At 56.1% G+C, this 922,746-nt stretch carries 595 protein-coding genes, 4 tRNA genes, 1 other RNA gene and 1 pseudogene (2 of these 601 running past the window's edge); 300 read left to right on the forward strand and 301 right to left on the reverse strand.

Features of this window, described 5'->3' with window-relative positions; all coding sequences use genetic code 11:
• The 3 genes from Pla52nx_RS10135 to Pla52nx_RS10145 form a co-directional block, all read left to right on the forward strand.
• A protein-coding gene (locus Pla52nx_RS10135; protein WP_146521578.1) for a hypothetical protein crosses the window boundary here: on the forward strand, positions 1-2,502 show its 3' portion. Its footprint begins 102 nt before the window's first position; only the last 2,502 of its 2,604 coding nucleotides appear in the window; the start codon falls outside the window, past its left edge; it ends in the stop codon at positions 2,500-2,502.
• A gap of 91 nt (positions 2,503-2,593) precedes the next feature.
• Positions 2,594-4,036, forward strand: coding sequence for a magnesium chelatase (locus Pla52nx_RS10140; RefSeq protein ID WP_146521579.1), 1,443 nt, complete (start codon positions 2,594-2,596; stop codon positions 4,034-4,036).
• Positions 4,037-4,130: 94 nt separating this feature from the next.
• Entirely contained in the window at positions 4,131-5,828 is a 1,698-nt protein-coding gene (locus tag Pla52nx_RS10145; protein ID WP_146521580.1) for a VWA domain-containing protein, read from the forward strand.
• Between the two features lie 88 nt (positions 5,829-5,916).
• Here the strand turns inward: Pla52nx_RS10145 and Pla52nx_RS10150 are convergent, their stop codons facing one another.
• Positions 5,917-6,852: a hypothetical protein gene (locus Pla52nx_RS10150; protein ID WP_146521581.1), complete on the reverse strand. Its 936-nt coding sequence runs from the start codon at positions 6,850-6,852 to the stop codon at positions 5,917-5,919.
• Positions 6,853-7,570: 718 nt separating this feature from the next.
• Between Pla52nx_RS10150 and Pla52nx_RS10155 the strand changes: the two genes are divergently transcribed.
• The gene (locus Pla52nx_RS10155) at positions 7,571-7,888 is read left to right on the forward strand and encodes a hypothetical protein (RefSeq protein WP_146521582.1); all 318 of its coding nucleotides are present in this window, start codon (positions 7,571-7,573) and stop codon (positions 7,886-7,888) included.
• Between the two features lie 854 nt (positions 7,889-8,742).
• Here the strand turns inward: Pla52nx_RS10155 and Pla52nx_RS32910 are convergent.
• The 9 genes and pseudogenes from Pla52nx_RS32910 to Pla52nx_RS10185 all read right to left on the reverse strand — a co-directional run bounded on the left by Pla52nx_RS32910 (position 8,743) and on the right by Pla52nx_RS10185 (position 19,463).
• Positions 8,743-9,324 (reverse strand): HU family DNA-binding protein, encoded by a 582-nt coding sequence (locus Pla52nx_RS32910; protein WP_146521583.1) that lies wholly within the window; start codon positions 9,322-9,324, stop codon positions 8,743-8,745.
• Positions 9,325-9,925: 601 nt separating this feature from the next.
• Positions 9,926-10,675, reverse strand: a complete 750-nt coding sequence (locus Pla52nx_RS10160) for an SMI1/KNR4 family protein (RefSeq protein ID WP_146521584.1) — start codon at positions 10,673-10,675, stop codon at positions 9,926-9,928.
• A 66-nt stretch (positions 10,676-10,741) separates the two neighbouring features.
• The gene (locus Pla52nx_RS10165) at positions 10,742-11,326 is read right to left on the reverse strand and encodes a dihydrofolate reductase family protein (protein WP_146521585.1); all 585 of its coding nucleotides are present in this window, start codon (positions 11,324-11,326) and stop codon (positions 10,742-10,744) included.
• An 86-nt stretch (positions 11,327-11,412) separates the two neighbouring features.
• The gene (locus Pla52nx_RS32915) at positions 11,413-11,943 is read right to left on the reverse strand and encodes a putative immunity protein (RefSeq protein ID WP_390620396.1); all 531 of its coding nucleotides are present in this window, start codon (positions 11,941-11,943) and stop codon (positions 11,413-11,415) included.
• A gap of 124 nt (positions 11,944-12,067) precedes the next feature.
• Positions 12,068-12,580, reverse strand: coding sequence for an SMI1/KNR4 family protein (locus Pla52nx_RS10170; protein WP_197454816.1), 513 nt, complete (start codon positions 12,578-12,580; stop codon positions 12,068-12,070).
• Between the two features lie 729 nt (positions 12,581-13,309).
• Entirely contained in the window at positions 13,310-13,789 is a 480-nt protein-coding gene (locus tag Pla52nx_RS10175) for a hypothetical protein (RefSeq protein ID WP_146521587.1), read from the reverse strand.
• Positions 13,790-14,007: 218 nt separating this feature from the next.
• Positions 14,008-17,721, reverse strand: a complete 3,714-nt coding sequence (locus tag Pla52nx_RS10180; RefSeq protein ID WP_390620397.1) for a DUF6797 domain-containing protein — start codon at positions 17,719-17,721, stop codon at positions 14,008-14,010.
• A gap of 6 nt (positions 17,722-17,727) precedes the next feature.
• Positions 17,728-18,627, reverse strand: a pseudogene (locus Pla52nx_RS32920) (DUF6797 domain-containing protein); the annotation flags it as partial.
• Positions 18,628-18,719: 92 nt separating this feature from the next.
• Positions 18,720-19,463, reverse strand: coding sequence for a phytanoyl-CoA dioxygenase family protein (locus Pla52nx_RS10185; protein WP_146521588.1), 744 nt, complete (start codon positions 19,461-19,463; stop codon positions 18,720-18,722).
• A 393-nt stretch (positions 19,464-19,856) separates the two neighbouring features.
• Here Pla52nx_RS10185 and Pla52nx_RS10190 point away from each other — a divergent pair, with 393 nt between their 5' ends.
• On the forward strand, positions 19,857-20,105 hold the full coding sequence (locus Pla52nx_RS10190) for a hypothetical protein (RefSeq protein ID WP_146521589.1): 249 nt from the start codon (positions 19,857-19,859) through the stop codon (positions 20,103-20,105).
• Between the two features lie 40 nt (positions 20,106-20,145).
• The gene (locus tag Pla52nx_RS10195; protein WP_146521590.1) at positions 20,146-21,117 is read left to right on the forward strand and encodes a hypothetical protein; all 972 of its coding nucleotides are present in this window, start codon (positions 20,146-20,148) and stop codon (positions 21,115-21,117) included.
• On the opposite strand, the gene Pla52nx_RS10200 is transcribed toward Pla52nx_RS10195, so the two are convergent.
• Positions 21,097-21,792 carry an HAD family hydrolase gene (locus Pla52nx_RS10200; protein ID WP_390620398.1) on the reverse strand — a complete coding sequence of 232 codons (696 nt, stop codon included), beginning with the start codon at positions 21,790-21,792 and terminating at the stop codon, positions 21,097-21,099. The two genes, Pla52nx_RS10195 and Pla52nx_RS10200, sit on opposite strands and share 21 nt — an antisense overlap.
• Positions 21,793-21,895: 103 nt before the next feature.
• Between Pla52nx_RS10200 and Pla52nx_RS10205 the strand changes: the two genes are divergently transcribed.
• A complete protein-coding gene (locus tag Pla52nx_RS10205) occupies positions 21,896-23,278 on the forward strand; it encodes a DUF3754 domain-containing protein (protein ID WP_146521591.1) in 1,383 nt (460 codons plus the stop codon).
• Between the two features lie 417 nt (positions 23,279-23,695).
• On the opposite strand, the gene Pla52nx_RS10210 is transcribed toward Pla52nx_RS10205, so the two are convergent.
• The 4 genes from Pla52nx_RS10210 to pilM form a co-directional block, all read right to left on the reverse strand.
• Positions 23,696-24,505 (reverse strand): hypothetical protein, encoded by an 810-nt coding sequence (locus Pla52nx_RS10210; protein WP_146521592.1) that lies wholly within the window; start codon positions 24,503-24,505, stop codon positions 23,696-23,698.
• Between the two features lie 394 nt (positions 24,506-24,899).
• Positions 24,900-26,921 (reverse strand): hypothetical protein, encoded by a 2,022-nt coding sequence (locus Pla52nx_RS10215; protein WP_146521593.1) that lies wholly within the window; start codon positions 26,919-26,921, stop codon positions 24,900-24,902.
• Between the two features lie 98 nt (positions 26,922-27,019).
• On the reverse strand, positions 27,020-28,900 hold the full coding sequence (locus Pla52nx_RS10220) for a hypothetical protein (protein WP_197454817.1): 1,881 nt from the start codon (positions 28,898-28,900) through the stop codon (positions 27,020-27,022).
• 87 nt (positions 28,901-28,987) lie between these two features.
• A complete protein-coding gene (pilM, locus tag Pla52nx_RS10225; protein WP_146521594.1) occupies positions 28,988-31,135 on the reverse strand; it encodes a type IV pilus assembly protein PilM in 2,148 nt (715 codons plus the stop codon).
• A 690-nt stretch (positions 31,136-31,825) separates the two neighbouring features.
• On the opposite strand from pilM, the gene Pla52nx_RS10230 reads away from it, so the two are divergent.
• Together Pla52nx_RS10230 and Pla52nx_RS10235 are read left to right on the forward strand one after the other, a co-directional pair.
• Entirely contained in the window at positions 31,826-34,714 is a 2,889-nt protein-coding gene (locus tag Pla52nx_RS10230) for a hypothetical protein (protein WP_146521595.1), read from the forward strand.
• Between the two features lie 80 nt (positions 34,715-34,794).
• The gene (locus Pla52nx_RS10235) at positions 34,795-36,066 is read left to right on the forward strand and encodes a UPF0489 family protein (RefSeq protein ID WP_197454818.1); all 1,272 of its coding nucleotides are present in this window, start codon (positions 34,795-34,797) and stop codon (positions 36,064-36,066) included.
• Between the two features lie 445 nt (positions 36,067-36,511).
• Here Pla52nx_RS10235 and Pla52nx_RS10240 read toward each other — a convergent pair whose 3' ends face one another.
• Positions 36,512-38,107, reverse strand: a complete 1,596-nt coding sequence (locus tag Pla52nx_RS10240; protein WP_231742170.1) for a HEAT repeat domain-containing protein — start codon at positions 38,105-38,107, stop codon at positions 36,512-36,514.
• 1,144 nt (positions 38,108-39,251) lie between these two features.
• Positions 39,252-41,330, reverse strand: coding sequence for a vWA domain-containing protein (locus tag Pla52nx_RS10245; protein WP_231742171.1), 2,079 nt, complete (start codon positions 41,328-41,330; stop codon positions 39,252-39,254).
• A gap of 303 nt (positions 41,331-41,633) precedes the next feature.
• Here Pla52nx_RS10245 and Pla52nx_RS10250 point away from each other — a divergent pair, with 303 nt between their 5' ends.
• Positions 41,634-42,296, forward strand: coding sequence for a metallophosphoesterase family protein (locus Pla52nx_RS10250; RefSeq protein WP_146521597.1), 663 nt, complete (start codon positions 41,634-41,636; stop codon positions 42,294-42,296).
• A gap of 29 nt (positions 42,297-42,325) precedes the next feature.
• Here Pla52nx_RS10250 and Pla52nx_RS10255 read toward each other — a convergent pair whose 3' ends face one another.
• The 3 genes from Pla52nx_RS10255 to Pla52nx_RS10265 form a co-directional block, all read right to left on the reverse strand.
• The gene (locus Pla52nx_RS10255) at positions 42,326-43,105 is read right to left on the reverse strand and encodes a TatD family hydrolase (RefSeq protein WP_146521598.1); all 780 of its coding nucleotides are present in this window, start codon (positions 43,103-43,105) and stop codon (positions 42,326-42,328) included.
• 46 nt (positions 43,106-43,151) lie between these two features.
• Positions 43,152-44,267, reverse strand: coding sequence for a phosphatidate cytidylyltransferase (locus Pla52nx_RS10260; RefSeq protein ID WP_231742172.1), 1,116 nt, complete (start codon positions 44,265-44,267; stop codon positions 43,152-43,154).
• Positions 44,268-44,538: 271 nt separating this feature from the next.
• Positions 44,539-45,654: a pyridoxal phosphate-dependent aminotransferase gene (locus Pla52nx_RS10265; RefSeq protein WP_146521599.1), complete on the reverse strand. Its 1,116-nt coding sequence runs from the start codon at positions 45,652-45,654 to the stop codon at positions 44,539-44,541.
• 88 nt (positions 45,655-45,742) lie between these two features.
• On the opposite strand from Pla52nx_RS10265, the gene Pla52nx_RS10270 reads away from it, so the two are divergent.
• The 6 genes from Pla52nx_RS10270 (at position 45,743) to Pla52nx_RS10295 (ending at position 53,397) form a co-directional block, all read left to right on the forward strand.
• Positions 45,743-46,318: a DUF4416 family protein gene (locus Pla52nx_RS10270; protein WP_146521600.1), complete on the forward strand. Its 576-nt coding sequence runs from the start codon at positions 45,743-45,745 to the stop codon at positions 46,316-46,318.
• Positions 46,319-46,618: 300 nt separating this feature from the next.
• Positions 46,619-47,599 carry a peroxiredoxin-like family protein gene (locus Pla52nx_RS10275; protein WP_146521601.1) on the forward strand — a complete coding sequence of 327 codons (981 nt, stop codon included), beginning with the start codon at positions 46,619-46,621 and terminating at the stop codon, positions 47,597-47,599.
• 441 nt (positions 47,600-48,040) lie between these two features.
• Positions 48,041-50,287, forward strand: a complete 2,247-nt coding sequence (locus Pla52nx_RS10280; protein WP_146521602.1) for a hypothetical protein — start codon at positions 48,041-48,043, stop codon at positions 50,285-50,287.
• Between the two features lie 84 nt (positions 50,288-50,371).
• Positions 50,372-50,773 carry a J domain-containing protein gene (locus tag Pla52nx_RS10285; protein ID WP_146521603.1) on the forward strand — a complete coding sequence of 134 codons (402 nt, stop codon included), beginning with the start codon at positions 50,372-50,374 and terminating at the stop codon, positions 50,771-50,773.
• Positions 50,766-51,464 carry a nucleotide exchange factor GrpE gene (locus Pla52nx_RS10290; RefSeq protein ID WP_197454819.1) on the forward strand — a complete coding sequence of 233 codons (699 nt, stop codon included), beginning with the start codon at positions 50,766-50,768 and terminating at the stop codon, positions 51,462-51,464. Before Pla52nx_RS10285 ends, Pla52nx_RS10290 begins: the two co-directional genes overlap by 8 nt.
• Before the next feature lie 109 nt (positions 51,465-51,573).
• Positions 51,574-53,397, forward strand: a complete 1,824-nt coding sequence (locus Pla52nx_RS10295) for an Hsp70 family protein (protein ID WP_146521605.1) — start codon at positions 51,574-51,576, stop codon at positions 53,395-53,397.
• A gap of 296 nt (positions 53,398-53,693) precedes the next feature.
• Here the strand turns inward: Pla52nx_RS10295 and Pla52nx_RS10300 are convergent, their stop codons facing one another.
• The 3 genes from Pla52nx_RS10300 to Pla52nx_RS10310 all read right to left on the reverse strand — a co-directional run bounded on the left by Pla52nx_RS10300 (position 53,694) and on the right by Pla52nx_RS10310 (position 60,393).
• The gene (locus tag Pla52nx_RS10300; protein ID WP_197454820.1) at positions 53,694-57,161 is read right to left on the reverse strand and encodes a PVC-type heme-binding CxxCH protein; all 3,468 of its coding nucleotides are present in this window, start codon (positions 57,159-57,161) and stop codon (positions 53,694-53,696) included.
• A 359-nt stretch (positions 57,162-57,520) separates the two neighbouring features.
• On the reverse strand, positions 57,521-59,659 hold the full coding sequence (locus Pla52nx_RS10305; RefSeq protein ID WP_146521607.1) for an ABC transporter permease subunit/CPBP intramembrane protease: 2,139 nt from the start codon (positions 59,657-59,659) through the stop codon (positions 57,521-57,523).
• A 5-nt stretch (positions 59,660-59,664) separates the two neighbouring features.
• A complete protein-coding gene (locus Pla52nx_RS10310) occupies positions 59,665-60,393 on the reverse strand; it encodes an ATP-binding cassette domain-containing protein (protein ID WP_146521608.1) in 729 nt (242 codons plus the stop codon).
• Between the two features lie 49 nt (positions 60,394-60,442).
• On the opposite strand from Pla52nx_RS10310, the gene Pla52nx_RS10315 reads away from it, so the two are divergent.
• Together Pla52nx_RS10315 and Pla52nx_RS10320 are read left to right on the forward strand one after the other, a co-directional pair.
• Positions 60,443-60,619 carry a hypothetical protein gene (locus tag Pla52nx_RS10315; RefSeq protein WP_197454821.1) on the forward strand — a complete coding sequence of 59 codons (177 nt, stop codon included), beginning with the start codon at positions 60,443-60,445 and terminating at the stop codon, positions 60,617-60,619.
• 127 nt (positions 60,620-60,746) lie between these two features.
• Positions 60,747-62,165 (forward strand): tetratricopeptide repeat protein, encoded by a 1,419-nt coding sequence (locus Pla52nx_RS10320; protein WP_146521609.1) that lies wholly within the window; start codon positions 60,747-60,749, stop codon positions 62,163-62,165.
• Positions 62,166-62,730: 565 nt separating this feature from the next.
• Here the strand turns inward: Pla52nx_RS10320 and gap are convergent.
• On the reverse strand, positions 62,731-63,759 hold the full coding sequence (gene gap, locus Pla52nx_RS10325) for a type I glyceraldehyde-3-phosphate dehydrogenase (RefSeq protein WP_146521610.1): 1,029 nt from the start codon (positions 63,757-63,759) through the stop codon (positions 62,731-62,733).
• 174 nt (positions 63,760-63,933) lie between these two features.
• Between gap and Pla52nx_RS10330 the strand changes: the two genes are divergently transcribed.
• Positions 63,934-64,800 carry a class I SAM-dependent methyltransferase gene (locus Pla52nx_RS10330; protein ID WP_197454822.1) on the forward strand — a complete coding sequence of 289 codons (867 nt, stop codon included), beginning with the start codon at positions 63,934-63,936 and terminating at the stop codon, positions 64,798-64,800.
• Here the strand turns inward: Pla52nx_RS10330 and Pla52nx_RS10335 are convergent.
• The 4 genes from Pla52nx_RS10335 to Pla52nx_RS10350 form a co-directional block, all read right to left on the reverse strand.
• Positions 64,778-66,295: a HEAT repeat domain-containing protein gene (locus tag Pla52nx_RS10335; RefSeq protein WP_146521612.1), complete on the reverse strand. Its 1,518-nt coding sequence runs from the start codon at positions 66,293-66,295 to the stop codon at positions 64,778-64,780. The genes Pla52nx_RS10330 and Pla52nx_RS10335 overlap by 23 nt on opposite strands.
• Positions 66,296-66,406: 111 nt before the next feature.
• On the reverse strand, positions 66,407-67,117 hold the full coding sequence (gene cmk, locus Pla52nx_RS10340) for a (d)CMP kinase (RefSeq protein WP_146521613.1): 711 nt from the start codon (positions 67,115-67,117) through the stop codon (positions 66,407-66,409).
• Between the two features lie 46 nt (positions 67,118-67,163).
• Positions 67,164-69,791, reverse strand: coding sequence for a transglutaminase TgpA family protein (locus tag Pla52nx_RS10345; protein WP_197454823.1), 2,628 nt, complete (start codon positions 69,789-69,791; stop codon positions 67,164-67,166).
• Complete coding sequence (locus tag Pla52nx_RS10350; protein WP_146521615.1) at positions 69,788-71,218, reverse strand: DUF58 domain-containing protein; 1,431 nt, start codon at positions 71,216-71,218, stop codon at positions 69,788-69,790. Before Pla52nx_RS10350 ends, Pla52nx_RS10345 begins: the two co-directional genes overlap by 4 nt.
• A gap of 113 nt (positions 71,219-71,331) precedes the next feature.
• On the opposite strand from Pla52nx_RS10350, the gene lhgO reads away from it, so the two are divergent.
• A complete protein-coding gene (gene lhgO, locus Pla52nx_RS10355; RefSeq protein WP_146521616.1) occupies positions 71,332-72,555 on the forward strand; it encodes an L-2-hydroxyglutarate oxidase in 1,224 nt (407 codons plus the stop codon).
• A 274-nt stretch (positions 72,556-72,829) separates the two neighbouring features.
• On the opposite strand, the gene Pla52nx_RS10360 is transcribed toward lhgO, so the two are convergent.
• Positions 72,830-74,947 carry a site-2 protease family protein gene (locus tag Pla52nx_RS10360; protein ID WP_146521617.1) on the reverse strand — a complete coding sequence of 706 codons (2,118 nt, stop codon included), beginning with the start codon at positions 74,945-74,947 and terminating at the stop codon, positions 72,830-72,832.
• Positions 74,948-74,986: 39 nt separating this feature from the next.
• On the reverse strand, positions 74,987-76,201 hold the full coding sequence (dxr, locus tag Pla52nx_RS10365) for a 1-deoxy-D-xylulose-5-phosphate reductoisomerase (protein WP_408022648.1): 1,215 nt from the start codon (positions 76,199-76,201) through the stop codon (positions 74,987-74,989).
• A 392-nt stretch (positions 76,202-76,593) separates the two neighbouring features.
• On the opposite strand from dxr, the gene ftsH reads away from it, so the two are divergent.
• The 4 genes from ftsH to Pla52nx_RS10385 all read left to right on the forward strand — a co-directional run bounded on the left by ftsH (position 76,594) and on the right by Pla52nx_RS10385 (position 83,515).
• The gene (gene ftsH / locus Pla52nx_RS10370; RefSeq protein ID WP_146521619.1) at positions 76,594-78,681 is read left to right on the forward strand and encodes an ATP-dependent zinc metalloprotease FtsH; all 2,088 of its coding nucleotides are present in this window, start codon (positions 76,594-76,596) and stop codon (positions 78,679-78,681) included.
• A 1,319-nt stretch (positions 78,682-80,000) separates the two neighbouring features.
• On the forward strand, positions 80,001-80,501 hold the full coding sequence (locus tag Pla52nx_RS10375) for a DDE-type integrase/transposase/recombinase (protein WP_146521620.1): 501 nt from the start codon (positions 80,001-80,003) through the stop codon (positions 80,499-80,501).
• A gap of 1,381 nt (positions 80,502-81,882) precedes the next feature.
• On the forward strand, positions 81,883-82,560 hold the full coding sequence (locus Pla52nx_RS10380) for a PH domain-containing protein (RefSeq protein WP_146521622.1): 678 nt from the start codon (positions 81,883-81,885) through the stop codon (positions 82,558-82,560).
• Positions 82,561-82,933: 373 nt separating this feature from the next.
• Positions 82,934-83,515 (forward strand): hypothetical protein, encoded by a 582-nt coding sequence (locus Pla52nx_RS10385; RefSeq protein ID WP_146521623.1) that lies wholly within the window; start codon positions 82,934-82,936, stop codon positions 83,513-83,515.
• A gap of 35 nt (positions 83,516-83,550) precedes the next feature.
• Here Pla52nx_RS10385 and Pla52nx_RS10390 read toward each other — a convergent pair whose 3' ends face one another.
• Entirely contained in the window at positions 83,551-84,342 is a 792-nt protein-coding gene (locus Pla52nx_RS10390; RefSeq protein ID WP_342190424.1) for an SDR family oxidoreductase, read from the reverse strand.
• Positions 84,343-85,120: 778 nt separating this feature from the next.
• Between Pla52nx_RS10390 and Pla52nx_RS10395 the strand changes: the two genes are divergently transcribed.
• Entirely contained in the window at positions 85,121-86,008 is an 888-nt protein-coding gene (locus Pla52nx_RS10395; RefSeq protein WP_197454824.1) for a hypothetical protein, read from the forward strand.
• A 370-nt stretch (positions 86,009-86,378) separates the two neighbouring features.
• Here the strand turns inward: Pla52nx_RS10395 and Pla52nx_RS10400 are convergent, their stop codons facing one another.
• From Pla52nx_RS10400 to hisA, 3 genes are all read right to left on the reverse strand, one after another.
• Entirely contained in the window at positions 86,379-87,755 is a 1,377-nt protein-coding gene (locus tag Pla52nx_RS10400; RefSeq protein WP_146521626.1) for a BBP7 family outer membrane beta-barrel protein, read from the reverse strand.
• A gap of 208 nt (positions 87,756-87,963) precedes the next feature.
• Positions 87,964-89,997: a hypothetical protein gene (locus Pla52nx_RS10405; protein ID WP_146521627.1), complete on the reverse strand. Its 2,034-nt coding sequence runs from the start codon at positions 89,995-89,997 to the stop codon at positions 87,964-87,966.
• A gap of 172 nt (positions 89,998-90,169) precedes the next feature.
• Positions 90,170-90,904: a 1-(5-phosphoribosyl)-5-[(5-phosphoribosylamino)methylideneamino]imidazole-4-carboxamide isomerase gene (gene hisA / locus Pla52nx_RS10410; RefSeq protein ID WP_146521628.1), complete on the reverse strand. Its 735-nt coding sequence runs from the start codon at positions 90,902-90,904 to the stop codon at positions 90,170-90,172.
• A 453-nt stretch (positions 90,905-91,357) separates the two neighbouring features.
• Between hisA and Pla52nx_RS10415 the strand changes: the two genes are divergently transcribed.
• Positions 91,358-94,099 (forward strand): PSD1 and planctomycete cytochrome C domain-containing protein, encoded by a 2,742-nt coding sequence (locus tag Pla52nx_RS10415; RefSeq protein WP_231742175.1) that lies wholly within the window; start codon positions 91,358-91,360, stop codon positions 94,097-94,099.
• Positions 94,100-94,348: 249 nt separating this feature from the next.
• Positions 94,349-95,722, forward strand: a complete 1,374-nt coding sequence (locus tag Pla52nx_RS10420; RefSeq protein ID WP_146521629.1) for a DUF1501 domain-containing protein — start codon at positions 94,349-94,351, stop codon at positions 95,720-95,722.
• Positions 95,723-96,264: 542 nt separating this feature from the next.
• Here the strand turns inward: Pla52nx_RS10420 and Pla52nx_RS10425 are convergent.
• Both Pla52nx_RS10425 and Pla52nx_RS10430 read right to left on the reverse strand, forming a co-directional pair.
• The gene (locus Pla52nx_RS10425; RefSeq protein ID WP_146521630.1) at positions 96,265-101,202 is read right to left on the reverse strand and encodes a M56 family metallopeptidase; all 4,938 of its coding nucleotides are present in this window, start codon (positions 101,200-101,202) and stop codon (positions 96,265-96,267) included.
• 4 nt (positions 101,203-101,206) lie between these two features.
• On the reverse strand, positions 101,207-101,638 hold the full coding sequence (locus Pla52nx_RS10430) for a BlaI/MecI/CopY family transcriptional regulator (RefSeq protein WP_197454825.1): 432 nt from the start codon (positions 101,636-101,638) through the stop codon (positions 101,207-101,209).
• Between the two features lie 251 nt (positions 101,639-101,889).
• Here Pla52nx_RS10430 and Pla52nx_RS10435 point away from each other — a divergent pair, with 251 nt between their 5' ends.
• Entirely contained in the window at positions 101,890-102,261 is a 372-nt protein-coding gene (locus Pla52nx_RS10435; RefSeq protein ID WP_146521632.1) for a hypothetical protein, read from the forward strand.
• Positions 102,262-102,432: 171 nt separating this feature from the next.
• On the opposite strand, the gene Pla52nx_RS10440 is transcribed toward Pla52nx_RS10435, so the two are convergent.
• Both Pla52nx_RS10440 and Pla52nx_RS10445 read right to left on the reverse strand, forming a co-directional pair.
• Positions 102,433-103,383 carry a ribose-phosphate diphosphokinase gene (locus Pla52nx_RS10440; RefSeq protein WP_146521633.1) on the reverse strand — a complete coding sequence of 317 codons (951 nt, stop codon included), beginning with the start codon at positions 103,381-103,383 and terminating at the stop codon, positions 102,433-102,435.
• Positions 103,376-104,173: a sugar phosphate nucleotidyltransferase gene (locus Pla52nx_RS10445; RefSeq protein WP_146521634.1), complete on the reverse strand. Its 798-nt coding sequence runs from the start codon at positions 104,171-104,173 to the stop codon at positions 103,376-103,378. Before Pla52nx_RS10445 ends, Pla52nx_RS10440 begins: the two co-directional genes overlap by 8 nt.
• A gap of 432 nt (positions 104,174-104,605) precedes the next feature.
• Here Pla52nx_RS10445 and Pla52nx_RS10450 point away from each other — a divergent pair, with 432 nt between their 5' ends.
• The 4 genes from Pla52nx_RS10450 to Pla52nx_RS10465 all read left to right on the forward strand — a co-directional run bounded on the left by Pla52nx_RS10450 (position 104,606) and on the right by Pla52nx_RS10465 (position 108,966).
• Complete coding sequence (locus tag Pla52nx_RS10450) at positions 104,606-105,601, forward strand: lysophospholipid acyltransferase family protein (RefSeq protein WP_231742176.1); 996 nt, start codon at positions 104,606-104,608, stop codon at positions 105,599-105,601.
• 123 nt (positions 105,602-105,724) lie between these two features.
• Positions 105,725-107,236: a carboxypeptidase-like regulatory domain-containing protein gene (locus Pla52nx_RS10455; protein ID WP_146521635.1), complete on the forward strand. Its 1,512-nt coding sequence runs from the start codon at positions 105,725-105,727 to the stop codon at positions 107,234-107,236.
• A gap of 107 nt (positions 107,237-107,343) precedes the next feature.
• Positions 107,344-108,420, forward strand: coding sequence for a rhomboid family protein (locus Pla52nx_RS10460; protein WP_146521636.1), 1,077 nt, complete (start codon positions 107,344-107,346; stop codon positions 108,418-108,420).
• Between the two features lie 84 nt (positions 108,421-108,504).
• On the forward strand, positions 108,505-108,966 hold the full coding sequence (locus tag Pla52nx_RS10465; protein ID WP_146521637.1) for a superoxide dismutase [Ni]: 462 nt from the start codon (positions 108,505-108,507) through the stop codon (positions 108,964-108,966).
• Between the two features lie 313 nt (positions 108,967-109,279).
• Here the strand turns inward: Pla52nx_RS10465 and Pla52nx_RS10470 are convergent, their stop codons facing one another.
• Positions 109,280-109,702 (reverse strand): DUF2752 domain-containing protein, encoded by a 423-nt coding sequence (locus tag Pla52nx_RS10470; RefSeq protein ID WP_231742177.1) that lies wholly within the window; start codon positions 109,700-109,702, stop codon positions 109,280-109,282.
• A 262-nt stretch (positions 109,703-109,964) separates the two neighbouring features.
• Here Pla52nx_RS10470 and Pla52nx_RS10475 point away from each other — a divergent pair, with 262 nt between their 5' ends.
• Both Pla52nx_RS10475 and Pla52nx_RS10480 read left to right on the forward strand, forming a co-directional pair.
• Positions 109,965-110,780 carry a sugar phosphate isomerase/epimerase family protein gene (locus Pla52nx_RS10475; RefSeq protein WP_231742178.1) on the forward strand — a complete coding sequence of 272 codons (816 nt, stop codon included), beginning with the start codon at positions 109,965-109,967 and terminating at the stop codon, positions 110,778-110,780.
• Positions 110,777-111,868 carry a threonine aldolase family protein gene (locus Pla52nx_RS10480; protein WP_146521639.1) on the forward strand — a complete coding sequence of 364 codons (1,092 nt, stop codon included), beginning with the start codon at positions 110,777-110,779 and terminating at the stop codon, positions 111,866-111,868. Before Pla52nx_RS10475 ends, Pla52nx_RS10480 begins: the two co-directional genes overlap by 4 nt.
• A gap of 64 nt (positions 111,869-111,932) precedes the next feature.
• Here Pla52nx_RS10480 and Pla52nx_RS10485 read toward each other — a convergent pair whose 3' ends face one another.
• Positions 111,933-112,166 (reverse strand): hypothetical protein, encoded by a 234-nt coding sequence (locus Pla52nx_RS10485; protein WP_146521640.1) that lies wholly within the window; start codon positions 112,164-112,166, stop codon positions 111,933-111,935.
• A gap of 257 nt (positions 112,167-112,423) precedes the next feature.
• Here Pla52nx_RS10485 and Pla52nx_RS10490 point away from each other — a divergent pair, with 257 nt between their 5' ends.
• Both Pla52nx_RS10490 and Pla52nx_RS10495 read left to right on the forward strand, forming a co-directional pair.
• Positions 112,424-113,005: a methyltransferase domain-containing protein gene (locus Pla52nx_RS10490; RefSeq protein WP_146521641.1), complete on the forward strand. Its 582-nt coding sequence runs from the start codon at positions 112,424-112,426 to the stop codon at positions 113,003-113,005.
• 29 nt (positions 113,006-113,034) lie between these two features.
• Complete coding sequence (locus tag Pla52nx_RS10495) at positions 113,035-116,346, forward strand: caspase family protein (protein WP_342190380.1); 3,312 nt, start codon at positions 113,035-113,037, stop codon at positions 116,344-116,346.
• A 30-nt stretch (positions 116,347-116,376) separates the two neighbouring features.
• Here Pla52nx_RS10495 and Pla52nx_RS10500 read toward each other — a convergent pair whose 3' ends face one another.
• On the reverse strand, positions 116,377-118,512 hold the full coding sequence (locus Pla52nx_RS10500; RefSeq protein WP_146521643.1) for a family 16 glycoside hydrolase: 2,136 nt from the start codon (positions 118,510-118,512) through the stop codon (positions 116,377-116,379).
• Positions 118,513-118,652: 140 nt separating this feature from the next.
• Here Pla52nx_RS10500 and Pla52nx_RS10505 point away from each other — a divergent pair, with 140 nt between their 5' ends.
• The gene (locus Pla52nx_RS10505) at positions 118,653-120,665 is read left to right on the forward strand and encodes an alpha/beta hydrolase fold domain-containing protein (protein ID WP_197454827.1); all 2,013 of its coding nucleotides are present in this window, start codon (positions 118,653-118,655) and stop codon (positions 120,663-120,665) included.
• Between the two features lie 502 nt (positions 120,666-121,167).
• Here the strand turns inward: Pla52nx_RS10505 and treZ are convergent.
• Positions 121,168-123,048, reverse strand: coding sequence for a malto-oligosyltrehalose trehalohydrolase (gene treZ, locus Pla52nx_RS10510; protein ID WP_146521644.1), 1,881 nt, complete (start codon positions 123,046-123,048; stop codon positions 121,168-121,170).
• 196 nt (positions 123,049-123,244) lie between these two features.
• On the opposite strand from treZ, the gene Pla52nx_RS10515 reads away from it, so the two are divergent.
• The gene (locus Pla52nx_RS10515; RefSeq protein WP_231742179.1) at positions 123,245-124,456 is read left to right on the forward strand and encodes an endonuclease/exonuclease/phosphatase family protein; all 1,212 of its coding nucleotides are present in this window, start codon (positions 123,245-123,247) and stop codon (positions 124,454-124,456) included.
• Positions 124,453-125,598 carry a glycosyltransferase gene (locus Pla52nx_RS10520; protein ID WP_231742180.1) on the forward strand — a complete coding sequence of 382 codons (1,146 nt, stop codon included), beginning with the start codon at positions 124,453-124,455 and terminating at the stop codon, positions 125,596-125,598. Before Pla52nx_RS10515 ends, Pla52nx_RS10520 begins: the two co-directional genes overlap by 4 nt.
• Before the next feature lie 22 nt (positions 125,599-125,620).
• Here Pla52nx_RS10520 and Pla52nx_RS10525 read toward each other — a convergent pair whose 3' ends face one another.
• On the reverse strand, positions 125,621-126,487 hold the full coding sequence (locus Pla52nx_RS10525; RefSeq protein ID WP_146521646.1) for a TlpA family protein disulfide reductase: 867 nt from the start codon (positions 126,485-126,487) through the stop codon (positions 125,621-125,623).
• A gap of 222 nt (positions 126,488-126,709) precedes the next feature.
• Here Pla52nx_RS10525 and Pla52nx_RS10530 point away from each other — a divergent pair, with 222 nt between their 5' ends.
• The 4 genes from Pla52nx_RS10530 (at position 126,710) to Pla52nx_RS10545 (ending at position 133,876) form a co-directional block, all read left to right on the forward strand.
• The gene (locus tag Pla52nx_RS10530) at positions 126,710-127,348 is read left to right on the forward strand and encodes a sigma-70 family RNA polymerase sigma factor (protein WP_146521647.1); all 639 of its coding nucleotides are present in this window, start codon (positions 126,710-126,712) and stop codon (positions 127,346-127,348) included.
• Positions 127,349-127,453: 105 nt separating this feature from the next.
• A complete protein-coding gene (locus tag Pla52nx_RS10535) occupies positions 127,454-129,622 on the forward strand; it encodes a serine/threonine-protein kinase (protein ID WP_146521648.1) in 2,169 nt (722 codons plus the stop codon).
• A gap of 157 nt (positions 129,623-129,779) precedes the next feature.
• Positions 129,780-131,849 (forward strand): sensor histidine kinase, encoded by a 2,070-nt coding sequence (locus Pla52nx_RS10540; protein ID WP_197454829.1) that lies wholly within the window; start codon positions 129,780-129,782, stop codon positions 131,847-131,849.
• Positions 131,831-133,876: an EAL domain-containing protein gene (locus Pla52nx_RS10545; protein ID WP_146521650.1), complete on the forward strand. Its 2,046-nt coding sequence runs from the start codon at positions 131,831-131,833 to the stop codon at positions 133,874-133,876. Before Pla52nx_RS10540 ends, Pla52nx_RS10545 begins: the two co-directional genes overlap by 19 nt.
• Before the next feature lie 128 nt (positions 133,877-134,004).
• On the opposite strand, the gene Pla52nx_RS10550 is transcribed toward Pla52nx_RS10545, so the two are convergent.
• Both Pla52nx_RS10550 and Pla52nx_RS10555 read right to left on the reverse strand, forming a co-directional pair.
• Positions 134,005-135,327: a DUF1552 domain-containing protein gene (locus tag Pla52nx_RS10550; protein WP_146521651.1), complete on the reverse strand. Its 1,323-nt coding sequence runs from the start codon at positions 135,325-135,327 to the stop codon at positions 134,005-134,007.
• Positions 135,328-135,361: 34 nt separating this feature from the next.
• Positions 135,362-137,827, reverse strand: a complete 2,466-nt coding sequence (locus Pla52nx_RS10555; protein WP_231742181.1) for a DUF1592 domain-containing protein — start codon at positions 137,825-137,827, stop codon at positions 135,362-135,364.
• A 231-nt stretch (positions 137,828-138,058) separates the two neighbouring features.
• On the opposite strand from Pla52nx_RS10555, the gene Pla52nx_RS10560 reads away from it, so the two are divergent.
• From Pla52nx_RS10560 to Pla52nx_RS10570, 3 genes are all read left to right on the forward strand, one after another.
• Positions 138,059-139,372 carry an esterase/lipase family protein gene (locus Pla52nx_RS10560; protein WP_146521652.1) on the forward strand — a complete coding sequence of 438 codons (1,314 nt, stop codon included), beginning with the start codon at positions 138,059-138,061 and terminating at the stop codon, positions 139,370-139,372.
• Positions 139,373-139,478: 106 nt separating this feature from the next.
• The gene (locus tag Pla52nx_RS10565; protein ID WP_197454830.1) at positions 139,479-140,270 is read left to right on the forward strand and encodes a site-2 protease family protein; all 792 of its coding nucleotides are present in this window, start codon (positions 139,479-139,481) and stop codon (positions 140,268-140,270) included.
• An 826-nt stretch (positions 140,271-141,096) separates the two neighbouring features.
• Positions 141,097-141,297 (forward strand): hypothetical protein, encoded by a 201-nt coding sequence (locus tag Pla52nx_RS10570; RefSeq protein WP_197454855.1) that lies wholly within the window; start codon positions 141,097-141,099, stop codon positions 141,295-141,297.
• 773 nt (positions 141,298-142,070) lie between these two features.
• On the opposite strand, the gene Pla52nx_RS10575 is transcribed toward Pla52nx_RS10570, so the two are convergent.
• The 4 genes from Pla52nx_RS10575 to Pla52nx_RS10590 form a co-directional block, all read right to left on the reverse strand.
• Positions 142,071-143,168, reverse strand: a complete 1,098-nt coding sequence (locus Pla52nx_RS10575) for an Mrp/NBP35 family ATP-binding protein (RefSeq protein ID WP_146521654.1) — start codon at positions 143,166-143,168, stop codon at positions 142,071-142,073.
• 208 nt (positions 143,169-143,376) lie between these two features.
• A complete protein-coding gene (locus Pla52nx_RS10580) occupies positions 143,377-143,835 on the reverse strand; it encodes a hypothetical protein (RefSeq protein WP_146521655.1) in 459 nt (152 codons plus the stop codon).
• A gap of 386 nt (positions 143,836-144,221) precedes the next feature.
• On the reverse strand, positions 144,222-145,673 hold the full coding sequence (locus Pla52nx_RS10585) for a helix-turn-helix domain-containing protein (RefSeq protein WP_146521656.1): 1,452 nt from the start codon (positions 145,671-145,673) through the stop codon (positions 144,222-144,224).
• Positions 145,674-145,686: 13 nt separating this feature from the next.
• Entirely contained in the window at positions 145,687-146,010 is a 324-nt protein-coding gene (locus tag Pla52nx_RS10590) for a calmodulin-binding protein (protein WP_146521657.1), read from the reverse strand.
• Between the two features lie 565 nt (positions 146,011-146,575).
• Between Pla52nx_RS10590 and Pla52nx_RS10595 the strand changes: the two genes are divergently transcribed.
• The 4 genes from Pla52nx_RS10595 (at position 146,576) to Pla52nx_RS10610 (ending at position 152,019) form a co-directional block, all read left to right on the forward strand.
• Positions 146,576-148,150 (forward strand): hypothetical protein, encoded by a 1,575-nt coding sequence (locus tag Pla52nx_RS10595; RefSeq protein ID WP_231742182.1) that lies wholly within the window; start codon positions 146,576-146,578, stop codon positions 148,148-148,150.
• Complete coding sequence (locus Pla52nx_RS10600; protein WP_231742183.1) at positions 148,140-148,829, forward strand: DUF4190 domain-containing protein; 690 nt, start codon at positions 148,140-148,142, stop codon at positions 148,827-148,829. Before Pla52nx_RS10595 ends, Pla52nx_RS10600 begins: the two co-directional genes overlap by 11 nt.
• A 234-nt stretch (positions 148,830-149,063) precedes the next feature.
• Positions 149,064-149,729 carry a DUF3299 domain-containing protein gene (locus Pla52nx_RS10605; protein WP_231742184.1) on the forward strand — a complete coding sequence of 222 codons (666 nt, stop codon included), beginning with the start codon at positions 149,064-149,066 and terminating at the stop codon, positions 149,727-149,729.
• 397 nt (positions 149,730-150,126) lie between these two features.
• Positions 150,127-152,019 (forward strand): sulfatase-like hydrolase/transferase, encoded by a 1,893-nt coding sequence (locus Pla52nx_RS10610; protein WP_146521658.1) that lies wholly within the window; start codon positions 150,127-150,129, stop codon positions 152,017-152,019.
• 73 nt (positions 152,020-152,092) lie between these two features.
• Here the strand turns inward: Pla52nx_RS10610 and Pla52nx_RS10615 are convergent, their stop codons facing one another.
• Complete coding sequence (locus Pla52nx_RS10615; RefSeq protein WP_197454832.1) at positions 152,093-153,577, reverse strand: sensor histidine kinase; 1,485 nt, start codon at positions 153,575-153,577, stop codon at positions 152,093-152,095.
• Between the two features lie 389 nt (positions 153,578-153,966).
• Between Pla52nx_RS10615 and Pla52nx_RS10620 the strand changes: the two genes are divergently transcribed.
• The 5 genes from Pla52nx_RS10620 (at position 153,967) to tnpA (Pla52nx_RS10640) (ending at position 160,510) form a co-directional block, all read left to right on the forward strand.
• The gene (locus tag Pla52nx_RS10620) at positions 153,967-155,028 is read left to right on the forward strand and encodes a sugar-binding protein (RefSeq protein WP_146521660.1); all 1,062 of its coding nucleotides are present in this window, start codon (positions 153,967-153,969) and stop codon (positions 155,026-155,028) included.
• A 9-nt stretch (positions 155,029-155,037) separates the two neighbouring features.
• Positions 155,038-156,564, forward strand: coding sequence for a sugar ABC transporter ATP-binding protein (locus Pla52nx_RS10625; RefSeq protein ID WP_146521661.1), 1,527 nt, complete (start codon positions 155,038-155,040; stop codon positions 156,562-156,564).
• Positions 156,565-156,566: 2 nt separating this feature from the next.
• Positions 156,567-158,156, forward strand: a complete 1,590-nt coding sequence (locus tag Pla52nx_RS10630; RefSeq protein WP_146521662.1) for an ABC transporter permease subunit — start codon at positions 156,567-156,569, stop codon at positions 158,154-158,156.
• 98 nt (positions 158,157-158,254) lie between these two features.
• Positions 158,255-159,505: a DEAD/DEAH box helicase gene (locus tag Pla52nx_RS10635; RefSeq protein ID WP_146521663.1), complete on the forward strand. Its 1,251-nt coding sequence runs from the start codon at positions 158,255-158,257 to the stop codon at positions 159,503-159,505.
• Between the two features lie 561 nt (positions 159,506-160,066).
• Complete coding sequence (gene tnpA / locus Pla52nx_RS10640) at positions 160,067-160,510, forward strand: IS200/IS605 family transposase (RefSeq protein ID WP_146521664.1); 444 nt, start codon at positions 160,067-160,069, stop codon at positions 160,508-160,510.
• A 237-nt stretch (positions 160,511-160,747) separates the two neighbouring features.
• On the opposite strand, the gene Pla52nx_RS10645 is transcribed toward tnpA (Pla52nx_RS10640), so the two are convergent.
• Both Pla52nx_RS10645 and Pla52nx_RS10650 read right to left on the reverse strand, forming a co-directional pair.
• On the reverse strand, positions 160,748-162,136 hold the full coding sequence (locus tag Pla52nx_RS10645) for an SLC13 family permease (protein ID WP_146521665.1): 1,389 nt from the start codon (positions 162,134-162,136) through the stop codon (positions 160,748-160,750).
• Positions 162,137-162,407: 271 nt separating this feature from the next.
• Entirely contained in the window at positions 162,408-164,240 is a 1,833-nt protein-coding gene (locus tag Pla52nx_RS10650) for a phospho-sugar mutase (protein WP_146521666.1), read from the reverse strand.
• A 398-nt stretch (positions 164,241-164,638) separates the two neighbouring features.
• Between Pla52nx_RS10650 and glmM the strand changes: the two genes are divergently transcribed.
• Positions 164,639-165,979: a phosphoglucosamine mutase gene (gene glmM / locus Pla52nx_RS10655; RefSeq protein WP_146521667.1), complete on the forward strand. Its 1,341-nt coding sequence runs from the start codon at positions 164,639-164,641 to the stop codon at positions 165,977-165,979.
• A 455-nt stretch (positions 165,980-166,434) separates the two neighbouring features.
• Here glmM and Pla52nx_RS10660 read toward each other — a convergent pair whose 3' ends face one another.
• From Pla52nx_RS10660 to Pla52nx_RS10675, 4 genes are all read right to left on the reverse strand, one after another.
• Positions 166,435-170,034: an efflux RND transporter permease subunit gene (locus Pla52nx_RS10660; protein ID WP_342190381.1), complete on the reverse strand. Its 3,600-nt coding sequence runs from the start codon at positions 170,032-170,034 to the stop codon at positions 166,435-166,437.
• Positions 170,035-170,094: 60 nt separating this feature from the next.
• A complete protein-coding gene (locus tag Pla52nx_RS10665) occupies positions 170,095-171,375 on the reverse strand; it encodes an efflux RND transporter periplasmic adaptor subunit (protein ID WP_146521669.1) in 1,281 nt (426 codons plus the stop codon).
• Positions 171,372-171,881 carry a MarR family winged helix-turn-helix transcriptional regulator gene (locus Pla52nx_RS10670; RefSeq protein ID WP_231742185.1) on the reverse strand — a complete coding sequence of 170 codons (510 nt, stop codon included), beginning with the start codon at positions 171,879-171,881 and terminating at the stop codon, positions 171,372-171,374. The genes Pla52nx_RS10665 and Pla52nx_RS10670 overlap by 4 nt, the downstream gene beginning before the upstream one ends.
• Before the next feature lie 229 nt (positions 171,882-172,110).
• On the reverse strand, positions 172,111-173,223 hold the full coding sequence (locus Pla52nx_RS10675; protein WP_146521670.1) for a tRNA dihydrouridine synthase: 1,113 nt from the start codon (positions 173,221-173,223) through the stop codon (positions 172,111-172,113).
• Positions 173,224-173,354: 131 nt separating this feature from the next.
• Here Pla52nx_RS10675 and Pla52nx_RS10680 point away from each other — a divergent pair, with 131 nt between their 5' ends.
• Complete coding sequence (locus Pla52nx_RS10680) at positions 173,355-174,389, forward strand: aldose epimerase family protein (RefSeq protein WP_146521822.1); 1,035 nt, start codon at positions 173,355-173,357, stop codon at positions 174,387-174,389.
• On the opposite strand, the gene Pla52nx_RS10685 is transcribed toward Pla52nx_RS10680, so the two are convergent.
• Complete coding sequence (locus Pla52nx_RS10685) at positions 174,334-174,648, reverse strand: hypothetical protein (protein ID WP_146521671.1); 315 nt, start codon at positions 174,646-174,648, stop codon at positions 174,334-174,336. The genes Pla52nx_RS10680 and Pla52nx_RS10685 overlap by 56 nt on opposite strands.
• Before the next feature lie 427 nt (positions 174,649-175,075).
• Here Pla52nx_RS10685 and Pla52nx_RS10690 point away from each other — a divergent pair, with 427 nt between their 5' ends.
• Positions 175,076-176,260, forward strand: coding sequence for a hypothetical protein (locus Pla52nx_RS10690; RefSeq protein ID WP_146521672.1), 1,185 nt, complete (start codon positions 175,076-175,078; stop codon positions 176,258-176,260).
• A 689-nt stretch (positions 176,261-176,949) separates the two neighbouring features.
• Here the strand turns inward: Pla52nx_RS10690 and Pla52nx_RS10695 are convergent.
• Positions 176,950-178,635: a proprotein convertase P-domain-containing protein gene (locus Pla52nx_RS10695; RefSeq protein WP_231742186.1), complete on the reverse strand. Its 1,686-nt coding sequence runs from the start codon at positions 178,633-178,635 to the stop codon at positions 176,950-176,952.
• Positions 178,636-178,984: 349 nt separating this feature from the next.
• On the opposite strand from Pla52nx_RS10695, the gene Pla52nx_RS10700 reads away from it, so the two are divergent.
• The gene (locus Pla52nx_RS10700) at positions 178,985-180,178 is read left to right on the forward strand and encodes a c-type cytochrome (protein WP_146521673.1); all 1,194 of its coding nucleotides are present in this window, start codon (positions 178,985-178,987) and stop codon (positions 180,176-180,178) included.
• The gene (locus Pla52nx_RS10705) at positions 180,175-182,565 is read left to right on the forward strand and encodes a PVC-type heme-binding CxxCH protein (RefSeq protein WP_146521674.1); all 2,391 of its coding nucleotides are present in this window, start codon (positions 180,175-180,177) and stop codon (positions 182,563-182,565) included. The genes Pla52nx_RS10700 and Pla52nx_RS10705 overlap by 4 nt, the downstream gene beginning before the upstream one ends.
• 57 nt (positions 182,566-182,622) lie before the next feature.
• On the opposite strand, the gene mscL is transcribed toward Pla52nx_RS10705, so the two are convergent.
• The 3 genes from mscL to Pla52nx_RS10720 all read right to left on the reverse strand — a co-directional run bounded on the left by mscL (position 182,623) and on the right by Pla52nx_RS10720 (position 184,552).
• Positions 182,623-183,054, reverse strand: coding sequence for a large conductance mechanosensitive channel protein MscL (mscL, locus tag Pla52nx_RS10710; protein WP_146521824.1), 432 nt, complete (start codon positions 183,052-183,054; stop codon positions 182,623-182,625).
• Between the two features lie 43 nt (positions 183,055-183,097).
• Positions 183,098-183,313, reverse strand: coding sequence for a DNA gyrase inhibitor YacG (gene yacG, locus Pla52nx_RS10715; protein ID WP_146521675.1), 216 nt, complete (start codon positions 183,311-183,313; stop codon positions 183,098-183,100).
• A gap of 432 nt (positions 183,314-183,745) precedes the next feature.
• A complete protein-coding gene (locus Pla52nx_RS10720) occupies positions 183,746-184,552 on the reverse strand; it encodes a hypothetical protein (protein ID WP_197454834.1) in 807 nt (268 codons plus the stop codon).
• 70 nt (positions 184,553-184,622) lie between these two features.
• Between Pla52nx_RS10720 and Pla52nx_RS10725 the strand changes: the two genes are divergently transcribed.
• From Pla52nx_RS10725 to Pla52nx_RS10745, 5 genes are all read left to right on the forward strand, one after another.
• Positions 184,623-185,864, forward strand: a complete 1,242-nt coding sequence (locus Pla52nx_RS10725; protein ID WP_231742187.1) for a retropepsin-like aspartic protease family protein — start codon at positions 184,623-184,625, stop codon at positions 185,862-185,864.
• Between the two features lie 358 nt (positions 185,865-186,222).
• Positions 186,223-186,864: a ClpP family protease gene (locus Pla52nx_RS10730; protein ID WP_146521678.1), complete on the forward strand. Its 642-nt coding sequence runs from the start codon at positions 186,223-186,225 to the stop codon at positions 186,862-186,864.
• A gap of 87 nt (positions 186,865-186,951) precedes the next feature.
• Complete coding sequence (gene clpP, locus Pla52nx_RS10735; protein WP_146521679.1) at positions 186,952-187,548, forward strand: ATP-dependent Clp endopeptidase proteolytic subunit ClpP; 597 nt, start codon at positions 186,952-186,954, stop codon at positions 187,546-187,548.
• Positions 187,549-187,833: 285 nt separating this feature from the next.
• Positions 187,834-187,906 (forward strand) — tRNA-Glu (locus Pla52nx_RS10740).
• A gap of 302 nt (positions 187,907-188,208) precedes the next feature.
• Positions 188,209-189,867, forward strand: coding sequence for a hypothetical protein (locus tag Pla52nx_RS10745; protein ID WP_146521680.1), 1,659 nt, complete (start codon positions 188,209-188,211; stop codon positions 189,865-189,867).
• Positions 189,868-190,171: 304 nt separating this feature from the next.
• Here Pla52nx_RS10745 and Pla52nx_RS10750 read toward each other — a convergent pair whose 3' ends face one another.
• From Pla52nx_RS10750 to Pla52nx_RS10765, 4 genes are all read right to left on the reverse strand, one after another.
• Complete coding sequence (locus tag Pla52nx_RS10750) at positions 190,172-190,810, reverse strand: hypothetical protein (protein WP_146521681.1); 639 nt, start codon at positions 190,808-190,810, stop codon at positions 190,172-190,174.
• 54 nt (positions 190,811-190,864) lie between these two features.
• The gene (locus tag Pla52nx_RS10755; RefSeq protein ID WP_231742188.1) at positions 190,865-193,378 is read right to left on the reverse strand and encodes a serine/threonine protein kinase; all 2,514 of its coding nucleotides are present in this window, start codon (positions 193,376-193,378) and stop codon (positions 190,865-190,867) included.
• Positions 193,375-193,995 (reverse strand): hypothetical protein, encoded by a 621-nt coding sequence (locus tag Pla52nx_RS10760; RefSeq protein ID WP_146521682.1) that lies wholly within the window; start codon positions 193,993-193,995, stop codon positions 193,375-193,377. The genes Pla52nx_RS10755 and Pla52nx_RS10760 overlap by 4 nt, the downstream gene beginning before the upstream one ends.
• Before the next feature lie 67 nt (positions 193,996-194,062).
• Positions 194,063-194,875 carry a hypothetical protein gene (locus Pla52nx_RS10765; RefSeq protein WP_146521683.1) on the reverse strand — a complete coding sequence of 271 codons (813 nt, stop codon included), beginning with the start codon at positions 194,873-194,875 and terminating at the stop codon, positions 194,063-194,065.
• Between the two features lie 803 nt (positions 194,876-195,678).
• Here Pla52nx_RS10765 and Pla52nx_RS10770 point away from each other — a divergent pair.
• The gene (locus Pla52nx_RS10770) at positions 195,679-195,879 is read left to right on the forward strand and encodes a hypothetical protein (protein WP_146521684.1); all 201 of its coding nucleotides are present in this window, start codon (positions 195,679-195,681) and stop codon (positions 195,877-195,879) included.
• Positions 195,880-196,070: 191 nt separating this feature from the next.
• On the opposite strand, the gene Pla52nx_RS10775 is transcribed toward Pla52nx_RS10770, so the two are convergent.
• Complete coding sequence (locus Pla52nx_RS10775) at positions 196,071-196,487, reverse strand: hypothetical protein (RefSeq protein ID WP_342190382.1); 417 nt, start codon at positions 196,485-196,487, stop codon at positions 196,071-196,073.
• Positions 196,488-196,710: 223 nt separating this feature from the next.
• On the opposite strand from Pla52nx_RS10775, the gene Pla52nx_RS10780 reads away from it, so the two are divergent.
• The gene (locus Pla52nx_RS10780) at positions 196,711-200,337 is read left to right on the forward strand and encodes a bifunctional proline dehydrogenase/L-glutamate gamma-semialdehyde dehydrogenase (RefSeq protein ID WP_146521686.1); all 3,627 of its coding nucleotides are present in this window, start codon (positions 196,711-196,713) and stop codon (positions 200,335-200,337) included.
• A 26-nt stretch (positions 200,338-200,363) separates the two neighbouring features.
• Here the strand turns inward: Pla52nx_RS10780 and Pla52nx_RS10785 are convergent, their stop codons facing one another.
• Positions 200,364-202,235, reverse strand: a complete 1,872-nt coding sequence (locus tag Pla52nx_RS10785; protein WP_231742189.1) for a hypothetical protein — start codon at positions 202,233-202,235, stop codon at positions 200,364-200,366.
• Between the two features lie 723 nt (positions 202,236-202,958).
• Between Pla52nx_RS10785 and rnc the strand changes: the two genes are divergently transcribed.
• Entirely contained in the window at positions 202,959-203,708 is a 750-nt protein-coding gene (gene rnc / locus Pla52nx_RS10790) for a ribonuclease III (protein WP_231742227.1), read from the forward strand.
• Between the two features lies 1 nt (position 203,709).
• On the opposite strand, the gene Pla52nx_RS10795 is transcribed toward rnc, so the two are convergent.
• Both Pla52nx_RS10795 and Pla52nx_RS10800 read right to left on the reverse strand, forming a co-directional pair.
• Entirely contained in the window at positions 203,710-204,537 is an 828-nt protein-coding gene (locus tag Pla52nx_RS10795) for a TatD family hydrolase (RefSeq protein ID WP_146521689.1), read from the reverse strand.
• Positions 204,538-204,620: 83 nt separating this feature from the next.
• On the reverse strand, positions 204,621-204,920 hold the full coding sequence (locus tag Pla52nx_RS10800; RefSeq protein WP_146521690.1) for a hypothetical protein: 300 nt from the start codon (positions 204,918-204,920) through the stop codon (positions 204,621-204,623).
• A 309-nt stretch (positions 204,921-205,229) separates the two neighbouring features.
• On the opposite strand from Pla52nx_RS10800, the gene Pla52nx_RS10805 reads away from it, so the two are divergent.
• The 4 genes from Pla52nx_RS10805 to Pla52nx_RS10820 all read left to right on the forward strand — a co-directional run bounded on the left by Pla52nx_RS10805 (position 205,230) and on the right by Pla52nx_RS10820 (position 207,179).
• A complete protein-coding gene (locus Pla52nx_RS10805) occupies positions 205,230-205,799 on the forward strand; it encodes a peptidylprolyl isomerase (RefSeq protein ID WP_146521826.1) in 570 nt (189 codons plus the stop codon).
• A 204-nt stretch (positions 205,800-206,003) separates the two neighbouring features.
• Complete coding sequence (locus Pla52nx_RS10810; protein ID WP_146521691.1) at positions 206,004-206,447, forward strand: hypothetical protein; 444 nt, start codon at positions 206,004-206,006, stop codon at positions 206,445-206,447.
• Entirely contained in the window at positions 206,431-206,775 is a 345-nt protein-coding gene (locus tag Pla52nx_RS10815) for a hypothetical protein (RefSeq protein WP_146521692.1), read from the forward strand. Before Pla52nx_RS10810 ends, Pla52nx_RS10815 begins: the two co-directional genes overlap by 17 nt.
• 197 nt (positions 206,776-206,972) lie before the next feature.
• Positions 206,973-207,179, forward strand: coding sequence for a hypothetical protein (locus Pla52nx_RS10820; protein ID WP_146521693.1), 207 nt, complete (start codon positions 206,973-206,975; stop codon positions 207,177-207,179).
• 33 nt (positions 207,180-207,212) lie between these two features.
• Here the strand turns inward: Pla52nx_RS10820 and Pla52nx_RS10825 are convergent, their stop codons facing one another.
• The 8 genes from Pla52nx_RS10825 to Pla52nx_RS10860 form a co-directional block, all read right to left on the reverse strand.
• Complete coding sequence (locus Pla52nx_RS10825) at positions 207,213-208,796, reverse strand: ABC transporter permease (protein WP_231742190.1); 1,584 nt, start codon at positions 208,794-208,796, stop codon at positions 207,213-207,215.
• 11 nt (positions 208,797-208,807) lie between these two features.
• Positions 208,808-209,896: an ABC transporter ATP-binding protein gene (locus Pla52nx_RS10830; protein WP_146521694.1), complete on the reverse strand. Its 1,089-nt coding sequence runs from the start codon at positions 209,894-209,896 to the stop codon at positions 208,808-208,810.
• Positions 209,893-212,448: a hypothetical protein gene (locus Pla52nx_RS10835; protein WP_146521695.1), complete on the reverse strand. Its 2,556-nt coding sequence runs from the start codon at positions 212,446-212,448 to the stop codon at positions 209,893-209,895. Before Pla52nx_RS10835 ends, Pla52nx_RS10830 begins: the two co-directional genes overlap by 4 nt.
• Positions 212,445-212,918: a hypothetical protein gene (locus Pla52nx_RS10840; protein ID WP_146521696.1), complete on the reverse strand. Its 474-nt coding sequence runs from the start codon at positions 212,916-212,918 to the stop codon at positions 212,445-212,447. The genes Pla52nx_RS10835 and Pla52nx_RS10840 overlap by 4 nt, the downstream gene beginning before the upstream one ends.
• Positions 212,919-213,258: 340 nt before the next feature.
• Complete coding sequence (locus Pla52nx_RS10845; protein ID WP_231742191.1) at positions 213,259-214,413, reverse strand: polyprenyl synthetase family protein; 1,155 nt, start codon at positions 214,411-214,413, stop codon at positions 213,259-213,261.
• Between the two features lie 404 nt (positions 214,414-214,817).
• A complete protein-coding gene (gene moaC / locus Pla52nx_RS10850) occupies positions 214,818-215,348 on the reverse strand; it encodes a cyclic pyranopterin monophosphate synthase MoaC (protein WP_261344264.1) in 531 nt (176 codons plus the stop codon).
• Positions 215,345-218,110, reverse strand: coding sequence for a CARDB domain-containing protein (locus tag Pla52nx_RS10855; RefSeq protein WP_197454838.1), 2,766 nt, complete (start codon positions 218,108-218,110; stop codon positions 215,345-215,347). The genes moaC and Pla52nx_RS10855 overlap by 4 nt, the downstream gene beginning before the upstream one ends.
• A 299-nt stretch (positions 218,111-218,409) precedes the next feature.
• Positions 218,410-218,495, reverse strand: a tRNA-Leu gene (locus tag Pla52nx_RS10860).
• 498 nt (positions 218,496-218,993) lie between these two features.
• On the opposite strand from Pla52nx_RS10860, the gene Pla52nx_RS10865 reads away from it, so the two are divergent.
• Positions 218,994-219,401, forward strand: coding sequence for an FHA domain-containing protein (locus tag Pla52nx_RS10865; RefSeq protein ID WP_146521698.1), 408 nt, complete (start codon positions 218,994-218,996; stop codon positions 219,399-219,401).
• Positions 219,402-219,851: 450 nt separating this feature from the next.
• Here Pla52nx_RS10865 and Pla52nx_RS10870 read toward each other — a convergent pair whose 3' ends face one another.
• The 5 genes from Pla52nx_RS10870 to Pla52nx_RS10890 all read right to left on the reverse strand — a co-directional run bounded on the left by Pla52nx_RS10870 (position 219,852) and on the right by Pla52nx_RS10890 (position 231,725).
• The gene (locus Pla52nx_RS10870) at positions 219,852-221,561 is read right to left on the reverse strand and encodes a cation:proton antiporter (protein ID WP_197454839.1); all 1,710 of its coding nucleotides are present in this window, start codon (positions 221,559-221,561) and stop codon (positions 219,852-219,854) included.
• Between the two features lie 136 nt (positions 221,562-221,697).
• A complete protein-coding gene (locus Pla52nx_RS10875; RefSeq protein ID WP_146521700.1) occupies positions 221,698-226,275 on the reverse strand; it encodes a PVC-type heme-binding CxxCH protein in 4,578 nt (1,525 codons plus the stop codon).
• Positions 226,276-226,303: 28 nt separating this feature from the next.
• Positions 226,304-227,536, reverse strand: coding sequence for a hypothetical protein (locus Pla52nx_RS10880; protein ID WP_146521701.1), 1,233 nt, complete (start codon positions 227,534-227,536; stop codon positions 226,304-226,306).
• Between the two features lie 1,228 nt (positions 227,537-228,764).
• Positions 228,765-230,012, reverse strand: a complete 1,248-nt coding sequence (locus tag Pla52nx_RS10885) for a DUF1559 domain-containing protein (protein WP_146521703.1) — start codon at positions 230,010-230,012, stop codon at positions 228,765-228,767.
• 459 nt (positions 230,013-230,471) lie between these two features.
• Positions 230,472-231,725 carry a DUF1559 domain-containing protein gene (locus tag Pla52nx_RS10890; protein WP_146521704.1) on the reverse strand — a complete coding sequence of 418 codons (1,254 nt, stop codon included), beginning with the start codon at positions 231,723-231,725 and terminating at the stop codon, positions 230,472-230,474.
• Positions 231,726-232,202: 477 nt separating this feature from the next.
• On the opposite strand from Pla52nx_RS10890, the gene Pla52nx_RS10895 reads away from it, so the two are divergent.
• Both Pla52nx_RS10895 and Pla52nx_RS10900 read left to right on the forward strand, forming a co-directional pair.
• Positions 232,203-233,654, forward strand: a complete 1,452-nt coding sequence (locus Pla52nx_RS10895) for an IS1380 family transposase (RefSeq protein ID WP_342190172.1) — start codon at positions 232,203-232,205, stop codon at positions 233,652-233,654.
• 508 nt (positions 233,655-234,162) lie between these two features.
• The gene (locus Pla52nx_RS10900; protein WP_146523259.1) at positions 234,163-235,227 is read left to right on the forward strand and encodes a hypothetical protein; all 1,065 of its coding nucleotides are present in this window, start codon (positions 234,163-234,165) and stop codon (positions 235,225-235,227) included.
• An 18-nt stretch (positions 235,228-235,245) separates the two neighbouring features.
• Here Pla52nx_RS10900 and rnpB read toward each other — a convergent pair.
• Together rnpB and Pla52nx_RS10910 are read right to left on the reverse strand one after the other, a co-directional pair.
• An RNA gene (gene rnpB, locus Pla52nx_RS10905) (RNase P RNA component class A) lies at positions 235,246-235,655 on the reverse strand.
• A gap of 540 nt (positions 235,656-236,195) precedes the next feature.
• Entirely contained in the window at positions 236,196-236,861 is a 666-nt protein-coding gene (locus Pla52nx_RS10910) for a hypothetical protein (RefSeq protein ID WP_146523258.1), read from the reverse strand.
• Between the two features lie 236 nt (positions 236,862-237,097).
• Here Pla52nx_RS10910 and Pla52nx_RS10915 point away from each other — a divergent pair, with 236 nt between their 5' ends.
• The 3 genes from Pla52nx_RS10915 (at position 237,098) to Pla52nx_RS10925 (ending at position 239,438) form a co-directional block, all read left to right on the forward strand.
• Positions 237,098-237,718 (forward strand): hypothetical protein, encoded by a 621-nt coding sequence (locus tag Pla52nx_RS10915; protein ID WP_146523257.1) that lies wholly within the window; start codon positions 237,098-237,100, stop codon positions 237,716-237,718.
• Positions 237,719-237,923: 205 nt separating this feature from the next.
• Complete coding sequence (locus tag Pla52nx_RS10920) at positions 237,924-239,150, forward strand: DUF1559 domain-containing protein (protein WP_146523256.1); 1,227 nt, start codon at positions 237,924-237,926, stop codon at positions 239,148-239,150.
• Positions 239,151-239,252: 102 nt separating this feature from the next.
• On the forward strand, positions 239,253-239,438 hold the full coding sequence (locus Pla52nx_RS10925; protein ID WP_146523255.1) for a hypothetical protein: 186 nt from the start codon (positions 239,253-239,255) through the stop codon (positions 239,436-239,438).
• A gap of 105 nt (positions 239,439-239,543) precedes the next feature.
• Here the strand turns inward: Pla52nx_RS10925 and Pla52nx_RS10930 are convergent, their stop codons facing one another.
• The gene (locus tag Pla52nx_RS10930; protein WP_146523254.1) at positions 239,544-239,999 is read right to left on the reverse strand and encodes a hypothetical protein; all 456 of its coding nucleotides are present in this window, start codon (positions 239,997-239,999) and stop codon (positions 239,544-239,546) included.
• A 557-nt stretch (positions 240,000-240,556) separates the two neighbouring features.
• The gene (locus Pla52nx_RS10935; RefSeq protein WP_146523253.1) at positions 240,557-241,660 is read right to left on the reverse strand and encodes a S26 family signal peptidase; all 1,104 of its coding nucleotides are present in this window, start codon (positions 241,658-241,660) and stop codon (positions 240,557-240,559) included.
• Between the two features lie 250 nt (positions 241,661-241,910).
• Between Pla52nx_RS10935 and Pla52nx_RS10940 the strand changes: the two genes are divergently transcribed.
• Entirely contained in the window at positions 241,911-243,095 is a 1,185-nt protein-coding gene (locus Pla52nx_RS10940; protein WP_231742750.1) for a beta-ketoacyl-ACP synthase III, read from the forward strand.
• Positions 243,096-243,508: 413 nt separating this feature from the next.
• Here Pla52nx_RS10940 and Pla52nx_RS10945 read toward each other — a convergent pair whose 3' ends face one another.
• Positions 243,509-244,510, reverse strand: a complete 1,002-nt coding sequence (locus tag Pla52nx_RS10945) for a Gfo/Idh/MocA family protein (protein ID WP_146523252.1) — start codon at positions 244,508-244,510, stop codon at positions 243,509-243,511.
• Positions 244,511-244,632: 122 nt separating this feature from the next.
• Between Pla52nx_RS10945 and Pla52nx_RS10950 the strand changes: the two genes are divergently transcribed.
• Complete coding sequence (locus tag Pla52nx_RS10950; protein ID WP_146523251.1) at positions 244,633-245,916, forward strand: PQQ-binding-like beta-propeller repeat protein; 1,284 nt, start codon at positions 244,633-244,635, stop codon at positions 245,914-245,916.
• Positions 245,917-246,136: 220 nt separating this feature from the next.
• On the opposite strand, the gene Pla52nx_RS10955 is transcribed toward Pla52nx_RS10950, so the two are convergent.
• Complete coding sequence (locus Pla52nx_RS10955) at positions 246,137-246,619, reverse strand: hypothetical protein (RefSeq protein ID WP_146523250.1); 483 nt, start codon at positions 246,617-246,619, stop codon at positions 246,137-246,139.
• A 610-nt stretch (positions 246,620-247,229) separates the two neighbouring features.
• Positions 247,230-249,008 carry a biosynthetic-type acetolactate synthase large subunit gene (gene ilvB, locus Pla52nx_RS10960; RefSeq protein WP_231742749.1) on the reverse strand — a complete coding sequence of 593 codons (1,779 nt, stop codon included), beginning with the start codon at positions 249,006-249,008 and terminating at the stop codon, positions 247,230-247,232.
• 180 nt (positions 249,009-249,188) lie between these two features.
• Between ilvB and Pla52nx_RS10965 the strand changes: the two genes are divergently transcribed.
• From Pla52nx_RS10965 to Pla52nx_RS10975, 3 genes are all read left to right on the forward strand, one after another.
• Positions 249,189-249,578 (forward strand): fluoride efflux transporter FluC, encoded by a 390-nt coding sequence (locus tag Pla52nx_RS10965; protein ID WP_146523249.1) that lies wholly within the window; start codon positions 249,189-249,191, stop codon positions 249,576-249,578.
• 74 nt (positions 249,579-249,652) lie between these two features.
• Positions 249,653-252,400 carry a hypothetical protein gene (locus Pla52nx_RS10970; RefSeq protein WP_146523248.1) on the forward strand — a complete coding sequence of 916 codons (2,748 nt, stop codon included), beginning with the start codon at positions 249,653-249,655 and terminating at the stop codon, positions 252,398-252,400.
• A gap of 2,094 nt (positions 252,401-254,494) precedes the next feature.
• On the forward strand, positions 254,495-256,555 hold the full coding sequence (locus tag Pla52nx_RS10975; protein WP_342190383.1) for a hypothetical protein: 2,061 nt from the start codon (positions 254,495-254,497) through the stop codon (positions 256,553-256,555).
• Between the two features lie 683 nt (positions 256,556-257,238).
• Here Pla52nx_RS10975 and Pla52nx_RS10980 read toward each other — a convergent pair.
• Positions 257,239-259,674, reverse strand: coding sequence for a sulfatase-like hydrolase/transferase (locus tag Pla52nx_RS10980; RefSeq protein WP_197454178.1), 2,436 nt, complete (start codon positions 259,672-259,674; stop codon positions 257,239-257,241).
• 367 nt (positions 259,675-260,041) lie between these two features.
• Here Pla52nx_RS10980 and Pla52nx_RS10985 point away from each other — a divergent pair, with 367 nt between their 5' ends.
• Both Pla52nx_RS10985 and Pla52nx_RS10990 read left to right on the forward strand, forming a co-directional pair.
• Positions 260,042-262,867 (forward strand): DUF11 domain-containing protein, encoded by a 2,826-nt coding sequence (locus Pla52nx_RS10985; RefSeq protein WP_197454177.1) that lies wholly within the window; start codon positions 260,042-260,044, stop codon positions 262,865-262,867.
• A 507-nt stretch (positions 262,868-263,374) separates the two neighbouring features.
• Positions 263,375-263,716: a hypothetical protein gene (locus Pla52nx_RS10990; protein ID WP_146517915.1), complete on the forward strand. Its 342-nt coding sequence runs from the start codon at positions 263,375-263,377 to the stop codon at positions 263,714-263,716.
• A 115-nt stretch (positions 263,717-263,831) separates the two neighbouring features.
• Here the strand turns inward: Pla52nx_RS10990 and Pla52nx_RS10995 are convergent, their stop codons facing one another.
• A complete protein-coding gene (locus Pla52nx_RS10995) occupies positions 263,832-264,452 on the reverse strand; it encodes a thioredoxin family protein (protein WP_146517914.1) in 621 nt (206 codons plus the stop codon).
• A 148-nt stretch (positions 264,453-264,600) separates the two neighbouring features.
• Complete coding sequence (locus Pla52nx_RS11000; protein WP_146517913.1) at positions 264,601-265,986, reverse strand: sulfatase family protein; 1,386 nt, start codon at positions 265,984-265,986, stop codon at positions 264,601-264,603.
• Positions 265,987-266,163: 177 nt separating this feature from the next.
• On the opposite strand from Pla52nx_RS11000, the gene Pla52nx_RS11005 reads away from it, so the two are divergent.
• Positions 266,164-267,540: a sulfatase-like hydrolase/transferase gene (locus Pla52nx_RS11005; RefSeq protein WP_231741590.1), complete on the forward strand. Its 1,377-nt coding sequence runs from the start codon at positions 266,164-266,166 to the stop codon at positions 267,538-267,540.
• Between the two features lie 125 nt (positions 267,541-267,665).
• Here the strand turns inward: Pla52nx_RS11005 and Pla52nx_RS11010 are convergent, their stop codons facing one another.
• Both Pla52nx_RS11010 and dnaE read right to left on the reverse strand, forming a co-directional pair.
• Positions 267,666-268,667: an SMP-30/gluconolactonase/LRE family protein gene (locus tag Pla52nx_RS11010; RefSeq protein WP_146517912.1), complete on the reverse strand. Its 1,002-nt coding sequence runs from the start codon at positions 268,665-268,667 to the stop codon at positions 267,666-267,668.
• A 495-nt stretch (positions 268,668-269,162) separates the two neighbouring features.
• Complete coding sequence (dnaE, locus tag Pla52nx_RS11015) at positions 269,163-272,744, reverse strand: DNA polymerase III subunit alpha (protein WP_146518625.1); 3,582 nt, start codon at positions 272,742-272,744, stop codon at positions 269,163-269,165.
• Between the two features lie 269 nt (positions 272,745-273,013).
• Here dnaE and Pla52nx_RS11020 point away from each other — a divergent pair, with 269 nt between their 5' ends.
• From Pla52nx_RS11020 to Pla52nx_RS11035, 4 genes are all read left to right on the forward strand, one after another.
• Positions 273,014-274,270, forward strand: a complete 1,257-nt coding sequence (locus tag Pla52nx_RS11020; RefSeq protein WP_146517911.1) for a pyridoxal phosphate-dependent aminotransferase — start codon at positions 273,014-273,016, stop codon at positions 274,268-274,270.
• Between the two features lie 88 nt (positions 274,271-274,358).
• On the forward strand, positions 274,359-275,765 hold the full coding sequence (asnS, locus tag Pla52nx_RS11025) for an asparagine--tRNA ligase (RefSeq protein WP_146517910.1): 1,407 nt from the start codon (positions 274,359-274,361) through the stop codon (positions 275,763-275,765).
• A 5-nt stretch (positions 275,766-275,770) separates the two neighbouring features.
• On the forward strand, positions 275,771-276,283 hold the full coding sequence (locus Pla52nx_RS11030; protein ID WP_146517909.1) for a type 1 glutamine amidotransferase domain-containing protein: 513 nt from the start codon (positions 275,771-275,773) through the stop codon (positions 276,281-276,283).
• A 132-nt stretch (positions 276,284-276,415) separates the two neighbouring features.
• Positions 276,416-276,766 carry a hypothetical protein gene (locus tag Pla52nx_RS11035; protein WP_197454176.1) on the forward strand — a complete coding sequence of 117 codons (351 nt, stop codon included), beginning with the start codon at positions 276,416-276,418 and terminating at the stop codon, positions 276,764-276,766.
• 3 nt (positions 276,767-276,769) lie between these two features.
• Here Pla52nx_RS11035 and Pla52nx_RS11040 read toward each other — a convergent pair whose 3' ends face one another.
• Entirely contained in the window at positions 276,770-277,825 is a 1,056-nt protein-coding gene (locus Pla52nx_RS11040; RefSeq protein ID WP_146517908.1) for an SMP-30/gluconolactonase/LRE family protein, read from the reverse strand.
• Between the two features lie 153 nt (positions 277,826-277,978).
• On the opposite strand from Pla52nx_RS11040, the gene Pla52nx_RS11045 reads away from it, so the two are divergent.
• Genes Pla52nx_RS11045 through Pla52nx_RS11055 form a run of 3 tightly spaced genes read left to right on the forward strand, consistent with a single transcriptional unit; the run spans position 277,979 to position 280,643 of the window.
• Positions 277,979-279,121: a Sua5/YciO/YrdC/YwlC family protein gene (locus Pla52nx_RS11045; protein WP_146517907.1), complete on the forward strand. Its 1,143-nt coding sequence runs from the start codon at positions 277,979-277,981 to the stop codon at positions 279,119-279,121.
• The gene (gene rpiB, locus Pla52nx_RS11050; protein ID WP_146517906.1) at positions 279,121-279,621 is read left to right on the forward strand and encodes a ribose 5-phosphate isomerase B; all 501 of its coding nucleotides are present in this window, start codon (positions 279,121-279,123) and stop codon (positions 279,619-279,621) included. Before Pla52nx_RS11045 ends, rpiB begins: the two co-directional genes overlap by 1 nt.
• On the forward strand, positions 279,618-280,643 hold the full coding sequence (locus Pla52nx_RS11055; protein WP_146517905.1) for an ATP-binding protein: 1,026 nt from the start codon (positions 279,618-279,620) through the stop codon (positions 280,641-280,643). The genes rpiB and Pla52nx_RS11055 overlap by 4 nt, the downstream gene beginning before the upstream one ends.
• A 146-nt stretch (positions 280,644-280,789) precedes the next feature.
• Here Pla52nx_RS11055 and Pla52nx_RS11060 read toward each other — a convergent pair whose 3' ends face one another.
• From Pla52nx_RS11060 to Pla52nx_RS11070, 3 genes are all read right to left on the reverse strand, one after another.
• Positions 280,790-284,401: a serine/threonine protein kinase gene (locus Pla52nx_RS11060; RefSeq protein WP_197454175.1), complete on the reverse strand. Its 3,612-nt coding sequence runs from the start codon at positions 284,399-284,401 to the stop codon at positions 280,790-280,792.
• A gap of 106 nt (positions 284,402-284,507) precedes the next feature.
• Positions 284,508-285,140: an RNA polymerase sigma factor gene (locus Pla52nx_RS11065; protein ID WP_146517903.1), complete on the reverse strand. Its 633-nt coding sequence runs from the start codon at positions 285,138-285,140 to the stop codon at positions 284,508-284,510.
• Between the two features lie 320 nt (positions 285,141-285,460).
• Positions 285,461-286,243 (reverse strand): AraC family transcriptional regulator, encoded by a 783-nt coding sequence (locus Pla52nx_RS11070; protein WP_146518624.1) that lies wholly within the window; start codon positions 286,241-286,243, stop codon positions 285,461-285,463.
• Positions 286,244-286,502: 259 nt separating this feature from the next.
• On the opposite strand from Pla52nx_RS11070, the gene Pla52nx_RS11075 reads away from it, so the two are divergent.
• A complete protein-coding gene (locus Pla52nx_RS11075) occupies positions 286,503-287,540 on the forward strand; it encodes a DUF3500 domain-containing protein (RefSeq protein ID WP_146517902.1) in 1,038 nt (345 codons plus the stop codon).
• Here Pla52nx_RS11075 and Pla52nx_RS11080 read toward each other — a convergent pair.
• Positions 287,534-288,091 carry a hypothetical protein gene (locus tag Pla52nx_RS11080; RefSeq protein WP_146517901.1) on the reverse strand — a complete coding sequence of 186 codons (558 nt, stop codon included), beginning with the start codon at positions 288,089-288,091 and terminating at the stop codon, positions 287,534-287,536. The genes Pla52nx_RS11075 and Pla52nx_RS11080 overlap by 7 nt on opposite strands.
• Positions 288,092-288,477: 386 nt before the next feature.
• Between Pla52nx_RS11080 and Pla52nx_RS11085 the strand changes: the two genes are divergently transcribed.
• The 4 genes from Pla52nx_RS11085 to Pla52nx_RS11100 all read left to right on the forward strand — a co-directional run bounded on the left by Pla52nx_RS11085 (position 288,478) and on the right by Pla52nx_RS11100 (position 293,113).
• Positions 288,478-289,938, forward strand: coding sequence for a Na+/H+ antiporter NhaA (locus Pla52nx_RS11085; RefSeq protein ID WP_146517900.1), 1,461 nt, complete (start codon positions 288,478-288,480; stop codon positions 289,936-289,938).
• A gap of 14 nt (positions 289,939-289,952) precedes the next feature.
• A complete protein-coding gene (locus tag Pla52nx_RS11090) occupies positions 289,953-290,990 on the forward strand; it encodes an LOG family protein (RefSeq protein ID WP_146517899.1) in 1,038 nt (345 codons plus the stop codon).
• Between the two features lie 556 nt (positions 290,991-291,546).
• On the forward strand, positions 291,547-292,179 hold the full coding sequence (locus tag Pla52nx_RS11095; protein ID WP_146517898.1) for a response regulator transcription factor: 633 nt from the start codon (positions 291,547-291,549) through the stop codon (positions 292,177-292,179).
• Between the two features lie 163 nt (positions 292,180-292,342).
• Positions 292,343-293,113 carry a HEAT repeat domain-containing protein gene (locus Pla52nx_RS11100; RefSeq protein ID WP_231741587.1) on the forward strand — a complete coding sequence of 257 codons (771 nt, stop codon included), beginning with the start codon at positions 292,343-292,345 and terminating at the stop codon, positions 293,111-293,113.
• A gap of 116 nt (positions 293,114-293,229) precedes the next feature.
• Here Pla52nx_RS11100 and Pla52nx_RS11105 read toward each other — a convergent pair whose 3' ends face one another.
• Both Pla52nx_RS11105 and Pla52nx_RS11110 read right to left on the reverse strand, forming a co-directional pair.
• Positions 293,230-293,934 carry a Uma2 family endonuclease gene (locus tag Pla52nx_RS11105; protein WP_146517896.1) on the reverse strand — a complete coding sequence of 235 codons (705 nt, stop codon included), beginning with the start codon at positions 293,932-293,934 and terminating at the stop codon, positions 293,230-293,232.
• Positions 293,935-294,118: 184 nt separating this feature from the next.
• Positions 294,119-295,435, reverse strand: coding sequence for a CCA tRNA nucleotidyltransferase (locus Pla52nx_RS11110; RefSeq protein WP_146517895.1), 1,317 nt, complete (start codon positions 295,433-295,435; stop codon positions 294,119-294,121).
• Between the two features lie 68 nt (positions 295,436-295,503).
• Between Pla52nx_RS11110 and Pla52nx_RS11115 the strand changes: the two genes are divergently transcribed.
• Positions 295,504-295,947: an NUDIX hydrolase gene (locus Pla52nx_RS11115; RefSeq protein WP_146517894.1), complete on the forward strand. Its 444-nt coding sequence runs from the start codon at positions 295,504-295,506 to the stop codon at positions 295,945-295,947.
• Between the two features lie 22 nt (positions 295,948-295,969).
• Here Pla52nx_RS11115 and Pla52nx_RS11120 read toward each other — a convergent pair whose 3' ends face one another.
• Both Pla52nx_RS11120 and Pla52nx_RS11125 read right to left on the reverse strand, forming a co-directional pair.
• Entirely contained in the window at positions 295,970-296,464 is a 495-nt protein-coding gene (locus tag Pla52nx_RS11120; RefSeq protein ID WP_146517893.1) for a hypothetical protein, read from the reverse strand.
• Positions 296,461-300,393 (reverse strand): S1 RNA-binding domain-containing protein, encoded by a 3,933-nt coding sequence (locus Pla52nx_RS11125; protein ID WP_146517892.1) that lies wholly within the window; start codon positions 300,391-300,393, stop codon positions 296,461-296,463. Before Pla52nx_RS11125 ends, Pla52nx_RS11120 begins: the two co-directional genes overlap by 4 nt.
• Positions 300,394-300,842: 449 nt before the next feature.
• On the opposite strand from Pla52nx_RS11125, the gene Pla52nx_RS11130 reads away from it, so the two are divergent.
• Positions 300,843-301,124 (forward strand): hypothetical protein, encoded by a 282-nt coding sequence (locus Pla52nx_RS11130; protein WP_231741585.1) that lies wholly within the window; start codon positions 300,843-300,845, stop codon positions 301,122-301,124.
• A 97-nt stretch (positions 301,125-301,221) separates the two neighbouring features.
• Complete coding sequence (locus tag Pla52nx_RS11135; protein WP_146517891.1) at positions 301,222-302,046, forward strand: ParA family protein; 825 nt, start codon at positions 301,222-301,224, stop codon at positions 302,044-302,046.
• 99 nt (positions 302,047-302,145) lie between these two features.
• Here the strand turns inward: Pla52nx_RS11135 and Pla52nx_RS11140 are convergent, their stop codons facing one another.
• Together Pla52nx_RS11140 and Pla52nx_RS11145 are read right to left on the reverse strand one after the other, a co-directional pair.
• On the reverse strand, positions 302,146-304,224 hold the full coding sequence (locus Pla52nx_RS11140) for a peroxidase family protein (RefSeq protein WP_146517890.1): 2,079 nt from the start codon (positions 304,222-304,224) through the stop codon (positions 302,146-302,148).
• Positions 304,225-304,642: 418 nt separating this feature from the next.
• Entirely contained in the window at positions 304,643-305,740 is a 1,098-nt protein-coding gene (locus tag Pla52nx_RS11145) for an ABC transporter ATP-binding protein (protein ID WP_146517889.1), read from the reverse strand.
• A gap of 160 nt (positions 305,741-305,900) precedes the next feature.
• Here Pla52nx_RS11145 and msrB point away from each other — a divergent pair, with 160 nt between their 5' ends.
• The 4 genes from msrB to Pla52nx_RS11165 all read left to right on the forward strand — a co-directional run bounded on the left by msrB (position 305,901) and on the right by Pla52nx_RS11165 (position 310,703).
• A complete protein-coding gene (gene msrB / locus Pla52nx_RS11150) occupies positions 305,901-306,587 on the forward strand; it encodes a peptide-methionine (R)-S-oxide reductase MsrB (RefSeq protein WP_146517888.1) in 687 nt (228 codons plus the stop codon).
• A 112-nt stretch (positions 306,588-306,699) separates the two neighbouring features.
• Entirely contained in the window at positions 306,700-307,605 is a 906-nt protein-coding gene (locus Pla52nx_RS11155; protein WP_146517887.1) for a hypothetical protein, read from the forward strand.
• 216 nt (positions 307,606-307,821) lie between these two features.
• A complete protein-coding gene (locus Pla52nx_RS11160; RefSeq protein WP_315854989.1) occupies positions 307,822-308,391 on the forward strand; it encodes a DUF6580 family putative transport protein in 570 nt (189 codons plus the stop codon).
• 227 nt (positions 308,392-308,618) lie between these two features.
• The gene (locus Pla52nx_RS11165; RefSeq protein ID WP_146517885.1) at positions 308,619-310,703 is read left to right on the forward strand and encodes a TolC family protein; all 2,085 of its coding nucleotides are present in this window, start codon (positions 308,619-308,621) and stop codon (positions 310,701-310,703) included.
• 2 nt (positions 310,704-310,705) lie between these two features.
• Here the strand turns inward: Pla52nx_RS11165 and Pla52nx_RS11170 are convergent, their stop codons facing one another.
• The 4 genes from Pla52nx_RS11170 to Pla52nx_RS11185 all read right to left on the reverse strand — a co-directional run bounded on the left by Pla52nx_RS11170 (position 310,706) and on the right by Pla52nx_RS11185 (position 315,708).
• Positions 310,706-311,434 carry an HAD-IA family hydrolase gene (locus Pla52nx_RS11170; RefSeq protein WP_146517884.1) on the reverse strand — a complete coding sequence of 243 codons (729 nt, stop codon included), beginning with the start codon at positions 311,432-311,434 and terminating at the stop codon, positions 310,706-310,708.
• Positions 311,412-312,689, reverse strand: coding sequence for a diaminopimelate decarboxylase (gene lysA, locus Pla52nx_RS11175; RefSeq protein ID WP_146517883.1), 1,278 nt, complete (start codon positions 312,687-312,689; stop codon positions 311,412-311,414). The genes Pla52nx_RS11170 and lysA overlap by 23 nt, the downstream gene beginning before the upstream one ends.
• Positions 312,690-313,346: 657 nt before the next feature.
• Complete coding sequence (locus tag Pla52nx_RS11180; protein ID WP_146517882.1) at positions 313,347-314,003, reverse strand: hypothetical protein; 657 nt, start codon at positions 314,001-314,003, stop codon at positions 313,347-313,349.
• 586 nt (positions 314,004-314,589) lie between these two features.
• Positions 314,590-315,708 carry a cysteine desulfurase family protein gene (locus Pla52nx_RS11185; RefSeq protein WP_146517881.1) on the reverse strand — a complete coding sequence of 373 codons (1,119 nt, stop codon included), beginning with the start codon at positions 315,706-315,708 and terminating at the stop codon, positions 314,590-314,592.
• 385 nt (positions 315,709-316,093) lie between these two features.
• On the opposite strand from Pla52nx_RS11185, the gene Pla52nx_RS11190 reads away from it, so the two are divergent.
• On the forward strand, positions 316,094-317,386 hold the full coding sequence (locus Pla52nx_RS11190; protein ID WP_146517880.1) for a DUF1559 domain-containing protein: 1,293 nt from the start codon (positions 316,094-316,096) through the stop codon (positions 317,384-317,386).
• Positions 317,387-317,460: 74 nt separating this feature from the next.
• Here the strand turns inward: Pla52nx_RS11190 and Pla52nx_RS11195 are convergent, their stop codons facing one another.
• The 10 genes from Pla52nx_RS11195 to Pla52nx_RS11240 all read right to left on the reverse strand — a co-directional run bounded on the left by Pla52nx_RS11195 (position 317,461) and on the right by Pla52nx_RS11240 (position 327,904).
• Positions 317,461-318,585, reverse strand: a complete 1,125-nt coding sequence (locus tag Pla52nx_RS11195) for an ABC transporter substrate-binding protein (protein ID WP_231741583.1) — start codon at positions 318,583-318,585, stop codon at positions 317,461-317,463.
• A gap of 50 nt (positions 318,586-318,635) precedes the next feature.
• Complete coding sequence (locus Pla52nx_RS11200; RefSeq protein ID WP_146517878.1) at positions 318,636-319,436, reverse strand: ABC transporter permease; 801 nt, start codon at positions 319,434-319,436, stop codon at positions 318,636-318,638.
• The gene (locus tag Pla52nx_RS11205; RefSeq protein ID WP_146517877.1) at positions 319,433-320,254 is read right to left on the reverse strand and encodes an ABC transporter ATP-binding protein; all 822 of its coding nucleotides are present in this window, start codon (positions 320,252-320,254) and stop codon (positions 319,433-319,435) included. The genes Pla52nx_RS11200 and Pla52nx_RS11205 overlap by 4 nt, the downstream gene beginning before the upstream one ends.
• Before the next feature lie 221 nt (positions 320,255-320,475).
• Complete coding sequence (locus tag Pla52nx_RS11210; protein ID WP_146517876.1) at positions 320,476-321,654, reverse strand: hypothetical protein; 1,179 nt, start codon at positions 321,652-321,654, stop codon at positions 320,476-320,478.
• The gene (locus Pla52nx_RS11215) at positions 321,651-323,387 is read right to left on the reverse strand and encodes a type IV pilus biogenesis protein PilM (RefSeq protein ID WP_146517875.1); all 1,737 of its coding nucleotides are present in this window, start codon (positions 323,385-323,387) and stop codon (positions 321,651-321,653) included. Before Pla52nx_RS11215 ends, Pla52nx_RS11210 begins: the two co-directional genes overlap by 4 nt.
• 62 nt (positions 323,388-323,449) lie before the next feature.
• A complete protein-coding gene (locus Pla52nx_RS11220; RefSeq protein WP_146517874.1) occupies positions 323,450-325,117 on the reverse strand; it encodes a type II secretion system protein GspK in 1,668 nt (555 codons plus the stop codon).
• Positions 325,114-326,136 (reverse strand): PulJ/GspJ family protein, encoded by a 1,023-nt coding sequence (locus tag Pla52nx_RS11225; protein WP_146517873.1) that lies wholly within the window; start codon positions 326,134-326,136, stop codon positions 325,114-325,116. The genes Pla52nx_RS11220 and Pla52nx_RS11225 overlap by 4 nt, the downstream gene beginning before the upstream one ends.
• Entirely contained in the window at positions 326,136-326,642 is a 507-nt protein-coding gene (locus Pla52nx_RS11230; RefSeq protein ID WP_146517872.1) for a prepilin-type N-terminal cleavage/methylation domain-containing protein, read from the reverse strand. Before Pla52nx_RS11230 ends, Pla52nx_RS11225 begins: the two co-directional genes overlap by 1 nt.
• The gene (locus Pla52nx_RS11235; protein ID WP_146517871.1) at positions 326,639-327,274 is read right to left on the reverse strand and encodes a pilus assembly FimT family protein; all 636 of its coding nucleotides are present in this window, start codon (positions 327,272-327,274) and stop codon (positions 326,639-326,641) included. Before Pla52nx_RS11235 ends, Pla52nx_RS11230 begins: the two co-directional genes overlap by 4 nt.
• Before the next feature lie 141 nt (positions 327,275-327,415).
• On the reverse strand, positions 327,416-327,904 hold the full coding sequence (locus Pla52nx_RS11240; RefSeq protein ID WP_146517870.1) for a type II secretion system protein GspG: 489 nt from the start codon (positions 327,902-327,904) through the stop codon (positions 327,416-327,418).
• Positions 327,905-328,519: 615 nt separating this feature from the next.
• On the opposite strand from Pla52nx_RS11240, the gene Pla52nx_RS11245 reads away from it, so the two are divergent.
• Together Pla52nx_RS11245 and Pla52nx_RS11250 are read left to right on the forward strand one after the other, a co-directional pair.
• Positions 328,520-330,004 (forward strand): hypothetical protein, encoded by a 1,485-nt coding sequence (locus Pla52nx_RS11245; protein ID WP_146517869.1) that lies wholly within the window; start codon positions 328,520-328,522, stop codon positions 330,002-330,004.
• 344 nt (positions 330,005-330,348) lie between these two features.
• Complete coding sequence (locus Pla52nx_RS11250; protein ID WP_146517868.1) at positions 330,349-331,023, forward strand: LuxR C-terminal-related transcriptional regulator; 675 nt, start codon at positions 330,349-330,351, stop codon at positions 331,021-331,023.
• Between the two features lie 381 nt (positions 331,024-331,404).
• On the opposite strand, the gene Pla52nx_RS11255 is transcribed toward Pla52nx_RS11250, so the two are convergent.
• Together Pla52nx_RS11255 and secA are read right to left on the reverse strand one after the other, a co-directional pair.
• Entirely contained in the window at positions 331,405-332,739 is a 1,335-nt protein-coding gene (locus Pla52nx_RS11255) for a 3-deoxy-D-manno-octulosonic acid transferase (protein ID WP_146517867.1), read from the reverse strand.
• A gap of 155 nt (positions 332,740-332,894) precedes the next feature.
• A complete protein-coding gene (gene secA / locus Pla52nx_RS11260) occupies positions 332,895-336,614 on the reverse strand; it encodes a preprotein translocase subunit SecA (protein WP_146517866.1) in 3,720 nt (1,239 codons plus the stop codon).
• Positions 336,615-337,253: 639 nt separating this feature from the next.
• Between secA and Pla52nx_RS11265 the strand changes: the two genes are divergently transcribed.
• Positions 337,254-340,295 (forward strand): CHAT domain-containing protein, encoded by a 3,042-nt coding sequence (locus Pla52nx_RS11265; protein WP_197454174.1) that lies wholly within the window; start codon positions 337,254-337,256, stop codon positions 340,293-340,295.
• Positions 340,296-340,365: 70 nt separating this feature from the next.
• Here Pla52nx_RS11265 and Pla52nx_RS11270 read toward each other — a convergent pair whose 3' ends face one another.
• The 4 genes from Pla52nx_RS11270 to Pla52nx_RS11285 form a co-directional block, all read right to left on the reverse strand.
• Positions 340,366-343,800 (reverse strand): DUF1553 domain-containing protein, encoded by a 3,435-nt coding sequence (locus Pla52nx_RS11270; protein ID WP_146517864.1) that lies wholly within the window; start codon positions 343,798-343,800, stop codon positions 340,366-340,368.
• Positions 343,801-343,915: 115 nt separating this feature from the next.
• Entirely contained in the window at positions 343,916-346,117 is a 2,202-nt protein-coding gene (locus tag Pla52nx_RS11275) for a hypothetical protein (RefSeq protein ID WP_146517863.1), read from the reverse strand.
• A 7-nt stretch (positions 346,118-346,124) separates the two neighbouring features.
• The gene (locus Pla52nx_RS11280; RefSeq protein WP_146517862.1) at positions 346,125-346,946 is read right to left on the reverse strand and encodes a hypothetical protein; all 822 of its coding nucleotides are present in this window, start codon (positions 346,944-346,946) and stop codon (positions 346,125-346,127) included.
• 3 nt (positions 346,947-346,949) lie between these two features.
• Complete coding sequence (locus Pla52nx_RS11285; protein ID WP_146517861.1) at positions 346,950-348,764, reverse strand: cyclic nucleotide-binding domain-containing protein; 1,815 nt, start codon at positions 348,762-348,764, stop codon at positions 346,950-346,952.
• 200 nt (positions 348,765-348,964) lie between these two features.
• Between Pla52nx_RS11285 and Pla52nx_RS11290 the strand changes: the two genes are divergently transcribed.
• The 5 genes from Pla52nx_RS11290 to Pla52nx_RS11310 all read left to right on the forward strand — a co-directional run bounded on the left by Pla52nx_RS11290 (position 348,965) and on the right by Pla52nx_RS11310 (position 359,715).
• Positions 348,965-349,480 carry an adenine phosphoribosyltransferase gene (locus Pla52nx_RS11290; RefSeq protein WP_146517860.1) on the forward strand — a complete coding sequence of 172 codons (516 nt, stop codon included), beginning with the start codon at positions 348,965-348,967 and terminating at the stop codon, positions 349,478-349,480.
• A gap of 140 nt (positions 349,481-349,620) precedes the next feature.
• Complete coding sequence (locus Pla52nx_RS11295; protein ID WP_146517859.1) at positions 349,621-352,659, forward strand: FG-GAP-like repeat-containing protein; 3,039 nt, start codon at positions 349,621-349,623, stop codon at positions 352,657-352,659.
• Positions 352,660-352,702: 43 nt separating this feature from the next.
• On the forward strand, positions 352,703-354,349 hold the full coding sequence (locus Pla52nx_RS11300) for an FG-GAP repeat domain-containing protein (protein WP_146517858.1): 1,647 nt from the start codon (positions 352,703-352,705) through the stop codon (positions 354,347-354,349).
• 312 nt (positions 354,350-354,661) lie between these two features.
• A complete protein-coding gene (gene amt / locus Pla52nx_RS11305) occupies positions 354,662-358,489 on the forward strand; it encodes an ammonium transporter (RefSeq protein WP_146517857.1) in 3,828 nt (1,275 codons plus the stop codon).
• Between the two features lie 17 nt (positions 358,490-358,506).
• The gene (locus tag Pla52nx_RS11310; protein ID WP_146517856.1) at positions 358,507-359,715 is read left to right on the forward strand and encodes an HD-GYP domain-containing protein; all 1,209 of its coding nucleotides are present in this window, start codon (positions 358,507-358,509) and stop codon (positions 359,713-359,715) included.
• 125 nt (positions 359,716-359,840) lie between these two features.
• Here the strand turns inward: Pla52nx_RS11310 and Pla52nx_RS11315 are convergent, their stop codons facing one another.
• On the reverse strand, positions 359,841-360,713 hold the full coding sequence (locus Pla52nx_RS11315) for a helix-turn-helix domain-containing protein (RefSeq protein WP_146517855.1): 873 nt from the start codon (positions 360,711-360,713) through the stop codon (positions 359,841-359,843).
• Positions 360,714-361,017: 304 nt separating this feature from the next.
• Here Pla52nx_RS11315 and Pla52nx_RS11320 point away from each other — a divergent pair, with 304 nt between their 5' ends.
• Both Pla52nx_RS11320 and Pla52nx_RS11325 read left to right on the forward strand, forming a co-directional pair.
• Positions 361,018-361,950: a dihydrodipicolinate synthase family protein gene (locus tag Pla52nx_RS11320; protein WP_231741580.1), complete on the forward strand. Its 933-nt coding sequence runs from the start codon at positions 361,018-361,020 to the stop codon at positions 361,948-361,950.
• 4 nt (positions 361,951-361,954) lie between these two features.
• Positions 361,955-363,379, forward strand: a complete 1,425-nt coding sequence (locus Pla52nx_RS11325) for an NADH:flavin oxidoreductase (RefSeq protein WP_146517853.1) — start codon at positions 361,955-361,957, stop codon at positions 363,377-363,379.
• 553 nt (positions 363,380-363,932) lie between these two features.
• Here Pla52nx_RS11325 and Pla52nx_RS11330 read toward each other — a convergent pair.
• Positions 363,933-364,829: a DUF4349 domain-containing protein gene (locus Pla52nx_RS11330; RefSeq protein WP_146517852.1), complete on the reverse strand. Its 897-nt coding sequence runs from the start codon at positions 364,827-364,829 to the stop codon at positions 363,933-363,935.
• Positions 364,830-365,055: 226 nt separating this feature from the next.
• Between Pla52nx_RS11330 and Pla52nx_RS11335 the strand changes: the two genes are divergently transcribed.
• On the forward strand, positions 365,056-366,999 hold the full coding sequence (locus Pla52nx_RS11335; protein WP_146517851.1) for an RNA polymerase sigma factor: 1,944 nt from the start codon (positions 365,056-365,058) through the stop codon (positions 366,997-366,999).
• Positions 367,000-368,428: 1,429 nt separating this feature from the next.
• Here the strand turns inward: Pla52nx_RS11335 and mtaB are convergent.
• On the reverse strand, positions 368,429-369,742 hold the full coding sequence (gene mtaB, locus Pla52nx_RS11340; RefSeq protein WP_146517850.1) for a tRNA (N(6)-L-threonylcarbamoyladenosine(37)-C(2))-methylthiotransferase MtaB: 1,314 nt from the start codon (positions 369,740-369,742) through the stop codon (positions 368,429-368,431).
• 16 nt (positions 369,743-369,758) lie between these two features.
• Entirely contained in the window at positions 369,759-370,103 is a 345-nt protein-coding gene (locus Pla52nx_RS11345; RefSeq protein WP_146517849.1) for an ATP-dependent Clp protease adaptor ClpS, read from the reverse strand.
• A gap of 298 nt (positions 370,104-370,401) precedes the next feature.
• On the opposite strand from Pla52nx_RS11345, the gene Pla52nx_RS11350 reads away from it, so the two are divergent.
• From Pla52nx_RS11350 to Pla52nx_RS11365, 4 genes are all read left to right on the forward strand, one after another.
• Complete coding sequence (locus tag Pla52nx_RS11350) at positions 370,402-371,784, forward strand: dipeptidase (protein WP_146517848.1); 1,383 nt, start codon at positions 370,402-370,404, stop codon at positions 371,782-371,784.
• Between the two features lie 87 nt (positions 371,785-371,871).
• Complete coding sequence (gene serS / locus Pla52nx_RS11355; protein ID WP_146517847.1) at positions 371,872-373,146, forward strand: serine--tRNA ligase; 1,275 nt, start codon at positions 371,872-371,874, stop codon at positions 373,144-373,146.
• A 217-nt stretch (positions 373,147-373,363) separates the two neighbouring features.
• The gene (locus Pla52nx_RS11360) at positions 373,364-374,902 is read left to right on the forward strand and encodes a YeiH family protein (RefSeq protein WP_146518622.1); all 1,539 of its coding nucleotides are present in this window, start codon (positions 373,364-373,366) and stop codon (positions 374,900-374,902) included.
• On the forward strand, positions 374,899-375,117 hold the full coding sequence (locus tag Pla52nx_RS11365; protein WP_146517846.1) for a hypothetical protein: 219 nt from the start codon (positions 374,899-374,901) through the stop codon (positions 375,115-375,117). The genes Pla52nx_RS11360 and Pla52nx_RS11365 overlap by 4 nt, the downstream gene beginning before the upstream one ends.
• Before the next feature lie 465 nt (positions 375,118-375,582).
• On the opposite strand, the gene Pla52nx_RS11370 is transcribed toward Pla52nx_RS11365, so the two are convergent.
• The 12 genes from Pla52nx_RS11370 to Pla52nx_RS11425 all read right to left on the reverse strand — a co-directional run bounded on the left by Pla52nx_RS11370 (position 375,583) and on the right by Pla52nx_RS11425 (position 399,970).
• Positions 375,583-376,680 carry a redoxin domain-containing protein gene (locus tag Pla52nx_RS11370; protein ID WP_146517845.1) on the reverse strand — a complete coding sequence of 366 codons (1,098 nt, stop codon included), beginning with the start codon at positions 376,678-376,680 and terminating at the stop codon, positions 375,583-375,585.
• A 233-nt stretch (positions 376,681-376,913) separates the two neighbouring features.
• On the reverse strand, positions 376,914-377,441 hold the full coding sequence (locus Pla52nx_RS11375; RefSeq protein WP_146517844.1) for a hypothetical protein: 528 nt from the start codon (positions 377,439-377,441) through the stop codon (positions 376,914-376,916).
• A 144-nt stretch (positions 377,442-377,585) separates the two neighbouring features.
• Positions 377,586-379,925: a PulJ/GspJ family protein gene (locus Pla52nx_RS11380; protein WP_146517843.1), complete on the reverse strand. Its 2,340-nt coding sequence runs from the start codon at positions 379,923-379,925 to the stop codon at positions 377,586-377,588.
• Positions 379,926-379,928: 3 nt separating this feature from the next.
• Entirely contained in the window at positions 379,929-386,957 is a 7,029-nt protein-coding gene (locus Pla52nx_RS11385; RefSeq protein WP_146517842.1) for a hypothetical protein, read from the reverse strand.
• A gap of 151 nt (positions 386,958-387,108) precedes the next feature.
• The gene (locus Pla52nx_RS11390; RefSeq protein WP_231741578.1) at positions 387,109-388,641 is read right to left on the reverse strand and encodes a type IV pilus modification PilV family protein; all 1,533 of its coding nucleotides are present in this window, start codon (positions 388,639-388,641) and stop codon (positions 387,109-387,111) included.
• Entirely contained in the window at positions 388,638-389,969 is a 1,332-nt protein-coding gene (locus Pla52nx_RS11395) for a pilus assembly FimT family protein (protein ID WP_146517840.1), read from the reverse strand. Before Pla52nx_RS11395 ends, Pla52nx_RS11390 begins: the two co-directional genes overlap by 4 nt.
• Positions 389,969-391,492, reverse strand: a complete 1,524-nt coding sequence (locus Pla52nx_RS11400) for a type II secretion system protein (protein ID WP_197454170.1) — start codon at positions 391,490-391,492, stop codon at positions 389,969-389,971. The genes Pla52nx_RS11395 and Pla52nx_RS11400 overlap by 1 nt, the downstream gene beginning before the upstream one ends.
• 247 nt (positions 391,493-391,739) lie before the next feature.
• Complete coding sequence (locus Pla52nx_RS11405) at positions 391,740-393,098, reverse strand: type II secretion system protein (protein WP_146517839.1); 1,359 nt, start codon at positions 393,096-393,098, stop codon at positions 391,740-391,742.
• A 128-nt stretch (positions 393,099-393,226) separates the two neighbouring features.
• On the reverse strand, positions 393,227-394,663 hold the full coding sequence (locus Pla52nx_RS11410) for a type II secretion system F family protein (protein ID WP_146517838.1): 1,437 nt from the start codon (positions 394,661-394,663) through the stop codon (positions 393,227-393,229).
• A gap of 162 nt (positions 394,664-394,825) precedes the next feature.
• Entirely contained in the window at positions 394,826-396,538 is a 1,713-nt protein-coding gene (locus Pla52nx_RS11415; protein WP_146517837.1) for a GspE/PulE family protein, read from the reverse strand.
• 94 nt (positions 396,539-396,632) lie between these two features.
• Entirely contained in the window at positions 396,633-397,739 is a 1,107-nt protein-coding gene (locus tag Pla52nx_RS11420; RefSeq protein ID WP_146517836.1) for a type IV pilus twitching motility protein PilT, read from the reverse strand.
• A gap of 473 nt (positions 397,740-398,212) precedes the next feature.
• Positions 398,213-399,970, reverse strand: a complete 1,758-nt coding sequence (locus tag Pla52nx_RS11425) for a GspE/PulE family protein (protein ID WP_146517835.1) — start codon at positions 399,968-399,970, stop codon at positions 398,213-398,215.
• Positions 399,971-400,178: 208 nt separating this feature from the next.
• Here Pla52nx_RS11425 and Pla52nx_RS11430 point away from each other — a divergent pair, with 208 nt between their 5' ends.
• The 3 genes from Pla52nx_RS11430 to Pla52nx_RS11440 all read left to right on the forward strand — a co-directional run bounded on the left by Pla52nx_RS11430 (position 400,179) and on the right by Pla52nx_RS11440 (position 405,278).
• Positions 400,179-401,519: a serine/threonine-protein kinase gene (locus Pla52nx_RS11430; RefSeq protein WP_146517834.1), complete on the forward strand. Its 1,341-nt coding sequence runs from the start codon at positions 400,179-400,181 to the stop codon at positions 401,517-401,519.
• Positions 401,520-402,402: 883 nt separating this feature from the next.
• The gene (locus Pla52nx_RS11435) at positions 402,403-403,296 is read left to right on the forward strand and encodes a DUF58 domain-containing protein (protein ID WP_146520228.1); all 894 of its coding nucleotides are present in this window, start codon (positions 402,403-402,405) and stop codon (positions 403,294-403,296) included.
• On the forward strand, positions 403,293-405,278 hold the full coding sequence (locus Pla52nx_RS11440) for a vWA domain-containing protein (RefSeq protein ID WP_146520227.1): 1,986 nt from the start codon (positions 403,293-403,295) through the stop codon (positions 405,276-405,278). The genes Pla52nx_RS11435 and Pla52nx_RS11440 overlap by 4 nt, the downstream gene beginning before the upstream one ends.
• Positions 405,279-405,286: 8 nt before the next feature.
• Here the strand turns inward: Pla52nx_RS11440 and Pla52nx_RS11445 are convergent, their stop codons facing one another.
• From Pla52nx_RS11445 to Pla52nx_RS11455, 3 genes are all read right to left on the reverse strand, one after another.
• Positions 405,287-412,315 (reverse strand): Ig-like domain-containing protein, encoded by a 7,029-nt coding sequence (locus tag Pla52nx_RS11445; RefSeq protein ID WP_146520226.1) that lies wholly within the window; start codon positions 412,313-412,315, stop codon positions 405,287-405,289.
• 591 nt (positions 412,316-412,906) lie between these two features.
• Entirely contained in the window at positions 412,907-413,179 is a 273-nt protein-coding gene (locus Pla52nx_RS11450) for a hypothetical protein (RefSeq protein ID WP_146520225.1), read from the reverse strand.
• 96 nt (positions 413,180-413,275) lie between these two features.
• Positions 413,276-413,455: a hypothetical protein gene (locus Pla52nx_RS11455; protein ID WP_342190384.1), complete on the reverse strand. Its 180-nt coding sequence runs from the start codon at positions 413,453-413,455 to the stop codon at positions 413,276-413,278.
• A 2,043-nt stretch (positions 413,456-415,498) separates the two neighbouring features.
• Between Pla52nx_RS11455 and Pla52nx_RS11460 the strand changes: the two genes are divergently transcribed.
• From Pla52nx_RS11460 to Pla52nx_RS11475, 4 genes are all read left to right on the forward strand, one after another.
• On the forward strand, positions 415,499-416,812 hold the full coding sequence (locus Pla52nx_RS11460) for a sugar-transfer associated ATP-grasp domain-containing protein (protein WP_146520224.1): 1,314 nt from the start codon (positions 415,499-415,501) through the stop codon (positions 416,810-416,812).
• A 7-nt stretch (positions 416,813-416,819) separates the two neighbouring features.
• A complete protein-coding gene (locus tag Pla52nx_RS11465) occupies positions 416,820-418,367 on the forward strand; it encodes a hypothetical protein (RefSeq protein WP_146520223.1) in 1,548 nt (515 codons plus the stop codon).
• A gap of 10 nt (positions 418,368-418,377) precedes the next feature.
• On the forward strand, positions 418,378-419,685 hold the full coding sequence (locus Pla52nx_RS11470) for a diaminopimelate decarboxylase (RefSeq protein WP_146520222.1): 1,308 nt from the start codon (positions 418,378-418,380) through the stop codon (positions 419,683-419,685).
• A gap of 620 nt (positions 419,686-420,305) precedes the next feature.
• Positions 420,306-421,487 (forward strand): FG-GAP repeat domain-containing protein, encoded by a 1,182-nt coding sequence (locus tag Pla52nx_RS11475; protein WP_197454609.1) that lies wholly within the window; start codon positions 420,306-420,308, stop codon positions 421,485-421,487.
• Between the two features lie 492 nt (positions 421,488-421,979).
• On the opposite strand, the gene Pla52nx_RS11480 is transcribed toward Pla52nx_RS11475, so the two are convergent.
• On the reverse strand, positions 421,980-422,903 hold the full coding sequence (locus Pla52nx_RS11480; protein ID WP_146520220.1) for a sugar phosphate isomerase/epimerase family protein: 924 nt from the start codon (positions 422,901-422,903) through the stop codon (positions 421,980-421,982).
• Between the two features lie 22 nt (positions 422,904-422,925).
• Positions 422,926-423,417 (reverse strand): hypothetical protein, encoded by a 492-nt coding sequence (locus Pla52nx_RS11485; protein ID WP_146520219.1) that lies wholly within the window; start codon positions 423,415-423,417, stop codon positions 422,926-422,928.
• Positions 423,418-423,595: 178 nt separating this feature from the next.
• Here Pla52nx_RS11485 and Pla52nx_RS11490 point away from each other — a divergent pair, with 178 nt between their 5' ends.
• Together Pla52nx_RS11490 and malQ are read left to right on the forward strand one after the other, a co-directional pair.
• Entirely contained in the window at positions 423,596-426,436 is a 2,841-nt protein-coding gene (locus tag Pla52nx_RS11490) for a hsp70 family protein (protein ID WP_146520218.1), read from the forward strand.
• Between the two features lie 1,317 nt (positions 426,437-427,753).
• Positions 427,754-429,283, forward strand: a complete 1,530-nt coding sequence (malQ, locus tag Pla52nx_RS11495; protein WP_261344248.1) for a 4-alpha-glucanotransferase — start codon at positions 427,754-427,756, stop codon at positions 429,281-429,283.
• 258 nt (positions 429,284-429,541) lie between these two features.
• Here the strand turns inward: malQ and Pla52nx_RS11500 are convergent, their stop codons facing one another.
• Positions 429,542-430,000 carry a hypothetical protein gene (locus Pla52nx_RS11500; protein WP_146520216.1) on the reverse strand — a complete coding sequence of 153 codons (459 nt, stop codon included), beginning with the start codon at positions 429,998-430,000 and terminating at the stop codon, positions 429,542-429,544.
• Positions 430,001-430,125: 125 nt separating this feature from the next.
• Positions 430,126-431,409, reverse strand: a complete 1,284-nt coding sequence (locus tag Pla52nx_RS11505; protein ID WP_197454606.1) for a 6-phosphofructokinase — start codon at positions 431,407-431,409, stop codon at positions 430,126-430,128.
• Between the two features lie 337 nt (positions 431,410-431,746).
• Here Pla52nx_RS11505 and Pla52nx_RS11510 point away from each other — a divergent pair, with 337 nt between their 5' ends.
• The gene (locus Pla52nx_RS11510; RefSeq protein ID WP_146520214.1) at positions 431,747-432,457 is read left to right on the forward strand and encodes a hypothetical protein; all 711 of its coding nucleotides are present in this window, start codon (positions 431,747-431,749) and stop codon (positions 432,455-432,457) included.
• Positions 432,458-432,847: 390 nt separating this feature from the next.
• Here the strand turns inward: Pla52nx_RS11510 and Pla52nx_RS11515 are convergent, their stop codons facing one another.
• The 3 genes from Pla52nx_RS11515 to Pla52nx_RS11525 all read right to left on the reverse strand — a co-directional run bounded on the left by Pla52nx_RS11515 (position 432,848) and on the right by Pla52nx_RS11525 (position 434,965).
• Entirely contained in the window at positions 432,848-433,462 is a 615-nt protein-coding gene (locus Pla52nx_RS11515) for a class I SAM-dependent methyltransferase (RefSeq protein WP_146520213.1), read from the reverse strand.
• A gap of 6 nt (positions 433,463-433,468) precedes the next feature.
• Positions 433,469-433,855: a hypothetical protein gene (locus tag Pla52nx_RS11520; protein ID WP_146520212.1), complete on the reverse strand. Its 387-nt coding sequence runs from the start codon at positions 433,853-433,855 to the stop codon at positions 433,469-433,471.
• Between the two features lie 186 nt (positions 433,856-434,041).
• Positions 434,042-434,965, reverse strand: coding sequence for a hypothetical protein (locus tag Pla52nx_RS11525; RefSeq protein ID WP_146520211.1), 924 nt, complete (start codon positions 434,963-434,965; stop codon positions 434,042-434,044).
• 267 nt (positions 434,966-435,232) lie between these two features.
• Here Pla52nx_RS11525 and Pla52nx_RS11530 point away from each other — a divergent pair, with 267 nt between their 5' ends.
• Together Pla52nx_RS11530 and Pla52nx_RS11535 are read left to right on the forward strand one after the other, a co-directional pair.
• Complete coding sequence (locus tag Pla52nx_RS11530) at positions 435,233-435,580, forward strand: hypothetical protein (protein WP_146520210.1); 348 nt, start codon at positions 435,233-435,235, stop codon at positions 435,578-435,580.
• A 95-nt stretch (positions 435,581-435,675) separates the two neighbouring features.
• Positions 435,676-437,805, forward strand: a complete 2,130-nt coding sequence (locus Pla52nx_RS11535) for an AMP-binding protein (protein ID WP_197454604.1) — start codon at positions 435,676-435,678, stop codon at positions 437,803-437,805.
• Positions 437,806-438,149: 344 nt separating this feature from the next.
• Here Pla52nx_RS11535 and Pla52nx_RS11540 read toward each other — a convergent pair whose 3' ends face one another.
• The 8 genes from Pla52nx_RS11540 to Pla52nx_RS11575 form a co-directional block, all read right to left on the reverse strand.
• Complete coding sequence (locus tag Pla52nx_RS11540; protein WP_197454603.1) at positions 438,150-440,123, reverse strand: TolC family protein; 1,974 nt, start codon at positions 440,121-440,123, stop codon at positions 438,150-438,152.
• 169 nt (positions 440,124-440,292) lie between these two features.
• Positions 440,293-440,703 (reverse strand): hypothetical protein, encoded by a 411-nt coding sequence (locus Pla52nx_RS11545; RefSeq protein ID WP_197454602.1) that lies wholly within the window; start codon positions 440,701-440,703, stop codon positions 440,293-440,295.
• Between the two features lie 139 nt (positions 440,704-440,842).
• The gene (locus Pla52nx_RS11550; protein WP_231742001.1) at positions 440,843-442,306 is read right to left on the reverse strand and encodes a sulfatase family protein; all 1,464 of its coding nucleotides are present in this window, start codon (positions 442,304-442,306) and stop codon (positions 440,843-440,845) included.
• A 57-nt stretch (positions 442,307-442,363) separates the two neighbouring features.
• Positions 442,364-443,242 carry an RAD55 family ATPase gene (locus Pla52nx_RS11555; RefSeq protein WP_390620387.1) on the reverse strand — a complete coding sequence of 293 codons (879 nt, stop codon included), beginning with the start codon at positions 443,240-443,242 and terminating at the stop codon, positions 442,364-442,366.
• Positions 443,243-443,346: 104 nt separating this feature from the next.
• Positions 443,347-444,591: a DUF1559 domain-containing protein gene (locus tag Pla52nx_RS11560; RefSeq protein WP_146520205.1), complete on the reverse strand. Its 1,245-nt coding sequence runs from the start codon at positions 444,589-444,591 to the stop codon at positions 443,347-443,349.
• A 230-nt stretch (positions 444,592-444,821) separates the two neighbouring features.
• Positions 444,822-446,660: an alkaline phosphatase D family protein gene (locus Pla52nx_RS11565; RefSeq protein ID WP_231741999.1), complete on the reverse strand. Its 1,839-nt coding sequence runs from the start codon at positions 446,658-446,660 to the stop codon at positions 444,822-444,824.
• A 176-nt stretch (positions 446,661-446,836) separates the two neighbouring features.
• A complete protein-coding gene (locus Pla52nx_RS11570; RefSeq protein WP_146520203.1) occupies positions 446,837-453,199 on the reverse strand; it encodes an Ig-like domain-containing protein in 6,363 nt (2,120 codons plus the stop codon).
• Positions 453,200-453,318: 119 nt separating this feature from the next.
• A complete protein-coding gene (locus Pla52nx_RS11575; RefSeq protein WP_146520202.1) occupies positions 453,319-454,314 on the reverse strand; it encodes an SDR family oxidoreductase in 996 nt (331 codons plus the stop codon).
• Between the two features lie 569 nt (positions 454,315-454,883).
• Between Pla52nx_RS11575 and Pla52nx_RS11580 the strand changes: the two genes are divergently transcribed.
• Genes Pla52nx_RS11580 through amrS form a run of 4 tightly spaced genes read left to right on the forward strand, consistent with a single transcriptional unit; the run spans position 454,884 to position 463,930 of the window.
• Positions 454,884-457,409, forward strand: a complete 2,526-nt coding sequence (locus tag Pla52nx_RS11580) for a polysaccharide biosynthesis tyrosine autokinase (RefSeq protein ID WP_342190385.1) — start codon at positions 454,884-454,886, stop codon at positions 457,407-457,409.
• A 45-nt stretch (positions 457,410-457,454) separates the two neighbouring features.
• On the forward strand, positions 457,455-459,248 hold the full coding sequence (xrtU, locus tag Pla52nx_RS11585) for an exosortase U (protein ID WP_146520200.1): 1,794 nt from the start codon (positions 457,455-457,457) through the stop codon (positions 459,246-459,248).
• Positions 459,248-460,756, forward strand: a complete 1,509-nt coding sequence (locus Pla52nx_RS11590; RefSeq protein WP_146520199.1) for a tetratricopeptide repeat protein — start codon at positions 459,248-459,250, stop codon at positions 460,754-460,756. The genes xrtU and Pla52nx_RS11590 overlap by 1 nt, the downstream gene beginning before the upstream one ends.
• Positions 460,757-460,795: 39 nt before the next feature.
• Entirely contained in the window at positions 460,796-463,930 is a 3,135-nt protein-coding gene (gene amrS / locus Pla52nx_RS11595; protein ID WP_146520198.1) for an AmmeMemoRadiSam system radical SAM enzyme, read from the forward strand.
• 307 nt (positions 463,931-464,237) lie between these two features.
• Here the strand turns inward: amrS and Pla52nx_RS11600 are convergent, their stop codons facing one another.
• Both Pla52nx_RS11600 and Pla52nx_RS11605 read right to left on the reverse strand, forming a co-directional pair.
• Positions 464,238-465,017, reverse strand: a complete 780-nt coding sequence (locus tag Pla52nx_RS11600; protein WP_146520197.1) for a hypothetical protein — start codon at positions 465,015-465,017, stop codon at positions 464,238-464,240.
• A 160-nt stretch (positions 465,018-465,177) separates the two neighbouring features.
• The gene (locus Pla52nx_RS11605) at positions 465,178-465,537 is read right to left on the reverse strand and encodes a hypothetical protein (protein ID WP_146520196.1); all 360 of its coding nucleotides are present in this window, start codon (positions 465,535-465,537) and stop codon (positions 465,178-465,180) included.
• A 449-nt stretch (positions 465,538-465,986) separates the two neighbouring features.
• Between Pla52nx_RS11605 and Pla52nx_RS11610 the strand changes: the two genes are divergently transcribed.
• The 11 genes from Pla52nx_RS11610 (at position 465,987) to Pla52nx_RS11660 (ending at position 478,697) form a co-directional block, all read left to right on the forward strand.
• Positions 465,987-467,201 carry a carboxypeptidase-like regulatory domain-containing protein gene (locus Pla52nx_RS11610; RefSeq protein WP_197454600.1) on the forward strand — a complete coding sequence of 405 codons (1,215 nt, stop codon included), beginning with the start codon at positions 465,987-465,989 and terminating at the stop codon, positions 467,199-467,201.
• Between the two features lie 124 nt (positions 467,202-467,325).
• Positions 467,326-468,822, forward strand: a complete 1,497-nt coding sequence (locus tag Pla52nx_RS11615; RefSeq protein ID WP_146520195.1) for a sulfatase family protein — start codon at positions 467,326-467,328, stop codon at positions 468,820-468,822.
• Positions 468,823-469,159: 337 nt separating this feature from the next.
• Entirely contained in the window at positions 469,160-470,221 is a 1,062-nt protein-coding gene (locus tag Pla52nx_RS11620) for a peptidase (RefSeq protein ID WP_146520194.1), read from the forward strand.
• 201 nt (positions 470,222-470,422) lie between these two features.
• Positions 470,423-472,381 (forward strand): tetratricopeptide repeat protein, encoded by a 1,959-nt coding sequence (locus Pla52nx_RS11625; protein ID WP_146520193.1) that lies wholly within the window; start codon positions 470,423-470,425, stop codon positions 472,379-472,381.
• Positions 472,382-472,551: 170 nt separating this feature from the next.
• Entirely contained in the window at positions 472,552-473,538 is a 987-nt protein-coding gene (locus Pla52nx_RS11630; protein ID WP_390620386.1) for a MotA/TolQ/ExbB proton channel family protein, read from the forward strand.
• Positions 473,539-473,581: 43 nt separating this feature from the next.
• The gene (locus Pla52nx_RS11635) at positions 473,582-474,010 is read left to right on the forward strand and encodes an ExbD/TolR family protein (protein ID WP_146520192.1); all 429 of its coding nucleotides are present in this window, start codon (positions 473,582-473,584) and stop codon (positions 474,008-474,010) included.
• Positions 474,007-475,863 (forward strand): prenyltransferase/squalene oxidase repeat-containing protein, encoded by a 1,857-nt coding sequence (locus tag Pla52nx_RS11640; RefSeq protein ID WP_231741997.1) that lies wholly within the window; start codon positions 474,007-474,009, stop codon positions 475,861-475,863. The genes Pla52nx_RS11635 and Pla52nx_RS11640 overlap by 4 nt, the downstream gene beginning before the upstream one ends.
• The gene (gene queG, locus Pla52nx_RS11645; protein ID WP_146520191.1) at positions 475,847-476,884 is read left to right on the forward strand and encodes a tRNA epoxyqueuosine(34) reductase QueG; all 1,038 of its coding nucleotides are present in this window, start codon (positions 475,847-475,849) and stop codon (positions 476,882-476,884) included. Before Pla52nx_RS11640 ends, queG begins: the two co-directional genes overlap by 17 nt.
• 39 nt (positions 476,885-476,923) lie before the next feature.
• On the forward strand, positions 476,924-477,310 hold the full coding sequence (locus Pla52nx_RS11650) for a hypothetical protein (RefSeq protein WP_231741996.1): 387 nt from the start codon (positions 476,924-476,926) through the stop codon (positions 477,308-477,310).
• Positions 477,311-477,685: 375 nt separating this feature from the next.
• Positions 477,686-478,024: a hypothetical protein gene (locus tag Pla52nx_RS11655; protein ID WP_146520189.1), complete on the forward strand. Its 339-nt coding sequence runs from the start codon at positions 477,686-477,688 to the stop codon at positions 478,022-478,024.
• Positions 478,025-478,217: 193 nt separating this feature from the next.
• Complete coding sequence (locus Pla52nx_RS11660; RefSeq protein ID WP_146520188.1) at positions 478,218-478,697, forward strand: hypothetical protein; 480 nt, start codon at positions 478,218-478,220, stop codon at positions 478,695-478,697.
• A 222-nt stretch (positions 478,698-478,919) separates the two neighbouring features.
• On the opposite strand, the gene Pla52nx_RS11665 is transcribed toward Pla52nx_RS11660, so the two are convergent.
• Together Pla52nx_RS11665 and lysS are read right to left on the reverse strand one after the other, a co-directional pair.
• Complete coding sequence (locus tag Pla52nx_RS11665; protein WP_146520187.1) at positions 478,920-479,909, reverse strand: transposase; 990 nt, start codon at positions 479,907-479,909, stop codon at positions 478,920-478,922.
• 1,097 nt (positions 479,910-481,006) lie between these two features.
• Positions 481,007-482,575, reverse strand: a complete 1,569-nt coding sequence (gene lysS, locus Pla52nx_RS11670) for a lysine--tRNA ligase (protein ID WP_146520186.1) — start codon at positions 482,573-482,575, stop codon at positions 481,007-481,009.
• 199 nt (positions 482,576-482,774) lie between these two features.
• Between lysS and Pla52nx_RS11675 the strand changes: the two genes are divergently transcribed.
• Positions 482,775-483,086: a hypothetical protein gene (locus Pla52nx_RS11675; protein WP_146520185.1), complete on the forward strand. Its 312-nt coding sequence runs from the start codon at positions 482,775-482,777 to the stop codon at positions 483,084-483,086.
• 141 nt (positions 483,087-483,227) lie between these two features.
• Here Pla52nx_RS11675 and Pla52nx_RS11680 read toward each other — a convergent pair whose 3' ends face one another.
• Positions 483,228-484,883, reverse strand: coding sequence for a sulfatase family protein (locus Pla52nx_RS11680; RefSeq protein ID WP_146520184.1), 1,656 nt, complete (start codon positions 484,881-484,883; stop codon positions 483,228-483,230).
• A gap of 120 nt (positions 484,884-485,003) precedes the next feature.
• Here Pla52nx_RS11680 and Pla52nx_RS11685 point away from each other — a divergent pair, with 120 nt between their 5' ends.
• Complete coding sequence (locus Pla52nx_RS11685; protein ID WP_146520183.1) at positions 485,004-485,555, forward strand: DUF2760 domain-containing protein; 552 nt, start codon at positions 485,004-485,006, stop codon at positions 485,553-485,555.
• 34 nt (positions 485,556-485,589) lie between these two features.
• On the forward strand, positions 485,590-487,401 hold the full coding sequence (locus tag Pla52nx_RS11690) for an Hsp70 family protein (protein ID WP_146520182.1): 1,812 nt from the start codon (positions 485,590-485,592) through the stop codon (positions 487,399-487,401).
• A gap of 381 nt (positions 487,402-487,782) precedes the next feature.
• On the opposite strand, the gene Pla52nx_RS11695 is transcribed toward Pla52nx_RS11690, so the two are convergent.
• Complete coding sequence (locus Pla52nx_RS11695; RefSeq protein WP_146520181.1) at positions 487,783-489,138, reverse strand: Gfo/Idh/MocA family oxidoreductase; 1,356 nt, start codon at positions 489,136-489,138, stop codon at positions 487,783-487,785.
• 601 nt (positions 489,139-489,739) lie between these two features.
• Here Pla52nx_RS11695 and Pla52nx_RS11700 point away from each other — a divergent pair.
• Positions 489,740-492,544 (forward strand): c-type cytochrome, encoded by a 2,805-nt coding sequence (locus Pla52nx_RS11700; protein WP_146520180.1) that lies wholly within the window; start codon positions 489,740-489,742, stop codon positions 492,542-492,544.
• Between the two features lie 8 nt (positions 492,545-492,552).
• On the forward strand, positions 492,553-494,046 hold the full coding sequence (locus Pla52nx_RS11705) for a DUF7133 domain-containing protein (protein ID WP_231741995.1): 1,494 nt from the start codon (positions 492,553-492,555) through the stop codon (positions 494,044-494,046).
• Positions 494,047-494,339: 293 nt separating this feature from the next.
• Here the strand turns inward: Pla52nx_RS11705 and Pla52nx_RS11710 are convergent, their stop codons facing one another.
• The 13 genes from Pla52nx_RS11710 to Pla52nx_RS11770 form a co-directional block, all read right to left on the reverse strand.
• A complete protein-coding gene (locus Pla52nx_RS11710) occupies positions 494,340-495,797 on the reverse strand; it encodes a sulfatase (protein ID WP_146520179.1) in 1,458 nt (485 codons plus the stop codon).
• A 165-nt stretch (positions 495,798-495,962) separates the two neighbouring features.
• Positions 495,963-497,216: an RNA polymerase sigma factor gene (locus tag Pla52nx_RS11715; RefSeq protein ID WP_146520178.1), complete on the reverse strand. Its 1,254-nt coding sequence runs from the start codon at positions 497,214-497,216 to the stop codon at positions 495,963-495,965.
• Positions 497,213-497,683 carry a VOC family protein gene (locus Pla52nx_RS11720; protein WP_146520177.1) on the reverse strand — a complete coding sequence of 157 codons (471 nt, stop codon included), beginning with the start codon at positions 497,681-497,683 and terminating at the stop codon, positions 497,213-497,215. Before Pla52nx_RS11720 ends, Pla52nx_RS11715 begins: the two co-directional genes overlap by 4 nt.
• A gap of 49 nt (positions 497,684-497,732) precedes the next feature.
• Positions 497,733-498,086: a YciI family protein gene (locus Pla52nx_RS11725; protein WP_146520176.1), complete on the reverse strand. Its 354-nt coding sequence runs from the start codon at positions 498,084-498,086 to the stop codon at positions 497,733-497,735.
• Positions 498,083-498,928, reverse strand: a complete 846-nt coding sequence (locus Pla52nx_RS11730; RefSeq protein ID WP_146520175.1) for a YciI family protein — start codon at positions 498,926-498,928, stop codon at positions 498,083-498,085. The genes Pla52nx_RS11725 and Pla52nx_RS11730 overlap by 4 nt, the downstream gene beginning before the upstream one ends.
• 112 nt (positions 498,929-499,040) lie before the next feature.
• On the reverse strand, positions 499,041-499,439 hold the full coding sequence (locus Pla52nx_RS11735) for a YciI family protein (RefSeq protein ID WP_146520174.1): 399 nt from the start codon (positions 499,437-499,439) through the stop codon (positions 499,041-499,043).
• An 835-nt stretch (positions 499,440-500,274) separates the two neighbouring features.
• Positions 500,275-501,816, reverse strand: a complete 1,542-nt coding sequence (locus Pla52nx_RS11740) for a right-handed parallel beta-helix repeat-containing protein (protein ID WP_146520173.1) — start codon at positions 501,814-501,816, stop codon at positions 500,275-500,277.
• Between the two features lie 43 nt (positions 501,817-501,859).
• Positions 501,860-502,123, reverse strand: a complete 264-nt coding sequence (locus Pla52nx_RS11745; RefSeq protein ID WP_197454598.1) for a hypothetical protein — start codon at positions 502,121-502,123, stop codon at positions 501,860-501,862.
• A gap of 70 nt (positions 502,124-502,193) precedes the next feature.
• Positions 502,194-502,766 carry a hypothetical protein gene (locus tag Pla52nx_RS11750; RefSeq protein WP_146520171.1) on the reverse strand — a complete coding sequence of 191 codons (573 nt, stop codon included), beginning with the start codon at positions 502,764-502,766 and terminating at the stop codon, positions 502,194-502,196.
• Between the two features lie 203 nt (positions 502,767-502,969).
• Entirely contained in the window at positions 502,970-505,042 is a 2,073-nt protein-coding gene (locus Pla52nx_RS11755) for a S9 family peptidase (protein WP_146520170.1), read from the reverse strand.
• A gap of 52 nt (positions 505,043-505,094) precedes the next feature.
• Positions 505,095-506,984 (reverse strand): hypothetical protein, encoded by a 1,890-nt coding sequence (locus Pla52nx_RS11760; protein ID WP_146520169.1) that lies wholly within the window; start codon positions 506,982-506,984, stop codon positions 505,095-505,097.
• Between the two features lie 135 nt (positions 506,985-507,119).
• Positions 507,120-508,571: a DUF1501 domain-containing protein gene (locus tag Pla52nx_RS11765; RefSeq protein WP_146520168.1), complete on the reverse strand. Its 1,452-nt coding sequence runs from the start codon at positions 508,569-508,571 to the stop codon at positions 507,120-507,122.
• 3 nt (positions 508,572-508,574) lie between these two features.
• Entirely contained in the window at positions 508,575-511,751 is a 3,177-nt protein-coding gene (locus tag Pla52nx_RS11770; RefSeq protein WP_342190386.1) for a DUF1553 domain-containing protein, read from the reverse strand.
• Between the two features lie 447 nt (positions 511,752-512,198).
• On the opposite strand from Pla52nx_RS11770, the gene Pla52nx_RS11775 reads away from it, so the two are divergent.
• The 15 genes from Pla52nx_RS11775 (at position 512,199) to Pla52nx_RS11845 (ending at position 530,060) form a co-directional block, all read left to right on the forward strand.
• Positions 512,199-512,441: a hypothetical protein gene (locus tag Pla52nx_RS11775; protein ID WP_146520166.1), complete on the forward strand. Its 243-nt coding sequence runs from the start codon at positions 512,199-512,201 to the stop codon at positions 512,439-512,441.
• 259 nt (positions 512,442-512,700) lie between these two features.
• A complete protein-coding gene (locus tag Pla52nx_RS11780; RefSeq protein ID WP_197454597.1) occupies positions 512,701-514,830 on the forward strand; it encodes an FAD-dependent oxidoreductase in 2,130 nt (709 codons plus the stop codon).
• Between the two features lie 1,349 nt (positions 514,831-516,179).
• Complete coding sequence (locus tag Pla52nx_RS11785; RefSeq protein WP_231741992.1) at positions 516,180-517,013, forward strand: polysaccharide lyase family 7 protein; 834 nt, start codon at positions 516,180-516,182, stop codon at positions 517,011-517,013.
• A 61-nt stretch (positions 517,014-517,074) separates the two neighbouring features.
• A complete protein-coding gene (locus tag Pla52nx_RS11790) occupies positions 517,075-518,334 on the forward strand; it encodes a DUF4832 domain-containing protein (protein ID WP_197454596.1) in 1,260 nt (419 codons plus the stop codon).
• 96 nt (positions 518,335-518,430) lie between these two features.
• Entirely contained in the window at positions 518,431-518,760 is a 330-nt protein-coding gene (locus tag Pla52nx_RS11795; RefSeq protein WP_146520164.1) for an ArsR/SmtB family transcription factor, read from the forward strand.
• Between the two features lie 278 nt (positions 518,761-519,038).
• Positions 519,039-519,863, forward strand: a complete 825-nt coding sequence (locus Pla52nx_RS11800) for a sulfite exporter TauE/SafE family protein (RefSeq protein ID WP_146520163.1) — start codon at positions 519,039-519,041, stop codon at positions 519,861-519,863.
• A gap of 27 nt (positions 519,864-519,890) precedes the next feature.
• Positions 519,891-521,315, forward strand: coding sequence for an MBL fold metallo-hydrolase (locus Pla52nx_RS11805; protein WP_146520162.1), 1,425 nt, complete (start codon positions 519,891-519,893; stop codon positions 521,313-521,315).
• A 90-nt stretch (positions 521,316-521,405) separates the two neighbouring features.
• Positions 521,406-521,885: a bacterioferritin gene (locus Pla52nx_RS11810; RefSeq protein ID WP_146520161.1), complete on the forward strand. Its 480-nt coding sequence runs from the start codon at positions 521,406-521,408 to the stop codon at positions 521,883-521,885.
• A gap of 67 nt (positions 521,886-521,952) precedes the next feature.
• Positions 521,953-523,233 carry a DsrE family protein gene (locus Pla52nx_RS11815; RefSeq protein WP_146520160.1) on the forward strand — a complete coding sequence of 427 codons (1,281 nt, stop codon included), beginning with the start codon at positions 521,953-521,955 and terminating at the stop codon, positions 523,231-523,233.
• 213 nt (positions 523,234-523,446) lie between these two features.
• Positions 523,447-524,094, forward strand: a complete 648-nt coding sequence (locus Pla52nx_RS11820) for a c-type heme family protein (RefSeq protein WP_231741991.1) — start codon at positions 523,447-523,449, stop codon at positions 524,092-524,094.
• Between the two features lie 152 nt (positions 524,095-524,246).
• The gene (locus Pla52nx_RS11825; RefSeq protein ID WP_146520158.1) at positions 524,247-525,413 is read left to right on the forward strand and encodes an efflux RND transporter periplasmic adaptor subunit; all 1,167 of its coding nucleotides are present in this window, start codon (positions 524,247-524,249) and stop codon (positions 525,411-525,413) included.
• The gene (locus tag Pla52nx_RS11830; protein ID WP_146520157.1) at positions 525,410-526,621 is read left to right on the forward strand and encodes an ABC transporter permease; all 1,212 of its coding nucleotides are present in this window, start codon (positions 525,410-525,412) and stop codon (positions 526,619-526,621) included. Before Pla52nx_RS11825 ends, Pla52nx_RS11830 begins: the two co-directional genes overlap by 4 nt.
• Complete coding sequence (locus tag Pla52nx_RS11835) at positions 526,618-527,343, forward strand: ABC transporter ATP-binding protein (protein WP_146520156.1); 726 nt, start codon at positions 526,618-526,620, stop codon at positions 527,341-527,343. Before Pla52nx_RS11830 ends, Pla52nx_RS11835 begins: the two co-directional genes overlap by 4 nt.
• 14 nt (positions 527,344-527,357) lie before the next feature.
• Complete coding sequence (locus tag Pla52nx_RS11840; RefSeq protein ID WP_231741990.1) at positions 527,358-528,176, forward strand: c-type cytochrome; 819 nt, start codon at positions 527,358-527,360, stop codon at positions 528,174-528,176.
• 702 nt (positions 528,177-528,878) lie between these two features.
• Complete coding sequence (locus Pla52nx_RS11845) at positions 528,879-530,060, forward strand: AI-2E family transporter (protein WP_231741989.1); 1,182 nt, start codon at positions 528,879-528,881, stop codon at positions 530,058-530,060.
• A gap of 118 nt (positions 530,061-530,178) precedes the next feature.
• On the opposite strand, the gene Pla52nx_RS11850 is transcribed toward Pla52nx_RS11845, so the two are convergent.
• The 5 genes from Pla52nx_RS11850 to Pla52nx_RS11870 all read right to left on the reverse strand — a co-directional run bounded on the left by Pla52nx_RS11850 (position 530,179) and on the right by Pla52nx_RS11870 (position 540,654).
• A complete protein-coding gene (locus Pla52nx_RS11850; protein WP_146520154.1) occupies positions 530,179-534,387 on the reverse strand; it encodes a M56 family metallopeptidase in 4,209 nt (1,402 codons plus the stop codon).
• The gene (locus tag Pla52nx_RS11855) at positions 534,384-534,770 is read right to left on the reverse strand and encodes a BlaI/MecI/CopY family transcriptional regulator (protein WP_146520153.1); all 387 of its coding nucleotides are present in this window, start codon (positions 534,768-534,770) and stop codon (positions 534,384-534,386) included. The genes Pla52nx_RS11850 and Pla52nx_RS11855 overlap by 4 nt, the downstream gene beginning before the upstream one ends.
• A 913-nt stretch (positions 534,771-535,683) precedes the next feature.
• A complete protein-coding gene (locus Pla52nx_RS11860; RefSeq protein WP_146520152.1) occupies positions 535,684-538,431 on the reverse strand; it encodes a protein kinase domain-containing protein in 2,748 nt (915 codons plus the stop codon).
• On the reverse strand, positions 538,428-539,027 hold the full coding sequence (locus Pla52nx_RS11865; protein ID WP_146520151.1) for an RNA polymerase sigma factor: 600 nt from the start codon (positions 539,025-539,027) through the stop codon (positions 538,428-538,430). Before Pla52nx_RS11865 ends, Pla52nx_RS11860 begins: the two co-directional genes overlap by 4 nt.
• 172 nt (positions 539,028-539,199) lie before the next feature.
• Positions 539,200-540,654, reverse strand: a complete 1,455-nt coding sequence (locus Pla52nx_RS11870; protein ID WP_146520150.1) for a sulfatase — start codon at positions 540,652-540,654, stop codon at positions 539,200-539,202.
• Between the two features lie 322 nt (positions 540,655-540,976).
• On the opposite strand from Pla52nx_RS11870, the gene Pla52nx_RS11875 reads away from it, so the two are divergent.
• Positions 540,977-542,065, forward strand: coding sequence for an NAD(P)-dependent alcohol dehydrogenase (locus Pla52nx_RS11875; RefSeq protein WP_231741988.1), 1,089 nt, complete (start codon positions 540,977-540,979; stop codon positions 542,063-542,065).
• A gap of 31 nt (positions 542,066-542,096) precedes the next feature.
• Here Pla52nx_RS11875 and Pla52nx_RS11880 read toward each other — a convergent pair whose 3' ends face one another.
• The 3 genes from Pla52nx_RS11880 to Pla52nx_RS11890 all read right to left on the reverse strand — a co-directional run bounded on the left by Pla52nx_RS11880 (position 542,097) and on the right by Pla52nx_RS11890 (position 543,734).
• Complete coding sequence (locus Pla52nx_RS11880; RefSeq protein ID WP_146520149.1) at positions 542,097-542,498, reverse strand: cupin domain-containing protein; 402 nt, start codon at positions 542,496-542,498, stop codon at positions 542,097-542,099.
• Positions 542,499-542,587: 89 nt separating this feature from the next.
• Positions 542,588-543,058 (reverse strand): nuclear transport factor 2 family protein, encoded by a 471-nt coding sequence (locus Pla52nx_RS11885; RefSeq protein ID WP_146520148.1) that lies wholly within the window; start codon positions 543,056-543,058, stop codon positions 542,588-542,590.
• 124 nt (positions 543,059-543,182) lie between these two features.
• Positions 543,183-543,734 carry a carboxymuconolactone decarboxylase family protein gene (locus Pla52nx_RS11890; protein ID WP_146520147.1) on the reverse strand — a complete coding sequence of 184 codons (552 nt, stop codon included), beginning with the start codon at positions 543,732-543,734 and terminating at the stop codon, positions 543,183-543,185.
• A gap of 242 nt (positions 543,735-543,976) precedes the next feature.
• Here Pla52nx_RS11890 and Pla52nx_RS11895 point away from each other — a divergent pair, with 242 nt between their 5' ends.
• A complete protein-coding gene (locus Pla52nx_RS11895; RefSeq protein ID WP_146520146.1) occupies positions 543,977-545,605 on the forward strand; it encodes a sigma-54-dependent Fis family transcriptional regulator in 1,629 nt (542 codons plus the stop codon).
• A gap of 8 nt (positions 545,606-545,613) precedes the next feature.
• Here Pla52nx_RS11895 and Pla52nx_RS11900 read toward each other — a convergent pair whose 3' ends face one another.
• The gene (locus Pla52nx_RS11900; protein ID WP_146520145.1) at positions 545,614-547,563 is read right to left on the reverse strand and encodes an alpha/beta hydrolase; all 1,950 of its coding nucleotides are present in this window, start codon (positions 547,561-547,563) and stop codon (positions 545,614-545,616) included.
• 52 nt (positions 547,564-547,615) lie between these two features.
• On the reverse strand, positions 547,616-549,025 hold the full coding sequence (locus tag Pla52nx_RS11905; protein ID WP_146520479.1) for a sulfatase family protein: 1,410 nt from the start codon (positions 549,023-549,025) through the stop codon (positions 547,616-547,618).
• Positions 549,026-549,309: 284 nt separating this feature from the next.
• Between Pla52nx_RS11905 and Pla52nx_RS11910 the strand changes: the two genes are divergently transcribed.
• The 13 genes from Pla52nx_RS11910 (at position 549,310) to Pla52nx_RS11970 (ending at position 563,089) form a co-directional block, all read left to right on the forward strand.
• Entirely contained in the window at positions 549,310-549,834 is a 525-nt protein-coding gene (locus tag Pla52nx_RS11910) for a sigma-70 family RNA polymerase sigma factor (RefSeq protein ID WP_146520144.1), read from the forward strand.
• On the forward strand, positions 549,834-551,393 hold the full coding sequence (locus Pla52nx_RS11915; RefSeq protein WP_146520143.1) for a LamG-like jellyroll fold domain-containing protein: 1,560 nt from the start codon (positions 549,834-549,836) through the stop codon (positions 551,391-551,393). The genes Pla52nx_RS11910 and Pla52nx_RS11915 overlap by 1 nt, the downstream gene beginning before the upstream one ends.
• Entirely contained in the window at positions 551,390-552,811 is a 1,422-nt protein-coding gene (locus Pla52nx_RS11920; protein ID WP_231741987.1) for a sulfatase family protein, read from the forward strand. The genes Pla52nx_RS11915 and Pla52nx_RS11920 overlap by 4 nt, the downstream gene beginning before the upstream one ends.
• A gap of 82 nt (positions 552,812-552,893) precedes the next feature.
• Positions 552,894-554,456, forward strand: coding sequence for a sulfatase (locus Pla52nx_RS11925; RefSeq protein ID WP_146520477.1), 1,563 nt, complete (start codon positions 552,894-552,896; stop codon positions 554,454-554,456).
• A 2-nt stretch (positions 554,457-554,458) separates the two neighbouring features.
• Positions 554,459-556,135, forward strand: a complete 1,677-nt coding sequence (locus Pla52nx_RS11930) for a sulfatase-like hydrolase/transferase (protein WP_342190387.1) — start codon at positions 554,459-554,461, stop codon at positions 556,133-556,135.
• A gap of 89 nt (positions 556,136-556,224) precedes the next feature.
• Positions 556,225-557,661, forward strand: coding sequence for a sulfatase family protein (locus Pla52nx_RS11935; protein WP_146520476.1), 1,437 nt, complete (start codon positions 556,225-556,227; stop codon positions 557,659-557,661).
• 49 nt (positions 557,662-557,710) lie between these two features.
• Positions 557,711-557,998 (forward strand): EF-hand domain-containing protein, encoded by a 288-nt coding sequence (locus tag Pla52nx_RS11940; protein ID WP_146520141.1) that lies wholly within the window; start codon positions 557,711-557,713, stop codon positions 557,996-557,998.
• 36 nt (positions 557,999-558,034) lie between these two features.
• Positions 558,035-558,289, forward strand: coding sequence for a hypothetical protein (locus Pla52nx_RS11945; RefSeq protein ID WP_146520140.1), 255 nt, complete (start codon positions 558,035-558,037; stop codon positions 558,287-558,289).
• Positions 558,290-558,546: 257 nt separating this feature from the next.
• Positions 558,547-559,887 (forward strand): sulfatase-like hydrolase/transferase, encoded by a 1,341-nt coding sequence (locus tag Pla52nx_RS11950; protein WP_231741984.1) that lies wholly within the window; start codon positions 558,547-558,549, stop codon positions 559,885-559,887.
• Positions 559,887-560,678, forward strand: coding sequence for a sulfatase-like hydrolase/transferase (locus Pla52nx_RS11955; RefSeq protein WP_231741983.1), 792 nt, complete (start codon positions 559,887-559,889; stop codon positions 560,676-560,678). Before Pla52nx_RS11950 ends, Pla52nx_RS11955 begins: the two co-directional genes overlap by 1 nt.
• 154 nt (positions 560,679-560,832) lie before the next feature.
• Positions 560,833-561,303, forward strand: coding sequence for a hypothetical protein (locus Pla52nx_RS11960; RefSeq protein ID WP_146520138.1), 471 nt, complete (start codon positions 560,833-560,835; stop codon positions 561,301-561,303).
• 21 nt (positions 561,304-561,324) lie between these two features.
• Entirely contained in the window at positions 561,325-562,791 is a 1,467-nt protein-coding gene (locus tag Pla52nx_RS11965) for a sulfatase-like hydrolase/transferase (protein ID WP_146520137.1), read from the forward strand.
• 31 nt (positions 562,792-562,822) lie between these two features.
• A complete protein-coding gene (locus tag Pla52nx_RS11970; protein WP_146520136.1) occupies positions 562,823-563,089 on the forward strand; it encodes a hypothetical protein in 267 nt (88 codons plus the stop codon).
• An 86-nt stretch (positions 563,090-563,175) separates the two neighbouring features.
• Here the strand turns inward: Pla52nx_RS11970 and Pla52nx_RS11975 are convergent, their stop codons facing one another.
• Positions 563,176-564,696: a sulfatase gene (locus tag Pla52nx_RS11975; RefSeq protein WP_146520135.1), complete on the reverse strand. Its 1,521-nt coding sequence runs from the start codon at positions 564,694-564,696 to the stop codon at positions 563,176-563,178.
• Positions 564,697-565,169: 473 nt separating this feature from the next.
• On the opposite strand from Pla52nx_RS11975, the gene Pla52nx_RS11980 reads away from it, so the two are divergent.
• The 13 genes from Pla52nx_RS11980 (at position 565,170) to Pla52nx_RS12040 (ending at position 577,632) form a co-directional block, all read left to right on the forward strand.
• A complete protein-coding gene (locus Pla52nx_RS11980) occupies positions 565,170-565,700 on the forward strand; it encodes an RNA polymerase sigma factor (protein WP_146520134.1) in 531 nt (176 codons plus the stop codon).
• Positions 565,700-566,641: a hypothetical protein gene (locus Pla52nx_RS11985; RefSeq protein ID WP_146520133.1), complete on the forward strand. Its 942-nt coding sequence runs from the start codon at positions 565,700-565,702 to the stop codon at positions 566,639-566,641. Before Pla52nx_RS11980 ends, Pla52nx_RS11985 begins: the two co-directional genes overlap by 1 nt.
• A gap of 214 nt (positions 566,642-566,855) precedes the next feature.
• Positions 566,856-568,472 (forward strand): hypothetical protein, encoded by a 1,617-nt coding sequence (locus tag Pla52nx_RS11990; RefSeq protein WP_197454595.1) that lies wholly within the window; start codon positions 566,856-566,858, stop codon positions 568,470-568,472.
• Between the two features lie 212 nt (positions 568,473-568,684).
• Positions 568,685-569,158 (forward strand): dockerin type I domain-containing protein, encoded by a 474-nt coding sequence (locus Pla52nx_RS11995; RefSeq protein ID WP_197454594.1) that lies wholly within the window; start codon positions 568,685-568,687, stop codon positions 569,156-569,158.
• Entirely contained in the window at positions 569,139-569,426 is a 288-nt protein-coding gene (locus Pla52nx_RS12000) for a hypothetical protein (RefSeq protein WP_146520130.1), read from the forward strand. The genes Pla52nx_RS11995 and Pla52nx_RS12000 overlap by 20 nt, the downstream gene beginning before the upstream one ends.
• Before the next feature lie 229 nt (positions 569,427-569,655).
• Positions 569,656-570,237 (forward strand): redoxin domain-containing protein, encoded by a 582-nt coding sequence (locus tag Pla52nx_RS12005; RefSeq protein ID WP_146520129.1) that lies wholly within the window; start codon positions 569,656-569,658, stop codon positions 570,235-570,237.
• A 142-nt stretch (positions 570,238-570,379) separates the two neighbouring features.
• The gene (locus Pla52nx_RS12010) at positions 570,380-571,054 is read left to right on the forward strand and encodes a hypothetical protein (RefSeq protein ID WP_146520128.1); all 675 of its coding nucleotides are present in this window, start codon (positions 570,380-570,382) and stop codon (positions 571,052-571,054) included.
• 271 nt (positions 571,055-571,325) lie between these two features.
• Positions 571,326-571,865: a DUF6797 domain-containing protein gene (locus tag Pla52nx_RS12015; RefSeq protein WP_146520127.1), complete on the forward strand. Its 540-nt coding sequence runs from the start codon at positions 571,326-571,328 to the stop codon at positions 571,863-571,865.
• Entirely contained in the window at positions 571,865-572,692 is an 828-nt protein-coding gene (locus Pla52nx_RS12020) for a prolyl oligopeptidase family serine peptidase (RefSeq protein WP_146520126.1), read from the forward strand. The genes Pla52nx_RS12015 and Pla52nx_RS12020 overlap by 1 nt, the downstream gene beginning before the upstream one ends.
• Before the next feature lie 130 nt (positions 572,693-572,822).
• The gene (locus tag Pla52nx_RS12025) at positions 572,823-573,800 is read left to right on the forward strand and encodes a PmoA family protein (RefSeq protein WP_146520125.1); all 978 of its coding nucleotides are present in this window, start codon (positions 572,823-572,825) and stop codon (positions 573,798-573,800) included.
• A 150-nt stretch (positions 573,801-573,950) separates the two neighbouring features.
• Complete coding sequence (locus Pla52nx_RS12030) at positions 573,951-575,405, forward strand: sulfatase (RefSeq protein WP_231741982.1); 1,455 nt, start codon at positions 573,951-573,953, stop codon at positions 575,403-575,405.
• Between the two features lie 117 nt (positions 575,406-575,522).
• Positions 575,523-576,797 (forward strand): Gfo/Idh/MocA family protein, encoded by a 1,275-nt coding sequence (locus Pla52nx_RS12035; RefSeq protein ID WP_146520124.1) that lies wholly within the window; start codon positions 575,523-575,525, stop codon positions 576,795-576,797.
• A 118-nt stretch (positions 576,798-576,915) separates the two neighbouring features.
• On the forward strand, positions 576,916-577,632 hold the full coding sequence (locus tag Pla52nx_RS12040) for a 3-keto-disaccharide hydrolase (RefSeq protein WP_146520123.1): 717 nt from the start codon (positions 576,916-576,918) through the stop codon (positions 577,630-577,632).
• A 201-nt stretch (positions 577,633-577,833) separates the two neighbouring features.
• On the opposite strand, the gene Pla52nx_RS12045 is transcribed toward Pla52nx_RS12040, so the two are convergent.
• The 4 genes from Pla52nx_RS12045 to Pla52nx_RS12060 form a co-directional block, all read right to left on the reverse strand.
• Positions 577,834-578,223: a hypothetical protein gene (locus Pla52nx_RS12045; protein ID WP_146520122.1), complete on the reverse strand. Its 390-nt coding sequence runs from the start codon at positions 578,221-578,223 to the stop codon at positions 577,834-577,836.
• Positions 578,224-578,392: 169 nt separating this feature from the next.
• A complete protein-coding gene (locus Pla52nx_RS12050) occupies positions 578,393-578,833 on the reverse strand; it encodes a transposase (protein ID WP_231741981.1) in 441 nt (146 codons plus the stop codon).
• Between the two features lie 62 nt (positions 578,834-578,895).
• On the reverse strand, positions 578,896-581,502 hold the full coding sequence (locus tag Pla52nx_RS12055) for a S8 family peptidase (RefSeq protein WP_146520121.1): 2,607 nt from the start codon (positions 581,500-581,502) through the stop codon (positions 578,896-578,898).
• Positions 581,503-581,516: 14 nt separating this feature from the next.
• Positions 581,517-582,503: an AAA family ATPase gene (locus Pla52nx_RS12060; RefSeq protein ID WP_342190388.1), complete on the reverse strand. Its 987-nt coding sequence runs from the start codon at positions 582,501-582,503 to the stop codon at positions 581,517-581,519.
• A gap of 489 nt (positions 582,504-582,992) precedes the next feature.
• Here Pla52nx_RS12060 and Pla52nx_RS12065 point away from each other — a divergent pair, with 489 nt between their 5' ends.
• Positions 582,993-583,538 (forward strand): efflux RND transporter permease subunit, encoded by a 546-nt coding sequence (locus Pla52nx_RS12065; protein WP_146520119.1) that lies wholly within the window; start codon positions 582,993-582,995, stop codon positions 583,536-583,538.
• A gap of 123 nt (positions 583,539-583,661) precedes the next feature.
• Here the strand turns inward: Pla52nx_RS12065 and Pla52nx_RS12070 are convergent.
• Positions 583,662-583,734: transfer RNA gene (locus Pla52nx_RS12070), tRNA-Ala, on the reverse strand.
• A gap of 244 nt (positions 583,735-583,978) precedes the next feature.
• Between Pla52nx_RS12070 and nusB the strand changes: the two genes are divergently transcribed.
• Entirely contained in the window at positions 583,979-584,425 is a 447-nt protein-coding gene (gene nusB / locus Pla52nx_RS12075) for a transcription antitermination factor NusB (protein WP_146520118.1), read from the forward strand.
• 266 nt (positions 584,426-584,691) lie between these two features.
• Here the strand turns inward: nusB and Pla52nx_RS12080 are convergent, their stop codons facing one another.
• From Pla52nx_RS12080 to Pla52nx_RS12115, 8 genes are all read right to left on the reverse strand, one after another.
• Positions 584,692-586,131, reverse strand: a complete 1,440-nt coding sequence (locus Pla52nx_RS12080) for an aldehyde dehydrogenase family protein (RefSeq protein ID WP_146520117.1) — start codon at positions 586,129-586,131, stop codon at positions 584,692-584,694.
• Between the two features lie 145 nt (positions 586,132-586,276).
• Positions 586,277-587,410: a hypothetical protein gene (locus tag Pla52nx_RS12085; RefSeq protein ID WP_146520116.1), complete on the reverse strand. Its 1,134-nt coding sequence runs from the start codon at positions 587,408-587,410 to the stop codon at positions 586,277-586,279.
• Positions 587,411-587,592: 182 nt separating this feature from the next.
• A complete protein-coding gene (locus tag Pla52nx_RS12090) occupies positions 587,593-588,702 on the reverse strand; it encodes a carboxypeptidase-like regulatory domain-containing protein (RefSeq protein ID WP_146520115.1) in 1,110 nt (369 codons plus the stop codon).
• 726 nt (positions 588,703-589,428) lie between these two features.
• Positions 589,429-590,742 carry a hemolysin family protein gene (locus Pla52nx_RS12095; RefSeq protein ID WP_146520114.1) on the reverse strand — a complete coding sequence of 438 codons (1,314 nt, stop codon included), beginning with the start codon at positions 590,740-590,742 and terminating at the stop codon, positions 589,429-589,431.
• A gap of 104 nt (positions 590,743-590,846) precedes the next feature.
• Positions 590,847-592,004 carry a polysaccharide biosynthesis/export family protein gene (locus Pla52nx_RS12100; RefSeq protein WP_146520113.1) on the reverse strand — a complete coding sequence of 386 codons (1,158 nt, stop codon included), beginning with the start codon at positions 592,002-592,004 and terminating at the stop codon, positions 590,847-590,849.
• Positions 592,005-592,483: 479 nt separating this feature from the next.
• Positions 592,484-595,477 carry an AsmA-like C-terminal region-containing protein gene (locus Pla52nx_RS12105; protein WP_197454592.1) on the reverse strand — a complete coding sequence of 998 codons (2,994 nt, stop codon included), beginning with the start codon at positions 595,475-595,477 and terminating at the stop codon, positions 592,484-592,486.
• A gap of 211 nt (positions 595,478-595,688) precedes the next feature.
• Positions 595,689-596,930, reverse strand: a complete 1,242-nt coding sequence (locus Pla52nx_RS12110; RefSeq protein ID WP_146520111.1) for a protein phosphatase 2C domain-containing protein — start codon at positions 596,928-596,930, stop codon at positions 595,689-595,691.
• Between the two features lie 236 nt (positions 596,931-597,166).
• Positions 597,167-600,907: a mechanosensitive ion channel domain-containing protein gene (locus Pla52nx_RS12115; RefSeq protein WP_231742022.1), complete on the reverse strand. Its 3,741-nt coding sequence runs from the start codon at positions 600,905-600,907 to the stop codon at positions 597,167-597,169.
• A 366-nt stretch (positions 600,908-601,273) separates the two neighbouring features.
• Here Pla52nx_RS12115 and Pla52nx_RS12120 point away from each other — a divergent pair, with 366 nt between their 5' ends.
• Positions 601,274-602,623, forward strand: a complete 1,350-nt coding sequence (locus Pla52nx_RS12120; RefSeq protein ID WP_197454590.1) for an MFS transporter — start codon at positions 601,274-601,276, stop codon at positions 602,621-602,623.
• On the forward strand, positions 602,620-603,720 hold the full coding sequence (locus Pla52nx_RS12125) for a dipeptidase (protein WP_146520108.1): 1,101 nt from the start codon (positions 602,620-602,622) through the stop codon (positions 603,718-603,720). The genes Pla52nx_RS12120 and Pla52nx_RS12125 overlap by 4 nt, the downstream gene beginning before the upstream one ends.
• Before the next feature lie 79 nt (positions 603,721-603,799).
• Here the strand turns inward: Pla52nx_RS12125 and Pla52nx_RS12130 are convergent, their stop codons facing one another.
• Together Pla52nx_RS12130 and Pla52nx_RS12135 are read right to left on the reverse strand one after the other, a co-directional pair.
• A complete protein-coding gene (locus Pla52nx_RS12130; RefSeq protein ID WP_197454589.1) occupies positions 603,800-603,964 on the reverse strand; it encodes a hypothetical protein in 165 nt (54 codons plus the stop codon).
• Between the two features lie 187 nt (positions 603,965-604,151).
• Positions 604,152-604,349, reverse strand: a complete 198-nt coding sequence (locus Pla52nx_RS12135) for a hypothetical protein (protein ID WP_146520107.1) — start codon at positions 604,347-604,349, stop codon at positions 604,152-604,154.
• 359 nt (positions 604,350-604,708) lie between these two features.
• Here Pla52nx_RS12135 and Pla52nx_RS12140 point away from each other — a divergent pair, with 359 nt between their 5' ends.
• From Pla52nx_RS12140 to Pla52nx_RS12155, 4 genes are all read left to right on the forward strand, one after another.
• The gene (locus Pla52nx_RS12140; protein ID WP_146520106.1) at positions 604,709-606,559 is read left to right on the forward strand and encodes a toll/interleukin-1 receptor domain-containing protein; all 1,851 of its coding nucleotides are present in this window, start codon (positions 604,709-604,711) and stop codon (positions 606,557-606,559) included.
• Between the two features lie 52 nt (positions 606,560-606,611).
• The gene (locus Pla52nx_RS12145; RefSeq protein WP_261344247.1) at positions 606,612-607,478 is read left to right on the forward strand and encodes an AAA family ATPase; all 867 of its coding nucleotides are present in this window, start codon (positions 606,612-606,614) and stop codon (positions 607,476-607,478) included.
• 4 nt (positions 607,479-607,482) lie between these two features.
• On the forward strand, positions 607,483-608,520 hold the full coding sequence (locus Pla52nx_RS12150) for a hypothetical protein (RefSeq protein WP_146520104.1): 1,038 nt from the start codon (positions 607,483-607,485) through the stop codon (positions 608,518-608,520).
• 63 nt (positions 608,521-608,583) lie between these two features.
• Positions 608,584-610,602, forward strand: coding sequence for a hypothetical protein (locus tag Pla52nx_RS12155; RefSeq protein ID WP_146520103.1), 2,019 nt, complete (start codon positions 608,584-608,586; stop codon positions 610,600-610,602).
• Positions 610,603-610,776: 174 nt separating this feature from the next.
• Here the strand turns inward: Pla52nx_RS12155 and Pla52nx_RS12160 are convergent, their stop codons facing one another.
• Entirely contained in the window at positions 610,777-611,157 is a 381-nt protein-coding gene (locus Pla52nx_RS12160) for a hypothetical protein (RefSeq protein ID WP_197454587.1), read from the reverse strand.
• 236 nt (positions 611,158-611,393) lie between these two features.
• Here Pla52nx_RS12160 and Pla52nx_RS12165 point away from each other — a divergent pair, with 236 nt between their 5' ends.
• Positions 611,394-611,879 (forward strand): pyridoxamine 5'-phosphate oxidase family protein, encoded by a 486-nt coding sequence (locus tag Pla52nx_RS12165; protein ID WP_146520100.1) that lies wholly within the window; start codon positions 611,394-611,396, stop codon positions 611,877-611,879.
• Positions 611,880-612,232: 353 nt separating this feature from the next.
• On the opposite strand, the gene Pla52nx_RS12170 is transcribed toward Pla52nx_RS12165, so the two are convergent.
• The 5 genes from Pla52nx_RS12170 to Pla52nx_RS12190 form a co-directional block, all read right to left on the reverse strand.
• Positions 612,233-613,294, reverse strand: a complete 1,062-nt coding sequence (locus tag Pla52nx_RS12170; RefSeq protein WP_146520099.1) for a hypothetical protein — start codon at positions 613,292-613,294, stop codon at positions 612,233-612,235.
• A 124-nt stretch (positions 613,295-613,418) separates the two neighbouring features.
• A complete protein-coding gene (locus Pla52nx_RS12175; protein WP_146520098.1) occupies positions 613,419-614,696 on the reverse strand; it encodes a beta-ketoacyl-[acyl-carrier-protein] synthase family protein in 1,278 nt (425 codons plus the stop codon).
• A gap of 114 nt (positions 614,697-614,810) precedes the next feature.
• On the reverse strand, positions 614,811-615,317 hold the full coding sequence (locus Pla52nx_RS12180; protein ID WP_146520097.1) for a 3-hydroxyacyl-ACP dehydratase FabZ family protein: 507 nt from the start codon (positions 615,315-615,317) through the stop codon (positions 614,811-614,813).
• Between the two features lie 70 nt (positions 615,318-615,387).
• Positions 615,388-615,777 (reverse strand): acyl carrier protein, encoded by a 390-nt coding sequence (locus tag Pla52nx_RS12185; protein WP_146520096.1) that lies wholly within the window; start codon positions 615,775-615,777, stop codon positions 615,388-615,390.
• A gap of 220 nt (positions 615,778-615,997) precedes the next feature.
• Positions 615,998-616,471 (reverse strand): 3-hydroxyacyl-ACP dehydratase FabZ family protein, encoded by a 474-nt coding sequence (locus Pla52nx_RS12190; RefSeq protein ID WP_146520095.1) that lies wholly within the window; start codon positions 616,469-616,471, stop codon positions 615,998-616,000.
• 367 nt (positions 616,472-616,838) lie between these two features.
• On the opposite strand from Pla52nx_RS12190, the gene Pla52nx_RS12195 reads away from it, so the two are divergent.
• The 3 genes from Pla52nx_RS12195 (at position 616,839) to Pla52nx_RS12205 (ending at position 621,889) form a co-directional block, all read left to right on the forward strand.
• The gene (locus Pla52nx_RS12195; RefSeq protein ID WP_146520094.1) at positions 616,839-619,736 is read left to right on the forward strand and encodes a DUF1553 domain-containing protein; all 2,898 of its coding nucleotides are present in this window, start codon (positions 616,839-616,841) and stop codon (positions 619,734-619,736) included.
• Positions 619,737-619,740: 4 nt separating this feature from the next.
• Positions 619,741-621,120, forward strand: coding sequence for a DUF1501 domain-containing protein (locus Pla52nx_RS12200; protein WP_146520093.1), 1,380 nt, complete (start codon positions 619,741-619,743; stop codon positions 621,118-621,120).
• A gap of 97 nt (positions 621,121-621,217) precedes the next feature.
• Complete coding sequence (locus Pla52nx_RS12205; protein ID WP_146520092.1) at positions 621,218-621,889, forward strand: CDP-alcohol phosphatidyltransferase family protein; 672 nt, start codon at positions 621,218-621,220, stop codon at positions 621,887-621,889.
• Positions 621,890-622,048: 159 nt separating this feature from the next.
• Here the strand turns inward: Pla52nx_RS12205 and Pla52nx_RS12210 are convergent, their stop codons facing one another.
• From Pla52nx_RS12210 to Pla52nx_RS12250, 9 genes are all read right to left on the reverse strand, one after another.
• On the reverse strand, positions 622,049-622,345 hold the full coding sequence (locus tag Pla52nx_RS12210; protein ID WP_146520091.1) for an RNA recognition motif domain-containing protein: 297 nt from the start codon (positions 622,343-622,345) through the stop codon (positions 622,049-622,051).
• A gap of 230 nt (positions 622,346-622,575) precedes the next feature.
• Positions 622,576-624,804 (reverse strand): HlyD family efflux transporter periplasmic adaptor subunit, encoded by a 2,229-nt coding sequence (locus Pla52nx_RS12215; protein ID WP_146520090.1) that lies wholly within the window; start codon positions 624,802-624,804, stop codon positions 622,576-622,578.
• 10 nt (positions 624,805-624,814) lie between these two features.
• Positions 624,815-626,740, reverse strand: coding sequence for an efflux RND transporter periplasmic adaptor subunit (locus Pla52nx_RS12220; RefSeq protein ID WP_342190390.1), 1,926 nt, complete (start codon positions 626,738-626,740; stop codon positions 624,815-624,817).
• Positions 626,737-627,570, reverse strand: coding sequence for an efflux RND transporter periplasmic adaptor subunit (locus Pla52nx_RS12225; protein ID WP_231741978.1), 834 nt, complete (start codon positions 627,568-627,570; stop codon positions 626,737-626,739). The genes Pla52nx_RS12220 and Pla52nx_RS12225 overlap by 4 nt, the downstream gene beginning before the upstream one ends.
• Positions 627,571-627,799: 229 nt before the next feature.
• A complete protein-coding gene (locus Pla52nx_RS12230) occupies positions 627,800-629,767 on the reverse strand; it encodes a preprotein translocase subunit SecA (RefSeq protein ID WP_146520087.1) in 1,968 nt (655 codons plus the stop codon).
• Positions 629,764-653,373, reverse strand: coding sequence for an Ig-like domain-containing protein (locus tag Pla52nx_RS12235; RefSeq protein ID WP_342190391.1), 23,610 nt, complete (start codon positions 653,371-653,373; stop codon positions 629,764-629,766). Before Pla52nx_RS12235 ends, Pla52nx_RS12230 begins: the two co-directional genes overlap by 4 nt.
• 284 nt (positions 653,374-653,657) lie before the next feature.
• Positions 653,658-654,119 carry a hypothetical protein gene (locus Pla52nx_RS12240; RefSeq protein ID WP_146523785.1) on the reverse strand — a complete coding sequence of 154 codons (462 nt, stop codon included), beginning with the start codon at positions 654,117-654,119 and terminating at the stop codon, positions 653,658-653,660.
• Positions 654,116-655,549 carry a TIGR01777 family oxidoreductase gene (locus Pla52nx_RS12245; RefSeq protein ID WP_146523786.1) on the reverse strand — a complete coding sequence of 478 codons (1,434 nt, stop codon included), beginning with the start codon at positions 655,547-655,549 and terminating at the stop codon, positions 654,116-654,118. The genes Pla52nx_RS12240 and Pla52nx_RS12245 overlap by 4 nt, the downstream gene beginning before the upstream one ends.
• A 29-nt stretch (positions 655,550-655,578) precedes the next feature.
• Positions 655,579-656,682 carry a sigma-70 family RNA polymerase sigma factor gene (locus tag Pla52nx_RS12250; RefSeq protein WP_231742872.1) on the reverse strand — a complete coding sequence of 368 codons (1,104 nt, stop codon included), beginning with the start codon at positions 656,680-656,682 and terminating at the stop codon, positions 655,579-655,581.
• A gap of 259 nt (positions 656,683-656,941) precedes the next feature.
• Between Pla52nx_RS12250 and Pla52nx_RS12255 the strand changes: the two genes are divergently transcribed.
• The gene (locus tag Pla52nx_RS12255) at positions 656,942-657,826 is read left to right on the forward strand and encodes a helix-turn-helix domain-containing protein (protein WP_146523787.1); all 885 of its coding nucleotides are present in this window, start codon (positions 656,942-656,944) and stop codon (positions 657,824-657,826) included.
• Between the two features lie 146 nt (positions 657,827-657,972).
• On the opposite strand, the gene Pla52nx_RS12260 is transcribed toward Pla52nx_RS12255, so the two are convergent.
• Entirely contained in the window at positions 657,973-659,103 is a 1,131-nt protein-coding gene (locus tag Pla52nx_RS12260; RefSeq protein ID WP_197455165.1) for a DegT/DnrJ/EryC1/StrS family aminotransferase, read from the reverse strand.
• A 46-nt stretch (positions 659,104-659,149) separates the two neighbouring features.
• Here Pla52nx_RS12260 and yajC point away from each other — a divergent pair, with 46 nt between their 5' ends.
• The 7 genes from yajC to Pla52nx_RS12295 all read left to right on the forward strand — a co-directional run bounded on the left by yajC (position 659,150) and on the right by Pla52nx_RS12295 (position 669,734).
• Positions 659,150-659,641, forward strand: coding sequence for a preprotein translocase subunit YajC (gene yajC / locus Pla52nx_RS12265; RefSeq protein WP_231742873.1), 492 nt, complete (start codon positions 659,150-659,152; stop codon positions 659,639-659,641).
• Positions 659,642-659,822: 181 nt separating this feature from the next.
• Positions 659,823-663,134, forward strand: a complete 3,312-nt coding sequence (gene secD / locus Pla52nx_RS12270) for a protein translocase subunit SecD (RefSeq protein ID WP_146523790.1) — start codon at positions 659,823-659,825, stop codon at positions 663,132-663,134.
• A 384-nt stretch (positions 663,135-663,518) separates the two neighbouring features.
• A complete protein-coding gene (locus Pla52nx_RS12275) occupies positions 663,519-665,576 on the forward strand; it encodes a M28 family peptidase (protein ID WP_146523791.1) in 2,058 nt (685 codons plus the stop codon).
• A gap of 229 nt (positions 665,577-665,805) precedes the next feature.
• A complete protein-coding gene (locus Pla52nx_RS12280; protein WP_231742874.1) occupies positions 665,806-666,426 on the forward strand; it encodes an OmpH family outer membrane protein in 621 nt (206 codons plus the stop codon).
• Between the two features lie 437 nt (positions 666,427-666,863).
• Positions 666,864-667,772, forward strand: a complete 909-nt coding sequence (gene lpxC, locus Pla52nx_RS12285; protein WP_146523793.1) for a UDP-3-O-acyl-N-acetylglucosamine deacetylase — start codon at positions 666,864-666,866, stop codon at positions 667,770-667,772.
• A 64-nt stretch (positions 667,773-667,836) separates the two neighbouring features.
• A complete protein-coding gene (gene lpxA, locus Pla52nx_RS12290; protein ID WP_146523794.1) occupies positions 667,837-668,649 on the forward strand; it encodes an acyl-ACP--UDP-N-acetylglucosamine O-acyltransferase in 813 nt (270 codons plus the stop codon).
• A complete protein-coding gene (locus Pla52nx_RS12295) occupies positions 668,646-669,734 on the forward strand; it encodes a Gfo/Idh/MocA family oxidoreductase (protein WP_146523795.1) in 1,089 nt (362 codons plus the stop codon). Before lpxA ends, Pla52nx_RS12295 begins: the two co-directional genes overlap by 4 nt.
• Before the next feature lie 171 nt (positions 669,735-669,905).
• Here Pla52nx_RS12295 and Pla52nx_RS12300 read toward each other — a convergent pair whose 3' ends face one another.
• The 3 genes from Pla52nx_RS12300 to Pla52nx_RS12310 all read right to left on the reverse strand — a co-directional run bounded on the left by Pla52nx_RS12300 (position 669,906) and on the right by Pla52nx_RS12310 (position 673,865).
• Entirely contained in the window at positions 669,906-671,357 is a 1,452-nt protein-coding gene (locus tag Pla52nx_RS12300) for an IS1380 family transposase (protein ID WP_342190172.1), read from the reverse strand.
• A 692-nt stretch (positions 671,358-672,049) separates the two neighbouring features.
• Complete coding sequence (locus Pla52nx_RS12305; protein WP_146518549.1) at positions 672,050-673,294, reverse strand: AI-2E family transporter; 1,245 nt, start codon at positions 673,292-673,294, stop codon at positions 672,050-672,052.
• A 4-nt stretch (positions 673,295-673,298) separates the two neighbouring features.
• Positions 673,299-673,865 (reverse strand): PRC-barrel domain-containing protein, encoded by a 567-nt coding sequence (locus tag Pla52nx_RS12310; RefSeq protein WP_146518548.1) that lies wholly within the window; start codon positions 673,863-673,865, stop codon positions 673,299-673,301.
• A 702-nt stretch (positions 673,866-674,567) separates the two neighbouring features.
• On the opposite strand from Pla52nx_RS12310, the gene Pla52nx_RS12315 reads away from it, so the two are divergent.
• On the forward strand, positions 674,568-675,404 hold the full coding sequence (locus Pla52nx_RS12315) for a DUF4142 domain-containing protein (RefSeq protein ID WP_146518547.1): 837 nt from the start codon (positions 674,568-674,570) through the stop codon (positions 675,402-675,404).
• Between the two features lie 255 nt (positions 675,405-675,659).
• Here Pla52nx_RS12315 and Pla52nx_RS12320 read toward each other — a convergent pair whose 3' ends face one another.
• Complete coding sequence (locus Pla52nx_RS12320; protein WP_146518546.1) at positions 675,660-676,244, reverse strand: DUF1990 family protein; 585 nt, start codon at positions 676,242-676,244, stop codon at positions 675,660-675,662.
• A gap of 82 nt (positions 676,245-676,326) precedes the next feature.
• Positions 676,327-676,494, reverse strand: coding sequence for a DUF1328 domain-containing protein (locus Pla52nx_RS12325; RefSeq protein WP_146518545.1), 168 nt, complete (start codon positions 676,492-676,494; stop codon positions 676,327-676,329).
• Between the two features lie 639 nt (positions 676,495-677,133).
• Between Pla52nx_RS12325 and Pla52nx_RS12330 the strand changes: the two genes are divergently transcribed.
• The 10 genes from Pla52nx_RS12330 to Pla52nx_RS12375 all read left to right on the forward strand — a co-directional run bounded on the left by Pla52nx_RS12330 (position 677,134) and on the right by Pla52nx_RS12375 (position 696,762).
• Complete coding sequence (locus tag Pla52nx_RS12330; RefSeq protein WP_146518544.1) at positions 677,134-677,676, forward strand: DUF421 domain-containing protein; 543 nt, start codon at positions 677,134-677,136, stop codon at positions 677,674-677,676.
• A 27-nt stretch (positions 677,677-677,703) separates the two neighbouring features.
• Positions 677,704-678,240, forward strand: a complete 537-nt coding sequence (locus Pla52nx_RS12335; protein WP_146518543.1) for an MgtC/SapB family protein — start codon at positions 677,704-677,706, stop codon at positions 678,238-678,240.
• 253 nt (positions 678,241-678,493) lie between these two features.
• A complete protein-coding gene (locus Pla52nx_RS12340) occupies positions 678,494-678,805 on the forward strand; it encodes a cupin domain-containing protein (protein WP_146518542.1) in 312 nt (103 codons plus the stop codon).
• 186 nt (positions 678,806-678,991) lie between these two features.
• A complete protein-coding gene (locus Pla52nx_RS12345) occupies positions 678,992-681,244 on the forward strand; it encodes a PSD1 and planctomycete cytochrome C domain-containing protein (protein WP_146518541.1) in 2,253 nt (750 codons plus the stop codon).
• Between the two features lie 20 nt (positions 681,245-681,264).
• Positions 681,265-682,602: a DUF1501 domain-containing protein gene (locus tag Pla52nx_RS12350; RefSeq protein WP_231741727.1), complete on the forward strand. Its 1,338-nt coding sequence runs from the start codon at positions 681,265-681,267 to the stop codon at positions 682,600-682,602.
• Positions 682,603-682,708: 106 nt separating this feature from the next.
• Positions 682,709-683,692: an acyl-CoA desaturase gene (locus Pla52nx_RS12355; protein ID WP_146518539.1), complete on the forward strand. Its 984-nt coding sequence runs from the start codon at positions 682,709-682,711 to the stop codon at positions 683,690-683,692.
• 207 nt (positions 683,693-683,899) lie between these two features.
• Positions 683,900-684,559, forward strand: coding sequence for a sigma-70 family RNA polymerase sigma factor (locus Pla52nx_RS12360; RefSeq protein WP_146518538.1), 660 nt, complete (start codon positions 683,900-683,902; stop codon positions 684,557-684,559).
• The gene (locus Pla52nx_RS12365) at positions 684,552-689,897 is read left to right on the forward strand and encodes a serine/threonine-protein kinase (protein WP_146518537.1); all 5,346 of its coding nucleotides are present in this window, start codon (positions 684,552-684,554) and stop codon (positions 689,895-689,897) included. Before Pla52nx_RS12360 ends, Pla52nx_RS12365 begins: the two co-directional genes overlap by 8 nt.
• Before the next feature lie 200 nt (positions 689,898-690,097).
• Complete coding sequence (locus Pla52nx_RS12370) at positions 690,098-696,064, forward strand: dockerin type I domain-containing protein (protein ID WP_146518536.1); 5,967 nt, start codon at positions 690,098-690,100, stop codon at positions 696,062-696,064.
• Positions 696,064-696,762 (forward strand): PEP-CTERM sorting domain-containing protein, encoded by a 699-nt coding sequence (locus tag Pla52nx_RS12375; protein ID WP_146518535.1) that lies wholly within the window; start codon positions 696,064-696,066, stop codon positions 696,760-696,762. Before Pla52nx_RS12370 ends, Pla52nx_RS12375 begins: the two co-directional genes overlap by 1 nt.
• A 69-nt stretch (positions 696,763-696,831) precedes the next feature.
• Here the strand turns inward: Pla52nx_RS12375 and Pla52nx_RS12380 are convergent, their stop codons facing one another.
• From Pla52nx_RS12380 to Pla52nx_RS12395, 4 genes are all read right to left on the reverse strand, one after another.
• Positions 696,832-697,314, reverse strand: a complete 483-nt coding sequence (locus tag Pla52nx_RS12380; protein WP_146518534.1) for a pyridoxamine 5'-phosphate oxidase family protein — start codon at positions 697,312-697,314, stop codon at positions 696,832-696,834.
• A 144-nt stretch (positions 697,315-697,458) separates the two neighbouring features.
• Complete coding sequence (locus Pla52nx_RS12385) at positions 697,459-698,025, reverse strand: type 1 glutamine amidotransferase domain-containing protein (RefSeq protein WP_146518533.1); 567 nt, start codon at positions 698,023-698,025, stop codon at positions 697,459-697,461.
• A gap of 256 nt (positions 698,026-698,281) precedes the next feature.
• Positions 698,282-699,373: an AI-2E family transporter gene (locus Pla52nx_RS12390; protein ID WP_146518532.1), complete on the reverse strand. Its 1,092-nt coding sequence runs from the start codon at positions 699,371-699,373 to the stop codon at positions 698,282-698,284.
• 70 nt (positions 699,374-699,443) lie between these two features.
• Entirely contained in the window at positions 699,444-699,623 is a 180-nt protein-coding gene (locus Pla52nx_RS12395) for a YqaE/Pmp3 family membrane protein (RefSeq protein WP_146518531.1), read from the reverse strand.
• 514 nt (positions 699,624-700,137) lie between these two features.
• On the opposite strand from Pla52nx_RS12395, the gene Pla52nx_RS12400 reads away from it, so the two are divergent.
• On the forward strand, positions 700,138-700,644 hold the full coding sequence (locus Pla52nx_RS12400) for a response regulator (RefSeq protein WP_146518530.1): 507 nt from the start codon (positions 700,138-700,140) through the stop codon (positions 700,642-700,644).
• Between the two features lie 455 nt (positions 700,645-701,099).
• Here the strand turns inward: Pla52nx_RS12400 and Pla52nx_RS12405 are convergent, their stop codons facing one another.
• The 8 genes from Pla52nx_RS12405 to Pla52nx_RS12440 form a co-directional block, all read right to left on the reverse strand.
• Entirely contained in the window at positions 701,100-702,188 is a 1,089-nt protein-coding gene (locus Pla52nx_RS12405; protein ID WP_146518529.1) for a hypothetical protein, read from the reverse strand.
• Positions 702,189-702,322: 134 nt separating this feature from the next.
• Positions 702,323-703,519 carry a hypothetical protein gene (locus Pla52nx_RS12410; protein WP_197454298.1) on the reverse strand — a complete coding sequence of 399 codons (1,197 nt, stop codon included), beginning with the start codon at positions 703,517-703,519 and terminating at the stop codon, positions 702,323-702,325.
• Positions 703,520-703,694: 175 nt separating this feature from the next.
• Positions 703,695-704,306 (reverse strand): class I SAM-dependent methyltransferase, encoded by a 612-nt coding sequence (locus Pla52nx_RS12415; RefSeq protein WP_231741726.1) that lies wholly within the window; start codon positions 704,304-704,306, stop codon positions 703,695-703,697.
• A gap of 188 nt (positions 704,307-704,494) precedes the next feature.
• Positions 704,495-705,415: a YihY/virulence factor BrkB family protein gene (locus Pla52nx_RS12420; protein WP_146518528.1), complete on the reverse strand. Its 921-nt coding sequence runs from the start codon at positions 705,413-705,415 to the stop codon at positions 704,495-704,497.
• A gap of 215 nt (positions 705,416-705,630) precedes the next feature.
• Positions 705,631-709,953 carry a hypothetical protein gene (locus Pla52nx_RS12425; protein WP_146518527.1) on the reverse strand — a complete coding sequence of 1,441 codons (4,323 nt, stop codon included), beginning with the start codon at positions 709,951-709,953 and terminating at the stop codon, positions 705,631-705,633.
• A 100-nt stretch (positions 709,954-710,053) separates the two neighbouring features.
• Positions 710,054-713,851, reverse strand: a complete 3,798-nt coding sequence (locus Pla52nx_RS12430; protein WP_342190392.1) for a carbohydrate-binding domain-containing protein — start codon at positions 713,849-713,851, stop codon at positions 710,054-710,056.
• Between the two features lie 1,588 nt (positions 713,852-715,439).
• Positions 715,440-716,810 carry a Gfo/Idh/MocA family protein gene (locus Pla52nx_RS12435; protein ID WP_146518525.1) on the reverse strand — a complete coding sequence of 457 codons (1,371 nt, stop codon included), beginning with the start codon at positions 716,808-716,810 and terminating at the stop codon, positions 715,440-715,442.
• 90 nt (positions 716,811-716,900) lie between these two features.
• Positions 716,901-717,464 carry a flavodoxin family protein gene (locus Pla52nx_RS12440; protein ID WP_146518524.1) on the reverse strand — a complete coding sequence of 188 codons (564 nt, stop codon included), beginning with the start codon at positions 717,462-717,464 and terminating at the stop codon, positions 716,901-716,903.
• 533 nt (positions 717,465-717,997) lie between these two features.
• Between Pla52nx_RS12440 and Pla52nx_RS12445 the strand changes: the two genes are divergently transcribed.
• Both Pla52nx_RS12445 and Pla52nx_RS12450 read left to right on the forward strand, forming a co-directional pair.
• Entirely contained in the window at positions 717,998-720,043 is a 2,046-nt protein-coding gene (locus tag Pla52nx_RS12445) for a sialate O-acetylesterase (RefSeq protein ID WP_146518523.1), read from the forward strand.
• A 52-nt stretch (positions 720,044-720,095) separates the two neighbouring features.
• The gene (locus tag Pla52nx_RS12450; RefSeq protein ID WP_146518522.1) at positions 720,096-721,559 is read left to right on the forward strand and encodes an endo-1,4-beta-xylanase; all 1,464 of its coding nucleotides are present in this window, start codon (positions 720,096-720,098) and stop codon (positions 721,557-721,559) included.
• Positions 721,560-721,826: 267 nt separating this feature from the next.
• On the opposite strand, the gene Pla52nx_RS12455 is transcribed toward Pla52nx_RS12450, so the two are convergent.
• Positions 721,827-722,216: a (2Fe-2S) ferredoxin domain-containing protein gene (locus Pla52nx_RS12455; RefSeq protein ID WP_146518521.1), complete on the reverse strand. Its 390-nt coding sequence runs from the start codon at positions 722,214-722,216 to the stop codon at positions 721,827-721,829.
• A gap of 146 nt (positions 722,217-722,362) precedes the next feature.
• Here Pla52nx_RS12455 and Pla52nx_RS12460 point away from each other — a divergent pair, with 146 nt between their 5' ends.
• Complete coding sequence (locus tag Pla52nx_RS12460) at positions 722,363-722,674, forward strand: hypothetical protein (protein WP_146518520.1); 312 nt, start codon at positions 722,363-722,365, stop codon at positions 722,672-722,674.
• Positions 722,675-723,206: 532 nt separating this feature from the next.
• Here Pla52nx_RS12460 and Pla52nx_RS12465 read toward each other — a convergent pair.
• Positions 723,207-723,662: a ferritin-like domain-containing protein gene (locus tag Pla52nx_RS12465; protein ID WP_146518519.1), complete on the reverse strand. Its 456-nt coding sequence runs from the start codon at positions 723,660-723,662 to the stop codon at positions 723,207-723,209.
• Positions 723,663-723,867: 205 nt separating this feature from the next.
• Here Pla52nx_RS12465 and Pla52nx_RS12470 point away from each other — a divergent pair, with 205 nt between their 5' ends.
• On the forward strand, positions 723,868-725,430 hold the full coding sequence (locus Pla52nx_RS12470) for an outer membrane beta-barrel protein (RefSeq protein ID WP_197454297.1): 1,563 nt from the start codon (positions 723,868-723,870) through the stop codon (positions 725,428-725,430).
• 124 nt (positions 725,431-725,554) lie between these two features.
• Positions 725,555-734,563 (forward strand): Ig-like domain-containing protein, encoded by a 9,009-nt coding sequence (locus tag Pla52nx_RS12475; protein ID WP_342190393.1) that lies wholly within the window; start codon positions 725,555-725,557, stop codon positions 734,561-734,563.
• Here Pla52nx_RS12475 and Pla52nx_RS12480 read toward each other — a convergent pair.
• Entirely contained in the window at positions 734,557-736,545 is a 1,989-nt protein-coding gene (locus Pla52nx_RS12480; RefSeq protein ID WP_146518698.1) for an NAD(+) synthase, read from the reverse strand. The genes Pla52nx_RS12475 and Pla52nx_RS12480 overlap by 7 nt on opposite strands.
• 266 nt (positions 736,546-736,811) lie before the next feature.
• On the opposite strand from Pla52nx_RS12480, the gene Pla52nx_RS12485 reads away from it, so the two are divergent.
• Both Pla52nx_RS12485 and Pla52nx_RS12490 read left to right on the forward strand, forming a co-directional pair.
• Positions 736,812-737,498 carry a DUF2461 domain-containing protein gene (locus tag Pla52nx_RS12485; protein WP_146518516.1) on the forward strand — a complete coding sequence of 229 codons (687 nt, stop codon included), beginning with the start codon at positions 736,812-736,814 and terminating at the stop codon, positions 737,496-737,498.
• Positions 737,499-737,520: 22 nt separating this feature from the next.
• A complete protein-coding gene (locus tag Pla52nx_RS12490; protein ID WP_146518515.1) occupies positions 737,521-739,374 on the forward strand; it encodes a sulfatase-like hydrolase/transferase in 1,854 nt (617 codons plus the stop codon).
• 550 nt (positions 739,375-739,924) lie between these two features.
• Here the strand turns inward: Pla52nx_RS12490 and Pla52nx_RS12495 are convergent.
• From Pla52nx_RS12495 to Pla52nx_RS12510, 4 genes are all read right to left on the reverse strand, one after another.
• Positions 739,925-741,412, reverse strand: a complete 1,488-nt coding sequence (locus tag Pla52nx_RS12495) for a DUF1501 domain-containing protein (protein ID WP_146518514.1) — start codon at positions 741,410-741,412, stop codon at positions 739,925-739,927.
• 48 nt (positions 741,413-741,460) lie between these two features.
• On the reverse strand, positions 741,461-744,400 hold the full coding sequence (locus tag Pla52nx_RS12500) for a PSD1 and planctomycete cytochrome C domain-containing protein (RefSeq protein WP_146518513.1): 2,940 nt from the start codon (positions 744,398-744,400) through the stop codon (positions 741,461-741,463).
• Positions 744,401-744,610: 210 nt separating this feature from the next.
• Positions 744,611-745,537, reverse strand: a complete 927-nt coding sequence (locus Pla52nx_RS12505) for an alkaline phosphatase family protein (protein WP_146518512.1) — start codon at positions 745,535-745,537, stop codon at positions 744,611-744,613.
• A gap of 94 nt (positions 745,538-745,631) precedes the next feature.
• The gene (locus Pla52nx_RS12510; protein WP_146518511.1) at positions 745,632-746,258 is read right to left on the reverse strand and encodes a DUF2238 domain-containing protein; all 627 of its coding nucleotides are present in this window, start codon (positions 746,256-746,258) and stop codon (positions 745,632-745,634) included.
• 79 nt (positions 746,259-746,337) lie between these two features.
• Here Pla52nx_RS12510 and Pla52nx_RS12515 point away from each other — a divergent pair, with 79 nt between their 5' ends.
• From Pla52nx_RS12515 to Pla52nx_RS12525, 3 genes are all read left to right on the forward strand, one after another.
• Positions 746,338-746,514 carry a hypothetical protein gene (locus tag Pla52nx_RS12515; protein WP_197454296.1) on the forward strand — a complete coding sequence of 59 codons (177 nt, stop codon included), beginning with the start codon at positions 746,338-746,340 and terminating at the stop codon, positions 746,512-746,514.
• Between the two features lie 100 nt (positions 746,515-746,614).
• Positions 746,615-747,493, forward strand: coding sequence for a methyltransferase domain-containing protein (locus tag Pla52nx_RS12520; protein WP_146518510.1), 879 nt, complete (start codon positions 746,615-746,617; stop codon positions 747,491-747,493).
• Positions 747,494-747,582: 89 nt separating this feature from the next.
• Positions 747,583-749,061 (forward strand): sulfatase family protein, encoded by a 1,479-nt coding sequence (locus tag Pla52nx_RS12525; protein ID WP_146518509.1) that lies wholly within the window; start codon positions 747,583-747,585, stop codon positions 749,059-749,061.
• Positions 749,062-749,478: 417 nt separating this feature from the next.
• Here the strand turns inward: Pla52nx_RS12525 and Pla52nx_RS12530 are convergent, their stop codons facing one another.
• Entirely contained in the window at positions 749,479-751,914 is a 2,436-nt protein-coding gene (locus tag Pla52nx_RS12530) for a TonB-dependent receptor plug domain-containing protein (RefSeq protein ID WP_146518508.1), read from the reverse strand.
• 366 nt (positions 751,915-752,280) lie between these two features.
• Here Pla52nx_RS12530 and hemP point away from each other — a divergent pair, with 366 nt between their 5' ends.
• From hemP to Pla52nx_RS12545, 3 genes are all read left to right on the forward strand, one after another.
• Complete coding sequence (gene hemP, locus Pla52nx_RS12535) at positions 752,281-752,388, forward strand: hemin uptake protein HemP (protein WP_197454327.1); 108 nt, start codon at positions 752,281-752,283, stop codon at positions 752,386-752,388.
• Positions 752,385-753,197, forward strand: a complete 813-nt coding sequence (locus Pla52nx_RS12540; RefSeq protein ID WP_146518506.1) for an energy transducer TonB — start codon at positions 752,385-752,387, stop codon at positions 753,195-753,197. The genes hemP and Pla52nx_RS12540 overlap by 4 nt, the downstream gene beginning before the upstream one ends.
• Positions 753,198-753,449: 252 nt before the next feature.
• Positions 753,450-756,509: a WD40 repeat domain-containing serine/threonine-protein kinase gene (locus Pla52nx_RS12545; RefSeq protein ID WP_197454294.1), complete on the forward strand. Its 3,060-nt coding sequence runs from the start codon at positions 753,450-753,452 to the stop codon at positions 756,507-756,509.
• Between the two features lie 11 nt (positions 756,510-756,520).
• Here Pla52nx_RS12545 and Pla52nx_RS12550 read toward each other — a convergent pair whose 3' ends face one another.
• Positions 756,521-758,587, reverse strand: coding sequence for a catalase (locus tag Pla52nx_RS12550; protein WP_146518504.1), 2,067 nt, complete (start codon positions 758,585-758,587; stop codon positions 756,521-756,523).
• A 358-nt stretch (positions 758,588-758,945) separates the two neighbouring features.
• Positions 758,946-761,561, reverse strand: a complete 2,616-nt coding sequence (locus Pla52nx_RS12555) for a carboxypeptidase-like regulatory domain-containing protein (RefSeq protein WP_197454293.1) — start codon at positions 761,559-761,561, stop codon at positions 758,946-758,948.
• 706 nt (positions 761,562-762,267) lie between these two features.
• On the opposite strand from Pla52nx_RS12555, the gene Pla52nx_RS12560 reads away from it, so the two are divergent.
• The 7 genes from Pla52nx_RS12560 (at position 762,268) to Pla52nx_RS12590 (ending at position 775,922) form a co-directional block, all read left to right on the forward strand.
• Positions 762,268-764,904, forward strand: a complete 2,637-nt coding sequence (locus Pla52nx_RS12560; protein ID WP_231741725.1) for a c-type cytochrome — start codon at positions 762,268-762,270, stop codon at positions 764,902-764,904.
• Between the two features lie 997 nt (positions 764,905-765,901).
• Positions 765,902-767,413: a Gfo/Idh/MocA family protein gene (locus tag Pla52nx_RS12565; protein ID WP_146518502.1), complete on the forward strand. Its 1,512-nt coding sequence runs from the start codon at positions 765,902-765,904 to the stop codon at positions 767,411-767,413.
• 98 nt (positions 767,414-767,511) lie between these two features.
• Positions 767,512-768,402 carry a sugar phosphate isomerase/epimerase family protein gene (locus Pla52nx_RS12570; RefSeq protein ID WP_146518501.1) on the forward strand — a complete coding sequence of 297 codons (891 nt, stop codon included), beginning with the start codon at positions 767,512-767,514 and terminating at the stop codon, positions 768,400-768,402.
• Positions 768,403-768,646: 244 nt separating this feature from the next.
• A complete protein-coding gene (locus Pla52nx_RS12575) occupies positions 768,647-770,632 on the forward strand; it encodes a DUF1592 domain-containing protein (protein ID WP_231741724.1) in 1,986 nt (661 codons plus the stop codon).
• Positions 770,629-771,981, forward strand: coding sequence for a DUF1552 domain-containing protein (locus Pla52nx_RS12580; RefSeq protein WP_146518499.1), 1,353 nt, complete (start codon positions 770,629-770,631; stop codon positions 771,979-771,981). The genes Pla52nx_RS12575 and Pla52nx_RS12580 overlap by 4 nt, the downstream gene beginning before the upstream one ends.
• A gap of 148 nt (positions 771,982-772,129) precedes the next feature.
• Positions 772,130-774,148 carry a PAS domain-containing sensor histidine kinase gene (locus tag Pla52nx_RS12585; protein WP_231741748.1) on the forward strand — a complete coding sequence of 673 codons (2,019 nt, stop codon included), beginning with the start codon at positions 772,130-772,132 and terminating at the stop codon, positions 774,146-774,148.
• A gap of 169 nt (positions 774,149-774,317) precedes the next feature.
• Positions 774,318-775,922 (forward strand): SpoIIE family protein phosphatase, encoded by a 1,605-nt coding sequence (locus Pla52nx_RS12590; RefSeq protein WP_146518497.1) that lies wholly within the window; start codon positions 774,318-774,320, stop codon positions 775,920-775,922.
• Positions 775,923-776,084: 162 nt separating this feature from the next.
• Here the strand turns inward: Pla52nx_RS12590 and Pla52nx_RS12595 are convergent, their stop codons facing one another.
• From Pla52nx_RS12595 to Pla52nx_RS12615, 5 genes are all read right to left on the reverse strand, one after another.
• Positions 776,085-776,951: an ATP-grasp domain-containing protein gene (locus Pla52nx_RS12595; protein WP_146518496.1), complete on the reverse strand. Its 867-nt coding sequence runs from the start codon at positions 776,949-776,951 to the stop codon at positions 776,085-776,087.
• The gene (locus tag Pla52nx_RS12600) at positions 776,945-777,676 is read right to left on the reverse strand and encodes a hypothetical protein (RefSeq protein ID WP_146518495.1); all 732 of its coding nucleotides are present in this window, start codon (positions 777,674-777,676) and stop codon (positions 776,945-776,947) included. The genes Pla52nx_RS12595 and Pla52nx_RS12600 overlap by 7 nt, the downstream gene beginning before the upstream one ends.
• A 110-nt stretch (positions 777,677-777,786) precedes the next feature.
• Positions 777,787-778,317: a hypothetical protein gene (locus tag Pla52nx_RS12605; protein WP_231741723.1), complete on the reverse strand. Its 531-nt coding sequence runs from the start codon at positions 778,315-778,317 to the stop codon at positions 777,787-777,789.
• Between the two features lie 128 nt (positions 778,318-778,445).
• Positions 778,446-779,126, reverse strand: a complete 681-nt coding sequence (locus Pla52nx_RS12610; protein ID WP_146518494.1) for a PDZ domain-containing protein — start codon at positions 779,124-779,126, stop codon at positions 778,446-778,448.
• 108 nt (positions 779,127-779,234) lie between these two features.
• Positions 779,235-779,831 carry a hypothetical protein gene (locus Pla52nx_RS12615; protein WP_231741722.1) on the reverse strand — a complete coding sequence of 199 codons (597 nt, stop codon included), beginning with the start codon at positions 779,829-779,831 and terminating at the stop codon, positions 779,235-779,237.
• A 158-nt stretch (positions 779,832-779,989) separates the two neighbouring features.
• On the opposite strand from Pla52nx_RS12615, the gene Pla52nx_RS12620 reads away from it, so the two are divergent.
• The 4 genes from Pla52nx_RS12620 (at position 779,990) to Pla52nx_RS12635 (ending at position 785,058) form a co-directional block, all read left to right on the forward strand.
• A complete protein-coding gene (locus Pla52nx_RS12620; RefSeq protein WP_146518493.1) occupies positions 779,990-781,012 on the forward strand; it encodes a zinc-dependent alcohol dehydrogenase family protein in 1,023 nt (340 codons plus the stop codon).
• A gap of 414 nt (positions 781,013-781,426) precedes the next feature.
• Positions 781,427-782,032 carry an RNA polymerase sigma factor gene (locus Pla52nx_RS12625; protein WP_146518492.1) on the forward strand — a complete coding sequence of 202 codons (606 nt, stop codon included), beginning with the start codon at positions 781,427-781,429 and terminating at the stop codon, positions 782,030-782,032.
• Positions 782,029-783,486, forward strand: coding sequence for a serine/threonine-protein kinase (locus Pla52nx_RS12630; RefSeq protein WP_146518491.1), 1,458 nt, complete (start codon positions 782,029-782,031; stop codon positions 783,484-783,486). The genes Pla52nx_RS12625 and Pla52nx_RS12630 overlap by 4 nt, the downstream gene beginning before the upstream one ends.
• 57 nt (positions 783,487-783,543) lie before the next feature.
• Positions 783,544-785,058: a tetratricopeptide repeat protein gene (locus Pla52nx_RS12635; protein WP_146518490.1), complete on the forward strand. Its 1,515-nt coding sequence runs from the start codon at positions 783,544-783,546 to the stop codon at positions 785,056-785,058.
• 455 nt (positions 785,059-785,513) lie between these two features.
• On the opposite strand, the gene Pla52nx_RS12640 is transcribed toward Pla52nx_RS12635, so the two are convergent.
• A complete protein-coding gene (locus Pla52nx_RS12640) occupies positions 785,514-786,755 on the reverse strand; it encodes an NAD(P)/FAD-dependent oxidoreductase (RefSeq protein ID WP_146518489.1) in 1,242 nt (413 codons plus the stop codon).
• A gap of 433 nt (positions 786,756-787,188) precedes the next feature.
• On the opposite strand from Pla52nx_RS12640, the gene Pla52nx_RS12645 reads away from it, so the two are divergent.
• From Pla52nx_RS12645 to Pla52nx_RS12655, 3 genes are all read left to right on the forward strand, one after another.
• On the forward strand, positions 787,189-789,654 hold the full coding sequence (locus tag Pla52nx_RS12645) for an efflux RND transporter permease subunit (protein WP_146518488.1): 2,466 nt from the start codon (positions 787,189-787,191) through the stop codon (positions 789,652-789,654).
• 328 nt (positions 789,655-789,982) lie between these two features.
• Positions 789,983-791,041, forward strand: coding sequence for a flotillin-like protein FloA (gene floA / locus Pla52nx_RS12650; protein ID WP_146518487.1), 1,059 nt, complete (start codon positions 789,983-789,985; stop codon positions 791,039-791,041).
• Positions 791,042-791,220: 179 nt separating this feature from the next.
• The gene (locus Pla52nx_RS12655) at positions 791,221-794,973 is read left to right on the forward strand and encodes a family 16 glycoside hydrolase (RefSeq protein WP_146518486.1); all 3,753 of its coding nucleotides are present in this window, start codon (positions 791,221-791,223) and stop codon (positions 794,971-794,973) included.
• Between the two features lie 113 nt (positions 794,974-795,086).
• On the opposite strand, the gene Pla52nx_RS12660 is transcribed toward Pla52nx_RS12655, so the two are convergent.
• From Pla52nx_RS12660 to Pla52nx_RS12670, 3 genes are all read right to left on the reverse strand, one after another.
• Positions 795,087-796,142 (reverse strand): hypothetical protein, encoded by a 1,056-nt coding sequence (locus Pla52nx_RS12660; protein WP_231741721.1) that lies wholly within the window; start codon positions 796,140-796,142, stop codon positions 795,087-795,089.
• Positions 796,143-796,346: 204 nt separating this feature from the next.
• Entirely contained in the window at positions 796,347-796,544 is a 198-nt protein-coding gene (locus Pla52nx_RS12665) for a hypothetical protein (RefSeq protein WP_146518485.1), read from the reverse strand.
• Positions 796,545-796,778: 234 nt separating this feature from the next.
• The gene (locus Pla52nx_RS12670) at positions 796,779-797,675 is read right to left on the reverse strand and encodes a PfkB family carbohydrate kinase (RefSeq protein ID WP_146518484.1); all 897 of its coding nucleotides are present in this window, start codon (positions 797,673-797,675) and stop codon (positions 796,779-796,781) included.
• Between the two features lie 189 nt (positions 797,676-797,864).
• Between Pla52nx_RS12670 and Pla52nx_RS12675 the strand changes: the two genes are divergently transcribed.
• The 3 genes from Pla52nx_RS12675 to Pla52nx_RS12685 all read left to right on the forward strand — a co-directional run bounded on the left by Pla52nx_RS12675 (position 797,865) and on the right by Pla52nx_RS12685 (position 801,195).
• Complete coding sequence (locus Pla52nx_RS12675) at positions 797,865-798,803, forward strand: SGNH/GDSL hydrolase family protein (RefSeq protein ID WP_146518483.1); 939 nt, start codon at positions 797,865-797,867, stop codon at positions 798,801-798,803.
• Complete coding sequence (locus Pla52nx_RS12680) at positions 798,800-799,666, forward strand: heme-dependent oxidative N-demethylase family protein (RefSeq protein WP_146518482.1); 867 nt, start codon at positions 798,800-798,802, stop codon at positions 799,664-799,666. The genes Pla52nx_RS12675 and Pla52nx_RS12680 overlap by 4 nt, the downstream gene beginning before the upstream one ends.
• 257 nt (positions 799,667-799,923) lie before the next feature.
• The gene (locus Pla52nx_RS12685; protein ID WP_146518481.1) at positions 799,924-801,195 is read left to right on the forward strand and encodes a PQQ-binding-like beta-propeller repeat protein; all 1,272 of its coding nucleotides are present in this window, start codon (positions 799,924-799,926) and stop codon (positions 801,193-801,195) included.
• Between the two features lie 543 nt (positions 801,196-801,738).
• On the opposite strand, the gene Pla52nx_RS12690 is transcribed toward Pla52nx_RS12685, so the two are convergent.
• Complete coding sequence (locus Pla52nx_RS12690; RefSeq protein WP_231741719.1) at positions 801,739-803,244, reverse strand: sulfatase family protein; 1,506 nt, start codon at positions 803,242-803,244, stop codon at positions 801,739-801,741.
• Between the two features lie 499 nt (positions 803,245-803,743).
• On the opposite strand from Pla52nx_RS12690, the gene Pla52nx_RS12695 reads away from it, so the two are divergent.
• The 6 genes from Pla52nx_RS12695 to Pla52nx_RS12720 all read left to right on the forward strand — a co-directional run bounded on the left by Pla52nx_RS12695 (position 803,744) and on the right by Pla52nx_RS12720 (position 807,611).
• Complete coding sequence (locus Pla52nx_RS12695; RefSeq protein WP_146518480.1) at positions 803,744-804,175, forward strand: CsbD family protein; 432 nt, start codon at positions 803,744-803,746, stop codon at positions 804,173-804,175.
• 3 nt (positions 804,176-804,178) lie between these two features.
• Positions 804,179-804,577 (forward strand): hypothetical protein, encoded by a 399-nt coding sequence (locus Pla52nx_RS12700; RefSeq protein ID WP_146518479.1) that lies wholly within the window; start codon positions 804,179-804,181, stop codon positions 804,575-804,577.
• Positions 804,578-804,619: 42 nt separating this feature from the next.
• The gene (locus Pla52nx_RS12705) at positions 804,620-805,117 is read left to right on the forward strand and encodes a phage holin family protein (RefSeq protein WP_146518478.1); all 498 of its coding nucleotides are present in this window, start codon (positions 804,620-804,622) and stop codon (positions 805,115-805,117) included.
• An 11-nt stretch (positions 805,118-805,128) separates the two neighbouring features.
• Complete coding sequence (locus Pla52nx_RS12710; RefSeq protein WP_146518477.1) at positions 805,129-805,371, forward strand: hypothetical protein; 243 nt, start codon at positions 805,129-805,131, stop codon at positions 805,369-805,371.
• 275 nt (positions 805,372-805,646) lie between these two features.
• A complete protein-coding gene (locus Pla52nx_RS12715) occupies positions 805,647-807,125 on the forward strand; it encodes a sigma-54-dependent transcriptional regulator (RefSeq protein ID WP_146518476.1) in 1,479 nt (492 codons plus the stop codon).
• Between the two features lie 132 nt (positions 807,126-807,257).
• Positions 807,258-807,611 (forward strand): Hpt domain-containing protein, encoded by a 354-nt coding sequence (locus Pla52nx_RS12720; protein WP_146518475.1) that lies wholly within the window; start codon positions 807,258-807,260, stop codon positions 807,609-807,611.
• A 61-nt stretch (positions 807,612-807,672) separates the two neighbouring features.
• Here the strand turns inward: Pla52nx_RS12720 and Pla52nx_RS12725 are convergent, their stop codons facing one another.
• A complete protein-coding gene (locus Pla52nx_RS12725; RefSeq protein ID WP_146518474.1) occupies positions 807,673-808,611 on the reverse strand; it encodes a ThuA domain-containing protein in 939 nt (312 codons plus the stop codon).
• Positions 808,612-808,845: 234 nt separating this feature from the next.
• Between Pla52nx_RS12725 and Pla52nx_RS12730 the strand changes: the two genes are divergently transcribed.
• Positions 808,846-809,760, forward strand: a complete 915-nt coding sequence (locus Pla52nx_RS12730) for an alpha/beta hydrolase (RefSeq protein WP_146518473.1) — start codon at positions 808,846-808,848, stop codon at positions 809,758-809,760.
• Between the two features lie 30 nt (positions 809,761-809,790).
• Here Pla52nx_RS12730 and dps read toward each other — a convergent pair whose 3' ends face one another.
• Positions 809,791-810,285: a DNA starvation/stationary phase protection protein Dps gene (gene dps, locus Pla52nx_RS12735; RefSeq protein WP_146518472.1), complete on the reverse strand. Its 495-nt coding sequence runs from the start codon at positions 810,283-810,285 to the stop codon at positions 809,791-809,793.
• Between the two features lie 240 nt (positions 810,286-810,525).
• On the opposite strand from dps, the gene Pla52nx_RS12740 reads away from it, so the two are divergent.
• A complete protein-coding gene (locus Pla52nx_RS12740) occupies positions 810,526-812,484 on the forward strand; it encodes a sulfatase (protein WP_146518695.1) in 1,959 nt (652 codons plus the stop codon).
• A 286-nt stretch (positions 812,485-812,770) separates the two neighbouring features.
• Complete coding sequence (locus Pla52nx_RS12745) at positions 812,771-814,627, forward strand: protein kinase domain-containing protein (protein ID WP_146518471.1); 1,857 nt, start codon at positions 812,771-812,773, stop codon at positions 814,625-814,627.
• Here Pla52nx_RS12745 and Pla52nx_RS12750 read toward each other — a convergent pair.
• The 4 genes from Pla52nx_RS12750 to Pla52nx_RS12765 all read right to left on the reverse strand — a co-directional run bounded on the left by Pla52nx_RS12750 (position 814,592) and on the right by Pla52nx_RS12765 (position 824,456).
• Entirely contained in the window at positions 814,592-819,004 is a 4,413-nt protein-coding gene (locus Pla52nx_RS12750; RefSeq protein WP_146518470.1) for a bifunctional serine/threonine-protein kinase/formylglycine-generating enzyme family protein, read from the reverse strand. The genes Pla52nx_RS12745 and Pla52nx_RS12750 overlap by 36 nt on opposite strands.
• 429 nt (positions 819,005-819,433) lie before the next feature.
• Positions 819,434-820,015 (reverse strand): hypothetical protein, encoded by a 582-nt coding sequence (locus tag Pla52nx_RS12755; protein ID WP_146518469.1) that lies wholly within the window; start codon positions 820,013-820,015, stop codon positions 819,434-819,436.
• Positions 820,016-820,036: 21 nt separating this feature from the next.
• Complete coding sequence (locus Pla52nx_RS12760) at positions 820,037-821,455, reverse strand: DUF1501 domain-containing protein (protein WP_197454291.1); 1,419 nt, start codon at positions 821,453-821,455, stop codon at positions 820,037-820,039.
• Between the two features lie 52 nt (positions 821,456-821,507).
• Positions 821,508-824,456 (reverse strand): PSD1 and planctomycete cytochrome C domain-containing protein, encoded by a 2,949-nt coding sequence (locus tag Pla52nx_RS12765; RefSeq protein ID WP_197454290.1) that lies wholly within the window; start codon positions 824,454-824,456, stop codon positions 821,508-821,510.
• 217 nt (positions 824,457-824,673) lie between these two features.
• On the opposite strand from Pla52nx_RS12765, the gene Pla52nx_RS12770 reads away from it, so the two are divergent.
• Complete coding sequence (locus Pla52nx_RS12770) at positions 824,674-825,729, forward strand: glycoside hydrolase family 5 protein (RefSeq protein ID WP_146518466.1); 1,056 nt, start codon at positions 824,674-824,676, stop codon at positions 825,727-825,729.
• A 120-nt stretch (positions 825,730-825,849) separates the two neighbouring features.
• Here the strand turns inward: Pla52nx_RS12770 and Pla52nx_RS12775 are convergent, their stop codons facing one another.
• From Pla52nx_RS12775 to Pla52nx_RS12785, 3 genes are all read right to left on the reverse strand, one after another.
• On the reverse strand, positions 825,850-826,812 hold the full coding sequence (locus tag Pla52nx_RS12775; protein WP_146518465.1) for a DUF1571 domain-containing protein: 963 nt from the start codon (positions 826,810-826,812) through the stop codon (positions 825,850-825,852).
• Between the two features lie 151 nt (positions 826,813-826,963).
• Positions 826,964-828,277 carry a toll/interleukin-1 receptor domain-containing protein gene (locus Pla52nx_RS12780; protein WP_197454289.1) on the reverse strand — a complete coding sequence of 438 codons (1,314 nt, stop codon included), beginning with the start codon at positions 828,275-828,277 and terminating at the stop codon, positions 826,964-826,966.
• A gap of 197 nt (positions 828,278-828,474) precedes the next feature.
• Positions 828,475-828,975, reverse strand: coding sequence for a tetratricopeptide repeat protein (locus Pla52nx_RS12785; protein WP_146518463.1), 501 nt, complete (start codon positions 828,973-828,975; stop codon positions 828,475-828,477).
• Positions 828,976-829,442: 467 nt separating this feature from the next.
• On the opposite strand from Pla52nx_RS12785, the gene Pla52nx_RS12790 reads away from it, so the two are divergent.
• The gene (locus tag Pla52nx_RS12790) at positions 829,443-831,566 is read left to right on the forward strand and encodes a transglutaminase family protein (RefSeq protein ID WP_146518462.1); all 2,124 of its coding nucleotides are present in this window, start codon (positions 829,443-829,445) and stop codon (positions 831,564-831,566) included.
• A gap of 56 nt (positions 831,567-831,622) precedes the next feature.
• On the opposite strand, the gene Pla52nx_RS12795 is transcribed toward Pla52nx_RS12790, so the two are convergent.
• The 8 genes from Pla52nx_RS12795 to Pla52nx_RS12830 all read right to left on the reverse strand — a co-directional run bounded on the left by Pla52nx_RS12795 (position 831,623) and on the right by Pla52nx_RS12830 (position 840,122).
• The gene (locus Pla52nx_RS12795) at positions 831,623-831,949 is read right to left on the reverse strand and encodes a hypothetical protein (protein ID WP_146518461.1); all 327 of its coding nucleotides are present in this window, start codon (positions 831,947-831,949) and stop codon (positions 831,623-831,625) included.
• Positions 831,950-831,984: 35 nt separating this feature from the next.
• Positions 831,985-832,995 carry a M56 family metallopeptidase gene (locus Pla52nx_RS12800; RefSeq protein ID WP_146518460.1) on the reverse strand — a complete coding sequence of 337 codons (1,011 nt, stop codon included), beginning with the start codon at positions 832,993-832,995 and terminating at the stop codon, positions 831,985-831,987.
• A 54-nt stretch (positions 832,996-833,049) separates the two neighbouring features.
• Positions 833,050-834,795, reverse strand: a complete 1,746-nt coding sequence (locus Pla52nx_RS12805; RefSeq protein ID WP_146518459.1) for a hypothetical protein — start codon at positions 834,793-834,795, stop codon at positions 833,050-833,052.
• A 184-nt stretch (positions 834,796-834,979) separates the two neighbouring features.
• Positions 834,980-835,798, reverse strand: a complete 819-nt coding sequence (locus Pla52nx_RS12810; protein ID WP_146518458.1) for a dockerin type I domain-containing protein — start codon at positions 835,796-835,798, stop codon at positions 834,980-834,982.
• 322 nt (positions 835,799-836,120) lie between these two features.
• Positions 836,121-837,146 carry a DUF1559 domain-containing protein gene (locus Pla52nx_RS12815; RefSeq protein WP_261344227.1) on the reverse strand — a complete coding sequence of 342 codons (1,026 nt, stop codon included), beginning with the start codon at positions 837,144-837,146 and terminating at the stop codon, positions 836,121-836,123.
• Positions 837,143-838,606 carry an ATP-binding protein gene (locus Pla52nx_RS12820; protein WP_146518457.1) on the reverse strand — a complete coding sequence of 488 codons (1,464 nt, stop codon included), beginning with the start codon at positions 838,604-838,606 and terminating at the stop codon, positions 837,143-837,145. The genes Pla52nx_RS12815 and Pla52nx_RS12820 overlap by 4 nt, the downstream gene beginning before the upstream one ends.
• Positions 838,603-839,283: a response regulator transcription factor gene (locus Pla52nx_RS12825; protein ID WP_146518456.1), complete on the reverse strand. Its 681-nt coding sequence runs from the start codon at positions 839,281-839,283 to the stop codon at positions 838,603-838,605. Before Pla52nx_RS12825 ends, Pla52nx_RS12820 begins: the two co-directional genes overlap by 4 nt.
• A gap of 488 nt (positions 839,284-839,771) precedes the next feature.
• Entirely contained in the window at positions 839,772-840,122 is a 351-nt protein-coding gene (locus Pla52nx_RS12830) for a hypothetical protein (RefSeq protein WP_146518455.1), read from the reverse strand.
• Between the two features lie 163 nt (positions 840,123-840,285).
• On the opposite strand from Pla52nx_RS12830, the gene Pla52nx_RS12835 reads away from it, so the two are divergent.
• Together Pla52nx_RS12835 and Pla52nx_RS12840 are read left to right on the forward strand one after the other, a co-directional pair.
• Entirely contained in the window at positions 840,286-840,621 is a 336-nt protein-coding gene (locus Pla52nx_RS12835; RefSeq protein WP_146518454.1) for a hypothetical protein, read from the forward strand.
• Positions 840,618-841,949 (forward strand): MgtC/SapB family protein, encoded by a 1,332-nt coding sequence (locus tag Pla52nx_RS12840; protein ID WP_146518453.1) that lies wholly within the window; start codon positions 840,618-840,620, stop codon positions 841,947-841,949. The genes Pla52nx_RS12835 and Pla52nx_RS12840 overlap by 4 nt, the downstream gene beginning before the upstream one ends.
• A gap of 9 nt (positions 841,950-841,958) precedes the next feature.
• Here Pla52nx_RS12840 and Pla52nx_RS12845 read toward each other — a convergent pair whose 3' ends face one another.
• The gene (locus tag Pla52nx_RS12845; protein ID WP_146518452.1) at positions 841,959-842,216 is read right to left on the reverse strand and encodes a hypothetical protein; all 258 of its coding nucleotides are present in this window, start codon (positions 842,214-842,216) and stop codon (positions 841,959-841,961) included.
• Between the two features lie 39 nt (positions 842,217-842,255).
• Positions 842,256-845,615 carry a transcription-repair coupling factor gene (gene mfd / locus Pla52nx_RS12850; protein WP_146518451.1) on the reverse strand — a complete coding sequence of 1,120 codons (3,360 nt, stop codon included), beginning with the start codon at positions 845,613-845,615 and terminating at the stop codon, positions 842,256-842,258.
• 322 nt (positions 845,616-845,937) lie between these two features.
• Here mfd and Pla52nx_RS12855 point away from each other — a divergent pair, with 322 nt between their 5' ends.
• Positions 845,938-847,335, forward strand: a complete 1,398-nt coding sequence (locus Pla52nx_RS12855) for a DUF1501 domain-containing protein (protein ID WP_146518450.1) — start codon at positions 845,938-845,940, stop codon at positions 847,333-847,335.
• Complete coding sequence (locus tag Pla52nx_RS12860; RefSeq protein ID WP_146518449.1) at positions 847,332-849,239, forward strand: DUF1549 and DUF1553 domain-containing protein; 1,908 nt, start codon at positions 847,332-847,334, stop codon at positions 849,237-849,239. The genes Pla52nx_RS12855 and Pla52nx_RS12860 overlap by 4 nt, the downstream gene beginning before the upstream one ends.
• Before the next feature lie 294 nt (positions 849,240-849,533).
• On the opposite strand, the gene Pla52nx_RS12865 is transcribed toward Pla52nx_RS12860, so the two are convergent.
• Complete coding sequence (locus tag Pla52nx_RS12865; protein WP_146518448.1) at positions 849,534-850,220, reverse strand: PEP-CTERM sorting domain-containing protein; 687 nt, start codon at positions 850,218-850,220, stop codon at positions 849,534-849,536.
• Between the two features lie 125 nt (positions 850,221-850,345).
• On the reverse strand, positions 850,346-854,401 hold the full coding sequence (locus Pla52nx_RS12870) for a hypothetical protein (RefSeq protein ID WP_146518447.1): 4,056 nt from the start codon (positions 854,399-854,401) through the stop codon (positions 850,346-850,348).
• Between the two features lie 401 nt (positions 854,402-854,802).
• On the opposite strand from Pla52nx_RS12870, the gene Pla52nx_RS12875 reads away from it, so the two are divergent.
• Entirely contained in the window at positions 854,803-855,357 is a 555-nt protein-coding gene (locus Pla52nx_RS12875) for a phage tail protein (RefSeq protein WP_231741716.1), read from the forward strand.
• 1,072 nt (positions 855,358-856,429) lie between these two features.
• Here the strand turns inward: Pla52nx_RS12875 and rpmA are convergent.
• Together rpmA and Pla52nx_RS12885 are read right to left on the reverse strand one after the other, a co-directional pair.
• Complete coding sequence (gene rpmA / locus Pla52nx_RS12880; RefSeq protein ID WP_146518445.1) at positions 856,430-856,675, reverse strand: 50S ribosomal protein L27; 246 nt, start codon at positions 856,673-856,675, stop codon at positions 856,430-856,432.
• Positions 856,676-856,964: 289 nt separating this feature from the next.
• On the reverse strand, positions 856,965-857,825 hold the full coding sequence (locus tag Pla52nx_RS12885) for a hypothetical protein (RefSeq protein WP_231741715.1): 861 nt from the start codon (positions 857,823-857,825) through the stop codon (positions 856,965-856,967).
• Between Pla52nx_RS12885 and rarD the strand changes: the two genes are divergently transcribed.
• Positions 857,818-858,981, forward strand: a complete 1,164-nt coding sequence (rarD, locus tag Pla52nx_RS12890) for an EamA family transporter RarD (RefSeq protein ID WP_146518443.1) — start codon at positions 857,818-857,820, stop codon at positions 858,979-858,981. The genes Pla52nx_RS12885 and rarD overlap by 8 nt on opposite strands.
• Before the next feature lie 61 nt (positions 858,982-859,042).
• Here the strand turns inward: rarD and Pla52nx_RS12895 are convergent, their stop codons facing one another.
• Complete coding sequence (locus Pla52nx_RS12895) at positions 859,043-859,942, reverse strand: serine/threonine protein kinase (protein WP_146518442.1); 900 nt, start codon at positions 859,940-859,942, stop codon at positions 859,043-859,045.
• 5 nt (positions 859,943-859,947) lie between these two features.
• A complete protein-coding gene (gene accD, locus Pla52nx_RS12900) occupies positions 859,948-860,871 on the reverse strand; it encodes an acetyl-CoA carboxylase, carboxyltransferase subunit beta (protein WP_146518441.1) in 924 nt (307 codons plus the stop codon).
• 355 nt (positions 860,872-861,226) lie between these two features.
• On the opposite strand from accD, the gene Pla52nx_RS12905 reads away from it, so the two are divergent.
• From Pla52nx_RS12905 to Pla52nx_RS12915, 3 genes are all read left to right on the forward strand, one after another.
• On the forward strand, positions 861,227-864,697 hold the full coding sequence (locus Pla52nx_RS12905) for a pyruvate carboxylase (protein ID WP_146518440.1): 3,471 nt from the start codon (positions 861,227-861,229) through the stop codon (positions 864,695-864,697).
• Positions 864,698-864,932: 235 nt separating this feature from the next.
• Positions 864,933-865,005, forward strand: a tRNA-Ala gene (locus tag Pla52nx_RS12910).
• A gap of 121 nt (positions 865,006-865,126) precedes the next feature.
• The gene (locus Pla52nx_RS12915) at positions 865,127-866,311 is read left to right on the forward strand and encodes a tyrosine-type recombinase/integrase (RefSeq protein ID WP_146518439.1); all 1,185 of its coding nucleotides are present in this window, start codon (positions 865,127-865,129) and stop codon (positions 866,309-866,311) included.
• 548 nt (positions 866,312-866,859) lie between these two features.
• On the opposite strand, the gene Pla52nx_RS12920 is transcribed toward Pla52nx_RS12915, so the two are convergent.
• The 11 genes from Pla52nx_RS12920 to Pla52nx_RS12965 form a co-directional block, all read right to left on the reverse strand.
• Positions 866,860-867,138, reverse strand: coding sequence for a hypothetical protein (locus tag Pla52nx_RS12920; RefSeq protein WP_146518438.1), 279 nt, complete (start codon positions 867,136-867,138; stop codon positions 866,860-866,862).
• 110 nt (positions 867,139-867,248) lie between these two features.
• On the reverse strand, positions 867,249-868,619 hold the full coding sequence (locus Pla52nx_RS12925; RefSeq protein WP_146518437.1) for a hypothetical protein: 1,371 nt from the start codon (positions 868,617-868,619) through the stop codon (positions 867,249-867,251).
• Entirely contained in the window at positions 868,616-871,252 is a 2,637-nt protein-coding gene (locus Pla52nx_RS12930) for an ATP-binding protein (RefSeq protein ID WP_146518436.1), read from the reverse strand. The genes Pla52nx_RS12925 and Pla52nx_RS12930 overlap by 4 nt, the downstream gene beginning before the upstream one ends.
• A 249-nt stretch (positions 871,253-871,501) precedes the next feature.
• On the reverse strand, positions 871,502-871,744 hold the full coding sequence (locus Pla52nx_RS12935) for a DUF1580 domain-containing protein (RefSeq protein WP_146518435.1): 243 nt from the start codon (positions 871,742-871,744) through the stop codon (positions 871,502-871,504).
• The gene (locus Pla52nx_RS32925) at positions 871,741-871,977 is read right to left on the reverse strand and encodes a helix-turn-helix transcriptional regulator (RefSeq protein WP_390620370.1); all 237 of its coding nucleotides are present in this window, start codon (positions 871,975-871,977) and stop codon (positions 871,741-871,743) included. The genes Pla52nx_RS12935 and Pla52nx_RS32925 overlap by 4 nt, the downstream gene beginning before the upstream one ends.
• 1,167 nt (positions 871,978-873,144) lie before the next feature.
• Positions 873,145-873,558 (reverse strand): hypothetical protein, encoded by a 414-nt coding sequence (locus Pla52nx_RS12940; protein WP_146518433.1) that lies wholly within the window; start codon positions 873,556-873,558, stop codon positions 873,145-873,147.
• A 7-nt stretch (positions 873,559-873,565) separates the two neighbouring features.
• A complete protein-coding gene (locus tag Pla52nx_RS12945) occupies positions 873,566-873,769 on the reverse strand; it encodes a hypothetical protein (protein ID WP_197454287.1) in 204 nt (67 codons plus the stop codon).
• A 288-nt stretch (positions 873,770-874,057) separates the two neighbouring features.
• Positions 874,058-874,813: a Qat anti-phage system TatD family nuclease QatD gene (gene qatD / locus Pla52nx_RS12950; protein ID WP_146518431.1), complete on the reverse strand. Its 756-nt coding sequence runs from the start codon at positions 874,811-874,813 to the stop codon at positions 874,058-874,060.
• Positions 874,814-874,825: 12 nt separating this feature from the next.
• Positions 874,826-876,172 carry a Qat anti-phage system QueC-like protein QatC gene (qatC, locus tag Pla52nx_RS12955; RefSeq protein WP_146518430.1) on the reverse strand — a complete coding sequence of 449 codons (1,347 nt, stop codon included), beginning with the start codon at positions 876,170-876,172 and terminating at the stop codon, positions 874,826-874,828.
• 3 nt (positions 876,173-876,175) lie between these two features.
• A complete protein-coding gene (locus tag Pla52nx_RS12960) occupies positions 876,176-876,508 on the reverse strand; it encodes a hypothetical protein (RefSeq protein ID WP_146518429.1) in 333 nt (110 codons plus the stop codon).
• Between the two features lie 394 nt (positions 876,509-876,902).
• Positions 876,903-878,858 carry a KAP family P-loop NTPase fold protein gene (locus tag Pla52nx_RS12965; RefSeq protein ID WP_146518428.1) on the reverse strand — a complete coding sequence of 652 codons (1,956 nt, stop codon included), beginning with the start codon at positions 878,856-878,858 and terminating at the stop codon, positions 876,903-876,905.
• Positions 878,859-879,033: 175 nt separating this feature from the next.
• Here Pla52nx_RS12965 and Pla52nx_RS12970 point away from each other — a divergent pair, with 175 nt between their 5' ends.
• The 14 genes from Pla52nx_RS12970 to Pla52nx_RS13035 all read left to right on the forward strand — a co-directional run bounded on the left by Pla52nx_RS12970 (position 879,034) and on the right by Pla52nx_RS13035 (position 898,274).
• Positions 879,034-879,288: a MerR family transcriptional regulator gene (locus Pla52nx_RS12970; RefSeq protein ID WP_146518427.1), complete on the forward strand. Its 255-nt coding sequence runs from the start codon at positions 879,034-879,036 to the stop codon at positions 879,286-879,288.
• Positions 879,288-881,639 carry an N-6 DNA methylase gene (locus Pla52nx_RS12975; RefSeq protein WP_146518426.1) on the forward strand — a complete coding sequence of 784 codons (2,352 nt, stop codon included), beginning with the start codon at positions 879,288-879,290 and terminating at the stop codon, positions 881,637-881,639. Before Pla52nx_RS12970 ends, Pla52nx_RS12975 begins: the two co-directional genes overlap by 1 nt.
• A gap of 41 nt (positions 881,640-881,680) precedes the next feature.
• Positions 881,681-884,290 carry a type I restriction-modification system subunit M gene (locus Pla52nx_RS12980; RefSeq protein ID WP_231741712.1) on the forward strand — a complete coding sequence of 870 codons (2,610 nt, stop codon included), beginning with the start codon at positions 881,681-881,683 and terminating at the stop codon, positions 884,288-884,290.
• Complete coding sequence (locus Pla52nx_RS12985; RefSeq protein WP_146518425.1) at positions 884,283-885,629, forward strand: restriction endonuclease subunit S; 1,347 nt, start codon at positions 884,283-884,285, stop codon at positions 885,627-885,629. The genes Pla52nx_RS12980 and Pla52nx_RS12985 overlap by 8 nt, the downstream gene beginning before the upstream one ends.
• Positions 885,622-886,503 carry a GIY-YIG nuclease family protein gene (locus Pla52nx_RS12990; RefSeq protein ID WP_146518424.1) on the forward strand — a complete coding sequence of 294 codons (882 nt, stop codon included), beginning with the start codon at positions 885,622-885,624 and terminating at the stop codon, positions 886,501-886,503. The genes Pla52nx_RS12985 and Pla52nx_RS12990 overlap by 8 nt, the downstream gene beginning before the upstream one ends.
• Positions 886,496-888,007, forward strand: coding sequence for an ATP-binding protein (locus Pla52nx_RS12995; protein WP_145271349.1), 1,512 nt, complete (start codon positions 886,496-886,498; stop codon positions 888,005-888,007). The genes Pla52nx_RS12990 and Pla52nx_RS12995 overlap by 8 nt, the downstream gene beginning before the upstream one ends.
• A 193-nt stretch (positions 888,008-888,200) precedes the next feature.
• Entirely contained in the window at positions 888,201-890,036 is a 1,836-nt protein-coding gene (locus tag Pla52nx_RS13000) for a DUF262 domain-containing protein (protein WP_146518423.1), read from the forward strand.
• Between the two features lie 2 nt (positions 890,037-890,038).
• Entirely contained in the window at positions 890,039-893,488 is a 3,450-nt protein-coding gene (locus tag Pla52nx_RS13005; RefSeq protein WP_146518422.1) for a type I restriction endonuclease subunit R, read from the forward strand.
• Entirely contained in the window at positions 893,485-894,174 is a 690-nt protein-coding gene (locus Pla52nx_RS13010; protein WP_146518421.1) for a M48 family metallopeptidase, read from the forward strand. The genes Pla52nx_RS13005 and Pla52nx_RS13010 overlap by 4 nt, the downstream gene beginning before the upstream one ends.
• Before the next feature lies 1 nt (position 894,175).
• Entirely contained in the window at positions 894,176-894,298 is a 123-nt protein-coding gene (locus Pla52nx_RS13015; RefSeq protein WP_342190394.1) for a hypothetical protein, read from the forward strand.
• A gap of 3 nt (positions 894,299-894,301) precedes the next feature.
• The gene (locus Pla52nx_RS13020) at positions 894,302-895,411 is read left to right on the forward strand and encodes a hypothetical protein (RefSeq protein WP_146518420.1); all 1,110 of its coding nucleotides are present in this window, start codon (positions 894,302-894,304) and stop codon (positions 895,409-895,411) included.
• Positions 895,412-895,603: 192 nt separating this feature from the next.
• On the forward strand, positions 895,604-896,212 hold the full coding sequence (locus Pla52nx_RS13025) for a plasmid pRiA4b ORF-3 family protein (protein WP_197454284.1): 609 nt from the start codon (positions 895,604-895,606) through the stop codon (positions 896,210-896,212).
• A complete protein-coding gene (locus Pla52nx_RS13030) occupies positions 896,209-897,099 on the forward strand; it encodes an ImmA/IrrE family metallo-endopeptidase (RefSeq protein ID WP_146518418.1) in 891 nt (296 codons plus the stop codon). The genes Pla52nx_RS13025 and Pla52nx_RS13030 overlap by 4 nt, the downstream gene beginning before the upstream one ends.
• A 158-nt stretch (positions 897,100-897,257) precedes the next feature.
• On the forward strand, positions 897,258-898,274 hold the full coding sequence (locus Pla52nx_RS13035) for a hypothetical protein (RefSeq protein WP_146518417.1): 1,017 nt from the start codon (positions 897,258-897,260) through the stop codon (positions 898,272-898,274).
• 192 nt (positions 898,275-898,466) lie between these two features.
• On the opposite strand, the gene Pla52nx_RS13040 is transcribed toward Pla52nx_RS13035, so the two are convergent.
• On the reverse strand, positions 898,467-899,552 hold the full coding sequence (locus Pla52nx_RS13040; protein WP_146518416.1) for a hypothetical protein: 1,086 nt from the start codon (positions 899,550-899,552) through the stop codon (positions 898,467-898,469).
• A gap of 240 nt (positions 899,553-899,792) precedes the next feature.
• Here Pla52nx_RS13040 and Pla52nx_RS13045 point away from each other — a divergent pair, with 240 nt between their 5' ends.
• On the forward strand, positions 899,793-899,963 hold the full coding sequence (locus Pla52nx_RS13045) for a hypothetical protein (RefSeq protein ID WP_197454281.1): 171 nt from the start codon (positions 899,793-899,795) through the stop codon (positions 899,961-899,963).
• 103 nt (positions 899,964-900,066) lie between these two features.
• Here the strand turns inward: Pla52nx_RS13045 and Pla52nx_RS13050 are convergent, their stop codons facing one another.
• Complete coding sequence (locus tag Pla52nx_RS13050) at positions 900,067-900,816, reverse strand: hypothetical protein (protein ID WP_146518415.1); 750 nt, start codon at positions 900,814-900,816, stop codon at positions 900,067-900,069.
• A 206-nt stretch (positions 900,817-901,022) separates the two neighbouring features.
• Here Pla52nx_RS13050 and Pla52nx_RS13055 point away from each other — a divergent pair, with 206 nt between their 5' ends.
• Together Pla52nx_RS13055 and Pla52nx_RS13060 are read left to right on the forward strand one after the other, a co-directional pair.
• Positions 901,023-903,656, forward strand: a complete 2,634-nt coding sequence (locus Pla52nx_RS13055) for a PKD domain-containing protein (protein WP_197454280.1) — start codon at positions 901,023-901,025, stop codon at positions 903,654-903,656.
• A 200-nt stretch (positions 903,657-903,856) separates the two neighbouring features.
• Entirely contained in the window at positions 903,857-907,000 is a 3,144-nt protein-coding gene (locus Pla52nx_RS13060; protein ID WP_146518413.1) for a tubulin-like doman-containing protein, read from the forward strand.
• A gap of 316 nt (positions 907,001-907,316) precedes the next feature.
• Here Pla52nx_RS13060 and tnpC read toward each other — a convergent pair whose 3' ends face one another.
• From tnpC to Pla52nx_RS13085, 5 genes are all read right to left on the reverse strand, one after another.
• Positions 907,317-909,074: an IS66 family transposase gene (gene tnpC / locus Pla52nx_RS13065; protein WP_342190395.1), complete on the reverse strand. Its 1,758-nt coding sequence runs from the start codon at positions 909,072-909,074 to the stop codon at positions 907,317-907,319.
• Between the two features lie 145 nt (positions 909,075-909,219).
• Positions 909,220-909,567 carry an IS66 family insertion sequence element accessory protein TnpB gene (gene tnpB / locus Pla52nx_RS13070; RefSeq protein WP_146521105.1) on the reverse strand — a complete coding sequence of 116 codons (348 nt, stop codon included), beginning with the start codon at positions 909,565-909,567 and terminating at the stop codon, positions 909,220-909,222.
• Complete coding sequence (gene tnpA, locus Pla52nx_RS13075; RefSeq protein WP_146523744.1) at positions 909,564-909,920, reverse strand: IS66 family insertion sequence element accessory protein TnpA; 357 nt, start codon at positions 909,918-909,920, stop codon at positions 909,564-909,566. The genes tnpB and tnpA (Pla52nx_RS13075) overlap by 4 nt, the downstream gene beginning before the upstream one ends.
• Before the next feature lie 128 nt (positions 909,921-910,048).
• A complete protein-coding gene (locus Pla52nx_RS13080) occupies positions 910,049-912,790 on the reverse strand; it encodes an SUMF1/EgtB/PvdO family nonheme iron enzyme (protein WP_146523743.1) in 2,742 nt (913 codons plus the stop codon).
• A 143-nt stretch (positions 912,791-912,933) separates the two neighbouring features.
• Complete coding sequence (locus tag Pla52nx_RS13085; protein WP_146523742.1) at positions 912,934-913,344, reverse strand: hypothetical protein; 411 nt, start codon at positions 913,342-913,344, stop codon at positions 912,934-912,936.
• A gap of 626 nt (positions 913,345-913,970) precedes the next feature.
• On the opposite strand from Pla52nx_RS13085, the gene Pla52nx_RS13090 reads away from it, so the two are divergent.
• Positions 913,971-914,558 (forward strand): hypothetical protein, encoded by a 588-nt coding sequence (locus Pla52nx_RS13090; RefSeq protein ID WP_146523741.1) that lies wholly within the window; start codon positions 913,971-913,973, stop codon positions 914,556-914,558.
• Positions 914,559-914,964: 406 nt separating this feature from the next.
• On the opposite strand, the gene Pla52nx_RS13095 is transcribed toward Pla52nx_RS13090, so the two are convergent.
• On the reverse strand, positions 914,965-917,580 hold the full coding sequence (locus Pla52nx_RS13095; RefSeq protein ID WP_146523740.1) for an SUMF1/EgtB/PvdO family nonheme iron enzyme: 2,616 nt from the start codon (positions 917,578-917,580) through the stop codon (positions 914,965-914,967).
• Positions 917,581-918,309: 729 nt separating this feature from the next.
• Between Pla52nx_RS13095 and Pla52nx_RS13100 the strand changes: the two genes are divergently transcribed.
• The 4 genes from Pla52nx_RS13100 to Pla52nx_RS13115 form a co-directional block, all read left to right on the forward strand.
• Positions 918,310-918,504, forward strand: a complete 195-nt coding sequence (locus Pla52nx_RS13100) for a hypothetical protein (protein WP_146523738.1) — start codon at positions 918,310-918,312, stop codon at positions 918,502-918,504.
• A gap of 809 nt (positions 918,505-919,313) precedes the next feature.
• Positions 919,314-920,486 (forward strand): hypothetical protein, encoded by a 1,173-nt coding sequence (locus tag Pla52nx_RS13105; RefSeq protein ID WP_146523737.1) that lies wholly within the window; start codon positions 919,314-919,316, stop codon positions 920,484-920,486.
• Between the two features lie 59 nt (positions 920,487-920,545).
• Complete coding sequence (locus Pla52nx_RS13110; protein ID WP_146523736.1) at positions 920,546-921,280, forward strand: hypothetical protein; 735 nt, start codon at positions 920,546-920,548, stop codon at positions 921,278-921,280.
• Between the two features lie 277 nt (positions 921,281-921,557).
• Positions 921,558-922,746: the 5' portion of a hypothetical protein gene (locus Pla52nx_RS13115; protein WP_197455157.1), read on the forward strand. The gene runs 434 nt beyond the window's last position; 1,189 of the gene's 1,623 nt are visible here — the first part of the coding sequence; it begins with the start codon at positions 921,558-921,560; its stop codon lies off the right edge, out of view.

A 922,746-nucleotide genomic window follows, 5' to 3' on the forward strand; every position in this document is an offset into this window, starting at 1 on the left:
AGGGGATTAACCAACGCCGATTTTCAGCGGCTGGGTGTCGATCCACGCGAGGTTCGGCACATGGTGATCCGCCGTGCCGCCCTGGAAACCACCGAGCCGCTTGCGCAACGCTACTTACAGGCTCCCAGCGCCAAGCTGGAAATTCAACTGACGCAAATTGCGACATCCACCTATCGCGTGCTCGATCCGCGTCAGCGGACCGACCCTAGTCAGCGTGCCAACGTGGGACGGATCCGCCCCAATCTGATCGACTGGGCAGGACGAACGGAATTCGCGCTGGCCGAGCGTGGGGAGGAACTCGCCGAGAGCAATCGCGAGCACCTCAATGACGGCGGCGCAGCATCACGCTCCAGCGACACCCCCGCCGCTTCATCCAAGCATTCCCACACGATCGATTTTGGGTTCCTGAAATCTCGCCCGCTCGAATCACCTGATACCGTCCTTGATGACGGATTCGATCTCACCGGCAATTCTCAGTGGCCTTCGCAACACGTTTCCATTTCGACAGGCATCGATTTGGGTCTGTCGAGTTCGTTGAGTCGAAGCCTGGATTCCGGCGACCTTGTCCGTGACGACTTTCGGCGATCGCCGATCAGACGTTTTCGTTTCTGGCTCAGACAACCCGCGACACTACTCGGGCTGATTGCCATCTTGGTCGCGACCAGTGGCGGGGTACTCGGATGGTCTCTGCGTCGCAGCAGCGTTGTCATGGTCCCGACGGTTCAGTCCGACGAGCCGATCGACATTGCCCTGGTCGAATACCCCGACGCCCAATCCGGCCGAGAAAAAATCAAGAACGCCGCGGCGACTCCGCCTGCTCAAGTCACGTCACCCAAACCATCCAAGCTGGTTTCCAGGCCGGTTCCTGGATCACCAGTGAAATCGGGTTCGCAAATGGGCTCGACGGAAAGCACAGCAGCAAGCGGCGATGCATCAACCGAGCCCACATCGTCGCTTCAGATCGATCCGATCGTGTTGGCAGCACGCGCAAGAAGCCAAACCATTTCTCTCGCACAGGGCCTTGGTCATTGGTTTGCATCGGCCAGCAACCAAGTGGCATTGCAGTGGAACGAATCCTTGACGAGTCTCGCTAAGGAATTGCAGTCCAAAGCCAGCGAAATGCCCAGCGCCGTTGCATCGATTGCACCGCCTCTCGATCCAGCAGCGAGCGATCTTCCAGAGCCAAACCCGCAAGATGTTCCGCCCTATGAGGAACTGGCCAAAGCCGCGCGGGATTACATCGCCCAGCCAGTCACGGTGGCAACGCCGGTGGAGCACTTTCAAAAGGCAACCGCCGGTTTGCGTTTGCACGATCAACTGATTTGCATCGAACAATTCGTCTTGGCACAACAGCTAGCGGATCAAGTTCGTCGGCACTGCGCCTTTTCCAACGACCTGGATTTGGTCGAGCGGATCAAAGCTGACGCGGCCGTCGCTTCCGAAATGCGAGAGATGTCCAACAAGGTCGACGACATTCTGCAACGGAGTGTTACTGACGAGCCTTCGTCAGGTGATGCAGCCATTGTCGGTAGGTACTTGTGCCTCTACCAACGCAACTGGCAACGTGGAGGTTCGTGGATCGAAAACGCCAGCGATGTCCGACTTGCTTCTTTAGCAAAACAAGACGTCGAGTTGACGCAGCAATTAGCAGCTCAGCAACTCAAACGTTCTGAGATCGCAGACTTGGCGTCCAAGTGGTTCAAGATCTCAGCAAGATTCTCGGGTCGTGAAGCCGAGTCGATCGCGTTGCGAGCCCTGCACTGGTATCAGCTTGCCCTGGCCGACGACACCGAGAACGATCGAGCGAACGAATTGGGCGAAGTGCAAACGCTGCGGACACGAGCGGAAATGCAGTCGCTCATCGAATCCTTGCCGGTCCATCTGCAGCCGATCACGCCGTCTGAAGTCACAACGCCGAAAACGGACAGTCCGAGCGCTCAGCCGGTGGTCGCAAACGGGCCACGGCTGATGCACGGAACCATTCGGCCGATCGATGTCGGATCGCCATTGGGCGAGATCTTTCGACCTGGTGATCTCGTGCTCGGTTTTCAGTATTCGCCTGGGATCACGATCAGCCCGGCTCAATGGACTCAGATCGGTGAGCGTCTGTTCGTTGATGATCGATCGATCCAATTGGAACTCGCGGGCGAGTTCTCGCTCAGTGAAAGCACCACGATCGAAATCGTCTTTTCCGCTGGCGGTTCCTTGCAATCTCAATCGATCCTGATTGACTCACAGCAAGTGGACCTGACGCCGGGAAAGGACGCCGACGAAGCGTTGGCAGTGATGGCCGGGCCGGTCATCAAGAATCAGCAATCGACATCACTGAGCCTTGATCCGGGCAAGCATACCGTTCGCTGGAACGTCGTCGCCTCTCAAATCGATACGATCGTCCTCGCTTTGGTCGATGCGGACTCCAAGTCAACTGTCCATGTCACTCCCGATCCGTCCGTCGATCTCTCATCGACCCGCGGAATGGTCAGCTTGCTGCCCAGTCGATAACACAGCTTGGTTTCTCGATTTCCTCGGTTCCCGGGCCGCTACAATCAGGGCGTACCCTGACTGGCGAACACCGGAATCCGGAAACCTTTGAATGAACGCTGCTTCCACCACTCACGACTCAACCGACGCGCCCGCAATCAGCAGTTTGCAGGAACTGCTCGACAGCGGTTGGCAGTCCAAAACGGTCAAACAAGAAATCAAAGACAATTTCACCCGAATGCTGGCCTCGGGCGAGAGCCTCTTTCCCGGCATCGTCGGGTACGATGACACAGTGGTCCCGGAGATCAACCTCGCGTTGCTGGCCGGTCACGACATGCTGTTCTTGGGTGAAAAGGGGCAAGCAAAAAGTCGAATCATGCGAATGCTGACCCGATTCTTGGATCCCTGGCTGCCCTACATCGATCATCCCGATTTGCCGGTCCACGAAGATCCCACCCATCCGATCACTTCACTGGGCCGTCGTCTGATCGCAGAACATGATCCCGCCGACATCAAAATCGGTTGGTGGAATCGCAGTGAGCGGTACACCGAGCGTTTGAGCCCGGGAACAAAGTTTGCCGACATCATCGGCGAAATCGACCCCGCGAAACTGACCGGCGGCGTCAGCATGAGCGCGGAGGAAGCACTCTCGTTCGGGCTGATTCCACGGATGCACCGCGGCATCTTTGCCATGAACGAACTGCCCGAACTCGATGACCTGGTCCAAGTCGGATTGTTCAACATCCTGGAAGAACGCGACGTACAGATCCGCGGCTACCCGATCAAATTTGATCTGGATGTCTTCATTTTGTTCTCAGCAAACCCGTCGACGTACAACCGCAGCGGTAAAGTCATCCCGCAGCTAAAGGATCGGATCGGTTCGATCATTCAAACGCACTATCCGGAAAGCCGCGATAGTGGAATCGAAATCTTACAACAAGAAGTGGCACTGGACCTGGAGGGCGATTACCCGGTCACCGTCCCGTATTTCATGTACCAGCTCATCGAGGAAATCACCAATCAGGCGCGCAAGAGCAAATTCATCGATCAGGCCTCAGGGGTTTCCGCACGGTTCTCGCTCGCAAATTTCCGTAACATGGTCGCGTCCGCCCGCCAACGCGGAATCGTTCACGACGAACGACCTGCCGTGCCCCGCATCAGCGACCTCGGTCACTTGTATTCCAGCTCACTGGGCAAGTTAGAACTGGACCTGATGGGCACGCATCAGATGAGTGAGAAACAAGTGCTCGACAGCGTGGTCGCCAAAGCAATCGAAGTCGTCTTTAAGGAATACGTGGAAGAACACGGGCTTTCGGCGATCGCAGAAATCTTTCGCGGTGGCGTCCGCGTGGTCGTCGGCGACATGCTGCCCAGCAGCCAGTACGCGGAACGACTCAAAAGCGTCCCGCCGGCATGGGAAGCCGCCTTTGAAGTCAACGCGAGCGAGAGCGAAGCCGTCCGCGCCAGTTGTGTCGAGTTTGTCCTCGCCGGCCTGTACAGCATGGAACGCATCAGTCGTTCCCAACAACACGGCAAGATCGAATACGAGACCTAAGAAACGTGGGGCAGGTTTGTAACCTGCCAATTCCAAACGGCAGGTTGAAAACCTGCCCCACGTGTTGTCCATCCGACGAGTCCTCAGCACCATCATGAAATACCGACCCGGCGGCATCATCCATTCGTACCAAAAGTACGATCCGATTTCGTTCCCGCCACCAACGCAGGAACCGCCGGACTTGGTCACGCCCGCGTTCGAACAAGCCTTGATGTACGGCAACTTTCGGGAATTGAGCGAAGAAGAACTGGCCAGAGCGGTCCGCCTGGACCCCAGCCAGATCGCCGGACTCGGTCCCAGCATCGACTTCCTCAAAGCGTTGCTGGAAGAACGCAAACGCAAGATCTTGGAAACCTACGAAACCCGTGGCGTGCAAAAGAAATCCCGCAAAGCCTTCTCGCAGGCCGCCAAGGATGTCCGAGTGCCGCAAAAGCTGGAGAAATCATTTCAACAAGCGATCCGTACTGAACAACCTTATCTGCTGGAAAGCATCTGGTACCGCATCGGCGACGATCACAGCGCCGCAGCCACAGGTCTTTTGAATGTCGCCCAGCGAATGAGCGAAAAACACCAGATCGAGGAACTCGTCAGCAAATATGAGTTCACCGGCAACGAATCGATGACGGTGCCCAAAGCGTTGGAGATCAAAGAGGAACTGGAAAAGATCGACGAGTTGCTCAGGCAACTGGAAGAAGCGTCCAAGACGGCACAAATCGGCTTGATCGACATGGACATGCTCGGCGAGTTTGCCCAGCCTGGCGACATGGAACAACTCGAGGAAATGCGTCGCCAAGTCGAGAACTTGATCCGCGAGCAAGCCGAACGTCAAGGTCTGCAGCGTGACTCCAGCGGAGCGTTTCAGCTCACACCCCAAGCGTACAAGATTTTCCAGGGTCGGTTACTGGAACGAATTTTCAGCTCGTTGGCTCCCTCTCGGAGCGGACGACACACCGGTGACGTGATCGGCGAAGGAGCCGTGGAGTTGCAGCAAACCAAACCCTATGAGTTTGGTGACTCCGTCGCCAACATGGACATGCCGCAAACCGTGATCAACGCCTTGCTGCGTCAAGGAGATGAGCGACCGCTGCGACTACGTGGCGACGATATCGTGGTCCACAAGACACGCAATCACCCCCGCTGTGCCACTTGCGTGATCATGGATATGAGCGGTTCGATGCGATACGACGGCCAGTACATCAATGTCAAACGCATGGCGCTCGCCCTGCAAGGTTTGATTCAAAAGGATTACCCCGGCGACTTCCTTCGCTTCATCGAGATGTACACCTTTGCCAAACTCGTCAAACCGGGCGAGATCATCGATCTAATGCCCAAACCGGTCACAATCCATGACCCGTGGGTACGGCTCAAAGCCGACATGAGTGACGAATCGATCAGCGAAGTGCAGATCCACCCTCACTTCACCAACATCCAACGCTCACTGCAACTTGCTCGCCAAAACCTGATCAACGCCGACACACCCAATCGTCAGATCGTGCTGATCACCGACGGCCTGCCGACGGCTCATTGCGAAGGCGAGTGGTTGTACATGCTGTACCCACCGGATCCTCAGACCGAGCAAGCCACGATGCGGGAAGCCCAACTTTGCCAACGCGAAGGCATCACGATCAACATCTTCCTCGTCCCCAGTTGGTCACAGAGCGAAGAAGACATCCGGTTTGCCAGTCGTTTGGCGCAGTCAACCTCCGGCCGCGTGTTCTTCACCAGCGGCAACAACCTCGACCGATTCGTCCTCTGGGACTACGTCCAAAACAGACGAGAAATCATCTCCTAAATTCCCCCCGCGTTCTGCTGCTCAAGCTACATCGGCTCAGCACTAAACTCCGAAACGACCCATCCCAGAATCAGCACTGGATCAGGCATTAATTCTGCGTGTTGGCATTGCCTGCGGCGAGCACCTTTCTGCGGACATAGGGGCTTACCTCATCCGGGCCGTGCTCCTTGAGGAACGATTGCAGATAGAGCAGACGTGCGTTCTGGATGCTGTCGGCACCGTACTGGAAGTCGAACGTGGTGTATTTTTTAAATTGGTTCCGGCATCGCTGATCGAGTGCTTGCCAAAAAGCGGGCCAGATATTGCGTCGCAAATCGGTCGCCAGCGATCCATGAATTGCAGCTTCCGCTGTCGCATCATCTTTGCCTTCGACGTTGTAAACATCGCGCGACCCGCGATTGCAAGCCTCAAAATCGAAGGCTGCGATTTGGCGGCCGCTTTCTATTTCAAATACAATCGCTTCACCGCCCCAATACCCAGAATGAAATGACCATTCACCTTCCGTCTTGATCGGTTCCCCTGGATTTGAAATCACCGTGCGAATGACAATCACGTATTGGACATCTCGCCAGCTATCTGCAGCCCGCTTTGCAAAGGTGTCGTGCTTCGGATCTGTGGACGAATACCTCAAGTCTTCCTTCACCGACTGTGCAATGTCGCGGAAAGCGTACGTCGCAAGCCGTCTGGGGAGTGGACTTTCGTAGTCACTGTCCCAAGCCTTGAACTCTTTCAAACCGGCCTCTTCTTCAGAACTCATCTCCGGTGGCAGCGCGTCTTTTGAAATCGGCTCCAAGTCCGTCGCGCGGACCCAGACTGTGTTGGGGTCGATGTTAAAACGCAACTCCAAATCCGAAAATTCTTTCTTCTGTTCGGGATCCATTTGTTCACTGGCCTCTCCAATCGGGATCGCGTCGCACGCTTGTTTGACCAGGGCAAGCTGATTCGCTCTGCGAACATAAAGTTTGTGGTTCTCCGTAACGTCGTGCTCAATCCGCTCACGCAGCCGATCTTCGTCTGACTTCATCCAGGAACAGCCAACGAAGCAGCACATTGCTAAGAGCCAACAGAAGCAAGTGAGCTGCTGGTTTGTGAATCGAATCGGAAGATTTCGTCGCTGGTGTTTTTGTGCCGCGATGTCGGTTGAAGGCGATTCGTTCATCAAAGGTTTCTTTCTCAATGGTTTCTTTGGAATGGCCAAATGGTGCCACCCAATGCTGATAATGATTTTGTAAATTTGAGATAAGTCTTGATGCGACAAAGCTTCTGGTTTGAAATGCGGGTTATTACACTCCCTACCTCAAACCCGAATGGATTGCCGGGGTGTCGCACCAAGACAAGGATGATCTTCACACACCAGCCGCTCAGCTGAAAGAGCTATTTGAACTGTTACCGGCCTCGATGCGGTCGTAGTTCTCGCCTTTTTTGGGCCGGAATGTGGTCTTATTTTAGCGTAATTCTTACACCGTGAATTCGGTACACTTTCTCCCGCCCTCGCAGCCTGCACCTCGCACCCCGCTTTTCAAAAAATCTTAATCGTACCCCGCCGCTACCTCGCCCCTTTTCAAACGCGTTGTACGTAAATGAGAGGGCACATGGGTGGTCTTTCTCGCCCACTGTTCTTCTCATGCGAACTCGGGGGAGCCATGGAGACGCGATGGATTTTTGCTTCCACAATACAACGCGTCCAACAGCTCGCCTTGCTCAAATGTTCTCCCTGTCCACACTGCAAGCACACCGGGACGTTGAATCGACACGGCGTCCTCAAAGGCTACGACGAGCAGGATTTCAAGCACAAATCCATCCGAGCGAAACGCATCTTTTGCAGCAATCGTGGAAACGCCAACGGCTGCGGTAAAACTTTCAGCGTTTGGATCGCCGCCAAGGCTGCCCGCTGCCGGTACCTCCCTGTCGCCTATCCTGCCAAGGGAAAGATCGTGCTGCGTCACGAACGTCATCGCGATGGCGACGTGATCGTCTACGAAGGTGGCCGCCGGATCGGTAAGGCCCGCCTGCTGGATGCCGTGGCCAACGGCATGATGCGCCGGAAAGAAGCCTCGTGAGCCTCGGGCGCTAGCCGTGGGCCTCAAACCACAATCCGCACCACTCGTCCACCCTGGCTCCCTTCTCCCCCGGCTTTTCTGGGGGAGAAGGGCTGGGGATGAGGGGGCTGAGCGCTGAAACGTTGCTTCACCCAACACGCATCCATCCCAAGCGACTTCGAGCACGAAAAGCCAACTACCAACTTCACTCCTCCCATTTCCAACATCCACCCATGATCAGATCCTACTTTCTCTGATTCGAAGCTCCTTCCGTCGAGCTTGTCGCGGCGGAGGAAACAACTGACGGCTACTTGCCCAGGCCAACAAAACTTCCCCACCGCCCGCGAATCGCCAAAGGCGATTCGCGGGCGGTGGGGAAGTGAATGCGATTGTGTTGAGGGTAGCTGCCATTTGTTGCTCCGAACCGGGGCAAGCCCGGCGGAAGCAAAGAATCCATCTTACGTAGACCGTGAAAAATGAGTCACTTCTGGGCAGAGATCTAAGCACCGTCATGGTCGAACTTTGATTTGGCCGCCTTGGCGAGATACGAGAAATCTAAGCGTAGTCGGCATCTTTGTGAAAAATCGTCGCTCGCAAATTGCCGCGATTCAGCGCGTGATACAAACCGCCCGCTTCATCGGCACGTGGTGGTCGGGGCATGGAAAGGTTCTCCGAAAAGGGACCTTTGACACAGCGTAACCTGCGAAGAACCAAAAACAAAGAGGCCTGACCCCTTTGATTTGTTGACCCCTTTGATTTGTTTTCCAATTGCCCAGCAAATTGACTCATCAATAATTATGGGATTCGTTTTCGACATTTGCATCGTATTGCAAGATTGGTGGGTGGCACCAAACATCGGCACCAAACATCATTCTCTAGTAATACTGTATTGAAGCGTGTGGTCGAGAACAATGCTCGCACACGAATACGTAAAGCATACCAGCATCGACCAAATCGTAAGGTTCACCAATGCTGGAGTCGAACTGTCCGTAGAAATACATTTGCTGGCCGCAGCACGTTGGTACCTCAGGTAGCTGAATCCAATCGGGGGCTCCTCCGATCTTTGTCTTGCTGGTCGCGGTGGATGGTTCAGCTCGCTCAGTATCTGAATACGGGTTGAGACGAAGCTCAGGAAGTGACTTTGGCGGCACTGGTTCTCTCGGCGAGTCTACTACAGATACATTTCCCAATAATACGGAGCGAATCCACGAATCAGGTTCAAAAGCCAATTCGGGGCGGCCAGGTTGTATCACGGTCTGTCCCGTTGGAATTCGAATCTCACGTTCTGGGCTCTGGGAAAGCTTGAGCTCCCCGATTCCCGGTAAGAGAACGCCCTCCGCGATGGTCTCAATCGCCACCTGAGCCAAAGCATTCAAAACAGCATCGACCGTCCTGATGTCGGCAGCGGAGCGAGTGCTGAGTTCGCTAACTAGTTCGGATCGATCCAGGCCCGGCATTGCTTAGTGTTTTAGTGCAGCGAATGAAATTCGTTTTATGGCGGCACAGGACGGCATGCATCCGATCGTGCGTTGAATTTTATCGGAAGTTGACAGTACAAAATGACTTGCCCCGTGGGACTTGGATCGGAGCGTCCAATCCGCCGCAAAAAGATTCTATCTCAAACGACACTCCCGATGCCAGACTCCATCCGGCCTCGTGCCGGTGGTGAATCGACTGACCGGCTAGACTGCTGCGGCGCAACGACAGTCAGTCTCCCCACTGGCCTCGTGCCAGTGGTCAAGGGACGCTCGCGGTTTGAGGTAGCTTGTGATTGTCCTTGCTTCCACCGGCACGAGGCCGGAGGAGAGCCGAGTGGAACGGCTTGCTTCATTGGTAGCTCGTCAGTCTTACTTCCACCGGGCCAAGCCCGGATGGAGAGTCTGGCAATCAGAAGTAGAACACCGTCTGTGAGTCACGTAGTACTCGTAGGTCATGCTGTGCATGACGAAATGCGGCACGTCCATCTTCACACTTGGCCGCCTCGATTTAGGGAAAACTCCCGCCGACGTCCAGAATGAGCGCATTGCGTTGTGCGATTGGTGTCATACACAGCATGACCTACTGAAACTTCGGTATGTCCGGCAGGTCGCGAATTGCTTTTGCTATCTGCCATGGATCATCTGCCGGAATTCCTTTCGGGCGAAAGTATCGAGGATACCCTTTTTCTTCAAGGATCCGTGTAACTTCATCCCACGCATCATTGCGGCGAGTCTCTTCTGCGGAAAGCGGAGCCGGAAAGATGCTGTCATCGTAGCCCAGGACAAGGTCAAAGAACGCTCGGAACGACGGCGCAAGCAGCGATTCGTAGGGTTTGAGTGCCGATCGATCATCGCGAATCTCGCGCGGAACGACATCATGATTGAAGACGACAATCGCGTAGTCTCCATCGTCGGTCGGCGATTGAAAATCGAACAACAGTGGATCACCGCAGCCGCGAGCCGTTCCGATCTGCATGTACCCAGCTGCCCAAAACGTTGAGTCCCGTAGGACGGAAAAGCTTTGCTCAATCGTTTTGTCGCTTGGTGAATCAGGAAGACGGTATTCGCCAAAATCCATTCCGAGCGCATGACATCCAAGCATGTACGCACGGAAAAACTGAGGGAGAGACGCTGGCAGTTGTCGTTCGAAGCTTGCCACCGACGCGAGAGTGATCGTCGAATCAATCGCTCGCCAGCTTTGCCACTCTTCGTCCGGGTTGGGATCAGAGCGCATGTCAGCAGGAACGCATGGATGCAGATGGTTCGTCCGGGCATGCCAATCCCGAATCGCTGCTCGGATGTAGTCGATGTCTTCGTCGAGTGATGGCATGGGTTTTATGCTAGAACGGCAGCAGTAGTGGGACGCCGCCAAGAGGCTATGACTATTAACTCCGCGTCAACGGCGGCTCACGTTCCCCGCATCATTGGTCGCGCGTCGGTAGTGCATGGCGACCGCACCGTTGCGGAGCGGCTTCGCAGAGACCAATTCCAGTCGTCGTGTGCTGTTGAGCCCGCTTTGATACAGAGTCGGACCGTGGCCGGCAATGATCGGGTGGATGAGAAATCTGTACTCATCAATGAGATCCAGCCTGTCCAACTCCGCCGCGAGCTTGCCGCTGCCAAGAAGCACGCCGGCCGGGTTCGCATCCTTGACTTTTTTCACGCCCGTCAGCAATTCCCCAGCGACGTGGTGGCTATTGGTCCAAGGAAAATCCTTACGAGTCGACGACACCACATACTTCGGCTTGGCCTCCAGACTGACCGCCCACTCACGGATAGCCGGCGGCACTTCAACCTCACCGCGGGCAACCGCCGGCCAGTAACTCTCCATCATCTCGTAAGTGTGACGCCCCCACAGCATTGCCCCGCCCTCATCCATGAGGCGGGTGAAGAAGGCATGTGTTTCTTCGTCGGCGATTCCCTCTTGGTGGTCGACGCAACCGTCCAAGGTGACGTTAATGCTGAAGGTTAAAATGCCCATGGCAGTGAGTCTATTCCGACGTGGGGTGGATCGCGGGGCTGTCACTTCGGTTTATCGCTTGGTTCACCCTTATTTCGCGACAGTACTTAGTCATTGAAGAGCAACCAACATTTTTCGTTGCGCATCCGTTGATCGTCTAGTACGAGCTCACGAATTGTGTCCGGCAGTTGCGCTCGTTGCCATTGACACTCAGCTCGTCCTGCATCATCTCGTAGCGATACTTCTAAGTTCGCTCTGACGGCGCGAATAGCATAGGCAGCCGCACAAAGTTCATGGTCCGCCATGTGTGCGACTGCAACGGCGTGTCCAGCTGACTTGGCAGCCTCTTTGGCCGCACCTGATGCATTTCTTGCGGCGGCATGAGCAGCGAAAGCCGCCGTACGTGCCTGCTTCATCGTTATCTCACCACGCGCCCAAGCTCTGGCTTGTTCAATCGCGAAGCGAGGCCTGGAATCTTGGGGATGGTCATACTCGAAAAACGGTAGTACGTGCTCGGCACAAGCTGCCGCCCAAATGGCCAACAATGAATGCTGGCCCCCTTCTAGTGTTCCTCCGCGTCGCACCGTAATCAGGCGAGGATCTCGTTTTCCTTTCTCGTGCATGACCATAAACTTCATGTGATCGCTATCTACCAGAGTGGACCACTGCTCAGCGTAGCCGAGCGGCGGCGGTACGCGATGATCTCAGATTCCGCCGAAGTCGCCGCTCCGGTTCACGCGATGATTATCCGCGACTTTAGGTCTAAGGCCGCGTGCCATTGGGAAATTGATCATAGTAGCCACCGAGTATGGCACACTTCGCTTCGTCAGCAAGTGATTCTAACCAATCAAGCACCGACCGAAAACTCTCTTTAACCTCGTCATCATGTTCATTGAAGCACCAGACCGGCGAGTCGTCGGGCGCGCTGCAGCGAATCATCAAGAATTGTTCGCCGAGGCGACCGGCAATCACCAGAGCGTCTGGCGGTAGAACGGGCAATCCGCATTCGGGGAATTCGTTGCGATCCTCGCGACACTGAGCCGTCATATCCAAGACATGAGGATAGGTTGCGGCGTAGTGGTCGTGCGTAAGCAGGCGGCCAGAGTTGTGGCCCATTTCGGTCAGGTACGAGCGATAAGTCGACGGTAGCGCAACGCCGTATTTCGATTCGAGTGCAACAATTTCAACATCGGTACAGCCAACAAGGGAAGTCCTTCGAGCGATCTCATCGCGGTCGAGGCGAAGCAGGAATCTGTCGAATAAATGCTGTGTCACGATTCAGTATCAGGCGGCGAATGAAATGCGATCGACGGAAGTACAAGACGTGCATGCATCCGATCGTGCGTTGAACTTGGTCGGACGTTGACAGGACAAAATGGCTTGCCCCGTAGGACTTGGATCGGAGCGTCCAATCCGCCTCAGAAAGATTCTATCTCAACAGACACTCCCGGTGTCAAACCGAGCAGGTACAACCGCCGTCACGAGTCCCGCATGCCGCACTGGACTCGTGACCTCATCCACGACAGATCTCTCCCTTGCGCCCTTGAGCCCTTGAGCTTAGCCGTTTGATCAGACTCCATCCGGCCTCGTGCCGGTGGTGAATCGACTGACCGGCTAAACCGCAGCGCAACAGCAACCAATCTCCCCACTGGCCTCGTGCCAGTGGTCAAGGGACGTTCGCGGTTTGAGTTAGCTTGTGGTTTCCCTAATCTCTACCGGCACGAGCAGGCTGTCGATTCATTGAGCCGCGACGCGTAATGGGCCGGTCAAGACTTCGCCGTATCGATGGCATCGTCCGCATTCATGGCAAGACGCCAGACCACCTCGCTCCGATCCTGGAGCGACTGGGACTGCAAAGTTCGGTGTGGTGTGACACGCTTAACAAACCAATCCACTTCTAAGTCGCTCGTGAAAGCGACACGGGGGATGCTCGGCGTCTTCGGTATCACATGAACCAAAACGATCGACAAATTTCGTCGAAATCAATATTGATTGAGCGATCGCTTATTGGCCAATCCATGACTTCAGTGGAACCGGGATCACGGACGACGACTGGGTGGCTTGATGAGCGGGCTGCGCCATCGTTTGCGTCGGACTGACGACAGGGTTGTTGATCACACCCTGAGGTGCAACCACCACGGGAGCGGAGTGAACCACTGGTGGCGCGGTCTGGATTGATGGTTTGTACCCTGGCGCCGCGAAGGTCGGCGTGGTCACGACCGGGACCGCGTAGACGGGCTGTGAATAGGTGGGCGTATGAGAATAGTAGCTCGACTGGCGAACGGTCGATGGTTGATAGGAGCGAGAGCGACCACCGAAAGCATTGTTCGTATTTCGGTTGCTGGTATACAGCATGCTGCCCGGCTTTTTGTTCAACGGCTTGGCCCAACCCCAGCCACCACCCTCTGCATTTTTTGGGGTAGCGAAACAGGAAATGGTGGTCAGAGCAATGACGGCGAGACAGGCTTTGAATGCGAGTTTCATCAGACAATCCAGATTGGTGGGAGGCTTGGTTGGACGAGATTCGGGTGGTCGTAACCCCCTGGCGACCGAGCAATGTTCGGCTGCATCCATCAACTGACAGAGCGAACACCATGCGAAAACGTTACACCCTTTTTTCCAGCGAGCCTGAAAAAGAGGACCGATTCGTGTTATCCACCAACTTGACAGGGCTTCTCGTTGCGGATGATGATTCGCTTGGGCTAGCGGACGACCATGATGCCATTCATGACCATCCAATGGCCGGGGAAAGTGCATAGGAATGGGTAGCGTCCAGACGCTGCAGGTGCGATAAAGTGGACCGTTTGTGATGCCCCCGGTGCGACGATGTCGGTGTACACCAAAACGGAATCCGTCTCCGGAACGTACTGCCGAACATACGCGTTGGGGTCGGCGATCAATCTATTGGATAACGCTCCTACATGCTCAAGCTGGTCGCGTCTGGCAAGAACCCAGTTGTGGGGCACAACGTCAGGATTGGTCAGGGTCAACGCGATCGGCTCGTTGGCCGAAACGATGAACTCGGGTGTTTCATAGGTCAGATTCTTGCCCGTTCGAATGGTGATCTCGCGCGCATTGCCGATCGGTTGAGACCATGGATTGGGCGACGCTTCGGAACGCGGCGCAAGGTCCGCCAGCATCGGATGCACGGCTATGGTTTTGTCCGGGTCGGACTGGTAGCCGTCAAACTGTGTGAACGGAGCATCCAGTCGATGCGCCGTGATGAACAGGTCATGACCGCTGCCTGCGGGCGAGCAAGTTATCGAGTCGTTTTGGTTCACATGCAGTCGCAAGTGAAGTTGATTGACAGGCTGTAGCTCCGGTATCTCCAGGAACAGCGAACGTCCGTCGGGCAATGGTTGCACCGAGCGAATCCGCAACGGATCGTGTCCCGCCACGCCAGGATGCGTGGTCGACAACTCCGGCGAGCCGTACGCCTCGCTGTACCGATAGTTCCATGCTTGTGCAAAGTGACTGGATGCTTTGCCGGCAACCTCGAGGTCAATCGGCTCGGCAAAGGAGACCCTGACTCCATTTTCATGCACGTGAAATGAGACCGGGATTTGCACGGTATCACCGGTGTAGCGGATACGTTGAAAGCATCCATCGTCGGGTGTGTAAGAGCCCCAGCCAGTCATCCCTGAAACGTATAACTGTCCGTCGCATGGGGAGACACGACCGCGGTGAACGCCTGATTGGAAATCACCCGTCATGGGAACCACCGCTCCCTGCCGTTGTCCGTTGACTTCGTCGATCAAGACAACGAACCAGCAGCCGGTGCCAAATGAGAAATGCGCCAACTTGCCATCCAGTGGGCCGAAGGAATCACTTTGGATCAACAACTGGCCGCCACTGGAATTGTCGAGGCCGCGAGGCAAGTAAACGAGGGGCAACTGTGGCGGCTCACCGTTTTTTGGACCACCGTATCCGTAGTGTGGTGTTACGTCGGTGTCGGGTGGGATCGCACAGATCATCGACGCGGGCGTCCAACCGCCTTCTGAACAGGGCACCGTGATCGTTCCATCGGCCAGAATGCCCAGCCCGTCGGGGTTGCGAAAACCGGTTGCCAAGACTTCTGCTCGCTCTCCGTCGGCCGAGAGACGGAGCAAGCCCTGATTGCCCGATGCGGTGTAGAAATTGCCTTGAGTATCTCGCTGCAAGCCGCAAATGTAGTCGTGACCGGCAGCCGAAGTCACAAAGGCTTTGTTGACGCACTCATAAAAGTCTGCTTCGCCGTCGTCATTGAGGTCCGTCAACCGCATCAATTGATCACGGCATTGTACGTAGATACGCCCATTGGCGACCACGAGCCCTAGAGGGTAATGCAACCCCGAGGCAAATCGGCGCCACCTCGCATGGCCTGGTTTCTGTGGATCAGAATCCAGACCGCTGACGTGCCACACGTCGCCTTGCATCGTGCAAACCAGGGCACTGCCGTCGGGCAAAAAATCGTGCCCCGTGCAAAACATCAGTGCGTTCCATGGATTTTCAAACGGCAACTCGATCGTATCGATCGCGTACGGCTGTGATTTGCCAGGAACAATTTTGGTCGTGATCACCTCAGGCCATTGTGCGAATCCTCGGGCGAGAAATTCTCCTCGCATCGGATGTTGATCACGCGGGGCAACGCGATGAATGAACTGACCGTCTGCCTCCCATGGGGAATCGAGGTATTCCACGTCGCCGATTCGATAAGCAAACACGACACGATTGCCATGCCGATAAAACCCGTGGTATCGCGTCGGCAAATCTTGTTTCGCCGCTTGATCGCGAGCAATCACTTTCCCTTGCATCTGCAAACCGTGCATGAAGCCATGGCGAACGGACGAGAACCCGACGAAGCCGTCTTTCCAGATCACGTCATAGGTCAGCGTGTCGGGATTGAAGCACGCGGAGACTTTGCCCTGATCTCCGAGTTTCAGGCAAATCCCACGGGCGATCGTCTTCCCGGCTCCATGCAAGACACCGCATTGAACCGAGCCGAGCGCGGATTCGTTCCAGCGGCCGTCTGCCCAAGTCGACTCGTCCTGGTTTCCCCAGTGCCCTTGCTGGCCACCGTCCAGTCCGAGATAGGGTGCGATCAATGCGGGTTGTTGATCGTGCTGGCGGAAATACTCGGCCTGCTTGGTGTAAAAGTCAAAGACCCGATCTCGATTGACTGGAGCATCATGATTGGGCCAATTTGTCTTGGAGATCGGCTGACGTGTCACAGGAAAATCGACCGGACCGTGGTCGTGTGTTTGCGAGGCTGACTCGGCAATGACCCGTTGGATCGGAGCGCCAACCTTGCCATTCAAGTCACCATCGACATGACGCAATTCGTTCAAGAAACAAATCAGGTCCAGCAGCTCTCGTTTGGACGTTGCCGCGGTGAGCCCGGCGGGCATGACGGTGCCGCCAGCGACTTCGTCCTCGATCTCTGACTCGGAGATCCGCGTTTCTTTGCCGGTTGCAGGATCACGTAACGTCAGGATTCCGTTCTCAGAGGACTGTTTGTAGCCCGACACCACGGCTCCGCTGCTGGTCAAAACTCGCCAAGTGACAAACTCGGGTTTCACCTCACGGCCAGGCCACAACACCGACTCCACAAGATGTCGTAAGTCACGTTGCGGGGCGATCGAAGCCAGCTCGGGTCCGACCTCGCCGCCGTGCGTACCAACTCGGTGACAGCTCATACACGCGAGTTTGGCACTGGCGAACACACGAGCACCTCGAATCGCATCGCCGCTATCCAACGCGTCCCGAATCAAACTCGACACTCGATTTTCATCGTAAGGTTGCTCGTTCCGTTTCGCGGGATCCGCCTGTGTATTGGCCGGAGTTCCGGTTTGTCCTTGCTCCTCGATGTCTTTTTCGTCGACGTCTTTCCCGTCCAGCCGCCAAAGTCCCAGCGTTTCATCATCTCTGGCAGGCTGAGTGTCCGACGATGCGATGACGGACTGGCGAGCACGAGAAATACGCACCCATGCAATCTCTCCGACGCAGCCGATTCTGCCGCTGACCAGCCGACCGATCGCCAAGGGGCCAGCCAGCGGAGATCGCGAATTCGACTTGGGTTCCTGTTTGGCGATCGATTCGTTGGCGATCTCGCGACCGTCGACGAACAGACGAACGCGGTCCTGTTCGTAAGTCATCGCGAACGCATGTGATTTTCCGTCACACACATTGACGCCGCTGCGGACATGATCGGGCCGACACCCCGGCAGGTAGGCAGTCAGGTTGCCATTGCCTGCCATCGTGAACAGTTCCCAGTGGTCGGGCGATGATTTGGATTCACTGGCGACCAGGATGTTGTATTTTTCCTTTTGGTGAAGTGTTGCAACACATTCCACCGTGATCGGTGGTTGTCGATACGTGTCTGCACCTGGAAAGACGCGTCCGATTCCCGGCGGTTGCGGCTTGGGTTTGGGACGCATGTCCGGCGGGGTTGGAGGTTTCGCGCCACCGCTGCCGGGCGTGGCGAGTTCCTTTTCCAACCAGCGAAGTCCGTCCAAGTTCTCTGCCAGCGACTCTTTCGCATCCAATGTATCACGGTGATCCAAGATCCCGATGGGTCCGTCGTAGCCACTGGCAAGCACCTCGCGGATCATCTCCAACTCATACCGGCCTTTTCCGATACCAAGGATTTTTGGTTGAGCGTCGTCGTTCATTCCGTTCAAGTTGAGGCAGAGCAAGAACGGTTTCATCAGGGCTAGCGATTGTGGCCAATCGTCGATGTGTCCGTGGCCATGATGAAAGTTGTAGACGATGCCGACATGCGTATGCCCCAGTTCGTGCAAGCGTTTGCACACGGCCACCATGTTTTGTGGCTCGCCGCCCCAACCCCCGTGATTGTAAATGCCAAGTTTGCAGTCCAGTGATTTCGTTCGCTCTGCCAGAGACAAGATCGACTGCGCCGCAGCGTCTACTTTTTCTTTTTGATTCTCACCGCTGGGCTCACCGAGCATCTGCCAGATTTGAGGATGCAGATCATGCTTCTCAAACAGCTTGAACGCTTCGTCATGAACGGACCAGAAAGCAAAGTATTCGATGCCGTGTTTCTTGTATTCCAGGATCTCTTGCTCGAACGTGGGGACATGTTCACCACGCCAGTCGTAGGCGCATCGTTTGATCCCAAGTTCACTGAGCATCTCGGCGCGTTCGGCGGGACCTCGTTTGGCGGCATCAAAGGGGACGATGCACCATGCGACGAGATTCGATTGTCTCAAGACAGTTGAATCGAGTTCTGTCGGACGGTCTTGGCACAATGCGGTTGAACCAAAGATGGCAATCAGGGAGGCGAGTAGCACTCGTCCTGATGAGAATGCCTCGGAAAGATTCATCATGGCAGGCAGGCTAGCGTATCGGTGATGATGGGTGGCGAGAGTGGGGATTCGTATTGTAGCCTGCCCGCCGCAGACGCGTTTGCTGGCACTCAGTCGTTGTGAGGAATGTCGCTGAATGGGCGGATGAAGGTATGCCACTGAAAGCCATCCGACAGAATGGGATCAGCAGCGAACTCCAAATGCAAAATGCGGCGATGCCGGGTCGTGGTTTCGGAAGATGCACCGCTGCAATGACTGATCAAGGGACGCATCGCCAGCACATCGCCGGCTTGTGCGTGGACGGTGACCGCGTGATCCGCACCGACACCATCGCTGGTACCGGACACATGCGACCCTGGTACCACTCGCAGCGGTCCGTTCTCATCCGTCACATCGTCCAGGTGCAGTCGCATCGTCAACATGCGTTGCAGGACACGATCGGACGCGACGACGTGGGGCACGCCGGCCTTGACCGTTGGTCGGGAAAACTCGGTTGATGGCAACGTGTTGTCTTGCACCGCGATCGCGGTGTCCTTGTGCCAGGGCAGCGACCAAGTTCGATCGGGCGGTTTGTCAAAAAACAGGACACGCACCAGACCATAGTGATTGCCAAGCACCAACGTCAAAACTCGATCGAGCTTGCCCGTCTGCCAAACGGAATGAACCATCGGCACCACATCCAACACATTCCTCGCCGCGTAGACGTGTCCGCGACTGGACCTAGCTCTTTCGGAATCGTTGTCATGATCAAACGCCGTCTCGCAAGCGTTTACCAACGATTGGCAGCTCTCCTTGGGAATCACATTCTTGATGAGAACGTAGCCTGTGGCAGAAATTCGTTCGTGCTCATTCATATCAACTCACCACTGATATTCACCGCTGCGCACCTTATTTTCCGCAGACAATCTGAACGCAAAACGCCCCATCGGTGAGAAATGTGACGAGCGAAGATCCGCCTCGTCAATCTCAAAAAGGACGAAACCAAGGGGTTTGTCGCGTTATCCGAACGAAATCAGCACTATCAGCGTTGGGGTGTTTGCGGTAGTCTGTTCGTGAGAGGATAGAGCTGCGGCAACATCATTATTTGCAGCCGTTTCGACCACGGAATGAGCGTGCATGTCCTCCACAAGTATCTTTCCGCAAAATATCCGTGAGCGAAAGCCAACGAGATAGCTTCCATTGATCTCCGTGCAAATGGGGTCGAAAGCCGGAATCAGCCGCGACGACGAACACAGGAGAATTCGATCTTGAATAACGATTACCTCAGAACGGACCCCATCGAGAGTTCCGAAAAGAACTACGAGATCCAGCAAATCGGTTTAGACGGCAACGTGTTGGCCACGCTCAGCGTGGAAGCCGGCAGCGGAGAGGCCGCTATCAAGCAGATCAGCAAAGTGGCCGAAGGAACCGAGACGATCACCGTCACGTTGAACGACGAAGTCATCAATGAGATGGGAGTGGATTACTGGCATAAACGCGTTCGCGGCAGAAATTGACCCGTCAGGATTGATTCACGCGACACGACTGAGGTTGATGATGAAGCAGCCGTTGTTGCGTTGCACATACCTGTGCGTATTTGGTTATGTCTGTTTGGTCACCGCTTGGCGGCTTCCTGCGGACGAACCCCTTCTGAACCAAGCACTGCTGAACCCAGTAACGGCAGGAACGCTGATCGTTCCTGCTGTTTCGCCGGGAACCCCCGCCGCAGGAAAACGCGTTCTGATGACGGCTCCGGAGTATGCGGGGACGGATGTGTTCCACACACTCTATTTGCCGCAGCATTGGAGTCCCGACGGGGAGCCGACGCCGATCATCTTTGAGTACACCGGGAACTACTTTCCGCAAAGCGGATCGACCGGCAAAGTCGAAGACGGGGCACTTGGATACGGGCTTTCGGGCGGTCGGTTCATCTGGGTTTCATTGCCGTATGTGAATTCGCAGGGCACCGCTAACGAAGTCACTTGGTGGGGCGATGAGCGGGCCACCGTGGAGTACGCAAAGCTGAATGTGCCTCGGATCATCGAGCGATTCAATGCAGATCCGGACGCGGTCTTTCTTTGCGGATTTTCACGCGGTGCCATCGGTGTCAACTACATCGGATTGCACGACGACGAGATCGCCAAGCTGTGGACAGCGTTCATCTCCCATGATCACTTTGACGGAGTCCGGCAATGGAATACCCCCTGGGGTTCGCCACTGCAGCAATACCAGGCGGATGCTCGTAAGCGATTGGAGCGAGTGGGAAATCGCCGCTACTGGGTCAGTCAAAACGGCTTGAGCAGTCAGAGCGAGCAGTTCATACGCTCGGTGTATCCCGTCCCCGATCAATTCACGTTCGCCAGTATCGATGCCTCAGAAATTCTGGGCAGTTTTCCCAACGAGATCGCCAAGTCGCCGCACACGGATCGCTGGCTCTTGAAACCGAGTCAGTATCGGAGCGACGTTTGGGATTGGATGAACAAGGTCACGAGCCCGGATGATCATATCTCATCTGCCCAACAGCCTTAGCAACCGAATGTCGGTGAGGGACTCCGCCAGCAAGTAGGCGCCGGCAAAGTCCTGGGTCTTGGTGTGCTCGTTGGGAACAGCGACCGTGATGGCTCCTGATGCGACCGCCGCGGCGCATCCGTTGCCACTGTCCTCCAACACCAGCATACGTGTTGGTGGAATATCAAAATGGCCCGCGGCACGGAGGTACATTTCTGGATGCGGTTTGCCGTTGACGACATCGTCACCGGTCAGGACAAACGCGAGTTGATCACGCCAGGGGATGTCGCTAAAGATCACGTCGACCCATTGGCGTCGGCTGCTGGTGGTCAAAGCAAACGGTACTTCGCGGTCCAGCAACGCATCTATCCACTCATTGAGTCCAGGCATAGGGCGGAGCTGTTCGTGCAACAGTTCTCCGTACAGTGCATCGGATTCGGCCAGCAGCTCAGCAGGGGAATCGTCGAGCAAATGGAATGCGATCATTTGTTCGACGGCTGCGGTACCGATCCGTCCCATCATCCGTTGTTGCAGCTCGGCAGAGTATCGGTGTCCTCGGCGTTGCAGGACGATGTCGCCCACCTGCCAGTAGATTCGCTCCGTGTCGAAAAGCAGTCCGTCCATGTCCAACGCAACACCGTCGATCGCGGGCGTTTGCGAATGCATTTCGTCCGCAGTTGAGTCTGCGGCGTTCATCTGCTGGGCATTGTGATCGTCGATACTCATATGGTCCAATAGAGGTAGTTAGAAGAAAAAGTGTAATCGAGATTTTGTCCCGGTAGGATTGTTCGAGAATCAAGTGTCCGCGAATCAATCGCACGTCGATCGAGTGTTCACCTCGTGGTCCATGGACCACGGAGGTCCGTTGACGCGTTCCATTGCCAGCGCCAGCACCTCAGGGATGATCGATCCCGACGCGGCACACTGGTCGATTGAGCCATTCATTCCGATCACCGTTCAAGCGCTGTTGGATCACCTTTGCAGTCGAGCGACGTCAACCGCCGAGCTTTCGCCCGCCGACGTGGATTTGTTCCGTCAGTTTGCCGCCAGACTGGAAAGCCTAATCCACAATCGGACCCAGTCGAACCACCAGCAGTTTTCGAACCATTACTCGGAAATCGATCCGGACAGCGATTGCCGGATTCCGGGTGAACTGATCACAACGGTCCCGGATGCGGCGTCATCGGCGGAGGCAACCGGTCAACGGGACTCAACAAAATCCGATTTTGATGAAGTTGCGTCGACTGAGCAAGATGAACGCCAGCGAGCCAACGCCAAGGCACTGATGGAGCTGTGCGACAAAATCCTGATCAGCGGCGGTTACCGAAAACTGGGGCAAGACGAACTCGAAAAATGCGTCGGGGTCGCCAGCCAGTGGGGCGTTCCGCTGAAAGTCGACTTCAGCTTGTTTCGCCATCTGGCTGTTTATGCCAGGGGCGACATCATCGGCAAGCGATTTCGGCGACGCCTAAGATCTCTGTATCGACCGGAGTTGGTTGACGTGGCCATCTACCAACGTGTGGTGGTCTTGTTTCAAGTGGACGAAACGCTTGATCTGGGCGAGCAACTATCGGACACGGAGCTACACCTGCGGATGTTCAAGAATATTCCCAAGCAAGATGTCGACATGCTGTTGCCCGGGGGGAAGGTGCTGTTGAGCAAGCTGGACCAAGCCAAAATCATTGTGCCGAGTCTCGGTGGCTGGCTGCTATCACTCCAGAAGATCGGCCGTTTTGTCTTGATGTTCGTTGCGTTGACCATGTACACGACCGCTTTCGTTTTTGCACTTGCGATCGCGGCGGTCGGGTATCTGGTCAAGAGTGTTTTCAGTTACTTTCAAACACGCAACCGTTACTTGCTGGACCTGACACGAAACCTTTACTTCCAAAAACTCGACACCAATGCGGGAGCCGCTTACCGAATCATTCAACAGGCTCATCGACAATCCACCGTCGAAGCGATGTTGGCTTATTACGCCGTCGTGACGGAATCCAAACCGATCAGCACACGCCGGCTGAGACGCAAGTGTGAGCGGTTGGTCCGAGAAGCGATTCGCGTTGAGATCGATTTCCAAGTCGATCGGACGCTCGAAACGCTACGTGAATTGGGCGCGATCGAATTAGCGGGCGATGGTGAACGTTGGATCAAGTCGGCGGAGATGATACCGGTCGACAACATTTGAGACTTGATGGGACGCAATGAGTGCTGATTCCTCTGGCCGACTTGGCGAATGCGAGGGAGGGGGCCGGTCTGCGCAAGTCAATGATCGAAGATCGCAAAACACTTTGCGGGGCACGCTATCGACTTGGAAAGTCGAGCGACGATTGTCGTTCGACTTTCCAAGTCGAAAACGGACACCACCATCCGCCCAAACGCAACCCATCCGCCTTGCGCCCAGCTGCGAAGACTGCTGATTGAGTGGCCTGGGACAGCTTGAAGTTAGGGTTTGCTGTATTGGATCTTGTTGAAGATCCCACCGCTACAGGATCTTTAACAAGATCCACTACCCTAAAGACAAGCTGTACCAGACCACTAGGCGCGGATTATTTATCAGCCGCCACGATAACCGTGCGACACCCAGCCTTTTGTCAGACAACCATCAGAATTGCGAGGCTGGGACAGACTCGCCTGCCTGGACATCGGCGTTCTCGAATCGCGCGATGGTTTTCGCGGTATAGATTAGGAGGTTGGCATATTTTACGAACGTCACCATGCCGAGCAGAAATAGCAGCAAACCGAAGCAACCGACAACTTCAGTCGGGGGGACGCCATTGATTTGACGCCCCGCAACAACAAGGATTCCGATCATTGCGGAAATGCAGATCAGCAAACCGACGATTAACCCGATCACAGTTTTGGCAGAACGAACCAAGTCCGGTTGCTGTAGATATTGGTTCAGGCGTTTGAGAAAGACGGTGAAGCAGATCATGGCCGCAAAGGACAGAATGGTCGTCATCAGATTCATTACGGAGTTGACAGCACTATTCCTGGGCATTGGGACGCCTGGATTTCGCATTCCGAACCACGCGCCGTACATGATAAAGCCGACGAAGATGAGGAACAGCAGGATTTGAATCGCAACGGAGAGGGCAACCATTGTCTTGCCATTGGTCTCTGATGGGACGGACAGGCAAAGGATCTGTCCCACAAACATCGCTAGCGCTCCCCCAAAGAAAGCTAGGGTCATCAAGACCACCGCACCCATCCCGATGATCGGCAATCCAACGACGGCCGCAATCGCCACGCATGCCGGCCCGAGGATCAAAGCCAGCAAGATGGAGCATATTCCGTAGTAGACGATGTAGAGCCCCGTCTTGGTGCTACGCAAATGCCCAAGCTGCCATCCCAGAGGTGTCTCCGTGATCACTTCGGCAAGAACGGGCGCCTGATAGGGATTGAATTCACTCACCGAACTGGTTTCCCTACTGGCTGACGACGTTTGGAATCAACGGGACGCTAGTTTTCGCATTCATTCCGACTATTCACGCGACTGACTACAGTCTTCGCAATACGTTTGCACGAAACGGTTTACGCGGATTGGCACGAAAACAGTCTGCGTCTATCAGCCGCCACGCGATAGCGTCCGGCTCTCACGACTGTAATCGGGAACCGGACGCTATCGCGTGCCGGCTGATGAATCATCCGGGATTGCGGGCTGTTGATTTAGTGAGCCGCGACGCGTAAGCGGCCGGGCCTACCGCATTGCCCGGTGCCTTACGGACCACGGCTCACCCTTGCGTTCCCAATTTCGATTCAATCAACAGCCTTGGGTACGTCAGCCTGGAAAGGCTGACGTACTTGTGTTACTTGCCACGTTCTTTGGCGAAGGATTTCACTCGGAATGTCTTGCGTTCTGAGACGGCGTCTCGCACGACAAGGTTGCCTTGGCCGTCCATCATCAGGAACATGCCTGGCACTCGCATTTCGTCACTTTCGGAGATCGATAGCGGTTCACCGCCGTCGATGTCGATGACGGTCGCCGCAGATGAAAACTCGACATCGGTGACCTTCTTGACTTCAAGTGAAATCGGGTCCACGACGTCGGCGGTTTCTGCCTTTTCACTCAACACGCTGCCTTCCGTGACTTCGGTGAGCACGGGCACGTAGGCTCCCAGTGCGGGATTGAAATTCGATACGACAAGTTCTGCAGACGGTGACTCGGTTTCGATCATCACGTCACGATTACCGACCTTGCCTCGTCGCAGTTTGATCGGTTTGACATCCCCGGCGTAGAACCGATCACTATTGGGCAACATGACCGGCGAAGACGGTTGGCTCCATTCACTCCAGAATTTGAACTGACGTTCCTTGTTCTGAGCTTCTGTGGCTTTAAGTGCGTTGGTACGAGCGTAGACCTGTGGATTGAGGTGTCGCCCGAGCGGCTCCAGTTCCGGCAGCTCTGGGTGATTGGGATCTTCCACGGCAAAGCGAACGCGATAAACGTACTGGCGACCTGGTTTGGGCGAATTGGGATCCGGTCGCGGATCAATCGCCCAGTCATAGAATCGCAGCAGTTTGTGATCCACAGGGTTTTTCTCAACCATCATGGAGGCTCCGCCGCCGTAAGCTCCTCCCATGCCATAACCACCATCGTAGCTATCCATGTCCGTGCCCATTGATTCATAGCCTGAGCTACCCATGGTGCCGCCACCGCCACCGCCAATCACCTCCTCGAAAATTCCGGTATCGGGCAATGCCTGACTGTCTTCGGGAGCGACCTCTTCCGTGGCTTCTTTGATCTCCAACTGACGTTGTGACACCAGTGGGATCAACGGATGCACGCTAAATTTCTTGTAGTCGTCCAACAGTACCGGCGGAATCCACATGGTCACACCTGGAATGCGATACTCCTCAGGAATGAACTCAGGAGCGAAACCACACCACCACGTTGCTGCATCGATGGTTGTGGTTTTCTTGTCATCGCGGTTTACCCAATCGGACTCTTGGAGTTGATCAATGGATTTGCTGGAAACGTCGGCGCGCTGCACTTGGAAATCGACGTAACGTGGCTGATCACGTCTTGGGTTGTAGTCAGCCGCATCGGCCAGCGCTGCCTTGTAGGCTTCTGCGATCTGCTTGTGCGGAATCGCGACGCTACCGGCGATGAAGTAGCCTGTTGTTGGGACAGGGAGTTGCTCCTTGCGGCTGATGATGTGTTTTTGTGGGAGTGGACGCATGCCGTCATCGGCATCGGGAGGCAAGCGTCGGGCAGCCCCACTGCTCATGCCCATTGACGACGTATCCATTCCCATATCCATGCTCATGCCCATTTCGCCGTATCCGCCCATGTCGCCGTAGCCTTCCATCATCATTTCCATATCGGAGCCTCGCCCGCGACGTCGCGGCTGACGTACCGGTGCGGCTTCCTCGACTTCGACTGGGTCTGCGGCATCATAACCCTTGAGGGGATAGCTCCCGTCTGCCGAGCGGGCTGCCATCGAGACCAGCACTCCTTTGACTTGTACCGAGACGGCTTCGGCGATCAGCGGGTCGCTGCGCTTCTTGCCGGAGACTGCTGGATCGACATCATCCCAAATTGTTCCTTGCCGATGTCCTGCAGGGTCGATGGGTTCGTTGCGAATGACCATGGCGGTCTTGATGTCAAACTCTGGCTTGCGTTCGCCGACAAAATCGGAGTGGTCCTCGTCGACTTCCAGTCGAACGGCGCTGGCTTTTTTCTCAAGAACATCGGGCTGAATGCTCTGAGTGATGTCTTCTTTGCCGAGCCCGGAATAGACGAGGAACCCCGCCAGCGCGACGACGACCGCGACAATGAATTTCTCAAAGTTGTAGAGAAGGAAGTCTTTGATTTTGTCGGCATCCATCAGAACGCTCCGCTAAGAATGGATTCTTGAAAAGGTTGTCAGGGGGCTATGCGATTCACGCCCAACGGACGTGTGATTGATCAGTTGTGATGGTCTGGCTACGGGGTGGTCGCGGCCGGGTCCACGCCGGCAGGCGGAACAGGTGCGTCTGCAGGCCCCGTTGCTGGATTCGTAGCTGGATTCGTAGCTGGATTCGTAGCTGGATTCGTAGCTGGATTCGTAGCTGGATTACTGGGTGGGGGCACGGCTGGCGTCCCGGCCGCAGGATCCACCGGCGGAACAGGATCAGCAGGGGTTGCTGCAGCGGGTGCCCCAGTAGCGGGTGTTGTCACAGCGGGATCCGTCGGGGTCGCGGGAGCAGTCGTGCCCGTTGCCGGATTTGAGCCATCGGCTGGAACCGGGTTCGCTGGCACTGGGTTAGCTGGAGTTGGATCAGCAGGAGTGGCATTTGTTGGTGGTGGCAGATCCGTCGTTCCGCTAGTGCCCGAGTCGATGTCCACTTCGTCGACCACTTTGTCGATCCCGAGGGCCTCTTCGTTGGGGGGGTTGTAGAAGTAAATCAGGCCATAGATTTCGATGTCGAGGTCGAGCGGGAAGTCATCTTGTTTTTTCGGTGGCAATGCCCCGCCACTGCCCATGCTGCTCATGCCTGACATTTCGTCCATGCTCATGCTCATGGATTCTTCCATGCCAGTGTCGCTTGATCCACCTGTTGCTCCTGCCGAACCCTTTGGCAGCTCACGCACCTGCTTGACTTCGACCATCAGGGGCGCGTTTCCGCAGGCGGCGATCAAGTCGGCGACGGCTCGTTGATCCATTTGCAGACGCATCATCACGGGCAGTCGTTTGGCAACGGCGAGGGCGACTTGGCTTGGATCGTCGCTGCTGAAGGCGGTTCGCATGTCTGCTCCGCCGATCGGCTCCATTTGCAGGTTGACGTATCGTTCGGCACCGGGATCTGTTTCTTCGGCCATGAATCCACCGCTGGCCATGTCGCTGGCATACATGTCCATGCTGCCCATGTCCATTCCCATGTCCATTCCCATATCCATGCCCATCCCACCGTAGCCCATTCCGGCCATGGGTGAACCTGGCTTGCTAATGGTTCCTTGACCGAACTTCACCGACTTGTTGCCGATGGCGATCTTTTGGATCTCACGGATTTTTGCTTCAAAGGGTTGCTGTGCGTCCCCGTTGACGGTGGCGATGATGCTGAGCAATTGGTGCAAGATCCACAGGTTTTCTTGTGAGTAATAGATCTCCAGCGTGGATGGCGTGGAGCCTCGCCAGGGGAACAGGTCCTTCAGAACGGCTTCCTGGCTGGATTTGCTCCACTTCACCAGGGGCTCTGGTCCCGTCTTGGCTCTCAAGGTACCCGAGGGGGTCATGCTGGGCATCATCATTTCTTCGTAGCCGCCACCGGGTCCGCCGCTCTTGGCTTCGAAATCTGCCGTCCATTCAGCTTTGATGATGGCCGCGTAGTCGGGCAAGACATTGCCAATATAACGTGCGTATCGATCGCGAATGGTCTGGGGAACTTTCTCGGACTCTTGGACGGGAAACTCGACATATTTCTCTACGGGCAGTTTTCGCGTCGTGCGATCGATCTCGCCGGTTTCCGTTCGAACGTACTGGAATCGATCGATAAAGTCCTGCTTCAGCTCTTGGGGCCAAGTGAGAATACTTGTCTGGGCATCAAATACCGTTTGCCAAGCATCGAGCACTTCCTGTTTGCGGGCATCGATCATCGCCTGCATCTTCTCATGGGAAATGTCATTGGGTTGATCGCCCATTTCATTTCTCACGGTTGTGACCGACGAGTCATTCGATTTGATTTTTCCGGTCTGAGAGCTGATCTCTTGCTCCAACGAAGATGTGGTCATGTACCAGACCCCGCATGACCCCAGCAGCACGACTGCGGCCCCGGCCCAGAATCCGTACTTAAGAGCAACGGCGAGTTGTTGTTTGAGTTGATCCATGGCGATCGACCAGAATGAAGCGAACGGACGGGATGGTAACTGGCGTGCGTAGACGGGTTTGGCCCACGGCACGCGGGATCGAAATGTTTAATTCATGGCAACGGAGTCATCCGCTGCCGCTTGTGCTGCCTTCTCTGCTTCTGCTGCCTCGGCCGCCGCAGCGGCTTCTTCTTCCAGCACTTTGACTCGTTCACTGAACAAGTTCGGCTGCCAAACCAGTTGGAAAACGAAATCGTGTCGGGGCACTTCCAGGTACTGCTGCTTTGCCGGATCCTTATCTTGCCCCGACTGCGCGGCCATACCCCTCATCCCCGCCGCAACACCCGATTTGACCAAATCGGGGTCAAAATCCGGATTCTCCACTTTGACTTTGACGGGCTCGACGACGTTGAGCATCAGCGGATAGCTGAACCCAAACTGCTGTGGAGTGAAGGTGATTTTCTTTGCCGGATCGCGAGGATCGGGCAATTGGATCTCACCTTCAAAGAACGCGTTTGTGAAATACTTACGCACGTGGTCACTGCCACGTTCTCCGATCCGGTCTTCGCTGTTGTAGTAGTGATAGCCTCTCAACTCGATCACCCACCCCTTGCCTTCCGGACCCGGGTAGAGTGTTTCCAGCGGTTCTGCGGGCAGCGGTTTGCCTTTGACGGTGTACCAGTCGGTCATTTCATTCTTGAAACGCGACGCGAGCAGTTCGGTGTACCAATCCGTCTTGAGATCCTCGTAGAATTTGGTATCGAACTGAGTGATGTAGAAATCTTTGCGATCGACGTGATTCTTGAGCGGTTTTCCGTCGGGGGTTTCAAATCGCGGGATGAGCTGGTTGATCGCATCGATGACTTCCATCCACGTCAGGCGAGACTCGCGGTCACCCGCGATTTCTTCACCGACCTTGTTGAGATAAGTCAGCTTGGCATCCAGCGTCTTGTCCTTTTCACGATGCTCCGAAGCCGCGGCGGTTGCCGTGGACACTGCGGTAAAGGAACGGCTCCACTTGTCCGGATGCGTCTTACGCCAGTTGCTTTGGACGAAGAAGTAATTGCCGGTCATTCCGATCAAGAGAGCGGCCAGTGCGGCGATGGTCCATGGTTTCTTGGCGCGAATCATGCGAGCCGTCTTGATCTCCTGAGGGATCAAGCTGGCATCCATTTGGGAGACACCCAGGCCTTGCAAACACAAACCATAGCAAACGGCAAACGTGGTCGCGTTGTCGCGGAACGTCGGGATCGAAAGCACGTCGTCGCCACCTAGGCGATTGAATCGATCCAGCACATGGACTTCAAATCCCAGGTTCTTTCCGAGATAGGCAGCCAGACCGGGCATCTTGACCGTGTTTCCGGTGATCAACAGTTCGCTGATCTCGGCTTTCTTGTGAATGCTGCGAAAGAATCCGATCGACCGCTGGACTTCGGTGACCAAGTCATTGAACACGGGCCGCATGGTTTGGAAGATCAACTTGGGATCCACCGCCTCACGCGCATTGCGTTTCAGATGCTCCGCTTTGGCGAAAGTCATCTTGAGGTCTTTGGTCAACTGACGCGTGAAGTGGTTGCCGCCGATCGGCATGCTGCGTTGCCAGATCCGGAAACCGTTGGTCACGATCAAGTCGCTGCTGTCCGTGCCGATCGAAAGCAACACGCTCGATGGTGGCGGGTTGTCCGCGTCAAACATCTCGCTTTCCAACCGCTCGTTCATGCGATCGTAGGCGACCATGTTGTAGAGCGCCACCGGTGCCAACTGCACCACGTCGACTTCCACATTGGCGCGGTCAAAGGGAGCCAATTGACGGTAAGCCTGATCGCGTTTCATTGCGAACAAGCCGACTTCACTTTCCAACGCATAGCCTTCCTCGACCATGCTGCCGGGCATCATCTGGTAGTCCCAGACCACGTCGTTGAGATCGAAGGGGATCTGCTGGCGGGCTTCGTAACGAACCAGGTCGGCGATCTTTTTGACTTCGACCGGCGGCGGTTTGAAGAATTTCGCCAGACCGCTTTGACCGGGCACACTGATACAGACCTTTTCGTTCAGTCCGTCGTTACGTTCCAGCAGTTGCAACAGCGCGTCGGCGATCAGTTCTTCTGGAACCGCTTCGGGCTGACTGAGGATTTTGGGGTATTCGATGTAGTCGAATGCGTCCGCGACGATCTCACCATCCACGATCGAGCACCTCAACGCCTTGAGCGCTGACTGTCCGATTTCGATTCCCCAAACGGATGAACTGTTGGCCATGATTGATTGTCTGCGTTGATGGCTTCGATTTTGTCGAAGCAAATTGGAATAGGTTGCGTCTTTGACCGTTTTCGCCAGAACACCTGTCCCGACGAAATGGCGGTCGGAACAATGTTTAGGTTAACGGATCACCAAAACTCGTGCGCCTCCGAGATCTCGTGTAGGATACGGATCCCACGATTTCACGCGTACTCGATTTCACGCTTGCTCGGCGGCTCAAACTCTACGGTGCAAATCTTACTCAGCCCTAACGGGTCCCTCCACGTAAACCCGTGGGGGAGGGTGGATTTGGGTAATGAATCAATTGCAGTTTACGCAAAAAATGACGATTCTGGGGATCAGTCTATCCGCAAGGGGGTGAGCACCAGGATGGCGGTCTGGACCGCAACTCGTTTCGGCGATTTTGGGATCATCCGACTTCCGGACCCCCAGAGTTTGCCAACGGGCTTGCGATACCTCATGAGTAGCGACGCAATAATGAACTTGGATAAGGAACTTTGTGGGAGTCGGGTAACCTTAGTGTGCCCGTTGGGGTTATCCGCAACGGGTCCCAAGGGCCAATTCGAGGCCGCCGGAGCCCCGTCAGGGAGCTGGTGAGCCACCTACCGAATTCCGCAAAGCGATCTACAGTGTACCCGTTGGCCAGCCCCGGCGTCAAATTCTTTCCTCCGATCCCTGCCGAATCTGTTCATGTCGCCTGACGAAGCGTCCCCGATTGACGAGTGTTGTGTCCTGATTCCCTCCGCCACTTTGGAGGACTTTCCAACGGATGGTACGGATGAAGAGGCACGTGGACTCTTGGCGGCCTGGACTGTGCTTTGGCACCCAGAGCTGCTGGCACGCACGCGTCAGACGCCGACTTGGTACCGAGCGGACGCCCCGCCCGAGCCCGATGGGGCACGAGTGATCGCGGTTCCGTCGGCCAGTCTGGATCAGATCCCCAAGAACTATCGACGCAAGTGCGAGGCGAATCCGCGATGCCGTTGGCTCGACGGCGCTGATCGCAGCGAAATGCTCGGGCAGCTCGATTTGCAAAGTTCCACCGAGCTCCAGTTCGAGCACCGGACGATCTCCATCGCAGATTTCTTTGCCATCGGCTACTCGTTACTGCAAGTCCAGGTGATGACGCGGCGACTGAGGTACACAAGCAACTTGGACGAACTGTACCTACAAACACGCGTGATCGATGCGGCAGAGGCTTTCCTGGCCGGTGATGCCGCCAAGACTGCGGAAGCCTTGCATGATGCATACGACGCGTTGGCCGAAGAACGCGATCACTATTTCTCCTCCGACCCGCACTTGATCGACCTTCAGTTGCTGACCCCGGATATTCTGCGTCGTGCCCTCGACGACGATTGGCTCAAAACGCTGTCTCCCCAGACGCCTACCGACGGTGACGACCATGGTGTTCTGCCTCGGCCAAGCAATGTCCTGATCGACGCGCCCGTGGCCGACGAGATCGCTCAGGCAACCGATGGACGCTACGATCCTTTGAAACAGATGCTTGCCGATTCGCTTGTGGGGTGGGCCGGTGGTGCACCGGACGCTCAAGTCTGTTTCGACGCCTTGTCGTTTGATGATGCAGAGAAAGCACTGAACGAGGGTCTGGAAAACGCAACAGCATCGATTGGAACCCGCCCGTCTGTCTTCGCAAGGTTCACCGGTGCACTGCCATCGGACATGACTGCGACACTCGTCGCGTTGGGCTACGTCGGGATGATCCCGATTGACTTTGCTATGGGCACCGGATTCGGAGAAGAGTCCAAAGTCATCCAGCAGGGCGGCGGCGCCGAGATCGAATCACTGACCGCCAAGCCGATCGATGCCGCCAGCGATTCAGCTTTCCTCAACTTGGGCGCTCGCCTGGGCGAATCGATCGACGGCGGCGAAATCGCGACCGCGCTGTTGGCTCACTGGCCCGGCAAAGCCTGTGACAGTTTCTTGGATTTGCGTCGGGCCGCTTCCTGGTCGGTTGCACTGGGCAAGTTTTGGACACTAGACGACTACTTTCGCGTCGGCGAAAAACCGTACCATCACGCCACCCATCAATCAGACCACGGGCACTCGGACGAGTTCCTGGGCACACTGCTCCGATCCAAAGCCCCCAATGGGACCATCGAGTCCTTTGCCAAAACGTTCCGAGAATCGGTCATCCAAGAATCCCGGGAACGGACCGTCGCTCTGGCATCCCTGGTCAGTGGAAAATCGGCGACCGAAGTAAGTCCACGATCGGCGAGCGACGACGATGTTGAGTCAGCCTCTGGGATTTTGGCGACCGCGTTGGGTGCTCAAGTCGTCTCGGCCGATTCGCTCTGCTCGGCGATGATGCTGATCAATCCTCATGGAGTCGGTTGTCGCGTCCAGTCCACCATCGCAGGCGGTGCGCCGGCGAAGTCCAAGCATGTTTATGCGGCTACGCGTCACGACTCCAAATCGACCGACGTGACGGTTGATGTGACCGCCTGCGGATTCTCGACGGTCAAAGCCGGTGAGCGTCCGGCATCCCAACCGGGGTTGGCTCGCCGCTTGTTTGGCGGCGGAGAAAAGAACATTGCCGATCAACACGTCATGACCAACGAGTTCATGGTCCTGAGCATCGACCCCAAGTCCGGTGGCGTCGCCAGCGTCTACAGCGGCGGCGAACGCGGTAATCGATTCTCGATGCGTTTGGTGCACGCGTCGCAAATTTCTGGCAACAAGTCAGAGTCCGAGATGGTTTGCGATCGCTTTGAGGTTGTCACCAACTCGCCCGTCAGTGCAAGCCTACGTTGCACGGGGAAGCTGATCGGCAAGGACAAGTCGGTGCTCGGCGAGTACACCATCCAATATCAGTTGCAACGCGGCAGCCGTCTGCTGCATGTGACCGGAAACGTCACGCCCAAATCAACGCAACCCACCGACCCGTGGAAAAACTACATCGCCAGCCGAGTGGCCGTGGTCAACGATTCGGCGATCGTCCGCACGTTGGTGCGAGACAAAATCCACCGTTCCAGCCGACGACGAATGATTTCTCCGTTGGGTGTGTTGATCGACGAAGCCGAACGGCAAACCTTGGTCGCGTCCTTTGGCAACGCGTTTCATCGCCGCGTCGGCGACCGATTCCTTGACACGTTGATCACCACTGGACCGGACAAAGACAATCACTCGTTCCAATTCGCGATCGGATTTGACACAACCGACCCGTTGTCCACCGCCAAGTCGCTGATCGCTCCTCCCTCGTTGGTGCCGATCGATCGGGTATGCAAAGTGCCAGAGCAAGGCTGGCTGGCGCACGTTTCGCCGGCCGACTGTAACCTGACGAGATTGCATGTGGCAAAACGCGACGACGGCAAACTGGCCGCGTTGGTACGCATTGTGAACGGACGACCGAGTTCGGCAAGGATGGCGATTCGGTTTTGCCGCAGCGTCGAGGCGGCCGCTCAAGTGCGATCCGGTACTGACCATGAGCGCATCCATTGGACGCCAGAGGATGCCCAAGCCAGCGACCTGGAATGTAAAGACGACGCGATCTTGTTGACCGCCGGAGGACACGAAGTCGTTGACTTGGCCGTCGTGTTCGCGAGCAAGAGTGATGCATGAAAAGTACGTCAGCCTTTCCAGGCTGACATCAGGAGCCAGTGCCGGCCTGGAAAGGCTGACGTACGGGTGGTGATATTTTGTTGGAAACCTATCTCTTTGAAGAACACCATCAAGTGCTGGGGCATTGGTATGGACGCGGCGTCAAAGGAAAAACGCTGGTTTGCTTTGACGCTCATCTGGACGTTCAATTCATTGCGGCAGATCGCATCCAACGACTGTTGGATGCTGAATCGGTTGTTCAAGTCGAGCGTCTGGCAAAACCTCATCATCTGTTTCCCGAACAAGGCTTCAGTTACAGCATCGAGGACTTTCTGTACGCAGCATTTCGTCTTGGCATCATCGAACGCTTGGTTTGGGTCGCGCCTCCTCATGTCTCCATCGAACACTCAGCCTCATCGATCGACGAGCTGACGCAAATGAAGGGCGTGGCGTTGGCCGACGCTCATTCTTTTCGGTTGATCGCCCCCGGCGCGAGTGACGCGATCGCGGGACAGTTGCTCGGGCTGCCGATCACGATCTGTCGACACAACGACTTGGCTCGGTTGAATCTGCCGACCGATACGTTGATCGATATCGACATCGACTACTTCGTTTCGCTGCCGGGCGACCAACTGGGGACGGACCCGGCCGTGATCGCCGCGACACTCGACGCTTTACCGCTGAACGATCCGCAGCGGACAATCTCGTTGTCCTACCACAGTGGTTTTCTGCCGCATCGCTTTCGTCCCTTGGCATCGGATCTCGTCCGGCATTGGACAGGCCGATCGGTGACTTTGCCGGATGTCCCGAATTGCCCAACCCAGAAAGCTTGTGCTGTTGCCGCGCGGATGCTGGATGTCTCCCTCGACACCGTGATGCAATGGGCGATGGAGTCCCAGCAGATCGACGGTCGGGTCGTTGGACTCAACGGATCTGCAGAAACCCAACAAGCGATCACGGCAACTGCGTTCGGATTGCTGTGGGTGGAGTTGAGACGAGTCGACCGTGCGATGCACTGCTATCAGATCGCGGCCCAGGGTTTGGGCTATCAAGGGGAACTGGCACTCGAGATCGGCAAGGCGTTGTGCGACTTGGATCAGCATCGGCGGGCAATCGAATTCCTTGCCGATGCGACACGAGACGACAAAACGTGTGCGGCTGCTTGGTACTTCGGAGCCATTGCCCACCATTCACTTTGCCTGCATCAGGAAGCCATCCAGTGGGCCGAGCGGGCTCATCACGAAACACCGCTTTGGTCCGCACCGATGTCACTCTTGAGTGATTTGTATCAACAGACTGGAGATAGGGAACGCGCCGCAGCGTTTGTACAGAAGAACAAATCAACGCGAGCTGCGATCACTGCAACCACGTAGGCGAGACTCTCCGAGACTCGCAACTCGCTGCCGTCCAATCTCGTTCAGACGGTTCTGTGCCGGACTGTCAAAAGGTTGGGGGCAATACGGAACTCCGCTTCGCTCGGCGGAGTTCCATGCAACGCAATCAAAGTGAGCCTCAGGCGCTAGCCGTGGGCCGGCACCACAATCCGCCTCAGGCCCACGGCTAGCGCCTGAGGCTCACTGGGGGCCACCAGCAGTGCCGGGAGAGTGAGCCTCAGGCGCTAGCCGTGGGCCGGCACCACAACCCGCCTCAGGCCCACGGCTAGCGCCTGAGGCTCACTGGGCCTACCAGCTGCGCCGGCAGTAGGGACATGAACTTGCGCAAACCCCAAAAGACACAACCCCAAACTTTGAGCAGTTCAGACCGATGGCAAGCAACACTCGTTTTTCGCGTCTCGGAGAGACGCGGCTACGTGTTTCTCTATTCGGTTTCTTCTTCCGCTTCTTCTCCCGCTTCGTCGTCGCGATAGTAGGTTCGGAATGCTTGGGGGAGCGGATCGAAAGCGAGTTGGGCGGTCAGATAGCCTTTGTCTTTTGCATTGCGTAGCACCGACACGACATCGCCGTAGTTGCCGCCGACAGTAACGATGCCATCGATCAACGTTGGGATGCTATTGGGTACGACCGCCAATCGATCTTCCTGTCCGGTTTGGAAACGGCTGATTCGCAAACGACCGGGATCGGTCTCGTCCGGTTTGATCACCAGCCCGCCAGGACCGAGCACGAAAGTCGCAATGTCCAAGGGAGGAACGTTTCCGAACAGGCAAATCTCTTGGTTCTCGCGGAGTGAAACAACGACCGACGGGCTGGCTGTCGATGCGACATCGATTTGTCGGAAGGAGTCTGCGTGGATCTTGCCGCTGAGCATTTGTCTGCCGTCGGCACGTTTTCGCAAAGTGACCAATGCGGCGTATCGTGTCTCCAAGCTCGGTTCGTTCAGCAATCGTTTCAATGCCGGGACCACCATCGGCGATTTCATGGTTTGCATGGCGACAAAGGCGGGTTGGCGGAAAGCAGGTTCGCTTCGGATCGCCTGTTCCAACAACTCAACCGCTTCGATGCGATCCAAGTAGGCCAGAGCCTCTGCGGCATAGAAGCGAAGCTCTGGGTTGCTGGATTTGGCAGCGTCGACCAAGGTCGGGATCGCATTCTCTCCCATTGCCTCCAGTTGCAATGCCGCCCCGGCCGCTTTGCCGACATCTTGCATCTCGCCGGCCAAGCGTTCCAAGCGAGCTTGGGAATCGTTGCGAGGGCTGATCGCGATCGAATTGATCACGGCCATCATGCGGTAAACGTTTTCGCGATACCGAGGATGGACTTCAATTTCTATGTAGTCGTCTTCGATGGCTTTCGCGATTCCACGACGCGTGGTTCCGTCAAAGAAAAAGAAGCGTTCGTTAATCGCGGCGGTGATCGCTTTGGAGACCATCACGTGCTGGTATTCTGGTCGCAATACGAGCCCCAATTTTCGTGTGACTTGAATGCGACCGCCGCCAAGGACACGCCCCTCCAAGGCCAAGGCTTCTGCGGATCCGATGTCGTGCGTTTTTCGCGTCAGAACTGGGCCCATCGCAATCGCCATCAAATCGCTTTGTCGCAACCGTTGGTCGAGCACCTGTTGATGACGAAGACGCGTGTCCAGTAGCCAGCCTCCACGAAGGTCGGTCGCGCGGCTGCCTTCGGGTGAGATGATTTTCAAATCGATCGGGTCCCCCCGACGAGCACCCGCCGGGATCGCGCCGACGACTCTGACGACAGCGGTCGAATCGAGTTCCAGGATCTGATTGGGGTCTTCCACATCCTTGTGTCGCATTTCGTCGATTAGCTGATCGCGAAACGTTGACGGGTCCACCGGGCCACCAGTTTGCTCAAGCGCATTGACCAGACCGACGCCTTCGATCGGAATCGCGTGCAGCCCACGAGGCGATGCGGCTTGTCGAATCAAATCGGGAGGCGTGGGGACCGTCAGCAGGTCCGCGGTCGATTTGGCCGCGTCACGCTTGGAATCCTTGTTCATCAGCGAGGAACAGCCCGCCGAGAGGATCAGGCAGCCTGCGATCGCGGAGCAAAGTGCGAACGATCGGCCGCGAGAAGGCGAGAACCCAGGAGACAGTGGGCGAGACGAGATTTGCGAAGGCTTTCTGCCAAACATGCTGCAACTCTTTTGCGCGAGCGAAATGAGACCCGCGTGGTCATAAAGAATGCAGGGCACAAAGGGCAAGAGAAGATGGAGGAGCCAATCGAGAACGTAGGGGTGAGAGTCGATCGCGTTTACAGCCCAGAGATGCGGTCCCGCTCGTTGCTCGATGTTTCGACGCTATTTTTTAGCCGTTTCTTTCCATGGTCACCTCCCTCAGCTGCTGAGACTGCTTTCGTGCCAATCCGCGCAAGCCGTTTCACGCAATCGTGTTGCGAAGACCGTAGCGAGTCGCATGAATAATCCGGGCTAGCGGGCCTAATGGTGGGCTGTTCAAAATTTCGGGTTGTAGCACTATGGCGCTCCGCAAGTTTCCGTCACCTCTCCCGGCGCAGCTGATGGCCCCCAGTGAGCCTCAGGCGCTAGCCGTGGGCCTGAGGTGGATTGTGGTGCCGGCCCAAGGCTAGCACCTGAGGCTCACTCTCCCGGCACTGCTGGTGGCACCCAGTGAGCCTCAGGCGCTAGCCGTGGGCCTGAGGCGGATTGTGGTGCCGGCCCACGGCTAGCGCCTGAGGCTCACTCTCCCGGCGCAGCTGGTGGCACCCAGTGAGCCTCAGGCGCTAGCCGTGGGCCTGAGGCGGATTGTGGTGTCGGCCCAAGGCTAGCGTCTGAGGCTCACTCTGCCGGCGCAGCTGGTGGCACCCAGTGAGCCTCAGGCGCTAGCCGTGGGCCTGAGGCGGATTGTGGTGCCGGCCCAAGGCTAGCACCTGAGGCTCACTCTCCCGGCGCAGCTGGTGGCCCCCAGTGAGCCTCAGGCGCTAGCCGTGGGCCTGAGGCGGATTGTGGTGCCGGCCCAAGGCTAGCGCCTGAGGCTCACTCTGATTGCGATGCATGGGACAAAAACATGGACTGAAAAAACAATGTCAACACCAAATTTGAACAGCCCGGCATAGCGGTGGGCCTCGACGATTGAGCGTCTCGGCTTGCTGAATCAACAATGTCGCAATGCTATTGCGGGTCAGCACTACAGTTTGGGAACGGGACGCGTGGGTGCTTTTTTCAGCATCCGCTTTTTGTCGTCGTTGGGGGGACGGTTGTTGTTATTGTTGTTCCCGGGCGTATTCGTGCGAGGTGCCGGTGGAGGAGTGAACTCTTCTTTCCACACCCAACCGATGGGCACCGCCAACTCACGTTGAGCTAGCAAAGCCCATGGCGTTCCCTCGTGGTCGGTTACGACAGACTCCAACAGCGATCTCGCCGTTTCGGCTTCTCGTTTCCACTTGCTGCCGACGGTGACGTCGTCACTTGGTTCCAGGACCCAAGTGTTGTTCTTTTCGTTCTCGAACGTCATCCCCAACTTGGCTTTTGCAAGCATCGCGTTGTAGGTTTCGGTGCGAACTTTTTGGGCGAGGACACGGCCCATGGCCAAGTCGTATCCGGCACGCCAACGCGGGCTTTCTTCGCTTTCTCGGTACTTCATGCCTGGTTCGAGCGTCATGGCCAAGCGAGCAAGTGGCTGTTCCAACAATGCGGCGTCTTGTTGCGCCGTGGTCAACTCGCCCGCCAAGCGAGCCGGATCGAGCTGCTGGAATCGGGTCCGTGGCCGAGCTAGTCCTGTTGCGGGTTTCATCTGAGCGGCGGTCACCAAAGCTTGACGCAATGGGCTCGATTTCACCTTGGTCATGTAATCCTGTGGTGACAAATAGTCGGGTCGATAGCGAGACATCGCGTTGGGATCAAAAAAGTACTCCATGTCCGAGGCATACTCGGCGACCTCGCGTCGATTGACTCGACGGCTGACGTTTCGATTGGGGTGAACGGTGAAATAAATCCCGCCGGTCTCGTAGCTCAACCGAGTCAGAGCGTAGGGGCCAAAACCGCTGTCGATCACCGGTTCTTCTTCGAAATTACCGGTGAAGGCCAACTGGACTCGTTCGGGCAACAGAGTCTCGGGGCCTTGGTCGACCTCGGCCCACTGAGGCGTTTGGTCGTATTTTGGATCTGGATCGACGTACTTGACCAGTGTGGTCGCGCGACCGAAGGGGGCGGGAACGCCGATCACGTAGACCGGAATCGCATAGCGTCGACAGGACTGGATGGCGTTTTCCAGTTGTTGCTGGTCGTCGCCACGCTCGTCCGTAACGACCACGAACATCACATTTCGCAGCGGCCCTTCGCCGCTGCGATTCTTTCGCATCATCTTGTACTGGTCCGCTGCCGAAGAAACGGCGGCAAAGACACGCTCGGTGCCGGACGAATCTGTCTCGATGCCATCGACGATGGACTTGATTTCCGCGATGTCTTCGATGGGCGTCTCGGTGTACAGCGTGACCTTTTCGCCAAAACCGATGACCGAAGTCAGCAGTTGTGCGTCGTGATTGATCTTGGGGGCGCCGAGTCGTTTTTCCTTCTCTTCCTTCTGCTCTTGGATGATCCCCAGCTCTTCGTAGATGCGATCAAATCGATCGCGAATCTCACGCCGTTGTCGGTGCAGCGAACCGCTTTGATCGAACAGCCAGACCACCAGCGTGGGGCGTTCTTCCATCGATTGCAGGATCTCGTAGGTCAAACGGTCCACAGCGCCCGATGCTCCGGTTTCTCCTTGGCCGACCGAACCTTTTTGGTTGACCAAGCGATCCATGGGCGCAACCGGCTCGGCGAACAACCGATTGACTTCGATATCTCCCAAGTCACTCAGCTCCAGCTCGACGGGGCTGGGGATCTCGGGCGAGGGGGCGAACATTTCCGCGGAGGCCTCGGCCATATCCGACTGGGCTTCGCTGTTGGCGCCGATCTCGACCGATGGAGCTTCGCTGTAATCGATTTCTTCGATCAGCTCGGGTGTTTCCTTTTCGTTGGGTGGGGAAACGATCACGACTGCTTCGGGCTCGGCCTGAAACGTTCTCAGTGGAACGATTGCTAGCGAAACAATGATCAGGACGTGAACGAGCATGCTGCCGAGCAGTGCGATCGATTCGTCGGTCTGCAGGGCGGGCTCATCCTCCAGCTCTTCTTCGCTCCAAGCATCTAGCGAAGTGGACTGGGACGGATCGGGATCGCTCAGTGGCCGACCGGCGTGATCGTTGGGATGGTTTCCGCTCACTTGTGATCATTTCCTAGAAAAGGTTGCTTGGGGAGTCGCCAAAGGCCAACTCCTTGGACACTCAAGCCGTATAGACAGTTTCCCTGACCGGACGCAAACTTGCAACTTGTCTGCCAATCATCGCGGGCCGAGAATGCCGATAGACTACTTTAGAAACGGCAGAATCGCTCGCTTGTACCCATTTCCGCCTCAAATGGGCGAATCAAATCGCCCGCACCCCTCTGCGGAGCTGGATTGGGTCTTCGTTCGTTTTTTGCAGATTCCTGAACCCATTATCGCCATGCCTGCCTTTTCGGAGAGAGCGTGAATCAACGGTTAATCGCAATTGGGGACATTCACGGGTGCCGCCAGGCCCTGGAATCGCTGTTGGAAGTGGTTTCGCCCGACAAAGACGACGTAGTGGTCGCTTTGGGTGATTACGTGGACCGGGGGCCGGATTCCAAGGGCGTGATCGACACACTGCTGGATCTGGGGGGCCGAACTCACTTGGTCGGAATTCTGGGCAATCACGAAGAAATGATGCTGAACGTCCTTTTCCATGGGGCCTCCCACCACAGTTGGTTGCGATACGGTGGCGTCGATACGTTGGAAAGCTACGGTTTTGACGGCGACCTGGATTTCTTGCCGCCCTCGCACCTCAATTTTTTGCAGTCTCTGGGTGACTATTACGAAACGGAAAACCATTTCTTTACCCACGCTGCGTACGATCCCGACTTGCCGTTGGAAGATCAGTCGTCTGAAATGTTGCGTTGGTACACGCTGACCAATGGGATGCCCCCGGCGCACTTCACTGGCAAGACTGCGGTCGTCGGCCATACCGCCAACCGGGACGGCGACATCATCAAAGTCGGCCACTTGATCTGCTTGGACACGTACTGTTATGGGGGCGGTTGGCTGACCGCGATGGATCTCAATAGCGGCGAAATCTGGCAGGCCAACCGTGCCGGGCAGATTCGCGCGGAGTAGCGTCCCATCGAATTGCATGGCGTTCTGGCTCAGCCGAGCTGAAACAGACGCTTGGCGTTTTCGGTAGAGACCTCCGCCAACCGCTCGGGCGAAACGTTGCGTACGTCCGCCAGGCATCTCAAGGTGTGTTCCACTCTCGCCGGTTCGTTGGGGCGTTTGCCGCGAAACGGTTCGGGGCTCAGGTAGGGCGAGTCCGTTTCGATCAACAACTTGTCTTCGGGGACGCGGCGGGCAACGTCGCGCAGGTCGTCGCTTTTCTTGAAGGTCACCATTCCGGCAAAGCTGATGTACAGGCCCATCTGCAGACAGATTTCGGCCAACGCCCAATCGCCCGTGAAAGAATGCATGACTCCCGTCGGCACGGTGCTTTGGCGTCTCAATTGATCGACGATCAATTGGCCGCTCTCGCGCATGTGGATGACCATCGGCAGTCCCGTTTGGCGACACAGTTCCATGTGCCGGTCAAAGTACTCGTGCTGCATGTCAATCGGAGTATCGTCCCAGTAGCAATCCAAACCGGTCTCGCCGATCGCTCTGACCCCCGGATAACCGGCCAGTTCGGTGATGATCTGCCAATCATCGTCTGCGGACTCCGCGATGCTGTTGGGCTGAATCCCGACGGCGGCGTAAAGGAAACCGGGGTACTGTGCCGCCAAGTCGCAGGCACGCCGGCTGGTCGCGGCGTCGATCCCGATCACCGTGATCCCGACCAGTCCGGCTTGGCGAGAACGTTCCACCACGGCATCGATGTCTTCGTCAAACACATCGGAATTGAGGTGTGCGTGGGTATCAAACAGTGGCAGCTTCATCACTTGACTACATTCGAAATGACGGTTGATCTCTCAACCAACGGGATCACGGGACCGAAAAGAAAAATCGTGTCAGGTGATAGAAGACGGGTGCGGCGAAACAGACGTTATCGATTTGATCGAGCACACCCGCGTGTCCTTGCACCAGCGTACCCGTATCGGTCACGCCACGGTCGCGTTTGATCGCGCTCATGGTCATCGTTCCACCACAAGCCATGACGGTTACGACGGCGCCCAACACACCGGCTTCCCAAGGATGGAACGGCGTTGCCCAATACAGCGACGCAGCGACCAACCCTGTTGTCACCATCGAACCCAGGAATCCTTCCCAAGTTCGTGAGCCGTTGATTTTTTCCGCAATCACATGCTTCCCCGCCAACTTGCTCCAACCACGCTCCAACACCGACGCGACTTGAGCGATCACGACGAGGAAGACCAACAGGCTGACGTTGCTGCCTCCCCAAGCCTCCCCGCCTGTGCGAACGAGGTTCAAATCGAGCAACGCCGGAGCATAGCTGAGTGAGTAAACACAGATCAGCAAGCCCGCCTGGATCTTTGCACTGCGTTCCAAAAATCGTTTGTAGTCACCAGCGATCGCAGCACGCGCGGGTATGAACAGACTGGCGTAGACCGGAATCATGATGCTGTAAAAACCATAGAAATCGACATTCGCCGCCCATGGCAGGAATTTGGGCGGATGACTGCCCATTGCGATCAGCAGGTATTGCAACGGAGTGAAGATAAAGAACACCCAGAACAACGTTCGGTGATCGCCGCGCCGAGTCGGCGTCATGGTGATGAATTCACGCAGCGCCCAAAACGACACCAGCCCAAAGAGCACCACGACGCCGAGTCGGTGAAGCAAAAAGCCCAGAAAGAAGATCGCTGTCATCATCCACCACACACGCAGCTTGTGGTTAAAGCGGCGAATGATGGCTGATTCCAACCCCATGCTTTCTCGCCGCGAGAGAATGAATCCCACCAGCGAAGCGACGCCCAACGCCAACACAATCACGGCCAACAAAATCGACGTGTTGGCAGTCCACCATACCGACGGCTCTGAGTTCGTGATCTGCTGTGACAGCATCGCCGAATCAATCGGTGGTACCGGCGTCGGCTCCAGATCGCTGGGCGGCTCAACGGTGACTTGGGACAGGATCAAGGATGGACCGCAACGGAAAGGGAGAGCGAGGGAAACGACGCCAAAATCGAGCAACGGAATCCAACAAAGATTAGCCGAGACGGCTTCCGAACGTAACCTAGTGCTTTGAGCGCGAATTGACATTGATTGGAAATGAGGCAAATACCAGCACGAAGCGCAAGCGAGTGAATAAAACGCCATGAATCACTCGCTTGCGCGTCGTGCTGGTACCAAAGCTCAACTCGCAATTCCGGCACTAGCGACGCTGGCATCACAGGCCCCACCGACCGTCTCATGTCAACTCGTCATGCAAATCCTGCAGCATCTTGATGCCTTTTTTCAACGTTTCGTTGGACGCGGCAAAGCTGATTCGAAAATGGGTGTCGCGGTCACTGAAAATATTGCCAGGAATGATCAAGAGCCCTCGCTCGATCGCTCGTTTGACGAAAGCTTCGCCTCCCATGCCGCCGGGCGCTTTGGCAAACAAATAGAACGCGCCGCCGGGCAGCGTGAACTCGTATCGACCGCTCAAGCCTTCGGCGATCATGTCACGCTTTACCCGATAGTCGTCAATGTACGACTGCAGGTCGATGTCCATCGCACGCAGCGCCCCCCACTGCGATGGTTGCGGCGAACAGACGAACGAGTACTGCTGGATCTTGAGCATCGTCGCCATGATCTCGCTGGGACCGTGGACATAACCGACACGCCAGCCGGTCATCGCATGGCTCTTGCTGAACCCGTCGATCACAATGGTTTGATCGTTAAAGCTTGCCGGTGAAACAAACGGGGCGTCATACTGAAATCGGCTGTAAATTTCATCCGACACCAACGCAATCTCATGCTTGGCCGCCAGTTTCGCGACGGCTTCCAACTGCTCGGCGGTGGCCGACACGCCGGTCGGGTTTGCGGGGCTGTTGACCAAAATCATCTTGGTCTTGGGCGTGATGGCCGCCGCGATCTTGTCCGGGTCCAATTGAAAATCAGGGTAGGAGTCCACCGCCACGGGGACACCACCACACATTTTCAACAAGGCGGGATACATCACAAAATAGGGATCCAGAAAGATGACTTCGTCGCCCGGATTGACCATCGCCATCATCGCCAGCATCAGACCGCCACTGGTGCCGCTGCTGACGAACACGTCGCGATCGGCGTGGGAATACTGGGCATCGATCTGAGCACGCAAGGCCTCACGCAGCGGTGCGATCCCCTGGGTCGGCGAGTAGGCGTTCTTGCCACCGCGAATCGCCGCAATCGCCGCATCCTGGATTTCGACGGGAACATCAAAATCAGGCTGACCGATCGACAGATTGATCGGATCGGTTAGCTTGGCTGCAAGATCAAAGACCTTGCGGATACCGCTACTGTCAAATGTCTTCGTGCGGTCGGCGATCCAAGCATGCATGATAGGGTTCTTTAATCGTTGTTTCGCGTGTGTGAGCATCCGGCGCCGGAAAGCTTGCCAGAGCGGCAGAATATAGCAGGGCAATCAGGTGGCGGAAATCGAGTTGGTCGAACCGGTGATACGGATTTGTGCAGTCATCTCTCGCTATGCCGAAGTGCGTCAGTGGGCGATCGAGCGGATCACCGACCGATGGGGTCAGCTGGTGCTCATCAGCCATGACTTTCCATTCACCGCCGGCGGATTTTACGATGCCCAGATGGGCCGTGATCTTCGCAAAGTCATGGTGGCCTGTCGACAGCCGTGCCAGCCCGATGGATTGGCCGAATGGAAACTGGAAACCAATGCCTGGGAACGCGAGTTCGCTGAGCAATCACAACATCCTGGGGCACAATACCCTGAGTCGCGGCCTTTGAACCTGGATCCAGGTTATGTGACCCAAGCCAAGTTGGTTTTGGCGACCACCAAAGATCGAGATCACCGACTGTACTTGCACGACGGCATCTTTGCCGAAGTCACTTTGAACTACACTGCCAAACAGTGGGTGTCCCACCGCTGGACGTATCCCGACTACAGGACCGACGAGATGAAAGCGTTCGCGCAGCAGTGCCGCGACCACTTGCGGGAACACATCCAGGCGACCGGCCAATTTCGCGCCCGCGTTTGACCAAACAATGAGTTGTGGCATCTTTGGGAAATGCAGATTGTTTTTCATAACCCGACGCGTAAGCGAGGGAATTACCGAGTATCCCTCGCTTACGTGTCGGGTTATGAATCATCCGGGCTAGTGCATCATCCGGTCTTGATTTTGGGGTTAGCCGTTTCGGCGTTAGCCACGGTTGCGTCACGAAAACCGTGGCTAACGCCAAAACGGCTCATCTACCGAACCCACGTTCTAAGACTGGACGATGCACTAGCGGCATTGGCTCACAGATACAACGCAACACGACAAAGTCAGTAGTCTTCTATGAATAAACCGCATCAAAACAACTCCAGACCGTCTCCCCGCTGGATGAGCGTCGTGCTGGTCCTCGCGGCGATATACAACATCGTGTGGGGCATTTGGGTGATCCTGCGTCCCAACGACATGTTCGATTTTGCAAACATTCCTCGCCCCATGTACCCGGCAATTTGGCAATGCGTGGGGATGATCGTTGGTGTTTATGGAGTCGGCTACGCGTGCGCGGCGCGGGACCCGTTGCGGCACTGGCCGGTGACGCTCGTTGGTTTTTTGGGCAAGTTGTTTGGTCCCGTCGGGATCCTGTATGGCTGGCTGACGCTCACACCGGATTCGCCTGGATATTTGCCGCTACGGTTTTCGCTCACGTCACTGACGAACGACGTGATCTGGTGGTTACCCTTCGCTGCTATCCTGTACGCTGCCTTCAAGCATCACAATGCACCGAGTGCAACGAGCGCGAGTTCAACCAGCGTCATGTCCGTCCAAACAGCCAATGAGCAATTCAAGAGTCAACTGGGCAATACGATCGCTCAACTTTCGCGGCAACAAAACGTCTTGGTGTTATTTCTGCGGCACAGCGGCTGTACGTTCTGTCGCGAAGCCCTGTCGGACTTGAGGCAACAGCGTGCGCAGATCGAATCGGGTGGCACCAAGATCGTCATCGTTCACATGAGCGACAACGAAACTTCGCAAGCGTACTTCGCCCACTACGGAGCCGAAGACTTGGATCGAATCAGCGATCCGGATTGCGAGCTTTACCGTGCTTACGAATTGGGGCGAGGCAAGTTCAGTCAGTTGCTCGGCCCGAGTGTTTGGTGGCGTGGATTCAAAGCCGCGATCTTGAACCGTCACGGCGTGGGCAAGCTTGAGGGGGACGGATTTCAAATGCCCGGCACGTTCTTGGTCCGCGACAACCAGATTCAAAAGGCCTACCGTCACGCCACCGCCGCGAGCCGCCCCGACTACTGCGAGCTAGCTGCGGGTTGATCGAGTCGAATAGGGAAACGAGGCAAAGACCAGCACGAAGCGCAAGCGAGTGAATAAATCGCCACGAATCACTCGCTTGCGACGGGTGCTGGTATCAAAGCTCAACTCGCGATTCTGGCACTAGTGCATCGTCCGGTCTTGATTTGGGGGTTAGCCGTTTTGGCGATAGCCACGGTTGTGTCACGAAAACCGTGGCTAACGCCAAAACGGCTCATCTACCGAACCCACGTTCTAAGACTGGACGATGCACTAGTGACTGACGTTCAGAGACCATCCGTTGGCCTAGTACGCTTTCGCTTGCTGCCCACCCCTTGCGCAAACGCTGGGATGCACACCTTTCGCTGAAAATCCCGCCCCCTCTGGTCGAGTTCGGCTGATCTCCCCGTTATATTGTCGGGCAATCAACATTCCTTGGGCTCGTTCGACGGATTCAAAGCTCAGATGGCAACCAAAGCACAACGCAAAGCGCAGAAGGCAAAACGGCAGGAGCGAAAACGACAACGCGCCAAGGTCAAAGAAAAAAAACGTGGCGAATCCCAGCCTTCCACCAGACTGCGTCAACGACTGGCCAAGCAATCTCCCAGAGCTTGGGCCGACGAGATGCCGGAAGATGTCGCGGTTTTCGACAACCAAGTGCTAGCATCTCTTTCGCCTGAATGGAACACGCAAGCGACCATTGTCCGCGAATGCCTTGCGAGCGTTTGCGGCACGCCAAGTGCCGAGTTGCCCGAATCCCTGTCAGCCATTCCACGGACCAGCCCGTACTCCCAGTGGCGTCTTTTCATTCGTGGATTGAAGCACTGGCTGGAGGATGATTTTGCGACGGCGCAAGCAAACTGGGAACGCTTGGATCCAGACAGGCGACCGGGGCGGATCGCGTCCGTGATGCAATTGTCTCGGGACGAGCATTTGAACGAAATGCCTGCCGAACCCACCGATGATGATGAGCTGTTTTTTCAAGCGAAACTGCTGAGGCGAGTGCGATTCGATCGCGTCGCCATCCGGATCGCGCGTTCGGCTGTGCAGATTCCAGAGCCGGAAAAGGATGCCCTGATCGGTCCCCGACTGATTGATTGGCTGCGTGACTTCACCAAGGAATATCGCGATCTGGAGCCAGATTTCGTTCAGGCCTTGCATGAAGTCGCGTTAGGCCGAGCGTATCGAGGAACCTACTATGACCTATTCGACGTAGCCCGGAGTCATTTTCGCGGTCCTCGACACGACAGAAAAAACAGCCTGCTGACATTCCACTTCTACGCCGGCATGCAAAGTGTGAGAGCTCGGCGAATCACCGAAGAAGCCATCAAGAAGTACTTGCAGGTTGACGTGCCTGCGAACAAAGAGATCCCTGAGAAGCTTGGAAAAGCGTTGGTCAGCCAGTTCTATTTGGGCGAGGCGTTGAGACTCGCCTCGCCGGAGCCGGATGATTTATTCTCGTTCCGCAAGAGTCCGGATACGAGAGAGATCAATCAATACTTTCGAGATTCGATCGCGGCATACCCCAGTCATCGGAATGCTCACGTCGAGTATGTCGATTGGCTTGAAGACAATGCGGAGGATGAGCGACTGACGAAGGTCGGCCGCGAGCAGTGGTTGGACAAGGCAGCGGAGGCAAAGATGGCTTGGAGTCAAGCTTTGCCCGACGACATCGAACCACGACTGGACTTGGTCGACTACCTCCTGGAGAAAGAGCGAATTGATGATGCTACGCCGCACGTCGAATTTCTTTCCTCGACTCGCCACGAAAATCCGCTCGTCAATGCGACGAAGTGGAAGTGGACGCTGCTGGAGGCGATGCGTGCTTGCCGACGCAAGACGTGGCTGTCTCGCGTTCCCGAATTGCTGGACCAAGCCGGTTCTTTGTGGCCGAAATGGCTGTCGAAGGATTGGATGCCCTTCTTGCGGGCCGCATTGGCACTGCGAATGGGTGACCAAGCAGAGTTTGCTCAACGCTTCCATTACGACGGTACCCTGCTGAACGCGTGTCGGATGCTGGCTGCTGCTCAGCGGATGCGTGTGACATCGGCCGACCTGAAACCGCTTCGTGCAGCCGTTGACCAGCACGTCAAGAACTTGCAGGCAGTCGCTGTCGAGGATCTGCTCGCGACTTGTGACTTTTTCTGGGACCTGACACGCGTCAAGCTGCTTTATCCTGCCTACCGCATGCACGGAACAAAGATCTCGCGTGAGTTGCTGAAGCGATTTGACGAGAGTCAAAAACTAGTAACCGATCACATCGATGAACCAATGACCCAGGCGTCGCTCTTCTTGATGTCAGAGCAGCGTTTGTTCAACGATCGCTACAGCCTAGAAACGCCAAGTTGGTTTTCTCTTCGGCAGATCGTCGATCATCCGACATTGGCTGCCGCCTCGGCCATCGCTTGCATGAAGATCAGTGGGGCCTACCGATCGCCCGTCGAAGAAGGAACCGTCGAGAAGGTTCGCGAAGCAGCCGAGAGCAGTCGCGATGCATTCTACAGACACTGGTTCAAAGAACTCGCGGATGAATTGGTAGACCACCTCAAGGCGCTCAATCGAAGAGGAAACTCGATAGGTTCCTTTGGCAGCATGTTCTCCAGGATTCTTTCGCAATTCGGAGCGGACGACGATGATGATTACGACGACGGGCCCGAACAGCAGTGCAATTGTGACAAATGTCGTGCCGCCAGAGGAGAGACGCTGTCTTAGTGCGTCCCGTACCACAACGCCATTGAGTCGGTCGCGAGATTTGCGACGACCGTTTCGTCAAACACTCCAACATTTTTCTTGCCCATGATCAATACCTCCACTGACCCCTATGTCGTTCTGGGGTTGTCACATGACGCTACTGATTCCGAGTTGCGATCCCGATACTTGGAATTGGTAAAGTTGTATCCGCCAGAAAAGGATGCGGATCAATTCCGAAAGATTCAGGCGGCCTATGCTGCGGCGAAAGATCCGCTTGCTTGGGCCGATGCATTGCTGCTCCCACCTGACGATGACTCGATACCGTCATGGTCTGATGTCATCGACGATCATCAAAATAGGCCACCCGCGTTGACCCCGAGTTTGTTACTCAGCCTGGGGAACCGATCGCACAAAGACGGCAAGAAATCGGCTTCGGACAAACCAGTATCGGCGAGTGACGACCAAGATGGCGTGTCAACGATCCGGGTGGATCCTGCCCATGATTGAAGACGAGAGAGCATCCGAAACCCGCCCCGACTTGGACCAAGATTCCGAACACTCGCCACAGTTTGGACTGTTGGATGTGATCGAATCGTTTACCGCGATGCGGCATGAATGCCGAGGTCAGATCAAGACAGGTCGAGAACTGGTTGAGCAGGTTCAGCAGGCGTCCAGCAACATCCAAGCGATGCAGTCCAAGCTGGAAAGTTTGATTGTCGCCCATTCCAAGGACGCCACTGGCAAGCTCGTGGCTGCCATCGCGGACCTGGATCACCAACTCACGCGTGCCATCGATGCCGCAATCGCGGAAGGCATCGCCCATCGACAACGTGCCAGCGAACAACAACGCGCGACCGAAGAAAAAATCGCATTGCTGAGCCCGCTGGGGCGATGGTTTGCCAAACCGCTGGTCGATCGTCTGCGATCAGACGATGAACAGAAAAGCTCCGCGGAGCGATCCGATTCTGTCGTGGAAGGCCTGAATTTGATCTTGTCGCGACTGCGGCAAACCATGACCGAGTACCAGATCGAGCGACTCGACACGGTCGGCACCGCATTTGACGGCAGGACGATGAACTCCATCGGCACCGTTCCGTCAGACGAGGTCCCCGTCGGTCACGTCGCCATCCAAGTATCACCTTGCTACCTTTGGCACGGAAATGTTCTGCGTTTTGCCAATGTTCGCGTTTCGGGCTGACCGCACTGCTATCCAAACAGCGAACCACAGCCCTCAGAGTTCTCCTTTTCATTCAGCGTTGTTCCATCACACTTTCCCACATCCTTGAGTTCCTCCAAACGGCCCGCTCATGAGTACATCCACGGATCCCATCGTCGGCATTGACCTCGGTACCACCAACAGCGTCATCGCAGCTTTGATCGATGGTCGCCCCACCGTGTTGGCGGTGGACGGGCAGTCCACCATGCCTTCCGTCGTCGGGCTCAATAGCGACGATCAATTGATCACGGGAACGGTGGCAAGAAATCAATTGGCGGCATTTCCTCAGAAAACCGTTGCGTCGATCAAGCGACGGATGGGCAAGATGGACCCGGTCACCCTTGGTGATCAGTCTTTCACACCACCAGAAATCAGCGCCATGATCTTGCGGCGTCTGCGCGACGAAGCATCACGGGCACTGGGTTGTAGCGTCAACCGAGCCGTCATCACCGTACCGGCTTACTTTGACGAAAACCAACGCCAGGCGACACGCGAGGCGGCGGAACTGGCGGGGCTAAAGGTCGAACGCATCATCAACGAACCGACCGCGGCCACTTTGGTCTATCACAACGACTCGACGCAGCGAAAGCATGTTGTCGTTTATGACTTCGGCGGCGGTACCTTTGACGTTTCGGTCGTCCGAATGGAAGACGGCGTGATCGAAGTTCTCTCCAGCCAGGGCGACACCCAGCTCGGTGGTGACGACATCGACTTGGCGATCCTAGAATTCGTCGCAGACGAGTTTCAAGACGAACATGACATCGATTTGCGATCCGATGACACCTCGCGTTATCGATTGTTGCAGGCTTGCGAGAAAGCAAAGATTGCGCTTTCGACCCTCGAGACGGCCATGATCACAGAAGAGTTCATCGCCGAAAAAGATGGCGTGCCATTGAACCTCAACACCTCGATCTCACGTTCCATCTTTGATGAATTGTGCGAACCGTTCGTCCAGCGCACCGTCACGTGTGTCGATCGCGCGCTCAAAGACTCTGGATTGGGGATTCATCAGATCGACGACTTGGTGCTGGTGGGCGGATCGACTCGTATCGTGTTGGTTCAAGATTACTTGCGGCGAGATTTCCGGCGTGAGCCAAGCCGATCGGTGGACCCCGATCTCGCAGTCGCATTGGGCGCGGCAGTACAGGCCGCGATGATCGACGGGCAATCCGTTGGCACGGTATTGGTCGACGTTTCCAGCCACACGCTGGGAATCAGGGCGTTGGGCGACATGACGCTCTCTGGTCCTGAGGTCATATTCTCTCCCATCATTCATCGCAACACTCCCTTGCCCGCGAGATACGAACAAGCCTTCTCGACGGTTCACGATGAACAGAAGCAAGTAGCGATCAAGGTGCTGCAGGGAGAGCATCGAGATCCCGACCGCAACCAATTGATCGGTGAGTTTTCAATCGAATTGGATAAGGCTGATGGGAACTACAGCAAGATCGTCGTTCGATTCGACTTGACGCTCGATGGGACGCTGAAAGTCACCGCAACGCAACCGGCGTCCGGAATCCGCCAGGAGCTGTCCGTCGACAACGCACTGAGCCAGTTCGTCGCCACGGATCGAGAACGTGTCTCCACTCGCCTCGAGGAAATGTTCGAAAGCTCCGATGAAATGCTCACGCTGGGCGAAACGCCGGATGGGATGAGCATTCTGCGTGCTGATGGAGAGCATCCCTCCGGTCAGTCGCCGAAACAAACCGCTATCGAAAAAGCAAGAGAGCGATTTCCCGCAGCGTACGCGTTGTTGCAGAAAGCCGATCATCTGAAATCGAGCGTGACGGGCGAAGACGCCGCGGACCTGGAATCGCTAAGATCAAACCTTTGCGACGCGATCGAGTCCGAGGATGAAGCAGCGATCCTCAGTCTGTCGGCTGAGTTGGACGACGTGCTGTTCTATGTTCAATAATCGAGGCGACGAAACATCTGCCCCGGAATCGTCAAGATTTCGTTGCCCTGTTTGTCGGGCGACACAATCCGTGTCAGATCGCTGTCGGCGATGTGACGCGGATCTACGCTTGGTCAGGGCAGCACATGAGCGATTGGCTCATCTGCTGCGGCAACCGGCATCCGAAGACGTCATTGCGGAGATCCGCTTGTTGCACCCAAGCTCCCTCTCGCCATCGACAGATTCATGACGAGAGAAGGGAGTTTGGGAACTGCACATGTCAGTCTGGAAAGACTGACGTACAAAACCAGCCTGGGCTAACGCTTGCGGGTTTCCAGGATGTACCGCATCAGGTCGTTGAATTCCTTTCGATTCTTGAGCTGACGTGTCAGATTCTCCGGCATCAACGAGACGTCGGATTCTTTGACGACCTCGATGTCATCCTGTTTGATCTTGATCGGATTGGGTTCGGCCAGATTTCGCAGCACGATTTCCTTGTCGTTCTCTGAAATCCGAATGCCGGTCTGCACCTTGCCGTCCACATCCAACACGCTTACTTGCATGAAGGATTTGTCGATCAGTTTGGAGGGACGCAAGATTGAATCGACCAGTTCTTCCTCCGTCAGCTTCGTCGTCATCTTGGCCAAATCCGGTCCAAGCCGAGCGGCTCCCTTGGGCGGGTCATGGCAAGCAAAGCACGCCGCCGACGATTCGTAAAACAGTCTCTTGCCACGCTGGAGGTTTCCTTCGGCCATCGCGACCGCAGCAAGTTCTCCGGCTGGCGTGTTGAGCAACTCGGTCTCAAGTGCTTCATTGGAGAACTCTTTCGTTTCTTGCCCCTCTCGCATCAATTCCTTTTCCAGCGGATGTTCGGCCAGCAATTCCTCCGGCGTCCAGAAGGTTGTTCGATCGATGGTCTGCTGGCGTACTTTGGCGACCGTCTCAGTGCTCACGGGCGAGGCCTGGTTTCCCCAAGAGTTACGCACAAACGTCAAGACAGCGGCCAGCTCGTCGTCCTTCAGCAGCGACCGGAACGCCGTCATCGGCGGCACACCGCGTGACGGGTCGTAGGTCTTTCCATGGACGATCATTTTGCCCCACACACCGTGCAACGCCATCTTGATCAATCGTTCTTCGCTACCGTTGACCCAGGGGCTGTCGGCAAGCGGCGGATAGACGTTGACGGTTCCCTGCCCACTCGTTTGGTGGCAAGTCGCGCAATGGGATTCGCGTTGATAGACTTGAGCGCCCAAGTTGTAAGCCTTGCGATCGGCTCGTTTCAAATGCTTGGGCGGCGAGAACTTCACGAACTCGATCTCAGCCGGTGCGGCGAAACCGCTTGCGCCGGTCGCATCGACATTTTTCCAAAAGTGTTCGACCGTCTTGGCCGCGACGACCGCGTGCTTGACATCCGAGCTGAGCAGTGTGTTCAACAATTCTTCGTTAGGAACGCCATGTTGTTGATGCAACCACAACGCTTCGAGCAAATGGTGAGCTTCCGTTTCATCGTTGGGGTCAAAGTCCTTCATCCATTGCTGGGTCGCCGCGATGACTTCGTCGGAGTCACGACCGCTCAGCTCGACACGTGTTCGATGACGGATGCCGTTGACCCTGTGTTTCAAGTTTTCCAACAAAGCTTCGATCGGCTCGCCTTCGATTTTCACGGCTGCTTGCAACGGTCGGTCTTTCACAGTTAAACGAAAAATGCGTCCGTGATTGTGGTCACGATTGGGGTCGCGAATGTTGTGTTGCATGTGGCCGATGATGGCGTTGTGCCAGTCGGCGACATACAACGCGCCGTCGGAGCCGACAACGGCATCGGTGGGACGGAAGTTACGATCTTCGCTGTTGAGCAACTCCACACCCGGTGTTCCCCAGACGTGGCCAAACTGCCGATCTTTGCCGTTTCCTTCGCGATCCAAATCGTACTGTTTGACTCCCAGAAACCCGATCGTGTTGCAGATCAAAAAGTCGTCTTGCAGTTCTTCTGGAAAGTGATCGGAGGACAAAATTTCGTCTGCCGCGACGGGACGAAACTCTTTGGTCAACAGCGTGTGCATCTTGAATCCCTTGCCCTCGGGACGCACCTGGAATGAGTTGCCGCCGGTCCCATCGTTGGCGTAGCAATATCCCCAGTAGTCAAAACTGGTGCCGTGTGGGTTGGGGGAATTGCCCGCGTGCGGCGTGATCGCAAAGGTCCGCGGATCGAATCGGTACATTCCCGATGCGCCGATGTTCAAGTTCTGTTTCCAGGGTGTTTCATGGTTGTGAACCAAAAAGATCCCGCTCTGCCAGTAGATTCCGCCATCCGGGCCGTAGATCAAATTGTTGGCGGCGTGGTGCGTGTCCGCTGTGCCCAAACCTTGCAAGATCGGATACCGCACGTCGGCTTTGTCGTCTCCGTCGGTGTCCTTGAGGAACAAAAGATCGGGGCCGGACGTGACGATGACGCCGCCGCCCCAGAACTCAAAACCCAATGGGTTGTGGACGTGGGCAAAGATCTTGCGTTCGTCCGCTTTCCCATCGTTGTCCGTGTCCTCAAAGATCATGAGGCTGTCGTTCATCTCTTTGCCGGGTTCCCACTTGGGATACGTGTTCCAGCTCGCAGCCCATAATCGGCCCCTGGCATCGACCTGCATCTGAACGGGGTTGGCAAAGTCAGGGAACTGGACTTCCGAGGCAAACAGGTTCAGTTCATAACCCTCGGGCACTTTGATCTTTGCCATCGATTCCTCGGGGCTCAGGTAGTCGACGCTGCCTTCTTTTGCGGCGCTGCTGCTCTTGCTGCCGCCGCCAACGTTGGAGATGACCTTGACCGGTGGCGGGACGTTGCTGTCGTCCACCACGTACTGCTTGCCCTCGGCGGCCGCCCAAACCAGTTTGTCGCGGTTGGCCGTCATCACATCCAGCATCACCAACTCGTGTTTCAGCACATCCGCGTTGCTTTGCCCATCGACAAAGGTCAACGTGGAACGTCCGCCCCAGATGTCGTTGCCATCGGTCGCGTGATATCGGTTGTGCCAAGTCCAGTTCTTTTCTTTCACCGCCGCGTACAAATCGGCCATCTTGGTTTCGTCAACTGCAACGGGTTGTCCCAGCAGTGCGCCGGTGATGATCTCGGCCAGCTTCTTGTAACCTTCCTCGTTCAGATGAATTCCGTTGATGGTGTAACGCTGTTTGTCAGACTCGAAAAGTTTCTTTGTCGGCGTGAACAGGTCGACATAGGTCACACCGGTTTCTTCGGCAGCCTTGCGGGTGGCTTCGGCATACACGGCCAAATTCGCGTTCAGCTCCGTGCCATCGGGCAGGTGTCGGTCGCCCAAGTTTTGATAGGCGATGGGACTGAACAGGACGAAACGTACGTCCTTTTCTTTCTCTCGACGCAACTCGGTGTACCGCTGAACGAGCTTGACCAATTCACCTTGATAAGCATCGGCGCCACCGGGGCCGGCGAAAGATTCGTTGTATCCATAGAACGTGAAGACGACGTCCGGTCCGACATGCTGTAGGTACTCGGCGTCGTTGGTGAAGCCTTGGTTCCGCGGTCGCTTGTTGACCATGTCTCCCGAGAAGCTCATGTTTCGGAAGCTGACATTCATTCCCTTGAGCTGGCTCTGCAGGGCTGTCTCGACCCACGGGTCGTGCTGCATTCGGTCGGCAAGACCGTTGCCATAGACCGCGACCACGTCGTTGGTTTGAAACGAAAATGCATCGGCCGCGCTGGAGGATTGTCCGCTCAGCGTGGCGGCCAGTACGCACAAGAGCGAAAGGGTAAATCTTGGCATGAAGCGAAAACAGTGCATGTTCAGAAGGCTGTTTGCGGGGAGGGTGACAGGTACAGATGGCGTGGAATCCGCCGGTGGGTGGAGAGTATTGTAGTCTAAGAAGCCGGAGATGGGCGAAGCGGGAAAAGGCGAGATGGGAACGCCGAAATTCCCCACCGTCCGCGAATCGCCTTCGGCGATTCGCGGACGGTGGGGAGGTGAATGTGCTTGTATTGACGGTAGCTGCCAGTTGTTGCTCCGAACCGGGGCAAGCCCGGCGGAAGCAAGGAATAGATCTTTCGAAAACCAAGAATGCCACAACCCGATCCTTTTTACAGTCCGGCGATAGCCCGAATCTGAAGTGGTGCCCGCCGCGAACGCTATCGATTTGGAAAGTCGAGCGACGAATGATCGGTGTTCGTCGGCGAAATCCGCGTTCCCGAGAATGCGATCACCAAGCAACCTGCGATCGCGATGCCGGTCGCGGTGGCGAGCCAACTGATGGGCAAATGAGAATGACCATCGAATCCTTCGCCCAAGAAAGCAAGCTCCTTGTGATAGTGCGCGACCACCTCCACCAACGCGTTGTGAACGAAGTGCATCAGCATGCCGGGCAAGACACTGCCGGTTCGATAGGCGATCCACCCCAGCACCAATCCCAGCAGCGTGGTCGGCACAAATCGTTCCAGCAGCAAGACATTGCCGGTCACGACATGAAACAATCCGAACAGCAACGCGGTCAAGAAAATGGTCGGCCAAGGACGCAAGGACTTGGAGAGCGCGGAAAAGAGAAATCCGCGAAAACACAGTTCTTCGATCACGGCCGGTGTCAACGCCAGCGTGATCACCAACAGCACCGGCGAGGAGTTGCGGAAAAGATCCAGTGTCTTGAGCCCACGCTGGATACGTTCGCTGTCCAGGCCAGCGATCCCGAGTTGATCGGCAACGATGTACGATTCCAACGCGATACCCCACGCACCCAATCCGACCAACAACGCGCCGATGATCGCACCGACTCGAGGCGTCGTGATTCGAAAGGTCGTCTGCAAGCGACTGCGGCTCAGCCAAGCCGCAGCCAACGGCACCAGACCGAACGTGGCTGCCAGCGAGATGGCGTTGAACATCAACTTGGATGGCACCGACAGGTCCGCGACCACACGCATCAGCACGTTGGAAACGATGAAGTAAATCGGAACGAGCAACGCCATCATCATGGCTGCCGTTTGCGGCGTGGGTACCGCTCGAGAGACTTCTGAGCGGCGGAACAACGAAGCGATGGATTGCTGGCTGGTGCGCATCACCGCATCGCTGCCAAACAGCATCGAGGCAACACCCAATGCAGCCGCGGCGTAGGCGCACGTGCTGATCACCGCGATCGCTGCCGCTGCAGGATTCACATTGCCCTGCAAGACATCGCGGGCCAAAACAACAATGTTGACCAACGGTGCGATCGCGAGTGGCCCGGAAAGCTTAACCCCGGGCATCAGGGACAGCATCCCCGGCGTGAGCGAGAGCAGCATGACCGGGATCAAATACGCTTGAGCCTCTTTGAAGGACTTGGCAAAGCTGGTCAAGGAAAGCAGCACTGCCGAAAAGAAACCGCTGAATAGCACCAGCAGGCCGAGGATCTGTAGCACCGGCAGCCACGGAAAGCCGGTGTCGTCGCCGGTCAACAGTCCCAGCAGGCCGCTGGCCCACAACGTAGTGAACATCGCCAGCAGATTGGCCATCGCAGTCAACAACGCGACCGTGACCACGGCGGTGTACTTGGCGAACAGCACGTGCCAACGAGGAACGGGCGACGCCATCAACGATTCCATGGTTCCTCGTTCGCGTTCACCGGCGGTCAAGTCGATCGCGGGATAGACGGCACCCGTGATCGTCATCAAGACCAGCACCAGGGGGACGATGGTGCCGAGCATCGACGGCGATTGGACTTCACCAACATCCTCCACGGAAACCACTGCCGGTGGCTGAAATCCTGTGGGCGAATTGGCCGCGATTTCTTCGGCAATACTCTTAGACAGCCACTGCAATCGTTCCACCATGATGCGCTGGCTGTTCTGGCTTGCCGCATCACCATTGAATGCAATGAACTTCACGTTCGGCGGAACCATTTCTGCTTCTTCGCCGAAGTCGATCTCACATGCGATATCGATCTTGTTCTTTTCGAGTGCTTCGCGAGGATGCTCCTGCTCCGTATTGAACACTTCGAATTTCGCCAAGCCTCCGTCGCTCGCATTCAACACCGCCTCCGGCGGTCGACTACGAGGATCCTGCAACCATTCGCTCAACTGCATGCCTTCGCGATCGGATGCCACCCCAATCGTATAGGCGACTTGGCCGGATGGGTCCGACGCAGCGGTCAGCAAGAATCGATTGAGCGCCATGCTCAACAGCGGATAAACCAGCAACGGCATCAACAACAACGTCGTGATCGTGCGTCGGTCGCGAATCGTTTCTTTCAATTCCTTCTGACACAAACGCCACATCCGTCCGTGATTCTTCGTCGTCGCCATGTTGTTCAATTCCTGATCAAGTCGACGAAGATATCCACCAAGGTCTTGTGGCCGGTCGCATCGCGGAGTTCTTGCATGGTTCCGGTATACTGAAGGTGTCCCTTATGCAGCAATCCGAAGCGATCGCACAACCGCTCTGCTTCGTCGAGTCGGTGCGTGCACACCACGACGGCTTTGCCTGCCTGACGGAGGATGCTGATGTAGTCAAAGATCGTTTGCACACCGACGACGTCCAAACCGCGTGTCGGTTCGTCCAACAGCATCACCGGCGGATCGTGAATCAACCCGCGAACCAACGTCACACGCTGGCGTTGCCCCGTGCTGAGGTCCCCGGCGCGGCGGTCCAACAAATTGCGGATCTCCATCAAGTCCGAGAGGTTTTCGCAGCGTTGCTCGGCCAGTTGGTGCGGAACGTCGTACAGGTCCGCAAAATAAAGCAGCATTTCTCGGACGGTCAGCCAAGAATAGACGCCATCGTTTGCCGACACGAATCCCAGGCGAGACTTCACGCCAATTGGATCGGTCTGGGTCGTCAGCCCGTCCACACTTGCGTAGCCGCCATCGGGTTCCAGCAGCCCCAGGATCATCCGCATCGTCGTCGTCTTACCGGCTCCGTTTGGACCCAGCAGCCCATAAACTTCCCCCGGATGGACTTCTAATGACAAGTTATCCACTGCCGTCAGATCGCCATGTTCCAACTGGAATCGCTTGGAGAGGGAATGGACGATCAGCATACGATGGCTTCGACAACTTTCCGACGCGGTTTCGGTGGACGGTTGGGAGATGGCAGTTTGTTTGATTCGCAGCAAACCGTCCATTGGTTCGCACCTTTTACCCGCATTGGCAAATTGGACCGGATGGAACGAACAACAGCACTATAACAGTGAGTACATGGCCAATGGTGTTCGAGCCGGATTCGTGACGCGAGCCGACTCGTCATCCGCGGGGATTTGGCAATAATGGCCCCCGTCGGGTTGATGCACCTTCGTGCAGCCCATCGATTCACCCCCCTTTTTTACATTCCATTCTCCATTCTCAGGGACGCAAAACTTTGGAGCCCCCGCGGGACACAAACGACAATGAATGGATGAGCGTTCCTGCCATCGTTCCCTTTGAGCCCTTGCGGAGCCTGGATGAGTGGATCGATGAACCCAGCACCGCTCGACAAACGGGCGATGAACGGCTGGGCGATGAACGGCTGGAAGATGAACGGCTGGAAGATGAACGGCTTGGCGATAGCGACGAGGAGTCCTCCGCTGCGATCGTATACACAGAACCGGACAGCCCAGTCAAAGGCGTCCGAATCGCTTTGGTCGGGCGCTTCGGTGGAATGAATCAGCGCGAAGCCACGAACTTGTTGCGTTCTTACGGGGCAATCGTGGTCGACATCGGTCAGTCACTGATCGACTGGGTGGTCATCGGTGCCGAAGAACCACCGTTATCAGAAGCCGATTTGTTAAGCCAGCGGCTGATCGAAGCGGCCGCGGCGGGGGCTCTGCAGGTCGTCAGCGAAACCCAGCTTTGGCAACAACTCGGGCTGGTCGACATCGAGCAATCGGTCCGCCGTTATCACACGCCGGCGATGCTGGCGGGGCTGCTGGATGTGTCGGTGCAGGTGATTCGTCGCTGGCAGCGGCTGGGATTGATTCGCCCCGTCAAAACGATGCACAAGCTGCCGTATTTTGACTACCAAGAAGTCGCAACGGCACGGCGTCTGGCGCAATGGATCGCCGCCGGTGCAAGTCCGGCGGCGATCGAAAGACGCTTGGCTCAATGGGTCGAGATCTTGCCAAATATCGGCCGTCCACTGGATCAGTTGTCGGTCCTCGTCTCCGGCAAAGAGGTCTTGTTGCGACAAGGCAACGGACTGATCGACCCGACGGGACAGATGCGATTTGATTTCGACGCGTTGAATGCGCAAAGCGACAGTGGCCAGGATCGATCCAACGAAACGAGTTCAGATCGAGACGATGAATCGGTCTTGCTCGTACGCGAGACCGTCTTGCCATTTGCACACAACACGTCCGACAAGGGCCAATCGACGCTGCCGGTGGATGTTTTATTGGCCGACGCTTATGCCGCGGAAGACGATGATCAGTGGGAAGCCGCGATCGATCTGTATCACTTGATTTTGGCGCGCGACGGTCCGCGTGCCGACATCAACTTTCAAATCGCCGAGCTGCTGTATCGTCAGGGCTACCTGATGGCCGCGCGCGAGCGGTACTACACGGCGTTGGAGGTCGATCCAGACATGGTGGAGGCTCGCGCGAGCTTGGCAGGCGTGCTGCTGGAAACCGGCCATGTTGAACTCGCCATCGCTGCCTACCGCGGTGCACTGTCATTGCACGACGAGTACCCCGACGTCCACTACAACCTCGCCAAAGTCCTGGACAACGCCGGACGCGGTGAGGAAGCGTTGACGCATTGGCGGCGGTTCTTGGAACTGGCTCCCGAGAGTCCGTGGGCGAGCGAAGCGATCGCGAGATTGGACGAAGCGGTCGAGTGATCGACTGAGATCACAGGCTAGCGCGCTGTTGATTTAGTGAGCCGCGACGCGTAAGCGGCCGGGCCTACCGCATTGCCCGGTGCCTTACGGCCCACGGCTCACCCTTGCGTTCCCAATTTCGATTAAATCAACAGGCCACTAGCCGTGGGCCAGCATGCATCGCAATCAAAGTGAGCCTCAGGCGCTAGCCGTGGGCCAGCATGCATCGCAATCAAAGTGAGCCTCAGGCGCTAGCCGTGGGCCGGCACCACAATCCGCCTCAGGCCCACGGCTAGCCCGGGTTATTCATTAGCCGGCACGCGATAGCGTCCGGTTCCCGAGTATAGGCGTGAGAACCGGACGCTATCGCGTGGCGGCTGATGTGCGCAGACTGTTTACGTGCCAATCCGCACAAGCCGTTTCATGCAAACGTGTTGCGATGACCGTATTGAGTCGCGTGAATAATCCGGGCTGTAGGTCGTCGGAAGGTCGTCGGATGTCAGTCAACAATGCCGATTGGGCACAAAAAAAGCCCGGTGTTGCCACCGGGCTTTTCATGTTCAATGAAATCGCTGAACCGTTGGGTTTACAGCATCGCGCCGATTTTGGCGACCAAGTCTGCAGTGCGGCAGCTATAGCCCCACTCGTTGTCGTACCAGCTCACGACCTTTGCCATCTTGCCTTTTCCGCCCAGGACTTGGGTGAAGTCGGCGGCAAAGATGCTGCTGTGAGGATCGTGAACGATGTCGCTGCTGACGATCGGGTCGGTGGCGAAGAACAGGATGCCCTTCAAATCACCTTCAGCAGCTTCTTTAATCGCTGCGTTGATTTCTTCCGCAGTGACTTCTTTGCTCAAGTTGACCGTCAAGTCGACCACGCTGCCGGTCGGCACGGGAACTCGCATTGCGATACCGGTCAGCTTGCCTTGCAGGGCAGGGATGACCAATCCGACAGCCTTCGCAGCACCTGTGCTGGTCGGGATGATGTTTTGGGCAGCACCACGAGCACGATACAAGTCCTTGTGCGGTTGGTCTTGGACGTTTTGATCGTTCGTGTAAGCATGAACGGTCGTCATCAGTCCCGACTCGATACCGAACTTTTCGTGCAACACCTTGGCGACGGGTGCCAAGCAGTTGGTGGTGCAGCTGGCGTTGCTGATGCACTTCAGATCGGGGGTGAGCTGATCGTCGTTGACACCCAGAACGCAAGTCAGGTCGGCGCCGTCTTTGGCAGGTGCGCTCAAGACGACTTTCTTGCAGCCGGCTTCCAAGTGCGAGTCGTAACCGGCTTTGCCATCAGCGGCACGTCCGGTGAAGATACCGGTCGACTCGATCACGATGTCGACGTTGTGTTCGCCCCAAGGCAAGTTGGCAGGATTGCGCTCGGCCAAAGCCAAGATTCGCTCGCCGTTGACGGTCAGAGACTCGTCGTCATACTCGACGGTGCCTGGGTAACGACCGTGAATGCTGTCGTACTTCAGCAGCGTCGCCAATGTTTTGTTGTCGGTCAAATCGTTGACGGCAACGACGTCGAACTCGTCACGACGTTCCATCAGATTTCGAAAGGTCAGTCGTCCGATGCGACCGAAACCGTTGATTGCAACTCGAATAGCCACGGTAGTGTTGACTCCTGGCGGGATGGGGGCGAATGCCCGCAAATGGGATGGGAAAGGTTCAGCGTGCAACAGGCCCTGAGCCTCGTAGCCGCCACCGCGTGCGGATTATAGAAACGCAATCTGATTTTCAACCAGCCCCCGCAATCACTCAGTGTCCTCTTCCCGGAGCCAAAATTGACCTCATCTGATCCGCCCCCGTTGTGGCGACGTCCCGCCGGAGTGACCGGCGGCATTTGGCGGTACACTCATCAGCGGTCGATCGCGGACCACTACGATGATTTTGTGGCGGATACTCCGCTATGCAAGCTGGATGCCGACATCGTCTCGCGGTACCTGCCACCCCTGAATCCGCTGCCGTTGACGGTGGAAAAAGCCGTGGATTCGGGGGAGAAAACAGCACAGAAAAATCATGCTGCCGACCGACCGATCGTCGTGGATCTGGGCTGTGGCACCGGACGAATCGCTTGGCCGCTCGCTGAAAACGGTTATGACGTCATCGGAGTCGACCTGAGCAGGCCGATGTTGCAGACAATGTTGGCCAAGCGGCAGGCGATGAAAACGGACGCAGCGGGATCGGTTCACGCTCTGGAGGCAAATTTGGTTCAACTGGGTGGATTGCGAGACGACATCGCCGATCACGCGGTCTGTCTTTTCAGCACCTTGGGCATGATCCACGGTCGCCAAAATCGCCGAGAAACCTTGCGTCACGCGGCGCGGATCGTTCGCTCCGGCGGCACGTTGATCGTGCATGTTCACCGTCGCTGGGCCGCGTTCCGGGAGCCAACGGGCTGCCGTCGACTGTTGCGTTCCTGGTGGAACAGCATCAGAAACTCAGGTGATGAGTTCGGCGACGCCGTTTATGCGTACCGCGGATTGAGCGACATGTTCATGCATCGGTTTTCGTGGCGTGAACTGTCGACCGACTTGCGTGAATGTGGCTGGCGACTGGGGGACACGCATTGGGTAGCGTTGGACGGTCGCACGGTGGTATCACGAGCGTGGGACGCCAGTGGCATGATCATGACGGCAAGTGCAACGTGATCCGGCGTCCTCGTTCATCCATCGCGGCCACGATCACCGACAGCGGTTTGCGGGGACCGATTTCCGCGAGATCGATGCGATGATCGGGAAACTGTGATCGGTGCACGAGCCCTTGGATGTTGGGCATGACTTCGACGAAGACGCCATAGTTCGTCACGCCCGTGATTTCACCGTGCAATCGGGTGCCGACAGGGATACGTCGTGCCATCGTGACCCACGGATCCGGCTGCATGCGACGGATACTGACGAACACTTTGCCCGTCTCGCAATCGACCGATAAGACTTTTACATTGATCGGGGTTCCCGGCGTCAACAGATCGCAAGCATCGCCGACTCGGCCCCACGCGATCTCGTAGCTGGGCAACAGCATCGAGAGCCCTTGGTAACGCAGGATGACGAATCCAGGGTCCACGTACTCGATCTCTGCCGAAACGATTTCATCGACCCGAATCAACTCGGGGGTGGTCTGCAACATCTCGCGGTTAGCCATCAGTCGCGGGTCCGCCTCTGCTGCGGAGACCTCCAACTGACGCTTGAACGCATCGGCATCGGGCAAATCGTCGACGTGATGCAACTTGCCGGTCTTGACGGCGACGCGGTGCAGGTTGCGAGTGGGTTTGATTTGATAGGCGTCCACGAGCAACTGGGTGATGTCTTCGCCGAGTTGGTGCAAGGCCAACAAGGCGGGCGACCGCAAGCCGACGTGGTCACTCGCGATCGCTTTGAGCAAGTCGATCGCTTCATAGCCCTTCAGCTCCCCGATCGCTTCGATGATCTTGCGTGTCGCCGAAGTCCACTTGGTGCGGGGGTGAACCGGATCGATCGCCGGCGACTGCTGCAACGCTTCGATCAAATCCGGCAACGCCTCGTTGGCAGCCAACAACGACAGGCCTTGCGCGGCCGAACGAACCATGCGATTGTTTCCGTAGGCCAACAAGTAACGCAGGCGTTCACTGATGTTGGGATCGCCGATGCGGGATAACGCCAGCGCGGCCGGAGGTACAAAATGTTCGTTTCCGTCGTTCATGCACTCCGTGATCACGTCCGCGGCTTGAGTGATCTGTTGCCGTCCGAGCGCTTCGATGGCGGCGCAAACGATCGACACATTTTCATCGTTCCTGGCGAACCCGATCAACAGATCAACTATTGATGGGTCCAGCGGATGGGGTTGGTGCCCAAGAGCTTTGATCGCCGCGATTCGGCAGGCAAAATCATCCGAGTGCAACCACGGCAACAATTCACTTGGACTGGTTGCGATTTGCGAAGCACGGTGAGAGACCGATTCAATCAGCGGCCTGGAGTGCTGGTGAATCAACTTGGAGAACAGTTGCTCCAGGGTCGGCGGCGGTGGCTCGTCTCTTTCGATAGCGGATGCGCTGCTTTCGACGGCGGATGCGTGTCTTTCGACGGCGGATGCGCCCTCGGCGACCCCCGATGGGCCATCCAACTCGTTCGAAAATCCCGCTTCGTCAGACTCAAATGGTTCATCGCTCACTCAAGTGGTCCTTGTAACAGGCGGGCTTACAACAGGCGGGCGTACAACATGCGGGCGTACAACATGCGGGCCGGAATGGGTGGGACGATTCCGCGATCGCAGCGTGTGTGTCTATCTTGGCAGGTTTATCATTGCGGCGTCCGGTTCACGGGGCAAGTTTTCTCCGTTGAAGTTTTTCTGGCATTTGCGAACGATCTGCAGGATGGCCTCCAGGACTTCATCGGCCGACATCCCATCACTCTGGACGATGACCGCGTCTTTCGCGGCACGCAAACGGCCGACGTCTCTCATGCGGTCTTCCAGGTCCCGCTGGTTTTGTGCCGCCAGGACGTCTTCAAAGGAAACGTATTTTCCAGAATCCGCCATCTGTCGCTGTCGTCGTCGCGCCCGCTCCTCCGGCGATGCTGTCAAAAACACTTTGCAATGGGCATCCGGAAAGACCTCTGCGCCCTGGTCCCGGCCTTCGGTCACGATGTCCCGCCCGGCGGCAATCTGACGTTGCAAATGAGACAGTTGTTGGCGAACGGCCGGCACGTCGGCGAGATGCCGGATCGACCGCGTCACCTCCGTAGACCGTATGGCCTCCGAGACGTCTTCGTTGCCCAGAAAGACGCGATGGTTTTCCCAGCGGATTTCCAACTCGCGAACATGTTGGGCCAATCCATCCGGATCTCCGACATCCAATTGAGCACGCATGACGGAAAGCGTTGCGGCGCGGTACATCGCTCCGGTGTCCAGGAATTCAAACCCCAAACGTGCAGCGACTTGGTGCGCAATGCTGCTCTTGCCAGCGCCGGCGGGGCCATCAATGGTAACGATCAAGTTTTGCTTTCCTTGTCCCGATTCCCTGTTGAATCAACAGCCTCTGTTATACACCACAGGTCAAGTCAGCGTGCCGCCGTTGCTGGACGGCGGCACGTAGCCTGTCCAACGCCCCCTCGATTTGCTGAATCTCCTCAGAACCACCCCGAGCGTCTGGTCTCTCCGACCTGCCACCATATCGCTGCTGAACAAATGCCCCTGTCAAAATCGAGAGGGGTTGGGACAGCGATTCGGATTGTCCTTGTTGGGCAACGCGGCGCAGCAACTCACTGGGGGTCTCGTGCTTGCCCCGGACGATCCCGATTTGCGAAAGCACCTCCAGGGCGTCACGGTAAAAACTCAATTGCGGCGCGGTGGATGGCGTGTCTGCTTGTTCGCCGCTCGCGGAACGTCTCAACAGGCGGAACATCCGAATTCGAAACACAGGAAAATGAGCCAACAACAGAGCAAGGGCTGAGACGGTAATGACCAAGGCGGCTACCGGCGGCGAAAAAAGTTTCTTGAGTGATACCGTTTCACCGTCAAAATCTCCGGTGTTGAAGGCGGCCAGTTTCTGACGCAAGGAGCTGACCCACGCGAGCCTTGTACCGTCTGCGTCGTCAGCCTCGCGATTTCCGATCGCTTGGTTCTGGCGTTCCGCGTTCATGTCCACGACGTATTCTTCCCAGATGTTCTTGGCCAAGTCGATGACCGTGTCGACTTGCCCGGTCCCGCTGCCTTGCATGCCGCCCTGACCTGGCGTTGGGTCCAGGCGAAGCCAATACTGGCCACGGTCCGGTTGTCCGGCGACCGTGATTCCACCTGGCATCTGCTCACGATCGATCAATGCCTCCACCCAAGCATGCGCGTGCTGCTGTCGAGCAATGTAATACTGCCCCAAGTCGCTGTACTCGTCCGTGCGATAGCCGACGATCACTCGCGAAGGAATCCCGACGCTGCGCAACATCATCGCCAGGGCCGAGGCAAAGTACTGACAGTGCCCGCGGCGATCCTTGGCGACAAATTGCTCGATCGGATCGACCCCCTCCGCCTTGGCCGCATTCAGATTGACCGTGTAGGTGTAGCGTGGATCGGTGGCAAGGTGCAACTGAAACGCTTTGGCCACCGAATAGGAGTTGCGTTGCGCAGCGGGCAATTGCTGCATCAACGTCTGTGCCAGTTCGACAACGGTCGGCATCTGTTGCCGGTTGATCGATAACAGTTGATCCGCGTAGGTGGGCTCACGATCTCCTCGAAACCGATCACGAAAAGATTGCGAAATCGAAAACACGTCGCTGGCCATGATTCGTTCCGCCGGGCTTGCGCTGACAATCCAATCCGACTGCTCGCCACGAAAAAATGCGTTCGTTCCGAATCGATACTTGATCCGTGGAAACGGCCGCACGATGTCGCGTCTGGTCAACGTCCAACGATCAACCGCGTGAGTGACGATGCGTTGACCGCCATCATTGTGATAGGGGGCAATGGCAAACAGCGACGCGCTGTTCATCGGTTCGCACGTGATCTCGACTTGGACCGAATCGTATGCCCCGCGCTCCCCTCTACGAATCGGAAAGTACTCCGGCGGCAAATCTTGGGCGCCGCTGATGGGCCCCGTCGGCAACGAGTTCCATGTCGATATGGCCTGACTCAAATCGACCGAATATTTCTCCAACGTACGACCTCTCAGGTACATACCGTTTTTCAATCGATACGACGTGCCGGTATCACGATCGGTCAACACGATTCGCAACGCCGTGTCCGCGTTCTGCATCATGTGCCCCAATTGCTCCAAGCGGATCTGATCGTCAAACCCGATCAACGTCTTACCGGTGCCCGGAGCCCGATTCGCGTCCATCTTTCGCGGCAAGACATAGAAGAACACCGTGCTGATCACAAGCACCGCGGGCGTCAACGTCATCAACGCGTACCATGGCCAACGTGTAGACGATTGCAACAGGGAACCTGCTGCAGTTGGCGACCAGCTTTGGATCGTTGCCGGACCGTCCTTGGACGCCACCAATGGCAACAGCAGCCAAGACATGACCAACGATCGCGGACGCTCTCTCGGATCCGACAAGCCCGACGATGCGGCTTTCGGGGACACCGCAACATCATCCAGTGTCGATGTGATCCCCAATAGACTCAATGCACAACCACCCACCAATGCGGTGGGCAACAACCAAAGACCATAGTTGATCGCATCATTAAAGATCGCAGCGACAACCAGTTCCAGCAAACAGAACACTCCCAATTGCTCATAGATCCGCCGCGATTTGACTTGCAACATCAAAACCGCTTGTACCAACACCAACAACAGGGCAACAGAGATCATCTGCTGCTCACTGCGATCGGGATCCGACCAAAAATCCTTGACGCAGTATGCCGCCGCGCCGCCCATCGCAACATAAGCACCGATCGGCGGCAAGGACGCGATTCGTAACCAATCGACGAACACAAATCCGACAATTGCAGAGAGAATCGCGATCACTGCGATGCTCTCCGTGCCCTGCCCGGAGGACAAAACCATTCCGCCTGCCATGGACAACAACGCAAATTGCATCTTCAGCTTGATGTCGGCCGTGTCGATGTTGCGACTATCGCTTTCGACGGTCGCAGGCGACGTCACCAAGGATTCGAAGTCCGAATGGCGTTGCGAACTGCGTGTTACGGGGTTCCGTGTTGCGGAGTTCATTGCGTCGCTCCAAAACCATTGACAACACCCGGTGAGGTTCGATCTGCGTCTGAGCGACTGGGACCTGAGCGACTGGGACCTGAGCGACTGGGACCTGAGCGATTCGAAACTGGTTCGGCATCTGGCGACACCACCATCTGGTTCCATGTGTCACTCGTCACATCGACCCAAGCCAGCTTGTGCCTGCGTTTCCAGTCGCCCAACAATGAACGTAGTGAATTGCGATACGTTCCGTCACTTTTCCGCTCGTCCTGTTGACTCGCGTCGTCGGTGGCTAAGACGTTGTTGATCGAGCGAGGACTCAAGACGACCAAATCAAAACGGTTTCCCAGCCGGCGAGCGACCATTTCAACCGCCGCTTGCAACGCGTCATTTGCTTGATGGCGATCAACAACCGTGGTGTCAGCAAGCATCTGCAAAATCTCAGTGCGACTTGCCACGCCGTGTTGGCTGGCCACCAATCTTGGCGATGCGCCACTGACGCCACAGCAAACCGTGTTGCCGCGGCCGACCATTTCACAAACCATCGTCGCCGCGAGTGAAATCGCGTTTTCCACCGCGCTCGCTCCTGTCGCCATCGGATCGTCCGACATCGCATCCACCAGCAGACAGATCCGGCGACGCACGTTCTGTTCGAACTGCCGCACCGCGGGCTCGCCCAGTCGTGCCGTCGTCCGCCAATGAATCCAACGCGGGCTGTCGCCGTTTTGCCATTCGCGAATGCCAAAGAAGGTGCCGTCGCCGCCGCTGGAACGCGACGTGTCAACGTTCTGACCACGCTGCGCACGAGGCAATTGACGCTGCCAATTCACACGCAATGTCAACAACGCCGGATAAACCATCACCTCCAGTGGACGCTCCACTGTCTGTCGGGCTTCCAATAGCGAAAACGGAAATGTCGTCGAGATGACCGGAGTGCCGAAACGATATCGACCTCTTCGCGTGATCAAACAGCGACAAGTCGCGATCGTGGTCGATTGGGGTGCGATGAAACCGACTGCGCTGGCCAAACGCGCGATGGAGTCCTCCGATGGCCAAGACAGATCCTCCATCTCGTCTTCGACTTTAACCATCCACATCGGTAAGAAACGGCTGCGATTCTGGACCAAGTATCGCAGTGTGAAACGGCGGTCCGCAAAGATCTCCAGGGGAGTCCGCCGCGTCACGTCACCGCAATGGATGACACGCCGACTGCTGCGCCACTGGATCAGCATCACGCCGACCAACAACCCGGCCAACACCAACAACAAGTTGAATCCGCGGATCGCGCCCCCGACCATCGCGAACAGTGCGACGAACAGAAAGTGAAACCCGAGCCGTGTCAATCGATACCGAAACCAGCGACGCAATCGTTTGGGCGTTAAATCTGGCGCAGAACTTGCGGCGTCAGGCGAGTCGACGAGACTGATTTCTGAATCTTCAGCCATGTCGTTGATGCTCGCCAGAGGGGATAAGAAAAGACTTGTCGAAAGAGTATCTTAACATGACCAGAGTCCGCTGAGACACACCCGCCCGCTTCACTTTTTGCAACTTGTCATTCATGCCAACCACGGATTTTTCGGTCATCGGCGGCGGAATCGTTGGATTGGCGACGGCTTGGAAACTGCAACAACGCTACTCGGACGCCCGCGTCTGCGTGCTCGAATCCGAATCCCGCGTGGGAACTCATCAAACCGGACACAATTCCGGCGTCTTGCATTCGGGCATCTACTACCAACCCGGCAGCGTCAAAGCGAGAACGTGTCGGACGGGGAAACGTCAAATGGAGTCGTTCTGTGAGGAACACGCTATCGCATGGGAACGATGTGGCAAAGTCGTTGTGGCAACCAGCCAATCTGAATTGGCGGCGCTAGACGATATCGCCCAACGCGCGGTCCAAAACGGTGTTCAGTTCGAACGGATCGATTCGGATCGCTTGCGAGAATTGGAACCCAGTGTCGCGGGGGTCGCCGCGTTGCATGTTCCTGAAACCGGCATCGTGAACTACCGGTCGGTCGCCGAAAAATTGTCCCAGTTGATCCGCGATGCGGGTGGCGAAGTCCACACGCAGTTTTCCGTCGAGCAGATCCAGATTGGTCAACACGATGTCAAACTCACGAGTCGATCGGGGGACACGCTGGAGTGCGATCAGATCGTCAACTGCGCGGGTCTGTACAGTGATCGCATTTGTCAATTGAGTGGGACCGTACCCTCGGTTCGCATCGTGCCGTTTCGTGGTGAATACTACGACTTGATCCCCGAACGTCGTTCGCTGTGTCGAAACTTGATCTACCCCGTCCCCGATCCCTCGTTTCCTTTTCTGGGCGTTCACTTCACCCGCATGATCGACGGTTGCGTCGAATGCGGCCCCAATGCCGTGCTGGCATTGTCACGCGGTGGTTACGGTTGGAGCAAAATCAACTTGCGTGATTTAGGTGAGACCGTTTTCTGGATCGGATTTCGACGCTTGGCGGCACGGCACTGGCGAGCAGGCTTGGGCGAAATGCATCGCTCGATCAGCAAGGCCGCGTTTGTCAGGGCACTGCAACGTCTGATCCCAACGTTGAAAAGCGAGGACTTGGTCAAGGGACGCGCCGGAGTGCGCGCCCAAGCCATCTCGTCCGATGGCAAACTGGTGGACGAGTTCTTGATCCAGTCCGCCGACCGAGCGACTCATGTGTTGAACGCGCCATCGCCCGGCGCGACCGCATCACTGGCGATCGCCGACACAATTGTCGATCGAGTCGCGTCACCGCCACCTCTCCCAAAGAACGAATCCACGTGAGCCTCAGGCGCTAGCCGTGGGCAGACGTCGCTCTCCCCAAGAACGAATTCACGTGAGCCTCAGGCGCTAGCCGTGGGCAGACGTCGCTCTCCCAAAGAACGAATCCACGTGAGCCTCAGGCGAATGCGAGGGTGAGGGCCTGTCTGCGCAAGTCAACGATTGGGAATGACAAGACGTTTGGCGGGGCACGCTATCGACTTGGAAAGTCGAGCGACGATTGTCGTTCGACTTTCCAAGTCGAAAACGAACACCACCAATCTCAAACAGCGAAAAATTAGCCTGCAATGTCGTTGAAAATCACGAAGGCCATCAGAGCGAGGATCAGCAACACGCCGGCCAACGTCAAACGCATCTCCAGTTCTTCGTTGACCCGTTTGCCCCGGATCAATTCGGCGGTCAGGAAAACCATGTGTCCGCCGTCGAGCGCCGGGACGGGCAAGAAGTTCAGCACGGCAAGGTTCATGCTCAACATGGTCAAGAACATCAACTGTGCCGACAAGCCGCGTTTGGCTTCCATCCCAGCGACCTTGAAAATCATGATCGGGCCACCGACTTGTTTACGGCTGACCTGACCGCGGACTGCCAGTCGCAAAAATCGGAACACGTCGCCCATCCGTCGCTTGGCTTCCCGAAATCCCAACCCGATGGCTTGACCCATCGATGATGCAGTTTGAACGCGTTCGAACCCGGTGAATCCGATTCCACGCTCGAATCGAAAACGTTCATCAACGCCCAATTTGACGACCGATTCGACGATCGTTCCGTCCTTTGCCGATTTAGCAAACACACGAAACCGCGCATCGGCCGGCAGGAATTGCAACGCATCCGAAAAATTGGCAACGTTGTTCTCAGCAGAAAACTCCCAACCTTCACGCAACTGTTGCAGCAGCCCTGCGTAGATGTCGTCTTGCAAATTGCTGGGGATGTCTTCGTCGGTCCACAGCAAGCGGACTTCTTGGATCTTGTCTCCGGGGCTGAGCGGCTGGTTGTTTTCGACATCGTCTGCCAAACGCGACGAATCAAACGCAGCGACTTCAGGCAAAATATCGAATGCAAAACCATACGCGTTCACCGCAGCTTGACCGGCGGCTCCCGACGTCGGCGAAAGAGTTTGCATCATGTCCGACGGCTGGATCGTCACGTCCACCGTCTCTTCGCCGCGTTTGAGCGAAAGCTTTACCGGTTGCTCGGTCGCTAAACGCAACAACAATGATTCCGCATCGATGTCGGTTTCGCCATCGACGCTTGTGATCACATCGCCAACTTGCATGCCGGCTTTCTCTGCCGGACCATCTTTTATCAATGCCATCACAGGGCCGGCGGCAAAACGGATCCCCGACCACGTGCTCGGCTGCGGCGGCATCTCGACCGTGTGCTGCGAACCATCCGCACGCCGCAGTTCCAATGTGATCGTCTTGTCCGGATGGGTGTACATGTAATCGAACAACTTGGACCCGGGGACCAGTGCCTCCTCGTTGATCTTGTTGCCATCAAAGCCCACGATGGAAGCGCCCGCATCGCTGTCCGTCAACACCGTGGCGGCGATGCTGTTGGGTGTCGCAACGGTTTCTTCGGACAACGTCGTGGACGTTGCACTGGTGATCCCGATCATCCGCATGCCGTTGCCCGCCGGGTGCGCCGTCGTATCGAGTTGAAACTCGTGATCGCCGTCGTCGTATTTCACCGTGACATCGATCGGTGAATCCGGATGCTCCAAACTCCCATGCAGGATGGCCGATCGCATTTCACGAAAATGCATTTCGTTGTCGTTGAGTCCGTCCACGGCGACGACTTGCCCGCCCGGCTGCACGCCTGCTTGCCAAGCCGGTCCGCCGGGTGAAACCCCGCCGATCACCGATGGTGTATAGGGAACGCCGGTGCCAAACGCGATCGCGGCAAACATGATCCCGGTGATCACGTTCATGACCACGCCGGCGCTGATGATGATCATCCGCTGCCAAACTTTTTTGGCCGGATAGCTGCGCGGGTCCAACTCCACCGGTTCGTCGTCTTCTTCCGAACCGCCCGAAAGTCGAATTCGCTCGGCTTCCTCCTCCGCTTTGCGCGGATCGTCGTCCTGACCAAGCATCTTGACATAGCCTCCCAATGGGATGATGCCGATGCCGTATTCGGTTTCACCATAAGTGAACTTGCCGAGCGTCCGCGGAAACTTGATCGGACCGATTTTGATCGGCACGTCAAACCCGACGTAAAACTTCTCGCATTTCACGCCAAAGGTCTTCGCAGCCAGGAAGTGTCCCAGTTCGTGGACAAAGATCACGAATCCGATCCCCAACGCCACGCGAGTCCACAATAGGACTTGCGACCAAATCACATAGGCAATGCCATCTGGTTCGGCGGCGGCCAACAACAATCCGAAAGAATCAGTCATGAGTGGGGAATCGGGGTAATGTGTCAGGGTTTGGGGCAATCAGGTGGATGCCGCACAGCAACGCTGGGCTTCGTCGCGAGCCCAACGGTCCAGTTCCAACAGCCGGCTCAGTGTCGGTGTGGACTCAAAATTATGATGGTTCAGGACGGTTTGGCACACCTGGGCGATGTCAGTAAAGCGGATTTGGCCGTCTAAAAACAGGGCGACCGCACATTCGTTGGCCGCATTGACCACCGCACCCGCGGTCCCGCCCACTCGCGCGACTTCGAATCCTAGCCTCAACGCAGGAAATCGCTCCAAGTCCGCCGGCATCAACTGTAGGTCCCAACGCTGAGCCCGGTCCAGTGACGGCGCGATTCCGGGCAATCTGCGGGGGTGGGTCAACGCTAGCTGAATAGGCATTCTCATGTCGGGGGGGCTAAGCTGTGCGATCACCGATCCGTCCGTGAATTCAACCATCGAGTGAATGATCGATTGAGGATGAACCACGACCTCGATCGCTTCGGCCGGCAAATCGAACAGCCAACGCGCCTCGATGATCTCCAAGGCCTTGTTCATCATTGTGGCGGAGTCAATCGAAATCTTGCGGCCCATGTCCCATGTGGGGTGAGCGAGCGCGGATTCCGGGGTCGCGTCACGCATCTGCTGCACGGTGGCTTCGCGAAACGGACCACCGCTGGCGGTCAAAATCAGTTTTTTTACTGCGGACGGGTGGGAGGCGATGCACTGGAAAATTGCCGAATGCTCACTGTCCACCGGCAGAATCTCCGCCCCGCTGGCACTCTTGCGGCCTTCATTGAGCGACTCAGCGACCAGCGAACCGGCCACGACCAGCGTCTCTTTGTTCGCCAAAGCCACTCGTTTGCCGTGCTCGATGGCCGCCAGCGTGCTTTCCAAACCCGCCCGGCCGACAATTGCTGCCACCACAGTATCAACGGCCGGTTCCGACGCGACCTTGACCAGTGCGTCTGGGCCGGTCAGGACTTGGTGTTTGGGCTCCGAATCGCGTTCCGCGTGCGCCGACTGCCAGCACGCGGCCGCTTCCGGCTCCGACATCACCAGACGCGTGTCCGGAGAGCCCATCGCGACCAGCTCCCGCGCTAATTTGTCCACATTGGTGTGCCCGGACGCCGCCCACAGCCGCCAATCGCACTGCGAATCGGTGGCTTGCAAGTGTTTCAGGACGTCCAGCGTCGCGGTCCCAATGCTGCCGGTCGCCCCTAGAACCGCGACGTTACAGGACGTTCGCTGCAAATCCAAATCGCCAGCGGACAGCGAATCGCGTGCGGTCGACGTCGGACGGTTGGCTGGCGATGGGGTCACAGTGGCGATAGTAGAGACGGGGCTAAAATGGGGACGGGTAATAGGTTGCGATGGAATACGGTTTGCGGTGCTTTGGTGGGAGACTGTCAGCGGGTCGCTATGATGAACGATCCCGACCATTGTTACGACCCGCCCGAAACTTGTGCTGCAAAGCGATCGGGTTGCCCTGTTTGCTGGCGACCCCAAGAATGCTGAACGACACTGGGCATCAATCCTGGGTATCAATTCCAGAGCATCCATCCCGGGAATTTGATCCCAATCCTGCAAGTCACGGCAGATCCCTCGGGACACCGATTATCAGACGCCAACCTACAGAGTAATAGATGAGCGACGATCAGCGAAAGAAAGATTCCAACCGGGGCGAGGGCAAAGGCAACGAAACGCGTGGCAGTGGCAGCGTCGTGTTCGTCCTAATCGCCGTCGTCTGTGCGATCGTCGCCAGCGCGTTTTTGATGGGAAATAACACCAATCGAATCCGCTATCCCGACCTGGAACGCCTGCTGCGAGAACACGCCGAGACGCTGGCGTCGTCCAATCCGACGAATCGGCCCAAGATCGAAACCGCCTCGACCCAAGATCCCGCCGTCGTGGTCGAGTATTCCGATCTGCAGTCCGTCTTGTTGGGCGACGAGACGATCACGGGCACCGTGATGTATCGCAAACTGGGCACCGCTGGAAAAGACCGCTCGAACGCTGAGAACGTGCCGAAGTTGGTAAAATTTTCCACGATCCGAGTCCGTAACGACGCCCAAGACGCGTCGCTGAACAAGCTGCTGATCGATTCCGGGGTCCAATGGGACAACGCACGCCCCAACCGCTGGCTGGCCGATCATTGGCTGGAATTGATGATGGTCGCCGCAGTGATCCTGCTGGGCGTGATCATGCTGCGCCGAATCGGCGGGATGGGCTCGCCCATGTCGTTCTCTCGCAGTCGCGGAAAATTGCACGGCCAAGAGGACTTGTCGATCTCCTTCGAAGACGCTGCGGGGATCGACGAAGCCGTGGAGGAGGTCCGCGAAGTCGTCGACTTTCTCAAGAACAGCGAGAAATACCAAGCGCTCGGCGGACGTATCCCCAAAGGCGTGTTGCTCGTCGGGCCTCCCGGAACGGGCAAGACGTTGTTGGCCAAAGCGATCGCGGGCGAAGCCGGTGTGCCGTTCTTTAGCCTCTCCGGCAGCGACTTTGTCGAAATGTTCGTCGGCGTCGGTGCCGCGCGTGTCCGAGACATGTTCCAACAAGCCGTCAGTCGCGCACCGTGCATCATCTTCATCGACGAACTCGACGCGCTCGGAAAGAGCCGTAGTGGATCGGTGGTCGGCGGTCACGACGAACGCGAACAAACACTCAACGCGTTGTTGGTCGAAATGGACGGTTTCGATTCCAACTCCGGCGTCATCGTCATCGCAGCAACCAACCGACCGGAGACCCTCGACGCAGCTTTGTTGCGACCGGGACGTTTTGACCGTCACGTGCTGGTGGATCGACCCGACGTCGCCGGACGCGAAGCGATCTTGAAGGTTCACGTGCGCTCGGTTCGCTTGGCCGACGACGTCGATCTGCGGCACATCGCATCGATCACCAGCGGATTCGTCGGCGCGGACTTGGCCAACCTGGTCAACGAAGCCGCTTTGTTGGCAGCGCGTGGCGACAAGACCAGCGTGTCGACCCAAGAGTTCGACGAAGCCGTCGAGCGTGTGACGGCTGGCTTGGAAAAGAAAAACCGCGTGATGAACGAAGACGAGAAAATTCGCGTCGCGTATCACGAAGCCGGCCACGCCTTGGTCGCGGCCGCTTTGCCCAACACCGACCCGGTTCATAAGGTCAGCATCATCCCACGTGGCATCGCGGCACTCGGTTACACGATGCAGCGTCCCGAATCCGAACGGTACTTGATGACCAAGACGGAACTGGAAAGCCGCATGAAGGTCTTGCTGGCCGGAACGCTGACCGAAGAAATGATCTTCCAGGACATCAGCACTGGTGCCCAGAATGACTTGGAACGATGCAGCGAGATCGCTCGCAGCATGGTGATGGATTACGGGATGAGCCGTCTGGGACGCTTGAATTTCCGTCGCAGCACGCGGTCACCGTTCTTGGCCGGCGGCGGAGGCAACGAGTACCAGTTCAGCTACGGTGCCGAAACGGCCAAGATGATCGACAAAGAAGTCGCGAGGATCGTCGAAGACGCATTGACACAGACACGCGAGATCCTGTCACAACGTCGCGAGGTGCTGGAAGCCGTAACGCAAAGGTTGTTGGAAGTCGAAGCGATCGACAACACGGAGTTGAACCGATTGATCCAACAACACACCGGCGGTCCTTGGCTGGTTCCCGGAACCGTCACGGAAAAACCGCGAGCACAAATCCGCACCGACGAAACCGACGCCCAACGCAACGCCAGTGCAACCTGACCATCGTAGGTCATGCTGTGCATGACGAAGTAGAAGTAGGTCATGCTGTGCATGACGAAATACGCTAGCGTCAAGGAGGGACTCAGCACAAAAAAAGATCCATGCAGGGATTCGCTGCGTGAATGGGACGTAGGGAGCGAGGATTTGCTTCGCCGCTTAATCGCACTTGCAGAAGAGGCCAGCGGCCAATCGCCACGCATCGACCCGTCGTGACATGGCGGTCGTGGCATCGTCGCCTGGCTGTGTCGTCGATCGAGCATCTGAGCCCGAACCTCTCAATTCCGATGGCTCTGGTGTGCGGTTACCCAGCTCTGAGGTTGGAACGAAAAAGCCAACCGTCGAAATCCCAATCAGGCAGGCTGTGACAGAGAACAAATAGACATTCGAAAATAAGGCGATTGAAAAAAAGAGTGCCGTGCCGACGACGGAAGCCCAACGTGCGGGCAGCAATCAGAATCCGAGTCCCCCCCAACGTTTCGGTCAGAATGACCATTCTGCTGTACCAAGTTGCCATCAATCTCAACGTCTCGACCTCGAAATGGGAGCGAAAGCCATTGAACATCCAATGATCGCGATCGACAAAATAGATGTCATATAAAACATCGCCGGACCAATAATGACCGTTGTTACCGGCCTCGCTGCGGTCGTAGTTCTCGCCTTTTTAGGGCCGGAATGTGGTCGTGTTAGAGCGTGATTGTTACACCGTGAATTCGGTACACGTTCTCCCGCCCTCGCAGCCTGTACCTCGCCCCTTTTCAAACGCGTTGCACGTAAATGGCAGGGCACATGGGTGGTCTTTCTCGCCCACTGTTCTTCTCATGCGAACTCGGGGGAGCTATGGTGACGCGATGGATTTTTGCTTCCACAATTCAACGCGACTAACAGCTCGCCTTGCTCAAATGTTCCCCCTGTCGCCTGTCCAGGCAACTCTCGCGCATCTCAAGGCAGCCTTCCACGGCACGTCGCTCAATCCGATCGCCGCTTTTCAAGCCCACACGCAGAGCTTCTTCATCTGAGCTTCTTCATCTGAGCGGCTACCCAAGCGATCACCCAGTGCGTGGGGCAAATCCATCCGCCAACCGGCGGTCGACACGGTAGCTCAGCGGTAACACTCGGGCTTTGTTCACCACTGCATCATCGTCGACTGTCCGAATTGATGTCGCAAGATCGGGGAACGAAGTCTTCGTTTCCATCGAGCAACACAACACGACGATTGAATGACGGCAAGACGCTCCTAAACTCGCCGCAAATCGAACCCCAACCGGCACGAACTGCTCAAGGAAGACCCCGGCGGCAACAAGCAACGTTTGGCGTTCAGCATGCAGTACGCCAACCAACTCTGGCAAGCCGACACGATGTTCGGGCCGCACGTCGACCGACGGCAAACCAAACTGATCGCTTTCATCGATGATGCCAGCCGCGTGCTCTGTCACGGCGAATTCTTCTTCGAGGAAAACGTCGACTCGATGGTCCGCGCTATCCGCAGTGCGTTTTACAAACGCGGACTTCCGGAGCAGTTGCTCGTCGACAACGGATCGATCTACTTTTGCCAGGAGATCACGCTGATCTGTGCCCGCGTGGGATGCATCTTGCGACACACGGCGGTTCGAGACGCGGCGGCCAAGGGAAAGATCGAACGCTTCTTTCGCCGAGTCCGCGATCCGTTCTTGATCCGCCTGCGTGGCCGAAAGATCGTGCTGCGTCACGAACGTCATCGCGATGGCGACGTGATCGTCTACGAAGGTGGCCGCCGGATCGGTAAGGCCCGCCTGCTGGACGCCGTGGCCAACGGCATGATGCGCCGGAAAGAAACCTCGTGAGCCTCGGGCGCTAGCCGTGGGCCCCGTACCACAATCCGCACCTCGATGCCTCGTGGCCTCAGACGCTAGGCGTGGATTGGCACGAAGACAGTCTGCGCATATCAGCCGCCACGCGATAGCGTCCGGTTCTCCCGCCTGTCATCGGGAACCGGACGCTATCGCGCGCCGGCTGATGAATCATCCGCGCCTAGCCGTGGGCCCCGAAACACAATCCGCACCACTCGTCCACCACGGCTCCCTGGTATGCCCCCAGCTTTTCTGGGGGAGAAGGGCTGGGGATGAGGGGGCTGAGCGCTGAAACGTTGCTTCACCCAACACGCATCCATCCCAAGCGACTTCGAGCACGAAAAGCCAACTACCAACTTCACTCCTCCCATTTCCAACATCCACCCATGATCAGATCCTACTTTCTCTGATTCGAAGCTCCTTCCGTCGAGCTTGTCGCGGCGGAGGAAACAACTGACGGCTACTTGCCCAGGCCAGCAAAACTTCCCCACCGCCCGCGAATCGCCTTTGGCGATTCGCGGGCGGTGGGGAAGTGAATGCGATTGTGTTACCGGGTAGCTGCCAGTTGTTGCTCCGAACCGGGGCAAGCCCGGCGGAAGCAAAGAATCCATCTTGCGTCGACCGTGAATGCCGCCAGCCGCAACCTTTTGCAGCCCGGCTTTCGACAGCCAAGCGTCCCCATAACTACCCCCGTCCCATTTTCTCGTCCGCTCGAAAGCAGCGTAGTCGGCATCTTTGTGAAAAATCGTCGCTCGCAAATTGTCGCGATTCAGCGCGTGATACAAACCGCCCGCTTCATCGGCACGTGGTGGTCGGGGCATGGAAAGGTTTTCCGAAAAGGGACGTTTGACACAGCGTAACCTGCGAAGAACCAAAAACAAAGAGGCCTGACCCCTTTGTTCATCGACGAACGCTATTGGACCGAGCTAGTCGATAATCGATCGATGAACGGTTGCACCACAATTCGGTTTCGCGTGAACGAACCATTGAGAGAGTTTGCAGTATGGGGTTGATCGACAGCATTGATCGACACCGCAGTGAGCACACATCCACTGCAGACGTTTCCGTTGCCCCTATCGATCGTCTCTTGGCACGATTTTTGCGTCTCCTAGCGACCCATGGTCATATGCTGCAGGCCAGCATGGCGAGTGCCAATCTCGCGAGTTGAACTTTGATCCCAGCACGTGGGTAAGCAAAGTTCTCTGAAAAGATCTGCTTCGCCAGCAATTGACTCGTCGTTCGATAGCTCACGTTCATCATCATTCTTTCGACAAAGAACGATGTTACAGAACGATGTTGATGGCAACACCCAATCCCACTCCTCTGAATTCAACTCCTCAGTACGGCATCGCCGTTTCTATGGTAGGAAAGAACAATGGACACAGAAACCGCTGACCTCACGTCTCTCGTCTATCGCTGTCCGATGTGTAGAAAGGCCGTTGAAGTCGATCCACACCTCACGGGTGAAGTCATCACATGCCCAAATTGCGATCGGCTTTTCGAAGTCGTCCCACCACAAGCTCATCCGGTCTCTGCTGACGAGAAGATCGATCGCAGCGAAATCCTCAAGGGCAAGGAGGTTGCCGATAGTGAAGCAGTCGAGCGGACGATTCATCCTGTCGTTTTCCGTCGGCATCTGGTGGGAACGATTGTGTGCAGTGTCTTGTTGATTGCCGGTGTCGCCGGTTTGTCGCTGGGGCTTTCAGGTCGAGATGTGCAATGGGTCTCAAGCTCAACGCTCATCGTCTTGTCCGCGATTGCTGCAGGCATTGCTGCACTCATGCTGGCGAAATGGTTTGTCGAGAGTCGATTTCAGTCTTTACAGATCACCAACGAACGATCCATCTACCGTCGAGGTATCTTCAACCGCAGCACCAGTGAGGTGCGGCATAGTGATGTCCGCAACCTAAAGGTCCATCAAAACCTTTACGAGCGACTGCTGAGATTTGGCGACATTGCCGTCTCAAGTGCCGGCCAGGACGACATGGAAGTGGTCATGAATGACATCCCACAGCCCAACGAGGTCGTTGATTTGATCCGCAGTCGTCAGTGATCGAACTGAAAATGACGAACTGGCATGAACAAGGCGAACGCTTGGCGGGAGGCCTGCATTTGTGTAACGACTGATGTGTGGTGGACTGTACAAGCCTCGTTTGCCGTCACGAAGGTCAGCGTGCGTTTCGCGGAACGATGATGACAAATGGAGCGGAAGCCGAACGAACTGATCTCATCTTCTGTACAATTTGTACTGGGCACTGTCCGTTGACGCGCTGTCCGTCGACCGTGAGCCGACGCCGGCTAGCCATAGATGGTTGTCCTGGAATACCGTCGTTTTTGGGTCGGTGGCTAGCGGCATCGTCCCAGATCCAACGAGATGATGATTGAAAATCTTTTCTTAGTTTCCCCGTTCTCCTGGGAGTGTATCCATGAGCTGGGCTACCCATTTTATGCTCCTCTGTGCCACATGTGCTTTAACATCTGGCCTTGTCGTCGCTGATGACGAACCGCCTAATCTGCCGCCGCCGCATTTGACGCAAATCGTTTTCGGGAAGATGGATTTGCTTGATGGAAAGCCACGGTTGATTCTGATGCTCGACTCCTATCGCGTAGAGCGTCTTCGGATCGAAGAAACAAGACGTGTTGTTCGCATTGACGAAGCCGAGGGGCAGGGAGGCGATGCAACAGAAACAGTGGTCGAGGAACCGACGACAACAAATCACGAGATTGTTCGAATGAAATCAGCCGGCATGAAGCCGAAGGTCGTCGATTTGAATGATGTTAAGTTTTTTGATATCCATTGGACTGCAATTTCAATCGAACAGGCAGCCGAACAATTGAAAGCTGCAGGGCCAATCTTTCTGCTAGACGCAGGAGTCAGAGCCGGACCTTTCAGTTCCGCCCAGTTGCGGGCGTTGAATCCTAAGACCTTGATCTTAGTAACCCCCAATCGTATTCGCCAAATACCCCGCGAAGCCGATCCTTTTGGTGGTGATCCTTTTGGTGGATGATCCTTTCGCAGCACCTGCGCTGTTCAGGTTTCCAATCAAACCGGGGTTTTTCCGCCGCTGCATCCGTAGACTTCTCCGGTGACAAAACTGGCTTCAGGACTGGCGAGCCAAACGTACAGCGGAGCCAACTCGGCTGGCTGAGCTGGACGCATGAACAAAGTGTCTTTGCCGAAGTTTTCAAACTTATCTTTTGGCATCGAACCGGGGATGAACGGCGTCCAGACAGGGCCCGGCGCAACCGCGTTGACTCGCACGCCTTGCTCCATTGCCAGCTTTGCCGTCGCCTTTGTCATCCCGATCAATGCCGATTTGGTCGTTGCATACGGGAGCAAATAAGGCGACGGATCATACCTCTGTATTGACACGGTATTGATGATGCTACCACCTACAGGCAATCGACTCATCGCGGCACGAGAAAGCCAAAACGGAGCGTACAAATTGGTCTTCAGAATTCGATCGAACACTTCCGTCGAAAACGCTTCAATCTCTTCTTCCGTTTCTTGAAACGCTGCATTGTTGACTAAGATGTCCAATGCCCCCAAGCCGCTGATTGTCCTGTCAATGATTTCCTCGCAAAATGTTTCTTCTCTTAAGTCACCGGGAAGACAGATCGCCTGCTGACCCGCTGCTTCAACAAGCTGCCTCGTTTCTTGAGCGTCTGAGTCTTCCGACAGATAGCTGATCGCCACATTGGCACCTTCCCGAGCGTAACTGATTGCGATCGCTCGACCGATCCCGCTGTCCGCGCCAGTGATCAACGCTGAAAGTCCTTGAAGCTTCCCTGACCCCCGGTAAGTAGACTCGCCATGGTCGAGGTCGGGCACCATCACCGATAAGAATCCGCTCGCCGCGGATCGCGACCTCAGTATCATCCCACGCCGCAACCACATCGGGGCGAAACCTGAGAATCAAGTGATAATGTGTCGATAGAATCGCGAAGCTGATCAGGTCGATCCGAAAGCGATGAGTAGCAGACGAAGCTTGCCGTTTTAACACGTCAGGTGGCACCGTCAACCCTATTCAAAGTGCTGTGTCCCGATTCGTTCTTCCTTGTTCGACGATCCCGCAATCTGTTCATTGAACACTCAGACTGCTTTCTAAGCGGATGATTTATTCATTGCTCGTTGCGTTGAAAACGTTTCGTCACAACGATGGCTTGTTCACGAGACCGCGAAGTTTGCAACTTCCCTATTCGTAATCTCAACCGCCCGACACAGCGTCGCGTGAGGCCGTCGTTTTCAGTGGTGATCGATCCAGCTTCGCCAAGTTTGAATTCGATTTCACACCGTCCATTACTTGTTCTAACGTGCAGGCGTCTCGTCGATGCTCGCTATGGATGCGCATTCTGGATTGCTGAATCGGCACCAATGAGAATTCGATCGATGCCAGATACCAATCCGCCAAAACGACGTTTCAATGGTGGGCGATGGATGATTCGGCACGTACATGCGCCTTTCTGGGCGACCGCGTTGGCATAACGTTTGCCCCGATAGGAGCAGTAAGTATTGGAAGCGGCGCCGACTGGAAGTTGCCCCCAATATCTCTCGTTCTCAAAAACTTCCACACACGTTCTAGGTAGGTACTATGACAATTCTAAGATCCTCAATGCTAGCGCTGAGCGGAATCGCGCTCACACTTTCATTCACAACGGCACCCGACGTGTCAGCACAAGACACTAGCCGAAATCAAACGCAGAAAAATTCTCGCCAGCAAGACCGATCTGACGGCAGTTCCGTTCAACCGCATGGTCACGACGATGCCAAGTCAAAACATCAAGCTCAGATTCCAGAGATGCTGCAAGACCTGGATCTGAAAGACCAACAGAAGGAGCAGATTCGGACGAAAATGAGCGAGTTCAACAACCGAAGCCGGCAAGCTCTGCAGAAGTACAACCGTAAACACCTGGAAGCGGTTGAATTGGAAGCTGCTTGGGTCGCTGCGGTCAGAAATACGTTGTCCGAGGAAGATCAGCAAACGTTTGATCGAAATCGACAAACCATGAGCAAGAAAAACGCGATGAAGGAAGGTCGTGCGAAACGTTCAAGCGATACAAAGTCTGCTAGCAATCGCGACTCGCAAGATTCGAAAAAACAGTACGCGAAAAAAGACAAATCGCAGGAACAAAGGTCAGCCGACTCCGATGCTTTGAGTCAATCACGCGATTCGAACTCCAACCGTCAGTCGAGCGATTCTCAGCAATCGGACTCGGGCAATCAGGAGGGCTTTTGGGTCGTCACCGTCACTTCGCCTGTGATTTACATGGAGGGCACCAACTCTACGCAGGAGCAGAAATCAGAATGCGATAAGATGTGCCAACAGTTTTCACAGAGAATCGAAAAAGCATGGAGCGAAACGCATGAACTTCATCACAAGTTGGTGATGATCGAGGCGGAGCGTCTGATGGCAATCGAAAAGATTCTGACCGACGATCAACTCAAGCAACTTGAGCAAAATCGTAACGGATCAAACGACTTGGCCGCTTCGACGCGCTGAGCCGCAGAATTGACCGTTACGAATTTGACGCATTGTCTTTCCGGCATGTTGACATCCTACGTCAGCGATGCGATCCCCTGATGATCGCCCCACGAACCGAGAAGTATTCGCCATTGGTGAGGCTTCTCGGTTCTTTTTTTGATTTCATCCGAGCACTGGATGATTGAGGACAGGGATGATAGACAGATGATTGGGGACAGCAGATGATTGGGGACAGAGCACTTTGCCAGGAGGGTGAGGAACAGAGGTCCTTGCCCCTGGTCTGCATCGACCCTGGTCTGCATCAAGCATGGAGTGTGAGCCCCTTGGGGTGCTCAACGGACTGTATTTGTCGTTACGCCAGTGGTGAATCGTCTAGTGAGCCAAGCGTTTAGAATTGCAGTTCGCCGCCGAGCGTTAGACCGTGCGCAAGATAGTCGGTCTCTCGCCACAAGACTCGGGGGCGGAAGGCGCCCGTCAGTGGGTCGTCTCCCGGTGCAAACAATCCCGGATTGAGATCGGTATCGATCTGCTCCGACGCGCGGACCACGTTGGGGAAATACAGAGCCGAATAGCCGATCGTGGCATGCAACGATCGGGTCAGCCGCACTCCCAAACGCAAGCCAAGCTCGGGAATCATCGTGAATTCGTCTCGCCGATGGTTGCCGATGTTGGAACGCTGTGCGTAAAGTCCTCCGGAGGAATCGATGGCGACACCGGATTCCACTGCACGATTGCTGCCGCTGATGTTGATCGTTTGCTCGTTCGTGCCTGCGGCCACGCGGAGGGACGATTCCAGCCAAGCACGCTGCAGCGTCATGCGATGCAAGACACCAAACTGGATTCCGTCGAACTCGTTGCGGGTCTCGAATCGATCGACCAACGACAACGTGCCGGGAATGTTGCTGATCTGTGATGTCAGGTTCTCATTGATTGTGATTCGGTCGTCCAAATCGACTCCGCGATAACCGACCAAGAAGTGGACACCGTCTGGACTGGCACACGGATCCAAGCATGGCCCGGGTGCCGGACACAGTGCGATGCGTGCACCGAGCATCAACGAACTCAGATCGCTGCTGGATGAAATATTGGTTCCGCCGGCAACGATGCCGGGGTAGGCAATCAATTGGGCTGTTTCTTGGCCGGCGGCCACGTCAAAGAATGGTCTGGCGAGGATCGGTGATCCGTTGCTGCCAGTGTTGTAGCCGTCGGTCTGTTCGGCGAGATTGATGTACTCGACGTCCAGTCCCACGCGTTGATCCGGCGTAATCCACAGTCCGCCCATCAAACGCACGCCGCTGGTGGCACCGCCATTGATTTCGCCGCCGCCAAATAGAACGGAAGTTCCCGTTTCGCCCAAGACACCTGCTGTGTCGCTAGGCGTTCCCGCTGGGCTGGTCGTGACCATTCGAGGCGTTCGCATGCCGTCGACGTCCCACAGCAGGTAGTCTGCGGCAAAGTAAACGCGGTTGTGCAGTCGTGGAAAGAGCGGCGGGCGTTCAAAGCCCGAGTTGGCATAACCAGGATTGGCAAACCATCCTCCTTGAAAGAGCCGTCCGTCTCCGATCGAAGTGCCAAATAGTCCCGTCGGCGCGACGGCGGTGGTACCAGGCCCAACGATCGCGTACGGGTCTCCTTCGGATTGCAAGAATCCTTGAGCGTACGTGCCCGGGATGGGCTGTTGCGCCGACGCGGGTTGCGGGGTTGCGACCAGGCAGGTCAGCAAACACAGCAGGACGGCGATGATGTCACGTTGACGAGGCCGCAAGGAGACTTCTCCGGCAATTCAGGGTGCAATGGGCCAAATTCGGCTCAAGTTTTCGACCGATTCGGTCGACACGATCGCACCTTGCGAGATTTCCGGCCTTCACGTCAAGACGAATGGCAGAGAGAAGTGCTCGATTTTGCGCCGTACGTCAGGCTTTCTAGCCTGATATACCCTGGGGAGAGTGTCAGGCTGGAAAGCCTGACGTACTTTAGGGAGCGTCGCTGCCTGGCAGGTTCCATTTTTCGTCAAAGAATCCCTGAGCGGCGATGGCACCGGCGAAAATCGAGTCGTCTTTCTCCGTGACGTCCAGGACCGCCCAATCGGGCAGCATTGCGATCTGGCGTGAATTGCTGACATTAGAGAACTCTCGAAACGTCATCCCGCTGTTGATCACCAAGTACCGCTGGGGGTTCATCGGATTGGGGACACACATCACCGGCGCGTGGCGCACCGGATCAAACGTCTGACCTGCGATCTCCAACGTTTCACGCGTCCACTTCAGCGGCAACGCTTCGGCAACACTGAACAGAAACCGATTGCTCGATAAATCGCCAAAGCAAATCAGGTTGCACGTCGCGATTTGGTCTTCCGTCAAGTCGCTGTCCATGACGACTTGCACGTCCCCACGCATCAAACGCGACCAGCGTTCTTGGGCGTAGCGTGTTTCACGATCGATCCAGCGTTGCACCCGCCCGTGTCGGGCCGGCCGGCTGGGCAAGACAAAGACGAATCGGTCGCAGAACGCGTCGTCGATCGGGCCTTGCAGTCCAGGACGCTTGCGGATCTCATCCGACGCGCGTTCCTGTTGTGACCACTTTCCGTCAGTTTCCAAAACCAATCGACACTGGAATCCTTTGAGGTTCCCCGTGTCCTCCACCGTGTAGCTTTCGCCATCGATGTCGATATCAATGTCGCTTCGTTTTCCCGGCCAGCCGGTCTCAGAAAAATCCAGTTCGATGTGGGTGACGCCATCGGTCGTCAGCGAGATGGAGGTGTCGCCCGTGATCATGGCTTTCACGCGCGCCGCGGTCCAGTGTTCTCGCATGCCAGTGACACGCAGCCAGTCGGCTTTGCTGTATCGCAGGGTGTAGGTGATGAAGTCGATTTCCTTACGAGGCATCTCGATCGGCTCCTCCGCCCACTGTGCCAGTTGTTCGTCGATCACCTGTTGCGATTCCGGGTCGATCTTGTGTCCCATGCCGACGCCGATCACATAAGGCCAGACCATGCCCATCGTTTCGGCTACTTCGTTAACCCGATCGGCAGCCTGTTTCTGCTTGTCGTTTTCGCCGCTGTATGGGATCACGTGCGTGTTTTGCAAGTTGGCCACCCAAGGCAAAACGTCGTACCACTTCAGCAGTTTTTCCCGAACGGGATCCATGGGCAGTGGCGTCGTCTCCGTCCATCCTTGATAGACCAACGTGTCAACGAAACCAGCACCGGGATTGGCGGCAAACCAGCGGGTCGAATCGTGGACCGCCAAATGCCAACAACCCGCGCCGCCCATCGAGAAACCGCGAATCGAAATTAGGTTTGGATTGACGCTCACCAACTTGCTCACTTGAGCGATCGATTCATAGACGTCGGTCTCGCCCGCAAACTTGAACGCATTGCAGTGACGGCCGAAGGGATGCAGGACGATGGTGTTCTCGGGCGTGTACTGACCCGGCTTGGTCATCCGCTCGGTCAGGAAGGGGATCTCTGTTTTGGTGTCACCGCGTCCGTGTAGCCAAACGTCGAGTCGATACGTCAGTTTCGAGCGATCAAAGCCGGCAGGGATCACGAGCCCGTAGGGTTGCACGGAATCGTCGATGTTAGAAACGAATCCACCGACGAGCATTTGAGGTTCATCTTGCTTTTCCTCTGCAAGTCCTATCAAAGCCAAACCACGTTTGCCTTCTTTCGCCGCCGCGATCCGGCGTTCGGCTTCGTCCAGCAATTTCTCCGCCGCCTGTGTCTCGTTGGCTTTGAAGAACAGGTTTTGTGTCACCGCAAGATGGACGGCACGCAGCAGCACATCCACGTCACTTCGCCACTCGAGCGAATCGTTGGAGTCCGCGATTGCCGCAGCAAGCGATTCGTTGATCGACTCAACCCGATCGGTCAAACGCTGCAGAACTTCGGCATCGATCTCGATTCCGTCGGGCGGCAGTTTCTTGAAGGCCTGTTCTTGCGCGATACCGTTTGCCGACAGCAGCAATCCCAGACAAGTGAAAACGGTAGATCGCAGCAATGGCAACATGAATGCCCTGCAACTCGCTGGTGTCTGCCTGCAACTCGCTGGCATATGCGTGCAACGCGTTGGCGTCTGCGTCGGATCGTATTGTGTTTTCATCATGATGAGTCGACATTTTCGAGGGTGGAAAGCCGACGAGTTGGAACCGTTATTCGGGAACCAAAATCCCGCAATGCATCTAGGATGCCAAGTCGCCGGCGACGTCGAGTACGTCCTTCAGTTTCATGACCCCATCATAGATGGATCGTCCGACGATTGCGGCAGGCATCTTCATTTCCACCAATTGTCGCACGTCATCGAGGGTCGTCACTCCGCCGCTGGCGACCAGGGGAATGTCTGTCGCAGCGGCCATCGCGGCCAAACCTTCGAAATTCGGCCCGCTCATCATCCCGTCTTTCGCGATATCGGTGTAGATCACGGCGGCGATATTGGACGTCCGCTGCCGCAGATTCCGGGCCAGGTCGATCGCCGGGGTGCTGCTGGTTTCCAACCATCCGTCGGTCGCGACCATGCCGTCGCGTGCATCGATGCCGGCGGCCAATCGACCGGGAAAGCGATCGCACATTTCCGCAAACCAGTCGGGGCGTTTCAGCGCCGCCGATCCCACGACCAAACGATTCAGGCCCAGATCGAGCAAGATCTCAATCGCTGCTTCGTCGCGTACGCCGCCGCCCATTTGACAGGTCAGCCCGGTGGCCTCGACGATTCGTCTGACGGCCTCTCGATTGGCGGTGGGATCGTCTCCCTTGGCCGCATCGAGGTCGACCAAGTGCAACCGTCGGGTCCCGGCGGCTTGCCAACGCAGGGCGAACTCGACCGGGTCGTCACCAAAGACGGTTTCGCGGTTGTAGTCACCTTGTTTCAGTCGGACGGGTTTTCCGTGTCGCAGATCGATGGCGGGCCAAATATCCATGGCGCAATGAGCGGGGAAAGAGAAGTCAAACAGAGGAAGCAAACAGTGCCAGAAGGATACCCCCGCACGCCATCCCCCGTAAGGGTCGTGAAGCCAATGAAACATTTCTTGGATTTTTGACCAGCAATGATTGCCCAATGAATTGCGGTGCACGCCTTCGATCGGGAAGATCGAGCGACTGTCGCTCGACGTTCCACGTCGTTGGCGGACGGAACTGTTTCGCCTGACAATGTCATACGTGTTCCCGGCAAATTCCGCCATCATCTCACAGGTCGACAACGCTTCTCACGCCACGAAACAGACCACCGGCGATCCATTCCCGCGGGTTTCACCGGGTTCCCAAGGGTTCTCCCACAACGACGTCGTCCATTTGGCATACAATGGTCCCTGCTGCTTGAGCTCTCCCCCCTCCCTCCCGCTCCCCCACGCAGTTTCTCAAGGAATGTTGTGTCCGTGCGTCCATTTCATTTCTCGATCCTGTCCATTCTGGGACTCGTGATTTTCGGTCCCGCCAGCCATGTCCACGCAGGCGATTCCCACTCCGGCGACGACGCCGAGAAAGCGGTGTTCTTTCGTGGACTGAATTTGAACGGTCCCGCCGTCGTGATCGACGGCTACCAATGGGACGGCAAAGACTCCAAGGACTACGTCTGCAAAGACAGTGCATTCGAAGCCCAGCAGGTCAAACTGATTCCTTCGACCGATGCCCAGCGCGCGAAGATGATTCGCAGCAGCCGTTGGAATGGAAATCGTGTTCTGCTCAAGAACATTCCCAAGGCAACGATGACGGTTTTTTTGTATGTCTGGGAGGACAACAATCCCGAGACCTATGAGATTCACCTCAATGGCAAGATGGTCGTGTCGCAATTCAATAGTGGCACGACCGGCCAGTGGCAACGGCTGGGGCCTTGGTACGTCGATGTCGACAAGCAGGCGATCGAAATCACGAGCAAAGGAGGCGCGGCGAACTTTTCCGGGATCGAAATCTGGCGTGGCAAACATGACGGAAACAATGATCCGCCGATCACGGATGAACAATTGGCGTTCTTTGAGCAAAGCGTGCGTCCGTTGTTGGCGAAGCATTGTTATGAATGCCACAGCAGTCAGAGCGAAGAGCTGCAAGGCGGCTTGCTTGTCGATTCACGCCCCACCTTGCGTCGCGGTGGCGACAATGGTCCGGCAATCGTCCCCGGCGATGCGGACCACAGTTTGTTGATCCGAGCTGTCCGATACGAGCCCGGGATGGAGATGCCGCCGGATGAAAAGCTCTCTGATGCCGAGATCGATGTCTTGCAGCGTTGGGTCAACATGGGTGCCCCGGACCCGCGAACCGAGGCGACTCGATATGTTCGAAGGAAGTTCGATGTCGACAAAGCACGTCAGTTCTGGTCGCTGCGTCCGTTGACCGATCCAACCGTTCCGCAACCAAAGGATCAAACGTGGTCTCGCAACGAAATCGATCGATTCATCGCCGTCGAGCGTGAACAAGCTAAATTGCAGCCGGTGGCCGATGCTGACAAGCACACCCTGATTCGACGCGCGACGTACGATTTGATCGGTCTGCCTCCTTCGCCGGATGAGGAACGTGCGTTTGCCGATGACGATTCCCCAGACGCTTTCGCCAAAGTGATCGACCGCTTGCTGGATTCACCCCACTACGGAGAGCGTTGGGGACGCCACTGGATGGATCTGGTCCGTTACGCCGATACAGCAGGCGACAACTCGGACTATCCGATTCCGCAAGCCTACTTGTATCGCAACTACATCATCGATTCGATCAACGCCGACAAACCCTACGATCAGTTTTTGCGTGAGCAGATCGCGGGCGACTTGCTGCCCGCCGAAACGGACGAACAACGAAACGAACAGACGATCGCAACAGGATATCTCGCAATCTCCCGACGATTCGGTTCGGTGATCGACAATTATCCACAGCATTTGACCATCGAGGATTCCTTGGACAACATCGGTCGAACGATGTTGGCAATGACGATCACTTGCGCTCGATGCCACGACCACAAATTTGATCCGATCTCTCAAGACGACTACTACGGCCTGTACGGCATCTTTCAAAGCACGCAGTATCCGTTCCCAGGAATCGAACTGGACAAAAAGCCGCGAGACTTTGTGCCATTGGTGGAAAATGGGCGACCGAGTGACAAGCTCGTTTACGCGATGGCGGAAGGCTCGGTGGAGGACGCTGCCGTGCATCTACGCGGTGATCCAGACAAGACAGGCGACGTCGTCCCAAGAAGGTTTCTCGAGGTATTGGGCGGACAATTGCTCAACGGTGATGAGCTGAAACAGAGCGGTCGATTGCAATTGGCGAACTGGCTGACGGCACCGGAAAATCCGTTGACCGCTCGGGTGATGGTCAACCGAATGTGGCAATATCATTTCGGCAGCGGGCTGGTCAAAACATCCAACGATTTTGGGATCCGGGGCACACCGCCCACGCATCCCGAGTTGCTCGACTGGCTGGCCTCTCGCTTCATCGACGATGGTTGGTCGATGAAGAAGATGCACCGGCGAATGATGCTCTCCCGGACTTATCAACTGAGCTCCCGAGGAGCGTCCAACACAGCCGCCACCCGGCAGGACCCGAACAACGATTTGCGTTGGCGTTTCGACCGTCAACAGCTCGATGCGGAGTCTTTGCGAGACACGATGATGCTGCTCAGCGGCGAACTTGAATTGCAGATGCCGCGCACCCCGCATCCGTTTCCGCCGACGGAAAAGTGGCAGTTCACTCAGCACCATCCCTTTCGTGACAGCTACGACTCCAACAAACGTAGCGTCTACCTGATGATGGCTCGATTGAACGCCCGGCCGTTTTTCACGACCTTTGACGGAGCCGACCAAAACGCTTGCACCGCTGTTCGTGACAGCAGTGTGACCACCCTGCAATCGCTGTACTTGATGAACGACGAATTTGTGCACGATCAAGCCGGCAAGATTGCATCGAGACTGTTGGAAAGCAGCGACGACCGCGACGAGCGTTTAACATACGCGTTTGAATTGACGTTCGGTCGGCCACCCCGGTCGTCCGAACGACAAAACGCATCGGAGTGGTTGTCGTCAATCGACGAAGTGTTTGCCAGTGGAAAGGTTTCGCCTGAAAAACGCGAATCCGAAATCTGGACCGCGTTGGTTCGGTCGCTGCTGAGAACGAACGAGTTTTTGTATGTTGATTGATCAAGCCAAGCCCACCGCCATCTAAGGAATAACGATACAAATTCTGGCGAATCTGGTAGTGGCATTCGCCAGAATTCCTTTCGAATAGGATTTCTGGAGAAATCCATTACACCGGCAATTGAGCATGGGATTTCTAACAAAATCCACTACACCGACAGCAACAGGATTTCTGGCGAAATCCATTACACCGACGGTTGAGCATCACAAAACATCCCCCCTTTCCTTTCGGCAGGCCCACGAGCCCACACGATGAATCCTTTGCGAATCAACCGACGTCATTCGATCCGATCCATGGTCGGCGGGTCGATCCTGTTGCCAGCGATTCTGTCAGAGCTGTCGGCGGCAGAACAGTCTGCGGATCAAACTGCGAATCCATCTCTCGGTCCACTGGCTCCTAAACCGTCGCATTTTCCGGCGAAGGCAAAACGAGTGATCATGGTGTTTGCCACCGGAGGTGTATCGCATATCGACACCTTTGACCCCAAGTCATCCGCCAACGGTCGAGACGGCAAAGGCAAAGACAAATTGATGGGCAGCGTCTTTCCATCGAGCGTGAACAAGAAATGCGGAACGGAGGTGAGCGACCTGTTTCCCCATCTCCGCGACAGCATGGAAGACATCTGTGTGATCCGATCGATGAAGTCGGCTCACTTTGACCACACGGAAGCGGCCGTGGGGATGCACACCGGCTCGGCAACCTTCACTCGTCCCAGCATGGGATCATGGCTCAGCTACGGGCTTGGGACGGTCAACCAGAACCTGCCGTCTTTCATCGTCATCGCGCCGCACCTGCCGTACGGTGGGACACAAGTTTACGCGAGTGATTTTTTGCCCGCGTACCACCAGGGCACGCGTGTGATTCCCGGTCCCGATCCGATCGCCAATTTGACACCGCGAACGATTGGGCAACGGGTCCAGCAGTTGGAGTTGGACCTCGTGGATCAGCTCAACCGAGAGCACTTGCGAGGCCGCGACGACGATTCACGCTTGGCCGCTCGCATGAAAAGTTACGAGACAGCATTTCAGATGCAGACGGCGGGCCCCGAAGCGTTCGACGTGCAGCAGGAGGACGACAAGACACTTACAATGTACGGGTTGGATCGCGGCGACACCAAATCCTTTGCGTGGCAGTGCATCGTCGCACGCCGGTTGGCCGAGCGAGGTGTTCGGTTCATTGAACTGGTCGACACTGGATCGCGACCGAACTGGGACGCCCACGGCGACATGAAAGAGCACGAGCCGTTGGCGAAAGCGTCCGACCAACCGCTGGCTGCGTTGATCGCCGATCTGAAGCAACGCGGCATGCTGGAAGAAACGCTGATCGTTTGGGCAACGGAATTCGGTCGCACGCCCACCAAAGAAGGCAAGTTCGGACGTGGCCACCACGGCGATTGCTTTTCCATCTGGCTGGCCGGCGGCGGAGTTAAAGGTGGAATCGTTCACGGAGAAACCGACGACATCGGCAAAGCGATCGTTCGCGATCAAGTCGACGTGCATGATTTGCATGCCACGATCTTGAACCAAATGGGAATCGATCACACCCGTTTGACCTACCGCCACGCCGGCCGCGATTTCCGCCTGACCGATGTCCACGGACGCGTCGTCAAAGAAATCCTCGCATAGCTCTGGCGTACGTCAACCTTTCCAGGCCAGGGCTTTTAACATCTACGTAAACATCCTGCTCGGAACAGGAAATGTATTGCTGACGTCTTTGTTTACCTATCAGTATGGATACTGATTCGTGAGAGCGAAACTGGATCCCGCAAGGGATCGCAGAAGGTAGCCACGGGTCGCCGAAGGCGCACCCGTGGTATGCTTGGTCGCAGCGCATCACGGCGGAGCGTGATGCCTACACGAACAGAAAAGCGTTTGGATGGTCACTCATCCAAAACCCGCCAGCCTATCGCGTGAGTCAATATTTTTACGGTGGTCACATACTTTCTTTCGCGTCCCTAGATTTGCCTACTTCGGCATGTTTGCAACTCTTGTGTAGCAGGGAAACCCAGTGTGCGTCATGGTTTCACACTCAGTGCAAAGATGTTAGAAGCCCTGGCCTGGAAAGGCTGACACTGGGCCGCCAGAAGCTCGAGTGTGCCCCCTCATCCTCGGCTCCGCCCCCTTTTTCATTCCGGTGTCGTCTGCCCAACCGTGGTACTACCGATTCTTCAATCGTCAAAAACAACGATCGGCCGGGCGCTCCAGAGGGACATGCCCTGAAGGTCTGTCGGTCCAGGAGGTTGCAAAGGTATGGAGCGGATCACGTTGCCGTCTAAGTCAAGTTCCTGAAATGCCACACCTGAGATGCTGAACATTGATTCCCCGCTTTGGAGGAGACCGCCTTGAGTGTTGGACTCAAATTCACGAACTATTCCCCCATCTGATGCAACCAATTCGATTCGCGTCCTTGGTTTCTGATCAGGTGTATCAGGGAATTGAATCATTTCCAGCCAAAGCGAGTCACCGACAAATTGAAGTCCAACCATCTGCTCTTTTGGAGGCTTGCTTGGATCATTCGAGTATTTCATCGTCCGCAGGCGGTGGATGCCCCTATCGTCACACCGACACAAACTGAACCTCAATCCTGCACCTTGATCTGGAATGTCGGCGACAACAAACCAGACGTTCCCGTTCTTGTCGAACACGAGACCCTCAATGCGAAAGGGAACAGGTGTTATCAGCCTGTGCGACAACTCCGTTCCCTCAGCGTTCAGTTTTACCAACGTCGCATTGGGAGTAAACGGCTTGTCGTGCCAAACGAACATTGCATCGTCTCGCTCGCTGTAGTCCATGCGTTTCGCAGCGTACGGTATCCGCCGACGCTCATTTCCATTCTTGTCCAGAATGACTGTGACACCAGTCGTTTGGAAGCCAGAAGCACACCACAAGTCTCCGGTTCGCTGGTTGATCGCTAAGTGTTCAACATGCGGTAGCGGGGTGCGAAATTGCAACTCTGCTCGGCGATTGAATGCTAAGACAGCGTCGGACGCTACTACAAAGACCATTTGTCGGTCGTGATCCATCGCGATCTTATGCCCCGAGGAAAACCTTGGGGTAGTGAAATCGGTTAGCGAGATTGAACGTAACAGGGAGCCATCTTTCCGATAAAAACTCAGGCTGTACGCCATTTGCCGGGCCTGACGGGGATGGGGATCTTGTGGTTTGGTTTGGCTCTCGATTCTCGCCATCATGGCGTCGGCGTCACCCTGAAAAGCTTCTTGTGAGGGAACCGACTCAGCGCCATTCAATGGTCCGCTTGAGAAATCGATTCCTGACGCGGTTGATGCGTCTGTCACCAATGACGTCAGCACTTTGTTGAGTTCATCAAGATCGCTGCCACGATAGACGATTTTTCCTTGAGGATTGATCAGGAGCCTTGTTGGAGCAGTGCCCGCTTCGTAATCCGACAAAATCCGATCTTTCGTGAACTGACTGCCCACGATCGGCCAATCCAACGACGACCAATTGCCAACGATATCACCACTGACATGTCCAAGAATTGCGACACTGAGGAACGCAACTCCTTTGGAATTCCAGTGAGCATGCATCGCTCGCAATCGAGTCAGTTGTTGTTGGTACAGTTCCGACTGGCTGGGGAAGAAATCGAGAAGTAGCCATTTCCCGGAATACTCTTTGGACGAAATCACTTTTCCGTCCGGTGTGAGCGAGACGAAAGGGAGAGCGTCATCGCCGGTGGTAGGGATGCGATTCCAAGACAAATTGAACTGCATTTCTCTCTGCGGGGCGTCGTCGTTTTTCAACTCGAACGTTTGATTGATTGTGTCGATCACGCGTCCGTTTCCGGAGTGACCCTTCGGGACCTTTGCCATCACGGGCAGACGGATCGAGTAAGTTCCAGCAGGCAGGTGTTCAACGATAAAACTGCCGTCGTCGTTGGCTTTGAATTGAGTCAAGCCAGAATCGCTTTGCAACATACCCGGCGCATCAAACGTGGGTTGACGAAGCCCTTGGGGATCTGGCCCCAAAATCACACGTCCGACGAGGCGAATCCCGCTTTCTTTGACAACAAGCTCATTGAACCCGTCCTTGATCTCAAATGAACGCTCTGTGGAAACGAATCCTGCTTGGTGACTACGTTTTCCGTCGTTTGAGATTTTTATGCTTACCGATCCGGGGACAACTCGGTTGAAGGTGGCTTCACCGTTCTCATTGGTCTGCTGGCGACGGTTTGATTGCAGGAGGGATGATGGGGCGTAGGCACGCCATTCATGTGATAGCGACACCTCCGCACCGGAAACGGGCTTTCCGTTTGCAAGAACTGAAACCTTGAGTTGAGCCCAAGGTCTCAATCGAATGATCTTTTCTTTTGGCAAATCGGCAACGAGAACCTGAGCATACCCCGAATCGTGTTCGATGCCCAAGGTTGCGTTGGCTGGCAATGGCGTTTTGGTGATGAATTCAAGTCGCCCCCGGTTATCGGTACGAGTTTCAAGCGTCTCGAATCCTCCCACGGTCCTGCCACCCCGCGACAAAGCATTAAATGGGTCGGCAGTGCTTGGGTCGATCAATACGACTTTTGCACCGGCAGCCAGCTTTCCGTTGGGATCCAATAGGCGTGCTCTGATGGTGTTCGTGGGTTCGGCCACCACTCGCGCAAGCTTTATATCGAAAGAATGTTGAAGCTCGTTGGGATCAAAAGGCTGTCGCCAGGTCTGGTAGCCGGCGGACTCGACCACGAGTACAGGTTTCTCGATTTCAAACCTGAGTTCGAATTCCAGCCGACCTCGTCGTGCGATCACCATCGCATCTGAACGCCGAACAACATCATCGTGCAGATTTGCATCGACAATTTTGGCGGTGAATTGATCGATCGGTTTTCCTGTCTGCTCGTCGGTGACGGTAGCTTTCAAGTGGGCGACCTCGTTTAACGTTACTGTCAATGGCACTTCCGGTTCAGCGATCATTTCGGTGCTGCGAAATCCATTGGCGCCGATGGAAACTTGCAGAGGATCGCTGCCTGCACCACTCCATCGAAACACTCCGGCATTGTCGGTTGCGCCGGTCCAAAGCGTGCCTCCAAGAACAGCATTTTCGTGAACTCTCACCCAGGCACCGACGATCGGATTTCCACGTTGATCCGACGTATGGATAGCGACTCTCCTGCCGGGTAACAGCTTGAACTCGACTTCCTGGTCATGTTGCGTCAATTCAACGAACTGTTTTTGCTTCACGTGTTCGGCGTCAAATGCATAGACGGTGATTGCTTGATTGGGCAGAGCATTTTGATGAAACCTGCCTTCTTCGTCGGTGAGCACGTGTGGGATGCTGCCTCGCCCCTTTGCCTGGAATCCAACCGTCGCCCCAGCTACCGCTTCTCCTTTTTTGTTCCTGACAATTCCGCGAATCGTTCGTCCTCGTTCAAGAATATATTCGCCCTCTGTTCCAGGGGTCACGGCGAACGTTTGATCGATAAAATCATCGTGCCGGATTGAGATCCGTGCATCGTCTGGGGCGGCGTCGATCAACCATGTACCGTCTGCTGCGGAACGTTCATTGAAAAAAGTTTGGATGAACGACGAGCCCGGCTGAATCTTCAATATCGATATCTTGGCGTCAGCAATCGGCTTGCCTTGTTCGTCTTGAACAGTGCCACCCACCAACGCACCACGGGCCAGTCGGACAACCATCTGTTGGGGCTGTTGATCGGGGGCGTACTCGACGCGTGGGATCGCCTCAGGCACATGGTCATTGCAGTAAACCGCTCCAAGGACGGAATACTTCGTCGCTGGTCGTTCGATGGAAAACTCCGCCAAGCCATCACCATTGGTGATCGCAATGATCGTACGAGTCATTGCATTATGGGAAAGTGTCATTTCGACGCGAGCGTCTGACAACGGCTGGTCGCTTGTGGAAACAACGCGTACGTTGATCGAGAGATTGGCATGGTTCGGTTCTTGGGCAATGATCCGGGGCACAATGGCAATGCCTGTCAGGCCGACGAAAACGGCGATCATCAGGATCGCGAACGCCAATAAACCATATGCCTTGCCGAGGGGTTTCGCGTGGATGCCACTGCCGATCATACGAAGACGTTTCATCACGTTTGGGGTGCGAGCCATTGCAAATCCGTCGGCGGCCACCGATCTGCGGTGACTGACTGTCAACGCCGCCCGCGCCAGGGTCCGCGAGTAGCCCTCACGATCTTGGAAAGCATCTGCGACGGCCAAATCGCAAACCATTTCACAAGCAATGCGATGTGATGACCTCAAGAACCAGACCAATGGATGCGGCCAGAACACACATCGCAACAAACGCATCACGGCGTCCCAGGAAAGATCCGCTCCGGCAATGTGGCCCAGTTCGTGTGCCAACTCAAATCGGAGATCCGGTGATTCATGTGTCTCACGCAACAGGATCGTTGGGCGTATTGTCCCGACCACACAAGGCGAATCCACCAGTTCTGTTGTTAGTAACCGTGGTAGACGTACCCCGAGTTGCTCACACAGATCACGCATCAGTGCAATGGTCTCCGCGTCTGCGGGACGACTGACGCGTATCAATCGTCTCGCCCTCGACACGCCCAGTATCCAACGAAACGACTCAATAAACAGACCCAAAATCCAAAGACTGAAAACGATCCACCCGATAGAAGGCAACGCTAGAACGCCAGGTCTCTCGTTTATCACTGGTTGGTTTTCAAGAGCATCGCTCCCTGCCGATACGACGTCGTTGCCCAAGCCTTCCTCCGCTGAGGGACTTTCATGCAGGGTGAATCCTTTCTCATCAAACGCAGGTAAGTCGTACATCGAACGCGTGGATGCAGGAGCACGACGTTGTGGCTTTACCGATTCCACCTCATTGGCAGCATCAGCGACGCTTGTAAGATTGCGATCAACCGACTCCACCGTGTTCGGAGTGTCTCGATCGGGCTCCATCCATGCCAATGACAGTTGATTGATGGGTGGAAAAAGCGTTGCGAGCGTCAACGCAATGATGGCGATTGCAACGACACGATAGGCCCACACTCGCCAACGTGGATTGATGTTCCGTAGCAAAAATGCAAAGAGAGGAACGGTAAACAAAACCAGCGATAATTTGGCAATCCACCACGCATAGGCTTGGTTCTCATAGAGAAAATCAAACATCGTTTCACCCCTTCTTTTTGGTTTTGATGTTCCTGGCTGTTCTCTTCGATCCTTTTGACTTGGAATCACTTGGCATTGATTCTTGACTTCCGAGTCCAGCAGCGTCTCTTAGTTCCGCCAAATCTTGTTCTGTAAGACTTTCTTGCTCCGCAAGGTTCATCATCAATGAACGCAGAGAACCATCGCAGAATGCGTCGGCGAGTTCCCGCACCATTTCGTGAAACGCTCGACGCTTGGGCGTGGTCGCTTTGTACCGAAATGCTTTGCCATCACGTCTTCGAGTGACGTGACCCTTCTCGACCAGAATCGTCAGGTAGCTGCGAAGTGCTGGGTCTTTAATTGGGGCACCGTAGAACTCTTGTAGCTCAGGCGGAGAAAGCTCGCCGTGTTCCCACAGCAATTTCATCACTCGGAGCTCCCCTGGTGTGAAACGCATCACGTCCTCCTGCAAGTGGCGATCGCATTTTGTGCAGATAAGTCTGCACAAAGAAGGTATGAGATCGACACGGGGGATGCAAGACATTGGTGCAGATTATTCTGCACATTTACTGTTGCCGCTGTATCGGCGATGACAACGCGACGTTGTGTGGAGATTTCGGTTTTCCGGCTGGGCGGATAACTTGAGCAGGCTGCTTTCAAAGGGCAGCGAGGCAGGGTGCCGCATTCGACGTTGAAAGCTACAACGAAATGATGGGGAACCTCGCGATGGAGGCGCAGAGCATTTTGACGCCAGAGCAATCAGAGAAACTCTCCAGAAGAGTGAAGCTCAAGGGGCTGAAGCAAAAATTTGGCGACGAGTTTGCAATGATCAACGGCTTGGCCGAGGACTTCGATTTGAACGAAAACCAAACCAAAGCGCTGCGAGAAACGATCGCCGAAGTCGAAAAAAAGTTTTACGACAAAATACAGGAGTTGAAGAAGACATCGATGCAAGAGATCATCAACGAATTACCAGCCAAACATTGCAAGGAAGCCGAAGACGCTGTCCGAGAGTTTTTGGAGGAAGACCGCAGGCCGAAGCAGAACCGTTTCAACTCCATCATCCAAGTTGGCAGATGATGCAGTTGTCCGGCAAGTAGTCCCCCTCACCCCCTGCCCCTCTCCCCCAAGCTTTTCGCGACGAAGTCTTGGATAATGGCAGAGCCGTGCGCGCGAAAGCCTTGGGGGAGAGGGGAGCCATTTTCAGCTTGCGTACCGAAGCCACATCGTTGATATCAGCAACCAATTCATTCACCGTTCGCGGAACAGTTCGCTGATGGATTGGTCGTGGTGGATACGCTTGATCGCTTCGGCCAGCAGCGGGGCGACGGTCAGTTGCACCATGTTGGGCAGCATTTTGTCGGCGGGAATCGGGATCGAATCGGTGATTGTGATGGAATCGATCGGTGCGTCACGCAATCGTTCGATCGCGGGGCCGCAGAGGACGCCGTGGGTGCAGGCGATGTGGATCTCCGCTGCCCCGGCGGCGTGCACCAAATTCGCGGCACCGCAGATCGATCCGGCGGTGCTGATCATGTCATCGAACATCAAGGCGATCTTGCCCTCGACCGGGCCACCGATGATTGTGCTCTGTCGTACTTCCAGTGCGCTGGTTCGCCGCTTGTCGACGATCGCGAGTTGCCCACCGAGTCGCTTGGCGTGACCAACGGCGCGTTTGATGCTTCCTTCGTCGGGACTGACGACGACGATTCGGTCGTCGGTCATGTTGCGGTTGCTGAAGTGTTCGTTCAGCACGGGGGCGGCATACAAGTGATCGACCGGCACGTCAAAGAAACCTTGGATCTGTGCCGCGTGCAAGTCCATCGTCAAGACGCGATCGGCGCCGGCGCGGGCGATCAAGTTCGCGACCAGCTTCGCAGTGATCGGCACACGGCCTTCGTCTTTGCGGTCCTGGCGTGCGTAACCGTAGTAGGGGATCACTGCAGTCACGCGTTCGGCGCTGGCGCGTTTGCAGCAGTCGATCATCGTCAACAACTCGATCAAGTTGTCATTGACGGGTGGACAAGTTGGTTGCACGAGAAAAATATCGCGACCGCGGACGTCTTCGTCCAGCTTGCAATAGTTTTCGCCGTCGGGGAACTTGCCCAACGAGATCGCAGCCGGTTCCAAATGCAGATGCCTGCAGATTCGGGCCGTCAGCTCGGGATTCGCACGTCCGCTAAAGATTTTCAGTTCACGCATATCCCATCGCTCGCATTTTTTCATCCACGAGCTGTAACTCGTCGGGATTGTTGATCGATAACGACTCGCACGGCTGCAGCGCGGGCAACGCTTCGACACGATGCCCCGACTCCCGCAGCAATTTCGCGCAGTCGGTCAAGTAATACTCGCCCTGAGCATTGTCATTGCTCATTTGGCTCAGAGCGCTGAGCAACTGGGGCGTTTGAAACAAATAAGTGCTCATGTTGACTTCGTTGATCCGCAACTGCTCCTCGCTCGCGTCCTTGTGCTCAACGATGCCCATGAAATTACCGTCGGCGTCGCGAACGATGCGTCCCAAGCCCGTCGGATCGTCCTTCCTCAGCGTGCCGAGCAACAACGCGGGCTGATGTTCCCGAAAATGAGCAAGCAGCGTTTGCAGGCTGGTCGGTTGGATCAGCGGCGAGTCTCCTGCAACGACGATCGTCGGACCTTGTTGGCCGGTCAAGTGCTCGCGGCAGACGGCCACGGCGTGACCGGTGCCGAGCTGCTCGGCTTGCAAGACAAACGTGATGTCACCGTTTCGCTTGGCCAATTCAGCTTTCACCGCGTCGGCTTCGTAGCCCACGACGACCAAATGACGGTGAATCCCGGCTTTCTCCAACGCATCGAGAACGAAATGGATCATCGGACGACCGACGACCGGGCAGAGCACCTTCGGCAACGCGCTGTTCATACGCGTTCCCTTTCCGGCGGCCAGAATCACGGCGCAGGGCTCCGCGCCGGGCACTGGGTTTTGCTGCGATTCGGTTTCAGTTGCAGACTCAGGCATCAATCGCTGACTCCGGGGGGACAAATCGAGGAAAGATTCGCGGATGATCATTCAGAGGTCCGCGAAGGCGGCATGTTCGCTTTTGATCCCCTTGGAAACAACCGCACAGCCAGCCATCAGGGGTGGAAATTGCTGTATTCGCTGCCCCCCGAGTCCCGGCGATCCTCAGAAGACTCCCAAACCATCGATTTCGCCGGTCATGAAACCTTCGGATTTCCGTCCGCAAATCTGTCTGGCAGCGTTGCGGCAAAATCGGCAGAATCCAGGCTCTGCAGCCGGGCTGCACGCCCCGTTGTCATGGACGCCATACGAGTATTTATGGAAATCAAGCCGATGAATCGGCCCCCCAGCCCCCCGCAAGCAGCCCCGACTGCCCCGACTGCCCCGACTGCCCCGACTGCCCCGACTGGTCCGACTGGTCCCGAATCGGCGGTGCCGAGCATTCCCCTGTCAGACCGATTCTCCCACGCAGGGCAGCGATTCAGCCGATTTGCGAAAGACTACTCGGCGTATCTATTCGTGCGAATGCTGGTTGCGATCGTGCAGACGTTGCCGCTGGACATGGGCGATCGGATGTGTCGTGGGATCGCTTGGCTGGCCGCACGAGTCTTTAAGATCCGGCGATCAGCGACACACGAAAACCTTAGCCGGGTGTTTGCCGATGCGGAACCGGCACAGCGAGACGAACTGGAATTGGCCATGTGGCACCACCTGATGCTGATGGTCTGCGAAATCGCGTGGGCGCAACGCCGGTTGCACTTGACCAATTGGACGGACCACATGTCGTTTCGCAATCACCGCAAGATGTTGGCGGTATTGTTGACCAAACGTCCCGTGGTGATGGTTTCGGGGCATTTCGGCAATTTCGAGGTCGGCGGGTACATGTTCGGCATGATGGGTTGCGAATCCACCACCATCGCTCGACGACTGGACAATCCCTTTCTGCATCGATGGGTCGAGCGATTCCGCAGCGCCAAAGGCCAATACATGGTCGACAAAGACGGCTGTGCGGCGGAAGTGCAAGAGCACCTGGAGTCCTGTGGCACCCTGGCGATCTTGGCCGATCAACATGGCGGTCCGAAAGGATGTTGGGTGAATTTCCTGGGCGTTCCCGCTTCGTGCCACAAAGCCCTGGCGCTGTTTTCTCTCAGCACAAACGCTCCCATGATCGCCGGATACACGATCCGAATCGACCGCCGCCCGATGCAGTTTGAATCGGGAACGGTGGATGTGGCGGACCCGTTCAACGATCCCCAGTCCCACTGTGCGTCGGTCAGCTCGCTGACGCAATGGTACAATCGCCAACTGGCCACCGCGGTCAGCGGCGCGGTGGAGCAGTACTGGTGGCTGCACCGACGCTGGCGGCAGCCCCCGGAAAAAATCGCCAAGCGGCTGGCCAGGAAAACGGAAATCTCGCGAGCGGCTTGAGCGGCAGCGTCGGAATCCCGAGAAAACCCCACAGTGAGGTGTTTCAGCCAGTTGCGGTGGAAAAAACAGGGTCACGTGAACTAGACTACAGGCCCCGCCGTCTGCCCACCACCAAGATCGCCCATGTCGCCCCGCCTGCTGTTTCTCATCGTCGCCCTGCTGGTCTCGGCCATGCCCGGGGTGACGCTCTGGAGCGGTGAACCCGACTCGGTTCCGCACGAAGAGGAAAGCCAGCAAGACAGCGCGAGCGATGCCCGAAAGTGGTTGATCAATGGAACCGCAATCGATTGGGAAACGGGCGAGCCGATCGACGTCTTTCGAGTCATCCCCGGCACTCCGAACCCGCGTGAAGGGATGGCAAATGAAATACGTGCCCCCGGTGGATTGAACCAAACGCCGTCACGTGAAGCCCTCTGGCAACCCCACCAGATTCGCGAAATGCGCGACGGAAAGTTTCAATGGCCGCGAACTTCGGGATACCGCATGATGCGATTTCGCGTCGAAGCCGACGGTTATCAACCCGTGATGACGCCATGGACCGAACGTGGCGGACCGTACACCAAGATGCGTGTTTACATGCGTCGCGACTTGGGGTTGCGTGGGGCGATACTGGCTCCCGACGGGCAGCCCGCCGCAGACGCAGTCCTGGCGATCGCGTTGCCGAACCGCCCCATTCAACTCGAAGGCACGACGATCAAGCACATTGAGGGGCCACCGCGCGCACGACTGAGCGACCAGTGGCGTGTGCCCGAGCACGTGCGCAGTGACGCGTCGGGGCAGTTTGACTTGCCGATGGAATCGGATCCCAATGCAGTCCTGTGTGTCGTTCACCCCGCAGGCATCGTGATCAAACCTTTTGAGTTGATTCGAGAGGAAGCCATGACGGGGCGTCCGGTTTCACTCACGCTGCAACGGTGGTCATCGGTCTCCGGTCGTGTCACCATCGAAAACAATCCGGTCGGCGATGCGTTGCTGTTCTGTACGACATCCCACGAGGAATCATCGCAGCGTCCGATCATGAACGAATTGGTCACCAGCTCTCAGCGGACACGTTCCGACGAAAACGGGAACTACAGATTCGAGAATGTTCCACCGGGAACCTTTACCGTCTATCGACGTATCGAGGACAAAGACGGGGCGACATTGCGGCCGATCACGGCGGACTCCGGATTCGACTTCCCACAGTTTCGGCATCGTGTGGATTCCGGCGCCGACGCGCAAGTCAACTTCGGCGGCGAAAAAAGAACGGTCATCGGAAACCTCGTGGGCTTGGAATCCTTTGACGACTTGACGGTTTCGATCATGCCCTGTCCCGACATGAACCGACGAGACCTCACCGTGGCCGATCGTGAAATGCTTGATTTGCTCGATCTACGCCGAACGACCGGAGAACTTGCTGGGTGGCAGTTTTTTCGCGATAGCGACGAAGGACATCGCTATTTCCGAACCTCGATTCCCGTCGCTGCCAACGGAAGCTTTCAGATCACAAATGTTTCCACGGGCAACTACTGGCTTGAGGTCAATGGTGCAGAGTCAGGGTTGGTCTATTTTGAAGTGACTTCTTTCGGCTCGAAAAAAATTGACTTGGGCCGCGTTCTGGTCCGCCACCCTGAGCCAGTCGCTCCGCTAAACTGACTGCTGGGTACCGATTCATCACGGTACCCTACTGACGGTTTGGGACGTCGAGCGGCCGTCGCTCAATCTTTCAGATCGACAGCGTGTACCGCAGGCGGAAACATAGCGTGGGAATTGAGAATCGCGACTACTATCGTTCGGCGTCATCGAGCAGCCATCGATCGAGCGGATTCTCCGACATGCCGATCGTCTGCAAGCGATTGCTGATCGCCAACGTCGTCGTCTTCGTGCTGCAGATCATGATCACGCGACCGCTCGGCCCACCTGATTTTGCTCAGCGTCTGGAGAACTTGCCTCAGATCCTCGAGTCGATGCCCACGGAGTCGATGACGCAGGAGCAAATCGAACAGTATGAGATGATGCAGTCCGCGGCGATCGATTTGATCCCGCCCCGAGTTTCTGTCGTTCAAGAGTGGTGCGAACTGGATCCGACCAAAGTCGCTCACGGGCAAGTCTGGCGTTTGATCACTTCCGCGTTTTGCCACGACCGCTACATGATCTGGCATCTGCTGATCAACATGATTTTCTTGTATTGGTTCGGCACCCGGCTGGAACAGATGTACGGCTCACGCGAGTTTGCTTTGTTCTATTTCACCGCAGCCGTCTGCGCCAGCGTCGCCTTTCTCGCACTCAATTGGTACACGGGCGACATGACACCCGCGATCGGTGCCTCGGGTGCCGTTTGGGGATTGATCGCCTTGTACGCGATCCACCATCCCTACGAAACCGTTCGCGTCTACCTGTTGTTTCCGATTCAAATTCGCTGGCTCGCTCTGTTGTACTTGTTGTTGGATTTGCATCCGGTCCTACTGGCACTCAACGGCGACGGAAACCCAGACGGCGTGGCCCATGCGGCACACCTGGGCGGGGCGGCATTCGGTTTCCTGTATTTCAAGTACGATTGGCGGTTGGAGCGATACTGGAACCGCTTGCCCGTGGTCGGCAAAGAAGAAAAATGGCAGAACCGCCGTGTCAAGCGACCCGCCCGATCCACCATCAAACTTCATCAACCGGAGACCGGCGGCCTACGTGTTTACAGCGAACCGATCGATCCCCAGACAAAGCGGATGGAAATCGACCTGGACCGTGTTTTGGAGAAGATCAGTGAGCAGGGACGCGAGTCACTGACGGACGAAGAAATCGCGGTCTTGGAATCTGCAAGCAAACGATATCGAGAACGTTAGCGGCCGAACGTACACAGACGCTGGCCTTCGTGGTATCGTGTTGGGTAATCTTACCCACCCACTTTCCAACCCTGGAGATTCAACATGGTACGCCCACTGATTGCCGCCTGTGCCCTCATGACTTTTGCGACGTTCGCGTCTGCCCACTGCCAAGTCCCGTGTGGCATTTACGGAGATCAATTGCGATTCGAGCAAATGCTGGAAGACGAACACACGATCTCGAAAGCACAGTTGGAGATCAACGCTTCGTTCGAAAAGGACATGACACCGCAAGCCGCCAACCAATTGGCCCGCTGGGTCAGCACCAAAGAAGATCACGCGACGAAAATCCAAGAGACGATCGCATCGTATTTCATGGCCCAACGCATCAAGTCGACCGATCCTGACTACGGAAAGAAGCTGATGGCGTCGCACGCCGTGATGGTGGCCGCGATGAAGTGCAAGCAGTCTGCCGATCCAGAGACGGCCAAAGCACTCGAGAAATCCATCTTTGATTTCTACCGCGCCTACGAAGGCAAAGAGCCCGCCTTCGAACACAGCCATTGATCAAATGGCTCTTGATGGACGATGATTCGCTCGCCGGAATTCAGTTCCAGCGAGCGTTTTTTTTGCAAACCCAGTTTTCAACCCAGGGTGGTGGTCCTACTCGTTACACTCGCGGGAAACTTACCCTGGGCTATGTCGGTAGACGCCTTCGGCGTTTTTCTTTGAGCCGTTTCTTGTCCTCTGTCACCACGGCACTAAGCGGATGGTTTGAGTTTTGGCGGATGGTGGTGTTCGTTTTCGACTTGGAAAGTCGTACGACAATCGTCGCTCGACTTTCCAAGTCGATAGCGTGCCCGGCCAAGCGTTTTGCCATTCACTGAGCCAAGCGAATGGCCCAATCGGTCAACGTGACCACCATGATGGCGAACAACGTCAACGCGATGCCACGTTGTGCGGCCACCCCCGGCACTCTGCCACGTCTGGCGACCGACAGACAATAGATGATCAACGCGATCGCCCCCAGGGCAAGCAAGAACCCGCCACTGTTGGTTCGCGCTGATTGCCACCACATGCCGCGGACGAAGTAAGACCAAGAAGTGGTCATGCCGCAACTGGGACAACGCACCCCCAGCATGACGAGACTGCTGCAGGGTGGCAGCCCCAATTGCTGATGCGTCCCCAATCCCTGGGCGCTGGGTGATAAACTGCCTGCAATCAGCAACAACACGATCAGTGCCGCCGCCAACGACAACGCCACCACTCGTATCCAGATCGAGCGACCAGATTGATCAGGCACAGATTGATCGGCCGCTGGATGATCGGACACAGGTCGATAAAGCACTGGCGATGCCTGAATCGCATCGTTCGTCTGCGTAGGGTTCGTTGCGGGTTCCAAGCCGTTATCCAATTTCCTCACCCCGATGTTGCTGGATGACAGAGAGAACTCTGAGACCACCGATCCTAGCCGAAACGCTTTCGATTTGTCATCCTATGGGAAAAAGCGGACCCAGGTCGCTTCCAGAATCCATTTCAAGAACCTCACCGGAAAGAACCTCACCGTGAAATTCGCGATTTGCAACGAAACCTTCGGCGACTGGCCCCTCGACAAAGCACTCGGCTTGGCCGCCCAGCACGGCTACACGGGTTGGGAAGTCGCCCCGTTCATGTTGGCCGATGACATCCGTGGCTTTGACCAGTCAAGTCGAACCGATTACCGAAATCAGGTCGAATCGGCCGGCTTGCAAATCATCGGCCTGCATTGGCTGTTGGCCAAGACCACCGGGTTTTATCTCACGCAACTGGACGATGAGGTCCGCGGGCGAACCGCCGACTACCTTTCTCAACTCGCTCAACTTTGCCGTGACCTGGGCGGCGACGTGATGGTGCTTGGCTCGCCGGCGCAACGAAACTTTCCCGAGTCCCAAACCGAGGAGCAAGCCATGGATGCGGCGGCACAGTGCTTGCAGTTGGTCGTGCCAGCCCTCGAGAAACACGATGTCAAGATCGCCGTCGAGCCGCTAGGACGTGGCGAAGGCAACTTCCTCAACACGGCAGCCGCCGGACGAGACTTGATCCGACGCATCGACAGTCCGTTGGTCGGCTTGCATCTGGATGTCAAAGCGATGAGTGACGAGGGAACGCCGATTCCTCAAATCATTCGTGACAACGCGGATCTCACCTTGCACTTTCATGCCAACGACCCCAATCTCCGAGGCCCCGGGATGGGCGAGGTGAAGTTCGAGCCGATCTTTGAGGCATTGCGTGAAACGCAATACGATGGCTGGGTCAGCGTGGAAGTGTTCGATTATTCGCCGGGCGTCGAAACGCTGGTCTCCGAAAGCATGACGAACATGAAAGCGGCCCTGCCCGCATGACAAACGCAAATCAATCGCACGAAGATCGGTCCATTCGCACCGTCGTGCCCAGTTGCCAATTCGCCAGCGACAACACCGCCGGTATATGCCCGGAAGCCTGGGATGCCATGGAGGCTGCCAATCAAGACGGGCCGACCAGCCCGTACGGCGACGACGCTTGGACCAGCAAAGCGATCACGATGATTCGCGAGATGTTCGAAGTCGATTGTGAAGTGTTCTTTACGTTCAACGGAACCGCAGCAAACTCGCTGGCCCTGGCCAGTTTGTGCCAGTCCTATCACAGCGTCATCGCGCACAAGATCGCTCACGTGGAAACGGACGAGTGCGGCGGCCCCGAGTTCTTTTCCAACGGGACGAAGTTGTTGCTGGTCGACGGCGACAAAGGTTGTGTGGACTGTGAAGAAGTCCAGCGGATCGTTCGCCGGCGGACCGACGTTCACTTCCCCAAACCCAAGGTGCTGAGCATCACCCAGTCGACAGAAATGGGAACCGTATACGACGATGCGGCATTGGATCGCGTGCAAGAAACCGTGCAACGCCTGGGACTGATGTTGCACATGGACGGCGCGCGTTTTTGCAACGCAATTGCCGCGTTGAACATGCCGCCCAAAGAAATGACCTGGAAACGCGGCGTGGACGTGCTGTGTTTGGGCGGCACCAAGCTGGGAATGGCGGTCAGTGACTGCGTCGTGTTCTTTGACCGCGAGCTTGCTACGGAATTCAAATATCGATGCAAACAAGCAGGGCAACTGGCGTCCAAGATGCGGTTCCTGTCCGCGCCATGGGTCGGCGTGTTGCAATCAGGCGGTTGGCTGCAACATGCCCAGCACGCCAACGCGATGGCAAAGCGATTGGCGGAGGGACTTGGCAAGCTGCCCGGTGTTTCGATCGTTTCACCGCCGGAAGCCAACGCGGTCTTCGTTGACTTTGGCGTCGGATTGGCAGATGAACTCCGGCGACGGGGATGGCAGTTCTATGATTTCATCAGCATCGGCAACTCTCGCCTGATGTGTTCATGGGCAACCACGGAAAACGAAGTCGACGCGTTCATCGGCGACGTCGCCCAACTCACAAAATCAAGAGCCTAGACGGCCAACGTGGGGCAGGTTTGCTACCTGCCGCCATCTAAAAGCGATGCCATTAGAGGCAACGCTATCTAGACGACGGTTTAGCCAATTGCGTGAAGCAAAAGACAACGGCCAGCCAGAATACCATCGCGAGTGCGCGGTAATTGCCAGCGGAGAGAGCGTTGGCAAGGGTTGCTGCGGTCAGTGCTGCGACTGCCCAAAGCAGTGCGAAAATCCAGTATGGCGTCCCCTGACGGTTTTGTTCTTCGTCAGCATCAACGTCATCACCACGTGGCGGATCGTAAGGGTTTTGTGACATCTTGGTCTCAACGAAATCGATTTCTGCAGCGATTCGATTGCGGGGACGCGAGAAGAATTGTTGCTGCATATGACGGTGAAAGGGTCTCAGACGGTAGCCGGCGATAGAGCGCAGCGATCATCGCCAGTTGATTCTTCACGTCCCCTGACAAAAAAATGGTTTCAGTTGGAAGCATTGCCCAGGCACTGCGTTTATGATTCCTGGACGTGAGTCAGGAAACTGGCGGAGACAACAGGAATACCACGAGAGACATCGCTTTGAAGATTCGAGACAGTGGAATGCCGGAGGAAGCGTTCTGGGAAACCCTTTTTGATGTGGACGAAATCGTTGATGCCTTTGGCTGGACGGGGACCGACGAGCCACGGGATCGCCATGCGATCGAATTCGGCTGCGGGTACGGTAGCTTCACCGCGGCATTGAAAGATGTCTTTCGCGGGCGGTTGGATTGTTTTGAGTTGGAGCCCGAGATGATCTGTCGGACGAAAGCAAGGATTCCGGAAGGTTGCAGCACGGTCCATTTCCATGCGTTGGATTTCCTTGCCGAGCCTTGGCCGTCCGAATCGCGTGGTGCCGAAGTGGCCATTTTGTTCCACATGTTGCACCTGGATGACCCTCTCTCGCTGCTGCGCCGAGTCAGCGAACACCTTGCCCCGGGCGGAACCCTTGCGGTGCTGCATTGGCGCAGCGATCGCGAAACGCCACGCGGTCCGGCCATGAACACACGTCCAACCCTTGCTGACCTCGAACACTGGGCCGACGAGTTGAATGCTCGTTCGCTGACCACGTTAAACTTGACTCGCTCACCACACCACTTTGCTGCTTCCATCGAACTGCCATGAATCATCGCTGCGCCCTCACATTTTGCCTGTTGTTATTTTCAACCCACGCCTTGGCGGAAGACTGGGTGGACCCGAACTACAAAGCGGCCCCCAATAAAACACCCCAGCTTGTGATCGATGCGCAAGGATTCTCGGGCAGAATCAATCGACTGGCGATCAGCGATGACGGACGTTGGCTCGCGGGTGTGGCTGACAAAACGGTACGAGTTTGGAATTTGAGCACGCAACGGATTCACGCTACGTTGCGTGGTTACCAAGAGCCCGACGGTTTCCACATCGGCTACATCGACTCGATCACGTTTTCACCCGACAATCAACACTTGATCGTGGGTGTCTCGGATAACAGTGAGTTCGGCTCCACTCGGATCTACGATCTGCGGCAACCGGGGGAGATCAAGCAATTGGTTGCCGGGCATACCGGATGCACTCGCGGTGTGACGTTCACCAAATCAGGCAACCGAATGGCTACTTGGGGATGTGATGGCTTCATCGTTTTCTATCGTCAAGACAATCGAGGTGACTGGGCGATCGATTTCAAGGTGCCATGGAGCGGGGCTCCTGTGGCCTTGCCAGAGAATTTCCCCATGCCCAATGATCTTTTTCAGTTCACCGAGGACGAACGCTATCTCGCATTTAAGTTTGGATCGCCGTTGGTGGTCTCGGTTGCACAACAGCGTGTTGTGTCCGACATCAATCAAGTCCCCGATGCGATCAAGGAGATTGGCGTATTCAACGACAACGTCAACGCGCCCTTTTCAGAATGGTGGTTTCCTGATTTCAAACCGGCACTCTCATCGACCAAACAACCAAATGAGATCTTTGCGGTCGGATATGGCAACGGGATCGATCAAGGGCGAACGGTTTACTTTGCGGCCAGTTGGAAGAGGGATTGGGCCGCGCATGTGGTGCACAACCATAGCTACGAAGTCACCACGTTCGCCTGGAACAAGCAGGCAAACCTAGCGGCCAGCGCCGACAAACTTGGCAGGATCCATGTCTGGGATCCAGAGACGGGCAAGAGCGTCACAAAGACGATCGACTCGGTCACTCAAACGCTTTGGAACGTGCGATGGGCGCCAGATGGTCGGAACCTGTTGTTCAGTGACAAAAACTATCCCGAGGGACGATGGCATTTCAACCGCTGGGCCGGAACCGACAAGAAACTGTCTTTGGAATCGTATCAGGTGTCCGCGACGACGGCGAAGATGGCGGATCATCCGGTCAAACCGATGACCTATCACCCGATGCTGGGCAACATCGAATTGCAGGTCGTCAAGAACACGGAGAACGCCAGCATCCGGCCAGGACGATGGGATTTGCGCATTGCGTTTCCTGGAAAAAGCCGCCCTGCTCAGTCCTTGATCCCATGGGGCGATCCTGCTCGCGAAGCCGCCATCAACAACTATCGAATCCGCGTGCCGCGAACGAAGTTTGGAATGGTTCGCTGCATGCGATTTGTCGAGTACCCGGGTTGTGAAAGTGGAGCGACGGTGATCTTTGGAACCGACACGGGGCTGTTGTACGAAGCGACGATCGAACAACTCCGGAACGGACAAATCGAGCTTCATGTGAGAAAACAATTTCTTGGGCACACCGCGGACGTGACTTCTTTTGACGTCTCTCCCAACCAAAAAACGCTAGCGACGTGTTCACTCGACGGCACCATTCGCGTGTATCCGCTCAAGCCGGCTCGGGCCGTGGGGGACATCGACTTTTTGAACGATGGCACGCGGGTAGTCGAGGTGCCACGCAACGGGCCGTCCGGTCGAGCCGGTGTCCTGCCCGAAGACACGATGCTGAAGTTCGATAACGGATCGTTCTACGAACGAATTCGCAAACAACAGGAAGGAAAGTACCGACCGAATCAAAGCGTTCCCATCGTTGTCAATCGCGGTGTGATGATGAACGAGCGCAGACAAGTCGCGTTGAATGTGACCTTGTCAGAAGCTCCCCAGTTGGTCCTGCCGTTGACCAGCATTCTGATGGAAAAGTCGGGTGAATGGGTCAGTTGGACTCCCGAGGGCTACTACGACTCGTCCAGTGCGGGCGCAAAGTTTGTCGGCTGGCACATCAATCGTGAAAGACACGAAACGGCAAAGTTCTTTCCGCTGGATCAGTTTCAGCCCCAATACTATCAACCAAAAGTCGTCCGGTACGCAATCACCGAACAGTCCAGCACGATCGCGATCGAGAAAGCGGATGCGGAACTCGATGGTTTTTCCGCGCTGACGCCACTGACGTTGGCATCCGATTCGGAAGTTGAGCAACGAACGCCACCACAGATCGATATCCTCTCGCCATCGCCCAACTATTTCAGTCCGACAGAAAAGATTCGTGTGGTGACTCGTATTAGAGTTCCTAAATCGGCCAGCTTGGACAGCGTCCGATTCGAGGTCGACGGACATGGCGTCCCCGGGCGTCCTCGATTGACCAACGAGCAATACGCGGGACGGGAGAAGGAATATTGGTACGAGCAATCGTTAGCGCTGGCCAAAGGAGATCGCAAGATCGCGGTGAGGGCTTTCTGCAACAATCAGACGCAAGCAGAATCAACCATCGATTGCAAAATCGGAGCCGAGAACGCGGTCGATCCGTCACAGGGCACGCTCTATATTTTGGCCGTTGGGATGACGAAGTACGCCAATCCCGACTTTGAGTTGGACTATGGTGCCAAGGATGCGAGCGATTTCGTACAGGCTTGGACGGATCTGCCTCATCGTCATCCCGGTCAAATCAAGTCCAAGATCCTGAGCGATGCGGAAGCAACCTGCCAGAACATTCGCGAAAACGGACTGCAATGGCTCTCCAATCAGCCGATCACCGCGAATGATACGGTGATGGTGTTCTTGTCCGGGCACGCCGTCTACGATCAAAACGAAGACTGGTATTTTGCCGGCCACGACGTGGACCCCGAGCGATTGATCGCCACAGGCATCTCGGATGCCGAGTTGGATAATGTCCTGCGAAAGATCCCCACGAATTTGATTCTCTTTTGCGACACCTGCCATGCGGGCGGATTCGAAGCGACGGCGAAGGTGTTCAAGAATCCCGAGAGCGGGACCAGCATCTGGCGCGGCCGTGGGCACGTGGTCTTCGCCAGTTGTCTGCCTCACGAGGAAAGTTTGGAGGACAGTCGCTGGGAAAACGGCGCGTTCACGCAAGCGATTCTTGAGTTCCTGCAGTCATCCAAGTCGGACTACGACCAGGACGGCACGTTGACGTTTGACGAGATGGCGATCTTCGTCAAATCGGCTGTTCGGCGAATGACCGACGAATCGCAAAACCCGGCGATCGAAGTTCCCTCATCGGTGAGCAACATTCCGTTTACGACACGTCACTGAAGTAACAATCGTACCCGCGACGCGGATACTTCACTCCGAGGAACTGTCTTCATCAGCCTCAGGCTTGTCCATGGGGAACACAAACTCGCTGAGCGTTTCGCCGGTGACGGTGTGATGCCGGATGGTGAGCGTGGGCGCTTTCTCGTCTCCGCGATATCGCAAGTCTCCGGAGAGAAACCCGCCGGCGACGCGAAGGAATTTGTGAACCGGTCGCTCGTCGCCTTCTTTCCAGCCCAGTTCGTGTTTTTCGCTTCCAGGTCCGCAGCCGAATTCCCACAAATTGTCAGTCGGATCATGCGAAGCGTATTGCCAATGTCGGTCGCCGCACAGAACGATGACATTCTCGATCTTGGCAAGATGCGATCGGATCTCGTCGCCTTCGTGTGCAAAAACCTCGTTGGCGTGGTTGTCTTTTTTGTTGTCGCGATCCGGGCCGACCACGGGCGTGGGGCTGCAAATCACTTTGAACTTTGCGGTTGACTCATCCAACGTGCGGAACAGCCATTCCTTTTGCTCTTTGCCGAGAATGGTCTTGTCTGGGCCATCGGGCATGTTGTTTGGACTGCGGTAGTCTCGGCCTTCCAAGAACCAGACTTGCAAGTCACGTCCCCAGCGGACGGTTGTGTAGCGAGGGCTCAAGGTCGGAAATTGTTCTTCGTTGAAAATTCGGACACCTTCCTCGAACGTCACGGGGCCGTACTTTTGACCGGCCCAGCAATCGTTCTTGAGTGTGTCGTGGTCGTCTTTGAGAAAATAGCTGGTCGTCTTGTTGTAGAAATCGCGGTTGTTGGGCAATGAAAAAATCCGTCCCCATTTGAATCGCATCAGCTCAACCGTCATCGCCCAGGGATCGGGCTTGTCGTAGTACTCGATGTCGCCCGCGTGAACGATGAAATCGGGGTTCATGGCCGACATCGTGGGATAGATCTTGTGTCCTAGCATGCCGTCGTCGCGACGAATGAAATCGTGACAGGTCGTGAAGCAGAACTTGACGTTCTTTTCTGCGTCGACTTTCGGCGCGGTGCGAAACGCACCTCGAACGACTGCGGTGGTCTCGTCGCCGTCCAACGATTGGGCTTCGATGACCGCGGCGTACTGGGTGTCCGGTTTCAGGTCATTGAGTTTCCACTGGGCAGTGAAGTCTGTTTCGACATTGGTTTCGATCCACAGCGTGGTCTTTGCGTCGTTGCGGTTCTTTCCTGGGAAATAAGTCATACGAACGCGACCGGGAGCACCGGGGCAAGCACCCAGCATTTCGGATAGCGTTGCACCATCGGGCAATTGTTCGCGGAGGATCGCATCACCGTCGGCATCACGCGACAACTTACTGGCTTGTTTTGACGACAATGAAACGAAGGCTTTGCCATCGGCAACCATTTCCCTTTGCGCCGTCGTCCGTGTCCAGATGACGATCGAGTTCTGGTCCGCCCAACTGTTTCGCATCGCATTGGCCAGAAAAGGACCCTTCGACGGTTCATCCGCTTCGTCCGGCACCGTTTTGGCGGTGAATTGAAAATCACGAAAGACCGCTTTGCCGCCATGGTCGGTCAACATGATACGGTCGCCGTCGGCCGGCGCACCGAAATCCTGTGAACCGTAGAACTTGCTCAACGCGATCGTTTTGTCCCACGACGGACCAGTGGTCACGGCGGAAGCAACGAGTTGGCCGTTCAAGTAATGCTCCAGTCGATGGCCGATAGCGACGATGCGTGACTCGTTCCATTGTCCCGCCGGATGGATGTTCTTTTCCTGTGCAGGCGGGACCAAGTCATAGATCGACGCCGTGCTGCCTTTGGAAACACTGGTCGGTCCGTCATCGATGATTTGGTACTCGACACCCAAGTAAGCGTTGCTGAACAACTGCTTGCCGAAACGACGTACGCGGTACTTGATCCCCGAGTTGGTTCGTGGTTCGATCTTCCACTGCCAGCTCAGTTCAAAATTCGCAGGCAGTGGCTGGCTGAGCAGACTTCCTTTTCCGCCCCGTGGCTTGATCAAGCGGATCTCGCCACCATCGAATTCCCAGCTCTCGGCGACAGGCTCGCCGTCAACGGATTCCCAGAACTCGGGCGCCGCAAAGTTGATGGCGGGATCATCCGACCAAGCATTCGGGACGAGGGGCATGAATGCGATCAGGATCGCGGCGGTGATGCGTAGGAGCGGCATTGAACGGTACGGGGATGTCGAGGGGTTGGTTGGGGAGGGGAATTCTGGCGAATCCCATTACGGGTGCGGTGCTGGATATACTTTAGCTGAAACCAGCTCGCCTATCGCCCGCCGACTTCTCGCGAAAATCGCCAAATCCAATGACATTTCGTTCCGCCTTTCTTTGTTGTATTTTCGCTGCTTCGCTGGCCGTCTTTGCGACCACCGCGACTTCACAAGACGCCCAGACGGAAAAGCGAATGCGTGATGCCGGGGCGGAAATCGAAGTGTACAAAACGACCGAGGATGCTGATGGCAAAGCGGTCTCGCTTGAAGCGTACGTGTTCTATCCGCCCAACCACAACCCAGGGGATCGGCGTTCCGCGATCGTGTTCTTTTTTGGTGGCGGCTGGAAAAGCGGTACGCCGGCACAATTTAGCGAACACTGCCGATACTTGGCCGCTCGCGGAATGGTGGCGATCACGGCTGACTACCGCGTCTTGAGCCGGCAAGGCACCAAAGCGGTGAGCTGCGTTGCTGACGGCAAGTCGGCGATCCGTTGGGTGCGACAGAACGCTGAACGGCTTGGCGTCGATACCAATCGTGTCGCGGCCGGCGGTGGATCCGCTGGCGGTCATGTTGCCGCATGCACGGGCGTGATCGCTGAGTTCGATGAATCGGGTGAAAACAATGACGTCAGCAGCCGGCCCAATGCGATGGCATTGTTCAATCCCGCCGTCGTGTTGGCTTCGATCGATGAACGCTTGCCTTTGGACCGAGCCAAACTGGATGAACTGGCAGAGCGAATGGGGACGTCGCCTGAATCGCTCTCTCCGGTTCATCATGTCGGTAAAGACGCCCCGCCGACGATTCTCTTTCATGGTCGCGCCGACGATACGGTTCCGTATTGGACCGCGGAAGCATTCCGTGACGCGATGGTTGCTGCGGGCAATCGATGCGAGCTGGTCGGGTTCGATGGCGAAGGACACGGTTTCTTTAATCATGGTCGTGGAAACAACTCAAGCTATGAACGAACCATTCGTGAATTGGACTCTTTTTTGGTTTCGTTGGGATACATCACGGCACGAAAGCCGGCGGACTCGCTGCCGATCGCAACGATCGATTTGGATAGCGATACGAAACGTCAAGTCATCGTTGATCGAGAGGAGGGACAGTACCTGGGCCATCCAACGACGTGTTTACTGGAGGATGGGAAGACGATTCTGTGTGTCTACCCCAAGGGACACGGTCGCGGAGGAATCGTTTTCAAACGCAGCGACGACGGTGGGGTGACTTGGAGCGATCGCTTGCCGACACCGGAAAACTGGATGACGTCCAAAGAAGTTCCCACGTTGCACCGTGTCGTTGATCCTCAAGGAACCAAACGCATCATCATGTGGTCAGGACTGTATCCCGCGCGGTTGGCGGTTTCAGAGGACAACGGCGAAACGTGGGGGCCGCTGCAGCAAGTCGGTGATTGGGGCGGGATCGTTGTGATGGGTTTTGTGGAACCATTGAAAACCGGTCCAGGTCATTACCTGGCAATGTTTCATGACGATGGTCGATTCTTTACCAAAAAAGGGAAAGCCACTGGCGTTTTTACCTTGTACCAAACCTTCTCCAAAGATGGCGGTTTGACGTGGTCGGATCCGGAATCAATTTTCCAATCCTCCGAAGTCCATTTGTGTGAGCCCGGATGCATCCGCTCGCCCGATGGAAAACGACTCGCCGTGCTGTTGCGTGAAAACTCGAGGCGTAAGAATTCACATGTCATCTTTTCAGATGATGAAGCAGTATCGTGGTCGCAGCCTCGGGAATTACCGCTGACATTGACGGGAGATCGTCACACGGGCAAATACACGGAGGATGGCAGGCTGTTCGTCAGCTTTCGTTGTGTGTCGCCAAAGCAAAGCAGCAAACAACGACTCTTTGAAGGAGACTGGGTGGGCTGGGTTGGGGCGTGGGGTGACTTGGTCAACGGAGATGACGGGCAATATTTTGTGCGATTGAAGGACAATCAAAAGGGCTACGATACCGCGTATCCTGGCGTCGAAGTGTTACCCGACGATACGATCGTCACGACGACCTACGGCCATTGGGACCAGGACAAGCAGCCCTATATCTTGAGCGTACGACTGAAGCTCCCTGAGCTGGACGCGATGACAACTCAATAGCCTCCCACGGCTCACCCTTGCGTTCCCAATTTCGATTAAATCAACGGCCCGCTAGCCCGGATTATTTATGCGGATAATTGATTTTAGCGCAAACAGATTCTTGACAATGAGTTGTGACATCGTTGGGAAATACCGATTGTTTTTTATAACCCGACGCGTAAGCGAGGGATTTACCGAGTATCTCTCGCTTACGCGTCGGGTTATGAATATGGGCTAGCGGGCCTAATGGTGTTGACGAAACCCTTCGAGGCCCGTGGCTAGCGCCGTCGGCTCACAGACACAACGCAACAGGACTAGATCAGCAGTCTCAGTTTCTTGGGGGAGGTGACGGTGTGCGTCGCAAATCAAAGCGTATGGTGGTGTTCGTTTTCGACTTGGAAAGTCGAACGACAATCGTCGCTCGATTTTCCAAATCGATAGCGTTCCCCGGAAAACGTTTTGCCAATCCCAAACGCTCACTTACGTAGACCGGCCCCCTCCCTCGCATTCGCCTCAGCTACAGTCAGATCTTGTGGTGAAAGATCGCCGCGTGATTGGAGTGCAAATCCCTCAGCCCATCTTGTGGCCCCGAGTTTCCATCTGGTTGAACTGAATGCCCCAGAACGATCGCATCACCGGGGATCTCCCCATCCATTGAGACGGGGCCTGCGTCCGTTTGTGAGTTCAGTCGTGTGACCACGCTGCCGCGTTCACCGTCCCTTTCATAATGCATCGCGTACAGGCCTCGCGACTCGTCCACCGAGACGGTCAAGTGGTCGTCGTGGAGCAACCCGCTGGCACGCCAGGCCTTTCGAATGCCGATCAACGTCCGATACCAATCTCGCGTGACCGGGTTACCCGCCGACGCGGAGCCGATCTTGGCCGACTGAAATGCATTCGGGTCGATCGGCAAGATTCCTGCCGACCAATCATGCTGTGGATACTCTTTACGACGCCCGTCGACGACCGCCTGACGCATGTTTTCGTCGCTGAAATCGACGAAGAAACAAAACGGATGGTCACACGCGAATTCTTCGCCCATGAACAGCATCGGGATCGCAGGAGACAGAATCAGCAATGCAGCGGCCGCGCGGTGCGCCGCATCACTGGTCAACTGATGCAGTCGTTGCCCCAGCGGGTGATTGCCGATGAAGTCATGGTTCTGAATCGAGTAGATCAGTCCGGCGGTTTCAACTCGACGTTCAACGTTCGGACGCCAACGTTCCCGCCTCAAGGTACCTTCGTAGACATATCCGACACGCAACGCCTGACTGAGATCGTGATGCGGCCGATAAACTCGGTTGGACAATTGTTCGCCTGGCCGAAGCACTGCAAACACACTGTGCAGAAAATCGTCACACCACTGGGCATCGAACCCAAGTCCGCCCGATTGTCTTGGTGTTAACATTTCGGGATCGTACACATTGGATTCGGCGATCAACATCGCCGATCGCCCAGACTGTGTGGACCACATCGCGACGGCATCGCTCAACTGGGAAACAATGTGAGTATCGCTGTCATCGGCCATGCAGTGAATCGCGTCGACACGCAAACCGTCCAGGTGGTACTCGGCCAACCAAGCGATCGCGTTGGCGACAAAGAAACGACGGATCGTCTCACTGTGTTCCGCATCGAAATTCGGTGCCGCGCCCCATGGCGTCTGGTGCTTGTCGGACAGATAGGGACCGAAATCGCCTAAGTAGTTGCCTTCCGGACCCAAATGGTTGTAGACCACGTCCAATAGGACCGCCAAGCCGCGTTGATGGGCAGCGTCGACCAGCCTTCGGAAATCATCCGGTGTCCCGTAAGCCGCCGAAGGTGCAAAGAACGCGACCCCGTCGTAGCCCCAGTTCCAACGTCCCGCACTGGCCGCCACTGGCATCAGTTCGATGGCTGTGATCCCCAGTTCCACCAGTTCGTCGAGTCGATCGATGGCGGATACGAACGTGCCTGACTCGGTAAAGGCACCGATGTGCAATTCGTAGATCACGAGATCCTCTCGCGAAACTCCCTGCCATTCGTCATCGGTCCACGAAAACGCCGTGTCGACCACCTCGCTCGGTCCATGAACCCCCTCCGGTTGAAACCGCGACGCGGGGTCCGGCCGAGGCGGACCTGAATCGACGGAGTAGAAGTATCGAATCGGTGATCCTGGCAGCCGATCGCCCAAACCAGAGATCACGCCAGTGTGAAACCCGCTGGCTCGGCGTTTCAAACGATGCCATGGTCGGTCACTGGACTCCTCGCCGATCAAACACTGGACATCAATCCGCTGTTTCGTCGGTGCAAAGACGCTGAAAAAAACTTGGTCATCGTCCACGGGGACCGCGCCGAGTGATTGATGCAAGTGCGTGGTGTCGACGTCAGCGGGATCGAAGCCCGGTTCACAGAGTTGATTCTTCATGAGTAACGTTTTCTGTTACTTTGGCGTACAATGCAATACAGCCTGACATGCACCTTCATCGATTTCCCACCAGCAACGAATGTTGACGAATCTCCACCGGCTCTCCGATTCCTGTCCGCTGCTTTCCGCACTCACGCGTGCTTGCGTGGTTTTGGTCTTGCTGGCAACCAATCTGCCTGGACAAGAGAATTCAACCGTGAGCAATTCAACCGAGCGTAACGAAACCGTGAGCAGTCACACAGCACCCAACGGAACATCGGTCCGGGTCGCGACGTTCAATGTTTCGCTCTACGGAAAGAAATCCGGGGAGATTTTGACACGTTTGTCGGACCAGGATGACTTGCAAGCCAAACGAATTGCATCGATCGTTCAAACGGTTCGTCCCGATGTCTTGCTGATCAATGAAATCGATTATGCCCCTGACGGACGAGTCGCTAAGTTACTCAACAAAAACTACTTTGCCGTCGCGCAGGAGAACCTCCAATCGGATGGATCAAGTGAACCGCAAGAGACGTCGTCACTGCAGCCGATGGACTATCCCTATGTGGTTTCTCTGCCAAGTAACACGGGGATTGATTCTGGGCTGGACCTGAACTCGGATGGCGAGACAGGGACCCCTAATGACGCGTGGGGATTCGGCGTCTATCCCGGTCAGTACGCGATGACTTTACTGAGTCGATACCCGATCGACGTCAAAGCGATCCGCACCTTTCAAGAGTTCTTGTGGAAAGATCTGCCGGGAGCATTGCGGCCGACAGATCCTAAGACCGGGCAGCCGTATTACGACGATGCGACATGGGCAAAGCTTCGGCTGAGCAGCAAAAATCACGCCGATATCCCCGTGATCGTATCGGGCGTCACTTTGCACGCGTTGGTCAGCCACCCCACGCCACCGGTGTTTGACGGTCCCGAAGATCGCAATGGATGCCGCAACCATGATGAGATCCTATTTTGGGAACATTATGTTGATGGCGATTCCACAGCAGGAGCCAAATCGTGGATGGTCGACGATCAAGGCATTGTCGGTGGTCTCAAAGCGGGGGAAGCGTTTGTCGTGATGGGCGACCTCAACTCCGATCCGGTGGACGGTGATGGCCGTCAGGATGCGATCGCAAAACTGTTGGCCAGATCGAGTGACGCGCCTGCACCAAGCAGCCGAGGTGGTGAGTTGGCAAGCGTGGATTCCAAGTCAGCGCAGGACGGTAACCCGGCCAACGACACGGCGATGTTCGGCCGCAACGGAAACATGCGTGTGGATTTCGTCCTGCCCGGCAAGACCCCAAACGTTTCGATCAAGTCCTCCGGCGTCTTTTGGCCTGCCGAGAGCGATCCCCGTAGCCAATGGTTGCGTGCAACCGATCACCGATTGGTCTGGGTCGACTTGATCCTCAACGGAACCGAACGTTGACTCCGAGAAAACGCCATCGAGTGTTGTTGATGATCAGCTCGCTGCGTGGAGGCGGCAGTGAGCGTCAGGTGTTGATGCTGTTGCGGACATTGGACCGCGAGCGGTTTGAGCCGTTGTTGTACCTGACCGAGCGAGCCGGCGAGTTCCTGTCGGACGTTCCCGCCGACGTCCCGATCCTGTCTCACCAAGACTGCCCACACGCGAGTGGCATCTATGTTCCCGGTCGAGCCCTACGGCGGCAATGTGACTTCTTGGGTGCGTTACTGGGGCAACATGGGATCGACATGATCTACGATCGCACCTTTCACATGACGATGATTGCCGGGCCCGCCGCGGCAACGAGAGCCATTCCCCGAGTGTCCACGATTGTCAGCCCGCCTCATTTAGCGTTGCCACTGGTCGAACGCCGATTCGTTTGGCTTAAACGTCGCAGACTCGCCAAGGCATACCGAAACGCCGATCGCGTGATCGCGGTCAGTGATCAAGCCGCCCAGTCTGCCAGCGAGTATTACCGATTGGCCCGGTCGAGCATCACGGTGGTGCCCAACCCGGTTGACCTCAGATCTCTTCAACGCAATGCACGCCCATTGCGACGCGACGATTATGTGCGTTTGGTCTGTGTCGGCAGAATGACACGAGAAAAGGGGCACGCGGATTTGATCGCGGCGGTCGGAGAATCTCGCAAGAAGGGCGGAGCACGGTTCACGCTCGATCTGATCGGTGACGGACCATTGCGAACGGAGTTGCAGATGCAAGTCGACTCGTTGGACTTGGGGGACACCGTTCGCTTTCTGGGTCACTTGCCCGATGCGTCGCGGGAGATCGCGGAGTCCGACGCTCTCGTGTTGCCGTCGCATTTCGAAGGCATGCCGAACGTCGTCTTAGAGGCGATGGCGATCGGCACCCCGGTGATTGCCACGCGAGCGGGCGGAACGGTGGAATTGCAACGAGATGAACCCACCGTTTTTTGGGCCGAGCCCCGCGATGTCCATTCACTTTGCCAAGCCCTACAGCGTTTCCTTGCCGAGCCGGAGACCGCGACGCGGCATGTTGCCGCTGCCCAACGCATGGTCGCCGAACATCACGACTTGCAAAAAACGACACGAGAGCTGGAATCTGTTTTCGAGCAAGTGATCGGTTGATGCATCGCCCTGGCAGCAAGAATCAATTCATCAGTTGCCTGACCAGCGGCGTGATGTCTTTCGCGTAAGTAAACCCGGCGTCTTTGCCGCCATCGACAAAACGTTTGACGACGTTGCCGCTGGCGTCGAACACCAAGACCGCCGGAATGGAAACCACATCGGCGGCGGCAAAGACGTCGTCGCTGGGTGTGTTGCAAATGTAGTTGTCAAAATCAGCACCCACCGCTTTGAGAAATGCGGTGACGTGGGGAGCGTAGTTTTCCGGCGGATCGTTCTTTCGCCCGGTGTAGTCCACATCGACAGAGATGCAATGCACTTGATCACCAAACGACTTGTGCAACTCGACCAAGCCGGGGAATTCGTTCAAGCATGGTTCGCAGGCCAGCGACCACATGTCCACCACGGTGACTTTGCCGGTCGACTTGGCGAACTGTTTGATCTCCTCCCACGAGGCATACTGAATCAAGGCATCCGAACCGGAATCCTGTGTGCCGTTTGAGCTTTGGTCGAGCGCACCGGGGGCAACATCCGGCATCTCAATTCCACCAGTTCCGGCTTCCGCCGGCCCTGTTTTTCCGGGTGTCGCCTCGCCGGCGGGGACCGGTGCATCGGGCAGTTGCAACCCGCCCTCGTTGGTCGCCGGGCTGGGGACTGTTTCGCTATTGGCGGTTTCAGAGGAACCGGCATCTGCGGAGCTTGAGGTCGTCGGAGCGGAATCCGAAACACCTGCTTCGCCCGATTTTTCGCCTCCGCATCCGATCAGCGATCCGCACAGAAGTGTCAAACCGATCCAAACGTGGAGTCTGGTAAAACGCGGCCGGGAAACTTGGGGAAAATGCGAGGAGGGACCGGAGGCATTTTCTGACCCACTGGGGGCGGTTGGAACCATGAATACATCCTTTTTGGGATGGAAAAGGGGCAGGAGAGATTCGCATTTTTACTTTTGTCGCCGCACGATTCGTCCATTCTTGCGGACCGATACCGTCGATCAAGCGTCCTGAATGAATTTGACTTTGGCGTGAATTCACTCGTCGGGTGTCATCGCTGTGATCAAAATCAATTAGATTGTATCGTCGTCGTGAACGAAAGCACCAACTAGGAACGCCAATTGATGACAGCAAACGACAGCGGCATGTCGACCACCCAACTCGTTGTCGCATCCAAAGCGGGTGACAACGAGGCATTGGGGCGTTTGTTGGAGCAGTATCGCGGCTACTTGCTGATGCTGGCGCATCGTTACCTGTCCGAGCGTTTGCGTCGACGCGTGGACCCGTCCGATATCGTCCAAGTCACGTTCTTGGAGGCCAAGCAAGATCTGGCGAATTTTCGCGGCAATACTCCCGCCGAATTTTCTGGCTGGTTGCGTGGAATGCTAAAGAATAACGTTGCCACGGCGGTCACCCGGCACGTGATGACACAGAAACGGTCGATGAACCGCGAAGTCAACATGAACAGCCCGGCGGGCGATGACTCCGGGGGAGCAGCATGGATCACACAGCTACCAGGCAGCAGTACCAGCCCCAGTGGCGTGGTGATTCGCGAGGAAGCAGTCGTCGCATTGCTCAATGCGTTGCACGAATTGCCGGAAACGCAAGCCGAAGCGATCCGTCTGCGGTACATGGAGGGGCTGCCGCTGGCCGAAATCGTCGAACGAATGGGAAAGAGCGATACCGCGGTGGCGGGATTGTTGAAACGAGGCCTGCAAAAACTACGTACACTGATCGACACGGACACCAATCCCTGGTGGTAGCGAGTAAGAACATTGTCCGACATGCGCCCGCGACGGTCGTCCTTTGAGCCAGTGACGTTGAGCGATTGACGTTGCCCATGAAATCATTTCTTTCCCCGACTGTTGATGACTGACACTCCCCAAGACGACCGAGTGGACGAAGCGTTTGCGGCGTACCTGCGCTGCTGCGACGCCGGTGAGTTGGAAAGTCGCGAAGACTTTCTGGCACAATTTCCCGACATTGCAGGCGAGCTGAAGGAGTTGATGGAGGCTGCGGACGGCTTGGGACGTTTCGCCAGCGGCCATTCGACTGCTCAAGCCATCATGCCGCAGCCGGGCGCCGATACCGTGTCTGCATTTGCCGGAAACCTGGAAGACTCCGGCGGCGATCCTGCGCTCACGCTACCAGAAGCCAGTCGTGCCAAAGGCGACCCCGGCCCGACGTTGCCGTTTCGACTCGGCGATGAGTATGAATTACAGGAAGTGATCGGCCGTGGCGGCATGGGCGTGGTCTACAAGGCCAAGCAGTTTTTGCTCAACCGGATCGTTGCGGTCAAGATGATCCGAGGCGGGATGCTGGCCGACGAAAATGATGTCAGACGTTTCTATACGGAAGCCCAGGCGGCTGCGAGACTGAACCATCACGGCATTGTTGCTGTTCACCAGTTCGGCAAACACGACCATCATCATTTCTTTTCGATGGAGTACATTCGCGGAACGGACTTGCAACGACGCATTAATTCCGAGCAACTCAGTTTGCATGATTCGGCGCGCTATGTTCGCGACGTTGCTCGTGCGATCTCACACGCGCATTTGAACAGCGTCCTGCACCGCGACCTCAAACCTGCCAACGTGTTGATCGACGATGACGACCAGATCCATGTGACGGATTTTGGACTGGCCAAGCATTTGGGAACCGATAGCAGCGTCACCGGCAGCGGCGCGGCAGTCGGCACGCCGAACTACATGGCACCTGAACAAGCCGGTGGGCATAGTGATCGAGCGTCCAAACAAAGCGACATTTATTCCCTGGGCGCCATCCTGTTTGCCTGTGTGACCGGGCGACCGCCCATCATGGGTGACTCGATCGTCGAGACATTGCTGCACGTTGTGCACGAGAAAGCACCACCGATGCGGTCTCTGCGGGCCGATGTGCCCATCGATTTGGAGACGATCGTCGCCAAGTGTTTGGAAAAAAGTCCGGAAAAGAGATACGGGTCGGCGGACGACTTGGCCGAGGACTTGGACGCTTTCATGGAAGGCCGGCCGATCAATGCGAGGCCCCGCTCGCGGGCGATGAAATCCTGGGATTGGCTTCAAGCCGTTCCGCTAATCGCCGCCTTGACCGGACGTCGAGTGATCCGCACCTCCGTCATGCATCGGCGATTCCAAGCCGTGATGTTATTGATGTTTCTCGTTTCCCCGCTGATTCTGGTCATGGGATTGAGGGTGATGAAACATCGCCAGAACGTCATGCCCGGCCAAGTCCACATCGCAGGCGGTGTCGAGCGAGGCGCCTACAGCGAGTTCTCCGTTCGACTCTCCGACCGACTGAAATCCGATTACGCCGTCGAATCGTTTGTCAGCGACAGCGGCGGTTCCGTCGACAATCGCACACGGTTGATCTCCGGCGAAGTCGACTTGGCACCGATGCAGGCTTCCATGGTCAGTGGCGACCCGCTCTGCGTCGTGGCACCGTTGTTCTACGAAGCCGTCCATGTGCTGGTACGCCAGGATTCGCAAATCAACTCCGCTGCAGATTTGCGTGGACACCGGGTAGCGGTCGGACCTGCACACAGCGGTTCTTTGGGTACGGCCCAAATCTTGTTGGATTCATTGGGGCTTTCCAAAGAGGAAGCACCTCAAGTCATCATGCCGTGGCCTGACCTCTTGCGTGATGATGCTCCGGATGCAGCGATCATCTGTGTGGGCTTGGGCAGCTCCTTTGTCGCCGAGTTGATGCAGGAGCATCAGTGGAAACTCATGACGGTGCCGTCAAGTCTCTCGATCGCGAGAGAGCATCCGACGCTCAGAACACTGACAATCACCCAAGACGATTATCCCAACGCATCGATCCCGACGGAAGGAATTCCCACGGTTGCCACGACGGCATTTCTCGCGGCGCGTCGGGATGCACCGAGCGAATTGGTCACCGCCGCGTTGGAGATGATTTATCGTGAACCTCAGATTTTCGTCGGCTTGATCCCCCGACAGAGCGCTGCGGAGTGGCAAGGCCTGGCATTCCATCCTGCTGCCCGACTCTATTTCTCGCAAACGCCGACGACGACCAAGTAAGCACTGATTCAACTTCGGTACACGTGATCCAATCCGAACAATCGGAATCACGAACTCGATGTCGCATCACCTTTCGATGCCATGGGCACCGACATGCGACAATGCGCCTGGAGCGAAACCTAGGGTTCTACGTCTCTCCCGTAGCACCGGTTTGCCCATGACAATCCCTTCGGACCCATCTGCCGACGAAACGATCCGGGAAGGTACGCGCCTACTGACGGCGAGCTCTGAGTCCGACTCGGCCCCGGAGTTGCATTCCACGGACGTCTCCCAACGCGACTCCGACGCCATTCTCTCGCCAGGGCACCATTCGTCGTTGCGGAGCAGACTCGTGCTCGCACTGGCCGGGATCTTTGTGATTTTTCTGGGCGTGGATGAGATGATTCGGTTCACCGTCATCACCCCAGAATTCTTGAACTTGGAACGCACCAGCGCCGTTCGAGACACGCATCGCGTGATGGCCGCCTTGAATGCGGAAATCGAGAACCTCGCCCACGACGCGTCCAATATTGCGCAAACGACTCTGAAAGAAAACCAAACGTCGATTTGGGACACTCAGTTCGGAGAGAATATTCATTGGACGGCTTACCGCGACGGCAACGAACCCTGGCGTTGGGACGCTCGCCATTCATCGGTGACCGACGCGAGCACCTCCGGCCAGCCGACGTCGGAACTACGCAACATGATCGAGACACTGGCAAGCGATCCGACCAACCAACAGATCAGCGGGATGACCAGCGAATCTGAAGGTCGCATCTATCTCTTTGCCGGAACCAGAATCCCTGGAGGGGCATCAAGACTGGATGGCGATGGTCAACCGGGTTTCTACGTCATTGGGCGTCGGTTGGGTGACGAATTGATCAACACTCTGCGACGACGAACCGACGTGGAATTCTCGCTTGATCATCTGCACGCAGCCAGACTTGCGACCGCCGAGGAGTCTGAAAAGGGATTGCAATTGGATGATACGGACGACGCGACCTTGATGGTTCGTGCACCACTGTGCAATCCCAACGGAGAACCGCTGGCAACGTTGACCGTAAAACTGGATCGAGAAATCACTCAACGGAGTCACCACGCGACCTCCGCCGCACGCTACTTGTCCATCTGCATCGTCACGGCAGTGCTGCTGATCATGTTGTTGCTGTTGCAGCGTTTGGTCATTGGTCGTGTCGCCGCGATTCGACAACACACCAACCGAATTGCAGCCGAAGGCCTGGATGTGCCGGCGCTGGAACTCGAGGGCAGCGATGAAATCGGGCAACTCGCGCAAGCCTTTGATCGGATGAAGATCCATCTCGGCGAGACGCAATCGCGACTGGCTCAGGCGTCACACGCCGCCGGAATGAACAAGGTCGCTGACACCGTGATTCATAACGTCGGAAACGTATTGACCAACGTCAACAGCCTGATCGAGACCGCCTCCAAACGCGTCAGCGGATTGCGAATCAAACCGCTCGACAAATTGGCTGATCGACTGACCATGGCACAAGATGACCCTGCACTTGCCCAGGCGACACCCGCGTATCTGAAGCGTCTGTCGGGCGAACTGCAGAACGATCAATGCGAACTGTTCGCCCTGCTGAACACCTTGAACGAGAACATTCAACACATTCACCAAGTCATTCGCGATCAGCGACGACACACGACGACGAAAATCAATCGAGAAAACGTGTCCATCGTCTCGCTGCTGGACGAAGCCATTCGATGTTGCGAGTCATCGTTTGAGAAAGATGAGATCACGATCTCGATCATCAACCGTATCGATGCCATTGTCAGCACCGATCGTTCTCAATTGCTGCAAATCCTGATCAACATCATCGGCAATGCCCGTGACGCCATTCGACGCGTTGAAACACTCGAACCGACACTCCGAATCGATTTGATTCAAACCGTCCACAGCGTCCACGTCCGCTTTCACGACAACGGATGCGGCATGACCCCAGAAATCTTGCAACGAGTCTTTGACGCGCACTTCACCACTCGTGAAGGCGGCACAGGGCTAGGGCTCCACTACTGCGCGATCACGATCAAGCGTCTCGGGGGCGAGATCCGGGCGGAAAGCCGAGGACTGGGGCAAGGATCCACCTTCACCATCGAAGTCCCTCTGGCTCACCCCACAGGGCAACCCACTCGAATCTCGCCGCTCAATGCGACGAAAGCAAGCCTGGCGGGCTTAGTTGACCAAGCCGACGCGTCTATCAAAACATGCGACGAAACGATATGAACCCGTACAGCACAACACGACGCGTCCTGATCATCGACGACCAAGCCGAAATTCATGCGACGTTCGCTCGGATCTTTCGCTCCCAAACGCCACAGGATCACGAACTGGCGGATTTTGAGGCGAGGTTCCTTGATGGAGATCTGGAGTCCCCCAAACCGACCAGGGGAGACATGCCCCAGTTCTCGCTCTCCCACGCTTACAGCGGCGGCGAAGGAGTCGCCATGGTGGCCGCATCGATCACTCGCACGGAGCCGTTTTCTGTTGCCTTCGTCGACATGCGTATGCCCAATGGCATGGACGGTTTGGAAACCACGCAACGACTCTGGGACGTCGATCCCAATCTACAGGTCGTCATTTGTACCGCTCACAGCGATCACACTTGGGACGAAGTGTTGTCACAACTGGGGTACTGCGACCGCCTGCTATTGTTGCGAAAGCCTTTCGAACAAGACGAGGCGCGGCAGCTCGCGATCGCGTTGAGTGAAAAGTCCCGACTCGCAGCCTTGCAGGTGGAGCGACTCAACGCGTTGGAGGGCGAAGTCGAGCGGCGTCGCGTCGCCGAGAACGAACTTCGGGACATGGCCCATAAAGACGCCCTGACCTCTCTGCCAAATCGCCCGTTCCTGTTGGAAAAACTCAATCACATCCTGACCCATCGCAAAGAACGCCGCGGCAAGTCCGATGCGTTGCTGTTCTTGGACCTCGACAATTTCAAGATCATCAACGACTCGCTCGGCCATGAAGCCGGTGACGACTTGCTCAATCAAGTCGCCCGAAGACTGACAGAATGCGTTCGAGAACACGACACCGCCAGTCGCTGCAGTGAAAGCGACAACGATGACAACGAAAAGCATGAGGAAACCGTTCGTCTGGGCGGCGACGAATTCGTCGTTCTACTGGAACGACTGGATCGACGCGAAGACGCACTCACGGTGGCTCGGAGGATCGTCAGTCGAATCTCCGAACCCTTTCAACTGGGGAATCGGTTGGTCAACGTCGGCACGAGCGTTGGATTGGCGTTCATCGAAGAAAACGTGTCCGATGCGCACGACGTCCTGCGGAATGCGGACACCGCCATGTTCCGTGCCAAGAACATGGGCAAAGGGCAAATCGCTGTATTTGACAAAACGATGCACGAAGCCGTTGTGGCCAGGCACGAAATGGAAGCCCAATTGCGACTTGCTCTGAAAGAAGAGTCCTTTGAGCTGCGATATCAGCCGATTGTCAATTTGACGAACGGCCAAATCGAAGGCGTTGAAGTGCTGATGCGATGGCGTGACGACAACGGTGAGTTCGTCTCGCCCAGCAAGTTCATCCCCATCGCCGAGGAAATCGGCCTGATCAACCACGTCGGCGAATGGGTTGTGGAAAACTCGATGCGCGAATTTGGTGGCTTGGTGCCACAGCTCTCACATGTCTTGATCGATGATTTTTACCTCGGTGTCAACGTCTCCCGACGACAACTGGGTGATCCCTTTTTCACCCAGCGTTTGACCGAAATCCAACAACGACAGCAGTTCCACTTGCCCCTGAAACTGGAGATGGCCGAGTCGGGTGATCCACGTCACAACGAACGCGCGCTGCAGACAATGCTGGATCTACACGAGTCGGGGATCGGAATCCACATCGACGATTTCGGAAAAGGCAACTCGTCCCTTTCCTGTTTCCAGGCCTACCCGATCGAAACGGTCAAAATCGATCGTACTTTCACAGCCTCGATCACTCGCGATCACGCGCATGCGATCATCACACAAGCCATCGTGCAGTTGGCTCACCACTTGAGCGCACGAATCGTCTGCCAGGGCGTCGAATCCCTGGAACAGTTGCACTTGTTGCGTCACTGGGGATGCGACCTTGGACAAGGTTACCTGTTTGCCCAGCCGCTGGACATCCATGAGCTGGCAACGTTCCTGCTGCAGTCACAGACTTCCGACGCATTCAAACTGCTCAGAGGCGAAGCCGACTTCGCGCCCTTGGTTCCCCCTACCAGCTTGATCCAACTGCAATCACACGAACCCACGGCGTAGTGCACTGGACCACGTAGCCGAGCCTCTCCGAGGCACGGGGCTTCGCGTCTCGGAGAGACGCGTCTACGTGAGACGCGTTCACATGAGAGACCGATCTTGCTTCACGCTCATGCGGGCGTGCTTCGCGGTCACGCGGGTTCCAGACCGGTCATCGTCGATGTACCGGTGGCAAAGGTGTCGGTCTCCAATCCTGTTTGCTGCAATACCGAAACGAACAAATTCGTCAGCGGATAGTTGTTCCGCTTGTCGAATGCCAAGTGTTGACCGTGACGGAAACCCCCGCCGGCGAACAAGACCGGCATGTTGCGGTTGTCGTGATTGGACGCGTTGCCCAAATTGCTGGTCAGTAGCACTGACGTGTGCTCCAGCAGCGTGCCGTCGGTTTCCTCGACGCCGTGCAGCTCTCGTACAAAGTTGCCCCAGCCTTTGACGATCTCGGCTTCGATCAACGCCAACTGATCCAGTTTGTCTTGGTCCATTCCGTGGTGACTGAGCGTGTGATAGCCCTCCTCCACACCGGGGATGGGAATCGTTCCTCCGACGCCGGGAATGTGCAACGTGATGAATCGGGTCGAATCGGTTTGCAAGGCCAGCCGCATCACGTCCATCATCATCCGTTGGCGTCCGACTATATCGGCACCGTTGGCGATGTCCAACGGCTGCTTGGCGTCGACTTTGGGCTTGGGCAGTTTGGCCCAACGCTCGTTGGCCGCCATTCGCTGCTCTAATTCTCGGACACTGGTGAAATAAGCGTCCAGGCGATCACGATCACCGGTGCCCAGTTCACGCTGCAGACGTTTCGCGTCATCCCCCACCATGTCCATGATGCTGCGTCCCTTGCGGACCCGCTGCGCCTGTTGCAACTGTTGCTGTTTGGAGTCGTCGATAAACAACTTGGCGAACACGTCTGCAGGCGAGTCGTAGGGCGGGATCATGGCTCCGTTCTCGGTGTACGAGGGGCTGCTGTCGCCGCCGATATTGAGAACCAGCGATGGGAATCGAGTCGCATCGCCGAGATGCTTGGCCAAATGCTGATCCAACGAGACCGTGTTCTTTGCGCTGCCAGAGCTGCCCATCGCGCAGCCCGTCAAAATACTGGCTTCGGCGCGGTGACCTCCTTTGACCCCAGGATGCGACGAGCCCGAGACGACGGTGAACTGGTCTCGGATGTCAGCCAATGGTTCCAAGTACAACGCGGGCTTGTAGTCCCTGCCGGCTTGCTCGGGATTCAGGTTCTCTGCCAACAATCCCAAGCCGAGAGAGACCGACACAAAACGCCGTGGCGTGCCTTCGCTGGTTTCCCCAGGGCGAGATCCGTCGACATCGGTTGCCGATGCGGCCGCCGATGTCATGGCCGACAACCAGGGCAGCGACATGGCGACGCCGGTGCCTCGCAACAAAGTGCGGCGCGCGAGAGTCTTGCGACTGGAGTTTTTGCGTGAATGGTTCATCGTTCGGTTCGCTTCATGGGTTCAAGAAGACGGGTCATTTGCTCAAGAAGATGGGGCTAGTCACGACGGCTTGGATCAACGATCGCAAACCGTACTCTGCTGATTCGGACTGGCGGACGATTTCATCGACGACCGGGCGGTCGGCAAAACCGATCGAGGCACCCGTAGCGTACACCAGCAGCTTTTCCGCGAAGTTGCGTGCAAGCGGCTGCGGCTGGGAGGCGATGATCTCACGAAAGTTTTCGAACGAGTCAAACGGAGTCCCGTCGGGAAGTGTGTAGCTGGGGTCCACCGGCGCGAGAACTTTGGAACGCCGACCGTTGAATTGCAGATAGTCGTCTCGCCATTGTCCTGCGGCGTCAAAGTTCTCCAGGGCAAAGCCCGGAGGATCGATGTTTTGATGGCACACCGCACAATCGGCGTGGTCTCGGTGTTTGGCCAAGATTTCCCGGATCGTTTTCGCGCCACGCACGTCCGGCTCGATCGCCGGGACGTTCTCTGGCGGCGGCGGGATCGGTCGCCCCAGCAATCGGTTGCACAACCAAACGCCACGCAAGACGGGCGAGGTGTTTGTTCCGTTGGCGGTGACCTTGAGGATCGAGCCATGCGAAAGCAATCCGCCGCGATGCGATGTCGGCTCCAGTTGGACTTGCCTCATCTCATCACCACTGACGCCATCAACGCGATAGTAACGTGCCAGTCGGCTGTTGAGGAATGTGAACGGTGCGTCCACCAAGTCAGCCGCAGGAGCGTCTTGCTGAATCAGTGTCTTGAGGAACAGGTGAGTCTCGGACAGCATCGCATCTTGAACCACCGTGTCGAACTCTGGATACATCCGCCGGTCAGGTTCGGTGAATTCGATATCGACCAGGTCCAACCATTGCCCGGCAAAGTCGCGAACGAACTGGTCGCACGCGTCGCTATCGAGCAACCGCTGCAGTTGTCGATTCAATTCACCGGGGTCGGACAAACGGCCGGCGTCGGCCGCCGCTTGCAATTCTGTGTCGGGCATGCTGCCGGTGATCAGGTAGCTCAATCGACACGCGATCGCGTGATCATCCAAGGGACCTGGACTTTCGTAGTGATACAGGAATCGAGGAGAGCAGAGTACGGCGCGATAACTGTGACGCAGAGCGTCCAGTGGCGACTCGCCATCAGCCAACTCGCTTTGCAGCATCTCGATGTAGGGAGCGGCCACGTCGTCGGCAACCGGATGACGAAACGCACGTCGCATGAAATGTTTCAACTGAGCGACCAACTCGTCCGCCTCAGGCGCGGACTTGCCGTCGGATGACATCAGGACCAAACCGCGCGACTTGCGATCCAATCGGGTTTTCATGGTGCCGATCAAATGCTCGCGTACCTCGTCGATTTCACCACCGGGAAAAATCCGTTGAACGGTCATCGAATCGATCGCCACGCCGGGAACTTTCTGAGGCGTGCCTTCCCCCGCACCGACTTGACCGCCTTGAAAGCGAGCTTGCTTGAGCGTCAAGTCCGCCGGTCGCACTTCGATCACGTGGTTCTTTTCGATCCAAGCATCGAACGTCCATTGCTGTGTCTTTTCGGTTGTCTCCAAGGCGCCGATCCAATACATCAACGGCGCGCTGGAGACACAGGCGCCGCTGCGAACGCTGCACCACACACCACGATCGTCGGGTTTGTTGATGGCGGACGCGGCCAACGTGATGCGGTACCAGCCTGACTCAGGAACCCTCGACGCAGAGATACGACCATAGAAAATCAAGCCGCTTGACCACACGACCGCTTTGCCGTCCAACATCTCCGGGTCGCGACAACGTTGGCGTGGATTGCGTCGCGCGACACCACGAGTGTCCAAGTCGAGGTCCAGCAAGCGATGGTCGCCTGATAGTCGATCGAACGCGGCATCAAGGACCGTATCGACGGCTTGCAGATGCGACTGCAAATGAAAGTGGCTCATCGACTGAACATCGGCGATGTTGTAGAAGCCTTCGCTGCGTTGTTCGCCGGGGAGCAACTTGGCCACCGGAACGTTGACCGCCAGTAGGTCGCCGAGGGTACGCTCAAGTTGTACGTTGGTCAGTCGGCGCCCCCTGGATCGTCCCAGTGTTTCGTTCAGCTGCTGTTGCGTTGAGCGCAACCACGAGCTTGCGACACTCGTGAATTGGGTAATTTGTTTTTCGGACAGGGGTTCGGAATCCGGCGGTGGCATCTCGCCGTTGCGCACGCGATCATGGATGCGCACCCATTTTTGCATCATCCCTGGCGACTGCAGATCGCTCGTCAGCGTGCTGGCGTCAAAGCCACCTTCGCCATCACTGCCGTCATGGCAGTCCAAACAGTTCTGCCGAACGAAACTCAACATGGGTTGGCTGGAGTCGGCCTTGCGCGACGCGTCTGCCGCATTGGCCACTGAGTTCTGTAGCAAGGGGTTCTCTGGCACGACGGTGCAGAGGAAACCAACGATCACCATGACAAGATACTGCCACGTGGGACGAAGTGCAGATGGGCTGGGCATCGAGGTCAACACAAAGTGGAGTGGGAGCAATGGGGGTGGGACTGAATTCGCTGAGGCGACGGGCTCCGGTGGGAAATTCATTCTATCCCAAGAGTCCCATTTGCGAAAATCAGAATTCACTCGTTCAGAGCTGCAAACGGTCGAATTTCCACCCAAACAACCGCCATACTGAATGCGGCGGGACGTTCCAGTCCGATTCGTTGTTGACCCAGAATCCTTAGGAGGTGACCCATGAGCGTTCCCGCGAAAGCCCGAGTGTGGCGAATTGCCGCTCCACTGGCTTCATCGCTCGTGATTTTTTTTCTTTTCCAGTCATCCACAACCGCTTGGGCGCAAATGAAGAACACGAGTGTTGCAAACAGTCCGAGTGACCTGATCGAAATCCAAGTGCCCATTCGCGACGGCAAGATCGTTTGGGCCGACGTCGCAGAACAAGTCGCTCAGAGCGTCAAGCTTGACAGAGCCTCCGTTGCCAAGTTGTTCCCCAGTGGTAGCCTGGATGCTCATGCTCCGGCGACCGTCTTTGCCCTGATCGGTATGGACTTGGCGTTTGGCGATGCCATGTCCGTCCGGTTGGTCACTGATCGACTCGGTGAAACCTGTTTGCAGCTACGATGCAGCCGCGAGGTACTCGGGTTATCGCAACGCAATGGTGAGCGTCGCCCAGCAAGCATCGGACTCGATAGCGACTGGAAAGAAAGAACCAGCAGCGTTGGCGGGCGGCAACGTCCTTTGATCGTGTGCTTGCACGGTTTGAAAAGTCATGGCGAGCGATTCGCTGCGTTACGCAATTTCTTGCGTCAGGATGGCTACGCGACGGCGTCCTTGAGCTACGACGACAGGCAATCGATTCACGAATCCGCAAGTGAACTGTCACGACTGATTCGAAACGAATTGGCTGGCTCAGATGGCCTACCGCCGATCGTTTTGGTCGGGCATTCCATGGGCGGGTTGGTGGCGCGTGAATGGACAGAGGACCCAGCGTTGGCAGGAGAGTCTGTTGTCGGGCTGATTACAGTGGGAACTCCCCATCAGGGTTCCAATTGGGCAGCCATGCCACCGCTGCTGGACCTGTTCTTTGTGGATGATTTTGACGCGTCGGACATTCTGGACGTCTTGTTGCATCAACCATCCGAGCCGGGGCTGAGAGACCTGGTGCCTGACTCAGAATTCTTGAGAACGCTCAATGCCCGGCCTCGTCGAAGCGATGTCAGCTATTTGACCATCGCAGGCACGGCATCACCGGTCAGCGAAACCGAAGTATCCCAGCTGCGTGACTTGCTTCGGTCGCTCGACACTGACGGAGGCTTTGTACGCGTGATTCGCCCACGCATTGCACCTTTGTTGGATAGCTTTGATGAAGTGATCCAGGGAAAGGGTGACGGTGTGGTGTCTGTCGAGAGTGCGTCGTTGACGGGCGTGGACAAACCGCTGATCGTCAATCGATCACACATCGATTTCTTTCAGCCCTCCGCCTCCCCAAACCGTCAGCCGGTGTGGAACGCAATCCGCGCTCATTTGGATACGTGTTCACGACCGCGGTGATTGGCGTCGTTCAACCGGTATTGCGTCCTCACGACGCAACGGGCTGGATGGTATCATCCGCGTCACGGCACGATCCCGGACACCATTCCTTTCAGGACCCAGCGTCATGTTGCTTAGCGAGCCTCCGGAAACCGAATACGACCTTCGACTGAGCGCATTTGGGTTTCCACTGCGGATCAGTTGGACGTTTTGGCTGGGGGCCGTCGTCTTTGGACACAATTTTGCCCAACTTGTTGACCGTCAGTTCGCCGCATCAAGTCCCGGTGTGTTACCGCTGCTGGTTTTGTGGACGATCTGCATGCTGATTTCGATATGGATCCACGAACTCGGACACGCTGTTGCCTTTCGCTTCTATGGGATTCAATCGACGCTCGTCCTGTATCACTTCGGCGGCTTGGCCATCCCGATCAGCTCCTATAACCCTGGTCGATCATTCGCCCGGCTACGTCCCGGCGAAGACTTGCTCATCGCGCTTGCCGGTCCCGTTGCACAGCTCTTGTCTGCGGCGGCAGTGATTGGGGTTGTCAAATTGGCAGGTTACCAAGTCGATGCGTTCAACTGGATGCCAGCCGGTTTGCATCGCATCCCTTGGGTAGGCGAAGGCGAGCCGATCGACAGTGCAGGCCTCTACGCGATCGTGTTCTTCTATGTGTTCCCGAGCGTGCTGTGGGCATTGTTGAATCTGGTCCCCGTTTGGCCGCTCGATGGTGGGCGAATCATGCGTTCCATCGTCCTCATGGCCGGTGGTGACCTTGCGCAATCCTTGTGGATCAGTGTCATCACGGCCGGTGCGTTGGCCGTTTACTCGTTCAAGAGTGGGAACACGATGATGGCGATCTTCTTTGCCATGTTTGCGTTCAGCAGTTACCAGTTGACCCAACAAAACAACTGGCGATGACAATCGGTAACGAGAACGAGTCTTCGCATAGATCGCAGAGGCGAACCAAGTGTTGCATTTTGCATCACGTGTCAGGTGCTCTGCATAGGTCATTGGGTGACGTAGCGCGCTGTTGTGAACTCGCGCGCAACGACAGTTGACTTACTGATCGAAGGTCAAGTTGCAGCGCATCGATGGAATCATGCGCTCTGTTTTTTAGCGCCGAACATGACGCGACGATGCGCAAAACGGTTTCTCAAAGCTCAAAGTTGTCCTCTTGAGCAAAAAAAGTTCATGTTTTTTTTTGCTTCAAGACGCTCACTTGCAGACCCCTTTTTCGTGCTCGCGCATGACGTCGTCAGCGCGCCGTTGCGACAGTCAACATGCATCGTATGCACGCGCATCGAAGTGCTCATGATCAATGCGCAGCGCAACAAGACGCGATATTTTTTGCCGTGTTTTACGATGTTTGCGCATCGATCATTCCGTCGCGCGCATGATGCGAACGTCACACATCGCGATCACGTTGCGCGTGATCACAAACATGGTTGGTGTTTACCGACGCATGCATCGCGCAGCGCTTACGACGTTGCCGACACGGCACCGCGCGAACGTTGTGCAAGCATTTTTTTTTCAAAAAGATGTTGCGTCGTACGGCTCAGCGCGTACAAATACTCGCAAGTTTTACACGTTGGATGCTGAGAGACTCTTAGACGTGGATCGTCGACCTCTCAGTGACCAATACATTCACAACGATTGGTGAGCCGTGGCCGGTGGCTTTTGAGACATCGTCGTCTCTCAAGTCACAATGACTCACCGTCGTGTCCTTTCTTCGCGGAGGAAGAACGTGGCCAAGAAAAAAGCAAAGAAGAAGGTCGCCAAAAAGGCAGCCAAGAAAAAAGTAGCCAAGAAGGCAACCAAGAAGAAGGCTGCCAAGAAGGCAACAAAGAAGAAGGCGACCAAGAAGAAGGCTACTAAGAAGAAAGCCACCAAGAAAAAGGCTACCAAGAAGAAAGCGACCAAAAAGGCCGCTAAGAAGCGTCGCTAGTCTTCTTCCGGATCACCGCTCCACGGAGCAGTGCCCCCCAATCAACAAACGTGACCGCGTCAGAGCTTGCTCCGACGCGGTTTTTTTTTGCCCCAACGACAGTATTGGTGGGAAAGGTGGGCAAAATGAGGCATTTGCGTCGCCCCATGATTCATTCCTCACAAGGCGTATGGTTTGTGCTTGGGCAGATGGTGGCGTTCGTTTTCGACTTGGAAAGTCGAACGACAATTGTCGCTCGACTTTCCAGGTCGATAGCGTGCCCCGCTGAGCGATTCACCAATCCCAAACGCTGACTTGCGCAGACCGACACCCGCCCTCGCAGTCTCCCAATCGGCCCTAGTGCATCGTCCAGTCTTAGAACGTGGGTTCGGTAGATGAGCCGTTTTGGCGTTAGCCACGGTTTTCGTGCCACAACCGTGGCTAACGCCAAAACGGCTAACCCCAAAATCAAGACCGGACGATGCCCTAGCCCAGATATTGCATCAGCCGGAGTGCGCTAGCCCGGATGATTCATGCGACTCACTACAGTCTTCGCAATACGTTTGCACGGAACGGCTTGTGCGGATTGGTAGGAAAACAGTCTGCGCAGATCAGCCGCCACGCGATAGCGTCCGGTTCCCCGCCTGTAATCAGGAACCGGACGCTATCGCGTGCCGGCTGATGCATCAAACGGCAACGTCCTACTTTCAACGTCAGCCAAGTCGCCATTATCACGTGCGTCGTCGTGACAGACGTCCATGCAATATCCGGCCAAAGGGGTTGCAGAGCCTAGCCTATAGCGTCGGCAGGCTTGCTGTCGGGGGCGAGGCCGCGGCTCGCGACGCCAACGTCTGGACCATCGATACGACGATGGACTCAAACGGCGCCCTAGCCGCCGCGTTCTCCAGCAGTTCTTGTGACAATCGGCCTTCGTCACCGGCTGACCGCAGGGAGATGTTCAGTGGCAGGGCGCCCAAGAAAGGGACGGCCAACTCCTCTGCTTTATCTCTTGCTCCGCCTTTGCCAAAGATGTCGTAGGACTTGCCGCAGTCTGGGCACTGAAACCCGCTCATGTTTTCCACCATGCCCAGCAACGGGATGTTGACCTTTCGGAACATCGCAATCGCTTTGACCGCATCGAGCAATGCGACTTCCTGTGGCGTGCATACAACGACACTGCCCGCAATGGGAACGGCTTGCGAAAGTGTCAATGCAACATCGCCCGTGCCCGGCGGCATGTCGATCACCAAGTAGTCCAGTTCACCCCATGCGGTCATTCCCAAGAACTGGTTGATCGAACCGTGCAGCATCGGTCCGCGCCAGATCACGGCTTCATTGGGGGCGACCAGAAAGCCCATCGACATCACGGGCATCGGAAAAAGTGAATCGTCGTCGTCACGCAGAAAGATCGGTTCGATCTTTTCACCTTTGGCAAAAGCCGGCCGGCCCGAGAGCCCCAGTAGGTGGGGGATGCTGGGGCCATAAACGTCCGCGTCCATCAGGCCGACGTTGGCGCCCATTTGCCTCAGCGTCAGTGCGATGCCACTGGCGACGGTGCTTTTCCCCACGCCACCTTTGCCACTGCCGACAGCGATCACGCTTTTGACACGCAATCCTGTTTGCCCCAGTCTGGCTGGCGGGCGTTGATGGGTGACGAGGTTGATCGACACCGTTGTTCCGGGTGTCAGCGAGGTGAGTTTGGACTCGATCGCGTTGCAAACATCGGTCGCAATCGGCATTGAGTGGGTGGTCAGGCCGATCGTCGCGGTTACTTTCAGGCCATCGATCGTGATGTCACCGATTTGCCCCATGGAGCCCATCGGTCTGCCCGTTTCGGGATCGGCGTGCTGATTGAGGCAATCACGGACGGTTTGTTCGTTCAGATCAGGCATGGCAACGTTTTGTGGCGGGGGATGCAAAATTTGTTGTCAACAAAGGCCTGTCAGTAGAAAGCCAGCACCGTGGGTGAGCAACCCGTGGCAACAGTTCAGCGAGTCTGGCGTCAGTGATCCTGACGCTGGGGACGTACGAAAGAGAAGAGTCCTGTCTCGTTGCAGAAAAACACGCGGAGCGATGATTGCTACGTGGATTTCGAGACACTTATTTTCCGTACGTCCCGATACGGGCTCGGTGACGATCGATCAGCTGTCGAAATCTCGGCATGTCTTCGGGGTTCCCGATGGTGGCAAGCGTGCCCAATTCGGCCAGCTCCAGGACCGCGTCGACACGGACGTCATCGACTGCCAACAATTGCAAGATGCGGCCATTTGCGGTCATCGACGTGCTGGAGACGTGCTGGGCCAGTTTGCCGAGTTGAGGCGGACTCACCACCCACAAAACGGTTCCACAAAGGTCGCGTCGACTGGGCGTTTTGTATTCCGCCAAAGGTGTCGTGACGATTTCGGTGTGCAGTCGGTCAAGGCGCCCCACTGTCGGCACTTGAGAATTGGGCCGAGGCAACCAAAAACGGTTTGCAGCGGATGTCCATCGCGTTCCCGTTTCGCAGACGCGAATCAGATAGGTCACGCGTTGAGAGGGTAGGGGTCTTGGGGATGGCATCGCGTGCGTCTTGATGGCGGGTTCGGTCGGGGTGGCAACGGAGACTGCTGATTGAGTCGTGTCGCGTTATCACTGTGAGCCGATGGCGCTAGCCACGGGCCTCGAAGGGTTTCGTCAACACCATGAGGCCCGCGGCTAGCGCTGGACTGCTCAAAGTTTGGGGTTGACATTGTTTTTTCAGTCCATGTTTTCGTTCCATGCATCGCAATCAAAGTGAGCCTCAGACGCTAGCCGTGGGCCGGCACCACAATCCGCCTCAGGCCTACGGCTATCGCCTGAGGCTCACTGGGCCTACCGGCTGCGCCGGCTGTAGGGACATAAACTTGCGCAAACCCAAAAAGACACAACACCAAACTTTGATCAGTCCAGTCTTCAACGACATCCGGTCAGGCATCGGGTTCTTGATCGAGTTTGCGGAGCAGTCGCGCGCGGCTGATTCCCAATCGCCGTGCCGCTTCGGCGCGGTTGCCGTCGCACAGCCGCAGCATGTCATCGATCAGCGAAGACTCATACTTTTGCACCAGTTCGTCCAGTGGAAACGAGTCATCTGGATCGTTTTGAGGTTTTCCCGAGCGAAAGGATCGAATGACCAGAGGCAAGTTCTCCACCGCGATGGCTTGAGTGGTCGATGATCGGGCCGCGTGTCGGATCGCGTGTTCTAGTTCGTCGATATTCTGTGGCCATGGATAGATCACCAGGGCATCCAGCGCTGCGCGTCCGATGCGTTCTGCGATGCTTTCACCGGCAGCATGATGGCGATCCAGCATTGCGGTGGCCAAGATTGAAATGTCTTCCACACGCTCAGCCAGGGCTGGCAAACGAACCGACAACGTGCTCAACGCGTCGATCAAGGTGCCTGTCAATCCGATCGGCGTTTCGCCGCTCTCATTTTGCGTCTCCCAGTCATTGACATCGACGACCTCATCTGACAATTCAACGGGCTGCTCGCCACACAAGCCGAGCACGCGGAGTCGATCCGGAAAAGCGTCCAGCAACTGCGTCAGTCTGTGCTGGGCTTCAATCGGCATTTGATCCAAGTCACGAACCAGCGCGGTTCCGCTGGATGACTGTGAACCGGTCAAGTGGGTCAGCAGCGGGGCCATCGAGGCATCGAGCAACTCAGCGTCCATCAACGGACCTTCGATCACGCTCAGGGGTTCACCTGGCGCGCTCCATTGGTGGACTTGGCGGGCGATCGATTCCCGCCCTGAGCCTGCGGGGCCGAAAAAGCCGACGTGAGTCCGGACGGCAGCGGCGACACGCAGTCGTGCGCGGATGCGGCGAGCGGCGGGCGAGTTGCCTGCGGTGACAATCGAACAGCGGGTCGCGTGATGACGACGCCAATGATCGAGCGTTTCACGCCGCAAGACGACGTCGCGCATTTCAGAGGACATCGGTGCCGCGTCAAACGGCTGGCGGTCACCGCGGTGGTCTTCAAACTGGCCGGCGATCGCAAGCGTCAACGCTTTGTCGGCGCTCCCCAATCGCACAAAGCGAACTTCCATCGGCGGAATCGTCGAGGCGATTTGCGATGAACGTTCGCGCTTGATCGGTTTCGCGGCGACCAATGGCGGTTGGACATTCAGTCGCGCCGTTCCACGGTCCAGAAAGCCTGGTGGCGCAGAAAGCGACGCCGCCAGAAAGTCCAACGGATCATCCGAGATGGCGGCTCCGGCAACGCATCGGCGACCGATCAATTGTTCGCCGTCGACCTGCAACCAAGTCGATGCGGTCGCGGAAACGTAGATCAGTTTACCCGTCGACCCGATGACCCAAAAAGGGAAATCGCACGCGTCGAGCGCGCGTGCGAGGGGTCGGATTTTGGTGGCCGATGCCATGGGGGACGGTTCGTTAAAACACGTCCAGGATGAAGTGGTGACCGGAGTGATACCGTCGGGTGCTCGGGTAGTAGTTGTGCCACTTTTTGTTGTACACCGGGATTCTCATTTCAGCCGGGTATCGGTGATACATGCTGTCCGCGCTACGAAAGTACTCTTGTCCCCAGAAGTTTTGGGGGTAGTAGACGTAGGGATAATGGTAGAAACGGTTCCAGTCGCGAGTGCTGGACTGTCCCCCCCAAGCTTGCCCAAAGGCACGTTGGTCTGCCGAAGCGGTGTCGGCCACGGTGAGAGCGCCGACGGCGATCACAGCGGCAAGAATGATCTTACGGAGCATTGCTGCGTTTCCCTTTGTCATGGCTTGCGAGTACCAGGTCATCGACCGGGCAAACGGTTGCATTGAGATGTGTTGACAGTATCCGACACCAACGCGACCGCACGGCGGTCAGCTCTGTCGTCGGCGATCGACCGTGGATCCTGCGGGGGACGTCACGGCAAAATCGACCAGCCGAGGCAGCCAACGCACGCAAAAGTGTCTGGCTCGACCCGGATCATCATTCCTATCGGCACAACCGGATGGATCGGTTGAGTCGATCGTAGGTAGTTTTTGAGCACATCCTGACGCGGCCACGGCCTGTTCAAGCACTCCGCCAAGTGGGATTCACGCGATTTGCGTCCTTGAAAGCGGGAAAACCCGATGCCACACCACCCGGATGCGTGCGTTGGCGAGCAGGGAAGACATCGATCTTTGCCCGCAAAAACCTTATCCTTTAGGGAACGAGATCGTGAATCACTTTCACCCGGATTTATCCCTCTGCTCGGCAGATGGCTTCTCACCGTTGCCATCAACCACCTATCATTAAGCAATCCGCCGAATGTCCCTCCAACCCAACCGACCGTTCATGTCTGCCCCCACACCTGCACTGGTCCCCACCACGCTGGCCCAAACGACGCACCACCCCCGCGCCCGCTTGCTGCCCAAGCCGCATCAGATCACCGCAATCCTCTTGGCGATCGTTGTGTCGTTCTCCAGCTCGGTCGCCAACTCGTGTCCGTTCTGTTCTGCGGTCAAACAGACCATCCGACAGGAAGCCGCTGCGATGGACGCCGTCGTGATCGCATCGGCCGTCGAGAGCGACATCACGGTGGATCCGGCAACCGGCATCATCCAGATGAAGATCGAACAGGTGCTCAGTGGCGACAAGCACGTTCAAGCAGGCCAAGTGGTCAAGGCGGTTTACTTTGGGCGAGCCGAAATCGGCCGCCGATTCTTGCTCTCGGGCGTTGATCCGCCGAAGCTCGAATGGACCTGCATGCCGATCACCAAGGCCACCGAGAAGTACATCGTCGACTCATTCGCATTGCCCGACGACGACGCCGCAAGACTGCGTTACTACATGCAGTTTCTGGAAAACGACGAAGAAATGATCTCGCGTGACGCGTACGACGAGTTTGCATCGGCCCCCTACGATGCGGTGAAAAAAATCAAAGACGACATGGATCATGAGCAGTTGGTCAAATGGCTCCAGGAGTCCGACATCGGGCCGGAGCGCAAGCGGCTGTATTTCACGATGTTGGGTGTCTGTGGCACCGAAAAGGACCTACCCATGCTGGAGGACATGCTGCGCGGCACGCGAACCAACATGACCAGCGGACTCGATGCGTTGGTCGCCTGTTACTTGACCCTCGCCGGTGAAAAAGGTCTGCCGCTGATCAACGAGCTCTTCCTGGCTGACCACAAAGCACCGTTCAGTCACGCGTATGCCGCGATCATGGCGATCCGATTCCATGGGACCGAGGGCGACGTGATCCCACGCAGCGCCCTGGTCGAATCGTTGCACTTGGTGCTGGAGCGAAAAGAGCTCGCGGACATGGTGATCCCAGACTTGGCGAAATGGAATGACTGGAGCCAAATCGATCGGCTGGTGCAGTTGTTCAAGGAGTCCGACGAAGAAAACAATTGGGTCCGGGTCCCGATCGTCAATTACTTGAGAGCATGCCCCCTGCCCAAGGCCAAGGACGCGGTGAAGGAACTCGAAGAGATCGATCCGGAAAGCGTTCGGCGGGCCAGCGTCTTCTTTCCCATCCCCGTCCCCGTGCGTGACAACAAAGGTGGTACGTCCTCCGTCACTCCGCAACGGAGTCGAAACGTGGAACCGGATACCCTTCAATCGCCCGTGCCGCTGCCCAACGACGGCGTGCTATATGCCGATGCCAGAAACGCCGATTCCAGAACGGCTGGCGGCGTGGGGCTGCTGGCAACCAACGGCGGAAATTTAGTTGGCATTGCGGGCAACGAACCGATGAACCCATTTCGCTTGGTCTACGTAGTGTCTCTGATGTTGGCGACCATTGTGATCGGTCAGTTCCTGGTGCTCTCGGGCGGCCCAGCCATGGGGCCCGCTCCGGTTGCTCTGACGGCCGACGGCGCCACGGTCGAGTCTCCAAGTCAATCAAACGATTCCCATGACTGCTGAACTGTCTGCCGATCTTTCGATGTCGTCATCTCATGCCGATGTCGACTTTCCCTACCGAGCGATCAGCCGCAGCGCTATTTTCTCAACGGTGCTGTTTGTCGTTGGCTTGTTCGGTCTGATACCGCCCTTCGAGTTCGTGTTATCACTCGCCGCATTGGGCGTGGTGGTCGCGATCGTGGCCATCCGGTCGATTCGCAGCTACCCCAACGAATTCAGCGGAATGGCATTGGCTAAATTTGGCTTGGTGGCGAATCTTGCCCTGCTGATCGGTGGCATCGGACTGCACACGTACATCTACATGACGGAAGTCCCCCCCGGGTATCAGCGAGTTCAGTTCTACAACCTGCAACAAGTCCCAGGACTGCCGGACCAGCCCACGCAATTGGCCTTTGATATCGATGGCGAAAAGGTCTTCATCAAAGGCTACATCCACCCGTCTTCTGGTGGTGGGATGCTAAGCCAGTTCATCTTGGTACCTGATTTGGGAACCTGTTGCTTCGGCGGACAACCCAAGAGCAGCGACATGATCGAAGTCACCTTGACCAACGGGCAACGCATCAAAGGCGGCGTGACGCGACAGAAATTGGCGGGCGAGTTCAAGCTGAACAAGCAACCGCGAAAGCAAACGGATTTCGACAATTTGGTCTTCTATCGCCTGCGAGCCGATCAGGCGAAATAGAGCTCGCTCTGGTTTGATCTCGGTTTGGACTGTGATTGCCGCTACAATGACGGTGCAGCGCAACTTCACTACAAGTTGGAGTCCAGGCTTTAGCCGCTCGAGCGCACCCGAAACACAAGACCGCTACACATATTCCGGCGAAAGCCAATACGCCAGCGTCGGAATCAAAACTTAGCCGACTCGCACGCGCATTCACCCACCGACCTCAGATCCCGCCTCGCCCAGGAGATTCAGGTGCTCGCCGAACAACCCTCTGACCGCTATCGATATTTCGCTGTTTTGATCACGGCATCTCTGTTGCTCGGCATGTTCACGTCGAAGCCACTTGCTCCAACAATGGCTTGGGGCGACGATACGCCAGAGTCGGTCGAGAAAGACAAAGACACTGCGTCCAACAAAGCGTCAGACGACAAAGCATCCGACGACTCACAGCAACCCGAGACCGACCAGTATGGACGCGTCAAGGTCAAGCCACGGCGGAGCAGCGCGGCGGCATTGGCCAAAGGCGAGATCAATTTCGACGATCTGGTGTTTGACATCGAGAAAGATGCCAAGTTGGACGTAGAGAAGTTGACCAAAGAAGTCCGCTCGCTCGTCGGCAAGAAGGTGAAGCTAAAGGGCTACATCCTGCCCAGCACGCTGTTCAGTGACACGAACATCAAGCAATTTGTGCTCGTCCGAGACAACCGCGAATGCTGTTTCGGCCCCGGGGCGGCTCTCTATGACTGCGTGATGGTCGAAATGGTCGACGGGAACACCGCGGACTATTCGACACTGCCGGTCACCGTCACGGGCAAGTTCGAGATCGACACCAAATCCTACGCTTACCCCGGCGGCAAAGGCCCCAAGGGAGCCAGCCACCTCGCGATCTTTCGAATCCGAGGCGTCAGCGTCAAGTAGCGCCGTGCCGCCGTCTTTTACGTGGCCGCATCTCATGGGACGTGAAAAGTATTGTTGCTGCATATGACCGTGAAGCGATCTCGCCGGTTCATTCTTCACATTCCCAGCAATCCCCTCAGTCGCGGATGCGACGACAGCATACAGCCTGGGGCGCGAGCCCCAGGTGAACTTCGTGGTCGGGTTGGAGAATAAGTGTCCTCTCCCGTTGCCAAAATTACGCGAAGCGATGATTGCTACGTGGATTTCGCGACACTTATTTTCCGCACGTCTCTCCGAGACGCGAAATGTTCGAGCCTCGGAGAGACGCGACTACGTGAATCACTCTTTCGGTGCAGAGAGCGGTTACAATCAATGGTCGCCCATCATTGTCACGCTCATTCTCTGCGGAGCCTTCTCCATGCATCGCCCATCCTTGTTCGGCATCTTGAATTCAAAACACTGCATCCGTTTTGCCGCGTTGCTCGTGCTATGGCTCTCCGCCACGATCGTGCACGCCGCAGATCGGCCCAACGTGGTTTGGATCATGTCGGAGGACAATTCCGCGGACTACTTGCAGCATTTCGACCCCGCCGGTGCGCCGACACCAAACATCGAGGCGATGGCCGAGCACGGAATCACTTTCAATCACGCATTTTCCAACGCCCCTGTTTGTTCTGTCGCCAGGACGACGTTGATCACGTCCTGTTACGCTCCGAGAATCGGAACGCAGTTTCATCGCCGCGATACCGTCGCGCCGATGCCTGATGGCGTGCGAATGTTCCCGGCTTACTTGCGTGACGCCGGCTACTACACGACCAACCAACGCAAGGAAGACTACAACGCGGTCAAAGCAGACGATGTCTGGGACGCTTCGTCGCCCAAGGCACATTGGAAAAATCGTCCTGACAAGTCGATGCCGTTTTTCCACGTGCAGACTTACGGCGACTCGCACGAAAGCAGTTTGCATTTTCCAGCCAAAGCCATGGAGCAAGCTCCGGAGACCGACCCGGCAAGCGTCAAACTGCAACCCTATTTTCCCGACACACCAATCTTTCGATTCACGCGGGCTCGCTATCACGATCGAATCATGCAGATCGACCAACTGGTCGGCAAACTGTTGGAGGAATTGGAAGCGGACGGCGAACTGGAAAATACCTTTGTGTTTTACTTCGGCGATCACGGCGGCGTGTTACCCAGATCCAAAGGCTACCTTTACGAGTCGGGCCTCCATGTACCGTTGGTGATCCGTGTCCCTGCCAAGTTTCAAGGACTGGCGAGGCGTGAACTGGGCAGTCGCACCGATGGCTTTGTCGAGTTCGTCGACTTCGGTCCCACCGTTCTGGCGCTGGCCGGGTTGGAACGCCCAGAAGGTATCGACGGGCGTGCTTTTCTCGGCAAGAACGTTGACGCAGACGAAGTGGATCAGCGAAACGAAACCTTTGGATACGCCGATCGCTTTGACGAAAAATACGATCTCGTGCGCTCACTGAGAGTCGGCAAATGGAAGTACATTCGCAACTTTGAGCCGTTCTTGCCTGACGCTCTGCAGAACAATTACCGCTACAAAATGTTGGCGTACCAAGAATGGCGTGACCTGTACAAGGCTGGCAAGCTAAACGACGTGCAGAGCCAATTCTTCAGGGCCAAGCCTGCCGAAGCGTTGTACGATCTGGATTCCGATCCGTATGAAATCAACAACTTGGCAGACGATCCCCAATATCAAGAGCAGCTGGAATTGTTACGTCGCAAGCTGCGTGATCGGTTGGTGTCGATGCCCGACCTGAGTTTCTTTACCGAAGCCGTGGTGGTGTCCGAGGCGATCAAAAATCCGGTGGTGTTTGGCCAACAGAATCACGCTCAATTGTTGGCGATGATCGACACGGTCAATTTGGCTTTGTTGCCGCCCGAGGACGCGGAGATCCAACTTGCTGCAGCTCTGCAGCACGAAGATCCGTGGGTGCGTTACTGGGCGTTGGTGGCCTGCAGCAGTCACGGTAAAGCGGTCGCATCGTTGGCGCCCAGGGCTCAGGAACTGCTTCTGGATATTGAGCCGTTGGTGGTGGTTCGTGCCATCGAGTTTTTGGCAATGGTCAGCGACATCGATACGATGCCGTATCTGTACCGCAGTTTCGAGCGTGCCACCAACGAACCGGAAGCGTTGCGGATGGTGAATTCTGCGGTGTACTTGAGAGATCTGTATGGCGATCGTTTTCCGATCGACCCTAAACGACTTCAATTCGCTGCGATTTTGGATCGCCGAAAGAACAGCGAATTGGACCGTCGACTGGATTACTTGTCAGGCAAGCCTTAACACGTAATGGGATTCGCCAGAATTCCCCTCGCAACCAATTCTTACCACCGTCCACTTCGCCAGCGTCTCCGATCTACCGTCGATTCAGACGACGATACTCGTCCAACCGTCTTGCTTCGTCATCCAATCGGCGTGTTGCGATCGATGACTCGACAATCGGTTGCGTCCCCAAGCGGACTTGATCGGCATCGCTGATATGGCGGCGGCTGGCACGCAGCGATTGACGAACCAGAAAATCGCTCAATCGGATCGCGGTGTGCTTGTTCAGTTCGCCGAGGTTGATTGCCTGTCCCCACGAGAGTCTTAATCCCGCGTGTCTATCCCGTGCTTGTCGTTCAACATGCTGAATCCGCTGACGCACCGCTTGAGGATCACTCTGAAAGACCCAAGTCCAACTGCGTTGGCCGACACGGTATGCCATTTCGCCCATCGCCATCGCAGAATGCAATGCTTCGTCAAACTGTGCGGCGACACTGAGTGATGTTGCCGCGCCGAGGTCCACGCCGCCGATGATGATCTGTCGACCGGCGGGACGAATGGATTCCTTTTCACGAAGTTCGACCAGCACGGTAGGAACGTCGATTCTGACGCGACGCGGCGCGTAGATATCACGGGGCGGATACTGCTGGCGAACGAAACTGCGAACACGCGGCGGGTTTTCGTTTTTTCCTGCGGCTTCACTTGCACGCCGCCAGTCGGCCCATGCCCTGGCGACGCTGCTCGGTCCTCCGATGCAAGTTTCAAAACTGACCACGGTTCCAGTATTGATTCGGGACTCGATCCACAATGGCGAGTAGTGAACCGCTGCCAGTTGTTTGGCGATCAGCAGTCCAAGACCGCCGCCGGAGCCGCTCGGGGAATGATCGCGTGCGATCGCTTCCATGTCCGCCGGTGAAATCCCGCTGCCTTGATCCACGACGGACCAACGAAGCATTCGGCCACCGGAGACGGGCACCATGCGGACCAAGATCGGATCGCCTTCCGCAGTCACACGGATTGCGTTGGTGACGAGATTGACGACCAGTCGACGCAGCATCGCCGCGTCACCAAACACTTGAGTGGACATGTCCGATGGACCGTCCCACAAGATATGCACGTTCCGCGGCAAGGTCCAAGGTCGCAGTGTGTTGCTCACCGCGTCCTTGATTTCACTCAGCGCTACCCAGCGTCGTCGCGCTCTTGGAAAGCCGCTGTTGAGACGTTGCATATGCACCATCTCGTCGACCATCTGATCGACACAGTCGCACTGATCGATTGCGGCGCTGAGGAACTCGTTTTGCGACGGCGTCAGTCGCCCCAGTTCTCCGTCGCGAACCAGTCGGACGGATTCTCGGATCGTGTTCAATGGCGCGCGCAAATCGTGTGCGGTCTCGCTGATCAAGCGAATCGTCGACGGATCGGGGCCAGCGATGGCGCCGGCATGGTCCGATGTGAGTGGTACAGATGCTTTGCCGTCAACCAATGGCGTTTGAAGCGAGACGGCTTGGGTTGCTGGAAAGGTCACCCCATGAATCGCCGTTCGCGTGTCGGTCGTGGCAGATGGCGTGGGGACAGTCACAGCTTGGAGGCTCCGTCGAACATGAAATAGAAACGCCCCAGAGGGGTTTGTTGTTTGGAGAGACATGTCTCGTGCTCCCCGACCAACCCGTTACATTCACATGCGGTCGACCGAACTCACCATTGGTCCTCAGTGGAACCGATGCGAAAGCCGCTCATTGGCAACTTCCCCCGTATCACGAACCAGATGTGACGATCTTGTCGAGGGAAACCCGACGTCACACCTTGCCAGACCCGCATTGCTTGCCCAGCGTTCACAAGCCGGGGCATTTCCGGTGAGAGAATCATGAAACTTGCGATCGGGCACCGACCCACCTACACTTTGTGCCTTCCCTTCCCACGCGAAACCTCGCTCCTTTTCTACCTCCCCCATTCAGAGCCGGCCCCGTCATGGATTCCCGAATTTTGAAACGTCGTCCTCATTGGTTGCTGTCGATCACGACGCTCTGCCTCGTGACGGCATTGGTATCCGGTTGCACGATCGAAAAGACCAGCAGCCAAGCCAGCAGCGACTCGGGCAAGACCAAGGTTGCCTTTGTGACCAACGGGATCGCTTCGTTCTGGACGATCGCGGAAGCCGGTTGCCGAAATGCGGCCAAGGACAATGATTGCGAGTGCATCGTTCGTATGCCCACCGATCAAGCGGCGGGGCAAAAACGAATCCTGGAGGAATTGATCAACATGAAAGTCGCCGGGATCGCTGTCACGCCGATCAATCCGGACAACCAAAAAGACATCATCAACAAAGCCGCCGCAGAAACCAATCTGATCACCCATGACTCGGACGCACCCGAGACCGACCGTTTGCTGTACATCGGAATGAGCAATTACGATGCCGGACGCATGTGCGGCAAGCTCGTCAAGGAAGCGATGCCGGAGGGCGGCGAAGTGATCATTTTCGTCGGACGCCTAGGGCAACTCAACGCCGATCTGCGTCGCCAAGGAGTGATCGATGAGTTGCTCGATCGAGACCACAATCCTGATCGCCAGTACGATCCGGCCAGCGATGTGCTCAAGGGTGACAAGTACACCATCCTGGACACGCGGACTGACAACTTTGACTTCGCCAAAGCCAAGAGCAACGCCGAAGACGCGATCGTCAAGTACGGAAATCTTGGCTGCATGGTCGGCCTGTTCGCCTACAACCCGCCCAACATGCTCGAAGCCATTCGCGGGGCAGACAAGCTCGGCGAAATCAAGGTGGTGGGATTCGATGAAGACGACCGCACTTTGCAAGCGATCCAGGAAGGAAACTGTTATGGAACCGTTGTCCAAAACCCGTACATGTATGGTTACAAGTCCGTCGAAATCCTTGCAGCACTCGCCCGTGGCGACCGATCGGTGATCCCAGAGAGCAAGTTCATCGACATCCCGGCTCGATCGATCCGCAAGGACAATGTCGATGAGTTTTGGGCGGAGTTGAAAGAATTGACCGGCGAATCCACGCAGTGATGTTGGCTGATGACATCACCGGATGAATCCCCATTACTGAGCGTCGAGCGTCTATCCAAGAGCTTCCCCGGCGTCCGCGCGTTGAGCGACGTGAGTGTGACGCTCGGACGTGGTGAAGTCTTGGCGTTGATCGGGGAAAATGGTGCCGGCAAAAGTACACTGATGAAAATCCTGGCCGGTGTGCAAACGCCCGACACAGGAACCATCGCCGTCGATGGAAATCCCGTTGCGATCACCCATGTCAAGGAAGCGATGGACCTTGGCATCGCCTTGATCCACCAGGAACTCAATCTCGCTGACAATCTCGATGTCGGGGCAAACATCTTTCTGGGTCGCGAGCCACGTCGGATGGGACTCATCGACGATGCACAGATCCGTCGCGAATCGGCCCGCTATCTGGATCAAGTAGGTTTGCGAGTCGATCCGTCCACTCTGGTTCGTGAGTTGACGATTGGGCGACAGCAGTTGGTGGAGATCGCCAAAGCCCTGTCGATGCAAGCCCGCGTGTTGATCATGGATGAACCCACCTCCAGCTTGTCCCAGGCCGAAACCGAAACGCTGTTCGACGTGGTCAAACAGTTGCGACGCGACGGCGTCAGCATCATCTACATCTCTCACCGACTACGAGAAGTCATCGAGTTGGCCGATCGTGTCGTCGTTTTACGAGACGGCGAGAACGCGGGTGAGTTGCAGCGTGACGAAATCAACCATTCGGCCATGGTCAGTTTGATGGTCGGTCGCGACGTTTCACAGTTCTATGCCCGCAGCCAGCACGACTTGGGTGACACGGTCTTGCAAGTGGACGGATTGGTGGTGCCAGAGAATCCCAAGCATGCCATTTCCTTTTCACTTGCCGCAGGCGAGATCGTTGGCGTGGCCGGACTCGTCGGCGCGGGACGGACAGAGATGTTGCAGTGCCTGTTCGGTGTCCACAAACCGCTGGCGGGTTCCATCCGAGTCGACGGCAAACAAGTCGACTTATCATCACCCGTCGATGCGATCAACGCGGGACTTGCGTTGGTCCCTGAAGATCGCAAACAGCAAGGCGTGATCATCGACATGTCGGTTCGACACAACACTTCTTTGGCCGGGTTGTATCGAAACAGACGCCCCGGGGGATTCATCGACGATGCCCGAGAAGACGCCGACACAGAGCACAGCATTCAAGCGTTGAACATCAAAACGCCAGGGCCAGATCAAGTCGTCCGGTACCTCTCCGGTGGAAATCAGCAAAAGGTCGTGATCGGCAAATGGCTGACGCTCGGCCCCAAGGTGTTGTTGTTGGATGAGCCGACGAGGGGAATCGATGTCGGAGCGAAAGAAGAAATCTATCGGTTGATGGAAAAGCTCGCTGCGGATTCGATGGCGGTTCTGTTTGTCTCCAGCGAACTGGACGAGATCATCGGCATGTCCGATCGAGTGCTTGTGATGCACGAAGGCAATTTGACGGGCGAGTTGGATCGGTCGGAGTTGACGGAGGAGTCCATCATGAGACTGGCAACGGGACAGACCACCCACGCAACAAGTAGCATTTGAGCATGAACAAAATCCTCGGCATCCTGGGCCTGTTGATCTTTATCTGTCTCTCAACCGCATTGTTGAGTGAACAGTTCGTTTCCAGCCGCAACATCTCCAACACGACCAACTGGTCGGCACTCTTTGGCGTACTGAGCATCGGAGCCGCATTCGTCATCATCACCGGAGGCATTGATCTTTCGATCGGTTCGGTTGTCGGATTGACGGGCTGCTTGTTGCCGATGTTCATCGTCGATTTTGGTTTACCGATACCCGTCACCTTGTGTTTGGTGATGCTGATAGCGGCGGTCATCGGATTGATACACGGATTGTTGATCACGCGAATGCAATTGCAGCCCTTTGTGGTCACCCTCTGCGGCTTGCTGATCTATCGCGGTGTTGCTCGATGGCTGACCGATGACCAAACGCTTGGCTTGGGCAGCAGCTATGACGATGGTTTGCGTCTACTGGCCAACGGCAAGCCGATCGGCTGGCCGACTTTGATCCTGGCCGTCGGCGTTGCCGTGATCGCATGGGGGGTGTGGCAGGGCTGGCGACAACGTAACAGTGCGGCACCTGACGCTTCCGAGACAACGTCGACTTCAATGACCGGCATGCTGGGCACCCTCGTCACACTGGGCTGCGGTGGCCTGTTGGTCTTGTCGGGCATGTTGAACGAGTCCAGCATGAGAATGATCGGGTGGGGAATTTTCGTTCCCGCCGTGCTTGCTTTCGTCGCGTTTGGGATCATGTCCCAGCCCCCCAGGATGGTCAAACCACTGATCGGATTGGCGATCGCCGGCGTGTTGCTGTTCGTGTTTGGTGGCAAGGTCGCGCCGATGTTTAACCAGATCAGCCAAAGTGATACGTGGCAGGTCGGAATCATGACCGTGACGGGCAAGTGGCTGCAGACGTTGATCATGGTCAGCGTCTTTCTGGCCGTCGGGGCGTTCATGGGAGCTGCCGGGGCGGTGCTCAACGCCGGGGCGACGGTTAGCCCGACGGCCAAAGCCCTGCTGCCGCTGGTGGTCGTCTCTAGCATGATCGGACTGCTGGGATTCACGGAGCTGCTGCAGACCAGGGTGCCCTCAACCATGCTGATCTTGATCGCCTTGGCCATTGCGGCGGCGATTTTTCTGAATCGAACCATTTACGGTCGATACCTGCTGGCGATGGGGCGAAACGAAGAAGCCGCCCAGTACAGCGGGATCAATACCAAACGTATGACCGTCCTGGCTTACGTGATCTGCTCCATGACCGCCGGCTTGGGAGGGATCCTGTTTTCCCTCGATATCAATTCTGTACAACCGTCCGAGTTTGGCAATTTCTATGAGCTTTATGCCATCGCGGCAGCCGTGCTCGGTGGTTGCAGCTTGCGAGGCGGCGAAGGCAGCATTTTGGGCGTTGTCATCGGAGCCGCCGTCATGCGGGTGCTCTACAACGCGATCAGTATCCTCGGGATCAGCACGAAACTGGAATTTGCGATCATTGGTCTGGTGATTTTGATCGGCGTGATCGCTGACGTGATGGTCAAGCGGGTTGTGGCAAAGAGGGCAGCGCTGGCAGACGCGGCAGCTTTGGAAACGGAACGGGCCGCCGCGGCGGCGTCCTAGAAAATCGGGCTCCCGCCATGCCCCTTTGATGAAAACATCACACAGAACCACAAAAACGACTCGTGGTTATTTTTCTGCCTTAAGGGTAGACTTTCTAAATGAACGAAAAGAAACAAGACGCGGCAACCGGGACGTTTGCCGAAATGGAGCTCTCCCCGGTGATGTACCGGGCGCTAGAAAAAGCCGGATTCACGGCACCGTCCCCCATTCAATCTGCCCTCATCCCCCACGCGCTCGATGGTATCGACGTGATCGGGCAAGCCAGGACGGGAACCGGCAAGACGGCGGCATTCGCCATCCCGATCCTGGAACAGCTTGATTCTCTGGACAACTGTCGCGACCCCCAAGCGATCATCCTGGTGCCGACCCGTGAGCTGGCCGATCAGGTGGGCGAGGAAGCCAAGCGGTTGGCCTACGGGGTCCCCACCGAGATCGCGGTCCTGGCAGGCGGACGAAACATTCGCACCCAATTGAGGCAACTGGAAAACGGCGTCCAAGTCGTTGTCGGCACCCCCGGTCGAGTCCACGATCACTTGCAACGCCGCTCGCTGCGTACCGGTGACGTTTGGTGCGTGGTGCTGGATGAAGCCGACCGGATGTTGGACATCGGTTTCCGGCCTCAGATCGAACGCATCTTGCGCAAGTGCCCCACGGATCGTCAAACCCTGCTGCTCTCGGCGACCTTGCCGACCACGGTTCGCAAGCTTGCCGAATCGTACATGCACGACCCATTGGTCATCGACTGCAGCAAACAAGGCATGTCGGTCGAAACGATCGAACAACGTTACTTCACCGTCGAGCCCGATCGCAAACGCGACCTTGTGCGGCTGTTGTTGCTCCGGGAACAGCCCGATCAAGCGATCGTGTTTTGCCGAACTCGCCGCGGGACTGACAAACTGTACCGAGAACTTTCCAAAACCTTCCCCTCCTGCGGCAGCATGCACGGCGACATGCAGCAACGCGAACGCGATCGCGTCCTGCAACGCTTGCGTGACGGCGATCTACAGATCTTGGTCGCCACCGATGTGGTCGGTCGCGGAATCGACATCAGCACGATCTCGCACATCGTCAACTTCGACGTGCCCGAGGACTGTGACGACTACGTCCACCGCGTAGGACGAACCGGGCGGATGGGACGCGACGGCATCGCATTCACTTTCGTCTCGCCCGGCCAAGGAGACTTCTTGACGAACATCGAACACCGCATCAACAAATTGTTGATCAAAGATTCGATCGAAGGATTCGAGACGGTGACGTTGAAACCGGTCGAAGAAGAAGTCGCGGATGAGCCCGTCGTGCGAAAAATGCTCAACCCGATGCACCGCAAAGTCTCCCGCCGCCGCCGCTAAAGTCGAAAGTCACGTAGTCGCGTCTCTCCGAGACGTGAAACAATAGTCGCTCGACTTTCCAAGTCGATAGCGAGCCTCGCCAAACGTCCGGCAAGTGTCATCTCTCCGGCGCGTCCAATCTCAGGTAGGTCAAGATCCCGACAGGGATCACAGACGGTAGCCGTGGGTCGCCGAAGGCGCACCCACGGTTAGACCATCTTGGACCACTTCGTGGTCATGCATTTCAAGATCCCGACAGGGATCACAGACGGTAGCCGTGGGTCGCCGAAGGCGCACCCACGGTTAGACCGGTCAGAGGGGCGATCTCTGCGACCCCTGTCGGGGTCGGTTCGTTTTTGGTGAACCGGACCGGCGGTGATCGCTACGCTCTACCGCCGGCTACCATCTCTGACCACTTCGTGGTCATGCATTTCAAGATCCCGACAGGGATCACAGACGGTAGCCGTGGGTCGCCGAAGGCGCACCCACGGTCAGACGGACGCATTCACGTTCGACCGCGAAGCGGTCGCAGATTTGGTACGTTGGCAGTTTTCCCGATTGAGATCAGATGAGGATGAAAACATGTCGACGTACCATTCGATTCACTTTCATATCGTATTCTCGACCAAACATCGAAAGCCTTGGATCGAGGAAGAATGGATAGAAGATTTTCATAGCTACATTGGAGGAACCATCAAAGGACTCGGCGCAATTCCATTGAAGGTCGGAGGCGTTGCCGATCACGTCCATTTGCTGGTGGGGTGCAAGACGACGCACAGACCATGCGACTTGGTGCGTGAGATCAAGAAAGCCGCAACCGCTTGGGTCCACAGTGAGATCGGGTTCATGCCATTTGTATGGCAAGACGGATATGCAATATTCTCGGTAAGCCCTGACGCGTGTTCGACCGTGAGTCGATACATCGAAAACCAAAAGGAGCATCATCGCAAGATGACGTTTCTGGAAGAGTTGGTCGAGATCCTCAAGCTTGCAGGCATTGAATTTGATCCGCAGTACCTTGAGTAATCAGTGACGTCGGCTTTGGGTTGCGTCAGCGAATCCGATAGCCGGTCAGACAGGCGATCTCTGCGACCCCTGTCGGGGTCGGTTCGTCTTTGGTGAACCGGACCGGCGGTGATCGCTACGCTCTACCGCCGGCTACCATCTATGACCACTTCGTGGTCATGCGCTGTATGACATCAAGATCCCGACAGGGATCACAGACGGTAGCCGTGGGTCGCCGAAGGCGCACCCACGGTCAACCTAACCTGCAAAGTTCCACAGGCAGATCGCCGTCACGACCACGACGCCGATCAAGTTCAAGACGAATCCTTCGCGGGCCATCGTTTTGATCGTCAACTGTTCGCTGCCGAACATGATCGCGTTGGGTGGCGTTGCCACGGGCAGCATGAACGCGAAGCTGCAACTGATCGTGGCCGGCACCATGATCAAACGCGGATCAAGCTTCGCTGATACCGCAGCCAACGCCAGCACGGGCAACAGCAGCGTTGCCGTCGCCGTGTTGCTGGTGACTTCCGTCAAAAAGGTAACGGCTAGGCATAGACCTGCGATCATCAAGACGACCGGGACGCTCGCCAGCCCCGAAAGAGAATCCCGCAGCATATCGCTCAATCCTGATTCCGTGAACGCTTCTGCAATCGCGATCCCACCGCCATAGAGAATCAGGATTCCCCAGGGGATCTTCACCGCGCTCGGCCAGTCCAACAGCATCTCTCGCTTTCCATCGGCGTTGGTGTTTCCGTTAGGCAAAAAGTGCATCGCGACGGCGGCCAACAGTGCGACGCTGGCGTCATTCGCATTGGGCAACCCCAACCAGTAACTCCAACCATATTCTTCACCACCACGGGTGATCCACAACAACGCGGTGACCGCGAAAACTGCCAGCGTGCGTACTTCTTCCGTTCGCCATTGCCCCACCGTGGGCAACTCGATTTGTGTCTTGGTCTTGATCCCTCGCGTTAACCAGAGTCCCGCTATCGGGATCATCACCACCACGATCGGCAACGCCCAGCTCATCCACTGCAGGAACGTCGGTTCCGATCCGGTCAGCTTGGTGTAATGCTTCATGAAAACCAGATTGGGAGGCGTCCCGACGGGTGTGCCGATACCGCCGATGCTGGACGCGTACGCGACGCCGAGCAGCAAGCTGGTTCGCAACGCGACATCGGACGTTTTGTCGGCAACCGCCATCACAATCGGCAACATCATCAACGCGGTGGCGGCGTTACTGATCCACATGCTCAACACGGCCGATGCGGTCATGAAGCCGAACACGAGTGATCGGCCGCCACCACCGAACGCGTTCACCATGCTCAATGCCAATCGCCGGTGCGTGTTGCTTTTCTCCATCGCGACCGACAGCATGAAACCGCCCAGCATCAACAGCACCAGCGGGCTGCCGTACGATTGACCGATTTGATCGGTGGTCAATACACCAACCGCCGGAAAGATCGCGAGCGGTATCAATGAAGTCGCTGCGATCGGGATCGGCTCAAAAATCCACCAGAGCGCACACAACGTCACCACGCCAGCCGTCCAAGCAACCTTGGGGTCCGACCCCGTCGCGAACAACGCGGTCCCGACGGCGATCGCAACCACGAGCCCACCGAACAACGCAAATGTTTTTAGCATTTCGGGGAGCCTGAGACGGTGGGAGAAAAGTGTGGAGGGAGAAGTGCCAACAACCTGAGGAGCGCCGCACTAGGACGCACGCAAAGTTTGACCAGTTTAGCCTTGCAGCCTGTTGGTTTAGTCGTAGGTTGGCCACTCTTGGCCGACACTGCATAATCAGACGGGCAGAAGTGCCCATCCTACAGTCTTTCCATTCCCAACAGGGACTAAATCAACAAGCCGCTTACGCGTCGCGGCTCACTATCTCAACAGCCCGCGTGCCATATGTGGCTCAGCTATTTGCTTTGGCAAATGCTCGCATGTCAGCTTCCAACGCCTCCAGCCGTGCGGTCAGTTCTGCTTCCGCTGCGTCCAAATCTTGCGAACGATCCGTCGGCAGTCGAGTGAACACATACAGTTTGATTTTCGGCTCCGTGCCGCTGGGGCGTGCCGCGACGTAGTTTCCTTCTTCGGCCAGATCCATGATGATCAAATTGCCCACGGGGTCGCCCAGCGGAGTCGACTCTCCGGTCGCCGTATCGGTGGCTGTGCTATTGAGGTAATCGCGAATTCGACTGACGGGGATCCCGGCGAGCGATTTTGGAGGCGACTCGCGAAACGCTCTCATCAAACGTTGCATCGCCGCCATCCCTTCGCTGCCTTCCATGAACAGATTGATCAGGTATTCCTTGTGATAGCCGTGCTGACGATACAAATCGGCGAGATACTCGTGCATCGAAACCCCGTTGGCCTTCAACTCGGCTGCCAACTCGCTTAGCAACATGCATGCCACCGCGCCGTCTTTGTCACGCGCGTATTGGCCGACAAGGTACCCGTGGGACTCTTCGGTTCCGAACACAAACTTATCCGGTCCTTCCTTGTCCATCGTCTCAGCGATGTACTTGAATCCGACCAACAAATCGCCTACGCAGCGTACGCCGTGCGACTGTGCGATTCGACGAGTCAGCTCTGTCGTGACCAATGTCTTGATCACGTAGTGTTCCGGCGACAGGGTGCCTTGCGCGGCTCGTTTGCCCAGAACGTACTCGGCCAACACCGCGCCGATCTGATTTCCATTGAGAGTTCCCCACGGTCCAGAGGTATCCGCCGTCAAGGGAGCAGCGACGCCGAGACGATCGCAATCAGGATCGGTCGCCAAGATGACATCGAATCCGTTGCTCTGAGCGTACTCGATCGGCTTTTCAAAAACGGCTTGGTTCTCGGGGTTGGAGACGTGTCCGGGGACGTTGGGAAAGTCACCGCTCTTTTCCTCGTGCGGTCCGTAAACTTCGACTTGCTCAAATCCATCCTTGGCCAACAACGGCACCACGGCTTCGGCGCCCACGCCGTGCAGCGGGGTGTACAAGATTTTGACATCACGAGGCCCGGGAAACGCACACTGCGAAGCGACTTCCACGAACGCCTTGTCGATCTCATCGGTGATGATTTCAACCAAGCCCTCTGCCATCGCTTTGTCAAAGGGCATGACTCGGATTTCTTGGCAACTCATCACGCGATCGATGATCGCTTTGTCGTGCGGCGGCAAGACTTGAGCGCCGCTGGACCAGTAGACTTTTACGGCGTTGTCGCTGGGCGGATTGTGACTGGCGGTGACCATGATGCCGCAATCACAGCTCTTGTATCGCACGGCGTAGGAAAGTTGAGGCGTGGCCCGGTAATCATCCAAAAAATAAACCTTGATCCCGGCGGCAGCCATGATGCCGGCACACAGTTCGGCAAAATGGCGAGATTTGTGACGGGTGTCGTAGGCGATCGCACAGGAAAGTGGTTTCACGCTGTCCCCGTGATAGGCCACCACGTAATCGGCCAATCCTTGGGCGCTCTCTCCGATCGTTCGGTCGTTGATCGCGTTGGACCCGATCGGATACATGCGTCCTCGGCGTCCACCGGTTCCGAAGGGAATGATGGTCCAAAACGCATCGTCCAGAGCCTGCCATTTCTCCTCACGCACGTGAGCCGCGGTCTCGTCTCGATAGCCCGAGTAACGATCTTCCGTCAGCCAGCAGCGAATATTTTCGGCGGCTGTTTTGCTCAATTTGCCTTCGGCGGCGGCCTTCGTTACATCGTCCAAAACGTTCTGGATGTCGGAATCCGAGCTGGTCATGAGTCTTACCGAGGGTTTCAAAATGAAGTGAGAGAGAGTGTGTGTCGGCGGCCTATTCTATTGGACGGTGGCTCCCAAAGACATGGCCCCCAACGACAGTCGCCCCATTGGGCAACGCTGGGAAGCATCCTGGCAGTCAATAATACTAGCACGAAGCGCAAGCGAGTGAATTTGGCGACTCACTCACTCGCTTGCGCGTCGTGCTGGTATGTCCCGCGTTTCAGCAAGGAGACTGCGTCACAGCGTTGCCCAGTGGCTTCGAGCTCCATCGCGGCAACGGCACGTTTTTTTCCTGGGCTTGCGTTTGAAAGGGAAATATTCGACGCTCGGCAGTCTTGGGATGCGTTCAACCACCGCGACCAATTGGAACACACTCTTCTCAATCACTGTCAGTTTTCATGAGCGAATTGATCATCAGCGTCAGCGGCTTACGTGGCATCGTGGGCGAAACATTGACCCCCGACGTCGCCAGTCGCTTTGTCGCCGCGTTTGCCGGCAACATTCCGTCCGGACCCGTGATCGTCGCCCGCGACGGACGCAGTAGTGGACCGATGTTGAAACAAGCCATCATCGCAGCGTTGACCGCTTGCGGTCGTGACGTGATCGATGCCGACGTCGCGGCGACACCGACCGTCGGAGTGTTGGTTCAGACCCTTGGCGCAGCCGGCGCCGTGCAGATTTCGGCAAGCCACAATCCACCACCGTACAACGGAATCAAGTTGTTCGGCGGTGATGGTCGGGTTCTCAGCGCCGGAATTGGTGCCAAGATCCGGGATGCCTATCTCAGCGGCCATGCAGCATGGTGTGCGTTCGACGCCATTGGAAACGTTTCCACCCAGGCCGATCCTCACCAATCTCATCTCGACAAAGTGCTCGCGACGGTCGATGTCGCATCGATCCAGGCCGCGAAACATCGAGTTCTGATCGATAGCAACCACGGAGCAGGTAGCGTGCTCGGCGTGCGGTTGCTCGAGGCACTCGGTTGCACCGTGGTCGCCTTGGGGGACACGCCCGATGGACAGTTTGATCACGTCCCCGAACCCACCGCAGAAAACTTGACCGGCGTGGCCGCCAAAGTCCGTGAGGCGGGATGCGTAGTCGGATTCTGCCAAGATCCCGACGCAGATCGATTGGCATTGATCGATGCCGACGGGCGATATATCGGCGAAGAATTCACGTTGGCGCTGTGCGTTCAACGTGCGATGCAACAGGATGCCACTCGCGGACCGATCGTGATCAATGGTGCCACGAGCGGGATGAGCGAACGCTTGGCTGCCGCTGCCGGCGTGGCGTCGTATCGCAGCGCGGTCGGTGAAGCCAACGTGGCGGACAAGATGATCGCAGTGGGTGCGACGTACGGCGGCGAAGGCAACGGAGGGCCGATCGATCCACGTGTCGGCTATGTCCGTGACAGTTTTGTCGGCATGGCGCAAGTGCTGGACCTGATGACGAGCACGGGCAAGTCGTTGGCGGATCTGGCGGATGAATTGCCGAAGCTGCACATCCACAAATCCAAAGCCGGTTTATCGGCGGACAAGATGCCTCAGTGGTTTGCCGCGTTGCAAAAGCAGTATCCCGATGCCGAGGTCGATCAAACCGATGGTCTTCGGTTGGCATGGCCGGACAAGTGGTTGCTGGTTCGCGGCAGCAACACCGAGCCGATCGTGCGAATGATCGCGGAAGCAGAAAGTGAAACCGAAGCCGCCCAGCTCTGCCAAGTCGCCGCCAGCCTGCTCTAGCAAAAGCGAGCGGTGGTGTCCCTGACACAGTCACTTGCTTTCCCCGCGAATCGCCCAAGCCCTGAAAGGGCCGGACATAGTAGCCCAGGGCAAAGCGAAGCGGCGCCCTGGGGCCAATGGTTGCTGTCGTGTCCCAATTTCACCCTGAAAGGGTGAGACAATCACACCGGATGGACACGCTCAATGATCCACTCAAATGTCATTCCGACACAACTACATCTTCGGCTTCCAGAGACAGCATGTAACGCCCTTTCAGGGCTACGATTAACCCCACTTGTCATCATCCCAGGGCGTCGCTTCGCTATGCCCTGGGCTATCTTGTTCAGTCCCTTCGGGACGTGCGGAGAATAACCTATGTAGCTTGGGCACTCTTGCCCGAGAGATCACGGACGGGCAAGAGTGCCCATCCTACTTTTATTTTCCGCGCGTCCCGAGAGACGCGGCTACGTGCGCTGCTACGGTGTGAGCGCCAGTTCTGGTTCGGGTTGCGTCGCCGGCTCGACTTCGTCTACCACGGGACGCTCGGCACCCGGCAGGCGATCGGAGATCCATTGACGGCTCTCCAGTGCCAGCGTGAACAGACTGGGCACGAACACGACCGTGAACACCGTGGAAACGAGCAAGCCGCCGAGAACCACGCTGCCCAATCCGCGATACAGCTCGCTGCCCGCTCCAGGAAACAATACCAGCGGCAATAAACCCAAGATGGTCGTCGTTGTCGTCATGAAAATCGGACGGATACGTGTCCGCACGCTTTCCAATGTGGCTTCACCGACCGACATGTTTTCTTCACGGATCAATGTCAAGGATTGGTGGACGATCAGAATCGGGTTATTCACCACCGTACCGATCAAGATCACGAATCCGAGCATCGTCAACACATCCAGCGGCTGAATGATGAACACGTTCAAGAGATTCAACGCCAAAATACCGCCGACGGCGCCCAAGGGGACGCTGAAGATGATGACCATCGGGTACAACCATGATTCAAACAATGCGGCCATCAATAGGTACGTGATCAACAACGCCAGGGCAAGGTTCCATCGCAATGCATTCCATGTGTCACGAAGTTTGTCCGCAGTACCAGCGAGGCCGATGCGATAGCCGCCGTCGAGTTGTCCGCTTTCTCGCATTTTGGCAACGATCTCGGTTTCAATCCGTTGCATCGCGTCCTCCAAAGCCATGGAAGCGGGCGGGGAGACTTCGATGGTGATGCTACGTACTCGTTCACGGTGAGCGATTTGCTCGGGACCGCTGCGAGGCAGAATTTCAGCGACCGCGGAGAGCGGGATCAAACGGCCATCAGGAGTCGCGATCGGCAAGGCTCGCACGTCAGCGGTTGAGCCTGCGAAACGGTCTTCGCCACGAAGCGACAGATCGATCTTTTTGCCATCGAGGTAATAGTCTCCCACGTACGCACCGTCGACCAATGCGTTGACCAGGAAGCCGAGGTCCGCGTTACTGACTCCCATCTCCGCTGCTTGCAACAGTCTCGGCGTGACGTGAACTTCGGGGCTGGAAAGGTCCAACGAAGGAACCGGTCGGACTTGAGCCTCCGGCATCATGCCTTTGACTTGCCCGAGCACTTGTCCGCCCATCGCAACGAGCTTGGTCAGTTCCGGGCCGGTGATCTCGACGTCAATGGTTCGCCCGGAAGTCAGTCCTTGCTCGAACAAGCTCGATTGTTTGGCCACGGTAAACGTCTGATAGAGCTTGCCGCCGACTTCCTGCACCAACGGCACCAGTTCAGCGGCTCGGCTCTCATCGACCGCTCGGATACCCATGAAGACCTGACGGCCACGGGCGACGAAAAAGAAATCGTTGATGACCGGGTACTTCAACGCCTCGGCTTCTTTGCTGCCCGGATCGACATCCCAGTAGGGGCTCAAGTCGCGTTCGACTTGCTCGCCCATCGTCATCAACTTGTCGAGGTTGTATCCCGGCGGTGGTAACAAGATCCCGAAGATCAGATTGCGATTGCCCGTGGGCAGATACTCGACTTTGGGCCAAAATGCAAAACTGACCAAACCGGCCGCCGCCGTCATCCCGGCGACCAACGCCAGTCGGCGAAGGACACCGCGTTGCAACCATGCATTGGCTCCGACGATCAGCGTGACAAACTTGTTGCCAAATCCTGTGATCAAGCGAGGAATCAGCGTCGGCTTGGCTTCGTCGCGGCGCGAGCGAGAGGCACGGTCACCGAACAAGCGAGCTGACAGCGTTGGAATCAACGTCATTGAGATCAAGAGCGAGAAGGCGACCGAAGCACTGATGGCCAACGCGATGTCGCGGAACAGCTGGCCTGATTCTTCTTGGACGAAAACGACCGGCAAGAACACCGCGATGGTGGTCAGCGTGGATGCAACGACGGCGCCCAGCACCTCGCTGGTCGCGGCCGCGGTCGCTTTGAAAACGTTCTTGGACCCTTTGGCGTGTCGATAAATGTTTTCCAGCACGACCACAGCATTGTCGACCAACATACCGACCGCAAACGCGAGTCCCGCCAGGCTGATCACGTTGAGCGATCGACCCAGCATTCCCAGCACCAAAAACGTTCCCACGATACTCGTCGGAATGGCCAAGCCCACGATCAACGCACCTCTTGCAAACCACAAACCGACGACCAACAACAGTGCCAAGCTGACGGCAAAGAACCAGGGCGAGACGTAGGCCGCCGCGAGCGCACTGATCAGGATAAATGGGATCGCGATCAAGGTGCGGATGTTCAAGTGCAGAAACAACATCAGCACGCACATCGTCAGGGCGCCGCCGACAAAAATGTTTTGTCGAACGAGATCGACGGAGGAATAGATGTATTCGGTTTCGTCATAAACCTGGGTTAATTGCAGACCGCGGCTTTTCAAGAGGCCTTCATCCAGCTCCTTGCGGACCTCTTGCAGACCCGTCATCACGTCCAACACGTTCGCGCCGGTTTCTCGCAAACAGTTCACCGCGATGCTGGATTCACCAAATCGTCGAACGAGACCATCGGGTTTCTTGTAACCCAAACGCACATCGGCGACGTCGCGGACAAAGACGGGGGCTCCGTTGCGAACGGCCAACAGTTGGTTCTCGACTTGTTCGGTCGAGCGGAATTGGCCCAGAGCACGCACCACCAAGCGCCGCTTGCCCTCCCAAAAATCACCCGCCGAAGTGTCGTTGTTTTGACCACGCAAGACGTCACGGACGCGAGAAAGTGTCAGTTGCCGCGCGGCGAGCCGTTGTGGGTCAACGACCACTTGGACTTCCTCCTCCAAGCCACCGATGACGTTGGATTGCGAAACGCCGGCGACGCGTTCAAATCTTGCTTCGATCTCATCTTCGGCGAATCGGCGGAGTTTGGTCACGTCCATCGACTCGGGCGGCAACAGCTCGGCGACCTCCGGGTGATCCTTGGCCAAACGACGCAGCCTCAGCATCGCAACGCCCGGATTGTGAGCCGAGAGCACAGGCTTCAGCGATTCCTCCAGCGCCGGATGCTGCTTTCCGAAATCGGCAATCTGTTCTTTGGAGGGCTGACGTGCACTGAGGATGAACCAAGCGATCGGGCGATCGGACGAGTTGGCGGTGGTGATCACCGGCTGGTCGGCGTTCTCGGGATACTCGGTCACCTGTTGCAAGCGGCTGTTGACCTTCAGCAACGCCTCCTCCATGTTCGTGCCGACCAGAAACTCCAAAGTGATCGAGCCTTGCGAGTCGGACGAGTCTGACGACATCTTGGTCAGTCCCTCGACGCTCTTGAGCTGCTCTTCTTGCTCGATGATGATTTCCTGTTCGACCTCTTGAGGGCTCGCTCCCGGCCAACGCGTGGTGACGGTGATCGTCGGCGTCTGCACTTCCGGCGTCAGTTGCATCGGCATCCGGTCGAGCGCAACCACCCCGAACAACACGACCAGCAGTACGCCGACGGCGACTTTGATCGGGTTTTGAATCATCGTTGTGATCAGTTGCATGGTCGCAGGTTGGTTTTGGTGGGAGGGATTCACGTCGCCGCGACTCTCGGGACGCGGATGGTTCGCGGCTCGGAAAGGTTGTGAATTTTTCTTCAAATTCACGTAGCCGAGCCTCTCCGAGGCTCGGAGTTTCGCGTCTCGGAGAGACGCGGCTACGTGGGGTTAAAGATTGGAATCGGGTTGGCGGGTTTCGGCGATCAGGACGCTTTGGGCTGGTCGAAGTCGTTCGTTGCCTTCTACGACGACGAGGTCATCGCTCTCGGCTAAACCACTGACCTGAATCCAGCTTCCTTGAGAAACACCGAGCTTGACGGGGACTGGTCTGACGGTGCCCTGCGTATCGGTGGGTGATTTTCGATCGATGACGAACACGCTGATGCGATCGCCGGCAAAGACGAGCGCGTCCTTGGGGATCATGCGTGCTTCCTGTTGCATCCCGATCGGCAATTTTGCTTGGGCCAACATGCCAGCCTTGATCAGCGGGACACCATCGATGATTTCGTTCTTGACGCGGATGCGAACGGGAAAGGTTCTCGTTTGCGGATCGGCCATCGGAATGATCTGCTTGACCGTGCCCGTGAATTCTTTTCCCAACGCTGGGATTTCCAGGCGAACCTCCATGCCCAGTCGAATGCTGGGGATTTGAAACTCGGTCACGAACGCTTCCACGTCGACTTCGTCCAACGCAGCAACTTCGAATACCACGTCGCCCGTGTTCACCCACGCTCCGACTTCGGTGTGTTTCGTCACGACATAGCCGGCGAATCGAGAGATCACCGTGTGCTTGCGCTTCTGGTCCTTCAGTTTTTGGACCACCGCAGCTTGCATGTCCACCGCCGCCTTGGCTTGCGCGATCTTTTCATCACGTGGCCCGGCATCCGCCAAGTCGAACGCGGCTTTGGATTCCGCGTACTGTTTCTGCGCCTCGATGTCAGCCGTCAACGCTTGATCGCGTTCATAAGTCGACGAGCCGCCTTGTTTGAAGAGCTGTTCACTGCGGGCGCGATTGAGTTTCGTAAACGCCATGCGAGCTTCCGCCGCCAACATGCGTGCGTGAAACTGTTCCAACTCCAGTGGACGCGTGCCGTTGTTCAGTTCCTCCAGTTCACTCTGTCGCAATTTCCATTCTGCTTCCGCCGCATCGATTTCCGATGTGATGGTTTCGGTCAACAGCTCCACCATCGGCTGCATCGATTCCACCCGATCGCCTTCGTCGTACAAACAAGTCGACACGCGGCCGCTGGCGGCGCTGCCGATCAACACGAGCTGAGTCGGACGAACGGACGCGACAAAGATTTGGTCTTCCGTGACTTGCCGGGTCACCACCGGGGCGGCTGCGATCGATGCGGCCGCAGGCGGCTGCGCGGCCGCTTCGCGGGCAGGCCAACAGGCGAGGCTCGCCGCGAGGCAAAGAGTGCAGAGGTAAGGTGTGAATCGTTTCATGCGTTCGTTTCCTGTGACGAATCGGGCGTCAAGGCAAAAGGTTCAAACGGGAATGTCGAGTGGGCGGCAAGATTGCCTTGGACACGACGCAACAGATCCTGCAAAGTGGACACTTCATCGGCACTCATGTTCGCCGTCGCTCGGTCGCGGGTACGCCGCAAACACTCGACAACGCGATCCCAAACCGGTTTGGCTTGGTCACCCAGCTGAATGATCTTGCGTCGACGATCGGCGTCGCCCGAGGAGCGGACGATCCATCCGTGGGCTTGCATGCGGTCCAACAGCCGAACCAGTGTCGGAGGCTCGATCATCATCCGCTCGGCCAACTTCGCTTGACTGAGCTCACCATCGTGAACGAGCCAACCGAGTACCTGGAATTGGCGAAACGTGATGCCCAGCGGGGTCAGCTCACGATCGATTTGACGTTGATAGAGATGGGACGTGATGCAGATCCAGTATCCGATACTGCCCTCAAAGTCGTAGTCTTGCATCGTTTCGTCGTGCATCGTTGGTAAATCCCACTCCCCGGTCGATTCGTTAGCCTAGCTAACTATAAACAGTGGGCAAGCAGAACGAAGCAAAAAAGGTCAATAGTGGTCCGTTACAGCTAAAAGTTAGGGTTTAACGTAGTGGATCTTGCCAAAGATCTCACCGCTACAGGATCTTTAACAAGATCCACTACCCTAAAAAAAGTTGTCCCAGACCACTAGAAAGCGATTTTCGCTCGGCTGTGGCTCAGCACTCCTCTTGGGAGCGATGAACTTCCGTAGGGATGTAGCGACCGGGAGCGTCTCGCCCGTAGTGGGTGGCGAGCACGTCCTCGAAATCGTCGAAGGAGCGGATTTTTGCCAGGGCCACGCGGACGGATTCGTGATCGGGGTGGCACTGGCTGTATTTGATGCAGAATTTCCGCATCAGAACCGGGGCGCGCTCGGGGGAGTAGGTTTCGGCGCAGAGCCGGAAGTGATCTCGCATCACGTCGGCTTGCTCGAGCAAATTGGGCGGGGGCGGCAGTGGCAAGCCCGCGGCTAACGCTTGGGCTTGGGCAAAGATCCAGGGATTACCGATCGCGCCTCGGGCAACGGTGACGCCGTCGATCCCGGTTTGTCGGATCATTTCCAAGCACGCATCGGCGGTGAACAGGTCTCCGCTGCCGAGGATCTTCAGGCGGTCTGCGACATGCTGTTTGACTTCCGCGAGAAACTCCCAGCGGCTGGGACCGACATAGCGTTGTTGGACGGTACGACCGTGGATGGTTGCCGCGGCAAGTCCCGCGTCGATCGCACCATCGAGGATGCGAAAGAAATCGTCGCGCGACTGTTGCGTGTCATCAATGCCACGACGCATTTTGACCGTGACGGGGATGTGGTCGGGGACGATGTCGCGCGTGCGTTGCAGGATTTCGATCGCGACATCGGGTTGGGAAAGGTGAAAGCCGCCGCGGCATCGTCCAAGGACTTTCTTGACCGGGCAGCCGAAGTTCACATCGATGATGTCAAAACCGGCCTGGACGAGTTTCAACGCGCCGAGCGAAAACTGCTCCGGTTCCGCTCCCATCAACTGACCACCCACCGGCGGCTCGTCGGGATGAATGTCCAAGAAATGCTTGGTCTTTTGGCGTTTCGTCAAGGCCAACAAGAACTGATCCAGCATGACTTCGCAAACACTGTAGCTCGCCCCGTGACGACGCGCGATCACACGCATCGGCAGATCACTGTATCCTGACAAAGCGGCTTGAACGACCGGAAACCCGATGTCGATACTACCGATCGATAGCGGTTTGAGTCCCGGTGCTGGCCGATCGACCGGCTCGCTGCTTCGTGAATCGATGGTGGACGGGTCGTTCATGGTCGACAAAATTCTCAGTACGCTACACGAATCAGGCAATACAAGTCATCATGAGCCGAGTCACCCATTGCGTCCAGACGCTCCTTCTGGCTTCGTTCCTCTTGCCCGCCGTTTGCACGGCCTCCGACACCATGAAAGTCACCGCATCCGAGTTCGGTACTGCCGACGGAAAAGCCGTCACCCTGTACACCATGACCAATGATCACGGGCACAGTGTTTCGGTCATGAATTGGGGCGCGACGCTGTTGGATGTCAATGTGCCCGATCGCGACGGCAATCTCGCCAACGTCAATTTGCGTTTCGATACTTTGCAACCTTATCTCACCAAGCACCCTTATTTCGGCAGCACGGTCGGACGATTCTGCAACCGAATCGGGAACGCCAAGTTCACGATCGATGGCGTGGAGTATCCGCTGAGCGTCAATCACGGCAAACATCAATTGCACGGCGGCGTGCAGAACTTTGCCTTTTTGCTGTGGGATGCCGAATCAGTAAAGTCGGACGATGCTGTGGCTGTTCGCATGACGTTGGTCAGCCCGGATGGGCAAGAAGGATTTCCGGGGACGGTGTCGGCGATCGTCGAATACCGATGGAACAATGAGAACGAACTGACGGTCGAATTCACCGCGACGACGGACAAGCCGACGCACGTGAATTTGACCAATCACAGCTATTGGAATCTGGGCGGAGCGGGTAGTGGCACGGCCAAAGATCACATCGCAACCATCCACGCCGATCAGTGGTTGGACGTCGATGGCGATTTGATCCCGACGGGAAAGCTGAACGATGTGGAAGGCACACCGTTGGATTTTCGAAGTCCGACCGCCCTGGGCGATCGCATCGATCAACTGCCAGCCACCAAAGGCTACGATCACTGTTTCGTCGTGCGAGGATCGGCGGGTGAACTGCGTTTGGCGGCGCACGTGATCGATCCCGATTCAGGTCGCGTGCTGGAAATCGAAACGACTCAACCCGGTATGCAACTCTACACCGCCAACCACTTGCCCGGCGATGAGGGTTCCGCTGGCAACGGCGGTCACGACGCGTTTTGCTTGGAGACGCAACATTATCCGGACGCGCCGAACAAGCCGAGTTTCCCGAGCACGTTGCTCAAGCCCGGCGAGACGCTGCGTGAAACGACGGTGCATCGTTTTTCGGTGCAGTGATCCCACCGGATCGAATCATTCGTAGCTCCCGCGCGGTTCGCTCCAGTTCGCCCGCACGCTGCTGCAATTCTATTTCACGAGCGTCCAGCTCCAACGACCATTCACGCAACCGATCGATCAAGTCCTGAGCATGATCGGGCAACCAGTCCGCTGCGTTATCGGGCCGCTGGTCATGCACCATGCTGACTTGATCGGTCACTTTGGCTGCCAACTGAGGTCGATCCACACGCAAGAAACGACCATCGTCAGTTTGAAGCACAGTCGTTGAATCTGTACACAAAGGTATACGAGCAATCACCGGCAGATCGGGACGCTGCAATCGTACACGCGAAGGGACCGTCGAGGCGTGAGCGGGGTTCAATAACTGGGACGGCATGGAACGTTGGACCACCAGAGGGGACGCAAAGTGTCGACAGCGCTCTAAAATGCACCGTCGACGAATATTGGCGTTCCATCGCCGTGATTTCGCTAGGGTTTCTATCGACAACCCAAGATCAAACCCTGCAAAAATCCGGTCCAGCGAGATAAGCTGACATAGGGAATCCGTCCGCCTGTGACTTTTGTGGCTGTCATCCGTGTTCTTGATCCGGCATTCTCCGTGACGGTCACCACGCGAAAACGCCCATTCGTTTCATCCGAACCGAGATTCAACCTTTACTTCCATTCGAATACCGAGGTCCACTGCGATGCGTTGTCGATTCTTTTCCGCCTGTCTATTCTCCACAATCTTGGCGTTGCCGCTCACAGCGGCTCATGCCCAAGAATCAAAATCTGAGGCATCAGCGGCCGAGAAAACTCTCACAGAATCGCAATTGGCGATGAACCCTCAAGAAGCCAACGCGGCGATCAGGCAGAGTGTGGATCAGGCCATCGCGTTCTTGAAGAATCGTGGGCAAGCCGACGATGGATCGTTCAGCAGTGAAACGGGCGTCGCCGTCACGGCTCTGTGCGTGCGTGCGATCCTGGAGCATCGTCCGCAAGCCAAGCAGATGCCGTACATTCAAAAGGCGATCGCGTACATCGAAGCGAACGTTCAGAGTGATGGTGGGATTTATGCCAAGGGATCCCAACACCGAAATTATGAGACATGCGCCGCAGTAGGGGCGTTGGTGACGGCGGGTGAACCCGAGAAATACGACAGCGTTCTGAAGCGCGCCGAAGCGTTCTTGCGGGAGATCCAGTGGGATGCGGGCGAAGGAGCCGAGTCATCTGATACGGCGTATGGCGGTGCAGGATACGGCAGCCACAAACGTCCTGACTTGTCCAACACGTCGTACTACATCGACGCGATGAAAGACTTGGGCAACGGTTCGGAGGACGAAGCGATCCAGAAGGCGTTGCGGTTCGTCTCTCGCTCACAGAATTTGGCCGGTCACGGCAACGACACCGTTCACGCCGACAAGATCAACGACGGTGGATTCTATTACACGCCAGCGGCCGGCGGTCAGAGCAAAGCCAATGCGGATGACGATACCAGCGTGGCACTGCGAAGCTACGGTTCGATGACCTACGCAGGCCTCAAAAGCATGATCTACGCGGGATTGACCAAAGACGACCCTCGCGTCGTCGCAGCGATGGACTTCATTCGCAAGAACTACGCGTTGGACAACAATCCCGGCATGGGCAAAGCCGGGTTGTATTACTACTACCACACGTTCGGCAAAGCACTCGATGCCGCCGAGGTGGACTTGTTGGTCGATGCGAAAGGCAATCCACACAACTGGCGTCTCGAACTCGGTCAAACCCTGGTCGCCGACCAGCAGGACGACGGATCATGGGTCAACAATGGCAACCAACGTTGGATGGAAGGCGACCGCCAATTGGTCACCGCCTATGCGTTGCTGGCACTGAAGTACTGTTATCAGGAGTGATTTTCAACCACGTTGGCGACGGAGACGGTTGATCAAATCGTGTTGCGTTCTACCCGTGAGCCGACGGCGCTAGCCACGGGCCGTGAGCCGATGGCGCTAGCCACGAGCCTCGAAGGATTGCGTCATCACAACAGGGGCCGCGGCTAGCGCTGGACTGCTCAAAGTTTGGTGTTGTGTCTTTTATGGTTTACGCAAGTTTTCTGTCGCCTCCCCCGGCGCAGGAGACTGCTGATTTAGTGAGCCGCAAGGCGCTAGCCGCGGGCCTAATGGTGTTGACGGAACCCTTCGAGGCCCGTGGCTAGCGCCATCGGCTCACAGACACAATGCAACACGACTAAATCAGCAGTCTCCGCAGCCGGGGGAGGTCGGATCGAGCGAAGCAAGATCCGGGAGGGGGCCTACCCTGAGCAATGCGCATGGATGTGTTTCACCGGCGCGCATGCCCCCTCCCTCGCATTCGCCTAAACGGCTCTGCTCGACCTCCCCCAAGTTCCTTGGTGGAGGTGACAAAGGAATAGTCCGTGAGCCGATGACGGTGACCTGGATATTGCATCAGCCGGAGTGCTTGGCGCCCGGTTCTCCAGTCTTGCTAGGGGAACCGGACGCTATCGCGTGTCGACTGACTGATTGTGTGATTGCGTTGGAGGTTGCGCGTGACCGGCTGAAGCCGGGACACCAGCCTTGGGCAGTCAACGGATGACTTCTGGGAAAACGGGCTGCTCCGCTTCCACGGGGACTTCGCCGAAAGGCTCGTCACTGGGAATTTCATTGAGCGGCTCGTCGCTGGGGGCGATCATCAGTTTCCAATCGTGAAGCATGCCGATGCGATCATTGCGGCTGCCACGAATGATCAATTGCCACGTGCCTTGCGCATTCTTGCCCTTCATCGCTGACAAGCTCGGACGTTTATAAAGGACACTTTCAGGTTGAAAGGAACCTTGATACGGTGCCGCCGCACGCGCCACATTGATCTCGGCCTCGTCGTCCAGGATCGTTTCATCGAAGTGATTTCCACCGCCACCGATTCCGGTGAACAGCTCAATCTCTTGACCGTCCGGCGCCACCAGATACACGTCCAAGCTGCTCACGTTCGTGTGGCTGATCGACAACTGCACGTTCACGTCAGCAACGTAGAAGCTATCGGTAACGACGATTTCTGAAGCGACCGTCTTGCGAACCGCCAAGACTTGCGCATCAGTCGAACGGAACACTCTGCCTTGGCTCAGTGTCCCCAACTTCGCTTCATTCACCGTGATCAAGCCGTCTGCGTTGGTATCGAGTTGATGGAAAGACAACAGTTGGTCTTCCGTCCATTCCTGCGAATACTCGGCCATCGAAATCTGGCGATCTCCATCGAGATCCTTTTCATCGAACCAACCGGGGGCCGATTCTGCGGTTCCGCCAGCGGCGTCCTGTTGGACTTTGACGTAGGCGAACATTTCATCGCGAGTGAGTTCGCCGTCTCGGTTCAAGTCAATCTTGCCGACGGGCAATCCCAACCCGCTGACTTCGTTCTTATCGATGCGTCCGTTTCGGTCGACGTCGAACCGCCCCATCAAGCTGGCCGTCAGCCAGTACTCCATGCCACCGTCTTGCCACCACTGTGATGAGTCGTCCCTGGTTGCCGGACGCTTTTCGTTGTCTGGAATCAGGCCGTTGGTACGACGAGCCTTTTGTCTCAACTCGTCTGAGTTGCGATCGAGCAGACGGCGACGCGCGTAACGCTGGGTCAATTCCATCCGACTGAGCCTGAGGTCACCGTCCAAGTCGTCCGCAAAGGGTTCGCGATGTGTCCAGCGATTCTGAGCCGCTTCGTCTTGATCGATGTATCCATCTCGGTTTTCGTCGTGGCTGCGCATGGTCCGATCGGCGAAATCCAAGTCATCTTGCGTGTATGGCAGCTTGACTTCCGCCAATCCGAACTCCGGGATCAGCGGTTCATCCGGTGCGGGCTCAAAGGATCGAATCGTATTCTTGCCTTCACGCGTCGGCTGGACCCTGAGATCAGAGTTCACGCCGTTTTTCACAGCGTAGTAGATCCGAGCAATTTCCTGGATACGTGGAATCGGGTTGGGACGTCTCAGGTCCAGCCCTCCGCCGCGCGATCCGGTTTCGGCGAGTTGTTCCAGATAGGGACGGGACAGTGGTGTGATCTCCTCCGGCTCGATCATCCCATTGCCGTTTCGATCAAGTTTCTCCAACGACGCCCGTAACCCGGACTGAGCAAAACCGATTGACGAACACGCCAACGCGATCATGCCACTGAGAATCAGAGCGCGCAACAGAGTGCCCATCAGACAAATCGCCAGACGTCCTGTGGCGATGTGGTTCACGCGAAACTGGGTGAAGACTCGGTCGTTCGGGGAATGGACCATCAACTGTTTTGTGTTTTGGGATTCGAATAACTCGCGATTTTCGCGTCTGCGTGCCCTGGATCGACACACGTTATATTACTCTAGTGCCGAAATCGCGAATTGACCTTGATTGGAAAAGACACAAATATCAGCACGAATCGCAAATCGCGGTTTTGGCTCTAGTGGCCTGGGACAACTAGAAGTTAGGGTTTGCTGTAGTGGATCTTGTTAAAGATCCCACCGCTACAGGATCTTTAACAAGATCCACTACCCTAAAAGTAAGCTGAAACAGACCACTAGACGCAAGCCGAGCCAGTTCGGTTTCCCTCCCACCGCTTCGAAAACTCCTGCCCCCCCTGCGAATCGATCCATGTCGAACCTCGTTCGAATCTGTCTGATCGCTACAGCGATTGCAATTCCGTGGAAAAGTGCCACGGCTCTCGACGAATCCGAATCACTCAGGAAATTAGTCCACGCGATCGGTGCCAGCGACGACGCGTCGGTTCAAGCCGCTTTGCTGCGGGGTATGCGGGCGGGCTTGGAAGGACGCCGTGACGTGCCGGCGCCGGGAGGCTGGGCCGATTTGCAGGAAAAGCTCGCAAGCAGCGGAGACCCAAACGTCCAATCCTTGGCGAACGAACTTGCTCAGATCTTTGGCGATCAGGCTGCCGCCGCACAAGCACTCGCGGTCTTGCAGGACGCCCAATCAGAAACGACCAAACGACTGCAAGCGTTGAACTCTTTGCTCGCCCAACGCGACGAGCGGGTGCTCCCGATGCTGCGGATCTTGTTGGACGATCCCGATCTGCGGTTGGCGGCGATCCGAGGCTACGCGACGCTGGCTGACCAAGACGCACCGGAAATCCTGATGCAGCGCTATGACAAGTGGTCGCCGGCAGATCGCCGCGCCGCGCTCGAAACACTTGCATCACGCAAACCGTACGCCGAAGTCCTACTGGGCGCGATCGGGGATCAGCGTGTCCGACGAGATGAAATCCCCGCGCACGTCGCTCGCTCGCTGAGCCTGATTCTCGGCGAGCGATTCGATCAGCAATATGGCACGGTGGCACCACTTGCGGCCGAGCGAGTTGCCAAGCTCGAGCATTTCAAGCGGCTGATCAGCGACGAAGCGTTGGCGGCTGCCGACGCAGCGGCAGGGCGAGCGGTGTTCCAAAAAACCTGTGCGTCCTGCCACGTCTTGTACGGCAGTGGGGCCAACATCGGCCCCGACCTGACCGGCTCCAACCGCGCCAACCTCGACTACTTGTTGCTCAACAGTGTCGATCCCAGTTACGACGTCCCCGATGGTTACAAGATGGTTTTGATTCAAACCGTTGACGGCCGCGTGCTCAATGGAGTCGTTGCGAGCGAAGACGCAACGCGTGTCGTGCTCAAGACCGTTCAAGATCCCGAGGTGGTGGTGTTGAAGTCCGATATTGAGGCCCGCAAGATTTCTGACAAATCGATGATGCCCGACGGACAACTCGATCAACTCAAACCTGCCGAAGTCATCGATTTGGTCAAGTATCTGCAAACGACCCAACAAGTGGAGTTGCCCCAATGAACGGAATCCGTCTCACCGCCGGCTCACCTCGTGAACGTTCATCGTCGACAAAGGGTTTCCTGGCCGCCACCGCGATGGTCCTGGGTTGCTTGTCCTGCAGCATCGCGCCCGGCGATGAGCCAGCCAAAGAGCCCGTGAACCGTTTGCCGAAAAAACAGCATCGTACCAGCGACGCTCCGTTCTTGACGCCGCAGCAAGCCATGGCGGCAATGTCGATTCCCGACGGCTTCGACGTCTCGCTCTTTGCCTCCGAACCCGACATCGCCGAACCGATCGCGTTTTGTTTCGATGATCGGGGCAGGATTTGGGTCGTCGAGAATTTCAACTACCGGACGCGACGCGAGCACACGGACGACCCGGTCAGCCGCATTCAGATTTTGACCGACACCAATGGTGACGGCCGTTTCGATGAGAAGAAAACCTTCGCCGACGATCTGACCTTCTCATCCGGCATCGCGCTCGGTTTCGGTGGCGTGTTCGTCGGATCGCCACCCAACCTGTCTTTCATCCCCGATGCCGACGGTGACGATCGACCCGACGGTCCTCCACAAGTATTGCTGGATGGCTGGGGAATCAACGATCGCCACGAAACGTTGAACAGTTTCAACTGGGGCCCCGACGGCTGGTTGTACGGTTGCCATGGCGTGTTCACGCAGTCTCGCGTCGGGCATCCCGGTGACGGCGATGAGGATCGCCAATTCATCGACGGCGGCATCTGGCGTTACCATCCCACACGCAAGACGTTCGAAGTCTTTGCGAGAGGGCTGTCCAATCCTTGGGGATTCGATTTCGATGATCACGGACAAGGATTTGCAACCTGCTGCGTGATCCCTCATTTGTTCCATGTCGTTCAAGCAGGCGTGTATCACAAACAAAGTTTGCCTCACGTCAATCCGCATATCTACGACGACATCAAAACCATACGCGACCACACGCACTTGTCCGCGCACGGCGGGGCTCGAATCTATTTGGCCGACGCGTTTCCGCAGCAGTATCGCAATCGACTGTTCATGTGCAATATTCATGAACATGCGGTGCTGACGGATATCCTGAATCCCAAAGGATCCAGTTTCATTGGTTCGCATGGCGACGATTTTCTACCGACCAATGACTTAGCCTGGGTCGGTTTCAGCATCGAGATCGGCCCCGAGGGCGGTGTGTACATCCTCGATTGGCACGACACCGACATCTGCGGCAATACGATCAATTTCCCCAACAGCGGTCGAATCTATCGAGTGATGCCCAGTGGGGCGAAGCCGATCGATCGTCCGAACTTGCGTTCGCTGTCGGATCAGCAGTTGGTGGATCTGCAGTGGAACAGCAACGATTGGTACGTCCGCCAAGCAAGAGTGCTGCTGCAGTCGCGCGCCGCGGTGGGGAAACTGGATTTAGAAACTGTCCGCGGACAATTGACTCGCATGATGGATCAGGCGACGTCCACTCCTCGACGATTACGTGCTCTCTGGGCATTGCACGCGATCGGGTGCGCTGATGACGCGATGTTGATCAAGTTGCTGGAGCATGACGAGCCCCACATGCGTGCGTGGGCGATTCAGTTGCTGGGGGATCGCAGCAGCATTCACGCGTTCGGGCCACGTCAGACGGCGGTTGAGCAAGTGTTCTCGCAAGAGGTGCTGACCAAATTCGCGAGTTTGGCCGTGAATGATCCGTCGCCGATCGTGCGTTTGTACTTGGCGTCCGTGATCAGCCGAATGGACTTTCGTGATCGCTGGCCGATCCTGGCCGGACTGATTTCACATGCCGAAGACGCCGACGATGCGAACCTGCCCCGCATGTACTGGTTCGCATTGGAGCCGATGGTGAGCGACCATGCCGAGCAAGCGTTGTCGTTGGTCATCAACGGAAAACTCTCCAAGTTGCAAGAGTTCGTTGCACGCCGGATGGTCAGTGGCGATACGCCCGTTGCGGCAAAAGATTCACCTCGTAAACAGAGTCAGGCCGAGCAGAATCGTTTGATCGGAGCCGTCGCGCCGGATTTCACCGTCCATGCGGTGGGCGAAGGCGGCGTGGTGCGTCACACCAGTTTCCGCAACGCCGCGGCCATCCAGACGCATCCCTTGGATGCCAAGACCCCGAGTCGCTTGACGTCGCAGGTTCAGATTCCGGCAGAGGGAAAGACGACGCTGAAAGTTGGTGTCAGCCATCATCCGCACGGCGACTGGCAACTACGTGTTTTAGCTGGAGACAAAGTGTTGACCGAACGCATCGTCAGTTCCAAAACGGTTGGCCCGAACGAGTGGCTCGACGTGTCGGTGGATCTGACACCGCTGGCGGGGCAGACGATCTCGCTGACACTGGAGAATCGTGCGAACGACTGGCACAACGAATGGGCGTACTGGCGCGAGGTCCGAGTGGTGACCGAATGACGGCCACCGCATCTCGTCCACTTCGCCACGAAACGCTCGTTGCCGAGCTGCTGGCTCTCAGCTTGCCGTTGCCGGAATGTCGCTGGTGCAGTGACCGCAGCGGGTCGCGTCGATGGGGATCTCCATCTTGCACGCGTCACACTTTTTCGTCGTCGGGTCGTCCACTTTTTCTTCTTCGAATCGTTTGCGAACGTTGTTCATTACCTTGATCAACAAAAAGATCGCCAGGGCAACGATCAAGAAGCTCAACATGTTGTTGAGGAACGACCCGATCCCGATCACCACCGCGCCTTCTTCGCCCGGAGTCCCCCGCAAGGTGATCCCCATCTGTTCGAACTTGATGTTCTCGGTCAGCAGTCCCAACGGCGGTGTCACGATGTCGGCGACGAGCGATTTCACGACGGTGGCGAACGCGCCGCCGATTACAATCGCGACCGCCATGTCGACCATGTTTCCTTTGAGCGCAAACTCCTTGAACTCTTTGATCATTCCCACTGCAGCACCTCATCATTGTGAAAGTTGACATGCCGGCCTACGAATCGGGCGATTCGTGTTCGTCATCTCGATATTGGATTTCCTCAGCACCGCCTTCCATCGGCACGCCAATGTCTTCGTTGAGCCATCGGCCCAGATCTACCATTTGGCAACGCTCGCTGCAAAAGGGTGGGACTTTGGTTTCGTCGAGCAAGAATTTCTTGCGACAAACGGGACAGTTGACGAATTCGGCGGGTCTGCCTGCTGGGTTCATGGTTCCGACGATAACGGAGGGGGACGAATGACCGGCAGCCAGACGAAGGCTACCCGTAGAAAGCGAGACACGTCGGGCAAACCCGTACTAGAAATGGAGGGATTGTTGGACGAAGCTCTGGTTGAGCAGTCTCACGAAACCATCGCAGTTGGGCAAGCTGTGCTGGTTTGCAGAAAGTTGAACGGCCGCCTCGCGATAGCGTCCCGCTTAGAAAGTTGAACGCACAGCCATGTTTCTCGTCTTTACTAGCACGACGCGCAAGCGAGTGAATCTTCTTTACTAGCACGACGCGCAAGCGAGTGAATCTTCTTTTGGTTCATCTATTCACTCGCTTGCGCGTCGTGCTGGTATTTTGCACGGAATTCAATGTGATTCCGCCGCGTTCTAAGCGGGACGCTCTCTATCTCGCTGCGGCTGATGAATAATCCGCGCCTAGCGTGTCAAAGTCCGCAACAGATCTTGGATCTGCTGGTGCACATCGGACGTGGCGCGGACCACCAAGACACGTCGCATGGCAAAGTATCCGATGGAGCCGGGGCCTCCTTGGGTGTCCCAGAAATCCGGCTGGACAGTTCGCTGGATCAATTCGATCAGCTCCCAACCGTTGTTCATCATTCCGGCGGCGAAAGCACCTTGTTGAGGATCAGATCCGCTGCCGGACTGTGAATCAGAGTTGGATTTTGCATCAGGGTCGGTGGACTGTGACGAAGCGGATCGATGTTTTGCCAGGGCGTCGCCGATGGCGCGATCGACCTGAGTTGCCAAAGTGTCTTGTTTGGGAACGCCGTTTCGTTGCAGCCGATTGCTTTCGTCGCGGGCAACGGTCAGCAGCCGCCGGCGGATCTTGGCCGCATCTTGCTGCAGCATCTCACTTTCGCCATAGCGTGTGTCGGTGCGCAGGACCGCATACAAGTCGCACAGGGATTCAAGAGCTCGAGCGTTGGCTGACGACTCCTTGGCGGTGGCCTGTTCTCGCAACAATCGGCTTGTTTCCTGTCTCAGTAGCGACAGTGGCGGAGCGGTGATCGATGTTGAGTTCGGACCGGACGCCTTATCCGCGACGGTCCTCAAAGCGTCATCGGCCGGTGAAGATGAGCCGCCGATACCGGACAGTGAGAGTAGCAGAATCGTCAAAAACAGCCCGCTTTTCCATAGATAGGCGGTCGTCCGCAATCCCCGCCGCGGAAACATGTGCCGATCGAAATCTTGGAACCATTTCTCGTGTAAGGTAGTCTGCATGGGGGACGCCGCACCGCGGAGGAAAGCAGCGGACTTGAAAAATCCAGTGATTGACCCAGTGGTTGACCCAGTGATTGACACAGAGTTGGACATTGTTTGGTTGCCTGTCGGAGTAATGCGTGTGCCTGTTTACCTTTCCCGAGGCGAAGGAAAAGCGACGATGAAATGGAGCCGGATCACGCAGATGCCGTTGGGACCGCGGATCGCTGGGTTTGTGTTTGCGATCACGGTGATTCCATGGGGCATCTCCCCAGAAACTCAAGCCCACGGTGATGAGCGGGCTGTCGAAGTCGGTGCCCAGGCCGCCGATTCCACGCCAAAATTCAGTGATGCGGTGGTGGACAAGGCAGAGTCCATTCTAAAGGACAAAGGACTACGGCGAAGCGGCAAAGTCATTCAGTCGATCGAGACAGCGGAAATTTCTCGCGTCCTGGCGACATTGGGACGCAAACAACGTGAGTTACGATTGGTTCAGCAGGACTGGAAAAAACTTGCCGATCAGCAGTCGGCGATGCGTGACGAGCTGCGAAGATTGAATGTCCAAGACGGCGAACTGAATTTGCAATTGGCCAATGTCGCCGGGGTCAACACATCAGCAAACAACCGTCTGGTGGGGCTGATCAACGCAACGCGGGCCAAAATGCGATTGATTACCGAGCAAAAAGACCAACTGCAGGAGCAATTGGCGGAAAAGCGAAAGCTCGTCAATCAGGCCGAAGCCGAGTATGCGGATTTGGTGCTGGCTGCCCGTGCGGACTTTCGCACTTTACAAGACACCATCGCCATGGCGTTGCAGGACGAGCAAGTCAAGATCGCGTTGAAAGTCATGCGGGCGAATTTTGATGTCCCCGACGATCTGACCGCACCGCGTGTGTTGTCAGCCCTGGACAAACGAATCGAGCGAATCGAACAAGAAGTTTTCAGTGAATCGATCGCTTTGGATGTCAAAGGCGGATCGATGTACGTCAACGTCGTCGTCGGAAACAAGTCGGCACGGATGGTGGTCGACAGCGGTGCGACCCTCATCAGCTTGCCCGCGGCAACGGCCGCCGAACTGGGCGTCGTCGTGCCGCCGGGGGCTCGCCAGTTGAACTTGGTGATGGCGGACGGCAGGACGATTCCGGCGTTCGGAGTGACCCTGAGTCGTGTTCGGGTGGGCGAATTCGAAGCCGAAGACGTCGACGCGGCGATCTTGGACCCGTCAGCGCTCAACGCCGAGCCGTTGCTGGGCATGAGTTTTTTGGGGAATTTCAAATTCACCCTGGATCGCGACGAAAAAACGCTCCACATCATCCGCGTCAAGGCCGAGTGAGTCCCCCCAAGTACGTCAGCCTTTCTAGTCTGACATTCCCCCCAAACATGTCAGCCTGGAAAGGCTGACGTACAAGACACCACCCTCTGTCAAGTGGTCGCATCTTTGCTTCAAAACGCTCCAGCGTTCCACTCTGGTCTTGTCAGATTTCGGTCAATCGCGAACACTAGGCAATGATCCTAACCCAGTTCGGTGACACACGACGCCGGATCGCTGATTTCCGTCCCACGGAAATCAACCGGTAAACAACCGGTGATCAAAAAGAACCAGACCGATCCTGTTTCCTCATCGAATGGTCCCCGGCGAGCAATCATCGCTGGCGATCCCTTCACTGACAGCACCCCGAAAGATGACCTCCATGGATTCACCGCTAGCGCACCACTTGGCCGGCAACCAGATTGCCAGCAGCAGCGCGTACCAGAGTTACCAACGGCAGCGGCAATTGACGCTGGGCGACCTTTTGTTGGAAAACCGAATCGTGTTCTTGCAAGGCGAGATTCACGTGGGCAATGCCAACGAGTTGGTCATGAAATTGCTGTATTTGCAAAGCGAAAACCGTCGAAAAGACATCCATTTCTACATCAACAGCCCCGGCGGCAGCGTGACGGCGACGTTGGCCATCTATGACACGATGCAAATCCTGTCCTGCCCGGTGGCGACCTACTGCGTGGGCGAAGCGTGCAGTGGTGCGGCCGTACTGCTCGTCGGCGGAACCAAAGGCAAGCGGTTCTGTCTGCCCAACAGCCGAGTGATGATGCACCAGCCGATGGGCGGCGTGGGCGGTCAAGTCAGCGACATTGAGATTCAGGCCGCTGAAATGTTCCGTTACCGCGACGTGCTGAACAAAATCATCAGCAACCACAGCGGACAGTCGGTCGAGAAAATCGCCGCCGATACCGACCGAGATTTCTTCCTCGGTGCGGAGGAAGCCAAAGAATACGGGCTGGTCGACGACATCTTGACCAAACCTCCCGCGCAGGTCGAAGACGAGGACGAGTGATCGTTCCCCCAACACAGTCGCGGCATTTTGTGACTGTCTCTCATTTCTCCCGAGCAAACCAACTCACTCAGTCGAGTCCTTAATCACATGCCAATCATCCCCTACGTCGTCGAAAAAAGCGGTCGTGAAGAACGCACGTACGACATCTATAGCCGGCTACTCAAAGATCGAATCATCTTTCTGGGGCAACAGGTCGACGACCAAATATCCAACTCATTGGTCGCCCAAATGCTGTTCCTGATGTCGGATGATCCCAAAGCTGATATCCACCTCTACATCAACAGTCCCGGCGGCAGCATCACCGCCGGCATGGCGATCTACGACACCATGCAGTTCGTGTCCTGCGATGTCGCGACTTACTGCATCGGTCAAGCCGCCTCGATGGGCGCCGTGTTGCTGACCGCAGGTGCCAAAGGCAAACGATTCGCTTTGCCCAACGCACGCATCATGATCCACCAGCCGCTCGCCGGCATGCAAGGAACCGCACGCGAAGTCGAAATTCACGTTCAAGAACTGCGGCGGATCAAAAAACGCATGAGCGAGATCATGATCGAGCACACCGGCCACTCGCTGGAAAAGATCGAAACAGACACCGACCGGGACCGTTTCATGAGTGCCGCCGAAGCCTGTGATTATGGGCTGATCGACAAGGTCGTCAAGAAATCAGGCGAAGCAGGGGCCTGATCTCCATTGAGACACGTCCCCCGTGCCGACGGAAGTGTCTAGGATCTACTTGGGAAAGTACGTCAGGCTTTCTAGTGCATCGTCCAGTCTTAGAACGTGGATTCGGTAGATGAGCCGTTTTGGCGTTAGCCACGGTTTTCGTGCCACAACCGTGGCTAACGCCAAAACGGCTAACCCCAAAATCAAGACCGGATGATGCACTAGCCTGACTTGCCTAGCAATCGGTCAGACTAAAAAGCCTGACGTACAGGACGTGTCAGACTAAAAAGCCTGACGTACTTTGCTGCCCCCTTCGTCTAGTGGCCCAGGACGCCAGGCTTTCCGCCTGGAAACGCCTGTTCGAATCGGGCAGGGGGTATGAATGTGGACTCCAAACGCGGGCACACGCCGCTCGTAATTGTGTACAAGAAGGTGCAGGATCGGCGATTCACGCCCGGGTTTTTAACTTTGGCACGAAAAAGATGGTTTTTCCGGCTTCGGATTCATCCACCAACGCCGATTTTATTTGACGTGGAGCCCACCACTCTGAGATAATGTGGCAGCGTGGTCATGCACTTCTGGCCGAGGGGTGCATTCCGGCAGTCATTGCCGGCCCACGTCATCTTGTCTCCCTGTGTCATTGACGGCATGACCTGTTCGAACCCAGAAATGGATCTCGTGATGAACAAACCAGTCAACGGAAAGTCATCTCCCAAGTCCTCAATTGCGACCGCAGTTGCGATTGCCAAGACTCAGGAGCAGGAACAAGCCGAGCGTCGCAAGACGGCCTACAAGCTGGTTTCGTTGTTTCTGGCGCTCGCGTTGCTAGCAGCATTTGCTCTCAATGCATCGGCACAAGCACCCAAGTACGATTCAATTCCGTTGGGAGTGAATCTCGACGAAGCACAGAAGAAGGCGATGGAGTCGTCCGCAAAGGCCTACATCACGGCGCGGGACTTGAGTTCGCTCGACGCGCGACAGCAGGGGATGGCCAAGTTTTACTTCACCAAGTACATCCCGTCAGAGATCACCCAACCGCGAATCAGCCCCGAGTCGTCCACACTGCTGTTGGACGTCCAAAAGCGATTGGCCAGTGCCATGCGTTCGCCATCGCCCGTGGCGGCAAGGACGGTCGCTGGCTGGTTGTACACCGGCCTGAAACCGGTTGCCACTGGAAACTACCCGCCCGCTGGCCGAATCAGCGCCATCATGTGTATCTCGCGGCTCGATTCAGGCTATGCCAATGGTGTTCCTGTTCCCAACAGCAACGTTTTGACGGATTTGTTGCCCATTTATCGCGATGCCAAGACGCCCGATGCCGTTCGTGCGGCGGCCCTGCAAGGCATTGATCGCTACGTCCGCTACACCCCCATCGCATCCATTGCCGCCGCCGGCAAAACCGCTCTGTTGGCCGACATGAACCAACTCGTTCAAGCCGATCCGCCCGCGGGACGTGATCCGATGGCACATGCGTACCTGCAGCGTTTTGCCGTCAACATCCTCAGCAATTTGTCCAACGATGCCAACTTGGCCAAAACCCTGGTCAGCATCAGCACCAAAGCCACCGCACCAGATTTGGTGGCATTGCATTCGGCCGCCAAATTTGGGTCGGTCGAGTCAAATGCTGTCAAAGGTGTCGTGCCGACTCCGAAAGACGTCGTGAAGAACTGGTCCACTCGCGCGGTGGAGACCATGAAATCCGAGATCACGCGATTGAAGGCATTGAATAAGCAGGGGGCGATGATGACCGACACCAGGGTCAAACAGCCTTTGGACCCTGAAAAATACCTTGGAATCAAGAGCGACGATGAGGAGAATAAACCCACCACCAATGCGATGTCGATGGAAGACAGCATGATGGACAGTATGGACTCCTCGATGATGGAGTCCTACGGCAGCGGGATGGATGGGATGGAGGGAATGGACAGCATGATGGACGGCATGGGTGGTTATGGAATGATGTCCGGAATGGTGGCGGCGGCAAAGCCAAAGCCTCCGGAGGTTGTCGCTTCCCTGCAAAAACTGAATTACATGTTTGAACAAATTCACTTGGGTGCAACCGGCAGCGCACAACTCGGCACGCCCCGAAATCCTGCCGGATTGCTTGCCGCGGTGGACCCGGCCTCAAAGCCTCTGGTGGAAAATTGGTTGATCGTGCTGACCGAAGTCATCAATGCGGTCAACGAAAACAAGTTGGACAACGAGCGAGCCTACTTGGCCGCATTGGAAGAAAACGTGATCAAGTTGGAAGCTTTCGCTGAAGCCCCCAAAGCAGCCGCGGATCCGTCAGACACTCCAACGATTCCCTCTGGACTGGAAGATCTGCTCGGCGGACTGTGATTCCCGGTTCGCGTTCCGGTGGATGACGAATCCCGGTTAGCGGGCTGTCACAAGGTTGGGGTTGTGGAGCTGCGCAAGTTTCTGTCACCTTTCCCGGCGCAGTTGGGGGAGGTAACCGTTGCGCATTCGGCACAAGACGGATGGTTTGAGTTTGGGCGGATGGTGGTGTTCGTTTTCGACTTGGAAAGTCGAACGACAATCGTCGCTCGACTTTCCAAGTCGATAGCGTGCCACATCAAGCGTTTTGCCATTCTCAGTCATTAACTTGCGCATCACCGTCCAGTTGCTCGCCCTCGGAGACCCTTCACACGGCGTACTGGATGTTCTCGCGGCGTTGCACTCGGCGGCTGACGATTCCCAACAACGCGCTGACGCAGATCAGCAGGACGAAGCCCAGCCCGATCAGGACCGCTGTGCTGACCAGTCGGTCGTAGACCTGTAAATTGTTGTAGGAGGCGATGATTTTCTTTCGCGTCTCTTGATCGAACTCCAGACGCACGGCGACTTCTTGTTGCTCCACGTCGCCGACCAAGATCGTGCCTTCGTAGCGGTCCGTGATCAGCTCGTTTTCGATCCAATCATCGTTGATGGGAAAGGTTTCTTCGCGGACCGATCCGGTGACGTGTTGAATGTACAGATTGACCGCGATTCGCTGCATGACCTTCAGATTCGCGTCACACTCTTCGATGGTCTCGTACCCGCTGCTGGCGACACTCCAGACATCCACCGGACCGTCGTCCAGAATCGGCTGTTGTCCGACCCAGGCGGGACGCGTCTCTGGATATTGAACATGGTCCAACGGGGCGACAGACAGCTCCACCGGCGCGGCAGGCTCCGACTTCTTCGAGTCTTCTTTGGCATCGACCGTGTCGGCATACGTTACCGCCGTTGCGACAAACATCATTACCAAGCAGACGGAGCCAGAGGTTAGGATTTGTGACATCGTTCTCTATTCCTCGCGATGCGAAAGCGTTTTGGGCCAGGACGCCATTGCAATTCAAACGCGTTGTGGTTGGGGCTGTTGGATGGGCGCGTAGTGCTGAGGCGGAGTCACTCGTCTGGGATTGATCCACGGGGCAGACATCTGAACGGCAATTGCGATGCCTCCCGCGGTCAAGATGCCGAACGGTTGCGGTACCGGCAGGAACTGCTGGATCGCCCAAGCTGCGACACTGATCACAGCGACGTTCCACAGTGTCAAACGCTTGCGGCGAATCGGGTCCACCGGACGCCACCACCGGATCGCCGCGAACAACAATGCGAAATGCGCCATCATGCCCGAAGCACGCAGTTGATTTCCGTCGTACAGAGCTTGCGGCAACGCCATTGCCGTAACTTCTCGCTCGGGGATGCTGAGCGGCAACATCAGATACCGAGTCATTCCGAACGCGACCAAGCCGACGCCGGCCCCGAGTCCCGCCAGCACCAGGCGACGCGGCAGTGCTTCCCCGTCCTCTCGTTCCCACAGTTTGCCCAAACCAAGGATTCCGAGTGAACCGATCAAGACGACGACGCCGAGCAAACCATAGGGGGCGATGGTCATCGCGTTGACATCGCCACTGCGCAAACCGAACACGCCTGCGCCCACGGTCATCGCGGCGACCGTTCCAGTGGCCGCCAACCATGAACTGCTCAGTTCGGCGATGCGAACCGCGGTGTGTTTCGCCCGCAGATCACTTCGCATGTGGCTGGCCCATTCCTTTTTAGCATACGTCTTGCTGGGAGCCGGCACACTGGCCGCAAGCCGTTGCGCTTGTGCGTACGATGGTTGCTGCCTGGCATGCAAAACCATTTGCCGACCGATGTAGTACGGCACGTAAAAGACAGCCAGGACAGACAGGGCAGGTACCAGCCAACTGGTGTTGACGAACAGCACAAATCCGATGATCAATCCAAACACCGCTTTGGCGCGGGGAGACTGATCCATCGAGTTCCACCACGAACGCAGGTCGCCGGCGCTCTTGCGGACCGCCCGGGCCAGTGGCTCAGAGGACTCCGCGTCCGTGATCGGCGTGGCGACAGGCAGTGTGAGCGGCAGGCGAGCAATGGGTTCGGATAAAGCACGCCGCTGCGTGTCAGTTGTCGTTTCAATAGCCGCCGCCGTCGGTTGCGAAACCAAGGCTACCGGTGAACCGAGCGCCGACACACCTGTGATGTCGCCCCAGCCCATGGCGTTGAACATATCAATCACGGTCGCTGGACGTTTCGCCGGATCTTTCTCCAAAGCCGCCCCGATGACGGATCGGACCGGTTCGGCGATCTCTGTCAGATCGGGTGTCGCGGTCATGTGTTTGACAATGATTTCATGACAGCTCTCGCCATCGAACGGAACGCGTCCGGTCAGCAACTCATGCAGAATCACGCCCAGTGCATAGATATCGATTTCGCGTCCATACTGGCCACGACCAATTTCGGGAGCCATGTAGTGAAACGTGCCGACGCTTTCGGTGTGCCCGCCACGTTGAGATGCTGAGATGTATTTGCTCAGACCATAGTCGCCGACTTTGACGATCCCCAAATCGTCAAACACATTGCCCGGCTTCAGATCACGGTGAACCAGACCTGCGCAGTGCAAGTGGTGCACTCCGGCGCAGATGCCCGTGAACCACCGGCGGACTTCCTCGGACGGCAAACCATCGGGTGATTGGTCCAACGCGTCACGAAGATTCATCCCCGCAACGTACTCCATCACCACCCAAGACTGCTCGGTATCATCACGAGCAATGTCGTACAGAGCGACCAAGTTGGGATGTTTGAGATTCAAACATTGTGAGACACCACGAAGCTCAATCTCCAAGTTCCGCTGAATGCGTTTCAGCGCCACTTCTTTTCCGGCGTCGCTGACCGCAAAGTACACTTCACCAAATCCGCCCACGCCGACACCACGCCGTATCGTATACGGCGGCAATGGACGCGATCCGGGGGCGTAAGTGAAGGTCATGGTTTTCGAACGTGACTCCGATGACTTCCGTGAACCACTGAGGGAAAACTCAGCGATTTGTGTCTCGCCAAGATCGACAGATGAGCGACTGAGCGGCAGCATTTTACCGAGCCCTTTTTCCGAACCAGTTTGCGCGACATCGTGCCGTTGTCCAACCTCATCCCCGGCCATGCCATCCTGGTCAAAATCGGCTGGTTGGACCGCGGCAGTGCGTCCTGTCAGTTTATCGACTAAAGCGGACATCCACGGACGTTTTTGCCCGGAGACACCACTTTCTGAAACCGCTGCAACATCGTTGACGGGTGCCGAGCAACCGGAAAATGGGTTCCCCCAGAAGCCGGAGACCTCGCGACCCCTCGGTTTTTGGGCGACGTTTTCGTCCTGGACGTCTCTTTTCATGGCTCCAAAACGCTTCCTCCAGGGCGCAAAATTCCATCCACACTGATTTCGCGGTGATGGATGCTGAAATGCGACGGTCGCTCGGAATTCGTTTTCGCTGAGGTTTTGATCGCTGAAACGACCCAGCTCGGCGCCGCCGGTTCGTTCGTCGATGGATTGCTGGCGACTCATGCTCTCTCCAGTGTCATCGCTAGCGATTGGATTTGAATTCGACGACCGAGCTCTAGCTCCACGAACGTTGGGCCGCTTTTCCCCGGCTTTCCACCCGGCTGCGACAACGGCTTGGCTTGCCAACCGCCGTCGCGATACGCCAGCACGGCTCGGTCGGGAAAACTCGATGTGACGACATGATGGTCACTCGACGGGCCGACCAAGATTGTGTCGCCGGCGAAGATGACCGCGTCGACATGCCCGTCGAAACGGTGCGGCGGGTCCAAGATCAACACTCCGGTGCGGCTGAGTGTCGACGGTCGGCGAAGTCGAATCGTGGCGGACCCGGCCACCGGCAACGGCTGCTTGGGGGAAATGAGAATCGACTGCGAGCGGCCGGTGTCCGACAAATCGTCTGCCTCATTGTTTCGCCAGAAATAATCAGAGTCGACTCGCTCGATTCGTCCCGCGTGTCGCGCGACATCTGCTCGGATTCCAACGTCGGCCACCCCGCCCGGCACCGCGGCTCCCAGTGTCCAGCAGTCCCCCGTCAAAATCAAAAAGCCGCCGCAACCATCAACCCAAAGCCGCCATCGTGTGGCGGTCGATGAGTTCGATGCGGTCGCGTCGGCTTTCACGTTGTCACTCGGTGGGGTTCAGGGCTGGCCGCTGGCGGCAGATAGGGGTCGATGCAAGTTTCAACACTCAGTCTAACTGAATTGCGACCAAAGAGCCCGATTTGCCCGTGGCTTGCTTGGCGTCAAAGTAGCTGGTGATTTCTTCGAGCAAGTTCTCGTCGTTGGGTTCGTCGAGATCAATCTCACCAAAATACTCCGCATCGACCGTCATCGTTTCTTCTTCCACGTCGATCCGCGTCTTGATCTGATCCAGCAGTTCACGAGTCTGTGACAACTGGCTGTCGTCCAAGCTCAATTGGCTGCTTGTTTGAGCGACCCGCAAGGCACCCACCCGGGCTTGCAAGTTCTCGACTTCGACCTCCAGCTGACGACGGGCACTGAGCATCGCATCCATTCGCTCGTGAGCCGCACGCAAGGTGGCTTGTCGGGCAGACAGCATTTGCTGCAGCTTTTCCGCGGTTGCTTCGCGGGTCTTGTGCCGCTTGAAGCGGTTCTTCAAGTCGTCTTTGACTTGAGTCGACGTGTACGTGCGGCCCGCGTAGGTGTAATACGTGCTCTCACGCTCCAGGTCTTCACTCAAACGCTCAATGTCCGCTTCGCTCTTGGCCAAGCTTGCATCGGTCTGCTCAGCCTGCGACTGCAGTCGAGCCAACTCGACTTTTTCTCGCGCGATCAACGTCGCGTTCTTTTCAATCTCGGGCTGCAAGTCCGTGATCATCTGGCGGGCACGTTTCAGTTCCCATTCCAACGGCACGCTGTCACTGGCGGAATCTTGGATCCAGTTCACCCCACAACGGGCATAGCTGAGTAGTGGAACGCCGACTGCCATACTGCTCAACAGAGCCAATGCGCCCCCGGCGACAATCGTTTTCTTTAACATTTGGAAACTCCCCAACACGGTGGATTGGAATGAGCCTGCGATGGTATGGCTCCGAATACACAGAGACATTCGCCGCCACGCCCGCCGTCTTGGCTGCCGCTTGAGATTTTTTCTCCGAATTTTCTCCTGTTCTCGAAAATGCCGGGTCGAGACCCCCGGGCGGATTAGCCAATCGAAATAAGTGGACAAAAAACATGAGATCCGAGCCGCTTAGGGGATTTCATTTTACACGAATCGACTACAGTGGAATAAAGTGATCCGTTAGAGGGCCAATGCCGATGTAACCCATCGGCTGCCCGCATCGGCATGAACGACTGCCTCATTCTGTGGCAGTCGCGCATCAAAATCGCGTCAAATAGGCAACCACGGCAAAATGAGGAGACAGCGAGGAGAAAAAAACTTGATGGCCAAAAACGGCTCTATTGCAGTGAAAACGCTTTATTTTGCTTTTCAATGAAACCAATGGGGTTGTCGGCTCGTCAAAAATACGACGCATTGGCATTTGACTTGCTGATGGTGTGACCTACGGGAGCTGACTTAAGGCGATTTCTGAGCGGTGGTCGACAAAGTGGGCGGGAGGCCGGCTTTGCAGACGCCGAATTCGGAGAAGCCCGGCTTGGGCGTTACCAGGATGAAACGCTCTGAGCGAGCAGAGCCAAGCGACCGATTCCTCCCACCCAACAACCTTTTTGAATCCAAACCTCCCAACCCAATCAATAGTGAACCCTTTTTGATCTTGAGGGCTCACTGGAGATGAGACTAACACTGCTTTCCTCGATCTTGTCTTCTCACCGGAGGCTCCGATGTCCAGCGAACAAACGACTCCCAAGCCAGACGAAACCAAAACGCGTCATGATCTTGGATACTGGAACGACTTCGTCGCGCAAATCGAACTGCGCAGCGACGCGGAGCTCTCTCAATGGATCGACCAAGACTTGGCCGAGTTGGAGAACCGTCTTGCTCAATTCGTCAGTCCAAACTCGCGTTTGAAAACCCGCGGATAAGAGCGATTGTCGCTCGACTTTCCAAGTCGATAGCGAGCGGCATCATCCGCCACGCTAACGACCAAACCGCCCAACACACCCGTATTCGATTGCGGGCAGTCTCCACGGCGGGCAAACCGCACGACAGCCCACGCTAACGATCCGGAGGATCGAGCGACAATCTCCAACGATCCGAAGGATCGATTGTCGCTCTACTTTCCAAGTCGATAGCGAGCGGCATCATCCGCCACGCCAACGCCCAAACCGCCCAACACACCCGTATTCGATTGCGGGCAGTCTTCACGGCGGGCGAACCGTACGACGGCCCACGCTAACGATCCGGAGGATCGAGCGACGATCTCCAACGATCCGAAGGATCGATTGTCGCTCGACTTTCCAAGTCGATAGCGAGCGGCATCATCCGCCACGCCAACGCCCAAACCGCCCCACACACCCGTATCCGATTGCGGGCAGTCTTCACGGCGGGCGAACCGTACGACGGCCCACGCTAACGATCCGGAGGATCGAGCGACAATCGATCCGGAGGATCGAGCGACGATCTCCAACGATCCGAAGGATCGATTGTCGCTCGACTTTCCAAGTCGATAGCGAACAGCATCATCCGCCACGCTAACGCCCAAACCGCCCCACACGCCCGCATTCGATTGCCGGCAGTCTTCACGGCGGGCGAACCGTACGACGGCCCACGCTAACGATCCGGAGGATCGAGCGACAATCGATCCGGAGGATCGAGCGACTATATCTATCGATCCCGGACGATCGAACGTCGGTACTAGCAAACGCCTTACAATACCTCCATAGCTGCCCCTTCACACAGCCGGAGAGATTGCAATGGATGACTCGCTCACCTCGGATGCCGAAGCGGCGATCCAACTCGCCACGACGTTGCTCGTCCGGGCCGCTGCATTGCAAACACCTGCGGAGCGCCGGCAGCAATCTGAATTGGATCGCATGATCGGTCACGATGCCGACAAAGCCACCTTGGTCGAGATGACCGACCAAGCGTTTCGGACACACACCCCGGCTCGCGTTGCCGATCAGTTGACGCATCTGTTGGATGTTCAAGGCGTTCCGCGTTTCTTTAGTCCCGTCGAACAAGCCATGCTGAAGGGCTTTCAAGCGTTCGGCGAGTACCTGCCCGGCGTGGCGGTTCCCCTGGTCAAAGAAAAGATGCGGCGAGAGACGGCCAACGTCATCTTGCCCGCGGAACAACAATGGCTCCGCGAACACTTGACCGATCGCAATCGTCATGGCGTGCAAATGAATGTCAATTTGCTCGGCGAAGCCATCTTGGGCGAAGCCGAAGCGATGCGTCGGATGCAGCGTGTCTTGGAATTGCTGAAAATGCCGGAGGTTCAATGCGTCTCGGTCAAGATCTCGACGTTGTACAGCCAAGTCTCCCCGCTGGCTTTTCAATACACCGTCAACGTCGTCGCCGATCGCCTGGAGAATCTCTATCGAACCGCCAGCCAAGAGATCCACGCGGCGAGCGGAAAAAACAAGTTTGTCTATCTCGACATGGAGGAGTATCGCGATCTGCATTTGACCACCGAGACGCTGATGGAAGCGCTCTCGCGTGAAGGACTCGATGACTGTCACGCGGGAATCGCTTTGCAGGCCTACATCCCCGATTCCTTTGGCGTCATGAAACGCTTGATCGATTGGTCGACCCACCGAGTTCAAAACGGAGGTCGACCCCTCACGATCCGGTTGGTCAAAGGCGCCAACATGGAGATGGAACGTGTGGAAGCAGCCATCGCAGGTTTTGACCAGGCACCGTACCACACCAAGATCGAGACCGACGCAAACTACAAACGCATGTTGAGGCATCTGCTCGATGCCGCGGCGGACGGTTTCATTCGTGTCGGCGTTGCCTCACACAATCTGTTCGACGTCGCTCTGGCGATGATTTGGACGGAGCAACGCGGGGCGAGCGATCATGTTCAGTTTGAAATGCTGGAGGGCATGGCGAACCACCAGCGTCGTGCAATTTCCGAACACGATGTGCCAATGTTGCTCTACGCACCGGCATGCCAACGCAAGGATTTTATCAACGCGATCGGATACTTGATTCGTCGTTTGGATGAAAACACCGGCGCACAAAATTTCTTGCGTCACGCCTACCGACTGAAACCCGACACGCCCGAGTTCAAATCGCTGGCGGGCGGGTTTCGCGAGTCGTTGGAACAGTCCGAGAAACCCACGCTCGATTCACAACGCAATCAAGATCGGTTTGCGACGCCGATTCAACCGCCCAAGGTTGCCGTGGTGCCGGAGTTCGTCAATGAACCGGACACCGACTGGGCGTTGCCCCGGCATTCGCTGTGGGCACAACAGATCATCGATCGATGGTTGCCCCGTTGCGATGCCAACGCGACTGAGATCCCTTTGTTGATCGGCGGTGAAACCGCGATGGGGAAACGCAGCGAGTCGACGGATCCGTCACGCCCTGGCGTCATGGTCGCGCACTACGAGCAGGCCTCGGCCGATCAAGCCCGCCAGGCGGTGCAGATGGCCAAGACAGATCGGAGCGGATGGCGAGCAATGACGGCGGACCAACGTCGCGAACTGCTGCGAACCACTGCTCAGAACTTGAGAGTCCGACGCGCGGACTTGATCGGCGCGATGATCGCTGACGGAGGCAAGACGATCATGGAGGCTGATCCGGAAGTCAGCGAAGCGATCGATTTTTGTGAGTTTTACTCGCTGAGCGCGGAACAGTACTATTCGCCCCAGTGGCAGGAGTTTCATCAATTGAGCGTCCGGCCACGCGGCGTTGTGGCGGTGATCTCACCTTGGAACTTCCCATTGGCAATTCCATGCGGAGGCATCGCGTCGGCCCTTTCGGCCGGCAACACCGTGATCCTCAAACCGTCCGGCAACACGGTCCTGGTGGCTTGGTTGCTCTGCCAAGCGTTCTGGGACGCCGGAGTCCCGCATGACTCACTGCAACTGATCACGTGCAGCGGTGCGACGGCGGAAGAGGCCTTGGTGCGGAATCCTGACGTGGACTCCGTGATCTTGACCGGCAGCACGCAAACCGCACGACGAATGATGAGCGTGCGTCCAGACTTGCATCTGTTGGCTGAAACCGGCGGCAAGAACGCGACGATCGTCTCCGCGATGGCCGATCGTGACTTGGCGATCAAGCATGTGGTGCATTCGGCGTTCGGCCACAGCGGGCAAAAATGCAGTGCGACATCGTTGCTGTTGCTGCAAGATGAAGTCTTTCACGACGAGACCTTTCGTGAAACGTTGGCCGACGCGGTGCGAAGCATCACCGTGGGATCGGCGTGGGACCTGCACACCAAAATGGGGCCGTTGATTTCGCCACCGAGCGAAGTCCTGACGCGTGGCATGAAAACATTGCAAGACGCCGAGTCTTGGTTGGTCATGCCGGAGCATGTGGTGAACAATCCGTGCCTGTATCGTCCAGGTGTGAAATGGAACATTCGCGAAGGCGGTTTCATGCACCGAACGGAACTCTTCGGCCCCGTCCTGGGTGTGATGCGTTACTCGCGATTGGAGCACGCGATAGAGATTGTTCGCGGCACCGGTTACGGCCTGACCAGTGGTTTGGAAAGTCTGGACGATCGCGAGATCGAACTTTGGCGTCAGTCAATTCACGCCGGTAATCTGTACATCAATCGGCCCACCACCGGGGCCATTGTTCTGAGGCAACCATTCGGCGGTGTCGGACTGAGTGCCTACGGACCGGGTGTCAAAGCGGGTGGGCCACACTATGTCCTGCCCCTGATGCGGGTGCAGGATGCCGTTGCTCCGCAGCCTTACCACGAGGGTGGCGATGAATCACTTGATCGTCCCATCGCTGCATGGGCCAAAGCAACAATCGATCAGTGTGATGACCCCGGAATCGAATCACCGCAATTAGCGCATGCGTTGGAGAGTCAACGAGCAGCGGTTGAGCAAGAGTATTCTCGCCAGCACGACACATTCCGCTTGCTCGGCCAAGACAACCTACGGCGCTATCGCCCCGCCAGCGGGCTGACGATTCGTTTCACGCCAGATGATTCGCTTCGTGACGTCCTGCTGGCATTGACTGCTGCCGTCACCGCCGGGACACCGACCACGCTGTCAATCGATCCCGCAGTGGCGTACGAACTCCGAGAAATACTGGAGTCATCGGCTGATCACGAACCCGGGATGATCCATCCGCTTGAGGAATCGGCAGATGAATTGGTCGAGCGAATTACCGCCGGTGACGTCCACCGCCTGCGTCTCCTTCATGCCACTGACTCACGTTCAGCCGAGTCCATTGCAGCCGCGGCGACTTTGACCACCATCATGGATGCTCCAGTGGTCGCGGCCGGCCAAATCGAATGCCTGAGATACTTGAGTGAACAGTCCATCAGTTACGACTACCACCGCTACGGCAACCTGGGCCGCCGCGCGGCTGAACAGCGAACGCAGCCTTCGGCGAATCTCCAAAACGCATGAAACGTGTTGATCTCGTCGTAGGTCGGTCAATCGATGAGGGAGCCGGGGCTGTTCATCACGCGTTGTGCGGCGATCAGTTCGCGGTAGCGGACGTAGACGTTCTTGAACCAATAGATCATGTAAACGTTGGCCACGATCGAGACCAGCATGGCTCCATTGAAGAACGATTGAGCGACGAAGCCACGTGGCTTCGTCGTGCCGCCGATGTTGCCGTTGGTGCGATCACCGTCGCTAAAAGATGCCGTTCGGTCCTCTTGCTCGGTCGACGCTCGATTGGAAACAAGGGTGCCCTGGCCGGGAGATACCTGCCCAGGCGCTGCACCGTTGGGTTGATTTCCCATGTTGCCCGCCACGCTACCGTATCGTAGGCGAAATTGTTCTTCTTTGCTGACCGGATTGCCGCGGCGATCCAACACCCGGCCGCCTTTGTCCACAGGTAGCCCCCAATCATCAAACGTCCAAGCGTTCGCGGGCAACCGCTGCTTGTCTGCTTCGCTCAACGAAGGATCCACGTCACGTTGCGCAGGTGGGGCAGCGGCGGTTGTGTTGGGGAACCCCAAGCGACTGGGGTCACTCGCGGTTTGATATGGATTGGATTGTGGGTTGTTCGGTGCGCCAGGATTTTGCAGGGCTGGGTTCTGCAACCCAACGTTTTGAATTCCGCTTTGCGCAGGGTTGCCGGTTTGATTTTGGGTGTTGAATAGCTCCATGTCCCATGAAGTGCCGGCCCCGGTTGTCGCATTGGTGGCTGACGGTGTGCCGGCTGCTGCCAAACGCTTTTGATAATCCAACATGGCTTGCTGCTGACGGTATTCCGCCAGACGTTGCTGGTAGGCGACTTGCTCCGGAGTTTGTCCAGCGGCTTGCTGTTGAGCGCTGGTCTGTCCAGATGTTGCCAATGCAGCCAGTCGCTCTCGCTCGGCTTGCTGGGTGGCTAGGTTCTGTAAACGCAAACGCTCGTTACGCTCGGCGATCGAAAGATTGATGGCGGCAGGATCGTTGGTTGTTTGCGTCGGATCGTTGGGATTGAAACCGACGCTGCGTGTGTTGGTGCGATCGGCTTGTGCGTTCTGGTTGGGCAATCCGAGACCACCGGGCAAGGTTGCAAAGTTGGGATTGGTCGCTGCTGGATTGTTTGGGTTGTTGCTGCCCGGCAGCGGAGGAAAGTTGATGTTGCGATTGCCTGCTTGGGCTGACGCTGCGGCGATACTAGGATCGTTTGCTTGGCCGCTGTTAGCGCTTGCCGCGTTGGCAGCTGCGGCTTGGGCAAAACGTTCGGCAGCGGTCAGTTGTTGAGCGCCGCTTTGCTGCAGCGCAGACTGAGTGTCACGTTGTGCGATCCTGTCCGTCGTCGGCATTTGCGCACCGGTAACATTGGTCCGCCAACGATTGTCGCGTTCTTCCACTTCCGCCGTCGTTGGACCTTGCGGACGGGGCGTTGCACGCTGGTCGGACAGGCCCGTGAAAGCGGGTGTGTTTTGACCACTTGTTTCTGTTCGATAGGGATTAGGGTTGTTCGCGCCGGCCGCCGCCGCACCGCCAGCGGTTTGGATCGACCCTGGCATCGAAAAACCGTTCTGCGGTTTCATCTGGACGACTTTGTCCGGTGCAGACGCCTTTGACTGTGCGGTTGAACGGAGTTCAGGGATCGGGATCTCGGCGGCATCGCCCCAATCTGCTGATTTGCTGCTCAGGGTAGCAGCGTGTTGGGAGCTGATCGGTCGTGTCGGCAACGTGGACGCAGCGATCGGCCAAGCGGTCATGCCTTGGGGACACGAAGGGGTCGTCGACGGCGAAGTCATCGATTGTGCATCAACAGAGCGCGCGCTCGCCAGCACTCCACAGCAGACTGCAATTCCAATCGCCACGAACAAGCGCATTTGTTTCAGATCGCTCATCGTTCTCGTCCTTGAACTAACCAATAACTCAAAAGAAAACATGCGACGATGACGCCCGGCTGGAGCCTTCCCGCGAGTTTCATGACAGATGGTAACGGCGGTGACGAGAATGCGTAAAGAGAGATTTGGTAGGCAAACCGCACAGTGAAACGCGAATGCGGCAAGATGCGGGGAAAAGCGAGACCGGGTAATTGCCAGGAGCCCTAAAGTTTCGACTAGCCGCCACGCTATACCGCTGCTAGATTGTTGTGACTGAGTCGCACACCGGCGGGTGGGTGGTGATGGTCCAAGCCGCTGATGATAGCGTTCATCCCAAACGCTGTTGTCAGGCAGAACTTGGGCGGACCCGATCGCCGGCGTGTGACACGGGCGATTGATACACAGTCGCGTTGTGTCACCCGCGACCGGAGCGATTTCCATCCCTGCTGGGTTTGCGGAGAACGTGCCGGTCGACTTGATTGTGAAACACCCTCGTGGATGCCACGCCTACTTTGTTGGGTTCGTCGCTACTCGTCCGCTGATCTCTGTGAGACTCTGCCGATGCGTTCAGTGGACAATGCAGAGCCAGGCGTATGTATTGAGCGTTCGCGTGAGGAACGGGATCTAGCGATCCTGGATCACTCTTGATTGGGACAGACTGCAACGTGATGAACACACCCATTCACACGTCATTGCATCTTGAACGACCCCATCCCCCCCAACGATTCGTCCGACGAGGATGATCTGTTCGATAGCATTGGACCTGAACAGCAGGCCAAATTGGAAAAATGCCAGGAACTGATCGACTATCGATTCCAGGATCTGTCTTTGCTGCTGTCCGCACTGACTCACGCCTCGGGGGCAACACATCGCTTGGCCAGTAACGAACGACTGGAGTTCCTGGGTGATGCCGTACTTGGCCTGACGGTTTGTCACTGGCTCTTTGAGGAGTACCCGGAGTACAGCGAAGGCGATTTGACGAAGATCAAATCGGCGGTGGTCAGTCGACGGGCGTGTGGCAAGATCGCTTGGCAGATCGGATTGGATCAATGTTTGATCGTCGGTCGCGGCGTGACACGCAATCGCAGTTTTCCGCGATCGCTGGTCAGCGATGTCTTCGAATCGATCGTGGCAGCGATGTTTCTCGACGGCGGTCCGGATGTGGTCCGTGAGCGTTTGAAAAGGTGGTTGGGGGAGGAAGTCCGGATGGCGGTTCAGAGCCAGGGTTCGGGCAACTACAAGTCAGCCTTACAGCAACGCGCCCAACGCGAACTCAATTGCACACCGGTTTATCGGTTGAAGCGAGAATCGGGGCCGGATCACCACAAAGCGTTTTTGATCAGTGCGGTCGTCAATGACGAAGAATACGCACCGGCGTGGGGCGAAAACAAAAAAGAAGCCGAACAGAAGGCCGCAGCCAATGCACTGGCTGCGATGAACAACGAACCGCTGCCGTTTCCCCCGCCGCAGGAAAGCGACGAAGCGGAAACGTGAGCTAGACGGTTTGAACACCGTCGCGTGGCGTGAACTCAAAGCGGGTGCTCTTGGAAAAGAACTCGATCGGGTTGTCGTAAACGACTTTGCGGATCAACGATTCGCTGTGTCCACGACGCCGCATCTCGAAAATCAAATCCGGCACGGCGGTCGGTTTGCTCGGTCCCCAGTCGCCTGCGCTGTTTGCCAGCATCCGTTCGCCGCCGTATCGTTCGATCATGTCGACCGCCCGCTCCGGTGTGCATTTGGTGACCGGGTACAACGTCATCCCGGCCCAGAAACCCTGGTCCAGGACCTCTTGGATCGTGTGTTCTTCCACATGGTCGACCAATACCCGCGATCGATCCAAACGTGAATCGCCGGTCAACATGTCCAAGATCATCCGCGTGCCTTGGTATTTGTCCTCCAAGTGCGGCGTGTGGATCAAGATCGACTGGTTGTACTGCACTGCCAGATCGACGTGCTCCAAAAAGATGGTCGCCTCGTTCTTGGTGTTCTTGTTCAAGCCGATCTCGCCGATCCCCAGCACGTTGGGCGCGTCCAAAAACTCGGGGATCATCGCGATCACGTCTCTCGAGAGCGAAACATTTTCGGCTTCCTTGGCGTTGATGCACAGCCAAGTGAAATGTTGAATACCGAACTGTGCGGCACGCTTGGGCTCGGTCTGAGTGAGTTGGCGAAAGTAATCTCGAAAACCGTCGACACTGCCTCGATCATAGCCGGCCCAGAATGCAGGCTCGCTCATCGCGACGCAGCCCATCCGGGCCAGAGTCGCGTAGTCGTCGGTCGTTCGTGAGACCATGTGGATGTGCGGATCGATGTAATCCATGGCGGCTTGAAAAAGTGGGTGGGTGGCAGGAGGATCAGGCAGGAGGATCAGATGGGGTGGCGAAGAGATCGGTTGGCGGAAAATCAAACTTTCATTGTTTCTCGCCAATCGGCCTGGTAGGGCCGCGAAAATAGGTGCTGCAGCCGAGCGGCTCGGTCGGGCCCCTCGCTCAATAGAATCCGAATTCCCTCACGTAGTTTTTCCTGCTGGTCGTTAGCAACACTGCCCAGACGGCCGCTGGCCGGAGCAACACTACCCAGCGGGTCGCCCGATTCGTCCAAACAGCGATCCACGCGGTCCAATGTGGCGGCGATTTCCAGCAATTTGGCTCGAACATCCAAGAACGTTTCGGTGACGATCTGATCGGCGGCGGATGGATTCATGTTTTTTTTCAGAAAATGCGGGTCAGAGGCGTTCCCAGCCCCATTATACGCCATCGGAGAACCTTGGGCATCCGTCCAGCGTAGCTTCTCAAACGGCTTGGACGCCGTCCGCCGGGCTACGTCGGCTGGCCAAACTCAGTCGACTTGTGATAATGAAACCCCACAGCGGTCGCAGGGTGGCCAAAACATTCGTTTGGCCGCTGCGTCACTTTGATGAACTCTCCCCCACCCAACCGGAAATGTTCAATGCAACGTAACTTCCTGACCCGTACCTTTCTCACTCTGTTTGCTGCTTGCACCCTATCGATCATGACTTCAGAAACATCGTCCGCACAATCCACCGCAGAAGCGCCCGTCACCCACAAAGTCTACTTTGACATCGAAATCGACGGCGAACCCGCCGGCAAGATCGTGTTCGGGCTGTTCGGTGAAGACGTCCCCAAGACCGCCGAGAACTTCCGTGCCCTGTGCACCGGCGAAAAGGGAAAAGGCAAAAGTGGCAAACCGTTGCATTTCAAGGGCAGCATCTTTCACCGAGTGATTCCTCAGTTCATGCTGCAAGGCGGTGACTTCACCCGTGGCAACGGAACCGGCGGCGAAAGCATCTACGGCGAAAAGTTTGCCGACGAGAATTTCAAGTACAAGCATGACGCGCCTTATCTGTTGAGCATGGCCAACGCTGGCCCCAACACCAACGGCTCGCAATTCTTTATCACCACGATCGTCACCGACTGGCTCAACGGCAAACACGTCGTTTTCGGACGTGTCCTGGAAGGTCAAGAGTTGGTCAAGCGAATCGAAGCTCTGGGAACACCCAGCGGCGCAACTCGCTTGCCGATCAAAATTGTTGACTCCGGCGAAGTCAAAAAGGAAGGTTGATCTCACAGCGGTCAACGAACAAACAAGAACCCCGGCGACACTCTCGCCGGGGTTTTTTGTTGGTCAGGAGATCTTCGTTTCCGTTCAACAGTCGCGGATGGAAAATACCTCAGCGAATCCCCGCGTGAATGATCGACTTGGTAGCATGAACATCCAGCCGACCGCTTAAATCAAGCAACGTCCACGCAGTGCAGCGACGCGATCATGCAACTCAATCCCTATGAGTCGCCACCACCCGGCTACACCAGGCCTAAGAAACCAACTCCCCCGCCCGGTTCGACCTTCACCCGCACCATGTCTGCGGCGCTTGCCATGTTTGGCTCGATTTTTCTTATTCCAGCAATGGTGTTCTGTGTGTTTTGGCCGGGGGTTCTTGTTTGGATCTGCTGGTTGCTCATCGCAATGAACCAACGTTGGCTGGACCATCCAATGTTCTGGACATACTCACTGTTTTGGAACTCACTGATGGTGGCTTGGCTGTCCTACACGATCTGGTGGCAATACACTGGCGGTCCTCACTGGGATCGGGCCTCAGCCTTTATGATCGGGCATTCCACCGTGGCGTGCATCGTTTCCGTCATTTCGATCGTCATTACCTACCGCCAGCCTCGAACATTTAGTCGCGCCAGTCATGACCGACGCTCATAACCCACCAGAACAATCTCTCGATCCCATTTACCTCGTCCGTGACGCAGCGAGGCTGGCGATCTTGGATCCCGAACTCTCGCCGGGCAGAGAAGCCACGGCGGCCGGGATTTGCAAGGTCATGCTGGAACTCTCCGTCGATCAATTCGGTGCCGAAGGCAAAGAAGTTCTCACGGAATGGGGAATCCAAACCAGCCAAGACGTTGGCGTGATCGTCCATCGCTTGCTCGATGCCGACTTACTAGAAGCGAAACACTACACTCGGATGGGCAGCTTTGCCGGTCTGTTCGATCTGCAACAACCTCCCGAGTCTTGGACGCTGACTTGGTGATCGATTCGTTGCCTGCTAATTCTGTGGAGAATTCTTTTGTCGACGGAAGTCTGCGATATTATTAGCCCTGAAAGGGCATCGACATAAAAGCCCAGGGCAAAGCGAAGCGACGCCCTGGGTTCAATTGCCGCGGTCCCTGGTTCACCCTGCAAGGGTGAGACAACCACTTCACCCATCCCTATCGGACAAATCATCTCATGCAACAGGTCAAGATCTTTAAGAGCGTCGACACGGAAATCCCAGAGATGGAAAAGCAAATGAATCGCTGGATCCGCAAGACCGGCGTGCGCATCTTGTCCATCACCGGAAACCTGACCAGCCAAAACGCACCCACCGGTGGTGCCATGAACAGCTTCGCCGCCGGTGATGTCATGGTGATCATCCTCTACGAAGTCGACGCGTGAACAACGCGTGCTGTCCAGACTGGATGCTTCGGATCACCCTCGGGATAGTTCTTCCTGCACCCGTTCTGGTGTCGCCGTTTTACGAGGTTGGACCACGGCAGGAATCGAAAACAACGCCATCATCCACATCAGGATGCCGACGCCGAGAATCGTCTTGGCAATCCAAGGATTCAGCCTTCCTTCCACGGACTGACTCAACGTGAATCCCCAGTTGGTGATCTGGGTGCCGGAGTAGGTGACTTGACGGTAATCGTTGTAATGCAACTCGATCGAATACGGAATCAAAACGGCAAACACGGCAACGACGACGAGCACGGCCAGTCCGATCTCGACACGCGGATTGTTTTTCAGTCGCACCACCATCATGACCAGTCGCACCACGACCAAGAATCCGACCAAATAGCCCGCGTAGACGGCAGCCGGTTGTCCAAAATACATCTCAAACTCGTTGGCCCTCCAACCACTGATCCATCCTTGATCGACGATCAAGTAGACCGAGAGCTGTTGCAACGCCAACAGAAACAGAATCACGGTTCCGGCAAAGACCAATCCCGTCCCCGGTCCGGGGGTCATCCAAGTCAACGCCATGCGACCAAAGAAACTGCTGGGCAACTCACGTTGAATCCGCGGTGTCATCACGCCTGACTCGGCAACCATCATGCTGGACGCCAGCGTCCACAAGCCCGCACAGGCGACGGCACAGAGCGTGTAAAACCCGATCCCGTCATCACGCATGGTGAACATCGCCAGCCCCGCGATCGAAACCAGCACCGCCGTGACGATCAGCAACGCAAGCCGAACAGGTGTGGAGCGATTTTCACTCTCAGGAGTCAACTGAGCCGCTGCGATGGTCAGCATCAGGTTCCCGGTCGCCAACGCAAAAGAGAACAATGCCGTGGCGGCAAAAATAGTTGCCGCCGCCGTCATCGGGTTTCCTTGGGTGATCATCATCACGACCGCAAAACCGACACCATACTCGCCCCATAGTAAGACGATCAGCAACCCCAGCAACGTCAAGATGCGTCCGGTGCGGGCCCGTGACAGCGTCGCCATGAACAATGCAGTGACGGTCAAGAAAACAGCGACCACGATGGTCAAACCGATGACCAGAATCGTGGTCGGCATGTCCACGCCACGTAGAGTGTACGCGTACGCGAGACACGGAAACAAGGCAACGAAATAGAGCACCATCTGCAACGAAGCGCTCGCCAATTTTCCCAACACAATTTGCCATGGACTCAGTGCGGTGATCGACAGCAGCTCCAACGTCCCGTCATCGATCTCGCCTTCCAGGGATCGGTACGCGGCCATCGGTACGACCAACATCATCGGCACGGCCAACAAAAAGTAGTAGCCGACCATCATTCGCGGCGCACTGGGCGTCGTGTAAATCTGTGGCATCATCGACAGACTGCCGCCGACGGTCCACGCCAGCGCAGCGAACAACACCAACGAGAACGTCACCACAAACTGTCGGCTCTTGAGCGCTTGCCGGGTTTCCTTGACCAAGATCGGATTGAACGAATCGCCCAGTCGAATGCACCACGCATCGATTCGGTCGATCCAACTTGCTGACGAGGTTTCACTTGGCGGCAGATCCGCAGTAACACTTGCCACGACACGACTCCTTATTGGACCAAACCTTTGGTGACCTGCAAAAACACGTCTTCCAAACTCTTTTTGCGACTGATGATCTCCACCACTCCAAATCCTTCCTGCACCAGCCGTGCCACCAGGCCGGCTTGATCGCTCGGGGCTCCCCCGAACGGAAATCGCAACAGGCAACCGTCCAAGATGATGTCGCCGACGCCCGGCAACGTCGCCAGCAGTTTTTGAGCGTCCTCACCGCGATCCAATACTCGAATGACCAACTCCAGCAAATTGGCTTGCTGTTGATGAATCTCGTCCACGGTGCCCGTCGCCAGCAATGTCCCTTGCTCGATGATGCCGATCGAATCACAGACTTCCGCCAGCTCGGTCAAAATGTGACTGCTGATCAAAATCGTTTTGCCGCGGTCAGCCAACTCGCGGATCATGCGTCGCAGATCGATTCGAGCTCTGGGGTCCAGGCCCGCTGCCGGTTCATCCAAGATCATGACCGCAGGATCATGGATCAATGCGCGACCCAAGCACAAACGCTGCTTCATTCCCTTGCTCAATCCACGAATGGGTTTCTCCGCCATCCCATTGGTGCCGGTGAAATCAAGCACCCATTTCAATCGCTCGATTCGTTCCCTGCCCACGAGCCCGTAGGCGCGGGCAAAAAAGTCCAGGTACTCGCTGCAGTTGACATCACGATACGTGCCGAACGAATCAGGCATGAACCCCAAACGCTTGCGAACCAACTCAGGATCATTGACGACAGAAAAACCATCCACGTAAGCATCGCCATAGCTGGGCAAGTCCAACGTCGCCAGAATTCGCATCGACGTCGTTTTGCCGGCTCCATTGGGTCCGATGTATCCGAACACATGGCCTCGATCGACCGAGAAAGTCACATCGTTGACTGCTCGTGTCGAGCCAAAGAACCGGTGCAGTCGCCGCAACTCAATGCACCGTCGCGTCTCGGTGTGAACGGTTGGCACCTGCGGACTCACGATGCTAGTTGGTTCGGCAATCGGCACCGGATTGTTCCAGTGGTCAGGCGTTCCAGGTGACCCGGCGGACACAGTGGAATCGCTGCTGCTCGTTTCCTGATGCTCGTCTTGAAAGCTCATCGCAGTGTCCCGAATACGTAGCGAATGCTTTCGACGACTTCCGCATCGGGAACCGCGATCACGTCGCGGGTGACGTCGGACAGGGCGACGAAGCTTTTTCGTGGCAACTCTCCGGTCAGCAACATCTTCCGCGTCAACCAGTCTTCCATGACGCCGTCTGTGACCCCACTATCGCCAGTATCAATCCGGCTATTGATCGTCGAAATCATGTCCAGTGTCCTGCGGTTGTAGCCGTAGGATGGCGTGGTGGTCGACGACTGTGTGTTACCGGTGAACCCTGCGATGGGACGATACTTGCTATACATCTTGCCGATCTTCTTGGACGCTTCGTTTGCTGCCGGGTCACTGGGCAATGCCGTCAGCTTGACCCCCTGGGCGTTGGCATCCAGGCCATCCACGGTCCAGTACGCACCGTCGGCGTCTCGAACGACAAGCTGTGTCAATTCAAACCCCATGGTGCTGGTGACCGTTGGCGGCTGAGAACCACCAATGGACGGAGTCAACTGTAGCGTCCCCACTTTCATCCGTGGTCGCGAGCTGATGAACTGTTCTTGACTGCGAGCCGGCAAGAAGGACCGGCCCAACCGCAGGCCATCTTCGTCCACCACAACGCGGGCCATTGCCGCGTCCGGATCGACAGCGTCATCGAATTCTTCCCACGCGGTCGAGCGATTGTTGTGATACGGCATGACCTCCGCTGCCCCATCGAACCGCAGCCCTTGCGATGGACTGATTCCGGCAAAGTAGGTCGCTCGAACGCGTTCAGCCGCGTCGCCACTGTGCCCGTCTACCCACGTCAACTGGCGGACTCGCGTTTTGGTTCCAAATCCATCCGCGGTGAAGGAGTATCCCAGCAGAGCGGCGGTTGTCAGGATCGCGAGGACTGGTGCGATGGCGAACATCAGGTGACTGCGTCCCGCTTTACTCGTTTGCCGATAAGCAATCGGACCCACCAAAATGACAAACAATCCCAGCAGTCCCATGAAGGTATAAACCGGCGGTTGGGCGACCCCTGGAATCATCCAACGAGCGGAACGTGAATCGCCAACAAACGGATCGATACCGCGTCGCAACATCGCCGACGCGCGATAGGGTGTCCACCAGTGCAAGGCTTCCATCTCCGAGGGAGTCATCGGGATCGTGCTGGTCGTCCAAATCACTCGTCCTCCACCCACCGGTGCAACCATCCATCGATCAAACAGTGCGTCATGGCGTTCGATCTCCGCCGCAACGCTTTCGTTGTATTGGGCGACCGCCGACACGTAATTCTTTGTCGGCAGCCCCTCGCGCGTTACGTCCGTCTGCACCGGAGGACGCAAGTTGTCCAGTTCATTCAACACAGTCCACGGATCGGTGTTGTACATGTCTGGGGAGCCCATCGCCATCATGCCATCACTTGACATCGCTGCTTGTTCGTCGATGGCCTGTTTTCCTGTTCGCCCAAGCTTTTCAAGCACACGTTTGCCAAGCTGGACCATCATGGGCTCACTCATCATCTCAGTTGCCGACTCGCCGTCAGAGCTCCCTGTGGCATCTGAGGCTGGAACCGACAAGTCATCTGATGGGGCATCCACCGCCAACTCATCCATCGTGTCTCGAATCAGCTTGATCCGATCTTCAAAGGCACGATGTTTTAAGAGGTTGTCTTTCGTCCGCGTCAGTATCTCAGTGACATAATCTGCAAATTCGTCGGTCAGGACTTTGTCGGCACTCGCCTTGAAATCCAAGGTCGCCGAGAGCGTCTCGCTGTCATCGCAACCGTTGATCACAATGGTGCCGCCCATCAAGACCCAATCTCGTAGTGCGTCTCCGACCGTGGGATCTGCTGATTCCATCACCGATTTTAGTTCCGGGTAGGTCAGCAGAATCGCATCGACCTGCCGATAGTCACGCCAGTCGTTGGGAAGCTGTTTTACAATGATCGGCTGAACCATCCATCCCGACTGAGGAGTGTTGACCTGCTGCCGGATAGCTGAATCGGTTCCCACGATTTTGTTGAAGTACTCATCACTGACCATGTGCTCCACCGATCGCAGCCGGTTTTGAGCGTTAGTCGACGACAGTGTCGCCACGTAGTCAGCGACTTGCTTGCCATCTTCGATCAACGCAACGTCGTACTCACCAAAAATCGTCCACTTTGGAATCCGGCGTTTGATCACGGTTTGCCGCTTGCCCTGCTCAGCCGTGATCGGTATCTCAACAACGGTGGCGTTGCGAGCGGGAAAGTGCCGACCCGTCGGTGTCAGTCGCAACACAAACGCCCGTTGTGCCGGTAAAGCAATGGTGCTGTCGAACGAAATCTCCAAGGTCGCGTAGCCATATGACCCGCCCCCGTCCATGGATACGGAAACCGTAAACCCACGAATCAACGCCGGGTCCTCGGGCAGTACGCAGAGTTGTGCAGGACTACCGGAGATCGATATCGGGCCACTATCCGGTATGAAAGTCGGCGGAGCATCCTGCGAGTCAGCACTGGAGACACAAAGCATGACGGCAAGAAAAATTGCCGCCATCGCACAAAGCAAACGATCCACGATAGGGTTGATCCTCATGATTGGGCGTCCCTGGGTGGCAGGATCTGGGGCGGCAATCGGTCCGCAGCAAACGGGCTGTCGAGATGATCTGCGGGCGATGATGGAGGAGGCACAAACAGCAGGAAGACTCCGATGAAAAATGTGTTGAGCACAACGATCGGTTCATTGATCCAATCCAATCGAAGCCCCGCAATGCTCAAAGCAATCATGGCGACCGAATAGCTCAACAGCACCAGACCCACCGGTCGCCGCGCGTGGGCAACCGCCCAAGCCAACAAAAACACCGCCGACAGTACGATCACCGTGCCCAGCAAAAACACCAATCCCATCACCGCAGCGGTCGCGTAAATGCCACCCTGGTTGGCCGACCGAGCGACCGCCAACACAACGGCGGAGACCGCCATCAGAATCATCATCGAACGGAAAGAGACGCGGGGCAGCAAGCGGCTGCGTACGATCGGCTCGACCGAAGGAGTGGGTGAGGACATCTCAGGATCAATGGACAAGTAAGAAAAGACTCGGCATCCGCCGACCTCCATCTTACCCGCTCGCAAACCCGCCTCGCCACAAGGCACCTGAATTTAGCATAGCCCACGTAGGCGAGTCTCTCAGAGACTCGTCATTCCCACGTCGGCGAGTCTCTCCGAGACTCGCAATTCGCGTCTCGGAGAGACGCGAAAAGCAATCCCCTCAGTCGCGGATGCGACGACAGCATACAGCCTGGGGCGCGAGCCCCAGGTGAACACCGCCCGACGCCGCCAACAAGCCGCGGAGCGGCGACAGATTGCATCTTATTTTCCGCTCGTTCCGAGAGACGCGACTACGTGTTCAAAATCGTCGGTCCACCGCGAATCGGGCGATCGCGATCAACGAATCCTTTGCCGACGAATCCGCCAGCACAGACAAGTGCTGCAACGCGTCTTGCTGATAGCTTCGTGCGACGTGCTCGGTATACGACTTGGCGTCACTCGCATTTAGCCACGGCAAGATGTCTCGCACGCGTTGGTCGGCGGGGCCGGTCAAGATCTGGGTGATGGATTTGCGATCCTTCTCGCTGGCCGTCTCCAACAACCGGATCACGGGTAACGTGATTTTGCCTTGCTGCAAGTCTGTCCCCAGTGTCTTACCGACAGCCCTGTCGTCGCCCCACAGATCCAAATAATCGTCCGCGATTTGGAAAGCAATCCCCACCTTCGTGCCGTAGTCGGCAACGTTTTGGGTCACGTCACTCGACGCGTCGGCGTACACCGCAGCCAATTGACAAGCCACTCGGCAGAGCTCTGCTGTCTTGCCCTGAATCACACTGATGTAGCTTTCAAAATCAAGCTCCAGCTGGTCGCGGGTCAAGACCTGACGCAATTCACCTTCGCAAACCAACCTCGCGGCCTCACCAATCCACTGACAGGCTTGCGTCGAATTCAACGTGGCGGCCAAACGAAAACTCTGCGCGAACAAATAGTCTCCCAACAAGATGCTGGTGTGATTGTTCCACTGCGCGTTCACCGTCGGAACATGTCGACGCGTCGATGCGTCATCCAAGACATCGTCGTGGACCAAGGTGGCGGTATGGACCATTTCCAACACGGTGGAAATCACCACATTGTCTTCGTTGCACCCACCGATCGCCTCGGCGACCAGCAAATGCATCGCGGGACGCAACCGCTTGCCGCCCAACTGCACGCCATGCCTGAGCAGTGGAGCGACCGACTCATAGGGGCTCTGCAACTCTTGTCGCAGGCGGTCTTCGACACACAGCAAGAACTCAGCGACCGGACCATAGAGATGCTGCAAGACGCCGTCCTGGATCGATGGGCTCTTTCCTCGGGTCGCATTTTTTCCTTGCGATAGGTCGGTGCCAGTGTCCATTGAATCAAGGATCTGGTCCATTTTGATCTGGTCCATTTTGATCTGGCCCGATTTGGAGACGAGCTGGCCGCCACCGATTTCGGAAAGCTGATCACGTACCGATGACGTCAAATCCATGATTGATCAAAAGGCTGAAAGCGTTTGGAAATGTTGCGAGCGAGACCAGAAGCCGATCTGGGGCTCTGCGGAACTTCGATGCGTTAGCAACCGCAGAGCGGACCCGAACGTTAACGCTTTCTGCCGTAATAAAAAAGCGGGGATTCCGGCTCAGTCGACCAGAAATCGCGGACGGGACGGACTAAATCCCCCAAATGCGCCGCTGGGGTCCGCCATCTGGATCAACCCGGTCTTCAAGGGCGTCTGGAAATTCAATGAAAATCTGTGGTGAAGGGGAATTCTGGCGAATCCCATTACGGTTCGTGTTCCGGCCATCTCGTCCTGGCTGGAGTTCTTGAGAAAATCGACTGCAAGAATGGTTTTCCCAGCCGATCGACGCTCGCGCAATCGCCGATTCGCTACCTTCACGCAACGGGATTGTCAGCGACAAAATCACCGGATTTGCCACCCGATTTGCTCAGCAACCGGATCGGACCGATCACGGCACTGCGATCCGTCGATTTGACCATGTCATAGACCGTCAAGACGCCGACAGAAGCCGCCGTCATCGCTTCCATCTCCACACCTGTCTTGCCCGTGTTGGCGACAGCAACGACGCAACGCAACCGGCATGGCGAACCTGGAGTCGACGTATGCTGGGCATCCGGTGCATCCGTAGAGTTCTCGATCCACTGAAAATCCACGGAGACGCTGTCCAGCCCGATGCAATGGCACAACGGAATCAAATGCTGAGTCCATTTCGTCGCCCCGATCGCGGCGATCCGAGCCACCGCCAACACGTCTCCCTTGTCCGCAGACCCGCTACGAATCATCTCTGCGGTCTCAGCGGCCAAGACGATATCTGCCGCCGCAACGGCTCGACGCACCGTCACATCCTTCGCCGAAACGTCGACCATGTGAACATTGCCGTCCGCGTCAAAGTGTGTTGATTTCACTGAATGCCACTTGGCTCAAGGTACCACTGCAGATCTTCGTCGTCATCTTCATCATGGCTTTGTCGATGAATCCGATCAACCGCCACAGCGTTGCCTGGCTCCAAACGCTCCGCTTCGCCTGCCTCGTTGGTCTCCCGACGCCGCAGGGCGATCTCGTTCACCACGTTCAAAGCATCCAGCGCAGAAATCCGCAAGTCGCCGTTGACGTCACAGTCCAGCACCGGCAGCACACGGAAATAGATCCTGCCGTCTGAACCTCGGCTCGCGTGCCGAAACAGCAACTCGTTGATGATGTCCAACGCATCTCGAGCCGTCGTCATGCCGTCACCGTTGACGTCAAATGCGTCCACCGGGTTGGTGTACGGTGAGGTATCAGTCAATCGAACAGGCACCGCAATCAAATTGTTTTCTTCATCGGTCTCGGCCACCCGATCCTGGTGATCAACCGAAACGAGTAAGTAGTAGTCACCCAGCGCAGTTCCCTCAGGAATCATCAACGCAGCATCACTGACCACCTGCTCTGCTCCGGCGGCGATGCTGTCCGTCGCGAACGTCGTGATGACTGAATCGCTGTCGTCCAGCACCGCGTCGGTCGACCAGTGAACAGAATGTTCGGTCGGATGTGCCGGTCCAGGTCCCGCGTTGCGAATGATCCAATCCACAAGGATTTCATATCCGGGGGCGCCCGACAGTGGTTCGGGATCGCCGAGTGTTCCATCGGGGTCCACTGGTGACACGGCAGACAACTCCGCCGGCGGCAGAGGGATCGCCAACCGGTTATTGTTCTCGAGGGTCTCCAAGAATCGTTGCTCAGAATCCACCCAAGCGGCGATGTTGGTCGCACCGACAGGCACTGTCTCAAGCATGGCGGCGAAATCAAAAACGACTTCTTTCGACACCTGTGACCCGCCCGCCGGCACTCGCGTGAATCCCGCCTGGGACAAATAGGTTCCCGACTGGTCCACCCAGTACAGCCCTATTGAAACCAGCTCTGTTGGTAGAACATTTTCCGTTTGAAAGTGAAACTGGATCGTGCTGAAATCATCCGAGATGGCCAACGATTGCGCGATCAAATCAGGATGGACGGGGAAGAAAAACGGCGGTGGCAATGTGATTCCGAAACCGCCACCAGGATCCGCGATGACGCGCAAACGGGTCGCGCCGAAGGGCCTTGAATTGACCAACTCAAACGGCTCCAGCTCGACGTTGATCACACCGCTGGCACCGACGATAACGGAAACTTCCGCAGCCAATGCGAGTGATTCTTCGGATTCGTTCGACCATTCCAGACGCAAGGGAATTTCTTCGAATGCCAGCAGGTTCTGAGTGTTCAGCAGGATGGAAACCCGCTGCGTGAACGAGCTGTAGCTGGCCGACAAATTGGTCAACGCTCCCGGCAACGCCAGAAAGACTTCATTGTCCGTTTCATCGGCTTCCGCGAATGCAGCATCCGAGTCGACTATCGCCAACAGACCTGCCCCACCCACTGGTCGACCGGCGACGAAATCATTGCCACTAAACATCACGTCGATCGTTGTATCGTTCCCGACGGTGATCGTTTTCGTCGCCGCCAGTAACATTGGGTTGCCAACGGAATCTGTCCAGTAGAGTTCTGACGTGATCGTTTCCCCGGCAATCAAATGGTCCACGTCCACTCTCATCACGACCGATTGAGGAGATGGACGTTGTAGCGACGTGGCTGTGATAACGGCTTGCAATGGCAGCGTGACTTGATTGTCCTCTTGGTTGACTTCCGGATAGTGATTGCCATCGTCCACCACGGCGATCAAGCCAGCAGCGTCCGCCGGACGATTCAGCGACATCTCGCTGGCGGCAAAGTCCACGGTGGTGAATCGATTGACGCCGGGAACAATGGACTGCTTTGGTGCCGCCGCACCGATCCGGTTGCCTTCGGCATCCGTCCAAAAAAGCTCCACGTCCACGGGGTCCGCAATCAACAGATTCAATGTTTCCACGAGCACGGAAACGTTTTCGTTGTCTGCCGACTGCTCGATGCTTTGCGCGATCAAGAAAGGTTTGATATCCGTCGTACGCTCATTGTTCGACTCATTCGATTCCATGTGGCCTTGCGACTCATCGCCGACAACCAGAATCCCAGCCGCCCCGGCCGGCCGGCTGTACGCGCGTCCGGCTTGAATCACCAGATGATCGTCGCTTCCCTGAGACTGCACAGTCCATTCGTGAATCTTACCAAGGCGATTGTCTTGGTTGTCCAACCAGTAAGCTTCCATCTTCACCGGCACCAACAGACTCGCATCGTTGATCTCGTATCCCGATTGGATCTGGCCGGCCGTTTGGGAAATCGAACGGTTGTACAAATCCCCAAACCAATCGCCAGTTGATGACCATGTCCCCGATGCGGTGCCATAGTAGATGTCAAAATCCTCGACATACCCGCCCACCCCGGCATCGAAATAATCGCAGCCAAGATATCCGTAGGTCCCGCTCCAATCCCCGGTCAAACTCTCGAAGTCACCGACGACGTTTCCGGTAAACGTGCCTTGGTAACCCCAGTCGTCTCCCATCACGACATCGTTCCCGGTGAAGTTGCCGATGCTCAAGTTTCCGGTTCGAGGAATCAGCGTTCGCCCGGTTGTGCAGGGCTGCAGGACTTCCGGTGCCGTGTCGGTCACCGTTCCGTAGACATGAGCGTTGCTGATCGTGCCGGTTTGGCTGCCCACGTTGCTGACGTGCAACAGAATCTCACCGGGCTCCATCTGGATGCGGGAGTTCAGATGCATTGACGTAACGTCGATGCCAATGTCACCCTTCCAGATCCCTGCGGTCAGCAACCGCCTCGATTCAAGTGACTCCACCGAGAGCCGGGATCGTCGCGAATGTCTGGGTCGTCGGGATCGACTCGGCCGCTTTGTCAAAATGGGCATGTTGTCACTCAGCATCAGGAAGCGTCAAATCGGCACCCGACACTTGCCGTGAACACACCAGACAAAGGCGACCACCATCCAGAGGGGCGACAGTCTAGTTGCCGGCAACCTCAGCGGAAAGAGCCAGTTTGGGGAAAGAAACCCGCACCAACCAATGCCCAGGGCGGGACTTGAACCCGCATAGACGTTACCGTCCGGGGGATTTTAAATCCCCTGTGTCTGCCAATTCCACCACCTGGGCAGGTGCTGTGTTTGCGAGCGCATCGGGACCGATTGCGGTTCGCTGAACGATCGCGAAATCCCAAGAGTGACCATTGGGTGGCCGCTCGTGTTCGCTTCTAGCCGAGAATCTTATCGCCCCGCCCGCCGCCTGACCAGAGATCGCCATGTGACCGATGACATGTTCGCAAAGATCGGTGCAAACGAACGGCGTTGAGCCAAGAGGCGCATGAGGATTTACCTGTGGTGGACGAGGTTGCGAGTCCTCAACGCGGTTTTTCGCTGCAGGGACTCGTGACCTCGTCCACTACGGCGGATACAGATTGATCTGCCGCTCGCCTGAGCGAGTACACCGTCCATGAATAGTTGATGTACAATCAAAGACCTAATCTTCGCGAAAACATAGGCATGTGCCGGCTTCACGCGGTTCACCGTCGCATTCGCCAGATTGGGCAGCCCGCCAAGTCCCAGGTAAAGAGACCGGCGAAACCAATACGCTTTTTCCAACGACGTGATTGCGATGAATTACAAGTTCACTTGGATCGACAAAGATTCTGGGCAGCGTTTGAGAAGTTGGGTCCGAACACTTCCCACGCAGATCGGTCGGGGCATCTTCACCGACATCTGTATCGACAGTGGCTCCATCAGCCGCCGACACTGCGAGTTCACTGAAAACAAAAACGGCGAGCTGGTCGTTGCCGATTTGAATTCCAAAAATGGTGTGATGATCGACGGCAAACTGGTCAACGAAGCAGTCGTGCCGCCGGGAGCAGAAATCCGAATCGGGCTGGTGACCGTTCAAGTTGAGCCCACGGACGAACCAGTGAACCGAGAAGCCGAAGCCGCTCAATTCGGCCAACAGCATGCCGATGAGACGCAAGCCGTCAGAATGATCACCCCCCAAGACGACCGCTACGAAATTGATTAGGCGTCATCACGAATCTTAACGGTCACGACCTCGAAGCTTGGGTGAGATCGAATGGAGCCTTCAGCGACATTCGGGAGGAGGGCTGTCTGCGCAAGCCAATGATTGGCGATGGCAAGACGCTTGGCGAGGCACGCTATCGACTTGGAAAGTCGAGCGACGATTGTCGTTCGACTTTCCAAGTCGAAAACGAACGACACCATCCGCCCAAACACGAACCGTTCGCGTTGTACCGTTCGCGTTGTACCGTGCTGCAAAACGGTTACCTCCCCAGCTACACTGAGCGGCGCGACAGAAACCCGCAGAGCACCGTAGTGCCACAACCCCAAGATCTTGAACAACCAAGAACCAGGCCGCAGGAAAACGGTTCGCGTCACCCCGAGAGGCGATCGCAGCTGGACGATTCACTTCGCGGGGAATTCTGGCGAATCCCATTACCCGTAGATCTCGCGATCAGCCTGCGTCCTTATCTTTCCTCCGCTTCTTTCGTCGGCGTTGTGTGATCAGTGCGTGCATGACATCGCTGCGGCGAACCACGCCCAGCAGCTCAGGGTTGTCACCATCAGTGACGACAGGAATGCAGTCGTCTGTTTCGTCCTGGAATAGCTCGAACGCTCGCGCCGCTGGATCGTCACAGTGCAAACACACTGTGCTTTCGGAAATCAAATCTTCCGCCCGAACCAATTGTGATGCTGCGTGATCAAACATCACATCACTGAGCAAGGGATAGCGAATCACGCCCACCACGCTCATCTTGTCGTCGACCACGGGATACGTGTTGTCGTGGCTATGTTCGATGTGTGCAATCACGGCGTCGAAGTCCGATGACTGGTGAATCCCTTTGGTCTTTCTCAGCAAATCGCGAACCTTGACCTTTGAACTCGGCGGCTCGGCCGGTCCATCACCCCGTAACGCCGAACGAAACCGATCCACCAAAGCTTGGACTTGCCCCAACGGAGTCAAGTTCGTGTGATGGATCGCTTGAGCCAAGGGCACCTCGCCGGTTTGCAGCAACGCTTGGCGAATGAAAAGGGGCCCGATGATTTCAAACAGCACGACGGATCCAAGGATGATGTCCTGAATCGGCTTGCCCAGTTCCGGCGACCGCTCCACCGCGATGGTTGACAACGCAATTGCCGCACCGGCTTGTGCGAACAGTGCTGCGCCGCCCCAGTTTCGCACTTCGGGTGATTGTTTGGAGATCTTGGCCGCTGCGTAAACGCCCAGCCATTTGCCCGCCATGCGGAACACGATGTAGACAGCCCCCAGGGTGCCAGCGGCGATGAAGGCACGGACATTCAACTGGGTGCCGTGTGCAGCAAAAAACAAAACGGCCAACAAGCCCGAAAGGTGATCCAGTTCGTCCACGATCTTGGATTTAAAATCCGACGTGTTGGCAACCGTCACCCCCATGACCAGGAACGTCACCATGTACGGAATATGAGTTGACTCGCTGACGCCTAGTAGAAACGTGACCACGGCGACCAGCAACACCAGCCATCGCTTCATCGCCAGAAACCCGCATCCGTAGCTGATCGCAACGCCACCCAGAACCCCCAACACCACGCTACCAGCAAGGTGCATGACCAACACGCCGATTTGGCTGCCGACGGATACGTCCAAGTCTCCTTGCAGAAACCGCACGCCTAGAAACGCGCATTCGAACATCACGATGCAGGCAAAATTATTCATCGCGACCATGAATCCCGTGCTTTCGGTCACCGGGCCTTCGCTACGCAACTCTTTGAGCACCAAAATGGTTGTTGCCGGTGCCGTTGCAACGGCCAGACACCCCAGCAACAACGCCATGTCGGTGGGACAACCGAACAGCGCAAGTCCGATTGCGACGAGGATAAACGTGCAACCGATCTCGGAGATCGACAGAAACGAACAGTGTTTGGCGACACGCCTCACTTTCTTGATCGTGAACTCACAGCCCAAATTGAATAACACGATCGCCATCGCCAGTTTCAACACGATCTCGAGATTCGAAACATGTTGTTCCGGAATCCAGTTGAGAGCACTGGGGCCCACCAGCAGACCGACCAAGAGGTAAGCGGTGACCTTGGGCAAATGAAAGAAATCCGCGAACACGCCGGCAGCTAGACAGACACCCAATAACAGCCCCAGGCTGCTTGCGATATGGAAGTCAAAATCACCCATGAATGTCCCAATGGAGTCGCTTTCGGACGGCCGCGTCGGCGGGTCTTGTCCCAAAATCCGACCAAACAGCATCGTGCTCGTGGGCCAAGTTTACTCGAATCGACGACTCTCTGTCGTCCCGGATTCGGCCCCAAAGTCACTTCTGACGCAGCAAATAGCTCACCACGTCCAGTAACTCCTGTTCGCTGAGCGACTCGTCCAACCCCGCCGGCATCGTCGACACGGAACTCGGCGTGATCTGCTCGATCTCAGTGAGCATCAATGTCACAGTCTCGCCACTGGCGATCTGAACCTGGATCGATGAGGCGGTCTCGCCAACCAAAAGCCCGGTCAATACTCGACCGCTGTGGGTCAAGACCTGATAGGTTCCATAGTCTCGCACGATGCTGGCCGACGGGAACACGATCGATTCCAGCAAATCGTCGGCCGAGCGATTGGCTCCGATCGTGGTCAAGTCCGGACCGACGGCCTTGCCGATCTCCGCGATCCGGTGGCACGAACTGCACTTTGCTTTCTCCCCGACAAAGACACTGGCGCCTCGCAGAGGATCCCCCAGTTCCAAACGACCGCGCAGTGCCTCCAGTCGCGCCAGACGCTGTTGACGATGTGATTTCAGTTGGTCCAACAATGCGTTGGCGCGCTGGAGTGTTGCCGGGGGAAATTTCTTAACGACATCCGAAAGCTCACTTTCCGCCAACGACCACTTCGCCTGTGCACCATCAATCGCGTCGATGAAACCCACCGCCGTCGGCTCGTCCACCCCACGCGCATACACGCGCAACAACACTCGCAACTCGGCCGGTGAAACGCTGGTCAAAAGCGGTGTGACCTGCTGCATTTGACCGGACGACAGTCTCGCATCGGCGATCGCTTGCGCCGCCAATTGAGTCGCCCGGGGCGAGACATTGAGTTCAATGATCTCTATCAATCGGTTCAGGATTACATCGTCCAAACGACTGCCATCCGTCGCGATCGCCGACATGGCTTCCACGCGAATCGGCAAAGCGAACTTTTCATTCGTAGCGATCTGTTGCAACTCCTCAGCGAAGTGATTCCCACGCATGGACTTGACGGTCACGATCGTTTCGCCCACTTCGGACTCCAAACGGCTGATCAGTCGCTCACGCAACGGCTCCAGCCAGCTCGCATGCGGCTCGCTTGGGCCGGCCTGCCGGATCGCGGCAAGTACGACACGTTCAGCGGCCGGCGCAACATCATTCTGTTGTAGGATTTCGCCCGCCAGTTCTGCGACGTTCGGCTGGGAAATGAATGCCGCCATCAGCACCCCGGCTTGTTCGATCGACCGCAACGTCACCTCATCAACCGTTGACGGATCCTCGCTCTGGGGCGAGCTATTCGACAGTGTCGTTTGCAGTAACCGTCGGACTTCCGCGGACCACTCAGGGTGCCCGCTCGTGATCCGAACGCACTGCCGCACCGTTTCCTCGTCGTCTGAATTCAGACCCATCATCACATCACTGAACTGCAACGTAACGTCCGGCATCTGATCGCATGCGACCAACAAACCACGAATCAAACGAGAGTGGACCGATTCCGATGACCGTATTTGGCTCAAGGCCGATTTCATTGGCTCGGACCGCCCGATCTCCAACAACGCATAAACGATAGCGTGTTCTTCGCTGCGATCCATCTCGTCGTGTGAAAGTGATTCCAGCAGGTGAGCGACATGCGCGGCGTTTCCGATCATCCCCAACGAGGTCGCCGCTTGCCGACGAACCGCCGCGACAGGATCGCTCAACATCGAAACGAGCACTTCGCCGTCTCGACCGTCGTCACTGCCACCTCCGACACGCCCCAGCCCATAGCAAGCAGCCTGACGGATCGCTGCATCGCTATCCCGCAGACCGACATGCAGTGCCGCAGCGGCCGCGTTTCGCAACACGTTCGCTTCACCCAAACGCGTCAATGCCCAAATCGCATGGGTGCGGATTCGAATGTCTGCACGCTTCAACGCCGTTTCCAGCGGTTGGACTGCATCGCGACCACGCGAGACACAATGATCGACGGCTTGTTGGCGTACGCTGTGACGCGTGTCGTTGAAAAGCTTGATCAGCTCGGCGACGGATAGGCTTGTCCAATCGATTCGCCGGCCTCGCGGATCGACCATGCGTGTCATGCCGTCACGGCTGATCCGATAGATTCCTCCCAGCAAATCGGGCTTGGCAAACTGAGACGTCGGACAGCCGCGATAAAACCAGCCTCCGGTATCAATCACCAACAAGCTGCCATCGGCGTCCTCGATCACATCGGTGGGATGAAACTCACGGCTGGGTGAATGCAAGAACTCATGTTGCGTCACACGGTACGTCGAACCCTCAGGCTGCATCGACAGCCGGACGACTTTGCCGCTGTTAAAAAACGTCACGAACAAGTCATCCGTCATGGAGTGGTCCATCACGCCGCTGCGATAACGGGTGATTCCCGAAACGGCGACATGGCCGAATCGATGAGCAGGCCCCAACAGATCCCCCGTCACCTGGACTTCTTTCAAGACACGTTCGCGATGCGGATATGTCCCTCCGTGCAGCCAATGCACCAGGCAATCCACGCGAGGCCGCGTGTACAGAATGTTGACGGTCCCCAGCATGTCTCCGGAGTCGGTGAAGTCAATCTCAACCGGATTGTCCATGCCACCGCCGCAGTGAATCCTACGATCGGTACCATCGGTCTTGCAGGAAAACAGATAGGAACCTTCGCGGCTGCTGACCACCTGCCCCGACTCGTCGGTGAACTCGTGTCCGTGGTAGCCGTCGGTCCAGTAAAGCCGCCCGTCGGGACCGAAGAAACACCCGTGAATGCTGGCCGCATTGCCGTTGTAACCGAACTGAGAAACCAGAATCTTTCGCTCGTCGGCAACGCCATCGTCATCCGTATCGGTCAGTTTCCAAATGTTTGGCGGCGAAGCCACGTACAGCGAACCGTCGTGCCACACGCCGCCCATGGGAAAAGTCATCTTGTCGGCGAACACAGTGAACGAATCAAACGTTCCGTCGTCATCCGAATCCACCAGCCGATGAATCGCGTTGGGCAGATGAGCCTCCAACTCGTCGTTGGTCATGTTCACGCCGGCGTTGTTACAGACGTACAAGCGTCCTTGATCGTCAAGGCAACCCATCGTGGGATGAGTCACCAACGGCGGCCCCGCGACCAACCGCGCCGAATAGCCCTCGGGCAACTCGATCGGGGCGGGTTGAAATCCGCTGGGCAACGGCGGTGGGTTCACCGAGGTCAACTGCGCCAGTTCTTCGTCGATCCCATCGTGCAAGTGTGCTTGCGAGATGCCGCCGTTCCACAAGTCATATTTGGGCGACGCATGTTGATCATAGAAACGATCCATCCGACGTTTGAGTTCGTCCCTCAGTCCCGTGTGCTGTGTCACGTTGACCAAATTGGTGAACTCATCCGGATCAGCAACGAGGTCGTACAACTCATGCGGCCCATTGGGATGCCGATGCACGTACTTGTGAGACTCCGTACGAATGCACCTCAGGTTTTCGAATTCGTAGTAGACCGCATCGTCGTTCGTGGCTTGATGATCGGTGCTCTGTTCTGCCGTCAGGATCCGTGACAAATCACAACCGGGCAACGTTGGCCGCAACGGCATGTGCGCCTGCAAACCCAAGTATCCCAGCATCGTGGGGACAAAGTCATAGTTCGCCGTCATCTGATCGACTCGCGAGCCCGCAGTGATCTTGCCCGGATGACGCCAGATGTACGGTATCTGCATCATGCCGTCGCGGGCCGTCAACGGCCGAGTGTGGTCGCCCATGCCAAAGAAGCCGCCATGACCGCCCACCCAACCTTGATCGGCTGCAAACACAACGACGGTGTCTTTGTCCAAACCCTTGGCCGCGAGTGTCCGCATGATTTCGCCCACGCCGTCGTCGACTCCGCTGACTTCCGTCGCCACGCGTCGAATGGATGTCGGGTTGTTGATGAAATCCAGATTATTGAGCTGCCAAGGATGCGGCTTACCTCGCGGAAATGAAAGTAATGGCTGCTGGGCATAAAACTCTGCATGACGATTCTGGCCATCTCGCAACAGCAACCGACTCAGCGCGTAGGGTCCGTTGTAAGCGAGAAACAAAAAGAACGGCTGCTCTGGCTCGGCTGCCTGCTGCTCGATGAACCGTACTGCATGTCGCGTCCAAAAATCGGTCAAATATTCCGGCTCAGTTCGCAGCTTGCCGTTCTCGATGACCTGCGCACCATAAAAAGTGCTCGTGCCCCCATGCGGCATCGTGATCCAATAGTCATCAAGACCTTCCTGCGGTGACTCGTTCGCGCCCAAGTGCCATTTGCCGACCAATCCACAGTTGTAACCCGCTGCCTTCAGGATCTCTGGCAACGAAGTGAACTCGTCGAGCGTGCATCTTGCGTTGGGGCCGGTTTGCAAGGTGCCCGCACGCAAAAAGGAATGCACTCCGTGTTGAGAGGGGATCAAGCCGGTCAGCATCGTCGCCCGAGTCGGTGAGCACACTGGATTGGATGCAAACGCGCGTGTGAACAAAGTGCCTTCGCTGGCCAAACGATCGATGTTCGGCGTTCGAATCTCTGGGTTGCCGTAACAACCCAGCGTCCACGCACCATGATTGTCGGTCAGGATCAGTACCACGTTGGGTGGCTTTGCGGACTCGGCCTGCTTGACCAGACAGATCAGACACAAAGCCAGAAACAATGACGTGCGTTTCATGTTTTCACACTTGATAGGTTGTTGCCAATCATTCCCAGCCCACCGGTTGTGTCCAAGCTTGTTGCTTCTGATCCTTGAAGGACGGATCGGAGTGATCTTGGCTGCTGGTCACGACCGCGCGGACATACAGCTCGGTTCCGGTCATGGTGTAGCTGGATGAAGTCTCAGAGCTGGAAGCGACCACCACGCCGATCCGTTTTTCTTCGGTTTCAGCTTCCCGTAAAGTCGCGATGAACTTCGTTTCGTAGGTCACTCCGGGCTCCGCTGCGATCTTGACCGTCAGCGTTTGTGAATCAGCTTTAAAATTCACATCGCTGAGCGTCACGCCGCTGGAAGCATAGAAGTCACCGGCACGCATCGCAGCGATCAGGTGCTCTGGCGTCAAGAATCGACTGCGTACCATCACCCAACCACGACCGGGACGCGAGCCGGGTTTGCCGTGATATTCGTGGCTGTCATCCGTCGCGATCCCCATCATCGGCGGCACATCTAGATTCGTGCGTCGGATCGCGTTGCACAGATCCCACATCCGTTCAATGCTTGGATGGTCGTCGTCGCCCAACTGATTGACACCAGGATGTCCGTTGTAGACTTCAAAGAATCGCTCCGAGACCACTGCCGCCAAGTCCTCTGCGGTGACGGCATAGCCAAAGTTCGGGTGATTGATGTGGGGCAGCACGGATCTGCCGTGATGCTTCTCGTGATCCAGGATCGCTCGCAAGTTATTCTGCATGGCCTCTCGCACCGTCTCACCGCCAGCCGGCTTGAGCGCCTCGGCCAAATTCGTTGCGTTGATGTGAACCGGTTTGCCTTCGGCGCGATCGCTGATTTCCTCCGCCGGGATCAGGATGAACTCGCCGCTTCGCTCCAGCAGATAACGAAACTCATCCAACGGCTTCAGACGTACTTCTGTGCCTCCGGATTCTGCTTCGCGTGTTTCCACCCAATGGTTACCAAACCGCGTGGTGTAGCGTTCTAGAATCCCATCGTCGCTGCGATCGGTGATCTTCTTCAGCGACATCCACCGCTGGCCTTCGCTGAGCACATTGTGATCGGTGAGAGCGAGGAAGTGGTAACCGCGGGTTCGGTACCAATCGCCGATCATTTCCGGAAACTCATCGCCGTCACTCCACAGCGAGTGCGTGTGCAGGTTTCCCTTCCACCAACGCGGTTGCCCAAAGTCCACCGGTTCATCCGCGTGGGAGACCGTCGAAACACAGATCGCGACGGCGACGAAACAAAGGGTCCAGATGCGTGACATGATGTTTCCAGAAAGGGAGAGGTGGGACAGTGTAGTGGGATTCGCCAGAGTTCCCGTCGCCACGATTCGCTAACGAATTTCAACTGACGACTCGTGGCCGGCGACTGACCATTGTAGATGACCGCTCGATCACCATGTTACCGACGAGAGGCCTGGTATTCTGCACGTGCCTCGCGAATGTCTCTGCCTGAGAAAGGGAAAAAACGGTGACATGGCACCAGTCGCCAAAGGAGAAGCCACAACAGGAACCCCGCAAACCAAATCGTCACAACTACGAAAAAGATAGAAATCATTAGACTGCGGGCGTTTTGTTCCAGTTCATCTGGTACGGTCAAGAAAGCTCCAATGAGAAACAAGGTGTAGCCGACTCCAATGCCGAAAGCCATCACGTTCCTCAGGAATCGCTGTGGAATCAGCATACGAAGCCGATGTCCGCAGTTGAGACATCGATCGTTTCGAAGCCAGTTGCTTTTGTACCGCGAGTCACAAATCGGACACCGATCACGAGAGAGTTGAATCACCTCGCCGTCGGCTCCATCAGCGGCATCGGTTTCTCGGGGAGCGACATAGGGGTTGGTGTCATGCATTGGAACTGGACTGCTCAAAGTTTGGGGTTGACATTGTTTTTTCAGTCCGTGTTTTTGTTCCATGCATCGCAATCAAAGTGAGCCTCAGGCGCTAGCCGTGGGCCGGCACCACAATCCGCCTCAGGCCCACGGCTAGCGCCTGAGGCTCACTGGGGCCACCGGCTGCGCCGGCAGTAGGGACATACACTTGCGCAAACCCAAAAAGACACAACACCAAACTTTGAGCAGTCCAGCGCTAGCCGCAGGCCTATTGGTGTTGACGAAACCCTTCGAGGCCCGTGGCTAGCGCCATCGGCTCACAGACACAACGCAACACGACTAGTTCAGCAGTCTCCGAACTTGGGGGAGGTCGAGCAGAGCCCTTGAGGCGAATGCGAGGGAGGAGGGCCGTCTGCGCAAGGCACCGATTGGGATGGGCAAAACGTTTGGCGGGGCACGCTATCGACTTGGAAAGTCGAGCGACAGTCGTTCGACTCTCCGAGTCGAAAACGAACACTACCCTACGCCCAAACACAATCCATTCGCCCTATGCCCTGACAGAAACTTGCGAAAGCCGAAAATGCCACAACCCTCAACTTCATCAAAAAACCTCGCCCGCCGAGGGCGGACGAGGCTGCGATAAACAGTGAGTTGCTGTCAACCTATTGGTTCAGCTGTTCCTCGATGACTTCTTTCATGTCACGCGTACCCAAAGAACCCCACAACCCGTAGGAGCTTGCGGTTCCAGCAGGCAGACCCGGTGCGTCACGGCAGACGGTATTGGCCTCAAGATTGCCAGTTTCGACGCTGTCGGTCATGAACACCACGGCTCCGTCGCCCATCAACACGTGAGCACCACCGGAGTGGCGGCTACCCGCAGTTGAGATCACGCCAGAGTGATTGCCGTCGCCACCATCATGCACGCAACTGGGAGAGTTCGGAGGCAGAATGGTGTGGAAGGCCGTGTAGTACGGCCGCGAATCAGCCCAACGAGTGGCCTTGCCCTGAGACAGGTTGGCACTGACCGTTGCAGCTGGATCGTAGAACTGGGGACGAAGTGGATCGATGTGAGCACCTTCCTTGCAACGAGCCGGAGTCAAGACGGTTTCGTTCGTGTTGATCATGGTGGTGATGTTGCGAACGAAATCCGCACTGATCTCACGCTTGCCACCGGACGTGTTGACTTCGCCAGCAGCAATCGTGTTGGAAAGACCATCGAGAACGTCACGGAACTTAGATTCGTTACGATTCCAGAAGAATCCGCGTTGTGCCGAACGTGCTCGTGTCACAGCCCAGTCTTCGTCACGGTTGTTCTGGTTGCCCCAGAAACCGTAATCGTTGATCCCGCCATTGTGACCTCGGTCATTGGCGTCACCGACGCAACAAGCATAGTTCGTGCGTGCAAGTTGTCCTGGACCACGAGCTTGTCCCGAGTCACTGGGACAACGGTAGGTTGGAACCTGAGTGACCCAAGGCACATAAGTGGTGACCCATGGACAAGGCCCCATCGCATGCCACGCACCATTGACGGTGCCAGGCAAGGTTGCGCCAGCAGTGACCTGCTGACTGGGGTTGGAGATTTGCTCCCACAATGCTTGCTGCTCGATGTACGGCAGGATAGGCACCAACCAACTGAGAAACAGCCGGTTGGATTGGTTGGTCGCGTCCGTCATGGATGGGACTCGCTTGCTACCCGTTCCGTTGGTGGGCAACTGCTTGAACGAGCTGTGGTAGTTCTGAATCCCAAGACCGATTTGCTTGAAATTGTTACTGCACGACATACGTCGCGCGGCTTCGCGTGCTGCCTGAACCGCTGGCAGCAGCAAGCCAACGAGGATGCCAATGATGGCAATCACGACCAACAGTTCCACCAACGTGAAACCCGATCGCAAAGAATGAGTTCTTTGCATAGAAGACTCTCCTTGAATAGAAAAACACCAATTGAAAACAGAAACCCCAAATGGGTCATTTAAGGTAACCGATGACCGCGTTGCGGTGGTAGGGAATTATGTGAAAATTCCACCGCGAGATCGTGGGACATAAGACAATCCCCATCTGCCCATGGCCCCTCTAAGGAGGTGTGGGTGCGGCGAGGCGGGAATAAAACTCTAAAAAAGCGGGTGCGACCACCTGGCCCACTTGGCGATCACTGTGGAATTTGCATCCAAGGCGATCAAATGAAGTGAGTGGAGAAGCTACTCCCTGAACCCATTGGCCAGCCACACAGAAGTATCGGTAGCCTGCTTCTGGATTTGCGATTCAATCTCTGGGTTCAAGCCAGCCACAAGAGAGAGAGGGGGAGTCTTGTAAAAAAACCTCGCCTGCGGATGGCAGGCGAGGTCACGATTGTCGTCAAATTGCGGTCAACCTTATTGGTTCAGCTCTTCCTCAATGACTTCTTTCATGTCGCGTGTCCCCAAGGACCCCCATAACCCGTAAGGGCTTGCGGTTCCGGGAGGAAGACCTGGTGCGTCGCGGCAGACGGTATTGCTTTCCAGGTTGCCGGTTTCGACGCTGTCGGTGATGAACACCACGGCTCCGTCACCCATCAACACGTGAGCACCACCGGAGTGGCGGCTACCCGCAGTTGAGATGACGCCAGGGTGATTGCCGTCATTATTTGCGGTCACGCAATTGGGGGCATTCGGAGGGAGAATAGTCAGGAACGCCGAGTAGTAAGCCCGCGAATCAGCCCAGCGACAGTGCTTGGATTGAGACAGGCTTCCACTTACCGTCGCACTTGGGTCATAGAACTGGGGGCGTAAGGGATCGATGTGAGGCCCTTCCTTGCAACGAGCAGGAATCAGAATCGTATTGTTAGTGACCTGCATGCTTGTGATGTTTCGGACAAAATCCGCACTGATCTCACGCTTGCCGCCTGAGGTGTTGACTTCGCCAGCAGCAATGGTGTTGGAGAGACCATCCAGAACATCACGGAACTTAGCTTCGTTACGATTCCAGAAGAATCCGCGTTGTGCAGCACGTGCTCGTGTCACAGACCAGTTTTCGTCCCGGTCGTTGAGGTTGCCCCAGAAACCGTAATCGTTGATCCCACCATTGTGAGCACGGTCATTGGCGTCACCAAGCGAACAAGCGTAATTCGTCCGTGCAAGCTGCCCCGGACCAAGTGCCTTTCCGGCGTCGCTTGGGCAGCGATAGGTCGGGACCTGAGTGACCCAGGGCACATAAGTGGTGACCCAGGGGCAAGGCCCCATCGCATTCCACGCTCCATTGACGCTAGCCGGTAAGGTCGCTCCAGCCGTGACCTGCTGACTGGGATTGGAGATCTGCTCCCACAACGCTTGCTGCTCGATGTAGGGCAAGATGGGCACCAACCAACTGACGAACAGTCGATTGCATTGGTTGGTCTGATCGGTCATGGATGGGACTCGCTTGGTCCCCGTCCCGTTCGTTGGCAATTGCTTGAACGAGCTGTGGTAGTTCTGAATCCCAAGACCGATCTGCTTGAAATTGTTGCTGCACGACATGCGTCGCGCGGCTTCGCGTGCTGCCTGAACTGCCGGTAGCAGCAGGCCAACAAGGATGCCAATGATGGCGATGACGACCAGCAGTTCCACTAAGGTGAAACCCGATCGCTGTGAGTGAACTTTCTGCGTGTGCATCAGTGAACTCCAGAAGAAGAAAAAGAAGAAAAAGCGAATGGATTCTTGAGTACAAGCCCATTTCCTCTTCCGACCTTAACGGAATACGCCACCACCATGGGCGACAAGCTGAAAAAAAACAGAAATTTTCTCGGAACCTTGCTCATCAGCTGGGGTTTTTCGCGGCTTCCGCCTGAGTGACAAATGCCGGCCAAGAGTGACCGATCTACGATTAAATCGGCAGCCTCGAGCTTCGGGAGAGATCAAAGGGATTTGCGGAGCACCCAGTGCCACAATCCTGGACTGCTCAAAGTTTGGTGTTGACATTGTTTTTTCAGTCCATGTTTTTGTCCCATGCATCGCAATCAAAGTGAGCCTCAGGCGCTAGCCCGGATATTGCATCCGAAAATTTGTTTCCCCCTATAGCGCAAGAGCCTTAGTCCTGGTATGCATTGGAGTTACAACACTTCACACATCCCAAGCCCAAGGCTCTCGGCAATGACAAAGCGTAATCGAAAACGAGCTGCACTGAAACGCCTCCGTCGCCAAGCTGTCGAGTTTGATTTTGATGGCGGAACGCTCACGTCCGACGCCGGATTGCTACTGCTTCGCGAAGTCGATCAACGACTCGGCCTGATCCGCCGAGTCGACGCTTGTATTGCCGATCCACGCGATCCTATCTACACCGCACATCCGCAGGCCGAGATCCTGACCAGTCGTATCTTTGGAATTGCGGCAGGCTACGAGGACGGCAACGATCACGCCCACTTGCGGCATGATGCAGCCTTTCAAGTCGCTGCCGGACGCACGCCTGCACAGAATGACTATGACAGCGACGAACACGTTCCTTTGGCCAGTCCGTCAACGCATTCACGTTTCGAAAATCGTGTCGATCGCAAAGCGATGCTGGCTATCCACGAAGAAATCGTAAACACCTTTCTGGACAGCTACGAGAAACCGCCCGAAGAAATCACCTTGGACTATGATGCCACAGATGATCCGACGCACGGCAATCAAGACAAAAACTACTTCAATGGATTCTACGACGGCCACTGTTTTCTGCCGCTGTACGTGTTCTGTGGCTATCAGTTGCTCGTCGCCTACCTACGTCCCAGCAGTTTTGGCGCAGCCCATCACGCTCGCGCGGTGACCAAACTGCTGGTTCAAAAGATTCGTTCGCGATGGCCGGAGACGAAAATCATTTTACGTGGCGATGGCGGATATTCTGATGAAAGACTCATGCGTTGGTGCGATAAAAACGACGTCTACTATGTCTTCGGATTGCCCAAGAACAACGTCTTGATCCGCAATATTGCCTGCGAAATGACCCGTGCTCGACTTGAGCATTTGAAATTTAAATCCACGCGAACGCTTTTCAAATGGTTCCGTTATCGCACTCAGGAAACATGGGACCGTCATCGCTGGGTTCTCGGCAAGGCGGAGCACGGCGACAAGGGAGCCAACCCGCGTTTCGTCGTGACAAACCTGCCCAGTGCCCAAGGGATCGTCGAGCCGACTTATCATCGCCCTCGCGTGGACGGCAAACAGGTTCGACAAATCCTCGATCCTGGAACGATCTGCAGTGTTGCTTGGAACCCGAAGGATTTCTATCGAGAACGTTATTGTCAGCGTTGTGAAATGGAGAATCGGATCAAGGAACAACAGATGTGTTTGTTTGCCGATCGAACCAGCTGCACAGACTTCATGGCCAATCAGTTTCGTTTGATTCTGTCGTCGTTGGCGTATGTGTTGGTCGACGGAATCCGCCGGTTGGCACTTCAGGGCACTACACATGCTCGGATGCGTGTGGATACGATCCGCTTGCGTCTGTTCAAGATTGCCGCGCGAGTGCGCGTGACTTGTCGGCGAGTGATTTTTCACCTTCCGACTCACTGCCCTAGCGCGAGTCTCTTTAACGAAGTCATGGCGCGTCTTTGCCGAAGCGACTAAGGGCGGCAACCCTCGAGGAAAACGCAACCACGAAGCGAATCATTCGCTTGGGGGAGGGGGGGCCTTCTGCGCGGCGCTGCGAAAGCCCCCATCAAAATCAAATCATTTCCCAAAAGCGGACGTATCGAACTCGCAACCCCGCGTCAATAACCGATGGATGCAATATCCGGGCTAGCCGTGGGCCGGCACCACAATCCGCCCGCAGGCCCACGGCTAGCGCCTGAGGCTCACTGGGGCCACCAGCTGCGCCGGCAGTAGGGAGATAAACTTGCGCAAACCCAAAAAGACACAACACCAAACTTTGAGCAGTCCACCACAATCCCAAGTTGTTCAGCCCACCCTCGTGCCCCACGCCGAGTGGCCCCGCCGAGTGGCCCGCACAGGCAGCCCGTACCGTGAATCTGGGGCGGCAATTTCCATGGCGACGAAGTGTAAGATGAAGTAATAATAGCGAGGTTGTCTCACGTCGTTTTCCCGTGATGAATCGAGTTTGGAGCAAAGAATTCCGATGAACCGACTCACTACTTTGGTTTTCACCCTGTCAGCAGGCTTCGTTCTGTCAGTAGGTTTTGTTCAGTTCCCAAGCGTGAATCTATCGGCTCAGCAGCCCACCCTGCGTCCTTTGGTTCCGTTCGCCGACGCCGATTCGTCGGCAACCGAAGGCACCGTGCCAGCCGAACAGCGAACCAGACAACAAATCGAACACTGGATCGAGCAACTCGGCTCCAAAGACGAGTCGATGCAGAACGCTGCCTCAGAGCATTTGAACCGTCTGGGGACGGACGCGCACGAGGCATTGGAAAACGTGGTCCGCAACGGTAGCCCTGAGGTGGCCGAGCGAGCATTGATGCTGTTGAAGCGGGCTTATGACAGCGATGAGCGATCCCGATCGTTCAGCGCCGCTGATGCCTTGCACCGTTTGGCCCAAAGTGATCTGCCGTTGTCCAAGCGAGCTGCTGAAATCCTGAGTGCTCCCACGGACGACCCTAATGACGTGGAAGCACTGCGACGTCGATTACAGCTTCGGGCACAGCGGAACCGGCAGCCCATGTTTCGCGGCGGACAAGTCGCTGGAGGACAAAGCATCAGCATCTCGGTGCGCAGCGTCAACGGTGTGCGAGAAATCACCGTCATTGAGAATGGTCGGACTTTTGAATTCAAAGACGTTAGCGGTGGCATCGAAGTCCAACGTCCCGACGAACAAGGCGGTATCAAACGCGAAGTTTATTCCGACGCGGACGAAATGAAAGAGAAGGACGCGGAGGCGTTCAGTGTCTATGAGCGCGCCAACGGAAACGGTAGCGGTATCCGAATGCAGATCGGTGGCGGCTTCGGAGATAACCTGTTCCCTGAATTGGGACCGATGTTGGATCCCTTTGATTCGGATCTGTTCGGTCGTCGGTTTCGGCGACCACGTGTTATGGTGCCAGCGGAGCCGAACCGTCCTGGTGATGTCGAAGAGAACGAAAACAACGGCGACCAACCTCGCTTAAGACTGTTGCCGATCGATCCCCGAGCGCCGCAGCCGCGACCGGGTCAACCGGCACCGCCCGCCGATCGGATCGAAGTCTAGCGGTCGCTGTGTGAGAAAGACATCAGAGGGCTTGTAAGCCGGGTTCTGTGACCGGACTGAAAAGTCCGGCCGACGATCATTTATCTGTGCGCGACGATTGCTCGTCGCCTCCATCGCGACCTACCCGAGTGTCGATAACGAAACGGACCGCCTCGTACGCTTGCGCGTTGCACCCTGTTTGGTCTAGCTCCGGATGGGGTTTACCCAGCCGCTTGAGTCACCTCAAACGCTGGTGCGCTCTTACCGCACCGTTTCACCCTTACCACGCATCCATCGAGATGGATCGTTCGGCGGTTTGCTTTCTGTTGCACTGGCCCTAACCTCACGGTCGGTCGACGTTATCGACCATCCTGTCCTACGGAGCCCGGACTTTCCTCCAGCCCAGTGAGCTAGGCCCACCGGCAACCAGCGATCGTCCCGCCCTCTGATGTCACCGCACAACATGACCGACCGCCGGCGATCTGGCAAGGTTCACAAGTCGGAACCGTAGCCGAAGGAGAGCGTTGAGTTTCTCAACGTATCTAGCGTATGACGCTGCCAAACGCCGTGAGCCGTGACGCGTGAGCGGACGGGTTTTGCACGTATCAAGTATCCATTTCAGTGCGTAATACCCGTAGCCTGACGGCCAGCGGCTCAGGGCCGATGACACCACCGAGCGTTTGGTAACACCACCATGCTAAGCGGGATGCTGGACTGCTCAAAGTTTCGGATTGGCATTGTTTTCTCAATCCATGTTGTCGTTCCATGCATCGCAATCAAGGTGAGCCTCAGGCGCTAGCCGTGGGCCGGCACCACAATCCGCCTCAGGCCCACGGCTAGCGCCTGAGGCTCACTGGGGGCCACCGGCAGCCTCAGGCCCACGGCTAGCGCCTGAGGCTCACTGGGGGCCACCGGCTGCGCCGGCAGTAGGGACATAAACATGCGCAAACCCTAAAAGACACAACACCAAACTTTGAGCAGTCCAGGCTCTACCGAATCGTTTTGGGTTGCTGGCGAATGGTTCCGGGGGACGTGATCACAAGGCAGTCCGGATTGAGTGCTTCTCGTTGTAAGTCTGAGATCGCAATATTCCCGCCGCGAAACATCTCCATCAAGAAAACTGGCACGAGTTTGTTCATTCGCTCACCGGCTTCTGTGACACTCAGCGATTTGCCGTGCAAGTCGTAGTACTCAAAATCATTGGCATCCAACGCACTGGGTTTGATTCCTGCGGAGACGGGGACCATCGGATCGACGATGGTTTCCGTATACGGGACATGCACGGTGTAGGTCTGTTCGACCTGATTGCCATTGACGTTAACCATTCGTGTGCGTTGTTCCGTTCGCATTTTCGTCACCATGTGTTCTCCCTCCTGCTTCTCCATTCGGAACGCCGGCAGCATCAGGATCAGCATGGAGTTCTCGCCGTCCAAGTCCATCTTGGCTTTGACCAACTGCGTCATCGACGGCGTTTGTCCTTGGTTGCCGGGCACTGCCAGGCCACGGATTATCTGCGCCGGCACTACACGCTGGATTTGTACCGCGGGCCCAACAGGTACCGGTCTGGCTGGCCCAACTTTTATCGGCCCATCTTGAGCGATCAGCAAGCCGCCGATCAACATTCCGACTAGCCAACCCATGCATCGAATCAACATCGTGATCTCCTAAGAAGTTTGAGCGATAGGCAGAGTATCTCGTGTTTTAAGGGGCAAAACCAGTATTCGATGATTGAACGGACAAAAAGAAATCTGCCGCCCCACGGAACCGTTCCCTCAGAACGACCGAATGAAGATGGCTGTGATTCACTGATGGCAACATGGTATAAAACAAACGGGAATGATCGTGTGTTTGCCTCTCCCGAATTGAGTGAAAGTTTTTGATTAGGTTACCGATGTCCGTCAACAGAGTTTGCCACGTCTCGCTTTTTTTCCTGACTATCCTGTTGCTCGTGCCCCTTGGGTGCCGGCAACCGACGGAAGCGGAAATCGCATCGGCTAAGGTGCAAAAGGTGCGTGATAATCCGGAAATGCCGGACTTCGAGGCCATTCAATTGCTCGCTGAAGCCTATTTCAAGACCGATGCTGTCAGGATGGATGAAAGCAACCGTGTCGTGATTGAGGCGCGTGCTGCTAATTTGTCATCCATGGTCGATATCGGTCAGGATTTGGGAGATGCGAAGCAACGTGCCAAGCGAGGGACCCTGTTCTTCTTTTTGCAGCAACTGCGGAAATTCACACAATCGATAAGCAATCGCCAATTCGATGCAATGGACATCACGATTCAAACAGCCGTCAATCAAGGTGATGGTGTGAACTGGGTTCCCACGTATCAGTTTGTCCTGGAAAAGCAAAAAATGGCGGACTTTGAAATGTTGTTCGACAAGATGGACACCGCGTTTGGGCAGCCCAACCAAGACTTTGATCGCATATTTGACGCTTCATTTCCTCGACTGGAAAAGATCTGGGACGTGAAGCTCGATGCTTTCGATGAGTTTGTCTACCAACGCAATTGAGAGATAGATGCGATGGTATCAACTGCTCAGGGTAGCAATGATCGCTGAGCAGGAATTTTCGCTTTTCGTCGGATTGAATTCGGCAATTTTGAAAGCGAGTTGTGCAATCGGTCTGCTGGACCGCTACATTCGGGGCAGGCAACTCGGTTGAGCAACATTGTCAAAGGGCATTTTTATCCGCGAAATACATTTCAGGAGAACGGCGATGAGCTCGGTAAAAAGACATGGTTTTACGTTGGTGGAGTTGCTGGTGGTGATCGCAATCATCGGCATTCTGGTTGGTTTGCTTCTGCCAGCGGTTCAGGCAGCACGTGAAGCGGCGCGACGAATGAGTTGCAGCAACAACTTCAAACAAATCGGGCTTGGGATTCAGAATTATCATTCCAACTATAAACAATTGCCGACTCACGGAACGGGCACGCAACCGGGCGTTCCCGACGCGTATTTTCGAACCTCCACTCAAGGAAACCGTTATCGATTGAGCATGTTGGTACCGATCTTGCCGTTCATTGAGCAGCAATCGCTTTGGGAGCAGATCAGCAATCCCAATGCGCAGCGAACCGACGGGGACACAATGGCTGCGGTCGGCACGCCGACGAATCCTTGGCCTCCCATGGGGCCAACGCCCGAGGTGATCCAGTACATTCCATGGACGACAGAAGTCCCCACCTACCGATGCCCGAGTGATCCGGGATTTGGGCTTCCCGCGTTAGGGCGAACCAACTATGCCGCATGTCTGGGAGACTCCTGTTGGCGATTGTATTTCGGTCCCTACAACAACGACCGGACGGCGAAGCCTCAGGGTGCTGTGTTGCAAGCGCAAGCCGCCCATCGCGGTTTCTTTAAGCCTCTGCAGGAATCAAAATTCCGCGACATCCTTGATGGACTCTCCAACACCATTGCGATGGGTGAAATCATTTCGTATCTGGGTGACAACAGCATTCGTGGTCAAGTGACCGAGTCGGCGGCGAATTCCAGCGCACCAGGCGTATCGCTTACCAGTATCCGTGATAATCCATCGGTCTGTTTGCCATTGATCAATCCTCAGCGTCCCAGGTTTTGGGACCCGACATACAACATGATCTCACGACGTCTGTTTGCTCGTGGGTACAGGTGGGCAGATCAAGGCCCTTTCTTTACGGGCTGCTTGACCATCCTGCCTCCCAACCGAGAGATCTGTGGTCCCTACAACACGCTGGGAACGACACTCATCGCAACCATGTCCAGCCAGCACACCGGCGGTTGTCATGTCTTGATGGGTGACGGTGCGGTAACGTTCGTCAGTGATTCTGTCGAAGCGGGTGATTCCACGGCCGGCAGCGTTTGGCTCAATGGGACCGGCGCACAGATACCGGGTTCCCCAAGTCCCTATGGTCTTTGGGGTTCGTTGGGAACACGCGCCGCCAGCGAAGTCGTCGACGAAGCGTTGTGAATTCGCGACGCGTTCACGATCGTCAGTAAGGATGCTGATGGTATAAAGGTTCTTGTTTTTGAATGTCCCTCCGAATTCCTCCGATCAGTTTGAGTCATCCAAATGAAATTGTTCACGACACCGTTTGCCCTCACCGTCTTGTTGACCGCATTTGTCCTTGGGTGTGGCGATGGCACGCCAAAGAAATCAACCGATGGCGCCGATGCGCAAGCCATCGCTGACTATGAAGCCGCAGTCGCAGCAACGGAACAACAGAACGTGGAGAGCGGCGTCGACAAAGATCAATAGGTTCCGTGGATGGTGGATGCAGTGGCACTGCAAAATCACGCGACCATGATTAAGCGGGCATGATTAAGCGGGCACGATTAAGCGGTGGACGTTCGGCAATTCGGATCACGCGTTGGCGGTCGACGCGATGACGAGATCCGCTTTGCCGGGAAGCCATGCGTTCAGGCGTTGCAGAAACAGCGCCGCATCACCGTCGGGGCTGAGCCATCGAGAGTCGTCGGTCTGGCAAATACGTGCGTACCAGTCTCTCCATGACGCGGCGATTTCCTCGAACCTTTCCCCCGAAATCGGCTGTGGGACAAGCTGTAATCGGCTGACTTTGGCGATGCGCTGCAAATGCACCAGCCGACCCGCATCGGCGGCGTAGCGTTGACCTTGGTCGTACACGCGACGCAGTTCACCCGATCCGTTGAATTGAAACACGGGTTCTTCGCCGCAATAGATGCTCGCTTGTCCTCCGCTGCGGAATCCGATGACCACTCGCGTTCCTCCCACCATCGCTGCACATCGCAGCGACATCTGATGTCCGTCTCGTAGTAAGTCTTCGTGATCGTTAGACATGAGGTGTACTGTTTGGAAGGTGTCTGCAGTGAAGGACACGAATTGTAATCATCCGACACGCGATAGCGCCCAATTCTTGTCCGCTGTCACCTCCCCAAGGAACTCGGGGGAGGGGGCCTGTCTGCGTAAGTGAGTGTTTGGGATTGGCAAAACGCTTGGCGAGGCACGCTTTCGATTTGTTGAATCGAGCGACGATTGTCGTTCGACTTTCCAAGTCGAAAACGAACGCCGCCATACGCCCAAATGCAAACCATACGCCGTATGCGCAACGGTTACGTTCCCAGCTGCGTTGAGGGGCGTGACAGAAACTTGCGGAGCGAGACAGTGCAACATCCCCGTACTATTGAACAAGCCGCTAGCCCGGATTATTCACGCGACTCCCTACAGTCTTCGCAATACGTTTGCACGAAACGGCTTACGCGGATTGGCACGAAGACAGTCTGCGCATATCAGCCGCCACGCGATAGCGTCCGGTTCTCACGCCTGTCATCGGGAACCGGACGCTATCGCGCTGCGGCTGATGAATCGCCTGGGCTAGCGCTGGATGAGACCGGTGGCTATTCTGTCAACGCAAGAGGATGACAGGTTCCTTGAATGGATCGTAAATGGATTGGCCCGACCGTTCGGCTATCGACACTGATGGGAACGTTGTCGCCCAACACAAAGCATTCGTTTTCTGACAAGGTGAACGGATAGCGTGAGCGATCATGGTGGCGATTCAAGCGGTACTCCACGCTGCGAGAAACGGAAAGCCCTTCGATGGTTACTTCGCTGGTCTCTGTGTCGCTGGTCTCTGTGTCGCCGGCAATGCGGATGGCGATGGGGAGGTTGGCAGAGACCGGCTGGTTTTCACTTGCGGCGGCATCCCACACGCATGCCGTCAAAGTCGTGAATCCGGATGAGGATGCGGGGAGGTGCGACTCATGTAATCGATGTCCCTCCGGAGTCCAGAATGCGACTTGGACGTTCAACGCGAAATCGGAGCGAAATGATGCGTCGAGCCAGAGTCGATCGACCGGAGATAGTTTGCGACGCACGGAAGTGTTCATCGGGTAGTCATCCAATACCGGTCCGTCGCGACCGGCATTGTGTGGATCTTGGTGACGATAGACGATCCACTCCGACTCTCTGATGTCTAGCGCATTCTTGGATGACCAATGGTTCGATGTTGATCGGAGCCACGACGATGGCAACGCTAATGAATGCCAACGCATGAGGTCGCTGCTGACATCGACCCTCGGCGATTGGGTGGGCGCCAAGAGATCTTCGACTCGTTGACCGTTGATCAGAATCCTGGGTCGATCGTCGCTTGCCGGATCAAGCGAGACCGTGTCCCCTGGCAAGCCCACCAGACGTTTGACGTGTTGCTGGTCTTCCCAAGTCACGGCAACCAATTCACCACGCGATAGTTGCCGTGGATCGATGGTGGTGACCGTGACGACGTCAGCGGGCAGAGCACTTGCGTTCTCGAAATCGCTTGGCATGAATCGCTTGCCACAATGCAGGCACGCCAGCGTTGAATTGGGGGCCGGCATGGAATCGGTCGGTATGGAATCGGCATCGACTGTCAACGGATGTTCGCAATGAGAGCAGACAATCTGGCGTGCGCTACCGATCAACGTGGGGGCCATCGAGTTGCCCGAGACTGCAAAAATTTGCACGGGTGCAATGGGGGGGCGGATTTCGCGTTTGGCCGATCGGAGTCCGAGTTTCCATCCGGTGACCACCGCCGAAATTGCGATTGCAGCGGCGAAAAAACAGAAAATCGCCCCGGTGGAGCGAGCGAGGGGAGTTGAAACTTGCGATGGATCAGGCACGCTGAAATCCCGGTAAACGAATGTCGCCTGCAGTGCTATACTGACGCCTTATCTTAACACCGCTCGTCTCATCTCCCGCAAATTTCATCGGTACATGTCTCAAGCAATTCCAACGGATGACCCGTCGGCGACCGCCAAGGCACAGGCTCCCACCTCACCAACGCGTACCGCACAGGATCATCTGTCCAAAAACGCTGTGGCAGACGGCTCGTCCTGTCCACCGCCCTCACCTGGAGAGTCGTCCATCGAGGCGACCGCTGAAAGCTCTGGCGCGAGACGGGGGCGCATGGGGGCGGTCAACGGCGTTCGCGTGCTGGCCACGGGATCGTACGTGCCGCCCAACATCGTCACCAATGAGGATTTGGCGGCGCTGGGATGCGACAGCGAGTGGATCATTCGCCGCACCGGAATCCGGGAGCGACGTCGTGCATCGGACGATCAAGCGACAAGTGATCTTTGCTACGAGGCTGCCTTGCGTTGCATGGAGACCGCTGGCGTCACGGCGGACCAGATCGACTTGATCATTGTCGCCACCATCACCCCTGATCATCCGACACCATCGACCGCGTGTCACTTGCAACGTCGGCTGGGATGCATTGCCCCGTCGATGGATGTCAACGCGGCATGTGCAGGATTCATGTATGCGATGACGACGGCGGCGCAGTTCGTTGCTGCGGGCAACAGCAAGTGCGCATTGGTCGTCGGCGCGGACTTGATGAGCAGAACCGTCAATCCGGACGACAAGAAAACGTATCCGCTGTTCGGCGATGGTGCCGGTGCGGTCCTGTTGGCCCCGGATTCGTCGACGGATTCCCCGGCGGGCATATTGTCGTACCAGTTGGGCAGCGAAGGTTGCGGCGGCGAGATGTTGTGTATCCCCGCGGGCGGAACACGTCACCTGTTGACGCCGGAAGCACACGAAAGTGGCTTGCAGTACTTGACCATGGATGGCCGTGGTGTGTTCAAGTGGGCCGTTCGCGTGTTTGACGAAAGCGCCAAAGACGTGTTGGAAACCGCAGGCATCCAGCCGAGTGAACTGGCGTTGGTCGTCCTGCATCAAGCCAACCAGCGAATCATCGATTCAGCGGTGGCGGACCTCGGTGTGGAGCGTGATCGCGTGTTCGTCAACCTGGATCGCTATGGCAACACGTCCGGGGCCAGCATTCCGCTGGCTTTGGATGAAGCCATCCGGGAGGGCAAGCTACAGCGAGGTGACAAGGTACTGCTGTGCGGTTTCGGTGCCGGACTCGCATGGGGCACCGCGGTCCTGCAGTGGTGAGCTTTCAGCAGCCGCTCACTAGAGGAACACATCACCAATCAGTGGCGTAGTGGCCTGGCACAACTTATCATTAGGGTAGTGGATCTTGTTAAAGATCCTGCAGCTTGACTTTAGGGTAGTGGATCTTGTTGAAGATCCTGTAGCGGTGGGATCTTTGACAAGCTCCACTACGGCAAACCCTCATTTCTAGCTGTCCCAGACTACTAGGTGCGCTAGCCCGGATTATTCACGCGACTCAATACGGTCATCGCAACACGTTTGCGTGAAACGGCTTACGCGGATTGGCAGAAAAACAGTCTGCGCAGATCAGCCGCCACGCGATAGCGTCCGGTTCTCACGCCTATGCTCGGGAACCGGACGCTATCGCGTGCCGGCTGATGAATAATCCGGGCTAGTAGATCGTGCGTTATTCCTTACTGCTGCATTTCGCAGATCGTGAGCGCGTCGGCGGCGATGGTTGCATCCAGGATGGGCGAATGCTTGCCAGTGTCCACCGATTCAGCAGCAGCATTGATCTCGGCGACGAATGAACTGACGGGATCGCCGTCGCCCAACTCGGGGCGTTCGACGGTGCCGTCGGCGTGCATGATCGTCAGTGGAATCAGTGCCGTCGAACCGTCCGCGTAGGCGGCGAACTCAAATTGCACCGTGGCCCGCTCAAAGCTGACTTCGTAACCGTGGGTGAATCCGCGTGCGGGTGAGTTGATCACACCGCCGCCCGCGGAGACCGCGAGCTGTGAATCGGCGAACTCAAACACGCTCTCGTAAAATTGTGGGACGCCCTTGAGTGGTCGACTGACCGTATGGGCCGCCGTCGGCATGCCGAACAACAGGCGAATCAAGTGAGCGTCGTGAACATGCAAATCGATCAGAGGACCGCCGACTCGCTTGCTATCGTAGAAATCCGGGATCCAGTCCGGTGGGCTGATCGTCCGCTTGAATCGTCCCGCAATGGGCTTGCCCCAGCGGCCGTCATTCGCTGCGTCCACCAGTAACTGAAACTCGGGCATGAAAGGCAAGATGTGCGCAACAAGCAGTTGCCCTGGAGCCGCTTGGCTGGCCAATGCGTGGGCGGTTCGAGCGGAAAGCGCCAAAGGTTTTTCGCACAGCACTTTTTTTCCAGCGGCAAAACATTTTCCGATCGCATCGGGGTGCAGTGCCGGAGGCAAGCAGATATCGATCAGATCGATCGACTCATCCGCTAGCATCGAATCGAGTCCTTCGTAGACATTCATGCTGCTGACATCGATTTGTTCCCCGGGGGGACCAAAATTGCCATGGATGCCACGCCAATCGCCGGCGCGTTTTTTGGGATCGCGACTGCAGAAAGCGACCAATTCGGCTTGTTCACTTCGTTGGTAGGCCAGATAGTGAATCCAACTCATGAATCCAACGCCTACGATACCAGCACGCATGAAGTTTTCTCCTTAGCAATGAACGTTATCCAGATAGAATGATCGGTGATCCTTCAGGCGGGTAAAAGACCACGCGAACAGAAATCGATCCGAATTCCCATACTTTGTCCAATCCAGTATCCATGACCAAGTTTTTTTCAGCCGTATCGATGCGATTCACTTTTGTTTGTGGCCTGTTGATGTGCTGTATGCACGCGACGCCGGCCGGTGCTCAGGAGTGGCCGCAGTGGCGTGGTCCCAATGGTGACAACCATGCGGCGGCCGACGCCAGCGCGCCGCTGAAATGGGACTTGCAGACCGGCGAGAACGTGATCTGGAAAACCCGTTTGCCCGGCCGCGGCCATTCGACCCCCGTGATCATCGACGAAGGAATCTTTCTGACCACGGCGGACTCCGCAGACGAGACTCAGTCGCTGCTCAAACTTGATCGTGTGAGCGGAAAGCTCATCGACCGTTGGGTCTTGCACCGTGGTGACTTGCCTCGCCGAATTCATCCGAACAACTCGTACGCTTCGCCTTCAGTGGCCTTTGATGGACACCAACTGTATGTCGCATTTCAGACCAGCGACGCGATCCATCTGACAGCGATGACGCCTGATGGCCGGGAGGTGTGGGCCAAGCGAGTCAGTGATTTCAAGCCGGCGCAATTCGAGTTCGGTTACGGAGCCAGCCCGATCGTGGAAGGCGAGCTAGTGATCGTTGCCGCTGAGTACGACGGACCGGATAGCGGTCTGTACGGTTTGAGTACGCGGACGGGGGAGCAAGTTTGGAAAGTACCTCGTCCGAGCAATCTTAATTTTGCCACGCCCATCGTCGCCACGATTGCTGGTCAACGACAGTTGCTGATCGCCGGCGCAAACACGATCGATGCATACGATCCATTGACCGGCCGAACGCTGTGGCAAGTCGACGCGACGACGGAAGCGATCTGTGGAACGATCGCTGTTGACGGACGCCGCATCTTGGTCAGCGGCGGCAATCCGGTCTCAGGCACTTGGTGTGTGACGGGTGACGCGACGGGCAAGCTGCTGTGGGAAAACGGAGTGAAGTGCTATGAGCAGTCGTTGCTGACGATCCCGAATCACGTGTTCGCGATTGCAGACAATGGTGTGGGCTACTGTTGGCGAACGATGGATGGCAAAGAGATGTGGCGGAGTCGTTTGTTCGCGGGCGGCGTCAGCGCATCCCCGACGCTGATCGGCAATCGCGTTTACGCGGCGAATGAATCCGGCGAGGTGGCCATCTTTTCGGCGTCACCGGATCGATTCGAACCGCTTGCCAAAATCCAGACGGGCGATTCGATCTTTGCGACTCCCATTGCCGTCGGCGATCGCCTCTACATTCGCACCGGAATCAACGAAAACGGTCGCAGACAAGAATACTTGATCGCACTGGGCAGCCACTGAGCGAGACATCGATCGAATGGAATGAGGCTGTACTCGGTCAATTACCGCAGGCTTCGGCGAGCCCGGAATATTCATCAGCCGCCACGCGATAGCGTCCGGTTCCCGCGTACGGGAGAACGAACCGGACGCTATCGAGTGGCGGCTGAAATGCGCAGACTGTTTTCGCTCCATTCCGCATGAGCGTTTCATGCAGACGTATTGCGAAGACAACCATCCAGCCTCAGCGGGGCCGGATGATCTGTTCCAGGTACTTGTCGGCGTCGCGGGTCATTGCTTCACGTTCCTCGCTCGCGATTTCGACTGCCGTTTTCACTTTCGGCTTGGGCTCGGGTGTCAGCCGAAACCCGCTCGCTTTCCAAGCCAGCAGCCAACGACCGGCGGCCGTCACGATCATCGGAGGTGCGGATGCCAGAGCGCCGGCCAATAGCGGCACCAAACCCACTTGCAGCAGGAACACAGGCTCCATGGCAGCGCCGTAGTCAGGATCCATCTGCAGTCCGATCGACGAAACCATGTCGATCACCGTGCTGGCAAGCCCTGCGGCAACAGGCAAGAACGTGAGCGGAAAGAACGCGGTCAACAAGGACTCTTTGCGAGTCCGAAAGTACAACAGCAAGGAGACGATCGTCAGGATCGCGGAGATGACGATCAAGCCGATGGTGAGCGGGACGCCGCACAGTTGGAGAAGCAAAGAGAGGTTCATGGACGATTCAAAAAAGCTGGCAATTCAGAGTAAGCCGAGCGGAGAGTGAATCGTTTGGATGCGATGCTGTCCAGACGCGAGATTGAGAATCCTGGCTTCTTCGCGGAATCTTAGCGAATGCCGACAGACCTCTGGCGATTTTGGCAAAATAGGCCGGACTTGCGTCCGGCCTAGCCCGGATGATTCACGCGACTGGACTGCTCAAAGTTTGGGGTTGACCTTGTTTTTTCAGTCCATGTTTTCGTTCCATGCAACGCAATCAAAGTGAGCCTCAGGCGCTAGCCGTGGGCCGGCACCACAATCCGCCTCAGGCCCACGGCTAGCGGGCTGTTGATTTAGTGAGCCGCGACGCGTAAGCGGCCGGGCCTACCGCATTGCCCGGTGCCTTACGGCCCACGGCTCACCCGCGTTCCCAGTTTCGATTAAATCAACAGGCCACTAGCAATGGGCCGGCACCACAATCCGCCTCAGGCCCACGGCTAGCGCCTGAGGCTCACTGGGGCCGCCCGCTGCGCCGGCAGTAGGGACATAAACTTGCGCAAACCCAAATAGACACAACACCAAACTTTGAGCAGTCCAGGTTATTCGAACGAAAACCGAAACTGGGGTTCTATTCCAGGATCATGTCGTCAACGGTCTTGCCGCCGGGGATCATCGGCAGCACGTGTTCTTGGTAAGGCACTTGAACGTCCAGCAGGTAAGGACCTTTGTGGTCGATCATTTCGCGGATGGCACCTTCCAAATCGGATTTCTTTCGGATCGTCGACGCGCCACAACCGTAGCCCTGAGCGATTTTCACGAAATCTGGATAGCGATCTTCTGCGTAGGCGAAACGATCCGCGTCACTCGGTCCGCTGGCTTCGTTATGGCGAATGGGGCCGAGATAAGTGTGAGCCCGATTGCGTCCCATGAAACGGTCTTCCCATTGAACGACCATGCCGAGGTGTTGGTTGTTGAGCAAGAACACCTTCACGGGCAATTCTTCGCAGAAGCAAGTTGCCAGTTCTTGGATGTTCATCTGAAAACTACCGTCACCGTCGATGTCGATGACCAATGAGTTTGGCAGAGCGGCTTGAACGCCCATGGCAGCCGGCAGGCCGAAACCCATCGTTCCCAAGCCGCTGCTGCTGTGCCAAGTGCGTGGCTTGCGGAACTTGTAGAACTGGGCGGCCCACATCTGGTGTTGGCCCACACCGACGGTGATTTGCGTGTCCATGTCGGCGGTGATATCGCTTAACACGCTGATGGCATGCTGCTGCAGAATTCCGTCGAACTTGTCGTCGTAATGGAACGGATACTTTGCCTTCAGCTCAGCGCAGTTCTTTCGCCATGGATCGATGTCGGTGCGTTGAACCACTTTGTTCAGCTCGGTCAGGACTTGTTTCACATCACCGCGAACGGGAATGTGAGCTTCCTTGTTCTTGTTCAGCTCCGAGCCGTCGATGTCGACGTGAATGATTTTTGCGTCCTTCGCGAACGCTTCGACCTTGCCGGTCACGCGATCATCGAACCGGACGCCCAAGGCGATCAGCAGGTCACAGTCTCGTACGGCATAGTTTGCGTAGGCGGCACCGTGCATCCCCAGCCAGTCCATCGAGCACTCGTGCTCGGGCGGAACGGCACCGATGCCCATGATCGTGGTCACAGTCGGGATACCGGTCTTGGTGATGAATTCACGCAACTCTTCGCTGGCGTTGCCCAACACGATTCCGCCACCGGCGTAGATAACGGGTCGACGAGCAAGCTTGATCGCGGCGGCGATTTGGCGAATCGTTTCCGAGGGAACGACCGGTGGGACGGACTCGTATCCCGGCAAGTGCATCGGAGGATCCAAGTCGACCTCGGCGACATCGCTGAGCTGGACGTCTTTTGGCAAGTCCACCAAGACGGGCCCGGGGCGTCCCGTGCTGGCGATGTGAAACGCTTCCTTCATCACCCGCGGCAAATCCTTGATGTCGGTCACCAAGTAGTGGTGCTTGGTGATTCCGCGGCAGATCTCCGCCATCGGCGTTTCTTGGAACGCGTCCGTACCGATCGCGGCTGTGGGAACTTGGGCGGAAATGCACAGCATGGCAATGCTATCGAGTTTTGCATCCGCGATCGCGGTCACCAGGTTCGTCGCGCCGGGACCGCTGGTCGCCATCACCACGCCGACTTTTCCGGTCGCACGGGCGTAGCCCTGCGCTGCGAAGGCTCCGCCTTGCTCGTGGCGAGGCAAAATCGTTCGAATGGATTCACCAAAGCGGGTGAGGGCTTGGTGCAGGGGCATGCTGCATCCGCCGGGATAGGCGAACAAGACTTCTACACCATGATCGACCAGTGATTTGACAAGGATATCGGCTCCGGTCATCACACGACTGTCGGTATTGGTGGCGTTTGCAGTGCTCATCGCGGCGAAAATCAAATTCCAAAGTGAAGGTTACAGGAACACCCGATAGCGGGAGTACGTTAAGCGGTTCTTAGCGGGGGACAAAAAACTGACGTTTACGCCGCCGACAAAAAACTCGACCCTATCCGCTAACGTAAGTTCGCACCGAAAGTTAGGCAATCCATAAATCGCAGATCCGCCATGAGTAGTTGGCTCAATTTGACGGCAATCGCACTCGGCGGAGCCGCCGGTGCAGTCTGCCGTTACGGAATCACGCTTGCAGCGAGCGCCGTTCCGGGCGGATCCTCCCTTTGGGGGACAACCATCGCGAACGTGTTGGGATGCGCGATCCTGGGCGGAGTCATCGGGTGGGTGGAAGCCGGTGGCGTTTTGGCCGAACGGGCCTCCTTGGCACTACGTGTTGGGTTTTTGGGCAGTTTAACCACCTTTTCGACCTTCGCAGCCGATTCGTCGCTGTTGGCACAACAGGGGCGTTGGGGAGGATCGGGTATTTATGTCTTCGCGAACTTGGTCGTCGGATGGGCGGTATTGATGATCTCATGCAGTTGGATAAAAGGCTGGGCAGGATGAAAAACAACACCGTCAGGATGACTCGGTGGCTCGCAAATCCGCGACCGCATTTTTTGTGGATTGTCGTGGCGACCATGATGTCTGCCATCGCGATCACGCCTCCTGTTGGGGCTCAGGCACCATTCTTAAAGCCCTTGCCCGCCGCGCACTCGCAGGGCTTGGGATCTGGCAGAGGGCCTGAAGTCGTTCCCGACTATTGCCCCACCGAATCATTGCGTGATGACGCGACCCTTCGAGCGATCTCCGCGAACGGCGACGAGTTGGTTCTGGCGGTCGGTGACCACGGAACGATTCTGCGTAGCGACGACGGCGGATACAAATGGTCCAGCGTTGAGATTGATGTGGCATCTCGGTTGTCCGACGTTGCATGGATCGATGACAAACAGGCGATCGCTGTGGGAGGTCATTACGATCCGATCACGCGGATGAGTCGGTCTCGGGTACTGCTCAGCCGCGACGCCGGTCGTAGCTGGCGAATCGTCGATTCCAACGAACTGCCTCGTTTGCGTTCGTTGGTTCTGTGGGACGGACGACTGGTTGCTTGCGGGGACTGGTCGAGCATCCATCGCAGTTCGATGTATGAAAGCGTCGATGCCGGACTGAATTGGCAAAGTCTGGATCCTCGTGATCATGCTCGTGTGCAGAGTTTGATTCAACGACGAGCGGATGCCGAAATCGAGTCCGCGTCTGATTTGGCTCGTTGGAGCCAAGCGATCGGAGTGCCGATTGCATCACGTTGCTTTTGCCGTCTGGGTGAGAAAACGGTTTTGGTTGCCGGTGATCACGGCGTGATCGCGCGCAGCGACGACCTGGGACGCCAGTGGATGACCGTTCGGGGAACGCAACGGCGCACCGCGATCTTGTTCGTCAGTACCAACGCTCACCGTGTTCCCTGGTCTCTCTTGGGACGAGAGACGATCGAACATCGTCGGCGTTCCTCCATCCTGATGTTGGATGCTGACGATGCGTCCGAGTCGCTGAGCATGAAATCAGAGTTGCCGCAGTCAGCATTGCAACAGACATCATTACCATTGGCATCGCCCAACGGGATGAAGCGAGATTGGTTGGAACAAGCAGCCATGGGGGCGGTTGCCAGCGGCGTCGATGTCTTGCGTACACCGTCGAACGACCAGACTCAAAAATCAGAAATCCAAAACTGGCTGTTGATTCACCGCCCCTCAGTCATCGCGTTGGACGATCAGTTGGACGATCTGACGCAACAGCGTTTTCTGGCGGCGGCAATGAGCGTGGGCGCTGAACGTGTGGTCACGTATTCTATCGGACACATGGGCAACTCCTTGCTGTTGAGCAGTGCCACATTGCCACAGTCAGGGACACTCGCCGGCGATTTTTGGCAAGACGCGTTGTTGTTGGTCGAACCCACTCAGATGGCACCCACGACGACATCGACACGCACTCTGTATGAATCCACGGGCAACACGACTCGGGTTGAAACCTTGGGTGCCGGTATCCAACTGGAGCCCGGCCAAAACTTGACGGCCGGCCACAGTCCGACTGCTCGCCGACGGATGCAGGTCGTGCTTGCCCGCCAGCGAAACACGGTCAAACTTGATGAGATGATTCGCGACGCCGTGGAACCTCGCATGATGAAGACAGCGTTGCAATTGGCTCTCGATCAGACTGCACCGGAAGATCGATTCCGCTTGGCATGGTATGTCGTTCAAAGCACACAGCAGCGCGTGGGCGTTGCAGGTGAATCGGTGGATGATGAGATCCGTGATGTCGCAGCACAAGTCTTTCAGGACTACTTCCCGAACAGTTCCGCTGCCGCTTGGTTGAGAACTTGGTTGACCGCGACGCATCAGAGTTGTGAACGGTCGCAGCGAATCCGACAACCTGCTGCGGTCAGCAGTCAACGCCCCTTCGTCGCGATGGGTGAGCCGCAATCGAAGACGTCGGAAGCTGGTGATGTCGTGGATTCGGCATTGGAGTTGCCCAGTACCAGCGGTGTTGATGTTGCGGGTGTGTCGCCATTTCAAGATTCATCCAGCATGGTCGTTCAAGCGTCGGCGGTGTCTCCCATCCAGGTCCCCCACGCTACCGCAATGAATACAGCCAAATCGATGCGGCCCAATGCGTCGGCGGATGTCGATTTGATGTGGGAGATGCACCCGCTGAAGTTGTTGATTGAGCACGCGGAGAAAATAGCAACAGGCAACCGTCTCGACTCATCGGAAAATCACGCCAGCACCGCGAACTTGGATGCCGTCGCCCGATCCAACAGTCGATGGTCTCCGCTGCTGACCCGTGACGGCACATTCAGTTTGTTGGCAAAGCAGTCCGTGTCGGGGCCGCCGCGACTGGATGGTCAGTACGACGATCCGTGTTGGCAAGCCGCATCACCGATCCAGATCGGTGACGTCGAGCTGCGGTGCACTCACGACCAACGCTTTGTTTATTTTGCAGTGCAAGTCCCCGCGGACAAACTCGGATCGGATCGTTCCACGATGCCAGCGGGCCAGCGTGACTGTGATCTGGACGCATCCGATCGCGTTCGCTTGCGCTTGGACTTGGATCAAGACCTGTTGACCTCGATGCAGTTGGAGTTCAATACAAGGGGCAAGACACGAGACGGCATCGAGCATCCGGCGGATTGGCAGCCGACTTGGTTCATCGCGCCGAAACAAAACGGTTCACATGTGCAATTCGAAATCGCGGTCACACGTGCTGACCTGGTCGGCACATCGACGAAGCCGTTGAAGACATGGTTTTTCTCGGCAGAAGTTCTCGCAGCGGGAGAAGCCAGTCCGTGGCAAATCATCCCGCTGCCCGAACAATGGGTCCGAGTCGATTTTCAGTGACTCTGAGTTGACGGCCGCGGGTTTGTCACGGTCGCGACCGTAACGCGTCGCGGCTCAGAGCGTATGGTTTGTGTTTGGCCGACTGTCGCTCGACTTTCCAAGTCGATAGCGTGCCCCGGAAAGCGTATTGCCAGTTCCAAACGCTCTCATGCGCAGACCGGCCCCCTCCCTCGCATTCGCCTGGACGGCTCTGCTCGACCTCCCCCAAGTTCCTTGGGGGAGGTGACAGTGTGCGTTTAACGACTAGCCGCAGGCGTCATCGCCGCAACCGACCGGACTGCACCGCAGAGGCAAACGCCGCATCTGCCTTCGCCTTCGGCTACCGGTCAAACGGATCTAGAGGGCGTATGGTTCGTGCTCGGCCGTACGGTGGTGTTCGTTTTCGACTTGGAAAGTCGAACGACAATTGTCGCTCGATTTTCCAAATCGATAGCGTGCCCCGTCAAACGTATTACCAATCCCAAACGTTTACTTGCGCAGACCGGCCCCCTCCCTCGCATTCGCCTGGACGGCTCTGCTCGACCTCCCCCAAGTTCCTTGGGGGAGGTGACAGTGCGCGTTTAACGACTAGCCGCAGGCGTCATCGCCGCAACCGACCGGATTGCACCAAAGAGGCAAACGCCGCATCTGCCTTCGCCTTCGGCTACCGGTCAAACGGATCTAGAGGGCGTATGGTTCGTGCTCGGCCGTACGGTGGTGTTCGTTTTCGACTTGGAAAGTCGAACGACAATTGTCGCTCGATTTTCCAAATCGATAGCGTGCCCCGTCAAACGTATTACCAATCCCAAACGCTCACTTGCGCAGACCGGACCCCTCCCTCGCATTCGCCTAAATGGCTTTGCTCGACCTCCCCCAAGTTCCTTGGGGGAGGTGACAGTGCGCGTTTAACGACTAGCCGTAGGCGTCATCGCCGCAGCCGACCGGATTGCACCGCAGAGGCAAACGCCGCATCTGCCTTCGCCTTCAGCTACGGGTCAAACGGATCTAAAGGGCGTATGGTTCGTGCTCGGCCGTATCGTGGTGTTCGTTTTCGACTTGGAAAGTCGAACGACAATTGTCGCTCGACTTTCCAAGTCGATAGCGTGCCCCGTCAAACGTTTTACCAATCCCAAACGTTTACTTGCGCAGACCGGCCCCCTCCCTCGCGATCGCCTGGACGGCTCTGCTCGACCTCCCCCAAGTTCCTTGGGGGAGGTGTCAGCGTGCGTTTAACGACTAGCCGCAGGCGTCATCGCCGCAACCGACCGGATTGCACCGCAGAGCCAAACGCCGCATCTGCCTTCGGCTACGGGTCAAACGGATCTAAAGGGCGTATGGTTCGTGCTCGGCCGTACGGTAGCGTTCGTTTTCGACTTGGAAAGTCGAACGACAATCGTCGCTCGACTTTCCAAGTCGATAGCGTGCCCCGTCAAACGTATTACCAATCCCAAACGTTTACTTGCGCAGACCGGCCCCCTCCCTCGCGATCGCCTGGACGGCTCCGCTCGACCTCCCCCAAGTTCCTTGGGGGAGGTGACAGTGCGCGTTTAACGACTAGCCGCAGGCGTCATCGCCGCAACCGACCGGATTGCACCGCAGAGCCAAACGCCGCATCTGCCTTCGCCTTCGGCTACGGGTCAAACGGATCTAGAGGGCGTATGGTTCGTGCTCGGCCGTACGGTAGCGTTCGTTTTCGACTTGGAAAGTCGAACGACAATTGTCGCTCGATTTTCCAAATCGATAGCGTGCCCCGTCAAACGTTTTGCCAATCCCAAACGTTTACTTGCGCAAAGCGGCCCCCTCCCTTGCGATCCCTGCCGGGCTCAAGCGTGATTCGAGGGTCGTCAACTGTCCGCGTAGGGTAATGTTTTCCGCATTTCCGAAATTCTTTGACAGAAATCGACAGGTAACCCTGTAGCCCCAAATGAAGCCGCTGAGGCTTTCGTGTCGCCCGGGCTGGGTTCCCGTTTGGATGGGTGGGCCTGATGGTGGTGCACGCCAGAAAAACAAAACTTGGCTCCCCCCCCTCCCAAATCCTGGCGACGCTCAGCGAGCCAGGATTTGGGGGTGAGGGGGAATGAGAATCAACAACATCCAACGAATCGAGCCTGTGATATGACACGCCGTAAGTCATCGCTGATCATCATGAACACTTCACAACTCTGCAAACAAATCGCGAACGTTGTACGACGGAAGACCGGTGCCGATCGAAAAGGACGTGGGCGAGTGCGCTCGTCCCGGCTCGGCATGGAACGGTTCGAAGACCGTCGTATGATGACGGTTGCCTTCTACTCGCTGCCCGATCATTTCCTCGCGGTCGATCAAGGGTTCGATACCAACACGGACACCACGTACTTGGTGGGGGCTATGAATCAACAAACCGATTCGCCCATTGCCACACTCGTGACGTCGGTGGACCTAGAGACGTTTCAGGTGGATGAGTTGATTGGCTTGGGGCCAGGCACTCAAGTCGGAGGAATCTCCTCGGATGGAGTTCGCATTGCGGGTGTTTCAAAATCGCCTGGTACGATAAGTGTTGGTGAAGGAACTACTTGGCTAAGTTCCGCGCCAGACTCTCCAACTGGCATTGGTTTAGTGCCTGGGAATCCAGCTACGAGTGTCGCGATTTCTGCCTGGTCAGGTGGAGTTGTTGGCGACCAGGGCGGCATCCAGGATGGGATTGTCTGGACTCCAACTGGTGGACTGGTGGTGCTGCCCGATGGAGGTGGCTTGTCTACTGCGGTAGATGTATCAGTGAATGGAGACACTTCTGTTGGATTTGCCAGTTCGATTGTCTTGGGCAGCGTTGGAGCTGCCTACTGGGATTCCACGGGCTTTCATGCCTTGCCGACTCCCAGTGGTGATCCAGGTGTTGCAAATGCGATATCGCCTATCGCCGAGTTTATTGGCGGAAATATTGCATTTTTCGACCCTGCCACCTTTGATGGAGGACTGCAGGCCACCGTCTGGACCCTCGTCGATTCTAGTTACGAACCGACCTTGCTCACGTGGTCCGATGGTTCTCGTGTGCGGGGCTCCGTCGTTGATGTTAGCGATTCTGGCTACGCCGTGGTGTCGCTCTCAAGTGGCGGTGCGGCCATCTATCATGCCGACGTCGGTGTTTTGTCCTTGGCCGACTTCGTCGCTTTGCATGGTGATGGGATGCAGTTGCCGGACCCGAATGTTGTTCCTGTTGCCATCTCCGATGTCGCCGACGGTGTGATTCAAATCGCTTTTGAGACGCTGATCATCAAGGTTGACGTCAACGATGGCATCACGACCGTCGAAGGCACCGAGGGGAGCGACAACATCACACAACATATCGCCGCGGGCGAATCACTTCGTATTCACGGCAACGGTGGCAACGATCGAATCACCGTGTTCGTTGACGGTCCCGGGGCGACGTTGATCGTCGATGGGGGAACCGGAGACGATCACATTGTCGTCTACAACCGGGCTGCGGATTCCAGCTTGCAGATCGTTGGTGGCGAGGGTGACGAAACCGTCTCGCTTCACAGTACCAACGCCTCCGATGCAGCCATCGACGTCGATCTGGGCGGAGGTGCCGATACGTTCATGTCCTACGTCATCCAGTCACCCGGGATCGCGTCCTTCGTGGACATGGGTTCCGGCGACGACGCGGTGTACAACCACGTGCGAGAGTCTGATAGTAGTGTGCTTGGTTTTGACCTCGGCGAGGGGACCGATCGTTTCAGCAGCTACGTGTTCTACTCGACCAACGTTTCGGCGGGAGTGTTCGGCGCTGGTGGTGACGCTCGTGTCTCGCACTTCGCGTACGCTTCGCCCGGTTTTGTTCAGGCGACGGTCCTGGGCGAAGGCAATCACCGAGTGACCAACTACGCGTACTACTCCAACGGCGGCCGAAACGCCGTGTCTGTCGGTGGTGGACGTTCGATCGTCTACGACTACGTTTTCGCTTCCGACGACGTGCATGGCGTGTACGATTTCGGCGACGGGCGTTCGGTGTTCACCGGCTACGCGATGCGCAGCAACCGGGTAACGCACGAAGTGTTCGCGAGCAGCGCACAAACCCGCAGCCGAGGATTCGCAATCGGCAGCCTGGATTACAGCGTCACCCGTAGAAATCTCCACAGCGAGCTGAGCACGGACCCGGTGGGAGTCTTGGACGCGGTGTTCGCGGAGTTGGGACGTTGAGGTTGGGGTTTGCGATCGGGATCGAGTTCAATATCTAACTGCAACCTGTCCCTCAATTTGTTAGGGGAGAGGTCGGACGAGGCGTTAAGCCTTGGTCCGGGTGAGGGGGCAATACGCGTGAATTGTCGCTCGACTTTCCAAGTCGATGGCGTGCCCTGGAAAGCGTATTACCAATCCCAAACGTTTACTTGCGCAGAGCGGCCCCCTCCCTCGCGATCGCCTGGACGGCTCCGCTCGACCTCCCCCAAGTTCCTTGGGGGAGGTGACAGTGCGCGTTTAACGACTAGCCGCAGGCGTCATCGCCGCAACCGACCGGATTGCACCGCAGAGGCAAACGCCGCATCTGCCTTCGCCTTCGGCTACGGGTCAAACGGATCTAGAGGGCGTATGGTTCGTGCTCGGCCGTATGGTGGTGTTCGTTTTCGACTTGGAAAGTCGAACGACAATTGTCGCTCGATTTTCCAAATCGATAGCGTGCCCTGGTAAGCGTTTTGCGGATTCCAAACGCTTACTTGCGCAGACGGCCCCCTCACCCGAGCATCGCCTAAAGGGCGAGCTCGACCTCTCCCCCGACAAGTCGAGGGAGAGGTGGTGGAGTAGAGGGTTGTCGATCGCGTGCAATTGTCGCTCGATTTTCCAAATCGATAGCGTGCCCTGGTAAGCGTTTTGCGGATCCCAAACGCTTACTTGCGCAGACGGGCCCCCTCCCTCGCATTCGCCTGATCAATCAGGAAATCCACGAGTTCTTGGCTGTGGAAGAATCCTTCCCAGAAACTGTGGCCTTGGCCATCCGCTTTGATCAACTGCACCAAGTCTGCGGCATTGTTTTCTCGGTACGCTGCCACCAACGCTTCTGAGTTCTGTTCGATCGGAACCACTTGGTCGTTGGTTCCGTGAATGATCAGCACTGGGATTTTCGCTTCTGAGAGTTTCCCCAAACGCTTCACCGGATTCAATTGATCCTGTTGGGCCATCAGCTCCTCGGGCGTCTTGCCATAGGCTGTTGCTGCTCGCTGGGCACCCGGATACGTGGTGTAGTCGTAAACCGGATAGATGCCGCCGATCGCGGCGACTCGGTCCGGATGCGACAACGCCCAACTGCTGACCCACAGCCCACCGCGACTTCGTCCCAACAAAGCGGGACGCCGAGAATAGCCTTGAGCAACCATGTCGTCGTAGAGGGCGTCAAAGAACGGCAGCGCAAGCGGACTGCCGTACATCTCACCGACGTCGATTCCTGCGACCGCGACGCCGGCGTCCAAGAACTGCTGATGCATCCACGATTCGGCTTGATCGGGATACCGAGAAAGCGTTGGGCCGTAGAAGATCCAAGGCTTGCCATCGTCGGTGTCTGCGGCCGCCGTCGGTTTCATCAAAAAGGCATGGCGACCGGCGATCATTTTGTTCTCGCCACCGAGCAAGACTTGAGAGCGTTTGGGACGTGCGTCGTCCTGCGCCTTTTTCATCACGGGATTCTGTGAGGTAACGCCCGAACGAACATTCGAACGGACTTTCGCTGGCAAGTCTTGCGTGGCAAGCTCGGTGTGCTCCGCCATTCGCTGCTCCCACCGCGACACTAGCTCGTTCAATTTGTCCGCGTGTATGACGGCCAAGTCGTTGGACTCGTCGCGATCGTTGGACAAATCGTACAGTTCCCAGGGTTCCGCGATCGGAGCAACGGCCTTCCATTTGCCGACTTGGATGGCCTTGTGACCATCATGAAACCACCACAACTCGTCGTGTCCCAAGTCGGTTTCTTTCTCAAAGGCCGGCACAATGCTCTTGCCCGGCGCAGCGGGGGCGCGAAATGGACGCGATGCTCCGCTCAGGTCCAACAATGTCGGGACGACATCAATAACATGGCCGGGCGAATTGCGAAATTCTCCAGCGGCTTTGATTCCGTTTGGCCACGAAACCAACAGCGGCGTCGAGCATCCACCTTCATGCGTCCAGGTTTTGTGCCGTCGAAACGGCGTGTTGCAAGCCGTTGACCACCCCGGTCCGAGACACAGGTACGTTTCGGCCGAGCCCATCGGGGCATTGGGGTCATGGCCGTCATCTCGCACCATGATTTCTGCGCTCGCACCGTTGTCCGACAGAAACATCACTATCGTGTTGTCCCACTGCCCCATCGATTTGATCTGTTCAAACACGCGGCCGATCTCAATGTCCATGCGATGGATCATTGCGGCGTGGATCGCCATCTTTTGCGATTGGAACGCTTTCTGTGAGTCGGTCAGCTCTTTCCATGGCACCGGTCGATTGATCTCACCGTCGCCCAATTTCTCAAACGCATCTGGGAAATGGTACGGTGGTCCCAGGTCTCTCTCTACACGTGAAAGCTCTGTTACGCCCACCGCATCGAGCAAACCCATCTGACGCATCTTTTGCCAACGCTGCTGACGAATGGCATCCCAGCCAATGGTGTAGGTGTCGCTGTAGTGGGCGATGTCCTCCGGCAGTGCTTGGAGGGGAAAGTGAGGTGCGGCGAAGGCGAGGTAGTGAAAGAAAGGTTGATCCGCATGATCGCGAGCGTGCTCGGCCAGGACATCGATCGCGTGGTCGGCAGCGGCGGTGGTGGCATAGAACCCACTGTTCTTAGCAACGGGAGGCAAAGCGACGTCGTCACGCCAGTGTTTGGTTGGGTTAAAGAATCGTCCTTGATCTTTCCAGTAGTACGATCGATCGAAACCGTTCTCGAGCGGCATTCCGTCGATGTGCCATTTGCCGGTGTGATAGGAGCGATAGCCAACCTCCTGCAGCATGCGAGGAACAAGCACCGCCCAATCAGGTCGAACACCATTTCCACCGGAGGGAATCCCAGGCACGGTGTCTCGTCGGATCTGTTGCGCGTAATAGCCGGTCATCAATGAGCCGCGTGTCGGCCAGCATCTCGCGGTGTTGTAGAACTGTGTGAACCGCAGCCCGTTTTCCGCAAGTGAATCTAGATTCGGGGTGTTGATCTCGCCGCCGTAGCAACCGAGGTCAGAAAACCCCAAGTCATCGGCCAAGATCAGCAGCACATTCGGCTTGGGCGGATCGGCTGCGTGCACGCCATTGGACAGGACGAGAGGTAAGCAAAGAAAGGCAAGGGCAATCGCGAGCGGGGATCGATTCATGGATTCTGATCGGCAGATGGGGAGCTCCGGGGAGGGATGTTTATCCTAGTCGATCCGCAAATGATGGTGTTCTGGTTTTCGATTCGGATTGTCGCTCGACGTTCCACTTCGATGGCATGCGTTTTCAACTCGACAAGTCGAACGACTGTCGCTCCCCCTGCGTGACCCGTGCATGCCGCGCAACCGGTACGGTTTCGTTGCTTTTGTGCATCATTACATGTTGCCTTTTCGCATCATCCCTCTTAGTCGCGTGGTACGGTTCCTTGGGCAAAATTCTGCGCACATGCAGAATCGCAAAGCCTTCAGACCCAACGCAACCGTTCCTCCCATTCCATCATTCGTTCGCGATCACCGTTCATTCCCTACGATGCAATTTTGGCAACTTAACGATCGGCCATCCTCCAACCGACCGCGTCTTGCGTTGTCGAATTGCTGGTTGTTGATCTTGTTGGCAGCCTTTGCATCGACTGGTTGTTCGCGACTGCGGTTGCCTGCTGTTGACTCGACAGGTCAGAGAATCTTTGCTCCGTTGCCCACAACGACCTCGCTCGCTTTGCCCTGTTCGCAGTGCAAGTTGTTTGGTTGTTTGGGATGCAATGGCGATCCGCTGAACCTGTGTCCCCTGTCGCCGCCCGAGCCCGCGTTCACCACGCCGATCGAGCCCCCACCCTGCTTGACTCCGGCTCCCGCGGTCGTGCCGCAAACAAGCGTTTCCGGTCAAACGACTGGTCCGTGTGTTCCCAGCCAGCCGTGCAACGGCGAATGCAAAGACGGGCCGCCGGCGGTCATTCTTGGCCGCGAATGTTTGTCGAAGAACTATTTGAAGCTGCCGACGCATGGCAAACGCGGTTGCATCCTGTTGTCGCCCAACAAAATCGTTGCTCCCGTGGGCGGCGAAGTCGTCTTGTTGAGTGGAGTTTGTGGAACGGATGGATATTTGCAAGTCGGTGAGCCGCTGGAATGGATGCTGACACCTGAGAGTGTTGGCACGTTCATCGAAGTGGGCGATGACGACCCCGGTGTCCTGCATCGCTTGGCACACATCAAGAAACCCTCCAAGAAAGACGGTTCGTATGCCATCGGTGTTACCAGCACAAAGCGAACGTTGATCACTCGTGGCAACCTAAAGCCTGGTGATGATGTTCAACTGGAGAAGGGTCAAACGTGGATCACGCTGAGTAGTCCGAGCGAAGGAACCAGTAAAGTGACCGTGTTGGCTCCGGAAAGCGATTGCTGGGACCAGCGAAAAGCCACCGCGACGATCTATTGGATCGATGCGAAATGGCAATTTCCAGGCACCAAGATCGAGCCTGCCGGAACGCCGATCGAACTGATCACGCGCGTGACACGCAGCGAAGGCGTCTTTCCTGCGGAAGGTTGGATTGTTCGCTACGAAATCTTGAACCCCGAACTGGCAACCTTTGCCGGAACCGGCGGCTCCTCCGTTGTGGAGGCAAAAGTGGATGCTGCGGGAAATGCAAGAGCAGAGCTGATCCCCAATCCCGGTACCAGCGGTACCGCGACCATTGCGATGCAAGTCATTCGTCCAGGTGGCGTGACCGACAACATCCCTACGTTGCCGTTGGGTCAAGGCCAGACGTTCGTGACGTGGAGTTCCCCGCAGTTGTCGATCCGCGCCGGTGCTCCGGAGGTTGCGAGTTTTAACGTGCCCGTTCAAGCGGTCGCGAACGTGTCCAATCCAGGCAACGAGCCGTTGGACAACGTGGTTGTTTCTGTTCAGTTCCCGCCGGAAATCCTGGTTCGCAGCAACGATGCCTTTGCCAAGAACCTCACCAACTCCGTCGTTTGGGACATTGGTACACTGCCACCACAAACGCAATTGGACCTATTCGCCAACGTCACCACACCGGTTACCGTTGACTTGACTTTCGAAGCACGCAGTGCAAGCGGTCTGGTCGCATCGGATAGCATCCGAATCGATGTCTATCGTCCGTCATTGTTGATTGAAAAGGTGGAGCCACGGCAACAGCAATACGAAGTCGGCCAGGAAGTGATCTTTGACATCGACGTCAAGAACACGGGTGATCGGCCATTGAACAATGTGACTTTGTTTGCACGCGGCACTCCTTCGATGAAACATGAGTTGGGTGAGATCGATGTTGAGCAAGAATATGCCGATCCTGCGACGGAACAATCGATTTCGCTGCAGCCCGGCGATGTATGGAAGAGTGCGATCGTATTCGTTCCAACCGGTCCAGGCCGTCAATGCATCCAGGTCGAAGCACAAGCCGACGGTGGACAGCGTCACGCGACAGAAGGTTGTGTGATGGTGATCAATCAACCTGTGCCGACCCCGTCGATGACGTCGACTTTATCGCTGGTCGATCGCGACAGGTTCTCGGTGGGCGAAGACGCTTTGTTCCGAGCCACCGTCGCCAACAATGGACGTGTTCCGCTGACCAATGTTCGCGTGGCGATGACGTACGATCCGCAGTTGCAGGCGATCGCAGCGACCGCAGACAACGGGGATCCTCCGCGTCCTGGACAATACATCGTGTCATGGACGATCCCTCGGATTGATCCCGGTACATCGACCGTGTTGGAATCACAATTCCGAGCGATCGGCACGAACTCTCGGTCTCAATTGATCCTGACGGCAGAAAGCAACGAGGGTGCACGAGCAAGCTCGAATGTGTTGTTCGAGATATTGCCTCAAGTGAACGCGCCCGCACCGCCCACGCAACCTGGACCTGCTTTACCGCCCGCGACACCGGCACCTGGTATACCGGGACCGGCTCCGATTCCCACACCAGGCGCCAACAACACGCCGCCGCCGGCTGCCCCGCCGACTCGCGAGCGACAATTGCTGTTAGCGATCACGCCACCCCAGTCGCCGTTGGGCGTGGATGATCCGATTCGATACTTGGTGAAGGTCATCAATGATTCCGATCAACTCGACAATTCGGTGTTGGTGAGGTTTAATCGGCCTGAAGGTGTTCGTGTGGAACGAATGGCAAGTTTGAGTCGTGACGAACAGTTGACGTTCACGCAGGAAGCTGGCTACATCGTCTTGCCGGAAATTCGCAGCATGCGACCGGGTGAAACGATTGACTACGTCATTGTGCTGTCAAGCAATCAGCCGCAAATGTTGAATTTGCAGTTTGAAGCAGTGAGTCAACAATTCCCACGAGGCACATCGGCTCGCGTTCAGACCGAGATTGTTCCTCGATAGTCCGGTCGTTCCGCTCGTTCCGATCGGCGTCTTGTACTCATTGCATGCGTCGTTCTCAGAGAGCACACCAGGGTTTCTTTTTTGCACATGCGGCGCGGCGATGACGATAACACTATTGTCCGACACACTGTCCTCCCAAAACAAAAGCCCTGTCCACCCGCTCTCCCAACGTCGGTGACCGTGGTTTGCAAAGGCGAGTGACGAAGCAAGTCGTCCTGACCCACGAACCTGGTCGCCGTTTCTCGGCCGCCCTCTGTTCGAGACTTGCTTCGTTGCTCGCCGTTGCACGACGGAATCTGACCCCTCCCAGGGTGACCTTGCTTTTCGACGGCATCGGACCGTCCCATCGATCACTGGCTCCGTTTCTCCCAGAACAAAGCTTGGATTCTCACCTCCCCGAGAAACCGTAGCTACGGCCCAGTCATGGATCGGGCGGTCACCGTGCTTGCAGTGCGCCGGTATTCCTTCCCCTCCCAATCAGTGCGCCAATCCCTTCCTGGAGGCACCATGGCCAAAAAAGATACGTTCCGCGTGGTCACACGCGGTAAAGACGGTTCGTTGCTCATTCGCGATTACCCGACCTGTGATCCCTTGCTGCAATCACACTTGCAAATCGGTGTTGACGATTGCAGCACCGATCTTGCACTTCGCGGCTTGCCCGTGTTCCGCGGGCTGATCGGGCCGATGCCAGAAGGCAAACACATCGTGCGTTATGAGACGCCCGAAGTGTTCGAAGCATTGACGAAAGAGTGGATGAACGCGAAGCCACGCAAGCGTCGTCGTCGCACGAGTGCTCAGATCGCCGCAGACAACGCTGCTGCAGCCGCCGCTGAAATGGCGAGCGTTTGAGTATCGAGAATCGATACGCGAGCCGGCGAAGCGGTATGCAAAGTGGGATAGGCTTCCATCCTGTCGACATTGCAATGACAGGCTGGGAGTCTATCCCACTGCTGCAAGCGTCGCGTCACTCGGCTCGACGCGAGCGGCGTTGTCGTTCGTAACGAACTCGGCATCCGACCGGTGCGGTTTCAGCAACCCGCACTGGTTTCCCTGCCAGCACCGCATCCAACGCGTCGGCGAGGTATGTCGTTTCGACTTTCACGCCATCTGGGCTGTCGTCCATCGCGCCCATGTACGCGACTTTGTGTTTGGAGTCGATCACAAAGAAGCATGGTGTGTAGATCGCGCCAAAATCCCTGGCGATCTGCTGCGACTCGTCGTACAGATATTGAAAGGGAAACTTCTTTTCTGCCGCTTTTTCTTTCATCGCATCGAGCGAGTCCTCCGGGACCTTGTTCACATTGATCGCTACGACAGCGACTCCCTGATCGGAATATTTTTTTGTCAACGCAATCAATCGGTCTTCCGCGTCCACCGCGTAGGGGCAACTGTTGCAGGTAAACACCACCACCGTCGCTTTGGCGTCCTCCAACTCGCTGGACGAATGAGACTGCCCGTCCACTCCCGGCAAATCCGTCCAGTGAGGCGCCGCATCACCGATGTCCAGCGTCGAGTTGTACTTGCCAGCTAGCGTGGTGCAGGCAAACAGGGCGATCGAAATGCCGATGAGGAGACGTTGGGTCATGGTGGGGTGCTCGTCGTGAATCGGAAAGTTTCAATTGATGGCTCCCCTCACCCTCAAATCCTGGCGAGGCTATGCGAGTCAGGATTTGGGGTAACGGGGAGTCATGGGTTTCGGTAACTTAATCAAGACGATCGAATCGCATAGCGGCTCAACGATCCGTTGACGCACCAGGTGTGACGATCGTCTTTCGCTTCTCTACAGGGTACCACTCCTCGATTTGTTTCGCCAAACGAGCGACCACGTCGGGATTCTCCTTGGCCAAGTTCGTTTCCTCTGACGGATCGTCGATCAAGTTGAACAGTTGTGGTCCCTTTTCATCACGTGGATGAGTCGACTTGTACCGGTTGACTTCGCCGTCGTAGGTTAGCAGCAGTTTCCATGGTCCGGAGATTGCCCAGCGGTACAGCAACGACGCCTCGGGGTCTTCGATGTCGGCGATGTCGTGCGCGAAGCCTTCGCCGTAAATCGTGTCGCGCGAAATCTTTTCACCGCTGGTCAAGTTTGGCATCAGATTCAGACCGGGCAGGTCTTTGGGGATCTCAGATCCGGTTGCTGCGAGCATTGTGGGGACGATGTCGATGCTGGAGGTCAGTTCCGGGCGTTCTCCTGCGGGGATGACGCCGGGCAATCGATACATGATCGGTGTTCGGATGCCGCCTTCGTACGGCGTCTGCTTGGAGCGTGGTGCGTACTTGGGGGACTCGGGATCTTGGATCCATCCATTGTCGGTCACGTAGACGACGAGTGTGTTGTCGCGGAATCCTTTGTCGTCGATCATGCCCAGCAGCTCGCCACAGGTTTCGTCGAACCATTCGCACATCGCGTAGTAGCGAGCCACCGTGATCGGATGCTTGTCGGTGTATTTGTCCAACAAACGTTGCGGCGGATTGTGTGGGGAGTGAGGTAGGAAGGGAGCGTACCAGACGAAAAACGGTTTTTTGGATTCGTGTGCCAAGTCGAGGAACTCTTCGACCGGCTGCATGGATTCTCGTCCGATCTTGAGTCCGTCGTCGCCGTGTCGGCCACCTGGCTTGGGGAATCCGCGTGTCATGCCGTGGGTGAAACCGCAGTTCTGATAGCTGCCTTCCCAAAGTTTTCCGCTCTGATGACTGAGGTATCCACGTTGTCCCAAGATTTCTGGAACGGTGTCGAAGCGGTCGAGATAGGAAATGAGTTGAGCACAGCGTTGGTTGTAAAGTTCCGATCCACGCTCGGCGTACTTGGGCGATGGATCATTACCCGTCACGCCGTGCGTCGATGCGTAATGTCCGGTCAGAAGCGTGACCAAGGAAGGTCGACAGAGCGCGGTGGGGACGTAGCCGCGTCGAAACACTGCGCTTTCAGATGCCAATTGATCCAAGTTCGGCGTCTTGATGTCGGGATGGCCCATGAACCCGTAGTCAGTCCAGGCTTGGTCATCCGAAATGATCATGACGACGTTGACGGGATCGGCGGCGCGTGAGGGAGGGCACGCCAAGCAGAATCCGGCCAATGCGGCCAGCACAATGAGGAAACGCGTTTGTAGTCTAAACATGCGAGATTGGTGCATCATGGATGGGAAGGGCTGAATCGTTGGGAAGAGTTGTTTTTGGCAGCGGTCGATTGCTTCCATTAGAATCAGCAGCCCAGACACAATCCACCGCCCTGTTGGAAACCGGTTTTCATTGAAACCATCGCGACCGGTTTTTGCATTCGTTTTACAGGTTATTCCATGCGACACACCAAGATGACGACCCACTCGCTGCGGATTTTTCTTGCCGTCCTGGCACTAACGTGCTTGCACTGGCGTTCTGGTGCGGTTGCAGCCGAGCGACCGAATGTGGTGATGATCCTGGCGGATGACTTGGGCTACGGCGACTTGAGCAGTTACGGTGCGACGGACTTGAGGTCGCCCCACGTGGATCGTTTGGTCTCGGACGGATTGCGATTCTCGAACTTCTATGCCAACTGCCCGGTGTGTTCTCCTACCCGAGCGTCGTTGATGACAGGTCGCTTTCCCGAAATGGTCGGTGTGCCCGGCGTCATTCGGACGCACGCAGACAATAGCTGGGGCTACCTCTCGCCCGATGCGGTGACGTTGCCCACCGTTCTGAAAAAGGCTGGATACCACACCGCGATCGTGGGTAAGTGGCATCTTGGATTAGAGTCACCCCATCGTCCGAACGACCGTGGGTTTGATCTGTTTCGCGGTTATCTCGGCGACATGATGGACGATTACTACAACCATCGTCGTCACGGCATCAACTACATGCGTCATAACGCGGACGAGATTGACCCGTCGGGACACGCGACGGATTTGTTCACTCAGTGGTCGTGCGACTATTTGAAGGAGCGCGCCGAAAACGAACAGCCGTTCTTTTTGTACCTTGCGTATAATGCGCCGCACACGCCGATCCAACCGCCGGAAGATTGGTTGGCGAAAGTCAAAACGCGTGAGCCGGGGATCAGTGACCGACGTGCCAAACTGGTGGCCTTGATCGAGCACATGGATGACGGTGTGGGGCAGGTCATGTCGACGTTGCGTGAAACAGGACTTGCGGAGAATACACTGGTGATCTTTTCATCCGACAACGGTGGACAACTGGATGTCGGAGCCAACAACGGGGCGACTCGAGATGGCAAGCAGAGCATGTACGAAGGCGGCTTGCGTGTGCCGACATGTGCCGTGTGGCCGGGCAAGATCCAACCCGGCAGTCAAACGGGTCGCCCCGGTATCACGATGGACTTGTTCGCCACCATTTGCGACGCCGCTGACGTGGAAATCGAAAATACGATCGACGGGATCTCTTTGCTGCCCACGTTGTTGGGCGAACCACAAGAAACCGATCAACGCGGTTTCTTTTTTCATCGACGTGAAGGCGGGCAACGCTATGGCGGTTTGATCATCAACGCGGTACGCAAAGGGTCGTGGAAACTGTTGCAGAATAGTCCGTTTCAGCCCCAGGAATTGTACAACGTTGAAACGGACCCCTTGGAGCAAGAGGACGTTGCAAAAAAGAACCGCGGAAAGTTCAACGAACTGTCCGCGGAATTGCGAGTTCAGGTCCAACGAGGTGGCACGGTTCCGTGGCAAAAGCCTGAGAAGTGATACCTCACAAACGTTTGACCCGCAGCCGAAGGCGTAGGTGACGCTGCCAAACGGATTGAACCGCAGAGTCAGATGCCGCTTCCGCCTGCGTTTACCGGTCAAACAGGGTCGCGTCGGTACTACTACTACTTCATCTTGACGCGGCAGAGATAGCTGTCGGCGGTGAGGTACAAGTAGGTTTGATCGGTGTCGAAGGTGCAGTTGCTGGTTCGCTCGCCGGTGATCAGACGTCCCAATAGCTGACCGGAGGGCGACATCACGTAGATCCCGCCGGGGCCACTTGCGAACAAGGTGCCGTCTTTGGCGACCACCAGGCCGTCGGGGAGCCCCGGGAACTCTCGCATGTATTTCCTGGCGTTGAGCAGTTCCTTGCCCGCGCCGAGTTTTCCATTTTCCTGAATCGGGAACGACATCCAAATCGGATTGCCCGGATCACTTTGGGCGACGTACAAGGTTTTTTCATCCGGCGACAATCCGATCCCGTTGGGGCGTGTCATTTGGGTGGTCAGCAAGTCCAATGTGCCGTCTTTGTTCAAGCGATAAACGCCGCAGAAATCCAGTTCACGACGCGGATCGTCTGCTCGCTCGGGCAGGCCGTAAATCGGATCGGTGAAATACACCGAACCGTCTTTGGAGAACACGAGGTCATTGGGGCTGTTCAAGCGTTTGCCCTGGTAGTTGTCGACCAGCGTCCGCTTGCCGCCGCCATGAGTCAGCACGGAAACGCGTCGATCGCCGTGTTCGCACATTGCCAGTTGTCCATCGGGATCCAACGTCAAGCCGTTGCTGCCGGGTTCCAATCCGTAGTACGTCGTGCCGGTGTAGCCGCTGGGAGAAAGGAACAGTGAGATGCCGCCCGACTGGTTTTCACGCTCGGCGGGTGACCAGCGAAAGATGCTGTTTCGCGGAATGTCGGAAAACAGCAAATGCCCGCCACGATCATCCGCGACCCACACGGGACCTTCCGTCCAAGTGAAGCCGCCGGCAAGTACTTCGATCTTTGCGTCTGAGCCAACCAGTTGATCAAAGGCATCGTCGAGCTTTTCGATTCGCCCGATATGTTTGGGCGTTTGAGCGGACACGATGGAAACGAAAGCGGCGAGAGCCAGGAATAGCGAGTATCTCATGGGAGGGATTACCTTGGTGGGGAACGTCCGGGCAAAGTCAAACGGCCAGCATTGTAATTGGATTGGGGTGGGCAATGGTCCACGTAGCCCGAGACGTGGAACGTCGAACGACAATTGTCGCTCGATTTTCCAAATCGATAGCGTGCCCCGGTAAGCGTTTGCCGTATCCAAACGCTTTCTTGCGCAGACGGCCCCCTCCCTCGCATTCGCCTCAGCGGCTCTGCTCGACCTCCCCCAAGTTCCTTGGGGGAGGTGACGGTGTGTGTTGCGGATCGATGCGGTTGGTGGCGTTCGTTTTCGACTTGGAAAGTCGAACGACAATTGTCGCTCGACTTTCCAAGTCGATAGCGCGACCTCTCCGCCGACAAGTCGGGGGAGAGGTGCTGGGGTGGCCGTTTAGCGCTGGCGTGCAGCGTAAACCGCTGGGCAATTGTCCGAGACGAACCGGGGTGAATAGCGTCTTGTAAGAAACGCTGCTACGTGAGTTTGTGGCTGCTACCTGGGTTTGCTCATCATCAGTCGGTAGTTGCCACTGCCGAGCAGGTCGTCCACACGTTGACGCATTTCGGGGGTGATTTCAACGCGGAACTTGTCGGATTTCAGGTGGACCGTTTCTCCGCCGTTGAGCTGCATGCTGAAAAGTAGTTCTTTGCTGCCGGGATATCCACGTAGGATTTCTCGTAGGCGATTGACGGTTTCACCGTTGTGCTCTGCCTCGTCCAAGCAGATTCGCATTCCGTGCGTGTAGCGGTTGTCGAGTTCGGAAAGTGGGATCAATTCATCGATCACCAGGTTGGCTTCGTCGCCGCCACCGCGTCGATCCACCTTGCCTTTGGCCAAGACCACCGCGTCGGGTTGAACGTGATCGCCTGCGGTCACAAAACCTTTGGGCCAAACGATGCAACGGATCGCACCCTGCATGTCTTCCAAGTCAAAGTTCGCGTATTTGGATGGTTGACCGGGTTTAGGGTTTTTGGTGTGTGCGATCTTGATCGAGCTGATCATGCCACCCATGATGACTTCGCCACGATCCTTGACATCCGTCAACTGGTCCGTCGTGTGGGTGCGAAAGGTGGAGAGTTTCGGTTCGAATTCGGCCAGCGGGTGGCTATCGAGGTAGTACCCCAGGACTTCTTTCTCGTAGGCCAGCTTTTCACGATCGGGCCATTCCTCCATGTCGGGCATGGGAACGGCTTGCTTGGTCTCATTCACATCTTCGGCTTCTTCGAACGCTCCGAACAAGCTGGTTTGGCCGCTCTTCTTGTCGGCTTGGATTTTCGCGCCGGCTTGAACGGCGCGTTCGATCATCGCCACCAGTTGGCTTCGTTTGGCGCCAAAGCTGTCCATCGCACCGGCTTTGATCAGCGTCTCGATGGCGGACTTGTTGCATGCGCTGGGGTCAACGCGTTCGCAGAAATCAAAGATATTCTTGAAGGGGCCATTCTTTTTGCGCTCGGCTTCGATCGTGACCGCGGTGGAACCGCCGCAGCCTTTGATGGCCGAGAGAGCAAAGAAAATCTTGCCATCGGCGACCGAGAAGTTGGCTTCGCTGGTGTTCACATCTGGAGCGACGACATCGATGCCCATTCGGTCGCAATCCTCCATGTGCTCGACCAAGGCGTCCTTGCGTTTGAAGTTGCGACCGTCGATATCGCTGGACAGCAATGCCGCCATGAACTCGACCGGATAGTGTGCTTTCAAATAGGCGGTTTGAAACGCGACGAGCGCGTACGCGGTCGAGTGTGACTTGTTGAAACCGTAACCGGCAAACTTGACGATCAGGTTCCAAATGTCCTCGGCGTCCTTCTTTGCCAGTCCGTTTTCGACGGCGCCGGCGATGAAGATCTCTTGGTTCTGATTGATCAGCGATTCTTTCTTCTTGCTGATCGCCTTGATGCACGTGTACGCTTTGGCCAGCGGCACGCCGCCCAAGCGGTTGAGGATCCGCATGACCTGTTCTTGGTAAACCATCACGCTGTTGGTTTCTTCCAAGATCTCTTTGAGCACCGGGTGCTTGTACTCGGGCTGTTGACGTCCGTGTTTGATGTTCACGTAGTCATCGACCATGCCGCCTTCCAACGGCCCTGGCCGATACAACGCGGCGGTAGCGATGATGTCGTTGAACCGGTCAGGCTTCATCCGTTGCAGCAAGTCACGGATGCCGCCCGATTCCAACTGGAACACGCCCTTGGTTTCGCCACGTTGCAGCAAAGCGTAGGAGGCTTTGTCGTCCAGTGGAAATTTCAGCGGATCGACTTTCTTGCCAGTCGTCTGTTCGATCAGTTGAACACTGCGGCTGAGCATGGTGAGGTTGCGAAGTCCGAGGAAGTCCATTTTCAGCAGACCGCTGGCTTCGACGTCGCCCATCGACCATTGCGTGATGACTTCCTGTTTGCCCGGCACACGTGTCAGAGGAACGTATTCCGAGAGCGGCTTGTCGGCGATCACGACGGCGGCGGCGTGGGTACCGACGTTTCGGGCTAGGCCTTCGATTTTCATCGCCAAGTTCAACAGCTCACGGACTTCCGGATCGCCGTCGTAGGTTTGTTTCAGATCGGCGCTCTTGTCCAGGGCCTTTTTGATCGTGATCTTCAGCTCGTCGGGGACCATCTCAGTGATCTGGTTGACGCGGGAGAGCGGCAGACCGAGCGCTCGTCCGGTGTCTTTGATCGCGGCCCGTGCGGCGAGTGTTCCAAACGTGCCGATCTGGCAAACGTTGTCGTTTCCGTAGCGTTCTTTGACGTACTCGATGACTTCGACCCGACGTTCTTTTTCAAAGTCGATATCGATATCGGGCGGCTCGGTTCGGCTTTCGTCCAGGAACCGTTCGAACAACAAGTCGTATCGCAGCGGGCACACGTGGGAGAGGTACAACGCATAGCAAACAATCGCGCCGACGCCGCTACCCCGGGCCGTTGCGGAGATGCCTTTGTTGCGTGCGTGGATGACGAAGTCCCAAACGATCAAGAAGTACGTCGGGTAATTCAGTTTCTCGATCACAGCGAGTTCGCGATCGAGTCTCGCCATGACTTCATCGGACAATTTGCCATCGATGATCCGTTCATCATCGCCCTCGTATCGCTCCAGCAACCCTTCGATGCACAGTTGTCGCAAATAGTCGATCGGCTTGAGTTCGTCGGGGCATTCGAAATGTGGGAAGTAGTACTTGCCCAATTGCAGGTCGATGTCGACCGTGTTGGCGATCTCTTGGCTACGAGCGCAGGCGTCCTCCATGCCGACGAAATTCTCGTACATCTGATCGGGACTGCGGAGAAAGAACTGATCGTTCTCCATTTTCATTCGCGACGTGTCCGTGCGAAAGCGTCCCGTGTTGATGCACAGCATGATGTCCTGTGCTTCCGCGTCCGATTGATCCACGTAGTGACAGTCGCTTGTCGCGACCAAGGGCAACCCCATTTTGTTGGCGATGTCGACTGCGCCTTCCAACTGCATGCGTTGGATATCCAGTCCGTTGTTCATCACTTCGATGAAATATCGATCGCCAAACACTCGGTGGAACCAACCGGCGATATCACGTGCTTCCTTTTCATGCTCGGAGACGTCCGTGCCCTTCATCACCGCGCGGCTGAACTCGCTGCTGACGCAGCCGGAGAGGCAAATGATGCCTTCGTTAAACGTCTCCAGGATTTCTTTGTCGATCCGCGGCTTGAAATAGAATCCCTCCAGCGAAGCTGCGCTGGCGAGTTTGATCAGGTTTTTGAAACCGGTTCGATTTTTCGCCAGCAGGGTCAAGTGATAACTGGCATCTTTGCTGCTCGATGCGCCGCCCTTTTCGAAACGGCTGCCCGGCGCGATGTAGGCTTCGTAACCGATGATCGGATTGATCCCCGCGTCCTTGGCGGCTCGGTAAAACTCCAACGCCCCGTGCAGGTTGCCGTGGTCGGTCAACGCCAGCGAGTTCATCCCGTGATCGACCGCGCGTCCGACCAGTTTCTTGATATCGCCGGCACCGTCCAACAAGCTGTAGTGGCTGTGGCAATGCAAGTGGACAAAGGGGCGTGCGATTGCGGATGTTTCGGCCGATAAATCCTGACCGGGTGTGATGATTTGGGACATCGTGTTGGAATCCAGTTCGTTGCGATAGTCGGTGGAACGCAGAATCACCAACCTAACGCAGTTGGGAGACGGATGTCAGGCACTTGATTTTCAAATTCCAATGCGGTAGTCGGCGGCCTGGATTGGGTCTGCTTGTCCGCCCTGCAAACGACGCGTCAGGAATATTTTCACGAGGGGCAAAATCCCCGGCTGATAGAATTCGGGACCACCGTGTCGACGTGCCCTTTTACATTGACTGTCCAACCACTTCATTTCATTGGGAACATTGTATGCCATCCGCATCCAGCGTCACGTTCAGTCGATTTGCCAGCGGGGTCACGACGGAATCGGCGTTCGACGTCTTGGCGGTGGCCAAGAAACTGATTTCCCAGGGCAAGGATGTGTTCGAATTAGAGATCGGTGACAGCCCATTTCCGTCGTCGCCGTCGGCCATTCCGGCGGCAAAGGCGGCAATGGATGCGGGGGAGTGCAGGTACGCACCGTCGGCGGGATTGCCCGAGTTGAGGGCGGCGGCGGCCAAGTACATGGCCGATGAGTACGGCGTGCAGGTCACGGCGGAAAACGTTGTGGTCGGGCCGGGGGCGAAGAATTTCGAGCAACTGTTCATGGAGTGTTTCGTCGATCCTGGCGACGGTGTGCTTGTTTTCACTCCACACTTTCCCACCTATCCGCCCAACATCGCGCGTCGCGGTGCGAGGATGGTGACGGCGGTTCTGAGCGAAGAAAACCAGTTTCGTCCGCAGATGCGCGATGTGAAACGGTTTCTCGCATCGGACCCGAGCCCGAAAGCGATCGTACTGAACACACCGAACAATCCCACCGGTGGCGTGGCGACACGTGATGACTTGGTTGCACTGGCCGAATTGGTCCGCGGACGCGACATCGCGATCTTCAGTGACGAGCCCTACGACCGCATGGTGTGGACCGGAAAACACGAGACACCGATCGCTTTGCCCGGAATGTTGGATCAGTGTGTGTCGGCGTACACGATGAGTAAATCGTACAGCATGAGCGGCTGGCGTCTCGGTTTTGCCGTCAGCAGCCAGCGTAACATTCAGATGTTGGGCAAGCTCACGAACACATCGATTTCTTGTGTCTCTCCGTTCACTCAACGCGCCGGCATCGCCGTTTTGGAGCATGACCACGATTCTCGTGAAAACAGAATGCGGCAATTTCACGACCGATTGGTCAAACTGGTTGAGCAGCTCAACGCGATCGATGGCGTCCGCTGCCTGATGCCCGCCGGTGCGTTTTACGCGTTTGCCAACGTCAGCGAGATCTGTCGGGTCAACAAGATCAGGTCGCAAGGTTTGGCGATGTACCTGCTGGAAGAGGCTGATCCGAAGACCGGCGTGGCATGTCTGGGCGGTGAATGTTTCGGCGAGGCGGGGCAAGGTTTCCTGAGGCTCAGCGTTGCCGAGCCGCCCGATCGCTTAGAGTCGGCGGCCAAGTTCATGCAGCAGGCGTTCGCGCACGGTGATCGAATTGCGGGCTATTTGGCGAAAAATCCGCAGTATCGCTTGTGAGCGACACCTGACCCGAACCGGGGTCGCTTCGCTATATTCCAGACTTTGCTGAAAAGATCATCGGAACAAGTCGAAAGAAGGATGGACGATGGCGAAATGGATCCGCGTCAACGACGCACGTAAAGAATCAAGCTTGAGCGAAGCCGCGGGGGAATCCGTGGAGATCCGTGGATGGGTGCGGACGCGGCGTGACAGCAAGGGCGGATTCAGTTTCATCGAAGTCAACGATGGGAGTTCGATGGGCAACTTGCAAGTCGTCGCTCCTGCCGAATTGGAAAACTACGCCGACGAAATTCAAAAGCTGACTGCGGGCTGTAGCCTCGTCGCGGTCGGTAAACTGGAGGCTTCTCCGGCCAAAGGTCAGGCCACCGAGATGCATGCGACGGAGATTCGCGTGCTGGGATGGGCCGATCCGGAAACCTACCCGCTGCAAAAGAAACGGCATTCGTTCGAGAAGCTTCGCGAATGGGCGCACTTGCGTACCCGCACGAACACGCTCGGAGCCGTGATGCGAGTCCGCGACCAGATCAGCCAGTCGATCCACCGTTTCTTTCACGAGAACGGTTTCTACTACATCAACACGCCGATCATCACCGCCAGCGATTGCGAAGGCGCCGGTGAGATGTTTCGCGTCACCACACTGGATCTAGAGCGGTTGGCCAAGTCCGGCGGTCCGGTGAATTACTCGCACGACTTTTTTGGCAAGCCGACGTTCTTAACCGTCAGCGGACAACTCGAAGGCGAAACGTACGCGACATCACTTGGTCGCGTTTACACGTTTGGTCCGACGTTCCGCGCCGAAAATAGCAACACCAGCAGGCACTTGGCCGAGTTTTGGATGGTGGAACCCGAGGCGGCGTTCTTTGACCTGGCCGACAACATGTCGTTGGCGGAAGCGTTCTTGAAACGCGTGTTCTCGGATTGTTTGGAGCACTGCGACGAAGACATGCAGTTTTTTGACTCCATGATCGAAAAGGGCAAGCTTGATCAAATCCGAGGCGTGATCGAAAAGCCGTTTGCCCACATGACGTACACCGAAGCGATCGAGGTCTTGACCAGTTGCGGTGAAAAATTTGAGTATCCGATCCAGTGGGGCACGGACTTGCAAGCCGAACATGAACGGTATCTGACCGAAAAGCATGTCGGTGGACCGCTGATCTTGACCGATTATCCCTCCACCATCAAACCGTTCTACATGCGGGTCAGTGACGATGGCAAAACGGTTGCGGCGATGGACGTTTTGGTTCCCGGAGTGGGTGAAATCATCGGCGGCAGCCAGCGTGAAGAGCGACTGGATGTTTTGGAAGGCCGGATGGCAGAGCATGAGTTGAACCCGGATGACTACTGGTGGTACGTCGATCTGCGACGCTACGGCAGCGTTCCCCATGCCGGTTTCGGACTGGGGTTGGAGCGTGCGGTACAGTACGTCACTGGAATGGCGAACATACGTGACGTCATTCCCTTTCCCCGAACACCCGGCAACGCAGAGTTTTAATCGCGATGACAAAACGAATCTTGATCCTGGTCGGCGACATCTACGAAGACCTCGAGTTGTGGTATCCGAAACTGCGACTGATCGAAGCCGGCATGTCGGTCACGGTCGCCGGGCCGGAGGCCGGTGTGAAGTACGACGGCAAGAACGGCTATCCCTGTGTCTCGGACACGCGGATCGATGCCATGTCCGAGAGCGATTTCGACGGCTTGGTGGTCCCGGGAGGATTCATGCCCGACAAACTGCGCCGCGATCCGGTGGTGTTGGATTTGGTGCGTGCATTTGATGCCGCCAAGAAACCCATCGCGGCGATCTGTCATGGCGGATGGATCCCGATTTCCGCTGGCGTTTATCGCGACGTTCGCGTCACGGGTTCGCCGGGGATCAAGGATGACTTGATCAATGCGGGAGGGATTTACAGCGACGAAGCCGTGGTGGTGGACGGGCACCATGTGTCCAGTCGCCGTCCGGACGATTTACCGGACTTTTGCCGAGCTCTGATTGGCGTGTTGAATGCGTGAATTTCGAATTCTTTTGACAGCATGACCTGACGTGTCACCGGGCAGGCGATCATACCTCCGGACACGCAAGTCACCGACCCGCACGACTTGCCGACGTCCGCTGACCATGCTGACCCTTATGGAGACGAAATCATGAAATCTTTGCTGCGACGCGCCATGTTGGACTCGGAAAACTACGTCATCGAAATGGAATATTCCGATTCCAAGGGCAACCGTACGCGTCGTTTCGTCAGCCCGATTCGGTTTGTCGGCGACTACCGTTTTCTGGGGCTGTGCCTGTGCCGCGAAGAGCCTCGTCAGTTCCAACTGTCGCGATGCGAAAACGTGCGATTGATCCCGGCGGTGGAAGTCATGATGCCGATGCCGATGGCGGAACTGCCCGCGAAAGAAACGAGTCGCGAATTCAACGAGCAATCCGTGCTGGCGCCTGCGATGTCGGGAGCCGCACTTTCGGGTGCAATGATGGGCGAGTGTCTGGTATGAGAATCAGACCTTCAAGGAGTACCGTTGGACGCGGTGATTATTGCTGTCGAGCACATGAACGCGGTTGAGCGAATCGATCACGAGGCCCCAGGGCTGATAAAGTTGTCCGGGTTGAAATCCGGGTCCGCCCCAAATCGAGATCGGTTCGCCATCGGGGCTGATGCGTTGGATCCGTTGGTTGCCGTATTCACAGACCAGCAAACTGCCGTCGCTGGCAAGTGCAATGTCGTAGGGATACGAGTATTCGCCGGGGCCATCACCGGGACCATCGCTGGGACCATCGCTGGGACCTGCAGTGGATCCATCACCGGAACCGCCCCAGACATCGATCAGTGAGGGGGTCGGGGTCGTGATGTCGAAACGTTTGATGCGGTGATTGCACGCATCGGCGACCCAGAGCACATTTTTTTCGACGATCAGACTTTGCGGACGCACAAACTTGTCTCGCTCTCGCCCGGTTCCGCCCCACTGAGTCATGAAGCGTCTGTCGGGGTCAAATTTTTGAATTCGGTCGGAGTCGCCGTACTCACCGATGTAATAGCAGCCGTCATGATCGCAGACGGCTTCGGTAACAAAAGCGAACTGTCCAGGTTCTTGTCCCGGAGTCCCGCCGATCTGCTGTTCTGGCAAGAGTTCGCCCTGGAGTGTGTAAACCAGAGTTCGATAGTAGTGTGTGTCGGCAACCAGCAGGCAATCGTCGTCGATGTTGTCTGCGTAGCGGATCGATAATCCTGTGGGGCGACCGTTGGCGGTTTCTGGTGTTTTCCAAACGCGTTGCTGGTTGCCATCTGCATCAAAAACTTGGATGCGTCCCGTGGTGTCGACGATGTACAGGCGATCGCGTCGATCGATGGTGATTGCGCGTGGTTTCAGGAAACGCCCATCACTTTGGCCACGACGTCCCCAGACCAAATCCGGTACGTCGCCGCTGCCCATCGGCACACAGCCTGACGCCAGCGAGCATGCGGCACCCGCCAGCAGAGAGTGCGACAGCCACTGACGCCGGTTCAGGCGACGCCGAGTCTGGGGCGTATCGCGGCGTTGGTCAGGAGTGGGCATCTTGGCGCTATTTCGACTTGAATTTCGGGCACTGATTGAACTCTTTTGGCATTGTAGCCGTCCACTTGGGTAGCTTGCCACAAACAGGGTAGAATCTGTGACGGTCGATTTTGCTGTCGCCGCTTTGTTTTTTGATTTCACCGATTTTTTCACATGCCGACAATCCTGGACGCACGAACGACCGATGACCCACGGGACATCATCCATCGCACCGTCCAAGCGTTGAGTGAAGGTGCCGTTGTGGGGGTGCCCACGGACACCGTTTATGGTCTGGCGGCCCATGCGTTGAGCGAAAAAGGTGTTCAGAGGTTGCTGGAAATCAAGGGCCGAGGCGACGAGCCGATCGCGATCTCAGTGCGAAGCCGGCAGGCGGCGGACGATTTTTTGTGCAACGCATCCCCTGTTGTACGCCGTCTGAGTCGCCGATGTTGGCCGGGTCCGATGACGCTGGTGGCCCCCTGTTCTGACCCCCACTCTGCGCTCAGTCAATTGCCTGAAAGCGTGCGAATGAGAATCACAGGCCCCGGTGGGGGGATTGGGTTTCGGGTCATCGATCAGCGGATCTTGACGGGAATTCATCGCTTCATGTCGGGGCCGTTGGTGCTGACCAGCGCCAATTTATCGGGACAACCTGCTCAAAATACCGCACAAGGGGTCGCACAGCAGTTTGGAGATACGTTACCACTGCTGCTGGACGACGGCCCAACTCGTTATGGTGGAGCCTCGACCGTTGTGAGCGTTTCGTCGTCGCAATGGAAATTGTTACGCGAAGGAGTGATTGAGCGAGCCGCGATGAATCAGTTTGTAAAACCCGTTATCGTGATGGTGTGTACCGGCAACACTTGCCGCAGTCCCATGGCTGAAACCATCATGAGTGAAAAACTTTCCAAACGTTTGGGTCGTGCCGATGCCGTCCGGGTCATCTCGGCGGGCGTCGCTGCGGGCGAAGGTGTTTGCGCGAGCCCGCAGTCGATCGAAGTCATGGGGGAGCGTGGATTGGACTTGACCGGCCACAGTAGCCAACCGCTGACCGACGATGTGATGAACGTCGCCGATCTTGTGCTGACGATGACCCGAGGGCACCAAGCAGCGATCCTGGCTGCTTGGCCGGAAATGCATGATCGCGTTTTCACATTGCGTCACGACGGTGGCGACATCACCGATCCGGTGGGGATGTCGGTGGATACTTACAGACGCTGTGCCGAACAAATGGACAGCGAACTCGATAAGTGGATTGACCGTCTGGATGACGACTTCTTTCCTCAAGAAATGTCCGACGGAGAGGAGGATTCCTGATGCGAATTTGTCTTGGCAGTGACCATCGAGGCGTGCATATCAAGTCACGCTTGGCGCAGGCGCTGAACGAAAAGAATTTTGTCGTGATCGATGAAGGCACCCATGGTGACGGAGCGGTCGATTACCCCGACTTTGCACAACAAGTTGCCCGCAAGGTCAGTAGCGGCGAAGCCGACCGGGGAATTTTGATCTGTGGCACCGGAATCGGAATGGCGATCGCCGCCAATAAGTTTGCCGGCGTCCGCGCAGCGGCTTGCTACGACGAAGTCATGGTGGAGATGAGCCGACGCCACAACGACGTCAACATCCTTTGCCTACCCGGTGACTTGATCGGGGAGCGGTCGATCGACGACTTAGTCTTGATGTGGCTGCAAACCGAATTTGATGGCGGGCGTCACGCCCACCGCGTCGAAAAGATTGGGCACATCGAAGCCAATAATCATCGCGAGCTGGCCGAAGGTAACGGCAGAGTGGTCCCCGGGATTCAGGCGGACGGATGATCGGTGATTGGTCTTCGCTGATCGGAAACACTCACGTCCCCAAGTGGCTCGGCGCGGCAATCGCCAACGGTCGCTTGGGTGGCAGCTTGCTGTTTGTCGGTCCCAACGGTGTTGGAAAACGCAGTGTGGCTTCGCTGCTGGCTCGAACCTTGCTCTGCACGCGACAGCCGGCAGAAAGCATGTCGCCCTGCGGGACATGCGAGTCCTGCGTGCAAGTGACTGCAGAAACCCATCCCGATGTCATTCGTGTTCGTAAACCGGATGACAAGACCTTGATCCCGTTAGAGCTGTTGATTGGACGCCCTGAGAATCGGATGCAGGAGGGGTTCTGTCGCGACATCCGTTTGAAATCTTATTACGGCAAACGCAAAGTCGCGATCTTGGAAGACGCGGACTACCTCAACGAAGAAGGCGCGAATTGTTTGCTCAAGACTTTGGAAGAGCCACCGTCCAACGCGCTGGTGATCTTGATCGGAACCAGTGAGCAAAAACAATTGCCCACAATCCGTTCACGCTGCCAAGTCATCCGCTTTGCGCCGCTATCCCCCGGCGACGCGGCCCGTTTGCTACGTCAAGACGAACAGATTGACGCAAGTGATGAACAGATCGCTGATGCCGTCGAGATCTCCGCAGGTGACATGCACGTCGCGCGTCGATTGTTGGACGATCAATTGCGTCAGTTCCGCGACAGCTTCGTCGCGACTCTGGACGATGCGAATCCGGATCCGATCGCGATCCGTCGCTTGTTCAACGACAAAGTCGACGAGGCGGGCAAGGATGCTTCGGCAAAACGTGCGGTGATGAAAGACGTGTTGTCGATTTCAATCCAACATTTCCGCAACAAAATGCGAACTCAAGCACTCGCGGGTGTCGCGACGGGCCAGACGCGGTCCCGTTTGGATCGCTGTGTCCGTGCGGTGCGTGAAGTCGACCGGATGGCCAACGCATCGACACTCGTCGATTGTTTCGCCGCCGACATCGCCTCGGCCGCCACTGGTGACCGTGGCGGCATCGGTTCGTAGGAAAACCACGTAGCAGCGTCTCTCGGGACGCTGAATCTTGTTTGACCCATAGCCGAAGGCGTAGGCGGCGTTTGATGATGCGGTGTAGTCCGGTTGGTGGTGTCTCCTGCGCCGTCGGCTGCGGGTCAAACGGTGTGGGGGCCTGGCTACTTGACGCGGTCGGTCAGGATTTCCAGGGCTTGGTCGTATTCGGCGATTCTCTTTCCTTGGAATGGCATCGGACGTTCGGTCAACTTGGTTTTCAAGTTCTCCAGAATCTCTAGCGCATCGCCTGGATCAGTCGCGTGCTTGGCGTAGTACAGCAACGCGGAACGCCAGGGAGTGTTGGGATATTGATCGTAGAGGGGGGGAGGAATAATCGTGAATTGTCCGCCATTGTTGGGGCTCACGGAGTGATCGACGATCAATTTCTTCAGTTGGGCCTCGATTACTTCGTTGACATTCTCGGGGATCGCTGCGGCGATGGTCTCAAAATCCTGCTGAACATGCTCGGAGGATGACACGTTTCTTTGCAGCAACTTCTCCGCGTAGAGTTTCCAAACGGCCGGTTCCAGGTCATCGGATTGACCGAGTTCAATGGCAACGGAGAGACAGGTTTCGTCGACAAGGAAATCATCCCAGTAGTTGCTCATGGCACCTGGAGAGGTGTTGCCGGTTTTTTTCCACCGTTCCAGAGTGCTGGCAAGTTTTTGTTGGGCGAAATCTCGCAGTGCGGGTTGTTCGTTGATCGAGCGACCGAGGGCATGATTGATCTTCATCGCTATCAGATACGCTTGTGCGCCGGAGAAATCGCCCAAGGTCGATTCGGATTTCGGCAACGACTGAAGTTCTGATCCGATGCGAGCAAGGTTGTTGATCAACTCCATGACCTGCTGTCGAGTTGGGTCGTCATCGGACTGCACTGCGGTGACCAGATGTTTTTCCAGCTCTGGCCAACTCATCAGCAAGTAGATGATCGCCATGTGGCTTTTGTGGTTGCCGACGCCTTCGTTGAGCTCGTTGGCCAGCAGGTCGAATCCGGGGTCCGGCAGGTAGTGAGGGTAGACCTCCAAGAAGAATCCCATGAAGCGTGAGGACGGATCGGCATCGCTGGAACCGAATCCGCGTCCGGTTCCGCTGGAGGTCATGCCGCCCAATCGTCGAGTGAGTTTCAGCGTGTCGCGAGCGGCGTCCGTTCTCCGGTCGCTTCCTCGTGTGAGCACCTCGACTGCCTCCATGACTTCTCCCAACGCATTGGCCTCCTGTTCACGCTGCAGCAGGGTCATCCACTGGTCCATGTCACGACCTTTGAAAATGGCTTGTGTATCTGCTGCGACTTTCGATGCACCTGGGGTGTCATTGGATTGTTGCGTGGGTTCGTGTTCCATTTCCGAGATGTCGTCCATCGGCATCGCGGCGTTTGCGTCGAGGGCACCGATCTCTGCCAGTAGACCAAGTTCTTGCTTGCTCAACTCGCTCTTGTTTTTCGCCTGCAATGCGTCGGCAAAGGTGGGGATTGTCAGTGGATTGAGTCCGTAAGTGTCCGCATGATTGAGGATAAAGTAGTAAGCGTAGGAGGCTGCCGTTTCGCGATCTTCGGCCGGCAGAGGATCCCAGGACAAGTTCTGCTCGTCGTCGGATATCAAGACGGAGCAGGCTCGAATCCATTCACTCAGTGAGCTTCTTGTTTCGGGGCGAACCATGCCTTGGGAATACCAGCAGTGGAGGATCGCTGCGCGACTCTTGCCGTTGCCATTGAGCAATTCGTCTTTGGCTGCTTGTCCAGTTTCCATCATGCTGAGGCGAGGCAGGCATTCCGTCAGGTACCACATGAAATGTTCCGACGGAGTGATGGAGTAGGCGTCCGAGTTGGGCGGTGGAGGTATTTTTACGTGAAGGCCTCCGAAATCGCGTGCCCTCTTTAGGATCGATGTGGCGATTCGTTCTGTGTTTTCTTTGCGAGTTTCGGCTTCCGCAAGGGTGCTAGGAAGCATGCCGCCTCCCATGCCGCCTCCTATGCCGCCCAATTCCGGTTGGCTGAGCGGTTGTTCCGGCGTCACGAGATTGACAGCATTCAACATTGCTTTGCCCAACGCATCGAGATCGGACTCCGTTTCGATTTGCCGGATCAAGTCATCGATCGGGTTAATCGGATCGGGCTTCATGCCTTCCATTGCCAGCATGGGGTCGTCATCGACAGCGGGTTTTGGCTCAGGCATTGAGACCGGCTGTGGCTTTCCCTTTTCGGCGGGCAAGACGTTCAACGATGTCGATGTCGAGCGGCCGATCGTGACCACGTTGTCGCTCAGGACCAACGCGTCACCGCCGCCTTCGATCTCGACGCGGTAGGTTCCTTTGCTCAAGACGCTGCGGTGGTCGCCTGGTTGGTCCACTCTCAATCGCTCGACGACTTCGGTGCCTTGTTTGACCAGGATCGTCAAGTTGTCTTGTTCGGAGTGGACGACCAGTTCACCGCGGTCGGTTTGGATCTTGATGACAAGAGCTGCGAACAAGATTGCGGCCATCCCCATCGCGCCGACGAGGAGACCTTTCCAGCGGTTGTCACTTCTTGCACTGCTTGCCGACGTCATTGATCGCATCAAGGTTGCCGGCTCTGTTGCATCACGATCGGCACGTCGAACGGCTTGTCGGATCAGATGCTTCAAGCGGCTCGACTTGCCGATGTGTTCCAATCGCTTCGCAATCTCTGCAGCCGACTGCGGGCGTTTGGCAGGATCGCGATTCAACATTTGATCAACAAGCGTGACGACTTCGCGGTCGACGTCTTCTCGGATCGAATCCAGCGAAGCCGGGTCTGCGGACGTGATCGCTAGGACTTGCGCTGCCAATCCGCGTTGACGACCGTGCGGTGGGCGACCGGCGATCAATCGGTACAGTGTCGCGCCGAGCGAATAGATATCGGACAGCGGGTTGACGAGACGACTGTCAGAAAGCTGCTCAGGTGCCATGTAAGGCATCGTCCCCATCACATGGCCCACGGTGGTCAAGCGGTCGTCGACGGACAGCGGGTCATCGCCGGGCAACACCAGTCCCAGGTCCAGCAGTTTGACGGTGCCGTTTTGCGTCAGCATGAGATTGGACGGTTTGATGTCACGGTGCACCAAGCCGGCGTCGTGGATGTGAGCGAGCCCCAGTGCGGCCTGTCTCACGATCTCGCATGCGTCGGCGACACTCAACTGGTCCATTCGTCCGGCGACTTGGCTGACGTCCAAGCCGTCCAGATGCTCCATCACCAAGTAGTGCCAACCCGATTCGTGACCGGCATCGGTGGCGCGGACCACGTGCGGATGTTCCAGCGAAGCGACCGAGCGCATCTCGCGATCGAATCGGTCCAGCCATCCCGGCTGATCGACACGTTCGCGAGGCAGCAGTTTGATCGCGCATTTGCGTTTGAGTCGTTGATGAAGCGCGAGATAGACCGTCCCCATGCCTCCTTGACCGAGCGGCGCGACCAACTCGTAGGGGCCGAGTGTCTTGCAAGGAATGAAGGTCGCGTCGTGGGGCTTGGCCGTCGGTCTTGGCGATTCCAACAACTTGCAAAGTGCAACCTGACAGGCTGTTTCCGATTGCAAAGGATCGATCTCCGGCTCGGCAATCGGTTGCAGCGTCACGGTGGCGTGACTTTGCAATTCGCTGACCGTGTCGCGGCACTGGGGACAAGAATCCAGATGTGCGATCGCCGAGTCGAACTGGGCAGCGGGCATATCGCCTGAAAGAACCAGTTGCAATTCTCGTTCGTCAAGGCATTTGCGTTTCATGGCGATCATTTGCAGGTCCGTTTCGTGATGTGTGAAGAAGGAGACAAGCGGGCTCATACACACAACGGAGCGATTGGACACCTGCGGGAAAAAATTTCTTGTTGGACTACTCCAGGCCGGCCATTTCGCTGCGCAAACGCTGCAGGACCCGGGCTCTCGCCTTGTAGACCGCCCATTTGGAAACCTTCATTTCGTCGGCCACATCGGCGACTTCGCGTCCCAGAACGGACGATTCCCAAAACATCCGCCACGTTCGGGGGTCAAAGGATTCTCGCAACCATTGCAGGACACGGTGTTTGGCGGTTGCGATTTCGGCCGACGGGTCCGTCGGTGGCTCCGTGGCATCCAGCAGGTTTTCGCCGAGTGAATCAACCTGCAGATCGCCTGCAATGTTTTGCATGGCCAGCATCGCATCGGTGCCGCCGGTGGCGCGCTCGTGATGGGCGTCACGTTGTTGGTCACGCATTTTGTTGCGGGCAATGGTCCACAGCCAGCCGCGGAATGTTGCTCCGTCGCGATCGTGATCGAAACGCAAGATGGATCGGGCGACGGCGGCAAAGGTGTCTTGCATCACATCGGCGGCGTCAGCTGGCTGGCAGCCGCAACGTCGAGCCCAGCCGTAGACGATTGGCCCGTAGACGCTGGCGATTTGGTGCCAGCCGTCGGAGTCTCCGGCGCGAGCGCGTTGCAGCAAGGACTCGGACGTGGAAGGCTCGCTGTAGTGGTCGGCTGGAGACATGCGAAGCTGATGCGGTGTGCAGTTGGACGGACGGGTGCCAGATGGGGGAACGAAGGGAGCGTCCCAGTGGTCTGGGACAGCTAGAAGTTAGGGTTTGCCGTAGTGGATCTTGATAAAGATCCCACCGCTACAGGATCTTTAACAAGATCCACTACGCTAAAAATAAGTTGTCCCAGACCACTAGTGCATCGTCCAGTCTTGGAACGTGGGTTTGATAAATGAGCCGTTTTGGCGTTAGCCACGGTTTTCGCGACTCAACCGTGGCTAACGCCAAAACGGCTAACCCCAAAATCAAGACTGGACGATGCACTAGTAACAGCTTAGACACTTGCGCGACCGACGTGTCGACGTCGGAAATGCAGCGGCGTTTCGCCGACATGCTTTTTGAATTGCTGCGTGAAGGCGCTTTGGTCACAGAAACCGAACTCGGCTGCGATATCGCCGACGCTGCGATCACTGCTCAGCAGGACGTCACTGGCGGCTTTGATTCGCGTTTTCGCCAAAAACTCTTGGGCGCTCATCCCAAAGAGTTCGATGAAGCGGCGGTGGAGTTGACGCGCCGAGACACCTGACAGTTCAGCCAACTCATTGACAGTGATCTTTCGTCGGTGATTCTCTCGGATGTACTTGACGACTTGATCGATCTGAGAAAACGTCTGGATTTCCTTGCGGTTTCCTTCGTAGCTGCGGACGGTCCCCATGACCCCGATGACCGTTCCTCGCGAATCTCGGATCGGCAGTTTCGTGGTGACAAACCAATCCAACAGACGGTGTTCCGTGTACCAGATCTCGATTCGATTGATCAACGGCTGGCCGGTTTGCAATACATTCCGATCGTCCTTGACGAATGTGTCGGCGATGTGCGCGGGGAAATACTGGTAGTCCGTGGTGCCGATGATGTCCTGTTCTTTTTTGAGCCCCAGTCGGCGCAGGATGGCGGTGCTGGCTCCAAGCAAACGGCTCTGATCATCCTTGAAAAAGAAATAAACGTCGGGCAGATGCTCGAACAGCAGATGAAACTGTTGTGACGGTCCGACTCGCTGTAAGAACTCTTGCTGGAGACGCAGCGGATTGCCAGTGGGAGGGTTTGCGGTGTCGGTCATCGAATCAGCTGGAAAAAAACGCATGTCTGACTTTCAACAGAACAGTAGCTTAACGGCGAGGTTGCTGTAGGCATAGTTGGGGAAGATTGCGGACACACCAAGTCGTGACGTCCTCAGAACATGCGTCCGATAAGTCCTGAATGGGGAGCCGTTTCGCGGCGCGTAGGAATCTGGGCGGGGGCGGCGTTGTCGCGTACACTGACGGCTCGATTTCCCACCAAGCTTTCTCCCTCCCCTCCTACGTCCGAGAGAATCCGTGATGCGACTGGTTCGAATTTCTATTCCCGCGATTTGTGGTTTGTGCCTCTGCTTGTTCGCACTGGGGCTTAAAACGGGCGACGATCCGGGGGAACGTGTTGCCGTGTATGCGAACTCGTTTTTGGAGTCCTTGACCGAAGATCAAAAGAAGATCGCCGTGATGCCCTATGATTCAGAACAACGCGTCGACTGGCACTTTATCCCCAAAAAGACTCGCAAGGGACTTGTGCTTCGCGAGATGAACGTTGCCCAGCGTACCGCCGCGTTGCGACTGGTGCGTTCAACGCTCAGCGAAGCCGGATACGACAAGGCCAGCAAGATCATGTTGTTGGAAGGCGTATTGAGAGAACTGGAGGGCAAAGGTCGAACTTGGGAACGCGACCCGGAAAAGTATTTCGTGACAATCTTTGGCACGCCCGGCGATGCCGAGCCGTGGGGCCTGAGTTTCGAAGGTCACCACATGTCGCTCAACTTCAGTTTCCGTGACGGCAAGATCGCCGATTCGACGCCACAGTTCTTTGCCGCCAATCCCGCAACGATCATGAACGACGTCTCCGGGCCGCTTGGCAAGGGCACACGGGTACTGAAAGACGAAGAGCAACTCGCGTTTGACTTGATCAACGGACTGGGCAAGAACGAGCAGAAAGCCGCCATTATCGCAGATGAGGCACCCAAAGAACTGCGTTTTGCCGGTGAAGCACAAGTGTCCGTCGGTGAACCTGAGGGCGTGCCGTACGTCGAAATGGACGAAACCAACCAACGTTTGTTGACGCAATTGATCGATACGTACATCAATGCGGTTCCGGAAAAACTGGCCGATGAACGCCGTCAGCGAATCGAGGAAGATGGCAAGGCAGGCATCCATTTTGCGTGGGCCGGTGCCCTGAAACCCGGGATCGGCCACTACTATCGAGTTCGCGGCAAACGATTTTTGATCGAGTTTGTGAACACGCAAGCCGACGCGGCCGGCAACCCCGCCAACCATATTCATAGTGTTTGGCGGGATGTCAGTGGTGACTTTGATTTGGACAATCAGTGACCCAAATGCGATCCGAGTGAACGAAGCTGCACGGCGACGGCGCTCAGCCGTGCAGTGCGGCAGTCTTGGATCAGCAGTCTTACTTTGCCGTGCCGTCCGCCGGCGTGCTGCAGGGTTTCACGCAGCGGTACGAGTTTCTGACCGATCCAGCCGATCTGTTGGCCGTTGACGGCGATCACTCGGTCGCCCGGTTTGAAGGCGAGTTGTTCTGCTGCACTTTCCATCTCGGTGCGTTGGATGACGTATCCCGCATCGGTCGGCTGGGCAACGACTCCCAGCAGCCAGCGGGTCTGGTACGCGGTTTGCGGTGCCACCTGCAGCGGTGCTTCGTGGTGCCGTGTTGCGTCGTGGTGGTGTTGTGCGTCGTCGCGAACGGGCCGATCGGCTTCGTCGGGTGATTGCACCAGCACGATCGGGTCTTTTTCCTCGTCATTGGGTTGGCCGAGCAATGGAGCTTGTCCCCAAACACTGGCGGCGAGCGAGCCGGCGATCAGCGCGACCGCGACTACGACGTAGCCCATCAGAGGGTTTTCTGAGGTTTTGGATTGCATGGGGATGGCTCCTGTGGCGGGTGCGATGAGCAACTGAACGCTCTAGGCAGTGTTCAGTCTTAGAACGTGGGTTCGGTAGATGAGCCGTTTTGGCGTTAGCCACGGTTTTCGTGACACAACCGTGGCTAACGCCAAAACGGCTAACCCCAAAATCAAGACCGGATGATGCACTAGGCAGTGTTACTGAACGCTCTAGGCAGTGCTTTCTTCCCGGCCAAGCGGACAAGAAAACTCTGCGTTACAGGATTTCCTCTCGTTTTCTTGCTGCCAGATCGACGCCGTCCTTGCAAGTGACCTCACCTTGGATCTGATCAGCCACTATATTCCCCGCTCCCGTTCTCCCAGATCCACCCGTTTCTCCCCCTTCCATACGTTTTGCCAGGTCCATGTCCGGACAAACCAAGAACAACGGAATGATTCGATTCCTGATCGATAATTCGCTCCTGCTGGTCAGTGGCGCTGTGATCGCCCTCATTTGGGCCAACGTTGCGCACAAGAACAACAGCACCAGCTACCAAGATTTCATCCATTACGACGTGCGAACGCTGTGGGGAGGCGGTGATCATCCGTCACACGACGCAGAAACCCAGACGAACGATACGGATGACGTCGTCGCGACGGATTTGGCCCCTGCACCAGCAGAGACGGGAGCACCTGACGCTGTCGAAACAGGGGAACCCAAAAAGTCAGGGCACGGCGGCGACGCCAAGGGGGCAGCCGCAGAAGGCCATCACCATTGGTACAACCTGTCGTTTATCATCAATGATGTCTTGATGGCGTTGTTCTTTGCGATTGCGGCGAAAGAGGTTTGGGAGTCGTTGTTGCCCGGCGGCGCGTTGTCCAACCCGCGAAAAGCGGCCACGCCGTTGCTGGCCACTTTGGGCGGAATCGTTGGACCGGCTGCGTTCTACATTGCCGGTGGTTACATCACCGGGACGCACGATGTCTTGGGGCAAGGCTGGGCGGTTCCATGCGCCACTGACATCGCGTTCAGTTATCTCGTGGCACGCTTCATTTTCGGGGCGGGGCACCCGGCGATCGCATTCTTGTTGTTGCTGGCGATCGCCGATGACGCGGCTGGTTTGTTGATTTTGGCCGTGTTCTATCCTTCGGCACCGATCAATCCCTATTGGTTGCTTTTGACCGTCGGAGCGATGCTGCTGGCGTACTTGCTCAAGCGGATGAAGGTTCATTCGCACTGGGTTTACTTCCTCGGCCCGGGCATCTTGAGTTGGTTTTCATTTTATCAGGCGCACATTCACCCGGCACTGGGATTGGTTCCTATCATTCCGCTGTTGCCGCATGCGTTTACGGACCTGGGGATCTTTGCCCGCGAGGAACTGGATCGCGACGACACGCTCAACGAGTTCGAGCATTTTTGGAAAACGCCCGTGGAATGCATCCTCGGTCTGTTCGGATTGGCCAATGCCGGTGTGGTGCTGAGCAGCTTGGGAACGGGGACTTGGCTGGTCGTTGTCGGGTTGCTCGTCGGCAAGCCGGTGGGGATCACGTTGATGACGTTGTTTGCCGAAAAAGGGCTGCGATTGCAGAAGCCTGCCGGGATGGACTATCGACATGTTGTTACCCTGGGCATGGTCGCCGGCATCGGTTTTACTGTCGCCTTGTTCGTGTCCGTTGCTGCATTCAAAGTGCCCGGTGATATTCAGGATTCGGTCAAGATGGGAGCGTTGTTGAGTTTTGCTGCGGCGCCGTTGGCGATTCTGATCGGCAAAATGTTGGGCGTGCGTCCCGGCGACCACTTGGATGCGTCGGTCGCTGGGTCCTCCGACGAATCATCCAGCGAGTCCACAAACGGGGACGCAACGAATGCAAGCAGTCACGAGTAGAGGAGAGAGCAAGCATGCACGCAGAAGATCTGCCCAGTGAAGCGATTGGTGAAGACGAGCTGCATCGTCCGCAGCCGGCCGACGAGCCGATAACGACGGTTCAGTCGGACGATTTGTTCAGAGTCATGCGGCACACGATCGACCGCTTGGAACGTGACGACACCGCGCGAGGCGATCTGAAAATTCTGTCGCGGACGTTGCGCGAGTTGCGATATGCGTTCAAGGTTTTTCGCCCGTACCGTCGGCGTCGCAAGGTCACGATCTTTGGTTCAGCGCGGACGCAGCCAGATCATCCCGACTACCAGACGGCGGTTGAACTTGCCCAGCGAATGGCATCCCACGGGTGGATGGTGATCACCGGTGCCGGCGGCGGAATCATGGAAGCCGGACACAAGGGCGCCGGCCGTGAAGCGTCCATGGGATTGAACATCATGTTGCCGTTTGAGCAAGGAGCGAATCCGTTCATCGACGGCGACCCCAAGCTGGTGACGATGAAGTATTTCTTCACGCGAAAGCTGATGTTCGTCAAAGAATGCAGTGGCGTGGTTTGTTGCGCGGGCGGTTTCGGGACGTTGGACGAAGCGCTCGAGACGTTGACGCTGATGCAAACGGGCAAACAAACGATGATGCCGCTGGTGCTGTTGGATCATCCCGGCGGCAGCTACTGGAGTGACCTGGGCGTCTTCTTTGAAAAGCAATTGCTCAAAGGCGGAATGATCAGCCCCGAAGACGTGAACCTGTACAAGATCACCAATGATGTGGATGTTGCGATCGAAGAGATCCTAAGGTTTTATCGTTGTTATCACAGCATGCGATATGTCAAAGATCGCTTGGTGTTGCGATTGAAAGACAAGCTCAGCGGCGAAAAGATGGAGGAGTTGCAAACAAAATTTGCGGACATTTTGGTGTCTGGAAAGTTTGAGCAAACCGGCGCGTTGCCCGAGGAGGAAGGGGAGCCCGAATTGGCCGACATGCCACGATTGGTGTTTCGATTCAATCGCCGTGCGCTGAGTCGATTGAGAATGCTGATCGACACGGTCAACGCGCCATGAGGCGACGCCGTCTAGAATTCTGACAGTCAAGAATACGAGCACGAAGCGCAAGCGAGTGAATTTCGCGACTCACTCGCTTGCGCGTCGTGCTGGTAAAGACGAGATTTATGGCTGTGCATCGTCCAGTCTTAGAACATGGGTTCGATCAATACGCCGATTTTGTTCCTCCATTTGGAACATACGCCGAAGGCGTTCAACAACATAGCCCAGGGTAAGGTTCCCGCGAGTGAAACGAGCGGGACCGCCACCCTGGGTTGAAAACGCGATCGACTCTCACCTCACTCCCGCTCCGATTTTGGCGGCGAAGCCGCCAAAATCGGAGCGGGAGTGAGGTACAAAAGCGTCAATTCGCCAAAGCGAATGACGGCTTTAACCCTGGGCTATGTTGTTAAACGCCTTCGGCGTAGGGAGAAAACTTGCGCATGCCAATCCAATCCGCGTTCGGGTGCCCAAGAGAAACACGGGGTTTCATTTTTCGTCATCCGGCTACAATGGATGACTTGAGGGCTCGCGTGAGCCGGGTATTTGTCAGAATTCAACAGTGGAGCGACAGGCAATGAGCGAGACAGGCGGCGATATCGCACCCGTTTACAACTCAGCCGTTGTCGGTGCCGAGAGCATCTTGCTGGTCGACGATACGGTGATTTTGCGAGACCGATTGGCGTTGGCGCTCCAGCAGCGTGGGTTCACGGTCTCCACGGCGGGGAATTTTGACGAAGCCGTTGAGGTGTTTCGTCGCAACCCGACCGATCTGGCGGTGTTGGACCTGCGCATGCCCGGCCGCAGCGGACTGGATTTGTTGCGAAAACTGCTGATGATCAAACCAGACACACGCGTGATCATTCTGTCTGGTTTTGGCAGCATTCCGGCCTCGATCGACGCGATTCGTGCCGGTGCCGTTAATTTTCTGTGCAAGCCGGCAGATGCTGACGACATATTGTCAGCCTTTGTCCGTGGCGATGAGCCATCGGTGCCCAAGGGCGCGGTGTCCTTTCCCGCACCCTCGCTTGCTCGCAACGAGTGGGAGCACATTCACCGGGTTTTGGCCGATTGTGGCAACAACATCAGCGAAGCCGCTCGCAGGCTGGGGATTCACCGCCGGTCGTTGCAACGCAAACTGCGTAAGCGTGCTCCAGAGGATCCGGCAATCCCAAACGTGCCGGACGACGACGACGATATCGAGGAGTGATCGGTAGGCTTTGCCAGCAACTCGGAAACTTTCCGCTGAAGTGATGTTGGCTGAGCGGACGAGTGTTTGATACAGCAGGAGCTCCCAGTGGTCTCTGCGCGCCTTTATGCGTCGTTCACCGCTAGCCGCCGATCAACGTCCACGCGAATCCTCAGGAGCGTTTGTGACTATTCACACCGTCCGACATCGATCCGATCGCCCTCGTCATTCCCTACAGTCGCTGCTGCGTGGCCTGTTGCCGCTGGTCGCGTTGGCTGCGATGGTGCAATCGGGGTGTCATGACGGGCCGTTGTACGCGTTGAAATCCGTCAATCCGTATTTCACGATGAAAGAATGGCGGAAAGACGCAGAGCTTGGTGTGACGGACCACGAACGTCGCGAACAACTCATGCAACTGGCCGATCAGATCGGCACCATGCCCATTGAAAGGCAGCGTTTCTGGGGCAAGCACCTCAGTCGGATCATGGCCAATGACCCGAGCGCGGAAATGCGGCACTTGTCGATGCTGGCCGCCAGTCGTCTGAAGACACCGCAGGCGATCGAGTTGCTGGAGCAGGGGTTGGATGATGAGAGCATGAAGGTCCGGATGTCGGCCTGTACCGGGCTGGGCAAGCGTCCCGAACCGCAAGCCGCTCAGTTGCTGGCGTCCGCGTTCGGCACCGAGACCGACCAGGACGTCAAGAACGCAGCGATCGCTGCGTTAGGAAAGCACAAGGGACAAATCCCAATGGACTCGTTGCGTTTGGCGCTCAACGACCAAGACCCCGCGACGGTGAGCTTGGCCATGTCGTCGCTGCGAGGCGTGACCGGAAAGAACTACGGCACGACGCCTCAGCAATGGATTGCAGCCTTGGACAAAGCGACCCCGCCGACGCCGGACGGCGATGACGCCAAAGTTCGAATGGCATCGGGACAATTGCCGACCACGCGTTGAGCAACGAGCGATCATTTATGGGCGTAGTGGACGAGGTTACGAGTCCTGTCGCGCGGGACTCGTAGCCTCGTCCACTACGAATGCGTCGCTTGCTGATCGTGCGTCGGCATAATCAATCACTGCTGGGCTGCGAGGGTGGCGACGAATTCCTGGTGGCTGGGATCGGCGAGTCCCTGTTGCAGAACTTGCAGCACGCGAGCCATGTCACCATTGAGCACTGCGGTTGAATCGAGCCACAGGCCGGGGAATACTTCACTGCGGTAAATGCCATCGTCGGACGCGGGATGTCGGTCGAAGCGGCCTTCCACAAGAATGAACCAGTCGATGGCTGAATCCTCGGTCCGCCACACCACGTATTCTTTCACGCCGTTGCGGCGATAAGCATTCAGTTTTTCATGCAGGTCATAACTGACCGTGCTGGCCGCGATTTCCACAATCAGTTCAGGAGCACCCTGGATGTATCCGTCCACCAAACGAGACTGCCCACCCGCCTGCTGCGTCAGCCGTAGATATCCATCCGGCTGAGGCGCGTTGTCAACGTCCATTTGTAATGTCGAATTGTCTCCGCCTACGACGCCTGGCGTCATGACTCGATAAATCCCCAGCCACGTGATGAAGTCAAAATGAGGCTCGCCATGACGATCGGCAGAAACGGGTGATGGCATGTAAACGCGTCCTTCGATCAGTTCGGCGTGGCTGACATGAGGCATAGACTGATACCGCCGCAGGAATTCCGCTTGCGTCATCCGATCTCCGTTGCGAAGCTGCGGCCTGACCTGGACTTCGGGTTTTTCTGTGAGTGAATCAAGTTCGGTAGCCATAGCCAGACCTTCGACTTGTCGTGCGGATTTCAATGGGCATCAAACATGCAAACCTGATTCCATCATAGTGTCCGGAGTCCGAATTGTGTCCCCATGATTCCTCCCCAGACACAATTTCGCTCAACGCACTGGTTCGCTCAGTAGACCGGTTCGCTTAACAAACTGGGGAAGTATGTGACAGCGATCACTGTGACGCGATTTGCTGCGCCATCTCGATCGCTTCCTGACGAGATGTGATCTGCTCATCCAGTTGCGCTGCGCGAACGGAGCTTAGGATCAACGCGAATTGTTTCCCGGGGCGAAATCCGAGGTCCACCAAGTCGTCGCCGGTCAATAGCATGGCCGGGTTGAGTCTTTCCTCTGGCCACTGCAATACCTGGGCAGCTCGCTGAACACCCGCCCATTTTAGATCGGTGGCAGACGCCACGGCGCGGGCGACGTTGACGGTGGAGCGAATGTCACGGTCCAACAAAATCGGTTGAGCTTGCGACCAAGGCAACTCGTCGAGCTGAACGACTCGCCGCCAATTGCGGCCCACCGCGGACAGGACACGCAGTTCTTCGTTGGTCAGTTTCCAACGCTGCACCAAGTCTCGCCTCACGCGTTCGTCGGACTCCAGCCCCAAGGCGACTTGCACACACGCCAGGCAGTCGGCAAACGGACGGTCGATCAAGGCATCCAGATACGGATCCAGCTCGGAGAGATCATGATCGGCAGCAGCAGGAAAGACGCGGCGCATCAGGTCGAGTTGCTGCATCAATCTCAAGCCCACCGCGGCAGCCGGGGCGCTGATGATCTTGCGCATTTCGGCACCGATGCGTTCGCCGCTGACCACGGTGATCTCGTGCGCGTGATCGCGGATCGAGCGTGCCGTCGATTCTTCCATTTCGAATCCCAGCACGGTTGCAAAGCGGACGGCTCGCAGCATTCGCAGTTTATCTTCGTCGATTCGCTGATCGGGCTGCCCGATGGTGCGCAGCAGTCCTTGCTCCAGGTCGACTTGTCCGCCCACAAAATCGATGACTTCGTCGGCTTGTGGATCATAAAACAATCCGTTGATGGTGAAATCTCGCCGCAGAGCGTCTTGTTCTGCCGATCCGAAATGCACGCTGTCTGGTCGACGTCCGTCGCTGTACTCGCCGTCACTGCGAAACGTCGCGACCTCTGTTGGCATGACCACTGGCGGCACGACCGACGAAGGGGCATCGCTGTGTGAATCACCCGCGTAGGAATGTCTTGGCGGCAGGACTCCGATCACGCCGAATGATGCGCCAAAGGCAAGCGTGTGTCGGTGTCCAAAGACCTCGCGGATCGTTTCCGGCGTGGCGTTGGTGGCGACATCAAAGTCTTTGGGGGCTCGGCCCAGAAGCGCGTCTCGTACGCACCCGCCGGCAAAGTAGGCAACGAAACCGGCGTCAGCCAACACTCGCGTGATCCTGACGGCTTCCTGGTAGCCGCGTGAGCATTCGGGGGCGGATTGGAAAAGGTTTTCGTGAAACAAAGTTTGGCTTCCTCGCGTGGGTCGGTTTGCGATTGTCAAACCCGTGATCGGTTCGTTAGAAAAACGTCATGAACTCATCCAAGGCAAGACCGACGACACGACGCAAGCGAGGGGTGGTGGGTGTGATCTTGCGTGACGAGCGAATGCTGGTCATTCGCCGGTCGCTCACGGTGACCGCTCCGGGAATGTTGTGTCTGCCAGGGGGAACCATTGAGGAAGGTGAGTCGGAGTGTGAGGCATTGGTTCGCGAAATGCAAGAAGAACTGCTGATCGATGTCGAGCCGATCGGGCTGTGCTATCGCAGTGTCACCGCGTGGGGGACGAACTTGGCGTGGTGGCAAGCAGAATTGTCACCGGCGCAGGTACCCAAGGCCAATCCGGATGAAGTGGCGGAGTATTTTTGGTGCACCCGCGACGAGCTTCGTTCCGCAAGCGACGCGCTGCCCAGCTTGCCGGAGTTTGTGGCCGCGTGGGAGTCCGGGATGATCAAGATCGACGCATCGTGGCGTTGAGCGGACGCGTTACAGCAGCAGCTCAAACTCGATTCTTGGCGGCGTATTGTTCGGCGTACTCGATCGCCCACGCGTCGATCAGTTTCTCGAAGTGATCGATATCGACGTCTTCGACCGGCGCGTAGTGGGATCGACTGAACATCTCACGGTTCATCACCGTGCCCTTGCCCTTGAGGTCCAGGACACGCAAGTCGCTGTAGGGACGGATCACCAGTTCCAATCGACTGTACAGATTGGTCCGCTTTCCGGACTCGATCCTCAGGTCATCGCGGTAGCACGCAGCGCCCCAGCCGATTTCACCGAACAAGGATTCTTGGCGGAAACCGGGGAAGTGATCCGCGACCTTTTGGATGGTTTGCTCGATTCGTTCCGACAGTGAGAGTCGGAACGACGTGTGCATGCCGCGTAGTTCTTCTTCACTGAGCTTCTTCTGCATGGCTTCGGAAGCCGAGTGTTCACCACGTCGCTGGCCTCGCTCGATCGCCGACTCCAATCGTGACTCAAAATCATCGGTCATTGATTCGCGGTGTCCGAGGAGTGGCTGGAGTCGGATTCGTTGGTGACGCTGTCGGTCGACGTGTTCGCCGGCGTGTGTTGTGGAGCGGGTTGCTCACTCACGTCCGGCTGGGAGGTGGCAACATCGGCCGGCTGGGAATCCGACTGTGTGTTGTCGCTTGACTTCGCGTCGGGCTTGTTTTCCGTTTTGTTTTCCGTTTTGTTTTCCGGTGCCGTTGGTGCCGCAGTTTCTTTTTCTTTGACTGCGGTTTCTTTGGGAGCCGACATGAACTGTAACAGATCGCCGAAGGAACGTAGGGGCTCGACGCCTTTCTGCATCGCATCGGTCAACGGTTTGGCTTCCGCTTTGGCGACCACGCGATACGATTCGGGCTTCTTGGGTCCACGACCGCGTGCATCGCGATCACGTCCTCCGCGGCCACCGCCGCTTTTACGGTCAGGCCGTCCACCGCCGCCACCGGGGCCGGAGCGTCCGCCGCCACCGGATTTGGGAGGTCCGGAGCGTTGACCGCCGCCCTGTCCGGCACCCTGTCCGGCACCTTGTCCGCCGCTTTGTGCGGCACCTTGTCCGCCAGTTCGGCCGCCTGCAGCGGCGGGTTGACCACCGCGGCGCTGGCCGCCTTGTCGAGGTCCTCCCTGAGAACGTCCTCCGCGGCGTGGCGATTCGTTTTTGCGTTCTTGACGTTCGCGTTCCACTTCCGCTTCACGCTCGGGTGACATTGTGCTCAGCGCGACACGGCGTCGCTTTTCATCGATGCCGGTGACCCATGCGGTCAGCACATCGCCCACTTGAACCGCTTCATGCAGATCTTCGACGAATCCGTCGCTGATCCGGCTGACATGGATCAATCCGCTGCAGTCGGGGGCCAATTCGACGAAGACGCCGAAGGGCATCACGCCGACAACGACGCCGACGACTTGATCACCTGGCTTCAAGGCTTTCAGTGCCGGCATGTTTTTCAGCACTGCGGGCGGGTCGGCGCTGACTGCGGAATCGCCGAAGGGATCACAGAGCCAGCGAACCAGTTGGTTCACCCGATGCGTGCCGACTTGCCATTCCTTGATGCACTTGTCGATCCGAGCCTTCTCGGGCAATGGCGTTCGGAACGGTTTGGCTGCGGCTTCACTGTCAGCGGCTTCACTGTCTGATGTAGCACTGTCTGATGTAGCACTGTCGGCGTTAGCACTTGCTGGCTGATCGGTGGTTTCGTCTGTCTCGGGCGACGATTCTGGTGCCGCAGCAGATTCGGTGTCGGTTGAATCAGCCCCGGGAGACGATGTGTTTTCGTCGGTGGTCACATCGGGATTCGATTCCGACGCTGGTTCGGACTCGGAGGTTTCGTTGCTCGTTGGCTCGGACGCGGTTTCGCTAGTCAATTCGGCGACCGATTCTGTCGCAGCGTCGGTTGTCGGAGTTGAACCTGTCTCTGGTGGCAAATCGACATTGAACTCGGACGCTTGCGCGCCGGCTTCGCTGAAATCCTCGATCGCAGCAGGCTGTGGCGGCGTCGTTGCGTCGACCAAGCCCGGTTCAGCGGGAGACGGTGCGGTCTCGAAGCTTGGCGGCACGTAGCCGGGGGGGGAATCCGGAGGCAGCTCGACGTTGAGCGCAGAGGCCAGTTTCTTTGCGAGGGGATAATCGTCCGGATGGATCAGCGTCCCATCGAGCACTTCGCTGCTGCCGAACACTCTCAAGAACGGTAGTGCTTGACGGCTATCGGCGGCGCTCGTCCATCCCTCCAGTTCCAGCAATTCGCTGCGACTGGCGATCGGTTGGTTGCGTCGACGTTTATCGAGAGCTTTGGCGGTCGTTTCGTTCATGCCGGGCAAGCGTTGCAGCCAGGGCGTCGGTGCGGCGTTGGCGTCCACTCCGCCTTGCGATGCGCCGCTGGTCATGACGCTTTCGAGAGCCAATGCGAGTGCATCGCTGGACAATTCGCTTTGGAACGAAGCCAAGCGAAGTTTCAGCGGATCGATCTTTGCGTACGCTTGCGCGGGATGCAGGATCGAGAACGCCAGCCAAGCTGCGGCGCGGAACCGTCGCGGGGTGGAACGCATTTCGGCGTTGGAAACATCGCTGCCCGCGTAGGCATCCGCACCACTGCGGTCGGCCAGTGTCCAGCGAATCGAGCTGTCAGGCGACTGTTTGATCAAATCTCCCAAAGCGACGATACAAGCGCGGCGGCTGGGACCGTTGCTGATCACGACCAGGTCCACGTTGAACTTGTGGATCAGCTCACCCATCTTCGCCACGGCCTGGGAACGCAGGTTGGACTGCAACTGACAGGGCAGGTCTTCGCCGTGCAAGACACGTCCATCGGCGGAAACGATTGCGGTGGCGGCCGTGCGAGGTCCGACGGCGTCGATCGACATCACGATTTGTGCATCGACGCTGCCGCGATTGACTTGTCCACGCAACTGGTCGGCGGCCAGCATCACCAGTCGAGCCGAAGCCCGTTCGTGAAGCTCGTCCCACCACGCGCCCTCGGCGGCTTCCCGCAAGTTGGCTTCGTGGTTCAAAACGATCTCGCCAAGTTTTTCTTCGGCGTTACGATTGAGTCCGGCGACGGTGTGTTTGATTTCGGCGACGAGTTTTGCCGCATCGTATTCAAACGAGCACACCGCAACTTGGCTTCGCAATCCGCGGCCCAACATCACGACTTGGAAAGCGCTGAGCTTGCTGGCAGGAATTCGCTTGCCCGAGAGCGGTTGCAGCACGCTGACCAACCAGCGACGGCGTCGTTGGCGAGGCGAGATCTTTTTCTTCTTCGGCTGCGCGGCCTTCTTGGGCTTGGCGGGTTTCTTGGTTGCCGTCGGTTTGCTCGCCGCGGTCGGGTCGCTTGGTTCGCTCTGAGCTGTTGGGTCGCTCGCTTCGCTCTGGGCTGTTGGGTCGCTCGCTTCGCTCTGGGCTGTTGGTTCGCTCTGAGCTGTTGGGTCGCTTTGGGCCGGTTTGTCTTCGGATGTCGCTATTTCAGCGGTTGTCTCGGCCGGCGGTGCCGTTTGAACCTCAGGCTCGCTGCTGCCGGCTTCCGCAGGTGCGGCTTCCGTTTCGGGAGTCTCAGCAGCGGCTTCTGTTTCTGGAGTTTCCGCAGCGACAGCGGTCTCTGTACCCGGCTCAGGGGTACTTTCTGAAGCGTCCTCAGCAGAGGGTTGCTCTGGCGAAGCTGTTTCTGGCGAAGTTGTTTCTGGCGAAGTTTCCGCTGAGGCAGATGCTACTTCGTCGGCGTCACTGTGTGGCGTTTTCGCTTTTGCAGTGTCGGTTGCCTTGGTCGTTTGCGACGCGGGTGAGACTTGTAATTCGGACGACTCGTCGTCGTGGTTGGATTCATCGTCAGCGTGGTCGTCGTCGCTGCCGTGGGGATCGGAGACGCTGGAGACGTAGATCTTTGCGTTCTTGCTCAACCAGCGAACGGCGGCGCTGATCACTCTTGGGTCGCCCGCAAGACGTTCGGCGATAGCGTCATCCAGACCGTCGATGGCCGCATCGGTGTCTTTGATGCCGTCGATGGCACCGGCCAAGGCGGCGAAGTCTCCGCCGTCACCTTTTTGTGGATTGAGAACACGAACGGCCAAGCGGTTGGCGTCGCTTGCGGCCCCGTCACCGGATTCGCCTCGCAATCGGCGTCTCAGGCGATCGAGAGTGCGGCGTGAATTGCACTTGCGAATCGCGTTGCCGATGGAGGGATCCGCCAGCGGCGTTTGCTCCCATGCGCTCAATAGCTCATCGCGAAACTCCACCAAAGAGTTCTCAGCGTCGAGAGCCGTTTTGAGTGCCCAAAGTGTGGCTTCATCAATCCCGCCCAGCTCATCTCGCCGATAGCGAGCCAGGAATGGAGGCTGGTAGCCTTGTTCCAGGAGAGGTTGGGCGAGTTTCAGTCCGGCAACTTCGCAACGCCCACGACGGGCAATTGCATCTAGATCGACAGTCATGATCAGTCGGTCTCATTCCTAGACGCAGCCCGGCGGTGGACGCGTCGATGTTTTTGGGTGTCAAGCTACTCTTGATCGCGCGTATGGCCTGTCGCTAGTCGATAGCGGCCTACCGATTGCATTGGCGAACAGGCCAAGCGTCCGGCGTGGGGAACTCCGCAGTCCTTCCCCACGTGCGCGAAGCGCGAAGATAGCGCCGCGCGGCATGGATGTCAACCGACGCACGGGCGGGAAGCGGCACCGAAAGCCGCCAAAATCTCGTGAAACTGTCTCGTCGGAACAATTTCCCGTTTCCGTTCAATTCCCCCAACCCGCAAAGTCGATACCTAGTTGGCCGGCGGGTCGTTCGTATCGTTCCTGGCACCCCCATGGATGGGTGTCGCCACGCGAAATACCCGCCAACGGCAGCAGAAACGGAATCGACAACACCTTTCTCATAGCAAACCTCCATGCCCCGACGCGAATCGTTGCCTTCTGACTCCCAGCCCCAACTGTCCCTGTTTCGCGGCGATGATCCGCGACAGGAGCGTGAATTGGACCGCATCACGGGAATCGCGGAAAAACGGACACGCACGATGCCATTGCGAATTTTGGTGCCCCTGCTGATGGACGCCCACGAAAAAAATCGCTTTTGGCTGGAGGATTTCGCCGAGGACGTGGTCCACGTCGATGCGGATTTGCACGAGATCCTGATCGCCTACCAGAAAATCCGAATCAGTGACGCGGCCTAGACACTTGTGAAACCCTCGTCGCTCGATATTGCACCCTCCACGAATCTCCCTCACGGGTGATTCATTCGTCCGCCACACAGCGAAGCGAAACGTAACCATGCGAACCATTGCAGTGATCAATCAGAAAGGCGGCGTGGGCAAGACCACCAGTTCGGTCAATCTGTCCGCCGCTCTCGCTGAATCAGGCCGCCGAGTCTGTCTGTTGGACTTGGATCCACAAGCCCACGCGTCCTTGCATCTCGGCATCACCGCCAACGATGGCGAGCCGAGCATGTACGAGATCTTGTGTGGCCAATGCACGGTCGCCGATGCACGCCAAAAGGTCAGCGATTACTTGAGCGTGGTCCCCTCGAATCTGGACTTGGCCGCATCCGAGTTGGAACTGGCCGGCGAAGTGGGCCGAGAGATGATCTTGCGAGACAAGCTGGCCGAGGACGATGAGCCGTTCGACTATATGATCCTCGATTGCCCTCCAAGCTTGGGCGTGTTGACGATCAACGCGTTGGTGGCCGTCAACGAAGTCTTCTTGCCACTGCAACCCCACTTCCTGGCGCTCCACGGTCTGAGCAAGTTGCTGCGAACGGTGGAAGTCGTCTCGCGACGTCTGAACAACAGCTTGCGTCTCTCCGGCGTGATGCTGTGCATGTACGATTCCAACACACGTTTGGCGGCCGAAGTCAGCACGGACATCGACGAGTTTTTCGGCGCCACCCGTGACGCTCAAGACTTCTTCAACCAAGCCCGGTTCTTTGACACACGCATTCGACGCAACATTCGATTGGCGGAAGCACCAAGTTTCGGACAGTCGATCTTTCAGTACGCCCCACAAAGCAACGGCGCGGTGGATTACCAATCGCTGGCAGAAGAAGTGATTGCCCAGGAGTCGGCCAAAGCACGCGACTCGCAACGCATGGCCGCGTAGTGGGGCGGTTTGTGTGCGTCGGGTATGTACGTCAGGCTTTCTAGCCTGACAGTTGCGCGTAGGTCAGGCTGGAAAGCCTGACGTACAGTTGCGCGTAGGTCAGGCTGGAAAGCCTGACGTACGTTCGGCTTGGCCGAGCTGCGTGAATAGCATGTCGAAGACTTGTTCGCGAGTTTGCCTGTCACGTGGCCGATCTGGAGGTTGATTCATGCGTGGCTTTTCGGTCACCACAAACGCGTTGTCTTGAATCGACGTCAGTTCGGTATTCCGCTCGATCACGTCCGACAAGCGGGTGCGAGAGATCTCACGCAATTGCTCGCCCTGAAACACATTCTGGTACCAGAATCGGTCGCCGTCGCGGATTGCGGCGAATTGATCCCCGATGACTCGTTGTAACATCGGGCCGACACTCGCGCCCTCGACATGGTCTTCTGACAAGGCGCCGACCCAGAGATCGATATCGTCCACTGAATCATAAACCGACGCCAATTGTGCTTGCAGTTCGGTATCCGATGTGATGTCGGCGAACGATCGGGCGCGGTCCATTCCCAGCGATTCACGCACAGTGTTGTAATCGGGCAGTCCGTGATCGCGGCCGCGTTGAATGTTCAGCGATGCCAAGTCAAATCCGCCCGACCCGGGAGGGCCGAACAGGAAATTGCGGACGTCATCGACCAACTGCGTGTCGACTTCTTGTGAGACTTGGGTGGAGACACCTTTCAGGATCGAATCGATCCCATGTTCGATGATCTCATCGGGCGCGAAGAACGCGTCACGCAGCGCGAGACTGCCGGCCGCGATCTCATTTCCGTCATCGTCCAAACGCGGGACCGTCGATGTCAGCGTCGTGTGGCCGTAACGGTAGGCGGCGGTGGCGAACAAGTTGCTGATGCTGGGGTCAACGGTCGCGTCGTAGCCGCTGTAGGGCGAGATCGCGCCGCGTCCCAGCAGGGCGGGCAAGTATTCGTTGAACGTGATGGCTTGAATCTCGCCGATCACGATCGCACGTGCGGCTTGATAGATTTCTTCGTCGCTCAGTGAGTCGTCCGACGCGGCGATCTCAACGGCGATCCGATTATGCTCGCGGACCCACAGGGTGTGCATGGAAGTCAACGCGACGTTCTCGTTGGCGCGGACATCGCCGGCCATGAAGAAGCCCCTTTCATCGACCGGCAACAGGTCTCCTTCGCTGGTCGCCAAACGGCCGTCGGAGAATTCTCGCAACCCCGCAGCGACTGCTTCACTGGATCCGTACACCATCGAACCGTCCAGGTACGATGTGATCAAATTGGTTTGTTCGCGGGGGCTGTCGACGCCGGTCCCGTCTGCGGCCCCAGATCGCGTCAAAGTGATTTCAGCGGTGCCGGTTCCCTGTGGATCAAAGAACGGATCGTTTTGGGGGACCGCGATGTTGAACGATTCGCCATCGCCGCCGGCGGTCAAATCGATGTCGTGATCGACGAACTGCCCCCAGACCCAAATCAAACTGCTCAGGCCGCGATCGTTTTCGATGGACTCTGTTTGGGTCGACACCGCGTTGCTGATTTCACGGGCCGATGCGCGATCAGTTCCCGATGGCTCGGAGATTCCGTCGGCGTAGTCGGAATCGACCAAGCGAATGTACTCGGTGCCGGTTGCTCCCCATTGGGGATGCTCCACATTGTTTCCGGTACCGTCGATTGAGCGAATTTCGGCATCCGTCTGCGGATCAACGGGGCCAGGCATGTCTCGTGGCGGTGGACTGTTGGGTCGATCTTGGTTGGGCCTTTCTTGGTTGGGGCCATCGTCACGCGTGCCGCGGTCGCGTCGCATGCGATTGAGCACTTGCAAGGCGTCCAGGGACGTCACGTTGCCGTCACGGTTGATGTCCATGTCGACCGCATTACCCGCATCGTTGCCACCGGTGGCATTGCCATTGTTTGCGGGGCCGTTTCTGCGCCGTCGAGCGACTTCGTTGATGACCATCAGTGCGTCGATCGACGAAACGGAACCGTCTCCGTTGACGTCTTCGGTCTCGATGGCAACCTGGACTTGCTCCTGGGTGACTTGATCCGTCGTTGGCGGGCGCAACGTGGGCGGCCCAATGTCTGCGGCCAGCAGTTGTCGTTTTTCCAAGGACTGCAGATTCAACGGACGTTTGCGTTGCGTAGGGCGACGATGGTTTCGAGCGCTGGACATAGCGATCTCCTGGGACAGGTCAGTGCGTCTGAGGGACGCGCTGGCGGAGCGTGGGAAAAGATGATGAGAGCCCAGCGCTGGCGGCCGAGGAGGCGACACCAGCAACTGGGCGGTGTCGAGAAAAGGAGGGGGCAAACTCGATCGCTCGACCTTATGTGGAACGCAGCGAGTTTTCAGAGTCCACAAAAAAAACGGCAGGAAGTTCTGCTGAGATGAATTGCAACGAACAGCTGTTCAGGAATTTTTGTTCACGCAATACCGGTTTGCGCAAGTTTGCGTCACGTCGTCCAGCGCAGCTGTTGGCCCCAGTGAGCCTCAGACGCTAGCCGTGGGCATGAAGCGGATTGTGGCGTCGGCCCGCGGCTAGCGCCTTGCGGCTCACTAAATCAGCAGTCTCGTTCCTTGGGGGAGGTGACATTCAGGAGCAAACGTGTTGTGTTTCGAATCGCATCAGGTCCTGTGGGCGGATGTGCCATCGGCATCGCACTCTTGGATCACGCAAGGAGTGTTCGGCTTGGGCGATCAAGTGCGGAGGTACGAGTGCGAACAGCCGTTGGTCTCCGGCGTCCAGCGTTGCATAGTGAAACGAGTCGACGCTTCTCAGGGCTTCCACCGGCGCGCTGAGCAGCAAACCGTTTTGAAGACTATCGGCGTCGGTCATCATTTGGCAATCGGTTGCGCGAAATCCGACCGCGTCCGGCAGACTTTTTTCCATCCATTGGATCTGAACGGTTTTCAATGTGATCGCTTGAGCGTGAGGTTCACGACTGAAGTGGACCACGTTGCAGGGCGAGGTTGATACTGCGTGAGCCACGGCGGGCGTGGCTGGTTGTGCGTACAGCGTTTGTGGCGTCGCGACTTGGACGATCCGTCCGTCGTCGATGACCGCGATTCGATCGGCCATCCTCATCGCTTCGATCCCGTCATGAGTGACGTGAATGGTCACGCCGGGATGACATTGATGCCAGCGGACCAAGTCATCTTGGATTTGAAATCGCAGATGTGCATCGACGGCGGAGAGGGGTTCATCCAGCAAGCGAACCGCGGCCCGCCGTGCGATCGCTTTGGCCAAGGCCACTCGGCGACGCTCGCCACCACTGAGTCGATCGGGGCTGCGGTCGAGCAACGGATGGATGCCCACCATCTCAGCGGCTTCCTCGACCCGGTCATCCTTTGCGGTCGACGAAGTGTCCATCGCAAGGGCGCCCAGCTCGATGTTCCGTCGCACATTCATGTGGGGATATAACGCGTCCGATTGAAACAGCAGCGACACATTTCGCTTGCGAGGTGACACTTGGGTGATGTCGCGTCCGCCGATCCAAACCGTGCCGGCATCCGGCGGTACCAATCCGGCGATGATTTCCAACAGAGTGGTCTTGCCGCAGCCGCTGACGCCCAAAACGGCCAAATACTCGTCCGGATCGATGACGAGCGTCAGCTGACGCAGCACGTCGCGACGCGAATATTGCTTTGAAATCCCACGCAACTCGACGGCGGGTGGCGGAGAGTTTGTCATCACGGTTATTTCTTCTTTACAGGTGGGGCGTGATTGGGAGTATGATGAAGGAACAAGGAATTCTCCACCTGGGGGCTTTTCCCGTCGCGAAGAATAGCTGGAAAGAAGTAATCCAATCGCTCCATTTTTTGTTTGATCCAACCGACTCTGGGAGACCGCCGTGAAATCATTTCATGCCGTTCGATCGGCCTACACCCTCGTGTGCATCACACTGACCGCTGTCTTTCTGCTTGGGGTCACTTGGCTGCAAGCTCATGCGGACGACAGGGCCAATGGCGCGGGCAACTCGGCAACTGCCAAGGCTGCGTCCGATGCTGCTGCATCGGCGGAGGGCCAATCGGATGACGAGGAATATTCCCAACCGTATCAGCCCAAGAGCAAGACGCAGTTGCGACGAGAGTTGACCAGCATTCAGTATCGCGTCACACAAAACGAAGAGACCGAGCCGGCGTTTCGAAATGCATTTTGGAATAACAAACGCGAAGGCGTTTACCGTTGCGTCGTTTGTGATCTGCCGTTGTTTGAGAGTGGGACGAAGTACAAATCGGGAACCGGATGGCCAAGTTTTTGGGCGCCGAAAAATCCCAAAGCCGTCGCGACGCGGACCGACTATGTGTTGTTTTATCCTCGCACGGAAGTCCACTGCAGCCGATGCGGTGCCCACTTGGGACACGTGTTCGACGACGGCCCGGCCGACAAAACGGGCAAACGCTATTGCATGAACAGCGCTTCGTTGTCGTTCAATACGACCGAGGAGGAAGAAGTATTGGCGGCCAAGCGTGCTGCGGAGAAAAAATCCGACGACGCTATCAAATCCAAGCCGACCGATGCGGCTTCGAAAGACTGACCGTCGTTCCGGTTATAGGGGCCAATCGGCTTTGATCGATTCACGCAGGTCAAACCGGTCGAAACGATATCACTGAAAGACGTTGTTTCGAGGTTTATCGGTGGAGTGCGTGATGATGCGAAAGTTGACCGGTGGTGGCTCACAAAGACGAGCGACCTACGCCAAGAAGTTTCACGCCCTTGTGGTCGCTGCGGCTTTGCTATCAGCGCCCACCCTCGTCGCCGATGACGCCATTGACGACGTGGTGCAACCACAAGCTTCGGATTATGATTCGCTGCATGCCTCGTTGGCGACGGAGTTTCTCGTCGCGTTGCCGCTGCAAGATGCGGACGATACCGAGACCACCACCGATGGTGGCGAGGCCGCCTTGGACGACGCGTTGAATACGCTTCGCAAAGAACGACCCGAGGATGGTGGTGAGGAAAATGGTGGTGACGAAGCCGGTACATTAGAAGGCTTGATGGATTCGGACGACGAATCCGAAGACGCCAGTATTGGTAACGGCATCGACAATGCCATGACGACATCGGCGCGGGTGCCCAAGTCTGCCGGTGGTCGGTTTGTCTTGCCCGAGTTGCAGGCTCCCTCGATTGCAACGGACTCGATCGGAACCGGTCGGTTGCCACGCGGTTTTCGTCAGGACGCGATGGCGGTCCAGATCCCGTTGCCCGAAAGCGGCGATCAGCGGGGAATTCCCTGGGAATGGCAGGTCAAGCATTGGGCAGCCGCAAATACCTTCCATCATCCGCTTTATTTCGAAGATCGGATGCTGGAGCGGCACGGTCACGAGCGATTCGGATGCATGCAACCGGTCGCCAGCGGCATCCGTTTTTTCGGCACGACGGCGATTTTGCCCTACATGATGACGGTCAGCCGACCCTGGGATTGCGAGTATTCCCTCGGCTATTTCCGCTCGGGTGACTGTGTGCCGACCTACCTGCAACGGCCCCCGTGTGAGCGAAAAGCGGCCATTGTCCAGGGTTTGACGCTCGGGGCTGCGGTTTGGGTGCTGCCCTGATCCAGAGAACTTCTGATCCTGGCAGGCTCTTTCACTGTGTTGGACGTCTGGGTACAACTTAGATTCGGCGACGCACGTGCACCGGACCGCGATGGGACGTGCGGAAAATAAGTGTCGCGAAATCCACGTAGCAATCATCGCTCCGCGTGATTTTCGCAAAGAGACAGGACACGTATTTTCCGCACATCCCTCAGCGGTGGTTGCTAGAAGTTTGATGTGTGCGTCGGCGTTTCATTGAATTGCCCCCGGAAAACACGCACGCAGCTCGCCATGATTTATTTGCTGACCCTGATCGTCGCCGCAAGCCGCTTTTTGCCGCACCCGCCCAACGTCGCATGTCTTGGCGCCTTGGGGCTCTTTGCTGGCTGTTACGTCGCGGGCAAACGAGCGTATCTGATCCCGTTGGCCGCTCTGCTGGTCAGTGACATCATCGGTCATGTTGCCGGGATTCCGGGGATGGGCTTCTATAACCTCGTCACCATGTTTGCAGTTTACGCGGGCATGTTGCTGACGGTCCCGTTGGGGCGATGCTTGGCCAGCGGCAATCGTTGGGCGCGTGTGCCTGCGGGTTCGCTTGCCGCATCCACGGTGTTCTTCTTGCTCAGCAATTTCGGTGTCTGGCTTGGCCCATGGTATCCCAGCACCTTGGCGGGGCTCGCAGCCTGTTTCGGCAACGCGATCCCATTCTTCGGCTACACGCTGGTCGGCGACGCGTTTTTCGTTGCATTGATGTTCGGTGCCTACGAAGCGTCTCGCGTGCGTGCGTTTCGCTTCGCGACGGCCTGAGCTGACAGCATCGCCCAATCGTCAGGGTTTAACACGCGCTGTTAGACTATGACGTTTGCTCGGGTTGTCCGACGGACAATCTGTTGGGGTTCTTCGAGTGTTGCCGGTTGATCGGTCGATAAGCACTAGGACAGTGTGATCTGATTTTACGGTGCGGCGTACGTTGCGCGAATCAATGGATGATTCCGTGCGTGGCATCTGGATCACTTATCAAAAGTGAACGATCGATGCCCAAACGCACGCCAAAGCTGACATCCGTCCGAGCCCAACGCAAAAAATCGCGTCGTCTGACTTTATTGGGAATGATCCTGGGTGTCGCAGCGATGACGTCGACCGGGTGTGGGCTGTTGGATCGCGCGTGCAAGCCCGGTCCGCATGACACGACGACGTCTTACCACGATAACGTGGGACTCTCGATCGAGTATCCTCAGGTCCATGAATGCGCGACTCCGGTCAGCAACGCGGCGTTGGCAGCGAGCCAGCCGATGGCATTGCAAGATCCGGCGTCGTTGCCCACGCTGGAAATGACACTGCCCGATGCGATCGCAATGGCGATGCGTCAGAGCCCGATCATTCGCAGCTTGGGCGGATCGGTGGTCTCCGCACCACAGGTCGTCGAATCCACCTACGGCCCGGCATTGACGTCATCCAGCGCGGTCGGTACTGAAGCGGCATTGTCTGCCTTTGATGCTCAGTACGCTCAGTCGCTGACGTTCGGCACGGTGGACCAGCCATCCAACATTCAGACCGGCGGTTTGGGAGCACAGTTCACGCCGGCGGTTTCCATCGCCAACACGGCTCAATTCTCCGGTGAAATCTCCAAACGTACCGCGACAGGTGCCCAGTTCGCTTTACGTCACATCGTCAACTACAGCAACAACAACCGGCCGTTCCGACAGTTCAGCAGCGATTTCGTCGGTTGGATCGAAGCCGAATGGCGTCAGCCATTGATGAAAGGTTCGGGGACGCAGTACAACCGCATCGCGGGCACCAGCGGCCAAGCCTTTCAGTACAACGGCGTGCTGATCGCGAGAATCAACGAAGACGTCGCGTTGGCTGATTTCGAAAACGCCATCGTCGGCTTGGCGGCCGATGTCGAGCAAGCCTACTGGAATCTCGCGACCGCCTATCGATTGTTGGAAGCAAGTGTGAAAGCACGTGAGTCGGCGCTACGCACGTTCCAGTACCAGCAGGTTCGACTGGAGGTCGGCGCGGGGCGGCAAGACGAGGAAGCCCAGGCGCAATCGCAGTTCTATCAATTCCAAGCCCAGGTCGAAAACCAACTCGGCGGCGAACAAGGCCTGTACGCGTTGGAGCAGAATCTGCGCTACCTGCTCGGCATGCCGGCCACCGATGGCCAATTGATTCGTCCCATCACTCCGCTCAATGATGCCAAGGTACTGTTCGATTGGGACAGTTCGCTCGGTCAAGCTCTGGATCGACGAGTCGAACTTCGCCGCCAACGTTACAATCTCAAACGGCGCGAGCTGGAACTGTACGCCGCACGTCTGAATCGACGCCCCCAAGTCGACTTCGTCGGCCAGTACCGCTGGCGAGGTTTAGGAGACAACTTGATCGGCGACACGGATGCCGGACCGCTCAATGGGCTCTATTCATCGATCACCGACGGAGACTTTCAGGAGTGGAACGCCGGCGTCGAAATGCTGTTCCCGATCGGGCTTCGTCAAGCCAGCGCGGCGGTGGCCAATGCAAAGCTGAACCTGCAACGCGAGCGGGCGCTGTTGTCCGAAACGGAGTTGCGGATCAGCCACGATTTGTCCCAAGCCGCTCGGAGCATTGAGTTGATGTATCGTCTGTTGGAGACGAATTTCAATCGCTTCCAAAGCGATCTGCGACAAGTGGAAGTCTTGGAGCGTCGCTATGTCGACGGAATCGACAACATCAACTTTTTGTTGCAAGCTCAGAATCGGTTGAATACGAGTGAAAGCGATTTTTATCTTTCACTGGCCAACTACAACTTGGCGATCCGCGATTTCCACCGCCAAAAAGGCTCCCTGTTGGCGTACAACCAAATCCAGTTGGCCGAAGATTCTTGGGAGGGCGATGCCTACCAAGACGCTTACCGAACAGGCCGTTTCTTGACACCGCGTTCGCGAGGTGACAAGGTTTCCGTGCCCGCGCCAGTGTCCAGAGGCTCGTTCAATCCGTCCGCGGTGCAAGCACAACAGAACGTGCCGATGAGCTTCGGTGCGATGCTGGAATCGGCTGCACCGGAGGGTGAAGTCGTTGACTCGCCACAACCAGAGGTCGAGCCCACTTTGTCGGACTTGATCGATTCGGAATCCGAGTGAAGTCACTCAAGCCAATCGTTGACGATTTCCAGTAGCCCGCGGCCGCTTGAGCGATCGATCAATTCGGCATGCCATCCAGCGGTCCTTGCGGAATCAACATCGTTGAGCTGTGTGTCGCCGATCATCAAGATTTCGTGGGCCGCAGCTCCGTCGGCGAATTTTGCCGCGGCGTGAAAGAAGTCAGGGTTTGGCTTGGACCAACCCAGCCGACTGCTGACCAGCACGTCGTCAAAGAGCGACCGCAAGCCGACGCCATCGAGTACCGGTATCAGTCGATCGTCAAAATTTGACGCGACCATTCGACGCACGCCTTTGTCAGCCAGTTGCTGCAAGGCACTCGTGACATCGTCAAAAACCGACCAGTGGTTGGGGTTGGCGAAGTGGTTCCAGAGGCGGTCAAACGCCAAGTCGACCGCTTCGGTCGACAGGTCGCTCAAGGTGTCCGAGACGATCCAACGCCAGCGACATCGTTCGTAGTCAGGATCGGTCGCTCGCATCGCGACGTCACCCAGGAATCTGCGACGCATCGCAGCGGAGAGCTCTACGCGAATCTCGCCGAGCGATCGATGGCTGCCGAGCTCGGTGCCCACGGCGTGATAGACATCGGCGGGGTGCGGATCGGGATAAACGATCGTCCCGGTCGAATCAAACGCGACGCATCGGATCGGAGGTTTCGAAAACGCTCGGCTCACTCGGGATGAGCTGGGCTCACTCGGGGATGGTTTCGCCACGGATCAAGTCCTGGAAAGTTTCCCGTTGGCGAATCAACTTGGCTTCGCCGCCCTCCAGCATCACTTCGGCAGGCCGGCATTTGCTGTTGTAGTTGCTGGCCATCACAAAACCATAGGCGCCTGCATTCTCGATGACGACGAAGTCACCGACGCGGCAGATCGGGAGTGATCGACTGTCGACAAAACCGCCTTCGCGTTGAGTGAAAATGTCGCCTGACTCACATAGGGGGCCGCCGATGATGGCATCGACGTGTTCGCGGTCTGCCGCATCACCTTCGGCAGCGCAAACCGAGATCGGATGGTAGGCGCCGTACATCACGGGGCGGGCCAAATCGTTGAATCCCGCGTCGAGCAACACGAACAGGTTGTCGCCGACTTTCTTGACGCTGCGGACTTCCGCGATCAGAGAACCGCTTTCGGCCGAAAGGTAACGTCCCGGTTCGATCTCCAACTGAACCCGGTGCCCAAATTTCTCGCTCAGTCGATTCCGCGTCGCATCCCAAAGCTCAAAATATTTGGCCAAGTCGACATAGGTTTCATCGGATTTGTAGGGGACAGGCAGTCCACCGCCGGCGCTGATCGAGCGGATCGTTCGCCCGACTTCACCGGCCACGCGTTCCATTGCCTCGCAGACTTGGCTGAGGTGTTCCAGGTCGGTGCCCGAGCCGATGTGCATATGCAGTCCGGTGACGGTGACGCCGTGCTGGTCTGCACGACGTAAACATTCGTCAATTTGCGAATGCCAAATCCCATGCTTGCTCTGCTGGCCCCCGGTATTGGTCTTTTGGCTGTGTCCATGACCAAATCCGGGATTGATCCTCAGCGTCACGTCGGCACCGGGCCGTCGCTCGCCCAATTGGCTGATCATGTCGGGTGAGCCACAGTTCACCGCAATCCCATGCTCGACGACCAAGTCCAATGCGGCGCGGTCAAAGATGTCCGCTGTATAGACGATCTCGTGCGAGTCGCCACCGGGCGTGTAGCCAGCGGCGATCGCGCGTTGGATCTCACCGACACTGACGGCATCGACCACGACGCCTTTGCGACGCATCCGGTCCAGGATCGCGATGTTGCTGCACGCTTTTTGGGCGTAGCGAATGACGTCAAACGCCGCGAGGTCGGCGATCCTTTGCTGGATGACAGCAATGTCGTAGACGTACAGCGGGGTGCCAAACTTCGACGCCAAGTCCTTGATCGGATGGCCGGCGATGTCGTTGCGGTGGGTGGCAAAATCGGGGACGGAGAGCGTTGTCATTGGATTGGGTTCAGAGATCCGGTCGCGAGATGAAGCGTCAGTTCAACGGACGGACATCAGAACCCAGGTAAAAGGTTCTGTCCAGAGTTGCCTGGCGAGAGAAAAAATTGGCAGCGACGCGGCTGGAATGGTTACCAGCCGCACCAAGAACACAATACTCTCGGGCCTAGCCCGGACTGCTCAAAGTTTGGTGTTGTGTGTATCGGGGTTTGCGCAAGTTTATGTCCCTACTGGCGGCCCCAGTGAGCCTCAGGCGCTAGCCGTGGGCCTGAGGCGGATTGTGGTGCCGGCCCACGGCTATCGCCTGAGGCTCACTTTGATTGCGATGCATGGAACGAAAACACGGACTGAAAAAACAATGTCAACACCAAACCTTGAGCAGTCCAGGGGGACTCGGTGAATCCCTCGCTTACGCATCGGGTTATGAAAAACAATCTGCATTTCCCAACGGTGTCACAACTCAATGTCAAGAATCTGTTTGCGCTAAAATCAATCATCCACATGAATAATCCGGCCTAGAATCCAGAGATTGGCAATGGAGAATCATCTTCCCTTCGCCGATTTTCCCAAACGATGGGGCGTGCGGGCTGCAGAGCATCAAATCGGCCAGGTCACCTTGCCGCACAGACACCCCCTCGTTTGGAGAATCAGCTCGCGTTACTGCTCGCTGCGAAGGATCGGGCCGCTGCCGGAGGACTGCGGAGCGGCAGGCGAGGAAGTCGTCTCGCTGGTGCTCTGTGTCGCTTCGGGCTTGCCGTCAATGATGACCTTGTCCGACACCACGCGTGGACCTTGGGGGCCGGGGCGGCGGCCCCGGCGGCGACCGCGTTGGACGGGGACAAAGCGGCTTTCGACCGACTGGATCAGCTTCGTGATGCAGAGCTTGTTGATGCTCAATTTGACTTCCTCGGACTCGTTGGCCAAGGCTTCGTGCAGGCTCTTGGGCAGTCGGATGGTGATCATCCGCTCGGGTTCGCTGGCGTCTCCCTTGGAGTTGTCTTGGCTGCGAATGGCAGCGAGCATTTCCTGCAGTTGGCGATAGGGCTCCGTGCTCTGGAATTTTTCCCGCTCGGTGATGTCGGAAAAGAGCTGACGAACGACGCCTTCTGGGCCAAAGATTTCGCGGAAGAAAACGACCCAACTGCCCGTCTGTGCGAACGCTTGTTCCGCCAGATGGAGGGTCTGTTGGCTGCGTCCGTGGAAGTCCTGGGTGGGGTCCACGGGGCTCAGTTTTAATTTAACCTCGCCCGGCGTTTTCTCTGGGCTTGGGTCGCTAGCATATCGAAGCTGTTCGGAGGGGGTGACTGGCGTCATTGGTTCGTGATTCCTTCTTCTGTTCGTGTCCGTGGCGGAGGTGCCAGTGGCTGATTGAGCCGATCCTCGCCAGGGGTCAAACGCTCCTTTGCAAATAGTTGCTGTCAAAAGGACTTACGCTCGCAAATCAGATGTGCACAAGCTTTGGGCAAGCCTGCCTCGAGCCGCACCTCGCCGGGCTGCGTAAAAACAAGGCACTGCCTTGTTGTGCAAAAACTAGGTGTCCACTCCGGATATTCTTTGCAAGCCTTCCAGGTGAAGTCTGTTGGTGTCAAGAAAGTCAACGAAAATCACACTTTTTGCCTGGTGCTATTTGATGGCAATTTTTCTGTGATTTTCTCGGATCCGCTCAAGAAGGTGCGGGTCCTCGCTGGGGAGACGTGATCAGGCGGCGACGTACCCGGCGTTAACCATGAGAGGGGTTTCTGCGTCCGTGTGCGTTTCGGCGTGGAGAGCCGAGGCAAGTCAACCCCTTCGAGTTGAGAATTCGTAGAAAGCTTGGTGTTCCAAGTTTTCCGCAGTGACGAAGCCAAGCAGCAAACAGGCCCGGCGGCGGGGAGCCGCTCGGCAGTTCTCCCCGGCCTGCTCAGCGTCCGTCGTAGGCCGCTGCGATGAGTTTCACCGCGCGAGAAAGTTGCTCAGAACTGGTGGTCCATCCGAGCGAGATTCGCATGGTCCTGCAGGCCTGCTGCTCGCTTCGGCCGATAGAACGCAGTACCCGAGTCATCTCATCCGGGGGGGAGCTGGACTGGGGGGTCGAGATGGCCAGTTGGCGGGCGGATTCCTGCAGTCGGCTGGTGTCGGCGGGCAGTTCGATCGCGAGGGTGTTGGGCAAGCGTTCGGCAGCTTCGCAAAGCACGGTGATCCCGCCGGGGACCTGCTGACGCAGGTCTTCGATCATCTTGTCTCGCATTTCAGCGAGCTTGTCCGCTGCGTCGACGCAGCAGCGTTGGGCCAGCATCGCGGCCGCCCCCAGTCCGACGCAGCCGGGAATGTTTTCTGCTCCAGGCCGCAGTCCCATTTCTCGCGGCTCGCCATAAGTGATCGCGGCCAACTTCAGGCCTCGCCGCACGTACAACGCCCCGCTGCCTTTGGGGCCATAAAACTTGTGTCCGCTGATCGAGACGGTGTCCGCTCTCAGCTGGGTCACATCGATCGGCATCTTGCCGAAAACCTGTGTCGCATCGCTGTGCAAGACGACCCCCCGGCTGTGGCAGATGTCGGCGACTTGGCGGACCGGCTGGATGGTCCCGACCACCGCGTTGGCCGCCTGCAGGCACATCAAGCGAGTGTCCGGGCGGATCATCTGGTCGACTTTAACGGTGTCGATGATTCCATTAGCGCCGCATGGAACGGGTTCGATTTCCCAGCCCAAACGGGTCAAGCGCTCCAGGGGGCCGAGGACGGATTCATGTTCCAGGCAACTGTACAGCACATGCCCGACAGGCTGGTCGGACAGCACGCCGAGGATGGCCAAGTTGTTGGCTTCCGTTCCGCCACCGGTGAACACGACTTCGAACGACTCGCATCCGGCCAACTCCGCGATTCCTTCACGCGCGTGCTCAAGAGCTTCGCTGACCGCCTGAGCTTGGGCGTGTTGCTGCCCGGGGAGCATGAAGTGGGTGGACCAATAGGGCTGCATCGCTTCCAGGACAGAGGGCGCGAGCGGCGTGGTTCGGTTGAAGTCGAGGTAGATAACAGACAAACTTGTTCAGGCACCGCGGCATCTCCCCGTCAAAACGCGGGTTGATCAGCCGCCGGGCATTTCCTTTGGGCGGGGGAATGACTTGGATTTGAAAGAGAAGCGAGGGTAGGAAATCGGCGTGCATCGAGCTTAATTCGATTTTTTCTTTCCGGTAGTGCTCCGCCGGCATGGGGCCTCATTGCGGGCGGGTCTCGCATGCCCCTTGTTTATGAAATTCGGAGGATGGCATTTGCATCAAACACCGATCACGGTGATAATTCAAGGCATTGTCGATCGGAAGCCGACAAGACATTGGAGACTGGTATCGTTTGTAGCACCCGATGAATGGGTGACTAGGCTCCGCTGACTCTTCTCTCAATAGCCTTTTCTCACGGAGTGCGGTGCAATGAAACGAAACAATACCGGGTTCACACTCGTCGAGCTGCTGGTCGTGATTGCGATCATCGGCATCCTGGTCGGCTTGCTCGTTCCCGCCGTGCAGGCTGTTCGCGAGGCGGCCCGATTGACACAGTGTCAAAACAACATTCGTCAGTTGGCGGTCGCCACTCAAACGTATGCGAACCAGCGTGGTCAACTACCTGGATACGTTCAACGTTACGGCGGGTACATTCCGCCCGCGTCAGGGCCTGGGGATCCGACCGACCCATCCAACGCGGGCACTTTCGTTGCACATGCCAAAGTGGGCGGTTTCGGTGTTGCCTTGTTGCCCCACATCGAACAGCAAGCGATCTTTGAGCATTGGAGCGAGAGCAAGTACCCGGTGCTCAAACCGGTGGGAGGGATCCATGAGGAGTCGTCTGAGTTGGCAGGGGCAGGATTTCACGCGATCGCTGCTGCGAGCATTGCAACTTTTCAGTGTCCGAGCAGTCCTGTCATCAATTCTAACTTGGGTCGGAATACCTATGCTCCCAACACCGGCATGTCGCATCTAGGGGACAATCCGGCCAACGGAGCGGTTCGTGTTTTGACGACAGGTTTGTCGAGAACCTACAACACCAAAAACTCGCTGTTCAATCCGAAGTACGTAGGGGTGTTCTCCGGCGCGCCTCCCGCGAATTTTGCGGTCGGCCAGAAGATCACGCTTGAGGACGTAGCTGATGGATTGAGCACCACGATGTTGTACAGTGAAAATGTTCAGGCGTACCCGTGGTTCCGCCCCGGTTTCTTGAACGCAGCCGATCTCGCCAACGCCACGATGGTCAATGGCCAAGTCGAGTTGGTGGCAGATGGTGCGACCGTTAGCGGCGGAGGGTTGTACTCCGAGTCCGGTGGCGCGCCCATTTGGGAAGCGTTGATTAACGGGCGATTTTCTGCAGGGATCAATTGGCACTACGAAAGCGATGAGCAGCTGCTCAGTTCGAACGATAAGATCAACGCTGCTTATGTAGCAGTGGGAGCGCCCGTGCCAGCGGTTCAGCGTTTCCACAAGATCAATGGCGATGGTAGAGATATCGATTCGATCACCGAACGTATTCCGAATTTTGCGGACGCCTACCACTTTGGTCGTCCCTCTTCAACTCACCCGGGTGGCGTGGTGGTGGCGTTTTGTGACACGAACATTCAGTTCGTCACGGACACCATCGACTACCGCGTGTATCAAGCGATGCTGACTCCCCACGGCAAGAAGAGCGACGTTCCTAATCCAGAGTTTGTGCTAACGGATGAACTTGCTGAGTGATTTGGCAATAGACAGGCACAAAGAGCAAACGTAGGTCATGCTGTGCATGACAGAATACGAACACCGAGCGGCGATCATTCACCGGAAAGGAACTCGTTGGTAAAGCAACTTTCCGGTGTTACTGTTTTCGGATCGACCAATCCGAGTTCCGCCATTTGGTTGACCAGCGTTTGCCAACGCTGGGCCGACATTTGACCAACCTCCGTGGGCGACATTCCGTTGGGCATTGCCAGTGGTTTCATCTGCTCAGCACCAAACGCTAACGCTTCCGCCGTCATTCCGTGATCGTTTGCGGCCAGGATTGCTTCATTACCTCGCTCTGGAGACTCCAGGTAGTTTTGCCAGCCTTGTCGGGTCGCGGTCACAAACGACCTGACGAGTTCCGGTTGTTCGCGGATCAGTTTCCCCGTGGTCACCAAGACGCTGGAGTACGGGTTGAACCCCAGATCGCTGACCATCAGCGTGCGAACATCCACACCTTGTTGTTGAGCGAGCAATGGTTCGGCGAATGAGTAGGCTTGAACGACGATGTTGGGGTCGGCGATCAGTGAAGCGACGCTGCCGTGATAGGGCACTTCGTTCACACCCTCTAGCAGCCCTTTGCTGCGCATGAACTCGACATATGCACGCCCGTTCTGTCGTTGAAAGGTCTTGCCTACGAGGTCCTTGAATTCGTTCACGCCGCTGTCGGCACGGACCAGGATGCACCGAGGATGATCTTGCAAAGCCGCCAGCACGGCGACGACGTCCATGCCCTGTTGTCGAAACAGCACGACATCATCCGCGTTGGCAAATGCGAACTGACAGCGTTCCAGTTCCAGCTCGGGGCCGATCGGAGTGGCGCGGCCGCCGGGGCGAATCTCGACATTCAGCTCCGCTTTGTCGTAGGTGCCGTCCGATTTGGCTTGATAAACGCCGCCGTGCTCGGATTCGGGAAACCAATTCAACTGAACCGCCACAGCAGCTCGTGAACCGCCGGACCCGGAATTCGCACCGCCATCCCCCGAGGGCGCTGTTGATCGACCGCATCCGATGCAGCCAACGGCGACGCATGCGGTAACAAAGGAAAGCAGGGACACGCGGAGGAACTGCAAAGCCGTCATGACTACAGACACAATAAAAGGAAACAGAGTCAGGGAAACAGAGTCAGCGACAGATGCCATCATCATCCCTTGGTCGTGATACCATCGTCGTGGCATCGTAGTGTCCAAGCAAGCCGTCGGTCAAACCAAATGCCCGGGCTGGGAAATCAAACGTTTCGCGTCCAGCGTCTCAGAACGGTGCTGCTGAGCAGATGCACGATCCCGAACAGGGTCAATCCGATCAGCGTGGAAGCAAAGAGGGCGGCGATCAACGCGTCGGTCATGTTGAACCCTTGCCAACCGGTCATCAAGGTTCCCAGGCCTGCACTGGATGACGAACCATTGCCGACAAAGAATTCCGCCACGATGGCTCCGATCACCGCCAAACCGCTGCTCGTCTTGGCTCCCAGCATCAGATAGCTGATCGCTGATGGGATTTGCAGACGCAGCAGTCGTTGCAGCTTGCCGGCGCCGTAGAGTCGAAACATATCCGATTGCTGTTTGTCGATCGCCAGCAGTCCAGCGGTGACATTGTTGATGATGGGAAACAGGCACACGATGACGGTCACGATGAGCACCGTACGAAAACGATAGCCGCTCCAGATGATCAGCAATGGCGCGATGGCGACGATCGGAACCGTTTGCAAGAACACGATGTAGGGAAACAAAGCCAGACGCAGTTTGCTGGAAAGACTGAAGACGATCGCCAGCATCGAACCCACCAGCACCGCAAGCAACAAGCCCAAGCCGGCCGCGGCGCCGGTGGCGATCGTTCCCTTGGCCAACTCCAGTCGGTACTTGTACGCTGCGGCCACCACAGCCCGTGGTGATGGCAGGAGAGCCGGTGGCAAGTCCAGTCCCCAGACCAGCAGCTCCCAGATCGCAATACCGATCCACGCCACAGCGGCGACGGCAATTGCTTTGGCCAGCCATGATGCCGTCGGTTCATCATCGCGTCGAGCACTCATCGGAACGTCTCCTCGCTCGTCACACGCTGATCGTTGCTGGGTTTCGTTAGGGTATTCAGGTTTGTCTCGCATTCGGCCGCGCGGCGCATCGCGTCACTGACATGTCCATAAAAGTCAGCGAACTGCGGTGTCCTGAGCAGGTCGACGTTCCGGGGATAGGGCATCGGATTGTCGATGATTTCAGAGACGACACCGTTTCCCATGACCACGATGCGGTGGGACAGCAGGATCGACTCGGCGATGTTGTGAGTGACCATCACTGCCGTGAACCCGTATTGCTGCCAGAGATCCAGCAAGAGTTGCCCGAGTTCGTTTCGGAGCATCTCGTCGAGCGCTGCAAAGGGCTCGTCGAGCAACAGCACGCGAGGGCGTGTGACCAGGGCGCGGGCGATGGAGACTCGCATCTGCATGCCACCAGAGAGCTGATGCGGAAATCGGTCCACTGCATCGTCCAATCGAACCGCTCGCAATGCATCCAGCGCCGCCGTGGGATCATCGGTCCGGGAAGACGTCAGTTGCAGGGGCAGGCTGGCGTTTTGAAGCGAGGTTCGCCAGGGCAGCAACGCGGGTTGTTGGAAGACAAAGGCGATCTCGCCACGGCGTGCAATTGCTGCTGGCTCCAGAGTGACCGTTCCGGCGGTTGCGGATTGCAATCCCGCCATCGTGCGTAGCAACGTCGTTTTGCCGCAACCGCTGGGGCCAATGAGGGAAACAATCTCACCAGCGGCGGCGGTGAACGTGACATCGCGAACCGCGGTCACGGCGTCGTCAAAAACCACGGAAACATCGCGGCACTGGATCTGTGATGCAGCCGACATGTGTCCCCGTTTCCTGTCTGTTCATCGTATTCTAACCACGTAGCCGAGCCTCTCGGGACGTGGTAAACAATTGTCGCTCGACTTTCCAAGTCGATAGCGTTCTCCGCTGTACGTTGTCGACCCGGAGAGTCGAACGACAATCCGCAAGCGGCAACTTATTAATCACACGTCCCCCGAGGCTCGGGGATTTCGCGTCTCGGAGAGACGCGGCTACGCGAGTTTCAGTCTTCCATTGCTGCTTTAGCGGCGTCTTTGAGTGCGCCGTCGGGTGTCAACTTGAACTTACGATCACCGACTTCGATCTCCACGTCGTTTGCGGTGATTGCCGTCACGGTACCTTTGACGGTGCCAATTTCAAAGCCGTCGCCCACACGCAGTTTCAGCGTCTTGCCTTTGGTGCGAACATTCATCCATGCGACCCAGTCCTCGTCGCCTTGCACCAACGCGGTCAAGAACGTCTGGGTGGCGTCGTCGAATGCTGGCGGAGTGACCGGTGGTTCCGGTGGCGGAGGTGGATCGACCACGGCGACGGACAGGGTTTGCTCAACGGATTGATGAGGGTAACCACTGTCGGTTGCACGCACTCGAACTTGGATCTCGCCTTTTTCTTTCGAGTCGACTTGCAAGGTCCCGCTGCGAGAATCAAGCGTCACGCGTGGATCTGGTTCGCCGATCAATTCCAAATCAACTCTGTGCGACTCGGGGTCTTTGAAGGTCAACGTGATCGGAGTTCTACGTCCCACGATCGCTTCGACCTTTTGGTTGCCCGTGTATTGAGGCGATTGGTTGGGCGGTTCGAACAAATTGCGATTCAAGATCGGTTCGCTGTAGTGGGCGACGTCATTGGTGATATGCCAAGATTCCGAAGTCGGCTCGGCCGCATCCTCGGCTGCTGCTGTCAGGGCGAGGGCATCGACGGACATTTTGAGAGTGAAGCCGCCGATCTTGCTGGGCCGCAAATCCAGGTCACTGATGCGGTGCAAGTAGTCTTTGGAATAGAAATCATGAAGCAATTTCAAGACATTCGGCAAAGGCGCTTCGCCGGAAATCCGGAAGCCGAGTTTGTGGTACAGCGCACCGGACATCGTCGTCGTGGGGTCCACCGACGGGTTGCGGATTCCGTTGGCCTTGATGACGTCGCGCAACCAATTCTGGTAGTCGCTCGCCGCACGGACTTTGTCGCTCGGCAGTGAACGCGTCAGGTACTCGCCCATCCGTCCATCAGCCAGTGCGCCTTGCAAGACGGTTTCTTCCAGAGTGATGCTGGAATTGGTCAGCGACTCGATCTGGCCTTGTCGATAATCGATCGCGTCTTTGTATTTGCTCCATCCCCACTGGCCTGCACCCAAGACGAGTAAGCTGCCAACGGCGATCAGTAGGATTCGTTCTCGTTGAGTCATGCTTCCACCTCCTGCGTCACGTTGCCTGAGTCAGGAGACGTTTCACTAGCGGGGGATTTTGGTTCGGGAGAGGTTTCCGGATTCGAATTCGTTTCGGTTTCCGATGCGGTCTCTGGTTGGGTGTTTTCTGCGGGGCTGGTCGTCTCGGGCTCCGACGGTTTGTTTGTGGTTGCGGACTCCGCTTCGCCGGCGCCCGATGAATCGGTTGTCTCTTTGGCTGATTCTTGGGGGGATAGCGTTGCTGTTGCAACTGGTTTTTCAACCGTCATTTCCGTCGAGTCTTTTGTTCCCAGGCCCATCAGTTGTTCGTAGCGTTGATTTCGAACGAATGTCGGGTCGATGAGGACTGATTCGTCGAATCGCCATGAGTACTTGTCTTCCGCCTTCTCATCCTTCTGTGTGCCTTTGCCGACCACGGTGTGGGAATCATCCCGGAGGCTCGTTTCGATGTCTTCGATCACAGCGGAGTCCGTGACTCCACCGACCACGGTCAGCTCACCGCCACTTTTTCGGATGTCCGTCTTTGCGCTGATGGAGCGGACGATCAGTTTATCAGAGGGAGGCAGGTTTTCCGCGACGCGTTTCATTTCGTTGAGCCAGTTGACGCTACCGTCGAGATAGTTGTCGATCGATTCGGTCTGTGCAATGCTCTGCAGTGCACCTTTTTCCTGCGATTGAAAATCCGATCGTTGTTTTTCCAACACTGCGATCTTTTGATTGAGTTGGCTGATGTTGCGATAGCCAAAGAATGCGAGCAGCAGAGCGATGGCGATCGGTCCTCCGATCAACAGGGCGTGTCGAAGTCGGTCCGGTTCGACTTCCACTCGTTTACGCGGGTTGAGGAAGTCGATCAAACGATCCGAGTTCATTTCATCGCACGCCAACAAACCGACCAGCGGTGCCAAGCGACCGACGTGTTTGGGCATCGTGGCCTTGGCAGCCTCTGTGACTTCGACCAACTCGAATGGATCGACGACATCGACGTTGGTGCCTTGGATCGCTTGCGAAATCTTGTCGACTTCTTCTTTGTGCACATCACTGAGCCCCCACAAGATCACGCGATCAGGAGCACCGTTGATGCCGCATGCCAGCAGGCTGCGTCGCAGTTCGCCGGCCAAGCCGACGGATCGTTGTTTTGGATCGGCGGGCAAGCGTACCGTTCGGACAAAGATCACTTTGCCGTCTCGGGCGATCGCGATCTCCGCGTCCAGTGGCAGCAGGTCGATCAAAATGACATCGCCGGAGACGGTTTTTTTGGTCAAGTACAGTGCGGCGGCTGACAGCGGCCGCAGCGCGATCCGTTTGGGGACCAAATCCGACGCTTTGCACTGCTCGCGGATTTCGTCCAGTTGGGTCGGGCCGATCGCCGCAGCGATCAACGAGGTGCCTTCGCTGGTTTGGTTGGTGATCAGGTAGTCGACCGTCGCGCGATCGCTAGCCGAAGCAAAATTTCGGATGGCTTGGAACCGCACCATGTCGGGCAGTTCGTCTTCCGGGACCGGAGGCAGATCCAGTTGTCGCAGTTCTGCTTGGCCGCGACCGATCGCGATCAGCGTTTCCGTTTTCTGCAGATCATGTTCGACGACAAACCGTTTCAGCGTCTGGGAGACGTTTTCGTTTTCGGCGATTGGAATGACTGCCGCATCGGTCACTTTGACTTGATCGCCGCTGCATTGCGCAGCGACCAGTCGTAGTTCCGATTCGTCCCAGTCGATGGCTATTTTTCGTGGCATGGTTTCAGTTTAGTCCAAGGATTCCAGATGGCAGCACAGATGTGCCAATTTGGGTCGGTGGTTCATTGATTGGGCAAGTTGACGGTGGAGCGAATCCCGAGCACGGAGACATCAAAACCGCGTCCCAAGTGGCTCAGGTCACGCCACATCACGATCTTGGGGTTCACCGTGGTGGCATCGATGATGATTTCGTGTCGTTGTGAGATGCCCTTGGCCTCGTAGTAGCCCACGATCTGCGCCCGGTAGATGTCTCCACCGGCGGTCAACAGTGGTGTCAATTGACGCATTTGATCCAGGGTCACGATGCCTTCGACCATCGGCCAGGTCTCGTGGAATCGGTTGGGATCGTCGGACTGCCCCATCCGCGCTTCCAAGATCGCTTGGACTTGTTCCTCGGTCAGCATCGGGATGCCATAGAGGAGTTCCGCGGGGCACTCGTTGATGTTGATCCGGCCGGGCATCGTCTCCGAATCTTGGGTCGTCAACGCGTCCATGATGATGGGGAGGTAGTTGCCCATCGTCAGCAGATCAAAGGGGGATTGGTAGCTACGGGCATTGTCCCCATTGCCGACGGTGACCGTGGCGTCGATCAAATCCAGGACTTGCGTGAAATCGGTGCCGCCACCGGCGCTGAGATCCAGTTCACCCAGCAAGTCAGACGTCCAAACGCCGCCCGAGGGAGCCGAGCTGTCCTGGTTGTTGTTTCCCTGATCTGAGTTCCCTCCCCCTGAGTCTTGAGAAACAACTCCGGACAAAGCGGATGGCTGACCCGCCATTCGATACGCACAGATGAAACTGGCGTAGGTTTCGTCGCCCAGTGCGTCGACGAGTTCGTCGTACAACGCTTCCAGATCGTCTTGGTTGATGTTCACGCGGAAGGAGCCGTCACGACGCTTGCTGGCTTCGCTGCCGTGGACGGTGAAGTAGGCTGCCAGGCCGAGTGCGCCCGGAGTGTCCACGGTGGCGTTGAATCGTTGTTGTTCGTCGGGGTCCAGCATTCCGTTGCGATTGGTGTCGGCACCGAACAGAAGGTTCGGGGTCATTCCGCGAACCAACAGCAGTTCCTCGACACTGAGGACGGGACCGTTGGTGGGTTCGTAGGGAGTCGAGAGGCCGGCGTAGTAATCAAACTCGGCGCCGTAGGGTCGCGGCTCATCGTCTTCATCCAGCCAGTCCAGGATCGCATCGGAGAGATCTTCCGTCATACCGGGCAACGCCAGCAGGATTGCCGACGCGAGGTTGTCCGAAGCAAGTGCGTCTTCTGCGCTGGCGTCTTCTGCCGCGCCAAGCGACGCGACGACCATCAACGCGTCTGAATTTTTTTCCAAGATCGGCAACGTGTTCAGGTTCAGCTTGGCCGATTCGTTGACCAATCCGAAACGCAGTCCGCCCAACATGCCGGTATCGGTCAGGTCAGGTGCGACGATGGAAAAGTTGCACGCGGTGACTCCGTCGGCTCCGGTCGACGCGGTCACGGCTTGGAACATGTTGGGGTTGTTGTACAGGCCACCTTGCTCGGTTCTCAGGTCCGGCGGCTGTGACAAAATCATCCGTACTGCTTCTGCACCGGACTCCACCGTCACGCGTGCTTGTACCAGATCACCGGATAGATAGGCGGACTCGTCAAAAGCGAGCATCACACCAGAGAAACTGAACACCGCCATCGTTGCCACAACGATCACGATCAAGACCAGCACCAAAAAGAATCCGCGAGGCGTGTGTTTTCTCATGTCTCTGTCCCCGCCGCGTCTGTTGTTGCTGTTTCTTCTTCCTCGATTTCGATCACTTTGGCCATCGGCAACCGCACGATGTGCTGAAACACACGGACCGTGTCGGTGTCCGTAACGCTCACACTGTCTCGGTCGACTCCCGGTTTGATCATGGAAAGCTGGACGCGGATCGCCAGTGGCAACTCGCCCAGTTCATCACTGTTCCACTGGTAGAGCCAAGTGGTTCCGTCCCAGTAGGAAAACTCGATCGCCGCGACTTCCGGCGCCAACAGTTCTCCGGTCGCGGTGAGTTGCGGCAGGTTTCCACTGGAGGCAGCGTAGACCGTTGCATTGCGATCCAAGGATCGACGTACCAAGCCGCCGCTGTCCGTGTTGGAGATCGCGGTACCATCACCCGCCAGTTCGTCCAACGGGTCGGTCACTCCGCCGAGAAATCCTGCGGACTGAACGAAGTAACTGACGGTCTTGAGGTCGCTGGGGATGTCTTGCAAATCCGTCACGTTCTCATCGAGCATCACGATGTACTCTTCCAGACGAGGCAGTTTGCTGATGTCCATTTGGATTTGATACTGGTTGCCGATCAGCCCCGGCGTTTGCAGGATCGCGGTACCCGAGTCCAGGGTCGCCGCTTCGGTTGCTGTTTCCTCGGGTAGTTCTTCTTCGGATTCGATTCCGGCCGCTGACAGGTCTTCACCGGTGGATTGGCCCGTGATCTGACCTCCCATCGACGCAGCCGAACTGGCCAGTAGAGCTTCCAAGGCACTCGTGTCTGTTGGCTCGGGGTGCAAGGTCGATCTCAAGTCGTCTTCGATCATCTGCATCACCGCAGCAGCCAGCATCGTTTGCCGAATATCGGTGTCAGCCACATCCATGTCGCTGACATAGAACTGGAACGCGGCATTGATCAGCGACATCAGGACCACCGACATGGCCAGCGTCAGAATCAACTCCAGCAATGTGAACGCTCTGCGGTTGTGAGCGGTGCGGACGATTGTTTGTCGCGATTGATCGCTGTTCATCAGATCGCTTCTCCCGACGCGGCAGCTGCGATTTCTTCTCGTGCGGCCTTCTCTTCCATTTCGGCTTCGACCAAGCCCAAGGCAGGATCGATCATCCAGCGGTCCAACACGTAAGTCGCCAGCGGTAGGTCTTCGTTGGGAACTGATGCCCGAACGGTGACGCGTATCGCCAGCATTCCCGCAAGCGGCGCTTGTGCGATGTCGACCGAGTAGGTGTACGTCGTCAGGCTTTCGGAATCGAACGCTTCCACCGGCGAGTCGACCACGGGCGTCGGCGTCTGGCCGGCTTCTGAATTGAGCAACAGCTCGGACAATTTGGTTTGGCACAGAACACGTGACATCGCCAAGGCGCGTGCTTCCCGTGCGGCTTCCGTTCCCGTGTCAGCCAATTGAGCCAGCAGTGCAAGAGAAGTTCCCAGGATGGCTAGCGCCAACAGCATCTCCAGCATCGAAAACCCACTGCGATGGCTGATGGTTGATCGGTTGTTTCGTGGGGTTGCTTTCATGGTGCGGGCGCCTGGACGGTACCGACTGTGACATCGCCGGTGATTCCACGCATCTTGATCGTGATGGTTCCGTCCGTCGCATGCTTGAGTGTCAAGGCTGCCGTGCTCGTGGTGCCATCGGGATAAAACAAAATGGGTCGGGAGAATCCGCCCGTCTGATCGGAAACGGTTTGCTGTTCGATTGCTGCGGCGCGAGCAGCCGATACCACCGCAATGTTTTGCAAGACGACTTCATCGGGCAACTGAATCTCTCGGTCGGCCACCGCGTCAGGTTGCAACGCCGTGACGGTGGCTTGATCGGCACCGGTCAGCATCGCGGATTGAGAACCGGTTTGATCATAGGCTTCGATGGAATCCGCCAGCGACTGAAAGGGACGGATTCGGATCACGCCTTGTTCCAGTTCCCCGTCCAAAATCATGGTGCGTCCCTCACGCATCGCGCGAAGTCGCAGACGCATCATTTCTTCGCTCATCTCATTGGCAGCGCGGACCAGTCTCCGATCCCCCAGCAACATCGCGAAGGTCGGGATAGCGATCGATCCGAGCACGGCGATCAACGAAATCACCAGCAACAGTTCCAGCAGTGTGAAACCAGCAGACGACTTTGCGGCGGTGGGGCGGGTGATGGACACGGCAGATAAGTCACGGCGATGAGGATCGCCGGATGAGAGAGTGGAACCTTACAAACAAGTCTTCGAATCGTTTCGCAGCCGGGTCGCGCCACCCGCAGTTCATGCCACCCGGCTGCCAAAACCATTCGCTGATTCGCGAGATCAGCCGGTGACGACGATGTCGTCGTCGTTATTCATTTGGCCGTCGATCCCGCCGCTACGCAGTTCGTAGGTGTTGCCATTGACCGAGTAAATGATCTCCTTGCCCCACGCATCGGTTGGGACACGTTCGATGATCGGCTTCACCCATTTTGCCTTTAGCGACGCATCACTGGGGCCGTCTTTGAGTTCTTCCAAGGTCTCCGGTAGCGTGTTCATACGAAGTTTGTACTGCGTGATGAACGATTGAACCATTTTCAACTGTGACTGGGTCGCGTCCGCCTTGGCTGCTTCGCCCGTGCCGACGACGTTGACGACCACAATCCCACCCAAGACGACCAAAATCGCCAACACCAACAACAGCTCCAACAACGTAAAACCACCGCGACGGCACGAACGCGAGCGGGTGGACGAATGGCCGCGATGTCGGCGGCGTTGCTGACAACGATCTTCGGGGGCGTGGCATTCGGAATTTGGAAGCGAATGTTTCATTGGTTCAGTGGGGTAAAGCTGAAAAAGGTGAGGGAGAGGCAAAACCCGTCGAGACGCCCGATGGTCTCGGGTGGCCGTCTCACGCGGTGGTCTCGAAATGGAGTGGTCCGTTCTGAGTGACCCAGCTCGCCTTGGCGTGAAAGCTGAAATTCGTTTTCCACCGCCTTTGGTCACTGTGTCACACAAGGATTCTAACCACTGGTCAAAAAAAAAGTTCCGGCAATCATTCGGATCGGAACGCCATTTCTTTGTCCACTTGAGCGGTTTTTCCAACAAAGCGTGTTCGCCGGTCCATTGCTGGAACGACTATCCCAATGATCGGAGTCAAACGTCCTCGATAGCAAAAAAGCTCGCGAAATTGGAGGGCGGGCGGATCGCAAAAGCGAACGACATGCCCAGTGGTATACCCCGGCAGGGGGTGCTGCGCTCCGGTTTATCCCGCCCAATCGCAGCCTGATTGGGAAGTGATTGGGTGACATTGTGACGATTTGGGACGCTCTCAAGGCGACCGCAAACAGCCAAATCGTAACGATGGTGGTAGAATACAGGGAATTAGTAAATACGCTGTTTCCCATCTTCACTCCTTTTCTGAACCATCTGCTGGAACGCTGAACCATGGCGGCACGCGACGATTCTGTAATCCGTGGCAGTCTGATTACCTGCTTGATCTTCCTCGTCCTCTCCCTCGCGCTGAACTTTATCCTCTGGCGTTGGGGTGACACACAGGCGACGACAGCGAGCAACGACAAGACTGCGCTGCGAAATGCACAGGACGAAATCCGAAATCTGGAAGAACGCGCCATCACCTACAAGGCGATGCTCGGACAGGGACAACTGAGTCAGGATCAGTTCAATGCGCTGAAAACCTCTCAGGACACCGATCAGGACATGAACGAAATCGCAAAGCGATTCGTGGATCACATGACCGTGTTCGGACCTGACGTCGAAGTACAAGACAAGAATTATGCCAAGCTGCCCGACTATCTGTTGACCACGATCCGCAGCCGCAACGAGCAATACGGTGACGCCATCGAACAGGTGGCCCAGATTCGCAAACAAGCGGACGCTGATGTCGATATCGCTAATAAGGCGCAACAGCAAGCGGAGACGGAGCGTGACACGGCGCAAAAGAGTCTTGAGACAGAACGCGATGCTTATGCAAAGGATCGGGCCCGCATCAACACGGAACGGGAAAAGGATCGCGACAAAGTGACGTCGATCACACGCGATTTCGACCAATTCCGTCGTAAGAAATTGGACGAAACACGCAAACTGTCCCAAAAGCTGGACCAGTACACGTTGACGATCGAGACGCAGCGAATCCAGTTGAACGAACTGCAATCGGATCGTTTCGAGTCGGTGCAGGGCGAGATTCGCAGCGTTCGCCGTGGCGGCGAGGTTTGCTCGATCAACCTCGGGTCGGCCGACGCACTTCGCCCCGGCATCACCTTTGGCGTTGTTGACCGCAATGACCGCTTGGAGGACGCCGAAGTCAAGGCAACATTGCAGGTCACCAAGATCCTCGGTCAGCATTTGGCCGAAGCACGTGTGATCGCACGTCCTCGTATGGAAACTCCGATCATCGAAGGCGACTACGTGTACTCGCCGTTCTGGGCTCCAGGACGCGAGGTCAAGATCGCTTTGGCGGGCGACATCGACATCGACGGAGACAGCAAACCAGACAACAGTGCGTTGGTCGGCATGATCCAAGCCGCTGGTGCGAAAGTCAGCGCGGCCTTCTTGCCCAACGGGCAAGTCGAAGGAAAGCTGGACTCCAGCATCCGATTCATGGTTACCGGCGAAGCTCCCGATTTGGACGGCCCCAACGCGGATGAGAACGCAGCGCAGATCGCCATCGTCGGTAAGGCCCGCGAGAAAGCTCGTGAGCTGGGGATCACCATCATCCCGGCTTGGAAGCTGCAAGCTTACCTGCGTCGTTTGGATGACTCGCTGACAACGCCGCTGGGTTCGGCGGCACGCGGCGAAGATTTCCCGCCCATCCGGGCATCGGACACCACGAGTCGATTGCCGACCGTGCTGCCCGAATTGTACACCCGTCAGCTCGAAGGCATGCAGAAGGGCAACGAGATCAAGCCCTGATCGAGCACCGGAAATCGTTCGAGATTCGGTAGCTGAGCCACCGTTGAACGAGCGTTAAACCATCGCAGAGCCGCAGTCCACACGACTGCGGCTCTTTTCGTTCGATGGCAGTGTGGAATTCGGTCGCCAGCAACCCAGTGCGGGTTTTGGTTGCCAATAACGCATAGTGAGATGGAAGCAGGACGTCTCGTCGAGAAGGCCGCCTGGATCGCTTTTCTGATCTCAGCTCGAAGCGCAGGCGTGGTCGCATTTCGCGTCGTGAGTACTTGGCGGCGTCCCAGGAGTCCAACAGCGAACGGAGGCATTTCTACATATCACTCTTGCAATTCACACCAGAATAGAAAATGGAATCAGCAATCGATCTGCCCAGGGTTCTTGACTTTTTGGAACCTTGTTTCTTTTTCGCCAAACGGGGACTCAGCCAAGTGACCCTCGTGAGTCCGTCGGTGAGAGACGTGCTGGGATACGAGCCCAAGCAAGTCATTGGCGGTAGCTACTTGGATTTTGTCATCCACGATGACCCCATCAACGCGGACTTGATGGAATGTCAAACGATGGATCTCAGCAATGGTGGTCGCATTCAAGCCTTACGCGCCGTCCGCGCGTGGGACGGTTCCCGCAGAGTGCTGTCGATTCAAACCGTCGGTGCGAGTGACACAGAAGAAAAGCCTGTCCTTACGCGGCACAATGTGGCCTTGGATGTGACACAAAGTGTGGACCGGTATCAAAAGATGTCGAAGCGTTTGACCGAACTGACTCAGTGCCTCGGTAAAATGAATGCGAGCGAGCACGCGATTGCTTATCGATTGTTGGACGGCAAGCTGAACCGTGAGATCGCGAAAGAGTTGAATCTCTCCGACCGTACGGTGGAGCGTCGACGTGCCTCGATTCTGAAACGCTTGGGCACCAACAGCCATGCCAAAGTCGTCCAGTTGATGGTCGAACGCGATCTGCTGACACAAATGCTCGAACACAACGAGCCATGGCATCTTGCACGCAACGCAAACTTGGTCTGCTGAACCGTCGCTAAGCAGTCGCTCGACTTTCCAAGTCGATAGCGTGCTCCGCAAGTTTCTGTCACCTCTCCTGTCGCAGCTGGTGGCCCCCAGTGAGCCTCAGTCGCTAGCCGTGGGCCTGAGGCTCCGCAAGTTTCTGTCACCTCTCCTGTCGCAGCTGGTGGCCCCCAGTGAGCCTCAGGCGCTAGCCGTGGGCCTGAGGCGGATTGTGGTGCCGACCCACGGCTAGCGCCTGAGGCTCACTCTGATTGCGATGCACGGGACAAAAACATGGACTGAAAAAACAATGTCAACGCCAATCTTTGAACAGCCCGGGCAAGCCCGACGGAAATCTGCGTTGGCTCACCGTATGTAGGTCATGCTCTGCATGACCTATGAGTGTTGCTAGGCTGCTGGTCGATACAGTCGGGGTTGTTTCCATTGTTCATCGCTCACGAACGATGCGAGCGCATCGATGGTTCTGGCGGTCGCTCCGCGGTGTTGCTCGACGACTTCTTGCGCGGCTCGCCCCAACGCGTCGGCGGCAGGGACGTTGGTCAGACAACGGACAACAAATGCGTTCAACTCGGCTTGATCGTTGACGCGGACAGCGGCGTCGGCATCGATCAATCGTTGAGCGATGTCGGCAAAGTTCTTTGTGTTGGGGCCGAAGGATACGGCGCAACCGTAACCGGCCGGTTCCAACATGTTTTGCCCGCCTCGGTTGCCGAAGCTGCCACCGACGGTGGCGATCTGACAGACGCCCCACCAATGCCGAAGCTCGCCAATGGTGTCCAGCAGGATCACTCGGTCGTTGGTCCATTCGGCATCGATCAACGATCCAGCGCTGGAACGTCGGTGAACTTTCAAACCGCTGCAACGCACCAGTTCCGCGACGTCGTCAAACCGTTCGGGATGCCGAGGTACCAGGATCAGCCGCAGTTCTCGAAACTGATCTTGCAGCTGCCGATAGATCTCCAGAGCCATCCGTTCTTCGCCTTCTTGGGTGCTGCCGACCATCCAGACGACCTGCCAGGGATCGATCCCCGCCCACTGAACTCGTGCTTGAACTTCGTCGGTGTCGCGAGTGGAGGGCGCATCATCGAATTTCAATGACCCGGTAATCTGCAGACGCTCCTTCGGCGTACCGCACCCGGCGAAGCGTTCTTTGGTCGCGGCGTCCTGGCACCCGACCCAGTTGAGCCGGCCAAAGGTTCCCTGAGTTAGTCTCGCAAAACGTCCGTAGCCGGCGGCGCTTCGTTCACTCAAACGACCGTTGATGACTGAAACGGGACAAGCGTTTTGGGAGGCGATACGAATCAAGTTGGGCCAAAGCTCCAGCTCGGCCAGGCAGAGCATCTTGGGACGTAGGTGACGGATCGTTCGACGCACCGCCCAAGTGAAGTCCAAGGGGCAGAAGAACACATTGCCGGCGCCGAATTTGGCCACGGCCAGATCGTAGCCCGTGTCGGTGCTTGTGCTGACAACGATCCTTTGCTCGGGAAATCGCTCCGAGAACGCTTTGATGAAACCGCCCAACAAGTTGACTTCGCCGACACTGACGGCGTGCAACCAAATGCAATCGGCGTGATCCCCGCGAAGTTCAGCGGCGTGGTCACGGGAAAGCCCCCAAAATTTTTGCCCGATCCCGCGACGATAGCGACCGTGCCGAAACATCCGAAAGGCGATCCAGGGCGAAGCGGCAAAGAGCGCGAGGAAGTAGAGGGCGTTGGCGATCATCGGAATCCTTTCCGGATGAATGGGGGAACTATCTGGTGCTGTGATCTTAAGTTGGACTTGATTGGAAACGATTAGCCGTAGGCGACGTTCAATGCAGCTCGACCTACCCTACGGGCACGCGTTAAACGAAAAATGATTGAAATCGCGGTTAGGCGTTAAACTTCCTTTCGCATGCAACAGGCTTTGTACTTTTTGCCGCTGCCGCAGGGGCACGGACTATTGCGTCCGACCTTGGGTTCGAGATTTCGAATCGGCTCTGCCCGGACCTCCTGCGTTTGGCTTGCGCTCGCCTCGGCGGCTTGCGCGGTCGCGGATCGCGCCGGTTGGCTAGCCGCCGCTGCGCTGCTAATCGACTGGGCTTCATCGTGACGCGTGGATGCATCGACCCACGTGCTGCGGATGAAGTCTTCGTTGAAGGCTTCCATGCGGAAAATCAGATCGGTGACTTGCTCGCCGATCGATTCCCACATCGTTTCAAACATTCGCATGCCTTCGCGTTTGTACTCGACTTTGGGGTCAAGCTGGGCGTAGCCCTTTAGCATCACACTGCTGCGCAAGTGGTCCATCGTCAGCAAGTGATTCTTCCAAGCTTCGTCGACGATGTTGAGCAGAATCTGACGCTCCATGCGTCGCATTTCGGGGTGGAAACGATCGTCGACGGCACCGTGGAGGGCAAGTTTCAACTCGGCGTGATTCATCCGTGCCAAGTCTTCTTTCTCCGCTTTGGAGCCCAACTGCGTGGCCATCCACTGGACCAGTTCATCCAGGGTGCCATCGCCGCCGCTGGCCAGCAACGCGGTGGTTTCTGGGTCGGAGTTCTTGAAAACCGCTTCGAGTTTCTTGTCCGCTTCGGCATACGCCGCCTCGGACTGGCCGCCGGTTTTGCGGCTGAACTCGATCATCTGGTTCTTGAGATCGTCCCGATTCATCTGGACTTCGTCGACCGCTAACTCGGTGGAAAAGCGACGAGCGATCCAGTCGACCAAGCCTTCGCGATCCAAGGTGATTTGGGTGCCCTGTTTGGTCGTGAATTTGGAGATGCCGGCCAGGACGGGATACTCGTTTTCTTTGTCGTTGTAACCTTGTTCGGCACGTTGATAGAGCGTGTCGGCGACGACGCGGCGGTCATCCACATCGCGAAATTCCTCCGGCGTGGTTTCGATGCCGAATTTGTGTCGCATCCAACCGCACAGGTTTCTCAGCCCGTGGTCGGACTCCAACAACGGGGCAAGATCGCTGACGTCCACCTTTTCAATTTGAGCGTGTGCTTTGGCGGTCAGTTCGTCGATCAACTCATCTCGATCCATCTTCTTGAGTTGATGTTCTTGATAGTTGGTTTCCAGACGCTTGTTGGACCACGACGTCAGTGCTTGCCAATTCCATTCGTCTTCCATTCCCGCGGGCAGATTTTCTTCCACGGTCTCCATCACAGTGACTTCGGCAGCCCGCTCGGCTTGCTCGGCCGCGTAGTTGCTGGCCATGTCGATGTCCATGTTGCGGAAATCGCGTGGATCGAGTTGGCAACCAAAACGAGAGCCGGCGATGGCCGCAAAACTTTCCACGCCGTAGTCGGGCGATAGGAAGGTTTCGACGTGCTTGTCGATTTGGGCTCGAATCAGATCCAGCAGCATATTCCGGGAGCTGTGCCCATCGAGCAGACTTTGTCGATAGCGATAAACTCGCTTGCGTTGCTCGTCCATGACTTCGTCGTAGTCGAGCAAGCTCTTGCGGGCTTCAAAGTGTCTTTCTTCGACCTTCTTTTGCGCGGCTTCGATTCGCCGGGTGACGACCTTGGACTCCAACGCTTCGCCTTCACCCATACCCATCCGTTCCATGAAGCTACGCACCCAGTCGGGCGCAAAGATTCGCATCAGATCGTCTTCGAGAGACAAGAAGAACTTGCTGCCGCCGGGGTCACCTTGCCGACCGCAGCGCCCGCGGAGCTGCAAGTCGATCCGACGTGACTCGTGTCGTTCGGTACCCAAGACATACAGGCCGCCGATTTCGCGAACGTGTTTTCCTTCGACGCTCATTTGCTCGCGTTCGTCGATCTCTTTGACCAGAGCATTCCATTCTTCGTCGGGGATTTCCAATCGCGAGGGGTATTTGTGTTGCAGTTGCGCCCAAGCGAGGTTTTCCGGGTTGCCGCCCAAGATAATGTCGGTACCCCGGCCGGCCATGTTGGTCGCGATGGTGACCGCGTGTTTCCGGCCGGCTTGGGCCACGATTTCGGCTTCACGTTGGTGCTGCTTGGCATTCAACACGTCGTGTTTGATGCCACGACGTTCCAGCAGGGCGCTCAGGCGTTCGCTCTTTTCGATACTGACGGTACCGACCAAAACGGGTCGGCCTGCGTATTGAATGCCAGAGATCTTGGAGCGAGGAATCATCTCGGGAGTCTTTTCTCCCTTGGAGAGGAACTTGATCTGGTCGGCTTGTTCTTCGACGATCTTGCCCCACCATTCTCCCTCGTTGCGATCCTTCATCACCAGAACGTCCCACTTGGTGGTCCGCTCGATCTCATCGGCCAGCGCCTTGTACTTGTCCTTTTCCGTCAGGTAGATGATGTCGGGATACTCGATCCGTTCCAGGACTTTGTTGGTCGGGATGGCGACCACATCGAGCTTGTAGATCTTCATGAACTCGGTGGCTTCCGTCATCGCGGTACCGGTCATGCCCGACAGTTTCTTGTACATCTTGAAGATGTTCTGCAGCGACGCGGTGGCAAACGTTTGCGTTTCCGGCTTGATCGGAACGCCTTCCTTTGCCTCGACGGCTTGGTGCAGGCCGTCGCTCCATTGACGACCGTCCATCAAGCGACCCGTGAACTCGTCCACGATCACGATCTGGCGGTCTTTGACGACGTAATTGACGTCTCTTTTATAGAGGTGGTGGGCCTTGAGCGCGTTGTCGATCAGGTGCGGCCATTCCATGTTGCCCGCAGTGTAAAAGCTTTCGACGCCGGCAAGCCGTTCGGCTTCACGTACACCCTCATCCGACAGCGTCACATTGTGCTGCTTTTCATCGACGGTGAAGTGTTCTTCCTTTTTAAGTTGGCGGGCGACTTGGTCCGCATCGGCGTACCGCCCGATGTCTTGATCGGACGGTCCGCTGATGATCAGCGGCGTCCTGGCTTCGTCGATCAAAATATTGTCGACTTCGTCGATGATCGCGTAGTTGAGCGGCCCTTGGCACTGCTGGGCTTCGGGCGGAAAACGGTCGTCGCCTTTCGCGGCCGGGCGCATGTTGTCACGCAAGTAATCGAAACCGAATTCGTTGTTGGTTCCGTACGTGATGTCGCGTTTGTAAATGTCTTGCTTTTCACCAGTCGACATCCCCGATTGGATCGCGCCGACGGTCAATCCGAGGTTCATGTACAGCGGAGCCATCCACTCCATGTCACGACGAGCCAGATAATCGTTGACCGTGACCACATGGACGCCCTTGCCCTCCAACGCGTTCAGGTAGGCGGGCAAGGTCGCGACCAACGTTTTTCCTTCCCCCGTGACCATTTCGGCGATGTTGCCTTCATGCAGAACCATGCCGCCGATCAATTGCACATCGTAGTGGCGCATGCCTAGGAAACGCTTGCCTCCCTCGCGGCACACGGCGAACGCATCGGGCAAGATGTCGTCCAACGTCTCGCCGGCGCGCAGTCGCCCTCGCAATACGTTGGTCTGATTACGCAGCTCATCGTCGCTCATCGCGGCGTACTTGGGTTCCAGTTCCGTGATCTGGTTCGCCCGAGCACGCAGCCGCGTGACTTGGCGAGCATTGGCGGACCCAAAGATCGATGTAACGGTGCGATCAAACGACCGAAACAGGCCGCCAAAGATGATGCTGCCAGCGTCAGCTACTCGTTCAAAAAACGACATTGTAGAATCGTATGTAAATGAAAAAACGACAGCGCCGATTCCTCAAACCCGCCATCGTTTCGATGGCGAATTGCGGCGGTCGGCGGATGACGCTTCGGATTGTGAATGGGTATGCAGGCAGTGGATGATTCCTTCACCGTCTCTGCCCAAGGGTCATGCGGAAGTTCGCATCACCAAGTTGGTTCTTGCCAGTTTTCTCCTGCGAGTTTTCTGTTACCTGATCGGTTCGTGCTAGGTCCGGCGAATTGAATGCATACACGAAAGTCGATTTGGCAGACCAGCGAAGATCCGGCACTCGCTGCGATTTTTGGACCAATTTCAGACAAGTTACCGTCAATCGCCGACTCTTCACGGGACTCCCATGCACCTTCCTGTGATGCTCGGTCCAGCCGATTCGCCGTCCGATTGCCTGAATTCGAACCTAAACGCTTTGGGCGCTTTAGGTTAGGTTTTAAGGGTTATGAGGTCAACGGGAATTGATTCTGCGAACCGCTTGAACAATCGCAGGTTGGGGGGAATGCGGGCGATGGGTATCTTTCTGGAGTTAGATGGCCGGATTTATGGCAGGAGAATTCGACGCTTGGGCGCCCGCACCCTAATATGGCAGTGCAACCGCTACTCTCGATCGGAACCCTTTCCATGTCCGCTGCTTTGTTCCCCACCCGCGATTCTGGCCCATCCCGCTCTTCTGACCGGTACCGACGAAGCCTGCGAGTCGCTGCTGTCGGCTGGCTGGTCGGATGCCTGGTAGGGGCGAGCATTCTGGCCAGCGGGGTGAGGGCACAGAACCCTGTCACCAACGGGACCGTTCGTGGGCAACTCGGGGGCGTCGAAGTTTTGGGGACGTATCCGCCGGACCAGTATTACCAGGCGTTGGAGGTCTATCGAGACGGCGACCTGGACCGCGCGGTCGATGCCTTTGATTTTGCGTTGGGCAGCACGCGTCGCGATATCAATGGACGCTGGCTCGACTCGATTCCCGTGCTGGCGATGCTGGGCGAGTGTTATTACCAAGGCGGGGACCTGGAGTCCGCCAACCAAGCAGTCGAACAGGCGATCAATGTCGCGATCCGCTATCGAGGCTGGCTGTCCAACCCGATTTGGCAAGACGTCATCAATCCGGGAATCGTCACACCAAACTCGAGCACCTTGTGGCCGCAAGCGATGGCGGTCAAGCGAGCACCCATCGCCCGTCGGCTGCAGTATCGGTCCGGTCGCGTTTTGACGGAGCAGGAATTGGCGCGAGGCGGCGTGTTCGAGGAAGCCAACATCAAGACGATCGACGTCGTGGAAATCATGCGGGGCTTGGCGTTGGCATCGTACCGTCGGCGTGTGATCCAAGGTGAGTTGGCGGCCAACGATGTCATGGCCAATCAACTGATCGATAGCACGCGGTACCCCGCCGGACTGCAAGTTCCGGTCGCCCTCAATCTGATCGGCGCGATGCGTGCCGTTGTCAAAGCAGGCGCATCGCAAGACCAGGACGCACTGAAAGACGCATTGGAGAACCGAGTTTCGGCGGCCGGCGCTCATCCTTTGTCGCCGATCGTGGGACTGACGCAAGCCTACTTGATGGCGGGGAGCAAGCAGCCCCAAGCAGCCGTCCCGATTGCCATCGCCACAGCGAACCAAGCCGCGGCGTACGAGCAGTATGAATTCATCGGCGAAGCGTTGCAGCTTGCCGCTGGATGTGTGGATGAAACGACTGCGCCAGCGGTCCAGTCGGCGGCCGAAACGGTGGCGACATCGCTGTTCCGAAAATCACGTTTCGCAACGTTGCACTGTTTGATCGTCGCAGCCGATGCCGCCGCCACCTCCGGTCAACTTGGGGCGGCCAACAACTATCTCACTCAAGCTCGTGCGTTGTTGACGCGACGCGATGTGATCCAGCCCCGCATGCAGGCCTACGCAAACTACGTGGCCGCTCGCGTGGCGGCCCTTCAGAATGCGACGACCCCGAGCCCCGGGTTTCGTGATGCGGTCAGCCAACCCTTCACCCAGATGAACCAGTTTGCGTTCAAACATCAGATTCGAAATCAATCCAAAATCTCGATGCCGCGTCTGTTTCAGATCGCGCGGGTTTCCAACGCGATCGCGCGCAATCAAGCGGGTCAAGCGAGCGATGCGGTATTGATGGCTTTCTCGTCCGAACCGTCGATCGAAACTTGGCGTCGTGATCCCGTCGATGCGCTGGCCGCGTTGCAGTTCGACCGAGAACCGATGCAACTGGCTCGACTTCGTATCGCGGCCTCACGAACCGCCGGCGACGATGTGCTGACATTGCAAGACGAGTTGCTGGCAAGCCGTGCCCGCAAAGTCGATGCGTTGGGCGGCCGTTTGCTGCAAGTTCGAACGCTTGCCAGAAGTGACGATGCGGTGCTGGGCAAAGAAGTCGTTGCGATGCGAAACAAGGCACCCAAGAGCTTGAGAAATCTCCGCGATGCCGCAGCGCTGCCTTTGCCCGGCTCGGCCGATGCCGCGATGGCAAAGATCGAGCAGATGGAAGCCACCGCGTGGTCGATCGCGTTGGATCGCCAAGAATTACCCAAGGTGATGCCGCCTCAAATGCCCGCCAAAGCTCCCAGTGGAATCGTTCCCGAACACGTGGGAGTGATGACGTTTCTCAGCGACGGAAATGTGGTCCACGTGACCTTCGCTTCGGCCGGCAAGACCGCGTACTGGACCGTCCCCGGCGGCGCTCGTTTGGGAACAGAGGTGAGTCGATTGTTGAGAAGCGTGGGAGTTGGTAAACCGCGTGGCAAGCGATTGCCGGAAGACGACAGTTGGCGAGGCGAAGGACTGAAACTGTGGCGACAATTGTTGCCCGACCCGGCACTGCTGTCGTCGCGCAAGATCTCGCATTTGGTGATCGTTCCCGATTCGGTGTTGTGGTACGTGCCCTTTGAAATCTTGCAAGCGTCCGAGGATTCCGACCAATTGCTTGGTGAACAGTTTCAGATTCACTACGCCGCAACACCGGGACTGGCGATGAACGTGACATCGATGCCGCACCCCAACAACAAGATCGCGATGGCAGCCGGCAAATTCTTTGCCCCTCGTGATCTGGAACTCAATGCCGTCATCGTGCAGTCGGTCCAAGATGCCGCAGCAGACACGGTGATGTTGGGCGGCCCCGGTTCCGCCGGAACGGCGTGGTTGGCCGACAGCGTCGGACACTTGATGGTCGGCGATCAGACGGTGCCCAATCTGGATCAGCCCGCTGCGACGAGCTTGGCGCCCTACGAAAAAACGATGTCGATGGGAACGCTCGAATCCTGGTTGCGTTTTCCCGGCAAGGTCGTCGAGTCGGTGGCGTTGTTCGGATTCAGGACGCCGGTCGATTTGGGACAAGTCGGTAACGGACGCGAGCTGTTTCATTGCGTTGCGTCATTGCAGTGCGCCGGAGTTCGCAGCGTCTTGCTGAGTCGATGGATCGTCGGCGGTGAGTCCACTGCACTGGTGATGCGAGAGTACGCACAGGAGTTACCGTTCATCGGTCCATCGGATGCTTGGACACGAGCCCGTGGTTTGCTGCGTCGCAGCGAATTGGATCCCAGCGCGGAACCCACGCTGATGCAATCAGAGTACGATCGCGAAGGACTGACGGGAGACGAGCCTTTCTTTTGGTCCGGGTACCTGCTGGCCTCGCCGCTGACAAGCGAGCAACTGCAAGCACCGTAGTGATATGTACGTCAGGCTTTCTAGCCTGACATACACAGGAGCATGTCAGGCTAGAAAGCCTGACGTACCACTAGCGTTTGAGGAACAACTCGTCCAGGTTCAGCATCACGTTGGCCACGAGGGTCCATGCGGCGTACTCGATCGGGTCTTGACCTGGCTCCAGCGGTCCCAACGGATCAGCGGACATCTTGATCGCTTGCACTGGATCAGCCAAGTAACGCTCCATCGCTTGGTCGACCAACTCCTTCAATCGCTCCATCTCCGCGTCACTGGGCTGGCGGATCAAGCAGGTTTGGAAAGCGAAGCGGATTCGTTCATCCGGTGTTTCTCCTGCCTGGACCATTCGACGTGCCAATGCCTGGGCGGCTTCGATGTAAACCGGATCGTTCAGCGTCACCAAAGCCTGCAGCGGTGTATTGGTGCGGATCCGCCGAACAGTACAGACTTCGCGGTTCGGCGCGTCGAACTGTGCCATCGACGGATACGGACTACTACGTCGCCACGTGGTGTAGATCCCACGTCGGAACTTGTCTTCGCCTCGACTGGTTTTCCAGTCCGTTCCCGAGCCAAAGGCGGCTTTCAATCCCAGTTCTGGCTGAGGCGGATTGACCGGCGGACCGAACATCTTTGCGCTCAACAAGCCGCTGACCGCCAAGGCTTGGTCACGCACCATCTCGGCCGAGACGCGGAAACGTGGGCCACGTGACAGCAAGCGGTTGGAGGGATCCATGGCTTGTCGCTCCGGACTTGTCACCGAGCTTTGCCGATAGGTCGCGGACGTCACCATCAGTCGCAGCATGTGTTTCAGATCCCAGCCGCTTTCTTGCAACTCGACGGCCAGCCAGTCCAGCAGCTCGGGATGCGTAGGCAGCTCGCCCTGCGAACCGAATTCTTCGCTGGTCTCGACGATTCCGATGCCAAAAAGTTGCTCCCAGTGACGATTGACGATCACGCGAGCGGTCAGCGGATTGGCCGGATCGACCAACCAGCGAGCCAGATCCAGTCGGCTGGGGTTGTCTGCATGATCGAGCGGATGAAATGCTGCCGGGGTGCCTTCACTGACTTCGTCTCCCGTGCTTTGGTAGTTGCCGCGAAGTTGAATGTTGGTCACGCGATGTTTTTCGGGCGGCAGTTGCTCCATCACGGGAACGCTCGTGTAGGGTTTCATCTCCGACAATTGTTTCCGCGTTTTCGCAAGTTCCGCTCGCTGAGGAGCCAACAGCTCGGTGACACTACGAAAGTGTTTTTCCACGGTGGCGTGTTGTTCATCGGTCCATGCTGTCCGATCGGCGCGAACCAATTGCCGGACGCTCTCCGGCATGGCTGCCCAATGGGTCACGTTTGCATCATCGGTCCACTCGATGCGGAAATGATCCAACGTGTGTTCTGTGTGCACGGATGCTTGATTCAGCTTTAACGTCAGGGTACCGTCAGCCAACTGGATCGGCTGACGGAGCAGCAACGTCAATTCGTGCGGTTGATCGGGTTGCGGCGCGACGGCCCAGCCGGCCTTGGTGTTCGGCTTGGCATCCAAAACGCTTTCGGCAGGAAAACCGTCTTGACTGAAGTCCGCGTGTGCGGTGGCGAAGACCAACTGACGCGCGCCGTCGAGCGAGAACTCGTGTTTTTCCTTGGCCTTTTTCACCGGCTCCGATTGCCAGAGGACGCCACGATCCTCGCCGAGCAATTGGATCTGAAAACCGTTGAGACGTTCGAACATCGAGCCGGCATTGTCGCTGCGGTTCCATACCACGATTTGATCCAGTGGTAACGTGCTGCCCAAATCGATCTCGATCCACGGATTCGCTTCGGTCTTGCTGTGTGTCACGGAGTTCTTTTGGAAATCCCCGTCCGTGTTCCCGTCATTCGCACGATTCGCTGGCGCGTTGTAGTCGGTGGAACTCTGAGTGGCTTTGCCTTTGGTAGCGACGTTCTCGCCGTTCTGAAAGGCTTGAATCTCGGCGACGTGCAAAATGCGATCTTTGCCTGGCAACTCCAAACGGACAAACCGGGCTTCGACCGCTTGAGCTTTCGCGGGTTTCCAACTCGCGGTGACTTGGGACAGCACAAAGTTTTGTTTGCTGGCCTGATCCACGCTCAGCTTGATCGCCGACAACGACGATTCGGTTGTCTCGGTTTGAATCGTGTACGTATCGTTATTGGGCTCTTCGCCCACAGCCATGATCCATCCGTTCTCACCGATCTCCAGTTGACGGTGTTGAGATTGAGCCGACGTGGGAGTGGCGACTCGCCAATCGGGTTGGACCGAGAGTTGGGCGAGCCACTGGTTCAACGCTTGTGTGAGGGTTTCGTTGGGCGAGGAGATCTCTGTTTCCAGCTCAGCGATGCGTTGTTCCCAGTCCGATTTTTGTTGAATCTGTTCGTCGGACCACAATTGCAACAGGGGGCTTTCGTCACGGCGGTCGGCATCGGCGGTGCTGTTAAAGAACGCGTAGAATCGAAAATACTCTTCTTGCGTGATCGGGTCGTACTTGTGCGTGTGGCATTGGGCGCACGCCATCGTCGTGCCCATCCAAGTCGCCATGGTCGTATTGACTCGGTCGACGACGGCAACGTTGCGAAACTCTTCGTCGTTCGTTCCGCCTTCGTTATTGGTCAGCGTATTGCGATGAAATGCGGTGGCGATGATTTGATCGTTGGTCGGCTCGGGCAACAAGTCGCCGGCGATCTGTTCGATCGTGAATTGATCAAACGGCTTGTTCTCGTTGAGCGATCGGATCACGTAGTCTCGGTACGACCAAATGGTTCGCGCGGGGTCGTCTGCGTATCCAGCCGAGTCGGCATAGCGTGCCAAATCCAACCAGACGCGTGCCCAGCGTTCGCCGAACGCGGGTTTGCGGAGCAAGGCGTCGACGTAGCGTTCATAGGCGCCAGGCTCTTCGTCCTGGACAAAGGCTTGAGCCTCTGTCCAAGTTGGCGGTAGTCCCGTCAAGTCGATTGCGACTCGACGGGCGAGGGTCAGTCGATCGGCCGTCGGCTCGGGGTGCAAGCCTTCGGATTCGAGTTTGGCCAAGACAAAGTGGTCGATCGGGTTGATGATCCACTCGGTCTGCTTTACTTCTGGCAAAGCCGCACGGGTCGGAGGTTCATACGACCAATGCTTTGCAAACTTTGCTCCTTGTCGGATCCAATCGGCGAGCAATTGAATCTCGTCGGGATCGAGCGGTTTGCCTTTCTCGCCAGGCGGCATGACGACATCGGGATCATCGGACGTGATCCGCGCCATCAGCTCACTGGCGTCTGGATCTCCGGCGACGATCGCGGCGTATCCGCCCAAGTCTTCGGTGGCCCCGTCGGCAGTGTCTAAACGCAGTCCCGCCGCCCGCTCGGCTTCATCCGGTCCGTGACATGTGATGCAATTGCTGAAAAGAATCGGTCGGATGTCTCGATTGAAATCGATGCTGGATTGGTCAGCGAACGTGGTTTGGCCGGAAAGGGCAGATGTGATGATGCAAGCGATCGCGAGCGTCGTGAATCGTTTCATGGGGGGGACGCGGGGTGACTCGATGAGAGGCGGTCGGTGGGTAGCCGTCCATTGTAGCTCATCGAGCTGCCGCAAGCGGCTTGTTGATCGAATCGGGGATCGGAATTTGACGCGTCTATCGCATGTCGATGTGGTAGCGGTGGCAGGTCACGCAGTGGTCGCCGGCGGCGGTGGGGAGGTGACACGCCGTACAGGCTTGCTTGGTCAGCGGGTGGAAATCGACCAGCGCCTGTGGCTGTGTGTTGATGACGTGGCAATGCTGACAATCCCCCAGTTGAGAAACATTCAAGTGCGGGCGATGGGAAAACTTTGTGAACTCGCTTTTTCGTCCCACCAACGAGGCTGCCCGCCATTGTCCAGGCATCGAAAGCGAGTTCGGATGGCAAGCGATGCAGGCGGCGACGGACGGGTGCTCGGCGGCCTGCACGCGGATCGGGTCCGTTTTTGCAAGTTGCGCCAGCGTATCGATCCAAGCCACCAAGACAGGATCCGCGTGCCCTGATCCTCGATAGACGATCGCCATGCGCAAGTCGTCATGATACCAGCCGCCTGCGGAAACCAAATCGTGAGGTTGACGGACCTGTGGCGTTTTGTCCGACAATGTCGAGTCGGCTGCGAGCGGGTCCTCCAACAACGCATCTTCAATCAACGCATCGCCCAAGGGTTCGCCCAGCAAGCCATCCTCGTTCAGCAAGCCGTCGCCGCCAACCAGCACGTCATCAGCCAGCACGTCATCAGCCAGCACGTCGCCAGCCAGCACGTCGTCAGCCAAGAGAGCGTCACCGCCGAGTGAATCACTGCTGGGGGAATCATCCAACAGCAGGTCGTCCGGCTGCCAGTTGACCCTGAGGATCGTTCGCGAGGGAAATCGCTCGTGCGGCGCAAGGCTGGCTGCGTCCGTGCTCAACGGCTGAGGATCATCGAGGAACCATTTGTCATAGATCGCTTGGATGAACTGTGGAGGCAACGAGCGTAGGATCGGCAGCGTTGACGCCGGCGCGGCACCACCGCTGCGGACCCGCTGAGTCCAGTCGGCTTGACCTTCACTGGCAAAGGACAGCATCATTGCTTGCAACTGCGTCGCGATCGTCAGGGCGGCCGAGTCCGAGACGCTGGAGTCGGGACGTAACTTGGAGAAATCGCCATCGGGGACATTGCGGATCGCGCGTGCGGCAGATTCATCACCACGCAGCAAGAGCTGAGCGAGCGGTGAAAGTCGACCGTCGTAAAACCCCGTCGCGTTCTCCGGCCACCCAGCCACTTTTTTGGAAACCCGCTGAGGCACGATCGGCAGCGATGCCAATTCGATTCCGCTGGCGACTTGGATGTCCAGAGATTGATCGTGGCAACTCGCGCAGGCTTGTTCGTAGCTGGCCGTTCTCAGCAGTTCGCCGCCGAGCGAACGAGCGTTGGCCAAGGTTGCCGTATTGGAATCGTTTTGTGACGGGTGGCACTTGCCACAGGCAAAAACCGTTGCGGTGCCATCAACCAATGTAGCAGGAAAGTGTTTTCCGGCGTGTGTTGCGTGATTGAAAGCGATCTCCCCACCGCGTCCGTACGGCCAGCTTTTCCAATCGGGGTGCGATGCGGCAAAGCCGCCGAAATCGCGTGAGTGACAGGTTTGGCATTGCGCATCAGACAACGCCATCATGTCGGCCTCAGCGCCCCGGTGTTCTTTGTGGCACGTCGCACATTGAATGTTGTCTTGATCCAGTGAAGTCTTTGTCCAGCGAGAATCGTTGACGGGATTACCGGATTCCAAGGAAGTCAGCCGGATTCGTTCGCTGCGGTTTTGGCGTTCGACCGATGGCAGATTGTGTGCCATCGTAGCCAGGTCACGATCCATCGTGGAGTGATGGCAATCCATACAACGATCGGTCTGCAGCACGTTTTCGTGCCCGGAGCCGGCGGCGGACGAGAACCAAGCTGAGATCGACAGCGCATCGGGTTCATGGCACGCGGCACAACGCTGACTGGTGAGCGTGCCGGAAAGGATTTGCGCGTGCGGTTGGGTCAACTCACCGGGTTTCATCACCGAGGGCAGCAACCAATGTTGGTTTGCCACAATCAAAACCATGCAGAACGTGGCCAGGCAGACCACAGCGATCCGACGACGCCAACCCGCCCAGCTTCGCCGTGGTTTGCATGCCGGGAAGACAGGGCATCGGCCGTCTCGACTCGGGCCGTGAGCGCATTGTGGCAGTTCACGCTTCGCGTCTTTGCCGCATTTCTGATCGCAGACACGCCCGCACGTCCAGCGATCGTTGGGACGATCCCGTTTGGGGTTTTGCGGCAGGCTCAGTTCTTCGCGTCTCATCGCTGGTCTATTGAATGAATCGGAATGCCATTACGGCATGGACGACGGATGCGGCGATCAAGGCAACCGAGAACACACCGTGGATGACCAGCCAGAGACGCAATCGCAGTTGCAGTGCGAACTGGTAATCGAGATCGTCGCGTTGACGGATCAGCGCAGCCAGTTTGCCGGCGGTGCGTCGGCCGTCGTCTTCCAAGTAACGATCCAGTTCTTTCAGATCGCCCAACAGCCGACGTCGTCGAATTCCATTTGGAAACAGCACGTAGCTGATCGATGGGCGTCGCCCAAAGAAAGACGTCAAATAGGTTTTGTAAAACAGGGGCAAGACGTCGCCGGCGATCATCGACTCGTCGGCAGAAAGCGTCGACGCGGCGGTCTCGGCGATCTGACAACGATGCCAACCCATTTGATCAAACCGATGCTGTCCTTCCACCGCCGTCAGGCGTCTGGGCAGGGTGCGACTGGCGTACAAACCGTAAAAGCCACTTGCCGAAACCAGCAAGAACAGCAGTGACAAACCACACTCAAACACGCCTCCGGCAACAAACGCCGGAACATGCATGATGTAGACCGCCGAGCAAAAGATGCCGACGTAAATATGGACCTGAGTCCAAGTGCTGACGCTGCCCAGCGGCAGGATCGGCAATCGACGGCGAAATCCGATCAACATCAACAAGAACAGACAGGCCAGGATCGTCGAACCGGTCATCACCGAAGCGTTGAACAGCCGATCGTTGAGCCAACGATAGATGATGTAGCAAACGGCGATGGCAGCCAGCGTGATCGACAGTCCGATCACGCGTCGTGTCCTGAGATGAAGCTGATTCATTCTTTAGCTCCGACGCTCCAACCAAGTCGTCAACGGCGGGGATTCCGACAAGTCGATTCGCACCAGCGCGTCGTGCGGGCAAGCGGCGGCGCATGCCGGGCCACTTGGCGAACTTTCGCACATGTCACACTTCGTCGCCTTGCGAATCGCCTTGCCACTGTCGGTGTCGGTGTAAGCGCGGCCGCTGGCATCAAAGACGTCCGCCATCTTGATGTTCTCGTAGGGGCATGCCGCAGCGCAAACACCACAGCCGACACAGATGGGTTCGTGGATCGAAACGACGCCCGTCGTCTTGCTGCGACTGATCGCTCCGGTGGGGCATCCGATCATGCAAACCGGATCGGTACAGTGCATGCACGACTGTACGAACTGCAATCGATCGTACTTGACGCCCTGACGTGCGAATCGCGGATTGCCGTCGTGCACGCTCGCACAGGCTTTCACGCAATCATCACATCGCGTACAGCGGTGCAAATCAACCACCATTGCTTGACGACCGTTGTTGAGGCGATTCTGAACAATGAACTCCAGCAATCCTGTGGATTCGAACGTTGCACCGGACGCATGCTGGACGTCTTCATCGATCGGTGAGTTCTGGTTTCGTCGCTCGCTGCGCCGACGCTCGGTGCGTTTCTCGGTGAACCGAGTCATGATTTCTGCCGCGGACTCCGGCAATTCGCTCTTGCGGACGTGCGGCAGGATATCGTGCGCAAACGTCTCGACCGGGATGGTGATGGCGTCCAAGAAACCGACGGCGCGTAGCGAGTTCTCAAGCCGACGGGGCGGCAAGGATTGATCCCGCAGCGAGTTGTACGCGATCTCATCGAGACCAAAGATATGTCCGGCGCCCAAGTAGGCCGTTGTTCGGTGTCCTGCACCGTGCTGCTGAGACATTCGAGCAAAGCCGCTGCGAACGATCACCAGCTCCGTCGGCATGTTGCCTTCCGTGGCAACCAATGGTTCGGATTCGATCTGTGCAGCGGCGGGCAGAGTACGAGTCTTTTTGTAGTCGGCATTCCACTCCATACGTCCGTAGGATCGCAATTGGGTGGCCGCAATCACGTTCTGCAGGTTCTGTTCGGGCAGGTGACGCAGCAGGGGCAGCTCTTTCAAGTGCACGGGCAGCCAGTGCGTTCGGTAGTGCGATTCCAATGTATCGGCAAAGCCTTTGTCTCTCCGCATCACCCTCAAGCCTTGCCAACGGATCTCCAGCAAAGTGGCTTCGGTGGTCGCGATCACGGTGGCGGTTCGAGGCGAACGGTACATCGCAGCGACTTCGCCGAACAACTCGCCGGGTCCCAAGGACACCGTATCGTTTGCACGCAGGACGGCGTCAAAATCCTGCAAGAACACCGCTGGGCGATCATCGACCTGACGGATCGTTTGCTCCGTTGTTTCCTTGCCCCCGGGGGATCGAGGTGTGATTTGCGAGACAGAGCGTGTTTCGGGGAAGGGCGACGGCCATAGAAAACGTTTCAACGCGTCACCCCAGCTCATCGGCGGCTCGGGCGTGCGTCCAAGTTGCTCGGGTGACAATGCGTGAGCAACCACGGAGACTTCGCCCGCTATCACCAAGAACGCGCTGTTGCCGTAGTCTCCCTCGCGAACAATGATCTCACCCGGCTCGCAACGGTTCAGCCGACAGTCGTACTTGAGCACTCCGTCCAGCGGGATGGAACGCGGAAATGACGCCGGATCCATGCGGTTGAACGGTCCACGCGAGCGCAGCCACGAGACGTCGGCATCGGTCATCGACGCGTCCAGCGGTTCGTCCCAGCGACTGGGACGCTGCACGGGTATGGTTTGCAATCGTTCCATCAAACCGGGTCGTACACGTGCCGAGCCTCGAAAGTCAATAGAATCTCGGCATCCTATTGCTCCCAGGTTGCCCTAATTCGCTCCTCTTGGTCGTGAACTTTGTGGGGTTGCCCACCTCCGATCAAACTGCTGTGATTTGCCTCAGCAAGACGCCTCGGTGCTCTGAAACAGACCTCTCAATCACAACGAAAGCCCGCTTGATGATCGACTTGAAAAGCTTTGTACGAGACATTCCGGATTACCCCAAGCCGGGGATCTTGTTTCGCGACATCACACCCTTGCTAGCGAGCCCGGAAGCGTTGTCAGCGGCGACCGACGCGTTGGCCGAGCCGTTTCTAGGACAAGACATTGATGTGATCGCGGCTGCCGAAGCACGCGGATTCATCTTCGCCACCCCCTTGGCGATGAAGCTCAATGCGGGATTCGTTCCGATTCGCAAACCGGGCAAACTGCCATTTGAATTTCACACCCATCAGTACGACCTGGAGTATGGCAGCGACGAGTTGCAAGTGCACACCGACTCAGTGCAGCCCGGACAGCGGGTCGTGATCGTCGACGACTTGTTAGCCACAGGGGGAACGATGGAAGCCTGTTGCCGGTTGCTGGAAAAGTGCGGTGCCGAGATCGTCGGCTGTTCGTTCCTGATCCACCTGACGGACTTGGTCGGCGAAGCAAGACTGGCACCCTATCGCGTCGAATCGGTGATGAAGTATTGATAACGTCCTCCAATCAATGACAGCCCGCCGTAAGCCGATCCGAGTCCTATCGGATACAATGTCAGGAAAAGATTCCCCAGCGAGGGTGCTCAATTGAAAACAAACAATGGAGCATCCTCGCTTTTTCCTTTACATTGCCCATGACATCACCGTTCCGCTCGTCGTCCTCGACTTTCGCGTCATCCGTTTCAGGCAAGGCTTGGCTGCGGGCAAAGCCTTGCCGATCTTGCATCGTTCTGCTTGCTTGCTTGGTTCTGTCAATCGGTTGCAACTCCGGCACCAAACAAGAGACCGCGCAGCCCGACGTGCCCGCGAACCCGCTGGGGACGATGAAACTGTCGATCAAGACCGGGGACTGGCAACGCGCCAGCGAAATGGTCTCGCTGGTCAAAGAACAAAACAGCGACGATCCCGATGCAATGGCGTTGGTCGCACGCGTGGTTCACCACGGGGGAGACGCCAATCAAGCCGCCGAGTTGCTGAGAAAATCTTGCCAGCTGGAAGGCTACCGCTCCGAAGCTCGTGTGCGTCAAGCCATGATTGCGATGGTCGAAGTCGGCCGCTTGTACGACGGTATGGAGTTGCTGAGGGCCGCCGTCGACAAGCATCCCGAGCAGCACGAAACCAAACGCTGGCTTTATGACTTCTACGTCGGCACAGAGAACCACTCGCCCGCCGAATCGCTCGGTGAGCAACTGATCCGAGATCGCAAGTTCGACGAAGAACTATTGTTGTCGTTCACGGCGCCGGGCAAACGATCGCTCGATGAAAAACCATTGGACGCCATGGTGGAGCGGTACCCCGACGATCGGCGTCCGTTGTTGGGCACCGCCAAAGCATTCTTTGACGACAGTGATTATGAACAAAGCATCGAGCTGCTGCGTTCGATCCTGGAACAGTTTCCCCAGCACCTGCCGAGCTACGCATTGTTGGGACGTGCCTATGCGGCCAAAGGCATGTGGTCCGAATTGGAAGCCTGGGAGGAGAACGCTCCCGACGGAATCTCGCAGTTTGCCGCCTACTGGATCGCCCGTGGCGATCTGGCTCGATCCCGTGACGATGCTGCCGCTGCGGTTGCGATGTATTGGCAAGCAACACGTAGCGGACGATTCTATGAAAGTCTCGCGTGGTCACGTTTGGCAACCACCGCTGAACAGTTGAGTCAATCCGACGAGCGAGTCACGGACGAAATGGTCGACGCAATCCGTTCACATTCGGTCGCGATTGCGAGATTGGAACAGTTGAAGGATCGTTTCGTTCGCACCGGACGCGTATCGCGGTCGATGGTGTCGGAGATTGTCGATGCGATTGACGCTCTGGGCCGGCCTTGGGAAGCCGAAGCGTGGGCGGCATTCGGCATGACATTGCCCGAAGACGACTCGGTGGACTTGGATGCTCAACGTGCCAAAATCGTCAACTCACTTGCTGGATCAACACCATGGCAACTGCCACAGCCGATCGACGAGTTCCAACAGAATGAGGTTCTGGCGATTTCAACCCACGACATGACGGCAGCGAAACAACCGGCGCTGCCAACCGATCAGAGTACCACCACCGACGAGAGTCTGACGCTCGCCGGGGCATTGAAGAACGAGGCCGCTGAACGTGGTTTGATCGTGGATCTGCACACCAGCGAAACTCTGGATACCCCAGGGATCTCGTTGCATGAGACACTCGGTTGCGGCGGCGGAACGATCGATTTTGATTTGGACGGATGGAGTGATCTCTATTTCGTCGGCGCCGGAGGTATGCCTGCGAAAAAAGACTCCCAGGCGAATCAACTGATGCGAAACTTGTCAGGACACTTTGCCGATGTCTCGCAAGTATCTCGGACTGATGATCGCGGCTTTGGACAAGGCGTTGCGGTCGGCGATGTCAACGCGGACGGTTTCCCTGATCTGTTGGTTTTGAATTACGGACAGAACGCGTTGCTGATCAACCGGGGCGACGGCACGTTTGCCGACCACGGCAACACCATCAACGCACCGGATGATATCTCCTGGTCGACCAGTGGAGCGATCGCGGATTTGAACGGCGACGCATTACCAGAGTTGATCGTGGTCAACTACTGCGCCGGACTTGGGCCGGTGACCGATGGATGCCCGATGGCGGGAACGACGACTGAGAGGTCTTGCACGCCGACAAAATTCCCCGCGTTGCGTGACCAGTTTTTTGAAGCCCAACCCGACGGAGGCTTTGTTGATTCAACGGAGCAATGGAATGCAAATCCAAGTGTGCCCGGCCGCGGACTTGGGATCGTCGTGGGTAGCCTGGACGATCAGCCGGGTAACGAAGTTCTCGTTGCCAACGACATGACAGAGAATCATTTTTGGCAACGGTCGGGGGCGGAGTCCTTTTCACTGGCGGAATCGGGAATCCTGAGAGGCCTCGGCGTGGACGATCGCTCCGTCGCGCAAGGTTCCATGGGGATCGCGACCGGCGACCTGGATGGCGATGGCGATATCGATTTCTACGTCACCAACTTTGACGGCGAGTACAACACGTTTCACCAGAACTGGGGCGGTGGCATTTGGCAAGACGACACCGCGCGACGAAACCTCGTCGCGGACACCGTGCCCCTGGTCGGGTTCGGCAGCGAAGCGATGGACTTGAACAACGATGGCAGCTTGGAGCTGGTGGTCACCAACGGTCATGTCGATCTCTTTTCACGAGGTGAAGAAAAGGCGATGTACGCCCAACCGATGCAAGTCTTTTCGCGAAACGGTTCCCAATGGCGTCAAGCCGACGGTGTGATCGCGGGCAGCTATGGTCAGAATCCGCATGTCGGTCGCGCTTTGTGGACCATCGATGCCAATCATGATGGGGCATTGGATGCCGTCGTCACGCATCAGACAGAGGCCGCCGCGTTACTGATGGGACAACCCAGCGGTTCTCACTGGATCTCCATACGTTTGGTGGGTGTCACGGACGAGCGTGATGCGATCGGCGCCGTGGTGACGCTGCGGTATGCTGACCGCACGCAGACGCAGTTTGTTCTCTCAGGCGACGGATACTTGTGTAGTAATGAACGGTCCGTCCGTTTCGGGCTGGGTGAATACTCCGGTGATTGTACGGTTAGCGTCACATGGCCCGGTGGCGACATCCAAACCTGGCAAAACCTATCGCCCAACCAACCCTGGATTTTGACTCAAGGGCAAGCTGACGCGAGTGACGGTTGAAATCGCCGAGCATCAAACACAAACCATTCAAGCCTAGGCACAGATGAAGTTTCCTTTGTTCAACAAACCCTGGTTCACTGGCGTGGCGATTGGCCTGTTTTCAGTCGCCATGTTCTCAGTCGGCTGCGGACGCTCCACAAACGACCGCGACTTGCCGTCCAGCATCGCCGGCACTGAATCCAGCACGAACAACTCCGACGCACAGAACGCTGCGTTTCTGACTTCTGTGCAAACGGACGTGGAACGCTTTTGCAGCGACTGTCATATGATGCCCCGACCGGGCAGCGCGGCGCGCGATGAGTGGCCCGATGAAGTCGCCCAGGGATTTCGGCTGTACCAGGAATCCGGACGAACGGACTTGACGCCACCGGAACAAGAGATCGTGTTGAAGTATTTTCAATTGCAAGCGCCCGAGAAACTGGAGATCGACCCTGCGATTGATGACTATCCGACCTGCTCACTCAAGTTTCGCCAAACGGTGGTGAACTTTTCAAGCGCGGACTCCGCCATCACTCGACCAGCGGCGGTCACCAACGTCCGCTGGCTCGATTTGGGATTCGGAGGCGGGCGGGCACTTGTGTACTGTGACGTCGGCTCGGGCGCTGTCAAAGCTTACTGGCCGTCGCCTGCCGCGAAGGACTCGGGCGAACCGGCAGCAACCAACACGTCGACGCGGATCGCAACGTTGCTGCAACCGGTACACGTCGAGACGTGCGATTTGGATTCCGACGGAGTGCAAGAACTGGTGGTCGCTGACATCGGAGAATTCAACGCCAATGACAGCGACTTGGGGCAAGTGATTTGGTTGCGCCGCGCGGCCGACTCGGACAGATTTGAGAAGACCGTCCTACTGCAGAACATCAGCCGAGTTGCCGACGTGCAACCCGGAGATTTCGACGGCGATGGAGATCAAGATCTGTTGGTGGGGATCTTTGGTTGGCGACGCACCGGACGAATCGTGCTGCTGCGCAATCGTTTGAACGAACTGACCGGCAACGAGCCCACGACAGGAGACTTGCATCCAGGGTTCGAGTTGTCGCTGATCGACAAACGCCACGGAGCCGTTCATGTACCGACGATCGATTTGAACGGCGATGGGCATCTCGATTTCGTCGCATTGATCAGCCAAGACCAGGAGGCGGTGGAGGGATTCATCAACGACGGGACCGGCAAGTTCAGTCGCCAGATCATCTATCAAGCGCCGGACCCGGCATACGGTTCCAGCGGCATCGAGTTGGTGGATTTGGATCAAGACGGCGACACCGACGTGCTGTTCACCAACGGAGACTCGTTTGACCGCGGACCCAAACCGCATCACAGCGTTCAGTGGTTGGAGAACAAGGGCGAGTATCCGTACACCCACCACCATCTGTTGAACATGCCGGGCGTATTGAATGCCAAGGCGGCTGACTTCGACGGTGACGGCGATTTGGATATTGCGGCTTGTTCGCTCCTGAGCGATTCCATCGGCGACAGCATCGCAGGTCGAAACACATCCTCGATCGTTTTGTTGGTGCAAAACGAGCCTGGCAAGTTCGTTCCCACTCAGCTTGAGGCTCGGGACCACCATCACATTTCGTTGGAGATCGGCGACTTTGACTCAAACGGCAAAGTCGACTTGGCGGTCGGAACCTTTCATCGTTCCCGTGCCGGGCAACCCGATCTGAAAATCTGGTTCAACGAAAACTGACCCCAAGTACGTCAGCCTTTCCAGGCTGACATTGCGCTGAGGTCAGGCTAAACAAGTACGTCAGCCTTTCTAGGCTGACATTGCGCTGAGGTCAGGCTAGAAAGCCTGACGTACATTCTGTGCGACCGTTGTAACCGGAATTCGCATTCTGGGGCCGCTGTGTTGCTTTTTGGCAACCTATCTTTGCACGGACCGACGGAAAACAGTCATTAGGACTTCGCTGGTCTGCGTGTTGGATCGCAGCGTTGATGACGCACGATTGCCGACACGGGGGACAACTTTCGATTCATCCAACACTCACGACGATTAGCTATGCTCGATTCGCCGGTCGATTTGGCCTGGGTTCTGATCTCGGCTGCGATGGTCATGCTGATGCAAGCAGGATTCTGTTTGCTGGAAAGCGGGCTGGTGCGCAGTAAGAATACGATCAATGTCGCCATGAAGAACCTGGCGAACTTGTGCGTCTCTGGCTGTGTGTTTTGGGCCGTCGGTTTCGGTTTCATGTATGGCTCCAGCCAGTTCGGACTGCTGGGCACCAGTGACTTTTTTCCAGGAGCGAGCTTTGCGCCTCAGCAAGTCGCATTGATCGTATTTCAAACAGCGTTTTGTGGCATTGCCGCGACGATCGTCGCCGGTGCCGTTGCGGAGCGAATGCGTTTCGTCGGCTACTTGGCGCTGACCGTCGTGATCGCGGGCGCCCTGTATCCGATCTTTGGCCACTGGGCATGGGGCGGGTTGCTGGAGGGCAGTGGGGTCGGGTTTCTGAGGCGTTTGGGGTTCATCGATTTTGCCGGTTCGACCGTCGTGCACAGCGTGGGCGGTTGGGCAGCCTTGGCCACGGCGATTTGGATCGGTCCTCGACTGGGTCGATTCGGACGTCGCTCTGATCGGATTCGTGGAAACAGTTTGCCGATGGCCGCGGTGGGAACCTTGATCCTGTGGTTCGGCTGGTTCGGTTTGACCGCCGGCAGCACTTTGGCGGTAACCGGTCAAGCCTCCTCGATCATGCTCAACACAAACTTGGGAGCGATGTTCGGCGGTTTGACGTCCATGATTTTCTCGTCAGCCATTCAGCGTCGTCCCGTGGTCGAGCATTCGCTCAATGGAATCATCGCCGGATTGGTCAGCGTCACCGCAGGTTGCCACGTCATGTCACCAGCCTCCGCAGCGTGCTGTGGTGCGTTGGGCGGCATGTTGGTCACCATCGCGATGTACCACTTGGATCGCTGGCGCGTCGACGACGCGGTCGGTGCCGTCTCGGCGCACGCGATTGCCGGCGTGTGGGGAACGCTTGCCGTGGCACTGCTCAGCAATCCGTCGACTTGGGACACAGGGCTGTCTCGATGGGAACAGCTGGGCGTCCAAATCACGGGTGTCGTCATTTGTTTCATTTGGTCATTCGGCGGCACCACACTGGCTTGCTGGGCCATCAACCGATGGATAGTGCTCCGCGTTTCACCACGAGCCGAGTGCATCGGGTTGAACGTGATCGAACACGATGCCAATACCGAACTGCTGGAGATGAGTGCCGAGATGGACCGGCACCGCCGACGAGGCAGTTTCAATCGCCGGGTCGAAACCACTCGGTTCAGTGAATTGGGAGGCATCGCACGACACTACAACCGCGTACTGGGACGAGTGGAAGCCGAAATCGCACAACACGCCGAGACCTCCAATAAACTCTCCATCGCCGAGTCCCGATTTCGTGGAATGTTCGAGAACGCACGCGAGGGGCTGTTCCAAATCACCTCCAAAGGTCGGTTCCTGCACGTCAATGACTCACTCGCTCGAATCATCGGCCTGGAATCTCCTAAAGAAGTGATCCGTCAGATCGATGATGCGGCGGTGGATCTGCTGAACGATCCGGCCGATTGGGAGCGTTTGACCGAGCAATTGGACGAACAAGGAGACGTTGCCGGATTCGAAGTCGAGTTGCAACACTTCGGCGGTCGAGTCATCTGGGTCTCGGTCAACGCGAGGCGATTGCCCGACCACGGCGATGAAGTCTCCTATGAAGGTTCGATCATCGACATCAGTGACCGCCGCAATAATGAGATCCTGCGTCAGGAAAAACGACGGTTGGCGAAACTGAATCAACGGCTTTCTCGCGAAATCCAAGAACGTCGTGAGGCCGAATCGTTGGCCCGCTTGAGTGAAGAAAAGTTCCGATCGCTTTTCAATTCGACGAGCGATGGAATCCTGATTCTGCAAAACGGCGAACTGGTCAATTGCAACCATGCCGCGGCAAAACTGTTCGGATACACCGACTCGCAAACCCTGCTGGGCTCGGATCTGAGCGATCTGTTTCCGGCCAAGCAGCCGACCGGAGAGACCTCCAAAGACCTGTTCGCCAAGTACTCGCACCAAGCACTTGCCCAAGGCAGTTGCTCGTTCGACTGGCTCTGTGTGCAACGCAACGGGGCGGAGTTTCCGTGTGAGATCGTCTTGAGTTTTGCCGACGTCGATGGCGATCATGTCTTGCAAGTCAGTGTGCACGATGTGACCGAGCGACAACGGCAACTCAGAGAACTGATGGTGGCAAAGGATGCTGCTCAAGCAGCAAGCCGGTCCAAGAGCGAGTTCCTCGCCAACATGAGCCATGAAATTCGTACGCCACTGAACGGGATCCTGGGTTTCACCGAAGTCCTGCGGCGGGGAAGCATTGAGCCGACCAAGCAGCAGGAATACTTGAACACCATTCACAGCAGCGGTCACCATTTGTTGACGCTGATCAACGATGTCTTGGACCTGACCAAGATCGAAGCGGGGCGAATGGAAGTCGATCGTCGCAATTGCTCTCCGCATGAGATCATGTGCGAAGTCATGTCGATCCTCCGCGTGATGGCCATCGAAAAGGGATTGGACCTGGAGTGCCGATGGCAAACAGGTGTTCCCGAAACGATCTGCACCGACCCCGATCGTTTGAGGCAGTTGCTGATGAATCTTGTCGGCAATGCGATCAAGTTCACGCAACGCGGGCATGTGCGGCTGTTGGCATCATTGGACCAGTCCGGCTCGCAGCCGATGCTGAAAATTGAAGTCAAAGATACTGGGATTGGAATCGAAAGCTCGAACCTGCAACGCATTTTCCGTCCGTTTGATCAAGCCGACAATTCGATCACCCGTCGATTCGGCGGAACCGGATTGGGGCTGACAATCAGTCAAGAAATCGCCCAAGCGCTCGGCGGCGACATCGCGGTGGAGAGCGTAGTCGGGGTGGGCAGCACGTTCCGCGTCTGGATCGAAACGGGCGATCTGTCGGGAATCCCGATCATCGCGGGCAATCGAGCAGAAGCCATCCGTAGCAACCGCCGACAAGTGGCGCAACGTCAATCCACTACCACTGCGTCCCTCTCGGGCATTCGCATTCTGGTCTGCGACGATGGTGAGACCAATCGTGAATTGATCAGTCTGGTGCTGATCGATGCCGGTGCCGATGTCGTCTGTACGGTCAATGGTCGGGAAGCCGTCGACACGATCTTGCACAGCAAACAGGTCTACGATTTGATTTTAATGGACATGCAAATGCCCGTGCTGGATGGCTATTCGGCCACCAAACAACTACGTCAGTACGGCGTCACCATGCCAGTGATCGCATTGACAGCACACGCCATGCGTGGCGACCGAGAAAAATGTTTGGATGCCGGGTGCACTGATTATCTCCGCAAGCCGATCGATATCGACGAATTGCTTGCTTGCGTCCGATACAACGTCGGTCTCACTGCGGAAATGACAACCGCAACAGAAACCAAAGTCGATTCAATTCCGATTGCAGAGGCAGTCGATCCAGCAACCGAGGGGACGGTCGCGGAGACGGGGTCGGACTTGCCGATTCACTCCACGCTTCCCACGGATCGGGAGGAATTCCAAAGAATCGTTGCAAGTTTCTCGGAGAAACTCGCCGGACGCATCACCGTGATGCGAAAAACCGCCGAGGCCGGTGACTTTGACGAACTGGCATCACACGCTCACTGGCTCAAGGGAGCCGGTGGCACGATGGGGTTCGCCTGTTTCACGTCTCCTGCTGAATCACTGGAGCGTTTCGCAAAAGAAAACCAGCTCGCAGCCGCCGCTGAGGTGCTGGACATCATCGAATCGTTGCATCGACGAATCGAACTCCCTTGGCTTCAATCCGTTTGATAACTGTACGTATTGCAATGCAAAACCACACCAACCACGTCTCCGATCACTTCTCGACCATCACCGTCGGATCCATCCCGGTCAGCACGCCCCGCGCGTCGCAGACCTGGGATCCAGGCGACATCCGAATCCTGATGGTGGATGACGAAGAATTGAACTTGGACGTCATCCGTGGCTATTTGAGCATGGACGGCTACAAGCAGTTTTTGATGACGACCGATCCGGTTCAGTCCCTGCAACTGATGGAGAAAAACGACGTCGACATCGTCTTGCTCGACGTCCAAATGCCCGTGATGAACGGACTGGACGTGTTGCGTGCGATCCGAGGCAGTCGGCACTCAGCTACCTTGCCCGTCATCGTGCTGACCGCCAACGCCGATGACGAAACACGCCTTCATGCGTTGAAACTGGGCGCTACCGATTTCTTGCAGAAACCCGTCAGTCGCGTCGAATTGACCGCGCGGATTCAGAACACGCTGTCCGTCAAGGCCTACCACGATCGGCTCGAGAACGAATCTCAAATGCTGCAAACCGCCGTCCGTGAACGCACCAAGCAGTTGGAAGCGTCCCGGATGGAAGTCATCAACTGCCTCGCGCGTGCGGCGGAATTCCGAGACGACGATACAGGAAACCATGTGTTGCGAGTCGGTCGCTACGCGCGAATCATCGGGCAGCAAATGGGACTCGACGCCAACTATCTCGAGATCCTGGAGCCCGCTGCCCAGTTGCACGACGTCGGCAAGATCGGTGTGCCGGATAACATCCTGCTGAAACCAGGAAAACTGACCGCCGAAGAATTCGAGTACATGCAGCGTCACTGCGGGTTCGGAAAACGCATCGTCACGCCGATGACGGCTGAGGAATCCAGCATCGTTCGCAACCACGCCGAGCTGGGAGCCAAAATTCTCGGAATCACCGAGTCACCGATCTTGGAGATGGCACAACGAATTGCGTTGACGCACCACGAAAAATGGGACGGCTCCGGCTACCCGCTCGGTTTGTCAGGAGAGAACATTCCGTTGGAAGGTCGAATCACCGCCGTGGCCGATGTGTTTGACGCGCTGAGCAGCAAACGACCTTACAAGCCCGCGTTCCCCTTGGACAAATGCTTCAGCATCATGCGGGAAGGCAGCGGTCAGCACTTCGACCCCAAATGCATCGAAGCATTCTTTGCAGCCGTCGATCGCATCGTGCAAACCCAAATCGATTTCGCCGACGTCGAGTGATTGGGAAGCCACGTAGGCGAGTCTCTCCGAGACTCGCAAAAAGAATGCATCTGTGTTGGCTCAGCAGCGATATAACACCCCAACGCACCGACACCCGTGGCCTGACGGCCAGCGGCTCAGGGCGTTTAGCAATGCCGTCCGCTCCGGTTCGCCCTGGCGTCTTTTCGATAACGGCTTGGCGATCTGCCGGTTTGCGATTTGAATTGGCGGTAGAAGGTCGATAGGTCGTTGAACCCACATTCAAAGGCGACCGAAGCAACCGGCAACTCCGAGTCGCTTAACAGTTTCTTGGCATGTGCAATCGCCAAGCGTCGTACACGATGCAGCCATGTTTCTCCCGTGATCGAATGAAACTGAGAGGTAAAGCTGCGACGCGAAATACCGAGTTCCTCTGCCGCCTCATCGATCGAGCGGGCTTCAAAGAACTCGGAGTCCAAACGACGAACGTACTCCCGCATCGCATCGTGATCCGCAGACTCACTACGTCGCTGCATGAAACTCTCTTGAGACCGACGCGATACCCACGCGAGCAACCGCAGCGCATCGGCGACGATCGATAGGGACACGCTGTCATCGCCTCGAGTTTGCTCATGCCTCATCCGACGCATCAGCGTCGCGATACGATTGGACTCCGGTGGCCCCGCATCGTGCTGGCACAAACACATGCGGGACAGAATCGATCGGTCGAAATCCAGCAGGTCCGTTCGAATGCAGCAGACATACAAGCTGGAGGCACTGTCATGGTCGTCAACGATACGATTGGCCGTCTCGGGTGGAACAACGATCACGTCTGCTGCGCGAAACGGGATCGTCTGAGTCGGAAACTCGAATCGGCCGCTGCCGCGTAGCACGTAGACGATCTTGATGAAGCTGTGGGTGCGCCACTGCATCGTGAACTGCGGCGAGTGATGACTTTCCAGGATCGCCACACCGTAGCTCGGCAGCGTCTCATCGACCGGCCGGTCTCGTAGCGCCCGCGTGTCTGGCGTGTTTTTCATGCTTTCTCTGGTGCTGCGATCGTAAATGGACCTCGATTGGAAACGATGCAAATACCAGCACGAAGCGCAAGCGAGTGAAAAAAACACAGTGAGTCACTCGCTTGCGCTTCGTGCTGGTATCGAAGCTCAACTCGCGACACTGGCCATAGCGTCTCAACTCACTCGGGATTCATTTGCCCGATTTGCAATATCTTGTTTGCCCAATTTTCCTCGACAAAAGACTGCAAAACAACTACTTTCATGCAAACCATTTCCCAAAACGCAAAAAACGGGTTCTCGCCACATGTCCATTGATCCGATTTCCATGCTCCGTCCCCGACGCAAGATCACGGGGATGTCCGCGATTTTGCTGCCCCTGCTTGCCGATGACTCGGTGGATTGGACCGGGTTTGAGTCACATGTGCGGTTGACGCTCGACGCGGGGTTGATCCCGGCGGTGAACATGGACACCGGATACGGGAACTTGATCGACGAGGCGACGCGACAAAGCGTCTTGCAGCGAACTCAAACGCTCGCAGGGAGTGGTGGGTATGTTGCCGGTGTCTATGTCGCCGACCAACCCGACAGCGATTTTGATGCGGACGCATACCGCAGAGGGTCGGAGCAGATTCAACAGCACGGCGGAACACCAGTCTTCTTTCAGTCTTTTGGCTTGACCGGCCAATCGGATGATCAGATCGTTTCTGGTTATCAGACACTGGCGGCCAGTTGCGACACGTTCATTGCGTTCGAACTTTCTGATGTGTTCTTGCCGTTGGGCAAGATCTATTCATTGGACGTGTACGAGCAGTTGATGCAGATTCCTGGTTGCGTGGGTGCAAAACATTCGTCGTTGCGACGAGAACTGGAGTGGCAACGATTGCAGCTTCGCGATCGTGTTCGTCCCGATTTCAAAGTTCTGACGGGGAATGATCTGGCGATCGACATGGTGATGTACGGCAGCGACTACTTGCTGGGACTGAGCACCTTTGCCCCGGACGCCTTTGCTCGTCGCGATGCGATGTGGGAAAGTGGCGATCCAGGGTTCTATGAGTTGAACGATTTGCTGCAGTATTTGGGCGCGTACACGTTTCGTCCCCCGGTACCCGCCTACAAACACTCCGCCGCCATGTTCTTGAACTTGCGCGGCCGGATCGCAACCGATCGAACTTATCCTGGATCTCCCACCCGCGCTGAAAGTGACCTGGAAGTGCTGCAGAGTATTTCGACCGATCTGAACCGATTGATGGAGGCATAGAGCAATGGCATTTCCAAGAGTAGCAAGCCTGAAGACACACGACGAGTTCGTGAATCGACTTCGAGAACTGGGAATCGATTTGGAGAGTGATGCGGAAGTTCAATCGGGTGAGAGCAGCGTGCTTGCTCAGGCCGCGTCGGTCGATGGGATGCGAATCGGAAATCGATTTTGCATCTTGCCGATGGAAGGCTGGGACGGAACAGCCGACGGGAAACCGACCGAGTTGACGCGACGGCGTTGGCGGAATTTTGGTCTCAGCGGTGCCAAGTTGATGTGGGGTGGGGAAGCGGTGGCGGTCCGGCATGACGGCCGAGCCAACCCCAATCAACTGTGCATGACGGCCGACAACGCATCCGACATCGAGTCGCTACGCAACGAGTTGGCCGACGCACACTTTGAACATTTCGCCGACGACGGCGACTTGCTGGTCGGTCTGCAGTTGACCCATTCGGGACGCTTTGCTCGTCCGAACGAAAAGAGCAAAGCCGAACCACGTACCGCGCAGCGTAATCCTGTTTTGGATGCACGATTGAATATCCATGACGACTCGGCGTTGTTGTCTGACGACGATTTGAAACGACTGATCGACGATTTTGTCGCCGCGTCCGTGCTTGCCCAGAAAATCGGATTCACTTTTGTCGATATCAAACACTGCCACGGCTACTTGGGGCATGAGCTGCTCAGTGGAGTGGACCGGGTGGGCCAGTTCGGCGGCTGCTTTGAGAACCGAACACGATTCTTGCGACAGATCGTTTCGGGGATCCGCACGGAAGCCCCCGGGCTGAAGATGGGTGTCCGTGTCAGCATCTTCGATTTTCTGCCTTACACCAAAGGGCCAGACGGAACCGGAGTTCCGGAGCCCTCAGCGGATGGTCGTTTGGCTTTTGGTAGCGACGCCAGTGGCAGCAAGATCGATTTGGATGAGCCGTCTCAGTTCATGGACTTGCTCAAAGAACTCGGCATCCGCTTGGTCTGCACGACTGCGGGCAGCCCCTACTACAATCCCCACATCCAACGTCCTGCGTACTTTCCACCGAGTGACGGATATCAGCCGCCGGAAGATCCGTTGGTAGGCGTTGCCAGACAAATCGCGGCGACCGCCGAACTGAAACGTCGTCATCCCGATTTATTCTTCGTCGGTTCGGGCTACACCTATCTACAGGACTGGCTGCCCAACGTCGCCCAAGCCGCTGTGCGAACCGGTGCGGTGGACTCGGTCGGTCTGGGACGGATGGTGCTGTCGTATCCCGATTTGCCCGCCGATGTGATTGCCGGAAAAACGATGACGCGCAAGAAGGTCTGTCGAACGTTCAGCGATTGCACGACGGCACCGCGAAATGGAATCGTCAGCGGCTGTTATCCGTTGGACCCGTTCTACAAAGCGATGCCAGAAAGGGATCAGTTGAACGCATTGAAGAAAGAAGCGTGAGTGCAAGGGAACGCTGTTCCCCGTTTGACCCGTAGCCAACGGCGCAGGCGGCAGCGGCGTTTGATTTACCTGTAGTGGACGAGGTTACGAACCATCGACACGGTTCTTCGCTACAGGGACTGGGCTGTTCAAATTTGGTGTTGGCATTGATTTTTCAGTGTATGTTTTTGTTCCATGCATCGCAATCAAAGTGAGCCTCAGGCGCTAGCCGTGGGCCGGCACCACAATCCGCCTCAGGCGCTAGTGGGCCGTTGATTTAGTGAGCCGCGACGCGTAAGCGGCCGGGCCTACCGCATTGGCCGGTGCCTTACGGCCCACGGCTCACCCTTGCGTTCCCAATTTCGATTAAATCAACAGGCCACTAGCCGTGGGCCGGCACCACAATCCGCTTCAGGCGCTAGCCGTGGGCGGGCACCACAATCCGCTTCAGGCCCACGGCTAGCGCCTGAGGCTCACTGGGACCACCAGCTGCGCCGGCAGTGGGGACATGAATCCGCGCAAACCCAAAAAGACACAACCCCAACGTTTTGACAGCCCAGCGTCTTGCCCAGCTTCACGCCGCAACACGCATTCCCTTCACGCGCCGTGCGATGTACACAGCCGGCAGCACCAAGGCCAGCCACGGGATGATTGCGACGACAAAGATGACCAACTGCTGAAACAAGGCCAACAACGATCCGAGCGAGCCCACCCAAGAGTCACCGATTCGTGAAGCGAACGTGGGTGCTGCGGCGGGTTGGTACTCGGCACGTTCTCGGCAGTTGATCGTTACGGTTGCCAAGGTGGTTCGATCGGACAAGTATCGCATGCGTCCTTCCATGCGTTCGATTTCTTCACGCACGCGAGCCAATTCATTCTCGATGGACAGCACATCGGTCAACTTGCCCGTGCGCTCGTCCAGCATCTTGAGGATACGTTTTTCAAGTTCACGTTTGTTGGCGACACGCGCCGTGATGTCGACGAACTCTTCCGTCACATCTTGCGCGTTTTCTTGACGCGATTCCGCGAATCCTTGCTCGGCAACACCGCCCATCAGGTCGTGGTAGTTTTCCACGGGGACGCGGACGATCCAACTGCCCGATTGTTGGTCGCTGTACTGCCGATTCGTGTCCCGTTTGCTGATATAGCCGCCCAACTGACTGACGAGTCGAGGCAGCGCGGACTCGAAAGCGGTGTAGTCTTGTACGATCAATCCGATCGTGGACGTATAGATGATGCGCCGATTTGCGTCAGCAGCCGAGCCGGACGTCGACACCAGTTGGACTGCTTCGCTTGACGCTTTCTCGTTGCTCGAAGTCGTCACATCATCGTAGTCCAGCGACTCGGTATCCACCGAATCGTAGCCGTGCGATTGCCCTATTTGCTCGTACGGATTGGCGCCGCACCCCGATATCCAGAAACAGAACACCGTCAGAAGGGGCAGGCTGATGCGACGATGAGAGGGCGCCATGGGAGTGTCCTGCTAAAATGTGACGAAGCGAATTTCGAAAGAATCCTGAGTCACAGAGAAGACGACACACGTGACGTTTCGGATTTCGAAAACAGCCAAAACTCCATCGCGGGCGGATTCCCACTAAACTGAAGGACTGCAAAACGCGGTCTTTTCTGGAAAATCTGGTGATTCAGATTTTTTTGCGTGCGCCTCCGCTTTCTCGTCGCACTACATCGGTGACACCATGATGACTCAACCGCAAACAACCGATGACCAGCCGGTCACCCCCGAATCGCTGAACCAGCGATCCGACGGCGAATTGCTGGACGCTTGGTTTCGTGACTCGCATCACGATGCCTTTGCGCAGTTGGTGCGGCGATACAGCGTGATGGTGTTGAGCGTTTGTCAGCGTCGCTGCCGGACACCGGCCGACGTCGACGATGCGTATCAATCCACTTTTTTGCACCTCGCCCACCGTGGTCGCTCCATCCGCCATCCCGAGCGGCTGCCGGGCTGGTTGCATCGGGTCGCGCAGCGATCTGCGATGGCAACTTTGCGGATGCACAACACAGAAAACTCTGCCATGATCGAGCCTGCAGCAAAGACGACCGATCCGCTGGAACAGATCACGCGTCAGCACGAAGCGATCGTGATGGATGAGGAACTGGCGAGTTTGCCGGAGTCCTACCGAGCCGTCTTGGTCATGCACATGAGCGATGACTGTTCGCTGCAACGCATGGCCGAGCAGTTTCAGACGACGCTTGGCAGCATCCGCGGTCGGCTGCATCGCGGCAAGAAAATGTTGGCGGCAAGACTGCGACGCCGCGGCTTGGTCCCCGTCGTCGCCTTTGCTGCAGCCAGCGCCACGATGGTCTCACACGCGCAAGCCGCCAGCGCGGGCGATGCATTGATTCGCTTGACCGCCGGACCTGATTTGCCGCCGCCTCCCACGCCTATTCCCCCGCCCGAGCCTTTCTTTTCTTCTGGAGCGACCCTGATGACAACCCTTGCAACCACCGCTGGCGTGCTGGCCTTCGGTTCCCTCGCCTTTTGGATGACGATGCCCGATCAGACCGGGCATGCCGAGCAAACGAAACAAACCGTTGCCGCGATCGCCTTGCCGGCCGATGAATCACCCGTGACCGCTCAATTCGGCGGCGGTGGCATGGGTGGAATGGGCGGCGGTGGCATGAGTGTCACCAATGGGCAAATCGTCGGCAAAGAAGTCCGCGTCCTGCCCGCAAAGCCGACGACCGCTGTCGCGTCGCAGGTCGAAGAGATGATGGACGAATCCAAAGATCTTTCGTTGACGGGAACCGTTGGCGATCTTGCCACGGAACTGCAAACGCAACTGGGGATTCCCGTGATCATGGATCAGCGGGGTATCGCGTTTGCCGAAGCCGACTTGGGGGCTGCGGTGAAGTATTCCGGTAAAGAGGAACCGCTGCGAGCTGCGCTTCGCAAGCTGCTGTCGCCTTTGGGATTGAAAGCAGTGATAGAGAACGAGGGCTTGGTCATCACCGCGGACCCGAATGTCTTGGTGCATCAAGGAATCGGCACCAGTCGTTGGATCGCTTTGGAGGAGCAGTCGATGACGGAAATCGCTGATGCATTGAACAAGAAAGTTTCAGTGGAGTTCATCGATACGCCACTCGTCGAAGCCTTGGATGTAATGAGCGAAGAACTGGGCATGCAGATTCTGATCGATAAACGAGCGTTGGAAGAGATCGGACTGACGACCGACGAACCTGTCACTCTCGACGCCTCCGATAAAAAGGCGCTCGACTTGATCAACCTGATGCTCCAGGAATTGGATTTGACGCTGACCGCGACCAACAATCAGTTGACCGTCACAACCGTGGATGCAGCCGATGGATCGCTGATGACGCGAGTGTATTGGCTGGAAGGAATCGGCATGGCGAATAATTACGACAGCCTGATCCAATTGATTGAAACGTCCATCGAGCCTGACTCGTGGGAGTCTCTTGGAGGGACGTCGACGATCGCGCCGTACCCCACCAATCGACCGACCATTGTCATCAGCACGAACTTCCCCAACCATCTCCGCATCGAATCGTTGATCGAAACCCTTCGTCAAGCGCACTTCGGCATGGAACCGGAGGTAGAGGAAGTCAAACTGCCGCCGGCGAAAGAACAAGGTCCCCCCGGCGGCGGCGGATTCTTTTAACGTCGGTTACCGAAACACGTAGCCGCGTCTCTCCGAGACGCGAAATAGTCGCTCGACTCTCCGAGTCGTTAGCGTGCCGCACCATGTGGTTGCCCAACGCCAATCGCCAAACACACATCAACAGGTGTCAAACTCGTTCACCAAGCGCTCGACCAGATAGCAGGGCACGCTGTCGATCTGGAAGATCGAGCGACTATCACGCGTCTCTCCGAGACGCGAAATAGTCGCTCGACTCTCCGAGTCGTTAGCGTGCCGCACCATGCGATTGCCCAACGCCAATCGCCAAACACACATCAACAGGTGTCAAACTCGTTCACCAAGCGCTCGACCAGATAGCAGGGCACGCTGTCGATCTGGAAGATCGAGCGACTATCACGCGTCTCTCCGAGACGCGAAATAGTCGCTCGACTCTCCGAGTCGTTAGCGTGCCGCAACGTGCGATTGCCCAACGCCAATCGCCAGACACACATCAACAGGTGTCAAACTCGTTCACCAAGCGCTCGACCAGATAGCAGGGCACGCTGTCGATCTGGAAGATCGAGCGACTATCACGCGTCTCTCCGAGACGCGAAATAGTCGCTCGACTCTCCGAGTCGTTAGCGTGCGGCACCTTGCGATTGCCCAACGCCAATCGCCAGACACACATCAACAGGTGTCAAACTCGTTCACCAAACGCTCGACCAGATAGCAGGGCACGCTGTCGATCTGGAAGATCGAGCGACTATCACGCGTCTCTCCGAGACGCGAAATAGTCGCTCGACTCTCCGAGTCGTTAGCGTGCCGCAACGTGCGATTGCCCAACGCCAATCGCCAGACACACATCAACAGGTGTCAAACTCGTTCACCAAGCGCTCGACCAGATAGCAGGGCACGCTGTCGATCTGGAAGATCGAGCGACTATCACGCGTCTCTCCGAGACGCGAAATAGTCGCTCGACTCTCCGAGTCGTTAGCGTGCCGCACCATGCGATTGCCCAACGCCAATCGCCAGACACACATCAACAGGTGTCAAACTCGTTCACCAAACGCTCGACCAGATAGCAGGGCACGCTGTCGATCTGGAAGATCGAGCGACTATCACGCGTCTCTCCGAGACGCGAAATAGTCGCTCGACTCTCCGAGTCGTTAGCGTGCGTCACCTTGCGGTTGCACAACGCAAATCGCCAAGCACACACATAATCTGCCAAGGAACGAGAAATGGCGAACATGTACCGTGTCGGTATGACAAGGTGCGGATTATCAGCAATGCCTGATCGGTGAGATTGTTTCACCCCTTCAGGGTTTGACAGGGCCTGGATAATATGAACCCAGGGCGTCGCTTCGCTTTGCCCTGGGCTGTTATATCAAGCCCTTTCAGGGCACAGGGAATCGCACCGGCGAATTTGCCTTCTATTCTCTTCACGTCCTGAAAGTCGAGCGACTATCGCTCCTCAATTCGACTCGGCGATCGTCCATTTTTCGCCGTCGCTGTTAGCGACCTTGGCCGTGATCAGCGACCCTTTACCGAAAGCCGGGTTGCTCGTGATCAACTCCGCCGGAACGAACCGCCCGGTGGTTCCTCGCAACAATTTCGCAGGGTTGCCGTTCGATGGTCCAAGCTCCGCCATTGGTGTGTTCGACTCGACCAGCAATTGGACTTCGCTGCCCACCATCGCATGACAGTACTCCGATCGCAGTTCTGCTTCCAGTGAGATCAGCTCATCCATACGCTCGCTGCGAACGTCCGCAGAAATCTGGTCTTCCATCTCCGCCGCGGGGGTGCCACGTCGAGGGCTGAAGGGAAACGCGTGGATCTTGGAAAAACCAGCGGCTCGGCAAGTGTCCATCGTCTGTTGAAACTCGGCGTCGGTTTCGCCGGGAAACCCGACAATCACATCGGTCGTGATTGAAGGATCGGGCAACGCCTCTCGAAGCAATCGACACCGGTCCAAGAACATGCGAGTGCCCCAGCGGCGGCGCATGCGACGCAACACGCTGTCACTGCCGCTTTGCAGACACAAGTGAACGTGCGGAACGATGCGATCGCCATGATCCGCCATGACCGAGATCAGTTCCCGTGTCGTCTCCGTCGCTTCGATGCTACTGAGGCGAATGCGAAACTCGCCCGACAGACTACAAAGTTGTTTCAAGAGATGCGCCAGCCGCGTCCAGTTTTCGCGAGGTTGATTGCGATTCCAATCGACGCCGTAGTGCCCTAAGTGAATGCCCGTCAAGACAACTTCGCGATGTCCCGCGTCGACCAACCGTTCGACTTCCTCAACGATCTCGTTCATCGGACGCGAGTAAAGTTTGGGACGGACATGGGGGATGATGCAATAGCTGCAACGCAACAAGCATCCGTCTTGGACTTTGACGTACGCGCGATGACGACCGGAGAAACCATCGAGCCCCGTGGGCACATCGATGACGCCGAAGCGTGACATCAGGTCGGGCAGTTCCCGTTTGTCGGTCACCACGTCGACGACACCCGGCAACGAGGCGACTTCCTCCGGCGCCCGTGTCGCGTAGCAGCCCATCACGACGATGCGTGCATCGGGGTTTTCGCGTGCCAAGCGTCGGATCACTTGTCGGCTCTTTGCGTCACCTTGATGGGTGACCGTACAAGTATTGACGATGCAGACATCGGCGGGCTCATCGCCCTGGCAGTCCTGGAACCCGACGCGCTGCAAACCCTGTCGGACCAATTCGGTCTCGTACTGGTTGACTTTGCAGCCCAGCGTCGTGGTTCGTAACTTGGCACTCATGAAAACAGAAAGGCGATCACTCGACCGGTTCGATCGTCGCCGACATGCTGCCTTTGCAGTTGGAGCTCAATTCGTCTTTGCCGAACGCGTGGATCTGGTCGCGTTTCAGCTCTGCATGTTCCATGGTCGTGGTCAAGCAGATCGCGCGGCCGGACGTGTCGACTTCTTTGGCGATTTGGAATCCTTTTTCGATCGGATGACGAAACAGAGCTTTCATCATCGAGACCACGTAGTCATACGTGTGATGGGAATCGTCCCACAGAATCACGTTGTAACGAGGCTGCTTCTTACGCTTGCGATTCGACTTTTCGTCGGTTTTCGTTCGAACAATCGGCTCGGCAACCAAGGGCTGATCAGCCATTTTCTCTTGCTCCATGCAACTGGTATTGGACGACGCAGGGCTGGCCACACGCCAAAACGACTCGCCGCAGCACATTCGGCTGCGGCGGTGATATTGAGTGAACCCTCGTCGGCCTCTATTGTAGCGCCGTGGAATGTTGGTCTACAGCACCGGATCGAATATTTCCGCTCGTTTTTTCCTCCCCCGCTTCGGACGGTTTGATCCGAACCCAAGGACGCGTTTTTTGTCCATTTGGTTCCCCAAAACGCCCTTTTCGACGGGGGAAATCCTTATTGGCCACATACAGACGGGTCGCCACATGTCGGTTTCCGAGCTACTGGACACATTGCAATCCGATCAACAACGGCTGCTGGATGACTTGATCCAGTGGCTACGAATTCCCAGCGTCAGCAGCGACAGTCGCCACATCGATGACACCCAGAAAGCCTGCCAGTGGATTGCAGACAAGTTGTCCGGTGCCGGTCTGAGCGTGGAGATTTTGCCCACCGAAGGCCATCCGATGGTCTTGGCCGAGACGCCGCCGGTCCCAGGAGCACCGACGGTCGTGGTCTACGGCCACTACGACGTCCAACCCGCTGAACCGCTGAACCAGTGGACGACTCCGCCGTTTGAACCCGAGGTGCGAGACGGCAACTTGTACGCTCGTGGCGCGACGGATGATAAAGGCCAGTTGCTGACGCATGTTCAGAGCGTTTGTCGTTGGCTGGAAACCGGGCGACCGCTGCCGTTGCAGATCAAGTTCTTGATCGAGGGTGAAGAAGAAATCGGCAGTGCGAACTTGGAACGTTTGCTGCCCGAGCTGCGTGAACGCTTGGCGTGCGATTGCGTCGTGATCAGTGACAGCAGCCAGTACGCGGACGGACAGCCTGCGATCACGTACGGATTGCGTGGCATCGCAACCTACGAATTGCAGGTGGACGGCCCCAGCCAGGACCTGCACAGCGGTTCCTTCGGCGGTGCGGTCATGAATCCCGCGATCGCTCTGACGCAGATGCTCTCTTCGTTGATCGACTCGGAGGGTCGCATTCAGATCCCCGGCTACTACGATGACGTCCGTGACTTGACCGATACCGAACGACGTCAGTGGCAGGACCTGCCTCAAGACGACGATGCCTTCGCCAAAGCCATCGGAGTGGATGAGTTGGCGGGCGAATTGGGCTTTTCGACCAACGAGCGACGATGGGCCAGACCAACGTTCGACATCAACGGATTGACATCCGGGCATCAGGGCGAAGGCGGCAAGACGATCATCCCGGCAACGGCATCGGCGAAGTTCAGTTTTCGATTGGTGCCCGACCAAGACCCCGAAAAGGTCACTGCGGGATTGCGAAAGCATCTGGATCAACACACTCCGACCGGCGTCCGCTGGTCATTGAAGTGCGGTCACGGTGCCGTCGGGATGCTTGCCAATACCGACAGCCCGTTCATGAAAGCCGCCAGCGACGCGATCGAACAAGCCTTTGGGGTCTCCCCGGTCTTGATCCGCGAAGGCGGCTCGATTCCGATCGTCACCCGGTTCCAGGAAGTGCTGGGTTGCGATTGCTTGCTGCTGGGCTGGGGCCTGAGTGACGATAACGCTCATAGCCCTAACGAAAAGTTTCGTGTGGACGACTACTTTCGTGGAATCCAGGCATCGGCAATCCTGTGGGACGAAATCGGCAAACTCAACGCGAACACGTGATCGCCGAGTTTGCCATAATCCGTACGCTGCGATTCGAAAACACTTGCTCCCGTTTCCCATCTGCCTCCGTAAAGCCAAATCCTCACCATGTTGGACCGAAAACTCATCCTGGAGAATCCCGATGCCGTTCGCGAAAACTGCGAGCGCCGCGGAGTGCCCTGCGACATCGACCGCATCATCGAACTGGATGCCAAACGTCTGGAAAAGCTGCAGCTCTCGCAGGAATTGAATCGTCAAGCCAACGAGTGCAGCAAGCAGATTCCTGCGGCCAAGGATAACGACGAACGCCAACAGTTGATCGCACGCGGCCGCGAACTGCGAGAGCAAAAGGATGCTGCGCAGAGCGAGCACGACGAGCTGGAAGCGGAGATCGTCGCGTTGCAGACGCTGATTCCCAACATGACGCACCCGGATGTTCCCACCGGTGGCGAAGACGACGCGACGGAGCTTTGTTTCGGCGCGACGGCGAAACCGAGTTTCGATTTCCAGCCGCTGGATCACTTGGAGTTGAATGAAAAGCACGACCTGTTCGACTTCGAAGCCGGTGCGCGTGTGGCCGGTGCCGGGTTTTACTTCCTGAGAAACGCCGCGGTGCGATTGGACCTTGCGCTCCAACAATTTGCCATCAGCTTTCTTGCCGACAAAGGATTCACGCCGGTTTCGACGCCCGACTTGGCGCTCACCAGCGTGCTGCACGGCACGGGATTCAATCCTCGCGGGCCTGAGACGCAGATCTACAGCATCGAGAACACCGAGCTGAACTTGGTCGCCACCGCCGAGATCACTTTGGGCGGTATGATGGCCGGGCAAACAATGACTGCAGAGGAGTTGCCGTTGAAACTCTGCGGCTTGAGCCACTGCTTTCGCACGGAAGCCGGCGCGGCGGGACGAGCCTCCAAAGGTTTGTACCGCGTCCATCAGTTCACCAAAGTCGAGATGTTCGCGTTCACGACGCCCGAACAAAGCGATGCGGTACACGAAGAGATGCGTGGCCTGGAATGTGAGATTTTTGACGCACTGGAAGTCCCCTATCGTGTGATCGATACCGCCAGTGGAGACTTGGGCGGACCGGCGTACCGCAAGTATGACTTGGAAGCCTGGATGCCAGGACGCGGCGACGGCGGCGACTGGGGCGAAGTCACCAGCACGAGCAATTGCACGGACTACCAAGCCCGACGCTTGAATGTGCGATTCAAGAAAGCAGGCGAGAAGGGAACGCACTTTGTCCACACGCTCAACGGCACCGCCGTCGCGACCGGGCGAGCCATGATCGCGGTACTGGAGAACCACCAGCGCGCCGATGGCACCATCAACGTGCCCACCGTGCTGAGACCTTGGATGGGAACCGACGTGATCGGCTGATCGTGCTGTCGTCGAGCCGTAAACCGGCTAAACTCTGGGGCATCCCACCTACTCTCCCTCCTCCGGAATTGGATGCAGCCTGACCGTGGACGACAACACCGATCAAAACGACGCAACCAACGCAGATCCCACCACTGAGTCGACCGACAACCTCGAAACGACTCAGGCGGTGTCCGAGTTGGAACTCGGCAATCGAAATCCTTCGCTCTGGCAGGACATGAGAACGTCGGAGGACTGGTGGGCCATCTGGTGCGCCGGTCTCCTGCTGATCGTTGGCTTTATCGCCGTCTGGATGAACGCTCCCGATCCACCACCGCCGGGCAGCAAAGAAAAAGTCTCCGTCTCCTCGCCGCTGAAGCCTTGGCTGTCCAAACCAAGCACATGGCGTGAGAACCCGCTGCATGCGTTTTACACGCCAGTGGAGGTCGTCGCTCAATGGGAACAGGAGGCGGCCGAGGCAAAGAAGAAAGCGAACGCGGAAGCAGCCGAGCGGTGGGGGGAAAAGAGCGAGCCCAAGGAGGCCGCCAAGCCTGAAGCAACTGAGCCCGAAGCCGCCAAGCCCGAAGCCGCCGCGGAAAAGTCTCCGCCGAAACCACCCAAAGCCGTCAATACCATCTACGGGACACTGGGATCGTTTCTGGTGATCGGATTGCTGTTCGCGGGCGCGATCCACATCAGAGGTCAGTCGGCTAGAAAATTCTTGACAGCGTTTCCCGTCGTCTTTGCCCTGGCGACTGTTGCCTATGTGCTGTCCGGCCAGAGTGTGATCAAGGCCTACAATCTCGAATACGCTTTGTGGGCTTTGTTGGTCGGGTTGATCATCAGCAATACCATCGGCACGCCAAAGTGGTTGGGCCCGGCCGTGCTCACCGAGTTTTACATCAAGACTGGATTGGTGCTGCTGGGGGCGGAGGTCTTGATGAGTCGACTGGTCGCCCTCGGCTTGCCGGGTGTCTTCGTCGCTTGGGTGGTCACGCCCATCGTGTTGATCACCACGTACATCTTTGGCCAGAAAGTGCTCAAGATGGAGTCGCGTTCGCTGAACATGGTGATCGCAGCGGACATGTCCGTCTGCGGCGTCTCGGCCGCGATCGCGACCGCGGCGGCGTGCAAGGCAAAGAAGGAAGAATTGTCACTGGCGATCGGACTCTCACTTTCGTTCACCGTGGTGATGATGGTCGTGTTGCCGATGGTGATCAAGTTCTTGGATCTCAGTCCGACGCTCGGCGGAGCATGGTTGGGCGGAACGATCGATGCGACCGGTGCTGTTGCAGCAGCAGGGGCAACGTTGGGCGACGAAGCGTTGGAAGTCGCTTCGGCGGTGAAGATGATCCAAAACATCTTGATCGGTGTCACCGCGTTCTGCGTGGCCGTTTATTGGGTCACCTCTGTGGAGCGAGACCCATCGGCTCCACGCCCCAGTGCGATGGAGATTTGGTATCGATTTCCGAAATTCGTCATCGGTTTTGTGGTTGCTTCGATCGTCTTTTCGATCTTGCACGCCGTGCTGCCGCTGGGGCCGGAGATGGTGTCCGCGATGATCAAGGACAGCACGAAAACGATTCGCAGTTGGCTCTTCTGCATGGCGTTTGTTTCCATCGGTTTGCAAACCAATTTCCGCGAATTGATGCCGTATTTCAAAGGCGGCAAGCCGATGATCCTGTACGTCTGCGGTCAAAGTCTGAATTTGATCCTGACGTTGGCGATGGCTTGGTTGATGTTCGAAGTCGTCTTCAAGGACGTGGTGTCGCCATGACCAGCGAACGCAAGAATGCCAGCGGATGGACCAAGCTGGCCCTGGTCGTCTGCGTGATGGCGTTTGTTTGGCTGATCGTGTTGCCGCGATTGGCAAAGCAGGACGTCGTGGAAGCACGCATTCGTTGGCTCGACGAAAAGCGAATCGATCCGGCGGCGATGTTCTATACCGAACTTGATTCGATGGACGACTACCTCAGCCGAATCGATCACTGATTTCGGTAGGGATGTTCGTCCGCTGTTACCTCCACGAAGGGATTTTCGAGGGCCTGTCTGCGCAAGTTAATGATTAGGGATGGCAGAACGTTTGGCGGGGCACGCTATCGACTTGGAAAGTCGAGCGACAATCGTTTAACGCCAAGCCGCAGGCGACAACGTCACCACCATCCGCCCATACACAAACCATACGCTTTGTGCCGTGCTAGGCTACTGCAAACTCTCCCGGTTGCGTCGGGAGAGGTGTCAGAAACTTAGCGGCGCGCCACAGTGCGACAACCACAATTTTGAACAGCCCAACCAAGTTCCGTTTGACCCGCAGCCGAAGGCGTAGGCGGAAGCGGCATTGGGTCTGCGGTGCCATGCGTTTGGTAGCGTCTCCTACGCCTTCGGCTACGGGTCAAACGAAGGGAAGCCCAGCGTGCGGCAACAACCAACGTCAGCGGCGCGTCGGCGTGTGGCTGTTCATTCTTCGGCCAGCATTTGCTCAAGGGTTTGACGCATTTGCTGCTCACCCGGCGTGCCCTGCCAATTCATTTCGCCTTGCCACCAACGTCGCAGAAACCCTTCTTTGTCGATCAAATAAACGGTCGGCCACTTCGTATTGGCCCACTGATTCCAGTTGGACGATTTCAAGTCCAACAAAACCGGGTACTCCAACTGGTCCTGCTTCATCGCAGCGGCAACCCGCTGAGGATCCCGCTCCGCCGAAGTCTCAGGCCGTTGGATCCCGATCACGACGAGGCCTTTGTCTGCATAGTCACGATACCATGCATTGTAGTGCGGCAGATTTCGTTGGCAGTTGATGCACTGAAACGCGTAGAAGTGCACCGCGACAACCTTGCCTTTCAAATTGGCCAACGTGGTCGGTTCACCCTGCAACCAAGTGACTCCTTCGCTCATCAACTCAGGTGCCATTGGCTCGGTGCGTTTGATCTTTGAGAAATCAAAAGGCGTCCCCGTCAACGTTCCGATCGTCAGCCTTTGTTGCTTGGTCAGTGCATCGCCATACAACTTTCGTTCATCCTCTTCCAGTTCAGCAAGCTCCGCAGACGCTGCCGCCGCGTCAAGCTTTCCAGAATTGAGTTGCTGCTGCAGTTCGAGTGCTTTCCGGTCGGTTTCGACGAACTCGTCGAGCAGTTTTTGTCGCAAGGAGTCACGCATTTGCAGTGCCTCGACGACATGTGGCTGGGTGATCATCCGCGTACCCAGAGCTTGCACGGTCAGTTCACTGAGTCGTTTTCGCTGATCGGGATCAAGTGTCTGATCCAATCTCGATTGCAGCCTCGCCGTCAGCATTCGAACTTGTTCGGACTGGCGATCCACAGGCAAATTGCGTGAGCGAAACCAAACGCCGTCAACGTCCCGCAAAACGTCCATCACCGAATCGACCTGCTGCTCGCTGAGTTTCAATTCCTGGTGAACCGCATCGTCGCGAATCATCTTCAGCAACACAGGTGGCGTCTGCGGCATCGCCGTCGGCGTGGCGTCCTGGGCAGATGCAGGCTGAGTGCAGATGACAGATGAGAAAGCGAGTGCAAAGCAAGCGAGAGCGATTTTCATGGCATCACGATGGACGAGTTGCGAGTGAGAATGGTGCGGCATAGCAAGGGCATTCGACTGGCAGCCAAAGAGTTGGTCGTAGCAACTCGCTTGATGCATTTCGTTGAGCGGACTGAATGCCCCCCAGCCCCTCTCCCCCAAAAACTGGCTCGCTTAGGCTCGCCAGTTTTTGGGGGAGAGGGGAGCCCTATTTGACTGTTGAAGTCACGTTCCTGTAATCGCCATTGGGTCCTTCAGTCCGCCGCGTGCGAATCCAAAACCACCAGTTGATTCCACGGTTTCCCTTGTTCGGACCGTCCGTGAATCAAGTATCGATCTGTTTCAGGACTCGCTGGCAGGGCGTTTGAGTCCAGGGTGTAGGTGCCATAGCTGACCACCAGCGAGCGAGGATCCGATAGCGCTCGTTCGTATCCGTCATCGAGCGGCCCCAAGCAGACGTCGTCACTGAATGTCGCTCCGATCTCTTTGCGATTATCGATCTCTGTGTCACCGGTTCTCCAATCGTCGTTGATCCCTTTCTGCCCCGGCTGCTGATCCGCACCGACACTGATCACGACGGGTGCTGTGGCGTCATAACGCAGAAGATCAACACGTTGCCATTGGCTGGGCCGTTGCAAGGGATCGCCGGCCAAGTGTTGCAGCACGTCGGGGCGTTGAAGCCCCTGATCGGGCATCTCAGCGAACCGGTTTTGCTTTGCCCTCCACAACGCTGCTGAGATCAGCACCGCCAGCAGAACAGCCAGGAGAGGTTTGGGCAGCATGGTGGTGAAAAACGGGTGTAAAGGCGAACGAGAGCCAAATCTGCACCCACCGTAGTGGACGAGGTCACGAGTCCCTGCAGCGTAAAACGTTTCGAGGACTCGTGACCTCGTCCACTACGGGCAGATTTTCATCTGCCTCACGCGTTAAAAATCCTCGACAACGGTTTGTTGGCGAATCTGTTCTGCCGAAACGTCGAACAAACGAATCGTCACCTGTAATGCTTTCAGCTTTGCCTGCACGGGAGCGACCGCACGGATCGGCAGAGTACTGGGAGCGAGAGTCGCCAGGCCGCCCATGGTTTGCAGGCCGGAATCCTGCCCCACAAATTCACCTTCGTTTGCTAGGCCACCTTGGATGAGTGACCACTGGCGGTACGACACCGGCGTGGTGATCGTGTTGCTGGGCGCGGCAGGATTGTTGGGCAACAACAGCGGTTGCAAACCGTTCTCACGAATCGAACCATTGACTGCACCGAACGGGAATCCGCCGCTGGGAGTCGAGATTCCTTCCTGATCAAACGCGTCGCGATCGAAGGCATTGGTCCACGTGTCGTACGTCGGCTGATAGAACGATGACAGTGTATCGGATGCGCCAAAACTGAGAACAAAGCGTCCGCTTTGTTGCCAAGACTTGGGAAAGATGACTCCATCGGTCCCCGCGGTGGGCTCGACTTCGATTCCGCTGAAGGGACTGGCTAGCTGGTTTCGGCGGGCGGGTGGAATCGGCCGATAGGTGGTGCCGTTGTAGTGCCTCAGGCCCCGCATGGCTCCACCGGGCAGACGGGTGTAATTCAAATCGACAAAGTCGCCGCGATCGACCAAGCGAAACGGTCCCGTGGTCCCGCGTCCGTCGTCATCCAACAACACTTCCGTCAATCGCAAGTCGGACATGGTGACGATCTCATCGTCCGTGCCGGGCAATCCCAACTCGTCGACATCGAATCCCGTGTTGCCGTCCTGGTCGTCGTTGTTGGGTGTACCACTGGATTGATCCAGCCCCAACCACACGTACTTCGGCGCGGTCTCATCAAAGATCTTGATGTCGAATCCCAAGATGTCTTCAGCGATCACGTCAGACCCGCCGCGGTTGACGCTCGCTGTGATCGGCGTTCCCACACCGGATCTGGCATCCGTCACGCGGTCCGCCAAACTGAATTCGGGACGCAAGTTGCTCACCAACGTGAATCGTCCGTACGGAAATGGACCGGCCGGAGGCGTCGCATTGTGGTTGGCCTGTGCGGGAAAAATATTCTCGCGGTTGATCAAATAGGGATGCGGCGGAGACAGTGCCAATTGGGGCATCGATGTACCGGCTCCGCCGTTGATCAGCGGCCCAGGTACTCGCACATGCCCGAATCGGTTGTCAGGACTGGTCAACTCCGGCAATGAATTGGCTCGCACAATTGGTGAGGGCACTCCGTAGCTCGTGGCCGTCGTGTCGGAGGCATCCGTTCTGGGGACGCTCCAGGAATCCGGGGCACGGCTGATCGACAAATCCATGACTTGCTGCATGCGTGCGACGCCCGCCAACCAGTTGGGCGAAAAGGTCGTCGTATTGGCTGCCCAGTTGCCTGGGGCAATGATTGCTGAGCTGCCGGCAAAGAAAGGTTCGTTGCCACCTCGCAATGTCAGCGGCAAGATGATCCAGCCTTGATTGGTCCGCCGCATGAACGGCAACGTGAAAACGCCCACGGTCAAGACATCCGGCGTGAACGTGGGCACGCCGCGGTTGAGATTACTGATGTTCATCTCGGCCGGGGTCATGTTCAGGTCCGGACGAATCAGCAGGACTCGGCGATGCAGGTCCATGCGATCGGGCAACAGATTACCATCGACGTCGGGGACCAGCGGGTATCCCGAGTTCGCTTCGTAATCGATCGTCCCGTCTTGGGTCCCCAGCGTCTTGACCCGCGCCCAGCGTGGCGCTGCCCAATAAGCGATCTCGGCCAAGTCTGAGTAAAAGGGAACCAGCAACGTGGGGTCAAATCCGGGCGGAGCCACCCAGCTCGTGCCCGCGGATCTGGCCCGGTGAGCTTCCAAAACACCCCAGGGGATAAAACCGGCGAAGGGCGAGTTCTCTTTGGCTTGAACGGTGAACGCGAGGTAATCGTCAAAATCGCCGAACCGACTGGTTGGAAAGTACTCCGGCTGAGCAGGGTCAAACCCGTCACCCAGGATCGTGGTCGCATGCGTGAAGGGACCTTCGTGATAAACGAGGTAACCATCTCCGGTTTGCTGTTCCGTTTCAGGATTGGGGTCAACGGTGGCACGTTGCAATTCGTCACGGATTCGCATGGCGACATCACGTAGGACGGAACTGAGTTCCAGCTCCGCCTGACTTTGGGTGACTTGATCACCGATCAACTTGTACGCTCGGGTCAAGCCGAGCATCAGCAACAGCGATGCGGTCAGCGCGATCAGGACCTCGATGATTGTGAACCCAACATCGGACGGTCGGACGGATGGGGAAGCTTTCTTTCTCATGGCTCACTCGTCCTCCGACGCGTAGATCACTGTATTGAGCGAATTGAGTTGTCGCCCACGCAAGAATCCGACGGGCACACTGCGGTCAATCACATACGTGGACTTGCTGCGTTTATGTTTGCCCGTGTCGTCGACGTACTCGGCCCCGACCGCCCCGGTGATCGGGTCGACGACGAAGTAGCCGATGGTCATTCGGACCATGAACACATTGCTGTGATTGGTCGTCAGGTTCGACAACTTGGCCGCGTTGTGGAATCGGTAGAACGAATCCCTGGCCATGTTTCGATAGAAGACTTCGCCATGTCGATTGATGTGCCTGAACTGTGAGTTCAGTTCCGCTTGGCTGCGTTCGAACAAACCTTTGTTGGCAATCGGCATCCGCAAGTCGACGACCTCTGTCGGGGGCATCGGTGCGGCTGTGGACGCCGGATTGGCATTCGCCCAGCCGACGGAGGTTAACCGACTGCTCGCCGGAACGTCCTCCAATCTCAGCGAAAAGCTGGTGTCAGTATCCACGGCCAGATTGGTTCGTTGAGCATTGGTCATCAGACGTTCGTCAAAGTCTGGATGAGTTCGCATCAATCCCATGTCGTGAGTCCGACGACGTACTCCCAGGCCGTCACCATCCTCCGGTCGCATGAAGCGTTGGACACTCGGAACAGCGGCAGCTTGCGCGGGCGCAAACACACCGGCAAAGCGAGTGGGGTACCGTGCATCCAGTTCTGGATTGAACAGCCAAGCCGGATTGCCAGCGACAACTCGCTGCTGGCTGTCCGCGTACCCTCGTCGGCTTTCGATGAACGCTTTGAACTCGTGCCCGAATCGTGTATCGACCGTGGCCGAGTACAAATCACGCTCGCCGATCAAGCCTGGTTGCCCCAGCAGCCCGACATTCGACACGTCCTCTGGTGCGGGCAAGTCGTTCAGTTCGTAGAAATTGGAGATCCCCCAAGTCAGCGAACGGTAGGTTGATCCACTAGCAAAAAGGTTTGCGCCCGTGTACCAACCATTGGTGGCGTTGTACTCGGTGAAACTGGCCTGACTCGCGTTGGGCCGGTAGGGGCTGTATCGAATCCGTTGACTGAATACCGCCGCCGGGGCACCACTTGTTCCAGGGGCGTTGGGTGCCTCGTTCGCATCCAGGAACTCGTCGGGACCACCGTTGAAACTTGGCCCGCGACGAATGTAGTCACGCATCGTGTTGGGATTGATTCGGCCCGGCTTGCGTTGTCGATCAATGAAATTGAAAGGTGGCTGCAAGATTTCGACCACGCGATTGAACATCGGTGCCCGAACGGCTTCCGCCGGATCATTCGCCGGTACATTGATGTTCACCGTTCGGATCGCTCGCACTTGGTTGGGATCGATCCACTTGGCATCATCGGGTCCAACCGGTCCGATGTTGACGTAGTCAAAGATCTGCTCAAAACCGGCGCGATCGCCCGTGTGATCAGCTACCATGCCAGTTGGCCCTGGAGCGGTCAGTGGCTGGTGATCCGCCGGCCTGTCGAGTGCATATCCTGCTTCAAAACCAAGCAGATGCCTGAAAACATTGACGATTTCGCGGCGTCCGGCGTCCTGTAACAGTGTGCCGGGTGAGAACTGCGTCAACAGCCCGGTACGTGAAGTCGCGGGAACATTCATCAACTCCAGCGGAGACTGATAGTCGCGATCCATCCATGTCGGCAAATTGAGCAAGCATTCGTGTGGATTGCCGACACCGACGAAGAACGAAGTAGCCTTCGGGTGTGTGGAGCGTACCGGGTGTCCGAACTCTCGATTCAGGAAACCGAGCGACTGTCGGAACGGATCCGCCAACGTGTCCACTTGCTGGTTCAGCCTGTACGTCGAGTCCAAGTCGGCAACACCGGTGGCGAGTGCGCCGTTGTCCCACATGGAATCATATTCGTATGGCCAGTACACGCCGGGAATGGTTCCATCGCTGGCATTTCGCAAGACATTGAAACTGGCCGAAAGCGGTGATCGCATGGCCATGGACACGCGTTGAAAATTCGCCAAGCTTGGTGGAGCAGGCGGCGTCACAGGAACGGTTACTTGAGGCATCAACTGGCTGGTCACTCGATCCCGAGTGAAGTCCGGGATCTTGCGACGTGAATCCATTCGCAATGCGGGAGTGAACTGCTGGGTTCCCACGTTGTAATTGCTTTCGTTATCCGGTTGGTCGTCGACCGCGCCATCGCCGTTACGATCGATCAGCGTACGAATGTCTTCTTCGCCATTGAACGTCGTCAGGTCCATCGGCATGAAGTCGACGGTCACATAAGGATTGTCCACTGGATCCCAAGGTGTGGCGGGATCGGCCAATCGTTGTAAGAAAATCGTTCGAACATCTTGATGTGTTCCAACCGCGTTCCAGCCGTTCTGCTCCATGGGAGTACCCGCGACGTGATCGAATGGAACGTCTGGATGAAAGCCATTCCCCGCGTCGTAATCTCGATATCCGTCCTGCAGTGGATAAGGAGTCCCTGCGGTACGAATCTTGTATCCGGGTGCTGGATAGTAAGTCGCGTCGGGCAACGGAGCACTGATATTGAATCCCATGTCCACACGTTCTTCTGGGATCGGTTGTGCGATTGGAGGAGTGATGGGTGTGCCATTGATGTAGGCATCCCACTGAGGATTCGCAGTGCCCGTTTCATTTGGAAAGAGCGATTGTGCGATGATCGGAATCACCGGGCCAACATCGTGATCCGGCAAAGCAGTGGTTTCGTACAAAGGCGTTTGCGGCTGCGTGGGCAGGTCGCCGTGTCCGAAATAGTTCAAACGGAAACGCAAAGCACCTGGCGCTGGAACGTTGTCAAACGCAAAACGCTGATCGGCGGGGTGGTACTCATAGTTGTTCGTTGAGTTGGACATAGTGGTCTGCCCAAGATGAGTGATTGCTCGGGGAGCAACCACCGCATACTGGCCAGGCTCCAGCAAAGGCAATGCGTTCTCCGGTTGTGACAAGTCGCCCGGTGCGGCCGGGTGTCCTTTGCGATAAAAGACATTGTCCCGTCGCATGCCGCTAGATGGATCCGTGATCACTCGCATTGCAACGTCCGGCTGTTGGGTGGTGAACCAAACAAAACGTTCCAAGCGAATCCGATAGTTGCTGCCCGCATCATTGGTCGGATCAAAGTCATCGTCCGCAATCGTGACGAATGCATCGGTACCGGAAAAGCTATTGCGAACCTCTGCCGAGTGTCGAACGACTTCGTTCCATGTGTCAACCTCTGCAGTCACATCCGCCGCTGTACCCCAAGTCCCATTGAGGTAATCAAATTCCTCCGTGCGACCTTGGTTGGCGACCAGCTCACGACCGAGCCGTTCAGCGTCGTAAACCCAACGCGTGCTCTTTTCACGATCGGGCCCGGTGGGCTGTCCAACCGCTAATCGCCAAACAGGGCTGAAGGATGCTCCGCCTCCGACGGTGCGTCCCAGGTCAAGTCTGTTGTTGGTATACAACTCGCGTGGCAAGCTGGGCTGAAATCCAGAGGCAACCAAAGGCGCCATCGCTCGAAGCTCGACATACGTTGAGGCTTGGGGAGTCCGAAACTGATCCATGTCTTCATCCGGTAGATCCGCATCCATGTTGTCGGGATCTTCATCATTGGTCAGTTGACCATCCAACGTGAAGCCTGGATTCATGGGATCCTCTTGCTTCAACAGATTACGCTTCAATCGCTTGTCGTGAAACGACATATTTTCAGTAAGTTCAAGTTCAGGGCGTTCCATTCCCCAGACCGTGTTGTCAGCAGCTGTCGCCAAATCAAAACCGTTTGTGTCGAAGGGATCGGGATCGTATCGCAATCGAGTGCATCGCGAATCGGCATCTCGATAATCCACCGCATTGACCGCCCACTGAGCCAACCTTCGCGCGACATACTGATTCTTGATTTCTATGCTTGTCGTTGTAAGGGTGGGAGGCGGATTGAAGTTCGTCGGATAGGGGAAGTTCGGCACCAGCTCTATCGGACTTGGCGGTGGTGTGGTTGGCGGAGGCTCGACGAGCAATGAGAACATCAAGCAATAAAGATGTCGGGCAAGCAGCTCGTTGCCATCTGGAATCTTGTCGCGGAATCCATCCCCGTTGATGTCTTGTCCAACGTCCAGCACACCATCTCCATCAATGTCGAATCCATCGAAGTCATTCTGCGGCAAAGTGATCGGTGTGTAGTTCGCGTTCACCGCAGCCTGCGACGGGAAGCGGCCGCTGATCATAGGAAACGCGGGTTCAGCGGAAAATCGATTGTTCGGCAAGTTCGGATCTGCTGCACCGGAGGTCGTCGTCAAACGCGTGGCCGTCTCCGCTGATTCATCAACCAAGACAGCTCCACCGGAATCTTGGCCGTTACCCAGCGGGCGATTGAGATTCAACTTGGAACCGCGACGCAGTTCGACCGCCAACATGCGGTCCAAATGCGGCTGCTTCGATCCTGTAGTGTTCATTTTCTGCGCCATCACATGGACCATGCTCAAGGCGCCGATCGTCTCCGGAGTGTCAAACGAACGGCTTTCGGTCGTCAGCAATCGTCGCAGCGCCGGGTTGCGATCCGCTTCATCGCCCAACAATTCCGTCAAACGTCCCGACATGCGACCGGCAGTGACAAAGTCAACATGCTCGCTGATCGTGAACGGAGTATCGTCCCCGCGGACTTCGTCTGACCCAAACTCGTACGGTTGGTTGACGATGTCGTCTGTGCCCAATGGCAATCCACTGCCCACATTCACGCTATTCTCAGCAGCAAATCGAGGATGACCTTGCGCGTCCTTGGCCACCACCATCACAGCGCTCATGTCCATCGGCCTGCCGGCGACACTTGATGGATTGTGCGTGACAGCTTCACGATACGGGAACGGAATGCGTGCGAGCAAATCAGACCCGGGCGCCGCATTGGACAAGTCACCGCTGCCGGGGAATTTTGTGAAGCGTGCCGCGGGGTACAGCGATGGGATGTAACTGTAGATCGGTCCGCCGTAGCGGACATTCATCAAGTTGCCGTAGCGGGTATTCAGATAATTCAGCGCTGTCACCGGGGCGGTCGGTTGTCCGGCACCATCGAGTGATCCCCACGGCAATTGGACTCCCAATTGCGATGCGAATTGCGGTGCCCCCACGCGTCCTTCGTCGAACAGGTGTGAGAAATCAATCTCGGCCGGACCGATCCCGCCACCTTGACCGTGCAACGCCGCCGACTCCATGACGGCAATGAATTCTGGATCGGAGCTGAAACCGTGATAGTTTTGTTTGCGATGACGAAGCTTGGTCAGTTGATGCAAATTGCCTGTGTGATTGAGATTGATCAAACCATCTTGGTCTTCGATCAACGCAGAGACCATCGGTTTGATCAAACGTCCATCGGGTGCCTGCTGTGCCGGCAAACCAAAGTCCGTCCAGATACTGTCGGGCAGCCCGTCGCCGTCGTTGTCAACGTCCCATGGACCGTTGACCAACCAGACTGCCAAGCGATAGATCTGGTTGTGGAGGACTTGGAAATTTGGATTGCTGGTTTCGATGGTTTCGCTGAGGATCGGAACCGAATTGGAACCGGTGAAACCTGGGTTTCCGTCGTACCGCAGTCCATCGCCGTTGAGATCACTGAGTTCAAAGTTAAAGAACAAGTGCTCGAAATTCAGCGGTCGCAAGACGGCGCGGCGCAGACGAGTGACGATGATCTGCAAGCGGGCGGCGTCGTTGGTGTCGCTGCCATCGAGCTCGAAAAAGTTTCGGTTGTTCGGCGGCATTTCGCCTTGGATCACGATCGGCTGATTCAGCAGATAGTTGATCACCGACGGACGATGAAACGCGGGGATGATGTGCTGGCCCAATTGACGGTTCAGTTCAGCCGCGTTGGGACCAAAGTAAATCGTCTGCCCGACGGCGCGACGATGGTCGCTGGGCTGATAAGACAGGAACAGGTTTTCGATGTCTGCAGCGTCCCAAGATTCGTCTTGCTCCGGTGCCTGATTGCCCCCGACCGCCGTCGGTCCCATCAACCTGGCATTGAACTGCAATTCAATGCTCCCCTCAACGTCGGGCAGCGAGACCGCTGGCAGTGTTCCTGTTGCGCTGGATCCCAAACGTGAAATTCCGGTAGCGCCAGCCGGGTTCTGTCCGCGACCGTTGAACTTGGCCCCATTCATCACAAAGCGATAACCGAAGTCATCGGAGTTGGGGTACCCCAGCTCGTCGTACTCGTCCGTCAATCCGTCGCCGTCATCATCAAAATTCGCACGGCCGGGGAGTTGGTCAAAACCGGCGTTGTACAGGAATCGATTGCCATCGGACTGGGGTACTCCTGCGCCCGCAGTGCCAAGATTGGTGCTCGCTACCGTGTACACCTTTTGCAGTTCACCACCGATCTCCAGCAACTCATCAGGCAACTCGGACAAGTCGATCACGACGCATCCGGCCAAATTCGTTTCCTCGGTCGTTCCACCGTTGGCGATACCAAAGTATCTCAGAATCCGAAATGTGTGTCCCTGCAGAGGCCCTTCCTCAAACGTTACCTCACGGCCCGCAAAGACATCGTCCAAAGGCAAAATATCTGTGTCTGACGGAGGTGTCGACAACGCTGCGCCCAATTGAGCTCCACTCGGCCCATCAGAGTGCCAATTCACAAAGTTGGTGGGAAATTTGAAGAGTGTCGATCGAACGGGGCCTCCATTGTTGGGACGCAGCAGCATGCCGCGAGCATATTGAGGCGTCAGCATGCCTCCGCCGCCGTCTCGGTCGTGTCCGACTCGCATGGCGAATCCATCGATCCCGTAGACGTCTTCCAAGAACGAGTTCCCGAACGTCACCGAGCGGTGATCATTGGTTCCTGAAATCAAAGAAATCAACGATAGCTCAGCGGCGTCCCCGGGAAAGAGTTCCGTTTGCCGACGAATGCTGTTCGAGATGGCAGCCTGGTTCGTCCCCGTGCTGAACACGACGTAACTAACAACCAACACGCTGAACAAAGACAACATGCCCAAGACGATCAACAAGACAATCGCGTGGCGTGAGTGACGGTTTCTTCTAGACATTGCAGTGGCATTCCCGCAACTTTCGACCGCAGGACTTTTTTACGCCCCGCATTGCCGTCGATCGTTGCTGTGTTCTGGAAAAGGAAAAGAGCTTCTGTGCTATCGAATTCTCACTTGTGTCAAACAAGTGAACTGGCTGTTCGTCCGTGAATCACAAACGAACTTGAAAGGTCTGTACGCCGATCACGTTGGGCATCAGCACGATCGTCGTGCCGAAATCAGGATGCCCCACGACACTGAAGTCGTAGGCGGGAACATCCGGGTTCAAGTCGGCGGGATAAAAACCACCGTGAGCCGGTCCGTTGGGGTACGGGGGCAAATAGTTCAGTACAGGATCGTAAATCTGAGCTGGATGAAACAACCAGTCAGCACCACGCACGGTGATGGATGTTTCATAAAAGGTTGGATTGGTCGTGTCGTCCAAGGTCGGTTGCTGAGTGACGTTCGTGACCCGGTACCATGCAAACTTCAGCGGCCCGGGAACCGCTGCGGGCTGTGGATAAGGCTTCGTCGCTGGCGGACCACCGACACCTCCCGGCGGGATCGCACCGGGTGCCACCGAATACTCGCGTCGCATCAACAATACCCAATCGCCCGTACCGATCTGTGGATTTGCAAACGCACTGTGGCGATACGTGAATTCGCCACCTCCGCCGCCACGAATCGGTCCAGGTGTGTACGTGACGTAACCGACCGTCTCGTTGGGATAAACCAACTCGTTGGGAGCAGGATTGATCGCATCAGGTGCCGCGGCAGTAAAAGGTGTCAAATTGAATGCGGGATGGTTGCCCGGGTTGGTTCCCAAATTCGCAAATACTTGTCGTGTCGGAGAATAGGAAATCGGCATCGAACTGGGATTGATCAACAGCTCGCGATCACGAAGCGTCACCACCGATGCGTTGAACATGTCGCTGCCGGGAGCGGAACGACTCATCATCACCATCGATGAATACTTGCCGCTGACGGTAGCCCGAGACAGAGACGTGTTCCCGTTGGTGGCTTTGACGAATAGTCCTGGTGCCTTGGTGTTGTCGGTAGCCGCGATGACGGCCAAGTTGTCGGCGCTCCGAGCAGACGAAGCGGCCGATGCGAACGAGGCGATGCTGCCAGCACCATCAAACGGTAACGCCACACGTGGCATGCGAGGACCGTTCCATCCCATCGGTCGACTGAAGGACATCGGCGCCGATGGCGATGCCAAGATCGGCTGATACCCGCTGTCGTAGCACGGAAACAATGTTCGGTCGTATCCGTTGATCTGAGTGTCTGGCATGGACCCGGTGTCGTTACGCAGATTGTCGCCCGCGAACAGGAACCACGGATCGATACAGAACGCATCGGGTGCTTCGGCATACGGCACCGTCACGTAACGCTGACGACTGGTGTTGAAACCCGTGACACTGTTGTTGGCTACGATCAGTCCTTCGACTTTGCCACTGATGCGAGCCAAATCAGCCGACACCCGATTGTTGACTTCCTCCACCGCACGGTCCAAGTCCAACGTTCGCTTGGCATTGCCCGTCGCAACCGGCAAGATGGATGCGATACCCAACAGCCCCACCGTCAGTACACCGATCGCAAAGAGGACTTCCATGATGGAAAGGCCATGACGTGACGATGGTGGGGGAAACATTCTGTGAGTCGACATCGTCGAACCTGACGTTTGAGTTGGTTTGAATTTCATTGCACCACTCCGGCTGTGGTCAGACGACGTGACTGATGCAAACGCGCCCACATCACCGAGCGAGCCGGCGGGCTGGTTCCCAAACCGTAATAAGCACTCAGCTCCGCGATCGATGGCTGGGCAGCGATTGTGCTGAGGGTGACCGCGCCACTGAGTGGCTGAACGCTGACCCACGCACAGTCTGAGTTGGCAAAGTTGGGGACCTTCGTCACCTGCAGTGGCTCCGGTGGCAACGGCAACGCCAATGGCGGATCGTTGGCGCCGTTTGGGAAGACTGTGTTGGGAACCACGTCCGGATACCGAGCACCATCGTCGATGTTGCTCAGCACACCATCGATGTAACCGACATTGAAAGAAATGGTCGTTGCCGGATTGATTCGCAGTCGGCTGACCACGCCACCGACAACCGTATCGGTGTACACCGCATCGACTTGACCCTCCGGTGAAAACATCACCGTGATCGGCCCGAACGCTTGATCTGCTGCAAGATTCTGATTGCCCAAGATCGCCTGAGTACCGAAAGCCATCGGTGCGCTGGCCGGACCGGAGATCGACAAGTCAACGGCAGTCTTGCCCACCAGACTGATCGGCATCAATGGTGCACGGACCGGATTGGCGATGATCTCAAACGGGTACGGTTGACCCAGTTGCAAATCGCCCGGGATCGCATACGTGGGAAAATAACCCGCGTTGTTGAACTCGACGACCGTGCCCTGGATCGGTGCCGGTGGTGCGACCGTGTTGTCGATCGCCCAAGACGGCAACTGACCCGAAAAGTACGGAGTCAGATCAGAATCGATCAGTCGGGTGATCTCAAAGATGCTGCCTGAACGGCCCACCGACATCTTCGTTCCCGCACTCAGAATCCGATCCGCCCCGTTGGCTCCCCTGGCAGCGACGTTTAGCACGCCCGCACTGACACGTGGGATAAAGAATCGCTGAGGTTGGTTGGCACTCGAGTTTCCGATGAAGATATAAGCAGCCGATTCCTCCAAGTCGCCACGGTACAGCAATGGCGTCTGCACGTAATACAAACGCGATGCGTAGTTGGCGTTGAAAAAGTTCAACTGCGCCGGAGTCCCCGCGCCGATCGTGTCACGTTGTCGCTCGATCACAACTCCGAAAGGACGACCGGTTCGGATCGCCTGTGCGCGGGCATTCAAGAAAGCGCCTTTGACCACCGCAGCAGCTCGCGCGACGATGTTCTGGCGCAATGCATCTTTGACCGATGGCAACGCGATCGCCGTCAACACCACGGCGATGGTCAGTGCGACCAGCAGTTCGACAAGCGTGAATCCGCGAACGGTTTGTTTTGGTTGGCGATTCATTAGAAGCCCACATCCAGAGAAGAAATGTTGTCCGCAGCGAAATCGCGATCGACCGGACCGATGAAACCACCGGCCACCCCAAAACTCCCCAAACCTCCGCCCTGTCTGGCCACGTCGACTTCGCCCAGTGGGATTGATGTCCCGGCCGTTCCACTGTCCGTGATCCCGTAATCGGGATAGGCATTTTGCGCGTAGGCTTGACTGGAAACGTTGTAGAACGGATCGGGATAGCGGAACGCCATCGGTGCGGCTGTTCGCGTGTCGATGTACAACGGAGTCAAACGTCCCGGTGCATCCCAGGTCACAACGGACGTGCTGAAGCTGTCGTTCACGCCGTCTGGATTCTCGTTGGCATTGAGGAAGAATGATCTGGTCAATCCAAAATCACCGTCCGGTCCAGCGCTGATCACGGCTGGCGGTAAGTAGATTGGATGAAAGCTTTGATCAGGTGCCAGCGAGTATCGAAAATCTGCGACGAGGAAATCCATCGGATCGGGATCGACGGGGAACTGTGCGAATAAGTTGGCACCACCGGGGCGGTAGTTCTTGACCGCTCCGCTGGCGATTCCGATCGGATTACGGATGAAGTCGTAGGGACGTCCCCATGGATCAACGATTTCCGGAATCCGGTCACCATCCAGGTTTGCGATGGCACTCTTGGGCAGCTTGTCGATCGCTCGTTCACCGAACAATTCTGTCGTGGCCAAAATCAGGTACAAACACTCCGCAGACTCGTGCTCACGTGTCCAGTTGATGTAGGGAGCACGGGGATTGGGGTTCGTCGAAACTTCGGGCGACTCCAATGCCAATCGGTACGGGTTGTTCGGAGGACCCGGAGGAGTTCCCGCCACGCGATTGGAGTTGAACAATGCGATGGCATCGATATCCGGCTGAGACGTTGGTGACCACGCCGATCCGGACGCGAGTTGATACGCATTGTCTGCTTCTTCGGCCGTTCGCAATCCGGCCAGTGTCCGCATCTGGTTCCATTGGCTCGGCGGACGAAGCTGGGCGACGTTGGCAACCCAACCCTGTACAAACCGAGGTGAACCCGACGGATTATTCGGTGGATAGGTTCGATAGACAAAGCTTCTGTACTGCAAACTCGCCGGCGGGTACAACAGATCCGCCCGACAACACGGCATCGTCATCCGCATCAAGTCACGACGAGCCAACATGATCATCCGGCTGCGGTCGGTTGCGGCCACATCGCGACTGATGGGCAAGGGAATCGGCTCAATGATCGTCGGTGCACTCGGACTTGATCGATCCGGTCCGTACAACAATTCCAGCTTGGACAACGAAACTTCGTTCGCCCGAGTCTGCAACAACTGACCGATCGTTATCACCTCCGTTTGAGCACGCTTGATCCGGGCATCCGTTGCCGCCGACGCGAGGGCCAGCGAAAGCATTCCGGCGAGACTGACCATCAACGTGATCACCACCAACAGTTCCACCAAGGTGAAACCGCGACGGCGATCACGCCGCGTCGATTCGTCGATCATTCTCAATGCTTGGTTCATGGTCTTGGTCAATCGTTGGTGTCCAGGCGTTAGGACCGTCTGTCTGAGTCGCCCAGTCGCTTAAGTTTTTTTCTTGCCCCTACCAGCTCGACGCGCAAGCGAGTGAATCATCACCCAGCACATCAATTCACTCGCTTGCGCGTCGTGCTGGTATTTTGCGGTCAATTCATCGTTCAATCTCGTGTCTATGGCGGGCGAAGTCTTTCGACGCCTACTCGTCATTTCGCCCACTCCATCCTCTATCAAATCAGGGCAGCTTGCCGATCAGTTCGCCTTCGCTGAAATTCGTCATGTTGTCGACGAACACGTTTTCTTCGTTCGGAAATGGGCCGGTGATGTCGTAGCGACTGATTCCGCCTCGCATCAAACCGCTGGGTGACGATTGCGTGGGGTCCAAGCAGATCATGCGACCTGTCGGAAACTGGTAGTAAGCCGGTAGATTGTCGGTTGCATTGCCAACGTTTGATCCCGAAGCCTGGCGTGGACCGTCGAAATCCATGATGGGACCGAAGCGTCCGTCCAGGCCGGGCGAAAGGACTTGGAAGGTTCGTGGATTGACAAACTCCCAAGCTCGCGAAGCCGCGGCGAACGATCCGTAGGCACTCGATGGTGGCGGGACCGGCGTCTCGGAATACATCGGGCGAACACCATCGGGGTCGTCGTTTCCGTCGATGTACCTCAAATACATATTGGTGACCTGAGCTGCCCCGGCTTGCGACGCGTTGGCGTAGGTGCGTGAATCGAAATAAACCGCTGGGCTGGCGTTTTCCCGTAGCACATAGGTTGGAAAAACATCAGGCGTGCTCAAGACAGCACCCAGACCGTAACTCGGGTTGACTTCGTCGGTGCTGATCGTGCGATTGGCAAAACTGATCGCAGCGGACGGATCGAACGTCGCGATTCCGAGACGCTCCGGTTCAAAAGTGACCAGTGGTGCGTTTCGTGTCGGGTTGTATTGATAGAATGCCGGATCGGTGGGGTCATCCGATGCACTGCCAAAGAAAAGCAGAGGACCGCCGGTTCCGGTGAAGGGTCGTTGCGGGTCAGCGCTGAAACCGCCCAACGACCACACCAGGGCTTCTGCCCGATCGATCACGCTCATCCCCGTGGGAATCGTGCCCGCCCCTGCAGCAATCAGAATGTTGTCGCCCCAGACGGCGCCATTGCCGGCCTGCATTTGAGCGGCGGTGTTGTCCGCGATGCTGTCACCTAAACGGAACAGCAACGTGATCTCGGATTGCTGAATATCGGGAAACACCTTGCGATAATGACGCTCGACCACATTGAAATCTGAGAAATCAGGCGGGTAATCACCGAATTTGAGTTTGTAATTCTCGATGCCCTCACTGATCACATTTAGCTCCGCGTTCATCGCCGCCTTTCGGGCTGTTTTCAACGCGATGTTGATTGCCGGGATGGCAATGCCGGCAAGCACACCGATCACTGTGATCACCACCAGCAATTCCACCAAGGTAAAGCCGGACCTCGAAGCTCCCATAACGGCTGCACCGGAGCGAGCAGGTCCACTGGAGCGAACGGGTCCACCAGAGCGATGGGGCCTTCGCCGTGTCGGATGGTTCAGTGCGGTTGTTTGGGAAGCATTCATTTGAGTACCAGACCCCTTCTGACGTCTGCGGTTGATTGGCGACGTGCTGATTGGATGAGTGAAGTGGAGGGTGAAGGTAATGGGAAGTGTTCAGTCGCTCGCCACCGTCGGCGAGCGACACAAAAAACTCAAGAGCTCAACGAGGTGATCAATGAGATCAACGGCATGAACAAACTGACGACGATGAAACCGACCGATGCACCGAGGAACACGATCATCAACGGTTCGATCAACGATGTCAGGCTGTCGGTCATCGTCCGGACTTCTTCGTCGTACGTGTCAGCGACCTTGTAGAGCATGGTGTCCAGTTCCCCGGTTTCTTCACCGACGTCGACCATGTTGACGACCAAGTCATCGACGATCCGTGACTTGATTTTCATCAGGTAGAACAGGATGCCGAAAACGATCCCCAGCAAAATCATGTAGCCCGACAACATGGTCAACTGCTGCACCATCGTACCGTCATCCAGCTTCGTTCCCGAAGCCGTCAAAGCGACCGATGCCAGCAGGACTCCGGGGAACGATGCGAACAGGGCAAAAAAGAACGCGGCCATCGGGTGGAAACCCAACTGGCTGTGTTCGGCCAGCGGTTTGCTGATCACCTCACCCTCACGGATGGCTTCGTTGACCTTGGTGTACAACCTCTCGAACACCGCGTTGCCCGCGGTCTCCCGGGTGATATTGATGGCTTCCAAAATCGGCACACCGCTGGACACCAGCGTTCCCAACGTCCGGGTCGTTCTGGCCATGATGTTCTTTTCGATCAGCGATCCGAACACGGGCACCCGAATGATGAACGCGTCGAACCCGTTCCGCCCGTGACGGAATTTCTTGGCCAGTTTGACGATGATCAACAACAGGATGGGCATCACGATCAACAAGAACCAATAGTCAGCGACGTAGTTTGACATCGCGATCAGCAACACCGTGGGCACCGGCAGTTTCAGTTCGAACTCGTCGAACATCTTTTCGAACGTCGGCACGATGAAGATCATGATCCCGGTCAGAATCAACACGGCGACCATCGAAACGATGATCGGGTAGATCAACGCGCCCTTGACCTTTCGCTTGAGCGATTCGGCCCGTTCCATGAAGTCCGCTAGACGTTGCAGAATGGTCTCCAACGCACCCCCGGCCTCACCGGCTTTGATCATGTTGACGTACAAGCGGCTGAACACCTTGGGCGATTTCGCCATCGCTTCGCTGAGCGTCGAACCGCTTTCGATCTCCTCGCAAACGTCCATCAACGCGAACTTGAGCTTGCCCGGTTTTTGGTTGTTCTCCAAGATTTTGAGGCTACGCAGAATCGGCAACCCGGCGTCTTGCAGAATGGACAACTGACGCGTGAACGCGGTGATGTGCTTGGTCTTTGCACCGCCGAGTGAGAACCCACGCTTCTTCTTAGCCGCCTTGCCGGCCGCGGCTTGTTTCTTGACGGAGATCTTCGTGACGAAGTACCCCATCTGCCGAATCGTGGTTTGCGCTTCTTCCTCGTTCGCGGCGTCGATCTCGTCCCGGATCTCCTGACCGCCGGCGTCCATCGCTTCGAATTGATAAGTCGGCATAGGAAGTCTTCACTCAAAAATTGTCAAAATGGAATGTCTCAGTTGGATGTGAGCCGTGGGCCGTAAGGCACCGGGCATCACGCTCAGTTGTCCGTGAGCCGTAAGGCACCGGGCCATCACACACTGCCCGGCCGCTTACGCGTCGCGGCTCACTCTTTGCATCTAATCCTGTACTGTCTCTCGGATCACTTCCTCGACGGTCGTGATCCCGTCACTTACCAATTTCATACCGAACGTACGCAGGGTGATCATCCCGCCCCGCTCGGCTTCGTCACGCAACTCGTCGGTGGACGCGTTGCCCATGATCATTTCGCGGATCGTATCGTTGAGCAACATCAGCTCGAACAAAGCGATCCGGCCTTTGTAACCCGTGTTGTTGCACTGGTCGCATCCGGCACCCTTAAAGAAGTTCATGTTTTCAACTTCGTCTCGCCTCATGCCCAACTCATACAACATCGACGTGTTGACCTTGGTCTCCTCGCGACACTTTGTACAGATCCGGCGCACCAATCGTTGAGCCAAGATGGCTTCCACGGTCGCACAGATCATGAAAGTCGGAATCCCCATGTCCTTCAGGCGGGTCACGGTGGCCGGTGCACTGTTAGTGTGCAACGTGCTGAACACGAGGTGTCCCGTCAGGGCGGCTTGGATGGCAATCTCGCCCGTCTCCAAGTCACGGATCTCGCCGACCAAAATTGTGTCGGGGTCCTGTCGCAAAATCGCCCGCAGGCAACTGGCAAAGGTCACGCCGACGTCGGTGTCGATTGGGATTTGGATGATGCCGTCGATGTCATACTCGACCGGGTCCTCCGTCGTGATCAATTTGTCCTTGATGTCGTTCATCTCGGAAAGCGACGAGTACAACGTCGTCGTCTTTCCGCTACCCGTCGGCCCGGTCACCAAAATGATCCCGTTGGGCCGGTCGATGGCCTTGCGAAACGCCGACATGGTCGCTTCGTCCATCCCGACGTTCTCGAGACTCAGGTTCACCACGCTACGGTCCAACACCCGCATGACGACGCTCTCGCCGAAAATCGTCGGCAACACGCTGACTCGCAAGTCGACCGGGTGACCACCGACCATCAACTCGATCCGACCGTCCTGAGGCAAACGTCGCTCGGCGATGTCCAAGTTCGCCATCACCTTGATCCGCGTCGTGATCGCGAATGCGAGGTGACGTGGCGGCGGCACCATCTCGTACAGCACACCTTCTGCTTTGATGCGAATCCGGAACTCGTCTTCGAACGGCTCAAAGTGGATGTCGCTGGCGTGATCCTTGATCGCCAACAGCAACACCATGTTCAACAGTTTTCGAACCGGAGCGGAGTCCGCCAACGCTTCGGCGTCGGTGATGTTGAACTTCTCCGATTCCAAGGCAGAGATCGCCGCCTTCAGCTCCTCGTCTTCGGCCAGCTCCGCGACCAGTTTCTCGACGCTCTCGGACTCGCTGTCGTAATAACGTGTCAACGTTGTTTGCACGTCGCGCTCGGTCGCGATCACGACATCGATGCTGTACCCCAAGAACGTCCGCAACTCGTCTTGAACGCTCAAGTTCTGTGGGTCGCAAGTTGCCACCGTCAACGTCGTGCCGTCGAAACGGATCGGAACGACGCGGTACAACTGCGCCATCGTTTCCGTGATCGTTTCCAAAACGTCTGGGGGCAACTCGACGTCTTCCAGCGAAACCGTCTGCATTCCCAGTTGCTCACCGAGCGCCTGAATGAGCTGATCTTCGGTGATCAACTGCATGTCTTCAGCGATCTTACCGAACAACGCACCCGGCTGCTGTTCTTGCTCCTCCAGAACAACCTCCAGTTGCTCGTCGGTCAAGAAACCAAGGTCGACCAGAATCTGTCCGATACGACGTGGTGCCATGGGGATTGCCTAATAAAGTGATGTGAGTGTGTAGGGGCGCAGGCCTTGGGCCTGTCGGGGTTTTGGTGGCAGGCTGAAAGCCTGCCCCACATTGCTATTCTTCAGGTACCGGAATGGGCGAATCGTCCAGTCCACGCCGGGCTTGCACGATCCGTTTGGCCAAGTCATCGGGCCGGTGTGCTTTGCCCAAGACTTCTTCCACCGTCACCCGCTCTGCTTTCCAGTGATCGAACAGGGCGTCGTCCATCAACTGCATCCCGAACTTCGCACCGGTTTGCATCGCACTGTTGATTCGGAAGGTTTTGTTTTCACGGATCAAGTTCGAAACGCCGGCGGTCACCACCAACACTTCGTAGGCAGCCACCCGGCCGCCGCCGATTCGCGGAAGTAGTGTCTGCGCCACCACACCGATCAGAGTGCTGGCAAGCTGTGTGCGAATCTGGTCCTGCAAGTTCCCCGGGAAAGCGTCGATGATCCGGTTGACCGTGCCTTGGGCGCTGTTGGTGTGCAAAGTGCCGAACACCACGTGCCCGGTTTCCGCCGCACTGATGGCCGCTTCGATGGTCTCCAAATCGCGAAGCTCGCCGACGAGAATCACGTCGGGGTCCTGACGCAATGCACGGCGGATCGCTTCGGAGAAACTCGGCACGTCCACGCCAACTTCACGTTGGTTGATCGTGCTCATCTTGTGATCGTGGTAAAACTCGATCGGGTCTTCGATCGTGATGATGTGGTGGTCCACCGTTTCGTTGAGCAAGTTGATCAAACTCGCCAGCGTCGTACTTTTGCCCGACCCCGTCGGCCCCGTCACCAGGAACAGTCCCCGCGGTCGGTGAACCAGCTTGACCACCACCTCCGGCAAGCCCAACTGCTCCGGCGTCAACTTGTCATTGGGAATCTGACGCAGCACCATCGAGATGAAACCGCGTTGCTTGAATACCGAAACGCGAAATCGAGCTTGGTCGCCAAACGCGAAACCAAAGTCCGTGCTACCCGCCTCCTGCAACTCCCGCTGGCAGCGTTCCGGCGTGATGCTCTTCATCAGCGAGACCGCGTCCTCCGCCTCCAGAGTCTTGGTCTCCAGCTTTCGCATCCGACCGTGCAACCGGAATACCGGAGGCTGTCCGACCACGATGTGAATGTCGCTCACACCCTGCTTGATCGCCGCCTGCAGCAGCTTGTCGATAAGTACGGTTGCCATGATTTCTCCCCGCAAGCAGATGCTACGGAACTAAGTGAGCAAACGGTTGTTTCATCACTAGGCTGCTGTCGTCCCAGCGGAACGTGGGCCATAGGATGGAATGGATATGGATAAGTTATTCGATGCCCCCCATTTGGTGAGCAGTCGTTATTTTTCGAATTCGTTGCTTTGAAAGACAAGGCCGGGCCTGGGGGCCGGGGTTCGCTTGCATTATCTCTGAATCGCTCTTGGTAATCAAAAAAGAAGTCGATTTTGCAAGCCTGGTGGCACGGCGCTGGTGTTGCAGCCGAATGCTCAAGAGAAAAGCAGCGGGTAGATCTTGCGTGCCTTGAGCCGCCTTTGGCAGGGCGGCTGGGGTAGCCAAGTCGACACAGAAATGACGGCAAATCGCGCGGCCCGTCGAGCCGCAGCGGGGCTGTATCGAGGGACGCCTGGCCCGCCGTACATCCCCCCTCGATTGCCCATTTCCCCGGTTACAGAGAATCGAGATCTTTGACGATATGGTTCATCGCCAAGTCCTCTTGCTCGGTCTTTTTCGCCACACGATAGACTTCCTCGAAGGTCGTCACGCCGCGGATCACTTTGAGCATCCCGTCGGCGTAAAGTGTTGACATACCGTTCTTTATGGCTTCGATGCGGACGTCCTTGGTGCTCGTTCCCTTGAACATCATCTCACGCAGTTTGCCATTGATCACCATCAGCTCATAGATGCCGATCCGGCCCCGATAACCGGACCTTCCACAGTAGGGACAGCCTTTCCCTCTCGAGAACTCAGCCTGCTTGATCATTTCGGGCGGCAACCCGGAGTCCTCGATCACGCTTTCTGGTGGCTGGTACCTGACCTTGCAGCGCGGACAAATCGTCCGCACCAACCGCTGGGCCAGCACCGCGATCACGGAGCTCGCCACCATATAGGATGGTACACCGATGTCCACCATTCGTGATATGGCACTGGGCGCATCGTTCGTATGTAGAGTACTAAATACCAGGTGTCCAGTAAGTGAGGCCTGGATACCCATCGATGCCGTCTCGTGGTCACGCATTTCGCCCACCAGGATGATGTTGGGTGCTTGGCGGAGCATGGAGCGGATGATGAGGGCAAAGTCCAACCCGATCGAGTGTCGGACTTCGACCTGATTGATCCCCGGCAGGTAGTACTCCACCGGGTCCTCCGCCGTGATGACTTTGCGGTCTGGGCGATTGAGAGCATTGAGCGCGGCGTACAGGGTGGTGGTCTTGCCGGAGCCCGTCGGACCTGTCACCAAAATGATTCCATTGGGACGCCGGATGAGCGAGTTGAACATCCGGAAGTCGCGTTCGGAGAGGCCGAGCTGACGCACCCCCACTTTGATGTTGTCCTTGTCCAGCAGCCGCATGACGCAGGACTGGCCGTGATTGGTGGGGATGATGCTGACCCGCAAATCGAGCTGTTTGTCACCCACCGTGATTTTGATCCGTCCGTCGGTCGGTCGCCGCTTTTCGGAGATGTCGATCTTCGACAGGATCTTGATCCGGGCGATGATGGCGGAGAGCATCCGTCGGGGGGCACTTTCCCGCTCGACGCAGACGCCGTCGATCCGATAGCGAATCCGCACCCGGTCCTCGAACGGTTCGACGTGGATATCGCTGGCCCGCAACTGGACGGCTTCCTGGATCATCAAATTGACCAGCCGGATGACGGGGGCCGAGCTGTCGTCGACGGTTTCTTCGGCCGCGGCGCTGTCGCCTTCGGTTTCGGTGAAGTCGATGGCGGTGTCGGTGAACTCCTGCAGCATCGAGTCAGCCGATTCGCCTTCGACCTGCCCATAGTAGGCGTTGATCGCCCCCTGGATGGCCTCTTTGGGTGCCAGAGCGGTCTCGATCTTGCGATTGAGGATGAAACGCAGCTTTTCGATGGTTTCCAGGTCAAACGGGTCGGCGATCAGAATCCGCAACGCCCCGTCTTCTTCGCTGAAGGGCAGGACCATGTTTTCCCGCGCGACCGACTCGGGGACCAACTCGATGACTTCGTCCGGAATGCGTTCTTCCCGCAGATCGACGAAGGGGATTTTGTGAAATTCAGCCAGGGACCTGGCGACTTCCTCGGGCGTCGCGTATTCCATTTTGGTCAGCGCGTCGCCGACGTCGATCCCGGTATCCTTGGCCATTTGCTCGGCTTCGGACAACTGGTCGAGGCTGATCACTCCTTTGCGAAGCAGCAGGTCGGTGAATTCTCGTGCTTTGGTACTCATGTCTTCGTCCTGACTGACGGTGCGACGGCCGGTCGTGGTTGGCCGAGGTCGTTGCTGATTTGTGGAGAAAAGGATACACGTGCCCGATGGCTTGGGCATCGTCGTATTCGCTATAGAATAACATCGACAGCAGCCCAACGGGTCAACCAAGAATCCCAAGTGTTGCCATTTCCTGACTCAAATTGCCGCGCCCGAACATCGGACCTCGATGCCTCCACCTTCGCCCACGCCCGCCCTGACGTTTAGCGAAGCCGCGTTGAGGAGCGGGCTGGTGACGGAGCGTCAATTGCGAAAGGTGGTGGAGTTGACACAATCCGAGGCCGATGACGTGCTGGCTTCCACGCTGGTCAAGGGCGGCGTGTTGACGAGCTACCAAGCCCAGCAGCTAAGGGCGGGCCGCACGAAACTGACGCTCGGGCCGTATTTGATCACCGATTGGATCGGCCAAGGAGGCATGGGGCAGGTGTTCAAGGCGGTCCATCAGGTGATGGGACGGGTCTGTGCGGTGAAGGTCTTGCCGTTGGAAAAGTCCACGGACGTGTCCAGCGAGTCCTTTCGTCGCGAGATCCGAGTCCAAGCCGGTTTGGATTCCCCGTACATCGTGCGGGCGTATGATGCCGGCCAAGACGGCAGCGTCCAATATCTGGTGACCGAGTACGTCCCCGGCACGGACTTGAGGCGTTTGGTGCGGAGCAACGGACCGCTCAGCATGACCCACGCGGCGATGATCATTTCTCAAGCGGCTCGCGGATTGCAGTACGCACACGAGATGGGCTTGGTGCACCGCGACGTCAAACCGGGCAACATCCTGGTGACGCCGGAGGGACAAGCCAAAGTCTCCGATATCGGTTTGGCAGCTTGGACGATGGGTTTGGACGATGATCCCAGGGCGGGCAAGATCGTGGGGACGGCGGATTACCTGTCGCCCGAGCAGATTCGCAACCCGATGTCCGTCGGCCCCGCTTCGGACATCTACGCGTTGGGATGTACGCTTTATTACACGGTGACGGGCAAGGTTCCGTTTCCCGGCGGCGACACCAAGAGCAAGTGCAAACGTCATTGCGAACAAACGCCGTGGCATCCGCGGAAGTTTACCCCGGAACTGAGCGAAGATTTCGTCGACACGATCGCCGACATGATGGAAAAGAATCCGGCGCGGCGGACATCGTCGGCCGGCGAAGTCGCCGAGCGTCTGGAGTTGTGGTGCGATACGGCAGCCGAAGCCATCGATCGTCCGATCGAGCGACAGGCTTGGACGGCACCGCCGCCGCCAGGCAGCCCGCCGATCGCCGATGTTCACGTCATCGACGCCGACGACCACGCCAGCCATTCCGAAGGCGGCGCCGGAAATGTACCTTCGGCCAGCAGCCTGAGCCTCGGCGGCGTCTCCGAGTCGCATCACTCCGCTGGAATCCTGGACCCAGAGCGGCGGGTTCGACGGGCCCGAAAATCCCATGCCCTGCCGATCGCCATCGCACTGGCAATCGCCATCCCGATCAGCATGCTGGTCGGTGCCATCATCGGATTCCTCGTCCGAGGCTCGGTCTGAGCGGATTGTCGCTCGACTTTCCAAGTCGATAGCGTGCTCAGTTATTCCGGCCAATGTTTTTGTTCCACGTGTCGCAATCACAGTGAGCCTCAGGCGCTAGCCGTGGGCAGGCACCACAATCCGCTCAGTTATTCCGGCCAATGTTTTTGTTCCACGTGTCGCAACCACAGTGAGCCTCAGGCGCTAGCCGTGGGCAGCACCACAATCCGCTCAGTTATTCCGGCCAATGTTTTTGTTCCACGTGTCGCAACCACAGTGAGCCTCAGGCGCTAGCCGTGGGCCAGCACTACAATCCGCTCAGTTATTCCGGCCAATGTTTTTGTTCCACGTGTCGCAACCACAGTGAGCCTCAGGCGCTAGCCGTGGGCAGCACCACAATCCGCTTCAGGCCCACGGCTAGCCCGGATTATTCACGCGACTCACTACAGTCTTCGCAATACGTTTGCAAGAAACGGTTTACGCGGATTGGCACGAAAACAGGTTGCGCATATCAGCCGCCACGCGATAGCGTCCGGTTCTTACACCTGTAATCGGGAACCGGACGCTATCGCGTGCCGGCTAATGAATAATCCGGGCTAGCCGTGGGCAGGCACCACAATCCGCTCAGTTATTCCGGCCAATGTTCTTGTTCCACGTGTCGCAACCACAGTGAGCCTCAGGCGCTAGCCGTGGGCAGGCACCACAATCCGCTCCAGTTATTCCGGCCAATGTTTTTGTTCCACGTGTCGCAACCACAGTGAGCCTCAGGCGCTAGCCGTGGGCCGGCACCACAATCCGCTTCAGGCCCACGGCTAGCGCCTGAGGCTCACGGGGGCCATCAAGCCAGCCATTCAAGATTTGCCAGGTTGCAAACCTGCCCCAGCGGATCTGGTAAACTTTTGCCATGCCACCCACCACCCAACCCACACAACTGCTCTCCCCAGGATTGCTCGCCAAGCTCGAGCGACTGGAACTCGTTTCACGTAAAGTCTTTCGTGGACGAATGAAGGGAGAACGACGCAGTAAACGCAAAGGGCAAAGCGTCGAGTTTGCCGACTTTCGCAACTACGTTCCCGGCGATGACCTTCGGTTGATCGACTGGAATCTGTATGCCCGCTTGGATCAGTTGTTCCTGAAACTGTTCCAGGAAGAGGAGGACTTGCACATCTACGCGTTGATCGACGCCAGTGAGTCGATGAATTTTGGTGACCCGACGAAGTTGCATGTAGCCAAACAGTTGGCTGCGGCGTTGGGGTACATCGGACTGTGCCGAGCCGACCGCGTCAGCGTTCAAGCGTTGGGCGACGAAGGACGGCGGGCACCGGTGCTGAGAGGTCGTAGCGGTTTGTGGAAAATGCTCCAGTACCTCGATTCCTTTGGCAGCGGCCACAACGTCTCGTTGCACGAAGGCGTGAAACAGTTCTCGTTACGAAATGGTGGAACCGGAGTCGTCGTGTTGATCACCGATTTGATGGACAAGGAAGGTTACGAATCGGCGCTGCGGATGCTGGTCGGACGCCAGATGGATGTGTTTGTGATGCACGTCTTGTCACCGGAGGAAATCGATCCACCGTTGCGAGGCGACCGACGCTTGATCGATGTCGAGGACGGCGATCAAACCGAGATCACCGTCAACGCTTATGTCCTGGAACGCTACAAGCAGACACTGCAATCGTTCCTGAAATCCGTCAAAGCGTTTTGCTCGCGACGTTCGATCGCCTACATCCCGGTGCGAACCGATCAACCGGTCGACGAAGTCATCACGCGGTACTTGCGTGAACGCGGGGTGGTGCGATGAGCTGGATTTCGACGCTTTCGCCAGGCCAGTGGGCTTTACTCGGTGCGGTCCCGCTGGGGATCATCTTGCTGTATTTCCTGAAACTACGCCGCGAACCGGTCGAGATCCCGTCGACTTATTTGTGGGCGCGGACCGTGGAGGATTTGCACGTCAACAGTTTGTTGCAACGTCTACGTCGCAACCTCCTGCTGCTGTTGCAACTGCTTGCCATCGCCCTGGCCGCGCTCGCGTTGCTGCGTCCGGGAATCCGCGGCGAACAATCGGGCTTGGGACGCACGGTATTTTTGCTGGACACATCGGCCAGCATGATGACGACGGACGTGGAGGATGACGACGATCGCTTTGCACAAGCCAAACGCATGATCGGCGAGCGCATCGACACGATGCTGGATACGGACGAAGCGATGTTGATCACCTTCAGTGACCGCGCCGAGGTTCTGCAGGCGTTCACGTCGGATCGCACACGGCTACGTGAAGCATTGGATCGCGCCACGGTGACCAATCGAACGACAGACATCCGTGGTGCCTTGCAAGCCGCAGACGGTTTGGCCAATCCCCGACGCAGCAGTACCAGTGGCGACGCGACGGACATTCAAGTTGCCGATGCGATGCCCGCGGAAATGCTGATCTACAGCGACGGCAATTTCCAAGACGTGAATACTTTTAACATGGGCAACCTGAAAGCACGTTATGTCCCGATCGGCTCGGAAACGACCGGCAACCTCGCCATCACCGCGTTCTCTGCGGACCGAAACGTGGAAAGCCCTGGTGATGCACAAGCCTACGCGACCATCACGAACTACTCCTCCACTCCCGATACCTGCGAAGCCGCCCTGTACGTCAATGGTGAATACCGTGAGTCTCAGTCGGTAAAACTTGACGAGGAGGGCGAAGCCGGTGTGACGTTCTCATTGCCCAACGAAGAGTCCGCTGCAACGGTTGAACTGAGATTAGAATCCGACGGCAATCCCTTGCAAGACGAACTGACGGTGGACAACTTTGCCTACGCCGGCTTGCGACCGCTGCGTACCGTTTCCGTTTTGGTGCTCACCTCCGGAAACAGCCCGCTGGAAATCGGCTTGACCACTGAAAGTGCTCAGAAAGTCTGCGTGGCGGACTTTCAGCCGACCGGTTACCTGGACACGGAAGAATACAAGGCACGCGTGGAAGCCGGCATCGATGACTTGATCATCTACGATCGCTGTCAGCCCAAAGAAATGCCGCCCACGAACACGTTTTTCATCGGCTCCCTGCCGCCAGAGCAATGGAGCTACACATCGGAACCGGGACGCGTGATCCTGGTGGACATCGATCGCACGCATCCGCTGATGCAGTACCTGGAACTGTACTCGCTGCTGGTCTTCAGCGGCCGGGCGTTGGAAGGTCCTCCGGGGACCCGTGAACTGGTTGGTGCAGACTCTGGCACGATGCTGGCTCTTGCGCCGCGTGACGGATTCCAAGACCTGGTGCTGGGTTTCGAAATCGTGTCCACCGACGACGACGGTGGCACGCTGACCAATACCAACTGGTACGCCGAGCGTTCTTGGCCGGTGTTCTTGTTGAACATCATGAGGTACCTCGCCGGCGCGGCGGACGCGACCTCCGCACCGTCTTACTTGCCCGGTGAAACGGTCCGCCTGAGATTGGAAAGTCAGATTGCCAAGGTTGAGATCTCCCGCGGATTGGCAAGCGGCGAAGAAATGAGCGTTGCTCCCGGCGGCATCGTCGAATTTGTCGACACGGATTCACCCGGTGCTTATCGTGTGATGGCGGATGACAAGTTGGTCGAGTTGTTCAGCGTCAACTTGTTCGGTCAGCGCGAAAGCAACGTACCGACACAGCCGGCATTCGAACTCGGCTACGACACATTGACCGGGGAAAGTGGCGTGGAGCGTCGAGTCGAATACTGGCGTTGGATCTTGGTCGCGATGCTAGCGCTGCTAGCCATCGAATGGTGGCTGTACAACAAACGCATCGCGTGATCTTTGCATCACGTCGCCAACGCCTTGAGGCGACCGACGATTTCATCCCAGCTCAAGTCGGTGTCGGTGACCAACTGGTTGGCCAGATCGCTGACGTCACCCCAGCTCTGTCGGTGAGTCATCGCAAAATCGACATTCAGTTCGTAAGTGCTGATGTCGAACTCCAGGCGCTCAATGGTCGCTGATCCGGCATTTCCATGGACATACTGATCCAGGTAGGCTTGGACTCGGTCGTAGATGGGTTGATTGTTCATCAGGCTAACGACTGCGGGTGCTCGCACGTCGTCCGCAGGCAACTCCGCCAGAATGTCGGCGTTGGTGACGCCAAACATGGTCGCAAATGCCTCGAATATCTGTTGCTCGTAGGCGGTGTTGATGGTGCGTTTCCATCCGATGCTCTCGATCTCCTCCAGCGATAATCCGTTGCCCGTCAAAACATCGGTGATTCCAGAGAGGAACGCACCCGAGAGAAAGTTTGACAAGATCTTTGCGATGAGCGGATCGGTCCCTTTGTCAGCGAGTTCCTCCAAATCAAACCCATCACGCGTCAGCACCGATCGATACGGGTCATGAATTCCTGGGACGGTATCGCGTCCGGTATAGACCATGCCAAAACTGATGTGAGACAAATCGGTTGACCCGATTTCATTCGATCCGAGTAGCGGAGACGAGCGGAAATCGTAGTGATAATTGACCGGTCCTCCTGGGTTGAACATCACGCGCAGTGGATAGCCGTGATCAAAGACTTGAGACCAGTAAGCGATCCCCGTTCGCTGTCCCGCCAATGGGCTTGACGTTTCCAGGTCGTCTTCCAGTCCCAAGTAATCGTATCCCGGGCCAGCGTTGTGGTAGTTGAACAAATAGCCGGCGGCGTCGTGTACCGTTCCGTGGTAACTCAGCACGTTGCTGCCACTGTCGTAGGCAACATTTCCCGGTCCAACAAGACCTCCGGTTGGATTCAACGCCGCACCGAATACGGGGTCAATCCCGAATGCTGCTCCCACGACCGTTCCATAACGAAGTTGCGTTTCGGTAGCTGCAAAGCGTTCATGACGCGTAGCAAGATTCTCAATCTCATCTTGTCCCGTCGCCGCATCCCGTTGTACCAACACCCGTTTGAACTTCTCGTACTCCGCTTGTATCTGCGTCAGCGAACGGCCCCGTTGCTGCGCGATGGTTTCAAGAGTCGACTGAGGAGTGGTGGTCGGGTTTGCAAAAAGCTCCAGCATCGCTTCACGCAGCACACTGTCGTTGCTGCCCTGGGGACGCAGTCCGACCAGGCCTCGCAGGGCTTCATCCGTGTAGAGTTCAAAGGGATCACGGACCAAGAGTTCGTTGTTGACCCAAGAACCATCGGACATCGCCGTTCCACGTGGCTGGATATCCGAAGCCAACAAGCCGGCCATCTGAGCGGCAAACACGTTTCCGAGAGTTGGCTCGATCGCCGCAAAGAGCGGCGCAAACAGGACGGGTGCTGAATTGGGATTCTTGAGAATATCCGCGATCAAGGCGTCCAGTGACAAGTTGTGCACACTGAGCCAAGCCATGAACCGTCCCCATTCCAGACTTCCCTCACGTTTGGCTTCGTTGACCCACTGATCTTTATTGGCGTAGATCGAAGTCACGATTGCGGACACCTGCGCTTCGGCACTCAGCCATTCGACGAGTCGCTCGGAAGCGAAATAGACCGGAGTATCGAACATCTCTCGGAGCGAATCACGAATCTCGTAGTAATCCGAGGACTTTGAGGTCGTGCCTCCGAGCGCTCCGGAGATCAGTTCGACAAAGTTCACCGATGGTAGCGTTGCGTTGCCTTCCAAGTTGTTTTGCAAGTCTCCTGTATCGAACTTTGCACCGCCTGGCAGATTGATGTCCGCATAGTAATAACCGCCCGCGTAACCCAGTCCCAGCGTGCCTGAGGTGGTGATGGAATACGCAACCGCTTCTGCGCCGATGATTTTTTCCCAGTAGTATTCCGCACCGCCTGCGATGTATTGCAGGACTTGCTCAATGTCCTGCGCATCCTTTCCCCAATCAGAAATCTTGCCACCAAGATCTTTGACCCAGTCGGACAGCACGCCGCCTTTTTCGTTCGCCCAGTCAGAGAACTTGCCTTCGCTTTCTTTGATCACCTCGATGATCGGCGCGATCTTTTCTTTCAGTTGCTCCAAAACCTCTTTGGCAACGCTTGCGGACTCTTCGGCCTTGGCGATGATCTCTGCCACGCTGCCAAACGGGTTTTGTTCATCAATGCTCTGAGCTTCGCTCTTGAGTTGCTCGATGATTCCTTCAGGCGACGAGAGTGAATCGATCAAGTCATCGAGTTTTCCACGGATTTCGACGACTTTCTCTTTGGCCTCCGCGACTGCCGAGTCAATCGCCTTTTCGATTCGCTCATTGATACGCGTTTCCAGTCCTTGATACTGTTTTGTCGCGGTTTGTACAGCGGCATTGTGTGCGTTCTGAATGCTGCGCACGATCGATGTGTGTGCGTTCTGTACAGCCTGGACGAGTGCCTTCAACGGAGCCGTTACGCGATCAATCTGGGATTGAATTTTGTCAGCGACTCCCTGCAGTTGCGTCTGGACTTGTGAGATTTTTTCTTGAACCTTTAGCGGATCGATGACCGTCTGGGCGACGTCTTTGATGCCATTGACGACTTTGTTCACACAGTCATTGCAACTGACTTGTGGTACCAAAGGACTGGAGCTTAGCTTCTGGCTAATGGGGTCCTTCGGAAGCGAAAGGCGTGCAAGGGATTCTCCCTCAAAACCAAGACCGGCAAGCGGAAAGCCGAGTTTGGAAATGATGGAGTTGATTTGAGAGACCGCACCGTTGCTACCCGATGCCAGACGCTGCAGGTCGGCGATTTTTTGATTCAAACGTGCCTGTTCGGCGGCGACTCTCGCCGCTTTTCTGTTCTGTTCGGCGGTGATCTTGGCTTGATTGGCGGCGACCACTTGGTCTCGTGAGAGTGTCGCTGATTGAAGGGATGCCACACGAGCCGCTTCGGCCTTGGCCAGTTCCGCATTGCGGACGGCTACGGCTCTTGCCAGTTCCTCGGCACGTTGCTGGTCCAATCGGAAATCCTGTGCGATGAACGCATCCAACGTCTTATCCATCTCATCCTGCATCTCTTGAATCTGCCCGATCAAGTCGGCGGGCGCGACACGCATGATTTGGCGTGTCGCGGAGATGAACTGATAGCCGATCAATTGGATGAAGTGATCCGAACGATTGAACTCGTCCGTCGGGACTTGTTCCAGGACCACTTCGGGGCGTATGTACTTGACCGCAGGCGGATCCGTGGGTGGCTGGATGACGATGTTGTTTGCCGGTCCCGTTCTTTGGTTCGGCTTTGGCGGATTGGCCGCGATGAACGGCAATCGAATTGCGACTTGACTGCCGGCAACCGGAATTGTGGCGATCAAACGCAACGACAGGTGTCCTTTGGACCATAGAGGGTCGGTATCAGGCGGCAAGGTCAGCGTGCCGTGAAAGCTTGTCGTTGATTCGCCAGGCAGAGTCGAAGATGTACGGACGGTTCCAAGCAGACGATCGCTCGACGTCAACACATCATCGTGGCTGAGATAGAAGGCAACATCTACCGGAGCCTCCTCCGTGGGCAGGTCATTTCGGATCTGAAAATCAATCTCAATCGACTGGGCAGAAAACAAGGAGCCGATGTTTGGCACTGAAACCGCTTCGAGGCTCAGTCCCGAACGGACATCGAGCCGGTAGTCTTGGCGTTCAATCTTGTCATTGTTTCGCGTCAGCAGCAGGATCGATTGTTCGTCCAGGAATCGAATGTCATAGACCGAACGAAACTCATTCGATGGGGCCGTTGCGAATGGCGCCCCTGCTTTCCGACCACTTGGATCAATGACTTGCATGGCGTTGCCACTGACCAGTACCGACCACTGGGTGGAATTGGTTGCCGCATGGTAGGCGGGTATTTCAGAAACACTGACTTGCGGCGGATCGGGTGCCGCGACGATACCGGTCGCCACATGACCTTGTTCGCCAAAGCCGCCTCCCCAGGCAACGAGGTAGCGGCCGTCCGCATCGATTGCCGACGATTCCCAGACTCCACCATCATTGAATCCGCCGGCATAGTTCAACTGATGGACGGAATGCAGCGTTGCGCCGCCGTCGGAGAATGTTTGCAAGTGAACGACGGGAGCCACGTAGTAGCCTTTCCAGGCAATCACGCCTTGACCGTTCTGGTTCATCTCAAGCGTGAAAACGAAACCTTCGCTGTCTTCGATCGACGCCAACCGGGTCGGCGGAATGAGGACGGAGTTGTTCGCGTCGACACGCATCAGCCAAAGCCCGCTGCCGCTGGATGCATCAGGGTTTTGGAAACTGCCGTTGACGAATACGATGGTGACGTTCCCAGAGGCATCCGCCCTGGCGGCGATGGCTCCCGTGGAGAAGGTGCCAATCGATACCGGTGATGAATCGGGCGTGCCGATGCCGATGCTATCGATGTTCGAGTAACGTTGGATCGTCACGCCACTGCTAGACCGCACCACTGCGGCTTGGTTTTGCCCGTAGCGGGCAACTTGCGTCGACAGAACTCCCGGATTGTTCCCGACGATACTGCGTCCGGAGACTTCCTCCAGCAGGTCCAAATCCAGGCTTGGTGTCTGAAGCACATCCACGGTCACAGAGACCGGTTCGCTGAACAGTTGAGCGGAGAATGTGTACGAGTATGCTTTGGCAAAAAAGGTAAGGGTGTCACCGGGAACCGCGTAGGGGAGACCGGTCCAGCTCGCGCCGCCCGATCCGATCAATAGCTTATCAACCGATTCATCCAGGACACCGTTTCCGTCCATGTCTTGGAAATAGTGGTAGCCATCAATCCTGAGTCGAGGATGGATGGCATTGTTGACCGTCAACGTAATCGGGTCAGTGGCCTTGTCCGTAACGCTGGCCGGGGAAACGCTCAGTGATTCCACCAGCGGTGGATTGGGCAGCACCTCGACTTGGAAGTCAATTCGCGAGGTTCGGTACTCGTCCACCTCGGCAATCACATAGAAATCGTAGATTCCCAAGACATTGGATGGAGTTTGCCATTGGAACAGACCAAATTGGTTGTCCAGTCGCAGCAGCCCGTAATCAAAGTAGGGATCAAATCCGAATGAGTACCGCGGCGCGTGAGCGGGGTGGACCGCCCGGAAATTGATTTCCAGTGCTTCGCCCTGATAAACCTTGATCGTTTCCGTGTAGTTTCGCCCGTGAATGAAGATCGGTGGAATCGACTCATCGATACTTGCGAGTTTGGGGCGGGCTTGGAATGCATTCCACTCGGAGACGTACTCGGAACGCAACTGTTCGAGCATCGCTTTGACTTCCTCAAACTCACCCAGTCGAACTTGATTGTTCTTGATTGCCTGCTGCTGGGCTGCTTGGGATGCCGCGATGTTTGCTCTGGTGTCTTCATAGAGTTGCTCCACGCGTTGCAACTCAGGGATCAGTTCTTCACGAGCGGATTCATTGAGCCCGGGCAGTTGTGATTCAATCTGCTGGATGAAATCGGGTGTGTTTTCGTAGGTCAAATCCAGTGACTGCTCGATCAGCGTGTCGGTGACGACACGTTCGGTCTCGTTCGAGTCATAGGTGGGATCAATGATCACTTTGAATTGTTGCGTCGCAGCTACTTCGGAATCGGCGACGAATACCGTCACGCTGATTTCGCCCGCCAGTCCTGGATCCGGGACAATGGTGATCCCGTCCCCTTGCACATGAACGGCCGCAGGCGCCAACAGTTCGGCTGCCGCATTCCACAGCAGTGATAGATCTTCGTAGACAGAGGCATCCAATCGCGTGACCAAGGTCTCGCGTTTTTCCGTCTCGACAAAGGATTCGTTCCACTGAACCAGGTCACCGTTGGGGAGCAGAAAGAATGAGGTGCCCTGTTTTCCAAACAGCCATTTTTCATCCAGACCGGTTAAGTTGAAATAGGATTCGCCCGCATCGACCAAACCGTAGGTGTCTCGGATTTCTGCCAACGGGTTGCGGATGGACGCGTATCCGAGGAACTCCAGTGCATCGCCATCGATATCTGTAGCGGAAAACGGAACAGCGATGCTGGTTTCAAGAACATTCACATGAACATCATCGATCACCGACAGCGACGGTGGGTCGTTGACTGGATTCACTGTGAGCGAAAAGGTAACGTGACCGCTGCCCTGATCTCCGTCATGGACTTCATAGACGAATTGGTCTGAACCATGAAAATCTTGATGCGGTCGGTAGTAGTAAACCCCCGATTCCATCACCAAAGTGCCTGATGCAGGTTGCTGCAGTATCTGCAGGACGAGATTGTCCCGAGGCGTGTCCGCGTCGAAAGTCGCACCGAGCAGATCGAGTCGTGCGATGCCGTCTTCGTCCAAAACCGAATGGCTCAGTGTGGGAGCCGGCGGTGCCGAGAGAATCTGGATATCAATGTCCCTGTCGTGGGCGCCGTTGGAACGCGTGCTGAAACGCAGATTATTTACTCCCGACGAAAGCTGTCCGACGGCATCGCGAATTTCCCAGTCGGCGAGCTCAAAGAAACCATTGGGCTGGACGGCATAGCTGACATCAACCCAGCGATTGTCGGCAAACACGTACAGAGTGCGATTATCGGAATCGAAATTCACACGGCCACGCAACCCAAGATCGAACGTTCTACGATCGTTCAATTGGGCGCCCGGATCATTGTCGGTGTCGCGAAGCAGCCGCAGTGTGATCTCTGGGACTTTGCCCGCAAGCGAGTTGACGATGTTCAAAGCGTCCAGTGCTGAGACCCGTCCATCGTCATTGACGTCGTAAAAGTAGCTGGCGCTCTCCCGCAGCCGACCGAGACGGTTGATGACGTCCAAGGCATCCAAGGCGGAAACGTATAGGTCGTTGTTAACGTCCAGAGAATTGCCGGGATTCTGCACGTCTCCGGCAAGGAGCAGGCGAGGGGAAAGCGCTTCGTAACGGAGTTTGCGACGAATCGGACCACGACCACGACCACGACCACGAACAAAGCGCGGACGAGACATATTGCACCAGCAAAGCGGACATCCCAGGGTCAGTTAAATGGTCGCGATGGAACGGGAGTCTGCTTAGTCGGTGCTTCTCTCGCAACCGCAGCTTTCGCTGCCATCGCATAATTTGGCTTGGCTTGACACCCTGTGTCAATGATCCAACCAAGATATTCTGCCCAACTGCCTCTCGCAGACAATCCGTAATGGGATTCGCCTGAATTCCCACCATCCGCAAAGGCAGCGTTAACTCGGATGATTCACTCGACTCACGAAAGTCTTCGCAATACACATGCACGCAACGGCTTACGCGGATTGGCATGAAAACAGTCTGCGCATATCAGCCGGCACGCGATAGCGTCCGGTTCTCCGCCTGTAATCGCATACCGATCGATACGGGGTCAGGCTTTGCATTGGGTTTTCAGTTGCAGTGTGTCCTCGATCGATGCTGCCCTTCGTCACCACGACGGCGACTGGGCATGTCGTCGCTCGGCGCGGCGGACCAGACCCGACTCGCTGCCGTACACCCAGCCGCCGATCGATACGGGGTCAGGCTTTGCATTGGGTTTTCAGTTGCAGTGTGTCCTCGATCGGACCGTCGATACGGGGTCAGGCTTTGCATTGGGTTTTCAGTTGCAGTCTGTCCTCGATCGATGCTGCCCGTCGTCGCCACGACGGCGACTGGGCATGTCGTCGCTCGGCGCGGCGGACCAGACCCGAGACGCTGCCGTACACCCAGCCGCACCGGGAAACTTGCTCAGTGAGTCCGCGGGTGAAGCGTTCGTAGTGACCTTCATCGTGAAACAGTGCCCGTCGGCCATCACCCCGGGTGATCAGGTGATAGATAGCCCCGGGGAACTGGACGCGGTGAGGACGAGGCATGGTCAACCTTGGAGTGGAAGACGATCAAACGGCTGAAGAATCTAATGCCGCCGAAAACCCAATGCAAGGCCTGACCCCAGTGAAGCTCAGTGAAGCTCAGTGAAGCTCAGTCGAGACGCTGCCGTACACCCAGCCGCACCGGGAAACTTGCTCAGTGAGTCCGCGGGTGAAGCGTTCGTAGTGACCTTCATCGTGAAACAGTGCCCGTCGGCCATCACCCCGGGTGATCAGGTGATAGATAGCCCCGGGGAACTGGACGCGGTGAGGACGAGGCATGGTCAACCTTGGAGTGGAAGACGATCAAACGGCTGAAGAATCTAATGCCGCCGAAAACCCAATGCAAGGCCTGACCCCAGTGAAGCTCAGCTGACCCTGACCCCAGTGAAGCTCAGCTGACCCCAGTGAAGCTCAGTGCGGGGAAGGGCTTCGCCGGGGAGAAAATGGGATGGGGGTGGTTTTCGTCCTTGGGTGTTTTGCAGGCTGGGAGGTAGCTTGTGGTGAAAAGACGTAGAAAGGGTGGCCGGCGGTGGTGGCGATTAGAGTGTCGCCGATGTGGATGTTGAGCAGCGGTTGTGGGGCGTAGTGGTGGGCTGGCAAAAGGTTGGTGTTGACATTGTTTTTTCAGTCCAGGTTTTTGTTCCATGCATGGCAATCAAAGTGAGCCTCAGGCGCTAGCCGTGGGCCGGCACCACAATCCGGCTCAGGCCCACGGCTAGCGCCTGAGGCTCACTGGGTGCACCAGCTGCGCCGGCAGTCGGGACATAAACCTGCGCAAACCCAAAAACACACAACCCCAACGTTTTGCCAGCCCAGCGTAGTGGTACGTCTGGGGGACTTCGCCTGCCGTGATCGCATCGGGGTGCCGCGATGAGACTCGGTCGCCCACGGACATTTGCTCGATGCATTTGATGTTGCCACCGGCGAGCAAGATCTCGGTGTCGGCGGGGAAGCAGCTCTGTCAATATTACCCCCGTCCCATTTTCTTCCCCGTCCCATTTTCTTCCGGGAACTGCTGGCCAGCCGCCTTCATCCAGCCTGCTTGCAGTTCTGCTGATTAGTGTTCGATCAGTGCCAATTAGTGTTCCCAAAAACAAACCACACTCAAACCAGTGAGATACAGGTCGGCCTGCTGATCAATAGCGACGCATCGCAAACGTGAAATCGGATCGTACTTCAAGAGAAGCAAAACCACTCATCTTCACTGATCGAACACTAATCGGAGTACTTCTTCGAAAAGGGGAACGGGGTTTCTAACGCGATTAAATTGGATCCCGCGAGGGATCGCAGAAGGTAACCACGGGTCGCCGAAGGTGCACCCGTGGTATGCGACGACCATGTTGAATCGACCCCGCAGGGTGTTGTCGCAGGCTTCTCGGAATCTGGGCTGCGACCGCCTCCGGGGTCGGTTCTCGTCAGACCGAATGAACCGGCGATGATCGCTTCGCTCTATCGCCGGCTACCGTCTGAGACCGCTTCACGGTCGTATGCAGCAACAATTCTTCTCAAGTCCCGAGAGACGCTTCTACGTGACGAATTCACTCTACCACGCTGTCGGCTTGTGTTGGGAGTTACTTCCCTTTGTTTTTCCCCAGCAACTCTCGGATCTTCGCCTTGCTCGTCTTCGCCGTCGCCTCGCCCGCCCCTGTCTGGAATCTTCGAAAAGGGGAAGGGGGTTTTTAGTTTCCGCGCGGGCGGTGGGGAAGTGAATGCGATTGTGTTACGGGTAGCTGCCAGTTGTTGCTCCGAACCGGGGCAAGCCCGGCGGAAGCAAAGAATCCATCTTACGTAGACCGTCAACAATGAGTCACTCCTGGTCAATGAAACCATCCGATCTCAATTCGGCCAAGAATGCGACATCAATAAGGCCGGTAACATCTAGCAGTCATGTGAATACCAGCACGAAGCGCAAGCGAGTGAATCAGGCGACTCACTCACTCACTCACACACTCACTCACACACTCACTCGCTTGCGCTTCGTGCTGGTATGTAGGTCGTTTCAGCAAATAGAAAGCTACACAGCGTTGCCGCAGTGGGATTCGCCAGAAATCCGATCAGCCCCCCCGGAACTCCACCCGTCTGCGTTCGCCACTTCACCGATCTCTGATGCCGTGCTGTTCCGCCAGCACGATCGACAGGACCGTCGCACCCTACGTAGTAGCGTTTTCTCTCAAACGTTACCTGTTCGCTGCCGATTCTCCAGTTACCCCTCCTTTATCAACCGGCAGTCACGCGACCCTCCCCGCGTGGCGTCCCTAGCTCCATGCGTGTCGACATCCGTCTGTCGGCTGCTGTGCCGGTCGATGCATCACGAGCGTGACTATGTCTAACAGCGAATTCGATCTCGATGTGGATCGCGGCAACACCGCGTTGAACTTCTTGCCCTGGATCCGGCAAGCGCAGCAGTCAGGGAAGGGACTCGGCGGCATGGTGATGGAGATCATGCGTCTACGTCGTGGGCAAGGAAAGTTGCAGCCCGATGAATACTTCATGTACGGAATGTACGACGACGCTCGCTTCACGGCCGAGTCGCGGAAAACGTTCCTGGGACAAGACAACTTGTTGGTACCCTCGCCATGGGCAAAGATCGCCGGTGACAAACCCACCCTGACGACTCTGTTGACCGGGATGGGATTGCCTGTTCCAGAAACGCAAGCCATCGTGCATCCGTTTCGCACATTCGCCAATGCGTTTGCCCTGCGAAATCCTGCCGACGTGGCGAACTTCCTCCGCAAGGATGCCCGTTACCCGATCTTTGGCAAGCCCTTTGACTCGGTGTGTAGCATGGGGACGGCAAAGATCGATCGTTACGATGCCGAGCACGATGCGGTGATCGTCAGCGGGGATAAAGTCGTCCCCGTGGATGCGTTTGCCAAAAAGATCAATGAACTCGGGCTGGCGTATCTGTTTCAAACACTGATGCTGCCGCATCCCGAGATCGCCAAGTTGATCGGTCCCTGCGTCAGTTCCGTGCGGATGTTTGTGATTTCCGATCGTGACGGTGCTGCATTGTTCCGCGCTGCATGGAAGATCCCCGCCAGCGTGAATCACGCGGACAATTTCTGGCGTGTCGGTAACATCCTGGCGGGTGTGGACATCGAAACCGGCAAGATCCTGCGGACAGTTGTGCGTACCGAAGATGGAACTGAACCGATTGCCGCTCACCCGATCACGGATGCGGTGTTTGACGGCATGGTGTTCCCCGAATGGGACGCGATGAAGCATCTGGTCATGCAGGCCGCGATCAACCTGCCCCACTGTCATTTCCAAGGCTGGGACGTTGCGTTGACGGATCGGGGACCGATCCTGGTGGAACTGGAGGGCGATGGTGGCAACCCGATCATGGAGCAACTGTGTTTCGATACGGGGTTGCTGCAAGGTCGATACCTGAAGGTCGTCGAGGAGTACAACGAACGCGAAAAGCAGTCGCAGAAACGCAATCGTTCGCGTGACGCCGCGGCTTTGCGGAAAAGTGTCGCTGCGTTGGCCGTTCCCTTTGAGACGCGTCGAACGAATGTTGACTCCAACGAGGATGCATCGAGCGAGTTGGACGATTCAACGGTGAAGACGACCTCCGCTCCCATCGTCATCCCGACAGGGACATCCATTCCGACCGACTCGAATGTAACGGTCTGATTGCCCCGTGATTTCCCCACACGAAATCGGACAGCCCTACGAGAGCTTGATCTCGTCGGGTTGCGATAGCCGTTTGATCCTCAATCCATCGGGTTTGAATCCGTATGGATGTGGAGTGATCAGCCGTGACGTGATCGCGTTGGGGTCGTGCAGCGCCTCCACACCATCGGCTCGCGGAGAACAGGCAGCTCGGGCGATCCGCCAAAGCTTGATCGAAGCGAGCGACCTGCGGACCGCGACGGAACATCAATTTCAGAGTGTCCGCGAAGCCCTGCATGCATGCTGGAACTTGACTCCTGAGACCGATATCGCATTCACGCCATCTGGAACCGACGTGGAACTGCTGGCGCTTTCGTTGGCCGACGGAGTTGCATACGGATCTGCGGCGCGACCGATCGTGAACATCGTGATCGGCCCGGCGGAAGTAGGGCGAGGGACGGTGCGTTCGGCAAGTTTTCAGCACCACGACCGTGTCGATCCGTGTGGCCATGAGGTCGCTCTGGCAAGTCCAGTCGACGAGGCGATGGAGCGTCGTGTGACCGTTCAGACGATCGACATTCGACACGCCAACGGCCAGCCGATGTCCTGCGCCGAAATCGACTTGGCTGTCCAGCAAGCTGTCATCGCTGCCGCCGACCAAGGATCACGTGTGCTGCTGCACGCTGTGGCGCATAGCAAAACCGGGATCTTTGCGCCCCGATTGACCACGCTCAGTCGGATCGCAACGACGATGACCGACGACGTGGTGATCGTCGTCGATGCCGCCCAAGCGAGACTTGGTCCGACATTCGGAACCATCGACTATTCCCAACTGATTCGACACGGATTTCTGGTTTCTGTCACCGGTTCCAAGTTCTTTGGCGGACCACCTTTCTGTGGCGCCCTACTGGTTCCGCCCCGGTACCAGCGTCCTCGTTCGCTTCCCTCCGGACTGTCTCGCTACGTGTTTCGCAATCAGCTGCCGCTTTCATGGAGCGATGCAAGAAACTGTCTACGTGACGACTGCAATGTCTCCTTGCTGATGCGATGGAACGCAGCAGTCGCCGAGATGCGAGCGTTTTATGCTTTGCCCGAGCGTACACGTGGCCGGATCGCGTCAGCGTTCGTTCAGTCCGTCCGCAGGCACTTCGCAGCAGAAGAATCCATCGAGTTGATGCCAAGCTTTGACATGGAGGATTCCGATTGGATCGATCAGCATGGCACTCCGACACCGACCGTGATTTCGTTTGGCATACACAGCGGTGGTCAACGGTTCGGTGAAAGAGAACTACGCAGTCTGCATCAACAGCTCAATGAGCCCGCTGGTGAGGGCGGTGAGCTCGCATTTCATCTCGGGCAGCCGGTACGTATCGGCAACCAGCTTTGGGTTTTGCGGATCGCCCTGGGGGCTCCGTTGGTGACCGAGATTGCATCCAACTCGATCCGTGGAGAGACGCTGTCCGCTCGTCTATCGTGGCTGGATCATCGGTTGAGTGACTTGGCGCACCGGATCACAGATCTCGCCAACGCGATCGCCGTCAGCGAACCCAGCAGATCGTTGACGACCGTCAGGTAGCGGATCAACCATGTTCCATCAACGAATTTCAACCGATCTGGCCGCCGAGATTTGGTCCACGGTAAAACGGTCAGGATGTCTGGCCGAAGACGTGAAATCATTCGTTGTGCATGATCTGGGGCGGATGCGCGATCGGCTTCAGAATCTGCAATCCGTGTTTCCACGGCAATCGCGGCACACTCTGGCGATCAAAGCGAATCCGCTTGTCGAAATCTTACGCGTCGCCGTTGGGTGTGGCGTGGGATTGGAAGCCGCAAGTATCGAAGAAGTTGAGTTGGCGGTGGCGGCCGGATGTCCCGCCGAGCAGATCATTTTTGATTCACCGGCCAAAACACGCGATGAAATCCAGCATTGCTTGAAGTTGGGCGTCCATTTGAATGTCGACAATTTCGATGAGCTGGAACGAATCGGATCGCTTTACCAAACCGTGGCGTCTGCCTCGACGGTCGGCTTGCGAATCAATCCCGAAGTCGGCGTGGGAACGATCGCGATCACCAGCGTGGGTGGAACGGGATCAAAATTCGGTGTCTCGGTTTCGAAAGACCATGATCGAATTCTGGATGCGTTTGTCAAATACGATTGGCTTGTCGGTTTACACGCTCACGTCGGATCGCAAGGGTGTGCGTTGGATTTGTTGTGCCGCTCCGCCGCGCGGCTTCAGCAATTGCGACGCGAAATCGTAGAGCATACGGGACGCCGTATCCCTCTGGTCAACATCGGAGGTGGGCTGCCCGCGGCGTATGATGACGCCATCGAACCCCCGTCGCCGAGTCTGTACGCGGAGCAACTCGCGATACATGCGCCTGACTTGATGGGCGACGAGGTAACGTTAATGACGGAGTTCGGGCGAGCGGTGCAAGCCGGATGTGGTGTGGCGTTCAGCCGTGTCGAGTATGTTCGCAGACAAAGCCAACGCGTGGTGGGCGACTTAACGGATAGCGATCACAGCATGGCAGTGATTCATTTGGGTGCCGATATGTTTCTGCGTCCGGTGTATCGGCCTGACGATTGGAAACACGAGTACGCTTTGTTGGACGCATCGGGTCTGCTGAAAACACAAGACTCGCGACAAACGACGATCGCCGGTCCGCTTTGTTTTGCGGGCGACATTTTGACTCGCGAAGCCTTGATGCCAGAACCTCGAGTGGGCGATTGGATCGTGATCCGTGATTGCGGAGCCTACACGTTGAGCATGTGGTCAAGACACTGCAGTCGTGGATTGCCTCCGGTCGTCGGGTACGACGCGAGCAACCAGTCGGTGTCGCTCTTGCACCGCGGTGAAACCCCTGAGGATGTTGTGCGGTTTTGGAGCCGTTGATGGGGAGTTTGGTCACTCAATAGTCGCTCGACGTTCCACGTCGATAGCGTACGAGACCGTTTGGATGCCCATCGTCAGTCGCGTTTCCGCCAGACTGATCAGGCAGACGTTGTAGCCGGTCCGTCGATTCACCACCGGCACAACCGAGCTGTTGATATAATGAGCCGTCAGGCGATAGCGTTCCGCTTAGAAAGTTGATCGCACAGCCATTTTTCTCGTCTTTACCTGCACGACGCGCAAGCGAGTGAATTGTCTTTTTGTCCTGCTATTCACTCGCTTGCGCGTCGTGCTGGTATTTTGCTTGAAATTCAACGTGAAACCATGCGTTCTAGGCGGGACGCTCTCTATCGCGCTGCGGCTGATGAATAATCCGGGCTAGCCGCGGGCCTACCGCACTGCCCGGTGCCTTACGGCCCGCGGCTCACTTTTGTGTTCCCAATTTCGACTCAATGGACCGCCTGCAAGGGCGGACGGAGTCTGATGGGAATGTTCTGTGAAACTCACTGCACCACAAACTCGTCCCTGTCGCCAATGCACCGATTGGAATGCTTCGGATACAATGTCGACTCCGTGTCACCCAATCTCGCCCCAATGACCTTCCTTTCCCCGTAGTTGGCATCATGTGCAAAACACTCCTGTCTCTGTCAGTTACGATCGCCGTGTACGGCGTCTGCTGTTTGCCATTTCCGGCTCAGGCCATCGACCCGTCGGCTTATTCCTGGCGACCGGAGACGATCGACCAAATCGAGATCGGCTACGGCGTTCAACTCGCTGACGTCGACGGCGACGGCAAGACGGATATCGTCTTGGCTGACAAGAGCACCATTCAGTGGTATCAGAGCCCGTCCTGGACGAAACACATCATCGCCAAGGATCTGACCGAGCGTGACAACGTCTGTGTTACCGCTCGCGACATTGACGGAGACGGTAAGTGTGAGATCGCCGTGGGTGGACAATGGAACTTTCGCGAGAGCGTCAAAGACGGCGCGGTTTTTTACTTGGACGCACCCGAAGACCGTACCCAGATGTGGAAACCGATCAAACTACATCACGAACCCAGCACGCACCGCATGCACTGGGTGAAAGGTGTCGGGGACCAATATCACTTGGTCGTCAAACCTCTGCGAGGAAAAGGCAGCGTGGAGGGTGTCGGTCCAGGACTGAAAGTACTTGCCTACCAACGTCCTGAGAAACATGACGCTCAGTGGCCGTATCATGTGGTCAGCGATTCACTCCACCTTTCACATAATTTTCACCCGGTCAATTGGGATGATGATGCCGAAGAAGAGTTGATCATCGCGGCCAAGGAAGGTGTTTGGCATTTTGACCCGAAGGGTGAGCAGTGGTCGTCCACTCAGTTGACCGATGCGTGGGCGGGCGAAGTGCGTGACGGACGGTTGCCCGGCGGAAAGCGTTTCATCGCGACGGTGGAGCCCATGCACGGGTCGGCTTCGGCGGTCTATGTGCAATCCGATTCACCTGACAGCCAGTGGACGCGAGCGAAGGTCTTGGACGAGGCTTTGAAGGACGGACACGCGCTTGCCTGTGCTGATTTCCTGGGCAACGGCAGCGACCAAGTCGTCGTCGGTTGGCGAGCGATGAACGATCCAGGAGTGCCGGGCATCAAGCTTTTCACTCCGCTCGATGCCGAGGGATCTCAGTGGCATGAGCTGCCGCTTTCACAAGGGACCGTCGCGGTGGAAGACATCAAGGTCGGCGACCTCAACGGTGACGGGAAAGTAGACATCGTTGCCGCGGCGCGACAGACCAAAAACCTGGTGATCTTTTGGAACGAGAGGTAGAGGCTATCGCGTGGCGGCTGATATGCGCAGCCTGTCGTGTACGGTTTCCGTTTGACCCGTAGCCAACGGCGTAGGGGGAAGCGGCGTTTGACTGTGCGGTGCAATGCGTTTGGTAGTGTCTCCTGCGCCTTCGGCTGCGGGTCAAACGTAGGGAAAGGCGCTAACGCTGGGCTGTTCATGCACGGTTTCCGTTTGACCCGTAGCCAACGGCGCAGGGGGAAGCGTCGTATGACTGTGCGGTGCAATGCGTTTGGTAGTGTCTCCTGCGCCTTCGGCTGCGGGTCAAACGTAGGGAAAGGCGCTAACGCTGGGCTGTTCATGCACGGTTTCCGTTTGACCCGTAGCCAACGGCGCAGGGGGAAGCGTCGTATGACTGTGCGGTGCAATGCGTTTGGTAGCGTCTCCTACGCCTTCGGCTGCGGGTCAAACATAGGGAAAGGCCCCGCGTTAGCCGCGGTTCTCGCGCACAACCGTGGCTAACGCCAAAACGGCTCAGCAGTCCTCTGGAACATACGACTTCAGGAAGCGGAAGCTCTGTTTGAGCGCCGCGTTTCGAGATTCCACCGAACCCTCGTAGGCTCGGTCCTCGACCTCCACACACACCGGTCCTTGGTAGCCGGTGTCCGTGAGCACCGAAAAGAAATCGCCCCAGTTCACGTGCCCCATCCCGGGGAGCTTTGGCGTGTGGTACTCGTTCGGGTTGGCCAAGATACCCACGTCGTTGAGCCGATCGTGGTCGACTCGGACGTCTTTGGCGTGGATGTGAAAGAGTTTGTCTGCGAATTCTTTCATCGGGGCCAAGTAGTCCATTTGCTGAAAGACCATGTGTGATGGATCGTAATTCAATCCGAAGTGGTCGCTCGGGATGTCATTGAACATCCGTCGCCAAATCGCAGGGCTGTGAGCCAAGTTTTTTCCTCCGGGCCATTCATCGTTGGTAAAAAACATCGGGCAGTTTTCGATCCCCACTCGAACGTCGTGTTCTTCCGCGTGTCGGATGATCGGTTTCCATGTTTCCAGGAACCGCGGCCAATTCGCATCCACAGATTGCGTCCAATCGCGACCGATGAACGTGTTCATGCGACCGATGCCCAATGTTGCGGCCGCTGTGATCACCGACTTGATTTGCTCCACGGCGGCATCCGCCTCGGCTTTGTCAGGGGACAGTGCGTTGGGATAGTAGCCCAGGCCACTGATAGCCACAAAATGCTTGTCAATGCATTCCTGAACATTTGCAATCGCCGACTCGTCCAAAGTCGCCACGTCGATGTGAGTGATTCCCGCGTATCGTCGCGTCGATTTGCCCACCGGCCAGCACATCACTTCGACACAGTCGTAACCGATCTCGTTTGCCGTCTGGAAGACTTGGTCGAGATTCAAATCGGGCAAGATCGCGCTGACAAAACCTAATTGCATGGTGGGATCAACCTTTCTACTGTCATTCTGCGGGGAGGGAGTCGAGTGTTTCACCACTGCCGTCCCAACGTGGGCGGGGATGCAGGGTGTTTCCTTCTCGCACTTTTACCTTTTCGCTCAAGACGCGAAACTCGGATCGTGCATAAAGCCTTGGCACGACCTGTTGGCCGCGTCGCAAGCGGTACAGGATACAGCCTTTCCGGCGGACGAAGTACATCCCCCAGATTTCCGCGACGAATAACTCGCGATCCAATCCGGAACCCACCGTCTCGATTCGGTCCCCCACATCGGCACCTTCGTATCGGACGGGTAGCCACATGCAGGGGCGCAAACGGAATCGAATGTTGCCGTAGCGAAAATGGTAGTACGTGTCATCGAAGGATACGCGACGCATCACGCGATTGCTGGGCAGCACGCGGGTGGCGATGGCGACATCGTCTGGATGGATGAATCCTTGGCCGTTCTCTGGCCAGCGAAGAAAACATCCGTAGTCTGGGAGTGTGGGCCAGCGCATCACAGTCGAAAAAAACGAGAGCTAAAGAAGAACGTATGGTGAACATTGTAACCGATCGAGCACCCGGTTTGCGTCGCTGCGACGCAGATCATGCTTAGAGTCGCTGCTACCCAAGACCTATTTGGAGTAGAATCTCCATTCCAAGTGCACCATCGCTTTTTCGCAAGTCAGACTCGTTATGGATGATCCCAGCAACTCACGTTTTGTCGTCGGCATTGACCTCGGTACCACCAATTGTGCGATGGCCTTTGTTGATACCCACGCCGAATCCGGGGCTGGAGACGGACGTCACTCCGTGCAGACCTTTGCGATCCCCCAGTGGGTGGATTTGGGGCAACGAGAAAACCGCGAAACCCTGCCGTCGTTTCACTACGAGTTCACTTCCGACGAAGCGGCGGTCGGCCACCGATTGCCTTGGCAAGACCAACCGGCCAAGCATTGCGTCGGCGTGCTGGCCCGCGACGCGGGGCACCGGCATCCGGGCAGACGTGCTGCGTCGGCCAAGAGCTGGTTGTCTCACGATGGCGTCGACCGAACGGCCGACCTGTTGCCTTGGCACGGTGACACCGATGTAGCGAAGCTGTCGCCGGTGGACGCCTCCGCGCGATACCTTTCTCACCTGAGGGGAGCCTGGGATGCGGCGCATCCCGATCATCCGCTTGCCGACCAAGACGTTGTGATCACACTGCCGGCGTCGTTCGACGAGGTCGCGCGCGAGCTAACGGTATCGGCTGCAAAAAAAGCCGGGTTGCCTCGCGTGTACTTGATCGAAGAACCCCAGGCTGCCTTTTACGCTTGGATCGATCGTCAAGGCGATCAGTGGGAGAGCAAAGTCCAGCCGGGCCAATTGATCTTGGTTTGTGACATCGGCGGTGGTACCACGGACTTGACCCTGATTCGTGTCCGCACGGCCGGTGCCGATGGAGGACAAGTTCAATTTCACCGGGTCGCTGTCGGTTCCCATTTGATTCTCGGTGGTGACAACTTGGACTTGGCCGTCGCCAAGCTGGCCGAGTCAAAGATCCTGAGTGAAACGGGCAAGTCCCTGTCGGCAACGCAGTGGGATCGTTTGGTCGGCGTTGCACGTTCGGTCAAGGAAACGATGTTGTCAGATGATCGTCCTGATCAGTACACGATTCACTTGCCCGGCGAAGGTTCCGAGTTGATCGGCGGTGGTCTGCTGTTGACCGTCACGGCACAAGAGATCGATGAGATTTTGCTCGATGGATTCTTTCCCGATGTCGAGTTGAGCGATCGACCAGCCGCGGGTGAAAGTGGATTTCAGGAATTCGGTTTGCCTTACGCAGCGGACGCGGCCATCACGCGGCACCTCGCCGATTTCCTTCGCACGCACCGCCACACGGGGATACAAACCTCCGGCGACGACGATTCTGCGATGACCTCCGGCGCTGATCGTCCCGACCTCGTTCTGTTCAACGGCGGTGTGATGACCGCGTCGGCGATCGGCAAGCGCATCGTTGGTTCGTTGTCACGCTGGTTTCGCAGGGGTGATGAAAGCAGTTGGTCTCCTCAAGTGTTGGAGTCCCCACGCTTGGACTTGGCGGTCGCACGCGGAGCGGCCTACTACGGCGTGGTCCGACGCGGTGAAGGAGTCCGGATTGCCGCCAATCTCGGGCACTCGTATTACATGCAAGTTTCCGAAGAACCGCCGCAAGCGATTTGCTTGATCCCGGGCAGTGCCGAAGCGGGCCAGCGATTCAGTGCTGAACAGCATCCGCTGCAAATGCGAATCGGCGCGCCGGTGCAGTTCCCACTGTGGGTCAGCAGCACACGGCTGGCCGACACCGTCGGAGAGCTGATCGGGATCGATCGAGCGGAACTGTCGCCGCTGCCGCCGATTTGCACCGCGTTGGTTCTAGGTCGACGCAAACAAGACGAAACCATCCGCGTTGTGATCGAAGCCGAATTGAGCGAGATCGGCACCGTCGGGCTGTTTTGCGTCGACGCGGACTCGGGCAAGCGTTGGCGACTGGAGTTCGACATCCGCAGCACGTTAGAGACGGATCGCGAAGCCCATAGCGGGGAAGGCGAAACGGCGGGGATCATCGACGCGGAGACGGTGGCCGGTTGTGAAAGTGCGATCGCCGAGGTGTTTGATGCGGACGAACGGGACAAGTCGCAAAAGCCCGGCAAGCTTGTTCGCCAATTGCAATCGATCACCGAAATGCATCGCAATCAGTGGCCGCCATCGCTGTTGCGTGAGCAATGGCAGTTCCTGTTCGATCACCACGAGGGACGTCGAAAATCCGAGCAGCATGAATCACGCTGGCTGAATTTGGTCGGATTTTGTTTACGACCCGGTTATGGTGTCGCCGTGGATGATTGGCGAGTGTCCAGTGTTTGGAAAACGATCCACGGCAAACTTGCTTTCGCATCCGCCGCCTCACGAACCGAATCGATGATCATGTGGCGGCGCATCGCCGGAGGGCTGACGACCGGACAGCAATCACAGTTAGCGGCACCTTGGGTCAACGCGTTGACCAACAAAACGATGAGAATGGAACCGCACGAAGCCGCAGAGGTTTGGCGGCTGATCGGTTCGCTGGAACGGTTGCCGGTGAATGACAAAGTCAACCTTGGCGACGCGGCCCTCCAAGCGCTGTCGGTCAAGAAGAATGAAAAGATCCGCGACGCACTGCTGTGGTCCATCGGACGAATCGGCAGTCGGCAACCCGTTTATGGACCGCTCAATGCGGCGGTCCCCGCCAAGCAAGCCGAACGCTGGTGCGAAAAACTGCTGGACTTTCTGGACCGTGATTGTAGTGACGAGTTGGTTTCGATCGCCCGCCTGGCATTGGTTCAGATGGGGCGACTGACGGGCGACCGATTTCGCGATCTGTCTGTCGATCAACGGGAACGCATCGCCGCCGCGTTTCGTGTCCGTGAGTCTCCGCAACACTTCGTCGATCTACTGCTCGTCGGTGGCAAACTGGCCAGTGAAGAACAAGCAGCCGTGTTTGGTGACGCATTGCCACTGGGGATTCGATTGGTGCGATGAGATTTGCAAGTTGCGATCGACCTTAACCCGGATGATTCATCAGCCGGCACGCGATAGCGTCCGGTTTTCACGCCTATCATCGGGAACCGGACGCTATTGAGAGCGTCCCGCTTAGCATGGTTGTGCTATGAAACGCTCTTTGGTGTCATACGCCCTGAGCCGCTGGCCGTCAGGCCACGAGTCTTACGCACTGAAATGGATATTGAGTTCGTGTAAGACCCGGCCGCTGACGCGTCGCGGCTCACGGCGTTTGATAGCGTCATCCGCTTCCATATGTCGAGCTGTTTGGGCTAAGGGTGGGCTGTTCAAAATTTGGTGTTGGCATTGTTTTTTCAGTCCATGCTTTTGTCCCATGTATCGCAATCAATGTGAGCCTCAGGCGCTAGCCGTGGGCCGGCACCACAATCCGCTTCAGGCCCACGGCTAGCGCCTGAGGCTCACTGGGGGCCACTAGCTGCGCTGGGAGAGTGCCACGCCCCTAATTTTGAACAGCCCGGGCTAAGGGTGGGCTGTTCAAAATTTGGTGTTGGCATTGTTTTTTCAGTCCATGCTTTTGTCCCATGCATCGCAATCAATGTGAGCCTCAGGCGCTAGCCGTGGGCCGGCACCACAATCCGCCTCAGGCCCACGGCTAGCGCCTGAGGCTCACTGGGGGCCACCAGCTGCGCTGGGAGAGTGCCACGCCCCTAATTTTGAACAGCCCGGGCTAAGGGTGGGCTGTTCAAAATTTGGTGTTGGCATTGTTTTTTCAGTCCATGTTTTTGTCCCATGCATCGCAATCAATGTGAGCCTCAGGCGCTAGCCGTGGGCCGGCACCACAATCCGCTTCAGGCCCACGGCTAGCGCCTGAGGCTCACTGGGGGCCACTAGCTGCGCTGGGAGAGTGCCACGCCCTAATTTTGAACAGCCCGGGCTAAGGGTGGGCTGTTCAAAATTTGGTGTTGGCATTGTTTTTTCAGTCCATGTTTTTGTCCCATGCATCGCAATCAATGTGAGCCTCAGGCGCTAGCCGTGGGCCGGCACCACAATCCGCCTCAGGCCCACGGCTAGCGCCTGAGGCTCACTGGGGGCCACCAGGTGCGCTGGGAGAGTGCCACGCCCCTAATTCTGAACAGTCCGGGCTAATGGCAACGCGGGCGGCTTTGTGAGCATTCCATGGGCAGCCATCCGCCGTCATGTTGGGCGATATCCTTAATCGGTTCGATCTCGGCCTCTTTCGTATTCTGCGGGTAGAATATTGTGACGCAAATGTCAGCCTAGAAAGGCTGACGTACGAACAGTGGTGGGCGGCGATGGATACTGTGGGGCAATCGAACAATTTTTACCGCTTTGATGGTTGATATGAGTGAAAGAAAGAGCGGCGTGTTGCTGCACGTCACATCGTTGCCCGGTCGCTTCGGTATCGGCGACTTCGGTCCGGAAGCCTTTCGGTTTGTGGACTTCTTGAACGCCGCGTCTCAGTCTGTTTGGCAGATCTTGCCGTTGACTGTGACCAGTTCCTTCACGGGCAACTCGCCGTACAGCAGCCTTTCTGCTTTCGCGCTCAATCCGTTGCTCGTCAGTCCAGAGATTTTGTTGAGAGAAGGACTGACGACACAAGAAAACGTGGAGTGCATCTATGCCCGCGAAAGTGGCCCGGCGCACTTTCGACGCGTCAGGATGCTCAAAGAAGCGATCTTGCAAGAATCCTTTCAGCAGTTTCAGAAAACCTCGCAGTTCACGGAAGAATTCGATGCTTTTCTGAAGGATTCCTCGCAGTGGTTGGAAGATTACGTGCAGTTTGTTGTGCTCAAGGAGGTGTTTGGGGGACAGGTCTGGTGGGAATGGCCGACTCCGTTTCGCGACCGCGACGAAGACGAGTTGTTGAGGTTCACGCGGCTGTACAGGCAACAGCTACAGTACCACCGATTTGTGCAGTTCATTCTGTGGAAGCAATGGAGTGCGGTGCGGAGTTATTGTCATGAAAAGGGTGTGCAGGTCATGGGTGATTTGCCCATCTATGTCGAAACCGACAGTGCCGACGTTTGGGCGCATCCTGAATGTTTCAAATTGGATGACGATCATCGTCCCGAATGGGTTGCCGGGGTTCCGCCGGACTACTTTAGCGCGACGGGCCAACTGTGGGGAAATCCCGTTTACCGCTGGGACGTCTTGCAAGAACAGCGGTATCAGTGGTGGATCGAGCGATTTCGGCACAACATCAAACTTTATGACTTGATTCGAATCGATCACTTCCGAGGCTTGGTGCAGTACTGGGAGGTGTCCGCTGGAGAGGAAACGGCGATCGATGGACAGTGGGCCGATGTTCCGACCCGCGATTTTCTCGACACGGCATTCAGCCATGTGGACGCCAGTCATTTTATCGCCGAAGACTTGGGGACGATTACCGATGACGTCCACGAGATCATGGATCACTATCAACTCGCGGGAATGAAGGTTCTGCTATTTGCCTTCGGCGATGACCTCGTTGAGCATCCGTATTTGCCGCACAACTACGTCGAGAATTGCGTCGCCTACACGGGAACACACGACAACAATACGGTCGTCGGATGGTTCCATCATGAGATGATGGCTGCCGAAGAAGAAAATCTCCGCGAGTATCTCGGGCGAGACGTCAGCGCGGACACCATCGCGTGTGAGATGATTCAATTGATTTGGGAGTCCAAGGCCAAGCTTTGTATCGCTCCGCTGCAGGATCTGTTGGGGCTCGACGAGACGTCACGTATGAATGTCCCTGGAGTAGGGGCGGATTGCTGGCGGTGGCGATGTCCTTATTTGTCGTTCAACGATGAGTTGGCGGCGCGGCTGAAAGCATTGACGGTGGCGACTGGGCGCGGCCCGAATTGACGGATGCCAAGTCATGGGCTGTTCAAAATTGGGGTTGTGGCACTACGGCTCCCGGCGCAGCTGGTGGCCCCCAGTGAGCCTCAGGCGCTAGCCGTGGGCCTGAGGCGGATTGTGGTGCCGGCCCACGGCTAGCGCCTGAGGCTCACTCTGATTGCGATGCATGGGACAAAAACATGGACTGAAAAGACAATGTCAACACCAAATTTTGAACAGCACGGCTTAGCAAATTCGATTCCGCGTCCGTTCGTACGTTTGATTTCACTCCACTGTCACGTATTGGTTCTTGCCCAGCGCAACGGTTTCCGTTTCACCGCTTTCCGTTTGAAAGCGGACTTCGCCGGCTGACTCGATTGCCATGGCTTCGGATTCCGTCAACTCGGTGGTGTGATACCGGCGGACCAGCTCGTCGTCCAAGTATTCCACGGCAAGTTTGGTTGCCATGCTGGTGAAGATCAATGCGACGCCGAGAATGCGAACGCCGGGCGACGGCAGAAAGATGACGCGAGTGCCCGCCATGTAGGAAACGATGGCAAAACCGCGTAGCAGCAGCTTGCCGTTTTCCAGCGTTTGGGTATCGAGCGATTCAACCGTTTCACGCGTCAACTCGGCTGCACCCTTTTCACCGCATCCGGTCGCCAGCCCCAAGCCGCCGAGACCGCCGGCGATGAGCAGCAGTTTTCGGCGACTGTATCGCTTATTTGGTTCCATCGGTCGCATCTCATTGGCTCCTGAGTGACATCGGCAGCTTGGCCCGATGGATCAGGCTCAGATGGTCGGGCGATGGGGCGCGGATTGTATGTCAGCCTGGAAAGGCTGACGTACGTTTGCTGACGTACTTTGGCTCAGGTGTCGACACAGGTTTCCAGGAACCGGGCCAGGCGATGGAAGTCGCAACCCGGGTCGATGAAGCGGACTTTGGTGACCAACGTTACCGGATCGACCAATTGCTCGAACGGGACGTAATGCAGATCGAGCTGACCGGAGACGCTGACCATGACGCCATTGAGTTTTTCTTCGACCAAGGCACGGTAGGCACCGACGCCGAGTTGAGAGCCGAGCATCACGTCGTAGGCGTGTGGTGGTGCGCAACGGGCTTCGTAACCCAACTGCAGCCCGTTGATTTTGCGAGATTTGCCTGTGCGTTCGGTGTATCGGTCGCCGATGAGCTTGGACATCAGGGCAGCCAAGTTGATCGACGAGATGTTGATGTGACCGTGGTCGTCGCGATTAACGCCTTCGAGATATTGAGCGGGCAAGTACTCCGCCATGCCTTCTGCGATCACGATGGTTCCGTATTCGCGTCCGTCGCGTTCGCGAGCCATCATCATGTCGACCATGCGATCGATGACGCGGTCCAAGGCCATGATCTTGCGTGTTTCGCCCGTTTCTTGACTAACGACTTCTTCGGTCGCCAGCGCGCCTCGGATGTCTTCCACGCTCAACACCATGCTCGCTTCGCCTGCGATCGCCGCGCCGTAAGCCAACCATCCGGCGCTGCGTCCCATGGCTTCGCAGAGGAAGTACGCGCGGCCGGCGGCGGCATCGAAGTTCAGGTTACGGATTTCTTCGGCGAGTGTTTCCACGGCGGTGAAGAATCCGAACGTAAAGTCGATTCCGCTGTAGTCATTGTCGATCGTCTTGGGCAAGTGAACAACGGGGAAGCGACGTGCATCGGCTGGCAAGTTGTCCTGGAACATCTTCAGTTTGTTCGCCGTTTTCAGCGTGTCGTCGCCGCCGATCGAAATCAACGCGTCGACTTCCAGTGAACACAGGCCTTCGTAAACACGTCGCAGAGGGGCAACCAGTTCTGGATCCTTCAGGTGATCTGGGCTGCTGACATGTTTGCCCGGGTTGGTTCGCGCGGTCCCGATCATGATGCCACGGCTGCTGCGGGCATTGGTGAGCGAATCTTGCGTGAATCGGATGTAATCGGTGCCTTCTTGCAGCGGGCCGGCTGCGGTGTATTCCGCTAGGCGACTGTAACCGTGCTTGATCCCGAACACCTGGGCGCCTTCTTCCAAGAACGAGAAAGCTGCGGTCGAAATGACGGCATTGGCAGCAGGCGCGGGGCCTCCGGCAAAAAGAATGGCAACGCGTTTGATGTCGAGGGCGTGGTGATCGGGCATTTCGGACACGGTTGAATGAGGCTATGGGGAAAGTGGCAAGGAGTTTATTTTGACGCCGTGGAAGGCGTTGATTTTAGGCATGTCGGTGTGCTCGCCAAGGAGGTGAGGGGGCGGAAAGGCGAAGCTGCGTTCTGGAAAGCCCTTTCATTCGGTACGAGCGGTCGAAGGGATGATTCTACGCCAAAGTCGGGTCACGCGGGTTATTTGGTTGATCTCGGCAGCCGAACCGATCAAGATCTGCTCCGGCAGGTCCAATCGGGGGACCGTTTTTACGGACTGGGGGGGCTATGCCGCTTATCAAATCCTTCTGCGCACGGAATTGTTGGTGGAACCACAAATGACTTGGCAAACTCCCAGTGGAAACCGCACCCTGTCGGGGCACGAATCAGAGCTGGTGCGTCACAGCATCGCAAACATGGTTGAGGAATTGGCCAGTTGTCGAGAGACCGACGATTCGCCCTGTATCTGCGGCATCGCTTTATTCGATGAGCTGACTTGGACTCAGCAATTGGCCATCCTGGAACGCTTGGCAAATTACTTGTTGCAACGAACCCACGAGACGCTGGAGTTGACCGGGGTTCATGAAGCCGCGGTGGCCGCGATCTATCGAAACATTCTGCAGCAGATCGAAATCGAGATCGAGTTGGATGACGTGTCGCCCACGCAGTTCCGGCACCAATGGCGCGAACTGGTTGTCGCTGCAAACGAAGAAGCCCGAGACGCGGTAATGGATTCGACCATCGTGTCCGGCGCGGACGCATCGTTGTCGCTCGACGACTCCGACGATCACGTCATCTCGGCAGACTCGACGGACATCGAAAAATGGGAATGGATTGTCGAGTCGTTGGCCGATCAAGTCCTGTGGGATCGCGATTTCGAAATGGCAGGCGACATGATCGATGCGCCGCCCGAACAGGCCGCAGCGCTACGCGCGATGCTGGGGATCAATTCGGAGTACTACACCGCGATCGCACCGGACCCGACAGATAGCCAAGTCGATCAACTGTTTGACTCGGTGCACGATCTGACGCGACGCAAACCGCGATAGTGGCGGACTTGTGTTGCTGTCCGGCAGTTCGTCCCTCATTCGTCCGCAACACGTCCGCGATGCACTATCCCAGATTATTTATCAGCCGGCACGCGATAGCGTCCGGTTCCTGAGTATAGGTGCAAGAACCGGACGCTATCGCGTGGCGGCTGATGTGCGCAGTCTGCTTTCGTGCAAATCTGCGCAAGCCGTTTCACGCAAACGTATTGCGAAGACGGTCGGGAGCCGCGTGAATAAACCGGGCTAGTGGTCCGTTACTACTTAATGTTCGGGTCGAGGCCGTCGCGAAAGTCGTCAAGACTTTCGGTGATTTACAACTACTGCCGAAACTCTTGACGAGTTTCGCTATCCTATTCATTAGCTGTAACGGACCGCTAGAGACCACATTCACTACGACGTTTTACGCATCAGACGCATTTCGTTGGGGCCGATGAACATCAGCATCAGCGCTCCTCGCGCGCCTCGTTGGTCGAATACCAGTTCGTGAAAGAGATCTTCTTGCGGCCACGGATAGGAGTAGACCAGGGCAAAGTCATCCAGCTCCAGGCCCATCGCCTCGTAGCCGCACGGCACGGCATGCCCAAGGCTCGGCAAAGTCGGGTCGTCCGCCAAACGTTCGGTCCCTCGTGGCAGAAAATCACCGTGCACGATTTGAAACGGGTGCTCACACTGCTCCAACGTCTTGCGGGCCTGTGGAATCAAATCCTCGTGGGCTTCGATTCCAAACACCGCCAAACCCAACGCACTGGCCAAGGAACTGGTGATCGCAAATCCACATCCCCATTCCAGAAAGCGCTTGCCGATCAGAGGCTGGTATTCCAGGATCCATGTCAGCGTCTGATAGACCATCGTGTAGTCGGCTGCCACGAATTGCTCGATGAACGATTCGTCCCAACGGTCTTGAAACGCTTCGATCCGTTGACGCGAGGCGGCCAGATAGTCGGAGATCTCGTCCGGGATCGGAATTTGATCGATGGACGAAGGTAGTTCTATTTCGGTCAACACGTTTGGCTATGCCATTCCTTCGCCCGTGCGATAACCTTGATCCGGTTTTTCCGCAGGGACATCCAGAGAACGGTCGATCGCATCGGACCAGCCGAGCAACTTGAGATCCTTTTCGTCGGCCCAGCGGCTTTGTTCTCCCCAAAGACTTTCGCTGCAAATCGGACAACGTGAGTCGATCGGATCGGCGTACAAATGATCCGACTGCAAATCCGGCTCCAGCCAAATCGCTTCGCATTCATCGCAAATCACCAAGCCGTGAGGAGGCAGCCTGACGGAGGAGTCTTGTTCGGAGTACGCGGCTAGATGATCCGGGGAATCCACTCCACAGATCCGAACGCCACACAAACCGCCGCCACAAACGGGGCAGAAATCAATCGAGTGATGAGGGGGCACGACGGCGCAAACTCCGGATCGAAAAACAGAAAAACAAACAAAGGACAATCAATGCAAACTTCATCCAACAGCCCGCTAAGGAACGTTACCTCAATCAATGCCGTAATGGATTTCGCCAGAAATCCCATGCGAGAGGAATTCTGGCGAATCCCACTACCAAGTGCGGCCGTAAATGTATCGTTGTTCCTAAAGAGGGTATGCCGTGATCACGAGGTTTCCCTCTAGCACCAGTTTCACCCGCCGGGCCATCGGTTTTCTTCGCCGATTTCCTTCGCGACCACCTTGGTACCCGATTCGCCCACCCATATCGACGGTGTAGATCGTTCGCGAACCGTCTTTTTCCACCGTCGTTCTTGTTCCCTCTTTGGCTTTCACGTACGCGCGATCGATCGTCTTGACCGCACCCTCCATTCCGCCATCAAAGACGCCGTGGATCGTCCGCGATGGATCGTCGACCGTGTGTCGTTTGACATGCTCCAGCCGGTGACCTTCCGCGCTGCCCGGAGTGTATTGAAGCCCCGCCGGTGAGAGAAAGTACTTTGGGCGTACTTCACGCAGTAGACCGTAGGTCAGTTCAGCGTCGTCCGTCTCAGAGGACCGCTTCGCAGATCCCTTTTCATCTTGCTCGGGGTCGGCAGTCGCTTTTTGTACACCAGCCGATTTGCTGGAGCTTGATCCGGTACCGCCGTTGGGACGCATGCGATCGGCCAGCGGTCCTCGTTTCGCTCCGGGATTTTTTTTCTCGCTTGTCGTGGCCGAGGAGTCCGAAGCGGTCGCCTCGCTGGGGGAACCATTCGTGCTGCCGTTTTTGGAGTTTTGGCTGGTGGTTTGAGTGGACGGTGCAAACTTGCTGTCGGTATCGGCGGTGTTCGTTGTGGATCGCTGCTTGGTCGAGGCAGCTTGGTTCGCGTTGGTTTGGTCGGCATTGGCAGAATCACTGCTTGCCTGTGTCAGGGCGGGCAGGTTCAATCCGAAGCGCTGATTGATCGTTGGTCTCGCCAACGCGTAGACACTGACCAGTCCGACCAACAGCAAGGACCCGATGGATTTTTTGCCAAATTTGGGTGACTGTCGATCGGCGGTGTCGGACGGTGATAGCGGTTGATTCATTTGCAATCTTGTGAAATTCAGAAATCGACGCCTCTGAGGGTCGTTGAGTCCCCATAAGGCGGCGGAAACGCTATTTTAGATTTTTGCTTTGAATGGTCGGCGTCCGCTTGCGGCATTGAAAAATCCATGATTTTTTGTGCCGATGATGCCCCCAAACCAGGGTGGCTTATTCCCACTCAAATCGATCGGGTTAATATCAGTGCTCGGATTCTACGGGCTACGATTGCCAATTGCCCAGCAGTGTTCCCTCGTTCGGCTCAAATCATCATGAGAAATGCCATTTTCCTTGCCATTTCGGCCGCCTCTGCCCTCCTGGCTCTCTTCGTCGACGCTCCCCATTGTGACGCGCATTCGCCAATGGCGAGTCGCCAGTCCGGTCGATTGCCGATCATTGCGACCGGTGACCTGCGTCATGCGATCAAATCGATGCCGATTGAGTGTCGGCCGAGCCGTCCGTTGCATTTTTACGGCAACACGGTCCGGCGTCGATACTATCGTTCGGAGGGCGTGTCACTCCGTAGTGTCAAGCAGTTTCATTCCACGGTGACCGTGCCTTCGTTGTTGCAGTTGCACAGCAGCTCATCAGGATATCGGGCTTCCGTCTCTGGATACTGATATCCTGTCAGCGTCGCATTCATCCGCCTCTGGCTTTCACGTACTGATTCAGAAGAGTCCTTTCGGCAATGTCGGCAACCGGCCCCCACAAATCGATGACACTGCCTGAGTGGATCGGTTTGCGCAGTCAGCGACATCCAGATCGACCGGCGGTCACCTACATTGACGATTCGGGCTCAAGAGAGACGTGGACTTATCGGCAGCTCTGGTTGTTTGCGAGTGAGTTGGCGCGGCGGATGCCAGCCAGCCAATCGGCTGAACTTTCCAACGGAGCCAAGAAACTCGCACCCAGGGCGGCGTTGCTCTTTCCACAGGGACTTGAGTTCCTGGCCGGTTTTCTGGGATGCCAATTGGCGGGATGGACGCCCGTTCCGACTTGTTTTCCCAAGCCCAATCGGGAGATGCCTCGGCTGAACTCGGTGATGATCGATTGTTCTCCCGACGCGATCGTCACCACAGCAGAGGTTCACACGACTCTGGCGGTGGACAAGCTGCCTGAGTTGTCACACCAGGTTGCGATCATTGATACCGATCGCCCCGGTGACGAGGTGGCTGGCGATGGACTGGATCCCGAGTCGCTTCCGATTTCACTCGATGATCTCGCGTTTTTGCAGTACACCAGCGGCAGCACCAGCGAGCCCAAGGGCGTGATGGTGCATCAAAGCAACGTGATGGCGAACTTGGAAGCCATCCGAGATGGATTTCAAATCCAGTGGCAAGACGACGATGCAACCGATGTCGCGACAGGCGTTTTTTGGTTGCCTTATTATCACGACATGGGATTGATCGGTGGGATCCTGGAAGCCTTGTACATCGGCGGTCACACGGTACTGCTCAGTCCCCGCGCGTTCCTGCAGCGACCTTTGCGTTGGTTGCAAGCGATCAGTGAGTTTGGTGCCAGCATCAGCGGTGCGCCGAACTTCGCCTACCAACTCTGCGTCGATCGCATTCCGCCGGACCAATCAGACGGCGTCGATTTGAGCCGTTGGAAACTGGCGTTCAGCGGGGCGGAGCCGGTTTTGCCGCGAACCCTCAAGGACTTTGCACATCGCTTTGAATCGTGCGGATTTTCAAAAAACGCATTCTATCCCTGCTACGGATTAGCCGAATCGACTTTGCTGGCGGCCGGCGGAGATGGCCCCTCTGCACCTACGGTCTTGTCGGTCAGCCGAGCGTCGGTCGAACAAGGCAAACCGACCATCGTCGACCCCAACACTGCGGACCGAGCCTCCAAACGGAGTCAGCAAAAAATTGTCAGTTGCGGTACACCCCGACTGAACACGGAAATTATCTTGGTCGACCCCTCAACACGTCAACAAGTGGATGAAGGCACGATCGGCGAGGTCTGGATGCGTGGGCCAAGCGTTACGTCGGGTTATTGGGGGCGAGAGCAAGCCACCGATGAGCAATTCAAAGCCGCTCTTGCAGACGATCCTGATGGCAACCAGTATTTGCGTTCCGGTGATCTTGGTTTTCAACACGACGGCGAGCTTTACCTGACCGGCCGACACAAAGATGTAATCATCATCCGAGGACGAAACCTGTTTCCCCAGGACATCGAGGTGACGGTGAGTGAAGTCGTCGGTTCGGACTTTGGAAACTCGGCCGCGCTCGCGGTTCGCAGCACCGGAAATGATGACTTGGCAATCGTCGCCGAGCTGCCCAGGCACTGCGATGAGTCGGAGTACCCGCGAATCGTCCGCGATATTCGTAGGGCTGTGATCGAGGTGCACGAAGTCGACCCGCAGCACATTTGGCTGGTGCGTCCCGCGACAATTCCTTTGACCACCAGTGGCAAGGTGCAGAGAAGCCTTTGCAGGGAACGTTTTGAAGCCGGCGAGATTGCCACCCGACACCGATACGATCGATCATCCATTTCAGAACAAGTCCCAATCGCATTTCCCGAAATCGCCCAACCGATTTCTGAAAATCAACGTGAGGGAATCACGCTGTTGGTTGAGGATTGGATGACTCAGTGGTTGGTCAGTCGCGCCGGAGTCGATCCAAATGACATCGCCCCCGAACGCTCATTCGAACAGTACGGACTGGATTCCATGACCGCTGTGGAACTGAGCGGAGAAACCCAGGACTGGTCGGGCGTCGAGCTGACACCCGTCGTCGCTTGGACCCACCCGACGATCACCGGCTTGAGTGCTTACATCGTCAACGAAATGATCAACGCTCCGCTTCCCACTGCTTCTCCCAGTCCCGAAAACGCAGGCTGATGAACAACGCTTGCCTACTCTGGGCAGTCAAGAAATCGGCATAGCCACGGTTTCTCGTCCCTTGGGCTTGAATCCGATACAGATAGAGATAGGCTCCCGACCGCAACGTGGTCAAACACCAAAGCCCAGGGTCGCACAGCGCACCCTGGGAGAAGAATTTCCACACTGTCATTCAACCCCAGCGGGGTTGGACTACGTTTCCCAGGCGTCCTGCGTTTGTTCTTACATTTTGTCGAACCCCGTTGGGGTTCACGGACGTCCGGTTGCTTTTCCTGGGGTGCGTTACGCGACCCCAGGCTTTGCTGTTAAACCCCCTTGGGGTTGGCAGCCTACCAACCAGTTCATCATTCGAACGTCATCTGCATCAATGTTCCATTGGCATGTCTCAGGTTGATCAGCGACAGGCTGTAGGTCAGTAGTGCCGTGGACACCTCGTGTTCCGCTTCTGTCACTCGGCTCTGTGCCGAGATCAATGATTCAAACAGCTGACTGGCGTTGTTGTCTCGTCCACCGAGAGTCCGCCAGCGAGCTTCCAGTGTTTCCGCTTCGACGATCGCCGCTTGGCGAGCGCGATCCTTTGCCGCCAGTTCGCGGTAACTGGTGACAACCTCGCGTACCGCGACCTCCACTTCTGCTTTGACCAGCTCCAAGGTCGATCGATACTTTTCGCTCAGTTGGATGCTTTCCAATTGGCGTCGGCGTAGGTTGGCAGAAGCGGCGCGCCGCCCCACGGCGACTTCCCATTCCAATCCGATCGTGTAACTGGGCGCACCGACGCGGAATTGGTCCAGCCATGCATCACCGACCTGCGAATTGCCCTGCAAGCCGGAAACGTAGGTTTCGGTCACCAGGTCCAGCACTGGCAACATTTCATGCTTGGCCATCTTGGTTCGCACGCATGCCGCCTGGATCTCTTTAATCGCAGCTTGGATTTCCGGTCGATTTTGGATCGCGGTCGAAAACTCGGAGGTCAAGTCGGGCGAGAAACTTTCCAGCGTGGGAACGTCCAGCGGAATGATCTCACTGTTTTCGTCCAAACCCGGTGCATTGATCAGGGCACGTAGCTTTGTTTCCGCGTTTTGTACCGCTGCCCGCGCTCGGATCAAGTCACTCTTGCGACTCTCCACAGCCGCAGTCGCTTGCACCAATTGCGAACGTTGTGCATCGATCGCCTGGCGTTCTCTCAGTTGCTGTTCGTTCTGCAGGGATTTCAGGTACAAGCTGACCTTTTGAGTCAGCGTCGAGCGTTCCAGATAGAGTGTCCAATAGGCTCTGGCGATCTCCAGCAAATGTTGTTGCAACTGACGTTGATACTCATCGGTTGCCCGCTGTGCATCGATGGATGCCAGAACGATGAGGCTGCGGTTGTACGTCGTTCCTCGCCCACGCATCAGGGGTTGGGTGTAGCCAAGCGTCAAGCGTGCCGTGCCTTGATCGTTCGGAATGAAGAATCGAGAGTTGGTGTTTTGATGGCCGAAGCGTTGGTTGACTTCTAATTCACCGCCGTGCTCGTTCCGTCGTCGCACCCCAATGTTGGACTGGATGTTGTTGTCCAGGAACCGTGTCCCGTTTCCGCCCACCGTCAAAGTGCTGCCGACCGGATCGGAGATGTCTTGCCATTTTGAATCCAGGAACTGGGTCCAATCAAATGCCGAGTAGGCTTCCGCGACTGCGGTGTGCCGAATCTGGGGCGTCTTTTCGTAGACACGGATCTGCGCGGAATTTTCGAGAGCCATTTGAATCAGTTGATCCAAGCTGATCTGCATCGGTTGTCGTCGGTTGTCGATCAACTCGCTCTGATGCTGACGCCACCACGGAGTTTCCAACTGTAGCGTCGTTTCGCCCGGTGTCGCGTCTGCACTCAGATGGCTGAGCACATCCCCGACATGAAAGCTTGGGTCTTTTGACTGCCCGCTGTCTGGAGTCCAACCGTTCTGATCTGCCGGATGAACGAACGATGAGGCCAAACGCGCCGGCACGCTTTCACCGCTGCGCCAACGCTGCGGTTGAGGGGACGAAGTCGGTTTGGGGTCCGGCAGTCTTGTCACGATCGGGTTGGGCCGATCTGATGAGTCAAGCGTCGGTGGCTCCACGTAGAGCGGCTTGGTTTGCCACGCAAATTGATCGCTCTCCAACATCCCCGAATCGTCATCGAGTCGGAGATCACTCAGCGGGGGCGAGTCTGCAAATAGCGGCGCAGCGACAAACGTGATCAGTATCATCTGAATCCACGTGTTGAGCGATCTGCTGTGGTTCCAAGCAGTCGTCAGCCAGTCCTGTGCCCGTCCTTGGGTACCGATCATAGCAAGCCGAATCATCCCATCCTGGGTTCCGATCCATCCATAGTTGCCCTCGGTTGCTATCGTCGCAACGTGAATCAATCTGGTGAGGACTGTCCCCCGCGTGCAAAACACGGGCATTCCGCACGACCGGTACCGGTTGCTAGGCAGGTCCCATCGTTGTGCAAAAAATGATTCAGGTGCCGCGTTACTGCCAGTCCACAACGACCGCGCCGCCACCAAGATACAGCGGGCCCGACTGAAGCTGGTGCGCCACCCGAACGATCACACAACGGGACTCGTGGGTGTCGGGAAACAGGTCGATGCTCAGATACTGGTCGCTAACTGGTACTGTCGAAATCCAACCGATACCTGAAATGGTGACGTCACGACTCAATGCCTGGATCGGTTCTCCGGCAGGCTGCAAATCATCGGCGAGCGGTTGCAACATGATGGGCTTGAACACGTAAGTCCGTTCCGTGATCCGACGCTCGTCGTGGTGAGAATCAATCTGATCACTCGTTGACGAACATTGCAGGGCTTGCAAAAGCTCGAAGGTTGCTTCTGGTGAAGGAACAATCCCCAGAGGATGCGCGGCGGTGGAAATTGGCTGAATCAACTTGCTGACCCATGAGACTGGTGGAAATCGACTTCCAAAATCTACAACGATTCCCTACCGATTGCTCCATGAAACATGGCCATTACGCCTGGGGGATTTCCGTCATCGATGACGCTTGGGAGGACTTTGACGACACAGATCACTTCGCAGCCTGCTTGGGCCGTGTTCCGTTCTTTGCTCCGTTGCGATTGGCTTTGGGTTTTTGTTTTTTGTGATGGTTGGCTACCATCTCGGTTGCGATTCCTTTGTCGCCCTGTCCTAGCATCCATTGTTCCAGGATCTCTCGCAATTCGCTGATTCGCTCTTGCTGATTTGGATCGCCGGCCAGGTTTTTCATTTCCAGTGGATCGTTTTGGATGTCATAAAGCTCGATCTCGGGACGATGCTGGTATCGTTCCACCGCATGCTGGGATGCCTTGTCTCCTTGGTCGGCGGCGTTGACCATGGACAAAAACTCGGGGGACTTGGTGCACGCGTTCGTGAACGCTTGATCGCTCTGCAAGTTCATCACCAGCTTGTGTGTCCGTGTCCGAACGGATCGGATCGGATAGCAGTCGTTGCCGTTGATGATTCCACGCGTGGTCATCAAGCCGAACACGTGGTCTTTGTGGTGATCGGTTTTTCCAAGCAACACGTCTGCAAAGCTTTTTCCGTCCAGCTCGCTTGCCAATTCTCCGCCCGCCAGATCCACAAACGTCGGTGTGACATCCACGTATTCGACCATCGCATCACTGACGCGACCAGGTTGGATTCTGCCGGGCCAGCGTGCAATCATGGCGCTTTGCAAGCCGCTGTCATAGCAGGTCCACTTGGCAAACGGCATCGAGTTTCCTTGCTCAGACACGACCATCAGGACGGTGTCTTTGGCCAGTCCATGCTTGTCGATCAAGTCAGCGATTTGACCGACTTGAGAGTCGAAATAAGTGATCTCAGCGAGGTACCGACTGTATCCCTCGCGAACCACGGGCGTATCGGGGATGTACTCGGGCAGCCGGATCTTTTCCGGCGGATAGGCTGATGCGTCTCCTTTGTTCCATGGCGTGTGAGGCTCGTTACTGCACGCGAACAAACACAGCGGGGTGGAGTTCTTGATCGATTCGGCCATCAACTGATCGATCGCCTGCATGTCCGGATTGTTTTGGCCGCTGTATTCAAAATCAAAGACGGATCGCGGGCCGATATGCGTTTTTCCAGACAACGCGACGCGGTAACCGAGCGGCTTGAGGTACTGAACAATGCTGTTGATGTGATCGTAGGCGACGGTGTGATTGGGGTACGCACCTGTCTTGACCGGATACTGTCCGGTGTAAATGTTGTGGCGCGTCGGCGAGCACATCGGCGCGCACTGAAAACAATGCGTCATTCGCAAACCTTGCGATGCCAGCTTGTCGATGTTTGGCGTGAGTGCTTGACCGCCGTAGCAACCGATGTCTCGAAAAGTGCAATCATCGGCGATGATGAAGACAAAATTTGGTTTCGAGGTTTCTCTCTCCTGGGCCTGTGCGTGGGTCGACGTCAAAATCACAAAGCATGTCGCCAAGCACAATGACAACAGCAATGATGTCAACAACATTGAGGTCAACGTTGCGAGAGTGTGTTTCATGGGATGTCGCACCAGGGAGGGAAAGATTGAAATGGGATGGGGCACCGTCAACGGTGCTCAGATGAATCGCAATCCACCGTCGGTGATCTCAAACGGGCGAATCGCGTCGTCACATGCGCTGCCGCGGTGCTTGGCGACATGCAGAGCACGCCCCAAGCGATCCGACTGGCGGACTCTGCCCATCAGTATAATCGTGTTGGCATTGGATAACACGTCACCACTCTGCAACGGTCGCACGATCAAGTCGTCCAACATGACCTCGTGCGACGTCGCCAGCAGCAAACAGGCGATGTCTCGATGATCGTAGGCTTGTGTCATGATCACGTCGCTATGCTCGCGAAAAGCCACTCGAAACAGATCTCGTGCCACCCAATCGTGTTCTTTTCGCAGGATTTGGTGGTAGATGTATTCGAACATCTCGAACTGAATCGAATCGGATGCCTTGTCCGTCGGTTCGATTCCGTCGATGACGCAACGGCGGACTCCTCGAACGAAGTGGCCGTAAAAGAAGGCGATGGTTCGATCGAGCTGCTTGGCTTGCTCGTATTTCCACTCACGCCACTGGTCGGGTGTCATGTCGCTCTCTGTCACACGCCGTCCTGAATGTGAGAACTGGTGCATGTGCTGGGGGATCGCAACATTCAGGTCCATCAGATCGGGCAAAGACGGTGCTCCCTGCGGCGAGTGACTCGACAGATTCCAGCCGCACAAGCTGCGTGCGTAGTCCAAGTGGTTCTGTGAATCACCTCGCGATGTCATGTCAAAGATGACCCCGGCATGACCGTCTTGCTGAAGTCCATGGTGGGCAAACCGGGTCCCTAATTGTGTCTTGCCGATGCCTGAAGCCCCGAGGACGACCGTCATCGTGCCGGGCAAGAGTCCCCCGCCGAGCATCTCATCCAAATCCGGCCATCCGGTGGAAGTTCTTGCCATGATTTCTGCTTGATTTGTGGAGCGAACGAAATACGTCGAATGAAAAACCCCGGTCCGCAAGGCTGCGAACCGGGGCATCAGATTCTGTCATTGATCCAGTGTCTTGACTACTGGTTCAACTGCTCCTCGACGACCTCGCTGCTGGCGCGAGTTCCCAATGCGCCCCACAAGCCGTAGGGGCTGATGGAGCCGACGGTGGCCCCTCCAGTACCATTGAGCCAAACCGTGGGAGCGCGACTGTCGCCGGCTTCGATCGAATCGCTCATGAAGATCACCGCGCCGTCGCCCATCAGAATATGGACGCCGCCCTGGTGACGGCTGCTTGGAGGAGCGATCCCCGGGGCACCGACGCCACCGTTGGAACCACCGCCCAAGCAAAGCTCTGAGTTCGGAGGCAAGATCATGTTGACCTCGGTAAAGACCGTCAGTGAATCCGCCCATCGGTAGCCACGTCCCTGCGAATTGCCAGCCAAGACAGCGGGGGCCGTCCCGCCGTCACCACCGTTGGACCAAAAGCGAGGTCGAGTCGGGCTGATGTAGGCTAGGACCTCACAGGTCTTGGGATTGTCACGAACAGCCGGGGTGCCGTTTTGGATCGACGCCTTGGTTCGCTTGTCACGGTCACCGATGTCAGTCGCGATCTCACCCGCAAAGACTGTGTTGGAAAGTCCGTCCAGCACGTCGCGAAACTTGCTCTCTCGTCGCGGCATGAACGCACCGCGGCATGCTGCGTTGGCCCGGTTTTGGGTCCACGTCCGAGGCGGGTTGTTGATCGATCCGTTCTGAATGTCAACAAAACCGGTGTTCATGAAATCGACCGTGTCTCCCATAGAAGCTCCGTAATTGGTTCGCCCCATTGCTGGTGGCCCAAACCCAGGATCGCTTGGGCAACGAAGTGTCGGAACCTCGGTCATCCAAGGCACATAGCGGTTGTAATGAGGCGCAGGACCCATCGCCGGCCAATTCGACGCACCGCTGGGCAGGTTGATCGTCAGATTTCCCACCGTGGCTTGGCTGGGGTTGGAGCAGGATTCCCACAGAGCCTGTTGTTCCATGAAAGGCATCAAGCCGACGAGATACGACAGCCGATGGCGATTGTTTTCATTTTGGGGATTGTTGTTGTTCACCCACGTCCCGCCGGCTTGCATCGGCATGTTCTTGTACGTGGAGTGATAGTTCTGAATCGCAAGACCGATCTGTTTGAAGTTATTGCTGCAGCTCATTCGTCGAGCCGCTTCTCGCGCCGCCTGAACCGCTGGCAACAACAAACCGACCAAAATTCCAATGATGGCAATCACCACCAACAATTCCACCAACGTAAAACCACGCCGGCATGTACTTCGCTTTCGCATGTGTCAGCCTCCTGAATAGAAAAAATTACGCTTGCCACCACGCCACCGGTCAAATGACCGGGTTGGCTTGGCCGCAAAGTAGCTTCCTTGGAGTATTGCAAAGATGACGCAGCGAATGTGGCGATCGAAGCAACTTTTTTTGGATTTAATGCGAAACCTTTTGCCGCTAAGTGTGTTATCCGCGCGACGAAAGCCCCTTATCGATGATCGTCCTCTCATCCGAGGGGTGCTTACTTGCGGTCCAGCGAGATCGCTTCTGCGTAGGCCAATTCACCTGTCTTGCCATCGAAGTACTGGAAGATCACTTGGGGGTGCGGGTATGCCACCAGACGCTTTCCATCCAATTGGGGTGGCATGTTGAAGACGTTGTTGATCTGCACCACACAGAAATGTGGATACAGACGTTCCAGCCTCGGCAGATCCGGCAGCACGTAGCTGCTCCAGCGGATGTCACACTCTCGCGGCCCGAACTTGAATTTCCCGGTCGCCGGTCGATCACTTTCGTCCAACACTGGAACATGATTGACGCTGTTGTGTGGACCACAGCAGAATTCCCAGATATCGTCAGTGACGCGGATGGCGAAACTGTTGTGCAGGTCTCCCGTCATGACAAAGACCTTTTTGTCCAGTTTCTCCCACTCGGAAATCAACTGTTCTCGCTCGTCAAAGAATCCCGTCCACGCTTCTTCCTTGTTCGCCGCATCGGACTCGACGCCTCCTGCCCCGCTGTGTGGGATCATAAAAGGAACGGTGGAGATCACAAAAAAGAAATCCGCATCGCTCTGTTGCATGCCCCTCAGTAACCACTCCCGCTGTGCGCGGCCGAGCATGGAAACGCCGGGTTTATCTCGTTGCCGGACATCGTGCATGTCTCGATCTCCGCGGGTATCGAGCAAGTAAAACTCACAATTGGAAACGCGAAATTTTCCATAGCTTCGTCTGCCGATCGAGTAGCTGATCTCCGAGTCGCTGACTCTGGCGGGCATGTGCAACTGCAGCGTATGCGCGTCGACGACTTTGACGATGTCATACACGTACGAATTGGGGTGTCCATCATCGTTGTCAAGCTCGATGTCGTTGACACCCGCGTCGGGTGTTCCCCAGTGCACATGCAGGTTCGTCATCTCTGAAAGTGGCAACTTGGTAAAGTCGGTGGATGTATCGACCAACAAGTCGCTGCCTGCCGTCATTTTGGCTTTGCCGAAATGAAGCGGATGGTTGTGTTCCATCGGATTGGCCCAGCCGAGATAGTCAAACCAAGCCTGTGTGCCGATATCGCGGAACACGGTTCGGCGATGCCGTTTGCCGGTCTCCGCGGAACCCCAGATGTCGTTGATCAACTCGTGGTCGTCGAAGGTAAACAGGCTTGGCACGTGACGATGCCAACGTGCTAGTTCGACACCGCGATTGAGATACAGCTTGTAGTTTTCCCAAACGCCAACAATCGTTGGCATCACCGTCACGACATTAGGCAGGGTGGTGGCGCCTTGGATCAACTGCCACGCGGCTGGCGGATAGTCACGCAGCTCTTCGTAGAGCCAGTCGCCGTTCATGATGTGGAAGTGAACCTTGTCCGCCCAATCACGGTTCAGATACTCGTACGTTGTCGCACGATGCCCAGCGCCGTGCAACGGATTCTGGTTTGCGCACGATCCGATCTGAAAACGAAAGTTGAACAGGCCCGACGGGTTGTATTCCGCATTGCGAGACGACTCGGCATCGGGCAACGTCAGGAAACTGCCGGGCAATCCGTGCGGGCGCTGGTTGACATAGATCTGATAGTGATACCGCGTATCGGGTTTCAGATCGGTCAGTTCGACTGTACCTGTGTTGTCGTGTTCCAAAGTCGTCGTCGCTGGCCCGCTGATGAGATCCAGACGATTGGGTTCGACGCCATATCGAACCTCGAACTGTCCCGGGTCCGACGTCCGCCCCCAAACAGTGACGCGTCCGTCCACCGGGCGTCCAAGCATCGGGCCGTGCGTCAAACGAATCGGATCGCGTTGGACAGTGACGCTTTTCTGCGAATCGGAATCCGACTGCGCGAGCACGATGGAACAGTTGGCCAAGAGACAACAACAAACGCAGGCCAATGGGCCAAGTCGGAAGCGGTGCATGATGCTCGTTCTGGTTTCAGTTTCTGGGGAAAGAATGCTGCGACGACGTCTCGCCGCAATCCGGCGGCTTGCCAAATCCGCGACTCAGAATACTTTGCAGCGACGTTGCCCGTGTGGTCAGGGCGATACTACACACCGATGATATCTGCCAAACTGCCCCAAGAATGTTTGTGGCAGAGCGTCCCCGAGACTTTGAGGGTAAACGTGGTCAAGTCGAACGATAATTCGTCGAGCATCGCTGTGCCGACGTTCCCAAACGTGATTCGATCAAAGAACTCAGCGAGCCGAATTCCGGCCGGTGTTCCGCGAAGATCCAGTTTGTAGCCTTCCAAATTCTGCAACCGGAATTGATCCAGTTCAGTACGGATGAAATCAAAGTCAAAATCCAGACGTCCGGCAATCTGACCGGCAACGACGGCTTCGATCTGCTTTTCGCCGATGATCACCTTTGCCAGTTCGCCCAAGATCTGACCGGTCACCTCCGGTAACCCTTGTGTCTTTAGCTCCGCGATTGTCAGATCGATCAATTCACCGGTGATCGACAGACCCGAGAAATCGTCGAAGTCAAAGTCTTGTAGATTGGCATCGATCTCGGCATTGATTTCTTCCAGTGTTGGAGGATCAATGCCCTCGGGGATCTTCCAGACCAGTGTGAACGCTGCATGAGGCGAGTCGACGTTGAGATTCAATCCATCGATCAGTGATTTGACGTAATCCGACTCCAGCAGTTGATCGGTAGCCAATTGTTGCAGCGGATTGAGTTTTGCCAGTTTGCCGCCCGCATCGCTGAAATCCAATTCATAGCGATACGTCACCGGGGTCCACCGCAATTCGAGGTGCGGTGATTCAAACGGGGTTTGGGTGATCAGCGCTTTGAACAATCCGGGCACGATCGAGTCAAATTGTTCTTGCCCTTTCAGTTCCAGCCAACTGAATAAATCGTTGAACTCCAGTCGCAGTTGATTAGCAAGGTCGGTGATGGCGTCCTTCGCCGCGCTGCCACCTGTGGCAACGATCTCGACCGCATCGCCGAGCAGGGTTTCGCCTCCGAAATACTCGACGAATCGTTCGCTGGAGAAATAGACGTTGGTTGCACCGAACTCCGCGTACTGCGAGTCACGAATTGTGTCGTAGTTGTTGTGGATCACCAGTTCGACACCCAGCAGATTGGTGATGACTTCGATCGGATCCAGATCGGGGAACGAGATGTTGCCTTGGAGCAAGTCAAAGAATTTTCGACTGTCGTAATCGATGCCCGGCGCGATGTTCGCATCGATAAAGATGGAACCGTTGCCGAGGTTGAGCGTCATGTCAAACCCGGTTTCAACTTTGTAGGCGACGATTTCCTCATTGAACACGGACAGCAAATTGTCTTTGACCTGCTGGGCCACTTCACCACCGGTGTCCTTTGCCCAGTCGGCGAATTCTCCGCCGGCTTCTTTGATGGCTTGCACCGCGGGCTCAAGCTGCTGCTTGACTTCACCCAGAATCTCGCCTGCAAAGGTAACGGTCGTTTCGATCGTGCTCGCGATCTCGGCCAAGGTTCCGAACGGATTGATCGTATCGAGTTGCTGCAGGTCATCCTGCAAGGATTGCAGGATTCCCGCGGGTGAACGGAGGTCATCGATGCGATCCGAGACCGCGTCGAGTCCCTTCTGCAGGACGGGTGCGGCTTTGGCTTCGGTAAATTCGACCAAGTCATCTTTGGCAGCCGCGATATCCGTCTTCGCCTTTTCCCATTCCGCTTCCGCTTTGTCGGCTAGCTTTTTCCGTTTAGCTTCGGCGTTCGCGACCGTTTCGTCATACTTTTCTTTGATTTTTCTTTTCTGCTCGACAATCGTGGCGATCGCTCGGTTGATCTCCGACTGGACGATAGATCCGACGCGGCTGATCTGGTCGTTGAGGTCTGCGATCCTCGCGTCCAGTTGATTCTTTGCCTTGACGTACAAGCCTTGGTAATGCTCGCTCAAGCCCTGAAAGAAAGTCTTCGTTTCTTCAGCGACTTGTTCACCGCAGGCGACGAGATCGCCGACGCAGTCCTGAGCGTTCTTGCCCTTCTCGACGACGTAGTCGATGGCGCCAGACCAGGAAAGTGAGAACGAAGTGCTGTCAAGCTTCTGGTTAATGCGTTCAATGCTTTCCTCTGAGTCATCCAGTGAGGCGAGATCATTCTCAGCTTCGCTCAAATCTCGGTTCCACTGCGTCAGCTTTTCGGTCTCACGCTGCGATTTTGAGTTGCGAACGGACTCAATCTTGGCGTCTTTTTCATCCAACAACTGATTGCCACGTTCGGCGGCCTTCTTGATCGTCGCGTTCTTTTGCGATTGCGCGGCAGTCGCTTTGGCGTTGCGGGTATCCAGCGCGAGCTGCAGTTGTTCTTCCTCCCACTGGGCGGCTTGAAACTGCTCGGATTCGAATCGGTCGATGGCACCTTCGACGTCCAACCCGAGTGAGTAAATGCCCTCGCGCATGGTGTACGGTGCACGCGACGCGATCGCTCTGAGACCGGCCAAGTACTGATAGCCCAGGAGCTGAAACATGTTGATCGCATCGGGGATCTGATTGCTGTATCCCGCGCCGCCAAAGAGTTGCTGCTGGACAGCGAGCGGGTCGATGTAGTTCTGTAGTTGATGCAGCGGATCGATTCGCGTCGGCTGATCCGGCGGTTCCAACGCCATGATCGCGTCGAGTTCATCGAGCTTTGCACCGAGCAATTGGGCAAAGTCCAACTCGATGAATGGCAGAGCCGTGGCCATCTGATCGCCACTGCCGACCACCTGTGTGATGAGCGACAGCTCCGTCGATCCTCGACTGTAGAACGGATCGACTTGCGGTGGCAGCGTCAGCGTCTTGTCAAATGATTGTGTTTGGTTACCCGTGATGCCTGAATCGATGGTCATGGATCCCAGCAAGCGATCTTGTCCATCGATCATACCGTCGTGGCTCAAATAGTACGCGACGGTGATTGAATCAGAGGATTCGCTGGCGGTGTTTTCGATGGACACGCGGACATCAATCTGCGAGCCCGCTTGAGGGACCTGCTGAGACAGCGAAGTGATCTCCGACTCGCTGATCATCAACGCAGGATGCGTCAGCAGTTGAAAGCTCTGGCGACGGTAGTATCGCGGTCCAGAGTCGCCGCTACGCGACACATATTCTCGACGGAGCGTGTCGTTGTCGAGAAACTCGACTTGGCGTTGGATGGATCGACCATTGCTGGGAAAGACCGATACCGGCTCACCCACCAGCCTGCCGTCTGGATCGAAAACCTGTAGCCCCGCGTTGGCCAACACGAACCAGCCGTCGTCATTGATCGCGGCATCGAATGGATACATTTCGTGCAAAATGACTCGCATCGAATCCGGCTCGGCGACATTTCCGATCGCGGCTTGGTTGGGCCATGCGATCACGTAATCGCCTGCCTCGTTGATCGCGGAGGAATCCCATTGAGATCCGTCGTGAAAGCCGCCGTGCAGGTCCAGGATCTGTACGTCGTGCAGGTTCCCACCGGCTTGAGAAAACGTCTGAATGTAGATGGGCTGACTGACGTAGGTTTCTTTCCAAGCGACGAAGCCTTGTCCGCTGGAGTTCATTGCTGAGGTAAACGTGAATCCGTCATTGGTTTGCCCGTCCAGTCGAATCGGATCGCCGATCACGTTGTCATCGGGGTCGATGCGAAACAAAAACACACCTGGATCGTTCGTCCCATCTGGCGTGAAGGAGTCGTAACTGGTGACCAGCAGGATGTTGCCGGCAGCGTCACCGGTGATTTCATACTTCCAAAAACCCGAGGGCGCAACGCGAACGGCCGGTCCTTTTGCTGTTCCTGTGCCGTCGATTCCCGAGTTGCTGTAGCGAGTCAGATAGATCCCACCGTCCTGCCCTGCAAAGACACTCGACGCGATCACCGAATCCCCGTTGGGATAACGCACGATGTGATCTTCGTGCGGCAAATCTCCGTCTTCATAGCTGTTCAAATTGGTGACCCCGCCATCGGCCGCCAATACGCTGGCCTGCAGTCGTGGGACTGCGATCACGTCGGCCTCGACGCTGACGGCCGGACTGACAATCTCGTCAATCGAACTCCAAACCGATCGGGCAAAGAACTTGACGGAACTCGCTCCGGTACCCGGCAGCGGTGTTCCCGTCCATGTCCAGCCGTCGCTGCCGTCTTCGTCCCGACCCAGGTAGCGATCGATGAACCGGTTGAAGACACCATTGCCGTCGGCGTCCTGGTAGAACTCGACGCCGAGTCCCGAATACTCCGGATGCCAAGCTCCTCGAGCGGTCAGCGTGACCGGATCGGTGCCCAAATCCGAGATGGTCTTGGGTGAAACCGTCAGCAGTTCCAAACTTGTTTCATCGGGCGAGACGACAATCGTAAACGTCACTGATGCCTCGGTGTCTTCGCCGGGACGCCACGAACGCATCGTGAACTGGTTGGAGCCGATGGCTTCTTTGGGGACGTTGTACCAAGTGAACAGGCCTGTCTGTGGGCTCCACGGCAGGTATCCGTGTTTGGCTTGATCGTAGCCATCCAATGCGTAAAAGAATCCGACTTCGTCGGGATGGATCGCTCGGAAATCCAGTTCAAACGTGTCGCCCACGCGAACTTGGATGGGTTCGCTATAGTCGATGCCTTGCACAAACAGTGGTGGCGCCGAGTGGGCAGGGTTGTCCGCCAGCATCGAATCGCCGTACTGGGAAATCGCGGACTCGTAGTTGGTTTTCAGAATAGCGAGTTGTTGATCCACCCATTGTGCCGTCGCCAATTCTCGTTTGGTTTCGGCTTCTTCGATCAGTCGCCAGTCCTCCGATGCAATCTGCAGTTTGACGGTCTGTTCATAATCGAACAAAACCTGCGTCAACATTTCCGTGAGCTGTGATCTCAGTTCCGGTGCGAAACTGTCGAGTTGGCCGGCCACGGACTGCAAGAACTGCGGCGTGTTTTCTAGGGAAAGCTGAGCGGCCGCAGCGATCAGTGAGTCGACGCGATCGAGTTGTTTCTGTAGTTCTGGACCTGGAGGTGTCAGCTCCAAATCAAAGCGGCTGACCACACCGTCGGTTGCATCCACGACAGAGATATTGATCGTGATCGTTCCGTACAGACCTGGATCTGGAATCACAACGACCCAGTCGTCTGTCACCGAAACGGTTGCCGGTGCCAGGATTTCTTGAGCTGCACGGCTGAGCAATTCGGGATCGGCGTAAATTTCCGGACTGAGTTTGGCGATCAACAGTTCGCTTTGGGTCGCATCTGAATCTTCGCCGAGCCACTGGACCAGATCACCATCGGGCAGCAACAAGAACGATGTGCCATCATTGCCAAAGAACCATTTCTCGTTCAGCCCGACCAGATTGAACGCTTCCTCACTGGCAAAGTTCAATCCGTACGTCGAGCGAATTTCGTACAAATGGTTGGCGACGGTCGCATAGCCGACGTATTCGAGCGTGGTGTCATCAATGTCGAACAATGACAGCGGCAAACGGATTGAGCCATCATCGTATCGGATCACTTGATCAGTGATCGGAGAAACTTCGGGCAGATCATTCACGCTTTGGACGTCAATCGTCAGCGTCACCGGACCGCTGGAATCCTGCTCATCGCTGACTTCATAGACGATCGTATCGATGCCAAAGAAATTCTCAACTGGCTGATAGAGATACATCCCAGCGTCAATCGTCAGCGTGCCGTGCGCGGGTTGCTGAGCAATCGTGACTTGGAGCGATGCGGGATCACTATCTGGGTCGTAGATCGCGCCGGTGATGTCAAAGGTGGCTGAGCCGTCTTCCGGGATCGCTGCTTCGGTCAGCTCGGGACGCGGTGGTGAGACCAGCAATTCGATCTCGATGTCTTGCATTCCAGTCGACGTTCCATCGGGGCTGAATAGGATCTCGAACGACCCTGGTCCGACGACATCCGTCAGCATTGCACGGACCTGACGATCGGTGAGCTCAAAGTAGCCCTCCTCATCAACGTTCGGCGTCAGGTCGATCCAGGTCAATTGACCATTTTGTTCGATACCGATGAAAACCGTCTTGTCACCATCCCCAAAATTCACGCGTCCTTGGATCGTTAGGTCATAGGTGCGTTCGTCACGCCTGCCCATCTGCTCGCGATCGGTGTCGTGGGCTAAGCGAAACGTGATTTCCGCATCACGGCGATACATCGCGTTGATGATCTGCAAGGCATCCAGCGCGGAGACTCTGTCGTCGCCCGTCACGTCAACATAGTTGTCGGGAGCTAGTTCGCCTTCGGCAACCTGAACCTGTCCTTCGGCCGCACGGATCCGCGCGATGTCGTTGATCACGTGCAAAGCATCGAGCGCAGAGATCCTCAGGTCGTTGTTGACATCCAGTGGATTTCCCGGATTGGTCAGATCCGCAGCGAGCATTTCCCGTGGGCCAAGGCGTTCCAGACGCAGTGGGCGGGTATGGCGGCGTTTTCCGGCAGAAGCGTGTGGCCGACGTCGAGTCTTTCGCGTTGTCATCGTCACGGTGTTTTCGAGGGATGGCGGGCAGCCCCGAAATGATGCTAACGGACCCCGACGCGGCGTTCAAGTCTGAGGCGTCGACGCAGCGAAATGTTAGGGAGAGAAACGATATCGGCTTAAGCAGTGATCAGGCTGCGATAGTAGTCGACGCTGCGACGCAAGCCGTCGGTCATCGAAACGCTGGGGTCGAACTGCAATCGCGTTCTTGCTTGATTGATGTCGGCCAGCGAATCGCGAACGTCGCCGGCACGAGGTGCCTGATGGATCGGCTCGATGGATTCGCCCAAGATTTCGCTCAGGGTGCTCAGCAGTTCGAGCAAGGTGGTTCGCTCGCCTCGCCCAATGTTGAATACTCCGCCGTCGATGCCGCCGACGGTAGCGGCCAGCAGATTTGCCCTCGCGACATCTTTGACGAACACGAAATCTCGAGACTGCTGACCATCGCCAAAGATCACCGGACGCTCGCCGGAGAGAATCATCGACACAAATTTGGGGATCACGGCGCTATACTCGCTCTGCGGGTCTTGGCGGGGGCCGAACACATTGAAATACCGCAGCGTGACGGTCTCAATATCAAACCCGCGACTGAAGGCCTGCATGTATTGTTCGGCTGACAGTTTTGCGGCCGCATAGGGGGACAGTGGCATCGTGGGGTCTGATTCGCGTTTGGAGACGAACGGCGAGTCCCCATAGGCGGCGCTGGTGCTGGCCAAGACGAATCGTCGAACGCCGGCCCGCGAGCCGGCATCCAGTAAGTTCACCGTGCTGGTGGCACACCATTGGTGGCACAACCCGGGTTCTCGCATGCTGCGTGGCACGCTGGCCATCGCCGCCAAATGAAAGACCAAGTCGATCCCACGGACGGCGTCGGTTGCCACGTCGGATTGTGAAGCGTCGCCCTCCAGCCATTCGAGGTTTCCGTTGTCACCGTGATGGTCCAGGTTGGAGCGAAATCCGGTGCTCAGATTATCCAGAACCCGGACCTGGGCTCCCAAATCCAGCAGGGCATCGACCACATGGGAGCCGATGAATCCGGCACCCCCGGTCACGAGGCAGCGAGCCCCCCGCAGGGCGTCCGTGGTTTCGGTGGGCAGAGAATAGGACTGAGGCATCGTGCGAACGACCCGTGGGCTGGCGGAGACGAAATAGGGTTCAAGTCAGTAATTCTGCATCTTGGGGACGCAGAAGCGGTCTCGGTATGTCAATTTTCCAATCAATTCACTCCGTATTTGCTAAATCTGCGGCTGCGGAATCGATAAAGTCAAGTACCTTGGTCGAGGGCTATCCTCCAACGCTGAGACGATCGTGACGATCGCGGGCCACCGGACCGGCATCATCCGTAGCTTCATCACTGGCCTCGTCATCGGCCTTTCGGCTGCGAGCTGCGGTCTCCATCGTAACGGACCGAGGGTAAACCTGTGCGGATGGTTTCAGTTGTGCTGACCAGGAAGGTTTTTTGATCGACACCCTGACCGGAAATGCTGTGCACACGCGAGAGTCATCGATAAACTGAGCGAGGCGAATTTTCGCCGTCACGGGGACTCTTTTTTCTCGTCGACGGCTCGTCAAACAATGATTCTGGGCCAGATCGATTCTGGGCCGGATCGCCCCCCAATGAGCGAACTTCACCCGTCCTGTCCTTTCCTCGGACGCGGCACTGACTGATCTCCCCCAAATGAACATGATTGCTGAAAGCTCACCTTCGAACTCTCTCGCTCGTCATCCGGCGTCCAATCGCGAGCGGAGTGCGATCGTCGAAGACACCGGGATCAACTTGCTGGCCGCCTTGTGGCGATACCGCTGGGCAGTGTTGTTGCCCACGCTGATTCTGGCAGCGGTGGGATTCGGTTTCTATGTCACCATGCAGGAGACGTATCGCAGCACCACACGCTTGATGGTCGAATCAGACCGACCCGCGTTGATGAACTCCCAGTCAGGAGAACTCATCGGTGGTGTTCCCGACATCGAGATCTTGCAGGCGGAGCTTTTCAGCGATGATCTGGCAAAGATGGCCTTTGCAAATACTAACTTGCAACCGTTCCACCGACTCTATGGTGAGACTCCCGGAGAGCAACTGGAACAGTTCATTTCAGACGCACAAGATCAGTTGATCCTGGAACCGGAAGTCACGGACCTTCTTTCGGCACAGTCTTTGGTGACCCTGCTGCACTTCGACAGCAGTGACAAAGAACACTGTGTCGCTGCTGTTAACGCATACAGCGAAGCGTTGCAGAACTACTACAACGAGAAACACAAAAGCTCTCGAAACGAAGTGATCCGCTACATCGATGTGATGATCAAGCAGTTGAGTCCCAAGATCACCGATCTGGAACGCCGGTTGACGGAGTTTAAACTCGATGCGCCGCTGGACTGGGATGACGAAGGCAAGGCGATCAATCCACACCGGATGCAGCAGCAGTATCTGATGAAACGACGCAACGAGTTGCTGGAGTCGTTGAGTGAAAACAATGCGATCTTGACGTCGATGACGGACATCGCGGAGCAGACCAAGGACCCTCGCGTTGCCTTGAACGTTTTTGCACAGGTCTTGGGCGTCAGAGTCTTCGCCCCGACTCAGGCGAGTCAGGTCAACCAAGCACTCGATGGCGACGAAGAACTCGCGTCAATCGATCTGGAAAAGAAACTCGTTCCTCTGTTGATCGAACGTGACAAGAATGCCAGGGAATACGGGATCAATCACCCCTCGGTCAAAATTTATGATTCGCAGATCGCAACGATGAAAAGCGAGTTGTCTCGCTTGGTGCGCAGCGAAGCCGCCCGGATCACCCAGTTGCGTGAAGAGTCCTCGGCAGCGTTTGACGATCCGATCCAGCAGGCCAGTGAAACAGTCATCGCGTTGTTGACATCAACGCGCTCGGATGTCAAATCGATCACTCAGCAGATCGCTGATCTCGAGGATCAATTGGCGACGGAGAAACGAGAAGCGGTGAAGCTGGCGCGTTATGAGCAAGAACACGAACAGATGGTGCGCGAGTTGGATCAAAATCGCACGTTGATGCAGGAACTGAAGGAAACGATCGCGCGTGCCTCGTTGACCGAAGAAGAGAGCGTGACGCGAGTGATCGAGTTGACCAAACCGACGCCGGCATACATCGTCGGTCCCGTGCTGCTGCAAACGGTGGGTGCCGGGACTCTGTTGGGGCTGCTGCTGGGTAGCGGACTGGCCTTGTTGCTGGAAAAGAACGCCAATACGTTCCGAGATCAGGAAGAAATCACAGCCATGCTTGGCGTACCGGTCCTTTCGCACATCCCGTTCTTTCGTGGAAAATCGCGCAAGACAAAGAAAGGAGAGTTGGACCCCTATCAGGACTTGAGCAACGACATGATCGTGGTTCATCAACCCTCGTCCATGGTTTCCGAAGCGATTCGTTCTTTCCGAACCGCCGTGTTCTTTGACGCCGGGAATGAAAGCCGCGGGCGCGTGATCCAGATCACCAGCCCCTTGCCAGGTGACGGAAAAAGCACGATCGCCAGCAACTTGGCTTGCTCGATCGCTCAGAGCGGAAAACGTGTGCTGGCGATCGACTGCGATCTTAGGCGTCCGCAGTTGACAGACAATTTTAATAGTGCCGACAAATTGGGGCTCACCAATGTGCTCAACGGCGAGTGCGATCCGGCGGACGCCGCCCATCCCACGCCGCTGCCCAAGTTGTACGTGATGCCGTGCGGTCCTATTCCGAACAATCCCGCAGAGGCTCTTTCGTTGCCGGTGATGAACGAACTGCTCGATTTGCTTCGTGAGCAGTATGACTACATCATCTTGGACACGCCTCCGCTGTTGGTCGTGACCGACCCGAGTATCGCTGCCAGCATGGCGGACACGGTGGTGCTGACCCTGAGGGTTCGTCGCCGGAGCAAGCCCAATGCCAAGGAAGCAGTCAATATTCTGTCCGCCGTTGGCGCGAATATTCTCGGGGTCGTCATCAACAATTCGGACGAAACTGGGCAGAGCGACGGTTACCGTGGATACGGCTATTATCGACACGGCAAATACGCCAGCCGCTATTACTCTCGCGGCTCAGGTCCTGTTGCCAACGGACGCACCAGCGTTGCCGTTTCGGACGGCCCCTCCCTGCGTCGTTCGACCGTAGTGAGCGGAAAAGCGGTGTCGAGCAAGCCGATCGGAAAGGCGGCACCTGCTAGTTTAGAAGTTGCGGGATCGAGTGGCGATTCCGCAGACAACTGATTTTTACGCGACTGAGTCAAGTTCCACCAACCCATCGATTCGACCATGGCTACGATTCAGCCGACCATTGAAACGGCTGCCGGCGAAAAAGATTCCGCATCCAAACGCTGGATGTATTTTTGGGCATTGCTGTTTCTTGCCTCGGTTCCGTTGTTGATTCCGTACATGATCGACATGTGGGCACATGATCGATATCGGTACTTTCCGTTTGCACTGCTGGCAACCGGTTGGCTGGTTTACAACCGCTTTGACGGTCGATTCTATCCGCCACGATCATGGTTCAGTTGGGGTGTCATTTCGATCGCTTGTGTGCTGATCGCGGGCTCGGCAGTGATTCAGTTTCCCTGGTTTGCTGCCGTAGGGTTTGTCCTGATCGCGTTGTGTTGTCTGCACGCGATGAGGGGGCACGAGGACACGTCGCTGCTGGTGTGTGGTTTGCCTCTGCTGACGTTCATTCAGTTGCCCCGTGCCGACGTCTTGCTGACTCAGAAACTGCAGGACATCACCACTTGGCTGTCCAGCGTCATGCTCGATGCGTCTGCCGTACCACACACCGTCAGCAATCGCGTGATCCAGCTTGCCGATCGCGAGTTGTTTGTTGCCGAGGCATGCAGCGGGATCCAGTCTGTGTTCACGCTCGGATTTCTCGCGTGTGTATTGCTCGCGTTCCGCCGACGTCCTGTCTGGCTGTTTCCCGTTTACCTGTTGATTGCTTGTTTGCTGGCGGTACTGGCCAACGTGATCCGCGTCACGGTCGTTGCTTTGGGGATCGCTTGGTTCCAGATCGACATGACAGCTGGTTGGTCGCACGACATGATCGGCTATCTAGCGTTGATCATCGCGGGGTTGTTTTTGCTGTCCTTTGACCATCTCTTGGTCACGCTATTGCACATTGTTCAGCCCGAGAGTGAGTTCAATCCGCTGATCTCTGCCTGGAACTTTTTTGCTGTTCGTACGGATGTCGAGGTGGTCGCAGACCCACAGATCAATCGAGACGCGATCCAGGATGCGACGCGACGCGATCAGGCGTCTGCGGCATTTCTATGGGCCAACCGTTTGTCCGGCAGTCCGGTGGCAAAGATCGGGTTTGCCTGCTTGATTGGACTCATTGCGATCGGCTCGGCCGTTCAGGTGCTTCGTTCCAGCAAGCCCAAGGACATTTTGTTCAGCAATGAGTCGTTGGTCTTTGACCCTGATCCCAAGATGCTGGACCCATCGTTGCATGCACTCCGGGTCGTCAGTCACACGCCCAATCGCGGCTACGAAGATCCGCGATTGGGAGCCAACTCGGATGTTTGGGAGTGTGAAACGGGGGATGTCAAAGCACAGTTCGTGCTCAGCCAGCCTCACAAAGGATGGCATGAACTGTGCGATTGCTATGAACGCTTGGACTGGATGTTGATCAATCGAAACATCAAGTCTGCTGGCGAAATGGAATCCTTGGGCGTCTCGTCAAAGAGTCCCCAGGCGATAGAGGTGCCCTACGTGGTTGCGAGGTTCAAAAAGGATCCGGGGCAGTTCGGGTACCTGTTGTTTGCCGGAATCGGTAGCGACGGTGCTCTGATCCCGGCTCCCTCTAGTCTCTCCGCGTTTACCCATCGCATTTGGAATCGGATCGACGGATCGGGCGTTTGGAATCAGGACGAAGTGATCATGCTGCAGATGTGGGTCACCTCGCCTCGCAAGCTGACGGCCAAGAATTTGCAAGAGTTAGAAGACGACTTTGTCGCCGCCCGAGCGACGTTCGCCGAAGCGATCGCGGCAAACGCGAGCCACTATTCCGGCGATGAAGGCCAAGTGGCCGCCAGGACTTTGAATCATCTTGGAGAGACCCTCTGATGGAATTCGTCAATCCGTTGCAGTGGGCCAGATGGCTTGTTGAGTTTTTTCGCGCATGGCTCTTGGCTGTCCCGTGGCGTGATGCGCCCAAAGCCATCCCTGCGATCTTGCTGATGCTCGTCATGGCCATCGTGGGCACCATTGCGATGACCGGTGGTGCCGGGTGGCGAAATCGGCTGCTGAACAATCAGCTCGCCGTCGCTTTTGACATGGACGACTATTCGACCGCGGAAGTGGTCATCCGTAGGCAACTCGACGCCGATCCCAACAACGGGGACTTGCTGTATCGGCTGGCAGTTGTCCGAGATGCTCAGTCGCATGTGGAGGAAGCGAAGGAGATCTTGCGATATTTGGCGTTAGAACGTCGGCATCTCGACGCGGCCAAATGGCTCCTTGAGAAAGACTTCATCGGCAAACAGTGGGGCAGCTTGACGTCCGAGCGACGGGAAGAGTTTGGGCAGATCCTGGAGTTGATCACTCAACAAGAACGTGAAAATCTCAAAGTGTTGCGGTTGTACGCGGAGTACTTGATCGCCAGCGAAAAATTCTCGTCCGCGATTCCGGTGCTAAAAAAACTTTCTCAGACAGACCCCATGCGCGCCTTGCAGGCTGCGGCGCTCTCTCGAAAACTTGGTGACTTTGACGGCGCGGATGTTCTTGCCGAGCGTGCGTTGGAAGATGTCAACAAGATGTCGAACGACGATCCGACCAACTCCACGCTGGCTCTGGCGGTTGCGCAGAATCAGCTCTTTCTGAAACGCTACGGTGACGCAGTTCGTACGTTGGATTCGGCAATCAAAGTGGCAAAGACTCCGGCGGAAAAGAATCTGCTCAGCCAAGCCATGGGCGACGCCATCGTGGCTTGGATCGCGTTCATCGAAGAGGCACCCAACGCAACGGTCCAAGAACGCGTGCGAATCTTGAAGATGTTGCGAGCCGCGTTGAACTACGCGCCGAACAACCCACGCGTCGTCACGTTGGTTGCTGACCAAGTTCTGGGGACGCTCAACGACGACGAACCTTCGATCGCCGAGATCCGCGACGGACTGCTGGCCTCGCTGGTGGACGGAAAATCGCCAGGTATCGCGCACTTCATCAAAGGCACCTCCGCATTGATGAGCGATGACATTGCCAACGCGATGCTGCATCTGGATTTGGCAAGAGAGATGATGCCGCAAAGCAGCGCGGTGCTGAACAACTTGGCCGTCGCCATGGCTTTGCAAAAGGATCCCGACTTAGATAAGGCGCTCAAGCTCTCCAATGCGGCCATCGAACAGACCCCTCAACCCACGCCGCACTTTTACGAAACACGCGGACAAATTCTTTACCGCATGGGTAGCTTCATGGCGGCGATTCCCGACTTGGAACGCACCCTGGCGGCACCGTCGCTGGCAACCAAGGCGCACGAAATGCTGGCGGTGTGTTATGATCGAGTCGGAGACAAGGTGCTGGCCAATCAACACCGCGCTGCTGCCAAGCAAACGCCTCAAGAATCTGACCCTGAGTGATCGCATCTCGACTTGCGGTTGCCCATCCAAGGTTGCCACATGACGGCCGCTATCACGCCCACCAAATGGTACGAAATCGAATCAGACGGTCGGATCGTCTGTCGCCTTTGCCCTCGGGAGTGTCATCTCAAGGACGGTGATCGCGGGTTCTGTTTCGTTCGACAGAATGTCGATGGAAAGATGGTGCTGGATACCTACGGAAAAAGCACCGGTTTTTGCATCGATCCGATCGAGAAGAAACCACTCAATCATTTTTTGCCCGGTACCCCCGTGCTGAGTTTCGGCACCGCGGGATGCAATCTCGGTTGCAAGTTTTGCCAAAACTGGGACATCTCCAAGAGCCGTGAAGTCGCCAGGCTGAGTGACCACGCGATGCCGGACGAGATCGCCCAGACGGCCGCCGATACCGGATGCCGAAGTGTTGCGTTCACGTACAACGATCCGATCATCTGGGCCGAGTACGCGATCGACACCGCAACTGCGTGCCGAGATCGCGGGATCCATTCGGTCGCAGTCACCGCAGGGTACCTTTCCCAGCAGGCGAGACCTGAGTTCTTTGCCGCCATGGACGCGGCCAACATCGATCTCAAGGCCTTCAGTGAGTCGTTCTACTACCGCGTGACCGGATCGCACTTGCAGCCAGTCTTGGACACCATCGCATACGCGTGCAATGAAACGGATTGCTGGGTCGAGCTGACAAATCTAATCATCCCCAACAACAACGACGATCCGGATGAGTGGCGACGCATGTGCGATTGGTTGGTTTCCACGATCGGCACGGATGTACCGATCCACTTCACCGCTTTTCACCCCGACTTTCGCTTACAGAATCAACCTCGAACGTCTCACGAGACATTGATCGCCGCTTATGACTTGGCACGTCAGTCGGGGCTGCGATATGTCTACGTCGGCAATGTCCATGACGTGGAGCGACAAAGTACTTATTGTCATGGGTGCGGCGCTTTGCTGATCCAACGAGACTGGCATCAACTGGGACACTACGCGATGCAAGGCAACCGATGCCAAGCATGCCAATGCGTGATCCCCGGTCGCTTTGAGGCAACGCCCGGCACCTGGGGGCAGCGTCGCCAGAGAGTCAAGATCCAATCGCGCACACTACCCGTCGTTCCGAATGAAGTTCGCATGAGCCAAACAAATCCTACCGACATCATCCACTGGTCAGACGCAGAGCAAGACGCTATCCACGCCGCCGCGTGTCACTTCGTCGCCACGTCGGTCCTCGGCGAAGACTCCGATCCGCCTCTGTCCGTCCTGCCAGAGCTTGCCTCTCGCATGATTCATGGCGTGTATGTGACGCTCAAGCGAGGTGAAACGCTGCGTGGTTGCTGCGGAATGCTGGGCGCAGAAATGTCGCTTGGCGATGCGCTGGCAGACTCTGCGGCCCGAACCACACGTGACCCCAGGATGTCGGCCATCTCCGCTTCCGAACTGCCGTACCTGACGCTTTCGGTTTCCATCCTCGGGCCTCCCCGGCCCATCTCTGCTCGTGGTGACGACCGTGTCGACCAAGTCAAGATTGGACAACACGGCTTGAGGATCCGTATCGGGCAAAACTCAGGCCTGCTGCTGCCGGTCGTTGCGATCGAACAGGGTTGGAATGCCAAGCAGTTTCTGGACGCCGTGTGTCGAAAGGCAGGTTTGCCGGCGGGGACTTGGCGAAGCGATCAAGCGGAGTTGATGCTGTTTGACGGAATCTATTTCGGAGGACCGTTTCAATTGCCTGAGACGCTTGGCCAGTCCGCAAGAGACAAGTTGCAATCAGCGGAACGCCAAGCCGTCTCGCCAGCCGCCCTTTCCACAGTGACGCGTTGGATCTCGAATGCTGTCGCGCAAGCGTCCAAGAGCCCGGATGCGTTAGGATCACCCGCCACAGCACTCGCCGACCGTGTCGATGAAGTGAACGTGAATGGCTACATGTTGCGGATCCGACAAGCCGAGTCATCCAGCAGTTGGCTGCAGCTGAGTCTTCGTGACACGATTGCCATGCAAGCATCTCTCCAGCAAACACTCCGCGGCGCAAGATCATCTGCAAACGATTCGACGTCTCCCGAGGAGTCTGCGGAGGTCGCTCTGGCTGTGTTGACCGGTCCCATCCATCACGGCGATGCGAAAACGGCTGACTTGCGCGGGATCGATCCGCAGTGTCGAGCCATCGTCGCGACCGATGGACGACGATGGTCCGTTAGGTTCGACCGGGAATCGCCCCCGGAGCAGACTTTGGCAAAGGTGCTGGCTGCCGAGCGATTTGATGCAGGAACCACCCAGCTCTACTCGCTTCATTGTGACAGCAACGTCCCCGCACTGGGGACCTCGCTGGGAATCGCTGCGATGTCCCAGTTCACGGTCCGCCCACCAGCGGTCGCCGATCGTTTCTACAGTGGCGCCGACGCGCAGCGGGACGCCGAAGTCGATGCGTTGATCAGTGGGCTGCCTCCGGTTGCCAAGCGAACGGTCAATGCAGCGATGGTGCCACACGCGGGATTGCGGTTCAGTGGTGAGATCGCCGCTGATACCTGGCGACGGATTGAATTGCCGCGAGACGTCTTGATCATCAGCCCCAAGCACACCGGTGATGGGGTCGACTGGGCCGTGGCACCGTACACTCGATGGCAGCTTTCGGGCGACGCGGCGTTGGAGGGGAACGAGGAAATGGCAACCAGTTTGGCTGCCTGTCATGAGGGATTGGAGTTGGACTCTGCCGCTCACCGCGGCGAGCACGGGATCGAAATCCAATTGCCGATCCTGTATCGATTGGCGCCACAAACACGCGTTACCGCGATCGCGATGCGAAGTGCCACGTGGGAGCAACTGCAAGATCTCGCGGTGTCGCTAGCGGCTTGGATGAAGTCGCAGGCTTCGCCGCCGTTGCTGGTCATCAGCAGCGACATGAATCACTACGCGGACGAGATCGAGAATCGAACTCGTGATCGCATGGCCCTCGACGCGTTGCGTACGGGAGATGCCAAAGCGTTGTTGGATGTGTGCGAAGCAGAAAACATCAGCATGTGCGGGCAAGTTCCAGCGGCCCTGGTGCTGTTGACGCTGCGGCATCTGGGAATCACACCGGCGTACGATGAAATCGCCTACGCAACCAGCGCTCAATACGGCGGCGACCCGCAACGCGTCGTCGGCTACGCGGGTGTCTTGTTGTAGGCGGTCCGGTTCGTGGGCGAACACAAATTCGCTGTCACCTCCACCGGCGCAGCCGGGGGAGGTCGGATCGAGCGAAGCAAGATCCGAGAGGGGGCCTACGCTGGGCAATACGCATTGATGTGTTCAAGCGGCGCGCGAGCCGTCTCCCTCGCATTCGCCTAAACGGCTCTGCTCGACCTCCCCCCAAGTTCCTTGGTGGAGGTGACTGATGCGTGGCACCTCCACCGGTGCAGGAGGGTGCTGATGTGCCAAACGGCAGGGGCCTCGCTTGAGTTTGTTGTCCAAAGTAAAGAGGCACAACCGAAATCTAGCGAGCGATGATCGTGTCCATCGCGAAATCCTCGTGTGGATCATAGGCAAAGAAATTCTTTGCGATCTGCTTCGCCACGATACCCAAGTAGAGCTTGCGGAATTTCACTTCGGTCGTCTCGCTGGTGTATTGACCCGAATTGACCGGGTACGTGAACTCCTCGATGTCGCGTTCAAACTCGACCTTGCCCGTTTCGGCGTCCAGCACCGTCAGGTGTACGTCACAGCGACCGCGGTAAAGTGTCTTTCCATCGCGTAGTTTCAAGTTCGTCAGTTCGATCGCAACAACCTTCTCGGCTCCCACGGCTGATCCGATGGATTGAAAATCGATCGCGTCCCATCCGTGCTCATCGCGATACTCCGCGATTTCTTCTTCACGGACCAATTCAATCTTCTTGACTTTGTCGGTCAACATCATGCTGACGTTGCGACTGAGAATCCGAGCAGAGACATCGTTGGAGTAGGGGCTGCTGTCCGTCAGCGTGACCACGGCGACTTTACAGCCCTTCAGTCCCTCGTAGGCAGCGGGTGCCATGTCGGCACCTACCGCATGAGCCAGATTGGCGTACATGCCCAAACATCCCGTCTGGATGATGGCCACGACTCCCAGCATCGCGGACAAGGCAATCAAGATGCCGGTGCGAAAGCCACTTCCAGAGCCGTTGCGTCCAGAGCCGTTGTGCTGGCGGTGCTCTTGAGTCGGCATGTTCAGTGAATCCCTCAGGGCTTCCCCCAGGCCTTCTCTCAGGGCTGGGTCTACGATTGTTTTAGCAGCCATCAAATCCGTTTCCTTGCGTCAGCAATTCCGTGACCTTGCGTAAGCGTGATTCCTTCACGGTGGCCGGTGATACGAAACTCCGATCGTGTAGATCCACATTGATTCGGCAAAATTTATCGCATGCCCGAAAAAACATTGCTGCGATCCGACCTGCGATGGGTCAGTTCAGTTCGTCGTAGACCAACTGATCATTGATCCAGATTCGAAACCGCATGATGAGCAGGGCGCGAGAAAAATCGATCTCGATTCGACCTTGGGCTCCGCCAGCAATGATTGGCGGGGGAATCTGAAACTCGGCGATCGGATGGATCGATTTCCAACTGACTCGCCACCACAGCAGCCGCCCGTCAATTCGGATCGTCTGCGTGAACCACTTTCCGTCGTAAACCAAGTTGCCCGCAAATGGCTTTGTGAACTGGATTTCGCGATGCAACAAGCCCCCGTGGAGTCGCTCGGCGTGATCGGCGAATACTCCTTGCTGGGGTTCTGTGCTCGCCGATGGTGCGTAGGGATTATTCATCAGAAATAGCGACGGCCGGAGCTTGGCGGAGTGAAAACGAGTCCACCAGCGAAAAAATGTACAGCCAGCGTTCGGGTTCCCCAATCGGCACAAACGATCTCACTGGGGTTCTGCTCATGGGATCGTAGCCGCAAATCGATACTTGATGTGGAGCATCTTTTGAGGGAAAAACCTCAGAAGTTCTGTCCATTCTGGCTGTTTTCCGCAGAGACATCGGGTGTCCAGATGAGCCCCGATGGACGTGAAAATGCTGCCAGACGGCCCGTTTGGGGTGTGTCGTGCCCCTGGACGGGTGCTGCTCGAGGGCAGCTTGTCCCGATTTTATTTGTTAGCAAACCAGAAACGCTTGCAGCGTGGCGGTTGCGTACCTACTATAAGACCACTTCAGATGTTCTTGGCAAGATAATGGGCCTGGGCATTCTAGATCGGTTGTACAGGAAAACACTCCCATGATTCGCACGCTTTGTTGTTTCGGTTTTGCCCTCGCGATGCTTGTTCCCGCGCAAGCCGCTGACGATGTTCGTCTCAATCAACTGACGGTACGTCAGTGGGTCCAGCGAGATGATTCGGGCACGGTTCGTGGGAAAATCATCGTTCCTGCGGAAGGCGGCGTCGCCAAGGCCGTTGCGAACGCTCAGGTTGTCATGGTGGGACGAGACGGACAAGTCATTCGCTCGGTTGCCAAGACGGATGACCAAGGCCAGTTCGAGTTCAAGAACGTGGAAGCCGGTGTTTACGCGTTGACGGCCCGTGCAGATTTCGTTTTCGCATGCTGTGCGATGCACGTTCTGCCAAGCGACGCACCGAATAGCCTGTCGCTGCCAAACGAAGCACAGATTGCCGCTGCGAACGTGGACTACACTTCGGTCAACAGTGCGATCATTCGCTACCTGCCTCCGAACGTAAAGACAAACGTCGTTTTTGACACTGCTGACATGGCTGCACTTGCCACCGTCGAGCCATCGGACGACGCAGACACGTTCCGTATTGCTCAGACCGACGGTGGTTTGACCGGACGTCTCTATCGTGCCGGTGTCGCACAAGGACGCCTGGACGGTTGTGCTTTGACAAACGTGTTCATCATCAAAGACGGCGTCGAAATCTTTCGTGCCGTGACTTCACCCTCCGGTGAGTTCCGCATCGATGGTTTGGACGCTGGTAATTACTCGCTGATGGCAGTCGGACCGGATGGCTTGGGGCTGGTTGGTTTTGAGCTGGTCGACGAATCGGAAATCGAAACAGTGAAGGTTCAGACCGCATCGGGCGAGCGATTGGTTGCCAAGTTTGGCAAACACTGCTGCTGCAACGCGATTGCCGTTCAAGTTGCCCCATGCCCTCAAATCACGTCTTGTGTTCAAGAAGTGATCATCAGCGAAGAGATCATTTCTGAAAGCGTTGTCGGCGAAACGATCATGAGCGAAGTACCGCTGGCAGACGTTCCAGTCGGCGATCCAGGTGCTGGTTACGCCCCCGGTTACGGTGGCTACAGTGGATACGGTGGCGGTGGCGGAGGATACGGCGGCGGCGGCGGTGGCGGATTCGGTGGTGGCGGCGGTTTGCCAGCCCTCGCTGGATTGGCTGGCATCGGTGCGGTCATCGCGGCAACGACCTCGGATGACGACGGAGTGATCGTCGCGACGCCTCCAAGCCCGATCGTTCCCTGATCACATCGTCCCGATCATCCTGGATGCGAAACATCCTTTGATTCAAGCGAAATCCTAGTAACGAAAGCCCGGTACATTATCGTACTGGGCTTTTTTTATTCACTCTTCCTTTCCATCGACCGCTATGAATCGTTCTACCAACAGCTTGCTCCTGACCTCAATCTTGGTGGCGACTTCGATTGCGATGCTGCATCGGACTTCGATCTCTGCCGCTGAGCCACCCGTCAACTTGTTGATCATTCAAACGGATGAGCACAATTTTCGAACATTGGGGTGCTATCGTGATACGCTGCCCAAGGAGCAGGCATTCGTGTGGGGTCCAAAGGCGATCGTCGAAACGCCTGCGATCGACTCGATTGCCAAACGCGGGGCGATTTGTACTTCTTTCTATGCCACCAGTCCGGTCTGCACGCCCTCACGCGCGTCGTTCTTTACCGGGCACTACCCACAAGACACCAACAGTTGGCAGAACGATCGCCCCATGCGCAGCGATATCAAGACCTTTGCCGCCATGCTTACTGACGCGGGTTACAAAACAGGATACGCAGGTAAATGGCACTTGGATGGACCCGGTAAACCTCAATGGGCGCCCGAGCGGCAGTTCGGATTTGCCGACAATCGATTCATGTTCAACCGCGGACACTGGAAAAAGTTTGAGCTCACCGATGACGGTCCGCGGGTCGGAGGTCGCAGCAAGTCGGGTTCGCCAAACTACGACTTGGCCGGCGCGGATAAAAAGACATTCAGCACGGACTGGCTGACCGATCGGGCGATCGATTTTGTACGACAGCACGCACAGCAGCCCTTTTGTTTTCACTTGAGTTTGCCAGATCCGCACGGTCCCAACACAGTGCGTCCTCCCTACGACACCATGTACCAAGACTTGCCGATTCACCCACCAATGACTTTTGATCGGGCGGCAGAGAATCCGAAATGGGCTGATGCATCCGGCCGCAATGCGATCAAGACGTTTCAGACACAGCAGATGGCGCTCTACTTTGGCATGGTCCGCTGTATCGATGACAATGTCGCTCGACTCTTGGCGACATTGGATGAGCTGGATCTGACCGATCATACGATGGTGGTGTTCACCTCCGACCACGGCGACCTTTGTTACGAGCACGGGCGTCTCAACAAGGGGAACCCGTACGAGGGCAGTGCCAAGATACCGATGATCATCGCCGCGCCGAAGATCATCCCGGCTGGCACGGTCGTGGACGAAGCCTTGGGGACCGTCGATTTTTTGCCAACCGTCATGACGCTGATGGGCAAGCCAGCAGGGCAAGGTGTTCAAGGACGTGATGCATCCAAGCTGCTGACGGGCAAGTCTGTCGACGATTGGCACGACATCACTTTTCTACGAAGCGCGGGGCCTGCTGCAGGCTGGATCGCTGCGGTCAGTGACCGCTACAAACTGGTTGTCAGCGTGGCCGACACGCCTTGGCTGTTCGACTTGCAGGATGATCCAGACGAACTGATCAACCAACTGGCGGCGTCACCTCATCATCCCGCCGCAAAGGAATTCGCCCAAGCCATCCTGCAGTACGCAGAACAATTCAAGGACCCCCACGCAGAGAATCCAAAGATCCGGTCGCAATTGCTGGAGCTCGCCAAGCACTAGCCCGGATTATTCATAACCCGACGCGTAAGCGAGGGATACTCGGTAAATTCCTTGCTTACGCGTCGGGTTATGAAAAGCAATCTGCATTTCCCAGAATTTGGGCTAGTGCATCGTCCAGACTTGATTTTGGGGTTAGCCGTTTTGGCGATAGCCACGGTTGAGTCGCGAAAACCGTGGCTAACGCCAAAACGGCTCATTGATCGAACCCGCGTTCTAAGACTGGACGAAGCACTAGGCGCATTGCTGGACTGCCGTCGCAACATCACCCACGCTCGCTGTCCGCCGCGTGTATCATGGTGTTCTGACTGACCGGAAAACATCTACAGGCCATCGAGAGATGAACGACAAAAAGACACCGCGTCGACAGTTTACCAAACAGCTCGCGTTGGGATCTTTGTTGGTCCCCACCATTTTGTACGCCCAGAACAAATCCGGCAGCGGTGCCGTGATCGTAGGCGATGGAGAGCACACGTATGAGTGTCTCCACGATTGGGGGCTGGACTCGTTACCTGCCCAGCATCAATACGGATGGACATCCAATGGTGTGGCACTTGATTCGATGGGGCAACTGTACGTCAGTCATCACGGAGCTCCCGGCTCGATCTTTGTTTTTGACCAAGCCGGTCGTTTCGTCCGCGAGTTGGCTTCGCAACACCGGGTGAAGGAGGAAGCCGCTGGACACGGCATCGACATTCGCACGGAAGATGACGGAGAGTTCCTGTATCTCTCACCTGACCACGCATCGATGGCGTTCACCAAGATGACGTTGGGTGGGGAAATTGTCTGGCAAAAGGGCAAGTCGGATTTGGAGAAGGACAGCGGTCTGAAGCTCAGCCGATATCGTCCCACGAACAGCAGTTTTCGACCCGATGGTGGCTACTACCTCGGTGACGGCTACGGCAGCAGCTACGTCTTTGAGTATGACAAGCACGACAGCTTTGTTCGAGCGATGGGCGGACTTGGCAACCAAGACGGCAAGTTCAATACGCCGCACGGGCAGTGGTTGGATGACCGTGATGGCACGCCGAAACTGGTGGTGGCGGATCGGGCGAATCAGCGGCTGCAATGGTTTGCGATGGACGGCACGCACTTGAAATCCGTTGGCGGCTTTGTCAAGCCCGCGGACATCGACGTGCAAGGTGACTGGTTGATCGTCGCGGACATCGGCGCGAGCGTTACCGTGTTGAACAAAGACAACGAAATCGTTGCCAAACTGGGGCACGACGACGAATGGGAAAAACGAGTGATGGATCGCAAGCAGAACCTCCGCGGAAAACGCCCAGAGTGGGTTGCCGGCCTGTTCGTCCATCCACACGATGCGTGTTTCGATCGTGATGGAAACATTTTCGTTAGCGAATACGTGGCAGGCGGCAGAGTCACGAAACTACGCAAGGTCTAAGTACGTCAGGCTTTCCAGCCTGACCTACACGGCACGTACGTCAGGCTTTCTAGCCTGACCTACCCTGGGTAAATCAGGAGCATGTCAGGCTAGAAAGCCTGACGTACGAAAGGCTAGCAACCCGGTTTTGGGATTCGCTTGCGATCAGCGGGTGGAATTCGTTATGGAACAGTCGGTCATTCCTCGTCACGGATCATTGACTTGCGATTGTTTCAGCGGTTCATCAATTTAACGCCGGTCCTCGCGGTTTTCGCGTTGGGCATCGCTCATCTTTTGCCCGGTCGGCTGATCGCCGCGGAACCGCCCGATGCCAACCCCGTTGCCAGTATCGCTTCCGCTCGCCAATTACTCCAAACGGGCGAAGTCGAAGCGGCGGCTGAGATGTTGATCCAACTGGATGATGCTTGCGTGGCCGATCCACAAAGCACGGACACGGACCCTTCCCTCGAACTTGCCCTCGCCGCTCGGGCGCTGGAGGCGGCGGGGAAGATCGAAGCGGCGGTGGTGTTGCACCAGCGTGCATTGGCCGCTCTGGATCGACCCGCGGCTCAGAATGTCGCGCCACAGAGCATTTCCGTGATCCGAATCGCGGCAGGCAACGCGGCTTTGAAGACCGGGCAATGGACGACGGCCGCGAACGCCTTTGCACAAATCCTGGAAATGGGGGACTCCGCGCCGCAACAGTTTCGAACACTGGCTCGAAAATCGTGCTCCAAAACCGGCTGGGCTGCCTTGTCCAACGGCCAAGCGTCCATCGCGGAATCCGCCTATCGAGCTTTGATCGAATACTCGACCGACGCTGAGATCCAAACCGACCGCGCAGCCTGCGAACTGGGCCTCGCTTGGTCCGTCGCGATGCAGACCGATCGTTGCGAAGACGCGGCCGAGTTGCTTGATGCGTTTACCAGCAATCACCCCGATCATGCCGATGTGGCGCAAGCCGTGGCGATGCGTGCACACTGTCTTCGCATGGCTGGCAAGCTGGATTTGGCCAGCGAAGTCTCATCCGATTTGTTGCGTCGATGGCCCGAGAGTGCTAGCGTCAGCGAGTTGCTCGCTCAAGTTGCTGCCGGAGTGTTCAGCGCGACAGACTCCGATCAACGGGTGACCGCGATCCAAGGCGTCGCCGAACCGATTCGGAATTGGTTTCGACAGTCGACGGACAAACAACAGCAGCAACTCGCGCCAGCAACGTTGGCGTTGGGCATGTGGTTAATGGGAGAGCAAAGTGACAGCAGCGGCCAGGATTTCGCCGCCGACCAAACCCTCATCGAAACCTTGGGCGCCGAGCTTGCATCGCGCGAACGAAGTGGACAAGTCGTATCGGATCTGCTGAGTCTGTATCGTGACAGCGATCGCATGGCCGAAGCGGAGCAGTACGCGACGATGGTGCTGGCGTCCGGTGCCAGCGATCAACCGGCGTCGGCAAACGCCACGGAAGCCGTTTGCCGGTGGTTGGGACGAAACGAACGCTGGATGATCCTGGCTTTGGCCGCAGAGGATCTTTCGCCGGAAACGGGGCAGGACAGTCGAACGGTGGCGGTGGAACGGTTGTTCGCCGAAGCGTTGATGCAGAGTGGGCGACGAAAGATAGCAACCGCTTGGTGGACACACTTGGTTGATCAACGTGACGCCAACGATTTTGCCACCTTGCTCCGTTGTGCCGAAACGACGTCTTCCTTTGGCACCTCCGCGGAAGCTCAAGCGAGGATCGACGCGGCCCGCCAAGCGGCCCAAGAAGATGAGTCACGCGTGGTTTTGGTCGACATGCTTGACGCCGAATTGGCCATTCGTCGCGTGGATTTTGACGCCGCACGCGGCCATTTTGAACGCGTTGTACGCAGCGGCCAATCCACAAGCGATTTGAGAGGGCGGGCCCAATGGATGATCGGCGAGTCCTTTTTGCTGCAACATCGATTCGCCGATGCGATCAGTGCCTACCGACTGGTGGAAGGTATCGATCCGGATGGTCAGTGGATCGCTCCTGCGTTGGTCCAGGCCGGTCAAGCATTTGAACAATTGGGGCGGACACGCGAAGCCGCGATTTGCTACGGAGATCTTATCGGCAGATTCCCCACGAGCCGACACGCAGCCATGGGACGCCAGCGGCTGGCATCCATTGCTCCCGACGAAAACGCTAGCAACCGATCTCTTCGATGATGATGAACGATCCCACACCGGCGAATCTGACACACGATGCACCGATTTCGTCGCACCGCCGGGGCATGGCAGATGACTGCCGGGGCATGGCAGATGACTGCCGGGGCATGGCAACCGCCCAACGTCGCGCCTCGGAGCGTCCGCTGCCTGTCGCCGGATGGCGAGGCCTGATGTCCTTTTTGTTGCCACTGGCCGCGCTCGGTCTGGGGATGATTTGGGTGATGATGTCGTTGCCCGATGCCAATGCGCAGTACCCGCAGCGATTTCCGCAAAACAACGGCGGCTTTCAAAACAACAATTTTCAGAACGGCCAAAACTTTGGCGGGATGCAGCCTGCGCAGAGTCAGCCCGCGTTTCGCCAAGCCGCACGAGATCAATATCAATCGTCGATTCCCGCAGCACCCACAACCGCGACGGACACCCTGGGTGGCGAAGCGACCGAGGCAGCAACGACCGATGAAGCTGACGCCGGTGCGAGCTGGATGTCTCGCATGCCGAGCTTTGTGCAAAAGCTGGCCAGCGGCGGTTGGCTGATGCTGCCTCTGGGAGTCTGTTCGTTGATCGTATTCGCGTTGTCGTTGGAAAGAATGATTTCGCTGCGCAGAGGCCGCGTCATTCCTCGCCCCTTCGTGCGTCGCTTCACCGAGTGTGTGGAAGACGGCCAGTTGAGCTACGAGGAAGCCACGGAGTTGTGCAAAGAATTTGATTGCCCGGTCTCCGAAGTCTTCCGCGCGGCGCTTCGTCGCTGGGGACGCCCCATGTTTGAGATCGAGCAAGCGGTGATGGATGCCGGCGATCGTGTTTCGGATAGCCTGAAACGATTCCTGCGAGTCTTTCATGCGATCAGCAATGTCGCTCCACTGCTGGGGCTGCTCGGTACCGTGATCGGCATGATCCAAGCGTTTGAGGTGATCAGTGACAGCCAATCGCTCGGTCGTCCCGACATGCTGGCTTCCGGGATCAGCACGGCATTGATGACCACAGCAGGCGGTTTAATGGTCGCGATCCCAGCGTATCTCGCGTACATGTATTTCAGCAGCAAGTCAGACCGTTACCTCGGCGAAATCGAAAAGCTCTGTCAGCGAGTTGTCGATTGCATCTCCGCAGAGAGTTTGGAAGACGGCGGCGGCAAAGCACGCAAGCGCCGGGCTGCTTGATCAAATCGTATCACACCGAAATGGCTAACCCGGCAAACTCAAGATGTCCACACGACACCGCAGCAGCGAAGAAATCTCGATCAACCTGACGCCCATGATCGATGTGGTGTTCCTGCTGGTGATCTTTTTCATGGTCGGTACCAAATTCAGTGAATCAGAAAGCCGCATCGATGTGACAGTGCCGTCGGTGGGACAGATGCAGAGTCTGGCGCGCGAGCCCGATGAGCGAGTGGTCGAAGTCACACGTGAGGGTGAAATCACGCTCGATGGTCAACTCGTGACGATGGAGCAACTGGCGGCGACACTGCAACAACAGCACGCCGCCTACCCGGGATTGAAAGTCGCCGTCCGAGGCGACGGAGCCAGTTCTTTTCAGCAGGTCGCCGAAGTTCTGCACGTGGTGCGAAGTACCGGTGTGGAGAAACTCGGGCTGGCTGCACGTGTTGAGCCGGGCGGAGGAATGCGACGTTGAGCGGTTTGGACCAAATCTGGGCCGATCCTCGTCTGGTATACACCGTCGCTGTGCTGGCGGTGGCGTTGTTGGTTGCCACCATCTGGCTCTTTCGACGACAAGAACGCTCCGGTCGCGGCGCCGGCGTGATCTGCTTGATCCTATCCATCCTGCTGCACGCAGCCCTGTTGTTTCTGGTGCCCATGCTGTCGGGTGATCAAGGTGGCTCGGCGTCGGTGGACCCCGAAGGAGACGTGGGAGTGGACGCGGTGTCGTTCTCCGCGTTCGATCCTGAACTGAACGTGGCCGACGTCGCCGGTGATGACGCTCAATCGGAGCTCGCCCCTCTGCCCGTGGCTGAACTGACGGACCTGCTGTCCCAAGAAACCGCCGAGTCGCTCACGGAACCTGATTCGCCCGTCGAAGAAACCCTGACGGACTTGGACACAGTGCCCGACAGCGGGGAAACGCTCGCACAAGATTCCATGCCTGAGAGCTTGCAGCCGACGGACTCAAACGCCGAGCAGCCGTTGGTGTCACCGGCGTTGGAATCCGAGATCGATCAAGCTCTAGAGGACCTGTTGGCGACGCAGATGGAGCTGGCGGAAAGCGCCGTTGCCTCCACGCCGCTGCCTGCGGTCGACCCGGGACAGGACATGCCGCCATCGCCATCGCAGTTCGCCGGCGATCAACCCAAGGACACGATCGAACCGACGAAGCCCATCCAACAATCGATCCAGCATCCGGCACCCGCCGCACTCGTTCCCGGTGCACTCGAGTCGGACTTCGCCAATCGTACAGGCGCAGCCAAGAACCTCGCCTTGCAGTTGACCGGCGGCAGCATGGAGACAGAAGCAGCTGTGAAGGCCGCGCTGCGTTACTTGACCTCCGCTCAGCGGATCGACGGTGCTTGGGATCCAACATCCACCGGTGCCGGAGTCGAACGAAAGCCGTTGGGCGAGTCGCGAGCCGGTGCGGGAACGAAATGCGAAACCGGGATCACCGGGTTGGCTTTGTTGGCCTTGATGGGCGCGGGTCACACGCATCATGACGGCGAGTATGCCGACAATGTGTTTCGTGGATTGGCTTATTTGATCCAGAACCAAAAAGCCGACGGTTCGCTCAGCGGCAATGCAACGATCTACGCCGGCAGCTATTGCCACTCGATGGCCGCGTTGGCGTTGTGCGAAGCGGCCGCGTTGACGAAAGATCCATCGGCAATCGAAGCCTCCCGGCGTGCGATCGGCTATTCAATGCGTATGCAGCACCCGACCACGGGCGGATGGCGATACACCGCCGGCGACCCGGGTGACCTCAGTCAGCTCGGTTGGCAAGCCATGGTGCTGGACGCTGGCGTTCGAGCAGGCATCAGTGTGCGTCCCCAATCGGTCGCGGGGCTGGAACGATTTCTGAAAAGCGTGCAAGCCGGCCGCGGTGGTCTGGCATCGTATCGTCCCGGAGAGGCGGTCAGTCGCACGATGACGGCGGAAGCTCTGGCGACGCGGTTGATGATCGGGAACCACGTCCCTCAAGATCAAGTCGACGAAGCAGAACGGTATTTGTTGCAGGAATTGCCGGGCAAGGGCAGAGACAACTATTACTATTGGTACTATGCCACGCTGGCGTTGCATCAGCTGCAGGATTCCGCATGGCAACAGTGGAATGCCGCGTTACAGGATCGGCTGCTGGCGACCCAACGACGTGACGGTGACTGGCCGACCAACGGCGTGTGGGCAGGCTATGGCGGCAGCATCTATTCGACATCGATGGCCACACTGTGTTTAGAATCTTACTATCGGCACGCCGTGCGAACCAACCAGAACCGCATCACTCAGCAACCACGCGATTCACGCACTGATGGACGAATTGAATAGCGAGATTCGTTCGTTGGCCACGCAGCTCGGTTTCATCGCCACGGGGTTCGCGCCCGCGGTCCAAAGCACCGGCTTTCACCACCTGACTCAGTGGATCGAAAGCGGTTACGCGGCTGGCATGCAATACTTCGCCGATCGCCTGGATGCCTATCATCATCCCGACGGCGTGCTGACGGGAACGAAATCCATCATCGCCCTCGCGTTCCCCTATCCGCCCGACGCGGGCACACCGCCTGAGACACCCCGGCAAGCAAAGGTGGCGCGCTACAGTTGGCCGGGCTTGGATTACCACGATGTGATCCATCCCAAGCTCAAGCAGATCTGTCGATTGATCGTTGATCGAGTTCCCCAGTCGATGGCCCGCGGCGTCGTGGACACCGCGCCGTTGATGGAACGCGAAGTAGCACAGTTGGCCGGACTTGGCTGGCGGGGCAAGAACACCCTGTTGCTCAACAAACAACTGGGCAGTTACTTCTTCCTCGCTTGCGTGTTGACCGATGTGGAATTGCCAACGGACTCGCCGCACCAGTCGTCGCACTGCGGAACCTGCACCGCTTGCTTGGACGCCTGTCCGACCGACGCGTTTCCGCAGCCCGGAGTCCTGGATGCTTCGCGATGCATCAGCTATCTAACGATCGAGCATCGAGGCAGCATCCCGATGGAACTGCGATCAGGGATCGGTGACTGGTTGTTCGGATGCGATGTGTGTCAGGAGGTCTGTCCATGGAATCGAAAACCAAGTCGCGTTTCGACTGATCGCAATGCAATACCGCTTTCGCTGATTGATCCACACGAACTGTTGACGATGAATGAGGAAACATTCCGCCACCGATTCCGCAAGACCCCGTTTTGGCGAACCCGACGCCGAGGCATGATGCGCAATGCAGCGATCGTTTTGGGCAACCAAGGTGACGCCGCCTCGCTCAGTGCCTTACGGACGGCAGCCGATGAACCGGATGAGATCGTCCAAGAAGCCTGCCAGTGGGCGATCGAGCAGATCGTCGCAAACCAGTTCCCGTAGGTCATGCTATGCATGACACAATCCGTTCATCACAACACGATGACACTTGATGTCAACAATCGCTTCCCTCAATCCTGGCCACCGAGCGTGAAGGCGGGCGTACCGTACTTCTGCGACCGCATCATGCCGCATGAAAAAGCCCGGATTATTCACGCAACTCACCACTCAGGTTGCTGCGGAGGACGTGCGGAAAATAAGTGTCGCAACATCCACGTAGCAATCATCGCTCCGCGTGATTTGGGCAAAAAGACAGGACACTTATTTTCTGCACGTCCCGAGCAGCGACAGCGAGATGCACGCGGTGTCAACCTCATGCTTGACGGTTCTGTTCGTGGTCTGTCGCTGTTTGGGACGTGCTATCGGGTCGATCCGCCCAGAGTGATCGTAGAAATTGACCGTGAACAATGGGTCACTTCCGGTCAATGAAGGACCGACGAAAGCATCCGATCTCAATCCGGTGCCAGAGAACGTGAATCTTGCCTATCCTTCCCAGTTCCAGATCTTGTCATTGCATGCCCCTCGAATCGCAGATCCAAATGCACAAAACGTCAGTGTTGTCAAAATGAACAGCCTGCCAAGCGGTGTCAGTCCCACCCGAAATTGCATTCAAAACTGCAACTGCCTATAATGCCAGGTGTTCTTATTGGTCAATTGCTGTGAAGCCTGAGCAAAATCAGTCAACTGCCAATAAGTCCGGGAGAAATCGAGACGCAACCGCCCATAAGGCGTCAAATAACCAACCGCCAAGTCCTGATTCACCCTAATTTCAAGTTCTGCTATGGAATCCAGCCATCCAATGAGATGAACGACGACGATGAATCAATCGATTCCCAAACGCCACCTTGGCTGTTTGCACCGAAGATTGGAACCGTCGCTGGCGTACTCATCGGTGTCGGCTATCTCCTGCTTTCAGCGGTAGTTCTCGCTCTTTCGCGATTGGCAGACGCATGGATATTCGTCATGTACCGTGAACGATTTACATTCATCGGGTTCTACGCGTTCTTCGCGTGGGCTGTTTTGGTGTGTCTCGGTGAACGTCAACTCAATAAACGGTTTATCATTGCGTTGGGTTTCCTATACTTCGTGGTCGGCGTAGCGATTTGGTTTCTCTTGGCGGAACCATGGCCATCGGTGCGGTAGATCTGAGGGTGTAGAGTTCGATGGAATGATGGGTCTGTCACTCAACTGTGCTTGGATTCGATTTCACGTAGAATAAGCAGAACCATGACATCCACCGAAGGACGCGGGCCGAGCGGTTTGGCAATGGTTGAGTCTTCTGCGCGTCCTCGGTGATGTCCGACGTTCTGTCATCAAGAAACTTCAGGAGCGCCCCATGGTCGCGATGGATTCCAATGATCCTGAATCAGTCGCACGTGCAAGTGCGATCATACGTCAGCACGCAGACATGCTCGGCGCTTCCGTCCGAAACGCGATCTACATTTCATGGCTCCGGTTAAAAGACTTTGATGCCGTCGAATCCAAGTATCGAACATTCCTCGATTCTGCGTTGCACGACTTTCATGCTGATCAAGACGAATACATGCTTAGCATCGATATGGGTCGGGCGACTCCAAGCGAACAACCGATTGGAGATTCTGCCAAAGACGATGTATCAGAAGAGCAGCAGATTCGAGTCGGCGTCTACGTATTTTGGATCGGACTCGCTCCGGAACGACGAAACCACGAAACACTTGAGGCGGAAATTCGTAAGATCATGGGGGGTCAGCGGCGTTCGCCGGGGTCAGACTCGGGATTCGGGATTGAGTCCGAGAAACTCTTCGATGCGTCAAACTCGTTGCGGAATTCCCTTTGAGCGATCTAGCTGCCGTTTTCCCCGTTTGATCAAATCCGACTCGCTGTCAGGATGACCGAGACCAAATCTCATGGATAGCTCTTTCAGCGTTGCTGACGTCCAGCGTCGACAAAGCATAGCGGCGATGTCTCTTCGTGCCGCACCGCTACGAAATCCAAAGTACTCATCCGCGTCCACCGAAAACTCGGATGCCGTCGCGGGCAGCCGGGACGTTCGCCGGGGTCAGACTCGGGATTCGGGATTGAGTCCGAGAAGCTCTTCGATGCGTCGAACTCTTTGCGGAATATTCCTTGAGCTATCTAATTGCCGTTTTCCCCGTTTGATCAAATCCGACGCGCTGTCGGGATGACCGAGACCAAATCTCATGGATAGCTCTTTCAGCGTTGCTGACGTCCAGCGTCGACAAAGCATGGCGGCGATGTCTCTTCCTGCCGCACCGCTACGAAATCCAAAGTACTCATCCGCGTCCACTGAAAACTCGGATGCCGTCGCGAGAATGATTTCATCAATGCTGACAGGTTCGATGCGTCGTCGTCGTCGACGGTTGCGTCCTTCGTCTTCGCCCGAAGCCATCGCCAACGCTCGCTTCAAAAACGCCTCACTACCGTAAACCCATTCACGTAGTCGCTCTACCGCAACCGATTCCGGTTTCGCCAATCCGGCTTGTACGTACCGACGGTACGCCGAAACAGGATCTTGGCCGCCGTTGAGACCACACCAATAGCGATGATGATCTTCATAGGCAACCCAGTCCAGTCGTTTGCTCTTTGAAGTGTATCCAGGATAACTGCTGTACGCGTAGGCATGTGGTTTATCAACGATCGGACGATCACCCACACAAGGATTCAAATGGATATAGCGGCTGAGATTCCAATAGTACCCCTCATCTTCGACGAGAAACGACTTGTACCGTCCCTGAAAAAGGTGGCCTGTCCGTCGATTGCGTTTGGCGTACCAGTTGGCGTACCCCGAAAGCCAATGCTGCATGCCACGTGAGAGGTTCGGGAGAGGCGTCTGCATGAGCAAATGAATGTGATTTGGCATCCAGCAGTAGGCGATCACAATCCACTGGCTGCGGTCGACCTCATTGACGAGTCCTTTAGTGAACCGTTGATAGTGACCATCGTCATGAAAAAGCCGCCGTCGTCCATCACCGCGGGCAACCACGTGGTAAATGGCACCAGGAAACTGAACACGAGGCAATCGAGGCATGAGCAAACTCCCAAAAAACAAAGTCTACCCCAGCCAAATCGCACCTTCAATCCCGAATCCCGAGTCTGACCCCACGCACCCACCACACTGACCCCACGCACCCACCCACAACTGATGGCCAGGAGTCGGTAGTCGGTAGGTCATGCTGTGCATGACGAAATACGGTGTGCTCACCTTCACGCCCGGTGGCTTGTATTCGGAAAGAACTCTCGGTGAGGTCCAGGGCGTCCGAGTTGCGATGAACGCAATGCGTCCATCGTGGAGCAAGTCGCCGACGTACATCACACTGGCTCGTGCGCGGTTGTGTTTTCAGGAACACTAATTGGCACTAATCGAACACTAATCAGCAGAAGTGCAAGCAAACGAAGCGGGGACGATTCGTGATGGGTAACGGTTAAGCTTCGCCATCGCGGACGTTCGTCTCCGATTAGTGACGATTAGTGGTTTCCCTTCTCGTGACGCCGCATCGCAGATTGCGGGCGGCGTTCGCCGGGGTCAGCGGTCAGGGGCGGCGTTCGCTGCCCCTGACCCCGACGAACGCGGCTTCCCGCTGCTTGAGATACACCCTTATGGCGAGCAAGGGCATGAAATTTAGGGCAGCAAGATTCTGATGTTGATTCTGATTCTCCATCTTTTTGCCCACACATTTTTTTGCCCTCGCTGTCTGCTCTCTGCCTCAGCGCGGTTCCGTTAATTTTTCTGCGACCGCCTTCGGGGTCGGTCGGGGCGAGGTTTCGCTTACCGTCGGTGCGCTGTCGCGACCGACGGCTACTTTCTATGACCGACTTCGCGGTCAGAGGAAATCAATGGGCATGGACCTGACTTTCCATCCCGGCTTGCAGGCTTGTTGCTTTCGTCCGTGTTGGTGATTGAATGACTGTAGGATGGGTACTCTTGACCGTCTGTGAATTGAACGTCGGCCAAGAGTGGCCAACTGTGTATTGAATGTCGGCCAAGAGTGGCCAACCTACGACTGAATCAACACGCCGCTTGCAGGCTGTCGATTTAGAGCCGGTAGGTCATGCTGTGCATGACATCATCCGTTCATCACAACGCAGTGTCGCAGGATGTGACAACACGTTCACCATCACGTATCCTCAACTTTCGGGGCGCAACACCGGGAAGAGGATCACGTCGCGGATCGATTTTTGACCAGTCAAGATCATCACCAGTCGGTCGATCCCGATCCCAAGTCCACCGGCGGGCGGCATCGCGTGACGCAACGCGCGAATGAAATCGTGATCCATCTTGGCCATCGAGTCTTCGTCTTCTTGTCCTGACAGTTGCGTCGTAAACAATTCTTCCTGCAAGTCTGGGTCGTTCAATTCCGTGTACGCATTGGCAAGTTCCATTCCGCAGATGAACAACTCAAAACGTTCAGCGATCTCCGGGTTATCACGCTTGCGTTTCGTCAACGGACAGATGCTGGCGGGATAATCGATCACAAAGATCGGTCCACGCAGTGAGTCCTCGACCTTTTCCTCAAAGATCTCACTGCGGATCACATCGGGATGCTTGCCCGCCGATTCAAAACCCAACTTCGCCGAAAGCTCCAACACCGCCGCGTCGTCCGCTGGGTCGACTCCGGTGGCTTGCTGGAACAGTTCGGCGTAGGTGGCTCGTTGGAACGGTGGAGTGAAATCAATTTGCTGACCGGCAAACTCGCGTTGAAAACCACCACCGATCTTTTCGATCGCGTTGCAGATCAACCGTTCGGTCAAATCCATCATCGATCCGTAGTCGCCATACGCTTGATAGGCTTCCAACATCGTGAACTCGGGATTGTGTCGCGGACTGAGTCCTTCGTTTCGATACACGCGTCCCAATTCGTAAACCCGTTCCATGCCGCCGACCATCAGTCGTTTGAGGTGCAGTTCCAGCGCGATGCGCATGGTCAGCTTCATGTCCAACGCGTTATGGTGGGTTTCAAAGGGACGAGCGGCAGCTCCGCCGGCGACGGTGTGCAACGTCGGCCCTTCGACTTCGCAAAACCCATCCTCGTCCAGCGTCTGACGAATCGACTTGATGATCTTTGTCCGGGCCAGGAACGTGTCCATCGGTCCGTCGTTGAAGGCCAAGTCCGCGTAGCGCATGCGTTGACGCAGTTCGACGTTGGTCAGTCCAGCGTGCTTCTCCGGTGGCGGCTCGAGCATCTTGGTCAAGAAGAACAGTTTTTCGGCAAAGACGGTGATCTCGCCGGTGTTGGTGCGTCCCAGTCTTCCTTCGGCACCGATCAGGTCGCCCAAGTCGAACAGTTTGGCGAGATCAAAATCTTCGTCGCCGACTTGGTTTTTTCCTACAAAGATTTGGATCGAGCCTGACCAGTCTTTGAGGTTCAGGAAAATCAGTTTTCCGGTGGGGCGAGCCAGCATGATTCGGCCGGCGACCCGGACCGTGGGACCTTGTTCTCCCCCGGGGCCGTTGTCGGATTTCCACTGCCGATAGTCCAGTGACTCGTCGTCGAAATCGGGCAATTCCAGCTCAGTGCCGTCTTCTTTCACGAACCTGACTTCGTCGATCCGCGCTTTGGCGTCGGCGATCAGCAGACGATCGTCGAAGCGTGAGCCCCAGGGATCGATGCCTTTTTCGATGATTTTGGCCAGTTTTTCGCGTCGTGCGGAGCGAGGGTCGATGGGCTGGTCGGAATCGTCTGCGGGCTGGTTCATGAACTCGGACGGCAATTTCGTAAGGGAATAATTGTTGGACAGGCCCGTGATTGTTGGCGGCTGATGTGATTCGTGCAATGCCGCCGGACGCCTTGACGTTTGGGCGGGGATTTGAGTAATTAAGTGTCCCACCTGAGCAATCTGCTCAAGTCACTTCCTGCCAATCCCAACTATCCCAGCTATCCCAACGGACTCGCATATGTTTCGCGCTTTCGCCATCCTGTTGTTTGTCTTCGCCGTCCCCACGTTCGCATCGGCCGCCGAGATCGTGAAGTTTCAGTTGAAGGACTGGAAGGCACAACACATTCATGACACCAAAAAAGCCGACAAGATCACCGATACGCTGAAAAAGATCGGATGTGAAGTCGAGCGTGCCGAGCACAACGGACACGTGGACGTGAAATATCGCTGCCCCAAAGAACGTCAGATGACGTTGAAGACCCACGAGGAAGCGTCGCAGTGGGAAAAGTGGCTCAAAGGCTACGGATTCACCGTCTCTCACAGCCACTGAGCTGAGTGATTGAGACAGTCGTTTGACCCGTAGCCGACGGCGCAGGCGGAAGCGGCGTTTGACCCTGCGGTGTCATCCGCTTGGTAGCGTCTCCTGCGCCTTCGGCTGCGGGTCAAACAGTTTGACGCCTGACGCAGCAGCTCACTTCAACAACTGTGGCAGCGGCTCCGCTCCCACCGGCAGTTCGCCGATGCGGCGTTGACCGGCTCCCGGGAAACGCTTGCCCTCATCATCTCGGTCACCCAGGTCCTGACGTCCTCGGTCAGCCAGTTGCATCAAACGCGTGAGCACTTGCGGATGTTGCTGCGCGACATCGTGTTTGCATCCGATGTCTTGAACCACATCAAACAACAACGGGCCGGAAGATTCGCCGGCCTTGTAATGTGGATGACGTTGCGGATTGCTCAGCGGCACAAACAATTTCCAGCGATCGCTTCTTACCGCCTGCAATTGATCTTGGCTGTAGTAATAGAATGCGTCGTACGGACTGTCAGCATTGTCATCCACCAGCAACGATCGAATGTCGTGTCCATCGATCGTTCGATCCGTTGGTGGAGACCCACCGGCCAGCAAAGCAAAGGTGGGTAACAGATCCATCGTGGTCGCTAGTTGGTCGCAAACGGTCCCCGCGGGAATCCATCCTGGTTTCCATGCGATCGTTGGCACGCGAAAGGCCCCTTCGCTGGTCGTGTATCCACGACCGTGCAGTGGCAAATTCGAGCCGCGACTCAAATCAGACTTGTCCGGTTGAATCGGCGCGCCGTTGTCGCTCGTCCAAATCACCAGCGTGTTTTCCGCGATCCCAAGGTCACGCAATTGATCCAGCATCACGCCCATTGACCAATCGAGTTCTTCGATTGCGTCGCCCCACGGGCCGTTGTTGCTTTTGCCTTTGAAGCGTTCACTCGAAAACGGCGTCTTGGTGCTCCCCGGCATGGCTTGGGGAAAATACAAAAAGAACGGTTCGTCTTTGTGCTCGGCAATCCATTTCATCGCCCGCTCGGTGTAGCGCTTCGTCAATCCGTCGCGATCACAAGGTGCTTCCACGACATCATCATTTTCCATCAACGGCAGTGCAGGCCAAGTCGAACCGTCGACGTCCCAAACCCGAGCCGTCATGTCATCGCTGTACGGAACGCCGAAGAAATAATCGAATCCTTGGCGTGTCGGCAAGAACATGGGCTGATCGCCCAGATGCCACTTTCCGATCATTGCCGTGGCGTAACCACACTGTTTCAACACCTCCGCGATTGTGATCTCATCAGGATTCAATCCGTATCGCGAGACCGGTCTCAACACCCATCCGTCACGCGGATTGTCGTGCATTCCGACTCGTTGCGAATAACACCCGGTCATCAGACTGGCGCGCGACGGTGTACAGACGCCGGCCGTCACGCAAAAATGAGTGAACTTGCGTCCTTCCGCCGCCATGCGATTCAGGTTCGGCGTTCGGTGCAACGTCGACCCGAACGGCTGAATGTCGCCATAACCGAGGTTGTCGCAAAAAATGACGATGAAATTGGGCGGACGCGAACCTGCCTCCCCCTCCGCCGCGACGGCACTCTCCTGAGCGACGGTAACCTCGGCACCAAAATGAAGGCCTAGTGCATCGTCCAGTCTTGGAACGTGGGTTTGATAAATGAGCCGTTTTGGCGTTAGCCACGGTTTTCGCGACTCAACCGTGGCTAACGCCAAAACGGCTAACCCCAAAATCAAGACTGGACGATGCACTAGTGATGCAATCGCGGCCAACAAGGCGATACCCGCGTAGCCAACGCATCGGGGACTCGTTTTCATGATGGTTCTCGCAAGGGAGGATGAGAGGCAGGGTGCCGGGCGGGAATTGATCGTCCGGTTGACGCGCCCGCTGGGTTTGCCAAGCTTTCGGCTTTCATGGGTCATTGGAGGTGCATCGAAATGGGTTTGGGAATCGCAATCAGAGCGTTTTCTGCTGGACTTTTCAACAAACAGGCCGCTGAGCGGCTCAGGATCGCGTTGGACGGCGGACAACCGGCTGACGAGCCATCGAAGCCGAAAATCGAGCCGCCGGCCTCTGTGAAGCCTCCTGCAACGCCACCTCAGCCCAAGAGGCCCGCCCGCAGCGAAGCCGTGACGTTGCTCTCGGCTTTGCAACGAGAATCTCGTTTGATCGATTTGATCCAAGAAAACTTGGGCGACTACTCCGACGCGCAAGTCGGCGCGGCGGCTCGACCCTGTCTGCTGCAATGCAAATCTACCCTCGACCGCTTGATCGGGTTGGCACCCGTCAGCGACGCGGGCGAAGGCAACTCGGTGGACGTCGGCGAGAACCCTTCGGCTGCGAGGTACCAGTGGGTCGGCGAAGGTTCCGGCGGCTCGGGCAAATTGATCCACAAAGGATGGGTGGCCACGAAGACCGAGTTGCCCGAATGGACGGGCGATGATGCCGACGCGAACGTGATCGCACCGGCTCAACTGCAACGTTCGTGATGCCCGTCCACTGAATTACTCGGAGTAAGAAAACATGGCTGCACGTTTCAGCGTCGGTATCGACTTGGGCACAACCAATTCCGTGGTCGCGTATTGTGAACTGGGTGTCGATGAAATCCGCACGCAACCATCCGCAGACGACCCAGCCGCCGGCATTCAGCTACTGAGGATCCCCCAAGTCATCCAGCCGGGGCAAATCGAGTCCCGTGATTCGTTGCCTTCATTCTTGTACTTGCCGCGTGCGGGCGAAGTCGACGCGTTGCGAATGCCCGGCGGCGCAGATCCCACGTCTGGAGTCGCCGGCGTCTTCGCGCGATCCCAAGCTGCCGAGAATCCGCAGCGTGTCGTCGTTGCCGCCAAGAGTTGGCTGTGTCACGGCAGCATCGGACGTACCGATGCGGTCTTGCCTTGGCAATCCGAGCCGGAGGTCCCGAAGGTTTCCGCATACGATTGCACCCAACGGTTCTTGTCACACCTGGTCGCGGCTTGGGACACACAGCATCCCGATGCTCCGCTGCGAGATCAGCAAGTCGTCTTGACGGTCCCCGCCTCGTTTGCACCCGCCGCACGAGAGCTGACGCGTCAAGCCGCCGTGTCGGCGGGGCTGCCAGAATCGTTCGTGTTGCTGGAGGAACCCCAGGCAGCGGTCTATCACTGGTTGGCCGCACAAGGAAACCAGTGGCGCCAAACGCTGAAGCCCGATGACGTGATGTTGGTCGTCGATGTCGGTGGCGGGACGACGGACTTGACGTTGGTCTCGGTGTCTCAAACCGACGGCGAACTCAACCTCCAGCGGCTCGCCGTTGGCAATCACCTATTGCTCGGCGGCGACAACATGGACCTTGCCCTTGCGCACTTCGCCAGCACGCGTTTTGCAGAACAAGGACACGACTTGGATCCCTGGCAAGGCGTTTCGCTGTGGCATGCATGCCGCGACGCCAAAGAATCTTTGCTGTCCAGCGACGGTGCCGACGAGCAAACGATTTCGGTGCTCGGGCGTGGCAGTTCGCTGATCGGCGGTACCGTTTCGACGAAGTTGACTCAGGCGGAAACGCGTCAGTTGGTTGTCGAAGGATTCTTTCCGCACTGTGATGCTTCGACGCGTCCAGAAAACAATAGCACCTCCGGATTTCAAGACATCGGACTGCCGTATGAATCGGACCCGGCGATCACGAAACACGTCGCAGCGTTCTTGTCCAATCAATCCGTCGGTGATTCTGAGCATCCCGTTCGGCCGACGCACTTGTTGTTCAACGGGGGTGTATTCCAAAGCGAAACGCTGCGCAACCGCATGGCCGAAACGATCCAAAGCTGGTGCGAGGCACCGCCGACGGTCCTCGGCGGCCCCGAAGACTTGGACACCGCGGTCGCCGTCGGGGCTGCGTTCTACGGATGGAGCAAATCAAACGGCGGAATTCGCATCCGTGGCGGAACGGCTCGGTCGTACTACGTCGGCATCGAGACGGCCGGGCTAGCCATCCCCGGCGCACCACGTCCCTTGCGTGCCGTATGCGTTGCCCCACGCGGAATGGAAGAAGGAACCGAAGCCGAAGTCCCAGGCAATCAAGTCGGCGTGGTCGTTGGCAAGCCCGCGAAGTTCCGTTTCTTTGCTTCGTCGGTCCGCGCAGACGACGTCGGCACTCAATTGTCTCGCTGGACCGCTGATGAATTGGTCGAGATCGAGCCGATCACGATCGAATTGTCCACGGAGTCAGCCGACGGAGAGTCGTTCGTGCCGGTTCAGTTCCACAGTCGCATCACCGAGTTGGGCATGTTCGAGCTTTGGTGCCACAGCACACGCAACGACGAAAAGTGGAAAATGGAGTTCAACGCCCGCGAGTCCTGACGTCGCGGGCGGAGTATCAAACCACGTAGCCGAGCCTCTCGGGACGTGTGATCTATATGTTAGCTCCGGTAGCTGCGAAGCAGCGACAGCATACAGCCTGGGGCGCGAGCCCCAGGTGAATACCCGACGCCGCCAACAAGCCGCGGAGCGGCGACAGATTGCATCCGGACCACCGCGTGCTGTGGGCTACACCAAACGTTCTATGCTGTCGCTGCTCCGCAGCTATCGCAGCTAACCCGGGGTGCGCTGGTTTCGCCGCGACCCCGGGCTATGTTGTTAAACCACTTCGTGGTCGGTTTGGAGAATAAGCGTGCTGTCTCGTTGCCAAAATCACGCGGAGCGATGATTGCTACGTGGATTTCGCGACACTTATTTTCCGCGTCACACTTCGCGTGACTTGCGGCTCATCAACGCGTTGGCTTGCTCGTCGTCGATGAACTGTTCGGACTTTGGATCCCACTTCAGCTCACGACCAAGCATCAGAGCGATGTTGCACAAGTGGCAGGACGTCATCGTGCGATGGTGCGACCAAACGTCGGAGATCGGTTTGCTGCGATCCTCGATGCAATCAAAGAAATTCTTCATGTGGTTGCCGGGCTTCTTACCTTTGCACAATTCGACGATTCGCTCCTCAATCTCCTTGCGGAAATCCTCGGCACTCTCGCCTTTCATTTCATCAATCAGCTTGCCTTCCAGCTTGCCGCGATTGACAAAGATCCGTCCCTCTTCTCCTTCGAACAAAATCCCATTGGGGAAATCAATATTCGTGCCTTCGCGTTTGTAGTGATGATTGACGTTCATCACCGACCCGTTGTCGAATGTCAAGTCGATACTGAACTCGGTCGCTGTGTTGAATCCGTTGGGTAGTTTGGCTTCGCCATTCAAAAAAGCGTTCCAGTTGAAATCGCTCGGCACGATCTTGGGAAACTTGCCTGTCCCTGCGACCTTGACCGGTCCGGTCTCGCCGGGTGAAAGAGCCCACTGGGCGATGTCGATGTGGTGAGCTCCCCAATCGGTCATCTTGCCGCCGGAGTACTCAAAGTACCAGCGGAATTCTCGACGACGCTCTTTGCAATAGTCTGCTTCGGGTGCAGGACCGACCCAAAGATTCCAATCCAGGTCCTGCGGAGCTTCGGTGTACTCAAAGGGTCCGCTTCCCGGGGCACCGCCGATCGCGACGTATGCATTCACGTTCTTTCCCAGTCGACCGCTTTGCACGATTGCGATGGCGGTCAAGAACTTGTCCGCAGTGCTTCGTTGCTGAGTCCCGACTTGGAATACACGTCCGGTTTCCTCGACGACCTTTCGAATCTGTTTGCCTTCGTCGATCGTCAGTGTCAGCGGTTTTTCACAGTAGACGTCCGCGCCTGCTTTCAAGCATGCGATCGCGATCGGAACGTGCCAGTGATCAGGCGTCCCGATCGTTACCACGTCGGGTTTCTCCTTTTCCAGCATCTCACGATAATCGCGATACGTGTTCAGCTTGCCGCCAAAATCCTTGTTGAACGCAGCCGTGTGAACGTCATCGACATCACAGACGGCAACCATGTTCGCATGGCGAGCAGCATCTCTGGCGATCTGGCCACCTCGGTTGTAGCGGCCACGAGGACCACCAACGCCGATCGCTGCGAGACGAAGTTTTTTTGAGTCGTCCGCGCCGACAGTGGTTTGGGAAATGGCGGCGACCGAACCGGCGACAGCGGTGGTCTTGAGGAAGTTACGACGTGACGGTTTCATGGATGACTCCAAACAAAACAAGGAAACGGTGGGGAAGTCGACAGGGGGGATTCGCCCGGCGTCCCGATCCACAGAACTCGGATGGAGTTCATCACGGCCGGCTGAGCGAAGACACTAGTGCTGCGATTTTTAATTGACTTGGTTGGCAACGATACAAATACCAGCACGAAGCGCAAGCGAGTGAACAAAACGCCGTGAATCACTCGCTTGCGCTTCGTGCTGGTATCAATGCTCAACTCGCGATCTTGGCACTAGTCTAACCGACTGGGAAACGGCGATTGTGCGTCGGCGTCCCGTTTTCTCCCTTCGCTTGTGCATTTCCGAGCGACCACCTGATGATCGTGATAGCGAGTACGATAGGAGCCGTTTCGCTCCGTCCCCAATCACTCCTTCAGCAAGCCCCCGCCATGCCGCTTGATCCCCGACTGCAGAAGCTATTTTTTCTAGGTGATCTGGTGGTGTACCAATACCCAGGATCAGCAAAAAAATGGGTTCGTCTGGGTGATGCATTCGGGCAGACAATGCTCGTGCTCCACAATGAGTCGTCCGCAACACGAAACCCAGCGAGCAAACAAGTCAATCCTCGGAAAGGAAACCGGCCATGAATCGGTTTGTTTCAGTCACCTGTATTGTGATCGTGATGTCCGCCGCCGGTAGTGTCCATTGTCCGTCGGCAAATGCGCAGTCGCTGACTCAGACTCTCAAGTCCGAATCGCTCGACACGCTGACTCGGGAGGCGCGAGAAAAAGGAAACGCGATTCGTGGTGCGATCCTATTCACTCAGCAAAACCTTGCATGTACGAAATGCCACGGACCGGGGGTTGACGGAAAACGCTTTGCACCCGATCTGACGGTCATGCCAGACGACGTGACGGACGCCCATCTGGTTGAATCTTTATTGTTACCCTCCAAAACAATCCGAAAGGGCTATGAGTCGATCACGGTGTTGACCAATGCGGGCAAAGTGGTCACGGGCAGATTGATGGAGCAAGACGCAGACAGCGTGACCTTGCAAGTGCCATCGTTCGAGTTGCCGCGGATCACGATCAACCGAGACGACATCGATACGATTTCACCCAATATCATCTCGCCGATGCCCGACAACTTGATGGATCAGGTCAAGGATCGTTCGCAGTTCCTGGACCTGGTTCGATATCTGATGGAGCTGAATGAAACGAAACGAAAAGACGTGGCTGTTGCGAAATCCGCATCCCATCAGTCGATTCGCCCAGAGCTTTTCGGCGAAGTCCTAATCAAAGAGTTCAACTGCGCCGCGTGTCATTCAGATGATGCCGCTCAGAGTCAGTTGACGGCCAAGTCGGCTCCTTTGCTTTCGTGGTCCGCAGGCAGGATTTCACCCGAGCATTTAGCGCGGTTCATCGCGGACCCCTTGCATGTCAAACCCGGCACAACGATGCCAGATGTGATGCGGTCTCTCAATGACGACGAACGTCAAGCCGCAGCGACCGAAATCACCCACTATTTGGTCTCTCTCAGTGATCGCTCATTCGCAACGACACCCGTCGATGCAGCGGCTGCCCAACGCGGTGGCGAACTGTTCCACACCGTCGGTTGCGTGGCCTGCCATTCTCCTCGCGATGAATCACACGTCGAAACGCTAGCCGAAAGCTCGGTTCCCCTGGGGCCGATCGCGGACAAGTACAGCACCTCCGGACTGGTTGAGTTCTTGAAGGACCCGCTGCAGTCCAGGCCCTCCGGCAGAATGCCACAGATGAAGCTGACCCATTGGGAAGCAACTGACATCGCCAACTACTTGATGAGCGACCACGACGAACAGGGCGCCCGATCGGAAAGCTCATTTGACCTGAACCAAAGCCTCGCGAAAGCCGGCAAAACCCGGTTCGATAAACTCCGTTGCGCTGCGTGTCACTCAAGTCCAGGTCACTCAAGTCCAAGTTCTGGTGCGAAGCCTACTTCGTTGCCGTTGGCGGAAGTCAACCGGAATAATGGATGCCTGTCGGGCCAATCCGGTCCGTGGCCGATGTTCGATCTTTCTCCAGATCAAACCGCCGCCATTCAATCCGCTTTGGACAACCCACAACGCAAGTTGAGCACGCCCGATCAAGTTGCCGTGACGCTCACCGCGTTTCGATGCGTGAACTGTCATCAGCGAGGCGAATTGGGCGGCGTGTCCGATGAACGCAATCCGCATTTCCAAACGGCCGATCCGAACCTTGGACCGCAAGGACGCATTCCTCCGACATTGACCGGCATTGGCGCGAAACTCAATCCACAGTGGATGCGTCAGGTCTTGGCCAGTGGTCGTGCGATTCGACCGTACGTGCTGACGCGAATGCCACAGTTCGGAATCAACAATGTGGCTCATCTCGTCGATGACTTCGCCGAAACCGACCAACTGCCGGAAGTGCAGTACGCCGATTTTCAAGACGAAACAGAAATCAAGAAAGTCGGCACCGAGCTGGTCGGCACCAGCGGACTCAACTGCATCGTATGCCACACGTTTCAACTGCAGAAGTCAGCCAACATGCCAGCCGTCGATCTCACGGAGATGGCAGAACGTCTGCAAAAGAAATGGTTCTACCACTATATGCGTGATCCCCAACGACTGAGCCCCAACACGATCATGCCTTCCTTTTGGCCCGGCGGGCGCTCTCTACGGGCTGACATTCTCGACGGTGATACCAATCTGCAGATCGAAGCCGTCTGGCAGTACTTGCTCGATGGTCGACAAGCACGAACGCCACGGGGCCTGATCAATGAACCTCTGGAACTGCTGGCAACCGACGAAGCCGTGATGTTGCGACGCAGCTATCCAGGCATCGGCAAACGCGGAATCGGTGTCGGATACCCGCTCGGAGTGAACATCGCGTTCGATGCCGAACAAATGCGGCTAGCGATGATTTGGAAAGGAAAATTTGCTGACCCAGGTGGCGTGTGGCGCAGCCAAGGTCATGGCAACGTCCGCCCACTGGGTGACAGCTTGATGAACTTTGCAAAAGGCCCTGACCTGGACGATGCGGAACGCCCCTGGCAAGTGGACGAGCAACGCCCACCCGATCACCATTTCGGCGGCTACTCACTCGACGAAAAGATGCGTCCCGAGTTCCGTTACCGTTTCGCAGAAGTTGACGTTCACGATCGATTCGTTGACACCGTTGATGAGGCATCGGGTCAGCCCTACCTACGACGTGTGGTGTCGCTAACGGCAAAGTCTGCTCGTGGTGGACTTGCTTTCCGAGCGGCTTCTGGCAAGTCGATCGTTCAAGTAGACGAGCGAAAGTTCCGAGTGGACGATCGGCTGACGGTTCAGATCGATCAGGACCATGATGGAAAGATCGCCGAAACAACGGACGGCCAACAACTCACCATCCCGCTTGCAATCGAACAGTCGCCCACGGAATTGACATTGGAATACCGATGGTAAACACGACCATGAAGAAATTTTTTTCACTTTGCATCGCGATTGCCTTCATCGGCGCTCACCTGCTGGCTAGCTGCCATGCGGAAACGCTTGGCGAGTACTGGGGAACGGCGGAGGAGGAAGCGAAGTACTATCGAATCGTCGAGGTTCCCTTTCCCGATGGCATGGCATTGGAAGCCGGATGCTTCGACGTCCTGCCCGACAACCGCTTGGCCATCGGCACCCGGCGAGGCGAAATCTTTCTCGTCGACGGTGCGTTTGACGAGAACCCCAAAACGACGTTTCATCAATATGCCGCCGGACTAGACGAAGTCATGGGGATCTCATTCCACGACGACGCGTTCACGGTGACTCAACAGACCGAAGTCACACGAATCAAGGACACGAACGGCGATGGACGTGCGGATGATTTCCAAACGCTCAGCGACGCTTGGGGGTTTCGTCACTATCACGAGTTCGCATTCGGTTCGAAACCCGATGCGGACGGGAACACTTGGGTCGCTCTCTGTCTATCTGAGTCCTATCGCTCCAAAGTTCCCTTTCGTGGCTGGTGTGTGAAAGTCACTGCCGATGGAGAAACGAACCCCGTTTGCAGCGGCATCCGGAGTCCTTGCGGCATCGGACCCAACGAACACGGCGTAATGTTTTATGCCGAAAGCCAAGGACCATGGAACGGATCGTGTTCGCTGAAAGTACTACAGCCCGGCGGTTTCATGGGACATCCCGTGAGCTTCAATTGGTATCCTCTGGCACCCGAAATGGGACCAGCGCCGACCGAACCCAACACGCGATCCAGACTAGAGCTGGAACGCAAGCGGGTTCCGCAACTCGTTCCCTACGCGGTCGTGTTTCCGTACATCAAGATGGGGCGATCCATTTCAGGCTTCACTGTCGATCACACCGGTGGAAAATTCGGACCCTTTGAAAATCAAATCTTCATCGGCGACTTCAGCCTCAGCGTGATGATGCGAGCCACCACGGAACAAGTCAACGGCGTCTGGCAGGGCGCTTGCTATCCGTTTCGCGAAGGTCTCGCCACGGGCTTGCTAGCCTGCCAGTTCACGCCCCAAGGAGACTTGATCGTCGGCGGGACGAACCGAGGCTGGCCGGTGCGTGGCCCGCGTCCTTACGCACTGCAGCGACTTGACTGGACCGGAAAGATGCCCTTCGAAGTCAAAGAGATCAACGCCCGGTCGGATGGTTTTCAGGTCACATTCACGAAGCCGGTTGATCCGACCGTTGCCGCTGATCCGGCAAGCTACGTTTTGTCGACGTTCACTCACATCTATCAGCAAGGCTACGGCAGCCCAGAAGTCGACCAGACGACGCCGAGGGTTTCCGCAGCAACGGTTTCAGACGATGGTCTCAGCGTTCGATTGCGAATCGATGGTCTGGTCCAGGGCCACGTCCACGAGTTCGACTTTGCCAAGTTGCGATCTGCAGAAAGCAGTCCACTCCTTCATGCAAACGCCTACTACACTCTCAACGAAATCCCCCACGACTGATTTGGGCTGTTATCCAGGTTCAGGGAGTTCAGGGCGTAGGACACCACCAAACGCCGTGAGCCGCGACGCGTAAGCGGCCGGGTCTCTCTCCATCCCACGATACCTTTCACCTGCCGCCACCCGTTGCCTTACGGCCAGCGGCTCAGGCAACGCTGTGAAGCATTCTAACTGTTAAAATACTAGCACGAAGCGCGAGCGAGTGAGTCGTAAGTCCACTCCCTTGCGCGTCGTGCTGGTATGTCCCGCGTTACAACAAACAAAATGTTTCAAAGCGTCGACTGCTTACGTTAAATTCACTTCTTTTTGCCTTTGCCACTCTTTCGAACCTTCTGCGGCGCGTTCGGATCGTATTTCGGATTCGGTTCGCTCGGCACGATCGCGTCGACGGACTGATGCCAGGCCAGCAAGTCGTTCAACAACTCGTCGCGTTTGACTGGATTCGACGCCGCCAGGTTGTTGTGTTCGCCGATGTCGTCTTTCAGGTTGTAAAGCTCCACCGCATGGTTGGTGGCGATTTCTTCGCGGCCTCCATCCAACTGCCATTCTTCTAGAAACAGATGAAGTTTCCAGTCACCCTTGCGGATGACGCTGACCGGGCGACTGCGGAAACCCGTCATCACGTCCAGTTCGCGCCCACGGATGACCGGACGGTCCAAATATCCTGGAAAATGCCAATGGATCGCTTGGCGTTTTAGGGTCCCGTCGCCTCGGAGCAGTGGCAATAGGCTCTCGCCATCCAGTGTCTTCTCCGTCGTTGCCCCCGCTGCGGCCAGGAATGTTGGAAAGAGGTCCACGTTGATGACAGGTTCATCGCAAACACTGCCCGGCTTCGTCACTCCGGGCCAACGCACGATGAAAGGTTCTCGGATGCCACCTTCATAGTAGCCGCCTTTGCTACCGCGAAGTGGCTCTTGTGGCGATGCTTGCGTGGCACCGTTATCGCTGGTGAAAACGAGCAGCGTGTTGTCGTCGAGTTTCAGCTCCCGCAGCTTGTCCAACAACATGCCGACGCTGGCGTCGAAGTCGTAGGTGCACGCGGCGTACATCAGTTGCCCCTTGCTCAGCTCAGGATTCTTTGCCGCCAACATCTGCAACGATTCGGGGCGTCCTTGCAGCGGAGTGTGGATGGCGTGATGGGCCAGGTAGCAAAAGAACGGTCCTTCCTTGTTTGCTTCGATGAACTCGATCGCTTTTCGTGTCAAGGCGAACACACCTTTGGGGTCACTGGGAGATCCGGCTTTGTTGCCCTCGGAACCTTCCTTCAACTTGCCTTCACCGAACGAGTCAAAGGTGAGATCGAATCCTTGATCAGACGGTTTTGCGCCGCCCGGTCCGTCGAGATGCCATTTGCCAACATGGGCGGTCTTGTAGCCTGCGTTCTTCAACGCGTCGGCGATCGTGATGTTTGATTCGGCAAGCCCGCCCTTGTTCGGCACGGGAATCAATCGTTGTTGCAGTTGGTTTCCCCGATTCGTACTACCCACTGCATAAACGTGGTGACGTGGCGTGTAGTTCCCGGACAGCAAACAAGCTCGACTCGGCGCGCAATTCCCAGCGGCTGCATAAGCATTGGAAAACACCATCCCCTGTTTCGCTAACTCGTCCAGCACGGGTGTCTCGCAAAACGAACTGCCTTGATACCCGACGTCTTTCCAGCCAAGGTCATCGGCAAAGATCAAAATGATGTTCGGCCGCTCGGCGGACGCAACCGTAGCAATCAGGGAAAGAAGCAGTAGGAGTGTTTGACGCATGACGGATTCGTTGAGAAAGGAGAGGGCGGCACCGGGACGATGATGGTCCTCCACATTCTAGACAAAACCTGACTCGTTGGGCGAGGCAGTTCGGATCTGCCCGACGTGAGCACGATGGTCTGATAGCCGTGCGGTCGCACAGATCGCTATGGGAACACTGGTTTCTTAATCCCCCGATACCAACGCGATCTGTTTTCTCAAGAATCGTTGTTCTGGTTCCTGCTTTGCCAATGCCAGTGACTTTTCGAACGCAGACTTCGCTTCCTGATTGCGTCCCAGCCTTTTGAGAAACTCGCCGCGAGCCGAGTGGGCCAAGTAGTAATCTTGCAACTCACCACTCGCGAGCAGAGTATCGATGATTTCCAAACCCGACGCGACGTTGTCTCGCATGGCAATTGCGACGGCTCGGTTGAGTTCCACGACCGGTGAATTCTCGATCCTCAGCAAGACATCGTACAACGCTACGATCTGCGACCAGTCGGTGTCGCTCGCCGTCGGCGCGACCGAGTGGACCGCTGAAATCGCCGCTTGAATCGTGTACGCACCAAACCGTCTGGAGCGAAGCGATTGCTCCACCAAAGCCCTCCCCTCGGCAATCAGTTTTTGATCCCACAAAGTGCGATCTTGGGCTTCCAGCAGCACAATGTTTCCTTCTTCGTCGATGCGGCCATTCCGACGTGATTCATGCAGCAACATCAGCGCGAGCAACCCCTTTGCTTCTGGATCATTGGCCTCAAGGTCCTCGCAGAGCTGGACCAACAGTCTCGCCAGCCGAATCGCCTCATCCGACAAATCTACCCTGGTCAGGCTATCTCCGATTGACGCACAATAGCCTTCGTTGAACACGAGATAGATCACCGACAAGACCGAGTCCATCCTCGCCGGCAATTCAGTCAATGATGGAATCGCGAAAGGGATACCAGCATCACGAATCTTGGCTTTGCCGCGAACGATCCGCTGGGCCATCGTGGCGGGCGAAATCAGGAACGCTCTGGCGATCTCTTCCGTTGTTAACCCACACACCTCACGCAAGGTCAACGGAACTTGCACCTTAGGATCGATTGCAGGGTGACAGCAGGTGAAGATCAATCTCAGGCGATCGTCTTCGATGTCACGCTGGGCGAGCAACTGGTTGGCGGATTCAATCTCGGCGATGCGCCGCGAGAGATCGGGATGCAGTTCGCTCAGACGAGCGCGGCGGCGGATCGCATCGACCGCTTTGAAGCGTCCGGCTGAGATCAGCCAAGCAGTCGGATTTTCTGGCACGCCTTGTTGTGGCCATTGCTGGAGAGCCGCTGCAAATGCGTCATGCATCGCTTCTTCGGCCAAGTCGAAATCGCCAAGTACGCGGACCAGTGTCGCAAACACTTTCCTTGACTCGAATCGGTAGATATTGTCGACGATTTCCGCAGTCATCATGTTCCGTCAAACGCTGCCTGCAACGTTGCGATATCGAGCTTTTTCATGCTCCAAACGGACTCGAACATCCGCTGGATGTTTTCCGGCTTTCCCGAATCCAACCACCTGCTTAACTGAGCGGGGACGATTTGCCAACACATGCCGAACCGGTCTTTCAACCATCCGCAGGCAAGTTCGCTACCGCCGTCGGCTTGCAGTTTTTCCCATAAATCATCCAGTTCTTGTTGGTCGTCGCATGCCACAGAAAGCGAAAACGCTTCGGTGAACTTCCAGTCCTGCCCCGCATTCAATGCCACAAACTTCATTCCACAAAGCTCGAATTCAACCGTCAGAATCGCGTCATTCGCCGGATTGCGAACGGTACGCACGATCGCTGAATCGGGCAGCACGGAAACATAAAACTCCGCGGCCTGCTGAGCGCAATCCGGATACGTAAAAAACGGTGTGATCTTTTGCTGTAGTTGCATTTGAAGCCTGTGGTGAATGGAAATGATAACCGTTGTTTTTTGTAGTGGACTACTCCAGAACCTCAGGTAGCGGAAACAGGGGGCGGATCTCTACCGTTCCCTTTTTCGCCGGCGGTAACCTTTCTGCGATCTTGATCGCTTCGTCTAAGTTATCCACGTCGATGATGTAGTAGCCCCCCAACTGCTCCGTTGTTTCAGCGAACGGCCCATCGGTGACTTGGCGTTGCCCACCGCGAACTCGAACACTGGTTGCGGTGGAGACGCTGTGCAGCGGAGCAGATGCAATCCACTTGCCTTCCTTTTCAAGTTCTTCGCTGATCGCCATCGATTCGATCATACACTCCCGGCGTTCGTCTTCTGTCCAGCCGTCCTCCACGCCGTAAATCAGCAGCATGTATTTCATGGCGTTTCTCCTGGAACCATCACCATCCAAGCGACACCGAACGGGTCGGTGACCATCCCGTATCGGGGCGACCAAAAAGTCTTGGTCAGGGGCATGTCCACCGTACCGCCGTCAGCCAACGCATTGAACGCAGCATCAGCGGCTTCCTCTGTGGGGACGGACAGTGCCAAACGAAATCCGTCGAATTTGGATTGGTCGTTGCAACCATCGGACGCCATCAGGGTCATCGCGCCGACGGTAAAGGATGCGTGCATGATCTTGTCCTCGAAACCGGGCTGTAGCATGCCCTCGGGAGTCGGATCTGGCGTCTCATTGAAACGCATTTTCATCAGGACGGTTGCACCGAGGGCAGACTGGTAGAACTGAAGTGCCTCTTCACATCGACCGCCGAAGAACAGATAGGGCTGAACCGATGAGCCCTGCAACGAAAGCTTCTGTCGCAGCGAATCCTCCTGCTCGCGAATCGTTCCTTGCGGGTCCGCCTCGGCAAAGTCCTCCATTTCAAAGATCGGACGGATGTCGATATCGGAATCTTCCATCATCGGATTCGGACATCGTTTCACCCACTGGATCGCTTCGTCCATTGATGCGACTTCCCAGATCCAAAAACCTGCGATCAGCTCACGTGTTTCTGTAAAGGGGCCGTCAGTAACGGTTCGTTGCTGACCGTGAAATCGAACTCGCTTGGCTTCTGAACTCGGTTTCAGCCCGTCGCCTGCTTTCATGATGCCTGCCTTGACCAGTTCTTCGTTGAACTGCCCCATTGCCGTCATCAACTCCATGCTGGGCATTTCGCCCGCCTCCGACCCTTTCGTCGCCTTGACGATGACCATGACTCTCATCGATTGATTTCCTCGGTTCTTAGATAGTTAGACAAACTGTACACGGCACCTGACGCGGCATCACGTAACACTCCACGTAATGGGATTCGCCAGAATTTCCCACCAAACTCTCTCAACAATCCCGTTTCTCAAAGGCCGCGTTTCGCTCCTCAATCATCTGGTTGATCTGTTCGTCCGCTGGTCGGATTTCGAAGGGCCCCATTTTGACGCCCGGATGTTGAGACATCAGCGAGATCGCGTGATTCAGGTCACGAGCCTCCAGCAGCAGGATGCCACCGAGCATTTCCTTGGTCTCAGCGAAAGGGCCGTCTGCAACATCCACACCACCATTCTTGGCGCGCAGAGTCACCGCGTTTTTCGCTGACTGCAATGCTTCGCCGCCGAGGAAATGCCCGCCCCGACGCAACTCGTCGTCGTAGGCAAAGCACTCCTCCATCATTTTTCGACCTTCCTCCTCGGACATGCCCTCCCATTTCGACTCGTCAAGGTACCCTAGGCAGACAAACTTCATGATTTCTCTTTGTTGGGATGGAGTGATTGCTTGACCAACTGACGCTGTTCTGGAAGGTAGTCGATTGGATGATGAGCCAATCGACACTTGGTAGAAAAAACTTGGAACATCGCCGCCCACTCGCAATCGGAGACTGCTGGCCTAGTCGTGTTCCGCTATCCCTGTGAGCCGATGGCGCTAGCCACGGGCCTCTATCCCTGTGAGCCGATGGCGCTAGCCACGGGCCTCGAAGGGTTTCGTCAACACCATTGGGCCCGCGGCTAGCCCGGATTATTCACGAGCCGCAGCGCGATAGAAACGTGTGACTCTACCAAACGCCGTGAGCCGCGACGCGTAAGCGGCCGGGTCTTTGCGTATCGAGTCTCCGTTTCAGTGTGTAGTACCCGTGGCCTGACCGCCAGCGGCTCAGAGCATATGACACCGCCGAACGTTTGGTAACACCACCATGCTAGAGGGGACGCTCTCGATCGCGTGGCGGCAGATAGACGCAGTCTGTTTCGTACCAGTCCACGAAACTCGTTTCGTGCAAAGGTATTGCAAAGACTGTAGCGGATCGCGTGATTCATCCCGTCTAGTGCTTTGCGGTTCACAAAGTCAGCACTCTCCATCACGATCCGGACACCAGTGTTATTAACTTCGCCGTACGAAGAGGGAACACTGAATCCAAAAGACGCACGTCCGTCTGACGTCAACAATGCTCGACATCGCGCGTGGAAAACTTGTCCAGTTCATTTGCCAGAGTCGGGCGTAGCGATGATCCTCAGATTGAACTGGCGACACTTGTTTTTCGCTTGATGATTGCGCGCGAACGACAGTTGATGTCGTCGCGACGAAATCATTCCTTGGGCGTCGCGAGATCCTGACGCCAGCCGACGAACTGGTTGTTTCGTGACGAAACCCTTGATCCCGGCAACGCCCAAATTCCGTTGTTTGGAGGCCCTCCGCCGCGGGGCTGCGAACAAACAATCGTGTTGCCCACGGCGTTTAATTCTCCAGCCACGCGGATTCCGGCAACACCGCTTCCTCGGACCGTGTTGTCAAGGAAGTAGGCCTGGCTGCCGGAAAAGATCATCACGATCGGTGGCATTCCGCCTTCGCGCGACAGTTCATTTCTCAACGCGGTGACGTGCCAGCCTTCTCTTACTCCGATCGCGACCTTGGCATTGTCGATGACACGGTTCTCGATCAAGCTTGACCGGCCCTCACGACACTCGGAAAAGCCAATGCCGGCTTCAAGGTTGTCGTGGCAATGGTTACCGATCAAGGTGGTGATGGAATCGCTTTCATGGCCGATCCCGACCGTTCCGTTCTCGTAGCATTCATTTCCGACAATTGTTGCCATGGCGTGAGATCGGATACCGATCCCCGCGAGACGGTTTCGGTAGCAGCGGTTTTTGCTAATCACGGGAGCGGAATTCTCTTCTGCTCCAATGCCTGCCATTTCGTTCTCATAGCAGTCGTTGTCTTCGATGACCGGGCGTGTCGTCGCCAGTGTCCGTGAACCGATGCCAGAACGTCGGTTTCGGTAACACTGATTGCCTCGTACCACCGGGCAAGACTCTTCGCTGATACCGATTCCCGCACGGATGTTCTCGTAACACTTGTTTTCAACGATCAGTGGACTTGCATCGTCATTGCCAATACCGGCGTAGAAGTTCTCGAAGCAGATGTTCTTTCTGATCACTGCCGTCGACTTGTGCATGGAACCGATTCCTCCGCCCATGTTTCGGTAGCAAATGTTACCTTCGATCAGCGGAGAGCATCGCCGTTGCTCGGTCCCCTGGATGGCGATCCCGGTATACCCGATGTGATGCACGATGTTGTTGCGAACCTCGCAGTCGATGCCGACGATGGAAATCCCGGGTGTTCCCAACGCACCGATGTGTTCGTGGCTCTGGTCATTCCCCTGAGTTTCATGGTGTTGTTGCCACTTCTTGTCGTCATATATGCCGACGCCGATGATTGTAAATCCGTCCAAGACCGCATCCTCGGCCATCGTGATACCTGCCATGTCCACGTTGCGATGGTTCGCTGGTAAAGCACCATCGACGATGGTTGCTTCCACCCTTGCCAATCCCAGTTTGCCAAGCGTATCGTCTCCTGCACTTCGCAGTATCACTCCCGGTTTCAGAACGATTCGTTCGTGATAGGTCCCCTGTTCGACGAGGACCACGTCAGTGGCCTCCGCAGAGTCAATTGCACTCTGAATCGATTGAAAATCCTTTGGAACACGCAGAGTTCTCGCGTGCAAGGTAGCTACACCGGTGCACATGAAAATCAACGAACAAGATAAAAGTATTCGAACCATTTGGACGCTCGCCTGACTCGCAGGTTCTGGTTTGAAGTGAGTTGCATTCGTTGCATTTGATTTCACCATGCATTCATCGCGGAATCAAATCTGGTGAATGTCACCATGAGGTTTACTTGATGATTTTGTTTAGCTTTTTCAGCGATCTTAGGGATCGCAAGCCGGCATCGCTGACACGAGTTCCACTGATGTTCAGCATTTCCAGTTCGGTTAAGCCCAGGATGTATTCGACACTCGTGTCGCTGACCTTCGTTCCCCCAACCTGCAGTTGCTGCAATTGCGGCATGCTGCTCAAGTGCATCAGTCCGGAATCAGTGACCAAAGTTCCGTTCATATCCAATCGCGTCAGACTCTTGATTTCTTTGATTCGCTTCATCGCATCGTCGGTGATCTTGCGATTGTCGCTGAGCCGAAGCTCTTCTAATAAGGGAAGTTTGCTGATAAAGTCAAAACTCCTGCTGGTAATCTTCTCCCCGTTCCGACAAGTCTTGGAGGCGTTGAACTTTTTCCAAGTGGCGCAGTCCCGCATCTGTGACCGGGGTGAAATTGAGACCGACGACCGTGACGTAGGGAAGTCCCTGCCAGTCAACGCTCGCAAGCCATGCGTCCGTCATCTTGGAGCGATCCTTGACCATCCGTGAAGTGACTTCGACAACATTTCCCGACGCATCACGTCTGATGTGAGCGCCCGATCGATTCAACGCCGCCATAGCGGCTGGCTTGTCCTTGACCGACACGATCTCGATGCTGGTGATTGCGGCAGTGGCCTTGTCGAATACGACGGACGCTGGACGGTTGGCCGGCATCGTGCTCAGGTTCGCGTCCTCGCCATTGACAATGACGCGCACGTTGTCCGCCAGCGGGATCGTTCGCCTTTCACCGCGGAAAATCAGTTCAACGCTGCGCTCGGCTTGGTTCCAGGATTTGAGCTCGACCTCCACCGGTTGGTCTGCGGTGGCAGCGGACGCCAACCCAGAAAACAACAGCAGCAATGCAAACGCTGTGCGAACGATGGACATGAAAAGATTCCTATTGCTGAGTTGGTTGTCTGGTGAATCGCACATTCTGTGAAGGTCTCGCCAATCTGTTGCCAAAATCGCGAGTTGAGCTTGGAAACCAGCACGACGCGCAAGCGGGTGATTCATAGCGTTCTATTCACTCGCTTGCGCTTCGTGCTGGTATCTGACTCGTTTCCAATCAATGCCAATTCACGCTCACGGCACTACCTTGCTCGTGGTCCTGCTGGCAGGTTCTGCAGCAAATACCGCGTGATCAACATTCTCACATGAACCAGCGTTCCGGTGCCCTCTCTCAGCCCGTGATCGCGGTTGGGATACACCATGTAGTCGAACGGTTTCCCCAGTTCGATCAGCCGATCGACAAGCCCTTCGATGATTTGGATGTGCGTATTGGTCTCTCCCGATCCGGTCACGATCAATAGCTTGCCCTTCAGACCTTCGGCAAAATGAATGGGAGCCGATCGCTGGTAGCCGTCCGGGTTCGACTCTCGGGTCCGCATGTAGATCTCCTGGAACCATGCGTTGTAGAGATGCGGTTGCGGTTTGGGGACGACCGCAATCCCGACGTGATAGTCGTCCGGTTTGCGAAACATCGCGTTCAGCGTGTTCGATCCGCCACCACTCCAGCCCCAGATGCCCACACGCGAAAGATCAACGAAGGATCGGAGACGCCCCAATTCTTTCAAGCCCGCGGCTTGCTCGTCGGTCGACAGTGGCCCCAGACTGCCGAAAATCGCTCGTCGCCAATCGGCACCTTTGGGCGCCGGCGTGCCACGGTTGTCGATGGACACCACCAAATATCCAAGATCGGCGACAACTCGCAAAAAGTGACTTTGCCCAGCGCCCCAACTGTTCAGCACGGTCTGGGCATGCGGTTCGCCGTACACATAAACAAAGACAGGGTACCGTTTTGATTCGTCGAAATCCTTGGGTTTGATCATCCAAGCGTCCATGCTGACTTCGTTACCGATATCAAGCTGCAAGAATTCGGTCGGATGATGCACGACGGAATTCGCCAACTGGTGCAGCTCTTCGTTGGACTGCACAACTGCGATGGTTCGATGCCCTGCCATCTCAACCAGTTCAACGATCGGCGGTGTGTCAAAAGTCGATACCGTGTGAAATGCCCACTTCGCATCAGGTGAAAAATCGTAGTCATGAGTTCCCGGCTGATTAGGTGGCGTGATCCGTTGTGACTCGCCGGAACCATCCAAAGAAACTCGATACAGGTACTTTTCGGTTGCATTTTGAGGAGAAGCGTAGAAGTAGTACCAACCGTTGGCTTCATCGACGATCGCGCGATCGATGAGGTCGTATTCACCCGGGGTCAGTAGTGACAACTCTTCGCCGTCGCGCGAATAAACAAAGGCGTGTCGCCAGCCGTCTTTCTCGCTGATCACGATGAACTCTTTGCCGTCGCGAATCCAAACCAGCCCCGAGTTTTTCCCTTGACTGGCCACGACCCAAGCGGGATCCGTTTCATGAAAGATCCGTTTCATTTCGCCATCGGGCGTCGCGAGAAAAAACTCACGGACGTCACGAGAGCGACTCAGTCGCTCGATGAGCAGTTCTTGCGAGTCCTCCACCCATTCCACCATTCCCAGATAGAACCCTTCGTCCGGGGACTCGATGGCCAACCACAGCAAATTCCTGGACTCGACATCGATGATCCCAACTCGATGTGTTGCAATCTGTCCGCCCACGCGTGCGAACCGTTGCTCCCTAATCCCTGGATAGGATGGATCACCAGGGACCAGCATGGATCGTTGCTTGACGTCCGTCTGATCGGTTTCAATGATCGAAACGTGCTTTCCGTCGGCACACCAACTCAAGCCGCGAAACGAAATGTCACGATCAGGTGCGCGATTCGTCAGACGCGTGACGTTGTCCGTTTCCAGGTTTCGCACAAACACATCGCGGTCTTGAAACTCCAGCTTGAGTGTTCCGTCTGGCGAAATCAATCGGCGTGGATTGGGGGATTGTTCCACGTTCGGATGCGAATCGAACGGCTTTCCCGTTTCGACGTTATAGTAAATCGTGGTCGACTTTCCTGAACCTGGTTCCTTTTGCAGGAGCGCATATCCGCTGCTGTCCGGTAACCAAGTCGCCTCAAAATCATCCGCACGGAACTCGTTACGCTCGTACACGGATTTCAGACGTTCCAATGTCGTCCCGTCAACCCACGCCTGCGGCATTTGCTGAGCCGAAAGATCGGTGAGCCCACACAGCAGCATGACGGCCGATAGAACGGATGGCAGAGTAAGTATTCGATTCATTCGGATAGTACCAAGAGAATAGATGCAATGTCTTGAGCAACAGCGAATGCATTCAGTCGCCACCTGCGACCGCCTTCAGCTCCTCTGCTTGCCGCAGAATCCGTTCAACGTCCTGTTTTCGAAGCGCATCGAGTAGCTTGCGTTGCTGCTGACTGTCCAGCTTCGTTGTGATCTCTTCCTCGTGTACACCCAGAGGAACATTCTCCAGTGACCAATCGTCGCTGCGTTGCGTGGCAAAGGGGATGTCCGTCACGCGTTCGGCTTGCAGGTTACCCAGCGGACTGCGTCCCCAAGCGTAGCGATAGTGAATCGGATGGGCGACCATGGGACTGCTCAGCACCAAGACCTTCTTGTCCGTTTGCGGCTGCCCGCGATCATTCTTGCCGGTTACGAGATGCTCGGCTTCGGCAGGGTGAAACTTTCTGTCTTCGCCTGCCACTGCAAACCCAAGAATCGGGCCGCCATCGTCAACCGCGCTTGCCGGTTCATCCAAATGCAACTCAATATGGTCGTCAGCGACGTTGATGCTCGTCACCATCGGCGGTTTCCAGCGAATCGATCTTTCGAAACCATACTGAGTCGCCAGCGCCCAACGAGCGATGCGTTCTCCGGCTGGGATCTTTAGCTGAGGGTGGTACCAACGGCGACGCAGGTCGTAGGTACTGGTAAAGCCGATGTTTTTGTCGCCCGCGTTGTAAAGGTCCAAGAATGTTTGATACTGAGCTTCTCGGATAAAGGGCCCCGGATTGGCCATCATCTCACAGTAGTTCTCCAGCGTCTGCACGTTTCCTTCGGTACAGAGAGATAGGATTCCAAAGGGCATGTCGGGATCGTCAAACGCCGCCCGCCAGGAAGCGATCATTTCAGGAAACACATAGCGGTACATGATCGTTCCCTCGGTTCCGTTAAAGCAATTGTTGTAGCCTTGGTGAAAGATGGCTCCTTTGATTTTGAGTCCCGATAACGGACCGATCATGCTGGCGAAACAGTTGCCGGGACGATTCTGATCCATCGCGGGGCCGGGACGCAGATCGGTCGGCTCGGTCTCGCCTGCTGGCATCTCGCGGCCTTCCTTCTTGAATCGCTCAACCTTTTGTCGATGGTTCGCAATGCGTTGCTCCAGATCGGCTTGGGAATCCCAGGCCGCAACTTTCTGATCCCACTCTTGCAGGACCGTCTTGACCTGCGGCGAATCGATTTTTCTCAGCACCGCATCGGGCGTCCATGTCTCCACGGTGGTCCCACCGCGTGATGCATCGATCACTCCCATGGGCACCTGGGAAGCCATATGAATGCGTCGAGCAAACACGTATCCGATCGCGGAAAGTTCGCGGACGATCTCGGGGGAGCATTCGTCCCAGTCACCTTTGCGATAATGACGTCCGAACCAGTCGCTCCATTCGTGCAGTCGAGCGAAGCCCTCCTTTTGATCCGGTCCGTTCATCGCTGGAACGGTCAGGATTCGAATGTTGGGGTAGTGAGCCGAGATGATTTCTAGCTCGCCGTTTTCGACCCGGTCCAACGGGAATTCCATGTTGCTCTGACCACCCAACACCCAAAGGTCGCCGATCAAAATGTTGTTCAGCGTCAGCGTTTGGCTGGCGCCTCTGACCGTCATCGTCTGCGGTTCGGTGTTGACTGCCATCGCAGGCAATGACACTTTCCAAGTTCGGTCTTCCGCAGCCGTTGCCGTTTGTTCCTGATCAGCTAGCGAGACCGTGACGTTTTCACCGGCGTCCGCCCATCCCCAAATGACGATGGGTTTATCGCGTTGTAGAACCATGTTGGATTGGAATACATTGCTGACGCATAAGCCTTCGCTGATCGCAGGTACGTCAATGACATCCTCACGCGGCATTCGAGCGTTCTGGGCAAGTCCGATGTCTGCGATGAACGCGGTCAGCAGACAGAGGAACGTCACGAGAGAGGTATTCTTGAGCATCAGACTTCTGTAGATGAGACGGGATGAGGGTAAGAGACGTAGTGGGATTCGCCAGAATTTCCTCGACTTGTAAGCCAGAGAAACCCGGGTCAGGGGAATTCTGGCGAATCCCATTACGGGGAATCACGGCTCGAGTTACGCCAGGATTTCTTTCACAACACGAGCAGGTTCTTCCACTCCGGTCAGGCGTTGATCCAACCCCTGGAACTTGAAGGTCAACTTGTTGTGATCGATTCCCAACTGATGCAAGATCGTTGCGTTGAGATCGCGGATATGGACGCCGGTGTCGTCGAGAATATTGTAGCTGTGGTCGTCGGTCATCCCGTATTCAAACCCACGCTTGATCCCCGCACCCGCCATCCAGATCGTAAAGCAACGTCCGTGGTGATCGCGGCCGTGATCGTCTTTGGTCAGGTTGCCTTGCGAATAAATCGTACGCCCGAACTCGCCACCCCAAATCACCAACGTGTCGTCGAGCATACCACGTTGCTTTAAGTCTTTTATCAGCCCCGCGGCAGGTTGGTCGATGTCGGAACATTGCTGACGAATCTTGGACGGCAATGAACCGTGTTGATCCCATCCGCGATGAAAGAGTTGGACATAGCGAACACCTTTCTCGACCATCCGCCGTGCCAGCAAGCAGTTGCGTGCAAAGCTACCGGGCGTATCGACGGCGTCACCATACAAACTTCGCACGTGTGCCGTCTCTTGTCCAACGTCCATCAATTCGGGAACTTCGCTCTGCATGCGAAAGGCCATCTCATACTGTGAAATCCGTGCCTGCGTCTCAGGATCGGCAAACTTGTCGTAAGCGACTTGGTTCAGCTCCCCGAGTCCTGTCAGCATGTCGCGGCGAGCTTCACGTGGGATGCCGGGCGGATTATTCAGATACAGCACGGGTTCGCCGCTGCTACGCAACTTGACGCCCTGGTGTCGGGCGGGCAAGAAACCCGAACCCCAAAGTCGATCGTACAACGCCTGTAATTGACCACGACCTCTTGAAATCATCACGATGTACGCGGGCATGTTGTCGTTCTCGCTGCCTAGGCCGTAGCTCAACCAAGCCCCCAACGCCGGCTTGCCTTGCTGCTGGACGCCCGTGTTGATGTACGTGATCGCCGGGTCGTGATTCACCGCTTCGGTGTGCATCGATTTGACGATCGTGATGTCATCCACGATACCGGCAACATTTGGCAGCAGTTCTTTGTTGACCCAAGTCCCGTGGTTGCCGAAACGCTCGAACTCGAACATCGGTGCTACGCATGGAAACGATTTCTGGCCGCTCGTCATCCCCGTCAATCGTTGACCTTGCCGAACCGACTCGGGCAACTCTTCGCCGTGAAATTTGCGCATTTCCGGCTTGTAGTCAAACGTGTCGATGTGACTCGGACCGCCAGCCATGAACAGATAAATGATCCGCTTTGCTTTGGGGGCAAAGTTTGGAAAACGAGGTAGTCCCGGATTCGATATCCCGCGTGCCTGGGCATTCATTGCAGCACCACCCAACAGCGAAGACAATGCGATCCCGCCGAGACCGTAGCCCGATTTGAGCAGCAAGTTGCGTCTTGATTCGATTCGTGGATCCATGATTCAACCTCGTGTGAGTGCTTCGTCCAAGTTCAAGATCATCTGAGCGATGACGGTCCATGCTGCGTGCTCGATCGGATCAAGCGATTCATCGCGTTTCCATTGACCGACGGACAAGAACTGCTGGGCGGCGTCCGGATTCGCTGCGAATCGTGCCAGCTCACGCTCCAGGATACCAGCCAAGATCTGTTGCTCACGCTGCGTCGCAGGTCGCGATGTCGTCAATTGGTAGGCCAAATCAATACGTTCGGTCGCCGATTGCTTCGTCGTTATGATTCGCTGCGCAAACGCACGAGCCGCCTCCACGAACTGCGGATCGTTCAGGGTCACCAGGGCTTGCAGTGGTGTATTGGTTCTGGCTCGTTTGACCACGCATTTTTCACGCGAGGGTGCATCGAAAATCAACATGTTGGGCATCGGTGCGCTTCGCTTCCAGTATGTATACATGGATTTGCGATACAGGTTGCGGCCCGAGTCTTGGTTGTACCGCAGCCCTCCGTTGAGACTGACTTCGTTCCAAATGTTCGGCGGCTGGTACGGTTTGACGCCCGGCCCGCCGACTTCATCGACCAGCAAACCGCCGATCGCCAACGCAGAGTCGCGAATGAACTCGCCCTGCAGACGAAAGCGGGGGCTTCGCGACAACAACAGGTTTTCCGGATCGTGTTGTGCTTGAGCCTCCGAGCGTCGCGAGCTTTGACGATACGTCTCTGACATCACGATGGTCTTCATCATCCGCTTCACATCCCATCCCGACTCGACGAAATCAACCGCCAGCCAGTCAAGCAATTCGGGGTGCGTGGGCGGCATCCCCTGGGCACCAAAATCACCGGCGGAACGAACCAGTCCGTTGCCAAACAACAGCGTCCAGTAACGGTTGATCGCCACGCGTGCGGTGAGAGGATGTTGGGGATCGGTCAGCCACTGCGCCAGCCCCAAGCGATTGGCCGGGGCATCCTCGGGCAAGGCAGGAAGTGCTTTGGGAACACCAACCGTGACCGACTCGTCTTCTCTGGGGGAATCATATTGACCGCGGTCGAGTACATACGTCATCCGCATTTTGTTGGGCGGATTGTCCGTCATGATCATCGACGTCAAACGCGTCGCCTCAAAATCACCAAGCTCTTTGGCCGACTTGTCGATCGCTTTGCGTTGTTTTTGGTACTCGGCATCGTGATTGGCAAGGTAAAAGGTTTTGAGCGTTTCGTTCTGCTCTGCCGTGCGATTTTCTTTCGCGGTGTTCAAGATTCCGTTGATCACGCTGTCCTTGGCAAGTGCGACTTCCTCCGGCGACAGCTCCCGGTTGTAGATGCGAATGTCATCAACCTCTCCCTTCCAGTTTGCACCGGCGGATCTGCTGCCGATCTTGAACGCCGCAGTCGTGTCGATCGTGTTCTTCAGCGAGTCGGCTTCGATCTGGTTCTCGGAAAGTTTTCCGTCGATGTAGACCTTCACACCCGCCGCTTTCATTTCGCCGTCATACGTGACGACGACGTGCTGCCAGGTATCGATCTTGAGTTCATCCTTGGAGACCACTTTGATCGCATCGTCTTGCCATTTGCTGATGATGTGGGTTCCCACATTGCGACCTTGCACCCAAAGGTCGTATCCACGGTAGGCGTTGTTGACGTCCATTTTCGAGAAAACGGCCCCACCGCTCTTGCCGTCGTACTTCATCCATGCGGCGAAGCTAAACGGTTGATTGTGCGCTAGCTGAGTGGACTCCTCGTTGAGAACGTAGTTGCTGCTCCCATTGAGCTTCAACGCTTTGCCGCCATCCCGATCGACCAACTCGAATTTGCCGCTCTCAAGGGTGGCGGAGGATCCGGTGATGCCGTTGGTGAGTTCGTTATTTGCTGAGGTGTCAAAGGCGAACCATTGGACGAGGCCGGGTATGTCCGTTGGCTTGCCAGCGGCTTGCGCCTTTTGGGTTTCCTCCTTGGCCCATGCGTTGAACTTTTCTTCGACGCTGGAGACGTATTTTTCAAGAGAGCGTTGCTGAGTTTCGAGCTTCTCCGAAAGTTGTTCGCGTTTCAATTGGCGTTCTTGCATGTAGGCCGATGCGACGAAATCCGAGTCGACTTCCACGGTTGGCGTTTGGTTGCCGTTTCGTGTTTGCATTCCAGGGTCGGCCGTGTTGTTGAAATAGGCAAAGAACTGGTAGTACTCCTTTTGAGAGATCGGATCGTACTTGTGATCGTGACACTGCGCGCACTCCATCGTCAGGCCTAGCCAAACCGTACTGGTCGTCGCCACGCGATCAACGACGTACTCGACTCTCAGTTCTTCCGCAAACGCACCTCCCTCGTCACTGGTCGCGTGATTGCGATTGAATCCAGACGCGATCTTTTGTTCCGTCGTAGCATCGGGAATCAGGTCTCCCGCCAACTGCTCCGTCGTGAATTGATCAAACGGCATGTTGCTGTTGTACGCATGGATCACCCAATCCCGCCAAGGCCACATGTCTCGAGGTCCATCGGCGTGCATCACGCTGGTGTCCCCGTATCGAGCCGCGTCCAACCAAGCGAGCGTCATGCGTTCGCCGTAAGCATGCGAAGCCAACAGTCGATCGACGACACGTTCATACGCAAGCTCCAGGCCGCGTGCTTGGATGTCGCTGAGAAACGCGTCGACGTCATCGATCGACGGTGGGACACCGGTCAAGTCGAACGTGACGCGTCGAATCAGAGTTCGCGGGTCAGCGGTTTCGGAGATCGACAGCGGCGTGTTTACTAATCGTTGGCGGACGAAGTGGTCGACCGGATTTCCGGAAACTCGCTCGACGGATTTTTTCGGCGCGACGAACGCCCAGTGGTCTTGGTACTCGGCTCCCTGCTCGATCCATTCCTTCAACAGATCCTTTTGCTCTGTCGTCAGCGTCTTGTTGGACTCGGGCGGAGGCATCACTGCATCAGCGTCATCGGAAAAGATCCTGGCAACGAGTTCACTTGAGTGAGCCGCTCCCGGCTGGATGGCCCCCGAATCGATGGCAGCATCTCGCAGGTCCAACCGCAACCCGGCCGCCCGCGTCGATTCCGCCGGTCCGTGACAGAGAAAGCAGTTGTCCGAAAGGATTTGCCGGACGTCACGATTGAAATCGATTTCATCAGCGCTGAGGGAGCCAACTGCCGTCGCGACCATCGAGATGGCCAGCAGATTCTTGAGTGCCCGATTCATCATGAAAACAGCGAATGGTCTTGGGGAGGGTTGCGCTGAATCGCACTCACGCCGTGGGGGAGATGGCCGCGTGAGGCCGCGATCCAAAAGGAGGAGCCTCATTATAGACCAACGCGAGAGCTCGCATTGATAGAGAATCGCCAAGGCATCTCACGAAAACTCACGCAGAGGGATTTCACAGGACCCCGGCAGAAATTTGCCTCGTTTTACGGCGAGAAAGCAAAAGCCAGCGTAGATCATTGCTCACGCGGCCTCAAAATCGAATGTTGCCAGGATTCACTTCGGCGATGAAACCTGACGTCGAAAACGATTGGGTGACGTGGACTCTGTGCGGTGAAAACGGTACCCTGGGTGCCGGTGCCGGTGCCGGTGCCGAGTGAGTCGAGTAACTCAACATCAAGACGTTGCCGATAGGTATCAATCTGCTCTTCATACCCGACGGGTAGTTCAATGATTTCATCCGATATGCCGCGTTCAGCCGACGTTGAGCTATGGCTCCATTGTGGTGGACAGCGGTTTGAGTTGGGCCAAGTGGGAGGCGAGATTCTGATTCTCGCCAAACCAGAGCCGATTCCCGGCGGCGAAGCGGTCGTTGAAACCATCATCGACGGTCATTCCCAGCGTTTCTCGATTGGAGTGATTGCAGCGCACTCGGGTGAGTCCAAGCGGATCGCCTTCTCGCGTCCTTCGTAGAAGACTGATGCGGGGTGCATGACACGTTTGATCACTCCGACGTCGGATCCGGTTTAACCGCGATAACGTTCAACGAAGCCCCCGGCTTCGGCGTTTTCGATTCACCGGTATCCGTAGGTGATGTTCGACCTAACACGGCCTACCCTTCGGGCACGGGTTAAACGAAAATTTATCGGTGTTGGGTTTAACCGAATCCGATCGCAAGGCAGGATTGGGACGCTGATTTGATGACAACCATTCACCAAAAGTGATTCAATTGATGAAACCCATTCTCATTACCACAGCCGCTTGGATGCTGTTGCTTGTTGCGGTGAACGATGAGGCGATCGATGCCGAGGAGCCGAACACGAACGAGAGTGCTGCTGCGTCGGATTCGATCGGTCGGTCGGAGGTCTCCCACGCGGATGTCGTCGTCTATGGTTCGACACCGGGCGGTTTTTGTGCCGCCATTGCCGCGGCTCGCGAGGGTGCTTCGGTGATTCTACTGGAGCCGACGGATCATGTCGGCGGCATGAATACCGGCGGGCTGAGCCATTGCGACTCCAACCAAATGGTCCGCAGCACGGTGATGGGCCTGTTCGATGAATGGCACAAACGCGTGGTAAAAGATTACACCGATCGCGGCTTGAAAGCTCCCTACGAACCGACGCGAAAAGACCAGTCCCTGTGGACCTTTGAGCCGCACGTGGCTATGCGTGTCACGATGCAAATGCTTGAGGAGGCCGGCGTCACGGTCTTGACCGAGCGATATCTGACGGCGGTCGAGAAAGGCGGGCCGCGGATCACGTCGTTGGTCACCAAGAACGGCACCTTCACCGCCAAAGTCTTTGTCGACGGCACGTATGAAGGAGACCTGATGGCGGCCGCCGGAGTGGACTGGACGATCGGACGCGAGGGACGAGATGAATATGGTGAGTCGTTGGCGGGTAAGCAGTACCCAAAGAAAAAGATGGCCATCAACGGATTGAACGAGTCAGGAAAGCTGTTGCCCCTGCTGACGACCGAGGATGCCGGGCCTGAGGAAGCCGGCGACAAGAACATCATGACGTACAGTTTCCGATTGTGCCTGACAGCAGATCCGAACAATCGCGTAGAGATGCCCAAACCCGCCAACTACGACCCGTCACGATTCGAGATTGTCCGCCGCGCGTTGCGGGCGGGGGAGAGAGCTATCGGCTTTGACCTTTATCCATTGCCCGGCAAAAAGCTCGACGGCAACAACTCCATCGGCGGACAGTTCTCGCTGGGCTTGGTCGGCGGTGGGAAGAACTGGCACTCGGCCGACGAAGCGGGACGGCAGGAAATCTGGGAAGCACACAAACAGTACACACTGGAACTATTTCACTTCCTGATCAGCGACCCGGATGTGCCTGCTGGGATCCGCAACAAGTTTGCCAGACTCGGTCTGTGCAAGGACGAGTTCGCGAGCTATGGCCATTTCTCTCCCGCACTGTACGTCCGCGAGTCACGGCGGATGATGGGCATGTACGTCATCCGCCAGCAAGACATACTCGATTCGCCGAGCAGGAGTGATCCCATTGCGATCTCGTCTTTCCCGATCGACTCCCATGATTGCCAACGGATCGCGCTGGCAGACGGAGGAGTGATCAACGAGGGAACGATCTTTCCCGTGAGGCGCAAAAACCCTAAGCAGGGCTACGCTTACCACGTCCCGTATCGCTCGATACTGCCGCACGCCGAGCAGTGCGAAAACTTGGTGGTGCCGGTCGCGCTTTCATGCACACACGTGGGGATTTCCTCGTTGCGTATCGAAGGAACGTGGATGATCATCGGCCAGAGCGCGGGGATCGCCGCGGCATTGGCGGCGAGCAGCGATGTTCCTGTCCAGGAACTGTCGTACGTAACACTTCGCGAGCGATTGCTGGCTCAGGGACAAGTTCTCGAATTACCGGATGTTCCTGATCTGTCCGCGTCAGCTGTTTCGATCGACCCAGGCTCTCTACCGGAAATCGTGCTTGACGACGCCACAGCAACACTGGCTGGTGAATGGACTCATTCGATCAACTTTGCGCCACACATTGGCAAGGGATATGTCTTTAGCGGAGAGAAAGATTCGAAGGCAAAAGGTGACGGAGAATCGGTTGCGACCTTTCGATTCAAGGCGTCAAAGTCCGGTGAGTACCAATTGCTGATGGCTTATTCCGCCCATGAAAGCCGGGCAACGAACGTTCCCGTAACCGTTTCATCCGGACCACACACCAAGACCCTCGTGGTGGACCAAACCATACCGCTCCCCCCTGGCAAACATTTTCGTCCACTGGAAACCGTCGTTTTGAGCGCGGATGTGGAATCCATCATTCAAATCACGAACGCAGAGACAACCGGTTTTGTTATCCTGGACGCTTTGCAACTGCTGCCAGTCGAATGAACAACGTCAAGGTTTCGAGATTGGCAGGCGAAGCAATCGTCAATTCCTATCGAGCCTATCTCTTTGACGACTCAGCTGCTCAAAGTTTGGTGTTGTGTCTTTTTGGTTTTGCGCAAGTTTATGTCCCTACTGCCGGCGCAGCTGGCGGCACCAGTGAGCCTCAGACGCTAGCCGTGGGCCTGAGGCGGATTGTGGTGCCGGCCCACGGCTAGCGCCTGAGGCATCACTTTGATTGCGATGCATGGAACAAAAACATGGACTTAAAAAAGATGTCAGCATCAAACTTTGAGCAGCCCAGTTTATGTCCCTACCGCCGGCGCATCTGGTGGCACCAGTGAGCCTCAGGCGCTAGCCGTGGGCCTGAGGTGGATTGTGGTGCCGGCCCACGGCTAGCGCCTGAGGCTCACTTAGATTGCGATGCATGGAAGAAAAACATGGACTGGAAAAAAATGTCAACACCAAACTTTGAGCAGTCCAGTTTATGTCCTTACTGCCGGCGCAGCTGGTGGCCCCAGTGAGCCTCAGGCGCTAGCCGTGGGCCTGAGGCGGATTGTGGTGCCGGCCCACGGCTAGCGCCTGAGGCTCACTTTGATTGCGATGTATGGAACAAAAACATGGACTGGAAAAAAATGTCAACACCAAACTTTGAGCAGTCCAGTTTATGACCCTACCGCCGGCGCAGCTGGTGGCCCCAGTGAGCCTCAGGCGCTAGCCGTGGGCCTGAGGCGGATTGTGGTGCCGGCCCACGGCTAGCGCCTGAGGCTCACTTAGATTGCGATGCATGGAAGAAAAACATGGACTGGAAAAAAATGTCAACACCAAACTTTGAGCAGTCCAGTTTATGACCCTACCGCCGGCGCAGCTGGTGGCCCCAGTGAGCCTCAGGCGCTAGCCGTGGGCCTGAGGCGGATTGTGGTGCCGGCCCACGGCTAGCGCCTGAGGCTCACTTTGATTGCGATGTATGGAACAAAAACATGGACTGGAAAAAAATGTCAACACCAAACTTTGAGCAGTCCAGTTTATGACCCTACCGCCGGCGCAGCTGGTGGCCCCAGTGAGCCTCAGGCGCTAGCCGTGGGCCTGAGGCGGATTGTGGTGCCGGCCCACGGCTAGCGCCTGAGGCTCACTTTGATTGCGATGTATGGAACAAAAACATGGACTGGAAAAAAATGTCAACACCAAACTTTGAGCAGCCCAGTTTATGTCCTTACTGCCGGCGCAGCTGGTGGCCCCAGTGAGCCTCAGGCGCTAGCCGTGGGCCTTAGGCGGATTGTGGTGCCGGCCCACGGCTAGCGCCTGAGGCTCACTTTGATTGCGATGTATGGAACAAAAACATGGACTTAAAAAAGATGTCAACACCAAACTTTGAGCAGCCCAATCCTTATTCCATTGTTGTTCGCTTAGCTTGCCTAGCGTCGCTGCTGGTAGGCTCTTCTTCAGTATCAAGGGCGGATCCGCCGCCGGAGCATGCAGGCAAACCGGAGCATGCAGGCAAAAACGTCACTCGCATCGACTTGTCTCATTGGAAGTTGACGTTACCAACCGATTCGTCGGGCAACTACGGCGGACATGCAAGCGAAGTTTCTGCTCAAAGGCTTGTCGCCGGGTTCACGGATTCGCACTTCTACGCTGATCCAGATGGTACCATCGTTTTCTGGTGCCCCGTGGCGGGCGCCAGGACAGATGGAACCAAGTTTCCTCGGTGCGAACTGCGCGAGATGTTAAAGCCAGGCGACGAAGATACCAACTGGACCTCCACTGGGACACACATCCTGCGCGCTCGTTGCCGACTCACGCAGCTTCCAAGCAACCCCAAAGTCGTGATCGGTCAAATCCACGGCTACACGGGCGAGGCTCGACCGCTGATTAAACTACAGTACTTTAGAGATCACATCGAAGCTCTTGTGAAAATCAGCCCAAACTCAGGGAAGGACCGCAAGCTGACCTTCGCCGATGTCCAGGTCGGCGAGGACATTCGCTACGAGATCAAAGTGCAAGACAACATGCTGTTTGTCACGGTCAACGGCGAAACCCATTCAGAAGACTTGCAGAAGAATGACCCGGATTGGCTTCGACAGACACTTTACTTCAAGGCCGGCGTCTATTCACAAGACAACGAAGGCCCATTGACGGAAGGCGCAAAGGCCGTGTTCACCGAGTTGACGGTCACTCATCACGAGTAACACGGAAAAGGAATCGTCGTTTACCGATCGCGTTTCATCGGACAGTCGGAGAGAGGAATTTATGTTTCAGATCAAGTTGTTGTTGACAGGCCTGATTGCGGTCTTTACCTCCGCTGCCGTCTTTGCCCAGCAAGGCCGAGCGATTTCGTTGAAGTCCCAGATTTCTCATGTTCAACCGATGACGGGGATCGTGCTCTGGTCGGACAACGATGACGTATCCAAGCATGCCGATGCGATTGCGCTTGAGTATCGGTATTGTGGGTACAACGAAGTGGTCGACGCGAGCGGAAACTACGACTTCGGCAAAATTGATTCTATCCTGGACGAGATCGCCGCCCGAAATCATCAAGCGGTCTTGCGTTTTTATTTCTGCTATGTCGGCAAAGAAACCACGGTGCCAGAGTTCATTTCATCGCGACCCGACTACCAGGAAACCATCGGGATCAGCGAGAAGCAAAAAACGCATTTTTGCGACTGGAGCAATCGGGCACTGCAAGCATTCACGCTTGAGTTCTACACCAAGTTCGCTCAGCGATACGACCAAGACCCGCGGATCGCTTTTCTGCAGACCGGTTTTGGATTGTGGGCGGAGTACCATATCTACAGTGGCCCCAAACAGATGGGGCAGACATTCCCGTCAAAGGAGTATCAGGCGGTGTTCTTGCGGCATATGGACGAACAGTTCCAAAGCTTGCCCTGGTCCATCAGCATCGATGCGGCCGACAACGACTACACGCCACTGGAAGAAAACCAAGAGCTTCTTCGTCTGAACTTTGGATTGTTTGACGACTCGTTCCTGTGTAAGCCACACCCAAAGGAGAACGCGGTGAATTGGAAGATCCTGGGAGGGGATCGCTGGAAACGACAACCGGCGGGCGGCGAGTTTAGCTACTACAACAAAAAGGATCAGCGGAACGCGTTGAGCCCTGAAGGCCCCAATGGGGTCTCCTTTGAAGATGCCGCCAAGCAGTTTCACATCAGCTACATGATCGGCAACGATCAGCCTCGGTACCAAGGCATTCAGCGTATCCGATCGGCAAGCATGGCGACGGGGTATCGGTTTCGCGTTACCGCAGCGGTGGTGACCGGCAAAGACTTGGTGTTACGAGTCGTCAACGAAGGCGTCGCGCCGATTTATCGGGACGCTTTTTTTGCTGCGGGAACCAAGCGGTCGAACGCCTCGCTACGAGGGTTGCTGCCGGGCCAAAGCATGGAATGCACGATCAGCGGCATCACGGAAGCGGACATTCAGCGGATTTTTATTGAAAGCGACGCGATCCTGCCGACCCAGCGGATTCAGTTTGATTCCGACTTGCCGTAGCAGTGAGACTGAGGAACCTCGATGAAATCACCAAAAAGACGCATTGACATATCGTGAGCTACCGATATATTGTGTGTATCGAATTTGGGAGATCACATGCCAGCCACGAAATCGAAGAAAGTGACCAAGCCGAAGGGGAGTGTCCGAGACTTTGCCGATGCGGCTGAGTGCCTGAAAACACTGGCTCATCCGGTTCGTTTACGAATGGTGCAATTGTTGCTGCATGGTCGGTACACCGTAGGCGAGATCGCACAGGACTGTGAAGTTCCCGACAACGTGGCGTCCGAGAATCTGCGTTTGCTGCAACGATGCGGTTTCCTGGCCAGTGAGCGAGAGGGCCGTAAGGTCTTTTACCAGATCGCGGAACCTCACTTGGCGGGACTGATGAATTGCATCGAAGGACGTTTCTTGAACGCCGATCGGTAGATCGCATTTTTCCAGGAGCCTGTAAGGTTCCTTTTTTTGACTTCAATACCTCGTCGAGTGGCGAGGTTACGAGACTGCGACACGATGTCACACTCAATGGAGAGGGTTGCGGTGCATTTGAAAGCTGGGCAACGACCGACGGGAGAGGCAGTCCCGAGCAGCTTGTCTGACCTGGAGCGTCAGGTGCCAGTGGCATCGTCGGATACAGCCGTGGGCTGGAGCAAATGGCTGAACAGACGGCAGAACGGATACCAAGTTCAACCCCAGGGCGGAGGCTCATGTTCGCGTTAGCCATCCTGTTCGGCTGTGTCGTCGGGTTTGCACTGGGGTTGACCGGTGGAGGCGGCGGCATCTTTGCTGTCCCGCTGTTGGTATACGGGCTGTCCGTTGCGGCTCGCGAAGCGGTTGGGATCTCACTCGCGGCGGTCGGCGGGACCGCTTTGTTCGGAGCAGTGCCGCGGATGGTGCGAGGCGAAGTCGAATTGCGGACCGGGTTGCTATTTGCAATTGCCGGGATGCTCGGCGCCCCGATCGGCTCCTATCTGTCCGCGCTTGTTCCTGAGAACGTGTTGTTGGTGATGTTTGCGGTGTTGATGTTGGTGGTGGCGCAGCGGATGTGGTCCAAGGCTCGTAATCCTGCATTGCCCAGCGGTGTTTGTTCGAGCGAGAGTGAGCCAGTGGAAGACCACAGTGCTTGTCAGCGTGACTCCGACGGCAAGCTTCGTCTGACGTCGCGTTGCGCTCGGTTGCTGTCGTTGGTCGGGCTGATGACGGGTGTGCTTTCAGGGATGTTTGGTGTCGGCGGTGGGTTTGTGATCGTACCGGCGCTGGTGATTTTCAGTGGCATGGCGATTCATCAAGCCGTTGGGACATCCTTGTTCGTGATCGTCTTGGTCAGTCTCAGCGGCGTGGCATCGCATGTCGCCGGCGGCAACGAACTTTCCTTGGAGACGACGTTGCTGTTCATGCTGGGCGGGTTCGCAGGCATGTGGCTGGGCGGCATCGTCGCCAAGCGACTGAAGGGCCCGACGCTTCAGAAAACGTTTTCGATCGCGGTCGTGTTGGTCGCGATCTTTGTGATCTACAGGTCAGTGGTTTTGTAACCAAAAGCTCCACGGGAGAATCGTGTCATGTTGCTCAAATATTTCTACGACGAAAAACTCGCCCACGCGTCCTACATGGTCGGGTGCCAGCGAGCACAAGAAGCGGTCATCGTTGATCCAGGTCGCGATATTGAACAGTACATCTCGATGGCTGAAAAAGAAGGCGTCAAGATCGTTGCGGTCGCCGAAACGCACATCCACGCCGATTACGTCTCGGGTGCTCGTGAGTTGGCCGATCGAGTGAACGCCAAGCTCTACGTATCTGATGAGGGTCCGGCGGAATGGAAGTATCTCTATCTGGAGGGCTACGACAGTTCGCTCGTTCGTGACGGGGATCACTTCATGATTGGAAACATTCGATTCGACGTCCTGCACACACCGGGGCACACCCCAGAGAGCGTCTCGTTTCTCCTGACGGATCAGGGCGGTGGTGCCGACAAGCCGATGGGAATCTTCACGGGCGACTTTGTTTTCGTCGGTTCGATTGGGCGACCGGACTTGCTCGAGGAAGCCGCTGGGTTGATGAATACGGCAGAGCCCGGTGCACGCGAGTTGTTCCACTCGTCTCAGCGATTCAAGGATTTGCCTGAATACCTACAAGTATGGCCGGCGCATGGGGCCGGCAGTGCTTGCGGCAAAGGGCTCGGAGCGATCCCATCGTCCACGGTTGGTTACGAGAAACGATTCAATCCGGCGTTGCAGTTCGACGACGAAGACGAGTTTGTTCGCTATATCTTGGCCGACCAACCGGAGGCACCGAAGTACTTCGCGGTGATGAAGCGGGTCAACAAAGAAGGGCCACGGATTCTTGGTGCGGGGCATCATCACAAGATGCTCGACGTTACCGGTCTTGCCGACGCGATCAAGAGTGGCACCGTCGTTGATCTGTCGCCGTCGCCCGAATTCGCAAAGGCTCATGTGCCGGGGACGATCAACATACCCATGGGCATGTTGTCGGCGTGGGCGGGTTGGTTGGTTGATTACGAGCGGCCGATGTACTTGATTTGCCAACCAAATCAACTCGAAGAAGCCGCTCGGCTGCTTCACAAGATCGGCGTGGAGCAGATCAAGGGGGCTTTTGACGTTAGCGAGGTCCGATCCAGCGGCATGGCGACGGAAGTGTACTCAAGTGGAACTCCAGAGGACTTATCGTGCGGCATCAACGAAGGCGAGGTGAAATTGATCGACGTACGTTCTAACGAAGAGTGGAAAGAGGGTCATGTTGAGCAAGCCGAGCATCGATTCCTGGGCCGTTTGCCTCAGCATCTGCGCGAATTTCCCAGCGATCAGAAACTTGTCGTTCACTGCCGCAGCGGGGCTCGATCTGCAATTGCCGCGAGTGTCCTGCAGGCGGCGGGATTCAAGAACGTCGTCAATCTGACGGGCGGCTACATGGCTTGGAAAGCCGCAGGACTGCCCAGTGTAAAATCACAGCCGGTAATGACCGGCTGAGACGTCTCAGGTGTTATTGTCTTACTTAAACTCCGGCGGCAAACGCCTGAGTATTCCATTTCTGAATCACAACAAGAACGACTATCAATCATGACCAAGACTGAAACGATCAAGAATCTGCAACGTGCGTTGTCGATGGAATTGACTGCCACACACCAATACCAATTGCACGCGTGCGTTCTGGATGATTGGGGCATGGGGCTGCTGGCAACAAAAATGCGTGAAGAGCTGCAGGAGGAGCTTGGGCACTCAGAAGACTTCTTGGTCCGCATACTGTTCTTGAACGGGGATCCAAAACTCGCGTTGGAGAAGACGCCTGTTCGTGCAACATCGCTGAAACAAATGTTCGAGACGGATCTTGCGGATGAAAAGGAGGCGATCGACTTCTACACAACGGCATCCATCCAAGCCAGCGAGGACCGAGACATCGGCACACGACAACTTTTCGAGCGAATCGCGGTCGACGAAGAAGGTCACGCGAGCTGGCTGGAGTTGCAGCTCGATTTGCTGGAGCGGATGGGCGAGCCGGCTTATATCGCCAAACACATGTCGACCAGTTCGGCAGAGTAACGATGCACTAGGCATCAACAGACCAAACGCAATCAACTAACAAGAATCTTTCTCCAGGAGAAATCTCATGAAGCGTGTCGCTTTCATTCTAAACATTGTGTTTCTTTGTGCGATGGCTAGCCCGCCAGCGTACGCTCAAGATCAGCCGGGAGGCCAACGTCGCGGGATGGGATTCGGCGGCGGGCGAGGAGCTGGATTTGGCCCTGGTTTCGGACAAGGGCGAGGGATGCGAATGCATGCGACGAACGGCGAGGCGACTGCCACGGAAACGGCGAGTGGCTCTCATCCGCTGTCGTATCCAAGAATTGCCGACCACGGGGGCGTGGTGAAGCTTTCTGATGCGGCGCAGCAACCGCGTGCGGGAACAAAGTTGCTGGTTGACCTGACGAGTGGTTCTGAGACAAACAAGATCAATGGAGGTTTGGAGAAGGTTGCAAAGTACGTCAATCTGTTTGCTGGTGGCGGCGCGGAACCCGCAGACGTCAAGATCGCAGTGGTTTTTCACGGCGATGCCACTTTGGCCGTTTTGAAACCTGATGCATACGCTGCCAAGTTTCACACCGACGGCAACCCGAACCTGAAACTGCTGCAACAACTGAGTGATGCGGGCGTGGATCTGTACGTCTGTGGCCAATCGCTGATCTCCAAGGGCTCGGAGCCCAGCGACGTTGTGATGTTCGTCAAGACGGCAGTGTCAGCGATGACAACGGTTGTGAACCACCAAACCGATGGCTACGCCTATCTGCCGCTCGCCAAGGCTGCGTCAATAGACGCACCGTCACCAGAAGCAGTCACCACGGCGGACACAGCCGATTCAAATAAAGAGGATCATGGCCATGGACCAGGAATGGGACACGGCATGGGAATGGGACGCGGTCCCGGTGCCGGTCGAGGACCAGGGGCAATGCAAGGCATGCAGGGAGACATGACGACACTACACGCGATGTTCGCCGATCGCGATAAAATCAAACGCACCGTCAAGATGCTGCCAGACGGCGCCGAAGCGATCACAGAGTCGGACGATAAAGCGATCGCGGACCTTTTGAAAGAGCATGTGCCCGCGATGGAAGATCGAGTGCTGGGAGACGATCCGCTGCCGCCGATGACTTTCCATCCGATCTTCGTCGGACTGATCAAGCATGCCGAGGACTACGAGCTGAGCTATGAAGAAACCGAAAAAGGCATGAAGGTCACCTACCAATCTGAGGATCCCTACGTCGTCATGTTGGTTCAGGAGCACGCGAAGCTGGTCAGTCGGTTCATCAAGAATGGCATGGAAGAGATCCACACTCCGTACGAGCTGCCAGAGTTCCCCAAGAAAGCCGAACCCGATGGAGACGTTCGTTAGTCTGGTGCCAAAGTCGCGAGTTGACCATTGATGCCAGCACGACGCGCAAGCGAGTGATTCTCTGGTACCAGCACGACGCGAATGCGAGTGATTCTCCGTGTTTTTTCACTCGCTTGCGCTTCGTGCTGGTATTGATACGTTTCCAATCAACCATATTGCGTCCGATTGTTTTCAATCAATCGTATGTATTCTCAATCTAAAAGGGAAAAAGCAATGAGAATTTTGTTCCTCAATGCGTCTGCACGATTCTTGTTCTGCGCATGTGTGTTGTTTGCGACGGGCTGTTCGTCCAAGAACAATGCTGTGACGCCAAGTCTCTCTGCTGAGAACAATGGTCAGAACAATGCAGCGGACAGTTCGGCCGTGATCGTCGAAGGTCAATCGCCCAGCGAAGCATCGAAGGCGAGAATGTTGGCTGCAAAGGACGCTTTGTTCACAAAGCTGTCCGGGAAATTGATGGATGCGATGGCCAGCGAAGGACCTGCGGCGGCTATCGCGGTTTGTCAGCAGGAAGCCCCTGCGATTGCCAAAACGGTTGGCGAGGAACAAGGTCTGCTGATCGGACGTACCGGCGTGCGATTGAGAAACCAAAGCAATGTTGCTCCGTCATGGGCGGCCGAGATGGTGCGGGACAGGGTCGACACACCCACGTTCGTGACACTGGACAACGGGCATTCGGCTGCGTTGCTGCCGATCAAGTTGCAAGCACAATGTTTGATGTGCCATGGTCCCCAAGAGGACATCCTTCCCGAAATCAAAGAGCAGCTCACGCGACTGTACCCTGATGATCAGGCCACCGGATTCAAAGAAGGTGAGTTGCGAGGCTGGTTCTGGATTGATTTAGCAGCGAGCAACGAATGAGTGTTCTGACTTTTTGGCAGAATCTCTACGAGAGATGACTACTGCATCGAGCTGTCGACATCTGTTTCCAACGTCATGCGAACCAACCGATGCCGTGACGCTCTCCACGCTTGTGTGCAAGCCAGTCCAAACTGCCTCATGGCGAATCTCTAATGCTCAAACGATCAATCAAACCTTTGTTGAAAACCCTTGCTGCTGCTGCGGTGATCGCAGGTGGCGTCTATTGGCTGCGGTTTGCCCCCATTGCCGTTACTGCCTATCAAGTGACCGAAGGTGAATTGAATGCAGAAGTGATGGGAACAGGGACTCTGGAAGCTCGCGTGGCAGCATCCATCTCACCCAAGATCGCGGGACGGATCGCGAGGTTGCTGGCAGATCAAGGAGACACGGTCAAGGCCGGCGATTTGCTGGTTCAACTCGATGACGCGGAGCTTCAGCAACAGGTGGAGATTGCCGAGGCGAACGTCGATGCTGCGTCCGCAGCGATTGTCCGGCTCAGTAGCGACAAGAAACGCGCCGAAGCAGTGTATGAGCAAGCCAACAAGAGTTTTTCGCGATTGCAACAACTGAGTCGTCAGAATGCAGCCAGTCGCGAGGATGCCGATAAGGCAACCGAAGGTCTCGCGGTAGCAGAAGCCGGGATCGCCACAGCGGAGGCGGCCATTGATGAGGGCCAAAAGCAGCTTATCGCGGCGGAGAAGACACTGCAGTATCACCGCGCCCGGTTGCAAGACACGAAGATCGTTGCTCCCTTCGATGGTCTTGTGGTGCGCCGCAATCGTGAACCGGGTGATGTGGTTGTGCCTGGGAGCTCAGTGTTGACGCTGATTTCTGTCGACGAAGTATGGGTGAGTGCCTGGGTCGACGAAACAGAGATGGCAAGCTTAGAGGCTGATCAGCCTGCCAGAATCGTTTTTCGTTCTCAACCGGATGAGTCGTTTCCGGGCAGTGTCGCCCGACTCGGGCGCGAAGCGGATCGTGAGACACGTGAGTTTATCGTCGATGTGCGAGTGCTGAAGTTGCCGAAGAACTGGGCAGTTGGTCAACGTGCGGAAGCATTCATCCGGGTTGCGCAAGTTGACAATGCAGTGACCTTACCAGCAGATTTGGTGCAGCGTCGCGATGGCAGCGAAGGTGTTTTCATTTTCGCCGACGATCATGCCAAATGGAAGCCGATCCATCTGGGAATGCACAATCGAGACTTGGTCGAAATCACTGAGGGGCTTGCCTCGGGCGATGTGGTGGTAACGCCAGTCAAGTCATCTGCGAGTTTGCGCGACGGCCAAACGGTCACGGTGACAATGAGGGCGGCACCATGAATCTTGCTGTGAAGGATATACGACACAGCCTGGGGCGGTTCGCTCTGACGGCAATCGGTATCGGCCTGTTGTTGATGATCGTGATGGGAATGGGGGGCATTTATCGCGGGGTGGTCGAAGATGCGACGTTGTTGATCGAGCGTGTCGACGCTGATTTATGGATCGTCCAACGTAACACGCGAGGACCGTTTGCTGAGCTGTCGCGAGTCTCGTCGAGTTTGGTTTACCGTGCTGCAGCTGTTCCCGGAGTCGAGTCTGCACGCGAATTCGTTTACCACACCATTCAGCGAGAACGTGACGGAACGCCGATTCGTATCGCAGTACTCGGACTGAGTTGGCCGTTGGACAAAGGCGATTGGGTGGAACTCGATGCCGGCCGTCCTCTTCGACAAGCCCACTACGAGATGATTGCAGACAAAACGCTGGGGTTGGGCGTCGGAGAGAAGATACGACTTGGTAAGGAGACTTACACGGTGGTGGGAACCACGAGCAACATGATCAGTTCGAGTGGTGATGGGATCGCCATGTTTACGATCAGTGATGCTCAGGCGATTCAATTTGATACGCCTGGTGAAGCGATTAGGCTAGAACGAGCCGCGAGAGAAGCACGCGGAGAAGATTTTGAGTTAGGGATTCAGCAGCCCATGATACTGGACAATGCCGCCAGGCCGTCCAGTCAGTTGCCTGCGATTGCCCGTCCCCAAATCAGCGCTGTCATGGCCAAGCTGTCTGCCGGAGCCGATCGAGAGCGAGCCATTGCAACCATCTCCGCGTGGAGGGATGTGTCGGTCTTTACCAAAGAAGGCGAACGAGAGCTGCTGCTCAAAGGAAGCGTTGAGCGTGTCCGCCGACAAATCGGGTTGTTTCGCGTTTTGTTGACCGTCATCGCGGCGATCATCATGGCGCTGATTCTGTACACGCTGACGCTCGATAAGATTCATTCAATTGCTTTACTGAAACTGATTGGTGCTCCCAACAGGGTGATCCTTGGATTGATCCTACAGCAAGCCTTGATCTTAGGTGTCGTAGGATATGGGATTGCTTATCTGGTGGGGCAGCGATTATTTCCATTGTTTCCGCGACGAGTCATCCTGGCGGATGCGGACTTGATTCAATTGGCTTGCATCGTGGTCGGAATCTCGATCGTTTCTAGCCTACTAGGGATTTGGAAAGCCATGAAAGTCTCTCCGAACGAAGCGCTGGCATGAACAGAACGGATCCCCCATTCGCGATCGAAGCCGAAGAATTGACGAAAATCTACGGCAGCGGAAACACGGAAGTCGTTGCCATGCGAAACGCATCCATGCAAGTATCGCAAGGCGAGGTCGTTGCCTTGCTGGGTCCGAGTGGCAGTGGCAAGTCGACTTTCTTGACCGCTGTAGGTTTGATCAATCCACCTACATCGGGGCGTATTACGATTGGCGGACGAATGGTGCTCGACGGATCGCAAGCTCATGCGAACCTGAGGTCGTTCCGTCGCCAGCACATCGGATTCATTTTTCAAAAGTCGAATTTGATACCTTTCTTATCGGCCGTGGAGAATGTCCAAATCGCGATGCAACTCAATGGCCTTTCCAAAGACGCATCCTATCGACGGGCGATGGAGTTGCTCGAATACCTCGGCGTCGACGATCGAGCAGCCAACCTGCCGTCCATGCTCTCGGGTGGGCAACAGCAGCGAATCGCCGTTGCGCGGTCGCTTGCCAATCGTCCCAGTGTGATACTGGCGGATGAACCCACCGCTGCGCTCGATGGGCAACGAGGCCGACAGGTAATGGAACTGTTTGCCAAAGTTGCTCATGAACAGGGCGCGGGCGTGATCGTCGTCACCCACGATCATCGATCACTGGACGTTTTTGACACAACCTACGAGATGGAAGACGGCATTTTGACCAAACAGACAACGTCAACGAAGGCGTCGGTGGTATGAGAGTTTTTCTTTCAATGATTATCGGCCTGCTGATCATCGCAATCATCTCGATTCTCTTTACTCAGGAGTTGCCGTCGAGAGTCAAGGAAGATGTCAACATGGCAACGGATGACAGTGCTGATTTGCAGTCGAGGGAGTATCCTGAGGGAAGACTGGGGGAGGTGATTCGTTTGGGAGAAACGCTTGTAAAGGAGACGAGTATTCATCCGATGACGCGTCCATTGGTTGGCAACCGACTGAACTGCACGTCGTGTCATTTGGATGCCGGTCGACACCCCAAAGCGGCTTCTTTCGTTGGCGTCGCATCAGCCTATCCCGCATACTCGCCGCGTGAATCGGCGGTCATCACGCTGGAAGAACGCATCGCGAACTGTTTCTTGCGTAGTCAAAATGGCTCTCGTCCGGTCATTGGTGGCCAAGTCTCGGTGGCAATCGCCGCTTATATCACGTGGATGTCGCGTCGGACGCCGATCGAAATGAACCCCATCGCACCGCTTGGACCAAATCATCTGGATATGCTTGATGTCGAAGCGTTCGAGCCCGATATTGTCCAAGGGGAGACTTTGTATGTCGATCGTTGTACTGACTGCCATCTCGCAGACGGCAGTGGATCAGAAGACGGCCCACCGGTGTGGGGCGATCACTCCTTCAATGACGGCGCCGGACTTTCTAAAGTGGCCAAGATGGCGTCGTGGTTGAAAGTTGCTATGCCGCCCGATGACACCGACTTGACGGACCGGGAAGCCATCGACCTCGCAGCCTACATCAACTCGCACCCACGCCCGAAGTTTTATCCCAATAATAAGACCGGGCCGCTCAATCCTTCGCGTTGACTCGATGTTTCGGCGATGATTTTTGGACACTTCTCGCTGATCGCCACCACTGGTTCCCAGGCTCCTGCCTGGGAACCCAATGACTAGCAGGCTCCTGCCTGCCGATCCCCTGACAATTTCCAGGCCACGCTGACTTTCGCGAGGCAGAGCCTCCATGGCAGTGCGTTCCCAGGCATAAGCCTGAGAACGAGCGTTCTGCGGGGTGGCGATCAGCGAGAAGTTTTGATTTTTGAGCCATTTTCTGTCCGCTGTCACCTCACCCAAGGAACTCGGGGGGAGGATTCGTCTAGCCGCTGAGGCGAATGCGACGGAGGGGGTCTGTCTGCGCAAGTCAATGACTGGGAATGGGAATGGGAAAACGCTTGGCGGGGCACGCTATCGACTTGGAAAGTCGAGCGACGATTGTCGTTCGACTTTCCAAGTCGAAAACGAACATCACCATCCGCCCAAACACAAACCATGCGTTTTGTGCCGTGCTTCGCAACTGTTTCCTCCGAGATGCGCCCGAGGGACGTGACAGATACTTGCGGAACGCCGCAGCCCCACAACCCATGATTTTTAACAGCCCAGTGGATTTCGCCAGAAGTCCCATGCGAAAGGAATTCTGGCGAATCCCACTACCAAGTGTGCTGGTTCATGGAGCGCTGCTGCCAAGTTCCGCAGGAGCTTGTGTTGTCCCTGGAGATGGCCGATATTGTCTGCATGATGCAACTATCTAATAAAGACTCGTACGGCCGCATCCAGATGATCTGTCAGATGGTTTTGGCGGTCGTTGCCCTGACCTATTCCATCTACTGGCTTCGTCCGGTGCTTGTGCCATTGGTGGTGGCCTTGTTCGTGGTCAGCGGTGTCAGTCCCATTTTGACCATGCTGGAAAATCGATTGGGAGTGAGTCGAATCATCGCAGCGGGACTCACTTTCTTGGCCGGTGTGGTGTTATTGATTGTGTTTGGGCTTTCGATCTGGGTTTCAATGGTCGACCTAAAGAATAACTCACAAGCCTACCGTCAGCGGGTCGAGGAAATCGTCCATTGGGGCGAATCACGTTTCCGAGAGATCGGCTTACGAGTCGAGCAGAACACGTCGGCAATCCTGCCGACGATCGACAGTGAACGTAAGGGCAACGAGATCGACGAAGCGACTGCCACGGAGATCTCCCCGGAAATCTCGTCCGTGGAATCGCCGGACGCGATGACGGAGCGATCGGCCAAAGGCAAGGCGGAGATGAGCGAGTTTGTTGACACCCTGGTCCGCGATGGGATCGGCATGATTTCTCAGGCGTTGATCAGTTTGGTCTCAACGAGCATGGTGGTGTTGATCTATGTGTTCTTTCTGTTGATCGGTACTCCGTCAAATAGCCACCACTCGTCCATGGTGCGCGAGATCGATCATCAAGTGCGATCGTACCTGTCGCTCAAAACGGTGATCTCGATTTTCACGGGGCTTGCGTTTGGGATTTCGCTCCACCTATTCGGTGTTCCGATGGCGTTCACGTTCGGGGTGCTGGCATTTCTATTGAATTTTGTACCCAACATCGGACCGATCGTTGCCAGCCTGTTGCCTGTGCCCCTGATCATCCTCGATCCCGACGGCAGCATCCTTTGGATGGCTGGTGCCATTTCGGTGACTTGTGCGATTCAAGTGATCAGTGGGAACTTGATCGAGCCCAAGATCATGGGCAATTCATCGGATCTGCATCCCGTTACGATCCTGGTCGCGTTGATGTTTTGGGGAATGATGTGGGGCGTGATCGGAATGTTCTTGGCGACGCCGATCACCGCAGCCATCAAGATCCTGTTGCAGCGGTTCGACTCCACGCGTCCAGCCGCCGACCTGATGGCCGGCCGCTGGCCAGCGTCCGAGGACGCTACGGCCATCGCGTGACTCGAACTTCCTGAATCATCGCCTTTCTGTAATAACAAAATATCAGCCCACTCCAATTTGCTCGTCTGCGGTATCCAGACGACTGACTGGTTCCCTCGCAGGTGTTCAGCAAACCGGGTTAATTACGTGACGGTTGGTTCAAAACGGATTGAAGCAGCTCCTGGGCACGTTTCCGATTCTCTGGCTGGTTGGAGTCGATGAGATGTTGCAGGTAGATGGCCGTTGCTGGACGCGGAAAGCTCTTGAGCAGCTCAACGCCGACTTCATTGGGGAGTGACGAAACGCCCTTGGATGTATACGTCGCCAGTTCGATCGCGATCAGCAGAGTGGCTTCGGTGTCGTCGGAGTCAAGTAGGACCTTGCGTGGCTGAGCGATGTCTAGACCTGGGTTGTAGCCAGCTTTGATGATTGATTGTTTTGCATCCAACAGTTCCTGCCCAATGGGATTCCTTTGTAGTGTGCGTCGAGCGGGAATGGTATGCGACAGCTCACGAAGATCTGCTGGCTGATCAATCAGGTCATTCAACACGGGCAATGCTTCCTGCCAGTCAAACTGAACACAGGCCTCACAGGCTTCGTAAACCCTCAAGTGCCTCTGCAGCATATCGAGGTAGGCGTCCTTGGCCTTCTCTCGAAATGGCCGATGGATCAGGGCATAGGCAATGCTATTGCGAAGCTCGTCGCTTTTGGAGCCGTAGAGTCGCAGTAACAGATCCGTCGATTTATCGGTTTGCATCAGGCCAAGAGTGCGTGCAAGTCTAACCATTAGCGTCGAATCGTTTGATTGTTCCATCGCGTTTTCGATCGCGGGCATCGCTTCGTCGCCGAGTTGAGCGAGTGCGTACTGACACGAATTGGCGCTGTCTTCGAATCGCAATCCGTCGAGCAACAATCCAATGCGATCGTCGCCGCCCTGGAGCTTTAACTTGCTGCGAACGGTCTCTTGCCCAAATAGGGTGCCGTGTGTGTACCAGACGAACCCGAGCCCTTCGCCCAAATAAACGTCACGCGTGTGATACGGACTGTCGTTCTTGGCCCAGGGGATCGCTTTCTTCAGTACTACTGGATCCTTCTTCGACTGCGACGGAAACAGAACGAAATCCCAGTCCTCATGTTTGAGAATAAACGGCCCTTTATCCTCGCCTGGAGTTTCAGCCGACTGAGGCACATTTGTGAATTCTTTCCAGGTTCTACGCAGGACGATTTGGTAGCCCATCAAACCGTCGAAATCGACAGTGGGTTGTTCGTCAACCGATGCGAGTTGCCAGGCCGGCGTGCCTGCGGCGTGAAGCACACGTTGGGCCGCTGCTTGGATCGGCGTTGGAGCTGCTTTCTTTGATGGCTCTTTCTGGGCGATCCAGATCATGAACCCTGGACCGTCTGACACCTCAGCTTCGTCCTTCAGTTCGTAGCACCATCGCACTAGCGCTAACTCATCGTTGATTTTCGACGTGACACGTCCGACACCGAGCTCACTTCCTCTGGTCATCGATACCGAACCGGAGTTTCGAATTCCCAACACATATTCGGCTGCTTCACGCTGCTCCTCCGATGCCGGTTCCGATCGACGCAAGGACCACATGGCAAAGTCCACTCCCTGAAAAACGTTACCGTCGGCCTCCACGGTGATCAGCCACTCGCCGCCATGGCCATCGCTGCTGATGTGCCCTTCTAAATCCAGGATGCGGCCGGATACGGATGGAGCAATATCAATCGCTTTCATTTGATTGCTGGACATCGGCAGATCATTCACGCCGCGCGGAACGCGACCTACCTTGCCTTTGATCTGCCATGACTTTCCTGGCGGCAAATAGACCTTCCATTTCCATCCCATGGCATTTCGCTCGTACAAAGCCATGCCATGAAGCCGCTGTGGCGCGTTGTTGATCTTGTCGTACAGTTCTTGCAGCGTTTTGTCGTCGTCCTGGCGAAAGACTGTCGCAGATGACTTCACAGCTTGGTTGTTCGAGAATGGATTCGCAGTCGTTTCTGGATCGCTTTTGTCGGGAAGAACGGGCCAGGGACTGTCGTTGGCAGATTCAAAAGGCGCTGGGCTTCTTTGACAACTGGTGAGCATTTCCATGAGAAATGCTTGCTTCTTCGCATCGGTATCCAGGTTCATCCCGCCGGGCATCAGATCATCGTCGATGCAGTAACCGTTGTGATTGATGTGTTGCACGCTGTCGGCGATCATTGCGTCGGTTCGCGTATTGAGCCAGCGATGGGCGATTTCGCGTCGAGCCGCACGTTCCTCGGCGTCTCTTCCAAGGCTCGAGTACACCGTTGCGGCGTTGAGCGTTTCCCGGGAAATCAGATCACCGCCAATCGCATGAACTTGCTCAAACGCTTTGGCAGCGAGATCATAGTCGTGCGTCTCACCGCTATTGACATCGAAGTTGTACGCAGCGAGCGATCCGATTCGCCACCAGGCAAAGACCTTTTGCTCACGTGTGAGTCCGCCGTGTTCCAGTGCCGCCTGCCAATTGGCAATGGACTGCCGTTGGCCAACATGTGTTGTCGAGTCACCGCCAAATGTCGAGTCGCCCGCGATCGCCTTCAAAAACTCCCGCGTTATAGAGTCCACGTTGATCTGTAGTTCGGGGCGCTGACGCTGAAGAAACGCGATTCCTGCCGCACTTGTTGGCGTACCGCCGATATCTATTGGCTCGGGATTCGTTTTCTGCGAAATTCGTTCGACTGAACTAACAATAGAAAACTCTTCCCTGATGCGTTCCAGCCAAGCCTGAAACTGTTCGCGCTGCTGCTTCGTTGGAAACGAAGTCTTGATTGTCAGCGGGGCATCGCGCAGCGTTGTTCGCTGGTCGATCGCTCCAAAATCGGCATCCCAATAGATGACGCGGCCATCACTGAGCGACACTTTCTGTGAGTTGATTTGGAGTTGATCTTGGTCCTCGCGATCCAAACGTACATCGAGTCGCTTCGCACCCCAGGTCCAGTGGAAGCTGTGGTGTGTGCGATCTCCGCTGCTGTTCATTGTTTCCGATTCGCGTTGCTGTGGCAGTTGAGCAATGACGACAGCGATAACCTGTTTGTCAGTGTGCAACGACATCATCACTTGGTTATCATTCATGAAGCAGCTTGCGCCGTTCAGGTCGTCCCACGCGAATTCGTTGTGATCTTCGGCTAGTGCGAATTGACTCAGGCTGCCGCTCATGGCGATCAAAAGTCCACATCCGACAAACACCGATATCAGGATTGCGGCGGGTAAGAATCCACCGCCGGAGCTTTGTCCAGTGCGAGTATCTGTCAGGGACTTGATTCTTTCCATCAACGTGCCGCCGGTTGCTGAGAGTGCGGGATTGACGATAACCGCCGTGCCGCGTGTTTCCTCCAGTCGTAGCAGCAGCTTCGCGTACTCGGTTCGCTTGCCCGTCAGTCCGACAGCGATCTCATCGCAGCATCGTTCCCGCTCGATTCGCATCGACCGTGAAACCCACCAGACTGCTGGATGGTAGTAGAAAATGGTTTCGAGCAAGACCTGGATCGCATTGACCAGATAGTCGTAGCGGCGAACGTGAGCCAGTTCATGGGCGATCACCGCTTCCAACTGTTCCCGCGATAGTCCCGTCACGGCGCTGGCGGGCAGCAGAATCAACGGTCGTAGCCAGCCGATCACTGTTGGTACTTCCACCAGTGTCGACTCGACGATCGTGATGGCCCGCGAAATCCCCAATTTTTGCGAAACGTCCCGCATGGCGTCGATCGCCGACTGCGGCGCGTCAACAATTCCAACCCTGCGCAATCGACGAACACTCCGCCATCCGACCAAGGGACGAACCGACAACAGCGCGACGCCCAGCAGCCAGGCGGACATCATTGTGGTCAACCACGGAGCCACCGCCGTCAGCGTTGCTTCACGCCACCGATGGAACTGGTCGCTTAGCGATCGCTGCGAACTGGCAGTCGCTGTCGCGGACAACGATTCTTGCACCAACGCCGAAGCAACCCGTTCGTCTGCCGTCTCTGGGATCAACGCTTCGGCTCCATTGAACTGCGGAGAGATCGTTTCCTCCGCTACGTCAGCAGCGACCGTCGGTTGTGAGGGCACTTCGGCAGCCAAGGTGGAATTCATACCCTGAACAGTATCTGTCGAAAGCGTCTCCGAAGTGCAAAACGTGGCACCGGCCAACAGCACCATCGACACCAATCCACAAAACTGAACTCGATAGCGTGCGCTCGGCGAGCTGTCTCGCATCGCCCTGAGCATCAACCAAAGCACGGTGGCAACGCCCGCGAACTGCCAGAGCGAATGGAACAGCGTCCAACCAAGCTTTTCAATCAAACTGGAAATCAGTACCAAACTCATGACTTTCCCTCCAGTTCCTGAAGCAATTGGCGGATCTCGTCGAGTTCCTCTGGTGTCGCCTTCTTTGAGGACAGCACATGCAACATCAGCATCTTGGCCGAGCCGTCGTAGACCTTGTCGATCAAATCACCAAGAATCCGTTTCTGCGTCTTGTGCTGCGCCGCCGCAGGTCGATAAACCTGCGGCCTGACGTCATCGTCACGTTTGAGCAACCCCTTCTCAAGCATCACCGACAGCATTTTCACGGTCGTCGAATAGCTCGTCTCTTTCGACTCCAGCAGACAGTCATGCACATGTCGCGCAATACACGGCCCATCCCTCCACAGGATGCGCAGGATCTGCAGTTCAACATCCGTTGGTTGCGTTGAGACGGGGCGAGGCATGATGTCCTAATAAACTCGGGTTGAAGGGCAACACAGAATGGCGAAAGAATTAGGCAAACGGGAATCATTCTATGGCGATGGAATGACGCACGTCAAGCTAAATGACGAAAGAATTAGTCACATGCGGCCGAGCCCGATCATCCGGCCTGAAATCGTCGGCGACTGAAGCAAAAAGATGAGCGGTGTGATGAAGTATCCAACATGACGCTTTTTCCAAGATTCAGCATCTCTCCAAGACGCTGATCCGCTTCATTCTCAGTTTTTCCAGTATCTGAGGACGTCAAAAGCAAAGCCAGCAGATTTCACAACACATATATTCCGTGCGTTGCTTTGCGCGGTGGGTACTGTTTTCGTCCCAAGGGGGCGCAGTAGATTCTGTCCCCAGGGACGTGACATAGTAGCCCAGGGCAGAGCGCTGCGTCGCCCTGGGATATTGGGCGTCGTTTCCATTCCCAAGCCCCGAAGTGGGCGTAGCAGTGGTTCTTTCGACACGAAACTGAAATTGACAAATGGTACGTTTGGGATCGAGATCGGTGTTGTGCCCTTTCAGGGCGAGGTAGTCGTAGTCGGATGTTCGATTACCCAGGGCGACGCTGCGCTGGACTGCTCAAAGTTTGGTGTTGACACGTTTTAATGCCACCGTTTTATTCCCCGTGTCACCTCCCCCAAGGAACGAGACTGCTGATTTAGTGAGCCGCAAGGCGCTAGCCCGGATTATTCATGCGGATGATTGATTTTAGCGCAAGCAGATTCTCGACGATGAGTTACGTCACCGCTGGGAAATGCAGATTGCTTTTCATAACCCGACGCTTAAGCGAGGGATTTACCGAGTATCCTTCGCTAACGCGTCGGGTTATGAATAATCTGGGTTAGGTCTCGTCGCCTCGATCACTGAAACCGCAGGCGGCTGACCTTAGTTGTGAATCAGCTCTTCTAGCTTCTCATCAACGTCTATCGTGTCATAGCCGCCGTCACCGAAATACGGCATGTTCAACGGGCCGTGCAGGATCCCTTTGGCGTCAACGACATAGACCGTTGGATAGCCTTCAATGCCCCAGTCCAGTTGAAGCGGGCCGCTGTATGGCTGGGGGATGACGGTCCAGTTAAAATCGCCCCGAGCAGTCGCTTCCTCCAAAATCTTTCGATCGCCACTGCTCATGATACCAATGACGCGGACCGGCATTTGTTTGTACTTCGCAACCAGTTGCCGCAGCGGTGCGTACATCTCTCGCAAGTTGTCGCCTGCGCTCTGAGCAAATACTAACACCGCAATCTCGCCTCGTAGATTGCTCAGTCGAAAGGGAGCACCATTGATGTCGGTTGCAACCATTTCAGGTGCTTCCGAGCCCACGACCACTTTGTTGATCGCGTGCGAAAGCCGTTCAGACGCGGATCGGGCGGTGCCGTAGTACTCGACCGCGACATCGGAATAGTTTTCGACAAGCTGTTTTAGCTTCTTGTTGAGGTCAACTTTTAATTGCACCGTGTCCGTGCTTTCAAGTCGATCTAATACTTCTCGATAGTCGTCGCGTGCGCTTTGTGGTGCGACGGACTGCATCCCTTCCATCCTCTTTCGATGCGACGGAATTCCAGTTACGGCCGTCAGCAACTCTTTTCCATGAATGATCTGAGCGATCAACGCCTCAGCTTGAGTCTTGCGAAAGGGGCTCTTTTCGACAAGCAAATTGAGAAACTCATCACTTCGCGGTGTAGGTGGGCCAGCTTGCAGCGTTCCCGCGATCGTTTCCAGACCCTCGTGATCGAGATAATGTTGGATCAGTCGATCAATCACTTCGACGCGTCCTTTACCGACGACCGAGTTCGGATCGCCGACGCTTCGGGCCATTTCGGCCACTTTGACAAGCGACTGCAGACCGTCGTTTGTACCGCGATGTTGTTTTTCGTACTTCAAGTACTTCGGCGTCATCACTTCACGTGGATCAAGTTCCTGGTACACGCGATTCAACTCCACCTCACCAACAGCGTTTCCGATAGCCGCATTGTATTTGGCGGCGACGCGATCGAATTCGGCGTTGAGTGCTTCGAGCGTGCCTGCTTCGGGACGTGTTTGGCTGTCCTCGACCGGGATTTCCGAAGGCATCGAGCTAAGTTCCTCGGTGCCGCCATCAATACCCAATTCTTCGTGAATCCTTACGACCACTTCTTTTCCGCGACGGAGTTCGACAGAACCGTTTTCGATGGCCATTCGATCCAGTTCTCCATCGAAGGTGACTTCGTACTGTCCCGCGTAGAGTCGAATCGATTTGTCATCGCGACCGACTGTCAACTTATCGTAGACCTTGTCGCCCTGTTTGATGATAACCGGCACATCATCGGCTTCGCTTTTGATTGTGATCGTGCCTTTGCTGGTTTCCAGTGTGATGAAGATTCCAGCAATCAGTAGAGGCATCGCGAACGCGGCGGCAATGAGTGTTGTCATCCGTGGAAAGTTGAAGCCGCCGCCGGATTCTGACGACCAGGAATTCGAGTCTTTAACGCTGAAATTCGTCACGATTTTCGCTACGGGAGTTGGCAGCGGCGAGGTCGTTGGTTCCTGCACGTGAGCAAGACAAGCCTCAAGCAGTTCAGCGACTTGATTGGCGGAATCGAAACGATCGTCACGCGATTTGGCCAGCAACTTCATCACGATCGCGTCGAGCCATTGTGGGATGTCGTTATTGAGCTGGCGGATTGGTCGTGGTGTTTCGTCGGTGATTCGCCGCATGACGGCGTAGCTGGTGTCGGCTCGGAAGGGTGAGTGACCGGTACACAGTGCGTATAGCACACAGCCGAGACTGAACAGATCGCTGCGTCCATCGATTGCATCGCCTCGCACTTGCTCCGGCGACATGTAGTGCGGCGTGCCGGGATGAAAGCCGCTACGAGTCAAACAGGCATCGTCTTCGGCGCGAGCCAAACCGAAGTCGGTTAGCAGTGCCCGCTCGACGCCTTCATCCAGCAGGATGTTCGAAGGCTTCACATCGCGATGAATCAATCCCTGAGCATGCGCGGCGGCGAGTCCCTTTGCGGTTTGCAGGCCGATTCGCAACACTTCGGCGACTTCCAGTGGCCCGTCGCGATCGAGTTTTTCTTGCAATGAACCACCGGCGACGTACTGCATCACCAGAAACGGCGGCTCGTGTTCCGATTCGACATTGAAGATCGGCACCACGTGATCGTCACGCACTCCCGCTGCAGCGCGAGCTTCGCGAGCGAATCGTTGGCGTGCCGAACCCCTTGCCGACAGATAGGGTGCCAGGACCTTGACGGCGACGACTCGGTTCAGTTCGGTATCAAACGCTTTGAAGACAATGCCCATGCCTCCGCTGCCGATCATGCGTTCGATTTCGTAGCGTCCCAGACGTCCGAGCATTTCGGGATGCGATGGCGGCTGGAGCAGTTGTCGGGCCATCGCTTCATTCCAGCTCGTTGAAGTCTCCCGGCTACGCCCGAAACACGGTACCGCTTCATCTTCGCCGGCAAGCACTGCGACGGCTTTCTGCCACTGGTCATCATCGGCCGCCAACTCTCGTAGTCGCGTTTGGCACTGCGCACACTGCTCCACATGTCCCATCCACCGATCGTGTCCGATGTCGCGATCATCAGCAGCCAGCAATCGCTTCAGTTCTTGATCGTCACATTGCATGATATTGCTATTCATTTCCGAGCCTCATGTTCTTTGATAAGTTCTTTAATGCGAGCCATCACCCGACTGCGGTTGACATAGATCTGGCCCGCAGTTGTCCCAATCGTTTCTGCAGCTTGTTGCACCGATTGCCCGTTGACTTCAGTCAGCCAGAACGCCTGCCAGGTTTGCGGCGCAACCGTTTGTTTCACACGATCCGCCGCCCAGCGAAACAGTTCGCGTTCGTATTCTCGTTCGATCAGTGACGAGATATCACCGCGAACAGAAATTGCATCGAGAAGCTCCTGGCCACGCTCACCATCCTGACCAAGCACACGCGTCGCTGGCCGAGTCAGCATGTCGACGACTTCGTTGTGAGCGATCCGAAGCAGCCAGGCATGAAAGCTGCCGCGATTGTCTCGCTTGATCCATCGAGAAATCGACTGAGCCACAGCCAGCAGGACTTCCTGAACCAAGTTCTCCGCATCAGCAGCCTGGAACCCGCGCCGCCGAGCCACTCGATAAACCACCGGCCCATAAAGCTCTGTGAACTCGTCCCAGGCAGCCAGATCGTCCGCGTTTTGTAAACGCAGAATCAGACTGGCTCGGGTTTCAGGAGGACTTTGAGGCATCGGTCTACTTTAGCAGCGAAACGAATCACTGTTCTTGTAGACCGGATGAACGAGCTCAATCTTGCACAGCAGATAAAAATTTCCTGAGACTGGCTATTGCATTGGTAGGTAAAGTCAAAGCAAGGCGGCGGAGCCATCACGCAGGAATTGCGGTCCAGCGGATCGAGAATCTTCATTTTGCCTTCTTCATTCTTTTTCCACGAATCCTGGCGGCATCGGTGGAACCGGCCCGTTCGTCGAGTTTCAGACGGAGCTTCGCGATTGTCTCCGAGTACGCAGCTTTCTGTGCAAGGTTATTGAACTGGCCGGGATCGGCATCCATGTCGTAGAGTTCTTCTGTTGCGTCGGCGTAGCGCATGTACGCCCAGCGGTCGGTGCGCAAGGCATGGTGACCGCCCTGCGCATACGAGAACGCAGCATCGTGTACTTCTGCAGCCGGGTCTCGCAGAATGGGGACGAGGCTCTTGCCCTGCACGCTTTCGGGCACGGGAGCGCCCGTCAGTTCACAGAGCGTGGGAAACACGTCCACGAGTTGCGTGATGGAACGGCTTCGCGACGGCATGACACCGGGGGCGGCGACGATCAAAGGCACGCGGGTGACCTGCTCGTGAAGGTTGGACTTTTGCCAGAAAGTGTGGTCGCCGAGGTGATAGCCGTGGTCGCTGGTGAAGACAATGACGGTGCTTTCGGTCAGGCCGAGACGGTCGAGTTCGTCAATCACGCGGCCGACTTGAGAATCCATGAAAGTGACACTCGCGCGGTAGCCTGACCACATCCGACGCTGGTTGTCGGGATAAGCTGCGAGTCCGTTCTTGCGCGAGTTTGAGCCGGAGATGCCCGCCGGGGGAATGTCGTCCAGATCGCCTTCCGGGACATGCGGCAGCGTCATCTGATCATGTGGGTAGCGGTCGAAATACTGACGCGGCGCGACCATCGGATAATGCGGACGCACAAAGCCGACCGCGAGCATGAAGGGTTTTTCAGACGACTTGAATTCACGCAGCAACTCGACTGATTTCGCTGCGGCCTTTGCATCCGGCTGATCCGAACCGTCGCCCTCATAGCTGACGGTGACGAAGGGACGATGCGGGTCGCCGGTGGACTGCCGCCCTTCCAGCGCGGTGGTGAACACGTTCTGGTTGAGACAGGCGTACTCGCCCGGTGTATGTGCTTCCCTACCAGACGCATTGAAACGCTGCGTCCAGCAGGCGGGTACGTCCTGGCCGTGGGTCCCTGCGATGATGTCGCCGGGGACTCGCATGTGAAAGATCTTTCCCACCCGCGCCGTCGTGCGACCCTGTGCGATGAAATGCTCGCCGAGCGTGATCCCTTCGTTCCCGAAATAGCGTCCACGCATGAACGACGCTCGGGAAGGCCCACAGACTGTTCCCTGGCAATAGGAACGTTCGAACAACACACCCCGCGATGCGAGGCGGTCGATGTTCGGCGTGTCGCTCACTTGGTCGCCATAACAACCCAGCACGCCCGCACGAAGGTCGTCGGAGACGAGGAAGAGAACGTTCTTCGCCGGTTCGGCGGCAGCGAATTGGGCGGCAGCGAGTTGGGCGGCAGCGAGTTGGGCGACGGATGCGCCGAGCACATAAAGAAATAGAATCGTGTTTTTCATGTCCAGCTTCCGATCGTGGTTACCGTGGGGCGGGAAAACACGTAGGCGATTCTCTCCGAGACTCGCAACATTCAGCGTCTCGGTGGACGTGCGAGGCTGTTACGTGCGTTAAGCCAAAAAACTTCTGTTCGAGAGCTTATGGTAATGGACGATTGACTCGGTATGGCGACGCTGGCGGGGATGTCTCCCACGATTGAACGAATCTGTTCAGCCGAGATTCTCATTTCTCATCCTCTCTGCAGCTACAACAATCAGGGCTCTATAGTTTAGCTATCCTAAACGGGTGTGGCGTTTTAGTCTCCGAACTCCGTTACAGTCCACCATGCCCAACGTCGCATCATTTCATGATGCGACAACTTCACAGCGTCGACTTTCTGCAAAAGACTCCGGCGTTATCGTATTGAACGAAAGCAGATTCGACATGAAAGCGGTCTACGTGAAACGCTACGGTTCGCCCAGTGACCTACAGGTTGGCGACGTGCCGACGCCAGCTCTTCATGATTCGCGCAAGCACCGTGCGAACGTGCTCATCCGCGTGCATGCCGCTGGACTTCATGTTGGCGACTGCTTTTCCGTTCGTGGCGCGCCTTTTGTGGTCCGCATGGAAACGGGCTGGTTACGGCCGACGACCGGCATTCCTGGGTACGACTTCTCTGGTGTGGTCGAAGAGGTTGGCGAATCAGCGGACGGTTTTGACGTCGGGGATGAGGTGTTTGGCTATTGCCTGGGTAGCTGCGCCGAGTTCGTGGCGGTGGCCGATGACAAGTTGGCTAGGAAACCGCAAGGCTTGTCTTTTGTCGAAGCGGCAGCTCTGCCTACGTCCGGTCTGGCGGCCCTGCATGCGTTGCGCGACGTGGCCAACCTGCAGGCAGGGCAATCGTTGCTGATCAATGGAGCTTCCGGAGGCGTCGGTACGTTTGCGGTGCAGATCGCGAAAGCTTTCGGTGTCGAAGTGACCGGCATTTGCAGCGGTTTGAATGCGGCGCTTGTGCAGTCGCTCGGTGCCGACCATGTCGTTGATTACAACCGCGAAGATTTTACTGACGCAGGACAGCAATTTGACTGCATCTTGGACAATGTTGAGAACCGAAAGCTGTACGAGATCCGTCGTGCATTGAAGCCCACCGGAACGCTGATCTGCAACAGCGGAACGGGTGCAAGTGGCGTAGCGTTCTGGGTTCGTTTGCTCAAGCCGCTGATCGTTTCCCCGTTCACGACACAGCGGCTTTGCCGATATCTCTCGGTGCCGACTCGACAGGATCTCGAAGTGCTCAGCGAAATGGTGAACGATAAGAAACTAAAGCCTGTCTTGTCTGAAGTGCACACGCTCGATTCGGTCGCTGATGCTTTGCACATGCTCGAGTCCGGACGCACGGTAGGTAAGCGTGTCGTCCGTGTGATCGAAACCTAAACCCAGCAACTGCGTTTGTGTAGCGCCGTGCTCACGAAAGCGTCGGTGCGCTCAGTGACTCGTCATCACGCGGCAGGTCGTATTGGATCCATTCCGGGCTGAGGTGGAAATCCACTGAATCCAAGCGACCGGGCCCAAGATTCTTGTAGGCGTGTGGTACGTTCGCGGGACCGATGACCAGCGAACCAGCGGTCGCTTCGAATTGTTGATCGCCAACTGTGAATTGTGCGCGTCCCTCGAGAATATGAAAGATTTCGTCGTACGGATGCACGTGCAAGTTGGGTCCTTCTCCGATCTCGTCCGTGCTGTAGCGAATGACAACGCAGTCGACTCCGAAGTGGTGTCCTTCCTGAGAACCCAGCGGCGGGTTGGACTTCTTGAGCCACTCTTCGGGGCGAATCAAAACGGGTTCGATCTTGCTGGGTCTAGGCATCAATTCCACCTCGGTCTGCTGAACGCTGTTTCGAATTGCCCGTCCACAATTTGCGAACGGGCGATATTGATTCTAACGTCAAAACGACATCAACGTAGCTCTTCGATTTCAAAACCCACTGCGGGACGCGGCGAACCCGAAGGCCAAGTGAATTTGCGACTCGAAACGTCGATCGCCACGTCGTTGATGCTGGCTTCGCGACGACACATCAACCCATCTGCACCGAATTCCCAGTTTTCGTTTCCGTACGCTCGGTACCATTCGCCATTGGCTAATCGGTACTCGTACTGGAAGCGAACGGCGATGCGATCATCTGTGAAAGCCCACAGCGATTTGGCGAGGCGATAGTCGAATTCACGTCGCCACTTCTGCGTCAGGAACTCCACGATTTGATCGCGTCCGCGGACGAACTGATCGCGATTGCGCCATTCGGAGTCGACCGAGTACGCTTGCGCAATACGATCAGCGTCTTGCGAATTCCAGGCGTCCTCGGCCGCCCGAACTTTGGCTAATGCTGACTCAAGGTTGAAAGGAGGCGCGAGTGTAAGTGTGTGGGGCATGTCAGAGCCTTGGGGTTGTTGAGGTTGCTGTTTGGTTTGAAGACGAATGGTTGATATTGCAAAGGCCGCCGTCGGGGACGGATCCCGACGGCGGCCGTATTGGTCTATGGTCAATAAACAATGGTCAAGCGACTTTGCAGCTCAAGCTTTCAGCTTGGGGAAAGTCGATGTCGGGATCAGCGACGTGATTGAAGTAGTTGGTGAAAATGTTCAATGCGACATTCGCCACCACTTCGGCAACATCGCCATCGGTGAAACCTTGGTCTCGCAGCTCTTGCAGATCGCCGTCGCTGACATGCCCGCGCTCATTGACCAACTTGCGAGCGAAACGCACCAATGCGTCACTCTTGACGTCGACCGCCGAACCGTGACGCGCGTCACGGATCTGGTCGGGGCTGAGACCGGCCATCTTTCCGAGCGCCGAATGAGCCGCCAAGCAATAGTCGCACTGATTTGCCTCGCCGACCGCCAGGGCGATTTGCTCGCGTTGTTGGTTCGACAGCGATCCACCGGCCAGCCCGCCGCTGAACTGCAGGTACGCTCCCAGCGCCGCGGGCGAGTTGCCGATCGCCCGCATCATGTTGGGGACCATGCCGAGCTTGCCTTTGACAGCAGTGAACAGTTCGGCGGATTTTCCCGTGGCGGTTTCGGGAGAGATTTGATGGATTCGGGACATGACGTGGTTCTCCAGTCACAAAGTTTCAGAAACAGAAAACAGGAAGGCTCCGACTGCACGTGAGTTGGAACGAGGGAACCGCATATCCACTTTCCGTGCCAATGATGCAATAAAAAACGTAAGTCATTAAATGGAAAGTATTTAAGGCAAGACTGCTGGTGGGTTGATGCGCCACGACATTTCGTGAATAATCAATATCTCGTGCTTATGCCACGAAATGTCGTTACACGAGAGAACGCGGGATGAGCCTTCAGAAACATGCGATATTCGGTGACCCGACCGAGATCCTGCTGTCGCTTTCGGGCAAACACCACCTGCCGGAATTGCTTCCCCTGGCGGTCAGGCTGCTGGCTCCCGACGAGCAAGTTGCGTTGGTCCGGATTTGGCTGGTGCGTCCTCCAGAGGAAGGAGATTGCTTGAGCTGTCCGATGGCTGGGGAGTGCCATCATCGTCAGCGGTGTTTGCACCTCGTCGCCAGCTACGGACACGCGCGTCATGGCGAGGATCAACATTGGGAACGGACGACGGGTGACTTCCGTCGCATGCCGATGGCCGTGCGCAAGATCGGTCACATCGCGGCGACGGGCGAGACGGTTCAGATCGATGACGTCTCGGCCGACTCAACCTGGATCGCAAGACCTGATTGGGTGCGTGATGAAGCGGTTCGATCGTTTTTTGGTTTGCCACTTCGGTATCGTGACGAAACGCTTGGGGTGCTGGCGTTGTTCTCTCGCAAGCTGATGGCCGTTTCCTGCTGCGATTGGTTGCGGATGATCGCCGATCACTTGGCCGCCGCGATCGCGAATGCCAGAGCGCTCGATGAGATCGAGTTGCTCAAAGCGAGGCTCGAGCAAGAGAACGAGTACTTGCGCGAGGAGGTTGCAGTTGCATCAATGGGTGAGTTGGTCGGCAACAGTCCGGCGCTGCAGATGATCAGTCAGCAGATCGATTTGGTTGCTCCCACGGATTCTTCGGTTTTGATTCTTGGTGAAAGCGGGACGGGAAAAGAGTTGATCGCGCGAGAGCTACATCGACGCAGCAACCGCTCAGAGCGTCCGTTGATCAAAGTGAATTGTGCGGCGGTGCCTCGCGAGTTATATGAAAGCGAATTCTTTGGCCACTCCAAAGGATCGTTCACCGGAGCGTTGCGAGACCGTGCGGGTCGATTCGAGCTAGCACATGGCGGCACCTTGTTTCTCGATGAGATTGGAGAGATTCCGCTGGATCTGCAGGCAAAGCTTTTGCGAGTATTGCAGGAGGGTGAATTGGAGCGAATCGGTGAAGAGCAGACACGGCGGTTGAATGTGCGTATCATTGCCGCGACCAATCGCAATCTTCGCCAAGAGTCCGCCGAAGGACGGTTTCGGCAAGACCTGTTTTACCGACTCAGTGTCTTTCCGATCGAACTGGCACCACTGCGCGAGCGTGTTCAAGATATTCCATTGCTGGCGGAGCACTTCTTGCAGCGGTTTGCTCGTCAGCTAGGTCGCAAGCCATTGAAGCTCACATTGGCCAACGAGCAGCAACTGCAGCGGTATCGTTGGCCGGGAAACGTACGCGAGCTGCAGCATGTGCTGGAGCGTGCAGTCATCATTTCCACTGACGGCAAGTTGCGCTTCGACTTGCTTGACGATACCGCATCGCAGCCCTCTAAGAAGGCGTCCCAGGCAAACATTGGTTCGCCTGACCAAGTGTTGGCGGACAAAGTGTTGACCGACCGGGAAGTACGAAGCTTTGAAAAAGAGAACATCTGCCGGGCGTTGGAGGCAACCGGCGGCAAGGTCTACGGCAAGGGCGGAGCGGCGGAAGTGCTGGGGCTTAAACCAACCACGCTCCTGTCTAGGATTCGAGCTTTGGGAATTCGAAATTGATCGCGGCGTTACGGACTTGCTTTTTGCCAGATGATTCGAGAAAGGCGAATTCGGTTTGGTTCGGATCTGCGGTCATCGGGAAAACCCATTTCTGTGCTGACGACCCAGCTCTCCGACGGACTGAAATCCAGGACCCCAAAGCCGCCAGCGAGATCCAGTCCGGTTTCAGACATCAGCACTCGCTCGGTCGATCTGATCACCTGCAGTGTATCCAGATCGACTCGGGCGATGAACAATGGGGCTCGGTTGCGGAAGACGTGATCGTTGTTGGCTCCACGACGAGTGTAGGCCAGATACAGTGCGTCGTCGTGAGCGATCCAGTGTTGCTGAGCGTTGTAGCTGCCGAGAATCTCGCCATCGTCAAACTTCCATTCGATTGGTTCTGAGTAGTTCAATCCATCATCAGCGGCGGAGACGAATGCAGATTCATCCGCCCGCATCGTGAGGTAGAATCGGCCGCGGTGTCCGATCACGGATGGTTCGTAGAGTCCGCGTCGACCAGCAAACGTCAGTTCAGAACCGTGTTCGATGTACGTGAGTTTCTCTCCGTCAAAACGGCACCGTGCAACGATTGTTGTGTACCGTCGAGACTTTGGGTTTGTGCGATAACGAATTGGCAGCAGAATTTCGCCGTTGGGCAAATCGAAACGCTGATTGCAGCCCGAGTTCGGCTCCAGAATGATGTTTCCTTCGTGATCTTTTTCGGGCAATTCCAGCAGATTCAGGCCACTCCACTGTTCAGTTTGCGGCGAGTAGACAGCATAGGAAACGCGTTCATATCCCCGGTTTTCTTTCACACCATTGTCAAAGCCGAACGTTTTTCCATGAGCCAGCAGGACACCGGTTGCAGCATGCCATTGAGGACAAATATCGCCGATGACCAAGTCGTGACCTTCCGGCATCGAGCGACGTTGAAGACTGAGGATCTCCTTCGGTTCGCTCCATGATTTCCCGCCGTCCGTTGTCTCGGTGAAATACACATTGCGGTAGCCATGGGAACCCACACGCTCGATCTCCTGAGTCGTCACGATTACCCGACTGGGATTGCCGGGGATGAGTGCAGGACGAGATTGCGACCAGTGAAATTTACCCTGGCTCTGGGCAATCACAGACTCCTCAGTTCGAAAGGGCTCATTTGCTGATAACCGTGCCGCCAGAAATTCCATCATCGTATCGCCACCGAGGTCGTAGTATTTGCCGAGGTTGTGGCTGGTGTCCTTCAAGGTCACGACTTGATGCGAGATTCCCTGCGCTGTCAGAATCTCCGCCAACGGCTGAAATGCATCTGGACGGTCCTGGTCGCCATTGATGGTCAGTAACGCATACTGATGTGCCTTCAGTTGATCAAGGTTCTCTTTGGCGGTCCCCAGCAGTGGACTTTCTGCAGCATTTCCGCGAAACGAAAGAGCACCACCCCAGCTGCCCGCAGCACAGAACAGATCGGGATGACGCAGCGATAGATGGACGGAACCAGCTCCGCCCATGGAAAAACCGCAGACAACGCGAGATTTGGCGGCAGGCGTCGTGCGATAGTTGCGGTCGATCAGCGGAATCAGTTCGTCAACAATCATTGACTCGACTTCGTTTCGGTAACCGCTCATGCCCCCATTCGGAAAGACGCAAATCACCGAGGGAAACTTGCCTGACCGGATCGCGGCGGCTACACGCGAAGAGAACCCGGCGGAATCCGACTTCTCCGATCCACCAGCACCATGCAGGAAGTAGACGACTGGGTAGCGTGTCTGCTTGTCCTGATCGTATTGAGGCGGCGTCCAGACAACGTATCCAACGTCATGCCCCATTGCCTGGCTGTGTAAGAGATGATGAGTCAGCCCCTGCATTTGGCTGATGTCCGGATTCACCCACGTGATCTCACGTCCCCGCTGTTGAGCAGGAGAGAATGTCGCAATCGAGATCGTCGCAATCGCAACAATCGCCGCGAGGATTCTGGAGTTCATGATCGTTGTCTCACAAAGGAGTGGATACCGGGATGTCCGCCAAGTGCTGGACTTAGCGTGACGGATCGAATTGAAAAAGTGGCTTGAGCTCTGGAGGCATCGGGCCCACTTTCTCGTCTCGGTATTTGGAAAAACACTCTGGATCAGGCATTTCTGGAAGCGTCGTGTGCCAAGTCCGAAGCTTCGCCAGAAGCTCGTTGGTGATCGCTGGATGTGATGAAATCAAGTTGTCTTGCTCCAAAGGATCTTCATCGACGTCATGTAACTCGAGTGCTTCGAAGTTCACGTCGGTCAGCAATCGCCACTTTCGGTCCAGGATCGAGTAGAGCGGACCATTACGGCTTGGAACGCCTCTCCAAAAAAGAGGCTTCTCGCGAACGGGAGCTGGTGTACCTTGCAGCGTCGCAACATGGCTCATGCCATCGGGCTGGTATCCCGCGGGGAGACTTGCACCGGCGATTTCGCACAAAGTCGGCAACAGGTCGACGGCGGAAATCCACGACGTGTCGTCAATGGTACCGGCTTTGATCTTGCCAGGCCAACGGGCGATGAAGGGGACGCCGATGCCGCCTTGCAAGATCGAAGCCTTGCGTCCGTTCCGCCCGCCGGTCGTTCCGACGCTGCAACCAATTCCAAATCCTTCGCCGGTCGCTGAATCGTACATTGTAGTCAGCTTGCCGGCTTTGCCAGTGCCCGCAGGACCGTTGTCGGAACTGAAAATCACCAGCGTGTTGTCGGACAAATTCAGTCGGTCCAATGCCGCGAGTAGTTCACCGATTCGATCGTCCGCATGAGAGAGCACCGACGCGTAAACATTGTCAGCGTCGTCCAGTTCTGGGAATCGTCGACGGTATTCAGGCAGCGTGTGAAACGGTGTGTGCGGCTCGTGCATCCACAAATTGATGAAGAACGGCTTGTTCGCAGCGGCGTTCTTCTTCATGAACGCAATCGCGCGAGCGGCATCTTGGTGCACCGGCATTTGTTCTCCGGCACAGTTGAAGGCTGCGTACTCGTCGTAGCCGTACTCTTCGGGCAGCGGCGAATCAGGAATCATGTTGTTGGCCAGGTGCCACTTTCCGAAGTGTGCGGTCGCATAGCCGGCCGACTGTAACATCTTGGGAAGTGTTGGAGTGCTCGGATTCACCCAATCCGGCATGCCGCGTTTAGCGTTACTTGGCACCCAGGCGAAGTGACCATCGATGTTGTACCGAGCAGGAAAATGACCCGTCATCACTGCCGTGCGACTTGGGGAGCACACGCCGCTGGCGACCGTGAATCGATGAAAGTCGGTCCCTTCCTTGGCAAGCCGGTCGATGTTCGGCGTCTTCAGATAGGGGTGTCCGTGGCAGCCAAGGTCTCCCCAGCCCCAATCGTCGGCAAAAATGAAGACGATATTGGTTTTTCTTGCGTTGGCTGGATCTCCCCCCACAACCGCCAGTGGATCTGCAGCCAGAAAGAGCATGAGCAACAAAATCGTTACCACGTTTTTCACAGAGGTGCCTTCTTGTTGAGAGACCCGAACGCTCATGTAAAAGGATTCGCAGGTTCCCGCGAGAAAGGGCATTGAGGAAGGCAATTGATCGCGTGAATAATCTGGTCCGACGGGTAAGCCATGATAGAAGATTGTCATTTTGAGTGGATGATTGGCGGGGAATAGTTTCGAATTATTCCCAAGATTGCTGTTAACGATTCTCTTTCGCGTTCGGCATATGGTCGTCACACAGTTGTTTTGCATCGGTCGAGCGAATGGACGAAAATCAAAAACGCGAGGAATTCACGCATCACTGGCTGGCTGCCGAGCCTGCTGTGTCGGCGTATGTGTTTGCGTCTGTTGCGGGGTTTCATGATGCCGAAGACGTCGTTCAACGGATCGCTCAGGAGCTGGCCCGTCGGTTTGACGAGTATGAGTCGGATCGGCCGTTCGTTGGCTGGGCCTTGTGGATTGCCAAATCCCGGGTGATCGATTTCTACCGATCTCAAGATCGTACACGGATTGTTTTCTCGGACGAGCTGCTCGCCCAACTCGCTGATACGATTGCGAGGCAGGTTGACGGTCGAAGCCGTCGTCGCGAAGCACTGGAGGCGTGCCTGGATGAACTCCCGCCAAAGTCACGCCGATTGCTCGATTTGCGTTACGTCGAAGAGCGATCAGCCGCCGAGATGGCGCGAGAGACCGGGGCTACCAGTGGCTCGGTGCGCGTACTGCTGTCACGTGTGCGAACGGCACTCGTCCGTTGCATCGAGCGACGCCTTGCCCTCGAGACTGCGTGATGTTGATAAACGATGAATTCACCGATCGCGTCCTTGAAGGAGAGGTGTCCGGCGCAGAGGCTTTGGAGTTTCAGAGCTGGCTGCAGGCTCCTGCTAACCTTGAGCGGTTCGCGCTTCGTGCCGAGCTGCATTCTGACCTGCGGCGTTCGCTGCGTCGGAGAAGCATTCAGTCAAACGCAAACGTTTGCGAGACCGTAGTGGAGGAGGCCACGAGTCCCGAACCCTGTTACGACGGACTGGTGACTTCGTCCACCACGGGGGGATTCTCGTTGGCGAGTCCGCGGATGGTGATCTTTGCTGGGGTCGTGGTGGCAACTGCCTGTCTGGTCCTAGCGTTTCTCAACGTCGGCAACCGCAGAGACCTCGATTCAGATCAGTTGCAATACGCAACGATCGTGAGCGAGGTCACATCTCGACTGACAAAGAACGGCAGCATCTGGAAAGGCGTAGGCTTGTCGGCCGGCAAATACCGGCTCGAGCGTGGGCTACTGAACCTCGGATTGGCTGGTGGGGTGATGGTCTATGTGGAAGCGCCGACTCGCTTTGACATTGCAAGCGAGAAGAAGATCATTCTTCACAGTGGGCGAATCTCGGCGAATGTCCCGTCTGACGGCACGGGTTTTACTATCGTTACACCGGAAGCCGATGTCATTGACTTTGGCACCGAGTTCTCCGTCGATGTCGGGGTGGGCACGAGTGAAGTGCATGTGTTCGATGGGCTTGTTCGTGTACAGCCGAAGTCGAGGCAAGGTGCGAAGCGACAGGCAGCGATTGATCTTCGTACCTCTCAGGCCGTAAAGATCAACGACGAAGCCGCAGAGCCAGTCGATATTGAGCTAGCGACGGATCGGTTCATTCGCACGTTCGATGAGTCCCGACGCAGGTACTCGCGCACTGTCAAGAGTCTCGCGACCGTGGCGTTTTACCGGATGGCGATCCGCGATCAGGGGCTCGCATGCCAGCCACCGCAGTACTCAGGCGTTGTATTGATGGGCGACGGAAGACGGCCGCCTCATGCGAGAGGCGTCTTTTCCGGAGGTTCATTGCGAATTCAGGCTGATTCGATAGGACGCGGCGGCCGAGTGGACACGCCTCCACCGCTTCGTTCTGGGCAGTTGACGTTGGCCGCATTTGTGTATCTCGATGCGACAGCAAAGGGTGCGATTGTGGCGACGAATATTCACAACGACAGTGGAAACTTTTCGTTAGCACTCAATGAGCAGGGCTATTTGCAAGCGACGATACGAAACAGCGACGGACATGTGCGTTCCATCGTTAGCGACACGACAGTCACACTTCAATCATGGCTTCACGTCGTGATGACCGCTGATGGTGAGGTGTTGCGTCTCTATGAAGATGGTCGACAAGTAGCGTCCATTACATGCTCGTCGGTGGCCGACAGCGAGACTGACGTGATGTGGTTCGGAACAGATTCGGGCGGACAGAATTTGTGGGACGGACGCATCGACGAAGTCGCCCTGTTTGATCGGGAACTCAGCGATGCGGAGGTGTTGGATCTGTATCAGGCGGCCTTGGAAGAAATCGGGAAATCAGAATGAACTCGAATCCAACGGACAAAACGGGAACTCAATCCATGAATCGACGTGTGTCAACATTCTTATTGGGCGCATTTTTCGCGTGCGTGCCACCCCTCGCCCAATCTCATGCCGCTGAAAGACAGGCCGCAAAGCCGCCGAACATTGTTTTCTTGCTTGCTGACGATCTGGGAGGGGGCGATTTAGGTTGCTATGGGCATCCCTACGCACGCACGCCCAATATCGACTCGCTGGCGAAAGAGGGTACACGGTTCACACAATTCAACTCGACCGGTGCAACCTGTTGCCCGGCACGCACCGGCTTGATGACCGCCAAGTTCACCGCCACGTTTGTCGACTACCCGGCCAATGCCGGCTTTGCGGATCGCGTCACGATTACCGAACTGCTCAACCAGCACGGCTACGCGACCGGTCACTTCGGCAAGTGGCACATCGGACCCGTCAGCACAAACGGAACGTACGGAATCGATGTGATCAATGGAGTGAATGAACAACCACGGTCGGGAAAGAAGAAGCTGTCAGACGATGCACGCGGTCGTGATGCGCACATCTATGATGAGGCAATTACGTTTATCGAAGAAAACAAAGGCAGACCGTTCTATGTGAATGTATGGGGCCACATTTCGCATAGTAAAGTCGACCCACAGGATGCACTGGTCAAACGCTGGAACGGATTAAAAGTCGATCCAGGCGATTTCCCTTCACAGATGTCGGTTAAGTTCGACAGCGCTCGGAAATTTGGAGATGTCGACGACGCGATGCAACATTATCTCGCCGATGTCGAATCACTGGATGACGCCGTCGGACGTCTTTTGAAGCGGCTTGATGAACTAGGCCTGCGTGAGAACACCATCGTTGTTTTCAACAGCGACCAAGGAGCCGGTATGGGCGAGTTTAACGAAGGCGGAACTCGCATCCACATGATGGGTTGTAACGGTCCCTATCGAGGCGGCAAACATACGTTCTGGGAAGGCGGGGTTCGGGTACCCTGGATCGTTCGCTGGCCGGGGCATGTTCCGGCCGGTCGTATCGACAATCAATCTGTCCTCAGCGGTGTCGACTGGCTGCCAACGCTATGTGCTGTCACCGGCATCAAGATCGACGCCAATGAGTTTGATGGGGAAGACACTTCCGCTGCTTGGCTCGGGAAAGCACCGCATTTGCGCACCAAGCCGTTGCTCTGGAAAACAAGCAATCCCGGCAGCGAGGCATACGTTCGCATCGGGCACTGGAAGCTGCTCTACCCGACCCGGCAAAGACATGGCTCTCCGCAACTCTACGACATCATTGCCGATCCCGCCGAGTCGAACGACGTCGCCGCACAGCATCCTGATGTCGTGAAAAGGCTGTCCGCGGTGGTGCAATCATGGAACGACATGCTACCAACCCAATACATCAAGACCGACGACAAGCAAGACTGAGCCGTATCGAACCCAATTCCCCAATCCGTACTCGATAATGAAAGCCAACCTACAAGTGCTACTCAAACCTGCTTCATTGCTAATGTGTCTGGCGTGCGTCTTATGCGCCAGCAACATCAGCTTATACGCCGCGGATCGACCTCCAAATGTTTTGTTCCTGGCTGTTGACGACATGAACGACTTCGTCGGATGTCTTGAGTCGCGTCCCAATGCGATCACGCCCAACATCGATCGGTTAGCCGCTCGCGGCGTGTGCTTCACGAATGGTCACACCGCCGGCGTGTTTTGTGCGCCCAGTCGTGCGGCTATCTTTTCTGGGCAGTACGCGTCGACAACCGGATGTTATATGACGCCAAGCTATTTCGTCCATCATCCGGAAATTGAATCCCTGCAAATGAGCTTCGCCCATGCGGGTTACTCGACGCTGGGCGCTGGCAAGCTGTACCATCATCCCGCCGGAGCGATCGACCAGCGTGGATGGACAAAGTTTTATCTGCGAAATCAGTTCCAGCGTGAAGGCGGCTGGGCTCTGGAATCTTGGAGCAGTGACACGCCCGTTCCACAGCCCTTCCCGGCCAGCGTCTACAACCAAGGCAAAGAAATCACCGGCGGACTTTTTCTGGAATGGGGAGCGATTCCGAACGACCAGGAAGAGCAGATGGCCGACACGATACGTGCCAACTGGGCTGCCGAGCAATTGGGGCGAAAACATGACAAGCCGTTCTTTCTTGCTTGCGGTTTTTATGCTCCTCATTATCCCAACTACTGCCCGCAGAAGTATTTTGATTTGTACGATCGAGACGCCATCGAGACTCCAGCGTTCAAAGAAGATGACCTGGACGACTTGCCGGACAAGATTCGAAAGCAACGGCAGAACCGAAAAGCATTTCATTACGACAAGCTCGTTGAAATGGGCGCATGGAAAGATGCTCTGCACGGATACCTCGCTTGTACGAGCTACGCCGACGCGATGGTCGGGCGAATTCTTAATGCACTCGAAGCAAGTCCCTATGCCGACAACACCATCGTCGTGCTGTGGAGCGATCACGGTTATCACCTCGGCGAAAAAGGCCAGTGGGGCAAACATACGTTGTGGGAACGCACCTCCAACGTGCCGTTTGTTTGGGCTGGGCCCGGCGTGGCCAAAGGTATTCGAACCGATGTGACGGTTAGCCTGATCGACATCTATCCGACGTTGGTTGAAACATGCAACTTGCCGGCGCCGCGTCAGACGCTGGAAGGCGTTTCACTGGCAACGACACTGAAGCATCCCGCGGGAGCCGACGATCGAACGGTCTATCTGCCATACATCAACCCAGGTGAATACACGGTGATGAATCGTGACTGGCGCTATATCCATTACGACGACAAAAACCAGGAGCTATACAAGCTCACAGAAGATCCGCATGAGTGGAACAACCTCGCGTCCGATCCACAGTACGCGGATGTCATCTCCAAGTTGCAGGCCTCAGCACCGACTGAATTTGCGAATCCGGAACCCAAGCTGAACGAAAGACGTGATCTCGTTATCGAAGGCGAAACTTTCCGCTGGGAGAAAGGCCAAGGCAACTTCGTTCCCCATCCGAAGTATTTGCCATACAGCGACCCGGCAATGAAGCAAAAGCAATCGAAGCAGGGGCGATAAAGATGTTTGGCGACAAGCTTCAGGACACCAATGAGCAAGAAGCAGAGTCGTCAGGCTGCCAAGCCAGTACGCCAATACCAAAGACAAACAAGATCATATCAATACCAAACACGGACTGGATCATGAAGACTCTCCGACTCATCGTAACGTTGGTCGTCGTTACCGCGATTATTGCGGGCCGCGCACGAGTGCTGATCGCCGCTGAAAAACCGAACATCGTACTGTTGTTCATCGACGACTGGGCCTGGAACGGGTCTCCGGTTGCGATGGACGACTCGCTGCCGAATTCTCGCATGCCGGTCCTGCAGATGCCGAATGTCGAGCGACTTGCTCGTGAGGGTATGAAGTTCACAAACGCGTATGCCTCGCCGCAGTGTTCGCCGTCGCGAGTCTGCGTACAGACGGGACAGTCCTCGCCGCGCAGTGGCTTCACCGTGTTTATGAACGACCGGGGACAGGACTACTTCGACGAAAAAGGCTACCCAGAGTTTCCGGTGGTTCCATGCGTCTCCGACATGACGATCGACACGGACGCTGTGACGATCCCCGAAGCGCTCAGACCGCTTGGTTATGCCAGTGCCCATATCGGCAAGTGGCATATGCGAGGCAATCCTGGTGACGAGGGATACGTCTCGCATGATGGGGACACCAGCAATACCCCGGGCAACACGCTGCCCGCCGGCGCGAACCAGCGTTTGCCTGACGACCTGACCGATCCCAAGCTGATGTTCAGCGTCACTGAAAAAGCGATTGACTTCATGAACGCGCAGGTCAAAGCCAGCAGACCGTTCTATCTGCAGATCTCCCACTACGCGATGCACGAAGGTCGCGAGTGCTTGCCGGCGACACGTGAGAAATATGCTCAACATCCGCTCGTGCAGGCATACTACCGAAAGATCGGGAAGACCGCCGAGACAGTCAAACGCAAGGAAGACCCGGCCATCTGGCTGGGGATGGGCGACGATCTCGACGGGCGGATCGGAGCGGTGCTTGATTGCATTAACGAGCTGGGGATCAAGGATAGCACGTATGTCGTACTGGTTTCCGACAACGGATACCGCCACAAGGAGCTGCAGTTGACCGAGGGCTTCACGCAGCCACACCATGCTGCCAAGTGGTGGGTTTGGCAGGGTGGGATCCGCGTTCCGATGATCGTCAGAGGTCCCGGCATCAAGGCTGGCTCTGTCTTCAATGCCAACGTGGTGAATTATGATTTCCTACCAACATTCGTTGACTGGGCAGGCGGCGACCCGACGGCTCTGAAGAACATCGACGGCGTCAGTCTTGCGTCCTATATGGCGGGCGAGCTGCCGAGCGATACGTTCCTGAATCGAAATTTGTATTTCCACTACCCGCACTACCGCAGCGGCATGCCACACTCGGCAGTCGTCTCCGGCACTCGCAAGCTGCTGCATTTCTACGAGCGACCGGATCTCCCCATGCTGTTCGACCTGAACCAGGATATGGGCGAGTTCCACAATATCGCGCCCGATCACCTGGAAGAACACCGCCGTCTCTACGACAGCATGATGCGGTACTTCGATGACGTCGCCGCCCGCATCCCGAAACTCAACCCGAACTACGACGCAGCGGTCTACCGAAGCTCCAAGGAGTACGAGAATCGTGTTCAATGGGGGCCTTTTGCAGGAAGTAGGCCACCTGCAGAGGACGAAAAATGAACGTCGCCCCCACAAAAAAGATAGTGATACAACAAACCATCACGTCACTTGTGACAGGCTCGCTGCTTGCTGCCGCATCGCTGCTAGCGATGAACTCCGATGCGCAAGCAGCTGACAAACCCAACGTCATCGTCATCCTTGCAGACGACCTGGGCTACGGCGATCTGTCGTGTTACGGGGCCAACGATATTGCCACGCCCAACATTGACCAGATGGCGGCTGAAGGAGCAAAGTTCACCAGCTTCTATGTTTCTCCCGTCTGCTCCCCGACTCGTGCGGCTTTGATGACCGGCAGCCATTCAACGCGCGTCGGAATCGGCGGCGTGATGTTCCCTCGGAACAACCACGGGCTGAACCCTGATGAGATCACTCTGCCAGAGTTACTGAAAGACCAGGGTTACGCGACGGCCATCATTGGCAAGTGGCATCTTGGCAACCAAGACATATTTCAACCGCTCAACCACGGTTTTGATTACTGGTACGGAACGCCATCTTCCAATAGCCAGGGCTTTTATCCCACACTCAAGCAATACGCTGCCGATTGCATCTTCCGCGAAGGCTACACCCGGGAGAACATCATCGAGTTAAGCGAAGCGAAATGTCCACTCGTGCGGAACAACATCGTCGTCGAAGTGCCCGCCGACCAAACACAGTTCACTCAGCGGTACACACGCGAGACCATTCGCTTCATCACTCAGCACAAAGACCAGCCGTTTTTCGTGTACGTGGCGCACAACATGCCGCACATCCCGCTGCATGCATCTGAGAAGTTTGTTGGCAGCAGCAAGCGAGGTATTTACGGTGACGCGATCCAGGAACTCGACTGGAGCACAGGCGAGATTCTGCATTCACTGAAAGAACTTGGGCTCGATGAGAACACCCTGGTCATCTTCACGTCCGACAACGGACCGAACACCAGCACAGGCGGCAGCGCCGGAGCATTGAAAGGGGGCAAAGGTTCGACTCTGGAGGGAGGCGTGCGAGTCCCGTTCGTTACTCGCTGGCCAGGCAGTATTCCTGCGGGCACTGAATCTGACGAAGCCGTCATCATCATGGATCTTCTGCCGACACTTACCAGACTGGCGGGCGGTGTGATTCCCAGCGACCGCGTGATTGATGGAAAAGACATCTGGCCGCTACTCGCTGGAAAGCCTGATGCCAAGTCACCTCACGAAGCGGTCTATTACCTGCGGGGACGAGTCGTTCAGGGAATCCGCGTCGGCGACTGGAAGTATCTCGTCGATGAGGCTTCGGGGAAGGATGCCTCGAAGCCCGAGATTGAGCTAACTGCTGAGGAACAGAAACTTCCTCGCAAAGAACGGAAAGCACTTATCAAGGAACGCAGCAAAGCTCCGAGTCAGAAATCGGGGCCAACGGCGGCGCTTTATAATCTGAGTGACGATATCGGCGAACAAAACAACCTGACTTCCAAACACCCAGAAATCGTCGTGAGGCTGAAAACGCAGATAGAAAGTTTTCACATAGAGCTTCGCAAGAACACGCGGCCAGCTGGCGTTGCGAACTAACCATGAACATGAATTGCACGAATCAACTGAATCCAGAAAGACGCAACGTATGAAAACCATTGCGTTAACGTTCATCGCAGTTTTGTTTGCAGCAGACGCCTTGGCGACAGAGATCCCGATTCCTAAAAGGGTTCAGAAGAGGATATTAGCTGCCGCGCCTGAGATAGACCTTAATAATGATGGAAAAATTACGGCTGAAGAATTGAAAGCAGGCCGCGATAAGCTGCCAGAAAACATGCTGCTGCTGGATGTATATCCGCGGGGGCATTCAATGCACTGCACGCCGCATTCTGCGATGAACAACTCACCGACTCTGACGCTGAAGTGGCTGCGGTGATTTCCTTCATGGGTGCCATTGTTGCCAGCCATATTGATGAAAACGATCCGCCTTTTTTCATTGCCCACAGCACCAGTGATAACGTGGCCCCCATACCCAATGGTCAAGAGCATGGTGCAGCAATTTGAAAAGGTGAACGCGGAGTACAGCTACTTTCCTGTCGATGGTGTGGCGCACCGGCTTCAGGCCATCCTCGAAACCAAATTCGATGGCAAGACGGTGTCCGATCACAGCCTTGGTTTCTGTTTCGAGGCCATGGAACTCGGCGAGCTGATCAAGGCAACACGATAGACAATCTCCAATATGACAACCAACACTTCGCCGCTCCTTGCTCTCATTTTCGTCCCCGCTACATCACTGGTGTTTTTGGCAGGGAGCCGGTTCATCTGTTCCTGTTATCGGGACAATCCAATATGGCCAACTTGAAACTCAAGCAAGTTTTTATTCAGGCAATCCCTAAGCATTTCGGAGCTGACCAGGTTGCGATCATGAAGGTTGCCCCAAAAGGGCAGCCGATCCGCTGTTACGAGAACAATTGAGGACCGATGATGACCCACATTTTGCGTGCTCACCTGTCTGCTTTGTGCCTTGCCGTACTGTTGGCGTGGGCGCCCGACCCCGCCGCTGGCGCGGATCCTGCCCAGCCCAACGTCATCGTCATCATGGCCGACGACCTCGGCGCGGAGGGGCTGGCATGTTACGGCAGCACGATCTATACAACGCCGAATCTCGACCGAATGGCGGCTCAGGGCGTGCGGTTCAACAACGCGTACGCCACGCCGCTGTGCACACCGACGCGGGTGATGATCATGAGCGGCCTGTACCCGAACCGCACCGGGTTCAAGGCGTCGATCGGCAAGGACGATGAAGTCCGCCTGCCGGCGAGCATCCGCACATTCGGGCACGACTTCCACAATGCCGGTTACGCGACCGCAATCGCCGGCAAGTGGCAGCTAGGTCAGTTCGACGAATATCCCGATCAACCGATCCAGCACGGATTCGACGACTACAGCATGTGGACGTGGTTCTACGACGGCAAGAAGTCGAGCCGCTACTACAGCCCGCACATCTACAGCAACAGCAAGCTCTTCATCGGTACGGACAAAGACTACGGGCCGGACTATTACAGCAAGCATCTGCTGGATTTCATTGACACGAACCGGGGTAAACCGTTCCTGATCTACTATCCGATGGCGCTGGTGCACTCGCCGTTCAAGCATCCGCCGTCGCTCGAGAAGCTGGCGCGGACGAAGTACACCGACGACCTTGACAAGAGCACGGTCGCGTTCGGACACATGGTCACCTACATGGACGATATCGTTGGCAAGATCATGGCGAAGCTCAAAGAGCACGGCCTCGAAAAGAGCACGCTGATCCTGTTTACGGGGGACAACGGTACGCACGCGTCAATCACCAGTAAGTTGCCGGACATGGACCTCAATGGCGGCAAGGGCTCGATGACGGAGGCCGGTACGCGTGTGCCGCTGCTGGCTTGGTGGCCTGGCAAGATCAAGCCGGGCGTGCGGGACGAACTGTTCTGCCTGGTCGACGTGCTGCCGACGATCGCATCGGTAGCCGGGATCAGGCTCGACCGCGAGGTTGACGGCATGGATTTGTCCCACAACCTGTTCGGCACGGCTGGCGAGGATCGCCAGCAGGTGTTGATGAGCTTCAAGAAGGGATACTTCGTGCGCGACAGGCGTTTCCGCCTTCACGAAAACGGCACGCTTTACGACATCCCGGTGAGTTCTGACAAAGAGCGGTACAGCGAGGCGAAGGCCGGGAGCGAGGACTTTAACAGTGACCGTGAACGACTCGGCGCTGTGCTGAAGGACTTCATGGCGATCGAGCAGGCCAACACGAATAGCAAGATCAGGAAAGCCAAGTGATGAACAAGATACGCGTGATTGCAATCGTGCTGGGTGCGCTGCTGCTCGGCGGCTGGGCGATGGTTGGTGAGAGCGTCGCCTCAGACAAGCCCAACATCGTCGTAATCCTCACCGACGACCAGGGCTATGGCGATCTGGGGTGTTATGGGGCAACAGAAATTGCGACGCCCAACATCGACCAGCTCTGCGCCGAAGGGATGAAATTCACCAGTTTCTACGTTCACAATCGCTGTTCACCAACGCGTGCCGCTTTGATGACCGGCTGTCATGCTCAGCGGGTCGGTGTCAATAAAGTAATTTACCGACGTGATCGTATGGGCCTGCATTCGGATGAGATCACTGTCGCGGAAATTCTCAAAACGGCGGGGTACGCGACGGGAATCGTCGGCAAGTGGCATTTGGGCGAATGGGAAGATTTCAATCCGGTGAACCAAGGCTTTGACAGCTTCTACGGTTTCATGGATTGCGATGACAAGAAGACGACGGCAATCTTTCGCAACAGGGAAATCGTCGAAGAAGTGAAACACAAGACCGACGGGATTCATTCACCCAAACTGGTTGCGGCCGGTATTAAATTCATCCAGCAGCACAAGGACCAGCCCTTCTTTCTGTACTACGCTTCGCCGCTACCGCACACACGCTGGATTCCTCACCCGCGATTCGCAGGCAGCTCAAAGCAAGGCACCTACGGTGACGTCGTTCAGGAGATCGATTGGCAAGTTGGCGAGCTAATGAAGACGCTTGATGAACTGAACCTCACCGAAAACACGCTGGAACGCTTTTCAATCTAAGAGTCGATCCGGGAGAAACAACCGACGTTGCCGCCGAGCATCCAGTCAAGGTTGCCGACCTTTCCAGAAGAATGAGCGATTTCACGAGAGGCCTTGACGCACATTCTCGCCCGATTGGAAGCCTGTCTGAGAATTCGAAGTAGGTGTAAAGAAGATGGACAAGATTAAATTGTTACTTGTGTTAATTGTCTCAGCGATTGGCGTCACCGGGGCCGAGGCGGCCGATCAGCGGATGAACGTGCGCTTTCTGGCCGCCGATGATCCGAACAGTTGGCTGCTTGAGGATGCGGATCGTTATGCAGGCAAGGTGGTGGCACCGAATCTTCGCCGACTGGCTGGCAGGCATGACGTCCGGGAAGACCTGGCCGATTACCTTGGCGAGGCTCGGGCCTGGGATGGCATGTTCAACGAGTTGATGGAAGAACTAAAAGCTCAGGTGAGAAACGTCGCAGCGGATTCCGGCTACGCGAAGGTCCTGCGGGAGCTCACCGATCGCATGATGAGGGAATTGCGGGACACCGGCGATCCGCGCGTACTGGGAGACGGCAGCGCCTTCGATCAAAAGCCGTTCGTCGACCCCGGCTTCGTTCCTCCCTCAAGAAACAAGAAAATTCTCACGTTCTGACACCACTCGATAAAGCCTGCCATGAAACCATTCTCCACAACCTTGCTCGCGCTGTTTTGCTTGTTCACCATCGCTCCCATGATCGTGCGTGGCGGGGAGGAGAAACCAAAGCACAACGTCATCGTGATCCTTTGCGACGATCTCGGCTACGGCGAACTGCCGGTGTATCGCAAGCTCTACCAAGAGAGCGAGGAGTTCAAAACTGCCATCGGTTCCTTCACTCCAAATCTGGACCGACTGGCGAAGGAAGGAGTCGTCTGCACCAGAGCCTATGGCAACAACCACTGCGTCCCGTCCCGGATGTCCTTGCTGAGCGGGAAGTGGCAGACGCGCAAAGTTGTTCTGGGTGGCCAACCCATGATCGGGCGAGCCATGCGCGAGGCCGGTCTGAAAACGGCCCATTTCGGGAAGTATCACCATGAGGTGGAGAAGACCATCACTCTTCCGTATCATCCCGAATTACTCGAATTCGACGAGTTCTTCGGGTTTGAGGCGATGAGCGAATATTTTCGCAAGGCCGGCGAGGCCGTGGCCGAGACGAAGAATTCTCCCATCACCTATCGGGTGGAGGAAAAAATGATCGATTACCAATTCCCTAAGGAGGGAGCCTACCTCACGGACACACTTACCGAACTTGGCGTCGATTTCATCAACCGCTGCGCCGGCGAAAAAAAGCCATTTTTTCTCTACCTGCCTTACAACGCCCCCCATACTCCGATTCAAGCCAAGGAGGAGGACCTCCGCACCCTGTTTCCCAAGCAGGCCAAGGACGCCAGCACGCGTCAGAAGATCATGGCCATGGTCTATTCCGTGGATGAAGGCATTGGCCGACTCGTCGAGACCCTGGAAAAGAACGGGCAACTGGAACGCACCTTGATTATCTTCACCGGCGACAATGGTGGAGAGGGGACTCTTTCACTGAATTATCCCATGCATGGATTCAAACATGAACCCTTCGACGGCGGAATCCGGGTGCCTTATATCGTTTGGTCTGCGTCTCTCAAGGCTTCCGCGGACAAACCGGCCCGTTACGACGGTCTGGTGTCGGTCTGCGACATCCTTCCAACGGCCTTAAAGTATGTGGCCCCGTCGACCGACCTGACGTCCCTCAAGATCGATGGCACCGACCTCATGCCTTATCTCACGGGGCAGGAACAACCTTTGCAAGGACGTCAATATCTCAACGTCCGCACCCTCAATCACCTATCCAACACCTGGGATGGAGGCAGAGACACCAAGGGTACAACGATCGGCTCCAGCATCACCCTGCTCGTCGACCACTTTAAAATCATGAAGATATGGCAGGACAGAACAAAGAAGGACAAGTATTCCTATCTGCTCCAGCACCTGCCCGACATGGTCGGTAAGCCGAAGCCCTTGTCCTCGCTGATGGAAGACTATTACGAAGACAATGTCAAGGATCCCGAAAAGAAAGAGGCGATGATCAAACAGTTGGAAAGCCTGCTGCAGGGCGACAAGTTACGATGAAGCGGGATCCGTCTCGGCACCTAAGATACCAATGAAAACGTATCGATTCAAAACGGCTACCTCGGCCACTTGGGACGCGATCGCGCTCCGCCCAGACTACTTCGCTGCGGCGGTGCCGATTGCCGGAGGGGGCGATCCGCAGATGGCGGAACAATGGAAGGAACTTCCCATCTGGGCCTTCGCCAGTGCGGGAGACCAGACCTGCCCCGTGGTCGGAACCAGCACAAAATACATGTCGCGTTACCGCTATCTGGTGACATCAAACGCCACCGACGTGAACCTGACCCATAGACACTGAGACGAATACGCAAAGACTGAGAAATAGACGGTCGAAGAGTTGGGAACGCACTTCAAGAGTTCAACCCGGCCTCGCCGAGTAGATTATCAACGTCCCTCACTGCGACCCACCCCGAGCGGCAGCGTGTAATCCCAACTCGGTGTCCTGCCGGGTTCAAAATTAGAGACCTGCTCGATACCATGCGGCACCACCTGCGCTTCCCGTACCCGTTCCCGCAGACGGGCCAAAAAGCGTCCTTTCAGCTCGGCAAATTCGGGGTTTCCGGCAAGATTTTTCATTTCCGCCGGATCACTTTTGTGATCGTAGAGCTCCACCGCGCCACCTTCGTCGTCGTTCTGCCACTCCGTGATTCGATACCGTTCGTCACGCAGGCTGTATCCCTTCGCCCGCACGGTGAGTTGGGTCAGGGCATCCTTCCTCGGACGCGCCGTCGGGTCATGCAACACGGGAACAAGACTGACGCCCTGGACGTGGGACGGTATCTCGAGGCCGGTCAATTCCGCGAGGGTCGGATAAAAATCGGTCATCTCGACCGGTGCCGGGGTGCGATGCCCACGCAGGGTCTGCCCCGGTGTCGAGAGGATCAGCGGCACGCGCGTCGCGTTCTCAAACAGGGTGGTCTTCTGAAACTGACCATGCTCTCCCATGTGATAGCCATGGTCGGAGGTGAACACCACGATCGTATTCTCGTTCAGCCCCAACTCCTCGAGAGCATCCAGCAGACGCCCAATCTGGGCATCGACGAAAGAAATCGAAGCGTAGTAGGCCTGGATCGCCTCTCGGGCCAACTCAGGGGTCAGCTTGGTTTTCTCCTTCTTCAAGGTGACGCTCTTTCGAGCCGGCTCGGGCAGGGTCTCGAGATATCCCTCCGGAACTTCCGGGAGCTGGATCGATTCGATGGGATAGAGATCGAAGTACTTTTTCGGAGCGATGTACGGGGTGTGAGGACGAAACAAACCTACCGCGAGAAAGAAGTCGAAGTCATGCCTGGCATGCCAATTTAGCCGCTCGATTGCCTCATCCACGATCATGCCGTCGGTCTGCTCTTCGTTAGTGCCCTCCGCGGCCAGCCAGCTCAGGGTTCCGCCGTACCGGCCTGGTGTCAGGGTGAAGCATTGGGCTTCCTCCAACTTGTCGCGTCCGTAGGGATTGATGGTGTGATCCCAGGAATACGGATCGTCGTGGCCGCCCGTGCCGATGTTACGCGGTACGCCGTAGTGGTAGATCTTGCCGATCCGCGTCGCGAAGTATTGATTCGCCCGAAAATGCTGGCTCATCGAAATGACATCGGGGAGGGTCTGGCGCAGAAAGATCGAGTTGTTCCAGATCAGGGTTTGATCAGGATAGAGACTCGTCATGAATGAAGCCCGGCTCGGCCCGCACAGCGAGAACTGACAGTGGGCATTGTCGAACTGCACTCCCCGCTTCGCCAGAGCGTCGATGTTCGGGGACTTCACGAGCGGGTGATCGTAGGTCCCGAGATCGCAGTTCAAGTCATCACAGATGATGAACAGGACATTGGGACGCTCCCCGGCCAGAACAGGCGCGGTCACGGTCGCGGTGAGCAACAAGGCTACGGCAATCAGTCTTGATAGATTTTGAACCATGGCTTCGGATTTATACTATTGTCCCCGATTAGACAAGGCACGGTTGATCGGGGGAATCCAAATCGATCGCCGTTCGAATCTGTCATAACGACGTCGTAATGAAAAACCTCCTTACCTGACGAACGCCGCGTCCACCAATGATTCTTCCTCCACCAAGGCTGCAAAGGACAACACCCATCATCGTGAAGACAACGACAAAGCAACCTGGTTGCCCCGTGCCGCAACCGATGTTGGCAACGTTGAGCTCTGCATTTCTGTCAAGCCTAGTCAGCTCCAGAGCGCGGAGTGTCTCCTGATTGCTTCCAGGTCCTTGGCGTTCTCCCGCGCGGTGCAGATCGACCATGAGCGAGAAAAGGGGTTGTTCATCCCTTGCCTGAGTCCTCGAGGGGTTTTTTGTTAAATTTTTATGATTCGTCGTCCCCTTTCTCGTCTCACGGGACAATTCCCCTTGATTGGCAGCATTAGGGAGAACGATGGACGCAACATCACTGTTTGAAATCTTGATTCGTGAAAATACGGACATGCTATTCGCCTACATCCGCTCAGGGGTGCGCGATCAGCATGCCGTGGATGATCTTTATCAGGAAACGGTCCTCACCGCCTGGAAGCGTCTTGATACTTACGACCGAGACAGGCCGATCGGTCCGTGGTTGCGAGGAATCGCCGGGAAAATGATGCTCGCTTACTATCGGAGAACGTCCCGCACGGATCAGCCGATTGACGAAGAGTCACTCCAGTGGCTGAACGATCGGTTTGCCGCGATTGGATCACTCCAAGGTGACACATTTCACGACAAGCTGGCCGCCATGCGTGAATGTATCGATTCACTCCCGGAGACTTTCCAGCGTCCGATCACGATGCGCTACACCGAACAGCGGGCTTGGGGCGAGATCGAGTCGATGTTGAGTCTGGCGAAAGAGACTTTGAAGAAACGGCTGGCCCGCGGTAAAGCCCGTTTGGCCGACTGCCTGGAGAACAAACTGGGACTTGGTGAGGCGTCGTGATGAATGAGGACGAACAATTGAAGCGAGACCAACTCCGGGATTCCTGGGTCGAGTCGCTGCTTACCAGTGCCGTGGCGCCTCAAGATTACGCCGATCACGTTGCCCGAGCGATGAAGCGAATCAACGAGCCCGAGTCCACGCATGGTGCCAATGTGCCACGCTCGCCCCGAAAATCAATGCGCTGGGGAGCAATCGCGCTAGCCGCCTCCGTTCTGATAGCTCTGTCGTTTGTGCTTGATAGTAACGGCACATCTGCCAAGGCCATGGCAGCTGTTCAGCGATCCCTGCACGTGGCCGCAGAGCAGATGACTCGCAAGTATCTGCTACAGGTACAGTATCGCAGCCCCACAGGGTACGAACCACAGATCGACAACGAACTCTACGTGCAAGGTCACGACTGTTTTACATTGCGGCATCCGGGACTCCTGCCAGGCAGCAGCTTTTGGCTCGGCAAGAATGAGACGGATGAATGGGTCGTTCCTCCGATTGGTCCAGTGCGAATTGGAAGTGGCACGGTTCTTAGTCGCTGGCTTGCCTTGCACCAGCAACTCGACACTCCTTATCTGCATGTCACGACTCTCTTAACGCGAATGTCTCAAGGCTACCGTTTGGAAGAGTTGTCCGATGAAGTAGTCACTCTTCCCGATGGAACGAAAGTCGCCTGTCAACACATTCGTGCCGAGCTTGAAGTGACCGACGAACCGAACGCTCCTGACATGATCGAGCTGTGGGTAAGCCGTGAAACGGGCATAGCGATTCGAATCGTTGTGCGGTGGAATCTGGCAGACGGTCAAGCTGGACGAGAATCGGTAGCACTCACATTCCAAAGTGACGAACCCTCCCTTTCGGATGAATGGTTCACTCCTGAAGCTCATTATCAAGGTAGCCGGGTCATCATGCGAATCGATTCACTCGGCCAACCGAGATTCGAACGACCGTAGCGCACAGGAACCTTAGAGCCTTTCCGAAAACCGTGAGCCGAACGCGCTAGCGTCGGGCCTGCATCGCCAAACGCAGCAAATTGCCGTGCCCGCGGCTAGCGCCGTCGGCTCACAAAATAAAATGCATCAATTTTCGGAGAGGTGCTTATTGTCGCCTCGGGCAGACTCGTCGTCAGATTTGCTTCGCCACGCCTTTCATAACCAGGAGCGTCTTATGTCCCGCTACTTCGTGCTTGTTTTCGTTGCTTGCGCCGGCTTTGCCACGCTTGCGTCGGCTGACGAAGCCGTACCAACATTTTCAAACGACGTTGCCAAGATCATTCATGACAAATGCGTGAGTTGTCATCGACCTGAATCATCCGCACCGTTTTCGTTGATCTCCTACCGTGATGTGCAACAGCGGGCTGGAACCATTGAGGCGGTTTTGGACACGGGCTACATGCCGCCCTGGAAACCGGTTGATCATGGAATTGCCTTCGCTAACAACCGAAGCTTGTCAAACGAAGAGACCCGAAAGATCAAAGCCTGGATCGACGCCGGTTGTCCCGAAGGAGACCGCGGGAAGACACCGGATCCTCCGCAGGTCACCGAGGGTTGGATACTTGGTAAACCAGATCTGGTCGTCAGGATGAATGGTACCTTCGACGTCCCAGCTGACGGTCCCGACATCTATCGTTCCTTCGTCTTTCCGCTCGATTTACCCGAAGTCAAATGGGTGAAGGCAGTCCAGCTTCGACCCCGTGCCAAGTCGTCAGTGCACCACGCACTGTTCTTTGTCGACACCGCGGGCAATGCTCGAAAAATGGACGGAGCCGACGGGAAGACCGGCATCGCAGGCATGGGATTCCTCGCCGGACTGGGCGAATCCAATGTGACCAACACCGAGGGCGGCGCGGCGTTGCTTTCGCGGCTTCGCGGCCAGCGAGGATCCGCAGATTCGGACGATGACGAAGCGTACCGCGTGAACGATGGACTGGCTCGGGGGCTGGGTGGATATGTTCCGGGCAGCACTCCGAACCTATTGCCGGGAGACCTCGCGATGTCATTGCCGGCTGGAAGCGACATCGTGATGCAAACCCACTTTCACCCCTCTGGAAAAGCCGAGACTGAGCAAGCAGAAATCGCTCTTTACTTTGCGGAACAACCACCGTCGCGAGAGTTGATGCCGATCATGGTGCCGGCCATGTTTGGATTCGGGGCCAACATCAAGATTCCCGCCGGTGAGAAGCACTACCGGGTTTCCGACAGGCTCACTCTTCCCGTCGCCACCCGTGCGATCGGAGTCGGAGGCCACGCGCACTACGTTTGCCGTGAGTTAAAGCTGACCGCGCAACTGCCAAGTGGCAATACCAAGATACTGCTGCACATCGACGATTGGGATCTCGATTGGCAAGACCAGTACCTGTTTGCCGAGCCAGTTGATTTGCCTGCCGACACGGTGCTCATCTCCGAACTCGTTTACGACAATTCGGCCGAAAACCCAGAGAACCCGCATCATCCACCGCAGGACATCCGCTGGGGACGCGGTTCGACCGATGAAATGGGCAGCATCACGTTGCTGGCGATTGCTGACGATCAAGACGGCGAAGAACCGCTGCGAAATGCGGTTCGACAACATTTCATCAACTCGCTGATCCATCGAGAACCTTCACAGTTGGTTGAGATGTTAATGCAACTGGATGACGATCATGATGGAAGCCTGCAACGGAGCGAAACGCCACCGCGAATGAAGGATCGTGTGTTTGGTGTTCTTGACGCCGACAACAGCGGTGCATTGGACGCATCCGAACTTGAAAATGTTTTCCGATTACGCGGTTGGCTTCGCCGTTGATTACATGCACACGAAGAAAGTTTTTCGCTTTTATGTCCCCTTTTCCTGTTCCCCCGGCAATTACTTCCGTCAAGCAAAGTGACTCACTTTGCTTGACTCACAATCTTTTCTCAAACTTTGGAGCCAAACAGATGAAATTGCCAAACAGATTGGGTCGAATGTTGAATTCGCGGTGCACAGCGAAGCTGCGGCGACCTATTCGTGGACGTTCCATGCGAATGGAAAAGCTGGATGCTCGCGCAATGTTGGCAGCGGATTCTGGCATGGGAGCCTCCTCGCTCGCGATGGATGTCAATGCCGACGGTGCCATCTCCGCATCCGATGCCCTGAGCGTCATCAATCATCTCGTGCAAAACGACTCGCAATTCGGCGACAGCGTGGTGGGAGAATCTTTTCATGACACGAATCGCGACGGCAGGGTCAGTTCCAGCGACGCGTTGATGGTGATCAACCACCTGAACCTTCGAGGCGCTGGAACGATCCAGCTGCGGGAACTGATTGGACCACGCGTCGACAGAATCAGCGATGCTCAGGAAGAAAACATTCGTCAGCTCATGGTAGACTTGAATTCGATTCGCTCGGAGTCCGAAGTGACACCAGAGCAGATTACGCAATTGATCGGAGACCTGGCGACGGTGGCCGCAGAGGCAACCCGACCGATCGCTGATGCTACAGTTACTGCGTGACACACGCACAGCGCGAAGCGATGGCGAAATTAGCGATGCGGAACGTGAACAGTTGGCAGGGAGGGTCGACGCCGTGCTGGAAAGTGCAAATGTCCCGCAAGCCGAGCGAGATGCCGTGCGCGAAGATATCGAATCGATCATCGATGCCAGCGGCATTACCCAGGAGGACATTCAAACGATTGCCGAAGATGTGAACGCGATCCGCACCGAGTTTTGGAACAACCATGATCGTCTGCGAGATCGCATCGTGCGGCCCTCGCGGCGATAACTCGAGTGTCCTGTATTCAAGCAAGTTTGTGTTGATTTAGTGAGCCGACAGCGCTAGCCGCGGGCTTTATGGCAAAAAACTAGCCGGTTAAGGCCCGATGGCTAGCGCCAACTGCTCACTAAAATAGATCTCACAACGATAGGGCAATGCACTAAATCAACAGCCCACTAACAGCGGCCCGTCCATTGAAACAAACTAAATCGCGCAACACACGGAAAGCATCTGGCCCATGATCCGCCTTACTCATATCGTTCTAAGTCTCATCATTTCGGCGTCGACGCACGCATTAGCCGTGGAGCCGAACGTCGACTGGAAACTTACCGACATTGACGGCAATCATCACGAGCCGTTTGAAGAGAAGTCGACGCGTGGCCTCGTTTTGATTTTCATCTCAACCGACTGTCCGATTGCGAACGGTTACCAACCGCTGATTCAGCGGCTCGCCAGCGACTATCGCAAAGACGGCATGCGGATTTTCATGATTCATTCCAGCCCGAGACTGTCAATTGAAGAAGCCCGTAAACACGCGATCGAGTTTGGCATCAGCACACCGGTCGTGATCGACACCGATCAATCGATTGCGCGTCGAGTCGGAGCAACAGTCACGCCGCAAGCTTTCGTGTTTGTCCCGAACCAAACACACCTCGTCTACCAAGGACGCATTGACAACATGTATGCCGGATACGGAAAGAAACGAAAGGTCGCCACCACCCACGATTTGGCCGATGCCTTAGAGTCAGTCGTTGCGGGGCGTCCGATCAAAAACGCGGAAACAATCGCCGTGGGCTGTTTCATCTCCTATGCAGAATAATCGATTGCAGCGTTGTAGATTGGCGAGCAAATTGGGCAAACTTGATTTACGGACCACGCTCGCGGTCCCGGTGACGATGGGTATGATGGAAACGGCCTTTTAACAAAAGCAAAGCATGTCACATTTTCGGTGTTTTGATACAATGGCACGTTCAGCTAACAACCAGTGTTCTCTTAACTCCCGCGGGAAAGATGCAATGAGAATATTTCTTCTTTTCACGATCTTCACGCTGTTAATCGCGATGATCCCCACAAACACAGCCATGGCACAGGTCCGACTCAAAAACAAAATTAGTGGCGCGAAGCCTGATATAACCGTTCTCAATCAGGGTGGCGTGGAATCGACGAATCGACGTCAAGATGTCGAAGGCACGGTCTGGGAATACAAGGTCATTGAACCGGGCGAAAAGGACGATTCCAAAGAGACGAAGATGACCGGACGTCTTCGGATCAAGCAAACATCAATCTTTGCCGTGGGCAAACCGAAAATGGTCGGCGAGCAAGAGAATGAAGGTAAGGAAGCGAAACAGAATGGAGACGCCGACCTTCGTGGAAACGTCAAGGGTCTTCTGTCGCAGCGATTGAACGAGTCAAAAGTGCAAACGACTGGAGACGAACGCATCGGTGATTATTCCACGTCCGGATCAAGCGAGTACAAATTCGAGTTCGATCAGGACGATGCCTACGCGCTTTCCGGGCTTGTGAAACTGAAGCCGGACACGAAAAAGAATGGCGTGTGGGCCGGCACCTACGAAGAGTTTTCCGGCGGCAAGAAGGTAAAACGCTGGCGTTTTGAGTTGCGTAAGATTGAGGAATAGTTCACCCCATTCGTTCGGCAAGTCTGATTTGAATCCGAACAGATGCGTGAGAGCGAGTAACCAGCGAGAAAGGTGCCACGCAGGGCAACTGCAATCAAGCTCAAAGACGGGCGATCATTACACCACTGGCGTACGGTGTGATCGCGAAAGGATGGTTGCTTCATAGAAATCATCCGATCGGCGACTATCATTGAATTGTTTTGAGCACGAGATACTAACACAAACGCGCGGGTGAACTGGTATTACGGATGAACACGCAATGGAACGAACGATGAATTTCTCCCTCGCAACGAAGATATGCTTGCCGGTCTGGATTCTATTGTGTTTGTTTGGCGTGATCGCTTCGACGGCGAATGCCCAAACCAAACAAAGTCACGCAAAAGAGACTGCCGAACGTTGGCCGTGGCGGCAATTCATTGAAACCGACTTACTCTTCTTTTCAACGACGTTTGACGGAACTCTGAAAGGTGCAGATCGACTCGATGAGAACGTAGTGCCTCGAGCCATGGTCTTTCCGCTCGCGGGTGACTGCTTCGTGGCCTATGGCATCGATCTGCTTCGTGCTGCTGCTGTGTGGACGGCGGGAGCAACGCCCTTCGTCAACGCGAACCTGGCTGTCACCAGCTATCCGTACGAATTGAAGAAGGTTCCTCCCGGTACGGATGCCTTGCCTCAACCCAACGGTGAAATCTGGTTTCGCAATGGTCTCTATGCCGGTGTGGGGACCGGAACGCCTCGGATACTCGATCCGCGCGCCAAACGAACCGATGAGGAAATGAAGCAGGATCCGCCTCGGGATCTGAGATACTAATGAAAACGCAGATACGAATGAAAGCGCATCGATTCAAAACGGCTCCCTCGGCCATCCTCGCCATCCTGTGTGTTTCCGTTTCGGCCCATGCAGTGGAAAAGCCCGCTAATGAAGTGGCCGGCGAAGCCCGCATGTTCAAGAGCGCCGATGGCACCACCATGCCCTATCGGATCTTCACCCCGAAAAAGGTGGAGAACGGGAAGACCTATCCACTGGTGCTGTGTTTTCATGGCGCGAAAGGTCGGGGCACCGACAACCAGGCCCGAGGCTCCCTCGCCTTTCCCGTCCTGAGTTCGGCGGAAATGCAGCGCAAGCACCCCGCCTTCATCGTCGCTCCGCAATGCCCGCTGGGAGGAAAACGCTGGGTCAACCACAACTGGTCGGATGGCGCCTACGATTCGAAAAAAGTGGCCGTCAGCGACGAAATGACCCTCGCTCTTTCCATCTTGGACAAACTGGTCGCCGAGTTGCCGGTCGACAAGACCCGCATCTACGTCACCGGCCGTTCAATGGGGGGCTTCGCCACTTGGGACGCGATCGCGCGACGCCCAGACTACTTCGCTGCGGCGGTGCCGATTGCCGGAGGGGGCGATCCACAGATGGCGGCACAATGGAAGGAGCTTCCCATCTGGGCCTTCGCTAGCGCGGGAGACCAGACCTGCCCCGTGGCCGGAACCAGAGCAGTCGTCGAGGCGTTCGAGAAGGTGGGTGGAATGATCAAATACACCGAGGACCCCAAAAAGAGCCATGGCCAGATTTGCGAGGCTTGGAAGGAGCAGGAGGGTCTCGCCGAGTGGTTGTTCGCCCAACACAAGGACAAACCTTAGGCTGATCGGAAGCCATGCCTGCATTCGTTAAGAGCAGTGGCAATGGCGTTACCCTGGCCGTGTCTTTGCTCCGGAACGGTAGGCAAAGAGGAAGCTGAACTCTTGAAACAAATCCAATGAAACAAATCCAATGAAACCTCCCCAATTCCTTGTTCTCTTGCTCGCCTGTGCGCTCTGCGCCTCACTCCAGCCCGTTTTCGGCGGGGACCTTAAACTGACGGAAACAGATGACTCGATCCGCGTGACCCTGCGCGGCAAGCCCGTGCTCGAATACGTCAAGACCGCGAGGCCGGTGCCCAATGGCATTGAGAAGCACTTCAGCCGCAGCGGCTACATTCATCCGATTTACACCCCGACCGGGCAGGAACTCACGGGTGACTATCCCGAGGATCATGCCCATCAACATGCTCTCTATTTTGCCTGGGTGAAGAGCAAGTTTGACGGAAAGAATGTCGACTTTTGGAATCAGGCAAAGGATCTTGGCAAAATCGAATTTCGCGAAGTGCAGAAACTGAACCGAGAAAAGCATAACGTCTCCTTCAGTGTCAAACACGCGTTTATGGTGAAGCAGGGTGACAAGTGGATTGATGCGATCCACGAGGTCTGGACCGTCACAGTTCATCAAACCCCCGAGGACCATTTTCTTTTCGACATTGTCAGCGTTCAAAACTGCGTTTCCGAAAAACCGCTGAGCTTGTCCGAGTACCATTACGGTGGCATGGCGATCCGCGGCAACTACCAGTGGCTGAAGGAAAAGGAAGATCACAGCATCAAGCCGGGCGACCTGCAATTCCTGACCAGCGATGGCCATGACCGCTGGAAAGGGAATCATACTCGTCCCAACTGGGTTGCCCTTTCTGGCAAAATCGATGGTCAGGACATATCGGCAACCGTCTTCTGCAGTCCTATGAACTTTCGTGCGCCTCAACCTGTGCGGCTTCATCCCAACAAGCCGTATTTCTGCTTCTCGCCCATGGTCGAAGGCCCGTTCGAGATCTCGCCTGGCAACGAATACGTTTCACGTTACCGCTACTTGGTGACTTCCAAAGCAATCGACGTGAACGTGATCGAGAAGTACTGGGACGAATACGCGAAGACTGAGAAATAGTCCGCCCGTCATTCGCGGTCTGTTGGGAGTCAATGTCTAACCAAGAAACATTGAGTTCCAACGCAGAAACATGTTGGGCAGAAAAATGCTTCCATCTTTTTGCCCATCCGAATTTTGCCCATCCACTAAAAGCAGCACTTGGGAATTCGTATGAAAAGAATCCTGTTGACAATAATGCTGATGGTTTCAGCGATCTGCGTCACTAGAGCCGACGCGGCAAACGAGCGGATGAACGTGCTCTTCTTGGTTGCCGACGATTTGAATAGCTGGATGCTGGAAGATGCCGATCGCTATGCCGGCAAAGTGATCGCACCGAATCTTCGCAAGCTGGCTGACAGCGGAGTCAACTTCACGCGAGCCTACACCGCCGCGCCGGTTTGCTCGCCTTCTCGCACCGCGTTTTTTTCAGGCGTAGCACCCTGGAAATCGGGTATTTACAACAACGCGCAGACGATCAACAAGAGTGAAGTACTGAACCGGGATGACGTGCTATCACTTGCCGGGTTGTTCAAGAAGAGCGGCTACGACACCTTCGGTTATGGCAAAATCACCCACGGCTGGGACCAGAAAGAGCACTGGAATGAACATGTTGGCCACAAAAGAGACCCGGCTCCTCCCGGAGCGCCCCTGGCAAAACTCAGTGGGGGAGAACAGGATTGGGGACCCATTCATCTTGCCGAGGAGCAAATGAATGACACTCGCGGGGCCGATAAGGCCATCGCGGTTCTGGAGAAACAACACGACAAGCCTTTTTTCCTGGCATACGGCACATTCAATCCTCACATGCCCTGGTATGTCCCGCAGGAGTATTTTGACATGTATCCTCTGGAGCAGATTGTGCTGCCCGAATTGAAAGAAGATGACCTGGACGACCTTCCTCCGCTGGCCAAAGCGGTGAGTGATGGGATCGGAAGCTTCGCCGACAAAGTCGTCGAGACAGGAAAACACAGAGAAGCGGTGCAAGCCTACCTGGCCACGACCACGTACGTCGACACCCAGATCGGGCGCGTTCTCGATGCCCTCGAACACAGCCCTTACAAGGACAACACCATTGTCGTTTTCCTCACCGATCACGGCTTCCACTTGGGGGAAAAGCACCACTGGCAAAAGACGACTCTGTGGGAGGAGGGAACGCACACTTTGCTGATGTTTCGTGCGCCGGGAGTCACCAAAGCCGGAGGCGTATCTGAACGTTTTGTTTCCCTGATGGACATCTACCCCACCCTGGCCGAGCTCTGTGGAGTCACGCCGCCCGCGTACATCGATGGACGCTCACTGGTCTCCTTGCTCGAAGACCCGCAGGCTCCTTGGGAAAGCACCGCGATCACGGGATTGTGCGACAAAGTCAAAACAGATCTGGCCTACATCAGCATCCGCCACGAGCTCGGACGCTACACCCGCTATGGGGCCGACGAAGAGGAGTTCTACGACACCACGAAGGACCCTCACGAATGGACGAACGAGATCGACAACCCGAAATACGCCACCACCGTCAATAACCTTCGCACTCTCGTCCCCGGTTTCGAGAATGCCGCTCACCCCCTTTCCTCTGCCCTGACTAGAGAGCGTAGGGAAACCAAAAAAGTGAAAAAGAAAGGCGAATAGACACTTTCGTGCATTCGGCAGATGACTTCTTACCTGCCGTAGTGGACGAGGTCACGAGTCCCCCATGAAAACGACTCGTGACTTCGTCCACCACGGATCACCAACACAGGATCAACCATGAATAAATCCCCTCAAAAAAATCCTTCACGTCGAACCGTTTTGAAATCGATCGGCGCGACCACCACACTGACTGCGTCTGGCCTGTTGCCATCTATGCTTTATGCCGCAACCCCAGCATCTGCGAACGGCAAGTTGCGCGTCGGTTTGATCGGCGCGGGGAATCGAGCCAAATGGCTGACGCGTGCGTTGTCTCGTGAATCTCATCGAGCCGAGTTGGTCGCCGTCTGCGATTGTTATCTACCACAGATCGATGTCCTGGCGGCCGATAACAAGAACGATCCCAAGGCAGGTGACTCATGGAAGCGTTATCAGAACTACGGACTGATGCTCGATCAGGAAGAACTCGATGCAGTCATCATCGCAACGCCGGATCATGTTCGCGTGCGTGCGGCTATGATCGCCTGTGCCAAGGGCCTGGACGTGTACGCGGAGAAGCCACTGAGCTTCAGCATTCCGGAAGGCCGCGCGTTAGTCAACGCGGTGCGAAGACACAAACGCATCTTGCAGGTCGGCACGCAACAACGTAGCACGGCCAACAATCGGTACTCCTGCGAATTCGTTCGAAGCGGCGGCCTCGGCAAAGTGCACACGATTCTCGTCAAGAACTATTCCGGCTCGCGACCGGCAACAGGCCTCGAACAGCAAGCCGTTCCCGAAGGCATGGATTGGAGTCGATTCTGCGACCAGGCTCAGTTGCTCGACTACCACGAACAACTTCACCGCAGGTGGCGGAATTTTGATGTTTTCACCGGAGGCCCCATTTGCGATCGTGGTGCGCATGCTTTGGACATGGTTCATATGGCAATGGGCTGGGAGAATGTCGCGCCGACGCGTATCGAACCGTCCACGGAAGCAAAGGATGCTCGCGATCGCGGAGTCCGCCTTCATTATCCCGACGGCACCGTGGTTCGACTGGAAAGTGACAATGGACCGGCTTTCGGAGGCATCTTCATCGGCGAGAAGGGCAAGATGGAAATCAACCGTGGACGCTTCGCCTGCAACCCGACGACATTACTTGCACCTTACCAGGGTGAAGAGTCTGAAAATCACGTCGGCAATTGGCTCGACTGCATCGAATCACGAGAGGAACCCAACGCTCCTGTTGAAGTCGGACATCTGATTAGCAGCGTCGCACACCTGATCAACATTTGTCGCATCACCGGCCGCACAATCAATTGGGACGCCACCCAGGAGCAAATCATCGGCGATGAGTCCGCCAACGCATTGTTGAACAAAGAACGTCGTCCCGAATACTCACTACCTAATGTTTAGGTTGGGCGATCACCGTGGGGCAGGTTTTCAACCTGCCACGCATGCGAGAACTCGGGCAGGTTGAAAACCTGCCGCACAAATAGAACTTCACAAGCTATCTCTCGTCATAGGAACTTCGATGCTATTCGATTCACTGTATCGTACCCGCTGTGCGGACAAGCAACGGAATTGTCCAGTCATCGCATTGGTCGCCATTTCGCTTTGCTGTGCCACCGCGATCGCCGATGATTGGGTACCCCTGTTCGACGGCAAGTCTTTGGACGGTTGGAACGCATCGGGTGATAACAAACAATTCCAAATCGTTGACGGAGTCATACGCGGGGCTAGCTCCGGCAAGACACACTTTCTGTGTACAGAGAAGGAATATCGCGACTTTGAGTTGGAGATCGAAGTCAAGCTTCATGACATGGACCTGAATTCAGGCATACAAATTCGCACCAGCACGACCCGCGCCAACGCAAAGGGTGACACCATCGCCAGCGTGCATGGACCGCAAGTCGACCTTGGCAAGTCTCCCGGACGCTCCGGCCACATATTCGGGCAAGGAAACGGACGTTGGTTCACTCCAACCGCTGACTTGGAACGCAATAGCCTGATGATCAATGGAGCGTGGAATAAGGTTCGTATTCTCGCAAAGGGGAAACACATTCAAACATGGATCAACGGAGAACTCGTCGGCGACGTAACGCTGGATAACGAGATCGATCAGAAATATCCCCAGGGTGTCATTGCCCTACAAGTGCATGGTGTCAAGTCACCAGATAAGATCCGGCACGTTTCATTCCGCAACATTCGCATCCGTGAGCCGAACTCTGTTGACACCGTTGTGCCGTAGAGAAATGACTGATCTGGTCCGATAACGCCTTGCTGTCGATTCGGTTGTTCGTTGGTTGAGTAAGTGAGATCTGAGGTGACACTACGAATGGCAGTCGCAATCAATCCATTTCAATTCATCTGGATTGATTACGGATAGCTGCCCCTCACGAAATTGTCTGATGCGAGAGAGCCAGCTTGCCGAGATTGACGAAATCAGCCGTCAGAACCTGATCAGTTCAAACACCGAGTCGGGTGGTCCGGGAAGACTGAAGCCTTCGCCGTTTTCCCACGCCTCAAGAACCTCGACGGGTGGCCCCGGAAGGCCGATTTCCTTCGCGAATTCCTGACGCGCGCCACTCCATGGCGGCGGTCCCATCGGGCGACTTGGCTGCTCGCCGTTCTGCCATGCTTCAACAACCCACGCAGGTGGGCCGTCTGCTGGCGGGATCGGAACTTCGCCAGTCGCCCACGCATCAAGCACCCACGCCGGAGGCCCTGCGGCGGCTGGTTTTTCGGTGGGTTGCTGTCCGTTTGCGTCGGACGACATGGTGATGGCAGCTGCAACCAGTGCCAACGCAATCCCATTGAAACTCGTGATCTTCGTTCGCATCGAATTCTCCTTGAAACATTGTGGTAGAAACGAAACAGCTGATCTACTACAACTAGCCCTCATTTTCACCTGTCACAAACCACTGAGTTGACATGGCGAGTCCACTGAGCGGGCTTCAGGATCGAACCGTCCCAAAGAAGTCCATCCGGCCCGCTTCGAGCTGTCGGCTTCAGGCTCGACCACTCCCAGTCCTGATTCCACTGGACCATGTTCTCTGGACCATATTCGCTCGCAGCGGATTCCGCTCCAGATAACGCAGCACCGTCAGATAGTGTTCATCGGACTGCACAGGAAACGCTTTGAATCGCCCCTGCCAGACATGGCCGCTGCCTTGATAATGTCGATGATAACGGCGAACGTGAGACGTCATGAGCCACTGCATCCAGCGACTGAGGTCTCCATCCTCATGCGGCCACAACAGCAGGTAGAAATGGTTTGTCATCAAACAAAAACCTGTCAGCCGCATCGGCACCTTTTCGTGAGCCTCCCGCATCAGGTTCACAAACGTGGCGAATTCGTCATCCTGATGAATGACATCGCCGTGACCATTGTCCCGGTTCAAAACATGGTCAACAAACCGACCTCGTGAAGCTCTGGAGCTGCCGGGCATGACTGGACGATAGTCGACCGAAGTCCTTCGTAAAGCAGATAGCAGCTTTAGCGATTTCCTTTCTACTCGACCTCGATTTCCATCTCCAGCTCGGCTTGCAGTTCCTCAATCGCAACTCGTAAACCATCGTAAATAGCGATTTCTCTACCAACAATTTCAAAACTGACTGCCAAAGCGTACCGAGCTTCTGAATCTGGATCTTTACTCCAGCCTTCGTGTCCCATAACCGCGATGCAAAAGTTTTCGGGAAGTTCGTTCGATTTGGCGATTGCCCAATCCTTTTGGACCGTGCCGGAACTTCGCTTCGCCCCCTCTATGTCACCGTGGTCAGTCCGTGCCCCAAGAGTCCAACGAAGTGTTTTCCCTTGAGCTGCATTGTCATCTGCGTCTTGGTCTTTCAATGCCCGTCGCCGAAACGACTCAATGGATTCGCCAAGCTTGCTGCTCTTCCAATCTACCCATGTCGATAAGTAGCGACGTAGGTTCCGCCTCGTTCGTCGTGGTTGAGCGACATACGACAACGTCACTTCGACAAGGACATCGTACTCGTAACCGGGACGTCGCAGGTCTTCCGGGATGGGTACCTGATACACATCGCATTCGCCAGCACGAATCCCTGTTTCGCCGGACGAGATGAGCGTCGTACGGTAATCTGTATTTGTCGTGGCACGCTCAAGGTCCGGAACCCCGTATCCTAATGTTCGGATCGCAAGGTTCGTGTCGACACCATCCCGTGTCCACTCGGGCCATCGAGCAGACTGCACAATGAGAGCGCGGTAGAGCAAACACGGCTCATCCGGAAGGAGTCGCTGCAGATGAACGGCAATGTGCGTCACTTTCGGCGCGGCAAACGAAGTTCCGATTTCGTCACGGTCAGCCGCCGGTCCCGGCCCGTGGAAAGTTGATCGAACCAATTCCGGGTAACAATCGCGTCCTTCGGCTGGCGTGGAGAGAATCAGGGGAGTTCCGGGCGATCTCAACAAGTCTCCGCCGAATTCAACAACTTCGGGTTTGATGACATTCCAGATTCCGAGCCACGACCTGCTAAAACTCGACGGTTGTGCTTCCTGATTAGCGAAGCTCCTCGATCCCGCTGACTCGTAGAAATTGTATGCGACGGAGCCCACAGAGATGGCTTGAAGACTTTGGGCCGGATTCGCGACACGAGCCGAAGGCTCAAGCAAGAATGCGGGATATGTTCGGCCTGCGTTGAGATGATCCCGTACTCCTGCATTCGGAGCCGGTGCAGTGCTTCGGAGGTTGCCAGTGCTTTGAACAATCAGAACGTCGAAGAGCTGGCACAGCGAATCGATCTCAGCAGCCCAAGCCGACATGTGTCGCAAACGGCAATGGCTGTCAGCATTGACTGAGTGATTGAATATTCGCGTTTTCCTTGGTCCGCGGTGAAAGTGTGTCACCACGGCATGTAGCAACGCTGCCGGGAACAATGCCTTCGGCAATTCACCGGCCGCATCGAGGATTCGGGCATTCTGAATCCAGCAAGGTAGCTGATAAGGACCATCTCGTCGGATCAGTTCACCGTACAAGACAGCACCAGCCACGCGAGTTCCGTGCCCTCCGGGAGCTACATAGTCCGCCACATCTGTGGCTGTTGTCGGGGGCGGCAGGAAACAACGTGACGTTGGCTTGTCGACACCCGGCTCGAGAAGCAGATGCTCTTCCTGAATTCCGCTGTCGATCACGCAAACGGCAGGAGCATCATCCTCTGGTGGTTGCGGAGATGGATACTTTTCCGCGTCAACACCGGCTTCCGAATCGAGATCGGGAAGTGTGATGTCGTCAGGTTCAACAACTTCAAAAACGAAGGGGAAGTTCAGGACAAAGTCTTTCAACCCTTTACCGCTAACTTCGACACGCATTGTGAAGCTGTCTGGCAAGGTGACCGCATCAACCGGATCTGTGTGATAGATTTGACCAATCGAGCCATTGTATCCGTCGACGATGATGCGACGAACTTCGTTAATTCGTAGCTCTTGGATGTCGTACCAAGCGTCGTACGCTTCAGTGCGTTCATTGGCCCAATCGCTTTCCTTCCGCGCCCATGTGGCGTCCGTGTCGCGTTTTCCTCGCTTCGGCACCGGCGGGATCTCTTGCGCCCCCAAGCACGTCACGCCGATATCCACGACGTAGTTGGCGTTGTCGTCAACGTTCGGCCACAGTCCAAAGAGAGGTTCCGAGAGGATTAGCCGCAAGCGTTGATTCTGGTCCGGATCGTCATCGACCCGATGCACACTGGCGATAGTCGCCGTGCCGTGAGCCGAACTTGCGAATCCCGTTACCGCATTCAAGAAATCGGACAGGTCGATATCGGCACTCGCCACGATCACAAACCCGCCTTCTTCCTCTGACACAATTTCGAATTTGAAATGATGACGAAGCAAATCGATGTCGAGGCCCGGATCTACTTCCAGAAGTAGTGGAACTCCGGGTGGAAGGTCCGGGAGTGACTCAGTGGCTCGCTGGGCAATCGTTGCCTGACGTTGATTGACGACGGTTGATGCGCTCGATTGCAAGTTTGCACTGTGGGTGCCTCGATTCGTGCGATTGTCGAGAGTCTGATCAGCGACCGAGCCACCACCGGTCAGTTTGGCTGCCCCTCTCTCACGAAGTATCAGCGGGAGATGTTGAAAGTTGCGTCCGTTCGGCATCGATTCCTACTTCGTCAGGCTTCCCCGTCAGGGCGTTTCAGTTCCGTAATCGCGGCTTCAAAATGCTCATGCTCCACGATGCGTTTGCCGCACAGGACGGCAGTCTTGGCGGCTGCCTGAGCAACACGAACAACGTATGCTGCGGACACGCCTTCAAGCTTGTCGACAATGTCGTCCCATTGGATGGACTTCGCCCGTTCAACGCTCGACAGGGTCAGCGACAGCAGCTTGTGAATCTCTTCCTTTCCCGGAAGTGGAACTTGGAAGACGTCGTCAAAGCGGCGAAACAGTGCTTCGTCGAGCGAGTTCTCGATGTTCGTTGTTGCCACGAGCAATCCCGGTGCGTCGTATTCTTCCATCAGCTGTAGCAGCGTATTGACGATACGTGCCACTTCGCCAATGTCTTTTGAAGCGACGCGAGAGCGAGCGATGAAGTCACACTCATCGAGAAGAAGCACGCACGGTTGTTCACGAGCTGCGTCAAACACAGCACGGAGGTTGGATGCTGACTCGCCGAAGTAGGAGGACACCAACGCGTCGAACCTGACCTTCATCAACGGCAGGCCGGTATTCCACGCGATGCGTTTGGCTCCCAGTGTCTTGCCGCATCCGGGAGGTCCGTACAGCAGCACTTTCTTTCGCGGGTTCAGCCCATAGGCGGACAACCTTTCGCGTGCCGCGAATTCTTTCTCGACTCGTTCGAATCGTTCGTCGATGTCGCGCCTCAGCACAATGTGGTGTTCGAGTGCGTCGTGCGGAATGAACGTAACGAGCATCTCGCGATGCCGTCGGCTGATCGGCAACTCGCGAATACTTCGATCCGAGTCGATGCCGCCTCGACTTGACCGCTTCTTCTTTTGCGTGTCGTCGAGGATCGATTCCAGCTCATTGGCAAGTCGCGAATGACCGCTCTTGCGTTCGGTCTCGACGATCGAGTCCGCAAGGCGATCGAGATCGTCCTGTGATCCCATCGCGATGGCTCGAACCAGTCTCTTGAGCATTTCAGCTTTCATTTCGTGCGCCCTCGAACTCAGAGTCGCTAGGTCTGCGCCCAGCGAATCCTGCTTGCCTGTTCTAATCTCTAGGTCTCCTTCAATATCGACCTTCTGGGCTGTGGTTCGCCCGCAAATACATCGTAGCCATTATATCCTTCCTGCCTTGACGACTCACGTGGCGAAGCCATATGTCGGTCGGAATTGTGACATATGGGCCGTTCGAGGTCGACACTCACTTCATTGTACGGCATTTCATCTTCCGTTATCGCTTTGACAACCACAGCACATAGTCTACTCAAGTGGCAAAAAGTCCAGCGGATTTAGGTAGATCCGACCTAGCGGCTTCTGGTTCCACTCCGTTGACATTCCACTGGGTCGACATGGCGAGTCCACTGAGCGAGCTTCAGGATTGTGCCGTCGCAGAGCAATTCATCCGGCCAACTTCGAGCTGTCGGCTTCAGTCTTTAGCACTCCCAGTCCTGACTCCGCTGGACTATGTTCTCTGGACCATGTTCGCTCGCAGCGGATTCCGCTCCACATAACTCCATCGGTTTGGTCGGCGTCTTTGTGCTGCTTAGTTTTCAATTTCGCAGCTACTTCGAGCCGCTTGTCGTAATGGCTTCGATTCCGTTTGCTTTGATCGGAGTTCTTTGGGGACACGTGATTGTCGGCATCGACATGACCATGCCCAGCGCGCTCGGCTTTGCGTCTCTTGCCGGCATTGTCGTCAACGACTCAATCTTGCTTGTCTTGTTCCTCAAAGAGCGGCGGTTACAAAAGACAGACATTCTCTCGGCAGCGACTTCTGCAAGTCGCGAACGCTTCCGAGCAATCGTGCTAACGTCACTTACCACGGTTGCCGGTTTGCTCCCGTTGATCTTCGAGACCAGCCTGCAAGCACAAGTTCTGATCCCGATGGCCGTCAGCATCGCCTTCGGCATCATGACGTCAACGGTTCTCGTTTTGCTAGTCGTACCCAGCCTCTACGCCGTGTTGGCCGACCTCGGATTTGTGTCCAACGACGCGGCTGTTTCTCGATAGGGCACCCTTCGACGGATTCAACCAGCTCAACCCGATTGAACTTTTTGAAGCCAGCGAATGCCTCCAAAAGCCCAAGAAAAAAGCCGCCGATCATGATTGATCGGCGGCTTTCAAAAAATCCAGTGGAGGTAGACGGACTTGAACCGACGACCTACGCGCTGCCAGCGCGTCGCTCTCCCAACTGAGCTATACCCCCATGTGGGTCAAAAACTGAGACTTTCAACGCCTCAGCCATCGAGGACGGGGAATTTAGCAAGTTGTCGTTCGGGTCGTCAAGTCGTGGAGGGGCGAAACGTGGCGTCTGCCGCCGACAACGCCGGAAATGCTGGGAAGATCATGGCGGGCGGGGGAATCGGCGCTTTGCACTTCGCAGCCTAGAATGGGGAATTGTCGTTGTTGTGGGCCACTTGCTCACCTGTCCCGGTATTCGAGTTAACCTCATGTCCACCCGCCGTCGAGCCCGCGAAATCGTCCTTCAACTGCTTTACGAAGCAGACGTGAATGGGCAACGCTCCGCCGACTCCACGCGCGCCTTCATCCGCTCGCGGCTCCAAGGGCGGAATGCTCTGACGACGTTTTCCGAGTCGCTGCTGTGGGGGACGTTGGAGCACCGTGAGGTCATCGATCAACATCTCTCCCGCCTCGCCGCTCGCTGGTCTCTGTCTCGGATGGCCGTGACGGATCGCAACGTGTTGCGATTGGGTGTCTATGAAATCCTGTTCAGTGATACGCCCGGGCGAGTCGCTGTGAATGAAGCGGTCGTGCTGGCCAAGCGTTACGGAAACAAGGACAGCACGCGATTCGTTAATGGGATTTTGGACCGCTTGCTGAAGGAGTCCGAAGCGGGAGAGTTACCTGTGACGGCGAAATCGACGGCTGAGGAGTAGGGCGATGTTGAGGTGAGTGGGTGCGGTGTGCGCACGACTGGCTGAAGCTGGAACACCAGCCTGGTCAGACGGTGCTTGTGGGCTTCACCTACCCAACAGCTCGCTTGCCAACAAACGAGCCATGGTCACCTATGTCCCCTTCGTCACATTGGTCCCATCGGCGACAACGCCGAACCGCCCTAACAAAGGCTATCTGAGAGACGCCGATTCAACAGACGTTGCATTCAGCCGGTTGTCGCCGCTACACAAGCGTGGGCATCTGACGTTCAGGCGCCCGCTGGGACTGGCATGTCGGCGATTTGATAGGCTCGCGAGCGGAATAGGAAGTCGATGATGTTGCCTTCGTGTGGCTGCAGCCAGTTCAAACGATTGGTCGGAATCGGGCCGATGTTGACTCGGTCGATCTCCACACATCGACCGGCTTGATCGATGAAGGATGCGTCCGATGTCAGGACGGTTCCGACCAAAGTTGGACCGATGCGACGCAGCATTTCGGCTTGCGGGCATTCGACCACGCTGACGAATGGGAACATGTATTCCTTGGCGGCAACGGCGCGGTCCGGTGAATCGGCGTGCACGACCATCGGACGCAAATACGCGCAGTGTTCTCGCTCGATCAATTTCTCGCCGAACTGAGCGGTCATGTCAGTGACTCCCGATTCGGCCAAGTCGGATTCCACCATCGCGTACGTGCCCGTCGCCATGGCTTTGACGGTGAACGCGGCGAGGGCTGCGTCCGGGTCCGCTGGCGGTTTGACATCGACCGGACCGATTTTCTCCGCGATGGCTTGCGCGATTTCACGTGTGTGACGACTTGCCCAAATCCCGCTGCAGTTGATGCAGCTACGACCGGAGTTGCTCAACACGCTTTCGACCATCACGTCCAAGTAGTTTTCCCAGTCATCAACGACGTCGTCCCCGATCAGAATCTTGGAGAAGCCCGGCCCGTGAGCTTGCACCCGCGGGTTGCCGGCGTGCTGGGCGACCGTCTGTGCGCTGCCGAAGATCATACTGCGTGGCGAACTGGTCATGATCGCGCCGCCTGCGTCGTGACCACCGGGATACAAACCAAACGCCTCCGCGGGTACTCCGGCTTGGATGAATGCGGAAACCATTCGATAAGGAGTCCACGGTTCCTGCGACCCGGGTTTGAGCGCCAAGCCGACTTGCAACGGGATCGCTGGCAGCCACAGGGTGTGGACTCCAGGCGAATTGTTCGGCAGGATCGCACCCAGGATTGGCGTTTGGCATTGGTAGCTGACGATCACATTGCGGCCTTCTTCGCCGAAGCCTTTACTGAGAATCGACAGGTCCAACCCCCGCGTCAGGCACTGCAGGATTTCGTCCATGTGTGCCAGGACGAAACTGTTTTTCTTGAGATTCGAACGGCACATGTGTTCGGGCAGACCGGTACTGGCGGACTGCTGGTGAACAAAGTCCTCTACCGACTGGGTGGAGTCCCCGACGGTCAAATCGGCTGACTCGAACAACACTGCCGCTTCTTTGCACATCCCGATCAGGTCATCGGTCGAGTACTTCAACAGCGCTTCGCGAGCCTTGTGCGCTTGTTTCAAGTCCCGCGTGACGATTCCACCTCCGACCATGCCAAACTTCGCGATCGGTTCTCCGGTGTCAAAATGAACAACGTCGTTCATTTCCATGGATTCGTACGTCTTGCCCCAACGTAAAGGATGCAGTGTGATCATGGTGAAATCGATATTGGATGAAAGAGTGAGAAAGCGAATCAGCCGGATCGCGATCTGAAACGGTGAAGTTCGATGCGGCGATCTGGCATGATTCGATGATGGTCGCCAAGCAGACTCTCGGGCGACAGTTACTTATCCGTGTTGGCTAGTAAACGCCAACCGTTGTGGCGCTGGCCAATTCATGGAAGGGGCGAACTCCACTGACACCATCCCAGGGATAGGTCTCAAAGGGAGCTTCACGTTCTCCCTCGTCGCGTTCCATGAAACCAGGGACAAAGAACTCGTCGGTCAGCGTGTAGAGTTTGACGCGTCCCGTTTCGCCGTAGCCCACGACTTGATTGTAGTCCTCGAACTGGACGACTTCCGTGACCGCACGAGGTTGAGGAGCGTAGTAGCTGATTTTGTAGTTGTCCGCTGCGGTGACCGGCTTGCTGCAAGCGAGTCCCATCAGTGTGTTGCCGTAGGTCGGTGTCATGTAGATGCCGCCTTCTTCGACAGGACCGCCGAGCATTTCCTCGACACAGAACCGAGTCCATTGCGGTGTAAACTCGGTGCCACCGGAGAAGATGCCTTTGATGCCGATTTCCTGTAAGCTCGTTCCGCGATCCTCGAGTGCTTGGCCAAGTCCCTCCAGCAACTTCGGCGTTGCGAACATGCACTTGATGTCGTGGTCGGCGGTCAGGACCGTAACGGCTTGATCGATACAGTGCTTCTTGTACTCCTCCAGGTGTTCCATCCAACCTTTCTTGATCAACTTGACCACCCAGCGTGGGTCCAAGTCGATGCAGAAGCAGATGCCGCCGCGGTGTTGAGCCAAGTGTTCGACCGCAAGACGTAGTCGGCGTGGACCGCTGGGGCCGAGCATCAGCCAGTTGGAGCCTCGGGGGAAGTGCTCATCGGGCAGCGTGTCGCTGAATAGCTCGTAGTCCTTCCAATGGTCTTCGATCACCATGCGGCTTTTCGGAATGCCGGTGGTGCCACCGGTCTCGAAAACATAAACCGGCTTTCCAGCGTGTCCCTTGGGCACCCAGCGATCGATCGGGCCACCTCGCAACCATTCGTCTTCGAAATGGGGAAACTTCTTCAGGTCATCAAATGATTTGACGTCGGTCAGCGGATCGAAATTCAGCTCGGCTTTCTTTGTGAGCCAGAACGGGCTGCCGGTGTCTTCGCTGAAATGCCAGTGGACCGTTTTCAAAGTGTGCTCGTTCAGTCGATCGAGCGCTTCGGACGCTCGTGCGGCAACTTCCGCGCTCATTTCGGTCTCAGCAGAACTCATGGGCCTGATACTTTGGGTGGGTGGTGATGGGGTGGGAATGAGATGACGGAGAGTACTTCGCCAGAAACCAATTTATTCTGATGAGGTGCCAAGCCCCAGAGGGCAACGCCATGAAAAAAAGCCGCGGCCCTCTGGGACGCGGCTTCGTGCTGATTTTTTTGGGAAAACGCTTTACGTTTGGATTAGGGAACGATCGGGCTGGGGGGGGATGATGTCACGACGCCATCATCGTCGGCGGTTACCACCGCGATCGCGGCACCGAGTCCCGCCAGGCCAGCCAGGGCACCCAGATCACCACTGCCGCCGCCACCGCCAGAAAATCCGCCACCGCCGCCTGGAGTGCCTCCGCCGCTCATCGGGCCGTAGGCTCCAAGATCGTCGGTTGCAGCGGCATCGGAGGTGGCGACTTCTTCACTTTCGGACTCATCGCTCAGGATCGAGGCGGCACCGGGAGGAGCTAACTGTACCGACAAGACCGATGGCACCTCGTCGGCGAGAGCGACGAATGCTTTCTGGGACTCGCTGACAATCTGAACACTGCTCAAGGCCAACGGATCGAGCAATTCAAATCCGACGGCACAAAAACCGTGCGGTCCGGCACCGATGAGCGAGTAAACGCCCGTCTCCAGTTCATCAATGCGGAATTTTCCATCCATTTCGGTAACCGTCCGTCTGACTTCGACGCCGTCTTTGAAAATGAAAACATTGGTCATTTCGGCACCTGACCATGCGTCCCGCATCAGGCGACCGCTCAAACCACCTTGCGAAACAGCGACTTGCATGGGTGCGCCGCTGGACGTCATGCTTTCGGGCGGCAGGTCGGTGCGGACGTCTTGTGGTTCGCGTGACGGATCGAGGTAACGCAACACTGCCGTCTTGATCGTTGTCCGATCCAGTCGAGCGGCGGGAATGTCGATCGACAGCGTGCCACCGGCGACGTCTTCTGGCACCACATGCAAGACGCCGCACAAGAACGAACGGTCGCCACGAGAAATCACTGTGTAAGCCCCCGTTGGCACTTGGATGAAACGGAATCGACCGGTTTCATCGGTTCGTGACTCGGCTTTGTAGACCGTTCCATTGCCGGATCTCAGCAAGACTTCGGCACCCTGAACGGCTTCTGCATCTCCGGTGCTGACGGGCACCAAAATGCGACCTTCTACAACTCCATCGCCACTGGCACCGACCCATTGTCTGATCTCGCCATCGGCTGAAGCAGGTGTCGCTACGGCAAAGCCGAGGAGCCCGAATAACGCTGCAAAGATGGCACTCGTCAAGGAAAAGCGTTTCATGGCGTTGGCCTGATGGTTGTCACGGGAGTCTGTTCTTCAAGCGTGACGTGGTGAAATGAAGGATCTGCGCACAAATGGCGCACTCAAGTTGATTCATACTACCGCCAAATTAGGTACCGGCAACCAATTTTGGCCGATCAGAAACACATTTTCTCCATCTTCCGGGTTGAAAGATCGCGATCGATCGATTTGGCGGAAAACGTCCTCGGATCGTGCGGTTTACTCGATTTGGGCAGTCGATCGTAGGTCATGCTGTGCATGACGAACCACGGCATCCCCATCTTCACACTTGATGGTCCGGATTATTTATCAGCCGCAGCGTGATAGAGCGTCCCGGTTGGCATGGTTGTGTTGTCAAACGCTGGGTGTTGCCATTGGCCCTGAGCCGCGGGCCGTCAGGCCACGGGTTTTACGCACTGAAATGGATGCTTGATACGTGCAAGACCCGGCCGCTCACGCGTCGCGGCTCACGGCGTTTGGTAGCGTCATCCGCGTGGATAGGTTGAGCTGTTTGGGATTGAATGCCACTTCCCGCGAAATACTGTGATTCCACCACGTTCTGAGCGGGACGCTCTCGATAGCGTCCGGTTGCTGAGTATAGGCATGAGAACCGAACGCTATCGCGTGGCGGCTGGTATGCGCAGAACGTTTTCTGCTCAATCCGCGCAAGCTGTTTTGTGCAAACGTGTTTCAAAGACTGCAGTGAGTCGCGTGAATAATCCGGCCCTACGGTTCGGCTGGACTGCTGGAGCCACCGATCGTGAATCGTAGTTTCGTCGCGCTGTCGTTTTTCATCTCCAGAACCTCGACGACTGCACCATCCAATTGGATCACGTCACCTTGCGCCAAGATCTTTTGTCGATACTCCATCAATAGTCCGCTCACGGTGTCGGCTTCCTCCGACTCCAGCAACGGAATCTTGAGTCGATTGCGAGCGTCTTCGATCGGGGTCGTGCCACTGACGAGGAATGAGCCCGGTTCCTCGGGGACGATGTTCGGCTCTGCATTGTCGAATTCGTCGTCCACTTCGCCGACGATTTTCTCCAGCACGTTTTCCAAGGTCACCATGCCGGTGATGGTTCCGTATTCGTCGATGACAAACGCCATCAGTTGGTGCGTCGCCTGAAAATGCCTCAGCACGCGACTGATCGGCATGGTCTCGGGCACTTTCTTGGGCGGCCGCATGATGGAGCGAATATCGAATTGCTCGTCGTTTGGCGAAACGTGCAACAGGTCTTTGATGTGCACCACACCGAGCACCTTGTCGAGCGATCGATCGCAGACCGGATAGCGAGTGTGCATCGTGCGTCGTACCAGATCTCGCAGTTTTGAAACCGGTTCGTTGATGTCAAAGAAAGCGACCTCCCCACGTGGCAGCATCACGCGGCGAACGATCATGTCGTCGAATTCGAACACGTTGTTGATCAGTGAGTGTTCGTTGCGGCTCAGATTGCCGTGGATGTGGGCCTCACGCAACAGGGCTCGGATTTCTTCTTCCGTGTTGACGCTGTTGTGGTCGGACGACCCTTGGATCCCCACTAGGCGTAGCAGAAACGCTGTGACGACATTCAGGACGATGAGGAACGGGTAGAGGATGATGTAGAAAAACTTCAGTGGAACGGCACACCACAGCAGCATCTGTTCGGGGCGGCGGATCGCAAAGATTTTTGGGAACTGTTCTCCAGCGACCAAATGCAACCCTGTGATCGCAGTGAACGCGATCGCAAATCCGACGATGTGAATCGCTCGCGCATCCGTCACTCCGACCCAGCCGAGCAGGGGTTCGACCAGTTTTGCGAACGCCGGTTCGCCGACCCAGCCCAGTGCTAGTGAAGCCATGGTGATGCCGAGTTGGCAAGCCGAGAGAGATTCATCCAGCCGGACGGCCAGCCATTTTGCTGTGCCGGCGAAGAGTTTTCCGTCGCGAACCAGTTGCTCGATTCGCGAAATCCTTACTTTGACCAACGAGAATTCGGCTGCGACAAAGAAGCCGTTGAGAACGATCAAGCCAAATGCCAAGCCCAAAAAAATGAGCGTCATGTACGAATCCGAGCGAGTTGCAAGTGAGAATGTGGGGCTGCCCAGCTAAGCGTGGTTGCTGAAAAGGAATTCTAGCAGAAACGACGCTTCACTGGGGCGAGCGTTCACTCGGTTGCATCCTCAACGGATGGGCGTGCGGGTGCGAATGGTTTGAACTCCAGTTCGCCGTCTGCATCGCTATGGGGAGAACCGCCGTCAGGAGGGATCGTGCCGGGACCCGATTGAAGCCAATCGCCCAGCATTTCTTTGCGTTCGGTGGAATCGGGGTCGCGCACTGCCGGGGTCGATTGCTCATTCGCGCTCGGGGCCGTCGGACTACGACTCGTGGTCGCAGTATCTTTCGGGGGCGATGTCATGCCAACGCTGCCGGGCGGGATCATGGTGTTCTCGATCATGGCCATCGGTTTGTAACCCGCGTTCTCAGGATTGCGACAGGGTTGATTGCAGCCCGAGCAGCGAGCACAGGGCTTGTCGGCTTTCCAAAACAGGATCTCGTCCATGCAAGATCGCGACGCGATGAAAACGCGATCGTTCGGTTGCAACTGGTAATTCGATGCGGTGTTGCCAAGCTGAACAATCTCTCGATAGCAGACCGGCAAAGTGACTCGGCACTCACAGGGATCCGTGGGGCGAGAAAGTAGGATCTGGCAGGGATCAGCACTGCTGGTCAATCCGCCCGCAGCGACGATCGCGTCGAGAACGGTTTCATATCCGGCCAAAGGATAGGCACCGGGATTGTTGACTTCCCCGAGCACATAAAAACGATGCACGGGTTCGAGTAGTCGAACATTCACCGCGATGGAGTCGCAATTTGCGGGTAGGATGTCTTCTTTGTCAAACTCGTCACCGGCCAACTCGCGACATGCGGCTCGTTGTACTCGCATTTGCGATGTGATTTGATGTTCGATGAGCGATTCGGCTTGCTCCAGGTCTCGGCCCGCCACCACAACGCGGCCGTAGGGTCCCAGGTCAATGGTTCCATCAGCCATGACGGTTTGATCGGCGGGCAATCGAAGATCTTGCTCGTAGCTAAGCGGTTCGATCAACACCGCGTCGCCGGGCTGCAAAGTATGTGGCGCCAAAACCGTCTTTGCGTTCTCGCGGGCGATACTATGAGGAACCCGTGACGCGTTGAGGACATCCTCTGCTTCTGTTGTCAGCGTTGCACCGGCGGGATACAGCGACAATCCTAGCGAACTGCATCCGCTAAACAGGACCAAAGTCATCAAACACCCGATCCGTCTCACCCAAGCACCCGTCATGATCTCGTTTCCCTTACTCCGTGGAATCTCTACCCATGGAATAATCGGATCACTAGGCATGACACTCACTGCACAATGTCGACGCCCGTCATGACCGGTACAACCGGAAGCGATCGGTTTGTTGATACGGTGAGCCGCGACGCGTTAGGCGCGGATGTTTCATCAGCCGGAGTGCGCTAGCCCGGATTTTTCATAACCCGACGCGTCAGCGAGGGATACTCGGTAAATCCCTCGCTTACGCGTCGGGTTATGAAAAACAATCTGCATTTCTCAACGATTTCACAACTCAATGTCAAGAATCTGCTTGCGCTAAAATCAATCATCCGCATGAATCATCCGCGCCTAGTGCATCGTCCAGTCTTAGAAAGTGGGTTCGGTAGATGAGCCGTTTTGGCGTTAGCCACGGTTTTCGTGACACAACCGTGGCTAATGCCAAAACGGCTAACCCCAAAATCAAGACCGGATGACGCACTAGTGCGTCAGCGTTGAAAGGCGTCCGCGGCAGCGGCACCAACGATCAGTCGTTGGCCTTCACGCAAGATGAATCGGACGGATTCCTCGCGAAAGGTTTCGACCGGTTGCAGTCGAACCAGTGGGTTTTGCACGGTTCCCATCACGCGAATCACCAACGTTCTGTCCCGCAGCAACTCTGAAACGCTCAGGATTGCCGAGGTGGGCAGAAGTGAACGCAGTGCGTAGCGTTGTGCCAGTTGGGCAAAGTTTGCGGAGATGTCGCGGTAATCCCCGGTGGCGATCAATGCATTCAAATCCATTCGTCCGCTACGCATGTACACACGGCCATCGGCTTGCACCAATGCGGTGTCGGACCCGATCCAGAATTCGTCCAATGTCACAATCCCTTGACCGATGATCCCAACGGCCAGACCTGTATCAAACGTCTCGGTGGCCAATGAGATCGGTCCCAAAAATTTTCCGACGCTGATCAATCCCGGTATCGCGGAACCTTGCGTGTCACCGAGTCGAAAGCGGAACCGACCGACCATGTCGTCGATCGACGAGATCGATTTGCCGCCAATGGTGATTTCGCCTGTCAACTCTCCTTTCGCCAACGAAATGCTCCGTCCCAACTGATCGGACAAACGGACGAAATCAACGCGGCGCAGTTGCCAGCGGCTGTCCATGTCGATACCCCCGGTTGCCCTTCGGGCCGAAGACAATGCCAGTTCACCCTGCAACTCTCCTCCACCGACATTCGAACCGACCGACGGAAAACGCAGTCGCCACGCTCTGGTCTGGGTGTTTATCTCCGCCGCGAACCCGCTGTGAGCATTTCCCAGTGGCTGAGCGTAGAGTTTCAAGTCGCGACCCAGCACATTGCCGCGAATCCGTATCGCATCCAGGGTACCAGCGACGGTAACGGAGCCACTGACGCGGCCTTGATAGTCCGCCGCAAACGGCCCCAGAATCGAAAGGGCGCGACTCAGTTCGACGCGAGCTGCCGAAACGGTCAATTCCGGCTGCGGCGAAAATTTCTGCTGAGAGTCGATCACGCGTACACGACCGGAGACTCTGAGGTTTCCCTGAGCATAGTCGGCCAACAGCGATTCGATAGTCAATACTCCTCGGTCGTACGTGGATCGCAAGGTCGCGTTCCGCGTCAGCAGACCTTCTTGATGGTAGATGTTGTTGAGCTGTACGACGATCGCCACCTGTGAAATGGGAAGCACACTATTGGAATCGTGATCAAAACCGGTCACGCGAATATCAGCCGAGACTCGCCCGGTCGTCGCTGCAGGTTTTGATTCGATGACGCTCAGTAAGGATTCAATAGCGATCCCCTGAGTCGTCAACTGCAGTCGATTCATCCGCATACCCAAGTCGGACCACTTGTCATCCGACTCCATTTGCGATGCGGTTTCCACTCGAAATTGCCCGTCGAATAGTTTTCCGAATGCATCAAGCGACAATGCACCTTGATCGGCCGACAGTGTTGCCTTGAAATTTCCGATCGATTGTGACCCGACGAATATCTCATCGGCGGTAAATGATGCATTCCCGGAGTGAGCGACCGGTTTGGCGATCGCGTCTGCGGCAACGTTCCACTGCACGTCTCCAGAAAAGCTGCCCGTGAGCCGTGTCGTCTTACCACCGGCAAGCGGCAAATCGACACTTGGTCGGATGTTTTGAAAAGTCGCATCCACCGCAAAACGCTGATCTGTCTGCAACGGCACGGTTGCATTCCCCTGGAACTGTCCACCGAAGATCGCCGCGTCGACTTGTTGAAGCACCAACTGCTCATCTGTTAGATCAAATTCGCAGTCGAGGGATTGCAGCCGCATGTCGGCAGGCAGTGTTCCGGTTGCTTGTCGAGGCGTGATCGTCAACCGCTGTGGTGTCAGCCGAAGGTCGTGCTCCAGAACTCCTACATCGACCCCACCGACCGAGATGCTGGGAGAGGCCAGCGATGCTTGAACATTCCATTTCGATTCGGAAACCGTTGTCGCCACATCCCCGGTCGCAGTGGCCCGCAGGTCCAGCTTTCCGGCGACAATACTGGGTGACGAACTCGACGGTTGGACGATGGCCAGCACGGTCTCGGTCGGCAAGTCATCGCCAGCGATTTGAATGCGAAACGCTCCACCTCCTTTCAATGGTAGATCAAGATTTCCCATCAAGCGGACGGGCGAACGAGTGTCTCCGCCGTCCGTTGCTGTGACGGTAAAGCTTGGAACAGAAAGCCTGCCACCGGAAATGGTGACATCCGATAGCTTGCCAGATGCGGTTGGCAAATTCTGGTACTGGATGTCGTTGGCCGTCAGGTTTCCAGACAATTCATAGGACGCTACGTCGCTGAGCTGATCGATCGCAACGGAGAACGAGACGTCGCCCGACAACAAGCCACCTTGGATGGGCAGAGGTTCATTTGGGTCGATGAAGCGTGACACCAAATCCACGATGGGAGCAATCGCAATGTCGCTGACGCGTAGTTTTGCGGTTGCATCCTTTCGCGGAACAAGCTCAAGGCTTCCGCTGCCTTGGATCCTGCCAGCTACCTGGTCCGCGTTGGTTTCACCGGGCCGGTCAACGATCGATCGCAACGATTCGAGTTTGGCCACGCCATCGCGGTACTGGATCAATGCGGAGAAATCTTGAAAGCGAACGTCATCGACAACGAGCGACTTGCTGGAGATTTTTCCATCGAGGCGATACTTTGCACCGTCACGAAGCGACGTGATGGGAATACCAACGTCGAAAGCGACGGAAACGTTGCCATTGACTTGCAAGCCGAGGTCGATGCCGATGGCCGAGAGTCGGCTGGCAAGTTTGCCGACATCAATGTCCGAGAAGGACCATTGGGTCGTCCAGTAACGCTCTGGGGCAGCGGGATTCGCCTGTGGATTCGCCTGTGGTGCCTGCGGAGCTTGAGCGAGAAGAACAGGTTGGTCGCCGTGGGCCTTGACGATCAGAGTCGTGCAGAACAGCAAGCTGATCAAACCAATTCTCAGCAACAAGGATTCATTTATTAGCGCAACTGGTATTGGGAATCGCCAGAATTCCTTTCGCATGAGATTTCTGCCGAAACCCACTATGACATCTATTGATGAAGCGTTCCTAAGCAACCTGCCCGCGACGAGCCTGCCCGCCACGGTGAGGTGATGAGGAACAGCATGTCGGTTGGGATTGGTGGAGTTGCGCATCTGTTTTTCGATTGTCGATGATCACTCAGGGCAATGGTCCGGTGTCGTCCATGTTGAAGGATCGGCCACGACCACGCATGGCGAGCTGTTCGCTGAGGTGCCTGGCGAGGTTGCGAAGCAATGCGTTTCCCAGGCGAGGCAGACGTCGCGTCAACGAATGAAATTTTCTGCGATCAATCAACAACACCTGTGAGGGTTCCAGTGCGGTCAGAATCGTTTCGGATTCGACTGGCATCACGAGCGAACTGGCGCCGAAACTATCACCCTCTGTCAATTCTGATTCAATGATGTCGTCGTCATCGACGCGAAATCGACCTTTCAGTACCACGATTAGTCCGCGGCTCTTTTCACCCCGCGACAGGATCTCTTTGCCCGCGTTGCAATGGATCGTCGTCGCGATGGATAGCAAATGAATCAGCCGCCGGACAGACAACCGACTGCCCAGAAATGTGTTTCCCAAACATTGCAGCTTGGCTTTGGTATTCGTGTTGGACTCTGGAGGGTCACTGGTGTCCGGCTGGGTGTCGACCAAAACGGCCGTGATGTTGTCTGACCCCCCGGAGTGGTTTGCGAAATCGACCAGCAAACCGGGATGGGAAATGATCTCGGGTTCGGACAGCAGTGAAGCGACCACCGCCGTGTCGGAAAAGTAGTTGCTCAGTCCGTCGGAGCACAAGAGAAAACGGTCGCCGGGGATCAAGTCAAATAGCAGCGTATCCACGGGAACGAATTCGTGCGCACCGATACTGCGGGTCAGCACGTGCTGGTAGCGACTCGCCTGAGCTTCTTCGCGAGTCATGCCGCCCGAAAGATACATCTCATTGGCCAGCGTGTGGTCGACACTGAGTTGGTGGATGTCGCCGTCACGCATCAAGTACAGGCGAGAGTCTCCGACGTGAGCCATGACTGCTTTGTTCTCCACGATCAACAGCAGCGTCATCGTCGTGCCCATACCGGCGAACTCGATGTTCGACTTGGAGAGCAAGTGAAGTTCTTGGCTGGCGTTTTGAACCGCCTCTTCCGCAATCTTCAACACTCGATAAAAACCCTCGGGCGACTGGCTCGCACTTTCGATCGCATCGCTATTGTCTGAAATGTATTCTGCGGCAAACGCGATCGCTCGTTCAGCGGCGATTTCGCCCGCTGCGTGGCCGCCCATCCCGTCGCAAACGAGGTACAGCCCGAGCGACTCGTCGATCAAATACTGATCTTCGTTTCCTTCGCGTTTGAGTCCTCGATCGCTGATGGCGGATGCGATGGTTTTCATAGCGAACTCGATGAAATAGAAATCGCGAGCGTCATGCCGGCGTTGGCGATCGGGGCTGCCCCTTTTTGAGACAATCAATTCAGTGTACCACGTTTTACATTTGGCAAGGTTTCGGTCTTGGCGGGCGGGGCAGGTAAATCCGTCCTAGCCGTAGTGGATGAGGTGACGAGCCCCTGGAGCGAGAAACATTGTCAAGGCCTGTTCGCCTCGTGAGTTCGATGTAGATTTCTTCTGCCTCACGCCGCATCGCGATTCTCTGCATCGCGTCCGAGCGGAAGCCCCAATATGCTTTCGGGATCCAATGCGATTCCCACGCTGTTGGGCACTGTGCGGATGTGCAGATCGCGTTGCGGAAATGCGATCTCCAGCCCCGCTTTGCGAAACGCCTGATCAATCGTGGTGTGCAGTTCATGGATGACTTGGAGGCGGTTTTCCAGAGATGGCAGGAACGATCGCAGCACTAGGTTCAGCGAGTTGTCGCCGAAGCCTTCGAAGGTCGCTACCGGAGCAGGATCTTTGAGTACCATCGGGTGATTATCTGCGGCCTGCAGCAACAGTTCACGCGCGGTCTCGGTGTCTGAGCCGTACGCCAAGCCGACTTCGATCACGACCCGGTTCACTTTGTCGGACAGGGTCCAGTTGAGCAAACGTCCAGTGATGAACTCCTTGTTGGGAACCACGTATTCCTTTCGATCCCAATTCGTGATCGATGTCGCTCGGATACGAATGCGAGAGACCACACCTGTCACGTCGTCCACCGTCACAATGTCGCCGACGCGGATCGGGCGCTCGAGCAAGATGATCAGGCCGGCAACGAAGTTGGCGAACATTTCTTGCAGGCCGAACGCCAAACCGAAAGTCAACGCGGTCGCCAGCCATTGAATCTGAGACCACTGCAATCCGATGGTGGAGCAAGCAGCGATGATTCCGATCAATACAATCGCATAGCTGACCAATGTCGTGATCGCGTAGCGAACCGATGCGTCGACGGGCAGTTGTTGCAGAAGGGAGATTTCCAGCAAACCCGGGCCGTTGCGAAACAGCACAAAGGTGACGACCGCGATCAAGATGGCTAGGGCCAGGTCCGATAGGGTGACCGGATCGCTCAGCGGGGCGTCCGTGTTTGCCTGTGTCGGTTCTGCCGATTCGCCGGTCGGGTTCATCGGCGTCATCAATGACGGCGAATCCGAAGAGGCGACTTGAGCGGCTGATGATTGTCCCCACAGTGGAAAATGGTCCAGCATGCTCAACGCCGGTAAGACTTGGACCCAAATCATCCACAGCCCAACCAACGCGACGGCCAACATTCCGGTACTGACGAGGCGTTGGGACTGCATGCTATGGGCAGAGATGTCTGCTTGCGCATCGCCCGTCACGATCCCCGCAACGGCTTGCGTCGGAGTCACTCCTTCACCAGCGCCGCTCGCTCCACTGGCCCGCATCTTGGCTTGCTCAATACTCAAGTAGCGTCGACGCAGCATCAGCATGCGAAAGAACACCGCACGCAGTACGATCATCGAAGCGACAAACAAGGCGGTGGCGAATAGTCGCCAGAAAAGTGTTTGAGCGGTGAAGTAGTAACCGTTTGCAGCGAGCACGCCCAGGGAAAGCGGGACGCTCATCCCGACAAATGGTATCAAGTATTTCACGCGATCGATCCATCCGCCTGCGTGACCGGCCAAGTATTCTCGTAGCAGTCCGTGTGGTCTCAGCAAACGATAGGTTGTGTAGCATGCCAAGCCCATCCCGAGGATGAACATCAAACGTTGCATGTCGCCACGTTCGTGGATTCCGTCACTGGAAGATAGGATTGCAGTGACAAAGATGATCGGCAGTGCAAGGTAGGTCAGCACATGGATCTCGCGTCGTAGCGTGCGAGTGACCGCCGTCGGCCAACGGAAGTGAGCGTCGGCAAGTCCTTTGGTTCGACACGCTTGTCGCATCCACTCGAACGCGACCCACAACACGCCCACCGCCCAGAAACCTTGACTGACGGCCAAGCAAAACTCTGAATCGCCCGCGTTGATGCTCAATCGCCAACCGATGAAGACACACAGCAGCGGCCATGCGGCAGAAACAACCGTCGTCAGGAACATCGCTCGCCAAGTCGGTCCGATCGCTTTGCAGTTGACTTTTGTCGCCGTCACGCCAATGGATTCGATCTGGCGACGTTGCGATCGACCGCGAACGAGCAACAGAACAACTGTCGATAAGCAGACCAGCCAAGTGAAAAAGTGGTCGATCGCGTCGGCTGCCAAATGCCGTGCAACGTTCATCCACATGGCCGGTTTCAGCATCCAAGTGTCGGACGCTTGGAATGCGATGCCGGCCGAGAGCGGTGTACCACTACGAATCCACAACACGCGTTCATCGATGTAGTTTTCGTACTCTGCGGCTAGCTTGATGACTTGTTGCTCGGTCGTGTCCAGTTCGATCAGCATGTCAAAGTACTGACCGTTGCTGCGAATCAACGACTCCAAGTACTCCCGTTTTCTGGCCATCAGGTCACGTGCAGCGGATTCGAAGACCACCGGATCGTGCCCCACCAAAGGTTGTGATTGGTGAATGATTTCCTGAATCACGTCATCCATTTGACCGAGTTCCTGATAGGACTCCTCGTATTCAAAGGATTGGTACTGGGTGTCATTGAGCAATTTTTGTCGATCGGCGACCGCGATCCGCCGCTTTGCGACATCGGGCAGCGTCGTGCGTTGTTTTCGCAACAAAGCGCCAACGCTGCTGGACAAGCCGACCGAATCGACTTTCTTTCGCGTTTGAGAGAACTGTCGCATCAGTTTTTCATGCAGTTCGCTTGCCGAATTGAGTTCCGCCTGTGTCGACGCGAGCGACTCGGTGAGTGCCTTGGTTTTCTCGGCAAGTTCTTGATTCTCCTCCGCGTACACCTTCAGGGCCGGCGCGGCCCCGATCACTTCCCATCGCGCCATCCGAACGGATTCTTCCGCGGCGGCTTCGCGTGCGGAGTGAATCTGTTCACGCAGCAGCGTGATGTACTTTTCGGTAAATGCGACGTTGGCTGCGGCGAGATCGGTCTTCAGGCGAATCAGATCGGCGGATTCTTCTGCGTCATACTTTGCCAGCTCGGCTTCCAACGCCGGCAGTTCTTTTTCGAGAGACGATCGGCGGGTCAGCAGTCGAGCGGACATCGACGCATTGACCGGGTTGGACTCAGCGGACTCAAGGGCTCGCAGTTGAGTCTTGGCGTCGATCACCTTCTCCAAGATCGTAGCCATTCTGGTCCGAATCTCTTTTCGCCGAGGCGATCTGGCTTGCAGCTCCGACTCGGCGTCCTGACGTGCTTTTTTCTGGGCCGAGAGTTGCAGTTCAGCGGCCGGCAGTCGTTGTTCCAGCTCCTGAAGCGTGAGTCCTTGCTCGACAGCCGCACGTTTCTCGTTGATCTCCAAGCGTTGTTGCTTGAGCTGTTCCGCCCTTTGTTGCACGGTGACCGATTCCTCGGTCAGAACCTTCAATCTCGCTTCGCTGTCGGCCGCCGTTTGCAGATTCTTAATGGCGGCTTTGTAGTTCTCGATCGCTAAGGTCTTGTTTTCCGGTGTCAGGTTCGAGCTTTGTTCCAGCTCCGCCAGCGAACTCTCGATCTGCTCAGCCGAGATCGCCGGCGATGTGGTCACGGGATTGATCGGTGGGGACGTCGCAGCCGCGTCAGGCTTCGCAATGACGTCTGCGAGAAGGCTTGCCGGCGCGCTGGCAGCAAGATTAGCGGGCGCGTTGGTCGGATCGTTGTGCTGAGGAGCGATAGGTTCGGGCTGCAGGGGCGCTTGCTGCGCAACAACGGGGGTGCCCGCGTCGTTGTTCACCACTGCTGCTGGGGCGCCAGGACTCGCGTTGAATGGGTTTCGTTGGATGTAGGGGCCCTCCAGCGTTTGCGCAACGCCAACGGTCGGCAGGAGCAGAATCCAAGCGATGATGCAATTCGTCGTTTGGCTCGCCAGCTTCTCCATATTCAATTGAGGCCTCCTGCCTCGTTTGCGGATTTCCATTGACTCCTTGTTCCTGATGCAAGACTACAGAGCGGTCGCCGGCAAAGGCAATGCGGATACGGGTGACTCGGCAAATGTCCGTCAAATGGAACCGCAATGAGCGGTCAAAGTGCCTTCATTTTGCACAATGAAATGGATTCGGCGGACGGCAAAGGTGCGATTCGCATGCAAGCAAAGCGGGCGGGTACAATCTCGATCACCTTGGGATGGGAAATCCTGCCTGTTTATTGGAGGGCTGTGTCTATTTCAGGGTTTTGTCGGGTTAGCATGCCCTACGGACGCAGCTTCCCAAGAACCTCCATTCATTTCTGCGACACTAGAGCCTTGATGAACGACGCGTACCAATCACCCGTTGCAGATGCGTCCCCGCGATCAAGTCACATACGTGCGAGGGTGATTGCTGTCAGCGTTTTGATGGCGTTCATGCTGTACCTGGATCGAGTCTGTTTGGGCGAAATCGTCAAGAGCGATTCGTTTCTTTCGGATTTCCGTGGCGCGTCCAAAGAGCAGATTGGAGACGTGCTGGGAGCATTTTTCTTTGCCTATGCGTTGTTTCAAGTTCCAGCCGGTTGGGCGAGCGATCGCTTCGGCGGCCGCGTCATGCTGACCCTCTATATCTTGGGCTGGTCACTGCTGACTGGCATTTCGGGTTTGGCTGGAACACTTTCCATGCTACTTGTTGCCCGGCTGGCCTTCGGTATGGTGCAAGCCGGTGCCTATCCGACCAGCAGTGGCGTGATTCGAAACTGGTTTCACGTGCGCTCACGCGCGATGGCCAGTTCGTTCGTGTCGATCGGAGGACGATTGGGTGGCACTTTGGCTCCTTTCTTGACGACAGCGCTCGTGCTTTCGTTGGGCAGTTGGCGATCGGTACTGTTGCTGTACTGCGTCGCAGGAATCATCGTCGCGGCAGCGTACTGGTGGACCATTCGCGATCGTCCATCGGAGCATCCTGGTGTCAGTGCTGATGAGTTGGCAGCGATCGGCGACGCGACGGCAGGTGAAATACGCGCGCCTCTTCGAGACATTCTGCCGATGATGGGAGCGATTTTGATCAGTCGCTCTCTGTGGCTGAACGCACTGGCACAGTTTTGCCTCGTGTTCGGCTGGGCCTTCTTGATCACTTGGCTGCCGACGTTTTTGAAAGAAGAAAAGGGAGTGGAACCGTTCCTTGGCTCATTGATGGTCACGGGAGTTCTGGCGATCGCGATTCCGGGACAACTGATCGGTGGATGGTTGGGCAATCGTGCCGTCGCCACTTTGGGACATCGCTGGGGACGCATCGCACCGCTGAGCCTAACGTGCTTGATTGCCGGCTTTGCTTACGTCGGCTGCGCGACGTTTGATTCGGTGTGGATCATCGTTGCTTGTTGTGCTGCGGTATCCTTGATGACCGACATCGGCAACCCGACCGTGTGGGCGTTCATGCAAGACGTCGGGGGGCGGAATACGGCGGCCGTGTTCGGCTGGGGCAACATGTGGGGTAATTTTGGTGCTGCCGCCAGTTCGATGGCCGTTCCGCGATTGATGAAACTGGGTGAGGTGAATGGAAACGGTGTCGCACTTGTCTTCTTCACCTGCGCGGGAATGTATGTTCTGGCATCGATCGCGGTGATCGGTACCGACGCGACCAAACAGATTCGTCAACTGGAAACAACAAACGAGATTCATGAATGAATTTGCTCTTTGACGCTCACTTGGACCTGAGCATGAACGCGTTGGAGTGGAATCGCGATCTGCGATTGTCGGCGCACAGGATTCGAGAAGAAGAAGCGAAGCTGCCGGAGCGTCAAAAAGGTCACGCGGCGGGCACGGTCGCATTGCCCGACATGAGGCGAGGTGGCATCGGATTGTGTGTCGCTACGCAAATCGGCGGTTGCATGAAACCGCGTTCTTTCGTCGCCAACTGGGAATCGCCCTCGCAAGCGTGGGCGATGACTCAGGGCCAGTTGGCGTGGTATCGCGAGATGGAATGTCTGGGTGAAATGACGCAAATCACCAACTTGGCCGAACTGGAGACGCAATTGGCCCGTTGGTCCGATCCGATCGCGGCGGCGGCCAGCGAAGAACCGGTGGGCTACATTCTCAGCTTGGAAGGTGCTGATTCGATCGTCACGCTCGATCACCTGGAGACAGCATGGGAGTACGGACTACGCGCGTTGGGACCGTCACATTACGGGATCGGTCGATACAGCATGGGGCATGATTCGGCTGGCGGGTTGCCTGCCGCCGGACGCGACTTGGTCGCCAAGATGGACGAGTTGGGTTTGATCATGGACGTGACCCATCTCAACGACGCCTGTTTTTGGGACGTGTTGGAATGCTTTCAGGGCGTCGTTTGGGCAAGCCATCAGAACTGCCGTGCCCTGGTCGATGATCCTCGTCAGTTCACCGACGAGCAGATTCGCGCATTGATTCAGCGTGGCGGAGTGATGGGGGCTGTCCTGGACGTCTGGATGGTGGTTCCGGGATTTGTGCGTGGAGAGTCGACCGCACAGAGTTTGGGCGTTCGACTGGAGCATCTTGCCGATCACATCGATCACGTCTGCCAAATCGCAGGCAACACGCGACACTGTGGGATCGGCAGCGACCTGGACGGCGGTTTCGGCCGCGAGCAAAGCCCGACGGACTTGGACACGATCGCAGACCTACAAAACCTTGAGGCGATCCTCAAGCAGCGAGGCTACAGTGAGCCGGACATCGCCGCCATCTTCCACGGCAATTTCCTAAGGGTCGTCCGGAACGCGTGGGGCAATGGACGATCGGCACCGTAGTGCGACACATCATTGGCCGCGGAAGCGGCGACAGATTGTGAGGGATGCCGTGCCGTATCTGTCGCCGCTTCGCGGCTTTTCAGACGCGGTTATGTTGCATGTCATGGGGCTCACGCCCCATGCTTAATGCTGCCGTCGCATCCGCGACTGAGATCCGGTAGGTCATGCTCTGCATGACGAGATCCGCAGAACGCTGCTCGGTGCTGCCGGATGTGAACGAGAGCATTCCGAGAACGGTCATCACTCTCGGATCTGTCGTATTTTCCGCGAAAAGTGCTGGACGCGAGCAACGAGATCAATGTTACTTATCTCGCTGGCGGCAAGTAGCCGCGAGCAAAGCCCGACGGAATTGGACACCATTGCCGGCCTACAAACCTTGAGACGATTCTTGAAATCCGTGGAAACTTTGCAGCAGACATTGCCTCAATCTTTCACAGCAGTTTTCCCTGTGTCGTCAGAGACGCATGGGCCAATCCGACACAGCCCAGAGTGGGAAATTGAAACGTAATACAGACGGATAACCACCTCTTGAACCCTGCCAGTTCTCTGGGCTGAGCCGATGCTCTGGATTGCAATTCCAACCAGTTGATCAGGTTGTTGTTCTCGTCGTCTTGGTGTCGCCGATTCACGTTTGCAATCATCGCTCTGCGTGACCTAGACAAAAGGGCAGGGCAATTGATCCCCAGCCGATGCTTAATGAACGAATGGTGACGTTATCATCGTCAATTGCTGTTCACGTACGGCAGAAGACTGGCGAGCGAAAATAACTGTCACCGCATCAGCAAAAATGTGGGGTGTTCAAATACGAGGATCATTCCAATGGCTACAATCACTGACTGACGTTGTCTCTTTTATCGTTATCGCGTTCACCATGGCACGCTCGAACGATTCGTTTCTGATCGCGTGAGAGCCGGGCTGAAGTTTAGTCGCTATGTTGACAGAGCAGAGACCACGTGACAATACTCCCTTTGAGAGGGCGGATTAAAAGATGGTAAACACTCACCTTGCAGCCACGGTGTCGGGGGAAAAGCGAACTCGCGACTCAATCTTTATCTCATATCGAGCGAGCGATGCGAGTGCATTAGCTGGTCTGCTCTGGAAGACCTTGGTGGACAGGTTTGGGATTAACTGCGTCTTCCTCGCACCTGCGGAGATCGAACCGGGACAAGCATTTGCCGATCGATTGATGGCGGAGTTGGATCGCGCGGCCGTGATCATCGCAGTCATTGGAAAGGACTGGCTGAGTGCAAAGGACGAATTCCACCGACGTCGGCTGGACGATCCAGACGACTGGGTTCGTAAAGAGATCGTTTATGGCCTAGAGAACAACGATGTTGTGGTCATCCCGTTCTTGGCACCTGGGGCTACTTTCCTAAGCGGAGACGCTGCCGCAAAGGCTTATCCGCCCGATATGCAATCGTTGGCTACTCTTCATGCGCACAGTGCTGGCAACGATCATGAGATCGGCGACCGGTTTACTGAGATTGTTTCTTCAAGTTTGCCTGCAATCGACGCTGTCAGCAAACCGCGTCTTGGCCTTTCGCAAGGATCGGAACTCGTTGTCGTCGCGCATTGCAAATCTAGCTCACTGGCTTCTATAGCTGATAGCGAAACGAGCGATAGTCAACAACACTCAAGAAAGCTTGAGCTGATCCGGCAACTTGGGGATTGCCTTCCTGGCCAGATTGTTGTCCACGAATTAACGGATGGTTCCTCTGAACTTCCAGAGGCAGTGAAGATCGACTTGCTAATGTGTCAGGCGGCAATACTGTTGATGGAACGCTCCGGAATCACTTCCATGGCCTTTCATCGGGAGGCTTCGATTTTGGGGTGGCGAGCAGCTTTGGGTATGCCGCTGGTCACCATTCCCGTTGACGGAATCAGTCAAGCTGAAATCTCCGAATCGACGCTTGAGTTTCTAAACGACTCTGTTCCCAGTTTCTGCAAATCAAAGAGGCAACCGAAGTCTTGGGACAAAATTGTTGTCAACACGAAAACAAAACTCGTGCAGCATTTGGCAGACAGAGCATTTCGTGTTGCATCGGATCCGGCGACAAAATGGGCGAATGATGTCAAGGAAATTCTCAGCATGGTCGGCGACTCGTTCCTCCCAGTTCTAGCAGAACAGCTTAAGATACCCAAGAGTTGCTGGACTGAGACCTCGGACAAAAGGCGTCTCCTGGCAGCGTCTCTAATCGATACTGATCTTATTTCCGCTTATGATTTTCTGCGAGAAGTGTCCGCACATTTTGCGGAACAGCCCGTGGGGCCCAATGGATCCAGGCATCTTGTGAAGCGTGTCATACCGTTGTGGGTAGACCTCGACGCGGGACGCGAAATTTTGAGAAGCTCGATGCTTCCCAAAGGAAGTCGCATGTGTGGAGTACGGCTTTCTCAGCTGGAGTGGGCTGCCCACGCGACGATGCGTGCTTCTGCCGGCGCGGTCCGTTATCCGAACGTGGAACTCGAAGCGGTGGCGGGAGAGAATGCTGTTGATGAGTTGATAGAGAGGCACGATGCTGTTTTACGTGAGTTTCTCGACTACGAAGTGGATGATTCACCAGAGTTCGTCGAAAGACAGCTACAACAGGATCATGCTACCGTGTTTGCGGTGCTTGATTCTCGTTCATTGCGGAATGACCAACTCAAACGATTGATTTCTACTCTGCAATCACGGTTTCCGGGCATCACGTTCGTGCTTGTATCTGATCAAGAAAATAACGCGTGGAAATTTCGACCGTCCATGAAAATCGCTATCGGACACATGGAGAAAGATCAAGAGAGTGTCGTGCGACACTACATCAAGAAGTGCAAAAGACTTGCTAACGAGGAGAGATAACGCAATGAAGGACGGTGAAGTACTGAGCCGACTCTTGGAGTTGGTCGACGATATGAAGGATGGGGAGCCATCGGAGGGAGTGCGAATTGGCGACAGCCGCGATGGCAATTTCTATCGACACGATGTTCGCACGCGTTTAGCGTTGAAAGTGGCGATTGTCACGGGTAGGCCATTGCTGATGGTCGGCCCGCCAGGGTGTGGTAAATCAAGCTTAGCACCTTATGTCGCGAGAAATTTGAATTTCCGATTACTCACCTACACGGTCACCGAAACAGCGGAAGCAAGCGACTTGCTCTGGAAAATCGATTATTTGAAACGCCTCAATGATTCTCAGCTAGGAAAGCAAGTCGGCGATATCGGAGATTACATCGACCAAGGTGTGCTGTGGCGTGCGTTTCAGCCCAAGCCAGAGGACATGCAGCCAGACAAGCAGGGGACACTGGTACTCATTGACGAGATCGACAAGGCCGATTCTGGTTTTGCGAACTCCTTGCTTGTGGCCATCGGCTCAATGCAATTTGATGTGCCAGCATTGGGCAGCGAAGCAATCAAGGCAGATAGTGACACAATCGTATTGGTCATCATGACAAGCAATGAAGAGCGGGAGCTTCCGCCTGCTCTGACGCGCCGATGTGTGCGGCTTCAAGTCAGCTTCCCCACAGCGAGTGAGCTCATTGAAATAGCTTCCAGGCATTGGCCAGATTGGGTTTTGCAGAGCGAGAATCGAGAGAAACTCACTTCTCTTGCTGATGCCCTGGCTTGCGACGGTTCATTGGGATCGACACGTGACTCGCCGGTCAGCACAGCTGAGTTTCTTGACCTCATGCAAGTCCTCGTGCAGAGCGATATTGAGCTGGATAGTCCGAACTGGAAAACCATCGAGGGTTTAGTCTTGTTGCGTGAATCAGAGGAGGGCTAGAGAGATGAAGCGTCCTCATCCGGCTCCATTTGCCGATGCCGCACGTATTTTGCTCGCTGGATCATCCATCTCTGATATTGATACAGCGCTTGGGCTGATAGGGGTGCAGCGGACCGAACGTGCAGACGGCGTTGAAGACGAGCTCTCCACCACTGATGTCCAAACAGACGGTGAATCCATCGATGAAGTCCTCATGGAGGCAATCGCGCCGGAAATTCTTGAAGGCGATGAGGATGCTGCAGAAGAGGACAAGCAACCAGATCAAGACGAAGCACGGATTGCAAAGGAGATCCTAAAGTCTGGGTGGATTCCGTGGCAGAATGAGCTCCCGTCTAAGCGTCGTCCGGGAGCAGCCACGCGTCTTCCGTCCAACGTTGAACGATCAATGGTTTCCTATTTGTTGCCGTTCGACAAACGAAGCGATCAGGATAGGGCGGACCAACCCAAGTACGATTACAGTACGATCGAAAATCGAGTGCAACATGTGTTGAAACCGAAGACAACTCCTGATGCAGAGGCTTGGCGGGTTGCACGAAGGGTGTTTGACAGTGGTCCCAGGCGAGACATTCTCGCAGGCTTGGACTTGCGAGCATGCGCCGACAAGATTGCCCGCGCCGAGGCTATCGAGAGGCTACCTCGCGCTAGAAGACAAGCCAAACGCCTGGATTCTGTTCAGCTACTCGTGGAGCGTGATTTGGCAAGGCGAGTCCATTCGGCAGACATTAAGAAACTGCTTAAGTCGATGCAGTCCATCGGCATTCCGCACATTGACAGAACGATGAAGATTCAACAGCGAGACTCCGAATGGTTCTGCGGGACAGGGCCTCCCTGGACTTACCGACCATTTCTCGCGTGCGAGCATCCTACTTGGTTTATTATTCTCGCGGGAGGCGATGCAGCGGACCAACAGAACTTGGCCCGATGGAAAGAACTGTTGAACTCGATGTACCATCAACATACCGTCACGATCGTATGGGTGGGAGATCGGCTGCCAGCCAAGCTGCCCAGTATGGGTCGAGCTTGGGTCTCGTATCGTAAGTAGCTCGTTTCGAAAGTTGATTGCCACCGTCTTTGGTATTAATCTGCCACTATTGAGCTTATCCCAATGCTCCCTGCACTTTGCAAGTTGAACGTTTCAGATCTCATTGAAGATCAAGTCAATGTCGAACCAGAGGCAGTTCGGCTCGCTTGTGTTCTTTCCGCATGGCCCTTCATTCCTTTCTCCGCCGTTCGGTCCTGTCGAAAGGCACTCGACCCGAAATATCCGTGCTATCTGGAATCACAACTGTGTTGGTCCACGATGGTAGAAGGGAACGCGGTCGATGGTGTGTCGCTTGAAAGTAGTTTTCGAATTCAAGCGATGTACAGGCTCCAGGCTTTCATTCAAACATCCGGAGACAGCGTACGCAATGAGGTTGTGTCGCTCCGGCAGTCACTGGAGCGTTGGTTTGTTGACGTCTCGCCACTATTGCAGATCGAGGCGGAGATCGCCTGGAACTATTTGCTCATGCCATCGACTGAGTATCAAGAGTTTATCGAGAGGCAATTGCGCGACATTCTTCTTACTGCCCTTAGTGAGGGGAGAACGGGCGTGCTCGGTTGGATTTCTGCTGCAAGTCGGAGACTGCCAAGCGAGTGCGTCCAAGGGCAAATGGCCTGGTTTTTGCGTCAGCTATGCGATGAGAAAGGGCATTTAATGGACTCGGTCCGAATCCCCGACACAATTTCACCAGATAACGTGATCGCACTGATGTCTGAGTTTCTTCCCACGACGATCGTAGGTGTCAACCGAACGAAAGGAAGGATTGAATTTGGACCTCCCTCTTCAAGCCGCACAGTTGGTGTTGTGTTGATCGATACGCAACCGCTGGTCGTGTCGATAAGAGAGAATGAGGTACCCAACTCCCGCAGTCAGCGCGTTTTTCTCGAGCGAGGTCAGGTCACGCAGGTCGAGTGCGGAGACGGCGAGATTACCTTAGAAAACCTAGGTAGTCAGACATTTACCATGAGGGCATTGTCAGGAGGAAATTGCCCCGCGAAGCATGCGGCTTCCACGGCTATCATTAAAGCAAAGCTGGCTATGAACAAGAGGATCCGTTTAAAGGCTGTCGTTGTTCGATCACTCGAAGCTGGTTACGTGGTACGGCTACCAGAAATGGATGCGACCGCGTTCATGGTTTCTCCTGAACATGAGTTGGTTGTCGACGACGAACTCACCGTGGTTGTGAATCGCGTTTATCCTGATAAGCGATGGATTGGCGTTGTTCCCAAGGTCTATCCTCGAAACCTGAATTCTGTTGAGCGAAGTTCGCTTTTACATGTTCCGGTCAATAAAATTCCAAAGAATGTCCAGCCCGGTGATACTTTTCAGGCAACAATGTTCAAGCATGGCAAACAACGGCCACCATACCAACGGAAAAGCGCCCATGTGTTCGTCGACCCACGCTGTTTGATTGGCGGAATTTACCATTCGCATCGTCCCGGACATTTACGATTCCCGAATGCGGTGCGTGAGCAAGACGGTCACTGGGTTCCTCCCATTGGCGAAAAAATGGAAATTTTTGCGAGCGGAATCGTCGGCAACTGCTGGCAATTTAGACTCCGACGCCTTCGCGATGGGCAAGACTGGGAGCCGCAACGCACCGCGTTGCGATTCAATACGGTTATTCCCGCGACCATTGTCTCCATTCAGCAGGATGGTGTTGTTCTGGAAGCGCCCCACGGTCAGGAATTGTGGTTGCCGAAATACGAATTCAGTCCACCGATTCGGGCCGAGGACCCCATTTTGCTGACGGTCGGCCAGCAAGTATCTGTGCGCGTTCTCCGTGTTGCTGAAGTGGCACGAAGTAGGTACTTGGTCAGCTTGCGAGCGGCGGGAGCGCCATTTATCGACGAGCTGCATCCAAATGAGACTTTGTTCGGAATCGTCGATCGTCGATTGAATAATGGTGAGTACATGGTATTACTCGATCCCTTACCTCGGATCTCCCAATCGGCGTTCTGGGCGAGGACTGACGGATGTCAGAACATGGTATTGTCACCGAAGGTGCGCATAAGAGCACAGGTTGCTCGCGTGCAAAGGAAACTCTGGCTTTTGATCGTGAACAATGTGGTTGTGCAATGACGGGGACTCAGAGAATACTGAGGTTTTCTTCCCGAGGGAACATCCACGACGCTACATTGATTGATATCGAATTGCGATCTATGCAGGCACAGGACGTGCATGCATAGATCGGGCGTTGAACTTTGTCGGAGGCTGGCAGTCCCGTAGGACTTGGATCGGAGCGTCCGATCCGCCTCAAAAAGATTCTATCTCGAATGACACTCCCGGTGTCAAACCAGGCAGGTACATCTGGATCGATTTTGCCGGTTCCAGCCCCGTTTCCTTTGCGACTTCTACCTGCGTTTCCAGGTACCAGTCGTAATAATCCGAACCATATTGGGCCGTCCAGAACTCTCGGTGTGACTCCCGCTGACGCTCCGCGTACCACTCCGGACACGTCTCACTCTCCCGCCAAAACAGCTCTTTCCATGTCGGTTTGGGCGTCTCACACACCAACCTTAGCTCGATGCTCCCGCAGTGCGCACACTCGGGCAACGATGCGACCTCCCACTCCGACTCCATCGAATCGACCGCTTCGGTCGGCGTTTCCCAGACCTCCGGCTCTGTCCCCAGCAACTCCTGCAGTCCCCAGCAACTCCTGTGATGACCTTCCCGCGTTCTGCGACAAAGCCATTGAGGAGTTCGCGGAAGGAAAACACGCCGCCCAGAACGCTTGATCTCCCCGAATCGACCCGAAAGGTCGTCCGGATCGGCCGCGGTGCTTGATGAGCAACGTGGCTCATCACGGTGATGCCTTTACTCGACACTCCCACATACTTTTCGACTTCCCGGCCCCAAACCCCAAAGTATCCATGGACACTCAACAAAAACTCATCGACCTGCTTCATGACTTCGACACCGCCATGTTTGTTACTCGCGGAGATCACGGAGCACTCTTTGCGCGACCGATGGCGGTCGCCCAAGTGGAGGACGACGGCCATATTTGGTTTGTAACGGACCGGCACTCGGGGAAGATCGCCGATTTGATGCTCGATCCCGACACGGTCGTGACGATGCAAGGATCCAATAAGTTCGTTTCGATCACCGGTACCGCACACGCGGTGGATGATCGAGCAAAGCTAGACGAGCTTTGGAAGGAAGCTTGGAAAGTCTGGTTTCCCGAGGGCAAGGCGAGTGACTCGATCGTTCTACTGAGAGTCGAACCATCCAGTGGCGAATACTGGGACAATTCGGGTTTGACCGGTGTGAAGTACCTGCTGAAAGCAGGAAAGGCATACTTGCAGGGCAATCGGCCGGAAACGGATGCGTCCACCAACGCTTCCGTCTCACTCCAGTGAATCATGCGACCACTTTGAAACGAATCTGCGTCAATTGAGTGTGGTGCGCGAAAGTGGACTTGTGAGGTGGTGCTGTTTTTGGGGGCCACCAGGAAGCTTGCGCCGCTCGGGCGGCGGCTTCCAACTCAGTCGGCGTTAGGTAGCCGAGAGATGAGTGGCGAAGTGGCAACAAAGACAAGCCGCAATGACTCAAGTCGTTCCGAGTTGGCGTGGGCCACTCGTCGCCGTGCTTGGGCAGCGGATTTCGAAGCCCAGCGGGAACTCGTTCATCAATAGCCATCAAGTCAAGTTGGTGGGTGGCCCCAATTGGCCCGCCACAATTGGCCCGCACCATTCAGCACTGCCCCTTAATCTCAGCGCGATTTGACAAGATCATTCTCGGTGATGAACAGGTCGTCTTGCGTAAGCATACTGCCATGCAACTTCGCTTTTTGGACAAATTGTGACAACCATTTAGGCGTACCTGTTGTATGTAAAAGCAAGTTCGCCTCAGCACCGGTATGTTCAACACTCACCTGCAGTATGAGATGATCCTTCATGGTTCTGTCTCTCTTGGTGCATCTCCACACTGGATGTACCTGCGGCGAAACGATTACGTCCGCCGAGAATGGATCAAAAGAGTCAAAGCTAATGTCAAGACTGCATGTCCAACGATTGGATATTGTCATGCATTCATCAATCAACTCCGGTAACTCATCCGGAAATGCGTTCTTTTCTAGAAAAGCCCAATCGGGAGGCCCAAATTCTGCGAACGCGACTTTTTGAACCATTTCCCACACATGCTTGCTCGTCTTTTTTGTTCTCATCAATCGACAGCAGATCCAGTCGGGGCATTTGGCGGTACTGGGGCGGCAGGATGCGGCGAAGAACTGGTAGTCTTTGAGATCGATTCGGTCGGGAACAAATTGCACGCTGGCGTCTCCCACTTCAAGGTGATCTTCAACGCCTAGCTTTTCTGCAATTTGAGCGTAAATCCTCGTCAGTTCCGGCATCGGAATTTCATCGCGACTGGGATCAAACGTGACGCTAAAACCATCGAAGAGTCGCTCTCGGATATTGTTTCGAGATCGGTCGATTGAGATAGCAATGCCGCTATCCCATTTGAATGAAAAGTTTTGATCGAATTGCGATGGCCTCCAGAACGCCTTCTCCAGCCACTTTGACAACTTGCTGCTGAATCTCGCTTGCAAATCAATTGAGCCGGGTAATCCTGACGCAAAATCACAGGGCTTCAACCAAGCGGGTGACGAGCATGGAACGCGTATCTGTTCCTCATCACAGTCTGTTAAATCTTGAATGTTCGACAACGCGACCTCTTTGGTCGCTAGGAGCTTCTTTTGAATGGCCTTGCTTTGCTTTTCTGGATCCTCTGTGATCACACGAAAGCCTATGGTGACGTCAAAGTCCCAAAACATCGCTGTCGTCCTTACGTGAAAAGCATGTCATGGGGCTCACGCCCCATGCTTTATGCTGCCGTCGCATCCGCGACTGAGACTTCTGCCGAAACTCACGACGCTACTCTGATTGATATCGCCAAGCTTAGCCGTCGAAGCGGCTGAGGCAGAGGGTGACGTTTTGGCCGCCGAAACCGAAGCTGTTGTTCAGCGCGTACTGGATCTTGGCTTCGCGTGCCACGTTGGGGACGTAGTCGAGGTCACACAACGGGTCGGGGTTTTCGTAGTTGATGGTCGGCGGCAATACCGAGTCTCGGATGCTCAGCAAGCAAACGATCATCTCGGTCACGCCTGCGGCGGCGATCAGGTGCCCCATCATGCTCTTGGTGCTGCTGACGGGAATGTTGATCGCGTTCTCACCGAACACTTCTTTGCAAGCCAGCGTTTCGACTTTGTCGTTCACCGTCGTGCTGGTGCCGTGGGCGTTGACGTATTGAATATCACTGGGATTCAAACCGGCGTCGGCGATGGACATCCGCATCGCTGCGATTCCGCCGTGCCCGTCCGGTGGGATGTCGGTGATTCGGTAGGCGTCGGCGGTGGTACCGTAGCCTGCGATCTCACCATAGATCTTCGCACCGCGTTTCTTGGCGGACTCCAGTTCCTCCAAGATCACCATTGCGGAACCTTCCCCGAGCACGAAACCATTTCGCAGGCGATCAAAGGGGCGGCTGGCCTTGGTGGGTTCGTCGTTGCTTTCGCTCAGCGCGGTCAGCAAGTTGAACCCGGTCACGCCGAAGGGATGGATCATGCTGTGCGTGCCGCCGGCGATCATCACGTCGGCGTCACCGCGTCGGATGATCTCGGTGGCTTCCCCGATCGCCTGGCTGCTGGCTGCGCAGGCGGTGAGGCAGTTCAGGTTGGGTCCTTGGGCATTGAACAGCGTGGCCAAATGCGCCGCGGGCATGTTGGGTTCTTGCTCGAGTTCCTTGGCGGGGTTAAGCAGCTCCAGTCCCTTGGCGATGAACTTTGCAGCGTCATACTCACCGTCTGCCAGCGCGGCGGACATCATTCTGGCAAAGGTTTGAAAGTCCTGGTTGCCTTCGCCGCTGCCCATGTAGACGCCGAAGCGAACGGGATCGTTGATCGAGTCCAACACGCCACTGTCGTGGACGGCTTGTTGTGCAGCACCGATGGCGAACTTGGTGTGACGACCAAGGCTTTCGGCACCGGGGATTCCTTCGGGCGACAGTTCCCAGTTCTTGATCTCGGCGCTGATCTTGGTCGGAAAACCTGACGCATCAAACAGCGTGGTGTAAGCCACTCCGCTCTTGCTTTCTTTCAACCCGGCCCACACCGTTTCGGCGTCATGCCCCATGGGGTTGATCATTCCAATACCGGTAACGACGACTCGGCGACGCATGACGGGAACTCGTTTGAGGGTGGGGAGCCAGTTGACGATGAACCGAGGTCAGATCGGAATCCCGACTGATCGTTCAAGTCGGCAGAGGGATGGTCCGACGCGAATGGGGGTATTCTACAGGTTTTTGTATTTGGGGAACCGGGTTCCATTCGCGTCCACCGCGACGTGAAAGAAATTCATCATGCGAAGCATGGATTCCAAATCGCCATCGTCGAAGAGAGGGCCATCGACCATGAATCCTTCTTCCAAGAACGCGAACATCAGGTCGATCTCGGCTTGCAATTCACCATCACAATGGCTGGTGGAGGTCACTGTTGCCCCGTTGTCTTGGACGCCGTCCATTTTAACGCGGTACAGCAATCGGTCGCCGGTACGGGCTGGCCGATGAAACACCGCCTTGCCGACTTTCGCCAGCACGACGCGTTTTTCGAACAAAAAATGCTCCGCAACCAGGATCCCGCCCATTTGGGCCATTCCTTCGATGATCAGCGGCGGTGGCAACATGGGGTAGCCGGGGCAGTAGTCATCGATCGCTTCTTCTGCCAAAGAAACGTTCTTGAAGCCTGCTGCATGCGAGCCACTCACAAATTCAGTGAACCGATCAACCCAAAACCAACGCATTGCCGCGATTTCTTTCCGCTACGGAGAAAAGTGGAGTTCGCCCGCCGGGATGCACCGGCGAGCGCTTCGATCAGTCGGTGACTTTGGTGCCGACATAGCGACACAAATCGCCGACGGTCAGCAAGTTGCTGAAGTCTTGGACGCGTGGGCTGTCGTCGAACTTGCTGAAATCTGCCCACGGCATGCGGCGTTTCAGTTCGGTCATGCCTTCGCTGGTGACCACACCACCACTGACGTACTGGCTGTTGGTCAAAATGTCTTCGGGCGAAAGTTCTTCGCGGGGAATCGTGATCCCGAACGCTTTTTCGAGTTTGAAAACGATATCCAAAAAGTCGATGGACTCGGCACCCAAATCGCCCACCAACGTGGCTTCCTCGGTCACTTCGTCGTCATCAACGCCCAACGCGTCCACCAACGATTCTTGAACCTTGCCGAAAATCTCTTCTTCGCTCAGTGACATTTCAATCTGTCCTAAAAAGGTTAATGCGGCCTCGGCCGCGACTGCAAAATTTGATTCGTGTGCGATTGGTTGTCGCGTTCTTGTCGTACTGTTGCGTGCGACTTTACTTTGTATCGCCCCTGTTCCGTGCGGCTGTGCCCGACGGCCCTATCCACGCCATCGTGATCCACGCCATCGTGAATGTCATTCGCTCAACGCCGTCCAAGCGGACGGCAAACTCTTAGCTTACTTGCTCTCCAAACAGCTCTGCATACTTAGCGCGTGACCGGGTTATGACATCGATGTCTGTACCAAGCTCCACTGGCTCATTGCTACCGCAACGTTCCAGAATCAATCGTGCCGACACCGTCACGCGGCCTTCTTTCTCCGCACTGGCTTTGACGGTGGTCAAGTTGTCGACTTGTTTGATGATCTCGGCTGTGATTTGTAGGGTTTCACCGGGAGAGAGAAAGTCACCAAACTTAGCGCCTCTGACTTCCCTCAACAACACCAATGGGCTCTCAAAATCGTCATCCAGCCGGATCAACCAGATCGCCGCTTGATGCAATGCTTCTAACATCATCACGCCGGGCATGACCGGAAATCGCGGAAAGTGATCGTTTAAGTACTCTTCGTTTGCATGCAGCGTACGCTCGGCAATCAACCGTTTGCCGGGCTCCACCGAGACGATTCGATCCAGTTGCCGAAATTTCATGAATGCTGTGTTTTAAATTCCTTATGGACCGCCTGAACCGTCAGGTCAGCCCAATTTGTCTCATTTGACGGCCATTTTGGAAAGGGCGCTGCCGCAGTCGCCCTGGAAGCGTATTCGTGCTTCGCTGACACTACTCGCCGAATTCGCCCGTATTTGGCTTAAATCCGACTTTTCCGCAAGGTTATCTGGATGGTTTTGCTCGGTTCCGGACCGGTAAAATAGTGACGAGTCCTGGATGTCTCAAGCGTAGTGCGGTTTTTCCCCACTCTGGTCAACTCAGATTGGCGGACACTGGGCCGTTTTGGTATCCTAAGGGAGCCGATTGCTGCCAATCGCTCCCGCCCACCCGCCTGCCGCCAGTGAAGCCATGACGACTCGCCACGCCTCCGCGTCCGCAGCCACCCGGCTCTCGTTGCTTACCATCACATTTTGTGTCTTTCTCGGCACTGCTGTTTCGGGAGCAGATCCGGGATCCGTCGAATTCTTTGAAAATCGCATTCGCCCGGTTTTGGTTCAGAAATGCTATCGCTGTCACTCTGCTGACGCTGATGAGATCGGCGGTTCGCTGCTGCTGGACTCCAGCGACGCAATGATGGTGGGTGGCGATAGCGGACCTGCGATCCACCGAGGTGATGCCGATGCCAGCGTCTTGATCTCGGCGATAAAATACGAATCGAGCGAGATGCCTCCCGATGAGCCATTGCCCTCGTCCGTCGTGGACGACTTTGTCCTCTGGATCAACGCTGGGGCGATGGATCCGCGTCAATCCCATGGCGCAACGATTCCCGTTCGTGACCGAATCGATTTGGATGTCGGACGCCCATTCTGGGCTTTCCGTCCGATCGGTTCGCTGAAGTCGCCGTTTGGCCAGTCGATGACCGAGGCAACTGCGGACGGACATGCCGCTGCGAAGATCGATGCTTACTTGAGTCGAGCCCACCAAGCGACATCGTTGGTCCCGGTCGGCGTTGCGGATCCAGAAACACGATTGCGCCGCTTGGCATTTGATCTGACGGGTTTGCCGCCCAGCGACGATCTGATGCGCCGCTGGCTTGCAGATCCGTCGCCGATCCAATGGACTCGCTTGGTAGATGAGCTGTTGACTTCACCCCAGTATGCCGAGCACTGGGCTCGACACTGGATGGACGTTGCCCGATACGCGGACAGTAATGGCAGCGATTTCAACGCGACGCATCATGAAGCGTGGCGGTATCGTGACTATCTGATCCGCTGCATGGCTGCGGATGTACCGTTCGATCAAATGATACATCAGCAGATTGCCGGTGACCTGCTGCCTGCGGACAACGACGATCAGCGTCGCGACAATGTCGTTGCCAGCACGTTCCTGATGTTGGGCACCAAGATGCTCAGCGAACGGGACAAAGCGAAGTTGCAACTCGACGTGGTCGACGAACAGATCGACACCATCGGTCGAGCTTTCCTCGGCATGACGCTTGGATGCGCTCGATGCCATGACCACAAGTTCGACCCCGTTCCGACGGAGGACTACTACGCGTTGGCGGGGATCTTTAAGAACACGGTCACTCTCAAGGGCGAAAGTCAGCAATACGTCAGCACGTGGAATCGAGTCAAGTTGCCCACGTCGTCAGAGCATGTTGCCGCGGTGGAAAAGTTCAACCAGCAAGAGGCCGAATTGCAGGCACGAATCAAGGAAGCGACGAAGTCCGTGGAACGTGCAAAGTCCAAATCGTCTGCGCCCCTGGCTGGCATCGTGGTCGACGACGCGGATGCAAAGAAGGTCGGTGCTTGGACCGATTCCACCTATTCAAAAGATTTCATCGGCAAAGGCTACGTGCATGATGACAATGCCGACAAAGGAAAGTTGTCGATCTCGTTCACGACGCGAGTTCCCGAGTCGGGCATCTATGAGTTGCGACTGGCGAGTTTTCCCAACAGCAATCGCGCCGCCAAGGTTCCGGTAACCGTGCTTACCGCCGACGGTGAAAAGAAGCTGACGGTCGACGAGCGAAAAGCAGACATCGCTCCGTTTTGGATCACGCTGGGCAAGTTTCGGTTTGAGAACGACGCCGACGCGGTGGTGACGATCAGCAATGAAGGCACCTCGGGTTACGTGCTGGCCGATGCCGTTCAATGGTTGAGCGAGTCGGACTTGAAACCAGCAGAGACGAAGTCCGCCGACGCCGGCAACGATAATGCAGCGGAGGCGGCAGCCAAACAGACTTTGGCGGCGTTGCAAGAAGATTTGCGTAAACTGCGTGCGGGCAAACCGCAGCCGCTGCCCGAAGCGATGGCGCCGAGCGATTTACCCGCCGAGTCCATCAAAGACGGTTTCGTTCATATCCGTGGTGAAGTGAACAACGTCGGCGCAGAGGTACCGCGGGGTTTCTTGCGGGTTTGCGGCAGCGATGATGCATCCATCATCAACCCCCAAGGCAGCGGTCGGTTGGAGCTGGCGTCCTGGTTGACCAACCCGGACAACCCGCTGGTCGCCCGCGTGTTTGTCAATCGAGTATGGATGCACTTGATGGGCGAAGGACTGGTTCGGACCGTCGATAACTTTGGCGAACGGGGCGAGCGTCCCAGTCACCCTCAACTGTTGGACGCGTTGGCCACGGATTTTGTGACCGATGGTTGGCATTTGAAACCGCTGATCCGAGCCATCGTGGTGACCGATGCGTATCAACGCAGCAGCGAGTTTGATTCTCGATCCTACGCAATCGATCCAGAGAATCGTTTGTTGTGGCGGGCGCACCGACGCAGGCTGACGGCCGAGTCGATTCGTGACACGATGATATCGATCGCCGGACAACTTGATTTGCGAGGTCGCGTCGATCCGATGCAAGGGCGCGGCGTCCTGGTTTCCAGCAATGATGCAAATTCCAAAGCAAGTTTTTCGGATGTCTCCGAACCGTGCCGTTCGATCTACGTTCCCGTCGTGCGAAGCTACGTCGCACCGCTGCTGGCGTCGCTCGACGGTGCTGACCCGGACCTGTTGGTAGGTCGGCGTCCGACCACGAACGTCCCTTCACAAGCTCTCGTGTTGATCAATAGTCCCGACGTCAACCGATGGGCTGAAGCAGCCGCGCAGCGGCTGTTGGCTGAACACGACGTGTTTGATGAACGGCTGGAGGCGACCTATCGACGTTGCTTGGGACGGATGCCCAGCAACGACGACCGACAGATGGCGGCCGATTTCTTTGACGGGCAGCTCGACTCCGCCGAACGTTGGCACGAGTACGTTGCCGCCATTTTTGCTTCCACAGAATTCCGACTGCTGGATTGAAACCATGACCCAACCCGTATTGTCACGCCGTCAGTTCGGTGCAATGAGCAGTTTCGCACTCGGCTCGTTGACCGTGTCCGCCTTCGCGCCCTTCGGGCGTGCCGTCGCCGGGCCTGCAGTTGATCAACCACACGTCCCGCCTCGTGTGCGCCGCGTGATCTTTTTGTTCATGCATGGTGGTCCCAGTCACGTCGACACGTTTGACTACAAACCTTTGCTGAAACGTGATGACGGCAAGCCGTTGCCGTTTGCTCTGCCAGCCAACATCAGTGCCAAGCCGACTTTGTTGAACGGTCCTTGGGAGTTCAAGCAACGTGGGCAGTCCGGATTGTGGGTCAGCGACCTGCTGCCCCACATGGCGTCGGTCGCTGACGATCTGTGCGTAATTCGTAGCATGCACACCAAAGGCCAATCACATGGTCAAGCCGTCGGAATGATCAACACCGGCAGTGACAACTTGGTGCGTCCCAGCATGGGCGCTTGGGTCAGCTACGCATTGGGTAGTGATCACCCAGACTTGCCAGCGCACGTCGCGATCGGTCCGGCGACTGCGCACGGTGGACCGCGAAACTACGGGGCCGCGTTCTTACCCGCGATGCACCAAGCCACGGTCGTGGGCAGCAACGGAAAACCCGGTGACGGTAAGATCGCGCATCTGGACGGTCCCTTTGACGATGCCCGGATCGATCGCCGCTTGGATTTGATCCAAGCCATGAACCAAAGGCACTTGGCCAGCAGTGGTCCTGATCGCGAAATCGAAGGCGCGATCCAAGCGGTTGATTTGGCATCACGGATGCGGTCAGCCGCGCCAGAGGTTTTTGACCTGGATCGGGAATCTGAATCGACGCGTCGGGAGTACGGCATCGGAGAAAAGGAAACTGATTCGTTCGGCAGCAGCTGCTTGCTGGCACGTCGTTTGGCGGAGGCCGGTGTCCGGTTCATCACGGTCAGCAGTGGACAAGTCTGGGATCAGCACGGCAACCTCAAGGCAGGTCATGAAAAGAATGCCGCAGCGACAGACTTGCCGATCGCGACCTTGATCCGTGATTTGAAACGCCGTGGGCTGTGGGACGATACCTTGATCGTTTGGGGCGGCGAATTCGGACGTACACCTGTGGTCCAAGGCAGCAACGGACGTGACCACAATCCACAGGGATTCTCGGTGGTCCTCTCCGGCGGCGGCGTGCGAGGTGGTTATGCTCACGGTGAAACGGACGAGTATGGCTACTACGCGAGGCGAAATCGCGTTCACATGCATGACCTGCATGCCACGATCTTGCATCAGTTGGGGATCGATCACGAGCGATTGACGTACCGCTACGCGGGCCGCGATTTTCGCTTGACGGATATCCACGGAGAAGTCGTCCACGAAATTCTGGCGTGATGGGCGCGTCGCTTGGACACTTGGTGGGCTCTTTGATCAGAGACGGACTCAATGACGGCAATGCCGCCTCTCGGATCATCCCTCATCAGGACGCGTCATGACACGGATTTCACACAGCCTGCTGGATCCCTTGATCGGACCCAGGATCAAAGCACTGTATCCTCATTTGCGTTTGCCCCGATCGTTGCCACCCGAGGCGATTGTACTGGCAGGTCATCTCAGCGCGATCGCCGGAGCCGTCGGCTTTGCGTTCTCGACGCGGTTCTGGTGGGGCGGGGTGCTGGCGGCGATCGGCGTCGCAGGCAATCACGCTGCGGACTGCTTGGACGGTACCCACGCGCGGCAAACGGGGCAGTGTCGCAACGGCGGTGAATTGCTGGACCATTTCACCGACCCGCTCAGTTTTGCTTATTGGATGATCGGCATCGCGGTGGCATGCGGTCGGCTGGATATCGGTTTGGCTGCCGTCTGCTGCTTGTTCGCCTTTGCCGTGTTGACCAATATCAAAGCCAAGATGACTGGCGAGTTCCAGTTGGCAGCGTTTGGCCCGACGGAGTTCAAGACGGGATTGGTGCTGCTGGGAATTGTTTTCTCGTCGATGGTCGGCTTTTCGGTGACGCCGGATTTGCGTGTCCAGATTGCGACATGGGTCTATGCAGCGATGACGCTCAGCGGTTGCTGTTTTCTGGTTTGGCAGTTGGTTTCGTCGATACGCGAAGTCAACCAGAGTGCTGCGCCGGCCGACACCAGCGAATGGGTGTGCCGGTAAACCAATGGTGATGGGCGAGAGGAGCCCAAGAGATTCAGAATCGTACTAGGACGGACGAGCCGTCCCAGTATCAATCCTGAACTTTATTCAGAGATCACCTTGCCGTATCGTTCAATACGCTGGCCGGGGATCCAAAGAGAATCGTCAACGACGATCTGATTACCAGCGGTTTCCGCCGCCACCGCCGCCGCCACCGCCGCCGCCGCGGGACGAGCGTTCGTGTGGACGAGCTTCGTTCACACGGAGAGGACGTCCGTCAAAATCTTGACCGTCCAAACCTTCGATCGCTTTTTGAGCGTCTGAGTCGCCCATGGTCACAAAACCGAATCCGCGGGACCGGCCCGTGTCACGGTCCATCATGACGATTGCATCGTCGACTTCGCCATACTCGCTAAAAATCTCTTTCAACTTGTCGGTGGTCACACCCCAGGCCAAGTTACCCACATACATCTTCATCGAAACACATACTCCAAAACAAAGGCCTGTCTCAAATCGCATCACTGAACCAGCGCATCACTGAACCAGCGCTACACTGAATGGACGATGCACAGCAAAAAGACAGAACCTCAACCGAATGCACAGGCGACATCCGCCCGCGCTCTGACGGCGATTGTAGCGGCTGACCCAGGCCAGTGCAGGTCAGAAAAGACGGAAAGTGTCCGAATCGTTCCGATTCTTATCGAACGCTAAATCCCATGCGTGGAGTCGATTCGGACCGAAATCCACCGCAAAAGATGCCGCCAAACGTAGCTGCCCAGGGACTCCTGTCGCTGACGCATGTGCACGAGTCCCGTTTGCCCGCTGCGGACACGACAGCTTTCTTTGGCCGGCAAAGTCACGTGCATGGCGTATCGGGGCTCCAAAAGCAACAGTTCGGCGCTTGGTTTTCCCTGCCGTTTCGCACCTTCGCCGACCGTGGCATGCGATCTGGTTTCCTCGAACTGGCCCCGGTCCACGACGGCTAATGGCCCGCCGTAGGCACCTGCAAAGGCAAAGTGGGGCAGATCGTTTTGAACCCGAGGCGTGATTTTCCGGATCATCCCTCGGCTCAAATCATCCTGTCCCCAAATCCGAATCTGCACCTCTTTGTCCACAACACCGGTCAAGGACTGCCCGTCGTCTTGGCTGACCAAAGCGATGGCCTCCTTGTGATCGGGGTGTCCCATGTGCAACAACTCTTGACCCGCCCTGACGAACTTACCAGGCAGTTCCACTTCCTCCATCAAAATGACTTCTCCATCCAGCGGAGCACGAATGGTGAGTTCATTGATCTCTCGGTCGAGTTCAGCAAGCTGTTTTTCGTACGCCAAGACGTTTTCGTTCTCGACTTGCCACAATGAAACCTCGCCGCTGCTGCGTACGCCAGAGGCAGTCAAGCGAGACTCACGCAACTGCGTCGCTAGCTGATCGCGTCGAGAAATCAGTTCATCGTTTCGCAAAGTGATCAGTGGCGTTCCGCGTTTGACTAAATCTTGTGTGCTGACATGAACCGTTTCGACAAATCCCGACGTCACACTTCGCACCACCGCGCCGGGTTCATAGGCGATCGTGATCGGTGCGGTGATGACCGTCGGCGCCGGCAATAGGATTCCGCTCAGCACACAAGCCGTGACGATGGTTCCAAGGCACATGCCGAATCGTTTGCGATCAGGTTGCTCAAACTCGCTGCCTCGAACGATGAACCGCAATAGACCGACGGTCGGGATCGCAACCCACAGTCCCACCGCAAAAACCGCAATGACGAAACCGATCCCCGGCAGCAGGTTGGCAGCACCTAGGATCAGGGAAAAACAGATGATGATTCGCCACACGAATGCGCCGACTCCGTACGCACGAACGATCGCTCCTCGGCGTCCCGCCCAGGGAATGGGACGCGACGGCAATCCAATAAAGACTTGACGACCGATGCCGTTTACAAAGTGTTGTCCGTGCTTGGCAAGGTTGGGCAATTCCAACCAATCGGCCAGCATGTGATAGCCGTCGAACTTCATCAACGGATTGAGGTTGAACAAGAGCGTGTTCACACCGGCAGCGAGCATCATGTTGACGCAAATTTGACTGGTCATTCCCGGGCCGACTCGGACCCATACCAAGGTTGCGATCGCGGCAAGCCAGGTTTCTGCCAGCATGCCAGCGGCGGAAACCAGAATACGATGGTATTTGTTGCTGAATCGCCATGCGCTCGTCACATCGACGTAGGGCAGTGGAATCAGCAGCAGAAACAACACGCCGCATCCGGCAACACGACCGCCGAATCGATGACAAGCAACGGCATGGGCTGACTCGTGGATCAGTTTCAGGACACACCAAGTGATTCCAAACCAGATCCACGTATCTCGACTGTGGATGTTCAACTGACTGAGCGAAAAACGCTCCGACTCCGCTGCGAACGACACGATCGCCCACAGCATCGTGGCCACCCAAGCAATGCCCATCGGCCAGGTGATGACGTATCGGGCGACGCTGGTGAGTTTGTCAACCAAGCGAGCGGGATTTCCGAGTGGGATTCGAACGCTGATCGGATTGAGTTGCTGTTGCAGCTTTGTATCCGCGGCTTCACGTCGCACCTTTCGCTGGCGACTGGCGGAGGTGGACGCTTTGGTGACCGCCAGTCCAGATTCGACGAGCCATTTGCACAACTGCGCAGCCTCCTGCTCCGACAACGCATCTTCGCCCAAGATGCCACATGTCATGGACATCGCAGTGGCCAGCGTCGTCTTGCCATCCAATAGAGACAGGAACGTGTACTCTGCTTTGCCGACTCGGTAAAAGGAGCCGGACGACGTGTCTTCGATCAAATAGCTGGTCAGGTAACGACCTTGTTGAAGCGAAAATCGCAGCGTTTCTCGAAGCCGCAATCTTGCATCACCGAGTTCGAACGTGCTGGCGTCTTGCAGATGGTGAATGTCGTTCATCGTCGATCGCTCACCACCAAGTCATGCGAGAGACGAGGTAGTCCCACGGTCGATGAAACAGGTTCCATGCCAACGAATGACGTTCGCAGTCGATCCGCACGGTTCCCTTCATGCCGGGACGCAAGCGATCGTCGGGATTGTCCAAGGTGACCGTTGCGATGAAAACGTTGCGTCCATCTCCCAGTTCACTCTCTGGGCGAATTCGCTGAACGGTTGCGTCAAAGGATTCACCGGTCAAGCCGGTCAACCAGATCCGAATCGGATCTCCGACTTGCACGTGCGCGATCTCTTCAGCCGGTATCGCAACTTCGACACGCATCCTGTCCAGGGAGCCGATTTCATAGACCACGTCGCCGGTATCGACAGCGGATGCCGTCGCCTGCTCAGTCGATCCAGTTAGCACGACACCATCGATTGGCGACCGGATCTCCAATTGATTGAGTTGGTGTTGCAGTAAGGATGCTCGCGCCGCCAGTCGCTCGGATTCCAGTTGCGAAACCAAGGACGCTGTGATATTTCGTTGGGCAAGCTCGATCTCGCGTTGTTTGGCGGCTTGTCGTTGCTCAGCCATCACGCTGGCAAGCTCAAAACGCAAAGATTGACCGTCCATGGTGGCGATCAAATCGCCGGCTGCCACGTTGTCACCCGGCTGCACTAACGCTTGTTCGATTTGACCCTCAAACGGTGCCACCGCAAAACGACGTAGAGTCGGCTCGGTTTGGCAGCCACAACGCACGCGGTAACGCACGGGCATCATCAATAGACTTACCAGGACCAGGCCGGTCACGATCCAGACGACCGATTTCTTGGATCGGATGCGTGTTCCCATTGTTTGCCAGGCTCGCACCAGACGACTTCGTTGCATCCGATGCGACACCAACAATCCGCCTGCGATGCTGGGCGCCGCAGTCCGAACGAACTGCCTCAGTTGTTTGGCCTGGATCTTTTTGGCCGGCCCCGTGATCAGCATGGTGCCGACCACTCGCCCATCAGAAGTCTCCAGGGGTGTCGACAGAACGCCTTCGCATTTCAAGTCGACGCAAAGTTGTCGGTGAGCCACCAGCAAATGAGACTGATTGTCGTCAGTCGTCGGATAGACCCCGATTTCCTTTCGCAGCAGCGATTCATTCAGCGTCATCTCGATGGCGTCATGAGCTGGGCTGCCCGGTTGCAGTTTTACCGTGCCGCTGAGCGAACGAACGTGGAGCCGTTTTCCGAACCGGGTTCCGATGGCTACTTGGTTGACATCAAGATGACGTGCCAGTTCGTTGGCGACAACATGACAGGCTTCGTCGACTGTCTCTTGGCTTTCCAGCTTCGCGACCAGATCGATTACCGCCGCAAGGGCTTGAACTTTCCAGTCGTTATCGGTCGCGTGGCTGGACTCCAGATACAGTGTGATGTAGACGGCGGTAGCGTCCAACGCCATCAACATCTCTTGCACATTGTGCTTGTGACTCAAGACCAAGACGACGAGGTTGGTCTCGCCATCGGCAACGGGGACGTAGATGGACTCGAGTCCCAGGAAACGTTCCATCTGGATCGTTCCACGTTTAAGAACCGCATCGCAAGTGCTGCCAAATTTTTTGACGAAATCTGGACGGGTTGGAATCCGTCCCGAGACATCGTCTGATCCCATCCGCCAACCTGCGGCAGGCGTTTGCGTTAGGATTCCCACACCGACAGCACCGGTCGTTTTGATGATCGCCTCCCTGAAGGCGCGCAATACGCTTGGACGATCGCCATTGAGATGCATGACGTGATGCAACGCTTGATGCAGCCCAGGGATATCCAACGCAGCTGGTTTGTCGATGGAAGTGGCATCGCCAGTGACAGTGCCCGACGCGAGAGGTCTCACAGACGGCGGCTTGGCCGTCGGGCCGATAGTTGTCGTTTCGCTTGTTGCTGGCCCGTTTGTTGGTGATTCATCGGTCATGGCGTAGATTCCGCTGTCGAATCGAGCCATTTGCAGGGCGAACCGCTGCGATACCGTCGTTCAGGGTTGTCAATCACAACATCAATACGCGCGGTGCCGCTGTCAGGATCTGTGACGGGAGAAATGAATTGAATCCGGGCGGTCGGCTGGACCCACTGGTTGCCGTCTCGCAGTTGGAGATTGACATCCTGGCCCACCGTCAGCGAGTTGACGTCGTGCTCGCTCAAGTAAAACCGCACGAGAAGCTGATCCAATTGAACCAGCGTGACCACTTGCGGCTTTGAACTTGAGATCGACTCGCCGAGACGGTAGTGCAATTCGGTGACAACGCCGTCGAACGGAGCGGTGACCTTTCGTGATCGGATCTGCGCCTTGATCCGCTCCACGTCCAGTTTCGCCTCGGCCAATTCCTGGCGTGCTTGCTCCAAGTCCGCGAGCGATGATTCGTACTCGACAACCGCTTCCTCCACTTCCGTCGGATTGGCGTGACCGCGATCCAACATCGGCTGGATCGCGTCGCGACGTGACTTTCGGATTTTCAGGCGAGACTCAGCCAATTTGACTTTGGCGTCGGTCATTGCGCGTAACTCGGCGATACGCAACGTTTGGTCCAACGCATCGTGGTTCAGTTCGGCGATCGTATCGCCCTCACGAACACTTTGGCCTTCTACTACCCAAATCCGTGACACGACCCCCGACTCGCTCGCCGCAACTTGACTCTGTTGCAGCGGTTCGGTAAAGCTCTCTGTGACGCGGCTGTCCACTGCCGTTCTGGCTAGATCAACGAGGACAATGCCTCGGTAGTCGTCACCCGAGACGGGATGCGACATCAACAGGCAAACAAGGATCACGAAGATGGACGAAATGGACAGTTGGCAGGTGCTTAGAGCCGTCGGCGCAGACGCAAGCGACCCTCGACGCATCGTGCAGAATGCGACGACGGTCTTGTCGTGACAATTCGATGGTGGATGGAAAGTCCCGTGCATTGCCTGGTTGGTTTCCCAACAATTGCCGTCAATGTGCAACGAATGTGGTGAAGGATTGATGGTGATGGACGGATCATTCGGCGACCATTGCGGCTCGAATGGAATCCATCCACTGATCATGACCGACAAGCCTACGTCGCGTTTGGTAATCGTGACGCTCGATTAATTGTTGTAATCGATACAGCTTGTCGCTCAACTGTTGCGATTGTGCAACATCTACTTCTCCGGTGGGTCGTGCGGCACGAGCGATTTGGTCGGCAAGGGATCGCCCGTGTCGACAGAACAGTTCGTCGTCGGCAGCGACAAAGAACTGACTGCTGCCTGGGTCACCCTGGCGTGCTGCGCGTCCGGCGAGTTGTCGGTCGACCCTCGCGGATTGACTTCGGCTGGTCGCCAGCACATGCAACCCGCCCCGCTCTCGTGATTCTGGGCTCAGTTTGATGTCCGTTCCGCGACCGGCCATGTTGGTTGCAATGACGATCGAGTCGGTCTGACCAGCGGTCGCAATGATTTCCGCTTCGTTAGCATCCTGGACGCCATTGAGCAAAGTGCAATGAATGCCGATCGCGTTCAAAGCTTCGAAGACTTGTTGACTTTCTCGGATCGTCCGCGTGCCGATCAACAGCGGACGACGTGTCTCCAGGAACTTTGTCGTGAACTGAATGATCGCCGCCAGCTTTGCGTTCCAATCAACAAAAAAACGCGTCGGCATTTCCAGCCGTTTGCACGGGCGGTGTGGTGCCAGCGGGGTGACGCGAACACCATAGAAATGGCCTAGTTCTGCTTCACTGCCTTGAGCGGTCCCGGTGAGTCCACCGATCGCATCATAGAGCTGAAAGAATCTCTGACGAGTGACCCGAGCAACACTGTCCGACGGCGGCGTGATGGTGATGCCTTCTTTCGCTTCTACCGCTTGGTGCAACCCGCCTCTCAATGTTCGGTCATCAAAGATTCTGCCGGTCAGTTGATCCACAAGCGACAGTTTATCATCGACGACGACATAGTGCTCGTCTCGGAGGAGCAAGTGCTCGGCGTGAAGAGCATTCTTGATGTACTCATCCCAAGGACGATCGAGATGTACGCGTCCCAATTCCTTGAGTGCGTCAAAGCATGAATGTCGCCCCGCGTCCGTGAACTCGATCTGTTTGGTGGTGAAATCAACGGTGTAGTCACTGCTGATCTGCAATGACCCTGCGACAGACTTGGCCAATTCAAACGAACGACGTTCGATTGCGGAACATTCCGTTGCAGCGCCCGCTCCGCTGAGGATCAGCGGTGTTGTGGCTTCATCAATCAATACGCTGTCGGCCTCGTCAATGATGATGCAACTGTGATCTCTCTGGACGAGCGAGTCGCGAATATCGGTGCCGCTAAGATACTCTAGGATGGTACGCCCAAGCGTGATCTCGGCCGCAGAGCGGATCTTCAATTGATCTCTCAGGTAATCAAAGCCGAACAGATAGCCCGGGCCGTAGATGATCTGGCAGCGGTACGCGTCACGGGTTTCCTCCGTGTCGGCGTCTTTGGTCAAGACGGCTGACGTGATCCCCAGTCGGTGAAAGATTTCCACCACGCTCTCGTGGTCTCGTTCGGCTAGGTAATCGGTCGTTGTCGCGACATGAACACTGCTGACAAAGGGGCAACGGGTCAGTGCGGCAAGTGCTGTGACAACCGTTTTTCCTTCCCCTGTTTGCATCTCAACAATGTGACCGGCAGCCGTTGCCAACGCACCGTGAATCTGAACCGGGTGAGGTCGAAAACCCATGGTCCGTCGGATCGATTCGCATCCCAACGCTGCAACGTTCATCGCTGTCGCCAAGTCGAACGACACATCAGATTGCCGGATCCGGCTTGCCAACTCACCAAATCGTTGACTCAACGCGGCATCGCTGAGTCGTTCCGTCTGGGCCGCTTGCCCAATGACTTCCGTGACACGCCCCTCGACCTGATTTTCATCATGTCGATCAGCCGATCTACCAAGCAACTGGCCTAGCCAGCTTTTCGTCCCAGCACGAGTTGGCGTTGTGGTCAGTTGATTCATTTCATCCCCAACGGATCAGAGTTGCCGTCTTGTGCTCGCTTGAGGGTTTCGTTCGGCGAGTTCTTGATGATCGACGATGGAGTCAGTTCCGGTGCGTTGTCCACGTTGAGTGCCAACGCTCGGTATGTTTCGTCGGCGAGTTTCAAACCCGTTTCACCGAACGCAACGCTGGTCGATGCGACATGCTCGATCACGATTCGAGCATTGGACGACATGCGGGTATTGAAGAAATTCATCGTCCAATTCCCGCTTGCGCCAACCGTCAGCGAGGTTTCACCGATCAATGAACCATTCACGTCATAGATCCGACCGACCAAGACGGATCCGGGTTGTGCGTATCCTGCCAAGATCGGCTCGGGTGCCAAACGGTCGACTTGGCGGGAGAGCAAGATGTCCGTTGTTGAACCGTATCGGCCGACCGACGAAATACCTTCTTTTCCTTCGTCGCTCAGATCGCGGAACGAATCGAAGACAAAGGCACCTGTGATGGACCAAGTGAAGCTCGCCGACAGCGTCTGTCCGCTTCCATCGGTGACGGTGATTGTGACCAGGAACGATCCGATCTCGGCAGTTCCCTCTGCCGGTGTGCCGGTCACGATTCCCGTTGCCTGGTCAAGAACCAAGCCGGGCGGCAGCGTTCCCCCATCATCGTATGTCACCGTATCGCCATCATCCCCTGGTACAAGGGATTTCGACAAGTCGACCGGTGCGATTGGTTGACCCTCGGGGTTTGTTTGAGGACCAAGGAGACGTACGGCTCGCGGTCCGTCATCCAATCCAGTAACCGCAACCGTTGCCATTGCCGTATCGGTTCCGCCATTGCCATCGTCAATGGTGTAGCTGACTTCGGTCGTCACCGTGATTCCTACTGGCAGGTGATCAAAGTCTCCTGCCGGGTCGAACGTCAGTGTGCCGTCGGGCATGATGTGGAAAAGTCCCCCTGAGGAACCTGGAACGAACTTGCCCACCGATGACACGCTTCCGTTGACAGCTTGAACAATCAATCCGTCTCCATCCGGGTCGCTGTCGATGCCGGCACCGGTGTTCCCAGATACCACATTGCCGGACGTCGCGGTGTTCTGGTCGACAGAATACGAGTTGGATACTGCAGTGGGTGCGGGATTCGTGACCGTCCAGAGGAAGGTCTGTATGATTGATTCTCCCGCTGAATCCGTCGCCGTGATTCGCACGACATAGGGACTGTGCATGGACGCTGACGAGTCAAACGTTCCAGTAATGACACCGGTGCTGGAGTTGATCGCCAGCCCCGGTGGCAACGTCGCATTGTCGCTGAACGACAGGTTGTCGCCGGTATCCGCATCGGCAAAGAACACACTGGTATCCAGGGATACGGCCACCGCAGAATCGACCCCGAATTGGGGGCCGATCGTGCCGACTGCGGTCGGTGCATCGTTGGAGCCGACAATCGTGACTGTTACCAAGGCCGTGCTGGTCGCGCCTTGGGCGTCCGCGATCGTGTAAGTGATCGACGAACTAGCAGTGACGCCAGGGGCCAGTGAGTCAAAGTCATTCCCAGGGTCGAATGAAAAACTGCCTGCTGAATCGATGTGGAAAGTGCCGCCGCCTGAACCAACAACGGTTCCGCCTACCAAACTCGCTTGACCGTCCACTGCGATCACGGTCAACGCATCGGAGTCTGGATCACTGTCCGATCCATCGCCGTTGTCAGTGGCAACGACGTTGCCAGAGACGATCGTGTTCTCTGTGGTGCTGAATCCATCGTCCGTTGCGCTCGGGCCGGGATTGCTGACTAACCACTGGAATGTTTGAGTGCCCACTTGGCCGAGTAAATCGGTCGCGGTTATCACGACGGTGTACGGACTGTGTGTGGACGCATCGGATGACAGTGTTCCCGAAATGATTCCAGTCGCCGAGTCGATGGACAGACCGCTTGGCAAGGTTCCGCCGTCGGTGAAGCTCAACACTTCGCCCGGCGTGGGATCAAAGAAGTTGCCAGAGACATCGACCGGCGTGATCACTCCTCCGTCCAAATTGCTCTGATTACCGATCGTTCCGACAGGAACAGGCTGCTCGGTCGATCCGGTGACCGTCACCGTCAAGGTTGCGGTGGCGAATCCGCCATCGCCATCGGCAATGGTGTAGCTGACGCTCGTCACCGCAGACTGACCGCCCGTCAAATGATCAAAGTCACCGTTCGTTTCAAACAGATAGCTGCCGTTGGAGTTAATCGTGAACCTACCGCCACCTGAGCCGGTTACCACGTTGGCGACATTCGTCGACAATCCGTCCACTGCAGAAACCAAAATGGTGTCACCGTCTGGATCGTTATCGACTCCGTTACCATCGTTGTCGTTGATCACGTTGCCAAGGATGGTGCCTGATTCACCGACCGTTACGTTGTTGTCCGTCGCGGTTGGCAACGGATTGGCGACCGTCCAAGTGAAATTTTGCGTCGCACTGTTGCCAAAGCTATCGGTCGCGGTAACGACAACGGAATACGGGCTGCCAAGCGACGCGTGAATATCTTGTGTCCCGGAAATCAGTCCGCTATGCAAGTCGATACTCAAGCCCGGTGGCAATGTGCCGTTGTCGTCGAATAGCAGCGTGTCGCTTGCATCGATGTCTGTGAAATACGCGGACGCGTCCAACGGCACGATTGCAGTTCCGTCGGTTCCTACTTGATCGGGAATAACGCCAAGTGTTATCGGTCCATCGTTGAGTCCTGTGACTGTGATGGTGACGGTTGCCGTGGCAAAACCACTTTGGCCATCCGTCACGGTGTAGGTCACACTGGTTTGTCGTGTTTCACCATCAGCGAGGTCATCGAAGTCCGATCCTGCATCGAAGCTGAATCCGCCATTCGAGTTGATCTGGAACGACCCGCCACCGGAGCCAGCAATGAGATTGCCAACGTTGCCCGTGCCGCCGTCGACGGCAAAGATCTGCATGGGATCTCCGTCTGGATCGAAATCGATTCCGCTACCATTGTCCGCCAGAACGTCTCCCGCAAGGCTTGCACCCTGATTGACCGCATACTGGTCGTCGTTGGCGATCGGGACCGGGTTGGTAATCGTCCACTGGAACGTCGCCGTGACCGTACTTGAATCTCCGTCGTCTGCAATGATGGTCACCGTGTAGGGACTGTTCACCGATGCGTCGGAAAGCGGCGTTCCGGAAATCAGCCCACTGAAAGAATCAAGCGTCAACCCTGGAGGCAAGGTTCCCGCATCACTGAAGCTGAGGGTCGTCCCGGTATCGACGTCTGAGAAATAGGTGCTGATGTCGATCCCAGCGATGGGAGATTGTTCCACATCGATTTGGTCTGGGATCGTGGCGATTACAATCGGTGCGTCGTTTGTCCCTATAACGTGTACGGTCGCAATCGCCGTGCTGACACCGCCGTCCGCGTCCCTGATCGTATAAGTAACGTACGAGTCACGCTGGACTCCGGCGGGTAGGTCGTCGAAATCGCTGCCAGGGGCAAACGTGAACGTACCATCCGCCTGAATGACAAACTCGCCGCCCGTAGAGCCGTTCACCACGGTATTGACGGCCAGCGAATCTCCGTTGACTTCAGTGACGGTCAATGAGTCGCCATCCGGATCCGAATCAACGCCACTGCCGTTGTCGGTAGAAATCACGTTACCCGAGATACCAGAGTTTTGCGTCGTTGTGAACTCATCATCCGCCGCCGCCGGCGGCGGATTGGTGACCGTCCAGACGAACGACTGAGTTATGGTTTCGCCATGGGGATCCGTCGCCGTGATCGTCACGACGTACGGTGAGCCCTGCGAAGCACTTGAATCCAACACACCAGTGATTTCGCCGGTCGACATGTCCAGCGTTAGCCCCAATGGCAGCGAACCAGAATCATCAAAAATCAGCGACTCGGACGTATCGACATCGACAAAGTATCCGCTGATATCCAACGCCGCAATCGGACTCGAATCGACGTCAAACTGCGGTGGAATCGTTCCAAATGCTGTCGGACTTTCGTTCACACCTGTGAGAACCACTGTGACCGTGGCGCTGCTGATGCCTCCCTGACCATCGGAAATGGTATAGCCGATGGTCGTTGTGCGAGTCTCGCCTGCGCTCAAGTCGACGAAGTCGCCGGCTGGGTCAAACGTCAAATTGCCCAGTGGCGTGATCACAAACAGTCCGCCAGCGGAGCCGCTGATCGTTGTGTTCACATTTGCCGCTTGTCCATCGACCAAGGATACAGTTAGAGCGTCCCCGTCTGGATCCGTGTCAACACCGTGACCATTGTCTGTTGTCACGACGTTTGCAGAAATAGTCTCTGTAGCCAAGATTGCAAAATCGTCTTGAGTCGCGGTCGGTACAGGATTGACGACGGTCCAAACGAAGGTTTGAGTTGCCGATTGGCCTTGTGTATCCGTTGCCGTGATCATTACCGAGTACGGACTATTGACGGACGCGTCCGTGTCAAATGTTCCAGTGATTCGCCCCGTAGATGCGTCGATGCTCAAACCACCGGGCAGCGTACCCGAATCGCTAAAGACCAGGCTGTCAGTGGTGTCGAGATCGGAGAACGAAACAGCGACGTCGACCGGGGTGATGGTCGCGGAGTCGATCCCGAACTGTGGTCCAATGCTGCCGATGCTGGTGGGTACGTTGTTCACGCCCAGAACCGTGACAGAAACCGTCGCCACGTCGGTGCCGCCCTCTCCATCGGCCAATGTGTACGTCATTTCGGTGACTGCCGTCTCGCTGTGACCAAGTCCGATGAAATCATTTCCGGGATCGAAGACGTAGTTGCCGTTGGAGTCGATGATAAACGTGCCTCCAGTTGTTCCCGCAATCGCAGTTCCGACATTGCTATCGACGCCGTTGACTTGAGTTACTGAGAACAGGTCGCCATCTGGGTCCAGATCGATCCCATGGGCGTTATCGTCAGTGATAACATTGCCAATGATCGACGTCGCTTCCGTTGTCGTCAAATCATCATTGGCTGCCACAGGCGCTGGATTGGTCACAGTCCATACGAAGGATTGCGTCACGCTCGCTCCTTGTCCGTCGGTAGCAGTGACCACCACCGTGTACGGGCTCGCTTGCGATGCATCTGCAGTAAAACTTCCCGTGACGACGCCAGCGTTTGATAGAGAAAGCCCCGGTGGCAATGTTCCGCCTGCGTCAAAGCTCAGCGAATCGCTCCCGTCCACATCCCCAAAGAATCCCGCTAGGGACAGAGGCGAGATCGCTGCTCCGTCCACTCCGGTTTGTGGTGCAATGGTGCCAATGGTCGTTGGTATGTCGTTGGTTCCCACAACGGTCACGGTCAGAGTGGCGATGTCAAAGCTGCCTTGCCCGTCAGTCGCGATGTAGGTCAGTGTTGTGGTGACCGACTCGCCCGCGGCCAAATATTCGAAATCATTGTCTGGGTCGAAAAGGTAGTCGCCGTTGGCCGCCACATTGAACACACCGCCATTTGAACCAGCTACATCGAATCCGATATTGCCGGTGGAACCATTGACTGAATGAACGGTGATCGTGTCACCGTCCGGGTCCATGTCGATGCCATGGCCATCATCATCTGTCAAGACGTTTCCGAGTCTCGGAGTGCTCTCAGCGGTGGTTACATCGTTATCGGTCGCCACCAGTGCTGAGTTGCTGACAAACCAATCAATGCTCTGTGTGGTTGACAAACCATTCGAGTCCGTTGCCGTGATCGATACTGTATACGGACTAGCAACGGACGCATTGTTGTCGTAGGTTCCCGTGATCAACCCCGAATTTGTGTCGATCGAAAGCCCCGCAGGCAGCGTGCCGTTAGCTGAATAGGTCAATGAGTCCGTTGCATCACCATCGGCAAAGTAAACACTCACGTCCAGCGGGGTCGCGAGCCCTGCATCGGAGCCAAATTGCGGAGGAATGCTGCCGACAGTTGTTGGCGCATCGTTCGTCCCCAACACGGTCACTGTCGCAATGGCAAAGTCATCGCCTCCTTGCCCGTCGCTGATACGATAGGAGATGGAGGTTGTTGTCGATTCACCAGCACCCAAATGGTCAAAGTCGCCGTTGGGGTCGAATGAGAGCGAGCCATCGGCAGAAACGGTGAACAAACCGCCCCCCGATCCAGCAATGCCTGTGTTCAGATTGCCAGCCGATCCGTTGACTTCCACAATCAGCAGGACATCGCCGTCTGGGTCTGAATCAACACCATTTCCGTTGTCATCGGCAATCAGATTCGTTGTTAGAACGCTTGCTTGATCCGTCGTCAGTGCATCGGCTTGTGCTACCGGTGCCGGATTCAAGACCGTCCATGTGAACGATATGAGAACGCTTTCACCAAACGGATCTGTTGCCGTGATCACAACCGTGTAAGGGCTGTTGATGGATGCATCTGAGTCAAACGTACCCGTGATCAATCCTTGGCTATCAACGGACAATCCAGGAGGCAGAGTGCCACCGTCCGTGAACGAGACAACGTCTGTCCCGTCTGGGTCCGCAAAGTACACGCTGACGTCCAGTGGTGTGATCGTTTGTGCGTCTGTCCCTGACTGAGGCGGAATGGCATTCAGTGCAATCGGGGCTTCATTGGTACCCACGACAGAGACTGTCAAGACAGCAGCATCGAACCCGCCTTGCCCATCGCTCGCTGTATAGACGATCGACGTGGATGCCGTTTCACCTTGTCCCAAAGAATCGAAATCAGATCCTGGGGCAAAGGTATAGTCTCCATTGGCCATGACAACAAAGGTCCCTCCATTGGAGCCAGCGACGGAAACTCCCACGTCTCCAGACGCTCCGTTGATCTCCACTACGGTGATTGGATCTCCATCAACATCGGTGTCCACGCCATGCCCGTCATCGTCTGTAATGACATTCCCGGTACGAACAAGGTTTTGCTGCGTCGTCACGTCATTGTTCGTGGCCTCGAGAGCAGCATTGGTGACCACCCAAATGAAGCTCTGAGTCACACTAGCGCCGTGTGGGTCCGTCGCCGTGATCGTGACGCTGTACGGACTGGCGGAGGACGCGTTGTTGTCGAACGTTCCGGTGATTTGCCCGGTGGATGAGATGGATAACCCAACCGGCAGCGTTCCATTGTCCGAGAATGTCAACGCGTCCGTCGAATCGGTATCGGTAAAAAATATGCTGATATCAAGCGTTGCCGTGACCGCTGAGTCTTCGCCGATTTGTGGTGGTATCGAACCAACTGTCGTCGGACTCTCATTGGTTCCCGTCACCGTTACAGACAATGTTGCAATGGATAGACCGCCTTCGCCGTCGCTGAGGGTATACGTTACCGACGTTACCACAGACTCGCCGGCGCCCAGGTAGTCAAAGTCGTTTCCAGGGTCAAAGGTATATCCACCCGTCGCGGTGATGTTGAACTGACCACCCAGTGTGCCTGCCGTGATCGCACCAACAGCGGTTGGAGTGCCGTTGACTTCCGCAATCGACAGCACGTCGCCATCGGGGTCCGTGTCCACGCCGTTGAAATCGTCATCCAAGATCACATTGCCGCTGACGGCAACATTCTGTTGCGTTGCGAGGTCATTGTCGGTCGCAACCGGTGACAAATTGTTGACCGTCCAAGTAAACGTCTGCGTGGCGGTTTCGCCCGATTGATCGGTTGCTGTTATCGTTACCGTGTAAGGCGAGGTCTGAGACGCATTTGACGTAAAGCTCCCAGTGATCATGCCGCTCGGACTGACGCTCAATCCGTTTGGTAAGGTTCCACCGTCCGTGTAGGTCAGCACGTTGCCTGAATCGACATCACTAAAGAATCCAGCGATATCCAGTGGAGTCGTCAACGCGGAGTCAACACCGAACTGCGGTGCTATGGTGCCATGTGCGGTCGGCGCGTCATTGCTCCCAACAACGGTGATGCTCAATGTTGCGGTATCGCTTCCGCCGTTTCCATCGCCGATGCTGTAGGTCACCGATGTGGTCGAGGTGGCGCCAGCAGCCAGCGAGTCAAACGTTGCGCCAGGATCAAAGCTGTACGATCCATTGGCGGCAATCGTAAAGGTTCCGCCAGCCGAACCAGTGACAGCGATACCGACATTGGAGAGCAAACCATCGACTTCAACCACCGTCAAAGAGTCTCCGTCTGGATCGTAGTCGATACCGCTTCCATCATTGTCAGAAATCACGTTGCCGACTACTGACGCTTGTTCTGTAGTCGCAGCGAAGTTGTCCGAGGCAACGGGAGTCGGATTCGTTACAGTCCAGAGAAACGATTGAGTGACCGATTCGCCAGCCAAGTCTGTCGCTGTGATGGTCACCGAAAAAGGACTGGACTGAGATGCATCATGGTCCAGTGTTCCCGTGATCCGTCCATTCCCATCAATCGATAGTCCGCCTGGTAGGGTTCCACCAGCATCGTAGACAAGCGTATCTCCAGAGTCCGCATCGCCGAAAAACGGGCTCAAATCCAAAGTCGCGATGGTTGACGAATCAACGCTTGATTGTGGGCCAATGGCTCCGATCGCTGTAGGGGTGTCATTCGTTCCCGTCACCGTGACGATTACCGTGGCCGTATCCGTTCCGCCGTTTCCATCACTGAGCGTATAAGTGATCGACGTGGTCGCGATTGCACCTGCTGCCAGTCCATCAAAATCGGTGCCAGGATCGAAGGTGTAGAGACCGTTGGTCGAGATCCGGAATGTCCCTCCGTTTGAGCCGGCAACATCCGAGTCCACGAGTGCGGCGTTCCCATTGACCTCGGAAACAATCAACATGTCTCCATCAGTATCCGAGTCTGCGCCAAAGCCGTCGTCGTCGTTAATCACGTTTCCAACCAGGCTTGCATTCTCGTTCGCGATCAAACTGTTGTCCTGAGCAACGGGCCCTGGATTGGTCACAGTCCACGTAAAGCTCTGAGTGACCGTGGTTCCGCTGCCGTCTGTTGCTGTGATCGTGACCAAGTACGGACTGCCTGCCGACGCATTGGATGCAAATGTTCCGCTGATCTGGCCGGCGGAGCTAATGGATAGCCCCAGCGGCAATGTGCCTAGATCGTTAAAGGTCAAGCTGTCGTTGGAATCGCTGTCATTGAAATAGGAGTTTACGTCCAGCGTAACAATGGTTGCCGAGTCGATGCCAATCTGTGGCGGGATCGTACCATCGGCGGTTGGCACATCATTCGTGCCTGTGATGGTAACGGATACCGTCGCAAGATCGATTCCGCCTTGGCCGTCACTGACGGTGTACGTCACTAAGGTCGTTGCGGTTTCACCTGCAGCCAGCCAATCAAAATCACTGCCGGGGTTGAAGGTGTACGCACCGGTTGAGCTGATGCTAAAGGCCCCGCCGTTGCTCCCGGCGACCGAACTACCCACATTTCCAGCAGACCCATTCACGGCCGAAACGACAAGGCCGTCTCCATCTGGATCAGAGTCGACACCGTTTCCGTCGTTATCCGTGATCGCGTTTCCCGACAACGGAGCGTTCTCCGTCGTTGCCAAATCATTATCCGTCGCCGTAGGTCCCGGATTCGAAACCGTCCAAATGAACGTCTGTGTTACCGACGCGCCATCAGGATCGGTGGCCGTGATCGCGACCGAATACGGGCTGCCAACGGATGCGTCCGCATCGAAAGTCCCGGTGATCTGCCCAGCAGAGTTGATCGACAAGCCCGACGGCAACGTTCCACCGTCGCTAAAAGCCAGCACATCGGTCGCATCCACGTCTGCGAAGAATCCGCTAACGTCCAAAGTCGCGATCGTCGTCGAATCGACGCCTGATTGTGGACCAATGGTACCTAGTGCGGTCGGCGCATCATTTGTTCCGGTAACGGTTACAGTAACCGTAGCGAGACTCGTTCCCCCCTGTTCGTCACTGACCGTGTAAGTCACCGAAGTGGTCGCGATAGCACCGGCAGCCAATGAATCAAAGTCACTGCCGGGGTCAAAGGTGTATATGCCAGTCGAACTGATGCTGAATGCTCCACCGTTGGTCCCCGTGACAGAACTTCCAACGTTTCCAGCCGAATCATTCACAGCCGATACAACAAGGCTGTCCCCATCAGGGTCCGAATCGACGCCGTTGCCATCGTTATCTGTGATGACATTCCCCGACAGCGGAGCATTACCGGTCGTCGCCAGATCGTTGTCCGTCGCCGTTGGACCTGGATTGGTTACTGTCCATACAAACGATTGTGTTTCCGACGCACCACTTGGGTCCGTTGCGGTGATCACGACAGAATAGGGACTACCAACGGATGCATTGGCATCGAACGTGCCGGTGATATCGCCAGCCGAGTTGATCGACAGGCCCGGAGGCAGCGTCCCGCCGTCACTGAAGGTCAAGACGTCGGTTGCATCCAAATCCGTGAAAAAGTCGCTCACGTCAAGCGTTGCAATCGTTGTCGAATCGACACCGGACTGCGGACCGATCGACCCTTGTGCGGTCGGCGCATCATTCGATCCAGTCACGGTCACTGAGACGGTGGCAACGCTCGTTCCTCCTTGTCCATCACTGATCGTATACGTAATCGAAGTCGTCGCTGTAGCTCCAGTCGCCAGTGAATCAAAGTCACTACCAGGTTCGAATGTGTAGGCACCGGTTGAATTGATGCTAAATGTTCCACCGTTCGTCCCCGTGACCGCGTTACCCACACTGCCAGCCGAACCATTCACAGCCGAAACAACAAGGCTGTCTCCATCGGGATCAGCATCGACACCGTTGCCATCGTTGTCCGTGATTACATTACCCGACAGCGAAGCATTCTCGCTTGTGGCTAGGTCATTATCCGTTGCCGTCGGTACCGGATTTGTCACGGTCCAGACGAACGATTGTGCTGCCGATGCACCGCTAGGATCGGTTGCGGTGATCATGACGGTGTAAGGACTGCCAAGGGATGCATCCGCGTCGAAAGTGCCGGTGATCTGACCCGTCGAATTGATAGACAAGCCTAGCGGCAACGTCCCACCGTCACTGAATGTCAGCACATCGGTCGCATCCAAATCCGCAAAGAATCCGCTCACATCCAGAGTTGCAATCGCTGCCGAATCGATACCTGATTGCGGACCGATCGTGCCCTGTGCCGTTGGGATGTCATTCGTTCCTGTGACGGTGATCGAAACGGTCGCTAGATCGATTCCTCCCTGCCCATCACTGATCGTGTACGTCACGGACGTGATTGCGGTGGCTCCCGCAGCCAACGAATCAAAGTCACCGCCGGGGTTGAACGTGTATACACCGTTGGCAGCAATGCTGAACGTCCCACCGTTGGTTCCGGTCACAGGGTTTCCGACGTTTCCACCCAATCCATTGACCGCCGAAACGACTATTGTGTCGCCATCAGGGTCGGTATCCACACCGTTGCCATCGTTATCCGCGATGACGTTCCCCGACAACGGGGTGTTCTCGGTGGACGTCAGATCATTGTCCGTCGCCGTCGGCCCCGGATTCGTAACCGTCCAAACAAATGATTGCGTCACCGACGCACCACTCAAGTCAGTGGCGGTGATCACGACCGAATAAGGACTGCCAAGAGATGCATCTGAGTCGAATGTGCCTGTGATCTGTCCCGCGGAGTTGATGGACAATCCAGGAGGTAAAGTTCCCCCATCGCCAAAAGAGATCAAATCTCCTGCATCTTGGTCGTCGAAGAATCCGCTGACGTCCAACATGGTGATCGTGGCGGAATCGATCCCTGTCTGTGGACCAATTGTCCCGATCGAAGTTGGTGATTGATTCGATTTTGCGACCGTCACTGTCACCGTCGCAGCGCTCAGGCCACCCTGCCCGTCACTAATCGTGTAACTCACCGACGTCGTCGCAGTTGCACCTGCTACCAATGAATCGAAGTCGCTGCCGGGATTGAACGTGTAAGCACCGGTCGAGCTGATATTGAACGATCCACCATTCGTTCCCGTGACCGAGCTGCCGACGTTGCCAGCCGAACCGTTCACGGCGGCGACAACCAGATTATCCCCATCAGGATCCGAATCGACGCCGTTTCCGTCGTTGTCCGTGATCACATTCCCTGACAACGGAGCGTTCTCGGTTGTCGCCAAATCATTGTCCGTCGCCGTCGGACCAGGGTTCGTCACTGTCCAGACGAACGACTGTGTGACCGACGCACCGCTGGGATCGGTCGCGGTGATCACCACCGAATAAGGACTACCAACGGATGCATCCGCATTGAACGTGCCAGTGATCTGCCCAGCCGAGTTGATCGAAAGACCCGATGGCAGCGTCCCGCTGTCACTGAACGTCAACACATCGGTGGAATCCACATCGGTAAAGAATCCGCTTACATCGAGCGTTGCAATCGTCGTTGAGTCGATTCCCGACTGAGGAGCGATTGTCCCCTGTGCCGTCGGTCCATCATTCGTTCCGGTCACAGTGACTGTCACCGTGGCAAGACTCGTCCCACCTTGTCCATCGCTGATCGTGTAACTCACCGACGTCGTTGCCGTTGCACCAGCAGCCAGCGAGTCGAAGTCGCTACCTGGGTTGAAGGTGTACGCACCAGTCGAGCCAATGTTGAACGATCCTCCATTCGTCCCCGTGATTGAGTTCCCGACGTTGCCAGCCAATCCGTTCACGGCGGAGACAACAAGGCTATCCCCATCAGGATCCGAATCGACGCCGTTTCCGTCGTTATCCGTGATCACATTCCCTGACAACGGAGCGTTCTCGGTTGTCGCCAAATCATTGTCCGTCGCCGTCGGACCAGGGTTCGAAACCGTCCAAACGAACGATTGTGTGACCGATGCACCACTGGCATCGGTCGCGGTGATCACGACAGAATAAGGGCTACCAACAGAAGCGTCTGCGTTGAACGTCCCGGTGATCTGCCCCGCCGAGTTGATCGACAATCCCGGCGGCAGTGTCCCACCGTCGCTGAATGTCAAGACATCGGTCGCATCCACGTCCGTGAAGAATCCGCTCACATCGAGAGTAGCGATCGTCGTTGCGTCGACGCCTGATTGTGGACCAACTGTGCCTAGCGCGGTCGGTGCATCATTCGTTCCCGTCACAGTGACTGTCACCGTCGCGACACTCGTTCCGCCCTGACCGTCACTTATCGTGTAACTCACCGACGTCGTTGCGGTTGCACCAGCAGCCAGCGAGTCGAAGTCGCTGCCGGGATTGAACGTGTATGCACCGGTTGAACTGATATTGAACGCTCCGCCGTTCGTCCCCGTGACCGAGCTGCCGACGTTGCCAGCCAATCCGTTCACGGCGGAGACAACAAGGATATCCCCATCAGGATCAGAATCCACGCCGTTGCCATCGTTATCCGTGATCACATTCCCTGACAACGGAGCATTCTCCGTCGTCGTCAAATCATTATCCGTCGCCGTTGGTCCAGGGTTCGTCACCGTCCAAACGAACGATTGTGTGACCGATGCACCACTGGCATCGGTCGCCGTGATCACCACCGAATACGGACTACCAACAGAAGCGTCTGCGTTGAACGTCCCGGTGATCTGCCCCGCCGAGTTGATCGACAATCCCGGTGGCAGCGTCCCGCCGTCACTGAACGTCAGCACATCGGTCGCATCCACGTCCGTGAAGAATCCGCTCACATTTAGAGTAGCGATCGTCGTCGCGTCGACGCCTGATTGTGGACCAACTGTGCCTAGCGCGGTCGGTGCATCATTCGTTCCCGTCACAGTGACTGTCACCGTCGCGACACTCGTTCCGCCCTGACCGTCACTTATCGTGTAACTCACCGACGTCGTTGCCGTTGCACCAGCGGCTAGCGAATCAAAGTCGCTGCCGGGATTGAAAGTGTAAGCACCGGTCGAGCTGATATTGAACGATCCACCATTCGTTCCCGTGACCGAACTGCCGACGTTGCCAGCCAATCCGTTCACGGCGGAGACAACAAGGTTATCCCCATCAGGATCAGAATCCACGCCGTTGCCATCGTTATCCGTGATCACATTCCCTGACAACGGAGCATTCTCCGTCGTCGTCAAATCATTATCCGTCGCCGTCGGGCCAGGGTTCGTCACCGTCCAAACGAACGATTGTGTGACCGATGCACCACTGGCATCGGTCGCGGTGATCACCACCGAATACGGACTACCAACGGAAGCGTCCGCGTTGAACGTGCCAGTGATCTGCCCCGCCGAGTTGATCGACAATCCCGGCGGCAGTGTCCCACCGTCGCTGAATGTCAAGACATCGGTCGCATCCACGTCCGTGAAGAATCCGCTCACATCGAGAGTAGCGATCGTCGTTGCATCGATTCCCGACTGCGGGGTGATCGTGCCTTGCACGGTCGGTGCATCATTCGTTCCGGTCACAGTGACTGTCACCGTCGCGACACTCGTTCCACCCTGACCGTCGCTGATCGTGTAACTAACCGACGTCGTTGCGGTTGCACCAGCAGCCAGCGAGTCGAAGTCGCTGCCGGGATTGAACGTGTATGCACCGGTTGAACTGATATTGAACGCTCCGCCATTCGTCCCCGTGACCGAGCTGCCCACGTTGCCAGCCAATCCGTTCACGGCGGAGACAACGAGGCTATCCCCATCAGGATCCGAGTCGACACCACTACCGTCGTTATCCGTGATCACATTCCCCGACAACGGAGCATTCTCGGTCGTTGCCAGATCATTGTCCGTCGCCGTTGGTCCCGGATTCGAAACCGTCCAAACGAACGATTGCGTCACCGACGCACCACTGGCATCGGTCGCGGTGATCACCACCGAATACGGACTACCAACGGATGCATCAGCGTTGAACGTGCCAGTGATCTGCCCAGCCGAGTTGATCGACAATCCCGGCGGCAGTGTCCCACCGTCGCTGAATGTCAAGACATCGGTCGCATCCACGTCCGTGAAGAATCCGCTCACATCGAGAGTAGCGATCGTCGTTGCATCGATTCCCGACTGCGAACTGATCGTTCCCTGTGCCGTCGGTCCATCATTCGTTCCCGTCACAGTGACTGTCACCGTCGCGACACTCGTTCCACCCTGACCGTCGCTGATCGTGTAACTCACCGACGTCGTTGCCGTTGCACCAGCAGCCAGCGAGTCGAAGTCGCTGCCGGGATTGAACGTGTAAGCACCGGTTGAACTGATATTGAACGCTCCGCCGTTCGTTCCCGTGACCGAGCTGCCGACGTTGCCAGCCAATCCGTTCACGGCGGAGACAACAAGGTTATCCCCATCAGGATCAGAATCCACGCCGTTGCCATCGTTATCCGTGATCACATTCCCTGACAACGAAGCGTTCTCGGTTGTCGCCAAATCATTGTCCGTCGCCGTCGGACCAGGGTTCGTCACTGTCCAGGCGAACGACTGTGTGACCGACGCACCACTGGGATCGGTCGCCGTGATCACGACCGAATAAGGGCTACCAACAGAAGCGTCTGCGTTGAACGTCCCGGTGATCTGCCCCGCCGAGTTGATCGACAATCCCGGTGGCAGCGTCCCGCCGTCGCTGAATGTCAACACATCGGTCGCGTCCACATCGGTAAAGAATCCGCTCACATCGAGAGTAGCGATCGTCGTTGCATCGATTCCCGACTGCGGACTGATCGTCCCCTGTGCCGTCGGTCCATCATTCGTTCCGGTCACAGTGACTGTCACCGTGGCGAGACTCGTTCCACCCTGACCGTCACTAATCGTGTAATTCACCGACGTCGTTGCCGTTGCACCAGCAGCCAGCGAGTCGAAGTCGTTGCCGGGATTGAACGTGTAAGCACCGGTCGAGCTGATATTGAACGCTCCGCCGTTCGTCCCCGTGACCGAGCTGCCCACGTTGCCAGCAGATCCGTTCACGGCGGAGACAACGAGGCTATCCCCATCAGGATCCGAATCCACGCCATTGCCATCGTTATCCGTGATCACATTTCCTGACAACGGAGCGTTCTCGGTTGTTACCAAATCATTATCCGTCGCCGTTGGTCCCGGATTCGAAACTGTCCAAACGAACGATTGCGTCACCGACGCACCACTGGCATCGGTCGCGGTGATCACCACCGAATACGGACTACCAACGGATGCATCAGCGTTGAACGTGCCAGTGATCTGCCCAGCCGAGTTAATCGAAAGACCCGGTGGCAGCGTCCCGCCGTCACTGAACGTCAGCACATCGGTCGCATCTACGTCCGTAAAGAATCCGCTCACATCGAGAGTAGCAATCGTCGTCGAGTCGATTCCCGATTGCGGGGCGATCGAGCCTTGCGCGGTCGGTGCGTCATTCGTTCCCGTCATAGTGACCGTCACCGTCGCGACACTCGTTCCACCCTGACCGTCACTAATCGTGTAACTCACCGACGTCGTTGCCGTTGCACCAGCGGCTAGCGAATCGAAGTCACTGTCAGGGTTGAACGTGTAAGCACCGGTCGAGCTGATATTGAACGATCCACCATTCGTTCCCGTGACCGAACTGCCGACGTTGCCAGCCAATCCGTTCACGGAGGAGACAACAAGGTTATCCCCATCAGGATCCGAATCCACGCCATTGCCATCGTTATCCGTGATCACATTTCCTGACAACGGAGCGTTCTCGGTTGTTACCAAATCATTATCCGTCGCCGTTGGTCCCGGATTCGAAACTGTCCAAACGAACGATTGCGTCACCGACGCACCACTGGCATCGGTCGCGGTGATCACCACCGAATACGGACTACCAACGGATGCATCAGCGTTGAACGTGCCAGTGATCTGCCCAGCCGAGTTAATCGAAAGACCCGGTGGCAGCGTCCCGCCGTCACTGAACGTCAGCACATCGGTCGCATCTACGTCCGTAAAGAATCCGCTCACATCGAGAGTAGCAATCGTCGTCGAGTCGATTCCCGATTGCGGGGCGATCGAGCCTTGCGCGGTCGGTGCGTCATTCGTTCCCGTCATAGTGACCGTCACCGTCGCGACACTCGTTCCACCCTGACCGTCACTAATCGTGTAACTCACCGACGTCGTTGCCGTTGCACCAGCGGCTAGCGAATCGAAGTCACTGTCAGGGTTGAACGTGTAAGCACCGGTCGAGCTGATATTGAACGATCCACCATTCGTTCCCGTGACCGAACTGCCGACGTTGCCAGCCAATCCGTTCACGGCGGAGACAACAAGGTTATCCCCATCAGGATCAGAATCCACGCCGTTGCCATCGTTATCCGTGATCACATTCCCTGACAACGGAGCATTCTCCGTCGTCGCCAAATCATTATCCGTCGCCGTTGGTCCCGGATTCGAAACCGTCCAAACGAACGATTGCGTCACCGACGCACCACTGGCATCGGTCGAGGTGATCACGACAGAATAAGGACTACCAACAGAAGCGTCCGCGTTGAATGTGCCGGTGATCTGCCCCGCCGAGTTGATCGACAATCCCGGTGGCAGTGTCCCGCCGTCGCTGAATGTCAACACATCGGTCGCATCCACATCGGTAAAGAATCCGCTTACATCGAGCGTTGCGACCGTCGTTGCATCGACACCAGCTTGCGGAGCGATCGTCCCCTGTGCCGTCGGTCCATCATTCGTTCCGGTCACAGTGACTGTCACCGTGGCGAGACTCGTTCCACCTTGGCCATCACTAATCGTGTAGGTCACCGTTGTCGTTGCGATAGCACCCGCGGCCAACGAATCAAAGTCGCTACCAGGGTTGAACGTGTACGCGCCAGTCGAGCCGAAGTTGAACGACCCGCCATTCGTTCCTGCGACCGAGCTGCCGACATTACCGGCCGATCCATTCACGGCGGAGACAACAAGGTTATCCCCATCGGGATCAGAATCGACGCCGTTTCCGTCGTTGTCCGTGATCACATTCCCTGACAACGGAGCGTTCTCGGTTGTCGCCAAATCATTGTCCGTCGCGGTCGGACCAGGGTTCGTCACCGTCCAAACGAACGATTGTGTGACCGATGAACCACTGGGATCGGTCGCGGTGATCACCACCGAATACGGACTACCAACAGAAGCGTCTGCGTTGAACGTCCCGGTGATCTGCCCCGCCGAGTTGATCGACAATCCCGGCGGCAGTGTCCCACCGTCGCTGAATGTCAACACATCGGTCGCATCCACGTCCGTGAAGAATCCGCTCACATCGAGAGTAGCGATCGTCGTTGCATCGATTCCCGACTGCGGACTGATTGTCCCCAGTGCCGTCGGTCCATCATTCGTTCCGGTCATGGTCACCGTCACTGTGGCGAGGCTCGTTCCGCCTTGGCCATCACTAATCGTGTATGTCACCGACGTCGTTGCAGTAACTCCCGTGGCCAGCGAATCGAAGTCACTGCCAGGGTTAAAAGTGTACGCGCCAGTCGAGCTGATATTGAACGATCCACCATTCGTTCCCGTGACCGAGCTGCCGACGTTGCCAGCCGAACCGTTCACGGCGGCGACAACCAGATTATCCCCATCAGGATCCGAATCCACGCCGTTGCCATCGTTATCCGTGATCACATTCCCTGACAACGAAGCGTTCTCGGTTGTCGCCAAATCATTGTCCGTCGCCGTCGGACCAGGGTTCGTCACCGTCCAAACGAACGATTGTGTGACCGACGCACCACTAGGATCGGTCGCGGTGATCACCACCGAATACGGACTACCAACGGAAGCGTCCGCGTTGAACGTGCCAGTGATCTGCCCCGCCGAGTTGATCGACAGGCCCGGTGGCAGTGTCCCGCCGTCGCTGAATGTCAACACATCGGTCGCATCCACATCGGTAAAGAATCCGCTTACATCGAGCGTTGCGACCGTCGTTGCATCGACACCAGCTTGCGGAGCGATCGTCCCCTGTGCCGTCGGTCCATCATTCGTTCCGGTCACAGTGACTGTCACCGTGGCGAGACTCGTTCCACCTTGGCCATCACTAATCGTGTAGGTCACCGATGTCGTTGCGATAGCACCCGCGGCCAACGAATCAAAGTCGCTACCAGGATTGAACGTATATGCACCGGTTGAACTGATATTGAACGCTCCGCCATTCGTCCCCGTGACCGAGCTGCCCACGTTGCCAGCCAATCCGTTCACGGCGGAGACAACGAGGCTATCCCCATCAGGATCCGAGTCGACACCACTACCGTCGTTATCCGTGATCACATTCCCTGACAACGGAGCGTTCTCGGTTGTCGCCAAATCATTGTCCGTCGCCGTCGGACCAGGGTTCGTCACTGTCCAGGCGAACGACTGTGTGACCGACGCACCACTGGGATCGGTCGCGGTGATCACCACCGAATACGGACTACCAACGGAAGCGTCTGCGTTGAACGTCCCGGTGATCTGCCCCGCCGAGTTGATCGACAAGCCCGGTGGCAGCGTCCCGCCGTCGCTGAACGTCAACACATCGGTCGCATCCACGTCCGTGAAGAATCCGCTCACATCGAGAGTAGCAATCGTCGTCGAGTCGATTCCCGACTGCGGGCTGATCGTCCCCTGTGCCGTCGGTCCATCATTCGTTCCGGTCACGGTCACCGTCACTGTGGCGAGGCTCGTTCCGCCTTGGCCATCACTAATCGTGTAGGTCACCGACGTCGTTGCGATAGCACCCGCGGCCAACGAATCAAAGTCGCTACCAGGATTGAACGTATATGCACCGGTTGAACTGATATTGAACGCTCCGCCATTCGTCCCCGTGACCGAGCTGCCCACGTTGCCAGCCAATCCGTTCACGGCGGAGACAACGAGGCTATCCCCATCAGGATCCGAGTCGACACCACTACCGTCGTTATCCGTGATCACATTCCCTGACAACGGAGCGTTCTCGGTTGTCGCCAAATCATTGTCCGTCGCCGTCGGACCAGGGTTCGTCACTGTCCAGGCGAACGACTGTGTGACCGACGCACCACTGGGATCGGTCGCGGTGATCACCACCGAATACGGACTACCAACGGAAGCGTCTGCGTTGAACGTCCCGGTGATCTGCCCCGCCGAGTTGATCGACAAGCCCGGTGGCAGCGTCCCGCCGTCGCTGAACGTCAACACATCGGTCGCATCCATGTCCGTGAAGAATCCGCTCACATCGAGAGTAGCAATCGTCGTCGAGTCGATTCCCGACTGCGGGCTGATCGTCCCCTGTGCCGTCGGTCCATCATTCGTTCCGGTCACGGTCACCGTCACTGTGGCGAGGCTCGTTCCGCCTTGGCCATCACTAATCGTGTAGGTCACCGACGTCGTTGCAGTAACTCCCGTGGCCAGCGAATCGAAGTCACTGCCAGGGTTAAAAGTGTACGCGCCAGTCGAGCTGATATTGAACGCTCCGCCGTTCGTCCCCGTGACCGAGCTGCCGACGTTGCCAGCCGAACCGTTCACGGCGGAGACAACAAGGTTGTCCCCATCGGGATCCGAATCGACTCCGTTTCCGTCGTTGTCCGTGATCACATTCCCTGACAACGGAGCATTCTCCGTCGTCGCCAAATCATTATCCGTCGCTGTTGGCGTGGGGTTGTTGACGTTCCAAGTAAATTGATGATTAGTAGAAGCCCCGAGAGGGTCTGTTGCGGTGACAGTGGCCGTGTACGGTCCTGATAAAGAAGCGTTTGCTGAAATGGAGCCCGAGATCAGTCCGGCCGTGTCGATCGATAGACCAGGCGGCAATCCCGTGGCCGAGAAAGTCAATGTTCCGGATTCGGGATCGGAAAAATGTCCCGCGATATTGAGCGATACAACGTCACCATCGTCGCTTGTTTGCGTGGGAATCGCAGATGCCACAACGGGAACGTCGTTGGTGCCCGTGATATTGATTGTCAACGTCGCTGTTGCCGATCCGCCAGCGCCGTCGGAAATGGTGTAGCTGAATGATTCGCTCAGGGAGCCTCCAATGGGAAGCGCATTGACGGTCGCGTTTCCATCGTCCAGCGTGTATGTGTACGATCCGTCCGAGTTGACTTGTAGGGAACCGAAGACGGTGTTGAACGCCGCACCGACGTTACCCGATGATCCATTGATGGCCGAAACGGTCAAGACACCGCCGAAAGGATCTGAGTCGATTCCTGATCCGTCATCGTCGGATATGACGTTTCCGGTAGCCGTTGGTGATGTATTTTCCGTAACAGAACCGCTATTGTTGGTCGCCGTCGGTGGTCCATTGACGGTGACGTTGATCACGCCCGTGTCGGTAGCGCCTCGGGTGTCGGTTACCGTGTAATTCAGAACGGCAAACCCCGCGTAGCCACTTGCCGGAGTGAATGTCAATTGATTGAGCTGATCTCCACTGATCGTGGTCGCCGTCGTTATCGGGGTTCCTGCGAGAAAGAACGTACCTTGAGTTGCATTGGGGACCGCCGAGAATGAAATCGTTAGATCGGAGGTGGCGTCATCGGCGTCGCTGGGTAGCGTGATGATGACGGAGTTTCCTGAGCTGTCTTGCTGAACAACCATCGACAAATCATTGGCGACCGGCGGATCGTTGGATCCTGTGATCGTGATGTCCAAGTGCGACACGACCGCATCGCCATCGTCATCGACAACGGTGTAGGTAAAGCGTTCGGTCAATACGGAGTTGGGATTTTGTGGCGCGCTGATTGCACCAGAAGCGTCCAAGGCTTCCAGAGGACTCGCTAGAATCGCGCCCGTGACTTCACCTGTATCCAAGTCAACTTGTTGGACGGAAAAACCAGCGGCACTGAACACGCGTCCGTCTTCGGTGGCGGCGAGTTGTCCCAGGTAGTTGGCATTGATTTGTGTAAATGCATTCGTTGACAGATCAAAAGACCAAAAGCCGGCGACGGTGGTGGAGCCATAAATTTTTCCACCCGAGTAGATCAAGTCACCGAATCCGCCTACATCGGGAAATCCGGCGGCTGCAGCGGCTCCTGCGACATTCAATGCGGTTGCACTTGTCACGGACAATCCGTCCGCTGCGAGATCGAGTCGATAGATGTCGACCATTGATCCCGCACCGTCGGGTTCGGTTCCCAAGTACAGTGCACCATCAAAGTAGGTTGCTCCGCCGCTCAGCACACCCTCGGAGGACGGGATACCCATGCCGGACAATGTGCCAACGACACCGTGCGTGTCGGTTGCCGGATCCCAGTAGTACACCGAAGTATCGTCGGAGTAGTAAACCAGATTGTTATCTGCGTTGGCGGCCAGTCCGTTGATGTAAGGCACCAGGGTGCTGGTTGTCACCACACTCGTCGTTCCCGTGTTCAAGTTCAATGCTTGAATCCGTCCACTGGTGCTGGTGCCGACTCCGGACCCGTCATCGCTGCCGATGTAGACCAAGTTGGTCTGATCATTCAGCGCCTGCACGGCGGGGTCGGAATCGTTCAGTGTGTATGTGTAACTGCCATCAGAGTTGAGCAACAACGTTCCATGGTTGCCGCTGATCGTTGTGCCCACATTCGATGCAGAGCCGTTTACTGCTGAAACAGTTAGCCCGCCGGATAACGCACTGTCGTTCGCCAAGACATTGCCGGTGACTGGATTCTGTGCTGAGTCCTCCACGACGACATTGACATCTGCTGTCGCATCAGGAGGCACATCAGAGACCGCGGCAATCGCTGTTCCGCTGACCACTGCCCAATAATTCGACGTCATTCGAATCGTGATTCGACCATTCGAATCTGCGGTCATCACGACGCCAAGGTCTTCTAGGTCGACGCTGCTGTTTCCGATCGTGCCGTTGATTTGCAGTTCGTTCGCTGCAAAGAACTGATCCGTCGCTGTAACGGTGCCGCTGCCTCCAATGACTTCGACGGTCTGTTGCGAGTTGAAACTGGCATGCGCAAAACTAAAGACGACGTACTCCTGGCCGGGCGTCAAGTTGCTCCATCTCAGAGTGATTTGCTCGGTGCCGCCGGAGTTGTCGTAGAGGCTGCCATCAAGGCCTGAGAGATCATTGGTGTGGTTGGGGATCGTCGACGCCAATGGATCTGAATTGATATTGATCAGAGAACCGGTTGTCGAGATCGTCAGAGACAAACCCGAGTTCACGCCGTCTTCGTTCACCAGATTGGTGTATGTTCCAGTCCCCGTCGCGTGTGTCCAGTTGGTGGGCGAGGTGGTATCGGTGGCGGGGCCGATGTCTACGCCCGTCAGCGTCCCCATGGTGAAGTCAGCGAGCAACCCAAACCATTGTTCGAAAACCAACGATTCTGTTTCGATATCACCGTGGGCGATTTCGAGATCCCAATCGCCGCCCAGCGATTCGCTACCGGTCATGTCATTCGAGGCAGCGACGTCTGCTCCGGTGAGTGCACCAAGCGCCTTGAGCATGGTTTCGCCGTCAGCGTCTCCGGCGAAGTTGCAGCCATAGATGAGCAAGTCGGCGTCTTCGCTCATATGGTCAGCCCAGGTCACGAACTGCGCCGAGTAAGCATCCAGCGATGATGCCGACAATACCGTGTTGCCCAAACGTAGATTGCCGTCACTGCCGTGCGACAGGATGTGAATTGCATCGTATCGCCCATCAGAGGACTCCAGGATCTCAGAAATCTGCGCCACTCCGTCTTGGTCGATTTCCAACATGCGGATTTCGAGTGAAGTCCCGGAGCGCTGTTCCAGGATTTCCGCGATCATATCGTCGGCGTTCTCGACATTGCCGTCCAGAATGATCAGTTCACGTGGCAACTCGTCTGCTTGAGCAGCATTGACCGACATCTGTAGCGCAGGCTCCAACGCGGCGGCTTGATCACCGGCATCCGGCTGCATGATGAAACCACCGTCTGGAACCGCGTCGAAGAGCACCCGGTCTTCCAGTTGCTCCATGATCCGAGCCAGCTTGTCGCCACTACTCATACCTATCTACCCAAGCATTCGCGATGTTTTCGAATTGATCAGTCGCCCCCAGCCAATGCGTCGATGAGCGCGTACCTCAAGCGATGCATTGGTCTGTACAAAAAGCTATCGCACGTATCGCTTTGCTGGCTTAAGAGGTGACGTTGGCGAACACGCAATTTGTGCGGAAGATAGGTCACCCTGAGGGTGGTACCGATCGAATCGTGCAAGACCGCTTCGCTGAAGTCCGGTTGCAGAGATTCTCAGTGAGAGAGGAGTTCACTCCGATGCGCCGGTCGTGCCGGTTACGCAGGCGTCTGCTGAGCGTCCGCAAGCAGACGCATTAAGAAATAGCCCATCAGAAATCCACGCGAAGTCCACAGAACCGTTCGAATCCAATTGGTCGATACCAATTGTCGATAGATAGACTCATCAAAGCCGTTCATGAGCCGGGCGTGGCAAGGAACTTGAATGAAAACGGTCGAGAGCCAAATACCCAAAACCATCGCCAAACCGAACGCCAAAACCCATCCAGGGACCCCCTCGGGGCGGTGTAACAGCAGCACGACCGCAGTGGCCAATTCCAGCAGCATCGCCGGACCGACGATCGGCGTGATCAATCGGTTATGGTCAGCCTCGTATCGCGAAAAGAAATCGGTGCCGACTCGATCGAACAAGTTGTAATGCACGACTTGGACCGTCCAAATCAAGCCGACCAAGTACCAGGTCACCATGACGTGAACCACAAAAATCGATTTCGCACTCATTCAATGGATTCTCTGCTTTCACGACCCAACAGATAAGAAAGTTGGGATTCCAGATTCGTGAATCGAAATCGGTATCCTGAGTCGACCAACACGTCCGGGGTAACTCTGGCACTTGCCAACAGCAACGCGTCGGCCATTTCCCCCAATGCCATTCGCAATGCAAAGGCGGGCGCTGGCATCAATGCCGGGCGACGAATGACGCGACCCAACGTCGCAGCAAACTCTTTGTTCGTCATCGGCTGTGGCGATACGACATTCATCGGCCCGCTCACGTCGTCCCGCATCAACGCGTGATAGATTGCGCCGATACAATCGTCCAGCCCGATCCAGCTCCACCACTGGTCACCCGAACCGAGCCTGCCACCACAGAACTTCGCCGGCAACAGCATCTGCGACAATGCTCCTCCACGCGGCGACAGTACGATACCAAATCTTGTGTTGACCACTCGTATGCCGGCGGCGCGAGCGCTATCGCACGCACGTTCCCAGCCGACGCACAAATCGGGCAGGAATCCATCGCCGGGCGCAGACGACTCATCGAGGACTTCGTCTCCGCGGTCGCCAAAGTACCCTGTTGCCGAAGCGCAAATCAGAGTCTTGGGGCCGTTCTCCAGTCCGGCAAGCAGGTCGCAGAGCTCTCGTGTTTTCACCACACGACTCGATACCATTTCTTTCTTGGACTGGGCCGTCCATCGACTGTCGCCGATCGGTTTGCCAGCCAAATGCACCACGGCATCGACTTGTTGCAGAGACTCACGATCAAACCCTTCCGACCAAGGCGCAATCGCATCGGGATCCTCCGGGTCTGGGCTGCGAACGAGTCGCGTCACCGAATGTCCCAGCAATGTCACCAGATGCCCCAATGCGGAACCCACCAAGCCGGTGCTCCCGGAAATTGCGATGTTCAGCGGACGCTCAAAGGGATACTCCCTCAACAATTGCAGGTCATCTCGAGTGACCCGATGGCGATACGCGAACATCGATTCAAGTTTGCCTTTGACCAACCCGCCGCCCATCATCTTTCCAATCATCCCCAAGGGCAGGCGATAAGTCACCGCATCCTTCATCACACAGTGATCCTGAAGAATCGTCTGTGACGGATTGTCCGCCGCATCGTTCGCCACACCGTTGGAAAAACTGTGGCGATGATCCCACTGGGCAAACGGCCCGGAGACTTGAGTGTCCGCAAAGAGCTGGGGCGGGTCGTACTCCGTGTGCCGAGCCAGCCAGCGAAGCGGCACGCCGAACAAGCTCGTCTTCAGAACGACCTCACTGCCGACGGCCAAGCTGCCATCGGACCGCTCCACGATCGCCGATTCCCACGGCGGTATCAAACGTTGCAGCGCACCAGGGCGATCATGGTACGAGAAAGCGTCAGTCTCACTGACCGGCAACGACGTGGATGCAACGTAGTGTTCAGCTGCTGGCATGCCGGGTCTTTACCTTTTCGATAACTCAATCACTCGGGCTGCAACTCGGACAGATCTGAATCGCCCGCCATCGCCCTCAGTTTCTCCATCGCTCGCCGCTCGAGTTGGCGAACGCGTTCTTTGGAGACACCCAGGCGATCAGCCAAAGACTGCAATGTATGAACCTTGCGGTGAGAACCCAACGAGAATCTCGCACGAATGATCAATTTTTCGCGTCGATCCAACTCGTCCAGCATGACACTCAGGCGAGCACGCAATTCATGCCATCGCTTTTCGCTGATCGCCGACTCACGGACATCATGGGTAAGGTCCAGATCCATGTCCTGTAATCCGCCGACCGTCGTCTGACGCTCCTGCTGGTTCGTCACCACGGTGCGATAAGAGTTTCGCCGGATGACTTGCGTCGCATAGGTGCTGAATCGAAACCCGCGATCGAAGTCAAATTTTTCGACGGCCCGGATCAATGCTACGATTCCGTCGCTGAGCAGCTCGTCAAACGCGTTACTCGTGTTCACAAACTTCTTCACGATTGAGAACACCAACCGCAAGTTGGCTTCGACAATTCGATCGCGATGCCATTCGGCCATGAAAATCAATCGCTCGATGATTTCCAACCGCACACGCGAGGGTCGTGCCGGGTTGAGCATGCTGCGATGGATTGCCGCTTGTTGTAACAAGTAGTTCATGCGTTGAAACAGCATCCGTTCCTGCTCTGGCTTCAACAACGGTGCTTCGCAAAGCCGCCCCAAATGAACCGGCATGTCCACCCCGCTTCGCTTGATCGCTGCCAGCCCGAGCGATGCTTGACGCGGCGCCAGACCCAACGCTTCGGAAAACAATTCCTTGCCAAACCCGGGATCGCCGTGAGACGGATTCGAAATAAACGAAATCTCGCTTCGCAGTCTTTGTCGAATCCGCTGTTGAAGCTGCTGCCCCTCCAGCTCATCCAAAGGCTCAAGCACTCGATCGGCTTCCGCCATCGCCTCTCGCAGTTCTTCGCTGCCGAACCAGGATGGCACTCTCGCACGAAATTTCTGCGGCGAGAGACCGGCCATCGATTCCAGCATCGCCTCGTCGATCCCCTCAACCGCGGACAGTGTTTCTAATGCCAAGTGTGTCATTGTGGGTGCCATGGTCTGTAAAACGTCCGTTTCGTGCAAAACGTTCACCGTGAACGATATGATGTATAACCGCATGTTCGATACCAAGCAACGGACGGATTCCACGAAAGCGCCCAAAAAGCGGATCTTTAGTAAAATCCGTCTTTCTACAATGTTTTTTGCAGGTGGCGGTTGGCAGCAACGAACTCACCGCTACGATCCCTCTGCGGCCAAACCGGTCGCAATTCGTCCAATTCAATCGTGTTGAGTGTCCGCCAGGGTGCCCGTCGAAGTGTCCGTATCTCGAAGTCAGTTTTCGCCGAAGCAAGTCGCAACTGCCCTGGCAGTCAGCGAGTCCTCCGTCAAGCGTTGGTGTGATCAGGGCGTCATCCCGACCGTGCGGACGGTCGGCGGTCACCGTCGTATTACGGTGGACGGTTTGAACGAATTTCTGGCATCGACCAGCCGAAAGCTCGTGAATTCCGATGCGTTGGGCATGGTCAAGCAGAGGGCAGACCGCAAGGCCGGTGAGATTCCTGGAGGACAGTTGCCGGACCAGCGAGCGTTTCGGGTCGCCCTGGCCAACGGTGACCAAGAAACGTGCAGTCAATTGCTGCAGGCACGCGTCGAGCAAGGCTGGATGCGCAGCGAGGCGGCTGAGGATTTGATTGCCGATGCTCTCCGGGGGCTTGGTGAAGCTTGGAATTGTGGTGAGTTGGAGGTCTACCAAGAGCGGCGTGGCTGTGAGATCTGCATGCGGCTGTTGGAGCATCAATCACAGATGTTGCCGGCACCCCGCGATGATGCGCCGGTTGCCATTGGCTGTGCCCCCGAAACGGACCCTTATCAGATCCCGACCAAGTTGGCGGAGCTTGCCCTCAAGGAGGTTGGGTACCGGGCGGTGAGCTTGGGGAACAACTTGCCCATCACGAGTTTGATCCAAGCTGCAGCCGATTATCAGCCTCGGTTGGTCTGGCTCAGTGTGACCACCGTCAGCGACGTCAATCGCTTCATCTTGGACGAGAATCGTCTTGCAGAAAGCCTCTCCAGCGATGTCCTGTTGCTGGTGGGTGGTCAGGCATTGACGGATGAATTACGGCCAAAGCTTCGGTACACCGCTCACTGCGACACGCTACGGCACTTGATTGAATTGGCCGGCGTGTTTCGCAAGTCCTGACTTGGTCGCTCGCGATAGATTGTCACTCCATCCCCGTTTGCCCAGCAGGCGTAGGCGGAAGCGGCGTTGGGCGCTGCGGTTTCAACCGGTTGGTGGCGTCACCTGCGCCTTCGGCTACGGGTCAAACAGAGAACCTGCGCCTTTGGCTAATTCAGCAACGAAGCGATCGCCTCCACTAGCAGGCGGCGATTTTCTCCCTCAGCCAGCAGTGCCGAGTGATCGAGAACGAAACCGCACTCAGAAAGCTTTCGGCTTTCGGGCAACGCAAACGGTTTGCGGCATCGTTTGGGGCTGCATCGGTCCATCGAGCGAAACGCCGGGCCGACTGGAATCCCCATTTCTCCGGCGCGTCGGACGACTCGATCACGAATGAAAGAATCTTTTGCCAGCCAAGCGACTTTGTAATGCGTAATCGAACACTGAATTTCACACACATCGCTGGGGTCGCTTTGACCCTTTGCGTCCTGCGGTCCCTCCGCAGCCCCCGGCAATTCACTGAGCCATCGGACATCGCCCAGTTCACTACTCAGTGTCTGCAGCTCAATCGCCGTTTGCCAACGTTGCCGATTCATTTCCCTCAACCGGCTCAGTTGCGGCAGCAGCACGGTTGCCTGCAAACCCGACAGAGGTTGTGTGTCACTGGGGCGATCGAGCGTTGCATTCCATTTTGCCTCCATGCGTCGGTCATTGGATAGCAACGCACCTCCGTTTCCGGCGCACAGCGGCTTGCTGCCTCCAAAACTCAGTGCGGCCAGGTTTCCCCAGCTGCCCGCCGGTCTGCCGTGCGCAACAGAACCCGGGCACTGACATGCGTCTTCGACGAGTTGCCATCCGTAGTGATCGCAGATTTCCCGAAGCGGGCCGACGGGGGCAAAGGTGCCATACAAATGCGAAGCGATGACGGCTTTGATCCGATCGCTCTTGGCATCTTGCACCATCTCTAAGTCCAACTGCAAGCTTTCTGGTCGGACATCGACCAATACCGGTGTCGCCCCGGTGGCTTCGATCGCCCGAATATTTCCGGGGAAATCGAACGCCGACAGGATAACTTCGTCCCCTGCCCCGATTCCGACCGTTCTCAGGGCCATCTCGATCGCTGCGCTGCCACTGCCCATCAAGCGTACATGCGAGCATTGCGAAAGTGATGCGATTTGACCGCGCAGCTCCTCATGGGCCGCTGATTTGTATCTTCCCCAGTCGCCCGAAAGGATCGATTCCTGAAGCTTAGAACCGATCTCAGGCCACTGCGGAGGCCAAATCGGGCAGGAAAACGTCATCTCATCTCCTCGGCTGGGCTTGTGACCTGAATAGGGCTTCCATATCATGCCGCACTTGCATTTCAAGGCCCAGGTGCCCTCATTGGATAGCCATTTGCTCGCATTAGCCGATAGCCTGACCGACTTTTTCGCCTCCCCCGCGATCATGAACTTGACCAGTTTGCTGGCCGAAGCCGGGGATGCTGCGCCGGATGCCACCCAGCCGCAGGGCAATTTTATCCAGCAAATGCTGGCCAGCCCGCTGTTTCCGATCGTGGGAGTCATGTTCCTTTTCTACTTTCTGTACCTCGCTCCAGAGAAACGCAGAAAGGCCGAAGAAGCAGAACGGATGTCCAAATTGGCCAAGAATGATCGCGTCATCACGATCGGTGGCATTCACGGCGTGGTAGCGTCGGTCACTAAAGATAGCGACGTGGTCACTCTGAAACTCGATGACAGTGGAAACATGCGGATGAAGGTCAGCCGGTCTGCGATCGCGTCCATCGTCAAAGAAAAGAAAGAAGGCAACTCCGGCGACAGTGACAAGGAAACCGCCTGAGCGACGAAAGCCTACCAGACAAGACACGCTGATAAGACAACTCAATCGTGGCTGGCTGAGCAAACGCACAACGCTAACGCTCGACGGTCTCGCCAGCAGAACTCCCTACTCAATAATCAATCCGATCGGTTGGCCACGACGGCCGACGGTCCCCGAATCCCCTGATTCTTAGCAACGACTGATGGACTGTTCAATCATTTCCCAAACGCTGACGAACCACGTGTTTGCCGCAGCGACTCTGTTTGCCCAGACGGATACCGAAACCACCGGTATTTCCTGGACACAATACGGAGTGCTGTTGATCGCGATCGCGGTCATGGTGGTGCCATTCGTCCTCGGTGCCTACTTGGCCAAACAGCTCAAGATGCCCGGTCATTCCTCTCGGATCGGCTGGGTGCTCTTTGCGATCATCGCCAGCGCCGCGGTCCTGATCAACAAACTGCCCGGACTCGGTGTCGACCTGCGAGGAGGAACGATTCTCGTCTACGAAATCGATCCAGAGAAGAATCGCAACGAAGACGGCGGGATCAAAATCAAGTCCGAGGAATTGGTCGGTCCGCTGATTCGTCGCGTGAACCCCGCCGGTACTCGTGAAATCGTGATTCGCCCCTACGGCGAAACACAGATCGAAGTCATCGTGCCAGAGGTCGACCAACGCGAAGTCGACCAGATCAAGACCAGCATTGCCGAAGCCGGTTTGTTGCGTTTCGCGATCGTCGCCAACCAAATCGACCACAAGTATGTGATCGACGAAGCCCGTCAGCAGTCGGAGTCGCCCAGCACCACAGTGCGACTGGCAGACGAGATCAAAGACGTTGATGGTTCGGTCATCGGACGCTGGGCAATCGTCGACCGCGAAACCGGCAAAACCGAAGGCGAAAAGACGCCGTTCCGGCTCGACGTCAGTTCCGCCATCTTGCGTAACCCAGACACCGGCGAGTTCATCGAACTGCCTCCGAGCGTTCGCGGCGTCAAGAACGGCGAGAAACTGCAAGCACAATGGGTCGATCAAAGCGGCATGTCGGGCTTGGAAATCCTGATGGTCACCGACCCACTATACGATGTGACCGGCGAAGACCTCGCGTTCGCGTCCTCGTCGTTCGACGAAAGCGGCGGACCCTCGGTTGCCTTTACCTTGACCGACACCGGCTCGGGCAAGTTCTATGCTTTGACCAGCGAGAACTCGCCTCAGAACGGTCGTGAACGCCAGCTCGGCATCGTGCTGGATGACCGCTTGCTGTCCGCCCCGAACATCCAATCGACGATTCAAAAACAAGGTCGAATCACGGGCCGCTTTACTCAAGAAGAAGTCGATCAGTTGGTCAATATCCTCAAAGCAGGCCAGCTCCCAGCCGCTCTGACCAAGCAACCGATCGCTGAAAACGAAGTCGATGCGACACTGGGGACGGACACGATCAACAAAGGCATCATGGCGATCAGTGTTTCACTCGGCCTAGTGTTGCTGTTCATCTTGTTCTACTACCGATTCGCCGGTGCCATCGCCTGTTTGGCCCTCGTGCTCAACTTGGCGATGATCTTGGCGACGATGGTATTCATCAACCAGCCGATGACATTGCCCGGATTGGCCGGTTTGGTTTTGACCGTCGGTATGTCGGTCGACGCCAACGTTTTGATCTTTGAACGCATCCGCGAAGAACTGAATAAGGGTGCCAAGCCTCGCATGGCAATTCGAAACGGTTTCGCCAAGGCGACCGTGACGATCATCGACGCCAACCTCACGACCTTGCTGACCGCGATCGTGCTTTACGCGATCGGTACCGACCAGATTCGCGGATTCGCTGTGACGTTGATCCTCGGTATCCTGTTCTCCATGTTCACCGCGATCTACATGTCGCGAACCTTGTTCGATATCGCTGAACGACACAATAAGTTGACTCTCAGCATGTCCGACGGAGTCAACAAGCTGCGTTCGGCCTTGTCCGGCGAAGGCAACGTGGACTTTATCGGCAAAGGTGCTTTGGCTCTGACACTGTCGGGAATCCTTGTGTTGGTCGGCATCGGCTCGCTATTCGCCCGCGGCAAGTCCATCCTGGATATCGATTTCGCTGGCGGTTCATCGGTTCAGTTCCGATTGAGCCAGCCGCTGGAAGCCGATGAAGTCCGGAGCATCATGGACGCCGGAATCGGCGAGTTCAACGGATCAAAGGTCCAGTTCACGGTCAACGGCGTGACCATGGAAGGTGCCGATAAGAAGACTGTCTACAAAGTCGACTCGTCGCTGGAAGACGTGAACGACCTGAAAGACCGCGTCGTCGAATCCTTTGCCGCCAAAGAAGGCGTGGATCTGCTGAGCTACCAAGTCAGCATTCAAGACTCGGCTCCCGCTGCAGCAGACCAATCATCGCTATTCGGAAACGGCCAGTTCCTGACGGTCGCTCGACCTCAAGATGCCGAGCCAGGAGCCGCCGATGCGGAAACCACACCAGCGGAAACCACACCAGCGGAAACCGCACCAGCCGAAAACGCTGCTCCTGCTGCCGAAACTGCTGCTCCTGCCGCGGAAACCGCTCCTGCACCTGCTGATGCGTCTGCCTCAACCGACGATGCGGCACCAGCCGATAGCGCCGAGGTGGTCGATACCGACACTGCGGATGCACCACTGGAGACGACGACCAAGCGTGTGATGCTGAGCGTTCAAGGCAGTGACGGTGCCGCACAGATGAGCGGTCCGACTTTGATCCTGCGTCTAAAGGAAGTCGCCGATGAATTGGGTATCCCACTGAACGAACGTGTCGTGTCCGTTCTGCCCTCTGGTGAGGGGGCCGAGGATTGGAGTCCTGGTTCATCCGTGCCGTTTGCCGAGTGGAAAGTCGAATTACCGATGTCCGCCGAAACGGGCGACAAGTTGATGGCTGGCTTTGAAAAATCACTCGCCAGCGAGCCCATTTGGGTCAGCAGCAGTAGCGTCGGTTCACGCGTCGCCGGTCAAATGGTCGGTCGTGCCGGTGCGGCCTTGTTCGCCAGCCTGATCGCCATCATCGGGTACATTTGGTTCCGATTCCAACGCGTGATCTACGGCTTTGCTGCGGTCGCCGCCTTGGTTCACGACGTGTTGATCACGCTGGGGGCAATCGCCGTCAGTTTCTGGTTGGCCGATTTCCTGGGCTTCATGCTAATCGATCAATTCAAAATCAGTTTGACGGTCGTCGCCGCGTTGTTGACGATCATCGGTTATTCGCTCAACGACACGATCGTCGTGTTTGACCGGATCCGCGAGGTCAAAGGCAAGGCTCCGCGTTTAACCGGTGAAATGGTCAACACCAGCATCAATCAAACGCTCAGCCGAACCTTGTTGACTTCGTTGACGACGTTGATCGTGGTGGTCCTGTTGTACGCCTTCGGAGGCGACGGTATTCACGCGTTCGCGTTCGCTCTCGTGGTCGGCGTGATCGTCGGTACCTACAGCTCGATCTTCGTCGCCAGCCCCATCCTGTTGTGGTTGGTCGGCCGCGGCGAAAAAGCAACGGCCTAAACGAAGCGACCACGGTTGATCAACGAATTCGCCTTGATTGGAGAAAACGCAAATACAAGCACGAAGCGCAAGCGAGTGAATAAAACGCCGTGAATCACTCGCTCACTCTTCGTGCTGGTTTTGAGAGAATCACTCGCTTGCGCTTCGTGCTGGTATAGAGCTCAAGTAGTTGTCTTGAGGCAAATCGAGCCATCCTCAAACAAAACATGGCTCCCCTCTCCCCCAAATCCTGGCGAGCCTAAGCGAGTCAGGATTTGGGGGAGAGGGGCAGGGGGTGAGGGGGATTGAATCCCATGCCTCACCTCGACGAGACCGTTCTAAAAATCGACCGGCGAAGTTAGCTAGGTAACCCACTCCATCTGCCGAACACAGAACACACCAAACATGCTTGCTCGATCCCCTGTTTGCTGTGTTGTCTTTCTTCTTCTGCTCAGTCTCCCCGGAATTTCAATTGCGGAGAAACCGGCCGAGTCATCTTCCGGCAACGCCGCCGCCTCGGGTATCACCGCGCTGGCACTTCGACGTGACCTCGGATTCCTCGCAAGTGACGATCTGCGCGGTCGCAGCGTGACCGATGACACGATCCAAGTCGCTGCGGATTATCTCGCCCGACGCATGGGTGAGATCGGGCTTCAAACGGACAGCTACGACGGAACGCCGTTTCAAGCCGTCGATGTCCCCGTCGGAAATGAAACCGGCGCCCCCGACAAGAACAATGCGACCTTTCGCATCACTCGCGATGACGAGGGAGTCGACGAGGTGAACGTCACCCTGCGCGATGGATTCTCTCCACTGGCCGTTGGAGCCGATGACGGTGCTGTATCCGCGCCGTTGGTGTTTGCCGGCTACGGCATCACGGCACCCAAGATCGGCTACGACGACTACGCCGGGATCGATGCCAAAGGTGCGGTGGTGATGATCCTCCGCAAGGAACCACAGTTGAGCGATCCCGACAGCCCGTTTGGTGGCACCGAAAACAGCCAGCACGCATATTTCCAGACCAAGATCGCCAACGCGATCGAGCACGGCGCGTTGGCGGTCTTGATCGTCAACGATCCCAAGAGCATCGAGGAAGCGGTGCAAGCCGAAGAGCAGCGGATCGAGCAAGAAAAAGAACGCCAGGTTGCCATCGAGAAACAGCTCAGCGAGCTGCCCGCCCAAGCCACCAAGAATCAAGCGGCGCTGAAAGAGAAAATTGCCGTCATCGACGGTATGCTGGCCGACATGCAACGCAACGTTGATGAAGCTCGTCGCGGCGTACTGGGGCTGTCCGAGGCCGGTACAAAGAACAACAAAACAAAATCAATGCCGGTTGCGTCGATCGCTCGCGACGTCGCGGTGGACTTGCTGAAACGAGGCGGCAATGTCTCGCTGACGGAGATCGAAGCCTCCATCGATCGGGATCTCAAGCCGCAGAGCCACGAACTGGAGTCGATCATCGCCAGTGTGATGGTCAACATCAAACCTGCCGTTGCCGAGACCTTCAACGTCGTTGGCGTCTATCCAGGCAAAGGCCCCCTCGCCAATGAAACCATCGTCGTTGGTGCCCACTACGATCACGTCGGAATGGGCGGGTACGGATCGTTGGCACCAGGAACGATTGCAATCCATAACGGGGCCGACGACAACGCGAGTGGCACGGCAACGATGCTCTCAATCGCCCAAACGGTGACCGGGAAACTCGAGACCGTCACGTCGCACCGTACTCTTGTTTTCATCGGATTCACAGGCGAAGAACGCGGGCTGATCGGCAGCCAGTTCTACGTTGATCACCCTTTGCGAGAGCTGAAACAGACTGCCGCAATGGTCAACTTGGACATGGTCGGTCGTCTGCGAGACAATGAGCTGACCGTTTACGGGACCGGTTCGGCCGACAAGCTGGAGGCCGTTGTGGACGCGGCCAACCAAAAGCAAGAATTCAACCTTTACAAGGTCGCTAGTGGCTATGGGCCCAGCGATCACCAGTCGTTTTACACCGCCGGCGTCCCCGTTTTGTTTTTCTTTACCGGGTTGCACAACGATTATCATCGCCCAACCGATGATTTCGACAAAATCGATTTCGGTAATCTAACCCGGATAACCGATATGGTTTCCGATGTCACGCTGCAACTGTCAGTGCTGCCGGAACGTCCTCGTTATGCAGAAACGGAGCAGAAGGTCCAGATTCGCCGTCAAATGACCGCGTATCTCGGAGTCACACTCTCCGACGGAAATGGTTCCGTAATGGTTTCCAGCATTTACGAGGATGGACCGGCAGAAGCCGGCGGGGTGCAAGTCGGTGATGTGCTTCAGCGTATGGGGAAAACGCGAATTCGATCGTCTGACGACGTTCTGAGTTGGTTGCGTGATCAGTCCCCAGGCAACGAAGTCGTCGTCCGTGTCTTGCGCGCTGGTAAGACGGTGAACTTGAATGTGAAGTTGGGAAATCGGCCCGGCAATTAGCGATTGCTAGCACGGCGAACTGCGGAAAAAGTTTTTTTCTTAGCCGCCCTGAACCTGCCGTTTCTGTCTTTACGTGGTTGCAGCGTGGTGACAGAATCCCAACTCAGTGGAACATGCCGTTGTACGTGACGGCATGCTGATGGCAACAAGCTAGACGCGAACGTTCGCGACTGATCTTACCATCGGAATTTGGATGCGCACCCAAAATGCAAGGAGAGCGAAAGTGCGAATGATTCGCAATTTGGTCGTCGGAGTTGTCGTCGCGGCAACCGCAATCGTTTCGACCACGGCGCAAGCCCAAGAGCCGGCAGCAGGACACCGTATCGCGGTGGTTGATGTCGCCTACATCTTCAAGAACCATCCCGGCATCAAGGCTCAAGTGGCTGCCGTCGAAGGTGATCTGAAAGCATACGATGCCGAATTGAAGACCAAACGTGATGCGTTGAAGTCGGCGGCTGAAAAGTTGAAGACTTTCAAGGTCGGAACCCCCGACTACACCGCACAAGAAGAAGCCGTTGCAGACATGGACTCCAAGCTCCGCTTGGAAATGGCTCGCAAACGCAAAGAACTGGCCGACGCAGAAGCCAAGATTTATTTCGAGAACTACCAAAAGATCGCCGCCGGCGTGAAGTTCCTCGCTGAACACTACAAGATCAACTTGGTCTTGCGCTACAACAGCGAGAGCATGGAACAAGAGAGCGGTGAGTCTGTCATCCGTGGCGTGATGAAAAACATTGTTTATCACGACAATGCTTTGGACATGACCCCCGGTGTGATGCAGTACCTGGACAAAGCACTGCCCGCTGCAGCGTCGACCGCTGGAGTTGGTGGAGCCGGAATCAACCGCTAAGGATTGATTTTCGGTGGGTGCGCAAAACCCAAGAGAAATCGTTGCCGGCGAGTGGCCCCGGCCATACGCCGCAACGGTCTCTGGGCAGCAGCATTCACCACAGGTGCCGCGAAAACGAAACATGATTGCATAGCGAAATCGTAACCCGACGCGTAAGCGAGGGATCTACGGTTGCGTCCTCGCCTACGTGTCGAGTTACTAGTGCATCATCCGGTCTTGATTTTGGGGTTAGCCGTTTTGGCGTTAGCCACGGTTGTGTGAAAACCGTGGCTAACGCCAAAACGGCTCATCTACCGAACCCACGTTCTAAGACTGGACGATGCACTAGGCAAAGTAGAACGTTCAGGCCAAGGATGGCCGGACAACCAATGACTCAACAAATTGACAACAGCAGACGCCAAACCAGAGTCAGGTAAGGCGCAGGCAGGGAGGTCAGCGTGAATATCTCACGCAACGAGCACACGATCGCAACCACGTGCGAAGTCAGCGGGACGGGCTATTGGTCCGGACAGCGGGTTCGAGTGGTGATGTCGCCGGCCAGGGTCGGTACAGGCATCTTGCTGGTCCGCAGCGATCTGCCCGGATGTCCTTCCTGCCCAGCGACTGCAGAATTCCGTCATGATGCTCAGCTACGAACCATTCTGCAACGCGGTGATGCGCAGTTTCAGTTGGTGGAGCATTTGATGGCAGCGCTCTACGCGATGGAAATCGACAACTGCATCGTTGAGATCGACGCGGAGGAATTGCCTGGACTGGACGGCAGCTGCGCCGCATACGTGGACGCCCTGCAAAACGCGGGTCTGATCATCCAAGCGGCGGAAAAAAAACGCTTGGTCATTCGCGAACCCTTCACGATTCGGGCTGCAGATCGCACGATCTCCGCGGCGCCAGCCCCAAACGGTGTGACGGAGTTCGAATACGAGCTTTCGTTCGATCACGAATGCGTCATTCCCAATCAAAAATTCCGCAGCACATGCACTCCCGATCGCTTCGCGCGTGAGATTGCACCGGCGCGGACGTTCATCACACAATCTCAAGCTCAGACGCTGAGAGCTCAAGGCGTTGCGTCTCATGTAACCAACAAAGATTTATTGGTTTTTGGCGACCACGGACCGATAGAGAACACACTGCGATACTCCGACGAGTGCGCACGACACAAACTGTTGGACATGATCGGTGATCTAGCGTTGACGGGCCTGCAGTTGGTAGGACAGTTTTCGTCCGTTCGTGGAGGACACAACCTCAACGGGACGATGGCGACTCAATTGTTGCAGCTGGCTCAACAACAAACCATGTCTCGTTCAAACACCAATCCAAACAGTCAGCAGCAAGATCGAGCCGCGTAAGGCACCGTCCGCACGTGGCGAACCATTTTCCTCCCCTCGTTTGATATGACCATTCGGAGTCACCATGGGTGTCACCATCGCTCAGACCGCCGTCGTCGATCCCCGCGCAACGCTGGGAACGAACGTTCGAATCGGACATTTTTGCGTCATCGGTCCCGATGTCGTTATCGGTGATGACACGTTGATCGAAGATCACGTGATCATCTCAGGTGTTTGTCGACTGGGTTGCGAGAATCATATCTTCCCCGGTACGGTCCTCGGCGCCGCTCCTCAAGACACCAGCTACAAAGGCACGCCGACGCGTGTCGAGATCGGTGACGGAAATGTGTTTCGCGAACACTGCACGGTGAATCGCGCCACCGAAAAAGAAGACGGCGTGACGCTGGTCGGCGACAACAACTACTTCATGGCCGGTGGGCACATTGCTCACGATTGCAAAGTCGGCGACCGAATCGTTGCGGCAAACAACATCATGCTCGGCGGTCACGTTCGCGTCGGCAACGATGTGATCTTCGCCGGAGGCGTCGGCGTTTCCCACTTCGCAACCATCGGACAACTCAGCTTCGTCAGCGCAATGAGTCGTGTGTTGCACGATGTTCCGCCCTACACGATCGTCGACGGCCAGCCCACCAAGCCACGCGCCATCAACACGATCGGATTGAAGCGTCACGACTATTCCGAAGACGATATTCGGGTACTGACGGACGCCTTCAAACTGCTCTATCGCCAACGCGTTGGTGTTGAGGCAGCCCGCGAAGAAATGTTCAATCGCGGACCCATTCGCCCTGTCTTGCGTCACCTCTTTGACTGCGTGGATCGTTCCTGCAGCGGACGCCACGGACGTGGCCAGGATCAGAGGAAAAAGAAAGCAGCATGAGCGGACTTCGCATTGCCGTCATCGGCGCCGGACACCTCGGACGAATCCACGCCAAACTGCTCGGCAGCGTTGACGGTGCAGAGCTCGTTGCGATCAGCGATCCGTTCGAATCGGCTCGTCAAAAAGCCGCTGAGCTTTACGACGTGCCCGTGGTCGCAAACTATCTCGATCTGATCCCGAGAATCGACGCGGCGATCATTGCCGCTCCCACCGATCTGCACTGCGAGATCGCGGTCGAGTTGCTCAAAGCGGGAAAGCATGTGTTGGTGGAAAAGCCGCTGGCGAACACCGCAGAGGACGCCGATCGCTTGGCCGCACTGGCAGCATCCAAGCGTTTGACCTTGCAAGTCGGCCATGTGGAGCGATTCAACCCCGCGTTCACCGCGTTGGGCCAAGTCGGAGTGGATGTCAAGTACGTCGAAGCCGTCCGGGCGTCACGGTTTCCAGGGCGTTGCCTGGACGTCGGTGTCGTGATGGACTTGATGATCCATGACATCGATCTGGTGCTTTCATTGACCGAGGCCGCCGTTGCCAGTGTTTCCGCGAGCGGACTGGCCGTTGTCAGTGATCATGAGGACCTCGCCGAAGCACGCATCGAGTTCGAATGCGGCTTGGTCGCAAACTTGAAGGCGTCCCGGGTCAGTCCCACACCCGCACGAAACATGCAAGTGTTCGGTTCCGGCGGATTTGCCAACATCGATTTCTCAGGTCCGACATTGACCACCGTTGTTCCCAGCGACGACATGGTCGATCGCTCGTTTGATTTGTCGACGGAAACGGACAATCCACTGAGCTACGCTGACCAACTCTTTAGTGACCACTTGGGCGTCCAAGTACACCAGTTGGAGCCACGAAACGCCATCCTCGACGAGCTACATGACTTTGTCATCAGCATTCAATCGGGAATCGCGCCGACGGTAACGGGGGTTGCCGGTGCTCGCGCAGTGACCGTTGCGGAAATGATTCTCGATTCCATCGCAGCACGTCGCTGGTACAGCGACAGTGTCACCACGGAGATCGGCCCAGCAGCCGTCGCCCGTCAGCGAATCGAAGTCGCTAGCCGACGCCAACGCCGTTCGGCCTAGCCCGGATATTGCATCCATCGGTTATTGACGCGGGGTTGCGAGTTCGATACGTCCGCTTTTGGGAAATGATTTGATTTTGATGGGGGCTTTCGCAGCGCCGCGCAGAAGGCCCCCCCTCCCCCAAGCGAATGATTCGCTTCGTGGTTGCGTTTTCCTCGAGGGTTGCCGCCCTTAGTCGCTTCGGCAAAGACGCGCCATGACTTCGTTAAAGAGACTCGCGCTAGGGCAGTGAGTCGGAAGGTGAAAAATCACTCGCCGACAAGTCACGCGTACTCGCGCGGCAATCTTGAACAGACGCAAGCGGATCGTATCCACACGCATCCGAGCATGTGTAGTGCCCTGAAGTGCCAACCGGCGGATTCCGTCGACCAACACATACGCCAACGACGACAGAATCAAACGAAACTGATTGGCCATGAAGTCTGTGCAGCTGGTTCGATCGGCAAACAAACACATCTGTTGTTCCTTGATCCGATTCTCCATTTCACAACGCTGACAATAACGTTCTCGATAGAAATCCTTCGGGTTCCAAGCAACACTGCAGATCGTTCCAGGATCGAGGATTTGTCGAACCTGTTTGCCGTCCACGCGAGGGCGATGATAAGTCGGCTCGACGATCCCTTGGGCACTGGGCAGGTTTGTCACGACGAAACGCGGGTTGGCTCCCTTGTCGCCGTGCTCCGCCTTGCCGAGAACCCAGCGATGACGGTCCCATGTTTCCTGAGTGCGATAACGGAACCATTTGAAAAGCGTTCGCGTGGATTTAAATTTCAAATGCTCAAGTCGAGCACGGGTCATTTCGCAGGCAATATTGCGGATCAAGACGTTGTTCTTGGGCAATCCGAAGACATAGTAGACGTCGTTTTTATCGCACCAACGCATGAGTCTTTCATCAGAATATCCGCCATCGCCACGTAAAATGATTTTCGTCTCCGGCCATCGCGAACGAATCTTTTGAACCAGCAGTTTGGTCACCGCGCGAGCGTGATGGGCTGCGCCAAAACTGCTGGGACGTAGGTAGGCGACGAGCAACTGATAGCCACAGAACACGTACAGCGGCAGAAAACAGTGGCCGTCGTAGAATCCATTGAAGTAGTTTTTGTCTTGATTGCCGTGCGTCGGATCATCTGTGGCATCATAGTCCAAGGTGATTTCTTCGGGCGGTTTCTCGTAGCTGTCCAGAAAGGTGTTTACGATTTCTTCGTGGATAGCCAGCATCGCTTTGCGATCGACACGATTTTCGAAACGTGAATGCGTTGACGGACTGGCCAAAGGAACGTGTTCGTCGCTGTCATAGTCATTCTGTGCAGGCGTGCGTCCGGCAGCGACTTGAAAGGCTGCATCATGCCGCAAGTGGGCGTGATCGTTGCCGTCCTCGTAGCCTGCCGCAATTCCAAAGATACGACTGGTCAGGATCTCGGCCTGCGGATGTGCGGTGTAGATAGGATCGCGTGGATCGGCAATACAAGCGTCGACTCGGCGGATCAGGCCGAGTCGTTGATCGACTTCGCGAAGCAGTAGCAATCCGGCGTCGGACGTGAGCGTTCCGCCATCAAAATCAAACTCGACAGCTTGGCGACGGAGGCGTTTCAGTGCAGCTCGTTTTCGATTACGCTTTGTCATTGCCGAGAGCCTTGGGCTTGGGATGTGTGAAGTGTTGTAACTCCAATGCATACCAGGACTAAGGCTCTTGCGCTATAGGGGGAAACAAATTTTCGGATGCAATATCCGGGCTAGCAATGGACTGCTCAAAGTATGGTGTTGTTTCTTTTTGGGTTTGCGCAAGTTTATGTCCCTACTGCCGGCGCAGCTGGTGACCCCAGTGAGCCTCAGACGCTAGCCGTGGGCCTGAGGCGGATTGTGGTGCCGGCCCACGGCTAGCGTCTGAGGCTCACTTTGATTGCGATGCATGGGACAAAAACATGGACTGAAAGAACAATGTCAACACCAAACTTTGAGTAGTCCAGCCTAGTGCATCATCCGGTCTTGATTTTGGGGTTAGCCGTTTTGGCGTTAGCCACGGTCGTGTCACGAAAACCGTGGCTAACGCCAAAACGGCTCATCTACCGAACCCACGTTCTAAGACTGGACGATGCACTAGCGCCAGAATCGCGACTTGAGCTTTCATACCAGCACGACGCGCAAGCGAGTGATTCTTTAATACCAGGACGACGCGCAAGCGAGTGATTCCCGGCGTTTTATACACTCGCTTGCGCTTCGTGCTGGTATTGACATCGTTTCCAATCAAGGTCGATTCACGATCGCAGCAATAGAGAAGCCGTTTTGGAGACGGCGGGAGATCTCGACGACCAAATTCAGGTTGGACAAGTTGCTTCGTTGCCTTTGGCAGAATCCAAGTGTGGCGAAGCGATGATGTCGTGGCGGTGATGGGAATCGATGGACTCATCAGCGATCGGCTCATCAGTGTCGGGATCCTCCACGTTGGGGACTTCTGCGCCCAGAACATACGCCAGTGGTTGCAATCCTTCGTAGCCTTCACAAGCCATTCTAGCGGCGATCAGGATCGGGACGGATAAGAACACGCCCATGAATCCCCACATCCAGCCCCACAAGACGATCGAAAGGAATACCACCACGGGGCTCATGCTCATCGAGCGACCTAGAATGGATGGCGTGATGAACTGGCCTTCCAGCGAAGTGAGAGTCAAGAAAGTTCCGGTGACGATGAATGCATAGTACGGTTGTCCAAAGTTGACCAGTGCGACGACAAAGATGATCATTGCACCGCAGATAGCACCGACGATTGGGATGAAATTGAACGCGAATGCCATGGCTCCCCACAGAATGGGTGACGGCATTCCGAGCAACCACATTGCCAGTCCAACGGAAACTCCGAGGCAGGCATTGATCGCGGTGATCTTTGCGAGGTAGTTCCCAAGCCCTTCTTGAACGTTCGCAATGACCTCGATCAATCGGCGTCGGGCGGTGAAACCGGGCAACGCATGCATGATGCTGCGTAACAGATCGTCACCGGTCGCCAGCAAGAAATAAAGCAGTGCAAGACATATCGAGACGAAGGAGACGGCGTTGCCCGTGCCACTGAGATAGACAAAGTTTCCCGTCCATTCAGGTTGCTCAATTTCAACCGGCACAGGTTCCTCTGCATTGGTGGCAGATGTAGAGTCGTCCCCTCCGTCCGATGAGTCGGATAGTTCTTCTTTTGCTTCATCAACCGCTTTGAGTTTGTCCGTCAAAAACGAGAGTTTCTCTTTGACAACGGAAACATTTCTGGGAGCGTCCGCGATCATTTGCTGTGCCGGCTCGGCGACCAGATAGCCTGCAACTCCCAAAATGATCAACACGCAGAGAATGATTCCACCGGAGCCGATGGCCGGATGAATTCCAAAACGCTTGGCTTGGCGAACCACCGGTCGCAGCACCATGTACAGAACCAGTGAAGTGACGACGGGCACCACCATGTTCCGGGCGTAGTACAGGGCATACAGAGTGAGCATGACCGCACAGACGCGAACCGCGATGACCCCAGCAGGTCTGGAACCATCGCTGCCCGTTTCGTCGTTTGGTTCCGTGTCGGTCATCTGACTACTGATTCAGGTTTCGTTCACGGTTGTTTTTCATCAAGCGATCTTTAGCATCCATGTTTCGTTTGACGCCGTATCGCTTGTCCAGATCAGCGGCCCATTGACGGTCTGCCATGTTGGGCCAGTTGTCTTCATCGAAGCCTTGCTGGCCTTCGAGTTGCTGCTGGGTGACATTGAGCACCAGGACATAGTCGTCGGAATCAACGTCGTCGTCGCCAGCTTCGTCCGGGTCAACTTGGACTTTGAAAGCTGCAAAGGGAACAGCGAACAGCTTGTTTCCAACGCCCAAGAATCCGCCGTAGGTAACCGCAGCGTACTCCACTTTCCCGGTTCGGCTGTTGATCACGACGTCTTTGATCTCGCCGACACTTTCTCCCTGCGAGTTCTGAATGTTGTAGCCCATCAACTGACTCACTCGGATGTTTGCGCCCTGAGTCTTGGCGTCCAGTTTCCCGGCGTCAACTTTGGGGCGTGTACGCTCCCTCGTCGTGTCCTGTGCGGTTGCCGTGGTCGACGTGAGGCACGCAATCGCGGTGAGTGCCGATAGAAATTGAGATGTGCGTTTCATGGTTCTGTTCCCAGTGCTGCTGTGAAGAGTTCGGCCAATCCAGTGATGTGGCCTATGCTTCACTTCTCTGCAGCATAGGCTGGACCAATCACACAGGATGCAGCCCATTTTCGGCAAAGACGTGTAGAACGATCATTACTTGCTCATTCACAGAACGGCGGTCTGATCGCTGCTTGATCGCATTGGTTGTTTCGATATCAGCACAGTAGCGTTCGCCTGGGCTGTTAAAGATTTGGTGCTGTACAGGTGCTGTACAGGTGCTGTACAGGTGCTGTACAGGTGCTGTTCAGGGGCTGTTCAGGGGCTGTACAGGGATTGGCATGCGCAACCTTTCTCCCTACGCCGTGGGACGTGCGGAGAATAGGTGTCGCGAAATCCACGTAGCAATCATCGCTCCGCGTGATTTTTGCAAAGAGACAGGACGTTTGTTTTCCGCACGTCCCAAGGCGTTGAACAACATAGCCCAAGGCTAAAGCCTTCATTCGACTTAGCGAATTGACGTTGCATATCAAGACCAGTGTTTTGACTGCTCGGTGCCTTACGGCTCAGTTGTTGACCGCACGTTCAATCTTTTCAAAAGCATGACAGAATCATTTCCTCTGCATGCTTGGTTTGGAACATCGATTGCGGCAGGTGCTGAAACCGTTTGCGTCACAACCGTTCTGACGCAATCCCCGAAATCGAGATTCAGGAGACTCCCCGATGTCAAAGTTATCGTTCACGTTCGCTTCTCTGGCAATTGCAGCATTTTGCGGACTGCAAAGCGTCCAGGCCCAGCAGCCGTTGCCTGGTCAACCAATCAGTCCGACGCCACCGGGAACGGAAGTGATTCGACCAACTGAGCAACAAGCCGGCGTGCAAAACGATCAAGGTGATCGCTATGAAGCGCGTCGTGTCTCTGTTGATTCACAGTCCAATCAACATGGACTGACCGTCAGAGAAGCCATCGTTCAAAAGCTGCAAAAGACCAATGAAGCGGAAATCGAACTTGCAAAGATGGCGATGCAGCGAACAGATAACCAAGAGTTGAAGCAGCTCGCGCAGATGATCATTCAAGATCATCAACAATGCAATCAAAAGCTTCAGCAGTGGGGCAGTCAAAACGACAAACGCAGCTCTCAAGATCAGTTGGGTCGAAATCAGGACGCTGGAGAAAACCGAGTCGGCAATCAAAAACGACCAAACAAAACGGATCAGTTTGCGAGCCGGCCAACGGGTGATGCGACGGGTGATGCACAGTCGGCGAGGGTACCGAATGAACTGTGGCGAGTAGGTGAACAGGCGTGCGAGAACGCATTGAAAATGACCAAGGACATGCTCGGAAACTATGAAGGCCAAGATTTCAACATGGCGTTTCTTGGACAGCAGTGCGTGGCACACACCATGATGCTTGCCGAGTTGAAAGCAATTGCCAGTGTCGGGCCTGAGGAGTTGCAAACATTCGCTCAGGAAACGAGCCAAAAGGTTGAACAGCACCTTGAAAAGTGCAAGCAACTTGCCAAGAAGCTCGAAGACGATCGATCAAAGAGCCGGTCGTAGTACAAGTCCTGTCAACCTCGAATATTGCAGCGCCGTAACCTGTCCGGTTGCGGCGTTGCGTCTTTGTCCCGCCATCTCTTTGGCGAGCTGCAGACCTACGGTTCATGCCCGAGTTTGGTCGACGAACATGACCTTTCCAACCATGACGACTTGGATGTCGCCCAATTTCTTCTCGACGTTGAGCAACGACGCCCCATTCGGCATATTCAGCCGGCCGTGCAGCGACGTTATGACAGGCACACGAAGGTCGTTGCATCAGGCAGCTGCACGAATCACCTCACGCCGAATCACCCCTGCGGATTGTCGACGAAATAGGTTGAATCGATAGCGAAGATAGGGCCAAGCGACGGTAGCCGCAGTGCTGTTGGGACGGAAGAATGCGGTCACTCGGTATGTAACACGACCGCAAGACGATTGATTGATCTCAAATCGCTCTTCGCCTTGTTCGGGATGCGCCGGCAAAGTGCCAATCGAAAATGCAAACCGCCGAGTGTCCGAGTCGTACTCGTCCATCACGTCGACGATGCGACACGCGGCGAGTGTCCATAGTCGGAAAACTCTCGCCCGAATCGCGATGTTCTGACCGATTTCGATCGGCGTTTCGCGAGGCAATGCCTCGACCCAACCGACATCGAATTGCCGCCAATGTCGGAACGCGGTCAGTGCAGCAGCAAAGATTGCTTCACCGTTGCCCAAATGAACTTCTGCGACATTATGATCGTAACTCGCAGGTAGGTTTCCTAATGACGCAAAAGTGTCGGGATAGTTCAAGTCCTGACGAGATTGCTGGGCAAGAAACGCAGCAATCGTCTTGTCATTGGGCTGAGTCAACGTAAACAATATCGGTTTCCTGTCGTTCTATGCAGTGGACATCTGGCAAAGTTGTCAAATGGCGACAACGACTCGCCGATCTCGTGCTGACTCAGACAACCGGACCGCGTCGGCCCATCAGCAGTCCGAGGATGAACAACACCAAGAAAACAAAGAACAGGATCTTTGCGATCGTGGCAGCGGTTCCCGCTACGACGCCAAATCCAAGGACACCAGCGATCAACGCGACGATCAGAAAAGTAATGGCCCAGCCTAACATGGCAATCTCCAATGGTTGAATGATTGTTTCGCGGCAACGCACGCCATTGCCCGGCGATAAAAGTGACGAAAGTGCGATTGCCGTGCCAAATCCAATGAACCTGCAATACCGCAACGAAAAGGTTGAAAACACCACTGTGATTGCGCGTTTGCGAATCAAACTGTTCGCGTAGCAATCAGAGGTCTCCACGTGCCGGCGTGACCATCTCAAACCGACAGCAAATTGCTCCAGCTGTTCCTTCGCAATCGATTCCGAGACCAGCGGTGTCCGGACCAGTCCCGACACGACCACCCCTGCGCGTGCCACCTCTGTGCGTGCCACCTCTGTGCGTGCCACCCCTGTGCGTGCCACCCCTGTGCGATCGCGAGCTTGCTATGCAATTCAAGCTCGGTGTAGCAAGGAGTTGAAATCGTCTGCCGGCACATGGTTTGCTCGACTGTCGCAGCATTCGATTTATAACCGCGTCTGGGAGATTGTCATGTCATCATCTGCTCAGCCTGGCTCGCACGGTCACTCATCGGACCAGTTTTGGGATGGGTTTCAGGCCCGCTCGATACCGGATTTGGGCTGACGTGTTATGCGGCTCCCCCGATATGACATTCCTGGGCTGGCTTCACAAGTTTAATGTGGCAATGTCTGATGTTCGACAAATGGGTTTCCGCGTCACTGAACCAACTCGCGATGATCTTGTTCTCTTCAGTCATCGTGTATCTCGCCATCCTGCTCTACACACGAGCAGTGGGGCTTCGCAGTTTTTCAAAGATGTCGGCAGCCGATTTTGCCATGACCATTGCGGTTGGGTCACTCTTCGGGGCAACCATCTCGAGCCCTTCGCCGACACTGTTCATGGGGCTGTTTGCAATCGCGTGTATGTTTGGCGGGCAATGGCTGTTGGCAACATTGCGAGTGCGATCGGACAAAGTCAGTAAGGCGATGGATAATCAGCCACTGTTGCTGATGGCTGGATCAGAAATCATCCATGAAAATCTCCGCAAAGCAAATATGACTCAACAAGACCTGTTCGGGAAATTGCGTGAAGCGAATGCAATGAATTTCAAACAAGTCAAGGCAGTCGTGTTTGAGACGACGGGTGACGTGTCTGTGCTGCATTCTGCGGATTCGATTTCACTGGAACCAACAATCTTTGACGACGTGATCGGATCAGAAAGGCTATTTTCGTAGCGTGATGGTACCACGAGTGAGCCCAAGATGATTGATACTGTGGATATCGCAAATCTGCAAACCATTGCGATCGCGGCAGCATGTGGCGCGGTCTTGGGGCTTGAACGCGAGATTGCCGGCAAGCCAGCCGGGATTCGCACGCACATTTTTGTAAGCGCCGGTTCGGCGCTCATGATGATCTTGGGCCAGGAAATCGTAAATCAGTTTCAACAACAGGAATCGAATTCACTGTTGAAGGCAGACCCGATTCGGATACTGCAGGCAATTGTGGTCGGGATCAGCTTTTTGGGTGCCGGTACGATCGTTCATCAGAAAGGCGAAGACGTCGAAGGCCTTACGACAGCGGCAACCATCTATCTCACCGCCGGCATCGGTGTTGCAACGGCCGTCGATCGCGTTGGCTTGGCGTTCATCGTGACTGTATTTGGAGCAATCGTTCTCGTCTTGCTCGGTTTACTCGAACAACGCGTCGCCAAGTTCAACAATCGCAATTTCAATAAAGACAAATCCAACAAGGACAGAGTCGACGACGGAGTGATCGATGACGAAGAGTCAATCGAATGAAAGTCGACGCATGGTGAGGTCGGTGCAAGGTGGATGGGACACAGAGTCTAGCAAGCGAGAAATGGCGACCCACCATCACCGCGTGACATCATGTCGCACTCTTTTTAATGCCTAGACCTATACACAGAGGTGTAGAATAGGTTAGGCTTAGCCGGCTCTGTATAGCTCCATCGGAGTTTGGTGAGTCAAGCTGTTTCCCGTGAGCACTTCATCGACTGCGATTCGCTCGCTCCCAGCCAACAACGGAAAAACCATGGATCATCCATCAAATCAACCCATCGAACTGTTGCACATCGAACCAGGTGTCGAGCCGAAGCCGCAGTTACTGTTGCAGAACGACTCGTTCAAACTCATGCGTTTGGTTCTGCCTGCGGGAAAGTCGATTCCTGAGCATAAAGCTCCCAAAGAAATCACTGTAGATTGTCTCGCGGGCGCGATCGACTTCACCACAAGGCATGAGACACATCGAATGACGACCGGCATGTTGCTGCACCTTGACGCTGGTGAACTGCATTCGTTGACCGCCATCGAAGACGCGATCGTGCTCGTCACCCTGGCAAAGTAGTCGTCGCTCGTCGCGTTGCGTTCTGGGGCTCTTTGGCCCTGACTCTCTAGCTCTGGGGCTTTTTGTCGCGGACGCCCGTTTGCTGCATTGTGAACCTGGACATGCAGAATTGCGGCGGCTAGATTCATTCTTCAATGACACTGTCATTCCCGCCTTCAAAATCCCACCTTGATAACGGAGTCAACGATGTCGCATCACCGTTGCTTCTTGGCTTGCGTCATGACTTTGGTCTTCGCAATGGCGTTTGTGTCCCAGCGGGGCGTGATCGCAGAGGACTCGTCTGAGTACTTTGAGTCGCATGTGCGTCCGTTGTTGATCGCCAAGTGCGTGGAGTGTCACGGTGGCATGACGCCAGAAGGTGATTTGAATCTCGCGACGCGAGACGGTTTTATCAAAGGCGGAACCAGTGGCGGATTGACCGACGGCGTGGATCCCGAGTGGAGCCTGCTGTTTGAACGCATCATCACGCCAGATGAAGATGCGATGATGCCGCCTGATGAACGGTTGACGTCTGACGAAGTCGCGGTGTTCAAGAAGTGGATTGAAGCGGGCAGCGTGTGGCCGGAGTCATCGTTGTTGCTGAAGGATGGCATCGAATCGGGCAGCCAGCATTGGTCGTTTCAATCGCTGCAGCGTCCCAGGGTTCCGCAGTTGGACGGCGATACATGGTGCTGGACGCCGATCGATCGTTTTATATTGGCAAAGATGTCCGAGACTGGAGTGTCACCGGTCACGGATGCCGACAACGCCACTTGGTTGCGTCGCGTCACGCTTGCCGCGACCGGATTGCCACCTTCGCTGAGTCAAATCGATGCGATGCAGTCTGCCGAGCGGCAAGACGCGGTCCGTACATTTGAACGACGTGAAATCAATCGCTTGCTGGCCTCTCGCGGTTTTGCCGAGCGTCAAGCTCGTCGTTGGTTGGACGTCGCTCGGTATGCGGATACATCGGGCGACGGTACTGACACGCCGATTCCCGAAGCGCGCTACTATCGCGATTGGGTCATCGATGCTTTTGACACCGACAAGCCGTATGACGAGTTTGTGATTGAGCAGATCGCGGGCGACTTGTTGGCCGCTCAAAATCCCGAATCACCCGAAGCGTTTCGTCAGACCATTGCGACCGGGTTCATTGCTCTTTCACGACGGTTTGGCAATTCCAAATTCGCATCGATGCATCAGATCATCGACGACACGATCGACACGGTGGGCAAGTCGACGATGGGACTGAGTCTTGGTTGTGCCCGTTGTCACCATCACAAGTTTGACCCTGTGACGACGCAAGACTACTACGGACTGTACGGCTATTTTGACAACACACAGTATCCTCACGCTGGAACCGAACATCAGAAAGAACGTAGCGACATGCCGCCAATCAGCGTTCCCATGTCGTGGTCGGATCGATACGAATCATCGGTGGCTTGGGCGGTCAGTGATAAGCCGAATCCGCAGGACTCCAGGATACACATCGCGGGTGATCCGGCACAAAAAGGCGACGTCGCGCCGCGAGCATTTCTGGGATTTCTTAGCGGCGATGATGTCGAAATTCCCGACGACACAAGCGGTCGATTGCAATTGGCTCGCCGCATCGCATCGGCCGACAATCCGCTGTTTGCCCGCGTGATGGTCAATCGGATTTGGCAGGGATACTTTGGTCAAGGGTTGGTGGAGAACGCCAGCAATTTTGGTGTTCAAACCGCTCAGCCTCTGCATCACGAACTGCTTGACTATCTGGCGTGTGAGCTCATCGACAGCGGTTGGTCGATCAAACATGTCCATCGCTTGGTTTTGACATCGCATGTCTTCCGGTTGTCGAGTCAGACGACGGAGTCTGGACTTGCTCGGGATCAAGCGAACCGGTGTTGGTGGCATTTTCCTCGCGTTCGCATGGATGCCGAGACCTTGCGGGATTCGATCCTCGCAGCCAGTGGCCAATTGGAACTGGGCGACGGCGGTCGTCATCCTTTCAAGCCGACGGAGAAATTACAGTACAACCAGGGCCGGCCGTTCAACGAGATTTTTGATCATTCCCGACGGTCGGTGTACTTGATGACGCCACGATTGAACAAACATCCGATGATGGCGATGTTTGACGGAGCAGACGCCAATGTCACGACGGCATCGCGGGGTGAGTCGACGGTTCCGCTGCAATCGTTGTTCGCGATGAATAGCCCCTTCATGGCCTCGCAGGCCAGTTCCTTGGCCATACGCGTTCTTGAGTCAGCGGACACCACACCAGCGAGAATCGGTCTGTTGTGGCGTTTGACGTTGGGACGGTTACCCGATGAATCCGAACAAAATTGGTTGGCGCAATACGTTGAATCAACCATCAGCGAACTAGCCGCCGAAGGCCGCCCGTCGGATGATGCAAGCACCTCGGCATGGACGAGTGTTGCGCGGACGATGCTCGCGTCCAACGAATTCATTTACATCGATTAAGGTCTCTGGAGATGAAAAACATGAAACGACGTGATGCGATTCGTACAGGGATCTTTGGCGCCGCCGGGCTGTCTGCGTACTTTTCCGCGGCGTCAAATGCCGCGGCAAACCCCTTAGCACCGCAACCGACTCACTTCCCAGCCAGAGCCAAACGGGTCATTCAGATTTTTCTGCCCGGCGGCGTCTCGCACATCGACACTTTTGATCCCAAAGCGGAACTGACAGCCTGCGACGGCAAGACGTTCGACAAAGGAAAGGTCCTGGCAGCCAGCCAATGGGGTCATGCTGCGGGAGGCCAGTCGGGGCTGGAAGTTTCGGATCTGTTCCCTCGGTTGCGCGATCAAGCCGATGAATTGTGTTTGATCCGATCGATGTACGGTGACAAAGCCGACCACTTTGAAGCCACGCTTAGCATTCATTCCGGTGCCATGGTCGGGGCATTGCCGGGAATCGGTGCCTGGGTCAGCTATGGCATGGGAACCGAAAACCCCAACCTGCCTTCTCACGTCGTGTTTTGTGACAAGTTGCCGTATGCAGGTTCGCAATCTTGGGACTCCAATTTTTTGCCGACGTATCATCAGGGAACGCGAATTCGTCCCGGCGATGAGCCGATCCCGGATCTGAATCCGTCCGATGGAACAGGTCATCAACGTCAAGCCAAAGAGCTGGAACTGTTGAAACGACTCAATCAGCACCATGCCGACGCTCGACCAGATGATTCACGACTGGCCGCTCGCATGCACGCCTTTGATGCCGCCGTTGGATTGCAGAGGACCGCACCCGAGGTCTTTAGCGTGGCCGACGAAGACACGGCGACGTTGGATCGGTACGGAATCAAATCGGGGGACACGTCGAGTTTTGCGTGGCAGTGTCTGATGGCGCGGCGGATGAGCGAACGGGGAGTTCGGTTCGTTGAACTCGTCGATCGCAACAATTGGGACGCCCACTCAAAAATGAAGTCCTATGAGGGGCTTGCCAAGAATGTCGATCAAGCCATCGCGGCTTTGATTGCCGATCTGAAACAGCGCGGGTTGCTTGATGAAACGTTGATCGTGTGCTGCACCGAGTTCGGTCGTACTCCCTATCGCAAGCCGGAGGAAACGGACGGGCGGGGGCACTACAAAAACGCGTTCACCTGTTGGCTGGCCGGGGGCGGAGTTCGTGGCGGGTCGGCTTACGGGGCAACGGATGAGTACGGCATCGAAATTGTGGACCAACCTGCCCACATTCATGACTTCCACGCCACCATCCTGCATCTACTGGGTTTTGATCACGAACGATTGACCTATTTCTACAACGGCCGCGATTTTCGACTCACCGGGTTGGCCGGCAATGTGCTGCATGACGTCGTTGCCTGAGTCGTGCCGCCTGTGTAACACCACCTGAGTAACACATCGCCTAGGTTTCTATCCGTAGCCTGGGTCTTCCAATCAACTGCTACCCTCCTTTCAAAGGAATGAATTCATGAGCGCCACACTGAGTCCCGAGTCAGCGACCGACGATAACGAAGATGTAATGGCCGATATCGGCAACCCCGAAGGCGAACTGTTGGAGGGTCAAGTGTTGGATCATTGTCTCGCCGAGCACCCGGGCATCGATTGGGCCGCGGCCGCCTGGATCGGGATCGTCCACTTGGGGGCGCTTGCCGCTCCATTCACGTTTTCATTTACCGGATTGGGCGTCATGTTGGCGCTGTATTTCTTGACCGGTTGTATCGGCATTTGTCTTGGTTACCACCGTTTGCTCAGCCACAAGAGTTTTGAAACATATCGGCCGGTTCGATGGCTGATCGCGTGGATCGGAGGATTGGCGGGTGAAGGTTCCGCGATTCATTGGTGTGCCAATCATCGGATCCATCATGCCAAGAGTGATCACGAAGGAGACCCGCATTCGCCTCGTGAAGGATTCTTGTGGAGCCATATGTTGTGGTGCATGCAACGCATCGGCAGCGAGGATCGTCGAGCGATGCACAGGCGATGGGTGCCCGATTTGTTGAAAGATCCTGTGCTTCGATTCCTCGACACGACGTTCTTGCTTTGGCAGATCGTCATCGGTCTGGTGTTGGCCGGGGTCGGCTACGCGATTGACGGTCCGGCAATGGCAGCTTCACTGGTCGTGTGGGGCGTATTCGTCCGCATGGTGATTGTGCTGCATGCCACCTGGTGCATCAACTCGGTCACGCACGTATGGGGCTACAAGACGTACGACAACGGTGACGACAGCAAGAATCTCTGGTGGGTTGCGGTGATCACGTTTGGCGAAGGCTGGCACAACAATCATCACGCGTACCAAAAAGCCGCCAACTATGGCCACCGATGGTGGGAATTCGACACGACGTATCAAATGATACGTCTGCTGAAGTTCACCGGCTTGGCATGGTCGATCGCCCCCATCCCGCAGCGAGCCCTGGAGATTCTCGCCAAGAAACGCCTCGCTTCACACATTTGAGAGTCGTTGCTGCCGTGGTGAACACTTGTATCCATCAAGCGTCTTATTGACAGCCTAGCCCTGGACTGTCCAAGGATTGGAGTTGTGGAACCTCGGTGCTCCGCACGTTTCTGTCACCTCCCCAGCGCAGCAGGGGAAGGTGATAGGGGAAAAAATTGCTCAATTCGTCGGTGTACGCTCAGCGTCTCAGATCGGGTAAGTTCTGATATGGATGCTGATATCACCAGTTTCGAAGAACTGCTCCGTCTCGCAAAAATGGGTGACGAGGTGGCAATGGCTGCGCTATTCGAGATGCACCGGAAACGATTGCGACAGATGGTGCAGTTCCGACTCGACTCCCGCTTGAAGGGGCGAGTGGATCCCTCGGATGTTCTACAAGAGGCTTGGATCGAAGCAAGGACGCGCTTGCCCGGGTTTTCTGAGAAAGAGGAAATGCCCTTTTTCTTGTGGCTGCGGCTGATCGTCGGTCAGAAGCTGCTCGATTTGCGGCGTCATCATATCGGAGTTCAAATGCGAACGGTCGATCGCGAGATTGCGAATGGTGGAATTGGCATCCCAGGGGCGACATCGATCGCGTTGGCGGCCCAGTTGCTCGGATACGCAAACTCCCCCAGTGACGCTGCGATACAAGCCGAAACTCGCCGGCGAATTCAGGAAGCACTTGATGCAATGGATCCGATCGATCGCGAAGTGTTGACGTTGCGTCACTTTGAGTTTCTCACGAATGCGGAAACTGCAAAGACGCTTAAAATATCGCATGCCGCGGCCAGTAACCGATACATTCGGGCGCTGCAGCGGATGAAGCAGATTCTCAGCATGGCTCAAGGCAACACCGACGATACGTTGACGCGGGCGCCCCATGGATGATTCTGAGCAACGCAATCCGATCGAAGTATTGGCCGACGAGTTTGTCGAACGTTTTCGAAGAGGCGAGCGGCCATCTTTGCAGGAATATGTCGATCGGCACCCCGATTTTGCAGCCGAAATCCGTGAGCTATTTCCGCTGCTCGTGGATATGGAGGAAGCACGCTCTGCGAACACTTGGACCGAGTCCACCAGGGCACGGCCATTTGTGACGCCCGAGATTGAGCAGTTGGGCGACTACCGAATCATCCGCGAGATCGGACGTGGAGGGATGGGGATTGTTTACGAGGCCGAACAGGTGTCGTTGGGCCGCCGGGTGGCATTGAAGGTGTTGCCAACGAGCATTCTCAATGATTCCAAGCATCGATCGCGTTTCCAGCGAGAGTCCAAAGCGGCGGCGAGTTTGCACCATACGAACATCGTCCCTGTCTTTGGAGTCGGAGAGGAAAACGGCTTGGGGTACTACGTGATGCAACTCATTGATGGGCACGGGTTGGATGACGTGTTGAAGGAACTGAAGGAGATGTCGTTGGGATCGACGTTCGGGACTCGGTCATCGCGGGAGAATAACATCGCAATTTCAAATGCGGCATTTCAACTACATGGCTCGTCGGGCTCGCATTCCTACACAGCCCAAGCCAAGGACAGTCGCTCGCTATCGAAGCCGTCGATTGCTATTGCAGCAGAGCGTGGGGATTCGCGGCGTCGCAAGAAGAATGCGACCTATTGGGAGAATGTTTCGAGAATCGGAATCCAAGTTGGCAAAGCGCTTGACTACGCGCATAAGCAGGGAGTCCTTCACCGCGACATCAAGCCGGCAAACCTGTTGCTAGACTTAAACGGCACCGTTTGGGTCACCGACTTTGGCTTGGCAAGTCTGGAAGATGATCGTCGTTTGACCGAAACGGGGGATGTGCTTGGCACGCTGCGATACATGGCCCCTGAATCGTTCAAAGGATCCACGGACGCGCGCAGCGAAGTTTTCAGTTTGGGATTAACGCTCTACGAACTATTGGTGTTGAGTCCGGCATTTGATCAAGTGAATCGAAACACATTGATCGATAGCGTCGTGAATTGTCGCATCGAACCGATCCGCAAGTTACGTTCCGACGTGCCAGCGGACTTGCAAACGATTGTTCACAAGGCGATTGAACGAGATCCAGATCATCGCTATCAGACAGCGGAAGAACTGGCGGATGATCTGACGCGATTTGTCAACGATGAGCCGATCAAGGCACGACGTGTCTTGTTGCCCGAACGTTTTTTTCGCTGGAGTCGACACAACCGAGGGTTGGCGACACTTGCAATTTCTCTTGCCCTGATCGTGACGTTGACGGCCGTTGGCTCGTCGATCTCGGCAGGGTATTTTTTGAATCTTAGCAATCGGTTGGACGACACAGTTAGTGAATTGACAACGGCGCGTGGCGAAGCCGACAGCCGCGCCGAGGAGAATCTTCGGCTTGCCCAAACGGCCGATTCCGCAAGACGCTTGACGGACTCTACGCTCGCAGACATGCACACGCAACGTGGATTCTTGGTCGGCCGCGAGGGGAAATTTGCAGAGGCGGCACTGTGGTTTGCCAATGCCGCCTTGTCGGCGCCGCATGATCCGCATCGCCAGTCCGCTAATCGTCAGCGTGCCGAAAACTGGCTCAGCCGTACGATGACTCCCTTGGCCACTTGTGACATGGGCAATCGTGAACTGATGCAGTTGCAGTATCAGCCAAACGGTCATCGATTACTCATTCAGACTCCCCAGCAGCTACGAGTTTGGGATTGGCGGAGTGTTGACTTTTTGGCGTGGACCAACGAACTAGATAGTGTGCAGGATGCATGTTGGTCCCCCAATGGTCGCCGAATTGCCATCGCATTTCGCGACGGCAATGTCCAGGTTCGCGACGTCGTTTCTGGGAAGTTGGATTTTGAATTTCAGCCCCATGGAAACGTAGAGGCGATGACTTGGTCGCCCGACGGAACGTTGATCGCAACGGCCGACAGAACCGTTCAAGTATGGAAGGTTGCCGATCAGCCAACCCTCGTCAACCAATGGCAGCATCCTGACCGAGTGTATGCTCTGACTTTTAATCAGTCGGGAAATCGATTGGCGACCGCCTGTCGAGGTCAGCAAGCTAGGCTCTTTGCAGTGGGATCAGCATTGACACGGGAGTCACCGCTGTTGGGGCCCGTTAGGCATGCACCCGCGCAGATTTCACGACGTGCCAAGCCTGTCTTTTTCGATGACGATCAAAAGCTGGTAACGATCGATGGAAATCGAATTCTTTGGTGGGATCTGGCAACTGGCAATGATGTGACACCCGCATTGGAAACAGAGCCTGCTGGTTTCATCATGAGTCTTGCTGTTAGCCCGGACGGAGAATGGATCGCGGCGGGTGGCAAGTTGTCTGCGATGCTTTGGAACATTCGCGGTGAGAGCTTTCGCCTGGAACATGGCAACAATGTCCGAGATCTAGATTTCGATGTTGGAAGTCAGAATCTGCTGACGACGTGCATTGATGGAACGGCTCGGCTTTGGTCGTTGCCGGTGGATAGACGCCAGCCAAGGTTGTTTCCGCAGCGTGAGCGATTCACAATCGGCGCGATTTCTTTGGACGGCAAGCAGATCGCGGTCGGTGGCAAGCAGCACGTGACGATCTGGAGGGTGCCAGAAGACAAGCTAGTGATCGGTCAGGTGAAACTTTGGGAGTCCGGCCCTTGGCGCCCCCGAATCAGTGCTGATGGCCGTCTGGCAACCTTGGGTGTGATCCATCCATTCGGTCGGCTATCAGTTTCCCGAGTAAGACAGTTGAAAGTTGCTGACGTTTCCAGTGGTGGGCAAGCGGGTCAGACGATCGATCTTGACGGGGGTTTGGTCGACTCCTGTGTTTGTTCGGACAATCAATGTGTCGCGGCGGTCTGCGTCAAGGATGACCAGGGTATCTTGTCGTGTTACGACATCGCCACGGGGAAGGGTTTGTTTGAATCGCATGTGCTTCCGGCCAAGCCCGTGAGCGTTTCCAGTCGTCCCGACGCAAATCAAGTAGCGGTCCTGTGTGATGACGGACATGTCGTCGTTGTCGATATCGAAAGCGGCGAGTTGGTGCAACAGTTTTCGCTCCAAAGCTGGAGTGGCGATGCAAATCGTTTGTGCCGAGTTCGGTACACACCTGATGGAAAAACGCTCGTTGCTCTGACCCCGCATAACGCTATCGAAGTGCGAGACTCGGAGTCCGGCGGGCGAAGGTTCTCACCGATCGTGCCCGTCATCAAAGGCGGTCCGTGCCGTGCGATCGACATTTCCGCCGATAGCCGATGGATGGCGACCGGTGTCAATGGCGAGAATGTCGTTCGCGTTTGGGATTTGGCGACGGGGCAACCCGCTGGGCCGGCGATCCCACATTCCGGTGATCATTTTGGAATCACGAGTCTTGCCTTCAGTCCCGATGGTCGGCAACTGTTGTCAGGCCACGAGGATGGCATGGCTCGGTTGTGGGACTGGCAGACCGGTACGTTATTGGTACGACCAATGTCGCATCCAGATGGTGTAACGGATGTCAAGGTTGTTCGCGACGGTCGCTATGCGGTTGCCGCCGTGCGACTTGGGACCGTCTATTTCTGGGATCTTGGAACGGGAAAAATGGTGGCTCCTCCGGCCGATTATCCCTTGCCGATCGGTTCAACCGAGTCGATCGAGATCGCGGGAGATCGATTGATCGCGAGCGCGTACGGTCGGTACCCATTGATTGATTTATCCGTCGCCTTTCGTGAACCGACCGAATCGATCGAATCGATTGTGAACGCGGCGTCGCTGAGTTCAAACCAAAAGAATCAGCTTGGCGAGCTGAGCACCTTGGATCGTTCCGAGTGGATGAGCCAATGGGCAACGTACAAGCAGCGCAGGCTTCAAGACTCGATCCAGGAAATTGTTGCCTTACTGGACCAATCAGACGACCTTCAGTTGATTCAGCGCATTGCTGAACAGTCAGTCCAAAATGGTTCCATTGAACAGGTACTCGAACTTCGTCCGGACGTTCCGCAATTGCATCGTGCGTTTGCAACCGATCTTCGCCGCCGGGGTGACGACGCCTCGGCTGCCAAGCATCGAGAGCTTGCGATTGCTCTGCTGAGTCAGAAACTCGACAATTTTGCGGATGATCAACCTCCCTCCAGCCCACGGCACAACGCATTTGCCTCTGAACTGGCATCGTTGATCATCGAACATTACGTACCGGCGTTCACTGCAAATCAATCGTCCGAAGACGACGACCAGGCAATATTGCATCAAAAGCTTCGGACGTTGACCGAACAGCGATCGCTCGTTGGACGATGTGCGCTTGCCGCAGCTTGGCTTGTTTCCAGACGCAGCGACGAGGCCGAGCGGATATTGAGTGAGGATGCGGAGACGATTGCTCCTGAGGACAAAGCAACATGGATGATTCTGCAAGCGGTTGCCTATCGAGAGCTCGGACAGCAAGAGGCACATTCTCAAGTCAGCGAGCAGCTTATCGAGTGGCTCGGTCGAGAAACCTTGCCTGCTCATTTTCATTCCCTGGCACGACGAGCAATGACTCTACCCAGCGACGTCAGCACTGCTGAGTTCAACGAACTGCTGGGGCGCCAGTGGGCAACAGAACGTTTGGCGAAGTTATCGGCGGCAATCCAACAATCGCCCGATTCAGCACCAGCGTATGTCGCCCGAGCTGACATTTTTAAGCGTCTTGGTAAGTGGGATTTGAGTGCATCCGATTTGCTCAGAGCGAAAGAGATTCGTCCCCACAGTCATTCACTTTGGACTTTAGCCGCCGACTCGCTCATCATGGCCGGGGATGAAAGGGGCTATCAGCAGCTTTGCCAAGAAATGGTGGAACGTTTCCAGGGCACAGATGCCCCACCGGTTGCGGACGGATTGATCAAGACCTGTCTGTTGCGTCCGAATTCTGTCGAAGTCACGTCGTTGCCAATCGATCTGGTTCGCGATCATACGCCGGATCATCAGACCCACTATTGGGAAATGTATGTCGCCTGCTGCGCCCTGCATTCCTATCGCAGCGGAGATGCCCAAGCAGCGATCGGATGGACAGAAAAGCTGGGAGAAATGACGGGCGACGCCGCTAAAGTCGCGCTGGTCGTTCGTGCGATGGCGGAACATGAGCTTGGGGAAACCGAGAAAGCTCGTAAGACGCTATCGATTGTCGAAGCGATGATTCCTGGCGAACTGCGAACGTTGGGCACAGACGCCTATGACGGCCCCGTTCCCCTGCCGTCGAGCCCGCGTCATGACGACTTGATTCCGGAAATCCTGAGGCGTGAAGCAGCCGAAAAACTGTTGGGGCTTCGGCCGTAGTGTGCTCGTGGCGCCGTCTTCGGTGGCCCAATTTCGCTTTCGGCTATGGGTCAGACAGGGGCGGACACTCGTGGGCATGGCCAGTAGGGATTCATTCTGAACAAATAGTCTGTGTACGATCGCCGCGCCGAATCGGGTAAACCCGGAGAGGGATGAATCCGCGTCTTGCATCCCCATGCCCGCCGGTGCTGGACGATGTCATGTCTAAATCAAATCTTTTCGCAAACCCATTTTACAGCCGTAAACGTGAGATCGGTCGACGGAAACGCAAGAACGCTCGGCGGTTCGAATGTCTCGAACCGCGACTGTATCTCGCCGCAGAGGTCATCAATGTCAATGTCACTGCGGATGAAGTGATTGCTGGCGATGGCCGGACGTCACTTCGCGAGGCGATTATTCGAGCGCATACGTCACCGGAAGAAACGGTGATCATCAATCTCCAACCCGGCTCGAACTATGGGATTTCGCGTTCCCTTGGCGGCGTGGAGGAAAACAGCTCCCTCGAAGATCCGCTGTACGGCGACTTTGACATCACCCGTGATCTGGTCATCAACGGTAACGGTGCGACGATCGATGCCAATTCGCTGAGCCGTATCTTTGACATTCGCGCTCAGCCCCTCGGCGCTCCGGACGTATCGCTCAACGATCTGACGCTCACCGGCGGATTGGAGACACGTGCAGGCGGAGCGATCCGGATTTCAAATACTTTCTCCCACGGGGGCGGAGTTGTCGCGATCAATGGCAGTACGATCCTCTCGAATCGTGTTGTCGCATCCCAAATGGGGCAGCATGGTGACGACGCATACGGCGGCGGGATTTATAGTTTTGGCAGCTACGAAATCGTACTCGATGATACGGTTATCGAGAGCAACTCGGCGCAAGCAGGACACGGACGGGCCGGATCATCTCAGGCGAACGCTTTCGGCGGCGACGGTGGGACGGCGCAAGGTGGGGGCGTCTACGTGGTCGGCTCGAGTCTCGCCATTCGAAACAACTCGGTCATCAAGCTCAACGAAGCGATCGGCGGCGATAGCGGCTACGACAATACAGCATCGGGTTACGTCGAAGTTGCCGAAGGAGGCGGCGTCTACGTTAGTTCGGCAACGCTGTCCATTTCCGACAGTCGCTTTGAAGAGAATTTCGTTCGCGGTGGTGAATCCGGTGAGGAAGACACGACGACAGCGCGACCAGGTGGCGATGCTAACGGAGGCGCGTTGTTCATCGGCTACAACTTAGATTTGGAAACCGTCACGATCGAGTCGAGTTTGTTCATCGGCAACGAAGCGACAGGCGGCAAAGGGGGCGGGATACGGCTTCAGGGAACAGCCGCTCGCGGCGGACATGCGCGCGGCGGAGCGATCTACAATGCAGCAGCCATTTTGAATGTCATCGACACAGAATTCGGCACGAATACGGCAAAAGGTGGTGCAGGCGGCACGACGCGTCTGGGAGCCGCCGGTCGCGGGGGAGATGCCTTCGGTGGCGCGATTCATAGTGTTCAGGGGGCGGTCGTTCACATCAGCGGTACCCTTGAATTCGACGGAACCATCGATGTCCATACGTCGGATCTGACCGGCACGACATTGACGACTTCATTCATCGGCAATCGAGTATTGGGCGGCACCGGTGGCCATAAAAGAAAGTCGTTTGAAGGCTCAAGCAGCGATCAAGCGGGAGACGGTGGCAATGTATCGGGTGGTGCCATCTATCAAGCAGTGGGTGGTTCTCTGGAAATCGATCAAGTCCTGTTCGCCGATAATGTCGCTGCCTCCGGGTACGGGGGAATGGGCAATATGAATCAGGCCGAGACGTGTAACACCAGTGAAATTCCACGCTTGTGTGTCGGTTCGAGTGCCGGTGAAGATGGCGCTGCACTTGGTGGAGCTATTCATTCAGAAAGCGACGTCGCACTGACCGACTCATCGTTGTTCAGCAACTTGGCTGCCGGCGGCGGTTTTGAGATCGACGGACGCATCGCCGGCGGTGCCGGTGGGATCACGGTCAATGGTGCCGGGTACTCGGGCGGCGATGGCGGTAGCGCATCGGGCGGTGCCTTGTCTGTCTACGATGCCAGCGTCACGATTGCCGGCAGCGGGTTTGTCGCCAACGCTGCAGTTGGCGGTGCGGCGGGAACGGGCGGGATTGGTCTTGGGCTCGGTGCCACTGGCCCCGGCGGTAAGGGCGGGGCCGGCGGTGACGCGACGGGAGGAGCGATTGCGGTTGCGTTGGTTACGGATCATGAGGTCGACGTGACAACGTCGGTACTGGCCAACAATCGTGTATTCGCGGGTGCCGGCGGAACCGCTGGGTTTGCAGCTCAAGATGGAATAGTCGCCGCAGGTGGTCGAGGTGGTCAGGGTGGTCAAGGTGGAAACGCATCCGGTGGTGGACTCGCGATTCAATATGCCCGCGACTCGTCCAGCTTGCCGACGGTCGATGGCACCTTGTCAATGACCGAGACGATTGTCAGTGCCAATGCGGTTGTCGCCGGCGACGGCGGCGCGGGGGGCGACGGCGTGTATTACAGCGGTCACGGTGGAGATGGGGGCGGTGGCGGAAACGCACAGGGCGGCGGCGTCTACATCCAAAACGTTGACGCAACGATTGAGTCAACGACGGTCGACGCGAACGTGGTCAGCAGCGGCTGGGGTGGGCGTGGTGGTGAAGGGGGATCCGATCTGTTTCTAGAAATCCGTGCCAATGATTTCGGTGGCAACGGAGGAAACGGCGGAGATGGTGGGCTGGCCGCTGGTGGCGGAATCGCGTTGGACGGAGGAACGCTGTGGCTGAGTGAATCCACGATCGTCAATAACATCGTCATCTCTGGAGGCGGCGGTTACGGGGGCCACGGCGAACGTGGTTACGTCAAGGGAGGCGATGCGGGCCATGGAGGAGACGGCGGTGATGCCAGAGGAGGTGGCGTGTATAACGTCGGCAACCAAACCGCTCTATTGATCGGAGCAGCCACGATTACCGGAAACTCAACCAATGCGGGTGGTGGCGGATTCAGCGGACTGTTCGGTGTGATGGACCGGAATGGCAATCAGGCTGTGGAAGCGTATCACCGGCGAGATCGCCCTTACATTGGTACGAACGGAGCCGCCTTCCCTGGGTCCTCCACCGCGATTCTGACGACAGACGCCGCGTCGGTCGATTCCGCCTTGTTGGAGAATCCCGGCTTGGCAGGTGACACGTTAACCAATTCCCTGATCGTTGGTGGTGTGGGAGCAGGTGCATTCGTTGCCGGGGCTGGTGCTGCGGCAACGGGAGCCGTCGCAATATCGACCATCGCGTTCTTAGGTACCGCGTCAGCGACATTCGGAGGCGCGGCCGCAGCAGGAAGCGTCGGAGTCATCGGAGTCGTGGCCGTTTCAGCATTGCCAGTATTGGGCATCGGTGCCGCCGCGTTCACCGTTGCCGTGGTTTCAGCGAAGATCATCATCAGCCTCTCGCAAGGGGCGAGTTTCAATACTGCAGTCAATGACGCGTTCCCCGACATTGACGGCAGTTACGGCGTGAACGTCGGAATCCTCTTTTCCAGTGATCCTGGTGATGATGATGAGCACGAGCTTCTACCAAGGGGGCCGGGCAGCGCCGGACAAAAAGGTGACGATGGTACCTCCAGCGGACCGGGTGTCTTTGGCGGAACGCACATCAGTCGATCGCTGATCGCCGGAAACTCAGCAAGATCTCGCAGCTACAGCAACGTCGTAAGGAATCGGACGATCCACTACGACAGAGATTTTATTGAGAACGGACGAGCGACGAGAATCGTTACTGCAGATCATCCGTCGGCTTCCTCAGGGACGTTTCAGGACGTCTTTGAAGTCACTCAAACCACCACCGACCTGTACTTGGACGATGTCGAAGGTGGAACGATCGTGAGTTTTGGACACAATATCATTGGCTTCACTGACAATGAAGACAGCTTTCATACAAACGACCAATTCGCACTGATTTGTGACCCGGGCTTGTCAAGCAATCCTTGCAGGAGTGACTTCGTTACGTTCCGAACGCAGGAAGTTGTGACGCATCCGAACGGTTCGATTGAGCTTGTCTTTTATTTCCGTAGCGCGCCTGAAGACTACGACATTAACATCCTCGAAGTGGTCGGATTGGACACGCAACTGCGGATGAACGGAGGGAACACACCTACGCTCTCGCTGCTACCGGGCAGCCCTGCGTCCAACCAAGTCCCTTTTGATGCAGCCAACGCGTCTCAAAATGGATTTGTGTCGCCGGGAAATTCCGACATCGGTGCTTGGGGCGGGGAGCAGTTCACACCGGTGATTACCGGTCCGGTGGGACCGATCTCCGTCGAACCGTTTTCGGTATTGGTGAGCTTCGACTCGGAAGTCGAGCGGCTTGATCCTAATGATTTGACCATCACCGGTGGTAGCCTGGTCAGCGACATCATCTCGTTACCGAACAACGAATATCGCTTCGCAATCGGTCCGGAGGGCGCGGGCATCGTGACCATTGAGATTGCCGAACAACGACTTCGCGATGCCTTCGGCGCTTTAAACTTGGCATCGGATCCTTTTACCATTCTCGCTGTCTTTCCCGATGAAACCGCCCCCGCAAGTCACGTCGACGCCTTGCCAACTGTCGCAACGTCGTTGACGTTTGACATCACCATATCGGCTGACGACGTTATGGCTCCGATCGAAGTGGACGAAACGGTTTCCGGCCTTGCTGAGATTGACCTTTACGTCGCGACCGACAGTGGGCCCTTCGTATTGCATCAAACACTTACTGGAGACGCACGTTCCATTTCTTTCACCGGCGTCAGCAATACACAGTACTGGTTTCGTAGCATCGCTCGCGACACGGCCGGTAACGAGGAGTCCAAACCGGTTGTCGCTGACACATCGATCTATGTCCCCGATCTGGACGCACCGATCACTTCGGTCAATATGATCACTCCGACCGATACCGGTTGGATCGTTGAGATTGTCGGTAGCGAGGTCGGCGGCAGTGGCTTGGATCAGTTCACCTTACAAGTCTCGATTGATTCGCAAGCAGCCACCAGTCATGGGCCATTTGATGCAGGGCTACCCGACCCCGACGGTAACCACTCGGTAATGATTCCTTATCTAGGAATTCTCGATGGAGAGGCTCACACCTATCGTTTTCAGTCGGTCGGTGTCGACACACGTGGCAACGTCGAGATCGCTCCGGCGTCCCCGGACATTTCAATCAGCAGAACGATTGCGGAGCCGATCGAATTGGAGCTGATTGATGTCGACATTCAGAATGGGTCACGACAACGATCTTACATTCGCCATGTGGATCTCCTCTTCAATCGCAGCGAAGGTCTCACCGCAGTTTACGAGTCAATGTTAGACGCAGATCCTGATAACGACCGATTGGTGCTGCAGTGGAACTCGGAGGGAACGATCACCATTTTGGACCTGACGGGACAGATTTCGCAGTCTTCCGCCACGTTGACGGTCGACTTTGGGAGCGAAGGGATCGGCGGCGACTCACGATCGGCGGATGGCAACGGAACTTATCAGTTCTTTATCGACGTCGATGGCGACGGCGAAGTTGACCAAACCACTGTTTTCCATCGTCTACTCGGCGACGCCAATGGTGATGCCATCGTGGACCGTATCGACATGATGGACATCATCGCAGGTTTGGTCCGACGACACGATGATGCCGATATCGACGGTGACGGAAAGGTTGACCTCGCCGATCGAGGAATCGTACAGCGAGAATTCAATCAAGAGGTCGCTACAGGTGCGACGAATGCTTTGGGCGAACTCATTTCGTCGAGCGTTTCGGCAGCGATTCGTCCCGCTTCCCTGTATCCCAGCATGTGGCAAAATGCCTCGATGGCGGGCGACGTCAATAACGATGCCGTGGTGAGCGCACTGGATGCACTGATCGTGGTCAACCAGCTTCGTTCAAGATCGTTCAGCAACGACCGGGGTACGATTGCTTGGGGCGTTTCAGGTGAGTCCGACTTGCCCGTTTACCTCGACGCCAACGGCGACGGCCGGGTCACGGCCTTGGATGCCCTGAGTGTGATCAACGAACTCAGATTTCCAGTCCCCGCTATCTCCACCGATCCGATCGTCGTTGCCGATGCACCGGATCCCGATGACGAACGACTCCACATGATCGACCATTTGTACGCTAATGAAGGATTCTTGTTCTAATGAAACGACACCTACGCAATCATTCGAAGTGTCGATGGCTTGCCACCATCGCGCTTTTAACAAGCTGCTTGATTGACAGTCCTCGCAGCGACGCCGCTTTGGTCGTCTCCGTCACACAAACCGAATTTCAAGTCGGCGGAATAGGATCGCTCTTCATCGAAGTCACTGGTAGCAATGACTTGGTTGCGTCGATGAACATTCAATTGCGTGTGAAGCCGCTTGGGGCAGTCGGTAGTGGGCTTCAACTGATCTCTCCGCCGGTCGATGCACACTTTGATCAGTCTGCCTATTTGTTTCGGAATAACAGCTTTGCACAGAATATCGGCCTCGATCCTGTTGCCATCTCGACGTTCGATCTGCCCAATGATACGTTCAGCATAAGCGATGGGACATTCAATGGCGCGAACGCAAATGTATTCGGTACAAAACTCGTGGGCCGCGTTGATTTCCAACATTCGTTTCCAGCGCTCAGCGACCCGAATTCCCTGATCGGCGATCAATTTGAATTCGAAATCGATATCGCGAGTTCTAGTTTCGCCGACGCGAGTTTCGCAAACGTGCCTTTCTCGGTGAGCCCAGTCAACGGGATCGCTACGCTCTCGGCGGTGCCCGAACCAACGACCACTATGACTCTGCTCCTAATGTCTGCTCTAGGATTTGTCCGCAGGCGGCGTAGGAAACCACTGCTGCCGAGTTGAGTGCCAAATCTTGCATTGGTTAGCTCCCTCAACTCGGATGTGACCATCCATCGGGTCGGCACCGTTCGATTAGAGCGAAACGGAGGCGTTGGTCGACGCGTCCGTTTCTGGTCGGTTGCCTTGCAGGTACGCCTTGCCTGCTTTCAGTAAGTACTTCACGCCCGTCAAACCCGAGTTGTCCCAATACTCTCCGCTCGATGGCTCGATTCTCAGTAGAACAATGGAGTCGCTGGCCTTGCCTTCGGGAAACCAGACCTTCCAAGCTTCGTTCCAAAGTTCATCCAACTTTGCTCGATCGTCCACGGCCTGTGCGGTACCGGTGAGCGATACGAACTTGCTGGAACCTTGCATCGTGACCACCGTTTCGGGATCGAGCATCAAGTCGGCGATCTTCCCGGAATTGCGGTCGGTGACGAACCAAATCTGGCCGTCCTCCTCCACTTGGGCGACCGCCATCGGTCGTGCATAGAGCGCACCGTGATCACCACGGGTGACAAGCATGGCGGTGTCAAAGTCATGTAGCAGGTCGATTAGTTTCTGTTGAGTGTCCATGATTTCGTTGAGGGGTTAGATCTGCAAAGGTGAAAGTGGTGAGGGCGTCTCGATGAAATCCAGCATGGCGCTGAACCATATCGATCTCGGGGCCAAGTTGAACTTTGGGTCACGTGGTTCATCTTGAAAACGCGTTCAGATGGATCATGCTTTCTGGGCGGCGTGTTTTCCCTCCGCGAACTCTTCAACGGCCTTGTCGCAGAAGGCGGGCAGGTCGTCGGGGTTTCGACTGGTCACCAATCCTTCATCGCACACGCATTCTTCGTCGACCCATTCAGCCCCGGCGTTTTTGAGATCCGTCTTGAGGCTCGGCCACGAGGTCACCCGACGCCCGCGAACCACATCGGCTTCTATCAGTGTCCACGGTCCATGGCAGATGGCTGCAACCGGTTTGTGTTGCTTGAAGAAATCTCGAACGAACGATACAGAGTCATCACACATTCGCAATGCGTCTGGATTGGCGACGCCGCCGGGTAGCACCAGTCCGTCGAAGTCCTCGGCCGATGCAGTGTGGACGGATTGATCGACACTGAACATGTCCGCTTTCTCGTCGTGATTCATTCCTTGGATTTCGCCATCTTTGGGAGAAACCAGAATGACATCAGCGCCAGCATTCTTGACCGCATCCCATGGCTTGGTCAGTTCGACTTGCTCAAATCCGTCGGTAGCAAGAAACGCGATGCGTTTTCCGGTGAGCGATTTTGAATTCATGATTAATCTCCTGTCTTGGAAAGAACTGTTTTTGTCAAAGGGATTGGTGCAGGTTCCATGCCATTTGGATTGCAGCCATTTGGGAGTCTCGCCAACTGGGGACAACCAGTGGCTCAAATGCCCGTATCAATGTCAACGTTCTGAGCGGGCCGGATCAAGGACCACGTTCGCCGCACTGATGAAACGCAACACACATGGGCCGTCGACGGCTCTGCGAGCAGAGTGACTTGCAATCAACCAATGGCAACTCGAATGGTCATGTCGTTACAGGTTCATTCGGAGCCTCATTCAACGCGCGATCCCTCATGATGTTCAGCAGCGCATGAAAACAAGCGGCCACCATTGGCCCAAGGAAGATGCCCCACAATCCCATCAGCTTTAGCGCCCCCAAAACGGTCACCAAAGCGATCAGGGGATGTAATCTTGCTCGATTTCCGATCACGTAGGCTCGGACCAAATTGTCCGAACTGGAAATGATCGCGCCGCCGTAGACCGCTAGTGCAATTCCACCTCCATATCTTCCTTCGATCAACAACCATGCTGCAACGGAGAGCCATACGACCGCGGAACCGACAAACGGGATGAAAGAGCAGAACATTGACAGCACAATCAACACCCAGACGTTGGGAACACCGAGCACGGCGAACCCTATCCCGGCGAGCGTCGCTTGCACAGCTCCGGCGACCACCGAACCGAGCACGACGCCTCGGCAAACCACTTGGAATCGATTCGTCAGCTTCTGTTGTTCATTATTCTTCAGCGGCATGAACCGGTGCAGTTCACCAACGAACAGGTCGCGATCGGCTAGAAAGTAGTACAGTCCGAGCGCTATGATGCATAGACTGAGGGCGAACGAGAAGAGATCAGAAAGGATGCCCGTGGTCTTTTCATAGACCTCGCTCGTCACATCGTGCAGTAGGTTGGATGCTGATTCTTTGATCTGTTCTTGCTGGCCCGCGGATAAACGATTGTACAAATCATCCACGGCAGCCCCGATCCGCGAACGTTCAATTTTCCCGATCGTCTCGTCGAAACTCTTTGGCGAATCCACATCAAGCCAACGCACGGCGTCGTTGCCAACGGTCATCACTTGTGTCCCGGCCATGATCAAAGTAAAGCAGATTGGCAATAGCACCAACAACATCACCAGCAGGGTGGTGACCAATGCGGCGATTCGATCATGCCCTGCAAATCGTCTGGTCAACCACTGATGCAGCGGCGAAAAGAGCACCGTCAGTACAGCGGCGATAAAGAGCGTGGCGATGAAAGGCTTGACCACGTGGAAGAACAGGAAGCCGATCAAGGTCAGTAGTGCGATCAGCAACCAGAACGATAGGTGTCGAGGCATCAAAAAATCCAGTTCCCGCTTGCACCGGGTAAAATTGGCATTCTTTAAAGTGCCATCGCAGTGGCTGGCTTCAAAGACGCTCCAAGCCTGGTTTGTTGGCAGCCATCACATACACGGCATGCAAGATTCCTGGAACTACTCCGAGCAAGGTCAAGAGGCAATTGATCCAGAAGTGCTTGCCGATTCCGAATTGCATGTAGACGGAAACCGGGGGTAACAAGAATGCGATCAGTAGACGAATGAATTCCATGGCGAAATCCCTCCCGTTGTGTGCGGCAAATCGTAACGAGATCGTAGCAAGCTCTATGCCAAGACACCTGTATTCCTCGGCCAGGGACTTGTGATTGATAATATTAGGATGGGCACTCGTGCCCGTTGATGCTTTCTCGGACAAGCGTGCCCAAGCTACGTCAGCTGTTAATTGCACGCCCCACGCCGAGGCTCATCCGATGTTGCTGTTTGAACGAGCGTTCCGCTTGAGCTCACTGCGTGCGACGTCGAAAGTCATGTTCTGAGTAGATGTCCTTGGTCGCTTGCGGGCCAAAGGGGTTCGTGACCGACCAAGCATCCGTATCGTCGTTCGACTTGCTGGGTAAAGCCAAGCGATCGTGTTCTCAGCGAAATTCGTCAGTGATACACTTCTCGTCATCACCCAGTTAGCCTGGTATGATTTCCATAACAGTGCCGATTAGGGATTCGAGTTCGGCACAAAGATTGCATCCATCGAGTTATTCTTCCCTACGACCCTCTTCTATTTCTTTACCATGACCGACTCGGACCGACCTCGACGGTGCGTGATTGCAGACGACGTTCGCGCCTCTCGCGAGACAGTTGCGACGTGGATGCAAGAGTGTGGGTTTCAATGCACGCTGGCTAAGAATGGCCTACAAGCTTGGCAGGCGATCTGTCATCAGCCGCCCGATCTACTCATTACGGATCTTGAGATGCCCGGTCTGTGTGGCCTTGAACTCCTGGAGAGGATTCGTCAATCGGACTACGAACCGATCAGCAGTGTACCTGTTTTGGTAATGACGAGCCTTCGAGATGGACAGACATTAACTATCGTTCAACAAATGGGTGGGGATGCGTTATTGCAGAAACCCTTATGTAAACAGTCCACGCTCTCTGTGGTCCTTGATTTGGTTGCAGGTGACCATGCATCCCGGCGTGTTGTCCATCCGCTGGACGACAGCGTGGTCACTGGAAGTGGTGTGATTTCACCGACATTGAGGAGGCTGCTCAAAACCGTCGCGAAAAGCGAACGCCGCTAGACGCGGATGATTCGCGCGACGGACCATGTTCTTCGCAAAACATTTACGCGACATGGGTTGCGCGGATTGGGACGACAAAAACTGCCTGCGCGTATCAGCCGCCACGCGATAGAGAGCGTCCCGCGTTGAACGCATGGTTTCACGTTGAATTTCAAGCAAAGTACCAAAACGACGCGCAAGCGAGTGAATAGAACAATAAGACGATTCACTCGCTTGCGCGTCGTGCTAGTAAAGAAGAGAAAAATGGCTGGTGCGATCAACATGATAGGCCCTGAGCCGCTCGCCGTCAGGCCCCGGGTTTAAGCACTGAAACGGAAGCTCGATGGGTGCAAGACCCGGTCGCTTACGCGTCACGGCTCACGGCGTTTGGTAGCGTCATACGCTTAGAGACGTTCAGCTGCTTGGGATTGAATGCCACTGTCCCGCGAAGTGGCTGGCTACGGAAATGCGGTCACTCACCTTTCCAGAATCGTGTCCAAAATGCTTAGCAGTTCGGGACTCGTGGTGGCGTCGCTCGCGGCGGACGCATCAGCCTTGAGTTTCATCACAGCATCGCTCGTCCTGGCGGTGATGTTCTCATGCGTTGTGAATTGGGACCAAGTTGCCTGATTGGCATCCAAATGCAGCTGTACCCAATTGGCATCCTGTTGATGGCTGGAACGCCGGTCGGTGTAGCAATCCATTTCAACTTGTCGGTCCGCCCGACTCGCGTCCGCCCGACTCGCGTCCGCCCGACGTTCTCGCGCCATGGCTGCAATCAATTCGTCTTCACCCTCGACCACTTTCGCGGGATCGTCAAGATCAATGTCGTCGTCGCCGTCGCCCAGATCTGCACTGGCCGGATTTGTCGAATACACACCGAGCGGATTGTCGACGATGTAGTCCCTGTCGGGGTCGTAATCATCGCTGTCATAGATTGAGTCTTGCGAGTAAGGCATGGTTGCTGAGCGAGTTTGAACTTCTCGTTCGCTGATTCGCCCTGCAGTAGGACGCCCCATGCCTCGACGACTCGCTGCAGCGGCAATCGCGCCTTCCACTCCATCTTCGATCGCGTCAGCGCGATTGCGAGCCTCGGCTGGAGTTTCGTCGATGTAGTCGTCCACTCGGTATTGGTCAACGTCCAGTCGCAGTTTGTCGTCTGTCTGTTCGTCGTCGAGTCCGGGATCGTCGAATCCAGCGGGCGTTTCTGTGTCAAAGCGTTTGATACTTGGGTCGAGCGTCGTTGGAGCTGTTCTCTTGATTTGTTTCCAGCCAAATTTTTCGAGGGCATCGACGATATCATTCGACTTTTTCGCGATCGCTTGAAGTTTCTGTCGTTGGGGTGCGGACTCACTACGTTTTGCTGCCTCGAAAGCAAGTTTTCTGGTGAGGCTGGCGTCACTCCAGATCACGCCGGCAAGGGCCCAATCACTGATCTTTTCAGCCGACCCATCTGGGACCGCATTGCCGATAGGCGGTTGCTCGTCGGCTCGCGCCGTCATCATCGCGGCGCAGGCAAATGCGACGAAGGTAAAGAAATATAGGAGAGTGTTTTGTTTTCGCATGGGATTGGATTTCGATCTTTGAGAGGAAGGCATCGTAGCTGCAAGCTGCCGGCTGATCGGCTAATCGGATCATCTGCTAAACGATCCGTACTCGCATGCTGGCAACTCGCGGCTACGCGTTGGGAGGGCTTGGACTACGGTTTCAATGCGACGCGTTCGATTTGAGTCGATTTGTCTCCTGTTGTGACTTCACGCGCGATCAACATCACACGGTCCTTGACCTTCACGGCCGTTCCAGTGACCGTCACTTGGCTGCCCTTCTGGACGTCCAGATTCAGGTTTTCCTGGGGGCCCATGTCAACGAGCAAGTTCTTGTCGTTGTCGGTCTTGATTTTCGCAAACTGGTGCGTGTTTCCTCGGACTTTCATCGTCTTCAAGTCTTTGACTTTGCCCGTGAATTCGCGACCGCTGCGATTGATTGTCTGCTCTTCGCCGTTAAGCGTCACTTTGTTGGCAACCAAGACTGACTTATCGCCGACTTTAAAGATTGCACCCTTGGCGCTGACATCTTGGCCCTTCTGAGGAATCGAATCGAAATGATCCGATGACCCGATATCGACGATCATGTCTTGGCCTTGAGTTTGGTTCGTGCCGTCCAAAGCCACCACCACGTTGGTGCCATGCGGCGTCTTCACCTTTTTTACAGATTGAATCGATCCCTGCCGGGAGACGACCTGAGAACTCCTCGATTTCTGGTCGTTCTGCGATTTCATCTTGTTCTTTTTGTCTTGCTCGGCGTTCGCATCCGAGAACCCGATGTAGTTAAAAGACTCGTAGAGTCCATCGCGATCGGTATCGACGTACTCAGCGACAGAGTCGTACACGCCATCGTTGTCGTAGTCGTAGTAGTTGGCGGTGTAGTCCCAATACCCGTCGTTGTCGTAGTCGCTGTAGTTTGAGTTTCCATGATCGTAGTAATCATAGAACCAGCGATCATCTACAGAGTTGTTCGCGACAGTGCCATCGGTGACTCTGTCGTCGGCGACTCTGTCATTGGTGGTGCGGTTATCCCCGTAGTAACCGTAACTTGACTCTCCCCAATTGAGAAAATTGTCGTTGTCTGAACTGGTTACGTTTTCCGCAGCGTCAAATGTCTCGTTGTCCCAGCGGCCAATTGCTTCGTCGGTCGGGTTGTAGTCATTGCCGTCGAACCACTCGCTGATGTCGTACCAAGCATCGTCTTCATAGTACGGCGTATTGCTGGGGAACTCGTTGTCTGCCGCTGCGCTGGGATGTTGACCAGCAAGAGGTGTCATTACACCAAGGGCAATGGCGAGTACCCAACGACGATGTGCTTTCGTTCTTGTGTGGTCCATTCGTGTAGTCTTCATTTTGACAGTCCTTCAGTTTGAGTCGGGAAAGGAACAGTCGCGAAGAGAAGCGACCTACATCGAAATGATGCTGGAGAGAAAAAGGTGCAACCAGCGCGCCAATTCGGCAACCCTGGTCTGTGACTTTGGCAGCCAGCGGGTGTAAGTCGATGCGATTGGGCAACGTATTACAGCGTCAGACTAGCTTCGTCCACTGATAGACTTTGAGTGGAGGAATGTTCAGCGCGATCACTTCGCATTTTGAGGGTCCGAACAATGGGAAGGCATGTTGTTCGATGTCCGACCGTATCTGATATGCGATGAAGGCACCTGCTGGTGCCAATGCTTCGTGAACGGACCTAACGATCGCTGCTGCCACTGCAGCGGGCAAAGCGCTGAATGGAATTCCGGAAACGATCACATCGGGGCGACTGAATCCGTGAGCCTCGATAGTTTCTAGCAAGTTTACCGCGTCGCCGATCTCGAGCGAGAATCGAGGATCAGCGATTTTCTCCAATGCTTCGCGAAAGGCCGGCATTTTTTCGATCGCCAGCAAGCGGCTGTCCGGTCGCATTTGTTTCAGTAGCGCCGCCGTCGTGCCACCTGCTCCCGGCCCCAATTCCAGTACTACGCTTGCATCCCGAATGCAATCACGATTCGCGATGTTTTCCGTCAAGTAGGGCGAGCTTGGGCAGATCGTGCAGACATCCTTGGGATGTTTCAACCAAGCTCGAATGACGTACGCCATCCTTTTCCCAAAGGAGGGCGAGGGAGGCGGCTCCATGGAAACGGGTATTGAATCGCTCATGATTATCGTCGCACATTTCCCAGGAACCGAGGCAATTCGTCTTTCTCAACAGCGAGAATGTCAATCATTTGGAAGGTGCGGAAAACACGTGTCCTAGCATTTGCAAAATCACGCGGAGCGATGACTGCTTTGTCGATTTCGCGAAACTGATTCTCCGCACGTCCCAAGTGATTCGCCCAAGTGATTCGCTACGAACTGGTTGCTCCACGTCGAATGTCTTCGATGACACGAACGGCATTTTCCTCGGGTTGAATCCCTGCCCCATACCGAACGGCATAGATCTGCGTCGCTTCTGCGCCCAGCAGAACGATGTTGGCAGAGTAGTAGACCCAGACGAGAATCACAGCCAACGAAGCTGCTGCGGCACCCAATTGCGCGCCGGGTTCGCTGTAGGAAAAATAGATCTGCATCGCAAATCGTCCGACGAGAAAGAGCAGCGTTGTCATCGCTGCGCCGACCAAGACGTCGCGCCAGCGGACCACCGCGTCCGGCATGAACTTAAAGATCGCGGCGAAGATCGTGAACACGACGATGGCTTGCACGACATAATTAATCATGTCGGCGATTCCACCGCTGATGCCGATGGTTTCACCTAACTGTTGGCCAACGGTAGAGAGAACGGATGAAACGGCAATCGATACGAGCAGCAGAAAACCGAGTCCCAGAATCATTGCGAGCGAAATCACCCGTTTGATCAACATCGACAGGATGCCCGAGTTTTCGGGGTCCGGCTTCACTTGCCAAACACGGTTCAAGGAGTCTTGCAGGGCACCCACGACGCCCGTTGCACCTACGATGATACCGGCAAAACTGATCAGTGTTTTCCACCACACACCGCCGGATTCACGATTGTTTTCGAGGATCGCGGTAATGCCTTCCGCTGCAGCGGGATTTCCCAGCATCTCCGTCGCCTGCTCCTGCAGAACGTCCTGTGCTCGCTCCCTAGCACCATCGCCCTCGTAGGCCACCGACAGTCCGAAGGTCAGTACCGTCAGCAGCACGTAGAGCAGCGGAGGCAATGCGAATGCGGTGTAGTAGGCCAGCGCAGCGGCTAGCGTTGTGCAGCGATCTTTCGAGAACTGGGAAAAGGTTTGTTTGAGAAAGTCCATCGGTTCGGTAATTGTTGCTGGATTCGCGATCGTGTTGCTGGATTCGCGACCGTCGATTGCAGATCAAGCAGTCACTACAATTCTCACGCCGCAACCCCCACAGCACTGACGTGCAAACGCCATACCGAAGCCGTTATGATATTTGACGATTCACCAGTCGTCTCAGGCTGATGATCTCAGCGGGGACGCAGAATTTGAGCTGTCGGATCGAGCACTCATTGGATTCTCCATTGTCCCCACAGTTTTGGTGTCAATTCGGCTTCGCTGGGGACATCGGCGGTGATGGCGGTGGCTTTGTTGCTCCAGTAGACACGCTGCGTCGTTTGGCCGTTGGAGCCTCGCAGGACCCCGATGTCGCCACGGATGATGTCGCCGGAGTTTGGTGCCAAATGCAGCGTTGCAAGGGGGACGCTGATTTCGTAGCTGCCCGCCGCATTGGTGGCAAATGAAACTTGCGAGGTGACATCCTCAACGACGTCGATGTAGATTGTTCGCCAGGGGCTACTGAACGCGACGGGTTGGCGGGTCCCTGGGACTTTGGCGCGATAGAGCAACGCTCGTAGCTCGCCTTTGATTTGCGTGACCAAAAGCCGTTGATCGGTGTCCGTTTGCAGCATCAGATCCAGGCAGCCGCCGGTCTTGAACAGTGCGTTGGGAGTCTCGCCGCTGTTGCTCAATAGGTTTTCTTCGGTCGTACGCCAGGCTGCGTAGAGCCGGTCGTCGGCGATGCAGAGTGAGCCGCTGACTTCGTACGGCCGCGAGTCGCTGTTGAAGTTTGCTTTGGTGCCCCGTCGGTCGATCATGGCCCAGTCGGAGGTGGCTGGCCAATCATTCAGCTGTCCATCGACCGTCGGCGGTGCGGGTTTCAATGGCACGTTCAGGATGCCGGTGCCGTGGTTTTTTTGCCGAGTGGCTTCTACGAGTTCAAACCACTTGAGAGCCTTCTTGAGATCACTGCTGGAGATCTTGAGTTTTTGATCGGGCAAACGTTGCAGGGATTCGAGTCCATCGACACGCACCAAGCTGGTGCGTCCGCCGTCGACGAGATAGACCCTGTTGTCTGGTGTCCGCGTCATGCTGGGCCAAAAGTTTTCGTCGTGCAATGACACGTCGGTGACATTCATGTTGCGAGTGGCGACGGGCGCAGCCCAGTTGGGACGCAGCCGAATGTCGTGAAACAAAGTACTCACGAACATGCCGTCCGCAGTGAAGAGATACATGTTTCCCATGTTGCCATTGATACCGAACACCGGACCGACGGGGCTCTTGATGAAATCGCCGAGCAGCCGCGTATGGCCGACGACCATACCGGGGCGATCGGGCACGGCGGCTTCGTGACTGGCATGAAGTCCAGGCCAAGGGCTTGGGTAACTCCACCGTGGCTCACCTTGAAACATTCCACCGATCCCGTGCGGCGAAAAGGGCTCGGTCGCATTGGTTGAAACTGTCCAACCGTGGCGGTGGAGCGATTGATTCCCGCCACTGGATGGTGGTCTGCCACACGCGGGTCCGAGACGCACAGGTCGAAATTCGTAATGCGGAACGCCGTGTGTATCGATGCTGGTAGGGCTGAACATCACGGTGTCTTCGCCCATTCGCGAAACAACAAACTCGAGATCGTCGGTCACGGTAACGCCACGAGCTTTGCCTTTGCCCATCTGTATTTCGTCAGGCTGTGGTGTACCGTCAGCGCTGGTGTCGATCCAGAGAAACGTGGCATGTTTGTCCGACGGCGGATTAGATTGCTCGGGCAGGGAGTCTTCGGGCCACGACGAACGGAATTCCGCTTGCTCGCGGAGATACTGCCATGAATGTGCGTCACCCATCGCGGCGACGAGTCGAGTTTCAATGCCCGTGTCAAGCCAGATGAAGGAGACGTTGTCACCGCCGGTCGGTGTGTGCGTATAACAACTGGTAAAGTATCGTCGGCCATCGCCCATCGACGGATACAGAGGCCAGTCGGGTGAGAAGTGGCCGTAGTGGGCTTCGAGGATCGGATCGGGCCGTGCAAAGACACGCTTGAGTGAGTCGCTGCCGTTTTCCCAGTCCAGCGTGAACTCAAGTCCCTTGTAGAAGAATGCGTTCGCATCGCGTGAATCGAGTACGCCGCCGCCGCCGTACTCGGTGGGCCCGTAGAAGGTGCGCAGCAGCTCTCCGTCCGGCGACCACACCGAGACGCGTCGTGGGAAGTTGTCGTTTTCGGCAACCCAGAGTCGACCTTGCGAATCGAGCGCGAGACCATTGGGATGGTTCATGTGTTGCGGATCATACGGGCCGACCTCTGGTACTCCCGCTTTGCCGATCGCGGTGAGCAGTGCTCCGGTGGGAGAGAATACTTTGATTTGGTGCGAGTTACCCCGGTCACTGATGAAAAATCGTCCCTCGGCATCGATCGCAATATGTCTTGGATCCTCCAGTTCTGTCGCAATGATCGTTTTTGATTGAGATGACTTGGCCGAAGCATAGGCAATCAATTTGTCTCCACTGAGCACGAGCATTTGGCCCATTGCGTCAAAGATCACACCGCGAGGGTTGTTCACTGCGAGCCGGCCTGAGATGGTTCCAGACCTAGCGTCAATGAACAGCAACTCGTTCTGCCGTAGCATCGAGCAGACCAGGAGGCCGTCGTGCACGGCGAGTCCGCTCAACACAAACTTGCGATCTCCGCCCTCGAAACCTTCGATCGGCGTGGGTCTGGGATCGTTGGGACTCTTGGGCCGAGGGTCACCGCCCAACTTGGTCGTGAAGATCGGCTGGTCGCCGAGCGATTTTGTCTTAGCCGTCAAGCGCAGCTCGCCTTCCCACACCGAGCCGACGTAACAAAGGTGATCGGGATCGGCATTCGGCCCCGAGTCGACCGCTAAAGTCGGCGCACCGGTCCAATGGCCGCCGACCCAATGCTGACCGCCGATTTTGGTGCCGTCTTCGAGTAACCATTGCAAACCGTGCCCGCCTTCGGCGACATAGCAACCCATCAGGACAATGGGTTGTCCGTCGGTGGTTCGACTGCCGGGCACACAAGCGATACTGGTCGGCGGCGTGTGCGTGGTGAGCCAGCATCCGGTGTTGTCCGCGGTTGTCCAAGCAGGCTTGCCGGCGTTATAGATGCTGAACTCGTAGTGCAAGCTCAAGGGTTTGCGATACAGACCACGCACCGTGTATTCACCCGGAGCGACCGGGCGTGAGGGAATGTGGTAGACGCCATGCCGCGCCGCCTGTGGATCACGCAGCAAGTCGTCGCTGCCGTCCCACCAAGCAACGTTCTCGCCCGCGGGGAACGGAGTTTCGCTGACAAGGTTTCGCACGCGACGCCCCTCATGATCGTCGATCACGAGCGTCACAAGGCCCGCCTCTGGCAGTGTGAATCTGACGGGAATTGGCGGTGGCTGCTCAAGAGATTTTGGTAAGACGAGGCTCGCAAGTGCGGCGTCCGAAATCGACGACAAGGTCATCAGTTCACCAAGCCATACGCGACGTCCGTCTTTGATTTTGCCAACGACATGAGAATGTTTTTCGCTGCTGGGCGAAGTGATCCGAATACGCAACGCTCGTGTGTTGATCTCGCGATCCAATGCAATCCAGTTCGGACCAAGCTGACTTGGGTACCAAGATTGCAAGTCGCGACCGATGCCGACAGGGACCCACGATGCGTCGGTGGCCTCACGAACGTTTGCTTCATCGGTACCGATGAACGCATCGATCTCGCATTCTGAAAAACCCGGCCACAAAAGGCAAAGGCTGCTGAGCCTTACGGGACTTGGCCAAGTGAGCGTAATGAACTCGGGATGCTCAGATGAGACCGGCAACGGCACACCCTGCTCCGCATTCTCCCACGTCTGCCAAGTTCGATTGTGCGATTCGTCCACGATTTTCATCGAGGCGTCATCGCGGGCGCGGGATTGCACTAACGCCTGAGGTGCAACATTGCCCAGGCGATTAGGCAGTAGCCAAACACCGGCGAGCTTTCCAGTCATCTCACGATCGCCGGGCGACGGGGTGTGACTGAAACGCAACGCTCGTGTCGATGTTTTCGGCGGCAACACCCACCAGCCATAGTCCCCGTCAGTGACTTCAGCGTTGGATTCCAAATCGCCGACTAAACGTTGCGCAGCCACCCACTGCGAGTCGTCCTCTAAATCACCTGGATACATCGCATCTGGTTTCAGCACGCTCAACGAGCCGCCGCCACCGACAAGCACACTGCCTACAGGAATGGGCTGCGTGAATCCGATGCGAAGATGCCGGGTTCCGCTCTCCCGTCCGGCACCAAACGCAACGCCTCGCCAGTGCGGTTTGGATTGCCTGCACCAAACAACGGCTTGGGGACCAAGTTGTGCGGTTTCACGGTCGTCCTGAATCAGGGACTCGGACTGTCCGGCAATGCATTGAGCGAAAGTAGCAGGGTCAAGCAAGTCAGCGTCCAGCCCGCTAAAATCCTTGACGTTGGCTGTTTGTGCGGATGAGGAGTGAATTCCTACGACTACAAATACCGTCAGCAAGACAAGATTACTCAATCGCATGATGAATCTGAGTGGCATGTAGGCATTCTTGTCCCTTGGTTGAGGTGACACGGGGAATTAAACGGTGGTGGCAAGAAAACGTGTCAATACCAAACTTATAGCAGACCAGACTTAGGCTCTACACCGTATCCGGAGGATCAACGCTCAGAGACGGCAACGTGTTGGTGGCAATGTAAACCCATCCGTTGCGTTTGTTGAGAATGTAGAGTTCTCCTCCGGGCCCCTGGCCGAATCGGAGATCCGCGCGAATCTTGCCAGCAGACGCGATGGCAACAAAATCCTCCTCATCGTCCAAGACATCTTTGAGCGAATCACGAACGAGTGACGTTGTACTGGGATCGTTGTCGTGATCAAACAGAATGGTCAATTCCTGTGGAGTCAGCCACGTCAGGTCATCTGGAGTGTCGCGATTGGGATCGGCTGAGTCGAGCGTGGTGATCTGTTCGAGAGCCTGTGCAAAATCAATGTGGTAGGCTCGGCCATCGGTGGCGAATTCTGCAAAAATGAACTGTCCATCCAGTGCCGACGATCCGTTTTGAATCACGTGTCCGCCCGTGATGGCTTGTCCAACAAACGATTCCCCAAATATGCCCTCGTGCCCAAGAATCGCGACGGGGAATGTGTACCCATTGGCAGCTTCGTCGGCCGGCAACGCGGCGATATTTCCGTTGATGAACGCCTGCTCGCCCAGGTGCACGAAAACACCTTCGCGATCGGCCCAGCCATAACTCGCGCCGGCCACCACGATGTTCACTTCCTCGACATTGTCGCGTCCGATGTCGGTGACCAACAAATGAACATCCCCGGTGGCGTCTTGGGCGAAAGCCAGATTGTGCGGATTGCGGAATCCAACCGCGTAGACTTCGTCAGGATACCGCGTGTCGTCCACAAAGGGGTTCAAATCGGGGGTTGAGTACGGTGCCGTATCGGTTGCCAATGGATCGACACGCAGAATCTTGCCCAGTGCATCGTTGTTTAAGCCATCGCCTGCAATCGCGGACTGCACACTGCCGTCACCGACACCGACGTACATCAAACCGTAGTCTGCGTCGCCCGGTTGAGCGTACGGATTGAAAAGCATGTTCTGGATCGGGTGGTCCTCAGCAACCATCCCGATCCGGAATACTTCGCGATAGCTGTCCAAATCGACCTCAGCGGTCGCAAAATCAAAGGTCCATTCGGCGAGCACATTGTCAACGGGTACAGGCGTCTGGGGGTCACTGAGGTAGGTGAACGTGGACGGGTCCGCCGGGCGTTCTCCGGTATACGTCGTATAGAACTTTCCGTTGGTTGCAAACTCTGGATGGAAGGCAACGTTGCGTATGCCAAACAAGGGATTGGAATTAACGACATCGAGTCCTGTGTTGGCGACAATCGCCGTCGCCACATCAAAGAGAAGTTCGACGGATGTGTTGCCGTCGGAGTCCGACACGATCTCGTAGATTTCGCCGGTGTTGTCAAAGGTGCCATCAGTCACCACAAAGAGCCTGTTGCCAAGTGTCGCGAATGAATTCATGCGAGGTTGTCGGCCTGCCGTGTCCAACGGCAGTTTGGCAAACCGACGGACCTCAAGGAATTTGCCCGAGGGAGTCAGCTCTGGTGCGACAGCAGAATTGATTTGGGTTTGCGGTTGCTGGTGAGATTGGTTCACCGTGATGGTCACGTCCGCTGTCGCCGGGACCAATGAGCCGTTGTTGGACATGATCGTGTAACTGAATGAATCCGTACCCACGAAATCAGTGGCAGGCGTGTAGTGCACGATTCCATCGATCAGTTCCAGATCTCCATTCTGCGTTTCCGACTGGAGGACAATGTTCGATAGGTTGTAGTCACTGAAAACATCGTTTGCCAGGACCGCCAATGGTACCGCTAAGCTGTCCTCTGGGATCGAAAACGCGTCATCGCTGATGAAGGCCCCGTGGTAATGAAAGAATCCATTGTAAAACAGGGTGTCTCCGTGACCAAAGCCATGCTGAATCGCTCCGTCAACAACGCCCGTGCCCGCTGAATAGGTCGACGGGACCTCTGTCTCATAGCGAACCCCGTTGATCACAATGGCGTCGACAATCAGATTGCGATCGTTCACGCCGGGGACCACAAACTCATCGGTGTTGTATTCAACACGAATTTGATTGGCCGAGACGTTTTTTCCGGCGGTGTATGTGTACGTCTCGAATTGGTCGGTAACATCGAACACGTCCACGCGGCGACCATCTACCACGAGGTCAAAGTTCTCGGTACCCGATTCACCGCGCGCGATGATCTCGATCACGGCACCGGTTGCGTACTGAAAATATCCATTGGTGTTGAGCGTATTGCCGATACCGTAGCCCGGCAAAATCGCTTGAGCATCGGGCGAGAATACGCCGGTAGAAAACACGTACGGCGAATCGGTCTCGACGCGATACCCGTCGACTTCGATCCAGTCCACATTCAAGTTCGGATCAGTTACCCCGTTGGGGTCGACGACGTCATTGTCAAAAATCAAGCGAACGTCGTTCGCGGAAATGGGTGCGGTGTGAGTGTAAGAGTAGCTCTGGGTTTGAGTCGTTATATCAAACTCAGCAACATCCTGACCGCCAATGTTCAGCTTCATGTGCTCCGTGCCTTCGTCGCCATTCGCTTGAACGATCACGGTAGAGGGCGGAGCATCGAACTCAAAAAAACCGTTGACGTGCAGGAATTCGCCGCGGAGATACCCAGGATCAATTCCCACGCCGTTGGTCCAAACCCCGGTGGAGTACGTCGATGGATCTGCCGTTGTAAATGATTGGCCGTTGACGCGGATTCCAGAGACCTGCAGATTGCGATCGATCCCGTTCTCAGGATCATAGAGGTCATTGATGAGCTCCACGCGAATGAAATCCACGGCGGGATCGAGTACGCGATCGATCTGAGCGGTGAATGTCTCGCCGGCCGTGCTCACATTCCACGATTCGATTTCCTGGCCACCCACGGTCAGACGCATCACTTCCTCACCGGTCATGCCGGCAGCGTCGATCTCGATGGTTGTCGCATTTTGATTGGCGTATTCAAAGAATCCGTTGGTATACAGCCACTCTGACTGAGCGAATCGCGGTACTGCTGCTTGGTTGAGTGGATTCCATAAACCTGTTGAGAATGTCGAGTCATCCTCGGTCTCAAAAGCCACACCATCGATTTCGATTCGATCGATCAACAGGTTGCGGTCGCCACTGAGATCCACGAGATCATTTGTGAACAAAACACGAATTTGATCGGCCGTCACGGGAGATGCGTTTTCGAACGAGTATTGTTCGAAGGTCCGAGTCTCGACATCTCCTCCGATCCCGGAGAACTCAGCGACCGTTTGCTCGTCGATTTGCAACGCCAAGTTCTCGCTACCGGTTACGCCGGCAGCAAAAATACTGACCAATAGTGTCGAATGAAATTCTCGCCGGGCACGAGTTGAGACGACCAGGGACGCTTGCACGTCGCCTACAGTCGACTCCAATTCCCAGTCCGCATGACTGCTGTTCGCGTTAGCTGATTGCCTGCCGTAAACGGTATGTCCGGTTTGATTCGTGCTGGCCGCAACATCTGCGGACGTCAATTCAGACAGCGCTTGCACGAACAACTCTCCGGCGGCACCCGCGGCGACATCGCAACCGTAGAGCAGAATGTCTCCGTCATCAGAAAGGGATTTTCCCCAAGCCTGAACCGATGGCTGATGTTTCCTCAATTGAGCTTCATCAATCAACTGACCACCGAGTTGGATTGCTCCAGATCGACCGTGGCTGATGATGTGGATGCTGGGGAGTTCTTTGCGATCGGCTAGCGTTCGAGTGATTTGATCAATCGCGTTTTCCGATGGCGTCAGCAAGACGATGTCGGCGTCGCTCGCAATGCCTGCCAGCAGTGTTTCTAATTGCGGTACGTCCGCGTCGACGAAGACCAACGCCGACGGGTGGCAATCCGTGTCGCTGCTCGTAGCTATGGCGGTGTCTGAGAATGGAGAGCCTGTGGATCTGTCTGTACACTCGGCAACCACAGTGGACTGAGCGATGCCGGCGTCGGCCGCCAATAAGAGTCGAGGTTCAAGCGCGAACCCGTTAGAGAAAGCTTGGCGAAATCGGCTTCGATGAAGTCGTCGGAACCTAGTTGGGCGTTGAGAGTCAGACATCAAACTTTGCGCTGGCGCGGGGTTGCATTTCGAGACATGCCCCACGTGATCAGACGGTAGTTGAGGCCCCGCCAGTTTAAATGGAGATTCCCGAAGTGTCCGCCAGAATCGGCGAATAAGCGGCTAGCGTTCTATGGGACTGGGCTTCGCGTTGGAGTGGTAGGCTTTAGCCGATCTGCCTGCTCACTGAGACCAGGGGGCGGATCGGCTGAAGCCTACCACTCCAACCGCTGGACTTCAGGCTCTCGCCGATCTGGCTGTTCTCTGAGACCAGGGGGGCGGATCGGCTGAAGCCTACCACTCCAACCGCTGGACTTCAGGCTCTCGTCGATCTGGCTGTTCTCTGAGACCAGGGGGCGGATCGGCTGAAGCCTACCACTCCAACCGCTGGACTTCAGGTTCTCGCCGATCTGGCTGTTCTCTGAGACCAGGAGGCGGATCGGCTGAAGCCTACCACTCCAACCGCTGGACTTCAGGCTCTCGCCGATCTGGCTGTTCTCTGAGACCAAGAGGGCGGATCGGCTGAAGCCTACCACTCCAACCGCTGGACTTCAGGCTCTCGCCGATCTGGCTGTTCTCTGAGACCAGGAGGGCGGATCGGCTGAAGCCTACCACTCCAACCGCTGGACTTCAGGCTCTCGCCGATCTGGCTGTTCTCTGAGACCAGGGGGGGATCGGCTGAAGCCTACCACTCCAACCGCTGGACTTCAGGCTCTCGCCGATCTGGCTGTTCTCTGAGACCAGGGGGCGGATCGGCTGAAGCCTACCACTCCAACCGCTGGACTTCAGGCCCTCGCCGATCTGGCTGTTCTCTGAGACCAGGGGGCGGATCGGCTGAAGCCTACCACTCCAACCGCTGGACTTCAGGCTCTCGCCGATCTGCCTGCTCACTGAGACCAGGGGGGCGGATCGGCTGAAGCCTACCACTCCAACCGCTGGACTTCAGGCTCTCGCCGATCTGGCTGTTCTCTGAGACCAGGAGGGCGGATCGGCTGAAGCCTACCACTCCAACCGCTGGACTTCAGGCCCTCGCCGATCTGGCTGTTCTCTGAGACCAGGGGGCGGATCGGCTGAAGCCTACCACTCCAACCGCTGGACTTCAGGCTCTCGCCGATCTGGCTGTTCTCTGAGACCAGGGGGGCGGATCGGCTGAAGCCTACCACTCCAACCGCTGGACTTCAGGCCCTCGCCGATCTGGCTGTTCTCTGAGACCAGGGGGGCGGATCGGCTGAAGCCTACCACTCCAACCGCTGGACTTCAGGCTCTCGCCGATCTGGCTGTTCTCTGAGACTAGGGGGGCGGATCGGCTAAAGCCTACCACTCCAACGGTCTTTGAGATATTCCATGCTCTTGCCAGGCCAGGCTAAACGTTGATCTCGTAACCTTTGCGGTTTTCTCGTGAAAGAAACGCGTTGGCTTCGTCATCGCCGATGATCTCCCGTTTGGCGGGATCCCAATTCAATTCGCGTCCCAATCGGATCGCGATGTTTGCTAGGTGACAGGTCTCCAGCATTCGGTTGTGAGACCATACGTCGGAGATCGGTTGCTTGCGGCTCCGCATTCCTTCGATGAAATTGGCGGTGTGGTTTTCGCTGACCGGTCCGCCATAGACGTCTTCCACGGCTCCCTCGGGCAACGGATTGCTTTCGAGGTCTTCAACCGGCTTGCCCGTCAGTTTGCCGCGATTGACAAAGAATCGCCCTTTGGTTCCTTCGAACAAAATTCCGTTGTCACCTTCGCTGGTGATGACCATCGGGATATCACCGGGCATGTTGGCGTGAATTTCGAACTTGGTCGGCGAGTTGTATTGATCGCTGACCGTCGGATAGCCGTCTTTGTACTCGACGGGCAGGGAATAGCTGACAGGCGTGATCTTGTTGGGACCGGAATCACCTGCACCCAACGCCCAGGTGGCGATGTCGACATGGTGTGCACCCCAGTCGTTCATTTGGCCGCCGGAGTACTCGTACCAATTTCGCCAAGCGTAGTGGCAGTTCGTGTACAGCGGAACGCCACCGCCATAGCCGACTCGCATCTCTGGCAATGCTCGGTAGGGTACTTTGGGCGCTGGGCCAAGCCACATGTCCCAATCAAGTCCTTCGGGGACATCGATCGCTGGAATCTTGGGCGAGCCAGTGGCGCCGTTGATGCCGCAAGTGACCTTTTGGATGTCACCGATGCGACCGTCGCGGATCAAAGCGATCGCTTTAAGGAATCGGTGATCGTTCTCGGTGCGTTGCATCGTTCCGACTTGGAAAACGCGTCCGGTCTGCTTGACGATCTTTTCGATCAGCTTGCCTTCGTCGATCGTCAAGGTCAGCGGTTTTTCGCAGTAGACGTCCTTGCCCGCCAACATGGCTTCGACGGAAATCTTGGTGTGCCAATGATCCGGGGCGGCGATCATGACCGCGTCGATGTCGTCGCGTTCGAGCAGTTTGCGATAGTCGCTGTACTCGTCAGCTTTCTTGCCGGTTCGCTCCTTGAGTTTTTCGTTGGTTGCGCCCAGGACGTTGGCGTCGACGTCAGCAAATGCAGCGAAGTCCGCGAACTTGGTCGACTTGCTGGTGATCGTCCAGCCTTGATTGCGCAGTCCGATGGTGGCGAAGACAGGGCGTTCGTTCGGAGAATCTTGGCCGCGAGAAACGGCACTGGTTCCCAGAAATACGCCTGCCGCGGTTGCCGCACTTGTCGTTTGCAGGAAGTCGCGTCGGGTGAATTGACGTTTAGCAGCCATCATGAATCCTCTATGGAAATCGGGGGGAAGGTGTCAGGAGGTAACGGGGAACATTGAAAAGTCTGTGCGAAACTAAAAGTCTGTGCGAAACTATTTGCCCAAATCTTTGAAGCGCTCGTAGTTTTGGTTGAGTGGGTGGGCGTCTTCGCGACCACCAATCATACACGCTGTCCATTCGGAAAGTCGTCGCCCGAGTCGCTGGCAGGCTGCTTGGACGCGATCCTCCTCGGGCGCGCCGGCGGAGATTGCTCCGTAATGGGCAGAGAATTTGATTCCGGAATAGTCGGTCAATCCAAAAACAAGGAAGCCGTAGTTGAGCAAGATCGACATCAGTGACATGCATGTCCATTCCTGGCCGCCACCCCAGGCGCCTGCGGAAGAAAACACGCAAGCGATCTTGCCGTCACGTTTGCCCCAATTCTCGATCGGTTGTTGATCCCACCACTGTTTCATTTGCCAACTGACGGTTCCATAGTTGGTGGGCGATCCCAATGCGATGCCGTCGCACCAATCCAGATCAGTGTGATCGGCTTCGTCGATGCTCTTCAAACGAACCTCGACCGCGTCCACTTGACGCGCACCTTCGGCCACCAGCTCGGCCATCCGCTGAGTGTTCTGTGTGTTGGAGTGATAAAGGACCAGGACGTTCGTCATTTTTTCGGTTTATTGAATCGAGAATGTCAAGTTTCCACGTGGGATTCGTGACCTCGTCCACTTCTAATTGGATGTCAAGTTGATCAACTCTGAGCACAATTCTAGTTACTTTGCGCCCCGACAAGGGTCACATGATACCATTTGGATCGATCCAGGATTTATCCTTGGCAGCATCTGCTTGGCAATCTCTGAGTCTGTCGAACAAGTAGCCCATCAGAAAGCTCGTTTTCAGCAGAACGCCCGCCGGATTCTGGGGTTCACCGGAGTATCAAACGGGCTTGCTCTCATGTGCTCTGGTCATCGTTTTCAATCGCTACACTTTGTCGGATGTGAAAAAACTCCGCCCCTTTGCGCAATTCCTCATGGAAGGTGAGTGCAAAGCAGCGTTAAGAATGGTGAGTGCATGAGGTCGCGAGTCCTGCCGCGGGGGACTCTTGACCTCGTTCACTGCTGATTGCGGGGGACTCGTGACCTCGTCCACTACTGATTGCCGCGGAAATCTCTTCAAACTCTTTTCAAAACAAGGTCGTATTATGTTCTGTCGTTTGCCTCTGCTTGCATGCACCACGCTTCTGCTGCTGGGAACTGTCGGATGGGCTCAAGATGACGTGCCTGTGGATGACTGGAAACCGGCCACCACGAACCAGGATGGCAGGGAGTACCCTCAAGTCAATTCGGAAGGACGCGTTCGCTTTCGCATCCACGCACCCGACGCGAAAAGTGTTGCCTGCACTTTCCGCGACAGCAGCGAATTTGTGAAAGATGCCGATGGCAATTGGACGGGCTACACTCGCAAGTTGGATGAAGGATTCCATTATTACGAATTGATCATCGACGGTGCGAAGGTCCCGGACCCGAACAGCAAGTACTTTTTCGGGGCCATGCGTTGGGGCAGCGGTGTGGAAGTGCCCGCGAACGACAAAGAATTTTACGCGGTCAAGAAGGTCCCTCATGGTCAGATCCGCGAAGTCCTTTTTTACTCCGAAAGCACAGAACAAGATCGTCGCGCATTCATCTACACCCCGCCGGGATACGACGCCGACCAACAAAAACGATATCCCGTGCTTTACCTACAACATGGTTGGGGTGAGAACGAGTACGGCTGGAGCGTCCAAGGCCACGCCGGTTTGATCATGGACAATTTGATTGCCGATGGAACCTCCAAACCATTCATCATCGTGATGACCTACGGCATGACCAACGATGTGCGTCCAGGTGGCATCGGTGGCTTTGACATCACCCATTTCGAAACCGTGCTCGTGGATGAGCTGATCCCGTATGTTGATTCCCATTTTCGCACGTTGACGGACCAGCCCAACCGAGCGATGGCGGGGCTGTCGATGGGCGGAATGGAAACCAAGACGATCACGCTGCGAAACCTGGACAAGTTTTCGCACATTGGTCTTTTCAGCGGCGGTTCGATCTCGATGGAAGACGTGGAGAAGACCGAAGGGTTCAAGGAGAAAGTCAAACTTGTTTTTGTCAGCTACGGCAGCAAAGAAGTCGGCGGTGGAGGCCGCCCGCGTCGAGGTGGTGACCCGGAAGCGAACAGCAAGGCGTTGAAGGACGCGGGCATCAACAGCCACTACTACGTCTCTCCGGAAACAGCCCACGAATGGCAAACATGGCGTCGTAGTTTGCGTGAGTTCGCTCCGCTGTTATTTGCCGATGACGCGACGATTGCCAAGCGAACCAGCCTCGAAAAGCAGATGGAAGAGAACGCCAGCGAAGTCGTAGCGAATGATCCGAACGGCGACGACGCGAAGAAGCAGACCGCAGTCGAGTTGAGCTCTCAGGTGGATCCCAATTTTCACATCTACCTTTGCCTGGGACAGTCGAACATGGAAAGTGGCGGTCGCATGAATGAGGCGGACCGCGAAGTCGATGACCGGTTCCTGGTCATGGCAGATTTCGACAATGCCGATCGTGGCTGGGAAAAGAACCGTTGGTACCAAGCGATTCCGCCGCTCGCTGCGCGTGGCCGAGGAATCTGCATGGTCGATGGCTTTGGCAAGACTCTGGTCGCCGGCCTTCCAGAAAACGTGCGAGTCGGTGTGGTCAAGGTCTCCGTTCCCGGTTGCAAGATTGAGCTTTTCGACAAGAACGCCTTTCAGTCCTACATCGAGAATGAACGAGACTGGATGAAAAATATCGTGCGAAACTACGAGGATAACCCCTATCAATACTTGGTGGATATGGGCAAAACGGCGCAACAGCATGGCGTGATCAAAGGCGTATTGTTGCATCAGGGCGAGTCCAACACCGGTGACAAGGCTTGGCCTCAAAAAGTCAAAACGGTTTACGACAACCTGATGGCCGATTTGAACTTGAATCCTGAAGACGTTCCGCTGCTGGCCGGCGAGATGGTGCATGCCGACCAACAAGGACGCTGTGCCAGCATGAACGATATCTTGGCCGAACTGCCCAGCACGATCCCTAACGCTCACGTGATTTCATCGGCCGGTTGTCCAACCGATGACCGACTGCATTTCAACTCCGAGGGATCCCGGATATTCGGAAGCCGTTATGGCGAAAAGATGCTTGCTTTGCTCGGACAGCAAACCGCGTCAGCAAATTAGTCACGGAAACATTCGCCGCTTTGTCGTGATCAATCACCTGAGGGAATCCCCGATGAGAAAAACTGTTCGTTTGTTTTTGTGCACATTGCTTTTCGCTGTCGTCGTGACGCGGGGTGTCTCTTCAAGACCCGCGTTTGCTGAAGAGATCGCAGGGCAATGGCACGCATTGTTCGACACTCCCGGCGGCACGCAGACCTACCACTTTGATTTTCAGAACCAGGACGGCGAAGTGACCGTCAAGGCGGTCGTCGAATCCGGGGATCAGAAACGTGACGTTGAGTTTGAGGAAGCGAAATTGGTCGGGGACACCGTGTCGTTCGTAGAACGGCGGAGTTTCGGCAATCGAGAGCTTCGCATCGAGTACACCGGCAAGCTCGGTGAGAAAGAGATCACGATGGTCCGCAAGATCGGCGACTTTGGCAGTCAAGAATCGCCGGCGACTCGTGATCTACCAAAACGAGAACCCGCTCCGACGACGCCTGTGGTCGAAGTGCACATTGATCGCTTGATCAAGGATGCCTTTCAAGATTCGTTTCGCATCGGCACCGCGGGTGATTTCCCTGCCCGCTACTCAGATCAGGAATTGCAAGTTGCGTCAGAGCACTTCAACGCCGTGACTCCAGAGAACTGTATGAAACCGGAGCGTGTCCATCCGCAAGAGAGTACGTGGCGATTTGAGCAGCCCGATGCTTTGGTCCAATGGGCTACCGAGAACAAAATGAGTGTCCACGGTCATACACTTGTGTGGCACGCCCAGACGGACGACTGGTTCTTTCGCGACGGCGATCGCGAAGTCGTGAAGCAGCGGATGAAAGATCACATCGACACACTGGTGGGACGGTACAAGGGAAAGATTCAGAGTTGGGATGTCGTCAACGAAGCGATCAATGATGGCGGGAACCAAGAAACGGGGCAGACCGAGAATCTACGCAACTCCAAATGGATGCAGGCCCTCGGTCCCGAGTTCCTGACACTGGCCTTCAAGTTCGCTCACGCAGCCGACCCCGACGCGATTCTGTATTACAACGACTACAACATCGAGTCCGGGCCGAAACACGAGAGTTCCATGGTGTTGCTGCGGCGGCTATTGAAAGACGGCGCGCCGATCCATGCGGTCGGGATTCAAGGGCACTGGCGTACCGGCAGCGTTCCCTATGAAGACATCGAAAAGGCGATCTTGGACTACTCGTCGCTGGGATTGAAGGTCAGCATCACGGAGCTTGATGTGACGATTCGAGGAGCCTCCGGCGGCCAATTCGGCGGCGGTTTTGGTCGAAGACAGCGTGGCAACAGTACGCCGCCGTCGGTTGCCGACTTGAACGCTCAAGCGGAAGCCTACGCAAAACTGTTCGCGATTTTTCGTAAGCATGAAGACGTCATCGAAAGGGTCACGTTCTGGGGATTGAACGACCGTCGCACGTGGCGTTTCGGGCAGCACCCCCTGGTGTTTGACGCCAACAATCACCCCAAGCCCGCGTATCCGGCGATCGTGAATGAAGCGTCGAGAGGCGAGTAGAAGTGAAAGTGGGGTGTTTGAAGTGGGCGTGATGAAACAACTCGTTCCAGCGTTTCCCCTAGTGCATCGTCCAGTCTTAGTACGTGGGTTCGATAAATGAGCCGTTTTGGCGTTAGCCACGGTTTTTGTGACACAAACGTGGCTAACGCCAAAACGGCTAACCCCAAAATCAAGACTGGACGATGCACTAGTCGTTTGAGGCGCAGGCTGCGCTAGATGCGGCGTAGCAGTCCGGATGGTAGTGCCACCTGTGCCTTCGGCTACGGGTCAAACGGGGTGTCGTCTCGCCCAATCTGGGTTTTGCGCGATCACCAGTTTCTCTACGACTCGGCCGTTGATCAGGTGTTCTTGGATGATCTCTTCAATGGCCTCAGGCGTGCAGCGTCCGTACCACGTTCCATCGGGAGTGACCGCCATGATGGGGCCTCCTTTGCAAATGCCGACGCAGCCCATTTTGATGCGGACGATTCCGCCACGTCCCTCCAGTCCGAGCGATTTGAGTCGCTTTTTGAGGTATTTCCAGGATTCCAGCATCTCTTTGCCGCTGGCACATTTGGCCGTTTTTCGGTCCATGCACATCAGCAACATTCGATCGGCGCGGTCCAGGCCGAGCTTTTCGCATTTTCGGGAAGCAGCATTCAGCTCGGAAGCACTCATGTGGCGGTCCGCAGGGAGGAAATTGGCAGGATTGAAGTTAGGGAAATCGCGGATTTCGCTGCCGTTATCAGCATTGACGACGCTCCCAAACCGGCTATTCTCTATTGAGAATGGTTTTCATCAAGCGTTTTTCTGGTAGATGCCGCGTGCAAAGTGAAACAATCCTGAATGTCTTTCCTGGGGCCAGCGACACAAATCGACTGGCACTCGTACAGACTGAGACCATCTGTGGCTTGCGTCATTTGGTGTTACGTCAAGAATCGTATTCGCCGGACGTGGGCTGGTTCACCCAGAGCTGTGTGGTGATCGAGCCCGAGCAGGTTGCAGCGTTGAAGATGACGTTGTCGCCGCAGCAGCTTGGGGCCAACGGCCAGGGGATGAAAGCCTCCGTTGCGAGGCCGTCACGCCCGCAAAGCTCGACGGCTCCGACAACACTGAGGCTGCACGAAGCCGTTTAAACAAGTGCCGCAGTGCTTGAGAGTGCGGCCCGCTAAGGAACGCCGTATCTCGCGAGATGACGGCATTCAAGCCGCATCCGTCCAACATGTCTAAGCGTATGACGCTACCAAACGCCGTGAGCCGCGACGCGTCAGCGGCCGGGCCTTTCACTCTGCCCGGTGCCATATCGGCGAGTTGATCTAGTCCTTGTTGGGGATTGAAAGACTATAGGATGGGCACTCTTGCCCGTCTGAGTATTGAATGTCGGCCAAGAGTGGCCAACCTACGACTAAATCAACAAGACGCTAGCCGCAGGCCTCATGGCGGTAGCTAATCCATTCGAGGCCCGTGGCTGGCGCCATCGGCTCACAGTGATCCCGTGGCTAGCGCCATCGGCTCATATTGATCCCGTGGCTAGCGCCATCGGCTCACAGTGATAACGTAACACGATTCAATCAGCAGTCTCGTTCATTGGTGGAGGTGGACAAGAATTGGCTGAAATCACAACGCCGAAACATCAAGTCAGCCCGGCCATCGCAGGCCTGAGGCGTATCAGGCGGTTTTTTCGGATGAAGCTGATCCGGCAGCTGTGGCTTCGCTGTTTCGCAGCAGTTTGGTGTATTCTTCCACACCTTCCTGCTCTTCGATCAAGATGTCTTCCAGGAAGACGGTCAGCGGACGATCTCCTTCGGCCATCTCAAGTGCTTTGGTGTACATCTCGACGGCTTTGGACTCGAACGCCAAGCTGAACTCGAGCACTTCCCTCAAGTTGCGTGATTGCTTGATTTCATTGCGAGTGGCGACGGGGACACCGCCCAGTGCGACGATCTTGTCACCGATCTTTTGAGCGTGGCCAAAAGACTCTTTCGCGTCGCCGATGAACTTCTCCGCGTAGACTTCACGCCAGATGCCTTCGCAAATGAAGCTGGCTTGCGAGTACTGGGCCACGCCGGTCCACTCGTGTTTCAGGATCTCGTTCAAGTGGTCAATCATTGCTTGGTTTGACATGGTTCTTCTCGTCTGTTGAGGGATCATTCTGCTGCTGTTCACAATATCGGAATGCCAAGCCCGGCAAAAGACCAGGAATCGCAGACGTTGTTTTTCTCAACAGAACGTTGCAATCCGACTTGACAGTGATTCTCCGAAGTAACTAACAGGGGACGTCAGCCTTGCTATCCAAGGGGGGGCGTCCAATGCTTGCAGGTGAATGAACATGAGTCCGCGGAAGTTTTTTCGATCACGCGAGGCGATTCAGCGAATCGTGCTGCGAGTATGCACGAGTGTTGGAATTTCGGTATTCCTGTTATTGTGTAGTCAAGCCAACGCGCAATTCGTTCCGTCAGTGTACGAGTCGACGACCGGTCCATTGCCAGAACAAGATTTCGTTTGGCCCAATATCGATCTCTCAGTGGATGAGTCGCCAACGGCGAGTGAGGAAGAGGTCGAGCAGGTTGCATTTGAACCTCCGTTTCCTTCTGCATCGTCCGTGGAAAAAACGGGCCAAACCAACTTCGCCCCGATCACAAGCTTCAACGCGTCGCCCTGTGACCTGCAGGCACGCCACTGCGATGCGTGTGACGTCTGTGGAGACTTCTTTCGGATTCGTCAATCGACGTACCAAGCTGGTGGTTGGTGGCAACAAGGCGTGACGTTGAATCCAGACGATCCACGCAATCGCCTCAATGCTCCGGTGTTGTTTAATGATCGGGCAAACGACTATCAGATGAACCAGCTCTATTTCTATGCGGGCAAGACTGCGAGCGTGGACGGTTCGCAGTGGGATTGGGGCGGTCGTATTGATCTCAACTACGGAACCGACAGTCGTTTTGTGACCGTTCCTGGTTTAGAGGAGCACGATGATCGCACGCCGCGATGGAACAGTGAAACGTCCGACTACGGGCTAGCGGTTCCTCAAGTCTACGTGGATTTGGGCACGCCGATTGGACCCTACGGCAGCACGATTCGCTTGGGTCATTTCTATGCATTGGGTGGATACGAGACATTTGCCGCACCAGAAAACTTCTTTTATTCGCACGCGTACACATACCTCTATGGCGAACCATTCACTCATTCAGGCGGCATGTGGTTTGGTAAGCTGACGCCGACACTTTCCGCGGCTGTAGCGGGGACAACCGGATGGGACTCCCTCTACACCGACTTGAGTGAATGGGGTGTTCGAGCGGGGCTGCTAAAGACATTCAACGCCGGCAAGACGACGATTGCATTGACCGGTCACGGAGGCGACGACTTCACAGGCATTCGCACGGCGGCGGGGACGTCGGCTGCACCGCGAGCATGGGCGTCGCTGGTGATGAAGCATTTTCTCAGCCCGAATCTCTATTACGTTTTGCAAGGAGACTACGGCTACCAGCAGGATGCCGTCGTCGTTCTGGACAACGGGAACAACACGGTCGGTTTTGGCGATGCCAATTGGTATGGAATCAATCAGTACCTCGTCTATCAATGGAACCAAAAATGGTCGGCGGGGATGAGAGTCGAGTGGTTCCGAGATGACGGAAACAGTCGTGTCGGTTTGCCGATCGAGTACGTCAATGGTGGTCCCGCATTCAACGGCAGCGACTATTTTTCATTGACCACCGGCATCAACTACAAACCACACCCCAGCGTATTGTTGCGAACAGAGCTTCGCTACGACAGTTCCGATGTCGAGAGTAATCCGGCTATCCCCGGCGGTGTCGCGGGCATTCACCCGTTCGACGACCGCAGTGACGACGATCAATTGACGATCGCGATGGATGCGATCTTGATGTTCTAAAGCCCACCCCGAGTCCACCGACCAGAACTTCGCCGGCCAATATCTGGCAGGTCGGTTCCCTCCCCAACTCTCTTAACGAATCGAATCCGACAGCGGATTCCACACAGGCAAGGAAGCCCATCCGATGGTACATCGCCACCGCCCCGCCAGTCGTTTGCATTCACGACATGCCAAGCGACGCATCATGTTGGAGCAATTGGAATGCCGCCAACTGCTCGCCGTCGATGGTTTTCAGATTGACCTCAGCGGTGGCGGGACTGTCGACCTGTTTGACACCGATGGCGGTGCGAGCATTCACGAGCTGTTTGTCAATGGAAGCCCAAACGGAGGAACTCTCGGCACGTCCAATGTTCCTGGGCAAAACAACGAGAACCCGGTTGCAGTTGCCGATTCGGTTGTCGTTAACGAAGACGGTCCGCTCATCAACATTCTGGTGGCCGATTTGTTGGCCAACGACAGTGACCCAGACAACAGTGGTCAGATGGCAATTGCCTCGATTGATGATTCATCGACGGTTGGTCAAGTCACTTTGGATGTAAATTCCGGCACGATTCTGTACGATCCGTCAGGGCTCTTTGAGTCACTCGGCGTCGGACAAAGCTCCGTCGATGTGTTCAGCTACACCCTGGACGATGGTGCCAACGGGCGAGGCAATGCGATGGTGACGGTTACCATCAACGGTGTGAACGATGCTCCGGCGATCACTGGCCCGGCCAGCACACGCGTTGACGAGGGTGGCACGGCAGCGGCATCAGGCACCTTTGCAGACATTGACGACGGTGATGCGATCATTTTGTCCGCCAGTGAGGGAAGCGTCGTTGGCGGCGATGACGGCGGTTGGTCTTGGTCGATGGATACGTTTGACGGACCAGACCAATCTCGCGACATAACGATCACCGCAACGGATGGTTCCAGCGAAACAGCATCATGGACGTTTCGTCTCAATATCGACAATGTTGCCCCCAGCATCGAACTGACGGGAGCCGAGACGGCGGTCGAGGGGGCCGGTTACGCGCTGACCCTCGGCACTGTGACGGATCCTGGACAAGAAACGATCACGAGCTACATCGTCGATTGGGGGGACGGAACGACTGAGTCGTTCTCCGATGCGGGCGTCAAAACGCATGTTTTCCCCGGCGGTCCGGCAACTCACGTGATCACTGTTTCCGTGGTGGATGAAGACGGAACCCACACGGCGGCGACAAAATCGGTTGTGGTGGAGAACGCTGCACCTCAGATCAACGTCGATCAAGCAACCGTGATGATCGATGAAGGATTCGTCGCAACGAATTCAGGAACCTTCCATGACGCGGGCACGGACGAGGTGACATTGTCAGCATCCGTCGGGTCGGTGATGAAGGAAAATGACGACGCTTGGTCGTGGACGCTGGCGACGCAGGACGGTCCTGTCGAAAGTCAAACGGTCACCATCACCGCAACGGATTCCGATGGTGCGCAGTTCACGGCGACGTTTGAGTTGTTCGTTTCCAATGTCGCTCCTGCCTTGACCGTCGATACAGCGTTGGTGACGGTCGACGAAGGATCGATTGCGACGAACTCTGGAACCTTTGCCGATGTTGATCAGGACGACGTGACATTGACGGCTTCGTTCGGAACTGTCGCACAAGACGTCAACGGTAGTTGGAGTTGGACGGCGGGAATCACTGATGGCCCTGATCAATCGCAAACCGTTACGATCACTGCGATCGACGAGGACGGCGGTCAGTCGACAGTGACTTTCGGACTCGTGGTCAACAATCTCGCGCCTGTCGCATCGGATCAAACCATTGACGTGATCGGCAATGTTCCCGTCACCCTGCCACTCGCTGTACTGCTCGAGGGAGCGACCGATGTGGGTATGGATGAACTGTCCGTTCTGACGCTTGATGATTCGGCAACGTCTGGATTGCTGTCTATCGACGAACAGAATCAGACATTTCGCTACGTTCCGGTGACCGGTTTCACAGGTAGCGATTCATTTGATTTCATCATTGTGGACAGCGACGGTGCGACGCATGCGGCCACCACATTGATCACGGTCAGCAACACGATCTGGTTTGTAGACAATTCAGCAGCATCGGGCGGAGATGGTTCGTTATCAGCGCCGTTCAATTCGCTGGCTCCCCTCAACGTTGACAACAACGTCGAGAACGGCGGTGATCCTGATCGGCCTAGCGATGTGATTTTTGTAGCGACCGGGATGGGCGTCTACGACACGTCGCACGGTGAGATCGAACACGATTCTGGTTTTCGCATGGAAGACAACCAGGTTCTGGTCGGCCAAGGAGCAAATGCGCTGACCTTGGAGTCATGGCTGGACGAGCAGCACGGTTGGATACTGCCCAATGGAAGCGATCCATTGCCTAGCCTGGGAGGGCTGTCCCCTCACATCACGAACACGACAGGAGACGTGATCACAATCGGCAACGGCAATCTGATCACGGGTGTGACGCTCGACCCGGTTGCAAGTGCTGGGATCGCTGGCGAAGGCGTTGATGGATTGGTGGTTGAGTTTGTGATCATCATCACCAGTGGTGGCACCAACGACAACGAAGGAATTCGGTTGACAACCGTCACCGGCACGCTCACCTTTTCCAGCCTTGATATCGGTAGCGAAACAGGCCAAACAAACGCCGGAACGGCCATTCAGATCGATGGCGGCACGGCAAATTTGAGCTTTAGCGACGTCGACATCGATCAACAAGGCGGCTCGTTGATCAGCATCATCAATACGTTTGCATCGACCCTGGAGTTTGACGAGAACAGCGAGTTGCGGCTCGGTGGTTCTACCGAAGCCGCGATCACGATCGCTGACAATGATGGTGGAACGGTCATCATCAACAACGTCAGCAACTCAGATCCCTCAGCGACCGTCGTTTTCAATATCGTCGGCAACGAAGGTCTGACGACGACGACCCCAGTCAACGATGCGCCGAGCTTCTCACTGGCAGCCGATGAGGTGAACGTGGATCTGCTCGACGGTACTGCAAGTTTCTCGGGGTTGTTCGCCAATCTGGTTCCGGGACCAGCCGATGAGGTAACGCAGGCCGTTGCGCTCTCGATCATCGGCAACGACCATGCAGAAATGTTTGCCGCTGCACCGGAGATTGATGCAAACGGGAATCTTGTTTTTACTCCACTTGCCGTGGGGTCGGCTACCTTGACGGTGATCGCGACCGACGATGGAGGAACCGCGAATGGGGGCGTGAATGTTTCGGAGAGCAAAACGATCACCATCCATGTCACGGAGGCGAATCGTCCGCCACAACTGGACGAAATCATTGATCCGGTCATTGATGAGTCTGTATTGCTGAGCTTTACTGCAACGGCAAGCGATCCGAATCGCGCAGATACACTGACATTTCAACTCACCGGTGATGTGCCTGTTGGCGCGTCCATCACGTCCGACGGTGAATTTGGATGGATGCCGACAGAGGAGCAAGGACCTGGAGACTATACGTTTAATATTGTTGTCTCCGACGGCGATCTCTCCGACTTGCAATCCATTACCGTCACGGTCCAGGAATCAAACTCCGCTCCGACGCTTGACGTGATCGCGCCGGCAGTGATCGATGAAGGCGACCTGTATACGTTCACCGCGTCGGCAAGCGACTCAGATTTGCCCGCAAATTTGCTGGCATTTTCACTGGCCGGTGAGGTGCCCGCAGGTGCGACTATGGATAGCGAAGGTCGTTTTCAATGGACGCCGACGGAGGCTCAAGGTCCGGGAGTGTTTCAGTTTGACATCGTGGTCAGCGATGGTGATCTGATTGATTCGCAAACCATTCAAATTCAAGTCAACGATGTTCCCAACGCGCCGGTGCTCGGTCCGCTACCCTCACAGACCACCAGCGAAGGCGTCGAGATTCGGTTCACCGCTGTGGCAACGGATTCAGATCTGCCGATCCAGATCCTCTCCTACAGTTTGGCTGGCGATGTCCCCACGGGTGCGGCGATCACTCCCGCTGGCGAATTCACCTGGACGCCTGACGAGACGCATGGATCGGGTCAGTTTATCTTTGATGTCGTGGTTTCCGACGGCAGCCTTTCCCACTCGCAGTCGGTCACGATCGACGTGACGGAGTCGAATGAAACGCCGTCGCTTGCTTCGATTGATGCACAAACGGTTGCCGAGCATTCGACGCTCAACTTTCAGGTCACTGCGACGGACGCTGATTTGCCGGCTCAAACGTTGACGTACAGCTTGGCAGGTACGGTCCCCACGGGTGCGGCGATCACTCCCACTGGCGAATTCACCTGGACGCCTGACGAGACGCATGGATCGGGTCAGTTTGTCTTTGATGTGGTGGTTTCCGACGGCAGCCTTACCCGCTCACAGTCGGTCACGATCGACGTGACGGAGTCGAATGAAACGCCGTCGCTTGCTTCGATTGATGCACAAACGGTTGCCGAGCATTCGACGCTCAACTTTCAGGTCACTGCGACGGACGCTGATTTGCCGGCTCAAACGTTGACGTACAGCTTGGCAGGTACGGTCCCCACGGGTGCGGCGATCACTCCCACTGGCGAATTCACCTGGACGCCTGACGAGACGCATGGATCGGGTCAGTTTGTCTTTGATGTGGTGGTTTCCGACGGCAGCCTTACCCGCTCACAGTCGGTCACGATCGACGTGACGGAGTCGAATGAAACGCCGGTTCTTGCTTCGATTGATGTACAAACGGTTGCCGAACATTCGACGCTCAGTTTTCAGGTCACTGCGACCGACACCGATTTGCCCGCTCAAGCGTTGACGTACAGCTTGGCTGGTGCGGTCCCCACAGGTGCGGCGATCACTCCCACAGGTGAGTTCACCTGGACACCTGACGAGACGCATGGCTCGGGTCAGTTCGTCTTTGATGTCGTGGTCTCCGACGGCAGCCTTACCCATTCGCGGTCGGTCACGATCGACGTGACGGAGTCCAACGGGGCGCCGGTCCTGGCTCCCATTGGCAATCAAGTGGTAGATGAAAACTCGCTGCTTAGTTTCAGCGTCAACGCGACTGACAGCGATTTGCCGGCTCAGACGCTCGTGTACAGCTTGGCTGGCAATGTTCCTGCGGGGGCGATGATCACGAACACGGGTGAGTTTTCTTGGACGCCCAATGAATCCCAGGGGCCGGGGATTTACAGTTTTGATTTGGTCGTCAGCGACGGCGTGTCTAGTGACAGCGAAACGATATCTGTGTTGGTGAACGACGTCGTATTGCCGACAATCGCTCAGGTCAGGCTTGAAATGAGTGAGATTCATGTCGGTGGCGAAACGTTCTATGCCAGTTGGCTTGAAGTCACTGAGCTGGGTGATTCAGTAACCCCCGCGACTCGAATCGACCTGATGCGGGCAGGAGACTCCTCGTTCGATCGCTTGTATACCGTAGGTGCGTATCATGAAGCCAGCTTTGACTATGGAACCATTGCCGACATGGTCTTGGCGCACGACGGCGAGCACCAAATAGGCATTGACTACGATGGCGATGGAGACCACGAAGCGCTGTTTACGATCGACGTTGACTTGTCAGCATTGGATGCGGCATCGTTCCCCGAACCACCGAACATCACCAGTCCCTCGGGGACGATTGAAACGACGACTCCGACACTCGTTTGGGACGCGATTGCTGGTGCTGAGACGTTGTATGTTTCGGTCGTTCAGAACAATGATAACTTTGACGAAGTTTGGTATACCGAGCCAGAACTGCATGGCGCCTCGACCAGTGTGACATCCGGCTTGCTGCCGACGGACACCGATCTGATCGCTTCCGTGCAAGCAAATTTCCGACGTGATGATCTGGCATCGATATCCAGTGACGACGGTGCGGTCTCGCTGGCATTCTACGTCAACGCAGTTTCGGGGAATCCCTTCACGATTAGCGAATCCAATCCGAGTGGTGCAGGCAGGATCATTGACGGGTTCGACGGAAACTCTGGTGGCGTTCCGAGCGGATGGAGCGTACCTGTTGGCGAACCGAGTGGTGTTGTGGAACAAAACTCTGCGGTCAACTTTTCAACCGACAGCCTGCTTGCATTGACCCCCAATCAAACGGTCGATTTGCAGAACCAGGAGACGACTTTCGTTGCACACTTTGACAGTCTGACCGGACAATCGGGCGTCGCTCTCGGTTTCTACACCAGTTTTGATGATACCGGGGAAGACGCAGGAATCGAGGTGTTCTATCAAGCCGCCAACAACTTGTTTGACATCGACATCTGGGACGCAGGCGGGACTGCACCTGACTACGATCTCAATCTCAACGTGCCTGATTCGTACGGCGGTGGAGCCTTTGACATCACATTGACCGTCAGCCCGGCCGGGTACCAAATCGAATTGGTTGGCGACGTGAACTTTGACTCCGGGCTGTTGTCGTACCCCGAGGGGCACGGCTTGACGCAGATGGGCAACGCTTCGCATCCGGGAATCATCATCAACATGGAATCCGGCACGGCGACCGCATCGCTCACGGGCGTGGAAATCACGAGCCATGAGGTCAGTGATACACCATTCGCGGAATTTGAGATCGCTCTGGAGCAAGCGATTTTTCCCGATGGCAGCACAGCAGCATTTGGATACCTGGATATCACGCTGACGCAAGATGATCGCTGGAGCAGCGAGATGGAAATCCATATCCAGAGGCCGGGTGGGGCTTTCGAACAGCAGCCCACGGGATGGAACTCCGTTGGACTTGATCTGGAAATGAGCGACGGACAGACGCTGGATGACTTCATCGCATCCATTGCGGGCCAGTACGTCGTGGGCGTCGACTACGATGGTGCCACGGATGGCAATAGTGACTTTGACGAACAGTTTACGGTCATCCTCGATCTTGCGGGCATTGATGAGGAATCCTTTCCAGCGATCCCCACGATCGTTTCGCCCGCCAGTGGAGCGATCCTGCCCGCAGGTAACCGAATGGTCACCCTCGATTGGGAACCTGTGGCTGAAATCGATTTCTACCATGTCGGTGTTTCGGGTGGTGTATCGACGGACGTTCCAGCAGAGGAAACACAGCAGACGTTCGAGTTCTTGCCCAGCGGTCAGAGCCTCCTAGGATTCGTCGGTGGCTCCAAGAATCACTCCAGAACGTCGCTCGCTCCCGGGGATCCAACCGTCGATCACGTTTTCCGAATGAGTACGTATCGCGGAGTTGATCTCAGCATCGAAAGCGAACTGACTGGCATATCTCAAGGCGGTGCGATCGGGACACACGCCGGTGGCAGTACGACGCTTGGCGGATTGGACTATGAATTTGTGGGCGTACATCACGATGCATTGCTGTTTGCTGACTATCTCAGGCCTGGCGGATGGGAGGATGTTGCAGAGATCATCGGCGGCGATGACCGCTTGCAGCAATTCCTCGCCACTGCGCAATGGACAGGAGAAATCTATCAGGTCTGGGATATTGCGTTGATCGACGACACTGAAACGGATGTCGATTTCGTACACGGCGATTTGAAACTCCGCTACGACACCACGCTGTTCGATCAAGGATGGTCGACATTGACCGCGGAGCAAATCGAAGCTGGGACCTATGCCTATCAATTCGATGAAGCCTCGGGAACATGGCAGGCACTACGACTACTTGAACGCGACATGTTCGGTGACACCATCACGGTTCGGATGCAGTCCGCCGGGCCGATCATCTTAGGTTATCACTGGGACGGGCCTGACGTTGATCCCGACGATGTAGAGGCGTTGTCCATGATCGATTTTGAAGTGTACTATGCCACACTCGACGGTGAAACGATCTACGGAGCAAATCTCGATATTCGGACCGAGGATGAACGCGCGATCGAGGCGACCACGATCAAGTTCAAGGGGCCCTTGGATGCCAGCTACCAAATCATCTCTGGAGGTTGGGGCTGGGAGACAACTCAATACGATCCCGCCGATGGACAATCTCTCGCAGAGTTTCTCGATTCGCTCAGCGGTCAATACGAGTTGCAGTACGATTTCGGAGGCGATGGCGAGTTCGAAGAATCATTGTTGTTTGAGCTCCGTGTCGATGGACTGGATTTCAGTGATTTTACGATCGCACCCACCGTCACCTCTCCAGGGGATGGTTCCACTCTCGTATCAGCCAATCGCACACCAACAGTGACTTGGGAAGAGGTGCCCGAAGCGGATTTCATGATCGTTGACTTCCAGGCCGTGGAACCGGACGGGATCCCTGTTGAGCCAACCATCTTTGAGGCAGAGATCGACGCATCGACAACCAGTATTACCAGTGATCGATTGCCAACCGGCGTCGATTTCTTTGTGCCCGTGGGAGCTGCGAAGTTGTATGACGACGTAGCGATTCAACTCGGCGGGACAGATGTGATTGACGTGTCTTTCGTGCTGGCGCACTTCACACCACTGAGTTTCAGCATTGAAAGAGCCGAGAGCGAGGTCCCCGCCGGAAATTCATCGGGCACGTTTGGTGGCGGCAGTTCCTCTGTCGGAGGCGTTGATTTCTCACTCCAAGGTGTCGCTGACGCGGCGCGTTTCCGAGCAGAGTATCAACCCATCGGTCCGAATCAGGAAATCATGGAGATGGTTTACGGAAGCCGAGTGGCGGTTGAAGATTCTTATGATGTGTTCTATCCCGGCGGACACTACCAAGAGGGCTGGCGGATTGATTTGGTCGATGCAAATGGCGATGACGTCGTCGCTAGCGGAATGACTCTCACACTACAATATGATCCGTCGTTGATGTGGAGCCACACAGCCGAAACCAACCTGCAGCCATTCCAATACGATGAATCAACCGGCTCATGGATCAAACCAACCGTGATTTCGCATGACACGACCGCCCATACGTTCACCGTTCAAACCCATCTGATCGCGCCGATCGTCTTGGCAATCGAACACATTCTCGCTCCGGCTGTCACGGTAAGTTTGGCGAAAACCACGAACGTTGCTTGGTCGAATGAACTGAAATTCATCACGCATCGCGATTCTGACGAGGTGTTCTCGCCCAGAGTTGGCCTGGAGACCGGCGAAGTACACAAAACGAGTAACGGCTCGGCATCACAGCACATCGACACGGCCGACGCTCTGTTACTAGAGACGTCTTATGGGAGTGAAGGTGAGTCCCCCGGCAGTGCACTCTGGGAAATGGACGACGAGCTGCTGGAATTGCTCGCCAACAATCAATAAAACGCGTCGGGATCGGCGTCGCTGGGCATTCGCCAGTCACCTCGCGGAGAAAGACTCACCGAGCCTACTTTGGGCCCATCGGGGACACAGTTGCGTTTGAACTGATTGGCAAAGAATCGCTTGAGAAATGTGTCCAGTGTTTCGGCAATCTCGTCGGCTGAAAATGGCTTGTTGAACTGAGCGTGTGATGCCAAGTACAGGATCTTGTCGCGGGAAAACCCGTTGCGGATGAAGTGGAACAGAAAGAAATCATGCAGCTCGTATGCTCCGATCGAGGACTCCGTGTTCTGGCGAATGGTACCGTCGGCCGCTGGTGGCAACAGTTCCGGTGAGATCGGTGTGTCGGCCACGCGATGCAAGACTTGTCGCAGGTCGCCGTCGAAGTGATGGTCCGCCGAGTAGCGAACGAGGAACCGGACCAGGGTCTTGGGGATGGACGTGTTGACGTTGTACATCGACATGTGATCGGCATTGTAGGTGCACCACCCCAACGCTTGTTCGCTCATGTCACCCGTGCCCAAGACGAAACCGCGGCTCATCAGCAGCATCGTTCGAATGCGTGCTTGGACGTTTTCGAAGGTGAGGTCCGATGCGTCGTCCGGCAGTGCCAGCAGTTGTTCATGCAGTGATTGCGATGTCGTCGATTCATCGATCGCGATCCCGAGCGGCGAATGCCCGAGTGCACGAAAGGAATCCAGGCACAGATCGCGGATGTCAATGCACTCGCCCGTGATCCCGGTCAGCTCGATCAACCGATCTGCACTCGTGCGTGTGTGTTGCGTGGTTCCGAAACCCGGCATCGTGATCCCGCAGATCGTTTTGCGGTCGCGTCCCGTTGCGTCACAGGCTCTCAGCGCGATCAACAATGCCAGCGTACTATCAAGTCCGCCGGAGATTCCGATTGAAAGTGTCAGATTGGCGGGCAGGCGCGACAAACGTTTGATCAATCCAGCGGTCTGAATCGCCAGGATCTCGCCGCATCGGTGTTCCAACTCATCGGACTCGTCGGGGACAAACGGATGAGCATCGACACGGCGGAACAGTTTCTCTTTCATTGGTCGCGGTGTCGATCCTGCGTGCAATTCGATATCACGGTACTCATCGATATCCATCGCACCATCATCGAATGAACCGACAACGCGTCGGTCGTGCATCAACCGTTGCAAATCGATATCGCAAGTCACTGACGTTTCGGCGCAATATGCTGGCTCCAACGCGTCGCCCACGCGACGGGATTCACTCAGCAGGTTGCCGTTTTCGGCGATCAAGCAGTGGCCGCCGAAGACCAAGTCGGAGGTGGACTCGCCGGGACCTGCGCTGCTGTACGCATACGCGGCGATGCAACGTCCAGATTGACTGCGCACCAGATCGCGACGCCAACTTGCTTTGCCGATCGTCTCGTTGCTGGCCGACAGATTCAGCAGCACGTTCGCGCCGGCCAGTGCCGCACGCGAACTGGGAGGGATCGGCGTCCAAAGATCTTCGCAGATTTCGACGGCGATCTTCGCCGCACCAGTGTTGAACAACAGGTCCGTTCCAAAGGGGACTTCGAAACCGTCGATGGTGAGCGTCTCGGGATCGATCTCGCTCGCCGCGCGAAAATAGCGGCCTTCGTAGAACTCGCGATACGTTGGCAAGAAAGTCTTGGGCACGATGCCAGCGATTTCACCCAGACAAATCACGGCAGCGACATTCATCATTGAGCCGCCCACCGAGCATGGCAAACCAACCACGACGATTTTTTCGTGCGTCTCGCTGTGCCGTTTGATTTGGATCAATGCCGCTAGGGCTGCATCGATCAATGAATCGGTTGCGAACAGGTCGCCACAGGTGTATCCCGTCAGCCCCAGTTCAGGAAACAGCAGCAGGTCCGAGTCCGATTGTTCGATCGCTGCGATCGTACGCTCGGCATTGACCATCGGATTGGCAACCGCCAGATGTGGTGCGGCTGCGGTGATTCGAAGAATTCCGTGTGGATACACGATATTGGCTGTCTGGAGAGGAGTTTCGTATTCGGGCGTGTCAAAGGCGGTGGGGTTGCCACGGCACAATGCCTGCACTGCACAATGCCTGCACTGCACAATGCCTGCATGGCACAATGCCTGCACTGCACAATGGATGTCAGTCGGCTAGTATAGCCATCGACACCTCGCCGCGATTGGGGCGTATGTCGATTTCGCCGACCCTGCGATTGCCCCTTTTTTGCCGTCTCATTCTCTGACCGCTACAACCGATACCCCAGCCTAAGATGCCTCAACCGATTCTTTCCAAGCGACTTTTTCGATTTCTGCGTGAACTAAAGGACAACAACAATCGAGAGTGGTTCGCCGAAAACAAACTCCGTTACGAGAGCGATGTCCGGGACCCTGCGGTGGAGTTGGTTGCAGCGTTGGAAAAACCGCTGGCCAAGGCCGCGCCGATGTTGGTTGCCATCCCCAAAGGTCATGGCGGCAGCGTCATGCGAATCTATCGCGACACACGTTTTGGGAAAAACAAGGATCCCTACAAGACCAATGTCGGCATCTCGATTCGCCACCAAGCGGGCAAGGACATTCATGCACCTGGGATCTATATTCACTTGGAACCAGGCGACTGTTTCATCGGCGCCGGTACTTGGCGTCCCGAAAGCAGCACGCTTTCCGCGATTCGATCCTCCATCGACAGCAATCCGGCCGCTTGGAAACGGGCTCGTGACAACAAAGCGTTTCGAGAACACTTTCAGTGGGTGGGCGAAAGCTTGAAAACAGCACCGCGTGACTATCCCAAGGATCATCCGTTGATCGAAGACCTGAAACGCAAGGATTTCATTGCGATCGCTCCACTGACGGAAAAAGATCTGACGGGAGACGCCGCGATCTCGCTGCTGATGGAGCGTGTTCGACAAGCCAAGCCGGCAATGAAGTTCTTGTGTGAGGCGATCGACGTGCCGTATTAGACGCCGGAATATAAAACGAAATATGAACGCAGACGCTGAGGACAACCGCTGGGATTCCGCTCACGCCCTGCATTCGTTGACGTTGTGGGCCGCATGGTGCTGCGCCGCAACATGGGCCATATGTCGATTCTCTCCTTACGGCGACGTCGAGGCGGCATTTCAAGCTGGCTTTCCTTTCGCGGATGCTTGGATCGTTTTTCGAGCCGGCGTCTTGTGCCTTGTGGCGATGGGGCTGGCGGAGTTTCTGCAACGCAGCTTGCGTATTCGACTTTATCTTCTTGCCGCAGTCGCGATTCTCGCCATCCCGATGCTGGTCTTCGCAAATTCGGTCCTGGTGAGCTGGGTCGGCCGTTCTTTGTTCGACGCCGAGACTTGGGATCACGCTTGGAATCATGGCGGCGAGCTGGCCGGGCACATTCCCTCTGGAGCGATTCGGTTGTTCGCGATGGCCATCGTCGGCGGTCTTGTCTTTTCGATCGTTGGTGGTTGGGGTGCATGTCGGCTCGGTCGACGATGGAGAGAAAATGCACCTCGCGTTTGGCCTATTTTTGTGGGTGCCATCATGGTATCGGTTTCGGGGCTTTTGGGAATTCCAGCGTGGACACACCGCGTCCCCGAGATCGCTTCTCGGGCAGATGAATTGATGGTTCCGCCGGCAGGAGTCAGCGTCGAGATGGCACGACGGATCGAGGCGATGGACATGCGGCATCGTCAAGTGACGGTCACCGCCAAACCGCAATCTTGTCGTGACATCGTGGTGGTTGTCATCGAATCCTTTCGCCCGGAGTTGGTCACGCCGGACGTGATGCCGAACCTGGCTGCGTTGGCACAGAGGAGCGTGGTTTGTCGGAATCATTTTTCCGGCGGAAATGCCACCACACACGGCATGTTCAGCTTGCTCAATGGGCTCAGCGCGGTCTGGTACTCGCGTCCGGTTCGCACGGCCCCGATCGGATTGCGATTGTTTCGCGAAGCGGGCTATGAACTGGGGTTCTTTGGGGGACACGACGACTGGGAGAAATTTCGTATGACGGGGTTCATCAATCGAGCCACGTTCGACGTGATGGAGACACAGTCGATGAACTGGCTGACCACAGATCGCCAAGCGACCGAGAGGGCAGCGGTTTTCTTGAACGCCGATAAAGCGTCACGTCGTCCGCGAATGGCGGTGCTGTATCTCTACTCGACGCATGCGGACTACCGAAGCTATGCCTCGGATCAAGTCTTTCAGCCCGCAGCGGATGATCGCTATTTGATCCCATACACGAATTCGATGCGACCGTTGGTCTGGAATCGCTACAAGAACAGTGCAAGGAGTGTGGATCGATTGTTAGCTGGCGTTCTCGACGACGAGCGTATCGTGGCTGTCGTCGGTGACCACGGCGAGTCCTTTCTCGAGGATGGTGTCTGTGGGCACGGGACCAAGTTGAATCGTTATCAAAACATGACACCGGCCGTCATCTATTGTCCACGGCAGACACCGCAGCAGGTTGATGCTGTCACCGGACACGCTGATGTGCTGCCGACCATCCTCGGCGCCGCGGGAATCATCGTGTCCGACCCGGAGGCTATGGACGGTGTGAATCTGTTGGATGCGTCAGAACGCGACGTCAGGGATCGAGTGACGGTAACTCGAAACTACTTGGATGATCAGTATCTGTTGGTGCCTGGCAACGTGTCGGATCGCGAGCCGATGATCGGGCATCGTGTGGAGCTGACTTTGAATGAATGGCAAGCCAGCGTGTTAGAAACGATGTTCCTGTCGTCGAATGACCCGTCCGAGCCAGATGGCGAAGCGGGCGGTGTGTCAGATGGTGCGGCCGTCTTGCAAGAATGGATCGAGAAGCGTTTGCCTCGTGTGGTCGAGCGAGATTGAATCCGAAAGCGATGGCATCCCGACCGTAACAGGGGCAAACACCAAAGCCCAGGGTTGCGCTGGGCTGTTCAAAATTGGGGGTGTGGCATTCTCAGACGAAGGTAGCCGTCAGTTGTTTCCTCCGCCGAGACAAGCTCGACGGAAGGAGCTTCGCGGAACAAAGCCTGCGAATTCCAAATCCAATGCAATAACAAACACTAGCCCGGATTATTCACGCGACTCAATACGGTCATCGCAACACGTTTGCAAAAAACGGCTTACGCGGATTGGCACGAAAACAGTCTGCGCACATCAGCCGCCACGCGATAGCGTCCGGTTCTCACGCCTATACTCGGGAACCGAACGCTATCGCGTGCCGGCTAATGAATAATCCGGGCTAGTGCATCGTCCAGTCTTGATTTTGGGGTTAGCCGTTTTGGCGTTAGCCACGGTTGAGTCGCGAAAACCGTGGCTAACGCCAAAACGGCTCATTTATCAAACCCACGTTCCAAGACTGGACGATGCACTAGCGTACGCTATCGACTTGGAAAGTCGAGCGACTTTCGAGCGGCTATGCCAGGATGTCGTGGATGACTTGTGTGGGTTTGACGCCGGTGAGTCGTTGGTTCAGACCTTGAAAGGGGACGCTGAAACGTTCATGGTCAAAACCCAGCAAGTGCAGAAGGGTGGCGTGGAAATCACGCAATTGCACCGGGTTGTGTACCGCAGAGTAGCCGACCGCATCGGTTTCGCCGTAGGTCATTCCGGGTTTCACGCCACCACCGGCCATCCACAGAGTGAACGCGCCTGGATTGTGGTCGCGACCGACATAGGTCATCTCTGTTCCGCCGCGGTTTTCGCGCATCGGAGTGCGTCCGAATTCGCCGCTCCAGATCACCAGGGTGTCTTCCAGCATGCCGCGTTGTTTGAGATCACCCAGCAGCGCGGCGATCGGGCGATCGGTCTCTTCGCATTTCGTCTTGAAACCGTCGTTGAGCGCTTCGTTCTTCGCCGATCCATGAGAGTCCCAACCCCAGTCGAACAGTTGAATGAAGCGCACATCGCGTTCGGCCAGTCGGCGGGCCAGCAAACAGTTGTTGGCAAAGGATTCTTTGCCCGGCTCGGAACCGTACGCTTCGTGCACACTGGCGGGTTCTTTGGTGATGTCCATCGCATCCGGCACGGCGGCTTGCATGCGGAAAGCCATCTCGTATTGAGCGATTCGAGTCAGCGTTTCGGGATCGCCGTACTCTTCGCTGGCCCGTTGGTTCAATCGATTCAGCGTATCCAGCATCGCGCGTCGTGAATCGCGGGTGACGCCGGGCGGGTTGGAAATGTCCAGCACCGGATCTCCTTGGCTGCGACACTGGACGCCTTGGTAGACCGATGGCAGGAAACCGGCGCTCCACAACGCTTTGCCCGCACGCGGTTGTCGGCCGCCGGAAAGCAGCACGATGAACCCCGGCAAGTCTTCGTTCTCCGTGCCCAGCCCCCAAGTCAACCAGGAACCGATCGATGGGTAGCCCATGCGAGACTGTCCGGTGTGCACCATCAACTGGGCCGGACCGTGATTGAATTGGTCCGTTTGCATGGATTTGATGAAACAAACGTCATCGACATGCTTGGCAAAGTGTGGCATTCGATCGGAAACCCATGCGCCACACTCGCCATGTTGTTCAAACGGGAACTGGCTGCCCAGCATCTTCGGCGTTCCTTGAATGAACGCGAACCGTTTTCCTTCCATGAATTCTTTTGGGCAATCCTTGCCATCGAGACGTTGCAAGTCAGGCTTGTAGTCGAACAGTTCCAGTTGGCTGGGGGCACCGATCATGTGCAAATAAATCACCCGTTTGGCTTTGGCCGGGTGTGGTGGTGCCAGTGGGCTCAGCGGATTGGCGGCCGAGTGAACCGGTTTGACGCCAGTGTTGGCCGACGCCGTGTTCTGCATCGCCAGCCACATCGCCCCCATGCCGGTCGCACAGCCTTGGAGGAAATGCCGACGCGTGTCACTCTGCAGCGAAGCGAGTTGAGATTCCAGTTTTAGTCGTTCGTTATTCATGATTGATTATCTGTTTGGGGGCGATCGCTGGTGTCGGTACGATGCATTTCACTTCGTGACGACTTCGTCCAAATTCAGCAAGACGCTTGCGACGGTCGTCAGTGCGGTCAGTTCCGTCGTGCTGGAATTCTCGTTTTGGCTTTGTTCTTCGTTGTCTGAGTCGATGGCGACGCTGTCTGTTGCGACGCTGTTGTAAAGCTCGATCAGATCACTCACATCGGCTTCACCCGGCTCGCGTCCGGTGACAACAATGAATCCCTGACGAATCTGATCCTCGGGCGTTGCGGCTGATTTCTGCATCCGACGAGCGAGCCCTTCGGAGCATTCGATGAAGGTTTGGTCGTTCAACATCATCAATGCTTGGACGGGAGTGTTGGAGTTCATCCGCCTGGGAGTACAGAATTCGCGTGACGGTGCATCAAAGGCGGCAAACATCGGGTAGGGAATGCTGCGTTTGGTGTACGTGTAGATCGAGCGGCGGTATCGATTGTCGTCGTTGACTCCGGGCGTGTTCCATTTGTCGCCGCCGGAGAAAGGTCGCCAGACACCGTCGGGGATCGGAGGGTGGACCGGCTTGCCGAATGGTTTCTCGCTCAACAACCCGGCGAATGCGAGTGCCTGATCTCGGACGATTTCCGCGGACAAGCGATTTCGGGGGCCACGAGCGAGCAGGCGATTTTGGGGATCACGCTCGTTGAGTTCGGGACGGATCTTGGAGCTTTGCCGATACGTGCTGGAGAGCACCAGTTCACGGATCAGCCGTTTTCGGCTCCATTGGAACTCGTTTTGGAAACGAACCGCCAAGTCGTCCAGCAAGCGGGGGTGCGACGGCGGTTCGCCGGAGTCGCCAAAGTCTTCTTCGGTGGCGACCAAACCGATGCCAAAAAGTCTGGCCCAGATCCGGTTGACTTCCACGCGTGCGGTCAGCGGATTCTCTGGGCTGACCAGCCAACGGGCCAAAGCCAGTCGGTCGGCGGGAACGTCCGCGGGCAAGGGTGGCAACGAATCGGGAGTGTTGGGGGTCACCTCCTGATCTTTGGTCAAAAACAATCCGCGCTGAAAAACATGCATCGGACGTTTGAAACGCTCGGGGCGTTCTCGCAAGACCGGCGTTGCCACCGAAGCGATCTTGGAGCGTTTTTGATTCAGCTCTTTGAGCTGTGCTTGCTGTTCTTGAAATGACTGATCGTCGACGAGTTTTTGGAAATGGTCCGAATCGGTCACCGCCAAGTGACCGCGGCGGGTGAGCAAGGAGAACGACGCGAGAATGAAAATGCGATGATTCAGTTTCAGTTCGATACGTGATCCGGCAGGCACGTCGAGCGGTGAGTCCAGCACCAACGCGGCTTGTCGTGGATAGTGGATCCGTGAGAACGCCGCAAAGCCTTGGTTGGATTTCGCATTCAGGCTTTCCTGGGGATCATAAAACGGCTCCGGTTCGTCGATGACCAGTCGGTCGAGTTTGATCGGCGTCGGGTTTTCTTGACCGGGAACGATCATTTCCGCCGAGACGTGAGACAACACAAATCCCCATTCGGAATCACGAACGGCGGTCTCCGGATCCAACGGCAATGCGGTCAGGCGGATCGCCGAGAGTTGTTTCAGGTTCTCCGGCAAGGGAGCCTGAAGCGTGATTTGTGTGTCCCGGCTGACCGTGTCGACGGTAAAGAATTCGTCATGGTCGCCCTTCCGTTCGACTTGCAATTGCGTGGCAGTGTTGGACGATGCGGTCAAGTCGACGAGAGGTTGCCAGATCGTTTGATTCGCCAGGATCTCGTATTCACGCTGCCACGTTTCTTTTTGCAGGTCTCTGATCTGGCGATCCAGTTCCGACGCGGCGTCGTAGTCGCTGGTTTGCACGGGGACTTGGAGAGTCGGCCATTCTTGGTCCAAGTCACAGTCGGCGGTGTTGTTAAAGAACGCGGCGAACTCGTAGAACTCTTCGTGACGGAACGGACCGTAGGGGTGGCTGTGGCATTGCACACATCCGAACGTGACTCCTTGCCAAGTTTGCCAAGTGGTGCTGACGCGATCCAGGACCGCTGCGACCCGGAATTCTTCGTCGTCCGTTCCGCCTTCCTCGTTCGTCTGTGTCATACGATGACCGGCCGTCGCCACGATGTCACCGATACTGGGCTCGGGCAGCAGGTCACCGGCCATTTGCTTGATCGTGAACTGATCGTATGGCATGTCGCTGTTCAAGGAGTCGATCACCCAATCGCGGAACTTCCAAATCTGCCGTTGCCCATCCAGTCCGAGACCTTTGGAATCCGCGTAGCGAATTTGGTCCAACCAGACACTTGCCCATCGTTCGCCAAAGGCGGGTGAGTCCAGCAGTTGATCGACCAAGTTACTGCAGGCTGTCTCCGAATCATTGGCATAGTTCGCCAGGAACGCCTCGCGTTGTTCCGGCGTTGGCGGCAGTCCGGTGAGGTCCAGCGTCACTCGGCGAAGCCAACGTTCAGGCGAAGCATCTGGCGACGGCTCAAGTCCCGCGTGGGTCAAGCGATCCAATACAAAACGGTCGACAGGTTCACGCGGCCACTTGCTGTCGCCGGTATCGGGTGCGGTTTGGGGCTTGGGGGCGACGTAAGCCCAGTGTTCTGACCACTGAGCACCTGCGCTGATCCAACGTCTGAGCGTCGCAATTTCATCTTCGCTGAGTCCGCGTCCATGGTCCGGCGGCGGCATCTTTTCGTCTGCGTCCTCTGACGTCACGCGATCGATCAGGACAGATTCGTCGGGCTGGCCGGGTTCAACGATCCATCCGTCAGGCGGAAGCACTTTGTCGCGGTAAACGAACGACACGTCGCCCGCTTGTTTGACTCCGCCGTGACAGGCGGTGCAGTGCTCCGTAAAGATCGGCCGCACATCGTCGTTGAAATTGACGGTCGTCACGTTGGGTTTGTCGTCGCAGAACGCTGCGTTTCGTCCGGTGACCAACAGCAAGCCGACGGCGATCGCGCGAGTGGTCAAACTGGCATTCATGGATTTGGTCAAATGGTTCAAAGTTGATTCTTGCGCTAAGTAAAGAGTGTGCGTTGCTACCCAGATATTTTGACCGCAAACAGCAGGTCGGATACCCCCCGGAGAGTGCAAATGCGGAGATGTACGTCAGGCTTTCCAGCCTGACACCTCACGGCAACAGGTTCAGGGGTATGTCAGCCTAGAAAGGCTGACGTACGGCCAACGTACGGGTCACCTCAGTCCGACGGGTTTGCCGTCGAGTTTCCAATTCGGGTCAATCGTCACCCCCAAGTGTACCAGTGCGGTCATCGGCAGATCGACCAGCTCCGTCGGAGATTCGATGGGGCCTTTTGCCGCATCGCTGCCGCTGACGATCAGGAATGTCGTGTTGATCTCCGGCAAATCGTGTCCTCCACCGTGGCTGGTGCCCCGTCCTCCGTGATCCGTCGACACCAGCACCAGCCAGTGTTCACTCTTGTAATTGGGACGCGACCGCAGTGCAGCGAGCACCTTCTGCACGTTCGAATCCACGGTTTCGATCGCCGACAGGTAACTCGCGACGGAAGGATGAAAGCCGTCTCGATGTCCGGTTTCATCGACGGCGCCAAAATAGACCATCATGGCGTGTGGATCATCGCTCGCCAGTATCTCCGCCGCGTCCCTCGCGATCACCGCGTCTTGTTCGGTGTACCCATCGGCTCCTTCGGCTGGATACACCTTGTGCACATCGGCATGGCTGACGATGTGCGTGTCGATCGGTTCCCAGTCGACCAGTGAGACGGTTCGCGCAGCGGGGAACCGTTGTTTGATACGTGCAAAGAAGTGCGGAAAGTCGACGTAGTTCTTTCCTTTGAAGCTGTTGTCGTGAACACCATGTTTGTCCGCCCAAACACCGGTCAAGAAACTGGACCAACCGGGACCGCTGACCGTGTTGTTGAAACGGTATCGTTTGCCAAGAATCTGCGTCGATTCGCTCATGGCTCCATCGGCGACCAAACTGTCCAACGCAGGGGTCTTTGCGGCTTGCAGCGCATCGCGACGACAGCCATCGATGCCGATGACCAAAACGCGACGTTCTGGAGTTTGTTCACAGAATCCCGAAACAGCCCCAAGGCAGACGACCGACGCAATGAATGTCAGGTGGCAAAAGAAACGCATGGATGAATGGCCTCAAGTCGTACAGGGAAAGCATTCTAGCGATGGTTTCACTAGTGTAACCGATCCTGCGCGACTCATCTTCACGGCATCGTCGTCAATTCGCAGCACGCCGCGCAGGTAGAGCGCTCCATCGATAGCAGAACGCAGCGGAAATCATTGCCCCGAGCCCGGCCAACGCGAGATCCTTTTGCGGGTCCCACACGTCACCCTGTTGACCGTTATACGACTCCGCCATCTGCGGCGAGAATGTGATGGCGATTTGCCATTCAATGACTTCGTAAATTGCACCGACTGCCAGCACACAACTGATCGCCAAGAGCGCAGCTGCGAGTGGCTTCAGACCACAACTGCGTTGCAACCATTCTGAAAACATCGGAACGCCCAAGACACCGGATGCGAAATGCACAAGGCGATCGTAGTGATTGCGTTGCCAACCAAAGATCTCCGAGATCGAAACCCCGAGCAGAGATTCCGAGGCAGCGTCGTAGGGGACGAAGGAATAGATCCAACGAGCGCCGATCAAATGCAGCCACAGAAAGCCAATGGCACATGTGAACGACAGAGTTGTCGGCGAGAGTCGAACGACGGCAAACGCGATCAATGCAACCGCCACCAACGTCGGAATGTGTTGCAGAATCAACTCCTCCGGATACGGGGCATCGACGAAAGACGCAGGGATCGCGATGGCGGTCAGTATGATAATCACTAGTCGCGTTTTCATTGAAGGCGCCGCTCGTTGATTGGATTGATGGTATCCTTGACGAATCACGGTTGTACCATCAAGGCCCCCCAAGAGTTCGATGAATCCTTACGAACCTCCCGGCGACATCAAACACCGTCTCGATCCGCAGACAGATATTGCTGATCCGCAGACAGATGACGAACGATCCGATTCGCATGTGAGGATGTTTCTCGGTGCAATACTCGGTTCGATCGTGTTTGGCTTGCTGATGGAATTGATCAGTCGGCTGAACTGAGGGATGGTGCATGGTGATGGGAGTTCTGACGAATCCCATTACGGTGGTGGCGCCGACTTGTGGGGCATCCGAAGCGGCCAGCGGATGCTAAGATGCCGCGATGTTTCCACTGAGATGTACCGTTCGAGCATGCGAGGAGCCACTCAACTTGAGTGACAGCGGTTTGCGTTGCGCTCGCGGTCACCATTTTGATCGTGCCAAGGAAGGTTACTGGAGTTTGCTGCAGCCACAGGATCGCAAGTCAAAGAATCCTGGCGATTCGGAGTCCGCCGTGCTGGCTCGGCATCGTTGGCTGCAACGCGGACTTGCGAATGGTTTGATCGATGCGTTGCGTCCATGGGTTGATGGTGATGCAGTCAGCGGCGATGGGGGAACCCGTTCCGAAGCGATGATGACGACGCTGGATTTGGGATGTGGGGAAGGCACCTTTGGTCCGGCGTTGTTCGGCGAGCAATCCGCTGGTTACTGCGGCATCGATCTCTCCAAACGCGCGATCAAGCTTGCGGCGCGGCGTTGGCCCCCGGCGACTTGGGTGCTGGCCAACGCGGATCGTGGCTTGCCGGCGGCCGACGCCAGCGTCGACCGTGTGCTGTCCCTATTTGGCCGAAGACCGACTGGTGAGATCCAGCGAGTGCTAAAACCCAACGGAATTTGTGTCGTGGCGGTTCCCGGCGAAGAAGACCTGATCGAGCTGCGCGAGCAGGTCCAGCAGTCCGGCCATCGACGTAGTCGTTGGGAGTTGGTGGTCGACGAGATGAACGCGGAGGGAATGCAGTTGGTCGAGCACCAGCTGTGGGCTGAACGTGTCGATTTGGAGCCCGACGCGATCGCGGATGCACTCGCGATGACCTACCGCGCTGTTCGTCACTCTCAGCAAGCACGCTTGGAATCGGTCACTGCGACGAGAGTCACTCTCGCTGCCGACCTGATGCTGTTTCGACGATCTGCAGCAAGTTCAGCCAGTGACTCCACAGAATGACCGAAGGTCCGGTTATCATGTGGCGGTTGAATCGCATCTGAATCGCATCCCGCCACATCTGACTTTTCACGACTTGGAGTCATTCCCCCATGAGATCCTCGGCACTTCCTCCATTGCTGTTTTTTTTCCTCTGCTCGATCTGCTTGACTGGCAAGCTGGCGGCAGCGGACGCACCCCGCCCCAATGTCATTTTGATCTTTATCGATGACATGGGTTACGGCGACGTCGGGTTCAATGGTGCCACGGTGCCTAAGACACCGAACCTGGATCAGATGGCCCGCGAAGGAACCAAGTTCACGGATTTTTATGTCGGATGTGCCGTGTGTTCAGGTTCTCGAACGGCACTGATGACCGGGTGCCACTACCAGCGACTCAGCATGGCGCCGGTGCTGTTTCCCAACAGCGATCGAGGGCTGCATCCCGACGAAGTCACCTTGGCGGACATGCTGCGGGCGACCGGATACCGCACGAAGTGCATTGGCAAGTGGCACCTGGGACACTTGCCCCCGTGTCTGCCTACCTTTCAAGGATTTGATTCCTATTGGGGCATCCCATACAGCAACGACATGTGGATCGATCCGGCCAATCGCATCGCAGATGACGTCGTGGTTCGCGACGGTTTGACCGTTGAGGAGATGCGTGAGGGTCACACGGGCAAGAACGTTGTTCCGATCATGCGTGACGAAGAGGTTGTCGAGTATCCCGCCGATCAAACGACGATTACGCGGCGCTACACGGAGAAAGCGATTGAGTTCATCAGCGAAAAACGCGACGAGCCGTTCTTTCTGTACTTGCCCCACACGATGGTCCACTTGCCTCTGGCCGTGTCTCCGGCATTCGACAATCCGGATAAGGACTTGATCACCAACGCGATCGAGGAAGTCGACTGGTCGGTCGGCGAGATTCTCAAGAGTGTGAAAGCTGCCGGGATTGCCGAGAACACACTGGTGATCTTTACCAGCGACAATGGCGCAGCCGTCGGATCGTCGTTGCCACTACGTGCCAAGAAGGGCAGCGTGTACGACGGGGGTATTCGCGAGCCCACGCTGATGTGGTGGCCGGGCAAGATTCCAGCGGGGGCAGTGTGCAGCGAAGTGGCGGCGTCGATCGATGTGATGCCCACCCTGGTCAATTTGTGCGGTGGCGAATTGCCCGAGCGAAAGATCGACGGCAAAGACATCTGGCCGTTGATGAGCGGCGCTCCCGATGCCAAGAGTCCCCACGAAGCGTACGTGTTGATGCATGGCCCGGGAACGGTCCGTAGTGGGAAATGGAAGTTCTATCCTTGGCAAGAAGGCAAAGGAAAACAGAGCCGAGACAATGCGAAGTGGAAACCCTCCACCGATCCGGTTCAGCTGTACGACACTGTCGCCGACATTGGTGAAACCACCAACGTTGCTGCTGCGCACCCGGAGGTCGTCGCACGATTGCAAGCAGCCTATGACGCGCACGTGGCGGAAATCAAAGCCAACACGCGTCCGACCGCTCAGATGACTCGTCCGGCCGGATCACCCCCGCCCAAACGGCCCGGCAATCCCAAGCCAAACGCAAAGAAGCAGAAGGCGTGAGCTGATTGGCAAGGAAGCGACGTGCGGCCAAACGAAGCGTGTTTGCCTCGTAGCCGAAGGCGCAGGAGGCACCACTATCGGCTCAATCCAAAGTCAAACGGTGTGCCCAACTGCGTCTTTGTCGACGTGGCGAAGCGGATTTCGCAGAGAACGTGCTTGGGACTGGTCAGCGAAACGTTTCCGCCCGCTATCGACTTGGAAAGTCGAGCGACAATTGTCGTTCGACTCTCAGAGTCGAAAACGCTTTCACGCCATCCCAAAGCCAAAAACCGAACTCAGGACTCCAACGCTATCGACTTGAAAAGTCGATAGCGTGCTCCCCAAATCCGTATTCCATCATCCATCACGTTCAACACAGCCCGGCGTACGCCGATTCACACCTTCGTTTTCGCGTCTCGGAGAGACGCGACCACATGTTTACAACGCGTATTGGTAGCCAAAGACGGCGTTGAAACCTTGCCCGTCCACTCCGCTGCCCAACACTCGGTAGTACTTGTCGGTGATGTTTTCCAGCGAGACGCTCAGTCGATGCTGGTTGCGGTCACCGAAGGAGCGTCCCGTGCGAACGTTCAGTGTCGCGTATCCGGGCGTTCCACCGGGGATGAATCGTACGTCGCCCAAGTTGGACGAGCTGTATCGGTCGGCCCGATCCACCATCCAAGTGAAAACATCGAAGTAGCCTTGGTGGCACGGATCGTTCAGACGCAACCCGAGGATGCCTTGAGTGGGCGGGATCCGTGAGATCGGTTCGCCGCTGGTCGTGATCGTTCCATAGGTGTAGTAGAAGTTTCCGTACAAGGCGAGATTGCGACCGAGCAGGTATTCACCGTTGAGTTCCGTGCCGTTGATGTAAGCGTTCTGGTTGGTCAAGAATCGCGTTCCGCCCACGACATCGCGTGAGATGAAACTGTCAAAGTCCGTCCAGAACTCGGTGACCTGCAATCGCAGTCGATCGTAATTGAACTTCAGGCCGACCTCATAGGTGTTGCTGTGTTCTGGTTGGACATCCAGGTTGCCGACGATGGGAGTGGATTGACCGTTTTGCAAGAAAGTTTTGTCGGCGGTCAAATCGTCCACTGTCGGAGCCCGGAATCCTTCGTGGTAACCGCCGAACAGACGCAGCTCATCGGTCACCAAGTACGACAGACCCGTGCTGGCGATCCAGTCCTGGTAAGTCCTCTGAAAGAATGTCGGACCGATGGTGTCGAAGTTCGGCGTTCCAGACACGTTGATGTTCTCGTAGCGAACCGACGTGGTCGCATCGAGACGCTCCGTCAGCGGGACGTACCAGGACGCATAGACGCCGACGCGATCGGCTTTCGAATCGTCTGGGTATTGGGGATCGGTCGGCGTTGCCGTAGCCCCCGGCAGTGTCGGGTTGTCGATACGAACGCGAGTGGCATCGATGGATTCGCTGTAGAAATCGGTGCCGTACGTGAGCTTGCCGAAGTCCTCCATGTCTTTGATCATCGACATCGTCACGCCCCAGCCGATGTCGTCAAACTCGCTGAGTTCGCGTCGTGTGGGCACAGCAGCAGGATCATTGCTGGCGTAGCGGTCGACCACGGACGCTTCTTTGGTCCGCATGCCTGAAAGGGTGACCGAGTAGGCATCGCCGAAAAACAGGTCGTCCGGTAGCAGGCCTTCCAAGCGTCCGTAGATCAAGTCTCGCTGTTGAGGATCGAAAACCGTGGGGCGTTGTGTCGGCACGCTGCCATCGGGTGCGGGCCCGAGCACGAACGGCAAGAATCGATCGCTACGTTTGAGATCATATTGCTCAAAGTGCTGCATTGCGAATGTGAACATGTGATACTCGTTGAGCATCCGTTGCAGCTTGATGTCGCCCGCGTATTGTTTGTAGTCCGTCCCCGGTTGGCGACCGAGATCGCCGCCGCGGTCCAACTCTCCAGTGTCCAAGTATGAAACGCCGCCGGTAAATCCTGTCGCGCCGTACCAACCGCTGAATCCCGTCCGAGTGTACGAGGACGCTTCCGCCGTGCTGTAGTACTGGCTGAACATCGGGCTCAAATGGTTTCCCTCCAACGGGCTGGCCGATCGGGTGACGACGTTGATCACACCGCCGATCGCGTCGCTGCCCCAAAGTGCGGATTCGGCACCGCGAATGATTTCGATGCGATCGATGGAGCCGGGATCGATCGTACCAACGTACTGGTTGGGACCGGGACGCAAGATGCTGGTGTTCATGCGGATGCCGTCCACCAGGACCAAAATTTGTTGGCCGGTCAGACCGCGGATGAACGGCGAGACTTGGCCGTTGCCGGTTTGCTGCAGCATCACACCGACTTCGTTTTGCAGCGCGCGGAACATCGATGTTGCCTGTCGACGATCCAACGCATCGCGGTCAACGATCGTTCCCATTCGGGGCGCTTCGAACAAACTCGTTTCGCTGCGAAAGATGCTGTTCAAGCCGCTCGGGTTGCTCATCGTGCGACCAAAAATCTGATCGCTCAGGGAGTCGAATGATTCGCTGAAGGGAGCGTCACTGGCTGGCGTGCTTTGGCCCCCCATCGCAGAGTTGGACGCTGATTGCGGTGAAACGGCGGATGCCGCCGCGTCGGGCTCGGTGGCTTGCAGCGTTGGGTCTCCGATCGGACTCGCATCCCGCGGCATCGTTTCGATGCCGGGTGTCTCTGCGGGAGTCGTCTCGGTGGAAGTCTCGGCTGGATCTGTGACCTGCGGCGGACGGACTTCGATTTCGGGCAAAGTCGGTTTGTTGTCCTGTTGCAGCGTCGACGCTAGTGCAACACGATTGCTTGGCAGATTGTTCTCGGCTGAGTATCCCAAAGGCGACACACCCAGTAGCGCCAATGCGATGAGGGAAATCCTTTTCACGTTTCATCCTAGATTTTCACAACGCCGGCAACCGTGGCGACTAGGCTAGGTTGTGACGTGTGTCTTGATCGAACTATCTGGTTAGTTCGGGAAAATCCGCCAGATCGCTTGATCGGGCATAACCGTGCCCGCAAAGTCACCGTAGTCAGGTCAACCGGGGCGCGAGACACAATTTCGGGTGGCGGAAATCCCGTCTGCGGTGGCGGTTCCTTCGCCATGCCGGGCGTGTCGATCTCAAAAACGTTGGCTTTTTCGTATGGCACACGTTTTGCGTAGCGCGCTGGTATGAAAGAGCCCGATCCAGCACCTGAGCGAGAACCTGACGTTGAGCCCGCTCGTCAAAGCGACTTGCGTCCACTGGTTTTGATGTCCGATGATCTATTCCAGGGGCGATCCGAGATCTGGATCAACCATCAAGGGGCTATGTACCGTCTGCGCCGAACAGGATCGGGAAAGATGCTGCTGAGCAAGTGAGCCAATCATCGCTGGTGAAACGTTCGACGGGCGTTTCAATTGTTCTGCATGCTGCCGTTCTCGTTGCATTGTGCCGCGTCCATCTCTCGACGGTCGATCCGTTCGCCAGCCAAGGTGAGCGTCAAGTTGTGTCTGTCGAACTATCGGCCGCTGATGCAAGTTCGCAATCCACGTTCCAACCGATGGTGGAGATGGACGCGATTGAGCTGGAAATGCCAGAAGCAGACATGCCGGACAGGACGATGCCGGACGCAACCATGCCCGAACCATTGGAATCTCAATCCTTGCAGCCCAGGCCGCTGGAGCAGGTGTCAGTCGAGCGGCAACCATTGCAGGTTGAGTTGCCACCACCCGACGGCCTGCTGTCACAAACGAGCGATGCACCAGACGTCTCTGAACCTCCACCGGCGACTGCCAATCGGCAACCCGAATCGATGCCAGAGATCGCAGACAAGCCATCGACCCGCCCCAAACGTTCGTCACCGCACAGCGTGGCCCAAGCAATCATGACTCCGGTGCTGGAGACAACGGCGGGCCTGTCGGAAACAGCCGTCGAATTCACCTTCAATCCGCCGCCCAAGTATCCGATCGATGCAATGGCTCGGCGTATCGAAGGCATCGTGACATTAAAGCTATACATAAATGTACAGGGAAAGGTCGCGCAGGTCGAAGTCCAAAAGACCAGCGGTCATGCTTCGTTGGACCAAGCGGCAGCGGCAGCCGTTTCGCGATGGAGTGGTAAACCGGCGACGCGTTTCGGTCGACCGGTACCGTCGGAGGAAGTCTTGCCGGTCCGCTTTCGGCTTTGACTCACTCGTCTTGCCCCCACATTGCGTGTGCTGTGCCTGTTTGTTTGTGCAGTCAGTGGTATCGCGAACCCCCGCATGTCACAATGAAACCACACCCGTCATGGGATTCGCCAGAATTCCCCCACACAATGGATTTCCAACGAAATCCAACCTGCCAACAAATGGTGGCTCGTTCCATACGTCCAACGCGAGCAATATCCAGAGATGGTTCGTCTGTGTCCCAAATGCGACTCGCCGCTTCGGCCCTCCACGATGGTCGAAGATTTCTCGCTGGCGGACGAGGAGCAGTGGTGTGATCAGTGTGGACCGGTGCGATACGAACGCGCTGAGGTCGAGAATACGACGTCGGTTCAGACCAAGCCTCGTAGCACACCGATTTCTTCACCGAGCGATTCCCTGCGTCACGCACCTGACGGCAAGAGCATCGCCCACTTTGCGTTAAAACAAAAAATCGGCAGCGGCGGATTCGGCGCGGTTTGGCTTGCCCACGATTTGAATCTGGATCGCCAAGTCGCACTCAAGCTGCCCAAACGCAGCAGCGCCGACAGTTCGTTGTTGCATGAGGCACGTACTGCGGCCAAGCTGCACCACCCCAACATCGTCATGGTTCACGAAGTCGGGATTGCGGATGAACAGATCTACATCGCCAGCGAGTACATCGACGGCGTGACATTGCGCGGGGAAATGGACCAACAACGGCTCGCCATCGAGCGCACCGTTGATGTTTTGATTCAGATCTGCAGCGCGACCTCGCACGCTCATTCCCACGGCGTGATTCACCGCGACTTGAAACCGACCAATGTGATGATCGATTCGGCGGGCAAACCGTTCGTCACGGACTTTGGGATCGCCAAGCAGTTGTCGGCCGAAGAATCGATTTCGGCTGAGGGGGCCGTGGTCGGAACGTTCAGCTACATGTCGCCCGAACAGGCAATGGGCAAGACTCGCGAGACCGATGCGCGCAGCGACATCTATGCTCTTGGTGTGATTCTCTTTGAAATGCTGACCGACTACCGGCCGTTTCGAGGAAATGTCGACGCGATCATTCGGCAAAAAATCAACGATGAGCCACCATCGCCACGTCGATTGGTCGAGTCGATCCCTGCTGATTTGGAAACGATCTGTCTGAAGTGTTTGGAACGCGAGCCTGGTGCCCGATACCAAAGCGCCGCAGAGTTGTCTGACGAACTCAGTCGATTTCAGCAAGGCGTTCCGATTCTGGCTCGGCCGATCACGCGTCTTGAAAAGGGGTGGCGATGGTGTCGTCGCCAGCCACTCATTGCAGGATTGGTCGCGACCATTTTTCTCTCTTTTGCGATTGGCTTGTTTGGAACCAGCTACTACGGGTTGCAGGCATCACGCAACGCCGACGAACTCAGAGACGCACTTTATAATGCCGAGATCAACCTGATCGGCACGCGTTGGACCAACGGGGACTTGGCGGGGATGCGAGACGCGATGGCGACGCTGGACCATGCGCGAGATGGCTCACGCGGCAACGACTTTGCGTACAAATTCTTTGCAACCTCCTTGCGTCCTCTCCGGCAAATCATCAACCACGGCGAAGCCGTCACGGACGTGGCCCTGTCATCGGACGCGAAACTGATCGCTTCCGTCGGCCATGACAACTCGATTCGAGTATGGGATTCCACGAGCGGTCAGTTGGTCCGCACGCTGCCCTTGTCCGCGGGCAGAGTCATGTCGATCGATTTTGCCTTGGACGACACCCGGTTGATGACGGCACACACGGATGGTCGGATCAGAATTTGGAATCCGAATCAGCATGAGCGGATCGTGGCGGAACTGGAACACGGCGCCGGATTGATTCACGCCAGTTTTGCAAAAGGAGGGCGAGTGGTTTCTGTCGACCGGCAAGGTGCGATCAAAGTCTGGGATATCCAGTCAAGAGAAACCACGGCTGAACTGAGTGAGGCCGATGGCCGAGTGATTGCGGCACGCTACGATCCAAACATGCATCGTTTGGCACTTGCTCGAATCAACGGTTCCATCTCGGTCTACGACTTGCAGGACGCCAACCGTCGTTGGGAACTGCCGCGTGTCCGCGATGTTCTGTGCATGGCGTTTGGTGGATTGGATCGCTTGTTTGTAGGCAGCCAAGTGTCCAGTTGGTCGGCGTTTTCGATCGAGTCGGGCGAGTTGTTGCACAGTGTCGTTGGGACTGGTGCGATCGGCGACGTGGAATGGGTCGCCGATGGCGATCAGTTTGTCACCGCTTCATCAGACCAGACGACCTGTTTTTACGATGCAAATTTTGCGGTGCACAATCAATTCAGCACACACGCCAGAACGTTTGGTGTTTTGGCTCAATCGGCGGACTCTCAAGTGCTGGCGGTGGGCAGCGCCGATGGAACCGTCAAACTGTTGGAATTGCAGCAGTGCAAACAGCCAGCCGTCGTTTGGCGCGAAACCAACTTGCGAGACGTTCAATTCGTGGATTCTCAGCATGTGGTGACCTCGGGAGCCGATGGCGGGGTGCAACTCTGGGACGTCGATACCGGTGAGTCGTCCGAGTTGCGCGCCGCCACGGCAGTTCCTGCGATGTCTCTGATCATTGGAGAACACCAGGTTTGGGTTGCGGGAACACCTCCACGAATCGATCGTTTGCCCCTGAACCGTCCAGAATCAGACCTCGCAGAATCATCCGGTTCAGAATCAGAGGATGCAGCCATTCGAATCGCCAACGCCGGCTCGGTGGTCTTGGCCAAATCGCCCGATGGTCTACGCTTCGCCGTCGGGGCAAGAAACGGAGCGGTGCGTGTTGCCTGGATTGCTGAGCCCGAAACCGTGCTTTGGGAGTCGAATCCCTCAGACAAAACAACTCACGACGTTTGTTTCCGTGGAGACCAAGCGATCGTGATTGCATATTCGGGCAACACATTAGTGCAGGTTGACTTGGCACCGGACACGATCGGTGACCAGGTCACGATCAACCTGAACGAAGCTCCCACGGCGCTGGCTTACTCCGACGCGACCCATTGCTTGGCGGTCGGTACACAAACCGGCGAAATCCACCTGTTCCAGCGGGACCAGACGCAGCCGGCACGCACGATCAAGTGTCACGGCAGTCGGATCAATGCACTGGAGTTCTTCCCCGACGGGCGGCAGTTGGCCAGTGGTGGTCGCGAACGGCATTTGTACATTTGGGATGTCGCGTCGGGAACACGAATGGCAAAACTATGGGGCCACCGACGTCAGATCTTTGGGTTGGACATTTCGCCAAACGGCGAAATGGTTGCCACCGTGGGGCTCGACGGCGATCTGCGTTTTTGGCGCGGTGAAATCGGCGATTGACCTGAATTCTTCTACGCCTCTCGATCCCAAATGCGATGTTTCTTGGCGGCTGAGAGGAACGCTTTGAAATCTCCACCACCGATGGCCACCAAGCCTTCGTCAGCGTCTGTCTTGACCGACGCTTTCTGGAACATCTTCATCGATGCTTCGTTAAACCCGATGACTTTCAGGTGACTGAACGCATCCCGTATCCAGTCGATCGCGGCGGCTTGGGACTCTAATGTCTCCGAGTGTTCGGGTGAAGGTGCGACAACGACGCAGTCAAACAATACCGAGGGAGTTCCGTCCAGGAAGTGATCTGGAACGATTTCTTTGCCCCTGCTGGTCTTGATAGGCCCCGCCTTGGGGGCGATGACTTCCATCATCGCCGACTCATCTTTTGCGAGCTTGACGAGTGAGTTGTAGATCGACGCATCTACACCATCTGTCGTCAGCAAACCGATTTTCTTGCCCGCCAACGATTTTGGTGCGGTGCTGTACTGGGAGAGCGGAGGTGACGGTTGCGGATCACCGACCGGCACTCTCGGCTTGATCTTATCTGCCGTCCCGCTCATCCCCAGCGAATCGGCAACCTGACGTGCCAATTCGCTGTCGACGTTATTCAGATGACCGAGCATCCGAGTGCGAATTTTCAATTGATCGCACTTGCCCAACTCGAATGCAAAGCCACCAACGATGTGTCGCTTTTCGGGTTCCGTCATCGATACCCAAAACAATCTTGCTTGTGTGTAATGATCCGCGAAGCTTTCGGGACGAATGCGAAGCTTTTGCCCGGCTTCTTCGGCTGGGTAGCTTGTGAATCCTGTTTTGGGATCCTCCCGCGGCGTGCCGTTGTCGAGTGAGTTGGGTTCATTGGCGACATTTCCCGTAGGAATGTCCATCTGCATGTGTCCGTCGCGTTGGAAGTTCGCGAACGGGCACTTCGGTTTGTTGACCGGTATTTGATGAAAGTTTGGGCTGCCCAAGCGTGAGAGTTGGGTGTCGAGGTACGAGAATAATCGGCCTTGCAAGAGCGGATCATTGGAGAAATCGATCCCGGGGACGACGTGCGATGGACAGAATGCGACCTGCTCGGTCTCCGCAAAGAAGTTGTCGACATTTCGATTGAGCACCATCTTGCCGATCGGCGTTAGCGGTACCAGTTCTTCGGGGATCAGCTTTGTCGGGTCCAGAACGTCAAAGTCAAACTCGTTGGCTTGCTCCTGCGTGAACGCTTGCACCGACAACTCCCATTCTGGAAAATCCCCGGCGTTGATCGCGTTCCAAAAGTCGCGACGATGGAAGTCAGGATCTGCACCATTGATCTTCACCGCCTCTGGCCAGATCACAGAGAATGTACCGAGCTTGGGTCGCCAGTGAAATTTGACAAACTTTGACTCTCCCCTGGCGTTGATCATCCGGAAAGTGTGTACTCCAAATCCTTCCATCATGCGAAACGATCGCGGTAACGCACGATCTGACATGATCCACATCAGCATGTGCATGCTCTCGGAGTTCAGAGAGACAAAATCCCAGAAGGTATTGTGAGCCGACTGAGCTTGCGGAAAAGCACGATCGGGTTCGGGTTTCACGCTGTGAATCAGATCGGGAAATTTGATCGCATCCTGTATGAAGAACACGGGGATGTTGTTGCCGACGAGGTCGTAATTACCCGCTGTTGTGTAGAACTTCACCGAGAAACCACGAACGTCGCGAGCGAGGTCAGGCGAACCGGCGCTTCCGGCGACCGTCGAGAATCGGCAGAAAACCGGTGTCTGAACGCTCGGGTCTTGCAAGAAGTCGGCTTTGGTGAGTTTGGAGTTGCCCTTGTACGCCTGGAAGTAACCGTGGGCCGCGTATCCGCGAGCGTGGACGACGCGTTCTGGGATTCGCTCGTGATCAAAGTGCGTGATTTTCTCACGCAGAATGAAGTCTTCCAGCAGTTGCGGGCCGCGAGGTCCGATGGCGAGCGTGTTTTGGTCATCAGAGACCACGACGCCCTGATTGGTCGTTAGTTTGTTTGCTGAAGATGTGGTTTGATGCAGTTCGTCACCATTACCCTTGTGAGAGCCGTTCGCGGGTGCCTTCTTCTTTGCCATTTTGGACCTTGCTTGAGTTGGTGCTACTGTTTTTGTTTTCTAGGAGGACCGCGATTCCACTGGAACCTGTCATGTGAAATCCGGACGACCACCCTGGTTGCATAGCGACCAGCGCAGACGTGTCAGTGGAGTACATGCGATCTCGTCGCCGATCGACTCAGTTGATGTCGATGGTCGAGGCTGTCCAGCAAAGCCTGTGCCGCGTCCCAGTCGGGACGTCGAAGGAAGGGACGCTCTGATCGGATAGGGACGCTCTGATCGGATAGAGACGGCGTGGGATTCGCCTGAATTCCTAATGTGAAACGTCCATTGTGAATGGAGTTCTGGCGAATCCCACAACCTGCAAGGCTGTTGTTACCTACTCCACAGGGATCAGCAACTCACGGCTGAAGCGGCGTCCGTGGTGAAAGCCGACGGGGAGCAGTTCGGCATCTTCGTTTCGCACAGCACGGTTTTGCTGGTTGAAATATTCCCGCACCTCCACTCCCACGTGCAGCAAGAACGGGATTCCTTCGCCGGTGATGACCAGGAAAACGCCTTTCGATTTTGCGGGCGGGGCGTCGGATGTTGGCGTCAGTGTTTCAGCAGTTGGTTTGGAAATGGATTGCAGGTGTTCAAGAGACAAGACCGCCGGCGGTTCTCTCCAGTGTTCGGCCGGCAATTCAAAGGCGGTCGCGTTGATGGTGCGTATGGTGTAGTACGGCGGCCCCGAATCCGGTTTGGCTTCGATCCCCATCAGATCGAAACCTTCGTCACGCGCCCACGCATCGATCTCGTCTTGGAGAGACTCGGCATTGCGAAATCGCTCGGGTAATTTTGCCATACGTCCCGTCTCCAGGTCGATGAAGTTGGGGGCATGTTCGCCGCGTTCGCTTGGAGGGCCGATGATCATGCCAGATTGAGTTGCTGTTAAACGCAATGGTGCATCGGGGGCAATGGTCTGGTCATCAATGGATTCAAGTTCGATGATTGGTATCTCCCGCGTCCAGTGGTCGATCTTGTCGCTCTCTGGCAACTCATTCCACCAAGTCGCCCAGTGGTTGGCGGTGCGTTGAAACAGTTGCAGCTTTCGCCGGCGAATGGATTCCGGTTCGTCACCGTTCCACTCACAGAAGTTGATCTCGTTCTGTCCGAAGTCCTGTCCTGTGAGTGATTCTAATGCGCCAAACACTTCACGCAGGGGACGACCGAAGCCGTATTCTCCGGGTTCATCCGTCTTGTCCAAGTCGTGTTTTTGCGCAAACGCGATCAGTTCAGGAGTCGTTTCTCTCAGCCCCATGTCGGAGCCTGAGAAGCGAACGGTTTTCGGGATGGCCTCGATCAAAGCTGGGACGGCGCGTTGGTCACCGATGGCGCGTAACAGAAACGCGATGCAGCGAATGGTCATGTGGTCATCCGCGGACTTGAGCTGATCGGTCAAGACGGGCACTGCGTCTTCGCCGAGTTCCGCCAGTTGGCACATCGTCAGCAGCCACGGCGTTTGGAAACGGGTCTCGCGGTTGGCGCACTGCCATTTCAGTTGTTCAAAAAGCTCCGTCGCCATTGTCGTTCGCTGCGGCACCGTCGCTTGGTCGAGCTTTATCTTAAAAGCATTGCGAGCTTGTTCCAGTTTGGCCCGTGCCATCGCCTCGTCGTTCGCTTGCATGCCCGCTAATCCGGGACGACGCGCCGCTGGCTTTGGCTCATGTTTCCCTGGGACCAGCATCACATGCGTCTCCTCGCCGTCTTTGACCGTTACGTTCGCCGATGCGATCCCGTTGGTCGCGTGGATGTGATGGGTTCCCGGTGGGACGTGCAATCGAAACGAGCCATCGGCTTGTACCGGAGCGGGAGCGGTTGATTTGGACGGCGAGGAATTCGCTCCGAGGACGGCGATCCGCAAACCGGCCGGAATCTCATCTCGCGTGGCGATAGCGCCGTTGATGTATCCGCCTTTGACCATCACGAGATCAAACGAGTCTCGTGTCGTGTTGCCCAACACAGGAAGCGTTTGGCTTGACTGCAGCATGCGTTCCGCCATGGACACGCTGAATTCATACATGCCTTCGGCGAGCGTCAAGCGGTAGTGTCCCTGGTCGTCTGTGCTGGTTTTGGTCGTCAGTCGGGATTCGGCCTCGAAGGCAGTCACCAAAACATTCGCCACGGGCATATTGGTGACACGATCGATGACTTTGCCGCTAACGATCCCCGTGGGTGGCAACTTGATCCTCAAAACTTGAGGAACCGAGGAATACTTGTGATGCGAGCTGCCATGATCGGGATGCTCGACAATGAGATGGCTCCATGCTCCGCGTTGGCCTTCCCAAGCGGACAGTCCGGTCAATTTGAACTTTCCTGTTGGGTCTGACGTCGCTGACATGATTCCAAGATCCTTAGGAAGTCCGACCGGGCGGCTGATCGTGGCGCCGGACACCGGCTTGCCATTGTCATCCAGGATCACGCCGACCAGCATGCTGGCAGCTTTGAGCATCAACTCGCTCTGTGAGATCTCCGCGTATGGACGATACTGACGGACCATCGTTGCATGCGTAGGCGCAGTGGCCACGATCGACCAGTATCCATCGGCCATGAACTCGACAACGGTTTCCGGATCACTGGGGTCAGGCTGGACCCATTCGTAGCGGCCGTCCGATTCACAAGTCAAATCGGCGATGACATGGGCGATGTCGTGATGGTGAGAATGATACAGGAATCTAACCCTCGCATTCGCGACGGGGTGTCCCGCTTCGTCGACACAGTGCCCGGAGAATCTCAACAATGTCGGCTCGCTATCCGGCTTGCTCGCAGTCTCAGGCGAGGACGATTGTGCCACAGTGGGCGACTGTAACATCAGCCCAACGGTGAGAAACAAGCCCAGCCAAATCGGTTCAATTCTGAGTATGTTTCGCCAAGTTTGCTCGAGCCAAGGCAGCCTGCCCAAGCGTCGCTGTCGTGTCGGAGCTTGGCTGGTAGGTTGATTCGTAGACTGATTCATTGGCATTCCCTCCTGAGGCACATCTCATCTTAGCCGATTCGCGAGAATGGCTCGGTCTTTTGACGGTTTTGTTCCCCATGCCCCACTGCCGGCGCAGTTGCTGGCCCCAGTGAGCCTCAGGCGCTAGCCGTGGGCCTGAGGCGGATTGTGGTGCCGGCCCACGGCTAGCGCCTGAGGCTCACTTTGATCGCGATGCATGGAACGAAAACATGGACTGAAAAAACAATGTCAACCCCAAACTTTGAGCAGTCCAGCCTTAGGGTGGACTGCTCAAAGTTTGGGGTTGTGGCATTTTGGGTTTGCGCAAGTTTATGTCCCCACTGCCGGCGCAGCTGGTGGCCCCAGTGAGCCTCAGACGCTAGCCGTGGGCCTGAGGCGGATTGTGGTGCCGGCCCACGGCTAGCGCCTGAGGCTCACTTTGATTGCGATGCATGGAACGAAAACATGGACTGAAAAAACAATGCCGCAACACCAAACTTTGAGTAGTCCGGGCTAACGCCTCGCGTCTCACTCAATCAGCAGTCTCAATCGGGCTCGGGGGGCGTCTCGGCTGCGCTCGCGGAATCGACTTTCGCCGAAAAAATCAGGTGCTGCGGCGGAGCCCGCGGAATTCGTTTGATACAATACGATCCACCGCCCACCTTGCCGGAGCGATGTCGCTCCCAAATCCCCACCTGTCACACTATTTCTCAAAATTTCGCACCTCATGAAGAAGCCCCGTATCAGTTGGTTGCCTCATTGCGTGGCAGCCATGTTCTCACTTGCAGTCTGTTTCATTCTCATTTCCCAATCGGTTGTCGCCCAGGACGCGAAACCGGCTCCGGCCAAGAAAAAACGGCAAGCGGAAGTCGGTCCCGCAATCGGCGGGAACACGGCGACGCCGATTGACCGGATCAAAGCCGCCGACGGATTTCAAGTCGAGTTGCTTTACTCTGTTCCTGGTACCGAGCAGGGATCGTGGGTCAACCTGTGCACGGACGACAAAGGCCGCTTGCTGGTCAGTGATCAATTCGGCGGTCTGTACCGCATCACTCCGCCGCCGGTCGGGACCCCCGTCGATGAGACGATGATCGAGGAAGTGCCCGCAAAGATCCGCGCGGTCAACGGAATGGTCTGGGCTTTTGGTGCCCTGTACGTCGGCGTCAATGACTATGAGCAAAAGATTGACTCGGGGCTCTATCGCATCACCGACAGCGACGGCGACGATCAACTGGACAAAGTGGAATTGCTCCACGCGATCAAATCACGCAGCGACCACGGCGTCCACGCTTTGATGCCCACGCCGGATGGCAAAGCGTTGTATCTCGTGACGGGAAACAATGCGACCGCGCCAGAACTGGCCGACAGTTCTCCGGTTCGTCAGGTATGGGGCGAAGACCACTTGTTGCCCAGCATGCCAGACGGACGTGGACACAACCGTGGCGTGCTCGCACCCGGAGGAATCATCTATCGCGTCTCGCCCGATGGCGAAAAGTTCGAAGCCTTTGCTTCAGGCTTTCGCAACGTTTTTGACGCCGCAGTCAATCACGACGGCGAACTGTTCACCTACGACGCCGACATGGAGTACGACTTCAACACGCCATGGTACCGACCGACACGCATTTGTCATGTCACCAGTGGCGCTGAGTTTGGGTGGCGCAACGGTGCGGGCAAACGGATGCCGTTCTACGAAGACAACATGCCGGGGATCTTGGACATCGGTCCCGGTTCGCCCACCGGCGTGACGTTCGGTTACGGAGCAAAGTTTCCCGCGAAGTATCAGAACGCTCTGTACGCGTTGGACTGGAGCTGGGGAAAGCTCTACGCGGTGCACCTGGAGCCCAGTGGTTCTAGCTACACGGCAACCAAAGAAGAATTTGTGACCGGCGCTCCGTTGCCGATCACCGACGCGATCATTCGCCCCCAAGACGGCGCGATGTATTTCACGATCGGTGGTCGACGTGTTCAGTCCGGTTTGTATCGCGTGACGTATGTGGGTGATCAATCGACCGATCCGGCACCTCCAGTGCCGAACAACAATCCAGCTGTGGAAATGCGTCGGATGCTGGAAGCCTTTCATGGCAAGCAGGATCCTGCCGCGATTGCTGCCGCCTGGCCACACTTGGCAGACGAAGATCGCTTCATTCGTTTCGCCGCTCGGACCGCGATCGAGCATCAGCCGGCTGAGACTTGGACTGAGAAAGCGTTGTCCGAATCTGATCCCGCAAAACAAGCGGAAGCGTTGCTCGCTCTGGCTCGGGTGACCGGCGTTTGTCCGCAGCACCGAACGGACTCAACGCCGCCGGTCGACACCGCCATGCGAGACAAGTTGCTGTCCGCCATCGCGGCGATCGATGCATCGAAGCTGGATCTGTCGGCTCAGTTGACGCTGGTACGGACCGCCCAAGTCATTTTGAATCGGTTTGGCATGCCCGATGAGGCCATGGTTCAAAAGCTGATCGCCAGTCTGGATCCGCTGTTCCCCGCCAAGACGGCCGAGATGAATTGGTTGCTGTGCGAGACCCTCGCTTACCTGCAATCACCAACCGTGGCGGCCAAAGCGATCGCGTTGATCCAATCGGCTCCGACCCAAGAAGAGCAGATGCAGTACGCTCGTTCGATTCGGATGCTGACCGCAGGTTGGACGCCGGAGTTGCACCAAGCGTATTTTGAGTGGTTCCTCAAAGCGGCCAACTACAAGGGTGGTGCAAGTTTTGACAAGTTCATCGAGTTCATTCGTAACGACGCGGTCGCTTCATTGACCGACTCGCAAAAGAACGACATGGCGGAGTTGTTGGCAAGGAAACCGGAAAAGAAGTCTGCCCTGGAGAACCTCGGCGAAATCTTTGCCGGCCGTTCCAGCACGGAGTGGCAGTTGGACGAATTGTCCGCTGCGGCCAAGGTCGGTTTGAAACATCGTGACTACGAGAACGGACGCAAGATGTTTGCGGCGACCGGTTGCTATGCTTGTCACCGATTCGGTGATCAAGGAGGCATGACGGGGCCGGACTTGACTTCCGCGGGCCGTCGGTATTCGCCCCATGACTTGCTCGATCAAGTCGTCAATCCCAGCAAAGTGATCAACGACCAGTTTTCATCCGTTCAGGTGCTGACCGATGACGGCAAGGTGTACACCGGCGTCGTGGTCAATCTCAACGGCGACTCGATGACCATCAATACCGACCTGACCGATCCCAATGAACGCGTCAATATCGACCGCAAGCAGATCGAAGAGTTGGCTGTTTCCAAGACATCGGCCATGCCGACCGGCCTGCTGAATCGGATGACCAAAGACGAGATTCTCGATTTGGTCGCGTACTTGATCAGTGGCGGCGACGAAAAACACGAGTTCTTTCAGAACTGAGTATTGATCGCCGACAGATGATGCATTCGCCACGCGGGCCTGTCATAATGACCGCAGGCGTCAGTTGTCGCCTACGGCATCGTTTAACGACAAGCCGCAGGCGTCGACGAATACGTACAAACGTTGTCGCCTGCGGCTTGGCGTTAAACAAAACTAGCCGCAGGCGTCGATGAATACGTACAGACGTTGTCGCCTACGGCATCGTTTAACGACAAGCCGAAGGCGTCGACGAATACATACAGACGTTGTCGCCTACGGCTTGGCGTTAAACAAAACAAGCCGAAGGCGTCGACGAATACATACAAACGTTGTCGCCTACGGCATCGTTTAACGACAAGCCGAAGGCGTCGACGAATACATACAGACGTTGTCGCCTGCGGCTTGGCGTTAAACAAAACAGGCCGAAGGCGTCGACGAATACGTACAGACGTTGTCGCCTACGGCATCGTTTAACGACAAGCCGAAGGCGTCGACGAATACGTACAGACGTTGTCGCCTACGGCATCGTTTAACGACAAGCCGAAGGCGTCGACGAATACGTACAGACGTTGTCGCCTACGGCATCGTTTAACGACAAGCCGAAGGCGTCGACGAATACATACAGACGTTGTCGCCTGCGGCTTGGCGTTAAACAAAACAGGCCGAAGGCGTCGACGAATACGTACAGACGTTGTCGCCTACGGCATCGTTTAACGACAAGCCGAAGGCGTCGACGAATACATACAAACGTTGTCGCCTACGGCTTGGCGTTAAACAAAACAAGCCGAAGGCGTCGACGAATACGTACAAACGTTGTCGCCTACGGCATCGTTTAACGACAAGCCGAAGGCGTCGACGAATACATACAAACGTTGTCGCCTACGGCTTGGCGTTAAACAAAACTAGCCGCAGGCGTCGACGAATACGTACAAACGTTGTCGCCTATGGCTTGGCGTTAGACGATATCGACTACACTTAATCCCCTTCATACTTCCTCCCGGTCCCACGAGTGTCCCCCATGCCCAAACTGAATCGTCGTCAATTCTCTGCCGTTGCCGCGTCCGCTTTGGTCGCCGCGTCCACACGTCGCTCAATCGCTCAGAGCCCCAACGAGCAGTTGGGCGTTTGCATCGCTGGTGTCAACAGTCGAGGTGCCGAACACATTCGTGGGTTTATGAAAGATCAACGAACGGTCATCAGCGCGATCGTCGACGTCGATAGCGAAGTCGCCAGTCGGCGAGCAAGCGAGATTGAGAATAAACAAGGAAAACGCCCCGCCGTGTTCACGGATGTGCGTCAAGCACTCGATTCCGATGGCTTCGACATCCTGACCTGCGCAACCCCCAACCACTGGCACGCTTTGATGGGTGTCTGGGCGATGCAAGCGGGCAAGGACGTGTACATCGAGAAACCGATCAGTCACAACATCCACGAAGGACGCGCGCTGGTCGAAGCAGCCAAACGCTATGGACGCATGTTCCAGACCGGAACGCAGTCACGCAGCAGTTCTGCTTGCCAAGACGCGGTGAAGTTCATTGCCGATGGCGGAATCGGTGACGTCAAGTTCGCTCGCGGGTTGTGCTACAAGCGTCGAAAGTCGATAGGCCGACTGGGCGATTATCCGATCCCACCCAATGTCGATTTCAATCTGTGGAGCGGGCCAGCGACCTATACGGACCCCAAGCTCACACGTGAAAAATTCCACTACGATTGGCACTGGCAGCGTCACTACGGCAACGGTGATTTGGGAAACCAAGGTCCTCACCAAACCGACATCGCACGTTGGGGACTGGGGCTGGATCGTCATCCCAATGCGATCCTTACCTACGGTGGCCGATTGGGTTATCAAGCCGAACGCAAAGACCCTAGCTACGTCGACGCAGGCGACACGGGGAACACTGAAGTCTCGATTTATGATTACGGTGACAAATGCATCGTCTTTGAGACTCGAGGTTTGGATGTCTCCAAGACAGCGGGTGACGAAGTCGAGCGTATGTTCGGCAAGGACCCCGGCAACAAAATCGGGGTGATTTTCTACGGCTCCGAAGGCTACGTGGCTCAGATCTCCTATGGCCACTGCCGTGCTTTTGATAAAGACATGAAAGAGATCAAGAGTTTCACCGCAAACGATGTCGGCGATGCCCACTTTGCCAATTTCATTTCCGCATGTGCCTCCCGAGATTACGGCTCGCTCAACGCAGATGCGATGACAGGTCACTTGTCCGCAGGCGTTAGCCACTTGGGCAACATTTCGTACTACCTGGGCGAAAAGAATCCCGCTTCGGCTGACGAGATCAAAGCCGCCGTGTCAAAAATCAAGAGTCTTGACGACAACGCCGCGACGCTACAACGAACCATCGAGCACTTGGAAGCCAACGGTGTGGATCTGGACAAGACGCCACTTGCCCTGGGGCCGATGCTGGAGTTTGATCCCGAGACGGAGAAGTTCACCAACAACGACGACGCAAACGCGATGTTGACCCGTGAGTATCGAAAGGGATTCGAAGTCCCCGAAGGAGCGAACGTCTGATCAAACAACGAGCAGAGAAAACGCGACGCTTCCTGACGTGGGGCAGGTTTGTAAACCTGCCCCGCTTGTTCTCATTCCCCTCACCGATTTGAGTTTCCATGAATCCCATTGATCGACGTTCGATGTTAAAGGCGTCCGTGGTGACGTCCGTGGCCGCGGCCATATCGGCCGGTCCACTGGCCACAGAGACCCTCGCTGCCAAACCTGCTGGTCCGTCGGACATGCAGTTCGGGTTGGTGACCTATCTGTGGGGCAAAGACATGGATTTGCCGACGCTGATCGATGTCTGTGAAAAATCCGGACTCAACGGCGTTGAGCTTCGTACCGAGCACAAGCACGGCGTGGAGCCGAGTCTGAACAAGGCCGAACGGGAGGATGTCAAGAAACGTTTTGCCGACAGCCCTGTCGAATTGGTGGGCTACGGTTCCAATGCCCAGTACCACGAAGCGGATCCCAAGAAGTTGCAGGCTAACATCGAGTTGACGAAACGATACGTCGAGTTGATGCACGACTGCGGCGCATCCGGCGTCAAAGTGAAGCCGAACGGACTGGTCAAAGGAGTCCCCCACGAGCAAACGATCGAGCAGATCGGGAAAGCGCTCAACGATGTCGCTGCGTTTGGTGCCGATTTCGGCCAGCAAATCCGCGTCGAGGTGCACGGCAAAGAAACCCAAGAAATCGATGTCATGAAAGCGATTTTTGACGTCGCGGATCACCCCAATGCCACCATCTGCTGGAACTCCAACGACGAAGATCTCAAGGGACCTGGTTTGGAGAAAAACTTTGAGCTGCTGAAGGGACGATTTGGAGACACGGTTCATGTCCGCGAATTGAACATTGGCGATTATCCCTACGCTAAGTTGATGCGGCTGTTCCGTCAGATGAATTACCAAGGATGGATTTTGTTGGAGGCACGCACGGATCCCAAAGACAAGATCGCCGCCTTGATCGAGCAGCGAAAGGTCTTCGAGGAAATGGTCGCAGGTTAGTGTCCCACGTACGTCAGGCTTTCTAGCCTGACATCTACAGCACGTACGTCAGGCTTTCCAGCCTGACATATACAGCGCATGTCAGGCTAGAAAGCCTGACGTACATGATCGCATGTCAGGCTAGAAAGCCTGACGTACATGTTTACAGTCACTTGTTAGATGTTGGACGAACGACATGAGGTTTATGCAAGGGTTCTGCAGCATCCTCCTTGTCTGCATCGTTCAAGTTCCGTTGCCGTCAATCATGGCCGATGACGATTCTTTGGCGTCCGTTTTTCAACGGCACTGCGTCAAATGTCACGGTGCGGACGACGACGTCCAAGGTGATGTCGATTTGACCGAACCACGCGTCGGGGACCTGGCTGAGGACTCCGAGTTGCTCAGTCAATTGATCGCGGTGCTTGATCTGAAAGAGATGCCACCCGAAGGCGAGCCGGAGTTGGCGGACGACGTGCGGCATGAGCTGATGGTGGACTTGCGCCGACAGCTTCATGCGGCGGTGGCCTCCAAGCGATCTTTTCCGGACACGCCGATCCGGCGAATGAATCGTTTTCAGTATAACAATGCAGTCATCGATCTCTTTGACCTTCGATGCATCGTGTTCACTTTGCCCGAGCGGATGATGCGGGAGCACAAGGGCTATTTCAAACCAGAGTCGGGCAAAATGGCGGAGGTGGTTTCTGTCGGCAGCCGACCGCTGGGCAAGTCACAGATGATCGAAAAACGTTTGGCGGGAGTCGCCGCGTTTCCCCAGGACTTGCGTGCCGAGCACGGCTACGACAATCGCGGCGACCATCTTTCACTTTCGCCACTGTTGATGGAAGCGTTCTTAAACCTTGGCCAGTCAATCACCCAGAGTCCAGACTTCACACCCGCCAACGTCGGCATCTGGAAATCGTTTTTCGAGCCCCCAAAGCCTGACGCTGATGTGGAAACGATCGTCCGTCAGCGTTTGGCGACTTTTTTGGAGCGTGCCTTTCGGCGTCCGGCTGCTGAGGAAACGGTCGATCGTTACACGAGCTATGTCACGCGACAATTGGAATCGGGTGTCTCTTTTATCGATGCGATGAAATCGGCCGCCGCCGCGACATTGTCCTCGCCTCGTTTCTTGTACCTTTATGACGGCTCCGGAGAGGAATCACCGGTCGCGTCAGTAGACGGCTACGACTTGGCTTCTCGTCTTTCGTTTTTTCTCTGGGGCAGTTTGCCTGATGCCGAGTTGCTGGAATTGGCATCTGCCGGGACGCTTGCCGATCCTGCCGTGTTGGAGGGGCAAGTCGAACGGATGCTGCGGGATCACAAGCTGAAAAGATTCTGTGACAGTTTCCCAACGCAATGGTTGCAGTTGGATCGAATCATTTCATCGGTCCCCGATCCAGAAAAGTTTCCCGACTTTTATTTCGCCAAGTATCGCGACAGCATGCACATGATGCTGGAGCCGTTGTTGCTATTTGAAACCGTGTTGATCGAGAACCAGCCGATCACACAATTCATCGATTCGGATTTCACGTATCGCTCCGACTTGCTCGAGAACGCCTATGGTGTACTTGCGACCGATGGTCAGCGTACCGGTAAAGGAGCTGGCGCGGTGACGGTGCTGGATTTTCGCCGTGTGCCGGTAACGGATCGTCGAAGTGGTGGGTTGATCACCAACGCAGCAGTCATGACGATGACATCGGGGCCCCTGCGGACACAACCGATCACACGAGGGGCATGGATTGCGACGGTGATATTTAACAATCCTCCGGAACCACCTCCGGCCGACGTGCCGCCACTGGATGAGAAACCAAGCGATGGCGAAGAACACCTGACGTTGCGCGAACGGCTGGCGATGCACCGCGAACGTGCGGACTGCAAAGGCTGCCATGAGCAGATCGATCCGCTCGGTTTTGCGTTGGAGAATTTCAGTCCGGTCGGGACTTGGCGTGACAAGTACGAGAACGGTCGCGAAGTCGATGTGGCGGGAACGCTCTTCCGTCGGCACGAATTCCACGACATCGCCGAGTTCAAGGATGCTATTATGACAGAAAAGGATCGGTTCACGCGAGCGTTGGCTGGGCATCTGTTGTCCTATGCCCTCGCCCGAGAACTTGGACCAAGCGATCAAATCTCCTTGGACGAAATCACGGAAAAAACGATCGCTGACCAGTATCGAATGCAGACGTTGATCAAACAGGTCGTGCTGAGTAAGTCGTTTCAAAGCAAGAGCAAAGCGAGGAGTCAACCTTGAGCTCAACATCACGTCGGACGTTCTTGAGAGGACTGGGCGGTTCCGCTTTGGCTTTGCCCTGGCTGGAAGGCATCGCGATCGCTAACGGGGCGACGACGACACCGTTGCGGATGGCTCATTTCTATGTTCCCATCGGCGTGGTCCGCCGTGGTTTCTTTCCCGGCGAAGCCGACGATGTGATTCCTAAGGGCAATCTCGGCAACGTGATGAAATCGCTGGGCAAACAGGATCCGTTTTACAGTGTCAAACCGCTGGACGAATTAACCCCGACGATGCAGCCTTTGAGTCCGCTCAAAGACAAGGTCTGTTTCATCACCGGCATGGATCGCACGTTCCAGCAGGGAACTGACGTGCATGCCCAGTGTGCCTCTTGTTACTTGAGCAGTGCGCCACCGTACACGGTCCAGGGGACGGCGTGGCCGCTGGACCGCACGTTGGATCATTTGGTTGCCGATCATGTGGGCGGCCAGACTCCGTTTCGCACCTTGGAGTTCAGTTGCAATAGCCATCGCGACAACAAGGAGTCTATCTACTTTGACAACATCTCGTGGTACGGAACGGGGCATCTTGCACCGTCGATCCGTGATCCGAGAAAGATGTATCGCCGTCTTTTCTCCACGCAAGAAATGGATCGCTATCGGGACATCACAGATCTTGTGCTGGAGGATGCCCGCTCGTTGACCAAGGATCTTGGTTACACCGATCGTCAGAAGTTCACTGAATACTTTGATTCCGTTCGAGCAATCGAAGTGCAGATGAATCGTTTGGAGTCGATGAAGAGCGAGTTGTCGCACGTGGAATTTGATGAACCGACAGAAGCCTATTTGCCCAGAGGTGAGTACATCCGATTGATGGGCGATTTGATGGTCGTTGCGTTGCAAACGGGGCTAACGAACGTGGCCACGTTCATGGTCGGACCTGAGCGTTGGGACACTCCCTACATGTTCGAGGGATTGTTCGACACGCCTCGCAGTCATCACCAGATGTCGCACAACCAGACCAAAATGATCGACGATTTGTTGAAAGTGGATCGTTTTCACATGGAGCAATACGTGTATCTGATGCAGCGGATGGATGCGATCCAAGAGTCCGATGGATCGACCTTGTTGGACAACACGCTGTTCACCTACGGATCGGGCTTGGGGGACGGTTCTACTCATCAGTACAACGATCTGCCCATCATCGTCGGTGGTGGCGGAAATCGAATCGGAGCGGGGCGGCACATCAACATGCCCGAGGGCACGCCGTTGGCGAATCTTTGGTTGACCCAAGCACGCATGATGGGCTTGTCCATCGACCGCTTTGCGGACAGTACCGGTACGATCGAGCCACTGTTGGCGAACCGTTGATCTATCCGCAGACTGCTTGAAGGCCTATTCGCCCAAACACCTTGAACGAAACCAGTTATTGAAACTCTACTCAATCACGGGAATAATTCGGGCTCGGCACGCGAACCAACAACAATGAGTCTTGAGAGAGAAAGCATCAGTGTCATCGATGAATGCGGCGGGGCGTAGCGAGATAGCTCGGTTGTCCCAGCGGGATGAAGTCTCCCGATTGAAGGATGAGCTTGACCTCGCTCAACGGCGATTGGAGGTTTTGACGACAGGCATTCGAGATGCTGTGGTTTGGGTTGATGGGGAGGGCGATATTCTTGGATGTAGCGTCCAAGCCGAGAAGCTGTTGGGGTGGTCTGAGGTTGAGTTGTCGGGGCGCTCATTCGCGCGGCACTTGATCTCGCCTGAGCACCGTTCCTGGCACCTCGCCACCCTGGCAACCTTTCGACAAACAGGCGATCACACGCTGCTGTACAGACGATTTCGACGCGTTTTGCTTCATCGTGACGGCAGTCGGCGGCTGGTTGAACTGAGAATCTTGCCGGTGGAGATCGACGGGGAACACGAATTCACTGTGTTGCTCCATGATTCTGCGAGGCAGGCCAAAAGACAAACGGCAACGTCGAATCTCGGCTCCCAGCTCTCGGACGTCGTGCACTCCATTTACGAAGGAATCTTTAGTCTGGACGTCCATGGGGTCTGCACCTTTGCCAACACGGCTTGCGTGCGACTGCTTGGGTATCAGTCACCGAGTGAGTTGATCGGTAGGAAGTTGCATGACATCATTCACTATTGCCGAGCCGACGGGAGCAATTACCCCGAGTCAGAATGTCTGATTCATGAAACATCACGCTCAGGGATCGGCGTCCATGTTACCGACGAAGTGTTTTTTCGTCGCTGCGGAGCTGCGTTACCTGTCGAATATTGGGCCTATCCAGTGAACTCCGCTGGTGAACTGGGGGGGACAGTTGTTTCGTTCGTTGATATCACGGAGCGAAAAGGATTAGAGCAAAGGCAAGAGAACGAGAACGCACATCTGGAGGAGATGGTCAGTCAATGGTCTGTCGACTTGGCTGCCACACAGTATCGTTTGGAACTAGCCATGCATGGAGGCAATGTGGGACTTTGGGATTGGAACAATGAGACCAACGAAGTCTTCTATTCTGATTCGTACAAGAAGCAACTCGGATACCCACCCACGGCGAATTGGAGTCATTTCGACGATTGGGTCGAGGCGCTGCACCCGGATGACAAGGAGGGGGCGTTTCAAACGATCGAAGAATATTATCGCAGGAAATCAGGCGAGTATGTTTCCGTCTTTCGGATGAAAGCCCGCGACGGATCCTACCGTTGGCTGTTGGCGCGGGGGAAAGGCCAGTTCGATATCGACGGCAAGCCGCTACGAATGCTCGGCGTTCACGTTGACATCACGCAAGAGAAACAGGACGAACAAGAGTTGCAGCGGCTCAATATCGCCTTGGAAGCAGCCAACAACGAATTGCAGAATCGAAACATCGCCTTGCAGCAGTTTGCTTTTGTCGCTTCACATGACTTGCAGACTCCGCTGAGAGCCATTGTCGGCTTCGCCCAGTTCTTGCAAGACGATTACCGGGGCAGGCTGGATGACACGGCCGATGACTACATTGAACGGATTGTCGGTGGCGCTACACGGATGCAGGCGATGATTCACGATCTGCTGGAGTATTCTCGTTTGGAACGCCAGGAGTTGTCGTTCCAATCGGTCGAGATGGAGAACGTCGTTGACGATGCCATCGAATTATTGCAAACAGCGATTCAGGAATCCGGTGGTTCGGTGACACACAGTGACCTGCCGGTGATTCAGGGTGACAGGCGACAAATGGTGCAATTGATGCAAAATGTGCTGGGAAACTCGCTGAAGTACTGTGCAGAATCGCCGAAAGTGCATGTTGCTGCGGAGCTTCAAAATGGCGAGTGGTTGTTTTCGATTCAAGACAACGGAATCGGAATCCCGGAGAATCAGTTTGAAAAGATCTTTGACATCTTTCAGCGGCTGCATTCTCGCGAGCAGTATCCAGGCACCGGGATCGGGCTGGCCGTCTGCAAACAGATCCTCGCAGGTCACCAAGGAAAGATTTGGGTTGATTCAACGCTAGGCAAGGGCAGTACGTTTTATTTCACACTGCCCGAGTCATCCTGACTTCAGTTGTCGAGCGAGGGAGCGGTTGAATCGAATCGTCTGTCCATACCGGTCGTTCGGTCGTGCCGGTTGAGTTCGGCGAGTTTAGCGATCAAACGTTTCAGTGAAACGCTGAGGGCGGTCGATCTCTATCGCAACAAGGAAGCTTTTCGAGAGCGTGTTGTCCAGGGTGATTCCATTCACCCTGGTGATCGCTCGTCGACAATTCCGGCAGGGAATGCCGCCCGAACCGACCAACAAGTCCTGGCGATATTCTGTGCACGACTCCAAACCTCCTTATCTACGTGTCCACCATGGACCCCGTCCGAGCGCCACGCAGCGTCCGGTAACACCCAACGCGTCCGAACAGTTCTGGACCGCATATTCCGCAGTAACGGGATGGCGTGTTGATCGCCCCGGGCGTGGCGAACATGTGACCGTCCGACCCGCCATTGAATGGGACATGATTGCGGGACCGGATGACGAATCATTGCCGGCGGTCAGTCAGTCCAAGGCTCAGATGCTGGCCGATTGTGCGGCCGAAATGAGTCGAGAAATCGACGAACTCAAAGCGGTCATCCGACGGCAGGAAGCCGAGTTGGCGGCACGGGCGAGTGTCTTGAGTGGACCTGATGCGCAAATCGCGTTGGCCGATCAAGTCGAAGCGACGTTACAACAAGCTATCGCGGCGTGTGGGTTCGATGCCGCAGCAATCTATTTGTTGGATGACGACACACAGTTCCTCAAAGCACGCGCCGTTGTCGGTTTGCCCAGCGACCGACTGGAGAACAAGCCGCGCGCATTGCGTGGTAGCCGAGCTGACCTGGAGGCCATGGTCCAGAACGTCGTCTTGATCGAGAAAGCAGACGGCGGTGTGATCGATACTTGGAAATGTCCGGAGAAATGCGGCTCTGCGATCTGCGCCGCGTTGATGAAAGGCGACTTGCCGATCGGAACCCTGTGGCTATTCTCCAGTCGTGAAACCGAACTTTCTGACGCGGATTCCGCCATCGCCAAGATGACCGCGACGCAACTGACCCTGCAATTGTCGGCTGCTGCGTCGGAGCGACGAGAACGTTTGCATCGTGTCGATTTTCGATCCATTCGCGACATCGCGCATTGGCAGCATGCAGGATTGCCCACGGTCGATCAAATCGCACAGGGATGGAAAGCCGACGGGATGTTGGAATCACCGTTGGATTGGGCAACCGGTTGGCACACTTGGGATATCTTGCCCGATGGCACGATGATGATCGCGATGGCCGAAGCCGATGACAAGTCCGCAGCTGGCGCGATGGTTGCTGCAACCGCCAGAGCCGCACTGACCGCTCATTGTGGTTATCGACACACACCGCTGCAATTGATGCAACGGATCAACGACACATTGTGGCAATCCAGCACCGCCGACCAGTTGTTGTCCATGCTCTACGCTCGTTTGGACGTTTCCAGCGGCGAAGGTGAGTTGGTCGTTGCCGGCAACATCAGCGCGATCGTCGGCAGCCGTTTCGGCTATCGTCCTTTGGCGGACGGAAAGGCTCAGCCGCTGGCAAGTGCTTTGGACATCAACGCGTTCTCGACGACGTTTCATCTCTCGCCGGGTGAAATTTTGTTGGCCTACGGCAGTGGTGTCGCGGCCGATGGGATTTCCCAATGCGTTTTGGGAGAAGCAATGAAACGGTCGGCCGAACAAGGCAACTTGATGCCGCTGCCAGCGATCCGTCGTGCGTTCGCCGATTATCTCAACGAGAACGAACGCGGCTTGATGACGTTGTCACGATTGGCGGGCCATCAGTAGAAAACGAACCCAGCACCGTTTGACCCGTAGCCGAAGGCGCAGGCGGAAGCGGCTTTTGACACTGCGGTGCCAACCGTTTGGTAGCGTCTCCTACGCCTTCGGCTGCGGGTCAAACGATCTAAAACCCGACTCTGCTGGCGGCTTTGCGATGGTTTACCGACGTTATGAGCCAGAAACCAGAAATGACAGGACGGCGTCGGCTAGCGCGTTTTCACTTGCGTCATCAAATCGGACGAACATGGGAAAGGAATTGATTTCTAGGAAGACCGGGGCCGACATGCCGTTGCGGCAGCGAAAGTCCAGAGCGCAGTAGTCAAACTGCAGTTTCCCAGCGAGTCGGTGAGTCGGTTCGATGACAGAGAGCGGGACATCGACCTGAACCACGTCGACTTGGACATCATCGCGGTAGTCCAATTCGTCGGTGATCAGATGGAAACAAAACAGGTTGCCATCGATCGAAAACACACGCAAGTTTTCTCCATCGAGCTTTTCTTGAACAAACTGAGGATTCAGTTCGGACAAGGCATTCGTGTCGTTGGCGATCGAATCGACGGATCGAGTGTGAGCGCCGCCGCCCAGCGGTTTGATCACATGGCGGTCACCGCAGGGCATCTTGGCCAGTGGCGTGGCGTTGCCCAAAACGAAGGTGTCCGGGATCACAAAACCGGCGTGAATCGCGTGCCTCAGGTTGGCTGATTTGTTGTTCGCATCCGTCATCGACGCGCGATTGAGAATGCGGATCTCCGGCCAAGCCAGCGCAAAGGACTGCACCACGTCGAACGCGGCAAGGTTCTTTGACGCGTCACCATCGAACACGTTGTATCGCAAGAAAATACTTTTCGGCGCGACACGTTGATCACCGAGGTCGATCGCCGGCGCGTGAAAATCCCATGCGATTTGGCACGCGTCGTCGCGGTCCGTGTCCCAGAACAGATAGTCGATGCCCCGCAAGTGCGCTTGATCGACGATTCGCTGTGTGTTGGGATCCGAGTCGCCTCCGACGATCAACAATGGCGTCTCGACTACCACCGTCGAAAACCTTTCCAGATGTTGGGAGCTTTCTCGATGACTCGCGACCGCAATCCTTGTGGCGTTTGGAAAGTTGGCAACCCCGGTCGGCCTGGACGCGGATTGCCTTCTTCGCCAACGGCTCGAGTGGTGATGTTCTGTTGCGGATGGGGATTTTCCTCGCCAACGGCATGAGTGGTCACCGAGCCTTCCTCTCCAATCGCCCGCGTCGTGGGGTTGCCTTCTTCGCCGACCATCAACGTCGTCGCGGTGGGTGGCGGCGTTGGAACCGGCTGTGGCCTGGGTGTCGGGCAATACTGTTCTTCACCAACCGCTTGAGTGGTCGGCTGGGGCGGTCGTGGTGACTCTTCGCCCACCGCATAAGTGGTGACTTGCGGTGGCGGCGGTGTCGCTTCTTCACCCCAAGTGTTCGTGGTGGGAGTCGGACTCGGCGAGCCTTCCTCGCCCACGGCCAACGTCGTTGGGTTGTTGCTCGGCGGGTAGTAAGGCTGTGGTGGTTGAGGAAGCGGTTGTGGGGTGGGACCACTGCCTTCTTCGCCGACGGCCATCGTGGTCATGCGGTTGTCTTGCGCCTCAGCATTGGTTTGTGCCAGCAGAGCGTAGGCGGTCGCCGAGGTGAGCCCCGTGGCGACAACGCGACGCAGGAAATCTCGTCTGGGCAAGTCCCCTTTTTTCAGATCGTTGATCAGTGAATCGACCTGAGGATTCGATTTTGGCTGAGACATGGCGATTTTTCCCTCGCTTGGAATGGATTGAGTCGTGATTTGGATTGTAGCCCACGCAAAAACCTCGCACCGATGATCGATGCGAGGATCTGTTGTATTTGTGCTAATGATTAGCGTTGAAAGAAGCGTCGCATCGGTTGGACGCCGGTGCTGTAGGTCGGATAAACCGGGTTGTAGTTATTCATTCGATTGTCGATCGCTTCTGCGGAAGAGCTGCCGTACTGTTGGAACGTACTGGTGTTGGCGTCCGCACCGGCTTGAGCCCAGTATCCGTTGGCGACCGCATTGCTGTTGCTACGAGCGAATCCTTGGTAGGTGCGAGCGGTCGAATTGGCGACCGACTGAGCACCCCAGCCGTTGGCGATGGATCGACCGTTGCTGATTGCGACTCCGCCGTGGGAGATCGCAGTGCTGTTACCGCGGGCGAAACCGCCGTTGGTGCCTTGACCATACATGTTGGCCCGAGCGTATCCTCCTTGGGTGGCGACGGCAGTTGCGTTCAGTTGCGTGTTGCCGTATCCACGAGCCGTGCTGATGGCGGTTCCGCCTGTCGAATAGCTCGACGCGGTGACTTGAGCATTCGCTTCTGCGGTCAGCAAGCAGACGGCGGCCAGGGCGATGGTGGTGATGATGCGGTTCATTGTCGTGTTCCTTTTGTGAACGGGGTTGACTTGGCGTCGTGGTGGGTGAGTGGCCGTCGTCGGCCTTCAAGAGAGACATGCGTGGTATCTGTCGAAATCCCTTAACCGTTTGCGATCTTTTTTGCGGATCACTGACCGATGGCCTGCCGCACCTTTTGCTTGGCATCGATCGAGAGCGCGCAGGCATCGAGTTGGTGCAGGATTTCTTGCGGCGTACCGGCAAACCGAATGGGCTCGGGTGAAGCGTCAGGATCGGACATCTCAATCGAAATCTGATCACCGACCCGACTGACCGAGAAAGACTGGTTTCCGGTGGCGTACGCTGAAACGCCGACTCCGCCGGCTGGCCACGCCGATATTTGTGGCACTGGGATTTGCGGAATCGTCCTTTGCGGTGAATGAGTGGTGTAGGGAAACCAACGACGCATGTTCTGTCGTGGTGTCAGCAGCAGCGGCTGGCCATTTCGGAGGACGCTGACCATCGAGTTTTCTGCTGCTGGAGGCAGGACCGCGGCGATAGGCAGGCCGTCGATTTCCAATAGCAGATCGTTTGGCTGAAGCCCCAGTCGTGCGGCAGGGCTCTGAGGCTCGACCTCGCGGATCCAGATGCCGCAATCCGGAGGAATTCCGGGAAGGTGCAGGCGGAGTATTTGTGGGATCGGGCGTGTCGAGATTCCCCAAGGGGCGTTCTGCTGCACGGCAGCAGGTCGCGATGGCGGTTGCACTGCATCGGGTTCTTGGCCGATCGCGGTGGTGGCTCCGAACAAAAGCATCGCTGCCAAGGAGAATCGTGTGATCTGTTTCTTCATCGTTTTTTTCCGTGAATGTGAAAAAGAGAGTCGGGAAAGTGGACGCGCGCAAAAGTACGCCTGCTCCCGCATCAGTGGCGGCAGCAGGCGTTCGTTGAGCAGTTGAGATCAGCGGCGAAAGATCATTCGGGCGACGGGTGCCGTGGAGCGAAAGCCGCCCCGATTGTTGTTGTTGCTGAAGCCCCCGTTTCCGTAGGCCGAACCGTACGGGACCGTACCGTTGTTGAACTGCCGCGTGTGGCTCTTGGAGTACGCTCGGGTGTTTTGTCCAAAGCCGGACGATTCACTGCCGCCCCAGACCTGTCCGTTCTGAATTCCCGTCTGACCTCCAGAAATCACGCGGCGATTGCCTCCTTCGCTGACCACACCACCGTGGCTGATGTGGGTTCCGTTGGGACCGATGTTCAGGTTCAGGTTGTGGGCTGCCCCCAAAGGTCCTCCGCCCGCTCCGATGGTGTTCGAGATCGCGATGCCTTGGGGGCCGGCACCGACGGCAAAACCATGTCCGAAACCCAGCCCGTTTTTGTTGCTGCTGCGTGAGCGTGCGAACTGGAATTGTCCCTCGGCATTGGCTCCGGCCCCGACGGCACCTGGGCCGATGTCGACCCAAGATCCAGCTCCTTGTGCGCCCGCTTGGGGGGCAGACAAAGTGATTGTGACGGCCAACAGGGCAGCGACTGAAATCGTTTTCAGAATGGTTTTCATCGTTTTTCTCAGGTTTTGGGTGACTTTTGAGCGTTTCGCGGTCAGCGTCGTGATCGCGACTGCACAGACTCATGCGAGACCGGTACAAAAACCCCTTAACCGTTTTTCGAAAAAACTTTCCGCTCACCCGAACCGGATTCTCCATAGGGATCTCTGCCATGAAAGCTTTTCACATCACCGGCCCCACCGGATTGGATGCCCTACAACAAGTCGACTTGCCGGAACCGATCGTCGGTCCACGCGACGTCCTGATCGACATGAAAGCTTGGTCGCTCAACTATCGCGATCTTGGGATGCCTCACGGCGGGTACTATCGAAATGACAAGGTCAAGCGTGATCCGCCGATGATTCCGCTGTCCGACGGTGCCGGTGAGGTCGTCGCGGTTGGCGATGAGGTGACCCGATTCCAAGTCGGTGATCGCGTCGCGGGCATCTTTTTTCAAGATTGGATCGGCGGCGAGCTGACCGACCAACAGATCGGTTCAGCACTCGGTGGCGCAATCGATGGCGTGTTGGCCGAGCGTGTGGTTTTGCCGGAGTCCGGTTGCGTATCGATTCCGGAGAGCTATTCCTTTCAACAAGCCGCAACACTGCCGTGTGCCGCGGTCACCGCTTGGCAATCGCTGACGCTGGGCGGATTGCAAGCCGGACAGTGCGTTCTGATGCTCGGCACGGGTGGTGTCTCGATCTTCGCCTTGCAATTTGCCAAAGCATTCGGTGCACGCACCATCATCACCTCTAGCAGTGACGAGAAACTCGAGCATGCACGGCGATTGGGCGCCGACGTCACGATCAACTACCGAGAGCATCCCGATTGGCAGGAAAAGGTTCTTGCGGCGACCGATGGAGTCGGCGTGGATAACGTGATCGAAGTCGGCGGGGCGGGGACCTTGGAGAAATCCATCGCCTCTGCCAAAACAAGCGGCCGTGTGAGCTTGATCGGTGTCCTGACGGGGCAACCGGACCAGAATCCCTCGCCGATGATGGTGTTGTTCAAGCGGCTGACCGTTCAAGGAATTTATGTCGGCAGCCGCGACATGTTCGAAGCGATGAACCGAGCCATCACGGTCAACCAAATCGTGCCGATCATCGATCGCAGCTTCGGTTTCGACGAGACACGAGCGGCATACGAGTACATGCGTTCCGGTGCCCACTTCGGAAAAGTCGTCATCACTCGATAATCGCAGTTCGACTCGTCGAGTCGAAAACGGAACATTGTCGTTCGACTCTCCGAGTCGAAAACGGGATCGAAGCGTTCGAGGTCAGACGATCTTTCGACCATCCAACACGAACAAACAACGTCCAGGAGATCAGCATCCGTGTCTTGGGCGAGTAAACGTACGAGATGGTTCGGCCGTATGCCGCCGCACGCTAACGACTCGGAGAGTCGAGCGACTATCGTTCGACTCTCCGACTCGAATAAGAAATCGAAGGGTTTACGAGTAGAATCCAGTGACGCGGAGAAAATCCTGAAAATGTCATGTGATTTCTGACAGATCCTTGTCTGCACCGTGAGTAGGACTGTTGAAGACGCCCATACAACAATGCTCGTACAGTCGTGACGTGTTCCCCTACTGTTGTCCAGATGTTGCTCAATGACCACCCCTGAGACACGACCGAGCCTGTTGTTGCGAATCCGTGATCCGCAGGACCGCATCGCCTGGGCGGAGTTTTCGGCATTGTATCGACCGGTGGTTTGCAACATGGCGCGACACCAAGGAATGCAAGCAGCCGATGCGGAGGACTTGGCACAACACGTCATGCTGTCCGTCTCCCGAGCGATCGAGAATTTTGACCCTGAGAGCGGACAAGCACGCTTTGGCACTTGGTTAAAAACCATCGCCCGCCGCGCCATCATCAACGCTCTGACGCGTGGGTTTGCCGATCGGGCCGCGGGTGGCAGCGACATGATGGATTGGTTGCACCAGCAACCCGAATGCAATCAGCAGACGCAGACGTTGATGTTGCAATATCGCAGAGAAGTCTTTGCGGTCGCCGCATCGCAAATTCGATCGGAGTTCTCCGCCGACACTTGGGACGCGTTTTGGCAAACAGTCGTTCAGGATCAGCCGGTGGACTCAGTGGCGGAGTCACTGAAACGCACACGAGGGAGCGTCTACACCGCGCGGAGTCGGGTGATGAGACGACTTCGTGAAAAAGTGCGTGAGTTGGACTTGAATTCGGAGCAAGATGAATCATGAACCCTCAGAAAATGAACGCTCCCAACACGGCTTGCATGTTCGATCGCATCGACGAGTTCTTGAATGGCGATTTGTCGACATCCGATTTGGCGTCCTTTGAACAACATCTGGAAACGTGCCACGTTTGCGGCGACCGCTTGGCCTTCCGCGCAGCCGATTGCGAGTTCTGGGAGGACGCGAAGACTTTTTTGAGCGATAACGATGTTCCGTTGGAGCCCACGCAAGAAACGGCTGCGGCTTGTCGCGATGATGACCAAGGCGACAAAGACGCTTTGTATGATGCGACCAAGTTGACCTTTCTGGATCCCACGGATGATCCCGACATGCTGGGGCGATTCGCCGGTTATGAAATTTGCGGCGTCGTGGGGAGCGGTGGGATGGGCGTGGTGATGAAAGGACGCGACGTGTCACTGGATCGGTTCGTCGCCATCAAAGTCTTGCATTCGAGCTATGCCTGCCAGTCGGCACCTCGAAAACGTTTTGCTCGCGAAGCACAAGCGGCGGCGGCGGTGTTACATGACAACGTGATTTCGATCTACGGGGTGGATCACTGGAACGAGATGCCTTACTTGGTCATGCCTTATGTGAAGGGTGAATCGTTGCAGCAGCGAATCGATCGAGCAGCACCGTTGCCCATCGATGACATCGTGGGAATCTCGCTTCAGATCGCCAGAGGCTTGGCCGCCGCACATGATCAAGGCCTCGTGCACCGTGACATCAAGCCCGCCAACATTCTGATGCCCTCCAGCGTCTCGCGGGTCATCATCACCGACTTTGGATTGGCGAGAACGGCGGACGATGCAAGCTTGACTCGTAGCGGGGTGTTGGCCGGAACGCCTCAGTACATGTCGCCCGAGCAGGCGAGGGGCGAAGCCGTGGATGGACGGACCGACTTGTTCAGTTTGGGCAGCCTGATGTACGCGATGGCTTGCGGTCGCCCGCCTTTCCGCGCCGAGACGCCCTACGGAGTGCTTCGCAAGATCACCGACGAACCTCATCGTTCACTCACCGACATTCGTGAAGACACGCCCGTTTGGTTGTCCAAAATCATTGATCGGCTACTGCAAAAACGTCCTGACGATCGATTTGCCAACGCTCATGAGTTGGCCGATCACTTGGAACATTGCTTGGCACATTTAAGGCAACCGGGAACTATCGAGCTGCCCATATTGGTGGAACATCGGCCAGCGGTTCGAAAGGTCTGGCCATTCGTTGCCGTGTCATTGCTGCTCGGTATCTTTGGTCTGTTCGTGATGACTGGATCAAGTCCTCCCAGTACCACAAATCCCGAGGTCACCCATCAAAGCGAATCGGGGGCATCTCTCGTTGAGTCCGCATCTCAAACGCGGAACGAGACTCCACCTGAGTTGCAATGGGAGTTTGACGACTCGCTGCTGGATCGACTGGAGACCGATCTGAACATTCTGCTCAACGAAACCGTTGCTGAAGAATGACTTTGCCACCAACACCTGCCCACATCCGTTCACCCCATCCCCGTTCTGGAGTCAATCATGCTTCGATCCATTGTCGGCGTGCTCAGTTGCGTCATGCTCTCAGCGTTTCTACAGCTGCCGTGTTCACTCGTGCGAGCCGAATTGTTGCCGCCCGAGAAGCTCAAGGACTGTGAATTGCACGTTCTGGGGATCTATTCCCCGAAGAACCATGGCAAGGACGACCGGGTATTTGTAGAAGTTCAGCCCACCGGTAGACCCATTGTCCTCGTCATGAGCGGCTACTTTGGTGCCCAGTGGAACGTCAAGATTGCTCCAGAAGCCGACGTGCGTCAGGTCATCATCCCCGGCTACTTCAAGCATTCCGTGGTAGGAGTTCCAGGCGACATTCCAGTTGAAACCATCACGTGGTTCACAGAGTCAGGCGAGAATCGCTCAGACTTTTTTTGGGCGTACGCATGGCACACCGAAAAGGGGCGTGAGCTTCGCGAACGACTCAAAGAGATCACAGGGCTGGAGATTACCACCTTTCAAGGCGAATACTCCGGAGAGCGATTTGTCGTCGATGGGAAACAAGGTCTCATTGCTGAGTTGGAACAAGTCGACGCCGTGACTGAAAACTCAGATCCCAATCTACAAAAGATCGCCAGCAAGTTCGAAGACATGCTACGGACGTTAGATGCGGAGTATCAGCGAGTGCGGACCAAATTCGGTGATGCTCATCCCGCCGCTCAAAGTCTCGCAATCAAGATCAAGGTATTTGAAGAGGAACTCCGTCGATTGAACGTGGCCATGCCTGAAGTGCCAACACCGGCAAACGACAAACTCACAGCCAACGAACCGTCACCCCTTGGGGACTCACGCCAAACAATCGAGAACCTTGTTCGAAAAACGTTTCAGTTGGAAATGGAGTTGCAACAGGCACGTGTGGAAAAGGCGGAAGCGGATCTGCAACGCGTGAAAGCTCAACTGGAGTTGCGAAAGAAGTCTGCTGAGATGATCATCGCCGATCGTATCGACCAATTGACGAAAGAAAAAGAACAGCAGACCGCTGAGCCCGAATCATCCGATGTTCCGGCGTCGTTGTTGGCGAGCGAAGGATGGGCGGCGTGGCAGAAGCACGATCTGCGAACGGCGCTGACCAAGTTTCAGTCGGCACTGGGGAAGGAGCCGGGAAACGAAGCTGCGTTAAACGGATTAGGTTGGACGTACGTGCATCTCGCGGAATACGACAAATCGATCGCGGAGTTTAAGAAGCTGTTGAAGGACTCGCCGTCACATCCCGGGGCACTCAACGGTATCGGGCAAAGTCTGCTTGCGAAGGGCGACTTGGACGAGGCGGAAAAGGAATTGCGGCATGCCACGGAGGACTTGATCAAACGGCAGGGCGAAGCCGAAACGGCAAAACGCGGTGTCGCCTGCTGGCACGGTTTGGTTCGCACCTATCTCGCCAAGAAAAACAAGCAGTCCGCCATCGATTGGGCCGAGCGTTCGCTGAAGCACAAACCAGACGATCCCGACATGCAATCGCTGTTGGATCAGGCCAAGGCACTACCGGAGTCGGATGCAAAGTAGTACCGATAAATGCGAGGGAGGGTGCATGAGCGACCTGCACCTTCAACAAGGAGTTTGGCGGAGTTATTACTGTGAGCCGATGGCGCTAGTGCATCGTCGAGTCTTAGAACGTGGGTTCGGTAGATGAGCCGTTTTGGCGTTAGCCACGGTTTTCGTGACACAACCGTGGCTAACGCCAAAACGGCTAACCCCAAAATCAGGACCGGACGATGCACTAGCCACGGGCCTCGAAGGAATGCGTCAACGCCACTAGGCCCGCAGCTAGCGGGCTGTTGATTTAGTGAGCCGCGACGCGTAAGCGGCCGGGCCTACCGCATTGCCCGGTGCCTTACGGCCCACGGCTCACCCTTGCGTTCCCAATTTCGATTAGATCAACAGGCCACTAGCGCCTTGCGGCTCACTCATTTAAGAGTCTCCTGGATCGAGTGATAGGGAGTTCGAGCACCGCTTCAACGCTACATCGACGTGCTCATTTTGGCTCGCTGGATCGATGCGTCCATGTCGGCGAACATCTCGCCGGCACCGTCTTGGAAAACACGACCGATCAGCAGATTCGTGACGTTTCCTTGATGTTCGGGATGTTCTTTCATGAAACGTCCGATGCTGAACTCCTTGGTGTAGAACGCATGCACCAATTTGCGAACCCAGCTCGCGCCTTTTTCAAAGCTCTCATTCCACGCACCCAAGCGTTTACCGCTCAAGTCGTCCGCAGCAAACGCTTCGACGATGCAATCGGCCGCTCGGATTCCCATTTCCAATGCAAAGTAGACGCCGGACGAATAAACCGGATCGATGAACCCCCATGCGTCCCCGACCAGCACCCATCCTTGCCCCGCGTGCTGGCTCGTTGAATACGAAAACTCCTTCGCCGTTTTCACATCGCCCAACTGAGTCGCACCCATCAAACGGGGTTTCAATCCTGGGCAGTTCGCCAGTTCTTGCTGAAAGACTTCTGCCGGAGTCCCGCGTCCTTTGAGCAAGTAATCGTTGTCGCCGACGCAACCGATGCTGGTGATCCCACGTGACTGCGGGATGAACCAAAACCATGCGTTCTGCGACTCGGTGTTCATGATGATCGTCGCGCCTTCGTGGTCACCTTCACCCCGTTTGGCATCACGAAAGTAAGTCCAGATGGCGGCTTTCTTGAGATCCGGATTGACTTTCTTCAGTCCCAGTTTGTTCGCCAAGAATGACTGCTGGCCACTGGCGTCCACCACCACTCGACAATCGATCATCCGCGTCTGGCCATCGGAGCATTTCAATTCCACACCACATGCAGCTCCCGTCTCATCGAACCGGACGTCCAACAACCGGGTCTGATCGTAGCAGTCGGCGCCCAATTCAGCGGCGCGGTCAAACAGCATCTTGTCAAACTCGCTTCGCTCGACTTGCCAGGTATCGCTGCAATCTCGATCGTCGTGTTGGCGGAAAAAGAATGGCGAGGATTCGTTGCCGCGGTGGGTTACGAATTGAACGCTCTTCTTGACCTGCCATCCCGCCGAGCGAACACGTTCGTTCATCCCAAGCCGTTCTAGGGGCCAGTAGGTTTCCGGCATCAGTGATTCACCCACGTGGAAGCGAGGAACCTGCTCCCGCTCAATCAGCAACGTGCTCAATCCTGCTTCAGCGGTGATGGATGCAGCAGCCGTGCCAGCGGGGCCGGCGCCAATGACGACGCAGTCGTAGGTGGATTTCATCTCAGAATCATTCCGGGAAACGCAGGGTTTGGGTGAGTTGGGTTGGAAGGGCAAAGCGATGGGCAACGTTCCTTTCCCAATACCGATATCTTACCGAGTTGCCAACTGGGAATCTTGCGATGGAAATTTGCAATGCGAATTGGACCTGTAGACATCCGGTCGACCATCACTGGACCGATTGCTTAGGATATAACGTAAGCAGCCCACGGAAAGTCTCCCGAAATTGATGCGGCACAGGGTCGCAACCAATCGGCGGGTGGCGCTTGATCGGGAAGAGAAATTGGACGTCGCGTGGTCGTGAATGACCACCCTTTCCATTGTTCGCATTCGTTTGTTTCAATGGCGGCTGTCCACCCGAATGGCGGGCCCGAGGTGACTGGTTGCGTTTCCGTTGTAGGCGGCTGCGTGGAGCAAAGGATTCAGGAGGATATTGGTGGCCAAGCGACGATCGTTCCGCTCAAAGTATCTAAGGCGAATGCGATGGGGCATTGCGTTGCTGATTGTGCTGGCGATACCGGCCATGATTCATTCCAAGGCGGCAATCAACAGTTTGCTGAATTTGCCCAGCGAATGGGTTCCCGACTCGATTCCGGCGAAAGTCGATTTTAATGAGCTGAGCAGCCGATTCGATGTCGGTGAAATCCTGCTTTTTTCTTGGCCTGGCGCGACCTTGGATTCCCCTGAGTTGGCCAGGGTTTCGGCGGCGTTGCAGCAGATTTCAGAAGAGCCGGAAACATTCGACGAGACGCTCGATGTCGAGTTGACTGCGGAGACTAAAAAGGCGATCGGAGAACTGAAAGCGATCTGTGGCGGCGAGATTCCGTTTCATTGGGCTCGTAGTGGCGGCGACACGCTGAATCAGATGACGCAGGCGCCGCTGTCTCTGTCGGTTGACGCCAGCGTGGCGCGACTGAAAGGTTTTCTTGTCGGACCATCGGGCGAACAGACCTGCATCATTTCGTCTTTGAATCCCGTCGGGACGGTTCATCGACGTCAGTTGATGCCTGCGCTGCGTGACTTGATCGCCGGCATCGCCGATGTAGATCCAGCGACGATTGCCGTTGTCGGCGGGCCACGCGAAGGAGCCGATGTGGATGCGGCGAGCATTCGATCCGTGGAGCTGTTCGCGCCACCGTCGGCGATTCTGGCGGCGATCATCTGCTACATCTGTCTGCGATCGGTTGCGTTGACGCTGGCGATCAGTGTGGTCGCGGTGATCGGCGAAGGGCTCGTGTTGGCGATCGTGTATTACTCCGGAATGCCGATGAATGCGGTGCTGGTTGCATTGCCGCCGTTGGTGTTTGTGTTGACGGTTTCCGCCGGCATCCACCTCAGCAACTACTTTCTCGACGCATGGCAAGAGTTTCCGGACATGTCCCCGGCGCGTGCGACTCGCCGCGCGCTCAAGGCCGGCATCATGCCCTGCTTTTTGGCCAGCGGGACCACCGTGGTCGGTCTTGGTTCGTTGATGCTGGTTCGCATCGAGCCGATTCGCTTGTTCGGTTTTGCGGCAGCCATCGGCGTGATCGGTACGCTGGCGTTGCTATTGATGGTCTTACCGGGAGCCATGATCCTGACAAAGGAGACAAAAGAAAAACGTGATCGACGACGCGCGCCGCCACATCCGACGGAGGATGAGATTCCGGAGGACGTTCCGGCAAGCGCTTTTTCACGTTGGGCGTACAAGACGACACGGGCACGTCTGGCAAGACCATGGCCGATGATCATCTTGTTCCTTGTCATCGGCGGCGTGTTTAGCGCAGGGCTATTTCGGTTGCAGACTTCGGTCAACTTGCTGCGAATGTTCTCGCCTGACAGTTCGATACGCACCGAGTACGCGTGGTTCGAGGAAAACGTTGGACCGACATCATCGGCTGACGCCTTGTTGACTTTTCCGCCGCTGACGGACGACGACAATCCGCTCACTCGGCTCGCCGTTGTTCAAAATGCTCACGTCAGCGCATTGAAAATGGATAGCGTCGGTGGTGTGTTGTCGGCAATCACATTCATGCGCAGCGTTCCCACGGGACGGTCCATCGGAGCCAGCTCGCGTCGTGCGGCGATGGTCAAAATGCTACGGGAGCCCGACGGCCCGCTGATGAAAACCAACTTGATCCATCGCGACTCGGCGGCGGAAACGTGGCGAATCAGCATGCGGATGTGGCAGAAAGAAGACACGAACTATAGCGCCGAGCTGTTGGAGATTGAGAAAGCGATCGAGGATTCGCTCGACGATGCCGAGGTGCCGGTCGAGCTGACGATGACCGGTCATGTTGCGATCGTCGAGGAAGCCCAAACGATTCTGTTGGACGATTTGTTCCGCAGCTTCTTGACCGCATTTGCCGTCGTCGCGATGGTCATGATGGTCTTGTTGCGCAGCGTGATCGGCGGGCTGATTGCGATGATCCCGAACTTGTTCCCCACCGTCGCCCTGTTCGGTTTCATGGGATTGGTGGGAACACCGTTGGACATCGGATCGGTGATGACGGCCAGTGTGGCATTGGGGATCGCGGTGGACGACACGATCCACTTGCTCAGCCGATACGGATCTCGCCGAGCACGTGGCATTGGTCAGATTCGGGCAGCACACGGTGCGCTTGCACAGTGTGGTTGGGCGATGTTTCAGACGACGATGGTCTGTGGACTTTCGCTGATGACCTACTACTTCAGCGACTTTGTCCCGACCAGTCAGTTTTCGATTTTGATGTTCGGGCTGCTGACTGCAGCTCTGTTCGGCGATGTCTTTCTCGCGCCGAGTCTGATGTCGAGTTCCTTGGGTCGTTTTCTGGCGCGAACCGTGGGTGTGGATCCCGAAGCAGAGCTGTGGTCGGATGAACCGTCTCCCGAACCGATCGACGCGCGGCGTATTCCGGCAAGGCCGACGGATTCGGCTCAATAGTGATCGCTTCGAAGTTTTCCGGGTTTCCCGTCCGGGAAAGCATCCTTGGCGTCCAGGTTGTCGATCGCAAGTGACTTGGCTGGCTCGGATCGTCCCCAAAACGGGAATCTTTGCCGGAAAACTGAGCAGATCTCGGTGTTGACCGCTAGAATCAGTGTCCGTAGGTGCCCTTGGCTCATTCTCAGGTCCATCGGCAGCCTATCGCTTCAAATCAGAGGTCGTACCTTGCATCGACCATCGAGACTGTCTCTCTCATTTGAAGACTGACGCCAGGGTTTGCAAGCGCTGGATGCGTTGGTTGAGAGTCAAACTCGAACGGAATGGTTGAATGTTTACACTCGTGGCTGCGGGCTGGGGTTTTGGTTCCACACTCATTACGATCGCATCGATCGTTGCCGGCATCATCGCATTGGTGCTTGTCGCCGTGTTCATGAAGTGGGGTTCGTATTGGGTGCAAGCCTACATGTCGGGCGCCCATATCAGCATGGCCAGTTTGATCGCCATGAGTTTTCTCAAGATCGAGCACCGACTGATCGTGACCGCCCGGATCATGGCTCACCAAGCCGGGTTGCCAAGAGCGAGTCTCGATTCGATGAGTGCATCTCGCCTGCAGGCTCATCATTTGGCTGGTGGGCATGTGATGAATGTTGTTCAAGCCATCATCACGGCGCACCGGGCGGGTATCGATCTGGACTTTGACCGAGCCACCGCGATCGATCTTGCCGGGCGAAATGTGTTGGACGCTGTGCAGACCAGTGTGTCACCGATGGTGATCCACTGTCCGCCCAACGACGGAAATGGGCCTCGGACCCTCAGTGCGGTTGCAAAGAACGGCGTTGAACTGCGTGTCGCCGCGCGGGTGACGGTCCGCACCAATTTGGACCAACTGATCGGCGGTGCGACGGAAGAAACCATCGTCGCACGGGTTGGGCAAGGAATCATCACCGCAATCGGTTCGGCTGAATCGCACATGGATGTGTTGGAGCGTCCATCGCAAATCTCCGAAAACGCAGTGCTCAATGGGCTCGATGCCAACACCGCGTTCGCAATCGTCTCCATCGATATCTCGGACATCGACGTCGGGCAAAACATCGGTGCACGATTGCAGACGGATCAAGCCAACGCGGACACGCGGATCGCGCGTGCGAGAGCAGAAGTCCGCAGGGCCGACGCGGTGGCTCGGGAGCAACAAATGAAAGCACGCGTGACGGAAAGCCGAGCGGAGTATGTGTTGGCAGAAGCAGAAGTGCCCGCGGCGCTATCGGAAGCCTTCCGCGCCGGGCGTTTGCGTTCTGCCAAGTCAGACGGCTCAGGACGGACAAAGCGTCCTGTGTTGTTGCCGCCGGATCCCAAACCGCCCGCCGCCGGTCGTACTTGCCAAGAGTGACCGACACCACGCTGGATCAATAGCACGATTTCGCCAGTTAGCACGCGGCATTGGCGTCTCGGAAAAAGCTCGCGGCACCGCACGACCTGGCGCAGCACGCAACTCGCCCGATGGGGTATCATGTTTGGCTCTCCCGCCACTGACATTTCCCTCCACTGGACGAATCAGCGTCACAAATCATGCGAACATTCTTGATCTTGTTGTGCTCATTGGCTTGCACTCTCTCCGGCCAACCTATTACGCACGCCGAAGACCCTGCCTTCCAAATTCTTTTTGACGGCAAAACTTTAAACGGATGGAAAGGAAACGAAGGCCTGTGGTCTGTGCAGGACGGTGCGATCGTCGGCGAGACTACCGCTGAGAATCCGACCAATGGCAATACATTCCTGGTCTGGCAAGGTGGCGATGTCGGCGACTTTGAATTCCGCTGCCTGGTCCGGTTCCAAGGCAACAACTCCGGCGTTCAGTACCGCAGTTCAGTCGTCGATCCGAACCCCTATGTGCTGAAGGGGTATCAAGCCGATTTGCACCCCAAGCAAGACTACATTGGGATGATGTACGGTGAGAAAACCGGTCGCGGCATCATCGCTACCCGCGGCCAACGCATTACCGTCGGTGCTGACGGCAAGACAACGGTTGATGCCAAGCTGGTGGCCGATGAAACGATTGTCGGCGAGCAATGGAACGAGTTGCGGATCATTGCGGTGGGCAATCGATTGATTCATCAAGTCAATGGCGTCACCACGGTGGACATCACCGACAACCACCCAGATGCGGCAGCCACCGGTTTGTTGGGGCTGCAATTGCACGCGGGGCCACCGATGAAATGCGAGTTTCGCGGTTTGTTGTTGCGATCGCTCGACGCAGAAGCTGGCAAGCAACTGATTGCCACGACCGTTGCGGCGACAAAAACACAGTCGGACAAGGCAGCCGATCAAGCGAACGTGGGCGACACAATCCAAGGCTCTGGATGGATCACCGCCGATCCAAAACCGAATTGGATTTGGGTCAAGCAATCCACCGACGGGCAACGCATCTGGTTTCGCCACGAGTTCGATATCGATGGTGAAATCAAAGCGGCCGCGATTTACGCCACCTGCGACAACAAAATCAATGTGACGATCAACGGCAAACCGGCTGGCAAAAGCAATCGGTGGGAAGCTCCGGTTCAGACGGCCGTCAGCGAGTTGCTGAAGCCTGGACGTAATGTCATCGCGATCGCGGGTGAAAACGAAGGTGGCGTCGCCGCGTTGGTGGCAAAGCTACAAATTCAATTGGCAAGTGGAAAAACACAAACCGTCATCACGGACGCAAACTGGCTGACGATTGAAACCAAGCCGGCCGACTGGGATGCCCCCCAAGCCGACACGACGGCTTGGGCCAAAGCCATCCCCAACGGCAAGTTGGGAAAACAGCCCTGGGGAGTACCGGCCGTCGGTGGCGCCGCCGCGGGAGACTCCGATAGATTGAATCCTCGCAACGTCTACGCACCTCCAGGATTTGTTGTCGAACGAGTACACGTTGTCACCGGAGATCAGGGCAGTTGGGTGTCGCTCGCGACGGACCCGCAAGGACGTCTTTACGCGTGCGATCAAGCCGGCGCAGGTTTGTATCGATTGACGATTGCCGACGACGGAAGTGCCGAGGTCGAGAAAGTTTCTGTCGGTGAGCTGAGCAGTATCTCGGGGATCCAAGGAATGGTGTGGGCGAATGATGGGTTGTGGGTGCACCGGAACGGAGGCAACCTGCATCATTTGACCGATACCGATGGTGATGGAAACTTGGATCATCAAGTCACCTACCCTGGAACCACCGGCGGTGGTGAACACGGGAACCACGCGGTGATCGTGACCGAGGACGGTGAGGCGTTGTATCTGGACGGTGGAAATCATGCACCGTTGGCCCAGCACGAACGGAGCCGTGTCCCGACTTGGAGCGAAGGTCTATTATTGCCCCGCATGTGGGATGCACGCGGACACGCCCGCGGCAAGTTGGCACCGGGCGGATGGGTCACACGCTTGGACCCGGAAACCAAAAAGCAAACCGTATACACGATCGGGTTCCGCAACCAATACGACATCGCGTTGAACCGTTTCGGAGACTTGTTCACCTACGACGCCGACATGGAGTGGGACCTTGGTCTGCCATGGTACCGGCCGACACGTATTTGTTTCGTCAACAGCGGTGGCGATTACGGATGGCGGAGTGGTTCGGGCAAGTGGCCGACATACTATGAAGACAGCTTGCCGCCGGTTGTTGAGATCGGCCCCGGCTCGCCAACGGGCGTCAGCTCGGGCGCAGGAGCCCATTTTCCCACCCGCTATCAAGACGGCTTGTTCGCGTTGGACTGGACCTTTGGGACGATTTACTCGATCAAGCTGATCCCTGACGGAGCAGGCTATCGCGGAGAGGCCGAAGCGTTTGTCTATGGATCGCCCTTGCCCGTCACCGACTCGGTCGTCGGGCACGACGGCTGTCTGTACTTTGCCGTCGGCGGCCGTGGTTCGGCATCGGCGCTCTATCGTGTGCGTTATTTGGGTGATGATAGCTGCGACGCGCCTCAAGACGTGGACGCCGTCGCTGACGGTGCCAGAGCGATGCGACGTGACTTGGAAGCGTTTCATGGCGTGTCGGATCCCCGAGCCTTGGACAAGGCTTGGCCGCTGTTGTCAAGCAACGATCGTTTTCTGCGACACGCCGCTCGCGTCGCCGTGGAAAGCCAGCCCGTCGATTCGTGGGCGAACCGTGTGCCCACGGAGTCCGACCCGCAGTCTCGCGTGACGGCAACGGTGGCGCTGGCCCGAATGGGAACCGCAGATCACCAGGCCGAGGCAGTGAAAGGATTGTTGTCGCTCGATGCAAAGTCTCTCCGTCGCGAGACGTTGCTGGGGATGCTGCGAGCCTATGCGTTGCTGTTCAGCGAATTGGAAAGTCCTACGTTGGACCAACGAAAAGCCGTCGTCGCTCAACTGGATCCCTTGTTGCCAAGCGATGATCGTGATGTGAATGTCGAACTCGTTCGCCTGCTGACCTATCTACGCAGCCCGACGGTGGTCGCCAAAACGCTGGCCTTGATCCAAGATCGGACGCCGATGCCCCATCCGGCCTGGGCGGAGATCGCAAGCCGTAACAGCGGGTACGGCGCCGCGATCCAAAACGTACTGGACAGCAATCCGCCCACCGCTGAAATCATGTACGCGTTCATCTTGCGCAACTTACGCACCGGATGGACGATCCCCCAGCGACGGGCGTACTTTGAGTTTCTCAATGAAGCCGCCAAGGCATCTGGTGGGGCTAGCTACTCAGGCTACTTGACACGGATTCGCGACGAAGCGTTGGGCAATTGCACCGATGCCGAGCGTCTCGCGTTGCAATACATCACTGGCGAGGACTTCAATCCAAAGCCCGATTTCCCCATCGCGGATCCCGTCGGTCCAGGACAGAAATGGACGACGCAGGCGGTCTTGGGAGCTATGCGGGGCAAGCCTGATTTTGAACGAGGACGCTCACTTTTCTTCAGCGCCAAATGTGCGTCCTGTCACCGGATGACCGGTCTGGGCGGGAACATCGGACCGGATTTGACGAGCGTGCGCAATAAATTCGATCGAGACTACGTCGCACAAGCCATCGTGGAGCCGAGCAAAGACATTTCGGATCAATACGGTTCGTCAAGTGTCTTGACCGTGGGAGGTCAAGTCCATACCGGTCTGGTCGTCGAGCAGCCCAACGGCGACTTGCTGGTCTATCCAGTGGATGAGAATGCGAAATCGATCACGATTGCGGCGGATGACGTGGAATTGGTGAAACCGTCCAAAGTTTCGCAGATGCCCGCCGAACTGCTGGATCGTCTCAACGCAGGCGAAGTTCGTGATTTGATCGAGTACGTGATGGCCGCTGGTGACCCCAACGACAAGCGTTACCAGGACAAGTGATCACTTCCCGTACGTCAGGCTTTCTAGCCTGACTTGCTGTTCCCCTGTCAGGCTAGAAAGCCTGACGTACATACCCTGTCAGGCTAGAAAGCCGGACGAACTGCTGACATTCGTTAATAACGAATGATCAAGTCGAGCTGGACTCGGTCTTGGATGATGTCCTTGAAATCCGTCAGCGGGAATTCGTAGGCCACACCGGCTTCCAAGTTGCGATTTGGTTTCAGTTTCAAGCCGACGTTGTGCGTCACCAAGTCGTTTCCGGCAACGTTGCTTGCGGGCAAGTTCAAGATGTCTTGACCGGCAACGCCCAGAGGCGCACCGTTCTCAGCGTCATCCAACCAGTGCCACCAAGAGTTCTCGGTCAACAGGTAGAGACGATCTGTCAGACGATAGTCCAAGTGGTTCAGCCAGTGAATCGATGATGTTTGAATAGCACCGTCGACAGGGAACTGATAACCGACCGAAGTCATGTAGTGGGCGTCGCCGTCGAGCAATCGTTGGCCAGCCGAAGCGAAGACATTGAACTCTCCGTCGCCGAGTGCTTGCAAGGTCCCTTTGTTGCCCATTGGGATCTCATAGGTGAATCCGCCCGATACGAGTCGGCCGGCCTTGGTGTCGCGGATCAAGTTGTATTTCAATCCGGCGGTCACGTCGGCCCAACCCGATGCCAACAGGCCATCAAGTGCACCTTCGCTGTTGTCGATCACGTATCCGTCTTTGACTGCGATCAGGCTCAAGCGTTCGGTCAATGCGATTCGGAACTGCAAAGCAAACAGTTGAGCGCTGCCGCCAGCGGGAATATTGGCTGGTCCCAATGTCGATGGGAACTGGTGCGTCATGAAGATCGGACGCAACTCGGTCAGATTGCGAGGATCTTCGAAGTGAACGAAGTCGATCATCGGGCTGATGAAATCGTCGAAGCAGTGATCGCTTTGTCGAAGTCGTGATTTCAGACCGCTCAAGAATCCGCCACAGAGGCAGCCGCTGGAATCGCAACCGCAAGCATCGCAGCCGCTGTCGCAGCCAAACGAGTCGCAACAGGGGTCGGCATCGCAGCATGCAACAGTGTCGCAACATTCTTGAGCTGCCAGGTTGTCACTGGTCAGACACGCATTGCCGCATAGCAAGCTGGCAATCAGCAGCAGGCTCGGCATTCCTTTGTAAAGCATTCTTTCCGCCCTCATGGCAAAAGATTTTTTTTGTGGTTGATCAGAGGGTGATCTGAGAGCGTATTCGCCACTGTTTTACTGCCGGCGCAGTCGTTTTTGAATCGTTTGTAAGACTGTGTTAATCGTTACAAATCCACATAAAAATGTGTGCGGCGGTGACCACGCTGTATCGAGTCCGCACGTCTTGAACCATGAATCAGCGTTCTACGGCCAAGCCGACACTTGAGTGAATCCGGATGATTTTCGTGAAATCGTGTCAGCGAACACACGTAGAAGCGTTTCTCCAAGACGCGAAATCGATTGCAGAGCCGCTTCGCATGGAACACGAATGTCGTTAGCGGACGACGTGATTGCAGAAGCGTAGGTCATGCTCTGCATGACGAAATACGGTTCGCGCATCATCTCGCTGGTTGTCCTGAATTCGGAGAGATCTCTTGGTGACATCCGGTGCGGTCGGGTTGCGCTGTGCGTATGGTGTCATGCGGAGCATGACCTACCGCAAATGGCAAGACGTTTTACGCGGCACGCTATCGGCTTGGAAAGTCGAGCGACAGTCGTTCGACTCTCCGAGTCGAGAATGAACGCCACCAAACGCACAAATTCAAACCATACGCCTTGAGCAGCCCAGTGTTGCACCTATTCAAAAACCGATTGGTAGATATCACGGTCGGCAGACGTTGCGCCGTGGAGTCCGCAGACTCGCGCAGCCAATCGAACCGCTCCCGCTAAGATCTGAGGCAATGGCAGCTCACTCGCAAGCCCCGCGATGATCGCCGATGCGAACGCGTCACCAGCACCCACTGTATCTTGCATCACGCCGGGCGATGGAGCTGGTTCGAACAGGATTTCCGACTCAGCGATGGCGTAGGCACCTTGCGAGCCACAAGTCACCACCGCATTGTGCACTTCATATCGGCTTTTCAATGTTTCGATTCCGGCGACGACGGACGACTGATCCGTCACGGCAACATCGGACAGTCGATGCAGTTCTTCGTCGTTGAGCTTGACCCACTTCGCACCGTTCAAGAGTTCCCCCAACATCGACTCATCAAAATACGGATCGCGAATGTTTACATCGACAAATCTCGCCAACCCGCTTTCGCGAACCAGATGCCGCCAGCTTTCACGAGTCGATTCGCTACGCAAGGCAAGGCTGCCGTGGTACAGCAGGCCTGCAGAGTCGCTCCACAGCGACGAATCGATCTTGCCCATCGAATCCCAAGCTTGACCTGCGGGGATCTCGTATTCAGGCTGACCGTCGACGAAGCTTACTTGGACATTGCCTGTCGGCGGCCCATTGAGACGCTGAACGCCCCGATCGTCCAATCCCCAGGAATCCATCGCATCCAAGATCGCTGTTCCCTCGGAGTCTTCGCCGACGGCGGACAGGAATAAGGGGCGTACTCCAAGACCTTGCAGATTCCATGCCACATTGAACGGCGCGCCTCCCAACACTCGTTTTCCATCGGGAAAATGATCAAAGAGGACTTCGCCAAAGACAATCGGTCGTGAAGGAGTAACTGTATCGTGCATACTGACTCAATCGGAGAGGATAACATGGAGTAGATTATTTTACCGAGCCGTCCAGCTTTCGCTAAGCACCGAGCCGAAACAAGCGTCCCCTACGACATCCGTTTTCGCTCGGCCCCGAAGAAGTCTCTCGGTCGGTGGTTCATTCAGTCAGTTCGCGTTGTGGTGGTGGTAAAGAAAGAGGAAAGGTGGATGGCAAAAAAGTCTAGGAAACGTCTGATACTGCTCTGCATCACCGCAATCGGTCTGTTGCTGTTTGCGGTTTTCTATCAACGATACTACGTCGCGCGTCCGATCGGATCCGGCCCGGCCGGTCCTGCGGTGGATCGTGCCGCGTTCGCAAACGTGTGGTCGGATCGGCCAGTCCATGTGGTTGGACTTGGTGACAGCGTCACCGCGGGACTGGGGGCCAAATCCACCAGTCATTCCTATTTCAATCGTGTCATCCAGAATCCCGATGACGAATTCGAGCAGCTCCATCAAGTCTGCCTGACTTCTGTGCTTCCTAATCTGACAAATGAAAACTACGCCATTTCTGGCTCGGAGTCTACTGTTCACTTCGACGTGATCACTGAAACCTTGCCAGTGATGGATGAGCGTTTGTACGGTATCGTGCTGATGACCAGTGGCGGCAATGACTTGATCCACATGTATGGCAAATCACCACCACGAGAGTGCGCCATGTACGGAGCAACGTTGGAGCAGGCGTTGCCGTGGATCGAGAACTTTGAAGCCCGATTGGGGGAGATGGTGTCCCTGATCGATCAGCGTTTTCCGGGCGGTTGCGAAATCTACATCGGCGACATCTACGATCCGACCGATGGAACCGGAGATGCCGGCAGCATTTACTTGAGTCGATGGCCGGACGGTTTGGCCATTCACGCCCGATACAACGCCGTCATTCGCAAGGTCGCCGGGCAACGCGATAATGTCTTTGTCGTGCCGCTTTACGAAACCTTTTTAGGTCACGGTTCCCAGTGTCGTAAGTTCTGGAGATCGACCTTTCGCGAGGAGGACCCGTATTTTTGGTTCTACAGCAACATCGAAGACCCCAATGATCGCGGTTACGACGCCATCCGACGTGTGTTCCTCAATACGATTGTCGCCAACACAAAATTGCGATCCGAATGATTCCCTACTTCCCGTTCACCGGCGAACGCTTCGAACACAGCTTTGGCGTTCGCCCATTGCCTGACGCAACACAGATCATTGAAACCACGCGACGGTACTATGATGAGATTGACGTCAAGCGAGCCAGTTTGGAATCTTTTCCCAGTGAATACTCGGTCGGTCAAGATGCATGCCTGGAATCTCAACGCGATGCATTTCGCTGGATCGTTGACCAGTCCCCACATTTGAAATGGGACGAGGGTGAGTCCGTTGTGATCAATCGCGCCACCGGCGAAAGGATTCCAGCCGACCAGCCGCAGACTTTGTTGACGATCGCGCCGCACGTGCAAGAAGACTTGGTGATCATGCGAGGTGATGTTATCCATGGTTTCCCTCTCGTCGTCGGCGTGGTTTGCTTTCCAAGTGGCTGGTCGGTCGCTGACAAGCTCGGGCAAAGCGTTTTGTTGATCCATCAATCAGTCCCCGAGTTTGATCCGGTGTTATCGCCGCAAACCGAGCGATTGATGCAACGGCTGAAATCGCATCGCCCAGTATGGCGAATGAACTGGGGCGTCCGACCGTTGCCTTACTTGGACCAGTCACCCAAATTCGCCAGGGGCTTGTTCACGGCCGCCAGATCCGTGACGGCGGCCAACGCGGGCAAAAAATGTTACTTTCGCGTCGAGCGCCAGACCTTGACCCGACTGCCCAGCGGCGACATCTTGTTCACCATTCACACGCACCAGTGCACCTTGGATGAACTGACTGTCTCGCAAAAGCAGCAGCTCTGTGGAGTTCTTAAGACTTGTCCAGAAGATACGCTGCGATACAAAGGGATCTTGCCGATGGCAGAACCGATCATCGACTACTTGCGAGGCCGTTAGGAGAGGCTGTTAGGTACATTCAGTTGCCAGGGATGGAATGCCGCGTCTCGCGAAATGCAGTGACTAGACGAATTGGCCTGTAAATCAAGAATCCCGGAACTGTTTGGGTCCGGCGGTGTTGAAAACCAATTGGTCAATTCATGAGAAAACACGCCGCTGGTGTTTGATACATAGCTCAGGGTCTGGTCCCCGCATCTGCAACGACCGGGACTGCGGCCTCAAGTCGATTTGATTTCCCAACCCATTCGGAGTTCCCTGTGCGTAGCCCCATTTTGCTAACCCTCTGCGTGATCGCCGCTTCGTCCCTCACCGAGCTTCGTGCTGAAAACTGGCCGCATTGGCGAGGTGACAACGGTAACGGCGTTTCCGAGACCGCGGATACGCCGACACGTTGGAGCGACAGTGAGAACGTCAAATGGAAGGTCGAGATTCCAGGTCAAGGCTCCGGATCGCCCATCGTTTGGGAAGACAAGGTGTTTGTGGTCTCGGGCGTTCCTGTCGCCGGGGTAGCCGGTGGAGGATCCATCCCCACGTTGCAGTTCACCGTGTTTTGCTTTGATCGTGAATCGGGAAAAGAGCTCTGGAAACAAGTCGCGGTGGTAGCCAAGCCACATCAACAAACGCACTCGACCAACAACTTTGCATCGGCATCGCCTTGCACCGACGGGCAGCATGTCTATGCCCACTTCGGCTCGAGGGGGCTTTTCTGTTACACGATGAACGGTGATCTCGTTTGGAAACGCGACGATCTGGGTAAAATGCAAACCCGCAACGACTTTGGCGAAGGAAGCTCGCCGACGTTGGAGGGCGACATGATCCTGGTACCTTGGGATCACGAAGGTGCCTCTGCTCTGTTTGCGTTGGACAAGTCGACCGGTAACACGATTTGGAAAGCCGACCGTGATGAACCGACCTGTTGGGCGACGCCCTTGGTCGTTCAACACGACGGTCAAAAACAGGTCATCATGAACGGGCAGAACAACGCGCGTTCCTATGATTTGGCAACCGGAAAGGAACTGTGGCGTTGTGGCGGGCAAACCGAACGTCCCGTCGCATCGGCCGTGTTTGCCAATGGCATCGCCTACGTCGGCAGCGGTTTCCGTGGCTCCTTTCTCGGGGCCTTTCGTCTCACCGGCACCGGCGACATCGAGAACACCGAGAGTGTGATCTGGGACGTCCATCAAGACACACCCGACATCGCTTCGCCTCTGCTTTCATCGGGCAGATTGTATTTCTACAAAGGCAAATCAGGTACATTGACGTGCGTTGATGCTGCAACCGGTGAACGACATTTCGGACCCACTCGCGTTCCCGGTTTGGACAGTATCTATGCTTCTCCCATTGCTGCCGGCGGCCATGTCTATCTGACTGCCCGCAATGGAACCACTGTGGTGATCAAAGACGCCAAGGAGTTTGAGATCGTCTCAACCAACTCGGTCGGCGAGACCGTGGATGCGACGCCAGCACCTGTTGATAGCGAGCTCTTTATCCGCGGAGCGCAACACTTGTTCTGTATCAGCGAAGGTTAGCCTGCGCTGATCAAAACTTGGTGTTGACATTGTTTTTTCAGTCCATGTTTTTGTCCCATGCATCGCAATCAAAGTGAGCCTCAGGCGCTAGCCGTGGGCCGGCACCACAATCCGCCTCAGGCCCACGGCTAGCGCCTGAGGCTCTTGGTGTTGACATTGTTTTTTCAGTCCATGTTTTTGTCCCATGCATCGCAATCAGAGTGAGCCTCAGGCGCTAGCCGTGGGCCGGCACCACAATCCGCCTCAGGCGCTAGTGGCCTGTTGATTTAATCGAAATTGGGAACGCAAGGGTGAGCCGTGGGCCGTAAGGCACCGGGCAATGCGGTAGGCCCGGCCGCTTACGCGTCGCGGCTCACTAAATCAACGGCCCGCTAGCCGTGGGCCGGCACCACAATCCGCCTCAGGCCCACGGCTAGCGCCTGAGGCTCAGCTCGACTGGTTTTCCATCAGCCGGGACGAATTCCAGTCGACCGATCTGTGTGATTCCGCGAGCGAATTGCACGCGAAGGTGAATGATTTCGCTGGTTTGGTTGATGGTCGCGTTCAGTCCATTCCACTTTCCTGACTCGGCACGCTCAGTGGTGACTCGATTCTGGGGGGCGAATCCTCGTTCCCTGTTGCTACGCCAAGAAATCGAGACCGCCCCCGCTTCACTCGGCTTGACTTCGCATCCGGCAAGAACTTTTCTCGCAGCGGCTCAGGTTCTTTGCCGTCGAGGTAGAAGTCGAAATACGCTTTCGCTGCAGCGTTCTCTTGGGCTGTTGAGAGTCCCGGCGGCGTGAGTTCGGATGCCCAAGTCGAGAGACGGTCTCGAAGCCGATTTGCAATCTCAGGATGCATCACGCATTGGTCGTGCTTTTCCTCCAAGTCGACTTTCAAGTCGAATAAATACTCACGCCGGCCACTTCGTACGAGTTTCCAGTCTCCTTCGCGAATCGCCGACTGCCCCGTCCATCGCCACATCAGGGCATCGTGGGGCGGCGCGGTGTTGTCACCCGATAGAAAAGGAATCAAGTTGACACCGTCCAACTCATCGTTTGCTGTTTCAATCTTGGCAATTGCTGTAGCGGTTGCAGCGACGTCCAATGCACTGATAGGGTGAGGATACACCTGTCCGCCAGGAATCATTCCCGGCCAGGAGACGACGAATGGTGTGTGCATTCCTCCTTCCGTCAGCATTCCTTTCTCTCCATTGAGTGGATCATTCAGCGAGCCGTCCCATCCGGGGCCAGCTCCGGGGGCATCGAACTTGTGGATCTTCAAAGGCGCGCCGTTGTCGCCGATGTAAAAAACGAGCGTGTTTTCAAGCAAACCGTTCTCTCGCAAAGTCTCCATCACCAGCCCCACGCCGTCGTCGACGGCCGACAACATCGCTAGGGCTTGACGACGTCGTTCAGGCATCTCACCCGGAAATCGACTCAAGTACTCCGGTGGCGCATCGAGCGGAACATGCGGAGCGCGGTAGGCCACGTACAAGAAAAGTGGCTGATCTTTGTGCCGCTCAATCACCGATGCGGCGGCACGGCTGCACGCATCGACGTGATACCCCTCCGGTTTCAACGATGCCATCTTCCTGTCGGTCCCATCCATGAACAGATTGGCAGAAAAAGCTGCTTGAGAGTTTTGTGCATAGACATAGCGAAAACCATGTTTGGTGATCTCGTTGGTCGGACCCAGGTGCCATTTCCCAAACTGAGCCGTGACGTAGCCTGCTCGCTGCAAACGCTGCGCAATCGTGGTTTCGGCATCAAATCCGGTCAGGCTGCTGCCGTTTGATTCCACGCCGAAACGCGATTGAAACTTGCCAATCATCAGCCCGGCACGCGATGGAACGCACTGCGGCGCCGTGCTATAGCCGTGCAATGCTCTCACCCCGCTGGCTGCCAACGCATCCACATTCGGTGTTCGGATATCATCCAGTACGCCCTGGCAAGACAGATCCGCGTAACCGTGATCGTCGGTGTAGAACACGATGACGTTGGGCAGTTCATTCGCATGAGCCACCGATGGAAAGCAGCATAGCGCCAGGAGGGTAAGCCAACGAGTCATAAACGATCTCATGAATCTGAATCTGTCATCTGGTGAGTTTCAGGTAAGTCCGATGCTACGTTTCATGCATTCGGTTCGCAACGGCTCGGGCTCATGGTGGGATTCGTGTCAGAAATCGCATCGATCTGTGCCTCAACTTGAAACGGCAAACAGCCGGCACGCTCTGGTTATTCACCGCCGTCATCGTAATCTCCGCTGCTCATCTCCGCTGCTCCGTCTCCGCTGCTCCGTCTTCGCTGCTCCGTCTTCGCTGCTCCGTCTTCGGTGGGCAGTTTTCGAAAAAGTGCATGCCGGGAGCCGTGTTGGTCCCATGCGAATCAATCGTCGAACTGCCTGATCACGAAGGGAACGATATCAACCAGTCTGGACGGTTTCAGGCCAATGCAACCGGCGGTTTGGGAGGAAAACCGCAAAATCGGTCCCATTCTGGCGATTGGCCCGACATGTGCGTTTGATGACCAATATCGAAGGACGAACACCCAACTCCAGGAGACTCAATATGGTTACTCGCCAAGAAATCGCGGGAAAGTGGAACGAAGTCAAGGGCCGCCTGAAAGAACACTGGGCCGAGTTAACGGACGAAGATTTTCGTAACGTCCAAGGTTCAGCGGAACGCTTGGTCGGCGTCGTTCAGCAGAAAACCGGTGCGAGGAAAAGTGAGATCGAATCGTTTATCGACGGCATTTTCTCGGGCAACGTTGCCGAGCGAGCTAGCGAGGCGGTCGGGCATTATGCCGACTCCGCTCAGCAGGTCGCCTCAGACGCAGCGGACTATGCACGGAAAAATTATCGCAAATTCGCCGCCTCGACGGACGAGTACTCGCAGCGAGTTTCGGAAACCGTTCGCAGCCGTCCAGTGGAATCGCTCGCCATCGCATTCGGCGTCGGCATCGCTGCCGGGGCATTGTTGTTCTTTGGACGAAAACGCTAAGCCATGAGTGAGACGTTAGCAACCGACAAGCAAGCTGCGGCGATCAAGCAGCGGATGAGTGAGATACGGACGCAGTTGCCCTACGACGTGGATATCGCGCGGGAACGTGTGCGCCAGATCTCGGACTGGAAATATCACGTCGCTCAACATCCGTTGCCAGCGATCGCTGCTGCTGTCGCGCTCGGATATTTGATCGTGCCGGAAAAGCGTTCCACGATACAGCGGATTAGCCGCAGTAAGTCGCGCGATCAGGACGACGACTTGTCAGCACCCCAAAAGGGCGTGGTCAGTGGGATTGTTGCCGCAATCGCATCGATGGTTCTCAGGCAAGCGGTATCTACGGCAGCAAGTCAGGTCAGTGGAATGCTGACACGACAAGGTGTCTCGACACGCGAACGTTGATCTGCAGATCGTGATCAATATTGAAATACAAACTGGCAAATCATGAGTGAACAATCAAGTTTCCAACGTGTCGCCCAAGACGTGATCGATCTCTGCGAACTGCAATTTCAATTGCTCTCTGTGGACAGTCAAGCAGCCCGTCGTCTGCTATTGCGTGGTGTGGCGAAGCTCGTGGTCGCCGTGCCTCTGCTGGGCTCGGCGATCACCGTGTTGTGTCTCGGAGTCGGCTACCTGATTGCCGAACGGACAGCGTTGTCGGTCGCCGGCAGCCTGATCGTTGTCAGTGTCGCCGTCATCCTCTTCGCGAGCTCGCTAGCCGTGATCGCTCTGGTCGGATTTCGTCGTGCGGCCGCCGCGATGGCTGAGACGAAGTCGGAGTTCACCGAGAATCTCAAGTGGCTCAAGGCAACATTGCTGTCACCATCCACGTCTCCACGAAATCAAATCCGTCGCGAGTCCTTTCCTGACCATTCGCCGTCGGAGTTCCATACGGACTCTCAACCTCATTTTCAGTCCAGACCCGTTTCTCAGCCACGTTAAGGAAAAGCGATATGTCCCATTCCAATTCTCAAGGCGCACAAGGTGCGACCGTATCTGACAAAGCACGCGACGTGGCAAACCGAGCCATGTCCAGCGCCGCGGAGATGACCCATGATTACGCGGATCACTATGTCAAGGAGCCCGCGAAAGACCTGTTTAGCTTGGCAAAGTCGTACGCAAAGGACCATCCCGACGTCGCTGCGATGTGGGCGTTCGGCCTGGGAATCGTGATCGGCTGGAAACTCAAGCCGTAACATGCGAGTGTGGTCTCTAAGGCACCGGGGCATCCTTGGGCCGCCGGGCAGGCGATTCCCACCGTATCGCGCGAAAAACTCGGTTGCCTTTGCTTCTTCAGTCTCACTCCCTCAGCGGACCGTCATCCCTACGTCGTCGAATTGCAAGTCTCAATCGAGACGAATCGACAAGGTGTGTCATCGATGGTAACTTTAACGAGATTATTTTAGTCATGTCTTCCGCCACTGATTTTCCTCGTTCTTCGAAGCAGCCACAGTCCAGGTGGTCCAAATCTATGCCCCGACTATTGGTCGTCGACGATGATCGTGCGATCCTAACGCTCGCACAGCGGACGCTCTCGATGGTTGCCGATGTCGATACGGCCGGAAATGCCTTCGACGCGATCGAGATGCTCAAGAAAGATGACTACGACGTCGTCTTGTTGGATATCCAATTACCCGACCAAAACGGTTTGGCCGCGTATTGCGAGATTCGAGAGTACGATCGACGGATCCCAGTGATCTTCATGACGGTGGAGGCCGCCAGCAAGACCGCGATTGAAGCCATGCAACTGGGGGCGTTCGACTACATCGCAAAACCGTTGTCGGTCGAGCCTCTGCGTGAACTGGTAGCCAAGGCAGTCAAGCAACGACAGATCAGCAGTGTTCCAGTTGCGATCTCTGCGGAAGAGGAGGACGGTGATCAGTCTGCTGAACTTTTTATCGGTCGTTCGCCCGCGATGCTGAACGTGTTCAAAGCGATCGGTAAAGTTGCCAAGCAGGACGTCCCGATTCTGATCCGCGGGGAAAGCGGGACGGGCAAAGAATTGGTTGCCCGAGCGCTCTATCAATACAGTCATCGATACGATGAAACATTCTTAGCAGTCAACTGTGCCGCCCTCCCCGACAATCTGTTGGAAAGCGAGTTGTTCGGCCACGAAAAAGGTGCCTTCACGGGAGCCGAGTCGCGCCGAATCGGAAAGTTCGAACAGTGCAACGGTGGCACTTTGTTTTTGGACGAGATCGGCGATATGGCCCCATCGGTGCAAGCAAAAGTTTTGCGAGTGCTGCAGGAACAACGCTTTGAACGAGTCGGCGGTAACAAGGAACTGACCACAGATGTCCGAATCATCGCGGCGACCAATCGACCGCTTGAACAGATGGTCGAGGAAGGTGACTATCGCGAAGATTTGCTCTATCGGCTCAACGGAGTAACGATTCAACTGCCACCGCTGCGAGAGCGACTCTCCGATGTCCCGTCGCTGATCCGGTTCTTTCTGGCTCAAGCCAAGCAAGAGTTCAATAAGCCGGATTTGGAAGGACTCTCGCCCGAGACGGTGGATTTGCTGACGGCCTATCAATGGCCGGGCAATGTTCGGCAGCTTCGCGCAGTCATCCGTCGCTGTGTGTTGGACTCCGTGATGCCCGTCATTACCCCAGATATCTTGCCTGCAGAAGTCACCCGGTACGAGCGGTCAGATCCTGCCAGCAGCTCGATTGACTCATCCGCATCTCATCACGTACCGACTCGAGCTGGTGGTGAATTGCCCAGTTTGGTCGAGCGGTTGATCGCCCAACGCTCCAACAATGTCTACGCTGAGACCGTCGAATACACGGAGCGTTTCGTCATCCTAGAAGTGCTCAAGGCAACAGATGGCAATCAGAGTCAGGCTGCTGAGATGCTGGGCATCACCCGCGGAAAGCTGCGTGACCGCATCAAAGCCTATAATATCGTGCTCAAAAGTGACATCGCCGTCGAATCAGATGGCGACTGATTATCATTGAAGCACTGCTTGTGTTGATCGCAGTTGTCTTTCAATGGCATACGGTTTGCACCGCCGGTCTCAGTCAGTTCTCTTGGCGGACTGAGATTCGAATTCCTCCGACTCTTTCACAGAATTGATGACATGACCGACGATCAACGCATCCGTTTTGCCGAAGCCCTGAAGCGTGTAGCTGGTGAAGAAGATACCCTTCAAGTGCTCGCGCAAATCACAAGCGAAGATGCGCCGGAACTGCTGAGCAATCTGGACGATGCCATCGCAAATGAAGACACCGTCGTCGTCGCACAAATCGCGCATGCATTGAAAGGCATGCTCAGTGTGTTCGAAACCGGAGACCCTGTCTCGGAGTTGCAACCGATCATCGACGCCGCTCGTAGGCGAGATGTCGAATCAATGCGTTCGCTCTATCGAGCTAATTCCAGAAAAATTCAAGCACTGCTGAACGAAATCGATGCAGTCTCTCTGGTTGAAAACTAAATCAGCACTCGGGGGCGATCAACTCGCCCTCGAGAGCACCTCGAATGCACACCGGGACAACCTACTTCGCGGGTGCCAAAGCAGCTTTTCCACCGGCAATCTTTGCTGTCGGCGTCGCGTCTGCGTCCAAGTCTCCTAGCGCATACTGAATACCGTCTAGCATGTGCTTCAGCACAACAGGATTGCGAAACGTCTCCTCGCGGTGTCCCAAATTTGTATAGAACACGCGGCCGTCACCAGCCGTTCGGATCCAAGAAACGGGGACTTCGCGAGGTCCATCGTTGATTCGCGTGGAGACCTCTGATTTCGTCATGTCCAAACTCACCAGGATCCGCAGCGTCTCTGGACCGACGTAGGATTCTGGCTTGTACTGGTAAATCTCATCCTGGTGCCAAAACCCGTTTCCCTTAAATGCCTGATTCAAAATATGGTCAGGGTCATCCAGCTTGAATGCCCAGGTACCTCCAGCACCCCATGGATGTCCGTTGAAAATCCCGCCGACCAGTGAAAGACATTCCGGGTGCCGTCCGAAATTGTCGCTCGCCGCGTGGAACCCGATCAAGCCGCCGCCTTGGGTCACGAAGTCCATGAATGCAGACATCTGCGACGGTTTGGCAAAGCTCATGTGTGTGGTGTTGTTGAGCAGGATAGCATCGTACTTGCTGAGGTTCTCTGGAGTGAAAACGTCGTAGGTATCGGCCAAGTCAATCTCAAAGGCGCCGGACTGCTTGCCGACTTCCTGCATCGCCAGATTGCCGTGTGGAATCGAGCTGTGGATGAAACCTTCGCATCGATAGAACGCCAGAATCCGACGTTCCTTCTTAGGCTTGGCCGCCGTCTCCTTCGGCACCGCGTCGGCGATCTGTTGACGGATCGAATCTGCGATCGGTTTGAAATGCTCTGCTTTCTTAGCCATCCAAGGATCGGCGGATTCCTGTGCTGACACCATCAGGCAACTCGGTGCACACAGAAAGAGCAGGGCGTAAAAACAGCGTACCATGTGAACGGTCTCTCAACTTTTTATGGGGATGGATGACGCCACGCTCGAACGTGGCTGCGGATTCGCTGCTGAGCGAAGACAGGAATGGGGTTGGCGATTATACGCTCGGATGATGTCCAAGTGTCTGGCCGCGAGAGTGGCGTCTTGGGCTATAATCAGCCGCACGAGATTTCCCCCCCTCGCACGAGATCCCGCCAAGACCTGCTCCGTCCCCCCCTGATTGAGTCACCCAACATGAACCGATTTACTTTTGTTGTTGCTTTGGCTTGCATGCTGACCGGCACCCTGCCAGCTCAGGAAAAGCAGCCGCCAACTCCCAAGACCCTGGCGCCCACCCACGCCGGGGTCTCTTATGGTGACCACGAAATGAACGTCATCGATTTTTGGCAAGCTGAAGGCGACGGCCCACGACCGCTGCTGGTCTATATCCACGGCGGAGGATGGATCGGTGGAGATAAAAACCGAAACGCTCGCGATGTCCAACCGTATCTCGACAAGGGCATCTCGTATGCGGCGATCAATTATCGACTCACCGGCATCGCACCATTGCCTGCGCCGGTTCATGATGCCGCCAAAGCCATCCAGTTCATCCGCAGCAAAGCGGCCGAGTGGAACATTCGCAAAGACCGCATCGCACTGACCGGGGGCAGCGCTGGCGCATGCACCTCCATGTGGATCTTGTGTCACGATGATCTGGCGGATCCCAATTCGACTGACCCCGTTTTGCGTGAGTCGACACGCGTCACCGCCGCTGCGGTCGCAGCAGGTCAAACATCGATCGATCCCAAAGTCATCGAGCCCTGGTTGGGTGAGAACGTGCTGAAACACAACATGATCAACATGGCCGTCGGTGAAAAAACGATCGAAGAAGCATTGGCCAACTACGACGACCACAAAGCTCTCTACGTCGAGTTCTCGCCGTACAACCATGTCAGCAAAGGCGATCCGCCTTTGTTCATGTCCTACGGCGGCGACATGTCGCTGCCGTCAAAGAATGCGGGGCACGGAATTCATCACCCGGTCTACGGGGTCAAGATGAAAGAGAAATGCGACAGTGTGGGGCAAGAATGTCACCTACTGATCTCGGGCCAAGAGAAGCCGCAGTACGCATCAGCTCAAGAATTCCTGATGGACAAACTCTTGAATTGAACATCTCAGATTGGTGGCTTAGTTCAGGAGTCATTCCTCTTGGGCTTGGACCATCCACAAATGCTTCTCCAAAGTTGCGGAGATTCCGATCAGCAAGTCCTCGCTGATCGGGTCCATCTCACCAAGCTTTTCGATCGCGTCGCGAATCTGCTCGATCGTCGTCATCAACGCGTCCGCGACGTGTTGAAGCGTGGCCGGGACTTTTTGGAAGCCATCCGGATAGGTGCTTAGATCGGTATCTTTGGCTACCGTTTCTGATCGCCCATCGGGAGCAACTCCCAGCGTACTGACCCGTTCAGCCACTTCATCACTCGCGTTTCGAACCGATGCAATGATTTCATCCAATTGCAAGTGAACAGAGCGAAAGTTCGTGCCCAGGACATTCCAGTGTGCTTGCTTCAGCAACAGTGCCAAGTCAACCAGATTGACGAGATTCGCTTGCAGCAACGAGACTGTCTCTTGATTCGCGTCACTGGTCAGTATTTGTCGTTTGAATACCGATGCCGTTTTCGTTGCAGTCGTCATGATTAATTTCTCCAAGGTTTTGAATGGTTACCCGGCGATGCTGATCGAAGAACGATCAAAACTGGTTCTGATTTGACCGATCTCGGTCCGTTCCCAACCGGCACCCGGTCATTCAACGGAAAAGCAAAGCTCATGCCAAAGCGACAGCCCGCGAGATGTACAAGCGATTTCATGACAGATCTCCGCTTTGGGCTATACTAACCGGTCTTTTTAGCAACCGCTCCCGTGACGAAACCATTGATGCAACGCTCGCCATTGAACCAACCGTTTTTCATCGTTTCTTTCTTCGCTGCATTCCTGAATCTGTATTCCGGTGTCATGGCCGCGGGTGCTCAGCGCAAACCGAATGTGGTCCTGATCCTGGCGGATGATCTCGGTTGGAGCGACACCACTCTTTACGGAACAACCGACTTTTACAGAACCCCCAACATTCAGCGTCTCGCGGCTCGCGGGATGACTTTTACCCACGCGTACTCCGCCAGCCCGTTGTGCTCACCCACTCGTGCCAGTGTGTTGACGGGATTGAGTCCCGCTCGGACAGGAATCACGACGCCCAACTGCCACTTGCCCGCTGTTGTCCTCACAGCGACGGCGGCAACGTCCGCATCACCGATTCAGAAGTCGACTCAGCCCAATCCCGTGACCCGACTCGACACTCGCTATTACACGGTGGCCGAAATGTTCCAGGACAATGGGTACGTAACGGCCCACTTTGGAAAGTGGCACCTCGGTCCAGAACCTTATTCGCCACTGCAACACGGATTTGACATCGACGTACCGCACTGGGCGGGACCTGGACCGGCTGGCAGCTACGTGGCTCCCTGGAAATTTCCAGACTTTGATCCTCAAACGCCTGCAGAACACATCGAAGACCGAATGGCCGACGAAGCCGTTCGGTTCATGGAGAAGCATCAAGACAAACCGTTCTTTCTGAATTACTGGATGTTCAGTGTGCACGCTCCGTTCGATGCCAAGGCGAAGTTGATCGAGCAGTACCGGTCACGAATCAACCCATCTGATCCGCAGCGGTCACCGACCTACGCTGCGATGATCGAAAGCATGGATGATGCCGTGGGAACTCTTCTGGACACGCTCGATCGGCTCCAACTCGCCGAAAACACGATCATCATTTTTGCATCGGACAACGGCGGCAACATGTACAACGAAGTCGACGGAACGACGCCGACGAGTAATGCGCCGCTCAGAGGTGGCAAAGCGACCATGTACGAAGGCGGCATCCGCGGACCAGCAATCATTGCAGCACCCGGAGTCACGCAGCCGGGCTCGCGTAGCGATGCCGTGATCCAAAGCTGTGACTATTACCCGACACTACTCGATTTGCTCGACATCTCAGCGCAACCTGAACAAACATTTGATGGAGTCAGTCTCGCACCTGCGTTGAAATCACAACCGCTCACCCGAGACGCAATCTTTACTTACTTTCCACACGCTCCCGGAGTCCCTGACTGGTTGCCACCGGCGGTCAGCGTTCATGTCGGTGATTGGAAACTCATTCGGTTGTTTCACGGTGGCGAGAATGGGAAACACAGATACAAACTCTACGATCTCTCTCAGGATCTTGGTGAACGCAGTGACTTGGCCGACAAATATCCTGAACGTGTCCAAGAAATGGACGCACGCATCGACGCATTCTTGTCAGACACCGGCGCGGTCGTGCCTTTGCCCAATCCAAAGTTTGATCCGACGAAGTACAATCCTGAACGGGAAGGCCAGGCCACACTCAAAGGCTCCGGCTCCAAGCAAACGCGTAACGAACCTGCGCCGCGGCAGAAGCCCATTGCCGGATGGCAGGCAGACAATCACTGCACGCTCGCCATCGCTGATTCGGCATTGCAGGTGATCAGCAGCGGCGGCGACCCACATTTCAGCTATTTGTTGCCCAAGCCAATTCCTGCGGGCGAACTGACACTCCGTTTTACGATGTCCTCTCAATCAACGGGAAACGGCCAACTGTTCTGGCGAGAACAAGGAGAGGCCAAAGCCTTTCACCGCGATCGCAGCGTCGACTTCTCCGTGACTCACGATGGTCAGTCCCACGAGTACGACGTCAAATTCAGCACGGCGACGCCCCTTCAAGCCCTGCGAGTTGATCCGTCACGCAGCGCCGGGAAACTGAAACTTTCCAACCTCCGCCTCACGGACAACGAAGGAAAGATCCTCTACACCTGGAAGTTTTGAATCGCAGACACGTAGAAGCGTCTCTCCGAGACGACAACTACTTCAAGGCTTGTCTCCAGGGGTAGCGAATCTCGTCAAGAGTTTCGGCATCACCAGCCCGTTGCCGAAAGTATCGATGACTTTCGCTACCTGGCAATGAGTGATGAGCGTATGATCGTCACAAGAGGACCCGGCTGTGTCCGGAAACCCTACACCGCCGCTAAGTCATTACGGATCGATTGGGAGATTCGCGACAATTGAGCTAGGTTTCGATCGCTGAGAACTATGTCTCCAAGCGGTCCTCTCTATGTCGTTACAGAATCAGCGTTTCTTTACGCCCACGGATTCAACTCCCAGTGATAGCCTGCTGGGCACACTCCAGCATCATCCAGAGCTTCAACACCAGTTCCAGAGTTCACCCGGCATCTTGCAGACGATCGCGTTGCCCACTCAAGATTCATCCTCATCGCTGGATCGTGGTCAGCAGAGTCCCCCCGCAGCAAAGCCGCTGCTTTCTCAAACCGTTGAACAGTGTCTCAGTAGTGACTCTCCAGTAAGCCGGGACGCAGATTGCGGCTTCATTCCGCTTCGTCAGATCGCAAAGGTGGGCAGTCGGCACCGAGACGACGCCGATTACCGATTTGTAGGACAACTGGGCGCTGGCGGCACCGGAGTGGTCTTTCAAGCTCACCAGCGCGCGGTTGATCGCGAAGTCGCCGTCAAAATGTTGCGTAGCGAACATGCGGTGAAACCTCATCTGCGGGAGCAGTTTCTCGCCGAAGCACGCGTGATCGGGGGATTGGATCATCCTAACGTCATCGCGTTGCACGAAGTCTACTCGGACAAGAACGGCTCGCTGTTTTACTCGATGAAGCGAATCGATGGCACGAGCTGGGACAAACAAATCGATGACCTCTCGCTTTCACAGAACATCGAAATCCTGCTTCGTGTCGCTGATGCGATCCGCTATGCGCACTCTCGTGGCCTGATTCATCGAGATATCAAGCCCGAGAACGTGATGCTGGGCAAGTTTGGAGAAGTCTTGGTCGCTGATTGGGGACTCGCGGTCAAGTACCAAACAAATCAAACGGTGGCCGCGACCAATTCCATCGGTGGCACACCCGCCTACATGGCCCCGGAACTCGCATCCGCATCCGCAGGCGCCATCTCGTTTCAAACCGATGTCTATTTGCTCGGCGCTATCCTTTACCGAGTCTTGACGGGCAAGCCGCCACACAATGGGCCATCTCTGTTGCAATGCATTCAAGCAGCTGCCAACAACGTCATCGAACCCACCGACACGGAATGTGAGTTGATGACGGTCGCAATGCGTGCGATGGCCACATCATCTGCCGAGCGATTCGCAAGTGTCGATCAGTTCATCGACGCGATCAAGGACGAACGGCAGCACGAGCAGAGTCAACGTCTGATCCGCCGGGCGATCGGACAAGCGGAACACGCGATCAACTCCACCGACAGCGCCGATGCCTATCGAGATTTTGGGATCGCAGACGCACTACTTTGTGAAGCGATTGCATTATGGCCGAGTAGCTTGAAAGCTCGCGAAGTTCGCAAGCGTTTGCAATTACAGTTCGCAGCCATCGCAACAGAGCGGGGCGACTACGACTTGGCTGCAGCGATCTATGAGGCAGTGGGAGAAGCAAAATCAGACGAAGCTCAAATGGTAGAGTTTCATCGGCTGCAGCGAGAAGCCAGCCAACGCAACGCGTCACGATACCTAGTGCTCTTTACCCAGTCGCCAGATCCGGGAGTCTTGATTGATTTGAAGACGCTGAGGGTTGTGGAGGCGAACATCGCGTTTGCAAAGATGTTCGGCTACGAGTGCGATAAAATCGTCGACATGGCATTGAACGATCTTGGACTTTGGGTCAATCCTGAGCAACAGCAGATTCTCTTTGATCAAGCGATCCGGCGAGGTTCCGTCGATGATTTCGCGGCCCAATTGAACCACGCCGACGGGCATTCGCTCGAAGTCCTGATCAATTCTCGCGTCATTGAGATTGCTCGCGAACCGATGCTGCTATCCACCATTCGCAACTCGGTCATCACGCAGATGGCCTGCCCCCCTTTCCGCAGACAACCCAATAAAACTAGCTGTAACGGACCACTAGTTTTCGGCGACGATGGTTTTCGCGAGTCGTAATCCATAGTAGCCGTTTCTGGCCATAGGAAGATCTGAAGCCGGCTCGTCGTCAATCGAAACAGGTGTCCAGACTTCAAACGAGTTGCTGCCCCCCATCACATTGCGTCGTGCCGCGACAGCAGAATGCGACCATTCTCTGACATTGTCGTACAGATTGAACATCCCGAAGTCGTTGGGTGCTTTGTCTCCTGCGGGAAAATATCGAATGGCTCTGTCGGCAGTCAGTGCTGTTTCGTAGTACCAGTAGTAGATGTCGGCGAGTTCGTCTGTTGAGCCGTAGTACCGGGGAGAAGTCGTCAACGCAATGCAAGCGTATGTCCACTCCGCCAGAGTGGGCAAACGATACGCGGCGTGAGCCAAGACATGATCGTACGGGACTTTGGGGTTTGTCTCTCGCAGTTCGTCTGGGTAGCAATGTTCAGGGTCGGCGTTCAAGGTTTCGCTAAGCCAGCGACAATAGCTGAGGCAGTCGTACCAGTCCAAGGCTCCTACAGGGCAATCCGGCTCTGGCGACCGTTCGCGATAGTATTCATGGTCTGGGCGAAATCTCCCATACTGTCCCACTGTGACTTCCCCGGTTCCGATGGCATACACTCGGCCGATTTCTGGGACATGCCTGGCGTCCAATATCGCCATCGTATGCCCCTCAGAATTGACAAACCAATTCTTTCTCGGATCAGGCATCAGACGCGATTGCGCCATCGTGTTTGTATGAACCCAGTCCGCCTGTCCCCAACTTCGCAGCATCCAAGTCGCTGCCGAATGAATGCCTGTGTCGGGGTCATTCAAAAAGGCATCCTTTGCCAGCGTCAGAGCTTTCAGCCGATCCGCTTCGGAAACATTGCGTTGTGGAAAGGTCGCAACGATCCCCAGTAGCGCGCGGCGAATCCCAGGGTCGGATTCGCGAGCGAATCGATTGACGATCTCAGGAAAGGAGTTGCCGAATCGTGCGATCCGTTGTTGGAGATAAGATCTGGCATTGGGACGTGGTGTGGATTTCAGCATGTTCCACGTCAAATCATTGGTGCCGATCCGATGCAGCAAGGCAGCGGCAGTGCCCTTGCGAGCGGCAAGTCTGTCATACTCCGGCTCCGGCAAGCTCGCATCGATCTCCGTCAGTGCCGTGACTTGGATTCTTGACGCAACACTGTTGGCGACTTTGTCGAGCGTCGGCAATATCGCGTCGAATTGGTCGGCGGACGCATCGAGAAAGAAGTCAAGAAGTTGATCGGGTGCATTCCGATTAAAACGCACCAAAATATTTGTCGCCAGATTGCGTTGTACGGACTCGGAAGGCGTCAACGCGACTTCACGCAGGGCGGGATTTAGGCATGGTGCGATCGGTTCCAGCCCATCGATCGCCCATGCCGTATCACGTGGCGAGACGGAACAGTGGTGCAGCATTTCTGAAACGATGGATTCCGCGTTTGATTGAAAAACCGCCCAGTGATCTTGCGTCCTCTCCGTTGCATCGGCCAGCATCATCGCGGCTCGCAATTTTGCCCCCGCCTCAGCGTCGCCCGAATTGAGTACGGAAATCAAGAACTCTTGGGATTCTTTGTCGTGAGGATGTAACCGCTGTCGCAAGACGGACAGCATTGGCAAATCGGCACTGAGACTACGTTGCAACAAAGTCCCTCGTTGCGATGCATCGTAGTGCAGCAGGGCAAGCCGGTTTACCAGTTCTGTTTGAACTCCTTCCTCCAGCGGTTCAAGTTGCGTCCGGATTTGCGCAGCGGCATAGCCTCCCCGGTCCCGCAATGAATCCAGAATCCCAGCTAGTTCATCTTCGCGCGCTGTTTGTAGCTGCTGAATGAGTCCATCGGTGATCGATCGATTGCTGGACAGCCAGATGACGAAACCAATCAAAGTAATTGCCGTGATACCGATCGTCGTACGGATCAAATGTCGACGTGAGGCCGCTGACATCATCGTTCTCTCCGTCGCATTCCAACGCGATGGAGATGACAGGACGCGAATGTTGATCCAGTCAAACCACGATGGAATGAATTGCGTGTCCCGTTTTAGGGTCCACAAGTTTGCGTAGTCGGCAAGTCTCAGTTCTGCCCGCCCACGACGCGTTTCTCGTTGTTTTCGAGTAAGCCATTGCTGAATCGCAGGCACTAAGAAATCATGTGTGAGCTGATAATACCGAACTCCGTCACCCGATTGGCTGTAGCTGTCTTCGCTGGACGTCGTGCCCGCCGGGTCTGTCGGAGTCAATAGCCGCAAGTCGACTTCTAGCACTCGCATCATTTCGTTGAACAACTCTGGCTGCTCCGAGTACCCAGACGCATCAAGCAACGCTTGCTCGCTCTGCATGTTTCCCTTGATGGGAGCACCGTGTTCGGGCAACAATCGCTTTAGAACTTGACGCACTGCCGGTTCATGCGTTCGTTGTGCAACGGGAGCCAAGGTACTGCTAAAAGCTTCCTCCAAGAACTGCAAGCCGATACCATCGGCACCGCCTATTTCATTCAAGGTGCTGGCGACCCAGGGTCGATTCTTGACCATCTCGACGAACAAAGTGAGACGAATAGGAAAAACCTTTCCGTTCTCACTCAATTCCTTAACGCTACGTTCCAAGAACTGATTCTGCGCTGGAGTGATCAAATCGGATCGTTCCGGCAATCGATCGTAGGCCACACCGAGTTCATGTAGCACCTTTCGTGCGTGTGACTCGCTGAACAAATCCACAAGAGATGTGTTCTTGTTTTGCTGCAGTGGGATTTCAACGGATGACATGAATCGTGAGAGCGCCAGCCAAAAATCATCTCTGACCAACAGCAAACACTGAATGCTCTGTCCATCACACTGTCGCAGCGCCGTTACCAGTTCAGGAGTCTCAGAATCTGACCGACCATGCAACCATTGTTCGAACTGATCGATGACGAGCAGCAATTTGGTCTTCTTTGGGTGTTCCTGATCCCCGTGAAAGGCGAGCCGTATCTTGGTCAGTGTTTCCGAAAGACTTTCGGTCGTCGAAGCAATGCTGATCCGTCGGTGAATGCCTCTCAGGAGACGTGATTCCGTTTCGTCCCGTGTCGCTTCTATGAACACCGTGGTGATGTTTTCACTCAACAGCGGCATCAAACCGGCTTTTACGAACGATGATTTTCCACAACCCGACGGTCCATACAGGACACCGATTCTGGGAGAATCGGCCGTCTCGTCGGAGTCAATCTGTCGTTGCCAAAACCGCAAGCTTTCAGGAACACCCTCTCGATCTCGGGGGCCGGGTAACAGGCGGCAAAAAAAGTTCGCATCGTGCTGGTCATAGGATCGCAGACCGCGTGGCACAACATGGTTCAGCGAACTGGATTCGTCGTGACGTCCCAGAGTTTGCTCTGTTTGGCTGGCCGAATGAACATGTTCAGGCCCAGAGATTTTGTCGGACGCTCGCTCCGAATTGCCCTCCAATTCCGCTAACAGGTGCTCCAAGTCATCGACCAAGTCCGCCGCCGTGCTGTAGCGGTAGGTCGCCTGCTTGGCCAGCAACTTCATGCAGATGCGTTCTAAGTCCTTGGGGATGCTCGTGAACAATTGACGGGGTGGCCGTGGCTCCTGATTGATCAACTTGTAGGTCAACGATTCTCGATCTCGACCTGAAAAGGGGCGACGACCGGTCAGCATTTCGTAGAGCACGACACCCAACGAAAACAAGTCGCTGCGACCGTCCACGAGATGGCTTTCGCCGCGTGCCTGCTCCGGGCTCATGTACGCTGGTGTGCCGACGCTGCTACGGTTGATTTCAGCCAACTCGTCACGCAACGCAAGGCCAAAGTCGGCGATGAAAGGCTTGCCGTCCCGATTGAGCAAGATATTGGCGGGCTTGATGTCCCGGTGAACGATTCCCTGCGAATGGACATAGCCGAGAGCCTTGGAAATTTCGATCATCAACTGAAGTCCGCGACGCAGCGAAAACGGTTTGGCTTGCATGCGCGTCGCCAAGTCCGTGCCGTCGACGAAGGCGGAAACGATGAATGGCAAGCCGTCGTCGTTGATTCCGACGTCATAGACACTGACGACACCGTGATGCTCCAGCCTCGCCAGTGTCCGTCCCTCCTCGATGTAGCGATCACGCGCCGATGTGGTCGTGATCCGATACTTCAACGGGACTTTGATGGCCACATGACGCTGCAAGTGTTCGTCATATGCCCTGAACACTTGTCCATAGGCCCCGCGTCCGATCAGCGTGGTCACGCGGTAGCGGCCAAAATTGGGGTGGGGCTGGCCGGCATCGGACTCGATCGAGTCTCCGGTGTCATGGCACTCCTGAGTGGCGTCCAACTCTTCGCTGACCGACGTCGGCAACAGCCGATCTAGCGAAAGGGCTTCAAATAGGTCTTTGTCGGTCGGTTCCATTCGCTTTTTCACGCAGGCTATCTCTCGAAACGAAGCGTCAGCCAAAGAGACCGCCTTCGTAGGTCGTTCGCATTGCCCTCCAAGATGCGTTTATCATAGCAATTCCAGTGCAAATCCATCGATTGAACTTGGAAGGGACCTCGCATTTTGGTTGTCCCCGCCTGATCCATGCTTTGCATTGTCTAGATATTTGCAACCGCGCCACGCGAAAATGAACTGCGCTGTTCAGAATTCGGTGTTGATATTGTTTTTTCAGTCCATGTTTTTGTTCCATGCATCGCAATCAAAAGTGAGCCTCAGGCGCTAGCCGTGGGCCGGCACCACAATCCGCCACAGGCCCACGGCTAGCGCCTGAGGCTCACTGGGGCCACCAGCTGCGTTGGCAGTAGGGACATAAGCTTGCGCAAACCCCAAAAGACACAACACCAAACTTTGAGCAACTCATTCTGCGCCCGCTTGCTTGGCTCGACCGATTTGATTGAGGGTTTCGATCTCTGAGGTCGTATAGTGTTCTGGTTTTTCAAGAAGCCAGTCAAAGCTGCGGATTCGTAGGTCGTTGCGGCGATGCATGCCTATGATCTCGCGTTCTTCGTCGGTCTGATCACGGGAACGTCCGATGACGATGCGGTAGCCGACCAACGTCTGGTATTCATCGAGGTTCAGCGAAGGCAGGATTCCAGGACCTGATACTAGAATACACTGTCGCCATTGTTCGACTTGATCGAGTGCGCGATTCCACTCAGTCGTGCTTCCCTCACGCGACAAAATGTTTGCCTGTGGCGATGCAATCGAGACCAAGTACCAAACGAGTCTTCTTCCCCACATCTGGTAGGTCGCAAAGTCAACGATGAAATCAGTCCCCAGCGACAATGCATGAAAGATACCTTGCTGGCCCTGTGACACGCCTTCGACCGTTACGTCGGGAATCAAAAGCCATCCGAAATCTTTCAAACAGGCAATGGCTGACTGGCGATCGCGGACAAGATCCGCTTGCAGGATTTCTGTGATTGATGGATGGGGCAACGTTCCGTGCTCGGTTCTGCTTTAGGAGTGTTTGTTGAATGCTTCCAGGACGGTTTGCCCAGCAGTCACACCCAATGGTGTTTCGATCAATCCGTGGTGATTGAACTGCAGACGTTGGCTGTCGATACCCATGGCGTGCAAGATGGTTGCGTGCATATCGACCGGTGTGACGGGACGCTCGGTCACGGTGTAGCCGATCGGATCAGACTCGCCAATGATATGACCGCCCCGAATACCGCCACCCGCCATCCAGACGCTGTAGGCGGCCGGCGAATGGTCTCGTCCATTACCGCGTCCTTCCATCGTCGGCGTTCTTCCAAACTCGCCACCCCAAACCACGAGCGTACTGTCCAGCAGCCCGGTTCGTTTCAAGTCTGTCAGCAGGGCGGCGATGGGAGCATCGGTGCGTCGAGCCAATTTGGTGTGATTAGCTAAGATGTTCCCATGTGCATCCCACCCACCGACTCGGATTTGAACGAAACGGACGCCCCGCTGAACCATACGCCGCGCCAACAAACAGGCTCGCCCTACGGTCTTGGTTTCCGGTTGATCGACTCCGTACAGGGAGTGCGTTTCGCCGGTCTCCGAATTCAAATCAAACAGCTCCGGTCCAGTTGTCTGCATCTGAAAAGCCATTTCATAACTGCGAATGCGAGCATCAAGTTCACTTTGTTGCGTACGCTGCAGGAACTGACGATTCATTTGCTGCAACACTCGCAGTTCGTCACTTCTCTGTTGAACAGCGGTACTGCTTGGCATGGTTGTGTTCTGGATCCCGGTCAACGGATTCACGACCGTGCCTTGAAATCGCGAAGGCAGGAATCCCGTTCCCCAGCCCGCCGCCTGAGGATTCTGCATACCGTCGGTGTGCAGATTCATCGTGATGAAAGCGGGCAAGTCATCCGTCTCGCTGCCCAATCCATAGATGGACCACGCTCCCAAGCTGGGACGGTCGCCGATCGAGGTTCCCGTCAATGCGACGCATTCACCCGGACCATGTACTGGGTTGCGATGTGACATGGAGCGAATCACACAAAGGTCGTCAACGTGCTCAGCGATTCGTGGCAACAAGGTGGAAACGGGGATACCGGATTCGCCATGTGGATTGAATTCCCACGGCGAGGCCATCAAGTTCTTCAATCCCGCTCGCTTGATCTTTGGGACGTGTGCCGCGATCGATTCGGGAACATCCTTTCCCGCCAGCCTTGCCAACTCCGGTTTCGGGTCGAATGTATCAACTTGACTTGGGCCACCCGACATGAACAAGAATACCACGCTCTTTGCCGTCGGAGGATGATGTGGAGCGTTGTTGTTTTCCTGAGACAAGGCAGGTTCCGATGCAAGTGCTTGCAAGCCAAGCGCCTGTACCGCAATTGCCTGCAGCGATACGGCACTGGCGCCCCATCCGGCTGTCATTCCGAAACCACGTCGATTCATCATGGGGGCGGCCATCTATCACTCGTCATCAATGGGTCAGCGGACGCGGTTCCGCTCAAGGTATATAAACGAACTCACTCGAATTGAGGATCACCAAGCATGCGCTGGCCAAGCCGTGTTGATCCGCCAACCTATTCAGTGGAGTCAGCTCTGACGCCGATGGCGGACGCCCCAAGGCGGTTTGGAACGCGTTGGTAACCGTACCCGATTTCTCCGCAAGTTCACGAGCTGCTTGTTGGACGAAGTCGTGATTCATCAGCCATAGCGGTTGCAGAGCGTTGGTGGAAACGCGTCGGCGTGCGCAGCTCGTGATCCCACTTGCACCGTCAAACAAGACTTGGTGCGTGGGTAGCTGATCACGCTTTTGACGCAGGTACACGCTATACCGACTGGAATCGTCCGTCGTGCTTGGTCCCCCGATTGCCGCATCCAGACGACCACTGACATCCAAGATAGAGTCTCGGATCGCTTCTGCCTCCAGTCGTCGAGGTTGCCAACGCCACCCAAGCCGGTTGTCCGGATCAATTTGAGCATTAGCGGCCGAGTGCATGTGAGACTGTCGATAGGTAGCAGAACCGAGGATCAAGCGATGGATGTGAGCACTGTCCCAATCGTTGTCAATCAATTCGGCTGCCAAGTAGTCCAGCAATTCCGGGTGAGTCGGCGGTGTCCCTTGAGTGCCAAAATCGCTGACGGATTCCACCAAGCCGACGCCGAAATGCCATTGCCAAATGCGGTTCACCCAAACACGCGCCGTCAACGGATTCGTCGGATCGGTCATCCAATCGGCCAAGTCCAAGCGAGTCAGCTTGTCACTGGGCTGCTTTTGTGGAAACAGATACGGCCAGCCTGACTCGACGGCGGGGCCGACCGCCTGCACATCGCCTCGCAACAGCAAATGCGTTTGGCGAGATCGCAATGCGTCTGGATTCCTCGGCAATGGCCATCGCATCTCGTGCGGAATGATAGGCCAACCAGGCGGTTCCTCACGAGGTTGAACGAACGCCCAGGTCTGGGGCAATTTAGCAAATTGTTGCTCCAGCTCGTCGAAACTCGCACGCTCATCTGGCTTCATTCCGCCAATCACGGACTTTGGGATCACGTAGATCGGCTCAGGATGCCCCTGCTTTCGCTTGACCGATACCAAGCGATCATGAACAGCGTCATAGATCTGCCAACGTTCTTGAACCAACGCGCCGACGGACTCATTCTGGTCCGTCATTGCCACGTTGTGCGGTTGACCATTGCCAAAGAACGCTTGGAAACGGTAGTAGTCTCGGATCGTCAGCGGGTCAAACTTGTGAGTATGGCACTGGGCGCACTGAAGCGTCAGTCCCAGGAAGGTGGACGCGGTGACGTTGGCGACGTCGACCAGAATGTCGTTTCGTTGAATCTCTTTGTCCAACTCGTTTCCACTGTAACGTGCTGCGGAAAGGAAGCCCGTCGCAATCAGGTTTTGGTCACTTGTCGGACGTATCAGATCGCCGGCGATCTGGGCACGCAGGAATTGGTCGAACGGCATGTTCTGATTGAAGGCGTCGATCACCCAATCACGATAACGCCACGCATGTGGTCGGTCGCGATTGTGTTGATGCCCATTGCTTTCCGCCCACCGGGCGAGATCCAGCCAGTGGCGTCCCCAACGCAGACCGTAATTGGGATGAGACAGAGCTTTGTCGACCGCCGTGCCATCGACAATGTCATCCGCCGTGATTGTGTTCACCCCAGGTGGCAATCCCAACATATCCAAACTGATCCGACGAGCCAGGATTGTTGCGTCCGCCGGCGGATTGGGGGTCACGCCGGCGAGCTGCTGTCGCGCCGCGATAAAATGATCCACCGCGTTGTTGCCGCGAAATGTCTCGGCCAACTCAGGAATGTGCGGTCGCTGGACACTTTGAAACGCCCAGTGATCCGACTCGGGGATCGGCGTCGGCATCATGGCCTCGTCCCACTCCAGCCCCTCGTCGATCCATCGGGTCAACGACTCAATCTCGGGCTTCGGCAATGCTGGTCCAGCGGGCGGCATCTTTCCGGCAGCAACCACTTGCAGCAACTGGCTCTTTGTTGAATCGAACGGTGTCGTTTGATTCAATACTTCATCGAACACATCCAAACGAATTTCCGAATCCGGCTCTGATCCAGAATGGCACTCGAAACAGCGGTCTCGCAGAATCGGCAGCACGTCCCTGCCAAATGAAACCGTTTTGATGGCGGGTTGGACGGCTGTGACAGCTTTTGGCGGCGCATTGGGCGGCAGATCCAATGCGTCCCGCCAGTTCGAATGTAGATTCACGTCCCAAACGTGAATCAAGTCATCAACTTCGGTTTTCGCTCCGGTAGAAAATCCAATCCAACGAACCGTTTGAATCGACTTTGTGGTGCTGGTCGACGCCTGCGGGGCGTTCTCTGCTCCCGGATCAGGATCGACCCAAAGATCCAACTGATCGAAAGCGGTTTGTTCACCGGGGACCGATTTCCACAAACGCGCGACAATCAAATGATCTTGATCGCCCATCAGCACTGGGCCGAACTGTTGGCGTGCCGATTGAAAGCGAACCATGAAACGGTTTTCTTCGCCGGAGACATGCAAACCGACATTGGGCACGTTCGCCGAATGCGTGCCGCCTGCTGTTCCTGGAGATTCATCCAACCAGAGCACAAAGAACTCGCCATCTCCTTTGCCCGGTGAATCGTCGCGTGAGTTACTCGGCAGATCGATTGTCTGCGCATCATATCGCAGGCGAAAACGGACAAAGAGTTCCGTGTCCGAGCAAGCGGGTTGCACCTTGCGGCGCAAGGGATTGTTTCGTCCACCGGTGCCGGAGATGACGAACCGAGTCTGGGCGAATCCGTCTTGAATCCAGGTGTTTGAACTTGTCGAATTCGAGGCACTGTCACCGGTGATGCTGCTGGGGGCATTCACAGGACCGGCGGCGTCCTGGGCGTGGGCGCCCAGCGATAACACTGCACAGACCAGCAAAGAAAGACCGCAACGATTCATCAAACGGAGCATCAGCAAACCATCGCACGTTTCTGACAGGGGGGAGAGACCGTCATCATAGCTGATCGAATGTCTGCCTGCTCAAGTTGTCTCAGCATGCGTTCCAGTCGGGGCCAGTCGTGTCCACACTCGCTGGCGATCAGAACTGCGAATACAATAAGGCTCGACTGGAACTATCCCGGATGATTTATCAGCTCGCAACGCGATCAGACTCACTATGAATTCGAACACTGGCGTCCCCTCCTTCCGATCGCTTCCTCGATTGCTGGTCACATGGTTCACCATGGCGGCCCTGGCATCGAGTCTTGTGGTTGCCCCTGCTGGCGATGCAGCCGATGCGGAAAACTCGATTTTCCAAGCCAATCAACGGCTTGGACGCGGCGTGAACCTTGGCAATTTCTTGGAGGTTCCCAGGGATCAGGACTGGGGCGTCAAGATCGTCCCGGATCACTTGGCGACGATCAAGCAAGCCGGTTTCGACAGCATCCGACTCCCCGTGAAATGGTCCGACTATGCGTCGAAAGTCCAACCGTACGCTATCGAGCCTGAGTTCTTTTCCCGAGTCGATCGCTGGCTGGATCGTGCCGAGCAGGAAAAACTCAATGTGGTGCTGAACATTCACCACTACGATCAGTTGGACACGGATCCCGATCAACACGTGGAACGCTTTCGAGCTATTTGGCGTCAGATCGCACAGCGGTACCAGTCGCGTGGTCCGTGGCTGTATTTTGAGCTGGACAACGAGCCCCATGACAAATTGAGCAGCAAATGGAATGAGGTCTTGCTGCAGGGATTGGCGGCGGTCCGGGAAAGCAATCCGACTCGCCCTGTGATCATTGGTCCTCCCAATTGGAATGGCATTTGGGCTCTGCCGCAGTTGAGATTGCCCGATGATCCGAATTTGATCGTCACCGTTCACATGTACAACCCACACAATTTCACTCACCAGGGCGCATCCTGGTCCAATCCGGAAGTACGTTCGATCAAGGACTTGAGTTGGGGCAGCAAGGAAGAACGTGCTGCATTGGATAAAGAGATCCAGCAAGCGGCAGACTGGGGCAAGCAGCATTCGCGACCGATCTATTTGGGCGAGTTTGGCGCTTACAGCTCTGCACCACAGGATAGCCGCGTGCGATGGACGCGTGCGGTCGTCACCGCGGCAGAGCGGCATCAAATGAGTTGGGCATATTGGGAGTTCGGTGCCGGCTTTGGCCTCTACGATATCCAACAGTCCCAGTGGCGTCAGGATCTGTTGAACGCCGTCATGCCGTAGTGATCGCACCTCCCCCTCGGGACGAAATCGGACGACGCCTTTTTGAGACACGAACATTACCGCACGTTTTGAGCGATCATCGTTTGCCAAGTGAATGCGTTTACCGAGAAGGCTCCCTGTTCAATCCTGCATGGCCAGCTTGGGGTCGGCAGAGAATTGGTAGTCCGGATGATCTGCTTCAAAGTCCTCGTCGCCCAGCCCGACATTGATTTTGAGGCCGGCCAAGAAGAATTCTTCCAAAAGTGTGCGGTCAAGATTTGCCTCACTCTCTTTACCAGACTTCGTTTGATGCGAAGCGTCAGTCTCCCAGCCGTAGGTAGCGACGTAAATCGGCAATCGAAGCTCAGCGTCAACCATGAAACGGACAAAATGATAAGGCACATCGTCCGCCTTCTTATGAAGTCTCAGTTCAAAGTGTCGGCAATGTTTTCCCTTGATCGATTTCCTTTCGAACTCTGACAACTCGCAATCGGCGCTGTTGGCGTGGCACCTCAACTGATCCAATGCCGTTTGGAACATGATGTTGACGCAGGTATCGGTCACCAAATAGTTGCTTTCTGCTTTTGCAAATGGATGATCCGTCGGTAAGGCTTGAGTGTAGTTGGCGAACACCATGCCTCCCTTGCGTGCCAGCATCAGACCGTCTCGTTGGTCTTCGACAAACAGGATCTCGCGTCCCGCGAGCGTTTGGGGGCGATAGAACTTCATGTAGACGCTAAGCGGGACTTCGGAGCCTTCGTCGGTCTGCTTCGGCTCGCGAACCTTGATCTTTGCAAACTGTCGCGGGGAAAGCTTGCCTCCAAGCTTCTCACGTTTGATCAACAACGCCGTGTAGTCTTTCACATCGTTTTGGTAATCATCGTAAGCCGTAGAGAGTTCCGAGTGAATCTCATCGATTCGACACTTTCCGATGCATTCGCCTGCCACTTGCAGGTCTTCGAAACAAGACAAGTCTGACGAAGCCCGATCATCGTCTGCCTGATGTTTCTGAGTCGAACTCGGTTCGGCTGCGCTGCCAGCCGGGGCGAGCAATGCTGCACAAAATACGAGCAGCCAATGGTATCTGGTTGGTCGTTGGCACATCAGATTTGTCTCCAAGAGGGCGCGTCATACGATGATGAGTTGGGGATTTTGCGATTCGAGGATCACACATGCCCCTCATCTGCGATCTCGCAAATCCTATGCCAGAGCGTTTGTGAAACCTTAGAAATGCGGCGCTGGCCAGACGGTGCCATCATGGTTTGACCTGCGGATTTCGAATGTACTTGGAGAATCGGTGCCATCCGCCCAGTTCAGAGAACGCTACATCCGTTTGTTCAGGCATATTTGCCAGCCGTTGCAAAAAGTTGCGTGAATCTGTTGCTGGAGGCAATGGTTCAAAGAAGCCGGATGGGGACTCAAAACGAGACAAGACGCTACCGGACGTGTTGGAGATTGGATGTTGGAAACGAGATGGATCTAGCGGTGGCTCTCGAACGAAATCCTGATTGACCATGCGGAACGTTTGCATTGCGGATTCCGAATAACGGAACGATTGGATGATAGATTCCAACATTGGTTCTAGAGAACGGAGACGCTCTGGAGGACCGTGTACGCAAAACGTGAAGACTAGCTCGTAGTGAAAACTCGTCTGCTCATCCCAGAGCACCAAAACGTACTTTCGGTAAGCGACCAGAGGTCCTCCAGATCGAGCCGCTGCAAAACTGATGGCGAAATGGCTTCGACTACCGATGAATACCAGGTGAATGCCGAGAATCGTGACGTGTCGCAATTGATTCGCTGGCAACTGGCTTTGGAAATACTTGGCCATCGCATAGGCATCACGCCGAAGGTCAAGATCGTCAGACGTGCCGTCATTATCAAACGGAGACGAATTTCTTGGAAAGCGATTTGCGCGTATTTCAAGATCGACTATTCCGTTCACATCGCGTACGAAACTCTGCGAGAATTCAAAATCCTCTCCAAGGTGCCGAATTCCAATGTCTCTTGCTTTCCACCCTGGCAAGCGGATGCTGAGCCCCAGGAAAGGTAAATGAACCGGGACTGATTCAAGATCGGGCTCTGTGACGAGTCTTTGCATTGTCTCTGGAAGAGGCCAGCCACAATCCACTCTCAAAAATCTCTCTAACTTCTGTAAATCCAGTATTCGATCGGATCGCGAATTCATCCTGGGTACGTCACCGATCTGCGGATGATTCCACATTCGCTCAAGAGAGTCTTGTGCGAGATGGGCAGCGTCCCTCGGCGCTAGTCGTATCTCTGCTGCCGATTTTGACGAGAGCAAGTCACACGCTCTCAGGAGTTGAAACTCGATCTGACACCAGTCAGCTTGAACATACAAATCGCTGGAGAAAACGAGCACGTGCGTCGCCTGAGTGATCCCTTTGGCGATTTGGTCCACAATTGCCTTAAAATCTTCTTGTCCTTCCAACGGAATCTGGTCTTCGGCGAACCAGCACTCTATCTGGTTGTGGCGAAGCCAGGAAGCGACATGCCGGGCAAGGTTGCTGTCCTGAGATTTGTAGCTGAGGAATACTCGAAACGTCATGGTTGTTTGCTCCCGGATTTCTCGCAATAAGGGGCAAGTTGCATCCGTGTCACAGCCCACGTGCACCATCCAGACTTAGAACGTGGATGCGATAGAGAAACCGTTTTGGAGATGGCCTCGGTTTTCGCAACTCAACCGTGGCTATAGTCAAAAAGGCTTACCCCCAAATAAAGACTGCACGATGCATTAGAAACGTATCACAGCGTTAGGAATCGTTCGATGTCTCCCATCTGCAACTTGGTTCCGTCGGCACGCTTTCCCGTTTGATTGTAGATCTGCCGTGCTTGTTCGCCCAACGCTTCGATCGATTGCGGAGAGCCACCGCGTGCATTCAGAATATGCATCTTGGCCAGAGCAACGGAGGGAAAGTTCGGATCAATGGCTTCCGCTACCAAGACAGACTTGGATGCTTGATCGAATTGCTTGATGTCGAAATGCCACTTTGCAAGCGCCAGCCAGAATTTTGGACTGCGAGGTTCGAGCTCTATCGCTCGCATGATATGAAACTCGGCTTTCGGATGTTGATCCAGTTTCAGCAAAACCAACGCGTACTCGCTGTGCGCATCTGCACACCTTTCATTCAGTTGCAGCGATTTTTCAAGCTTGGATTTTGCTGCACGAAAGTCACCACGACTGACATCATCAAACGCTAAATTTACCAATTGCGCCGCCAGGTATTTAGGGTCCGTAGAATTCATGCTCAGTTCCGCCGGTTCGAGGAAGGGTTCATTCTGATCGATGGGAAAAGCGAAGATGACAGTGTATCACCCAACGAACTGCGATGTCGTAAGTAGGATTCATGCGACTCGCTACTTTAATCGCATTTCCTCTTCTCGGTTTTCAATAGTGAAGGTTGATACACATGTGTCTACTGATTGGAGCCCGAGAACAGCAATCCATTCTCGGCATGCGGATTGGAAACGAGGCCTTCCTAATGAATGTTGCGATGAAAAACGCATGCACCTGATTTCGGATTGAATCGTCTCAGGATGGCTGCCGAGAGCAAGTAATCATGGGTTGTTGATTTCGACCTGAATCTCGCTATCGTGTTGGCCGTTTGATGGTTAGTCGCGTCTTGTGCGATGTGTTTAGGCGGAGGATGTTGCAAGGGCAAAGAACAACCCAGAGTTTGAGAACCACCTCTTGATTATCCGGCGAGCTAGTTATGCCTCTCGATGATGATGTGTTGCGGGCATTGGAAACCCATGATGCTGCGGTGGAGGATAGCGGGCTATCAGTTTGGGTGGGTGCTGAGCCGACTTACACTGATCGATTCTCTGAGTCTCCCGAGTGGCTCTTCGATGCCCTCGGTGACACAAAGCATCTTCGCGCCGAGAGCTTGCTCGGCCGTATTGCCCGTGAGCGTGTCAGCGCAGGTGCGGTGATTCTGCGGACGGTGGGCCGACAGTATGGTGGTGAGCCGTTGCCGCGTTGGAGCATCGGTCTATACTCTCGTCGAGATGGGACGCCTCTTTGGAGCGGACCGCACGATCCGATCCTGGCCTGTAATCGCAAGACGATGGAGGAGAGAATGCCGCAGGACGCGGCGGCAACGATACCGGCATTAGCGGAATGCTTGGCCGAGAATTTGCGATCCGAAGGAATCAATGCCGCGGCGCTTGCCGGAGAGTTAGCCGGTCGCGTCGTATTCTCAGCGGACGACCAAGCTTTGCCGATGAATTCAGACGAGGAATCAGCACTGGCAAGATCCTCGGTGCACAAACGCAAGGTGAAGGATGCTGAAGTCAAGGATCTGCTGTCAGCGAGAGGAACCTTTCTGGTGATCTGCAGGAGAGCGAGTGGTGACGCGGAAGTTGAGTTGCCTGCCGTCGGTGATGTGGCGTTGTTCGCATTGTTGCTGAAGGCTCTGTCCAAGTCTGCTAACGAAGTCGGGATATCCGCGCTGGTGATCATGGGCTATCCGCCTCCCGTCGATGAAACCGTTGCCTGGATGACCGTGACGCCTGATCCAGCCGTGATCGAAATCAACATGGCACCTGCGCCGCGAACGGCTGAGTTGTTGAGTGATCTCCGTTGTTTGGAACGGTCCGCGGCCGACGAAGGACTTCAGTCTTATCGATTGCAGTACAACGGGATGGAGACCGACTCCGGTGGCGGAGGACAAGTCACCTTGGGTGGGCCGTCGGCGGTGCAAAGTCCGTTCTTCGTCAAACCGCATCTGTTGCCCAACTTGGTTCGCTACTTCAACCGTCATCCCTCGCTGTCTTACTTGCATGCACCGGAGTCGGTAGGACCGGCCAGTCAGGCGCCGAGGGCCGATGAAGGTGTGCGTGGGGCATTGCCCGAGTTGAGCCTATCGCTCGAGTTGCTTAGCCGTGTCCCTGAGCCACTTCCCGAGACCATCTGGTCCACGCTTGCGCCTTACCTTGCCGATCCCTCGGGAAATTCGCATCGAGCTGAAATCAATATCGAGAAACTCTGGAATCCCTTTCTCGGTTCTCGGGGGCGTCAGGGGCTGGTCGAGTTCCGAGCCTTCCGTATGGGCGCGTCCGCAGAGACCACTGCGTCTTTGGCTGCGTTGCTGCGGTCCATCGTGGCAATGTTGGCGAAGGAACCGCGGCACGAAAAACTGGTCGACTGGGGAGACTCGCTGCACCAGCGTTACTCGCTACCCTTTTATCTGCATCTCGATCTCCAAGAAGTGCTTACTGATCTGGCCGCATCGGGGTTTGCGCTCAATGAATGTTTGAACGAGTACCTGTTTCGCGACCGAGACTTACTGTTCATCCAGCGTGACTTTGGGGACGTGCGATTGGAGCTCAGGCGGGCACTGGAGTTTTGGCCCTTGGTAGGCGATGTAGCGACACAGGAAAGTGGCGGTTCCCGGTTTATCGACGCCAGCACATCGCGGATGGAAATTCGATTGCGTTCGGCCGGTGCGGCCGACACTTTGAATCAATGGTCCGTTACGGCTCATGGCTGGAACATTCCGCTTTGTAGCGACGTCGATGATTCCGGACCGGCACGTGTCGCTGGCGTTCGCTACTGCACCTTCAAGCCGACGCGAGGATTGCACCCGACGCTTGAGACGCAAGTTCCGTTGAGGCTAACCCTATCGCATCCGCAGCATGGCGCGTGGCAGATCGAAGTCCATGAGTGGGAGCCCCAGTGCCAGCCCTATCCGGGGCTGCCCCGAACGCTCGATGAAGCAAGATCGCGGCGTGAACAAAGGTGCGTCGTGTCGACACTTGACAAGTTTGCCAAGCCCGCCGTCACGCCACCACCGGACGCACTCGGCCAGTACGTCGTTGATCTTCGTTGGTGCTAAGTAGTTAACATTCGTGACTTGATGAGATGTCTCGTCGTACGCCGATCCCTGCGTGTTTAAAACAGTGAGCGATTTGAGCCGCTGGCGACGACGCTCTGCTTGCACACATTCGATCGAGCGGAATGTTCGGTTGCTGCGAAATTGTTTGTCCGCCCAGAGCCATTGTTCTTGACCTGGATTTGATACAGCAGGCACGCATGGCAAACCGTCCTGCCATCGGGAAGCAGTGAACCGTTTTTCGGTCCATCATCGTAGCCGAGTTCGGTGCCGCAATCTTGGCAAAAGTCGTCTTGATTGTCGGTCGACTCGGTCTCCGTTGTTCGGATGACCGACGCCAATGCGAGTACAAGGATAACTGCGACGATTGAGATGGAAACGATCATATCTGATTGGGTTGATAGTCCGCGGTCAGTATCAGTCAGAAGGTTTGTTGGGGAGGCGATTGCGTTTGCGGCGCGAAACTTGATGACTTCAGCAGCCACGCGGTAATGGCAGCGATCAAGATCAACAATACAGCCAAGGCAGCCAGCTTTCGCCATCGACTTGGGGGCCTGTTGGAGCGTGTAGCGATACGGACCAGTCGCTCGCTTCGTCTTATGAAGCTGCTGCGACGGACGAACTCAAGCTGATCCATTTGTTGCGATTTTTCTGTGCTGCGTTCAGCGACGACCGCAAGTGTTCGAAGATAGTTTGCAACATCTCCATCCTGTTGCACGACAACTTCGTCACAGAGGTACTCACGAGTGATAGAGGCTCGTTCAGCAGCCCACCAAACCATTGGATGAAACCAATAGATGGTGGTGCAGAGATTCTGAAGCAATAATTGACGCGGATGATGATGCTGCAGATGAGCCAGTTCGTGTAAAACCGCGTGCTTTAATACCCAATCAGATTCCTCCAGCAAGTAGCTTGGTATCACAATCGTGGAACGAAATTGCCCATGGCAAAATGGTCCTATGGCTTCATCGGATGAAACGATTCGCTTGACTTTTATCGCCTCGGGGACGATTTGATGAACATGTGCGAGTTCGTCATCGGTCAGCTTTTTGGCTGTCAAACGCATCCAGCGATTGAGCCGAAACCCGGCAAGCAATCGAATGGACGCCAGCGTCGCGATACCGACGATCGCAAGCAATGCCAACGCTTGTTGTCCTTTGCCGCTGGCACTGATGAACGGTTTCAGTAAAAACGCGAGATCAAAAGCAAAAGCAGGACAGAATGCAACTACCACTGGTAGAGCAAGTATTAATACAAAACATCCAGTCCACAAATGGCAAGCAAAATATGCATCGTCCAGAACTTTATCAAGCACGAATGTGATCAAAAGGATCACGCTGATGTGTGCCAATAAGCCGACTGTCGCGGAATAAATGAACTGAATGTCATTCATCCGCTGAAGTCCAACAAGGTCGGCTGGTGGAAAGTTCACTGCGTTTCATTCAAGTCGCTTGGCATGGTGGTAAGTAGCTGAGAAATCTCTTGATCAATCGTCATGGTTGTTCTCATGGCCCAGATACTGTTCGAACACGCCACTGAGAGCGTTACCAACTGAAATGGTGGTGCCTGTTCCAACGACGGGAAAGCCAATGGGTATCGATCGGTGGTCATCGTCGTTTTCCAGTTCAAGGCGTCCATACCCTGTCCTGTTGGTTTGGATTCGTCCGACACGAACGCTTCCGAGAACCACATCCAATGTCGAGTTCGCTGGTGCCCCGAAAACACGTAACGAGAGTTCCTGATCATGTCCTTTGTTCTTAAAGCTTGCTTGCCCCGTACCTGAGCCGATCAAGCTGGCGGACCATTTACCGCGGCGTGCTATTGTTGGACTGGAGCCGATCGCGATGCCAACGTCATTGTCGTCGGAGTCACCGTCAAAGAGACCGTCGAGGTCATTGTGTCCATCGTCGAGGTTGTCCCAAGAGCTGTCATCGGTGCCACCGACGACGTCATCGATTCCGCTTGCATCGAGATCACGGTTGTCGACACTGATCCCGGTTAGGTCATCGGTTCTGGTGATGCCAACGTCATCGGAATCGGAGTCACCGTCTAAGATGCCGTCGACATCGTTGTGTCCATCGTCCAGGTCGTCCCAGGAGCTGTCGTCGATGCCACCGATGGCATCATCGATTCCGCTGGCATCGAGATCACGATTGTTGTCGATGCTGAGCCCGGGCAGGTCATCGGTTCTGGGAATGCCAACGTCGTCGCCGTCAGAGTAAGCGTCAAAGATGCCGTCGACGTCGTCGCGCCCATCGTCCAGGTCGTCCCAGGAGCTGTGATCGGTGCCACCGAGGACGTCATCGATCCCGCTGGCATCGAGATCATGGTTGTTGTCGATGCTGAGCCCGGGCAGGTCATCGGTTCTGGGAATACCAACGTCGTCGCCGTCAGAGTCAGCGTCAAAGATGCCGTCGACGTCATTGTGTCCATCGTCCAGGTCGTCCCAAGAGCTGTCATCGGTGCCACCGACGACGTCATCGATTCCGCTGGCATCGAGATCACGGTTGTTGTCGATGCTGAGCCCGGGCAGGTCATCGGTTCTGGGAATACCAACGTCGTCGGAATCGGAGTCCCCGTCAAAGATGCCGTCGACGTCGTCGCGCCCATCGTCCAGGTCGTCCCAGGAGCTGTCATCGGTGCCACCGATGACATCATCGATTCCGCTGGCATCGAGATCACGGTTGTCGACACTGAGCGCGGTTAGATCATCGGTTCTGGTGATGCCAACGTCGTCGGAGAGGATGGTCTCGTTCTCCGAAATCGGAGTAAAGTCTGAAAACTCGGTGTCGTCTGAATGATAAATCGTTTGATTCGTTGCTCCCAAGGATTCAAAGAAAGGGGCACTGGCCGATACCGTAGGAAGCGTCTTCTCAAGGGGCGCCTCTGGAGGCGTGGTTGCGGAGTCGCTGAAATCGGTTGCTACCGCGTTGATGAAGGTTGGGATCGGATTTCCAACGACAGGAGGATCGACTGTTTCTGCGGCTGATTTGAACGACGCTGAGCGTCGCGAGAACGCCTGCAGCACTGGCATCGAGGGCGTCGAAAGCGTTGGCGTTGCTATTGCGGCGGGAGGCATCGACTTTGCAGACAAATCCAGGTTGATCGCCCTATCATGATGGGACGAAACAAGGAACATCCTCAATCCACCAAACGCCAGCAGATTGCGTCGTTCGAGTATTTCGAGCCTCAAGTTACGCGAGTCTCGACTCATTCTACGTGTTCGTCTCATTTCTTTTTCCTTACATTGATCCTGCGAATGCATCGTCCAGTCATAGAACGGGGGTTCGATAGATGAGCCGTTCTGGTGTTAGCCGCGGTTTTCGCGTCTCAACCGTGGCTAACGCCAAAACGGCTAACCTCAAAATCAAGACTGGACGATGCGCTCGTTCTGTAGTACAGCAATTGGCTAAGATTCAGTCGTCGTGGTCACGGTCGTGGTCGTCGTGGTCACGGTCATGTTCGCGGTCATGTTCGCGGTCATGTTCGCGGTCATGTTCGCGGTCGTGGTGTTCAGTATCAAGCCGGTCTGCGTCATCACCATCGCGGTCGTGGTTTACATGAAGTTCATGGATCCCGTTCTCGTCGACTTCGTTATGGTTTGACGCATGGCTCTCATCATTGATGTCGTTCGCGTCATGATCAGAGGCTAGCACTGCCGATCCGATACCCGTCACAGAAACGGCTGAACCACTGGCAAGCGAAGTGAAGTAGTCATCATTGATTTCTAGTTCCCCACGGCCATTTTCTCTCGTGTGAATCTGGCCAACGATCACTGAATTGATAGAGACCTCCAAGTCTGAGTTGGGCAGAGCGTTTTGCACGCGGACGGCGAGTCGTGAAGTGTGAGAGCTTTCTTCGATCTCGACTTTCACTCGCTCTCCATGTGAGCCGTCGATGTATTTCAGCAGTCCAGAGGTTGCAGAATCGTCACGGCTCATTTCGTTGATGACCATCAGTGCATCAACGGCAGACGCATGTCCGTCGTCGTTCACATCCCAGAAACCATCATTGTCGACGTGTTCTGCTTCTGCGGAAGTTCTATTGCCGTCACGCGTCAATCGGTTGATGATGGTCAAGGCGTCTACTGCTGAAACCGTGTGGTCATGATTGACATCAGCGGGTTCGAGGAAGTTGTGAAAGCCATCTGCAGCCATCAGATTTCGGCACTCCAGAGACTGAAGACTTAGCAACCGATTGCGACGCGCGGATTCTCTTTTGTGGGTGTGACTCATGATTAGCTCAAGAAGTTTTTGGGAAACGTTTTGTGTCTGACGTTGGGACGACTTGCCTTATCGCGTCGGTATGCGTCCAATCACAGACGCATGTTGTTGCCAACACGGAAGTCCTGCTACTTGATCGACGGATGCCAACGAGAGTCGACGAGAACGAGGCGTTGGCAAGAATCTGTCCGGTTCATGGACAGAAATTTTCACTTGCAGGCGACTGCGTTCTACTCAGAACACGGTGTTTTCTGAATCGACATCGGCAATCCTAGCAGAGAGATTCGCAGATTCGTGTTATCTAAACGAATGCTAATCTTCGCAGACAAACCGGCTATTTCGCGGGTAAGACTTCGTGTCCATTGCGTGTCCCCATGGATCGCCAAGTATGTAACTCAACGCTGTTGGTCATGGTCTGTACTGAACCGTCCATCCATAGCGTATGCACAAGCCCGAGGTGATGGCTTCGAGCAGTGACTGCCGCATAAGTCGGTTGCGTCCAGCTCGTGCCTTCGTAGCGTGAGTTGTAATCGATGTCGTAGGTGACACCGTCGGAGTGCAGGTAGGGTACCAATTGATTGGGAGCAAACACGGTCGTGAATCCACTTTCATGCACAGGGCTATCGCACCACTCGGTGTGTCCCGCGTTGTCGTTCTGCGACGGTCCCAACTTAAACTGTGCACCTCCGGCAAATCTGGCCAGATCGTCCGCGTCGTCAGGGACTCTCGGGCCTGGGTTGGCAGTGTTGCGAAAATAAGAGGTGAATGTTTTGACCTCCGCCATGCACAGTGTGTTGCTTAGTCCATCGGTGATCGCTTGGGGGCCGATTCGAGCGTTGACGTGAAAGCAGCCATCGCCGTAGGTGTTGTCGCGTGGATCGAAGATGAACCATGACCCAAAGTTGAACCCATAGTTGACGGGCCGCACGGAACCCTCGTCGTCATAGTAGAGATCGTCGGACAGAGGGTCACTTGGGCAACTGAATACTGGGATCTGCATATGTTGGACGCCGGTCGCCAGGTTCAGTGGGTCATGCCAGTCGATGTCCAGTCGCACCCGGTCGAGTACATGGCCTTGTTCCAAGTACGGCAGAATTCGCCCGTGTGCAGACCAGGAGGTGGTGCCGGTGAAAATGCCTCCAGGCGGGAAGACACGATTGGCCAATTGGTAATTGTGAACGGCCAATCCGATCTGCTTGAGATTGTTTTGGCAGGTGACACGACGTGCGGATTCGCGAGCTGACTGAACTGCAGGCAAGGTGAGCGCAACGAGAATGCCAATGATTGCAATCGCGACTAGTAGTTCGATCAATGTCATACCGCGAGAGATCGCTTGCGGCCGGTGGGCTGTTGAATTCACAACGCTCTCACTTCATCCTGTGAATCGAATCCACGGGCAAGTTTAGGATTGAAAATGACAACGTCGGCTGGATCTCCTTCGGGCATCCGAGGCAAACGGACTGTGACAACCGTACCGCAGTCGCCGTTCTTCGATACTTCGATCGTCCCATCATGTGCATCGACGATCGATTTGCAGATGGAAAGCCCAAGTCCGGTCCCGCGATAATGTTCGCGTGCGGCGTCCGCTCGATAGAATCGCTCGAACACATGCGGCAGATGGGCCTCGGGAATCCCAACTCCGGTGTCAGCAACAGAGAATGTCACACAGTCGGGTTCGATCGTTACCTGCACCTCGACCATTCCGCCGGCGGGTGTAAACTTTACAGCGTTATCAATCAAGTTATAGAACAACTGACTGAGCCACACGTCGTGGCCATTGATGGAACAATCTGGAATTTCATGAGACACCAGGTTGATACTTTTCTGCTTGGCCAAGACCCGAAAACGAGTCACGACATCACCGAGTAACGCTCCAGCTGGCACTTCGTCCGTCTGCAGTCGTTCAATACCGGCGTCATGACGGCTGAGCGTCAGCAATTGATCCACGAGGGTTCCCAAGCGGACGGTCTCTGCCAGGGTGGATTCAACGACAGACCGGTACTCCTCCAGGGTGCGTGGCTTACGAAGAGCAATCTCGGCTTCCGCTCGTAGCACTGAAACGGGAGAACGAAGTTCATGAGCCGCGTCAGACGTGAATCTTTTCATGGACTCAACAGACTTTTCCAGTCGGTCAAACGTCTTGTTCAGGGTCATGGAAAGCTCACCCAGTTCGTCGAACTCGCAAACCACTGGCAAACGTTCGTGCAAACGATCGGCCGAAATCAGTCTGGCTTTCTCCGCAATCTGCTTGATCGGCGATAGCACGTGTCCCGCCACGAGATAGCCGGCAAGCAACGCCGCGAGCACAGCGATCGGTCCGAGGGTAGCAAACATCCACAGATAGCTGTCGAAATCACGGTCGATCAACTCGCGTGGTGAGATTGCCCTGATCAAGAGCGGGTTGGATTGCGAGTCACGCAAAGCCATGTCCACGAGCCGAAACCTGCCCAGCCCAGGCCATTGAACGTCAGAGTATTCCGCACCTCGCATTTGACTCGGTGGAGTGGCTTGAGGCAGGTCGAGGTGAGTCAGAAATCGGCTTGTAAAAATGGGCTTCAGTTCGTGATCGAGTACTTGAAAGTGGTAGTGAGAATGACTGGAGAATCTCAGATCCAGAATCTCGACCATTTTTTCACGATCACTGACCAATTGCATTTCATCAAATAGTTCATTGATCTCTTCGGTCAATGACCGGTCCGCATTGGCAACCAGATGCGAATGGACTCGCCACAGGACTAAAGTGCCCATCGCTACCAACAGCAGGAGAAAGAACAGCATGTACCAAAGGGTCAGGCGAACTCGTATGCTGAACCGTTTCATGGTTCCTCCCCAAGCTGGTATCCTTCGCCGCGAACCGTATGCAGGATAGGTACCGATCCATCAGCTCCGAGCTTCTTTCGAAGCTGGTTGATCTGGACTTCAATCACGTTCGTCCAGGTTGCCGTGGCTGCTTTCCACACATCCCTAGCCAGGGCATCACGCGAAACCACGTGATTCTTGTTCCTGATCAGATACTCCAACATCTCAAACTGACGATGAGTCAATTTCAACTCACGTCCATTTCGTGTGGCAACGCGAGACAGTGAGTCGACGATCAGGTCGTCGTACACCAATCGAGTGTCAAAGTTACTGGTCGGTGAGCGGCGAAGAATCGCCCGTAATCGGGCCAGCAATTCGCTGAAGGCAAACGGTTTGATCAAATAGTCATCGGCACCACTATTGAGTCCGATCACACGATCCTCGATCGAGTCTCTCGCTGTCATCACGAGTACCGGTTTCTGGAAATCCTCCTCGCGAACTCGCTGCAGCAGGCCAATACCATCGCCATCGGGAAGCATCAAATCCAGCAGTACCGCGTCCGCGGGTTCTTGCTGGATCAATTGGTAGCCCGCGTTTCCGCTCGTTGCCGTCAGGACCTCAAATCCTTCTTCCTCAAGTCCCTTCTTTAGACTTTTTAGCAGCGAAACTTGGTCTTCGACAATGATCAGTCGGGGCATCCTGGGACTCGAGACTCAGCGCGAACGCTTTTCAGGCTACGGCGGACAGAGGGGCGATTGTCGCCTAAGTGTACCTTGTACGTGAATCTCAGTCTCTGGCGTCTGAGCTACCTAAACGAAAACTAATCCGGTCGGCTGATCTCATTTTGACGAAAACATGCAAGGAGTTGCTGTAGGTGGCAACGATGTTCAGGTGCTGTGTGACTTGATACTCGGCGCATCAGCGGAATGTTGCTGGCTGCGAAAATTTGGCTGCGAAAATTTGGCTGCGATGCGTTTTTTACCAGGTGGTTCTATCAATCGCTGGGTGGTGAAATGTGTTCTGAGCCGCTGGCCGTCAGGCCACGGGTTTCACTCATTGGAATGAGTGCAAGACCCGGCCGCTTGCGCGTCGCGGCTCACCAAGTCAGCAGTCTCCTGCGCGGGAGAGGCGAAAGAAACTTACGGAGCGCCGCAGTGCCGCAACTCCAAATGATGAACAGTTCAAACTAGGCGTCGGTCGCTGCACTGATGTTTGCGGCTTTAGGTGGTGAATCATTATTGGGTGTTAGTGATTCCCGTCGCGCCAAGTCGCTAAACTTGGTGGAGAGCTTGCTCGATAGGGAGGACAGCGCGCCACCCCGGTGCATGGCGCGATCCATGCATTTTGCTTTCACTCGGGACTCCAAGTCGCTTTGAAATGATCCGTTTTTCTTCCAGACGTATCCGCTCATCAATAATGATTTGAGCAGTTGATCTGGACGCTCGCCGACATCGGTCTCGGCGCCCGTCAGCACGTCACAGCAAATTGACGCCAACGCGTCCATATGGGCTTCGATTTCAGGGTTTGTATTGGACATGATTGGTTTCCCAGTTTTGGTTTCCCAGTGAATGGTGAGAATGATCTCGTCGTGAGAGATCCTTAGATCATCAGCTTGAAGAGGCAAATGATGGGCCAATGATGCAATGGCACAGTGATTGCACCGAAAGGACGACGAAAAACACACGCCGGAGTCCACCGAGATGCTTAAAAAACAAACACTAAAGATCGAGTTTTTGGAAGGTCCGTTGGACGGTCTGGAACTGTATGACCACGACGAAGGATTGCCCCGGTATGCGTTCTCCAGGACGGCAAAGGAGGCGGGGCCGGCCAAACCTACCTTTTTCCTGGGTTTGATACGCATGCTGTTGCGACAGGAGACGATTCGTTGCGATGTTGTCGCCCTTTACGAGCTACAATCTGGATGCCGCGGAAACATCTATCGCTATGTTCGCAGCATGTTGGAGTCTGATGCTCCACTCCGTGGTAGCGTTGAACTGATTCCTTGCACCCCAAATTGGACGGAAACCGACCAGTGAGCTTCGTGGCTTATCAAGCGATCGCGATCTCATTGGGGCTCGGGTTCTTGGTTGGTTTACAGCGTCAGTGGAGTGAATCAGAGACCGCCGGCATCAGAACTTTCCCGCTAATCACCTTGATGGGAACCGTGGGTGCTTTGCTGATGAAGAACGTCGACGAAGACGCGGGGCTCGGGTGGGTCATAGCGGCCGGATTGGTCTCCATTGCAATTTTATTGGCGATTACCAATATCGCGAAAATACGCGCAGGTGAAACGGATCTTGGACTGACAACGGAAGCAGCAGCGTTGTTGATGTTCCTGGTTGGCGTAGCCGTCGGACGGGAAATGTTCGGGCCGGCGGTGGTGACCAGCGGGATCGTCGCGGTTTTATTGCAATGGAAGAAACGGCTGCATGGGATCGTTGGCCGGATGGGCGAGAAAGACATTCGCGGCGTGATCCACTTGGCTTTGATCGGACTGGTGATCTTGCCGGTATTGCCCGATGAAACCTACGGCCCGTACGACGTCTTGAACCCCTACAACATTTGGCGGATGGTGGTGCTGATCGTCGGCATCAGCATGGCAGCATACGTGGCGTTCAAGTTGCTCGGGAAAGGTGCGGGTGCCTTCGTCGGAGGTATCTTTGGCGGATTGATTTCCAGCACCGCAACGACCGTCAGCTACGCAAGGCAGACCAAAGACAGCGAAGATGTCACGGCTTTGGCAGCGTTGGTCATCGCCATCGCGTCAACGATCGTCAACATCCGCGTGTTGTTTGAGATCGGTGTGGTTGCCCCGCAGTTATTGGCGGTTGCCGCAGTGCCGATCGGCGCGATGCTGGTGCTGATGACAATCGAATGCGGGGTGCTCTTCATTCCACTGCGGCGTCAGAATGCTACACCACCAGACCATGACAACCCGGCACAACTGAAACCCGCGATCATCTTTGGCATTTTGTACGCTGTTATCCTGTTTTTGGTCGCCGCTGCCAAGAACATCTTTGGCGACGGAGCTTTGTACGGCATTGCGGTCATCTCGGGGTTGACCGACGTCGATGCGATCACGTTGTCGACCGCGAAGTTGTTTACCGATGGTACAGTGGATCAGTCCACGGCATGGCGAGTGATCTTGATCGCCACGATGTCGAATTTGGTTTTCAAAGCTGGTGTGGTCGCCGTTTTGGGCAGTCGGCAATTGTTCGTGTGGGTCGCGATCCTGTTTGGCGTCGCACTTACCGGCGGCGGTTTGATCCTGGCGTTCGGCGACGGATTGATCGACTGGACGGGTGAGTGGATTGCGCCCATCACCGAGAAACTGGCGGAATCTGCGTCGACCGCTGAGCCGTGAGTCGGCAGCCTACGACTTCTTTTGGGCCTTGGCGATCAGCGCGTCGATTTCCAGGATGTGTTCATAGGGGGCACGACTTCGGTTGTACTTGTTGGAGATGATTTCGTGTAACGTCTCCAGATCTTCCAGCGAGATGACGGGATGCTCTGTCCACTCGGCCTCGGATTTCAAACGTGAGCGAAGCTGCCAACGGCCGCCGTGTCGCGTCGCAGTGACCAGACGCGTCTCACCCTCCTCTGTGTTTTCTCGCCATTCGTGTTTTTTCATCTGTGTTGCATTCAGTAGATTGTGGTGTTGCAGGAACGGCTAGACGAGCGACAGGGCTTGACGCGCCAGACGCAGGTATCCCGATCCTGTCGAATCATCGATCTCGATTCCCGGATGATTCTTTGGCGGGGTTTCCTGAGTTCCGGGTTTCTTTTGTGGACGTAGAGGAATGTACGCTTTTCGATGATCGACGATTCGGATTGGCAGCGAGGACTGTTTCGCGAGTTGATCCATGCGACGACGGCTTGCGTAGTTCAACACCAGGAATCGGGCGTCGTTGGTGATCGATCGAATTTGCCAGACGGCCGCGTCCAATCTCAGTTCTGCAAGCTCCAACATTCGCTCCGCGGCATCGGGCATTGGTCCAAAACGGTCCGTCAGTTCGTCGCGAATTTCCCCGATTTGCGTCGCGTCGTCGAGTTTGGCGATGCGGCGATACAAGTCGATCTTGTGTCGCAAGTCGGGCACGTAGTCTTCCGCCAAGTACGCTTCCACTGGCAAGTCGATGTCGACATCGGCTGAAAGTGCCGGTGGCAAGTTTTGGATTTGCCGCACGGCGTCTTCAAGCAGTTGACAGTACATTTCGTAGCCGATCGCAGAAATGTGGCCACTTTGTTGACTGCCCAAGAGATTGCCCGCTCCGCGAATCTCCAAGTCACGCATAGAGATAGCGAAGCCTGCGCCCATTTGGCTGAATTCTTCGATCGCACGCAGACGCTTGGTGGCCTCTGGTGAGAGGTGTTTGTGGGGCGAGACCATCAAATAACAGAACGCTTGGTGTTTGTACCGACCAACGCGTCCACGCAGTTGATGCAGATCGCTCAGTCCGTAGTGATCCGCGTCGTCAATGAACATTGTATTCGCGTTGGGGATATCCAGTCCGCTTTCGATGATCGTCGTGGCAAGCAGCAAGTCGTACTTGTGATCGATGAAATCCACCATGACTTGTTCCAGCTCGCCTTGCTCCATCTGTCCGTGCCCGATCACGATTCGGATTTCGGGCACGATGTGTTTCAAGCGATCGGCGATGGTGTGCATGTCGCCGATGCGATTGTGGACCACAAAGGCTTGTCCGCCGCGGTTGAGTTCGCGGATCAATGCGCTGCGAATCAGTTTGTCATCCCAACGCGTGACGACTGTTTCCACCGCACGACGTTCGGCGGGCGGCGTTTCGAGGTTGCTGATGTCGCGAACTCCCACGAGCGCCATGTGCAGCGTTCGAGGAATCGGTGTGGCCGAAAGCGTCAGGACGTCGACGTTGGTGTGCGTCGATTTCAACTTTTCCTTGACCGCCACGCCGAACCGTTGCTCTTCGTCGATGATCACCAACCCGAGACTTTGAAAATCAACGTCCTTGCTGGCCAAGCGATGTGTGCCGACGACGATGTCTACTTTGCCGGCTTTCAGATCGGCAACGGTTTTACGCTGTTCTGATTTGGAGACAAAGCGACTGAGCTTTTCGATGCGGACGGGAAACTCCGCCATCCGGTTGCAGAAATTGTGATAGTGTTGCTCGGCCAACACCGTCGTCGGGACCAATACCGCGACTTGGTATCCACTCAACACCGCTTTGAAAGCAGCCCGCATGGCGACTTCTGTCTTTCCAAATCCGACGTCGCCGCAGATCAAGCGATCCATCGGTTTGGTCGACTCCATGTCGTCCTTCAGGGCAGCGATCGCGGTCAATTGGTCGGGTGTTTCCTGATACGGAAAACTGGCGTCGAACTGCTGTTGCCACAAGTGATCCGCAGCGAACGCGATACCGTTCTTGCTGGTTCGTTTGGCTTGCATTTCCAGCAGTTCGCTGGCCATGTCGGTGACCGCCGACTCCGCTGCCTTTTTTTGCTTGGCCCACGCCTGACCACCGACCTTGGCCAAACGAGGCTGCGTGTTGGTTCCGCCGACGTAGCGTTGGATCAAGCCGATTCGCGATGCGGGTACATAGATCTTGGAGCCTTCCGCATACTCCAGCACCAAGTGTTCGATGTGCTGGCCGTTCTTTTCCAGGTGCTGTAGGCCACGATACAGACCGATGCCGTGCGAAAGGTGGACGACCAAATCGCCCGGTTCCAACTGCATCGAACTCGTGATCGGCTTGCCCTTGGCCCGCGTCTTTCCACGACGCACGGGGCTGCGGTGAAACAGTTCCGCGCCGGTGAGCAAGAGGATCTTGCTATCCACCAACCGAAATCCGCCGCTGAGTTCAGCGACGCACATTTCGATGCGTCCCTGCTTGGCCGCATCGGTCTTGGCGAGCAGTTCTGTCAAACGCTGGCCGTCCGCGGGGGTGTCACCGACCAGGATGACTTGGTGATCGGCCGCGACCGTGTCAATTCGGACTTGCGTTTCCTCCAACGCCAATGCAAATCCGTCGGCGCTGGTGGCTTTCAAATCAATCGACTTCTCACCGCCCTCTGCCAGCGCCGATGCGTGGACGGTGCGCAGGTGGCTCATCGAATCCATCAACGACTGATAGTCGATGAAAGTCGAGTGGTCGTCCGTTCGGTCAAACAACGCGTTGGCTGACAGCTTGCAGTCGTGCGGGTCGACGATGATCAGCAGGGTGTCATCGGGCAGGTAGTCCGTGATGGGACCGAGACTGTCGGGGGCCATGGATCGCGTCGCATCGGTGGCGTCATTGTCCAACGCGAACTCGTCGCTGGGCAAACCGACTGCGGCGATCTCGATTGCGTTGAGAGACTCGACGCTGCGTTGGCTGCCGATATCGAATCGGCGGATCGAGTCGATCTCGTCACCAAACCATTCGATGCGAATCGGATGCGATTGATCGGGCGAGTAGACGTCCAACAATCCGCCGCGGCTGGCGAACTCGCCCGGCAACTGAACCGCCGTGGTGGACGCAAAACCGCTTTCGGCAAGCCATTGCCGGATGCTCTCCGGCTCAATCGTCTGGCCGACGGCCAATCGCCGCGTGGAAGCCGCCATGTGTTGCGGCGTGGGCACCAGTTGCATCGCACCGCCGATGTACGCGGTGACCAGAAAAGGCTCGGGGCAGTTGGCGTCCCGATTGCGGAGCTCCTGTAAGACTTGCAACCGTTCGACGAAATCCGTGTCGTGGTACGCCGAGCGGTTGGCGTGGCCGACGCTCAGCGGCAGCGGCAAAGCTCTCTCGATCCCGAAGGCTTGAGCGTCCCCGGCGACGGCGTCTGCGTCCGCCGCTTGGGGGAGCAGCATGACGATGTTGGACGTGTGGCGAGCGATCGCAGCGGCCAACGCGGCTCGCAGGCTGCCCCAGACCCCTGAGTACGTGATCGGTTTCCCCGGTTTTAACTTGCCCAAACGCGCGCCGACCCCGGCGGAATCGTCCAAAGCGTGGACGATTCCGGCAAGTTGACTGTCGACAGCGGGAGCGGAAGGGGCCAAATTCGGCGCCGTCATTCATTTCAGGGCATTGGAACCAACAGAGGGCAACGAGTTGCAGACGCGATTCTGCACCGTTTGTTGGGGGACCGACTCGGGACGCGCGGTAATAAACCAAAGTAGGATGGGCACTCTTGTCCGTCCGTGATCTCTCGGGCCAGAGTGCCCAAGCTACATTCGTTGTTTTCCACACGTCCCCTGTCGAGCAGTTTATCCCCGCAGGTAAGCATTCATCAACCGAGGGCGGTTTGCTCAGGAATCGATTGCCGATCACCTTTCTGTTGCCGCTCGCTGTTCTGGTGTTGTGCAGGCACCGATTCGATGGGTTAGGATAAGAGTCATGAGCGAATCACAAACAAGCTTGTTTTCTCGACGTGATTTCCTGCAGACCGCCGGCGGTGGCGCGGGAATGATTGCCCTGCAATCGCTGATGGCCGACCGAGCGAAGGCGGCAGGCCAGCCACATTTTCGGCCGCGAGCCAAACGCGTGATTTGGCTGTTCATGCACGGAGGTCCCAGCCAAGTCGATTTGTTCGATCCCAAGCCGGAGTTGGCCAAGTACGCCGGTCAGCCTTTGCCGGAAAGCTTTGGTTCGGTGATGACGCGACGCAAGGTGGCTCGCAATCCGTTGCTCGGGCCGATTCGTCCCTTCCGACCACGAGGCAAGTCGGGCTTGCCAATCTCAGATTTTCTGCCGCACCTCTCGACGGTTGCCGACGACATCTGCGTGATTCGCTCGCTGCACGGTGACAGCGTCAATCACCCGCAGTCCGTGTACCAGATGAATACGGGCAGCATTTTGATGGGGCACCCCAGTTTTGGCAGTTGGTTGGCGTACGGTCTGGGCAGCGAAAATGAGGACATGCCGGCGTTCGTCGTTCTGCCCGATCCGGGCGGCGGTCTCAAGGGCGGCCCGTCGGCTTGGGGAAACGGTTATCTGCCCGCGACGTATCAAGGCACCACGATGCGTCCCGGCAAAACGCCGATCCTGAATCTCGCCCCACCGGATGGTATCTCCGACCTGCGACAACGTTCAACGCTGGACTTCGTCCAACAGCTCAACCAACGCCATTTGTCGGGCCGCGAGAGCGATGATGATCTGACGGCCAGGATCAAGTCCTACGAACTGGCGTTCCGCATGCAAGCCGCCGCGCCCGAAGCCGTGGACTTTTCCCAAGAGTCCGCTGAGACGCTGTCGATGTACGGAATCGATGACAAGACGACACGCGATTTCGGCGAGCGCTGCTTGCTGGCCCGTCGAATGGTCCAACGCGGCGTGCGGATGGTTCAAGTCTACTCGGGCGACACCAACGGATGGGATGCCCACAAAGATGTCGACCAAAATCATACCGAGTACTGTGCCAAGACCGACAAGCCCGTCGCCGCCCTGCTGACCGACTTGAAACGCACGGGGCTGCTCGAAGACACGCTGGTGATCTGGTGCGGCGAGTTTGGACGGATGCCGATGAGCGAACAAGGCAAGGGGCGGGACCATAACCCCTGGGGATACAGCGGATGGATCGCCGGTGCCGGGGTCAGCGGCGGACGCGCCTACGGGGCGACTGACGAAGTGGGACTGCGTGCAGTCGAAGACACCGTTCATGTCAATGAGTTCCACGCCACCCTGCTGCATCTGATGGGATTGGATCACCGCGACCTGACGTACTATCACAACGGATTGGACGAACGACTGACAGGACCCAGTGAGATCGATGTGGTGGAAGGACTGTTGACATGATTTGGCGTACCTCCCGAGTCTCTGCAGTGAAGTCCTCGGCGTTGAAGTCCTCGGCGTTGAAGTCACTTTTCGTTTCGGTTGCACTGGTGATCCCCTCCCACTGCTTACTCGCCGAAGAAGGAAACCAGGAGGAAAACCAGGCGATTGTCGAGGAAGAACTGACGAAATACGATCGTGACCACTGGTCCTACGAGCCGATCGTTCGCCCGACGGTTCCCGAGGTGTCCGATTCCGATTGGTCAATAACAAACATCGATCGATTCGTCCTCGCCAAGTTAGAAAGTGAATCTCTTCAGCCCGCACCGCCAGCGGACAAGTCCACGCTGCTCCGCCGAGTCTGCTGGGATTTGCTCGGATTGCCGCCGAGCATCGATCAAATCCAGCAGTTTGTCAACGACGAGCGTCCCGACGCTTACGAGCGTTTGGTGGACTCATTGTTGGCCTCACCGCAATACGGGCAACGCTGGGCGCAGCCGTGGTTGGATCTCGCACGTTTCGCCGAAACGGATGGTTACGAGCATGACAAACTTCGCAAGGACGCGTGGAAGTACCGTGACTGGGTGATTGATGCGACGAACAATGATTTGGCGTATGACGATTTCGTTCGATTACAGATCGCAGGTGATTTGGAACACCCGGCGGACGACGATGCCGTCTTGGCCACCGCGTTTTGTTTGTCAGGGCCGGACATGCCCGACATCAATTCACAAGAGGAACGGCGTCATGTGTTGCTCAACGAAATCACATCGACGGTCGGTTCGGTTTTGATGGGACTGCAATTCGGATGCGCCCAATGCCACGATCATAAATATGACGCGATCAGCCAAGCCGACTTCTATCGCTTGCGGGCATTCTTTGATTCGGCCATCGAGTTGAAACAGAATCGATCTGTCGGAGTGTTGGCATCGTACGAAGACTTTCCGCGAACCCACTTGATGCACCGAGGTGATTGGCAGCAACCAGGACCCGAGCTGTACCCCGCGTTTCCCCGCGTCGTGAATCCAAGTGGTGAGATGCCGAGCGAGAAAGTCGCGCCGCGTCTCGAGCTTGCACGTTGGCTCACCGAAACCACCAATCCGTTGACGCCGCGAGTCGCCGTCAATCGCATTTGGCAACATCATTTCGGCAGCGGCCTGACGACGTCTCCGAGCGATTTTGGCGTGATGGGCGATTCGCCGACGCACCCAGATCTGTTGGACTACTTGGCACATGACTTCGTGCGAGATGATTGGAGCGTCAAAAGACTGCACCGTACGATCGTCTTGTCGAGCGTCTATCAGACCGCAAGCGTCCGTCCTGTGGATGCTGACTTGGGTGCACAGTGGGATCTTGCTCAAGCATCTGATCCAGAGAATCGATTGCTCAGCCACTTCACCCGTCGACGGTTGGACGCCGAAGCGATACGGGATGGCCTGTTCTCGGTCAGCGACTCACTCAACCGCAAGATGGCCGGCCCGAGCGTCAGTCCTCCGTTGCCCCGCGAGATGTTGAGCACTTTGCTCAAGGGTCAATGGTCGGAAAGTCCCAATAAGGCGGAGCATTATCGACGGAGTGTCTATTTATTCGCCCGGCGAAATCTTCGCTATCCGTTCTTTGCAACCTTTGATCGACCGTCCGCCGATCAACCATGTGCTTTGAGAAACCAATCGACCACCGGCGTGCAATCGCTGATGTTGTTCAATTCAGAATTGATGATGGATGCGGCGAGCCGGTTGTGTGACCTGATCGAATCCGAAACCAGCAATTCGAAATCACAAATTCAATCCTTGTACTTGCGACTCTACGCCAGACGTCCGACCGGGGATGAATTGGACGCCGCAGAGAGATTTCTTTCCACCGACGCAACACTGGTGGATGTCTGCCGAGCGATGCTGAACTCGAACGAGTTTCTGTACATCGACTAGGCTCCCGGCACAGCTGGTGGCCCCCCAGTGAGCCTCAGGCGCTAGCCGTGGGCCTGAGGCGGATTGTGGTGCTGGCCCACGGCTGGCGGGCTGTTGATTTAGTGAGCCGCGACGCGTAAGCGGCCGGGCCTACCGCATTGCCCGGTGCCTTACGGCCCACGGCTCACCCTTGCGTTCCCAATTTCGATTAAATCAACAGGCCACTAGCGCCTGAGGCTCACTTTGATTGCGATGCATGGGACAAAAACATGCACTGAAAAAACAATGTCAAAGCCAAATTTTGTCCAGACCAGTCTAATCCCGTCGACGACGTCGACGCAGCATGGGGATGGCAGCGATACCGAACAATAACATCGAGGTGGGCTCCGGTACGCCGGCCACCGCTGGGCCTGCAACGGTAACGATCCCCTGCCCAGCCGCACCAAAACTGGAGGCATCAATTCCGACAGGATTGAATGCGTTGTCTTCAAAGAACGTGTCGCCCGTGTTGAGCAGCGAAATCAGGAACTGTTCTCCGGCCGCCATTGCCGGTGTCTGACCGAAACCCAGTGTGTGCTGAAAATCAAGCCGAGCCAGCACTCGGTTGGCACCACCGAGATTGACGCCAAGAGCCGAAGCTGTCAGGTCACCGGCGGTGTAAACAGTCGCATTATTCGGTGGCGTGTCCAGAATCCCAAGATTATCGCCGGCAAAAAGATAATTCGCGAAGGTCTGTTCACTGAAATCAAACGGAGCCGAGAACGTCAGCGAACTGGTAGCTCCACCCAGGGCTGTGATTTGGAATGAGTACTGAGCCAAGTCCACATTGTCGACTCCGTCGCTGCGAATCAAGACGTCGGCGAAACCCGTCCCGCCAGCCGTGATCACCGCGTCTTGAACGTCGATGATCAAATCCGCATGCGCGGTTCGTCCACTGGTCAGTGCACAAACGCTGAGCAACAGGATGCCGAGCGAGGAGAAAAATGGACGCGTGTATTTCATGGGTAAATCCAGGGGTGGAGTACCGGTAGGTTAATCAGTAGATTCGAAAACGGTGTCGTAGAACAAGTTAGCAATGGAAATGCGGTTCAGAGTCCTTGGAACGAACTAGGAAGCTGCACGTTCGTTCAGTCGTCAATCATCGCCAGCAATGCGGCATCAACAAACTGACCGATCTCGCCGCGAGCAACACGTCTGTCTCTGGTATCGACCCGACCGTCGCCGTTCATGTCAATGAGTATTCGAGTATCGACTGCATTGACTGTACCATCGCCGTCAGCATCGCCGTAGAGCCGGAAGAACTCATAAGCCGCGTCATCGAACTGCCCGTCATTGTCGGTGTCCAGTTCGATTCGATAGAAGCCGTTTCCAGCGTCGTTAACGCCACCGATGCCTCCCGGTCCAAAATCCAACTCGATGTCGTTGCCGTTGACCGATGCCGTCGGTGCTGGAATCAGCGTTCCAGTCCCAGGTGTGGCGGGAGCACCATTGATGTCGAATCGCTCGATACGGATGTTGCCGTTGTTGATCAAATCCTGCAGGCCGGTTGCATCGTTGAACAAGATGTCGACGTGATTGACGAACGACCGCTGGTCCTCCGCGCCTTGAACATCAATTCCGGTGGAGACCGGAATGACTGGTGCCAATGAGCCAGAAACTCGGAAATAGTCGAACGCGAACTCTTCGCTGGATGCATCGGAATTGGCGGTGACGCGTAGTGTCAGCGAATTGCCCGTGCCTGATAGGTTGAATCCAAACTCGGCGAACGCAGGCGTCAGTGCCACTCCGTCGCCGATGCCGTCAAAATCTGTGTCTTGCAACAAGGCCGCATTGAGCTGACCAGACAAAGCAGCCGAGCGGAATTCTACCCCGTCAACGAACGGTGCTCCGTCGATGCTGTACTCGACTTGCAGGCCTTCCAGGGAATCGTAGCCATTGTTGCCGTCCGCAGCGAACAAGCCGCTGAAGACAAGGTTTTCTCGACCGGAAATGTCAATGTTCTGGATTTCCAGAATCTTGTCCGCCAGTCCATCGCCTCCGGGGAACTCGTCGTCGCCATCGCCACCAGTATCGTTCAAATCTTCGCCTGCCCAGTAGAAGGCGCCATTCTGACTGTTGTAACTCGGCGCTCCGGCTGGTTCGCCGGCAGTGGCGATCGCTGGGCTGGCACCGTCGGTGCGAATCCAGAAATCACTGGTTCCGTTGTGGAATGCAGTGGGGGCAAACACCAGACCGGAGTCACCCGGGGGCGAAGCTGTCTCAAAGCTCTCAGCCAGCAAGCCGTTGTGGTCGAACATGAAGGAACCCGCGGCCGGATCGGCACCGACAAATGCTCCCGCCACATCGGCCACTTCGTTGGCAACGATACCGATCGTGTAGAGTCCCGCGTCGGCAGGGTCCCAGTCGCCTCCTGGCGTTGCCACCGTGTAGGTGACGAGCTTGGGTGAACCATTGCCGGGGGCCGTGTTGGCACCGGTCACCACCAATGGACCACCGGGGCCGGTGACGGTGACGTCGTTGATGTCGATGGATGCCGCGTCAATTCCACCGATATCGCGATAGTCGATGGTGAAGCTGTAGCTGGCATCGCCGACGTTCACGGCAATCGCGTCCAACGCGGTCACGCGGAACGCGATGGGATCGGTGTTGGTGGCGTCGACGTTAAAGGAACCCACGTTGCCAGCGGCGACGAATAGCTGAGGCGCGCCGTCGTCACCGACTTCGCCCCCAACCACGTCGATGTTGTACAGGCCATTGTCCGCTGCGTCCCAAAAGCCGCCCGGGGGAGTCACGGTGTAGGTGACCGTGCGTGGCGTTCCATCGGTTCCGATGTTGACTGCCGCATTCGTTACCGTCAGCGGACCACCGGGGCCGGTCACGGTGACATCGGAAAGACCGATCGTTGAAATATCGATCGCGCTGTCATCGCCGTAGTCAATCGTAAAAGAATACGAGGTGAGATTGATTTCCGTTTCACCGACATCCGTTGCTACCGACGCGGTCGCGGTCGGCGCTGCATTGCCAGCCACCGCGTCACCGGTAACCACCAGATGATCAAACGCGAACTCTTCGCTCGCAGCATCAGCGGTTGCCGTGACTCTCAGCGTCAAGCTGTTTCCCAGGGCCGGGATCGCGAAACCGAACTGAGCGAACGTCGGCGTCAGTTGAGTTCCATCACCGACTCCATCAAAATCGGTGTCCTGCAGAAGCAATTGGTTATCTCCTCCGGCACCGGCACGAAACGCGACCCCGTTTTGAAATGCTCCACCATCAACGCTGTATTCCACGATCAGACCTTCGCCCGCGTCGTGTCTGCCGTTGCCACTGACGATTGAGTCAGCCGCAAAGAGTCCGTTGAAGTTCAAGTTGTTGCGACCGGAGATGTCAACATTTTGAATCTCAAGTGTTTTGGATATCAAGCCGTCTCCACCGGGAAGCGTTCCGTCGACATCGGCGACGGTATCGTCCAAGTCTTCACCCGCCCAATAAAACAATCCAGCTTGACCGACGTAGCTTGGTGATCCCGGCGATTCACCTGCCGTTGCAATCGCAGGATTGACGCCGTCGGTGCGAATCCAGAAATCATCTGGACTGTTGTGGAAGGCGCCCGCGGCGCTCAGCAACCCTGAGTCACCTGTCGCAGAGGACAACTCAAAGCTTTCCTGAACCAGGATCGTGGAGTCTGCGACGAAGCTGCCGGCCAATCCGGAGGCGACCGTCGCTCCAGCAACATCGGCGACTTGGCCAGCAACAATGTCGACGTTGTAGAGTCCGTCATCGGCTGCATCCCAACTGCCACCCGGTGCCGCGACGGTGTAAGTCACGGTTTTCGGGGATCCATTACCGGCCGCAACACTGGCTCCGGTCACGGTCAGTGGACCTCCCGGGCCAGTGACAGTGATGTCACCAATGTCGACCGTGGAGACATCGATTCCGCCGACATCGGAATACTCGATTGTAAATGAATGATCGGCATCGCCTTGATCGGTCGCGATCACGTTCAATGCCGTAAAGCGTGTCAAGGTCGGTGCCGTATTGGTTGCGTTTACGTTGAATGTTCCGGCGTTTGGATCAGCGGCCACAAACAATTGCGGTACACCATCGTCACCGATTTGGTTGGCATTGATCCCGATGGTGTAACCACCGTTGTCCGCGGCATCCCAGGCACCGCCGGGCGGCGTCGCCGTGTAGGTGACGCTGCGCGGTGAGCCATTGACTCCGATGTCGACCAATGCGTTGGTGATCGTCAGAGGACCACCGGGGCCGGTCACGGAAACATCGTTGGTGTCGATGGTGCTGATGTCGATCGCATTGTCATCGGTGAACACGATCGTAAAGTCGTAGCCGGTCAAGCCGATCTCGGGCTCTCCGACATCCGCTGCCGAAACTCCATTCTCAATCGGAGCTTGATTGGCGAGAACGGGATCCCCTGTGATCCGCAAATTGTCAAAAGCGAGTTCTTCGCTGGAGGCATCGATATCGGCGGTGATCCGCAATGTCAGAGAGGTGCCGATCGCTGGAATGGCGAAGCCAAAAGATGTGAAGGCAGGAACGAGTTCCGTGCCGTCACCAATGCCGTCGAAATCCGTGTCTTGCAAAAGTGAGAAGTTAAAGTCGCCGGATGTAGGTGCCGACGAGCGAAACGCAACCCCATCGATGAATGCACCGCCATCGATGCTGTACTGAACAATCAGGCCTTCACCGAAATCATATGTTGGGGCCTCAGGAGCACCGTTCTGTCCATCCGCAGCAAACAATCCGGTGAACTGCAGGTTGTTGTGTCCCGAAATGTTGATGTTCTGGATCTCAAGTGTTTTGGTGTCCAGTCCGTCCCCACCGTTATCGTCCAAGTCCTCGCCGGCCCAGTAGAACGATCCGTCTTGACCGTTGTAGCTCGGTGCACCAGCAGTATCATTGGCGGTCTCAATCGCTGGATTGGCCCCGTCGGTTCTGGTCCAGAAATCACTAGAGCCGTCGTAGAAAGCAGTCGGCGCGCTGACCAGCCCGGAGTCGCCCGCTGCGGCTGCCGATTCAAAGCTCTCTGCCAACAACACCGCCAACAAACGCCGATCCTCCAGTGATTCACAACGCAGTCGACGCTGCTGTGACTTGGACCGGTTGTGAGTCTTGTCTTTTTTCAAGCGTACCGATTTCAAGCGTACCGAGCGAGCTTTTGGAGACATTCGGTTTATCCGTTGCGTGACTGTTGGAGGCGAAGATGGGGGGGGCAGATCTTGCAGGAATAGTGAGACGTTAATTGAAATTCACGTTGCATGCGCGCCCCTTTTCATGAAAACGATCAGAAGTTTCAAAAGAGAGCTTCGCTGGGTGATTACCGCCCGTTACTGAAGCCATTCGAACTCACGTTATGCGAAAAGATCTAGCGATGCATCTCCTGTTGGCGTATTCACCGCAGTCACAAGAACTTGACTCTGCAGAGGTATGCACAACTGAACACCGGTGGCAGGCGTGGAAGTTTCTCGTAACGCTGTAACGAACTATCTTTGCGTGCATGTCACGGAAAAGGGGCTATGATCAGCAACATCTGTCTCACTGAAACGAACAACAACACAGGTACACAATCATGGAACCATTTATCGGTCAGATCATCATGTTCGGTGGCAACTTTGCACCGCGAGGCTGGGCTTTGTGCGACGGTCAATTGCTTTCCATTGCCCAAAACACGGCACTGTTTTCCATCCTCGGCACGACGTACGGTGGCGATGGCCGGACCACGTTTGGGCTTCCTGAACTCCGTGGGCGAGTGGCTGTTCATCCGGGAAATGGCCCCGGCTTGCCACCTGTGAGTCTCGGTCAGAAAGCTGGAAGTCCAACGACAACGCTCAATACCAATAACCTGCCACCACATACCCACAATGTAACGGTCACGAACAACTTGTCCGTAGCAGTCAGCCCTGGCGATGCCGACGAAGACAGCCCTGTGGGAACCTTCCTTGCTGGCGGTGTTGACGCTTATTCCGGTTCACCAGGTGCGTTGATGGGTGCCGGTTCGGTAGGTGGGACGCTGGGCGTTGCAGCTCAGAACACCGGCAATGGTACTTCGTTCAACAACATGCAGCCTTACACTGCAGTCAACTACATCATCGCGTTGCAAGGCATCTTCCCGTCGCGGAACTAGTTTGTCCGTGGGATAGCGCTGGGCTGTTCAAAATCTGTGGGCTGAGGCTGCCGGCGCAGTTGGTGGCCCCAGTGAGCCTCAGGCGCTAGCCGTGGGCCTGAGGCGGATTGTGGTGCCGGCCCACGGCTAGCGCCTGAGGCTCACTTTGATTGCGATGCATGGAACGAAAACATGGACTGAAAAAACAATGTCAACCCCAAACTTTGAGCAGTCCAGGATAGCGCTGGGCTGTTCAAAATCTGTGGGCCTGAGGCTGCCGGCGCAGTTGGTGGCCCCAGTGAGCCTCAGGCGCTAGCCGTGGGCCTGAGGCGGATTATGGTGCCGGCCCACGGCTAGCGCCTGAGGCTCACTTTGATTGCGATGCATGGAACGAAAACATGGACTGAAAAAACAATGTCAACCCCAAACTTTGAGCAGTCCAGGATAGCGCTGGGCTGTTCAAAATCTGTGGGCCTGAGGCTGCCGGCGCAGTTGGTGGCCCCAGCGAGCCTCAGGCGCTAGCCGTGGGCCTGAGGCGGATTGTGGTGCCGGCCCACGGCTAGCGCCTGAGGCTCACTTTGATTGCGATGCATGGAACGAAAACATGGACTGAAAAAACAATGTCAACCCCAAACTTTGAGCAGTCCAGGATAGCGCTGGGCTGTTCAAAATCTGTGGGCTGAGGCTGCCGGCGCAGTTGGTGGCCCCAGTGAGCCTCAGGCGCTAGCCGTGGGCCTGAGGCGGATTATGGTGCCGGCCCACGGCTAGCGTCTGAGGCTCACTTTGATTGCGATGCATGGAACGAAAACATGGACTGAAAAAACAATGTCAACCCCAAACTTTGAGCAGTCCAGGATAGCGCTGGGCTGTTCAAAATCTGTTGTTGATGGAATATCAACTAGCAATCATTGACTGGCGTAGTGGACGAGGTTACGAGTCCTGGCGCACGGGACTCGTAACCTCGTCCACTACGACATGGGTCACTCAATAAATCGTGTCCACAAAAAAACGCGGTGACGATTTTCGTCACCGCGTTTTTTGATTTGTGTACTGTCATTGTGGGCCAAACGGCCCGATCGACGATCGGCTGAAATCAGGCTTGGACGATGTTGACTCGTCGGCCTTTGCGATCGAACATCACTTTGCCGTCCACAAGGGCGAACAACGTGTAGTCGTTTCCTTGGCCTACGCCGCGTCCCGCATGGAACTTGGTACCAACCTGACGGACCAAAATATTTCCGGCGCGCACGGCCTCACCACCAAACTTTTTCACGCCGCGTCGCTGGGCGTTGGAGTCGCGACCGTTGCGGCTGGACCCCTGACCTTTCTTATGTGCCATGTCTATTACCTACAGTTGGGAGCAATGGAGGCGAGAAAGATAGCGGGAATGAAGCGGCAAATCAAGGGCTGCCGCCGGACAATATCGACTGGACTACTCAAAGTTTGGTGTTGACATTGTTTTTTCAGTCCATGTTTTTGTCCCATGCATCGCAATCAGAGTGAGCCTCAGGCGCTAGCCGTGGGCCGGCACCACAATCCGCCTCAGGCCCACGGCTAGCGCCTGAGGCTCACTGGGGGCCATCAGTTGCAGCGGGAGAGGTGACAGGAACTTGAGGAGCGTTCCAGCGTCACAACCCCGAATTTTGAACAGCCCGGGCTTGCCCCGGTTCGGAGCAACAACTGGTAGCTACCGTGGGGTGGTAGGGGTTACGGTATGACGGCGTCATGATGTTTTCGCCCCCTCCCTGGGGTGTCGACCACGGAGAGATCGATGGGCCGCAGCCGCTAGCAATCGCCGACAATTCGCCGCACCATGCAATGGTTTCAGCGCGACGCCGGGACGCCCGAAGCTGCCCCCAGCGAAAATCACGGCGAGCCAGCGGCAGTTCGACCAACCCATCCGAGGTCTCCACGGTCAGCACGACCATGAAGGTCGGCGTCATCCAGCCTCTCAGCACGACATCGTCAAACCGAAGATCCACGATCGACTGACCAGGGATGTCGTAGATGCTCTGATCGCCCAGCATCTGCAGTCGTCCGTCAGCGACTTTGGCGACCATGACATCAATGGCATTGTCCAAATGGCCTCCCTGCCACCGGGATCGAGGGATGAGTTCGACCACTTCGCAGTCGCCAGATTGCGGAGACCATGCAAAATGCTTTGTGGGTTCACGTCGCCGTAGGATTCGACGCAGTCGCCAACAGATGAACCGATTGAGCGGCCATTCGGGATAACTGCGACTGAGCGTGACTTGGAAAGCAATGCCCAGGAGCAACAGAAATGCGGCAAACGTCGGCGAACTGGCTGGAGTCGCTCGGCAAAGCCACAGCGTCAGCATCACAATCGCCAGCCATGAGGTGTGCCAGAGGACCAGCACGATGGCATGCACCAACAGCCAGCGCGTGCTGAGCAAGCGAGCTCGATTGGTTCGGGGGGCGACGGCTGCGATGGTTGCCAAGTGCTCGGATTGACGATTTTGCATGCTCATCAGTCTACTGAGCGCGAACGAAATTCCAACGTTCGTGTCAGCAAACGGTGGCATCCTGCCATCGTTCGTAGCGGACAATCCGCTCAGCCCCCACAGATTCAACCGCCCAAACCGTGGCCAGCTCAATGATCCAAAGCCAAGCGTTCGCGTGATCACGCCCCGACTAAGAAACGGAATCATCTTTGCCGTCACCGCGCACGTGCTGTGGGGACTGTTTCCGCTGTTTTGGCGTCAGCTCTCCCAGGTCGATTCCGTCGAGCTGGTTTGCCACCGGATCATTTGGGCTACCGTGATCTTATCGATCCTCGTCCCGATCCAGCTCCTGCGGTCCAGCCAAGACGAATTCCAAGCCTATCTCGGCAAGCTGCGGCGACCGTCGACTTGGCTGTTGCACGGCGTCGCCGGGATGCTGATCTTCGCCAACTGGATGGCCTTCATTTGGGCGGTCAATCATGGCCGTGTCTTGGAAGCCTCGCTCGGCTACTACATCAACCCGTTGCTGAACGTTTTGATGGGCGTTGTTTTCTTGGGCGAACGTTTGTCGCGTCCTCAATGGTTGGCAATCACGATCGCTGCGATCGGTGTTTCCGCGATGACGGCCGCAGCGGGGAAACTGCCCTGGGTGTCCCTTGTCATGGCCACCAGTTTTGCCAGTTATTCACTGGCCAAGAAAAAAGCTCAGTTGGATTCTTTTGCCGGGCTGCTGATCGAAATGAGCGTGCTGATCGTCCCCGCGATTGTGTACGTGCTGATCGTTCACTCACGGGGCGAGGGTTCGATGGGACAGATCTCGTGGCGCATCGATGCGTTGTTGGTCTGCGGCGGCTTAGCAACGCTTGTGCCGCTCGGATTTTTTGCCGCCGCGGCGCAGCGTACTCCGCTGGCGCTGATCGGGATCTTGCAATACGTCGGGCCCACGTTGCAGTTCTTGATCGGTGCGGTCTACCTTGGCGAAACGATGGGACGCGGTCGAGTGCTCGGATTCTCACTCATCTGGTGCGGCTCGGCGATCTTCTTGGCCAATGCGGTACGAGCGGCAAAGAAGCAACTAAGGCAAGCCAAAACGCTACCGTCGGACAGCGTCGGTTTGGATGGTGTTTCCGGTGTTTCGCAGCATGTGGAATTGGTGACCGACGACGCGTCAGTGGACCGTTGAACCAGTGAACCAGTGGACCAGTGGACCGTTGAATTTGGGCCGCGATGGAGACCATCGCAAATCAGGCAACAAACTCTGTTTCCACTGTTCGAACCGAATGCAGAAACTGCTCGATCGTCGGCGTGCGGTTATCCACGTTGGGTTGGATCGCCTGCATGATGGCCTTGGCCAATCGAGGATCGACGTTGGGGCAGACATCCGACAAAGGTCTCGGCGGTTTTGTATCGTGCTGCAAAGCCGCTTTGCCAGTCACCTCATCTCCTTGCCAAGGATGGGAGAACGCGATCAAGCAGTACGCGGTCACTCCGAACGAAAAGATATCGACCCGCTTGTCGGTATGGCGTCGACGCACGATCTCGGGCGACATGTACAACGGCGTTCCCGTCCGGTTGCCCGGTGCCATGAAGGGTGGAGTCGCGGGGACCGTCAAACCGAAATCAATCAACTTGGTTCCGGTGGTGTCGGGCAGACAGATGAAATTTCGTGGGCAGATGTCGCGATGGATGAAACCTTGTTCGTGAACGTACTGCAACGCTTCGGCCATGTCCCGAATCAGAATCAACCGCTTGCCGGCAACGTGATGCTCCTGCTTTTTGACGACAATGTTCTGCATGCTCGGGCCGGCGATGTACTCCATCACCAGGACGGGTTCACCTTTGGTGGAAATTCCGACTTCGTACGTCTGCACCACCTTGGGGTGCTTCATCCGCATCGCGATCTCGCCTTCGGAGGGTTTGTTCAAACCTTTGAAGCGATTCTCAAACAGCTCCATCTTTTCGATATCGAGAATCTTGACGCCGACCAGTCGTCCGTCGTGCTTGTTGTCACGAGCGACAAAAAAGTGGGCCATCGTTCCCGTTGCGGCGGTCCGTTCTTTGGTAAACCGCGCCGCCACGTCGATCCGGCCGCCAGACCCGCCGGATCCGCCGAACGCTGATTTGAGAGAATCAAGGAGCCCCATGGGCGTTACTTTCCGCAGTAGTCGATCGCGCTGGCGATCTCGGTTTTCAAGTTCTTGCGTGGCACGATCCGATCGATGTATCCGTGTTCCAGCAAAAACTCACTGGTCTGAAAACCGTCGGGCAATTCGATTCCGATCGTTGCTTTAATCGTTCGCGGACCGGCAAATCCGATCAAGGCCTTGGGCTCGGCAAAAACCAAGTCTCCCAACGACGCAAAACTTGCTGCTACGCCACCCATCGTGGGGTTGGTCAAGACACTGATGAAAAGACCGCCTGCCCGATCATACCTCGCCAATGCAGCGGACACCTTGGCCATTTGCATCAACGACAGGATTCCTTCGTGCATCCGCGCACCGCCCCCGCTGGCGCTGATGATGATCAGCGGCAAATTCTGTTCCGTCGCATGCTCGATCAACCGCGTCAAACGCTCCCCGACCACCGACCCCATGCTGCCCATGATGAATGCACTATCGGTCACGGCAAACGCGACCCGGCGTGCTCGGATCATTCCGGTCCCGGTCAACGCGGCGTCCGTCAGTCCGGTCCGCTCCTGCTCGCCCTTGAGCCGGTCGGCATAGCGACGGCGATCGGAGAATTCCAGCGGATCGGTCGGCCTCAAGTGCTCGTTCATGGCCTCAAAGGTGCCTTCGTCCAACACCTGGGCGATCCGCTCCACCGCAGAAACATAGAAGTGGTATTCACACTTGGGGCAAACGTTCAGCCGCTGCTGGACCTCTTTTTTGTAGATCGATGCGTTGCAGCCGGGACACTTCAGCCACAGCCCCTCAGGTACGCCTCGCTTCTTTGGGGGCACAGCTTTACTCTCCGTTTGGGAATTGGATTGCGGGCTGTCCCCATTTTCGGCGGGGAAGCCGGCCGCCGAATCGGCGTCGGGATGGGAGTGGTTGGTCGAATCGACGGTGGCCATACGCAATTTAAAACAAAGATCTTGGTAATTGTTCTCAGGTGAGCTCGGTCTGAGCAGGGTCGGGAACCACACTCGCCGAAAGACGCGTTGTGTCGCCCAGGAAAAATTCGCTGACGCAAAGGGACCGATTTGGGCGACTCAGATACTTTACTCGTTTTCCCAGATCTTGGCTGCCTCTATTTGAACCCGCACAAGACGGTCGATTCGCCAGAATCCCCCGCCACCGAGCCCCCTCACGCCAGACCTCCTGGCGCAATCCACTTCGCCTGATCACCGCTGGTACGTTCCCACGATTAAATCGATTAAATTACCTCCCCCACTCCTGATTCCTCCCCAACCGGTCTCATCAATCACAATGACGATTCGTCCCATTCGCAAGCTTTTGGTCGCAAACCGCAGTGAAATCGCCACCCGAGTCTTTCGCAGTGCCACCGAACTGGGGATCCGAACGGTCGCCATCTACTCCTACGAAGACCGTTACGCTCTGCACCGCTTCAAAGCCGATGAGGCCTACCAGATTGGGGAGCCCGGGGAGCCCATTCGCTCCTACCTGAACATCGACGCAATCGTCGCTCTTTGCCAAAAATACGACGTGGACGCGGTTCACCCCGGATATGGATTCCTTTCCGAAAACCCCGAATTTGCCCGTGCGCTCGAGGAAGCCGGCATTCTCTTCGTCGGTCCCAGCGTTCGCTCCCTGGAGCAACTTGGCGACAAGACTTCGGCACGCGAATTGGCCGAGAAAGCGGGCGTTCCAGTGCTGGGCGGCAAGAACCAAGCCCTCACCGGCCCCGATGAAGCCCTGGAGATCGCGGAATCACTCGGTTTCCCGATCATCCTGAAAGCAGCCAAGGGCGGCGGCGGTCGTGGCATGCGTGTGGTGCAAAACGCGGAGGAGTTGCCCGCTGCCTTGGAAGCCGCCCAACGCGAAGCCAAAACGGCTTTCGGCAGCGACGAAGTCTTCGTGGAACGCTTCGTCCAACGTGCTCGTCACATCGAAGTCCAGATCTTGGGCGACGGAAAAGACATCGTGCACCTCTACGAACGAGACTGCAGCGTCCAACGTCGGCACCAAAAGGTAGTTGAGATCGCACCTGCGCCGAATCTGGACCCAACGATCCGCGAAGAACTCTGCCAAGCCGCACTGAAAATCGGACGCGCCGTCGGTTCGGGTGACTCGGGTGGCTCCTGCTACGAAAACGCCGGCACGGTCGAGTTTCTCTACGACGTCGATGCACAAGAATTCTTTTTCATCGAAGTCAACCCGCGCATCCAGGTCGAACACACTGTCACGGAAGAAGTCACCGGCATCGACATCGTCAGCAGCCAAATCCGGATCGCACAAGGATACCCGCTCGTCAGTGACGAAACCTGCATTCCTCCCCAGTCGCAAATCCGCACCAGCGGCTTTGCGATGCAGTGCCGCGTCACCACGGAAGATCCCGCGAACCAGTTTCGCCCGGACTACGGACGCATCAGCCACTATCGCAGCGCTGCAGGCATGGGCATTCGTTTGGACGCCGGCACCGCGTTCAGCGGCGCCGTGGTCAATCCGTTCTACGACTCGATGCTGGTCAAAGTCACCGCGCGGGCACCTTCACTCGCCGCGGCCGCATCGCGCATGGATCGATGCCTCCAAGAGTTTCGCATCCGCGGTGTCAAAACCAATATTCCGTTCTTGATCCAGTTGATCAACCATCCGACGTTCCTCGCCGGCGAAGCGACCACGAGGTTGATCGATCAGACACCAGAACTGTTCGAGCTGCCCAAACGCCGCGATCGCGCGACCAAAATCCTGACCTTCCTCGGCGAAACCATCGTCAATGGCAACCCGCTGGTCGCCGATCGTCCCGTCGCCCTCCGCCGCGAGCCCGCGCCCGTCCCTGAGCTTTCCCCCAAAGCCCATCCGACCAAAGGCACCCGGGATATCTTCAAGAGCGAAGGGGTCGACGGTCTGGTGCGGTGGATCGGGAAACAAAAAGGCCTGCTGTTCACCGACACCACGATGCGTGACGCGCACCAATCGCTGCTGGCAACGCGCGTGCGGACTTACGACATGCTCCGCATCGCTCCGGCATACGCCCACCTGACACCACAACTTTTCTCGCTCGAAATGTGGGGCGGAGCAACGTTCGATACCTCGATGCGTTTCCTCAAGGAGTCTCCTTGGCAACGACTCGCCGACTTACGTGAATCTGTCCCCAACATCTTGACGCAAATGTTGCTGCGAGCCAGCAACGCCGTCGGATACACCAACTACCCCGACAACGTGGTGCGTCTGTTTGTTCGCGAAGCCGTTCAGGCGGGGATGGATGTCTTTCGTGTTTTCGATGCCCTCAACTGGCAAGAAAACATGCGGGTTGCCATGGAAGCCGTGATCGAGGAAGGCGGCATCTGCGAAGCATCGATCTGCTACACCGGTGACCTGCAAAACCCGCGACGCAGAAAATACGACCTTGCCTACTACATCGATCTTGCCAAACAACTCGAGCGCATGGGCGCCCACTTGCTGGCGATCAAAGACATGGCGGGGCTGCTCAAACCGGGCGCCGCCATCACCCTGATGCGTGCGCTGCGCAACGAAGTCGGCTTGCCGATTCACTTGCACACTCACGACACAGCAGGCATCCAAGCGGCAACGATTCTGGCGGCTGCCGACGAAGGACTCCAGATCGCCGACGCCGCCTTGGCTCCGCTCTCCGGCGGTACCAGCCAAGTCAACTTGAACACGCTGGTCGAGTCGTTGCGTGACACGCCACGCGAATCGGATCTCAACACACAAGCCCTGACTCAACTGGCGACCTATTGGCAAGCCGCACGTGAGTTCTACTTGCCATTCGAAAGCTACGTGCTGCCCGCCACGGGTGACCTCTACGAACACGAGATGCCCGGCGGCCAGTACACCAATCTATTCCAGCAAGCACGAGCGTTGGGGCTGTCCGACCGTTGGGCGGAAGTCTGCCAGCGCTACGCAGAGGTCAATGAGCTGTTCGGCGACATCGTCAAAGTCACGCCCACGAGCAAAGCCGTCGGCGATATGGCGTTGTTCTTGGTCGCCAACGAAATGGCCGCCCAAGACGTGCTGACCAGCAGCAAAGCCCTCGCCTATCCTGGCAGCGTGATCGATTTGCTCGCCGGACGAATGGGGCAACCACCAGGCGGATTCCCAGACAACGTGCTGAAAGTCGTCTTGGGTGATCAAGCACCCGATACTGGACGCCCGGGAGCATCGATGCCCGACGCGGACATCGCCGATGCCCGCTCGATCGCGGCCAAAGCACTGGGGGAATCCGAAAGCGATCGCGCCGCGGTGACCCAGATTCTGTACCCCAAAGTCTTCGAGGACTTTGCCAAGCACCGTGGCCTCTACGGTGACGTCGCACGCCTGCCCACACCGAACTTCTTTTACGGCCAACAGCCCGGCGAAGAAATCGCGGTGGATATCGAAGAAGGCAAGCGGCTGATCATCAAGTTCCTCGCCGTCGGACAACCGCACCCCGATGGCACGCGAACGGTGTTCTTTGAACTCAACGGACAACCACGCGAAATCACCGTCGTGGACAAGTCGCTCGAACCCGACACCAAAGCCGCGATCAAAGCCGACCCGAGCAACCCCAACCAAGTCGCCGCCAGCATGCCCGGCATGGTGATCACGGTCGCGGTGGGCGAAGGTGACAAGGTCAAGGAGGGTCAAAAGCTGATGGTGCTGGAAGCCATGAAGATGGAGACGACCATCAACGCGCCGGCGACCGGAACGGTAAAAACCATCCAAACGCCTCCCGGCACGCAAGTCGAAGCCGGCGACCTGCTGGCGATCATCGAGTGAGCCGCCAAACCGATCCCCAAAACGCCCTTACGCGGATAGAACTGTCGATTGAGTACGTTGTACAATTCTTGTGAGCCGATGGCGCTAGCCACGGGCTTCGAAGGGATGAGTCATCCCCACAAAGCCCGCCGCCAACGCCGTCGGCCTACTAAATCGACAGCCTGCTAGCCCGTCGGCAACGCTCGGGCTAAAATGAATCGTCAGTCAAGGTCGTTTCAGAACGTCCGTAAACCAAGGGGTTGTAGCTCAGCTGGGAGAGCGCTGCGTTCGCAATGCAGAGGTCGAGAGTTCAAATCTCTTCAGCTCCAATAGAAGTAAACTACGGTCGAGTCACGACTTACGTGACACCGGCGACGTGCCGTGCGACCCGCTTTCAAACTCGTTAATGGTAATCGATACCATTAATGCCAATCGAAAGAGGGTGACGCGATGTCACGACGCAAACGAAGTGTTCCTGAGATGAAGTACCACGTCTCCGGACAAGCACGTGTTTTCCTGGATGGCCGCTACTTCTATCTCGGTCCCCACGGCTCAGCAGAAGCTCAAGCCCGCTACGACACATTGGTCTCCGAGTACTTAGCCGACGGCCGGAAGATCCAGCCAGTGGTGGCCACGTATCAGTCCGACTGCGTGATCACGGTCCAAAATGTGACGGCTGAGTATCGCCGCGAGATCGATGCTCGTGAGCAGCAATTGGGACGCTACCGGCATCTGTGCACGTTGCTGGAGGACGAATACGGCGATTTACCTGCGGTAGAATTCGGCCCAAGGCGCTTGGCGGAACTGCGGGATCTATTGGTTGCCACCGGCAATGCACGAAAGACAATCAATCACTACATCACTGTGATTGTTAGAATCTTTCGACACGCAGTTTCACGCGAACTAATCGACGTGAACGTGTTCCAGCGTCTTGAAACACTAGACCCCCTCAAGCGCGGACAGACAACGGCCGCAGAATACAAAGAACGCTTGCCAGCGGATTTGGCCATCGTGAAGGCAACTGCCGAGTTCTTGTCGCCGCAAGCACGGATGATTATCACGCTGCAAATCGCGACAGGAATGCGTCCGAAAGAGGTCTTTTCGATGCGGCCGCGTGACATTGACCGTAGCGGTGCGGAGTGGTTCTACCGACCGCAAAGCCACAAAACCCAAGCACATGGCGTTGTGCGAGCGGTACCGATCGTCGGAGCCGCCAGGGAAGCTCTGACGCCTTTTTTGCTTCGCGACGCCGACTCATTCTGCTTCAGTCCGGCGGAGTCAGCCCAGTGGTTCCGAGACCAACGAACCGCCAAACGCAAGACACCGCCTCGGCATGGGAACTGCGTCGGAGACGTTCGAGTTGCGAATCCAAAGCGTCAGCCCGGGACGAAGTTCAACAAGGACTCTCTCAACCGTGCAGTGCGGAGAGCCTGTGAAAAAGCGAAGGTTCCACGATGGACGCCCTATCAGTTGAGGCATCTAGCGGCCACCGCGGTCGCAGAAGCGATCGGAATCGAAGGCGCCCGTGCTTTGCTGAGCCACAGATCGACAAGAATGACTGAACAGTACGTTCATCAACAGCAGGACGAAGCCAAAGCAATCGAGGCGGCCTGGGTCGCTCCATCGATCGGCTAAGAGTCGAGTCAGCAACAAAAGTGTACACAATCCGCCATAATCTTGGCGGATTGTCAGATAATCACCATTTGTGCTCGCTTGACGTACAGATGAAACGAATTTAGGTACAGCTTAACCGACTCGTGAGAGAATCCTTAATGCCCAATCCAAACTCTCGTAGTTCGTCCGTTGAGCTTTGATTGATTCGATTCTGCACTGACATCACAGGCTCCCACGGTGACGCTGCGGCTGAAACAGATTACGCGATTCTCCGTCGCCCTCCCCCGCTTCCCGGTCGCCAGCAAGGCAGTGAATTGGCACCGAGAGTGGCGTAGTAGCTTCGCCGTAAAGGATTTCCAAATCTCTTTCGGGTTTTTTGACCCGCGATCGACAAATGCGCTCACGGGTAACTCTAGTGGTCCCGCGTCCGGGGTGGCGGGGCTTTTCCAATTCGATCGCCCGTACTTTGACGCCTCATTGCATTTATTGCATTTTGACAACACGACTGGAACAAGCGAGCGACCTGAGACCAGAGATCGGTAAAGCGGATTTGCTTGTCTCGCGCTTACTCAATCACGCGCTGCGTTGTGTGAGGCGATCATGTAACGAATGGCCTGCTGAGGAGTCAATGACGGCAGCTTCCTCAATTCCTTCTCGAACTCATCAGGAGTGCAGGTTGCATACAACGCACGGAGCGCGTCCCCAGTCTTCCGGGCATTTTCGATGGCGACTCTCATCGCTTCGATCGTATCACGATGAGAAGCGGCTACGAGATCGATCAACTCGCGACGCCCACCATCGCCAGTTACTTGCTTGAATTGGAAAAGAATAAGTTTGGATTCGTGCATCATACTGATCCTTGAGAGAGTGTTTCGAAGACTTCGTTTCTGGTGACTGTGTTCTGAGAGGCCGAACTGATGATCCGGCGGAAATCGGTTTAACCTGCTTGGGAAACCGCCTAATTACACGCATCCAACTTCACGAGGGGACGCAATCCGAGCCGGGCGAATTGTGCTTTGATGATCTCCGTCGCTTGACCACAGAAATCCATTCGACAGAGGATGGCATCATGAATCGGCTGCACCGGTTCATCCTTGTGCTGCCGCTCAAGGACAGTCCCGACTCCATCAATCATCAACGTGGACTCCAAAAGCTGCAGCAGACGAGCCAACGCTTCGTGCAGCTTCCGCCCGTCCGGTACTGTCTGGCTTTTGATCAGCTCGACGGAGCGAGCAATCGTCGGGAAATCCCGTCGGACAATTTGAAAAAGCGGGTTTCGTTCGGTAGCGTCCTGGTGATCGAACAGGGGAACGAGCGTCGCGCGTTTGATTTGCGACCGATTCATATCGCGTGCATCAACGCGGAATCGCGTTCCCTGTGCGTTTCGCATCTCGATCATGGCTGGACCTGGAAGCCGCGAAATTTGGTCCAGCATGTAGTCGTAGATCAGCCCCGACTCGCACAGTTCGATCCATTGCTGGATATCAGTTGGAGCGTTCTGGATGACCCGCCGCTTCTCCTCATATCCCCCGAAAAAATCAGCAACATTACATAGATACCCTGGGGCGTCCCGACCACGTTGGTTCCACTTAGGTGGTGCTCCGTGTGATGATGCCATGTTTGCAGCGACCGCCCCGATCAGCGATGGCTGTGCTGCGGAGACGTCGACAATCCCAAGACGCTCACCCGCTGCCGTCGTCAGGAAAGGTCTCACAGTTCTCGGAGTTCGCGTAAGTAGCGAGTGGTATCGCCCATAGTCGCATCGGGTCGCGTAGTTCTCGCCACTTTTCCACTGTCCGAGATTCCACTGTGTCCAGTAGTCCTCGTGCCCGATGGCATCCACCGCTGAGCGATCAAGTTGGAAACTGTTGCCGTGCTGCCAGTAGTACATACCTGCTGGCCGCAAATTTGCCGGGTCAATCTGCTTCTCCTTGAGTGCAATCTCTCGTGCCCGTTTAGATTTCAGCTGGTGGAGACGGTGGCGTCCCGAACAGTGTGCCTTCGTAAACCGATAGGCTTTGGGAAACGCCTCGCCGCCGATCTTGCCGTCGGAGTAAGAATCATTCACCTCAATGATCCCAGCGCCGCAAAGACGTTCAATTCGCTTGCGATACTCCGTGGTGCCGAGCAGCATCCTGGGTAGTTTGGCAGGAATGGGGATCCAGTGTCTGTCGCGCTGTCGCTCCGGCGACATGCTGGTGTACAGCGACAGACGAGCCAGAAAAACCGCTTCACGATCAGCCGTAGTCGATTTCGCAGACAGATTCACCCCAAAGGGGATCGCGACCATTACCGGACGGTCTGAGTCCATGGAGTCAAGAATGCTCATCTCAACACCTGCTCAACCGCCTCGTGAATCACGTCATCCAAGGAGGCGATCTGCTTTTCGACCAGGGCATCGCAGCAGTCGGTCCACCTTTCTGGCAAACAATCCTCCGCCCATTCCTGAACGACTCTCTGCGGGTTTTCGATTGTTGATGAATCACGAGCGATCCTAAATGCGTCATCGATCTTTGATGCGACACACAGCATGCTTTCAACCTTCTCGGCAATGTCTTGCCTCAAATGTTCATCAGTCCTATTCGCAACGTATTGGCAAATGGTTTCATTCTTTGGAATCAGTTTTTCTGCAACACCGAATTGCTTGAGTTTTCTGTCGATCCATTCTGTAAACAAGTCTTTGTCGGCGCTTAAAGCGTTCAACTCTACGCGGACGCAGTCTCGATACTCGGTGTGCTTCTTTCCTTTTCTCACGACTTCTGTTGCCACACCTGCAAACGAATCCAACGCGGCTTGGCTTAAGTCCAGGCCAGAAGGGAGTTGCTTTCTCCGGGCGAATGTTTCGGTTTGAAGGCCCATCTCGAGTGCCTCTTCGATCGTCAGCCCCATGTCGATGACTTCGAAATCAAAATCATGGGCGCCGGAGGACTGAGAGAGCGTCCTGGCGATGTTGTACCCATCTGGATCTGCATCATGCAGGCACAACACTCGCACCCCGCGTTCACGGTGTGCGTTCTGTGCCAAGAGCTTGGCCGCTCGTGTCGCGTAGCCTTCGGCTGCAATCACCGCAATGTCATAGCGTTCAGGAACCTTCGCATACTCGAAAGCATGCACTAGATTTTTTTTCTCAACGTAGATCAGAGTGTGGTAGAGGTCCCAGGGGATCTCGTAGTCGAGTACATCCGAAGTCCCAAGCGGTACCTTGCGTCCCGTATGTGGCTCAATCAGGAAGCCTCGTGGATCGCGCAGTCGTCCCTTTAGGATTCCATGCTCGATTTCGTACTCATCGATGACTCGATCGAAGTACTTTTGATCCAAATACTCGCTGTTATACTTTTGAACGAGGGGTCGAGCTTGGTAGTAAAGGTCTCTCGCCGTGTAGAACCCTTTTTGTTTCCCGGCCGCTTTCTCTACCGCTCCGTGCAACACGATCAAAATGGCATCTTTGAGAGTGCAATCTTGCTGCTTGCTTCTTTCAGCTCTCGCCTGTTTTCTCAGAAGCTTTCCTTCGTCTCGTTCAATCGCTTTCTGACGTTTGAACCAATCTCTGGTGACAAATTCAACGACCTCCGAAATCGCAAGGGCGGTTTGGTGATCAACATTGATCCTAGATTTGCCTCGATCAGCAAACGGTGGATCGATCATCGTGATATGCAACATCGCGATGATTGGTTTCCATTTCGGCGCTAATTGATCGCTGAGAGCTTGAGTCATCTCAGTGCAGATGTCATTGCGAACTGACGGAGAGAAATTAACACCAGAAATGACGAGCCCATCCCTTGTGCAATCCGCCAGTTCAGCGAACGCGGCTTCGACGATCAACGGAAACCCTCGCTCGCATGCCCCCGTCCAGTTCCTATAGCGAAACGTGGAATCGTTTGCCCCAAAGTTCTCAAAGGCTTTCCTGCAATTTGTGCGGCCTATCTGTCCAATCTGACTGTGCCCCGGTGCATCGACCTGAGACTTCATCTCTTTGAACAATCGGCTCACTGGTTTGGTGGCGACCCCATTCTTGCCAATCAGGGTGGAAACAGGACCATGCGGTAATCCGCTTCGTTCAAGTACGGCATTCACAGCATCGTTCCGCCGATGGCCATGGAAAGCCTTCATGAAGCTGCGGAGCGATCTATCCCTGTTGGCCTCACAGTCCGCTCGATGGGATGCAAGAACCAAATTGGAAAACGACTCCGGTGTGTGCCAGTGTGGCGGCTCAGGCTTAGAAGGTCGCCACTTTGCCATGCTTGAAGCCGTCCTGACTAGGCCCTGAGTTTTGTCGCCAATCTTGAAGATCAGACTGAGATGAGGGTTGAGCAACTGATATCCGGTTGCAAATCGAAAATATCGATTAATCTCGTGAGACTCCAACGTCGCGAGCAAGCCATCGATCGCAACGTGAATCAACGTTCCCGAAGTCCGAAAGTTGACATCGTCACTGTTCGCGATCACCGGAAGTCTGCTTGGTAACTCACAGATTGAGGAATCAAAAAAGTCGCTCAATTGTTCCCGTGATTCCAGTAGAACGGCCGGACTTTGTTTAACAGCGTCATAGCTGACCGTGATCTGCGATAGCACACCACATCCTAGGATCGAGACCTGTCCCTTCTTTCCATTGAGCACGTATGACAGAGCAAGAATCGTTTTTCCTGCGTTTCCTTGTGCTCCACGAGTTGGCGCTCGGTAGAACGCACGCGAGGAATACCGCGTATCGAAATCAGTCAGTTTCTCTACCGCATCAGGCGGAAACCCTGGTCCGTTGTCCACGACGGTAATCCCGGTCGAATCGATGTTGAGCACGATTTCTGGCGGGACGTTGGTCTGCTCAATCGCATCCATGCTGTTGTCCAGCAGCTCTTTAATGATCGCCAGCACCCAATCGCAACGCGTGTGGCCAATCTGTTTCTCCAACTCACTTTCAGAGAAGAATTCGGCAGTGCGATTGATGGAATGTAGTTCGGGTTTCATTCGGTTTTCCTGTGTTTTACGTGTGGATTTGTCATGCGGTCTTTTCTTGCCCCAATACTTTTGGGGCACCAACCGCAGCAACGTGAAATGCTGCGGTCTCGATTCAAGTTCAGGTCATCGCGACGGCGAACTTTTGCCTGCCAGAAGCACAGGTAAACGCTGAACCCAGGCGATCGGTTGTTCTGTCAGCCCGGAAATTGCACTGAGCTTGCAATTCGAGTACAGGCTCTTGGGTCGAAATCGGCTGGGTCATCGCTTCCCACCTTCTTTCGATGGTGGATTCAGATGAATCAAGAAGCGCGTCACGGCCTGTTTGGAAGTGATGACACTGCGACCAACTCTTACAGCTTCCAAACGAACGCCGCGAACACCGTTTCTGTGCCACCGCCAAATCGTCGAAACATGGGGACGACGTCCAGGGATCATGCTGGGTACGTCCGAGAGCGGAATGGCATCTTCGGAAAGAATCCGAAGCAAGTTTGTGTTGCTCATTTGCGTCTCCTCTTTGTCTCGGAGACTGCCGTAGTTTCTTCTTGCCGGCTAGATAGATCCTTCTTTCGCACTGGTGGACACGAATCGGCTTCCCATTGCTCGAGAACCGAAAGTGGCCATCGAATGAGTCGTCCCAGCGCCACCGGAGCGGGAATCCGCCCCGACTCAGCGAGTCGTCGAACATGCTCAGGCGAGCAGCCCCAGCGTGAGGCCACATCGTGGACCCCAAGCATCGTCTGAGGTGAGATGTGGACAACGGTTTTTGATCGCTTTTTCACGTCAAGCCCCCCGAAACATGGTCGGTGGAGCTGTCTTGCAAACCTGCAACAAGACTCAAAAGAAACTGGTAAGGCATTTCAATCCCTGTAAAAAACAGGATTGACCCTTAGCGCACTGCTGCAAAAGAACCGCGCATATCCATCGGGCCAACCCTTTAAAGAAAGCGCAGAAGTCACACACGCCAACGACTGACGTATCAAAACTTTTACACTTGGGGTTGGACCCGTTCACGCCAGGAAGTCGCCCGCGATCGCACGTGCGGCGGTTATGTACGACAAATGGTTGGTGTGGGCCTGCCTCGTCCTTAATGCTTTGCTTCCGGCGAATCGTTGCCGGTGGGGATAACGCAATGAATCCGAGAAACAATCAGCCGGTCTAGCCAATGATATCGCCGCTCCAGGGGATTCCCGTTTCTCGAAAGCGACCCATAGGCTAATGCAGACAACTACTGACTATCAAGTAGAGAAAAAGAACCGGACTCGATTTTTTTCCTTTAAGCCGAAAGCAGTCTGATCCCTGGCACGCTAAGGGACTTCGTTCGGAACTGGCCTTGAAGCGGCGATTGCGTTATCGCCTCGGCATGTATGAAACGATGCAAATTCATTGACCACCCGAACGAAATATTCAGGTGAGAAACAGCTAGACGCTGCTCGTCGAGGTAGTTCTGTATCCTGAGCGTTCGTAGGAGTGTGCCCTGTTTGGCATTTAAGTTCGTGGATTTGCCTGCCTCGAATATGAAAGCCTTGGAGTTGCGACGAACCGATCCGTAGAGAAGGCCACTCTCGGCGTATGCAGCTGGAGAAACACCCGGGAGCCACGTTGATGAAAGCCTCTCGTAGCAAACAAGAAATGCATTGCTCTTGGAATGCACCCCTCGACAAAACTGAAGTGGCCCCCAATTTTTGGAGCACGAGCGTGCTCGGCTTAGATAGAAAGAGCGACGCGTTTTGACCGGCCGCTGCGGTACACTTCCGCAGGTGTTTGGCGGTCGAGCGAACGGTGTTTTCAGGGAACGCAGGAACGCGTTCTACGATTACCTCACGATCTCAAAACTCCAATCGTGCCTGACATCACACCGATCTCTGTCAGCTTTTCCCTGGCACTTTTACCGGTTCCCTCACTCAGTCGGCGTCGCCACTATCCAACCACCATCGACAATTTAGACTAGCAATTGACGCGAACATTTCCGCCTCGTTGGGTATGCGTTGGACGCTGATCGCAAAAATGAAATGCTTGTATCGATCGTTGTACTGGATGGAGTTAGCTTCGAGAATCTGAGCCAGTTCCTCTCGCTTTTCACCGTACCGAAACTCAATCAAGACGTTTCCCCCCTTCCGCTCACGGACAATCAGTTCATTGTAACCGTCGAGAACGATGTTTATCGACCATTTGCAAAAGTTCAGTCTGGGGTTTCCGTAAACGGGTGCGGTTATCGACAGAAGTTCTTTGGCTGCAGAAAGTGTTTCGAGTGATTTGTTGGCCCAGTACGCTTCGTCGAAGCTGTCTCCGTCTTCAGTTGACTGCTTCTTGGCCATTGCTCTCTCATTGACCTTTGGATGTATGTATGTCTTCAGGATTGTCCAACCGCTCACACGCCGCCAACATCGCCTTAAGTGGCTCTTGGTCGGCAAGTCGGTGATCATGACCGACTTCAATGAGGGTTTCCGGTTTGAGGCCGCTGTTGGAAACGAGTTCCTTAGAGTCGGCAAACGGAATCACGTCGTCTTGGTGTGAGTGAAGGATCACCGAATTCGCTTTCAACGTCTTTGACGTCCCCCAATTTCTCCAAGCTGGACAGAGCAAAAGGAGTGGTGTGTCTCCGCTGTCGATGTTCATGGCGACTGCACCGCCTCGTGATGTACCGACAACTACATCAGGTTGGTGTTGATCATATTCGGCCTGAGCAGTGCGAACGGCAAGATCAAAGTCGTCATCGTCAAGTGCTGGGTTGATGACTTCGTGCCCAGGGTCCTTCAGGTAGGTCGGTTTGACGCCGCCAACGACGCTGTGCCAGCCGTGGAGAAAAGAGGATTTTCAAGACAGTTCGACCCCGCTGTCAACACTCACAAGAGAGCAGAGAGTGCTGAAGTTTGCCGCTACCTGTAACTCAACTTCCGCTTTTTCCGCACCCCAAAAATCTGCGATCCCCGACAAAACATCATCCACATCACTTGGTCTTGCCGCTCTCCTGCCGATCTTAATGTATGGTCCATCAGTTTCGGTAAGCACTCGATCTCGTGGAACAGTTTCAATAATAGCCTGACCTGACTTAGACTTGAGCATCGCCGAATTGACTGAAAAGTAATGACCAGAATCGATTGCTCGCAGCAGCGTTGAGCTTGAGTCGCTGTACCAGTGAAACACGGCATACTTGACACCAAATTCTTCGAGCACTGCCAGCACGTCTTTAGCTGATTTGCGAGAATGAAGTGTGACGAATCGTGGTGATTGGGAGAGAGCTTTGGCGATTTCCCGAAACGCTGGAAGTTGAATGTCCTTTGAGCCAAAACCCTCTCTGGAGTAGTCGAGCCCAACTTCGCCCACGAATTCGACTTGTTCAAGCAGCGACAAAAACAGTGGAAGTTCATCTATGTTATCCGCTACTGCCAACGGGTGAAAACCTAATGCGGGCCGGATGAATCGCATGCCGCCGATGTGTTCAACCGCCAATCGGTAGTGGCTTGGAATGTTAGTAACTGCAATGGTTGTGATGCCAGCAGCCTCGGTTTCAGACGCCAAAGCCATTGGGTCAGGAAACCGGTCAATGTGGCAATGAGTATCGATTAACACTTTAATTCCAATTCAAATCCCAGCCATTTTCTGAAGCGTTACATTCGCTTTGTCTCGGAGCAGTTGTCGAATTTCTTCCATCGCACGGTGAACCGTGTCGGCGTAACCAAGGACTTCCAACGGTGGGAGTGGGCCAGCGGATATCAGCATTTTAGCAATCTGTTCTTGCGAGTATTTCTTTCGAAGAAATGCCAAACAGGCTCGAAAGTCATCAGCGGCGTCTGAGTTTGGATCGGCGACATCGACTTCGCCGGTACAAATATCATTACCGTAGATTTCATTGTCGAGTCCTGCCGCATGTAATGCGGCACGTCGGTAGATGCACGGCATACATTGCCCACAACCATCAGCGTTTCGCCGAACCCACCACATCGTGTGCCCCGGCTTAGCACAAGATGTGCTCAGAGAAGCTGTGTTCGCAAGCAAGTCTTGATTGGCACACAACGAAACGGCCTCGCCTTTGGTCATGCCGATCAAAGGATTCTCAATAGGATGATCCAACCCCACGGCGATGAGCCACCGCTGAAGCAACGACAAATAGTACGGGTGGGCCGTTCGGGTCGAGCAACTGCCTCGACGAGCAGGTGTCAGCGGAACATTTAGGGCAATCGTCCCGTTCTCAGGGATAAGCAAGGTTGTTCCAGAGCCTAGATGTTCGGCCACAGTAATGCCAAGCGCTATGAAGAGAAGAGACCGACTTCGCATTGTGATTTCAGGACTCTTTTCACAATTGCCGACACCAACGAGGATTGGCTCGCATTGATTTGGATATTGAGATTGGAGTGCCGTCACTAGCTGCTTCTGGTCTTTCTCGACGCCGCCGATATTCGGATCGTGATGCCCCACTAATGCGATTCGTCCGCCTTTCGACTCTTCAAGCAAGTTTATAGCGCCGATCAACGAGTCCAATCCTCCCGAGAACAAGCACGTCATGTTTGCTCGTGCAAACCTCGGCTGTATTCGAGATCTTCGCTGACGGCGTTTTCCGCGTAGGATTTGTTGGGTGCGTTCTGTAAACGTCAATCGCCATTTGTCGCCACTTAGAAAACTTACACATTCATTGATTGTCTTTGACGCTTTTGACCAACGGGTCGAGTCCTTGACAGGGATCGTAACGTCAAACGATCTCTCCCATCCATTCTCTGCTTCGGATCGTGGAGTCAGCTTGTCGAGTGAGTAGACCGTTGTGGCGACAACGAGAAAGTCCAATGCCGTATCCGTCGGGCTGCGTACAGACTTCAGCAACTTGGAGAAATCAAAATACAGTTCCGAGATGGTTACGTCGTCTGCGCAAAGGTTAATGACCGCCCCTTCGTGCGAAGTTACTTCAGTGGCGGAAATCTTGACTGACGCCTTCATTTGCTACTCGAATACTGCCAAGGTGTTGCTCATTATCGTCTGTGCCATCTGGGTTCCTTCTCGCCCGAACCAGTCAATTTTTGTGAGATCTGACCCGACCGTTTTGTTTGCCAAGTCGGACTTCAACACGTCTCGTATAGAGTCGAGGTATGAGTTGGCTTTTTGGTCGCCATGCTTCTTCAGCAGTTGACCGAAGAATACACGGCAAAACTGCTCGAACAGATAGTTGCCAAAGTATGCCATCATGAGTTCTCCCAAACCATCACCGTCCATTCTCTCAAGAAGAGCCGCTTCAAGTTCGTCCGGTGATGCAACGTCCTTGCATACCTCATCCATCGTTCTCGACAGTGCGTTTCGTGCATCGACGGAATCGATATCGCCGTCAGTGCCACCGCAAAGCGACACGATCCCAAGAAGCGTCTCTGTAACAGATTTTCCAACGAGATCCTGTAGACCATTGTTTCGGAGTGCGTTGTCGAGCCCGTCCCTCGCTACCGACGAAAGGAATCCGCCGAGAGATCGAGCAGCGCTCTTGGCAGTTCTGCCGCTACCCAATTGCCCTCGCCCTGAAGACATTCGACCAGAACCACCATTGGTCGAAATGTAATCTCGAACGAGGTCACGAGCTATCGTTGGCGTAGGTGTTTGCCCGCCCGAGCATGTTACGCTGCTCTTGACGTTTTTCCAATTTGGAGGCGCTGAATAATCCGCCGACGTACCCATCGGTTATTTACCCTTTGCCTTTGGAAAGTTGCGTGATCATTTTCCCGACTTTTGTGTCGGTGCCTTTGAGCGACTCGATGACAGAGTGCAGCACTGGCTTGGTTTCTGGCTTAGCCTTGATGAGTGTCAGCAGGTCACCTCCCACAGCAGGTGGAATCGATGACGCTGGAATTCCAGTGATTGCTGAAGCCAATTGACTTGCTGCATCTCTGACATTGCCTTCGATCAAGGATCGATAGGCGTCAAACGAAGCTTTCTTGGACGGGTTCTGCATCACGTTTCGTTCCAGTAACTCAAGAAGCATTTCAACTTCAACTTCCTCGAACTCACCTGCGCTTATCGTCGCCTTGCTCTTCATTGCGGCATTGTCGCTAATGAGCCCCTCGAAGACACGGCGAACAATCGGCGGCACCATCGACATGCCAGTGATTGATGATTGCAATCGATCACGAGCGATCCAGAAGTAGTCTCGAAGATCTATGCCGCTTAGCGAAGGCTTCATCTTGAGCCAGCGGATGAGCTTGGGCTTAGCCCATTCGTCAGGGATTTCCGATCTCAACTTGCCTTCTTCAATTGTGTCGCCCAACGCACCTTCAAAAGTTTGGATTTGTGAAGGGAATCCGTTCTGCGATGCCTGCCACTCGTAGAGTTCTCGAAACTTTTTGTCGTTCGAGTATTCAAGAATCATCAGCTTCACGAGAATATCATCTTTGATGTTTGTTAACTTGGCGACCTCTGCGAGTTTCTTCCTAAGAACAAACGCATTTAGAAACCGCTTTACCTGCCGAGGGTTTCCCTTGAGCCCCTCCGTAATCAGAGGTGCAGCGCCAGCAGAGAAAACGAGAGCATTGACAAGCTGTTCTGGGAGTATCGCAGTTCCAGCTTTCTTGGCCGCTTGCTCAACTGCGGAATATCCGAAAACAGAGTAGCGGTCATTTGTGCGATGTTCGTCGCATGCGTTTACAGTCGCCTCAAAAAGTTCGTCCGTGAGATGCGTTTGGCAAAATAGAAGCGCCATATACGTTTCTATCTCGGCAGGCGAAAGTCGTGGCAATCGATACGGAAACTGAATCAGCTTCTCAAGGTAGTCAGTCACGATGGTCGGAGCTTCTTCTTCGACTCCGCCATCATGGTCACTGTACTTCCATGAAATGGCGTGTCGAACGATACGAGGATCGGCACCAATCACGAAGGCTGTATGGTCAACATTTAGGAAGAGCTTTATCGCTTCCAAGTTCTCGATGATCCGTTCTGGTGAACAGCGATCAAGATCGTCAATGAGGACAACAAGAGAATCGACATCTGAATCTTGAAGTAGTTTGCCAAACTTCTCACGGAAGGTACGCACATCGAGTGGGCCGGGGCTTGATTGGTCTTTTTTGATAAGTCCCTCCCAATCGACCTCGCCTTCACCTTCACCGGCGTCCTTAGCTTTCGGTGCAGCGGCACTATCCGGGTTCGTTGCCGCACCCGGTATCAATCCGCCGACACTGGTGGCGAGCGATGGCACGATGGACGTGCCACCGGTGACGTAAGCTGCGATTGCTGGAACTGCTACATGCTTCAAGCCGAGATGAGCAACTCGCATCCAGTTAACGGATTTCAGCAGGGACGCACAGCCGTCACGCATCTTGGGTCCAAACCGCTTGTGTTCACCCAACGCAATCAACACTGAGCTTAAGATGGCAGACTTGGCGTCGTCGTAGCCTTCGAACAACCACCCGTTGAAATACAGACAGGCGGTTCGCTCGCATCGTTCATGCTCTTCCGAGCCTTTGTCCCAAGCGTCGGGATCAAAAGATTGTTCGAGCATCTTCATCAAGCTTGTCTTGCCTCCACCCCAGTCAGCAAAAACGCCTAGCGTGACAGGTAGTAGCGATTGGTCGGTCACTACAGACCGAATTAAGTCTGCGTGGACACGAAACCCAAGCAAATCGAGAGATGTTTCGTTATCGGTCCACATGCGTTCGTTCCCATCGTTGAATTGCTGCCCAGTCGGCGTCCGCTGACTTGCGTTTGCCCTACCGGAATTTCCAGCGGCTCCATTTCAAACTCCACCTGATCGACAAGTGTAACGGAGTTTGGTAAGGTTGGCCAAGCACAGGCATAGCCCTTTCGTGGCAGGTGGAGACCGGCTCATGGACAGACTTAAAGACTTTTTGCGCATCTCAGAGGCTGCGGAGTATCTCGGCGTTTCGCCGAACACTCTTCGCAACTGGGAAAACGCTGGCAAGATCGCTGCACATCGGCATCCGGTGAACGGCTATCGGTTGTTCAAGCAGGAAGAACTCGATGCGTTGCTGCGACCAATCCAGTCCAGCGAGGCAGAGGAGCCGGATGAAGATTCCGGCGAGAAGAAAAGTAAACGTAAACCAACCAAAAAACCTCGGTAATGGGGCAACCGAAGGCGATGGAAAATACAGATTCAAAATCAACTGAGCCGCTGCAACATGAGCAGGATGGCGGCGATCTCAATGAGATCGAACAGAAACTCTGGAATGCCGTTGAGCGGCTTCGAATAAACTCCGGGCTGAAGTTCGATGAATATGCCAAGATGGTTCTTGGGTTGATATTTCTTGGTTACGCCAACAAGCAAGCCACGAAAGACGAACCATTTGGTGACGTAATCATCCTTCCGTCAGTTGCGAGTTGGAATCATTTGCTCGCCCAGCCCGACTCGCAAATTGGCGATGCGCTCAACAAGGCAATGGTTGCCGTCGAGTTCGAGAATCAACGGCTCGATGGGGTGCTAACGCAATCCGACTACAATCGACCACACACGCCTCCCCTTGCCGACCTGCTAAGGCTCTTCTCGGAGGCATCCAGTAACACAAGCGTCAACACATTTGCAAGTTTCTATGAGTTCTTCCTCGACCGATTTGCTCGTGCGTCGGGTGAGCGTTCAGGTGAGTTCTCGACACCACAGGAAATAGCGACCCTCCTGATTGAGCTTGTGAAGCCCCAGCAAGGGATGAGCGTTTATGACCCCTGTGTCGGGACGGCGGGCTTTTTGCGGGAAGCCATGCGATACGCCTCCCGATCCGAGCTAGGCGGTCATCGGCTTTCGTTGTTCGGACAGGAGATCAATCAGGAGATCCTGTCGATTGGCAGGATACACTTAGCTGTAAATGGAGAACTGGATGCTGACCTGCGCCTAGGCAACACGCTGATAGATGCTCGGCACACTGACCACGACCGGTTAATGCAATTCGACCGAGCGATTGCAAACCCACCGTTCTCAGTCTCGGTGCATGGAGCGGATCTCGAAGACGACCCATTTGGTCGTTTTCGATACGGAATCCCACCGAGAAGCACTGCCGACTTCGCCTTCATTCAGCACATGATTGCCGCTCTGAAGCCAGACGGAATCATGGCCGTTGTTGCTCCTCATGGCGTGCTGTTTCGTGGAGGTCGTGAGGGAAAGATACGCCAAGGAATTTTGGAGGATGACTTACTTGAAGCTATCATCGGCCTGCCACCTGCGCTTTTCTATGGGACAGGAATATCTGCGGCGGTATTGGTCATCAATAAGAGCAAGCCGCCCGAACGAGTTGGCAAGGTTCTCTTCATCAATGCGGATCGAGATTTTGAGCGAGAGGGAAAGCTGAACACGCTTCAACCCGAGCACATTAAACGCATTACAACCACTTTCGACGAGTATGCCGACGTTGAGCGATTCTCACGAGTCGTTGAGATGGACGAGATCCGGGCGAATTCTTTCAACCTAAACATTCCCCGTTACGCCGATTCGTCACCACTTGCCGGACTCGTCACTCAGTACGACAACTTTGCCAAGCATACCATCAAAGAATTGGCGGTCGAGGTTAACAGAGCAAAACGGGGCGGCGAATTTGAGGACAAACCGAATTCTGTCTATGTACCGATGACGGGTAAACGCTCGACCGACAATCTTGAAGAACTGGGTGAAAAACACGACCGATACTATCAGGTCGTTCTCAATGAACAGGCCATCAATTCATATGTGGCTCAGTTTCTCGGCACCTCCGTTGGCCAGCACGCTCTTTCGGTGATGACCGTGGGAAGCGTCATTCAGCGGCTCAGCAAAGATGACCTACACGAGTGTATCATTGCGGTGCCGGATCTTGAGACACAGCAGGAGATCGTCACAACGCACCGAAAGCTGTCGGCTCTTAAAGCAGCGATCAACGAGTTCGACCAAGAGTTGTCGCTAAATCCGACCGGCTTGACCGAATTCCAAAAGCAACTGGATTCGATGCTGTCTGTCATCGGCGGGTTATCTGAAGCAGACCACCTGCGAAGCATCATTCGTCAGGGCGAGTCAAAGACGGTCGAGTTCAAGGAGACATTCAGCCTCGATCTCAAGAAAGAAACGAAAGAGAAGTATATCGAAGAAGCTTCTCTCAAGACGGTCGTCGCATTCCTGAACTCTGACGGCGGCATACTGCTGGTGGGCGTCAGCGACGACGAGAAGATTGTTGGAATAGACGCTGAACTGAAGAAGTTTCACAAAGATGTTCTGGACAAGTTTCTGCTGCACTTTAAGAACACGATGCGACAACGAGTTGGTGAAGAATTCTATCCGTTCATCAATTATCAGATTGCTGAAGCAGAAGAACGAAGAGTATTGGTCGTCGAATGCAAGCAGGCGGAACGTCCCTGCTTTCTGGACGAGAAAGTGTTCTACGTCAGAACGAATCCAGCGACGGACAAGCTGGAGGGAACGAAGCAGTATGAGTACATAAAGCATCGATTTGGTGGTTGATTGAAGTCCGTGAATACACGACGTAATGATCAGGACGAAAAATGAGCCAGCAGACGATTGAATTTGAAATGGATGACAAAGCGAAAGCTAAGCCGAAGGCCAAGCCTGAAAAGCTGACGCTGGCTAAGTTGGAGCGGCGGCTGTTTGAGGCTTGCGATATTCTTCGTGGTAACATGGATGCTTCGGAGTTTAAGGAATACATCTTTGGGATGCTGTTTCTGAAGCGGCTGAGTGACCAGTTCGATCACGACCGGGAGAAACTGCGGCAGAAGTACACGAAGGACAAGCTGCGTGAGGATCTGATCAAGAAGCAGCTTGAGAACCCGGACAAGTACGACTTCTACGTTCCTGAGAAAGCTCACTGGAGCAAGATCAAGCACTTGAAGCAGTCCGTTGGTTCCGGGCTGAACAAGGCGTTGGCGGCTATTGAGGATGCCAACCCGGATGCGCTGCAAGATGTGTTGAAGGCGATCAACTTCAATCGCAAAGTCGGCCAGCGGACGATGGACGACAGCATTCTGATCGAGTTCATCCAGCACTTCGATGAGATCCCGCTGTCCAACGACGACTTCGAGTTTCCCGATTTGCTAGGAGCGGCTTACGAGTACCTGATCAAATACTTTGCCGACAGTGCCGGGAAGAAGGGTGGCGAATTCTACACGCCTGCCGAAGTCGTCCGCATGATGGTGCATGTGCTGGAACCGCAGGAAGGCATGAGCGTCTGCGATCCTTGTGCCGGTTCGGGCGGTATGTTGATCCAGTCACGGCATTATGTCGAAGAGATCGGCGGCAATCCCCGAGACCTCTCGTTGGCCGGTCAGGAATTGAATGGCGGGACTTGGGCTGTCTGCAAGATGAACATGATCCTGCACGGCATTCGCAGTGCCGACATCCGGCAGGGTTGCACGCTGAAGAACCCTCAACATCGAGACAAAGCGACGGGTGAGATTCGTCGGTTTGATCGAGTGATCGCCAATCCGCCTTTTGCTCAAAACGCTCCCAAGAAAGCCGATGTTGAATTCCCCGAGCGGTATCACACGTTCACGAAAGGCAAGAAGGCGGACCTGATGTTCGTGCAGCACATGGCTTCGTCGCTGAAGAGCGATGGCAAGTTGGCTGTGGTCATGCCGCACGGTGTTTTGTTTCGCAGCGGGGAAGAGAAAGACTGCCGCAAGCGGTTCATCAAAGAAGGCATCTTGGAAGCAGTCATCGGTTTACCTGCGGGGCTGTTCTATGGAACGGGCATCCCGGCCTGCGTGCTGGTCATCAACAAAGATGGGGCGAGTAAGCGGAAGAGCGTGCTGTTCATCAATGCCGATCTGGAATTCAAAGAGAGCAAGAACCAAAACTCGCTGCGGCCCGAAGACATCGAGAAGATCACGCACGTCTACCACAAACATCTGGACGTGCCGAAGTATTCTCGTAACGTGCCGATCAAGGAACTTGAGGACGAAGAATTCAACCTCAACATTCGTCGCTACGTCGATAACAGTCCGCCACCTGAACCGCATGACGTGCGAGCACACTTGCATGGCGGTATACCGTTGTCCGAGGTCGATGCACTTGGCCCATACTTCGACAACTACGCTGGGCTGCGAGAACTACTGTTTCAGCCACGAGACGAGAACTACCTCGACTTTGCCGAGGCGATCCAAGGCAAGGACGACATCAAGCCGTTGATCGAATCGGCGGATGGCGTTCAGCAGAAGCACAAGCAGTTTCATCAGGCACTCGATAAGTGGTGGAAGAAACACGTTAGCGAGATCGAGGCTCTGCCCGACAACAAGAACGTGTTTGATCTTCGGCGACAGTTTCTTGGCAGTTTGGGCAAGGCGTTGGTGCCGCAAGGAATTCTCGATCTGCATCAGGTTCACGGAGCCTTGGCCGCTTACATGAACTCTCTGGCGGCGGATTTCAAATCGGTAGCGGCGAGTGGTTGGGGGCCGGAACTGATTCCAGACGAAGACATCCTTCAATCACAGTTCCCTGAAGTGCTGGAAAAGATCGAACAGGATCACGCTCGCATTGCTGAATTGGAAGCGTTGTTTGCGACTGCCGATGCGAGTGAAGAGGGTGACGAGCCGGAAGAGTCTGAGGACGGTGTTTTGCCAAAGGAGTTGGTCAAATCGCTGAAGGCAGACAAGAAGGAGCTTACGGCCAAAGTCAAGCAGATCAAGAAGCATGTGAAGTCCATGCGTCAGGACGCTAAACGGATGGAAGAAGCGGACTATTCGGAAAGCGAGATCAACGAAAAACTTGCCGAAGCCAGTGACGACGAGGCGGAAGGGATCGAAGTTCAACAACAGATTGAAAAGATTGACGAACAATTGGCACGACACTCGGCGTTGGAAACCGAACTCAAGACGCTGAAGAGCGGCATCAAGGAAGTAGGGAAGCAACGAGACGAACTGGTTACTGCCGCCCGTTCCAAAATCAGTGTAGATGAAGCAAAGCAGTTGATCTTGGAACGGTTCCAGCGAGTTTTGAGTGAACGATACGATATGTACTTGCGACAGTACCAGCTTCTACTAACCAGTCAGATTGAAGCGATCTGCGGGAAGTACGCAGTCACTACAAAAGCGATTTTAGCTGACAGGGACAAAGAAGCCGTCCAACTCAATAAATACTTGAAGGAGTTGGGGTATGAGTGACAAGATCGGCAAGACCAATCGCCCGATTCCAGATGATTGGCGCATTGACTCCTTGAAAAGCGTTTCGCTGAACGGTGCAAAGAACGGTTTTTTCAAGAAGCCAGAACTCGTGGGAAGCGGTTACAAGCTCGTCAACGTGTCGGAGCTATACCAATCGTTCGGCATTGACACACGAGTTGAATCGGTGGAGCGAGTTGCCGCAACGCCAGCAGATCTAGCCAAGTATGGAGTTGAGAAAGGAGATGTGTTTTTTACACGAAGTTCGCTCGTCCTGAGCGGAATTGCAGCCTGCAACATCGTTCGGCAACTCTGGGAGCCAACGCTCTTCGAGTGCCATGTAATGAAGATGTCTCCAGATACAAGCAAAATGTTTCCCGAGTTTGTGGCGTATTGCTGCCGTGATTCCTACTCACGGCGATACCTCATGGCTCAGGCAAAACAGACGACGATGACGACGATTTCGCAGCCTGAGATTGAGCAGTTACCGATTCCGGTCGCCCCTCTACCTGAGCAGAAAAAGATCGCACGGATTCTGACGACGCTGGACAACTTGATTGAGAAGACCGAAGCGTTGATTGCCAAGTATCAGGCGATCAAACAGGGGATGATGCACGACCTGTTCACCCGAGGCGTGGACTCCAGCGGCCAACTTCGCCCCACCCAACAACAAGCCCCCGACTTGTACAAGCAATCCGAACTCGGATGGATTCCGAAGGAGTGGGATGAAGACACGCTAGGGAGTATTTGCAAGTGGATGAGCGGTGGAACACCGAGCAAGTCAAATGAAAGTTATTGGACGGGTGCGATTCCATGGGTAAGTCCCAAAGACATGAAGGTTTTTGAGATTTCAGACTCTGAAGATCACATCAGCGAAGAAGCCGCCAGAGTCGGTACTCGTCGAGTTCCTGCCGGGACCGTTTTGATTGTTATCCGAGGTATGATCCTCGCACATTCGTTCCCAGTTGCGATTACAACGAGAGATGTCACCTTCAATCAAGACATGAAGGCACTGAGCTTCGACGATACTGAAACTGCTCGATTCGTGGCCCATTGGTTCGTTACCCACAAAGCGAAAATGGTTGCTTTGGCCACGGCGTCGTCGCATGGCACGAAACGCTTCGACCTAGCCGATGTGTATTCGATACCCATCGGTATGCCAACGAAGGAAGAACGGGAGCGGATAGTTGAGCGCATTGACGTACTGGATTCAAAGCAAAAAGCCGAAGACCGATACCTGAGCAAACTCCGAACCCAAAAATCGGGCCTGATGCAAGACCTGCTCACGGGCATAGTTCGTGTGAAAGTCGATGAAGCCGAGGAGTTTGTTGCCAATGTCTGACTTCCTTCAACGACCGTTTTCAATTCGCATCTTCGTGCCAGACGGAGATCCCGATGGCCTGCGAATGGTCGAGAAATCGAACTGGACAGGGATCGGTGTTGTCTTCAAACGAACCGGCTACAAGCAGGTGGTCGGTCGGCCCGAGTTTGATCGCACGGGCATCTATGTGCTGGTCGGGTTCAGCGAAGACAGTGCGCTGCCCACGCTCTACATCGGTGAAGGCGATCCGGTCAAAGAGCGACTCAACCAACACTACAGCAAGAAAGATTTCTGGGACTGGGCGGTCTTCTTTGTCACCAAAGACACCAGCTTGAACAAAGCCCACGTCAAACATCTCGAATCCCGACTGCTGGAACTCGCCAAAACCGCCAAACAGTGCAAGCTCGACAACACCGGCTCCTCCTTGCCACCCACGTTGTCGGAAGCCGAACGTGCCGACATGGAGAGTTTTTTGCTGGATATCCTCAGCATCTTCCCGCTGCTGGGGCTCGGTGTCTTTGAGAAGACCGAAACAAAAAAGAAGCCCAAGAACTTGCTGTACATCGAAGCGAAGGGAATCAAAGCGACTGGCTATGAAGATGCAAAAGGTTTCGTCGTTATGTCCGGTTCCGAAATGGTGCTGCATGAGACCAACTCGATTCACAATTATCTGTCGGTGATGCGAAAGGATCTGATTGAGAAGTGCGTCGTTGAGTTGAGGTCAGATCGATACGTTTTCATTGAAGGCTATGCCTTCAGTTCGCCATCATCAGCAGCGGGGGTGATTAAAGGCGGTTCGGCAAATGGACGGGATGATTGGAAAGACAAGGATGGTGTGAGTTTGAAAACATTGCAGTCGGCTGCATCGACGAGTGAGGACGAATGCGATGGCTGAATTGCCAATCAACATCGAAGACTTGCTGCGACAGCGAACGGTCGAAGGTGAGCGAATCGAATACAAGACTGGTTGGAATCCGGCTCCGATCATGCGGACGCTGTGTGCCTTCGCCAACGATTTCGAGAACCTCGGTGGCGGCTATGTTGTCATTGGTCAGGACTGCGATGAATCAGGCCGTCCGGTTTTTCCTCCTGCTGGTGTGCCGGAGGATTCGCTGGATCGTATTCAACAGGAGTTACTGCGCTACTGTAACCAAATCCAACCACCCTATTTCCCGATCCTGAGCATCCAAACGGTCGAGAATCGGAATCTAATCGTGCTGTGGGCACCCGGTGGTCAGAATCGTCCTTATTCGGTGCCACGAGATGTGACGGCAAGCCACAAGGAAAAGCACTACTACATCCGCCGGTATTCGAGCACGGTGCAGGTGGTCGAGAACAGCGAAGATCAAAGAGAACTATTGAGTCTGACGGCTACCGTTCCCTTCGATGATCGGCAATGCCAACGGGCGACGATTGACGATCTGAAGATTTCGTTGATCCGTTCGTATTTGAATGAAGTTGGAAGCGATCTATTGAGCGAAGTGGATGAATTGTCGCTGGTGAACATCTGCCGACAGATGCAGATCGTTGATGGCGGCGACGAAGTGGTTCGGCCTCGGAATATCGGGGTGCTGTTTTTTAGCAATGACCCTGCAAAGTTCCTGCCCGGTGCTCAGATTGATGTCGTGATCTTTCCCGATGGGGCTGGCGGCGATGAATTGATCGAGAAGACGTTTGAAGGTCCGATTGATCAACAGATTCGTTCGGCGCTGCGGTATGTGCAAAATGAGGTGGTTGTGGAAAAGGTCATCAAGCTGCCGGATCGACCTGAAGCGAAGCGGTTTTTCAATTATCCTCTGGCTGCGATTGAGGAGGCTTTGGTCAACGCCATGTACCATCGTGGCTATGACACACCGGAACCGGTGGAAGTGCGAGTGAATCCTGATCGCATCGAGATCGTCAGCTACCCCGGCCCCGATCCGTCGATTCGGCCCGAGCATTTACGGGACGGCTTGGTGGTCGCACGGCGTTATCGAAATCGGCGGATTGGCGAGTTCTTTAAGGAGCTTGAACTCACCGAAGGGCGTGGAACGGGCATCCCGAAGATCAAGCGAGTGATGGTGTCCAATGGGTCGCCGGAGCCAAGTTTCAGCACCGACGATATCCGCAGCCATTTCTTGGTGGTGTTACCGATGCACCGAGAGTTCTCGATTGATTCTTCGTCTGATGAACTTTTGTCGCTATCGGCAATGGAATCGAACATTCTGGAAATTCTGGAATCGGGCGAGCTTGGCCGAAGTGAATTGGCGGATCGGCTGGGAGTGAGTAGCCGGGCGGGGTCAATGAAAAGAGCGATTGATCGGCTCATCGACGTGAAGCTCATCGAATTCACGCTCCCAGAGACGCCTCGAAGTCCGAATCAGCGGTTGCGTCTACCAGCCAGAAAGAGTGACTCATGACGTGTGATTGGCCCATGCTGGCCCATGCTGGCCCATGCTGGCCCATGTTCGGCCCAAGGTAAGAAACGATTAAAAACACGACGATTGAGCCTAATGGCAGGCAAAAGCTGGTGCAAACGAACAGAAGATCGAATCGAAACGGCTGAGGCCAAACCGAAACAAAATCAGGATCAAGTCGGAAAAGAATAGACAAATGGCAAGAATCGAAAATCACAAATACAGCATCGAAGAAGCATTCCGTGAGTGCTTTTACGTCGTCCCCGATTACCAACGTGAATATGTCTGGTCCGACAAGGAAGTTCAGCAACTTCTCGATGACATCAACGATCAGGTCGATGTTAGCTCCGACATGGAATACTTCGTCGGCATGATTCTCGTGTCACCGGGCGCTCGCAAGAATCAATTCGAGGTCATCGATGGTCAACAGCGGCTCACGACATTTTTCCTGCTGTTGTGTGCGATGCGGCATCGATTCAAGAGCAGTCCGCAGCACTACCAGCTTGTCAACGAACTGATCTCAACCAGTTACGCCACCAAGACAGGTGACATCGAAACGAGTTTGAAGCTGGACCCACGTTACGAGAACGCCAGCGAGTTGATGAAGTGCCTTGTGGAGCAAGATGATGTGCCGCAAAAGGTCAGTGCGGCAGTTCAGAGTAGCGGGATTCCACGGTTTGGTTCGCTAGACAACTTGCTGAACGCATACGGGACGATCTATCGGTATCTGGAAGACAACTACGAGGATGAAAAGGAACTCAAGAAGCTGTGGGGATTCCTTGCCAATAATGTTGTCTTCATCCAAATCTCAACCGATGTCAGTAGCGCACTGAAAATCTTCGAGACGATCAACGAGCGTGGCGTTGGTCTGAACCCAATGGACTTGCTGAAGAACTTGCTGTTCACAAATGTAAAGCTGGGCGAGTTCACAAAGCTGAAGAATGAGTGGAAGAAGATCACGGGACCGCTGGAAAAAGGCAAGGAAAAGCCGCTTCGATTCCTGCGTTACTTCCTGATGGCCAATTACAAGATCACGAACAAGGACTCGATTGTTCGTGAAGACCAGATTTATGATTGGTTCGTTGACAAAGAGAACGCCAAGCTGTGCGGCTACACGCAAGAGCCGTTTGTGTTTGTCAGAAAGATCATTCGCAATGTTGAGCAGTATCTCGACTTTGCCGAAGGTCGTGGGAACGACGGCAAAAGTAACACTCCAATGGAGAACCTGAAGAAGCTGTGCGGTGGTGCATTTAGTTTGCACTATGTGCTGCTGCTTGCTGTCTCGAACCTACCGAAACCTCTGTTTGATCATTTCGTTCAGCAGCTAGAGAGCTTTCTGTTCTATTACATCTTCACAAAGACACCGACGAAGGAATTGGAACGCAGCTTTTCCCAATGGGCCGACGAACTTCGGGCCGTCGCTGAATTGACGGATGAAAAGGAACAAAGGCAAAAGCTGAACGAGTTTATCGAGAATCGTTTCCAAGCCAGCATGACCTCGAAAGGCAAGGAGCTTCACGATGCTCTCAAACGGTACACCATTCGTTCGATGCAGCAGTACCGAACTCGTTACTTGCTCGCCAAACTCACGCAGCATGTGGACATGGCTTACAAGGGTGTGAAGACGCCGGGCAGTCTTCACGAGTACACGGTTTTGGAAATGGAACATATCCTGCCGAACAATCCAGAGGCGGATCTTAGGCAATCGTTCACAACTCAAAATCCGAATTGTGACTACGACGAGTACAAGGTTCGCCTTGGGAACTTCACGCTGCTTGAAAAGCCCATCAACATCGTGGCCAGTAATGGCTTTTTCGATGACAAAAAAGCTGAATACAAGAAATGTAAACACTACCTGACCAGCAGCATCGTTGAGCTTACTGAGGTCGGGAAGAACTCCAGCATCACACGGATTAACGAGAAACTAAAGCCGTTCACTGATTGGACGGCGGCGGGTATCGATGAGCGACAGGAGATGCTTGCCGAGTTGGTGAAGGATGTGTGGAAAACATCGTTGATTGAGGTTTCTTAAGCATGTCCGAGTACCACTTCGTCGAAAAACCGTTTCTCGATCAGTTGAAGCAACTGGATTGGGATGTCATCGATCAGGGGCCAGCGTTCCCAACTGATCCGGCGAAGAGTCTGCGCAGTAATTTCAGGGAAATCTTTCTGCGAGACAAGTTTTTCGAGAATGTGCGAAAGATCAACACCACGGAAGACGGGCAAGCTTGGCTGACAGACAAGCAACTTGAAGAGGTTTACGAGGACATTTCTGGCAGGACGACCGGAAGCCTCATCGAGATCAATGAAGCCGTTCAGCAGCTTCTCTATCGAACTCAGGTCGATGAAAACGAACTGACTGGCGAGCAATACCCGAACGTCCAACTGATCGACTTCCAAAATCCGCTCAACAACAGCTTTCTGGCGATCAATCAATTTCGCATCGACACGCCGAGTTGCGTCAAGTCGTGCATCATTCCCGACATCGTGTTGTTCGTGAACGGGATTCCGCTGGTTGTGGTGGAAGCCAAGGACATCAACCAGATCGAATCCAACCCGATGTACGAAGCGTTCCGCCAGTTGATGCGGTACAGTGGGCAACGGCAAGGCACTCACGACGCTGGACTGCGAGAGGGTGAGCCGAAGCTGTTCCATGCGAACCAGTTCATTGTTCGCACTTGCGGCGATCATTGCGAGTTCGGGACAGTCACCTCCACCGAAGAAGAATATTTCTACCCATGGCGTGACATCTACCCCGAGAATTATCGCACCTACGAAAAACCACTCGGGAAAGAACGGCAGCAGGAGTTGCTGATTCAGGGGATGTTGCCCAAGGAAACCTTGCTCGACATCGTGCGCAGTTGCACCGTCTTCATGGATGTGGGCAAGACTCGGGCCAAAATCGTCTGCCGCTATCAACAGTACCGAGCCATGCTGAAGATCATCGCCCGTCTTCGCAAAGGCGATACACCGATGGAACGGTCAGGCGTCATCTGGCATACGCAAGGATCGGGGAAATCACTTTCGATGGTGTTTGTCATTCGCAAGCTGCGAATGTGCGATGACCTGAAGGATTTCAAGGTTTGCCTGATCAATGACCGCCGTGACCTTGAACAGCAGCTTGGTGAAACGGCAACTTTGAGCGGCGAGAAAGTCACTTACATCACAAGCACGAAGGATCTGAAGGAGAAGCTTGCTACCGACACGTCCAATCTGAACATGATCATGGTTCACAAGTTCAACGAGGCTCAGAACAAGGATGTTCCCGATTACCTCGATGACGCTTTGGACATCCCTCAGTACGAAAACTTTGGGGTGGTCAACTCGTCCGAACGAATTCTGCTGATGATTGACGAGGCCCATCGGTCTCAGGCTGGTGATCTCGGCGACAACTTGTTCGAAGCGTTTCCGCAGGCGACTCGCCTTGCCTTCACGGGAACACCGCTCATTGCCGTGAAAGATGGTCAGATCGTCGGACAGAAGACGGCCAAGCGATTCGGCGGCTACATCGACAAGTACAAGTTGCAGGATGCCGTAGATGATGGTGCGACGGTCCAGATTCTTTACGAAGGTAAGACAGCCGATTCGGCCATCGACAAGAAACACGAGTTCGATACTAAGGTCGATGATGCTGCCCGGAAGCACGTCGAATCGCAGCTTCGGAAGGCAGAGAATGTCGCTGCGCTCAAGAGGATCGCTAAACGGGACGCCAAGCCGTTTGATGATCTGGTCAAGGAACGCACGGCTGAAGAGATATTGGCATTGAAACAGAAGTGGGGGACAACCGGCGACATCATGGAAGCCGATGAGCGCATCGAGGATATCGCCGAGGACCTCGTGAACCACTACATAGAGAACATCCTTCCCAATGGCTTCAAGGCTCAGGTCGTTTGCACGTCCAAGATGGCGGCGATCAAGTACAAGAAGTTCATTGACAAGGCTCTGGCTGCAAGACTGGCTTTCGAGGAAGCAAAACCACCCAAGAGTGTTTACGTTCGAGAACCCGAATCATCGCTTCATGCCGAAGGTTCGACTGAGGGTTTGATGATCGCAGCCGAATCGCCCGCATTATCCGAATCGGGGTGTCGAGACGACGAGTTGTGTAAGCAGATTCGATTGCTGCAATCTGTTGTCGTGATTTCCGGCGATGGGACCAACGAAGCTGCCGTGATCACTGCCGCTCGCAAACACGCCCGAGAAGTGAATGCGGTCGATAACTTCAAACGAGCCTTCAACTACGATGATCCCGAAAAGGTCAACACGGGAATCGCCTTTTTGATTGTCTGCGACATGCTGCTTACCGGCTTCGATGCACCGGTCGAACAGGTTATGTACATCGACAAGAAGGTGAAGAATCACAATCTGCTGCAAACCATCGCCCGAGTGAACCGGATCGCCAAGGGTAAGAGCCGTGGCTTCATTGTTGACTACATCGGATTGTCGAACCACTTGAAGGACGCACTTTCAATTTATGCGTCCGAGGATCAAAAAGACCTCGAAGAGTCACTTCAGAACATCAGCGTCGAACTTCCCGTTCTTCAGGATCGTTACCGCCGCTTGATCAATCTGTTCGTGGACAACGGCGTCAAGAACATCGAGGATTTCGTCGAGCAAAAGATAGGCAATCGGACAGAGGAATTCGCTGCTCTGGAAAAGGCCGTCGAGTGCATGGAGGACATCAAGCAGCGGTCGAACTTCGAGGTGTACTTCAAGAAGTTCATGCAAAGCATGGATATCATTCTCCCAAACGCCGCAGCGAATCCCTACAAGATCCCAGTCAAACGGTTCGGGTATATCTTCGTGCGAGTCAGGGATCGCTACAAAGATGACACTCTGACGATTTCTGGCGCTGGCGAGAAGGTGAAGAAGCTGATCGACGAACACCTGATCAGCCTCGGCATCAATCCGAAGATCCCGCCTGTCGAGTTGTTTTCATCTCAGTTCATTCAGGAAGTCGAGAAGAACACTTCGCCGAAAGCCAAGGCGAGCGAAATGGAGCACGCCATTCGCAAGCACTGTAAGGTGAAGTTCGACGAAGATCCCGCTTTTTATGCGAAGCTGAGCGAAAAGCTGGAAGCCCTGATCAAACAGCACAAGGACAACTGGGATCAGTTGGTCGGCGACTTATTCGGTCTTCGAGGCGAAGCAGAGGCGGGACGCAAAGAGGAAATCGAGGGCGTGAGCGCTGAGGCGGCTCCGTTCTACGATCTGGTTGGTCAACTGGCTTTCACCGAGAAGTCCGTTCCTACTGATTGTGCTGACACAGTGAAACAACTGGTGTCAGATGTGATTGACCACTTGCAGTCCAATATTGACATCATCGACTTCTGGAACCGCCCCACCGAAGTCAGCCGTCTTCGTGGCGAGTTGTCCGATTTGATGCTGGCAACAGGCGTCGATCAAGTAATTGAGAATGCTGACAAGCTGGTTGCCGAGATTACACAGCTTGCGAAGAACCGAGAAAGGGACATTCTCAAGCCATGAGGACTTTCAAGGACATCGAGTACACGCTGAAACGCAGCGACCGAAAGACCGCCAGTATCTATATCGAGCGGGACGGTCAGGTGTCTGTTCTTGTGCCGAAGGGACTTTCCAAAGCTCGCATCGAAGAACTGCTCGAATCCAAACGCAAATGGATTTATCGCAATCAGGCTGAGTGGCACGATCTCAACGCCACAAGGGTTCAACGGGAGTACGTCAACGGCGAAGGCTTTCTTTACCTCGGCCGCACCTACCGTTTGAAAATCGTCGATCAACAGGATGAGCCGTTGATGCTCAAGAACGGATACTTCTGCCTGATGTCCACCAATGGCTCAGCCCCGGATGCGGACACTGTTTTCAAAGAGTTCTATCGAACCAAAGGCAAGGAACGCATCCCAGAACGTGCCGCATTTTTCGAGCGACGAATGGGAGTCAAATCCAAAACAATCACGGTCATGGAGTTAAAGAACCGCTGGGCTTCTTGCACACCGGGAGGAAAGCTGAATTTTCACTGGAAGTGCATGATGGCCCCATCAACCGTTCTTGATTACATCGTCGTCCACGAACTCGCCCATTTGATCCACGCCAATCACACCGAAGCATTTTGGAACGAAGTAGACAAAGTGCTCCCCGACTATGGCGATCGGAAAGAATGGTTGAGGATTCATGGGGCGGGAATGGATTTGTAGCATGAATCAAATGATGGAACGCCATCGATATACAACAATCCTCGGCGAACTATTCGCCAAGTTTCAAACCAGCTTCTACTCCGACCCCGGAGACGTGGCATTCAAGGCATTGGGGTTAGAATAACAAATGGTCTGGATCGCACTCACTGTTGTCTGGTTTCTGCTTGCCGCTGCCCTCGGCTACGTTGTGTACTCACTTCTGTCTGCAATCAAAAAGCTGGCAGGGTTCTTAAAGGAAGATGACGATGCTTGGAGTGACAGCGACGACAAACTCTTCCGGCATTTCTCAAGCCTCGCAAAGCTGCTGATTATCTCAACGCTGCTCGTCTGGATCGTGGTTGGCTTTGCGCCATTCCTCGTCTACAGATGGGAATTTTTTTCCGAGCCGATGATGCCCGACAAACTCGGCGAGTTTCGTGACGCATTCGGATTCACGAACACTTTCTTTTCGGGACTTGCGTTCGGCGGCGTGATCATTGCCATCGTGCTCCAGACCATCGAGTTGCGCTATCAACGTCAGGAGATCAGGAGGGCGAATAAGGAGTACCAAGAGCAAACCGACACACTGCAAAAGACGGCTTACTTAAACGCAGCTTCGACCTTGTTGCAGGGATATCTTGCAGAAGTTCAGTTTTCACAGTCGAACGCCGCCAAAGACAAACACACTCGTCTCATGCGTCAGCTTGAGGTCATCCTCACAATGTTGAAGTCTGACTTCGAGGGGCTAGATGCCTTTGACAGCGGAGTCGAGAAGAGTGTAGCTGAATCGAAATTCACCGAGCTTATTCGCCGACTGCACACGGCGCAGGCTGCGTTTAAAGATGCAACTGAACCAGACGTGGCGATCACGGATGAGAACAAGGAAGTTATCGTCGAAGCATGTAAAACGGCACGAAGGCAACTGACGGAAACTCATGAACTCGTGGAACACGCTGTTTTCTCGAACGACCACTTCGCTGACATCATTGGCAAGTCCATCGACGACTTCCATGTTGGTGTGAAATCTCTGATCGTCCAGCTTCGCCAACTCGTAGAATTCAAGTTTGAGGTCTATCGGCCCGAGGGCAAGCCATACATCCACCGTCCCAAAGACCCACCTCAAAAGAAAGACAACTACAGCGACTTTCGCAAACGACTGCAGCTTCTAAAGAAGCGATTTGAAGAGGAGGCAGACCGTTGGAACACGATGCTCACTTTCGAGGGGGGAAAAGAGGATTCCACGGAGCGGGGAGGATGAGTTATGCCGTTAAAGTCCATAAACATCTCATTCACCCTATCGCAGCGAAAAGTCGTCGCTGATCTTCTACCGAAACTCGCCGACCGCCTGAAGCTCGACGAGAAAAACCCACGCACTATCTCCTTCACTCCGAAAGAACTTGAATCGATCCGAGACAAAGCTGAGGCTGCTCGACCCCATGCCGAAAACGGAATGATCCGAAGCTCTCTGCGGCATGTCGTTGATGCCGTCACCAAAACCCTCGAAGAAGCTGAAGGCATCGGTTCGATTCCTGCCTCCGAACGTCTCTACCAATTCAAGATCACGCTACTTGAATCACAACCTCCGATTTGGCGGCGGATACAGGTCAAAGACTCCACCCTCGACAAGTTCCACGAGCGAATCCAGACCGCAATGGGCTGGACCAACTCGCATCTTCATCAATTCAAAATAGACGGGGAACGCTGGGGTGATCCTGAACTGCTCGACGATGGGTTCGAGGACTTCGAGTGTGTCGATTCGACCGTGACCAAGATCAGCAAGATCGTCCCCAAGAATGGCAAGCGATTCCAATTCCTCTACGAGTACGACTTCGGTGACGGCTGGGAACACGAGGTGCTGTTTGAGGGATGCCTTCGTTCTGAGAAGGGCGGACGGTATCCACTGTGCGTAGAAGGCGAACGGAACTGCCCACCAGAAGACGTGGGCGGTGTCTGGGGCTATGCCGAGTTCCTTGAAGCCTTCGCCAATCCAAAACACGAGCAGCATGATGACTTCGTAGAGTGGGCACCTAAACCATACCTTCTGATCGGAATCCAATGAGTAATCCAATAGGCACCGACGATGTCGAACGTGGACTGCTCGATCATCTATTGTCCGAAGCATGTCTTTACCACGATTCTGAGTCTTACCAAGAGCTGCTTCGATTCGTCGTCAAGCTGCGCAATGTTGCGCCATTCAATGCGATGATTCTTCAAATACAAAAGCCCGGCGTAACGTACGTCGCTTCATCGTATGATTGGTGGCATCGGTTCGAGCGAAAACCTAAGCAGGACGCACGGCCATTGTTGATCTTGTGGCCTTTCGCTCCTGTTGTAACGGTCTACGACGTTCTGGACACCGAGGGGAAGAAGCTTCCAGAGGATGCGGCAATGTTCCCAGCGAAAGGCGATATCAATGAAAAGCAGATGTCTGGTTTCAAGCTACTCGTGGAAAAGAAGACGGCAAGCGTTGAGTATGTGGATAAGGGAGATAGCGACGCTGGCAGAATCGAGCGATCTATCAAATCAGTGAAGGGAAAACTGCTGCCGACGTATCGAGTGAAGATCAACCAAAACCACTCACCGCCTGTTCAGTTCACAACACTCGCACATGAGTTGGGGCACCTTTTCCTAGGGCACCTTGGTCCCGACAAAGAACTGTCTGTGCCCGAGCGTCGTGAGCTAACGCACTCCCAGAAAGAACTCGAGGCCGAATCCGTGGCATACATAGTTTGCGAGCGGAATGGTGTGAAAGCAAAGTCCGCAAAGTATCTCGCCAACTTTGTGAAGCATCAGTCGACGATACCGGACCTCGATGTGTACCAGATTATGCGAGCAGCCAATCAAGTCGAAACTCTACTGGGGCTTAACGAACATACGAAATTCCCGAGCAAAAAAGACCGCCTGACTGCTGTTTCCGACATTCAAATGAAGCTTTTAGATACTTAATCAGTCAACAGGTCGTCGTGTTCCTCATTTCCTGTTCCAGCCCGTACGACACTCCATATCTCTACAGAGATTTTCGATGGGCAATGATCTAAGAGAATGGAATCCGGTAGAACATATTCGAAAAGAGCTTCAGTCCCTATCAAATGCCCAGCTAAATCATGAATCTTGATAACCTGGCTGAGTCCTACCGAGTTCTCCGGAAGCTTGTCGTTGACGAAGCGACGCGACCGACCATTGACGACGCGGAACGACACCGACAAAACCAAGGTCTACTCAAGTCATCGGTGGCCTCGATCTGCGATGCGGCAGACTTAGGCCGGTACGGATACTGCAAGCCCAATTCCGACACGACCAAATACGCTGATCGGGTTTGGCGGCAGCTGTGGACGAGAATCCGATTCGCTGGAATTCGTTCGCAAATCGCTACCAACGAGATCCGCGAGATCGGATCGTACTTCGACAACTACCAGAACTTCATCTCACCGGATTGGGACCTTGAAACGCGTGGATACACCTTGGTGAGCGGTGGACGAATCGTGCACGACTTCCTCAATCGAGAATCCGTTTTTGCCGGTAAGCAGACGATAGGGAACCTGCCGAAGCTGAAACGCACGGTGAACCTTGCTCGTAAATTCGAAGGGGCGATCCGTAGCGGTCAAGCACCGATCGACTTCATTCTCGGCGGTTACCGTCCTGAGCAAGTTTGGGAGATCCACCATCGGCTCATCAAGGACATCGGCTACGGTGGACTGTTGACGGCACTCCATTTCATGATGGACATCGGGCTTCCCGTCATCAAGCCAGACATCGTTGTCACGAAACTGATGGTTCACTGGGGCTGGCTGCAATCTCGCTTCGCAGACGTACCTGACGATCTTTCGGAAGCCGACATCCGCGGTGAGGGACGGTACGGTGGCCGTTACCGGTATGACAAACCATTCATGTACCGCCGCGTCATCGATCTCGCGAGGGAAATTGTCGCGAGGGTTTCTCCAGAAACGCTGAAGGCTGACATCGGCTGGGTTACAAGCAATCCGCTCAGGGAGTTTGATTTGTTCATCGTCAAGTTTGGTCAGCAGCCGGAAAAAGAGTTTGGGATTGAACGGACGCTGTTCGATGCATCTGGAGAACGCCCACAATGCCAGAACCGACCGCCGGACGTGAATCTTGACTGAGGTTTCTGCGAACTACCGATCATCGATTGCGAGACGGGGACTACCACCAGCGGCAGGAACTAGCCTGACGGAAGGACTATTCGTACCAGCAGACATTGGGAACCAACCATGTCACGCAAAATCTGACCATGACCGGATTTTGCGCCGCCTCGGCTCGGTTTGCGGTCGGCGGATTGCGAACAGCCAGGGAGTCTAGACCTGTTCGGCGACCACGACGGCGCGGTGTTTCTTCATCCGCCATTCTTCTGGATTCGAGCAGATCAGCGTGTGAATATGGCGGTAGACTCCGGCGATCTTCTTAAAGGCCCCCGGAGAGAGATAGCCTTGCTCGACTCCCAGCTCGCACCAATGCCTCAGCGAGCTTTCGCTAAAGGCACGCAGAAAGCCCGTGAACTCGTCGGCGTATCTGGTTGCACATCGGTGGCTTTCATACGCCTGAAAGTACGGGCAATTCACGGATTCGACGCGACACCGTTTGAGACGAAGGGGAACCGGCCTGTCAGCATCCTTGAATGGAGCGGAAATCTGCTCGCTCGTCCTCAGGTGGATAGGTATCGGCGGACGCGACCAATGATTTCGTACGGTCCCAAAGACTTTGTCGATCCCGAACTCGATCAACCGGAGGGGGATATGATCTTGCGAACCCGATTCGGATTGTGCCGCGACGAACGATACGACCAACTTTCCTCCAGTGCGAAGCTCGGCGGAGGCGACCGTCAAGAATCGTCGCCATTGCTCATCTGCCAATTCACTGAGACACCAATCTTCGCGAGCCGCAAATCCTGGTAGCCCGACCGCGGCATGATCGAGATCAATCCAGTGGAGGGCCGCATTACTGGTCACCAAATCCAAGCTGGAATTGGGTAGCAGTTGGTCGAGAAAGGAGCCGCAAATCATACTGTGATAGCCGCACGCTCCTTGCTCGTTTCGCATACGCACCTGCGTTGCCAAGCCAGGAAAGTCCGCAGGATTCCGCTCGTTGTAGTACGACATCGTGTGGCCATTGATGCAGCGACGAAACGCGTCCGTCAGGGCACGGCAATTTGGACCGCTCCCACAGCCTCGATCAATGCAAGCTGAAATCTGGCGTACACCAGATGGGTGCTTCGCGTTGTTCCACGGCGATTGCTTCATCTCGCTCTGGATCAACTTGGCCAAGTTCTCAATGTCAGCGCGTTGCGGAAGACATGGAGTCACTGATTGATGGGCGTGACCTACCAAAATCTCCTGATCAAGATCTGCTGTCAAGTTTGGTTTCGTTGGAAGAATCGTGCTCATTGCTTCTGATCCGCGTCTTAGGGCTGCTGGGCTGGAATAACGAAAAGAAGAGGCACTTAGCGAGCACCAAATGACCTTTCTCACGAGAAGGCAGCCAGAAATAGAAACTTGATAAAACTTTCTTTCCGAAACTGGCTGCCTTATGGATCCAGCAGTACGAGTTCTCGTTCTTGCCTGATCGCAAGATCGAACTCGCACTGAAATCCAGCCCCGCCGTTCCTCCTGAAGGCAGCCAAACCGATGCAAGCCAGCACAAAAAACAACGACGTCATCGTCGGAACGTCACGAGACGGTGATTTCGTCCTTGAATCTCAATCACTCGCGACTGACGCCGGTTTCAAGAACGTCTCGCAATCCTGGTTCGACCAGACGTTCCCCATCGAATCATCTATCGAGAATTTGGTCGCGTAGAATGAATCCGCCAAAACAGAAGTGTGTGCTCTCGCCAACCTGGAACCCATCGTTGCGTCAGATGGCAACTTTGCGATTCGTGATCAAAAGCAGGATCGGACGCTCACCCCCAGTTCCCACGCAATCGGTCAGTTGGTGACTCTTTGTGGCGTAGGAACCGCGTTCGGCAAGCGTTTGGCGCTGTCGACTCGAGATGGAGACCGGCAACCACACAATCGACTCGTGGGTGCTGCAGCAAGAATCGGCGAAGTTGGGCTCCTTTGACGATTGCATCCTGGTGAGAAATTTCGTCAAGTCCGTCGACCGCCAATGTCAATTGACCCGTGCGCAATAGAATCGAGAGCCAATCGTAGAGTCTGTCGCGACATCGAGTCGGATCATCGATTTTGGACGAATCTGATTCGCGGATCGCTAGGAAATCGTCTTCCAACAGACTGTACAGCAATGACTCACCTGTTTGAGGCATCGGGTCATGGGCGTACTGTTTCCAGCTATCGGGCAAACGGCTGATATGGCAACGGAGGACCAGCTTGTCTTTTCGGATTGCCCCCAGCACACCCTCTATTTGCTGCAGCAGTCGTGTCTTGCCTATCCCTGCAGCAGCCGTCACACAGACCAGCCGTCGCTCCGTGCCGGTTGGCTCGCTGAGCCAGTCCAGCCGGTGAGGGATCGGACGCCAGCGAGAATCTCGGTCTTGTCCATGCTCTGCTTGAGTCGAATTCTCCGATCCTTGATCGGGCAGGTTGCCCCGGCGCAGGAAATCCAGTTCCCCGTGCTGGTCTCTCGGACGCAGTTCGAGCAGCAATAACTCCTGATCAGGAATGAATCGCAGGTCTGAAGGGGGACGGTTCATCAACGTAGCGGTCTGGTGAGAGGCTCTGGAAGATGCACTCCATCGTATCGACCTGAGCAACGGATTTGGGGCGTGGGGCAATCCGGAGAAAGGTCGATCCTCATTTTTCTTCCGCCTCGATGAATGTGGCTGCCTTCTTGGTTGAGTGCCAGGACTTTCTGCACACGAGACCTCCAAACCTCCATTTTCATTCGGGAGCCAAGCTCATGTCCCCCTCCAAAATTTGCCCGCCAAGGGCACTGTTTGCCCTGTTGCTGTTCGGCGTCATTTTGGTCCGTACCATCGCATGCTGCAACGCGGACGAGACCGTGACTGCCTCGGAAGCGCCTCATCGAGCGCCACCAGATACATTCATCTTCCTGGTAGATATCTCAGGATCGATGAAAGACAACCTGTCAGTTGCAGTGCAGCCTCGCTTGACCAACCAGTCCAAGTTGGAACAAGTCAAATCACGACTGACGCGATTGACCAGCGAGTTCCCGCCGGGGACTCGAGTGATCGTGTCCGTTTTCGACGGACTGAGATCTGAGATTTGTGATCTCGTGCTAACAACACCGTCTCATCGAGACATCTTGTCAGAAAAGATTGCCGGCATCCAGAGCCGAGATGGCGCTACCGTGCTTTGGGGCTCCGTCGACGAAGAGCTAGCACGTGCAGAAAAGTTGGTCGCAGAAGGCAATTCTCGCGTTCGATTGGTCGTCTACAGCGACGGCGAAGACAGCGACAAATCGCCTCGAATCAACCATCAAACGCTGATCAGTCGATACGGGCACGTTATTGACAGACAATTGCAATTGGATTGGGTGACGCTTGGGTTTGATTTGAATCCTCAAGTGAAGTCAGCACTGGAAAAGTCGGGTGTTCGATTCACAAAGGAGCTGATGCCGTTGCGTGTTGAGTTTCAATTGTCCAAGAACGAGGTTTTTCCCAAAGAAGACCTTCGGCTGACAGACAACAGTTTCGGAGACTCCATTACGCGTCGTGCCGTTGACTGGGGAGACGGGACTCGGGAATTGTTGCGAAAAACGACGGCAGACATCCGCCCAGCAATTGCTCATCGGTACTCAAAACCCGGTGTGTACAACATTCGCTATGCAATTGAAACCGAATCTGGCCAACGTGGAGTGGCCGACACAAAAGTCAAGGTAATTGCTCCATCGCTGCCGGAAGTTCGTATTGAATCACCACAAACCGCAACGCTTGGGCAATCGATCATCGCCACTGCAAAACCCATGCGTGAAGACTGGCAATACGCTTGGACCATCACTGGAGGCGAGAGCGAGTCGGTCGTTGGCCCTGTCAGCCGCTTTCGGGCGGACCGGCCGGGTGAGATTGAGTTGCAACTGACGATCACCGATCCGAACGGCATCTCAAAATCCGTCAACCGAATGATTTCCGTTCAGTTGCCCCGCCTGGATCCGGTTGACATTCAAACCCAGCAGTCCAGTCCACTCGTTGACACTCCAACATTCTTTTCGGCGAGGATGGTAACGGATGCCTATTCCTACCGCTGGCGCACGTCCGATGGACAGTCATCGAGTACGCCACATGCAACGTTCCAGTTCAGCAGCTCTGGAACCTATCAAGTGATGCTGACCGTCAGCGACCGTTGGGGACAGACCTCAGAGGCATCGACCGAGGTGAAAGTGGTGCCACCTGGTGTTGGCCCGGTAGCTGGTTTTGATTTGGCACCCGGAGCAATTGCTCTGGGTAGCCCTGTATCCTTTGTTGCAAGTTCGATCCAGGAACACGATCGGGTGAGCTGGTCCATTGACGATCAGCAGTTGTCGACGAGTAAAGTATTTGTGTTTTATCCAGAACGCTACGGTGATCATCGGGTTTCACTGACCGTTGAGGACCGATTCGGACGGACAGACTCTCAGGAACAGACATTCGTCGTTCCTCGCCCTGATCCGCCCGTTGCCGGATTCACACTCGGCGCCAATCAATTCACCGTTGGAGACGAAATTCAGTTGACGGACATCAGCACCGGAATCATCCAGTCGTGCCGATACGAAATCACTGAACACGAACCTTGGGTCACCAGAGAGAGCAAAGATGCACCGAGAAAACGAGTTTTTGAGTGGACTTGTGAATCGGTCGGTACCGTTTGGATCACGCAAACGGTTGAGGGACCTGGAGGGATCGATACCCAAAGGCTGTCCATACAGATCGTCCCTCGTTGGACCCCCGTCAGCGCCGACTTCCTCCCTGAAATCCCCGCCGAACGAGGCCCCGTTTTGGTACGGTTCAACAACCAATGCACCGGCGACATCCTGCGTTGCGTCTTGAATCCTGGCGATGGAACTGACCCGATCGCGGTAGATGGTGCGGGCGATCTGGTTCATACGTTCCGCCCTGGGCGGTGGACACCAGAAATCACCGTCTACGGGCCCGATGAATCCGAAATGACTCCTGTCGTCTGGAAATCTCCGTCAATCGATGTCAGAAAGCCGATCCCGCTGTGGTTCAAGCTGACGGCGGCAAGCATCCCGATCGGTCTGTTGGGTTTGCTGGGAATCGTCGTTTGTCGTCGCTGGATGGATGATCGAGCACAACGCCGGTCGGATAAGCGATTGAGCGGCGAGCTTATTCTGCGATCGGTAGACGATCCTCTGACTGTTCATGCATTCGGATTCATGGGCCAAAATGAACTCGAAGAAGTCATTCTGCCCGATCAAACTCGAATCGAAGTCCGCAGCAACAGCGACGAATCGAGAGGAAATATTGAATTTGCACTCGAGATGGAATATCCCATCGACGGTACTCGTGAAATGGTCGTCTTGACGCCTAACGAAGAGGTGGAGGTCGGCAACTACTTCGTCACTTATGCGACGTAGTTGCTTGCCTTTTTGTTGTGGTTCAAGGCGACGGGCCTCAGGGATCCACCAGGGTCTCCGAGGCCCATTTTTATTCCCTCGTTTTGCAATTCGTTGATCCCAGTAGGTTTCTGGCTGCCTTCTCTGCTGTGTTGGACGAGCGATCGTCAAACGTTTGTCATTGACTCCTTTCAAACCTCCAAGCGACAGGATTTCGAACCATGTCCACTACCAACGGCCAGAGCACAACCAATGGGCAGCCTACAGTCCCGCACAATCGAATCGCTACGTTGATTCCCTCCAACCCAGCAGAATCCGTTTCTCGAGAAACTGACGGCACCACGAACTCCGAGGTCGTCGAAAACCAAGCAACTGCGATCCTGACTCAGTTGGAGGCCAATATCAGATTGACCCAACCGGCCGGGTTGCTGTTCCTTGGTGGCGCAGGCAATCAGGTCGGTCGACGACTCAAAAAGCAGCTCCAAGAACAAGACAGTCAACCCTTCGTCAAGTATCTGAGCATCGACACCGACGCCAGTGCCCAAAACGGCAGCGGATTTACCGATGAGGAGTTCTGCTTGCTCGGAACAGGCCGCGTACACAATGTGCTGGACTATCCTGAGATGCATGAGCCGATTGTACATCGAGCTGACTTGAGCGACCCAAAACGAATTGCTTTCCACCAAGAACTCATCGCAAAGGGGCTCGACCATGGCGGTCAGGTTCGCTCGTTTGGCATGATGAGCCTGCTGAGCGAGTACTCGATGGTTTCCAGTCGGCTTGCCAGCATGATTCGGGAGCTGACGGGCACTCTGGTCCGACTGAAGAAACAGCTAGAATCCAAGAGCCAAGTTCGGATCCGAAACCGATTGCGATTCTACGTGGTGTTCTCGATTGCGGGAGGGACTGGCAGTTCCATGGCTTTGGAAGTGATGGCGTTGCTGCATCATCTGGTGAAACGATTGGAGGTGGAGATCATCCCCATCTGCATGGCGCCCTCCGTGTTCGAGCTTGTACTGGAGGGCCGTACAGAGCAACTCGTACGCACCGGTGCGAATGGTTACGCATCGATCCAGGAATTGGCGGCGTTGCAATGCGGACTGTCGACACGCTCTGATGTGGCGTTGGGACCTGACGAGAATCGTCCCATTTATGTGCCCGCCGGTTTCTGTGACCAGATCTTTTGGGTCCAGCGAAAAACAGCAGATGGTCGTGATCTTGGATCGGCGGAAGCCGTCTACGACATGGTTGCCAATTGGATGGCAGCGATGATCGGCACCGAACTGAGTGATACCATCCAATTAGAAGATCGCAATCAAGCGACCTTGAGCGGGCAATCCGTCGATCCTCGGACTCACATGCCGCGCAACGTGTCCACACTTGCTGCGACCGCTCTATCATTGGACGTCGAGCGAATCGAAACTTTCTGCACGCAGCGTGCGCTGATGGAGTTCATTGGCCAAGCCGTCATCGGTTCCGCTCCGATCGAAAAGGAAGTTCATCGCGCGGTCGCGAACTGGATGAACAGTCCCGGTGACGCTCAAAGCGTTTCACTCAACGGAAGCGCCTTAGTCGACATGCTAAAGCGGGCGTCGCGCCCCAGTATCGAAAGCCGCTGCAACGCATTGTTCGACGGAAAACGACGCAACCGACCGGTCCACTTTTCAGATCGGCGATTTGCAGAGCATTTGCGCTCCCTACGCGGGCAAGTCGATCGGGACCTGATGCCCAAGTGTGAGGTCCAAATCGACCGATGCCATCAGACACTGGTGGATTCTCTTACCAATGCATTACAGACCACCGTGAACGCCCATGTCGCCAGCCATGGCTCCGCCTTTGTCGTCCAGTTTGCTCGTCATCTAGAAGGGGCGTTGGAGGCGCACGCGGAGACGCTCGGTGTTGCAACGGCCAAGGACCGCAAACGGGCTGAGGAAATGTTCGTCAAGCTGGATGAGCAGGCGACGATCTGGAGCAATCGCAGGTTCAAATGGTTGAAATCCAAACAGGAGCAGATTCGATTGGCCGGCGAACTCACCGTCGCGGTCGACTTGGCGACGTTGGCACGCTCCAAACAGGCGGCCGCACAGATCTTGAGCGCCTTGGCAAGCAACGCGAATCGCCTAATGCACGCTGCCAGTGAGAATTGTGTCGCGGCGAAGAGCAAGTTGGTCCGATGTCAGCAAGTGCGAGACGACGCACGAGCTGGACGACGGGTGACCACGGACAGTTTGGCAGAGATCGACGTCGCCTCAGAGACCAGCGATGAACAGCTTTACGCTCGGTTTCGACCGGAATTGTCTCAGTTGGCACCCTGCCGCAAAGTCTCGCGATCCCAATGGCTGCTGAACCTGTGTACGAACCAAGATGATTTCGCACAACTGACTCGGCAACTACGTGGTCATTTCCGCAGCAAGCTCAAATCGGTGACTGTCGTGGATCTGTTGGCCGATCAATTGATCCATCCCAAGACCTCAGCCGAGGCACTCGCCAAAATCCGGCAGGTGATGCAGGGAACCCAACCGGCTTGGCAAGCCGAAAGCGGAATCAATGGGATCGAGTTTGCCGATACTTTGATTGCGGGTGTTCCGGAGGCGATGGTGGACTCCAAACGTAAGTTGGTCGTCGACCAAATGATGTCACTGGCAGCATCAATCAATGCTAATTCCCAATACCGTTCGACGCCCAAGCACGTCGTCAGCGGCGACCGACGAAAGATTTACCTGATTCGTCGCACAACAGGCGCTTGCTGGCACTATTTGGACGAAATACAGGATTGCGAGAAAGCGTTCCAGGAGTGGAGTCAAAACGGAGGGCATCCCGTCCACATTTTTGGTCGCGAAGCGGTCGGAAAGATGCCACCTCTCATTCCTCAGCCGAAACCCAAGGCCTCCGAAATCGCATTGGCTCTCGGACTAGCCTACGGATTCATCGCCCAACGTGGCCCGCACTACTACAGCAATTTGGTGGTTGAGGATGATGGCACCTATCGTTGCCCGTTGGCCAGCCACTGGCCGACGATCGATCATCGGTTGGGTGGTGCTGCTGAATCAGGGCCACTTGGGATGCTGGTCGAGAAAGGGCGAATCGTTTTCGACGGTAGTAACCAAATGTGTGAGTCCGACAAGCTGGGCGAATCACTTCGTACTGTAATGTCGACGATGGCGGATCAACCGCTGCTTGTCGCGGCGATCAACAACGCCTTTGACGAATTGCGAGCGTTGGTGGGTGACGGCGAACTCGCGACCGAATTGGATTCTCACAACACACGACTGTCTGCAATGGCACACAAGTACGTCGGCGAGTCGCAGGCGTTCAATAAGGTGATTGCCTTGCTGACGCAAAAAGCGTCTCAGTTGAGACAATGAACCCGCGTCATTCAACATTGCTGGATTCACAGACCTCGGTCAAAGAATGGTTGACCGAGGTATTCTATTCTTTCGATGACGCGCAGTCATTACACCAGGACGCAATTCTGAAACTTTGAAAGAATCATGTCTTGGTTGACGTGAACGCCAGCTATAGCCGGAACCAAGTTCTGCATCACGTCACTAATTAGACGGTTCCCAGACCAAATAAGTAGTACTGCAGAAATCAGGCCGGCATGCTCGAATCGCGATCTAAATACCGTCATCGTCTGTAAGCGCCCAACGGCACCATGTGCCGTCGGGGCGGGCGGAGGGTTTATTCTGACTCGGATTGGCTGAGGCGTCGATCGAGTCGGGCTCGGTCACGCCGGGCGTTGCGTTGCCGACGCTCTTCGGCGCGGTAGTGACGAACCGATTCTGGGTGTGACTTAGCCCACGCATCTGGACGCAAGCTCGCGTAGTCGGTGCTGCCGGATAACAGCGTATCGAGCACGTCTTTGATGTAGGCGTAGACATCCAGGTCATTGCGGATCGCGCTGCTGCACAACGTCATTAAGTCCGCCGTGCGATAACCGGCAGCTACACTGCCGATGAACAGCCAGTTCTTGCGACCCAGCGCAACCTGTTTCATCAACTGTTCGCACTCGTTGTTGTCGATCGGGATCCGACCATCCTCAAGGTACTTCACTAAGCCATCCCATTGATTTAGCAAATAGCCCTTCGCTTCGCCGATCTTCTCCTTCGTTGACACCTTCGACATCTCGTTTTCCAAGTAGCTACGAAGCAGCGCCCACACCGGCAAAGCGTGCTCTTGCCGAAACGCCAATCGCGCGTCCCAGTCCATGTGGCGACATTGATCTTCCAAATCGTAAAGCCGATTGAAACACTTCAACAACGCGGTCGCATGCTCACGATGATTACCTAACGCATACTCCGCCTTGCGTCGCGCATGGGCAACGCATGCGGCATGGACAACCAAGCCGTTGGAACGCATGTGAATCCCAGTGTTCGCGCCGTAGCAATCGCCAAGTAACGTGCCTTCGTAATCGCGATCAATCAAGAACAGGTCCGGCCCGTCCCGATGTCGACTTACCGTGAAGTCAAACACGTTGATCGGAACACTCACCCCGCGATAGGCCCACATCTTGGCTCGAACACTCTTGGCGTTCTCCTCTTTGGCTTTCGCAATCACCTCCGCAGCCCTGCGGCTCTTGGGGTCGTCTTCGTCAATCTTGGGGATGTCTTTGGGAAGCAGCAACAACACGCCCGTGTCATCACTGCCGATGCAATGATCGGTGCGAACCAAATCGGCCAGATAGGCAGCAAACGGACGAATCAACTTCGCCGCTGCTTCTTGGATGTTCAATAACGAACTGCGAGAAATCGTGATCCCGCAACCAGCAAAAAGATCCTCTTGGCGATAAATCGGCAAGTGATAACTGAACTTCGCGGCGATGATCTCTGCGGCGAAGGAGGTGTCGTAGCGATCGCCCGCGATCAACGATTCGGGCCGTGGCATCTGCATCACGCCTGCATCAGGTTCACCGCTGCGGACGTACTTGGGATAGATCTTCTGCAAGATGTAAACGATTGGGCGACGATAGTGAGCCGTCTCGACGATGTCTTCGCCGATTCGCGTCAGGCCTTCCTTCTCTTCGTCGGACAAGTCGATCAGGACTTGCTTTCGCTCTAAGCTCTCGGGGAATCGCTCGTTACGTTTCCGCCTGCGTGGCTTGGGTTTTGATTTGCCAGTGTTGTTGTTTTCATCGCATGCTTGCTCGATACCTTCTCGCGCGTCAGCAGCTTGTTCGGGTGTGGCAAACTCAAACTTGAGCTGGTCGACATCGTCGAAGCGTTCGCTTTGGCGACCAAACAGACGGCGGATCAGGGCTTCGAGCTGGTCGCGAGATTTACGAAGTTCATCACTGATCGCTTCGTTCTTTTTGATCAGCTTTTGCTTCTCGTCGCCCAGCTTGGCAACTTCTTCAAGTAGCAGCTTGGCGTCGCTTGCGAACTTCTCGTTCTGCTCGCGAAGGATTGCGTTTTGTCGCTCAAGTTGCTTGATTCGGTTCATGCAACCGAAGGTAACGATGTGGCGCAAAAGCGCAAGAGCAAACCGGCCAAAGCAACAAAAAAAGAGCAAGTTTTCTTGGCCCCAATCAGACCGTTTGAAAACTTGCTCTTGTGAGTGATGACGTCGGCTTTCGCGTCGGTGCGAATTACGCGGCCTTGAATCGCTTGCGTCGCTTGGCGTTCTCGATAGAGATTCCACCGAGCAACATGGCTAGTTCCGCCGCGTCGATCTGAACGGTCGACTTGCCTTGGTCAGTGATCCGCTCAAACGTTCCTGACTCCAGTCGCTTGTACCACAGTGCCAAGCCGTCGCGATCCCAGTAGAGTGCTTTGAGCTTGTCTTTGCTTCGGTTGATGAACAGGAAGAGGCTGCCGTCGTTGGGTTCCCGTTGCAACGAATCTCGAACGATACCGGCTAGTCCACAAAAGCTTTTTCGCATGTCGGTGGGCTGGGAGAAAAGGAAGATGTCGGTGTTGGTTGGCAATGCGATCATGACGTGTGCTCCTGCTGGGCAAGTGAGAGCCATCCGCTAGTCTGAATTCTCTCGATGACGGCCAGCAGGATGTCGATTCGCTGTGCTGGGATTTCGATGACGGCTCCGACGGTCAGGCGAACTCTCAGAGGCGGTTCGTCATCGATTGACTCGCTCGGGAGAACTTCAACGGGCAGGAAAGTCTGCCTCGGTTGGTCAGTTGCTTGCGAGAGTTCTCGCCGCCATTTGTAGAACGATGCGGTCGAGATTTGTTGTGTGTCACAAAACCGAGCGATGCTCAATCCCGAGTGTGACTGGCGAGAGATCAATTCTCGCCAAGCCTGCCGCAGGGCAGGATCCGGTTTTCGCGCCATGGTGGACTCCGTGTAGGCGGGGCAAAACCCGCCAAACTAAACCGGCAGTCAAGATGAAACCTACGTGCGCTTACCATCGTCTGCGGCATACAAAGAGTTCATCGCACTCGTAGACGCCTTGGATTGGGTTAGAGGCATTCCCTAGCACTATTTCGAGCAATTCTGCAGCCGTAGTCACAACGCAATAAATCTTGATCAACAACCATTCTTGACGTGCAACTCACATCGGACGGAGGCTCGTAGTATGAGCCTCCCCTCAGCCAACGTTCGGTTTCCCAACATTCAATAGTTCTTCCTAAGACTACAGCAAAGGCATCTTGAAATAGCGGGTTGACGAAATCCAGACCTTCATGGTTAGAAACAGACACCGGCCTGCTGATGCCATTCGAACACCACTCCCAAACCAATCCATGCATGTCGTAGAGTTCAGCCGACGTTGTCGGTAGCAGTTGCCCAGGAACGGATACTGAATTTGTGGACCACAGATCTGCGTTGTCATTCCATTCCGAATTGGACTTTTCAAAGTGTGCGTGTAATTCAAGAAGCTCTTCGTTGTTGCCAAAACCATACACCGTGTGCTTTTGCAAATCTAAGTTTCCGATATTGCCGCGACATGCGGCCTCCCACAGGTGTTCATCTGGCAAGCATCCGTGGGCCCAGACTGCAAACAATTGTGCGTCGCACCAACGAAGAGACTTCGCAGATCCGTCGACTGGCTGTATTTGACCGTCAAAAACCTGATAAAGCGTATCGGAAACACAATACGCATTGAGCTGAAAAGACTCCACGAATAATGGGTGATTTGGGTCTGGTGAATCGCCATAAAGAAACGGTCCTCCCTGAATCGCACGAAAATTTCGTTCGAAAAGCCAAAGCGGATAATGCTCTGCCAAATAGGTAAGTCTCGATATCCGCAGCGATTCGTCTTCTCGTGTTCGTGCGTAGATCATTTCCGGATTTATCGGAGTGAATTCGCAATCGAGGTAAAACGCCCGTCGCATTTCAAAGGTCACGTTACAATCCGTTGTTCCCCGCTCTTTTTCATCGGCTAACTTTAAGAGATAGTCTGTCAAGAATTCAAAGACGAGTTTCCTTGCGGGGCCACCCTCTTCAGGATTCTGCCGCTCAAACAGATCCCGAACCTCACGCTGAGCGATTGTGATCGCCTGAGCCGTTGTAGTTTGATTCCAGTCCGACCGATCACTGTGATCTCTCGCTTCCTGATAGCCGGATCTCCACATCAGGTCGGGCAAACATTGAAACATCAGTTCTGTCGGGCGTGCTTGATCCTTGGTCGTAAACAATGGACGCACTGCGGTGGCCCAAGAATCCTCTGTTGCCGCATTCCCTGAATGAACTCGTTTTGGGCTTCGATCAGGCATGCCAACGACGAATCGCCAAAACTTTGCAAAGTCCGGTGAATTCAGATCCTTGGTGACGCGCTGACGCGGATCCCGCTCCGAAAAACTCAGAAGGGATAATTCACGTGATCGTAGAACCTGACACTGATCCGCCCAGTAGCACGCCGCCCAATGGGCGGCGAAAAAGTCTCGAATGGTCACATCAGACATTCTTACGTCGACAACTTCATCGGGACGTTCGATACTGGTTGTCTCGCTGTAGAAATGGAATTGAATCGATTCGGAATCGATCTGAGCAAGATCGAGTAGCTCCTTCTCAAAGTCGATTCCGAGCTCCTTCAAAACAGCGATGAATCCGAATTCCTCCATGTAGTCAAAGAAATTTCTCGCCGAGTCACTTGTGATCGAGGGCACGCAGTCAACCGGATCTTCTTTCCAGGTAATCATTGCGAACGCCACAGCCGAAACGATTGGAATCACGTGGGATCGCTTCAGATACCGGAGTTCTGAATCTTTGGTAGAGTTTCGAAAGTTGGCGATGACCGTTTCATTCATGGAGTACCAATACAAGTCGGAAGCGGTCTGCATGTGCGCGAGCTCACCGGGTTTCAACTCACGAATGATATTGAGTGTCCGCGGCAGCCGAATCTCCTCGGCATCCATTCGCTTGAGCGCATCCAATTTCTTCTTGCCCTCGGTCGTCCCTCCTTCCGCTGACAGGTATTCATCCGCTTGATCGCGAGAGAATTTTTCGACTTTACAGAACGTCCAAACGGGAATTTGCCTCATTTCCTCGTCCTGCAACTCTTTCGGTGCATCCTTCAATTCGCCGAGCTGCAGTTCATCCCAGACGCGTTTGATCGCATAGGGCCGGCCGGCAATGACGAGGCGAATGCCAGGAAAGTAGTCGGTGACAAAGGAGTTCAGAGCCGCTGCCCGTTTCTCTGCTTCCTGGCGGTTCAATTGGTCAAAGGCGTCAACGATCAGAGTCAGGCTGCCCGTTCTTAATGCATGAAAGAGCTGCTGTTCGATCTCTGGATCAGACGGGAACCGCCAAGTTGCTCGATAATGCTTTTCTCGGATGGCTCCGTACTGCGCCAGTAGCTTTTCGAATAAGGTCGAATGCGAAGTGTGGCTTGGTCCGGATCGATGAGCAAACTGCTCGGCACTCTCAGGGAGTTGGCGCAGTTCAAATCGCAGGGCGATATGACCTGGTTCGGCATTCTCGGTTGCAACTTCGAGCTCTTCCAGCAACTTGGACTTCCCCACGCCGCCTTCCACAGTGACACACAGACGGCGAATACTCAGGTCTTGAAGAAATGCATGTCGGTTTGGCTCATCTGGCCAAAGACTCGGATCATATCGCAGCACAGGTTCAGATTGCCCGTTTGGGTCCTGTGTTGGGTTAGAACCCAATGCGTCGATGTAATCTTTCAGTGGGCATGCGTTCTTGGCTGGAAAAGCCAACCGGCACAGACGCTGATCACGAATGAATTTTCCGAACTTCATGAACTGTGAAATCAATGCGGGGGGGCGATGCGTTTTGAGGCATTCTAGCCGAACATGGTTCACGCGTAGCAGTTGCGGTGATCAGGCCATCCAAGACGGAAATGCCCCGTCAGGGCGGGAAAGTGTTTGCCTGGGCAGAGTGATCATTGAATCGCTCTGTGCCCTAGAAATGCAACGGCGGCGACTGTTCCAATCGCCTCTTCCAATACCCTTGCCAGAATTTCACAGTCTTGGGCTACCGGGACAACCGAAAGTGCGATTTCGAAGTAAACATCAACGTCCCCCACGAACTTGCCGAGTCGACGTCGTTCGTTCGCTGACATGAGTCTCGATAGCCAACGACAACGTTGTTCGGTACTCAAGTCGGCGAGTTCCAGTATCGGTCCAACCCGCAACAGCACGACTTCTTCGGTGGGAGAAACTTGAATGTCGATCGTGCAATCATTCTCGGTGGTCACCAGCCAATGCGACCATTCCTCTTCATCGGTTTCCCGCCGAAAGAACGAGACGCCGAGTCGATCCAGTAGTTCGTCAAGTGCAACGGTCGGCGACATTTGAGACCACGATGAGTTGATGGAACGACAAGCAAGGAAGCCCGCCACTGAGTGAACGGCTCGACACAACATCACTCTCCCTCCGGGAGAGTCGGCCTCTCAGGGCCGGAGAGGGTTTACGACAGAAGCCCTCCCCGGCCGCTTAGGCGTCCGACCCTCCCGGAGGGAGGGTGAAGTCGTGAGTCACCCTCCCAGTGGAGCGTTTGGGAGGGTCGGGAATCGAGCCTTCAGCGAGATTCCCGGGGAGGGCTTGTTGATGCTTGTTTCCGTTGGATGCGAGTGAACGATCATGTTTGGAGCAGTTGATTGCGGAACGCAAAGCGGATGGGCGGTCGTGGAAAGCCCTCCCCGGCCGCTAGCGCGTCCGACCCTCCCGGAGGGTGAGTGATGTCGTGGGGGGGGCGGAGTGACCAAAGCCCTGTCCGAATGCTGCTCTGCCCGAGCAAATAAGGCAGCCAGTTGCGAGACGTTGTGAAAAAAGAGAAACACAACCAGAGCATCTCGTCCTGCGTTTCAGAAAATCATCCTCAGTCGTCACTCCTGGCTGCCTTCTTGCCATTCAGAGCGACCGATGGGATTTCCTCGTCGGGCTCATTCAACCATTCGTGACACGAGGACTCCGACCGATGAAAAAGACACTCATTGCATTGCTGACGATTTACTGCTTTCTGATTGGATACAGTTCCGCTGCAATCAGCCAAGATCTGTGCACAATCGTGTTCGAAGACAACTCCATCGTGATAGGCGGCGACCCGGTGCAGTGCGACTTGTACTACATCCTGCTGGGTGACGACGGTGGACTTCGAACCGGTGACATGTTGCAGTTGACTCGGCGTCATGACCTTCCGAACAAGTACTTTCTCGCGAAGGCTCGCTTCAAACTGGACGACGCTGCACAGCGAATCACGATCCACTGGAGAGCTGATGAGGGCGAGAAGATGGGTGCAGTCGAGCAAGGCAGATTCACATCGCGAGTGGGACCGACTGGTTCGCGGTACTACACAATCACGCGTCACTCAGGAGATCAATCTCAGGAGGGGCTCCAACTTCGCGTTCGCCAAGTCGATTTTGAACTGCTACCGAACTGGGCGCGTCAGGCTTGCCTTCCATCGATCCTCGCCAAACTGACGCCGGAGCAGCAGTACGAGTACCACAAGCACCAGGCCGAAAGCATCCGGATGATCGGCAAGATTGCCGAGGAGTACTTCAAGTAACAAAATCTATGGTTCACTCTCCCTCTGGGAGAGTCGGCCTCTCAGGGGCGGAGAGGGTGGAAACGACCAGACGCTTGCGGATGATTCTGTGGTGGAATTCGTAGGGTTTCTGTCTCCACGGATTGACTACAAAATCGATCATGTCTCTGTTGACCGTGCATCTCAGGCCCTCCCCGGGCCTGAGAGCCCGACCCTCCCGCACGCGGGAGGGTAATGTGCTGGATAAGCCCGGCGCTCGACTTGAGCATTGCCAAGCGTAGTTAAGTATTCGCTACGGGCTTGCAGATTCAACAGACAACAAAGGCGTTCCGCCCGCGGCACCTGCGAGAAAACCAAATTTCTCGCGCGCCTCACTTCGTTCGTCGTCCTGCTCTCAATTCAGCCGTGCTCGCCTTCGGCGAAAGGGTTAAGGGTAATGAGCCCTGGCAACACGACACCCGCTGCTGCCAACCGAGTAGGATGGACCGAGGCGACTGCGAAAGGAACAACGCGCGTCGAACGATCCGTTGCCGAACGAGCCACCACGCAACACGCGGGCAACGGGATAATCGCCTGTCGGTTTGCCTGAGCCCCAGTCGATCTCCTCTGACTCGTAGCGGTTCATGCACCACTCCCATACGTTGCCAAGCGTGTCGTACAAACCGAAGTCGTTCCTAGTCTTCTGTCCGACGCTGTGTGCATGCTCTCCTATCTTACGCGACGCCGTGCCAGAGTCCTCCGCCTCCGAACTGTTCTCGTCAATCCAAGCGTGATCCCCTAGCTTTGTTTTTTCGTCGCCCCAGTAGTACCTCGACGTGCCTCCCGACGGGTTGCGAGATTCCGCACGACTCGAATACTCCCAGATCCATTCGTTCGGCAGCATGCTGTGGCTCCAGATGCTGAAAACCATCGAGTCATACCAACTCAGATTAACAACAGGACCACGGGGGTAGGGACTCCAATCGGTGTACTTACCGAAGCGACTGCTGTGATGTTCGTCGAAAAGGTCGTAAAGGCGATTTGTGACCGCATAGGCGCACAGCGTGAATCGATACGGCAAGGTGTAGTCTCGCTCGACATTGTTTTTCTCCCCCGCACGACCAACTCGTACTTGTTTTCCCGCCAACGAGTTACAGTCACGCATTGCAGTTTCCAAATCCTCGTTTGTAATGGTCAATGCGTTGGGATCAGTCTTTCGCAGCATGACGTACTCCCGAAGGTAGCCACCGACCACTACCCATGCGTACCTGTCTCGCATGGTCACACCGCTTGGCAAATCACCCGGCTGATCTAGATAAAAGTAATGCTGCGCCGCGGTCGTCGCCCACATCAAGTCCTCGTCCGACCACGACGCGGTGGTCAAGAACCCTGCTCGACGCAAAAGGTTTGCCCAGCATCGATACATCAACTCCGTGGGCCGACCGCTACGGTGCCACTCTTCATCCGGACGCTGGTACAAAGGACGTATCAAATGCAACCAACGTTGATTGGACAGTTTTCCCTGTAAAGCAAACGCCTCGCTCGGCATGCCGCAAACCATCCGCCATGCCTCCGCGATGCTCGTGTCTCGAGCGTCACGTGCCTGATCGATCCGCTCATGAAACCAGGCTCGCTCTTGGTCACTGGCACCATTGACCATCCACAGCGCCGCGAAAAAATCTCGCTGAGTCACATTTCTCCACTCGAGTCGCTTGGGGTCCTGAGATCGAAAGAATGAGCACTCCAAGTAGCTCGTGTTCAGCCGAACCAGTTCACGAATCTGATCCTTCGTAAGTGAAAGTCGTTCGATTTGTTTCAGATCAGACCATTCGGAATGGATTCGACTCAGACGATCACAGACACGGCGGTACAGCTCCTGAATGTCGACCACGTGTTCGATCGACTCGGAGGTCTTTGTCGAATCGCTCTCGACAGGTATCGGGATCGATTCATTCAAATCGCTCGGCAGTCCATCGTTGTCGTCAGTGAAATGTGGATCTCGATTCCACATCAGAATCGTCACACCGATGGCGGCAAGCAAAATTAGCAATTGTTCCTTAGTCATCCATGACGGAAACTTCCCGCCTTCCTTGATGGAATCCATCTCCAGCGATTTTTGAATTCCATGCCAGTAGACATCGGCCAGCGACCGAAGTGTTGCGAATGTTTCGATGTCTAGCGACCGCAAGACCTCGATCGTTCGTCCCGAAAACTGAACCTCGCCTTGCAGAAACCGCAGCTGATCATGTCGTTCGGGCCCCAACGCCCGCCGAACTTGCCCGTCGTCGAACAAGTCCGTTAAGGCAAATTTCCAATCCGACGACGCATCGCTTTCTTTGCCCGAGCGTGAAAACAATGTCTGCCACAGAATCTGGGTGATCGCATTGGGGCGTCCACCAACGACACAATGGGCTCGAGGGAATTGTCGGAGAAACTCTCGTAGCTGTTTTGCCTTGGCGATGCCCGGTTTTTCCGGAACCTCGTCCAATCCATCAACGGCGAGGATTAACTGACCGCAACGTAACAAAGCGAGAACCCAATCCCTGATTGCGTCTTCATCACCGATACGTCTTGGCAAATGCTGAAAGCCCTGTTTTCTGGCACCGGCGAACTGCGTTTTCAAACGCTGGACAAAGAACGAATGTCGCTTTCCATCGTGAGGCAGATCGACGTAGGACTCCCAGTCATCGGGCAGGTCACTGAAATGAGTCCAGATGACAACTTGACTCCCTGTCGCCGCCCCGGCCGCCGCATCCAACTGCTCCAACGCCATCGATTTTCCTATACCCGCTGCCGCAGTGACGCACAGCAATCGTCGTTGCCCTGACGACGAGTCGCCGCCCAGAAAGCTCAGTCTTTCTCGGACGGGCAAAGGTTCCCATCGCGACTCGTTTCGATCCTTCCGTGGATTGTCTTCTTCACCGTCCATTCCACGCTGCGGCAACGCATTGACCCGCAGCAGGGGCAACGCTTCGCCTCGGTCTTCCGGTCTGAAACGTAATCGCAGCAACCGCTGATCGGCGATGAACGGGGAGCGGGATGGTTGATCTGGGACCGCGGTCAAGGGAACATTCGCTGGATCGGGTGGGCTACCGGAATCTGGAAGAAACGAATTTAGCAGAATCCCAACATCCAGAGGGCCATGGTTGGCGGTTTCAAAACGTCAGGTGCGTTATGCCCTGAGCGTATTGATCACTCTCCCTCTGGGAGAGTCGGCTTCTCAGGGGCGGAGAGGGCTTAGCAAGAGCGACAGAATAAGTCCTGTCGATAATCGATTCCCTGCGACTTGAACGTTCACGCACGTCCGTTTCTAGCGATCCCGTCATGCCCTCCCCGGAAATCTCGCTGAAGGCTCGATTCCCGACCCTCCCAAACGCTTCGCTGGGAGGGTGACTCACGACTTCACCCTTTCGATTCGGGAGGGTCGGACGCGGTAGCGGCCGGGGAGGGTTTTCCACGAGCGACGCGACAAGCCCGATTGATATTCGATTGCGAGCAACTTGATCGTTCACGCTCGTCCAACTCAAACGATCCCCGTCATGCCCTCCCCGGAAATCTCGCTGAAGGCTCGATTCCCGACCCTCCCAGACGCTCCGCTGGGAGGGTGACTCACGACTTCACCCTCCCGATTCGGGAGGGTCGGACGCGGTAGCGACCGGGGAGGGTTTTCCACGAGCGACAGAAGAAGCCCGGTCGACAATCGGCGATACCGCGGCGAATTTTCTGGGCTCGCTCGCGAATTGGCTGGCTTCTGAAGGGCGTCCATCCATGTCCTCTGTAATAGGTGATGCCCATGTCAAAGCGAGAGGAGTTCGAACAGTGGCTCGAAGACAACTTTGAGCGTCAAACGTGGCAGTTCCCCGGATCGTCGTCCTACACCGTGTACCGGGCAAAGCCCGCGTCGGCCCGTGAAGCGGATCGAACTCATCGTGTCCCGCGTCCAGGTTGGTGGTCTGGGCTCGTGACCGTCCTGAGTTCTTTTTTGTAGGATGAGATCGCGGCTTGAACATTTCAGCGGCTGGGCTTGCTTTTCCGGCAAACACAGCCGCCGTGGGGTGATTTCGGACGCCAATCAACGCTTTGAACCAATTGTTTGATTTCTTGGTCCGCAGGAATCCCTCCCGGCCATTGCCGCGCATCCGAGCACGAACCCGTGAAAAGGGGAGCAAGACGGCGTGCTCTACGTGATCCGCATGCTTTATCGCTATTTTCTTGTTTTTTTTAACGCGCAACCAATGTGGCTGCCTTCTGGATAGTGAACCCGTAAATTGGCGTTTCTATGGCGCCATCCTCGCACCGGACTAGCCCAGCAAAATTGGTGCAAAATCTGTCCTGCAGAGTACCTTAACCGAGAGATCCAATTTCATGATTCAGCAGCGAGTTCTCGTACCGTACGGATTCTACCGGGACCGATTCCAAATTCCTCAGTTTTCTAGCAATGAGCTAGTGATGGAGATTGAGTCTCTGGCAAAGGCGATATCCTCGGAAGCTGACGAGAAAGAAAGAAAGATACTGAAAGCAAGGATATCCGAAATCCGGAAATCCACCGAATTCAAGAAGGCTCAGCAACAGCTCGAAAGAGAACGCGAATTATCGATGGAGGGACCACTTGCATTCGTTCCTCACGCAACGGTCCCTGGAAAAATCGAGGAGTGCAAGGTTGGATTTTCAGAGGAGTTTCCGCTTGGGTTGCTCGTAAGGGGCGACAGGACAGGTCCGTTGAAGGGTGATCTAACCACGCTCAGCAGCGACGACGAACGAATCCACATTCTGGAATTTCGCAACAACGGTGACTTGTTGGCGGAAGAGTACCCGGCGGAATTTGTATTCGTGGAGCTGATACATGATGAAGAATTCAACCAAAAGCTACTGACCAAGAAGAGTCCGTTACCATTTGAGCGGTGGATTAAGATTTTCGCCGAGAGATCAAGGGGGCCGGGAAAACGACAACTAAGAATGGTCCAGCGGGAGGTAATCGATCGCGTGATCGCAGACTTCCTATTCGTCGAGCGTGATCAGACCGGCGAAGTCATTCTGGCGGAAGATGGTTATGCCGCAAAGGGCAAAGGCTACTTTGGAAGAAAACAGGGTGTCCCGAATCGCCTGCGTTGGCACAGAGAATTGATGCAGGCGTCTCCTGACCAAAGGTCCGTTGAGGGGTTCTTCCTAAATGGATGCATCGAGCCCTTGAAGCGTGCTTTAACTGAAATGCTTGAGTGGAGTTTGTACGGTGACGGCCCCACATCCAACGGAGGCAACTATCCAAACGAAGAGTACGAACAGAAGTTGCTGCCCGCAATTCAGGAATCGAGCGGAACTCCAACTCCGTATTTGGGGGAACTGCCAAAAGAAATTTGTATTGCGTGCAAGGCCGAGCTTGATTCGTACTACAACAACAAAGAAACGAAGCTACGTAGCGGAAGTCATGCCAAGTACAGGACGCAGATAGCTGAAGACCTTGAAGGAAAAGTGCCACCAGGCGAAGAATGGGAGACAGCATGCGAAATATCGGTCGTCGCTATTGATGAGTACTTGTACCGCAGACGAGTCACACAGGAAATCAGTAACAAGGAGAAGTATAGAACTGCGATGAAACTGAGTGATGTGGATCGCTGGCTAAAGCGTCTTGCCGAAGTCAATCTCACGGAGCGTGATCACAAAATCGTGAAACAACTCTGTTACGATAGAGTTTTGGCACCAGTCAAAACTTTGGCCATTTCATGTAGTCACGATGGTGCTCGCCAAGAAGAGACCGATTCCAGAACCGATGCTTGGCTCGACATTTTTGACCGGACAGATTTGACGTCGCTCGAGCGGGCAAGTCTCTGCGACGTAGTGGAAGGCATTCTTCCAGGTTCCGGCGTGACGGAGGCAGACTTAAACGAACTTGAGCAATTGCCGATGAGCCGACGTAACGAAATACTTAACGCCGCAATGACGCGAATCCGAGACTCAAAATTTGATTCCTAAACGTCTGAACAGTCTGAACACACTAGAGTCTCACTCACCGACAAACGTAAAGCCGAAGAATGAATGCCAAGAAAAGTGACGTGCTATTGTATCTCTTGAACCAGCTCTCTGAGCCAGATTTGGAAGCGGTGGAAAATGCCCTATTCGAAGACGATGAGATGAAGGATTTCTTCTACGAACAATGGCGTCTGATGAGCAAACCTGAAGTCACGAATGATGACATTGAATCACCAGGCAAAACGGAACCGATTTTGGAACTTGACGAATCTGGTCGCCCCAAACGGCCACCGCTCTTGGATCGTTATCAGCACCTCAGCCCGATTGATCGTGCGTGGATGATCATCGCCACGGCAGAAGAGAGCGATTTTGAGGACGAAGGCGATGAAATGAACTTAGTGGAACCTGTCACGCCCAAGACGGAGACACACGACCACCAGTTGGGAATACCGTTCCCGCCCCTCGCCATGGGTGCCAGCTCGTCGAACCGGGGTGCGAGCGAACCGAACGCTCTTGATTCGCTTGGTCGCCAGATACCAGAGGAGCCAGGGCTCTACTGGGGACTCAATGGCAGGACCGTGAGTTTGATGCTGGTTTCGAGCAGTCCCCTTTTCGCGGGTCGAGACGAAATTTCCCTGAATGTTAAAATCCAGGAACATGGCAACGGCGATGTAATCAATGATGACATCAGCTTGCAGATCGACAGGTTGGCGACAATTCCAATCTGGATCGCGGATATCGATTTACCAAATAATCCGCTGAACTACTTGAAGGTCCATTGGTTGCCACTGGATTGATGGGGCGTCATAACTATCGCCTGAACGTTGACGCCGAAAGCGTCACCGCATCCGAACAGGAACGGTAACTCATTTGTGACGCATTTTACCCTCCCGCGTGCGGGAGGGTCGGGCTCTCAGGCCCGGGGAGGGCTTGCGGTGCGTGCCCTCTCCGGCCCCGAGAGGCCGACTCTCCCTGAGGGAGAGTGATGGAGAGTTTCATTGATTTGTCGTTTCCGAACGGTAGCTAAATGGCACATATCAGCACGAACGAATTGGCAATTGGATATTACGGCACATGTCAAAATATGGGGATCGTTCATTATTTGCGCGTAACTTGCTCACCAATTCATGGGATAGCGATAGTCTCAATGAACATGTGAAGCCACATTGCGTTTCGGAAGAACAACAATCTCGCCTACGCGCACTTTGCGACGCTGATGCAGCATTCCGTAGTCGAAATGACAACTCGCAACTGTCAGGGATCGGGCAGCATCTAAACGATGCTTCCAACAAATTCAATCAGGCTTGGGGCGAGACCGCTGTTGCCAATCCGTTTTTCGCAGATCGGCAGAAGATCGATAGAGAAATCGCGAATTGCGAAAGCTTTGAGGCTCATGTGGTTCGCTGGCTTTGTAAAGCCGAGAACCAAACTCGCGGTCACCAATTGGTACTCGATCTTGTTCTTCACCGTGTCTTCATCAGTGCAGACCCGAAATCAGTCGACGATGACAACTTGCGGATCGAAGGACGCCGATGGCTCGCCAAGTCGTTTGCTGATAGGATCAAAAGCCTGAGAGAGTATCGGGCCTGGGCGTTTGCGGGGGATGCCGATACAGGGAATGGTCGACACAATATCGAACACGACTACGTTTCCCAACTTGAGCACTCGGTTTGTGCTCCGATCATGGTCGCTACTGGTGGCCAAGGTGCGGTCGTGTGGTTGACAATCGATCTCTTCCGGGACGGAATCAGTACCTTTACACCGGACTTGTTCTCGCTCGGGATGACTCAAGTCGCCACTGCAACGGGTGGTGAGGACGGGATTCTGACATCGTTCGATGCGATGTGGGAGCTATCCGGGCTGGCGCGACACGGATTCTCGGGCCGCTGGCGAATCACCAATGCCCCAACAACCGTTTGCAACGCATCGCGATTGGAGAAGGAAGCGACAGACATCGGTTCGTTGGTGGGAGGTTCTGCAGAGTGTGCCACTTTGGTCGGCTTGTTGGCTGCGAGCGGTTTCGTTTACGAACCCGTTCCCGCCGCGGGTGAGTCGCCTAAGGAGTCGATTCGTCGAGTTGCCCTGAATCCTTTCTTTGCGGCAACGGCAACGGTCAGTAGGTCCATTGCCAAACCACCGGAGGACCTCTCTGCACAGCAACGTGCTGACTGGGACTCGGACCAGCGAAATCTGCAGTTGGGAAAAGTCTTTGACGTCGACAACAAGCTAGGGGCGGCCTCACGTTACCGGTTGGAACCGGACC

The sequence above is a fragment of the Stieleria varia genome (assembly GCF_038443385.1).
GTDB lineage: Bacteria > Planctomycetota > Planctomycetia > Pirellulales > Pirellulaceae > Stieleria > Stieleria varia.

Bases quoted from the DNA above. Each gene is read 5' to 3' on its own strand.
- Pla52nx_RS10140 (WP_146521579.1), top strand. From the start codon at position 2,594: ATGAACGCTGCTTCCACCACTCACGACTCAACCGACGCGCCCGCAATC.
- Pla52nx_RS10145 (WP_146521580.1), top strand. From the start codon at position 4,131: ATGAAATACCGACCCGGCGGCATCATCCATTCGTACCAAAAGTACGAT.
- Pla52nx_RS10150 (WP_146521581.1), bottom strand. From the start codon at position 6,852: ATGAAGTCAGACGAAGATCGGCTGCGTGAGCGGATTGAGCACGACGTT.
- Pla52nx_RS32910 (WP_146521583.1), bottom strand. From the start codon at position 9,324: ATGCCGGGCCTGGATCGATCCGAACTAGTTAGCGAACTCAGCACTCGC.
- Pla52nx_RS10160 (WP_146521584.1), bottom strand. From the start codon at position 10,675: ATGCCATCACTCGACGAAGACATCGACTACATCCGAGCAGCGATTCGG.
- Pla52nx_RS10165 (WP_146521585.1), bottom strand. From the start codon at position 11,326: ATGGGCATTTTAACCTTCAGCATTAACGTCACCTTGGACGGTTGCGTC.
- Pla52nx_RS32915 (WP_390620396.1), bottom strand. From the start codon at position 11,943: ATGAAGTTTATGGTCATGCACGAGAAAGGAAAACGAGATCCTCGCCTG.
- Pla52nx_RS10175 (WP_146521587.1), bottom strand. From the start codon at position 13,789: ATGAAACTCGCATTCAAAGCCTGTCTCGCCGTCATTGCTCTGACCACC.
- Pla52nx_RS10180 (WP_390620397.1), bottom strand. From the start codon at position 17,721: ATGCGTCCCAAACCCAAGCCGCAACCGCCGGGAATCGGACGCGTCTTT.
- Pla52nx_RS10185 (WP_146521588.1), bottom strand. From the start codon at position 19,463: ATGAATGAGCACGAACGAATTTCTGCCACAGGCTACGTTCTCATCAAG.
- Pla52nx_RS10195 (WP_146521590.1), top strand. From the start codon at position 20,146: ATGAAGCAGCCGTTGTTGCGTTGCACATACCTGTGCGTATTTGGTTAT.
- Pla52nx_RS10200 (WP_390620398.1), bottom strand. From the start codon at position 21,792: ATGAACGCCGCAGACTCAACTGCGGACGAAATGCATTCGCAAACGCCC.
- Pla52nx_RS10215 (WP_146521593.1), bottom strand. From the start codon at position 26,921: ATGGATGCCGACAAAATCAAAGACTTCCTTCTCTACAACTTTGAGAAA.
- Pla52nx_RS10220 (WP_197454817.1), bottom strand. From the start codon at position 28,900: ATGGATCAACTCAAACAACAACTCGCCGTTGCTCTTAAGTACGGATTC.
- pilM (WP_146521594.1), bottom strand. From the start codon at position 31,135: ATGGCCAACAGTTCATCCGTTTGGGGAATCGAAATCGGACAGTCAGCG.
- Pla52nx_RS10230 (WP_146521595.1), top strand. From the start codon at position 31,826: ATGTCGCCTGACGAAGCGTCCCCGATTGACGAGTGTTGTGTCCTGATT.
- Pla52nx_RS10240 (WP_231742170.1), bottom strand. From the start codon at position 38,107: ATGAACAAGGATTCCAAGCGTGACGCGGCCAAATCGACCGCGGACCTG.
- Pla52nx_RS10255 (WP_146521598.1), bottom strand. From the start codon at position 43,105: ATGAAGCTGCCACTGTTTGATACCCACGCACACCTCAATTCCGATGTG.
- Pla52nx_RS10265 (WP_146521599.1), bottom strand. From the start codon at position 45,654: ATGCATGCTTGGATCGCCGACCGCACGAAGACATTTGACAGTAGCGGT.
- Pla52nx_RS10275 (WP_146521601.1), top strand. From the start codon at position 46,619: ATGAATAAACCGCATCAAAACAACTCCAGACCGTCTCCCCGCTGGATG.
- Pla52nx_RS10280 (WP_146521602.1), top strand. From the start codon at position 48,041: ATGGCAACCAAAGCACAACGCAAAGCGCAGAAGGCAAAACGGCAGGAG.
- Pla52nx_RS10285 (WP_146521603.1), top strand. From the start codon at position 50,372: ATGATCAATACCTCCACTGACCCCTATGTCGTTCTGGGGTTGTCACAT.
- Pla52nx_RS10290 (WP_197454819.1), top strand. From the start codon at position 50,766: ATGATTGAAGACGAGAGAGCATCCGAAACCCGCCCCGACTTGGACCAA.
- Pla52nx_RS10295 (WP_146521605.1), top strand. From the start codon at position 51,574: ATGAGTACATCCACGGATCCCATCGTCGGCATTGACCTCGGTACCACC.
- Pla52nx_RS10300 (WP_197454820.1), bottom strand. From the start codon at position 57,161: ATGCCAAGATTTACCCTTTCGCTCTTGTGCGTACTGGCCGCCACGCTG.
- Pla52nx_RS10305 (WP_146521607.1), bottom strand. From the start codon at position 59,659: ATGGCGACGACGAAGAATCACGGACGGATGTGGCGTTTGTGTCAGAAG.
- Pla52nx_RS10310 (WP_146521608.1), bottom strand. From the start codon at position 60,393: ATGCTGATCGTCCATTCCCTCTCCAAGCGATTCCAGTTGGAACATGGC.
- Pla52nx_RS10315 (WP_197454821.1), top strand. From the start codon at position 60,443: ATGGCAGTTTGTTTGATTCGCAGCAAACCGTCCATTGGTTCGCACCTT.
- Pla52nx_RS10320 (WP_146521609.1), top strand. From the start codon at position 60,747: ATGAGCGTTCCTGCCATCGTTCCCTTTGAGCCCTTGCGGAGCCTGGAT.
- Pla52nx_RS10345 (WP_197454823.1), bottom strand. From the start codon at position 69,791: ATGAACTCCGCAACACGGAACCCCGTAACACGCAGTTCGCAACGCCAT.
- Pla52nx_RS10350 (WP_146521615.1), bottom strand. From the start codon at position 71,218: ATGGCTGAAGATTCAGAAATCAGTCTCGTCGACTCGCCTGACGCCGCA.
- lhgO (WP_146521616.1), top strand. From the start codon at position 71,332: ATGCCAACCACGGATTTTTCGGTCATCGGCGGCGGAATCGTTGGATTG.
- Pla52nx_RS10360 (WP_146521617.1), bottom strand. From the start codon at position 74,947: ATGACTGATTCTTTCGGATTGTTGTTGGCCGCCGCCGAACCAGATGGC.
- ftsH (WP_146521619.1), top strand. From the start codon at position 76,594: ATGAGCGACGATCAGCGAAAGAAAGATTCCAACCGGGGCGAGGGCAAA.
- Pla52nx_RS10375 (WP_146521620.1), top strand. From the start codon at position 80,001: ATGCAGTACGCCAACCAACTCTGGCAAGCCGACACGATGTTCGGGCCG.
- Pla52nx_RS10380 (WP_146521622.1), top strand. From the start codon at position 81,883: ATGGACACAGAAACCGCTGACCTCACGTCTCTCGTCTATCGCTGTCCG.
- Pla52nx_RS10385 (WP_146521623.1), top strand. From the start codon at position 82,934: ATGAGCTGGGCTACCCATTTTATGCTCCTCTGTGCCACATGTGCTTTA.
- Pla52nx_RS10390 (WP_342190424.1), bottom strand. From the start codon at position 84,342: ATGGTGCCCGACCTCGACCATGGCGAGTCTACTTACCGGGGGTCAGGG.
- Pla52nx_RS10395 (WP_197454824.1), top strand. From the start codon at position 85,121: ATGCTAGCGCTGAGCGGAATCGCGCTCACACTTTCATTCACAACGGCA.
- Pla52nx_RS10405 (WP_146521627.1), bottom strand. From the start codon at position 89,997: ATGTTGCCATTGCTGCGATCTACCGTTTTCACTTGTCTGGGATTGCTG.
- hisA (WP_146521628.1), bottom strand. From the start codon at position 90,904: ATGGATATTTGGCCCGCCATCGATCTGCGACACGGAAAACCCGTCCGA.
- Pla52nx_RS10420 (WP_146521629.1), top strand. From the start codon at position 94,349: ATGAATCCTTTGCGAATCAACCGACGTCATTCGATCCGATCCATGGTC.
- Pla52nx_RS10425 (WP_146521630.1), bottom strand. From the start codon at position 101,202: ATGTTTGATTTTCTCTATGAGAACCAAGCCTATGCGTGGTGGATTGCC.
- Pla52nx_RS10430 (WP_197454825.1), bottom strand. From the start codon at position 101,638: ATGCGTTTCACACCAGGGGAGCTCCGAGTGATGAAATTGCTGTGGGAA.
- Pla52nx_RS10435 (WP_146521632.1), top strand. From the start codon at position 101,890: ATGATGGGGAACCTCGCGATGGAGGCGCAGAGCATTTTGACGCCAGAG.
- Pla52nx_RS10440 (WP_146521633.1), bottom strand. From the start codon at position 103,383: ATGCGTGAACTGAAAATCTTTAGCGGACGTGCGAATCCCGAGCTGACG.
- Pla52nx_RS10445 (WP_146521634.1), bottom strand. From the start codon at position 104,173: ATGCCTGAGTCTGCAACTGAAACCGAATCGCAGCAAAACCCAGTGCCC.
- Pla52nx_RS10455 (WP_146521635.1), top strand. From the start codon at position 105,725: ATGTCGCCCCGCCTGCTGTTTCTCATCGTCGCCCTGCTGGTCTCGGCC.
- Pla52nx_RS10465 (WP_146521637.1), top strand. From the start codon at position 108,505: ATGGTACGCCCACTGATTGCCGCCTGTGCCCTCATGACTTTTGCGACG.
- Pla52nx_RS10480 (WP_146521639.1), top strand. From the start codon at position 110,777: ATGACAAACGCAAATCAATCGCACGAAGATCGGTCCATTCGCACCGTC.
- Pla52nx_RS10485 (WP_146521640.1), bottom strand. From the start codon at position 112,166: ATGTCACAAAACCCTTACGATCCGCCACGTGGTGATGACGTTGATGCT.
- Pla52nx_RS10500 (WP_146521643.1), bottom strand. From the start codon at position 118,512: ATGCCGCTCCTACGCATCACCGCCGCGATCCTGATCGCATTCATGCCC.
- Pla52nx_RS10505 (WP_197454827.1), top strand. From the start codon at position 118,653: ATGACATTTCGTTCCGCCTTTCTTTGTTGTATTTTCGCTGCTTCGCTG.
- treZ (WP_146521644.1), bottom strand. From the start codon at position 123,048: ATGAAGAATCAACTCTGTGAACCGGGCTTCGATCCCGCTGACGTCGAC.
- Pla52nx_RS10525 (WP_146521646.1), bottom strand. From the start codon at position 126,487: ATGGTTCCAACCGCCCCCAGTGGGTCAGAAAATGCCTCCGGTCCCTCC.
- Pla52nx_RS10530 (WP_146521647.1), top strand. From the start codon at position 126,710: ATGACAGCAAACGACAGCGGCATGTCGACCACCCAACTCGTTGTCGCA.
- Pla52nx_RS10535 (WP_146521648.1), top strand. From the start codon at position 127,454: ATGACTGACACTCCCCAAGACGACCGAGTGGACGAAGCGTTTGCGGCG.
- Pla52nx_RS10540 (WP_197454829.1), top strand. From the start codon at position 129,780: ATGACAATCCCTTCGGACCCATCTGCCGACGAAACGATCCGGGAAGGT.
- Pla52nx_RS10545 (WP_146521650.1), top strand. From the start codon at position 131,831: ATGCGACGAAACGATATGAACCCGTACAGCACAACACGACGCGTCCTG.
- Pla52nx_RS10550 (WP_146521651.1), bottom strand. From the start codon at position 135,327: ATGAACCATTCACGCAAAAACTCCAGTCGCAAGACTCTCGCGCGCCGC.
- Pla52nx_RS10555 (WP_231742181.1), bottom strand. From the start codon at position 137,827: ATGCCCAGCCCATCTGCACTTCGTCCCACGTGGCAGTATCTTGTCATG.
- Pla52nx_RS10560 (WP_146521652.1), top strand. From the start codon at position 138,059: ATGAGCGTTCCCGCGAAAGCCCGAGTGTGGCGAATTGCCGCTCCACTG.
- Pla52nx_RS10565 (WP_197454830.1), top strand. From the start codon at position 139,479: ATGTTGCTTAGCGAGCCTCCGGAAACCGAATACGACCTTCGACTGAGC.
- Pla52nx_RS10575 (WP_146521654.1), bottom strand. From the start codon at position 143,168: ATGCCTGATCTGAACGAACAAACCGTCCGTGATTGCCTCAATCAGCAC.
- Pla52nx_RS10580 (WP_146521655.1), bottom strand. From the start codon at position 143,835: ATGCCATCCCCAAGACCCCTACCCTCTCAACGCGTGACCTATCTGATT.
- Pla52nx_RS10585 (WP_146521656.1), bottom strand. From the start codon at position 145,673: ATGGCATCGGCCACCAAAATCCGACCCCTCGCACGCGCGCTCGACGCG.
- Pla52nx_RS10590 (WP_146521657.1), bottom strand. From the start codon at position 146,010: ATGCTCCGTAAGATCATTCTTGCCGCTGTGATCGCCGTCGGCGCTCTC.
- Pla52nx_RS10595 (WP_231742182.1), top strand. From the start codon at position 146,576: ATGTCTGCCCCCACACCTGCACTGGTCCCCACCACGCTGGCCCAAACG.
- Pla52nx_RS10600 (WP_231742183.1), top strand. From the start codon at position 148,140: ATGACTGCTGAACTGTCTGCCGATCTTTCGATGTCGTCATCTCATGCC.
- Pla52nx_RS10610 (WP_146521658.1), top strand. From the start codon at position 150,127: ATGCATCGCCCATCCTTGTTCGGCATCTTGAATTCAAAACACTGCATC.
- Pla52nx_RS10620 (WP_146521660.1), top strand. From the start codon at position 153,967: ATGGATTCCCGAATTTTGAAACGTCGTCCTCATTGGTTGCTGTCGATC.
- Pla52nx_RS10625 (WP_146521661.1), top strand. From the start codon at position 155,038: ATGACATCACCGGATGAATCCCCATTACTGAGCGTCGAGCGTCTATCC.
- Pla52nx_RS10630 (WP_146521662.1), top strand. From the start codon at position 156,567: ATGAACAAAATCCTCGGCATCCTGGGCCTGTTGATCTTTATCTGTCTC.
- Pla52nx_RS10635 (WP_146521663.1), top strand. From the start codon at position 158,255: ATGAACGAAAAGAAACAAGACGCGGCAACCGGGACGTTTGCCGAAATG.
- tnpA (WP_146521664.1), top strand. From the start codon at position 160,067: ATGTCGACGTACCATTCGATTCACTTTCATATCGTATTCTCGACCAAA.
- Pla52nx_RS10645 (WP_146521665.1), bottom strand. From the start codon at position 162,136: ATGCTAAAAACATTTGCGTTGTTCGGTGGGCTCGTGGTTGCGATCGCC.
- Pla52nx_RS10650 (WP_146521666.1), bottom strand. From the start codon at position 164,240: ATGACCAGCTCGGATTCCGACATCCAGAACGTTTTGGACGATGTAACG.
- glmM (WP_146521667.1), top strand. From the start codon at position 164,639: ATGAGCGAATTGATCATCAGCGTCAGCGGCTTACGTGGCATCGTGGGC.
- Pla52nx_RS10665 (WP_146521669.1), bottom strand. From the start codon at position 171,375: ATGAAACGATTCACACCTTACCTCTGCACTCTTTGCCTCGCGGCGAGC.
- Pla52nx_RS10670 (WP_231742185.1), bottom strand. From the start codon at position 171,881: ATGCACGACGAAACGATGCAAGACTACGACTTTGAGGGCAGTATCGGA.
- Pla52nx_RS10675 (WP_146521670.1), bottom strand. From the start codon at position 173,223: ATGAACGACCCGTCCACCATCGATTCACGAAGCAGCGAGCCGGTCGAT.
- Pla52nx_RS10680 (WP_146521822.1), top strand. From the start codon at position 173,355: ATGAAAGTCACCGCATCCGAGTTCGGTACTGCCGACGGAAAAGCCGTC.
- Pla52nx_RS10690 (WP_146521672.1), top strand. From the start codon at position 175,076: ATGCGTTGTCGATTCTTTTCCGCCTGTCTATTCTCCACAATCTTGGCG.
- Pla52nx_RS10695 (WP_231742186.1), bottom strand. From the start codon at position 178,635: ATGGTCCATTCCCCGAACGACCGAGTCTTCACCCAGTTTCGCGTGAAC.
- Pla52nx_RS10700 (WP_146521673.1), top strand. From the start codon at position 178,985: ATGTCGAACCTCGTTCGAATCTGTCTGATCGCTACAGCGATTGCAATT.
- Pla52nx_RS10705 (WP_146521674.1), top strand. From the start codon at position 180,175: ATGAACGGAATCCGTCTCACCGCCGGCTCACCTCGTGAACGTTCATCG.
- mscL (WP_146521824.1), bottom strand. From the start codon at position 183,054: ATGATCAAAGAGTTCAAGGAGTTTGCGCTCAAAGGAAACATGGTCGAC.
- yacG (WP_146521675.1), bottom strand. From the start codon at position 183,313: ATGAACCCAGCAGGCAGACCCGCCGAATTCGTCAACTGTCCCGTTTGT.
- Pla52nx_RS10720 (WP_197454834.1), bottom strand. From the start codon at position 184,552: ATGCAGACTACCTTACACGAGAAATGGTTCCAAGATTTCGATCGGCAC.
- Pla52nx_RS10730 (WP_146521678.1), top strand. From the start codon at position 186,223: ATGGATTCACCGCTAGCGCACCACTTGGCCGGCAACCAGATTGCCAGC.
- clpP (WP_146521679.1), top strand. From the start codon at position 186,952: ATGCCAATCATCCCCTACGTCGTCGAAAAAAGCGGTCGTGAAGAACGC.
- Pla52nx_RS10745 (WP_146521680.1), top strand. From the start codon at position 188,209: ATGAACAAACCAGTCAACGGAAAGTCATCTCCCAAGTCCTCAATTGCG.
- Pla52nx_RS10750 (WP_146521681.1), bottom strand. From the start codon at position 190,810: ATGTCACAAATCCTAACCTCTGGCTCCGTCTGCTTGGTAATGATGTTT.
- Pla52nx_RS10755 (WP_231742188.1), bottom strand. From the start codon at position 193,378: ATGAGTCGCCAGCAATCCATCGACGAACGAACCGGCGGCGCCGAGCTG.
- Pla52nx_RS10765 (WP_146521683.1), bottom strand. From the start codon at position 194,875: ATGTTAAAGAAAACGATTGTCGCCGGGGGCGCATTGGCTCTGTTGAGC.
- Pla52nx_RS10770 (WP_146521684.1), top strand. From the start codon at position 195,679: ATGTCCAGCGAACAAACGACTCCCAAGCCAGACGAAACCAAAACGCGT.
- Pla52nx_RS10780 (WP_146521686.1), top strand. From the start codon at position 196,711: ATGGATGACTCGCTCACCTCGGATGCCGAAGCGGCGATCCAACTCGCC.
- Pla52nx_RS10785 (WP_231742189.1), bottom strand. From the start codon at position 202,235: ATGAGCGATCTGAAACAAATGCGCTTGTTCGTGGCGATTGGAATTGCA.
- Pla52nx_RS10795 (WP_146521689.1), bottom strand. From the start codon at position 204,537: ATGGATTACATCGATCCGCACATCCACATGGTCTCACGAACGACCGAC.
- Pla52nx_RS10800 (WP_146521690.1), bottom strand. From the start codon at position 204,920: ATGAATCCATCCGCCGCCGATCAGATCGTCACCGAAACGTTCTTGGAT.
- Pla52nx_RS10805 (WP_146521826.1), top strand. From the start codon at position 205,230: ATGACTTCAGAAACATCGTCCGCACAATCCACCGCAGAAGCGCCCGTC.
- Pla52nx_RS10810 (WP_146521691.1), top strand. From the start codon at position 206,004: ATGCAACTCAATCCCTATGAGTCGCCACCACCCGGCTACACCAGGCCT.
- Pla52nx_RS10815 (WP_146521692.1), top strand. From the start codon at position 206,431: ATGACCGACGCTCATAACCCACCAGAACAATCTCTCGATCCCATTTAC.
- Pla52nx_RS10820 (WP_146521693.1), top strand. From the start codon at position 206,973: ATGCAACAGGTCAAGATCTTTAAGAGCGTCGACACGGAAATCCCAGAG.
- Pla52nx_RS10830 (WP_146521694.1), bottom strand. From the start codon at position 209,896: ATGAGCTTTCAAGACGAGCATCAGGAAACGAGCAGCAGCGATTCCACT.
- Pla52nx_RS10835 (WP_146521695.1), bottom strand. From the start codon at position 212,448: ATGAGGATCAACCCTATCGTGGATCGTTTGCTTTGTGCGATGGCGGCA.
- Pla52nx_RS10840 (WP_146521696.1), bottom strand. From the start codon at position 212,918: ATGTCCTCACCCACTCCTTCGGTCGAGCCGATCGTACGCAGCCGCTTG.
- Pla52nx_RS10845 (WP_231742191.1), bottom strand. From the start codon at position 214,413: ATGGATTTGACGTCATCGGTACGTGATCAGCTTTCCGAAATCGGTGGC.
- Pla52nx_RS10855 (WP_197454838.1), bottom strand. From the start codon at position 218,110: ATGCATCTGAACTCCCGCATCCAGATGGAGCCCGGTGAGATTCTGTTG.
- Pla52nx_RS10865 (WP_146521698.1), top strand. From the start codon at position 218,994: ATGAATTACAAGTTCACTTGGATCGACAAAGATTCTGGGCAGCGTTTG.
- Pla52nx_RS10870 (WP_197454839.1), bottom strand. From the start codon at position 221,561: ATGGGTGATTTTGACTTCCATATCGCAAGCAGCCTGGGGCTGTTATTG.
- Pla52nx_RS10875 (WP_146521700.1), bottom strand. From the start codon at position 226,275: ATGAAACGCACGTCATTGTTTCTGGCTTTGTGTCTGATCTGTCTGGTC.
- Pla52nx_RS10880 (WP_146521701.1), bottom strand. From the start codon at position 227,536: ATGTCACGCATCTGGACCCTTTGTTTCGTCGCCGTCGCGATCTGTGTT.
- Pla52nx_RS10885 (WP_146521703.1), bottom strand. From the start codon at position 230,012: ATGCAAAGAACTCATTCTTTGCGATCGGGTTTCACGTTGGTGGAACTG.
- Pla52nx_RS10890 (WP_146521704.1), bottom strand. From the start codon at position 231,725: ATGCACACGCAGAAAGTTCACTCACAGCGATCGGGTTTCACCTTAGTG.
- Pla52nx_RS10895 (WP_342190172.1), top strand. From the start codon at position 232,203: ATGACAAAGCGTAATCGAAAACGAGCTGCACTGAAACGCCTCCGTCGC.
- Pla52nx_RS10900 (WP_146523259.1), top strand. From the start codon at position 234,163: ATGAACCGACTCACTACTTTGGTTTTCACCCTGTCAGCAGGCTTCGTT.
- Pla52nx_RS10910 (WP_146523258.1), bottom strand. From the start codon at position 236,861: ATGTTGATTCGATGCATGGGTTGGCTAGTCGGAATGTTGATCGGCGGC.
- Pla52nx_RS10915 (WP_146523257.1), top strand. From the start codon at position 237,098: ATGTCCGTCAACAGAGTTTGCCACGTCTCGCTTTTTTTCCTGACTATC.
- Pla52nx_RS10920 (WP_146523256.1), top strand. From the start codon at position 237,924: ATGAGCTCGGTAAAAAGACATGGTTTTACGTTGGTGGAGTTGCTGGTG.
- Pla52nx_RS10925 (WP_146523255.1), top strand. From the start codon at position 239,253: ATGAAATTGTTCACGACACCGTTTGCCCTCACCGTCTTGTTGACCGCA.
- Pla52nx_RS10930 (WP_146523254.1), bottom strand. From the start codon at position 239,999: ATGTCTAACGATCACGAAGACTTACTACGAGACGGACATCAGATGTCG.
- Pla52nx_RS10940 (WP_231742750.1), top strand. From the start codon at position 241,911: ATGTCTCAAGCAATTCCAACGGATGACCCGTCGGCGACCGCCAAGGCA.
- Pla52nx_RS10945 (WP_146523252.1), bottom strand. From the start codon at position 244,510: ATGCGTGCTGGTATCGTAGGCGTTGGATTCATGAGTTGGATTCACTAT.
- Pla52nx_RS10950 (WP_146523251.1), top strand. From the start codon at position 244,633: ATGACCAAGTTTTTTTCAGCCGTATCGATGCGATTCACTTTTGTTTGT.
- Pla52nx_RS10955 (WP_146523250.1), bottom strand. From the start codon at position 246,619: ATGAACCTCTCTTTGCTTCTCCAACTGTGCGGCGTCCCGCTCACCATC.
- ilvB (WP_231742749.1), bottom strand. From the start codon at position 249,008: ATGAGCACTGCAAACGCCACCAATACCGACAGTCGTGTGATGACCGGA.
- Pla52nx_RS10965 (WP_146523249.1), top strand. From the start codon at position 249,189: ATGAGTAGTTGGCTCAATTTGACGGCAATCGCACTCGGCGGAGCCGCC.
- Pla52nx_RS10970 (WP_146523248.1), top strand. From the start codon at position 249,653: ATGATGTCTGCCATCGCGATCACGCCTCCTGTTGGGGCTCAGGCACCA.
- Pla52nx_RS10975 (WP_342190383.1), top strand. From the start codon at position 254,495: ATGACACGCCGTAAGTCATCGCTGATCATCATGAACACTTCACAACTC.
- Pla52nx_RS10980 (WP_197454178.1), bottom strand. From the start codon at position 259,674: ATGAATCGATCCCCGCTCGCGATTGCCCTTGCCTTTCTTTGCTTACCT.
- Pla52nx_RS10985 (WP_197454177.1), top strand. From the start codon at position 260,042: ATGCAATTTTGGCAACTTAACGATCGGCCATCCTCCAACCGACCGCGT.
- Pla52nx_RS10990 (WP_146517915.1), top strand. From the start codon at position 263,375: ATGGCCAAAAAAGATACGTTCCGCGTGGTCACACGCGGTAAAGACGGT.
- Pla52nx_RS10995 (WP_146517914.1), bottom strand. From the start codon at position 264,452: ATGACCCAACGTCTCCTCATCGGCATTTCGATCGCCCTGTTTGCCTGC.
- Pla52nx_RS11000 (WP_146517913.1), bottom strand. From the start codon at position 265,986: ATGTTTAGACTACAAACGCGTTTCCTCATTGTGCTGGCCGCATTGGCC.
- Pla52nx_RS11005 (WP_231741590.1), top strand. From the start codon at position 266,164: ATGCGACACACCAAGATGACGACCCACTCGCTGCGGATTTTTCTTGCC.
- Pla52nx_RS11010 (WP_146517912.1), bottom strand. From the start codon at position 268,667: ATGAGATACTCGCTATTCCTGGCTCTCGCCGCTTTCGTTTCCATCGTG.
- dnaE (WP_146518625.1), bottom strand. From the start codon at position 272,744: ATGTCCCAAATCATCACACCCGGTCAGGATTTATCGGCCGAAACATCC.
- Pla52nx_RS11020 (WP_146517911.1), top strand. From the start codon at position 273,014: ATGCCATCCGCATCCAGCGTCACGTTCAGTCGATTTGCCAGCGGGGTC.
- asnS (WP_146517910.1), top strand. From the start codon at position 274,359: ATGGCGAAATGGATCCGCGTCAACGACGCACGTAAAGAATCAAGCTTG.
- Pla52nx_RS11030 (WP_146517909.1), top strand. From the start codon at position 275,771: ATGACAAAACGAATCTTGATCCTGGTCGGCGACATCTACGAAGACCTC.
- Pla52nx_RS11035 (WP_197454176.1), top strand. From the start codon at position 276,416: ATGAAATCTTTGCTGCGACGCGCCATGTTGGACTCGGAAAACTACGTC.
- Pla52nx_RS11040 (WP_146517908.1), bottom strand. From the start codon at position 277,825: ATGCCCACTCCTGACCAACGCCGCGATACGCCCCAGACTCGGCGTCGC.
- Pla52nx_RS11045 (WP_146517907.1), top strand. From the start codon at position 277,979: ATGCCGACAATCCTGGACGCACGAACGACCGATGACCCACGGGACATC.
- rpiB (WP_146517906.1), top strand. From the start codon at position 279,121: ATGCGAATTTGTCTTGGCAGTGACCATCGAGGCGTGCATATCAAGTCA.
- Pla52nx_RS11055 (WP_146517905.1), top strand. From the start codon at position 279,618: ATGATCGGTGATTGGTCTTCGCTGATCGGAAACACTCACGTCCCCAAG.
- Pla52nx_RS11060 (WP_197454175.1), bottom strand. From the start codon at position 284,401: ATGAAACGCAAATGCCTTGACGAACGAGAATTGCAACTGGTTCTTTCA.
- Pla52nx_RS11065 (WP_146517903.1), bottom strand. From the start codon at position 285,140: ATGTCTCCAGCCGACCACTACAGCGAGCCTTCCACGTCCGAGTCCTTG.
- Pla52nx_RS11070 (WP_146518624.1), bottom strand. From the start codon at position 286,243: ATGACCGACACCGCAAACCCTCCCACTGGCAATCCGCTGCGTCTCCAG.
- Pla52nx_RS11075 (WP_146517902.1), top strand. From the start codon at position 286,503: ATGCGACTGGTTCGAATTTCTATTCCCGCGATTTGTGGTTTGTGCCTC.
- Pla52nx_RS11080 (WP_146517901.1), bottom strand. From the start codon at position 288,091: ATGCAATCCAAAACCTCAGAAAACCCTCTGATGGGCTACGTCGTAGTC.
- Pla52nx_RS11085 (WP_146517900.1), top strand. From the start codon at position 288,478: ATGTCCGGACAAACCAAGAACAACGGAATGATTCGATTCCTGATCGAT.
- Pla52nx_RS11090 (WP_146517899.1), top strand. From the start codon at position 289,953: ATGCACGCAGAAGATCTGCCCAGTGAAGCGATTGGTGAAGACGAGCTG.
- Pla52nx_RS11095 (WP_146517898.1), top strand. From the start codon at position 291,547: ATGAGCGAGACAGGCGGCGATATCGCACCCGTTTACAACTCAGCCGTT.
- Pla52nx_RS11105 (WP_146517896.1), bottom strand. From the start codon at position 293,934: ATGGCTACCGAACTTGATTCACTCACAGAAAAACCCGAAGTCCAGGTC.
- Pla52nx_RS11115 (WP_146517894.1), top strand. From the start codon at position 295,504: ATGAACTCATCCAAGGCAAGACCGACGACACGACGCAAGCGAGGGGTG.
- Pla52nx_RS11120 (WP_146517893.1), bottom strand. From the start codon at position 296,464: ATGACCGATGATTTTGAGTCACGATTGGAGTCGGCGATCGAGCGAGGC.
- Pla52nx_RS11125 (WP_146517892.1), bottom strand. From the start codon at position 300,393: ATGACTGTCGATCTAGATGCAATTGCCCGTCGTGGGCGTTGCGAAGTT.
- Pla52nx_RS11130 (WP_231741585.1), top strand. From the start codon at position 300,843: ATGCCCCGACGCGAATCGTTGCCTTCTGACTCCCAGCCCCAACTGTCC.
- Pla52nx_RS11135 (WP_146517891.1), top strand. From the start codon at position 301,222: ATGCGAACCATTGCAGTGATCAATCAGAAAGGCGGCGTGGGCAAGACC.
- Pla52nx_RS11140 (WP_146517890.1), bottom strand. From the start codon at position 304,224: ATGTCCAGCGCTCGAAACCATCGTCGCCCTACGCAACGCAAACGTCCG.
- Pla52nx_RS11145 (WP_146517889.1), bottom strand. From the start codon at position 305,740: ATGACAAACTCTCCGCCACCCGCCGTCGAGTTGCGTGGGATTTCAAAG.
- Pla52nx_RS11155 (WP_146517887.1), top strand. From the start codon at position 306,700: ATGATGCGAAAGTTGACCGGTGGTGGCTCACAAAGACGAGCGACCTAC.
- Pla52nx_RS11165 (WP_146517885.1), top strand. From the start codon at position 308,619: ATGCCCAAACGCACGCCAAAGCTGACATCCGTCCGAGCCCAACGCAAA.
- lysA (WP_146517883.1), bottom strand. From the start codon at position 312,689: ATGACAACGCTCTCCGTCCCCGATTTTGCCACCCACCGCAACGACATC.
- Pla52nx_RS11180 (WP_146517882.1), bottom strand. From the start codon at position 314,003: ATGACGCCAGTCACCCCCTCCGAACAGCTTCGATATGCTAGCGACCCA.
- Pla52nx_RS11190 (WP_146517880.1), top strand. From the start codon at position 316,094: ATGAAACGAAACAATACCGGGTTCACACTCGTCGAGCTGCTGGTCGTG.
- Pla52nx_RS11195 (WP_231741583.1), bottom strand. From the start codon at position 318,585: ATGCCACGACGATGGTATCACGACCAAGGGATGATGATGGCATCTGTC.
- Pla52nx_RS11200 (WP_146517878.1), bottom strand. From the start codon at position 319,436: ATGAGTGCTCGACGCGATGATGAACCGACGGCATCATGGCTGGCCAAA.
- Pla52nx_RS11205 (WP_146517877.1), bottom strand. From the start codon at position 320,254: ATGTCGGCTGCATCACAGATCCAGTGCCGCGATGTTTCCGTGGTTTTT.
- Pla52nx_RS11210 (WP_146517876.1), bottom strand. From the start codon at position 321,654: ATGACTCAACGAGAACGAATCCTACTGATCGCCGTTGGCAGCTTACTC.
- Pla52nx_RS11215 (WP_146517875.1), bottom strand. From the start codon at position 323,387: ATGCCACGAAAAATAGCCATCGACTGGGACGAATCGGAACTACGACTG.
- Pla52nx_RS11220 (WP_146517874.1), bottom strand. From the start codon at position 325,117: ATGAGAAAACACACGCCTCGCGGATTCTTTTTGGTGCTGGTCTTGATC.
- Pla52nx_RS11225 (WP_146517873.1), bottom strand. From the start codon at position 326,136: ATGAACAGCGATCAATCGCGACAAACAATCGTCCGCACCGCTCACAAC.
- Pla52nx_RS11230 (WP_146517872.1), bottom strand. From the start codon at position 326,642: ATGAAAGCAACCCCACGAAACAACCGATCAACCATCAGCCATCGCAGT.
- Pla52nx_RS11240 (WP_146517870.1), bottom strand. From the start codon at position 327,904: ATGAAACATTCGCTTCCAAATTCCGAATGCCACGCCCCCGAAGATCGT.
- Pla52nx_RS11245 (WP_146517869.1), top strand. From the start codon at position 328,520: ATGGCGGCACGCGACGATTCTGTAATCCGTGGCAGTCTGATTACCTGC.
- Pla52nx_RS11250 (WP_146517868.1), top strand. From the start codon at position 330,349: ATGGAATCAGCAATCGATCTGCCCAGGGTTCTTGACTTTTTGGAACCT.
- Pla52nx_RS11255 (WP_146517867.1), bottom strand. From the start codon at position 332,739: ATGATCGCCAACGCCCTCTACTTCCTCGCGCTCTTTGCCGCTTCGCCC.
- secA (WP_146517866.1), bottom strand. From the start codon at position 336,614: ATGTCGTTTTTTGAACGAGTAGCTGACGCTGGCAGCATCATCTTTGGC.
- Pla52nx_RS11265 (WP_197454174.1), top strand. From the start codon at position 337,254: ATGTCCGCTGCTTTGTTCCCCACCCGCGATTCTGGCCCATCCCGCTCT.
- Pla52nx_RS11270 (WP_146517864.1), bottom strand. From the start codon at position 343,800: ATGAAACGATTCACGACGCTCGCGATCGCTTGCATCATCACATCTGCC.
- Pla52nx_RS11275 (WP_146517863.1), bottom strand. From the start codon at position 346,117: ATGAGACGCGAAGAACTGAGCCTGCCGCAAAACCCCAAACGGGATCGT.
- Pla52nx_RS11280 (WP_146517862.1), bottom strand. From the start codon at position 346,946: ATGAATCAGCTTCATCTCAGGACACGACGCGTGATCGGACTGTCGATC.
- Pla52nx_RS11285 (WP_146517861.1), bottom strand. From the start codon at position 348,764: ATGGAACGATTGCAAACCATACCCGTGCAGCGTCCCAGTCGCTGGGAC.
- Pla52nx_RS11290 (WP_146517860.1), top strand. From the start codon at position 348,965: ATGATCGACTTGAAAAGCTTTGTACGAGACATTCCGGATTACCCCAAG.
- Pla52nx_RS11295 (WP_146517859.1), top strand. From the start codon at position 349,621: ATGACATCACCGTTCCGCTCGTCGTCCTCGACTTTCGCGTCATCCGTT.
- Pla52nx_RS11300 (WP_146517858.1), top strand. From the start codon at position 352,703: ATGAAGTTTCCTTTGTTCAACAAACCCTGGTTCACTGGCGTGGCGATT.
- amt (WP_146517857.1), top strand. From the start codon at position 354,662: ATGCTCGATTCGCCGGTCGATTTGGCCTGGGTTCTGATCTCGGCTGCG.
- Pla52nx_RS11310 (WP_146517856.1), top strand. From the start codon at position 358,507: ATGCAAAACCACACCAACCACGTCTCCGATCACTTCTCGACCATCACC.
- Pla52nx_RS11315 (WP_146517855.1), bottom strand. From the start codon at position 360,713: ATGAAAAACACGCCAGACACGCGGGCGCTACGAGACCGGCCGGTCGAT.
- Pla52nx_RS11320 (WP_231741580.1), top strand. From the start codon at position 361,018: ATGCTCCGTCCCCGACGCAAGATCACGGGGATGTCCGCGATTTTGCTG.
- Pla52nx_RS11325 (WP_146517853.1), top strand. From the start codon at position 361,955: ATGGCATTTCCAAGAGTAGCAAGCCTGAAGACACACGACGAGTTCGTG.
- Pla52nx_RS11330 (WP_146517852.1), bottom strand. From the start codon at position 364,829: ATGGCGCCCTCTCATCGTCGCATCAGCCTGCCCCTTCTGACGGTGTTC.
- Pla52nx_RS11335 (WP_146517851.1), top strand. From the start codon at position 365,056: ATGATGACTCAACCGCAAACAACCGATGACCAGCCGGTCACCCCCGAA.
- mtaB (WP_146517850.1), bottom strand. From the start codon at position 369,742: ATGAGTGCCAAGTTACGAACCACGACGCTGGGCTGCAAAGTCAACCAG.
- Pla52nx_RS11345 (WP_146517849.1), bottom strand. From the start codon at position 370,103: ATGGCTGATCAGCCCTTGGTTGCCGAGCCGATTGTTCGAACGAAAACC.
- Pla52nx_RS11350 (WP_146517848.1), top strand. From the start codon at position 370,402: ATGTCGGTTTCCGAGCTACTGGACACATTGCAATCCGATCAACAACGG.
- serS (WP_146517847.1), top strand. From the start codon at position 371,872: ATGTTGGACCGAAAACTCATCCTGGAGAATCCCGATGCCGTTCGCGAA.
- Pla52nx_RS11360 (WP_146518622.1), top strand. From the start codon at position 373,364: ATGAGAACGTCGGAGGACTGGTGGGCCATCTGGTGCGCCGGTCTCCTG.
- Pla52nx_RS11365 (WP_146517846.1), top strand. From the start codon at position 374,899: ATGACCAGCGAACGCAAGAATGCCAGCGGATGGACCAAGCTGGCCCTG.
- Pla52nx_RS11370 (WP_146517845.1), bottom strand. From the start codon at position 376,680: ATGAAAATCGCTCTCGCTTGCTTTGCACTCGCTTTCTCATCTGTCATC.
- Pla52nx_RS11375 (WP_146517844.1), bottom strand. From the start codon at position 377,441: ATGCTGCCCAAACCTCTCCTGGCTGTTCTGCTGGCGGTGCTGATCTCA.
- Pla52nx_RS11380 (WP_146517843.1), bottom strand. From the start codon at position 379,925: ATGAGAAAGAAAGCTTCCCCATCCGTCCGACCGTCCGATGTTGGGTTC.
- Pla52nx_RS11385 (WP_146517842.1), bottom strand. From the start codon at position 386,957: ATGTCTAGAAGAAACCGTCACTCACGCCACGCGATTGTCTTGTTGATC.
- Pla52nx_RS11390 (WP_231741578.1), bottom strand. From the start codon at position 388,641: ATGAAATTCAAACCAACTCAAACGTCAGGTTCGACGATGTCGACTCAC.
- Pla52nx_RS11395 (WP_146517840.1), bottom strand. From the start codon at position 389,969: ATGAATCGCCAACCAAAACAAACCGTTCGCGGATTCACGCTTGTCGAA.
- Pla52nx_RS11400 (WP_197454170.1), bottom strand. From the start codon at position 391,492: ATGAACCAAGCATTGAGAATGATCGACGAATCGACGCGGCGTGATCGC.
- Pla52nx_RS11405 (WP_146517839.1), bottom strand. From the start codon at position 393,098: ATGAATGCTTCCCAAACAACCGCACTGAACCATCCGACACGGCGAAGG.
- Pla52nx_RS11410 (WP_146517838.1), bottom strand. From the start codon at position 394,663: ATGCCGACTTATCAATTCGAAGCGATGGACGCCGGCGGTCAGGAGATC.
- Pla52nx_RS11415 (WP_146517837.1), bottom strand. From the start codon at position 396,538: ATGGCACCACGTCGTATCGGACAGATTCTGGTCGACCTTGGTTTCTTG.
- Pla52nx_RS11420 (WP_146517836.1), bottom strand. From the start codon at position 397,739: ATGGCAACCGTACTTATCGACAAGCTGCTGCAGGCGGCGATCAAGCAG.
- Pla52nx_RS11425 (WP_146517835.1), bottom strand. From the start codon at position 399,970: ATGAGTACCAAAGCACGAGAATTCACCGACCTGCTGCTTCGCAAAGGA.
- Pla52nx_RS11430 (WP_146517834.1), top strand. From the start codon at position 400,179: ATGCCTCCACCTTCGCCCACGCCCGCCCTGACGTTTAGCGAAGCCGCG.
- Pla52nx_RS11435 (WP_146520228.1), top strand. From the start codon at position 402,403: ATGCCACCCACCACCCAACCCACACAACTGCTCTCCCCAGGATTGCTC.
- Pla52nx_RS11440 (WP_146520227.1), top strand. From the start codon at position 403,293: ATGAGCTGGATTTCGACGCTTTCGCCAGGCCAGTGGGCTTTACTCGGT.
- Pla52nx_RS11445 (WP_146520226.1), bottom strand. From the start codon at position 412,315: ATGTCTCGTCCGCGCTTTGTTCGTGGTCGTGGTCGTGGTCGTGGTCCG.
- Pla52nx_RS11450 (WP_146520225.1), bottom strand. From the start codon at position 413,179: ATGCCTCGTCCTCACCGCGTCCAGTTCCCCGGGGCTATCTATCACCTG.
- Pla52nx_RS11455 (WP_342190384.1), bottom strand. From the start codon at position 413,455: ATGCCTCGTCCTCACCGCGTCCAGTTCCCCGGGGCTATCTATCACCTG.
- Pla52nx_RS11460 (WP_146520224.1), top strand. From the start codon at position 415,499: ATGTCTAACAGCGAATTCGATCTCGATGTGGATCGCGGCAACACCGCG.
- Pla52nx_RS11470 (WP_146520222.1), top strand. From the start codon at position 418,378: ATGTTCCATCAACGAATTTCAACCGATCTGGCCGCCGAGATTTGGTCC.
- Pla52nx_RS11475 (WP_197454609.1), top strand. From the start codon at position 420,306: ATGTGCAAAACACTCCTGTCTCTGTCAGTTACGATCGCCGTGTACGGC.
- Pla52nx_RS11480 (WP_146520220.1), bottom strand. From the start codon at position 422,903: ATGCAATTAGGTTTTGTCAGCGCGATCTTGCCCGATTTGAATCTCGAC.
- Pla52nx_RS11485 (WP_146520219.1), bottom strand. From the start codon at position 423,417: ATGCGCTGGCCCACACTCCCAGACTACGGATGTTTTCTTCGCTGGCCA.
- Pla52nx_RS11490 (WP_146520218.1), top strand. From the start codon at position 423,596: ATGGATGATCCCAGCAACTCACGTTTTGTCGTCGGCATTGACCTCGGT.
- Pla52nx_RS11500 (WP_146520216.1), bottom strand. From the start codon at position 430,000: ATGCGACCGATGGAACCAAATAAGCGATACAGTCGCCGAAAACTGCTG.
- Pla52nx_RS11505 (WP_197454606.1), bottom strand. From the start codon at position 431,409: ATGCCCGATCACCACGCCCTCGACATCAAACGCGTTGCCATTCTTTTT.
- Pla52nx_RS11510 (WP_146520214.1), top strand. From the start codon at position 431,747: ATGACTTGGCAAACTCCCAGTGGAAACCGCACCCTGTCGGGGCACGAA.
- Pla52nx_RS11525 (WP_146520211.1), bottom strand. From the start codon at position 434,965: ATGAATCAACCGCTATCACCGTCCGACACCGCCGATCGACAGTCACCC.
- Pla52nx_RS11530 (WP_146520210.1), top strand. From the start codon at position 435,233: ATGAGAAATGCCATTTTCCTTGCCATTTCGGCCGCCTCTGCCCTCCTG.
- Pla52nx_RS11535 (WP_197454604.1), top strand. From the start codon at position 435,676: ATGACACTGCCTGAGTGGATCGGTTTGCGCAGTCAGCGACATCCAGAT.
- Pla52nx_RS11540 (WP_197454603.1), bottom strand. From the start codon at position 440,123: ATGATTCGGCTTGCTATGATCGGTACCCAAGGACGGGCACAGGACTGG.
- Pla52nx_RS11550 (WP_231742001.1), bottom strand. From the start codon at position 442,306: ATGAAACACACTCTCGCAACGTTGACCTCAATGTTGTTGACATCATTG.
- Pla52nx_RS11560 (WP_146520205.1), bottom strand. From the start codon at position 444,591: ATGCGAAAGCGAAGTACATGCCGGCGTGGTTTTACGTTGGTGGAATTG.
- Pla52nx_RS11570 (WP_146520203.1), bottom strand. From the start codon at position 453,199: ATGACAACGCGAAAGACTCGACGTCGGCCACACGCTTCTGCCGGAAAA.
- Pla52nx_RS11575 (WP_146520202.1), bottom strand. From the start codon at position 454,314: ATGCCTCAGTCCTATTCTCTGCCCACCGAAACCACGGACGCCCTGCGG.
- Pla52nx_RS11580 (WP_342190385.1), top strand. From the start codon at position 454,884: ATGATTGCTGAAAGCTCACCTTCGAACTCTCTCGCTCGTCATCCGGCG.
- xrtU (WP_146520200.1), top strand. From the start codon at position 457,455: ATGGCTACGATTCAGCCGACCATTGAAACGGCTGCCGGCGAAAAAGAT.
- Pla52nx_RS11590 (WP_146520199.1), top strand. From the start codon at position 459,248: ATGGAATTCGTCAATCCGTTGCAGTGGGCCAGATGGCTTGTTGAGTTT.
- amrS (WP_146520198.1), top strand. From the start codon at position 460,796: ATGACGGCCGCTATCACGCCCACCAAATGGTACGAAATCGAATCAGAC.
- Pla52nx_RS11600 (WP_146520197.1), bottom strand. From the start codon at position 465,017: ATGGCTGCTAAAACAATCGTAGACCCAGCCCTGAGAGAAGGCCTGGGG.
- Pla52nx_RS11605 (WP_146520196.1), bottom strand. From the start codon at position 465,537: ATGAATAATCCCTACGCACCATCGGCGAGCACAGAACCCCAGCAAGGA.
- Pla52nx_RS11610 (WP_197454600.1), top strand. From the start codon at position 465,987: ATGATTCGCACGCTTTGTTGTTTCGGTTTTGCCCTCGCGATGCTTGTT.
- Pla52nx_RS11615 (WP_146520195.1), top strand. From the start codon at position 467,326: ATGAATCGTTCTACCAACAGCTTGCTCCTGACCTCAATCTTGGTGGCG.
- Pla52nx_RS11620 (WP_146520194.1), top strand. From the start codon at position 469,160: ATGAACGACAAAAAGACACCGCGTCGACAGTTTACCAAACAGCTCGCG.
- Pla52nx_RS11630 (WP_390620386.1), top strand. From the start codon at position 472,552: ATGTCCTTTTTGTTGCCACTGGCCGCGCTCGGTCTGGGGATGATTTGG.
- Pla52nx_RS11635 (WP_146520192.1), top strand. From the start codon at position 473,582: ATGTCCACACGACACCGCAGCAGCGAAGAAATCTCGATCAACCTGACG.
- queG (WP_146520191.1), top strand. From the start codon at position 475,847: ATGGACGAATTGAATAGCGAGATTCGTTCGTTGGCCACGCAGCTCGGT.
- Pla52nx_RS11650 (WP_231741996.1), top strand. From the start codon at position 476,924: ATGACACTTGATGTCAACAATCGCTTCCCTCAATCCTGGCCACCGAGC.
- Pla52nx_RS11655 (WP_146520189.1), top strand. From the start codon at position 477,686: ATGAACGACGACGATGAATCAATCGATTCCCAAACGCCACCTTGGCTG.
- Pla52nx_RS11660 (WP_146520188.1), top strand. From the start codon at position 478,218: ATGGTCGCGATGGATTCCAATGATCCTGAATCAGTCGCACGTGCAAGT.
- Pla52nx_RS11665 (WP_146520187.1), bottom strand. From the start codon at position 479,909: ATGCCTCGATTGCCTCGTGTTCAGTTTCCTGGTGCCATTTACCACGTG.
- lysS (WP_146520186.1), bottom strand. From the start codon at position 482,575: ATGAACCAGCCCGCAGACGATTCCGACCAGCCCATCGACCCTCGCTCC.
- Pla52nx_RS11675 (WP_146520185.1), top strand. From the start codon at position 482,775: ATGTTTCGCGCTTTCGCCATCCTGTTGTTTGTCTTCGCCGTCCCCACG.
- Pla52nx_RS11680 (WP_146520184.1), bottom strand. From the start codon at position 484,883: ATGAAAACGAGTCCCCGATGCGTTGGCTACGCGGGTATCGCCTTGTTG.
- Pla52nx_RS11685 (WP_146520183.1), top strand. From the start codon at position 485,004: ATGGGTTTGGGAATCGCAATCAGAGCGTTTTCTGCTGGACTTTTCAAC.
- Pla52nx_RS11690 (WP_146520182.1), top strand. From the start codon at position 485,590: ATGGCTGCACGTTTCAGCGTCGGTATCGACTTGGGCACAACCAATTCC.
- Pla52nx_RS11695 (WP_146520181.1), bottom strand. From the start codon at position 489,138: ATGAAACCGTCACGTCGTAACTTCCTCAAGACCACCGCTGTCGCCGGT.
- Pla52nx_RS11700 (WP_146520180.1), top strand. From the start codon at position 489,740: ATGAATCGGTTTGTTTCAGTCACCTGTATTGTGATCGTGATGTCCGCC.
- Pla52nx_RS11705 (WP_231741995.1), top strand. From the start codon at position 492,553: ATGAAGAAATTTTTTTCACTTTGCATCGCGATTGCCTTCATCGGCGCT.
- Pla52nx_RS11710 (WP_146520179.1), bottom strand. From the start codon at position 495,797: ATGCGTCAAACACTCCTACTGCTTCTTTCCCTGATTGCTACGGTTGCG.
- Pla52nx_RS11715 (WP_146520178.1), bottom strand. From the start codon at position 497,216: ATGATGACTGCGGAAATCGTCGACAATATCTACCGATTCGAGTCAAGG.
- Pla52nx_RS11720 (WP_146520177.1), bottom strand. From the start codon at position 497,683: ATGCAACTACAGCAAAAGATCACACCGTTTTTTACGTATCCGGATTGC.
- Pla52nx_RS11725 (WP_146520176.1), bottom strand. From the start codon at position 498,086: ATGAAATACATGCTGCTGATTTACGGCGTGGAGGACGGCTGGACAGAA.
- Pla52nx_RS11730 (WP_146520175.1), bottom strand. From the start codon at position 498,928: ATGAGAGTCATGGTCATCGTCAAGGCGACGAAAGGGTCGGAGGCGGGC.
- Pla52nx_RS11735 (WP_146520174.1), bottom strand. From the start codon at position 499,439: ATGAAGTTTGTCTGCCTAGGGTACCTTGACGAGTCGAAATGGGAGGGC.
- Pla52nx_RS11740 (WP_146520173.1), bottom strand. From the start codon at position 501,816: ATGGTGAAATCAAATGCAACGAATGCAACTCACTTCAAACCAGAACCT.
- Pla52nx_RS11745 (WP_197454598.1), bottom strand. From the start codon at position 502,123: ATGAAGCGAATCAAAGAAATCAAGAGTCTGACGCGATTGGATATGAAC.
- Pla52nx_RS11750 (WP_146520171.1), bottom strand. From the start codon at position 502,766: ATGTCCATCGTTCGCACAGCGTTTGCATTGCTGCTGTTGTTTTCTGGG.
- Pla52nx_RS11755 (WP_146520170.1), bottom strand. From the start codon at position 505,042: ATGAATCGAATACTTACTCTGCCATCCGTTCTATCGGCCGTCATGCTG.
- Pla52nx_RS11760 (WP_146520169.1), bottom strand. From the start codon at position 506,984: ATGCTCAAGAATACCTCTCTCGTGACGTTCCTCTGTCTGCTGACCGCG.
- Pla52nx_RS11765 (WP_146520168.1), bottom strand. From the start codon at position 508,571: ATGGATCCACGAATCGAATCAAGACGCAACTTGCTGCTCAAATCGGGC.
- Pla52nx_RS11770 (WP_342190386.1), bottom strand. From the start codon at position 511,751: ATGATGAATCGGGCACTCAAGAATCTGCTGGCCATCTCGATGGTCGCG.
- Pla52nx_RS11775 (WP_146520166.1), top strand. From the start codon at position 512,199: ATGATTTCATCCGATATGCCGCGTTCAGCCGACGTTGAGCTATGGCTC.
- Pla52nx_RS11780 (WP_197454597.1), top strand. From the start codon at position 512,701: ATGAAACCCATTCTCATTACCACAGCCGCTTGGATGCTGTTGCTTGTT.
- Pla52nx_RS11785 (WP_231741992.1), top strand. From the start codon at position 516,180: ATGTCAACACCAAACTTTGAGCAGCCCAATCCTTATTCCATTGTTGTT.
- Pla52nx_RS11790 (WP_197454596.1), top strand. From the start codon at position 517,075: ATGTTTCAGATCAAGTTGTTGTTGACAGGCCTGATTGCGGTCTTTACC.
- Pla52nx_RS11795 (WP_146520164.1), top strand. From the start codon at position 518,431: ATGCCAGCCACGAAATCGAAGAAAGTGACCAAGCCGAAGGGGAGTGTC.
- Pla52nx_RS11800 (WP_146520163.1), top strand. From the start codon at position 519,039: ATGTTCGCGTTAGCCATCCTGTTCGGCTGTGTCGTCGGGTTTGCACTG.
- Pla52nx_RS11805 (WP_146520162.1), top strand. From the start codon at position 519,891: ATGTTGCTCAAATATTTCTACGACGAAAAACTCGCCCACGCGTCCTAC.
- Pla52nx_RS11810 (WP_146520161.1), top strand. From the start codon at position 521,406: ATGACCAAGACTGAAACGATCAAGAATCTGCAACGTGCGTTGTCGATG.
- Pla52nx_RS11815 (WP_146520160.1), top strand. From the start codon at position 521,953: ATGAAGCGTGTCGCTTTCATTCTAAACATTGTGTTTCTTTGTGCGATG.
- Pla52nx_RS11820 (WP_231741991.1), top strand. From the start codon at position 523,447: ATGAGAATTTTGTTCCTCAATGCGTCTGCACGATTCTTGTTCTGCGCA.
- Pla52nx_RS11825 (WP_146520158.1), top strand. From the start codon at position 524,247: ATGCTCAAACGATCAATCAAACCTTTGTTGAAAACCCTTGCTGCTGCT.
- Pla52nx_RS11830 (WP_146520157.1), top strand. From the start codon at position 525,410: ATGAATCTTGCTGTGAAGGATATACGACACAGCCTGGGGCGGTTCGCT.
- Pla52nx_RS11835 (WP_146520156.1), top strand. From the start codon at position 526,618: ATGAACAGAACGGATCCCCCATTCGCGATCGAAGCCGAAGAATTGACG.
- Pla52nx_RS11840 (WP_231741990.1), top strand. From the start codon at position 527,358: ATGATTATCGGCCTGCTGATCATCGCAATCATCTCGATTCTCTTTACT.
- Pla52nx_RS11845 (WP_231741989.1), top strand. From the start codon at position 528,879: ATGATGCAACTATCTAATAAAGACTCGTACGGCCGCATCCAGATGATC.
- Pla52nx_RS11850 (WP_146520154.1), bottom strand. From the start codon at position 534,387: ATGAGTTTGGTACTGATTTCCAGTTTGATTGAAAAGCTTGGTTGGACG.
- Pla52nx_RS11855 (WP_146520153.1), bottom strand. From the start codon at position 534,770: ATGCCTCGCCCCGTCTCAACGCAACCAACGGATGTTGAACTGCAGATC.
- Pla52nx_RS11860 (WP_146520152.1), bottom strand. From the start codon at position 538,431: ATGAATAGCAATATCATGCAATGTGACGATCAAGAACTGAAGCGATTG.
- Pla52nx_RS11865 (WP_146520151.1), bottom strand. From the start codon at position 539,027: ATGCCTCAAAGTCCTCCTGAAACCCGAGCCAGTCTGATTCTGCGTTTA.
- Pla52nx_RS11870 (WP_146520150.1), bottom strand. From the start codon at position 540,654: ATGAAAAACACGATTCTATTTCTTTATGTGCTCGGCGCATCCGTCGCC.
- Pla52nx_RS11875 (WP_231741988.1), top strand. From the start codon at position 540,977: ATGCCCAACGTCGCATCATTTCATGATGCGACAACTTCACAGCGTCGA.
- Pla52nx_RS11880 (WP_146520149.1), bottom strand. From the start codon at position 542,498: ATGCCTAGACCCAGCAAGATCGAACCCGTTTTGATTCGCCCCGAAGAG.
- Pla52nx_RS11885 (WP_146520148.1), bottom strand. From the start codon at position 543,058: ATGCCCCACACACTTACACTCGCGCCTCCTTTCAACCTTGAGTCAGCA.
- Pla52nx_RS11890 (WP_146520147.1), bottom strand. From the start codon at position 543,734: ATGTCCCGAATCCATCAAATCTCTCCCGAAACCGCCACGGGAAAATCC.
- Pla52nx_RS11895 (WP_146520146.1), top strand. From the start codon at position 543,977: ATGAGCCTTCAGAAACATGCGATATTCGGTGACCCGACCGAGATCCTG.
- Pla52nx_RS11900 (WP_146520145.1), bottom strand. From the start codon at position 547,563: ATGAACTCCAGAATCCTCGCGGCGATTGTTGCGATTGCGACGATCTCG.
- Pla52nx_RS11905 (WP_146520479.1), bottom strand. From the start codon at position 549,025: ATGCTCTTTCTGGCTGCAGATCCACTGGCGGTTGTGGGGGGAGATCCA.
- Pla52nx_RS11910 (WP_146520144.1), top strand. From the start codon at position 549,310: ATGGACGAAAATCAAAAACGCGAGGAATTCACGCATCACTGGCTGGCT.
- Pla52nx_RS11915 (WP_146520143.1), top strand. From the start codon at position 549,834: ATGTTGATAAACGATGAATTCACCGATCGCGTCCTTGAAGGAGAGGTG.
- Pla52nx_RS11920 (WP_231741987.1), top strand. From the start codon at position 551,390: ATGAACTCGAATCCAACGGACAAAACGGGAACTCAATCCATGAATCGA.
- Pla52nx_RS11925 (WP_146520477.1), top strand. From the start codon at position 552,894: ATGTGTCTGGCGTGCGTCTTATGCGCCAGCAACATCAGCTTATACGCC.
- Pla52nx_RS11930 (WP_342190387.1), top strand. From the start codon at position 554,459: ATGTTTGGCGACAAGCTTCAGGACACCAATGAGCAAGAAGCAGAGTCG.
- Pla52nx_RS11935 (WP_146520476.1), top strand. From the start codon at position 556,225: ATGAACTCCGATGCGCAAGCAGCTGACAAACCCAACGTCATCGTCATC.
- Pla52nx_RS11940 (WP_146520141.1), top strand. From the start codon at position 557,711: ATGAAAACCATTGCGTTAACGTTCATCGCAGTTTTGTTTGCAGCAGAC.
- Pla52nx_RS11945 (WP_146520140.1), top strand. From the start codon at position 558,035: ATGAAAACGATCCGCCTTTTTTCATTGCCCACAGCACCAGTGATAACG.
- Pla52nx_RS11950 (WP_231741984.1), top strand. From the start codon at position 558,547: ATGACCCACATTTTGCGTGCTCACCTGTCTGCTTTGTGCCTTGCCGTA.
- Pla52nx_RS11955 (WP_231741983.1), top strand. From the start codon at position 559,887: ATGAACAAGATACGCGTGATTGCAATCGTGCTGGGTGCGCTGCTGCTC.
- Pla52nx_RS11960 (WP_146520138.1), top strand. From the start codon at position 560,833: ATGGACAAGATTAAATTGTTACTTGTGTTAATTGTCTCAGCGATTGGC.
- Pla52nx_RS11965 (WP_146520137.1), top strand. From the start codon at position 561,325: ATGAAACCATTCTCCACAACCTTGCTCGCGCTGTTTTGCTTGTTCACC.
- Pla52nx_RS11970 (WP_146520136.1), top strand. From the start codon at position 562,823: ATGAAAACGTATCGATTCAAAACGGCTACCTCGGCCACTTGGGACGCG.
- Pla52nx_RS11975 (WP_146520135.1), bottom strand. From the start codon at position 564,696: ATGGTTCAAAATCTATCAAGACTGATTGCCGTAGCCTTGTTGCTCACC.
- Pla52nx_RS11980 (WP_146520134.1), top strand. From the start codon at position 565,170: ATGGACGCAACATCACTGTTTGAAATCTTGATTCGTGAAAATACGGAC.
- Pla52nx_RS11985 (WP_146520133.1), top strand. From the start codon at position 565,700: ATGAATGAGGACGAACAATTGAAGCGAGACCAACTCCGGGATTCCTGG.
- Pla52nx_RS11990 (WP_197454595.1), top strand. From the start codon at position 566,856: ATGTCCCGCTACTTCGTGCTTGTTTTCGTTGCTTGCGCCGGCTTTGCC.
- Pla52nx_RS11995 (WP_197454594.1), top strand. From the start codon at position 568,685: ATGCGAATGGAAAAGCTGGATGCTCGCGCAATGTTGGCAGCGGATTCT.
- Pla52nx_RS12000 (WP_146520130.1), top strand. From the start codon at position 569,139: ATGCTACAGTTACTGCGTGACACACGCACAGCGCGAAGCGATGGCGAA.
- Pla52nx_RS12005 (WP_146520129.1), top strand. From the start codon at position 569,656: ATGATCCGCCTTACTCATATCGTTCTAAGTCTCATCATTTCGGCGTCG.
- Pla52nx_RS12010 (WP_146520128.1), top strand. From the start codon at position 570,380: ATGGCACGTTCAGCTAACAACCAGTGTTCTCTTAACTCCCGCGGGAAA.
- Pla52nx_RS12015 (WP_146520127.1), top strand. From the start codon at position 571,326: ATGAATTTCTCCCTCGCAACGAAGATATGCTTGCCGGTCTGGATTCTA.
- Pla52nx_RS12020 (WP_146520126.1), top strand. From the start codon at position 571,865: ATGAAAACGCAGATACGAATGAAAGCGCATCGATTCAAAACGGCTCCC.
- Pla52nx_RS12025 (WP_146520125.1), top strand. From the start codon at position 572,823: ATGAAACCTCCCCAATTCCTTGTTCTCTTGCTCGCCTGTGCGCTCTGC.
- Pla52nx_RS12030 (WP_231741982.1), top strand. From the start codon at position 573,951: ATGAAAAGAATCCTGTTGACAATAATGCTGATGGTTTCAGCGATCTGC.
- Pla52nx_RS12035 (WP_146520124.1), top strand. From the start codon at position 575,523: ATGAATAAATCCCCTCAAAAAAATCCTTCACGTCGAACCGTTTTGAAA.
- Pla52nx_RS12040 (WP_146520123.1), top strand. From the start codon at position 576,916: ATGCTATTCGATTCACTGTATCGTACCCGCTGTGCGGACAAGCAACGG.
- Pla52nx_RS12045 (WP_146520122.1), bottom strand. From the start codon at position 578,223: ATGCGAACGAAGATCACGAGTTTCAATGGGATTGCGTTGGCACTGGTT.
- Pla52nx_RS12050 (WP_231741981.1), bottom strand. From the start codon at position 578,833: ATGCCCGGCAGCTCCAGAGCTTCACGAGGTCGGTTTGTTGACCATGTT.
- Pla52nx_RS12055 (WP_146520121.1), bottom strand. From the start codon at position 581,502: ATGCCGAACGGACGCAACTTTCAACATCTCCCGCTGATACTTCGTGAG.
- Pla52nx_RS12060 (WP_342190388.1), bottom strand. From the start codon at position 582,503: ATGCTCAAGAGACTGGTTCGAGCCATCGCGATGGGATCACAGGACGAT.
- Pla52nx_RS12065 (WP_146520119.1), top strand. From the start codon at position 582,993: ATGTTCTCTGGACCATGTTCGCTCGCAGCGGATTCCGCTCCACATAAC.
- nusB (WP_146520118.1), top strand. From the start codon at position 583,979: ATGTCCACCCGCCGTCGAGCCCGCGAAATCGTCCTTCAACTGCTTTAC.
- Pla52nx_RS12080 (WP_146520117.1), bottom strand. From the start codon at position 586,131: ATGATCACACTGCATCCTTTACGTTGGGGCAAGACGTACGAATCCATG.
- Pla52nx_RS12085 (WP_146520116.1), bottom strand. From the start codon at position 587,410: ATGAGTTCTGCTGAGACCGAAATGAGCGCGGAAGTTGCCGCACGAGCG.
- Pla52nx_RS12090 (WP_146520115.1), bottom strand. From the start codon at position 588,702: ATGAAACGCTTTTCCTTGACGAGTGCCATCTTTGCAGCGTTATTCGGG.
- Pla52nx_RS12095 (WP_146520114.1), bottom strand. From the start codon at position 590,742: ATGACGCTCATTTTTTTGGGCTTGGCATTTGGCTTGATCGTTCTCAAC.
- Pla52nx_RS12100 (WP_146520113.1), bottom strand. From the start codon at position 592,004: ATGACGGGTGCTTGGGTGAGACGGATCGGGTGTTTGATGACTTTGGTC.
- Pla52nx_RS12110 (WP_146520111.1), bottom strand. From the start codon at position 596,930: ATGAAAACCATCGCATCCGCCATCAGCGATCGAGGACTCAAACGCGAA.
- Pla52nx_RS12115 (WP_231742022.1), bottom strand. From the start codon at position 600,907: ATGGAGAAGCTGGCGAGCCAAACGACGAATTGCATCATCGCTTGGATT.
- Pla52nx_RS12120 (WP_197454590.1), top strand. From the start codon at position 601,274: ATGAACGACGCGTACCAATCACCCGTTGCAGATGCGTCCCCGCGATCA.
- Pla52nx_RS12125 (WP_146520108.1), top strand. From the start codon at position 602,620: ATGAATTTGCTCTTTGACGCTCACTTGGACCTGAGCATGAACGCGTTG.
- Pla52nx_RS12140 (WP_146520106.1), top strand. From the start codon at position 604,709: ATGGTAAACACTCACCTTGCAGCCACGGTGTCGGGGGAAAAGCGAACT.
- Pla52nx_RS12145 (WP_261344247.1), top strand. From the start codon at position 606,612: ATGAAGGATGGGGAGCCATCGGAGGGAGTGCGAATTGGCGACAGCCGC.
- Pla52nx_RS12150 (WP_146520104.1), top strand. From the start codon at position 607,483: ATGAAGCGTCCTCATCCGGCTCCATTTGCCGATGCCGCACGTATTTTG.
- Pla52nx_RS12155 (WP_146520103.1), top strand. From the start codon at position 608,584: ATGCTCCCTGCACTTTGCAAGTTGAACGTTTCAGATCTCATTGAAGAT.
- Pla52nx_RS12165 (WP_146520100.1), top strand. From the start codon at position 611,394: ATGGACACTCAACAAAAACTCATCGACCTGCTTCATGACTTCGACACC.
- Pla52nx_RS12170 (WP_146520099.1), bottom strand. From the start codon at position 613,294: ATGTTTTGGGACTTTGACGTCACCATAGGCTTTCGTGTGATCACAGAG.
- Pla52nx_RS12175 (WP_146520098.1), bottom strand. From the start codon at position 614,696: ATGCGTCGCCGAGTCGTCGTTACCGGTATTGGAATGATCAACCCCATG.
- Pla52nx_RS12180 (WP_146520097.1), bottom strand. From the start codon at position 615,317: ATGCGTTGGTTTTGGGTTGATCGGTTCACTGAATTTGTGAGTGGCTCG.
- Pla52nx_RS12185 (WP_146520096.1), bottom strand. From the start codon at position 615,777: ATGTCACTGAGCGAAGAAGAGATTTTCGGCAAGGTTCAAGAATCGTTG.
- Pla52nx_RS12190 (WP_146520095.1), bottom strand. From the start codon at position 616,471: ATGAAATTTCGGCAACTGGATCGAATCGTCTCGGTGGAGCCCGGCAAA.
- Pla52nx_RS12195 (WP_146520094.1), top strand. From the start codon at position 616,839: ATGACGACTCGCCACGCCTCCGCGTCCGCAGCCACCCGGCTCTCGTTG.
- Pla52nx_RS12200 (WP_146520093.1), top strand. From the start codon at position 619,741: ATGACCCAACCCGTATTGTCACGCCGTCAGTTCGGTGCAATGAGCAGT.
- Pla52nx_RS12205 (WP_146520092.1), top strand. From the start codon at position 621,218: ATGACACGGATTTCACACAGCCTGCTGGATCCCTTGATCGGACCCAGG.
- Pla52nx_RS12210 (WP_146520091.1), bottom strand. From the start codon at position 622,345: ATGAAGATGTATGTGGGTAACTTGGCCTGGGGTGTGACCACCGACAAG.
- Pla52nx_RS12215 (WP_146520090.1), bottom strand. From the start codon at position 624,804: ATGAACGACATTCACCATCTGCAAGACGCCAGCACGTTCGAACTCGGT.
- Pla52nx_RS12220 (WP_342190390.1), bottom strand. From the start codon at position 626,740: ATGACCGATGAATCACCAACAAACGGGCCAGCAACAAGCGAAACGACA.
- Pla52nx_RS12225 (WP_231741978.1), bottom strand. From the start codon at position 627,570: ATGTCGCATCCCGTCTCGGGTGACGACTACCGAGGCATTGTCCTCGTT.
- Pla52nx_RS12230 (WP_146520087.1), bottom strand. From the start codon at position 629,767: ATGAATCAACTGACCACAACGCCAACTCGTGCTGGGACGAAAAGCTGG.
- Pla52nx_RS12235 (WP_342190391.1), bottom strand. From the start codon at position 653,373: ATGAGTAGTGGCGACAAGCTGGCTCGGATCATGGAGCAACTGGAAGAC.
- Pla52nx_RS12240 (WP_146523785.1), bottom strand. From the start codon at position 654,119: ATGAGTGCGAAATCGATTTTTGTGGTTCACGTCATGGTGACCTGGTAC.
- Pla52nx_RS12245 (WP_146523786.1), bottom strand. From the start codon at position 655,549: ATGCCAGCAGCTGAACACTACGTTGCATCCACGTCGTTGCCGGTCAGT.
- Pla52nx_RS12250 (WP_231742872.1), bottom strand. From the start codon at position 656,682: ATGGCACCCACAATGACACACTTGGCATTAGAAACACTGTCCGCGGTT.
- Pla52nx_RS12260 (WP_197455165.1), bottom strand. From the start codon at position 659,103: ATGACGTTTTCCTGCCCGATTTGGCCTCCGCAGTGGCCTGAGATCGGT.
- yajC (WP_231742873.1), top strand. From the start codon at position 659,150: ATGCCGCACTTGCATTTCAAGGCCCAGGTGCCCTCATTGGATAGCCAT.
- secD (WP_146523790.1), top strand. From the start codon at position 659,823: ATGGACTGTTCAATCATTTCCCAAACGCTGACGAACCACGTGTTTGCC.
- Pla52nx_RS12275 (WP_146523791.1), top strand. From the start codon at position 663,519: ATGCTTGCTCGATCCCCTGTTTGCTGTGTTGTCTTTCTTCTTCTGCTC.
- Pla52nx_RS12280 (WP_231742874.1), top strand. From the start codon at position 665,806: ATGATTCGCAATTTGGTCGTCGGAGTTGTCGTCGCGGCAACCGCAATC.
- lpxA (WP_146523794.1), top strand. From the start codon at position 667,837: ATGGGTGTCACCATCGCTCAGACCGCCGTCGTCGATCCCCGCGCAACG.
- Pla52nx_RS12295 (WP_146523795.1), top strand. From the start codon at position 668,646: ATGAGCGGACTTCGCATTGCCGTCATCGGCGCCGGACACCTCGGACGA.
- Pla52nx_RS12300 (WP_342190172.1), bottom strand. From the start codon at position 671,357: ATGACAAAGCGTAATCGAAAACGAGCTGCACTGAAACGCCTCCGTCGC.
- Pla52nx_RS12305 (WP_146518549.1), bottom strand. From the start codon at position 673,294: ATGACCGACACGGAACCAAACGACGAAACGGGCAGCGATGGTTCCAGA.
- Pla52nx_RS12310 (WP_146518548.1), bottom strand. From the start codon at position 673,865: ATGAAACGCACATCTCAATTTCTATCGGCACTCACCGCGATTGCGTGC.
- Pla52nx_RS12315 (WP_146518547.1), top strand. From the start codon at position 674,568: ATGTCAAAGTTATCGTTCACGTTCGCTTCTCTGGCAATTGCAGCATTT.
- Pla52nx_RS12325 (WP_146518545.1), bottom strand. From the start codon at position 676,494: ATGTTAGGCTGGGCCATTACTTTTCTGATCGTCGCGTTGATCGCTGGT.
- Pla52nx_RS12330 (WP_146518544.1), top strand. From the start codon at position 677,134: ATGTTCGACAAATGGGTTTCCGCGTCACTGAACCAACTCGCGATGATC.
- Pla52nx_RS12335 (WP_146518543.1), top strand. From the start codon at position 677,704: ATGATTGATACTGTGGATATCGCAAATCTGCAAACCATTGCGATCGCG.
- Pla52nx_RS12340 (WP_146518542.1), top strand. From the start codon at position 678,494: ATGGATCATCCATCAAATCAACCCATCGAACTGTTGCACATCGAACCA.
- Pla52nx_RS12345 (WP_146518541.1), top strand. From the start codon at position 678,992: ATGTCGCATCACCGTTGCTTCTTGGCTTGCGTCATGACTTTGGTCTTC.
- Pla52nx_RS12350 (WP_231741727.1), top strand. From the start codon at position 681,265: ATGAAACGACGTGATGCGATTCGTACAGGGATCTTTGGCGCCGCCGGG.
- Pla52nx_RS12355 (WP_146518539.1), top strand. From the start codon at position 682,709: ATGAGCGCCACACTGAGTCCCGAGTCAGCGACCGACGATAACGAAGAT.
- Pla52nx_RS12360 (WP_146518538.1), top strand. From the start codon at position 683,900: ATGGATGCTGATATCACCAGTTTCGAAGAACTGCTCCGTCTCGCAAAA.
- Pla52nx_RS12365 (WP_146518537.1), top strand. From the start codon at position 684,552: ATGGATGATTCTGAGCAACGCAATCCGATCGAAGTATTGGCCGACGAG.
- Pla52nx_RS12370 (WP_146518536.1), top strand. From the start codon at position 690,098: ATGTCTAAATCAAATCTTTTCGCAAACCCATTTTACAGCCGTAAACGT.
- Pla52nx_RS12375 (WP_146518535.1), top strand. From the start codon at position 696,064: ATGAAACGACACCTACGCAATCATTCGAAGTGTCGATGGCTTGCCACC.
- Pla52nx_RS12380 (WP_146518534.1), bottom strand. From the start codon at position 697,314: ATGGACACTCAACAGAAACTAATCGACCTGCTACATGACTTTGACACC.
- Pla52nx_RS12385 (WP_146518533.1), bottom strand. From the start codon at position 698,025: ATGAATTCAAAATCGCTCACCGGAAAACGCATCGCGTTTCTTGCTACC.
- Pla52nx_RS12390 (WP_146518532.1), bottom strand. From the start codon at position 699,373: ATGCCTCGACACCTATCGTTCTGGTTGCTGATCGCACTACTGACCTTG.
- Pla52nx_RS12395 (WP_146518531.1), bottom strand. From the start codon at position 699,623: ATGGAATTCATTCGTCTACTGATCGCATTCTTGTTACCCCCGGTTTCC.
- Pla52nx_RS12400 (WP_146518530.1), top strand. From the start codon at position 700,138: ATGACCGACTCGGACCGACCTCGACGGTGCGTGATTGCAGACGACGTT.
- Pla52nx_RS12405 (WP_146518529.1), bottom strand. From the start codon at position 702,188: ATGCGAAAACAAAACACTCTCCTATATTTCTTTACCTTCGTCGCATTT.
- Pla52nx_RS12410 (WP_197454298.1), bottom strand. From the start codon at position 703,519: ATGAAGACTACACGAATGGACCACACAAGAACGAAAGCACATCGTCGT.
- Pla52nx_RS12415 (WP_231741726.1), bottom strand. From the start codon at position 704,306: ATGAGCGATTCAATACCCGTTTCCATGGAGCCGCCTCCCTCGCCCTCC.
- Pla52nx_RS12420 (WP_146518528.1), bottom strand. From the start codon at position 705,415: ATGGACTTTCTCAAACAAACCTTTTCCCAGTTCTCGAAAGATCGCTGC.
- Pla52nx_RS12425 (WP_146518527.1), bottom strand. From the start codon at position 709,953: ATGCCACTCAGATTCATCATGCGATTGAGTAATCTTGTCTTGCTGACG.
- Pla52nx_RS12435 (WP_146518525.1), bottom strand. From the start codon at position 716,810: ATGGCTGCTAAACGTCAATTCACCCGACGCGACTTCCTGCAAACGACA.
- Pla52nx_RS12440 (WP_146518524.1), bottom strand. From the start codon at position 717,464: ATGACGAACGTCCTGGTCCTTTATCACTCCAACACACAGAACACTCAG.
- Pla52nx_RS12445 (WP_146518523.1), top strand. From the start codon at position 717,998: ATGTTCTGTCGTTTGCCTCTGCTTGCATGCACCACGCTTCTGCTGCTG.
- Pla52nx_RS12450 (WP_146518522.1), top strand. From the start codon at position 720,096: ATGAGAAAAACTGTTCGTTTGTTTTTGTGCACATTGCTTTTCGCTGTC.
- Pla52nx_RS12455 (WP_146518521.1), bottom strand. From the start codon at position 722,216: ATGAGTGCTTCCGAGCTGAATGCTGCTTCCCGAAAATGCGAAAAGCTC.
- Pla52nx_RS12465 (WP_146518519.1), bottom strand. From the start codon at position 723,662: ATGTCAAACCAAGCAATGATTGACCACTTGAACGAGATCCTGAAACAC.
- Pla52nx_RS12470 (WP_197454297.1), top strand. From the start codon at position 723,868: ATGAGTCCGCGGAAGTTTTTTCGATCACGCGAGGCGATTCAGCGAATC.
- Pla52nx_RS12475 (WP_342190393.1), top strand. From the start codon at position 725,555: ATGGTACATCGCCACCGCCCCGCCAGTCGTTTGCATTCACGACATGCC.
- Pla52nx_RS12485 (WP_146518516.1), top strand. From the start codon at position 736,812: ATGCCTCAACCGATTCTTTCCAAGCGACTTTTTCGATTTCTGCGTGAA.
- Pla52nx_RS12490 (WP_146518515.1), top strand. From the start codon at position 737,521: ATGAACGCAGACGCTGAGGACAACCGCTGGGATTCCGCTCACGCCCTG.
- Pla52nx_RS12495 (WP_146518514.1), bottom strand. From the start codon at position 741,412: ATGAATAACGAACGACTAAAACTGGAATCTCAACTCGCTTCGCTGCAG.
- Pla52nx_RS12500 (WP_146518513.1), bottom strand. From the start codon at position 744,400: ATGAATGCCAGTTTGACCACTCGCGCGATCGCCGTCGGCTTGCTGTTG.
- Pla52nx_RS12505 (WP_146518512.1), bottom strand. From the start codon at position 745,537: ATGCGTTTCTTTTGCCACCTGACATTCATTGCGTCGGTCGTCTGCCTT.
- Pla52nx_RS12510 (WP_146518511.1), bottom strand. From the start codon at position 746,258: ATGAAAACGCGACTAGTGATTATCATACTGACCGCCATCGCGATCCCT.
- Pla52nx_RS12515 (WP_197454296.1), top strand. From the start codon at position 746,338: ATGAATCCTTACGAACCTCCCGGCGACATCAAACACCGTCTCGATCCG.
- Pla52nx_RS12520 (WP_146518510.1), top strand. From the start codon at position 746,615: ATGTTTCCACTGAGATGTACCGTTCGAGCATGCGAGGAGCCACTCAAC.
- Pla52nx_RS12525 (WP_146518509.1), top strand. From the start codon at position 747,583: ATGAGATCCTCGGCACTTCCTCCATTGCTGTTTTTTTTCCTCTGCTCG.
- hemP (WP_197454327.1), top strand. From the start codon at position 752,281: ATGTCCGATGATCTATTCCAGGGGCGATCCGAGATCTGGATCAACCAT.
- Pla52nx_RS12545 (WP_197454294.1), top strand. From the start codon at position 753,450: ATGGTCGAAGATTTCTCGCTGGCGGACGAGGAGCAGTGGTGTGATCAG.
- Pla52nx_RS12550 (WP_146518504.1), bottom strand. From the start codon at position 758,587: ATGGCAAAGAAGAAGGCACCCGCGAACGGCTCTCACAAGGGTAATGGT.
- Pla52nx_RS12555 (WP_197454293.1), bottom strand. From the start codon at position 761,561: ATGAATCAGTCTACGAATCAACCTACCAGCCAAGCTCCGACACGACAG.
- Pla52nx_RS12560 (WP_231741725.1), top strand. From the start codon at position 762,268: ATGAAGAAGCCCCGTATCAGTTGGTTGCCTCATTGCGTGGCAGCCATG.
- Pla52nx_RS12565 (WP_146518502.1), top strand. From the start codon at position 765,902: ATGCCCAAACTGAATCGTCGTCAATTCTCTGCCGTTGCCGCGTCCGCT.
- Pla52nx_RS12570 (WP_146518501.1), top strand. From the start codon at position 767,512: ATGAATCCCATTGATCGACGTTCGATGTTAAAGGCGTCCGTGGTGACG.
- Pla52nx_RS12575 (WP_231741724.1), top strand. From the start codon at position 768,647: ATGGCCGATGACGATTCTTTGGCGTCCGTTTTTCAACGGCACTGCGTC.
- Pla52nx_RS12585 (WP_231741748.1), top strand. From the start codon at position 772,130: ATGAATGCGGCGGGGCGTAGCGAGATAGCTCGGTTGTCCCAGCGGGAT.
- Pla52nx_RS12600 (WP_146518495.1), bottom strand. From the start codon at position 777,676: ATGTCTCAGCCAAAATCGAATCCTCAGGTCGATTCACTGATCAACGAT.
- Pla52nx_RS12605 (WP_231741723.1), bottom strand. From the start codon at position 778,317: ATGAACCGCATCATCACCACCATCGCCCTGGCCGCCGTCTGCTTGCTG.
- Pla52nx_RS12610 (WP_146518494.1), bottom strand. From the start codon at position 779,126: ATGAAGAAACAGATCACACGATTCTCCTTGGCAGCGATGCTTTTGTTC.
- Pla52nx_RS12615 (WP_231741722.1), bottom strand. From the start codon at position 779,831: ATGAAAACCATTCTGAAAACGATTTCAGTCGCTGCCCTGTTGGCCGTC.
- Pla52nx_RS12620 (WP_146518493.1), top strand. From the start codon at position 779,990: ATGAAAGCTTTTCACATCACCGGCCCCACCGGATTGGATGCCCTACAA.
- Pla52nx_RS12625 (WP_146518492.1), top strand. From the start codon at position 781,427: ATGACCACCCCTGAGACACGACCGAGCCTGTTGTTGCGAATCCGTGAT.
- Pla52nx_RS12630 (WP_146518491.1), top strand. From the start codon at position 782,029: ATGAACCCTCAGAAAATGAACGCTCCCAACACGGCTTGCATGTTCGAT.
- Pla52nx_RS12635 (WP_146518490.1), top strand. From the start codon at position 783,544: ATGCTTCGATCCATTGTCGGCGTGCTCAGTTGCGTCATGCTCTCAGCG.
- Pla52nx_RS12640 (WP_146518489.1), bottom strand. From the start codon at position 786,755: ATGAAATCCACCTACGACTGCGTCGTCATTGGCGCCGGCCCCGCTGGC.
- floA (WP_146518487.1), top strand. From the start codon at position 789,983: ATGTTTACACTCGTGGCTGCGGGCTGGGGTTTTGGTTCCACACTCATT.
- Pla52nx_RS12655 (WP_146518486.1), top strand. From the start codon at position 791,221: ATGCGAACATTCTTGATCTTGTTGTGCTCATTGGCTTGCACTCTCTCC.
- Pla52nx_RS12660 (WP_231741721.1), bottom strand. From the start codon at position 796,142: ATGCTTTACAAAGGAATGCCGAGCCTGCTGCTGATTGCCAGCTTGCTA.
- Pla52nx_RS12665 (WP_146518485.1), bottom strand. From the start codon at position 796,544: ATGATGCGCGAACCGTATTTCGTCATGCAGAGCATGACCTACGCTTCT.
- Pla52nx_RS12670 (WP_146518484.1), bottom strand. From the start codon at position 797,675: ATGCACGATACAGTTACTCCTTCACGACCGATTGTCTTTGGCGAAGTC.
- Pla52nx_RS12675 (WP_146518483.1), top strand. From the start codon at position 797,865: ATGGCAAAAAAGTCTAGGAAACGTCTGATACTGCTCTGCATCACCGCA.
- Pla52nx_RS12680 (WP_146518482.1), top strand. From the start codon at position 798,800: ATGATTCCCTACTTCCCGTTCACCGGCGAACGCTTCGAACACAGCTTT.
- Pla52nx_RS12690 (WP_231741719.1), bottom strand. From the start codon at position 803,244: ATGACTCGTTGGCTTACCCTCCTGGCGCTATGCTGCTTTCCATCGGTG.
- Pla52nx_RS12695 (WP_146518480.1), top strand. From the start codon at position 803,744: ATGGTTACTCGCCAAGAAATCGCGGGAAAGTGGAACGAAGTCAAGGGC.
- Pla52nx_RS12700 (WP_146518479.1), top strand. From the start codon at position 804,179: ATGAGTGAGACGTTAGCAACCGACAAGCAAGCTGCGGCGATCAAGCAG.
- Pla52nx_RS12705 (WP_146518478.1), top strand. From the start codon at position 804,620: ATGAGTGAACAATCAAGTTTCCAACGTGTCGCCCAAGACGTGATCGAT.
- Pla52nx_RS12710 (WP_146518477.1), top strand. From the start codon at position 805,129: ATGTCCCATTCCAATTCTCAAGGCGCACAAGGTGCGACCGTATCTGAC.
- Pla52nx_RS12715 (WP_146518476.1), top strand. From the start codon at position 805,647: ATGCCCCGACTATTGGTCGTCGACGATGATCGTGCGATCCTAACGCTC.
- Pla52nx_RS12720 (WP_146518475.1), top strand. From the start codon at position 807,258: ATGACCGACGATCAACGCATCCGTTTTGCCGAAGCCCTGAAGCGTGTA.
- Pla52nx_RS12725 (WP_146518474.1), bottom strand. From the start codon at position 808,611: ATGGTACGCTGTTTTTACGCCCTGCTCTTTCTGTGTGCACCGAGTTGC.
- Pla52nx_RS12730 (WP_146518473.1), top strand. From the start codon at position 808,846: ATGAACCGATTTACTTTTGTTGTTGCTTTGGCTTGCATGCTGACCGGC.
- dps (WP_146518472.1), bottom strand. From the start codon at position 810,285: ATGACGACTGCAACGAAAACGGCATCGGTATTCAAACGACAAATACTG.
- Pla52nx_RS12740 (WP_146518695.1), top strand. From the start codon at position 810,526: ATGCAACGCTCGCCATTGAACCAACCGTTTTTCATCGTTTCTTTCTTC.
- Pla52nx_RS12745 (WP_146518471.1), top strand. From the start codon at position 812,771: ATGTCGTTACAGAATCAGCGTTTCTTTACGCCCACGGATTCAACTCCC.
- Pla52nx_RS12760 (WP_197454291.1), bottom strand. From the start codon at position 821,455: ATGATGAATCGACGTGGTTTCGGAATGACAGCCGGATGGGGCGCCAGT.
- Pla52nx_RS12765 (WP_197454290.1), bottom strand. From the start codon at position 824,456: ATGAATCGTTGCGGTCTTTCTTTGCTGGTCTGTGCAGTGTTATCGCTG.
- Pla52nx_RS12770 (WP_146518466.1), top strand. From the start codon at position 824,674: ATGAATTCGAACACTGGCGTCCCCTCCTTCCGATCGCTTCCTCGATTG.
- Pla52nx_RS12775 (WP_146518465.1), bottom strand. From the start codon at position 826,812: ATGTGCCAACGACCAACCAGATACCATTGGCTGCTCGTATTTTGTGCA.
- Pla52nx_RS12780 (WP_197454289.1), bottom strand. From the start codon at position 828,277: ATGACGTTTCGAGTATTCCTCAGCTACAAATCTCAGGACAGCAACCTT.
- Pla52nx_RS12785 (WP_146518463.1), bottom strand. From the start codon at position 828,975: ATGAATTCTACGGACCCTAAATACCTGGCGGCGCAATTGGTAAATTTA.
- Pla52nx_RS12790 (WP_146518462.1), top strand. From the start codon at position 829,443: ATGCCTCTCGATGATGATGTGTTGCGGGCATTGGAAACCCATGATGCT.
- Pla52nx_RS12795 (WP_146518461.1), bottom strand. From the start codon at position 831,949: ATGATCGTTTCCATCTCAATCGTCGCAGTTATCCTTGTACTCGCATTG.
- Pla52nx_RS12805 (WP_146518459.1), bottom strand. From the start codon at position 834,795: ATGAGACGAACACGTAGAATGAGTCGAGACTCGCGTAACTTGAGGCTC.
- Pla52nx_RS12810 (WP_146518458.1), bottom strand. From the start codon at position 835,798: ATGAGTCACACCCACAAAAGAGAATCCGCGCGTCGCAATCGGTTGCTA.
- Pla52nx_RS12820 (WP_146518457.1), bottom strand. From the start codon at position 838,606: ATGAAACGGTTCAGCATACGAGTTCGCCTGACCCTTTGGTACATGCTG.
- Pla52nx_RS12825 (WP_146518456.1), bottom strand. From the start codon at position 839,283: ATGCCCCGACTGATCATTGTCGAAGACCAAGTTTCGCTGCTAAAAAGT.
- Pla52nx_RS12830 (WP_146518455.1), bottom strand. From the start codon at position 840,122: ATGTCCAATACAAACCCTGAAATCGAAGCCCATATGGACGCGTTGGCG.
- Pla52nx_RS12835 (WP_146518454.1), top strand. From the start codon at position 840,286: ATGCTTAAAAAACAAACACTAAAGATCGAGTTTTTGGAAGGTCCGTTG.
- Pla52nx_RS12845 (WP_146518452.1), bottom strand. From the start codon at position 842,216: ATGAAAAAACACGAATGGCGAGAAAACACAGAGGAGGGTGAGACGCGT.
- mfd (WP_146518451.1), bottom strand. From the start codon at position 845,615: ATGACGGCGCCGAATTTGGCCCCTTCCGCTCCCGCTGTCGACAGTCAA.
- Pla52nx_RS12855 (WP_146518450.1), top strand. From the start codon at position 845,938: ATGAGCGAATCACAAACAAGCTTGTTTTCTCGACGTGATTTCCTGCAG.
- Pla52nx_RS12860 (WP_146518449.1), top strand. From the start codon at position 847,332: ATGATTTGGCGTACCTCCCGAGTCTCTGCAGTGAAGTCCTCGGCGTTG.
- Pla52nx_RS12865 (WP_146518448.1), bottom strand. From the start codon at position 850,220: ATGAAATACACGCGTCCATTTTTCTCCTCGCTCGGCATCCTGTTGCTC.
- Pla52nx_RS12870 (WP_146518447.1), bottom strand. From the start codon at position 854,401: ATGTCTCCAAAAGCTCGCTCGGTACGCTTGAAATCGGTACGCTTGAAA.
- Pla52nx_RS12875 (WP_231741716.1), top strand. From the start codon at position 854,803: ATGGAACCATTTATCGGTCAGATCATCATGTTCGGTGGCAACTTTGCA.
- rpmA (WP_146518445.1), bottom strand. From the start codon at position 856,675: ATGGCACATAAGAAAGGTCAGGGGTCCAGCCGCAACGGTCGCGACTCC.
- rarD (WP_146518443.1), top strand. From the start codon at position 857,818: ATGCTCATCAGTCTACTGAGCGCGAACGAAATTCCAACGTTCGTGTCA.
- Pla52nx_RS12885 (WP_231741715.1), bottom strand. From the start codon at position 857,825: ATGAGCATGCAAAATCGTCAATCCGAGCACTTGGCAACCATCGCAGCC.
- Pla52nx_RS12895 (WP_146518442.1), bottom strand. From the start codon at position 859,942: ATGGGGCTCCTTGATTCTCTCAAATCAGCGTTCGGCGGATCCGGCGGG.
- accD (WP_146518441.1), bottom strand. From the start codon at position 860,871: ATGGCCACCGTCGATTCGACCAACCACTCCCATCCCGACGCCGATTCG.
- Pla52nx_RS12905 (WP_146518440.1), top strand. From the start codon at position 861,227: ATGACGATTCGTCCCATTCGCAAGCTTTTGGTCGCAAACCGCAGTGAA.
- Pla52nx_RS12915 (WP_146518439.1), top strand. From the start codon at position 865,127: ATGTCACGACGCAAACGAAGTGTTCCTGAGATGAAGTACCACGTCTCC.
- Pla52nx_RS12920 (WP_146518438.1), bottom strand. From the start codon at position 867,138: ATGCACGAATCCAAACTTATTCTTTTCCAATTCAAGCAAGTAACTGGC.
- Pla52nx_RS12925 (WP_146518437.1), bottom strand. From the start codon at position 868,619: ATGAGCATTCTTGACTCCATGGACTCAGACCGTCCGGTAATGGTCGCG.
- Pla52nx_RS12930 (WP_146518436.1), bottom strand. From the start codon at position 871,252: ATGAAACCCGAACTACATTCCATCAATCGCACTGCCGAATTCTTCTCT.
- Pla52nx_RS12935 (WP_146518435.1), bottom strand. From the start codon at position 871,744: ATGAGCAACACAAACTTGCTTCGGATTCTTTCCGAAGATGCCATTCCG.
- Pla52nx_RS32925 (WP_390620370.1), bottom strand. From the start codon at position 871,977: ATGCTTGGGGTCCACGATGTGGCCTCACGCTGGGGCTGCTCGCCTGAG.
- Pla52nx_RS12940 (WP_146518433.1), bottom strand. From the start codon at position 873,558: ATGGCCAAGAAGCAGTCAACTGAAGACGGAGACAGCTTCGACGAAGCG.
- qatC (WP_146518430.1), bottom strand. From the start codon at position 876,172: ATGAAGGCGTCAGTCAAGATTTCCGCCACTGAAGTAACTTCGCACGAA.
- Pla52nx_RS12960 (WP_146518429.1), bottom strand. From the start codon at position 876,508: ATGGATGAGGTATGCAAGGACGTTGCATCACCGGACGAACTTGAAGCG.
- Pla52nx_RS12965 (WP_146518428.1), bottom strand. From the start codon at position 878,858: ATGTGGACCGATAACGAAACATCTCTCGATTTGCTTGGGTTTCGTGTC.
- Pla52nx_RS12970 (WP_146518427.1), top strand. From the start codon at position 879,034: ATGGACAGACTTAAAGACTTTTTGCGCATCTCAGAGGCTGCGGAGTAT.
- Pla52nx_RS12975 (WP_146518426.1), top strand. From the start codon at position 879,288: ATGGGGCAACCGAAGGCGATGGAAAATACAGATTCAAAATCAACTGAG.
- Pla52nx_RS12980 (WP_231741712.1), top strand. From the start codon at position 881,681: ATGAGCCAGCAGACGATTGAATTTGAAATGGATGACAAAGCGAAAGCT.
- Pla52nx_RS12985 (WP_146518425.1), top strand. From the start codon at position 884,283: ATGAGTGACAAGATCGGCAAGACCAATCGCCCGATTCCAGATGATTGG.
- Pla52nx_RS12990 (WP_146518424.1), top strand. From the start codon at position 885,622: ATGTCTGACTTCCTTCAACGACCGTTTTCAATTCGCATCTTCGTGCCA.
- Pla52nx_RS12995 (WP_145271349.1), top strand. From the start codon at position 886,496: ATGGCTGAATTGCCAATCAACATCGAAGACTTGCTGCGACAGCGAACG.
- Pla52nx_RS13000 (WP_146518423.1), top strand. From the start codon at position 888,201: ATGGCAAGAATCGAAAATCACAAATACAGCATCGAAGAAGCATTCCGT.
- Pla52nx_RS13005 (WP_146518422.1), top strand. From the start codon at position 890,039: ATGTCCGAGTACCACTTCGTCGAAAAACCGTTTCTCGATCAGTTGAAG.
- Pla52nx_RS13010 (WP_146518421.1), top strand. From the start codon at position 893,485: ATGAGGACTTTCAAGGACATCGAGTACACGCTGAAACGCAGCGACCGA.
- Pla52nx_RS13015 (WP_342190394.1), top strand. From the start codon at position 894,176: ATGAATCAAATGATGGAACGCCATCGATATACAACAATCCTCGGCGAA.
- Pla52nx_RS13020 (WP_146518420.1), top strand. From the start codon at position 894,302: ATGGTCTGGATCGCACTCACTGTTGTCTGGTTTCTGCTTGCCGCTGCC.
- Pla52nx_RS13025 (WP_197454284.1), top strand. From the start codon at position 895,604: ATGATCCGAAGCTCTCTGCGGCATGTCGTTGATGCCGTCACCAAAACC.
- Pla52nx_RS13030 (WP_146518418.1), top strand. From the start codon at position 896,209: ATGAGTAATCCAATAGGCACCGACGATGTCGAACGTGGACTGCTCGAT.
- Pla52nx_RS13035 (WP_146518417.1), top strand. From the start codon at position 897,258: ATGAATCTTGATAACCTGGCTGAGTCCTACCGAGTTCTCCGGAAGCTT.
- Pla52nx_RS13040 (WP_146518416.1), bottom strand. From the start codon at position 899,552: ATGAGCACGATTCTTCCAACGAAACCAAACTTGACAGCAGATCTTGAT.
- Pla52nx_RS13045 (WP_197454281.1), top strand. From the start codon at position 899,793: ATGCAAGCCAGCACAAAAAACAACGACGTCATCGTCGGAACGTCACGA.
- Pla52nx_RS13050 (WP_146518415.1), bottom strand. From the start codon at position 900,816: ATGAACCGTCCCCCTTCAGACCTGCGATTCATTCCTGATCAGGAGTTA.
- Pla52nx_RS13055 (WP_197454280.1), top strand. From the start codon at position 901,023: ATGTCCCCCTCCAAAATTTGCCCGCCAAGGGCACTGTTTGCCCTGTTG.
- Pla52nx_RS13060 (WP_146518413.1), top strand. From the start codon at position 903,857: ATGTCCACTACCAACGGCCAGAGCACAACCAATGGGCAGCCTACAGTC.
- tnpC (WP_342190395.1), bottom strand. From the start codon at position 909,074: ATGAACCGAATCAAGCAACTTGAGCGACAAAACGCAATCCTTCGCGAG.
- tnpB (WP_146521105.1), bottom strand. From the start codon at position 909,567: ATGATCGCATTGCCAACCAACACCGACATCTTCCTTTTCTCCCAGCCC.
- tnpA (WP_146523744.1), bottom strand. From the start codon at position 909,920: ATGGCGCGAAAACCGGATCCTGCCCTGCGGCAGGCTTGGCGAGAATTG.
- Pla52nx_RS13080 (WP_146523743.1), bottom strand. From the start codon at position 912,790: ATGAAGTTCGGAAAATTCATTCGTGATCAGCGTCTGTGCCGGTTGGCT.
- Pla52nx_RS13085 (WP_146523742.1), bottom strand. From the start codon at position 913,344: ATGTCGCCGACCGTTGCACTTGACGAACTACTGGATCGACTCGGCGTC.
- Pla52nx_RS13090 (WP_146523741.1), top strand. From the start codon at position 913,971: ATGAAAAAGACACTCATTGCATTGCTGACGATTTACTGCTTTCTGATT.
- Pla52nx_RS13100 (WP_146523738.1), top strand. From the start codon at position 918,310: ATGTCAAAGCGAGAGGAGTTCGAACAGTGGCTCGAAGACAACTTTGAG.
- Pla52nx_RS13110 (WP_146523736.1), top strand. From the start codon at position 920,546: ATGAATGCCAAGAAAAGTGACGTGCTATTGTATCTCTTGAACCAGCTC.